The organism is Massilia sp. NP310 (assembly GCF_019443485.1).
Lineage (GTDB): Bacteria > Pseudomonadota > Gammaproteobacteria > Burkholderiales > Burkholderiaceae_D > Telluria > Telluria timonae.
On the sequence record NZ_CP080379.1, the window covers coordinates 1,027,155 to 1,949,900 of the forward strand.

At 65.7% G+C, this 922,746-nt stretch carries 749 protein-coding genes, 1 tRNA gene, 9 pseudogenes and 2 riboswitches (1 of these 761 cut by a window edge); of the genes and pseudogenes, 309 read left to right on the forward strand and 450 right to left on the reverse strand.

The window, feature by feature from the left end:
- The 7 genes from KY496_RS04645 to KY496_RS04675 form a co-directional block, all read left to right on the forward strand.
- Positions 1 to 949: the final stretch of a heavy metal translocating P-type ATPase gene (locus tag KY496_RS04645; RefSeq protein WP_109343483.1), read on the forward strand. Its footprint begins 1,487 nt before the window's first position; 949 of the gene's 2,436 nt are visible here — the last part of the coding sequence; its start codon lies beyond the left edge, outside the window; it ends in the stop codon at positions 947 to 949.
- A 511-nt stretch (positions 950 to 1,460) separates the two neighbouring features.
- A complete protein-coding gene (locus KY496_RS04650) occupies positions 1,461 to 2,765 on the forward strand; it encodes a TolC family protein (RefSeq protein WP_005670931.1) in 1,305 nt (434 codons plus the stop codon).
- Complete coding sequence (locus tag KY496_RS04655) at positions 2,762 to 4,012, forward strand: efflux RND transporter periplasmic adaptor subunit (RefSeq protein ID WP_005670929.1); 1,251 nt, start codon at positions 2,762 to 2,764, stop codon at positions 4,010 to 4,012. Before KY496_RS04650 ends, KY496_RS04655 begins: the two co-directional genes overlap by 4 nt.
- Positions 4,013 to 4,024: 12 nt before the next feature.
- Complete coding sequence (locus KY496_RS04660; protein ID WP_005670927.1) at positions 4,025 to 7,210, forward strand: CusA/CzcA family heavy metal efflux RND transporter; 3,186 nt, start codon at positions 4,025 to 4,027, stop codon at positions 7,208 to 7,210.
- Between the two features lie 133 nt (positions 7,211 to 7,343).
- Positions 7,344 to 7,925: a hypothetical protein gene (locus tag KY496_RS04665; protein WP_157225733.1), complete on the forward strand. Its 582-nt coding sequence runs from the start codon at positions 7,344 to 7,346 to the stop codon at positions 7,923 to 7,925.
- Between the two features lie 110 nt (positions 7,926 to 8,035).
- Positions 8,036 to 8,962, forward strand: a complete 927-nt coding sequence (locus KY496_RS04670; RefSeq protein ID WP_005670924.1) for a cation diffusion facilitator family transporter — start codon at positions 8,036 to 8,038, stop codon at positions 8,960 to 8,962.
- A gap of 18 nt (positions 8,963 to 8,980) precedes the next feature.
- The gene (locus KY496_RS04675) at positions 8,981 to 9,565 is read left to right on the forward strand and encodes an SIS domain-containing protein (RefSeq protein ID WP_109343479.1); all 585 of its coding nucleotides are present in this window, start codon (positions 8,981 to 8,983) and stop codon (positions 9,563 to 9,565) included.
- 156 nt (positions 9,566 to 9,721) lie between these two features.
- Here KY496_RS04675 and KY496_RS04680 read toward each other — a convergent pair whose 3' ends face one another.
- A complete protein-coding gene (locus KY496_RS04680) occupies positions 9,722 to 10,756 on the reverse strand; it encodes a tyrosine-type recombinase/integrase (RefSeq protein WP_229520416.1) in 1,035 nt (344 codons plus the stop codon).
- A gap of 18 nt (positions 10,757 to 10,774) precedes the next feature.
- Positions 10,775 to 12,330 (reverse strand): IS3 family transposase gene (locus KY496_RS04685; protein WP_229520324.1). Its coding sequence is split into 2 segments (ribosomal slippage): positions 10,775 to 11,868 and positions 11,868 to 12,330, totalling 1,557 coding nucleotides; the frame shifts between segments, so codons are not numbered across the junction.
- Positions 12,331 to 12,404: 74 nt separating this feature from the next.
- Between KY496_RS04685 and KY496_RS04690 the strand changes: the two are divergent.
- A pseudogene (locus KY496_RS04690) lies at positions 12,405 to 12,899 on the forward strand (IS5 family transposase); the annotation flags it as partial.
- A 1,228-nt stretch (positions 12,900 to 14,127) separates the two neighbouring features.
- Complete coding sequence (locus KY496_RS04695) at positions 14,128 to 14,790, forward strand: cytochrome c (RefSeq protein WP_219864044.1); 663 nt, start codon at positions 14,128 to 14,130, stop codon at positions 14,788 to 14,790.
- A gap of 17 nt (positions 14,791 to 14,807) precedes the next feature.
- Here KY496_RS04695 and KY496_RS04700 read toward each other — a convergent pair whose 3' ends face one another.
- Positions 14,808 to 16,088 carry a type II restriction endonuclease gene (locus tag KY496_RS04700; RefSeq protein ID WP_219865048.1) on the reverse strand — a complete coding sequence of 427 codons (1,281 nt, stop codon included), beginning with the start codon at positions 16,086 to 16,088 and terminating at the stop codon, positions 14,808 to 14,810.
- A gap of 892 nt (positions 16,089 to 16,980) precedes the next feature.
- Here KY496_RS04700 and KY496_RS04705 point away from each other — a divergent pair.
- From KY496_RS04705 to KY496_RS27350, 10 genes are all read left to right on the forward strand, one after another.
- Positions 16,981 to 18,843 carry a copper resistance system multicopper oxidase gene (locus KY496_RS04705; protein WP_219864045.1) on the forward strand — a complete coding sequence of 621 codons (1,863 nt, stop codon included), beginning with the start codon at positions 16,981 to 16,983 and terminating at the stop codon, positions 18,841 to 18,843.
- Positions 18,844 to 19,346: 503 nt separating this feature from the next.
- Positions 19,347 to 20,144 carry a copper resistance protein B gene (locus tag KY496_RS04710; RefSeq protein ID WP_229520417.1) on the forward strand — a complete coding sequence of 266 codons (798 nt, stop codon included), beginning with the start codon at positions 19,347 to 19,349 and terminating at the stop codon, positions 20,142 to 20,144.
- 106 nt (positions 20,145 to 20,250) lie between these two features.
- A complete protein-coding gene (locus KY496_RS04715) occupies positions 20,251 to 20,595 on the forward strand; it encodes a four-helix bundle copper-binding protein (RefSeq protein WP_219864046.1) in 345 nt (114 codons plus the stop codon).
- 591 nt (positions 20,596 to 21,186) lie between these two features.
- Entirely contained in the window at positions 21,187 to 21,411 is a 225-nt protein-coding gene (locus KY496_RS27030) for a hypothetical protein (RefSeq protein ID WP_229520418.1), read from the forward strand.
- Between the two features lie 74 nt (positions 21,412 to 21,485).
- Complete coding sequence (locus KY496_RS04725) at positions 21,486 to 22,802, forward strand: TolC family protein (protein ID WP_219864048.1); 1,317 nt, start codon at positions 21,486 to 21,488, stop codon at positions 22,800 to 22,802.
- Positions 22,803 to 22,828: 26 nt separating this feature from the next.
- Positions 22,829 to 24,433, forward strand: coding sequence for an efflux RND transporter periplasmic adaptor subunit (locus KY496_RS04730; RefSeq protein WP_219864049.1), 1,605 nt, complete (start codon positions 22,829 to 22,831; stop codon positions 24,431 to 24,433).
- Positions 24,430 to 27,606: an efflux RND transporter permease subunit gene (locus KY496_RS04735; RefSeq protein WP_219864050.1), complete on the forward strand. Its 3,177-nt coding sequence runs from the start codon at positions 24,430 to 24,432 to the stop codon at positions 27,604 to 27,606. The genes KY496_RS04730 and KY496_RS04735 overlap by 4 nt, the downstream gene beginning before the upstream one ends.
- A 135-nt stretch (positions 27,607 to 27,741) precedes the next feature.
- Positions 27,742 to 27,987: a hypothetical protein gene (locus KY496_RS04740; protein ID WP_219864051.1), complete on the forward strand. Its 246-nt coding sequence runs from the start codon at positions 27,742 to 27,744 to the stop codon at positions 27,985 to 27,987.
- 34 nt (positions 27,988 to 28,021) lie between these two features.
- Positions 28,022 to 29,359 (forward strand): FTR1 family protein, encoded by a 1,338-nt coding sequence (locus KY496_RS04745; RefSeq protein ID WP_307729067.1) that lies wholly within the window; start codon positions 28,022 to 28,024, stop codon positions 29,357 to 29,359.
- Complete coding sequence (locus KY496_RS27350; RefSeq protein ID WP_307729068.1) at positions 29,346 to 29,609, forward strand: hypothetical protein; 264 nt, start codon at positions 29,346 to 29,348, stop codon at positions 29,607 to 29,609. The genes KY496_RS04745 and KY496_RS27350 overlap by 14 nt, the downstream gene beginning before the upstream one ends.
- A 329-nt stretch (positions 29,610 to 29,938) precedes the next feature.
- On the opposite strand, the gene tatC is transcribed toward KY496_RS27350, so the two are convergent.
- The 7 genes from tatC to KY496_RS04780 form a co-directional block, all read right to left on the reverse strand.
- Entirely contained in the window at positions 29,939 to 30,694 is a 756-nt protein-coding gene (gene tatC / locus KY496_RS04750; protein ID WP_219864052.1) for a twin-arginine translocase subunit TatC, read from the reverse strand.
- Positions 30,695 to 31,201 carry a Sec-independent protein translocase protein TatB gene (gene tatB, locus KY496_RS04755; protein WP_219864053.1) on the reverse strand — a complete coding sequence of 169 codons (507 nt, stop codon included), beginning with the start codon at positions 31,199 to 31,201 and terminating at the stop codon, positions 30,695 to 30,697.
- Between the two features lie 10 nt (positions 31,202 to 31,211).
- On the reverse strand, positions 31,212 to 31,457 hold the full coding sequence (gene tatA, locus KY496_RS04760; protein ID WP_219865050.1) for a Sec-independent protein translocase subunit TatA: 246 nt from the start codon (positions 31,455 to 31,457) through the stop codon (positions 31,212 to 31,214).
- 304 nt (positions 31,458 to 31,761) lie between these two features.
- Positions 31,762 to 32,214, reverse strand: a complete 453-nt coding sequence (locus KY496_RS04765; protein WP_229520419.1) for a protein-disulfide reductase DsbD N-terminal domain-containing protein — start codon at positions 32,212 to 32,214, stop codon at positions 31,762 to 31,764.
- A gap of 646 nt (positions 32,215 to 32,860) precedes the next feature.
- Positions 32,861 to 33,301, reverse strand: a complete 441-nt coding sequence (locus KY496_RS04770; protein ID WP_373889468.1) for a DUF411 domain-containing protein — start codon at positions 33,299 to 33,301, stop codon at positions 32,861 to 32,863.
- A 266-nt stretch (positions 33,302 to 33,567) separates the two neighbouring features.
- Positions 33,568 to 34,497, reverse strand: a complete 930-nt coding sequence (locus tag KY496_RS04775) for a copper resistance protein B (protein WP_219865052.1) — start codon at positions 34,495 to 34,497, stop codon at positions 33,568 to 33,570.
- A gap of 80 nt (positions 34,498 to 34,577) precedes the next feature.
- Positions 34,578 to 36,443 carry a copper resistance system multicopper oxidase gene (locus KY496_RS04780; RefSeq protein WP_219864055.1) on the reverse strand — a complete coding sequence of 622 codons (1,866 nt, stop codon included), beginning with the start codon at positions 36,441 to 36,443 and terminating at the stop codon, positions 34,578 to 34,580.
- 176 nt (positions 36,444 to 36,619) lie between these two features.
- Here KY496_RS04780 and KY496_RS04785 point away from each other — a divergent pair, with 176 nt between their 5' ends.
- On the forward strand, positions 36,620 to 37,303 hold the full coding sequence (locus tag KY496_RS04785; RefSeq protein WP_219864056.1) for a heavy metal response regulator transcription factor: 684 nt from the start codon (positions 36,620 to 36,622) through the stop codon (positions 37,301 to 37,303).
- On the forward strand, positions 37,300 to 38,691 hold the full coding sequence (locus KY496_RS04790; RefSeq protein WP_219864057.1) for a heavy metal sensor histidine kinase: 1,392 nt from the start codon (positions 37,300 to 37,302) through the stop codon (positions 38,689 to 38,691). Before KY496_RS04785 ends, KY496_RS04790 begins: the two co-directional genes overlap by 4 nt.
- 435 nt (positions 38,692 to 39,126) lie before the next feature.
- Here KY496_RS04790 and KY496_RS27035 read toward each other — a convergent pair.
- Positions 39,127 to 39,694 (reverse strand): annotated as a pseudogene (locus KY496_RS27035) (IS30 family transposase); the annotation flags it as partial.
- 314 nt (positions 39,695 to 40,008) lie between these two features.
- On the opposite strand from KY496_RS27035, the gene KY496_RS04800 reads away from it, so the two are divergent.
- Complete coding sequence (locus KY496_RS04800; protein WP_219864059.1) at positions 40,009 to 41,031, forward strand: Fe(3+) ABC transporter substrate-binding protein; 1,023 nt, start codon at positions 40,009 to 40,011, stop codon at positions 41,029 to 41,031.
- 86 nt (positions 41,032 to 41,117) lie between these two features.
- On the opposite strand, the gene KY496_RS04805 is transcribed toward KY496_RS04800, so the two are convergent.
- Entirely contained in the window at positions 41,118 to 42,758 is a 1,641-nt protein-coding gene (locus KY496_RS04805; RefSeq protein WP_229520421.1) for an iron ABC transporter permease, read from the reverse strand.
- A 55-nt stretch (positions 42,759 to 42,813) separates the two neighbouring features.
- Between KY496_RS04805 and KY496_RS04810 the strand changes: the two genes are divergently transcribed.
- Positions 42,814 to 43,863, forward strand: coding sequence for an ABC transporter ATP-binding protein (locus KY496_RS04810; protein WP_219864060.1), 1,050 nt, complete (start codon positions 42,814 to 42,816; stop codon positions 43,861 to 43,863).
- A gap of 46 nt (positions 43,864 to 43,909) precedes the next feature.
- On the opposite strand, the gene KY496_RS04815 is transcribed toward KY496_RS04810, so the two are convergent.
- A complete protein-coding gene (locus KY496_RS04815) occupies positions 43,910 to 45,904 on the reverse strand; it encodes a TonB-dependent siderophore receptor (RefSeq protein ID WP_219864061.1) in 1,995 nt (664 codons plus the stop codon).
- 621 nt (positions 45,905 to 46,525) lie between these two features.
- Here KY496_RS04815 and KY496_RS04820 point away from each other — a divergent pair.
- The 3 genes from KY496_RS04820 to KY496_RS04830 all read left to right on the forward strand — a co-directional run bounded on the left by KY496_RS04820 (position 46,526) and on the right by KY496_RS04830 (position 51,701).
- Positions 46,526 to 49,120 (forward strand): TonB-dependent receptor, encoded by a 2,595-nt coding sequence (locus KY496_RS04820; RefSeq protein ID WP_229520422.1) that lies wholly within the window; start codon positions 46,526 to 46,528, stop codon positions 49,118 to 49,120.
- 89 nt (positions 49,121 to 49,209) lie between these two features.
- Positions 49,210 to 49,902 (forward strand): PepSY domain-containing protein, encoded by a 693-nt coding sequence (locus KY496_RS04825; RefSeq protein WP_219864063.1) that lies wholly within the window; start codon positions 49,210 to 49,212, stop codon positions 49,900 to 49,902.
- Positions 49,899 to 51,701, forward strand: coding sequence for a 2Fe-2S iron-sulfur cluster binding domain-containing protein (locus tag KY496_RS04830; RefSeq protein ID WP_219864064.1), 1,803 nt, complete (start codon positions 49,899 to 49,901; stop codon positions 51,699 to 51,701). The genes KY496_RS04825 and KY496_RS04830 overlap by 4 nt, the downstream gene beginning before the upstream one ends.
- A 254-nt stretch (positions 51,702 to 51,955) precedes the next feature.
- On the opposite strand, the gene merR is transcribed toward KY496_RS04830, so the two are convergent.
- Positions 51,956 to 52,354, reverse strand: a complete 399-nt coding sequence (gene merR, locus KY496_RS04835) for an Hg(II)-responsive transcriptional regulator (RefSeq protein WP_219864065.1) — start codon at positions 52,352 to 52,354, stop codon at positions 51,956 to 51,958.
- 65 nt (positions 52,355 to 52,419) lie between these two features.
- Between merR and KY496_RS04840 the strand changes: the two genes are divergently transcribed.
- Positions 52,420 to 52,635, forward strand: a complete 216-nt coding sequence (locus KY496_RS04840) for a mercuric transporter MerT family protein (protein WP_219864066.1) — start codon at positions 52,420 to 52,422, stop codon at positions 52,633 to 52,635.
- Between the two features lie 4 nt (positions 52,636 to 52,639).
- On the opposite strand, the gene KY496_RS04845 is transcribed toward KY496_RS04840, so the two are convergent.
- A complete protein-coding gene (locus KY496_RS04845) occupies positions 52,640 to 55,609 on the reverse strand; it encodes a Tn3 family transposase (protein WP_219864067.1) in 2,970 nt (989 codons plus the stop codon).
- Between the two features lie 93 nt (positions 55,610 to 55,702).
- Positions 55,703 to 56,266, reverse strand: a complete 564-nt coding sequence (locus tag KY496_RS04850) for a recombinase family protein (RefSeq protein WP_219864068.1) — start codon at positions 56,264 to 56,266, stop codon at positions 55,703 to 55,705.
- Positions 56,267 to 56,496: 230 nt separating this feature from the next.
- Here KY496_RS04850 and merT point away from each other — a divergent pair, with 230 nt between their 5' ends.
- The 6 genes and pseudogenes from merT to KY496_RS27355 form a co-directional block, all read left to right on the forward strand.
- Positions 56,497 to 56,847 (forward strand): mercuric ion transporter MerT, encoded by a 351-nt coding sequence (merT, locus tag KY496_RS04855; protein ID WP_219864069.1) that lies wholly within the window; start codon positions 56,497 to 56,499, stop codon positions 56,845 to 56,847.
- Positions 56,848 to 56,859: 12 nt separating this feature from the next.
- On the forward strand, positions 56,860 to 57,138 hold the full coding sequence (gene merP, locus KY496_RS04860) for a mercury resistance system periplasmic binding protein MerP (RefSeq protein WP_219864070.1): 279 nt from the start codon (positions 56,860 to 56,862) through the stop codon (positions 57,136 to 57,138).
- A 186-nt stretch (positions 57,139 to 57,324) separates the two neighbouring features.
- A complete protein-coding gene (gene merA, locus KY496_RS04865; protein WP_219864071.1) occupies positions 57,325 to 59,034 on the forward strand; it encodes a mercury(II) reductase in 1,710 nt (569 codons plus the stop codon).
- Between the two features lie 63 nt (positions 59,035 to 59,097).
- Positions 59,098 to 59,511: a mercuric resistance transcriptional repressor MerD gene (gene merD / locus KY496_RS04870; protein ID WP_219864072.1), complete on the forward strand. Its 414-nt coding sequence runs from the start codon at positions 59,098 to 59,100 to the stop codon at positions 59,509 to 59,511.
- Positions 59,512 to 59,596: 85 nt separating this feature from the next.
- A protein-coding gene (locus KY496_RS04875; RefSeq protein ID WP_229520324.1) for an IS3 family transposase occupies positions 59,597 to 61,152 on the forward strand; the annotation gives its coding sequence in 2 pieces (ribosomal slippage) (positions 59,597 to 60,059 and positions 60,059 to 61,152; 1,557 coding nt in all).
- A 20-nt stretch (positions 61,153 to 61,172) separates the two neighbouring features.
- Positions 61,173 to 61,322 (forward strand): annotated as a pseudogene (locus KY496_RS27355) (GDCCVxC domain-containing (seleno)protein); the annotation flags it as partial.
- On the opposite strand, the pseudogene KY496_RS04880 reads toward KY496_RS27355, so the two are convergent.
- A pseudogene (locus KY496_RS04880) lies at positions 61,319 to 62,463 on the reverse strand (IS66 family transposase); the annotation flags it as partial. The pseudogenes KY496_RS27355 and KY496_RS04880 sit on opposite strands and share 4 nt — an antisense overlap.
- Positions 62,464 to 62,477: 14 nt before the next feature.
- On the opposite strand from KY496_RS04880, the pseudogene KY496_RS04885 reads away from it, so the two are divergent.
- A pseudogene (locus KY496_RS04885) lies at positions 62,478 to 63,038 on the forward strand (integrase core domain-containing protein); the annotation flags it as partial.
- A gap of 300 nt (positions 63,039 to 63,338) precedes the next feature.
- Here KY496_RS04885 and KY496_RS04890 read toward each other — a convergent pair.
- The 8 genes from KY496_RS04890 to KY496_RS04925 form a co-directional block, all read right to left on the reverse strand.
- Positions 63,339 to 64,322 (reverse strand): IS5 family transposase, encoded by a 984-nt coding sequence (locus tag KY496_RS04890; RefSeq protein WP_219862084.1) that lies wholly within the window; start codon positions 64,320 to 64,322, stop codon positions 63,339 to 63,341.
- A 200-nt stretch (positions 64,323 to 64,522) separates the two neighbouring features.
- Entirely contained in the window at positions 64,523 to 64,966 is a 444-nt protein-coding gene (locus KY496_RS04895) for a DUF4440 domain-containing protein (protein WP_219864073.1), read from the reverse strand.
- Positions 64,967 to 64,992: 26 nt separating this feature from the next.
- Positions 64,993 to 65,934 (reverse strand): copper resistance D family protein, encoded by a 942-nt coding sequence (locus KY496_RS04900; RefSeq protein WP_219864074.1) that lies wholly within the window; start codon positions 65,932 to 65,934, stop codon positions 64,993 to 64,995.
- Position 65,935: 1 nt separating this feature from the next.
- A complete protein-coding gene (copC, locus tag KY496_RS04905; protein WP_219864075.1) occupies positions 65,936 to 66,301 on the reverse strand; it encodes a copper homeostasis periplasmic binding protein CopC in 366 nt (121 codons plus the stop codon).
- 63 nt (positions 66,302 to 66,364) lie between these two features.
- A complete protein-coding gene (locus KY496_RS04910) occupies positions 66,365 to 66,730 on the reverse strand; it encodes a copper-binding protein (RefSeq protein ID WP_219864076.1) in 366 nt (121 codons plus the stop codon).
- Positions 66,731 to 66,759: 29 nt separating this feature from the next.
- Positions 66,760 to 67,203, reverse strand: coding sequence for a DUF411 domain-containing protein (locus KY496_RS04915; protein ID WP_219864077.1), 444 nt, complete (start codon positions 67,201 to 67,203; stop codon positions 66,760 to 66,762).
- A gap of 40 nt (positions 67,204 to 67,243) precedes the next feature.
- Positions 67,244 to 68,635 (reverse strand): multicopper oxidase family protein, encoded by a 1,392-nt coding sequence (locus tag KY496_RS04920; protein WP_219864078.1) that lies wholly within the window; start codon positions 68,633 to 68,635, stop codon positions 67,244 to 67,246.
- A 13-nt stretch (positions 68,636 to 68,648) separates the two neighbouring features.
- The gene (locus KY496_RS04925; RefSeq protein WP_229520423.1) at positions 68,649 to 69,947 is read right to left on the reverse strand and encodes a TolC family protein; all 1,299 of its coding nucleotides are present in this window, start codon (positions 69,945 to 69,947) and stop codon (positions 68,649 to 68,651) included.
- A 1,389-nt stretch (positions 69,948 to 71,336) separates the two neighbouring features.
- On the opposite strand from KY496_RS04925, the gene KY496_RS04930 reads away from it, so the two are divergent.
- The 3 genes from KY496_RS04930 (at position 71,337) to cueR (ending at position 74,857) form a co-directional block, all read left to right on the forward strand.
- Positions 71,337 to 71,543 carry a heavy-metal-associated domain-containing protein gene (locus KY496_RS04930; RefSeq protein ID WP_219864080.1) on the forward strand — a complete coding sequence of 69 codons (207 nt, stop codon included), beginning with the start codon at positions 71,337 to 71,339 and terminating at the stop codon, positions 71,541 to 71,543.
- A 336-nt stretch (positions 71,544 to 71,879) separates the two neighbouring features.
- Positions 71,880 to 74,372 (forward strand): heavy metal translocating P-type ATPase, encoded by a 2,493-nt coding sequence (locus KY496_RS04935; protein ID WP_219864081.1) that lies wholly within the window; start codon positions 71,880 to 71,882, stop codon positions 74,370 to 74,372.
- Positions 74,373 to 74,386: 14 nt separating this feature from the next.
- The gene (gene cueR / locus KY496_RS04940; RefSeq protein ID WP_219864082.1) at positions 74,387 to 74,857 is read left to right on the forward strand and encodes a Cu(I)-responsive transcriptional regulator; all 471 of its coding nucleotides are present in this window, start codon (positions 74,387 to 74,389) and stop codon (positions 74,855 to 74,857) included.
- Positions 74,858 to 74,924: 67 nt separating this feature from the next.
- Here the strand turns inward: cueR and KY496_RS04945 are convergent, their stop codons facing one another.
- Positions 74,925 to 75,638: a hypothetical protein gene (locus tag KY496_RS04945; protein WP_219864083.1), complete on the reverse strand. Its 714-nt coding sequence runs from the start codon at positions 75,636 to 75,638 to the stop codon at positions 74,925 to 74,927.
- A 31-nt stretch (positions 75,639 to 75,669) separates the two neighbouring features.
- Positions 75,670 to 76,570 (reverse strand): annotated as a pseudogene (locus tag KY496_RS27040) (transposase); the annotation flags it as partial.
- 302 nt (positions 76,571 to 76,872) lie between these two features.
- On the opposite strand from KY496_RS27040, the gene KY496_RS04960 reads away from it, so the two are divergent.
- The 4 genes from KY496_RS04960 to KY496_RS04975 all read left to right on the forward strand — a co-directional run bounded on the left by KY496_RS04960 (position 76,873) and on the right by KY496_RS04975 (position 82,060).
- Entirely contained in the window at positions 76,873 to 77,274 is a 402-nt protein-coding gene (locus KY496_RS04960; RefSeq protein ID WP_219864086.1) for a DUF305 domain-containing protein, read from the forward strand.
- A 621-nt stretch (positions 77,275 to 77,895) separates the two neighbouring features.
- Positions 77,896 to 78,573 (forward strand): PEP-CTERM sorting domain-containing protein, encoded by a 678-nt coding sequence (locus tag KY496_RS04965; RefSeq protein ID WP_219864087.1) that lies wholly within the window; start codon positions 77,896 to 77,898, stop codon positions 78,571 to 78,573.
- Between the two features lie 42 nt (positions 78,574 to 78,615).
- Complete coding sequence (locus KY496_RS04970; protein ID WP_219864088.1) at positions 78,616 to 79,338, forward strand: DUF305 domain-containing protein; 723 nt, start codon at positions 78,616 to 78,618, stop codon at positions 79,336 to 79,338.
- Positions 79,339 to 79,639: 301 nt separating this feature from the next.
- Positions 79,640 to 82,060 (forward strand): heavy metal translocating P-type ATPase, encoded by a 2,421-nt coding sequence (locus tag KY496_RS04975; protein ID WP_219864089.1) that lies wholly within the window; start codon positions 79,640 to 79,642, stop codon positions 82,058 to 82,060.
- A gap of 820 nt (positions 82,061 to 82,880) precedes the next feature.
- On the opposite strand, the pseudogene KY496_RS04980 reads toward KY496_RS04975, so the two are convergent.
- Positions 82,881 to 83,846 (reverse strand): annotated as a pseudogene (locus KY496_RS04980) (IS110 family transposase); the annotation flags it as partial.
- A 74-nt stretch (positions 83,847 to 83,920) separates the two neighbouring features.
- Here KY496_RS04980 and KY496_RS04985 point away from each other — a divergent pair.
- Positions 83,921 to 85,476, forward strand: a protein-coding gene (locus tag KY496_RS04985) for an IS3 family transposase (RefSeq protein ID WP_229520324.1) whose coding sequence is annotated in 2 segments (ribosomal slippage) — positions 83,921 to 84,383 and positions 84,383 to 85,476 — 1,557 coding nt in all. Because the reading frame shifts where the segments join, the coding sequence is not laid out codon by codon here.
- Between the two features lie 511 nt (positions 85,477 to 85,987).
- On the opposite strand, the gene KY496_RS04990 is transcribed toward KY496_RS04985, so the two are convergent.
- The 5 genes and pseudogenes from KY496_RS04990 to KY496_RS27050 all read right to left on the reverse strand — a co-directional run.
- Positions 85,988 to 87,013, reverse strand: coding sequence for an IS110 family transposase (locus KY496_RS04990; protein ID WP_219864090.1), 1,026 nt, complete (start codon positions 87,011 to 87,013; stop codon positions 85,988 to 85,990).
- Positions 87,014 to 87,023: 10 nt separating this feature from the next.
- Positions 87,024 to 88,304 (reverse strand): arsenic transporter, encoded by a 1,281-nt coding sequence (locus KY496_RS04995; protein WP_219864091.1) that lies wholly within the window; start codon positions 88,302 to 88,304, stop codon positions 87,024 to 87,026.
- 89 nt (positions 88,305 to 88,393) lie between these two features.
- Entirely contained in the window at positions 88,394 to 88,873 is a 480-nt protein-coding gene (locus KY496_RS05000) for an arsenate reductase ArsC (protein ID WP_219864092.1), read from the reverse strand.
- A gap of 30 nt (positions 88,874 to 88,903) precedes the next feature.
- The gene (locus KY496_RS27045) at positions 88,904 to 89,404 is read right to left on the reverse strand and encodes an arsenate reductase ArsC (RefSeq protein ID WP_229493505.1); all 501 of its coding nucleotides are present in this window, start codon (positions 89,402 to 89,404) and stop codon (positions 88,904 to 88,906) included.
- A 201-nt stretch (positions 89,405 to 89,605) separates the two neighbouring features.
- Positions 89,606 to 89,779, reverse strand: a pseudogene (locus tag KY496_RS27050) (helix-turn-helix domain-containing protein); the annotation flags it as partial.
- Between the two features lie 292 nt (positions 89,780 to 90,071).
- Between KY496_RS27050 and KY496_RS05010 the strand changes: the two are divergent.
- Positions 90,072 to 90,440 carry an MFS transporter gene (locus KY496_RS05010; RefSeq protein ID WP_219864093.1) on the forward strand — a complete coding sequence of 123 codons (369 nt, stop codon included), beginning with the start codon at positions 90,072 to 90,074 and terminating at the stop codon, positions 90,438 to 90,440.
- Here the strand turns inward: KY496_RS05010 and KY496_RS05015 are convergent, their stop codons facing one another.
- Positions 90,441 to 91,691, reverse strand: coding sequence for an IS256 family transposase (locus KY496_RS05015; protein ID WP_157225494.1), 1,251 nt, complete (start codon positions 91,689 to 91,691; stop codon positions 90,441 to 90,443).
- 37 nt (positions 91,692 to 91,728) lie between these two features.
- Between KY496_RS05015 and KY496_RS05020 the strand changes: the two genes are divergently transcribed.
- Positions 91,729 to 92,676: an MFS transporter gene (locus KY496_RS05020; RefSeq protein WP_229520424.1), complete on the forward strand. Its 948-nt coding sequence runs from the start codon at positions 91,729 to 91,731 to the stop codon at positions 92,674 to 92,676.
- 43 nt (positions 92,677 to 92,719) lie between these two features.
- Here the strand turns inward: KY496_RS05020 and KY496_RS05025 are convergent, their stop codons facing one another.
- The 6 genes from KY496_RS05025 to KY496_RS05050 all read right to left on the reverse strand — a co-directional run bounded on the left by KY496_RS05025 (position 92,720) and on the right by KY496_RS05050 (position 100,236).
- Positions 92,720 to 93,916 carry a tyrosine-type recombinase/integrase gene (locus KY496_RS05025; RefSeq protein ID WP_219864095.1) on the reverse strand — a complete coding sequence of 399 codons (1,197 nt, stop codon included), beginning with the start codon at positions 93,914 to 93,916 and terminating at the stop codon, positions 92,720 to 92,722.
- A 24-nt stretch (positions 93,917 to 93,940) separates the two neighbouring features.
- Positions 93,941 to 96,166 carry a S8 family peptidase gene (locus KY496_RS05030; protein WP_219864096.1) on the reverse strand — a complete coding sequence of 742 codons (2,226 nt, stop codon included), beginning with the start codon at positions 96,164 to 96,166 and terminating at the stop codon, positions 93,941 to 93,943.
- A gap of 6 nt (positions 96,167 to 96,172) precedes the next feature.
- On the reverse strand, positions 96,173 to 97,258 hold the full coding sequence (locus KY496_RS05035) for an AAA family ATPase (protein ID WP_219864097.1): 1,086 nt from the start codon (positions 97,256 to 97,258) through the stop codon (positions 96,173 to 96,175).
- A 1,073-nt stretch (positions 97,259 to 98,331) separates the two neighbouring features.
- On the reverse strand, positions 98,332 to 99,063 hold the full coding sequence (locus KY496_RS27425; protein ID WP_373889469.1) for a DUF6710 family protein: 732 nt from the start codon (positions 99,061 to 99,063) through the stop codon (positions 98,332 to 98,334).
- A gap of 204 nt (positions 99,064 to 99,267) precedes the next feature.
- The gene (locus tag KY496_RS05045; protein WP_219864099.1) at positions 99,268 to 99,513 is read right to left on the reverse strand and encodes a helix-turn-helix domain-containing protein; all 246 of its coding nucleotides are present in this window, start codon (positions 99,511 to 99,513) and stop codon (positions 99,268 to 99,270) included.
- Positions 99,514 to 99,852: 339 nt separating this feature from the next.
- Positions 99,853 to 100,236 (reverse strand): hypothetical protein, encoded by a 384-nt coding sequence (locus KY496_RS05050; protein ID WP_219864100.1) that lies wholly within the window; start codon positions 100,234 to 100,236, stop codon positions 99,853 to 99,855.
- A gap of 178 nt (positions 100,237 to 100,414) precedes the next feature.
- On the opposite strand from KY496_RS05050, the gene KY496_RS05055 reads away from it, so the two are divergent.
- Both KY496_RS05055 and KY496_RS05060 read left to right on the forward strand, forming a co-directional pair.
- Positions 100,415 to 100,840 carry a hypothetical protein gene (locus KY496_RS05055; protein ID WP_219864101.1) on the forward strand — a complete coding sequence of 142 codons (426 nt, stop codon included), beginning with the start codon at positions 100,415 to 100,417 and terminating at the stop codon, positions 100,838 to 100,840.
- A gap of 338 nt (positions 100,841 to 101,178) precedes the next feature.
- On the forward strand, positions 101,179 to 101,391 hold the full coding sequence (locus KY496_RS05060) for a hypothetical protein (RefSeq protein ID WP_219864102.1): 213 nt from the start codon (positions 101,179 to 101,181) through the stop codon (positions 101,389 to 101,391).
- Between the two features lie 77 nt (positions 101,392 to 101,468).
- Here the strand turns inward: KY496_RS05060 and KY496_RS05065 are convergent, their stop codons facing one another.
- Positions 101,469 to 101,723 carry a metal-sensing transcriptional repressor gene (locus tag KY496_RS05065; RefSeq protein WP_219864103.1) on the reverse strand — a complete coding sequence of 85 codons (255 nt, stop codon included), beginning with the start codon at positions 101,721 to 101,723 and terminating at the stop codon, positions 101,469 to 101,471.
- Between the two features lie 71 nt (positions 101,724 to 101,794).
- Between KY496_RS05065 and KY496_RS05070 the strand changes: the two genes are divergently transcribed.
- From KY496_RS05070 to KY496_RS05120, 11 genes are all read left to right on the forward strand, one after another.
- Positions 101,795 to 102,175 (forward strand): hypothetical protein, encoded by a 381-nt coding sequence (locus tag KY496_RS05070; protein ID WP_219864104.1) that lies wholly within the window; start codon positions 101,795 to 101,797, stop codon positions 102,173 to 102,175.
- A 22-nt stretch (positions 102,176 to 102,197) separates the two neighbouring features.
- Positions 102,198 to 103,586 carry a TolC family protein gene (locus KY496_RS05075; protein ID WP_229520425.1) on the forward strand — a complete coding sequence of 463 codons (1,389 nt, stop codon included), beginning with the start codon at positions 102,198 to 102,200 and terminating at the stop codon, positions 103,584 to 103,586.
- Positions 103,583 to 104,758, forward strand: coding sequence for an efflux RND transporter periplasmic adaptor subunit (locus KY496_RS05080; RefSeq protein WP_219864105.1), 1,176 nt, complete (start codon positions 103,583 to 103,585; stop codon positions 104,756 to 104,758). The genes KY496_RS05075 and KY496_RS05080 overlap by 4 nt, the downstream gene beginning before the upstream one ends.
- Positions 104,758 to 107,994, forward strand: coding sequence for a CusA/CzcA family heavy metal efflux RND transporter (locus KY496_RS05085; protein WP_219864106.1), 3,237 nt, complete (start codon positions 104,758 to 104,760; stop codon positions 107,992 to 107,994). The genes KY496_RS05080 and KY496_RS05085 overlap by 1 nt, the downstream gene beginning before the upstream one ends.
- Before the next feature lie 88 nt (positions 107,995 to 108,082).
- The gene (locus KY496_RS05090; RefSeq protein ID WP_219864107.1) at positions 108,083 to 108,445 is read left to right on the forward strand and encodes a hypothetical protein; all 363 of its coding nucleotides are present in this window, start codon (positions 108,083 to 108,085) and stop codon (positions 108,443 to 108,445) included.
- Positions 108,446 to 108,599: 154 nt separating this feature from the next.
- Positions 108,600 to 109,931: an MFS transporter gene (locus KY496_RS05095; RefSeq protein WP_219864108.1), complete on the forward strand. Its 1,332-nt coding sequence runs from the start codon at positions 108,600 to 108,602 to the stop codon at positions 109,929 to 109,931.
- Positions 109,932 to 109,969: 38 nt separating this feature from the next.
- Positions 109,970 to 110,335: a hypothetical protein gene (locus KY496_RS05100; RefSeq protein WP_219864109.1), complete on the forward strand. Its 366-nt coding sequence runs from the start codon at positions 109,970 to 109,972 to the stop codon at positions 110,333 to 110,335.
- A 140-nt stretch (positions 110,336 to 110,475) separates the two neighbouring features.
- On the forward strand, positions 110,476 to 111,117 hold the full coding sequence (locus tag KY496_RS05105; RefSeq protein ID WP_229520524.1) for a HupE/UreJ family protein: 642 nt from the start codon (positions 110,476 to 110,478) through the stop codon (positions 111,115 to 111,117).
- Between the two features lie 14 nt (positions 111,118 to 111,131).
- Positions 111,132 to 111,761, forward strand: coding sequence for a transmembrane anchor protein (locus KY496_RS05110; protein WP_219864111.1), 630 nt, complete (start codon positions 111,132 to 111,134; stop codon positions 111,759 to 111,761).
- Between the two features lie 56 nt (positions 111,762 to 111,817).
- Positions 111,818 to 112,327 carry a transmembrane anchor protein gene (locus KY496_RS05115; RefSeq protein WP_219864112.1) on the forward strand — a complete coding sequence of 170 codons (510 nt, stop codon included), beginning with the start codon at positions 111,818 to 111,820 and terminating at the stop codon, positions 112,325 to 112,327.
- A 604-nt stretch (positions 112,328 to 112,931) separates the two neighbouring features.
- Positions 112,932 to 113,288, forward strand: a complete 357-nt coding sequence (locus KY496_RS05120; RefSeq protein WP_219864113.1) for a hypothetical protein — start codon at positions 112,932 to 112,934, stop codon at positions 113,286 to 113,288.
- Between the two features lie 289 nt (positions 113,289 to 113,577).
- Here KY496_RS05120 and KY496_RS05125 read toward each other — a convergent pair whose 3' ends face one another.
- Positions 113,578 to 114,636: a DNA-binding protein gene (locus tag KY496_RS05125; protein ID WP_219864114.1), complete on the reverse strand. Its 1,059-nt coding sequence runs from the start codon at positions 114,634 to 114,636 to the stop codon at positions 113,578 to 113,580.
- A 530-nt stretch (positions 114,637 to 115,166) separates the two neighbouring features.
- Between KY496_RS05125 and KY496_RS05130 the strand changes: the two genes are divergently transcribed.
- The 4 genes from KY496_RS05130 to KY496_RS05145 all read left to right on the forward strand — a co-directional run bounded on the left by KY496_RS05130 (position 115,167) and on the right by KY496_RS05145 (position 121,152).
- Entirely contained in the window at positions 115,167 to 116,987 is a 1,821-nt protein-coding gene (locus tag KY496_RS05130) for a retron Ec67 family RNA-directed DNA polymerase/endonuclease (RefSeq protein ID WP_219864115.1), read from the forward strand.
- Between the two features lie 246 nt (positions 116,988 to 117,233).
- On the forward strand, positions 117,234 to 118,178 hold the full coding sequence (locus tag KY496_RS05135) for a site-specific integrase (RefSeq protein WP_219864116.1): 945 nt from the start codon (positions 117,234 to 117,236) through the stop codon (positions 118,176 to 118,178).
- 141 nt (positions 118,179 to 118,319) lie between these two features.
- Positions 118,320 to 119,981, forward strand: coding sequence for an ATP-dependent endonuclease (locus tag KY496_RS05140; protein WP_219864117.1), 1,662 nt, complete (start codon positions 118,320 to 118,322; stop codon positions 119,979 to 119,981).
- Positions 119,974 to 121,152, forward strand: a complete 1,179-nt coding sequence (locus KY496_RS05145) for a UvrD-helicase domain-containing protein (RefSeq protein ID WP_219864118.1) — start codon at positions 119,974 to 119,976, stop codon at positions 121,150 to 121,152. The genes KY496_RS05140 and KY496_RS05145 overlap by 8 nt, the downstream gene beginning before the upstream one ends.
- Here KY496_RS05145 and KY496_RS05150 read toward each other — a convergent pair.
- The 6 genes from KY496_RS05150 to KY496_RS05175 form a co-directional block, all read right to left on the reverse strand.
- The gene (locus tag KY496_RS05150; protein ID WP_219864119.1) at positions 121,126 to 122,574 is read right to left on the reverse strand and encodes a TniQ family protein; all 1,449 of its coding nucleotides are present in this window, start codon (positions 122,572 to 122,574) and stop codon (positions 121,126 to 121,128) included. The genes KY496_RS05145 and KY496_RS05150 overlap by 27 nt on opposite strands.
- A 1-nt stretch (position 122,575) precedes the next feature.
- Complete coding sequence (locus KY496_RS05155) at positions 122,576 to 123,460, reverse strand: ATP-binding protein (protein ID WP_229520426.1); 885 nt, start codon at positions 123,458 to 123,460, stop codon at positions 122,576 to 122,578.
- 88 nt (positions 123,461 to 123,548) lie between these two features.
- Complete coding sequence (locus KY496_RS05160) at positions 123,549 to 124,895, reverse strand: hypothetical protein (protein ID WP_229520427.1); 1,347 nt, start codon at positions 124,893 to 124,895, stop codon at positions 123,549 to 123,551.
- A gap of 970 nt (positions 124,896 to 125,865) precedes the next feature.
- A complete protein-coding gene (locus KY496_RS05165) occupies positions 125,866 to 126,723 on the reverse strand; it encodes a protein phosphatase 2C domain-containing protein (protein WP_219864122.1) in 858 nt (285 codons plus the stop codon).
- Between the two features lie 166 nt (positions 126,724 to 126,889).
- Positions 126,890 to 127,027 carry a PEP-CTERM sorting domain-containing protein gene (locus KY496_RS27430; protein WP_370660082.1) on the reverse strand — a complete coding sequence of 46 codons (138 nt, stop codon included), beginning with the start codon at positions 127,025 to 127,027 and terminating at the stop codon, positions 126,890 to 126,892.
- Entirely contained in the window at positions 127,021 to 127,305 is a 285-nt protein-coding gene (locus KY496_RS05175) for a hypothetical protein (RefSeq protein ID WP_184236210.1), read from the reverse strand. Before KY496_RS05175 ends, KY496_RS27430 begins: the two co-directional genes overlap by 7 nt.
- Positions 127,306 to 127,509: 204 nt before the next feature.
- On the opposite strand from KY496_RS05175, the gene KY496_RS05180 reads away from it, so the two are divergent.
- The 3 genes from KY496_RS05180 (at position 127,510) to KY496_RS05190 (ending at position 131,694) form a co-directional block, all read left to right on the forward strand.
- Entirely contained in the window at positions 127,510 to 127,659 is a 150-nt protein-coding gene (locus tag KY496_RS05180; RefSeq protein ID WP_184236207.1) for a hypothetical protein, read from the forward strand.
- Between the two features lie 60 nt (positions 127,660 to 127,719).
- Positions 127,720 to 129,663, forward strand: a complete 1,944-nt coding sequence (locus KY496_RS05185; protein ID WP_219864124.1) for a PKD domain-containing protein — start codon at positions 127,720 to 127,722, stop codon at positions 129,661 to 129,663.
- 63 nt (positions 129,664 to 129,726) lie between these two features.
- Positions 129,727 to 131,694, forward strand: coding sequence for a PKD domain-containing protein (locus tag KY496_RS05190; protein ID WP_219864125.1), 1,968 nt, complete (start codon positions 129,727 to 129,729; stop codon positions 131,692 to 131,694).
- 3 nt (positions 131,695 to 131,697) lie between these two features.
- Here the strand turns inward: KY496_RS05190 and KY496_RS05195 are convergent, their stop codons facing one another.
- From KY496_RS05195 to KY496_RS05205, 3 genes are all read right to left on the reverse strand, one after another.
- Positions 131,698 to 134,181, reverse strand: coding sequence for an EAL domain-containing protein (locus tag KY496_RS05195; RefSeq protein ID WP_219864126.1), 2,484 nt, complete (start codon positions 134,179 to 134,181; stop codon positions 131,698 to 131,700).
- Between the two features lie 24 nt (positions 134,182 to 134,205).
- Entirely contained in the window at positions 134,206 to 136,488 is a 2,283-nt protein-coding gene (locus KY496_RS05200) for a histidine kinase dimerization/phosphoacceptor domain -containing protein (RefSeq protein WP_219864127.1), read from the reverse strand.
- Between the two features lie 112 nt (positions 136,489 to 136,600).
- Positions 136,601 to 138,367: an amidohydrolase gene (locus KY496_RS05205; protein WP_219864128.1), complete on the reverse strand. Its 1,767-nt coding sequence runs from the start codon at positions 138,365 to 138,367 to the stop codon at positions 136,601 to 136,603.
- Between the two features lie 203 nt (positions 138,368 to 138,570).
- On the opposite strand from KY496_RS05205, the gene KY496_RS05210 reads away from it, so the two are divergent.
- Positions 138,571 to 138,849, forward strand: coding sequence for a hypothetical protein (locus KY496_RS05210; RefSeq protein ID WP_005670844.1), 279 nt, complete (start codon positions 138,571 to 138,573; stop codon positions 138,847 to 138,849).
- Positions 138,850 to 138,851: 2 nt separating this feature from the next.
- On the opposite strand, the gene KY496_RS05215 is transcribed toward KY496_RS05210, so the two are convergent.
- Both KY496_RS05215 and KY496_RS05220 read right to left on the reverse strand, forming a co-directional pair.
- Positions 138,852 to 140,015, reverse strand: coding sequence for a site-specific integrase (locus KY496_RS05215; protein ID WP_071362769.1), 1,164 nt, complete (start codon positions 140,013 to 140,015; stop codon positions 138,852 to 138,854).
- An 81-nt stretch (positions 140,016 to 140,096) separates the two neighbouring features.
- Positions 140,097 to 140,432 (reverse strand): four-helix bundle copper-binding protein, encoded by a 336-nt coding sequence (locus KY496_RS05220; RefSeq protein ID WP_219864129.1) that lies wholly within the window; start codon positions 140,430 to 140,432, stop codon positions 140,097 to 140,099.
- A 184-nt stretch (positions 140,433 to 140,616) separates the two neighbouring features.
- Between KY496_RS05220 and KY496_RS05225 the strand changes: the two genes are divergently transcribed.
- Positions 140,617 to 141,018, forward strand: coding sequence for a hypothetical protein (locus KY496_RS05225; RefSeq protein WP_219864130.1), 402 nt, complete (start codon positions 140,617 to 140,619; stop codon positions 141,016 to 141,018).
- On the opposite strand, the gene pnuC is transcribed toward KY496_RS05225, so the two are convergent.
- Positions 141,019 to 141,588: a nicotinamide riboside transporter PnuC gene (gene pnuC, locus KY496_RS05230; protein WP_071362767.1), complete on the reverse strand. Its 570-nt coding sequence runs from the start codon at positions 141,586 to 141,588 to the stop codon at positions 141,019 to 141,021.
- A 61-nt stretch (positions 141,589 to 141,649) separates the two neighbouring features.
- Entirely contained in the window at positions 141,650 to 142,144 is a 495-nt protein-coding gene (locus KY496_RS05235; RefSeq protein WP_005670836.1) for a pyridoxamine 5'-phosphate oxidase family protein, read from the reverse strand.
- A gap of 162 nt (positions 142,145 to 142,306) precedes the next feature.
- Between KY496_RS05235 and nadB the strand changes: the two genes are divergently transcribed.
- The 4 genes from nadB (at position 142,307) to KY496_RS05255 (ending at position 146,862) form a co-directional block, all read left to right on the forward strand.
- Positions 142,307 to 143,935 carry an L-aspartate oxidase gene (gene nadB, locus KY496_RS05240; RefSeq protein ID WP_219864131.1) on the forward strand — a complete coding sequence of 543 codons (1,629 nt, stop codon included), beginning with the start codon at positions 142,307 to 142,309 and terminating at the stop codon, positions 143,933 to 143,935.
- Between the two features lies 1 nt (position 143,936).
- Positions 143,937 to 144,842, forward strand: coding sequence for a DMT family transporter (locus tag KY496_RS05245; protein WP_005670832.1), 906 nt, complete (start codon positions 143,937 to 143,939; stop codon positions 144,840 to 144,842).
- A gap of 95 nt (positions 144,843 to 144,937) precedes the next feature.
- Positions 144,938 to 145,831, forward strand: a complete 894-nt coding sequence (locus tag KY496_RS05250) for an NAD-dependent protein deacetylase (protein ID WP_219864132.1) — start codon at positions 144,938 to 144,940, stop codon at positions 145,829 to 145,831.
- On the forward strand, positions 145,828 to 146,862 hold the full coding sequence (locus KY496_RS05255; protein ID WP_229520428.1) for an alpha/beta fold hydrolase: 1,035 nt from the start codon (positions 145,828 to 145,830) through the stop codon (positions 146,860 to 146,862). Before KY496_RS05250 ends, KY496_RS05255 begins: the two co-directional genes overlap by 4 nt.
- Before the next feature lie 15 nt (positions 146,863 to 146,877).
- On the opposite strand, the gene KY496_RS05260 is transcribed toward KY496_RS05255, so the two are convergent.
- The 11 genes from KY496_RS05260 to queE all read right to left on the reverse strand — a co-directional run bounded on the left by KY496_RS05260 (position 146,878) and on the right by queE (position 156,992).
- Positions 146,878 to 147,195, reverse strand: a complete 318-nt coding sequence (locus KY496_RS05260) for a hypothetical protein (RefSeq protein ID WP_005670826.1) — start codon at positions 147,193 to 147,195, stop codon at positions 146,878 to 146,880.
- A gap of 18 nt (positions 147,196 to 147,213) precedes the next feature.
- Positions 147,214 to 148,077: a carboxylating nicotinate-nucleotide diphosphorylase gene (nadC, locus tag KY496_RS05265; RefSeq protein ID WP_219864133.1), complete on the reverse strand. Its 864-nt coding sequence runs from the start codon at positions 148,075 to 148,077 to the stop codon at positions 147,214 to 147,216.
- Positions 148,074 to 149,213 carry a quinolinate synthase NadA gene (gene nadA, locus KY496_RS05270; RefSeq protein WP_219864134.1) on the reverse strand — a complete coding sequence of 380 codons (1,140 nt, stop codon included), beginning with the start codon at positions 149,211 to 149,213 and terminating at the stop codon, positions 148,074 to 148,076. Before nadA ends, nadC begins: the two co-directional genes overlap by 4 nt.
- 69 nt (positions 149,214 to 149,282) lie before the next feature.
- Positions 149,283 to 150,881, reverse strand: coding sequence for an ABC-F family ATPase (locus tag KY496_RS05275; RefSeq protein WP_219864135.1), 1,599 nt, complete (start codon positions 150,879 to 150,881; stop codon positions 149,283 to 149,285).
- Between the two features lie 97 nt (positions 150,882 to 150,978).
- Entirely contained in the window at positions 150,979 to 151,896 is a 918-nt protein-coding gene (gene ldcA / locus KY496_RS05280) for a muramoyltetrapeptide carboxypeptidase (protein ID WP_184236173.1), read from the reverse strand.
- Positions 151,893 to 152,822: an alpha/beta hydrolase gene (locus KY496_RS05285; RefSeq protein ID WP_219864136.1), complete on the reverse strand. Its 930-nt coding sequence runs from the start codon at positions 152,820 to 152,822 to the stop codon at positions 151,893 to 151,895. The genes ldcA and KY496_RS05285 overlap by 4 nt, the downstream gene beginning before the upstream one ends.
- 212 nt (positions 152,823 to 153,034) lie before the next feature.
- A complete protein-coding gene (locus KY496_RS05290; RefSeq protein ID WP_219864137.1) occupies positions 153,035 to 153,658 on the reverse strand; it encodes a retron system putative HNH endonuclease in 624 nt (207 codons plus the stop codon).
- On the reverse strand, positions 153,645 to 155,072 hold the full coding sequence (locus tag KY496_RS05295) for an AAA family ATPase (RefSeq protein WP_219864138.1): 1,428 nt from the start codon (positions 155,070 to 155,072) through the stop codon (positions 153,645 to 153,647). The genes KY496_RS05290 and KY496_RS05295 overlap by 14 nt, the downstream gene beginning before the upstream one ends.
- 313 nt (positions 155,073 to 155,385) lie before the next feature.
- Complete coding sequence (gene tadA / locus KY496_RS05300) at positions 155,386 to 155,898, reverse strand: tRNA adenosine(34) deaminase TadA (RefSeq protein ID WP_229520525.1); 513 nt, start codon at positions 155,896 to 155,898, stop codon at positions 155,386 to 155,388.
- Positions 155,898 to 156,341 carry a 6-carboxytetrahydropterin synthase QueD gene (queD, locus tag KY496_RS05305; protein ID WP_005670817.1) on the reverse strand — a complete coding sequence of 148 codons (444 nt, stop codon included), beginning with the start codon at positions 156,339 to 156,341 and terminating at the stop codon, positions 155,898 to 155,900. Before queD ends, tadA begins: the two co-directional genes overlap by 1 nt.
- A 15-nt stretch (positions 156,342 to 156,356) precedes the next feature.
- The gene (queE, locus tag KY496_RS05310) at positions 156,357 to 156,992 is read right to left on the reverse strand and encodes a 7-carboxy-7-deazaguanine synthase (RefSeq protein ID WP_005670815.1); all 636 of its coding nucleotides are present in this window, start codon (positions 156,990 to 156,992) and stop codon (positions 156,357 to 156,359) included.
- 172 nt (positions 156,993 to 157,164) lie between these two features.
- Between queE and KY496_RS05315 the strand changes: the two genes are divergently transcribed.
- The 3 genes from KY496_RS05315 to KY496_RS05325 all read left to right on the forward strand — a co-directional run bounded on the left by KY496_RS05315 (position 157,165) and on the right by KY496_RS05325 (position 162,274).
- The gene (locus KY496_RS05315; protein ID WP_219864140.1) at positions 157,165 to 158,208 is read left to right on the forward strand and encodes a hypothetical protein; all 1,044 of its coding nucleotides are present in this window, start codon (positions 157,165 to 157,167) and stop codon (positions 158,206 to 158,208) included.
- Positions 158,209 to 158,350: 142 nt separating this feature from the next.
- Complete coding sequence (locus KY496_RS05320; RefSeq protein ID WP_229520430.1) at positions 158,351 to 159,325, forward strand: diguanylate cyclase; 975 nt, start codon at positions 158,351 to 158,353, stop codon at positions 159,323 to 159,325.
- 78 nt (positions 159,326 to 159,403) lie between these two features.
- Positions 159,404 to 162,274 carry a pitrilysin family protein gene (locus tag KY496_RS05325; RefSeq protein ID WP_219864141.1) on the forward strand — a complete coding sequence of 957 codons (2,871 nt, stop codon included), beginning with the start codon at positions 159,404 to 159,406 and terminating at the stop codon, positions 162,272 to 162,274.
- A gap of 75 nt (positions 162,275 to 162,349) precedes the next feature.
- On the opposite strand, the gene KY496_RS05330 is transcribed toward KY496_RS05325, so the two are convergent.
- The 3 genes from KY496_RS05330 to KY496_RS05340 all read right to left on the reverse strand — a co-directional run bounded on the left by KY496_RS05330 (position 162,350) and on the right by KY496_RS05340 (position 165,719).
- Positions 162,350 to 164,407: a hypothetical protein gene (locus KY496_RS05330; RefSeq protein ID WP_005670807.1), complete on the reverse strand. Its 2,058-nt coding sequence runs from the start codon at positions 164,405 to 164,407 to the stop codon at positions 162,350 to 162,352.
- Positions 164,408 to 164,657: 250 nt separating this feature from the next.
- Positions 164,658 to 164,921, reverse strand: coding sequence for a hypothetical protein (locus KY496_RS05335; RefSeq protein ID WP_071362752.1), 264 nt, complete (start codon positions 164,919 to 164,921; stop codon positions 164,658 to 164,660).
- Positions 164,922 to 164,930: 9 nt separating this feature from the next.
- Entirely contained in the window at positions 164,931 to 165,719 is a 789-nt protein-coding gene (locus KY496_RS05340; protein WP_005670803.1) for a DNA/RNA non-specific endonuclease, read from the reverse strand.
- 205 nt (positions 165,720 to 165,924) lie between these two features.
- Here KY496_RS05340 and KY496_RS05345 point away from each other — a divergent pair, with 205 nt between their 5' ends.
- From KY496_RS05345 to KY496_RS05365, 5 genes are all read left to right on the forward strand, one after another.
- On the forward strand, positions 165,925 to 166,317 hold the full coding sequence (locus tag KY496_RS05345; RefSeq protein WP_184236157.1) for a hypothetical protein: 393 nt from the start codon (positions 165,925 to 165,927) through the stop codon (positions 166,315 to 166,317).
- Between the two features lie 130 nt (positions 166,318 to 166,447).
- On the forward strand, positions 166,448 to 166,708 hold the full coding sequence (locus tag KY496_RS05350; RefSeq protein WP_184236155.1) for a DUF5985 family protein: 261 nt from the start codon (positions 166,448 to 166,450) through the stop codon (positions 166,706 to 166,708).
- A 4-nt stretch (positions 166,709 to 166,712) separates the two neighbouring features.
- Positions 166,713 to 166,982, forward strand: coding sequence for a DUF5985 family protein (locus KY496_RS05355; protein WP_219864142.1), 270 nt, complete (start codon positions 166,713 to 166,715; stop codon positions 166,980 to 166,982).
- Between the two features lie 85 nt (positions 166,983 to 167,067).
- Positions 167,068 to 167,328 carry a hypothetical protein gene (locus tag KY496_RS05360; RefSeq protein ID WP_005670796.1) on the forward strand — a complete coding sequence of 87 codons (261 nt, stop codon included), beginning with the start codon at positions 167,068 to 167,070 and terminating at the stop codon, positions 167,326 to 167,328.
- Positions 167,329 to 167,427: 99 nt separating this feature from the next.
- Positions 167,428 to 169,776: an ATP-binding protein gene (locus KY496_RS05365; protein ID WP_219864143.1), complete on the forward strand. Its 2,349-nt coding sequence runs from the start codon at positions 167,428 to 167,430 to the stop codon at positions 169,774 to 169,776.
- 61 nt (positions 169,777 to 169,837) lie between these two features.
- Here KY496_RS05365 and KY496_RS05370 read toward each other — a convergent pair whose 3' ends face one another.
- Complete coding sequence (locus KY496_RS05370) at positions 169,838 to 171,016, reverse strand: glycosyltransferase (RefSeq protein WP_219864144.1); 1,179 nt, start codon at positions 171,014 to 171,016, stop codon at positions 169,838 to 169,840.
- Between the two features lie 409 nt (positions 171,017 to 171,425).
- Positions 171,426 to 172,664 carry a hypothetical protein gene (locus KY496_RS05375; RefSeq protein ID WP_229520431.1) on the reverse strand — a complete coding sequence of 413 codons (1,239 nt, stop codon included), beginning with the start codon at positions 172,662 to 172,664 and terminating at the stop codon, positions 171,426 to 171,428.
- Between the two features lie 97 nt (positions 172,665 to 172,761).
- On the opposite strand from KY496_RS05375, the gene KY496_RS05380 reads away from it, so the two are divergent.
- Positions 172,762 to 174,054 carry an NCS2 family permease gene (locus tag KY496_RS05380; protein WP_229520432.1) on the forward strand — a complete coding sequence of 431 codons (1,293 nt, stop codon included), beginning with the start codon at positions 172,762 to 172,764 and terminating at the stop codon, positions 174,052 to 174,054.
- Between the two features lie 206 nt (positions 174,055 to 174,260).
- A complete protein-coding gene (locus KY496_RS05385; protein WP_005670787.1) occupies positions 174,261 to 175,064 on the forward strand; it encodes a YdiY family protein in 804 nt (267 codons plus the stop codon).
- On the opposite strand, the gene KY496_RS05390 is transcribed toward KY496_RS05385, so the two are convergent.
- Genes KY496_RS05390 through KY496_RS05400 form a run of 3 tightly spaced genes read right to left on the reverse strand, consistent with a single transcriptional unit; the run spans position 175,061 to position 177,152 of the window.
- Positions 175,061 to 175,543, reverse strand: coding sequence for a GNAT family N-acetyltransferase (locus tag KY496_RS05390; RefSeq protein WP_219864146.1), 483 nt, complete (start codon positions 175,541 to 175,543; stop codon positions 175,061 to 175,063). The genes KY496_RS05385 and KY496_RS05390 overlap by 4 nt on opposite strands.
- The gene (locus KY496_RS05395; protein ID WP_005670783.1) at positions 175,540 to 176,835 is read right to left on the reverse strand and encodes an MFS transporter; all 1,296 of its coding nucleotides are present in this window, start codon (positions 176,833 to 176,835) and stop codon (positions 175,540 to 175,542) included. The genes KY496_RS05390 and KY496_RS05395 overlap by 4 nt, the downstream gene beginning before the upstream one ends.
- Positions 176,832 to 177,152 (reverse strand): thioredoxin family protein, encoded by a 321-nt coding sequence (locus KY496_RS05400; protein WP_005670781.1) that lies wholly within the window; start codon positions 177,150 to 177,152, stop codon positions 176,832 to 176,834. The genes KY496_RS05395 and KY496_RS05400 overlap by 4 nt, the downstream gene beginning before the upstream one ends.
- Before the next feature lie 181 nt (positions 177,153 to 177,333).
- On the opposite strand from KY496_RS05400, the gene KY496_RS05405 reads away from it, so the two are divergent.
- From KY496_RS05405 to KY496_RS05415, 3 genes are all read left to right on the forward strand, one after another.
- Positions 177,334 to 177,510, forward strand: coding sequence for a DUF3606 domain-containing protein (locus KY496_RS05405; RefSeq protein ID WP_005670779.1), 177 nt, complete (start codon positions 177,334 to 177,336; stop codon positions 177,508 to 177,510).
- Between the two features lie 100 nt (positions 177,511 to 177,610).
- Positions 177,611 to 178,450 carry a glucose 1-dehydrogenase gene (locus KY496_RS05410; RefSeq protein WP_219864147.1) on the forward strand — a complete coding sequence of 280 codons (840 nt, stop codon included), beginning with the start codon at positions 177,611 to 177,613 and terminating at the stop codon, positions 178,448 to 178,450.
- Between the two features lie 11 nt (positions 178,451 to 178,461).
- Positions 178,462 to 179,061 carry a M23 family metallopeptidase gene (locus KY496_RS05415; protein ID WP_184236133.1) on the forward strand — a complete coding sequence of 200 codons (600 nt, stop codon included), beginning with the start codon at positions 178,462 to 178,464 and terminating at the stop codon, positions 179,059 to 179,061.
- Here KY496_RS05415 and KY496_RS05420 read toward each other — a convergent pair.
- Both KY496_RS05420 and KY496_RS05425 read right to left on the reverse strand, forming a co-directional pair.
- Positions 179,006 to 181,483, reverse strand: a complete 2,478-nt coding sequence (locus tag KY496_RS05420; protein ID WP_005670774.1) for a penicillin-binding protein 1A — start codon at positions 181,481 to 181,483, stop codon at positions 179,006 to 179,008. The two genes, KY496_RS05415 and KY496_RS05420, sit on opposite strands and share 56 nt — an antisense overlap.
- A gap of 94 nt (positions 181,484 to 181,577) precedes the next feature.
- Positions 181,578 to 184,391, reverse strand: a complete 2,814-nt coding sequence (locus KY496_RS05425; protein ID WP_219864148.1) for an EAL domain-containing protein — start codon at positions 184,389 to 184,391, stop codon at positions 181,578 to 181,580.
- Between the two features lie 102 nt (positions 184,392 to 184,493).
- Here KY496_RS05425 and KY496_RS05430 point away from each other — a divergent pair, with 102 nt between their 5' ends.
- Positions 184,494 to 184,994 carry a MarR family winged helix-turn-helix transcriptional regulator gene (locus tag KY496_RS05430; protein ID WP_005670771.1) on the forward strand — a complete coding sequence of 167 codons (501 nt, stop codon included), beginning with the start codon at positions 184,494 to 184,496 and terminating at the stop codon, positions 184,992 to 184,994.
- A 3-nt stretch (positions 184,995 to 184,997) separates the two neighbouring features.
- Here the strand turns inward: KY496_RS05430 and KY496_RS05435 are convergent, their stop codons facing one another.
- Entirely contained in the window at positions 184,998 to 186,119 is a 1,122-nt protein-coding gene (locus KY496_RS05435) for a YbdK family carboxylate-amine ligase (RefSeq protein ID WP_005670770.1), read from the reverse strand.
- Positions 186,106 to 187,335 carry a cation:proton antiporter gene (locus tag KY496_RS05440; RefSeq protein ID WP_005670768.1) on the reverse strand — a complete coding sequence of 410 codons (1,230 nt, stop codon included), beginning with the start codon at positions 187,333 to 187,335 and terminating at the stop codon, positions 186,106 to 186,108. Before KY496_RS05440 ends, KY496_RS05435 begins: the two co-directional genes overlap by 14 nt.
- A 420-nt stretch (positions 187,336 to 187,755) precedes the next feature.
- Here KY496_RS05440 and KY496_RS05445 point away from each other — a divergent pair, with 420 nt between their 5' ends.
- Positions 187,756 to 188,472, forward strand: coding sequence for a ZIP family metal transporter (locus KY496_RS05445; RefSeq protein ID WP_229409926.1), 717 nt, complete (start codon positions 187,756 to 187,758; stop codon positions 188,470 to 188,472).
- Here KY496_RS05445 and KY496_RS05450 read toward each other — a convergent pair.
- From KY496_RS05450 to cyoA, 8 genes are read right to left on the reverse strand one after another with little or no spacing between them, the layout of a single operon-like run.
- Positions 188,469 to 188,897, reverse strand: coding sequence for a cytochrome c family protein (locus KY496_RS05450; RefSeq protein WP_229520433.1), 429 nt, complete (start codon positions 188,895 to 188,897; stop codon positions 188,469 to 188,471). The two genes, KY496_RS05445 and KY496_RS05450, sit on opposite strands and share 4 nt — an antisense overlap.
- On the reverse strand, positions 188,898 to 189,437 hold the full coding sequence (locus KY496_RS05455; RefSeq protein ID WP_005670764.1) for a response regulator transcription factor: 540 nt from the start codon (positions 189,435 to 189,437) through the stop codon (positions 188,898 to 188,900).
- Positions 189,424 to 190,779, reverse strand: a complete 1,356-nt coding sequence (locus tag KY496_RS05460; RefSeq protein ID WP_005670761.1) for an ATP-binding protein — start codon at positions 190,777 to 190,779, stop codon at positions 189,424 to 189,426. Before KY496_RS05460 ends, KY496_RS05455 begins: the two co-directional genes overlap by 14 nt.
- Positions 190,780 to 190,837: 58 nt before the next feature.
- Positions 190,838 to 191,650 carry an SURF1 family protein gene (locus tag KY496_RS05465; RefSeq protein WP_219864149.1) on the reverse strand — a complete coding sequence of 271 codons (813 nt, stop codon included), beginning with the start codon at positions 191,648 to 191,650 and terminating at the stop codon, positions 190,838 to 190,840.
- A complete protein-coding gene (gene cyoD / locus KY496_RS05470; RefSeq protein ID WP_005670758.1) occupies positions 191,650 to 192,027 on the reverse strand; it encodes a cytochrome o ubiquinol oxidase subunit IV in 378 nt (125 codons plus the stop codon). The genes KY496_RS05465 and cyoD overlap by 1 nt, the downstream gene beginning before the upstream one ends.
- The gene (gene cyoC, locus KY496_RS05475; RefSeq protein ID WP_005670756.1) at positions 192,024 to 192,662 is read right to left on the reverse strand and encodes a cytochrome o ubiquinol oxidase subunit III; all 639 of its coding nucleotides are present in this window, start codon (positions 192,660 to 192,662) and stop codon (positions 192,024 to 192,026) included. Before cyoC ends, cyoD begins: the two co-directional genes overlap by 4 nt.
- Positions 192,655 to 194,664, reverse strand: a complete 2,010-nt coding sequence (cyoB, locus tag KY496_RS05480) for a cytochrome o ubiquinol oxidase subunit I (RefSeq protein ID WP_005670755.1) — start codon at positions 194,662 to 194,664, stop codon at positions 192,655 to 192,657. Before cyoB ends, cyoC begins: the two co-directional genes overlap by 8 nt.
- 2 nt (positions 194,665 to 194,666) lie before the next feature.
- Positions 194,667 to 195,674: a ubiquinol oxidase subunit II gene (gene cyoA / locus KY496_RS05485; RefSeq protein ID WP_005670754.1), complete on the reverse strand. Its 1,008-nt coding sequence runs from the start codon at positions 195,672 to 195,674 to the stop codon at positions 194,667 to 194,669.
- A 144-nt stretch (positions 195,675 to 195,818) separates the two neighbouring features.
- Between cyoA and KY496_RS05490 the strand changes: the two genes are divergently transcribed.
- The gene (locus tag KY496_RS05490) at positions 195,819 to 197,162 is read left to right on the forward strand and encodes an MFS transporter (protein ID WP_219864150.1); all 1,344 of its coding nucleotides are present in this window, start codon (positions 195,819 to 195,821) and stop codon (positions 197,160 to 197,162) included.
- 78 nt (positions 197,163 to 197,240) lie between these two features.
- Here the strand turns inward: KY496_RS05490 and KY496_RS05495 are convergent, their stop codons facing one another.
- The 5 genes from KY496_RS05495 to KY496_RS05515 form a co-directional block, all read right to left on the reverse strand.
- Entirely contained in the window at positions 197,241 to 197,963 is a 723-nt protein-coding gene (locus tag KY496_RS05495; protein ID WP_219864151.1) for a hypothetical protein, read from the reverse strand.
- A gap of 37 nt (positions 197,964 to 198,000) precedes the next feature.
- Positions 198,001 to 198,717 carry an SDR family oxidoreductase gene (locus tag KY496_RS05500; protein WP_219865058.1) on the reverse strand — a complete coding sequence of 239 codons (717 nt, stop codon included), beginning with the start codon at positions 198,715 to 198,717 and terminating at the stop codon, positions 198,001 to 198,003.
- Positions 198,718 to 198,817: 100 nt separating this feature from the next.
- Complete coding sequence (locus KY496_RS05505) at positions 198,818 to 199,408, reverse strand: TetR/AcrR family transcriptional regulator (protein WP_219864152.1); 591 nt, start codon at positions 199,406 to 199,408, stop codon at positions 198,818 to 198,820.
- 72 nt (positions 199,409 to 199,480) lie between these two features.
- Entirely contained in the window at positions 199,481 to 200,389 is a 909-nt protein-coding gene (locus KY496_RS05510) for a ZIP family metal transporter (protein WP_071362729.1), read from the reverse strand.
- A gap of 83 nt (positions 200,390 to 200,472) precedes the next feature.
- Positions 200,473 to 201,474 (reverse strand): manganese catalase family protein, encoded by a 1,002-nt coding sequence (locus KY496_RS05515; RefSeq protein WP_005670742.1) that lies wholly within the window; start codon positions 201,472 to 201,474, stop codon positions 200,473 to 200,475.
- A 345-nt stretch (positions 201,475 to 201,819) separates the two neighbouring features.
- Between KY496_RS05515 and KY496_RS05520 the strand changes: the two genes are divergently transcribed.
- On the forward strand, positions 201,820 to 202,422 hold the full coding sequence (locus tag KY496_RS05520; RefSeq protein ID WP_184236118.1) for a hemerythrin domain-containing protein: 603 nt from the start codon (positions 201,820 to 201,822) through the stop codon (positions 202,420 to 202,422).
- A gap of 58 nt (positions 202,423 to 202,480) precedes the next feature.
- Here KY496_RS05520 and KY496_RS05525 read toward each other — a convergent pair whose 3' ends face one another.
- The 5 genes from KY496_RS05525 to KY496_RS05545 form a co-directional block, all read right to left on the reverse strand.
- Positions 202,481 to 203,512, reverse strand: coding sequence for a patatin-like phospholipase family protein (locus KY496_RS05525; protein ID WP_229520434.1), 1,032 nt, complete (start codon positions 203,510 to 203,512; stop codon positions 202,481 to 202,483).
- Between the two features lie 67 nt (positions 203,513 to 203,579).
- Positions 203,580 to 204,317, reverse strand: a complete 738-nt coding sequence (locus KY496_RS05530; protein ID WP_219864154.1) for an LrgB family protein — start codon at positions 204,315 to 204,317, stop codon at positions 203,580 to 203,582.
- Positions 204,310 to 204,663, reverse strand: coding sequence for a CidA/LrgA family protein (locus tag KY496_RS05535; protein WP_219864155.1), 354 nt, complete (start codon positions 204,661 to 204,663; stop codon positions 204,310 to 204,312). The genes KY496_RS05530 and KY496_RS05535 overlap by 8 nt, the downstream gene beginning before the upstream one ends.
- A 110-nt stretch (positions 204,664 to 204,773) precedes the next feature.
- Positions 204,774 to 205,868 (reverse strand): 4-hydroxyphenylpyruvate dioxygenase, encoded by a 1,095-nt coding sequence (gene hppD, locus KY496_RS05540; protein ID WP_219864156.1) that lies wholly within the window; start codon positions 205,866 to 205,868, stop codon positions 204,774 to 204,776.
- Positions 205,869 to 205,901: 33 nt separating this feature from the next.
- The gene (locus KY496_RS05545; RefSeq protein ID WP_219864157.1) at positions 205,902 to 206,810 is read right to left on the reverse strand and encodes a LysR family transcriptional regulator; all 909 of its coding nucleotides are present in this window, start codon (positions 206,808 to 206,810) and stop codon (positions 205,902 to 205,904) included.
- Positions 206,811 to 206,987: 177 nt separating this feature from the next.
- Here KY496_RS05545 and hmgA point away from each other — a divergent pair, with 177 nt between their 5' ends.
- The 5 genes from hmgA (at position 206,988) to KY496_RS05570 (ending at position 212,999) form a co-directional block, all read left to right on the forward strand.
- Positions 206,988 to 208,295, forward strand: coding sequence for a homogentisate 1,2-dioxygenase (gene hmgA, locus KY496_RS05550; RefSeq protein WP_219864158.1), 1,308 nt, complete (start codon positions 206,988 to 206,990; stop codon positions 208,293 to 208,295).
- A gap of 132 nt (positions 208,296 to 208,427) precedes the next feature.
- A complete protein-coding gene (locus KY496_RS05555; protein WP_005670726.1) occupies positions 208,428 to 209,753 on the forward strand; it encodes a hemolysin family protein in 1,326 nt (441 codons plus the stop codon).
- Positions 209,754 to 209,819: 66 nt separating this feature from the next.
- Positions 209,820 to 210,626: a TlpA disulfide reductase family protein gene (locus KY496_RS05560; RefSeq protein ID WP_184236097.1), complete on the forward strand. Its 807-nt coding sequence runs from the start codon at positions 209,820 to 209,822 to the stop codon at positions 210,624 to 210,626.
- Between the two features lie 59 nt (positions 210,627 to 210,685).
- The gene (locus tag KY496_RS05565) at positions 210,686 to 211,387 is read left to right on the forward strand and encodes an MBL fold metallo-hydrolase (RefSeq protein WP_219864159.1); all 702 of its coding nucleotides are present in this window, start codon (positions 210,686 to 210,688) and stop codon (positions 211,385 to 211,387) included.
- A gap of 259 nt (positions 211,388 to 211,646) precedes the next feature.
- Entirely contained in the window at positions 211,647 to 212,999 is a 1,353-nt protein-coding gene (locus KY496_RS05570; RefSeq protein WP_219864160.1) for an amino acid permease, read from the forward strand.
- Here the strand turns inward: KY496_RS05570 and KY496_RS05575 are convergent.
- The gene (locus KY496_RS05575; RefSeq protein WP_219864161.1) at positions 212,996 to 214,276 is read right to left on the reverse strand and encodes a S41 family peptidase; all 1,281 of its coding nucleotides are present in this window, start codon (positions 214,274 to 214,276) and stop codon (positions 212,996 to 212,998) included. The genes KY496_RS05570 and KY496_RS05575 overlap by 4 nt on opposite strands.
- A 402-nt stretch (positions 214,277 to 214,678) precedes the next feature.
- On the opposite strand from KY496_RS05575, the gene KY496_RS05580 reads away from it, so the two are divergent.
- Genes KY496_RS05580 through lpdA form a run of 4 tightly spaced genes read left to right on the forward strand, consistent with a single transcriptional unit; the run spans position 214,679 to position 219,704 of the window.
- Positions 214,679 to 215,911 (forward strand): 3-methyl-2-oxobutanoate dehydrogenase (2-methylpropanoyl-transferring) subunit alpha, encoded by a 1,233-nt coding sequence (locus tag KY496_RS05580; RefSeq protein WP_219864162.1) that lies wholly within the window; start codon positions 214,679 to 214,681, stop codon positions 215,909 to 215,911.
- A 2-nt stretch (positions 215,912 to 215,913) separates the two neighbouring features.
- Complete coding sequence (locus tag KY496_RS05585) at positions 215,914 to 216,960, forward strand: alpha-ketoacid dehydrogenase subunit beta (RefSeq protein ID WP_373889470.1); 1,047 nt, start codon at positions 215,914 to 215,916, stop codon at positions 216,958 to 216,960.
- A gap of 4 nt (positions 216,961 to 216,964) precedes the next feature.
- On the forward strand, positions 216,965 to 218,305 hold the full coding sequence (locus KY496_RS05590) for a dihydrolipoamide acetyltransferase family protein (RefSeq protein ID WP_219864163.1): 1,341 nt from the start codon (positions 216,965 to 216,967) through the stop codon (positions 218,303 to 218,305).
- A gap of 4 nt (positions 218,306 to 218,309) precedes the next feature.
- Positions 218,310 to 219,704: a dihydrolipoyl dehydrogenase gene (lpdA, locus tag KY496_RS05595; RefSeq protein WP_005670709.1), complete on the forward strand. Its 1,395-nt coding sequence runs from the start codon at positions 218,310 to 218,312 to the stop codon at positions 219,702 to 219,704.
- A gap of 36 nt (positions 219,705 to 219,740) precedes the next feature.
- Here lpdA and KY496_RS05600 read toward each other — a convergent pair whose 3' ends face one another.
- Both KY496_RS05600 and KY496_RS05605 read right to left on the reverse strand, forming a co-directional pair.
- Positions 219,741 to 220,385, reverse strand: coding sequence for a TetR/AcrR family transcriptional regulator (locus tag KY496_RS05600; RefSeq protein WP_219864164.1), 645 nt, complete (start codon positions 220,383 to 220,385; stop codon positions 219,741 to 219,743).
- 135 nt (positions 220,386 to 220,520) lie between these two features.
- Positions 220,521 to 220,892: a hypothetical protein gene (locus KY496_RS05605; protein WP_219864165.1), complete on the reverse strand. Its 372-nt coding sequence runs from the start codon at positions 220,890 to 220,892 to the stop codon at positions 220,521 to 220,523.
- A 277-nt stretch (positions 220,893 to 221,169) separates the two neighbouring features.
- Between KY496_RS05605 and KY496_RS05610 the strand changes: the two genes are divergently transcribed.
- The 7 genes from KY496_RS05610 (at position 221,170) to KY496_RS05640 (ending at position 236,655) form a co-directional block, all read left to right on the forward strand.
- A complete protein-coding gene (locus KY496_RS05610; RefSeq protein WP_219864166.1) occupies positions 221,170 to 222,774 on the forward strand; it encodes a methyl-accepting chemotaxis protein in 1,605 nt (534 codons plus the stop codon).
- A gap of 212 nt (positions 222,775 to 222,986) precedes the next feature.
- Positions 222,987 to 224,600, forward strand: a complete 1,614-nt coding sequence (locus tag KY496_RS05615) for a methyl-accepting chemotaxis protein (RefSeq protein WP_219864167.1) — start codon at positions 222,987 to 222,989, stop codon at positions 224,598 to 224,600.
- 287 nt (positions 224,601 to 224,887) lie between these two features.
- On the forward strand, positions 224,888 to 227,137 hold the full coding sequence (locus tag KY496_RS05620) for a TonB-dependent receptor (RefSeq protein WP_229520435.1): 2,250 nt from the start codon (positions 224,888 to 224,890) through the stop codon (positions 227,135 to 227,137).
- Positions 227,138 to 227,184: 47 nt separating this feature from the next.
- Positions 227,185 to 228,570 carry an oxygenase MpaB family protein gene (locus KY496_RS05625; RefSeq protein ID WP_219864168.1) on the forward strand — a complete coding sequence of 462 codons (1,386 nt, stop codon included), beginning with the start codon at positions 227,185 to 227,187 and terminating at the stop codon, positions 228,568 to 228,570.
- A gap of 2 nt (positions 228,571 to 228,572) precedes the next feature.
- Positions 228,573 to 232,031 carry a hybrid sensor histidine kinase/response regulator gene (locus tag KY496_RS05630; RefSeq protein WP_219864169.1) on the forward strand — a complete coding sequence of 1,153 codons (3,459 nt, stop codon included), beginning with the start codon at positions 228,573 to 228,575 and terminating at the stop codon, positions 232,029 to 232,031.
- A gap of 152 nt (positions 232,032 to 232,183) precedes the next feature.
- Positions 232,184 to 235,735 (forward strand): hybrid sensor histidine kinase/response regulator, encoded by a 3,552-nt coding sequence (locus KY496_RS05635; protein ID WP_219864170.1) that lies wholly within the window; start codon positions 232,184 to 232,186, stop codon positions 235,733 to 235,735.
- A complete protein-coding gene (locus tag KY496_RS05640; RefSeq protein ID WP_184236063.1) occupies positions 235,732 to 236,655 on the forward strand; it encodes a diguanylate cyclase domain-containing protein in 924 nt (307 codons plus the stop codon). The genes KY496_RS05635 and KY496_RS05640 overlap by 4 nt, the downstream gene beginning before the upstream one ends.
- A gap of 3 nt (positions 236,656 to 236,658) precedes the next feature.
- Here the strand turns inward: KY496_RS05640 and KY496_RS05645 are convergent, their stop codons facing one another.
- The 9 genes and pseudogenes from KY496_RS05645 to KY496_RS05685 all read right to left on the reverse strand — a co-directional run bounded on the left by KY496_RS05645 (position 236,659) and on the right by KY496_RS05685 (position 243,412).
- Positions 236,659 to 237,267: a DedA family protein gene (locus KY496_RS05645; protein ID WP_005670687.1), complete on the reverse strand. Its 609-nt coding sequence runs from the start codon at positions 237,265 to 237,267 to the stop codon at positions 236,659 to 236,661.
- A gap of 16 nt (positions 237,268 to 237,283) precedes the next feature.
- Positions 237,284 to 237,763 (reverse strand): AraC family transcriptional regulator, encoded by a 480-nt coding sequence (locus KY496_RS05650; RefSeq protein WP_005670685.1) that lies wholly within the window; start codon positions 237,761 to 237,763, stop codon positions 237,284 to 237,286.
- Positions 237,764 to 237,882: 119 nt separating this feature from the next.
- Complete coding sequence (locus KY496_RS05655) at positions 237,883 to 238,347, reverse strand: RidA family protein (protein WP_219864171.1); 465 nt, start codon at positions 238,345 to 238,347, stop codon at positions 237,883 to 237,885.
- A gap of 130 nt (positions 238,348 to 238,477) precedes the next feature.
- A complete protein-coding gene (locus KY496_RS05660) occupies positions 238,478 to 239,110 on the reverse strand; it encodes a response regulator transcription factor (protein WP_005670682.1) in 633 nt (210 codons plus the stop codon).
- 64 nt (positions 239,111 to 239,174) lie between these two features.
- A complete protein-coding gene (locus KY496_RS05665; RefSeq protein ID WP_184236057.1) occupies positions 239,175 to 239,735 on the reverse strand; it encodes a TMEM175 family protein in 561 nt (186 codons plus the stop codon).
- On the reverse strand, positions 239,732 to 240,427 hold the full coding sequence (locus tag KY496_RS05670; RefSeq protein WP_370662500.1) for a YoaK family protein: 696 nt from the start codon (positions 240,425 to 240,427) through the stop codon (positions 239,732 to 239,734). The genes KY496_RS05665 and KY496_RS05670 overlap by 4 nt, the downstream gene beginning before the upstream one ends.
- A 2-nt stretch (positions 240,428 to 240,429) precedes the next feature.
- Positions 240,430 to 242,316 carry an amidohydrolase gene (locus KY496_RS05675; protein WP_219864172.1) on the reverse strand — a complete coding sequence of 629 codons (1,887 nt, stop codon included), beginning with the start codon at positions 242,314 to 242,316 and terminating at the stop codon, positions 240,430 to 240,432.
- Between the two features lie 108 nt (positions 242,317 to 242,424).
- Positions 242,425 to 243,111, reverse strand: a pseudogene (locus KY496_RS05680) (hydrolase).
- A gap of 34 nt (positions 243,112 to 243,145) precedes the next feature.
- The gene (locus KY496_RS05685; protein ID WP_184236043.1) at positions 243,146 to 243,412 is read right to left on the reverse strand and encodes a XapX domain-containing protein; all 267 of its coding nucleotides are present in this window, start codon (positions 243,410 to 243,412) and stop codon (positions 243,146 to 243,148) included.
- A 168-nt stretch (positions 243,413 to 243,580) separates the two neighbouring features.
- On the opposite strand from KY496_RS05685, the gene KY496_RS05690 reads away from it, so the two are divergent.
- The gene (locus KY496_RS05690) at positions 243,581 to 244,513 is read left to right on the forward strand and encodes a LysR substrate-binding domain-containing protein (RefSeq protein WP_219864173.1); all 933 of its coding nucleotides are present in this window, start codon (positions 243,581 to 243,583) and stop codon (positions 244,511 to 244,513) included.
- Here KY496_RS05690 and KY496_RS05695 read toward each other — a convergent pair.
- A complete protein-coding gene (locus tag KY496_RS05695; protein ID WP_219864174.1) occupies positions 244,510 to 244,905 on the reverse strand; it encodes an OsmC family protein in 396 nt (131 codons plus the stop codon). The two genes, KY496_RS05690 and KY496_RS05695, sit on opposite strands and share 4 nt — an antisense overlap.
- A gap of 68 nt (positions 244,906 to 244,973) precedes the next feature.
- Positions 244,974 to 245,675, reverse strand: coding sequence for a pirin family protein (locus tag KY496_RS05700; RefSeq protein WP_219864175.1), 702 nt, complete (start codon positions 245,673 to 245,675; stop codon positions 244,974 to 244,976).
- A 313-nt stretch (positions 245,676 to 245,988) separates the two neighbouring features.
- On the opposite strand from KY496_RS05700, the gene KY496_RS05705 reads away from it, so the two are divergent.
- Entirely contained in the window at positions 245,989 to 246,477 is a 489-nt protein-coding gene (locus tag KY496_RS05705; RefSeq protein WP_229520436.1) for an IS607 family transposase, read from the forward strand.
- Between the two features lie 135 nt (positions 246,478 to 246,612).
- Positions 246,613 to 247,962, forward strand: coding sequence for an RNA-guided endonuclease TnpB family protein (locus tag KY496_RS05710; RefSeq protein WP_219864176.1), 1,350 nt, complete (start codon positions 246,613 to 246,615; stop codon positions 247,960 to 247,962).
- Here the strand turns inward: KY496_RS05710 and KY496_RS05715 are convergent.
- Positions 247,886 to 248,665, reverse strand: coding sequence for a TonB-dependent receptor (locus KY496_RS05715; RefSeq protein WP_229520437.1), 780 nt, complete (start codon positions 248,663 to 248,665; stop codon positions 247,886 to 247,888). The genes KY496_RS05710 and KY496_RS05715 overlap by 77 nt on opposite strands.
- A 278-nt stretch (positions 248,666 to 248,943) precedes the next feature.
- Here KY496_RS05715 and KY496_RS05720 point away from each other — a divergent pair, with 278 nt between their 5' ends.
- Positions 248,944 to 249,909 (forward strand): IS1595 family transposase, encoded by a 966-nt coding sequence (locus tag KY496_RS05720; RefSeq protein ID WP_219864178.1) that lies wholly within the window; start codon positions 248,944 to 248,946, stop codon positions 249,907 to 249,909.
- Between the two features lie 36 nt (positions 249,910 to 249,945).
- On the opposite strand, the gene KY496_RS05725 is transcribed toward KY496_RS05720, so the two are convergent.
- Positions 249,946 to 250,257, reverse strand: a complete 312-nt coding sequence (locus KY496_RS05725) for a c-type cytochrome (protein WP_184236037.1) — start codon at positions 250,255 to 250,257, stop codon at positions 249,946 to 249,948.
- Between the two features lie 270 nt (positions 250,258 to 250,527).
- On the opposite strand from KY496_RS05725, the gene KY496_RS05730 reads away from it, so the two are divergent.
- Positions 250,528 to 252,672, forward strand: coding sequence for a TonB-dependent receptor domain-containing protein (locus KY496_RS05730; RefSeq protein WP_219864179.1), 2,145 nt, complete (start codon positions 250,528 to 250,530; stop codon positions 252,670 to 252,672).
- A gap of 10 nt (positions 252,673 to 252,682) precedes the next feature.
- Here the strand turns inward: KY496_RS05730 and KY496_RS05735 are convergent, their stop codons facing one another.
- Complete coding sequence (locus tag KY496_RS05735; RefSeq protein WP_071362693.1) at positions 252,683 to 253,060, reverse strand: Rap1a/Tai family immunity protein; 378 nt, start codon at positions 253,058 to 253,060, stop codon at positions 252,683 to 252,685.
- Between the two features lie 67 nt (positions 253,061 to 253,127).
- Positions 253,128 to 254,042, reverse strand: a complete 915-nt coding sequence (locus KY496_RS05740; RefSeq protein WP_219864180.1) for a LysR family transcriptional regulator — start codon at positions 254,040 to 254,042, stop codon at positions 253,128 to 253,130.
- Positions 254,043 to 254,148: 106 nt separating this feature from the next.
- On the opposite strand from KY496_RS05740, the gene KY496_RS05745 reads away from it, so the two are divergent.
- On the forward strand, positions 254,149 to 255,357 hold the full coding sequence (locus tag KY496_RS05745; protein WP_219864181.1) for an MFS transporter: 1,209 nt from the start codon (positions 254,149 to 254,151) through the stop codon (positions 255,355 to 255,357).
- 65 nt (positions 255,358 to 255,422) lie between these two features.
- The gene (locus KY496_RS05750) at positions 255,423 to 255,956 is read left to right on the forward strand and encodes an ankyrin repeat domain-containing protein (protein ID WP_219864182.1); all 534 of its coding nucleotides are present in this window, start codon (positions 255,423 to 255,425) and stop codon (positions 255,954 to 255,956) included.
- Position 255,957: 1 nt separating this feature from the next.
- On the opposite strand, the gene KY496_RS05755 is transcribed toward KY496_RS05750, so the two are convergent.
- Positions 255,958 to 256,581: a PEP-CTERM sorting domain-containing protein gene (locus tag KY496_RS05755; protein WP_219864183.1), complete on the reverse strand. Its 624-nt coding sequence runs from the start codon at positions 256,579 to 256,581 to the stop codon at positions 255,958 to 255,960.
- Positions 256,582 to 256,774: 193 nt separating this feature from the next.
- On the reverse strand, positions 256,775 to 257,071 hold the full coding sequence (locus tag KY496_RS05760) for a putative quinol monooxygenase (RefSeq protein WP_184236016.1): 297 nt from the start codon (positions 257,069 to 257,071) through the stop codon (positions 256,775 to 256,777).
- A gap of 182 nt (positions 257,072 to 257,253) precedes the next feature.
- Here KY496_RS05760 and KY496_RS05765 point away from each other — a divergent pair, with 182 nt between their 5' ends.
- Positions 257,254 to 257,718, forward strand: coding sequence for a hypothetical protein (locus KY496_RS05765; RefSeq protein WP_005670650.1), 465 nt, complete (start codon positions 257,254 to 257,256; stop codon positions 257,716 to 257,718).
- A gap of 9 nt (positions 257,719 to 257,727) precedes the next feature.
- Here KY496_RS05765 and KY496_RS05770 read toward each other — a convergent pair whose 3' ends face one another.
- Entirely contained in the window at positions 257,728 to 258,198 is a 471-nt protein-coding gene (locus KY496_RS05770) for a GNAT family N-acetyltransferase (RefSeq protein ID WP_005670648.1), read from the reverse strand.
- Between the two features lie 242 nt (positions 258,199 to 258,440).
- Between KY496_RS05770 and purU the strand changes: the two genes are divergently transcribed.
- From purU to KY496_RS05805, 7 genes are all read left to right on the forward strand, one after another.
- Positions 258,441 to 259,331, forward strand: coding sequence for a formyltetrahydrofolate deformylase (gene purU, locus KY496_RS05775; protein ID WP_005670647.1), 891 nt, complete (start codon positions 258,441 to 258,443; stop codon positions 259,329 to 259,331).
- A gap of 98 nt (positions 259,332 to 259,429) precedes the next feature.
- Positions 259,430 to 259,957 (forward strand): (2Fe-2S)-binding protein, encoded by a 528-nt coding sequence (locus KY496_RS05780; protein ID WP_005670645.1) that lies wholly within the window; start codon positions 259,430 to 259,432, stop codon positions 259,955 to 259,957.
- On the forward strand, positions 259,954 to 260,988 hold the full coding sequence (locus KY496_RS05785) for a xanthine dehydrogenase family protein subunit M (RefSeq protein WP_005670643.1): 1,035 nt from the start codon (positions 259,954 to 259,956) through the stop codon (positions 260,986 to 260,988). The genes KY496_RS05780 and KY496_RS05785 overlap by 4 nt, the downstream gene beginning before the upstream one ends.
- Positions 260,985 to 263,297, forward strand: coding sequence for a xanthine dehydrogenase family protein molybdopterin-binding subunit (locus KY496_RS05790; RefSeq protein ID WP_005670641.1), 2,313 nt, complete (start codon positions 260,985 to 260,987; stop codon positions 263,295 to 263,297). The genes KY496_RS05785 and KY496_RS05790 overlap by 4 nt, the downstream gene beginning before the upstream one ends.
- Before the next feature lie 257 nt (positions 263,298 to 263,554).
- Positions 263,555 to 264,529 carry a tripartite tricarboxylate transporter substrate binding protein BugD gene (locus tag KY496_RS05795; RefSeq protein WP_005670638.1) on the forward strand — a complete coding sequence of 325 codons (975 nt, stop codon included), beginning with the start codon at positions 263,555 to 263,557 and terminating at the stop codon, positions 264,527 to 264,529.
- A 161-nt stretch (positions 264,530 to 264,690) separates the two neighbouring features.
- Complete coding sequence (locus tag KY496_RS05800; RefSeq protein ID WP_005670636.1) at positions 264,691 to 265,155, forward strand: tripartite tricarboxylate transporter TctB family protein; 465 nt, start codon at positions 264,691 to 264,693, stop codon at positions 265,153 to 265,155.
- 6 nt (positions 265,156 to 265,161) lie between these two features.
- A complete protein-coding gene (locus KY496_RS05805; protein ID WP_005670634.1) occupies positions 265,162 to 266,664 on the forward strand; it encodes a tripartite tricarboxylate transporter permease in 1,503 nt (500 codons plus the stop codon).
- 69 nt (positions 266,665 to 266,733) lie between these two features.
- On the opposite strand, the gene KY496_RS05810 is transcribed toward KY496_RS05805, so the two are convergent.
- The 11 genes from KY496_RS05810 to KY496_RS05860 all read right to left on the reverse strand — a co-directional run bounded on the left by KY496_RS05810 (position 266,734) and on the right by KY496_RS05860 (position 281,286).
- Positions 266,734 to 267,858: an MFS transporter gene (locus KY496_RS05810; RefSeq protein ID WP_219864184.1), complete on the reverse strand. Its 1,125-nt coding sequence runs from the start codon at positions 267,856 to 267,858 to the stop codon at positions 266,734 to 266,736.
- Complete coding sequence (locus KY496_RS05815) at positions 267,855 to 268,382, reverse strand: TetR/AcrR family transcriptional regulator (protein WP_005670629.1); 528 nt, start codon at positions 268,380 to 268,382, stop codon at positions 267,855 to 267,857. Before KY496_RS05815 ends, KY496_RS05810 begins: the two co-directional genes overlap by 4 nt.
- Positions 268,383 to 268,433: 51 nt before the next feature.
- The gene (locus KY496_RS05820; RefSeq protein ID WP_005670627.1) at positions 268,434 to 269,891 is read right to left on the reverse strand and encodes an MFS transporter; all 1,458 of its coding nucleotides are present in this window, start codon (positions 269,889 to 269,891) and stop codon (positions 268,434 to 268,436) included.
- 15 nt (positions 269,892 to 269,906) lie between these two features.
- Positions 269,907 to 271,079 (reverse strand): efflux RND transporter periplasmic adaptor subunit, encoded by a 1,173-nt coding sequence (locus tag KY496_RS05825; RefSeq protein ID WP_184236000.1) that lies wholly within the window; start codon positions 271,077 to 271,079, stop codon positions 269,907 to 269,909.
- Positions 271,080 to 271,096: 17 nt separating this feature from the next.
- Entirely contained in the window at positions 271,097 to 272,509 is a 1,413-nt protein-coding gene (locus tag KY496_RS05830) for an efflux transporter outer membrane subunit (RefSeq protein ID WP_229520438.1), read from the reverse strand.
- 142 nt (positions 272,510 to 272,651) lie between these two features.
- Entirely contained in the window at positions 272,652 to 273,593 is a 942-nt protein-coding gene (locus KY496_RS05835; RefSeq protein WP_005670622.1) for a LysR family transcriptional regulator, read from the reverse strand.
- A 50-nt stretch (positions 273,594 to 273,643) separates the two neighbouring features.
- Entirely contained in the window at positions 273,644 to 274,603 is a 960-nt protein-coding gene (locus tag KY496_RS05840; protein WP_219864186.1) for a chemotaxis protein, read from the reverse strand.
- A gap of 135 nt (positions 274,604 to 274,738) precedes the next feature.
- Positions 274,739 to 276,148, reverse strand: a complete 1,410-nt coding sequence (locus KY496_RS05845) for a GntP family permease (protein ID WP_219864187.1) — start codon at positions 276,146 to 276,148, stop codon at positions 274,739 to 274,741.
- A gap of 119 nt (positions 276,149 to 276,267) precedes the next feature.
- Entirely contained in the window at positions 276,268 to 278,046 is a 1,779-nt protein-coding gene (locus KY496_RS05850; RefSeq protein ID WP_219864188.1) for an alkaline phosphatase, read from the reverse strand.
- A 79-nt stretch (positions 278,047 to 278,125) separates the two neighbouring features.
- Complete coding sequence (locus tag KY496_RS05855; protein ID WP_219864189.1) at positions 278,126 to 280,498, reverse strand: DNA polymerase II; 2,373 nt, start codon at positions 280,496 to 280,498, stop codon at positions 278,126 to 278,128.
- Positions 280,498 to 281,286, reverse strand: a complete 789-nt coding sequence (locus tag KY496_RS05860) for a ferritin-like domain-containing protein (protein ID WP_219864190.1) — start codon at positions 281,284 to 281,286, stop codon at positions 280,498 to 280,500. Before KY496_RS05860 ends, KY496_RS05855 begins: the two co-directional genes overlap by 1 nt.
- A gap of 166 nt (positions 281,287 to 281,452) precedes the next feature.
- Here KY496_RS05860 and KY496_RS05865 point away from each other — a divergent pair, with 166 nt between their 5' ends.
- Together KY496_RS05865 and KY496_RS05870 are read left to right on the forward strand one after the other, a co-directional pair.
- Positions 281,453 to 281,857, forward strand: a complete 405-nt coding sequence (locus KY496_RS05865; RefSeq protein WP_005670612.1) for a hypothetical protein — start codon at positions 281,453 to 281,455, stop codon at positions 281,855 to 281,857.
- Positions 281,858 to 281,866: 9 nt separating this feature from the next.
- On the forward strand, positions 281,867 to 282,244 hold the full coding sequence (locus tag KY496_RS05870) for a hypothetical protein (RefSeq protein ID WP_219864191.1): 378 nt from the start codon (positions 281,867 to 281,869) through the stop codon (positions 282,242 to 282,244).
- On the opposite strand, the gene KY496_RS27435 is transcribed toward KY496_RS05870, so the two are convergent.
- Entirely contained in the window at positions 282,220 to 282,399 is a 180-nt protein-coding gene (locus tag KY496_RS27435; RefSeq protein ID WP_370662450.1) for a hypothetical protein, read from the reverse strand. The two genes, KY496_RS05870 and KY496_RS27435, sit on opposite strands and share 25 nt — an antisense overlap.
- Between KY496_RS27435 and KY496_RS05875 the strand changes: the two genes are divergently transcribed.
- Both KY496_RS05875 and KY496_RS05880 read left to right on the forward strand, forming a co-directional pair.
- Positions 282,338 to 282,679 (forward strand): hypothetical protein, encoded by a 342-nt coding sequence (locus KY496_RS05875; RefSeq protein WP_373889472.1) that lies wholly within the window; start codon positions 282,338 to 282,340, stop codon positions 282,677 to 282,679. The genes KY496_RS27435 and KY496_RS05875 overlap by 62 nt on opposite strands.
- A 34-nt stretch (positions 282,680 to 282,713) precedes the next feature.
- Complete coding sequence (locus KY496_RS05880) at positions 282,714 to 283,061, forward strand: hypothetical protein (RefSeq protein WP_184236572.1); 348 nt, start codon at positions 282,714 to 282,716, stop codon at positions 283,059 to 283,061.
- Here the strand turns inward: KY496_RS05880 and KY496_RS27440 are convergent.
- The gene (locus tag KY496_RS27440; protein ID WP_373889479.1) at positions 282,958 to 283,356 is read right to left on the reverse strand and encodes a LytTR family DNA-binding domain-containing protein; all 399 of its coding nucleotides are present in this window, start codon (positions 283,354 to 283,356) and stop codon (positions 282,958 to 282,960) included. The two genes, KY496_RS05880 and KY496_RS27440, sit on opposite strands and share 104 nt — an antisense overlap.
- 351 nt (positions 283,357 to 283,707) lie before the next feature.
- Positions 283,708 to 286,275, reverse strand: coding sequence for a TonB-dependent siderophore receptor (locus KY496_RS05890; RefSeq protein ID WP_219864194.1), 2,568 nt, complete (start codon positions 286,273 to 286,275; stop codon positions 283,708 to 283,710).
- Positions 286,276 to 286,660: 385 nt separating this feature from the next.
- Here KY496_RS05890 and KY496_RS05895 point away from each other — a divergent pair, with 385 nt between their 5' ends.
- Complete coding sequence (locus KY496_RS05895) at positions 286,661 to 288,118, forward strand: M28 family peptidase (protein ID WP_219864195.1); 1,458 nt, start codon at positions 286,661 to 286,663, stop codon at positions 288,116 to 288,118.
- Positions 288,119 to 288,146: 28 nt separating this feature from the next.
- On the forward strand, positions 288,147 to 288,800 hold the full coding sequence (locus tag KY496_RS05900) for an MOSC domain-containing protein (RefSeq protein WP_229520439.1): 654 nt from the start codon (positions 288,147 to 288,149) through the stop codon (positions 288,798 to 288,800).
- Here the strand turns inward: KY496_RS05900 and KY496_RS05905 are convergent.
- The gene (locus KY496_RS05905; RefSeq protein ID WP_184235959.1) at positions 288,797 to 289,729 is read right to left on the reverse strand and encodes a DMT family transporter; all 933 of its coding nucleotides are present in this window, start codon (positions 289,727 to 289,729) and stop codon (positions 288,797 to 288,799) included. The genes KY496_RS05900 and KY496_RS05905 overlap by 4 nt on opposite strands.
- Before the next feature lie 97 nt (positions 289,730 to 289,826).
- On the opposite strand from KY496_RS05905, the gene KY496_RS05910 reads away from it, so the two are divergent.
- The 3 genes from KY496_RS05910 to KY496_RS05920 all read left to right on the forward strand — a co-directional run bounded on the left by KY496_RS05910 (position 289,827) and on the right by KY496_RS05920 (position 292,300).
- On the forward strand, positions 289,827 to 290,714 hold the full coding sequence (locus KY496_RS05910; protein WP_184235956.1) for a LysR family transcriptional regulator: 888 nt from the start codon (positions 289,827 to 289,829) through the stop codon (positions 290,712 to 290,714).
- Positions 290,715 to 290,825: 111 nt separating this feature from the next.
- Entirely contained in the window at positions 290,826 to 291,215 is a 390-nt protein-coding gene (locus KY496_RS05915) for a hypothetical protein (RefSeq protein WP_005670599.1), read from the forward strand.
- Positions 291,216 to 291,271: 56 nt separating this feature from the next.
- A complete protein-coding gene (locus KY496_RS05920; RefSeq protein ID WP_219864196.1) occupies positions 291,272 to 292,300 on the forward strand; it encodes a DUF4380 domain-containing protein in 1,029 nt (342 codons plus the stop codon).
- Here the strand turns inward: KY496_RS05920 and KY496_RS05925 are convergent.
- From KY496_RS05925 to KY496_RS05945, 5 genes are all read right to left on the reverse strand, one after another.
- Positions 292,286 to 293,182: an SMP-30/gluconolactonase/LRE family protein gene (locus KY496_RS05925; protein ID WP_370662497.1), complete on the reverse strand. Its 897-nt coding sequence runs from the start codon at positions 293,180 to 293,182 to the stop codon at positions 292,286 to 292,288. The two genes, KY496_RS05920 and KY496_RS05925, sit on opposite strands and share 15 nt — an antisense overlap.
- Positions 293,183 to 293,190: 8 nt before the next feature.
- Positions 293,191 to 294,585: an MFS transporter gene (locus tag KY496_RS05930; RefSeq protein ID WP_219864197.1), complete on the reverse strand. Its 1,395-nt coding sequence runs from the start codon at positions 294,583 to 294,585 to the stop codon at positions 293,191 to 293,193.
- 72 nt (positions 294,586 to 294,657) lie between these two features.
- The gene (locus tag KY496_RS05935; RefSeq protein WP_219864198.1) at positions 294,658 to 296,244 is read right to left on the reverse strand and encodes an aldehyde dehydrogenase (NADP(+)); all 1,587 of its coding nucleotides are present in this window, start codon (positions 296,242 to 296,244) and stop codon (positions 294,658 to 294,660) included.
- A 2-nt stretch (positions 296,245 to 296,246) separates the two neighbouring features.
- Positions 296,247 to 297,158: a 5-dehydro-4-deoxyglucarate dehydratase gene (gene kdgD / locus KY496_RS05940; RefSeq protein ID WP_184235942.1), complete on the reverse strand. Its 912-nt coding sequence runs from the start codon at positions 297,156 to 297,158 to the stop codon at positions 296,247 to 296,249.
- Positions 297,159 to 297,285: 127 nt separating this feature from the next.
- Positions 297,286 to 298,014 (reverse strand): FadR/GntR family transcriptional regulator, encoded by a 729-nt coding sequence (locus KY496_RS05945; RefSeq protein ID WP_184235939.1) that lies wholly within the window; start codon positions 298,012 to 298,014, stop codon positions 297,286 to 297,288.
- Between the two features lie 181 nt (positions 298,015 to 298,195).
- Here KY496_RS05945 and KY496_RS05950 point away from each other — a divergent pair, with 181 nt between their 5' ends.
- The 5 genes from KY496_RS05950 (at position 298,196) to KY496_RS05970 (ending at position 307,215) form a co-directional block, all read left to right on the forward strand.
- On the forward strand, positions 298,196 to 298,933 hold the full coding sequence (locus KY496_RS05950) for a rhamnogalacturonan acetylesterase (RefSeq protein WP_184235936.1): 738 nt from the start codon (positions 298,196 to 298,198) through the stop codon (positions 298,931 to 298,933).
- Complete coding sequence (locus KY496_RS05955; RefSeq protein WP_219864199.1) at positions 298,930 to 302,103, forward strand: pectinesterase family protein; 3,174 nt, start codon at positions 298,930 to 298,932, stop codon at positions 302,101 to 302,103. The genes KY496_RS05950 and KY496_RS05955 overlap by 4 nt, the downstream gene beginning before the upstream one ends.
- A 111-nt stretch (positions 302,104 to 302,214) precedes the next feature.
- A complete protein-coding gene (locus KY496_RS05960; RefSeq protein WP_005670584.1) occupies positions 302,215 to 302,913 on the forward strand; it encodes a FadR/GntR family transcriptional regulator in 699 nt (232 codons plus the stop codon).
- A 268-nt stretch (positions 302,914 to 303,181) separates the two neighbouring features.
- Positions 303,182 to 305,992 (forward strand): TonB-dependent siderophore receptor, encoded by a 2,811-nt coding sequence (locus KY496_RS05965; protein WP_184235929.1) that lies wholly within the window; start codon positions 303,182 to 303,184, stop codon positions 305,990 to 305,992.
- Between the two features lie 68 nt (positions 305,993 to 306,060).
- Complete coding sequence (locus tag KY496_RS05970) at positions 306,061 to 307,215, forward strand: polysaccharide lyase family 1 protein (RefSeq protein WP_219864200.1); 1,155 nt, start codon at positions 306,061 to 306,063, stop codon at positions 307,213 to 307,215.
- Here KY496_RS05970 and KY496_RS27055 read toward each other — a convergent pair whose 3' ends face one another.
- The 4 genes from KY496_RS27055 to garD all read right to left on the reverse strand — a co-directional run bounded on the left by KY496_RS27055 (position 307,216) and on the right by garD (position 312,924).
- Complete coding sequence (locus tag KY496_RS27055) at positions 307,216 to 309,657, reverse strand: family 43 glycosylhydrolase (RefSeq protein ID WP_229520440.1); 2,442 nt, start codon at positions 309,655 to 309,657, stop codon at positions 307,216 to 307,218. It abuts the gene before it with no gap.
- Complete coding sequence (locus KY496_RS05985) at positions 309,654 to 310,406, reverse strand: aldose 1-epimerase (RefSeq protein WP_219864201.1); 753 nt, start codon at positions 310,404 to 310,406, stop codon at positions 309,654 to 309,656. Before KY496_RS05985 ends, KY496_RS27055 begins: the two co-directional genes overlap by 4 nt.
- A 126-nt stretch (positions 310,407 to 310,532) precedes the next feature.
- Entirely contained in the window at positions 310,533 to 311,360 is an 828-nt protein-coding gene (locus KY496_RS05990) for an NAD(P)-dependent oxidoreductase (protein WP_219864202.1), read from the reverse strand.
- A gap of 22 nt (positions 311,361 to 311,382) precedes the next feature.
- On the reverse strand, positions 311,383 to 312,924 hold the full coding sequence (gene garD, locus KY496_RS05995) for a galactarate dehydratase (RefSeq protein WP_219864203.1): 1,542 nt from the start codon (positions 312,922 to 312,924) through the stop codon (positions 311,383 to 311,385).
- Positions 312,925 to 313,174: 250 nt separating this feature from the next.
- On the opposite strand from garD, the gene KY496_RS06000 reads away from it, so the two are divergent.
- The 5 genes from KY496_RS06000 to zwf all read left to right on the forward strand — a co-directional run bounded on the left by KY496_RS06000 (position 313,175) and on the right by zwf (position 322,464).
- The gene (locus tag KY496_RS06000) at positions 313,175 to 314,581 is read left to right on the forward strand and encodes a glycoside hydrolase family 105 protein (RefSeq protein ID WP_219864204.1); all 1,407 of its coding nucleotides are present in this window, start codon (positions 313,175 to 313,177) and stop codon (positions 314,579 to 314,581) included.
- A gap of 13 nt (positions 314,582 to 314,594) precedes the next feature.
- Positions 314,595 to 315,818 carry a DUF4861 family protein gene (locus KY496_RS06005; protein WP_219864205.1) on the forward strand — a complete coding sequence of 408 codons (1,224 nt, stop codon included), beginning with the start codon at positions 314,595 to 314,597 and terminating at the stop codon, positions 315,816 to 315,818.
- 8 nt (positions 315,819 to 315,826) lie between these two features.
- Complete coding sequence (locus KY496_RS06010; RefSeq protein WP_219864206.1) at positions 315,827 to 317,686, forward strand: glycoside hydrolase family 28 protein; 1,860 nt, start codon at positions 315,827 to 315,829, stop codon at positions 317,684 to 317,686.
- 156 nt (positions 317,687 to 317,842) lie between these two features.
- Positions 317,843 to 320,794, forward strand: coding sequence for a TonB-dependent receptor (locus KY496_RS06015; protein ID WP_219864207.1), 2,952 nt, complete (start codon positions 317,843 to 317,845; stop codon positions 320,792 to 320,794).
- A 191-nt stretch (positions 320,795 to 320,985) separates the two neighbouring features.
- Positions 320,986 to 322,464: a glucose-6-phosphate dehydrogenase gene (zwf, locus tag KY496_RS06020; RefSeq protein ID WP_219864208.1), complete on the forward strand. Its 1,479-nt coding sequence runs from the start codon at positions 320,986 to 320,988 to the stop codon at positions 322,462 to 322,464.
- 20 nt (positions 322,465 to 322,484) lie between these two features.
- Here the strand turns inward: zwf and KY496_RS06025 are convergent, their stop codons facing one another.
- Positions 322,485 to 322,979, reverse strand: a complete 495-nt coding sequence (locus tag KY496_RS06025) for a MarR family winged helix-turn-helix transcriptional regulator (protein WP_229520441.1) — start codon at positions 322,977 to 322,979, stop codon at positions 322,485 to 322,487.
- A gap of 18 nt (positions 322,980 to 322,997) precedes the next feature.
- Here KY496_RS06025 and KY496_RS06030 point away from each other — a divergent pair, with 18 nt between their 5' ends.
- On the forward strand, positions 322,998 to 323,750 hold the full coding sequence (locus tag KY496_RS06030; RefSeq protein WP_219864209.1) for a siderophore-interacting protein: 753 nt from the start codon (positions 322,998 to 323,000) through the stop codon (positions 323,748 to 323,750).
- Positions 323,751 to 323,757: 7 nt separating this feature from the next.
- On the opposite strand, the gene KY496_RS06035 is transcribed toward KY496_RS06030, so the two are convergent.
- Entirely contained in the window at positions 323,758 to 324,702 is a 945-nt protein-coding gene (locus KY496_RS06035; RefSeq protein ID WP_219864210.1) for a 2-hydroxyacid dehydrogenase, read from the reverse strand.
- A 119-nt stretch (positions 324,703 to 324,821) separates the two neighbouring features.
- Here KY496_RS06035 and KY496_RS06040 point away from each other — a divergent pair, with 119 nt between their 5' ends.
- From KY496_RS06040 to KY496_RS06055, 4 genes are all read left to right on the forward strand, one after another.
- Entirely contained in the window at positions 324,822 to 325,979 is a 1,158-nt protein-coding gene (locus KY496_RS06040; protein WP_219864211.1) for a DUF1624 domain-containing protein, read from the forward strand.
- Positions 325,980 to 326,125: 146 nt separating this feature from the next.
- Positions 326,126 to 327,292 (forward strand): alpha/beta fold hydrolase, encoded by a 1,167-nt coding sequence (locus KY496_RS06045; protein WP_219864212.1) that lies wholly within the window; start codon positions 326,126 to 326,128, stop codon positions 327,290 to 327,292.
- Positions 327,293 to 327,519: 227 nt separating this feature from the next.
- Positions 327,520 to 328,923 (forward strand): APC family permease, encoded by a 1,404-nt coding sequence (locus tag KY496_RS06050; RefSeq protein ID WP_229520442.1) that lies wholly within the window; start codon positions 327,520 to 327,522, stop codon positions 328,921 to 328,923.
- Between the two features lie 51 nt (positions 328,924 to 328,974).
- On the forward strand, positions 328,975 to 329,574 hold the full coding sequence (locus tag KY496_RS06055; protein WP_219864214.1) for a cyclopropane-fatty-acyl-phospholipid synthase family protein: 600 nt from the start codon (positions 328,975 to 328,977) through the stop codon (positions 329,572 to 329,574).
- Between the two features lie 73 nt (positions 329,575 to 329,647).
- Here the strand turns inward: KY496_RS06055 and KY496_RS06060 are convergent, their stop codons facing one another.
- Genes KY496_RS06060 through KY496_RS06075 form a run of 4 tightly spaced genes read right to left on the reverse strand, consistent with a single transcriptional unit; the run spans position 329,648 to position 336,888 of the window.
- On the reverse strand, positions 329,648 to 330,724 hold the full coding sequence (locus KY496_RS06060; RefSeq protein WP_219864215.1) for a DUF6708 domain-containing protein: 1,077 nt from the start codon (positions 330,722 to 330,724) through the stop codon (positions 329,648 to 329,650).
- An 8-nt stretch (positions 330,725 to 330,732) separates the two neighbouring features.
- Positions 330,733 to 333,201: a T6SS effector BTH_I2691 family protein gene (locus tag KY496_RS06065; RefSeq protein WP_219864216.1), complete on the reverse strand. Its 2,469-nt coding sequence runs from the start codon at positions 333,199 to 333,201 to the stop codon at positions 330,733 to 330,735.
- Positions 333,195 to 334,067: a DUF4123 domain-containing protein gene (locus KY496_RS06070; protein ID WP_005670542.1), complete on the reverse strand. Its 873-nt coding sequence runs from the start codon at positions 334,065 to 334,067 to the stop codon at positions 333,195 to 333,197. Before KY496_RS06070 ends, KY496_RS06065 begins: the two co-directional genes overlap by 7 nt.
- A gap of 13 nt (positions 334,068 to 334,080) precedes the next feature.
- Complete coding sequence (locus KY496_RS06075) at positions 334,081 to 336,888, reverse strand: type VI secretion system Vgr family protein (RefSeq protein ID WP_219864217.1); 2,808 nt, start codon at positions 336,886 to 336,888, stop codon at positions 334,081 to 334,083.
- Positions 336,889 to 337,104: 216 nt separating this feature from the next.
- Between KY496_RS06075 and KY496_RS06080 the strand changes: the two genes are divergently transcribed.
- Complete coding sequence (locus KY496_RS06080) at positions 337,105 to 337,992, forward strand: LysR family transcriptional regulator (RefSeq protein ID WP_005670538.1); 888 nt, start codon at positions 337,105 to 337,107, stop codon at positions 337,990 to 337,992.
- A gap of 21 nt (positions 337,993 to 338,013) precedes the next feature.
- Here KY496_RS06080 and KY496_RS06085 read toward each other — a convergent pair whose 3' ends face one another.
- Positions 338,014 to 338,415: a RidA family protein gene (locus KY496_RS06085; protein ID WP_005670536.1), complete on the reverse strand. Its 402-nt coding sequence runs from the start codon at positions 338,413 to 338,415 to the stop codon at positions 338,014 to 338,016.
- Positions 338,416 to 338,666: 251 nt separating this feature from the next.
- Between KY496_RS06085 and KY496_RS06090 the strand changes: the two genes are divergently transcribed.
- Positions 338,667 to 340,892 carry a TonB-dependent siderophore receptor gene (locus KY496_RS06090; protein WP_005670534.1) on the forward strand — a complete coding sequence of 742 codons (2,226 nt, stop codon included), beginning with the start codon at positions 338,667 to 338,669 and terminating at the stop codon, positions 340,890 to 340,892.
- Between the two features lie 125 nt (positions 340,893 to 341,017).
- Positions 341,018 to 342,085, forward strand: a complete 1,068-nt coding sequence (locus KY496_RS06095) for an SDR family oxidoreductase (protein ID WP_005670533.1) — start codon at positions 341,018 to 341,020, stop codon at positions 342,083 to 342,085.
- 63 nt (positions 342,086 to 342,148) lie between these two features.
- On the opposite strand, the gene KY496_RS06100 is transcribed toward KY496_RS06095, so the two are convergent.
- The 7 genes from KY496_RS06100 to KY496_RS06130 form a co-directional block, all read right to left on the reverse strand.
- On the reverse strand, positions 342,149 to 342,583 hold the full coding sequence (locus tag KY496_RS06100) for a hypothetical protein (protein WP_219864218.1): 435 nt from the start codon (positions 342,581 to 342,583) through the stop codon (positions 342,149 to 342,151).
- 12 nt (positions 342,584 to 342,595) lie between these two features.
- A complete protein-coding gene (locus tag KY496_RS06105; RefSeq protein ID WP_005670530.1) occupies positions 342,596 to 343,108 on the reverse strand; it encodes a hypothetical protein in 513 nt (170 codons plus the stop codon).
- A 31-nt stretch (positions 343,109 to 343,139) separates the two neighbouring features.
- Entirely contained in the window at positions 343,140 to 343,691 is a 552-nt protein-coding gene (locus KY496_RS06110; RefSeq protein ID WP_219864219.1) for a DUF1353 domain-containing protein, read from the reverse strand.
- Positions 343,692 to 343,805: 114 nt separating this feature from the next.
- Positions 343,806 to 344,420, reverse strand: a complete 615-nt coding sequence (locus KY496_RS06115) for a membrane integrity-associated transporter subunit PqiC (RefSeq protein WP_005670528.1) — start codon at positions 344,418 to 344,420, stop codon at positions 343,806 to 343,808.
- Positions 344,420 to 346,030 carry an intermembrane transport protein PqiB gene (locus tag KY496_RS06120; RefSeq protein ID WP_005670527.1) on the reverse strand — a complete coding sequence of 537 codons (1,611 nt, stop codon included), beginning with the start codon at positions 346,028 to 346,030 and terminating at the stop codon, positions 344,420 to 344,422. The genes KY496_RS06115 and KY496_RS06120 overlap by 1 nt, the downstream gene beginning before the upstream one ends.
- Positions 346,023 to 347,309: a paraquat-inducible protein A gene (locus KY496_RS06125; protein ID WP_005670526.1), complete on the reverse strand. Its 1,287-nt coding sequence runs from the start codon at positions 347,307 to 347,309 to the stop codon at positions 346,023 to 346,025. Before KY496_RS06125 ends, KY496_RS06120 begins: the two co-directional genes overlap by 8 nt.
- A gap of 100 nt (positions 347,310 to 347,409) precedes the next feature.
- The gene (locus KY496_RS06130; protein WP_219864220.1) at positions 347,410 to 348,267 is read right to left on the reverse strand and encodes a hypothetical protein; all 858 of its coding nucleotides are present in this window, start codon (positions 348,265 to 348,267) and stop codon (positions 347,410 to 347,412) included.
- Positions 348,268 to 348,510: 243 nt separating this feature from the next.
- On the opposite strand from KY496_RS06130, the gene KY496_RS06135 reads away from it, so the two are divergent.
- On the forward strand, positions 348,511 to 349,581 hold the full coding sequence (locus tag KY496_RS06135) for an AI-2E family transporter (RefSeq protein WP_005670517.1): 1,071 nt from the start codon (positions 348,511 to 348,513) through the stop codon (positions 349,579 to 349,581).
- A 49-nt stretch (positions 349,582 to 349,630) separates the two neighbouring features.
- Here the strand turns inward: KY496_RS06135 and KY496_RS06140 are convergent, their stop codons facing one another.
- The 14 genes from KY496_RS06140 to KY496_RS06200 form a co-directional block, all read right to left on the reverse strand.
- Positions 349,631 to 349,846 carry a hypothetical protein gene (locus KY496_RS06140; RefSeq protein WP_219864221.1) on the reverse strand — a complete coding sequence of 72 codons (216 nt, stop codon included), beginning with the start codon at positions 349,844 to 349,846 and terminating at the stop codon, positions 349,631 to 349,633.
- A 107-nt stretch (positions 349,847 to 349,953) separates the two neighbouring features.
- Positions 349,954 to 350,883: a type II secretion system F family protein gene (locus tag KY496_RS06145; protein ID WP_219864222.1), complete on the reverse strand. Its 930-nt coding sequence runs from the start codon at positions 350,881 to 350,883 to the stop codon at positions 349,954 to 349,956.
- A 20-nt stretch (positions 350,884 to 350,903) separates the two neighbouring features.
- Entirely contained in the window at positions 350,904 to 351,878 is a 975-nt protein-coding gene (locus KY496_RS06150) for a type II secretion system F family protein (protein ID WP_219864223.1), read from the reverse strand.
- Between the two features lie 21 nt (positions 351,879 to 351,899).
- The gene (locus tag KY496_RS06155) at positions 351,900 to 353,288 is read right to left on the reverse strand and encodes a CpaF family protein (protein ID WP_005670511.1); all 1,389 of its coding nucleotides are present in this window, start codon (positions 353,286 to 353,288) and stop codon (positions 351,900 to 351,902) included.
- 17 nt (positions 353,289 to 353,305) lie between these two features.
- Positions 353,306 to 354,484, reverse strand: coding sequence for an AAA family ATPase (locus KY496_RS06160; RefSeq protein ID WP_005670508.1), 1,179 nt, complete (start codon positions 354,482 to 354,484; stop codon positions 353,306 to 353,308).
- A gap of 17 nt (positions 354,485 to 354,501) precedes the next feature.
- Positions 354,502 to 354,744, reverse strand: coding sequence for a hypothetical protein (locus KY496_RS06165; protein ID WP_071362613.1), 243 nt, complete (start codon positions 354,742 to 354,744; stop codon positions 354,502 to 354,504).
- A gap of 2 nt (positions 354,745 to 354,746) precedes the next feature.
- Positions 354,747 to 356,189: a type II and III secretion system protein family protein gene (locus KY496_RS06170; RefSeq protein WP_005670503.1), complete on the reverse strand. Its 1,443-nt coding sequence runs from the start codon at positions 356,187 to 356,189 to the stop codon at positions 354,747 to 354,749.
- 14 nt (positions 356,190 to 356,203) lie between these two features.
- The gene (cpaB, locus tag KY496_RS06175) at positions 356,204 to 357,055 is read right to left on the reverse strand and encodes a Flp pilus assembly protein CpaB (RefSeq protein WP_370662014.1); all 852 of its coding nucleotides are present in this window, start codon (positions 357,053 to 357,055) and stop codon (positions 356,204 to 356,206) included.
- Between the two features lie 4 nt (positions 357,056 to 357,059).
- On the reverse strand, positions 357,060 to 358,415 hold the full coding sequence (locus KY496_RS06180; RefSeq protein WP_229520443.1) for an ATP-binding protein: 1,356 nt from the start codon (positions 358,413 to 358,415) through the stop codon (positions 357,060 to 357,062).
- Positions 358,416 to 358,423: 8 nt separating this feature from the next.
- The gene (locus KY496_RS06185) at positions 358,424 to 358,999 is read right to left on the reverse strand and encodes a prepilin peptidase (protein ID WP_005670499.1); all 576 of its coding nucleotides are present in this window, start codon (positions 358,997 to 358,999) and stop codon (positions 358,424 to 358,426) included.
- An 81-nt stretch (positions 359,000 to 359,080) separates the two neighbouring features.
- Positions 359,081 to 359,263 (reverse strand): Flp family type IVb pilin, encoded by a 183-nt coding sequence (locus tag KY496_RS06190; protein WP_005670498.1) that lies wholly within the window; start codon positions 359,261 to 359,263, stop codon positions 359,081 to 359,083.
- 35 nt (positions 359,264 to 359,298) lie between these two features.
- Entirely contained in the window at positions 359,299 to 359,433 is a 135-nt protein-coding gene (locus tag KY496_RS27290; RefSeq protein ID WP_267871923.1) for a hypothetical protein, read from the reverse strand.
- Positions 359,434 to 359,647: 214 nt separating this feature from the next.
- The gene (locus KY496_RS06195; protein ID WP_219864226.1) at positions 359,648 to 360,301 is read right to left on the reverse strand and encodes a response regulator transcription factor; all 654 of its coding nucleotides are present in this window, start codon (positions 360,299 to 360,301) and stop codon (positions 359,648 to 359,650) included.
- Positions 360,302 to 360,325: 24 nt separating this feature from the next.
- Positions 360,326 to 362,047: a sensor histidine kinase gene (locus KY496_RS06200; RefSeq protein ID WP_005670495.1), complete on the reverse strand. Its 1,722-nt coding sequence runs from the start codon at positions 362,045 to 362,047 to the stop codon at positions 360,326 to 360,328.
- A 122-nt stretch (positions 362,048 to 362,169) separates the two neighbouring features.
- On the opposite strand from KY496_RS06200, the gene KY496_RS06205 reads away from it, so the two are divergent.
- Genes KY496_RS06205 through KY496_RS06215 form a run of 3 tightly spaced genes read left to right on the forward strand, consistent with a single transcriptional unit; the run spans position 362,170 to position 364,584 of the window.
- The gene (locus KY496_RS06205; protein ID WP_174348364.1) at positions 362,170 to 362,610 is read left to right on the forward strand and encodes a TadE/TadG family type IV pilus assembly protein; all 441 of its coding nucleotides are present in this window, start codon (positions 362,170 to 362,172) and stop codon (positions 362,608 to 362,610) included.
- Between the two features lie 26 nt (positions 362,611 to 362,636).
- Complete coding sequence (locus tag KY496_RS06210) at positions 362,637 to 363,254, forward strand: TadE/TadG family type IV pilus assembly protein (RefSeq protein WP_157225725.1); 618 nt, start codon at positions 362,637 to 362,639, stop codon at positions 363,252 to 363,254.
- Position 363,255: 1 nt separating this feature from the next.
- Complete coding sequence (locus tag KY496_RS06215; protein ID WP_040778056.1) at positions 363,256 to 364,584, forward strand: TadE/TadG family type IV pilus assembly protein; 1,329 nt, start codon at positions 363,256 to 363,258, stop codon at positions 364,582 to 364,584.
- Between the two features lie 45 nt (positions 364,585 to 364,629).
- Here the strand turns inward: KY496_RS06215 and KY496_RS06220 are convergent, their stop codons facing one another.
- From KY496_RS06220 to KY496_RS06235, 4 genes are all read right to left on the reverse strand, one after another.
- Positions 364,630 to 366,951: a xanthine dehydrogenase family protein molybdopterin-binding subunit gene (locus KY496_RS06220; protein WP_219864227.1), complete on the reverse strand. Its 2,322-nt coding sequence runs from the start codon at positions 366,949 to 366,951 to the stop codon at positions 364,630 to 364,632.
- An 11-nt stretch (positions 366,952 to 366,962) separates the two neighbouring features.
- Entirely contained in the window at positions 366,963 to 367,949 is a 987-nt protein-coding gene (locus KY496_RS06225) for a xanthine dehydrogenase family protein subunit M (protein ID WP_219864228.1), read from the reverse strand.
- Entirely contained in the window at positions 367,946 to 368,485 is a 540-nt protein-coding gene (locus tag KY496_RS06230) for a 2Fe-2S iron-sulfur cluster-binding protein (protein ID WP_219864229.1), read from the reverse strand. The genes KY496_RS06225 and KY496_RS06230 overlap by 4 nt, the downstream gene beginning before the upstream one ends.
- A 137-nt stretch (positions 368,486 to 368,622) precedes the next feature.
- Positions 368,623 to 368,931 (reverse strand): hypothetical protein, encoded by a 309-nt coding sequence (locus tag KY496_RS06235; RefSeq protein ID WP_219865184.1) that lies wholly within the window; start codon positions 368,929 to 368,931, stop codon positions 368,623 to 368,625.
- 160 nt (positions 368,932 to 369,091) lie between these two features.
- On the opposite strand from KY496_RS06235, the gene KY496_RS06240 reads away from it, so the two are divergent.
- Complete coding sequence (locus KY496_RS06240; protein ID WP_373889480.1) at positions 369,092 to 370,003, forward strand: alpha/beta fold hydrolase; 912 nt, start codon at positions 369,092 to 369,094, stop codon at positions 370,001 to 370,003.
- A gap of 83 nt (positions 370,004 to 370,086) precedes the next feature.
- Positions 370,087 to 370,776 carry a trimeric intracellular cation channel family protein gene (locus tag KY496_RS06245; RefSeq protein ID WP_229520444.1) on the forward strand — a complete coding sequence of 230 codons (690 nt, stop codon included), beginning with the start codon at positions 370,087 to 370,089 and terminating at the stop codon, positions 370,774 to 370,776.
- A gap of 2 nt (positions 370,777 to 370,778) precedes the next feature.
- Here KY496_RS06245 and KY496_RS06250 read toward each other — a convergent pair whose 3' ends face one another.
- The 5 genes from KY496_RS06250 to KY496_RS06270 all read right to left on the reverse strand — a co-directional run bounded on the left by KY496_RS06250 (position 370,779) and on the right by KY496_RS06270 (position 376,745).
- A complete protein-coding gene (locus tag KY496_RS06250; protein ID WP_229520445.1) occupies positions 370,779 to 371,684 on the reverse strand; it encodes a PLP-dependent cysteine synthase family protein in 906 nt (301 codons plus the stop codon).
- A gap of 224 nt (positions 371,685 to 371,908) precedes the next feature.
- Entirely contained in the window at positions 371,909 to 372,658 is a 750-nt protein-coding gene (gene aqpZ / locus KY496_RS06255) for an aquaporin Z (RefSeq protein ID WP_071362596.1), read from the reverse strand.
- A gap of 136 nt (positions 372,659 to 372,794) precedes the next feature.
- Complete coding sequence (locus tag KY496_RS06260; RefSeq protein WP_219864231.1) at positions 372,795 to 373,475, reverse strand: response regulator transcription factor; 681 nt, start codon at positions 373,473 to 373,475, stop codon at positions 372,795 to 372,797.
- A gap of 282 nt (positions 373,476 to 373,757) precedes the next feature.
- Positions 373,758 to 374,498, reverse strand: a complete 741-nt coding sequence (locus tag KY496_RS06265; protein WP_219864232.1) for a hypothetical protein — start codon at positions 374,496 to 374,498, stop codon at positions 373,758 to 373,760.
- A 48-nt stretch (positions 374,499 to 374,546) separates the two neighbouring features.
- Positions 374,547 to 376,745, reverse strand: a complete 2,199-nt coding sequence (locus KY496_RS06270; RefSeq protein ID WP_219864233.1) for a patatin-like phospholipase family protein — start codon at positions 376,743 to 376,745, stop codon at positions 374,547 to 374,549.
- Positions 376,746 to 376,872: 127 nt separating this feature from the next.
- On the opposite strand from KY496_RS06270, the gene KY496_RS06275 reads away from it, so the two are divergent.
- Positions 376,873 to 377,580: a DUF3313 domain-containing protein gene (locus KY496_RS06275; RefSeq protein ID WP_219864234.1), complete on the forward strand. Its 708-nt coding sequence runs from the start codon at positions 376,873 to 376,875 to the stop codon at positions 377,578 to 377,580.
- A gap of 9 nt (positions 377,581 to 377,589) precedes the next feature.
- Positions 377,590 to 378,060, forward strand: a complete 471-nt coding sequence (locus tag KY496_RS06280; protein ID WP_219864235.1) for a glycine zipper family protein — start codon at positions 377,590 to 377,592, stop codon at positions 378,058 to 378,060.
- Here the strand turns inward: KY496_RS06280 and KY496_RS06285 are convergent, their stop codons facing one another.
- The 9 genes from KY496_RS06285 to KY496_RS06325 form a co-directional block, all read right to left on the reverse strand.
- Positions 378,061 to 379,074, reverse strand: a complete 1,014-nt coding sequence (locus KY496_RS06285; RefSeq protein ID WP_219864236.1) for a formylglycine-generating enzyme family protein — start codon at positions 379,072 to 379,074, stop codon at positions 378,061 to 378,063.
- 8 nt (positions 379,075 to 379,082) lie between these two features.
- The gene (locus tag KY496_RS06290; protein WP_219864237.1) at positions 379,083 to 380,432 is read right to left on the reverse strand and encodes an RNA-guided endonuclease TnpB family protein; all 1,350 of its coding nucleotides are present in this window, start codon (positions 380,430 to 380,432) and stop codon (positions 379,083 to 379,085) included.
- The gene (locus KY496_RS06295) at positions 380,404 to 381,045 is read right to left on the reverse strand and encodes an IS607 family transposase (RefSeq protein WP_219864238.1); all 642 of its coding nucleotides are present in this window, start codon (positions 381,043 to 381,045) and stop codon (positions 380,404 to 380,406) included. The genes KY496_RS06290 and KY496_RS06295 overlap by 29 nt, the downstream gene beginning before the upstream one ends.
- 67 nt (positions 381,046 to 381,112) lie before the next feature.
- Positions 381,113 to 382,672: an arylsulfatase gene (locus tag KY496_RS06300; RefSeq protein WP_219864239.1), complete on the reverse strand. Its 1,560-nt coding sequence runs from the start codon at positions 382,670 to 382,672 to the stop codon at positions 381,113 to 381,115.
- A gap of 32 nt (positions 382,673 to 382,704) precedes the next feature.
- Complete coding sequence (locus KY496_RS06305) at positions 382,705 to 383,163, reverse strand: YidH family protein (protein WP_219864240.1); 459 nt, start codon at positions 383,161 to 383,163, stop codon at positions 382,705 to 382,707.
- 14 nt (positions 383,164 to 383,177) lie between these two features.
- Positions 383,178 to 384,188 carry a DUF1254 domain-containing protein gene (locus KY496_RS06310; RefSeq protein ID WP_219864241.1) on the reverse strand — a complete coding sequence of 337 codons (1,011 nt, stop codon included), beginning with the start codon at positions 384,186 to 384,188 and terminating at the stop codon, positions 383,178 to 383,180.
- 28 nt (positions 384,189 to 384,216) lie between these two features.
- Entirely contained in the window at positions 384,217 to 386,724 is a 2,508-nt protein-coding gene (locus KY496_RS06315; protein ID WP_219864242.1) for an autotransporter, read from the reverse strand.
- On the reverse strand, positions 386,721 to 387,665 hold the full coding sequence (locus tag KY496_RS06320) for an HAD family phosphatase (RefSeq protein ID WP_219864243.1): 945 nt from the start codon (positions 387,663 to 387,665) through the stop codon (positions 386,721 to 386,723). Before KY496_RS06320 ends, KY496_RS06315 begins: the two co-directional genes overlap by 4 nt.
- A 10-nt stretch (positions 387,666 to 387,675) precedes the next feature.
- The gene (locus tag KY496_RS06325) at positions 387,676 to 388,533 is read right to left on the reverse strand and encodes a hypothetical protein (RefSeq protein ID WP_219864244.1); all 858 of its coding nucleotides are present in this window, start codon (positions 388,531 to 388,533) and stop codon (positions 387,676 to 387,678) included.
- Positions 388,534 to 388,721: 188 nt separating this feature from the next.
- On the opposite strand from KY496_RS06325, the gene KY496_RS06330 reads away from it, so the two are divergent.
- Positions 388,722 to 390,149, forward strand: a complete 1,428-nt coding sequence (locus tag KY496_RS06330; RefSeq protein ID WP_219864245.1) for a DUF1254 domain-containing protein — start codon at positions 388,722 to 388,724, stop codon at positions 390,147 to 390,149.
- Between the two features lie 2 nt (positions 390,150 to 390,151).
- On the forward strand, positions 390,152 to 390,841 hold the full coding sequence (locus tag KY496_RS06335) for a lipid-binding SYLF domain-containing protein (RefSeq protein WP_219864246.1): 690 nt from the start codon (positions 390,152 to 390,154) through the stop codon (positions 390,839 to 390,841).
- Between the two features lies 1 nt (position 390,842).
- Here KY496_RS06335 and KY496_RS06340 read toward each other — a convergent pair whose 3' ends face one another.
- Positions 390,843 to 392,186, reverse strand: a complete 1,344-nt coding sequence (locus KY496_RS06340) for an MBL fold metallo-hydrolase (RefSeq protein WP_219865066.1) — start codon at positions 392,184 to 392,186, stop codon at positions 390,843 to 390,845.
- A gap of 100 nt (positions 392,187 to 392,286) precedes the next feature.
- On the opposite strand from KY496_RS06340, the gene KY496_RS06345 reads away from it, so the two are divergent.
- The gene (locus KY496_RS06345; protein ID WP_219864247.1) at positions 392,287 to 393,663 is read left to right on the forward strand and encodes a uracil-xanthine permease family protein; all 1,377 of its coding nucleotides are present in this window, start codon (positions 392,287 to 392,289) and stop codon (positions 393,661 to 393,663) included.
- Positions 393,660 to 394,673 (forward strand): DUF4105 domain-containing protein, encoded by a 1,014-nt coding sequence (locus KY496_RS06350; RefSeq protein WP_219864248.1) that lies wholly within the window; start codon positions 393,660 to 393,662, stop codon positions 394,671 to 394,673. The genes KY496_RS06345 and KY496_RS06350 overlap by 4 nt, the downstream gene beginning before the upstream one ends.
- Here the strand turns inward: KY496_RS06350 and htpX are convergent.
- From htpX to KY496_RS06365, 3 genes are all read right to left on the reverse strand, one after another.
- Complete coding sequence (gene htpX / locus KY496_RS06355; RefSeq protein WP_005670474.1) at positions 394,670 to 395,545, reverse strand: protease HtpX; 876 nt, start codon at positions 395,543 to 395,545, stop codon at positions 394,670 to 394,672. The two genes, KY496_RS06350 and htpX, sit on opposite strands and share 4 nt — an antisense overlap.
- 37 nt (positions 395,546 to 395,582) lie before the next feature.
- On the reverse strand, positions 395,583 to 397,166 hold the full coding sequence (locus tag KY496_RS06360) for a TerC family protein (RefSeq protein ID WP_219864249.1): 1,584 nt from the start codon (positions 397,164 to 397,166) through the stop codon (positions 395,583 to 395,585).
- Positions 397,167 to 397,302: 136 nt separating this feature from the next.
- On the reverse strand, positions 397,303 to 397,686 hold the full coding sequence (locus KY496_RS06365; RefSeq protein ID WP_219864250.1) for a hypothetical protein: 384 nt from the start codon (positions 397,684 to 397,686) through the stop codon (positions 397,303 to 397,305).
- Positions 397,687 to 397,853: 167 nt separating this feature from the next.
- Here KY496_RS06365 and ppk2 point away from each other — a divergent pair, with 167 nt between their 5' ends.
- Positions 397,854 to 398,774: a polyphosphate kinase 2 gene (gene ppk2, locus KY496_RS06370; protein WP_005670468.1), complete on the forward strand. Its 921-nt coding sequence runs from the start codon at positions 397,854 to 397,856 to the stop codon at positions 398,772 to 398,774.
- A 155-nt stretch (positions 398,775 to 398,929) separates the two neighbouring features.
- The gene (locus KY496_RS06375; RefSeq protein ID WP_005670466.1) at positions 398,930 to 399,898 is read left to right on the forward strand and encodes a phytanoyl-CoA dioxygenase family protein; all 969 of its coding nucleotides are present in this window, start codon (positions 398,930 to 398,932) and stop codon (positions 399,896 to 399,898) included.
- Positions 399,899 to 399,959: 61 nt separating this feature from the next.
- Here KY496_RS06375 and KY496_RS06380 read toward each other — a convergent pair whose 3' ends face one another.
- From KY496_RS06380 to KY496_RS06470, 19 genes are all read right to left on the reverse strand, one after another.
- A complete protein-coding gene (locus KY496_RS06380; protein ID WP_219864251.1) occupies positions 399,960 to 400,940 on the reverse strand; it encodes a glycoside hydrolase family 43 protein in 981 nt (326 codons plus the stop codon).
- 17 nt (positions 400,941 to 400,957) lie between these two features.
- Positions 400,958 to 403,729 (reverse strand): TonB-dependent receptor, encoded by a 2,772-nt coding sequence (locus KY496_RS06385; protein WP_219864252.1) that lies wholly within the window; start codon positions 403,727 to 403,729, stop codon positions 400,958 to 400,960.
- Between the two features lie 146 nt (positions 403,730 to 403,875).
- A complete protein-coding gene (locus KY496_RS06390) occupies positions 403,876 to 405,018 on the reverse strand; it encodes an ABC transporter ATP-binding protein (protein WP_219864253.1) in 1,143 nt (380 codons plus the stop codon).
- 30 nt (positions 405,019 to 405,048) lie between these two features.
- Complete coding sequence (locus KY496_RS06395) at positions 405,049 to 405,882, reverse strand: carbohydrate ABC transporter permease (protein WP_219864254.1); 834 nt, start codon at positions 405,880 to 405,882, stop codon at positions 405,049 to 405,051.
- Positions 405,883 to 405,890: 8 nt separating this feature from the next.
- Positions 405,891 to 406,814, reverse strand: coding sequence for a carbohydrate ABC transporter permease (locus tag KY496_RS06400; RefSeq protein WP_219864255.1), 924 nt, complete (start codon positions 406,812 to 406,814; stop codon positions 405,891 to 405,893).
- A 19-nt stretch (positions 406,815 to 406,833) separates the two neighbouring features.
- Positions 406,834 to 408,129 (reverse strand): extracellular solute-binding protein, encoded by a 1,296-nt coding sequence (locus KY496_RS06405; protein ID WP_229520446.1) that lies wholly within the window; start codon positions 408,127 to 408,129, stop codon positions 406,834 to 406,836.
- An 82-nt stretch (positions 408,130 to 408,211) separates the two neighbouring features.
- Positions 408,212 to 409,183, reverse strand: a complete 972-nt coding sequence (locus tag KY496_RS06410) for a glycoside hydrolase family 43 protein (protein WP_219864257.1) — start codon at positions 409,181 to 409,183, stop codon at positions 408,212 to 408,214.
- Between the two features lie 77 nt (positions 409,184 to 409,260).
- Entirely contained in the window at positions 409,261 to 410,250 is a 990-nt protein-coding gene (locus tag KY496_RS06415; RefSeq protein ID WP_219864258.1) for a LysR substrate-binding domain-containing protein, read from the reverse strand.
- 73 nt (positions 410,251 to 410,323) lie between these two features.
- Entirely contained in the window at positions 410,324 to 411,832 is a 1,509-nt protein-coding gene (locus KY496_RS06420; protein ID WP_219864259.1) for an ATP-binding protein, read from the reverse strand.
- Complete coding sequence (locus tag KY496_RS06425) at positions 411,795 to 412,502, reverse strand: response regulator (protein ID WP_219864260.1); 708 nt, start codon at positions 412,500 to 412,502, stop codon at positions 411,795 to 411,797. Before KY496_RS06425 ends, KY496_RS06420 begins: the two co-directional genes overlap by 38 nt.
- Positions 412,474 to 413,769, reverse strand: a complete 1,296-nt coding sequence (locus KY496_RS06430; protein ID WP_229520447.1) for an ABC transporter substrate-binding protein — start codon at positions 413,767 to 413,769, stop codon at positions 412,474 to 412,476. The genes KY496_RS06425 and KY496_RS06430 overlap by 29 nt, the downstream gene beginning before the upstream one ends.
- Positions 413,770 to 413,857: 88 nt before the next feature.
- Entirely contained in the window at positions 413,858 to 416,419 is a 2,562-nt protein-coding gene (locus KY496_RS06435) for a family 20 glycosylhydrolase (RefSeq protein WP_229520448.1), read from the reverse strand.
- Between the two features lie 38 nt (positions 416,420 to 416,457).
- Complete coding sequence (locus tag KY496_RS06440) at positions 416,458 to 417,702, reverse strand: ABC transporter substrate-binding protein (protein ID WP_373889473.1); 1,245 nt, start codon at positions 417,700 to 417,702, stop codon at positions 416,458 to 416,460.
- The gene (locus tag KY496_RS27060; protein ID WP_229520449.1) at positions 417,699 to 419,615 is read right to left on the reverse strand and encodes an MFS transporter; all 1,917 of its coding nucleotides are present in this window, start codon (positions 419,613 to 419,615) and stop codon (positions 417,699 to 417,701) included. The genes KY496_RS06440 and KY496_RS27060 overlap by 4 nt, the downstream gene beginning before the upstream one ends.
- Positions 419,616 to 419,712: 97 nt before the next feature.
- Positions 419,713 to 422,379, reverse strand: a complete 2,667-nt coding sequence (locus tag KY496_RS06450) for a TonB-dependent receptor (RefSeq protein ID WP_219864262.1) — start codon at positions 422,377 to 422,379, stop codon at positions 419,713 to 419,715.
- 336 nt (positions 422,380 to 422,715) lie between these two features.
- Positions 422,716 to 423,822, reverse strand: coding sequence for an acyltransferase family protein (locus tag KY496_RS06455; protein WP_219864263.1), 1,107 nt, complete (start codon positions 423,820 to 423,822; stop codon positions 422,716 to 422,718).
- A 245-nt stretch (positions 423,823 to 424,067) separates the two neighbouring features.
- A complete protein-coding gene (locus KY496_RS06460; protein WP_219864264.1) occupies positions 424,068 to 425,465 on the reverse strand; it encodes a cytochrome c in 1,398 nt (465 codons plus the stop codon).
- Between the two features lie 12 nt (positions 425,466 to 425,477).
- Positions 425,478 to 427,253, reverse strand: a complete 1,776-nt coding sequence (locus tag KY496_RS06465; protein ID WP_005670458.1) for a GMC family oxidoreductase — start codon at positions 427,251 to 427,253, stop codon at positions 425,478 to 425,480.
- 6 nt (positions 427,254 to 427,259) lie between these two features.
- Entirely contained in the window at positions 427,260 to 427,991 is a 732-nt protein-coding gene (locus tag KY496_RS06470; protein ID WP_219864265.1) for a gluconate 2-dehydrogenase subunit 3 family protein, read from the reverse strand.
- Positions 427,992 to 428,628: 637 nt separating this feature from the next.
- On the opposite strand from KY496_RS06470, the gene KY496_RS06475 reads away from it, so the two are divergent.
- Positions 428,629 to 429,357 (forward strand): GntR family transcriptional regulator, encoded by a 729-nt coding sequence (locus KY496_RS06475; RefSeq protein WP_219864266.1) that lies wholly within the window; start codon positions 428,629 to 428,631, stop codon positions 429,355 to 429,357.
- 97 nt (positions 429,358 to 429,454) lie between these two features.
- On the opposite strand, the gene KY496_RS06480 is transcribed toward KY496_RS06475, so the two are convergent.
- Positions 429,455 to 432,262, reverse strand: coding sequence for a TonB-dependent receptor (locus tag KY496_RS06480; protein WP_219864267.1), 2,808 nt, complete (start codon positions 432,260 to 432,262; stop codon positions 429,455 to 429,457).
- A 397-nt stretch (positions 432,263 to 432,659) separates the two neighbouring features.
- Here KY496_RS06480 and KY496_RS06485 point away from each other — a divergent pair, with 397 nt between their 5' ends.
- Positions 432,660 to 433,097 carry an FKBP-type peptidyl-prolyl cis-trans isomerase gene (locus KY496_RS06485; protein WP_005670449.1) on the forward strand — a complete coding sequence of 146 codons (438 nt, stop codon included), beginning with the start codon at positions 432,660 to 432,662 and terminating at the stop codon, positions 433,095 to 433,097.
- 2 nt (positions 433,098 to 433,099) lie between these two features.
- Here KY496_RS06485 and KY496_RS06490 read toward each other — a convergent pair whose 3' ends face one another.
- The 4 genes from KY496_RS06490 to KY496_RS06505 form a co-directional block, all read right to left on the reverse strand.
- The gene (locus KY496_RS06490) at positions 433,100 to 433,822 is read right to left on the reverse strand and encodes a GntR family transcriptional regulator (protein WP_184235823.1); all 723 of its coding nucleotides are present in this window, start codon (positions 433,820 to 433,822) and stop codon (positions 433,100 to 433,102) included.
- 148 nt (positions 433,823 to 433,970) lie between these two features.
- Positions 433,971 to 435,809, reverse strand: coding sequence for a glycoside hydrolase family 2 protein (locus KY496_RS06495; protein ID WP_219864268.1), 1,839 nt, complete (start codon positions 435,807 to 435,809; stop codon positions 433,971 to 433,973).
- Positions 435,810 to 435,820: 11 nt separating this feature from the next.
- On the reverse strand, positions 435,821 to 437,941 hold the full coding sequence (locus KY496_RS06500; protein ID WP_219864269.1) for a TonB-dependent receptor: 2,121 nt from the start codon (positions 437,939 to 437,941) through the stop codon (positions 435,821 to 435,823).
- Between the two features lie 426 nt (positions 437,942 to 438,367).
- A complete protein-coding gene (locus KY496_RS06505) occupies positions 438,368 to 439,969 on the reverse strand; it encodes an NAD(P)/FAD-dependent oxidoreductase (protein WP_219864270.1) in 1,602 nt (533 codons plus the stop codon).
- Between the two features lie 159 nt (positions 439,970 to 440,128).
- Between KY496_RS06505 and KY496_RS06510 the strand changes: the two genes are divergently transcribed.
- Positions 440,129 to 441,097: an IS1595 family transposase gene (locus KY496_RS06510; protein ID WP_219864271.1), complete on the forward strand. Its 969-nt coding sequence runs from the start codon at positions 440,129 to 440,131 to the stop codon at positions 441,095 to 441,097.
- 56 nt (positions 441,098 to 441,153) lie between these two features.
- Here KY496_RS06510 and KY496_RS06515 read toward each other — a convergent pair whose 3' ends face one another.
- Positions 441,154 to 443,352, reverse strand: a complete 2,199-nt coding sequence (locus KY496_RS06515; protein ID WP_219864272.1) for an OsmC domain/YcaO domain-containing protein — start codon at positions 443,350 to 443,352, stop codon at positions 441,154 to 441,156.
- A 259-nt stretch (positions 443,353 to 443,611) separates the two neighbouring features.
- On the opposite strand from KY496_RS06515, the gene KY496_RS06520 reads away from it, so the two are divergent.
- From KY496_RS06520 to xerC, 5 genes are all read left to right on the forward strand, one after another.
- Complete coding sequence (locus KY496_RS06520) at positions 443,612 to 444,556, forward strand: alpha/beta hydrolase (RefSeq protein WP_229520450.1); 945 nt, start codon at positions 443,612 to 443,614, stop codon at positions 444,554 to 444,556.
- 74 nt (positions 444,557 to 444,630) lie between these two features.
- On the forward strand, positions 444,631 to 446,472 hold the full coding sequence (locus KY496_RS06525) for a DEAD/DEAH box helicase (RefSeq protein ID WP_219864274.1): 1,842 nt from the start codon (positions 444,631 to 444,633) through the stop codon (positions 446,470 to 446,472).
- A gap of 103 nt (positions 446,473 to 446,575) precedes the next feature.
- A complete protein-coding gene (locus KY496_RS06530) occupies positions 446,576 to 447,172 on the forward strand; it encodes a TetR/AcrR family transcriptional regulator (protein WP_005670428.1) in 597 nt (198 codons plus the stop codon).
- A gap of 48 nt (positions 447,173 to 447,220) precedes the next feature.
- Complete coding sequence (locus KY496_RS06535) at positions 447,221 to 448,672, forward strand: MFS transporter (RefSeq protein WP_219864275.1); 1,452 nt, start codon at positions 447,221 to 447,223, stop codon at positions 448,670 to 448,672.
- Positions 448,673 to 448,911: 239 nt separating this feature from the next.
- Positions 448,912 to 449,904 carry a tyrosine recombinase XerC gene (gene xerC / locus KY496_RS06540; protein ID WP_219864276.1) on the forward strand — a complete coding sequence of 331 codons (993 nt, stop codon included), beginning with the start codon at positions 448,912 to 448,914 and terminating at the stop codon, positions 449,902 to 449,904.
- Between the two features lie 18 nt (positions 449,905 to 449,922).
- Here the strand turns inward: xerC and lldD are convergent, their stop codons facing one another.
- The gene (lldD, locus tag KY496_RS06545; protein ID WP_005670423.1) at positions 449,923 to 451,056 is read right to left on the reverse strand and encodes an FMN-dependent L-lactate dehydrogenase LldD; all 1,134 of its coding nucleotides are present in this window, start codon (positions 451,054 to 451,056) and stop codon (positions 449,923 to 449,925) included.
- A gap of 262 nt (positions 451,057 to 451,318) precedes the next feature.
- On the opposite strand from lldD, the gene KY496_RS06550 reads away from it, so the two are divergent.
- From KY496_RS06550 to KY496_RS06570, 5 genes are read left to right on the forward strand one after another with little or no spacing between them, the layout of a single operon-like run.
- The gene (locus KY496_RS06550) at positions 451,319 to 453,193 is read left to right on the forward strand and encodes a rhamnogalacturonan lyase (RefSeq protein ID WP_229520451.1); all 1,875 of its coding nucleotides are present in this window, start codon (positions 451,319 to 451,321) and stop codon (positions 453,191 to 453,193) included.
- Between the two features lie 10 nt (positions 453,194 to 453,203).
- The gene (locus KY496_RS06555) at positions 453,204 to 454,424 is read left to right on the forward strand and encodes a DUF4861 family protein (protein WP_005670418.1); all 1,221 of its coding nucleotides are present in this window, start codon (positions 453,204 to 453,206) and stop codon (positions 454,422 to 454,424) included.
- Positions 454,425 to 454,428: 4 nt separating this feature from the next.
- Positions 454,429 to 457,101: a Tat pathway signal sequence domain protein gene (locus KY496_RS06560; RefSeq protein ID WP_219864277.1), complete on the forward strand. Its 2,673-nt coding sequence runs from the start codon at positions 454,429 to 454,431 to the stop codon at positions 457,099 to 457,101.
- A 19-nt stretch (positions 457,102 to 457,120) separates the two neighbouring features.
- On the forward strand, positions 457,121 to 458,410 hold the full coding sequence (locus tag KY496_RS06565; protein ID WP_219864278.1) for a rhamnogalacturonan acetylesterase: 1,290 nt from the start codon (positions 457,121 to 457,123) through the stop codon (positions 458,408 to 458,410).
- Positions 458,407 to 459,381, forward strand: coding sequence for a glycoside hydrolase family 43 protein (locus KY496_RS06570; RefSeq protein WP_219864279.1), 975 nt, complete (start codon positions 458,407 to 458,409; stop codon positions 459,379 to 459,381). Before KY496_RS06565 ends, KY496_RS06570 begins: the two co-directional genes overlap by 4 nt.
- A gap of 9 nt (positions 459,382 to 459,390) precedes the next feature.
- Here KY496_RS06570 and KY496_RS06575 read toward each other — a convergent pair whose 3' ends face one another.
- Together KY496_RS06575 and KY496_RS06580 are read right to left on the reverse strand one after the other, a co-directional pair.
- Positions 459,391 to 460,815, reverse strand: coding sequence for a glycoside hydrolase family 105 protein (locus tag KY496_RS06575; protein ID WP_219864280.1), 1,425 nt, complete (start codon positions 460,813 to 460,815; stop codon positions 459,391 to 459,393).
- Between the two features lie 15 nt (positions 460,816 to 460,830).
- Positions 460,831 to 463,104 carry a DUF6250 domain-containing protein gene (locus tag KY496_RS06580; protein WP_219864281.1) on the reverse strand — a complete coding sequence of 758 codons (2,274 nt, stop codon included), beginning with the start codon at positions 463,102 to 463,104 and terminating at the stop codon, positions 460,831 to 460,833.
- A 156-nt stretch (positions 463,105 to 463,260) separates the two neighbouring features.
- On the opposite strand from KY496_RS06580, the gene KY496_RS06585 reads away from it, so the two are divergent.
- Positions 463,261 to 464,610, forward strand: coding sequence for a hypothetical protein (locus tag KY496_RS06585; RefSeq protein ID WP_005670407.1), 1,350 nt, complete (start codon positions 463,261 to 463,263; stop codon positions 464,608 to 464,610).
- Positions 464,611 to 464,660: 50 nt separating this feature from the next.
- Here the strand turns inward: KY496_RS06585 and KY496_RS06590 are convergent, their stop codons facing one another.
- The 3 genes from KY496_RS06590 to KY496_RS06600 form a co-directional block, all read right to left on the reverse strand.
- The gene (locus tag KY496_RS06590) at positions 464,661 to 464,984 is read right to left on the reverse strand and encodes an L-rhamnose mutarotase (RefSeq protein ID WP_005670405.1); all 324 of its coding nucleotides are present in this window, start codon (positions 464,982 to 464,984) and stop codon (positions 464,661 to 464,663) included.
- A 2-nt stretch (positions 464,985 to 464,986) separates the two neighbouring features.
- Positions 464,987 to 466,282, reverse strand: a complete 1,296-nt coding sequence (rhaI, locus tag KY496_RS06595) for an L-rhamnose catabolism isomerase (RefSeq protein ID WP_219864282.1) — start codon at positions 466,280 to 466,282, stop codon at positions 464,987 to 464,989.
- 126 nt (positions 466,283 to 466,408) lie between these two features.
- Positions 466,409 to 468,517 carry a bifunctional rhamnulose-1-phosphate aldolase/short-chain dehydrogenase gene (locus KY496_RS06600; RefSeq protein WP_184235772.1) on the reverse strand — a complete coding sequence of 703 codons (2,109 nt, stop codon included), beginning with the start codon at positions 468,515 to 468,517 and terminating at the stop codon, positions 466,409 to 466,411.
- A gap of 361 nt (positions 468,518 to 468,878) precedes the next feature.
- On the opposite strand from KY496_RS06600, the gene KY496_RS06605 reads away from it, so the two are divergent.
- From KY496_RS06605 to KY496_RS06630, 6 genes are all read left to right on the forward strand, one after another.
- Entirely contained in the window at positions 468,879 to 469,739 is an 861-nt protein-coding gene (locus KY496_RS06605) for a DeoR/GlpR family DNA-binding transcription regulator (RefSeq protein ID WP_005670401.1), read from the forward strand.
- A complete protein-coding gene (gene rhaS, locus KY496_RS06610) occupies positions 469,736 to 470,755 on the forward strand; it encodes a rhamnose ABC transporter substrate-binding protein (protein WP_219864283.1) in 1,020 nt (339 codons plus the stop codon). Before KY496_RS06605 ends, rhaS begins: the two co-directional genes overlap by 4 nt.
- A gap of 79 nt (positions 470,756 to 470,834) precedes the next feature.
- Positions 470,835 to 472,394 carry a sugar ABC transporter ATP-binding protein gene (locus KY496_RS06615; protein ID WP_219864284.1) on the forward strand — a complete coding sequence of 520 codons (1,560 nt, stop codon included), beginning with the start codon at positions 470,835 to 470,837 and terminating at the stop codon, positions 472,392 to 472,394.
- Positions 472,391 to 473,410: an ABC transporter permease gene (locus KY496_RS06620; protein WP_219864285.1), complete on the forward strand. Its 1,020-nt coding sequence runs from the start codon at positions 472,391 to 472,393 to the stop codon at positions 473,408 to 473,410. The genes KY496_RS06615 and KY496_RS06620 overlap by 4 nt, the downstream gene beginning before the upstream one ends.
- Positions 473,407 to 474,459, forward strand: a complete 1,053-nt coding sequence (locus KY496_RS06625) for an ABC transporter permease (RefSeq protein ID WP_184235763.1) — start codon at positions 473,407 to 473,409, stop codon at positions 474,457 to 474,459. Before KY496_RS06620 ends, KY496_RS06625 begins: the two co-directional genes overlap by 4 nt.
- A 14-nt stretch (positions 474,460 to 474,473) precedes the next feature.
- Positions 474,474 to 475,880, forward strand: coding sequence for an FGGY-family carbohydrate kinase (locus KY496_RS06630; RefSeq protein WP_219864286.1), 1,407 nt, complete (start codon positions 474,474 to 474,476; stop codon positions 475,878 to 475,880).
- A 35-nt stretch (positions 475,881 to 475,915) separates the two neighbouring features.
- On the opposite strand, the gene KY496_RS06635 is transcribed toward KY496_RS06630, so the two are convergent.
- From KY496_RS06635 to KY496_RS06660, 6 genes are all read right to left on the reverse strand, one after another.
- Positions 475,916 to 477,244: an IS4 family transposase gene (locus tag KY496_RS06635; RefSeq protein WP_005667704.1), complete on the reverse strand. Its 1,329-nt coding sequence runs from the start codon at positions 477,242 to 477,244 to the stop codon at positions 475,916 to 475,918.
- 109 nt (positions 477,245 to 477,353) lie between these two features.
- Entirely contained in the window at positions 477,354 to 481,160 is a 3,807-nt protein-coding gene (locus tag KY496_RS06640) for a beta-galactosidase (protein ID WP_219864287.1), read from the reverse strand.
- Between the two features lie 31 nt (positions 481,161 to 481,191).
- Positions 481,192 to 482,223 (reverse strand): family 43 glycosylhydrolase, encoded by a 1,032-nt coding sequence (locus KY496_RS06645; protein ID WP_184235754.1) that lies wholly within the window; start codon positions 482,221 to 482,223, stop codon positions 481,192 to 481,194.
- Positions 482,224 to 482,292: 69 nt separating this feature from the next.
- Positions 482,293 to 485,472, reverse strand: coding sequence for a TonB-dependent receptor (locus tag KY496_RS06650; RefSeq protein ID WP_219864288.1), 3,180 nt, complete (start codon positions 485,470 to 485,472; stop codon positions 482,293 to 482,295).
- A 197-nt stretch (positions 485,473 to 485,669) separates the two neighbouring features.
- Positions 485,670 to 486,278: a hypothetical protein gene (locus KY496_RS06655; RefSeq protein ID WP_005667540.1), complete on the reverse strand. Its 609-nt coding sequence runs from the start codon at positions 486,276 to 486,278 to the stop codon at positions 485,670 to 485,672.
- Positions 486,279 to 486,583: 305 nt separating this feature from the next.
- Positions 486,584 to 486,916 (reverse strand): hypothetical protein, encoded by a 333-nt coding sequence (locus KY496_RS06660; RefSeq protein WP_184235747.1) that lies wholly within the window; start codon positions 486,914 to 486,916, stop codon positions 486,584 to 486,586.
- A gap of 110 nt (positions 486,917 to 487,026) precedes the next feature.
- On the opposite strand from KY496_RS06660, the gene KY496_RS06665 reads away from it, so the two are divergent.
- Positions 487,027 to 489,801 (forward strand): glycosyl hydrolase 115 family protein, encoded by a 2,775-nt coding sequence (locus KY496_RS06665; RefSeq protein ID WP_184235745.1) that lies wholly within the window; start codon positions 487,027 to 487,029, stop codon positions 489,799 to 489,801.
- 76 nt (positions 489,802 to 489,877) lie between these two features.
- Here the strand turns inward: KY496_RS06665 and KY496_RS06670 are convergent, their stop codons facing one another.
- From KY496_RS06670 to KY496_RS06695, 6 genes are all read right to left on the reverse strand, one after another.
- On the reverse strand, positions 489,878 to 490,396 hold the full coding sequence (locus tag KY496_RS06670; protein WP_219864289.1) for a hypothetical protein: 519 nt from the start codon (positions 490,394 to 490,396) through the stop codon (positions 489,878 to 489,880).
- A 332-nt stretch (positions 490,397 to 490,728) separates the two neighbouring features.
- Positions 490,729 to 491,301, reverse strand: a complete 573-nt coding sequence (locus tag KY496_RS06675; protein WP_219864290.1) for a hypothetical protein — start codon at positions 491,299 to 491,301, stop codon at positions 490,729 to 490,731.
- Between the two features lie 111 nt (positions 491,302 to 491,412).
- Complete coding sequence (locus KY496_RS06680) at positions 491,413 to 492,108, reverse strand: Imm26 family immunity protein (protein WP_219864291.1); 696 nt, start codon at positions 492,106 to 492,108, stop codon at positions 491,413 to 491,415.
- A 38-nt stretch (positions 492,109 to 492,146) separates the two neighbouring features.
- Complete coding sequence (locus tag KY496_RS06685) at positions 492,147 to 496,421, reverse strand: RHS repeat-associated core domain-containing protein (RefSeq protein WP_219864292.1); 4,275 nt, start codon at positions 496,419 to 496,421, stop codon at positions 492,147 to 492,149.
- Between the two features lie 11 nt (positions 496,422 to 496,432).
- Positions 496,433 to 496,882 carry a DcrB-related protein gene (locus tag KY496_RS06690; RefSeq protein ID WP_219864293.1) on the reverse strand — a complete coding sequence of 150 codons (450 nt, stop codon included), beginning with the start codon at positions 496,880 to 496,882 and terminating at the stop codon, positions 496,433 to 496,435.
- A gap of 20 nt (positions 496,883 to 496,902) precedes the next feature.
- On the reverse strand, positions 496,903 to 498,804 hold the full coding sequence (locus KY496_RS06695) for a type VI secretion system Vgr family protein (RefSeq protein WP_219864294.1): 1,902 nt from the start codon (positions 498,802 to 498,804) through the stop codon (positions 496,903 to 496,905).
- Between the two features lie 292 nt (positions 498,805 to 499,096).
- Between KY496_RS06695 and KY496_RS06700 the strand changes: the two genes are divergently transcribed.
- From KY496_RS06700 to galK, 3 genes are read left to right on the forward strand one after another with little or no spacing between them, the layout of a single operon-like run.
- Positions 499,097 to 500,767: a sodium/solute symporter gene (locus tag KY496_RS06700; RefSeq protein ID WP_071362524.1), complete on the forward strand. Its 1,671-nt coding sequence runs from the start codon at positions 499,097 to 499,099 to the stop codon at positions 500,765 to 500,767.
- 33 nt (positions 500,768 to 500,800) lie between these two features.
- Positions 500,801 to 501,874, forward strand: a complete 1,074-nt coding sequence (locus KY496_RS06705; RefSeq protein ID WP_219864295.1) for a UDP-glucose--hexose-1-phosphate uridylyltransferase — start codon at positions 500,801 to 500,803, stop codon at positions 501,872 to 501,874.
- Between the two features lie 7 nt (positions 501,875 to 501,881).
- Positions 501,882 to 503,048, forward strand: a complete 1,167-nt coding sequence (galK, locus tag KY496_RS06710) for a galactokinase (RefSeq protein WP_219864296.1) — start codon at positions 501,882 to 501,884, stop codon at positions 503,046 to 503,048.
- Between the two features lie 3 nt (positions 503,049 to 503,051).
- Here the strand turns inward: galK and KY496_RS06715 are convergent, their stop codons facing one another.
- From KY496_RS06715 to KY496_RS06730, 4 genes are all read right to left on the reverse strand, one after another.
- On the reverse strand, positions 503,052 to 504,350 hold the full coding sequence (locus tag KY496_RS06715; protein ID WP_219864297.1) for a glycoside hydrolase family 28 protein: 1,299 nt from the start codon (positions 504,348 to 504,350) through the stop codon (positions 503,052 to 503,054).
- Positions 504,351 to 504,369: 19 nt separating this feature from the next.
- Entirely contained in the window at positions 504,370 to 507,159 is a 2,790-nt protein-coding gene (locus KY496_RS06720) for a Tat pathway signal sequence domain protein (RefSeq protein ID WP_229520452.1), read from the reverse strand.
- A gap of 115 nt (positions 507,160 to 507,274) precedes the next feature.
- Positions 507,275 to 509,611, reverse strand: coding sequence for a glycoside hydrolase family 2 TIM barrel-domain containing protein (locus tag KY496_RS06725; RefSeq protein ID WP_229520453.1), 2,337 nt, complete (start codon positions 509,609 to 509,611; stop codon positions 507,275 to 507,277).
- Between the two features lie 11 nt (positions 509,612 to 509,622).
- Positions 509,623 to 511,140 carry a family 43 glycosylhydrolase gene (locus KY496_RS06730; protein WP_219864299.1) on the reverse strand — a complete coding sequence of 506 codons (1,518 nt, stop codon included), beginning with the start codon at positions 511,138 to 511,140 and terminating at the stop codon, positions 509,623 to 509,625.
- Between the two features lie 194 nt (positions 511,141 to 511,334).
- Between KY496_RS06730 and KY496_RS06735 the strand changes: the two genes are divergently transcribed.
- Complete coding sequence (locus KY496_RS06735) at positions 511,335 to 513,281, forward strand: family 43 glycosylhydrolase (protein WP_219864300.1); 1,947 nt, start codon at positions 511,335 to 511,337, stop codon at positions 513,279 to 513,281.
- Positions 513,278 to 514,228 carry a glycoside hydrolase family 43 protein gene (locus KY496_RS06740; protein ID WP_005667565.1) on the forward strand — a complete coding sequence of 317 codons (951 nt, stop codon included), beginning with the start codon at positions 513,278 to 513,280 and terminating at the stop codon, positions 514,226 to 514,228. The genes KY496_RS06735 and KY496_RS06740 overlap by 4 nt, the downstream gene beginning before the upstream one ends.
- 1 nt (position 514,229) lies before the next feature.
- Here KY496_RS06740 and KY496_RS06745 read toward each other — a convergent pair whose 3' ends face one another.
- Complete coding sequence (locus tag KY496_RS06745; protein ID WP_040776774.1) at positions 514,230 to 515,675, reverse strand: NAD-dependent succinate-semialdehyde dehydrogenase; 1,446 nt, start codon at positions 515,673 to 515,675, stop codon at positions 514,230 to 514,232.
- Between the two features lie 244 nt (positions 515,676 to 515,919).
- Between KY496_RS06745 and KY496_RS06750 the strand changes: the two genes are divergently transcribed.
- The 3 genes from KY496_RS06750 (at position 515,920) to KY496_RS06760 (ending at position 524,412) form a co-directional block, all read left to right on the forward strand.
- Complete coding sequence (locus KY496_RS06750; RefSeq protein ID WP_219864301.1) at positions 515,920 to 518,091, forward strand: bifunctional diguanylate cyclase/phosphodiesterase; 2,172 nt, start codon at positions 515,920 to 515,922, stop codon at positions 518,089 to 518,091.
- On the forward strand, positions 518,066 to 523,399 hold the full coding sequence (locus tag KY496_RS06755; RefSeq protein WP_219864302.1) for a HAMP domain-containing protein: 5,334 nt from the start codon (positions 518,066 to 518,068) through the stop codon (positions 523,397 to 523,399). The genes KY496_RS06750 and KY496_RS06755 overlap by 26 nt, the downstream gene beginning before the upstream one ends.
- A 173-nt stretch (positions 523,400 to 523,572) precedes the next feature.
- Positions 523,573 to 524,412 (forward strand): hypothetical protein, encoded by an 840-nt coding sequence (locus KY496_RS06760; RefSeq protein WP_219864303.1) that lies wholly within the window; start codon positions 523,573 to 523,575, stop codon positions 524,410 to 524,412.
- A 69-nt stretch (positions 524,413 to 524,481) separates the two neighbouring features.
- On the opposite strand, the gene KY496_RS06765 is transcribed toward KY496_RS06760, so the two are convergent.
- From KY496_RS06765 to KY496_RS06775, 3 genes are read right to left on the reverse strand one after another with little or no spacing between them, the layout of a single operon-like run.
- Positions 524,482 to 525,093 (reverse strand): TadE/TadG family type IV pilus assembly protein, encoded by a 612-nt coding sequence (locus tag KY496_RS06765; protein ID WP_219864304.1) that lies wholly within the window; start codon positions 525,091 to 525,093, stop codon positions 524,482 to 524,484.
- Positions 525,080 to 525,559 (reverse strand): TadE/TadG family type IV pilus assembly protein, encoded by a 480-nt coding sequence (locus tag KY496_RS06770; RefSeq protein ID WP_219864305.1) that lies wholly within the window; start codon positions 525,557 to 525,559, stop codon positions 525,080 to 525,082. The genes KY496_RS06765 and KY496_RS06770 overlap by 14 nt, the downstream gene beginning before the upstream one ends.
- Positions 525,556 to 527,028, reverse strand: coding sequence for a pilus assembly protein TadG-related protein (locus KY496_RS06775; RefSeq protein ID WP_307729069.1), 1,473 nt, complete (start codon positions 527,026 to 527,028; stop codon positions 525,556 to 525,558). The genes KY496_RS06770 and KY496_RS06775 overlap by 4 nt, the downstream gene beginning before the upstream one ends.
- Positions 527,029 to 527,443: 415 nt before the next feature.
- Here KY496_RS06775 and KY496_RS06780 point away from each other — a divergent pair, with 415 nt between their 5' ends.
- The 3 genes from KY496_RS06780 (at position 527,444) to KY496_RS06790 (ending at position 531,342) form a co-directional block, all read left to right on the forward strand.
- Positions 527,444 to 528,835: an ethanolamine ammonia-lyase subunit EutB gene (locus KY496_RS06780; RefSeq protein ID WP_219864307.1), complete on the forward strand. Its 1,392-nt coding sequence runs from the start codon at positions 527,444 to 527,446 to the stop codon at positions 528,833 to 528,835.
- A 10-nt stretch (positions 528,836 to 528,845) separates the two neighbouring features.
- Positions 528,846 to 529,655, forward strand: a complete 810-nt coding sequence (eutC, locus tag KY496_RS06785; RefSeq protein ID WP_219864308.1) for an ethanolamine ammonia-lyase subunit EutC — start codon at positions 528,846 to 528,848, stop codon at positions 529,653 to 529,655.
- A gap of 1,069 nt (positions 529,656 to 530,724) precedes the next feature.
- Complete coding sequence (locus KY496_RS06790) at positions 530,725 to 531,342, forward strand: NF038120 family PEP-CTERM protein (RefSeq protein WP_219864309.1); 618 nt, start codon at positions 530,725 to 530,727, stop codon at positions 531,340 to 531,342.
- 413 nt (positions 531,343 to 531,755) lie between these two features.
- On the opposite strand, the gene KY496_RS06795 is transcribed toward KY496_RS06790, so the two are convergent.
- Together KY496_RS06795 and KY496_RS06800 are read right to left on the reverse strand one after the other, a co-directional pair.
- The gene (locus KY496_RS06795; RefSeq protein WP_219864310.1) at positions 531,756 to 535,898 is read right to left on the reverse strand and encodes a chemotaxis protein CheB; all 4,143 of its coding nucleotides are present in this window, start codon (positions 535,896 to 535,898) and stop codon (positions 531,756 to 531,758) included.
- A 50-nt stretch (positions 535,899 to 535,948) separates the two neighbouring features.
- Positions 535,949 to 536,332 carry a hypothetical protein gene (locus tag KY496_RS06800; protein WP_219864311.1) on the reverse strand — a complete coding sequence of 128 codons (384 nt, stop codon included), beginning with the start codon at positions 536,330 to 536,332 and terminating at the stop codon, positions 535,949 to 535,951.
- Between the two features lie 145 nt (positions 536,333 to 536,477).
- Here KY496_RS06800 and KY496_RS06805 point away from each other — a divergent pair, with 145 nt between their 5' ends.
- Positions 536,478 to 538,571 carry a bifunctional diguanylate cyclase/phosphodiesterase gene (locus tag KY496_RS06805; protein WP_219864312.1) on the forward strand — a complete coding sequence of 698 codons (2,094 nt, stop codon included), beginning with the start codon at positions 536,478 to 536,480 and terminating at the stop codon, positions 538,569 to 538,571.
- A 151-nt stretch (positions 538,572 to 538,722) separates the two neighbouring features.
- On the opposite strand, the gene KY496_RS27360 is transcribed toward KY496_RS06805, so the two are convergent.
- The 4 genes from KY496_RS27360 to guaB form a co-directional block, all read right to left on the reverse strand.
- Positions 538,723 to 541,368, reverse strand: coding sequence for a GAF domain-containing protein (locus KY496_RS27360; protein ID WP_219864313.1), 2,646 nt, complete (start codon positions 541,366 to 541,368; stop codon positions 538,723 to 538,725).
- A gap of 3 nt (positions 541,369 to 541,371) precedes the next feature.
- Positions 541,372 to 541,842 (reverse strand): carboxymuconolactone decarboxylase family protein, encoded by a 471-nt coding sequence (locus tag KY496_RS06815; RefSeq protein ID WP_071362505.1) that lies wholly within the window; start codon positions 541,840 to 541,842, stop codon positions 541,372 to 541,374.
- A gap of 443 nt (positions 541,843 to 542,285) precedes the next feature.
- Entirely contained in the window at positions 542,286 to 543,896 is a 1,611-nt protein-coding gene (gene guaA, locus KY496_RS06820) for a glutamine-hydrolyzing GMP synthase (protein WP_219864314.1), read from the reverse strand.
- A gap of 154 nt (positions 543,897 to 544,050) precedes the next feature.
- Positions 544,051 to 545,511 (reverse strand): IMP dehydrogenase, encoded by a 1,461-nt coding sequence (gene guaB / locus KY496_RS06825; RefSeq protein WP_219864315.1) that lies wholly within the window; start codon positions 545,509 to 545,511, stop codon positions 544,051 to 544,053.
- Between the two features lie 151 nt (positions 545,512 to 545,662).
- Between guaB and KY496_RS06830 the strand changes: the two genes are divergently transcribed.
- Positions 545,663 to 546,175 (forward strand): DUF4124 domain-containing protein, encoded by a 513-nt coding sequence (locus KY496_RS06830; protein ID WP_219864316.1) that lies wholly within the window; start codon positions 545,663 to 545,665, stop codon positions 546,173 to 546,175.
- Here KY496_RS06830 and KY496_RS06835 read toward each other — a convergent pair.
- Positions 546,147 to 547,277 (reverse strand): GGDEF domain-containing protein, encoded by a 1,131-nt coding sequence (locus tag KY496_RS06835; RefSeq protein WP_177185544.1) that lies wholly within the window; start codon positions 547,275 to 547,277, stop codon positions 546,147 to 546,149. The genes KY496_RS06830 and KY496_RS06835 overlap by 29 nt on opposite strands.
- Between KY496_RS06835 and KY496_RS06840 the strand changes: the two genes are divergently transcribed.
- On the forward strand, positions 547,276 to 547,536 hold the full coding sequence (locus tag KY496_RS06840) for a hypothetical protein (protein WP_219864317.1): 261 nt from the start codon (positions 547,276 to 547,278) through the stop codon (positions 547,534 to 547,536). The genes KY496_RS06835 and KY496_RS06840 overlap by 2 nt on opposite strands.
- Before the next feature lie 24 nt (positions 547,537 to 547,560).
- Here the strand turns inward: KY496_RS06840 and KY496_RS06845 are convergent, their stop codons facing one another.
- Both KY496_RS06845 and KY496_RS06850 read right to left on the reverse strand, forming a co-directional pair.
- Entirely contained in the window at positions 547,561 to 547,875 is a 315-nt protein-coding gene (locus KY496_RS06845) for an RnfH family protein (protein ID WP_071362500.1), read from the reverse strand.
- Positions 547,868 to 548,299: a type II toxin-antitoxin system RatA family toxin gene (locus KY496_RS06850; protein ID WP_005667673.1), complete on the reverse strand. Its 432-nt coding sequence runs from the start codon at positions 548,297 to 548,299 to the stop codon at positions 547,868 to 547,870. Before KY496_RS06850 ends, KY496_RS06845 begins: the two co-directional genes overlap by 8 nt.
- Before the next feature lie 94 nt (positions 548,300 to 548,393).
- Between KY496_RS06850 and smpB the strand changes: the two genes are divergently transcribed.
- A complete protein-coding gene (gene smpB / locus KY496_RS06855) occupies positions 548,394 to 548,843 on the forward strand; it encodes an SsrA-binding protein SmpB (RefSeq protein WP_005667675.1) in 450 nt (149 codons plus the stop codon).
- Here smpB and KY496_RS06860 read toward each other — a convergent pair whose 3' ends face one another.
- From KY496_RS06860 to lepB, 4 genes are all read right to left on the reverse strand, one after another.
- Complete coding sequence (locus KY496_RS06860; RefSeq protein WP_219864318.1) at positions 548,844 to 549,470, reverse strand: ABC transporter ATP-binding protein; 627 nt, start codon at positions 549,468 to 549,470, stop codon at positions 548,844 to 548,846.
- A gap of 9 nt (positions 549,471 to 549,479) precedes the next feature.
- A complete protein-coding gene (locus KY496_RS06865) occupies positions 549,480 to 550,685 on the reverse strand; it encodes a hypothetical protein (protein WP_219864319.1) in 1,206 nt (401 codons plus the stop codon).
- A gap of 3 nt (positions 550,686 to 550,688) precedes the next feature.
- The gene (locus KY496_RS06870) at positions 550,689 to 551,882 is read right to left on the reverse strand and encodes a multidrug effflux MFS transporter (RefSeq protein ID WP_219864320.1); all 1,194 of its coding nucleotides are present in this window, start codon (positions 551,880 to 551,882) and stop codon (positions 550,689 to 550,691) included.
- Positions 551,883 to 551,969: 87 nt separating this feature from the next.
- Entirely contained in the window at positions 551,970 to 552,644 is a 675-nt protein-coding gene (gene lepB / locus KY496_RS06875; protein WP_219864321.1) for a signal peptidase I, read from the reverse strand.
- Between the two features lie 158 nt (positions 552,645 to 552,802).
- On the opposite strand from lepB, the gene ppk1 reads away from it, so the two are divergent.
- Positions 552,803 to 554,965 carry a polyphosphate kinase 1 gene (ppk1, locus tag KY496_RS06880; RefSeq protein WP_005667686.1) on the forward strand — a complete coding sequence of 721 codons (2,163 nt, stop codon included), beginning with the start codon at positions 552,803 to 552,805 and terminating at the stop codon, positions 554,963 to 554,965.
- The gene (locus KY496_RS06885) at positions 554,937 to 555,395 is read left to right on the forward strand and encodes a histidine phosphatase family protein (RefSeq protein ID WP_219864322.1); all 459 of its coding nucleotides are present in this window, start codon (positions 554,937 to 554,939) and stop codon (positions 555,393 to 555,395) included. Before ppk1 ends, KY496_RS06885 begins: the two co-directional genes overlap by 29 nt.
- An 8-nt stretch (positions 555,396 to 555,403) precedes the next feature.
- On the opposite strand, the gene KY496_RS06890 is transcribed toward KY496_RS06885, so the two are convergent.
- The 3 genes from KY496_RS06890 to KY496_RS06900 all read right to left on the reverse strand — a co-directional run bounded on the left by KY496_RS06890 (position 555,404) and on the right by KY496_RS06900 (position 558,363).
- The gene (locus KY496_RS06890) at positions 555,404 to 556,852 is read right to left on the reverse strand and encodes a Ppx/GppA phosphatase family protein (RefSeq protein WP_219864323.1); all 1,449 of its coding nucleotides are present in this window, start codon (positions 556,850 to 556,852) and stop codon (positions 555,404 to 555,406) included.
- Positions 556,853 to 556,990: 138 nt separating this feature from the next.
- The gene (locus tag KY496_RS06895; protein WP_219865185.1) at positions 556,991 to 557,182 is read right to left on the reverse strand and encodes a hypothetical protein; all 192 of its coding nucleotides are present in this window, start codon (positions 557,180 to 557,182) and stop codon (positions 556,991 to 556,993) included.
- Positions 557,179 to 558,363, reverse strand: a complete 1,185-nt coding sequence (locus KY496_RS06900) for a PepSY domain-containing protein (RefSeq protein WP_219864324.1) — start codon at positions 558,361 to 558,363, stop codon at positions 557,179 to 557,181. Before KY496_RS06900 ends, KY496_RS06895 begins: the two co-directional genes overlap by 4 nt.
- A gap of 121 nt (positions 558,364 to 558,484) precedes the next feature.
- On the opposite strand from KY496_RS06900, the gene KY496_RS06905 reads away from it, so the two are divergent.
- Positions 558,485 to 560,677, forward strand: a complete 2,193-nt coding sequence (locus KY496_RS06905) for a TonB-dependent siderophore receptor (RefSeq protein ID WP_219864325.1) — start codon at positions 558,485 to 558,487, stop codon at positions 560,675 to 560,677.
- Positions 560,678 to 560,684: 7 nt separating this feature from the next.
- Here KY496_RS06905 and KY496_RS06910 read toward each other — a convergent pair whose 3' ends face one another.
- The 4 genes from KY496_RS06910 to ppsA form a co-directional block, all read right to left on the reverse strand.
- The gene (locus KY496_RS06910) at positions 560,685 to 561,494 is read right to left on the reverse strand and encodes an SDR family oxidoreductase (protein ID WP_219864326.1); all 810 of its coding nucleotides are present in this window, start codon (positions 561,492 to 561,494) and stop codon (positions 560,685 to 560,687) included.
- Entirely contained in the window at positions 561,491 to 562,411 is a 921-nt protein-coding gene (locus KY496_RS06915) for an SPFH domain-containing protein (protein ID WP_071362491.1), read from the reverse strand. Before KY496_RS06915 ends, KY496_RS06910 begins: the two co-directional genes overlap by 4 nt.
- Before the next feature lie 25 nt (positions 562,412 to 562,436).
- Positions 562,437 to 562,865, reverse strand: coding sequence for an NfeD family protein (locus tag KY496_RS06920; RefSeq protein WP_005667700.1), 429 nt, complete (start codon positions 562,863 to 562,865; stop codon positions 562,437 to 562,439).
- Positions 562,866 to 563,033: 168 nt separating this feature from the next.
- Positions 563,034 to 565,481, reverse strand: a complete 2,448-nt coding sequence (gene ppsA / locus KY496_RS06925) for a phosphoenolpyruvate synthase (RefSeq protein ID WP_219864327.1) — start codon at positions 565,479 to 565,481, stop codon at positions 563,034 to 563,036.
- Positions 565,482 to 565,681: 200 nt separating this feature from the next.
- Here ppsA and KY496_RS06930 point away from each other — a divergent pair, with 200 nt between their 5' ends.
- The 6 genes from KY496_RS06930 to KY496_RS06955 all read left to right on the forward strand — a co-directional run bounded on the left by KY496_RS06930 (position 565,682) and on the right by KY496_RS06955 (position 571,218).
- Positions 565,682 to 566,530 (forward strand): pyruvate, water dikinase regulatory protein, encoded by an 849-nt coding sequence (locus KY496_RS06930; protein ID WP_005667703.1) that lies wholly within the window; start codon positions 565,682 to 565,684, stop codon positions 566,528 to 566,530.
- 189 nt (positions 566,531 to 566,719) lie between these two features.
- Positions 566,720 to 567,463 carry an IS4 family transposase gene (locus KY496_RS06935; protein ID WP_229520454.1) on the forward strand — a complete coding sequence of 248 codons (744 nt, stop codon included), beginning with the start codon at positions 566,720 to 566,722 and terminating at the stop codon, positions 567,461 to 567,463.
- A 39-nt stretch (positions 567,464 to 567,502) separates the two neighbouring features.
- Positions 567,503 to 569,058 (forward strand): IS3 family transposase gene (locus KY496_RS06940; RefSeq protein ID WP_229520324.1). Its coding sequence is split into 2 segments (ribosomal slippage): positions 567,503 to 567,965 and positions 567,965 to 569,058, totalling 1,557 coding nucleotides; the frame shifts between segments, so codons are not numbered across the junction.
- 87 nt (positions 569,059 to 569,145) lie between these two features.
- Positions 569,146 to 569,712, forward strand: a complete 567-nt coding sequence (locus tag KY496_RS06945; RefSeq protein WP_229520529.1) for a transposase — start codon at positions 569,146 to 569,148, stop codon at positions 569,710 to 569,712.
- Between the two features lie 328 nt (positions 569,713 to 570,040).
- Positions 570,041 to 570,358 (forward strand): transposase, encoded by a 318-nt coding sequence (locus tag KY496_RS06950; RefSeq protein ID WP_005671221.1) that lies wholly within the window; start codon positions 570,041 to 570,043, stop codon positions 570,356 to 570,358.
- 11 nt (positions 570,359 to 570,369) lie between these two features.
- The gene (locus tag KY496_RS06955) at positions 570,370 to 571,218 is read left to right on the forward strand and encodes an IS3 family transposase (protein WP_229520521.1); all 849 of its coding nucleotides are present in this window, start codon (positions 570,370 to 570,372) and stop codon (positions 571,216 to 571,218) included.
- A 106-nt stretch (positions 571,219 to 571,324) separates the two neighbouring features.
- Here KY496_RS06955 and KY496_RS06960 read toward each other — a convergent pair whose 3' ends face one another.
- From KY496_RS06960 to rpsB, 18 genes are all read right to left on the reverse strand, one after another.
- Entirely contained in the window at positions 571,325 to 572,653 is a 1,329-nt protein-coding gene (locus tag KY496_RS06960) for an IS4 family transposase (RefSeq protein WP_005667704.1), read from the reverse strand.
- Between the two features lie 106 nt (positions 572,654 to 572,759).
- Positions 572,760 to 573,956 (reverse strand): EAL domain-containing protein, encoded by a 1,197-nt coding sequence (locus KY496_RS06965; RefSeq protein WP_219864328.1) that lies wholly within the window; start codon positions 573,954 to 573,956, stop codon positions 572,760 to 572,762.
- A 61-nt stretch (positions 573,957 to 574,017) separates the two neighbouring features.
- Positions 574,018 to 574,803 carry an RNA methyltransferase gene (locus tag KY496_RS06970; protein WP_219864329.1) on the reverse strand — a complete coding sequence of 262 codons (786 nt, stop codon included), beginning with the start codon at positions 574,801 to 574,803 and terminating at the stop codon, positions 574,018 to 574,020.
- Positions 574,800 to 575,477 (reverse strand): ribonuclease HII, encoded by a 678-nt coding sequence (rnhB, locus tag KY496_RS06975; RefSeq protein WP_229520455.1) that lies wholly within the window; start codon positions 575,475 to 575,477, stop codon positions 574,800 to 574,802. Before rnhB ends, KY496_RS06970 begins: the two co-directional genes overlap by 4 nt.
- A gap of 6 nt (positions 575,478 to 575,483) precedes the next feature.
- On the reverse strand, positions 575,484 to 576,647 hold the full coding sequence (lpxB, locus tag KY496_RS06980; RefSeq protein ID WP_219864330.1) for a lipid-A-disaccharide synthase: 1,164 nt from the start codon (positions 576,645 to 576,647) through the stop codon (positions 575,484 to 575,486).
- 4 nt (positions 576,648 to 576,651) lie between these two features.
- Complete coding sequence (gene lpxA, locus KY496_RS06985) at positions 576,652 to 577,440, reverse strand: acyl-ACP--UDP-N-acetylglucosamine O-acyltransferase (protein WP_005667526.1); 789 nt, start codon at positions 577,438 to 577,440, stop codon at positions 576,652 to 576,654.
- A gap of 14 nt (positions 577,441 to 577,454) precedes the next feature.
- On the reverse strand, positions 577,455 to 577,952 hold the full coding sequence (fabZ, locus tag KY496_RS06990; protein WP_005667524.1) for a 3-hydroxyacyl-ACP dehydratase FabZ: 498 nt from the start codon (positions 577,950 to 577,952) through the stop codon (positions 577,455 to 577,457).
- A complete protein-coding gene (gene lpxD / locus KY496_RS06995; RefSeq protein ID WP_219864331.1) occupies positions 577,949 to 578,998 on the reverse strand; it encodes a UDP-3-O-(3-hydroxymyristoyl)glucosamine N-acyltransferase in 1,050 nt (349 codons plus the stop codon). The genes fabZ and lpxD overlap by 4 nt, the downstream gene beginning before the upstream one ends.
- Before the next feature lie 37 nt (positions 578,999 to 579,035).
- Positions 579,036 to 579,584 carry an OmpH family outer membrane protein gene (locus KY496_RS07000; RefSeq protein ID WP_005667522.1) on the reverse strand — a complete coding sequence of 183 codons (549 nt, stop codon included), beginning with the start codon at positions 579,582 to 579,584 and terminating at the stop codon, positions 579,036 to 579,038.
- A gap of 39 nt (positions 579,585 to 579,623) precedes the next feature.
- Positions 579,624 to 581,960, reverse strand: a complete 2,337-nt coding sequence (gene bamA, locus KY496_RS07005) for an outer membrane protein assembly factor BamA (protein ID WP_219864332.1) — start codon at positions 581,958 to 581,960, stop codon at positions 579,624 to 579,626.
- Between the two features lie 94 nt (positions 581,961 to 582,054).
- Positions 582,055 to 583,392 (reverse strand): RIP metalloprotease RseP, encoded by a 1,338-nt coding sequence (gene rseP / locus KY496_RS07010; protein ID WP_219864333.1) that lies wholly within the window; start codon positions 583,390 to 583,392, stop codon positions 582,055 to 582,057.
- 16 nt (positions 583,393 to 583,408) lie between these two features.
- Complete coding sequence (ispC, locus tag KY496_RS07015; protein WP_219864334.1) at positions 583,409 to 584,596, reverse strand: 1-deoxy-D-xylulose-5-phosphate reductoisomerase; 1,188 nt, start codon at positions 584,594 to 584,596, stop codon at positions 583,409 to 583,411.
- A 12-nt stretch (positions 584,597 to 584,608) separates the two neighbouring features.
- Positions 584,609 to 585,439 (reverse strand): phosphatidate cytidylyltransferase, encoded by an 831-nt coding sequence (locus tag KY496_RS07020; protein WP_005667517.1) that lies wholly within the window; start codon positions 585,437 to 585,439, stop codon positions 584,609 to 584,611.
- Positions 585,439 to 586,188: a polyprenyl diphosphate synthase gene (gene uppS / locus KY496_RS07025; protein ID WP_005667514.1), complete on the reverse strand. Its 750-nt coding sequence runs from the start codon at positions 586,186 to 586,188 to the stop codon at positions 585,439 to 585,441. Before uppS ends, KY496_RS07020 begins: the two co-directional genes overlap by 1 nt.
- 139 nt (positions 586,189 to 586,327) lie before the next feature.
- Positions 586,328 to 586,888 (reverse strand): ribosome recycling factor, encoded by a 561-nt coding sequence (frr, locus tag KY496_RS07030; protein ID WP_005667513.1) that lies wholly within the window; start codon positions 586,886 to 586,888, stop codon positions 586,328 to 586,330.
- A 28-nt stretch (positions 586,889 to 586,916) separates the two neighbouring features.
- The gene (gene pyrH, locus KY496_RS07035) at positions 586,917 to 587,633 is read right to left on the reverse strand and encodes a UMP kinase (RefSeq protein ID WP_005667511.1); all 717 of its coding nucleotides are present in this window, start codon (positions 587,631 to 587,633) and stop codon (positions 586,917 to 586,919) included.
- 336 nt (positions 587,634 to 587,969) lie between these two features.
- Complete coding sequence (gene tsf / locus KY496_RS07040) at positions 587,970 to 588,878, reverse strand: translation elongation factor Ts (protein WP_005667510.1); 909 nt, start codon at positions 588,876 to 588,878, stop codon at positions 587,970 to 587,972.
- Between the two features lie 134 nt (positions 588,879 to 589,012).
- Complete coding sequence (gene rpsB / locus KY496_RS07045) at positions 589,013 to 589,762, reverse strand: 30S ribosomal protein S2 (protein WP_005667508.1); 750 nt, start codon at positions 589,760 to 589,762, stop codon at positions 589,013 to 589,015.
- Between the two features lie 273 nt (positions 589,763 to 590,035).
- Between rpsB and map the strand changes: the two genes are divergently transcribed.
- Genes map through KY496_RS07060 form a run of 3 tightly spaced genes read left to right on the forward strand, consistent with a single transcriptional unit; the run spans position 590,036 to position 594,252 of the window.
- On the forward strand, positions 590,036 to 590,881 hold the full coding sequence (map, locus tag KY496_RS07050) for a type I methionyl aminopeptidase (RefSeq protein ID WP_005667507.1): 846 nt from the start codon (positions 590,036 to 590,038) through the stop codon (positions 590,879 to 590,881).
- Positions 590,882 to 590,892: 11 nt separating this feature from the next.
- Entirely contained in the window at positions 590,893 to 593,475 is a 2,583-nt protein-coding gene (locus tag KY496_RS07055; protein WP_071362478.1) for a [protein-PII] uridylyltransferase, read from the forward strand.
- A 30-nt stretch (positions 593,476 to 593,505) separates the two neighbouring features.
- Positions 593,506 to 594,252 (forward strand): pseudouridine synthase, encoded by a 747-nt coding sequence (locus tag KY496_RS07060; protein WP_219864335.1) that lies wholly within the window; start codon positions 593,506 to 593,508, stop codon positions 594,250 to 594,252.
- Here the strand turns inward: KY496_RS07060 and KY496_RS07065 are convergent.
- From KY496_RS07065 to KY496_RS07100, 8 genes are all read right to left on the reverse strand, one after another.
- Positions 594,249 to 595,262, reverse strand: coding sequence for an aldo/keto reductase (locus tag KY496_RS07065; protein WP_219864336.1), 1,014 nt, complete (start codon positions 595,260 to 595,262; stop codon positions 594,249 to 594,251). The genes KY496_RS07060 and KY496_RS07065 overlap by 4 nt on opposite strands.
- 88 nt (positions 595,263 to 595,350) lie before the next feature.
- The gene (locus tag KY496_RS07070; protein ID WP_051205089.1) at positions 595,351 to 597,003 is read right to left on the reverse strand and encodes an ATP-binding protein; all 1,653 of its coding nucleotides are present in this window, start codon (positions 597,001 to 597,003) and stop codon (positions 595,351 to 595,353) included.
- 187 nt (positions 597,004 to 597,190) lie between these two features.
- The gene (locus tag KY496_RS07075) at positions 597,191 to 597,730 is read right to left on the reverse strand and encodes a hypothetical protein (protein WP_071362474.1); all 540 of its coding nucleotides are present in this window, start codon (positions 597,728 to 597,730) and stop codon (positions 597,191 to 597,193) included.
- Between the two features lie 106 nt (positions 597,731 to 597,836).
- A complete protein-coding gene (locus tag KY496_RS07080; RefSeq protein WP_219864337.1) occupies positions 597,837 to 598,253 on the reverse strand; it encodes a secondary thiamine-phosphate synthase enzyme YjbQ in 417 nt (138 codons plus the stop codon).
- A gap of 76 nt (positions 598,254 to 598,329) precedes the next feature.
- A complete protein-coding gene (locus KY496_RS07085) occupies positions 598,330 to 599,058 on the reverse strand; it encodes an amino acid ABC transporter ATP-binding protein (protein ID WP_219864338.1) in 729 nt (242 codons plus the stop codon).
- 13 nt (positions 599,059 to 599,071) lie between these two features.
- Positions 599,072 to 599,764, reverse strand: a complete 693-nt coding sequence (locus tag KY496_RS07090; RefSeq protein WP_219864339.1) for an amino acid ABC transporter permease — start codon at positions 599,762 to 599,764, stop codon at positions 599,072 to 599,074.
- A 10-nt stretch (positions 599,765 to 599,774) separates the two neighbouring features.
- A complete protein-coding gene (locus KY496_RS07095) occupies positions 599,775 to 600,467 on the reverse strand; it encodes an amino acid ABC transporter permease (RefSeq protein WP_219864340.1) in 693 nt (230 codons plus the stop codon).
- Positions 600,468 to 600,475: 8 nt separating this feature from the next.
- On the reverse strand, positions 600,476 to 601,306 hold the full coding sequence (locus tag KY496_RS07100; protein ID WP_219864341.1) for an ABC transporter substrate-binding protein: 831 nt from the start codon (positions 601,304 to 601,306) through the stop codon (positions 600,476 to 600,478).
- Between the two features lie 178 nt (positions 601,307 to 601,484).
- Here KY496_RS07100 and xth point away from each other — a divergent pair, with 178 nt between their 5' ends.
- The 3 genes from xth (at position 601,485) to KY496_RS07115 (ending at position 603,632) form a co-directional block, all read left to right on the forward strand.
- Positions 601,485 to 602,270 (forward strand): exodeoxyribonuclease III, encoded by a 786-nt coding sequence (gene xth, locus KY496_RS07105; RefSeq protein WP_184240330.1) that lies wholly within the window; start codon positions 601,485 to 601,487, stop codon positions 602,268 to 602,270.
- Between the two features lie 77 nt (positions 602,271 to 602,347).
- Complete coding sequence (locus KY496_RS07110) at positions 602,348 to 602,923, forward strand: MliC family protein (protein WP_184240328.1); 576 nt, start codon at positions 602,348 to 602,350, stop codon at positions 602,921 to 602,923.
- 82 nt (positions 602,924 to 603,005) lie between these two features.
- Positions 603,006 to 603,632 (forward strand): LysE family translocator, encoded by a 627-nt coding sequence (locus KY496_RS07115; RefSeq protein WP_071362467.1) that lies wholly within the window; start codon positions 603,006 to 603,008, stop codon positions 603,630 to 603,632.
- A gap of 36 nt (positions 603,633 to 603,668) precedes the next feature.
- Here KY496_RS07115 and KY496_RS07120 read toward each other — a convergent pair whose 3' ends face one another.
- The 3 genes from KY496_RS07120 to KY496_RS07130 form a co-directional block, all read right to left on the reverse strand.
- Positions 603,669 to 606,092: a TIM-barrel domain-containing protein gene (locus KY496_RS07120; RefSeq protein WP_229520456.1), complete on the reverse strand. Its 2,424-nt coding sequence runs from the start codon at positions 606,090 to 606,092 to the stop codon at positions 603,669 to 603,671.
- Between the two features lie 170 nt (positions 606,093 to 606,262).
- On the reverse strand, positions 606,263 to 607,483 hold the full coding sequence (locus tag KY496_RS07125; protein ID WP_229520457.1) for a hypothetical protein: 1,221 nt from the start codon (positions 607,481 to 607,483) through the stop codon (positions 606,263 to 606,265).
- 184 nt (positions 607,484 to 607,667) lie between these two features.
- Positions 607,668 to 608,663 (reverse strand): amidohydrolase family protein, encoded by a 996-nt coding sequence (locus KY496_RS07130; protein ID WP_219864342.1) that lies wholly within the window; start codon positions 608,661 to 608,663, stop codon positions 607,668 to 607,670.
- A gap of 138 nt (positions 608,664 to 608,801) precedes the next feature.
- On the opposite strand from KY496_RS07130, the gene KY496_RS07135 reads away from it, so the two are divergent.
- Both KY496_RS07135 and KY496_RS07140 read left to right on the forward strand, forming a co-directional pair.
- Positions 608,802 to 610,337 (forward strand): peptide MFS transporter, encoded by a 1,536-nt coding sequence (locus tag KY496_RS07135; RefSeq protein WP_219864343.1) that lies wholly within the window; start codon positions 608,802 to 608,804, stop codon positions 610,335 to 610,337.
- A gap of 48 nt (positions 610,338 to 610,385) precedes the next feature.
- A complete protein-coding gene (locus tag KY496_RS07140; RefSeq protein ID WP_219864344.1) occupies positions 610,386 to 611,579 on the forward strand; it encodes a pyridoxal phosphate-dependent aminotransferase in 1,194 nt (397 codons plus the stop codon).
- A 22-nt stretch (positions 611,580 to 611,601) separates the two neighbouring features.
- On the opposite strand, the gene KY496_RS07145 is transcribed toward KY496_RS07140, so the two are convergent.
- The 3 genes from KY496_RS07145 to KY496_RS07155 are packed head-to-tail and all read right to left on the reverse strand — an operon-like array spanning position 611,602 to position 614,771.
- Positions 611,602 to 612,912, reverse strand: a complete 1,311-nt coding sequence (locus KY496_RS07145) for an ATP-binding protein (RefSeq protein ID WP_229520458.1) — start codon at positions 612,910 to 612,912, stop codon at positions 611,602 to 611,604.
- Between the two features lie 9 nt (positions 612,913 to 612,921).
- On the reverse strand, positions 612,922 to 614,388 hold the full coding sequence (locus KY496_RS07150; RefSeq protein ID WP_219864346.1) for an ATPase domain-containing protein: 1,467 nt from the start codon (positions 614,386 to 614,388) through the stop codon (positions 612,922 to 612,924).
- Positions 614,388 to 614,771, reverse strand: coding sequence for a hypothetical protein (locus tag KY496_RS07155; RefSeq protein WP_071362459.1), 384 nt, complete (start codon positions 614,769 to 614,771; stop codon positions 614,388 to 614,390). The genes KY496_RS07150 and KY496_RS07155 overlap by 1 nt, the downstream gene beginning before the upstream one ends.
- Positions 614,772 to 615,041: 270 nt before the next feature.
- On the opposite strand from KY496_RS07155, the gene KY496_RS07160 reads away from it, so the two are divergent.
- The gene (locus tag KY496_RS07160) at positions 615,042 to 616,835 is read left to right on the forward strand and encodes a DUF885 family protein (protein ID WP_219864347.1); all 1,794 of its coding nucleotides are present in this window, start codon (positions 615,042 to 615,044) and stop codon (positions 616,833 to 616,835) included.
- 40 nt (positions 616,836 to 616,875) lie between these two features.
- On the opposite strand, the gene KY496_RS07165 is transcribed toward KY496_RS07160, so the two are convergent.
- The 9 genes from KY496_RS07165 to KY496_RS07205 form a co-directional block, all read right to left on the reverse strand.
- Positions 616,876 to 617,376, reverse strand: coding sequence for a hypothetical protein (locus tag KY496_RS07165; protein WP_083415403.1), 501 nt, complete (start codon positions 617,374 to 617,376; stop codon positions 616,876 to 616,878).
- Positions 617,373 to 617,909, reverse strand: a complete 537-nt coding sequence (gene def, locus KY496_RS07170) for a peptide deformylase (protein ID WP_005667472.1) — start codon at positions 617,907 to 617,909, stop codon at positions 617,373 to 617,375. The genes KY496_RS07165 and def overlap by 4 nt, the downstream gene beginning before the upstream one ends.
- Positions 617,906 to 618,799 carry a UTP--glucose-1-phosphate uridylyltransferase GalU gene (gene galU, locus KY496_RS07175; RefSeq protein ID WP_005667471.1) on the reverse strand — a complete coding sequence of 298 codons (894 nt, stop codon included), beginning with the start codon at positions 618,797 to 618,799 and terminating at the stop codon, positions 617,906 to 617,908. The genes def and galU overlap by 4 nt, the downstream gene beginning before the upstream one ends.
- Positions 618,800 to 618,831: 32 nt before the next feature.
- Positions 618,832 to 621,198, reverse strand: coding sequence for an NAD-dependent DNA ligase LigA (gene ligA, locus KY496_RS07180; protein ID WP_373889474.1), 2,367 nt, complete (start codon positions 621,196 to 621,198; stop codon positions 618,832 to 618,834).
- Positions 621,199 to 621,207: 9 nt separating this feature from the next.
- Complete coding sequence (locus KY496_RS07185) at positions 621,208 to 622,488, reverse strand: cell division protein ZipA C-terminal FtsZ-binding domain-containing protein (protein WP_219864349.1); 1,281 nt, start codon at positions 622,486 to 622,488, stop codon at positions 621,208 to 621,210.
- Positions 622,489 to 622,678: 190 nt separating this feature from the next.
- Positions 622,679 to 624,535: a PAS domain-containing sensor histidine kinase gene (locus KY496_RS07190; protein ID WP_219864350.1), complete on the reverse strand. Its 1,857-nt coding sequence runs from the start codon at positions 624,533 to 624,535 to the stop codon at positions 622,679 to 622,681.
- Between the two features lie 79 nt (positions 624,536 to 624,614).
- Positions 624,615 to 628,124 carry a chromosome segregation protein SMC gene (smc, locus tag KY496_RS07195; RefSeq protein WP_219864351.1) on the reverse strand — a complete coding sequence of 1,170 codons (3,510 nt, stop codon included), beginning with the start codon at positions 628,122 to 628,124 and terminating at the stop codon, positions 624,615 to 624,617.
- 35 nt (positions 628,125 to 628,159) lie between these two features.
- Positions 628,160 to 630,436 (reverse strand): DUF1631 family protein, encoded by a 2,277-nt coding sequence (locus tag KY496_RS07200; protein WP_219864352.1) that lies wholly within the window; start codon positions 630,434 to 630,436, stop codon positions 628,160 to 628,162.
- A gap of 123 nt (positions 630,437 to 630,559) precedes the next feature.
- Positions 630,560 to 631,120: an ATP-dependent Clp protease proteolytic subunit gene (locus tag KY496_RS07205; RefSeq protein ID WP_005667461.1), complete on the reverse strand. Its 561-nt coding sequence runs from the start codon at positions 631,118 to 631,120 to the stop codon at positions 630,560 to 630,562.
- A gap of 535 nt (positions 631,121 to 631,655) precedes the next feature.
- Between KY496_RS07205 and KY496_RS07210 the strand changes: the two genes are divergently transcribed.
- The 4 genes from KY496_RS07210 (at position 631,656) to gcvP (ending at position 637,537) form a co-directional block, all read left to right on the forward strand.
- Positions 631,656 to 632,669, forward strand: a complete 1,014-nt coding sequence (locus tag KY496_RS07210) for an IS110 family transposase (RefSeq protein ID WP_219864353.1) — start codon at positions 631,656 to 631,658, stop codon at positions 632,667 to 632,669.
- Between the two features lie 83 nt (positions 632,670 to 632,752).
- A riboswitch (glycine riboswitch) is annotated at positions 632,753 to 632,838 on the forward strand.
- Positions 632,839 to 632,855: 17 nt separating this feature from the next.
- A riboswitch (glycine riboswitch) is annotated at positions 632,856 to 632,950 on the forward strand.
- 46 nt (positions 632,951 to 632,996) lie between these two features.
- Positions 632,997 to 634,115, forward strand: coding sequence for a glycine cleavage system aminomethyltransferase GcvT (gene gcvT / locus KY496_RS07215; protein ID WP_005667460.1), 1,119 nt, complete (start codon positions 632,997 to 632,999; stop codon positions 634,113 to 634,115).
- 59 nt (positions 634,116 to 634,174) lie between these two features.
- A complete protein-coding gene (gene gcvH, locus KY496_RS07220) occupies positions 634,175 to 634,555 on the forward strand; it encodes a glycine cleavage system protein GcvH (RefSeq protein ID WP_005667458.1) in 381 nt (126 codons plus the stop codon).
- Positions 634,556 to 634,654: 99 nt separating this feature from the next.
- Positions 634,655 to 637,537 carry an aminomethyl-transferring glycine dehydrogenase gene (gene gcvP / locus KY496_RS07225; protein WP_219864354.1) on the forward strand — a complete coding sequence of 961 codons (2,883 nt, stop codon included), beginning with the start codon at positions 634,655 to 634,657 and terminating at the stop codon, positions 637,535 to 637,537.
- Positions 637,538 to 637,562: 25 nt separating this feature from the next.
- Here the strand turns inward: gcvP and KY496_RS07230 are convergent, their stop codons facing one another.
- On the reverse strand, positions 637,563 to 639,362 hold the full coding sequence (locus KY496_RS07230; RefSeq protein WP_229520459.1) for a methyl-accepting chemotaxis protein: 1,800 nt from the start codon (positions 639,360 to 639,362) through the stop codon (positions 637,563 to 637,565).
- Between the two features lie 187 nt (positions 639,363 to 639,549).
- On the opposite strand from KY496_RS07230, the gene KY496_RS07235 reads away from it, so the two are divergent.
- From KY496_RS07235 to KY496_RS07250, 4 genes are read left to right on the forward strand one after another with little or no spacing between them, the layout of a single operon-like run.
- On the forward strand, positions 639,550 to 642,546 hold the full coding sequence (locus KY496_RS07235) for a sensor histidine kinase (protein WP_219864355.1): 2,997 nt from the start codon (positions 639,550 to 639,552) through the stop codon (positions 642,544 to 642,546).
- Positions 642,547 to 642,601: 55 nt separating this feature from the next.
- Positions 642,602 to 643,231 carry an outer membrane beta-barrel protein gene (locus KY496_RS07240; protein ID WP_005667452.1) on the forward strand — a complete coding sequence of 210 codons (630 nt, stop codon included), beginning with the start codon at positions 642,602 to 642,604 and terminating at the stop codon, positions 643,229 to 643,231.
- A gap of 11 nt (positions 643,232 to 643,242) precedes the next feature.
- On the forward strand, positions 643,243 to 643,887 hold the full coding sequence (locus tag KY496_RS07245) for a hypothetical protein (protein WP_184238796.1): 645 nt from the start codon (positions 643,243 to 643,245) through the stop codon (positions 643,885 to 643,887).
- A gap of 37 nt (positions 643,888 to 643,924) precedes the next feature.
- Positions 643,925 to 644,920, forward strand: coding sequence for a DUF3108 domain-containing protein (locus KY496_RS07250; protein WP_219864356.1), 996 nt, complete (start codon positions 643,925 to 643,927; stop codon positions 644,918 to 644,920).
- A gap of 13 nt (positions 644,921 to 644,933) precedes the next feature.
- On the opposite strand, the gene KY496_RS07255 is transcribed toward KY496_RS07250, so the two are convergent.
- The 9 genes from KY496_RS07255 to KY496_RS07295 form a co-directional block, all read right to left on the reverse strand.
- Positions 644,934 to 646,586, reverse strand: coding sequence for a peptide chain release factor 3 (locus tag KY496_RS07255; RefSeq protein ID WP_005667447.1), 1,653 nt, complete (start codon positions 646,584 to 646,586; stop codon positions 644,934 to 644,936).
- Between the two features lie 111 nt (positions 646,587 to 646,697).
- Positions 646,698 to 651,362 (reverse strand): pilus assembly protein, encoded by a 4,665-nt coding sequence (locus tag KY496_RS07260; RefSeq protein WP_219864357.1) that lies wholly within the window; start codon positions 651,360 to 651,362, stop codon positions 646,698 to 646,700.
- Between the two features lie 26 nt (positions 651,363 to 651,388).
- Complete coding sequence (locus tag KY496_RS07265; protein WP_184238790.1) at positions 651,389 to 651,985, reverse strand: hypothetical protein; 597 nt, start codon at positions 651,983 to 651,985, stop codon at positions 651,389 to 651,391.
- The gene (locus KY496_RS07270; protein ID WP_184238788.1) at positions 651,982 to 653,157 is read right to left on the reverse strand and encodes a PilW family protein; all 1,176 of its coding nucleotides are present in this window, start codon (positions 653,155 to 653,157) and stop codon (positions 651,982 to 651,984) included. The genes KY496_RS07265 and KY496_RS07270 overlap by 4 nt, the downstream gene beginning before the upstream one ends.
- The gene (locus KY496_RS07275; RefSeq protein WP_005667440.1) at positions 653,154 to 653,594 is read right to left on the reverse strand and encodes a hypothetical protein; all 441 of its coding nucleotides are present in this window, start codon (positions 653,592 to 653,594) and stop codon (positions 653,154 to 653,156) included. Before KY496_RS07275 ends, KY496_RS07270 begins: the two co-directional genes overlap by 4 nt.
- Positions 653,591 to 654,229: a Tfp pilus assembly protein FimT/FimU gene (locus KY496_RS07280; RefSeq protein WP_040776296.1), complete on the reverse strand. Its 639-nt coding sequence runs from the start codon at positions 654,227 to 654,229 to the stop codon at positions 653,591 to 653,593. Before KY496_RS07280 ends, KY496_RS07275 begins: the two co-directional genes overlap by 4 nt.
- Positions 654,230 to 654,252: 23 nt before the next feature.
- Positions 654,253 to 654,684 carry a type IV pilin protein gene (locus KY496_RS07285; RefSeq protein WP_005667436.1) on the reverse strand — a complete coding sequence of 144 codons (432 nt, stop codon included), beginning with the start codon at positions 654,682 to 654,684 and terminating at the stop codon, positions 654,253 to 654,255.
- Positions 654,685 to 654,817: 133 nt separating this feature from the next.
- Positions 654,818 to 656,134 carry a HAMP domain-containing histidine kinase gene (locus KY496_RS07290; RefSeq protein WP_005667434.1) on the reverse strand — a complete coding sequence of 439 codons (1,317 nt, stop codon included), beginning with the start codon at positions 656,132 to 656,134 and terminating at the stop codon, positions 654,818 to 654,820.
- A gap of 25 nt (positions 656,135 to 656,159) precedes the next feature.
- Entirely contained in the window at positions 656,160 to 656,831 is a 672-nt protein-coding gene (locus tag KY496_RS07295) for a response regulator transcription factor (RefSeq protein WP_005667433.1), read from the reverse strand.
- Between the two features lie 350 nt (positions 656,832 to 657,181).
- Here KY496_RS07295 and KY496_RS07300 point away from each other — a divergent pair, with 350 nt between their 5' ends.
- Positions 657,182 to 657,916 carry a Crp/Fnr family transcriptional regulator gene (locus tag KY496_RS07300; protein ID WP_143054549.1) on the forward strand — a complete coding sequence of 245 codons (735 nt, stop codon included), beginning with the start codon at positions 657,182 to 657,184 and terminating at the stop codon, positions 657,914 to 657,916.
- Here the strand turns inward: KY496_RS07300 and KY496_RS07305 are convergent.
- The 11 genes from KY496_RS07305 to KY496_RS07355 all read right to left on the reverse strand — a co-directional run bounded on the left by KY496_RS07305 (position 657,897) and on the right by KY496_RS07355 (position 668,849).
- Positions 657,897 to 659,435: a CHASE3 domain-containing protein gene (locus tag KY496_RS07305; RefSeq protein WP_219864358.1), complete on the reverse strand. Its 1,539-nt coding sequence runs from the start codon at positions 659,433 to 659,435 to the stop codon at positions 657,897 to 657,899. The two genes, KY496_RS07300 and KY496_RS07305, sit on opposite strands and share 20 nt — an antisense overlap.
- A gap of 190 nt (positions 659,436 to 659,625) precedes the next feature.
- Positions 659,626 to 660,258, reverse strand: a complete 633-nt coding sequence (locus tag KY496_RS07310; protein ID WP_005667428.1) for a response regulator transcription factor — start codon at positions 660,256 to 660,258, stop codon at positions 659,626 to 659,628.
- A gap of 284 nt (positions 660,259 to 660,542) precedes the next feature.
- Positions 660,543 to 660,944 (reverse strand): MerR family transcriptional regulator, encoded by a 402-nt coding sequence (locus KY496_RS07315; RefSeq protein ID WP_005667427.1) that lies wholly within the window; start codon positions 660,942 to 660,944, stop codon positions 660,543 to 660,545.
- Between the two features lie 16 nt (positions 660,945 to 660,960).
- The gene (locus tag KY496_RS07320; protein WP_005667425.1) at positions 660,961 to 661,329 is read right to left on the reverse strand and encodes an integration host factor subunit alpha; all 369 of its coding nucleotides are present in this window, start codon (positions 661,327 to 661,329) and stop codon (positions 660,961 to 660,963) included.
- Positions 661,330 to 661,501: 172 nt separating this feature from the next.
- Positions 661,502 to 663,928 carry a phenylalanine--tRNA ligase subunit beta gene (gene pheT / locus KY496_RS07325; RefSeq protein WP_219864359.1) on the reverse strand — a complete coding sequence of 809 codons (2,427 nt, stop codon included), beginning with the start codon at positions 663,926 to 663,928 and terminating at the stop codon, positions 661,502 to 661,504.
- Positions 663,929 to 663,953: 25 nt separating this feature from the next.
- The gene (gene pheS, locus KY496_RS07330) at positions 663,954 to 664,967 is read right to left on the reverse strand and encodes a phenylalanine--tRNA ligase subunit alpha (RefSeq protein ID WP_005667423.1); all 1,014 of its coding nucleotides are present in this window, start codon (positions 664,965 to 664,967) and stop codon (positions 663,954 to 663,956) included.
- 134 nt (positions 664,968 to 665,101) lie between these two features.
- Positions 665,102 to 665,461: a 50S ribosomal protein L20 gene (gene rplT / locus KY496_RS07335; protein WP_005667421.1), complete on the reverse strand. Its 360-nt coding sequence runs from the start codon at positions 665,459 to 665,461 to the stop codon at positions 665,102 to 665,104.
- 20 nt (positions 665,462 to 665,481) lie between these two features.
- On the reverse strand, positions 665,482 to 665,682 hold the full coding sequence (gene rpmI / locus KY496_RS07340; protein ID WP_005667419.1) for a 50S ribosomal protein L35: 201 nt from the start codon (positions 665,680 to 665,682) through the stop codon (positions 665,482 to 665,484).
- A 295-nt stretch (positions 665,683 to 665,977) separates the two neighbouring features.
- On the reverse strand, positions 665,978 to 666,535 hold the full coding sequence (gene infC, locus KY496_RS07345) for a translation initiation factor IF-3 (RefSeq protein WP_267871919.1): 558 nt from the start codon (positions 666,533 to 666,535) through the stop codon (positions 665,978 to 665,980).
- Complete coding sequence (thrS, locus tag KY496_RS07350) at positions 666,535 to 668,445, reverse strand: threonine--tRNA ligase (protein ID WP_005667417.1); 1,911 nt, start codon at positions 668,443 to 668,445, stop codon at positions 666,535 to 666,537. The genes infC and thrS overlap by 1 nt, the downstream gene beginning before the upstream one ends.
- A 327-nt stretch (positions 668,446 to 668,772) precedes the next feature.
- Positions 668,773 to 668,849, reverse strand: a tRNA-Val gene (locus tag KY496_RS07355).
- 131 nt (positions 668,850 to 668,980) lie between these two features.
- On the opposite strand from KY496_RS07355, the gene KY496_RS07360 reads away from it, so the two are divergent.
- The 4 genes from KY496_RS07360 to KY496_RS07375 all read left to right on the forward strand — a co-directional run bounded on the left by KY496_RS07360 (position 668,981) and on the right by KY496_RS07375 (position 673,136).
- Positions 668,981 to 669,904, forward strand: coding sequence for a cation diffusion facilitator family transporter (locus KY496_RS07360; protein WP_005667415.1), 924 nt, complete (start codon positions 668,981 to 668,983; stop codon positions 669,902 to 669,904).
- Positions 669,905 to 669,988: 84 nt separating this feature from the next.
- Positions 669,989 to 670,927, forward strand: a complete 939-nt coding sequence (locus tag KY496_RS07365) for an NAD(P)/FAD-dependent oxidoreductase (RefSeq protein WP_005667414.1) — start codon at positions 669,989 to 669,991, stop codon at positions 670,925 to 670,927.
- 159 nt (positions 670,928 to 671,086) lie between these two features.
- Complete coding sequence (locus KY496_RS07370; RefSeq protein WP_005667413.1) at positions 671,087 to 672,292, forward strand: glycosyltransferase; 1,206 nt, start codon at positions 671,087 to 671,089, stop codon at positions 672,290 to 672,292.
- Positions 672,267 to 673,136 carry a phytanoyl-CoA dioxygenase family protein gene (locus KY496_RS07375; protein ID WP_005667411.1) on the forward strand — a complete coding sequence of 290 codons (870 nt, stop codon included), beginning with the start codon at positions 672,267 to 672,269 and terminating at the stop codon, positions 673,134 to 673,136. Before KY496_RS07370 ends, KY496_RS07375 begins: the two co-directional genes overlap by 26 nt.
- A gap of 66 nt (positions 673,137 to 673,202) precedes the next feature.
- Here KY496_RS07375 and KY496_RS07380 read toward each other — a convergent pair whose 3' ends face one another.
- The 7 genes from KY496_RS07380 to KY496_RS07410 form a co-directional block, all read right to left on the reverse strand.
- Entirely contained in the window at positions 673,203 to 673,727 is a 525-nt protein-coding gene (locus KY496_RS07380; protein ID WP_005667409.1) for a hypothetical protein, read from the reverse strand.
- Between the two features lie 126 nt (positions 673,728 to 673,853).
- On the reverse strand, positions 673,854 to 674,498 hold the full coding sequence (locus KY496_RS07385) for a hypothetical protein (RefSeq protein ID WP_219864360.1): 645 nt from the start codon (positions 674,496 to 674,498) through the stop codon (positions 673,854 to 673,856).
- Complete coding sequence (locus KY496_RS07390) at positions 674,495 to 675,442, reverse strand: MlaD family protein (RefSeq protein ID WP_219864361.1); 948 nt, start codon at positions 675,440 to 675,442, stop codon at positions 674,495 to 674,497. Before KY496_RS07390 ends, KY496_RS07385 begins: the two co-directional genes overlap by 4 nt.
- A gap of 19 nt (positions 675,443 to 675,461) precedes the next feature.
- Complete coding sequence (locus KY496_RS07395; RefSeq protein WP_219864362.1) at positions 675,462 to 676,268, reverse strand: ABC transporter permease; 807 nt, start codon at positions 676,266 to 676,268, stop codon at positions 675,462 to 675,464.
- A 91-nt stretch (positions 676,269 to 676,359) separates the two neighbouring features.
- Positions 676,360 to 678,600: a bifunctional (p)ppGpp synthetase/guanosine-3',5'-bis(diphosphate) 3'-pyrophosphohydrolase gene (locus KY496_RS07400; RefSeq protein ID WP_219864363.1), complete on the reverse strand. Its 2,241-nt coding sequence runs from the start codon at positions 678,598 to 678,600 to the stop codon at positions 676,360 to 676,362.
- 14 nt (positions 678,601 to 678,614) lie between these two features.
- Positions 678,615 to 678,965, reverse strand: a complete 351-nt coding sequence (locus KY496_RS07405) for a RidA family protein (RefSeq protein ID WP_005667398.1) — start codon at positions 678,963 to 678,965, stop codon at positions 678,615 to 678,617.
- 50 nt (positions 678,966 to 679,015) lie between these two features.
- A complete protein-coding gene (locus KY496_RS07410) occupies positions 679,016 to 679,906 on the reverse strand; it encodes an alpha/beta fold hydrolase (RefSeq protein ID WP_219864364.1) in 891 nt (296 codons plus the stop codon).
- Between the two features lie 143 nt (positions 679,907 to 680,049).
- Here KY496_RS07410 and KY496_RS07415 point away from each other — a divergent pair, with 143 nt between their 5' ends.
- From KY496_RS07415 to KY496_RS07460, 10 genes are all read left to right on the forward strand, one after another.
- Entirely contained in the window at positions 680,050 to 680,832 is a 783-nt protein-coding gene (locus tag KY496_RS07415) for a 3-hydroxybutyrate dehydrogenase (protein WP_229409797.1), read from the forward strand.
- Positions 680,810 to 681,793, forward strand: a complete 984-nt coding sequence (locus KY496_RS07420; RefSeq protein WP_229520460.1) for an AraC family transcriptional regulator — start codon at positions 680,810 to 680,812, stop codon at positions 681,791 to 681,793. The genes KY496_RS07415 and KY496_RS07420 overlap by 23 nt, the downstream gene beginning before the upstream one ends.
- Before the next feature lie 184 nt (positions 681,794 to 681,977).
- The gene (locus KY496_RS07425) at positions 681,978 to 683,279 is read left to right on the forward strand and encodes a dicarboxylate/amino acid:cation symporter (protein ID WP_005667392.1); all 1,302 of its coding nucleotides are present in this window, start codon (positions 681,978 to 681,980) and stop codon (positions 683,277 to 683,279) included.
- A gap of 115 nt (positions 683,280 to 683,394) precedes the next feature.
- Positions 683,395 to 683,898, forward strand: coding sequence for a GAF domain-containing protein (locus KY496_RS07430; RefSeq protein ID WP_219864365.1), 504 nt, complete (start codon positions 683,395 to 683,397; stop codon positions 683,896 to 683,898).
- Entirely contained in the window at positions 683,891 to 684,322 is a 432-nt protein-coding gene (locus KY496_RS07435) for a response regulator (protein WP_219864366.1), read from the forward strand. Before KY496_RS07430 ends, KY496_RS07435 begins: the two co-directional genes overlap by 8 nt.
- Positions 684,323 to 684,430: 108 nt before the next feature.
- Positions 684,431 to 684,817 carry a BlaI/MecI/CopY family transcriptional regulator gene (locus KY496_RS07440; RefSeq protein WP_005667387.1) on the forward strand — a complete coding sequence of 129 codons (387 nt, stop codon included), beginning with the start codon at positions 684,431 to 684,433 and terminating at the stop codon, positions 684,815 to 684,817.
- Complete coding sequence (locus KY496_RS07445) at positions 684,814 to 686,085, forward strand: M56 family metallopeptidase (RefSeq protein WP_005667385.1); 1,272 nt, start codon at positions 684,814 to 684,816, stop codon at positions 686,083 to 686,085. The genes KY496_RS07440 and KY496_RS07445 overlap by 4 nt, the downstream gene beginning before the upstream one ends.
- Positions 686,082 to 687,665 carry a hypothetical protein gene (locus KY496_RS07450; RefSeq protein WP_219864367.1) on the forward strand — a complete coding sequence of 528 codons (1,584 nt, stop codon included), beginning with the start codon at positions 686,082 to 686,084 and terminating at the stop codon, positions 687,663 to 687,665. Before KY496_RS07445 ends, KY496_RS07450 begins: the two co-directional genes overlap by 4 nt.
- Positions 687,666 to 687,709: 44 nt before the next feature.
- Complete coding sequence (locus KY496_RS07455) at positions 687,710 to 688,117, forward strand: energy transducer TonB (RefSeq protein WP_219864368.1); 408 nt, start codon at positions 687,710 to 687,712, stop codon at positions 688,115 to 688,117.
- Positions 688,114 to 688,497: an energy transducer TonB gene (locus KY496_RS07460; protein WP_219864369.1), complete on the forward strand. Its 384-nt coding sequence runs from the start codon at positions 688,114 to 688,116 to the stop codon at positions 688,495 to 688,497. Before KY496_RS07455 ends, KY496_RS07460 begins: the two co-directional genes overlap by 4 nt.
- Positions 688,498 to 688,572: 75 nt before the next feature.
- Here KY496_RS07460 and KY496_RS07465 read toward each other — a convergent pair whose 3' ends face one another.
- Entirely contained in the window at positions 688,573 to 689,223 is a 651-nt protein-coding gene (locus tag KY496_RS07465; protein WP_005667378.1) for a 3-oxoacid CoA-transferase subunit B, read from the reverse strand.
- 24 nt (positions 689,224 to 689,247) lie between these two features.
- A complete protein-coding gene (locus KY496_RS07470; protein ID WP_005667377.1) occupies positions 689,248 to 689,943 on the reverse strand; it encodes a CoA transferase subunit A in 696 nt (231 codons plus the stop codon).
- A 153-nt stretch (positions 689,944 to 690,096) separates the two neighbouring features.
- On the opposite strand from KY496_RS07470, the gene KY496_RS07475 reads away from it, so the two are divergent.
- The gene (locus KY496_RS07475) at positions 690,097 to 690,669 is read left to right on the forward strand and encodes a PAS and helix-turn-helix domain-containing protein (protein WP_040776284.1); all 573 of its coding nucleotides are present in this window, start codon (positions 690,097 to 690,099) and stop codon (positions 690,667 to 690,669) included.
- A gap of 34 nt (positions 690,670 to 690,703) precedes the next feature.
- Here the strand turns inward: KY496_RS07475 and KY496_RS07480 are convergent, their stop codons facing one another.
- The 17 genes from KY496_RS07480 to KY496_RS07560 all read right to left on the reverse strand — a co-directional run bounded on the left by KY496_RS07480 (position 690,704) and on the right by KY496_RS07560 (position 710,080).
- Positions 690,704 to 690,985: a superinfection immunity protein gene (locus KY496_RS07480; RefSeq protein WP_005667373.1), complete on the reverse strand. Its 282-nt coding sequence runs from the start codon at positions 690,983 to 690,985 to the stop codon at positions 690,704 to 690,706.
- Positions 690,982 to 692,442, reverse strand: a complete 1,461-nt coding sequence (locus tag KY496_RS07485) for a GNVR domain-containing protein (RefSeq protein WP_184238776.1) — start codon at positions 692,440 to 692,442, stop codon at positions 690,982 to 690,984. The genes KY496_RS07480 and KY496_RS07485 overlap by 4 nt, the downstream gene beginning before the upstream one ends.
- Positions 692,443 to 692,667: 225 nt before the next feature.
- On the reverse strand, positions 692,668 to 694,170 hold the full coding sequence (locus tag KY496_RS07490; RefSeq protein WP_184238774.1) for a lipopolysaccharide biosynthesis protein: 1,503 nt from the start codon (positions 694,168 to 694,170) through the stop codon (positions 692,668 to 692,670).
- A 1-nt stretch (position 694,171) separates the two neighbouring features.
- On the reverse strand, positions 694,172 to 695,317 hold the full coding sequence (locus tag KY496_RS07495) for a glycosyltransferase (protein ID WP_005667368.1): 1,146 nt from the start codon (positions 695,315 to 695,317) through the stop codon (positions 694,172 to 694,174).
- Complete coding sequence (locus KY496_RS07500) at positions 695,301 to 696,416, reverse strand: glycosyltransferase family 4 protein (protein WP_219864370.1); 1,116 nt, start codon at positions 696,414 to 696,416, stop codon at positions 695,301 to 695,303. The genes KY496_RS07495 and KY496_RS07500 overlap by 17 nt, the downstream gene beginning before the upstream one ends.
- Entirely contained in the window at positions 696,413 to 697,969 is a 1,557-nt protein-coding gene (locus KY496_RS07505) for an O-antigen ligase (protein ID WP_219864371.1), read from the reverse strand. The genes KY496_RS07500 and KY496_RS07505 overlap by 4 nt, the downstream gene beginning before the upstream one ends.
- Positions 697,970 to 697,992: 23 nt before the next feature.
- Positions 697,993 to 699,717, reverse strand: coding sequence for a hypothetical protein (locus tag KY496_RS07510; RefSeq protein WP_219864372.1), 1,725 nt, complete (start codon positions 699,715 to 699,717; stop codon positions 697,993 to 697,995).
- On the reverse strand, positions 699,699 to 700,592 hold the full coding sequence (locus tag KY496_RS07515; protein WP_219864373.1) for a hypothetical protein: 894 nt from the start codon (positions 700,590 to 700,592) through the stop codon (positions 699,699 to 699,701). The genes KY496_RS07510 and KY496_RS07515 overlap by 19 nt, the downstream gene beginning before the upstream one ends.
- Entirely contained in the window at positions 700,592 to 701,773 is a 1,182-nt protein-coding gene (locus KY496_RS07520) for a Gfo/Idh/MocA family protein (protein ID WP_219864374.1), read from the reverse strand. The genes KY496_RS07515 and KY496_RS07520 overlap by 1 nt, the downstream gene beginning before the upstream one ends.
- Positions 701,760 to 702,785 (reverse strand): DUF354 domain-containing protein, encoded by a 1,026-nt coding sequence (locus tag KY496_RS07525; protein WP_219864375.1) that lies wholly within the window; start codon positions 702,783 to 702,785, stop codon positions 701,760 to 701,762. The genes KY496_RS07520 and KY496_RS07525 overlap by 14 nt, the downstream gene beginning before the upstream one ends.
- Positions 702,786 to 702,813: 28 nt before the next feature.
- Entirely contained in the window at positions 702,814 to 703,938 is a 1,125-nt protein-coding gene (locus KY496_RS07530; protein ID WP_219864376.1) for a glycosyltransferase family 4 protein, read from the reverse strand.
- A gap of 33 nt (positions 703,939 to 703,971) precedes the next feature.
- The gene (locus tag KY496_RS07535) at positions 703,972 to 704,196 is read right to left on the reverse strand and encodes a hypothetical protein (protein ID WP_071362407.1); all 225 of its coding nucleotides are present in this window, start codon (positions 704,194 to 704,196) and stop codon (positions 703,972 to 703,974) included.
- Complete coding sequence (locus tag KY496_RS07540) at positions 704,184 to 705,236, reverse strand: GNAT family N-acetyltransferase (protein WP_219864377.1); 1,053 nt, start codon at positions 705,234 to 705,236, stop codon at positions 704,184 to 704,186. Before KY496_RS07540 ends, KY496_RS07535 begins: the two co-directional genes overlap by 13 nt.
- A gap of 67 nt (positions 705,237 to 705,303) precedes the next feature.
- Positions 705,304 to 706,536 (reverse strand): GNAT family N-acetyltransferase, encoded by a 1,233-nt coding sequence (locus KY496_RS07545; RefSeq protein ID WP_219864378.1) that lies wholly within the window; start codon positions 706,534 to 706,536, stop codon positions 705,304 to 705,306.
- A 442-nt stretch (positions 706,537 to 706,978) separates the two neighbouring features.
- Positions 706,979 to 708,271, reverse strand: a complete 1,293-nt coding sequence (locus KY496_RS07550) for a hypothetical protein (RefSeq protein WP_005667349.1) — start codon at positions 708,269 to 708,271, stop codon at positions 706,979 to 706,981.
- A 588-nt stretch (positions 708,272 to 708,859) separates the two neighbouring features.
- Positions 708,860 to 709,279: a thioesterase family protein gene (locus KY496_RS07555; RefSeq protein ID WP_219864379.1), complete on the reverse strand. Its 420-nt coding sequence runs from the start codon at positions 709,277 to 709,279 to the stop codon at positions 708,860 to 708,862.
- A 24-nt stretch (positions 709,280 to 709,303) separates the two neighbouring features.
- The gene (locus tag KY496_RS07560) at positions 709,304 to 710,080 is read right to left on the reverse strand and encodes an SDR family oxidoreductase (RefSeq protein WP_005667346.1); all 777 of its coding nucleotides are present in this window, start codon (positions 710,078 to 710,080) and stop codon (positions 709,304 to 709,306) included.
- Positions 710,081 to 710,285: 205 nt separating this feature from the next.
- Here KY496_RS07560 and KY496_RS07565 point away from each other — a divergent pair, with 205 nt between their 5' ends.
- The 3 genes from KY496_RS07565 to KY496_RS07575 all read left to right on the forward strand — a co-directional run bounded on the left by KY496_RS07565 (position 710,286) and on the right by KY496_RS07575 (position 713,458).
- A complete protein-coding gene (locus tag KY496_RS07565) occupies positions 710,286 to 711,962 on the forward strand; it encodes an electron transfer flavoprotein-ubiquinone oxidoreductase (RefSeq protein WP_219864380.1) in 1,677 nt (558 codons plus the stop codon).
- Positions 711,963 to 711,971: 9 nt separating this feature from the next.
- On the forward strand, positions 711,972 to 712,961 hold the full coding sequence (locus tag KY496_RS07570; protein ID WP_219864381.1) for an alpha/beta hydrolase: 990 nt from the start codon (positions 711,972 to 711,974) through the stop codon (positions 712,959 to 712,961).
- A gap of 122 nt (positions 712,962 to 713,083) precedes the next feature.
- Complete coding sequence (locus KY496_RS07575; RefSeq protein WP_184238749.1) at positions 713,084 to 713,458, forward strand: hypothetical protein; 375 nt, start codon at positions 713,084 to 713,086, stop codon at positions 713,456 to 713,458.
- 70 nt (positions 713,459 to 713,528) lie between these two features.
- Here KY496_RS07575 and KY496_RS07580 read toward each other — a convergent pair whose 3' ends face one another.
- Together KY496_RS07580 and KY496_RS07585 are read right to left on the reverse strand one after the other, a co-directional pair.
- On the reverse strand, positions 713,529 to 714,344 hold the full coding sequence (locus KY496_RS07580) for a transporter substrate-binding domain-containing protein (protein WP_219864382.1): 816 nt from the start codon (positions 714,342 to 714,344) through the stop codon (positions 713,529 to 713,531).
- Between the two features lie 59 nt (positions 714,345 to 714,403).
- The gene (locus KY496_RS07585; protein ID WP_219864383.1) at positions 714,404 to 715,516 is read right to left on the reverse strand and encodes a Gfo/Idh/MocA family protein; all 1,113 of its coding nucleotides are present in this window, start codon (positions 715,514 to 715,516) and stop codon (positions 714,404 to 714,406) included.
- A 154-nt stretch (positions 715,517 to 715,670) separates the two neighbouring features.
- Here KY496_RS07585 and KY496_RS07590 point away from each other — a divergent pair, with 154 nt between their 5' ends.
- Complete coding sequence (locus KY496_RS07590) at positions 715,671 to 716,627, forward strand: SMP-30/gluconolactonase/LRE family protein (protein ID WP_184238745.1); 957 nt, start codon at positions 715,671 to 715,673, stop codon at positions 716,625 to 716,627.
- Between the two features lie 4 nt (positions 716,628 to 716,631).
- Here KY496_RS07590 and KY496_RS07595 read toward each other — a convergent pair whose 3' ends face one another.
- On the reverse strand, positions 716,632 to 717,033 hold the full coding sequence (locus KY496_RS07595; RefSeq protein WP_005667336.1) for a hypothetical protein: 402 nt from the start codon (positions 717,031 to 717,033) through the stop codon (positions 716,632 to 716,634).
- 130 nt (positions 717,034 to 717,163) lie between these two features.
- On the opposite strand from KY496_RS07595, the gene KY496_RS07600 reads away from it, so the two are divergent.
- Positions 717,164 to 718,063 carry an alpha/beta hydrolase gene (locus KY496_RS07600; protein ID WP_219864384.1) on the forward strand — a complete coding sequence of 300 codons (900 nt, stop codon included), beginning with the start codon at positions 717,164 to 717,166 and terminating at the stop codon, positions 718,061 to 718,063.
- A 12-nt stretch (positions 718,064 to 718,075) separates the two neighbouring features.
- On the opposite strand, the gene KY496_RS07605 is transcribed toward KY496_RS07600, so the two are convergent.
- From KY496_RS07605 to KY496_RS07620, 4 genes are all read right to left on the reverse strand, one after another.
- Entirely contained in the window at positions 718,076 to 718,552 is a 477-nt protein-coding gene (locus KY496_RS07605; RefSeq protein WP_219864385.1) for a metallophosphoesterase family protein, read from the reverse strand.
- Positions 718,553 to 718,843: a DUF378 domain-containing protein gene (locus tag KY496_RS07610; protein WP_005667333.1), complete on the reverse strand. Its 291-nt coding sequence runs from the start codon at positions 718,841 to 718,843 to the stop codon at positions 718,553 to 718,555.
- 123 nt (positions 718,844 to 718,966) lie between these two features.
- Positions 718,967 to 719,584, reverse strand: a complete 618-nt coding sequence (locus tag KY496_RS07615) for a DUF882 domain-containing protein (RefSeq protein ID WP_005667332.1) — start codon at positions 719,582 to 719,584, stop codon at positions 718,967 to 718,969.
- Between the two features lie 187 nt (positions 719,585 to 719,771).
- Complete coding sequence (locus tag KY496_RS07620) at positions 719,772 to 720,296, reverse strand: GNAT family N-acetyltransferase (RefSeq protein WP_071362398.1); 525 nt, start codon at positions 720,294 to 720,296, stop codon at positions 719,772 to 719,774.
- A gap of 204 nt (positions 720,297 to 720,500) precedes the next feature.
- Between KY496_RS07620 and KY496_RS07625 the strand changes: the two genes are divergently transcribed.
- Together KY496_RS07625 and KY496_RS07630 are read left to right on the forward strand one after the other, a co-directional pair.
- Entirely contained in the window at positions 720,501 to 721,520 is a 1,020-nt protein-coding gene (locus KY496_RS07625) for a sulfate ABC transporter substrate-binding protein (protein ID WP_184238739.1), read from the forward strand.
- 289 nt (positions 721,521 to 721,809) lie between these two features.
- Positions 721,810 to 722,760 carry a serine hydrolase gene (locus KY496_RS07630; protein ID WP_219864386.1) on the forward strand — a complete coding sequence of 317 codons (951 nt, stop codon included), beginning with the start codon at positions 721,810 to 721,812 and terminating at the stop codon, positions 722,758 to 722,760.
- Between the two features lie 60 nt (positions 722,761 to 722,820).
- Here KY496_RS07630 and recD read toward each other — a convergent pair whose 3' ends face one another.
- The 4 genes from recD to KY496_RS07650 all read right to left on the reverse strand — a co-directional run bounded on the left by recD (position 722,821) and on the right by KY496_RS07650 (position 734,912).
- The gene (gene recD, locus KY496_RS07635) at positions 722,821 to 724,743 is read right to left on the reverse strand and encodes an exodeoxyribonuclease V subunit alpha (protein WP_219864387.1); all 1,923 of its coding nucleotides are present in this window, start codon (positions 724,741 to 724,743) and stop codon (positions 722,821 to 722,823) included.
- Positions 724,730 to 728,392 carry an exodeoxyribonuclease V subunit beta gene (gene recB / locus KY496_RS07640; protein WP_219864388.1) on the reverse strand — a complete coding sequence of 1,221 codons (3,663 nt, stop codon included), beginning with the start codon at positions 728,390 to 728,392 and terminating at the stop codon, positions 724,730 to 724,732. Before recB ends, recD begins: the two co-directional genes overlap by 14 nt.
- Positions 728,389 to 731,778: an exodeoxyribonuclease V subunit gamma gene (gene recC / locus KY496_RS07645; RefSeq protein ID WP_219864389.1), complete on the reverse strand. Its 3,390-nt coding sequence runs from the start codon at positions 731,776 to 731,778 to the stop codon at positions 728,389 to 728,391. The genes recB and recC overlap by 4 nt, the downstream gene beginning before the upstream one ends.
- A 77-nt stretch (positions 731,779 to 731,855) precedes the next feature.
- Entirely contained in the window at positions 731,856 to 734,912 is a 3,057-nt protein-coding gene (locus tag KY496_RS07650; RefSeq protein ID WP_229520461.1) for a CHASE domain-containing protein, read from the reverse strand.
- Between the two features lie 44 nt (positions 734,913 to 734,956).
- Between KY496_RS07650 and KY496_RS07655 the strand changes: the two genes are divergently transcribed.
- Complete coding sequence (locus KY496_RS07655; RefSeq protein WP_267877523.1) at positions 734,957 to 737,029, forward strand: prolyl oligopeptidase family protein; 2,073 nt, start codon at positions 734,957 to 734,959, stop codon at positions 737,027 to 737,029.
- A gap of 7 nt (positions 737,030 to 737,036) precedes the next feature.
- On the opposite strand, the gene KY496_RS07660 is transcribed toward KY496_RS07655, so the two are convergent.
- Positions 737,037 to 737,618, reverse strand: coding sequence for an acyl-homoserine-lactone synthase (locus tag KY496_RS07660; protein WP_219864391.1), 582 nt, complete (start codon positions 737,616 to 737,618; stop codon positions 737,037 to 737,039).
- Positions 737,619 to 737,804: 186 nt separating this feature from the next.
- Here KY496_RS07660 and KY496_RS07665 point away from each other — a divergent pair, with 186 nt between their 5' ends.
- The gene (locus tag KY496_RS07665; RefSeq protein ID WP_005667319.1) at positions 737,805 to 738,077 is read left to right on the forward strand and encodes a DNA-binding transcriptional regulator; all 273 of its coding nucleotides are present in this window, start codon (positions 737,805 to 737,807) and stop codon (positions 738,075 to 738,077) included.
- On the opposite strand, the gene KY496_RS07670 is transcribed toward KY496_RS07665, so the two are convergent.
- Entirely contained in the window at positions 738,052 to 738,792 is a 741-nt protein-coding gene (locus KY496_RS07670) for a LuxR family transcriptional regulator (protein ID WP_219864392.1), read from the reverse strand. The two genes, KY496_RS07665 and KY496_RS07670, sit on opposite strands and share 26 nt — an antisense overlap.
- A gap of 340 nt (positions 738,793 to 739,132) precedes the next feature.
- Between KY496_RS07670 and KY496_RS07675 the strand changes: the two genes are divergently transcribed.
- Positions 739,133 to 744,046 (forward strand): response regulator, encoded by a 4,914-nt coding sequence (locus tag KY496_RS07675; RefSeq protein ID WP_071362389.1) that lies wholly within the window; start codon positions 739,133 to 739,135, stop codon positions 744,044 to 744,046.
- 7 nt (positions 744,047 to 744,053) lie between these two features.
- Positions 744,054 to 744,896 (forward strand): CheR family methyltransferase, encoded by an 843-nt coding sequence (locus tag KY496_RS07680; RefSeq protein ID WP_219864393.1) that lies wholly within the window; start codon positions 744,054 to 744,056, stop codon positions 744,894 to 744,896.
- Positions 744,897 to 744,899: 3 nt separating this feature from the next.
- On the opposite strand, the gene glpD is transcribed toward KY496_RS07680, so the two are convergent.
- On the reverse strand, positions 744,900 to 746,441 hold the full coding sequence (glpD, locus tag KY496_RS07685) for a glycerol-3-phosphate dehydrogenase (RefSeq protein ID WP_219864394.1): 1,542 nt from the start codon (positions 746,439 to 746,441) through the stop codon (positions 744,900 to 744,902).
- Between the two features lie 122 nt (positions 746,442 to 746,563).
- Here glpD and KY496_RS07690 point away from each other — a divergent pair, with 122 nt between their 5' ends.
- A complete protein-coding gene (locus tag KY496_RS07690; protein WP_005667310.1) occupies positions 746,564 to 747,208 on the forward strand; it encodes a hypothetical protein in 645 nt (214 codons plus the stop codon).
- Positions 747,209 to 747,212: 4 nt separating this feature from the next.
- Here KY496_RS07690 and KY496_RS07695 read toward each other — a convergent pair whose 3' ends face one another.
- From KY496_RS07695 to KY496_RS07705, 3 genes are all read right to left on the reverse strand, one after another.
- A complete protein-coding gene (locus KY496_RS07695) occupies positions 747,213 to 748,655 on the reverse strand; it encodes a sugar porter family MFS transporter (protein WP_219864395.1) in 1,443 nt (480 codons plus the stop codon).
- Positions 748,656 to 749,234: 579 nt separating this feature from the next.
- On the reverse strand, positions 749,235 to 751,331 hold the full coding sequence (locus KY496_RS07700) for an ATP-dependent helicase (RefSeq protein WP_219864396.1): 2,097 nt from the start codon (positions 751,329 to 751,331) through the stop codon (positions 749,235 to 749,237).
- 377 nt (positions 751,332 to 751,708) lie between these two features.
- A complete protein-coding gene (locus tag KY496_RS07705) occupies positions 751,709 to 751,927 on the reverse strand; it encodes a hypothetical protein (RefSeq protein ID WP_184238722.1) in 219 nt (72 codons plus the stop codon).
- A 194-nt stretch (positions 751,928 to 752,121) separates the two neighbouring features.
- Between KY496_RS07705 and KY496_RS07710 the strand changes: the two genes are divergently transcribed.
- From KY496_RS07710 to KY496_RS07740, 7 genes are all read left to right on the forward strand, one after another.
- On the forward strand, positions 752,122 to 752,292 hold the full coding sequence (locus KY496_RS07710) for a hypothetical protein (protein ID WP_005667305.1): 171 nt from the start codon (positions 752,122 to 752,124) through the stop codon (positions 752,290 to 752,292).
- A gap of 61 nt (positions 752,293 to 752,353) precedes the next feature.
- A complete protein-coding gene (locus KY496_RS07715) occupies positions 752,354 to 752,980 on the forward strand; it encodes a chromate transporter (protein WP_184238718.1) in 627 nt (208 codons plus the stop codon).
- Positions 752,977 to 753,567 carry a chromate transporter gene (locus KY496_RS07720; RefSeq protein WP_184238715.1) on the forward strand — a complete coding sequence of 197 codons (591 nt, stop codon included), beginning with the start codon at positions 752,977 to 752,979 and terminating at the stop codon, positions 753,565 to 753,567. Before KY496_RS07715 ends, KY496_RS07720 begins: the two co-directional genes overlap by 4 nt.
- A gap of 62 nt (positions 753,568 to 753,629) precedes the next feature.
- Positions 753,630 to 754,472: an S-formylglutathione hydrolase gene (fghA, locus tag KY496_RS07725; protein WP_184238713.1), complete on the forward strand. Its 843-nt coding sequence runs from the start codon at positions 753,630 to 753,632 to the stop codon at positions 754,470 to 754,472.
- Between the two features lie 88 nt (positions 754,473 to 754,560).
- Positions 754,561 to 755,295: a phosphoribosyltransferase family protein gene (locus KY496_RS07730; protein WP_184238711.1), complete on the forward strand. Its 735-nt coding sequence runs from the start codon at positions 754,561 to 754,563 to the stop codon at positions 755,293 to 755,295.
- Positions 755,292 to 756,623: an SRPBCC family protein gene (locus tag KY496_RS07735; RefSeq protein ID WP_219864397.1), complete on the forward strand. Its 1,332-nt coding sequence runs from the start codon at positions 755,292 to 755,294 to the stop codon at positions 756,621 to 756,623. The genes KY496_RS07730 and KY496_RS07735 overlap by 4 nt, the downstream gene beginning before the upstream one ends.
- A 1-nt stretch (position 756,624) precedes the next feature.
- Positions 756,625 to 757,962 (forward strand): erythromycin esterase family protein, encoded by a 1,338-nt coding sequence (locus KY496_RS07740; RefSeq protein ID WP_005667294.1) that lies wholly within the window; start codon positions 756,625 to 756,627, stop codon positions 757,960 to 757,962.
- A 9-nt stretch (positions 757,963 to 757,971) separates the two neighbouring features.
- Here KY496_RS07740 and KY496_RS27080 read toward each other — a convergent pair whose 3' ends face one another.
- Both KY496_RS27080 and KY496_RS27085 read right to left on the reverse strand, forming a co-directional pair.
- Positions 757,972 to 759,219: a diguanylate cyclase domain-containing protein gene (locus tag KY496_RS27080; protein WP_229520462.1), complete on the reverse strand. Its 1,248-nt coding sequence runs from the start codon at positions 759,217 to 759,219 to the stop codon at positions 757,972 to 757,974.
- Complete coding sequence (locus tag KY496_RS27085) at positions 759,220 to 759,960, reverse strand: cache domain-containing protein (protein ID WP_229520463.1); 741 nt, start codon at positions 759,958 to 759,960, stop codon at positions 759,220 to 759,222.
- 169 nt (positions 759,961 to 760,129) lie between these two features.
- Here KY496_RS27085 and KY496_RS07750 point away from each other — a divergent pair, with 169 nt between their 5' ends.
- Together KY496_RS07750 and KY496_RS07755 are read left to right on the forward strand one after the other, a co-directional pair.
- Complete coding sequence (locus tag KY496_RS07750) at positions 760,130 to 760,609, forward strand: (2Fe-2S)-binding protein (protein WP_219864398.1); 480 nt, start codon at positions 760,130 to 760,132, stop codon at positions 760,607 to 760,609.
- Positions 760,606 to 762,849 carry a xanthine dehydrogenase family protein molybdopterin-binding subunit gene (locus KY496_RS07755; RefSeq protein ID WP_219864399.1) on the forward strand — a complete coding sequence of 748 codons (2,244 nt, stop codon included), beginning with the start codon at positions 760,606 to 760,608 and terminating at the stop codon, positions 762,847 to 762,849. Before KY496_RS07750 ends, KY496_RS07755 begins: the two co-directional genes overlap by 4 nt.
- 76 nt (positions 762,850 to 762,925) lie before the next feature.
- Here the strand turns inward: KY496_RS07755 and KY496_RS07760 are convergent, their stop codons facing one another.
- Positions 762,926 to 763,264, reverse strand: coding sequence for a hypothetical protein (locus KY496_RS07760; protein WP_005667288.1), 339 nt, complete (start codon positions 763,262 to 763,264; stop codon positions 762,926 to 762,928).
- Positions 763,265 to 763,357: 93 nt separating this feature from the next.
- Between KY496_RS07760 and KY496_RS07765 the strand changes: the two genes are divergently transcribed.
- On the forward strand, positions 763,358 to 764,164 hold the full coding sequence (locus tag KY496_RS07765; RefSeq protein ID WP_005667286.1) for an APH(3')-I family aminoglycoside O-phosphotransferase: 807 nt from the start codon (positions 763,358 to 763,360) through the stop codon (positions 764,162 to 764,164).
- A 117-nt stretch (positions 764,165 to 764,281) separates the two neighbouring features.
- Positions 764,282 to 764,431: a hypothetical protein gene (locus tag KY496_RS07770; RefSeq protein ID WP_219864400.1), complete on the forward strand. Its 150-nt coding sequence runs from the start codon at positions 764,282 to 764,284 to the stop codon at positions 764,429 to 764,431.
- A gap of 384 nt (positions 764,432 to 764,815) precedes the next feature.
- On the opposite strand, the gene KY496_RS07775 is transcribed toward KY496_RS07770, so the two are convergent.
- The 5 genes from KY496_RS07775 to KY496_RS07795 all read right to left on the reverse strand — a co-directional run bounded on the left by KY496_RS07775 (position 764,816) and on the right by KY496_RS07795 (position 770,726).
- The gene (locus tag KY496_RS07775) at positions 764,816 to 765,682 is read right to left on the reverse strand and encodes a hypothetical protein (protein WP_005667279.1); all 867 of its coding nucleotides are present in this window, start codon (positions 765,680 to 765,682) and stop codon (positions 764,816 to 764,818) included.
- Positions 765,683 to 765,899: 217 nt separating this feature from the next.
- Positions 765,900 to 766,292, reverse strand: a complete 393-nt coding sequence (locus tag KY496_RS07780) for a RidA family protein (RefSeq protein ID WP_219864401.1) — start codon at positions 766,290 to 766,292, stop codon at positions 765,900 to 765,902.
- Between the two features lie 19 nt (positions 766,293 to 766,311).
- A complete protein-coding gene (locus tag KY496_RS07785) occupies positions 766,312 to 767,466 on the reverse strand; it encodes an acyl-CoA dehydrogenase family protein (protein ID WP_219864402.1) in 1,155 nt (384 codons plus the stop codon).
- Positions 767,466 to 768,320 carry an enoyl-CoA hydratase family protein gene (locus KY496_RS07790; protein WP_219864403.1) on the reverse strand — a complete coding sequence of 285 codons (855 nt, stop codon included), beginning with the start codon at positions 768,318 to 768,320 and terminating at the stop codon, positions 767,466 to 767,468. The genes KY496_RS07785 and KY496_RS07790 overlap by 1 nt, the downstream gene beginning before the upstream one ends.
- 24 nt (positions 768,321 to 768,344) lie before the next feature.
- On the reverse strand, positions 768,345 to 770,726 hold the full coding sequence (locus KY496_RS07795; RefSeq protein WP_219864404.1) for a bifunctional salicylyl-CoA 5-hydroxylase/oxidoreductase: 2,382 nt from the start codon (positions 770,724 to 770,726) through the stop codon (positions 768,345 to 768,347).
- A 187-nt stretch (positions 770,727 to 770,913) separates the two neighbouring features.
- On the opposite strand from KY496_RS07795, the gene KY496_RS07800 reads away from it, so the two are divergent.
- The 6 genes from KY496_RS07800 (at position 770,914) to KY496_RS07825 (ending at position 780,519) form a co-directional block, all read left to right on the forward strand.
- Positions 770,914 to 772,077: a pyridoxal phosphate-dependent aminotransferase gene (locus tag KY496_RS07800; protein WP_040776262.1), complete on the forward strand. Its 1,164-nt coding sequence runs from the start codon at positions 770,914 to 770,916 to the stop codon at positions 772,075 to 772,077.
- Positions 772,074 to 774,323: an ATP-binding protein gene (locus KY496_RS07805; protein WP_219864405.1), complete on the forward strand. Its 2,250-nt coding sequence runs from the start codon at positions 772,074 to 772,076 to the stop codon at positions 774,321 to 774,323. Before KY496_RS07800 ends, KY496_RS07805 begins: the two co-directional genes overlap by 4 nt.
- Before the next feature lie 179 nt (positions 774,324 to 774,502).
- Positions 774,503 to 776,371 carry a bifunctional diguanylate cyclase/phosphodiesterase gene (locus KY496_RS07810; RefSeq protein WP_219864406.1) on the forward strand — a complete coding sequence of 623 codons (1,869 nt, stop codon included), beginning with the start codon at positions 774,503 to 774,505 and terminating at the stop codon, positions 776,369 to 776,371.
- 107 nt (positions 776,372 to 776,478) lie between these two features.
- Positions 776,479 to 778,125 carry a Na+/H+ antiporter gene (locus KY496_RS07815; protein WP_219864407.1) on the forward strand — a complete coding sequence of 549 codons (1,647 nt, stop codon included), beginning with the start codon at positions 776,479 to 776,481 and terminating at the stop codon, positions 778,123 to 778,125.
- A 126-nt stretch (positions 778,126 to 778,251) separates the two neighbouring features.
- The gene (locus KY496_RS07820) at positions 778,252 to 779,442 is read left to right on the forward strand and encodes a DNA topoisomerase IB (RefSeq protein ID WP_219864408.1); all 1,191 of its coding nucleotides are present in this window, start codon (positions 778,252 to 778,254) and stop codon (positions 779,440 to 779,442) included.
- 21 nt (positions 779,443 to 779,463) lie between these two features.
- Positions 779,464 to 780,519 (forward strand): L-dopachrome tautomerase-related protein, encoded by a 1,056-nt coding sequence (locus tag KY496_RS07825; RefSeq protein ID WP_219864409.1) that lies wholly within the window; start codon positions 779,464 to 779,466, stop codon positions 780,517 to 780,519.
- On the opposite strand, the gene KY496_RS07830 is transcribed toward KY496_RS07825, so the two are convergent.
- The 19 genes from KY496_RS07830 to KY496_RS07920 all read right to left on the reverse strand — a co-directional run bounded on the left by KY496_RS07830 (position 780,500) and on the right by KY496_RS07920 (position 797,245).
- The gene (locus tag KY496_RS07830; RefSeq protein ID WP_005667268.1) at positions 780,500 to 780,922 is read right to left on the reverse strand and encodes a DUF4019 domain-containing protein; all 423 of its coding nucleotides are present in this window, start codon (positions 780,920 to 780,922) and stop codon (positions 780,500 to 780,502) included. The genes KY496_RS07825 and KY496_RS07830 overlap by 20 nt on opposite strands.
- 90 nt (positions 780,923 to 781,012) lie before the next feature.
- A complete protein-coding gene (pncB, locus tag KY496_RS07835; RefSeq protein WP_184238688.1) occupies positions 781,013 to 782,209 on the reverse strand; it encodes a nicotinate phosphoribosyltransferase in 1,197 nt (398 codons plus the stop codon).
- 48 nt (positions 782,210 to 782,257) lie between these two features.
- On the reverse strand, positions 782,258 to 782,776 hold the full coding sequence (locus KY496_RS07840; RefSeq protein ID WP_005667266.1) for an SET domain-containing protein: 519 nt from the start codon (positions 782,774 to 782,776) through the stop codon (positions 782,258 to 782,260).
- 87 nt (positions 782,777 to 782,863) lie between these two features.
- Entirely contained in the window at positions 782,864 to 783,355 is a 492-nt protein-coding gene (locus KY496_RS07845) for a VOC family protein (protein ID WP_005667264.1), read from the reverse strand.
- Positions 783,356 to 783,384: 29 nt separating this feature from the next.
- Positions 783,385 to 785,064, reverse strand: coding sequence for an AMP-binding protein (locus KY496_RS07850; protein ID WP_219864410.1), 1,680 nt, complete (start codon positions 785,062 to 785,064; stop codon positions 783,385 to 783,387).
- Between the two features lie 102 nt (positions 785,065 to 785,166).
- A complete protein-coding gene (locus KY496_RS07855) occupies positions 785,167 to 786,867 on the reverse strand; it encodes a 4Fe-4S binding protein (protein WP_219864411.1) in 1,701 nt (566 codons plus the stop codon).
- Positions 786,864 to 787,346, reverse strand: coding sequence for a DUF3306 domain-containing protein (locus KY496_RS07860; RefSeq protein WP_177185538.1), 483 nt, complete (start codon positions 787,344 to 787,346; stop codon positions 786,864 to 786,866). The genes KY496_RS07855 and KY496_RS07860 overlap by 4 nt, the downstream gene beginning before the upstream one ends.
- On the reverse strand, positions 787,343 to 787,786 hold the full coding sequence (locus tag KY496_RS07865) for a DUF3305 domain-containing protein (RefSeq protein WP_005667257.1): 444 nt from the start codon (positions 787,784 to 787,786) through the stop codon (positions 787,343 to 787,345). Before KY496_RS07865 ends, KY496_RS07860 begins: the two co-directional genes overlap by 4 nt.
- On the reverse strand, positions 787,783 to 788,337 hold the full coding sequence (locus tag KY496_RS07870) for a hypothetical protein (RefSeq protein WP_219864412.1): 555 nt from the start codon (positions 788,335 to 788,337) through the stop codon (positions 787,783 to 787,785). Before KY496_RS07870 ends, KY496_RS07865 begins: the two co-directional genes overlap by 4 nt.
- Positions 788,334 to 788,774, reverse strand: coding sequence for a hypothetical protein (locus KY496_RS07875; protein WP_219864413.1), 441 nt, complete (start codon positions 788,772 to 788,774; stop codon positions 788,334 to 788,336). Before KY496_RS07875 ends, KY496_RS07870 begins: the two co-directional genes overlap by 4 nt.
- 10 nt (positions 788,775 to 788,784) lie before the next feature.
- Positions 788,785 to 789,879 carry a formate dehydrogenase subunit gamma gene (locus KY496_RS07880; RefSeq protein WP_071362359.1) on the reverse strand — a complete coding sequence of 365 codons (1,095 nt, stop codon included), beginning with the start codon at positions 789,877 to 789,879 and terminating at the stop codon, positions 788,785 to 788,787.
- Positions 789,880 to 789,888: 9 nt separating this feature from the next.
- Positions 789,889 to 790,107, reverse strand: a complete 219-nt coding sequence (locus tag KY496_RS07885; RefSeq protein WP_184238681.1) for a hypothetical protein — start codon at positions 790,105 to 790,107, stop codon at positions 789,889 to 789,891.
- Positions 790,104 to 790,775 (reverse strand): formate dehydrogenase FDH3 subunit beta, encoded by a 672-nt coding sequence (fdh3B, locus tag KY496_RS07890; RefSeq protein WP_040776255.1) that lies wholly within the window; start codon positions 790,773 to 790,775, stop codon positions 790,104 to 790,106. The genes KY496_RS07885 and fdh3B overlap by 4 nt, the downstream gene beginning before the upstream one ends.
- Positions 790,776 to 790,808: 33 nt before the next feature.
- The gene (locus tag KY496_RS07895) at positions 790,809 to 793,628 is read right to left on the reverse strand and encodes a formate dehydrogenase subunit alpha (protein WP_005667245.1); all 2,820 of its coding nucleotides are present in this window, start codon (positions 793,626 to 793,628) and stop codon (positions 790,809 to 790,811) included.
- A 17-nt stretch (positions 793,629 to 793,645) separates the two neighbouring features.
- The gene (locus tag KY496_RS07900; RefSeq protein ID WP_005667244.1) at positions 793,646 to 793,864 is read right to left on the reverse strand and encodes a formate dehydrogenase region TAT target; all 219 of its coding nucleotides are present in this window, start codon (positions 793,862 to 793,864) and stop codon (positions 793,646 to 793,648) included.
- Positions 793,851 to 794,534 (reverse strand): molecular chaperone, encoded by a 684-nt coding sequence (locus KY496_RS07905; protein ID WP_219864414.1) that lies wholly within the window; start codon positions 794,532 to 794,534, stop codon positions 793,851 to 793,853. Before KY496_RS07905 ends, KY496_RS07900 begins: the two co-directional genes overlap by 14 nt.
- 74 nt (positions 794,535 to 794,608) lie before the next feature.
- Positions 794,609 to 794,737 carry a DUF2474 domain-containing protein gene (locus KY496_RS07910; protein WP_005667240.1) on the reverse strand — a complete coding sequence of 43 codons (129 nt, stop codon included), beginning with the start codon at positions 794,735 to 794,737 and terminating at the stop codon, positions 794,609 to 794,611.
- Positions 794,737 to 795,744: a cytochrome d ubiquinol oxidase subunit II gene (gene cydB / locus KY496_RS07915; RefSeq protein ID WP_219864415.1), complete on the reverse strand. Its 1,008-nt coding sequence runs from the start codon at positions 795,742 to 795,744 to the stop codon at positions 794,737 to 794,739. Before cydB ends, KY496_RS07910 begins: the two co-directional genes overlap by 1 nt.
- Before the next feature lie 4 nt (positions 795,745 to 795,748).
- Entirely contained in the window at positions 795,749 to 797,245 is a 1,497-nt protein-coding gene (locus KY496_RS07920; protein ID WP_219864416.1) for a cytochrome ubiquinol oxidase subunit I, read from the reverse strand.
- A gap of 227 nt (positions 797,246 to 797,472) precedes the next feature.
- Here KY496_RS07920 and fnr point away from each other — a divergent pair, with 227 nt between their 5' ends.
- Genes fnr through KY496_RS07935 form a run of 3 tightly spaced genes read left to right on the forward strand, consistent with a single transcriptional unit; the run spans position 797,473 to position 800,007 of the window.
- Positions 797,473 to 798,234, forward strand: coding sequence for a fumarate/nitrate reduction transcriptional regulator Fnr (fnr, locus tag KY496_RS07925; RefSeq protein ID WP_005667237.1), 762 nt, complete (start codon positions 797,473 to 797,475; stop codon positions 798,232 to 798,234).
- A gap of 5 nt (positions 798,235 to 798,239) precedes the next feature.
- Positions 798,240 to 799,010, forward strand: a complete 771-nt coding sequence (locus tag KY496_RS07930) for an AraC family transcriptional regulator (protein WP_219864417.1) — start codon at positions 798,240 to 798,242, stop codon at positions 799,008 to 799,010.
- 58 nt (positions 799,011 to 799,068) lie between these two features.
- Positions 799,069 to 800,007, forward strand: a complete 939-nt coding sequence (locus tag KY496_RS07935) for a DMT family transporter (RefSeq protein WP_005667233.1) — start codon at positions 799,069 to 799,071, stop codon at positions 800,005 to 800,007.
- Positions 800,008 to 800,040: 33 nt separating this feature from the next.
- Here KY496_RS07935 and KY496_RS07940 read toward each other — a convergent pair whose 3' ends face one another.
- Positions 800,041 to 800,856 (reverse strand): transporter, encoded by an 816-nt coding sequence (locus KY496_RS07940; RefSeq protein WP_184238670.1) that lies wholly within the window; start codon positions 800,854 to 800,856, stop codon positions 800,041 to 800,043.
- A 61-nt stretch (positions 800,857 to 800,917) separates the two neighbouring features.
- Positions 800,918 to 801,964: an SDR family oxidoreductase gene (locus tag KY496_RS07945; protein WP_219864418.1), complete on the reverse strand. Its 1,047-nt coding sequence runs from the start codon at positions 801,962 to 801,964 to the stop codon at positions 800,918 to 800,920.
- Between the two features lie 219 nt (positions 801,965 to 802,183).
- Between KY496_RS07945 and KY496_RS07950 the strand changes: the two genes are divergently transcribed.
- Positions 802,184 to 804,457 (forward strand): penicillin-binding protein 1A, encoded by a 2,274-nt coding sequence (locus KY496_RS07950; protein ID WP_219864419.1) that lies wholly within the window; start codon positions 802,184 to 802,186, stop codon positions 804,455 to 804,457.
- On the opposite strand, the gene KY496_RS07955 is transcribed toward KY496_RS07950, so the two are convergent.
- The 4 genes from KY496_RS07955 to KY496_RS07970 all read right to left on the reverse strand — a co-directional run bounded on the left by KY496_RS07955 (position 804,458) and on the right by KY496_RS07970 (position 810,081).
- Positions 804,458 to 805,291, reverse strand: coding sequence for a metallophosphoesterase (locus KY496_RS07955; RefSeq protein ID WP_184238666.1), 834 nt, complete (start codon positions 805,289 to 805,291; stop codon positions 804,458 to 804,460).
- A 33-nt stretch (positions 805,292 to 805,324) separates the two neighbouring features.
- Positions 805,325 to 805,651: a hypothetical protein gene (locus KY496_RS07960; protein WP_219864420.1), complete on the reverse strand. Its 327-nt coding sequence runs from the start codon at positions 805,649 to 805,651 to the stop codon at positions 805,325 to 805,327.
- A 74-nt stretch (positions 805,652 to 805,725) separates the two neighbouring features.
- Positions 805,726 to 808,017, reverse strand: coding sequence for a catecholate siderophore receptor Fiu (locus KY496_RS07965; protein WP_219864421.1), 2,292 nt, complete (start codon positions 808,015 to 808,017; stop codon positions 805,726 to 805,728).
- Positions 808,018 to 808,251: 234 nt separating this feature from the next.
- Positions 808,252 to 810,081 (reverse strand): DUF885 family protein, encoded by a 1,830-nt coding sequence (locus KY496_RS07970; RefSeq protein ID WP_219864422.1) that lies wholly within the window; start codon positions 810,079 to 810,081, stop codon positions 808,252 to 808,254.
- Between the two features lie 200 nt (positions 810,082 to 810,281).
- Here KY496_RS07970 and KY496_RS07975 point away from each other — a divergent pair, with 200 nt between their 5' ends.
- The gene (locus KY496_RS07975; protein WP_005667220.1) at positions 810,282 to 811,346 is read left to right on the forward strand and encodes a S41 family peptidase; all 1,065 of its coding nucleotides are present in this window, start codon (positions 810,282 to 810,284) and stop codon (positions 811,344 to 811,346) included.
- Here KY496_RS07975 and KY496_RS07980 read toward each other — a convergent pair.
- Positions 811,340 to 811,714 (reverse strand): hypothetical protein, encoded by a 375-nt coding sequence (locus KY496_RS07980; RefSeq protein WP_219864423.1) that lies wholly within the window; start codon positions 811,712 to 811,714, stop codon positions 811,340 to 811,342. The genes KY496_RS07975 and KY496_RS07980 overlap by 7 nt on opposite strands.
- A 113-nt stretch (positions 811,715 to 811,827) precedes the next feature.
- On the opposite strand from KY496_RS07980, the gene KY496_RS07985 reads away from it, so the two are divergent.
- Positions 811,828 to 812,778, forward strand: coding sequence for an arsenic resistance protein (locus KY496_RS07985; protein WP_219864424.1), 951 nt, complete (start codon positions 811,828 to 811,830; stop codon positions 812,776 to 812,778).
- On the opposite strand, the gene KY496_RS07990 is transcribed toward KY496_RS07985, so the two are convergent.
- From KY496_RS07990 to ccoN, 6 genes are read right to left on the reverse strand one after another with little or no spacing between them, the layout of a single operon-like run.
- Positions 812,759 to 813,295 carry a FixH family protein gene (locus KY496_RS07990; protein WP_229520464.1) on the reverse strand — a complete coding sequence of 179 codons (537 nt, stop codon included), beginning with the start codon at positions 813,293 to 813,295 and terminating at the stop codon, positions 812,759 to 812,761. The two genes, KY496_RS07985 and KY496_RS07990, sit on opposite strands and share 20 nt — an antisense overlap.
- 39 nt (positions 813,296 to 813,334) lie before the next feature.
- Complete coding sequence (gene ccoG, locus KY496_RS07995; protein ID WP_219864426.1) at positions 813,335 to 814,744, reverse strand: cytochrome c oxidase accessory protein CcoG; 1,410 nt, start codon at positions 814,742 to 814,744, stop codon at positions 813,335 to 813,337.
- Positions 814,741 to 815,697, reverse strand: a complete 957-nt coding sequence (ccoP, locus tag KY496_RS08000) for a cytochrome-c oxidase, cbb3-type subunit III (protein ID WP_219864427.1) — start codon at positions 815,695 to 815,697, stop codon at positions 814,741 to 814,743. The genes ccoG and ccoP overlap by 4 nt, the downstream gene beginning before the upstream one ends.
- Position 815,698: 1 nt before the next feature.
- On the reverse strand, positions 815,699 to 815,869 hold the full coding sequence (locus KY496_RS08005) for a cbb3-type cytochrome c oxidase subunit 3 (protein ID WP_219864428.1): 171 nt from the start codon (positions 815,867 to 815,869) through the stop codon (positions 815,699 to 815,701).
- 13 nt (positions 815,870 to 815,882) lie between these two features.
- The gene (ccoO, locus tag KY496_RS08010; RefSeq protein ID WP_219864429.1) at positions 815,883 to 816,497 is read right to left on the reverse strand and encodes a cytochrome-c oxidase, cbb3-type subunit II; all 615 of its coding nucleotides are present in this window, start codon (positions 816,495 to 816,497) and stop codon (positions 815,883 to 815,885) included.
- Between the two features lie 18 nt (positions 816,498 to 816,515).
- Complete coding sequence (ccoN, locus tag KY496_RS08015; protein WP_219864430.1) at positions 816,516 to 817,976, reverse strand: cytochrome-c oxidase, cbb3-type subunit I; 1,461 nt, start codon at positions 817,974 to 817,976, stop codon at positions 816,516 to 816,518.
- 288 nt (positions 817,977 to 818,264) lie between these two features.
- Between ccoN and KY496_RS08020 the strand changes: the two genes are divergently transcribed.
- Positions 818,265 to 818,630, forward strand: coding sequence for a TraR/DksA family transcriptional regulator (locus tag KY496_RS08020; RefSeq protein WP_229520465.1), 366 nt, complete (start codon positions 818,265 to 818,267; stop codon positions 818,628 to 818,630).
- A 36-nt stretch (positions 818,631 to 818,666) separates the two neighbouring features.
- Here the strand turns inward: KY496_RS08020 and ccoS are convergent, their stop codons facing one another.
- From ccoS to KY496_RS08045, 5 genes are all read right to left on the reverse strand, one after another.
- Positions 818,667 to 818,810 carry a cbb3-type cytochrome oxidase assembly protein CcoS gene (gene ccoS / locus KY496_RS08025; RefSeq protein WP_219864431.1) on the reverse strand — a complete coding sequence of 48 codons (144 nt, stop codon included), beginning with the start codon at positions 818,808 to 818,810 and terminating at the stop codon, positions 818,667 to 818,669.
- 2 nt (positions 818,811 to 818,812) lie between these two features.
- Positions 818,813 to 821,269: a heavy metal translocating P-type ATPase gene (locus KY496_RS08030; protein WP_219864432.1), complete on the reverse strand. Its 2,457-nt coding sequence runs from the start codon at positions 821,267 to 821,269 to the stop codon at positions 818,813 to 818,815.
- Positions 821,266 to 822,054, reverse strand: a complete 789-nt coding sequence (locus KY496_RS08035) for a sulfite exporter TauE/SafE family protein (protein ID WP_219864433.1) — start codon at positions 822,052 to 822,054, stop codon at positions 821,266 to 821,268. The genes KY496_RS08030 and KY496_RS08035 overlap by 4 nt, the downstream gene beginning before the upstream one ends.
- Before the next feature lie 9 nt (positions 822,055 to 822,063).
- Positions 822,064 to 823,524: an oxygen-independent coproporphyrinogen III oxidase gene (hemN, locus tag KY496_RS08040; RefSeq protein ID WP_229520466.1), complete on the reverse strand. Its 1,461-nt coding sequence runs from the start codon at positions 823,522 to 823,524 to the stop codon at positions 822,064 to 822,066.
- Between the two features lie 114 nt (positions 823,525 to 823,638).
- On the reverse strand, positions 823,639 to 825,216 hold the full coding sequence (locus KY496_RS08045; RefSeq protein WP_219864434.1) for a PAS domain-containing methyl-accepting chemotaxis protein: 1,578 nt from the start codon (positions 825,214 to 825,216) through the stop codon (positions 823,639 to 823,641).
- 167 nt (positions 825,217 to 825,383) lie between these two features.
- Here KY496_RS08045 and KY496_RS08050 point away from each other — a divergent pair, with 167 nt between their 5' ends.
- From KY496_RS08050 to KY496_RS08060, 3 genes are all read left to right on the forward strand, one after another.
- Entirely contained in the window at positions 825,384 to 826,601 is a 1,218-nt protein-coding gene (locus KY496_RS08050) for a metal-dependent hydrolase (RefSeq protein WP_219864435.1), read from the forward strand.
- A 273-nt stretch (positions 826,602 to 826,874) separates the two neighbouring features.
- Positions 826,875 to 827,708 (forward strand): universal stress protein, encoded by an 834-nt coding sequence (locus tag KY496_RS08055; protein WP_219864436.1) that lies wholly within the window; start codon positions 826,875 to 826,877, stop codon positions 827,706 to 827,708.
- A 34-nt stretch (positions 827,709 to 827,742) separates the two neighbouring features.
- A complete protein-coding gene (locus KY496_RS08060; RefSeq protein WP_005667195.1) occupies positions 827,743 to 828,216 on the forward strand; it encodes a hypothetical protein in 474 nt (157 codons plus the stop codon).
- A gap of 3 nt (positions 828,217 to 828,219) precedes the next feature.
- On the opposite strand, the gene KY496_RS08065 is transcribed toward KY496_RS08060, so the two are convergent.
- Positions 828,220 to 828,762 (reverse strand): flavin reductase family protein, encoded by a 543-nt coding sequence (locus KY496_RS08065; RefSeq protein ID WP_005667193.1) that lies wholly within the window; start codon positions 828,760 to 828,762, stop codon positions 828,220 to 828,222.
- A 170-nt stretch (positions 828,763 to 828,932) separates the two neighbouring features.
- On the opposite strand from KY496_RS08065, the gene KY496_RS08070 reads away from it, so the two are divergent.
- On the forward strand, positions 828,933 to 829,427 hold the full coding sequence (locus KY496_RS08070; RefSeq protein ID WP_219864437.1) for a winged helix-turn-helix domain-containing protein: 495 nt from the start codon (positions 828,933 to 828,935) through the stop codon (positions 829,425 to 829,427).
- On the opposite strand, the gene KY496_RS08075 is transcribed toward KY496_RS08070, so the two are convergent.
- Complete coding sequence (locus KY496_RS08075) at positions 829,313 to 831,496, reverse strand: ATP-binding protein (RefSeq protein ID WP_219864438.1); 2,184 nt, start codon at positions 831,494 to 831,496, stop codon at positions 829,313 to 829,315. The genes KY496_RS08070 and KY496_RS08075 overlap by 115 nt on opposite strands.
- A gap of 79 nt (positions 831,497 to 831,575) precedes the next feature.
- Positions 831,576 to 832,061 (reverse strand): Lrp/AsnC ligand binding domain-containing protein, encoded by a 486-nt coding sequence (locus tag KY496_RS08080; protein WP_219864439.1) that lies wholly within the window; start codon positions 832,059 to 832,061, stop codon positions 831,576 to 831,578.
- 124 nt (positions 832,062 to 832,185) lie between these two features.
- On the opposite strand from KY496_RS08080, the gene KY496_RS08085 reads away from it, so the two are divergent.
- From KY496_RS08085 to KY496_RS08095, 3 genes are all read left to right on the forward strand, one after another.
- Positions 832,186 to 833,478, forward strand: coding sequence for a D-amino acid dehydrogenase (locus KY496_RS08085; protein WP_005667186.1), 1,293 nt, complete (start codon positions 832,186 to 832,188; stop codon positions 833,476 to 833,478).
- Positions 833,479 to 833,482: 4 nt separating this feature from the next.
- Positions 833,483 to 834,631 carry an alanine racemase gene (gene alr / locus KY496_RS08090; protein WP_219864440.1) on the forward strand — a complete coding sequence of 383 codons (1,149 nt, stop codon included), beginning with the start codon at positions 833,483 to 833,485 and terminating at the stop codon, positions 834,629 to 834,631.
- A gap of 69 nt (positions 834,632 to 834,700) precedes the next feature.
- Positions 834,701 to 835,597: a LysR substrate-binding domain-containing protein gene (locus KY496_RS08095; RefSeq protein ID WP_219864441.1), complete on the forward strand. Its 897-nt coding sequence runs from the start codon at positions 834,701 to 834,703 to the stop codon at positions 835,595 to 835,597.
- On the opposite strand, the gene KY496_RS08100 is transcribed toward KY496_RS08095, so the two are convergent.
- On the reverse strand, positions 835,598 to 836,788 hold the full coding sequence (locus KY496_RS08100) for an RNA-guided endonuclease TnpB family protein (RefSeq protein ID WP_005667178.1): 1,191 nt from the start codon (positions 836,786 to 836,788) through the stop codon (positions 835,598 to 835,600).
- 487 nt (positions 836,789 to 837,275) lie between these two features.
- Here KY496_RS08100 and KY496_RS08105 point away from each other — a divergent pair, with 487 nt between their 5' ends.
- From KY496_RS08105 to gudD, 3 genes are all read left to right on the forward strand, one after another.
- Positions 837,276 to 838,349, forward strand: a complete 1,074-nt coding sequence (locus KY496_RS08105) for a porin (RefSeq protein ID WP_219864442.1) — start codon at positions 837,276 to 837,278, stop codon at positions 838,347 to 838,349.
- A 62-nt stretch (positions 838,350 to 838,411) separates the two neighbouring features.
- Complete coding sequence (locus KY496_RS08110) at positions 838,412 to 839,380, forward strand: tripartite tricarboxylate transporter substrate binding protein (protein ID WP_219864443.1); 969 nt, start codon at positions 838,412 to 838,414, stop codon at positions 839,378 to 839,380.
- Positions 839,381 to 839,430: 50 nt separating this feature from the next.
- Positions 839,431 to 840,771 (forward strand): glucarate dehydratase, encoded by a 1,341-nt coding sequence (gene gudD, locus KY496_RS08115; protein ID WP_005667173.1) that lies wholly within the window; start codon positions 839,431 to 839,433, stop codon positions 840,769 to 840,771.
- 37 nt (positions 840,772 to 840,808) lie between these two features.
- Here the strand turns inward: gudD and KY496_RS08120 are convergent, their stop codons facing one another.
- Positions 840,809 to 841,498, reverse strand: coding sequence for an SOS response-associated peptidase family protein (locus tag KY496_RS08120; RefSeq protein ID WP_219864444.1), 690 nt, complete (start codon positions 841,496 to 841,498; stop codon positions 840,809 to 840,811).
- Positions 841,499 to 841,608: 110 nt separating this feature from the next.
- On the opposite strand from KY496_RS08120, the gene KY496_RS08125 reads away from it, so the two are divergent.
- The 7 genes from KY496_RS08125 to KY496_RS08155 all read left to right on the forward strand — a co-directional run bounded on the left by KY496_RS08125 (position 841,609) and on the right by KY496_RS08155 (position 850,660).
- A complete protein-coding gene (locus tag KY496_RS08125; protein ID WP_219864445.1) occupies positions 841,609 to 844,806 on the forward strand; it encodes a PAS domain S-box protein in 3,198 nt (1,065 codons plus the stop codon).
- 372 nt (positions 844,807 to 845,178) lie between these two features.
- Positions 845,179 to 845,838, forward strand: a complete 660-nt coding sequence (locus KY496_RS08130; RefSeq protein ID WP_071362316.1) for a response regulator — start codon at positions 845,179 to 845,181, stop codon at positions 845,836 to 845,838.
- A 15-nt stretch (positions 845,839 to 845,853) separates the two neighbouring features.
- On the forward strand, positions 845,854 to 847,446 hold the full coding sequence (locus KY496_RS08135; RefSeq protein WP_005667169.1) for an ATP-binding protein: 1,593 nt from the start codon (positions 845,854 to 845,856) through the stop codon (positions 847,444 to 847,446).
- A gap of 118 nt (positions 847,447 to 847,564) precedes the next feature.
- The gene (locus KY496_RS08140) at positions 847,565 to 848,257 is read left to right on the forward strand and encodes a response regulator (protein ID WP_005667167.1); all 693 of its coding nucleotides are present in this window, start codon (positions 847,565 to 847,567) and stop codon (positions 848,255 to 848,257) included.
- A gap of 34 nt (positions 848,258 to 848,291) precedes the next feature.
- On the forward strand, positions 848,292 to 849,866 hold the full coding sequence (locus KY496_RS08145; RefSeq protein ID WP_219864446.1) for an ATP-binding protein: 1,575 nt from the start codon (positions 848,292 to 848,294) through the stop codon (positions 849,864 to 849,866).
- Entirely contained in the window at positions 849,866 to 850,231 is a 366-nt protein-coding gene (locus tag KY496_RS08150; protein ID WP_219864447.1) for a response regulator transcription factor, read from the forward strand. The genes KY496_RS08145 and KY496_RS08150 overlap by 1 nt, the downstream gene beginning before the upstream one ends.
- Before the next feature lie 66 nt (positions 850,232 to 850,297).
- Positions 850,298 to 850,660, forward strand: coding sequence for a VOC family protein (locus KY496_RS08155; protein ID WP_005667164.1), 363 nt, complete (start codon positions 850,298 to 850,300; stop codon positions 850,658 to 850,660).
- Between the two features lie 8 nt (positions 850,661 to 850,668).
- On the opposite strand, the gene KY496_RS27090 is transcribed toward KY496_RS08155, so the two are convergent.
- From KY496_RS27090 to KY496_RS27100, 3 genes are read right to left on the reverse strand one after another with little or no spacing between them, the layout of a single operon-like run.
- A complete protein-coding gene (locus tag KY496_RS27090; protein WP_229520467.1) occupies positions 850,669 to 850,950 on the reverse strand; it encodes a sensor histidine kinase KdpD in 282 nt (93 codons plus the stop codon).
- 6 nt (positions 850,951 to 850,956) lie between these two features.
- Positions 850,957 to 851,964 carry a cell wall metabolism sensor histidine kinase WalK gene (locus tag KY496_RS27095; protein ID WP_229520468.1) on the reverse strand — a complete coding sequence of 336 codons (1,008 nt, stop codon included), beginning with the start codon at positions 851,962 to 851,964 and terminating at the stop codon, positions 850,957 to 850,959.
- Positions 851,903 to 852,922 carry a cache domain-containing protein gene (locus KY496_RS27100; protein ID WP_229520469.1) on the reverse strand — a complete coding sequence of 340 codons (1,020 nt, stop codon included), beginning with the start codon at positions 852,920 to 852,922 and terminating at the stop codon, positions 851,903 to 851,905. The genes KY496_RS27095 and KY496_RS27100 overlap by 62 nt, the downstream gene beginning before the upstream one ends.
- Before the next feature lie 366 nt (positions 852,923 to 853,288).
- Here KY496_RS27100 and KY496_RS08165 point away from each other — a divergent pair, with 366 nt between their 5' ends.
- From KY496_RS08165 to KY496_RS08185, 5 genes are all read left to right on the forward strand, one after another.
- Positions 853,289 to 854,191 (forward strand): alpha/beta fold hydrolase, encoded by a 903-nt coding sequence (locus tag KY496_RS08165; RefSeq protein ID WP_370659799.1) that lies wholly within the window; start codon positions 853,289 to 853,291, stop codon positions 854,189 to 854,191.
- Between the two features lie 280 nt (positions 854,192 to 854,471).
- Complete coding sequence (locus KY496_RS08170) at positions 854,472 to 855,692, forward strand: efflux RND transporter periplasmic adaptor subunit (protein WP_219864448.1); 1,221 nt, start codon at positions 854,472 to 854,474, stop codon at positions 855,690 to 855,692.
- Positions 855,693 to 855,698: 6 nt separating this feature from the next.
- Positions 855,699 to 858,884, forward strand: a complete 3,186-nt coding sequence (locus tag KY496_RS08175) for an efflux RND transporter permease subunit (RefSeq protein WP_219864449.1) — start codon at positions 855,699 to 855,701, stop codon at positions 858,882 to 858,884.
- 7 nt (positions 858,885 to 858,891) lie between these two features.
- Positions 858,892 to 859,572 (forward strand): response regulator transcription factor, encoded by a 681-nt coding sequence (locus KY496_RS08180; protein WP_005667157.1) that lies wholly within the window; start codon positions 858,892 to 858,894, stop codon positions 859,570 to 859,572.
- A gap of 10 nt (positions 859,573 to 859,582) precedes the next feature.
- Positions 859,583 to 860,965, forward strand: a complete 1,383-nt coding sequence (locus KY496_RS08185; protein ID WP_219864450.1) for a HAMP domain-containing sensor histidine kinase — start codon at positions 859,583 to 859,585, stop codon at positions 860,963 to 860,965.
- Positions 860,966 to 860,969: 4 nt separating this feature from the next.
- Here the strand turns inward: KY496_RS08185 and KY496_RS08190 are convergent, their stop codons facing one another.
- Positions 860,970 to 862,247 carry an amidohydrolase family protein gene (locus KY496_RS08190; RefSeq protein WP_229520470.1) on the reverse strand — a complete coding sequence of 426 codons (1,278 nt, stop codon included), beginning with the start codon at positions 862,245 to 862,247 and terminating at the stop codon, positions 860,970 to 860,972.
- A gap of 508 nt (positions 862,248 to 862,755) precedes the next feature.
- On the opposite strand from KY496_RS08190, the gene KY496_RS08195 reads away from it, so the two are divergent.
- On the forward strand, positions 862,756 to 864,084 hold the full coding sequence (locus tag KY496_RS08195) for an IS4 family transposase (RefSeq protein WP_005667704.1): 1,329 nt from the start codon (positions 862,756 to 862,758) through the stop codon (positions 864,082 to 864,084).
- A gap of 178 nt (positions 864,085 to 864,262) precedes the next feature.
- Here the strand turns inward: KY496_RS08195 and KY496_RS08200 are convergent, their stop codons facing one another.
- Positions 864,263 to 864,913: a YitT family protein gene (locus KY496_RS08200; protein WP_229410161.1), complete on the reverse strand. Its 651-nt coding sequence runs from the start codon at positions 864,911 to 864,913 to the stop codon at positions 864,263 to 864,265.
- 344 nt (positions 864,914 to 865,257) lie between these two features.
- Positions 865,258 to 866,163, reverse strand: coding sequence for a LysR substrate-binding domain-containing protein (locus KY496_RS08205; protein WP_005667149.1), 906 nt, complete (start codon positions 866,161 to 866,163; stop codon positions 865,258 to 865,260).
- 96 nt (positions 866,164 to 866,259) lie between these two features.
- Between KY496_RS08205 and KY496_RS08210 the strand changes: the two genes are divergently transcribed.
- Positions 866,260 to 867,342, forward strand: coding sequence for a tartrate dehydrogenase (locus KY496_RS08210; RefSeq protein ID WP_071362303.1), 1,083 nt, complete (start codon positions 866,260 to 866,262; stop codon positions 867,340 to 867,342).
- A gap of 79 nt (positions 867,343 to 867,421) precedes the next feature.
- Positions 867,422 to 868,243 carry an SDR family oxidoreductase gene (locus KY496_RS08215; RefSeq protein ID WP_184238815.1) on the forward strand — a complete coding sequence of 274 codons (822 nt, stop codon included), beginning with the start codon at positions 867,422 to 867,424 and terminating at the stop codon, positions 868,241 to 868,243.
- 13 nt (positions 868,244 to 868,256) lie between these two features.
- Here KY496_RS08215 and KY496_RS08220 read toward each other — a convergent pair whose 3' ends face one another.
- Positions 868,257 to 869,423 carry a mandelate racemase/muconate lactonizing enzyme family protein gene (locus KY496_RS08220; protein WP_219864451.1) on the reverse strand — a complete coding sequence of 389 codons (1,167 nt, stop codon included), beginning with the start codon at positions 869,421 to 869,423 and terminating at the stop codon, positions 868,257 to 868,259.
- A gap of 95 nt (positions 869,424 to 869,518) precedes the next feature.
- Between KY496_RS08220 and KY496_RS08225 the strand changes: the two genes are divergently transcribed.
- Positions 869,519 to 870,430, forward strand: coding sequence for a LysR substrate-binding domain-containing protein (locus KY496_RS08225; protein WP_219864452.1), 912 nt, complete (start codon positions 869,519 to 869,521; stop codon positions 870,428 to 870,430).
- A 137-nt stretch (positions 870,431 to 870,567) separates the two neighbouring features.
- Positions 870,568 to 871,188 (forward strand): PEP-CTERM sorting domain-containing protein, encoded by a 621-nt coding sequence (locus KY496_RS08230; protein ID WP_219864453.1) that lies wholly within the window; start codon positions 870,568 to 870,570, stop codon positions 871,186 to 871,188.
- A gap of 17 nt (positions 871,189 to 871,205) precedes the next feature.
- On the opposite strand, the gene KY496_RS08235 is transcribed toward KY496_RS08230, so the two are convergent.
- The 8 genes from KY496_RS08235 to ilvB all read right to left on the reverse strand — a co-directional run bounded on the left by KY496_RS08235 (position 871,206) and on the right by ilvB (position 882,869).
- The gene (locus KY496_RS08235) at positions 871,206 to 871,973 is read right to left on the reverse strand and encodes a sulfite exporter TauE/SafE family protein (RefSeq protein ID WP_219864454.1); all 768 of its coding nucleotides are present in this window, start codon (positions 871,971 to 871,973) and stop codon (positions 871,206 to 871,208) included.
- A gap of 63 nt (positions 871,974 to 872,036) precedes the next feature.
- The gene (locus tag KY496_RS08240; protein ID WP_219864455.1) at positions 872,037 to 874,238 is read right to left on the reverse strand and encodes an NADP-dependent malic enzyme; all 2,202 of its coding nucleotides are present in this window, start codon (positions 874,236 to 874,238) and stop codon (positions 872,037 to 872,039) included.
- 149 nt (positions 874,239 to 874,387) lie between these two features.
- A complete protein-coding gene (locus tag KY496_RS08245) occupies positions 874,388 to 874,891 on the reverse strand; it encodes an Rrf2 family transcriptional regulator (RefSeq protein ID WP_229520471.1) in 504 nt (167 codons plus the stop codon).
- A gap of 36 nt (positions 874,892 to 874,927) precedes the next feature.
- Positions 874,928 to 875,608 (reverse strand): Crp/Fnr family transcriptional regulator, encoded by a 681-nt coding sequence (locus KY496_RS08250; RefSeq protein WP_051205115.1) that lies wholly within the window; start codon positions 875,606 to 875,608, stop codon positions 874,928 to 874,930.
- A gap of 272 nt (positions 875,609 to 875,880) precedes the next feature.
- The gene (locus tag KY496_RS08255; RefSeq protein ID WP_005667136.1) at positions 875,881 to 876,471 is read right to left on the reverse strand and encodes a nitroreductase family protein; all 591 of its coding nucleotides are present in this window, start codon (positions 876,469 to 876,471) and stop codon (positions 875,881 to 875,883) included.
- Between the two features lie 62 nt (positions 876,472 to 876,533).
- Positions 876,534 to 878,936 carry a sulfite reductase flavoprotein subunit alpha gene (locus tag KY496_RS08260; RefSeq protein ID WP_229520472.1) on the reverse strand — a complete coding sequence of 801 codons (2,403 nt, stop codon included), beginning with the start codon at positions 878,934 to 878,936 and terminating at the stop codon, positions 876,534 to 876,536.
- A complete protein-coding gene (locus tag KY496_RS08265; protein ID WP_219864456.1) occupies positions 878,933 to 881,035 on the reverse strand; it encodes a TonB-dependent siderophore receptor in 2,103 nt (700 codons plus the stop codon). Before KY496_RS08265 ends, KY496_RS08260 begins: the two co-directional genes overlap by 4 nt.
- A gap of 67 nt (positions 881,036 to 881,102) precedes the next feature.
- Positions 881,103 to 882,869: a biosynthetic-type acetolactate synthase large subunit gene (ilvB, locus tag KY496_RS08270; RefSeq protein ID WP_219864457.1), complete on the reverse strand. Its 1,767-nt coding sequence runs from the start codon at positions 882,867 to 882,869 to the stop codon at positions 881,103 to 881,105.
- A gap of 86 nt (positions 882,870 to 882,955) precedes the next feature.
- Here ilvB and KY496_RS08275 point away from each other — a divergent pair, with 86 nt between their 5' ends.
- Entirely contained in the window at positions 882,956 to 883,432 is a 477-nt protein-coding gene (locus KY496_RS08275) for an Lrp/AsnC family transcriptional regulator (RefSeq protein WP_071362292.1), read from the forward strand.
- Here KY496_RS08275 and KY496_RS08280 read toward each other — a convergent pair.
- Together KY496_RS08280 and KY496_RS08285 are read right to left on the reverse strand one after the other, a co-directional pair.
- Positions 883,429 to 884,574, reverse strand: coding sequence for a glycerate kinase (locus KY496_RS08280; RefSeq protein WP_005667128.1), 1,146 nt, complete (start codon positions 884,572 to 884,574; stop codon positions 883,429 to 883,431). The two genes, KY496_RS08275 and KY496_RS08280, sit on opposite strands and share 4 nt — an antisense overlap.
- An 11-nt stretch (positions 884,575 to 884,585) precedes the next feature.
- Positions 884,586 to 885,920, reverse strand: coding sequence for an MFS transporter (locus tag KY496_RS08285; RefSeq protein ID WP_005667127.1), 1,335 nt, complete (start codon positions 885,918 to 885,920; stop codon positions 884,586 to 884,588).
- A 214-nt stretch (positions 885,921 to 886,134) separates the two neighbouring features.
- Here KY496_RS08285 and KY496_RS08290 point away from each other — a divergent pair, with 214 nt between their 5' ends.
- On the forward strand, positions 886,135 to 887,289 hold the full coding sequence (locus tag KY496_RS08290) for a sugar diacid recognition domain-containing protein (RefSeq protein ID WP_071362290.1): 1,155 nt from the start codon (positions 886,135 to 886,137) through the stop codon (positions 887,287 to 887,289).
- A gap of 11 nt (positions 887,290 to 887,300) precedes the next feature.
- Here KY496_RS08290 and KY496_RS08295 read toward each other — a convergent pair whose 3' ends face one another.
- The 4 genes from KY496_RS08295 to KY496_RS08310 all read right to left on the reverse strand — a co-directional run bounded on the left by KY496_RS08295 (position 887,301) and on the right by KY496_RS08310 (position 889,952).
- Positions 887,301 to 888,635 (reverse strand): MFS transporter, encoded by a 1,335-nt coding sequence (locus tag KY496_RS08295; protein ID WP_229520473.1) that lies wholly within the window; start codon positions 888,633 to 888,635, stop codon positions 887,301 to 887,303.
- A 218-nt stretch (positions 888,636 to 888,853) separates the two neighbouring features.
- A complete protein-coding gene (locus KY496_RS08300) occupies positions 888,854 to 889,339 on the reverse strand; it encodes a nuclear transport factor 2 family protein (protein ID WP_219865081.1) in 486 nt (161 codons plus the stop codon).
- A gap of 42 nt (positions 889,340 to 889,381) precedes the next feature.
- Positions 889,382 to 889,537, reverse strand: a complete 156-nt coding sequence (locus tag KY496_RS08305; RefSeq protein WP_219864458.1) for a hypothetical protein — start codon at positions 889,535 to 889,537, stop codon at positions 889,382 to 889,384.
- Positions 889,521 to 889,952 carry a pyridoxamine 5'-phosphate oxidase family protein gene (locus tag KY496_RS08310; RefSeq protein ID WP_229520474.1) on the reverse strand — a complete coding sequence of 144 codons (432 nt, stop codon included), beginning with the start codon at positions 889,950 to 889,952 and terminating at the stop codon, positions 889,521 to 889,523. The genes KY496_RS08305 and KY496_RS08310 overlap by 17 nt, the downstream gene beginning before the upstream one ends.
- A gap of 602 nt (positions 889,953 to 890,554) precedes the next feature.
- On the opposite strand from KY496_RS08310, the gene KY496_RS08315 reads away from it, so the two are divergent.
- The 4 genes from KY496_RS08315 to KY496_RS08330 all read left to right on the forward strand — a co-directional run bounded on the left by KY496_RS08315 (position 890,555) and on the right by KY496_RS08330 (position 895,976).
- Positions 890,555 to 893,323, forward strand: a complete 2,769-nt coding sequence (locus KY496_RS08315) for a TonB-dependent receptor (protein ID WP_219864459.1) — start codon at positions 890,555 to 890,557, stop codon at positions 893,321 to 893,323.
- Between the two features lie 279 nt (positions 893,324 to 893,602).
- Positions 893,603 to 894,109 (forward strand): patatin-like phospholipase family protein, encoded by a 507-nt coding sequence (locus tag KY496_RS27445; protein ID WP_370660076.1) that lies wholly within the window; start codon positions 893,603 to 893,605, stop codon positions 894,107 to 894,109.
- Positions 894,110 to 894,145: 36 nt separating this feature from the next.
- Positions 894,146 to 895,345 (forward strand): patatin-like phospholipase family protein, encoded by a 1,200-nt coding sequence (locus tag KY496_RS08325; protein ID WP_219864461.1) that lies wholly within the window; start codon positions 894,146 to 894,148, stop codon positions 895,343 to 895,345.
- Positions 895,346 to 895,613: 268 nt separating this feature from the next.
- Positions 895,614 to 895,976, forward strand: coding sequence for a hypothetical protein (locus KY496_RS08330; RefSeq protein WP_219864462.1), 363 nt, complete (start codon positions 895,614 to 895,616; stop codon positions 895,974 to 895,976).
- Positions 895,977 to 896,003: 27 nt separating this feature from the next.
- Here KY496_RS08330 and KY496_RS08335 read toward each other — a convergent pair whose 3' ends face one another.
- The 8 genes from KY496_RS08335 to KY496_RS08370 all read right to left on the reverse strand — a co-directional run bounded on the left by KY496_RS08335 (position 896,004) and on the right by KY496_RS08370 (position 912,450).
- On the reverse strand, positions 896,004 to 897,278 hold the full coding sequence (locus tag KY496_RS08335) for a sugar MFS transporter (protein WP_370660074.1): 1,275 nt from the start codon (positions 897,276 to 897,278) through the stop codon (positions 896,004 to 896,006).
- 33 nt (positions 897,279 to 897,311) lie between these two features.
- A complete protein-coding gene (locus KY496_RS08340; protein WP_219864463.1) occupies positions 897,312 to 899,783 on the reverse strand; it encodes a GH92 family glycosyl hydrolase in 2,472 nt (823 codons plus the stop codon).
- Entirely contained in the window at positions 899,780 to 900,715 is a 936-nt protein-coding gene (locus KY496_RS08345; RefSeq protein ID WP_370660075.1) for a carbohydrate kinase, read from the reverse strand. The genes KY496_RS08340 and KY496_RS08345 overlap by 4 nt, the downstream gene beginning before the upstream one ends.
- Positions 900,699 to 901,916: an AGE family epimerase/isomerase gene (locus KY496_RS08350; protein WP_219864464.1), complete on the reverse strand. Its 1,218-nt coding sequence runs from the start codon at positions 901,914 to 901,916 to the stop codon at positions 900,699 to 900,701. Before KY496_RS08350 ends, KY496_RS08345 begins: the two co-directional genes overlap by 17 nt.
- A gap of 21 nt (positions 901,917 to 901,937) precedes the next feature.
- The gene (locus tag KY496_RS08355) at positions 901,938 to 902,924 is read right to left on the reverse strand and encodes a LacI family DNA-binding transcriptional regulator (RefSeq protein WP_219864465.1); all 987 of its coding nucleotides are present in this window, start codon (positions 902,922 to 902,924) and stop codon (positions 901,938 to 901,940) included.
- Positions 902,925 to 903,152: 228 nt separating this feature from the next.
- On the reverse strand, positions 903,153 to 906,491 hold the full coding sequence (locus KY496_RS08360; RefSeq protein WP_219864466.1) for a GH92 family glycosyl hydrolase: 3,339 nt from the start codon (positions 906,489 to 906,491) through the stop codon (positions 903,153 to 903,155).
- 14 nt (positions 906,492 to 906,505) lie between these two features.
- Positions 906,506 to 909,202 carry a glycoside hydrolase family 2 protein gene (locus tag KY496_RS08365; RefSeq protein ID WP_219864467.1) on the reverse strand — a complete coding sequence of 899 codons (2,697 nt, stop codon included), beginning with the start codon at positions 909,200 to 909,202 and terminating at the stop codon, positions 906,506 to 906,508.
- Between the two features lie 62 nt (positions 909,203 to 909,264).
- Positions 909,265 to 912,450: a TonB-dependent receptor gene (locus tag KY496_RS08370; RefSeq protein ID WP_219864468.1), complete on the reverse strand. Its 3,186-nt coding sequence runs from the start codon at positions 912,448 to 912,450 to the stop codon at positions 909,265 to 909,267.
- A gap of 343 nt (positions 912,451 to 912,793) precedes the next feature.
- Between KY496_RS08370 and KY496_RS08375 the strand changes: the two genes are divergently transcribed.
- Positions 912,794 to 913,921, forward strand: a complete 1,128-nt coding sequence (locus tag KY496_RS08375) for a metallophosphoesterase (protein ID WP_219864469.1) — start codon at positions 912,794 to 912,796, stop codon at positions 913,919 to 913,921.
- 3 nt (positions 913,922 to 913,924) lie between these two features.
- On the opposite strand, the gene KY496_RS08380 is transcribed toward KY496_RS08375, so the two are convergent.
- Together KY496_RS08380 and KY496_RS08385 are read right to left on the reverse strand one after the other, a co-directional pair.
- Positions 913,925 to 915,283: a VCBS repeat-containing protein gene (locus KY496_RS08380; RefSeq protein ID WP_219864470.1), complete on the reverse strand. Its 1,359-nt coding sequence runs from the start codon at positions 915,281 to 915,283 to the stop codon at positions 913,925 to 913,927.
- 151 nt (positions 915,284 to 915,434) lie between these two features.
- Entirely contained in the window at positions 915,435 to 915,674 is a 240-nt protein-coding gene (locus KY496_RS08385) for a hypothetical protein (protein WP_229520475.1), read from the reverse strand.
- A 224-nt stretch (positions 915,675 to 915,898) separates the two neighbouring features.
- On the opposite strand from KY496_RS08385, the gene KY496_RS08390 reads away from it, so the two are divergent.
- A complete protein-coding gene (locus KY496_RS08390) occupies positions 915,899 to 917,386 on the forward strand; it encodes an ATPase domain-containing protein (protein WP_219864472.1) in 1,488 nt (495 codons plus the stop codon).
- 16 nt (positions 917,387 to 917,402) lie between these two features.
- Positions 917,403 to 919,076, forward strand: a complete 1,674-nt coding sequence (locus KY496_RS08395) for a response regulator (protein ID WP_219864473.1) — start codon at positions 917,403 to 917,405, stop codon at positions 919,074 to 919,076.
- Positions 919,077 to 919,081: 5 nt separating this feature from the next.
- Here the strand turns inward: KY496_RS08395 and KY496_RS08400 are convergent, their stop codons facing one another.
- Entirely contained in the window at positions 919,082 to 921,274 is a 2,193-nt protein-coding gene (locus KY496_RS08400; RefSeq protein WP_219864474.1) for a TonB-dependent siderophore receptor, read from the reverse strand.
- 114 nt (positions 921,275 to 921,388) lie between these two features.
- Complete coding sequence (locus KY496_RS08405; RefSeq protein ID WP_219864475.1) at positions 921,389 to 922,693, reverse strand: hypothetical protein; 1,305 nt, start codon at positions 922,691 to 922,693, stop codon at positions 921,389 to 921,391.
- Positions 922,694 to 922,746: the final 53 nt, after the last annotated feature.

Genomic DNA, 922,746 nt, shown 5'->3' on the forward strand with positions numbered 1-922,746 from the left:
GCTCGCACTGGACAAGACCGGCACGATCACCCAGGGTAAACCCGAAGTGACGGACGTGTTGCCCCTGCAAGGCGATGCACAGACTCATCTGCAGCTCGCGGCCGCGCTCGCGGACCGTTCCGACCATCCGGTATCGACCGCGGTGAGCCGCCACTGGCAAAACTTGGGCCTGGACCTGCTCCTCGCATCCGTGACCGAGTTCGAGGCCTTGACCGGCCGCGGCACGAAAGGGCGGATCGACGGGAAGTGGTACTACCTCGGCAATCACCGCCTGGTCGAGGAGCTCGGCATCTGCAATACCGCGACGGAAAGTGTCCTGGCGACACTGGAGGGTGAAGGAAAGACCGCGGTTGTCCTCTGCGATGAGACGTCGCCACTGCTGGTTATCGGGGTGGCCGATACCATTCGTGAAACCAGTCGCGAAGCGGTGGCCCAGCTTCATGGGCTGGGAATCCGGACGGTCATGCTCACCGGCGACAATGCGGTGACGGCCAAAGCGATCGCACGGCAGGTTGGCATCGATGACGCCCGCGGGAACATGCTGCCCGAGGATAAGCTCTCTGCCATCAATGACGAGGTGGCGCAATTCGGTACCGTCGGCATGGTAGGGGATGGCATCAACGATGCCCCGGCGCTGGCCAAGGCCGATATCGGGTTTGCGATGGGCGCAGCGGGCACCGACACCGCCATCGAAACAGCCGACGTCGCGCTGATGGATGATGATTTGCGCAAGATCCCGCAGTTCATTCGCCTGAGCAGGCAGGCAGCCGCCATCCTCAAGCAGAACATCGTTGCAGCCTTGCTGATCAAGGCCGTGTTCCTGGTGCTCGCTATCGCAGGATCAGCCACCTTGTGGATGGCCGTGTTCGCGGACATGGGCGCCAGCCTGCTGGTTATCTTTAATGGCATGCGTCTGCTTCGCGTACGTCTGCATGGCAGCAACGTGTAACCGCACCGATGCTATACTCGCGACCATGATGCGCCGTTTTCTCACTTGCATGCTGATGATGCTCGCATTCCAGTTTACCTGGAGTGCGATCAGCGCCTATTGCATGCATGAGACTGGACGAGCCGCACAGCACCTTGGACATCATCAGCATAAGACCGGCGCTCACGATCAGGTGGCGGCCGCCGATGACGGTAAGCCTGCGTCGACGAAGAAGATCGCGCAGCACTCGCATTGTTCTTCGTGCGCGCACGCAGTGCTCGCTCCCGCAGCCGTTCAAAACGCCCCCTACCTGACGATGGCGCACTTCGCGCCGGTTGGTTCAAACGTCAGTTACGTTTCAGTCACTCAAGTCCCTCCCGAACGCCCCCAGTGGCCCGCCGCCGTGTAATTCCGGCGGCTATACCTTCTTTTACCAGGTAATCCCCGAGCCTTCCGACCGTGTGCCAACGCACTCGGCCGGTGTGCTCGCTGTCGCCGGATAGCTTTCGATTCGTTAACTTCGGAGTTATCTATGCAATCCAGATCGTTGATCATGGGCGCGCTGTTGCTGTTTTCACAGTCGACGTCCCTTTACGCGCAAACGGAAATTTTGCGCGATCCAAACAGTCCGCCGCTCGCCGGGAATACGTCGCTACTGCCGCTGACCCTGCAGCAGGCGTTGCAGGCTGCGTACGCAGGCAACCCAGGCTTACGAGCCGCATCACAGGCGATCGGCATTGCCGAGGGTGGGAGGCTTCAGGCAGGCGTCATACCCAATCCTGAGCTGGCTCTATCCACCGAAGGAACCGACCGTCGGTCCAGGGTCGAGACCGCCCAGATTACCCAGCTCATCGAGCTCGGCGGCAAACGAAGCGCCCGCATCGCGGTCGCCGAACAAGAGCGTCTACTCGCCGTCCAAGCAGTGAACGTGCGACGAGCGATGTTGCGTGCCGACGTTATGGCGGCCTATTTGGAGGCCTTGACAGCGCAAGAGCGGGTCGGTCTGGCCGAGGCGGCCATTGAGGTCGCAAGCCGGGCGACGAATGCCGCGAGTCGGCGCGTCGCTGCCGGCAAGATATCGCCAGTCGAACAAACCCGTGCGAGTGTTGCAGAGTCGGCCGTGCGTCTTGACCTCACCCAAGCAACAGCCGACCTGAAGTCAGCCAAACGCAAGTTAGCGATACTGATGGGCAGCTCGCGAGCGATTGCCCAGCCACTCCAGATGCCAGCCGTCGAGTTCGCTGCCGTACCGACGATGAACGAGCTCGAGCAGCGGCTAACCATGTCGCCGCAACTGCGTCAGGCCGAAGCGCAAGTCAAACGGCAGGATGCTTTGGTCGGCATGGAACGTTCGGCGCGGGTACCAGATGTGACGGTGACCGTGGGTAGCCAGCGGGATCGTGAACGCAGCGGGAGCGAAGCCGTCTTTGGTATCTCCGTACCGCTGCCACTTTTCAATCGCAACCAGGGGAACATGCTCTCAGCACTTAGACGAGCCGACCAGGCTCGCGACGAATTAGGCGCCGAGCAGCTTCGGGTGTATGAGGAAATCGCGGACGCTCACCAGCGTGCAGAGGTCGCTCAGCTTCAGATCGACAGCCTCAAGTCCGAGATGCTGCCAGCGGCGCAGCAAGCCTATGACGCTGCCGTGACTGGTTTTGAACTCGGAAAATTCGGGTTTCTCGACGTTCTTGACACCCAGCGCGCATTAATTCAGGCACGCAGCTTGTATCTGCGCGCTCTGTCCGATCGGTATCGAGCAGCAACTGATATCGAACGAATCGCACCGGCTACTAATGCCGAGAGCACCACCATCTTCAAGGAACACCTGCAATGACGCCCCTGCAAAATCATCGTAAGAAAAATCTGCCAATCATTGCCGCAATCGTGGCCGTCGGTGTCGTGCTGGCCCTGGCCATCCTGTTCTGGAACAAGGGAAGCGCTGAAGGTAGCGCCGGCGAAGATGCCCATGGCCATGCCGAGAGCGGTCAGAAGGAGGGCGCAAAAGAAGCCGGTGGAGCAGGCGACGAACGCGCCGAGGATGAGCACAAGGACGAAGGAGTGGTCAAGCTGCCGGTCATGCAGGCAGAAAAGGCCGGAATTACGACCGCCGTTGCCGGTGCGGCCACGATCGAGAACATTGTCAAACTGCCTGGCGAAGTCCGTGTCAACGACGATCTGACAGCTCACGTAGTGCCGCGCCTGGGCGGCGTCGCCGAATCAGTGCCGGCGCAGCTGGGGCAAACGGTCAAGAAGGGCCAGGTGCTAGCCGTCATTTCAAGCCCGGAGCTGGCTGACCTGCGTAGCGCCGCGAGCGCGGCACAGGTAAGGCTCGGCCTGGCCAAAACCATCTATGAGCGGGAAAAGAAACTGTGGGAGGACCGTATCTCTGCCCAGCAGGACTTTCAGCAGGCCGAACAGGCACTTCGCGAGGCCGAGCTTACCTTGCAGGCAGCGCGCTCGAAATTGGCAGCTCTTGAAGTGGGCTCCGGAGGCGGCGCATTGAACCGGTACGAGTTGCGTGCGCCGTTCGACGCTGTCGTCGTTGAAAAGCACATCACGCGGGGCGAAGCGGTGCAGGAAAACACCAATGTTTTCGTACTAACCGACCTCTCGCGCGTCTGGGTCGATGTCGCAGTCACACCGAAAGACTTGGCAAGCGTGCGCAGCGGCGCAACGGCGGTTGTCAGTGCCACCGGCTCTGATATGAAAGCCGTTGGGAAGGTAAGTTATGTCGGCTCACTAGTCGGGGCACAGTCCCGCGCCGCCACAGCGCGCGTCGTGATCGACAACCCAGGCGGCGCGTGGCGCCCTGGCCTGTTCGTGGACGTCGCACTGGTGCAAGGGACTAAACAGGCTGCTGTGGCGATTCCGGCCGATGCTATCCAGACGGTGGAAGACAAGCCAGTAGTGTTTGTAGTGACGGAAGGGGGCTTTCGCACGCAGCCGATCGTGGCCGGCATTAGTGACGGCAAAGGGGTGGAAATCCTGAAGGGCCTGGCAGCAGGAACGCGCTACGTTAATCGCGGCAGCTTCGTGCTCAAGGCCGAACTTGGCAAGGGCAGCGCCGAGCACGACCACTAATAGGGGATTTCCATGTTTGAACGCATCATTCGTTTCGCCATCGACAGCCGATGGCTGATCATGGGTCTAGTCCTGGCCATGGCGGCAATTGGCGTCTACAACTATCAGCGTCTGCCGATCGACGCTGTGCCAGATATTACTAACGTGCAGGTTCAGATCAACACCTCGGCACCAGGCTATTCGCCGCTCGAGGTCGAGCAGCGCATTACCTATCCGGTCGAGACCGTGATGGCGGGCCTGCCTGGACTGCAGCAGACTCGCTCATTATCGCGTTACGGGCTGTCGCAGGTCACAGTCGTTTTCCAGGATGGTACTGACATCTACTTCGCGCGCCAGCTGGTCAACCAGCGACTGCAGGAAGCCCGTGAAGGGCTGCCGGAGGGCGCAACGCCCATGATGGGGCCAATTTCCACTGGCTTGGGCGAGATCTACCTCTGGACGGTCGAAACAGAAGCAGGCGCAAAGAAGCCTGACGGGACAGCCTATACGCCAACTGACTTGCGCGAAGTGCAGGACTGGATCATCAAGCCGCAGTTGCGTCAGGTCCCGGGCGTGACCGAAATCAATTCGATCGGTGGCTTCGCTAAGGAATACCACATCACGCCGGATCCGAACCGGCTCAGTTCCTATGGTCTGACCCTGGCCGACGTCGTCACTGCGGTTGAGCGCAATAACGATAACACCGGGGCAGGCTACATCGAGCGCTCGGGCGAACAGCTTCTCATCCGCGCGCCGGGGCAGGTGCGAACCATCGAAGACATCCAAAACACCATCCTGAAAAATACCGATGGCGTCGCGGTTCGGATTCGTGATGTCGCGGACGTCGCCGTCGGCCGCGAACTGCGCACGGGCGCCGCGACCGACAACGGTGCCGAAGTTGTGCTCGGTACCGTATTCATGCTCATCGGCGAAAACAGCCGGCAGGTCTCGCAGCTCGTTGCAGAGAAGATGGTCGAGATCAACAAGACTTTGCCTGCTGGCGTCAAGGCCGTCCCCGTGTATGACCGTACGGTGCTGGTCGACAAGGCGATTTCCACGGTACGTAAGAATTTGCTCGAAGGTGCGATCCTGGTGATCGTGATCTTGTTCCTATTCCTGGGCAATATCCGCGCAGCGATTATTACCGCGATGGTCATTCCACTGTCGATGCTATTCACCTTCACCGGCATGGTGACCTACAAGGTCAGTGCCAACTTGATGAGCTTGGGTGCTCTCGACTTCGGCATCATCATCGATGGCGCGGTCGTGATCGTGGAGAACTGCGTGCGGCGCCTGGCGCACGCGCAAGAACAGACCAAACGTGACCTAACCTTGGAAGAGCGCTTCCGTGAAGTGTTTGCGGCCGCAAAGGAAGCGCGCCGGCCACTGCTGTTCGGGCAGTTGATCATTATGGTTGTGTACCTGCCGATTTTCGCTTTGAGCGGGGTCGAGGGCAAAATGTTCCACCCGATGGCGTTCGCTGTCGTCATAGCTTTGCTTGGCGCGATGATTCTGTCGATCACGTTCGTGCCCGCGGCCGTTGCCCTGTTCATCGGCAAGCGCGTGGCCGAAAAGGAGAACCGCTTAATGACAATGGCGCGTAATGCCTATGCGCCTGCATTGCGCGCTGTCCTGCGTAACGGACCGATCGTGCTGACGGCATCGATTGTCACCGTGGTCCTGTCTGGACTGCTGGCGACACGACTCGGGAGCGAATTTATTCCCAACTTGAATGAGGGCGACATTGCGATCCAGGCGCTACGCATTCCCGCGACCAGCCTCACCCAATCAGTCGATATGCAGAAGAAGCTGGAGGTCGGCCTCAAAGCGAAGTTCCCCGAGATCGAACGGATATTTGCCCGCACCGGTACCGCCGAGATTGCATCCGATCCGATGCCGCAAAACATCTCGGACGGCTACATCATGCTCAAGCCGGAGGCCGACTGGCCGAAACCGAAACGCAGCCACGCCGAACTTGTGGAAGCCATCCAAGAGGAGGCGGAAAAATACACCGGCAATGCCTATGAGTTCTCGCAGCCTATTCAACTGCGTTTCAACGAGCTAATCTCCGGCGTGCGTAGCGACGTCGCAGTCAAGCTGTATGGCGACGACATGGAAGTGCTGGCATCGACCGGTGCTCAGATCGCCGCGGTGCTACAACGCGTGCCGGGCGCAGCTGAAGTTAAGGTAGAGCAGACTACCGGTTTGCCGATGCTGACAGTCAATATTGACCGGGACAAGGCAGCGCGCTACGGGCTGAACATCACTGATGTGCAGGCCACGATCTCTGCGGCCACAGGTGGACGCGAGGCCGGCACCATGTTCGAAGGCGATCGCCGCTTCGCCATCGTGGTACGGCTACCAGAGGTGCAACGCGCAGACTTGGATGCACTTCGTCGCCTGCCGATCGCAGTGCCACCACCCTCAGGCACAAGCGCTGGAGGCAATGAAGACGTTCCCGCCTTCATTCCCTTAGGTGAACTGGCAACGCTCGATCTAGCACCGGGTCCGAACCAGATCAGCCGCGAAGACGGCAAACGCCGTATCGTGGTCAGTGCCAATGTACGCGGCCGCGATATCGGCAGCTTCGTGCCGGAAGCGGAGGAGGCTCTGGCCAAGGGCGTGAAGATCCCTGCAGGCTATTGGACCACTTGGGGCGGGACATTCGAACAGCTTCAGTCGGCTACCCAGCGCTTGCAGATCGTTGTGCCGCTGGCGTTGTTCCTGGTGTTCATGTTGCTATTTATGATGTTCCGAAACGTCAAAGACGGGCTGTTGGTGTTCACCGGCATCCCGTTTGCCTTGACCGGCGGGATCGCGGCCTTGGCTTTACGAGGCATTCCGCTGTCGATTACCGCTGCGGTCGGCTTCATCGCCTTGTCTGGGGTGGCCGTGCTGAACGGGCTGGTAATGATTTCGTTCATCCGCTCGCTGCGAGAAGACGGCATGTCGCTCGACGAAGCGATCACCCATGGAGCGCTAACGCGTCTGCGGCCGGTCCTTATGACGGCGCTAGTTGCGTCCTTGGGATTTGTGCCAATGGCGATTGCCACTGGCACCGGCGCCGAGGTACAACGCCCGCTGGCGACGGTGGTTATCGGCGGCATCCTGTCGTCCACGGCGCTAACGTTGTTGGTACTGCCTCTTCTATATCGACTGGCGCATCGTAAGGATCCAGATGGCCCCCTGCGTGAGACGCGCGTGGTCACCCCCGTCTAAAACCCGCGTGAAGCTGTGTATCCGGCGGTGTGAACAGCACACCGCCTCTTGAGGGGCGAGTCAGCGGTATGTGCCGGCACTCATGTTTGGCTCGCCCATGCACTTCGTGCGGCCCATCAGGGAGAGGTCGATTATGCGTTTGACACCAAGTGGGATTGAAGTGGTTTTGCCGCATCTTGTGCTGGGAACGAATGTCCTGTCACTGGCGTGGACCGCTTACGGCGCCATATTTTGGGAGAGCTTTTCGCTCGCTGCGAGTGCCCTGTACCAAATTGCCGTCATCATGCTTTATAGCAATAAATGCGAGCGCGCAGTTGGCAAAGAAGAGGAGGCAGGTCGGGACGAAAATATGCGATTCGCCGTTGTCGTCGTTCTGCTAATTCCAAGTCCGTTTATCGCAGGAGGGGCCATACATGCTCTTAACCATGCCTCTAACCTCTTGCCAAGCGATTTGATGCCGCTTGCAATGTGCGCGTTCACGGCCGGCGCATTGCGTGCGCTATACAGTTGTTTATTGTGCGAACAGCACGGTGCGATGTTCGTGATCAAGGCAGCGGTCGCTTTGTTACCCTTTATCGCCCCACTGGTGGCGGTAGGTTTGATTGCAGCAGGGTTCGACAACGTAGATGCCGTAACTGGCATTGCTCTGGTGCTGATCCTGCTCTTGGCCGTGCTTGCGCCGCAAGTGGTTCACATCAGGCGGCTTTTCTACTGAGGTAAGGATTGGCCTGTACGCAAATAATTGCGCGCCGCTGCGCGATGCGATGCAAAGACCGGCGGTCGGTCCAGTGCCAACTTAAAAATGTAAGATATTGAGGAGATATCATGGGTTCAGGGCATTCACATTCGCACGCCATTTCACCTACACAGAACGCTCGTCCTCTGTGGATAGCACTAGGGCTGACATCGTCGTTTCTGGTCGCTGAGCTCATTGCCGGGATCATGACGAATAGCCTCGCCTTGATTTCCGATGCGGCGCATATGTTCACAGATGCCGCCGCACTCGCGATATCGCTGGCCGCAATTCACATCGGGCGACGTCAGGCCGACGCAAAGCGTAGCTTTGGGTACTATCGTTTCGAGATCCTGGCAGCAGCCCTCAACGCGATTCTGTTGTTCATGGTGGCCATTTACATTCTTGTTGAGGCCTGGAAGCGGCTGCAGGATCCGCCCGAGATAGCCTCTGGCGCCATGCTCATCGTGGCGGTGCTCGGCCTGGTGATCAACTTGATCAGTATGCGGCTCCTTTCTGCCGGTAAGGATGCTAGCCTGAACGTGAAAGGCGCTTATCTGGAAGTATGGAGCGACATGCTCGGATCGATTGGCGTGATCGTCGGTGCGCTTGTGATTCGCTGGACCGGCGCCACCTGGGTCGATTCGTTGATCGCTGTGGCCATCGGACTGTGGGTGTTGCCGCGCACTTGGATTCTGCTCAAAGCAAGTTTGAACGTCTTGCTCGAAGGTGTACCTGAAGGCATCGATTTAGCTGATGTGAAAACCAAGATTCTTGCAGTGCCAGGCGTTGCAAGCGTCCACGACCTGCACGTGTGGGCCATCACAAGCGGCAAGGTGAGCTTGAGCGTGCACATCGTTTGCGATCCGGGGCATGTGGATCTCGAAGCGTTACTGATCTCGGTCCGTCATGAAATCGCAGATGAATTTCACATCTACCATTCGACAGTGCAAGTCGAGCGCACGCCTTGCGAGCAGGCCACCGAGGTCCATGGCTTCGAGCCATCGGCAAGTCACTGATTTTATAGAGAAGAGCATATGATTGAACATATCAAGAATGGGCTGACCGAAGCGCGGCACGCTCTGGACTTGTTCGTGAACGACGCAACCAAGCTGCAAACCGTGGCTGACGCCGCACAGGTACTGGTGACATCGTTCGGCAAGGGAGGAAGGGCTTTTTCTTGCGGGAATGGCGGTTCAATGTGCGACGCCATGCATTTCGCGGAAGAACTGACAGGACGCTTCCGTCGTGATCGGCCCGGGATCGCCGCAACCGCAATTAGCGACCCAACTCATATCACCTGCGTTGCAAACGACTATGGATACGATCAGGTGTTCGCCCGTTACATCGAGTCCCATGGTCGTCCGGGCGATGTACTGCTCGCGATCAGTACGAGCGGGAAAAGCCCTTCGATTCTGGTCGCGGCCCAGATGGCGCAAAAGCTTGGTATGGTCGTGATCGCTTTGACAGGGACTGCTGGCTCGCCATTGGAGGACTTCTCAGACGTCTGCATCAGCTGCCCGGGCGGTAATTTTGCTGACCGTACTCAAGAGCTACACATCAAGATCATCCATATAATGATCGAGTTGGTCGAGCGCGAACTGTACCCGGCCAATTACTAGCGTAGGCATGGGCGAGTTCCAGGGCCAACGCGAGTGTACAGCGCGTCCCGCTGCCGAGGCGAACGGACGCCTTGAGCATGAGGGGGTCATTGTCCTGGTTAAGAACGTCGGCTAATGCTGCCAAAGCTAAGAATCGCTGTGTCTTTTCTGCCGACGCTACCAATTCGCTCGATGCTTGTCTTCAGTATCGTTGTGCCGCGTGTCGTCCGGTGCGTGCAGATAACCACTAGTGGTGCTGATCGAAGCGTGACCCAGATTGTCTCTGACATGCCGCAAGTCTACGGAGTTGTTCGCCATGTGTGACCCCGCGGTATGCCGCAACCAGTGCGCCGATGCCTGACTGACTCGATGAGCAACATGCACGAATTGTGGTCCCTTGAGCTCGATTCGCTCGGCCGTCATCGCGAAAACAGCCTTGATGATATCGTGGATCCCGCCGCGACTCATCGCCTTAGGCTTCCCGCCGATGGGCAGTAGCAGCGGCGTCGACTCTCCAGGTACAGGCAGCGCAGGGAAGCTTAGTTCACGCCTATATCGGCCGAGTTCGTTCATCAATTCATTGGTCGCCGGCACTAGGCGTACCTTACTTCCTTTGCCGAGGATCTCGAGCCACCACCGTTCGCTGCCATCGCGGTCGCGCCTGCAGAAGAAACTGCCCATATTGTTCTCGGCAATCTCCGAGATGCGTAGACCGCACACATAGAGCAATGTGAACAACCACCGCAGTCGCAGATATCGCTCACGCTCCCTCGGCGTTTCGCGCGGCATGGCGTCAATCGTGGCCTTTACTTCTAGCCAGAGTTCATCGTCAAAATAGCGTTCAATACGAGGCGCCCGTGCGCGACCTCTTTGGCGGGAAAGCGAGAGCGGATTGCCTGCCAGGTAGCCTGCACTGACAAGCCAGGCGAACATCGACGTCAATATGATACCCGCCTGCCTTTGACTTGACGCTGACAATGCCCCTGCGAACGGGCGCCAACGCGGATCATTGCGAGGATGTCTGCGACTCTGTTCACTCACCCATCGGTCTCGGGGCAAGGGGTTGCCCAAGAATGCCTGATAGGCCAACCAATCTTCGTGCGTCAGGGAAGACAGCGGCTTGGCACGCTGAAGCACACACCAGAGAAGCAGCCGCTCAGCCTCTTTTCGATAGGCGTCGAACGTGGCCTTTTTATGGACGGTGTTTGTCAACGTAGTTGTCGCGTCACCTCACGCGACCTGCCGTAGTTCCTCTGGTCGAATCCGTTCCGGATTCAGCCAGACCTGACTATCCAGATTCCAGTTCCTGACATCCCGCGACCAGCGCTGCGGATTACGGTTCTTCGCTTCTCGATATACCTGTTCGCGATACTCCAGAATCGCTTCAGCCTGGCCGCCATGACGTTGTGCCGGCGTCACGAATTTCAGGCCGCTGTGCTTATGCTCCTGGTTGTACCATCGCACAAATTTCTGCGTCCATGCCCGCGCGTCTTCCAGCGTCGCAAACGGCTGGCGCGGGTAGTTCGGTCGATATTTGCAGGTCCTGAATAACGACTCTGCGTAGGCGTTGTCGTTGCTCACACGCGGCCTGCTGAACGACGGTGCAACGCCGAGTTGCTCCAATGTGGCCAGCATGGTCGAGCCCTTCATGGCGCTGCCATTATCCGAGTGCAGTACCAGCGGTCGGCCGGCCAATCCCTCAGCCAGGCTGGCCCTGCGCATCAGCCGCGCCGCCGATTCTGCCGACTCCGCCTCGTGGACTTCGTGACCGACAATCTTGCGGCTGTAGATGTCGAGCACCATGTACCAGTAGTGGTACTTGCCTTTGATCGCAGCCGGCAGCCACGTAATGTCCCAACTCCACACCTGGTTCGGCGCTATGGCGCAATGGCTCGTGACCACGCGCTCACTCGGCTTTTTGGCCTTGCCACGATGGTGCTGCTGCGAGGCCGACTTCAAGACACGGTAGAAGCTCGACTCCGAAGCCACATAGATGCCTCGATCGGCCAGCGTCGGCACGATCTGACTCGGCGGCAGACTGGCAAATTCCTCGCTGTTGGCGACAGCCAGAATCTCGGTACGCTCGTCTTCGGTGAGCTTGTTGGCCGGCTCAGGCCTGACGCTAGTTGGGCGGCTGTCGACGGCTACAGCATCATCTCCGCCCCGCACCCAGCGCTGAAACGTGCGCAGGGTGATGCCGAGTTCACGACAAGCCGGTGACAGCCGGCTGCCTGCAGCTTCGGCTTCACGGATCAACGCAACACATGACAGGCGATCTGGGGCGCTGATCAGTCTTCCTCTTTGTCCCCCCAGATCGCCTGGGCTTTTTTTCGCAGGATCAGCAACGCTGCTGCTTCAGCCAGCGCCTTCTCCTTGCGTTGCAAGTCCTTCTCCAACTGCCGGATCCGCTTCTTGTCTTCCTTCGACTGGACCTGCTGCGCCCGGGTTTGCTGCACCACGCTCACGTTGGCGGCCATACATGCGGCTCGCCAGGTGGCGATCTGCTCCGCAAACAGCCCCTTCCGACGGCAATATTCCGACAGTTCGCTCTCGTTCAACGCAGCCGTTTCCAGCACGACAGCGAACTTGTCCTCTGAGGTCCATTCCTCAGCATTTTTCCCACTACCTGGCACCGGCATTCCTTGATTACGAAGTTGACGGCGCCAAGTATAAAGCGTCTGTTCGGTGATCCCACTCTCACGGGCCAGTTCCGACACCACGCGGTTCTGGGGCGGCATCATCTGCCGTAACAACGCCTCTTTTCGTTCTGCTGGATACTGCTTCACACGTTCTCTCTTGCCCGTCCCCGGTATGGCTTTACTCAATCACGTGACGCGACAACTATTCTGACACCGGGGGGATGCACCAGTCGAAGAAAGGCAAGAACTGGTTCTTCGGCATGAAGGCCCATATCGGCGTCGATGCCAAGTCGGGCCTGGCGCATACCTTGGTGACCACTGCCGGCAACGTGTCCGACGTGACGCAAACCCACAAGCTGCTGCACGGCGATGAAACGATGGTGTTCGGTGACGCCGGCTACCAGGGCGCCGACAAGCGGCCCGAAAACGCGGCCAAGGCAGTGACTTGGCACATCGCGATGAAGCGCAGCGTCCGCAAAGCCATGAAGAAAAACCCGTTGGGCCGGATGAAAGAGAAACTGGAGAAGGCCAAGGCCAGCGTGCGCGCGAAGGTTGAGCATCCGTTTCATGTGCTGAAGAACCTGTTCAGGCATCGCAAGACGCGTTACCGCGGTCTAGCGAAGAACACCGCGCAGTTGCACACCTTGTTCGCGTTCGCAAACCTGGTGCTGGCTGGCCGAACCTTTGGGAGCGCGCACGCCCGAACTCCGTGCTGAGCGGGGAAATGCGTGCCACAGCACGCAAAAACGAGCCGGACGCCCAAGCTGGAGCGCGAAAAACAACTGATCTCGACCACCGTTCGGCCTGGCGCCGGTTTTGTTACGTCGGAACGGCCGCGCAACCTATTTGTTCAGCGCTTCCCTAGAGTGCCCTTGCGCTGCGATGTCGATGATGGAGCTGCGTGTGAGCGTCGACATCCCCGCTTGACCCCGTCGAAAATTGATCCATGCTAAACCGTCAAGCGCGATGTCACCGGTTATAAATGGCGCATTTGGCTCGCTCGGCCCGGTTGTAGGGTTCGTTGATGACGGTGCCAGACTAATTGAGTCCGGTGTGATCGGGGCCGCTGGAGCTATGGGCGGTAACCCTGCAGGTGCATTCGGCACGTTGCCAGTCGCGTTGGGTTCGGCTGCAGCACCGCCATCGCCACCACCGCAGCCGGCCAGCGCCAGAACGCTCAAAAATCCAGCCAGAATGGCCTTGGGGCGATACATTTTACTCATGCCTATACCTAGTCAGTTTAAACAAAGGATCGCATCCTAACCAAATCAAGCGACCAGTACCATACATGAGCACACGCAGGCATTCACATTCGCGGACACTCAAGTGCGTGCCCCTTAACACATAGCATGTTACATTGGTCACATGTGCAATCGGCTTCGACGACTTCTTCTGTGCTTGCTCATCGCCTCGCTACCAATGCAAGGTATCGCGGCAGTAGCGAGGTTTGAGTGCGCTTTGGCGCATCAGTCTTCCACGGTCGGCAAGGAGCCAAATCTGAAGATGCTTGCACGTTTGACAGCCGTTTTCGATACCGCTGAAGTGGTCAAGCATCATACGCCGGGACGGACGCCCGACGCTAACCCTAAGCAAAGTGATTGCGAGAATACGGACGGTCCCGAGCCCTTCCGTTGTGGGACATGCACAACTTGTTGCATCGCCGCGTATGCTCCCCCACCTGGAACCGGTTTAACGACGGCTCACGAGGGAGCAAATGGCGTCCCGGAACCCTCTCTCTCTTCGTTTAGCGGGCACGTTCCTGCTCGCATCGAACGCCCCCCACGTCCCGCCTGACCTATCGATTTCCGATACCGGTTCTTTTCAGGCGTGGCACCGTTGCCTCACCGGTGAGAAGAAGAAAACTTGTGTTGGCGCGACTTGGTTGCCTGGACGGCATCCAGGCGCGCACACCTCCGGGCGTTTAACAAACTTAGAAAGATCAAAATGAAAATCATGACAAAACAGGTCGCGATGCTAATCATCGCGACTGCTGCAGCGCTTTTTGCGCTCATTCTCTTGCTCGCCTGGATGGGTGCCTATAATTTTGGAGCTGACGTCCAGCATTCCAGACCGGTATTTTCTGCGATTGAGTTTGCGCGCGAACGGTCGATCAGCGTTCGGGCCGCTGACATCAAAGTACCACCACTAAATGATGAGGCAGCGCTGGTGAAAGGCGCGGGCAATTACGAAGCTATGTGCGCGCAGTGCCATTTAGTGCCCGGCAAAGCCGAAACTGAGCTGAGCCGGGGGCTATACCCAGGTCCGCCGAACCTGTCGAAAGTCGCCGTGCAACCGGCCGAAGCATTCTGGATTATCAAACACGGCGTCAAGGCATCCGGCATGCCAGCCTGGGGTAAGAGCATGAGCGATGAAGATATCTGGCATCTTGTCGCATTTGTCCGCAAGCTCCCCGAACTTAATGCGACGCAATACAGTGCAATGGTCAAGAGCAGTTCTGGTCATTCGCATGCGGGTACAGCTGATGAGGAAATGCAAGGGATGTCGCATGCGGAACAGGACAATGGGCATGCACAAGAGCAGGGCAGCGAGACGTCGACGCCTCGAAGTGAGCCAGCCCATCCTCACAAAGATGGCGAGCAACACTAAAGCGCCCTAAGGTAAGCTTATGTCGTGAGCGCTTTGGAAATGGCAAGTATCGCTTTGCTTCCGTTGCCAAAACGGGTAATCGCCTCGCGGTGCTTTGCCAGTTCGCCATAGCCGATGTATCGCACATCGAGTTCGCTAACGCGCGAGAATGCCGGACGGGCGAACTGAGCCCGTACGTCATTCTCCCGAGCGTCCGGTGCCACCAGGAAGAAAGTGGAACCGTCGTGCTCTGGGATGCCGAGTGCCAGGTCAAGCATACGGACGATCCCTGAGTAAATACTGGTGCTGTGTTCGACTTCGAACGCCATGTCGATTTTTTCGGTGGCACCGTCGATCCAGAGCACGTCAATCAGACTTACGGTGTCACATGCGGCGCTTGCTCGAATGGCCGATGGAAGTTGAGCTAGGCAACCATCGGCGAGCTTGCCATCGCCGTAAGGACGACTTTTGTCATTAATGGCGATCCAGACCTTATAGCCCAGCGCAAAGCCGAGATCGCGCAACCACCCCTGGACTTGGGTGTGGGAGTGATCGTTTTCGGCAGCGCACTGACGCGCTTTTGCGGCGGCGGTGCTTTCAAGATGAGACTGTTGTAGATCGGATGCCCAATCCAAAGGCGTGCCGCTTTGGGTGATGAACGGATAGCGTTCCGTCCCGATATCAAACATGAGCCCAGCAACTGCCCCAAGATCGTTAGAGAGCAGTGATCGATGGACGCGGTTAAATTCCACCAGATGCTTGCGCATGGCCAAATATTCCTCCCAGCGTCCTAACTTGACCTTCGCACCGAAAAATTTATTGAAACCGTTGACGATTGCCGTATTGTTCGGTGGAACAAATGTAGGGTGAAGGAAGTACAGCAGGTTCGCACAGGCGGGACCTAAGCCTTTAATTTTTCGCGCATCCAAAGTTCGGATGGCATCGACCAGTTCTGCTTCGCTCCCGCAACACAGGCAAGTGTCAAGAAATCGACCGAAGGCGAGTTGGTTGCCTCTGTCCTCATAAATATCGGGAATACGCAGCTTTGGCTTCCACAGAAATGCATGGTCAGCTCCTTTGAACATCTGACGCTGCTCTGCAATCGAATGAACTACTGTTTCAAGCGACGAGCCACGGTACTGAACGCCGAATTCATCCTCACGGATTTCACGCACGACCTCTTGTAGACCACGCCGGATCGATCGAAAATTCTTCAGTCGTTCGTTCCAGAAAAACCAGCTCCGGTAGGTCCCGCCAGAGTCAGATTTCCATTGCTCGATCAAGGCTTGTTGTTGGTGTATGGATGGGGAGTTTGTAATCTCCAACTACGGCTCCGTCATGTCTTCTAGGAAAGGCAATTGTAGCTGAAGCAGCTGTGGCGATGCCAAAAACCGATATGCTATAGGAGGAGTAGATGACTGCTCAAGGGTCAAGGCAGGGCAGCTGATCGGGAGCTGACTGAAAGCTTTACCTTCATGTTCTGGCGTCTGGGGTATAACGTGTGCCCCCTGCGCGCCGCGTATGCTAAATTCATCACATGCGCCAACGGTTCCGAGCATTTCTCCTGTGCTTCCTCTTCATTACCCTGCCGGTACAAAGTATCGCCAGGGTGATGATGTATCAGTGCAGCATGGCGCATCAGTCTGCTGGGCCTAGTTTCGCACAACATCTGGACGATGGCACGATAGAAAACGCCGCTCCCAAAGCGCCGTATGCCGATACGATCGACACCGCGACAGGCTCGACGGGTTCCGCCGATGAAGACTGCGAAGCCATGAGCAACCAGAAACGAGCAAGCTGCGGAACATGCGCTAGTTGCTGCATTGGCAGCTACGCTCCGCTTCCATTTGCCCTACTCAATCTTGTGCAAGAACCTGCACAAGTGACGCGCCCAGAACCCATCTCGTCCTTCGCAGGACCGTTTCCGACCCGCCTCGATCGGCCGCCGCGAACCTTTTCCTGACGCTGTTGCAATGGGAAATGGCAAAGCTGTGCTAGCTGCATCGAACACGTTTTTCAGACAAAGCTGGGTTTGGCTTGATACTGCCATTCGCAGTTGCGTCGATATCGGTTCCTGCAATCCCAACTGAGGTTCGCCGCTCTGACCCTATTGCAACATTCCACAAAGCTCGAAGCGAACTGGACCCTACGGTAGTCCAGCATCCTGCTCGGGCATCGAACGCATAAATTATTACCTGATTGGAGAATCACATGAATGGGTCTGATATCGACGCTAATTGCACAAGCAGTTGGCGCCGCCGCTTCCTGCAAGGAGTCGGTGCAGCAGTCGGTCTTGCCGGAATGAGTCCCCGGCTGCTATTCGCACAGCCAGCCGAGCGAGGAGCGCTGCGCGGCACCGAATTCGATCTCGTCATCGGGCCTACGCCCGTCAACTTTACTGGTGCTCCGCGGATCGCGACGGCGGTCAACGGCCAAGTGCCGGCCCCGACCCTGTACTGGAGCGAAGGGGATACCGTCACCATCCGCGTGACGAATCGGCTGCCGACTGTCAGTTCGATCCACTGGCACGGCATCTTGCTGCCAGCGGAGATGGACGGCGTACCGGGGCTGAGCTTTTCGGGGATTGAACCGGGCCAGACCTTCACTTACCGGTTCGAGGTAAAGCAAACCGGGACCTATTGGTATCACAGCCATTCTGCGTTCCAGGAGCAAACCGGGCTGTACGGCCCAATCGTCATCATCCCGAAAGGCGGCGAGCGTATCCGGACCGATCGCGACCATGTGGTCCTGCTCTCGGACTGGACGGACGAAAAGCCGGAGCGCGTGATGGCTAACTTGAAGAAGATGAGCGACTTCTTCAACAACAAGCAACCTACCTTTGGCGAATTCGCCCGCGATGTGCAGAGCATGGGGTGGTCGGCGGCGGTCGAGAAACGCAAGATGTGGAACCAGATGCGCATGATGCCTAACGATTTCAGTGACGTAACCGCCAGCCGCAACATCAGCGGCGCGCTGCGATTTTTGATCAATGGCGCTACTGACGAGGGCAACTGGACGGGACTGTTTCGTCCGGGCGAAAAAGTTCGCCTAAGGTTCATCAACGGTTCGGCAACCACGATCTTCGACGTGCGTATTCCAGGATTGAAGATGACCGTGGTCTCGGCCGACGGCCAGGACGTCGAACCGGTGACGGTTGACGAGTTCCGCATTTCGGTTGCGGAAACCTACGATGTCATTGTAGAGCCGAGCGAGGACGGGGCATATACGATCTTCGCCCAGTCGATCGGACGCTCAGGTGCAGTGCGCGCCACCTTGGCGACACGCGCCGGCATGCAGGCTCCGGTACCGGCAATCGACGAGGCGCAGTGGCTCACAATGGTCGACATGATGGGAGCCATGGCAATGACGGGTGCGCACGCCGGGCATGGCACAGGCCAGGCTGCAATGGAGCACGGTTCGGCTTCGGCCACGGCTGGCCCGACTGCGGCTTCAGGGCACGAGGGGCACGTGCAACCTGCCATGCCACCATCCGATGCCCATGCCGGTCACGGGCAATCGATGGCGGCTGCACCTGCCCAGCCGGGTCAGCAGCCGAAGGTGACGCATGCGCGTACCGAGTACGGACCGGGCGTTGACATGCGGGTGGACATGCCAAGGACGAACCTGGATGATCCGGGCGTGAACCTGCGCGACAACGGCAGGCGGGTGCTGACCTATGCCGATTTGCGTACTGTTGGCGGACCGGTCGACCCGAGGGAACCGACTCGCGAGATCGAGCTGCACCTGACCGGGAATATGGAGCGTTTCATGTGGTCGTTCGACGGCCAGAAGTTCTCGGAGTCGCTCCCGATTCGCTTCAGGTACGGCGAGCGCCTGCGCGTCGTGCTCGTGAACGACACGATGATGAACCACCCGATCCACTTGCACGGAATGTGGAGCGAGCTTGAGTCGGCAACCGGTCAGTTCCAGGTCCGCAAACACACAATTAATGTCCAGCCCGCGCAGCGCGTGAGCTTCCGCGTGACTGCGGATGCGCTGGGGCACTGGGCGTTCCACTGCCACCTTTTGTACCACATGGAAGCGGGCATGTTCAGGGAGGTCGTCGTATCATGAAAAAACCGTTTAAGCACTCACTTCCCTATGTCCTGGTCATCGCCTCGCTCGTTTCGCAGAACGGCATAGCGCAGACCGTCATGAGCTCCGGCCAAACAGCGCAGCCTGTGCCAACGCCTGCGGGGAATGGTCAACCGCCAGTGGACCATGCAGCTATGGGACATGGCACGCCCGCTACCGCTGGTACCCAGGGTACCCAGTCGACCATGCCTGTCCAGCAAGACAAGGCCCAGCAAGGTGCGCCTGCACATGCTGGACACGCCATGCCGGAGAAACCAATGGGCGCCGCCGCCTCCGCCGCAACTGGCTCGAAGCAAGCAGCGCCTGAGGCACAGCACAGCCAACATCAAGACCCCGGGAACACGCAGGGGAGACCGGCGACATCGGCACAGACAACACCTGTGCAAGAGCAGAAGGCGGCAAGCCAGTCGTCTGGAATGGACCACGCTGCCATGGGCCATGCCCCAACTGCAGCAACGATGCCTGCCCCTAGCCATGCCGGGATGTCCCATCCTGCCCAGGAACAGGCAGTTCAAGACGACAGTGCCGGGGAGCAGGGTATGCAGATGGGACGTATGCAAGGCGGTCCGCCTCCGGCCGATGCGCGCGATCCGAGTGCGTACAACGAGGGTGCGAAGTTCGCACATCTTGGCAACCATGAAATGAACGACAACGCGCCGTTCTGGAGAGTTCTCTTTGACAAGGCCGAGGCAGCGAAAGGCGACGGCGAGCGCGGCCAGAGCGTAGAACTCGAGGCCTGGTACGGCAACGACTACAACAAGGCTTGGGTGAAGGTGGAAGGCGAACGAAGCGGCGGGTCACTCGAGGCAGCCCGCACCGAACTTCTGTGGGACCGGGCCTTCGCGACATTCTGGAGCACGCAACTAGGTATTCGGCACGACAGCGGCCAGGGCGAAAGCCGCAATTGGCTAGCCTTTGGCGTGCAGGGCCTGGCTCCATATTGGTTCGAGACCGAGGCGACAGCGTATTGGCGCCCCGGCAGTGGCTGGGCAGCACGACTGAGCGCCAAGTACGAGGTCTTATTTTCCTCGCGACTGATCCTCGAGCCCGAAGTGGAGGCGAACTTGTACAGCCGCAGTGATCCTGAGCGCGAAACGGGGAGCGGCCTGTCCGATATCGGCGCCGGCCTGCGGCTACGTTACGAGGTCACACGTCAGTTTGCACCGTACATCGGGGTGACGTGGAACCGGCAGTTCGGCAGGACCGCCGATTTCACGCGCATGCGTGGCGGGGACAGGAGCGTGATGCAGGCCGTTGCCGGCGTCCGATTCTGGTTCTAATCAAAACGTGTCGTCCGAAGCAATTGCAGCGATTTCAGACACGCCAGAAGGTGTGCACCAGTCCTGAAAGAGCCACCTGTTCAATTTACCTTTAAGGAGAGTGACCATGAACCAACAGCAACTTCAATCATGTATTCAGGCTTGCTACGAATGCGCACAGGCCTGTGACAGCTGCGCTGCCGCGTGCTTGCGGGAGCCGGATCCGAAGATGATGGCCCGGTGCATCGAGCTAGACATTGAATGCGCTGCCGTCTGCCGCCTTGCTGCGCAACTGATGGCCCGGTCGAGCGAACATGCCATGCAGGTATGCCAGCTGTGCGCAGTTATCTGCGAAGCGTGCGCCGACGAGTGCGCGCAGCATCATGCGCAGCATTGCCAGGATTGCGCTGCAGCATGCAGGCGTTGCGCCGAGGCGTGCCGCAACATGAGCCAGTCTGCCCCTGCCGCGTAAGCGTCGGCGCTAATGGTCCAGGCTGCCGACAACGCATGCTATTTTTGGTATGTCGTCGGCAGCTTGTGGTCAATTGACTTGGCACTGCGCTTGTGTGCTCGCATAACGTCCAGTGATCATTACAAGTGAACCACAAGGCGATAGCTCTTACAAACAAACGAACGGAAAATACTTCTACTTAAGGGGCCATTCATCGAACGAAAAGCGGCGCATCACAAGGAGTTCAGATGGACGTAACCGAAGTGAGGAGGAGCCGGCAAAACGGGGCGTTAAAGCCTTGTTATCGTCAAGCGCAGATCTGTAAAAGCCAAAACGTCCTTGTTGAGCAGCGTGCCTAAATCCCGGAGGCGTGGTCTGTTGAAGTCTGCGCAATTGACAATTACTCCTGGCAGTCCTAGACTCCATTCATCCATGAGACCTCCACGTACATCCCGACTTATTGCTGCAACAATACTGCTGGTCAGCATATTGTTCATGCAACTTGCTATCTCGGCATATGCGTGTCCAGGTTTAAACTTGGGACCTGGTGGTCAGATGAGCTCGTCCGTGCAGCCGATGTCAGCTGACACAGTCCCATGTCCGGACATGGATATGGAACAGCCCAACCTCTGCCATGCCTACTATCAGGCAGATAAGCAGTCACTCGACAAGCCGGCTACGCCGCCACTGGCACCGTATGTCGCTATCGGGTACGGTCTTCCAATAAGCCTGGATCGGCTTTCGTTCGAGCGTTTTCTCGGCGCACCACCTCCTGCTTTCCTCACGCATGCGACGGCACCGCCTATAGCCATTCGCAACTGCTGCTTCCGCATTTAATCCTTCGGTTTGATTGATTCCCCATCGCTGCGCTTTTGCGCGGGCGATGTTACTCAATGCATTCTGGAGGTTTGATGCTTTCCCCACATATCACGGCGCGGCGCGTGGCGCCTCGTCCGGCTGTTCGGTCCTCCCGAGCAGTCCTGTTTATTGTAATTCTTATATCTGTCGCCATCTCCACTGCTGCGTTTGCCAGCGAAAGGGCACTGACGCTGGCTGAAGCTCAGCAGCGGGCCGTCGAGCGATCGCGACTGTTGGCGGCGAAGGACTATGCTGCGCAGTCTTCGAGGGAGATGTCAGTCGCTGCCGGTCAGCTCCCTGATCCACTTCTGAAGGTCGGTGTCGATAGCCTGCCGATCGAAGGCCGAGATCGCTTTAGCTTGACGCGCGACTCCATGACGCAGCAGCGAATCGGTGTGATGCAAGAGTTGACGAGGGCCGATAAACGTCGTCTGCGTGCGGAACGATTTGAGCATGAAGCAGAAAAATCGATTGCAGAGAAGGCGGCAACGACGGCAGAAATCGAACGCTCGACCGCACTGGCCTGGTTGGACCGCTATTACACCGAAGCCATGTCTGCTGTAATCGCGGAACAGATAAGCCAGGCGCAACTTGAAATCCAGGCGGCGGAGTCAGCTTACCGGTCCGGTCGGGGCAACCAGGCAGACATCTTCAGTGCACGAAGCGTACTGGTGAGCTTGGAAGACAAGGCAAGCGATATCAACCGCCGCATCGGCAACGCCAAAATTGCACTAGCACGTTGGGTCGGTGATGCAGCTCAGCTGCCCTTGGGCGCCAAGCCAGCAGTAGATGCCATCCGCCTCGACGAAGCAACGCTCGACACCCAGCTTGGACACCATCCAGAACTCGCCGTACTGACCAAGCAGGAAGACATCGCAACAACTGAAGCGCACCTTGCGAAGGCGAACAAGAAGGGGGACTGGAGCGTCGAGGTGGCAGTGCAAAAACGCGGTCCGGGGTATTCGGACATGCTGTCGATTGGCCTTTCGGTTCCCCTGCAGTGGGATCAGAAAAATCGCCAGGATCGCGAGCTGTCGTCCAAGCTGGCCCAGGTCGAGCAAGCAAGGGCGGAACGCGAGGACGCGTTGCGCGCCCATGTTGCAGAAGTGCGGGGCATGTTGAACGACTGGCATACAGACAGGCAACGACAGACCCGCTATGAGCAAGAGTTGATCCCTCTCGCTCACTCCAGGATTACAGCGTCGCTGGCCGCTTACCGCGGCGGCAAGGCCACGCTGGCAGATGTCCTCGCCGCGCGACGCAGTGAAATCGATGTGCGCTTGCAGGCTCTGCAGCTTGGGCAGGAAACCGACCGCCTGTGGGCGCAACTGAATTTTCTTTTCCCGCAAAACGGCATATCTAGCCACTAACAAACAGGGCCAACAAGGATTTTTAAATGAATACGAACAAAGTAATAATTGCCCTGCTTGTGGCTGCTGCACTGGGCACCGGTGGGTACGGCCTCTACAAGCTTGGTATGAATCGCGGGATGGGGATGTCCGCCCCCGCGCAGGCGGCGTCCTCGGCCCAGGGAACAGGTGTGGATCAAGCCACTGGACGCAAGGTGCTCTATTGGCATGACCCGATGGTCCCTGGACAAAAATTCGACAAGCCGGGCAAGTCGCCGTTCATGGATATGCAGCTTGTGCCCATGTATGCGGACGAGGCTGGCGATCCGGGCAATATCAGCATCAGCCCACGAGTGGAACAGAACTTGGGTATCCGTACCGCCGACGTTACGAAGGGCCGGCTTACCTCCAGCGTGGAGGCTGTCGGCAACGTGGCATATAACGAGCGTGACGTTGCCGTCGTGCAGGCACGTAGTAACGGCTACGTCGAGCGGCTCTTCGTGCGCGCACCCCTCGATCCGGTTAAAAAGGGGCAGCCGCTGGCTGCATTGTATGTGCCTGACTGGGTCGCGGCCCAGGAAGAGTACCTGACGGCCCGGCAAATGGAAGGGCCAGGAACTGACGGACTGGTCGACGGCGCGAGGCAGCGTATGCGCCTGGCAGGGATGACCGATGCGCAAATCCGCAGTGTCGAGACCAGCGGCAAAGTGCAGCCACGGGTCACCATCAGCTCGCCCATCAGTGGCGTCGTTGGCGACCTCGCAGTCCGTGAAGGGATGACGATCGCCTCCGGCGCACCGATGTTCCGGATCAATGGGCTCGGTACTGTCTGGGTCAACGCCGAGGTGCCCGAAGCGGCGGCGGCCAAAGTACGTCCAGGCGCCCGGGTCGAGGCCCGTACGCCGGCCTTGCCCAGCGAAGTATTGCAAGGCAGGGTCAGCGCAATTCTGCCTGAAGTTGAGGCGACGACGCGCACATTGAAGGCGCGTGTTGAACTGTCCAATCCGGGGCAACGCCTGGTGCCGGGCATGTTCGCGACCGTGAGCTTCACGCCAGCGACCAGCGTGGAAACGTTGATTGTCCCGACGGAAGCAGTGATCCAGACCGGTACACGCAGTGTCGTCATGGTCGCGCAAGGTCAGGGCAAATTCAGCCCCATCGACGTCGAAACTGGCCGCGAGAGCAATGGCCAGACCGAAATTCTCAAGGGTCTCGACGTTGGACAAAAAGTTGTCGTCTCGGGTCAATTCCTGATTGATTCCGAAGCCAGCCTGAGAGGCACCACGACTCGGCTAAGCGGCCCCGCGCCGACGGACGGCGGCAAGCAAACTGCAGGGCTGACGACCCATCGTGCTCACGGCAAGGTGGAGAATATCGACAAGGATGAAATCACGTTCTCGCACGATCCGATCCCAAGCATGCAGTGGCCGGCAATGACAATGGGGTTCAAAACTCCGGCAGGAGGCGTCCCGAAAGGTCTGGCGGTCGGCGAAATCGTAAACTTTGAATTCCAGCAGACCCAGGACGGCTCCTTCCAGATCACCAGCATTTCCCCTGCCGGACCGTCGACGCAGGGCATGACTGATATGGGCGCCGCCGCTACAAAGCATGCTACCCAACCTCCTGCCGCCACGGAAGACGCAAAGAAATGATCGCCAAACTCATTCGCTGGTCGATCCTGAATCGCTTCCTGGTGCTCCTGGCAACAGTGGGGATCACGGCTTGGGGCATCTACGCGCTGCAGCGTACTCCGCTCGACGCCTTGCCTGATCTGTCCGATGTGCAGGTCATTATCCGCACATCCTATCCAGGCCAGGCGCCACAAATTGTCGAGAACCAGGTCACCTATCCGCTCACTACGACAATGTTGTCAGTGCCCGGCGCGAAAACGGTGCGTGGCTATTCCTTCTTCGGCGATTCCTTCGTCTACATCCTCTTCGAGGACGGCACCGACCCGTACTGGGCGCGCTCGCGCGTACTGGAATATTTGAACCAGGTGCAGTCGCGCTTACCCCCGCAAGCCAAAGCTTCGCTCGGCCCGGACGCTACCGGTGTTGGCTGGGTGTACGAGTATGCCCTGATCGACCGTAGCGGCAGAATGGACCTGTCGCAGCTGCGCGCGTTTCAAGACTGGTTCCTCAAGTACGAGCTCAAAACTGTACCCAATGTGTCGGAAGTCGCAAGCCTGGGCGGCATGGTGCGGCAATATCAGATCGTGCTCGATCCGGCGAAGATGCGAGCCTACAACATCGCACATAACATGGTCATCGACGCGGTGCAGAAGGCGAACCAGGAAGCCGGCGGTTCGGTGCTCGAGCTGGGTGAAGCCGAATATATGGTGCGGGCGAGCGGGTACCTGCAATCGCTCGACGACTTCCGCAAGATTCCTCTAACGACCTCGGAGGCCGGTATTCCCGTCCGCCTCGGTGACATCGCACGAATTCAGCTGGGCCCAGAAATGCGACGCGGCATCGCCGAGCTCAACGGCGAAGGCGAGGTCGCGGGTGGCGTCATCGTCATGCGCTCCGGAAAAAATGCGCTGGAGACCATCGACGCGGTCAAAGCCAAACTGGCCGGCCTCAAGTCGAGTCTACCCCCTGGAGTGGAGATTGTTCCAACCTACGACCGTTCGCACCTGATCAGACGAGCGGTGGACAATCTGCGCGACAAGCTCATCGAGGAATTCGTCGTCGTTGCCATCGTGTGTGCAATCTTCCTGTTCCACTTGCGCTCGGCGTTGGTTGCGATTGTCACACTGCCGATCGGTATCCTCGTCGCCTTCATCGTCATGCACTACCAGGGGGTGAACGCGAATATCATGTCGCTCGGCGGTATCGCGATCGCGGTAGGCGCGATGGTGGACGCCGCCGTGGTCATGATCGAAAACGCGCACAAGCATATCGAAGCGTGGGACCACGCCCATCCAGGTGCGAAACTGGAAGGGGAGGAGCGCTGGCGCGTCATCGGAGACGCAGCGGCCGAAGTTGGCCCCGCGCTGTTCTTCTCGCTGCTGTTCATCGTGCTGTCGTTTATTCCAGTGTTCACGCTGGAGGCGCAAGAAGGCCGCCTGTTCTCACCGCTTGCGTTCACGAAGACCTATTCGATGGCAGCGGCGGCAGGGCTGGCTGTGACCTTAATCCCGGTGCTGATGGGTTACCTGATCCGTGGACGTATTCCCGAGGAGCACAAGAATCCACTGAATCGCTTTCTCATCGTCGTGTACCGCCCCTTGCTCGATGGGGTGCTGCGCTTTCCCAAGGCGACGTTGGTCGCAGCCGCCGTGATTGCTCTTGTCACCGTTTGGCCGATGACGCGGCTCGGCGGAGAATTCATGCCGCCTCTTGATGAAGGCGACCTTCTGTACATGCCTTCGGCGCTGCCAGGGCTTTCGGCGGGCAAGGTGTCGCAACTGCTCCAGCAGACGGACCGCTTGATCAAAACCGTGCCTGAAGTGCAAAGCGTATTCGGGAAAGCGGGGCGGGCTGAGACGGCAACCGACCCTGCGCCGCTGGAGATGTTCGAGACCACGATCCAGTTCAAGCCCAAGGATAAATGGCGGCCGGGAATGACCACGGATAAGCTGGTGGAGGAACTGGACCGCGTGGTCAAGGTGCCTGGGCTTTCCAATATCTGGGTACCGCCGATCCGTAACCGCCTCGACATGCTGGCCACGGGCATCAAGAGCCCGGTCGGCGTCAAGGTGGCCGGTGCCAGCCTTCAGGAGATTGATCGCGTTGCCGGAGAAATCGAACGGATCGTCAAGAAAGTACCGGGCGTGTCGTCAGCACTGGCTGAACGTCTCAATGGTGGTCGTTATGTGGACGTCAACATCAACCGCGACCAGGCAGCTCGGTACGGTTTGAATATCGCCGACGTGCAGAGCGTGGTGTCGTCGGCGATTGGAGGCGACAACATCGGCGAGACGGTCGAAGGCCTGCAGCGCTTCCCGATCAACGTCCGCTATCCGCGGGAAATCCGGGACTCGATCGAAAACCTGCGGCAATTGCCCGTCCTGACGCCACGCGGGGCACAGATTCGCTTGGGTGATGTGGCAGAGATTCGCATCAATGACGGCCCACCCATGCTCAGGAGTGAAAACGCACGCCTGTCTGGTTGGGTGTACGTCGACATTCGAGGACGCGACATGAATTCGGCGGTACGCGACATGCAGCAGGCTGTTGCAAAGGAACTCAAGCTGCAACCGGGGTACTCGGTTTCCTGGTCGGGGCAGTTCGAATACCTGGAGCGCGCCAGTGCGAAGCTCAAAATTGTGGTGCCGGCAACGCTCTTGGTGATCTTCATTCTTCTCTACCTGACATTTAAGCGCTTTGACGAGGCCGTCCTCATCATGGCGACCTTGCCGTTCGCACTGGCCGGCGGTATCTGGCTGCTCTGGATACTTGGACACCACATTTCGGTCGCCAGCGCGATCGGCTTCATTGCACTTGCGGGCGTTGCGGCCGAATTCGGGGTGATCATGCTGCTCTATCTGAAGCATGCCTGGGAAGCCCGCCTAGCGGCAGGAAAGTCGTCGGAAGCTGATCTGTTGGATGCCATCCGGGAGGGAGCGGTTCAACGTGTGAGGCCAAAGGCCATGACTGTCGCAGTCATCATTGCCGGTTTGGTGCCGATCATGATCGCCCATGGCACAGGTTCGGAAATCATGCAGCGTATTGCGGCGCCAATGGTGGGTGGGATGCTGTCCGCCCCATTGCTGTCGATGTTTGTAGTCCCAGTGGTCTACATGTTGATTCGCCGTCGGGAGCTACAACCAGAGAACGTCCGGAAACCCGAGACCAATGAGGCTGTTTATGAGAATACATGAGTTACTACGACGGGGCAGCACGAGTCGTCCAGGCCTCCATTGATGCGCGAGGCCAGTGCTAAGACATCGACGCCAACTGTCTCGTTCTAAGTCGTATCTTTGCAATCATCAATGGAGTCGATTATGAAAATAATAATGTTGGACCTGGTCAGCGTGATCTCATTTGCTACGGCTTTACCGGCGTTCGCAGGGCCCGACTGGCAAATCATCGAGCATGGACGCAAGGTCACGGCAGAGCGTATGCGACAGGAACAGGCTCAGCGAGCCCACGATGAGCAGCAGAAAAACCTGCAACAGCCGGATAACCAAGCCAAAAAGAATCGAATGATGAAGGCCTGCATGGAGATGATGACCAAACCAAAACAGGAACTCGGTCAATAAGCGGCATGAGACGGCGATCGGTTACCGCGCCAGGATGTTGTCCGGCCATGGACGAAAAATCTACTGTACCTACCTTGAGGAGAAATCTCATGAAACGGTATACATAGCGCAGTGCGCCTCCTGCCACGGCGCGGCAGGCCGCGGTGACGGGCGCTTGGCCGCAAGCCTGGAACCCAAGCCGATTGCGTTCCCCGATCCTGAGCGCGCTCGTTCGCGCAGTCTGATGGCACTGTATCAAGTCGTGACTCAAGGCGTTGCAGGTACGTCTATGCCAAGCTTCTCCTCGTTATCGGAGGAGGACCGATGGGCGCTCGCATTCTATATCGGCACCATGTCGCACGACGGGGCTATGCGAGGCCGGGGCGAGAAACTGTGGCGCCAGGATGCTAGTGTAAAACGCCACTTTCCGGATCTGGCGACTGTCAGCACGATGACCGAAGCTGCCAGCGCGAAATTGATGCCGGGGAGAACCGCAAGGGATGTGGTTGCCTACCTGCGCAGCAATCCTGGCGTTATCGAGGCGAGCAAGCCAACAGGCCTCGTACTGGCTCGTTTGTGTTTGAGGGAAAGCTTGGCCGCAGTACATGCCGGCGACAGGGCAACAGCAATCAAGTTGGGGTTATCTGCTTACCTCGATGGTTTCGAGCCCTTGGAACCGATCGTAAGTGCGCGTGACCAGTCCTTGATGACTGCGGTTGAAAATGCAATTCTCGGTTTCCGATCAGCAGTTGCCAATGGCACGGAGGAACAGGCCGAAGCAGCAGCAGCACGGTTGGACAACCTGTTCGCGCGCGTCGATGCAGAACTGGGGCAATCCCGAGCAACGCCCATGAGCACGTTTTTGGGCGCGCTTACCATCCTGCTGCGCGAAGGCGTCGAGGCGCTGCTGATCGTAGTCGGTATTATCGCCTTCATGAAAAAGGCAGGCCGCAACGATGTGCTCAGGCACGTCCACGCAGGTTGGATCAGCGCCTTGGGGGCCGGCGCGGTGACTTGGGCGGTGGCCACCTATCTGGTGACAATCAGCGGTGCCAGCCGGGAAGTGGCTGAAGGCGTCGGTGCCGTATTCGCAGCAATTGTATTATTGAGCGTCGGTATGTGGATGCACCAAAAGAGCAGCGCTGACCGTTGGCAGGCATACATCAGTGAGAAGTTGACTGCAGCATTGACACGCCGTGCAGGCTTTAGCCTATTTGCTTTGGCTTTCATCGCTGTGTACCGTGAAGTCTTCGAAACGGTGCTGTTTTATTCCGCGTTAGCAGTAGACGGCAACAGTGGCGCTCTGATGGCAGGTTTTCTTATCTGCGCTGGCGCTGCTAGCGATTATCGCGTGGGCGCTACTGCGGACCAGTGCGCGCATGCCGATCGGTAAGTTCTTTTCGATCACATCCGTGTTTGTGGCAGTACTGGCAGTGATCTTGATCGGTAAAGGCACCGGTGCGCTACAAGAAGCTGGACTGGTAGGGGCGAATCCAATCGGGATTCCTCGTGTTGACCTGCTCGGCATCTATCCGACCGCGCAAACGGTCATGGCGCAAATGCTTGTATTGACAATCGCACTGACAGGCTTCGGGATCAACCTTCTAAACTCGCGTAAGGGCTCTTCAGCAACGGCTCGCTAACGCGTAAAAGAAGAGACCAATGGACAGGTTACGGCGGCGCTCTCAATGTCGCCGTGACCAACACGTCTAGGCACCCGACGCGCCATCTATAGACCAGTTCCCTGAGGTTCAGCGGCACGCCCGAAATTCTCCCGGCCGATCATGCGTCCAGCTTCCACTACAGATCGCAATGGTCTTGCTTGAATAGGTTCTTCAGGTATTCGAGCGAATGGAATCCCTGTCCTCGCGGGAAGTCGGCTCTACTGCTGAACTTCACGCACGTCCCGATGAGGTGCGTGTAGAGGCCCAGTGCTGCAGTCTCAGACGGCTGACTCTCGCAGAAACGACCCTTATGCCAACTTTTCCGGCGCTCTAGTCATTCGGGCAAACATCGGGGCCATCAAGATGCCCAGTTCGTACAAGAGGCACATCGGGATGGCCAGCGCCAGCTGGCTGACCACGTCCGGCGGCGTGACGATAGCGGCGATCACGAAGGCGCCAACGATCACGTAGGAGCGGATCTCGCGCAGCTTCTCGATGCTGACGATCCCCATGCGCACCAGGATCACCACTACCACCGGCACCTCGAAAGTGGCGCCGAAGGCCAGGCACATCGACATGACGAAGTCGAGATAGTTCTCGATATCGGGCGTCACCGCAATGGAGGATGGCGCGAACTCGCCGATGAACTGGAACACGCGGCCGAACACGAAGAAGTAGCAGAAGGCCACGCCGGCGATGAACAGCAGCGAGGACGAGATCACGAGGGGCAGCACCAGGCGCTTCTCGTGCGCGTACAGCCCGGGGGCAACGAAGGCCCACAGCTGGTAGAACACCCAGGGCAGCGACAGGATGAAGGCCAGCAGCAGCGTGACTTTCATCGGCACCAGGAAGGGCGAGATGACGCCGGTGGCGATCATGGAGGAGCCGACCGGCAGCGCGGCCACCATCGGCGCGGCCAGCAGGTCATAGACGTGCGAGGGCCCCGGCCAGATGAACAGGGCCGCGCAGGCAATGGCGATCCCGATCGACGCCTTGACCAGGCGGTCACGCAGTTCGACGAGGTGGGAGATGAAGGTTTCTTCGCCTGCGGCTTCTTCGGTCATCTAGAAAAAGGAAGTCTTGGATTTGCTTGAACCCGGCCGGAACTTGCGCACGCGCGCGGCGCCGGAGAGCACATGGGTCTTGCCGCCGTTACGGTGCTTGTACCAGGCCGGGACGCTTGATGTGCGCACCAGCTTCTTGCGCCGGAAGCCGCGCGCCTTGCGGTCGATAGCGGTGTTGCTGAGGTACGAGGACGACGAGTATGAAGACGAGGAAGCGGATTCCCTTCCGTCCCACAGCGCTTCGACTTCGTCGACGTGGCTGGACATGGACCGCTCGACCTCTTCCTTGAACGAAGCTGCGCTCTCGTGCACTTCCTTGCGCAGGTTGCGCAGTTCGTCGAGCTCAACTTCGCGGCTGACCTCGGACTTGACGTCGTGCAGGTAGCGCTGGGCGCGCCCGTACAGGGTGCCCACCATGCGCGCCACCTTCGGCAGCTTTTCAGGGCCGATCACCATTAGCGCGACAACGCCGATGATCGCCACCTTCGACAGTCCGAGATCGATCATGGCACTGCGATTACGGACGGTGCTTGTCGTGGGCTCCCACGGGGGCGGTCGACCTGTCGGTAACCTGTGGCAGGTGCTGCAGAGCGTTAGCGCCGGCATTCACATTTGCCTTGTCTTCCTCGCCCTTCATACCATCCTTGAAACCCTTGATCGCCTTTCCGACGTCTGTCCCCACATTACCCAACTTTTTTGTGCCAAAAACCAGCATAACAACGGCTAGAACGATCAGCCAGTGCGAAATACTCATTGAACCCATCATATTTTCTTCATCTTTCCGAATAGTCATACAGCGTGGCAGTAATAAACGCGTCACCTGCCACAGACCTGCCTTCCGATCGCTCGTCAGCGCCCATTTCCGGTATTGGGCGGTATGCCACAGTCAGGAAAATTGCGCCGATCAAACTGGCGCTCGATGGAAGTTTCAAAAATTGTGCAATAGTCGTGAGCCTCTGGTAGTGCGACAAATAACGGTATGCAATAGCTGGGAATATTGCACTGCATCGTCTCGCTAACGGGTCCGAATGAACCGGAACGATCTATTACACCACGACAGCGTGTTCTCAACTTCCTGGCAACGCGACACTCGCTGACGTTACGACTGGTGGATAGCAAACTCCCGTTTTTTCATGACAGCCTTGATAGGATGTTACAACCGTCACAGTCTTGGTCGTGGCCATACGGTCCAGCGTGATAATCGCTTGAATTGGATATCGGTAGACCTCCATTTTTCCGAAAGTTGCGTCCATCTTGATCTCCCCTTTAGGAAGCATGACCTTCCTGATCAACACTCCCTTAGTGTCACTCAGCGCAAAGCGGATTTTGTCTTTGTAAATGTAATACCCCTTTGCCGGAACCAGATCGACCACAAGCGTCTCGGGCGCTTTGGCGGTGAGCTTAGACTTGAACGCTTGTTCTGGCTCAAGCAATTCGTTTTCGTCCGAATTCGAGAAGATGTTACCGATTCCCTTTTGGATTGAGGCTGGTGTCGATTGTTGCGCCAGACTGTTCTGCATTACTCCTGCAGATAGAGATAGCAAGAATAGATACTTCAAAGACCGTTTTATAGACATAGTTTTTCAATCGATAGAGACGTTAAAAATAGTATTTTCACTTTCTTTTCCTTCGGCGAGTGGCAATACGGGTGGCAGTTCTGTGTCGTGGCGGAATCATACTCGGTTTTTTTGATAGAGAACGCTTGTTCTGGCGGCGACGGATAAAGCCGTAGGCAACGAGGCAGGTAGAAAAGAAAACGGAAATTGCGGAAAAGGCCACAAGCATATCCATAACCGCATCCGGAACACCAAATGCATTAGCTGCCGGCATTTGATCGGTTCCCATATTTCAGCGACAGAAACAAAACTGACACTTTCACAATTACGACCCTTTCGATCAGCGAGATGTTACGGACAAGCAGGATGACGCAAACGCTGAACACGTTGTTATTAAAAATCGCGTGAGGACCCGCTTCGTGACTTCTCCCTTTCCTGCCTCGTCATCGGTCACTTCAGGCGCGGCGCTGGCTTGTTGACCTGCGCAACGCCATTCGCGTCCACCGTGCTTTTGATCCGCAATATTACGTTAAAGTGACTGTCCTCATTTCGATAGCGCGTTTCGACAAGTACACGCCTGGTGAGCCCAGCAACGAGGACGAAGCCTTGTTCAGTTGTAGTGCTTGTATACCGTTGTGCGACCTGTGGCGTGCACGAGGAATACATCGTACGGATCTTTGCGAGGTCCCTCCATGCCGGGTGATCCGAGCGGCATTGCGGGAACCGCCACCCCTCTTGCCTTCGGCCTTTCACTCAGCAGGCGCTTGATCTCCTTTGCCGGGACGTGCCCTTCGATTGCATAGCCCTGAACCATCCCGGTATGGCAGGAGCCAAGTGCAGTCGGTATGCCGCCGCGCTCGCGATAGTCGGAAGGGTTATCGACATTGGTCACACGGGTGCTTAAGCCGTTCGTCTTCAAATGCTCGACCCATGCACTACAGCATCCGCACGAGGCACTTTTGAAGACGTTGATGACAGGTGTGGCAGCCATCGCAACGGCCGGAAAGCACAGGGCCGCTGCCACTGCAGCATGGGAAAGTACTCGCATCATGGGATATTTCCTTCGTAAGACATCTGTGATGGTTTTGACGGGATGTTTTAGGCCTGCAGGGCGACTTCAATGCCCCTACGTTCTACTCCGGCATCGCCTGGACGTCCGCTTTTCGATTGCATACTGTCGCGGTCGACTGGCCTATCATCAGTATCCCCCCGTGCCGGTCCGGAGCGTATACCGTCATGAGCCCTTATTGCACCGGATGGAGCCTGGAGCATGTCTGGTGCACGATGATTCCCACCGTGCACCAGACATGGCCGGCGTTAGAACCAGAAGCGCACTCCCGCCACCCAGCGCGTATCGCTGGTACGTTCACCGGCGGTTCTTGCAAGTGACGCGGTGGACCCGAATTTGCGGTTCCATTCCACGCCAACGTACGGGGCGAACTGGCGCGAGAATTCATAGCGTAGGCGCACCCCCGCCGAGGCATCGGTCAGACCACTTCCAATACCTTTTGCCGGGTCTGCCTTGCCGTAGAAAGCCCACTCCGTGCTCGGCTGAAGAACCAATTTTTGGGTTAGCAGCACTTCGTACTCTGCTTCCAGGCGCAGTGCAGTTCGGCCGCCATTGCCCACGTACGCGGTCGCATCCACTTCGAACCAGTAGGGGGCCAGCCCCTGCACGCCCACAGCGAGCCAGGTACGGTCAGGGCCTTCGCCACTGTCGTGCCGCAGCCCTACCTGGGCGTCCCAGTAGCTGGCAAAGGCATGGCCCCACAGAAGCTCGGTGCGGGCTTCCTCCAGCTTGCCGCCGGTGACATCGCCCTCGGCCTTGAGCACCACGCGGTCGTAATCCCGACCAAACCACGCCTGCATGCCGTAATTCGCGCTGTTGCCATCCTTGCCGCGACTCCGTTCAAGGTTGTCGATAAGCACGCTACCAAAGCTGTGTTCATCGTTCAGTCGCAGTAGCCGCTGCGGACCCGGCGCATACTTGCCGATCCCCAGTTGATAGCCGCCCGAATAGGCGTGCGGGTCGCGGGCGTCCGCAGGGGCAGGACCTCCCTGCATGCGCATAGCCCCATGATCCATCGGCGCGGTCGTGGACGTGTGTACCTCATGCGATGCGGTCTCCGGTTGCTCGCTCTTGGGGCTGGCCGGTGCAGGATGAGTCTGAGGATGCGATGCTGCACCTGTTGCCATTCCAATATGGCTGCCGTGGTCCGACTGCGCATTGGCTGCCGGCACGGCCATGCCGGCTATGGTGGCAGCTAGGCAGGCGATGGCGATATGTTTACGACCCTTCACTTCGTTTCCTTTCAAATTGACGATGTTCACGCAACCACCACCTCGCGGAACATGCCCGCATCCATATGGAACATCAGATGGCAATGCCAGGCCCAGCGCCCCAGCGCATCGGCAGTGACGAGGAAGCTGATGCGCTGCGCAGGCTGGACCGGGATGGTATGCAAACGGGCCTGGAACTGGCCATCCACGGTTTCCAGTTCGCTCCACATACCGTGCAAATGCATTGGATGCGTCATCATCGTATCGTTCTGCAATATCACCCGGACGCGTTCGCCGTACCTGAAATGCACCGGGCTGCTCTTGCCAAATTCAATGCCGTCCAGCGACCAGACGTACCGTTCCATATTGCCGGTGAGGTGCAACTCGATTTCACGCTCGGCACCGCGTTGGTCCAGAGCCCCGCCAATCGTCGACAGGTCGGACAGGGTCAATACGCGCCTGCCGTTATTGCGCAGCCCGATGCCGGGATCGTTCAGGTTGGTCCGTGGCGTGTCCACACGCATATCGGTACTGGCGCCATACTCGCTGCGGGCGTGGCGTACTTTGCGGCTCGGCTTGCCCAAGCCAGCGGCAGCGGCAGCAGCAGCAGCCACGCCATGCTCTCGATGATCCATTGCCATGGCACTATGGTTCATGCCTGCCATATTGTGCTGCATGGGCATGGTCCCGTGATTCATGCCAGCCATCGTTCCGTGCATGGCGCCATTACCGTGCTCCATACCGCCCATGTCCCCCATCATGTCACCCATCGTGAGCCATTCCACGCGATCGAGCGCAGGCACTGCAGCGGTCAGGCCAGCGCGTGTTGCCAGCGTGGCGCGGGCATAGCCGGTGCGTTCCATGGACTGGGCGAATACGGTGTAGGCGTCGTCTTTGGGTTGCACGATTACATCGTAGGTCTGGCCTGGGCCAAAGCGGAATTCATCCACAGTGACCGGCTCCACGTTGACTCCGTCAGCCTGAACAACGGTCATTTTCAAGCCGGGAATGCGAACGTCGTAGAACGTGTTGCCCGCGCCGTTGATAAAACGAAGGCGCACGCGTTCCCCATTTCGGAACAGGCCTGTCCAGTTACCGGCCGGCGTGGTGCCATTGAGCAGGTAAGTCAGTACTGCGCCAGACAAATCCGCCAGGTCGGTCGGATTCATGCGCATTTCGTTCCACATCTTCCGCTTAGCCAGGGCGGCTTTCATGCCGTCGCGGGAGACATCGCGGAAAAAGTCCGGAGCCGTAGGACGGTTGATGTTGTAATTGTCCCCCTGCGCCTTGAGCTTCGAATACACCCGCATCGGATCATCGTCGGTCCAGTCCGAAAGCAGCATCACATAGTCGCGATCGGCGCGTACGGCTTCCGCTTCGCGAGGCTCGATGATCAGTGCGCCGTAAACACCAGTCAGTTCCTGGAAGCCGGAATGCGAGTGGTACCAGTAAGTGCCGTTTTGCTCAACCGTGAAGCGATATGTGAAGGTTTCGCCTGGTGCGATTCCTTTGAAGCTGATGCCCGGCACACCATCCATTTGGAACGGAAGGATGATGCCGTGCCAGTGAATGGATGTTGATTCGCGCAGTTTGTTGGTGACACGGATCGTTACCGTGTCGCCTTCGCGCATGCGCAAGGTAGGACCAGGGATGGAGCCATTGATTGTGGTTGCCATGCCCGGGTTTCCGGTGAAATTGACTGGCGTTTCAGCAATCACCAAATCGAACTCGGTACCTCGCAACTCCGGTGCGGATCCCGTTCTGGCTGCGGAAGGCATATCGAAGCCGGCCTGTGCGAGCGACGAAAATCCAGACATACCCGTCAGCACGCCGCCGGCGACCAAACCTTGCACAAAGCGTCGGCGGGACAAGGCGAGCGGCGCTGGCAAGCCATTGGAGAGCTTTTTGTTCATTATTTCCTCTGTTGTACTTCGTTGAACAATCCAAGTGCAGGACACGAATCTTTTGACACAGGGGAATTTTGGCAGGGGAAGGCCAACACCAAGATGACACCAAGATTACATTTCCGTAATCTTGGCAATGGGTGCTTTTTGCAGGCACACTAGCGTGATCAGAGAAGGGGCAATGGATGAAATTGTTGATTATTGAGGATGAGATCAAGACAGGTGAGTATCTGCGGCAGGGCTTGCATGAAGCGGGCTATGCCACCGATCTGGTACGCAACGGTCCGGACGGACTGCACCTGGCGCTCACTTCCGAATACGACTTGCTAGTGCTGGACATCATGCTGCCAGGAATGGATGGTTTGCAGATCCTGCAAACTCTGCGACAAATGGGAAAGCAACTGCCTGTACTGTTCCTGACTGCGCGCGACCGGGTAGAAGATCGGGTCAAGGGGCTCGAATTGGGAGCGGATGACTATCTGGTCAAACCGTTTGCGTTTTCCGAGCTGCTGGCCCGCGTGCGCACCTTGCTTCGGCGCGGCCGCAGCAGCACCGAGGCCACCTCATTGTCTGTGGCCGATCTGGAACTGGATCTGTTGCGGCGACGCGTCACGCGCTCGGGCAGGCGTATCGATTTGACGGCCAAGGAATTTGCATTGCTCGAACTGCTGCTGCGCCGGCAAGGCGAGGTGCTGCCGCGCTCTTTGATTGCTTCTCAAGTGTGGGACATGAATTTCGATAGCGATACTAATGTGGTGGAAGTCGCCGTGCGCCGATTGCGCAGTAAAATTGATGATCCGTTCGAGCCAAAACTGCTCAAGACGGTGCGTGGGATGGGGTATGTGCTGGAGTCGGACGTGAATACATGATGCGGCGCTTTTCTCTCACTACCCGGCTAACGACCTTGTTTGCCATTGTCGCCAGTGTGGCGCTGGCCGTTTTGGGTGGGGTGACTCTGATCGCACTGGAATGGCACTTCGCAGCGCAAGACCGCGACGCCTTGCTCGGCAAATTGCAAGTGGCCAGGAACCTGGTGTCGCGGATCGATTCGCCTGTCTCGCTTGCCGCGCTCCCGGGCCAGTTCCAGGATGCCTTCGGGGGGCAAAATGATCTTGCGGTCGCTGCGTTCGGCCCGGATGGCGCAACGTTGTATGCCAATAGTGGAGCACGGTTTCTCGACGCTTTGTTCAAGCAGACAGTCCCCAGCCGTTCTGAGCCAATCACATGGCAGGATGGGAGGCGACAACTCTACGGTATAGCGGTGGCCATTCCGACCCAGATGCCGGCGTCGCGGCCGGTAAGAGTCGCGATTGCCATTGAAATCAATCATCATACTGATTTCATGGTGAAATTTCGCCGTGCCCTGGGAAGCTATGTGGTGCTGGCAGCCCTTGGATGCGGGCTGCTTGGTTGGCTGGTGGTCCGGCACGGATTAATGCCACTGTACGCGATGAAAGAACGGGCATCCAGCGTGACTGCAGGGAAGCTGGATTTGCGTATGCCGATCGAGTCGGTGCCCGTTGAAATGGCGGAACTAGCAGCTACACTCAACCAGATGTTGCATCGACTGGAAGATGCATTTCGCAGGTTGTCTGAGTTTTCAGCAAATATCGCGCATGAACTGCGCACACCCATCAGCAATTTGATGACACAAACCCAAGTCGCGCTCAGCCAAACCCGAAGTGGTACAGAATATCGCGAGGTACTGGCATCGAATGCGGAGGAATTTGACCGGCTGGCGAGAATGGTGTCTGACATGCTGTTCCTGGCCCGCGCAGAGCAGGGCATGCTGCTGCCATCGCGTGAAGAAATCGCACTGGAACAGGAGGTCGAGGCACTGTTTGATTTCTATGAAGCGCTGGCTGAGGAGAAGGGGGTTGCCCTGGAGTTGTCTGGTCGTGGCAAGATCATGGGTGACCGCTTGATGATACGGCGCGCTATCAGCAACCTGCTGTCGAATGCGCTACGCTTTACGCCAGCTGGTCAGGCGATCCACATAGCCATCCGACCCGAGCGTGCTCGAGTAATCGTGGCCGTACACAATCCGGGGCCGAGGATCGATCCAGAGGTATTGCCACATATCTTTGAACGCTTCTATCGGGCGGAATCGAATCGCAGCCATACGCAGCAAAATGTCGAAGGGGCCGGACTCGGGCTGGCGATTACCCAAGCAATTGTCACGAGCCATGGTGGTGAAATTAGCGCGCAATCGAGTCACGATGGAACCGTTTTTTCGATTGCTGTACCGTGTAATTGAGCCACCGGCACCTGCCTGAGTATTTTCGGTTTTGGCGCTACCGCCGTGTTGAGCGAACCGCCCAAATTATTGGGTTTACGCGCTTGCTCCTTGGACGAGATCGATATGGTTGACCGTTGTCCGGATCTCCCTAGTAAATGCGCCCGATGTCCTGTTCCCGAACTCCGTGCAAGGGGATATCGCTGTAGTCACTGCGCCTGGCCTCGCAGACACTCGCGGCCTTGGTTGGGCAAGTGAATCAGTGACTATTCGGGGGCTGACCCGCCCGGCTTTCGTGGAGCTCGGCCAATTTGAGTCAGTCCGATATCGACGTTAAGCTGAGGGCTCGCTACCTTAAGCGGTGGCCAGCAGCGCGCCAACCGCTTATTAATCGGTTGGCCGACCGCGCGTATGTCGACTACGGGGGCAGTCTCAAGATCCAAGTGCAACACCGGGTCAATGGATCAAATCGGCTTGCAATTGTAGTCGAGCCATATGCTCGGCATAGACGGCAAGCGGCGTTTTCCAGCCGAGCGTTTCTCGCGGTCGGGTATTAAGCGAGAGCACTTTGGCGTCGAGATCGTCGTGGAGTAGATCGACAGGTCCGAGCCCTTGGCATGTACTGCCTCAGCAAGCCATTGGTGTTTTCATTGGAACCGCGCTGCCACGGGCTGTGCGGGTCGGCAAAGTAAATCTACACGCCGGTACGCTTGGTCACGATTTTGTGGCCGTGCATTTTGCGGCCTTGGTCGTAGGTCATCGATTGCGCATTCCCGCCGGCTGACGGTTGAGCACGGCCGAGAAACTCTCGACCACCGTACAGGTCCCGGCATTGTCCCATCTTGGCTAGCACCACGAAGCGGGTGGTTCGCTCGACCAGGGTGCCGACCAAGGAACGATTGCCTCCGCCCTTGATTAGGTCACCCTCCTAATCGCCAGGGATGAGGCGGTCCTCGACCGCGGGCGGACGGATGTGGATGCTCTGCATGCCCTTGATCTGGCCTCGGCGGTCGACGCCCCGACTGCCTCGGGGCACTGCCAAGGCGGTTAACAATGGCTCGGACACTGCACTGGTCATCCCGCATGGTCATCACGACGGCACGCTCTTGCGCCAGATGGGTATAAATTTTTGGCATCGCAACACTCTACAGGAAAGAATGTTGCACTTGGTCTTAGAGACTGCCCTTCCGACATCTTGCACGTCCGCCATCGCCCACCTTGCCGCTATGCTTGCGGTATTCAGTTTATCTGAATCTGGTTTTTCAGCGATGAAGTAAATGAGAGTCATTTGCATCTGCCCGCTCGTTTTGTTACCCTGCAGTTTTAATTAACTACAGGATGATCGTGAGCCCGAACAAAATCGCAGCCCTTACCTTAGCCTCGCTGGTGACCTTGCCCGCCATTGGTCAAGACAAAGTACTGAACTTGTATTCCGCACGCCATTACCAGACCGATGAAGCGCTGTACACGGATTTCACGAAGCAGACCGGAATCAAGATCAACCGCATCGAAGCGGGTGACAACGAGCTGCTCGAGCGTCTGCGCAACGAGGGTGCCCACAGCCCGGCCGACGTCTTCTTGACCGTCGATGCGGCAAGGCTGGGCAAGGCCGAGGAAATGGGCCTGTTCGCACCGGTCAAGTCGGCGGTATTGACGCAGCGTATCCCGGCGCATCTGCGCACGGACAACTGGTTCGCGTTTTCGCAGCGCGCGCGCGTCATTGTCGCCAACAAGGCGCGCGTGAACGCGGCCGATGTCCAGACCTACGAGAGCCTTGCCAATCCGCAGCTCAAGGGCCAGGTGTGCGTGCGTTCGGGTGCCCATCCGTATAACCTGTCGCTCGGCGCCGCCATGCTCAATCACCACGGCGCGCAAAAGACGCAGGCTTGGGCCAAGGGCCTGGTGGAGAACTTTGCGCGCGCGCCGAAGGGTGGCGACACCGACCAGATCAAGGCCGTCGCTGCCAGCGAGTGCGGGGTTACTCTGGCAAATTCCTACTATGTCGCGCGCATGCTGCGCTCGGACAAGCCGGAAGACAAGAAGGTCATGGAAAACGTCACGGTCATCTGGCCGAACCAGAAGACCACGGGCGCCCATATAAACATTTCCGGCGGCGGCATGCTCAAGACCGCGCCCAACAAGGAGTCCGCGGTCAAGTTCTTGGAATACCTGGCATCGAACCAGGCACAGGTGTATTTTGCTGACGGGAATAACGAGTGGCCTGTCGTTGCCAGCGTCAAGACCAACAATCCCGGTCTGGCCGCGATGGGCAACTTCAAGGCCGATACCGTGAAAGTTGGCGCCTTGGCTGCGAAGCAAGCCGAAGTCCAGAAGATCTACGACCGCGCCGGCTGGCGCTGATCCGCCTTCTTCACAGACTGGCAGTACGTCGACAATGCCGTCCGGTTCGCACTGGACGGCATTGCTCGTTTCAAGCGCTGCGCCGCTCAGCGCCCATGGCGGCTGCGCGCGATCTCGCGGGTCAGAACCATCAGCGGCAGCACGCCGACGGCGACGATCGCCAGCGCCGCCGTCGAGGCTTCGGTCAGGCGTTCATCCGAGGCCAGCACATGGGCCTGGGTAGCCAAGGTATCGAAATTGAAGGGTCGCATGACCAGGGTTGCCGGCAATTCCTTCATGACCTCCACGAACACCAGCAGGCCGGCCGTCAGCAGGCTGCCGCGCAGCATGGGGATGTGGATGCGCCTTAGCGTGGCCGGCGCGCCGTGGCCGAGCGAACGCGCAGCGTCATCCATCGACGTGGTGATCTTGCCCAGGCCCGCCTCCACCGTCTGCAGCGAGACGGCCAGGAAGCGCACCAGGTAGGCGTACACCAGCGCTGCGATGCCGCCGGTCAGCAGCAAGCCCGGATTAGTACCGGTCAGCTGCATCCAGGACGAGGCCAGCCAGGTATCGAGCTTGGTCACCGGCAGCAGCACGCCCACCGAGATGACCGTGCCTGACAGCGCGTAGCCAAGCCCGGCCAGGCGGTTGACGTTGCGGTGCAGGCTGCCGCGCGCGGTGCGCGCGGCATAGGCCAGCAGCACCGCAATCGCCACGGCCAGGACCGCCGCCAGCGCGGCCAGCATGAAGCTGTTCCGGGCAAGCACAAGGAAGCGTTCGCCGAACTGGGCGTCGCCGCTGGTGATCGCCATGTGCAGCAAGACCGCGGCGGGCAGCAGGAAGCCGGCGCCGAGCGGGACGCTGCAGAACACGACGGCCGCAGCCGCGCGCAGGCCCTTCAGGCGGTCGCCCGGATGGCCGGCCTGGCGACCGCCGGCGACGTCGAAGCGGGCGCGGGCGCGGCTGAGTTGCTCGATCAGGAGCAGCAACGCCACGAAGCCCAACAAGGCCGCAGCCAGCTGCGCCGCCGCCTCGCGGTCGCCCAGGGAAAACCAGGCGCGGTAGATGCCTGTCGTGAACGTTTGAACGCCGAAATACGAGACCGCGCCATAGTCGGCCAGGGTTTCCATCAAGGCCAGCGCGGCGCCGGCGGCAATGGCGGGACGCGCCAGCGGCACGGCGATCGTGAAGAAGCGCCGCCATGGTCCCAGTCCCAGAGAACGTCCGACGTCGAGCATGCCGCCGGCCCGTTCCAGGAAGGTCGAGCGGGCCAGCAGGTACACATACGGATACAGCACGAAGGTGAAGATCACGGCCGCGCCGCCAAGGGTGCGTATGTCGGGAAACCAGTAGCTGCCTGGCGTGAGCGCAAACGTGGCGCGCAGCCAGGTCTGGACCGGCCCGACGAACTGCAGCAAGTCGGTATAGGTATAGGCCATCACGTAGGTCGGCACCGCCAGCGGCAGCACCAGCGCCCACTCGAACAGGCGCCGCCCTGGAAAGTCGTGCATCGTGACCAGCCAGGCGGCGCCCGTGCCGATCACGACCGTACCAGTGCCGACGACCGCGCACAGGTAAAGGGTGCTGAGAATATACGACGCGAGCACGGTGTCGACCAGGTGGGCCCAGGTCTCGCCGCCCGCGCCGGGCAGCAGCGACGCCGCCACGGTCAGCAAGGGCACCGCTACCAGGGCCGCGACCACCAGTGCCGCCGCTTGCAGGGGGTTGAATGCCGATTTCGCCACAATAACCTAAAGAAATAAAGCAATTATAATGGGTCCTTTATTTCGTAGGACCACCATGGCGCTTCTTGAACTCCAGCAGCTTTCTCATGCTTACGGCGGCCACCCTGTCGTGGGCGACTTGTCGCTCGAGCTGGCGCCCGGCACGATCGGCTGCCTGCTCGGACCGTCCGGCTGCGGCAAGACCACCGTGCTTCGCTGCATCGCCGGTTTCGAGCGCCCCGATGCCGGTACCATCCGGGTTGGCGGAGAGGTGGTCAGCGCGATGTCCACCCACGTGCCCCCCGAACGGCGCCGCATCGGCATGGTGTTCCAGAATTACTCGCTGTTTCCGCACCTGAGCGTGGCGGCCAATATTGCCTTCGGCTTGCAGGCCCTGCCCTCCGCCGAGCGCAAGACCCGTGTGCATGCCTTGCTGGAACTGGTCGGACTGCCGAGCCAGGCCGACAGGTATCCGCATGAGCTGTCGGGCGGCCAGCAGCAGCGTGTCGCGCTGGCGCGCGCCCTGGGCCCGCGGCCGCGCCTGCTGCTGCTCGACGAACCGTTTTCCAGCCTCGACGTGGATCTGCGTGAACGCCTGGCGGCCGAAGTCGGCGCCATCCTGCGCGCCGAGGGCACGACGGCGGTCCTGGTCACGCACGACCAGCACGAAGCGTTTGCGATGGCCGACCAGGTGGGTGTCATGCACCAGGGCCGCATCCAGCAGTGGGACACGCCCTACAACTTGTATCACCGTCCGGCCAACCGCTTCGTGGCCGATTTCATCGGCCAGGGCGCATTCGTACCCGGCCAGGTATTGGCGGGCGGTGCCATCGGCATCGAGCTCGGCGCACTGCGCAACGCCCCAGCAGGCAGCGCGCGGGCGTGGCAGCCTGGGGACGCCGTCGCCGTCCTGCTGCGCCCGGACGACGTCGTGCACGACGACGCCAGCCCCGTGACAGCCGAGGTGGTGGCGAAGGCGTTTCGCGGGGCGGAATTTCTCTATACGCTCAAGCTCGGCAGCGGACAGGAAGTACTATCGCTGGTTCCGAGCCACCACGACCATGCGCCGGGCGAACGGATCGGCATCCGCCTCGACGTCGACCACGTGGTCGCCTTCCCCGATTGACCGCTGCCGGCCCCTTGCGAGGCCGGCGGCAGGTGCCCGGACAGGTTCAGAAGCTGGCGAACAGCGACAGTTTCACGCTGCGCGGCGCGCCCGGCGTGATGTTGTTGTCGTTGTGGGCCGATGCCCAGTACTTCTTGTCGAACAGGTTTTCCACGTTCAACTGCAAGCGGTACTGCTTGCTGAAACGGTAGAAGACGGCGCCATCGATGCGGGTGAACGAGGGCAGCATCACCGTGTTCGAAGTCGAGGTGTAGAGACTGTCGCGATACACCACGCCCAGGGCCGCGGCCAGCGGTGCGCTGAAGTCATAGCGGCTCCACAGTGAGAACGTGTGCTTCGGCACCATCGCCAGCATGGCGCCGGAACGCACGGTAGCCGACTGGTCGGCGGTCAGCACCGCATCCTGATAAGCGTAGCCACCCATGACACTGAGTGCTTGCGTCACGCGTCCCGTCAGATCCAGTTCGACGCCCTTGCTGCGCTGGCCGTCGACCAGGATGCTGGTGCCGGCCACCGCGCCCGGCACGACGACGTTACTGCGGTCGAGCTGATAGACGGCGGCGCTAGCGGCCAGCAGCGGGGTCACGTCCCACTTCACGCCAAGTTCGACATTGTCGAATTTCTCGGGATCGAAAGCACGGTTGCTTGCGGTAAGCGAGGTGAGCTGATCGCCGGCGCGCGGCAGGTAGGCGCGGCTATAGCTGGCATACAGCGACATCGCTTCCATCGGTTTGTAGATCAGGCCGAAACGTGGGGAGACCGGCGTATCGGTCACCTCGAACTGGCCGTTGCTGGTTGCAAGGCGATTGTTGAAGTCGACGCTGAAGCGGTCGTAGCGCAAGCCCGCCACTGCCTGCCACTGGGGCGAGAAGATGATCTGGTCCTGCAGATATACGGACGCAACCTTGGCCTCGCTGTAGTTGCTGGTGGTCGCCGTCGGGAAGCTGACGCCGCCGGTATAGATCGGGTTACTGGCGAGAACACTCGGGGTACCCGCGAAGACACCGCCGCGACGCGCGTTATCGGTTTCCTGGCGCCCGAGCTCGATGCCGGCAGCGATCTTGTGGGTGATGCTGCCGGTCGCCAGCGCGTAGCTCAGGTCGGTCTGGTTAAACAGATTGTTGCGTTCGGTCGTATCGAGATAGGCGCCCACGGCGAGACGGCCGGTGGCTGCGTTGACGGCGCTGTTGGCATACACGTTCTGGTAGAACTTGTCGTACTTGGCGACACGGGTGCGGTTGCGCAGCATGAGGCCATTGCCGGCATCGTGTTCGACGTACGCCGAGAAGGCATCCACGCGCACGCCAGTCGGGCTCAGCTCGGCATTGCCGAAAAAGGTCGACACGTCGGTGTCGAATGGACGTCCATTGAACGAAGGCACGCCGCGGTCGGCGATGCGGTCGTCGCGGAAGTGCTCGTAGCCGAGGCTGATGCGGGTGTTCCTGCCGGCGCGCAGGCTCATGGTCGGATTGATGCCCTTACGCTCGAGCGTGACGCCATCGCGGTAGCTGTCCGACCGTTCGGCCATGGCATTGACGCGCAGCGCCAGGTCCGGGCTCACTGCCCCGCCGACATCGACGGCGGCGCGCTTGTGGCCATACGAGCCGACGGAGAGGTTGACATCCGCCACGGGCGCCCAGCGCGCCTGCTTGCTGACGCGATTGATCACGCCACCCGAACCGCCGCGGCCGAAAATCATGGCATTGGCGCCCTTGATGGCCTCGAGGCTGTCGATGTTGTAGAAGTCGCGATAATACTGCACATCGTCGCGCATACCGTCGATAAAGAAATCGCCAGTCGAGCTATTGCCACGGAACACGGCTGCGTCGCGATTACCTTCGCCCTGGGCTGTGACAATCCCTGGCACGTAGCGGATCGCGTCGGCGATGCTCTGCATGGCCTGGTCGTTCATCAACTGGCGCGTGATCACCGTCACCGACTGCGGCGTGTCACGCAGCAGCGTATCGGTCTTCATCACGCTGACGGTCGATTTTTCGACATAGCCACGGTCGGCTGAGCCGAGCACTTCAACGACGGCCACTGGGCCCGGCTGCTGGTCGTCGTTTGCAAACGCCGTGCAGCTCAGGAGAGTACCTGCCACGGCAAGGGTAATGGGAGCCGGACGGAAGAAAGTTGAAGAACGCATGATCGTCGAGAGAAATGTAAATGAGAATGAGAACGGTTATTAATCATATTACGGCAATGCCTTATCTGCAGGAAAGATTTCGCGGTTAATAATGGGGCAGGGCGCGTAAGGTTCTAAACCGAACTCGACCTCTTGGGCCAACACACGGCGTCGGCAAGCAAAGTAAAACAGCAGAGCGATCGACGTGAATATGCATTGGCCTTTTTGCATGGAAAAAAATGTTGTACTGCAAAGTGTTGTAAAAACACACTTTTATTGCCAAATTGTAGACTTCTGGCTACATTGGATTCGTGGCAAGGATGTATAGACAGGTACGTTTTGGTCTGCAGCCCAATTCAGCGCCGAAGCTTGTACGGACAGTCGGCTTCAGTCCAGCAGCAATTACAAAAACAACCCGGAGGGTAAATGGCTTACAGGTACGTCCCAAGAACGACAGCCGCGCTTGCATTGATGGTCTTGCAGCAGAGCGCATATGCACAACAGCCAGCCACAGGTGAGACCGCTGAACCGGGAGCAATGCAGCGCGTCCAGATCACCGGCAGCCGTATCAACCTGCGGCAGGAACAAGTGTCGGGAGTGGGACCGGTTACCGTGATCGATGCGGATACCATCCAGCGCTCAGGCGCGATTTCGATCGAAACCCTGCTGCAGCGCCTTCCGTCCTCCGCTGGCACGGCGGGCAGCCAGTCCAGTGCGTACTGGACCAGCAACGGCTACGGCACCACCCAAGTCAACCTGCGCGGCCTGGGCATCGACAGGACGCTGGTGCTTCTGAACGGGCGCCGGGTTGTCTCCGGCGGGACGGGCGCCAACAGCGCGGTCGACCTGAACATGATTCCGGTGGCGATGATCGAACGAATCGAAGTACTGAAGGACGGCGCATCGGCGATCTACGGCGCGGACGCGGTGGCCGGGGTCGTCAATATCATCACCAAGAAGGCCATCGACGGCGTCGAAGCCTCAGCGCGTTACGGGAAGACCGAGCGTGGTGACGGCGCGGAGAAGTCTGCGGACATCGTGTGGGGCACCAAGAGTGAGCGTGGATCCCTGATGGGGTCCCTGAACTACTCCGAAAGCGAAGCAGTCAACCTGGCATCCCGGGCACCGTGTTCGCTGTTCGAGGAAGACGGTGAGTTGGTGTGCTCGGGCAGCTCGTCCACCATCGGCGGACGGGCGCGGCTTGCCGACGGCCGTCGCGTCAACTTCAACCAGGATCCGAACGGCAACCCACGGGGCTTTGAGACCTACAGCGCGGCACGGCATGCCTATAACAGCAATCCTTTCCTGAACGCGGTCAATCCGATCAAGCGCATCGGCGCGAGTGCCTTCGGCAATGTGCGTCTGACCGACCAGGTCGACCTGTTCAGCGAGGTCATGTTCACGAACCGCAAGTCCAAGCAGCTCGCGACACCCGGTGCGATCGGAGTCTATCGCCCGATCAACATCGCTGCCAGCCATCCGACCAACCCCACTGGGCAGGACCTGACGCTGGAGCGCCGCAGGGTGGCAGAAGTCGGCCCGCGCTACTTCTTCCAGGAGACGAATACCTTCCGGGTACTCGCCGGATTGAAGGGCGTTATCGGCGAGAAATGGGATTGGTCGGCATCCCTCAACTGGGGCCGCAACACCGGCGTCGACGGGATGACGAACATCATCAACCTTGATCGCGTCGACGCCACACTCAATGCCGCTACCTGCGGCAGGGCAGGCGCTGCGCCGTGCGGCAACTACCTTGGTTACGGCAATCTCAGTCCGGCGGTCCTCGACTACATTCACTTCACGACGCGCGACCACGGCGGTAACGACCAGAAGAGCTTTAATGCGAGCATCAGCGGCGAACTGTTCACCCTGCCGGCTGGCCCACTCGGTTTCGCATCCGGTTTCGAGTACCGCCGCGAGCGCGGCTGGCGCGACCCGGACAGCATGATTGTGTCGGGCGCGGCCAATACCCCCGCCCAGGACCCGATCGCCGGTGAGTACAGCGCACGGGAGGTGTTTGCCGAGCTGGCTGTGCCCCTGTTGGCCAAGCTGCCCCTGGTGGATTCGTTGACCCTGAATGCAGCGGCGCGCTACTCCGACTACAGCCTGTTCGGGTCGCAAGGCACCTACAAGCTCGGTCTCGACTGGCAGGTCATCCCCTCGCTGAAGATGCGAGCAAACCGCTCGACGGCATTCCGCGTACCGAACGTGCCGGAACTGTTCGGCGGTGTCTCGGAAGGCAACTTGACCACGACCGATCCGTGCAACAACTGGAATACACTTGATCCGAACTCTGCGGTCTACAAGAACTGCCAGGCGTCTGGTTTGCCTGCCGGATTCAGGCAATTCGGACCATCGATCCTGACGACAGGCGGCGGCAACCAGAACCTCAAACCGGAGGAGGCGGACACGTTCACGGTCGGTGCCGTCTGGACGCCGTCGAAGGCCTTGACGCTGACGCTCGACTATTTCAACATCAAGATCAACAACGCGATCGAAACGGTACCGGGTTCGACCAAATTGTCGGTGTGCTACAACTCGCCAGGGCTGGCACACATTTTCTGCGGGCCGCAGAGCTTCACGCGCGATCCGCGCACCGGCGAAATCAACTTCCTTTCATCCCAGCCCGAGAACGCGGCGCAGCAGCGCGTCGCCGGGATCGACCTCGGTGCCATGTATGACTTCAACCTGTTCGGTTGGTCGTCGTCGGTGACGGCAGATGTTTCCCGTCTCAGCGAGTTCGATGTCACGCCATTCCCTGGCGGGGAGGTCATCGAGTATGCCGGCAAGATCACGGGTGGCCGCGGCAGCTACGCCAAATGGCGCTCGACGGCTTCCCTGACCACGTCGAACGGCCCATGGTCCGGTTCATATACGGTCCAGTACATCGGCAACGCTGAGGACATCAATGCCGCGCCAAGCGATATCGGCTCCCGCGCACCGAGCGTCGCTTACCACAACGCCAGCCTGAAGTATGCGTTTAACAAGGCAATGACGCTGGCGGTTGGCATCGACAACCTGTTCGATAAGCGTCCTCCGTATATCCAGAGCTGGACAGATGGAAATACGGACACGATGACCTACGACTTGCTTGGTCGCCGCTGGCACGTGCGCCTCGGCTATAAATTCTAAGCATCGGATGATGCCAGGTGGGCCGTTGTGCATGCATAATGCGCGGCGGCCGGTTTTCCCTGCCGGGTAACAACTCAAACACGAACACTATGCAACTAGCTTTCTGGGTGCGGCGCGCCCATAAATGGATCGGCCTTGTCATCGGAGTGCAGGCGCTGCTCTGGATGATCAGCGGCCTGTACATGGTCGTCGTCCCGCTCGAGGTCATCCACGGGGACCATCTGGCACATGTGCCGACCGAACGACTCAACCCGTCGGCAACCCGCATTACGCAGGCACGCCTCCACGAATTATACCCAGGTATTACCTCGGTGCGGATGAAAAGCCTGCTCGGGAAGGAAACCTACGAAATCAAGCAGGGCCAGCAGACCACCTTGGTGGAAGCAGCCGATGGCAGGAAGCTCAGTCCGCTCGGGCGGGAAGAGGTCGTCGCACTGGCCGACGCGGCTTATGTGGGCGAGGGCAGCATTCGTGGCGTGGAGTGGGTCACCAAGGCACCTCAGGAAGTCGGTACGCGGTCCGTGCCTCTTTGGGCGGTCCATTACGACGAGCCGGGCAAGACGACGCTGTACTTTTCGCCTTTTAGCGGCGACCTCGTCGCGCGGCGCCATGAGCTGTGGAGGTGGTTCGATTTCCTGTGGATGTTCCACATCATGGACTACGAAACGCGTGCGGACGTGAACAACACGCTGCTGCGCGTCGCTTCGATCTCCGGACTGGCTTTCGCGCTGAGCGGCGCCTGGCTGCTCTTCTACAGTTTCAAGCGGAGGAAGCACGCATGAGCCATTGGATGCGACGAATTCATAAGTGGGTGGGACTGATCCTGGCCATCCAGTTTGTGCTGTGGATGTCGAGTGGGGTTGTGATGAGCCTGCTCGACGGGGACAAGGTGGCTGGACGCGAGTTTCGTATCAAGGCGCCGACACCGCCGGCATGGCCGCGCGATGTCCTGAGTACGGATGCGGTGCTGGCCGCCACAAAAGAAAGCATCATGACCATCAGCTCCGGCTGGCTGCTTGACCAGCCTGTTTATCGGCTCCAGAACGACAAGCGCAGTTGGCTTGTGCGCGCAAGCGACGCGACGGCTATCGTAGTCGACGCGCGGCTCGCCGCAAGGGTCGCGAAGGCATCGTACTCAGGTCCTGGAAGGGCCGGCGCCCCCCGCCTCCAGGAATCCACTCTGGAAACGCGCAAACACGACGAGCCGGTCTGGCGCATCGACTTCGATGACGCCGAGGACACGACGGTCTACGTGTCCAGCAAGTCTGGCGCAGTGCTGGAACACCGGAACAGTACCTGGCGCTTGTTCGACCTGTTCTGGATGCTCCACATCATGGACTATAGCGAGCGGACCAACTTCAACAACCCACTGCTGGTGTCGAGCGCGATCGGTGGCTTATGGATGGCCTTGACAGGGGTCTGGTTACTTTTTGTCAGCGTCCGCCTGGCGGAGTTCGTCCCGAGCCGCTGGCGTCGGAGCCGCGCCGTCAACCTGGTCGACAGTCGCGGGACGCGGCAGCGTTCAATCGATGCCGGACAGGGCGATACGGTGTTCCAGGCGCTTGCCCGTTCCGGCCTGCAACTGCCATCGAATTGCGGCGGCGGGCAAAGCTGTGGCCTGTGCGAAGTCCGGTGCGTCGGCAATGTACCGGTACCGACAAGTGCCGACCGCGCGCTGCTGTCGCCCGCTAAACTGGAGGCGGGTTACCGGCTGGCCTGCAACCTTCCGGTGAAACGCAGTCTCGACATCGACGTCGGGGACACCATGGCCTTGGCCGCCGAGCGGGCAGGGGTCGTCACAAGCGTCAAACCCTTGTCGCCCTTCCTGCGTGAGATAACGGTGCGCCCGAACGCACCTGTAGCGTGTCGTCCCGGGGCATACGTTCAGGTCCATGTTCCCGCGTACGAGCGCGATGCCAGCCATCTCGAGATCCCCGAGGACCATCATGAGGACTGGCGGACTGCGGGCACCCTGGCTGCGCTCGCGAACGATGCGCCGGTTCGCCGTTCGTATTCGGTGGCCGTGCCGCTCGAGCGCTGCGACGGGCAACTGACTTTCCTGGTCCGCTTCGTACCTGGTCCGAAGCCGGGCAGGGGATCGGGCTACATGTACACGCTGAAGGTCGGCGACGAGCTGCGCTTTAGCGGTCCGTTTGGCGACTTCGCTTTGAAACCGGGCGGGCGTGAAAAGGTGTTCATTGGTGGCGGCGCCGGCATGGCCCCGTTACGTGCAATGATCCATGAGCTGCTGGCAAAAGGCGCAACGGAGCCGCTGCACTTCTGGTACGGCGCACGCAGCAGACGCGATGCGCCTTACATGGACGAGATGCGCGACTTTGCGTCGAAGTATCCGAACTTTCACTGGCATCTTGTGCTATCGGAGGAGAGCGGGCAGAACGACATTCCTAGCGGACTGGTGCATGAGAAGGTCAAAGATGGTCTTTTGCGCATGCACCCCAACCTGGGCTCGCTTGAGTTCTACGTGTGCGGTCCGCCGGCGATGCTAGCAGCTACACGGACGATGCTACGCGAGCTGGGGGTGAACGACACTAAGATCGCTTACGACGACTTCAAGATCTGACCGGTACCCTGTAGCGCGCCAGGGCTGCACTATACGGCTGCATTCGGTAGTGCTAGCTCTGGTCGAAATGGGCAGCGATCCGTCCATCCTCTGCATTTCCCTTTCTTGAGCATACTCATCACCAGAAAGAATTCAGGCCGACGACTAACCCTGTAATCGACGATTTCTTCGTTTTAAAGGTGAATGGCGGAGATAGGTAGTAAGCGTCGTCTCCGTACCGTGGTTGACTTCCCAATCATAGATCCCGGCAGATATCAGTCGTCGATTAGTGCTTGAATGATCGGGCAACCGGCACTGGGATGTTCGCTGTCGCAACGGGAGACCATTGTTGCCAGAGCTGCTTTCATTGCGAGCAGATCGCTTAATTTCGCTTCGACCATTGCGAGCTTTTTCGCCGCCAGGTCGCGCGTGCTTGCACAAGTCTGGGAGCCCTCAAGCTTCAGCAAGCTTGAGATTTCGTCGAGCGTAAAGCCAAGGAGCTGCGCCCGTTTGATGAATCGAATTCGGCGTACATCGTCGTCCGCATAGGTGCGATAGCCGATGTACGGCCGCGTCGGTTCATCGATCAGTCCACTTCGTTGATAGAACCGGACCGTCTCTACATTCACGCCGGCGGCACCCGCGAGGCGGCTGATGGTCATTTTTTCAGTCATGCTCTTGACTCCGTATATGTGTACGGAGTTTATCCTATACTTGTGTAAAACCAGTTGGAGTGGGCATGGCATTCGGAACGAAGGGATCTCTAGTCGCAGGCGTTTTGGCGGCGCTTGGCGCGTCGGCTTGTTGCGCCGGTCCGCTCATTCTTCTATTGCTCGGTGTGGGCGGCGGCTGGGCGACTCACCTTATCACATTCGAGCCATATAGCCCCAACCTCACCGGCCTGACCGTGCTCTTTATGGGGCAAACAGGGAAAACGGAAAAAATCGGGCGCTAAAGCTCTATGCCTGGTCCTTGAGGTCTCGCAGCGGCCGATATTTTCCTTCGTCGACCCTCCTGTTCTGCCGCCAAACGTAATCCCCGGTTAAGTTGATGTGCTCCCAGCCTAACGGCGAGAGAAATTGCAGCATGCCGTTGTCGTCTAGCCTGCCAGACTCGCGTAGCGCTTGTGTAGCCCGCTCCAGGTAGACCGTATTCCACAGCACGATGGCGCCCGTCACCAAGTTCAGGCCGCTCGCACGGTACCGCTGCTGTTCGAACGTCCGGTCCCGGATCTCACCCAACCGGTGGATGAAAACGGCCCTGGCCAGCGCGTTACGCGCTTCCCCCTTGTTTAACCCGGCGTGCACGCGCCGGCGCAACTCGACGTTTTGCAGCCAGTCCAGGATGAATAGCGAACGCTCGATGCGGCCTAGCTCGCGCAGCGCGATCGCCAAGCCGTTCTGGCGAGGATAGCTGCCGAGCTTGCGCAGCATGAGAGAGGCAGTTACGGTGCCGTGCTTGATTGATGCAGCCAGGCGAAGCACATCGTCCCAGTGCGCGCGCAGGTGTTTGATGTTCAAGCTGCCGCCAATCATTGACCGCAGTGCTGGGTGATCGGTCACCTTGCCAGGCACGTACAGCTTGGTGTCGCCCAGGTCGCGTATGCGTGGCGCGAAGCGAAACCCCAGCAGGTGCATCAGCGCGAAAACGTGGTCAGTAAAGCCGGCAGTGTCAGTGTAGTGCTCTTCGATACGCAGATCTGATTCGTGGTACAGCAAGCCGTCCAACACGTAGGTCGAGTCGCGCACGCCGACGTTGACCACCTTAGTGCTGAAAGGGGCGTATTGATCCGAAATATGGGTGTAGAACAGCTTGCCCGCCTCGGCGCCGTATTTCGGGTTGATGTGGCCCGTGCTCTCGGCCCGGCCGCCGGCTCGGAAGCGCTGGCCGTCCGACGACGACGTGGTGCCGTCGCCCCAGTGCCCCGCGAACGGATGTTTGAACTGGGCGTTGACCAGTTCGGCTAGGCCGACCGAATAGGTCTCGTCCCGAATGTGCCAGGCCTGCAGCCAGGACAGCTTCGCGTAAGTCGCGCCAGGGCTTGACTCCGCCATCTTGGTCAGGCCGAGATTGATCGCGTCGGCAAGGATAGCCGACAACAGCAGAGTGCGGTCCTTGGCCTGCTCGCCGCTCTTGAGGTGGACGAAATGCCGAGTGAACCCGGTCCAGTCGTCCACGTCCATTAGCAGCTCGGTGATCTTGACGCGGGGAAGTAGCCCGCTTGTTTGGTTGATCAGCGCTTGCGCCTTGTCCGGCACCACCGCGTCCTGCGGGCTGATGCGCAACCCCGTGTCGGTGATAATCGCGTCGGGCAGCTCGTTGGCTAACGCGAGGCGGTTGACAGTCGCCAGCTGCTCTTCGAGCAGCAGCAAACGGTCATGGAGGTATTGGTCGCAGTCTTGGTTGACCGCGATCGGCAACTGGCGCGCTGCCTTCATGGCGCCGAATTTCTCCGCTGGCAGTAGGTATTCTTCGAAGTCACGGAACTGACGCGAGCCCTGTACCCAGATGTCGCCGGACCGCAGTGCGTTTTTCAACTCCGACAACGCGCAGATTTCATAGAAGCGGCGATCGTATCCTTCGTCTGTGAAAACCAGCGACTTCCATCGGGTTTTGACGAAGGAGGTTGGCGCGACGTCGGGCACCTTGCGCGCCCCGGTAGCATTCATCTCGCGCAGCACTTCGATCGCATCGAGAACAGCTTGCGCGGCCGGCGCCGCCTTCAGCTTGAGCACATCCAGGAACTCTGGCGTGTAGCGTCGCAGCGTGCTGTACTGCTCGCCGACCAAGGACAGGTGGTCGAACGATTCCGGTTGCGCCAACTGGTCAGCCTCGGTGACGCTTTGAGCGAAGTCTGACCAGGACAGGATCGCTTCAATCGCGGCATACGGATCGCCACCCGATTCCTTGGCTTCGACCAGCGCGCGGCCCACTTTCGAATATAAGCGCACCTTGTCGTTGATCGCCTTGCCCTGCTTTTGGAAGTCCTGTTGATGCTTGTTCTTGGCAGCGCTGAACAGCTTGATCATGATCCGGTCGTGCAGGTCGACTAACTCGTCCGTCACAGTGGCCATGCCCTCGATTACCACTGCGACCAGAGTGGCGTAGCGCCGCTCGTCCTCGAACTTTGCAAGGTCGCGCGGCGTCATCTGTGCCCCCTCCCTCGCTATCTTTAGCAGCCGGTTCTGGTGGATCTGGCGGCCTAGTCCGTCGGGCAGGGCCAGCGACTGAAATACCCTGAGCCGATCGATGTGTTCGCGCATGTAGCGGGAATTGGGCTTGAGCGGTGATTGCCGCAACCAGACGAGCCAGGTGATGCTCATCTTCGGTGCCACGTTGAGCAGGTTGTCCAAGGCGCGCTTGTGATGACGCTCCAATGGGCCGATCAACCCGCGATAGATGCGCCGGTTGGCCCTCGTCAAGGCCTCGGCGCAGACCCGCTCGATGACGCCCAGCGCTGGCAGGATGATCCGTTTTTGGCGCAGCGTTTCGAGGGCATGCGCGGCAAGGATCATTGCCTTGTCGGTCTGCATAGCGAGATCCGTCAGTCTGTGCAGCAGCTCCCTGAAGTCGGACAGTCCGAACACGGACAGCCCCAAGTAGGCACGCAGTTCATGTAAGTGCTCGTTCCGTGTCTTTGCCCGCTCGCCGTATTCCGGCCAAGACACCGCAGCACTACGCACCTGTTTGGCAACCCAATTAACCACCGGCTCTGGCAACTTGGTGTCACTGGCCAGCGCGCAGCCAGGGTAGCGCAACAAGCTCATCTGGACAGCAAACCCGAGCCGGTTCGCGTCGCCACGGCGCTGCCGGATCAGAGCCATATCGGCTTCGGTGAAGCTGTAATGCTGTATCAGTTCATCCTGACTCTCCGGCAAGGCCAACAGACTATCGCGTTCAGTGTCGGAGAGCAGTGAGCGGCGTGGCATTCGTTCGATTTCCTCGAAATTTGATAAACGGGAAGCACAGGGTGGAGCGGAAAGTCCGGGCTCAGGACCACACGCTCATGAGGGCATGAATGTTCATGCGGCGTCCGTCTTCAGGTACTGGTAAAGGGTTTCTCTGCTGATGCCGAAGTCGCGAGCCACGGCCGCTTTTGGCTCGCCGGCCGCGACCCGAGCGCACAGCTCGGTCACGTGCTCGGGCGCGAGCGCTTTTTTACGGCCGCGGTAGGCTCCGCGTTGCTTGGCGAGCGCGATCCCCTCTCGCTGCCGTTCACGGATCAGGGCGCGCTCGAACTCGGCAAAGGCGCCCATCACTGACAGCATCAGGTTCGCCATTGGCGAGTCTTCGCCGGTAAAGGCCAAACACTCCTTGGCGAACTCGATCCGCACGCCGCGCTTGGTCAGACTCTGCACAAGGCGTCGAAGGTCGTCCAGGTTGCGAGCCAAACGGTCCATGCTGTGCACGACCACGGTGTCGCCCTCGCGCACGAAACTCAGCAGCGATTCCAGCTGCGGACGTTGCGTGTCCTTGCCCGATGCCTTGTCGGTAAACACTCTATCCACTTGTACGTGCTCGAGCTGCCGGTCCGGGTTCTGGTCGAAACTGCTAACCCTGACGTAACCGATTCGTTGGCCTTTCACGGAACCTCCTGTTGTCCATGTCAGGCTGAAATCTATGAGCTTTCTAGTCAGGTGTCAATAAATTGGTTTTTCAACCCTAATCTGACGCACTTTGCCGAGCTGTCCTGACGCCAGCTTAGGGTACACCTCAATCTGACGGTGCTACAGAAGTGCCTCTTCAAAAGATGCTTGACTCCGTACTCAACTCCGGGCTTACGATGATGTTTTGATAGATCTGCAGAGGAGTATCTATGTCTGAGCCGCAAAAAGGCCGCGCTGCGCTGGTTGCTGGTGGTTTAGCTGCAATTCTTGCTTCTGGCTGCTGCTTAGGGCCACTAGTGTTGGTCATGTTGGGTTTTAGCGGCGCTTGGATGAGTAATTTGTCAGCCCTGGATCCTTACCGGCCCGTGTTTCTTGGCGCGGCACTAGTCGCGATGCTTTTTGCTTATCGCGCCATCTTCCGGACTACGCGAGCATGCGAGCCTGGAGATGTATGCGCTGCCCCGCAAGCCAAGACGTCGTACAAAGTCATCTTTTGGATTGTGGCTGCGCTTGTTGTCGTTGCACTGACGTTCCCGTACGTAATGCCTTTGTTTTACTAATTAGGAAAAATCATGAAAAAACTGTTTGCCACCCTTGCCATCGCCGCTTCCTTCGCTGCCCCTGCCTGGGCGGCCACTCAGACGGTCACGCTGACTGTTCCTGGTATGAACTGCGCAACTTGCCCGATCACCGTGAAGAAGGCACTGAGCAGGGTTGACGGTGTTCAAAAGGCTGAGGTCGATTACGCAACCAAGCTGGCCGTTGTGACGTTCGACGATAAGAAGACCAACGTTCAGGCACTGAGCAAGGCGACGACCGACGTAGGCTATCCGTCTGAACTGAAGAAATAAGGCGGCATAGACGGCAGCGCCGCTAGAACCAGGTAGCGATACCTTTCCGGCGATTCTACTGGCCGTCATTGCGTGCACAGCCTGTAAATGGCCCACGGCGCCTGTTCGCTGATGCGAATGACTAAGTCAGATACCGAGGCGTTGTACCGGCCGGCTTGGGCACAACGGGATTAAAGAGAGAGCAGAATGCAAGAGTTAAACGAAATCGGTCTGAGTGTCGCAGGGATGACCTGCCCAAGTTGCACAAAGCACGTTGAGGACGCGCTGCTCGCAGTTCCTGGCGTGACAGGAGCGTCCGTCGATTACCCGGCGAACAGGGCTCAGGTCACGGGCAATAGCCTTGACGTGTTGGCACTCGTAACGGCGGTGGGGGCACTTGGTTATCGGGCTACGCCTGCGGGCAAAGTTGACAGCGAAAAGCGCAGTTCCGAACGGCCGGGACTTCTTGGCAGAGCTACCCAGTGGTTGAGCGGCGAGGGCGCCGTGGAGAAGCCGGCAGACCAGCTGCATGTGGCGATTATCGGTACCGGCGGCGCCGCTGTGGCAGCAGCGCTGAAGGCAGCTGAAAATGGTGCCCGGATCACGCTGATCGAGCGGGGAACCGTCGGAGGTACCTGCGTCAACGTTGGCTGCGTTCCTTCCAAGATCATGATTCGGGCCGCGCATATCGCTCACCTGCGCCGTGAAAGTCCTTTTGACGCGGGACTGTCAGCAACGCCTCCGGTTGTCCTGCGTGACCGTCTGCTAGCTCAACAGCAGGCACGTGTGGACGAGCTGCGTCATGCTAAATATGAAAGTATCCTCGAAGGCAATCCGTCGATCAATCTTGTGCGAGGCAGCGCTCGCTTTAAAGATGGCCAAACGCTTATCGTGGAAGCGGCAGAAGGTGGCACTCGCGAAGTGGCCTTCGATCGCTGTCTCATTGCCACTGGTGCAAGCGCTGCCATTCCGCCATTGCCTGGTCTTGCAGACACGCCATATTGGACGTCCACAGAAGCATTGGTAAGCGAAACCATTCCGAAACGGCTGGCCGTAATTGGCGCCTCGGTGGTAGCACTCGAACTGGCACAGGCGTTTGCGCGGTTGGGCAGCGAGGTGACGGTCCTGGCGCGGCGCACCTTGTTTGCCAGTGACGACCCTGCCATCGGAGAGGCGGTGACCGCCGCCTTTCGTGCAGAGGGCATTACGGTGCTGACGCAGACGCAGGCAAGTGCCGTCACCTATTCGGACCGCCAGTTCACCTTGGCGACCCCACAGGGCAAGTTAAATGTGGATCAATTGCTCGTGGCTACCGGTCGCACGCCGAATACCGCAAGCCTGGATCTCGAGCGAGCAGGTGTAACGTTTGACTCGCAACATCGCATCCTCATCGATAAGGGCATGCGCACGAGTGCTCCAAACATTTACGCAGCGGGCGACTGCACTGACCAACCTCAGTATGTCTACGTTGCAGCCGCGGCTGGCACCCGGGCGGGCATCAATATGACCGGTGGCGACGCAATGCTCGATCTCGACGCAATGCCTGCAGTCGTGTTCACCGATCCGCAAGTTGCAACGGTTGGCTATAGCGAAGCGGATGCCCAGCGCATCGGCCTGCAAACCGAAAGTCGTACGCTCACGCTCGACAATGTGCCGCGCGCACTTGCCAACTTCGATACCCGCGGCTTTATCAAACTTGTCGCTGAGGCTGGGTCCGGACGAATTCTCGGGGTTCAGGCTGTAACGCCGGAAGCAGGAGAAATCATCCAGACTGCCGCAATTGCTATCCGAGCTCACATGACCGTCCAGGATCTTGCCAACCAGCTTTTCCCATACCTGACCATGGTTGAGGGTCTCAAACTGGTGGCGCAGACGTTCTCGAAAGATGTGACACAGCTCTCGTGCTGTGCCGGCTAGTGCATTCGGCCTCGGATATGAGACCGCGCATACCCTGCTAGAACACAGCAATCAAAGCACAGCATGAATGCGTACTCAATATCGAAGCTGGCTGAAGATGCTGGCGTCAGCGTGCATGTCGTGCGCGACTATATGATCCGCGGCCTGTTGCACCCCACCCGGCGAACCGAAGGTGGCTACAACATTTTCGATGACAAAACGCTCGGAAGGCTGCGGTTTCTCCGCGCAGCCTTCGAGTCCGGAATTGGGCTCGACGAACTGGCGCGACTTTGCAAAGCATTGGACGCAGACGATAGCGAAAGCCTGGACCGATGCGTCGAGCGCGTGCGATGGAAGATCGACGTGCGCCGAACAGAGTTGACTGTCGTCGAGGCCTCTTTGAATGAAATGGCGGCCGGTGCAGCTACTTCAGCCAAGACTCAAACGCCCCGCAGCGATGACCGGACTATAGTTTTAGGAGAGACAATTGCTGGATAAGACACTCGTGATCCCCCGGTGTCAGAATAGTTGTCGCGTCACGTGATTGAGTAAAGCCATACCGGGGACGGGCAAGAGAGAACGTGTGAAGCAGTATCCAGCAGAACGAAAAGAGGCGTTGTTACGGCAGATGATGCCGCCCCAGAACCGCGTGGTGTCGGAACTGGCCCGTGAGAGTGGGATCACCGAACAGACGCTTTATACTTGGCGCCGTCAACTTCGTAATCAAGGAATGCCGGTGCCAGGTAGTGGGAAAAATGCTGAGGAATGGACCTCAGAGGACAAGTTCGCTGTCGTGCTGGAAACGGCTGCGTTGAACGAGAGCGAACTGTCGGAATATTGCCGTCGGAAGGGGCTGTTTGCGGAGCAGATCGCCACCTGGCGAGCCGCATGTATGGCCGCCAACGTGAGCGTGGTGCAGCAAACCCGGGCGCAGCAGGTCCAGTCGAAGGAAGACAAGAAGCGGATCCGGCAGTTGGAGAAGGACTTGCAACGCAAGGAGAAGGCGCTGGCTGAAGCAGCAGCGTTGCTGATCCTGCGAAAAAAAGCCCAGGCGATCTGGGGGGACAAAGAGGAAGACTGATCAGCGCCCCAGATCGCCTGTCATGTGTTGCGTTGATCCGTGAAGCCGAAGCTGCAGGCAGCCGGCTGTCACCGGCTTGTCGTGAACTCGGCATCACCCTGCGCACGTTTCAGCGCTGGGTGCGGGGCGGAGATGATGCTGTAGCCGTCGACAGCCGCCCAACTAGCGTCAGGCCTGAGCCGGCCAACAAGCTCACCGAAGACGAGCGTACCGAGATTCTGGCTGTCGCCAACAGCGAGGAATTTGCCAGTCTGCCGCCGAGTCAGATCGTGCCGACGCTGGCCGATCGAGGCATCTATGTGGCTTCGGAGTCGAGCTTCTACCGTGTCTTGAAGTCGGCCTCGCAGCAGCACCATCGTGGCAAGGCCAAAAAGCCGAGTGAGCGCGTGGTCACGAGCCATTGCGCCATAGCGCCGAACCAGGTGTGGAGTTGGGACATTACGTGGCTGCCGGCTGCGATCAAAGGCAAGTACCACTACTGGTACATGGTGCTCGACATCTACAGCCGCAAGATTGTCGGTCACGAAGTCCACGAGGCGGAGTCGGCAGAATCGGCGGCGCGGCTGATGCGCAGGGCCAGCCTGGCTGAGGGATTGGCCGGCCGACCGCTGGTACTGCACTCGGATAATGGCAGCGCCATGAAGGGCTCGACCATGCTGGCCACATTGGAGCAACTCGGCGTTGCACCGTCGTTCAGCAGGCCGCGTGTGAGCAACGACAACGCCTACGCAGAGTCGTTATTCAGGACCTGCAAATATCGACCGAACTACCCGCGCCAGCCGTTTGCGACGCTGGAAGACGCGCGGGCATGGACGCAGAAATTTGTGCGATGGTACAACCAGGAGCATAAGCACAGCGGCCTGAAATTCGTGACGCCGGCACAACGTCATGGCGGCCAGGCTGAAGCGATTCTGGAGTATCGCGAACAGGTATATCGAGAAGCGAAGAACCGTAATCCGCAGCGCTGGTCGCGGGATGTCAGGAACTGGAATCTGGATAGTCAGGTCTGGCTGAATCCGGAACGGATTCGACCAGAGGAACTACGGCAGGTCGCGTGAGGTGACGCGACAACTACGTTGACAAACACCGGTTCTTCTACGAGTGCAAGGGCTGTGCTGTCGTGCTGCGCCCGACGGCCGGCGACTGCTGCGTGTTCTGCTCGTACGGCACGGTCAAGTGTCCACCGATCCAGTTGGACCGTTCCTGCTGCGGCCAACGCGGGCGTTAGAGTGCTCCTCGTGCCGGCTGCAGTGTTTCGGCGCAGTTCCAAGGCAAGAACTCCTCGACGCGGTTGACTAGATGGTCTGCGATGTGCGCAAGCACATGGCGCAGCCACGCCTCCGGATCGACGCCGTTCAATTTCGCTGTGCCAATCAGCGAGTAGATGGTGGCAGCGCGTTCACCGCCGCTATCCGCACCGGCAAATAGATAATTGCGACAATCAAGGGCAACTCCGCGCAACGCACGTTCTGCGGCCGAGTTGTCGATCTCGATTGCGCCGTCCTCGCAGAAGCGAGCAAGGGCTGGCCACAGATTCAAGCTGTATTGGATCAAGCTGTATTGGATCGCCACCGCCGTTTCGGACTAACGCGATAGCTTTGCCATTGTCGTGCGCAGCCAAAGTTCGAAGTCGTCGAGCAGGGGTCGCGTCCTGACACGTCGCGCCAGCAAACGTTGATCCGGTGGATTCCCCTGGATGTCGGCTTCGATGACATACAGCTCGACGATGCGCTGCAGCGCTTCGATAGTCATCGCCGAGGGTCTTGCTTCGTGCAGGTCATAGAACTTGCGGCGTGCATGTGCCCAGCAAGCAGCCTCTTGAATTTTTTTGTCTCAAGTAGCGCGTTGAAACCTGCATAGGCGTCTGCCTGGAGAACGCCGCTGAAGTTATCCAGGTACGTTTGCGGGTGGATGCCTTTGCGATCGGGTGTACACGCGAACCACACCGGAGGTGGCGTGGGCGAGCCCAATGGGCGGTTGTCACGCACATAAGTCCATAGGCGGGCTGTCTTGGTCTTGCCGTTACCTGGAGAGAGCACCGGGATTGGCGTATCGTCCGCATGCAGTTTGTTCGCTGCCAGCACATGGCGGCGCACCGCATCCACCAAGGGGCGCAGCAGCGCGCATGAGGACCCGACCCAGTCTCCGAGCAGCGCGCGGTCAAGCTCGACGCCGTCACGTGCATAGATCACGGACTGGCGGTAAAGTGGCAGATCGTCGGCGAACTTGGCGACCAGGATGTGGGCCAGCAGACCTGGGCCGGCCATTCCCCGCGCGATGGGACGCGTCGGCGCCGACGCCTGCACAATGCAGTCGCAGCATGTACACGCCATCTTCGGCCGGACATGGCGAATCACGCGGACGCTTGATGGCACGGTAATCCCGCGAGCTCGAGCTGAACCTGCGGATCAAGCCGCGCCATCGCCTGGTGCGCGAGAAGCCGCTGCCCCTGGCCGTGCCGACCTCGATCAACCAGAGTTGGTCAATGGACTTCATGCATGACCAGTTGGCCGACGGCCGCAGCATCCGGCTGTTCAACGTCATCGACGACTACAACCGCGAGGGCCTGAGCATCGAAGTCGATTTCTCGCTGCCGTCCGAACGTGTCATCAGATCGCTCGACCGGATCATCGAATGGCGCGGCAAACCGCATGCGATCCGCTGCGACAACGGCCCGGAATATATCAGTGCTGTGAAGCTCGCGTGGGCTGCCAGGCACGGCATCCGCATCGATTTCATCCAGCCAGGCCAGCCGCAGCAAAACGCTTACGTCGAACGATATAACAGAACCGTTCGTTATGACTGGCTCGCCCATCACCTGTTTGAGACGCTCGACGAAATCCAGGAATTTGCCACCAACTGGTTGTGGACCTACAATCACGACCGGCCCAACATGGCGCTCGGCGGTATTACGCCAAAACAGAAATTGGCGCTCGCTGCTTAACCTCTACTTTTAGCGTGTTCTAAAAATGGGGGGATTACCCAGGCTGGTCATCCGGTTTCTCGTCAGTGACCATGCTTATACCCAACGGAGTTTCAGCCGACATTGGCCTAATTTCTGTTGTCATGCACGGTGACTTTGAATCGCTACGAGTTTGCTAAGGAAGCGCTGATCAATTAACGATTTTTCGGCGCATCCGCAGTTTTTGGTGACGTGGTCGCCTCGCACGTTGCGATAGGTTTCTTGACGCCGCTACGGCGAACTTTTCAGCGAATTGGCAGTTTTCCTTGCGCCTTTCGGCACTCAGGACGCACTTCGGGTTTCTGTGATCGTAAATCGCCGTCCGGCCAGCACCAGATTGGCGAAGCCGAACAAGGTAAAGAGCTGAGCGGTGTTCTTGGCCAAGCCGCGATAGCGTGTCTTCCGATGGCGGAACAGGTTCTTGATGACATGGAACGGATGCTCAACTTTCGCCCGCACGCTCGCCTTGAGATGCTCCAGTTTTTCGAGCATGCGGCCGAGCTTGTTCTTGGGCAGCGCCTTGCGCTTGGAGCGCTTCATCGCCACGTGCCAGGTCACCGATTTGCCGAGATTCTCTGCGCGCTTTTCGACACCTTGGTAGCCTGCATCGCCAAGCGCAGCAGATTCATCACCGTGCAACAGCGAGCCCGCTTGCGTAACGTCGGAGACGTTGCCGGCAGTGCCGATGACGGTATGCACCAGGCCCGACGCGGCGTCCACGCCCACGTGCGCCTTCATCCCAAAATGCCAGTCGTTGCCCTTCTTCGACTGGTGCATTTCTGGGTCGCGCTTCCCGTCCTTGTTCTTGGTCGAAGGTGGCGCAGCGATCAGCGTGGCGTCCACGATGGTCCCCTCACGCATCATCAAACCCTTCTCGGCAAGATGGCCGTTGATCGTGTCGAAGATCTTCTTGGTGAGTCCCTTGGCTTCGAGCAGATGGCGAAATTTAAGGAGCGTCGTCGCGTCCGGCGCGGACTCCCGATTGAGGTCGATGCCAACGAAAGCGCGGATGGCCTGGCTGTCATAAATCGCGTCTTCAATGCCCTCATCCGACAAGCCGAAACACTGTTGGGCCACGTACATCCTCAGCATGCGTGCCAAGCCGATTGGCGGGCGGCCAGCACCGACGACCTTGGGATAAAACGGTTCGATTGCCTGCTGCAGCTGCTTCCACGGCGTGATCTTTTCGATCTCTGCAAGGAAGCGGTCGCGCCGCGTCAGCTTCTTCTTGCTCGCGTATTCAAGGTCAGAGAAGCTCTTCTGCATGATCGACACCGTGACGTTGGAGGAGCCAAAATTATCGCAGATGAGCAGACCCTGTGACACGTAGTGCGGATGAATTGATCAGCGCCTCCCTAACACTCGAGAGTGACTGGAGCGACACAAAGTTGTTGCTGGCCTCCGCGGCAGCGCAAGGGGCGACGCCCCTTGCACTTACTGATACCGCGAATACCAACAACTGTGGATTACTTCGCTTTCCGCGACGACCAGTGGACGTGCACGATCGACCAGTTATCGCCATTTTTCTCGAGAACCGCGGTCCCCGTTCCGAACACGTGCACAGGCTTACCCCGGGAGACGCCTGTCGTTTCCGATTCTTCCCATACCACGGCCGTCTTGCCGTCGATGCGTTCGGTCTGCTTCAGCACTTTGCGGGTCGAGTTTTTCGCAAACTCGATATCGCCACCGAGGTGGTGGCTGGCGTACTCGTCGCGTGACCGTTCTACATAACCCGACTCGTAGATCGCGATGTCCGGCGCGAGCAAGCTCGCCGCCTTGGTCTTGTCACCGCTGGTCAGGGCATCATGAAAGGCGGCGAGTGTTTCTTTCGGCGAGGCGGCCAGGCTGCTGGCCGATGCCGCGAAAAGCGCGGTAGTGAGCAGGAGTCCTGCCAAAGATGGCTTTTTCATTTTTGTTTCCTTATTTAGTGGAAGCCTTACGATGCCGTTGGCGGCGGGGTCGAGCTCAGGACGGCGGCCGTGATAATCACCGCCAGCAGGATGATTGCCTCAACGTGCAAAATGCGTGCGAATTTTTGGGTTGCATCTTGACCGGTCGCTGCCTTGATTCGTAGCTGTGCCAGCAGTGCGGGCATCACGACAAACCGGTTCAGCCCCCCGAGTGCCGCGGCACAAAGCACCAGTGCAACCTTGATCAGCAAGGCGGTGGCGTATGGATTGCCGACCGCGTTATCAAGACTTCCAAGGCCCCGCCAAGCGCTCAGCACGCCAGTCGCGAAGATGCCGATCAGTGCAATCGTCGCCGAGTTCGACAGCGCTTCGACATACCGCGCAACTTCGACGCGACCGTCGGGCTCGTGCGGCGCCTCCCCACGCAAGGTGATCAAGCCCGCCACGATCACTTCGCCTACCCAGACGCTGATCAGGACCAGGTGTACCCAGTCGACCGCCACTGCCCAGGTGAAATCTCCCGAAGCGCCGGCGTGGCTGACGATGCTGCGGCTGTACAGGAACAGCCCGAGCGCTGCCAGCCGAATTACAGTGGCTGGACTAGCCGCGACCGCGTTCAGCCTTAGCGCTGCAGTAATGGCAACCACGACTAGCGCGGCAGCGCCGAGCATCCACGCATACCCGAAGTGCGTTGCCGTGATGACAGCCTGTACGGCAGGGAATGCTTCGGTCACCGGCACCTCCGCCATCGATGCCGCTTCCAGCCAGAGCACGCCAAGGTACGCCGCCATTGCCGCCACAACGCAAGCAAGCATAGCTTTGCGCAGGCGCGGCAGCATGTTAGTTGCCCATGCTGAGCTTGCACCGCGCAGCCAGAGTGTTGCAGCGCCGGCGCCAACTAGTGTGGCGACCGACAGGTTCAGGACAGCGGTTGCGGCGCGCTGGACCAGTGCGAAATCCGGTTCCACGTCACTTTACCTGGAACGCAAACTCGCCCTTGACTTTGTGGCCGTCCCGCGTGACAGAGGACCATTGGACCCGATATGTGCCGGAGTGCAGTGCAGGGACGGTGGCAACCAGGGCTTTGGGATTGGCGCCATCGACGGCAATTTTCGAAGGCTCAACGATGGTGCCTTTCTCGTCCACCAGTTTGACCTTGCTGAACGGTAGCTCAAGCGGATCGCTGAACTGCAGGCGCACTTGCGTCGGCGCCGGGCTGACAACGGAATTCGCCTGTGGCATGGAAGATTCCAGCTTCGCATGGGCGAATGCTGCGGAGGTGAACACCAAGCCAAATACGGCTACAGTTGCTACGAGCAGATTTTTAGATTTCATTTGATTCTCCGGTTGAGGCCCCCGGCCTTTTACAGCGCACAAGGGCTCGATGAGTAGTAGTGTTTATTGGGCCGCCTGAAGCTGCACGACCGTCACGGCGCCGTTCACACGGTCAGCCGCAAACTTGACCTTGTCGCCGACCTTGACCTGGTCGAGCACGACTGGATCCTTGACGCGGAAAACCATGGTCATCGCGGCCATGTTGAGGTTTTTCAGCTCACCGTGGCGCAGCGTGATCTTGCCGGCTTCCTTGTCGATCTTTTTGACTTCGCCATCCGTCAGTTCGGCGGGTGCCGCAGTCTGGCTGCTCGAGTGCGCGGCATGCGCGTCGTGGGAACCGTGGCTACCGTGTCCGCTTTCCTGGGCAGTTGCGATGGAAGCAGCTGCGCTCAAGGCGATGGCGATGGTCAGTTTCGAAAATGCGTTCATGATGTTTCCTTTCGTTCGATTAAAGTCGGTTAGTTGTAGTGCTTGAAAACCTTGGTGCTGCCGTTGGCCTGTACCAGCAAGACGTCATAGGGGTCCTTGCGCGGCCCTTCCATCCCAGGCGAGCCGAGCGGCATCGCCGGCACGGCCAGGCCCTTCGCCTTGGGTTTCTGTACGAGCAAGCGCTTGATGTCGCTGGCAGGAACATGGCCTTCGATGGCGTAGCCCTGAATCATGCCGGTATGGCACGAACCGAGCTTGTCCGGAATGCCAGCACGCTCCCGGTGGTCGGATGGGTTCTCGACATTGACGACACGCGGAGCGAAACCATTCGCTTTCAGATGATCGACCCAGGCGCTGCAGCAGCCGCACGACTCGCTCTTATAGACGTCGATGACCGGTGCGGCGGCTATTGCAAACATTGGCACGGACAGGGCCGCCGCGAGTGCGGCCTGGCGGAGTAATCGTCGGCTCATGAGATAGTCCTCTCGTACTGTGATTGGTGATGTACTGTAGTTAGTGATGACCTTGGTGACCAGTCGGCTTACGAACGGTTACCTCGATGTTCGTAGCCTTTGCGGCGGGCATGGCCTGGCCGCCGGCCGTCTGGCTGCGCACGGCAGCCGGGGGCTCTCCCTTCCACTCATAGGCAACCGTGCCTGCCGGGTGCTTGTACCAGCCGGGATCCTTGTAGTCGCCCGGCTTCTGATCCTTGCGTACTTTCAGAATAGTGAACATCCCGCCCATTTCTACGCCACCAAAGGGACCTTGGCCGCCCATCATCGGCAAGGTGTTTGCCGGGATCGGCATTTCCATGCCCTCCATGGAGCCACCCTTGTCGCCCATCACCATGTAGTCCGGTATCAGCTTCGTGATCTTGTCGGCGATACCACGGTGGTCCACGCCGATCAGGTTGGGGACGTCATGTCCCATGGCGTTCATCGTGTGGTGCGATTTGTGGCAATGGAACGCCCAGTCGCCCGGATCGCTTGCTACGAACTCGATGGCGCGCATCTGACCCACGGCGACGTCGGTTGTCACCTCGGGCCAGCGCGACTCGGGCCGGGTCCAGCCGCCATCGGTGCCCGTCACTTCGAACTCGTGTCCGTGCAGGTGAATCGGATGGTTCGTCATCGTCAGGTTGCCGGTGCGGATGCGCACGCGGTCGCCCTGGCGCACGTTCATCGTGTCGACGCCCGGGAAGGCGCGGCTGTTGATGGTCCAGAGATTGAAGTCGAGCATCTCGTTGACCCGTGGCGTATAGCTGCCAGGCTCGATGTCATAGGCGTTGAGCAGGAAGACGAAGTCCCGGTCCACCGCGTGATGCTTCGGATTCTTTGGATGGGTGACCCAGAACCCCATCATCCCCATCGCCATCTGCACCATCTCGTCGGCATGCGGGTGATACATGAAGGTGCCGGGCCGTTTTGCCACGAATTCATAGACAAAGGTCTTGCCCGGCTGGATGCCGGGCTGGTTCAGGCCCGTCACACCGTCCATGCCGTTCGGCAGGCGCTGGCCGTGCCAGTGGATGCTCGTGTGTTCAGGCAGGCGGTTGGTCACGAAGATACGGACACGGTCACCCTCGACCACTTCGATGGTCGGCCCTGGGCTTTGGCCGTTGTAGCCCCACAGGTTGGCTTTCATGCCGGGGGCGATTTCACGCACCACCGGCTCGGCGATCAGGTGGAACTCCTTGACGCCATTATTCATGCGCCACGGGAGCGACCAGCCGTTCAGGGTCACGACCGGGTTGTAGGGCCGACCGTTAGGCGGCGAAAGCGGCGGTTGCGTCGCAGCGGTAGTCATGATGGGCGCTTCCGGCAGCGTGGCGGCGCCTGCGCGGCTTACCAGCCCGGCACCGACCAGCGCTGCTGCGCCAGTGAAGAAATCTCGACGAGTACTCATTAGTATTTCCTTGTTAGTGTGCGGCGGCGGCTTCGGGGGAAGCGCTTGCGGCCAGCGTGGCGGTCGACCCGCCGCTGCCGCTAATGGCGGCCTGCAGGTCCGTTTCGGCGATCCAGTAATCGCGTTGCGCTTCGATGGCAGTGGTCACGCCGTTGATCTGGGCACGCGCGTCGGTCAGTAGCTCGAAGACGCCCATCAGCATGCCGTTGTAGCGGAGCAGGGTCTCTTCGGATATCTTCTTCTGGAGCGGCACGACCTCGTCGCGGTAGTGCCTGGCGACGTCGTAACTCGTGCGGTACGCCGAGTAGGCTTCTCGCACCTGCGACCTGGCGACAGTGGCGGTATTTGCAGTGCGGTGGACCGACTGCATATAGATTGCCTCGGCCTTCGCCACACGTGCGCCACCCCAGTCGAAGATCGGCAGGGCCAGCTCGATCTCGTAGCCGTTCTCGCGGGGAGAGCCTGACTTGCTCGAGTTAACATAGCCGGTGTCAAGGACGTTTACGAATCCGGTCGCCCTGGTCAGACCCAGAGCCCGCGCGGTCGCCTCGGCGTCCAGCTTTGCCAGGCGCACGTCGAGGCGCTGTTCCATCGCAAGCGCCTCGATATTGGCGGTGTCGCGAGGTGAGGTCGGCAATTCCGGCAGCTTGTCGGGCAGCTGGAAAGCCGTGTTTGCGCCCCACACACCCATCAGCCGGGTCAGCTGCTCGCGCGCCGCCGTGGCGTTGTGGCGTGCGCGAGCGAGTTGCGCAGTGGCCTCGGCGGAGAAGGCCTGTTCGCGTACCTGGTCCAGGGCGCTGAGGTTGCCGACCTCTGCCATGCGCTGCGCGAGCTCGGCACTTGCCTGGGCTGCCTCGCGGACTTGTTCAGCATAGCGTGCCTCCTGTACTGCCGCCACTGCGCGGAAGTAAGCCTTGCGCGTCTCGGCGGCCATGCTGACCGCTTCAGTGGCCGCAACGAGCTTGGCGGCCTCAAAACGACGCGATTCGATATCCCGGCGTAGCGGGATCGTCACCAGGCCGACCAAGTCGAACATGACGCTGCGCTCGATCTCGGTCTCCCCGCCACCGGACATGCGACCAAAGCTGAAGCTTGGGTTGCTCATGCGACCCGCCTGCACAAGGTCGGCTTCGGCCACGCCGAGTTCGGCGAGCGAGGCGCGCAGGCCCCGGTTGTTGAGAAGGGCAATCCGGACGGCACTGTCGGCCGAGAGCGGCTGCTTCAACATGTCGGCAAGTTCGGCATGGGTTGATTCGTTATTGCCGCTTGCGTTTGGAAGGCGGATTTCCTGTCCGGTGCGCTCGGCCGTCAAGGCCGAGACTGCATCGAGGCCGCCGTCCTTTGAGAAGGTAGCGCAACCGCTCAGAACAAGAACCGCAACGCCTGCAGCTATGGTACGTAGTGAAGGAATTGGTGGCTTTATTGTCATTGGTTTGCCTTTGCTTAGTGATGTTTGCTGTGGTCCGCAGCCGGCTGAACGACCGGCTTCGCGTCGGATACCGGCGCCTCATGCCCGGTGTGTGCTTGGTTGCTGGCTGGCGCGGGATCGGCGCCATGCCCGGCATGTCCGGGGGCTCCGGCTACGGTGTCGTTTGCGGTTCGCCAGACCTTGTCAGGCGTAACATCGCTCTGTTGCGTTCTAGGCTGGGCTGTGCTCGTGATGGCGGATTCATACTGCGCAGGCGGAACGGCAACGCGAGGGTCCGCAGGGTCAGGCACGTGCGGGGATTGCTGGGCCAGCGCAGAAATGGGCACAGCCAGCAGGGCGCCAATGGCGGCGGCCCAAAGCTTGAGTTTCATTGTCAATCCTTAAAATCGGAAACAGGGGCGTGCGTAGGCACGCGCTGATGCTCAAGAGATGCGACGCCGGCAGCTTGAAATAGCCGGGTCAGCTCTTGTTTCGATTAAGCGGATTAGTGCCGGGGAGGGCGCTGAGGGCCATCCTGGATGAAGCCCACGGCAAACGCGGCAGGCGAGGGGAGAGCGACGTCGGATCCGTCGAATGAGGGAACAGTGAGATCAGTTGAGGGTGGTGCGACGACGCCGAGGCAGAAAGCCGAACAGGCACTGCAGGAAGTGTGCGGGTGCTTCTCGACATCCGGGACAAGCGAATCGGCTGCAGCGTTCGAATCGGCCACATGACCTGCGTGCTCTGTGTCAGCGTGTGCGTTGACCATGCGTGCCTGATGAACCACACCGGCGCTAGTCGGATCCTGCGACTGCTGGTGAACCGGCGAGCAAACCAAGCCAAGGCTGCCAGCGACCGCGTTGAGCGGTAGCAAGGCTATTAACAGCCAAAGCAGGAAGGTCTTTAGGGTCCGGTTCATGATCGTGCTGAGTATAACACGAATTTTTCGGCCAAGCATGAGCTTAAGGTTGATTAAAGACAGCCTGTACGTGGGCCGGCATACCATCGAGCGCATCTGTGCGGTGTTGGGGCACGCTGATCAATTTGAACGAGGAGAATAGGATGAAAAAAGAACGTATCGTTCTGGCGGCGGGGACGGTTCATTTCGAACATACACCTTGAGCTCGTCCAAATTGTCCGCACCTGGTTGTAGAGGGCTGTTGTCGTCTCGTGGGCCCAAACTTCCCGGGCGCACGGCAGAACACCATTTCATCGAACGTCAAAAAAAGTACTTGACCTTCCAACCATGGGAAGGATTAAGGTGGACCTACAGTTAACCAATGGAGGTGTCAAATGTATGAATTGCAAGTTGAAGGCATGACCTGTGGCGGTTGCGCCAATAGCGTTAAGAGGTCGGTGCTGGCAGTCGACAACGCTGCAAAAGTGGAAGTTGACCTGGGCAGCAAAAAGGTCCGGATCGACACCAATCTCGGTATCGATCAGGTCAAGGCGGCCGTGGTGCAGGCGGGGTACCCCGTGAGTGCGAGCACAATCGCATAACGCAAGAAAGAAGATCCGGCACGCCCGGTCCGTGCCGGATCATGCTCCAACGACCAATTTCGGCAGATCGTGACGCCGCCATTGCCGTTATTGTTTTATGCTCGGCACGTGTGCCTGGCGAGTCTGGAGCAGGCTAGCTTGTATTGGTTCAGCTTGGAGACTGCGCCGCTACCGGCAGTACGAGACACTACGTTCGTCATGCCATATAGCTTGGTCTATTGATGCTGGATCAGCCCCCGAAGTCACACTCAAAAAATCTTTCGGAATCTACTTGACCATCCCATGATGGGAGGGCGCATCGTGTCTTCATGTTGAGGAAAAGGTAGAGGACCACACATGGACATTTCTAACAAAACGGTGCTTGGCACGAACATATCACCCATCAGTTTGCCAATCGAGGGGATGACGTGCGCATCCTGTGTTGGCCGCGTCGAGGCAGCCCTTCGCAAGGTGCACGGTGTCGGCAGCGTCGCCGTTAACCTCGCTACTGAACGGGCAGAGATACGGCCGAGCGGACACGGTTCAGTCGACCGTGCTGCTCTTGTGCAGGCAGTTGAAAAGGCCGGATACGATGTTACTGCGCAGACAATCGAGCTGTCGGTCGAGGGCATGACTTGCGCATCGTGCGTGGGGCGAGTCGAGCGTGCACTGCAGGCCGTGCCAGGCGTCAGCCAGGCCACAGTTAATCTGGCAACCGAGCGTGCCACGGTGCACGGCGTCGCGGCGACCGAAGCGCTGCTGGCCGCAATCGGCAAGGCTGGCTATGAAGCCAGCAACCTCGATTCCAGTACCGTTTCCGGCGATGATAACGCCGAAGCGAGGAAAGATGCTGAACGAGCGGCGCTCAAGCGCGACCTGCTGATCGCCTCCGCTCTTGCACTGCCGGTCTTCATCCTCGAAATGGGCTCGCACTTGCTACCGTCCATGCACCACTGGGTGATGGAGCACGTTGGACAAGGATTGAGCTGGCAACTGCAGTTCGTGCTGACGACGTTGGTATTGCTCGTGCCCGGCCGCCGCTTCTATACCAAGGGTCTCCCGGCATTGCTGCGGCTGGCACCAGACATGAATTCGCTCGTGGCGGTCGGCACACTGGCTGCCTATGCGTATTCGCTTGTCGCCACCTTCATGCCCCACCTGCTGCCGACAGGTACGGTCAACGTCTATTACGAAGCGGCGGCCGTGATCGTGGCGCTAATTCTTTTGGGAAGATTTCTGGAGGCGCAGGCAAAGGGGCGCACTTCGCAGGCCATCCAGAGGTTGGTTGGCTTGCAAGCAAAAGTGGCCCACGTCGTACGCGGCGGCCGCACCACCGACATACCTGTCGGGGAGGTTGTCGCCGGTGATGTGCTCGAGGTACGCCCGGGAGAACGGATTCCGGTCGATGGCGAGGTCGTCGAGGGCGTCAGCTATGTCGACGAATCCATGATCACAGGCGAACCGGTCCCAGTAAAGAAAGAGCGTGGCAATGGCGTCGTGGGTGGCACCGTCAACCAGAGGGGCGCGCTGTCCCTGCGCGCCACCGCAGTCGGTGGACAAACGGTACTCGCTCAAATCATTCGCCTGGTAGAACAGGCGCAGGCCTCGAAGTTGCCGATCCAGGCGGTCGTCGACAAGGTAACCATGTGGTTCGTGCCGGCAGTGATGGCTGCTGCCACGGCGACCTTCCTGGTCTGGCTTGCGTTCGGCCCGTCCCCAGCGCTGACCTTCGCCCTGGTCAACGCGGTGGCGGTCCTGATTATTGCTTGCCCATGCGCGATGGGACTGGCAACCCCTACCTCAATCATGGTCGGTACCGGACGCGGGGCGGAGCTGGGCGTCCTGTTTCGAAAGGGCGAGGCATTGCAGATTCTAAAAGACGCCAGGGTAGTGGCGCTGGACAAGACCGGGACCTTGACCGAAGGGCGGCCGGTTCTGACGGATCTGGAGCTCGGCACGAGCTTCGAGCGCACTCACGTGCTGGCACGAATCGCCGCGGTCGAGTCGCGCTCGGAACATCCGATTGCCCGTGCAATAGTCGAGGCGACTGAGAAAGAGGGGATCGACATCCCGGCCATTACGCAGTTCGAATCCATTACAGGCATGGGAGTGCGGGCGCTGGTGGATGGCATTCGTGTGGAAGTGGGTGCGGACCGCTACATGCGCTTGCTCGGCCTGGACGTGGAAAGCTTCGAGCAAACGGCCCAGAGGCTGGGGGCGGAAGGAAAGTCCCCACTGTATGCTGCAATCGACGGTCGCTTGGCCGCGATTGTCGCCGTGGCCGACCCAGTCAAGCCGGGCACCCCCATCGCCATCGCTGCCTTGCACAAATTGGGCCTGAAGGTCGCCATGGTCACCGGAGATAACAGGCGCACTGCCAACGCAATCGCGGCACGCCTGGGCATTGACGAGGTTGTCGCAGAAGTGCTGCCTGCCGGAAAGGTCGAGGCAATCAAGAGACTCAGGGACGCATATGGTCCTGTCGCGTTCGTAGGTGATGGCATCAACGATGCACCTGCTCTGGCCGAGGCTGACGTCGGCCTGGCGATTGGGACCGGTACCGATGTCGCGGTAGAAGCAGCGGACGTGGTACTCATGTCCGGCAGCCTGCAGGGCGTCCCGAATGCGATTGCCCTGTCTAAAGCAACAATCGGCAACATCCGCCAAAATCTGTTCTGGGCTTTTGCCTACAACACCGCCCTTGTCCCTGTTGCGGCAGGGATCCTGTACCCGGCATACGGCGTACTCCTGTCCCCCGTGTTTGCCGCCGGCGCGATGGCCTTGTCCAGCGTGTTCGTTCTCGGTAACGCGTTGCGGCTGCGCGGCTTCAAGCCACCATTACATGAATGAGACGGGAGAAATACATGAATATCGGTGAAGCATCGAACGCATCCGGGGTATCGGCCAAAATGATTCGCTACTATGAAGAGATCGAACTGATTCCGCATCCGGCACGCACCGACTCTGGCTACCGGGCTTACACCTCGGCCGATGTGCATCGCCTGCGGTTTATTCGGCGTGCGCGGGACCTCGGCTTCCCGGTAACGGAAATCGTGGAACTGCTCAGCTTGTGGGGCGACCGATCGCGGAAAAGCGCTGACGTCAAGCGCCTTGCGCAAGGCCACATCGCTGACCTTGAAGAGCGGATCAGAAATTTGCGTCTGATGGCCGATACCTTGCAGACCCTCAGCGACTGTTGCGCAGGCGACGAGCGGCCGGATTGTCCGATCCTCGCCACCTTGGGGGACAGGGCCGAAGAGCAGGGGCCTGCGGCAAGCCTGCCGCGGCCGACCGCTGGGAAGGACCTGGTTCAGGCACAAGGGCGCAGGAATTGATGCCCCGGCCGCACCCACGGCAGGGAAAGGAATAAAAAATCGAGGCAGAATCGCCTCGCTCACCCCTTCAGTTACAGGCTTCCCGGAGAATTAAATGGCTGTCCCAGTACTGGCGGCCGTGGTTGCAGCTCGGGCAGCTGGCCGCTGCCTCGGTTGTCCAGAACACGTGGGTAAGCGTGACGGAGCCGTCGTCATTGTGGCGCTGATACGTGGACGCGCGACCGTTGGCGGACTGCTTCATCAATGCACCCCAGCTGTTCGGATCGTCACTGATGTCGGCGTTAGCACCGCCTTTCGCCGCCGGACCGACCGTCCCTGGTATCGCGGCGACCGTGCTGGTCGAGTCGAGGTGCGAATAAATGCTGTTCAGCAAGGAAAAGTCGTGAGCGTTAGGCTTCGTACTCACGGAGCTGCCGGCATTTTCCCCCATGTTGGAGAAGTCGCCCATACACGAGTTCTGCGAGCTGCCGTCCTCGGACTGGTGTCCCAAGCCAAAGATGTGGGCCACTTCCTGACACATCACGTGCTCGCGTTCGTTGACGTTGGTGTACGTGGCCGTGTTGAAGTACGTGTCGTTCATCTTGGCCGTACCTTGCGTGATATGGTCGCCGTTGAGGGTGATCCACGCCAGGCCAAGCCAGCCATTGTTCCCGTAGCTGGCATTGCAGACCTGCGTGGTGCCGGGAACCATTTTGCACGTTCTGGCTGAAGTGCCGCCAGCTATGATGGCAGTGAGGACTGGAGTGTTGCCCGCATTCCCGTCGTTGGACGACTGGTTCAAGCGCGCCGTCCAGGCGGACGTCGTAAGGTTATTCCACCGCCTCGATCATCATGTCGCGCACTGGTTCGCCAGGCAGCCCACGGCCGATCCAGGCACGCCAGGCGATGATCTCGCGGTCACAGCAATCCTTCATGAATACGCCCGTCACGACGTCGCCGTTGTCGCAGGCGATCTCGAAGCCGTCCGAACACCAGCGCTGGTTCGATTCCTCGACGGCTACCCTGCCATCATGCGCTCGGCCGCTGTCCCGCCGCTTGGGCGACTTCGGCAGCAGCAAACCCGGAGTCTCATCACGCGATACATGCGCTTGTGATTGACGGGACGCAGGCCCATCAGGCTGCGAGTACGGCTCACCAGGGCGCCAGCGCGGCGATAGCCATAGGGCGGCAATGCCGTGATCTCGGCACGCACGGCGTCGGCAATCATTGCGTCAGCAACTGGATCAAGCTTGGCCAATCTGTGACCGTCGATGCAGTTTGCAGGACGTGCAAGGCGCTTAATCACGTTCGAGCGCGCTACACCAAGGACAGCGCAGACCGGCTTCACTGGCCATCTTTGCCCAATAAGGGTGAGCGCGCAATCCACTTTTTTCCGCGGGCCACCTCGATCGCTTCGCGCAGGATTTCCGCTTCCATCGTTTTCTTGCCGAGCATGCGCTGCAGTTGTGCGATCCGGACGCGCGCGGCAGCCAGTTCGCTTGCCGGCACCACCGATTCGCCGGACTGGACGGCCACCAGGGCGCCTTCGCGCTCGAGCTTGCGCCAATTGCACAGCTGGCTTGCACTGATGCCGTGCTTGCGGGCGACCAGCGATACGCTCATGCCCGGCTCGTACGTCTCCTTGACGAGCGCAGCCTTTTCCTGCACTGACCAGCGACGACGCCGCTCCTCCGACACCGTCACTACTTCAATGGTTTGGTTATTCCTAGTCATATTCACAGTCGTATTCCTATCCGTAAGGATCCCACATTGACTGTGTCTGGTGGATCAAAGGGCTATCTCATAACCAGCGAGGCAGCGTTTCAGGTGTGCAGCCGATCTTGGCTGCGATCGATTAGATTGCCGCCCATTGCGAGCTGTACTCGCTAGCCGCCCCGCTGACCATACGCAAGCGCGCTCGATGGCTTGCGTGTGGCAACGCACAGCACTGATGTAGACGCCTGTACGATGATGTGAACTGGCCGTGCAGCGGCAGCCGTCGCAGCGCGATGTTGAATAACATCAAGGAGGTACACATGAAAAACGCTAAATCACGTTTCGTTGCCGTAGCAAGCGCTGCTGCGCTCGTTCTGGGCTTTGCAGGTTCAGTCTCTGCGCAGGAAGGGCATGCCCAGCATGGCGCAGCGTCCCCAGCAAGCGCGCAGCAGCACAGCGGTAGTGGGCATGAAATGATGGAGAGCATGCAAGATATGCACCAGAAAATGTCGAGCATGAAGATGACAGGTGACCACGACCATGATTTTGCAATGATGATGCGCTCTCATCATCAGGCCGGCCTCGAGATGGCGCGAGCTGAGCTCAAGAATGGTAAGGATGCACAGATGAAGAAGATGGCGCAGAAAGTGATCAATGACCAGACCAAGGAAATCAAGAAACTTGACGACTGGTTGGCCAAGCATCAGGCATCGGGCAAGTAACATAACTCTTCAGAGCGCCATGACAGGGTACGGGGCGTTATGACGCTCTTGAGACCTCGTTCGGAGTGCCCCGACTCTATTTCTGATTGGTATCGTGCACACCGCCACTTGAAGTCCTGTTAGAGTTTTTGCATGGTCTCACTGCGAAAACTCGCTTTGTGTTTGCTTTGCCTGATGCTTGGATACCATGGGTATTCCGCCGCGTCAGTGACGTGTCGTATGCTCGATGCGGGGCGCGGCGCCACGGCCGAAGCATGTGCAGAGATGGGCAAGACGAATTCCGCAGGCGATGATGAATGCTGCTGTGGCGCGAAGACACAGTGCTGTGCAGCGTTTTCCGTACCGTCCGCTCCGACGTCGTCGATATCGCAACCCCAGCCATTTTTCACGCCGGCCAGGGACTGGACGGTTTCAAGTTTGTCTTTCGCTAGCTACATCCCACCTCTCCTCGATCCGCCCCCACGCCTGGCCTATCACCCTGCCCCGTCCCTCTGCCTTTAACGCGGAGCGACGCCGGCATCGTCGCAAGCAAATGAAAGACCTCGGAAGCGGCCTGCTCGCGTGCACGCGCACGTTTGCCGACTCGCTCGTCAACAACAATTACGAATAATGGGGTTTAACATGACACCCAGCTACGCTTTATCCAGGGCAGCCGCCGTGGCCGCATTGCTATTCCCGTTCGCGATGTCCGCCCACGCCGGCATCATTGTATTTACCGACAGGTCAGCGTTCGAAGTTGAGACAATAATGCAGGGAACCGATGACTTCGACGACCTGGAAGCGACAGAATTGGAAGCCCAACTGTCGCGCTCTGCCGGTGCTTATACCTATCTGATTACCGCCGGCCCGGGTGGGGGCGGATTCTACCCAGCGCTGTGGGAGGGAGATACCTATCTGACTGCAACGCTGGCCAACGATACCATTACCTTCGCCAACTTCGGACCAAATATCTTCGCCTTCGGCGGCAGTTTTTTTGCCACCGATGCCTACGGCGCATTTTCGCCCGGGCGCAGCATTGCCCTCAGCGCGACAGACGGAGTAGCGACAACAAACTACCTTCTTGATGGAGCAATGCCGAGCTCTTTTTTGGGTTTCGTCTCGACTAACCCCCTTACCGAGGTTTCTCTGCGAACAATTAACGAGCAAGGCAATGTCTATTGGGCAACGGCCAACGATATCGTGCTTGCAATGGCTAATCCGGCGCCGCAACCCATACCCGAACCATCATCTGTGGCAACTCTGTTCGCAGGGCTGGGTGCCGCAGCATGCGTGGCACGCCGGCGTCGACGCTGCGCGTAAGCCCTCGAATTTTATTCAACATTTACGATCAAGGAGCATGTCATGAAAGCACAGAGTACGCAGTTCAAGCGGTTTTCCGTACGGCATCAGTCGCGTAAGGCTGCAAGCCGGGTCGTCTTGGGTTTGGGTTTGCTTGCGGCTACCACAGGCCTGGCGCACGCGGATCGGCCGGGGCGGGGCGGCACCGCACAGTTCGAGAAGAATTATCTGGTCTTCATCATCAATCACCACTACTCTGCGTTACGCATGACCGAGCTGGCAGCTGGCACGGACCCGATGCGCGATCCTCAAGTCGTCTCGCCTCAGGAAGGAACGTCGCCGACGCCCGGGTTTGGCGCGACCCCAGCCAAGGCAAGCGACGACGAGATCAGGTCGATGGCCCGCATGGGAAACCGCGAGCAACGCGAGGAAATTGCACGTGCGCAGCAAATGCTCGCAGACTGGTACGGCATCAGGCACCAGCCACAGCTCTCATCGGATGCGCGCCGCATGATCGCGATGCTGGAGTCCACACCAGCTGGTTCGCAGTTCAACCAAGTCTTCCTGCGTTCGTTCAGCAATCATCACTTAAGCGCACTCGCCCCGAGTTTGCACTGCACGGTCAAGAGCGACATCAACCACGACGGACTTCGTCGGTATTGCGAGAACATCGTGATCGTTCAAAAGAACGGCATCAACGATATGAGGGAAATGCTATGCAAGCAGTACTCGGACTGCGGGTTTGTGCCGATGACTGGCGACAAGCGCAAAGATAACGAGTTCTAAACTGAAGAGGGGCTTCGTGCAAGCCTGTTACCTGCCTGTGACCGCCGCACGGTATATGCCCGACGTGCGGCAGTCTGCCCGAAGACATTACCGAGCACCGATCAGATTATCTTCTTGACCTCCCCATGCTCGGAAGGTTTACAGTGATTTCATCGGGCGTGTCCCAGCATCCCCTGCGCTTGTTGGTGCAGTGTACTTGTCACGCAGTCAAGCATTGGCATGTCTGGAGAACTGTTCACGACCAAGCGACCGTTCGAGTCGCGAACGGAGGAACATAATTTTAAATGTTGACGGAGCTGCCATGAAAAAAGAAGCACACGAGCATTCGCATCACGAGGATGCCAACCGACACTGTCACCATTCGCATGCCGTCCCCGAGCATGGCCCAGGGACTGCCGCTACGGTGGCCGCGTCGCATGGCGACCCCATCGGGGACAAGCCTTTCACCGATCCTGTGTGCGGTATGAAGGTCGCCGACAATCCAGACCGTCGCATCGAACACGACGCTATCCTGTATCACTTCTGCAGCGCAAAATGCATGGACAAGTTCCGCGCCGATCCACTTGTCTATATCGGAGATCACGAGATCTCGCCGGCTGTGGTCAGTCCTGCTGGCACGCTTTACACGTGTCCAATGCACCCTGAAATCCAGCAGCCGGGTCCCGGGACCTGCCCAATTTGCGGCATGGCGCTTGAGCCGATGATGCCCTCCCTGGAAGAGGATGAGAATCCTGAACTGGTTGACTTCCGGCACCGATTCTGGTGGACGCTGCCATTAACCGTGATCGTTACCGTGCTTGCGATGGTAGGGCATCGACTGTTCACGGGTGGCATGCCCTATCAGAGCTGGATTGAGCTCGTTCTCAGTACGCCTGTCGTATTGTGGGCAGGCTGGCCATTCTTTGTACGTGGCGCACAGTCGATTCGCAACCGTAGTCCCAACATGTGGACCTTGATCAGCATTGGCGTGATTGCCGCCTATGGGTACAGTGTAGTTGCCACAGTATCCCCGGGCCTGTTCCCGGCCACGTTTGCCATGCATGGCCGGATCGGTGTGTACTATGAAGCTGCAGCCGTTATCATTTCCTTGACTCTGCTTGGGCAGATCCTGGAACTACGCGCACGCTCACAGACATCGGCCGCGATCAAATCGTTATTGGGCCTCGCACCGAAGACCGCCCGGCGGATACGCGGCGACGGCACTGAGGAAGACATCGACCTGTCGCATGTGCATGTCGGCGACCAGTTGCGGGTGCGTCCAGGCGAAAAGGTGCCTGTGGACGGTACCGTCGTCGAAGGGGAGAGCGCGATCGACGAAAGCATGCTTACCGGTGAACCGCTGCCGGTAACCAAGCGTCCCGGCGACAAGGTCATTGGGGCGACAATCAACACCAGCGGCAGCCTTATTATCCAGTCCGAGCGGGTAGGCTCGCAGACAATGCTGTCCCAGATTGTTCAGATGGTCGCCAGCGCCCAGCGTTCCCGCGCGCCGATGCAGCGGCTCGCCGACGTCGTCGCTGGATACTTTGTTTCAGTTGTTGTGCTCGTTGCGTTGCTCACCCTTATTGGGTGGGGGCTGTTCGGGCCAGAGCCGAGCTGGGTCTACGGATTCGTCAATGCCGTTGCGGTCCTGATCATCGCCTGCCCTTGTGCACTAGGCCTGGCGACGCCGATGTCGATCATGGCGGCCACCGGCCGCGCGGCCACGCAAGGGGTCCTGTTCCGTGACGCTGCAGCGATTGAAGCCATGCGCAAGGTTGATACCATCATCGTCGACAAGACAGGTACCCTCACGGAAGGCAGGCCAGCCTTCGACCGCGCTATTGCCGCATCAGGATTTCAGGAAGAAGACGTTCTTCACATCGCTGCCAGCATCGACCAGGGCAGCGAACACCCATTGGCGCATGCGATCGTCGCCGAAGCCCGCCGGCGCAATCTGGCATTGGATAAGCCTGAATCCTTCGAGTCTTCCAGTGGGATTGGCGTTCGAGGAAAGTTGAAGGGGCACGAGGTAGCCTTGGGAAATACTGCGCTCATGGACATCGAAAAGGTCGACTGGAAACCATTGCAGTCCGCTGCTGAAGACCTTCGGAAAATAGGGGCGAGCGTCATGTACCTGGCTTTACAAGGCAAACTCGTCGGACTTATCGCCGTGTCCGACCCAATCAAGCAGACTACGCCGGAAGCTTTGGCAACGCTTCGGGACGCCGGAATGACGGTCGTGATGGCAACGGGTGACGGTGTCACCACCGCGCAAGCAGTGGCTGCAAGGTTGGGGATCGCTGAGGTTCATGGTGAGGTCAAGCCCCAGGATAAACTGGCCCTGGTAGAGCGGCTGCAACAGCAGGGCAGAGTGGTAGCGATGGCCGGGGACGGCATCAATGACGCTCCTGCGCTGGCAAAAGCGAACGTCGGCATCGCAATGGGAACGGGTACGGATGTCGCAATCAACTCTGCCCATGTCACCCTGATCAAAGGTGACCTGCGAGCGATTGCAAGGTCCCGCCTGCTGTCGCTCGAGACTGTGCGTAACATGCGGCAGAACCTCGGCTTTGCATTCGTCTATAACGCACTCGGGATCCCGCTTGCTGCAGGCGTTCTGTATCCATTCACTGGGCAACTGCTGTCGCCTATGATCGCAGCGCTCGCGATGAGCTTGAGTTCCGTATCGGTAATCGGGAATGCCCTACGACTACGCGGTGCAAGGGCAGAATCGAACTAATCGGTTTAAGCGGTGCGTGTAATAATGTCGAGCTAACCGGGAGGCTCGGCTTCGAGCCTCCTCCATGTAGCTTGCCGTGAACAAAATAGTCAATCATGCCCATAGTAGTCACGAGCGAGATGCTCGACACAACGGTTGGTGGGGGCGCGGTGATAGCCGTGTGTGTAGCAGCATTCTATATTTACTGCAAACTGCCGCAGTGGCGACAGCGGCGCCGTCAAAAGCGGAGCCAGCCTGCACTGTCCACAAGCGGTGTGGGCAAGCGGTCGCGGTCTCGTCGCAAAGACAAGGGACGATAAATGCACGGGTTCAAGCTACACGTTCGCAGTCGCTGGTCTTGGCCACAGGGGCGACGGGATTGTCCAGCGTTTTCGTCTTCCGCAACATAGCATCGGCCGGAAGTGAGCGCGGCCGGCTCCAGCTAGGCGGCGGCGATCCACGTGATTTCGGCCCACTGTGACTCGTACTGGTTGCCGGCTTCGCTGACCATGCGTACGGCGCGCTCGATGACTTCGGGGGAATACTTGGGTTGCTTTTTCATAGCTCCATTTATATGGACGCCTCCCGTTTGCAAGGGATTTGAGTGTCTGACGTGACAGGAACAGTTCGCAGCTTTATATCCGGCCTTGTTGCAGTCGGGTCTTCCGCTGCGGGCCTCGATGGAATCCGCTGATCTACTCCTCATTTCTCTCTCGAGCTCGAAGCTCTTGGAGCTATTCAGGTTTAGCAGATCACGGTCTGACCTATTTCGCCATCACTCTTCATCCTCGCAACCTTTGACGTTCTAACTTCGCGGGGCCGCTCTTGCCCACTTTGCTGCCTACGTCGGCTTCATGCTGATGTATTCCTTTCGGTACGGTCGGTTATGAGCAAGAACTGACCAGATCGTTCGCGCGATTTTGTTCGCAAGCGCCACAATCACCACATTTGGATGTCGCCGCTGTCTCAGCTGCTGGACCCATGGACTCGGATCCCTAGCGTTGATCAGTACACTACGAGCACCATGGATCAACAACGTTCGCAGGTATGTGTCGCCGCGCTTACTGATGCCATGAAGCTTCACCTTGCCGCCTGAACCAGTTTGCTTTGGCACGAGCCCCGCCCACGCGGCAAACTCTCGCCCTGATCGAAACGCTTTTGCGTCTCCCATCATCGCGACCGCTGCAGTCGCGGTCAGCAAGCCTACCCCCGGGATTTCACTGATCGCCTTCACGGCGCAATCATCCTTCTTCCATTCACGCATTCGCCGTTCAATTGCTGCAATCTGCTCGTCCAGCTTCGTCAGTCCGTTCCATTGTTCACGCAACGTATCGATCAGTGCTGTCGGCAGACGCTCCGCAATTCGAGCCAGGATTTCCGGCATCACCTTGTCGAGTGACATACGAGCTTGGGAAGCTACCTCTCCGTACTCAGTCAGCAACCCCCGAAGGGCGTTGATCTGCATCGTTCGAAACTTCACCAGTTGCTGGCGTATCCTATGTAATGCCAACATTGCTTGTTGCAGTTCGGTTTTCACTGCGATTGCCTTACTCGGCTGCTGGACAGCGAGCCAGATTGCCCGAGCATCAGCGGCGTCGTTCTTGTTGCGGATATTGAACGCCTTCACAAACTCCCCCGGCATTAACCTGACTTGATGGCCCATCTTTATCAACTGCCGTGCCCAATGATGGGACCCACCACATGCCTCCATGCCGATCAGGCATGGAGCGCGGTTTGCGAAGTGAGATAGAAAGCCGGCGCGCTTGAACTGTTTGTTCATCACCTCACCCGTCTCCGGGTCGAACCAACCCCCGGTGTCAGAATAGTTGTCGCGTCACGTGATTGAGTAAAGCCATACCGGGGACGGGCAAGAGAGAACGTGTGAAGCAGTATCCAGCAGAACGAAAAGAGGCGTTGTTACGGCAGATGATGCCGCCCCAGAACCGCGTGGTGTCGGAACTGGCCCGTGAGAGTGGGATCACCGAACAGACGCTTTATACTTGGCGCCGTCAACTTCGTAATCAAGGAATGCCGGTGCCAGGTAGTGGGAAAAATGCTGAGGAATGGACCTCAGAGGACAAGTTCGCTGTCGTGCTGGAAACGGCTGCGTTGAACGAGAGCGAACTGTCGGAATATTGCCGTCGGAAGGGGCTGTTTGCGGAGCAGATCGCCACCTGGCGAGCCGCATGTATGGCCGCCAACGTGAGCGTGGTGCAGCAAACCCGGGCGCAGCAGGTCCAGTCGAAGGAAGACAAGAAGCGGATCCGGCAGTTGGAGAAGGACTTGCAACGCAAGGAGAAGGCGCTGGCTGAAGCAGCAGCGTTGCTGATCCTGCGAAAAAAAGCCCAGGCGATCTGGGGGGACAAAGAGGAAGACTGATCAGCGCCCCAGATCGCCTGTCATGTGTTGCGTTGATCCGTGAAGCCGAAGCTGCAGGCAGCCGGCTGTCACCGGCTTGTCGTGAACTCGGCATCACCCTGCGCACGTTTCAGCGCTGGGTGCGGGGCGGAGATGATGCTGTAGCCGTCGACAGCCGCCCAACTAGCGTCAGGCCTGAGCCGGCCAACAAGCTCACCGAAGACGAGCGTACCGAGATTCTGGCTGTCGCCAACAGCGAGGAATTTGCCAGTCTGCCGCCGAGTCAGATCGTGCCGACGCTGGCCGATCGAGGCATCTATGTGGCTTCGGAGTCGAGCTTCTACCGTGTCTTGAAGTCGGCCTCGCAGCAGCACCATCGTGGCAAGGCCAAAAAGCCGAGTGAGCGCGTGGTCACGAGCCATTGCGCCATAGCGCCGAACCAGGTGTGGAGTTGGGACATTACGTGGCTGCCGGCTGCGATCAAAGGCAAGTACCACTACTGGTACATGGTGCTCGACATCTACAGCCGCAAGATTGTCGGTCACGAAGTCCACGAGGCGGAGTCGGCAGAATCGGCGGCGCGGCTGATGCGCAGGGCCAGCCTGGCTGAGGGATTGGCCGGCCGACCGCTGGTACTGCACTCGGATAATGGCAGCGCCATGAAGGGCTCGACCATGCTGGCCACATTGGAGCAACTCGGCGTTGCACCGTCGTTCAGCAGGCCGCGTGTGAGCAACGACAACGCCTACGCAGAGTCGTTATTCAGGACCTGCAAATATCGACCGAACTACCCGCGCCAGCCGTTTGCGACGCTGGAAGACGCGCGGGCATGGACGCAGAAATTTGTGCGATGGTACAACCAGGAGCATAAGCACAGCGGCCTGAAATTCGTGACGCCGGCACAACGTCATGGCGGCCAGGCTGAAGCGATTCTGGAGTATCGCGAACAGGTATATCGAGAAGCGAAGAACCGTAATCCGCAGCGCTGGTCGCGGGATGTCAGGAACTGGAATCTGGATAGTCAGGTCTGGCTGAATCCGGAACGGATTCGACCAGAGGAACTACGGCAGGTCGCGTGAGGTGACGCGACAACTACGTTGACAAACACCGCCAATGCATCTGGAAAACGCTCTTGGCCAAGTCCACGCCGTAGACAATCGGTGCATTGCTCATGGTGCGCTCCTCTCTGAAGGCTGGTCAAAGAACTAGTTCATCGGCGGGGGCCGCGACTCTGGTCTACAGAGCCTCGATTGTCCTCTTGCAGCGTTTAAAGCATCGCTTCGATTTGAAAAGAAGGGAGGCGTCCATTCCATTTTTCTCAAAGAATGGAGCCTATATGGACGCCCTCCTTTTGCAAGGCATTTTCAGCGCTGTTCAGACGAGGAAAGTCGCAGTTCTTTATCCGGCCTGGTACGCGGCATCGCCGCTGGCCCCGATGAAATCCGCTGATCCACGCCTCATTCTCTGCACGGGCTGCTAAGCCCCAGGCTCCATTCAGGCTTGGTGAATCCCGGTCTGACCTGTCTGTCATCGCTGTCGATACCTAACGCAACTGGTGGCGAGTAATCCTTTCGTAAGTTAAGTCACTCTTCACGCCGCTGTCGCCGTGGTTGGCCGCATGCTGACGTGATCCTTGTCATATGCTCGGTCATGGACCAATACCGCCCAGATTGTACGCGCCATCTTGTTGGCCAGCGCTGCGATTACCACGTTCAGTGGCCGCCGCTGGCTCAGTTGCTGCAACCAAGGACTGAGCGTCCTGGGGCGCCGCAGCACTGCTCGCGCACCATGCATCAGCAGGGTGCGCCGATAGGTGTCGCCGCGTTTGCTCATCCCCAGCAGCCGCACTTTTCCTCCACTACCGGTCTGGCCCGGTATGAGCCCAAGCCAGGCCGCAAACTCACGGCCAGACCGGAATGCCTTCGCATCTCCCATCGCAGCCACCACGGCGGTCGCGGTCAACAGGCCGACGCCTGGAATCGCGAAGATCGCTTTGGCGGCGCGGTCTTGCCGCATCCATGTCAGTAGCGATACCTCGATGCGGGTGATGCGGTCATCCAGCCGGGCCAGCTCGTTCCACTGGTCGCGCAGCGTGTCGATGAGCGGCATCGGCAGCCTCTCGGCCAACCGCTCGAGCGCCGCCTTGGTGCCGGCATCAAAGGACTTCCTGCCCGTACCAAACACTTCACCGTACTCCGCCAGCAGACCGCGTAGGGCGTTCATTTGTGCCGTGCGCATTTTCACTAGTTGCTGCCTGATCCGGTGCATTGCCAGCACAGCCTGCTGCGCTTCGGTCTCGATCGCCACGGCTTTCACTTCCAACTGTTGCGCAGCCATGTAGATCGCACGCGCATCGGCTGCATCGTTCTTGTTACCGCTGACGAAAGCCTTGACCATCTTCCCGCTCATCAGCTTTACCTCGTGCCCCAATTCCTGAAGCTTGCGCGCCCAATGCTGCGAACCGCCGCATGCCTCCATGCCGATCAGGCAAGGCGGCCGGTTGGCGAACCACTGCAGGAACTGCGCGCGCTTGATGGGCTTGTTGATCACTTCGCCTGTTGCCTGCTCAACGGTATACACCTGGAACACACTTTTGGCAGTATCGACACCGACCACTGATCGATCCTTATGCTAGGCGTATCGCTAAAGCGGCTAACGTGAGCAGCAACACGGGTAGCGTAAGAACGATGCCGACACGGAAGTAGTAGCCCCAGGAGATGTGAATATTTTTACTGTCGAGCACGTGTAGCCATAGCAGAGTCGCTAGGCTTCCGATCGGCGTGATCTTGGGGCCAAGGTCGCTACCGATGACGTTGGCATAGATCATTGCCTCTCGCACGACTCCTTCAGTGGCCGTAGCATCGATCGACAGTGCACCGATCAGCACAGTAGGCATATTGTTCATGATGGAGGAGAGGCCTGCTGTAATGAAGCCCGTACCCAGGGCTGCGCCCCACACGCCGTGACTCGCGCAACGCTCGAGCAACGCCGTGAGATAGTCGGTGAGACCCGCGTTACGCAAGCCATAGACGACCAAGTACATACCGAGCGAAAACACCACGACCTGCCACGGCGCGTCGCGCAGCACTTCGCGCGTGGAGATGCGATGACCGCGCGCTGCAACTGCCAACAGCATCACTGCGCCCACTGCAGCTACAGCACTGATCGGCACTCCGATCGATTCAAGCCAGAAGAAACCGATCAATAGCAGTGCGAGGACCCACCAGCCAGTAATAAAAGTTGCCCGGTCATGAATTGCGTCATGTGGGCGTTTCAATTGCGCCAGGTCGTAGTTGGCCGGAATATCGCGTCGGAAGAACAGTAGCAGAGCGACCAACGTTGCGATGACCGATACCACATTGACTGGCACCATCACGGCCGCATATCGCGCGAAGCTGATGCCGAAATAATCGGCCGAGACGATATTGACCAGGTTAGAAACCACAAGCGGCAAGCTGGCGGTGTCGGCGATGAAGCCCGCAGCCATTACGAACGCAAGCATCGAGCGTGCATTAAAGCGCAGCGCACGGAGCATGGCGATCACGATTGGCGTGAGGATCAGTGCTGCCCCATCATTGGCAAAGAGCGCCGCGACGGCAGCCCCAAGTAGCACCAGCATCACGAACAGTCGCTTGCCGTTCCCGCCACCCCACCGCGCGACATGTAAGGCCGCCCATTCGAAGAACCCGGCCTTGTCGAGCAGCAGGCTGATGATGATGACTGCTACAAAAGTGCCGGTCGCATTCCAAACAATATTCCAGACTGCTGGAATGTCGGCGAGGTGAATGACACCCGCCAGAAGCGCAACTAAGGCGCCAATTGATGCGCTCCAGCCGATTCCAAGACCACGAGGCTGCCAGATGACAAAGATGAGAGTAACGAGAAAAATCAGGAATGCGATCAGCACGGGTGGTCCCGGAAAAGGTAATGGTCTGGTTGATGGTTGCGCGGCAGGCCAGGGCGAACTGCCACAGCCGGCCTGCGGTTACTAATCGGTCAGGTGCCGATGGTGCCAATGCGGTCCAGTTCTTCTTTGAAGCGAACCCGGTCATCTTTCAGCTCTTCCAGCGGAAGCGACAAGAATGCCTTGATGCGTGCATTAATGATGTCGTAGGTCTGCTCGAACGCTGACTCGATCTCTTCCTCGGTTCCGACAACGTGGCCGGGATCGTCCAGTCCCCAGTGCGTCCGGATCACCTGTCCCAAGTAAGCCGGGCAGGTTTCGCCAGCAGCATTGCTGCACACGGTCACGACAACATCCGGAGTGACCGGCAGATCATCCCAAGACTTGCTGTAATAGCCTTCTGTCGAGATGCCCTTCTTATGGAGTAGCGCCACCGCGCGCGGATGAAGCTGCCCGGCAGGCTGACTGCCTGCGCTGATGGCCTTTAGGCCAGCCGGTGCGAGATGGTTGAAAACGCCTTCGCTCAAGACCGAGCGGCATGAGTTGCCAGTGCAAAGAAATAGGATGTTCATGTGAGAATGGTCGATGGGTCAAAAAAAGGGTCAAACCGGCGTAGAGCCAATGCCGCTGACCTGCGCCTGGATTGCATTTTTCTCGAGCATATTGAGCGGCAGACTCGTGAACAGATTCATCCTGGTCAGGATCTGCCTGTACACCTTGTTAAATGCGGCTCGCTTTTGCTCATCAGTACCTGTGACAGCGGCGGGATCTTCGAAACCCCAATGTGCCGAGATGGGATGACCAGGCCAGATTGGGCAAACTTCTCCTGCCGCGTTGTCGCACACCGTAAAGACAAAATCCATATGCGGCGCGTCGGCCTGGCTGAACTCATCCCAGCTTTTGCTACGCATTTGAGTCACGGCGTAACCGGTACCGCGTATTTGCTCGAGAGCGATTGGGTTGACGGCGCCGGTCGGGTGACTGCCAGCCGAGTACCCGCGAAAACGCCCCTTGCCCATGGTATTGAGCAGTGCCTCTGCCATGATGCTGCGAGACGAATTGCCCGTGCACAGAAACAGCACGTTGTAGATCTTGTCTTCCATGATCTCTCCAGGTCGATTAACTGCTTGCATGAGCGAAGCTGAGGTAGCCGCGCTATTTGTCCAAAGAGCGGCGCCTACTGGTCCGCAGGGAATACCCTTGCAGCAATCTTCGCTGAGGTACTCAACCAAGCCACCCATCGTGTCCAGGTTTGCCGTATAGATAATTGAACGACCCGCCTGACGAGGACTGACGAGACAGGCATGCGTGAGTTCCTTCAAGTGAAACGAGAGCGCCGGCGGCGTGATGCCCAGGTGATCGGCGATCTTGCGTGCGGCAAGACCTTCTGGACCGACCTGAACCAGCAGGCGAAAGACGTCGAGCCTGCTCTCTTGGGCAAGCGCAGCCAGCGCGCCGAGTGCGGATTTTTTCTGCATGCCTAGGCAACCTTCAAATGTTCAACAACTTTTTAATTATTGCATGGTTTTTGGGGAAGATTCAACGTATATTGAACTATTCTTGTGCAAATCCAGCATGTGCGGCGGATGGCTGGGAACGGCCTGGCTCTCGGCAGAGCGGAGCACTGGTCGATCACGTGATCATCCTGAAACTGGCGATGTTGTAAGAAAATGGGCACATGGAGCTGGTCCTGACAGACACACTCTGCCACCTGACAGCAGCTTGCGGTGTAGGCAAAGCTATGGAGAAATCGTGACAGCGCAATGGCGTATGATCGGCATCCTTGCATGCACGCAAATTATCTCGTGGGGCTCGATGTTCTACGGATTCAGCGTCATCGCGCCCGAGATCGAGCGAGAGACCGGGTGGAGCAGTGCGCTCGTGTTCGGGGCTTATTCCTGGAGCTTGCTCGCAGCTGGCGTTGCCGCGACACCTGTGGGCATGTTGCTCGACCGATACGGTGGCCGTTCAATCATGAGCATTGGCTCGGTTGTTTCCGCCATCGGTTTGTTCGCACTTGGCATGAGTAAGACGCCTGCCACTTATATCGCTGCATGGACGATCATTGGCTTGGCGATGAGCTTGACGCTGTATGAGGGGACCTGTCAGAAATTCTGTGTGCGGGGCCAGAATTCGTAGTTAGATAATCGCGTTCGTGAAGCGCTCGCCGAACATGATGGCGAACTGGTTGGCAGCCTGCTTCCAGGTACGCTGTGGCATCTTCCAATCTTTCTCGATATTGCGCAAGGCCAGGAACAATAACTTGGTCGCGGCTTCGTCGCTGGGGAAGTGACCACGGTTCTTGACGATCTTCCGCAGACGCATATGCAGGCTTTCAATAGCGTTGGTCGTGTAGATGATCGTGCGCACTTCAGGTGGGTAGGCAAAGAACGGAATCACCTGCTGCCACTGGCGCCGCCACATCGCGGCCACGGTCGGAAACTTGGTGCCCCATGGGCCTTCTGCAAAGGCATCCAGCGCCGCTTCGGCCAGCTCGGCGTTGGCAGCGTGGTAGATCGGCTTGAGCGCCGCTGCCAGTTCCTTCCGGTCCTTCCAGGCCGCAAGCGTCGTCGAATTGCGGATCAGGTGCACGATGCACGTCTGGATCTGCGCTTGCGGATAAACGGCCTCGATGGCCTCCGGGAAGCCGCGCAGGCCATCGACGACGGCGATCAGGATATCGTCCAGTCCGCGGTTCTTGAGTTCGTTGAAAACCTTCAGCCAGAATTTGGCGCCTTCGGTCTGTTCGATCCACAGACCCAGCACTTCCTTGCGGCCGTCGGCACGAATGCCCAAGGCCAGATATACGGCCTTGTTCTTGACCGTGCCTTCGTCCCGGATCTTCAGGCGCAACGCGTCGAAATACACGATCGGATACATCGCCTCGAGCGGCCGCTGCTGCCACTGCGCGACCTCCTCGAGCACTTCGTCGGTGATGGTCGAAATCAGGTCTGGCGACACCTCGGTGCCGTACAACTCCAGCAAATGCGCCTGAATCTCGCGCACGCTCATACCACGAGCGTACATGCTGATAACGTGATCGTCGAAGCCCGACATCCGGCGCTGATGTTTGGCCACCAGTTTGGGCTCGAAGCTCGACAGACGATCGCGCGGAATGTCCAGGTGGAGCTCCCCGCCTGGCGTCAAGACCTTCTTCGGGCTGCTACCGTTGCGGTGGTTTCTGCTGCCGTCTTCCTCGTTGGCCAGGTGGTGGTTCAACTCGGCCGACAACATACGCTCGGCCAGCATTTTTTTGAGCTGCCCGGCGAGGCCCGATTCGCCAAGGATCGACTCGGCGTCCTTGTTCTCAACCTGGGCCAGCAACTGGTCGATCAGCTCAACGGGAAACGGGTACGCTGCTTTCTGTTTTTTGGGCTTCTTGGTGGTCATCACTTCGGTCATGGAACAGTCCTTTCGGGATTATTTCATGACCCCGTTCCACACAGAAATTCTGACAGGCTCGTATGAGGCGGCTTTTGCCACAATCAATCGTCGTTTTGCCCTGCAAGGTCGCAAAGCGATATCGATGCTCACACTGTTTGCCGGCTTCGCGAGCACGGTGTTCTGGCCGCTCACTCAGGTGCTTGATACGTCGCTCGGGTGGCGCGATACCTATCTGCTTTACGGGGCCTTTCACCTGATAATTTGCCTACCACTTCATATGCTGCTCGGTAAAGAGCAGGCAAGGCCGATTTCGCGCCAGAACGCACACCGTGGACATACGCTTGTTGAAGCAATACGCCATCCCGCGTTCTGGAAGCTCGCGATCGCTTTCGCTGCCAATGTGCTCGTGTTTGCGGCCCTGTCGGTGCATCTGTTGCCCCTGTTGCAGGAGCTCGGGCATAGCGCCGAACTGGCCGTTATGATGGCCATGTTGATTGGGCCCATGCAAGTCGCCGGCCGGGTACTGGAGCGGACGGTCGGGCGCAATTGCATTCCTCAAACGGTGGGTATCTTTTGCTTTGCGACACTCCCTGCCGCACTAACAGTTATTGTGCTTTTTGGTGAGCAAGCGTGGGCCGTTGCGGCTTTCTGTGTCATTTACGGACTGAGTAATGGGATAATTACGATCGTGCGTGGCACGTTGCCTCAAGCGCTCTTCGGCAGTGAGAATTATGGTTCCATCGCAGGTGCCATGGCGGCGCCGGCGTTGCTGGCCAAAGCGGCCGGCCCCGTCGTAGCAGCTCTGATCATGGCCAGGCAGTCAGACCCTTCGATCATATTGTCGATCCTCCTGGGCGTGGCGGTACTGTCCCTTGTGGTCTATTTACTGGCGATCAGGGAACGGATCGAACTCAAGCTAGGTATCGCTTCCTTACCGACGCCCGGGGCAACTTCGCCGGTAGCATCGAAAGAACATGAGTCCGGCCTATAAGCTTGTGGGAATCAGAGGCAGCCTGGCTGACTATCCTTGGTCCTTACCAGTTTGCCCGGTGCTTGTCTTGCGTATCGTTGTGTCGGTTGTCATCGGGCGCGTGTAGATACCCACTGGTAGTGCTGATCGAAGCATGGCCGAGATTGTCCCTGACGTGCCGCAAGTCTACGGAATTATTGGCCATATGTGATCCCGCCGTATGCCGCAGCCAATGCGCCGATGCCTGGCTGATTCGATGCGCAACATGCGCAAACTCTGGTCCCTTGAGCTTGATGCGCTCGGACGTCATCGCGAAAACTGACTTGACGATGTCGTGGATCCCGCCGCGGCTCATTGCTTTGGGCTTGCCACCGATGGGCAGCAGCAGCGGCGTTGACTCGCCAGATACAGGCAGAGCAGGGTAGTTCAGTTCACGCCGATATCGACCGAGCTCAATCATTAACTCATGGGTCGCCGGTACCAGTCGCACCTTGCTACCTTTGCCGAGGATCTCAAGCCACCACCGCTCGGCGCCGTCGCGGTCACGCCGGCAGAAGAAGTTGCCCATATTGTTCTCGGCAATCTCCGAGATACGCAGGCCGCAAACATAGAACAAGGTGAGCAGCCACCTCAGCCGAAGATATCGCTCACGCTCTCGAGGCGTCTCGCGCGGCATGGCGTCGATCGTGGCTTTGACTTCCAACCACAATTCATCGTCAAGATAGCGCTCAATGCGCGGCGCCCGCGCACGGCCTCGTTGGCGGGAAAGTGAAAGCGGGTTGCCTGCAAGGTATCCTGCATTGACGAGCCAGGAGAACATCGATGCGAGGATGATACCGGCCTGTCGTTGGCTTGACACCGACAGCGGTCCTGCGAATGGGCGCCAGCGCGGGTCATTTCGAGGATGGCGCCGATTCTGCTCACTCACCCACATGTCCCGTGGCATGGGATTGCCCAAGAATTTCTGATAGGCCAACCAATCCTCGTGCGCCAGAGAAGATAAGGGTTTGCCACGCTCAAGCACACACCATAGCAGTAGCCGCTCAGCCTCCTTTCGGTAGGCATCGAACGTTGTTTGCTTGTGGGTAAAATTCGCGAGCCAGGCCAGTACCGCAGCAACGTCGGTGTTTGCACCAATTTGCCTCGGCACATTCCACTCGCGGTTGGTGCCAAGTGATCCATCCAGATCGCATGACACCGATATCACCTCCATGGGCGAAACGGGAATTGCTTCAAGGACGGTGGCGATCTGTTCGGACATCAAAAACTTACTCTGACACGGGAATTAGCTAGATCGAGGTTTGCCGGTGCCGCTCTGAAGACGCACCTCTTGACGAATCTCGACAGGTTGCAGCGTCTGGTAGCGCTGTCGAATATTATTGTAGACGCCAGGCGTGTCTTCAGCGGCGACTGTTACAACCATTGCGTACGGTAGTGGCGGCAGCGAGGCGTTGTCGACGCTTTGTCCGTCCTCCCGAGCGCCGTACGTGATGTCAAAAAGCGGATCGTCTAGCGTGTCGACGTTAAAGCGATGTTCATGCTTGAGCGTCGTCTCCCATTTTTGCTCGTCGGTGCGCGCCTCCAGTTCGGTCGTGTACATCTTCGACGACGAGAAAAACGGCATCGTCTTCTTCGATGTCTTCTTCGGACGCAGCAACACCGTCAGTCCGGCGCGGGTGTAATTCACCGCATGTTCTGGATCGGTGTGACTTGCGAAGCACAGCGTGGCGCGAAGAGTTACCTTCCCATTTAGCGGAAGGGAAGGGAACGGGATGAGCGCCCGCAGGTTTTGACCAGCCTGCAGGGTACCTTGGTAAATAACCCTGACTTCGTTGTCCTCGCACGTCAGGACTTCATCGACACTCTGGGGAAACCGGCCATGCCCGACATGGCTCATCAACATCTGTTTAGGTCGGCTGGCGTGGTGCGACATCAACGCACGAACAGCCAGAACGCTCAGTGGTGAGTTCAGCGACACTTTCACGCCGATCGCCGTTCGCAGGGTCGCTGGAGAACTGAAACTCGTGCCTGTCGTGTGAGCGTATTGCCCGCTGAGAGCATTGTAGACAGTGAAGGGCTCCTCTTCCGAGCCACCAAAGGCGACGCCATCAGGTTTGATCATGCCCGGGCTGCGGCCGGGGCCGTGTGAACTATAGGGCGCACGCGCCCAGGACGACGATGTGACGTCGCACGCGCCCACGGCCAGCGCGTTGACCATATCGGACGGGGGCTGTACCCGGCACTCGGGCCATCCCTTCTCGCCATCATTACCAACCGCGATAGCTGCTAATGTGTTGCCCGAGGCAAGGTGACTGTCTATCAGTGCTGTCCACGGGTGAACTTCATCATCGTCCATCGGCATATATGGCCCGATGCTGAAGTTCAGGAAGTCATATTTCTCGGTCTTCAGAACATGGTCGATATTCTTGAGTACGTCGTAGAGGTCGACGTCGGGCACATTATCCGAGAGCTGCAACGATGGACTGATGCAGCGGTAATGATGCACGTTTGCATAAGGACGCGGGAACTGCTCACTCTCTTCGTCAAGTGGTCCGAATAGCAGAGCGCTTGTCACACCGTTGCCGTGATTGAGATAGGCTGCCGAGGTCGTCTCTGCACCTGGCAAGATTGTCTCTTGTACCCACCGGCCCAGGTCGGTGTGACCGATGCCGCCGTCGAACACTGCGACCTTCAGCTTGGTGTCAATCGCAGGTTGCTCAGTTAAAGCGGGCGCGACGACGCTCGAGCTACGCATGTCCCTGCCGCCGATACGTAATGACGGCATCACCCGCACCGCCCGCACAAATTGGAACGCGGCCAGATCCTGCGCTTGAGCGGCCGCCAGGCGCACTGGAATGAATGTCAGGGCAGATACGCTCAGTGCACGTGATACTTCAGCTGCTCCACCTAGCGAGGCGACGTAGGATGCGAACGCTTTGATGATGTCGGCATCTTCGACAGCGGCATGCAGGACAACCTCAAGCGAGGCCAGCGCTTGATCCGAATTCGTGGCAAAGTTCTTGTCTGCAGCGCTGAACTCTTCCATGAGTTCGAAGCGACAAAATGCCTTCTGCTGCGTTTCGGACATTTCTTCCGAAAAAAGCATTTTCTTCAATTTGCTGAATGCCACTTCGGTACCTGCGACATACAGCGCTGCGGTGAAGGTCTCTTCACCCGCACGCTGGCGGCTGCTCGCGACGTCACGCGGCACTACGCGGGCTGACCGGCTTCCTACGCAACGCAAGCCGCTTGCCTTGAGCAGGTTATTGGGGTGATGTGTTTTAGCGAGGAAGGCGGGATGTAACGTGAACCTGGCAACGGACTCGCCGCGAGGCTTGAGAGCCGGCGGCTGTGCATGATAGTTGATTAGCAAGAGGTCAAGTTGCTTGCCAAGGCATTCTCGCTGCTGCGCGATGTTATACGGGTATTTCTTTGGCCCGGAACTGCGCTTGAGTGTGAATGGTTGCGTGAGCGTCTCGCCGTATCCCAAAATGATGTTCGTTGCCGCCATTCCTGATTACTCCCCGAGGTAACGTTTAATGACACTGCTCACTGTAGGATGGGTTTTCCCCAGCCGAGATGCGATTTCCCGTCGCGATAGGCCTTCCAGATGCAGCAGAAGCATCTCGCCTTCGTGCGGTTTAACCATGTCGCCTTTCCTCATCCTGAGCTGCAAGGCATTCTTGACCAGAATCGGTACGAGCGCCGATTGCTCGAGGAGGGCGCTTTTACGAGACGAATGGATGAGGTGGCCAATCGAGCTGAACGATTCCCCGTGCAGCAGCGCAGCCAGATTCCGGCGGATGTTCTCGCCCATCGGCAGATCCTGCAAATACTCCACGATCAACTCGGGTGAAGGGGGCTCGAACTGGACGACGTGATCGAACCGGCGCCACACTGCAGGGTCGAGGAGTTCACCGTGATTCGTTGCCGCAATTAACAGCGAGTTCGCCGGCCAGTCGTCGAGGGCCTGCAGCAGCACGTTGACCAAGCGCTTGAGTTCGCCAACATCGCTGTCGTCGTCGCGCCGCTTTGCGATCGCATCGAACTCATCGAGTAGCAAGACGCATGGTCGAGAGATGGCATGATCGAAGACAGCGCGTACATTGTTGCCAGTTTTCCCAAGATAGCTGCTCATGACCGTCGCCAGATTCAACGTCAGCAAAGGCAGCTTGAGTTCTTGTGCCAGCCAGTGCGCAGCAAGCGTCTTGCCGACGCCTGGCTTGCCGCAAAAAAGTAACATTCTTGCCGGCGCCAGGCCTTCCTGCATTAGCAGTTCGAGGCTGCGCCATTCCTTCATGACGCCTGACAGCACGCTGTCAACCGTGTTGCTAAAGACAGGCCGTTTTGGCAAAACCACTGGGAAAATGGTTTCTACAAGCTCCATTCGCGAGTCAGCATCCACTGGCGTCGGGACGAAGTCGCCGGTGCCGCGCATGACATTGTCGACCGAGAGGAACTGGGCAAGCTCTTGGGCTAGCGCCAAGTCAGTCTGTTTAAGCTTCGAAGCAAACCGACCGACGGCGAGCGCGAACGCGCTACGCGAACCGGTCATTCCCGACTGAACAACCTTTACCAACTCTTTTCTCGGAAAACTTTCCACAACAATCCTTATGTATCAACTAGTTACAGCATTTGGTAAATATCTATACATTGATTTTATCCCATCCTTTCCACCAAAGCCATGCTTTTATCGCCGACTAGGACGCAAAAGATTTGGCGGGCTAACGAGTGCCGCGGCCACGACGGAAACATTCGACATAATGATAATAATGTCAGAATTACGGAAGAGGGCGACAGAATAGATATGGTTTACGTAGTATTACTCGACACCTATGGAGGCCTTCATGCCCGACAATTCCCAGATAGCGGTTGCCGTGCAGGCCGACATCGACGCTCTTCGTGAACGCTTTCCGCGAACCTCGGATCTGTATCGGGAAGCCTGCAGCATCATGTTTTTCAGATACGGCCTAACGCCGACCACGAATGCGCTCTACCAGTTCGTCCGCAAGGGAAGCATGTCTGTGCCTAACGAAGCACTAAGGCGGTTCTGGAGCGATCTCAGGGAACGGGCCAGGCCTGACGCCAGCGGCCCGAGTCCCACACGCCGATCCGCGAGCTGCAGCCAGTTGTCTCGTCTGTCATCACTGAACATCCGACGCGATTCCGTATCCATAAATACTTCCGTTGTACCTAAAGCTATTGACGTGATGAGTAGGCCATGAAGATTTACCTAAACATATAGACTCGACGGGGAAAACGGGGCTTTGACGCCGAGTCGGTAGATTAAGGTGCCCCGAGTACGGAGTTTTAGGTACGAGCGCTCAGGCCTGCACGTCGATCGGAAGGCTGCCCAGGGCAAACTTCGCATAATCTATATTATGTTAAATGCGCTCCGTGGCGGCCAAGACCACGTGCATTCAAAAGCCGTCAGTTTGCAGAAAGTTGTTCCCGTTTTTTGCACAAATTTGTATCCACCCCCTAGTCCCGTCTTATTCAGCATAGACGTCAGAGAAGGCACAGACAAGGAACTACAGGCGGATCAGGACATTTGACTTGCGCATCCAATTCGCATCACTCTAGGCAGAACACGAATGACAGTGCTCCAAAGTGTCAGACGACAGCCCAGCTGCTATCTAACGGGAATGCCCAGTTGGAAACAGTGCTGCTGCCTGGTCAGGCCGGCCCGATATACCGGCCTAGCTCGAACAGCGCAGCCATCCTTGCATCGCGAACCTTCGCGAGGCGCCTGCCGGACTGGCGGCAGATGAAGTGTACGCCGTCCGATTTCACTCTATCCAGTAGTGGACCGAGATCCACTACATTTGTGGGAGATACTTTCCCTTCATTGGCCAGGATCCCTGCAGTAATTGAGTGATTGCCGCCTGTGACAATTCCAATCCTCCACGGTAGTACAAGCAAGATCCCGTGGTTTGAATCCTGACGCCAGATCCCTAGCTGCTTCCCAGCTCCTACAAATGCTAGCGACGCCGCAAAGCGCTCTTTAGCCCATGGTGTTGGCAAGACGACGTCGCGTCCAAGATCGACTTGATGCCCCTCAACGGGGACTTGCAAGCAGTCTTCTGGGTTGAAATACGAAAAAAAATAGTCTGGTGAAAAAAGCTGCTCAAAGTCGACGGGGCTAAGCGCAGCATGCCTTGGGCGCTCTGCTACGGATAGCATTTGCTCGGCCTGCAGCGGCCGCAAAATCGCGCTTACGAGCTGTAAGACCCCACCCGGATTGTGAGCAGCTATCTGGTCAGCCATCTCCAGCAAGTTTTTGAAAATCTCCACCTCTGCACAGTCAGCAGTCCCAGGGGCGGCCACGTTAGGCTCACCCGGAGACCGAATTGTGCGTAAAAATTTCTGTAGACGTGCTACGACAAGGCCGACTCGGTTTCGGCGCACTCTCAATGGTGGAATTGTGTTAGGGGATGAACTGATTTTTATCTCTACTAGCCGTAGGCGACCACTTACGCTGTCGGCCTGGACCCTAAGCAATCCTACAGAGCATATCGGTAGGGTTAAGGCTAAACAGGACAAGCCGTAGTGTAATTGTCAACTCGACATTACATTATGTAATGTCGATTTAACGATTTGTTGATGTTGTTGCTAGAAGCCAGCTGTACGGAGGATTTCAGATGGGGCGCAGGACAGACCACGTGATATACGGACAAGGTTCACAAGAGACAGGTTTCGTTCGCCTCGCTCGATCCGACCCATGTGACTTCTGTCAAGACGAGAGCGGTAAGACAGTTCTTCTTGCGAGATCCCCATCTCTTTTCTCATAGAGCGAATTGCGGCGCCGATGGCTAACAAGACTCCCACGTCATCTGGCTGCCCTTGAACGATATCCATTGTGGTATGGTCCGTTCTTCGGGCACAATAGGCCACGGCATTTGCGGCCCATTTTTATCTGCTTGATAACACTCCCCTACCCTTCACATGAATAACTCCTCCCCCGCGGTCAGCAAAAAGGCAGTACTCGTACGGATACCCACAAATATGTATGAGGATCTGCTAAATCTCTCAGCAGCAGCCACCCTCTTACAGCGCAGAAGCGTTAGTGTTCCAGGCCTCGTGGTGGAGCTCTTGGAAGACGCCCTTCGCAAGCGAACTAAGCGCTGAGATGCGCTTCTAAATTATTTGGACTAGGTACGTGGCGCCACCAGTAGACACAGCAATGTCATTTCCCTCTTACTCACCGTAGGGCTTTGACTCTTCTTCAGCTAAGAACCGCTCCGCCGCTGCAACAGCCTTCGTCGACGGTGGCTTCAGCCCCACCGATTTTAGAAGTGCCTTTCGCGTCTCTGGCTTGATGAGACCCGCGTATGGCGGAGATTGACGCAAACGGTTAGAGTCCTCATCAAGGCCGGTCATCCTAGAGATCACTTCCGCGTCCGAACCGGTGGACATCAACTTGCGCCACTCATCGAAAGCTGAAACCCATGTGCCCTTGGCAACCCATCGATCCAAGTTGGCTAAGCTCGTTTTGCGAATCGTTGGCAGATCGTGCTCCTTGAGAATCGCCATAGCACTGAGGAGTTTCAACCTGTCGAGCTTTTCGTGGTGATTAGGCATGGTCGTGTCCGGATGACAAGATATAAGCGACGGTGGGATCGTTTGGAGAACTACTTCGCATAGTCTACTCTAGCCAAACACGGCCATATCTTAATCCTCGCTCTCTAGCTGTGCCCCCGCTATCCGTCTCTATGCGAGCTCGATACTGAGGATTCGATCATTCTAGAGAGGATGCAGCATGCAGTTGAACGACCCCGCTAAAGTGCTGGCCTGGCTACGGCGGCGACCTTCCGAGGAAGTTCTGAAAAAAACCTTCCCGAAAGAGCGGGAAGCAATGGAGGCCGAACTAGCGGCGGCCCTTGCCGCGCGCGACCCGGCACGCCTGCACCGCCTTCTTCACCCCGATGACGAGTCCGCTAAGCGCACACTGTCGCCGATGACAAAGGCTGATCAAGTGCGCGTGTTGCAGGCGGCGATCCGGCAACGGATGGCGGCGCTGGCTATGCGTCGCTACAGCCTCGCGATCGCGACTGGTCAGAAGTCCGGCAAAGTTCGCTTCAACCTCTTCAATGGCGTTATTGCACAGCGCTTGCTCTTCAAACGCGACTTCGAACGGAGGCCGGTCTCACTTTTCTGGTTTCGCCTGCTGTGGCCCCTGCTGTGACAAAGACGCCTGCTCATGCCGCTCGTGGAGCGCAAGGGAATTTATTGTTTCTATTCCCAGCCGTTTATACTCCACCTGCGCAGCCTGATCGCGCAACGCACCTGCCTTGAAATCGGCGCCGGCGACGGTACCCTGACTCGGTTCCTGAGCGAACTCGGCGTGCGGGCGACGGCCACCGACGATTACAGCTGGGCCGACAAGATCAGCTATCCGGCCTCGGGAGTGCAAATTGATGCCGTCACCGCGCTGCAAAGTACTCGCCCCAAGTCGTGCTGTGTTCCTGGCCCCCTGCTGACAATTCATTTGAAAAGATGGTCTTCCGAACCAGGAGCATTGAGATGTATATCGTCATCCTCTCCCGACATCGCTTCGCCAGCGGCAACTGGGGCGCGTATGAGGAGCAGCAGGATTTCGCACTCGAACATCGCCGCGACCTCGCCCGCTTGCTGCTGCCTCCAGAACTGGAGTGCGACGTGCTAGTTTCACTCGCAACCCTGGCTCAGAAAGATGAAGCGATCTCAAACGTGCGAGCTTTGGGCGAAACATGTTAAACCAGTTGCTGCTTCTGGGGCTGAATATTGCAGTAGAGTCGCAGCAAAGTAGGCAGAGTGTCGAAAACTCGAATCGTCTACAGAAATTTTGTTATCGTTTGCAGCTCCCTCATGCCTTGCTCGGGATCCCGTTCGTGCACGAGGCAATGGCTGATATGATCCAGGATCAGGGTCTTCTTCGCGGAGTGGATGGCGCTCTCGACGGCCTGCAGTTGCTGAGCAATATCAATGCAGCTGCGGTCACCCTGTAGCATGTCAATGACGCTTGCCAAGTGACCGTTAGCACGTTTGAGCCGCTTTACGACAGCCGCGTGGGATTCGTGCTGAGACATGTTGATGTTATCCTCCTATGGGGATATACTACTCCAAACTGAGCCGTACCCCCTCCAACTTTCATGTGCTGATGAAGAACACGTTTCTCATCCTGTTAATGTTTTTACTTCCGTGGCAGACGATTTCTGCGGCGGAGCGTAATTTCGAGCATATGATCGGCAGCGGCCAGAGTACGGTGTATTTTGTCCAGCACTTCACAGAGCATGTTGACCAGATCCTGCATCATCACAATGACGACGATGATAGCGGCGGATCGCATCAAGACGACACCAAGAAATCTCTTCAACATCTTGCTGATGTCGATCATGGCTTCAGTATAAATGTGTTGCTGCCAGCATCCCCTGCGGTGGCTGTACCCATCGAAGCGCGCATCGCGCCTTCGATGAGGCCCGACACATTCTATAACCGCACTACCCTCCCTCCTATCCGCCCCCCTCGCGCCTCGTTCTGATTCGCGGGTCCGCTGAGTTGTCATGGCACGCTGCCGTGACGCGGCCCGCTATTTCTGCATTCAGACAATTCGCGGGATTTTTATGCACAAATATATTCAAGGTCCATGCGCTTCGTCGCGTGGCCGTTCGCTGAACTCGTCCGTTCGGCGAGCGAGGTGCCATGGCACCGAAACGAACACGCGTGTACTACGCCTTCTCATCAGTCTCTGCCTGGCCTCGACGCTGTCGGTTGCTTCCGCTGCTGACAGTCCGTCATTTGGTGATTTGTTGCGCCAAGCGCAAGCCAGCGCACCGTTGCTATTGGAGCAGGCTGCAAATGTTCGGGCTGCCGCAGCCGACGTACGGCAGTCGCAGACCTGGCTGAACCCCACCCTCACCGCGACCGCCGAAGATCTCGGCGCGCCAAAGCAAGGCGGTTCCAGCCAGCGGCAAGACACTTATACGGTGACTCAAGTATTCGAGGTCGGAGGTAAGCGCAACGCGCGGGTCACGGCGGAACGCAAGAAGGCCATGACTGCCGGGGCACGCGAGCGTCAGGCCCGCGTTGCTTACGCTGCCGAACTGGCCATCGTTTATGCAACGGCCGAAGCGATGCAGCGCCGTAAGGAAGTCGCCGATGCCGAAGCGGCACGTGCGGAAGACGATTTACGTGCGGCGCAGGCTTTGGTCAAGGCCGGACGCGAGGCGCAATTGCGACTTGTCCAGGCTCAAGCCAGCTTGGCCGCAGCTCAGTCCGATGTGCTAGCCGCATCGGCCGCATCCACTAGCGCACTGGCACGACTGACCGCGCTTGTCGGCGCTACCGAGCCATTGACCAGGATTACCCACCCCCTACTTTCGGCTACGGCGCCGACTCCAGCATCGGCTTGGAACGCTGCTGATACTCCGGCACTGGCCACAGCAGTAGCCGAGCGAGAGGCATTGACGGCGCAAGTACGAATTGAAGAAAAACGTTGGTTGCCGGATATCGGAGTTTCGCTAGGTATGCGGAGATATGGCTGGACTGACGAGAAGGCGGCTACCGTAGGGCTAAGCGCGACGATTCCTTTGTTCGATCGGAACAAGGCTGGCATTAATGCGGCGCGTGAACGCGTTGAAGGGGCATCCCAGCGCGTCGAAGCAGCACGATTGGAAGCGATTGCAACACACGGCTCAGCAACAGCCCAAGTACTTGCATCCGACATGCGCGTGCGCGCCCTCGAACAGGGGGAGCTCGCGGCAACGGAAGCTTACCGCCTCGGGCGCCTTGCCTACGATGCCGGCAAAGCTTCCCTGCTCGAATTGCTGGCGATCCGTCGCGCGCTGGCTGAATCACAACAACGCACGATCGAGGCGCGATTAGAGCGTATCCGCGCCATCGCCACTCTTTCTACGGCTGAAGGCCGCATCGCTTTTGGAGATACACAATGAATGAACAATCCCGCAGGCCAACGTGGCCAGTAGCGGCTTTACTGCTCGCTATCGCCGGGGCGCTTGGCTTTGGCGCCGCAAATCTTCTGCAACCGAAGACTCCTCCGCAGACGATAGCCGCGTCCGCCTCTGTGCCTGCCGCCGGCGGCAACGCAACAGAGCCTGCTGACGAGGTGACGATCCCAGCCGAATACCTGTCGATTGCAGGTATCGCGGTCGAGCCCGTCGCCTCCGGGGGGCTGGAAGCCGAAATCCTGACTGCTGGCACCGTGACTGCAGCGCCGAATAGTGAAGCTATTTTGGTTGCTCGCGCGCCTGGCAACGTGACTCGCATCGAGCGTCAACTAGGCGACGCTGTCAAAGCGGGCGACGTGGTGGCTCGCGTCGAAAGCCAGGAAGCCGCAGCAATGTCGACAGAGCGCAACGTCGCGCGCGCACGGGCTGAACTGGCTCGCAAGACGTTCGCGCGTGAATCGACCCTGTTTGAACAGGGGATCACGCCGCGCCAGGAGATGGAAGCCGCGCAAGCCGCTCTGGCTGTTGCAAACGCTGAATTTAAGCGGGCAGCAGATGTGGCACGGTCTGCCAAGGTCTCCTCCGACGGCGCATCAGTGGCGGTTGTCAGCCCGATTAGCGGCAAGGTAACGGCGCAGACAGTAACGCTCGGTAGCTATGTCCAGCCACAGACCGAACTGTTCCGTATCGCTAGCGCGGCCCAGCCGCTGATCGAAGTATCCGTGCCTGCTGCAGACATTGGCCGCATCGCTGTTGGCGACAAGGCTACCCTGGTGCGCACGAGCGGCACCCCGGTCGAGGCTACTGTACGTTCTGTTACACCGACCGTCAGCGGTTCCTCACGTGCGGCTACTGTGTTGCTATCGCCGGCGCAGGGCGCACAACTTATCGTAGGTGAAGGCGTGCAAGCCCGCCTGCACATTAAGGATGGTGGTGCCGACATGACCGTACCGGAAGACGCGGTTCAGAACATTGAAGGCCGCGATGTGCTGTTCGTGCGAACCAAGGATGGTTTCCGGCCGACGCCAGTGCTAGTCGGTAACCGCAGCCGTGGTATGGCACAGATCGTTTCGGGCGTGAAGCCGGGTGACCAAGTCGCGACACGCAATGCGTTCCTGGTGAAGGCCGACATGATCAAGGCCGAGAAGGACGAATAATGATCGACGCCATCCTTACCACATCAGTCCGCTCGCGCTGGCTGATCCTGTTCATGACGATGGTGGTTGCCATCATCGGCGGCTGGCAGCTCAACCTGCTGCCGATCGACGTGACGCCGGACATCACCAACAAACAAGTGCAGATTAATACGGTGCTACCGACGCTGAGCCCCGTAGAAATCGAAAAGCGAGTCACATTCCCAATCGAGACGGCATTATCCGGCCTAAATGGCGTCGAGAACGTCCGTTCGTTCTCACGCAACGGCTTTAGCCAAGTCACCGCCATCTTCAAGGAAGATGCCGACTTGTATTTCATGCGTCAGCAGGTTTCGGAACGCCTTGCCCGTGCGCGGCCTGACCTTCCTGAAGGTGCCGAGCCGCAGATGGGCCCCGTATCAACCGGGCTTGGTGAAGTATTTCACTACAGCGTGGAGTACGCGCATCCGAACGGCAAAGGAGCGCCTGTGCAAGATGGCAAGCCTGGCTGGCAGAAAGACGGCAGCTTCCTGACTGAACAGGGCGAGCGGCTGGTCGATAACGTGTCGAAGCTGGCTTATCTGCGCACTGTACAGGACTGGATCGTCCGGCCACAGCTCCGGACCACGCCCGGCGTGGCTGACGTCGACTCCCTGGGCGGTTACGTAAAGGAATACGTGATCGAACCGGATTCGGCGAGGCTGGCTGCGCTGGGGATTTCGATCGCTCAGCTGGCTGAAACGGTGGAAGCTGCGAACGTTTCGGTCGGTGCCAACTACATTCGCCGTTCCGGTGAAGCTTACCTGGTGCGGGCCGATGGGCGCATCCGCAACCAGGATGAGATCGCACGAGCTGTGGTAACGACGCGCGACGGCGTGCCGATCACGGTTGGCCAAGTCGCCAAGGTGACGATTGGCGGGGAGCTGCGCCGCGGCGCAGCCAGCCGCAATGGTTATGAAACTGTCGTCGGTAGTGCGCTGATGCTGGTGGGCGAAAACAGCCGAACCGTTGCAGCCGCCGTTGGCGAAAAGCTGAAAGAAATTAAGACCACCCTGCCCGAGGGGATCACGCTGGTGCCAACGCTGGACCGGTCGCAGCTGGTCGTGGCGACGATTTCCACGGTTGCAAAGAACCTGGCGGAAGGAGCGCTACTTGTCGTTGCCATCCTGTTTGCACTGCTGGGCAACTGGCGCGCTGCCGTCATTGCAGCACTTGTCATTCCGTTGTCGCTCCTGATGAGTGCTATCGGCATGAATTCGCTTGGGATTTCCGGCAATTTGATGAGCCTTGGCGCCCTCGACTTCGGTCTGATCATCGACGGCGCCGTCATCATCGTCGAAAACACACTCCGGCGCCTTGCCGAACGCCAACACCACGAAGGACGTACCCTCCTTCTTCGCGAACGGCTTGAAGAAGTTGTTGAGTCCTCTCGTGAAATGCTGCGGCCGACCATCTACGGCCAATTGGTGATTTTCCTCGTCTTCCTGCCTTGCCTGACGTTCCAAGGTGTCGAGGGCAAGATGTTTTCGCCGATGGTCATCACGCTGATGCTCGCGCTCGGCTCGGCGTTCGTGTTGTCGCTGACCTTCGTGCCGGCTTTGATCGCGGTGATGATGAAAGGCCCCGTGTCGGAGAAAGAGGTCAAGGCGATCGTTTTGGCCAAGAGCCGTTACGAGCCACTATTGCGGCGCGCTGTCGCACGTCCTGCGCCGTTCATCGGTGCCGGCGTTGCGGTGCTCGCGCTGGCAACCGTTGCCTTCGGATTCGTCGGCCGAGAGTTCATGCCCACCCTGGACGAGCAGAACCTGAACCTGTCCTCAGTACGCATTCCCTCCACCACGATTGAGCAGTCCGCTGCGCTGGACTTGCCGCTGGAACGAGCCGTCCTGACGCTGCCAGAAGTATTGACCGTCTATTCGAAAGCCGGTACAGCCAGCCTGGCCGCCGACCCGATGCCGCCAAATGCTTCAGATAACTACATTATCTTGAAGCCGAAGAGCGAGTGGCCGGAGGGCGTCACCACAAAAGAACAGGTGATCGAGCGCATTCGCGAGAAGACGGCTTTCCTGGTCGGCAATAACTACGACGTAACACAACCAATCGAAATGCGCTTCAACGAATTGATTGGTGGCGTGCGCAGCGATGTCGCAGTGAAGATTTACGGTGAAGATCTTGACCAGCTCGCTGATACGGCCAAACGTGTCGCAGCCGTGCTGCGCAAGGTGCCGGGCGCCGCGGATGTGCGGGTCGCGCAGACCGAAGGCTTCCCGACCTTTGACATCGCCTTCGATCGCGCGGCGATCGCCAGGTATGGCCTGACCGTCAAGGAAGTCGCCGATACCGTGTCGACTGCTCTGGGCGGGCGCGTAGCAGGCCAAATATTCGAGGGTGACCGCCGCTTCGACATCGTGGTTCGCCTGCCCAGTGAAATGCGAAATGATCTTGATGAGTTGGGTGCTCTGCCAGTGATGTTGCCAGTCACTGACGGCGTGGTACGGGGATCGGTGCCGCTACGCGAACTGGTGCAGTTCCGGTTCACGCAAGGCTTGAACGAGGTGAGCCGCGACAACGGCAAGCGGCGCATTTATGTCGAGGCCAACGTGGTGGGCCGTGACTTGGGCAGCTATGTGGACGATGCCCAGTCACGCCTGGCTGCGGAAGTCAAGCTTCCAGCCGGTTCCTGGATCGAATGGGGTGGACAATTCCAGAACCTGCGCGCTGCAACGGAACGTCTCGCGATCATTGTGCCTGCTTGCTTTGTGCTGATCTCCGCAGCGCTGTATATGGCGATCGGGAACGTATTGCTGACGGCAACCGTACTAACAGCCGTACCGCTCGCTCTTGCGGGCGGCGTGTTTGCACTGGTCTTGCGCGGCATCCCGTTCTCGATTTCAGCCGCAGTGGGCTTCATCGCCGTGTCAGGCGTCGCGGTGCTGAACGGTCTGGTCCTGATCTCTGCGATTAACAAGCGACTACTGGATGGAATCGCGGCAGAACGCGCCGTTATCGACGGTGCGATGGAACGACTGCGCCCTGTGCTGATGACCGCCCTGGTGGCATCGCTGGGCTTCGTGCCGATGGCGATCGCGACAGGCACAGGGGCCGAGGTGCAGAAACCGTTGGCCACGGTCGTCATCGGCGGCCTGATCACATCGACCATCCTGACGCTATTCGTTCTTCCAGCGCTCACGGGCATTGTGCTGAAGCGGCGCAAAGTCGGTCCGGCGAATGCCAAGCCGGTCGAGACACAGCCAGCCTGATCGACTATCCCAAAGTAGCAATACGGGGCGAGGCCCCAACGGCATCTGCGGCGGGGCCGGCAACACCGCCGCACACATGGAGAATGCAATGAAAAAATTGATCGCAACGATGGGTATCGTTGGCCTTATGGCCGCTGCTCTCGCGAATGCGCATCCGGACCACGACGCGGCGCCAATGACTGTGAAGCCAGTCTCGTTGGTCGCGAAGAGTAGCGCATCGGGCGCAACGATCCAAGTCACTGAAGCGGGTAAGGCTGTCCCTACGACCGGCGCTACCGGTACGCTGACATTGGCGAGTGCGGCTGGGCGTCAGGTCCTCCAACTGAAGCCTGCAGGCGAGAACGTTTTGGAAGCAAAGTCCGCTAGCAAGATCGCGGCCGGAACCAAGGGCCAGGCGAGCATTACCTTTGCTGACGAAAGCATGGCTATCGTGGATGTGACGGTCAACTGATCCCTTTCAGTGTCGCGTACGTCATCGCCCTTACGGCTTGGAGCGCGACGCTGGGCCAACGTCCTGACACTGTCGAGACGGCCATACGGCCTTGAAGTAATGAACGGCTGACTACGGCCGACGTATTCAGCCAATAACTAATCACGGACAAACCATGTCGATCGTTTTATCGAACCGGACGTACAGGCATCTATTCCTCGCCCAAGTAGTTGCGTTGCTTGGAACAGGCATGCTCACGGTCGCACTAGGACTGCTCGCGTATCAGCTTGCTGGGGCGCAGGCCGGCAGCGTGCTCGGCACGGCGCTTGCAATCAAGATGATTGCGTACGTACTGATAGCGCCGGTGGTTGGAGCCTATGCAAACCGCCTGCCGCGTCGCGCTTTTCTCGTGACGATGGACCTTGTTCGTGCTGGAGTTGCGCTATCGCTGCCGTTCGTGACGCAGGTGTGGGAAATCTATGTGCTGATCTTCATGCTGCAGTCTGCATCCGCGGCATTTACGCCAACGTTTCAGGCAACGATTCCCGACGTCCTGCCCGATGAAAAGGATTACACGCGAGCCCTTTCGCTCTCGCGAATGGCTTATGACATGGAAAACCTGCTCAGCCCAATGCTGACGGCAGCCCTGCTGACGGTAATTTCGTTCCACTGGCTGTTCGGTGGCACCGTCGTAGGCTTTATCTGCTCCGCCGCCCTGGTCGTTTCGGTACGACTGCCGCGTGCAGGCGGGTCAGCCACCACTGGGGGCATTTTCACAAAAACCTTCCGTGGCATCTCGATCTATCTACGCACGCCGCGGCTGCGCGGCCTGCTGGGCCTGAACCTGGCTGCTGCAGCAGCCAGCTCGATGGTAATTGTGAATACAGTTGTGTACGTACAGGCTCGACTGGGCCGTCCCGCATCGGACGTACCACTCGGCTTAGCGGCATTCGGCTTCGGCTCAATGCTAATGGCATTGGTATTGCCAAAACTGCTGGAGAGCCGCGCCGATCGGCCAGTAATGCTGCTTGGCGCGGCCGTCATGACCTTCGGATTGGTAGTCGGCGCCATCGTTGCCGCCGTTGGCGGCCCCTACGAATGGCCCGCGTTTCTGCTCACTTGGCTCGTCATCGGTCTTGGCTACTCCACCACATTGACCCCTAGCGGGAGGCTCTTGAAACGCTCTGCGCACGCCGACGATCGCCCTGCGGTTTTCGCCGCGCAGTTCTCGCTCTCGCACGTCTGTTGGCTGATCGCTTATCCAATTGCAGGCACGCTGGGTAGCCTCCTTGGGATGCCAATCACTTTCGTCGTGCTCGCTATCGTCGCTGCAGCCGGTCTTGGCGCCGCAGCACTGTCATGGCCTTCAGAGGATCCAGACGCGCTCGAACATCCGCACGATCCTGACGCTGCGCGCGGGCATCTCGTGGACGGCGAACAAGCAACGCCAGGAAGGCACCGGCATGTATTCATTATCGATGATCAACATCCGAAGTGGCCAAACTGACTACGTGGCATGCATTTTCTTGTTCGGCGAGACTCAACGTGAAATTGCGTAACGTAACCGTTCGTTTTCTGGCTATGGCATTGCTCCTATCGATGCTTGGGATTTTGGCCTGGAGCAGTCAGTCGATGTCACACACCGGCTTGGTGCACGTGCATGCCGCCGACTCCAAGCTTGAGAAAGCTGACGATTCCAATAAAACCGTCGCATCAGGGCACTCGGTAAAGAAACATGCGCACACCCACAATGCGGGAGACCATTCGCACGACGTTCCGCTGCAACCGGCAGCCGCACAACTGGTGTTAGCGGAGTGGGCCGGCAGAAGTCGTGAAGACTCGGACATCGTGCGTTCTGCTTTCATGCCTCCTCCCGAGCGACCGCCAAAGACCTTATGGACGCTTGATTAATTTTGCGGCTTGGCCGTGCATTTTAAATATTTGGAGAAATTATGCTTTCAAACACTCAGTTCCTCGACGGAACTGCCTCCACGCAGACATCGCTTGCCAGATGGAGCGGATTAATAGTTTGCTCGTTGTTTCTATACCTGATGCTCATGGCCTCAGCTCAAGCGCATGGAATCGCCGAGGGCGATAAGGGCTATATCGCAGAAATAACAGGTGTGCACTTTATTTCCTTTATGTATCTCGGTGCGAAGCATATGTTCACCGGCTACGATCATATCCTGTTCCTATTCGGAGTAATTTTCTTCCTTTACAAGCTGAAGGATATCGGGCTGTACGTCAGCCTGTTTGCCGTCGGCCATTCGAGCACCATGTTACTTGGTGTCTTTACAGGTATCACCATCAATGGATACCTCATCGATGCCATTATCGGCTTGTCGGTGGTTTATAAGGCGCTGGACAACGTCGGTGCATTCCAACGCTGGTTAGGCGTTCAGCCGAACACTAAGATTGCGACCTTGGTGTTCGGTCTGTTCCACGGCTTCGGTCTTGCCACCAAGATACAAGAGTACGAGCTCTCGCAGGATGGGCTATTCGCGAACATGATCGGCTTCAATATTGGAGTTGAAATCGGTCAGTTGCTGGCCTTGGCAGCAATTCTCATCGGCATGGGATTCTGGCGGCGCTCCGCAAGCTTCTTTCGCCATGCCTATACCGCCAACATCGCAATGATGTCGGCAGGGTTCATGCTAGTGGGTTATCAGCTCACCGGCTATTTCATCGCTTAATTTAGGAATATTTCATGTACAACACTGATATGCCGGCACGCGCCGACCTGCCAAGCTCCGCGAAACTCATTCGCTCTACCGTGCTTGCCATCCTGACCGCAGCTGCTGTACTCATCACCATTGTCCTCCCAGCCGAATACGGTGTGGATCCCACCGGAATCGGTAAGGCGCTGGGGCTGAAAGCAATGGGCGAGATTAAGACACAGCTTGCGGCCGAGGCACTTGCCGATGCCAAGGCAGACGCCCTCGCCGCTGCACCTGCTGTTGAACCTTCTGCCTCGAGCCAAGTCGGCCAGCCCGCCGCTGCGGAACCGTCGGCGAAAGCCGACGAGATCACGGTCACCCTATCGCCTGGTGCGGGGACCGAAGTCAAGATGGACATGGATGGTGGCGACAAAGTCAGCTATGCATGGGAAGCGAGCGGTGGGAAGGTCAATCACGATACGCATGGTGAGCCGTTGAACGGTCCTGCAAACGCATTCCACCGCTACCTTAAGGAAAACGACGTGACCGGCCGTAGCGGCGAACTTACGGCCCAGTTTGCCGGCTCTCACGGCTGGTACTGGCGCAACCGCGGCACCGAACCAGTCACGATCACCGTCAAAGTCAGCGGCGACTTCAAGAACCTCAAGCAGAAATCCTGAGATAACGCCCGCAGGCTTTATAAAACTTCAATCACATTAGATCACAAGGACTCTCAATGAAATATCAATCCCACCTCACTTTTGCCGTTCCGGTCATGCTTGCGCTCACGCTGGCAGGATGCATGAAAGAAGGTGGTCACGGCCATAGCCACGACGGAGCTGCACCAGCAAATGCGGCCGTGGTCGCCACCGTAGCCAATGCTGCCCCTGCGACAAGCACAACCCCTGCGAGTGATTCCGGTATTCGCAGCGACGAAGTTCGGGTCACGCTGCAGCCCAACCAGGGAACTGAAATCAAGATGGCCATGAAGAAAGGCGAGAAGATCGACTATTCCTGGCAGACCGAAGGCGGTCCGGTCAATCATGACACGCATGGCGAGCCACCGGGTGATGGCAAGACCGTACATCGCTACAGCAAGGGCGTTGCAGTTGCTCAGAACAATGGGACCTTGGTTGCTGCGTTTGATGGCGAACACGGCTGGTTCTGGAGAAATCGAAACGATCGTGAGGTCACAATTACATTGAAGGTTAGCGGTCAATACCAGAGCATCGCACAGAAAAAATAGTAGAACCGGTAAGCCGTCGCTCTAAGTTTTGTCGACTTTGGTGAACGGAACCGTATTATTAAGATTGACCATAGCATGCTTGTAGCATGACACAGCTGGCAGTCCAAGGGCCAACAATAGGTTTGGACTGCCAGTTGTCTTTTTGCAGCGCGCAGCAAAATCACAGTATGCATAAAGCCGGATATGATTTAGCTGGATCCAACTGCAGACGGATAGAAATTGTTCCATCGATAGCTGAAGATATTTCATTTATAAACGAAATATTCAATTAGTGATATATATAAGCTCACCAAACAAAACTTGTTTCTTAATGAAATCAGTAATCAAATCTTCGCTTAGTAAAATACATGAACTTTCATACCCATAATGGAGAAATTTATTTTATAACAGTAGCGGTCGCTGTATGTTCTTTCGTGACCGTACTTGCAGTTCTAGCTTGGCTGAGCTGGCGGGGCCGGCATAAAAATAAGGAGCCAGAAAAAAAGATAGAAAAAAAAGCGTGCGACCGAAACGAAAAAAACGCTAGTTTTTGCCGGTTTCGATGTCGAGAAGTAAGCTTAGCTACAGCCGCGAGGCCTGTATCGGCGAACAACTAGAGAATCCCATGAAGAAAGTCACTGTCATACTCGCACTCGTCGCGGCCCTGTCCGCAGGCGACGCCGCTTGGGCGCATCTTGAGCATCAAGACGTAATCCGGGTACTAGAGCTTGAAATGGACAATACCGCAAAGACTCCGGTGTTTTACGTCTTAATGGGCGGACAGAAGGTGCCAACTGCAGGCGCCGTCGGTTTCCTGACGGTTCGCCTCGGTGACAAGACGCGCGACATCGAACTCGTGCCGACCGGAATCAACGGCATGAGGGTCAGGCCGAACGGGCCCATCGAGCACGGCGTCAGCAGCCGCGTCACCGTAACATTGGCCGACAAGCAGGTCGTGTCCGAAGAATTCATGATTAAGTAATGTACTCGCAGCAGGCCCGCGCATGCCAGTGGAATACTTACGCGCCGCAATGTCGCCTACCCAACATTATCGAACCTCATGCTGAACGTCCTATCGGCACCTGTTCCTAGCCCAGGTCGGCGACCTCGCCGGCACGGGCATAGCGACCATTGCAATTGGGCCTGCTGGGCTTTGACCTGGCGGTAGTTATTGCCGGCCGGGTGAGCGATCATTGCAGCTACCGTACGCGAGGAGTACGGCGCATCCTTGCTTTGCGGTTGTCGTACAGCCGCGCCTCTGTGGCTGACTCCTAATCACTCTCCCCTTCGGCGACAGGCCTGGGCTGGCTCGCTTTGATGGGCTTGGGAGCATCGGTGCCGAACACGGCCTGCTGTAGTTTGGCGATCCGCTGTTCCAACATGCTTGTATCATGCATGCTTTTCAACTGGGCCTCCAGGCCCGCCAGCTGCTGGCGAAGTTCGCCACAATGTTGGTTTGCTTTCACCAATGCATCTTCGGCCGCGACTGCCCGAGCTTGATTTGATGCTGCTTGCGCTTCGGCCATTGCCGCTCGCGATTCAACCGCATGCAAATGCTCAACTTTCCGGGCGAGGCTATGACCAAACTCCTTCTCGCTGTATAGAGCATGCTTGACTGTTCTTAAATCTGCGACGAGGCTTGCAGATTCCTTGTTTAGCTGGGTTAGTTGCTCCTGCTTGAGTGCCGAAGACTGCTGAGCTTCGCGCAACTGCGCCTGTAGCGACTGGATCTGGTGTTCGTGCCCTCTGACCTCCTGGTCACGCTGCTCTTTCGACGCCGTACGGAAGTGATCGAGCGCTTCGCGTGCCTGCTTGTGCTTATCTTCTAGGGAGGCTTGATGTCGCTGTGCGTCGACCATGCGCTCGGCCAGATCGGCGCTGCGCTGTTCAGCTGTGTGGCGGGCAATTTGCTCCTCATGCACGCGCTGCTGGGTGGCATCAAGTTGCTCGCGTACTCCGTTAAGCTCGTCAGTTATTGCTAAATTGCGTTGTTGTGCTTCCGCGAGTAAAGTTCGGCCCGTGGCGATTTCTTGCTTATGTTGCCCGCGTTCTAACACTAGCTGTTCACGTATCCCTTGGACGACTACGTCCGCTTCGGCTCTTAGCTGTTCAGCCAGCTGGGTGATCAGCGCCTGGATCGCGTCACTGACCGGCGCGACTTGGGTGCTTTTTTCTGCATCCAGTTCCCTTAGATATTTATGAATCGTAGTCTTCGACCCTGTATCGCCCAGCTCCGCACGTACGGCGTCGATCGATGGTCGACGGCCCTTCGCGATTAGGCTGTCCCGAGCCCGCTTCACATCGGAAAAATACACACCTGTACGTGCCATAGTGTCCTCCAGCGAAATATCGTACCGGTTACATACTGTCATATTACATTCTATTTTGGTAGCCAAAAGTTGTTCTAGTTGCTTCAAAAAACAGACTGGATAATATGGAGTTATCCCATGTCAGCAGTGCGTACCGGCGTATATAGCCTCTGGATCCGGTACAAATCTCGTTTTCCCAGGACTGAGAATGGATGGAGTTCGCTGGCCATCACGAGATGGTTTCGTTTAGACGATGCAGTAGCTTAAGAATGCCTGACAAAACCAACTAGTTGCTCTGAAGGCAATAGCGGTGGCACTGATCCGTGCTGAGGCGTTGCTCGTTCACGATACCGCATGCAGGATGCTCTCAATCACCATACATGGTATGATTGCAACAGACCTACGGAAAGACTTTGTATCGCGATTCGCGATACGTGTTTCAATTGCTTAGGGCTATGCCCTCGTCGATGTCCTTGCATGGGAGCTTGACTGTTACCATGCGTTGCCAATGAGTTTCCGTGGGTCTACCTCTACCCTTCTGAAGGAACCGGATGACTCAACTCGCCGCCCTTAAGGCCTCAACGTCGCTAATCGACATAGCTCATCTACTGGGATACAAGCCCTCCGCACTGGCGTATATCTTATATAAAATTGATGACGAAGTGAAATATGCCAATTTCGAAATCCCAAAACGTAGTGGAGGGAAGCGTTTAGTCAGTGCACCAATACCAGAACTAAAGGCTCTACAACGAAAATTGGCAGAGTTACTGGAAAATTGCTCTATTGAATTGACCGAGGCGGGTAAGCATGACGACAAGTCTTCGCATGGATTTAAGAAGGGTAAGTCGATTTTCTCGAATGCGAAGGGGCATCGCAACAAACGTTGGGTATTTAATATAGATTTGGAGAATTTCTTCGGTACGATCAACTTCGGTCGCGTACGAGGGTATTTTATAAAAGATCGAAATTTTCAACTCTCTCCTACTGTCGCAACGATTATCGCTCAGATAGCATGTCATAAAAATTGCCTTCCACAGGGCGCTCCCTCCTCTCCAGCCATATCCAACCTCATCGGTCACATACTTGACATTCACCTGTCTAAGCTTGCCGCAAAATTCGGCTGCCACTATTCACGCTACGCAGACGATCTAACGTTCTCGACCAACAAACCTAGCTTCCCACATCAGATCGCGTCGCCAGATTCAATCGATCCTCAAGCATGGACTCCGGGCAGTGAACTGAGCAGATTAATAGACAATTCACGCTTTTCGATAAACTCGCTGAAAACGCGGATGCAATATCGGGATTCTCGACAAGACGTAACCGGCTTGGTAGTTAATAAGAAACTTAATGTTAAGGCGGAATACCGTCGCCTAGTACGCGCGATGGTTAATAGGTTATTGACCCTTGGACATTTCGAGCGAGAAAAACGTCTTAGCGATGAAAAAGGCAATCTGGTGTTAACAAAAGTTCCTGGCAAAACCGATGAGTTACATGGAATGCTAGGCTTCATCGACAGCGTCGATCGATACAACCTAAATTTGTCAATACCAGCGGGTGGCAAAGTTCACGACGAAAAGAAAAAAGCTGCAGCTGACGAAAAAAATACTCGGCCTGGCTTAACAGGCAAAGATCATCTATATCGGCGGTTTTTAATCTATAAAGAATTCTTTGCCCCTTCCCGGCCGGTAATCCTCTGCGAAGGTGATACTGATAACATCTATCTCATTCATGCGATTCGCAGCTTATCAGCAAAGTATCCGCTACTGGCAAAGCTTCAAAACGAAAAACTAGAAATACTGCCTCGAATTTACAAGTATGTCGATACCAGCACCGGTCGGATCCTAGGACTCAACAGTGGTGGAACTGGCGATCTAGGAAAACTTATTCGAAGCTATTTGGCTGAGATTAACAGATTCATTCGACCGGCTAATCAGCATCCCTTTATCCTGCTTGTTGATAATGACAAAGGAGCCATAGGCGGAGGTAGGCCACCTGACGTGGTCAAGAAGGTTGTTGGTAAAGAGATGGATCGGAGCGCGCCCTTTCTTTATGTTGCAGGCAATCTTTACTTAGTTCCAACACCCTTGTTAGACGGCAAATTAGAATCGATGATCGAAGATTTCTTCGACGACAAGACTCGTTCAAGAGATATAGATGGAAAAGTATTCAACCCTGCTAACAAAGCGGATAACAGCAAGTATTTTGGGAAAAAGGTATTTGCCCACAAGGTAATTAGGCCGAATGCTGAAGACATTGATTTTTCCCGGTTTAGTTCGTTGCTCGACAACATCACTCTAGCATTAGAGGACTTTTATAAGAAACATCCGCACTCGGCTACGGTGGATAAACCTGCAAAAAAGGCTGCTTGATTTGACACTTTGGTTTAGGTGGAAGGCAATGGGTGCCGCCCTCTCCTGCGAGTTTTCATCACTTCCTCGCTCCGACGCGCCTCGCAAGCTTAAGTCACCACAGCGGACGGCAACGTCGTTAATTACAACCAGCAGCACGCATGCGCGGACGTCGACCGACCTTGTTACCCGATAGACGACAGCAAACGCCCGCGTAGCATTCATGTAGTCAGTGATTTATGAATGCGGATACGGTAAGCTTTGGCGATGAGTACGATCGAGAACTATGTTCAGGCAGGTACCCGGGCGAACACGGTGCGTGCCTATCGCTTGGCTCTGCAGCACTTCGAAGTTGAGTGGGGTGGTCTGCTCCCTGCATCTACAGAATCGGTGGCGCGCTACCTTGCACAACACGCGGAAATGGCTGCAATAAGCACGCTAAGGTTACGACTAGCCGCGATTGCCGACTGGCACCAGTCCCATGGATTCCCTGATCCTACGAAGTCCCGGTTAGTTCGTAAGGTGATGCGAGGCATCCGTACGCTTCACTCGACGCTCCCGAAGCAGGCGCGGCCGCTTGAGCTCGCGCAAATTGCCACGGTTACTCACTGGCTGGGTCACGTAATAGCACTTGCAAGAACCCACGGGCGCCGAACTGACGAGCTTCGGCACACTCGCGATCGCGCCCTGCTCTTGATCGGGTTCTGGCGCGGATTTCGCAGCGACGAGTTAGCACGGCTGCAAGTTGAACATATACAGGCGATTGCTGGCCAGGGCATGAAGTGCTTCCTTGCGCAATCCAAAGGTGATCGCGAAGCCCGCGGGCGAACGTTCACTACGCCGGCACTAATAGAGCTTTGTCCTGTCGATGCATACCTTGCATGGATCGAGGTCGCGAACCTCAGACACGGCCCGGTTTTTCGCGCTATTGACCGCTGGGGCAACGTCAGCGACGTGGGTCTACATATCAACAGCCTTGTTCCTTTGTTGCGAAAGTTGTTCGATGCCGCAGGCGTTCCATTCCCTGAGCAGTACAGCGGTCACTCGCTACGACGCGGTTTCGCAAATTGGGCCACAGCAAACGGCTGGGACATCAAAACGCTAATGGGCTATGTTGGATGGCGTGACGTTCAGTCAGCGATGAGATACGTCGAGTCAAAGGATCCGTTTGCACAAATGCGATCGCACGTGAGCTCGTCGCCAGGTAGCTAATTCGCCGGCTACAGCGCCTCAACTAACAAAATCACGGACCGAAATTTCCCGCTGGCAAACCTGTCTCGTGCCGTAGTATTATGGAAACATAATTCTTGGCGGCTTTAGCTCAGGCGGCTGCGTCCACGCGGAGATATAAAATTGCTGGTTAATTCACTACGTTTACTCAATTTCAAGAAATTCGGAAATCAAATTTTCGACTTCAATCACGATGTGAACATCTTCGTCGGAGACAACAACGCGGGCAAAAGTACAATCTTAGAAGCGCTTGAAGTAGTTCTTAACTTTCAATATCGTAACCGACCGTTTAATGCTGAGTTCTCACCAGACTTATTCACGGCGGAAACCGTAACTAAGTTTCTAGAGACTAGCAAAAGAATCGCCGATCTACCGGTGCTCGCGATTGAAGCGTATATAACCGATGTTCCTGCCTACAAAGGCACGAACAATAGCCTGCAAAGAGACGCTCAGGGTATTCAAGTAAAAGCCAGCTTCGATCCGGACTTTACCGATGCGTATAACGAATACCTAGCGTCGGGCGCTCGTATAACAAGTATCCCTGTCGAGTTCTACAAGATCGAGTGGATGGATTTTGCGTGGAACATCATTAAGCCGATGACCAAACAATTTCGAGCGCTTTACATTGACCCAACAAGAATCCACCCGACTTTTGGAAAAAACCAATATATTTCGAATGTATTGAGTACGGCGCTAAGAAAAGATGAGGAATTTCGACTTAGCCTCAATTATCGAGAAACTCTTCAGTCATTTAACGACACGGCAGAGGTTAAGACGGTCAACGCGGACCTTGACTCGGATAACAAAATTACTACAAAGAAGCTTACTATCTGCGCGAACACTATGCCGGCGGGAGCGTTGCAAAACGGATTACAACTAGAAGTCGACTCGGTACCGTTTCATATGATCGGCAAAGGTGAGCAAAGCAAGGTTCAAATTAAATTAGCTCTTCATAATAAGTCGAAAGATATTGACCTTATTATGATGGAAGAACCTGAAAATCATCTCTCCCATATTGAGCTCAGTAGACTCGTGCAGGATATTGAAGATCAACGTGATGGTAAGCAATTGTTTCTGTCGACGCATAGCTCGTATGTGTTAAATAAGCTTAGCATCGATAAAATATGTTTGCTCCAAAACACATGCAAACGCCTCCATCTGTTAGACAAAGAGGTTGTACGAACTCTTAAGCGGCTGCCCGGTTTCGATACCTTACGTGTTGCACTTTCAAAAAAAGTGATCCTAGTTGAAGGGCCATCCGATGAGCTGGTCCTCAAAAGGATTTACCGTGATACTCACAAGGGTCGTTTACCAGAGCATGACGGAATCGACATCATTGTAGTGCGTGGGGTGGGGTTTAAGACCTTTATCGAGATAGGAAAGGAGATTGGTACCGCAGTAAATGTACTTCGCGATAACGATGGCAATTATAATAAAAACATTCTAGAGGCGCAGAATGAATATTCGCTACATAAGAATATTAATATTATATCATCTAAAGTAGATTCCGAGTTCTCTCTAGAGCCAGCGTTGATACTAGCAAACGCAGCTACCGAGGCGGAACTCGTAAGTTTTGCAAAAATTGTGCTATCCCCGCAAACTCTTACGTTATTGATGGCGGAGCAATCTCTTGAAGATAAGGTTGCTTTTGTAATTGCGTGGTTTAGAAGCTTAGACGGAGACGGCAAAGGTAAGAAGAAGGTTGATTCCGCTATAAGGCTATTTGAGTCCAGCGCCGCCTTTAAGTATCCTTCTTTCCTTGATGAGGTACTGAATTTTGCCTAATACACTTTGTATAGCCGGCGCTGGCTCAGGGAAGACCAGAAAAATCATTGCTGAATCGATTTCCGAGATCGATCGCGGTGGAAAGGTGCTCGTCGTCACATATACAATTAACAATCAGCACGAGCTCCGCAACCGATTTCTTCAGGCTTATGGTAAATCGAGCGATAGATTTGTTGTAAAAGGCATCTTTTCATTTTATCTTGAGGACATGGTGAGGCCATATCAACAAGCGCTCTTCAAGAATCGCATTAACGAAATATTCTTTAATGAAAGAAATCCACACCTCCAGGAAAATTCAAAATTTTTTATTCCTGGACGCGCTGAATACCTAGACAATTCCTCGTTCAATCCACGACACTTTTTGACATTGTGCGAAACAAAAGCGCACTCGGGGTACCTCGCAAAACTTGCAGTGAGAATTGCAAAAGCAACACAGAACGCTGCTGCGGATCGTTTAGGCGAAATCTACAGCCATGTGTACTTCGATGAAGTGCAGGATCTAGTCGGGTGGGATTACGATGTGCTAAAGATCCTCAACAAACGGGCCAAGCCGACGATCACGTGTGTCGGTGATTTCAGGCAAACGGTGTATGACACGGCATTTGGTCAAAAGGCTCCTTTAACTGCGGTCGAAAAAATTTCAGCGTTTAAAGCTATGCGTTTTGTCGAGCAAGAGCTAACTCAAAATTGGAGATCGATCCAGACAATATGCAATATCGCTGATTCGGTGCATTTAGGGAGCTACGGGAAAACCGATTCAGCTGTTGTGGATGTTCCGCCTGAGTTCGCACATCATGTAGGTGCATTTACTGTTAGAGAATCGCAAGTTACCGACTATATCGAAGCTTACAACCCTACGGTGTTACGATGGCAAGTCGCATCGGGAGCAAAGATTCTTCCCCCACACGTGCGTTGCTACAATTTTGGTAGCAGCAAAGGGCTAGGGTTCGATCGGGTACTGATCTTGCCTGCTGAGAGCCAGATGCAGTTTGTCTGGAACGGAGCAGTTCCCTTCCCGTCAAACGCCTCTATAGCACAAAACAAGATGTACGTTGCTATTACACGTGCACGCTATAGCATTGCGTTTATTGTTCCTGATAAGAAGGCTTCGGCTGCAAGATTCGTTATTTGGGATCAGTCATCACTAGGACGGGCCGAGCTGAACGCGTAATGCACAATCCAATCGCGGCGAATCAGGTTTGTGCCATCTGATAAGAACCAGGCCTTTTTTAGTTTCTGATAGCCAGAGTAAAACAGGGGGGGCATCATAGTTCCCAGGATTCTCGCCGATTCGAATTTCTTCCAATAGCGTGATATACGAATCATAGATTGCTCGAAACTCAAATAGTGCAGCGGTATCAAATATTTGGTTTACCCAAGGTGTGCCGACCCAACTAAGCGGCGGCCAGTTCTGCGGAAACATGTAAAGATGCCCTTCGGGCGACACCTGCGCGTTGGCAGTGAATTCTACTAGGCATCTTGCTTTGAGTTCTCGAGATTGCTCAATAAGACTCGTTTGCTCTACTTCCCGTCTTCGATAGCTTAGGCGCTCAAAGCGCTCACCTACTGCCATATGCACTTCCCTAGCAACAAAGTCATAGGGGCACATCATGTTCCAGTGCGGCCACTCATCAGGATGGACTCGTATCCAGCGCTGTCCATACCTGGTCTCCTCGCTTCCCCACACACACTGGCAGTTTGGATGACTCGATGCTAGCGCACCCAAACGAGTGCGCATTTCGGTAACGAATCTAAACTGTTTATCCGAGTAAGCAGAAATTCTTTTGAACAGTACGTATAAATTGTTAATTCCTGTAGAGGTAATACGGGCGAACTCAGCGCGCGCCTCTTTAGGAAAATTTACTACCTCAGCTTTCCAACCCTCTTCAATGTTTGAGAACATCGATTTCATTTGAGGTGGTATTGGAGCGAAGGAATGTAGCCTCCCGAGCACTTGCTCAGGAGTTCTTGTCTCAGGCAAGGGCTGTTCGTAGCTTTTCCAGATAATCTTCTGGGAGAATTCCTCAGATATTGCGGTGACGCGAGGTAGCCACTTTGACAGCCATAAAAATCTCGGGAACTCTCCAGCAACAACGCTCCTAGTTGCTCTTGGCCATTCCTTGCACTTAGTTTGCATTATCGCGGCGAGCGTCTCACATTTTTTTATTTGCTTATTTGACGAGTATTTTGTTGGGTGTTGAACTTTTAGATCGCAGTTATGGAATGGACATTGAGCAAGCCACTCTAGCTCGTGAAGATAGCTATGGTAACCAACCGCCGCACAGTCTTCACAATACCGCACTGAACCGTGATCGCGCTTTGTTGTGTAAAAGTTTTGGTAGCCACCTGGCAACTGAATGGGTGGCATAAGTACGGACTTCAGTGTCTCCACATCTTCATTCAACGCGTTTGAAAGATGAAGGATGTTGTTCTGAGCGGCCTGAGGCGTTTGGTCCAATAGACGGCCTAAGAACACGTTACTCTCCCCGATTTTGATGCCGTTAAGCCACGCAAAACGAGCGACAAAGGAGTACGTTGACTCGTGAATACGTAGGTTGTTGCGCCACCAGTTTACCGTTGGGAATGATTTCATGTTATCCAGCTGTTGCAATGATCCGCATATGATCAGGGAAGTTATTTCGAGCTAACCCTCGGAGCCAACTTTCATACTTCGTAGTAGCATCCCAATCCTCTCCCGAAGACAATTGCTTTAGCATTTCTTCAACAGTAAATGCAATATGCTCCATTGGAAACTCGGTATAATTTCGGGCACTCGATGGAAGTAGTGCGACTAGCGCTTCCCACAACAAATCAGCGCAATCGCTCAAGCGACGTCCTCGGCTAAAGTTCGTTGGAGAAAAATATTGCAAAAATGATTTCCCGCTTCCAGGAGGCCATTCGGAATCGATATCGTATCCGTTTAGCACATATGCGACTTCTTCTACGCTGCGTATCCCGTGAAAGCGACAATGTGCCGACATAAATCGCGCAGCGACATGCGCATTTCCTGTATTAGCCAGGTACTCGTGCCGGTATCCAAGTTGATGAGTTCCGACAGATACGACACTGAGCAAAAAACCTTCATAGTCCAATTGATTTTGCAGCCCTACAAGCCATTTCCACTCGCGCAAGGTGACGTCTTGAGCCTCGTCAATCAACAATACAAGGTGATTTCGCCCTGCACTCTGCGCGATAGAGATAAATCTCTGGACGCACAGATAAAATCCCTCTGATCTCTTCGGTGGCTTTGCAGGGTTAACGAATTGAAATTTACTCGCTAAGAGTAATGCATGCCAGAATGCAGATTCTGTGGCTTGCTGGTCAGGGCGTCTATTCCAGACAATCAATGGAATTACCGCGCCAAACCGTTCTTCGAGAACTTCTGCTAAATACCATTGAACTGCGCGGCTTTTACCGAGTCGTGACGCTCCATAAATAAATCCTCCAGGGCGCCTTTGATCAACCCAGTCTCCAATCATGGCTGTCATCTCATGAATGGGTGGTGTGTAGATAGCATATTGCCTAGTTAGAATGCAATGTGACGGATCCGGGTAAGCACCTTGCATATTATCTGCCTCTCGTTGCAGCAATTCTGCGAGGTGGCAGTTGTGTTACTCCGGTGTTGGCTGGCTTTGTGCGTGATGTCGGAATGCGGGCCGGCGTGGTTGCCGGCGCTGTGTCGACGCTGGAAGCGGTGCTATTTGGATTGTCTTGCCGCCGCTCGAATTGCTCTTGCGCAGCTTGCAAGACGGTTTCCCCTACGAACTGATCTGCAGCCTTTGAAATAATCCGTCTCGCTTCGAGATATGTTGGATGTATCGGTAGTTTGCTATGCGGCTGAGCTTCGACAAAATTGATGAATGTATCAACACCGTCGCCCCCTGGTGCAATATGAAATTTTCCTTTTGACTGAGCCGCTAATATTCCACGCCGTAGAGCAAGGCTATGTGGCGTGATGTGCCATGGGGGCGCTGCCCTTAAAACACCTAAAGAGGTGCCATCTTGAGTTGAAGCAAGTGCGACCCTTCCATCATCCTCTTTATGGTGTACAACCCAAATCTTTGTGCTAACAAGGTCCTGACGGTTCTGAAGAATTTCATTGGTATAACGGGCATTAAAAAATTCCACATAAGCTGCCCGTCCAACTTTTGCACCGCCACGGACCTGGCACAGCTTTCGTACACTCAACAATGACTCAACGGTGTCAAGTTTAGCGCGTCTTCTAGGTTCCTGACTATTTTCGAACAGAAACCTAGCATAAGCTAAGGGCGTCCGCCTGCCGATGCCTTTATGCGGAGAATTATTATAGTTGGCAATTAGAACATCTAGAAGTTCTCCTGCATATTCGTATTGAAACCGCGACGTTATTGCAACTTGCTCTGGGTTGAGTCCTTTACGATCCTCAGGTTTGCCACCCGTAGTATTAGATAATCGCTGAAATCCTCCACTTGCTAGGTTCCGGAAGAACGCCTCGATGTAGGGGCGATCGTCCAGACTTCTCCGTTTAGCGAACGAATTATTGGGCGATAATAAAATGGAACCCACCGCGTCCCTTAAGGCGGTTTCTACGCGCTTACATGTTTCAGCTAATGCACCGTCAACGCTCGTTTCGTCCCAACACAGCCCAATATACTCTTCGCCCAGCGATGATAGGAATCCGGCGCCGCTACTGTAGGGCTGTTTTGAAAAAGAGATCTTCTTGGGTGTCCATTTTGTAAGTGACGCTTTGATTGCCCGTAGAACATCGTCGGCGGAGACTTCTTTGGCGATGCTGAAGTAGTATCCGATAACTACCCTTGACGCCACATCAATAAGCGAAATCACCCATAGCCGATATACGATTCGCTCGGTGGAGTCGCCGTCAAAATTCGGTATCGATACGCAGAACCGCCCGTCTAATTTATGGGCGTCCATCTCCACCCGTTGGAGGAACTTCATGACCGGACGATTGGTGCCATCACCCGTCCGGAGCTTTCGGACTAGTTCAGGCCCACCTGTCACAGCTGCAAGGACCTTACTCTCCGACGAAAGGACCTTCTCAATGTATCGTCGGACGGAGTAGTAGCCTAAGCTTGCGGTATTGAATGGCCAGTCATTCCGCTCTTCATACCCGCGTTTTCGAAGTTCGTCCAATAACCACGTACAGTGGCGCCCAATCGACAGCTTGGTCTCTTGTAGTCTGTTTGCGGAGGAACTTGTTTTGATTCTTTTGTCAAAGGCCAACCTTATGTCGGGATGGCTGTCCAGCAAGTGCTCCATTGCACCGGCGCCACCGTTCCCGAACTGATCAATTCGGACTTTTTTTCGTCGTTTGAATGGACGTATCCTGAAGTGTGGGATGAGGCCCCGCCAACCGTAAGGTTGCCCGTCCGGGTGCAGTTCCAAGCACCGCTCTCGAATAAGGCGATACGCATACTTTGCCGCGACTCCAGTCGAAGCTTTGATTAGTGTGGCAGAGGCACCGGCAAGATAGAGGGTAACGGCATTCTTGCGGGCAAAATACAGCGTCCTGGAGTTGCCAACTAGTGCACCCTCGTCTGGGGTTGGCCAGCACGAGATGTCGTGGTTCTGACCAGCCACTACCCGATTCGAATAATTCGAATCCTCACTCTGTTTGCTGTCCATTGTGTCCCCGCGATTGGAAACTTGTCTATAACATAACACGCTGTTTGTCGGGGAACAACATACTTAGGTGGTTTTCCTCCAAATTTATGCAAGATGTTCGGACAGGGCACAATTTTCTGCAAAGAGTCTTTGCAAACAGTTGTAGTTTTTTGCTCTTTGCAACAGGAGACCCGTGGCTACATCTTTGTGCAAATTGACGTCAAAAGCCGGGGCACCCACTCCTGCGTCAATACGCCCACGGCCTGGAATCCACCAGCTGCTACACCGTCCAAATCGCCGCCGACGCATCGTCCGCCACCTTGACCGCACGTACCCCAGTCCCGCCGGCGACCGATTCATGCGTCCGCAGCTCGTCCAGCATCGCCAGCAATCCCCGTTCGAGACAGGCATCCACCAGCGCGCGATCCGTGTAGCGGCCATAAGGACTGATCAGCCGATAAAAGCCGTCCGTCATGATCAACAGGCTCGTTCCGGGCGCCAGGTCCAGGCTGCGCACGCGCGCCCGGAATGCGCCGTTCGGACGCAGGCACAGGACGGTCGGCGCCGGCTGGGTATTCTGGAACTCGCGTCGCGCACGCAGCATCGGCAGCATGCGTTCGCGGCGTCGTTCGGGATCGGTGACGCCTTCGTTGCGCAGTTTCGCGATCTCGGCCTGCAGTACGGCATCTTGTGGATTCACAAACGGATCGAGATCGCTGCAGCTGCCGTCCGCCGTACGCAGCAGACTCGTGCAGTCGCCGAGGCTGTACAACGCGGCGCGCTGGATGCCATCACGCTCGTCGATGCGCATCCAGGTCATGGCCGCGATCGGCCATGCATGCAGCGGCATCGCGTCTTGCCCGATTATTTCCTCGAACCTGGCACGGACCGCGTCGATCGCGGCATGCACGCATTCCTGCTGGCTGCGCCCGGGCGCCAGTTCCTGCTCCAGCGCCGCCGTGAAGGCGTGCACGAACCAGGTGACGTCGCCGTGAACATGATCGAGGTAATCGCGCTCGGCCACCGAGGTGCCGCCATCGATCACCAGGATGTCGGTGGCGCCGGCATGCTCGAAGACGGCCACATGGTCGTCGTTACGGTGGGATGTTGCTCCTGCAGAGATATAGGTGATCTTCACGGACGTGGCCGGGTTATTATTTGTCGGAGGACTCTACCCGCGCGGGAAGCGGAAGACAAGTGCATCGATCCTCGCCCGCATTTAACTCGACAATATATATGCTAATGTCGAGTTAGATTAAAGCCTGCATGCTGTCGCATTTGCCACGAGTTAGTCGCTGAATTTGTCAAGCAGCACGGCGTGCCGCAATGTCGTAGATGGCTTGCCGCGCAATCCTGCGTCGCCGCCCCGCCATCAGGGCCAGCCCCGCTAACAGCAGCACGGCTGCCGAAGGCTCGGCAACAACCGGCACGGGACTCAGCACACGGACCCGTAACAGAATACGCCGGAACGGTCGCAGCTATGCGTCAGGATCTGCCCTTGGTTGTTGCTGTCGTCGGCGGACTTCAGCAGCAAGTCGGCCTCGGGGTCGATGAGCGTATTCAGGTCGAACAGCCCACCGTCCGCGTACAGGACCGCGCGGTCGTCAGCGACGCCGACGACCTCCCCCGCGTTGTTGATGTCGTAGCCCAAGGTGTTCCCCGCGTCTGGATCGAGGTCGGTGACCGTGGTCCCGTCGTAGAGGAAGGCATTTTTGAGCAAGTTCTCCTCGGCCGGAAATACGCGTCGAACGGCACCCTGATTGCGTCAACGGCTCCTCCACCAGGCCAGCGCCGACCAGCACAGCAGTTGATATCGGCCAGAGGCGACCTCGTCGAACGTCCTAAGCTGATCCGGTACGTCCCCTCTAGCACCTCTTCCCAGGCTGCATCTTGACCTGACGCATCAAACTGATCAGGAGGAACAATGCAACCAAGAATATTGACGAGCGGTGCCGCCACACTCCGCACCGTCACGCTCACCGTCACCGACAACAAGGGCCGCATTTCGTCGGTAAGACGGCAGGTCGAGGTCGCCACTGCCGAGACAACCACGGGCCGCCAGGGAGCGCGCTGACGAGAGGTTGACTGGCGAGCGCATCTCGGTTTTACCCTCCCAACCATTCAGGAGAGTTCCATGAGCACTGACAATATCAAAGGCGGTGTTGCAGCTTGCCGCAAGGACGCGTCACCCCTGCGTTCCTGGCCGCGACGCCTGGGAGTGCTGTTTGTCGTCGTTGCCGGCACTGTCGCTGCCGTGGCGACCGGGTCCGCGGCCGGCGGGCCGGCGGCGCGCACCAGCTACCAGGTGATCCAGCTCTCCCCGGACCTCGGCGCGACCGGCTTCATCAACAACCGCGACCAGGTGGTTTTTACGGAGACTCGCGACGGCGTGTTCCGCCCCCGCCTGTACGATGCCGGACAGGTGCGCGAGCTGGGCACGCTGGGCGGGGGCAACGCCTATGCGGTGGGCCTCAACGACCACGGGCAGGTCGTGGGCGCGTCGGAGTTCAGCCCAGGCAGCGCCACCACCCACGCCTTCAGGTGGACCAGGGGCGCCGGCATGATCGACCTCGATCCGGCCGGCAGCGCCGATTCGGTGGCGATCGCGGTCAACAACAAGGGCCATGTGGTCGGGCGCGCGTGGTTCGGCGAGCCGGGCCAGACGGCGCGGCATGCATTCCACTGGACGCCGCAGACCGGGATCGTCGACCTGACGCCGGGCGCCAGCGTCTCGAGCGCCAACGACATCAACGACGCCGGCACGGCGGTGGGTTTCGTCGGCGTGCCGAGCGGCGACCCGGAAGGCCTGCCATTTCGCTGGACTCGCAGCGAAGGCGTGGTGCCGCTCACGAGTTTCTCCAGCCGCGGATCGGACGCGACCGACATCAATGCCGTCGGCCAGATCACCGGCACGTCGACCTTCCCCGGCCAGGATGGCGACCGCGCCTTCTTCTGGAGCCGTCAGGACGGCATCGTCAACCTGGGCAGCGGCAGTGGCCAGCAATCCGAGGCTGGCCGCCTGAACGACAAGGGACTGGTGATCGGCGTCGTCGAAGACCCGTTCGAGTCCACGCGGCCGCTGGCCTGGACCCGCGCCGGCGGCCTGGTCGAATTCGCCGGGGCCGGGGTCGACGGCGTTCCGCGCGACGTCAACAATGCCGGCCAGGTCGTCGGCGACCTGGAAAGCCGTGCCTTCGTCTGGACCCGCGCCGGCGGCGTGGTCGACCTGAATACCCGCATCCCCGGCGCGCCGCCGGGACTGGTGCTGCGCAGCGCGCGCAGCATCTCGGACGGCGGCGCGATCGTCGCCCTGGCCAATACCGGCCTGGTGCTGCTGGTGCCGCGTGGCGGCCACAACGCCGCGCCGGTGGCCGGACCGATCCAGGTGGCCGGCCCGGCGCGGGTTGGCGCCCTGCTCTCGTTCTCGGTCGACTTCAAGGACGCCGACCCGCGTGACACCCACAGCGCCACCTGGAGCTGGGGCGACGGCGCGAGCGAAGCCGGGAGCGTGAGCGCGAAGCACGGCGCGGGCAGCGTCAGCGGCCAGCACGTGTATCGCAAGGCCGGCATCTATACGGTGCGCCTGGTGATCCGCGACAGCGGCGGCAAGACGGTGGCGGCCGAGCGCAGGATCGTGGTCTGCGGCGCCGGCGCCCATATCGCCGGCGAAGGCGCCTTCGTGTCCGCGCCGGACGCTGCCGCCGCTGCGCAAAAACACGCCGCACGCGCCACCTATGCCTTCCTCGGCGACCCCGCCCAGCCGCAACGCGCCAGCGTGCGCTTCAACACCGTCGGCCTGCAGTTCGAGAGCACGCGCATCCTGGCCCAGTCGGTCGAGGGCGGCCAGGTCCGCATCCAGGGCAGCGGCGCCGTCAACGGCAAGAACGGCTACGACTTCACGATGAGCGCAGGCAAGCGGGCTGCCGGAGTGGGGGATCGGTTCCACATCCGGATCGTCCAGCGCAAGAACGGTGCGCGCGATGACGTGGTGGTCTATGACAACGGGGCGGCGGGGGCCGGACCGGTCGAAGGCAGTGTCGTGGAAAGTGGAAGCACCTTATCGGTCTCGCCCCGTTAGCGGTCTCGCCCCGATAGCGCCCGCATCGCAAACGGTGCGAACTTTACTTATCAGGAGGATCACATGCAAGCGAACACCAATGCCGTCCGGTTCATTCGCCACCAGCGCCGCAGCCGCACACGCCGGCTGCGCTATCCGGTCGCGATCCTGTGCCTGTCGATCTCGACGGCGCTGAGCGCCGGTGCCCTTCCCCCTTCGGCAAAGGTCCTCTATCGGATCATCCCGCTGTCCGCGGAAGCCCATTCCTACGCCGACATCAATGCCAAGGGCCAGGTGGCGCTCACCGAGGTTGTCGCGATCGGCGTCACGCGCGCCAGGCTGTACGATGGCGTCAGGGTGCGCGACCTCGGTACGTTGGTCGGCAACAACGGTGCGATCTACACCAGCGCTCGCGCGCTGAACGATCGCGGACAGGTGACCGGCACCTCTTTCCTGGAACCGATGGGCGCCGGATACTATGCCTATCGCTGGAGCGAGTCGACGGGGATGGTCAACCTGAACCCGCCCGGGATGTACTACTCGGAGGGTCGGGCGATCAACAACCTGGGCATCGTCGCGGGCGATGCCCGGTTTTCCGCGGACAGCCCCGACCAGGGCTTTCGCTGGATTCCCGGTCTCGGCATGCGTGGCTTGGGCACGCTGAACAGCCGCGCCCGCGTGACCGCGATGAACGATTCCGGCGTCGTGGTCGGCTTCAGCAACATCCCGGCGCCACTGGACTACAACTACTTCGTCCCGACACGCTGGACGTTGGGGCCGGCGCCGCAGCCGCTACTGTTGAACCAGTTCCCGTGGTCGCGCGCGGCCGACATCAACGCGGCCGGGCACATTGTCGGCAACGGCGCGTTTGCACCCAGCCAATCCAGTTCTCGCTCCGCATTCTTCTGGACGTCCGCCACCGGCACGATCGATCTGAAGGTGCCCGGCGATGCCTGGGCCTTGAAAATGAACGACAAGGACATGGTAGTAGGAGAAAGCGAGGTTGGGCCGGGCAAGGTCATTGCCTTCGTGTGGACCCCCAAAGGCGGTCCGCGCCTGCTCGGCACCCCGGGCGTCGACGACTCGAGCGCCCGCGACGTCAACAAGCACGGCCAGGTCGTGGGCCGGTTCAACGCCCGCGCCTTCGTCTGGACCCGTGCCGGGGGCCTGGTCGATCTGAACACCCGTCTCAGGGACGCGCCGGACGGGTTTGAACTCGATGAGGCGCTCGCGGTTTCGGACAACGGTTCGATCGTCGCCAGCACCACTACCAGGGCGCTGGTGCTGCTGGTGCCGGGCGATTGCCGCAAGGCGCCGCCGGTGATCGGGCCCATCAAGACCCAGGGCGTGGCGCGGCCCGGCGCCCTGCTGACGTTCGCGGCCGGGTTCAAAGACAGCGATCTGCGCGATGCCCACACGGCAAGCTGGTCGTGGGGCGACGGGAACACCAGCGCCGGCAGTGTCGCCTCGGCGCGGGGCCGCGGCGGCGTCAGCGGACAACATACGTACAGCACGCCGGGCGTGTACAAGGTCCGCCTGACGGTGAGTGACAGCGGGGGCGAGCGCAGCGTGGCGCAGTCGACGGTCGTCGTGGGCGAGTCCGGCATCGTGCTCGCCGGCGATGGCCGCTTCTTGTCGCCACGCGGCGCGTCGCGGCTCGCGTCCCACGACGCCGGCATCGCCCGCTTCTCTTTCCACTCCGCAGGCGACGCCTCCCACGGTGGCGGCAAGGCCGCGATCCGCTTCAGCGCGCCGGGCATCGAATTCGACAGCGGCGGCTACGACGCCCTGGCCCACGATCCGGCAGGCGTGCGCTATGAAGGCAGCGGGGTGCTGAATGGACGGCATGGCTACCGCTTCGCCCTGAGCGTGGTGCGGGACGGGGCAACTGCTGACGCCAGCCGCATCCATGTGCGCATCACGCACCGCGACGCCGTGACCGGACCCGAGGTGCTCGACTACGACAATGCGGTTGAAGGCGCGCGTGCGGCAGCCAGCACACCCGGCGCCCCGCTCATCGCCGGCAGCAAGGTAAGCCTGGGTGCAGACTGAGGATCAATGCGCCGGCTCCCCGCCGGCGCCCCTCGGCCGGCCGGCCGCCGCCAGCCATGCCTCGAACTCCGGCGCCGGGATCGGCCGCGCATGCAGGAAGCCCTGGGCCATGTCGCAACCGTGGGCTTGCAGGAAGGCCTGCTCGGCCTCGGTCTCGACGCCTTCGGCCACCACCAGCACGCGCAGGCTGCGCGCCATGGCCAGCGCGGCCACCACCACCCCGGCGCGCTCGGCGTCGGTGTCGACGTCGGTCACGAGCGACTTGTCGACCTTCAGTTCGTCGGGCTTCAGGCGGCTGATGTAGCCCAGCGACGAGTAGCCGGTGCCGAAATCGTCGATCGCCACCAGCACGCCCAGGTCTTTCAGCGCGGCCAGGGTGGCGCGGGTCTGCCCGGTGTCGGCCAGCTGGCTCTGCTCGGTGATCTCGATGCACAGGCGGCCCGGCGCCAGTCCGGTGGCGCGCAGCGCCGCCTCCACCACCGGCACCAGGCGACCAGACTTGAACTGGGACGCGGTCACGTTCACGCCGATGCGCAGGCCGGCGCCGCCGTCCGCGTTCCAGCGCGCGGCCTGGCGGCAGGCCTCGCGGATGGTCCAGGCGCCGATCTCCTCGGCCATCGACGATTCTTCGAGCATCGGCAGGAACAGGTCGGGCATCAAGAGGCCCAGTTCGGGATGGTGCCAGCGCAGCAACGCCTCGGCGGCGGCCGGACGGCCGTCGGCCAGGGTCACGATCGGCTGGTAGAACATTTCGAGCTCGCCGCGCTCGAGGGCGGTGCGCAGGCCGGCCCCCAGCCGGACCCGCATTTCCATGCGCGCCGTGAGTTCGGGCCGGTAGAACTGGACGTTGTTTCGGCCTTCGCCCTTGGCCTGATACAGGGCGCTGTCGGCGAAGCGCAGCAGCGTGCGGAAATCGCGGGCGTCCTCGGGGAACAGGCTCACCCCCATGCTGACCGCCAGGCGCACCTCGTGGCCGTTGAAGTGCAGCGGACGGCCGCATTCGAGCCGCAGCTTGTCGGTCAGCGCGATGACGTCGCGCGTGTCGGACACCTCGGACAACACCACCACGAACTCGTCTCCGCCCAGGCGCCCGACGATGTCGATCGCGCGCACGCTGTGGGCCAGGCGGCTCGCCAGCTCCTTGAGCACCACGTCGCCGGTCTCGTGGCCATAGGTGTCGTTGATGTGCTTGAAATAATCCAGGTCGATGAAGACCACCGCCAGGCGCGATCCGCGGCGGCGCGCCACGGCCAGCTCGCGCTCGACCTGCTCGCTCAGCATGGCGCGGTTGGCGACCCCGGTCAGGGCGTCGTGGTGGGCCAGGTGGGCCAGTTCTTCCTCGGCCCGCTTGCGCTCGGTGACGTCGTTCACCTGGATCAGGAAGTGCTGCGGTTCGTGGTCGGCCGGCAGCAAGGTGGCCGACACCAGCGCCCATACCGTGCGCCCGTCCCTGGGCCGGTAGCGCCGCTCGTACTGGACCGCGTCGCTGCGCCCGGCCAGCAGGTCTTGCTGGTACTCGCGTTCGATCGCATTGTCGCCGCTGTCGCCGAAAGCGTCCTGGACGGCGCCCACCAGCGCCTCGGCCGGCGCGCCCAGCAGGCGGCACATGGCGCGGTTGACGCGCGCGTAGCGGTTGTCGCGGTCCACCAGCGCCAGCCCGAGCGGCGCATTGTCGAAGGCGCTGCGAAAGCGCTGCTCGCTGTGCGCCAGGCGCAGCTCGGCCGCCACCCGTTCGCGCTCGTCGTGCAGCACGATCGCCGTGCCCATCGGATGGGAGCGTTCGTCGCAGATCGGGCCCGCCGAATAATCGACCGGGATGCGCTGGCCGGCGCCGGTCACCAGCATCGCCGCGCCGCTGCGGGCCGTGCAATCGTGGTGCGCCAGTCTAACCGTGCCGCCGGTATCGTCCTCCAGGCGCACGACCTCGGCGGCGCTGCGTCCGCGCAAGATCTCGGTGCCGAGCAGGCTTTCGGCGGCCGGGTTGGCCAGGCCGACCAGGCCGTCGGCGTCAAGGGCGATCACGGCGTCGCCCACCCCGTGCAGTACCGAGCTGAGCCAGCGCTCCTTGTCGCGCAGCGCGCGCTCGACCTCGGCCTTGCGCAGCGCGACCTCGATCACCGCGCGCAGTTCGCGTCCCTGGAACGGCTTGGTCAGGTAGCCGTAAGGCATGGCGCCGGCGGCGCGGTCGACGGTCTGGTCGTCGCTGTAGGCGGTCAGGAACAGGATCGGGATCTGCAGCTCGGCGCCGATGGCGGCGGCCGCCGCGATGCCGTCCATGTCGCCCCTGAGCACCACGTCCATCAGCACCAGGTCGGGCCAGTCGGCGCGCGCCCGCGCGATGGCGTCGCGGCCATTGTCGACGCAGCCGCAGACCCGGTAACCCATGTCGCGCAACTGGCCGGCGATGTCCATGGCGACCACGGCTTCGTCCTCGACCACCAGCAGGGCCGGCGCGTCCTGCGCGGCGCCGGGGAGGGATTGCAGCATACGGGTTCCTGGGTCGGTGGCGGCCTATTCGGGCGCCGCTGTATAGGTGCGATCATGGGTGCGATGGGTGGCCGGCGCGTGCCGGGACAAGGTGTTCGCAGCGTGGTCGAGGCCGCGCCTGCCGTTGGCCGGGGCATGAAAGACGAGCATGACGCAGGCGCCGTCGCGGTTCTCGAACACGAGCTCCGCATGCAACTGCTCGCTCAAGGCGGCAACTAGTCTTAGACCCAGCGTCTGGGGAGAAGTTCGATCGGCCTCGGGCGGCAGGCCGATGCCGTCGTCGTGGACGGTCAGCCGCAGCATCTGCTCGCTGGCATCGGCGCCCTCCCCGGCGTCCAGCGCCAGCGTCACCCGGATCGTGCCGCGCCGCCCGGCCGGGACGGTCAGCCGCAGCATCTGCTCGCTGGCATCGGCGCCCTCCCCGGCGTCCAGCGCCAGCGTCACCCGGATCGTGCCGCGCCGCCCGGCCGGGAAAGCGTGCTTGAGGCTGTTCGAGACGAGTTCGTTGAGCAGCAGGCCCAGCGGCACAGCGAGGTCCAGCCCGGCGTCGACCGGCGCCACCTGGAGCACCAGGGCGATGCCGCGGCGGTCGGCCCCATTGGCGCTGGCCAGCTGGTCGCACAGGTCGCGCACGTAGTCGTCGAGGCGGATCGTGCCCAGGGTGCGCGACTGGTACAGGCGCTCGTGCACCAGCGACATGGCGCGTACCCGGTTGGCGGCCTCGGACAGGGCGCGCTGGGCGCGACCATCCCTGAGCGTGCGCGCCTGCAGGTTGAACAGGCTGATGATCAGCTGCAGATTGTTCTTGACCCGGTGGTACAGCTCCTTGAGCAAGGTGCTCTTGTCGTCCAGCGCCTGGCGCAGCGCTTCCTCCTGTTCCCAGCCGGCGCTGACGTCGCGCACGGTCACGATCAGGAGCGCACGCTCGGGCAGCGGATTGACCATGGCGTCGGCCGCAAAGGCCAGGCCGTCCTGGCGCAGGCCGCGCAGGTGGGTGGTGCCGGCCATGCCGCTCCGGGCCGGGGCGGCCCGCATGCGCTCGTACACCGAGGCCGGCGTCGCCCCGCTTTCCACCAGCAGCGCATCCAGCGCCAGCCCTTCCAGCGCGCCGGCGGCGTAGCCGAACATGCGCTCGGCCTGGACGTTGGCGCGGGTCACCCGGCCGCCGGGACCGACCAGGAGGATGCCGCCCGGGGTCTCTTCGAAGATCCCGCGCAGGAAGGCTTCGCTGCGCTCGACCGCGCGCTTGGCTTCGCGCAGCACCCGTTCGGCGTGCTCGGCCTGGTCGCGCTGGATGGTGCGTTCGCGCAGCAGCGCCGCGGTCTGGACCAGGGCATGGCCGACGTCCAGCGCCTCGTCCAGGGGCAGCGGCGGCAGCACCACCTGTTCGCCGTGGCCGAGGGCGATGGCGGGACGCACCAGCCCGCGCAACGCCGCCTCGATGCGGGTGCCGATCAGCGCCACCAGCGCGGCCCCCAGCGCCAGCAAGCCGCAACCGCCCACCACGATGCATTCCAGCGCGCGCCACAGGCTGGCGTTGAGCACGCTGCGCTGGAGGGCGATCGCCACCGTCCAGTCCGATAGCGACGAGTGGCTGAACACGGTCACCAGGCCGGCGCCATCCTGCCCGGGTTCATCGACCGTGCCTTCCGGACCCAGCGCGAAACCGGCCGCCAGGGCCGAACTGGCGCGCCGGCCGACCTCGGCGCGGCGGGCCCGGCTGCTCCACACGATGCGCGCCTTGCCGTCGTAGATCGTCACAGTAGCGCCCGGCGGCGCCTGTTGGCGCTCGAGGATGGCGCCCAGGCGCTCGCCGAAGTATTGCATCGACAGCACGTAGCGCACCCGGCCGTCGCGCACCACCGGCACGTCGACGCTGCTCAGCAGGCGGTTGACGGTCGGCCCCACGTACAGGTCGGAGACCTGCGGCCGGGCCGTCGCGAACACCTGCCGCACCTGGTCCGCATTGCCGTGGCGCGGCAGCGCGGCGCCGAACGGCTGGCCGGTATTGATCACCTGGCGCAGGTCGGGAGCGGCCGCCACCAGCACATTGCCGGGACGGGCGTGCAGCACTTCGATGGCTTGGGCGTGGAAGGCGCGCAGGTCGTGGGCGTCCAGGCTGGGCGAGGTCGCCAGCGCCTGGAGGGCGGCCTGGGCGCTGCTCAGCTCGCGGTCGATGGCCTGCATCAGCGCCCGCGCCACGTCCTGGGAGGCGCGTTCGATGCCGGCCCGCTCCCGGCCATAGGAGTGCAGGAAAAGCGCGACCACCGCGATCGTGGTCGGGACGATGAAGGCCGCCAGCAGCAAGGCCAGCCATTGACGGACGGTCGGCGCGCGGCGGCGGAAGGTGTACGGGGCGATGGATGTGCCCTCCTGGTGCCTCCACCCTACGCCGCCGCGCCTCCCGATACAAGCAGGGTCAGCGGTTCTGGTAGCCGCCGAAGCGGCTCACCGGACTCCAGGCCGGCGACACCGCGGGCAGCGCCGGCGACAGGGTTTCGAATGGGCCGGCGCCATACACGACCTGGCCGTTCACGACCGTCAACACGCTTTCCAGGTCCTTGATCTTCTCGGCGTCCATGGTGAAGTAATCCTGCGGCAACACAGCGAAGTCGGCGTACTGGCCCACGACCAGCCGCCCTTTGACGTCTTCTTCGCCGCTCATCCAGGCGCTTCCGCGGGTCATGAGTTGCAAGGCTTCATGGCGCGACAGCACGTCTTTCGCCTGCCAGGTCGACAGCCCCCCGGCGGTCTTGCCGGTGACCGCCCAGTAGATCGACGGCCAGGGGCCGTAGCTGCTCACCCGCGTGCCGTCGGTGCCCAGGCCCACCGGCAGGCCGAGCTCGAGCATCTTGCGGATCGGCGGCAGTTGCCGGGTCTGGGCGCCATAACGCGCCCGGTAGGCTTCGCCCTGGAAGTACATGCGGTTCTGCACCGCCACGCCGCCGCCCAGCGCCTTGATGCGTTCGAGCTGCTCGTCGGTCACCGTCTCGGCGTGGTCGACGATCCAGCGCAGGCCGGCCAGCGGCGTGCTGCGGTTGACCTTCTCGACCACGGCCAGGTCGCGCTCGATGCTTTCGCCATAGGTGGCGTGGATGCGGAACGGCCAGCGGTTCTTGACCAGCAGGGTGACCACCCGCTCCAGCTCGTCTTCCATATGGTGCGGCAGGTCGGGCCGCGGCTCCAGGAAGTTCTCGAAGTCGGCCGCGCTCGAGACCAGGTTCTCGCCCGCGCCCTCGGTCGTGAAGCCATTGGCATAGAACAGGTGGTCGTTGCGGTTCGGCTTCGTCATCCTGATCCAGCGCTCGTAGTCTTCCAGTTCCTTGCCGGCCTTCTGCGCGAACAGGTAGTACGCCGTGCGCACCGTCAGCTTGCCTTCTTTCGCCAGTTCGAGCGTCACGCCATAGTCGTCCGGATAGGCCTGGCCGCCTCCGCCGGCATCGACGGCGCTGGTCATTCCCAGCCGGTTCAGGTCGCGGTAAAAGTGCAAGGTCGAGTTGCGCTGGTCGGCGCGATCGAGCTTGTTGGTCCTGGCCAGGGTCGAGTACAGGATCATGGCGTTCGGCTTGGCCAGCAGCAGGCCGGTCGGCTTGCCGGCGGCGTCGAGTTCCAGCTCGCCGTCGAGGTACTTCGTCTGCCTGGTATAGCCGAGCGTCTCGATGCCTTTCCGGTTCAGGAAGGCCTTGCCATATAAATAGAGGATGAAGACCGGCCTGTCGGGCACCGCGGCATTGATCTCGGCCAGGGTGGGCAGGCGCTTTTCGGCGAACTGGTGCTCGCTCCAGCCGCCCACGACCTTGACCCACTGGCCCTCGGGCGTGCGCGCCGCCTGTTCCTTGAGCATCTCCATCGCCCGCTTCAGGCTGCGCACGCCATCCCAGCGCACTTCCATATTGTAGTTCAGGCCCGCGCGGATCACGTGGGTGTGGGAATCGTTCAGGCCCGGAATCACGGTGCGCCCGCCCACGTCGACGACCCGGGTGTCTTTCTGCCTGAGGCGCAGCACGCGCTCGTTGCTGCCGGCGGCGGCGATTTTGCCATCCTTGACCGCCAGTGCCTGGACAAATTCGCCCTCGGCGGCCATGGTGGCGATCTTGCCGTTGGTGACGATCAGGTCGGCCTGGGCCTCGGCAGTCGCGGCGGTCAGTAGTCCGGCGGCGAACAGTGCGAGCGCGAGTGGATTCATTGCTTGACTCCTTGTTGGTTGAGCAGCGTCCAGTATCGGTCGCCGTCGCCAATGTTGAAAAGCGGATAATTTTGACGATGGCATTCGATACCATCGATCGTTCCACCCGGCCAGGGTGCGCACGGCAGGCGCCCGGCGGCGTGCATGCAATCCGTGGCTGCGTCACAATGGCTTCACACGAACTGATCACTCAAAGGATGAGCATGAACATCACGGTCCAGAATACCGTCCCCGATACCGCGCGCATTACCCTGGTCGGCGAGCTGCAGGATGGCAGCTTCAAGGCAAAAGTGATGACCGAAACCGCCGTGCCCTACACGCCCTACTGGGATAACCTGCTCGAGCAACGCATCGTCTATATCCAGCCCGACGATGAACAGCTGGGTTCGATCGTGACGGCGCTCAACGAACGCCGTCTGTCACTCGACGAGTTGCAGAATTACGGCAGCTCGGACGGCGGGACCTCGTCGATCCCGGTCTGACCCTACAGAATGCCCTTGCCGTCCGCGCCGAGGATCTCGTCGTGGCGCTCCTTATCGGTCTTGTGCAGATAGCCGGCGGTGGTGGCGATATTGGCGTGGCCGGCGGTGTCTTGCAGCGTCTTGAGCTGCACCCCGCTGTTGGCGTGGTTGGTGAGCATGCTGTGACGTAGCCAGTGCGGCGACGCCTGGCGCAGCATGGCGGCGCTGTCGCCGTCGCCCCGGGCCGCCGCCTCGCTGGCGGCCAGCTGGAAGATCGCCTTCAGCGCCTCGGAGGCCGCTTCGTCGGTGACGCGCACGTGGTCGCGCGTGCGGCTCGACAGCACCAGCGGCATGTGGTCGCCGCGGCTGGTCTGTTCCAGCAGGCCGAAGGCGCGCCGGTAATCGCGGTAGGCGGCCAGCGTGGCCGGCGGCACCGGCAGCCGGCGCGGCTTGTTGCCCTTGCCCAGGACGTCCAGCCACCAGCGGCCGTCGCCCTCGCTGTAGATCGAACCCATGCGCGCGCCGACGATTTCATTGAGGCGCGCCCCGGTCTGGGCGAAGGCGATCAGCAGGAAGCGGTCGCGGGCGCGCTGGCGCGCCGCGGCGTCGGAATCGGCGTCGCGCGCCTCGGCCGCGGCCAGCGCATAGGCCAGCGCGGCCGGGGTCAGGTAGCGCGTGATGCGGCCGGCATGCGGCGCCCGCACATTGCGCACCAGGCGCGCCGGATTGCGGCGCAGGTAGCCGGTGTGCTCGGCGAACGCCAGCAAGCCCTTGATGGCGATCATCGACTGGCGCCGGCTGGTGTCGGACAGCGGGCCCGAGAACGGGCGGTAGCGCGGGTCGTTGCGCGGCCACTTGGTCGTGCATACCCACTCGGGCGGCGGGTTGCGGATGAACTCCTTGTAGGCGTTCAGGTCGGCCACGTTCAGCTGCTGGAAGGTCTTCTGCGCTTCTTCGCGGCACCAGGTCAGGAAGCGGTACAGTTCTTTCTGCAGGTTGGCGATCGACTTGGCACTCAGTTCGCCATGCGAGATGTATTCGCGCGCCAGTTCGGCGTCGTTGCGGGCCGAGGTGACCGGTTCGTCGTGCACGCCGGAGAAGATGCCCGTGTCCGGACGACTCGCCGCTGCCCGGTCCGGATGTTCCGTGGGCAGCGGGTCGAGGTCGATCGGCAGGAAGACGGGCATGGTGGTGCGATAAAGAACTGTATGAATATACAGTATAGCACCACGTCTCCGGCTCAGGAAGGGATATCGGACAGATCCGTATCAAGCGGCCGCAGCCATGCGCCGGCAGGCGTCGGCGCACGCGCGGCAGGCGGCCGCGCATGCCTGGCAGTGGTCCATCGGGTGCTGTGCGCATTCCCCGGCGCAGCGCTCGCAGGCCTCGGCGCACACCCCGCACAGCGCGGCGGCGAGCTCGCCGCCGCGCGCCATGACCGCCGCCGCCAGGCGGCACAGCTGGGCGCAATCGATGTCGAGCGCGATGCAGCGCGCCATCATCTTGACGTCTTCTTCGCCCAAGCAGGCGGCGGCGCAGCGGTCGCAGGCGTCGGCACAGGCGTTGCAGGCCGCGATGCAGGCGGCGTAGTCAGGTTTTTCCATGGCAGTCTCCAGAAAATGGTCGATGGAGCTACCCTAGCATTCGACCCGCGGCGCTCGCGCACGATACCTGCGGGCATGCTCATGCGCCACCCTCCTACAGCGCCTGCCCACCGCCGCCGATACCCGCACCGCTCCCGGAGCGCCACAATTGGCGCATCACACACCAACTCGACAGGAGGCGCAGATGACCCAGTCCACATCGACATCCCAGGGTAAACCCGACGACGGCAGCGTGACCGTCGGCGTCGGCGGCCTGACCAGCGGCCAGCAAGGCGCCACGCCCAGCCACGAGAGCCAGACCGAGACCGGCGGCAACGGCGGGCCGGGCCTCACCCGCAACCAATCGGGACCCTACGTCAACGCGCCCGACGGCACGGCAGACACGGCGCCGGACGTGGCCGCCACCAACGTCGAGACGCGCGACGCGGCGCCGCGCACCGAGTCGGTGGATGCGGCCATGACCCATGCCAATCCGGGCGCCCAGGATACCCGCGCCAGCCAGGCGGGACCAAGGGAAACCGGGCTGGGGGCGCGCGAGACGGGCGGCAACCAGGACGAAAGGGACTTGCCGCCGACCCAGCCCTGATCAGGCGCCGGCTTCGCGTCTGGCCAGCCTGGTCCACCAGACCCAGGACACGATTGCGTTGACCCAGAAGCACAGGTAGAGAAAGGCCGTGAGGTGCAACCCGCGGCTGTAGTACAGCGGCACGGCGATCGTATTGACCAGCAGCCAGACCGGCCAATTCTCGATCCGGCGCTGCATCATGAGGAGTTGGGCGATGACGCTGAACACCAGCACCGCCGAATCGATGAAGGGCGCGTAGGCGTTCGTGTAAAAGTGCAGCAAGGCGCCATAGGCGGCGGTGGCGGCGATCCCGGCCGGGATCATCCACGCCAGGCTGCGCCAGCCGGCGTGGGTGATCGGCAGCGGCGCCCCGTTATTGCCGCGCAACCAGCGCCACCAGCCCAACACCCCGGTGCCGACGAAGAACATCTGCAGCACGACGTCGGCATATAGCCGGTTCCGGGCGAACAGCAGGCCGAACAGCGCGCAGCCGACGATGCCGGTCCACCAGGTATGGACGTTGTTGCGGCCGGCCAGCAGGATGGCGGCGGCCGTGAAGGCGTTGGCCGCGAGTTCGAGCGGGCTGGTCATCGTGTGCGCTCCAGGATTCGGGAGCGCTACTGTAAGGCACGCTCGTGCCCTACTGCAAGAACTACAGCTTGATGGTCCCGTGTTCGCCGTCCACGTCCGGCTGGGTGCCGGTCACGGCCGCCTTGGCCATGGCGAACAGGCGCACCATCTTGCTGTCGTTCGAATCCCAGTATTCGGCCGCGTGCGGATCGACGCGCACCAGCACCGCGTGCTGGTCTTCCGGGCCGGCCGGGAACCAGGCCTGGACCATCGGGTTCCAACGGGCCTGGACTTGCGCGCGGTCGACCACGCGCTCGGCGCGGCCGCTGACCGACACATAGGTGCTGTTTTCGTTGTCGGCGAAGCTGACGTTGACCTCGGGCTGGTGCGCAATGCTGTCCCACAGCTCGGTCGTGGAATTCACGAAGAACCAGAGGCCGCCCTCGGCGTCGACGTCCTGCTTGGTCATCGGCTGGCTGACCAGGTGGTCATACCCGTCGCGGAAGGTGAACATGGCGAAGCGCATCGAGCCGATCCGGTCGGCGAGCGCGGCTGCGTGGTGGCGGTCTGCGGTCATGGCGTGTCCTTGATGGATGAGTAAAACCCCATCCTAGACGGCCGGGCCGCGCCTTTCGGTGCGCAGCCGTACAGTGGCGGCCCTCGGCAAGCCTGACGGCGAGCCTGACGTGAGGATGACAAATCGCTTATAGTGATGCCTCTGTACAAATTTGACATTGCCATGAAATTTGACGTCGCGATCGTCGGCAGCGGCCTGGCCGGCCTGTCCGTTGCCCTGCACCTGGCCCAGACCCGCAAGGTCGCCATCATCTCCAAGCGGGCACTGCTCGATGGCGCGAGCAGCTGGGCCCAGGGCGGGATCGCCGCCGTGCTCGATTCGGGCGACAGTCACGACCAGCACATCGACGACACCCTGGTCGCCGGCGCTGGCCTGTGCGACGAAGGCGCCACGCGCTATATCGTCGAGCATGGCCGCGCCGCCATCGAATGGCTGATCGACCAGGGCGTGCCGTTCACGCGCGACGCCACGGCCGAACTGGGCTTCCACCTGACCCGCGAAGGCGGCCACAGCCAGCGCCGCATCATCCACGCCGCCGACGCCACCGGCCATGCGGTGCAGGTGACCCTCGAACAGAAGGTGCGCGCGCACCCGAACATCGCGCTGTTCGAGCACCATGTGGCAATCGACGTCATCACGTCCGACAAGCTGGGCCCCGACGGCATCCATGCGGGCGCGCCGTCGCTGGTCGGCCAGCCGCGCTGCCACGGCCTGTACGTGCAGGACATCGAGAGCGGCAAGGTGCTGACCTTCGAGGCCGAACACACGGTGCTGGCCACCGGCGGCGCCGGCAAGGTCTACCTGTACACGACCAATCCCGACACCGCCACCGGCGACGGCATCGCCATGGCGTGGCGCGCCGGCTGCCGGGTGTCGAACATGGAATTCATCCAGTTTCACCCGACCTGCCTGTACCACCCCTATGCCAAATCGTTCCTGATCACCGAGGCGATCCGCGGCGAAGGCGGCTTGCTCAAGCTGCCGCAAGAGGCCGGGGTGCTTGCCGGCACCCGCTTCATGCCGGCCCATGACGAACGGGGGGAGCTGGCGCCGCGCGACGTGGTCGCCCGCGCCATCGACTTCGAGATGAAGAAGCGCGGCCTGGACCACATGGACCTGGACATCAGCCACCAGGACCCGGAGTTCCTCAAGGAGCACTTCCCGACGATTTACGCGCGCTGCCTGGAACTGGGCATCGACATCACGCGCGAGCCGATCCCCGTGGTGCCGGCCGTGCACTTCACCTGCGGCGGCGTGGTCACCGACCTGGCCGGGCGCACCGACATTCCCGGCCTGTATGCGGTGGGCGAAACCGCCTGCACCGGCCTGCACGGCGCCAACCGCCTGGCCAGCAACTCGCTGCTCGAATGCGTGGTGGTGGGGCGCGCCTGCGCCGAGCACATCGCGGGAAGCAGCCCGGTCGAGCATCCGGCCTTGCCGGCCTGGGACGAGAGCCGCGTCACCAACGCCGACGAAGAAGTGGTCATTGCCCACAACTGGGACGAGCTGCGCCGCTTCATGTGGAACTACGTCGGCATCGTGCGCACCACCAAGCGCCTCGAGCGCGCCGAGCACCGCATCAAGCTGCTCAAGGAAGAGATCGACGAGTACTACCGCAACTTCCGCATCACGCCCGACCTGCTGGAACTGCGCAACCTGGTCGAGGTGGCGCACCTGATCGTCAAGAGCGCGCTGTCGCGCCACGAGAGCCGCGGCCTGCATTACTCGCGCGACTTCCCGGACACGCTGCCGAAGGCGCTGCCGAGCGTCCTGACGCCGCGGCGCGGCTGAGATGTCGACGCCCGGCTATCGGCTGACCCCGGCCACCGCCCTGCTCCTGACCGTCCCGCCCGTGCTGTGGGCCGGCAACGCTATCGTCGGACGCCTGGTGCGCGACGCGGTGCCGCCGATGACGCTCAACCTGATCCGCTGGTCGATCGCGCTCGCCGTCCTGCTGCCGCTGGGCCGGGCCGCGCTGCGCGCCGATTACGGCGTGCTGGCCAACTGGAAGCGCTACAGCATGCTCGGCCTGCTGGGCGTCGGCCTGTACAACTCGCTGCAATACCTGGCGTTGCAAAGCTCGTCGCCGATCAACGTGACCCTGGTCGCCTCCGGCGTGCCGGTGTGGATGCTGCTGGTCGGGCGGCTGTTCTTCAACGTGCCGGTCAAGCGCAAGCAGGTCGTGGGGGCGGCGCTGTCGATCGCCGGCGTGCTGGTCGTGATGTGCCGCGGCTCGCTGGCCGAGCTGGCGGCGCTGCGGCTGGTGGCGGGCGACCTGTACATGATCCTGGCCACCATCGCCTGGTCCTTCTACAGCTGGCTCCTGATGCAGCAAAAGGACGCGCCGGCGCTGCGCGCGGACTGGGCCGCCTTCCTGCTGGCCCAGGTCGGGTTCGGCGTGCTGTGGTCGGGCGCGCTGGCCGGCGGCGAATGGGCGGTCAAGGACGTGCACATCGCCTGGAGCTGGCCGCTCGCCGCCGCCCTGCTGTACGTGGCGATCGGCCCGGCCATCATCGCCATGCGCTGCTGGGGCGCGGGCGTGCAGCGCGCCGGGCCGAGCCTGGGCGCCTTCTTCATCAACCTGACGCCGCTGTTCACGGCGCTGCTGTCGTCCGCGTTTCTCGGCGAGGCGCCGCACCTGTATCATGTGCTGGCATTCGGCATGATCGTCGGCGGGATCGCCGTATCCGCCAGATGAGCGCGGCGCGCTGATCCGGGGAATCGTGTGTGGCGTCCGGATGGCCGATGTTACGATCCCATGCATGGGAGGAAAGCATTGGAGGAAGGAGCGGCATGGCAGAAGGTCTCAGCATTCACGAGGGCGTCGGGGCATTGGCCGCGTTCCTGGCCAGGCACCCGCGCACGCTGGTCCTGACCGGCGCCGGACTGTCGACCGCTTCCGGCATCCCGGATTACCGCGACCGTGACGGCGTGCGCCGAGGCCGCCTGCCGATCCAGGGGCCGGAATTCCGGCGCGACGTGGCGGTCCAGCGCCGCTACTGGGCGCGCAGCATGGTCGGCTGGCCGCTGCTGGCGCGCGCCCGGCCCAACGACGGGCACCGGGCGCTGGCCGCCCTCGAGGCGGCCGGCAAGCTCGGTTTCATCCTGACCCAGAACGTCGACGGCCTGCACCAGCAGGCCGGCAGCCACGCGCTGCTCGAATTGCACGGCAATATCCACCACGTGGCCTGCCTCGCCTGCGATGCGCGCTTTCCGCGCGCCTTCGTCCAGACCCAACTGGAGTTCGCCAACCCGGCCCTGCTGCAGGCGATGGCCACGCCGCTGCCGGATGGCGATGCGGCGCTCGACCCCGACGCCGTCACCGGCGTCGCCATTCCCGCCTGCGTGCACTGCGGCGGGGTCCTGATGCCCGACGTCGTCTTTTTCGGCGACAACGTGCCGCCGGCGCGCACCGCCTGCGCGCTGGCCCAGATGGAGGCGGCCGATGCGCTGCTGGTGGTCGGCTCGTCGCTGATGGTGTATTCGGGCTTTCGCTTCTGCCGGCTGGCGCAGGCGGCGGGCAAGCCGATCGCCGCCATCAACCTCGGCCGCACCCGCGCCGACGACATGCTGGCGCTGAAACTCGAAGCCTCGGCCGAACACATCCTGCCGCAGGTGGCTCAACTGCTGGACGCGCACCGGCCTGCGCCGCCATCCGACCTCATCGACCATAGGGGGACCATGTGACATCGAATCTTCGCGGCGCAAGCTCCGGCCGCCGCTTGTCGACCGGGGCCGCGCTTGCCGGCATCGGCCTCCTGGCTTCGTGGCTGTTCGTGCGCGCCAGGACCCAGCGCGCCGAACAGGCGCATCCTCCCGCCGGCCGCTTCATCACGGTCGACGGTGTGCGCCTGCATTACCTGGAGCGCGGAACGGGCCCGGCGCTGGTGCTATTGCACGGCAATGGCGTCGACGCCACCGACTGGGAGCACAGCGGCGTGCTGGATGCCGCCGCCGAGCATTACCGGGTGATCGCCTTCGACCGCCCCGGATTCGGCTACAGCGAACGGCCGCGCAGCACGGTCTGGACACCCGACCGACAAGCGCGCCTGCTGCACCACGCCTTGCAGGAACTGCAGGTCGACAGCGCGATCGTCGCGGGCCACTCCTGGGGCACGCTGGTGGCGCTCGCCATGGGCCTGCAGGTGCCGGATTTCGTGCGCGGACTGGTGCTGGTCTCGGGTTACTACTATCCGAGCGTGCGCATGGACGTGATGGTCGGCGCGCCGCCGGCCCTGCCGCTGGTGGGCGACGCACTGCGCTATACGGTGGCGCCGCTGGCCGGACGGCTGATCTGGCCAGCCGCGATCGGACGCGCGTTCGCGCCATTACCCGTATCGGAGCGCTTCCGCGAGATGTCGCCGTGGATGGTGTTGCGGCCGGCGCAATTGCGGGCGAACGCCGCCGATTCGAGCCTGATGGTGCCGGCCGCGATGTCGCTGGCGCGGCGTTATGGCCGGCTGAAGGTGCCGGTACAGATCCTGTCGGGCACCCAGGATGGCGTCTGCGATTGCGCCCACAATGCCGAGCGGCTGCACGCGGCGCTGCGCCACAGCGAGCTGTCGGTCACGCCCGGCGTGGGCCATATGCTGCACTACGCCGAACCGGGCAAGGTGCTGGGAGCGATCGATGCGATCGCGTCCCAGGTCGGCGTGCCGGCGCATTTGCCTACCGCGCGCGAGAACACCACCGCGGCGGCCGGCGAGAGCGGGGTGTAGAAGGCGGGCGTAGAATCAGCTATTGCCCAGCTTGATCGCCAGGCCGGCGATCAGGCTGCCCGCCATGGCCAGCGACAGCACGGCGTGCACCGTGGTCGAGCCGATCGAGGACGCCTCGGCCGAATCGTCGCGCTTGAGCGCCATGGCGCGGCCCAGCACGACCGGGCGCAGGAAGCCGCGGATGCCGACCAGCAGCATGCCGATCCCGAAGAACAGCTCGCCCTTCATGCCGTACATGATGCCGTCGAGGAGCTGGGGCACGCCCAACAGCAGGCCGAAGCCGAGCCAGAACAGGCGAAAGCCCAGCGAACGTTTCAACTTGGTAGTCGTCATGGATGTCGTGATGAGGGATTACAGGATGCGCAGCGAGTAGTCGGTCGCGCGCACGTCCTTGGTCAGGCTGCCGATCGAGATGCGGTCGACGCCCGTTTCGGCGATCGCGCGCACGGTCTCCAGATTGATGCCGCCCGAGGCTTCCAGCAGCGCGCGGCCGGCATTCACCTTGACCGCCTCGCGCATGCGCGCCAGGTCGAAGTTGTCGAGCAGGACCGACTTCGCGCCGCCGGCCAGCGCTTCCTCGAGCTGGGCGATGGTCTCGACCTCGATCTGCACCGGCGCGCCGGAATCCAGCCTGGCCGCCGCCTGCAGCGCGGCCGTCACGCCGCCGGCCGCCGCGATATGGTTTTCCTTGATCAGGATGCCGTCATACAGCGCCATGCGCTGGTTCTTGCCGCCGCCGACGCGCACCGCGTATTTCTGCGCCAGGCGCAGGCCCGGCAAGGTCTTGCGGGTGTCGAGGATCGCGGCGTTCGTGCCGGCAATGACGTCGACGTAGCGGCGGGTGGCGGTCGCCACGCCAGAGAGCAGCTGCATGAAGTTCAGCGCGCCGCGCTCGGCGGTGAGCAGCGAGCGCGGATTGGCGCGGATCGTGCACACCGTCGAGTCAAGCGCCATGAGGTCGCCCTCGGCATAGTGCCAGTCGATCTCGGTATCCTGGTCGACCGCCAGCATCAGGCCCTCGAACCATGGCGCGCCGCACAGCACGGCCGCTTCGCGCACGATGACGCGCGCCGTGACCCGGGTGTCGTCGGGCACCAGCTTGCCGGTCAGGTCGCCGCTGCCGACGTCTTCCAGCAGCGCAGCCAGGATGTTCTGCTCGAAGGCGGCCTGCAGCCTGTCGTCGAACTGGGCGTGGGGATTTTTCAGTGTGGTCATGCCGGTCCTACCCCCGAGAACATCGGGGCATTGTTTTCCAGTTTTCCGGTCGGCAGCGCCTTGGTGCGCTTGGCCGCGGCGAAGTCGAGCATGCGGTCGATCGCGCGCTTGGCCTGCAGGCCGACGCTTGGCTCGACGTGGATCTGGTTGGCGCCCGTTTCCAGCACTTCCGCCAGGTTGCGCAAGCCGTTCATCGCCATCCACGGGCAGTGCGCGCAACTCTTGCAGGTCGCGCTGTTGCCGGCGGTCGGCGCCTCGATGAAGGTCTTGCCCGGGGCGGCGATGCGCATCTTGTGCAGGATGCCGTTGTCGGTGGCGACGATGAAGTGGGTCGCGTCCATGGTCTGGGCCGCATTGATCAGCTGGGTGGTCGAGCCGACCGCGTCGGCCTGCGCTACCACGTTGGCGGGCGACTCGGGATGCACCAGCACCTTGGCGTTCGGGTATTCGGCCTTGAGCAGGTCGAGCTCGACGCCCTTGAACTCGTCGTGCACGAGGCAGGAGCCCTGCCACAGCAGCATGTCGGCGCCGGTCTTGGCCTGGATGTAGGAACCGAGGTGGCGGTCGGGCGCCCACAGGATCTTCTTGCCCTGGGCGTGCAGCTCGGCCACGATGTCCAGGCCGATCGACGAGGTCACCATCCAGTCGGCGCGCGCCTTCACGGCGGCGCTGGTATTGGCGTACACGACGACGGTGCGGTCCGGATGCTGGTCGCAGAAGGCCGCGAATTCGTCGGCCGGGCAACCCAGGTCGAGCGAACAGGTCGCGTCGAGGTCGGGCATCAGGATGGTTTTCTCGGGGCTGAGGATCTTGGCGGTCTCGCCCATGAAGCGCACGCCGGCCACCACCAGGGTCTGGGCTGGATGGTCGCGGCCGAAGCGCGCCATTTCCAGCGAATCCGAGACGCAGCCGCCGGTTTCCTCGGCCAGGTCTTGCAGGTCGGCGTCCACGTAGTAGTGGGCCACCAGCACCGCGCCCTTTTCCTTCAGGAGGCGGCGGATGCGTTCCTTCAGTTCGGCGCGCTCGGCCATTTCCGGCGCGCTCGGGACTTTCGCCCAGGCCTCGGCGGTGCAGGCCATGCCGGCCTGGGGCCGGTCGTATTCATAGGTCTTGATTGGTACTGTTACGGCATTCATGCTCGCGCGTCTCCTCGCGTTGGCGGAGCCGAGGCCCCGCCCTCCTTCGAATCGATGTCTACCTGTCGATCAGTCGATGCCCTGGCTGCGCAGGTATTCCTCGTAGTTGCCCTGGAAGTCGACCACGTCGTTCTCGCGGATCTCGATCACGCGGGTGGCCAGCGACGACACGAACTCGCGGTCGTGCGAGACGAAGATCAGGGTGCCGGCATACTTGTCGAGCGCGATGTTCAGCGACTCGATCGATTCCATGTCCATGTGGTTGGTCGGCTCGTCCAGCAGCAGCACGTTGTGACGGCCCAGCATCAGCTTGCCGTACATCATGCGGCCCTTCTCGCCGCCCGACAGCACCTTGACCGATTTCTTGACTTCGTCGCCGCCGAACAGCAGGCGGCCAAGGATCGAGCGCACGGCCTGGTCGTCGTCGCCCTCTTGCGTCCAGCGGCCCATCCAGTCGGTGAGCGTTTCGCCGCTGGCGAATTCCTCGGTCGGATCCTGCGGCATATAGCCCGGATTGGCGTTCTCGGCCCACTTCACGCGGCCGGTGTCCGGCTGCAGGCCGCACAGGTCGCCGCCGATCGAACGCAGCAGCGTGGTCTTGCCCGCGCCGTTGGCGCCGATGATCGCGATGCGCTCGCCCGCCTCGACCATGATCGAGAAGTTCTTGAACAGTTGGCGATCATAGGCTTTCGAGATGTTCTCGGCTTCCACCGCCAGGCGGTGCAGCTTCTTCTCGCCCTCGAAGCGCACGAACGGATAGGCGCGCGAAGAAGGCTTGAATTCCTCGATCTTGATCTTGTCGATCTGCTTGGCGCGCGAGGTCGCCTGGCGCGCCTTCGATTTGTTGGCCGAGAAGCGGCGCACGAAATCTTGCAGTTCGGCCACTTTTTCCTTGGCCTTGGCGTTGTTCGCCAGCTGCTGGTTGCGCGCCTGGGTCGAGGCCAGCATGTAGTCGTCGTAGTTGCCTGGATAGACCTTCAGGGTGCCGTAGTCCATGTCGGCCACGTGGGTGCAGACCTGGTTCAGGAAGTGACGATCGTGGGAAATGATGATCATGGTGGAGTTACGCTCGTTGAGCATGTTTTCCAGCCAGCGGATCGTGTTGATGTCCAGGTTGTTGGTCGGTTCGTCGAGCAGCAGGATGTCCGGATTCGAGAACAGGGCCTGGGCCAGCAGCACGCGCAGCTTCCAGCCCGGCGCCACGGCGCTCATCGGGCCCTGGTGCAGCTCGGTGGCGATTTCCAGGCCCAGCAGCAGTTCGCCGGCGCGCGCCTCGGCCGAATAGCCGTCGTATTCGGCGACTTTGCCTTCGAGCTCGGCGGCCTTCATGTAGTCGTCGTCGGTGGCTTCAGGGTTGGCGTAGATCGCATCGCGTTCGGCGATCGCGTTCCACAGTTCGGTGTGGCCCATCATGACGACGTCCAGCACGCGCACGTCTTCGTAGGCGAACTGGTCCTGGCGGAGCTTACCGAGGCGCTCGCCCGGATCGAGGCTGACGTTGCCTGCGGACGGCTCGAGGTCGCCGCCCAGGATCTTCATGAAGGTCGACTTGCCGCAGCCGTTGGCGCCGATCAGGCCATAGCGGTTGCCCTCGCCAAATTTGACGGAAATGTTCTCGAACAGCGGCTTGGCGCCGAATTGCATCGTGATATTGGCTGTGGATAGCACTGTATTACCCCAAAAAGCATATTTGATTAACCGGCTATTCTACCATTCTGCGCCTTGCCAGGCGAATAAGGGTGGATTCCGGACAGTGGCGCGCGGATCAGATGCGGCGCAGGGTCGGATAGTCGGACAAGGTCAGGCGGAAGCCGTCGGCATCGGACACCAGGTGGCCCTGGGCGCCAAACGGAATGGTGACGCGGCGCTCGATGTGGCCGAAGGAGAGGCCCGTCAATACCGGCAGCGGCAGGGTCTGGCGCAAATAGGCCAGCATGGCGTCGAAGTCATAGCCATTGTCCATCGGCCCCAGGCGATAGCCCGAAAAGTCGCCCAGCACCACCGCCTGCTGGCGCTCGAGCACGCCGGCCTGCATCAGCTGCAGCAGCAGGCGCTCGATGCGGTACGGATGCTCGGCGATGTCTTCGAGCCACAGAATGCCGCCGTCGATGCGCGGAAAATACGGCGTGCCGACCAGCGCGCCGATCATGGCCAGGTTGCCGCCCCAGACGGCGCCGCGCACGTCGAGCGCCGGATTGCCGGCCGCGCGCTCGCTGATGGTGTGTGTGGGGCCAGCCAGGCAGGCCCAGAAATCGTCGAGCGTGAACGCGACCGGGTCTGGCGCGCCGAAGTCGCCCGCGATCATCGGCCCGGCATAACTCAGGCCGCCCGCTTTCGCCATCAGGCCCATGTGCAGGGCCGTCAGGTCGGAAAACCCGACCACGATCTTGCCGCTGGCGGCGATCGCCTCGAAGTCGATGCGCGGCAGCAGGCGGCTGATGCCATAGCCGCCGCGCAGGGCAATGACGAGGTGCACGCTTGGATCGGCCACGGCGGCGTGCAATTGATCCAGGCGTGCGTCATCGGTGCCGCCGAAGCGCTGGTGGGTGCAGCTATGGTCGTAGTAATTACGCACCAGGAAGCCCTGCCCTTCGAGGCGCGCGATGGCGCGTTCGAGCGCCGATGGTTCGGGAATGCAGCCGGCTGGCGCCACGATGGCGATGCCGGGACGGGAAGTGATCACTGTTTGACGAAGAGCCGGGGTGTTGAATCTGGCAACATCTTACCCCGCGCATGGGAGTCGATCAAGGCAAGGATGCGCTCGACCAGCTGGGGCGGCAAATCGTGCCCCATCCCTTCGATGATCTCGAGTCGCGCGCCATCGATGTGGCTTGCCACGTCGCGGCCGCAGGCCACGGGCAGCAGCGGATCGGCGGCGCCGTGGATGACGAGGGTCGGCGCCGAGATCGCCGGCAGCAGCGTGCTGCGGTCGCCGGCGGCAAGCAGCGCCAGCATCTGGCGCGCACTGCCGCTTGGGCAATAGCAGCGCCGCATGGAGCGCGTGACGCGCTTGCGCAACTGCCGCTCCGGGGTCGGATAGGATGGGCCGCCGAGCAGTCGCAGCAGCCCGACGGCGTGCTCGATGACGCTGTCGAGATCGGTGGGGTCGGCGGGATGGCTGGCCAGCGCCTTGCGCACCGCCGCGCCCGGCCCAGGCAGGCCGCGCCGGCCGCTGGTGGACATGATCGAGGTCAGGCTCAGCACCCGCTGCGGGTGGCGCGCCGCCAGCTGCTGGGCGATCATGCCGCCCAGCGCCGACACGCCGACCAGGTGGGCCCGGGCCACGCCCAGCGCCGACAGCACGCCGAGGGCGTCGGCCGCCATGTCCTCGATGCCATAGGGCGAGCGCAGCGGCCAGCCCAGGGCGGCCTTGATGCGCGCCAGCGTGAGGTTCGGCCTGCCGGCCTGCTCGAACCTGGTCGACAGGCCACAGTCGCGGTGGTCGAAGCGGATCACGTAAAAGCCGAGCTCGACAAGGCCTTCGACGAAGTCGTCGGGCCAGTTGGTCAGCTGCATGCCGAGGCCGTGGATCAGGAGCAGCGGCGCGGCTTTGGGGTCGCCCGCGGTGTCGAAGGCGACGCGCAGTCCGTTGGCGTGGAGGGTAGGCATGAGCAAATAGCGATCTGATGCGCTGACAATGCGTGACGGCGGTAAAGAATCTATGCTTGACCAAGGGTATTCAATGATAGAAACAATAGCATCTTTGCGAGCGCCGCGGCGCACACGTGGTCAATAGAGCTATCCACCGCATCGGAAGCGATTTCAGGCGTGCGTCGTCCCATGGAAACCGTGCTGCGAAAAGTGAAAGCACTCAAATTATCTTAGCGGTTTCGCAGGATGTTGCGCAGAATAGGAGCGAACGGCTGCAGTTTCCCATCTTTTGGATCAGAAAGATCCGTGTATAAAAGCTCTATTAAATCTTCATCCTCCGATTTGAGCTGATCGGGTGGCACAGAAAAATCCTTCCAGATTAATGCCTCGCATACTGCCTTGCGCCTAGAAATCAGCGCTTTATTATTTTTTTCGGTATCGCCTAAGTTCAGAATGCGAACCGTGTCCTCAGCGCGTTTCGTGATTGCCTCAACCCTCCCACTGAACTTGAATCGCAACTCCTCCTCGCATTCGTCCATTAGCGGAGTTAACTCAAGAATCGCAGCTCCGTGAGCGTCGCCGCATTGACGCTTGATATTACAACTGGCTATAAGATTTTTATGCTCCAGAGTTATACTGTTCCGGACAGATTGAGCTAACAAATGTTCGTTATGACTATTCTCCAAATTTATTTGTTGACAACAATAGGCACATAGCCCGAACTGCTCACTCAAGAGTGACTGTCGAATATGGCGTCGGGTGATATCATCGACGTCCTTATAGTCTCCATTTGGGTTTTTTCTCTTCCAGGTCCGCAATTGAGCGCATTCTTCACCTTTGCTAATCTTTCGCACGCCTTAGTTGCTCCTTTCGCAGCATGATTCTAGCTTTTGCTAATTCAATGTTGCCATCTGGCAAATCATTCTGCAAGTTCTCGAGTAAGGTTTGAGCGGCATCAAATCGCCCGTCTTGAATGTGATCACTTAGATCTCCTAATGCAAGAGCAACATCAGAATTGCGAATGTCTGTATCCATTACCTCGAGCAAAACACTGTTTGCGTCTTGGCCGTATTGAGATGGTATCTCGGTTAATTGTCCATCTTCCAAACTATAAATCAAAATATCCTTGCATTCGCTAATTACCAGTGGCGAATGGGTACTCAATATAAACTGACAATTTGGGAATGTATTGGTGAGCTGCGCTACTATTTTTCGCGCCCATTGCGGATGCAAATGCATGTCGACCTCGTCGATAACGACGATTCCTCGACCCTCCAATGGATTACTTGATCCGGGGTTAAGTATTGCTAGACGCCTTGCAATATCGCCAACCAAAGCCATTAATGATTTCTCGCCTTGAGATAATTGGCTAACATCTAATGGCGAATTATCTTTGTCAATTAGCATATGCAACTTCGGTTTGCGTCGGACTCTCAAATTTGAGAAATTCGGCATGAAGTTTGTTATCGCTTGTCGTACAGCGGTCAATTGTTTGTCTTTCGATGAGCGCTCGATCGCTTCTACAAACTTAATTGCATAACTGATCGATTTCATCTCAGTAGATAGTGATTTAAGATCTAAAGGTTCGATCTTGTCAATGCGACTTTCCGCGCCTTCAACTAAATTGATAAATTTCGCGACCTTATCCGGATCCTGCCGAATCATGTTTAAAACTGCCTGTGGTCGCCCAATTTCGTTCTCCATGTCTTCTCTGCCGCGAAACCATTCAAAAAAACGGCGAAAATCCACCCCTTGGCTCAAAGAGTTTTCGTACCCATCTAGATGAGAATACCCTTTTTTTGAACTTATCTTAAGCGGTACGTTAATAACAGAGCGTTCGACCGGGTAAAAGGCAATAAGCGGTAAGCTAGTGTTTTCATCGGAAGACAGGTGATAGCGATGCTTCTCCGCGAGTTCTGACAGCTCAGACAAGTGGGAAAAATGGTCACCCTTCCTTCCCGCACGCGTCTTTGAAATACCCCAAGTAAGCGCACCAAATTCCTTAGCACGCACAGCAATAGCCGCGGAATTTGTGCCGTTTGTTATCCAATCTTCCGGAATCGGACTGCCGCTACCTTGTTCACTTCGTATGCGAGCAGTAAGCCAGCTAAGGGACGTCGCGATAGAGCGAAGTATCGTCGTTTTTCCGCCACCATTGGTGCCGATGAAAACGGTAACACTCGAGTTCTCGAGGTTAGTATTTTGCAGCGAAATGCTAAGATTTCTAAAGCGCCCTATATTACTTAAATGAAGTTCTTCTATTCTCATAGCTTATTTAACCATATTAGTAAATAAATTATCTAGCTGAGAGGTGCTACGGAATTCGGTATGGGGCATAAGCCAGTAACAGAGCGGCAATATCTAAAATTGTAGCCGTCTAGAGTGCGTTGTTTAATAATAGCCAGAAAACTTAGTCGTATGCAATCGCTAGTCATCCCAATATACACTCCGCACAGAAAGAGTTGCCGTGCCAAGTAGGTATTGCCACCTTCTATAATCGACGCTTAAACAGAGGCTCTAGGTTGAGCCTAATTACAACGACGTTCGTTCTGAGTAAGACTTCACCATCGCCAATTACACATTAAGGTCGTTTTGACAGTTCGGCTCGCCTCTCGGCAAAAAAAGCCTTCAGTAAGGCACTTGCCTCACTACTCAAAATCCCACCCATAACTTGGGTGTGATGATTTAACGCTCTCAAAGAAAATAGGTCGACCACAGAGCCACAGGCGCCGGTCTTAGGGTCGGTCGCCGCATAGACGACCCGGGCCAGGCGCGCATGCATCATCGCCCCCGAGCACATGATGCAGGGTTCCAGGGTCACGTACAGCTCGCAACCCGGGAGCCGGTAATTGCCCAGCTTTTCGGCGGCCGCGCGCAGGGCGACGATCTCGGCGTGGGCGGTTGGGTCGTGGCCGCTGATCGGCTGGTTGAAGCCGGTCGCGATTACCTCACCGTCCTTGACCACGACGGCGCCGACCGGAACCTCGCCCCGGTCCCAGGCCAGCTGCGCCTGGGCCAGGGCCAAGCCCATATAGCGCCCTTCCGCACTCTCGGTCGGCGCTTCCTGGAGGGCCTGGACGGTCTGGTCCGGCATCATTCGGTGATCTCGGCCCAGCAGTTCGGGGTTTCGTGCAGCACCAGCTTGTGCAGGCGCAGGCCCGTGCCGTAGCGGTCAATGAACACGGCCTTCAGGATGTCGAACGCCACCTGGGCCAGGTTCTCGACGGTCGGAATGCGGTCGATCACGATCGTCTTGTGGTCCGGCAGGCTTGCCAGGAACTCACGCACCTTGTCATCCTTTTCGTACACGATGAAGGCGTGATCCCACACGTCGACCAGGTGCTGCTTTGCCAGCGCCTTGACGTCGGAAAAATCCATGATCATGCCGTTGTCAGAATTGCCATCGGAATCGATCACCTGGCCCGTCAGAGTAATCTCAAGGGTATAGCGGTGCCCGTGCAGGTTGCGGCACTGGCTCTTGTGGTCGGGAATCCGGTGTCCGGCATCGAATTCGAGCTTGCGGGTAATGGTCAACATGCTGCGCGTGGATCTTTAAGGAATCTGAAGAAGTTTATGGGTCTGGAGGCTGAGCTTCCATTTCGGGTTGGCGCGGCAGGTCTCGATCGCCAGCTGGAGGTTGCGGGCGGCCAGCGGGCCGTCCATCGCCTGCACGTAGAAATGCTCGAAGTCGAGCCCTTCATAGGCGGCCAGGTCTTGCCCGACCTGCGGGATGACGACCTTGATCTCGCTGCCTTTATGCACCGCCAGGGTCGAGCCCATCTTGGGGCTGACGCAGATCCAGTCCACGCCTTCCGGCACCGGCAGGGTGCCGTTGGTCTCGATGGCGATGGTGAAGCCGCGCGCATGCATGGCGTCGATCAGGGGACGGTCGAGTTGCAGCAGCGGTTCGCCGCCGGTGAACACCACGTATTTGCTGGCCGGATAAGTGGCCGGCCACAGGCTGTCGATCTCGGCCGCCAGCAGGTCCGCTTCCTTGAACTTGCCGCCGCGTTCGCCATCGGTGCCGACGAAATCGGTATCGCAGAACTGGCACACGGAGCTCGAGCGGTCGGCTTCGCGCCCGGTCCAGAGGTTGCAGCCGGAAAACCGGCAAAACACGGCCGGCCGCCCAGCATGGGCGCCCTCGCCCTGCAAGGTGTAGAAGATCTCTTTGATGCTGTAAGTCACGGTAAGCCTCTCGTCAACCTTCCATTATAGCGCGCCGGGCGCCGTGACGCTGCGGTTGCTGCCGTTCCACAAAACGTGTCGCATAACAGCTGCTTGAGAAGAAACAATATTCCTACAGCAGGACGGCGGTATGGTCCTACGGAATGTTCCGAATCCGGTAAGAGGGCGACTCATGAAAAAGTCTTCGGTTCTCCTAGTGTCGATGTGCTTGCTTGCTCACCGCGCCGAGGCCGGCGACGCGCATGCGCTGGTGCCGCTGCCCTGGCGCAGCGCGGCGCCGGAAGTGCTGGCCTGCATCATGGTCACGCTGGCCGCCCTGGTCCTGGCCTATATCGGCCTGCGCCGCAGCGTCACCAGCGATGAACGGGCGCGCGCGCTGCAGCACCAGCTCGAGGCCGAGCGCGAGGCGCGCTGCCAAACCGACCAGGCGCTGGCCGACAACCACGACGTGCTGTGCCGCCTGGTGCGCCAGCACGAAGGCGTGCGCGAAGGCGAGCGGACCCGGATCGGCAGCGAGTTGCAGGCCGAGTTGGGCCGCCGCTTGTCGAGCCTGCGCGACGACATGGCGAGCCTGCGCGACTGCGCCCAGGCGACGCCCGCGCCGCTCCTGCTGGCCCGCGTCGACCGCGCGCTGGCCGGCATCGACGGCGCCATCCAGGCGGTGCGCGCCGTCGCCGGCGGCCTGCGCGGCGCCCATCCGGAAGACCGCCTGCGCCAGGCGCTGGAGCGCTGCCTGTCCGAGCATGCGCACCGCCACGGCCTGCGCTACCGCTTCGAGGCCGGCGTCGATCCGAGTTCGCGCGCCGGCCAGGACCGCGCGGCGCGCCTGGCCGTGTTCCGCGTGCTGCAGGACGTGCTGGCCGGCGCCGCGCGCAGCGTCGGACATGGCGGTGATGCGCAGGAGCGCGGGCACGAGGGTGAGCAGAAATGCGAGCTGCATGTGCGGCTGCTCGAAGGGGCCAGCACGCTCGGCCTCGAGATCGACGGTTGCGCCGGCTCGGTGGACGACGTAGCCGCCCTGCCCGCCGAGCTGGTCGAGCATATCCGCGCCATGGGCGGCATGCTGCGGATGGTCGCCACCGGCGAGCGGCGCGCCCGCTGCTTGCTCTCGGTGCCGGTGCGCAGTGTGGTGCAAGATCCACTACGCAACTCCCTCCATGATCCGGTCCACGACCCGGCGCTGGGCGCGCCTGCCATCATGGCGAAGGTTGCCTGACGCGCCCAGCGTTGCAAAATGCCACCTCGCCATTGTCCTTGCTGAAAATCAATGGCGCGATCCTGCGCAGGTTGCAGAATCGGTCCCTAGCGGCAACTCACCGGTTGTCGCTCTCCGACACCGCAACCACAGAGGACGGCTCATGAGCGCACCCAGCACCGGCACAGGCCCGACAGCCCTGGTCCAGGACGTGGCATTCGTGGGGCAATTGATGGAAAGCCTGTCGGTGCCGGTCTTCGTGCTGGGCACCGACGCCCGCGTCATGATCTGGAACCGCGCCTGCGAGGAGCTGACCGGTGTGCCGGCGCCGGAAGTGCTCGGCACCGGCGACCACTGGCGCAGTTTCTACGAGATCCAGCGCCCCACCCTGGCCGACCTGGTGCTCAAGGGCCGGCGCGACGAGGTCCGGCCGCCCCCTGGCGTGGAGGGCCATTGTCCCGGTCCGCTGTCGATCGAGAGCTGGTGCGACATGCCGCGCGCCGGCCGGCGCCGCTACCTGGCGGCCGACGCCAGCCCGATCTTCAATGCCAGGGGCCAGCTGTCGGCGGTGGTCGAGACCCTGCGCGACCTCACCGACGCCAAGATGGCGCAGATCGCGCTCGAGCAGCTGGCCACGCGCGACGGCTTGACGGGCCTGGCCAACCGGCGCTGCTTCGACGACACCCTGCATGCGGAATGGACGCGCGCACTACGCCAGATGCAGCCGCTGTCGCTGCTGATGGTCGACGTCGACAACTTCAAGGCGTATAACGATGCCCATGGCCACCTGGGCGGCGACGAGTGCCTGAAGCGGGTGGCGCGCGCCGTGGCCAGCGAGATGCGGGCCAACGACCTGGTGGCGCGCTACGGCGGCGAGGAATTTGCCGTGATCCTGCCCAACCAGTCGCTGAAAGGCGCGGCCATCGTGGCCGAGCGCATCCGCTGCCGGGTCGAACAGCTGCAACTGCCGTGCCGCTTCGCCGCCGGCCACGTGACGGTGTCGATCGGCGCCGCCACCGCGATCGCCGGGCCCGACAACCATGCCAGCCAGCTGGTCGCGATCGCCGACGCCGCCCTGTACCGCGCCAAGCACCTGGGTCGCAACCGTATCAGCCTGCCGATGACGGAAGCCGCGTAAAGACGGGTATTGCTACGGCTGTTCATTCCTTGGTGGATAGACTATCCTTCGCGATTGTCTATTTCCCAAGGAGACATTGTGTTTCAATCGACCCTGTCGCGCACCACGCTCGCGACATTGATTTCCGGCGTGCTGGTGGCGGGCGCCGTCCATGCGGCGTCGGCCACCCCCACGGCCGCCAAGGCCGCCACCGGTGGTGACGTGCTGCCATTCAAGGCAACCGAAAAACTGCTTCCCAACGGGCTGAAGGTCATCGTGGTGCCGACCGGCTTCCCCAACCTGGTCTCGGTGCACATCCCGGTGCAGACCGGGTCGCGCAACGAAGTCGAACCGGGCAAGTCGGGCTTCGCCCACTTCTTCGAGCACATGATGTTCCGCGGGACGCCGACCTACCCGCCCGAAAAATACCAGGAAGTGATCACGAAGGCCGGCGCGCGCCAGAACGCGTATACCAGCGACGATCTCACCAATTACTACACCACCTTCGCCAAGCAGGACCTGGAAACGGTGCTGAAGGTCGAGGCCGACCGCTTCCAGCACCTGTCGTATCCGATCGCGGCCTTCAAGACCGAATCGCGCGCCGTGCTGGGCGAATACAACAAGAACAGCGCGAACCCGATGTCGAAGCTGTTCGAGGTGCAGCGCGACGCCGCCTACACCACCCACACCTACAAGCACACCACGATGGGCTTCCTCAAGGACATCGAGGACATGCCCAACCAGTACGATTACTCGAAGGTCTTCTTCGACCGCTGGTATCGTCCCGAAAAGACCACCATCATCATCGCCGGCGACGTCGAACCGTCGAAGGCGATCGCCATGGTCGAGAAGTACTGGGCCGGTTGGAAGCGCGGCGCCTTCGAGTCGAACGTGCCGGTCGAACCCGCCCCGCGCGGCGCCCAGTACCGCCACGTGGCCTGGCAGACGCCGACCCTGCCGCTGGTGACGGTCGCCTGGCGCGCCCCGAGCTTCGTCGCCCGGCAGAAGGAGCAGGCGGCGCTGTCGATGGCGCTGTCGCTGTCGTTCGGGCGCACCTCGCCGCTGTACAAGCGCCTGGTGCAGGACGAGCAAAAGGTCGACCAGCTGTTCGACTTCACCCCGAACCGGGTCGATCCGACCCTGGCCACCATCGGCGCGCGCGTGAAGAATCCAGCCGACGCATTGATGGTGCGCGACGCCATCCTGCAGACGGTGGCGAAACTGCGCGACGAACCGGTCAGCAGCCAGGAGCTGGAAGCGGCCAAGTCGGCCCAGAAGTATGGCCTGATCCGCTCGCTCGACAACACCGAGGCGATCGCCTCGACGCTGGCTTCCTATGTGCATTTCGAGCGCTCCTACGGCACCCTGAACGGGTACTACCGCGCGATCGACAGCTTGACGCCGGCCGACCTGCAGGCCGCCGCCCGCAAATACCTGGTCGACGACAGCATGGTGGTCACCACCCTGTCGCATGAGGCGCTGCCGAAGGGCATCGAAGAATTGCCGAAGCTGGCATCGTTCGCGCCGCAGGCGGTCGATGCGAAGTTCGACGTGCTGGTGCAGAAGTCGGCCTTGCCGCAGATCCGCTTCAAGCTGCTGTTCGCCGCCGGATCGAGCCACGACCCGAGGGGCAAGGAAGGCCTGGCCGCCCTCACCGCCGCGATGGTGGCCGCGAGCGGTTCGCGCGAGCGCAAGATCGACGAGGTGACCAAGTCGCTGTTCCCGATGGCCGGCAGCTTCACCGAGCAGACCGACAAGGAGATGACGACCTTCACCGGCACCATCCACAAGGATAACTGGGACCAATTCCTCGGCATCGCCATGCCCCTGCTGGTGGACCCGGGCTTCCGCGAGGAAGATTTCCGGCGCCTGAAGGACGCCCAGCGCAATGCGCTGGTGCTGGACCTGAAGGACAACAACGAGGAGGAATTCGGCAAGGAAAGGCTGCACGCGAATGTGTTCGCCGGCACCGGCTACGGTCATCCTGTGCTCGGCACCGTCGCCGGCATCGACGCCATCACCCTGGATGACGTGAAGGCCTTCTACGCCAAGGCCTATACCCGCGGCGCGGTGAAGGTCGGCATCTCGGGCGACGTGTCGGAAGCGATGACGGCCTCGCTCAAGGCGCAGCTGGCGCGCCTGCCGCAAGGCGCGGGCCTCCCCGTGACGGGCGTGCCGAAAGGCCGCATGCCGAATGGCCTGGAAGTGGAGATCGTCGAGAAGAACACGCGCGCCACCGCGATCTCGTTCGGCCTGCCGCTCGAGGTCACGCGCAAGCACCCGGACTTCGCCGCCCTGTGGCTGGCCAAGACCTGGTTCGGCGAACACCGCTCCTCGAGCGCCCACCTGTACCAGCGCATCCGCGAAGAGCGCGGCATGAACTATGGCGACTACGCGTATATCGAAGCCTTCCCGCGCGGGATGTTCCAGTTCTTCCCGAACCCCAACCTGGGCCGCAAGGCGCAGCTGTTCGAGGTCTGGATCCGCCCGGTGGCGCCGCAGAACGGCCACTTCGCGCTGCGCGTGGCGCTGCACGAACTGGGCAAGATGGTCGATGGGGGCATCAGCCAGGCCGACTTCGAGACCACCCGCGACTATCTGCTGAAGAACGTGTTCGTAATGACCGCGACCCAGGACCAGCAGCTGGGCTATGCGCTCGATTCGCAGTGGTACGGCACGCCGGACTTCACCGCCATGATGCGCGACGCCCTGTCGAAGCTGAGCGCGGCCGACGTCAATACGGCGATCAGGAAGCACCTGTCGGCCAGGAACCTGTCGGTGGTGATCATCACCAAGGATGCGGCCGGCCTGAAACAGGCGCTGGTGAGCGACGCCTTCTCGCCGATCAAGTACGACGCCAACAAGCCGCAGGCCTTGCTGGACGAGGACCAGCAGATCGGCTCGATGAAGCTGAACATCAGGCCGGAGGCGGTGACCATCACGCCGGCGGCGCAGGTCTTCGCCAAGTGAACCGGTAGAGCAACAGGTGTAGTGCCATGAAAAGCGGCGCCCGAGGGCGCCGCGTTCATTTCCCGCGGTGCGGGCTTATCGCATCATGCGATCCCAGCCGTGACGCACGGCCGATTTCATCTTTTCCCAGGTCGACTGGTCGGCCGGATAGCGGGTATCCCAGTCGCTGCGCAGGTCGGTCTCGACGTCGTTCCACGGACGGCCGCGGTACTTGTCGTTGAGCGCCATTTCCGAGCCGTAGCTGTAGGCCGGACGGTATTCGTCATAGGCCTCGCCGGTGGCGCCATACACCGAGTTCCAGTGGTTGCGGTAGTAGGCGTCGTTATCGCCGTCGGTCATGCGGTCCCAGCCGCGACGCACGGCGGACTTCATCTTGTCCCAGGTTGATTGCTCACCCGGATAGCGGCGATCCCAGTCGCTGCGCAGGTCGGTCTCGACCGCGTCCCAGCTGCGGCCGCGGTACTGGTCGTTGCGCGCCATTTCCGAACCGTAGCTGTAGGCCGGGCGGTACTCGTCGTACGAGCCGCCGGCGGCGCCGTAGGTCGAGTTCCAGTGGTTGCGGTAGTAGACGTCATCGTCGTTGTCGTCCGTCATGCGGTCCCAGCCGTGGCGGACGGCGTTCTTGACGCGATCCCAGGTCGACGGTTCGCTGGTGTCGCTGCCGGTGGTGCTGAAGTCGCGGGTGCCGTCGATGCGGTTGTCCCAGCCGGTGCGCAGGGTGCCCTCGACGTCGTCCCATGGCTGGTTACGATACATCTCGCTGCGGCGCATCTCGCTGCCATAGGCGTAGGCCGGCTTCAGTTCCTCGAACTTCGTGCCGCTGCTCGCATAGGTGCTGTCGTAGTGGCTGCGGTACTGGTCGTCGTCGTCGTCGCGGGTCATGCGTTCCCAGCCGTGGCGCACCGCGGCCTTCATCTTTTCCCAGGTCGATGGCTCGCCGCCGGTGGCGTGGCGGCTGTCCCAGTCGCTGCGCAGGTCGGTTTCGATGTCGTCCCAGGCGCGGTTGGTGTAGCGGCCGCTGCGCGCGGCTTCGCTGCCGTAGCTGTAGGCCGGCAGGTAGTCGTCGTAGGACGCGCCGGTGGCGCCGTAGGTGGTGTTGAAATGGTTGCGATAGTAGGTATCGTCGTCGTACGAACCCATGGTGCTCGAGGCCGAACCCGCGCTGCCGCCCAGGCCCAGGGCGGCGTCCGACTGGCCGCGCGAGAAGATGCGCACGCCGCTGCGCTGCTTGTCCAGGCTGGCGCTGCCGCCCGCCAGCGAGCCGGTCTGGGTGTCACGCTGCAGCGAGTCGCTGCGGATCGACCCTTCCAGGGCCGAGCCCTGGATGGACGAGGTGCTGCCCGCCGATGCGGTGTTGCCCAGGTTCGAACCCTGGGCGGCGATGCGGTCGTTGTCCAGCTGCGCGCTGCCAGCCGCCAGGCCGCCCTGCTGGCTGCCGTCGAGCGGCGCGTTCTGCAGCGGGTCGTCGCGCAGCGTCGAGCTTTGCAGCGAGGTGCCGCCGGTGGCGGTCAGGCCGCTGCTGCCCAGCGATTCCTGGTGGGTGCCGCCGACGGTCTGGCCCTGGTTCAGGGAGCCTTGCTGGAACAGCGGGCGGTCGCCCGGATTGTCGAGTGTGGGCGTCGGCGCCGCCTGCGCATTGCCGAGCGAGCCCGACTGGGCCGACATCGACGACGATTGCTGCATGCCGGCACTGCTGCCCATGCGCATGGCGCCGGCGCTGATGCCGCCCGTTGCGAGGTCCGGGGTTCCGGTGGCGTTCTCGTCGATGTCGGTCGGGCCGTAGCGCTCGACGATGTCGGCGGCGCGCTCGACTTCCGGCAGCGAGGCGGCGACCACGGTCAGCACATGGTGGCCGCGGGTGACGGCGCCCTCGTAGCGGCTCACGTGTTCCGCATTATCCGAACCAAACAGGTCGCTGAAGAAATTCTTGATGCTGGCGGTGATGCCGGTGTCACCGTCCGCGCTGCGTTCGGTGTCGAGGTCGGAACGGCCGGACACGCTGTCGGTCTGACCGGTCGGGTCGGCGTTGGACAGGCGGACGTCGGTACGGGTAAAGCCCGACGACAGCAGTTCGTTCATGGCGTTCTGCGCATCGGTGCGGTTGTCGAACACCGCGACAAGGGTATGTTGCATGGTCGTTCCTCCGAAAAATGGTGGTACTGGCGCCGGCGACGAGACTGCCGCTCGTTTGCGCTTTGTTGTCAAGATTACTCCAATACTGATGGGGCTCGCACACCATTGACCGTTGGAAAGATCATGTCAGAACAAGGCGAAATGCGGCGTCGGACCACCTACGGATGAGCACGTAGGCGCAGGACGACAGGGGGAGGAACACCGGGCGGGCGCCCGGCATGGATAGCGCACCGGAGCCGGTGGGCCGTGCTCAGGCGAACGGGTTGTCGATGGTCTTGACCTCGGGCGGCGGCAGCGCGTCCGGCAGATCGCGCGCCTCGAGCGCGGCCACGATCTCGCCCAGCAGCGCGTGCAGGCGGCGCGCCTTGTCCAGCCCGGGCACGTCGGCGGTCAGGTCGACGTCGCCCGAGATCGTGATGCGGTCGACACGGTTTTCCAGCATCAGGTCGCCGATGCCGGCGACGTCGGCTTCGTTGGCGAACGGGGTGAACGAGGTTGGTTTCTTCTTGCTCATGGCGTTCCTTTACGATCGGTTCTTGCGCTGCTTGATCTTGGGCAGGCGCAGCATGCGTTCTTTCTGCTTTGCCGACAGGGACGGCAGCAGTTCGATGCCGACGATGCGCTCCAGCTCGGCGACCGGCACCACATTGATCGGCGCATCGGCGCGGTTTTCGGTGAACCAGGCCGCCGCCAGCTTCTGGCGCGGACTGTACACCACCTTGTACAGATGGCTCGGCACGATGACGTTGCCGACCTTCTTCAGGCTGGCGCCGAGGAAGGCCGGGCCGGTGATCACGTACAGCTCCCCTTCCTTCTTCGCCATGGTGCGCACCGCGCCCTCGATCGGCGCCCAGATGTGGCGGTTGTGGTCGCGGTCTTGCGGGACCATATTGGCCAGCGAAAAGCTCTCGCGCTGGGTGCGGCGGTCGGGCATGTTGGCGTTCGGCGCCAGGTGGCCGCGATCGAAACCGCTGCGCGCGTAGTCCGACAGCTCGGCGCGCTGGCCGCGCGGCAGGCGCCCCTCGGCGTGGAACTTGTCGTCGCGGTCCAGGCCCTGGGCCCGCTTGAGGTTATCGGCGCGCACGTATTCGGCCGACCACAGCGGCGTGCGGGTCACGCCTGAATGCATGACGCCGAACACGCCGTAGCACAGCTCGCGCGTGGATTTCGCCAATTTCTGGTTGTGGATCTCGGGCGCGCGGCCGTCGAGGTAGTGGACAGGACAACTGTCGGCCTGCGCCGCGCCGGCGGACAGCAAGGCGCCGGCGACGGCGAGGCGGGCAAGAAGTCTGCCCAGGGTGGAGCGAAGCATGATTGAACGGCAATGGTGAAGAAAGCGGGCATTTTAGCTGAGCAGGTGCTCCTGAGCATTAACTTTGCATTGATCGGCGCGCGCGGCGATACCCATGACACTGCGCACCGGGTGCGCACGATTGCATGAGCAATTCCTCACGGAATGTTTTAAAATTATCGCTTTCTCAATAAGATTTTCCATTTGGGAAACAAGTTCGCCACGAATGACCCACCCGCCAATCCCGGAAGATCTACGCCGTTTCGTCCTGACGAGCGTTCCTTCCGTGCCCTTCCTGGAAGCCTTGCTGCTGCTGCGCGCCGACCCCACCCAGCAGTGGGAAAGCGCCATGCTGGCCAGCCGGCTCTATATCCGTGAGCGCGTGGCGGGCCAGCTGCTGTCCGATTTATGCAAGGCGGGCATCGCGCAGCCCTGCGATCCGCCGGCCGCCCACTGTTATCGCTACGAGCCCGTGAGCGACGCCCTGCGCGAGCGGATCGATCGCCTGGCCGAGCTGTATGGCCGGCACCTGGTGGAGGTCACCCACCTGATCCACTCCAGCCTCGAGCGTCAGGCCCAGCAGTTTGCCGACGCCTTCCGACTACGCAAGGACGAATGAGCGGAAGACGTGGCCAGCTGGGCTGTATGCAATACACTAGACGCAATAGTCAGACATAAAATCAGACGCAATGAGCGGGCGCCAGGCGCCGACAAGAATAATGAGCATACCCTTCGGGACGATGTGATATATGGGCGAAGTGATCTACACCCTTTGCATGCTGACCTCGCTGACGTGCGCCGTGCTGCTGTTCGCCAGCTACCGGCGCACGCGCCACCGCCTCGTGTTCTGGAGCGGCGCCTGCTTCACGGGCATGACCTTGAATAATTTGTTGCTGTTGTTGGACAAGGTCGTGTTCCCGACCCAGGTCGACTTGCTGTGGTGGCGTCTGGCCAGCGCGCTGGTGGCCTGCCTGCTCCTGCTGTACGGCCTGATCTACGAAAAGGACTGAGGCGATGACCCATCTGCTGGCCGGCGCGATCGCCATGGCTTCCATCACCATCGCCCTGTTCTTCTTGCGCTTCTGGCGCGCCAGCGGCGACCGTTTCTTCCTGTATTTCGCCCTGTCATTCGCGATCGAAGGGCTGCACCGCGTGTATGCGGTATTGCGCGACGGCGGCGGCGAGGATTCGCCGCTGCACTACCTGATCCGGTTATTGGCCTATGGCTTGATCTTGTGGGCCATCCTGGAAAAGAATCTGCCGCGCAAAAAGCGGGGCCCGTGAGCGCCCGCATGCGACGCTGGCGTGCGCCCGGGGCGGTGGCGCTGCGCCATAATCGGACCATGTTCAACACTCCATGGAGGTCCACATGAGCGCTCCCGATCACTCTGACCGCAAGCAGGACGTTCCGGTTCCCGCCGGAGGCCAGGACAACCGTTCCGACAACCTGTTGCCGGGCGACGAAGGCGCCGAAGACGGCCGCTTCGACGTGGCCGAAGAAGTGAACCTCGACCAGCATTCCGACGAGGCGCGCCGCATCGGCCAGGCGCCGTCGCAGGGCATCGCCGACGCCGTTCCCGAGGCGCTGCGCACGCCGGTGCCCTCGCAGCAGGTGCCGGACAAATCCTGACAGGGGGCGCCGGCGCACCGAAAAAGCGCAAAATCGTTGACATGGCCCGGCGACACACTTAGATTGCCGAAATAACCATAACCAATTTTCCGGGCCAAGATGTCCCTGACTGACACCATACCGCACGCCAGCCACAGGCGTGTTCTTTTCATCTGCAAGCGCGCGATCGACGACCCGATCGTCAACCAGGTCTCGCGCGAACTGGACCAGGCCATCGTGCGGGCGACCACCCAGTCCGACGGCCTGGAACAGGCCCGCAAGGGCGATTTCGCCCTGATCCTGGTCGGCTTTTCGGGCGACGCCGAGGGCATGCTCGACACCATTCGCGCGGTGCGCGCGAACCCGCGCTCCAGCCGCACGCCGATCGTGGCGCTCGGCCTGCCGCAACCCCTGCCCTTCCCCCAGGAATTGCTGTACGACGCCGGCGCCATCGCCGTGCTTACCGAACCGCTCTCCCCCACGATCCTGCGCGCCAAGGCGCGTTTCTACATCGAGGCCTTCAACAGCCAGGAAGAGCGGCAGCGGGCGGAGACGGCACTGGAGCAGACCCGTTCGCGCCTGGAACGCATCGTCGAGGCCGCCGAGCTTGGCATCTGGTCGTGGGACATCCTGCAAGACCGGGTCCGGGCCGACGCCCGCATGGCGGCGCTGTTCGGGGTTGCAGAGGAGCGGCGCCTGGACGCGCCGCTCGCCACCTACCTGGCGGCCTTCCATCCGGACGACATCGAACCGACGGTGGCGCAGATCAATGCCGCGATCGACGGCGAAGGCCTTTATGCCGCCACCTACCGCATCCGGGCGGACGCCGGCGGCTGGCGCTGGATGATCGCGCGCGGCCACGTCGAGTATGACGACCATGGCGCGCCGTGCGAGGTGCACGGGGTGGTCATGGACGCCACGCGCCAGCGCGAGGCCGAGCAGCAGCTGCGCGCCACCGAGGAGCGCTACCATACCGTGTTCGACTCGATCGACGAAGGCCTGTGCGTGATCGACATGATCTACGACAGTGAAGGCCAGCCCTGCGACTACCTGTTCGTCGAGGCCAATCCGGCCTTCGTCAAGCATACCGGCCTGCTCGATGCGGTGGGCAAGACGATCCGCCAGCTGGTGCCCAACCACGAGCAGCACTGGTTCGACATCTATGGCCGGGTGGCGCAAACCGGCGAGGCGGTGCGCTTCGAGAACGAGGCGCGCGGCCTGCACCGCTGGTACGACGTGCACGCGACGCGGCTGGGGCCGCCCGAACGGCGCCGGGTCGCGGTGCTGTTTACCGACATTACCGAACGGCGCCGGTCGGACGCCGCGCTGCGGCGCATGGCGGCCGACCTGTCCGAAGCCAACCGCCTCAAGACCGAGTTCCTGGCCACCCTGGCGCACGAACTGAGGAATCCGCTGGCGCCGATCCGCAGCGGGCTGCAGTTCATCCGGCGCTCGCCCGCCGACCGCGAGGCTGTCACCCGCGTGCACGGCATCATGGAGCGCCAGCTCGACCACCTGGTGAACCTGGTCGACGATCTGCTGGACGTGGCGCGCATCACGCGCGGCCAGGTCGAGCTGCGGCGCGAGCGGGTCGAGCTGGCGACGGTCCTGACGGCCGCGGTCGAGACCAGCATGCCGCTGATCGAGGCGGGGCGCCACGCTTTCGACCTGCGCCTCCCTGACGAAGCCCTGGTGCTCGACGCCGATCCGACCCGCCTGACCCAGGTGGTGAGCAATCTGCTGAACAATGCGGCGCGCTATACGCCCAAGGGCGGACGCATCGCGCTGGAGGCCAGGCGCGACGGCGAGCAGGCGCTGGTGACGGTGTCCGACAACGGGATCGGGATCGCGCCCGAGGCGCTGGAAGACGTGTTCCGCATGTTCACCCAGGTCGGCCAGGCGCAGCAGCCCGGATCGGGCGGGCTCGGCATCGGTTTGTCGCTGGTGCGCAGCCTGGTCGAGCTGCATGGCGGCAGCGTGAGCGCCGCCAGCGCCGGCACCAATGCCGGCAGCGCCTTCACGGTGCGGCTGCCGCTCATGCCCGATGCGCATGCGGCGCTGCCGGCGGACGAGGCCGGAACGATCGGGACAGCATCCGAGGCCGCGCCGCCCGGCCGCAGCGTGCTGGTGGTCGACGACAACCGCGACGCGGCCGAGACCCTGGCCGCCCTGCTCAATATGATGGGCCACCGCGCGCCGGTGGCCAACGACGGCCGCCAGGCGCTGCGCATGCTGCCCAGCCTGATGCCGGACGTGGTGTTTCTGGACCTGGGCATGCCGGGCATGTCCGGCTACGAGGTGGCGACGGCGATCCGGGAAGACGCCCGCCTGGCGGGCATCCGGCTGGTGGCGTTGACGGGATGGGGCGGCGAAGCCGACCGGGCCAGGACCAAGGCGGCGGGGTTCGACCAACACCTGACCAAGCCGGCGACGGTGGAGGCGATCGAGGAAGTGCTCAGGCGGGTATGACCCCGCCTGTGCGGGGACGACGTGTCAGGGGCCAGGCCGGGTTCAAGCGGCCTGGATCCAATCAGCCGACCTGGGCCACCGGCAGCGTTTCGGCCGGCATGCGCGCCGCTTCCTGGCTGTTGGCAAAGAAGCGTTCGACCTTGTTGCCCGGGACGGCGTTGCCGATCAGCTCGTGCATGCGGCTGGCGGTCAGGTCCCACGAGGTGCCGGCCACCACTTCGCGCATGCGTTGCACCATGGCCTGGCGTTGGTCGTCGCTCAGCGCCAGCTGGCGCTCGCAGGCGGCAATGAAGTCGCCGTGCGACTCGGCGATTTCCACCACGTCGCCATACGGAACCTTGACGTCGGTGATCGGGGTCGACACGCATGGCAGCTCGGCCGCCATGTATTCGAGCACCTTGGTCGGGCTGATGAACTTGGTCGAATCGTTCATGGCGAACGGCAACAGGCAGACGTCCCAGCCGGCCAGGAACTGCGGCAGCTGGTCATAGGTGCGCTGGCCCATGTAATGGACGTTCGGCTGCTTCGGCAGGGTCGCCGGATCGATCTTGACGACCGGGCCGATCAGCACGATCTGCCAGTCCGGATGGGCGTCGGCCATGCTCGAGACCAGGTCGACGTCGAAGCGCTCGTCGATCACGCCATAGAAGCCCAGGCGCGGATGCGCGATATGGGCCTGGTCCGGGTGCGAGATGGCGCGATCCAGGGCCTGGCGGAAGTGCCTGGCGTCGACGCTGCTCGAGAAGCAGTGGGCATTGGCGTGGCGGTCGCGTTTCGACTGGTACAGGCTCGGGCCGCCGGTGAAGACGACATCGGCGATGTTCAGCAGCGCGCTTTCGCGCTGCAGCAGCTGCTTCGGCGCATTCTTGAACATGGCCAGCTCGTCCATGCAGTCATAGATCACCTTGGACGGCTTGAAGACCTGCAGCAGCGGCAGCGCCATCGGGGTGTAGAACCAGACGATCGGCGCCTCGTCCTTGGGCACCAGGTTGGCCAGCAGCGCCTGCAGGGTCGGCAGCTGGTCGTCGTGGAAGCCGAACTGCTGGATCGGCGTGTGCGGACGGCAGACGGTGATGTTCGGTGCGACGTCGGTCTTTTCCAGACGTGCCTCGCCCTCGGTGTGCATCGGCTCTTCGATGAAGAGGATGTTGTAGTGTTCGGCCAGGCGGGTCATCAGGTGCTGGGGGCGCTGGAACACGAAATCCCAGCGGAGGTGGCAAAACACGATCAGGGTCGGCATGTCGATTTCCTTTCGCCTCGGCGGCGTTCTAGTAGTTGGCAAGTAAAACCGGACCGGTTCCTCTCTCTCTCTCAAGGCCGTGGCGGCGCCCGGGAAGCCGGTCTGACCACGGAATCGTATCATGCAATTTTCCTAATATTTTCAGTTGTGCAGAGCAACATTGCACCAGATGTAACTAAATATTGCCGCCCTACTGCTGGGCCTCATAGGGAGAGTCCGTCTGGGAAGCAATTTTTTGTAAGGGACCTCCTACACCAACACAGGAAAATCCACTACGAAAAAACGGCAAAAACTTTACTGTTTGCACTGAAATCGGGGGCCGAAATCGCCGGTTTACCGCCCTCGCGGCCGAAATGCGGCCTGCGGCGGGGCGCTATGGACGGTTCGGCGGCGGGACGTCAGCGGCGCTTCAGGCCGCGTGATACGGCTCGGCACCCTCGGCGTGCCCGTCGGCGCTGAAGCCGGCCGCGATCGACACGCCTTCCAGGCCGAGCGACAGTAGTGCATCGCACAATTCGTCCACCTCGGCGGCCAGGTCGGCGGCCAGGTCGACCGGCTTTTCGACGGTGCCCCACGGCTGGCCGCCGTCGAGCGCATACAGGTTGGCGCGCAGAACCACGTGCTCGCCCATGTCCAGCGGCGCCACCGCGGCGTGCACCGCGTCCGGCGTCAGGTCCTTGGCCGCCAGCAGGCGCTTGGCCTCGGCCAGCACGCCGAGCGTCGCCAGTTCGGCCACGCCCTGCTCCTTGGCGCCGTAGAACAGGTCCTGGTACAGGAAGTTCAGCTCCAGGCGGTCCGGCTCGCGCGCGAGGGCTCGCGCCACCAGCGGGGCCACCGCCTCGGTCCAGGCGCGGTAGCGTTCCATGCGCGCCGCGAAATAGGCGTCGCTGCCCGCTTCGTCCTGCGGCACCCGGTAGAACGGATCGTCGGCGCGCTTGAGCGAGAAGCCGAGCAGGAAGCGCAGCTCGAGCGCCGTCTCGTCGGGCGCCACCGGCTCGCCGGTCCAGCCGCGCATGCTGGCCTCGATGGTCGGCGCCGGCTGCAGCTTTTTTTCGAGCAGCGAAGCGGCGGCTTCGCGCAGCATCTGGTGCAGCGTGCCGTAGGCGATGTGATCGATCTCGGCCAGGTCGTAGGCATGCTGCAGCAGCACCACTTTCGCGCCCTTGCTGTCCAGGCCGTGCTCCTGGAAGCTGGCCGAGAGACGCTCGAAGGCCTCGGGGTCCTGGAAGTTCTCGCGCCCGTCCAGGCCGCCGCGGCTGCGCACGAACAGCGGCACCAGGAACGCGTCGATCTCGACTTCCGGGCCGTCTTCGCGCCGGATGCGCAGGGTGGCGGCTTCTTCTTCCACGCGCGCGCGCAGCAGGCGGCAGGCTAGCGGATCGGTGTAGCGCGCCAGTTCGATGGCCTCGTACAGCACCTCGTCGTGCTTCTTGCGGATCGCCTTGCGCACCAGGCTGGCCAGGGCCTCGGCCTGTTCGTCGCCTTGCGCCGCTTCGTCCTCGCGCTCGGCGATCTCGAGGGCCATGTCGGCCATCAGCCGCGCCTGGGCATCGGTGTCGGGTTCGCGCGTGTTGTTCGAGGTGCGGGGTGCGGGACGCTTGTTCTTCGGCATAGTGTGGACAAAATAGATGGAGGTTCGAGCCGGCATGGTAACACCGCCGCGCGGCCCGGCGTAGCGCCGCGGGCTGCAAGCGACGTGTCCCGGTGTTATGCTTCGGGCAAAAAACGAATCCAGAAAGTCCCCCATGCTCGAACGACTCTTCAAACTCAGCGAAAACAAGACCAACATCCGCACCGAGATGATGGCCGGACTAACCACCTTCCTGACGATGGTCTACATCATCTTCGTGAACCCCTCGATCCTGGGGGACGCCGGCATGCCGAAGGAATCGGTGTTCGTCGCCACCTGCCTGGTGGCCGCCGGCGGCACCGCCATCATGGGCCTGTACGCCAACTACCCGATCGCGATGGCGCCCGGCATGGGGCTCAACGCCTATTTCGCCTACGCCGTGGTGCTCGGCATGGGCATCCCGTGGCAGGCGGCGCTGGGCGCCGTGTTCATCTCGGGCTGCCTGTTCATCCTGGTCACCATGGTGGGCCTGCGCGCCATGATCGTGGACGGCATCCCACGCTCGATGCGGGTCGCGATCACGGTCGGCCTCGGCATGTTCCTGGCCCTGATCGCCCTCAAGAACGCGGGCATCGTGGTGGCCAACGAAGCCACCCTGGTCAAGGCCGGCGACCTGCACCAGCCGGCCGCGATCATGGCGATCGTCGGCTTCTTCGCCATCGTGGCGCTGGACCGCCTGCGCGTGCGCGGCGCGATCCTGATCGGCATCGTGCTGGTGACGGTGCTCAGCTTCTTCTTCGGCGGGAACACCTACCAGGGCCTGTTCTCGCTGCCGCCGTCGATCGAACCGACCTTGTTCCAGCTCGACATCCCGGGCGCCCTCGCCGCCGGCATCCTGAACGTGGTGCTGGTGTTCTTCCTGGTCGAGCTGTTCGACGCCACCGGCACCCTGATGGGCGTGGCGCGCCGCGCCGGCCTGCTGGTCGAGGGCAAGATGGACCGGATGAACAAGGCGCTGCTGGCCGACAGCGGCGCGATCGTCGCCGGCAGCGTGCTGGGCACCTCGAGCACCACCGCCTACCTGGAAAGCGCGTCCGGCGTGCAGGCCGGCGGGCGCACCGGCCTCACCGCCCTGACCGTGGCCGCGCTGTTCCTGGCCTGCCTGTTCATCGCGCCGCTGGCGGCCGTGGTGCCGCCCTACGCCACCGCGCCGGCGCTGCTGTTCGTGGCCTGCCTGATGTTGTCCGACCTGGGCGACGTCGAATGGGGCGACAGCACCGAGAGCATCCCGGCCGCCGTGACCGCCCTGGGCATGCCGTTCACCTATTCGATCGCCGAAGGCATCGCCTTCGGCTTCATCAGCTATACGGTGCTCAAGCTGCTGACCGGCCGCGCGCGCGAGGTCAAGCCGGTGGTGTGGGTGATCGCGGCGCTGTTCGCTTTCAAGATCGTCTACGTCGGCACTTGAGTCGCTCGATAAAAGTGACCGGTCGTTCGCGCCGGCATCGACTAAACAAGCGCCCATTCATGCCCGATTGCATCGCATCGCGCTGTCTTTGCGTTACAATGTCCGCCAACTCGCGGCTATCACCACGGTCGCGCACGATCCACGAACGATGGGCCGGTCGCCCTGCGCATGCCACGCGGTACGGCGCAGCCCATGCGACCGCTTAGATGCTGATGAAACCATTTTCGATCCTGGCGCTGGCCCTGGCCGGCCTCCCCGGTGTGGCGCTCGCCGCTCCGGACCTTCCGCAAGTCGGCGACGTCCATGCGCCGCTCACCGTTGCGATGCCGGCGATTCCCGACGGCGGCTGGTTCACCTCCGCCGAACTCGGCGCGATCACGACCTCGGGCAATACCAACGGCACCTCGGTCACGGGCAAGATCGACGCCCGTCACGAGACCGCGCGCTGGAGCCATGAATTCATCGCCAGCGGCTACTTCAAGGAAGACGAGTACGAGGACGAGTTCGGCGAGCCCGTGAAGAGCCGCTCGGCGCAGCGCTGGGCCACCTCGGCCAAGGCCTCGCTCAAGCTGCTGGGCGACGGCCGCCGCGCCTTCGTGCTGGCCACCCACACCGACGACCGGTTCGGCGCCTATCGCAAGTATTCGACGGTCGGCATCGGTTACGGCTCGCGCTGGTACACGGCGCCCGACAAGACGCTCGACGTCGAGATCGGTCCGGGTTACTCGGTCGGCAAGCGCGACAACGAGGAAGAAGAACGCGGCATGACGGTGCGCAGCGCGGCCCAGTTCCGCTGGCAGGTCAGCCCATCGGCCTTCTTCGCCCAGACCGTCAGCGTCGAGAAAGGCACCGGCAACACCCACTCGGTGGCCGAAACGTCGCTCAGCACCAAGATCAACGGCAGCATGCAGATGAAGGCCGGCTTCAGCGTGCGCAACGACAGCGACGTCCCGGAAGACAAGAAGAACACCGATACCCAAACCTCGCTGACGATGGTCTATTCGTTCTAAGCGATACCCCACCTGCGCCACTCGAGTTCCATGGCGGCGTCGTCGGCGTGCAGGAGCGTGAAGCCCAGCGCCTCGTACAGCCGGCGTGCGGCCAGGTTACCGCTGCGCACACGCAGCGTGACGCGCGCGTGTTCCTCCTGCAGCGCGCGCAGGATACACCGGGCAATGCCCTTGCGCCGCGCGGCCGGCGCCACCGACAGGTCCACCACGCGCAGCGCGCCGGCCTCTTCGGCCAGCACGATGCGCGCCACCGGGCGCTCCTCTTCGGTCACCAGCCAGGTCTCGAGCGCGGCAAAGCGCCGCGCATAATCGTCGACCTGCATGGCGCGCTGGTGGCGCGCGATGCCCTCGATGACGCCACGCGGGACCGGCAGCGCGCCGAGGTCGGGACGGGAGTCGAGGTAGAGCGCCTCGAGGAAGGCCTCGTCGTCGGCCGCGGGAGCACGCGCCGCGAGGCGTCCGAAGCTGCGCCCGCTCACCTGGCGGGCGACGGCGCCAGGTCCCTGGCCAGCGCCAGGGCGACCAGGCTGATGAGCGCCGCGCCGCTCAGATAATAGCCGACGTATTCCAGCCCGTGGTTCGTGGCCAGCCACAGGGCGATATAGGGCGCCACCGAGGCGCCGAGGATGCCGGCGAAGTTGAAGGTGAGCGAGGCGCCGGTGTAACGCACCTCGGGCGGGAACATCTCGGCCAGCAAGGTGCCGAGCGGGCCATAGGTGAAGCCGACCAGGCACATGCCGAGGACCATGAACAGGGTCACCGCGACCCAGCCGCCGGCGCCGAACAGCGGCCCGTACAGCAGGCCGAACACGGCGATCGCGGCGCTCACCAGCATCATCGCGCTGCGCCGTCCGCGGCGGTCGGCCAGCAGCGCCGACGGCGGAATCGTGAGCGCGAAGAACACCACCGCGAACAGCTGCAGCACCAGGAATTCCTGGCGCGTGTAGCCCAGCTGCGCGGTGCCCCAGCTCAGCGCGAACACCGTCATCAGGTAGAAGATGACGAAGGTCGACAAGGCGGTCAGGGTGCCGAGCAGCAGCGCGCGGCGGTGGTCGCGCAGCACCGCCACCATCGGCACCTTGACCCGCGCCTTCTGATCGAGCACCTTTTGAAAGTCAGGCGTTTCGGTGATCTTCAGGCGGATGTACAGGCCCACCGCCACCAGCAGGGCGCTGGCCAGGAAGGGAATCCGCCAGCCCCAGGCGAAGAAGGCTTCGTCGCTCATCAGCTCGCCCAGCAGCAGGAATACGCCGCCCGACAGGAAGAAGCCGATCGGCGCGCCCAGCTGCGGGAACATGCCGTACCAGGCGCGCTTGCCCGGCGGCGCGTTCTCGGTGGCGAGCAGCACCGCCCCGCCCCACTCGCCGCCCAGGCCCAGGCCCTGGCCGAAGCGGCACAGCGCCAGCAGCAGCGGCGCCGCCACGCCGATCTGGGCATAGGTGGGCAAGAGGCCGATCAGGATGGTCGACAGGCCCATCGTGAGCAGGGCCGCGACCAGGGTCGCCTTGCGCCCGATGCGGTCGCCGAAGTGGCCGAACACGGCCGAGCCGACCGGCCGCGCGAAGAAGGCGATGGCGAAGGTCGCCAGCGACTGCAGCACCGCCGCGCCCGGGTCGGCGGCCGGGAAGAACAGGCGCGGAAACACCAGCACCGCGGCGGTGGCATAGATGTAGAAATCGTAGAACTCGATCGTGGTGCCGATCAGGCTTGCAAACAGGACGGTGCGGGGTTTGTTGCCCGCAGCTTGGCTTTCCAGCGTCGCTTCGCTCATGCACCCGCCTGGGCCAGGGCCTGGCGCACCGCGTCGGCGTCGACCGGACGCACCACGCGCGCGACTTCCTGGCCATCCTTGAGCACCACCACCGTCGGCCACAGCTTGATGCGGAACGAGCGGCCCAGCGGGCGGCCGGGACCGTCCTCGACCCTGATGTGGCGGGCGGCCGGATAGTCGCCCAGCGCCTGGTCGATCAGCGGCTCGGCGGCGCGGCAATAGCCGCACCAGTTGGCGCCGAAGTCGAGGGCGACCAGGCCCTGGGTGGCGTCGATGGCGCTGCGTTCGGGTTGGTTGCTAGCGTAGGGGGCAGCCATGGAGTCTCCTGGTTTATTGCTATTCGAATACCGCAAGCGTACCTCAAAACGCGCCGCCTGGCATGCCGGCGCGCCAGGCCGCGCTCTTGCCTGCCCGATCTCCCTCTAGCGTGTGGCACCTAACGGAACCTGGCTCCCGAGGCTGTCACCCTGTGACTCATCGTCTTATCAGGAGCACATCATGTCGGATGACTTGAACAAACGCGGTCAGCAGGACCGTTCCCGCATCAATATGCACGAAGAGCACGAGGTGCGTTACTGGACCGACGCGCTGGGCGTGACCCGCGAGGAACTGCAGCGCGCCGTCGACCAGGTCGGCGTGAGCGCCAGCGCGGTGCGCGAACACCTCGGCCGCTGAACCGCTTCCCGTTCGATCGCGCGGACCAGCCGCCGGCCGGTCCGCGCTCTCTATTGCCCGTTCATTTCCCTACCCTTTGCACCCAGACATGGAGCACACGATGGATATTCCGAAGCAACAGCAGCAACCGCCCGGCCATGAAGCCGAGCTGACCCCGCAGGCCGACCACGGCGAAACGAGCTACCGCGGTTCCGGCCGCCTGCAGGACAAGGCCACCGTGATCACCGGCGGGGACAGCGGCATCGGCCGCGCGGTTGCGCTGGCCTTCGCGCGCGAAGGCGCCGATGTCCTGATCTCTTACCTCGACGAGCACGACGACGCGAAGGAAACGGCGCGCCTGGTCGAGGAAGCCGGTCGCCGCGCGATCCTGGTGCCGGGTGACATCGCCGCCCCCGCGCATTGCCGCGCCATCATCGACAAGGCGGTGGCCGAGTTCGGCCGCATCGACGTGCTGGTCAACAACGCCGCCTTCCAGATGTCGCACGACTCGCTCGACGAAATCCCCGACGACGAGTGGGACTACACCTTCAAGGTGAACATCACCGCGATGTTCCACCTTTGCAAGGCCGCGGTGAAGCACATGTCGCCCGGCTCCTCGATCATCAACACCACCTCGATCAACTCGGACAATCCCAAGCCCACCCTGCTGCCGTACGCCACCACCAAGGGCGCGATCGCGAACTTCAGCGCCGGCCTGGCCCAGCTGCTGGCGGACAAGGGCATCCGCGTCAACTCGGTGGCGCCGGGCCCGATCTGGACGCCCTTGATCCCGTCGACCATGCCGCCCGACCAGGTCGAGAACTTCGGCAGCCAGGTGCCGATGAAGCGCGCCGGCCAGCCCAAGGAGGTGGCGCCGGTGTTCGTGATGCTGGCGTCCGATGAAGCGAGCTATATCTCGGGGGCGCGCATCGCCGTGACTGGCGGCACGCCGATCCTGTAGACGGGCGCTCGATGGCCACTCTCCTGCGTACCCTGTTCCTCGCCGTCTTTCTGGTGCTGGCGTATGGCCTGCTGGAGCCCTACATCGAGCGCGCCCTGTACACCATGCGCCTGGCGGCCATGCCCAAGCCCCAGGCGCTGCCGGTGCCGGTCGAGGGCGTGCGTCCACGCGCGCTGCGCGACACCTGGGGCGGCGCGCGCAGCGAGGGCCGCAAGCACGAAGGGATCGACATCTTCGCCCGGCGCGGCACGCCGGTCGTGTCCAGCACCGAGGGCATCGTGACCCGGGTGGGCACCAACCGCCTCGGCGGCCTGGTGGTCTGGGTGCTGGGACCCGGCGGCCAGCGCCACTATTACGCCCACCTGGATGGTTATTCGGACGTCGAACCCGGCATGCGCATCGAGGCCGGCCGGGTGCTGGGCTATGTCGGCGATACGGGCAACGCCAAGGGCACGCCGCCGCACCTGCACTACGGCGTGTACGACACCGGCGGCGCCATCAACCCCTATCCGCTGCTGAAGGCCGATCCGGCCCTGATCGCCGCTCCGGCCTCGGCTACAGCTCCGGCGGAAGCGGCACCGGGACCGGCGCCGAGGTCGGCGGCGCGATAGGCGCGGCCTCGAGCGGCTCGATGACCTCGCTGGGCTCTAGCGGAAGGGGAATCTCGATCTCTTCGGGGCCGCCTTCCGGCGCCACCTCCACCGCCTCGTCGAGATAGATTTCCTCGGGCTCTTCTTCCTCCACGTAGCGGCGCGGCTCCGGCGCGCGCCAGCCGGGCAGCGTGGCCTGGGCGTCCAGGCTGCCGGCATCGAACGCGCCGCGGAAGAAGTCGCCCACCACCAGCGCCGCATTGTGGCCGCCCTGCCCCCAATAGCTGCTGCGGATAGTGACGCGGTTGTCGTTGAAGCCGACCCAGGCCCCGGCCACCAGGTTCGGGTGCATCATGATGAACCAGCCGTCCTGGTTGTTCTGGCTGGTGCCGGTCTTGGCCGCCAGGTCGCCGCGAATGCCGAAGCGGCTGCGCACCCCGTTGCCGGTGCCGCGGGTGACGACGCCGCGCAGCATGTCGATCAGCGCTTCGGCCGACTCGCGCGACATCGCGCGCTCTGGCTGGCCGACGCCGAAATCGGCGATCACATTCCCTTCGCGGTCCTCGATGGCGCGCACGAAAATCGGCGTGCGGTACTCGCCCAGGGCCGCGATGGTGGCGTAGCTGCTCACCATCTCGAGCAGGGTGACCGGGCTGGTGCCCAGAGCCAGCGAGGGCACCGCCTCCAGCCGGCTCTGGCGGATGCCCAGGCCCTGGGCCAGGCGCACGATCGGCCCGATGCCCACATCCTGGCTCACCTGGGCCGTGATCGTGTTCTTCGAGAACACCAGGCCGTCGCGCATCGGCATCGAGCGGCCGCTGTTGCCGTCCATGTCGGTGGGTTTCCATACGCTGCCGTCGTCGCCCTTGAATTCGAGCACCACGTCGCGGTAGGCCTGGTCGGGCGGGATGCCGCGCTCGAGCGCCGCGCCGTAGACGAAGGGCTTGAAGGTCGATCCCGGCTGGCGTGCGGCCTGGGCCACGTGGTCGTACTGGTCGCGCTCGAAGTCGCGGCTGCCGACCCAGGCCTTGACCTCGCCGCTGGCCGGGTCGACCGCGACGAAGCCGGCTTCCAGGCGCGACTTGGCGCTCTTGAGTTCGTTCATGAAGCCGCGATCGGCCTTCAGGCGCTTGAGCGCGGCGGCCGGTTCCTCGCCCTCCTCGACCGCGTTGCGGTAGGCGCCGCTCTCGCGCACGAAAGCGTCCAGCACGCGCGCATTGGTGATCCAGTAGTAGGAGAACGGGGCGATGTTCGGGCGGATCGCGGTATAGGTGGCGGTGGCGGTCGAACGCGGCACGTTGGGGTTGGCCCATTCGACGTCGGCGATCGCCTGCAGGATGTCGGCCTGGCGCCGCACCGCGCGCTCGGCCGCCGCCTGCAGTTCCGGGTCGAGCGTGGTGCGCACCACCAGGCCGTCCAGCTGCAGGTTGTAGTCGTTCTCGTCGGCCCAGTCGAGCAGCCACTTGCGCACGTGATGGGTGAAATGGTCGTCCTTGCCGCTGCGGTCGGGCAGGCGCGCGAAGCGCAGGCGCAATGGGCGCTTGACCAGTTGCGCGTAGCGCTTGTCGTCGAAGGCGCCATGCTTGCGCATCTGGCCCAGCACCACGTTGCGGCGCGCCAGCGAGCGCTCGGGATTGGCCACCGGATTGTAGTAATGGGTGCCCTTGAGCATGCCGACCAGGGTCGCCGACTCCAGCACGTCGAGCCGGGAAGCCGGCTTGCCGAAATAGGTGCGCGCCGCCATCTCGATGCCGTAGGCGTTGTACAGGAAAGGCACGGTGTTCAGGTAGGCTTCGAGGATCTGGGTCTTGCTGTAGGTGTTCTCGATCTTGATCGCGGTGATCAGTTCCTTCATCTTGCGGTTCACGCTGCGCGCGCGGCCGATCTCTTGCGGGAACATATTGCGCGCCAGCTGCTGGGTGATGGTCGAGCCGCCCTGCGGGTCGCCCTTGAGGCTGGCCCACAGCGCGCCGGCCACGCGCTTGAAGTCGACGCCGTGGTGCTGGTAGAAGCGGTGGTCCTCGGTCGAGATCAGCGCCTCGACCACGTGCGGCGACACCTGCGACAGCCTGACGCGTTCCTGCAGGCCTTTCTCGAAGGTGCCGAGCGGCCGCCCGCCGGCGTCCAGGATCACGGTCGGGCGCGAGCGGCTGACCTGTTCCAGGTCGTCGATGCCGGGGGTGAACGGGATCAGGATCAGGAGCCAGGCCAGGATCGCCATCAGGCCGGCGGCCAGGCTCCAGAGCGAGATCAGCGCCAGTTTGACCGGCAGCGGCCGGCCGTGCAGGCGCGCATGGGCGCCGCTCTTGAGGGCGCCGGCCCGGGTCGAGGCGCCGGCCAGCAGGCGCCGGGCGAGGCGCCGCGAGACTTGCTTGATGCGTTGTTGCACGGTGGGCGCGCTGTCCGCGGTTTCCGTGTTCTCGTTGTTCTGTTTCTGGTCCACTCGCTATTCCTGCCCTGATCAAGGTAACAATGTGGGCAAGTATAGCTGACCGCGACCGCCGCGACGGCACGGGACGCGCGCTGACGCGAGCGGCCTAGGCGGTGCTGGCAGCCGGCTCCACCCTCCCCGCGCGCAGCAGCGCCTCGACCCGCGTGGCCGGCTGCGGCCGGCTGTAGACGTGGCCCTGGACCTCGTCGCAGCCGCAGCCGCGCAGGTAGTCGAGCTGCTCGATCGTCTCCACCCCTTCGGCGATCACCTGCATGCGCAGGCCGTGCGCCAGCGAGATGATGGCGTCGACCAGGGCCGCGCCGTCCGGGTTGCCCACGATGTCCTGCACGAAGGAGCGGTCGATCTTGAGCACGTCCACCGGCAGGCGCTTGAGGTATTGCAGGCTCGAATAGCCGGTGCCGAAATCGTCGATGGACAGCTTGACGCCCATGCGCTTGAGGCATTCCATGGTGCGGATGGCGGCGTCGGCGTCGGCCATCATCATGCTTTCGGTCAGCTCGATCTCGAGCGAAGCCGGCGCCAGCCCGGTCTCGACCAGCACCTGGGCCACGGTGTCGACCAGGTCCGGCTCGGCGAACTGGCGCGCCGACAGGTTGACCGCGATGCGCAGCGGCCCCAGGCCGGCGCGCTGCCAGCGCCGGTTCTGGCGGCAGGCGGTGCGCAGCACCCAGGCGCCGATCGGCACGATCAGGCCGGTCTCTTCGGCCAGGGCGATGAAGCGGTCGGGGCGCACCGTGCCCAGCAGCGGATGGCGCCAGCGGATCAGCGCCTCGTTGCCGACCACGCAGCCGGTGGCCAGGTCGACCTGCGGCTGGAAATGCAGCTCGAACTGGTCTTCCTGCAGCGCATGGCGCAGCGCGCTCTCCAGGGCCAGGCGGTCGAAGGCCTGGGCGTTCATGTGCGGCGCGTAGAACTGCACGCCGTTGCGGCCGATGGCCTTGGCGCGGTACATCGCGATCTCGGCGTGCTTGACCAGGGTGTCGGCGTCCAGCCCGTCGACCGGGAACGCCGCCACGCCGGCGCTGCAGCTGAGCACCAGGCGCTGGCCGGCCAGGTGGATCGGTTCGCCCACCGCCTCGCGCACCTGCTGGATGCGGACCGCGGCCTGGCGCTCGTCGGCCACGCCGACCAGCACCAGCACGAAGTCGTCGCCGCCGACCCGGGCCGCGGTGTCCACCGGCCGCAGCGCGCCCTTGATGCGCGCCGCGAGCATGCGCAGCGCCTCGTCGCCGGCGCGCCGGCCGAGGGTGTCGTTGATCAGCTTGAAGTGGTCGAAGTCGAGCAGCACGGTCCATACCGGCATGCCGCCGGCGTTGGCCGTGGCGCGCTCGATGCGGTCGGACAGCAAGGACCGGTTGGCGAGGCCGGTGAGCGTGTCGTAGTGGGCATGGCGTTCGAGCTCGGCTTCGTAGCGCTTGGCGGTGGTGACGTCGTAGACGGTGACCACGAAATGCCCGGCCTGGCCGTCGGCGCGGCGCACCGGCGCCACGTAGACGTCGCTGATCAGCTCCACCCCGTCGCGGGTGTGGGCCGTGATCAGCGCGTGTTCCTCGCGCTGCTGATGCAGCGCGCGCCGCAGTTCTTCCACTGACGGCTGGTCGGCGTCCAGGCCGGCGAGCAGCTTGAGGGGCTGGCCGGCCAGTTCGCGCGCCGGATAGCCGAAGGTGCGCTCGCAGGCCGGGTTGGCGTATTCGATCGGGTAGCCCGGCTGTTGTGCGTCGACCAGCAGGATCGGATTGGCGCTGGCCTCCATCGCGCGCTCGTACAGCCGCAGCGAGCCGGTCGCGCGCTCGAGCGCCGCGGTGCGCTGCTCGACCAGGGCCTCGATGCGGCGCGTACGCGCCACCCGCTGCTGCACCAGGCCGGCGGCGGCGAAACTCAGGATCAGCCCCAGCACCATGGCCACCAGCTCGGCCATGTGGTTGCCCAGCGCCAGCGGTTGTTCCTCGACCACCACCTGCCATGGACTGCCGGCGATCTCGAACTCTTCCACGTGGCGCAGGCTCATGCCGTCCAGCAGGCGCTCCCACCAACCCTCCGGAGTGGCCAGGCTGCCGTGCTGGTAGGCGGTGACCAGGTTGCCGAGGGCGTCGGGACCGCGCAGCGACAGCGCGAAATTGTCGTCGTCCAGCAGGCGCACCGATTCCAGGGTGCCGCCCACCAGCTGGGCGACGTCGATCACCACCTCGGTGGTGCCGACCACGGCCGCGCGCCGCTCCGGCGGCGCCAAAGGCTGGGTGCCGGGCCGGTAAACCGGCAGGAGGATCAGGATCCCGTGGCGGGTGCCGCCGCCCTGCAGCAAGTCGACGATGGGGCTGGCGGCCGGCTCGCCGGTGTCGATCGCACGTTGGGTATACACCCGTTGCGGCGCGTTGGACCAGGTGTCGTAGCCGAAGATGACCTCATTGCCGACGATCGGCGCCACGTAGTCGTTCACCAGGTAGCGCCAGCGCATGCTTGCCCGAACCAGAACGGACGCGCCGGTCTTGAGGCGTTCGCGGATCTCGAAGCCGGGCCAGAACGCGCGCCGCTCGGCCTCGAAGGCGGCCCGCTCGCCATGGCTGACGAAGCGCTGGAACACCAGCGCCTGCAGGTAGCCGTGGCGCGCCACCAGCGGCTGGGCGAAGGCGTCGAACTCGGCGCGCGTGATCTCGGTCGAGGCGCGGAAGAACAGGTTGACGGCGCGCGCGGCGTCGGTGGCCTCGGCGAAGGCGCGGGTGACGGCCGCGACCCGCACCACGGCGCGCTGGTCGAATTCGGCATGGGCACGGTCGTATTCCATCTTGCGCACGGTGCCGCACAGCAGCGACGTGAGCACCAGGCCGAGCAGGCAGGTGCCTATCGCGGCCCGAGACAGGCCGCGTTCCGGAACACCAGGGCTGGCGGATGCGTTGCGCATGAATCGATGCTAGCGCAGAACAGCGGTTTAGGGTGAATCCCGGACCCAAAAAAACGGTGCGGCCGGCCCCGCTATGCGGCCTGTTGCATTATCATCTCGCCCATGCCGCACGAACCCCATCCAGAATCCCTGCCCGCACCCAGCGACGCCCCGCCGCAGCGCGTGCTGCGTCAGTTTCGTATCGTCTTCAATGCCGTCAAGACGCATTTTCGCCAGCTCGAGCGCGACGCCGGCCTGGGCGGGGCCCAGGTCTGGGCGCTGTCGGTGATCGAGAGCCAGCCGGGCATCGGCGCCACCAGCCTGGGGCGCGCGATGGACATCCACCAGTCGACCGCCAGCAACCTGGTGCGCGGCCTGGTCGAGCGCGGCTATGTGGCGGCGGCGCGCGAAGGCGCGGACCGGCGCAACGTCGCGCTGCGCATCTTGCCGGCCGGTCAGGAAGTGCTGCGCCGCGTCCCCGGCCCGGCGGCCGGTGTGCTGCCGAGCGCGCTGGCGACGCTGGATGAAGCGACCCTATTGCGCCTGGAACAGGACCTGGCGACCCTCATCGCCCGCCTGGATGCGGATGAGGCGGCGGGCAAGATCCCGCTGAGCCAATCCTAGCGTCTACACCTCGCCGCGGAATTTCCCTAGCGCCAGATTGACCATCGCTTCCACGCTGCCCTCGTGCTCATGCACGATGCGCAGCTGTTCGGCGTCGCCGACCGCCTTCGTCACCCGGGCCAGATGGGCCAGCGCGGCGCTGGAGCCGAGCTGCTCGGCATGCGCGGCAATGCGCGCCAGGGTGGCCAGGATATCGTCGCGCAGGCTAACTTGCTGGTGCTCCTGCGGCAGCACGATATTGCCGTCCAGCCCGAAGCGGCAGGCCTGGAAGCGGTTGTAGTTGTAGACCAGGTAATCGTCCTCGCGCGGCGGCGCTTCGTCACCCGCCAGCAGGTAGCTGCACAGGGCTTGCAGGTAGGCCGCCAGGGCCGCGGCATGCTCGACCGTGAGCGGGGTGTCGCAGACGCGCAGCTCGATGGTGCCGTATTCCGGCTTGGGGCGCAGGTCCCAGTAGAAGTCCTTCATGCTGCGCACGATGCCGGTGTCTTCCATGCGCTTGAAGTAATCGCGCTCGAAGTCCTCCCACTTCAGCAGGAATGGCGCGCGGCCCGACAGCGGGAAGGCGAACACCGAATTCAGGCGCGAGGAGTGGAACTGGGTGTCGCTGCCCTGCAGGAAGGGCGACGAGGCCGACAGCGCGATGAAGTGCGGGATGTAGCGGTTCAGCGCGTGCAGCAGGAACAGGGCGTTGTCGCCGCTGCCGCAACCGATGTGCACGTGCTGGCCGAACACGGTGAACTGCTTGGCCAGGTAGCCGTACAGCGCCGACACTTCGCGAAAACGCGGCTTTTCGTAGATGCGGCGCTCGGTCCATTGCTGGAACGGATGGGTGCCGCCGCCGCACACGCCCACGTTCAGGCGGTCGCCCGCGCGCAGCAGGGTGTCGCGGATCAGGCGCAGCTCGTCCACCAGCGGCGCGTAGCCGGTGTGGATGCTGCTGTTAATCTCGATCATGCTCTCGGTGATCTCGGGCGTGACGGCGCCCGGGAAAGGCGCGCGCGCCAGCAGGTCGAGCATGTCCGGCGAGGCCGGGGCCAGGTCGAAATCCGACAGGCCGACGAGCTGCAACTCCAGCTCGACGCCCATGGTCAGCGGTTCCGAGCGCGCAAATTCAGGCAGCGGCATCCTTGTCCTCCTTCACGACATTCTTAGATTTGGCAAAGCCCGACTCGCGCGCGCCGGTCAGCGCGATCTGGGTCAGGATCGGCGCCAGCACCTCGAGAATCATGGCCATTGCGGCCAGCGGCGCCAGCGGCGCCAGGGTGTCGAACAGGTCGACGCCCGAGCGCCGGGTCTGCTCGATCAGGATGATGGCGAACACCGTCAGCGGCATGATCGCCACCCCGGTCAGCGCGCCCTTGCGCGCCGAAATGCCCGACACCCGCGCGGTGGCGGTGCAGACCGCCACTTTCACCAGCGCGCGCACCAGCAGCAGCAACAGGCCCAGCATCAGGCCTTCGGCGGTCGGCTGCCAGGCGATGGTGGTGGCGACAAAGAAGAACAGCAGCACGGTGAGCAGGTCGCCCAGGGCGCCGAAATTGCGCTGGGCCGGGCTCAGGGTGACGCGGCGGTGGCGCGCCACCAGGCCGAAGGTCAGCGCCGCCAGCACCGGCGACAGTTTCAGCACATGGGTGATCGCCACCAGCAGGAACACGAACACCGCGAACGTCAGGGTCGAATTGCTGCGCACGTGGCCGGCCACGCGCTGCCACAGCGGCAGCAGCCAGCCCAGCGCCGCGCCCAGGCCACTGGATGCCGCCAGCACCACCAGGCCGGTCCAGCTGGCGTGGACCACGTCGCCCGAGGTCTGGAACACGCCGAAGCCCACCGTCACGTTGAACACGAACACGGCCAGCACGCAGTTCAGCGCGGTCAGGTGCATGGCGCGCTCGGTCACCTGGCCCCCGCCGCCCTGCTCGTTGACGATGCGCAGCAGGCCGGCCGGCGAGCTGGCCATGGCCAGGGCCGCCAGCAGGCAGGCCGGCAGCACGGCGAGGCCGCAGATGCGCGAGACGTAATACACCGCGGCCCAGGTCAGGCCGGCTTCCAGCACCGAGGTGAGCAGCAGCCAGGGATTGGTGCGCAGCCAGCGCAGGTTGATGCGGTAGCCGAGCTCGAACAGCATCAGGCCGAAACCGAGGTTGGCCAGCATCATGAAATTGTCGGCCTGGGCCGGGGGCAGATAGCCGCTCGACAGGTTGCCGAACACGAAGCCGCACAAGCCATAGATGGAAATACGCGGCACGTTGGCCCAGCGGTACAGCAGTTCGCCCGTCATCCAGGCCAGCGTCAGCGCCAGCGGCCAGGCCAGCGCATGCGTGAGTGAAAGCAGCTCGCTCATCCAATCCTCCGGTGGGACGCGCCAACCGGCGGCAGGGAGCCGCGCAGGCACGATGGTCCGATTCGGCGCGGGGAGCGCCAGACGCGGCAGATGTGGGAACGCTGCGCCGCGTATCGAAAAATGCCCCCCGACGGACGCGGGGGGCGAAAAGAAACGGGTTGAGCCGCCTCATCGCTGATCGGGCATCCGGACGCTACCGGTTGCCACACAGCTATACTGCACGAAAAATATAATCGTGGCAACCCTATTTGTGCGAATGTACAGACAGGCGATAGGCGACCCTACCCGCCGGTCAAGGTGGGAATCCCTTTGTTCAGTCGTTCGTGCGCACCATATGTGCGCGAAAATATTATCATGGATGAAATATTTGGAGGTGCTTTGGAGACATTGCCGGGGTGGCTACAGGCAGGATGCTGGGGATTGCTGGCGGGCGCCGCCCTGCTCCTGGGCGCCTTCATCGGCGTGCGTTTCAAGGTGCCGCAACGGCTGGTCGCGGCCGTCATGGCCTTCGGCAGCGGCGTGCTGATCTCGGCCCTGTCGTTCGAATTGATGGACGAGGCGATCGAGACCGGCGGTTTCGCTTCCACCGCGGGCGGCTTCCTGCTCGGCGCCCTGTTCTACACCGCCGCGAACTGGTGGCTGGCGCGAAAAGGCGCACGCCATCGCAAACGCTCGGCGGCGCGCCTGACGGTCGCGCGGCAGGAAGGCAGCGGCGCCGCCCTCGCCGTCGGCGCCCTGCTCGACGGCATCCCGGAATCGATCGTGATCGGCTTGTCGCTGCTGGGCGGCAAAGGCGTCAGCGTGGCGGTGGTCGCGGCGGTGTTCCTGTCCAACCTGCCGGAAGGCCTGTCGAGCGCATCCGGCATGCGCCATGCGGGCCGCTCGGCGGCCCATATCTATGGTGTCTGGACCGGCATCGCGGTGGCGTCGGGGCTGGCGTCCCTGCTCGGCTACACGGTGTTTCACCGCTTTCCGCCCGAAATGCTGGCCGCGACCACCGCCGTGGCCGCCGGCGGCGTGCTGGCAATGGTGGTCGACACCATGATTCCCGAAGCGTTCGACGAGACCCATGACTTCGCCGGCCTGATCGTGGCCGCCGGCTTTCTCGCCGCGTTCGCGCTCAGCAAGCTGGGCTAGCGGCCCTCGCGACTGCCCTGCGTGGCCAGGTAGGCGACGATGTCGCTTGCCTGTTGTTCGCTCATGAAGTTCATGAAGCGCATCTTGTTGCCGGGCACCACCGCCTCCGAATCGCGAATGAACGCGGCCAGGTTGCGTTCGTCCCACACCAGCGTCGACGCCTTCAGCGCCGGCGAATAAGCATAGCCGGCCACGCCGCCCGCCTCGCGGCCCAGTACGCCATTGAGTTGCGGACCGAAGATATTGACCGCGTTCGGCCCGACCTGGTGGCAGCCGGCGCAGCGCGCGAACAGTTTGCGTCCGGCCTCGATCCGGGCCGGTGACGGCGCGCCGGCGGCAGCCACGCTTGCATCGGCTGCGGTATCGCTGCGGCCACAGCCGCCCAGGGCGAGCACCAGGCCCAGCATGGCCATGGGGGTACGCACCTACTTGACCCGCTGCTTTTCGAGCTTGCGCGCCAGCGTGCGTCGGTGCATGCCCAGGCGCCGCGCCGCCTCCGAGATATTGAAATCGGTCTCGGCCAGCACCGCGTGAATGCGCTCCCACTCCAGCGTCTTGATCGAGGTCGAGCGATTGGTGACCTCGACGTCGGTGCTGCCGGCCACGTGGCCGAAAGCGGCTTCGATGTCGTCGGCGTCGGACGGCTTGGCCAGGTATTGCACGGCGCCCAGCTTGATCGCCTCGACCGCGGTGGCGATGCTGGCGAAGCCCGTCAGCACCACGATCAGCATGTCCGGGTCGTGCTCGTGCAGCAGCTGCACGCAGGCCAGGCCCGAGGTATTGCCCTTGAGTTTCAGGTCGACCACGGCGTAGCCGGGGTTGTGGTGGGCCAGCAGGGCTTGCGCCTCGTCGTGGCCCGTGGCGCCCAGCACGCGGTAGCCGCGCCGCTCGAAGGAGCGGCTCAGGGTGCGGGCGAAGGCTTCGTCGTCTTCGATGATGAGCAGCAGCGGCTCAGGATTCTGCATCGTCTGTTTCCTCTAGTTCGATCGCGGCCAGGGGCAGGCGCACGGACACCTCGGCCCCGCCGCCTTCGTCGTGGCGCCGGTTGCGCGCCGTGACCGTGCCGCCGAGCTTGCGCACGACGTTCACCGCCAGGAACAGCCCCAGCCCGCCGCCGGGCTTGCCCTTGGTCGAGTGATACGGCTTGCCGAAGTGGGCCAGCATGCTGGGCGCGAAGCCCGGGCCGCGGTCGAACACGGTCAGCACCAGCGTGCGCTCGTCGATGTGGGCGTCCATATAGACCCAGTCGGGCGAGGCCTCGAGTGCGTTGTCGAGCAGGTTGTCGACCGTCTGGCGCAGCGCCGAGTCGCTCGCCACCGGCAGGTCTTCGGCGATCCGGTTATTGTAGATGAAGGTGCGCACGTGACGGCTGGCCTCCCACCCTTCGGCCAGCTCGTCGAGGAAGCGGCTGACCGTGGTGCGTTCGGCCGACTCGCCGCGCGCCTCGCCGGCCGACAGCAGGATGCCGCTGACGATGGCCTTGCAGCGCTTGAGCTGGGTCTGCATCTCGGTCAGCTCTTCGAGCAGTTCGGGGTCGTCGCGGAAGGCCGGCATGCGCTTCCAGTCGCCCAGGATCACCGAGACCGTCGACAGCGGCGTGCCCAGCTCGTGGGCGGCGCCGCTGGCGAGCAGGCCCATGCGCACGATATGTTCCTCCTCGGCCGCGCGCTGGCGCAGCGCGGCCAGCTGGGTCGCCTTGTCGCGCACATTGTCCGAGATGCGCGAGATGAACATCACCAGCAGCGCGGCGTTGAGCGCGAAGCACACCAGCAGGCCCTGCACATACAGGCTGCCGATGCCGCGCGCATGGTCGAACGGCAGCGCGAGCGGCTGGGCGTAGATGGCCAGGCCTGCCATGCAGGCGATCGTGACCAGCACGATGCTCCAGGTCCACAGCACGTCGAGCAGCACGGCCGAGACGATCACCTGCAGCAGGTAGAGGAAGGCGAACGGATTGGTGGTGCCGCCCGACAGGTACAGCAGCACGGTGAGGCTGGAGACGTCGACCAGGATCGCCAGGAACATCTCGCCGTTCGACACCGGGCGCCGCTCGTGCCAGCGCAGGTGGCTGGCGACGTTGAAGGCGATCAGGCAGGCCAGCACCTGCAGCATGTGCACCAGCGGCAGCTCGATGCGGAAGATCAGGATCGCCGAGGCGATGGTGGTGATCTGGCCGATGACGGCGATCCAGCGCAGCTCGATCAGCTGCAGCATGTTCTTGTGGCCGGCCGCGAACTCGACGTTGGCGGCGGCGGCGGACGGCGACGAGCGCGCCGCCCTGGCGAAGAAATCCAGCGGAGATTGCATCAAAACCCGTTATATCTGAGCTGCGGTCCGTGCGGCGGTTCGGCGTGCGCCGGCCGCCTCAATCGTCGGTGGCGCCGCGCTTGGCCTCGTAGCGGGCGACCCACCACGTGGCGGCGGCCACCATCAGGGCCAGAGCATACCAAGTGAGCGCGTAGACGAGGTGATTATTTGGGAAAGAAATCACGGTCAGGCCGCCGACCGCCGTTTCCGGCGCGTCCTTCGGGTCCTGGCCCTTGCCGGCGTCGACGAAGAACGGCGCGACCTTCGCGGGGTCGAGGCCGCGCGCGGCGGCGATGGCGCCGACTTCGCGCGCATACCAGCGGTTGTTGACGGGGTCGTTGTCGCGCAGGAAACCGCTTTTCGGTTCGGCGATGCGCAGCAGGCCGGTGACCGCGACCGGCGTGCCAGCGGCGGCCGCGCACGGGTCGCCAGCGGCCTTGTTGGGCGGGTACTGCTGCGCGATATTGCCGCTCGACGGGATGAAACCGCGGTTGATGAGAACGATGTGGCCCTCTTCCGTGCAGAACGGCGTGAGCAGCCAGAAACCGGCGCCGAGCTCGGACAGCGCTTGCACCGGTGTGGTCAATTCGTAGAGATAGCGGCCCGACAGGCGTATGCGCCGGTATTCATCGGACTCGCGTGAGACTTGCGGCCATTGCGACGCCAGGGGCGGCGCAACGGGATCCGCATGAACGCGTGCGTCGACGCGTTCGATCAGGTCCAGTTTCCATTGCAGGCGAAACACCTGCCAGGTCCCCAGACCGGCAAACAGCACGAACAGCAGCAGGGCCGCCACCGCCAGGGCGCGCCGCGCGAAGGCGGAGCGCTGAGGATGCGCCGGCGCCGCCGGCTGTTCGTGCACTGCTGCCATTAGGTCATGTCGTGGGTGCTGTTCGGACCCATGCCAGGCATCATATTCGAATTCATATGATGCATGACCCAGATTGAACCGGCCAGCACGATGACCAGGATGACGATGGTCAGGATGGCGGCCATCATGTTCCAGCCGCCTTCCGACTTCGAGTTGAGGTGCAGGAAGTACATCATCTGCACGATCAGCTGCACGCCGGCGAAGGCCAGGATGACCCACTTGGTGGTCTCTGGCGCCAGCACGTTGCCCATCACCAGCCAGAACGGAATGATCGTCAGGATCGCCGACAGGGCGAAGCCGATCATGTAGTCCTTGGCGCTGTAGTGCGTCACGTAGACGTCGTGGCCATGATGGCCGTGGTCGTGGTGGTCGCTCATGGCAGGACTCCCATCAGGTAGACAAAGGTGAAGACGAAGATCCAGATCAGGTCCAGGAAGTGCCAGAACAGCGACAGGCACGACAGGCGACGGAAGTTCTCCGGGGTCAGGCCGTGTTTGCCCAACTGGAAGAACAGGGTCACCAGCCAGATGAAGCCGAAGGTCACGTGCAGGCCGTGGGTGCCGACCAGCGCGAAGAACGCGGTCAGGAAGCCCGAACGCTGCGGACCGGCGCCCATGTGGATCAGGTGCTGGAACTCATAGATTTCCACGCACAGGAAGGCCAGGCCCAGGATGCCGGTCACGACCAGCCACATGCGGGTCTTGGCCAGGTTCTTCGCTTGCGCGGCGATCATGGCGAAGCCGAAGGTCAGCGACGACACCAGCAGGAACGCGGTGTTCAGCGCGATCAGCGGCAGCTCGAACAGCTCGGCGCCGGTCGGACCGCCGGCGTACGAGCGGCCTTGCACCGCGTAGGTCGCGAACAGGGACGCGAAGATGAGGCAGTCGCTCATCAGGTAGAGCCAGAAGCCCAGCAGCGTGCCCTGCTCCGGGTGGTGGTCGCGGACGAAGTAACGTCCGCTCACGTCGTCGGCGACGCTGCCGCCGGTTACAGTTGCTTTAAGTTCAGACATGGCTTTCCAGCATACGGGTGCGCTCTGCTTCAGTACGGGCCACTTCTTCGGCCGGAATGTAGTAGTCGCGCTTGTAGTTGAAGGTATGGATGATGATCGCGGCCATCATGACGACGAAGGAAGCCACGGTCAGCGCCCACATGTGCCAGATGATGCCGAAGCCGACCACGCACGAGATCGCGGAGATCACGAAACCGGCGCCGGTGTTCTTCGGCATGTGGATCGCCACGAAGTCCTTCAGAGGACGACGATAGCCGTTCTTCTTCATGTCGGCGAAGGTGTCGTTGTCATGCACCACCGGGGTGAACGCGAAGTTGTAGTCCGGCGGGGGCGACGAGGTCGACCATTCCAGCGTACGGCCTTCCCACGGATCACCGGTGAAGTCACGCAGGCGAGCGGTGTTGCGGTCACGGAAGCTGACATAGACCTGCATCAGCAGCGCGGCGATACCACCAGCGATCATCAGGGTGCCCACGAACGAGATCTGGAACAGCCACTGCACCGAAGGATCGTCGAAATGGCTGACGCGACGGGTGTAGCCCATGAAGCCCAGGATGTACGGCGGGGTGAACGCGACCCAGAAGCCGATCGACCACAGCCAGAACGAGACCAGGCCCCAGAAACGGTCCAGCTTGTAGCCGAAGGCTTTCGGGAACCAGTAGTTGATACCGGCGAAGATACCGAACACGACACCGCCGATGATGACGTTGTGGAAGTGCGCGATCAGGAACAGCGAGTTGTGCAGCACGAAGTCGGCCGCCGGGATGGCCAGCATGACGCCGGTCATACCGCCAATCACGAAGGTCAGCATGAACGACACGGTCCACATCATCGGCAGTTCGAAGCGGATACGGCCGCGGTACATGGTGAACAGCCAGTTGAAGATCTTGGCGCCGGTCGGGATCGAGATGATCATCGTCGTGATGCCGAAGAACGCGTTGACGCTGGCGCCCGAACCCATGGTGAAGAAGTGGTGCAGCCACACCAGGTACGACAGGACCATGATGACGCAGGTCGCGTACACCATCGAGGTGTAGCCGAACAGGCGCTTGCCGCAGAAGGTCGAGACGACTTCGGAGAAGATACCGAAGGCCGGCAGGATCAGGATGTAGACTTCCGGGTGACCCCAGATCCAGATCAGGTTGACGTACATCATCGGGTTGCCGCCACGGTCGCTCGTGAAGAACGCGGTGTCGAGCAGGCGGTCCATGCCCAGCATGGCCAGCACGGCGGTCAGGATCGGGAAGGTGACCACGATCAGGATGTTGGTGCACAGCGAGGTCCAGGTGAAGACTGGCATCTTCATCAGGTCCATGCCCGGCGCACGCATCTTGATGATGGTGACGATCAGGTTGACGCCCGACAGGGTCGTGCCGACACCCGCGATCTGCAGCGCCCAGATGTAGTAGTCGACGCCGACACCCGGACTTGCCAGGATGCCCGACAGCGGCGGATACGCCAGCCAGCCGGTGCGTGCGAACTCACCCACGAACAGCGATGCCATGATCAGCACGGCGCCCATGGTGGTCATCCAGAACGAGAAGTTGTTCAGGAACGGGAAGGCCACGTCGCGCGCGCCGATCTGCAGCGGCACCACGTAGTTCATCAGGCCCGTCACGAACGGCATCGCCACGAAGAAGATCATGATCACGCCGTGGGCGGTGAAGATCTGGTCGTAGTGGTGCGGCGGCAGGAAGCCGGCGTTGTCGCCGAAGGCGATCGCCTGCTGGGCGCGCATCATCAGGGCGTCGGCGAAGCCGCGCAGCAGCATGATCAGGCCCAGGATCATGTACATGATCCCGATTTTCTTGTGGTCGATACTGGTGATCCAGTCCTTCCACAGGGTGCCCCACAGGCGGAAGTACGACAGGATGGCCACGAGGGCCAGGCCGCCGACGATCACGCCTGCGAAGGTAGCGATCAGAATCGGCTCATGGAGCGGGATCGCGTCCCAGCCCAGCCGACCGAAGATGAACTTCGTCAAGTCGAATGATTCTTGCATGATTACTTCATCAAGGTATTAATAGGAGCGACGCACATTTCCAGCGCTTCCGCCAACTGCGACTTCCCGCCCTGCGATTGCTGGCGGATGGCGGCGGCCATCTGGTTGCGCTTCTCGTCTTCGTGCATCTGCTGGTTCATGCACATGCTGCCTTCCGCCACGCAGCGGTTGACGACACGGTTGAACAGCGCCGGCTCGACCTGGCCATAGTGGCGCACAGGCTCCTTGGCGGTCGGCTTTTCCAGCACCAGGTAGTCGGCGCGATCGAGGACGGCCGGATTGGCCTTCATTTCCTGCACCCAGGTGTTGAACTCTTCGTTGGTGACGCCTTTATAGGCGAACTTCATGTGCGAGAAACCGTCGCCGCTGAAGTTGGCCGACAGGCCGCGGTAGTCACCGGTCTTGTTCAGGACCGCGTTCAGTTCCGTCTCCATGCCCGGCATCGCATAGATCATGCCGGCCAGGGTCGGGATATAGAAGGTGTTCATCACGGTCGAAGCGGTGATCTTGAAGCGCACCGGGGTGTCGATCGGGGTCACCAGCTGGTTGACCGAGGCGATGCCCTGCTCCGGATAGATGAACAGCCATTTCCAGTCCAGCGCCACGACCTGCACTTCGAGCGGCTTGGTCGATGCCGGGATCGGACGGTGTTCGTCCAGGCGTTCGAGCGGACGGTAAGGATCGAGCTTGTGGGTGCTGACCCAGGTGATCAGGCCAAGGACGATGATGATCAGGAGCGGAGCGCCCCAGATGATGAGCTCGAGCTTGGTCGAGTGGTCCCAATCGGGTTCGTACTTCGCGTTGGCGTTCTTGCGATAGCGCCAGGCGAACAGGACAGTCAGGATCATCACAGGGACGATGATCAACAACATCAGCACAACCGATATGGTGATCAGATCGGCCTGCTGCTTCGCAATATCGCCGGTGGGATTCATGACGACCGTGTTGCAGCCGGCCAGCGCTGCAAGCGGAAGTAATGGGAGTCCGCGGCGGACAATTTTAGGAATCATGCTAGGTATCTAACGTTACATGGAAGGAGAACATGCTACTGTAATGCCAACGGTCGCCGAAGAACATTGGACACATTGTCCCACCTTTGCCGAAATGTAATTTCAACAACAGTGGCGACCGTCGACTTCTCTGGAGAACACAATATGCAAAGCACGACGACGTACGGCGGCGCAGGGGCCGCTCCAATCACACACCCGCACAGCGGGGCTCGCAACATCAATGCCAGGGATGCCCACGTCAGTCCCGGCGACATCGCCGTCGGCGTGGTCATCGGCCGTGCGGCGGAATACTTCGAGTTCTTCACGTACGCAATCGCGTCGGCGCTCGTCTTCCCTGCCATTTTCTTCCCATGGGCCGACCGGCTCGACGCCACGCTGTATTCCTTCGCCATCTTCGCCCTCGCCTTCATCGCACGCCCGATCGGCACGGTCGTGTTCATGGCGATCCAGAAGCGCTGGAGCCGCGACATGAAACTCGGCATCTCGCTGCTCATGATGGGTACCAGCACCGTCGTCATCGCCATGCTCCCGAGCTATAGTGAAATCGGCGCCACCGCGATCATCCTGCTGGCGGCCCTGCGTATCGCCCAGGGTTTCGCCCAGGGCGGTTCGTGGGATGGGCTGCCGTCGCTGCTGGCGCTCAGCGCACCCGAGAACAAGCGCGGATGGTACGCGATGCTCGGACAATTGAGCGCACCGCTTGGCTTCGTGATCGCGGCCGGCATCTTCGCCTTCCTGATCACCTATACGGCCGAAGAAGACTTCCTGACCTGGGGCTGGCGCTTCCCGTTCTTCGTGGCCTTCGCCATCAACGTGGTCGGCACCTTCGCCCGCCTGCGCCTGGCCAGCACGCCCGAGTACTCGCGCCTGCTCGACTCGCATCACCTCGATCCAGCCCCGGTCGGCGAACTGGTGAGCAAGCAAGGCAGCAATATCGCCATCGGCGCCATGGCTGCCCTGGCCAGCTACGCCCTGTTCCACCTGGTGACCGTGTTCCCGCTGTCGTGGATCCAGCTCTACGATACCCGTCCGATGGACGAGTTCCTGCACATCCAGATGTGGGGCGCCGGTCTCGCAGCGGTCGCCATGCTGATCTCGGGCATCGTCGCCGACAAGCTCGGTCGCCGCACCACCCTCGGCACCGCGGCGGCGCTGATCGCCCTGTATTCGGCCTCGATCCCGTTCCTGATCAATAGCGGCACCGGCGGCCAGAACGCCTTCATCCTGATCGGCTTCACCCTGCTGGGCTTCTCCTACGGCCAGGCGGCGGGCGCGACCACCTCGAACTTCCAGAAGGGTTTCCGCTACACCGGCGCGGCCCTGACGTCCGACCTGGCATGGCTGGTCGGCGCGGCCTTCGCACCGCTGGTCGCCCTCGGCCTGTCGGCCCACTTCGGCCTGGGCTACGTCAGCCTGTACCTGCTGTCGGGCGCGGTCGTCTCGCTGGCGGCGCTGAGCCTGAACCGCAAGCTGGAGATTCGCGACTGATGCCTGTCGCTTGACGTGATATGACGGCGGCCCTGCGGGGCCGTCGTTTTTTTATGGGGGGGCGCATCGCGGGGCGACTCAGTCGCGCGCCGTACGCCATTCCTGGGGATTGGCCGGCTGCTCGTGTTCGTGGCCGCAGTTGGTGATCCGCTGCTTGCCGTGCTCTTCGATCATGTCGATGCTGGTGGCCGGCGAGCGCTCCGTGATGCAATAGATGCCGAGGGCCGTCAGGACGCGAAAACGGCGCGCCCCATCGCCGCCATCGTTGACCAGTTCGACGATCTTGGGCGCCTCGTACCACTTGTTCGGCGCCAGCGCGGCGGCTTCCCTGAACTTGTTCGCCATGCGGATCTGCGGGCTGTCCGGCGGCGCGACGATGGTCGGCTTGCTGTCCTTGCGCACGGCGCGGTCCATGGCGCCGGCGTCGCGCATGGCTTGTTCGATCATCTGGCGCGCAGCGCCGGCAGCCGGCTCGGTAGTCGGCGCCGGCGCAGCCACGGCCTCGGCCGGAACGGGGGCCGCAATGGCTTCTCGTGCCGGCGCAGGCGGCGCGGAAGATGCCATGGGTCGTGGCGCGGCATGCGCGCGCGGCCGGTCAGGGATGATTTCGGCCACCACCGCCTCGGGCAGGCGCGGCGCCACCCGTACCCACTGGACGAACTCGGGTTCGGGCTGCACGGGCAGCCGCATCTTGCGCGCCTGCTGCCAGCCGGCCACCAGCGCCGCATGGAGCAACAGCGTGAGGGCAAGGCCCTCCAGGCGGCTGTTCGCATCGTGGCGCGGTGGTCGGGTTCGGGGCATATGGCCCGAGTATACCCGGCGCCGGACCGTGCATTACTCACGCATTGTTGCGCCTGACCTCTTCGGTGTAGATGCCTGGAACGCGCGACAGCCCGGCCTTCACCGTCTGCGTGAGTTCGTCGATCATGACTTCGTCCGCGCCCGCTTCCAGCGCCGCAAAGCCGCGGTCCACCACGGTGGCCGGGGCCAGCTTGGGCAATGCAATGTCGCGCGTCAGGTCGGTGTCGATGAAGCCGACATGCAGAGCCAGCACCTGCGTGCCCTGCCCGCGCAGCTCGTTGCGCAGCGCATTGGTCAATCCCCAGGCCGCCGACTTCGAGACCCCATAGGCTGCCAGCGCAGGCGAGCTGATCCAGCTAGCCACCGACAGCACGTTCAGTATGGCGCCGCCGCCATTGCGGCCCAGCACGGGCGCGAAAGCCCGGCTCATGCCCAGGATGCCGAACACGTTCGTCTCCAGCATCGCCCGCAGCGAATCCTCGACGCCGTCCGCCAGCACCTGCTGGAAATGGGCGATGCCGGCGTTGTTGATGACCAGGCCGACGTCGCCCAGCTCGCGCGCCGCCGCCGCCACGCTGCCTGGATCCGTGACGTCGAGCCGGACCGGGGTGACGCCGGCCAGGGTGACACTGGCGGGATCGCGCCCCCCCGCATAGACCTTCCTGGCGCCGCGCGCGAGCGCCTGGCGCGCGAATTCGAGGCCCAGGCCACGGTTGGCGCCGGTGACGAGGACGGTGGCATTGTCGAGTTGCATGGCTATCCCTTTCTGGTCGGTGGCGTCATCGAATATGACGATCATCATATTCTAGTCCAGAAAAATGGGCTGCGTACTGACAGGGCTGGATTTGGCGACGCTAGCGCAGGTACTGGGCCAGCAAGGCTTGCCGGCTGGCCGCCAGCATCGCACCGCCCTGCGGGTCGGGGCCGAAGGTGCGCGCGATCTGCAGGGCGCCGACCATCGCGCCGGCCAACGCCAGGGCCTGGCCAGCGGCGTCGGTGCGCCCTTCTTCTTCCAGCGCCGCCTGGACCTGCCGCACCAGCCTCTCGATACGGCTGCGCGCGACCTCGCGCAGCGGCGCTTCCTGGCGCGCCATTTCCGAGCCGAGCGCGCCGACCACGCAGCCCAGGCCCGACTCACGGGCAGCCAGGTGTTCTTCGGACAGGTAGGCCGTGACCAGCGCGGCCAGCGGGCTGGCACCGTCCGCGCGCAAGGCAGCTGTGCGGCGATCGAGATTGTCCGTGGACGCCGCATCGGCATGCTCGAGCGCCTCGACCAGCAGCGCCTCGCGCGAGTCGAAGTGGGCATAGAAGCCGCCGTGGGTCAGGCCGGCGCCCTTCATGACGTCGGCCACGCCGACGCCCGCGAAACCGTTGCGCCGCAGCGCGCGCGCCGCGACCTCGAGGATGCGCTGATGGGTTTGTTCCCGTTTGGAGGGGATGGTCATGCCGTACTTGCAGGGATGGGATGATCTTTATCCTACGACCATCCCACTACAGCGGTCAACGGTCGCCGGATCTCACGACAGCGCCGTGTCGAGCACCGTCATCAGGATGAAGCCGAAGATCAGCGCGATGCTGGCCTGGGTGCCGTTGCCCGACTGGCGCGATTCGGGGATCACGTCGTTGACGATCACCAGCAGCATGGCGCCGGCGGCGGCGGCCAGCGCATACGGCAGCAGGCCGGCCGAGATGCCGATCAGGGCCACGCCGAAGACTGCGGCGATCGGCTCGACCAGGCCCGAGGCCACGCCCATGGCGACCGCGGTCAGGCGGCTGTAGCCGACGGCGTGTAGCGCGAGCGCCACCACCAGGCCTTCGGGCACGTCCTGGATCGACACGCCGGTGGCCAGCGAGGTGGCTTTCTCGACGTCGATGCCGGCGAAGGCCACGCCGATCGCCAGGCCTTCGGGCAGGTTGTGCAGGGCCACGGCCCACACGAACAGCCAGGCGCGCCGCAGCGACACCTTGTCGGGCTCGTTGGACAGGATGCCCTCGGTGCGCACCGCGCGCCCGAGCAGCAGGATGGCGCCGGCGCCGAACATGATGCCGGCGCCGACCATGAGGCTCGATTCCCAGTTGCCGGCGCCGGCCGTCTTGGCGGCGCTCAGGGCGGGAATCACGAGGGAAAACGCGGTGGCGCCGAGCATGACGCCGGCGCCGAAGCCGAGGAAGCAATCGTAGGTGCGCTTGGTGAAATTCTGTGCGAACAGGACCGGCAGGGTGCCCAGTGCGGTCGCCGCCGCCGCCGTGCTGCCTCCCGCCAGCGCCGCCAGCATCTTGGGATTGGCATTCATGATCTGCTCGATCATGCTGCCGAGCAGGACGAGGAAGCCGATGGCGCAGATGCCGAAACCGATGGCGCGGCGTGGGGTCAGCCAGCGCGGAAGGCCACGAGGGTGGTTGCTCTTGTCGGTTTGGATATCCATGCATATTCCTGTCAAAGACCGCGCCAGGCCGCCCCGCTCCCCGCGTGGGCGGCCGCCGGCGCGGCCGTACTACGAGGCGGGTATTACTTCAGCGGCTTGCCGCTGCCCATCGGGTTGCCGACACCGGTGTCGTCGAGCGGACCGCCCTTGGAACCGACGTTGGCGTCGCCCATGGCATTACCGCCCGATCCACCCATCGTACCACCAGTTGCCGATTGCATCATGCCCAATTCGGAGCCGGTACGCGGCGTGGCCGAGGGGTCGGACATGGTGCGCATCGCCATCTGCTTGAGCACGTCGATGTCGCCGGTCGGCAGGGCCACTTCGGCCTCGCCCGAGCCGCCGTCGACGGCCATCTGCTTCTCGCGGTCGCTGATGAAGTCCCAGTCGGCGCCCTGGTTCCAGGCGCCGCGCACCTCGCCCGGGCCCTGCGACATATTGTAGTAAACGCTGGCGAAGGCCGGCACCACGGGCATCTTGCCCGGTGGGAAGTTCGGCTCCATCGCGTACAGCGCCTTCTCGAACGACTTCATGTGCGCCACTTCGCGCGTCATCAGGAAGCCCAGCGCCTCTTTCACGCCCGGGTCGTCGGTCAGCGCGATCAGGCGCTCATAGACGATCTTGGCGCGCGCCTCGGCGGCGATGTTCGAGCGCAGGTCGGCGGTCGGCTCGGTGATCGAGTCGATGTAGGCGGCGGTCCATGGCACGCCGGCCGAGTTGGTCAGCGGAGCGCCAGCGCCATACAGCACTTGCGTGATGTGGCTGTCGTTGCCCGGGCCGGTAATGGCGCGGTACATTTCGGCCTCGGTGTCGATGGCTTCGGCCAGGCGGCCCTTGGCGCCCTTGTTCAGCATGGCGACGATGTGGCCGATCACCTCCAGGTGGCTCAGCTCCTCGGTCGCGATGTCGAACAGCATGTCCTTGCGGCCTGGATCGTCTTCGGCGACAGCCTGGGTAAAGTAGCGCATGGCCGCGGCCAGCTCGCCCTGCGGTCCGCCGAACTGCTCGAGCATGAGGTTCGCCAGGGCCGGGTTCGGCTCGCTGACACGGACTGTATATTGCAAGCGCTTGTTGTGTGCAAACATGACAGGTATCTCCGATTGAAGTGGAAGGTTCGTATCAACCTCGGCAGCCACGCGACCTGCGTGCACTGCCAATGGATAGGCTACCGCCGGGATCGGTAGCTCAATGACCCCATGTTCTCAGGTCGACAATGGATTGACCGTCAGGAGCACTCCCGTGTCCTTGTAGGACAAATGTGACAATCTGTTATTCCAAATAAACAATCCCCGAATCAAGTCCATCTGCCGTCTCATGCGTGCGCCCGGGTGGGCCGGTCACTGACACGCCTCCGGCACGCGCTCCTACAGTCATCGGTGGCGGGGCCGGTCTACCATATTGTTCAAACAATCACGAACGGGGGTATTACCATGAATCTCAAGCAACTGAGCCCAAGCATTACAGACATGATCCGCTTCGACCACTCGCACGTGATGGTCACCTTCCACCAGTACTCGAAGGACAAGAGCCCGACCGTCAAGAAGGCGCTGGCCGATACCATCTGTGATGGCCTGGAAATCCACGCCACGCTCGAAGAAGAGATCTTCTACCCGGTGATGCGCCGGCGCGACGGCAGCGAGCCCTTCATCCATGAGGCCGAGCCCGAGCACGATGAAATGCGCCGCCTGATCGCCGAGCTACGCGCCACCTCGGGCGCCGATCCGCGCCACGACGACCTGGTGATGGAGTTGATGCGCGACGTGATGCACCACGTGGCGGAGGAAGAAACCAAGCTGCTGCCGGACGCCGAGGCGATCCTGGGCAAGCAGCGCCTGGCCGAGATGGGCGCCGAGATGACGCGCCGCCGCATGCAGCTGGTGGGGCCAAAGGCCGGCAAGCTGGCCAAGGAACACATCGTCGGCTTCTCGGGCAGCACCGCGGCGATGGTGGTCGGCGTGGCCGGCGCCCTGCTGGCGGCGTTCGCGCTCAAGCCGAAGAAGAATACCTGGAAGACGCAGCCGGCGAATACCTGATCGGCTGTTGCGCTGACTGATAACGCCGCCGCTCGCAAGACCGGCGGCGTGTTTACATTCAGATCTGATCCGGGAAGAACACCGGCATCGGGTCGAGCGTCGACTTGACCCCGAGATGGGCGCCCTGCTCCCTGAGCCAAAGGTCGGCAGTCTTGACGCCCTGGTCGTGCAACATCTGCAGGAAGGGCATCTCGGCATTCATCTTGGCCGAGATGCCGTGATCCTGCAGGAATTCGTTGCCGCTGATGAGGTGCAGGTGTTTGCTGTTGGGCGCCGCCCCGGCCCCGCGGACCTCGTCGGGCAAGCCGTTCAGGTAACGCAGCGCGCTGACTTCGCGCACGAAGCTGATGTTGAACGCGATTTCGTTGGAGCGGTTGGCGATGTCGGCGATATTGGTCGGCATGTCGCTGCGCGCGATCGGGTTGTTCTGGATGATGATCAGGTCGCTGGCGGTCGAGTGCCGCATCAGCGGATCCAGCGGCGGATTGGCGACATAACTGCCATCCCAGTACATCTCCCCTTCCACCTCGACCGCCGCGAATACGGTCGGCAGGCAGGCGGAGGCCACCAGGCGCTGCACGTCCATTTCTTCGCGCCTGAACAGCTTGCCGGTTCCGGTGCGCACATTGGTGGCGGCGATGAACAGCTGCAGTTCTTCGCAGTCGCGCACCCGCTCGAAATCGATCATGGTGGTCAGGAAGTTACGCAGAGGATTGAGGGTGAGCGGACCTTCGCGCACCGGTCCCATCAGCGCCCCCATCATCTCGAGCAGGTGGTAAGCCGGCGAGAATTCCATCGTAAACGTGGGCGCCATGCGGTCGAGCGGCGTGCGTTGGAGCGGACTCAGGACCGCCGCGCTGCCGAGGGTGCGCCAGAACCGGTCGAGGGCGCGGCGCGCGCCCTCGCGGCCGCCACCGCGCGCGTAGCCGTCGGCCAGCACCACTGCGTTGATGGCGCCGGCGCTCGAGCCGCTCAGGGCGTCGATGAGCAGGTCGTCCTCTTGCAGCAGCCGGTCGAGCACGCCCCATCCGAAGGCGCCGTAGGTTCCCCCGCCCTGGATGGCGAGGCTGATCGTCTTGTAAGTCGTCAAGATCTGCTCCATCGTGATTGATGGAGCGAGCTTAACGCGGCGCCCGATGTTGCGGCGCAGCGTAGCTTCAGGACATCCAGGCCATCACGAGCGGCACCAGCCACGGGGCCAGCAGCGCGGTCAGCGCGCCGTTCAGGCCCATCGCCAGGCCGGCGAAGGCGCCCATCTCCGGGCTGACCTGGAAGGCGCGCGCCGTGCCGATGCCGTGCGAGGCCAGGCCCAGCGCGAAGCCGCAGGCGGCGTCCGAGCGCACGCCCAGCAGCATGAAGACGTAGCGCCCGAACACCGCGCCGAAGATGCCGGTCGCGATCACCAGCGCCGCCGTCAGCGCCGGAATGCCGCCCAGGCGCTCGGACACCGCCATCGCGATCGGCGAGGTGGCCGATTTCGGTCCCAGCGTATATGCCAGCTCCGGCGTCGCGCCGAGCAGCAGCGCCACCACCACGGCCGACACGATCGCCGTCACGCTGCCGGCCAGCAGCGCGGCGCCCAGCGGCAAGGCGGCGCGGCGCAGGCGCGGCAACTGGCGCACCAGCGGCACCGCCAGCGCCACGGTGGCCGGGCCGAGTAAAAAGTGGACGAACTGGGCGCCGGCAAAATAGCGCTCGTAGGACATGCCGATGAGCCACAGCAGCGCCACGATCAGGGCGACCGCGATCGCCACCGGATTGGCCAGCGGCGAGGCCTTGCACAGGGCGAAGATGCGCTGCGCCGCCAGGTAGGCGCACAGGGTCATGGTCAGGCCCAGGAGCGGCGAGGCGGAAAGATAGACCCAGAAATGGCTGAACTCGGCGAAATCAGGCATCGCCATCCCTGGTTGGATTGTCCATCCCGCGCAGGATCAGGCCGGTCACGGCCAGGGCCAGAACGGTGCTGACCACGAGCGAGGCCAGGATCGCGATCCAGTGGCCGCTGCCGCTGCTGGCGGCGACCAGGATGCCGACGCCGGCCGGCACGAACAGCAGCGACAGGTGCGACAGCAGCGTGTTGGCGGCCCCCTCGACCAGCGCCTGCAGCTTCGGCATGGCCAGCAACGCCGCCATCAACAGCAGCATGCCGGCGACCGGCCCCGGCAAGGGAAGATGGAAGACGAATACGATGCCTTCGCCCAGGCACTGGAACAACAACAGGACCGCGAACGCAGCCAGCATACCTCTACTCCTGACGCAGGACGGCGGCCGCGTAGCGCACCCGGCCGCCGAAAAGTGTACAGGATAGCAAATCCCGCGGCCGTGCGTGCGTACGCTGGCCGCGCAAAGCGTCAGGCTTCGGCCGTCGCCTGCGCCCCGGCGATCGCGCCACGCTTGACCTGGTCGCGCTCGATCGACTCGAACAAGGCCTTGAAGTTGCCTTCGCCGAAGCCGTCGTCGCCCTTGCGCTGGATGAACTCGAAGAACACCGGCCCCAGTTGCGGCACGCCAAAGATCTGCACCAGCAGGCGCGCATGGCCGTCCTTCACGGCGCCGTCCAGCAGCAGGCCGCGCATCTTCAGCGCCTCGGCATCCTGGCCATGGCCCGGGATGCGCTCATCCAGCATTTCGTAATAGGTGTCCGGCGGCGGCGCCATCAAGGGCACGCCGGCCGCGCGCAGCTTGTCGACGGTGGCGATCAGGTCGTCGGTGAGCAGCGCGATGTGCTGGATGCCCTCGCCGTTGAACTGCATCAGGAATTCCTCGATCTGGCCGCCGCCGGCCTTGCCTTCTTCGTTCAGCGGAATGCGGATCTTGCCGTCCGGCGCCGTCATCGCCTTCGAGGTCAGGCCGGTATATTCACCCTTGATGTCGAAGTAACGGATCTCGCGGAAGTTGAACAGCTTCTCGTAGAATCCGGCCCAGTAGGACATGCGGCCGCGGTAGACGTTGTGGGTCAGGTGGTCGATGATGGCCAGGCCATGGCCCACCGGGTTGCGGTCGACGCCGTCGATGAACTCGAAGTCGATGTCATAGATCGACTTGCCCTCGTCGAAGCGGTCGATCAGGTACAGCGGCGCGCCGCCGATGCCCTTGATGGCCGGCAGGCGCAGTTCCATGGGGCCGGTCGGGATCTCGACCGCCTGGGCGCCCAGTTCCAGGGCGCGCGCATAAGCCTTGTGGGCGTCCTTGACGCGGAAGGCCATGCCGCAGGCCGACGGGCCGTGCTCGGCCGCGAAATACGCGGCATAGCTCTTCGGCTCGTTGTTGACGATGAAGTTGATGCCGCCCTGGCGGAACAAGGCCACGTCCTTGGAGCGGTGGGTTGCCACCCTGGTGAAGCCCAGCGCCTCGAACACCGGCTCCAGCACGCCCGGCGTGGGCGATGCGAACTCCACGAACTCGAAGCCCATCAGGCCCATCGGATTGTCGAACAGGTCTGCCATTGTCTCTTCCTTTAGTTAAGCATTGTTATTGACTCACGTTTCCGCGAACACGTCGGCCAGGAGTCCGCGCAACCACTGGTTGCCCGGATCCTGGTTGAAGCGGCGGTGCCAGAAAATATTCGTCTGCAGCGGCGGCAGGTCGAGCGGCGGCGTCGCCCATTCGAGCCCGAACGGCACGGCCGCGCGCTCGGCCAGTTTTTGCGGCACCGTCACGACCAGGTCGCTCGTGCTCACGATATACGGCACCGCGGTGAAATGCGGCACCCGGAATTTCGTTGTCTGTCCGACCCCGGCCCTGGCCAGCGCCGCGTTCACCCGGTCGTAGGGACTGTCGGCCGCGTCCACCAGCAGATGCTCGGCTTGCGCGAAGCGCTCCAGCGTCAGTTCGCCCCGCGCCAGCGGGTGCCCCTTGCGGAACATGGCCACGAACGGCTGGCGGAACAGGTGGCGCTGGTACAGCGCCTCGGACACGTCCTCGAACGGTCCGACCGCCAGGTCGACCCGCCCGCCTTCCATCTCTTCCTTGAGCGACAGCATTCCCACCCGCACCGAGCTGATCTCGACGTGGGGCGCCAGCTGGCGGCAGCGCTCGATCAGCGTCGGCATGAAATACACTTCGCCGACGTCGGTCATGGCCAGCATGAAGCGGCGGTTGCTGGTGCCCGGCTCGAAGCGGCTGCGCTGGTTCAGGGCCAGCGCCACCTGCGCCATCGCCGCCCCGATCGGCTCGGCCATCTGGCTGGCCAGCGGCGTGGGCTGCATGCCGCTGGCGGTGCGCACGAACAGCTCGTCGCCGAAGCTGCGCCGCAGCCGCGCCAGCGCATTGCTCACGGCCGACTGCGACAGCCCCAGGCGCCGGGCGGCCGACGAGATCTGGCGCTCCCTGTATACCTCCTGGAACACCGAGAGCAGGTTCAGGTCTATATCGTGTGCTTCGATCATGGATTTCCCGGGCTGCCGGCCGGACCGGCGTGACACGCATTGTCCACATCCCGGTGCTCGCCCGACAGTAATATTGATAATATGAATAGTCTACATTTATCTATTCATCTCGTAAAACATGGCGGATTATTCTAGAGTGGCGCCATCGAAGATGCTATCCACCGTCCAGGAGACCCCATGAGCCACGAACCCGGCCATCCGTCAGCCTACATGAGCGGTTTCGGCAACGAGTTCGCCACCGAAGCCCTGCCCGGCGCCCTGCCCCGGCACCGCAATTCACCGCAGCGCGTGGCCTATGGCCTGTACGCCGAGCAGCTGTCCGGCACCGCCTTCACCGCCCCGCGCAGCCATAACCGGCGCTCGTGGCTGTACCGCATCCGTCCGGCGGCGGTGCACGGCAGCTTCGCGCCGCTGGACGCCCCGCGCCTGGTGGGCCGTTTCGATACGCCGGTGCCGCCGAACCAGCTGCGCTGGAGCCCTTTGCCGATGCCTCATGCTCCGACCGATTTCATCGACGGCTGGGTGACCATGGCCGGCAACGGCTCGCCCGAGTCGATGAGCGGCTGCGCCATCCATCTGTACGCGGCCAATCGCGGCATGGATGGCCGCTATTTCTATAACGCGGACGGGGAATTGTTGCTCGTACCACAATCTGGCCGGCTGTCGATCGCGACCGAGCTGGGCCTGCTGGAGGTGGAGCCGCAGGAAATCGCCGTGATCCCACGCGGCGTGCGCTTCCAGGTATTGCTCCCCGACGGCGCGGCGCGCGGCTATATCTGCGAAAACTTCGGCGCCCTCCTGCGTTTGCCCGACCTCGGCCCGCTCGGTTCCAACGGCCTGGCCAACCCGCGCGACTTCCTGACGCCGAGCGCGCGCTACGAAGACCTGGAAGGCGACTTCGAACTGGTGAGCAAGTTTGGCGGCCGCCTGTGGCGCGCGCCGATCGGCCACTCGCCGCTGGACGTCGTGGCCTGGCACGGCAACTACGCGCCTTATAAATACGACCTGCGCCACTTCAATACGATCGGCTCGATCAGCTACGACCACCCCGATCCGTCGATCTTCCTGGTGCTGCAGTCGCCGTCGGACACGCCGGGCGTGGACACGATCGACTTCGTGATCTTCCCGCCGCGCTGGCTGGCGGCCGAGGACACCTTCCGCCCGCCCTGGTTCCACCGCAACGTGGCCAGCGAATTCATGGGCCTGATCCACGGCGCCTACGACGCCAAGGCCGAGGGCTTCGTGCCGGGCGGCGCCAGCATCCACAACTGCATGAGCGGCCATGGCCCGGACGCCGCCACCTTCGACAAGGCCAGCAGCCTGGATACCAGCCGTCCGCACAAGGTGGGCGACACCATGGCCTTCATGTTCGAGACCCGCGCCGCCCTGGCGCCGACGGCGCAGGCGCTGGCCTCGCCCCAGCTGCAGGGCGATTACCAGCAGTGCTGGGCCGGCATCCGCAAGCACTTCCGGCTGGAGCCTTGAGCCGGCAGTGAAGCGCGCAGCGCACGCAGCGGTGTTCCCGGATTTTGTCATTTATGCCATGATTCGCGGGCAGGCCATGGTGGCCTGCCCGGCCACGGCCCGGCACGACCGGTCATGGGGCAAGAGCCCAGCATGTCAGACATATTGATCATCCTCGTTCTCATCCTGCTGAACGGGGTGTTCGCGATGAGCGAACTCGCGCTCGTCTCCGCCAAGCGCATGCGCCTGGAACGGCGCGCCGAAGAAGGCAGCCGCGGCGCCCGCACCGCGATCGCGCTGGCCGACAATCCCAGCCACTTCCTGTCCACCGTCCAGGTGGGCATCACCCTGATCGGCATCTTCACCGGCGCCTTCGGCGAAGCCTCGCTGGTGTCGCGCCTGACGCCGCAGATCGAGACCATCGGCTTCCTGGCGCCCTACGCCTACGAGATCGCGCTGTTCGTGGTGGTGCTGGCGATCACCTTCTTCTCCATCGTCCTGGGCGAGCTGGTGCCCAAGCGCATCGCGATGCGCCATCCGGAGACGATGGCGACCCTGATCGCCCCGCCGCTGAACATGCTGTCGGTGATCATGTCGCCGTTCGTCAAGGTGCTGTCGCTGACCACCGAGGCGATCGTGCGCCTGTTCGGCATCCACGACGCCAAGGAAGAAGCGCCGACCGAGGAAGACATCACGGGCATGTTCAAGGAAGGCACCGACGCCGGCCTGTTCGAAAAGACCGAGTACGACATCGTCTCGCGCGCGCTGCGCCTGGACGACCGCCACCTGAAGGCGCTCATGACGCCGCGGGTCGACCTGGTCATGATCGACCTCGACGCCCAGCGGCGCGACATCCTGGAGCTGATCAGCTGCCACACCTACAGCCGCTTCCCCGTGTACCGCGGCGACCGCGCCCAGATCCTGGGCTACGTGAAGGTGCGCGACCTGCTGGCGCAGTCGGTGCGCCATGGCTCGCTCGAGGCGGTGAACATCGAGGATGCGGTGTCCGATCTGCTGTTCGTGCCCGAGACCGTGAGCGCGATGGTGCTGCTCGAGCTGTTCAAGAAGAACCGCGCCGAACTGGCCCTGATCGTCGACGAGTACGGCGACATCCAGGGCATGGTCACCCTGTCCGACGTGATGAGCGCCCTGGTGGGCGACGTCACCGTGATCGGCGAAGAGAACGATCCGGACGCGGTGCAGCGCCAGGACGGCAGCTGGCTGCTCGACGGCGGCGTGGACCTCGACCGCTTCCGCGACCTGATGAACACCGACGTGCGCTTCCCGGACGAAGGCACCGGGGCGTACCACACGCTGGCCGGCTTCGTGCTGTACCAGTTCGGCTACATCCCCAAGACGTCCGAGTTCTTCGAATGGGACGGCTACCGGATCGAGGTGGTCGACATGGACGGCAACCGCATCGACCGCATCCTGGTGGCGCAGCTGCCCGCGCCGGAACCGGTCGCCGAAGAGACCTGATCAGTCGCTCGCACGCCGCGCCCGGCATCCACGTATACTCATGCTTTGAACCGCACAAGGATCGGCATGGACGTCGTCAGGCTCGGCCCCCTCATCATTCCCCTGTCGGCGGCGCTGGTCGTGCTGGCCCTGCTGGCGGCGACCACCACGGCTGACTGGTTGCGCCGCCGGCGCGGCCATGACGCCGGCACGGTGCTGTGGCGGATGATCGTGGCGGGCTTCGTCGCCGCGCGCGCCGTGTTCGTCCTCAAGCACCACGACATCTACATCAAGGCGCCATGGAGCGCGCTGGACATCCGCGACGGCGGCTTCGAGCCGGTGGCCGGCCTGATCGTCGCCTGCGTGATCGGCGCCGAACTGACCCGGCGCCGCGCCGAATTGCGCCGTCCGCTGCTGGCCAGCGTGCTGGCCGGCGGCGCGGTCTGGATCGGCGGGCTGGTGGCGGCCCAGGCGCTGGCGCCGCCGCGTCCGCCGATGCCGGACCTGATGGTGCGCCGGCTCGACGGCAGCGAGGTGCTGCTGCGCAGCCTGGCGGGTCGCCCGCTGGTGGTCAACCTGTGGGCCACCTGGTGTCCACCATGCCGGCGCGAGATGCCCGCCATGCAGGCGGCGCAGCAGGCCAACCCGGACATCGGCTTCGTGTTCGTCAACCAGGGCGAGTCCAGCGTGGTCGTGCGGCGTTTCCTGGCCACCCAGCAGCTGCGCCTGCAGAACGTCGTGATCGATCCGGCCGGCCAGGTCGCGGCGCGCACCGGCGCCGCCGGCTATCCCACCACCCTGTTCTACGATGCCGACGGCAAGCTGCGCCTGCGTCACGTCGGCGAGCTGTCGGAGGCGACGCTGAAGGACAAGCTGGCCAGCCTGCGGCCCTGAAGCGCCTACCCGCCGCCGGCGACTTGTGGTACAACAGCGCGGCAACCGAGGAGCTATCCATGCAAGTCAATCCGATCCAGCTGTTCGACGCCGAATCGTCGACCTTCACCTATATTCTGGCCGCGCCGGGCAGCATTGATGCCGTCATCATCGACCCGGTCGACCGCCATTTCACACGCGACCTGGCGCATGTCGAGCGCCTCGGCCTGCGCCTGACCCACGTGCTGGAAACCCATGCCCATGCCGACCACGTGACCTCGGCCGGCCGCCTGCGCGCGCAGACGGGAGCCAAGGCTTGCGTGCCGAGCGGCTGCGACATCCCGCCGGCCGAAGTCCAGCTGCAAGATGGCGACCAGGTCCGCTTCGGCCTGCACGAGCACATCGCCGTGATCCACACGCCCGGCCACACGGCCGGCAGCATGTGCTATCTGTGGCGCGGCAATCTGTTCACCGGCGACACCCTGCTCATCGACGGCTGCGGTCGCACCGACTTCCAGAGCGGCAGTTCGGAGAGCCTGTACGACAGCGTCACCGGCAAGCTGTTCGCCCTGGACGACCACGTGCGGGTGTGGCCGGGCCACGACTACAAGGGCCAGTCGGTGTCGACCATCGGCTGGGAGCGGCGCCACAATGCGCGCCTGGCCAACCGCAGCCGCGACGACTTCATCGCGCTGATGGCCGCGCTCGACCTGCCGCGCCCGCGCATGATGGACGTCGCCGTGCCGGCAAACCGCAACCTCGGCCTGCCGCACAGCGTATGACGGATTAAACGCGACGGATCAGTAGCGCCAGGTGCGCTTGGGCGCCGGTGGACGCTTCATTACCTTCGTTTGAAACTGTTTCCAGATCAGCCCGGCCAGGGCCATCATGATCATCTTGCGCATGGTTTCTCCTCGTTGGTGATCGGCGACATGCCGTTGCCGCCAGCATAGCCCGAGCCCGCACTTCGCGGCGCAGGTTTGCCTGGCCCAAAGGATGCAGTAGAATCCCTGTCTTTCTGGCAAGACCACGAGACGGACCATGGCCGACGGGCACAACGAACTCAAGCGCGGGCTGAAGAACCGCCACATCCAGCTGATCGCCCTCGGGGGCGCCATCGGCACCGGCCTGTTCCTCGGCATCGCCTCCACCATCCAGATGGCCGGCCCCTCGGTGCTGCTGGGCTATGCGATCGCCGGCGCGGTCGCCTTCCTGATCATGCGCCAGCTCGGCGAAATGATCGTCGACGAGCCGGTGGCCGGTTCCTTCAGCCACTTCGCCGACAAGTATTGCGGGCGCTGGGCCGGCTTCGTCTCGGGCTGGAACTACTGGGTGATGTACATCCTCGTCAGCCTGGCCGAGCTGACCGCGCTCGGCATCTATATGCAGTACTGGTTCCCGGACCTGCCGACCTGGGTCTCGGCACTCGGCTTCTTCGTGCTGGTCAACTGCATCAGCCTGCTCAACGTGAAGGCCTTCGGCGAAATGGAATTCTGGTTCGCCGTGATCAAGGTGGTCGCGGTGGTCGGCATGATCGTGTTCGGCGTCTACCTGCTGGTGGGCGGTGGCGCCGGCCCCGAGGCCGGCGTGGCCAATCTGTGGCAGCACGGCGGCTTCTTCCCGCACGGCGTGGCCGGCCTCGCGATGGCGATGGCGGTGATCATGTTCTCCTTCGGCGGCCTGGAGCTGATCGGCATCACCGCCGCCGAAGCCGACGACCCGGCGCGCACGATCCCGCGCGCCACCAACAACGCGCTGTACCGGATCCTGATCTTCTACATCGGCGCGCTGGCCGTGCTCCTGATGCTGTACCCGTGGCAGAAGGTGGTCACGGGCGGCAGCCCCTTCGTCCTGATCTTCCAGGCGCTCGACAGCGGTTGGGTCGCCAACGTCCTCAACCTGGTCGTGCTGACCGCCGCGCTGTCGGTGTACAACGGCTGCGTGTATGCCAACAGCCGCATGCTGTTCGGCCTGGCCGAACAGGGCAACGCGCCGGCGTCGCTGAAGTACACCAACCGGCGCGGCGTGCCGCTGGTGGCCCTGGGCGTGTCGGCCGTGGCCACCGGCTCGGCGATCCTGATCAATTACTTCCTGCCGCGCGAAGCGCTGGGCATGGTGATGACGCTGGCCACGACCGCCCTGGTCCTGAACTGGGCCATGATTTCGTGGAGCCACCTGCGTTTTCGCCGCAGCAAGGACCAGCTCGGCGCGAAGACGAGCTTTCGCAGCCCCTGGTTCCCGCTGTCGAACTACGTCTGCCTGGGATTCGTCGCCCTCCTGCTGGTCGTGATGCTGCTCACGCCCGGCCTGCGCATCTCGGTATTCCTCATTCCGGTATGGCTGGCGGTGCTGGGCTTGGGCTACTGGCTGCGCGAGCGGCGCAAGACCCGCTAGTTGCCCGAACCTGCCGCATTCTCCTCGAGAAGCGACTCCGGCGCACGACCGGAAGGCGGGTCCAGAATGAAGCGCGGCAGGGTCAGCGCCAGGCCGCTGTGCGGCAGGACGACGTCGCGGATGCCGCCCGATTGCGAGCGCCTGGCGGCGCCGCCCGCGCCGACCAGGGTCGCGAAGCCAAAATCGTGCATCACGTTGGCGAACAGGATGGCGGACGAATAGGTGCCGGGTCCGATCCGTACGTACGTCTTGCCCGCGAAGCGCAGCGGATTATCCGGCTGCGGCTGGCGCCAGGTCGCGATTTCTCCCTGCATGGGCTTGGCCGGCGCACCCGCTAGAGCGCGCGCCAGGCCGCGATAGCTCGAGCCGGTCCGGTAGGGTTGCGTGGCCAGATACGGCATCAAGCCGTCCAGCCACACCACGTCGTCGCCTCCACCGTTCTTGCTGACGTCGATCACCAGGCTGGTCACACCCTGCGCCCGGATGCGGGCGAAGGCGTCGCGCGTAAACGCCAGGAATGGCGCGGGATCGGCCAGGCCGAAGGTGTCGACCGTCAGCACTGCGCGGCCATCCCGGTCGATCGCGAGATCAAAGGGTTGGCGTGCCTCCTGTTCCAGGACGCGCGGGAGCGTGCGTCGTGCGGACATGGTGACCGTACGCCGCACACCCTCCTCTTCCAGCACCAGTTCGTAGGTCTCGGGAGCGCCAAACCGCTTCCAGTAGTACAGCCACCAGCGCTGGCCCAGCAGGTTTGCCCGGAATCGCGGCGTATCGCCGTGCACCATGGACGACAGGGTCGACACGAGCTCCCCTGCGGCCACGCCATTGACCGAGACCACCCGGGCCGGCGCTGTCGACAGATGGAGTGCGCCATCCGGATCGACGTTCACCTCGACCGGAAACAGGCCGCCGCCCTGCGCCAGCCACGCACGCGTTTCCTTGCGCCAGTCCGGATAGCCGATCAAGAAGTGACCGTCGGCCAGCAGCGCATTGACCGCTGCCAGGCGCCGCCAGGCCTCGTCGCGCGTGAGCGTGAGCGGCGCCTCGTGCGCCATCCGGTCGAGCGCGCGGTGCAGGGCCGGCGGATCGGTCGAGAAGCCGGGATCCGGATGCATGCGCGCGATCATGGCGCGGACGAAGGCGATATCCTCGCGAAACTGCGCCGCGCTGATGGGCTGCGGCGCGCCATCCGCCGCAGCCACCGGCCCGCAGGCAAGGAGGAAGGTCGCCAGTAGCGGGCTAAATCGGGAAATCCTGGACAGCAGTCGTGGATGCATGCGTGCTTTCAATGGTCCTGTCGGTCAGCTCATCGCGAATGCACGATGCTAGCGCCGCCCCTTCTGCACGGCATGCGGTTTGCGACGAAATGCACGATGGTGCGACGAATGCGGCCAAACGCCGCCCGGGCACGCATATGTGTGCGTCCGTTTAGCCAAGCCCAACGACCTGCCCGCTCAATGCTCTATTGTCATCCGTGCACCCCAGCGCTGTGCGGCGCACCCATGCCGCATGAACCGCCGCAGTCGCGCCAATCCAGGCAACCCCAACCTCGATGACAAAAATGGCGGCTTTCTATGTTGCACAGCAATATGAAAATAGTTTCGCGCAGTTGACGTAAACGTCAAGTGAAGGTCTATGATGCCTCTTGCTGCAAAACACCTCAAAAGGGAAAGCATAATATGAGCCAGAGCAATCCTCTGTCGCTGCACGTACCGGAGCCTACCGGCCGCCCGGGCTGCAAGACCGATTTTTCGTTTCTCCAGGTGAGCGCTGCCGGTTCGGTCCGGCGTCCACCGATCGATGTCGCTCCATTGGAGACAAGCGACATCGCCCAACAACTGATCCGCGTGCTCGACGAGCACGGCAACGCCGTCGGCCCCTGGGCCGAGGAACCCGACCGCGAGCTGCTGCGCTTCGGCTTGCGCACCATGATGAAGACCCGCATCTTCGACGCGCGCATGGTGATCGCCCAGCGCCAGAAGAAGATGTCGTTCTACATGGTCTCGCTCGGCGAAGAGGCGATCGGCACCGCCCACGCCCTCGCCCTGCGCGACGGCGACATGAATTTCCCGACCTACCGCCAGCAAAGCCTGTTGATGGCGCGCCAGGTACCGCTGGTCGACATGATCTGCCAGCTGCTGTCCAACGAGCGCGATCCGCTCAAGGGCCGCCAGCTGCCCGTGATGTATTCGGTGCGCGAGGCCGGCTTCTTCACCATTTCCGGCAACCTCGCCACCCAGTACCCGCAAGCGGTGGGCTGGGCCATGGCGTCAAGCATCAAGGGCGACACGAAAATAGCGTCGGCCTGGATCGGCGACGGCGCCACCGCCGAATCCGATTTCTCGACCGCCCTCACCTTTGCCCATGTGTACCGCGCGCCGGTCATCCTCAACGTGGTCAACAACCAGTGGGCGATCTCGAGCTTCCAGGCGATCGCCGGCGGCGAGAGCGTGACCTTCGCCACCCGCGGCATCGGCAGCGGCATCGCCTCGCTGCGCGTGGACGGCAACGACTTCCTGGCCGTGCTGTCGGCCTCGCGCTGGGCCGCCGAAAGAGCGCGCAGCAATCTCGGTCCGACCCTGATCGAATGGGTCACCTACCGCGGCGGCCCGCACTCGACCTCGGACGATCCATCGCGCTACCGTCCGGCCGACGACTATGCCCGCTTCCCGCTGGGCGACCCGATCGCGCGCCTGCGCCAGTACCTGACGAACCTGGGCTGGTGGTCGGATGCCGAGCACGAGGTCGTGCACGCCGAGCTCGAAGCCGAAGTGCTGGCCGCGCAAAAGGAAGCCGAAAGCCACGGCACCCTGGGCGACGAGCGCGCGCCGAGCGCCGCGACCATGTTCGAGGACGTTTATAAAGACATGCCGGAGCACCTGCGCCGTCAGCGTCAGCAGTTGGGAGTATGAGGATGGCACGAGACGATCAACCCAAGGACATCGCATCGATGTCGATGACCATGATCCAGGCCCTGCGCTCGGCCATGGACGTGATGATGGAACGCGACGACAACGTCGTGGTGTATGGCCAGGACGTCGGCTACTTTGGCGGCGTGTTCCGCGTCACGGATGGGCTGCAAGCAAAGTACGGCAAGTCGCGCGTGTTCGACGCGCCGATCTCGGAAGGCGGCATCGTCGGCACCGCGGTCGGCATGGCCGCCTATGGCCTGCGCCCGGTGGTCGAGATCCAGTTCGCCGACTATTTTTATCCGGCGACCGACCAGATCGTGTCCGAGGCGGCGCGCCTGCGCTATCGCTCGGCCGGCGAATTCACGGCCTCGATGGTGATCCGCATGCCCTGCGGCGGCGGCATCTACGGCGGCCAGACCCACAGCCAGAGCCCCGAAGCCTTCTTCACCCACGTGTGCGGCCTGCGCACCGTGATGCCCTCGAACCCGTACGACGCCAAGGGCCTGCTGATCGCCTCGATCGAGAACGACGATCCGGTGATCTTCCTGGAACCGAAACGTCTTTACAATGGTCCGTTCGACGGCCACCACGACCGTCCGGTCGTGCCCTGGTCCGGCCATCCGAAGGGCGAAGTCCCAACGGGCTACTACACCGTCGACCTGGATAAAGCTGCCATCGTCCGCCCCGGCAATGACGTCACCGTGCTGGCCTACGGCACCATGGTCTGGGTCGCCGAAGCGGCGGCGCGCGAGTCCGGCGTCGATGCCGAGGTCATCGACCTGCGCAGCATCTGGCCGCTCGACTTGGGCACCATCGTCGCCTCGGTCAAGAAGACCGGCCGCTGCGTGATCGTGCACGAAGCGACGCAGACCAGCGGCTTCGGCGCCGAACTGGCCGCGCTCGTGCAAGAGCACTGCTTCTGCCAGCTGGAAGCGCCGATCGGGCGCGTCGCCGGCTGGGACACCCCGTATCCGCATGCGCAGGAATGGGCTTATTTCCCGGGTCCCGACCGTGTCGGCGCGGCCCTGAAACGCGTGATGGAGGGTTGATTCAATGGGTATTCACGTCATCAAGATGCCCGACCTCGGCGAAGGCATCGCCGAAGTCGAAGTGGTGGCCTGGCACGTCCAACCAGGCGACGTCGTAAAAGAAGACCAGGTGCTGGCCGACGTCATGACCGACAAGGCGACGGTCGAGATCCCGTCGCCGGTCGCGGGCACCATCACGAGCCTGGGCGGCGCGATCGGCCAGTCGCTCGCCGTGGGCGCGGAACTGATCCGCCTCGAGGTCGAAGGCGCCGGCAACCAGAAGGACAAGGCTGTCCAGGAGCCGGTCAAGACGGCCGCCGCAGCCGCGCCGGCCGAAGAAGTCGCCGAGCCGCAGCTCGAGGCCGTGGCGGCCAATGAAGTATCGGCGCCCGCCTCTGCCCCTGTCTCCGCCCCTGCCTCCCGGCCGGCGCCGGCCGCACGTCCGGCACCAGTGTCAAAGGGCACGCCCCAGCTGCGTGTCGAGGGCGAAAAACCGCTGGCCGCGCCGGCCGTGCGCCAGCGCGCCTGGGACCTGGGCGTCGAGCTGCAGTTCGTGGCCGGCAGCGGCCCGGCCGGCCGCATCACCCACGCCGACCTCGACGCCCACGTGGCCGGCCACCGCGGCGGCGCGGCCAATGGCGGCCCCGATGAACGCTACGCCGAGCAGCATGGCGAACATGCGACGCAGGTGATCGGCCTGCGCCGCAAGATCGCCGAGAAGATGCAGGAAGCCAAGCGCAACATCCCGCACTTCACCTACGTGGAAGAAGTCGACGTCACCGAACTCGAAGCGCTGCGCCTGCAGCTCAACGCCCGCTACGGGGCGGAGCGCGGCAAACTCACCCTGCTGCCGCTGCTGATGCGCGCCGTGGTGCTGGCCCTGCGCGAGTTCCCGATGATGAGCGCGCGCTACGACGACGAGCACAATCTGCTCACCACCTATGACGCGGCCCATATCGGCATCGCGGCCCAGACCGATAACGGCCTGATGGTGCCGGTGGTGCGCCACGCCGAGTCGCGCGACCCGTGGTCGAGCGCGGCCGAGATCACGCGCCTGGCCGACGCCGCCCGCAATGGCAAGGCCACGCGCGACGAACTCACCGGCTCCACCATCACGATCACCAGCCTGGGCGCCCTGGGCGGCATCGTCACCACGCCGGTGATCAACCGCCCCGAAGTCGCGATCGTCGGCGTCAACCGCATCGTCGACCGCCCGGTGATCAGGGATGGCGCCATGGTGGCGCGCAAGATGATGAACCTGTCGTCCTCGTTCGACCACCGCGTAATCGACGGCATGGTGGCGGCCCAGTTCGTGCAGGCGATCCGCGGCTACCTCGAGTTCCCTGCAACCCTGTTCGTGGAGTGAGCCGATGGAGACGATCAACACGACCTTACTGATCATCGGCGGCGGTCCCGGCGGCTACGTGGCCGGCATCCGCGCCGGCCAGCTGGGCATCCCGGCCATCGTGGTCGAGGGCGCGAACCCCGGCGGCACCTGCCTGAACGTCGGCTGCATCCCGTCGAAGGCGCTGATCCACGCCGCCGACGAGTTCCACAAGGCCGCCACCTACGCGGCCCAGGAGTCGCCGCTCGGGATTACCGTGGACAGCGCCAGGATCGACCTGGCGCGCACCGTGGCCTGGAAGGACGGCATCGTCAAGCGCCTGACCGGCGGCGTCGGCGCCCTGCTGAAGAAACAGGACGTGCGCGTGGTGCACGGCTGGGCGCGGGTCCTGGACGGCAAGACCGTCGAAGTCGAGGCCGACGGCCAGGAAACGGTGCGCATCCGCTGCGAGCACCTGCTGCTGGCCAGCGGTTCGCAGGCGGTCGAGCTGCCGTTCATGCCGTTCGGTGGGCCGGTGATCTCCTCCACCGAGGCGTTGGCCCAGGACAGCGTGCCGCGCCGCCTGGTGGTGGTCGGCGCCGGCTACATCGGCCTCGAGCTGGGCACGGCCTACCGCAAGCTGGGCAGCCAGGTGACGGTGGTCGAAGCGGCCGAGCGCATCCTGCCGGCCTACGACGCCGACCTGGTCAAGCCGGTGGCGAGGTCGCTCGAACGACTCGGGGTCGAGCTGCGCCTGGCGACCTCGGTGCTGGGGATGGAGGGCGAACGGGTGAAAGTGCGCGACGCATCCGGCGTCGAGGCCTACCTGGAAGCCGACAAGGTGCTGGTGGCCGTCGGCCGCAAGCCGGCGACCACCGGCTGGGGCCTCGAAAACCTGATGCTCGACATGGCGGGCCGCGCCATCAAGGTCGACGAGCAATGCCGCACGTCGATGCGCAATGTGTGGGCGATCGGCGACCTCACCGGCGAGCCGATGCTGGCCCACCGCGCCATGGCCCAGGGCGAGATGGTGGCCGAGATCATCGCCGGCAAGCGCCGCTGGTTCCAGCCGGCGGCGATTCCGGCGGTGTGCTACACCGACCCGGAGATCGTCGTGGCCGGCATGTCGCCATCCGAGGCGCAAGCCGCCGGCATCGACGCCATCCAGGCCAGCTTCCCGTTCAGCGCCAACGGCCGCGCGATGACGATCGAGGGCACGGACGGCTTCGTGCGCGTGGTCGCGCGCAAGGACAACCACCTGATCCTCGGCTGGCAGGCGGTGGGCGTCGGCGTGTCGGAGCTGGCGGCCGGCTTCACCCAGTCGATCGAGCTGGGCGCCCAGCTGGAAGACGTCGCGCGCACGATCCACGCCCATCCGACCCTGGGCGAAGCGGTGCAGGAAGCCGCGCTGCGCGCGCTCGGCCACGCCCTGCACATCTGAACCGGCGCGCCGCCCCGCTCGGGGCGGCGTTCATGCTCAGGCCGGCCGGACGCGCCTGCGCGGCGGCGCGGCCAGGGCCGTGCCCAGGCGCAGCGCCGTCTCGACCGCGCGCTCGATCGGCGGCTGGTAGCCGTCCTCGATCCAGCGCAGGGCAATGTGGATCACCCCGCCGATCACCCCCGCCTGCAGCAATTCATCGTTCGCGGCGCTCGAGTCCAGCAGGCGCGCGACGTCGCGGCCGATGGCGCGCAGCGAGGTGTCGAACGCCTGGTCCACGGCGCGGCTCACGCCCCGAATCTCGACCAGGAACACGCGCGCCGACTGCGGTTCGCGCTGCAGGGCCGCGAAATACGCGTGCAGCATGGCGCGCGAACGCGCCACCCGGCCGCGCCCGGCCGCTTCGCCGGCGCGCAGGATCTCGCCCAGCACCGCGTAGGTGACGGTATTGTAGGAATCGATCAGCAGCGCCTCGCTGTTGGCGAAGGACTCATAAAAATAACGTTCGGTCAGGCCGGCCGCCTCGCAGACCGCCTTCACCGTCGCCTGGTGGTAGCCGCGCTCGCCGTAGACGGCGATCGCGCCCTCGATCAGGCGGGCGCGGCGCTCGGCGCGGCGCTGCTCCTGCGACTGGCCGCGGTAGGACCGCGTCAGCGCGGGCATATTGGAAAGCTCGTGGTTCATCGCCACATTTTGACACAAACTTGCCGAAAGTTATCAAAAAGCGACGAATGTCGGTAAGCGCGCCGCCCGACGGCGCGAGGCGGCCATGGCGTTGTGCCGAACGACCGCTGCTGCGCACCTGACGCATCCAGCCGACTAACCGCGCCGCGCCGTCCCCTGGTCGTACTCGTCATCGTCGGCATCGGCCGCGCCTGCCTCAGTCTGGCCCGCAGTCTGAAGCGTCCCCGCAGGACCCGACTGGCGGTTGGCCCCACCCTGGAAGCCCTGGTCGGACTGTTCGTCGTTCGAACCACCCGCCAGCAGGTCGTCGGTGCGGCCGGCCTGACTGCCCTGGCCCCCTTGCTGCATTGCGCCATCGCCCTGGCGCGCGGCCGGATCCTTGCGCTCGGCGCTGGCGCCGACCTCGCCGGTCGCGCCGGCGCCCATCGTCGCCGCGCTGGTGGTGCCGTCGGTCACCTGATCCCAGCTGCGTCCCTTCACATCCTTGCTTTCGTTGTGCGTCGACATGGCGATCTCCTCATGTTCAATCATGTCGGCCCATCTTAGCCGGTGGGCTCGTGACGGCAATAGGCGGGCGACCTCGCAGCCTGTAGGACTGGGCGTGCAACTGTTCCGATACGGATTGGTCACAAATTGATGCTGCACGGCAACATGCATCCGATTATTGCGATACACTATTGGTTTCGGCATCTCGATTGATGCTTGTTATGCATCGGCCCCGCCTCCGTCTCGCTTCACGCGAGCGGCTCGACGGTCGCGCCGCCAACCACGAAAGACTGATCCAGTGAAGAACCTGAAGATAGGCGCCCGCCTGGGGCTTGCCTTTGCCGTCGTGCTTGCCCTGCTATTGGCCATGGCCGCCACTTCGCTTACCCGCATGCAGACGGCCGGCGACCTGACCTACCGCCTCGTCAATACCAGCACCAAGAACCAGCAGACGGTGTCCGAATGGCGCAAGGCGGTCGAGGTCAATGACGCCCTGATCGACGCCGTCTACCATGCGGGCGACGTTGGCGTGGTCGCGCAACTCGCGCCGCGCCTGCGCGACAACGTGCGCCGGGCCGAAGCCCTGCAGGCCGACGTCGACGCCAACCTGCTCAACATGAAGGTGCGCGTCTTCCTGGACCGCGCCAAGGAATTGCGCGGCGCCTATGACGGCGCCCGCGACGCCGTGCTCGAAGCCAAGCTGTCGGGCGACCCGGCCCGCCTCGAACAGGCCTATAACGCCCAGTTCGTGCCGCGCGCCCGGGCCTTCGAAGCCGCGCTGGAAGAGTTCGCCAACCGCCAGAGCACCGCCACCGGCGCGGTCGGCACCACCATCCTGACCTCCTACGCCGAGACCCGCATCATCCTGCTGGTGCTCGCCGTGGCCGCGATCATCCTCGGCGCCGGCTTCGCCTGGTTCATCACCCGTTCGATCACGGCGCCGCTGCGCCAGGCGGTCGAGGTGGCCGAGCGCGTGGCCGACGGCGACCTCGGCAGCCGGGTCGACGCGCAGGGCCGCGACGAGGTGGCGCAGCTGATGGAGGCGCTGGGCCGCATGAACGCCAACCTGGCCGCCATCGTCGGCCAGGTGCGCGACGGCAGCGCGGCGATCGCGCAGGCGTCCGGCGAAATCGCCAGCGGCAACCAGGACCTGTCGAGCCGCACCGAGCAGCAGGCCGGTTCGCTCGAGGAAACCGCGGCCTCGATGGAGGAACTCACCTCCACCGTGCGCCAGAACACCGAACACGCGCGCCGCGCCAACGGCCTGGCCGCCAGCGCCGCCGGCGTCGCCGGCGAAGGCGGCAAGATGGTCGACGAGGTGGTCGGCACCATGGGCCGCATCGACGCCTCGTCGCAGCGCATCGTCGACATCATCGGCGTGATCGACGGCATCGCCTTCCAGACCAATATCCTGGCCCTGAACGCGGCGGTCGAGGCGGCCCGCGCCGGTGAACAAGGGCGCGGCTTCGCGGTCGTCGCCGGCGAGGTGCGCACCCTGGCCCACCGCTCGGCGGCCGCCGCCAAGGAAATCAAGGGCCTGATCGACGACTCGGTGCATCAGGTCCAGCAAGGCACGCAGCAGGTGGCGCGCGCCGGCGCCACCATGGGGCAGATCGTGGACGGCATCCGCCAGGTGACCGTGATCATGGGCGAGATCGCCGCCGCCAGCGAGGAACAGAGCGCCGGCATCGAGCAGGTCAATACCGCCATCGCCGAAATGGACCGGGTGACCCAGCAGAATGCCGCCCTGGTCGAACAGGCGGCCGCCGCGGCCGATGCGATGCGCGACCAGGCGGCGCAGCTGTCGGCCGTGGTCGGCACTTTCCGCCTCGGAAACGGTGACGCCGCCAGGACCGCGCCGCGACAGCGGCAGGAGCGCGCCGCGCTGCCGGCACTCAGCTGACCAGCCGGGTACATGCAATTGCAACGTCGGAAATCCCGTATGTTGCAAATTTGCCGCACAGCAATTGCTTTGCTGGATTTGCGGGTTATACTGAGGGCCTTCGATCTGGCGCCGCATGTGGGCTTCCTCACGGGAGCGCATGCGGGGCGCCAGTCCGGCCTGGCCGCGTGCGCGCTCAGCCTGGATCCCTAAGCCGCCTGGAAACTACCCTCGTGAAAAAACTCAATATCGGCGCCCGCCTGGGCATCGGCTTTGCCATCGTTCTCGTGCTCTTGCTCGCCATGAGCGCCACCGCCCTGACGCGCATGCAGTCGGCGGCCGACCTGACCGACCGCCTGGTCAATACCAGCATCAAGAACCAGCGCAGCGTCGCCGAATGGCGCCGCAACATCGAGATCAACAGCGCCATCAACGAGACCGTCTATTACGCGGTCGACGCCGGCATCCTCGACGTGATCGGCCCGCGCCGCCAGGCGATCACCAGCCGCTCCAACGTACTGCAAAAGGAAATCGAGGAGTCGCTGCGCAATCCCGCCGTGCGCGAGCAGTTCATGCTCGTCAAGGAGCAGCGCCTGGCGTATATGGCCGCGCGCGACGCCCTGTTCCAGGCCAAGCGCGCAGGCGACCAGGCCCGTCTCGACGAGATCTACCGCGAGCAGCTGAGCCCGCGCACCGTGTCCTACCTGGCCACGGTCGACAAGTTCGCCACCATGCAGATCAGCGCCGCCGACGGCGTCGCCCAGTCGATCCTGGCGTCCTATGCCAGCACTCGCGTGATCCTGTTCACGCTGGGCGGCGCGGCCCTGCTGCTGGGCGCAGCCTGCGCCTGGTTCATCAGCCGCTCGATCACGGCGCCGCTGCGCGAGGCGCTCGATGTGGCCGAACGCGTGGCCGGCGGCGACCTGACCAGCCGGTTCAGCCGCCAGGCGCTCGAGCGCGGCGACGAGGTCGGCCAGCTGATGGCGGCGCTGTCGCGCATGAACGCCAGCCTGGCCGCCATCGTCGGCCAGGTGCGCGACGGCACCGCCACCATCGCCACCGCTTCCGGCGAGATCGCGAGCGGCAACCAGGACCTCTCGAGCCGCACCGAGCAGCAGGCCGGCTCGCTGGAAGAAACCGCGGCCTCGATGGAAGAACTCACCTCGACCGTCCGCCAGAACACCGAACACGCGCGCCGCGCCAACGGCCTGGCCGCCAACGCCGCCGGCGTGGCCGGCGAAGGCGGCAAGATGGTGGCCGACGTGGTCGGCACCATGGGCCGCATCGACGCCGCCTCGCAGCGCATCGTCGACATCATCGGCGTCATCGACGGCATCGCCTTCCAGACCAATATCCTGGCCCTGAACGCGGCGGTCGAGGCGGCCCGCGCCGGCGAGCAAGGGCGCGGCTTCGCGGTCGTCGCCGGCGAGGTGCGCACCCTCGCCCATCGCTCGGCCGCCGCTGCCAAGGAAATCAAGAGCCTGATCGACGACTCGGTGAGCCAGGTCCAGCAAGGCACGCAACAGGTGGCGCGCGCCGGCGCCACCATGGAACAGATCGTCCACAGCATCGAGCAGGTGACCGTGATCATGGGCGAGATCGCCGCCGCCAGCGAGGAACAGAGCGCCGGCATCGAACAGGTCAATACCGCCATCGTCGAGATGGACCGGGTGACCCAGCAGAACGCGGCCCTGGTCGAAGAGGCGGCGGCGGCCGCCGATGCGATGCGCGACCAGGCGGCGCAGCTGTCGGCCGTGGTCGGCACCTTCCGCCTGGAGCAAGGCGCCGCCGCGGCGCCGCATGCCCGCCGCGCCGCGCCTGCCGCGCGTCCCGTCCTGGCAGCCTGACTGGGCCGGCGGTCGGTCCGCGGCGCTGCCGGGGCCGACCGCGCGATGCAGCCCACGCAAGACTGTCCGGCGCATTCCGTTGGCTTCTTGACCAGACCCCCGACAGGCGAGCGTTGCATTCTCGTCGCATTCTGTTCAATATCTCTTTCCGGGCTTATTGCCTGTAATCATGTGCTGCTAGACTGGCAGACTTTGCATCCTCTGGCGCAATTTTATTTGCCAAAATAGAACAATTGAGGATGGCTTACCCAGGACGGGTGAGTATCGGTCCAGACAGGGAGTTTTACATGAAAGCAAAGCAGGTCCGACCAGCCCGGAAGCTGCTGGTCGCGGCGGTATCCGGCATCGTCTGCAGCATCGCTCACGCACAGCAGGTCCCCCCCAATCAAAATGACGATTCGGCCGTGCCGGAGGTCGTGGTCACCGCCCAGCGCACCGCCGCGCTGGCGTCGCGCACCCCGGTCGCGGTCAGCGTCGTCAGCGGCGAACAACTGCGCGACCTCGGCGCCATCAGCCCGGCCGATATCGGCCCGCGCCGGCCGAACGTGCACATCGACCAGGCCTTCTCGGGCCTGCGCGTGACGATCCGCGGCATCAGCAACAACGACACCACTGACAAGGGCGACCCGTCGGCCGCCTTCATGCTCGACGGCGTCTATATCGCCCGCCCGGCCGGCCAGAGCGCCAACCTGCTCGACGTCGACCGCATCGAAGTGCTGCGCGGCCCGCAGGGCACGCTGTACGGCCGCAATACCACCGCCGGCCTGGTCAACGTGATCTCGAATGCGCCGACCGACCGCCTGGAAGGCGCGCTCGGCCTCGAGGCCGGCACCTACGGCAGGCGCAAGGTCGACGGCGTGATCAACGTTCCCGTCAACGATGCGCTGTCGCTGCGCGCCGCGGTCAGCCAGCTGCGCCAGGATCCGTTCCTGAAGAACGGCCAGGGCACGCCGCACCGCCCCGGGATGGACCGCGACGAACGCGATGCGCGCCTGAGCGCCAGGCTCCAGCTCAACCGCGACGCCACCCTGGTGATGCGCTACGACCATGGCGAGACCGAGGGCAATAACGACCGCATGGTCCCCGACACCAACTTCTTCACCGGCGTGGCCAGCGGCCGGCCGCTCTGGCGCGACAGCACCACCGACGAGCGGCTGACGAACAGCTTCCGCCCGCCGAACATGACGCCGGTGCAGGGCTGGCACGACCGCCGCGCACGCGGCCTGTCGGCCGACCTGAGCTGGAACCTGGGTCCGGCCACCGTGTATTACCTGGGTTCGCGCCGCAAGCTCGACCAGGCGATCCGCCAGAACTACTATTACCGCGTTGCCCCGACCGTCGCCCTCGGCGTGGTCAACGACTACGACGGCCACAACGAACAGGATTCGCACGAGCTGCGCGTCGCCACCAATGGCAGCGGTCCGCTCAGCGCCCAGGCCGGCCTGTACTACTTCAGCGAAGACTCGAACACCTCGTATGCGTTCCAGGGCCTGCGGCCGGTCGGTTTGCCGCCGTATTACTCCTTCCCGCTGCACACCCGGGCGGAAAGCCGCGCCGTGTTCGGCCAGCTGACCTGGCGCGTGCTGGACGCGCTGCGCCTGACCGCCGGCGCGCGCCGCACCGAGGACGACAAGGACCGCGTCGGCTCGACCGACTTCCAGCAGGGACCGGTGTTCAATCCGGCCACCGACCGCCGCCTGCCGAACGCCGCCGCGCTGTCCACCGCGCGCACCACCTGGCGCCTGGGCGTCGAAGTCGACCTGGCGCCGACCACGCTGCTGTACGGCAGCCTGGCGACCGGCTACAAGGCCGGCGGCTTCAACGACGGCTGCGTGGCCGGCGCCGACGTTGGCGGCGTCGCCTGCCCGGCCGCCGCCGCGGTCGATCCGGATTACCTGTATTACCAGCCCGAGGAATTGCGCGCCTGGGAGGCCGGCCTCAAGTCGCGCCTGCTGGACGGGCGCCTCAGCTTCAATGCCGCCGCCTTCTACTACGACTACACCAACCTGCAGCTGAGCAGCAATGCGATCGTCTCGGGCGCGCCGCGCCTCCTGACCGGCAATGCCGGCCAGGCCCGCTCGCGCGGCCTGGAACTCGACGGCGAGCTGCGGGTCGGGGCCAACGGCCGCCTGCGCTACGGCGCCACCTTCCTCGACGCCCATTACGCCGTCTACAGGCCGACCGCCGGCGTGTCCTGGGCCGGCCGCAAGCTGGACCGCACGCCGAGCCACGTCTACACCCTGGGCTACGAGCACCGCTTCCAGGCCCTGGGCGGGCAGTTGCATGCCGGCGTGTTCGCGCGCCGCAGCGCCGAATACGCGATCACGATCCCGAGCAACCTGCTGGAATACCGTATCCCGGCCCACACCACGACCGACGCCACCCTGCGCTACCAGCCGATGGCCGCGAACTGGAGCCTGCTGGCGCGCGTGCGCAATCTCGAGAACTCGGTGCGGCCGTCGCTGATCGACAGCTTCGGGATGGCCACGCCGACCGCGCCGCGCACCGCCGACCTGCGCCTGGATTGGCGATTCTGACCCGGGGCCGCGTTCCGACGCTTCCCACCGCCGCACCAGGAGACCGTATGCACCGCGATGCACCCCATCCGCCGTCCCCGTCCATGCGGGCCGACCCGCCCGCCGATCTCGCCGTCGCCGGCATGCTGGCCGGGGCCGAAGGTCCGCACCAGCTGGCCGAGCGCATCGCCGCGGTCAATCGCGAGCTGGCGCGCTGGGACAGCAACGGCGCCCTGGCGCACTGGGAGCCGGGGCACGGCCTCGATCCGCGCGCCGGGGCGGCGCTGAAGGATTACCTGGGCGCCTGCCTGGCCCTGCCCGGGTGGGCCGAGCCGGCGCGCATCGCGCGCGCGGAAAGCCTGTTCATGGACATGAGCATGCTGTCCTGCACCCTGCTGTTCTGCGCCAGCCTGCCCGAATGCTACGTGCTGCCCGACCTGTCGGCGGTGCTGCACGCGGCCGGCCAGCTCGAGGCGCACACCGACTACCGGGTGCGCTCCACCGCCGCCATGATCTTCCCCGTCATGCTCGCCGGCGGGCTGACCGGCCGCGAGGGCGCCGGCGTGGCCCAGGCGCTGAAGGTCAGGCTGATCCACGCCACCATCCGCCACCTGATCCTGCGCGGCTCGCCCGACGACTCGCTCGGCGCCGGCCCCGTGCGCCCGCTGCTCCCCGCCGGCGGCGGCATCTATCACACGCTGTATGCCCACGGCTGGGACACCGCGCGCAACGGCCTGCCGTGCAACCAGGAAGAGCTGGCCTACACCCTGCTGACCTTCCACTATGTGTTCCTGCGCAGCCTGCGCAAGCTGGGCCTGGGCCTGGAGCGCCAGGACGAAGAAGACTACCTGCATGCCTGGAACGTCCTGGGTCACATGCTCGGCATCGAGCGCTCCCTGATGCCCGACACCATGGCACAGGCGCAGCAGGCGTTCCTGGACATCCAGGCGCGCGGACGCGAGCTGGCGCGCGCGCCGGATCCGCGCCCGGCGCTGGCGGCGGCGCTGATGCGCGCGATGGAGGACGAAATCCCCCTGCGCCTGTTCAAGCCCTTCCCGACCCTGCTCACGCGCCACCTGTGCGGGCGCGACGCCAGCGCCGACCTCGGCTTGAACCGGCGCCAGCCGCTGTTGTCGCGGCTCGTGTTCACGGCTGGCCTGGGCCTGGTGCGCGCCGTCGACGCCCTCGTGCGCCTGGCCGTGCCCGGCTTCTCGATCAGTCGCATGCTCACGCGCGCCTTCGGCTACCGCCTGGTGACCCGCTTCCTGATGGACCAGACCCGGCCCCTGCGCCTGCCCGAGGCGCTGCTGGGAACGCTGAACGACGCGCTCGGCCAGTGGCGCCACGACCCGCGCGCGCCGCGCTGGCTGAACCGGCTCGAAGCCAGGCTGGCCGGGCACCGCGCCGCGCCGGCGGCGGGCGCTGGCGCCGACGCGGACAAACGGGCGGCCTGAGCATGCGCGCGCTGTCCATCTTCCTCGGCCTGGCGCTCTGCCTCTTCGTGTGCGCCGGCGCCGGCGCTGCCGGCGCCGGCGCGGCGATCCTGGCCGCCGACAAGCCGGCGGTCGAAGGCTGGCCCGCGGCCAGCCTGCTGCGCGACCCCGGCAAGGCCCTGGACGCGGCCGCCGTCCTGGCCGCGCCGGAGCGCTTCACGGCGCCCGACAAGGCGTACGCCACGCTGGGCCTGAATCCGGCGCCGAGCTGGATCCGGATTCCGTTCCGGGTCGCGCCGGATGCGCCTTCGGCCTGGGTGGTCGAGTTCGATGTCGCCGTGATCGAACACCTCGACGTCTATCTGGTCGAAGGCGGGGAGCCGAGAAAGCTGGCCGCCGCCGGCCGCCGCCAGGACATGGAAGGGACGCTCAAGGGCCGGGTGCCGGCCGTCGCCCTCAAGCTCGTCCCGGGCCAGGAGTACACGCTGCTGGTGCGGATCGAATCGCGTGGCCCCAAGGTGCTGCCGGTGACCTTCTATCACGAGGACGCCTTCCACCGCGCCTCGCTCAAGGAGCAGATGCTGCAAGGGCTGCTGTTCGGCATCGCCGCCTGCCTGGTCGTCTACAGCCTGGGCCAGTGGGCCACCCTGCGCGACGCGCTGTTCCTCAAATATGCCTTGTTCATCGGCGGCCTGACCGTCTACCTCGCGAGCTGGTACGGGACCGCCGAGCAGTTCCTGTGGCGCGAGCACCTGTGGTTCAGCGCGCACATGATGGGAATCGCGTCGATGATCGGTTCGGTCGGGGCCTACCTGTTCGTCGAGCAGATCATGGCCCGGCCCGGCAAGGACCGCATCTTCAGGATCATCATGCGCAGCGGGGCGGCGATCTGCGCGGTGACCGGCGTGGGGTGGGCCTTCGACTGGATCAGCTACCTTCCGATGATCTTCATCACCACGACCATCGGCGCGGTCCCGATGCTTCTCGGCGTGCCGGCGGCATTCCGCCGCATGCGCCAGCGCGACGCGATCGGCGCCTATTTCCTCATCAGCTGGGTGGCCAGCTACGGCGGCACGATCACGCAGACCCTGATCGCCGCCGGCGAGGTGCCGGTCAATTTCTGGACCGCTCACGCGCTGCAGTTCGGGATCACCTTCGACATGCTGGTCTTCATGCGCATCCTGAGCCTGCGCGCCAAGGCGCTGCGCGAGGCCATGCAGCGCGCCGAGACCGAAGCGCGCATGAAGTCCGAATTCCTGGCCAATATGAGCCACGAGATCCGCACCCCGATGAACGCCATCATCGGCATGAGCCGGCTGGCCCTGATGGCCGATCCGAACCCCAGGCTGCGCAACTACGTCTCCAAGATCCTGGGCGCCGGCGAACACCTGCTGGGCATCATCAACGACATCCTCGACCATTCGAAGATCGCGGCCGGCAAGATGTCGGTGGAGGCGGCGCCGTTCTCGCTCGACGAGATGCTCGAGCAGCTGTCGAACCTGGTCGGGGTGAAAACCGACGCCAAGGGCATCGAACTGGTGTTTCGGGTCGGGCCGGGCGTGCCGCAACGGCTGGTGGGCGATCCGCTGCGCCTGGGCCAGGTGCTGATCAACCTGACCGGCAACGCGGTCAAGTTCACCGAACGCGGCGAAATCGTGGTCGCGGTCAAAGTCCGCCCGGGCGCGGCGGGCGACGGCCGGGTCATGCTGGCGTTCTCGGTCAGCGACACCGGCATCGGCATGACCGCCGGCCAGCTAGAACACCTGTTCGACTCCTTCACCCAGGCCGACAGCTCGACCACCCGCAAGTATGGCGGCACCGGGCTGGGCCTGTCGATCTCGCGCCAGCTGGTCGAGCTGATGGGAGGGCGGATCTCGGTCCAGAGCACGCCCGGCGCCGGCAGCTGCTTCACCTTCACCGTCGCCCTCGGGCTCGACGACGGCCAGGGCGACGCCGGCGCGCTGCGCCCGGCGATCCTGACCGACCTGCGCGCGCTGGTGGTCGACGACAGCGCCGGCGCGCGCGCCGCGCTGTGCGAGATGCTGGACACCTTCGGCGCGCAGGCCGACAGCGCCGCCTCGGGCGAGGAGTGCCTGCGCATGCTCGCCGCGGCCCAGGCCGAAGGACGCCCCTACCAGATCGTGCTGATGGATTACCTGATGCCCCACCTCGATGGCGTCGCCACCATCCGCCGCATCCCCGCCTGCGTGGCCGGGGCCACGCCGCCGGCGATCCTGATGGTGTCGGCCGTCGGCCGCGAGGCGGTGCTGGAGACGGCCGGGGAACTGCCGGTCGACGCCTTCCTCAACAAGCCGGTCGGCCCGGCGCTGCTGTACCACAGCATGCTGCAGGTGCTGCATCCGCACGCCGCGCCAGCGCCGGACGGCGTCGACGACGGCGCCGATGAGCGTATGCCGCCGCACATCATGGCCGACCTGCCGCGCCTGGACGGCGCGCGCATCCTGCTGGCCGAGGACAACGCGAACAACCGCGAGGTCGCGCTCGACTTCATGGCGGCGGCGCGCATGCAGGTCGACGTCGCCTTCAATGGCGTGGAGGCGGTGCGCATGGCGCGCGAGGGGGATTACGACCTGGTGCTGATGGACATCCAGATGCCGGAGCTGGACGGCCACGCCGCCGCGCGCGCGATCCGCCAGGATCCCCGCCTGCGCGCGCTGCCGATCGTGGCCATGACGGCGCACGCCATGGCCAGCGACCGCGAGCAAAGCCGCCTGGCCGGCATGAACGACCACGTGACCAAGCCGATCGACCCCGACCTGCTGTTCTGCACCCTGCTCAAGTGGATCGACCCGGCCCGCCTCGTCGGCCGCCCCATTGCGCACGTTCCACAGGCGCCGGCAGCGCCTGCGACCACCGCGCGCGCCCTGCCGGCGGTGCCGGGAATCGACTGGGGCCTGGCCCTGGACAACGTCGACGGCCAGCGCAGCCGGCTCGAGAAACGCGCCGGCAGTTTCGTGCGCGAGTACGGCAATGCGCCCGAGATCCTGCGCGAGGCCCTGAACGGCGGCGACCATGCGCCCATGCAGTCGCTGGCGCACAACCTCAAGTCGAGCGCGGCCTATATCGGCGCCTTCGCGCTGTCCGCCGCCGCCGGCCGCCTCGACCAGGACCTGCGCGCCGGACTGCATGAACGGATCGGAGTCCAGGTGCCGGCGCTGATCGCCGCCGCCGAACCGGTGCTGGCCGGCCTGGCCCAGGTGGCGGGCGGCGGCCGGCCGCAGCCGGTCGATCCGCAGGCGCTGGCCGAGGTGTGCGCCCGCCTCGAAGCCTGGCTGCGCGCCGACGACGCGCGGGCGGAGGACGCGCTCGATCAGCTCGAGGCGCTGCTGGCCGGCGGCCCCTATGCGCAGGAACTGGCGCCGCTGCGGCGCGCGATCGACGAGGTGGAATACGGCGCCGCGCTGGCGCCGCTGGCGCGCCTGGCGGGGCAGCTCGCGCCCCGGGCCGGGAGCCGCGCCTGAGGCCCCGGCGGCGCGCCGGCCACGGGCGCGGTACCGGGTCGCGCTACCGCGCGCCGCGGCGCGCCGGCCCGGGGTTGCATTATCACTGTCCACGGCAGAGCCTTCCTGCTAGACTGCCGGGCGGTTCGCCCGCCGCCTCTACCGAAAGATCCATGGCCTCCACGTCATCCGCCGCACATCGCCCGGTCCCTGGCGCCTTCCCGCGCCTGGCGTTGACGCTCGCGCTGTTGCTCGCCCTCCTGGTGCTCTGCGCGCGGCCGGCGCAGGCGGCGCCGCTGCAACTGGCGCGCGACGCCCAGGTGATCGACGCCTGGGCCGCCGTGACCGTCCTCCACGACCCGGACAGCCGCCTGGACGCGGCGGCCGCGCTGGCGGCGCCGCAGCGCTTCGAGCGGCCGCGCACCGCCCATGCCAGCCTGGGCATGCTGCCTGGGGCCACCTGGCTGCGCATCCCGGTGACGGTGCCGCAGGACGCCACCAATGGCTGGGTGCTGCAGGTCGACTACGCGCTGCTCGACGAACTGGACGTCTACCTGGCCCGCCCGGCGGGCCTGGAAAAGATCGCCAGCCTGGGCCGCAAGCAGGCGCCATCCGGCGAATCGCTCGCCGGCCGGGTGCCCGGCGCCCTGCTGCGCCTCACGCCGGGCAACGACTACACGGTCTTGTTGCGCGTGCGCTCGGTGGGCCCCAAGATCCTGCCGATCACCTTCATGCAGCCGCACGCCGTGCTGCCCGAGGCGCTGGGCGAGCAGATCCTGCAAGGGATGCTGCTGGGCCTGCGCATCACCCTGTTCCTGTACGCGATCGGCCAATGGATCACGCTGCGCGACCACCTGTTCGGCAAGTACGCGCTGCTGGCGGCCGGGGTCACCGTGTATTCGGCCGCCTGGTTCGGCATCGCCGGCCAGTACGTCTGGCCCGGCAACGCCTGGCTGCTCGAACACGGGGCCGGCCTCGCCTCGATCCTGGCGTCATGCGGCGCCTACCTGTTCGTCGAGCAGTCGCTGGCCCGCTCCGGGCGCGACCGCATCTTCAGTGTGCTGATGAAGACGCTGGCGGCGCTGTGCGTGGTGACGGCGCTCGGCTTCGGCTTCGGCCTGATCAGCCATCGCTACCTGGTCATGATCGTCGGCACGCTCGGCATCATGCCGATGCTGCTCGGCCTGCCCGGCGCCTTCCGCCGCGCCCGTTCCGGCGACATGGTCGGCACCTATTTCCTGATCGGCTGGGCCGGCGCCTTCGCCTGCGCGCTGATCACCGCCCTGCTGATCAACGGCAGGCTGCCGGCCAACTTCTGGACCATGCACGCGCTGGTGTTCGGCAGCACTTTCGACATGCTGGTGTTCATGCGCATCCTGGGCCTGCGCACCAAGGCGATCCAGGAAGCGATGCTGCGCGCCGAAGCCAGCACCCGCATGAAGTCCGAATTCCTGGCCAATATGAGCCATGAGATCCGCACCCCGATGAACGCCATCATCGGCATGAGCCGGCTGGCCCTGATGAGCGAGCCCGCGCCCGCGTTGCGCAACTACCTGGGCAAGATCCTCGGCGCGGGCGAGCACCTGATGGGCATCATCAACGATATCCTCGACTTTTCGCGCATCGAGGCCGGCAAATTGCACCTCGAGGAAGTGCAGTTCGACCTGGACGAGCTGCTCGAACACCTGTCCAGCCTCACCGCGGTGAAGGCCGAGGCCAAGGGCCTCGAACTCGTGTTCCGGGTCGGGCCGGGCGTGCCGACGCAACTGGTCGGCGACCCGCTGCGCCTGGGCCAGGTCCTGATCAACCTGACCGGCAACGCCGTCAAGTTCACCGAGCATGGCGAGATCGTGGTGGCGGTCGAAGCGGTCAAGACCGTGGCCGGACGCGTGACGCTGGCGTTCTCGGTCAGCGACACCGGCATCGGCATGACCGAGGAAGCCATCGGGCGCCTGTTCCAGTCGTTCAGCCAGGCCGACAGTTCGACTACCCGCAAGTATGGCGGCACCGGCCTCGGCCTGTCGATCTCGCGCCAACTGGTGGAGCTCATGGGTGGCGACATCGCGGTGCGCAGCGCGCCGCGCAAGGGCAGCCGCTTCACCTTCAGCGTGCCGCTCGGGATCGCCGACGGCCAGGCGACCGCCGCCGCCTCCACCGTGCGCCAGGCCCTGCTGCAGGACGTGCGCGCGCTGGTGGTGGACGACAGCGCCAGCGCCCGCGACGCGCTGTCCGAGATGCTGGCCGGCCTCGGCATGCGCGCCGACGCCGCGGCCTCGGGCGAGGATTGCCTGGCGTTGCTGGGCCGCGCCGAGGCCGCCGGCCAGCCCTACCAGGTCGTGCTGATGGACTACCTGATGCCGGGGCTGGACGGGATGGAGACGATCCGCCGCATCCGCCGCTGCGCGCAAGAACACGGGCACGACTGCCCGCCGCCCGCGATCCTGATGATCTCGGCCTGCACCCGCGAGACCGTGATGGAAGAGGAAGGCGAACTGCCGGTCGACGCCTTCCTGCACAAGCCGGTCGGTCCCGCCCTGCTCTATCACAGCCTGCTGCAAGCCCTGCACCCGCAGCTCGGCCCCTTCGAACCTATGGAAAAATATTTGCCGGCCATGGCCGACCTGCCGCGCCTGGACGGCGCCCGCATCCTGCTCGCCGAGGACAATGCCAACAACCGCGAGGTGGCGCTCGAATTCATGGCCGCCGCCCGCATGCAGGTGGACGTCGCCTTCAACGGCGTGGAGGCGGTGCGCATGGCGCGCGCCGGCGACTACGACCTGGTGCTGATGGACATCCAGATGCCCGAGATGGACGGCCTCACGGCCACCCGCGAGATCCGCCTCGACGCGCGCCTGCGCGAACTGCCGATCGTGGCGATGACGGCGCATGCGCTGGCCAGCGACCGCGCATTGAGCCGGCTGGCCGGCATGAACGACCACGTGACCAAGCCGATCGATCCCGACCTGCTGTTCTGCACCCTGCTCAAGTGGATCGATCCGGCGCGCCTCGAGGGCCGCCCGGCGCCCGAGGGCAGCCAGGGCGCCGCCGCGCCGCAGGCCGCGGGCCGGGAGCCGGACCCCGCGGCGGCGGCGCTGCCGGCGGTGCCCGGCATCGACTGGCGCCTGGCCCTGGACAAGGTCGACGGCCAGCGCCGCCGCCTGGAAAAGCGCGCCGGCAGCTTCGTGCGGGAATACGCCGCCGCGCCGCGCATCCTGCGCGATGCGCTGGCGGCCGGTGACCACCCGCGCCTGCAGGCGCTGGCGCACAACCTGAAGTCGAGCGCGGCCTACGTCGGCGCCTTCGAACTGGCCGGCGCCGCCAGCCGGCTCGAGCAGGACCTGCGCGCCGGCCAGCTGGAACGGGTCGGCACCCAGGTGCCGGCGCTGGTGACGGCCGCCGAATCGGTGCTGGCGGGCCTGGCCCAGCTGGCCGCCGCCACCCTGCCGAAACCGAGCGATCCCGAGGCGCTGGCGGCCGTCATCGCGCGCCTCGACCGCCACCTGCGCAATGACGACGCGCGCGCCGAGGACGCGCTGGCGCAGCTCGAGGCCCTGCTCGCGGTGAGCGTCGACCCGAACCTGTACGACGCCGCGCTCGATGGCGTGCGGCGCGCGGTCGCCGATATCGAGTATGCTGCCGCGTTGGCGCCGCTGTCCGCGCTGGCGACGCAACTCGACCTCAGTCATAGCCTGAGCCCCAGCCTCAGCCTCGAAAGCAGCCGATGAACGTAGTGGAGACGCAGAAAGTCCTGGTGGCGGACGACGACGCCATCAACCGCGAAGTGCTGGGCGAATTGCTCAAGCCCGAATACACGGTGCTGCTGGCCCGTAACGGCGCCCAGACCCTGGAGCGCGCCGCGCGCCACCTGCCCGACCTGATCCTGCTGGACGTGATGATGCCCGACATGGACGGCTACGCCGTGCTGCGCAGCCTGCGCGACGACCCGCGGACGGCCCAGATCTCGGTGATCTTCATTTCGGGCCTCGACCGCCCCGAAGACGAGGCCAACGGCCTCAAGATGGGCGCCTCGGACTATATCGTCAAGCCCTTCAACCAGACCGTGGTGATGGCGCGCGTGGCGCTGCACCTGCAGGTGGTGCGCCAGCGCCGCATGCTGGAACGGCTGGCGAACATCGACGGCCTGACCGAACTGGCCAACCGGCGCCGCTTCGACGAGATGTACAACCTCGAATGGCAGCGCGCGCGGCGCTCGAGCCGGCCGCTGTCGCTGGCCCTGCTCGACATCGACGCCTTCAAGCAGTTCAACGACCGCTACGGCCACCCGGCCGGCGACCGCGCGCTGCGCTCGGTGGCGCGGGTGGCCGGCGCCGCCATGCGCCGCCCGGGCGACCTGGCGGCGCGCTACGGCGGCGAGGAATTGCTGCTCCTGATGCCCGACACCGACACGCTCGACGCGCGCCGGGTGGCCGAAGGGGTGCGCGAGGCGGTGGCCGCCCTGAACATCGCGCACGAGGCGTCGAGCGTGGCGCCGCTGGTGACGGTGAGCATCGGCGGCGCCACGGTCGATCCGGACAGCGACGAACAGCAAGCCGAGCTGTTCGAGGCGGCCGATGCCGAGCTGTACCGCGCCAAGCAGAACGGTCGCAACCAGGTCTGGTGGCGCGACGGCGGCGCCGCCGTCTGAAGATTACTGGGCCTTCGCCCGCTTCTTGAAGGTCGCGACCCGGTACAGGTACCAGCCGAGCAGGCCGATCAGGATCGCCTTCGACACTGGATCGACATACTGCGCCACCCGTTCGTACTGGCTTTCGAGCATATAGCCGGCGCCGGTCAGGATGCCGGTCCAGACCAGCGAGCCGACGGTCGAATACAGCAGGAACTGCCCCATCGGCATGCCGGCAAGGCCGGCCGGGACCGAGATCAGGGTGCGGATGGCCGGGATCAGGCGTCCGAACAGCACGACCTTGCGCCCATGTTTCTCGAATGAATCCATCGCATGCTCGATGTCGCCGTGGGTGACGGTCATCCAGCGCGCATGCTTGTCGGCGAATTTTTCCAGTCGCTCCTTGCCGTAGACCTTGCCGGCGTAATACCAGGGCAAGGCCCCGGCCACCGAGCCGGCGGTGCCGGCGATCAGCACGCCGATCACGTTCAGGTCGCCGCGCGCCGCCACGAAGCCGGCGAACGGCATGATCAGCTCGGACGGGATTGGCGGGAAGATATTTTCCAGCGCCATCAAGGCGAACACGGCCAGATAGCCGCCGCTCTGCATGAATTCGGTGATGAAATCGAACACGGGGCACTCCCACTGGTTAGGCAGTCTCCACCATATCCGCTTCGATCGTGCGCTTCTGTTCGCTTTCGTACGGATCGACGCCGACGCCCGGCCGGTGCAGGCAGCGCCAGACGTGGGGCGACAGGCCGATCACCTCGTGGAAAGTGCGGGTGAAATGCGACTGGTCGCAGAAACCATGGGCGTGGGCGATGGTCGTGAGCGGCGTGTCCGAGCTGACCATCGCCTCGCAGGCCGCCGCCAGCCGGCGCCGGATCACGTACATGCGCGGCGGCACGCCGACGCTGTGCTTGAAGGCGCGCGTGAAATGGCTGACGCTCAGGCCCAGTGTCGCCGCCAGGCTGGCCGTGCGCAGGGTGGCGCCCAGGTTGGCGTCGATGTAGTCGGTGATCCGCCTGACCTGCCAGCGCGGCAGGCCGCCGTGGCAGGGTTTGGCGGCTTGGCCCCCGGCGGCGGGCTGGAAAGAAAGGGCGACGGGGATCGATAGCGCGGTCTGCATGGTGCTCTCCATGGTGGTCGTGTTCGAGACGATCTGGGCAGAATGTTGCCGCCCGCTGGAGATGTTGCACAGACAAGATAGGGCCCCCGCCTACCCCCACTAAAGTGGGGGGGGCGGGTTCAGGCCGCGCCGGCGTCCGGGAGTACCGCTCGGAAGGTTACCTCGATCAGTTGTGGCGGCAATGCAAGGCGCGTGACGCCGATGAGGTTGCTCGCGCATTGTGGTTGGTCCATGCCGTAGAATTCTTTCCTGACCTTGCCTGCCACGGCAAAGGCAGCGGCGACGTCCAGCACGTACAGCGTTTCCTCGACGACGTCGTCGAGGGTCGCGCCAAATCGGGCCAGCAGGTCGACCGCATTGCGGTAGGTCTGGCGCATCTGTTCTTCCATGCCGCCAAAATCAGTTGGCCGGCCAAGGGCGTCGAGCGGCGCAGGCGCGACCAGCTGGCCGCCCTTGTCGTGCCCCAGCTGGCCGGACAGGTAGACCACGTCCTTGACCTGCACCGCCTGGCTGTAGCCGTAGATGGATTCCCATGGGACGCCATGATTGGCGGTTTTCTTGCTAAGCGTAGGGTTCTTGCTCATTCTGCGTGCTCCAGGTTCGTTATCGAAGTCGGTGTGCACACCGGGCAGTCCGGCGCCGCAACCGTCATCGATTCTGGCAAACGCAGTGCCCGGCCGTATTGCAGAAATCTGCTGTCGCGGTCAGTCCCGGTCAGATTTCGAGGAACCCGCGCTCGATGCCGATGGTCACCGCATGGGTGCGATTATTGGCGCCCAGCTTGTCCATGATGCTGCGCAGGTGGCCCTTGACCGTGTCTTCGGACAGGTTCAGGGCGGCCCCGATCTGCTTGTTGCCGTTGCCGCGGGCGATCAGCTCCAGCACCTGCAGCTCGCGCACCGTCAGGCTTTCCTGGCCCAGGTGGCGCGCCAGCTCGCCGGCGATCTCGGAGGGGATGTAACGGTGGCCGGCGGCCAGCATGCGGATCGCGTCGGTCAGTTCCTTGCGCAGGGAGCTCTTGAGCAGGTAGCCCTGGGCGCCGCTCTTGATCGCCTGCATGGCGCGGGCGTCGCCGCGGAAGGTGGTCAGGATGGCCAGGCAGGCCTGGGGGAATTCGGCGCGGATCGCGGCAATCGCATCCATGCCGTTCAGGTGCGGCATCTGCAGGTCGATCAGGGTGACGTCGGGCCGCAGCTTGCGGTAAAGCGCGACGGCCTCCAGGCCGTCGGCCGCCTCGCCCGCCACCCGCATGTCGGGCTGGCTGGAGATCACCGCCGCGATCCCCTCACGCATCAGGGGATGGTCGTCGGCGATCAGGACATCGATGGTGCGCTGTTGACTGTTCACGGTGCTCCTCTTCTTGTTCTTGGCTGGCGACGGCATCATGCCAGCGCCGCCACGCGGCGTCCAGTCAGGACTGCCCGCGTTCGATCCGGTTCGGCACCAGCCACAGCGCCGCCAGCAGCACGTGGATCACCGCCGCCAGCGGCGGGTGCCACAGCGCCACCACCACCGCCAGCGCGTACATGGCCAGCGACAGCCGGTTCTTGGCGTTCTGCCAGGTGTGGGCGTGATCCAGGCCGGCCAGCGTCCCCAGGCGCCACGACAGCAGCATGAAGGACACCGAGCACAGGAACAGCACCACGCCGTACAGGGCCACCGGCGCCGGGGCCGTCGGGTGTTCGGCCACCCAGGCGGTCACGAACGGGATCAGCGACATCCAGAACAGCAGGTGCAGGTTGGCCCACAGCGTCGCCCAGTCGACCCGTTCCACGCGCTCGAACAGCGCATGGTGGTTGACCCAGTAGATGCCGACGTAGACGAAACTCAGGGCATAGCGCAACCAGCCCGGCACGACCGCCAGCATGTCGCCGACGGCCGTGCCGTGCGGGGGCGTCAGCTCCAGCACCATGATGGTGAGGATGACGGCGATCACGCCGTCGCTGAACGCCTCCAGGCGGGTCTTGGTCATGCCGTTGCCCGAGCGCCGTCCAGGCCGGGCCGCAGCAGGTGCAGGCACAGGATCGCCACCGGCACGGTCAAGGCCACGAAGCCGGCCGCCAGGAACAGGAAGGCGCCCGCCGCGCAGCCGATCGCGAAGCCGAACAGCGGCCAGAAGAACTTGCTGCAGCGGGCCGTGGTGGCGGCATCGCCGGCGCCGCGCAGCTGGTCGACGGTATCGATCACCAGCTGGGTCACGTTCCCGGTCATCATCGAGGTCGGCGCCAGGTGGGCCAGCAGCAGCTTGCTGGCCGCGCTGTGGGCGCCCATCGCCGCGGTGCCGAGCAGGCCGGCCGCCATGGCCAGCGCCGACATGTCGCGCGCCACCGGCTCGGACAGCATGCCGCAGGCCATGAAGCCGATCAGCAAGACCAGCTGCAGCAGGTACGAGGGCCGGTGCGCATCGACGCCACGCCGCTCGCACGACGCCACCAGCAGGCGCGCCGCGGCGATGCCGAGGATGAAGGCCGGGAAGGCCAGGATCTTCAGCAGCGACGGAATGTTCGCCGGATCGGCCAGCGAAGCGCCGAGCAGCACGAAGTTGCCGGTGACGTGGGCCGTGAACAGGCCGAACAGGCCGATGAAGCCCAGGGTGTCGACATAGCCGCCGAGGAAGCCCATATTGAAACCCTGCAGGCGCGATGGAACTGGAGTAGCGGCCATCATCAGAACGCGAAGCAGCTGCAACCCAGCGCGCCCCAGAAGCCGCTGAAATCGGATACCGGCATGTTCGAACGCCGCGCCGTGTCATGACTGTGGGCATGCACGCCGCATGGACCGCTGCACTGGTGCGGCAGCGCCTTCTGCTGCGCCTGCGGCTCGACCTTCCTCCAATGGCCCGGCACCTTGCTCACCGGCGACCACTCGGGCAACACCGGAATCGGCGGCGGTCCGAGGCTGGTGAATTCGGCGGCGCCGTACACGATACGGCCGCCGACCACGGTCAGCACCGATTCGATCGCCTTGATCTCTTCGGCGTCGATGCTGAAGAAGTCCCGCGACAGCACGGCCAGGTCGGCCAGCATGCCTTCGCGGATGCGCCCCTTGCGCTCCTGCTCGCTGGAGAACCAGGCGCTGCCCGCGGTCCACAGTTCCAGCGCGACCTGGCGCGGCAGGTGGCCGGCGCTGCCGTACAGCGGCAGGCCGCCGACGGTGCGTCCGGTCACCAGCCAGTACAGCGAGGTCCACGGGTTGTAGCTGGCCACGCGGGTGGCGTCGGTGCCGGCGCCGACCGGCACGCCGGTTTCCAGCATCTTCTTCACCGGCGGCGTCGCCCTGGCGGCGTCGGCGCCGTAACGGTCGACGAAATACTCGCCCTGGAACGCCATGCGGTGCTGGATCGCGATGCCGCCGCCGAGCGCGGCGACGCGGTCGATATTGCGCTGGGTGATGGTCTCGCAGTGGTCGAACATCCAGTGCAGGCCGTCGAACGGGATGTCGCGGTTGACCTTCTCGAACACGTCGAGCATGCGCGAGATCGATTCGTCATAGGTGGCATGCAGGCGGAACGGCCAGCGCTGGGCCACCAGGTGGCGCACCACGCGTTCCAGCTCGTCTTCCATGCCGGGATCGAGGTCGGGCCGCGGCTCCAGGAAATCCTCGAAGTCGGCCGCCGAGAACACCAGCATCTCGCCGGCGCCGTTGTGGCGGTAGTAGTCGCTGCCCTGCCCCGGCGTCACCATGCCGGTCCAGCGCTGGAAGTCTTCCAGTTCCTGGCCCTTGTTCTGGGTGAACAGGTTGTAGGCGATGCGGATGGTGAGCTGGCCGGCCTTGTCGAGTTCCTCGATGACGGCGTAGTCTTCGGGGTAGTTCTGGAAGCCGCCGCCGGCGTCGATCGCGCTGGTCAGGCCCAGGCGGTTCAGTTCGCGCATGAACTGACGGGTCGAGTTCAGCTGCAGGTCATAGGGCAGCTTGGGGCCCTTGGCCAGGGTGGCGTACAGGATCATCGCATTCGGACGCGCGATCAACATGCCGGTCGGGTTGCCGGCGCCATCGCGCACGATTTCGCCGCCCGGGGGATTCGGCGTGTCTTTCGTATAGCCGACCGCGCGCAGGGCCGCGCGATTGAGCAAGGCGCGATCGTACAGGTGCAGGATGAACACCGGCGTATCCGGCGCGGCGGCGTTGATTTCGTCGAGGGTCGGCATGCGGCGCTCGGCGAACTGGAATTCGTTCCAGCCGCCCACCACCCTTACCCATTGCGGATGCGGCGTGCGGTCGGCCTGTTCCTTCAGCATGCGCAGGGCGTCAGCCAGCGACGGCACGCCTTCCCAGCGCAGTTCGAGGTTGTAGTTGAGCCCCCCGCGGATCAGGTGCAGGTGCGAGTCGTTCAGGCCGGGCACCACGGTGCGGCCATTGAGGTCGATCACCTGGCTGCCGTCGCGGCGGTGGCGCATCACGTAGTCGGTGTCGCCCACGGCCAGGAAGCGGCCGTCCTGGATGGCGACCGCGCTGGCCTGGGGCTGTTCGCGGTCGATCGTGTTGAAGCAACCGTTGATCAGGATGAGCGGCGGGGTCGATTGCGCGCCCGCGCTGGACTGTGCTTGGTTCATGCGTGTACTCCAAATGTCGCCGGGCGCGACGCGTCCGGCGGGTTTGCGGCAACCGCCGCGCGCTTTGGAGGGCGTGCGGCGGCGAGAACTTCTATGCTTGCGGGCCGATCAACGGGCCGGGACGGGCGCCAGCACCTCGTGCGTGCCCTGGGCGCGCGCCGGCGCCTTGTGCACCATGGTGTAGGCGTAGTCGACGCCCATGCCGTAGGCGCCGGAGTGCTCGGTGACGATCTTCATCACCGCGTTGTAGGTGTCGCGGTGGGCCCAGTCGCGCTGCCACTCGAGCAGCACCTGCTGCCAGGTCACCGGCACCACGCCGGCCTGCACCATGCGCAGCATGGCCATGTCGTGGGCTTCCTTGCTGGTGCCGCCCTAGGCGTCCGACACCATGTAGATCTCGTACTCGCCTTCGAGCATCGCGCACAGGGCGAAGGTGGTGTTGCACACTTCGGTCCACAGGCCGGCCACGATGACCTTCTTGCGGCCGCTGGCATCGAGCGCGTCGCGCACCTTCTGGTCGTCCCAGGAATTCATCGAGGTGCGCTCCAGGATCTGGTGGCCCGGGAACACGTCCAGCAGCTCGGGATAGGTGTTGCCGGAGAACGATTCGGTTTCGACCGTGGTGATCGTGGTCGGGATGCCGAACACCTTGGCCGCCTTGGCCAGGCCGACGACGTTGTTCTTCAGGGTCTGGCGGTCGATCGACTGCACGCCGAACGCCATCTGCGGCTGATGGTCGATGATGATCAGCTGCGAATTCTGTGGGGTCAGGACTTCGAGTTTTGGACTGCTCATGATGTTCTCCTTGTTGGTGATGAAACTTGACGGATCAGCCCTGGCGCCGGCCGTCATCGACGCCAGGCTCCGGCGCCTTGGCGGCGACGCCGGTGATCTTGGGCTTGCATTCGCTGGCGAACCAGCTCGCGGTGACCGGCGCGCCGTCCATCAGGCGCTTGGCCACCGGGACGATCTGTTCGCCGATCAGCATGCCCAGCAGGCCGATCAGCGCGATGGCGGGCGGCGCCGGCGAGCGTACGTTGATCAGGCCGTACAACAGGCCGGCCAGGATGCCGGCGCCCAGTGAAATCAGATACATGTTCAGCTCCTAGTCGCGGGTGACGCCGCACCGGCGCCCATTCATTCCAGTATCGTTAGACCATCGCCGCGGCGATAGAATCAGATTGCTATTTTCAGCAGCCGGGGGCTTGGTGCGGAGCGGGCCTTGGCGCTACCATGGCGCCATCACGCACCATGGGACAGACAATTGCTCAAGCTCAGCCTCGACGCCCTCCAGATCATCGAAACCATCGCCCGCCGCGGTTCCTTCGCCGGGGCCGCGAAAGAACTGTTTCGCGTGCCATCGACCATCTCCTACACCGTTTCCAAGCTCGAGGACGACCTGGGCGTGCGCCTGTTCGACCGCTTCGGCCCCAAGGTGACGCTCACCCCCGCCGGCCAGGAACTGCTCAAGGAGGGCCGCTACCTGCTGCGCGCCGCCGGCGACCTCGAATCGCGGGTGCGGCGCGTGGCCTCGGGCTGGGAGACCGAGATCGCCCTGGGCATGGATTCGGTGTTATCGAGCGGCGCCCTGCAGCCGGACATCGAAGCCTTCTATGGCGTGGCCGACCAGACCCGGCTGCGCATCGTGCGCGAGTCGCTGTCGGGCACCTGGGACGCCCTGCTCGACCGCCGCGTCGACCTGCTGGTGGGCGCCGCCGGCGAGGGCCCGTCGGGCGGCGGCTATACCGCCGAACCGCTCGGCACCAGCGCCTTCGTGTTCACCGTCGCCCCGCACCATCCGCTGGCGCGGCTCGCGCATCCGCTCGACAAGACCGACCTGCTGCCCTACCGGGCGATCTCGGTCTCGGACTCGGCGCGCCTGCTCGGCGCGCGCACCGTCGGCCTGCTGTTCGGGCAGGAGACGCTGGCGGTGCCCGATATGCGCACCAAGTACGAGTTCCAGGTCCAGGGCCTCGGCTTCGGCTTCCTGCCCGAGGCATGGGCGCGACCGGCCATCGACCAGGGATTGCTGGTCGAAAAACAGGTGGTGGAACCGAAGGCGGACGAGACCTTCTATCTCGCCTGGCGCAGCGGCGAGGATGGCGCCGCGCTCAAGTGGTGGATCGAGCGCATGCGGACCGGCGCTGCGTTCGCCCGCATGCTGCCCGATCCCTGCGCGGGGCCCGCAGGGGCTTAGTTTGCCGCTTGAACGGCGTCGGTGTGGATGTGGATCGTGCCGGACAGGGTCTTGTGGACCGGGCACTTGTTGGCGATGTCGAGCAGGCGCGCGCGTTCGTCCGCGCTCAGCTGGCCGACGAATTCGATGTGGCGGCGCAGCTCGTAGGCGCCGTCCTGCTGGCCATGGTCGATGGCGACCCGCACGTCGTCGAGTTGCATGCCCTTGCGTTTGGCATACATCGTCACGGTCAGCGCGGTGCAGGCGGCCAGGGAGGCGGCCAGGAGATCGTGCGGCTCGGGACCGCTGGCGTCGCCGCCGAAGGCTTCGGGAGCGTCGGCGATTAGCTCGTGCTTGCCGATCCGGATCTTGTATTGAAGCTTGTCGTTGCCGCGGGTGGTCGTCACTTGCATGGTTATCTCCTGTTATCGTGGTGTTCCCGGCGCCGCCCCGCTGGCGGGGCGGCGTATGACGCGGCTGCTTATTGCGGCAGGTCGAACAATAATACTTCGGCGCCGGCGGCCTGGGCCAGGGTCACGGCCTCTTCACCGGTCACCTTCAGCGCGTCGCCGCCTTCCAGGGCGATGCCATTGACCGTCACCTGGCCGCGCACCACGTGGACATAGGCCTGGCGGCCGGCGCCCAGGGCATGCTCGACCTTGTCGTCGCCATCGAGGATGGTCGCATACAGGGCGGCATCCTGGCGGATCGAGACCGAGCCGTCGCGGCCGTCGGGCGATCCGATCAGGCGCAGCTTGCCGGTCTTGTCGGCGGTGTCGAAGTGCTTCTCTTCGTAGCGCGGCTCGGCGCCGCCCACGTTCGGCATGATCCAGATCTGCAGGAAGTGCACGCCCTCGGTCCTGGAGTGGTTGTACTCGCTGTGCACCACGCCCGAGCCCGCGCTCATGATCTGCACGTCGCCGTAGCGCAGCACCGAGCCGTTGCCCATGCTGTCCTTGTGTTCCAGCGCGCCGTCGAGCACATAGGAGATGATCTCCATGTCGCGGTGGCCGTGCGAATCGAAACCGCGGCCGGGCTGCACCTTGTCCTCGTTGATGACGCGCAGCGGACCGAAGCCCATGTGCTTGGGATCGTGGTAGTGGCCGAAGGAGAAGGTGTGCTTCGAGTCCAGCCAGCCAAAGCTTGCGCCGCCGCGTTCATTGCTTTTACGTACGTTCAACATGGTGTCATCCTTTCGTGGTGGTGATGATCGATCCACTCGATCGCCAGGGCGGGGAATCCGCCGGCCGATCCGTCTTGTGTTCGATGCGATGGAGTCATTATGCTCGCGCCACGAGGACTTGAAAAACGGATAATTTCACAGCCTTTCATCGAAATTTTCGAACATGGGTTTGGAGCCAGCGGATGGTGCCATCCGCTGGGCTACATCTCTATCAGAACTTCAGGCTGGCGCGCGCATGGTAATAGCCGCCGTTGATGCCGAAGGGAGCGGAACTCTAGTAACAATGATGGTGTCTGAATCTACGTAAGCGTACATGCGAGAACACCATGGAAATGATGCTGAGACCGGAGCGGCAGCGCGCCGGCTTGGCGTGACATCCAAGACGTTGCAGCGCTGGGATCGCTGCGGCACGTTCTCTCCATTGGCGCGTAGCCCAACTGGCCTGCGCCTCTATAGTGAAACGCAGATTGCTGAGCGGATCGGCTTGCAGTCACGCCCGGCTCGATACCGGATCATCGCTTACTGTAGGGTGTCTAGCGCTGCGCAAAAGCCTGACTTACGCAATCAGCGCCGGGTTCTGGAAGAGTTTTGCACAGCCCGTAGACTGGCAAATGTCGAGTTCATCGAAGAGATCGGCGGCGGGCTCAATTTCAAGCGTCCGCGCTTGCTGGAGCTGACCGACGCGATCGGGCGAGGCGAGGTCCGCACCCTGGTGCTGGCGCACCGGGATCGCCTGACGCGCATCGGGTACGAATGGTTCGAACACATAGCGCACGAGCATGGCTGTGAGCTTCCGTACTGAATCAGGAGCGCCTGTCCCCTGAGCAGGAAATGGTGCAAGAGACTATGACCATCGTACATTGCTTCTCAAGTCGTTTAGATGGGCTGCGCAACTTTCGCCGCCAGTTGGATGTTGCATTGAAAAAGGATGTGCGCAATGTTGCTGTCACATCGCATCCGGCTTGAAGCCACATCCGAGCAGCGCGACTATTTCGTACGTGCGGCAGGGACGGCGCGCAAGGTCTGGAACTGGGCGCTGGCCGAGTGGCAGCGGCAAACCGCGCTGGGCCAGCGGCCGGATGCCATGAAACTGAAAAAGCAGTTCAATGGGATCAAGTATGCCCACCCGGACTGGCTCGATGCCGAAAGCAAACCGTGGTTGCGAACAATCCACCGCGATGCGCATGCACAGCCTTTCGCGCATCTTCAGCGAGCTTGGCGTCGCTACGTCGAGCAACGGCAAGCCGGCAAGAAAGCCTATCCACCGACGTTTAAACGGAAAGGTCGCTGCCGGGACGCGTTTTATATTGCCAACGACAAGATTCGTTTTGAGGGCAAGTGCGCCGTGCTGCCAAAGATCGGCGAGGTTTTGCTGACCGAGGTTCTACGGCTCCCCGGCAAGATCATGGGCGCCTGCGTGTCGCGCGAAGCCGACCACTGGTATCTGGCCGTGCAGGTCAAGCTACCGGAGCAACTGGCCCGCCTGCAGCGCCAGGGCGATGGCGTGGTCGGGGTCGATCTTGGCGTGAGCGCCGCGGCCGTTCTGTCCAGCGGCGAGAAGATCGCGGCCCCACGGCCGCTACGTGCAAGCCAGCGGCGCCTGCGCATCCGCTCGCGGCGCCATGCACGCAAGCTGAAAGCAGCGAAGGCCGGTGCCGGGATCACGGGCGCGATCCCGAAAGGGGTACGTTTGCCGGTGTCGCGCAACCGACAAAAGGATGCGCATGCGCTGGCGCGCCTGCATGCGCACATCACCCACGTACGCACCGACTTCATCCATAAGCTCACGACTCGACTGTGCCGCGAAAACCAAGCCATAGCGATCGAGGACCTGAACGTGAGCGGCATGCTGGCCAACCATCGGCTGGCGCGGGCGATCGCCGACGTTGGATTTTACGAGATCCGGCGTCAGCTCCAGTACAAGGCGCAACGCTACAACACGTTATTGGTGCTGGCGGAACGCTGGTATCCGTCCAGCAAATTGTGCTCGATATGCGGCGCGCACTACACCGGGTTGAAACTCGGTGAGCGTCACTGGACTTGCATCTGCGGCGCCCGTCACGACCGTGACGTGAACGCCGCAATCAATCTGCAACGGCTCGCCACCGGCGCCCTTGTGGCGAGAACGGCGCTACCCGAGGCGAGTCATGCGGCAACGTATGGCACTGCCGCTGGAGTGGTTCCAGCGGCAGGCGGGAAAGTCACGCCTGTCAGGTACGAGCACGGTCAACAGGACGGCTCGGGGCAGGAAGAGAACGGTGCGTACCTGTGTGCACCTTTTCGATAGCAGAGAACGCCGGGTAGATCGTCACCGCGCCGTTGTCCAGGTTGGCGCGCTGCTCGGCCAGCACCAGCGGATTGACCATGTCCGGGTACTCGTTGAACAGGTTGTTGGCGCCCAGCGACAGGGTCCACGCCTTGCTGAACTGGTAGCTCACCTCGAGGTCGGTCAGCAGCTTGGGCTTGATCCTGTTTTCATAGTAGACCGAGCCGTCAGACGAGAACTGTTCCGACGATTTGCCGAAGTACTTCTCGCGCAGGTTGACGGTCCAGGCGCCCACCTTCCACCGCGCGCCCAGGTTCACCCGCATGCGGGGCGAGGCCGTCTCCAGGTGCGAGATCGCGGTTTCGTCGAGCAGGGTCTGCGGCTGCAGCTGCGGCGGCGCCTGGTTGATCTTGATGACCTCCCAGTAGCGGCGCAGGTAGCGCATGATGCTGGCGGGGGCGACGCCGTGCTGGATGCCGCATGCCGCCAGCATGGCGGCGCGCTCGCGCGGCAGGTACAGCGCCGGGAGGTCGAGGTGCAGCGCGCGCACCACGTCCCAGGCCTTCAGCTGCCGGCGCCGCTGGCTGTCGGACGGCGCCGCCGGCGGGCTGGCGGCGCGCCAGGGATCGGGCAGCAGCAGGCGCGCGCGCCGCCCGCGCACCGCTGCGTACAGGACGCGCAGGGACACCGGCCCGGGGCACGGCCCCCGGACTGCCCAGCGCATAGGTATAGGCCAGGATGCCGGCCGGGTCGATCCACAGGATACGGAGCGGCGGGCCGGGAGCGTCCAGGTACTCGATGACGTCGTTGGGGAGGAACATGGGCGGGTCCCGTCGTTCAGGTGCCTCGCCCGTATGCAAGGACCGCGCCAGTGGCGCGGTCGCGGTGGCGGCGCCGGACGGCGCCCCCGGTCGGTCATTTCGGCGCTGTTCGCGTTATTTCAGCGAACCTTCCTGGCCCAGCCCGGTCTCAGCACTGTCGAGTCATCCCGAAGAGGCGGCTATGGACAGTCTGGATTTCGATACCTTGTTTGCCGCCTTGCGCGGCGTCTCGCTGGACCTTCAAGAACGCTCACGATTACGTGCCTGGCTGGCTACGGTCGACGACGCAGCAGACGCCGTGGCTGACTGCATCGCGCTCATCGAACAGGCGGCCATCGGAAAATGCTGTCCTCGCTGTGGCGGCGCACGTTCCCACCGCTGTGGGCAAGCCAGTGGCCTGCAGCGCTGGCGCTGCCTGGCTTGCGGGCGCAGCTACAACGCCCTGAGCGGGACCCCGCTCGCACACCTGCGCAAGAAAGAACATTGGCTCGATTACCTGCAGTGCCTGCTCGATTCACGCACCGTGCGCGCCAGCGCCGATGCCGTCCAGGTGCACCGTACCACCAGTTTTCGCTGGCGTCACCGGATGGTGGCCGGGTTCATCCATGAGCGCGCGGCGCGCCTGGGTGGCGTGGTTGAAGCGGACGAGACCTATCTATTGGAGTCGCAAAAAGGGTCGCGCAAGCTGACCAGGCCGCCACGGCAGAGGGGTGGCGTGGCTCGCCACCGCGGCGTCGGCCGCGACCATGACTGCCAGCTGGTCGCTTGCGAGCGCGACGGCCCGACGCTGGATTTCCATTGCGGGCGCGGGCCGGTCTCGCTCGCCGAACTCGACCAGTGCCTGGGGCCGGTGCTGGCGCCGGACGCCTGGCTGATCAGCGACGGCGCCGCCGCTTATCGTGCATTTGCCAAGCATCATGGCATCCGCCACGAAGCCATCAACCTGCGCGCTGGCGAACGGGCGCGCGGTGCGGTCCACCTGAACCATGTGAATGGCTGGCATAGCCGCTTCAAGCGCTGGCTAGCGCGTTTCAACGGCGTCGCCAGCCGGTATCTGGCCCACTACTCGGGCTGGCGGCGAGTGCTCGACGTGGGCAGCCCGGCCACGCCGCATCAATTACTGAAGGCCGCTGTCAAGGCGGACTGATCCGCGCCGCATGCCGAAATAACGCGAACAGCGCCGTCATTTCTGCGCCAGGATCCACTTGGCCAGCTTCTTTGCCTCGGCATCGCTGACCTGCGGGTTGGCCGGCATCGGAATCGGGCCCCAGGTGCCGCTGCTGCCTTTCTGGATCTTCAGCGCCAGGCGCGCTTCGGCGCCGGCATCCTTCGCGTACTTGGCGGCGACGTCCTTGTACGAAGGGCCGACGAGCTTGCTTGCAACGGTGTGGCAGGCCATGCAGGCCTTGGCCTTGGCCAGGTCGGCGCTGGCATGGGCCGAAGGGATGGCGGCAGCGGCGGCAAGGCTCGCGGCCAGGATCATGGTCTTCTTCATGTGTACTCCTCGATGGGCTGTAATGACAATGGGGCGCTGTGGCCGGGACCGACAGCCTCGTCCCTGGCGCACCCGGCATGATAGCCGACAACAGGTCTTCATTGCGACCACCGGCAGAGATAGCCGTACCTGATTCCACCATCCATCCGGCATGATTACAAATAAGAATAGGAATGATTCGTATTTGTGTTTAGAATCTTGCCGTTCTGACCTCTTTACATATCTTTACACGTGTAAATACGAAATCTCAACCACAACTACGGATAACCGATGCCTACCCCAACCCTCCACGCCCCGCTGCTGCAACGTTCGCTCCTGAGCCTCGCCATCGGCGCCCTGCCCTTCGCCGCGCATGCCAATGCGGTCCCGGCCGACATGGCGACCGTCGTCGTCTCGGCCTCGGGCTTCGAGCAGACCATCCGCGAAGCGCCGGCCTCGATCACCGTGCTGACCCGCGAACAGCTCGAGCAGGAACGCTTCGGCAACCTGGCCCAGGCCCTGGAGAGCGTGGAAGGCATCGACGTCGCCGCCGCCGGCGACAAGACCGGCGGCTTGAACATCAGCGTGCGCGGCATGCCGAGCGACTACACCCTGATCCTGATCGACGGCCGGCGCCAGAACGCGGCCGGCAACGTGACCCCGAACGGTTTCGGCGGCACCTCGACCAGCTTCATGCCGCCGGTCAGCGCGATCGAACGCATCGAGATCATCCGCGGTCCGATGTCGACCCTGTACGGCTCGGATGCGATGGGCGGCGTCATCAATATCATCACGCGCAAGGTCGGCAAGCAGTGGGGCGGCACGGTGTCGGCCGACTACACCCTGCAGGAGGAATCCAGGTTCGGCGACGTCAAGGGCGCCAGGTTCTACCTCAACGGTCCGATCGCCAGCGACGTGCTGGGCCTGGCGCTGCGCGGCAGCGTTCTACGCCGCGACGAAGCGACGCTCAGCTACGACAACCAGAACGGCGAAGTGAACCTGAACATGGGTTCCAACCCGGTCAAGGCCGAGGTCGACAACGTCGGCGCGCGGCTGGCGTTCACGCCCAACCGTTACCACGAATTCACCCTGGACGCCGACCGCACCCGCCAGACCTACGACAATTCGCGCGGCCAGGTCGGCACCCAGAGCGTGCAAGGCGGCTACGGCCCCGAACAGAAGTACAACCGCGACCAGGCGACCCTGGCCTACAAGGCGCGCCTGCCGTTCGGCACCTGGGACAGCAGCTATATGGTCAACCAGACCGAAACCATCGGCCGCACCATCCCGCCCGGCACCCCGGGCATGGTGGCGGGCAGCGCGCGCACGCTGGAAGTCGAAAGCAAGGTGTTCGACACCAAGCTGATGGTCCCATGGGGAAATCACCTGACCACCATCGGCGCCCAGCACTGGGATGCCGAGATGATCGACGGCGTCGCGCCCGAAGCATTCGCTTTCACCCAAAAAGCGCTGTTCGTGGAAGACGAATGGCGCTTCCACGAGCGCCTGGCCCTGACCCTTGGCGCGCGCTACGACGACCACAGCATCTTCGGCGGCCAGACCAGCCCGCGCGCCTACCTGGTGTGGACGACGTCGCCGCGCTGGACCTTCAAGGGCGGCATCAGCAAGGGCTACAAGACGCCGCGCGTCGAACAGCTCTCGCCCGGCATCAACGGCTTCGGCGGCCAGGGCACGATTCCGCTGGTCGGCAGCCCGAACCTGAAACCCGAGACCAGCGTGACCACCGAACTGGGCGCCTACTTCGACAACGGCGCCGGCTGGACCGCCAACGCGACCGTGTTCAACAACGAGTTCGAGGACAAGATCACCAGCGGCACCGGCCTGCTGAACTGCTCCTACCGCCTGGCGCCCAACCGCCCGGGTTGCGTCAGCTTCGGCAACTGGCCGAACGTCGACGCCTTCGGCCAGTCGATCAACGTCGACGAGGCGGTGACCCGCGGCGTTGAGCTGGCCACCCGCTTCCCCATCGCCGCCGGCTGGGCCGCGAGCGCGAACTATACCTATACCGAAAGCGAGCAGAAAAGCGGCGCCAGCGCCGGCAAGCCGCTGTCCGACACGCCCGAGCACGCGTTCAATGCGCGCCTGACCTGGGACATCACGCAGCAATGGAACACGTGGCTGCGCGCCGAGTACCGCAGCGAGCGCTATCGCGACCCGGGCACCTCGGCCGCCACCCGCGCTGCCAAGGCGACGCTGGGCGACTACAAGGCCTACGGCATGCTGCACCTGGGCACCGCCTACCAGCTCAGCCCGACCATCTCGATCAATGCCGCGATCTACAACCTGCTCAACAAGGACTTCGTCGACTACCGCCCTTACCAGTCGTCGCCGACCGCGGCGCCGACCTACAGCAGCGTGTACGTCAACAATATGGATGGCCGGCGCCTGTGGGTGTCGATGAACGTCGACTTCTGACGCACACCGGTCAGCGCTTCTTCTTGCCCGGCTTCGGGCAGGGGAAGCGCCGGCGCAGCTCGGCCAGCACCAGCGGCGCCGCGTTCTCTTTCAGTTCGGCCGGTTTGCGCGTCGCCTTCAGGCGGCGCACCACGGCCAGGTTCAGTTCATCGGGCAGCACGGGCCGCGCCAGGCACCACTCGCGGCCGTGGGCGCCGTCCTTGATGCCATTGAGGTAGGCTTCGACCTTCTCGCGGTTGATGTAGTCGAGCTGGCTCTTCGGTTCCTTGAGCCGGTGCTCGATCACTTCCTGGCCGCTCATCGCATTGAATGGGTAAACGTAGGGAATCGATGCCTGCGCCCACAAGGGAAGGCAGGCCGCGATCGCGATCCAGGCGCACGCTGTCATTGCCGCTCCTGACAAACATTCGGCCTTCCATCGTGCTGCGCCGCTCCCTGCCGCCGCTTGCGGACCCTCAATCGTGCGCCAGCCGCAGGTCGGGGTCGGCCGCGAACACCCCCGCCAGCCAGTCGGCGAAGGCGCGCAGGCGCGGATTGGCGATGCGCCCCTGCGGATACAGCAGCGACACCGGCATCGGCGTCGGCGGCACGCCCGGCAACACCTCGACCAGCCGGTCCGCATGCGCGCGCAGCTGGTAACGCGCCAGCTGGGTCAGCCCCAGGCCCTGCAGGGCGAGAATCAGGTTGGCGTCGGCGTCGTTGATGGCGATCCCCCCTTTCACGGCGACCTTGCGCACCCCATCCGCTTCCTGGAATTCCCACTCGAAGGCGCGCCCGGTGCGGCCCGAGAAGTGAACGATGCCCTCGTGCCCCGCCAGCTCGTCGAGCGAGGCCGGCACGCCGCGCCGCGCCAGGTAGTCGGGCGTGGCCGCGACGGCGAAGCGCATCAGGCCGATGCGGCGCGCCACCAGGCTGGAATCCTGCAGCTCGCCCACCCGCAGCGCGCAGTCGATGCCTTCGCCGGTCAGGTCGACCAGGCGGTCGCCCATGCCGATGGAGAGGTCGATGCCGGGCCAGGCGCGGCGGAACTCGGCGATGCGCGGCAGCACGATGGCGCGGCCCAGGGCGCCCGGCAGGTCGATCCGCAGCCGTCCCTGCATGCGGCGCCCGTCGGCGCCCAGGAAATCGGCTTCCGCCGTCTCGATCGCGGCCAGGATCGCGGCGCATTGTTCATAGTAGCGCTCACCGTCCTGCGTGAGCGACAGCCGGCGCGTGGTGCGCTGCAGGAGCTGGGCGCCGAGGTGACGCTCGAGGTTCTGCATGGTCGTCGTCAGCGAGGCGCGCGGCAGGTTGAGCGATTCGGCGGCCTTCGTGAAGCTGTTCGCCTCGACGATCCGCACGAAGGTCTGCATCGCCTTCACCTTGTCCATGATTGTTCACATTATATGAATTGTATGTGGGCATTATGCACTAATTATCTTTGCCTCATGCCTGCCTAGAATGGAACTGTTCAACTACCCTATCGAGGAGCAAGCCATGACAATTAACACCGAAGCACGGATATCGAGCGGCATGACGCGGCTGCTGGCCGCCGCCGCCGGCATCATCGTCGCCAACCTGTATTACGCCCAGCCGCTGGTCGGCCCGATCGGGGCCGCCCTCGGCATGCCCCCGGGCGCCGCCGGCCTGATCGTCACCCTCACCCAGATCGGCTACTGCCTCGGCCTGCTGTTCATCGTCCCCCTGGGCGACCTGTTCGAAAACCGGCGCCTGATCGTGAGCGGCCTGGTCGCCACCGGCGCCGCGCTGGCGCTGGCCGCGAACGCCGACACGGCCTGGCAGTTCCTGCTGGCGGCGCTGGCGATCGGGCTGGGCGCCGTGGTGGCCCAGGTGCTGGTGCCGTTCGCGGCCCACCTGGCGCCGGAGGCGACGCGCGGCCAGACCGTCGGCAAGGTGGTCAGCGGGCTGCTGCTGGGGATCATGGTGGCGCGTCCGGTGGCCAGCGTGCTGGCCGGTTTCGGCGGCTGGCAGGCCGTGTTCGGGATCGCCGCGGCGCTGGTGCTGCTGCTGGCCGTGGTGCTGCACTTCAAGCTGCCGCAGCGCCGGCCGGCCGCCACCCAGCGCTACGGCGCGCTGATCGCCTCGCTGTGGCCGGTGCTGGCCAACACCCCGGTCCTGCGGCGCCGGGCGCTGTACCACGCCGGCCTGTTCGGCGCCTTCAGCCTGTTCTGGACCGTGGCGCCGCAAGCCTTGTCCGGCCCCGACTTCGGCCTGAGCCAGAACGGGATCGCGCTGTTCGCCCTGGTCGGCATGGCCGGCGCGGTGGCCTCGCCGATCGCCGGCCGCCTGGCCGATGCCGGCCATACCCTGGGCGCCACCGCGATCGCGCTGGCGGTCGGCGCGCTGAGCTTCCTGCTGCCATTGTTCGCTCCCCATTCGAAGCCGCTGGCGCTCGGCCTGCTGGCCGTGGCCGCCATCGTGCTCGACGCCGCCGTCGCCGCCAACCTGGTGCTGGGCCAGCGCGCGCTGTTCGCCCTCGGCGCCGAGATCCGCAGCCGCCTGAACGGCCTGTACTTCGCCCTGTTCTTCGCCGGCGGCGCGCTCGGTTCGGCGCTCGGCGGCTGGGTCTATGCCCAGTATGGCTGGCATGCGGCGCTGGTGACCGGCATGCTGCTGCCGGCGCTGGCCCTGCCGGCCTGGCTGTGGGAAGCGGCCGAGCACACGGCCAGCCGCCAGCAAGCCTGAAGCGCGCCTGCGTGTCGCAGCCGGATGTGATTTAATCAAGCATCGCACCGACACCAGGAACACGCATGCAAGCCAATGACACCACCCCGCCGGCCGCGCCGGCGGAACTCGACGAAGCCACCCTCGAATGGGTGCGCAAGGTATTCCAGCACGCCCGCGCCGGCGAAGCCGAACCGCTCGGCGCCCTGCTGGCCCAGGGCCTGCCGCCCAATCTGCGCAACGAACGCGGCGACAGCCTCCTGATGCTGGCCTGCTACCACGGCCACCACGACGCCGCGCGCGTGCTGCTGGAGCACGGCGCCGATCCGCAACTCATGAACGACGCTTCCCAGACCCCGCTGCATGGCGCCGCCTTCAAGGGCGACCTGGCGGTGACGAAGCTGCTGCTGGACCACGGCGCCATCGCCGACCATGCGGGACCGTCCGGCAAGACCGCGCTGATGTTCGCCGCGATGTTCAACCGGGTCGAGATCGCCCGCCTGCTGATGGAGCGCGGCGCCGACCCGTCACGGCGCGATGCCGACGGCGTCAGCGCCTTCGACACGGCGCAGCGCATGGGCGCGGCCGACACCGCGGCGCTGCTGGCGCCGACAGCCTGAGTCAGCGCCCTGGCCGCCGGCCCTGGGTGAGCCAGGCCGCGGCCAGGCCCAGGCCGGCGAGCAGCACGCTGGACGGCTCGGGCACCTCGCCCTCGAGCGGCTCGCCCACCAGCAGGCCGGTGGAGCCCGAGCAGGCCGGTCTTTCGTAGGCGCAGCCGAACGGCTCGTCGCTGTGCGCGTTCAGCACCGTGAACAGGCTGCCCGTGCTGCCCAGGGTGAAGTGCGAATTGCCGTCGGTGGCGAAGATCTCGCCGCTGAGCGCGCCGCCAGGCAGGAAGGTCACGTCCAGCCTGATCTTGTCATAGTAGTGCTGCGGCAGCTGGCGGTAGCCGTAGTCGATGTAGTTGTGCCGGTACTCGCCCGAGAACGGCTCTTCGTACCAGTAGCGCAGCGACAGCAGGCTGTCCTGGGGATTCAGGCACGGCCCGTCCAGGTCGCACATATTCGTGAAATCGAGGTAGAGGCTGCCCTGCGCGACCGCCGCATCGGAAAACACCAGCTCCAGGTTCAGGCCGGGCGGCATCGACTCGGATGCCTCGACCTGTTGCCAGGAATAGGTCACGGCGGCCTGCGCCGGCTGGGCCAGCAGTGCGGCCGCGAACAGCAACGGGGTGATACGCAACATCGACATGCTCCTCATGGTTACTCACTATGGATGAGCAAGAACCGGGCCTGTCACCTTCGCCTCAGCAACTCCTTGATTTGACGAAAGATTTTTCGCCGATTGTCAATACGCAAGCAGCCAGTGTTAAATATCTCGACAGCTCATCCGTTCGGACCAGGTCCGAAGCGTGGCTGCGGGTGAGGCCCTCCCGCCGTCAGCCGGCGGGCGTGTACTTGCGCACCGCCACCGGGCGCTCGACCAGCGCCGGCAGGTCGGCCACCAGGGCCGCCATGTGCGCGCTGGCGTCGTGCAGCGCCACCGCCTCGGCATCGCGCCAGTATTCCACCATGATGAACTCGCGCGGGTCTTCGTTCGAGCGCTGCAGCTCGTACAGGATGCAGCCGGCTTCCTTGCGGGTTTCCATCGTCATCGCGTGCATGCGCGCCGCGAGCGCGGCTTCCTGGCCCGCCCTGGCGTACAGGGTGGCGATGATCGTCACTTGCTGGTTCATGTTCTTCCTTCGTGTCGAGGGCGCCATGGCCTGGGAGTGCCTGGCGCCGCCCTGCAGTATAGGATGAACCGCGCGCATCTGCCGGCCGGCCCGCGATTTCCACTCCGGCATGCTCATCCCCTATAATCGTAGCCGCCCCGGCCCCGCCCGCGGGCGAGCTTCCACCACTACCTAGGATTCCGATGAAAGCCCTGCCTCTTGCCGTATTGCTCCTTGCCTCCGGTTCCGCGCTCGCCAACGACGCCGCGCTCCTGAAATGCCGCGCCGTGAGCGACGTCGCGGCGCGCGTGGCCTGCTATGACGCGATTCCCCTTGGCGCGGCAAGTCCCGCGGCAGCCGCGCAGGCGGCCGGTGCGCCGGTGGCGGCGGCCCGCGCCGAGCAAAACTTCGGCATGGAAGCGGTGAAACAGCGCGAGGAGCAGCCCCAGTCGGTGCAGAGCACCATCGTGGGCAGCTTCGAAGGCTGGGGCCCGGGTTCGCGGATCCGCCTGGCCAACGGCCAGGTGTGGCGCGTCATCGACGGCAGCGACGCGGTCCTGGCACCGCGCACCGACGTCAAGGTCAGCATGGAACGCAATCTGTTCGGCACCATCTTCATGCGCGTGGACGGCACCAACGCCTCGGCCAAGGTGCGCCGCGTCGAATGATCCAGCGCGTCAGGCCAGCGGGCGCGCCATGTAGAGCGCTCCCGCCGGATACGTGAGCAGGCCCGCATCGCCGGTGGCCCGCGCCGCGAAGCCGAAGCCGCTCCAGAAGCGCGTGCTGTCCTGCACCGACACCAGCGCGGCATGGGACAACGCCAGATCGCGGCCGAGGTCCAGCAAGCGCTCCACCAGCGATCGCGCCAGCCCGCGTCCGAGCGCGCGCGCATCGACCGCCAGGTCGTGCAGGTACAGCGTGTCGGCGTCCGGCGCGATCTCGAACGCCGCCCCGAGGTCGGTGACCCGCCCCAGGCGCGACGGGTAGGCGAACAGGTAGCCGCACACGCCGTCGGCGTCGCATGCGACCAGGCAGGTGGCGGCCGCCGCATCGCGCCGCGCCTTTACCACGGGCGCCGCTTCCTGCATCGCCGGTGGATAGCAGGCCGCCTGCACGCGCAGCACGGCATCGAGATCGGCGAACAGCATTGGACGGATATGCGTTGGCGTCGGCATCGGAACCCTGGAAAAAAGCGCGCATGGTAGCACGCCTGACATGCACGCTTGACGACATCGGCCACATCCATCATTCTATACATTCTGACAACATCGCCTTGCCAGCGCTGCCGACCCGGCGGCGCCGGAAACCAGAGCTGCCGCCGTCCCACCTGGCCGGTGTCGCGTGACGGACGGGCACTTCGCATCCAGCCCCTAACCGACAGGAATCACCCATGAGCAGCATCGCCCCGGCGCCCGCCGGCCGCATCGAATACATCCTCAACGCCAGCTGCCCGGCCGGCACCGGCATCGTCGCCGCCGTGGCGACCTTCCTCGCCGAGCGCGACTGCTATATCTGCGCGCTGGAACAGTTCGACGACGATTCGACCGCGCGTTTCTTCATGCGCGCCGTGTTTCGCCAGCAAGAAAACTCCCCACCGATCGACCGCATCCGCAGCGAGTTCGCCGACCTGGTCGCCGGCCGCCTCGAGATGCAGTGGAAGATGTTCGACCCGCTCGATCCGGTGCGCACCGTGATCATGGTCTCCAAGACCGACCACTGCCTGGACGACCTGCTGTACCGCCGCCGTAACGGCGAACTGAACATGCAGATCACGGCGGTGGTGTCGAACCACCTCGACCTGCGCCCGATGGTCGAACGCGAAGGCATCCGCTTCGTGTTCCTGCCGGTCACCAAGGACAACAAGACGCAGCAAGAGGCGCGCCTGTTCGAGATTTTCGAGGAGACCGGCTCTGAACTCGTGATCCTGGCGCGCTATATGCAGATCCTGTCGGACGAGCTGGCGCGGCGCCTGGCCGGCAAGTGCATCAATATCCACCACTCCTTCCTGCCCGGCTTCAAGGGCGCCAAACCCTACCAGCAAGCCTTCGACCGCGGGGTCAAGCTGATCGGCGCGACGGCCCATTACGCCACGCCCGATCTCGACGAGGGCCCGATCATCGAGCAGGTGCTGACCAGGGTCGACCACAACTACCGGGTCGACCAGCTGACCCGCGTCGGCCGCGACAACGAGTGCCTGGCGCTGGCGGCGGCGGTCAAATTCCACATCGAACGCCGCGTCTTTGTCGACGGCAACAAAACAGTGGTATTCCGCGGTCCCTGAGCAAAATAACAAGTTACCTCAAGAATAGGTGCGTCACCTAACCGTGACGCACCCGGCTGCACGGGTAAGATCATGGCTTCTCATAGAGGGGAATGACCATGGAACTTCACCAGCAGTATCCGGTCCGCCTGCGTATCAACGGGCAGGACCGCGAATTCAACGTCGAGTCCTGGGTGACCTTGCTTGACCTGTTGCGCGAGCGCGCAGGCATGACCGGCACCAAGAAGGGCTGCGACCAGGGACAATGCGGCGCATGCACGGTGCTGGTGGACGGCAAGCGCATCAATTCCTGCCTGACCCTGGCGGTCATGCAGGACGGTAAAGAGATCACCACGGTCGAAGGCCTGGCCAACGGCGAAGACCTGCACCCGATCCAGCAAGCCTTCATCGACTGCGACGCCTTCCAGTGCGGCTACTGCACCCCTGGGCAGCTGTGTTCGGCCGTGGGCCTGATGAACGAGGACCAGGCCAGGTCGCGCGACGACGTGCGCGAACTCATGAGCGGCAATATCTGCCGTTGCGGCGCCTATCCGCAGATCGCGGACGCCGTGGTCCAGGTGATGGACCTGCGCAAGAAAGATAGCGGCGACAAGCCCGCCTTCACGACCGGGGCGGTGCTCGCATGAATCCATTCACCTTCACCCAATCGAAGGACCTCGACGGCGTGCTGGCGGCCTTGAGCGCCGGCGAAGCGCGCCCGATCGCGGGCGGCACCAACCTGCTCGACCTGATGAAGGAAGGCGTGATGCGCCCTTCGCAACTGGTCGACATCAATGGCCTCGGCCTGGACAAGGTGGAGGTCGGCGACGACGGCGGCCTGCTGCTGGGCGCCCTCGCCCGCAACGCCGACACCGCCTACGACCCGCTGGTGCGCGAACGCTTCCCGCTGCTGTCGAGCGCGATCCTGGCCGGCGCCTCGCCCCAGCTGCGCAATATGGCGAGCAATGGCGGCAACCTGATGCAGCGCACCCGCTGCGTCTACTTCTATGACGTCGGCACCGCCTGCAACAAGCGCGAGCCCGGCACCGGCTGCCCGGCCAGGGATGGCGTCAACCGCCAGCATGCGATCCTGGGCACCAGCGAAGCCTGCATCGCGACCCACCCGTCCGATATGTGCGTGGCCCTGCGCGCGTTGGATGCGACCGTGCACGTCCAGTCCAGCAGCGGCAAGCGGCAAATCCCCTTCGCCGAGTTCCACCGCCTGCCGGAAGACCGTCCCGAGATCGACAACACCCTGCAGCCGGGCGAACTGATCACCCACATCACCGTCCCGCAGGCCGACCGCTTCATCGCCCACAGCGCCTACATCAAGGTGCGCGACCGCCTGTCCTACGCGTTCGCGCTGGTGTCGGTGGCGGCCGCCCTCGACCTCGATGACGACGGCACGATCAAGGCTGCGCGCATCGCGCTCGGCGGCGTCGCCCACAAGCCGTGGCGGATCGAAGCGGCAGAAGCGCAACTGGTGGGCAAGGCGGCCGGCGAGGAAGCCTTCGCCGCCGTCGCCGACACCATTCTACAGGGCGCGCGCAGCTTCGGCCAGAACGACTTCAAGCCGGCGCTGGCGAAGAACGCCATCGTCCAGGCCTTGACCAGCGCCGCCCGCGGCACCGATATCGCCAGCGGCAGCGACCGCCATCCAGAAGGAGACCGAGCATGACCGACCTGATTCCAGAACTGCGAGCGCCGAGCGCGCCGGCCGGCACCGGCCGCGTCAAGAGCGGCATGGCCGTCTCGCGCGTCGACGGCCGCGCCAAGGTCACCGGCCAGGCCCAGTACGCGGCCGAGGTGTTCGCGCCCGACCTGTGCTATGGCGTCGTCGTCAGCAGCACCGTCGCCAAGGGCCGCATCACCCGCATCGACACCGTCGACGCCCTCACCGCGCATGGCGTGATTTCCGTCATGACCCACGAGAACCGCCCCAAGATGCGCTCCCTCGACATCGCCTGGAAGGACATGACCGCTCCCGTCGGCTCGCCCTTCCGGCCCCTGTTCTCGGACCAGATCTTCTACAGCGGCCAGCCGGTGGCCCTGGTGATCGCCGACACCTTCGAGGCGGCGCGCCACGCGGCCCAGCTGGTGCGCGTGCATTACGACGTCGACGAGCACGAGACCAACCACCTGGAACGCCTGGGCGAAGCCTATGAGCCGAAGAAGATGAAGGCCGGCTTCACGCCGCCGAGCAGCACCGGCGACGGCGAAAAGGCGTTCGCGAATGCCCCGGTCAAGGTCGACTCGCAGTACTACAACGGGGTCGAGCATCACAATCCGATGGAGATGTTCGCCTCCACCGTGATCTATGGCGAGGATGGCCACCTGACCATCTACGACAAGACCCAGAGCTCGCAGAACAGCCGCTGGTACGTCTCGCACGGCTTCGGCATCTCGAAGGACAAGGTGACGGTGCGCAACCCCTACGTGGGCGGCGCTTTCGGTTCCGGCCTGCGTCCGCAGTACCAGCTGCCGCTGGCCGTGATGGGCGCGCTGCAGCTGAAACGCTCGGTGCGCGTGGTGCTCACGCGCCAGCAGATGTTCAGCTTCGGCCACCGCCCCGAGACCTGGCACCGCATCCGCCTGGGCGCCGACCATGACGGCACGCTCAAGGCGATCTGGCACGAGGCGATCCAGGAAACCTCGCGCCTCGAGGACTACGTGGAAGTGATCGTCAACTGGTCCGGCCAGCTGTACGCCTGTCCCGACATCAAGCTCGGCTACCAGGTGGTGGCGCATGATCGATTCACGCCAATCGACATGCGCGCGCCCGGCGCCGCCCACGGCGTGCACGCGCTCGAAGTGGCGATGGACGAGCTGGCGTACGAACTCAAGATGGACCCGCTGGCCCTGCGCCTGAAGAACTACACCGACGTCGCCCCGATCGAGGACAAGCCGTTCTCGACCAAGGAGCTGCGCGAATGCTACCGCCAGGGCGCCGAGCGCTTCGGCTGGGACCAGCGTCCGCTCGAGCCGCGCTCGATGCGGGACGGCGACGAGCTGGTCGGCTGGGGCATGGCGACCGGGATCTGGGATTCGCTGGTGATGGTGGCGCGCGTCTCCGCCGTGCTGCATGCCGATGGCCGCCTGGTGGTGAGCAGCGCCGCGACCGACATCGGCACCGGCACCTATACCGCGATGTCGATCGTCGCCGCCGAACAGCTTGGCCTGCCGCTCGAGCAGGTGACCTTCCAGCTGGGCGATTCGACCTTGCCGATGGCGCCGATCGAAGGCGGCTCGTCGCACATGGCCACGGTCGGCTCGGGCGTGCATGGCGCTTGCGAGAAGCTCAAGAAGCAGCTGCTCAAGATGGCGGCGGCGATGCAGGATTCGCCGCTGGCCAAGGCGCGCATGCGCGACGTCGAGTTCGGCGACGGCGCAGTGTTCTTGAAGAAGGATCCGGCGCAGCGGGTCGAACTCTCCGCCGTGCTGCGCGACGCCAACCTCGACCGCCTGGAGGAGAAATTCTTCATGACGCCGCAGATGCTCAAGCAGCGCAAGTACACGCGCGCGGTGCACTCGGCCGTGTTCTGCGAGGTGCGCGTCAACGAGAAGCTGGGCATGGTGCGCGTGACCCGCGTGGTGAGCGCGGTCGCGGCCGGGCGCATCATCAGCGCCAAGACGGCGGCCAGCCAGATCAGCGGCGCGGTGGTGTGGGGCATCAGCCAGGCCCTGCATGAAGAAACCCATACCGATGACAGGTACGGGCGCTTCATGAACCACAACTACGCCGAATACCACGTGGCGGTGAACGCCGACATCCACGACATCGACGTGATCTTCGTGGAAGAGGACGACCGCATCGTGAGCAAGCAGCTCGGCGCCAAGGGCGTGGGCGAGATCGGGATCGTGGGCGTGGCGGCGGCGGTGTCGAACGCCATCTTCCACGCGACCGGCAAGCGCCTGCGCACCACGCCGATGACCCCGGCCAAGCTGCTGATGGGGGATCGCGAACTGCCGGTGCAGGCGCCGGTGTAATCCGATTCTCTCGACGGCATCGAAGCGCCGACGGCCACCGCCGTCGGCGTTGTCATTTTCGAATTTTCGCCTTCGGCTGTACAGCTTTTACTGAACCTCGTCACACCCATGCGACATACGTATTTCCACGTAGTTGCATATCAATATGTTTACTGGTACAACCCTAGCTGCGTAAGACAACGCTAGAGCGCAGTGACGCACCGCAAAGGTGCGCACTGCCATCCCATACCAAGAACGAGATAACGAGGACGACAAACATGAAGCTCAAGATGCTGTGCGCTGTCGCGTGCCTGGCCGCTTTCGGCAGCGGCCTGGCCCAGGCCCAGAACTACCCCAACAAGACCATCACCATGATCGTGCCGTTCGCGGCCGGCGGCCCGACCGACACGGTCGCGCGCCTGGTGGCGCAGTCGATGGGCACCACCCTCAAGCAGCAGATCATCATCGAGAACGTCGGCGGCGCCGGCGGCACCATCGGCGCGGCGCGCGCGGCCAAGGCCGCTCCCGACGGCTACACCCTGTTCCTGCACCACATCGGCCAGTCGACCGCCCCTGCCCTGTACCGCAAGCTGCCGTACGACGCGATCACCAGCTTCGAGCCGATCGGCCTGATCACCGACGTGCCGATGACCGTCGTCGCCCGCGGCAACTTCCCGGCCAAGGACATGAAGGAGCTGATCACCTACGTCAAGGCCAACAAGGACAAGGTGACCTACGCCCACGCCGGCCTGGGTTCGGCCTCGCACCTGTGCGGCATGCTGCTGCAGACGGCGATGGGCGTCGAGCTGACCACCGTGCCCTACAAGGGCACCGGCCCGGCGATGAACGACCTGCTGGGCGGCCAGGTGGACTTCATGTGCGACCAGACCACCAACACCACCAGCCAGATCAAGAGCGGCAAGATCAAGGCCTATGGCGTGACCACCAAGACCGTCGTGCCGTCGCTGCCCAACCTGCCGACCCTGGCGTCCGGCGCCCTGCCGAACTTCGAAGTCGGCGTCTGGCACGGCCTGTACGCGCCGAAGGGCACGCCGAAGCCGGTCGTCGATGCGCTGGCGAACGCCCTGCGCGCCTCGCTGCGCGATCCGAACGTGATCAAGCGCTTCAGCGACCTGGGCACCGAGCCGGTGCCGACCAACCAGGCGACGCCGGAAGCGCTGCGCACCCACCTCAAGCAGCAGATCGACCTGTGGGGTCCGATCATCAAGAAAGCCGGCGCTTTCGCCGACTGAGCATGAGCATCTGATATCACGCACTGTGCCGGCTCCACCGGGACGGTGCGTTTTGTTGTAGCTGTCGTACCTGCCGCACCCGCAGCACCGTCGTTGAAACACACTTCGAACCATTGCATCTGTACCACCGCATTTGCATCACAAAAAAAGGGGACCACCACGTGCCAGCATTCATACGCCACCCAAAGGATTTTTGGAGTGGCATCGTCTTTCTCTTCTTCGGCCTGAGCGCCATCGTCATCGGCCAGGACTATGAAATGGGCACGGCCGGACGCATGGGCCCGGCCTATTTCCCGACCGCCCTCGGCGGCCTGCTGTCGCTGGTCGGCGCAGCTTCCTTGCTGCGCTCCTTCTTCCGCCAGGGCGAGCCGATCGGCCGCCTGTACTGGAAAGAGCTGTCGCTGGTGCTGGTGGCCGTGCTGCTGTTCGGCTTCCTGGTGCGCGACGCGGGCCTGGTGCCGGCGGCCTTCCTGCTGATCCTGATCAGCAGCTACGCCGGCCAGAAATTCAATCTGGGCAAGGCCGTGGCGCTGGCCGTCGGCGGCGCCCTGTTCGCGGTAGGCCTGTTCGTCAAGCTGCTCGGCTTGCCGATGCCTATCTTTGGTCCTTGGCTCGGTGGGAATTAATAGAATATGGAACTCTTCAGCAATCTCGCCCTCGGCCTCGAAACGGCCTTCACGCTTCAAAACCTGTTCTACTGCCTGGTCGGCGTCTTCGTCGGCACCGCGGTCGGCGTGCTGCCGGGTCTCGGCCCGATCGCCACCATCGCCATGCTGCTGCCGGCGACCTTCGGCCTGCCGCCGGAATCGGCGCTGATCATGTTGGCCGGCATCTACTATGGCGCCCAGTACGGCGGCTCGACCACCGCGATCCTGGTCAACCTGCCTGGTGAATCCTCGTCGGTCGTGACGGCCCTGGACGGCTACCAGATGGCGCGCAACGGCAACGCCGGCAAGGCGCTGGCCACCGCGGCGATCGCCTCGTTCTTCGCCGGTTCGGTCGCCACCGTGCTGCTGGCCCTGGCCGCGCCGCCGCTGGCCGACATGGCCCTCGAATTCGGCCCTGCCGAATACTTCTCGCTGATGGTGCTCGGCCTGGTCGCCTCGGTGGTCCTGGCGAGCGGCTCGCTGCTCAAGGCGATCGGCATGGTGCTGCTCGGCCTGCTGCTGGGCGTGGTGGGCACCGACGTCAACTCGGGCTCGGCGCGCTACACCTTCGACCTGCCGCAGCTGGCCGACGGCATCAACTTCGTGATCGTCGCGATGGGCATGTTCGGCATCGGCGAGATCGTCCGCAACCTGGAGCACGACGAGTCGCGCAACCTGGTGATGAAGAAGGTCAAGGGCCTGATGCTGAGCAAGGACGACTTCAAGCGCATCATCGCCCCGGTCCTGCGCGCGACCGGCCTCGGCTCCATCCTCGGCATCCTGCCGGGCGGCGGCGCGATGCTGGCGTCGTTCGCCTCCTACTCGCTGGAGAAGAAGGTGTCGAAGAACTCGGCGCAGTTCGGCAAGGGCGCGATCGAAGGCGTGGCGGCCCCGGAAGCGGCCAACAACGCCGGCGCCCAGACCTCGTTCATCCCGATGCTGACCCTCGGCATCCCGTCGAACCCGGTGATGGCGCTGATGATCGGCGCGATGATCATCCAGGGCATCCAGCCGGGTCCGGCCGTGATGACCGAGCAGCCCGGCCTGTTCTGGGGCCTGATCGTCTCGATGTGGATCGGTAACCTGTTCCTGGTCGTGCTGAACCTGCCGATGATCGGCATCTGGGTGCGCATGATCATGGTGCCTTACCAGCTGCTGTATCCGGCGATCCTGATGTTCTGCGCGATCGGCGTGTTCAGCCTGAACAACAGCAACTTCGACGTCTACCTGATGGCGCTGTTCGGCCTGCTGGGCTACCTGTGCGCCAAGCTGGAACTGGAACCGGCGCCGATGCTGCTCGGCTTCATCATCGGACCGATGATGGAAGAGTACCTGCGCCGCGCCCTGCTGCTGTCGCGCAGCGATCCGATGGTGTTCATCGAGCGTCCGATCTCGGGCGTGATGCTGGGCCTGGCCGCCGCGGCGATGATCGTCGTGCTGCTGCCGTCGCTGCGCAAGAAGCGCGAAGAGGCGTTCCAGGAAGACTGATGCGCTGAACGCGGAGCGAACCCCGTGCGCCGCCCGGCGCCGGCCTTTCCAGGCTGGCGCCGGGCGTTGTCATTCCGGGCCGCGCCGAACGAGGCCGGCGACGAGGGCCAGCGCCGCGAACGACGCCACGGCGGCGTTCGGCGAGGCGCGCTCCATCAGAAAGCCGAAGCCCAATGCGCCCAGCGTCTGACCCACCGCCAGCGCCAGGAAGGCCAGCGTCACGCCGGTCGCGGGCCGCGCGGGCAGCGCTGCGATGCTCCACACCAGATAGACACCGGTCAGCATCAGGTAGGCGGCGCCGAACAGGCCGCCGCCCATGAACACCAGCCACGGCGGCGCGCCATCCAGGCCGACGGCGGCAACCGCCAGCCCCAGCGCGACGTGGAACACAAGGTGCACCGCGCGCATCCCGTAGCGAGCGATCAGCGATCCGGCCATGGCGCCGGCCACGCCCGCGCACCCCATGACGGTCCACAGCATGCCGACCTGGCGTCCGCTCCAGCCGAGATTGGCCTCCAGCAGGTCGGCGCCGAAACTCCAGACCACGGTGCTCGCCGCTCCGCTCAGGCCGGCGGCCGCGGCCAGCCGCATCAGGTCGGGCGAAAGCCGGGGCAGCAACGGCGCAGCGACGGCGGGCCGCGGCCGGCCGGCGGACAGCACCTTCAGGGTCGCGCCGACCATCAGGAGGGTCGCGCCGGCGAAGCCGGCATAGGCCAGCCGCCACTCGGCCCCCATCAGCGCCGCCACCGGGCCGGACAGGGCGACGCCGGCGCTGGTGCCGGCATTGATGAAGGTGTTGGTCGTGTCGTGCCTGGCGGGCGGCAGCATCGCCGTCACGGCCGCGGCCAGCGCCGGCGACGCCAGGCCGGTGCTCGAGCCGGCCACGATCACCGCGGCGGCGAGCCAGGCGGGCGACGCGGCGCTGGCGAGCCCGATCATGCCGGCGGCGCCGGCCACGCCTGCCGCCACCGCCACGAAGCGCGGCCCGCGGCGCTCGGTCAGCCAGGCCGCCAGCACGATCGCCAGGCAAAAGCCGAGAAAGGACCCCGCCGAGATGATCCCCGCCAGTGAGGACGAGAGCTCGAAATCGGCCGAGATCGCGGGCAGGAACAGGCCGAAGGCGAAGCGCGCGAAGCCGTAGCAGACCGCGATCAGGCCAAAGCCGGTGACGCCGAGAGCGAGGGTCTGTTTCACGCCGCACGCGCCATCGCAACCAGATCCACGGCAGCCCCGCACGCCGCCTCGATCGCGCTCGCCCCCTGCCAGGCGCTGGCCGCCACCGCGCCTTCGAACAGCAGGACGATGCGCCCGGCCAGCACCTCGTCGGCGCGCCCGAGATCAGCGTGGACGATCCGCGCGACGTGTTCGCGCAGCCTGGCCTTGTGCGCCTGCACCGCCGCCACGATCGCCGGTTCGGCGCCGCCGGTTTCGCCGAGGATGCGCAGGAACAGGCAGCCGCGCGCTCCTTCGTGCGCGATCCAGCCGGCCAGCGCGGCGAACAGCGCGCGCACGTCGAGTCCATCGACCTGCTCGAAGAAGCGCCGGTCACGCGCGGCGAGCACCTCGCCCACCAGGGCGGCCTTGCTGCCGGCATGTTTATAGAGGGTGCGGCTCGACATCCTGGCGGCGCGCGCCAGGGTGTCCATATTGGTGGCCATGTAGCCGTGTTCGTAGAACAGGCGCTCGGCAATGGCAAGGAGTGCTGGGTTGGTATCCATGGCCCCAGTGTAAAACGATCGTTTTACACCCGGGCGCACGCTTGCCCCCCCCTAGTCGAACCGGCGCTGCATGGTCAGCAGCACGGCCCCGACCAGGCCCACCCACATCACGACCCAGAACAGGTCCTGGCCCGCCAGCAGTCCGGCCTGGCGCGCCAGCTCCAGCCCGCCGTCGCCGATCGGGCCGGCCTTCTCGGCCAGCCGCGAGGAATGCAGCGCCGTGCGCTCCTGCAGCGCGATATTGGTCACGCCGACGCCCAGCGCCAGGCCCACCTGCCCCAGCATGTTCTTGAGCTGCTGGGCGTGCGCGAACACCACGTTGTCCGCCTGCAGATCCTTGAACGAGTGGATCGCGGCGGTCGCCATGCCGAGCGTCAGGAAGCCGCCGAACAGGCCCATCCACAACATCACCGTGTCCCAGGCGTTGGCGCGCGGATCCAGGGTGGCGAAGCGCCAGCCGAGCGCCGCCAGCATCAGGAAGCCGGTCACGAAGAACCTGGTCGGATGCGGATTGCGCTTGACCATCTGCAGCATCACCACGAACACGACGAAGGTCGACAGCAGCCCCACGCCTTGCAGCACGCCGGCCTGCTCCAGCCCCATGCCGAGGCCCTTCTGCACCGCCTGCGGCAACAGGGTATTGACCATTCCGAGCACCGCGTAGCAGACCGCGAAGATGACCAGGCCCAGGCGATAGCGTGCGCTGGCGAGGATGTTCAGGTGCAGGAAGGGTTCGTGGCGGCGCGCCTTGACGAGGCCGAAGGCCAGCAGCAAGGCCAGGCCCAGCGCCAAGTGGCCGAGCAGCGCGCCGCGCTGGCCGCCATGCCAGTCGTAGGTCAGGTGCTGCAGGGCGAACAGCGTGATCGCGGCGCCGCCGCCCAGCAGGATCGCATCCGGCACGTGCAGGCGCGTCGGCGTGCCGTCCAGCGTGTCGGCGCCGAGCGGCAGCCAGCGCGCCGCGATGCCGGCGCCGATCGCGGCCAGCGTCGCCAGCAGCAGGAACATCCCACCCCATGCCTCGTGGCCGATGAACTTCGCCGCGGCCAGGGGGCCGAGCGCCAGGCCGAGCGACAGCGCGCTGCCGAATGCCGCGATGCCCTGCAGGCGCTGGGGCGAAGGCGGAATCAGGTTGACCATCATGCGCGAGGCGGTCATGAACACGCCGCCGCCGATGGCCATCAACAGCCGGCCGCCGGCGAAGGCGGCGACGCTGCCGCTGCCCGCGCAGATCCAGGCGCCGACCATGTAGAACACCACGCCGCCCAGCAGGTAGTTGCGCCAACCGAGGCGCTGCACCATCACCGTCAGCTGCGAGATCGACAGCACCGCCACCGCCGCGTACAACGCCGAGACGGTGGCGTATTCCTCGGGCGAGGCGCCGACGTGGCCCATGATGGCCGACGCCGCGAACACCGTCATGCCGGTCGAGAGGAACTCGATGAAGTTGAACACGAAGATCGCGGCCAGCAGCGCCGGACGTGGAATCGTAAGCTTAGCGGGGGCGTTCATCGCCTGCCCTTTCCATCAACGCGACGCCACCGCGCCCGGGTGACCGAGCGCGCGCCGGATCGCCTCGTCGGCGCCATGCGACTCGGTCTCGAACACGACGGTCTTGTACTGCTGGCGCGCGGCCCCGGCCTGCATCAGGCTCAGGCCCTGCTTGCTGCTGGTGTCGATCGCCACCTTCATCGACAGGCCCAGGCGCAGCGGATGGCGCGCCAGGTCGGCCGGGTCGAGCGCGATGCGCACCGGCACCCGCTGCACCACCTTGATCCAGTTGCCGGTCGCGTTCTGGGCCGGGACGGCGGCGAAGGCGCTGCCGGTGCCGGCTTCCTGGCCGACCACGCGGCCATGGAAGACGACGTCCTTGCCGTACACGTCGGCCGTCACCGCCACCGGCTGGCCGATGCGCACGTCCTTGAGCTGGGTTTCCTTCAGGTTGGCGGTGACCCACATCTGGTCCAGCGGCACGATCGCCATCAGCGGCGTGCCCTGGGCCACGCGCTGGCCGATCTGGACGTTGCGGCGCGCCACGATGCCGCCCACCGGCGCGGCCAGCGTGGTGCGCGCCAGACCCAGCGAGGCGTCGCGCAGCTGGGCGATCGCGGCCTGCACGTCGGGATGGCTTTCGACCGTGGTGCCGTCGACCAGGGCCAGCGCCGAGCCGACCTGCTGGCGCGCGGCGGTGAGCGCTGCGCGGGCGGCGGCCACGGCATCCTCGGCATGGCGGATGTCCTCGCCCGACACGGCGCCGGTGTCGGCCAGCTTGCGCCGGCGTTCGAGGTCGCTGGTGGCCTTGCCGAGATCGGCCTCGCGCTGGGCGACCGTCGCGCGCAGCTGCTCGACGCCGGCGAACTGGGCCCGCACCTGGCGCGCCGACTTGGCCAGCGCCGCCTCGGCGCGGTCCTGGGCCAGGCGCGCGTCGACCTCGTTAAGCTGCACCAGCACGTCGCCGGGCCGCACGAAATCGGTGTTGTCGGCCGCGATGCGGGTCACGGTGCCGGCGACCTGCGGGGTCACCTGCACCAGGTTGCCCTCGACGTAGGCGTCTTCGGTGTGCTGGCTGTTCCAGCCGATGCCCAGCACCTCGGGCGAGGACCAGGCGATGCCGCCGGCGGCGGCCAGCACGGCGACAGAAAGGCCGAGCGCCAGCTTTCGGCGGCCCTGGGGAGCGTTGTTCGTATTATTGGTGTCCATAGCGTTCTCTCGATTCTTCAATGTGCGGCCAGCGCGGGCCTGGCGGCCGGGGCCTGGTAGCCGCCACCCAGCGCGCGCACCAGGTTCACGTCCAGCTCGTAGGCGCGGGCGTCCAGCTCGGCCTGGGCGCGGCGCTGGGCCACGACCTGGGTTTCGGCGATCAGGACCTGCACGAAGTTGCCCAGCCCCGCGCGGTAGCGCTGCTCGGCCAGCTCATAGGCCTGCTCGGCGGCGGCCAGGGCCTGGTCCTGCTCGCGCACCCGTTCGCCCAGCCAGCGCAGCGACGTCAGTTGCGCCGTCACGTCGCGCAGCGCATCGATCACGGCGGCGTTGTAGTTCTCGACCGCGACGTCGAATTCGGCGTTGCGCGCCGCGAGATTGCTGCGCAGCCGGCCGCCGTCGAGCAGCGGCAGGGTCACCAGCGGGCCGGCCGCGAAGCTGCGGCTGCCGCCCTGCAGCAGGCGGTCGAAGCCCAGGCTGGCCAGGCCGCCGGACACGCTCAGGTTCACGGTCGGATAGAACTGCGCCTTGGCGACGTCGATCTCGCCGCTGGCCGCCTCGACCTGCCAGCGCAGCGCCACCAGTTCCGGACGGCGGCCCAGCAGCGCGGCCGGCACGTCGGCCGGCGCCGGCGCCGGGCGGTCCAGGCGCAGTCGTGGACGGGCGATCGACTCGGCCGCGTCCTGGCCTTGCGCCCCCAGGGCCGCGATCTGGCCGCGGGTCAGCGCGATCGCCTCGTCCAGCGCCGCGATCTGGCCGCGCGCGGCTGGCACGCCGATCTCGGCCTGCTTCAGCTCCGCCTTGCTGTCGAGCTGCGCGGAGACGCGCTGCTGCACCAGCTCGAGGATGCGGCTGCGCTGGCGCAGCTCCTGCTCGGCCAGGTCGCGTTGCGCATACAGGTGGTCCAGGCGCAGGTAGGCCTGCACCACGGCGGTCGACACCGCCAGACGCGCGGCCTGGGCTTCGGCCTGGCGCGCATTGACGCGGCCGGCGGCGGCGGCCACGCTGGCCGCGTTCTTGCCCCAGAAATCGAGTTCGACACCCAGGTTGAGGCTGGCGTCGTTGACCCACTGCCAGCTACCGGCCAGCGGCTTGGGCACGCTGCCGTTCTCGCTGTAGCGCTGGCGCGCGGAACGGACCGAGGCGTTGGCCTGCGGCCCCAGGCTCGCTGCGGCCAGGCCTTCGAGGGCCGCCGCCTGGCGCACCCGCGCGAGCGCGCCGGCGATCGTCGGGCTGGCATCGCGCGCGCCCTCCACCAGCCGGTCGAGCTGGGGGTCGCCATAGGCGCGCCACCAATCCTGGGTCGGCCAGGCGGCGGTCTCGGTCGCCAACGACCCAATAGCGCGCGATGAATTTGTAGCCGCGTCCTGGTTCAGGCGCGCCAATTGCGGCTGCGCGCCCATCGACACGCAGCCGCTGAGTACGAGCATCGCAGAAACAAGCGCCAGGCGGGTCGGACACCGGCCTGGCGCGGGAAGGGATTGAAGCATGGTGTGCCTCGGCAAAAATACAGGGATAGCCGAAGCATAGTTGCTCTGAGTTATTTAGGCCATGCCATAAGCGGCATGGACATCATGCAGAATCTGCATAACCAGTCTCGGCTCCCAGCGTATTGGTCAGGGTCGTCAGCACGAATTCGCGCAGCCAGCGGTTGGCCGGGTCGCGGTGGCTGCGCTCGTGCCAGTACAGCGCCAGCTGCAGCGGCGGCAGTTCGACCGGCATCGGCGCCAGCACCAGGCCGAGGTCGCGCGCCAGCGGTCGCGCCAGGCGCAGCGGAATGGTGGCGATGGCGTCGGTATGCAGCGCGATGTGCGCCGCCGAGGTGAAGCTCGGCACATGGCACAGGATGCGGGTGGGCTCCAGCAGCGTTTCCAGCTTGCGGGTCACGGCCACGTTGTGGTGGCTGGTGTGCTCCATCTCGATCAGCACGTGGCGGTGGGTCAGCCAGGCGTCGCGGTCGAGTTGCCCGGCCCAGGGATGGCCGGGCCGCATCAGGCAGGCGTATTCGTCGTCCCACAGCTTGCGCTGGCGGATGTTGTTGAGCAGGTGCGGAAAGCGACCGATGGCCAGGTCGATATGGCCGCGTTCGAGCTGGGCCTCGAGCGAGCCGGGATCGATGTGCACGCTGCGCAGCTGCAGGCCGGCGGCGCCGTTCTCCAGCCTGGCCAGCCCGTCCAGCAGCTGGGGCAGGATATTCACCACCGCGCCGTCGACCATGTACAGGCCGAAGGAACGGGTGGCGCTGAGCGGATCGAAGGCGGCCGGGCCGCCTTCGAGCTGGCGCGCCGCGTCCAGCACGGCCGCCACCGGGCCGGCCAGTTCGAGGGCGCGGGAGGTGGGCTGCATGCGCTGGCCCGAGCGCACGAATAGCGGGTCGCCGAAATGGCGCCGCAGTTTCGCCAGCGCGCGGCTGACGGTGGGCTGGGTCATGCCGAGCAGTTCGGCGGTGCGGGTCAGGCTGCCCTCGCGCAGGAGGCTGTCGAGGATGAGTAAGTGGGAAAGGTCGGGGATCACGCCCGCATCATATCATTGCGGCAACTGGCATGTGATCCCCGGGGGCAGGATCAGCCGCCCAGCACCTTGCGCAGGGTGCGCGACAGGTCTTCGGCCGAGAACTTGGCCACGTAGGCGTCGGCGCGCACGTTCTTGACGTGTTCTTCGTTGGTGGTGCCCGACAGCGAAGAGTGGATGACCACCGGCAGGTTGCCGAAGCGGTTGCTCGACTTGATGTTGCGGGTGAGCGTGAAGCCGTCCATCTCGGGCATCTCGAGGTCGGTCAGCACCATGGCCACGCGGTCGTACACGGTGCGGCCTTCGGCTTCGGCCGCGGCGGCGATCGTGCCCAGCTGGTCCCAGGCTTCCTTGCCGCTCTTGGTCATGATGTAGGGCAGGCCCATCGCGTCCAGGCCCTGCTCGATCAGCGCGCGCGCCACCACCGAATCGTCGGCCGCCAGGATCACGGCGCCCGGCTTGATCGTGATCTTGGCGCCCACCGCCTGCTCCATGTTCTCGCGCTCCTGGTTCGGATTCAGGTTGCGCAGGATGGTCTCGACGTCCAGCACCTGGGCCAGGCGCGCCGGCTGGCCATCCTGCTCGGGCAGGCGCGCGATGCTGGTCACCATGCCGCTGCCGGCGCTGTGCTCGGCGGTCATGACCTGGCTCCAGTCCAGGCGCACGATCTCTTCCACGCTCTCGACGGCAAAGGCCTGGGTGGTGCGCGCGAACTCGGTCACCAGCATGATGTTCAGGCCGGTCTTGGGCTTGACGCCGGTGATGCCCGGCAGGTCGAGCACCTGGATGATCTGGCCGCGCAGGTTGACCACGCCCAGCACGTGCTGCGGCGCGCCGGCCACCGCCGTGATCTCGGGCATGGCGACGATCTCGCGGATCTTGAAGACGTTGATGCCGAACAGCTCGTTATGGTTGCCCTGCTCGTCACCGCCCAGGCGGAACAACAGCAATTCGAATTTGTTGGTGCCGGTCAGGTTGCTGCGTTCGTCGACTTCTTGTTGTACCGATTTCATGTTCCATCCTGGATTAATAGTGCTGCACGGAAACCATTGCGGAACTCATTGTAGTCGCGCGGCTCTTTCTTGGGTCAATACAAGCCATAAGCCTTGCTGATTTTGCGGGAACAGGTGCAAAAAAACCACGAATTGTCACGTGAGACCGAGGGCGTAATATACGCCGATGACAAAGAAGACAGCCGCCGTCTTGATCAGGGTGACGGCGAAGATGTCGCGGTAGGCCTCGCGGTGGGTCAGGCCGGTGACCGCCAGCAAGGTGATCACGGCGCCGTTGTGCGGCAGGGTGTCCATGCCGCCGCTGGCCATCGCCACCACCCGGTGCATCACCTCGAGCGGTATCCCGGCATTCCCGGCGCCGCGGATGAAGACGTCGGACATCGCGGCCAGGGCGATGCTCATGCCGCCCGAGGCCGAGCCGGTGATGCCGGCCAGCGCGCTGACCGAGACCGCCGCGTTCACCAGTGGATTCGGGATGCTGCGCAGCGCGTCGCTCACCACCAGGAAGCCGGGCAGCGCCGCGATCACGCCGCCGAAGCCATACTCCGACGCCGTGTTCATCGCCGCCAGCAGCGCGCCGCCCACCGCCGCCTTGCTGCCGTCGGCGAAGCGCCTCGCCACGCGCGTGAACGCGGTCGCGACCACGAACAGGATCCCCAGCAGCAGCGCCGCCTGCACCGCCCAGATCGCGGTCACGGTCTTGATCGTCGTCGTTACCGGCGTGGCGATGCCGGGCAGGATCTCGGGCGGCACCGTGTGGCTGTCGCCGCCATACCAGACCGGAATCATGCGGGTGAAGACAAAGTTGGCCACGCCCACCAGCAGCAGCGGCGCCACCGCCAGCAGCGGATGCGGCAAGCCGCCGGCGCTTGTCTCCACCCGCTCCGGTTCGTTCACCAGCGACGTGCCATAGCCCTCCCCCTTGGCGGCGGCCGCGCGGCGCCGCCACTCCAGGTAAGTCAGCCCGACCGCCAGGATGAACAGCGCTCCCAGGGTGCCCAGCACCGGCGCGGCCCACGAGGTGGTCTGGAAGAAGGTGGTCGGGATGATGTTCTGGATCTGCGGAGTGCCGGGCAAGGCATCCATCGTGAACGAAAAGGCGCCCAGCGCGATCGCCCCCGGCAACAGGCGCTTGGGGATGTCGCTTCGCCGATAGAGTTCGGCCGCGAACGGATAGACCGCGAACACCACCACGAACAGCGACACGCCGCCATAGGTGAGCAAGGCGCAGACGGCGACGATGACGGCGTTGGCGCGCGCGGCGCCGATGTAGCGGATCGCCGCCGCCACGATGGCCTCCGAAAAGCCCGACAGTTCGATCACCTTGCCGAACACCGCACCGAGCATGAACACCGGGAAGTACAGCTTGACGAAGCCGACCATCTTTTCCATGAAGATGCCGGAAAAGACCGGGGCCACCTGCGCCGGGTCGGTGAGCAGCACGGCGCCCAGGGCGGCAACCGGCGCGAACAGGATGACGCTGTAGCCGCGGTAGGCGGCGAACATCAGGAAGGCCAGAGCGGCCAGGACGATCAGGAAGGACAAGACGACTCCATGGCGATGGCGTGTAAGGACGTCATCATTATAGAAAGGGAGCGCGGCCGTGGGACAGCGTTTGCGCCGATATCGCGTGCGTTTATGCAGGCGGCATCGGCACGCTGTGCTCAGGCGACGTTGTCCTCCACGCGCGGCGTCGTCGAGCCGTTTGCCAGCGTGATCCGGGTGCGCTTGGCCAGCGGCGCAGTCGGCGCCGCGCCATTGGCATCGAGCGGCTTGACCTTGGTGAACACGACGCTGAACGTCGCCGGCGTGACGGTTGCCACCGCATAGCCCTGGGCGTCGTGGTCGGCGTAGGCAAAGGCGGGATTGTTCATGCGCAGCACCTGGTCGAAGCCCTGCGGCGTGGCCACCAGCGGCGCCAGCGGCGTGTTGCCGGCGCCGGCGCGCAGGTACTGGTAGAACGAGGAACTGCTGATGCCGGCTGCGACGAAGTCGACCGCCACCGGCCGGCCGCTGCGCGGATCGTTGCTGTCGTAGATCACGCCGCACTGGAACGCGTGCAGGTCGCCGGTGATCGCCACCACGTTCTTGACGTCGTTGCTGGCCAGGTGGCCCAGCATCTCGGCGCGATAGGAAGGATAACCATCCCAGCCGTCGGCATTGACGATATAGAGGTTGTCGTACGGCGGCGGCGCCATGGTGCGCATGTCGAGCCACATGCGGTTGAGGGTCACTTCATTGCCCCATACCTTCCAGGTGGCCGTCGAGCCTTGCATGGTGTCCTTCCACCACTGCGTCTGCGTCGGTCCCAGCAGGCCCGGATTGCGGCCCAGCGCGGTCCTGGCGCCGGCCTCGAACTGGGCCAGCAGCGGCTGCGGCACGAAGTAGCGCGAGCCGATCGAGTCGTCACCGGCCACCGGGTCGCCCTGCAGCATGCCGGCGTAGGCCGCTTCATTGACCACGTGGTCATCGCGGTACAAACGTTGGTCGGTCATCACCAGGTGCATCAGGGCGCCGAAGCGGAAGTCACGGTAGATGCGGATATTGTCGTGGCCTGCCTTGTTCAGGTCGAACGAGACGTCGCCCCAGTCGACCGGCATGTATTCGGCCCAGGCCTGGGTCGCATTGCGGCGGCGCGACGTCTGCTGCTGGTTGGCGTTGTCGTAGGTCTGGTGGTCTTGCCAGCAATCGTCCGAGAACTCGTGGTCGTCCCAGATCACGATCATCGGGCATTTGGCGTGCAGCGCCTGCAGGCGCGCATCGCTGCGATAGGTGCGGTACAAGGTGCGATAGTCGGCCAGGGTATTGGCGTAGCGCGCGCCGCCTGCGATCGTCACGCCGTCGGGAAGGTCGATGCGCGTATGCGCCGGCTCGGCGCGTCCCGACTGGAAGTCGGCGCCGATCGTCTCGTAGACATAATCGCCCAGGTGGACGATGAAATCGAGTTCCTCGGCCGCCATCATGCCCATCGCGGCCCAGTGGTTGACGCTCCAGTCCTGGCAGGTCATCCAGGCGAAGCGCATCTGCGCCGGGGTGCTGGCGGCGGCCGGTGCGGTCCTGGCCCTTCCCACCGGGCTGAGGTCGGCGCCGGCGCGAAAGCGATAGTAATACAGGGTGGCTGGGGCGAGGCCGGTCAGCTTGGCGCGCACCGTATGGTCATAGGTCGGCAGCGCGTTCAGTTCGACCACGCCGGCGACCTGGGTGAAGGCGGCGTCCATCGCCACTTCGAGCCGCAGTTCGACCGCTTCGCTGCCGCTCTCCGGCGCGCAACGGGTCCAGAACACGACGCTGCCCTCCTTCGGATCGCCGCTGGCTACGCCCAGCGGGAAGGTGAAGCTGCCCAGCGGCGGCGTGTCGTCCGAACCGCCACAGGCGGCAAGCAAGCCGCCTGCGGCGGCGACGGTGAAGTATGCGCTGCTACGTAAAAAGCCCCGACGGTCCACGTGGTCCCCCTCCTGTTGAAAACGTGACGGCAGTCTAGCGAGCCGATGTTTCCAACGCGTGACAGGGCGACAAGAACTGCTAGAACAGCGTCTGCTGCGGGCTGGTGAGATTGGCGAAGCTGTCGCCCAGGAAGGGCAGGATGGCGTCGGCCACCGGTTCGAGCTGGCGCGTGAGGTAGTGTTCGTAGTCGATGGCGCCGTGGCGGGCTTCCATCGGCTCGGGGCCGTTCAAGGTCATCACATAGCGGATCCAGCCGCCCTTGCGGTAGAGCGCGGGGCGGCCCTGGCGCAGGTGGTGCTCGTCGGCCATGCGCGCGGCGCGCACGTGCGGTGGGACGTTGCGCTGGTACTCCTCCAGCGGCCGGCGCAGGCGCTTGCGGTAGACGAGATCGTCGTCGCATTCGCCGCGCAGCATGCGCGCGACCAGCTCGCGCACATAGTCCTCATAGGGCTGGCCCTTGAAGATGCGTTCGTAGAGCCCCTGCTGGAAGGCTTGCGCGAGCGGAGTCCAGTCGGTGCGCACCGTCTCCAGGCCCTTATAGACCATCTCTTCGCCGCCATCGGCGCTCGCGGCCAGGCCGGCGTAGCGCTTCTTGCTGCCTTCGTCCGAACCGCGCACGGTCGGCATCAGGAAGCGCCGGAAGTGGACGTCGTACTCCAGTTCGAGCGCGCTCTCGATGCCCAACTCGGCCTGCAAGTGACTGCGCCACCAGCCGTTGACGTGGTCGACCAGGGCCTGCCCGATGCGGCGCGCATCGCCTTCGGCGTGCTCGCGCCCGAGCCAGACGAAGGTCGAATCGGTGTCGCCGTAGATCACCTGGTAGCCCTGCTCCTCGATCAGCTCGCGCGTGCGGTGCATGATGTCGTGGCCGCGCATCGTGATCGACGAGGCCAGGCGCGGGTCGAAGAAGCGGCAGCCGGTGGTGCCGAGCACGCCATAGAAGGCGTTCATGATGATCTTCAGCGCCTGCGACAGCGGCGCATTGTGCTCGCGCTTGGCGGCTTCGCGGCCGGCCCAGACCTGGGTCACGATGCCGGGCAGGCAGTGCCTGGTGCGCGAGAAGCGCCCGCCGCGGTAGCCCGGCACCGTGGCGTCCTCGGGCTCGCGCAGGCCTTCGACCAGGCCGAGCGGATCGATCAGGAAGGTGCGGATGATCGAGGGATACAGGCTTTTGTAGTCCAGCACCAGCACCGAGTCGTACAGGCCGGAGCGCGAATCCATCACGAAGCCGCCGGGACTGTCGGCGCCGGCGACGTCGCCGATGTTCGGCGCCACCCGTCCCTGGCGGTGCAGCAGCGGCATGTACAGGTGCTCGAAGGCCGCCACCGAACCGCCGCTGCGGTCGGCCGCCAGCCCGGTCACGCTGGCGCGCTCCAGCAGGAAGGCCATCAGCCTGGTTTTGTCGAAGATGCGCGTGACCAGCTCGCAATCCTTGAGGTTGTACCAGGCCAGCGCCGGCTTGTCCTCGGCGAACATGCGGTCGATCTCGGCCATGCGGTCGTGCGGGTTGTCGATCGCCTTGCCTTCGCCCAGCAAGGCGCGCGACACGTTCTCGAGACTGAAGGACGGGAAGCTCCAGGTGGCCGAATGCAGCGCATCGATGCCGTCGATGACCAGGCGACCGGCGATGCAGATGAAGTAATGCTCCTGCTTGCCGCCATGCTCGCGCCACTCGATCGCGCTGCCGTCGCGGCCCAGGCGCAGCGGGCGGTTGAAACGATCGGCATGCTTTTGCAGCACCCGCATGTCGAACTGGATCAGGTTCCAGCCGATGATGGCGTCGGGGTCGTGGCGGATGAACCATTCTTCCAGGCGGTCGAGCAGTTCGAGCCGGGTGTCGCAGTAGTCGAGTTCAAAATCGCGTTCCCGGTCCTCGCCATTGGGCGGCCCGAGCATATAGACCTGGCGCTGGCCGCAGCCTTCGAGCGCGATCGAGCGCAGCTCGCCCTGGAAGGTGGTTTCGATGTCGAGCGAGACGGTGCGGATCGTCGGCCGGTAGCCCGGCGCCGGCTTCAGGACGGCGTCGACCAGCAGCAAGGGATCGCGATCGACCGGCGTGCCGGCGAAGCTCACCGGCGCCGTGATGAAGCGCTCCATTAGGTAGCGCTCGGGCGGGCGCACGTCGCCCTCGAACACGTCGAGACCGTGCTGGCGCAGCTGTTTTTCGATGCGCAGCAGCTGGCGGTACTTGCGGCAGTACAGGCCGGCGACCGGCCGGTGGCGAAAATCGAGCAGGTCGAGCGGGCGCAGCTCCCAGCCGCGTTCATCGCTCAGCAACTGCTCGACAGTGGCGCGCTGCTCTTCCGGGATGAAGGCCACGGACTTCTGCACCGGCAGGCGCAGGCGGCGCGGCCCGGCGTCGGTGGCGAGCCAGAACTCGACCTCGCAGCCGGCGCCGGTGTCGCGCCAGTGGCGCGTCAACAAGAAGCCTGTTTCCACACCAGTGTCCATCAGCGGTAGCGCTGCAGCTCGGCCTCGGTGAAGCCGGCCTGGCGCCGGCCTTCGATGTTGAACGGTCCCTTGAGGACGGGCGCCTTGTAGCGCAAGGTCAGTTCGTCGTAGGTGGCGATCGGCTCCAGTCCCCGTTCATGACACAGGCTGAAGTACCAGCGGTTGCCGATCTCGACGTGCCCTACTTCGTCCACCAGCAGCCGGTCGAGGATCCGGGCCGCGGCCAGGTCGCCGGCCTGGGCGATCTTCTTGCGCAGTGGCGGAATCGCATCGAGCCCGCGCGCCTCCAGGGTGCGCGGCACCAGCGCCATGCGCGCCATGACGTCGTCGCCCGTCTTGGCCACCATCTCCCACAGGCTGTCGTGGCCGGGGAAGTCGCCGTAGGCGTGGCCAAGCGTGCCCAGGTGCGCGCTCAGCATCGTGAAGTGCAGCGCCTCTTCGTCGGCCACGCGCAGCCAGTCGAGGTAATACTGCTCCGGCATGCCATGGAAACGCCACAGCGCGTCGAGCGCCAGGTTGATGGCGTTGAATTCGATGTGCGCCAGGGCGTGGACCAGCATGGCCCGCCCCTCGGGCGTGGCCATCGAGCGGCGTCCGACCTGCAGCGGCGGCACCAGTTCGGGGCGGGCCGGGCGGCCGGGGATGCCGGCGGGCGCGGCGAGCGCGGTGGCGGTGTCGATGCGCACGGTCCCGGCCTTGCAGGCGGCGCTCAAGGCGGCGACCGCCTGGGCCTTGGTGGCAGGATCGGTTTCGAGCAGCGCGTGCAGCGCCGCGGCGCGGAGTTCCATGGTGCTATCTGTTCTGGCGAAAGACGGCATTTTACTCAATTCGTTTAGCGCCTGTGCCGCTGATTTCTGACGGTAGCGCCGGGCCAGCGTACGGATTGAGCATGACCAAGAGTGAATACGACAGAACATGAAACACTCTTACCGCCTATCATAGAGGGAAACTCATATGACAACGACGTATGCGGAACTGTTCCAGAAGCTGACGGCAAGTGAAAAAATTCATCTCGCCTTGTTTCCCGAGCAGGCGGCGGTAATCAAGCGATCCGCGCAGCGCGCACTGCTCGAAAGCGAACTGCGGTTTCCAGGAAGCCGCCGCAATACGCCGGGGGACGCGTTTCGACACTGTTTTTGGTCCGCACTTCTCGCGCGAGACATCGGGTATGCCAGCGCATTGCGGTACACGAATGCGCACGAAGCTTTTCCGGATAATCCACCGGATGAGAAGGCGATGGATCTGCATAATAACGCCGTCGGACTGAGTATCGGCCGCTACGGAGGTCCGAATCAGATACTGATCTTGCGATGCGTCGATGCACTCCGCACCGGCCGACTCAAGATCATCGAACGCTAGGATGAAACCATGCGACCCTTCCTCACCGCGCTTTCTGCAGTGCTTTTCCTCTCAGCGTGCTCGCCGGACGTAGCCCTTGATCAAGCAATCAAACTGGGAGAGCGAGAGTTCACGCGCGAATCATGGGCCACTGCATCGCGGATCGAGCGTGGCCGGATGACCGCGTCATTCTTGCGCCAGTATGATGCTACCACCCTCGACCGGCGCCAGATCGAAAAGATACTGGGTCCATCCACAGGCTACTACTACTACGATAATAATCCGGCCTATTTTGTCGGGCCAGATACCGTCACCAGTATTCATGGAAAAGGCTATTTATGGGTATTTGAGGCAAACAAGAATAATGGTCGGATCGAACGCGTTCATTTCGTTCCCGATGTGAAGTGAGGTAAATCAAATACAGTCGCACCAAAATCGGTGGCGATCCAGAAGTCGACCTCGCAACCGGCGGCGGTGTCGCGCGAAAAGGTATATTTGTTGATGTATCCCGAGCACGTGTCGTTGATCAGCGACGCCGCTGAGCAAGCTTCTAACGAGACCAAACGACGCTTCGGTAGGCACGATCATAATGGTCACGGCGATGCATTCCGGCATTGCTTATGGTCCGCCATGCTCTGCAGAGACATCGGTTATATGGGAGCCCTGCGATACACCTCGGCTCACGAGGAGTTCTCTGATAACCCACCGAATGAGAAAGCGATGGATCTGCACAATAATTCGGTTGGATTGAAGCTAGGCAGAACATTGAGCTCGAATGCAATACTCAGTAACCTTTCCGTTGCAGCTTTACGTTCGGGCCAGCTCAAAGTCATCAAACCGTGAGGCAAGAGTGCGAGCTTTATTTATATTGACACTGTTGGCAGCATCCCTCGCGAGTTGCTGGAACACTGTCGAGGACCAGGCCCGGAGGCTGGGAACGCGCGAGTTCACCCCTGAAACGTGGGCCAAGGCCACGGACCTGCAGCGCGGAGAAATGACTGCATCGCTGCTGAAAAAACACGATGTGACCTCGTACCATAGAAAAGAGATTGTAGCGCTGCTGGGTGAACCCACCGGCTACTACGACTACGATACCAACCCTGCCTATTTCGTTGGACCCACTACGGTCGAAAGTATGTATGGCAAGGGTTATCTACTGGTCTTTTTGACAGACAAGAGCAATGGTGACGTCGACAGCGTGATGTTCTTCCCGGAGGTCGAGTAGCGTCACAAGTAGCCGACATCTGCCTGAACAAATGCGCATACACCGGACTCACCCGCGGCTTGTCCGCCCGCCCGCGCAGGTTCAGGGTCACGTTGCCCATGTCATCCCGCACCGCACTCAGCACGCACGCCATATTCACCACCATGCTGCGGCTGACCTGTCGGAACCGGTCCGGATCGAGCTGCGGCAGCAAATCCTTCAGCGGCACCCGAATCAGCGCCTCGCTGTCCGCCGTCGCCACGTTCACGTACTTGTCGACCGCCTGGAAGAACACGATGTCGGCCACCGGGATCATCCGCACCACATTACCGACCGCCGCCCGCACCGTCGTCAAGCGCTCGATCGATGCTGCCGCCGGCAGCAGCGCCTGGAGCTGGCCGAGCAGTTGGCCCAGCGAGTCCGTGCCCCCCCCACGCCCGCTGCCTGCTCCCGGCGCGCCTCAACCAGCGCGCGCAGGCGCTCCACCGTCTTGCCCAGTCGGCCCGCGCTGACCGGCTTGAGCACGTAGTCCACTGCGGCCCGCTCGAAAGCCTCGACCGCATAGTCAATGAGGGGGCGAGCGCCCGGCAAGCCGTCCTGCGACGAACCGGAGAAAGCACGGTGCGAAGCGGCTACGGGGGCGGCCGAAACCGCTTCGCGGCAGCGCTTAGAAGCGGTAATTGACCTTCACCGACGCCACCCGGCCGCGCGGATCGCCCTGGGTATAGTCGAAGAAGGCGGTCGACGAATCCCATGACGGACGCTTGTCGCCCAGGTTGTGCACGATGAAGCTGACGGTGGCCGCCTGGGTCGCCTTCCAGGCCAGGTTCAGGTCGAAGGTGCCGTACGGCTTGACGCGCTCGCCCGGACGGGTGGTCTGGTCGTAGCCGTCGACATAGTTCCACACCAGCGTATTGCTCCAGTCCTGGATATCCCAGCTCAGGCCGGTCACGCCGCGCCACTTCGGAATCGAGCCGAAGTAGTTGTTGCCGGCGCCTTCCGTGAGCGGCAGGCCGACCGCCAGCGGCTGTTCGAACGACAGCACCCGGCTCAGTTGCGCGTTCAGGGTCAGCTTGCCGTAGGCGGCCAGCGGCTGCACGTGGCGCAGGTCAATGTCGAAGCCCGACACCACGCGGTTGCCCTGGTTGGCATACTGGCGGTACAGGGTCAGGATGCGGCCCTGGGCGTCGCGCACGATCTTGCCGGGCGCCGACGCTTCGTTGGCGATGATGTTGTCGGCCGATTCGGTGCCGATCACGCCCTCGGTACGGATGCGGTAGAAATCCAGGCCCAGGCTCGTGCGGTTGTTCGGGGCCAGCACGATGCCGAAGTTGGCATTGGTCGAGCGCTCAGGCGACAGGTCGGGGTTGGCGATCGTCAGGTTGGTGATGCCGCGCGCCTGGGTCGGCGAGATCGGATCGCGCGGATCGACCACGTTGCCGTAGCTGACCGAGGTCGAGTTGGTGATCTCGGGCAGCGACGGCGCGCGGAAGCCCCGCGACAGCGTGCCGCGCACCAGCAGCCACGGCGCCGCCTGCCAGCGCACGCTGGCCTTGGGCGAGAAGGCGCTGCCGAAGTCGTCGTAATGGTCGCCGCGCCCGGCCAGGTTGACGCTCAGGTCTTTCAGCACCGGCACGTTCAGCTCGGCGAACAGCGCCGCCACGTCGCGGCTGCCGTCGATGATGTTGATCGCCGGGCGCAGCTCGGTGCCCGACAGCACCGCGGTCGAGGTCTGCGAATCCATCTCTTCGCGCCGCCACTGGGCGCCGGCGGCGAAGCCGAGCGCCCCGGCCGGCAGCTGCGCCAGTTCGCGGGTCGCGCTCAGGTCGACCGTGGTGAGCTTCGACTCGGCCGGGCGCAGCGTCGACAGGCGCAGGCGGTTGCGCACTGCTTCGCTGTTATTGGCCTGGTTGACGAAGTCATAGCTGCCGTCCGCGAGCACCTTCTCGAACTCGTAGCGGTTGACGAAGTTCTGCACGGTTTCCTTCAGCTCGCTGCCGGAGTGGCCGACCGAGGCGTCGTATTCCCAGCCGCCGGCATAGCCCTTCACGCCGGTCAACACGCGGAAGAACTCCACACGTCCCTGCTTCATGCGCGGGCCCAGGTCGAACAGGGTGGCGTTGAACGGCAGCGGCGTGGCGCCAGGATTGTTCGGATGGCCGACCGGCAGCACCACGTTGATGTTGTCGAGCTGCTGGGTGGCGTCGTTCCAGGCGCGCAGGCCGGTGCCGACGGTCAGGGGCGCGCTGAAGGTCTGGTCGGCGCGCGAGCGGCCGTACAGTACCTCGGCATAGGCCTCGTGGTCCTGGCCCAGCTTGACGGTGCCGCGCAGCGAGGCGTGGGCGCGCTGGATGCCCGGAATCAGGGTCTTGTAGGTGGCCGGGTTGTAGGCCAGGACGTTACCGCTGCGGCCAGGCGTGATCTCGCCGTAGGGCTGGACCGCCAGCGGACCCGCATTCGCGCCGGATGCGCCGCCCAGCCACTGGGTCGGGTCGTTGTTGACGTAGTTGGTCGGCACCCAGGCCAGGGTGCCGTTCGGATTGCCGCGGAAGTCGCTGCCGGCCATCCAGCCCACCTGGTCCTGTTGCAGCTTGTCGCGCCACTGGGCATCAAGCGAGAACACGACGCTGTAGCCATCCTCGACCAGCGAGCCGAAGCCGGACTGCAGGGTCACGCTCTTGTCGTCCTGGCCGGTGCCTTCGGTGGAGCGGCCCACCTGGGCGCTGATCTCGGTGCCCTTGAACTCCTTGTAGAGAATGATGTTGACCACGCCGGCAACGGCGTCCGAACCGTAGACCGACGAGGCGCCGTCCTTCAGCACCTCGATGCGCTGCACCGCCGCCATCGGCAGGCTGTTCAGGTCGACGAAGACTTCCTGCAGGTTCTGGGCGGTGGCGTAGGGGCTGACGCGCTTGCCGTTCACCAGGATCAGCGTGTTCTTCTGGCCCAGGCCGCGCAGCGACAGGCCGGCGGTGCCGGCCGAGAAGCTGCCGGTGAACTGTTCGTTGTAGCTGTTGCCGCTGTTGGCCGAGATCGAGCGGATCACGTCGGCGATGCTGGCCTTGCCGGTGGCGGCCAGCTCCTTGGCGGAGATGACCTGGACCGCGCTGGCGCCTTCCTTTTGCGTGGTGCGGATGTTGGAGCCGGTGACGACGACTTTTTCGATGTCCTGGGCGACGGCGTGTTGCGAGAATGCGGCGGCGAGCGCCACGACGATAGCGAGTGGTTTGTGCATGGTGTTCCTGGTAGTGGTCTTCCCGCGGCGGCGCTCCAGGCGTCGCAGCGGGCGTGCGCTTCCTGCCCCATCCGCGAGGGACGGGTGCGGAAGACGGCGGTATGGATCAGGCGATCAGTTGCGCGACATTCGACAGCACGACCCGGCCTTGCCCGGCAGGTGCGCCGTGCGGGTTCGTGAAGCAGGATGCTGCGAATGTGTCATGACTGAATAATCGTTGAATTGCTGTGGAAGACGCATAATACCGGGCAGAAATGGCATGCCAAACGAATAAATAAATACAAGCTTATGCAAATCGCCATCGAAACGCCCTGTCGACCGGGCGATTGACCGCACTAGCCCGACATGTCATATTGCCATTTTTTCCACCCAAGGAAGTCAACGCATGCGTCACCTTGTCTCTGTCCTCGGCCTCAGCCTCGCCCTCGCCGGCTGCGCGACCCAGCTTGACGCGCCCCGCGCGTCCGCCCCTGATGCGCTCACCAGCCACATCTCGGCGGACTCGCTGCGCGGCCACCTGTCCTTCCTCTCGTCCGACCTGCTCGAAGGCCGCGGCACGCCGTCGCGCGGCGTCGACCTGGCGGCCGAGTACATCGCCGCCCAGTTCCGCCGCGCCGGGCTCGAAGCGGCCGGCGACGACGGCTACTACCAGACCGCCAACTGGCAGTACGCGAAGCGCGGCGAAAAGGACATCACGCTCACGGTGACGGCGGGCGGCAAGACGATCGAGGTCCCGGTCGGCGGCGCCTCGGCCAATTTCGTCGACCCGGTCGCCCTCGGGAACACGCCGGCCGTATTCATGCCGTGGCAGGCGGCGCTGGACGACAAGGGCGCGGCCGACGGCAAGGTGCTGGTCGTGCCCGCGGCGGCGATCCCGGGCGCGGCCGGCGTGCTGAAATCGAAGCTGCAGAGCAAACCCGCCCTGGTGGTGATGATCGACCGCGAACGCCGCCATGGCCGCACCCAGGGCGGCTGGTTGATCGACCCGAGCCAGCCGGTGGCCAAAAACGGCCCGCCGGTCGTGCTGCTGCACGCGGCCGACGTCGCCGCCACGCTCGAACAGGGCGGCGCCAGCATCGCGGCCAAGGTGGTGGCGCCAACCGTCAGCCCGGTCAAGCTGCGCAACGTGATCGGCGTCCTGCGCGGATCGGACCCGCAACTGAAGAACAGCTACGTCATGCTCAGCGCCCACTACGACCACCTGGGCATCCGCGACGGCGAGATCTATAACGGCGCCAACGACGACGGCAGCGGCACCGTGTCGATGATCGAGATCGCGGCGGCCATGGCCGCGCAGAAGGAACGTCCGCGCCGCAGCATCGTGTTCGTCGCCCTGTTCGGCGAAGAGCTCGGTCTGCTGGGTTCGCGCTACTATGCGAAGCATCCGGTGTTCCCGCTGAAGGACACCGTGATGAACCTGAACCTGGAGCAGCTGGGCCGCACCGACGACAGCGAGGGCGCGCAGGTCTCGTCCGCGACCATGACCGGCTTCGACTACTCCACCGTGGGCACGACGCTGCAGCGCGCCGCCGGGCGCACCGGCATCCGCTTCTGGAAGCATCCGACCAACAGCGACCGCTATTTCGCGCGCAGCGACAACCAGGCGCTGGCCGACGCCGGCGTGCCGGCGCACACGCTCGCAGTGGCCTTCGGCTTCCCCGACTACCACGGCAAGGACGACACCTGGGACAAGATCGACTACGACAATATGGCGCGCGTGAACCGCATGATCGCCCTGGCCCTGCAGGACATCGCCAACGACGCGGCCAAGCCGGCGTGGACCGACGTTCCCAACGCCGCCAAGTACCGCGAGGCGGCGCGCGCGCTGCACGCGGCGCCGTGATGTCGGCGTCCGCGTTGGCGCCGGCCCTGTGATCGCCGCCCTATCGATCCGCCCTCCCGGCGCGCCCGCGCCGATGCGGGTCGACGGCATGCGGCTGATCGCGGGCAGCGGCGCCGAAGGCGACCGCCATCTCGATCCGCTGTCCCCGCGCCAGTTGCTGCTGGCTTCGCGTGCCGGCTATGCCGCCCTGGCGCTCGCGCCGCAGGCGCTGCGCGAAAACCTCCTGCTCGACGACGACGTCGAACGTCTGCCTTCCGGCACCGTGCTGCAGATCGGGGCCGAGGCCAAGGTGCGGCTGATGTTCGCCTGCGAAGCCTGCGGCCGGCTCGACCTGCACGCCGAGCGGCTGGCGGCCAGGATCGGCGCCCGGCGCGGCGTGCTGGCGCGCGTGGTCGAGGGCGGGGTCATCCGTCCGGGCGATCCGGTGCGCAATCTCGGTCAAGGCTTCGCGTCGTGGCCGGACGACTGGCGCCTGCGCATCGCCCAGGTGCTGGACGCCGTCCCGCCTGGCGCGGTGGTCGAGTACGCCCAGCTGGCGCGCCTGGCGGGCATCCAGTCCAGCTATTGCCGCGCCTTTCCGCGCCTTTTGCGCGCACTGGGATCGGTCCATGCGGCCAAGGCCATCCCGGCGCGCGCCGCTTGCCCGCTTCCGCGCTGGAACGGCGCCGGCCTGTTCGACTAGGCGGCGACCTTGTTCGGCGCCGGCTTGAGCCGGGCCACCCCGAGAATCACCAGCGCCAGCCCGCCCAACTGATATAACGACAACGGTTCGCCCAACAGCAGCCATGAAGCGAACACGGTCAGCACGGGCCCCAGATTACCCACCGCGGCTGCCTGCGGCGCGCCCATGCGCCCGATCGCCAGCGCCAGCCAGTAGATCGGCAGCGCGGTCGACACCAGTGCCATCAAGCCGGCATTGAGCCAGACCGCGGGCGGCAGCGCCGGCAGCGCGGCCAGGTCGCCAGCCGCCACGAAGTGCCCCAGCACGAACGCGCAGGACGCGCTGCCGGCCAGGCCGGCCAGGCGCATGGAGCCGATCCGGCCCACGAGCGCCCCGGTGCCGAGATAGTACACGGCGTAGGTGACCGCGCTGGCGAACACCCAGGCCGATCCCACCATCACCTCGCGGCTCCAGCCGGTCACCTGCAGGTCGTGCACGAAGCCAATGCCCAGGCCCAGGTAGCAGATCGCGAGCGCCTGCAAGGTGCGGCCCGATGGCCGCTGGCGCGTCAGGCAGACCTGGAACAGCAAGACCAGGGTCGGGTACAGGTAAAGGATCAGCCGTTCCAGCCCGGCCGTGATGGTTTCCAGGCCATAGAAGTCAAACAGGCTGGAAAGATAGTAGCCAAGAAAACCCAGCACCGCGATGTGGAGCCCGTCCTTCACCGACAGCGGTTCGGCGTCGCGGTCGCGCGCGAGCCAGGCCAGCCACAGGAACAACGGCAGCGCGAAGCCCATGCGCAAGGCCAGCAGGGTGAGCGCATCGACCGGCGCCGCCGCATAGCCCAGCTTGACGAACACCGCCTTCATGCTGAAGCCGGCGGCGGCGAGCACCGCATACAGGCGGCCATCCTGGGACCAGCTGCGAAGAACTGCTTGGGTTGAACTCATGATCGGATGCTGGCGGCAAAGACCTTATTCTGCCGCGAAAGCATCCGCGCTAGAATGCGTCAATCCTGGACTCTGCCTTCGCGATTCGAGAAACCCCATGCACGTCGACCTGACCGATCTCCGCCTGTTGCTGGCCATCGCCGACGCCGGAAGCCTCAGCAAGGCGGCCGAGCGTTTCCCGATCGCCCTGTCGGCCGCCAGCAACCGCCTGCGCGGCTTCGAGGACGATTGCGGCATCGTGGTGTTCACCCGCTCCGCCGGCGGCATGGCGCCGACGCCGGCCGGCCGCTTCATCCTGGAGCGCGCGGCGCGCGTGGTCAGCGAGGTCGAGCAGTTGCGCGATACCGTGCGCGAGCTGCGCGGGCCGCAGCGCGGCGCGGTGCGCCTGGCCGGCACCACGGTGGCGATCAGCACCTTCCTGCCGGCTGCGCTGGGCGTGTTCCTGGGCGACCATCCAGAAGTCGACCTGCAGCTCGAGGAACGCACCAGCCGCGACATCCTGCTGGCGGTGCGCGCCCGCGAGATCGAGATCGGCATCCTGGACGGCAACGTGGCGACCGGCGACGTGATCTCGCTGCCGTTTCGCACCGACCGCCTGGTGCTGCTGGTGCCGAACGGCCACCCGCTGGGAGCGCGCCCCGCCACCCGGCTGCGCGACGCCTTCGAGTTCGCCTTCGTCTGCCTGCCCGCCGAGCGCCCGATGCAGCACTTCGTCGAGTCGCGCGCAGTGCAGAGCGGGCGCCCGCTCAAGGTGCGGGTGCGCGCGCCCAGCTTCGACGCCATCGCCCAGCTGGTGGCGCAGGACGCCGGGATCGCCATGCTGCCCGAGGCCGCCGCCAGCCGCTTCGCCCGCGAGCTGCCGGTCAGCATCGTGTCGCTCGACGACGCCTGGGCCAACCGGGAACTTCGGGTGTGCTTCGCCGATCCGAATACCCTGAGTCCGCATGCGGAAACGTTGTTACGTTATCTAGCGCACAGCGGATGAGTGTTGGAAATGTTGTAATGGCTTCGTCGCGCACGATTGCGGTCGTGGCGTGAGTCAAAAATTAGCAGCAGGTGTAAGCTAAACGACAACATTTATTTTAAGGAGCACACCATGAAAACCACCTTCGCCCTGTCCGCCATCATGCTGTCCGTCGCCGTCCTGGCCACCGGCTGCAACAAGAACGACAATATGGGCCCAGCGCAAGAAGCCGGCGCCGCTGTCGACAATGCCGGCCGCGCCGTGGCCGAAGAAACCCGTGAAGGCGTGGCCGCCGCCGACGCCGCCGCCGAACGTGCGGGCGACCGCATCGAAGCCGCCGGCGACCGCGCCGAAGCCGCTGCCGAGCGCGCCGGCGACCGCATCGACAACGCCACCGCCGAAGTGCGCCAGGAGTCGCGTGAAGCCGCCGCCGAAGCCAAGGAAGCCGTCAGCGACACCACCGCCGCTGCTGGCCGCAGCGTCGAACGCGCCGGCGAAAAAATGCAGGACGCTTCGAAATAATCGTCCAGCGTCATCGTTTCAGACTAGCCGCGTGGCCGGGTAACCGGCTGCGCGGCTTGTTCTTGTCCGTCCAGGCGATCCGTCTCGCCTGTCTCTGCGTTATCTCCCTCGCGTCCGCGCACGCTGCCTCGCAGCTGCTCTCGCACCGTCTCGACAATGGCGTCGTCCAGGCGCGAATCGCCGAGTCGGCCGGTGGCCGGCTGCTGTCGTTCGCACTGGCAGGCAAACCCAATTTCCTGCTCGTCGACGAAACCGCCGGCGCACCCGACGCCATACCCAATGCGGCGTCCGGCCACGTGCCTTACCAGGGACACGAAGTCTGGATCGGGCCACAAAGTGAGTGGTGGGTGCATCAGGACGTCAATCCGGCGCGCGCCGCCGCGAAGGCGGCCTGGCCTCCGGACCCTTGGCTGAGCCTTGCGACCTACACGCTGGCGGAAAGCAAGCGCGACGAAATCGTGCTCGACAGCCCGGCCAGTCCCGTGTCCGGCATCCAGCTGCGCAAGCGCTACGCGCTGGTCGCGGACAAATCGCACAGCCTGCGGCTGGAAGCCGAAGCAACCAACCGCAGCGGCAAACAGGCCGGACGCGACATCTGGTTCAATACGCGCGTGCCGGCGCACACGATGGCCTATGTGCCGGTGGCGGCGCCGGACGATGTCCGGATCGAGCCGGCCGGTGCGTTGCGCTACACGCTCGAAGGCGGCCTGCTGTCGCTGGACCTCCCGGCGCCGGGTGACCCCGCGCGCAAAGGCAAGCTGTTCGTCCAGCCCTCGAGCGGCTGGCTGGCGGCATTCCGCGACGGCCAGCTGCTGGTGATCCAGTTCGCCCACCAGCCGCGCGCCGCGATCCACCCGGCCCAGGGCCAGGTGGAGCTGTACCAGGACATCGACGCCGCAGCCCCGGCCAAGGGCATGCTGGAGCTGGAAGTGCATGCGCCCCATGTCGAACTGGCGCCGGGCCAGGCGATGCGGGCGTCCGAGCTATGGACCATCATCCCTTACGACGGTCCCGCCACCCGCGACGGCCACCTGGAATTCCTGCGCCGGCAAGCGGCGCAGCTCGGAATATCAGGCATCCGGTGAGAACGGCGTCTCGGCCACGCCCTTGACGCCAGGGCGCAGCACCACCACGGCGCCGGCATCCCCGCCCGGGTTGCCGCCGCCTGCGGGGTCGATCGACGTCACCAGCAGCAGGTCGAGATCCGGCCCGCCGAAGGCGCACATCGACGGCTTGGCCATCGGCAGTTCGATCTCGCGATCGAGCCTGCCCGCCGGGGTGTAGCGCTGCACCACGCCGCCATCGTTGGCGCAGGTCCAGTAACAGCCGTCGGCGTCGACCGCGGCGCCATCCGGCCGGCCCTTCTGGCCGTTCAGGTCGAGGAACACCCGTTGGCCATGCGGCAAGCCCGCGTCGACGTCGTAGTCGTAGGCCCAGACCATGCGGCGCAGGGGATGGGAATCGGACAGGTACATCGTCTTCCCGTCCGGCGACCAGGCCAATCCGTTCTGGGTCAGCATGTTCGACACCACCGGCCCGTGCAGGCCGCCACGGCCGGAATAACGATACAGGCCGCCGATCGCGCGCGCGGCGCCCATGTCCATGAACATGGTGCCGCTCCAGAAACGCCCCTGGCGGTCGCAGCGGCCGTCGTTGAAGCGCATGCCCTCACCCAGCTCGCTTGCCGCCGGCGCGGCCAGCCGGCGAGCGCCGACCGAACCATCGTCGTGCAGGTCGAGGTGGAAGATCCCGCTCTCCATCCCGGCCACCAGCCCGCCGCCGCTGCCGGCCGCGATGCAGGCCACCATCTCCGGCGCCAGCCAGCGGCGCAATTCCCCGCTGGCGTGGTCACGCCGCCAGATGCGGCGGGCCGGAATGTCGACCCAGTACCAGGCCTGCTCCCCCGCATGCCACATCGGGCTCTCGCCGGTCGCGCAGTGCACGCCGGCGACGATGTCCATTTCCATCGCCATCCTTACAGGTCCTTGATTTCACGGTGCTGCGGCACCAGCGCCTTCATCACGCACCAGGCCACCAGATAGGCCAGCGCGCAGATCGAGAACATGATCATGTAACCGGTCGACAGCTGGCCCAGCGCGCCATAATAGTCGAACAGCCAGCCGCCGAGCTTGGTCAGCAGCACGCCGCCCAGGCCGCCGGCCATGCCGCCGATGCCGACCACCGAGCCGACACTATGTTTCGGGAACATGTCCGACACCGTCGTGAACAGGTTGGCCGACCACGCCTGGTGGGCCGAGGCGCCGATGCCGATCAGGATCACCGGAATCCAGAAGCCCAGGTAGCCCAGCGGCTGCGCCAGCAGCACCACCAGCGGGCACAGGGCGATCAGGAGCATGGCGCGCATGCGGCCGTGATAGATGTCGGCGCCGCGGTTCAGGAAGTAGGTCGGCAGCCAGCCGCCGCCGATGCTGCCCACCATCGTCATGCTGTACAGGACCGCCAGCGGCAGGATCATGGCGGTGGCCGACATGCCGTATTGCGCCGACATGTATTTCGGCAGCCAGAACAGGAAGAACCACCACACGCCGTCGGTCAGGAATTTACCGGCGACGAAGGCCCAGGTCTGGCGGTAGCCGAGCAGCTTGAACCACGAGGTCCTGGCCACCCGGGTGTTGTCGACCGCCGCCGGGCTGACTCCGGCGTCGCTGTTGATATAGGCCAGTTCGGCCGCGCCGACGCGCGCCGAACGCTCCGGCACGTCGTACAGCCAGATCCAGGCGCCCATCCAGACGAAGCCGATGGCGCCGATCACGATGAAGGCAGCCTGCCAGCCCCAGAACTCGGCGATCACCGGCACCGTCAGCGGCGCCAGGATGGCGCCGACGTTGGCGCCCGAGTTGAAAATGCCGGTCGCGAACGAGCGCTCGCGCTTGGGGAAGTATTCGGCGGTGGCCTTGATCGCGGCCGGGAAGTTGCCGGCTTCGCCGATGGCGAGCACCGCGCGGCCGATCATGAAGCCGGCGATCGACACCGGCACCACGGCCAGCCCGATGGCGGTGAACACGGTGTTGACCGCCTCGCCGAGCCAGATCGCGTAGGCGTGGGCGACGGCGCCGAGCGACCAGACCACGATGGCCAGCACGTAGGCGCGCTTGGTGCCCATGCGGTCGATCACGCGGCCGGCGAACAGCATCGAGATGGCGTAGACGAACTGGAAGGTGGCCGCGATGTTGGCGTAGTCGGTGTTGGACCAGCCGAATTCGGCGGACAACATCGGCGCCAGCAGGCTGAGGACCTGGCGGTCCAGGTAGTTGATGGTGGTGGCGAAGAACAGCAGTGCGCAAATCGTCCAGCGATATTTGCCCACCACCGTCCGTGCCGGTGCGAGGTCGATGACTTGCTGATTCATGGTGATCAGTTCTTTACAAGTTAAAACAGCCGGTGTCTCCCCCGGCTGGTGCTGCGACAGAAACTTACGGCGTTACGCATTCCCTCCAGCTTGCAAGGCGCCGTCCAGCAGGCGCGCGAGACCCAGCGGATTCTCGTCGCGCAACGCTTCCGGCAGCAGGTTGGCGGGCACGTTCTGGTAGCACACCGGCCGCAGGAAGCGGTCGATCGCGCTGGCGCCGACCGAGGTCGTGCGGCTGTCGCTGGTGGCCGGGAACGGGCCGCCGTGGACCATCGCGTGCGACACTTCGACGCCGGTCGGGAAGCCATTGAACAGCACCCGGCCCGCCTTGCGTTCCAGGATGGTCAAGAGCGCGCCGGCCAGGCCGTGGTCGGCGGCTTGCGCGTGGACGGTGGCGGTCAGCTGGCCGTGCAGCGCCTCGGCCGCCCGCAGCAACTGATCGGCGTCCTTGAAGCGCACCAGCACCGCGGCCGGGCCGAACACTTCGTCTTCGAGCGCCGCGTTGCCCAGATAGGTGTCGGCATCGCACAGGTACAGCGCGGCGCGCGCCGCGCAGCCCGCGCCCTGTTCACTTCCTTGCGCCACCAGCTGCAATCCCTCGACCTGGCCGAACTTCGCCACGCCGCTGTTGTACGCCTCGTGGATGCCGGCGGTGAGCATGGTGCCGGCGCCCTTGCCCGCCAGCGCCTCGCCGGCCGCCTTGACGAAGGCGTCCAGGTCGGCGCCTTCGAGCGCGAACACCAGGCCCGGGTTGGTGCAGAACTGGCCGACGCCGAGCGTCAGCGAATCGACGAAGCCCTGCGCCAGGCCGGCGCCGCCGGCCTGCAGCGCGGCCGGCAGCAGGAACACCGGGTTCACGCTGCTCATTTCGGCGTAGACGGGAATCGGCTCGGCACGGCCGGCGGCGGTGCGCATCAGCGCGGTGCCGCCTTGGCGCGAACCGGTGAAGCCCACCGCCTTGATCGCGGGGTGCGCCACCAGCTGCTGGCCGACGGTGCGGCCGTCGCCATACAGCATCGAGAACACGCCTTCCGGCATGCCGGCTTCCCTGGCCGCGCGCTGGACGGCGCGGCCGACCAGTTCCGAGGTGCCCGGGTGGGCGGCATGGGCCTTGACCACGACCGGGCAGCCGGCCGCCAGGCTTGATGCGGTGTCGCCACCGGCCACCGAGAACGCCAGCGGGAAGTTGCTGGCGCCGAACACGGCGACCGGGCCGAGGCCGATCTTGGAGAGGCGCAGGTCGGGACGCGGCGGCGCACGGTCCGGCAGCGCGCTATCGATGGTCGCATCCAAGAAGTAACCGTCGCGCACCACCTTGGCGAACAGGCGCAGCTGGTTCACGGTGCGCATCCGCTCGCCTTCCAGCCGCGCCTGCGGCAGGCCGGTCTCGAGCATGGCGCGCTCGATCAGTGCCGGGCCGACGGCCAGGATCTGTTCGGCGATCGCTTCCAGGAAGCGCGCGCGCTGCTCGAGCGGCAAGGCGCGGTATGGGTCGAAGGCCTGGGCCGCCAGCGCGCAGGCGCGCTCGACGTCGTCGCCGGTCGCCTGGCCGAAGCCCGGCTCCAGGTTGGCGCGGGTGGACGGGTTGAAGCCGAAGGCCTCGCCCGCAGTGCCGCGCACGCACTGCTGGCCAATGATCATTTCACCGAGGATCGTCATGATTACAGCACCCCGTTCTTCTTCAGCAGGTCGAGCAGCATCGCGTCTTCTTCGGCGGTCAGGTCGGTCAGCGGCGGACGCACCGGGCCGGCGCCGTGGCCGACCAGGCGGGCGCCGGCCTTGATGATGCTGACGGCGTAGCCGGCCTTGCGGTTGCGGATCTCGAGGTAAGGCAGGAAGAAATTGTCGATCAGGCGGTTGGTGGTGTCGGTGTCGCCGGCGGCGGTGGCGTGATAGAAGTCCATCGCCAGTTGCGGCACGAAGTTGAACACGGCCGACGAGTAGACCGGGGTGCCCAGGGCCTTGTAGGCGCCGGCATACACTTCGGCGGTCGGCAAGCCGCCCAGGTAGCTGAAGCGGTCGCCCAGCTTGCGCCAGATCGCGACCATCAGTTCGATGTCGCCGTTGCCGTCCTTGAAGCCGATCAGGTTCGGGCAGCGGTCGGCCAGCTTGGCCAGCGAATCCGGGGTCAGGCGGCAGTTGGCGCGGTTGTAGACCACGACGCCGATCTTGACCGAGCGGCACACCGCCTCGACGTGGGCGATCAGGCCGTCCTGGCTGGCTTCGGTCAGGTAGTGCGGCAGCAGCAGCAGGCCTTTGGCGCCCTGGCGCTCGGCTTCCTGGGCGTGCGCGATGGCGGTGCGGGTCGGACCGCCGCAGCCGGCCAGGATCGGCACCACGCCGGCGCAGGTGTCGACCGCGGTCTTGATGATCTGGCCGTATTCTTCACCGTGCAGCGAGAAGTATTCGCCGGTGCCGCCGGCCGCGAACAGCGCAGTCGCGCCGAACGGCGCCAGCCATTCGAGGCGCGCGGCATAGCCTTTCGGATCGAACTCGCCCTGCGCGTCGAAGTCGGTGATCGGGAAGGACAGCAGGCCGTGCGACAGGACTTGCTTGAGTTCATTTGGTTGCATTGCTGAGGTCTCCGTGGGTCTAGGTGTTGGACGAAAAAGAGTAGCGATAAGTCATTCGCTAAAATCAAGTTGTAAGTCATCGTACAACCTAGTCGGGTCGACCGCAAGCAAAATGTGCGGCAAATGCTTAGTTGAGGGTTCCCTCCAGGCGGCGCTGGGCCTGCACCAGGCGTTCGCGGCTGTTGGACAGATGGGTGCGCATCGCCGCGCGCGCCGCTTCCGAATCGCGCCGCTCGATGGCGCGGAAGATATCGTCGTGCTCGCGGCTGACACGCTCGAGGAAGTCGGCCGGCTTGTCCTGTTCCAGCTTCGGCGTGTCCAGCCGCGCGCGCGGGATGATGGCGTTGCCCAGCTGCTCGAGGATGTCGACGAAATAGCGGTTGCCGGTCGCCTGGGCGATCAGGAGGTGGAAGCGCTTGTCGGCATCCACCGCCGACCTGCCCTCGGCCATCGCCTGCTGCATCTCGAGCAGCGCGCCGGCCAGCTCGTCGACCTGGTCCTCACTGCGCCGGCTCGCAGCCAGCCCTGCCGTCTCGGTCTCGACGCCGATGCGCAGCTCGAGGATGGACAGCACGTCGCGCAGGGTCAGGATGTGCTCGGCGTCGAGCCCGAGCCCGGCCTGCGCCCGCTCGATCACGAAGGTGCCGATGCCGTGCCGGGTCTGCACCAGGCCGGCCGCCTGCAGGTGCGAGATCGCTTCGCGCACCACGGTGCGGCTGACGCCGTGCTGCGTCATCAGCGACGATTCAGTGGGCAGCTTGTCGCCCGGCTTGAGCGTCCCCTGGCGGATGGTGCCGCTGATGTGCTCGACCACGCCCTGGGCGAGGCTGCGGTGCTTGCGTTGGGGAAGAGTCATGGTCATTCGATGGATTGGATGGGATGGCGCGATTATACGCGAAGGGTGGGTTGCCACCTATATCAGTTGTCTGACATCCTATCTGCATAGCGCCGCGCAAGACCGGCTCGTGGTACAACCACCTTGCGATATTGGTCCGACCAAACTAGAATCGGGTATCAAAAAAAAAACTGGAGACTCCATGCCGTCGATCCGCCTGCTCCCCCTGCTTACCCTCTTGCTGGCCGGCGCCGCCTGGTCGGCGCCTCCGGCGCACGACCGCGTGATCCTGATCGGCGACTCGACCATGGCCAGCAGCACCGGCTACGGCGATGCGTTGTGCGCCCGCCTCACTCCCGAGACGGCCTGCCTGAACCTGGCGCGCGGCGGGCGCAGCTCGGGCAGCTTCAGGGCCGAAGGCCGCTGGGACGAGGTGACCGGCCTGCTGCGCCAGGGGGCCGGCTACCGCCGCACCTATGTGCTGATCCAGTTCGGCCATAACGACCAGCCGGGCAAACCCGGGCGCTCGACCGACTATGCGACCGAGTTTCCTGCGAATATGACCCGCTACGTCGAGGAAGCGCGCGCACTCGGCGCGGTGCCGGTGCTGGTGACCCCGCTCACGCGCCGCAGCTTCAGGCAGGGCTATGTACAGAACGACCTCGCGCCATGGGCCGGCACGGTGCGCAGGATCGCCGCCGCCACCGGCACGCCGCTGGTCGACCTGAATGCGCTGTCGCTGGCCGCGGTCCAGGCCATGGGGCCGCGGGAAGCGGACAAGCTGGCGCGCGCCGGCGCCAATTTCGACCATACCCACGTCGGCCCGCTGGGCGCGCAGCGCTTCTCCGACATCGTCGCGCGCGAACTCCTGCGGCAAGTGCCAGACCTCGCCCCGGCGTTCGCGCCGGGCGTCCGCACCGCCGCGCGGGGCGCGCAATGAGCGGCGCGCGCGCACTTTCCCCGGCCTTTGCCTCGGCCCTCGCCCTCGCGTTCACCTCGCTGACGCCAGGCGCCGCCTCCGCCGCAGCCCCCATGCCGGGCCCGATCGCCGAGCGCCAGCACGCTCCTGCGGACGGCTGGGCCGCCCAGCAAGGCGGCACCCGCGGCGGCGCCCTCGCCAGTCCGGCCCACGTATATACGGTGGCCGACCGCGCCCAGCTGCTGGCCGCGCTGGAGACATCGGCGCCGGCGCGCATCGTGCGCGTCGCGGCCACCATCGACATGAGCGAGGGCCGCCCTTTCCGCGACCACGACGACCAGGCCCGGCGCGGCGCCGTGCGCATTCCATCGAACACCACCCTGGTCGGCGTGACGCCGGGCGCCGGCTTCGTCAACGCCAGCCTGATCGTCGCCGGCGTCGAACAGGTGATCGTGCGCCACCTGGCGATCCGCAATCCCTGCGACGTGGCGCCGCAATGGGATCCGCAAGACGGCGCCAAGGGCAACTGGAACTCCGAATCCGACGGCATCACGGTGCGCGACGCGCGTCACGTCTGGATCGACCATAACAGCTTCACCGACGCGCCCGACACCGACGACCGCGCCCCGGTCGAGAACGGCAAGCGCAAGCAATGCCATGATGGCGCGCTCGACATCACCCAGGGATCGGACCTGGTCAGCGTCACCTACAACCATTTCGCCCAGCACGAGAAGAACATGCTGATCGGCGCCGGCGACCGCTTCACCGGCGACCGGGGGCGGCTGCGCATCACGCTCAAGGGCAATCTGTTCGAGCACGTCGCCGAACGCGCCCCGCGGGTGCGCTATGGGCAAGTCCACCTGCTGAACAATTACTATGTGGGCGAGCGCGGTCGCGCGGTCTATGGCCACGGCTACAGCATCGGCGTGGCGCATGCCTCGCGCCTGATCTCCGACGCCAATGCCTTCGACGTGGCCGGCGCGAGCGCCTGCAGCCAGCTGGTGCGCGACCCGGCGCACAGCCCCGGCGTCTTCGTCGACACCGGCTCCCTGCTCAATGGCCAGCCGCTGGATGGCTGCCCTCACGGCGGCGAAGCCGGTTGGCGCGTCCCGTATTCGTACACGGCGCTGCCGGCGTTGCAGGTGCCCGCCCACGTGCGCGCCAATGCCGGCCCGCGGCCAGGCGCCAGCGACGCCGCCGGCGCCCTCGTGGAGGCGCGCATCGCGCCGTCGACCGGCGCGCCATTCGTGCTGCGCGCCCGACGCGCCGCCAACGGCGACTGGCAAGGCGCCAGCCTGCAATTGCTCGACGGCGGCAAGACGCTGCAGGTCGAGCTGCTCGCCGCACGCGGCGGCCAGGTGCAGCGCCTGAAGCAGATACGGCGCCGCACCGTGCCGAGCGGCATGCCGCTGGTGCTGGGCTTTGCCGCCGACGCCGGCCAACTGGCGGCGCTGGTCGATGGCGAGCGCGTGACCACCGCGCTGGCCGAGCCGTTGGCGGCCACCCGGCCGCTCGACTGGGAGGCAGGCGCGCACCGGCTGCTCGACCTGCGCGGCGGCCCCTTCGACGCGGCGCCGGCGCGCCTCTACGCCCAGGTCGCCGAAGGGCGCATCCTGCTACAGGCCGGCGACCCGGCCGCCGACGTCCCGATTGGCGGGGCCGCTGGCTTCGAGGCGGTCAGCGCCGATCCGCACATCGCCAGCGTCGCCATCGCGCACGGCGCCGTGCGCGTGACGCCGCTGACGGCCGGCCGCACCGCGGTCACCGTGCGCAGCGCCGGCGATCCATGGGCCCAGGCCAGTTTCGCCGTCGTGGTCGGCGAACGCTTCATCGCGCCGCGCGGCGCCACGAGCGTCGCTACCCATCCGCGGACCGGTGAGCGTGGCGTGCCGCCCGACACGCCGCTGCGCCTGGCCGTGGCGCCTGGCGCCGAACTGACCGGAGAAGGCAGCATCCGGGTGCTGCGCAAGCGCGACGGCCTGCTGGTTGCCGTGGTGCGCCCGGGCGAGACGGTCGCCGCCATCGGCCCCGCGCCGCGCCGGCGCCTGGTGCGCCAGCATGATCTGCGCATCGTCGACGGTGAACTGCGCGCGCGCCTGCCGCAGGCGCTCGAATACGACACCGAGTACGAGGCGCTGGCCGAGGCGCGCCTGGTGCGCGGCGCGGCGTTCCACGGCGCACGCTGGCGCTTTCGCACCACGCCGCACCGCCCGGTCGGCGACAGCGTGACGGTGGCCACCGAGGGACGGTCGCATTTCCGCACCGTGCAGGGCGCGCTCGACTACGCGATGTCGCTGCCGCGCGCGCAAGCGCTCACGGTCAATGTGGCCGACGGCGTCTATCCCGAGCTGCTGTACCTGCGCGACAAGGACAATCTCACCCTGCGCGGCGCCAGCCGCGAGGCGACCGTCATCCGCGCCGCCAACAGCGACACCCTCAATCCCGGCTCCGGCGCCGGGCAGGAAGCCGGCACGCCCGGGCTGCTGGGCGGGCGCGCGCTGTTCCTGGCCCAGGACAGCGACCTGCTCGACCTGCGCGACATCGCCCTGCACAACAGCACCCTGCGCACCGACGGCCACTCGCCGCAGGCCGAGACGCTGTTCTTCAGCAGCCGCGACGGCCGCCTGATGGTGCGCAACGCCCACTTCCTGAGCGAGCAGGATACGCTGCAGCTGACCGGTTATGCCTGGTTCCACAAGTCGCTGGTGGAAGGCAACGTCGACTTCATCTGGGGGAACAACCGCGCCACGCTGTTCGAGGACAGCGAAATCCGCAGCATCGGCGACAGCGCCCGCCCGGACAGCGGCGGCTACATCGTGCAGGCGCGCACCGTCGGCGCCGCCGAACCGGGCTTCGTCTTCCTGCGCTCGCGCCTCACCCGCGGCGCCGGGCCGGCCGGCAACCTGCCGGCGGACGGCAGCGCCTACCTGGCGCGCTCGCCCGGCACCGCCAACACCTGGGACAACGTCGCCTTCATCGATTGCAGCGTCGGCCCGCACATCGCCGCCGACGGCTGGCTGCGGCGGCCGGCGCCGAATCCAGCCGAAGGCGGATGGCGCGAATACGGCAACCGGGGGCCGGACGGCCAAGCGCGCAGCTATGGCGGCTTCATGCTCGAGCGCGAACAGGCCGCGCGCCTCTCGACCCGGGCCGCCGTGTTCGCGGGGCGCGGCTGGAACCCGCAGCCCTAGGCGGCCGGCGCGCGCCACAATATCTGCCCGTCCACTTGCAACATTAACCATACCAAACTAAGATTCGCTAGTTTTGGCGCCCGCTGCCAATAATCCAGGACGAACCGATCGATGAAGAAGACCCCAGCGCTGAATGAACCTAGCACCACCGAGCCGCGGCTGTATCGGGTCGTTTCGGCCAGGATCGAGGAGCTGATCCGCGCCGAGAACATCCGCGCCGGCGAACGCCTGCCGGCCGAGCGCGAGCTGGCGGCCAAGCTCGGGGTCAGCCGCACCTCGCTGCGCGAGGCCCTGATCGCGCTCGAATTGAGCGGCAAGGTCGAAGTGCGCGGCGGCTCGGGAGTGTACGTCAGCGAAGACGTCGCGCCGAAGGCCGACGTGCCGACCGCCGGCCCCGGCCCGTTCGAGGTGCTGGCCGCGCGTCGCCTGATCGAGGTCGAGGTCGCGGCGCTGGCCGCGAAGCACGCCAGCGATTCGGCGATCGACGCCATCCTGGTGGCGGTCGAAGAGATGGAGCAGCACCACGAAGACCGCAGCGGCAACGAATCGGCCGACCGCAACTTCCACCTGGCGATCGCGCGCGCCACCGGCAACAGCGCGATGGTCGGCGTGATCGAATACCTGTGGAGCCAGCGCGGCTCGCTGTGGCACAAGCTGAAGGAACACTTCCAGACCGAGGAACTGCGCCAGCAGACGCTGATCGACCACCGCAACATCTTTGCCGCGATCGCTGCCCACGACGTCGCCGGCGCGCGCCAGGCCATGCGCGCCCACCTCGACCGCGTCACCCGTACCTTCTCGCGCGGCTGACCCGCCCTTCCCCACCCTTACCTGCGCCGCCCTTTCCTGCGCGGCCACTTCCTGCCCCGCGCGCTCCGCGCGGGCCTGCGCTCGCCCATCTCACCCACAAAGGTTAGACCGGATTAAATTTCGGCACGTCCAGATTGCCAAAGTGGTCTGACCAAAGTAGAATTGTTTCCATACCAATCATCGACGACCCGGCGGAACCGGGGCACACATGCGGGCGAGCCGGGGGCACATCCGGACGCATTCGACGACTACAGGCAGGAGACACGCAGTGAACAACCTTCGCACGACCAATCAACCCCGCTTCATCCTTTCAGCCGTCGCGCTCGCCGCGATGACCCTGGCCAACCTCGCCACGGCGCAGGAAGCGCCGATGCAGCGCATCGAGGTGACCGGCTCCTCGATCAAGCGCCTGGCGACCGAGAACGCGCTGCCGCTGACCACCTACAAGGCCGAGGAACTGGTCAACCAGGGCTTGACCACGATGTCCGAAGTCGCGGTGGCCCTGACCGTGGCCGCGACCAACGAACCGGTGGGCGGCGGAGGCGGCGGCACCATGATCAATATGCGCGGCCTGAACACCAACCGCACGCTGGTGCTGCTCAACGGCCGGCGCCTGGCCAACGAGGCGCTGGGCGCGAGCTCGGTCAACGTCGACGTGATCCCGATGGCCGCCATCGAACGGGTCGAAGTGCTGCGCGACGGCGCCTCGGCCCTGTACGGCACCGACGCCATCGCCGGCGTGGTCAACTTCATCACCAAACGCTCGGTCCAGGACGTGACCCTGCATGCCAGCACCGTGCAGCCGCAGGAATCCGGCGGCGGCGACCAGAAGCGCGTGACCATCGTGGCCGGCAAGGGCGACATCGCCAGGGATGGCTGGAACGTCTATACCGCATTCAGCGCCCAGCGCCGCGACTCGCTGCTGCAGCGTGACCGGCCGCAGATCTGGGACGCCGCGAAGCTCGCTTCGCTGGGCGGCACGCCGTTCAATTCGAACACCTCGGGCGGCTCCGCCTCGCCGGCCAACTTCACCATCTATCGCAACGGGCGCTCGGCCAACATCACGGGCAACCCCTATTTCGCGAACGGCTGCGTGGCGCCGGGCCTGGCCCAGACCACGGTGCCGTCGACCCGCACCAATGCCAACGGCGGCAACACCTGCATCACCGATCCGAGCATCTACCCGGAGCTGCTGCCGGAGAACCAGCAGGTCACCCTGTTCACCAAGGCCAGCCTGGCGCACGGCGAAGGCAAGATGCTCACCGTCGAGCTGAACCTGGCGCGCTCGTACATCGATGCCGTCAGCGGTCCCCAGCCCTTCGGCAACAATACCGACTATGACCGCCTGACGGCCTCGCGCCGCCCGCTGATGATGACGTCCGCCAGCAAATGGTATCCGGGCGGCAGCGGCGGCGTGCCGGCGGTGGCCGGCCTGAACGGCGAAGACCTGGCGCTGACCTGGAGCCTGGACGAACTCGGCCCGGTCAAGCTGCACGACGTGCAGACCAACCACCGCCTGGTGATCGCCGACGAGGGCCAGGTCGCGTCCTGGGATTACCGCGTGGGCGCCTCCTACGGCTACAGCCATCGCGACAGCGGCTTCAAGGAAAACTTCGTGCGCACGCCGGCCGTGTATGCGGGCGTCGCCAACGGCATCCTGAACCCCTTTGGCGCGCAGGACGAGGCCGGCCGCGCCTACCTCGAGAGCATCTCGGCCGACGGTGAAGTCTTCCGCAAGGCCGACGTGCGCTACTACGGCGTCGACTTCAACCTGAGCCGCACCCTGATGGACCTGCCGGGCGGCGCCCTGGGACTGGCGGTCGGCGGCGACTGGCACCGCGAGACCTACGAAGAGAACGTGCCGATGATCGGCGACGAGGTGGTATGGCGCGTCAATGGCACGCCGGGCAACAACCCGAGCGGCGCGCGCCGCGTCTCAGGCCTGTACGCCGAACTCGATGCGCCGGTCACGAAAGCGCTCAACCTGAACTTCGCGGTGCGCGGCGACCATTTCAGCGACTTCGGCTCGACCTTCAATCCGAAGGCCAGCTTCCGTTACCAGCCGATGAAGGAACTGATGGTGCGCGGCACCGTCAGCACGGGCTTCCGCGCCCCGACCCTGCCCGAATTGTACGGCGTGCCGCGCAGCCTGCAGCCGTCGACTTCGAGCTGGGACGACCCGCTGCTGTGCCCTGGCCCGACCCCGAACGTGGCCGGCTCCGGCTCTCTTACCACCGATCCGCGCTTCGCCGGCCTGGGCCTGGACGCGGAACGTGTCTGCAACACGCGCCTGACGACGCTGGTCGGCGCCAATCCGGACCTGGAGCCGGAGAAGTCGAAGACCTACACGGTCGGCTTCGTGATCGAACCGGTCAAGAACTTCGTGGCGACCGTCGATTTCTGGAAGATCGACATGAAGCGCACGATCGCCCAGATCAACGAGGACTCGATCTTCGACAACCTGGACCGCTACGGCGACCTGTTCGTGCGTAATCCCGACGGCACGCTGGCGTACATCACGAAGACCCGCCTGAACATGGGCGGCCTGAAGACCCAGGGCGTCGACATCGGCCTGAACTACCTGGTGCCGACCGCGAACTGGGGCCGCTTCGGCTTCTCGATGGACGGCACCTACACCGACCGCTACGAGGGCCAGAACGACGAAGGCAGCCCATGGGTCGACAGCGTCGGCCGCATCGGCGCCCTGTCCACCGGCTCGACCTCGGCCAACACGTATATCTTCAAGTGGAAGCACCAGGCGCGCGTGAACTGGAGCTACGGCCCGTTCTTCGCCCAGTTGACGCAGCAGTACACGTCGAGCTACGAAGACACCAACGCCCTGCCGACCCAGCAACCGGGCCAGCCGTTCTACAACGTGATCGAGCCCTATCGCGTGTACAACCTGTCGACCACCTACAAGGTGTCGAAGAACTTCAAGCTCGGCGCCGGCGTGAACAACCTGTTCGACACCGATCCGCCGCTGTCGAACCAGCGCCTGTCCTCGCGCGTCGTGTTCGCGCAGAACATCGCCAAGCCGATCGGCCGCGCCTTCACGCTGCGCGCCGACTACACGTTCTAAGCCCGTCGTTCTCGCCTGCGCGAAAAGTCGTTACCTCCGGTGGGGGTAACGACGTATCCTGGAGCGCCATGAAGCACCTGTCCAAGTTCCTGATCCTGTGGCTCGCCGCAAGCAGTGCCGGCTGCGCCAGCGACGCGCCGCGCGCCGCTTCTTTCGCCCCCATGTCGCGCCAGGCGGCGCCGCCCGACGGCTGGGCGGCCCAGGCCGGCGGCACCCGCGGCGGCGCCGACGCACCGACCGCCAACGTCTTCACCGTCACCGACGCCGCCCAGCTGCGCCGGGCGCTCGGCAAGTCGGTAGAAGGCAGCCGCATCGTGCAGGTCGACGGCGTGATCGACATGAGCGAAGGCCGGCCCTTTGCCGACCGTGCGGACCAGTCCAGGCGTGGGCGGGTCGCGCTGCCGGGCGACACCACCCTGGTCGGGCTCGGGCCACGATCCGGCTTCGTCAACGCCCACCTGACGGTGACCAGGGTGTCGCAGGTCATCATTCGCAACCTGAACCTGCGCAATCCCTGCGACGTCGCGCCGCGCTGGGACCCCAAGGACGGCGACGGTAACTGGAATGTCGAGTTCGACGCCATCGCCATCGTCGCCTCCACCCACGTCTGGGTCGACCGCAACAGCTTCACCGACGCCCCGTTGACCGACGACACGCTGCCGGTCGTGGACGGCAAGACCCGGCAGTGCCACGATGGCGCGCTGGACATCCGCGACGCCAGCGACTACGTCACGGTCTCGTACAACCACTTCGCCCTGCATGCCAAGAACACGCTGATCGGCGCCAGCGACCGGGCCGAAGGCGATGCCGGCCATCTGCGCATCACCGTCAGCAACAACCTGTTCGAATTCATTGCCAGCCGCGCGCCGCGGGTGTGCTTCGGCCAGGTCCATTTGTTCAACAACTACCACGTCGGCGACCGCAAGCATGCGGCCTACCGCCACGACTACAGCGTCGGGGTGGCCCGCCAGGCGCGCATCGTTTCCCACGCCAACGTCTTCGAGGTGACCAATGCGCGCGGCTGCACCGACGCCGTGAAGCCGTTCGCACAGGGGCCGGACGCGGGGAGCTTCAGCGACACAGGCTCGCTGCTGAACGGCGCGCCGCTGGCCGGCTGCGGCGTGGATGCCGCGCCAGCGTTCGAGGTGCCCTATGCGTTCGCGCCGCTGCCGGCGGCCGCCGTCCCGGCGCATGTGCGCGGGCACGCGGGCGCCGGCAAGTGATCAGGGATTGATACGGAGGTAATCCAGGTCCGCGTAGGCGCCCGGCGTTCCGGTCGCGAACACGCCGACCTGGGCGCCGACCCAGCGGCCCATGGTGGCGTCGAAGGGCTCGCCCAGGGACGTGTACTGGAGGCCGTCCGTGCTGTACGAGAACGACACCCGCGCCCCCTGCGTCACGTGCATGCGCAGCGTGACCGCGTAAGCAGGCAATACGGGGCCGACCGTCTCGGCGCAGGCGCCGTCCTGGCCGCAGCGCACACCGACCATGCGCGGCCGGCCGCCGACGCGGCGCACGCCGAACCAGTCGCTGGCCAGGCCCATCACGCCGAGCCCCACCTGGTCGCCATCCTGCCGCGCGCGCAACTCCACCTTCGCCGTGACGCCGAACGCCGGACCCGGGAATTTCTGGGTCAGCACCGACGCCAGCTGGCGCACCGGCGCCGCCGCTTGCGCGTGCAGGCGCAGGAAGCCGGGGCGCGCGTCCAGCGCATGCCAGCCGGCTTGCGGGTTGGCCGTCCATTGCCATTGCGGGCCGAGGGCCGGGCCGTCGAATTCGTCGCCGACCGCCGGCTCGCGCCGGGCGAAGACTCCCGGCACCGGCTTGGCGTGCTCGCGCAGCGGCTGTCCCACGCCCGGCTTGGCGGACGGCTCGCCGATCAGGGGCCAGCCGTCCATCCAGCGCAGCGGCTGCAGGTGAACCACGCGGCCATAGGCGCGCCGGTCCTGGAAGTGGAAGAACCAGTCGACTCCCTGCGGCGTCGTGACCCAGGCGCCCTGGTGCGGGCCGTTGATATCGGTGGCGCCCTGCTCCATCACGATCCGGTCTTCGTACGGGCCTTCGATGCGGCGCGCACGAAACACCGACTGCCAGCCATGCTCGACGCCGCCCGCCGGCGCGAACACGTAGTACCAGCCGTCGCGCTTGTACAGCTTGGGACCCTCGAGGGTCCGGTAGCCCGGCAGGCGGTTGCCGTCGATGATCACCCGGCCCGCGCCGTCGAGCAGGCTGCGGCCGTCCGGCGCCATGCGGCGCAGGGTCAGCACGTTGTTGAAGCCGGCCCGGCTCCTGGCCCAGGCGTGGATCAGCCATGCGCGGCCATCGTCGTCCCACAGCGGCGCCGGGTCGATGATGCCCTTGCCGGGCAGTAGCAGGTGCGGCGTGCTCCAGGGTCCGGCGAAGTCGGTCGCGGTGCTGACGTAGACGCCATGGTCCGGATCGGGATGGAAGATCCAGAATTTCCCGTCGTGGTGGCGCAGGCTCGGCGCCCACACTCCCGTGCCGTGCTGCGGCGTCGCGAAAGTCGCCTGCGGCGCCAGTTGCGGCAGCGCATGCCCGACCAGCTCCCAGTTGACCATGTCGCTGGAGGTCAGCAGCGGCAGGCCGGGGGCGTTGGCGAAGCTGGACGAGACCATGTAATAGCGTTCCCCGACCCGGATCGCGTCCGGATCGGAATAATCGGCATGCAGGATCGGGTTGCGGTAGCGGCCGTCGCCCAGGTCGGCCGACCACGGCGCACGCGCCGGCATGGGGCCCAGCTGCTGGCCCAGGAAACGGTCCATCGCGTCGACCGTCGGCGCCAGCCAGGGATCGAACAGCCAGAACGAATGCGGCGCGCCGGCCAGCGCCACGGTGTCGGTCGCGATGCCGTGCGCGGCCAGCCTGGCCGCCAGCGCCTCGCGCCCGCTGGAAAAGCGCGGCACGCTGCTGACGATGAACTGCACCGGCGGGCTGTCCTTGCCGGCGTGGGTCAACGGCGAGGCGGCGCGCCACAGCGCGGCTTTCTCGGCGTAACGGCCGCCGAACCAGGCGCCGGCTGCCGACGGTTTCTTGGCCGGATCGTCCTCATGGCGCAGCGCCTCGGGCGAGGTGAAATCGGACAGGCCATCGATATTGACCACGGCGCCCACGTGTTGCGGACGCGTCATGCCGACCAGGGCGGCGATCTGGCCGCCGGCCGAACCGCCCGCCAGCGCGATCCGGTCCGCGTCGACGCCGAACTCGCCCGCGCGCGTGCGCAGCCAGTCCAGCGCCGCCTTGACGTCGTCGATCGCGGCCGGATACCGGGCCTGGCCCGACAGGCGGTAGCTGACGGTGGCGGCGGCATAGCCGCGCGCCGCCAGGCGCGCCGCGAGCGGCGCCATATTCGTGCGCTCGCCGCCGCCCCAGCCGCCGCCGTGCACCAGCAGCACCAGCGGCGCGGGCTTTGCATCGGGTGCCGGCAGGTAGAGGTCGAGCGCCAGCGCCAGGTCGGCGCGGCGCGCATAGACCAGGTCCTTGCGGACCCGCACCGGCGCCGGCGCCTCGGCGCTGGCGATGCGGATCTGCGGGTAGTCGCGCACCAGCTTGCGGTAGGTGGTTTCGGCGTTATAGGGAGACTGCGCGCTGGCCGGCGTCAGCACCGCGGCCAGCGCCAGTGCGGCGGCAAGATGAGTGAGTTTCATAGGCACGCGCCGCGGAAGGTGAAGCGCCGGCGCAGCGTCGCACCAGGCGCGAGCACGGTCAGGCCGGGCTGGCCCGGCAGGTTGTGTGCGTTGACCGGGTGATCCACCGGCTCGAAGCAGAAGAAATCGCGTCCCGCCGGAATATAGAGGATGAAGTAGTCCATGTCGGCCTCGATCTCGAGCGCCACGCCGCGCGCCGGCCAGGCGATGCGCGCCCGTCCCGGCCAGCCGTCGAACACGTGATCGACACCGTCTTGCGGCAGCGCGGCAGGCGTGTCGAAACGCCAGTGATCGGGTATGTCGCCTCGGGTCAGCGGCAGTTTATCCGGACCGCTCGACCACACTCCGTCAGCGCAAGCTTCGAGCTGCGCGCCTTGCGGGTCTGGCATCCAGGGATGCAGGCCGATCCCGAACGGCAGTGCCAGCGCGCCGATGTTGCGCAGCGCGAGATCGACCACCAGCGCTGCGTCGTCGAGCGTGTAGTGCAACTCGGCTTCATAGGAAAATGGCGAAGCATCGGGACGCGCAAGGGTCAGCGTCAAGACCGACTCCGTGTGATGCGCCACCTGCCAGGCCTGCTGCCAGCCGTCGCCGTGGATCGGACACGGCTCGCCGGCCCGGTTCGGCGCCGGCACGTATTGTCGGCTTTCGAAGGCGAAGCCCGACGACGCCATGCGATTGGACCATGGCAGCAGCGGGAAACACGCCAGCTGCGAGGGCGTCGGGACGCCGCTTGCGTCGGATGGCAAGGCGCGCAGCAGCGCGCTTGCCTCGCCACCGGCAATCCAGTCCAGCCGCGCCAGTCCGCCCCCACCTGGGGCGCGACTTCGGCCACCAGGCTGGCATTGCGCAAGACCAGGCGCTCGATCATCGGCTCAATACTGCGGACCGTCGAGCAGGAACTTGCCGCCCTGGTACATCGTGGTCACGTCGTCCTTGGCCGGGAACTCTGACGAATCCGGGAACAGGTGGGCGAACTTCGCCGAGCTGTCCTTCGGCTTGTAGCCCAGGTGCGAGGCCAGGCGGTTGTCCCACCAGGTGCTGTCGTTGTCGGACACGCCATACACGATGGTGTGGCCGACGCGCGGGGCGAACAGCGAGCAGCGCAGCAATTCGGTCAGGTCGTCGTACGACAGATAGGTGCTCATCATGCGCTTGTTGGCCGGCTCCGGGAAGCTCGAGCCGATGCGCACGCAGACGGTCTCGATGCCGAAGCGGTCGTAGTAATAGCGGGCGATCTGCTCGCCGAAGACCTTGGACAGGCCATAGTAGCTGTCGGGACGGGTCGGCGAATCGGCGTCGAGCACCGTGGTCACCGGGTGGTAGCCGATCGCGTGGTTCGAGCTGGCGAACACCACGCGCCGGGTGCCGGCCTTGTGCAGCGCTTCGTACAGGTTGGCCACGCCGAGGATATTCGCCTGCATGATGGGTTCGAACGGCTTCTCGGTCGAGATGCCGCCGAAGTGCAGCACCGCATCCACGCCGTCGAGCAAGGCCAGCACGGCCTCCTTGTCCGCGAGGTCGCACTGGACCACCTCTTCGCCGGGGCCGGCCGGGGCCATCTCGGCCACGTCGGACAGGCGCACCACCTCGGCCCAGGGCTTGATGCGCTCGCGCAGCACCTTGCCCAGGCCGCCGGCGGCGCCGGTCAGCAGGATGCGTTTGAAAGGCTTGCCGGTCTTGTTTTGTACTGCAGCGGTCATTCGGGTCTCCAATAATAGGTGTTCAGGTCACGGGCGCCGGATTGAACAGCGCAAGCGCATTATGCAGCTTCCAGTGCTCGGCCCAGGTTTTACGGCCGCTGGCCACGTCCAGGATCAGGCGGAACAGCTCCCAGCCGACGTCCTCGATGGTGGCGTCGCCGCTGGCGATGCTGCCGGCGTCGAGGTCCATCAGGTCGTGCCAGCGGCGCGCCAGCTCGGTGCGGGTGGCCACCTTGATGACCGGAACCGCGGCCAGGCCGTAGGGCGTGCCGCGCCCGGTGGTGAAGATGTGGACATTCATCCCGGCGGCCATCTGCAGCGTGCCGCAAATGAAGTCGCTGGCGGGCGTCGCGGCGTAGATCAGGCCCTTCTGCTGCAGCCGGTCGCCCGGCGACAGCACGCCGGTGATGGCGGTGCTGCCCGACTTGACGATCGAGCCCATGGCCTTTTCCACGATATTCGACAGGCCGCCCTTCTTGTTGCCGGGGGTGGTGTTGGCGCTGCGGTCGACGCCGCCGCGCACCAGGTAATCGTCGTACCACTGCATCTCGCGCACCATCGCCTGCGCCACCTCGGGGCTCGACGCGCGCGCCGTCAATTGGTCGATGCCGTCGCGCACCTCGGTCACTTCGGAAAACATCACGGCGCCCCCGGCGCGCACGATCAGGTCGGTGGCGAAGCCCACCGCCGGGTTGGCCGTCACGCCCGAAAAGGCGTCGCTGCCGCCGCACTGCACGCCGACCACCAGGTCGGACGCCGGGCAAGTTTCGCGGCGGCGCGCGTTGAGCTCCTGCAGGTGCTGCTCGGCGGTGCGCATCAGCGAATCGATCATCGACATGAAGCCGACGTGCTGCTGGTCCTGCAGGGTCACCACCGACGGCGCGGCGTTGCCGATCGGGATCGCGCCGGCCGGGAACAGGCGCGCCGGCGGCAGCTTCTCGCAGCCCAGGCTCACGACCATCACGCTGTCGCCGAAGTTCGGGTTCCTGGACAGGTTGCGGATGGTGCGGATCGGGATGTCGGCGCCGGGGGCGTCGATCGCCACGCCGCAGCCATACACGTGCTCGAGCGCCACCACGTCCTCGACGTTCGGGTAGCGCGGCAGCAGTTCTTCGCGGATGCGCTTGACGGCGTAGTCGATCACGCCCGAGACGCACTGCACGGTGCTGGTGATCGCCATGATGTTGCGGGTACCGACCGAGCCATCCTTGTTGCGGTAGCCCTCGAACGTATAGCCTTCCAGGCGCGGCCCGGCATCGACGGCGTGGGTGCCGATCGGCAGGTCGTCGAGCGAACGCGCGGCCGGCATGCGCAGCACGCGTTCCGAGACCCAGCTGCCGCGCGGGATCGCGCCGTCGGCGTAGCCGATGGTCACGCCGTAGCGGATCACGGCGTCGCCATCCTGCAGGTCCGCCAGCGCCACCTTGTGGCCTTGCGGGACGCCTTCGAGCAGCACCAGGCCGTCCGGGAATGCGGTGCCGGCGGGCAGGCCGCCGTCGTTAACGACGATCGCGACGTTGTCGCTGGCCTGCATGCGGATGGTGCGCGGAACTTGGTGGTTCATGTCTCTTTGCCTGTCTTTTGGCTGATTGGGGAGGGTCATTTTTAGTATGCCATAAATAAATCGAATGCGGCTAGTCCACCTTGCGATTTTGGCCGGACCAAATTAGAATGGCCTGACCAAAACGCAAGATAAGCAGTGTCAAGACGATCACGCAGTCCTGGACCTGCACCATGCAAGCCAGCAATACTAGAAGTACGGTAGCTGAAGCACATGCCGATATCCGGTAATACAACAAAGCGATTGGAGACACATGAAAGGCCACACCCTGCACCTGCTTGCAGCGCTCTTGGGCTGCGCGCTCGCCTGCGGACCCGCCCTGGCAGAGGGCAAGTACCGCAACCCCGACAACGGCAACCTGGGCGATCCGGGCGAAGGCACCTACCCGATTCCGTATAAAAAGCCGGTGGTGGCCGAAGTCACCGCCCAGTTGCAGTCGATCCGGGCCTTCATGGACCGCGCCACCCCGACGCGCATCGTCAGCAAGCGCACCGGCCAGCCGATCACGGACATGAAAAACCCGGTCGCGGATGCCATCTTCGAGCGCAGCGCCGGCGACTACGGCATCCAGGTGTACGAGATGGGCGTGGTGCATTCGGGCCTGCTCAAGGCGGCGCAGGTCACCGGCGACGCCGGCTTCACCAGCATGACCCGCCGTCACTTCCAGTTCTTCAGCGACACCCTTCCCTACTTCCGCGCCCAGGAACAGAAGTTCAAGCTCGAGCGCGCCAACAGCTTCTCGCGTTTCCTCGATCCGCGCTCGCTCGACGACAGCGGCTCGATGTGCGCCGCCCTGATCCGGGCCCGCTTCGCCAAGGTCGGCCCCGACCTGAAGAACATGATCGACACCTGCAGCGACTGGGTATATAAGCGCCAGTTCCGGCTGGAAGACGGCACCATGGCGCGCAAGCGTCCGCAAGAGGTTTCGCTGTGGGCCGACGATATGTACATGAGCATCCCGGCGCTGGCCGAGATGGGCCGCCTGACCGGCGAGCGCGCCTACTTCGACGACGCCGTCAACAACGTGATCGGGATGTCGAGCCGCATGTTCAACCCGCAGCTCGGCCTGTACACCCACGGCTGGCACGCGAATCACCCCGACGCGCCGCGCTTCTACTGGGCGCGCGCCAACGGCTGGGCGGTGCTGGCGATGTCCGACCTGCTCGACGTGCTGCCGAAGGACCACCCCGGCTATCCGAAGGTGCTGGCCCAGCTGCGCGCTTCCTTGAGGGGCATCGCCGAGCTGCAAAGCGGCAGCGGCCTGTGGCACCAGATGCTGGACCGGAACGACTCCTACCTCGAGACCTCGGCCAGCGCCATCTTCACCTATGTGTTCGCGCACGCCGTCAACGAAGGCTGGATCAGCGCCACCACCTATGGCTCGATCGCCCAGACCGGCTGGAACGCGCTGTCGACCCGCATCAATTCGCTGGGCCAGGTCGAAGGCACCTGCGTCGGCACGACCCTGGCCAGCGACATGGTCTACTACTACCATCGCCCGACCAGCGTCGACGCCCTGCACGGCTACGGCCCGATGCTGCTGGCCGGCGCCGAGATCATCCGCCTGGTGAGCAACCCGGCGTTCGAGATCCAGCACAAGGTCCGCACCTACCACTACCTGCCCAAGGGCGGGAAGACCGATTACCGCGAACACCACTGATCCGGGAGACACCATGAAACGACTCGTACTGGCAAGCCTGCTGGGGGCGCCGCTCGTCCTGTCCACCTGCGCCGCGCAGGCGGCCGACAAGGTCGACGTCAGCGTGCAGCACGACCTGGCGATCGCGCGCCCGTCCGAAACCATCGCGATTGCCTGGAAGGACGTCAACGCCGCCCTGCCCGGCGCCATGATCCAGAAGATCGCGGTCAAGGACGCGCGCGGCCGGGTGCTGCCGCACCAGGTGACCAATATCGCGCCGCAGGCGAAAGACCCGAACAACGAAGGCATCGCCTATGGCGAGCTGCTGTTCCAGCACAGCTTCGCCGCCGGCGAGAAGAGCGCCAGCTTCACCATCGAGCGCATCGACGGCGTGGCGCCGCCATTCCCGGTCAAGGCGTTCGCGCGCCACGTCCCGGAGCGCCTCGACGACTTCGCCTGGGAGAACGACAAGGCGGCGCACCGCACCTATGGCCCGGCGCTGGCCGCGCCGGCGCCCGCGGGCGTGGTCAAGGAAGTGCTGGTGACCAGCGGCCTCGACCTGTGGTTCAAGCGGGTCGACTATCCGATCGTCGACCGCTGGTACAACAAGGGCCATGACCACTACCACAAGGACCAGGGCGAAGGCATGGACATGTACAACGTCGGCAAGTCCCGCGGCGCCGGCGGTAGCGGCATCTGGATCGGTGAGACGCTGCACACGGGCGTGAACTGGGCCAGCTACAAGATCCTGGCCAACGGACCGATCCGCGCCGTGTTCGAGCTCCACTACGCGCCATGGGACGCGGGCGGCCGCCAGGTCAGCGAGGTCAAGCGCTTCACGGTCGATGCCGGCCACTGGCTGGACCGGATCGAGAGCACCTTCACCACGGCGGCCGGAGACACGGCTGCGCTCACCGTCGCCATCGGCCTGAACAAGACGCCGGGCGACAAGGGCCAGGATCCGAAGATCCAGGTCGGCCGCGACGGCAAGGTCTTGCTGCAGTGGGTGGAGCAGAAGAGCAACGACGCCTTCGGCACCGCCGTCGTGCTGCCGGCCGCCGAGGGCTTCGCCCAGGACCCGCTCAATGAACTGATCTATGCCACGGCCACGCCCGGCCAGCCGCTGCGCTACTACGCCGGCGGCGCCTGGAGCCGCGCCGGCGAGATCACCACCCGCGCCAGGTGGCAGCAGGTGGCGCAAGACCAGGCCGCGCGCGACGCCAACCCGGTGCGCGTCAGCCTGGCGCAACAACGATAAGGACCGACATGCCATTCCAAGCCAAACGACGCGCGCTGCTGCGCACCGTCCCCGCCGCCTCGCTGATGATGACCGGCCTCGGCGCCGCCAGCATCGCCCGTGCCCACCAGGATGGCGCCGCCCGTGCCCTGCCCGGCGCTGCCCGCCCCGACCCATGGCGGCGCGCGGCCGACATCGTGGCCCGCTTCGCCACGCCGCTGGCGTTTCGCGACGAGGACTTCCCCATCACGGCGCATGGCGCCAGGCCCTGCGCGCTGGTGAAGGTGAAGGGCCAGACCGAATCGCTGGTCGAGGGGACCCTCGACACGCCGGCGCCGGGCTCCCCGGACTGCTATCCCGCGATCGCCGCCGCCATCGCGGCCTGCCACGCCAAGGGCGGCGGCCGGGTCGTCATCCCCAAGGGAGAGTGGTATTGCGCCGGGCCGATCGTGCTGCGTTCGAACGTGCACGTGCACCTGGCCGCCGGCGCGCGCGTGCACTTCGCCGCCAACCCGGCCCACTACGCGCGCCACGGCGAGCATGACTGCGGCGCGAACGGAAAGCTGGTGCTGTCGCGCTGGCAGGGCAACGACTGCCTGAACTACTCGCCGATGGTGTATGCGCTCAACCAGACCAATATCGCCCTCACCGGCGAGGACTGGACCAGCATCCTCAACGGCCAGGGCGGCGTGCCGTTCGAGGCGGGTTTTGCCGACCAGCCGGAATGCTGGTGGGACTGGAAGGGCCGCGGCAAGCCGGTGCGCAAGCGCACCGAGGTCCATGCGAACCCGAACAACCCGCCGCTGGACCAGGTGGTTCCCGGCATCGATGCGCAGCGCCAGGCCGCGATCCAGGGCGAAGGCGGCCGCTGGCAGACCGATTCGCGCTACCTGCCGGCGCTGTCCGAAGCCGGCGTGCCGGTCGAGCAGCGCGTGTTCGGCCACGGCCACTTCCTGCGCCCGTGCATGATCGAACTGATCGGATGCAGCAAGGTGCTGCTGCAGGGCTACCAGGTGAACGCGGCGCCGTTCTGGCTGCACCATCCGGTCGATTGCCGCGACCTGTTAATCCGGCGCGTGAACATGGAGAGCCTGGGACCGAACAGCGACGGCTTCGACCCGGAGTCCTGCGACGGCGTGCTGGTCGACGACTGCCTGTTCAACAACGGCGACGACTGCATCGCGATCAAGGCGGGCAAGAACCTCGACACCGGCCACGGACCGACGCGCAATGTGGTGATCCGCAACTGCGTGATGAACAGCGGCCATGGCGGCGTGACCCTCGGCAGCGAGATGGCCGGCGGCATCGAGCACGTGTATGCCGAGAAGCTCGAGTTTCGCAACATCCACTGGAAAGACGACCCGCTCAACACCGCGATCCGGCTCAAGACCAATATGAACCGGGGCGGCTTCCTGCGCCACCTGTACGTGCGCGACGTCACGCTGCCGCATGGCGTGGCGACCGAGCCGATGCTGTACAAGCCGCTGCCCGGCGCGCGCGAGATCAAGGAACCGGTGGCCTCGACGGCGGGCGCGATCATCACGATCGACTGCGACTACGTGCCGGGCGACGACACCATGCGCATCCGCCCGCCGCAAGTGTCGGATATCGAGATCAGCAATGTGCGCACCTCCAACGTCGATACCGGCAAGGGCAGCTTCTCGTGCTACCAGGCCTTCGTGCTGCTGGGACCGGTCGCGTCGAGCTTCAACGGCAAGCCGGGCACCGCCATCCCGCCGATCGCCCGCGTGCGCATCAGCGATTCGGACTTCGGCACGCCGCGCAATACGGCCAAACCGTGGTTCTTGCACAACGCCGTCGACGTCACGCTCGATAACGTCACCATCGCAGGCAAACGCTACAAGCAAACCCTATCCACCCAGGGTTAAGTGTCATCAGGTCAGGCCAATTCGTAAATATTTTTACTTTGGCCTGACCAAAAGTCGTTAAGTTGCCATAGAATTACAAAACTGGCCTGACCAGATCCCAGATGCAACACCGGCCGATCACCTGAACGCGCCGCTATAAAAACGCACGGAGACAAGATGAATCACACCCCGCACCGCGCAGTCCTGCGCAAACTGACCCTGTGCCTGCTCGGCACCGCCTCGGTATCGGCGCTCTCGCTCGGCCCGGCTTTTGCCCAGGAGGTAGCCGCGACGCCGACTGGCGCCGACACCGTCAACGCCCAGACCGTGGTCGTGACCGGCCTGCGCGCCTCGCTGGAGAGCGCGCTGAACGCCAAGCGCCAGGACAACGGCATCGTCGACGTCATCAAGTCGGAAGACATGGGCAAGTTCCCGGACACGAACCTGGCCGAGTCGCTGCAGCGCGTGCCGGGCGTCGTGATCGATCGTGACGCCGGCGAAGGCCGCAGCATCACCGTGCGCGGCCTGGGCCAGGACTTTACCCGCGTGCGCATCAACGGCATCGAAGGCCTGGCCACCACCGGCGGCACCGACAGCTCGGGCGGCACCAACCGTGGCCGCGGCTTCGACTTCAACGTGTTCGCGTCCGAACTGTTCAGCGCCCTGACGGTGCGCAAGAGCTCCTCGGCCGACGTCGACGAAGGCTCCCTCGGCGCCACCGTCGACCTGCAGACCCTGCGCCCGTTCGACCTGCGCGGCTTCAACGCCACCGTCGCCCTGAAGGGCAAGTACAACGACGGCTCGGAAAAAACCGACCCACGCGCGGCCTTCATGGTCTCGAACACCTTCTTCGACCGCAAGGTCGGCGTGCTGTTCTCGGGCGCCTACTCCAAGCGCCGCGTGCTGGAAGACGGTTTCAGCACCGTGCGCTGGGATAACGGCCCGTCCTCGGGCGGCTGGTGCGCGCCGCAAGGCGTGACCGCCAATCCGAGCAACTCGACCGCGACCACCTGCGGCCCGGCCGCGCAAGGCGCCGATCGCCTGCCCGGCACACCAGAGAACATCGCCGCCTACAACGCCGCCAGCGACCCGAACAACTTCCATCCGCGCCTGCCGCGCTACGGCCGCCTGACCCACGACCAGGACCGCCTGGGCCTGACCGGCTCGGTGCAATGGCGTCCGCAACGCGGCACCTTGCTCACCTTCGACATGCTGTACTCGAAGCTCGATGCGACCCGCCAGGAAGACTTTCTGCAGGCGACGTCGTTCAGCCGCAGCGCCAGCCAGGGCGGCAAACCGCAGGTCGGCGTGCTCGAAGCGCAGTACGCGCCGAACGGCTCGCTGCTGTACGGCCGCTACGACAACGTCGACATCCGCTCCGAGCAGCGCTTCGACGAGCTCAAGACCACCTTCACCCAGCCGACGCTGACCCTGGAACACAAGCTGAGCGACACCTGGAGCATGAGCGCCAGGTACGGGCGCGCCGAATCCAAGTTCCGCAATCCAGTCCAGACCACGGTCACGCTCGACGCCCTGAACGTGGATGGCTACAGCATCGACTTCCGGGGCGACAGCCGTCGCCCGGTCATCAGCTATCCGTTCGACGTCAACGGCAGTCAACTGGGCCTGATCGGCGTGCCGCAGGTCGCCAGCGGCGCCCAGCCGACCACCGTGCCGAACACCACCACCAGCGAGATCCGCATCCGTCCGCAAGGCACCGACAACGTCAACAACGTCGCCCAGTTCGACCTGGCGTGGGAAGCGAGCGACAACCTGACCTTCAAGGGCGGCGTCAACAGCAAGAAGTACACGTCGGACACCTATGAGTTCCGCCGCGTGAACCAGAACGACACGATCTTCGCGCCGCCGGCCGGCGCGACCGGCCTGACCACCAATATGACCGGCTTCGGCAGCCAGCTCGGCATGCCGGCCGGGAACGCGACCGGCTGGGTGGTGCCGAACCTGCAGGCCATCGCCGCCGCCTACGACATCTACTGCAACTGCATCAAGAGCGGCCCTGCCGGCGGCCCGGGCGACTTCACGCTGTCGTCGATCGAGAACGGCAATGCGCGCGGCAACAACCGCTCGGTGACCGAGAAGAGCGACGGCGTCTACCTGATGGGCGAGTTCCGCCACGACCTGTGGAATATTCCGGTGCGCGGCAACATCGGCGTGCGCTACGTGAAGACCGACCTCGAAACCATCGGCTACCAGGCGGCCGGCGGCGGCACCCAGGTCAAGGTCGAGCACGACTACACCGACACCCTGCCATCGTTCAACCTGACCGCCAACGTGACCGACGAGTTCATCGTGCGCTTCGGCGCGGCCAAGGTGATGACCCGTCCGCAACTGGGCTTCCTGTCGCCGGGCGGCAGCATCGCCACCACCGGCAACCTGTCGATCAACTCGGGCAACCCGTTCCTGAAGCCGTTCCGCGCTAAGACCTTCGACAGCAGCTTCGAGTACTACTTCGCCAACAAGGCCTTCGTCGGCCTGGGCCTGTTCCAGAAGAACATCGACACCTATATCCAGAGCCTGCGCACCAACGTGGCGTTCAAGGATTCGGGCCTGCCGCTGTCGCTGCTGCCGGCGAACTTCACGGGCGAGGAAGTCTTCCAGCAGACGCTGCCGGTCAATACCGATGGCGGCAAGCTGAAAGGCTTCGAGCTGAGCTACCAGCAGCCATTCACCTTCCTGCCGGGCTGGGGCAAGAACTTCGGCACCCTGCTGAACTACACCAAGGTGAGCTCGAAGATCGAGTACCTGGTTTCGCCGACCGGCGGCGCCACCATCACCGACGACCTGCTGAACCTGTCGCCCAAATCGTGGAACGCCACCTTCTTCTATGACGACGGCAAGTTCAGCGCGCGCATCTCGGGCGCCAAGCGCTCGGGCTTCGTGACCCGCGTGCCGGGCCAGAACAACAACGACGTCGAGGGCAAGAACGAAACCTTCAACGTCGACCTGTCGCTGTCGTACAAGGTCAACGAGAACCTCGAGTTCACGCTCGAAGGCGTCAACCTGACCAACGAGGAAAACGACCAGTTCATCAGCCGCGCACGCGACAGCGTGGTGGTGAACAACGTGACCGGCCGCGAGTACCTGTTCGGCCTGCGCTACAAGTTCTGAGTCCTGCATCCTGGTGGCTTTGCGGCCCGCGCTTGCGCGGGCTTTTTTCGTTCCGCCGTACGTTCACCCGCCGGCGCCGGCAAGCTTGCCGCTTTTGCCAGACTTTATTCGGTCATGTAGGCTACAATCAAAGACCATTTCAGGCGAGCGCACGACGCAAGCGATCTATACAACCTGTCAGCGAAAGAGACATGAGCACCTCGAACGAGCAAGCGAATCAGCACAATGACGGCCTTCCCCTCGACATGACCATCTTCGGCGGCATGGGCGACCTTGCCATGCGCAAGCTGTTGCCCGCCCTGTACATGGCCTTCCTGCACGGTAACCTGCCGCCGTCGACCCGCATCCTGTCGACCGGCCGCCAGGACTACGATCGCGCCGCCTATCTGGCCTTCGTCGAGGAACATTCGCGCTCCTTCATCAGCGCCGCCAATTTCAACGAAAAGAGCTGGGCCGGCTTTCTCGACCTGCTGGTCTACGTGCGCCTGGACGTCTCGAACGCCGAGATCTTCGACACCCTGCGCGATGCGTCGCGCGACGGCGCCCAGCGCGTGTTCTACCTCGCCACCGCGCCGGCGCTGTTCACCACCATCTGCGACAAGCTGGCCGCCACCGGCCTGGTCGACGCCAACGCGCGCGTGGTGCTCGAGAAACCGCTGGGCCGCGACCTGGCCTCGGCGGTCGAGATCAACGAGGCGGTCGGCAAGCACTTCGCCGAATCGCAGATCTACCGCATCGATCACTACCTGGGTAAAGAGACGGTGCAGAACCTGATGGTGCTGCGCTTCGGGAACTCGATCCTGGAACCGCTGTGGCGCGCGCCGAACATCTCGAGCGTGCAGATCACGGTGGCCGAAGAAGTGGGCGTGGGCAGCCGCGCCGGTTTCTACGACAGCGCCGGCGCGATGCGCGACATGGTGCAGAACCACCTGATGCAGCTGCTGTGCATCGTCGCCATGGAGCCGCCGACCTCGTTGTCGCCGGACGCGGTGCGCGACGAAAAGCTGAAAGTGATCCGCTCGCTGCGCCGCATGACGCTGGCCGACATCGCGCGCGACACCGTGCGCGGCCAGTACACGCGCGGCGTGAGCGGCAACCAGGAGGTCAAGGGCTACCACGAAGAGAGCAATGTGCCGGCCCAGAGCCACACCGAGACCTTCGTGGCGCTGCGCGCGCGCATCGACACCTGGCGCTGGTCGAAGGTGCCGTTCTACCTGCGCACCGGCAAGCGGATGGCCCGCCGCTCGTCCAAGATCGTCATCGAATTCGCCAATCCGCCGTTCCCGCTGTTCCCGGAAACCCCGGGCGGCGTCGCCAACCGCCTGGTGATCGAGCTGCAGCCCGAGGAAGCGATCAAGCTGCAGATCTTCGCCAAGCAGCCCGGCAGCGGCATGCAGATGCAGCAGGTCGCGCTCAACCTCGACCTGCAATCGGCCTTCCAGCAGCGCCGCGCCGAGGCCTATGAACGCCTGCTGATCGACGTGGTGCGCGGCCGCCTGACCCACTTCATGCGCCGCGACGAACTGGAAGCGGCCTGGGAATGGGTCGAGCCGATCATCAACGGCTGGGAAACCCTGAACGAGAAGCCGCATCCGTATGCGGCCGGCTCGTGGGGTCCGGCCGAGTCGTTCGCGCTGCTGGCGCGCGACGGCTTCGGCTGGGTCGAGTAATCGCCGGACGACCGGGCGGGCTAGTCCGCCCGCTGTTCTTCCAGATTGGCGCGCACCCGCGCCAGCAGCGCCATCAGCTGGGCCTGTTCATCTTCGGACAGGCCGGCAAGCGCCGCCTCCCCCAATGCGCCGCTCTGGCGGTGCAATCCTGCAAACACTTCCTGCCCGTCCGCGCTGAGCGTCAGGCGCGTGCTGCGCCGGTCGTGCTCGTCGGCGGCGGCCTCCAGCAGCTGCGCTTCGCGCAGCACCCGGATAAGACGCGCCACCTGGGCCTTGTCTCTTCCCGAATGCGCCACCAGATCACTCTGTGTGGCGCCGGGATGGCGGGCAAAATAGCCCAGCGCCTTCATCTCCATATGCGCCAGCTCGTGCGGGCCGCTGCGCAAACCGCGCAGCTGCCGTGAACGGTAGAGATGCACGATCGCGTGCATCGCCTCCAGGGGATCGTCCGCACGATTGCCATGGTTTTGGTTGACTCTATCAACTTCTTTTCGCATAATGGTGGATACTATCAACTAATTCTGGAGTGTAGCATGTCTGAATCCCACATTCCCACAGATATTCCGGCGCTGATTCCCTCCATCGAGCGCGTGCGCCACGACCTCAAGATACGCGAGGTCGAAGTCGCGCGCATCGAGCAGATCAGCCCCGGCTTTGCCCGCATCACCTTCAAGGGCGCTGCACTTTCGGATTTCAACTCGCTGTCCTTCGACGACCACGTCAAGTTCATGTTCGACGGCCCTGATGGGCAGCAGGTTCGGCGCGACTATACGCCACGCCGCTTCGACCGCCAGGCATGCGAAGTCGACCTCGAGTTCGCCCTGCACGGCCATGGCGGCGCCGCTGAGTGGGCGCGCAATGCGCAGGTGGGTTCGAAAGCCATCATCGGCGGCCCGCGCGGTTCGATGATCCTGCCCCTGGTGATGGACTGGCACCTGCTGGTCGGAGACGCCAGCGCCCTGCCGGCGGTGAGCCGCCGCCTGGAAGAGCTGCCGCCGCAGGCCCGCGCCCAGGTGGTGCTGCTGGTGGACGTGGCCGACCGCCGCGAACTCGCCACCCAGGCCAATGCCGACGTCCACTGGGTGGCGTCGAACGACGAACTGCTGCAGGCGCTGAAGGACCTGCCGCTGCAGAGCGGCGCCGGCCTGGCCTGGGGCGGCGGCGAGGCCTCGCTGATGGCCCAGGTGCGTCAGTTATTGATCGACAAGGGGCTGCCGCGCCAGGCCGGCCGCATCTCGGCCTACTGGAAACAGGGCGTGGCCGACCACCACGAGCACCTGGACTGAGCGTCGACTACAGCACCGGCGTCGGCAACGGCTCGCCATTGAAGTGGGCCAGCAGATTGGCCACCGCCAGCCGCCCCATCGCGCGCCGCGCTTCCACGGTGAAGCTGCCGACGTGGGGCGTGAGCACCACGTTATCGAGCGCGAACAGCGCCGCCGGCACGTTCGGCTCATCCTCGAACACGTCCAGCCCCGCCGCGCCGAGCCGCCCGTCCTGCAGGGCCGCGACCAGCGCCGCCTCGTCCACCACCGAGCCGCGCGCGATGTTCACCAGCGTGCCTTCCGGCCCCAGCGCCTCGATCACGTCCAGCCCGATCATGTGCCGGGTCTCGGGACCGCCCGGCATGCACAGCACCAGCATATCGCTTTCTTCCGCCAGCGTCAGCAGCGAGCTGCTGCGCCGCTCGGGCGCCGGCCCCGCGCTGCGCTGGTGGTAGCGGATCTCTATCCCGAAGCCCTGCAGGCGCTGCGCCACCGCCTGGCCGATGCGGCCGAATCCGACGATGCCCGCCACCTTGCCCGTCAAGCTGCGCGCCTGGGTCAATGGCGCCTTGGCCGGCCACTCGCCGGCGCGCACGTAGCGGTCCAGCAGCGGCAGGCGGCGCACGGCCGACAACAGCAGGGTGACGGCGAAATCGGCCACGTCGTCGGTCAGCACGTCGGGTGTGTTGGTCACGTGGATGCCCTGCTGCGCCAGCAGCGCCAGCGGCACCGCATCCACGCCGACACCATGCACCGACACGATCTCGAGCGCCGGCAGGCTGGCCACCAGCTCCGGCGTGACGCCGACCGTGCCGGTGGTGAGGACGGCGCGGATGCCGCCGGCGATGCGCCCGAAGGACGGGTCCCCGGCCACCGGAATCGTTGGCACGAAATGGCACTGGAATGCCTGCGCCACTTGCGCGCGCACCTCCGGCGACCACACGCTGCCCAACACGAGAATCTCTGGCTTCATCGGTAAGTATCCTGCCTCGTCACTGAATATGGATGGGTCCAGTATGCCAGAGGAGCGAGCCATGCGCCGGTCGCTTTTTTTCTCGCCTGTGGCCGGCTTCCCGTACAATCCCGACCGATATGAATCCGAGTGCCTCCCCCCTTCCGCTCCACGGCGCGAGCAAGCGCATCGCCTCCATCGACGTCGCCCGCGGCCTGGTCATGCTCCTGATGACGGTGGACCACGTCCGCGAGACCTTCTTCCTGCAGCACCAGGTCAGTGACCCGATGGACGTCACTGCGACCGATCCCGGCCTGTTCTTCTCGCGCCTGACCGCCCATTTCTGCGCGCCGATGTTCGTGTTCCTGACCGGCCTGTCGGCCTGGCTGTACGCCAATCCGGCGAGCGGGCCGCGCAGCGCCACGGGCTTTCTCGCCAAACGCGGCGCCTTCCTGATCCTGCTCGAGATCGTCGTGATCAACTGCGCCTGGACCGGCAGCTTCACGCCGCATACGGTCTACCTGCAGGTGATCTGGGCCATCGGCCTGTCGATGCTGGCGCTGGCCCTGCTGCACCGCCTGCCCCTGGCGCTGCTGGCGGCGCTCGGAGTCGCCATCGTCGGCGGCCACAATGCGCTGGCCGGACTGTCGTTCGAACCCGGCTCCTGGCTTGCTACCGCCTGGACCATCCTCGAACAGCGCGGCTACCTGCTCGAGGAGCCGGTGCGGGTGCGCATCAGCTATCCGCTGCTGGCCTGGATCGGCGTGATCCTGCTGGGCTATGCCTGCGGCCCGCTGTACGCGCGCGCCCTTGACCCCGCGCTGCGCCGGCGCCGGCTGGTGGCCGGCGGCCTGGCCTGCCTGGCCCTGCTCCTGGTGCTGCGCACCTGGAACGTCTATGGCGAGACCTTGCCGTGGGCGCCGCAGGACGAGCTGCTGCGCAGCGCGATGGCGTGGCTGAACTTCACCAAATACCCGCCCTCGCTCGACTTCCTGCTGCTGACCCTGGGGGTCGGCGTGCTGGTGCTGGCCTGGATCGAGCGGGTCGATGCTGGTTGGGTGCGGGTGGCGGCGGTGTTCGGCGGCGCGCCGCTGTTCTTCTACATCCTGCACCTGTACCTGCTGCTGGCCGCGCAAAGGATCGCGGCCGGCGTGCTGGGCGTGCCGCGCGCGGATTTTACGCAGGTATGGCAGGTCTGGCTCGGCGCCGTCGCGCTGGCGGCGCTGCTGTACTGGCCGACGAAACGCTTCGGACAATACAAGCGCGTGAGCGGCAAGGCTTGGGTCAAGTATCTGTGAAGCTGGTTCGATTCCGTCCGGCTAGTTCTGTTCGCGCAAAGTTTTACCTAGCGCAAACAGGCTCGCGATTCGAAGCGTGCGCGGTTGGAGCCGGGCAGTAGTTGGCGTAGAGTCTCGTGATCGCCAATTCGACGGGATCGCCATCCATGTACGCCAGCAACTGGAACAACCTCGGGGCCTTCGGAGACCTCGGAACACAGGCCCTCAAGCAGATGGACCGCAGCCGCCAGGCGCGCGGCAAGATGCTGGAACGCGCCGGCTACGGGCCGCAACAGACTCCGTCCACCGTGATCCTCGAGCAGCCCGGCCTCAGGCTGCACCGCTTCCAGGACGCCCCGGGCGGCGGCCCGGCGGTCCTGCTGGTGCCGGCGCCGATCAAGCGCGCCTATATCTGGGACCTGGCGCCCGACATCAGCGTGGTGCAGCGCTGGAACGAACGCGGCTACCGGGTCTACCTGGCCGAATGGCTGCCGATGCCGGATGACGACGGCGACGTCGGCCTGGACGACTACGGCGACCGCATGCTGTCGGCCTGCCAGCGCGCGATCGCGGAAGACAGCGGGCAAGAACGACTGACGATCGCCGGCCACTCGCTGGGCGGCATCCTGGCCGCCATCTACAGCTGCATGCACCCCGAACGCGTGGCCGCGACCATCCTGCTCGAGTCGCCGCTGCACTTCGAGCAGGCCAGCTGCTGCTTCTCGCCACTGGTCAACGCGACCCCGCACGCGCGCGGCATCGCCGACGCCTTCCGCCACGTGCCGGGCGTCTACCTGAACATAATGAGCGCCATGGCCGAACCGCAGGCCTTCCAGTGGGAGCGCATCGCCGACCGCTGGCTGTCGCTGCTCGACCCGAAGGCGCTGGCCACCCATATGCGGGTCGAGCGCTGGACCCATGACGAATTCCCGCTGCCCGGCCGGCTGTTCACCGACATCGTCGAGTCGCTGTACCGCAACGACGAGTTCATGCAGGGCCGGCTCGACATCGGGGGCCGCACGATCGGCCCGCGCGACCTGCGCGCGCCGCTGCTGTGCGTGGTCGACTTCCGCAGCAAGGTGATTCCACCCGAGTCCGTGCTGCCCTTTCACGAGGCCGCCGGCAGCGAACGCAAGCACGTGCTCGAATACCAGGGCGACGTCGGCGTCAACCTGCAGCACGTCGGCGTGCTGGTCGGGCGCAGCGCGCACGCCGCGATCTGGCCGGCCATCTTCGAGTGGCTCGGCTCGCCCGCGCTGGCGAATGCCTCGAATGAAGGACGCAAGCCGGCGTTGCCGGCGGAGATGTCCAGCACCTCTCCGGCAGCGGACTGATGACATGGCGCGGCCCTCGGCCGCGCCCTTGCATCGACCAGCGCGCCACACCCTGCGGACCACACTCTATTTATCTTTGTAGCAATTCAATCGCGCGCCATCTGCTCTGCGGTCTGGATAACATCCAGTACCGAAAAGCGGGTGAGCGATAGTGTATTTATAGGCTCCCCATGTGCAACCAAGCGCGACGCGGCCCCCGGCCGCCGACGTGCCCAACCGATCACGACATGGATGCCATAGAAGCGCAGCGCTCTGTCTCAGCCCCTCACGACACCCGCCCCCGCCCCACCATCGGCCTGCGCGAAGCGGTCGCCGTCATCGTCGGCGTCGTGATCGGCGCCGGCATCTTCAAGGCCCCGTCCCTGGTCGCCAGCATGAGCGGCGGGGCCACGGCCATGTTTACCTTGTGGATCATGGGCGGCCTGGTCTCGCTCATCGGCGCCCTGTGCTACGCCGAACTGACCACCTCGTATCCGCATGCCGGCGGCGACTACCACTACCTGCACCGCGCCTATGGCCGCTCGGTCGCCTTCCTGTTCGGCTGGGCGCGCTTCTCGGTGATCACCACCGGCTCGATCGCGCTGCTCGGCTTCGTCTTCGGCGACTACATGCAGCAGGCGGTCCCCTTGAGCATGCTGCCGGCCGGCTGGGGCAGCACCGTGTACGCGGTCGCCGTGATCGTGGGCCTGTCTGCGCTCAACCTGCGCGGCATCCGCACCGGCACCGGCACCCAGACCTTCCTGACGGTCGCGGAAATCCTCGGCCTGCTGCTCATCGTCGGCGCCGCCGCGTTGTTCACCGACCCGGCGCCCGCACCGGCAGCCGGCGCGACGGCCGCCGCCGCATCCGGCCCGGCCACTGCCGCCCTCGGCATGGCGATGGTCTTCGTCCTGCTTACCTATGGCGGCTGGAACGAGGCCGCCTACATCAGCGCCGAGATGCGCGGCGGTCCGCGCGACATGGTCAAGGCGCTGACCATGGGCATCGTCGTCATCACCGTGCTCTACCTGATGGTGACCTGGGCGTACTGGAAGGTGCTCGGCATGGAAGGCATGTCGGCCTCCGAGGCGGTCGCGGCCGACGTCATGAAGGTCGTCTTCGGCCCGGCCGGCGAAAAAATCATCTCGGTGCTGGTGGCGGTCTCGGCCCTCACATCGATCAACGCCACCATGATCGTCGGCGCCCGCACCAGCTACGCCATCGGCCTCGACTGGAAGAAGCTGGGCCGCCTGGCCGAGTGGGACAGCGAGCGCGGCACGCCGACGGTGGCCATGACGGTGCAATGCGTGGCGGCCCTGGCCCTGGTCGCGACCGGCGCCGCGCTGGGCGGCGGCTTCAAGGCCATGGTCGAGTTCACGGCGCCCGTGTTCTGGCTGTTCTTCCTGCTCACCGGCATCTCGCTGTTCGTGCTGCGCCGGCGCGAGCCGAATACGCCGCGGCCGTTCAAGGTGCCGCTGTATCCGGTGTTGCCGCTGCTGTTCTGCGCGAGCTGCGCCTATATGCTGTGGTCGAGCCTGTCCTACGTGTACAGCCAGCAGCTCGGCGGCCTCAACGCCGCCTGGATCGGCGTCGCCGTGCTGGCCATTGGTGTCGTGCTGTTGTTGCTGCTGCGCTCGAAGAGCAAACAATAAATACCAAGCGTTTTATCCCCCCGAGTCCACTTGACCCAAGGAGCTGTGCTGATGAACCCGCAACCTCGCCGTCGTACCCTGCTGCTGTCCACCGCCGCCGCCACCGGCCTGATGATGTTCCCGTTCGGCCGCGCGCTGGCCCAGTCCACCGCGGCCACCGCCGCCACGCCGCGCCTCGACGTGCCTTATGTGCCGACCCCGCAAGAAGTGGTCGACAAGATGCTCGACCTGGCCAAGGTCGGCAAGAACGACACCCTGTTCGACCTGGGCTGCGGCGATGGCCGCATCGTCGTCACCGCCGCCAAGGAACGCGGCGCGCGCGGCACCGGCATCGACATCGATCCGACCCGCATCGCGGAAGCCAAGGAAAACGCCAAGAAGGCTGGCGTGTCCGATCGAGCGCAGTTCCGCGTAGGCGACCTGTTCAAGACCGATTTCTCGACGGCCGCCGTGGTGACCCTGTATCTGCTGCCGACCATTAATGCCAGGCTGCGCCCGCAACTGTGGAAGCAGCTCAAGGTTGGGACGCGCGTGGTGTCGCATGCCTTCGATATGGGATCGGAATGGCCGGCGGAGAAGACGGTCGAGGTGGATGGCCGGACGATTTATTACTGGACCATTACTGAGGCGAACAAGAAAGAGGTGGCCTGATGTAATTTTCAGAAGAGTGCCCTAATAATCGGACTGAGACCGCTGATCCATATGCGGCGCAAGAAACCAGCCTTCATCTCATCAATTGAGTCGAGGGATAGCTGGGCCTCAACTTCAGTCTGCCGTCGCTGATCTTGCGCGGCCGGAATTCCACTCCGGCTGCCGCAGCAGCTTCGGGATATACGGCAACCCGATCGCCGCTCCGATTGCCAGTTATAGCAAACGGGTCATCAACCTCGACTTTACAATCTGCCTCGACTTCGCTTGGCCACTCAGGAATTTTACTGGTCCACATTGCGAAGATCCGATTCAAGCTGAAAATTGCACAAAGCGGCAACGTCATTAAGTAGATCGGAACATATACGCCTGCAATATTTGCAAGCATTCGTTCGATACCGATTCGAATGCTTTCTTTTTTTTCATCCAGTGGCATACAGAACTGGACTTGGTTAGAAACTGCCTCGGGGCCTTCCTCCATGTACCGTCTTATGAATTCCCAATGTGCTCGGAGGAAGTCGAACTCTGATAGCCTGCTAGGACGTTGACCATTATGGTCTAGATACAAGAGGCCAGTATAACTCAGGGAAAATGTTCTCTGTATAAGCGACGTTTTCGGATCAAGAATATGACCACGAATCTCCCACTCATGCAACCGCGGCATATGACCTAGCGTAAAAAATATTTCATCCCAAGGTGTGCTACTCACTGTTCCGTCGGTGTGAAAAACATGGACAAGCCGCTTCTTGCGATTAAATCTTACTGGATAATGCGTAAACGAGAACCAATCTTTACGTAAAAGCCATATTCCAATGAGGAACATTGGCATGAGACTTGATGTTAGTATCAATACAGTCTCGATACCGGATGGTTGTAATTTCAACCCATCACTCTTAGTGAGAGCTTCCATGATCGCTGTCCCAACTATTACTAAAACAGTCACTATCGCTGGCAGAGCGAATACTGAAAGGCTGCCTCGCCAACCATACCATTTATCTACAGATTCGAGAAAAGTAGAATTCATCTTTATCACGCAAAGGTGGCTGTATGGCTCAATATCCAACTTCTCATTCTGCGCTAGCCGATTATCCAGCTCCTCCTTACTAAGAGGTCGATTGACACGATATTTAGGAAGCAATCCAAAATAGTTCATCGGTATCCTCACTTGAACGCTTGAGCCAACTGCTCTTGTTCAATTTTCATGCTAATGTAGCGCTGGTTCAACAACACTCCCCAAGGACATCTTTCAAGCCAATCCTGTAACCGATCATCCTTAATAAACTCGATCAATAGCCCGACTGCGACGTATAGCGCCACTAGCATGAGGGTTACTGGAAACGCCGCCCCGAAAAGTATTGCCAAGGCCAAGAGAAGACCTATAAACGCCGACCCTACATAAGCCACAAATAGCAAACCTAAACCATTCTCTTTCACCGTTTCTGCCGCTTTGAACATGTCCAGTACTGCCATCAGAAGGCCAGCCACCGCGCCCGCGCTCCTACCTAGCTGCATCAGAGCCCATCCCGACCACGACAAAAAGCGTTGCCCATAGAGCATCCCCTGTGAAGCTCGTGCCCGCAATGCGCCGCCGATAACTTCACATGTAGTACCAACTAAACCACTGATAGCAGCCACTCGCCGCCAACGAGCATCTTGCTTTTCATTTGCAAGGCTCGTCTCCTCATCTTCATACACCTTCGTCAAGCAAACAGCCTGTAAGATCGCAGTGACCACGCCCCATCGAACTTTTTGGTTAATTACCGATCTCCAGCGTTCTAAACGAAGCGACTCCAGTTGCTCCACCGATCGCAGACTCGACCTCAGCTGTGTTTCTTGTGCAACTCGACTCATACCGCTGGGCAGGTTCTCGATAGAGGCGCGATCGGCGCTGACCACCCAACGCAATTTTCTGCTTCCTTCGACCCTCATGCCGCGTATTCGCAGGCGCTCCAACTCGAGGCTTACTGCCGCGCGCAGCTGGTTCTCGCTGATCACCGCACCACTCGTCCGTATCATCTGCTTTGCTAGATACCTTACAAACTGCGAACGCTTCCCACTAATTTCGAAAACGGTGACGGCATCTCCAGAGATGAACCCCAACATCATCAGCGTCTTATGAAAGCCGGGTCGGCCATCCACGACTTTTCCCAGGATCCGGGCCACTGGGCCAGATATCTGCGCAATATACAGTGCAAGCCCATTTGTAGAATTATCATCCAGCGCTTCCATTGCAGCCTTGTACACTTCGAACAGACTGTCCCATGGTATTTGCCGACTATTGAGAGCGACTCTTGAAGCTTCCTCTATCGACTCAGCAACTGCAGACTGGTTAAGGATAGACGCCCTCAAAAGAACATTCTTTTTATCTTGAAAATTTCCCTGAAGGAGTTCTACATACAATTTACTGCAGCAGGTTTTATCCTGTGTCCCGGCGATACAGCTGGTCACGACATTGGTATAAGCCATCCCACACAGGGCGTTGGACGGATCATAATTAAATTCAAGATAATCCGTGAATGCTGCACTCTTGAACCATTCCACATGGCGCAGAGCCAACGGTGCGATCGATTGCTCATCGAATGCCTTGAGCTTCGCATCGAATTCCGCCCTCCATTTCTGCCGGGCAGCGTCATCGAACTTCCTGCCGTATTTAGACCATGCAGACGTTGTGGCTCGATCAAGCTCAGCCGCCGTTACCTCTCGCACGTTCGCGGTCTTGTTACGTGTTGACTCAGACAGAACATGTCCTAAAGGGTCTATTGCTTCCATTCTCGATGCCGCCATCCGTGCGGCCTCGATCTCTTCCGTTTCGGCCTTGCCAACGATCGAAGCTTTTATCTGATCGATTCCCGCACTTGCAGCAAGATTCCTCTGGTCGGTGGGATTTTTTGCAATGAACGCCTCGAGCAGATGCGTCATCAGGAACGCCAGCTCCTGTACTATGCCGGCCGGGTCAGGCACGGTAACAATCAATCCTTTTCCTGCCCGTATGTTCTCGAACTCCTTGACCAGCTTCTCGCCGCCGCCGAAGCAAGCACAATATCGGAATGGACTCGCATCGATCAGCGGCCTGATACGAGGCGACGGCAGCGCATACTCCGTTACAACCGCCTCCACCTGCCGAATCGGTTCGTGCGGCCCGCTTTTTGCCGCCATGATGCTGCGGACATCCACCTCCACCATATGGCGCCTGCGAAGTTCCCGTTCCTCATTCGCCTTGCGCACATTCGGGGTCCACAGCGTGTCGCTGAATCCGATCCACACCGAGGTAGCATTGGCCGGATCAGAAATCGTGATACAGCCGGCCGCTTCACGATGTCCCTCGATCGTGCAATTAAAAGGTCCAGTTGGCGTGAGCAGAGACGAGAGAATCGACGTCAGCGAGAGCTTGTAGAGAAGCGCTTCCGGTGTCACGAAATAGCAGTCCCATCTCTGCCGGGCTTCGTCGTATACGTTGACGTAACCGCTACGCAGCAGCCGCTTGGTATAGTGGGCAGTGGTGGGCGGCAATGCTATCGGCGGGCCTTTTGTCTCCGGAGCGCCTGAGCGCGCGGGAACCACCGCGTCACGCACAAGCAATAGAGGCAAACCGCGCTTGTCGCAGAACTCGCATTTCTTTGACGCTAGCATGACATTCTCCGATCTTCCACCAAGGCGCCCTCGCGCAAGGCGCGCCAGACCTCTGGGGCGATCAGTGCGAAATGGTCTGATAAATAGGAATCGTTGCGGTTCGAGGCGTATTGCCTTATAGCGGCCGCGACGCAGGGGTCTTCATCGAAGCCGGGGCGGCACACCAGGGCGCGAAACGCGAACTCGGTCAGATCCTCAGCCCCCAGCAGTCCATATCGCGAGGCGCCACGATCCAGCGCCGCTTCGGCTGCTTCACTGCAAATATCCAGCTGAGCGGCGTCCCGTATGTCCGCACGTCGTAGTGCGCGATTCACAATCCCGATTCTGGCGATACGTGCCCAGTCCCTGTACGCGGGCGCTTCATTAGCACGGTCCGGGCGAGGCTGGGGAATGCTCCCTCCAATCTTCCGCTCCACCCATGCGCCGCCGATCCGATAAGTGATGGCGTCGATCCGTCCGAACAAGTGGCGACACTGGGCAGGCGAAAGGATACGGAGTAGCTGATGGAGGACGCGTGGGTCATGCATCCTTAACCAGACAAGATTTCCACTATGAGGGGACGCGAGTTGCCCGGCATTCCAGCGACGCTCGACTTCGTCCATGCCGATCGCCGTCTTCAGCATTACCGCCACAACGGGGATGTTCATCCCGGGGGCAGTGTCATCGGTACCGCCAAAAAGTTCCCCCAGCGCCGATTCCCGAGCTGATTTCAGCTCGACCAAGGCAGGCATCAGATGGGCGCTGCCAGCCAACCTTCGCGGCACCAGCGGTGCTACACGCACCCCCTTTGGCACCAGGGCGCGCATCGTGGCGTCGACCACGCCGTACGCATGCCCTCCGATCAAGTCATTCATATGCGTAGCCATGGCGCCGTTCAAATCAAGAGACCGGCACGATGCCGTCCCCTGCCGAAGCGGCGCCCGCCGCACGCATCTCACACAGTTTCAGCTCCCCAGGCTGCGGCAGCTTCACCTCGGAGGTTGCTTTCTGGGGGCCGCCCAACTCCTTCTTGCCGGCCTTGAACTCGACCTTGCCGGGGGCATGCACTTCGATATTTCCTCCCTCCAGGCGGATGCAGGCGCCCTGGGCTGTCAACAACACGTGCTTCTTCGGTGCGCGCACCGTCACCGACTTGGCAATACTGGCGACCGAGATCGACTTATCGGCAACGAACCGGCTCGCCGCGGATTGACTCTGCAAACTCAGGCGACCACTAGCCGCGTGAAACTTCATTCCCGTTTCCTGAAGCGGGCGCGCCTTGTCGTCCACCTTGCCGTAGCTGAAGAGGCTGATGCCGGCGACCGCCATGACCGACATATTCCCCTGCGCGACGACGCCGACGTCTCCTCCCGCTGTCAGCGATCCCGTCTGCTCCGCCGCCAGAATGACATTCGCTGGCGAGACCGCGACAATGCCCGCCGGACTCCAGACCTGCAAGAGGGCTTCACCATAGGCCGTCGCGCGGCACGCGTCGCCGCCATCGGAACCGGACCTCCCCGCCGCCGTGCCAGCCAGCGCCTTGGCGGTCTGGCGCATCGCCGCCAGCGCCGGCAAGGCATCTCGCGACGGTTCACCGGAAAGCACCGCCTGATGGCCGCGGGCACGCTCGGCCAAATCGTCCTGCAACTGGCAACACTGCTCGATCTGCCCGCTCGCGGCCGAACCCAATTGTTGGCGTGCGCCGTCCTGCATACCGGCGGCGAGCAGCAGGCCGTCTCCTGCCCTGAGTGCGGCGGCATGCGCGGTCTTGAGCTCGGCGCCGGCGCCAACCGTTGCCAGGCGCTGGTTGTCGGCCCGGTGCCGCAAATGGCCGAGATTGAGCTCGGCCATGCCATCATGCGCGCGCTGGTGCCGCTGCAGGCCGAGACCGGACTGGCCCGGACTGTCGTCGAATACGAGCTGGCTATAGGCATCCGTACCAAGCTGGCTGGCGCCCATCGCCTGCGACTTGAACCCAGACAACACCGCTGGATGGGCATGTCCACCTTCCTCGCCGGCGAACCACGGCGGCGCGTTGCCGGTCGCAGGTCCGGCTCCGCAATGCACCTGGTTATGCTGCGCATCCGTCTGGCCACGGCCGTTGTACAGGCTCGCAATGGCCACCGGCCGGTCGATATCCCCATCCAGGAAATCGACCAATACCTCTTGCCCCACCCTGGGAATGAAGCTGGCGCCCCAGTTGGCCCCAGCTACCGGAGCCACCACCCTTACCCAGGTGCCTGCCAAGTCGTTCCCAGGCGCTCCCGTATGCCCTTCGGGAGAAGGGTGTTCCAGGCGGCTATGGCTGACCGTCCCACGCTGCCAGTGAAACTGAACCTTGATGCGATGGTCCCGATCCGTATGCACCAACGATCCCGGCGGGCCGACCACGATCGCCGTCTGCTGCCCCTGGACCGTTGGTCGTGGATGTAGCGACTGGCCGGAGTCATCCTTGCTACTTTTCCGATACGGAATGCTGGACAGGATCGCTTCAGCGCAATTGCGATACAGGGGCCGCTCGACCTTACGGGCGCCCACGGCTTGCAGCTCGCGGTCGGCGAGTAATGTACGCGCGGTAGGACCGGGGCCGAGCAGGTCGGTGACCTCGCCAAGGAGTTCCGCCGGCAGATTATTGTGCATCAGGTGTACAACACGAGTTGCAAGAAAGGTACGCGCCTCATCATCCCTCTCGCGATCGAATAGCGCATGACCGCGCAAGGTGAATGTCGTTCCCGGCATCAGGGTGCGCACTGTCCCGGCGCAAACATGCACGACACGGCGCGCCTGCAGGGCCTGCAGCTGGATCTCGGCAAGGCGATTGCCCTGGACGCGGCTCGGATACGCATACATCCCCGGCATATCGCGACTGCGAAGCGGCGGCCCATCCGCATTCCATTCATCGGCGTTCACCGGCCGGGTTTGGGCAGCGCGATAATCCCAGGTATCCAGGTCGATCGCATTGGCAAGCATTCTCGCTTCGGTGCGCCAGCGATCGATGCTGTCGGCCTTCATGACCGCGCCAGGCTGGGTAAATTCCACGCGCGCCCGCCTGTTGCGCCGGAATGTCCCATTGTGGTCGGCGATGACCATCGTATGCTTCCCGCGCGACGGGCTGCCTGGATTGCCTTCGTGCTCGAAGTAGTGGAACAGCCCCTCCTCGTGCAGAAGGCGCTCGACGAACGCCAGGTCGCTCTCCTGATACTGGGTGGTCAGGCTCCGTCTCGGGTAAACAGCCCGATCGGCTACCTCGATCCTCCACGCAGGATCCAGTCTTGCCTTGCCCTGGTATCGCCTGAATATGGTTTCGAGAATCTCGATGACGTCCATATCCTGGAAGACCCTGCTGTCGCGCCCAAGCGCCATGAAGGCGGTCCATGGCTCAACGGTCAACAGGTATCGTGCAAAGCCGCCATCCGATCCGGCCAGCTCGGCCGCCGTTACGTGCCCATGAAAGGCGCGATGGCTGTCGCGCGATTCAGCGGTGAGCAACTGCAACAGCACCGGCTGACCGAGCAGGCTACGCAAGGACAAATGGGAATCAGTCGACAGCGCATCGATTCTGAAACGGAATCCGGCGCTGATCGCTTCCTCTCCGCGCGCGCATTCGGCCAGCAGTTCGGGACCGGCCGGCGTGTGCAGCGCGAGCAGGCGGGTATCTTGTGTGAAGCGAATGAGTGAGGCAAGCGCGGCATTCCCAGGTTTCGGCATGAGCCCTCCGTGCAGCGCCCATGACCGCGGAGAACTTCCGATGTCTACATGGAGCGCGGGAAACATCGGGAATTACACGCGACATGCGAGAAGGTGCTCTTGAGAAAACTCATGCAATCGCGGACGCACCTTTCCGTGCATGCTACGGAGATTCCTGACACTATCCAGCTTCGTGGATAATCCCCCCATGGACATCCCTAAAATCCATCGCCACCCATGAACCAGCTCCTGGCCATGCGCGCCTTCGTCCGCGTGATCGACACCGGCTCCTTCAGCCGCGCCTCCGACCAGCTGGGCCTGCCTCGCTCCACGGTCAGCAAGCTGGTCGGCGACCTCGAAACGCACCTCGGCAACAAACTGCTCCACCGCACCACGCGCACGGTCGCCGCGACCGCCGAAGGCGTCGAGTATTACCAGCAAGCCAGCCGCCTGCTCGTCGAGCTGGACGCGATGGACCACGCCATGCGCGGTCAGAAGCGCAAGCCGCACGGCCATCTCCGGATCGACGCCCCGGCCTCGTTCTCGACTTCGCTCCTGATTCCCGCACTACCCGCCTTCCACCACGAATACCCGGACATCACCCTGGCGCTCGGCGTCAGCGACCGCCCCGCGAATATCGTCGGCGAAGGCGTCGACTGCGTGATCCGCGCCGGCGAACTGCAAGAGAGGTCGATGGTCGGCCGCAAGCTGCTCGACCTGCACTACGGCACCTATGCGTCGCCCGCCTATCTGGCACGGGCGGGGACGCCACGCACACCGGCCGACCTCGATCAGCACGTGCGCCTTGGTTACTTCTTTGCAGCCACTACAAAGCCGAATCCGCTGGTCTTCGAACGCGGCGGTGAACGCCTGGACATCGAGGCCAGCGAATTGGCCACCAATGATGGCAATGGCCTGCTGGCATTGCTGCGAGCCGGCATGGGCATCGGCCAGCATTTCACGCGGATGGTGCAGCCTGCGATCGACGCCGGCGAGCTGGTGCCGATCCTGCAGGACTGGAACCGTCCCGCCATGCCCTTCCACATCCTGTACCCGCCGAACCGCCACCAGAACGCGCGGCTGACGGTGTTCGTCGACTGGCTGATCGACACCTTCCGCGACTAACGCGCCCTGGCGCCATGACGATCACTCGATGATCGCGGTCACCCGGATCTCGATCCGCATGCCTGGGGCGCCGAGCTCGGCCACACCCAGCTCGGTCCAGATCGGCGCCCGGTTTGGCATGTACTTGCGGAACAGCCTTGCCATCGTCTCGTTGGTCTCGGGAGGAAAGCCGCCCACGTGGTAGGAATTCACGTGGATCACGTGCTCCCAGCTGGCGCCGGCCGCCGCCAGCACGCGCTCGACGTTCTTGAAGGCCAGTTCGATCTCGTCCTCGAGCCGGTCCGGGAACTGCAGCTCGTCGGTCCAGCCGCCCTGGCCCGATATCTCGACGCGGTTCCCTACCTTCACGGCCTGAGAATAGCCCAGCTTCTTGTAGAACATCTCGCCGTAGCCCGGGGTGACGAAGAATTCTGGTTTGTCCATTTGATGTCCTTTCGGTTTCTGAAGTGACGCCAGCTTAGCCCCTTCGCTCATCCAGATACAGCCCCGATCGCTGCCAATACTATCCACGCAACTGCACAATTCTTCCGATAACTAAACAATGCAATCGCCATACATTGACATAAATAGATGAGAATCGTTATCATTCGTAGTCGCATTTATTCGTCATAGGTAGACATGTGCTCCTCGAGCGCTGGTCAGCCACCCACTCATCGTTAAAAACAGGAAAAAAGATGGAAAAGCAGGTCAGCGCCAACGGAAGCCGTAAATTGAAGACCCTGACGGTCTGTGTGGGCCTCGCGCTCCCGTTCATCGCTCAAGCGCAGTCCACCGAGAGCAACACCGCCGCCGGCACCACCTCGATGCCCCAGGTGCAGGTGCAGGCCCAGAAACTGGCCGACGACGTCGGCTCGTACACCATCGGCCGCACCCGCACCGCGACCCCGCTCGACATGTCGCTGCGCGACACCCCGCAATCGGTCTCGGTCATCACCCAGCAGCGTATCGAAGACCAGGGCCTGCTCACCATCACCGACGTCGTCAACAACGTCACCGGCGTCTCGGTCAACCAGTACGAGACCCACCGCGGCAGCTTCACGGCGCGCGGCTTCGAAGTCACCAACTTGCAGATCGACAACATCCCGACCACCTGGGACGCCGCCTGGAGCGCCGGCGAGGTGCTGGGCAGCCTGGCCCTGTACGACCGCGTCGAAGTGGTGCGCGGCGCGACCGGCCTGATGACCGGCGCCGGCACGCCATCGGCCGCGCTGAACCTGGTGCGCAAGCGCGCCTTCAGCAAGAAGCTGGCCGGCCGTATCGAAGCCACCGTCGGCCGCTGGGACCAGCGCCACATCATGGCCGACGTCTCGACCCCGCTGAACGAATCGGGCAGCGTACGCGGCCGCTTCGTCGGCGAATACGGCGAAGGCGAAAGCTGGGTCCAGCACCTGGAGAACAAGGACCGCACCTTCTACGGCACGATCGAAGCCGACATCGGCCGCGACGGCACCTTCTCGGCCGGCTTCAGCCGCCAGAAGATGAGCCCACGTGGCCCGATGTGGGGCGGCCTGCCGTACCGCTACACCGATGGCTCGGTCATCCCTGAAGACCGCTCCCTGACCACCGGCACCCCATGGGCCGGCTACGACAACCAGTACGACAACTTCTTCGCCGACTACGAGCACCGCTTCGACAACGGCTGGAACCTGCGCTTCACCTATACCGACGCCACCCGCGACGGCGATTCGCGCCTGCTGTACCTGTCGGGCGTGCCGGATCGCGTGACCGGCGCCGGCATCGGCACCTTCGCCGGCTCCTACGTCATCCAGACCAAGCAGAAGGACTTCGGCATCCACGCCAGCGGCCCGTTCTCGGCCTTCGGCCGCGAGCACCAGGCAGCCATCGGCTACCTGCATGCCAAGACCGACTTCTATTCGAACAACCGCCTGGCGCAGTTCCCTGGCCTGCCCGAAGGCGTGGCGCCGCCGGTCGACAACTTCAACACCTGGAATCCGGCTGCCTACCCGGTCCCGACCTGGGGCGCACAAGCCCGTTATCAAGACAGCGAAACGACCCAGCAAGGCCTGTACGGCATGGCGCGCTTCTCGCTTACCGACCGCCTCAAGGCCATCGTCGGCGCGCGCGTGACCAAGTACGAGAAGTCAGGCGGCGGCGCGTGGGAAGCCTCGTACGAGATCAAGCACTCGAACGAGATCACGCCGTACGCCGGCCTGGTGTTCGACCTGAACGACACCTATTCGCTGTACGCCAGCCACACCAGCATCTTCCAGCCGCAGAACCTGCGCGACCTGTCCAACAACCTGCTCGACCCGATCGAGGGCAAGGCGAGCGAGGCCGGCATCAAGGGCGAGTTCTTCGACCGCCGCGTGAACGCTTCGCTGGCCGTGTTCCACCTGAAGCAGGACAAGCTGGGCCAGGCCGCCGGCCGTATCGATCGTGACGGCCCCACCGGCCCACTGCTGGAAGAGACCTATTACCGCGCTGCGGACGGCGCCACCAGCAAGGGCATCGAACTGGACGTCTCGGGCGAGATCGTCTCTGGCCTGAACGCCAGCATCGGCTACGCGATCTTCCGCGCCAAGGATGCGACCGGCATCGACTTCAACTCGATCTACCCGCGCAAAACCCTGCGCGCCTTCGCTTCCTACCGCCTGCCGGGCGCGTGGAGCAAGCTCACCATCGGTGGCGGCGTCAACTGGGAAGGCAGCACCTACACGATCGACGGCACCGTGGCCCCTGGCATCGACGGCCGCATCGAGCAGGATTCGTTCGCCCTGGTCAACCTGATGGCGCGCTACGACTTCACCAAGCAGCTGTCGGCCCAGCTCAACGTCAGCAACGCGACCGACGAGACCCACTTCGCGATGTTCTCGGCCTTCAACCAGCTCACCTACGGTGCGCCGCGCAACACCTCGCTGACCCTGCGTTACCGCTTCTGATGTCCTGAAGCGCTGACCCCGACGGGGCGCCGCAGCGATGCGGCGCCCCGTTTGCATTGAGCCTGCAACGTCGATTTCCGCCAGCCGGTAGAATGAGGGCCAATTGTCACATCGGGAGTCAACACATGAAACGAACCGCACTGGTCGTCGGCGTCACCGGCATCGGCGGCAACCACGTGGCACGCGAACTGCTGGCCGCGGGCTGGGACGTGTTCGGCCTGTCGCGCCGCGCGCCGCAAGACCTGCCCGCCGTACGCCACGTGGCGGCCGACCTGCTCGACCCGGCAGCGCTGGGCGCCGCGCTGGCCGACGTCGCGCCGACCCACGTCTTCATCACCACCTGGATGCGCCAGGACACCGAAGCCGAGAACATCCGCGTCAATGCCGGCCTGGTGCGCAACCTGCTCGATGCGCTGGCGCCAAAAAAGAGCGTGCGCCACGTGGCGCTGGTCACCGGCCTCAAACACTACCTGGGGCCGTTCGAAGCCTATGCCAGCTCGGGCACCCTGCCCGACACCCCGTTGCGCGAGAGCCAGCCGCGCCTGCCGCTCGAGAATTTCTATTATGCGCAGGAAGACGAAGTCTATGCCGCGGCCGAACGCGACCGCTTCACCTGGAGCGTGCACCGTCCGCACACGGTGATCGGCCTGGCGGTCGGCAATGCGATGAACCTGGGCACCACCCTGGCCGTGTACGCGACCATCTGCAAGGAGACCGGGCGCCCCTTCCAGTTTCCGGGGTCAAGCGCGCAGTGGAATGGCCTGTCGGACGTCACCGATGCGCGCATGCTGGCCAAACAGCTGGTGTGGGCGGCGGATACCGACGCCGCGCGCAACGAAGCCTTCAATATCGTCAACGGCGACGTGTTCCGCTGGAGCTGGCTGTGGCCCAAACTGGCCGCCTTCTTCGGCGTGGAAGCGGCCGGCTTCAACGGCGCCATCCAGCCTTTGGAGGCCGCGATGGCGAACGACCACGCCGTGTGGCGCGAGATCGCCGCGCGCCACGGCCTGGTCGAGGCCGACCTGGATCGCCTGGCCTCGCCCTGGCATACCGACCTCGACCTGGGCCGGCCGCTGGAGGTGATGACCGATATGGCCAACAGCCGGCGCCTCGGCTTTACGGCTTACCAGGCCACCGACGATTCGTTCCACGACCTGTTCGCACGCCTGCGCACCGCACGCCTGATTCCCTGAACGGTCCGGCGGCCGGTCGTACGTCGGCTGCCGGGCTGTACGGTTAACCGGCAAGAAACAGCGTCAATTTTCCCGCTGGGCGCCGGAAGCAGCCTGCTGCCTGTCCCAGCAGGCCCGCATTTCCGTCATAGCGCCCAGCTCGGCGCGGAACCTCTTCTGGAAGTCCGTGATCTCTTCGTCGGTCATTTCGGACATCGTCTTGTCCAGCAAAACCTTACACATGGGCGGCGTGACCCAGCGCCGCGCGCTGAAGCAACTGCCGACATGCGCTTTCAAGGCGGTCATCCATTCGTTGAACTCGGGGTGTCCGATCGATCGGCTGCCCACGGGCGTGCGCTCGGCGCCAGGATGGCTGTCGAGACAGACCAGTCCCGCCATGGACATCGCTTGATTGGGATCGTCCAGGTCGAGCGGTCCGGCGGCTACCTGGATCGTCACCATCAGCAGCGCTCCGGCCACCGACTGGCGCAGGACGGGAAAGACGCAAGAGGTCGACATGCCGGCTCCTCGCTACAGGCTCGCCGGCGCGGCATCCCGCCAGGCGCAGGCCTGCGACGCGGCGATGCCTTTCAGGAAAGCGCGCCGTACCGAGCCGGCCATGACGCACTCGGTCAGGTGCTTCGAATGGCGCTCGGCGCCGCTCAGCTTACGCACCCAGCCACGGAACGGCACGAGGCCCTCGGCTGTCCGGCGCACCGCGCCGACCGCCTGGTCATGGGCGATGCCCGATGCTCGGTCCATCAGCGACGGATCGCCCTCCGTCACCGGGGTATCGAGGTCGGCGCCCAGCGCCTCGTCGAGCGCCCTGATCTCCAGCGCCAGCGCAACGCAGTTGCGGGCCGCCGGCATCAGATAGGGGTTTTCCTTTGCCGTGACCAGTACGGCCGGAATATCCGCTTTCGAGATGTTCAGGTCGGCCAGCGGCGCGGTGGCCGCCTGCCCCATCCGCGACGCCGATTGCGATGCGCAACCGCCAAGCGCGACCAGGGCAGCAAGGCAGGCGAACTTGTAAGTGAGGTGCATGGATGATCGTCCTGGTGGTGGTGAAATGAATTCAGTGGGCGTCCCGGCTGCACGTCAGCGTCCGGTTCCGGGCCAGATAGGCGTCGCGCAAGGGCGTGACCTGCGCTTCCTCGCGCTCGTCCAGCGGCTGGTAGGCGCGGCCATACGGCCAGCCGTAACCCCAGCGGAACGACGTCGGCAGATAGGGGCCGCCCGCGAGGCGCACGCCCGCATACATGATCCGGGACAGCAGCGGGCTGTGCGACGCCGCGCTCACGCAGGACCGCAGTGCGCGGTCGGCTTCCAGGCGTTCGCCGGCGCTGCCGCCGCGCCAATAGGCCAGGTCGTGCGCCACGCAGCACCCGCACCAGTCGGCTCCTCCTCCCGGACTACGGTCGGGAAAACGGCTGCAGCCATCCGTGGAAAACGGCGCCAGCCCGGCCCCGGCATCCGGCGTCCCGGGCGGCGCATTCAGCGGCCCGGAAGGCGGCGCCGTCTGGCAAGCCGCAAGGCTGGCGAGGAGCGCCGCCTGCAGGGCGCGCCGGCGCAGACGACCCTGGATACGGAAGGTGATACGAGACTCGGTGTGCCGACGACGACGCATGCAATCTGAAGAGCTTGCCTAGTGGAAACTAGGCGCAGTCTACGTGCCCATATACGCCCTGTCCATGATTCGGCGCCATCCGGGCGCAAATCATGCATCCGGCATGACTGCAGATCAGCAGCCCGGCGCCCGTCCTTCCGCCTGGCCGCGCACATTGGCCGCGATCGCCGCGGCCAGCTTGTCCAACGCCGCGCGGTGGCCGGCCACCAGCGCGTCGTGACCTGTCCCCACCGGCTCCTGGAACACGCTGCGGCAGGTCTGCACCGCGCTGCCATCCAGCCGGCGCACGCTCCACACGGCGTCGACCAGGGCATAGGCGCCCGGACGCGATTCGAAGCGCTGGACGTCGGCGCCGATCCGGTACACCGCGCTGTCGTCCGGCGCCGCGCTGCGATAGACGTCGACTCCTCCCAGCCGGGCCGCGATATTGAGCGACAGGCTGTTGCCGATCTCCTCGGCCAGCGGCCCGGCCCAGCGGTGGTGTTCCTCGAGGTCGATCGTGCCTTCGCCGGTGCTGACCACCATTTGCGGCCGGCGCAGCTGGGCCGGCACCGTCACCGGCCGCATCTCGAAATACAACGGCGCGGCGCCGGCCGCCGGCGGCGTGACCGTCGCCGAACCGCCGCCCAGGGTATAGAAGCGGTCGACCGGCGTGCTGCTGCAGGCGGCCAGCGCGGCCGTGAACGAAGCGGTCGCAATCAGGCGCCATGGGCTGGTATACGGCATCATCAATTCTTCTCCTGGGGTTTGCCGCGGATGATCGACTGCGGATTGCGTTCGAGGTAGTCGGCCAGTGCATTGAGCTTGGCCATCGTGTCCGTCACTTCCTGCAGCGCCTGGCGCAAGTCGGACTGCAGCGGCGAGTCCTGCGCCAGCAGGTTCTCGGCGCGCGCAAAGGTAGCTTTAGCGGCGCTGAGCGTGCCCGTCATCTCCGGCAGCACCTCGCCTTCGAGGCGCGACAGGGTCGTATTCGCCTGCGCCAGCGTGCGGTTCAGGTTGGCGCCGATCTCGTCGAACGGCACCTTGTCCAGCTTGTTGGCGATGCGCGCCACCTGGCTTTGCAGCTCGTCGAGCTGGCCCGGCACGGTCGGCAGCACCACCAGCTCGCCCTGCTGGCCGATCGTGGCCTTGGCCGCGTTGGGGAAGAAGTCGAGCGCCACGTACAGCTGGCCGGTGAGGATGTTCCCGTTGCGCAGCTGCGCGCGCAGGCCGCGGCCCACCATCATGCCCATCATGTCCTTGCCCTCGCGGCCCTGGTTCAGGGCGTTCATGAAGTCCTGGCCCAGGCGGCCCGGGTACATATCGATCGTCACCGGCATATTGAAGCGGCGGCGCTCGCGATCCCATTCGATGCCGACGGTGCGCACCTCGCCCAGCGCCACGCCGCGAAAGTCCACCGGCGCGCCGGGCGCCAGGCCGCGCAGCGTCTGGTCGAAGTACAGCACCGCGCTGGTGGCCGGGCCGTCCGGCGGGCGCAAGGCCGCGGCGCGGTCCTCGGCCAGGCGGTAGCGGCTGCCCGCCGGCGCGGGCGCGGCCGGCTTCCTGCCGTCGGTGGACTCGAAGGCGATGCCGCCGGTGGCCAGCGCCGCCAGCGATTGGGTATTGAGCTTCAGGCCGCTCGCGTCCAGGCGCAGGTCGACGCCGCTTGCGTGGTACCAGCGGGTGTCCATGCCAACGAAGCCGATATACGGCTCCTCGACGAACACCGACATGTCGATGCCCTGGCCGGCCTTGTCCAGTTCGACCTTGGCCACCTGGCCGACGCGCACGCGCCGGAAGTAGACTGGCGAGCCGGGCGCCACCGAGCCCAGGCTGTCGGCGTGCAGCAGGTATTCACGGCCCTTCAGGCCGATCGGGATCGGCGGCGCCGTCTCCAGGCCGGTGAAGGCATTGCTGGAATCCTCGGACGTGCCGGGCGCGGCGCCGATATAGGGGCCGGACAGCAAGGTGCCGAGTCCCGACACGCCGCTGGCGCCGATCTGGGGGCGCACCACCCAGAAGCGCGAATCCTTGGCGGTGAAGCGGCCGGCCTCCTTGGCCATCTCGATCTTGGCCACCACCCGGTTGCCGTCCTCGGCCAGCGTCACCGACACCACCCGGCCGATGTCGACGTCCTTGTACTTGACCCGGGTGGTGTTGGCCTCCAGGCCTTCGCCGGTGGCGAAATACACGTAGACGGTCGGCCCCTTGTTGGTCACCCATTCGACCACCTGCCAGGCGCCGATGATGGCCGCCAGCAGCGGGATCAGCCAGATCAGCGACGGCAGCCAGCGGCTCGGGCGGTCGACGTCGGGCGAGGTAGGCCCCTGCGGCGGTCGGGCGCCGTCCGGTTCAGACATGTCGTTCTCCATTCGATTCAATAGGGTCCCAGATCAGGCGCGGGTCGAACTGGTGCGAGGCGACCATGGTCAGGATCACCACGCAGCCGAAAGCGATCGCGCCGGGGCCGGCGGTGATCGTGACCAGCGCATCGAAGCGCACCAGGGCCACGGTCAGCGCGACCACGAAGATGTCGAGCATCGACCAGCGGCCGACGAATTCCACCGCCCGGTAGGCGCGGGTGCGCGCCAGCGGCGCGGCGCGCGAGCGCAGCTGGGCGGTGGCGTTGAGCCAGGCCAGCGCCACCAGCTTCGACACCGGCACGACGATGCTGGCGATGAAGATGATGATGGCCAGGCCGGGCGAGCCGGTGTTCCAGAACAGCAGCACGCCGCTCATGATGGTGTCGCCCTCGGCGCCGCCGCCGATCATGCGCGAGTACATCACGGGCAGCAGGTTGGCGGGAATGTAGAGCAGCGTGGCCGCGGCCAGCATCACCCAGGTCCAGCCGATGCTGTTCGGGATCCGGCGGTGCAGCGCGGCGCCGCAGCGGCGGCAGTGGCAAACACCGTCCTTCGAGCGCTGCCAGGGGTGGCCGTTGACCAGGCCGCAGGCGCGGCAGGATACGAGGCTGTCCGGCGCGTGGGCGACGGAGTAGGCCCCGGCTTCCTGCCGCGGGCGCGGCGCCAGGCGGTCGGCCAGCTCCCACAGCGCCTTGGGTTCGTAGCGCATCACGAGCGCGCACAGGATGGTCAGTACGCCGAAGGCGAACAGCCCCGGATGCGGCACGACCCGCGCCAGGCTGGTCATCTTGATGACCGTGATCAGGATGCCGATCATCAGCACCTCGGTCATGGCCCAATAGCGCGCGCCCTGGACCACCCGCAGCACGAGATCGAAGCCGGGAACGCGCCGGCCGCGCCGCAGGCCGATGGCGACGTACAGCAGCGCGCCCAGTTCCAGCCCCGGGAACACGATGGCGCACAACAGCACCATGGCCGCGACCACCTGCATCCCCGCGTCCCACAGCACGGCCACCGCCCGCAGCAGGGTGGCGCCGGTCGCCATGCCGCCCAGTTCGAGGGTGACGATCGGAAAGCTCTGGGCCAGCAGGTAGACCAGCACGGCGCCCAGGGTCAGCGCCACCAGCGAGTCGGCGCGGCGCAACGGCCCGCCGGCATGCCAGCGGTAGAGTTCGTGGCGGCAGCGCGTGCAGCGCGCGCGCTCGCACGAGTTCAGCGGCTCCCGGTGGTACAGGCAACCGCAGTCATGACAGCCGATCAGATGCTCCGCGCTCAATCGTTCTCCTCGCTCTGCTACATTAGTGCTTTCGCACTATGTATTATGACCGGAAGCAATTGAGCGTGTCTTTTCGATCGTATCGCGTGTGTCCGGTGGGTCAGAAGCGGACCTTGACGAAGGCCGACGGTCCCTTCAGTTTCAGGTCGAGGTCGGCGGTGCGGTCGCCGTTGCGGTGCAGGTCGATCTTCTGCACGTTGTAGTCGAGCACCAGGCCGACGTTCTTGTGCGGGAACCATTCGACGCCGACGGCGCCGTTCCAGATATGGCCCTCGACCGTGCCGCCGTTCTTCTTGATGCCGGACGCGTCGACGTAGAAGCGCCATTGCTCATTCAACTGATGGCGCCATGCCAGCTCGACGGTCGGCGCCCAGACGCTGTCGCTGCCCGAGGCCGAACCGCTGAACGCGTAGTTCTCGACCGGATTCGAGGCGCTCAGGTTGGCCTCGGCCGAACCCGAGATCTTGGCGCGCAGGTAGGCCGCGCCCAGGCCGACGCCGAAGGCATTCCGTTCCTTGCCCATCCACCATTTATAGGCAAAGCGGGCGATTTCGAGGCGCAGGTCGGCGTCGGCGGTGATGGTGCCGCTGACCGGACGGCCCTCGTAGACGGTGTCGCCGCTGGCGCTGCCGGCCCAGTCTTCGTCGAAGCGGAAGTAGTCGAACGACAGGCCATGGCTGTCGCCGATCAGCATCTCGGCCTTCACGCGCGGCAGCGTGACGTCGTCGATTTTTTCGTCGGGCGTGTCGATGCGGCCGTAGTCGGTGTCGCCGCCCAGGTGGATCTTCGGCTCGGCGTAGAAGGCGCCGGCCGAGATGCTCATGCGGTCGAGGGCTGGCGACTGCTGGGCCTGTGCCATGCCGGCGCTTGCCGCGCCCAGCAGGATGGCGCCCTTCAGGGCCGAGACGAGTGTGGTGTGAACGGTGGACAGGGTGGTGCGCGACGCGGTGCGGGACATGGAGCTCTCCGATAAAAAATGTTATTCAAGGCCCGCCAGACTACGTCTTGACGCGGCGACATTTATTATCGCAAGATGTCATTTAAACAATGCGCACGATTGAAATGACTTCGTGGTCAACAAGCGACACTTCACCAAAAGTCGAAACATATGTTAGCTGGCGTACCGCGCCACGCAAAAGGCGGTCATATAGGGGATGGCATGGTTTATCATCAGGAAACATCAACCACTTCCACCCCGCCGATGAAGCAATACACGCTGCCGCAGAACTCCTTCCTCCTGTTACTGGCGATCGTGACGATCGCATTCTTCTGGGTGCTGCTGCCCTATTCCGGGGCCGTGTTCTGGGGCGTGGTGTTCGCCATCCTGTTCGCACCGCTGCAATCGCGCCTGCTGCGCGCGACCAAAGGGCGGCCAACCGCCGCCGCCCTGCTTTCGCTGCTGGTGATCGTCCTGATGGTGCTGTTCCCGCTGGCCCTGATCACCTCGTCGCTGATCAATGAAGTCACCGCCATCTACGCCCGCGTCAGCGCCGGCCAGGTAAATTTTGCCTCTTACTTCAACCTCGTGATCCGGGCGCTGCCGGACTGGGCGATCTCGCTGCTCGAACGTTTCGAACTGACGAACCTGGCTTCGCTGCAGGAAAAGATCACCGAAGGCGCGGCCCAGATCAGCCAGGCCACGGCGCACTATGCCCTCAATATCGGCCGCAATACGCTGGACTTCGTGGTCAGCATGACCATCATGCTGTACCTGCTGTTCTTCCTGCTGCGCGACGGCCGCATCCTGGCGGCGCGCATCCAGCGCGCGGTGCCCTTGTCAAGCGAATACAAGGGCCGCCTGTTCCAGAATTTCACCACGGTGATCCGGGCCACGGTCAAGGGCAATGTGCTGGTGGCGATGGCCCAGGGGGCGCTGGGTGGCCTGATCTTCTGGGCGCTGGATGTCAGCGGCGCGCTGCTGTGGGGCGTGGTGATGGCCTTCCTGTCGCTGCTGCCGGCGGTCGGCGCGGCCCTGGTGTGGGCGCCGGTGGCCGTCTACTTCCTGGCGACCGGCGACATCTGGCAGGGTGTCGTGCTGGCCGCCTATGGCGTGCTGGTGATCGGCCTGGTCGACAACATCCTGCGCCCGATCCTGGTCGGCAAGGACACCAAGCTGCCGGACTACGTGATCCTGCTGTCGACGCTGGGCGGCATGGCCTTGTTCGGCCTGAACGGTTTCGTGATCGGGCCGGTCATCGCGGCGCTGTTCATCGCGGCCTGGGACCTGTTCTCGCGGGCGGACGAGTTCCACGAACCGTCGGAAGCGCCATAAACAGAACGCCCCGCTCGAGGCGGGGCGTCGTCAAGCTGGCGCAGCGCGATTACTTCGCTTGCGCGTGCGCTTCCAGGCGGCGGGCGACGGCCGGAGAGACGGCATCGGCGCCGCGGGTCATGCGGTACAGGGCCCAGACGTCGCCGGCATCGGCGCTGCGGGCGACGGCGCCAGGAGCTGCTTTCGCGCGCACGAAGTTGGCGAGGGTGTCAGCGAAGGCGGACAGTTGAGCAACGAAACTTGGGCGGAGCGACAGGGTCGACATGATTTTCTTTCGTGTGTGATCTGGTATGACTCCAGTATGCGCTCCCTGAGATAGAAATCAAATTGCGATCCATGATGATCGCCATTCACAAATCATCTATCTTGCGATCAGGTCGCCACCGTCATCACCGACCGCATGATCTGCAATACCGCCGGTCCCAGCAGCACCACCAGCAGCGCCGGGAAGATGCAGAAGATCAGTGGAAACAGCAGCGTGGTCGCGATCTTGGCCGCCTTTTCCTCGACCAGCTGGCGGCGCCGCGTGCGCAGTTGTTCGGATTGCACGCGCAGCGCGGTGCCGATGCTGGTGCCGAAGCGCTCGGCCTGGATCAGCATCTTGGCCAGCGCGTCGACGTCCTCGACGCCGGTGCGCAGGGCCAGGTTGCGCAGCGCTTTTTCCTTGCTGCTGCCGGCGCGCAGTTCCAGCGTCACCAGCTGCAGCTCCTCGGCCAGCACCGGGCTTTTCAGGCCGATCTCGTTGCCCACCCGCGCCAGCGCGGCATCCATCGCCAGGCCCGCCTCGACGCACACCGTCATCAGGTCCAGCGCGTCCGGGAAGCTCTCGAAGATCTCGCGCTGGCGGTTGGCGATGCGGCGCTTGAGGGCGATGTCCGGCACGTAGTAGCCGATGGCGGCCGAGCCCACCAAGTACAGGAAGGTCAGCACCAGCGGACGCTCGTTATGGTGCGGCAGAGCGATATACACCATCAGCGGCAGGCCGATCGTCAGCGCGGTCTTCCCGGCGTGGAACAGGCCCGGCACCGACGGCGCGCGCCAGCCGGCGTTGATGAATCGCAGGCGCACCGGCGAGGTTTCCCAGCCCTCGGCCGGCACCGACAGCCTGGCCAGCGGCTCGGCCAGGTGCGCCAGGCGCTCGCGCCAGCCGTCGGCGCGGCTGGCCCGGGGCGTGTCGCGTTCGTCGAGCGCCACCAGGCGCGCCTTCACCGGATCGCGCGTCAGCAGCAGCATGGCCGCCACGGCAATCCCGAACACCAGCACGAACATCGCCGCCAGCATCACGATTTGAGGCATCGTCATCTTGTTGATCCTGAGAGTTCTTACATGCGGATGCGCACGATCTTGCGGATCGCCAGCACCCCGAAAGCCATCATGCCCAGCGCCGCGCCGGTCAGCTGGCGCCCCACCGGATCGTTCACCAGCACGCCCATCGTCTCCGGATTGACCGCGTACATCATGGTGCCGGCGCCGAACGGCAGCAGGCACAGCACCCAGGCCGAGATCCGCCCTTCCGCCGACAGCACGCGCACCTGGCCAGCCAGCTTCTGGCGGTCGCGCACGATGGTGGCGATGGAAGACAGCAGCTCGGTCAGGTTGCCGCCGCTCTCGCGCTGGATCAGCACCGCCACCACGAAGTACTGCAAGTCCATGCTCGGCACGCGCTGCGCCAGGTTGTTCAGCGCGTCGGCCATCGAGACGCCGAAGTTCACTTCGTCGAAGGCCGTCTTGAATTCCTCGCCCAACGGCGCGGCCACTTCATCGGCCACCAGCTTGAGCGCGGTCGGAAAGGCATGGCCGGCGCGCATCGCGCGGCCCATCATGTCCAGCGCCTCGGGCAGCTGGCGCTCGAAGCGCACCATGCGCTGGTCGCGCGCGCGCACCAGGCGCAGCAGCGGCAGGCCGGCTGCGCCCAGCGCGCAGCCCAGCACCGCGGGCAGCGGCAGGCGCAGCGCCAGCGCGGCCACCAGGCCGGCGCCGAAGCAGGCGGCGCACACGGCCAGCAGCGATGCCACCAGCTGGCCGCTGCCGGCCTGCACCAGCATGCGGTCGAGGCGGCGCGCCAGCGGCAGGCGGCGCAGCAGCGGCTCGAGCTCGGGATTGTCGGACAGCCGGCGATCCTTGGTGATGGTGACGTCTTCCTGGCGGGTATCGCTCTTGATGACGCTACGCAGGCGCCGCGCGACGCGCTCGGCCTCGGGGTCGCGGCTGGCCTGCCAGGCGGCGTACACGCCCCAGACCAGCAGCATGATGGCCGCGAACAGCATCAGGATGAACAGGATGAAGGTGGTGTCCATGTCGGTTTTCGCTCAGCGGGCTTAGAAGCGCGGCTCGAAGATGTGCGGCGCCAGGTTCACGCCGAAGGTGCGCAGGCGCTCGGCGAAATGCGGACGCACGCCGGTGGCGCTCGACTGTCCGATCACGGCGCCGTCGTCGGCCACGCCGGTCTGGCGGAAGGTAAAGATCTCCTGCATCGTGATCACCTCTCCTTCCATGCCGGTCACTTCCGAAATCGACAGCACCTTGCGCTTGCCGTCGGTCAGGCGCGAGACTTGCACCACCACGCCGACCGCGGACGCGATCTGCTGGCGCATCGCCTTCGGCGGCAGGTTGGGCGCGGCCATGCTGATCATGTTCTCCAGGCGCGTCAGGGCGTCGCGCGGGGTGTTGGCGTGGATGGTCGCCATCGAGCCTTCGTGGCCCGTGTTCATGGCGCCCAGCATGTCCATCGCCTCTTCGCCGCGCACCTCGCCCAGGATGATGCGGTCGGGGCGCATCCGCAGCGCGTTCTTGACCAGCGCGCGCTGGCTCACTTCGCCCTTGCCCTCGATATTCGCGGGACGGGTCTCCAGGCGCACCACGTGCGGCTGCTGCAGCTGCAGCTCGGCCGCGTCTTCCACCGTCACCACGCGCTCGCTATGGCTGATGAAGCCCGAGATCACGTTGAGCATGGTGGTCTTGCCGCTGCCGGTGCCGCCCGAGATCAGGATGTTGACCTTGGCCTTGCCGAGGCCCTGCAGCACCTCGGCCATGTCGGCCGTCATGCTGCCGTAGGAGACCAGGTCGGCCAGGCGCAGCGGATCGGCGGAAAAGCGGCGGATCGACATCACCGGACCGTCGATCGCCAGCGGCGGGATGATCGCGTTCACGCGCGAGCCGTCCGGCAATCTAGCGTCGACCATCGGGCTCGATTCGTCGATGCGGCGGCCCACGCGCGAGACGATCTTGTCGATGATCTTCATCAGGTGGGCGTCGTCGGTGAAGGTGACGTCGGTCAGTTCCAGCTTGCCGCGGCGCTCGACGTAGACCTGCTTGTGGGTATTGACCAGGATATCCGACACGCTCGGATCGGCCAGCAGCGGCTCCAGCGGACCGAAGCCCAGCATCTCGTTCTGGATGTCGCGGGTCAGCGTCTTGCGCTCGGCGTCGTTGATGACGACCATCTCTTCTTCGAGCAGGCGCTCGACCAGCAGGCGCAGCTCCTGGCGGATCTGGTCCTGGTTCAGGCGCTGCATGCTTTCCAGGTCGACGCGGTCGAGCAGCGCCTCGTGGATGCGGGCCTTGAGCTGGTGGTAGGCGCGGTTGTCGATCGGGCCGCCGCGCTGGGCGACCGGACGCGCGATGGCGCCGGCGCCAATGCTCGTGGCGGCGCCGCCGTTCATGCTGGCCAGGCGTTCACGCAGGGAGGCTGGGGGCATCGGGTTCATGTCGGTCTTTCTCTATCTCAGACGTCGGTCTTGCGCCGTTTGAACAGGCGCGCCATCAGGCCCGCGCTCTGCACCGGCGCGGCTTCGCCGGTCAGGCCGCGCGCCATGGTCATCAAGGCCAGGCTCAGCTGGCTGTCCGGCGCCAGGCGCGTGACCGGCACGCCCTGGTTGACCGACTTTGCGGCGGCGTCGTAGTGGTTCGGCATCGTGCGCAGCTGCGTGGTGTCGAACGCCTCTTCGAGGTCCTTCAGGCGGATGTCGCTGTTGTTGTCGTGGCGGTTGACGATCAGCTCCACCTTGTCGCTGCCGTATTCCAGGTTGCGAAACACCGTCAACAGGCGCTTGCCGTCGCGGATATAGGGCAAGGTGGTCTGCAGCACCGGGTAGATGGTGTCGGCATGGTCCAGCGCGCGGATGCTGACCGGGTCCAGGCTGCGGCCGACGTCGAGCACGATGAAGTCGTACTGGCGGCGCGCCAGCTTGATGATGGCGTCGATGTGCTCGGGCTTGACGTCGCTGGCGTGGGCCGGATCGGACGGCGCGGCCAGCACGCTGAAGTTCGGCGTGACGCTGACCATGCTCGAGGACAGGAAGGACGGGTCCAGGCGGTGGATCTGCGTCGCGACGTCGGACAGCGTGGCCAGCGGCTTGCTGTCCGAGACGAACAGCGAGGCGTCGCCGAACTGCAGGTTCATGTCGATCAGCGCCACGCGCTTGGCGCCGCCGGCGCTCAGGGCATAGGCCAGGTTGGTGGCCAGGAAAGTCGCGCCGCTGCCGCCCTTGCACGAGATGAAGGCCAGCACCCGGCCCTGGGCCGCGCCCTGGCTGCCCAGCTTTTCGGCGACGTGGTCGACCGCCGCGATCAGGTCGGCGGGCTGCGGACGGGCCGCCAGCACCTCGCGCACGCCGGCGCGCATCGCGCGCAGCAGGAAGTCCTGCGACTGGTCTTCGGACAGCACGATGAAGGCCATGCGCGGGAACAGGTGGCCCAGGCGCTCCAGCTGGTCGAGCTCCCCTTCGTCGGCGCGCGGCGCATCGACGATCAGGAGGTCGGGCACGGCCTCGTCGGCCATGGTCGACAGGCGCGCGGCGGTGCCGGCGATCATGTCGACTTCGTCGCTGCCCGGCCGGGCGCGCAACTGGCGCGACAGCTCGATCAGGTGGCGCTCGTCGCGCGAAAGGACTGCGATCTTCATGGTGGCTCTCTGGTCTCTTATTTGCCGAACGCGCTGGCGTCGCCCTGCGAGGTCGGCGTCACGTAGGAGTTCTGGTAATTGGCATAGGCGGCGACCGCGGCGCGGGCGTCACTGCCGCGCTCCACGCGCGGCTGCGGCGGCACCGTCTGGCTCGCGATCATGGCGCGCACGCTGTCGCCATTGGTGGCAGGACCCTCGGTGGCGCAGCCGGCCAGGATGCCCAGGGAGGCCAGCAGGCTGGCGCACAGGATGGTTTTCATGATCATTCCTTCGAAGTGGAAGTGGCGCGCTTGCCTTCATGCTGGCCGCCGAGCAGGAACTCGGTGCGGCTCGGCTGCACGTAGTGGTCGGTCGGCAGGGCCGGCACGGCTTCCATCGGCTTGGCCAGGCGCGGCGTCACGATGAACACCAGCTCGGTGCGGTCGTTCTGGAAGTCGCTGCTGCGAAACAGCGTGCCCAGCACCGGCACTTCACCCAGGAAGGGGAAGCGCTTGATGTTGCTGGTCACGTTGTTGCGGATCAGGCCACCGATGGCGAAGCTCTGGCCGTCCAGCAGCTGCACCGTGGTCGAGGCGCGGCGGGTGGTGAACGACGGCAGGATCGCGCTCGCGTTGCCGCTGCCGCCAGTCGAGATGCCGATGCCTTCGCGGTTCAGTTCCGACACTTCGGGCGCCACGCGCAGGTTGATGCGGCCACCGGCCAGCACGGTCGGGGTGAACTTCACGGCGACACCATATTCTTTTTCTTCGAGCGTGATGGTGGGCGTGCCGCCGCCGGACGACTGGGCGACCGGAATGAAGATCTTGCCGCCGGCGAGGAAGCTCGCCTCCTGGCCGCTGACGGCCATCACGTTCGGCTCGGCCAGGATCTTGACCAGGCCGTCGCGCTTTTCGCCGTCGATCGTCAGTTCCTTGATGCCGGCGCCGACGCCGCCGATCGAGCCGGCGCCGCCGCTCAGCAGGCTCGAAACCACGCCATAGGTCCAGCTGCCGTTGGTCTTGGTGTAGCCCGCCTTGGCGCCCAGCTGGTCGACCAGCGACTTCGACACTTCGGCGATCTTCACTTCGAGCATCACCTGCTGCGGGGCGGCGATCGACAGCATATTGAGCACCTTGGCGCCAGCCGACGGCGCCGCGCCGCCGGCGCTTGCGGCCGCGGGAGCGCCGACGCCGGCCGGCGACGGGCTGCCCGCACCGCTGTTGGAGTCGGCGCCGGACGATCCGATCGCCTGGAAGGCCGTCGCCAGCTCCACCAGCTGGCTGGCCACGGCGGCGTCGCTCACCATGCCGGACAGGATCAGGGCGTTGCCGCTGCTGCCGATGCGCACGTCCTTCTCTTGCGGGAACAGGGTGTCGAACTGGCTGCGCAGGGCCGAGGTGTCGACGCCGACGGCGATGTCGATCACGGTCGACTTCTTGTCGCGGCCCGACACGATCAGGTTCGTGGTGCCGACGCTGCGCGCCACGATCACCACCTCGCCCGAATTCGGGACCACCACGTTGGCCACTTGCGGGTCGCCCACGGTGACCTGGCTGGCCGGCGTGCAGAAGCGCTTGATGACCGATTTGCCGCGCACCAGCTCCAGGCGCGGAGCGGCGTCGCTGCGAAGGTCGATGCAGTCGGCGGCGGATGCCAGGCCGGCCTGTACCGCCAGCGCCAGGGTCAGGCTCGACACCAGCAGGGTTTTATTGAACGATGGATTCATGATGGGGTCTTCAATCAAAAGCTTTGCGAAGCGGCGTCCAGGCCGCGGATCACCAGCACGCCGTCGCCGCGCGGGGCGCTCTGGCGCACCGGGGCTGCCGCACGCGGCGCCGGTTCATGGGCAGGTTCGTGGGCGACCGCAGGCGCCGGCGCCGGGCTGCGCTCGGGCAGGCCCAGCACCGACTCGCGGGTGGCGCCGGTGGTGGCCGCCGGCTGCGGGTCGACCTGGTTGCGCAGCACCAGCGACAGTTCGCCGATCGAACGCGCCAGGTCGAGCTTTTCGACCTCTTCCGGGGTCAGTTCGAGCGTCACGGCGTTCACCACGCGCGGCTTGCTGTCGTCGACCGTCGATTCCTGGGCCACGGCCAGCACCAGGATCCGTTCCAGCACGATCTTCGAAATCGACGGCGAGGCAGCCAGGTCGCTGCCGGTGGCCTGCAGGTTGACCAGGATGTCGACGTAGTTGCCGGGCAGCGCGAAGCCGGCCACGCCGACCACGTCGTTGACGCGCACCGTCATGGCGCGCTTGCCGGCGCTGACCACGGCCGACAGGCCGCCCAGGGTGCCCTTCGGCGCCAGTTTCGATTCGGTCACCGGCTCGCCGACCAGGATCTCGGCGCGCGCGATGCGGCCTTCGAGGGCCTTGGGATCAAGGATCGCGCCCGGCGGCACCGAAGTCGCCGGCCAGTCGGCCAGTTGCAGGCTGGTGGGCGCCAGGCGCGAGCCCTGGTTGATGTTGGCGACCGCCACCACGACGCGGGTGCCGGACGGGCCTTGCTCGCCCATCCATTTGGCGGCCATCACGACCGCGCCCAGCGCCAGCACCAGGGCCACGCCGATGATCAGGAAGGCTCGCGAACTTGTCACAGATTTACGCATTGTCGTACTCCACGGCGCCGCGTTCGCGGCGCTCAAGCTCCAAGGGGCGGCCGGCGGCGCCGGCAGCGAAATAGTTGTCCCAGGCCCAGTCGATGGTCTGGCGGTTCAATTCGGGTGCGCGCTCCTCGTAGCGCGCCAGGTCGCGCAGCTGGCGCACCAGGTCGCGCGGATAGCAGGCCAGCAGCGGCACCTTGCGCTCGCCGTGGCGCGCCAGCAGGTAGTCGAACGCCGCTGCGTCGAACGTCACACCGGCGCCGGCGCAGGCCTGGCGAAACAGTGTCGCGTATTCATCGAGCGACGCCGCCGGCACCTCGATCTTGTAGCCCAGGCGGCGCAGGAAAGCGCCGTCCGACAGGCGCTGCGGCACGAAGTTCGACGAGAACACGACGATCACGTCGAACGGAATCTGGAAGCTGTGGCCGGTGTGCAGGGTCAGGTAATCGACGCTGCGGTCCATCGGCACGATCCAGCGGTTCATCAGGGCTTCCGGGGTGCAGCGCTGGCGCCCCAGGTCGTCGATGATGAAGATGCCGTTGTTCGACTTCAGGTGCGGCGGCGCCTGGTACAGGCGGGTATGCGGGTCGAAACGCAGGTCCAGCATGTCCAGGGTCAGCTCGCCGCCGGCCAGCGCCGCGGGACGGCGCACGCCGCGCACCCAGCGCGCGTCCGGCGCGCTGCCGCGATCCAGTCCCAGGCCCGGGGCCACGCCTTCGTCGGCCGCCACGTGCTGCACGGCGTCGAAGAAGGGAATCACCTCGCCGTCCACCATCAGGGCGTGCGGCACCGCGATCGTGCCGACCAGCAGGTCGCGCAGGCGCTCGGCCAGGTAGGTCTTGCCGCTGCCGGCCAGGCCGTGCAAGAAGATCGCGCGGCCCGAATTCATCGCCGCGCCCAGCTGGTCGAGGACCAGCGGATTGACCACCACGCCCTCGAAGGCGGCGGCCATGGCGGCGCGCGTCACTTGCATCGCCGCCACGCTCTGGGCCTGCACCTGGGCGGTATAGGCCGCCAGGGTCACCGGCGCCGGACCGGCATAGGCGTTGCGGGCGACCGCATTGGCGGCGCGCGCGCGGCCGGCGTCGGTCAGGATGTACGACAGGTCGGCGTCGGTGCCGCTGCTTCCCACCCGCGCGATCTCGCACAGCTTCTCGGCGCGCAGGAATGCCAGCAGTGGATCGATGACGCTGACATTGAGTTTCAGGTGGCTGGCCAGTTCGGCCAGGCGCAGCTGGCCGCGCTGGAACAGCACTTTCGAGATCAGTTCGGCCAGGAACAGGAACGGCAGGCCGGTCTCGTCGACGGTGCGCGGGGCGCGATTGTCGGCCGGGGCCAGGAGGTTGTCGCTCACGGTCTGGTTCACAACGGCAGCTCCCCGTGCACACGGATCCACAGCACGCAGCCGACCGTGGCGACGGCGATTGCCACCGCGTACGGCAGGCGGCCGCTGGCTGCCTCCGGCGGCGTGACCGGCGCGGCGATGCTGCCTGCCAGTGCCGAAAAAGCGCTGTGCATGGCCATGTGGTAAGCATTGCCGACCAGACGGCGCAGACTGCCCTGCCATGCCGCGAACGCCAGCGCCAGCAGGCCGCCGGCCACCAGCGTGACCAGGCCCACGGTCAGAATCTGGCCGGCGCCCACAAAAGCGCCCACCATCGCCAGCAGCTTGACGTCGCCGGCGCCCATCAGGCGCAGCGCATACATCGGCAGCAGCAGCGCCAGGCCCAGGCCCCAGCCGCCCAGCGACTGCAGCAGGCCCAGGCTACCTGCCTGCGGTCCGAACAGGCCCTGCCCCTGCGGCAGCAGCGCGTGCAGCGCGAACGCCGCCAGCATGCCGGGAAACACGATGGCATTCGGGATGCGGCGCGCACGCACGTCGTGCCAGACGGCAGCGCCGAGCAGTGCAAACAGCAGCAGGAGTGGCAGGGTTGTCAAGTTTGGCTCCGGTCAAAAAAAATCCGGCACGAAACTTCCGTGCCGGATGGGGGCCGACTGGCGGCGGCCGCTAAACGACGATCAGGCGCCGGTCGGGGTCTTCGCCGAAATACGGGCGGCCAGGGTATTGAACAGGGTGCTGATGTTGCCACCCAGCAGGCTGACAGCGGCGATGATGACGCCGGCGATCAGCGAGGCGATCAGTGCGTATTCGATTGCGGTGACGCCGTCTTCTTCTTTGATCAGGTTGGCGATGAAGTTCATGGTGGTTCCTTTCAGTGATATGAATGAGTTGGGCTTTATGCGCTCGTCCACACGGCCAGCGCCGCAATGAAGCAGACGACTGCGAGCAGGACGCTCAGGACCAGGTACGACATCGCCGGGCTGCCGCTTCTTTCGTAATGCTGCTCCGGGTTATCTTCCTTGTCGTACACGTTCGCTCCTGTCCTCTTGCCGCCGTACCGCATGAAACGATACGCAGCGCATGAGTTGAATCTTACGGATCGGCACTTTCGTTGCCATCCGTCAAAACTACCTTTTTGAGGGGGACTTCTTGCCGTGGCGGTCTAGGACATATGTCCTGGACGCCGTGTGGGAGGGGGACGACAGGATGTGGGGCGCCCCCGGGTGGGGCGCCGACGGGTACGGTCAGGACAGGCCGTGCTTGGTGGCGTAGACGTATAATTCGAGGCGGTTCGCCACGTCCAGCTTCTGGTAAATCGTCGTCAGGTGGTTGCGCAGCGTGCGCTCGGAGATGAAGGCGCGCTCGGCCAGGTCCTTGTTCAGGGCGCCCTTGCCCTGCACGATCATGCCGATCACCTCGCGCTCGCGCGCCGTGAGCGAGGCGATCCGCTGGGCTTCCGGATCGGCCTTCGTGCTCGGGGCCACCAGCTGGCCCAGCAGGGCCTGCATCAGCGTCTGGTCGAGCCACAATTCCCCGCCATGCACCTTGCGCACGGCCGCCAGCACGTCGTCGGTCGGCGCCTCCTTGCTGACCACGCCGCGCGCGCCGGCCTTGACCGCCGCCGCCAGCGTCGCCTGGTCACGGTTGGCGCTGAGGATCACGACCTTGCTCGTCCCGTTCTCGATCAGCGCCGGCAGGAAGTCGATCGAACTGCTGCCTTTCAGGTCGAGATCCAGCAGCACGATGTCGGGCTTGAACTCGGTGCACAAGGCCTTGGCCTCGATGCCGTCGCTGGCGCTGCCGACCAGCTGGAAAGCGTCGCCCTCGGCCTGGATCAGGCGCTCCAGGCCCCACAACATGGTTTTATGGTCGTCGACCAGCAAGATACGAATGGTCATGGTTCTCCTTGAAACTTGGCGTGTTCAGATCGGAATGCGGATGCGCAGCAGGGTCTGGCGGCCGTCGGCCTCGACCTCCAGCTTGCCGCCCAGGCCCTGGACCCGCTCGGCGATCGAGCGCGGCACGAAAGGCGCCGCGGCCTGTCCGGCCACGGCCGCCGGGTTGAAAATATCGATGGCAAGCAGACCGCCCTCTTCTTCGACCACCACGCCGGCCGTGCGCGCCCGCGTATGTTTGCAGATGTTGCTGATGCCTTCGGTGACGATCTGGAACACCTCGGCCGCCATGCGGTCGTTGATGCCGCTGTCGGCATGCATTTCCAGCATCACGTCCAGGCCATAGAAGGTTTCCACCTGGCGCAGCTGGCGCCGCAGCGCGATCAGCAGTTCCGGTTCTTCCTGGCGCCCGCTACGAAAACGCTGGGCGAAGTCGCGCATGTCGCCGATCACGCCCGAGCACATCGCCATCAGGCGGTCCAGCTCGGGCGCGACCGGACTGTCGTCGCCGGCCTGGTTGCGGATCGCGGCCACCGCGTGGCGCAGGCCGATATACGGCTGAATTGTGCTGTCGTGCAAGTCGCGGGCGATGGTCTGGCGCTCGCGAAACGCCGCTTCCGACGCCAGCCGGTCGAGCAGGTCGATGGTTTCGATGACCGGGAACGCCTGTTGCACGATGTGTTTCAGGAAACTGGCATCGCTGCGCTTGAGCCGCGCGCCGGTGACGATGATCAGGCCTCTGCCCTTGCGCAGAGGCAGCGTGGCGCTGATGAAGCCCTCGGCATCGAGCAGGTCGGCGACGTGGCCGCAGGCATCGGGATCGGCCCGACGCCACTCGCGCGTGTCCTTGCCCTGGTGTAGCGCCGTGGCCCGGCCCAGCACGAACAGGCCGAAGTGGCGCGGCGGCGCCTGGTACAGGCTGGCGCCATCCTCGAGCCCGAGCAGCGGCTCGATGTCGGCCTCGTCCGGCCGGCTGCGGCTGATCGCGCGCGCGCTCTTTGGATGGTGGGCGGTGCTCATCACCCAGCGCTCATGGCTGTCCTGCATCAGCAGCACGCAGCTGTCGGCGCCGTAGAAGCGCAGGATCTTTTCCATCAGGGAGTCGAGGGTGTGCTGCACCCCGAAGCGCGGATTGGACAGGCGGCTGACGTCGCGCAGCAACGCCAGGCGCCGGCGCTGGTCGACCGCCAATCCGCCCCAGAACGCGACCATATAGCCGAGCGCCAGCACGAAGGTCGCGCGCAGCAGCAGGATGTGCAGCGACGCCAGGCCCTGCGCCGCCAGCACCGACAGCGCCACCACGCCGACCGAACCGAGGGTGAGCTTGGCGCCGGCGTCGAAGCCGTGGCGGAACGAGGCGGCCAGGATGGCGAAGAAGAAGAACGAAAAGAAGGGGCTGGCGCTGCCGCCGCTGGCCCAGACGATCACGCCATACCAGGCGATGTCGATCCAGTACACCAGCGGGCCGTGCGAAAAGCCGGCGCGGTAGCCGGCGATCGCCAGCAGGGTCAGGCTGTGCAGGACATAGGCCGCGAACACGGCCCAGGTCCATTCGCCCGAGACCGTCACGCCGCCCGGCCCGATATACAGCGTGAGCAGCGCCGACACGGCCAGCAGCACGCGCATGCCGAACACCATCCACACTTCGGCGTCGGCGGAGGCCACACGCTGCTCGGCGCTCGACTGGCCCGTGCGCGCGCGGACCGTTGAACGAAGGAAGGAAGGGACGATGCTAGCTAGCCAATTCATGTTGTGCGGCGCCGACAGCGGCGTTGAATCCTTTCTAAAAGCGATGCGGGAAATGATTTTTGCCCTGTAGAATCCCCGAAGCTTACCGCATGCCAAGTCATACTTTCCGTAAAAATTCCTGGATGACGATGTATTCCCTTCCCCGACGTCAGTCCGGCGCCACGATCGTCGAAATGGCGATCATTGCACCGGTGTTCCTGCTGGTGCTGGTCGCGATCATCGAGCTCAGCATGATGTTCTTCGCGACCCTGACGATGCAGTATGCGGTGCGCGAAGGCGGCCGCTACGCCATCACCGGCCAGACTGCCGATCCCAATGTCGTCATCGCCAGGATCCGCGACAACTCGATGGGGATGTTCGAACGCACCTCGGCCCAGGTCTCGGTCAACGGCACCAAATATGCGACCTACGGCAAGGGCATGTTCGGCGCACCCGGCGATATCCTCGTCATCCAGCTCGACTGCGGCTGGCCGGTGACGACACCGATTTTGTCGAGCTTTTTCACCGATGGCACTTACCGCTTCTCCGTCGCAGCCACCATGCGTAATGAGATATTCCCATGACGCAATTTAGAATGCGCAAATCCGTCATGACTGTACCGAAAATCCGCAAATCCGAGCGCGGCGTTGCGGCGGTCGAGCTCGCCCTGCTGCTGCCCATGCTGGTGATCCTGGCGCTGTGCGCCATCGACGGCGCCCGGGCACTGCAGGCGAACATCATCATGACCAATATCGGGCGCGAGGGCGCCAACCTGGTGGCGCGCGGCGGCACCGACCTCGAGGACGGCAGCCAGGACATCATTTACGCGGTGATGTCCAGCGCGCCGCCACTGAATGTCAATCAGCAAGGGATGATGTACATTACGCGCGTGATGGGCGTGACCGGGACGGGCGGAACGCGCAGCGTGGTGCTGGACCAGTACCGCTGGGACGACGCCGCGCGCAACCTCGGCGCCCGAAAGAGCACTTACCAGCCCACCAGCCGCGTCTATGCCTGCGGCTCGTGGAACAGCGCCGGCAAGTGCAGCAGCATCAGCAGCGCGTCGCGACCGGCCGTGTCCGTACTGACGGGCAAACTCGACGATGGAGAAATCGTCTACGTGGTCGAGACTTTCTACAAGTTCGACATGCTCGTCAGCGCATTTACCTTCCGCAAGGATGCCCTGCCCACCTTCGGGCCCGACCTGTATTCCATGAGCGTGTTCTGATATGCGTCCGATTCTTCACCGGCAGCGCGGCGCTGTCGCCATCATGGTGGCCATCGCCATGCTCGTCCTGCTCGGCGTGGTGGGCCTGACCATCGACGCCGGCCTGGCTTACCTCATCAAGGCGCGCCTGAACGCGGCGGTCGATTCGGCCGCCCTGGCCGGCGCCCGCGCCGTCACCACCGGCAATAACCAGGCCGAGCAGACCGCGAGCGCGCGCGCCGCAGCAGCGGATTTCTTCGCGGCCAATATCCCCGACAATTACCTGCTCTCCGCGCCGAGGATCCTGAGCACGAACGTGACCTTCAAGGGTGGCCAGGCGATCATCGACGTCGACGCCGATGCGAAGATGCCGGTGTCGATCATGCAGGTGATGGGCTTCGCGTCGCTGACCCCGGTGGCGACGGCGCAGACCATCCGCAACGACCTCGACATGATGCTGGTGGTCGACACATCGCGCTCCCTGCTCGGTTCGGCCTCTACCGTGAAGACCTCGGCGAAAAGCTTCCTGAACAAGTTCAATGTAACGCAGGATCGGGTCGGGCTGGTGCATTTCGCTTACGGCGCCGAGGTCGATAATCCAATCAACCGCTCGGCGCGGGGGTTCACCCGTAGCGCGCTGACCAAGAATATCGACGGTTATGTGTTCGACGGCGGCACCACTTCGGTCGAGGGGATGTGGAACGCCCGCGATGAACTGAACGCTATTCCGCTTAGCAACCGCTCGTCGATGCGCGTGATCGTCTTCTTCTCGGACGGCGCCCCGACCGGCCTCGCCTCGAAATTCACTTTCCGCAACCCGCTGGACTGCACCAGCGCCGGCGCCATCGATGCGGCCGGTGTCGGCCTCAACAAGATCGGGACCAGCGACCTGGCCCCAGTCAGCACCGGTTGCCAGATCTATCGCAGTGGCGCATGGCAGACGCGGCGCTTGCCGGACTGGTACAACGCCCATGACGACAAACGGGAATTTCCCATCGTGGGCAGCCATCCGCGTACAGTCACTGCCGATATCAGTTCGCTCGACGTCATCGATCGAAACGTCGAGCTCGCTTCGCGCAACCTCGCGGAAGCGGTCGCCGCGAAGGCGCGCGAGGAGGGCATCTTCGTGTTTACGCTCGGTATGGGCTCGGCGCTGAAGACGACCGGCGATTACGACAAGGCCAATACGGGAGAAATGATCCTGAAGTGCATGGCCAACGTGGCCGATGCGCCGAAGCGTTGCTACAGGCCGGAACAACCGGTCGGCATGTACTGCTACGCCGCCACCGACGCCGACCTGACGCCCTGCTTCTCGCGCCTGGCCTCGGCCATCCTGCGCATTTCGAAGTAAGCGCCGCGGCGCCCCGGAAGCGACCGGGGCGCCCTCGCCGCCCGATCACATCAGTTTATCGAGCGTGATCGGCAACTCCCGCACCCGCTTGCCGCAGGCGTTGTAGATCGCATTCGCGATCGCCGCCATGGTGCCGGTGATGCCGATCTCGCCGACCCCGCGCATGCCGGCTGGCGCATGCGGATCGGGAATGTCGAGCCACATCACCTCGACCTCCGGCACGTCCAGGTGGGCCGGCACGTGGTACTCCGACAGGCTGGCATTGACCACACGCCCGTTACGCTCGTCGAGATGCGTCTCTTCCATCAACGCCGCGCCCAGGCCCATGATCATCCCGCCCCGCAACTGGCTGGCGGCGGTCTTGGCGTTGAGGATGCGGCCGACGTCGAAGGAACCGAGCAGGCGCGTCACGCGCGGCTCGCCGGTAACGACGTTGACCCGCGCCTCGCAAAAGATCGCGCCGTACGAATGCATCGACCAGTGCTCGCTTTCCTGCGACGGCGGCGCCTTGGCCGTCACCTCCACTTCGTCGCGCCCGGCCCTGGCCAGGATGTCGGCGTAGCTTTCCCAGCGCTCGGCATCGTCGACCTTGCACAGGCCGCCGTCGCGCGAGCGCACTTGTTCCGGCTTCAAGCCCGCCAGCGGCGACTCGCGGCCGGCCAGCTTGAGCAGCTCGGCGCACAGCGCCGCGTGGGCCGCCTTGACCGCGGCCGCGACCACGGCCGTCTGCTGCGAGCCGCCGGCCAGCACCGCGCCCGGCAGCGCCGAGTCGCCGTAGCCAAAACTCACCTTTTCCATCGGCAGCCCCAGCCGCACCGCGCACAGCTGGGTCTGGGCGGTGGCCGTGCCCATGCCCATCTCGTGCGCGCCGACCGACACCCGTGCGTGGCCGTCGCGAGAAAGCACGATGCGGGCCGCCCCGCCTTCCATCCGATAGTAGGGAAAGACCGCGCTGGCGCAGCCCAGGCCGACCAGCCATTCGCCCTCTTGCCGCATGCGCGGCTTCGTGTGCCGCTCCTGCCAGCCGAAGGCCTGGGCGCCGGCGCGATAGGCTTCGATCAGGTGGCGCGACGAGAACGGCGTGCCCTCGATCGGGTCCTGCACCGGCTCGTTGCGCCGGCGCAGCACGATCGGGTCGATGCCCAGCTGGTCGGCCAGCTCGTCGACCGCGCTCTCGAGGGCGAACGACCCCACCGATTCTCCCGGCGCGCGCATCGGGACGTTGGCGACCATGTTCATGGTCACCTTCTGCACCTCGAGCTTCATGGCGGGGGCCGCATACATGACCCGTGCGTTGTGGATGAACGGCTCGGGCATGGCATTGTATTCGGTCATCACGGCCACGCCGGTGTGGATCAGCGAAACGAAGCGGCCGTCGCGGTCGGCGCCGATGGCCACCCGCTGCTCGGTCGTCGTGCGCCCGCCGACGGCGCGACACACGCCTTCGCGCGACAGCATGATGCGCACCGGCCTGCCGGACAGCTTCGACGCGGCGGCGGCCAGCAGATGGTGGCGCCACACCAGCTTGCCGCCAAAGCCGCCGCCGACGAAGGGCGACGTCACCCGCACCTGTTCCTGCGCGATGCCGAACACCTGGGCCAGCGTGAAGGCGGCATTGACGACGCCCTGGGTCGAGTCGTGGACCCGCAGGACGTCGCCCTCCCAGGCCACCGTCACCGCGTGCAGCTCGATCGCGTGATGGTTCTGGCGCGGGGTCCGGTAGACCACATCGACCCGCTGCCCCGCGGACGCCAGCGCGGCCTCGGCGTCGCCGATGATGTCCTGCAGCGGCGCGCCCATGAACCCGGCCACTGTCGCGCCGGCCGCGCGCGCGGCTTCCATGGAAGTCACCCCGTCCTCGGCGGCGTAGCGCACGCGCACCAGGGACGCGGCATGGTCGGCCTGCTCGCGCGTCTCCGCCAGCACCACCGCCACCGGCTGGCCGTTCCAGTGCACGCGGTCGTCCTGGAACACCGGCAGCGCATCCCCGCTGCCTCCCAACGGCTCGCGCATCAGGAGCGGCGGCGGCTGCATCTTCGGCGCATTCAGGTGGCTCATCACCAGCACGACGCCGGGCGCCGCCTCGGCCCCGGCGACGTCGATGGCGGCAATGCGTCCTTTCGCCACCGTGCTGTACACGAGGGCGCCATGCACCATGCCGGCCGGCGCGAACTCGGCGGCATATTTCGCCTCGCCCCTGACCTTGACGGGGCCGTCGAGGCGCGACACCGGCGCGCCGATCAGCGGATCGTCGCTGGAAGCGAGCGGATCGGGCTTGCCGCCAGTGACGTAGCGGTCGGGCGCGAGCGCCACCGCCTTCTGCATGATCGCCTGGCCGGCCTTCTGGATGTTCTGTACGATTTTCATACTCGAGCTCCTCAGGAATGGACGGTGGCCAGGCGGTCGAGCACGGCCACCATCGTGCGCTGGGCCAGCGGGATCTTGAACGCGTTGTCGCGCAAGGGCTTGGCGTCGGCCATCTCGGCCCGCGCCGCGGCCTCGAAATGGACCGCGTCGGCCGGCTGGCCGCGCAGCATCTGCTCCAGCGTCGCCGCGCGCCACGGCTTGTGCGCCACGCCGCCCAGGGCCAGGCGCACGTCGCTGACCACCCCGTCCCGGACCTCGAGCGCGGCCGCCACCGACACCAGCGCGAACGCATAGCTGGCGCGGTCACGCACCTTGCGGTAGGTGGAGTTGGCGCCGAAGGCCAGCGCCGGGATCTCGATCGCCGTGATCAGTTCGCCGGGCTGGAGGACGGTTTCGCGCTCGGGATGGTCTTCCGGCAGCAGGTGAAAGCCGGTGAACGGCACCTGGCGTGCCTCGCCCACGCCCTGCAGGTGGACCACGGCGTCGAGCGCGGCCAGCGCCACGCACATATCGGAAGGATGGGTGGCGATGCAGGCGCTGGAGGCCCCCAGCACCGCATGCATGCGGTGCACGCCCTGGAGCGCGTCGCAGCCCTCGCCCGGATTGCGCTTGTTGCAGTGGGCGCCCTCGCGGTCGTAGAAATAGGTGCAGCGGGTGCGCTGCAGGACGTTGCCGGCGACGGTGGCCATATTGCGGATCTGGCCCGATGCGCCGGAAGCGATGGCGCGCGCCAGCAGCGGAAAGCGCGTACGCACCGCGCGGTGCTCGGCCAGCGCCGTGTTCCTGACGGCGGCGCCCACCAGCAGGCTGCCGTCGGCACGCTCGTCGATCTGCTGCGACAGGCCGCTGACGTCGACCAGCTGCGCCGGCCGTTCGATGGTCTCGCGCATCAGGTCGACCAGGTTGGTGCCGCCGCCAAGATAGCGGCTGCCCGCCGCCGCGCCCTGGCGCACGGCGTCCTGCACGTCCTGGGCGCGGGCGAAGGTGAACGGGTTCATGACGCCTCCCCGGCCGGCGCCCTGGCGTGCAGCTGCACATGGTGTTCGGTCACCGCGGCCACGATGCCGTTGTAGGCGCCGCAACGGCACAGGTTGCCGCTCATGCGCTCGCGCACTTCTTCTTCGCTGAGCGCGATCGTCTCGAGGCCGAGGTCGTCGGTGACGTAGCTCGGCACGCCGCGCCGCAGCTCGGCCTCCATGCCCAGCGCCGAGCAGATCTGCCCTGGCGTGCAATAGCCGCACTGGAAACCATCATGGTCGATGAACGCTTGCTGCAGGGCGTGCAGCTGGCCGTCGCCCGCCAGCCCCTCGACCGAGGTGATCGCGCGCCCCTGGTATTGCACGGCCAGGGCCAGGCAGGACAGGATGCGCTGCTCGCCGTCGAGCAACACGGTGCAGGCGCCGCAGGCGCCCTGGTCGCAGCCCTTCTTGGTGCCACTCAGGTGCAGGTGCTCGCGCAGGAAGTCGAGCAGGGAAACGCGCGGGTCGCTTGGCAGTGCGACGGCGTTTCCGTTGATGGTGATGGTGGTCGACACGGTAGAGACTCCTTCTCGGGTGGCGGTCGCCTGCCTGCACATCGTGCTGAAAAACATGCGGGAAAGTAACCGTAGGTGCTCCGATAGCGAGTACCAAGTGTAGAGTCAGCCGTGCCGAAAAGGCGCACGCTTGGGGCTCAGGATGGGCGTTCGGAGGATCGTGCAATGCGCCGCTTTGCGTCCGGAGCCGCCGTGCTGATCGAGACCGCCACGGGGTCGCTGGCGGGAAAGGATTCGGCAAGCGCTTCGTCGAGCGCGGCTTCCTGGTGCGGGTCCGGGCGCCCAGGCATGGCGCCGCTGGTTTGCCGGCGCGACGATGTCCCGCGCTGGTTCGCCCCGGGTTTCGACATGTTCATCGGTTCGCTCCATTCGATGCGGCCGGCCCACGGCGCCCGCCTTGTCTCAATGTAGTGCAGCGCGGGCGGCTGCGCCAGTAAAGAATCCATCCTTCGCTACCTTGAGCGTTCGCCGGCCGCGTGACAAGAAGTAAATACACGGGCCTGCGGCACAGGGCTGCGCAACCACCCCGGCGGTGCTGCCTGCGTCCGCCACCACCGATCGTGTGGCTGCCGGCTCTTCCTTCAGACAGGTATCGCCGCGGTGTGAATTCGCGTCTACTCAGTGTTGCAGGAGCGGCAAGCCCAGTCGCCCACTTTTCCCGTTCACCACCATTCATACCAAGGAGAAACCCACATGGCCATCTACACCACCAGGGAAGGCGTCGAACTCTATTACAAGGACTGGGGCAGCGGCCAGCCCATCGTGTTCTGCCACGGTTGGCCGTTGAACTCGGACAGCTGGGAATCGCAGATGATCTTCCTCGCCGGCCAGGGCTACCGCTGCATCGCCCACGACCGCCGCGGCCACGGCCGCTCGAGCCAGCCGTGGGACGGCAACGACATGGACCACTACGCCGACGACCTGGCCGAGCTGCTCGACCACCTGGACGTCAGGGACGCGGTGCTGTTCGGCTTTTCGACGGGCGGCGGCGAAGTGGCGCGTTATATCGGCCGCCACGGCACCGCACGCGTCGCCAAGGCCGGCCTGATCTCGGCGGTGCCGCCGCTGATGCTCAAGACCGAGGCCAATCCGGGCGGCCTGCCGCGCGAGGTGTTCGACGGCCTGCGCGCCAGCCAGCTGGCCGACCGCGCCCAGTTCTACCTGGACATCCCGAGCGGCCCGTTCTACGGCTTCAACCGGCCCGGGGCGAAGGTCTCGCAAGGGCTGATCCAGTCGTGGTGGATGCAGGGCATGCTGGGCGGCCACAAGAACACCTACGACTCGATCGAGGCGTTCTCGGAGACCGACTTCACCGAAGACCTGAAGAAATTCACGATCCCGACCCTGATCATCCACGGCGACGACGACCAGGTCGTGCCGATCGACGCCGCCGGACGCGCCTCCAGGCGCCTGGTGCCGCACGCGCAGCTGATCGTGTATCCGGGCGCGCCGCACGGCCTGACCGACACCCACAAGGACCAGGTCAATGCCGACCTGCTGGCCTTCGTGCGCGGCTGAGCATTGACGGGCGCGGATGGGCGCGGTGCTATAGAATCCGCATCCTCGGTGCGGATTGCACCTTTCATGTTTAGAGGTACGCCGTGTTCCCCGTTTCCGCCCTCGACATGGGCGCCGCCATGAAGACCCTGGTGCTGACGCTCGACCTGGTCGGCACCTTCGTGTTCGCCCTGAGCGGCGCCACCGCCGGACTGCGGCGCCAGCTCGACCTGTTCGGCGTGCTGGTGCTGTCCTTCGTCGCCGCCACCTCGGGCGGCATCGTGCGCGACCTGTTGATCGGCGCCACGCCGCCGGCCGCCTTCACCGACTGGCGCTACCTGGGCGTGTCGCTGCTGGCCGGGGTGGCGATCTTCTTCTGGTCGCCCGCCGTGCACCGCCTGCGCCACCCGGTGCTGGTGTTCGACGGCGCCGGGCTGGCCCTGTTCTGCGTCGCCGGCGCCCAGAAGGCGCTGGTGTTCGGCCTGGAGCCGGTGATGGCGGCGCTGCTCGGCATGTTGACCGGCATCGGCGGCGGCGTCGCGCGCGACGTGCTGCTGTCGAACGTGCCGGCCGTGTTCAGGTCGGACATCTACGCCGTCGCCGCCCTGGCCGGGGCCACCGTGGTGGTGCTTGGTGACGCCCTGGGGCTGCCCAGCACCCCGACCGCACTGGCCGGTGCCGCCCTGTGCTTCGGCCTGCGCCTGGCCGCCATCCGCTACGGCTGGCACCTGCCGACGGCGCGCGCGCCGGATCCGGCTGACGCAGACAAGGACGCCGGCCGCGACGGCCGCTGAGCCTAGAAATACTTCGACAGGTAGAACGCGCCGGAGTCCGGAAAGATCGTCACCACACGGGCATTGCCCAGCTGCGGCAGCAGGCGGGCGATCCCCGCCGCCACGCAGGCGCTCGAACCGCCGGCCAGGATGCCCTCTTCGCGCGCCAGCCGGTGGATCCAGGCCAACGCTTCTTCGTCCGGCACCTGGACCACGTCGTCGACCACCCTCGGATCGAACACGGGCGACGGACAGCTCTTGCCGACGCCCTCGATCGCGCTGGAGAATTCGCCGTTCGCCGGCAGGTCGGTCACCAGCTTCCGGTAGGCCGAATCCAGCGGCTCGACCCCGATCACGCGGATAGCCGGATTGCGCTCCTTCAGGTAACGCCCGATGCCCGAGATCGTCCCGCCCGAGCCGACGCCGCACACGAAGACGTCGATCTCGCCCTTCATCTGCGACCACAGCTCGGGGGCGGTGTCGCCGTAGTGCGCCTGGCTGTTCAGGCGCGAGCGATACTGGTCGAGGTGGTGGGCGCCGCCCTGGCGCGCGATGTCCAGGGCCGTCTCCTGGTAGTCGGGGCCGCGTTCGGCGTCGCATACGCGCACCGTGGCGCCGTAGGCTTCGATGCGCCGGATCTTTTCACGGCTGGTGGCGACCGGGACCGCGACCTCGCAGTCCAGGCCGAGCACGGCGCTGGCCATCGCCAGGGCCGCGCCGGTATTGCCGGAAGACGCCTCGACCACGCGCCCGGCCTCCGGCGGCAACTTGCGCAGCATGGCCCGCACCATGCGGTCCTTGATGCTGCCGCCGGGATTCATGAATTCCAGCTTGGCCACCACATTGGCCGCCGCGAACACGCGGCCGAGCCTGACCACCGGGGTGTTGCCGATCGCTTCCATGACAGATGACTTGATCTCGGATTGCACGCCGCTTCCTTTCGAGCCAGACCCGCGATGCCATATCCGCCGGGGCGGATATGCCAGCTGCATGCGAGGCACAACGAACAAGCGCCCGCACAAGGGCGGGCGCTGACGGTGCATCGTCATAACAGGATGCATGACGATTGTAGTGCTTAATCTGCGTCAATGTCAGGAATATTTTCGGCGCTATTTCCCCTAGGCTAAAAAGTGAGAGCGGAAGTGAAAGCAAGTCAGGTGCGCGCCCCGAGACCGAGGCCCGGTTCCAGCTGGCCGGTAACCGACGGCTCGACCGGTTCGCGCTGCAGCACCTTGCGGTACAGCACCCCGGCCAGCGCACCGCCGAGCAAGGGGGCCAGCCAGAACAGCCACAGCTGGGCCATCGCCCAGCCGCCGACGAACAGAGCCGGGCCGGTGCTGCGCGCCGGGTTGACCGAGGTGTTCGTCACCGGGATGCTGATCAGGTGCACCAGGGCCAGGGCCAGGCCGATCGCGATGCCGGCGAACCCGACCGGCGCCCGCTGATGGGTCGCGCCCAGCACCACCAGCACGAACATGAAGCTCATCACCAGTTCGCACACCAAGGCCGCGCCGAGCGAATAGCCGCCCGGCGAGTGCTCGCCATAGCCATTCGCCGCGAAGCCGGCCTGGACGTCGAAGCCCGCCTTGCCGCTCGCGATCACATAGATCAGGGCCGCGGCCAGCACGGCGCCGGCCACCTGCGCCACGACGTAGGGCGCCAGGTGGCGCGCCGGGAAGCGTCCGCCGGCCCACAGGCCCACCGACACGGCGGGATTGAAATGGCCGCCCGAGATTGGGCCGAGCGCATAGGCCGCCGTCAGGACGGTCAGGCCGAAGGCCAGCGAGACCCCGGTCAGGCCGATGCCGACCTCGGGAAAGGTGGCGGCCAGCACGGCGCTGCCGCAGCCGCCCAGCACCAGCCAGAATGTGCCGATGAACTCGGCCAAGAGTTTGTTCAACATGACGCTCCTCCCCCATCGTGCCGGGCGCACGTACGGCGCGCGCCTGCGGATCGCCATCCTGCGCTGGCCGATGGCAAGCGCCTATTGGACCAAAGGGCGATACGGCGCATGGGACCGGGGCCGGACGCCCCCGCCCTCAGCCGGCGTCCTTGTCCACGCCGTCGGCAGCGAACACCGCGCCCGCCTCGAGTTCCAGCGTCTCGCGCACCAGCTGGGCCAGCGACGTGGCGCCCATCTTTTCCATGACGCGGGCGCGGTGCACCTTGATGGTCTTTTCGGCGATGCCGAGGTCGAAGGCGATCTGCTTGTTCAGACGCCCCGACACCACATGGCGCAGCACCTGCTGCTCGCGCCTGGTCAGGGTGTCGAGGTGGGCGCGGATGCGCTGCAACTCGCAGCGCACCGCGCGCTCGTGGGCGTCGCGCGCCAGCGCATGGCGCACCGCGGCGATGAAACCGACCGCATCGAGCGGCTTGGTCAGGAAGTCGACGGCGCCGGCCTTCATGGCCCGCACGCCCAGCTCGACGTCGCCGCCGCCGGTGACGAACACGATGGCGCGCTCGGCGCCGCCCTGTTGCAATTCGCCCAGCAGCGCCAGGCCGTCCAGGCCGTCCAGGCCGTCCGGGCCGTTCAGGCCTGGACTGCGCACATCGATCACGGCGCAGCCGGGTGTCGCCGGATCGTGGGCCTGCAGGAAACCGTCTGCGCGGTCGAAGGCGGCGACGCGCAGGCCCGCGGCCTGCAGCAGGCACGCCATGTCCTTCAGCGCCCCGGCATCGCCATCGACAAGATAGGTCAGGGGTTCGATCGTATGCATAGGCAACTCCCGCTGCAAGAATGCACCGGAAGCCGCCGCCGTACTTCGAAGACTGCGCCTTCCGCTGTCAACCATCATCCTGCGCATGCGAGCGCGGTGCAGTCGATTCTAGATGGGCGCCTACCCACGCACGGGAGCACAGATGGCATCTTTGATATGTCACAAACATCAAGCGCGCTTAGCCAGACTCCTGCGAAACCAATCTTGAGTAAGGCGGTCGCACAGCATCGGTGTTTCCATATGACGCGGTGTTGGCCGCACCTCTCCTGTAGAAATCGCCCGTCAGAAGCGGATGCCGACGCCGATATACAGGCCCTGCATCGTGGTGCCGACTTCGATGCGCTCGCCGCTGTACTTGGTCTTGAGCTGGCGGTAGCCGAACTTGATCGAGCGGTCCGGCCGCCAGTCATAGCTGGCGCCCACCAGCAACTGCCAGGCGTAATCGCTGCCGTCGAAGGTGCCGACATCGAGGTAGCCGTCCAGGGTCCAGCCCGGGGCGAGCGGATAGCGTCCGCGCACGCCGATAAAGGGATCGAGCGCATCCTTGCTCTGACCGCGCTCGACGCCGCCCAGTTCGAGCGTCGGCTTCAGGTAATTGAAGCGCAGGCCGGCGATCAGGTCGACCGGCGCCGGCCCTTCGAGCGCACGCCAGGCGCCGCCCAGCGTATACATCTGCTGCACCGCTTCCACGTCCACCGGCCCGCGGGGGGAGCCGACGTCGTCCGACAGCTTGATGTAGATGGCGTCGAACAGGATGCCCCAGCGCCCCTTGCGCGCCTCGAAGGCGCCGGTAAGGCCGAAGTCGACCTTGTCGACCAGGTCGGAAAAGCTGTGGTCGCTCTCGACCGACAGGTCGCCCACCGTCGTGGTGCCGTCCAGGCCGGCCGCCCACAGATAGGGCGCGAACGCATATTCCCAGCGCTCGCCCTCTTGCGCCTGGGCGGCGGCCGGGATCGCCAGTCCCGCCAACACCGCGCAGCTTGCCAGCGCCGCTGCCATCTTGCTCGTGGAACCGATGTTCATGCCAGCCTCCGATTGTGATCAGCCAAAGTTGGGAAGGATCGCGGCGCGTCAAGGCAAACCGATGAACAGGTACAGCGACGAACGGCCGCCCTGCGCCAGTCCGGCGCCGAAGTACAGCGGGCCGACCGGCGTCATGCCGCCCAGGTAGATGGACCCAGCAGCCTGCCAGCCGTCGAGCCGCGTCTCGGTGTAGCGATTGCGCGCACTGCCCGCCTCGAGCGACAGGCCGATGCGCAGGTCGCCGCTCAGCCCCAGCGGCATACGGCCGATGATCTTTTCTCCGCGCAGGCTGGCAAAGCGCACGTCGTCGGCCAGGACCTGGTTGCGCACATAGCCGGACAGGTTCAGGAAGCCGCCCAGCGCGGCGGCGTCGGCCAGCGGCAGCCGCCCCTGGGTCGAGGCGGTGTAGTGGAGCCGCCCGTTGATCACGTAATCGCCCCAGACCCGCGCGGCGCGCAGCTCGGACGCCAGGCGGCTGTAGTCGCCGTGGTCGTGGCGGAACCAGGCGGCGCGCGCCGACCAGCCCTGGCTGGGAAAGAAGGCGCTGTCGAGCTGGTCGAGGTCGGCCACGACCTGCCAGCCACGCAGGGTCGTCTCGCCGGTCGGCAGGGTCGCCGGCCCGGTTTCGACCGTGGCGTCGACTTTGCGCACCGTGCGCTCCAGGCGCAGCTGGCCGACGGTGCCGGCATTCACGCCCAGCCCGAGGCTGGCGCCGCGGCTGCGCAACTGGTATTCGGCGATGCGGCGGTCATCCTGGTAGACATTGAGCCGGTCGTGCACCAGGGCCAGCGCCGGCTGGACGAAGAAGCGCTGGCGCGCTTCGAGCGGCTGGTAGAACTGGGTGAACAGCGTGGCGCGTTCGCCGACCTGGACCCCGGACAGCCATTCGCCGCCCAGCGGGTTGAGCCATTTGCGGTGATAGGCCATGCGCAGCGCGAAGTCGTTCTCCTTGTTCGAGGCGTGCAGGTCGACGCCGAAACGCAGGTAGTCGGGGCCCCAGCTCTTTTCGGTGGGCGTGACCTGCAGGATGCGCCGCTCACGGGTGCCCAGCAACGCATAGTCGACGCTCTCGAAGTCGCCTTCGCCATACACCCGGGCCAGGCCATGCTCGAGGCGAAGCGTATCGAGCGGCTGGCCGGGCGCGATATCGAGGTGTTCACGCACCAGCACCGGGTTCACATGGCGCAGCCCGGCGATCTCGACGCCGGCAACGGGTGGCGCCGGCTGCGGCGCACTGCGCAGGCGCGCGCTCCAGGCCGCGTAGTCGGCGGCCGGCAGCGCGAGCCGCGCCAGCTGCGGCGCCACCGCCTCGGCCGCCGCCTTGCCGCGCGCGGCGCCCTCGCGGAACCTGGCGAAATCGGCCGCCGTGATGCCTTTCAGGTCGGGCTGGATATAGATGTCGCGCGGCCCCAGCCGGGCGCGCGAGGCCTGGGCGTTCTGCTCAGTGAGGATATTAATCATTTGCAGGGACACGCTGGCCAGCGACTGTACCTGCTGCGGCTGCAGCAGCGGCGAGCCGACGTCGACCGCGATGATGACGTCGGCCTGGCAGCGCTCGCGCGCCTCTTCCACCGGCAGGTTGTCGACCAGGCCGCCGTCGACCAGGTAGCGTCCCTTGTAGGCCACCGGGGCCAGCACCGCCGGCACACTCATGCTGGCGCGCATCGCGGCCGCCAGCTCGCCGCTGCGAAACACGACGCGCTCGCCGGTGCCGATGTCGGTGGCCACGATCGACAGCGGCAGCGGCAGGCTCTCGATGGTGCGCTCGCCGCGGTCGGCGCCGACCAGGGTGTTGAAGAACAGCTTGATCTTCTGGCCGCCGACCAGGCCGCGCGCCATGCGCAGGCCGTCCGGGGTGACGCCGGCCTCGAGGCCGGGATAATAGCTTTGCGCCAGGCGCCGCTCACGGTAGTTGGTCTGGCCGCGGGCGGTTTCGTCGTCGAACAGGTCGTGCCAGTCGACCTTGCCCATGCGCTCGAGCATCTGCGGCGGCGTGAGCCCGCCGAGCCAGGCGCCGGCCACTAGCGAGCCCATGCTGGTGCCGGCCACGCAATGGACGGGCACCCGCAAGGCGTCGAGCACCTCGAGCACGCCGACGTGGGCCGTTCCGCGCGCCCCGCCGCCGCCCAGCACCAGGCCGATGCGCGGCCCCGGCTGGGCTAAGGCCGCGGACCAGGCCGCGGACCAGGCTGGATTCAGGAAGAGCGCCAGCAGGAACGCCAGGCGCAGGCAGGTGCTCGCCGTCATTGTCCGCATATCCTTTGCACTGTAGAGGCCGTAGATCGACCCTGCGGTAGGACCAAAGGACTATAGGCTTGTTCCCGCGATTCGCCCAAGATAACGATGGCCATCAGACTTTTGAGGGATCTTTCAAATGAAAACTTCCATCGGCACAGTGCTCGTGGCCATGGCGCTGGCAGGCTGCCAATCGAGCCAGACCACCGAACCTGGCGAGGTCGGCACGGCCCAGGCCCAGCGCTCGGGCTTCCTGGGCGACTATTCCCAGCTCAAGCCGGCGCCCGACCGCGATGGCGTCGAGCTGTACGTCGACCGCTCGGTCGACTACACGCGCTACACCAAGCTGCTGCTCGATCCGATCCAGGTGCTGGCCGCGCCGGCGCCCGGCCAGCCCCCGCCCGCCCCCGATGCGATCGCGCGCATGAGCGCCGATTTCCAGCAGTCGCTGCAGCGGGCGCTGGCGCCCGCCTACCAGGTCGTGACCACCCCTGGCCCCGACGTGCTGCGCGTGCGCATCGCGATCACCAATGTGCAGGCGGTCAAGCCGCCGACCGGCGCCAGCGACTTCATCCCGATCAAGGCGCTGTACAACGCCGGGCGCGCCGTCGCCGGCACCTCGCCGCGCCTGGTCGAAATGACGGCCGAAATGGAGGCGCTGGCGCCCGACGGCCGGCGGGTCATCGCCGCCACCGCCACCCGGCGCGGCGACAAGACCCTGCCGCAGGGCGAACAGATCACCTGGACCGAGCTGCAATCGATCAGCGACTACTGGGCGGGCAGCTTCCGCCGCCGGCTCGACGAGGTGCGCAGCCCGGCGGCGGCCGGGGTCAGCGCGGACGAATAGGAGCGCGCCATGGCAATCACGCGACATCTTGCCTGGGCGCTGCTGTTGGCCGTCACTGCGACAGTCGCCCAGGCCCAGCGGCCGATCGCCTATCCATCCCAGGGCCAGAGCCAGGCGCGCCAGGATCGCGATGACGGCGAGTGCCACACCTGGGCCAGGAAGCAGACCGGGATCGATCCGGCCGCGGTCGCGTCCCAGCCGCCACCGCAAGAGACCGGCCCGGCCGTCGGCGGCGGCGAGCGGGTGCGCGGCGCCCTGCGCGGCGCGCTCGGCGGCGCGGCCATCGGCGCGATCGGCGGCGACGCCGGCGAAGGCGCGGCCATCGGCGCCGGGGTCGGCACCATCGCCGGCGGCCACCGCACCCGCCAGAACCAGGCCGACCGCAATGCGGCCAGCGCCGGCGCCCAGCAGGCCGCGATCGACGAATACCGGCGCGCCTACCATGCCTGCATGCGGGGCCGTGGCTATACGGTCGAGTAATTACGCCCGCAGGATGCAGCGAAAACCCAGGTGGCAGGTGGCGGTGTCGAGCGGATGCGGGTAGCGCGCCGCCGGCCGGTAGCGCCGGCAATAATTCGGCGCGCACAGGTGTGAGCCGCCCTTGATGGTCTTGCGCGCGATCCTGGGAAGGCCAGCGGGCTGGCCCGCCTCGACACTGCCGTCCTGCGGACCGCCGCGTGGATTTTGCGGCACGCAGCAGGCCTTGTGCGCCGCCGCCGGATGGCGCGCGCGGTACCAGTCGGCCGTCCATTCCCAGACATTGCCCGCCATCTGGTACAGGCCGTAGCCATTCGGCGCGAACGCGCGCGCCGGCAGCGTGCCATGGGCGGTCGACGGCGGCAGGCGCTGCCAGGGAAATTCGCCATGCCAGGTATTGGCCTGGGGCGCCCCCTCGGGCATGAAGTCGGCGCCCCATACGTAGTCGGCGCCGTCCAGACCGCCGCGCGCGGCGAATTCCCATTCGGCCTCGGTCGGCAATTCCAGCCCGGCCCAGCGCGCATAGGCGAGCGCGTCCTCGTACACCACCTGCACCACCGGATGCTCCTCCAGGCCATCGAGCGAGCTGTCCGGCCCGCGCGGATGTTTCCAGTCGGCGCCGCCCACATAGGCCCACCTGTTGCCGATGTCGCGCAGGTCGACCCGTCCCGGCGGCTTGAAGAACACCATGCCGCCCGGCACCAGCATATCGGGCAAGGCGCCGGGGTACATGGCCGGATCGGGATCGCGCTCGGCCAGGGTGAGGTAGCCGGTGGCCGCCACGAAGCGGGCGAATTCGGCATTGGTCACCGCCGTCGTGGCCATCCAGAAGCCGGACACGCGCACCGGATGGGCCGGCGCCTCCTCGGGATAGTGGCGGTCCGACCCCATCTGGAATTGCCCGCCGGGGATCCAGGCCAGGCCCGGCTGCGGCGCCTGGCCAGGGGCCGGCGCCGCTTCCAGGTAGGCGGCGCGGCGGTCGGCGCCGGCCGCCGTCGTGCTCCCTGCTTCCAGCATACGCCCTGCTATCGAAAAGGTGCACATAGGTGCGCACCGTTCTCTTCCTGCCCCGAGCCGTCCTGTTGACCGTGCTCGTACCTGACAGGCGTGACTTTCCCGCCTGCCGCTGGAACCACTCCAGCGGCAGTGCCATACGTTGCCGCATGACTCGCCTCGGGTAGCGCCGTTCTCGCCACAAGGGCGCCGGTGGCGAGCCGTTGCAGATTGATTGCGGCGTTCACGTCACGATCGTGACGGGCGCCGCAGATGCAAGTCCAGTGACGCTCACCGAGTTTCAACCCGGTGTAGTGCGCGCCGCATATCGAGCACAATTTGCTAGACGGATACCAGCGATCCGCCAGCACCAATAACGTGTTGTAGCGTTGTGCCTTGTACTGGAGCTGACGCCAGATCTCGTAAAACCCAACGTCGGCGATCGCACGCGCCAGCCGATGGTTGGCCAGCATGCCGCTCACGTTCAGGTCTTCGATCGCCACCGCTTGGTTTTCGCGGCACAGGCGAGTCGTGAGCTTATGGATGAAGTCGGAGCGTACGTGGGTGATGTGCGCATGCAGGCGCGCCAGTGCGCGCGCATCCTTTTGTCGGTTACGCGAAACCGGCAAACGTACCCCTTTCGGGATCGCGCCCGTGATCCCGGCACCGGCCTTCGCTGCTTTCAGCTTGCGTGCATGGCGCCGCGACCGGATGCGCAGGCGCCGCTGGCTTGCGCGCAGCGGCCGTGGGGCCGCGATCTTTTCGCCGTTGGACAGAGCGGCCGCGGCGCTCACGCCGAGATCGACCCCGACCACGCCATCGCCGCGGCGCCGCATGCGGGCCAGTTGTTCCGGTAGTTTGACCTGCACGGCCAGATACCAATGGTCGGCTTCGCGTGATACGCAGGCGCCCATGATCTTGCCGGGGAGCCGCAGAACCTCGGCCAGCAAAACCTCGCCGATTTTTGGCAGCACGGCGCGCTTGCCCTCAAAACGAATCTTGTCGTTGGCAATATAAAACGAATCCCGGCAGCGGCCTTTCCGTTTAAACGTCGGTGGATAGGCTTTCTTGCCGGCTTGCTGTTGCTCGACGTAGCGACGCCAAGCTCGCTGAAGGTGCGCGAAAGGCTGTGCATGCGCATCGCGGTGGATCATTCGCAGCCACGGTCTGCCTTCGGCATCGAGCCAATCCGGGTGGGCATACTTGATCCCATTGAACTGCTTTTTCAGTTTCATGGCATCTGGCCGCTGGCCCAGCGCGGCTTGCCGCTGCCACTCAGCCAGCGCCCAGTTCCAGACCTTGCGCGCCGTCCCTGCCGCTCGCGCGAAATAGTCGCGCTGTTCGGACGTGGCTTCAAGCCGGATGCGATGGGACATCAACATTGCGCACATCCTTATTCAATGCAACATCCAACTGGCGGCGATAGTTGCGCAACCCATATAGACGACTTGAGAAGCAATGCACGATGGTCATCATGTCTTGCACCATTTCCTGTTCGGGAGACAAGCGCTCCTGATTCAGTACGAGGAATTCGAAGCCATGCTCGTGCGCGATGTGTTCGAACCATTCATACCCGAAGCGCGTCAGGCGATCCCGGTGCGCCAGCACCAGGGTTCGGACCTCGCCTCGCCCTAGCGCGTCGGTCAGCTCCAGCAAGCGCGGACGCTTGAAATTGAGCCCGCCGCCGATCTCTTCGATGAACTCGACATTCGCCAGTCCACGGGCTGTGCAAAATTCTTCCAGAACCCGGCGCTGATTGCGCAAATCAGGCTTTTGCGCAGCGCTAGACACCCTACAGTAAGCGATGATGCGGTATGGAGCCGGGCGTGACTGCAGGCCGATTCGCTCAGCAATCTGCGTTTCGCTATAGAGGCGCAGGCCAGTTGGGCTACGCGTCAATGGAGAGAACGTGCCACAGCGATCCCAGCGTTGCAACGTCTTGGGTGTCACGCCAAGCCGGCGCGCCGCCGCTCCGGTCTTCAGCATCATTTCCATGGTGTTCTCTCATGTACGCTTACGTAGATTCAGACACCGGAATTGTGACTAGAGTTCCGCTCCTTCGTCAGTGATAGGCGCCGGTGGCGGCCTCGGTCATCTTTTCGAGCGCCTGGTCGATCGTGAAGGTGGCGGCCTTCTGGCGCGGAGGAAAGTCCTTGAAGGTTTCGAGGAATTCGGTGACGATGGCCTGCCCCGCCAGGGACAGGTAGCCGTTGCGCATGAACCAGTCCCAGTACGTGTTCGAGGTGACGTCGGCGCGCTCGTAGGGATCGGTGCGCAGGTTGTACAGCTTCGGAATCCGCAGCGGCACGAAGGGATCGCACCACACCCGCAGGGTGCCGCTCGCGCGCTGCTCCATGAACACCAGTTTCCAGTGGTCGTAGCGCAGCGCCACCAGGTCGCCGTCGTCGGAAAAATAGATGAATCCCTTGCGCGGCGAGCTCGCCTCGTCTCCGGTCAGGTAGGGCAGCAGGTTGTAGCCGTCCAGGTGCAGGCTGAAGCGCTTGTCCCCGGCCTGGTGGCCGGCCTTGCATTTGTCGACGATGGCGGGTTCGCCGGCCATCGCCAGGAAGGTCGGCAGCCAGTCGTGGTGCTGGACGATCTCGTTGGACACCTTGCCGGCCGCGATGCGGCCGGGCCAGCGCACCGCCATCGGCACCCGGAACGCGCCTTCCCAGTTGGTGTTCTTCTCGCTCCTGAAGGGCGTCATCGCGCCATCCGGCCAGGTATTCATGTGCGGCCCGTTGTCGGTGCTGTACATGACGAAGGTATCGTCGGCGATGCCCAGCTGGTCCAGCAGGTCGAGCAGCTGGCCGACGTGCCGGTCGTGGTCGATCATGGTGTCGTGGTAAGGGGACTGCCAGCGTCCCGCCTGCCCCAGGCTCTCGGGCCTGGTATGGGTGAATGCATGCATATGGGTGGTATTGACCCAGCAAAAAAACGGCTGCTCGTCGGCATGCTTGCGGGTGATGAAGTCCTTGGCGGCGGCGATGAACTCATCGTCGCAGGTCTCCATGCGCTTGGTGGTCAAGGGCCCGGTATCCTCGATGCGCTGGCGGCCGACCTTGCCCCAGCGCGGCTGCACGGTGGCGTCGTCGGTGTCGCTGGCCCAGGTATGCAGCACCCCGCGCGGGCCGAAGCGCGCCTTGAATTCGGGGAACTCCTCGACCTTCGGGTAATTGGGCGATTCCGGGTCTTCCTCGGCGTTGAGGTGGTAGAGATTGCCCAGGAATTCGTCGAAGCCATGCACGGTCGGCAAAAACTCATTGCGGTCGCCCAGGTGGTTCTTGCCGAACTGCCCAGTCGCATAGCCGAGCGGCTTGAGCAGCTCGGCGATCGTCGCGTCCTCGGCGCGCAGCCCGATCGGGGCGCCGGGAATGCCGACCTTCGACAGGCCGGTGCGAAACACGCTCTGGCCGGTGATGAAGGACGAGCGGCCGGCGGTGCACGACTGCTCGCCATAGCAGTCGGTGAAGCGCATCCCTTCGTTGGCGATGCGGTCGATGTTCGGCGTGCGGTAGCCCATCAGGCCGTCCGAGTAACAGCTCAGGTTGCTGATCCCGATGTCGTCGCCCCAGATCACCAGGATGTTCGGTTTCGCGCCGCGGCGTGATGTGTTTGCCATGCTAGCCTCCCTCTCAGAAATGTCTTGCGGCTTCAGGCCACCGGCCCGAAGCCGATCACCATGTCCCCGATCGCGAACAGGCCGATCAGCAGCATGGCCAGGGCCACCATCAGGGTCAGCGACACCGGGAACGCGCTCTCGCCGTGGATCAGCCCCTGGGCCTTCAATTGCCCGCGCTCCCTGCGCAGGCCGCGCATGAAGGCCACGTGAAAGCCGATGCCGCACACCAGCATGGCGATTCCGAGCACCACCAGCGACACGCCGAAGCCGCGCGCCGCGCCGCTGCCCTCGTCGAGCACCTCGGCCTGGGCCAGCTTCAGGAACAGCTGGAAGATGGTGAAGCCAAAGCTGATCAGGGACAGCGAGGTGCGGATCACCGACATCAGGGTGCGGTCGGCGCTCATGCGGGTGCGCTGGAACGACATCCCGGTGCGGCGCGCCGACAGCTCGACCGCCGGGTCCTCGAATGGGGTCGCGCTGACGGTATCCATGGCCGGCGCGCCGTTCACGTCACCGGCTCGGCGGCCGGGAAGGTCCAGGCCCCGGACAGCAGTTCGGCGCGCGGCCGGTAGAGGCGCACCGTATAGTTCCAGCCCGGCATCACCGGTAGGCAGTTGGCGGCCCTCCCATTGCGATGTTCATTGCCGTCGGGGCAGCCGCCGAACTGCACCAGCACCGTGCCGTCCTCCTCGCGCTGCGCCGTGTAGCCGTTCACCGTGTAGGCGTCGCGCGCGTTCGGCTCGAAATAGCCGCGCGCGTTGTACACGCTGATCGACCAGAAGCCGTCCACCGGCACCTCGCCGAGGCGCAACTCGTGCACGGTGCGGCCGTCGTTGCGCCGCGGCGTCACGCCGAGGTAGAGCGCGTGCCGTTCGGGATTGCCGCCCCAGCCGACCGCGGTGCCGACCAGGTGGCGCACCGGATCGACCTGCTCGCGGGTGCCGAAGGTGCGGCGCGAATCGGGCAGGCTGGCGCCCAGCGCGACCAGGGCGTCGCGCACCCGGCCCTGGCTGGCCGCGTCCCAGTCCGGAACCTCGAAGCGTCCCGTGCGTGGCTGTTCGATCGCGATCCGGTCCTGCAGCGCGTGCGCGCGCTCGAAGTCGCCCGGCGTGGTGGGGTCGACCAGGGTGCGCACCGCCGCCATCATGTAGCGCGTGCCGACCTGCTCGCGGCTAAACGTCACGGCGCAGGCGCCATACCAGACGCCGAAGGCGTACTGCTCCTCGTCCAGCGCCATCAGCGACATGAAGCGAGCGCCGGCATCCGGCAGGATGACCGTCGCCGGCCCGGCATCGAGGTCGATCACGGCGGCCGAATACAGGGTGTCGCGGTTGGCCCGCACCACCGTCTGCGCATCGATCGGCATCAGCTCGCGCCGGTGGTCGAACCGGCCGATGCCGCCGGCCAGCTTGATCGTCGACGCGAAATACATATCGCTCTCGGCGCGCGTGAAGTTGTCGATCGTGACCGCCAACGGCTGGGCGCGCGTCAGGTTGGGCGTGACTGGCTTGTTCATGGATGTCTCCGCACTCGCTTGGTCGTGGCTAGCGCCGCCGGAAGCCGCCGCGATGGCCGCCGAAGCTGCGCTGCAGGTTCATCGAGGAGCGTTCGAAGTTCCGGGTGCGCATTTCGCCGAACTGGCGCGCGCCGCGGTCGCCGTCGAGCCGCTGGCGCATCGTCGCGGCGCCCTGGCTTGCCCTGCCCTCGGCGGCGCTCCAGCCCTGGGCGCCGTGCCGCTCCCAGCCGCCGCCCGTGTTGCGATACACCTGGCCATCGCGCCCGGCGTACACGTCGTTGCCGACCCGCGCCACCGCGCCGCCCCCGGCGCCGCGTGCGCCGGCCACCCGTTCGGCCTGGCCGCTGGCGCGGTCGACCACCACGCCGCTTGCCCCCTGCACCGCCCTGCCGCTGACCGGGTCGGCGATCACGCCGCGCCGGCCGGCGGCGGCGACGCCGCGCGCGGGGTCGGCCGCGATTCCCCTTGCGCCGGCGGCCACGGCGCCGCGCGGCCCCTGGGGCACGCCGCGCGCCCCGGCCGCGAACTCGCCGGTGTACACATTGCGCACCGCGCTGCGCTGGCCGGCGGTGGCCACGCCGGTGCGTGAGTTGTACGAAGAGCCGACCCGGCTGGCCCAGGCGTTGCCACTCCAGGCATCGAAACCGCCCGCGGCGCGGCCCACGCTGGCGCGGTTGCCCCACTGCGAATAGATATTGCCCGTATAGCCGGCCCAGCCACGCGCGCCCCAGGCCACGGCGCCGCCGCGCGCGCCATAAGCGGCGCCGCCCCATGCCGGCGCCGCCCAGGCGCCCCAGTAGGGATACGGGCCCCAGCCCCAGCCGCAGGACGAGACTGCCGCGCCCCAGGCCCAGCCCAGGCCGAAGGCCACCGCCCAGCCGGTCCAGGGTGTGTAGGCCACCGACGCGCCATAACCGTAGGTGACCGGCACGCCATACCAGTAGCTACCCATCCAGGGCTGGTAGGCATAGCCGGTGCCGTAGACCACCACGCCGCTGCCGGGATCGACCAGGGTGCCCTGGTAGGCCGGGGTGTAGCCGACCGTCACGCTGCCGTCGTCGACGCCGTAGATGCGCACCGCCGTCACGAAGTACAGCGGCGACTCGGGCGGGATCGCATAGATCTCGGACGGCACGCTGGTCGCCACCCGGTACGGGCCGGCGGGCGCGCTGGCGGTGAACCAGACGCCGTCCTGCACCGCGTAGTAGCTGGCCGGCCCGGCCTCGATGATGGTGGTGGCGGTATTGACGATGTAGCGCAGCGCGGTGCCGGCGATCGGCCGGAACTGGGGCGGCCCGTCGAACACCGGCGTCGGCAAGGTGGTCTGCGCGACCTGCACCGTCGCCGTCTGTGGAATGGCGGCCGCGATCGCCGCCTCGCGCGCCTGGGCGGTGCCGGCCACCGAGGCCTTCACGTTTTCCTTGGCGCTGTCGTCGGGAATCGCCGCGAAATCGGGCGGCAGCGCGGACTGCGCCACGTATTCCCACGGTCCGCCCTCGTCGACGGCGCGGAACCAGCGCCCCGAGGCCAGCACATAGGTGCGGCTGTCGAGCGTCGACTTGAACACGTTGCCGGTGGTGTTGTCGGCGTACAGCAGGCGGGTGCCGGCGATCGGCACATAGCGCGGCGCGCCTTCGGTCACCACCAGCTCGGTCGGCGCGGTGGCGAAGACCAGCGCCGGCGCGCCGGCGGCCAGGCGCGGCGCCGGATCGTCCGGCGACGCCTGGCCGCTCAAGGGATCGGCCAGGTGCGCGTCCGCCACCTGGCGCCAGGCCCGTTCGAGGTCGGCGCTGGGCGCCGCCAGCACGCTCCAACGGCCGTCCAGGCTTGGGGCGCTCATCCAGCCGTCGAAGATCTTCAGGTAGTGCACGCTGCGCGCATCGCGCAGCAGCAACGGCCGGGTATTGATCACGCGCTCGAGCGGCAGCCCCGCCAGGCGGCGGTAGACCGGCGCGCCGTCGATGCCCACCAGGATCGCAGGCACGGTGGAAAACACGAAGCGCGGCGGCGTGTTGCGCAGGGCTACCTGCGCGCTCGCGCGGCCGGCGCCGAGCGCCTGCAGGTCCGCCTCCAGGCGGTCGAGTTCGATGGTGCGCGAACGGCCTTCGAGTTCGGCGCGGATCGCCGCCTCCCAGGCGCCCTTCTCGGCGGCGGAGGCGGACGGAAACTCGGACTGCACGATGCGGGCCCGCACCAGGGTCACGCTGCGGGTGCCCTTGTCGACCAGGGTGTCGGCCTCGAGCGTGACGACGCCGTAGCGGGTGCGCGGCGGCTCGCCGGCGCTGGCGCCGACGGCGGCGCGCGCCTGCAGCCGCGCGCCATCCCAGGCGTCGAGCTGGGGCTGGTACATGGTGAGCGTGACGGCGCCGGCGCGCACCTGGCGCGGCCAGCGCGCGGGCTCCTGCGGCGCAGCATCGCCCACGCGCGCCTGCGGGTTGTCCTGCGACGCGGTCGGTCCCTGCGCGGCGCACGACAGGCTGGACGCCAGCGCCACCAGCAGCGCCAGGGTCGGCCAGGGCCTGGAGCCGGGCTTCATTGCAACGCTCCCGCGGGCGGCGCGAACACGGTGCGCCAGGCGCCGGCCATGCCCGCCACGGTCCAGCCATCGCGCGCCGCGCGCAGCAAGGCTTCCTCGGCGCCGCCGGTGTACGCATATTCGCGCTCGGCGTCGTCGTGGTGGATCAGCAGGCACATCGAGGCGCCAGGGCCGCGCGCGCAGTAATCGAGCATCTGGATGTCGCCGTTGGCGTTGCCGGCGGCGAAGATCGGACGCCGTCCCAGCCGGCTCCAGATGCGCACCGGCTTCATCGGCCCATCGTCGAACACCTCGACCGCGGCGGTGTGGACGATGTCGCCCACGTCCTCGCGGTACTCGAGCGCGACCGAGCTGCCAACCACGTTCTCGGGCGGGATGCCATACACCTCCTCGGTCACCGTGCGCATGAAGTCGCGCGTGCCGCCGCTGGCGACGCAATTGGTGAAGCCGTGCCCCGCCAGATAGTGCAGCAGCTCCGTCATCGGCGCGTAGGTGCACTCGAGATAGGGCCGGCCCAGCTCGGGATGGCGCCCGCCGCGCAGGAAGTCGCCAGCCGCGCGCGCGAAGTCGTCGGTGCTGAGGCCGACATAGCACTGCAACAGGCCGTCGACCATGGCATGCAGGGCAGTGTCGTCGCCCCGGTAATGGCGTTCGATGGCGGCGCCCAGCCAGGCATAGTCGCGCGCCAGCACAGCCTTCCACGGCTGGCGCGCAGCCAGCGCAGGGTCGCGCTCGGCCATGCGCGCGAGCCGGCGGAACAGGAATTCGGCCTGGATCGGACCGGGCTTCTCGCACCACAGCGTGCCGTCGTTGTCGAACACGGCGATCCGGCCAGACGGCGGCACATGGGCGCTCGATTCCTCGTCCGTCACGCGCCGCACGAAATCGATGATCTCGTCGCGGGCGGGGCCGTCGGTCCAGGAAGGAAGCACGGGCGTCATCGTCTTCTCCTCACTGCGGCACCAGCGCGTGGCGCCGCAGCCAGAGCTGGTAAGGGAGCGCCGCGAGCAGGCCGACGATCACGAACAGCAGCACTGTCGCCCGCACCTCCTCGCCCAGCGAATTGGCGCTCGCGACCAGCATCGCGATACCGGGATGGCGCGTCGCGCACGACAGCGCCAGCGCGACCCGGTCGTGCGGCTCCGGCCCGCCCAGCACATGGCCGGCCACCAGGCCCGCCAGCACCACGGCCAGGATCACCAGCACCGTGCCGTCGCCGACCAGGCGCGCCAGCTCGGGCGCCGCGGTCACCAGCACCGGCAGGCAGGCCAGCGCCAGCAAGCCCATGGCGAACTTGCCGACCAGCGGCGCCGCGCGCACGGCCGGGCCGGGCGCCAGCGCGCGCAGGCCCAGGCCGAGCCCCAGCGGCACGAACAGCGACACGAACACCAGCTGCGCCACCGCCAGCGGCGCCACCGCGGCGTGGGCGTCGAACAGCCAGGCCAGGATCGCCACCGCCGCCGGCACCGTCACGATCGACAGCAAGGCGACCGCCACCAGCAGGCCATAGGCATAGGGCTTGCGCCCGCCGAAGCGGATCTCCTTGGCCAGCACGATCGGCGGCAGCGGCGACACCGCCATCAGCACGATCGCGATCTCGACCGATTCCTTCAGCGGCAGCAGCGCCACCAGCAGCCCCGCGACCAGCGGCACCACGACCACCACCGCCAGCAGGGCGCGCAGCAGCAGGCGCGGACGGCGCAAGACGTACAGGCCGTCGCCCCTGGCGATATCGAGGCCGATGCCCAGCGCCAGCAACAGCAGGCTCGCGTGCAGGGCCAGCGCCACCAGTTCGTGCAGCATGTCCATATCGTCTCCCATACAGCGCCCGGCCACCGGTGCCCCGACCGTCCATCGATGTTAGCCGCGGCGGCCGCGCGGCGGCATTGGACCATGGTCCCAAGGAATGACCGTGTTGGACGAAAGTCCAATAGCGCCGGCGTGCGCGGTGGCGTTAGGCTGTGCTGCCCGGGCAATCCGCCGCGAAAGGATGAACGATGGATCTGAAGCGCAAGGCAGGCTTGATGGCGTCGGCCTATGATTTCGACGGCGGCTATCCGACGCCACAGACGGTGCGCCAGGCCTATGACGACATGGACACGGCGCGTGCCCTCCAACTGTACCGCGTGTTCTACCCAACGGTGTCGTGCGCCGCCATCGTCGAGAGCAATGCCAGGATCGGGCTCGCGCCGAACCGGGTATTCGGACTGATGGATACCCAGCCCCGCCACGTGGGCTATACGCTCAACTCCGACACGCCCTACGGCGCGATCCCACTCGACCTGCGCGCCGGCCCGCTGGTGCTCGAACTGCCGCCCGGCCCCCTGGTCGGCGCCGTGATCGACATCAATCAGCGCCCGATCGCCGATATCGGCATCCCCGGACCGGACGCCGGCATGGGCGGCCGCCACCTGCTGCTGCCGCCCGGCTACGCTGGCGACATCCCGGACGGCTACCACGTGGCCAGCGCCACCTCGTTCAGCGTGATCGGCGCCGCGCGCGCCCTGCCGGTCGATGGCGACGTCGCCGGCGCCTTCGCGCTGCTGCGCCGGATCCAGGTCCATCCGCTGCGGGCAGACGCGCAATGGCGCACGCCGGAATGGATCGACATGACGCCCGCACCGCAGGATTCGACGCCCCATGCCTGGGAAGACACGCTGCGCTTCTGGGAAACGCTGGCCGCCGTGGTGCGCGCCGAGCCGCCGCTCGCCGCCTGGCGCGAACATTATGGCGAGCTGGCCGCCCTCGGCATCACGCGCGGCGCGCCCTTCGCGCCCGACGCGCGCATGCGCGGCATACTGATCGATGCCGCCATGGCCGGCTGCGCCCAGATGCGGGTGCTGTCCTTCGCCGACCGCCGTCCCGACCGCGTGGTCTGGCCCGACCGCCAGTGGGAATGGGCCGCGCTGCGCTTCGAGAACGGTTCCTTCGACACGCCAGACTACACCGACACCCATGCGCGCGACAAATGGTTCTTCCAAGCCATCGCCGCCTCGCCGGCCATGTTCCGCCGCAGCGCCGGCGGCGGCTCGGTGTACTGGCTTGGATTGCGCGATGCGGGCGGCGCCTCGCTGGACGGCGGCCGCCACTACCGCCTGCGGGTGCCGCAGCCGGTGCCCGGCAAGCTGTTCTGGTCGGTGACCGTGTACGACGCGGGCACCCGCAGCCAGGTCGCCACCGCCCAGGGCAAGGCCGCGCTGCGCTCGCTGTTCGAGCTGGCCGGCGCCGCCCGCGACGACGTGGCCGAGCTGCGCTTCGGCCCCGACGCCCCGCCCGGCCACGAGGCGCAGTGGATCCAGACCATTCCCGGCCAGGGCTGGTTCGCCTACTTCCGTATCTATGGGCCCGAACCGGCCGCCTTCGACGGCGCCTGGAAGCCGGGCGACTTCGAGCCGCTCCCCACCCTACCGCCACCTGCGAGGTGATCATGCCGACATCATTGCACAACACGACGCGGCGCAGCTGCGTATTCGCCGCCGTTGCCGCGCTCGGGCTCGCCGCCTGCTCGAGTCAGCCGACCCGCGACGAAACCCAGGCCCAGGTCGACGCGGCCCAGGCCACCCTGGCCAACTTCGTGCGCGACCCCGACATGACCTGGTTCCGCGAGCACGTGGGAAGCGCCAAGGCGGTGCTGATCAGCCCCCAGATCGTGCAGGCCGGTTTCATCGTGGGCGGCTCGGGCGGTTCGGCGGTGCTCATCTCGCGCGATGGCGAAACCTGGGCCGGCCCGGCCTTCTACCGGATCGCCGCGGGCTCGGTGGGATTGCAGGCCGGCGCCCAGGCGTCCGAGATGGTGGCCCTGATAATGAGCGAGAAAGGCGTCAATTCGCTGCTGTCGACGTCGTTCAAGCTGGGCGGCGACGTGAGCGTCGCGGCCGGCCCGGTCGGCGCCGGCACGGGGGCGCCGATCAATGCCGACATGGTGGTGTACACCCGTTCGAAAGGGCTGTACGGCGGCCTGAACCTCGACGGCACCGTCATCTCGGTCGATGACGGCCGCAACCACGCTTATTACGGCCGGGCGGCGACGCCGGTCGACATCCTGGTCTCGCACAGCGTCAGCAACCCCCATGGCCAGTCGCTGGCCCGGGTGGCGTCGAGCGCGGTGGGCGAGTGAGCTAGCGCGCCAGCAGGCGGCGCAGCTGGGCCGCCTGGTAGGCGCCGAAGGTATCGCCGAACAGGCAGCGGATCAAGGGATCGTCGACCACGTCGGCATCGATCAGTTCGCGCTCGGCATCCGGCGCGAAGCGCTCGTCATTGATGCGCATGTACATCGAGGTCAGCGACTCGCCCAGCGCGAGCGCCGCATACAGCTTGGCGGCCGGGACCTCGGTGCTCCAGCCGAGCGGGCCGGCGGCGCCGTCCAGCAGTTCCGCGCTGTCGTCTTCGAGGCGGTAGTGATAGTGGCGGGCCTGGCCGGCATGGTCGAACAGCGACAGGCGCCAGATGCGGGGCCGGTCGAAATAGGCCGACCCGGCCTCGATGTCGCCATACCTGGTCACCAGTTCCCGGCGGCAGTATTCGGTCACGCGCGCCTGTTCCTGCGCGTTCAACGGCGCGAAATGGCGCGCGATCTCGCCGGTGGACGGGGGCGCGGCATTGCCGGCATAGGCGTAGTCGACGTCCTGCTCGCCCACCGGAACGACCCACGCCAGCGGCGGCGCCGGATGCAGGCCGGCGGCGTCGAGCCGCACCGACACCGAGGGGTTCAGGCGCACCACCCGCGCCTGCGGCAAGGCCGCTCCCACCTCGTGCGCGAAACGGGCGTAGGAGATCGGAAAGAAGGCGCGGTTATACCAGGACCACGGCTCCTGCCGGAACTGGCAGGAACTCGGCACGATGTAGCGCGGCGCCAGCGCGCGCAACTGGACCAGCCACTGTTCGGGCAGGCCCGGCGGCGCCGCGGCGTGGCGCGACGGCGCCAGCACCTCGAGCTCGCGCATCGTCTGGAACGGCCACAGCACCATGTCCCACGGCCCCTGCGCGACCAGCTGGCCCAGCGTGTCGTCGTCGATCCAGGAGTCGACCACGTTCAGCACGTTCATGCCGGCGGCGCGCACCTGGAACATCGAGTCGACGTCGATATCCATCGCCTCGCGCGCGATCACCGTGAACGGCCCGACCTCGACCGCCCGGTCCAGGGCCAGCGCGTGGACGTTGGTGAACCCCAGCTGGCGCAGCATGTCGAACAGCGCCCCGAACTGGCAATACAGGTGGATCGGCGTCGCGCGCTCCAGCAGGTCGAGGCTGTCGAGCGAGCAGTGGTCGTCGTGGAAGTGCGAGATGAACACGGCGTCGAAGCGCTGGCGCCGGATGGCCTCCAGGTCGAAGCGCACGTCGGGGAAGGCATGGCAGTTGCGGCTGAACGGGTTCTCGAAGATGGGGTCGAAGGCGATGCGCCTGCCCTCGCACTCGAAGACATACCCCGCGTGCAGGATCCTCGATATCGTCAGCTCCGCCATGCCCTGCTCTCTCCCCGTGAAAGGGGGCATTCTACAACGCCGGCCGCCCGCGCCGCCCGTCTGCCTGTAGAATCGCCTCTTTACTCAGCCAGCCGTCCCCATGTCGACACCGCACTCCCAGCAGACCCACCCGGAACTGATCCTCGGCCTCGACGACCGCCCGCCCCCGCTGCTCGGCATGCTGGCCGCCCTGCAGCACCTGCTGGCCATCATCGTCCCCATCGTCACGCCGGGCCTGCTGATCTGCCAGGCGCTGGGCGTTTCGAGCCGCGACACCAATCTGATCGTCTCGATGTCGCTGGTGGTCTCCGGCCTCGCCACCTTCGTGCAATGCCGCCGCTTCGGTCCGTTCGGCGCGGGCCTCCTGATCGTGCAGGGCACCAGCTTCAATTTTGTCGGCCCGCTGATCGCCGGCGGCGCCCTGATGGTCAAGCAGGGCACGCCGGTGGAGGCGGTGATGGCGGCGATCTTCGGCGTCGTGGTGGCCGGCTCCTTCATCGAGATGGGCGTCTCGCGCGTGCTGCCCGTCGTCAAGCGCCTGATCACGCCCCTGGTGACGGGCATCGTGGTGCTGATGATCGGCCTCACCCTGATCAAGGTCGGCCTGATCAGCATGGGCGGCGGCTACGCGGCCATGGCGGGCGGCAGCTTCGCCAACGGCGAGAACCTGCTGCTGTCCGGCGTGGTGCTGGCCATCATCGTGATCCTGAACCGGGTGCCGGTGGTCTGGATGCGCAGCGCCGCCATTGTCATTGCACTCGGCGTCGGCTACGCGCTGGCCGGCTGGATGGGCCGTCTGGACTTCAGCGGCATGCACGAGGCGCCGCTGTTCCAGGTGCCCACGCCGCTGCACTTCGGCCTGGGCTTTTCGTGGTCGCTGTTCATCCCGATGATCGTCATCTACCTGGTCACCTCGCTGGAGGCGATCGGCGACGTGACGGCCACCAGCAAGGTCTCGCGCCAGCCGGTCGAAGGGCCGCTGTGGATGGCGCGCATCAAGGGCGGGGTGCTGGTCAACGGCGCCAACTCCCTGCTGGCCGGCATGTTCAACACCTTCCCGAGTTCGATCTTCGCCCAGAACAACGGCGTGATCCAGCTGACCGGCATCGCCAGCCGCCACGTCGGCATGTGGATCGCCCTGTTCCTGGTGATCCTGGGCCTGTTTCCCGCGGTCGCCGGCGTGATCCAGGCGGTGCCCGAACCGGTGCTGGGCGGCGCCGCCATGGTCATGTTCGGCGCGGTCGCCGCGGCCGGCATCAACATCCTGGCCAGCGTCACGCTCGACCGCCGCGCGCTCCTGGTGATCGCGGTCTCGCTGGCGCTGGGGCTGGGCGTGTCCCAGGTGCCCGAATTCCTGGCCCATATGCCGGGCGCGGTGCGCAATGTGCTCGAATCGGGCGTCGCCACCGGCGGCCTGTGCGCGCTGCTGCTGAACTGGTTCTTGCCCGAGCCGGCGGCGGCGAAGGAAGCGCGGTGAACTGGAAGCGGCTGGCCAGGAGCCTGGCGGCGCTGGCGGTCGTGGCCGCGACGGCCTGGGGCGCGCTCGCGCTGTGGTTCCAGCTGGCGCCGGCGCTCGCGCTGGCCCTGGGCGGCGCCTGGACCCTGCTCGGCCTGGCCGTGGCGCTGGTCCTGGCGCGCACGCCGGGCTGGCGGCACGAACGCAGGCTGCTGCTGGCCGGCGCGCTGGCGGCGCTCGCGCTGCTGGGATGGTGGCAGTCGCTCGCGCCGTCGCACGATCGCCCATGGGCCGACGACGTGGCGCGCCTGCTGGAATCAACGGTGGACGGCGACCGCCTGGAACTGCGCAATGTGCGCGCCTTCGAGTGGCGCACCGAGACCGACTACACGCCGCGCTGGGAAACCCGGCGCTACGACCTGTCGCGCCTCGAGTCGGCCGACCTGATCCTGTCGTACTGGATGGGGCCGCACATCGCCCACACGCTGGTGTCGTTCGGCTTCAGCGACGGCCAGCGACTGGTGTTCTCGCTCGAGATCCGCAAGGAACGCGACGAAACGTTCTCGGCGCCCGGCGGATTCTTCCGTAAGTTCGAGCAGGTGATCGTCGCCGCCGACGAGCGCGACCTGATCCGCACGCGCAGCAATGCGCGCGGCGAGCAGGTCTACCTGTACCGGCTGCGCGCGACGCCGGCGCAGCTGCGCTCGGTGCTGCTCGACTACCTGGCGCGCGCCGAACGGCTGCGCGGCCAGCCCGAGTTCTACAACACCCTGACCAGCAACTGCACCACGATCCTGTTCGAACTGGCGCGCCATATCGACCCGACGCTGCCGCTCGACTACCGGCTGCTGGCCTCCGGCCATTTCGCCGAGTATGCCTACGACCAGGGCGCGCTTACCCCGGGCCTGCCGTATGCGATGCTGCGCGAACGCGGCCACATCAATGCCCGCGCCCGCAAGTCCGACCGCGACGCCGACGACTATTCACGCGCCATCCGCGCCGGCGTGCCGGGCATCGCCCCGAACGATTAGCGCGCCTGCAGGGCCGCGATCCGCTCCTCGATCGGCGGATGGCTGGAGAACAGCGCCAGCGCGCCGCCCTTGCCCGAGATGCCGAACGCGCTCATGTTCTTCGGCAGCTCGCCTTCGGCCATGCCGCCGAGGCGGCGCAGCGCCGCGATCATCGGCTGCGGCTGGCCCATGATGCTGGCGGCGCCGCGGTCGGCGCGGAACTCGCGCTGGCGCGAGAACCAGGCCACGATGATGCTGGCCAGGATGCCGAACACGATCTCGCACACGATCACGGTGACCATGTAGCCGATGCCGGGGCCGGTGTTTTCCTCGTCATTCTTGCGCAGCAAGCCGTCCACGAAGTAGCCGACGATGCGCGCCAGGAAGATCACGAAGGTGTTGACCACGCCTTGGATCAGGGTCAGCGTGACCATGTCGCCGTTGGCGATGTGGGCCACCTCGTGGGCCAGCACGGCTTCGACTTCCTGCTCGGTCATCGACTGCAGCAGGCCGGTCGACACCGCGACCAGCGACGAGTTCTTCGTCGCGCCGGTGGCGAAGGCGTTCGGTTCGCCCTCGTAGATCGCCACTTCAGGCATGCCGATGCCCGCGCGCTGGGCCTGGGCCGCCACCGTGTTCAGCAGCCACTGCTCGGTCGGGTTGGAAGGCTGGGCGATGACGCGCGCGCCGGTCGACCATTTGGCGATCGGCTTGGACAGCAGCAGCGAGATGAAGGCGCCGCCAAAGCCCATCAGGCCGGCGAACATCAGCAGCTTGGGCAGGTCCAGGCCGTTCGAGGTGAGGAAGCGGTTGACGCCCAGCAGGCTGGCGGTGATGCCCAGCACCAGCATGATGCCCAGGTTGGTCGCGATAAACAACAGAGTACGTTTCATGATGTCCTTCTTGGTACGGTTACGGTAAAAAACGGGTTCAGGCGGCCTGCGCGGGATCGTCGGCCGCGATGCGCCGGACCAGCACCCTGGCGATGCGGCGCTCCTCGACGCTCAGGATGCGGTAGCGCAGGCCGTCGATGTCGATCTCCTGGCCCGGCTCCGGCAAGCTCTCGAAGCGCGCCAGCAGGAAGCCGGCCAGCGAGGTGTAGTCGTCGTCGCTGCTGACCAGCCCCCCGGTCTCCAGCACCTGCTCCAGCTGGTGCAGGTCGGCGGTGCCGATGACTTCCCACTCGCCGGGCCCCTTGGGCTGGATCGCCAGCTGCTCGTCCTCGTCGGGGAACTCGCCGGCGATCGCTTCCAGGATGTCGACCGGGGTCAACAGGCCCTGGACGATGCCGAATTCGTCGGTCACCAGCACCAGCTGGCCGTGGGCGCGCTTGAGCGTGTCCATGGCCTTGAGCACGCCGGCGGTATCGGGCAGCAGGATCGGCTTGCGGATTGGTCCTGTGGCGCCATTGCCGTCGTCGACGACATCGTCGATGCGCGCCTGCAGCACCAGCTGGCTGATCAGGTCCTTGGTGCGGGCGATGCCGACCAGGTTGTCGAGCTGGCCGCGGCCGACCGGCATCCGGCTGTGCGGCGACTCCTGCAGCTGGCGCAGGATGGCGTCGGCCTCATCGTCGAGGTTGACCCAGGACATCTCGGAGCGCGGCGTCATGATCGAGCGGATCGAGCGGTCGGCCAGGGTCAGCACGCCGCTGACCATATTGCGCTCCTCGACGCCGAAGGCCTGCGCCTCGTCGATCTGCTCGTCCTGGCCGTCCGGCTCGGCATCCTGGCGCCGCTTGCCGCCCATCAGGCGCAGCACGGTGTCGGCGGTGCGGTCGCGCAGCGGCAGGCGCGCCTCGTTCTTGAGGAAGTTACGGCGCGCGAACTGGTTCAGGGTCTCGATCAGGATCGAGAAGCCGATCGCCGCATACAGATAGCCTTTCGGGATGTGGAAGCCCAGGCCCTCGGCCACCAGCGACAGGCCGATCATCAACAGGAAGGAGAGGCACAGCACGACCACGGTCGGGTGCGCGTTGACGAAGCGGGTCAGCGGCTTGGACGCCAGGATCATGACGCCGATCGAAATGATCACGGCCGCCATCATGACGCCCAGTTCGTCGACCATGCCGACCGCGGTGATCACGGCGTCGAGCGAGAACACGGCGTCCAGCACCACGATCTGCGCCACCACGGCGCCGAAGCTGGCATACACCTTCGACTGGGTATGGACGTGGGTCACGCCTTCCAGGCGCTCGTGCAGCTCGACCGTGGCCTTGAACAGCAGGAACACGCCGCCCAGCAGCAGGATCAGGTCGCGCCCCGAGGGCGACCACGGCCCCAGCGCGAACAGCGGCGTGGTCAGCGTCACCAGCCAGGACACGATGGTCAACAGGCCCAGGCGCATCAGCATGGCCAGGGTCAGGCCGATCAGGCGCGCCTTGTCGCGCTGGTGCGGCGGCAGCTTGTCGGCCAGGATCGCGATGAAGATCAGGTTGTCGATGCCCAGGACGATTTCCAGGACAACGAGTGTGAGCAGACCCGCCCAGATTGCCGGGTCGAATAGCCATTCCATGGTGTTACCTCGTTATTTTGCTAAAAGTGTGTCGCGGCCGCGATCGCGGGCACGGCGGCGCGGTCGGATCGACGCGCGTCGCGATGCAAGGATCGTGATCGGCCAGGGGCGCCGCGACTGCGGCGAAGGCAGGCCCTCAGGCCTCGCGCGGGGGTTTTAGCGGCGGGAACGAGGAATGGTTGGCGCGCGGCGGCGACCGGGGCGCGATCGCCCCGCCCGGCAGGCTGGACAGCTGCAGGCCGAGCTCTTCGTGCACCGAGTCGTGGACGTCGGCGCCGGCCGGCGGTTCATCGGGATCGATGTCGCAGGCGGATTGGCAATCGTAGCCGCCCGCCAGGTAGGCGTCGGCGAACAGCGGCACGGCGGCATCGGTCTCGAGCGCAGCCGTGTGGATGAGGACTTCGGAAGGTGTGACGTGTTCCGTCGCTGCGGCGGGCTGCATCGCGGACGCGGCCATGGCCAGGGCAAACATGTTCAGGGGGAGCAACAGGGTCAGGCAGATGACGAAAAATCGTCTCATATACGGTGCGAGAGTCGGAACGGCGCCAGTATAGCATGTCGTTTCGGCTCCATCGCTCCGCCCTTCCCGATCTCCCCTGCAGACGCCTGTCATGCCGGTGACACGGAACGACGCTAGACTGGAATGGATCGTTCACCGTCCACCATCCGTTTCCAGAGGAGGCCGCCATGCCTGGCGCCCAATCCACCGACCTCAACCAGCGCCTGCAGCGCGACCTCACCGACAGCTACGACGAAGAGCTCGAACTGGAACTCGACGACCGCGACCTCGATGCCGACACGCTGCTGCCCGCGCCCACCCGCAGCGAGCAGGAGAAGGAAGCCCGGCGCCAGTATTTCCATGAGCTGTTCCGCCTGCAGGCCGAGCTGGTCAAGCTGCAGGACTGGGTCGTGCACACAGGCCACAAGGTCGTGATCCTGTTCGAAGGCCGCGACGCCGCCGGCAAGGGCGGCGTCATCAAGCGCATCGCCCAGCGCCTCAATCCGCGCGTGTGCCGGGTGGCGGCGCTCCCCGCGCCGAACGACCGCGAGCGCACCCAGTGGTATTTCCAGCGCTACGTGTCGCACCTGCCGGCCGCGGGCGAGATCGTGCTGTTCGACCGCAGCTGGTACAACCGCGCCGGCGTCGAGCGCGTGATGGGCTTCTGCACCGACGCCCAGTACGAGGAGTTCTTCCAGACCGTGCCGGAATTCGAACGCATGCTGGTGCGTTCCGGCATCCAGCTGATCAAGTACTGGTTCTCGATCTCGGACGAGGAACAGAATGCGCGCTTCCTGAGCCGCATCCACGATCCGCTGAAGCAGTGGAAACTGAGCCCGATGGACCTGGAATCGCGCCGGCGCTGGGAAGAATACACGCGGGCCAAGGAAATCATGCTCGAGCGCACCCATATCCCGGAGGCACGCTGGTGGGTGGTGCAAGGGGTGGACAAGAAGCGCGCGCGCCTGAACTGCATCCATCACCTGCTCCAGCAGATGCCTTACGTCGAGGTCGAGCGGCCGGCGATCGAGCTGCCTCAACGCGAATATCACGACGATTACGTGCGGCGGCCGGTGCCGCCGGAGATCATCGTGCCGGAAGTGTTCTAGGCACCGGCCGGCACGCAGCAGGCTTGTAAAGCGGGTCGACGATTTCCTGTCCTGGAACTGTTTTTTTTGCTAAGCTTCAGATCGACTTGCTGCGTGGCCATCCCGTTGCGCCGACGGCGCTGGCGGGGTGGGACGGGACTTCCTGGACTGGACTGATGACCTTGCAAGAGTATCTCGAGACAAATTGTTGTACTCAGCTGGACGACGACGAGGCCGCGCTCGAAGCGTTGCGGGAGAACAGCGTCGGCATGCATGGCCCGGCCAGCGGGCCGGACTGGCAGCGCCAGGTGCGGGCACTGTACCGGCGCGGCATCTCGATCGAGACCGCTCTGCAGTTTCTGTATCACGAGCGCCCCGGCCGCGCAGCGTTCCAGTCCTGGTTGCTGGCGCACGGCCGCTCACCGCCTGCCGCCCCCGAGCCAAGCGCGTGCGCGGACGGCGGCCCGCTGTCGGCGGACCAGCGGCAATTCTGGGACCGCCATGGCTACCTCGTGCTGCCGGGCGTCGTGCCGCGCGCGCAGTGCGAGGCGGCGCGCCAGGCGATCTGGGATTTTCTCGGGGCCAGCGCCGACGATCCCGGTTCCTGGTATCGCGAGCATCCCGGCAAGCGCGGCATGATGCTCGACTTCTACGACCATCCTGCGCTGGCCGCCAACCGCGCAGCGCCGCTGGTGCGCCGGGTCTGCGAACAACTGTATGGCGCCACGGCGATCTATCCGTCGATCGACAAGGTCAGCTTCAACCCGCCCGAGTCGGACTCCTGGCGTTTCCACGGCAGCCCGCTGCATTGGGACGCAAGCCTGTGCCTGCCGATGCCGTTTCGCTTGCAGGGTTTGCTGTACCTCGGCGATTGCGGGCCGCTCGATGGCGCCTTCCACTGCGTTCCCGGCTTTCACCGGCGCCTTCCCGACTGGCTGGCGCGCGTGCCGGCGGGCGTTCATCCACGCGACTGGGCGCTGCGCGACCTCGAGCCGGCGCCGGTGCCGGGCCAGGCCGGCGACTTCATCCTGTGGCACCAGGCGCTGCCCCATTGCGCCACGCCGAACCGCGGCGCGCTGCCGCGCATGGTGCAATACCTGACCTACCTGCCCGATACCCTCGACCATCCGGTGCAATGGATCTGACCATGCACGACGCGGGCAGCGACGGGCGCGCCGCCGTGGGCAAGCACGCGCCCGAGGGCGCCTATGTGCCGACGTCGCCTGCGTCCACTGAAGGCGCGGCCCGCGGCGTCGAGCTCGGGCCATCCGTGAACGGCCGCCCGCCATCCCACTCCAGGCGGTCGATGCACATCCGGCGCGCGCTCTGGCCGACGTCCCAGGCGTGATACACGATCCAGCTCTCGCTGCCGTCGGGCGAACTGGTGAAGCTGTTGTGTCCGGGGCCGACCACAAGTCCCGGACGGCTGCGCATCAGGAGCGCATCCGTGCCGCCCGCCGGACGGCGGTAGGGACCGAGCGGATGGTCGGCCGTCACCCAGCTGATGCCGTAGTTCTCGCGCTCCCAGGCGCCGCCGCTGTAGAAGCAGTAGATGGCGTCGTCGCGCGCCTGCACCGCGGCGCCCTCCACCGTGTGCCAGTCGCGCACCGCGCCATGGATCTGGCGGCCCTTGCGAAACAGGTGCCAGTCGTGGTGCGGCCGCACCACCACGCGCGGCTCTCCGGCCAGCGTGCGCATGTCGAGCAGGCGGTCGACCACGATCCCGGTGCCGACCCGCTGGTCACCGTCGGGCTCCAGGAAATCGACGCAGTAGAACAGGTACCACCGGCCATCGCGGTCGCGGAAAGGATGGGCGTCAATGGAAAACGGCTGGTCGGGCACGAGCAGCGCGCCGCTGTCGACGAAGGGGCCTGCCGGGTGATCCGCCAGCGCCACCCGCAGCCGCTGGTCGGTTCCCTCGGGCGCGCTCCCCGACGAGTAGTACATGTAGAAACGGCCTTCGTGACAGGCCACCTCGGGCGCCCAGTAGTCGGTGTCGCCGTTCGGCGCCAGCGCATGGCCCAACGACTCCCACGCGACCAGGTCGTTCGAGCGCAGCACCGGGACCTGGCGGCCGTCGGCGCCGGCGGGAGCGGTGCCGTAGGCATAGTAGACGCCCTCGTGCCTGAGCACGAAGGGATCGGCCATGGGGTGCGGATATACCGGGTTCTGGTAGGTTCGCTGCATCGTCTCTCCTGTGCGGCTCACATCTTGAAGCGCAGGCTCACGCCATAGGTCGTGGGGTTGTAGCGGATGTCGCGCGGCTGATAGGGACCGAGCGAACTCTGGAATTTGGCGCGGGTCAGGTTGATCGCGTCGAACTGCAGCGACAGCCGCGGATTGAGTTCGTAGCCGATGCTCAGGTCGACGAAGGTGGTGGCCTGGACCACCCGGTCCTGGTTGAACGGCGGTTCGGCGATCTGTTCCACATAGTCGCCGCGGCGCGTCGCCGCCAGGCGGCCGGTGATGCCGTGGCCTTCGTACAGCAGCGCCACATTGTAATTCTGGCGCGCCACGCCCACCAGCGCGGTCGTGGTGAAGGCGTCGCTGTCGAAGGCGGTCTTGCTTTCGTTATCGCCGTCGATCCAGGTATAGTTGAACTGCGCGCCAAACCCGCTCCACGGGCCGGGCAGGAAGTCGAAGAACTTCTGGATGCCGAATTCGGCGCCGCGCAGCGTGCCCTGGCCCGAGTTCTGCGGGCGCGTCACCCGGTAGACCTGGCCGCCGATCGATTCGTCGAGCGTGAAGTTCTGCAGGTAGCCGGTGATATCGCGATGGAACAGCGCCAGCTGGGCATAGCCGTTGTTCTGGAAGTAGTATTCGAGGGTCGCATCCAGGTTGGTCGAGCGGGTCGGGCTCAGGTAGGGATTGCCGGCGCCGCCGCTGCCGGGCGCGTTCACGGTCGGCGGCACCAGCGACAGGGCCGGGTTCAATGAACTGAAGTTGGGCCGCGTGATGGTGCGCCCGACCGACAGGTGCGACTGCCAGTCGTCGGTCCAGCCGATGATTGCCGAGGCGCTCGGCAGGTAGTTGGTCTCGTAGGTCGACAGGTCAACGTCGGAGATCGCGTCGCCGATGCGGGTCTGCCCGCGCAGCTCGCGATTCACGCGCACCACGCGGGCGCCCGCCTCGCCGCTGATGTCGATGCCGGCCAGCTTGGTGCTCCAGCGCGCGGCCAGGTACAGCGTGGCGCTGCGCTCGCGCTGGTCGAACAGGCGCGCCGGGTCTTCGGGCACCCGTCCCGGCCCCACGCCATAGCCTTCGCGCACCAGGTTCGCGTGGTCGATCAGGAAGTCTGCCGAGGGCGTCATCCACGGCCCGCCCAGGCGGTCCAGGCCCGGCGACAGGTGCTGGAACGACGGCCCGAAAGCCTCCAGCGGCGTCGGCCGCACGGCGCCGGTGAAATCGGCATGACCCTCGGCGCCGTGGTAGCTGGCCTTGCGCGTCGACAGGCGCACGCCGCCCAGCAACGCGCTGAAGATGCCGTCACCGCCGAGGCGCCAGGTGGCGTCCGAGCGCCACTGGAACTGCGAGCCGGCCTGCTCGTTCCAGTTCTGCACCAGGCCGCGCAGCACGAACTGGCCCGGGTCGCGCAAAGCATTCGCGCTGCCCGGCGTGGTCACCGCGTTGTAGCCGCCGTGGCCGTCGGCGCCGGCGGCGAACACGCTCGAACTCGCACCGGGCACCTGCTGGTCGACGATCACCGTGTCGTTGACGAATTTCGAGCGGGTATAGCCCAGTTGCGAATCGACCGTCAATGGTCCGTCGGCGTACTTCAGGCCCAGGTTCAGGTAATGCGTGGTGGTGCGCTCGTTCTGGCCCCAGGTGCTGGTGGCGGCATAGGGATCCCAGTCATAGGCGCCGCCGAAGCGGGCCGCCGGCGCGTCCGCGGCCAGGATCGGGCAGATGGTGCCCATCGGCGTGTTGCAGTGGTCTCCCTGCGGGGCCAGCACCACGTTCGTCAGGCGCGGCGCCCAGGTGACGATGTTCAGGATGTAGTTGACCGCATTGCGGCCCTGGTAGCCCATGCCGAGATACTGGGCGCTGGCCTGCAGCCGCGGATTGATCTTCCACTGGAAGGCGCCGTGCACGCTCTGGCGCTCGCGCTGGCCGCTATTGTAGATGCCGCCGATATTGGGCAGCTGGCCCAGCACCTCGCCTGCGCCCAGCGCGAACGGCGGCCGCTCGCCCAGCCGGGTGGCGCTGCCGTCGGGCCGCACCGCGAACACATTGGTCGGCCGGTCGACCCATTGCACCGGATAGGCCCAGTTCTCGCGGTTGACCGCGACGTCGAACAGCGCCCCCATCTCGCCGACGCCGGTCTGCCAGCGGTTGCTGAGCAGGAAGCCGCCACCCGGATTGTGCCGGTCCTTCGTCGCCTCGCTGCCATTCGTCTGCTGCAGGCGGTCCTCGATGTAGCCGCTGGCCGTGAAGCCCTTGCTGTCGAACGGCGCGCGCAGCCGGATGTTGACGGCGCCGGCGATGCCGCCCTCGAACTGGTTGGCGGTGGCCGATTTATAGACCTCCATGCCGCCGATCGACTGCACCGGCAAGTCCTGGTACGACAGGCGGCGGCCGGCGGCGGTGAAGATCTCGTTGCCGTCGAGCGTGGTGGCGACGTCGGGCAGGCCGCGGATGATGACGGTATCGGTCTGGCCGCGGTCGCGCCCGACCTGCACGCCGGCCACGCGCTGCAGGGCGTCGCCCGCCTGGCGGTCGGGGAATTTGCCGATGTCGTCGGCATTGATGGCGTCGACCACCTGCACCGCGTCGCGCTTGATGGTCTCGGCCGAGCGCAGGCTCTGGCGCAGGCCGGTGACTTCGACGACGGCCGTAGCGCCGCGAATCGGTTCGGATACGGGCGGCGCCACGGTGTCCGCTGTCTCTTCCTGGCCCGACTGCCCCAGCGCCGGCGCGGCGTGCGCCGACAGCAGCATGATGGCCGCGCAGATCGGCTTGATGTTCGATCGGTTCATGCCTGTCTCCTGTTGTAGTGGTCGCGGGGCCTCGTTGGTCCCGTCGCCCGCCCCGCCGGTCGCTGCCGGCTTGGGGCCGTGACACATACTAAGAGCGCGCCACCCGCGTCACCCATAACGAAACGCGCGGGAGCTATCCGAAATCGTCATGGCATGGATTCGCGCGCGCCAGTGGCGGCGGCGCTGTCGGCCCAGGCGGGCGTGAAGGCCCGGTCGTCGGCGTCGAACAGGAAGGCGCGGGTGGCCGGGAATGCCAGCGCAACGCGGCTGCCGGGACTAGGGGGCGCGGTGTCGGCGTCACACTTGAGCGCCACCATGTCGCCGCCGCCGTCGGGGTGCGCATAGACCAGGGTCACGTCGCCCAGGTACTCGACCAGGGCCACGCTGGCGCCGATGCCGCCGCCCTCGCCCGTGCGCACGATCTGCAGGTGTTCGGGACGCACACCCAGCACCACCTTGTCGCCCGCCCTGGCGCGCGTGGCGTCGGCCGCCACCTGCACCCTCACGCCGTGCGCCAGCTCGACGGTTGCGCCACGGGCCTGGGCCGCGACCAGGGTCGCGTCGAAGAAATTCATGCGCGGCGACCCGAGAAAGCCGGCCACGAAACGGTTGGCCGGACGTTCATACAGCTCGAACGGGCTGCCGACCTGCTCGATGCGGCCGCCATTGAGCACGACGATCTTCTGGCCGAGCGTCATCGCCTCGACCTGGTCGTGGGTGACGTAGATCATGGTGGCGCCCAGCTCCCGGTGCAGGCGCGCCAGTTCGACCCGGGTCTGGCCGCGCAGCGCGGCGTCCAGGTTCGACAAGGGCTCGTCGAACAGGAAAACCTCGGGTTTGCGCACGATGGCGCGCCCGATCGCCACCCGCTGGCGCTGGCCGCCCGACAGCGCCTTGGGTTTGCGCTCGAGCAGATGGCCGATCTGCAGGATCTCGGCGGCGCGCTCCACCCGCGCGCGGATCTCGGCCTTCGGCACCCTGGCCAGCTTGAGCGCGAAGCCCATATTGTCGAACACGCTCATATGCGGATACAGGGCGTAGCTCTGGAACACCATCGCGATCCCGCGCCGGGCCGGCTCGATCGCGTTGCTGACGACGCCCCCGATCTCCAGCGTGCCCTCGCCGACGTCTTCGAGACCGGCGATGATGCGCAGCAGGGTCGACTTGCCGCAGCCTGACGGGCCGACGAAGACGACGAACTCGCCGTCCAGGATTTCCAGGTCGACGCCCTTGATCACGAGGTTGTCGTCGAAGCGCTTGCGGATGCCGCGCAGGCTTACCGATGCCATGTTCTGCCTCTGCTCATCATTCTCTTTCGTTCAACCCTTGAGGCCACTGGCGGCCAGGAAGCCCTGGGTCACGCGGCGCTGGAACGCCACGTAGGCCAGCGCCACCGGCAGCGCGCCGAGCAGGGCCGCCGCCATCAGCTGGGCATAGCGCACGCCGAAGGCGTCGTAGGTCTGGGTCAGGCCCAGCGGAATCGTCATCATGTCGTTCGACGTCACGATGATGAACGGCCACAGGAAGTTGTTCCAGGCGCCGATGAAGGTCACGATCGCCATCGCCCACACGATGTTGCCCGAGATCGGCAGATAGACGCTCCACAGCACCCGCAAGGGCCCTGCCCCATCCATGACGGCCGCCTCGCGAAAGTCGGCCGGAATCGCGTCGAAGAACTGCTTGAACACATAGATCACCACCGGTGAGACCACCTGCGGCAGCACCAGGCCGGCGTAGCTGTTGATCAGCCCGAGCTGGTGCATGGTGCGAAACAGCGGCACCAGCAAGGCCTCGAACGGCAGCAGGAAGGCCAGCATGGCGATGCCGAACAGGAGCGAGCGCCCCCTGAAACGCAGCTGCGAGAAGGCGTAGGCCGCCATCAGGCTGATCGCCATCGTCACCACCGTCACCAGCAACGCCACCAGGGCGCTGTTGAACAGCCAGCGCGGCAGGTTGCCGGCGCCGAGCGTCTTGGCGAAGGCCTCCAGGGTCCAGGTGCGCGGCAGCCAGTGGAAGGTGGCCGACACGGTCTCGAGTTCGGGCCGCAGCGCGGTGGACAGGGCCCACAGCAGCGGAAACACCCACAGCGCCGCCAGCACGCAGGCCGACGCCGTGGCCACGATGCTCCAGCCAAGCTGGGACGGATGCTTCATGCCGCGCTTCATGTCCCCCTCCCGCTGCGCGCCCGCTGCCACGAGCGGCCCAGCCACACCTGCAGCAGCGACAGCGCGATGACCACCGCCATGAACGCCATCGCGATCGCCGCCGCATAGCCGGCGTCGCTCTGGGTGAACGCGGTTTCATACATATAGTGCAGGGTCACGCGGGTGGTATTGAACGGGCCGCCCGTGGTGAGGATATAGGTCTGGCCGAAGATCTTGAGCGAGGCGATCAGCTGCAGCAGCAGCGCGGTGCCGACCACCGGCCGCAGGGCCGGCCAGGTGATCGCCCTGAACAGCGTGAACCCGCGCGCGCCGTCCAGCGCCGCCGCTTCGTACAGCTCGGCCGGGATGTTGCGCAGGCCGGCCAGCAGCATCAGCATATTGAAGCCCACGGTCCACCAGATCGTGCCGATCGCCACCATCGGCATGGCCCAGTCGACGTCCGCCAGCCAGGCGCGCTGGCCGCCGACGATGTGGTTGATGACGCCCGACGACGGTTGCAGCATCCAGTCGGCGATCAGGGTCATGACCGAGATCGGCAGCACATAGGGCAGGAAGAACGCGCCCTGCAGCCAGCTCGACGCGCGCACGAAGCGGTGCACCAGCAGCGCCATCACCAGACCCAGGGCGGTCAGCGGGATCACGGTCAGCAGCGAAAAATAGAAGGTGTGGCCGAGCGAGGCCCAGAACGCCTCGTCGCGCACCAGGGTCGCATAGTTGGCCAGGCCGACGAAGGCGCTGGTGCGGGTCAGGCTGCTCTCGGTCAGGCTGAGCCAGAAGGTCTGGGCCGCCGGGCCCAGGAAGAACAGCAGGAAGACCAGCACGAAGGGCGCCAGCAGCAGCGCCGCGGGCAGGCCCTCGGCGCGCCCGGCGCCGGGCGGCGCGGCCCGGGACAGGTCTGTACTCGCTGCGCGTTTGAGCATCGGATTGCCTTCTCTTTTATCAGTAACGGGGCGGCCGCTTGCGCAGCAGGCGCGACGCCTCTTTTTCGAACATGATGAGCGCCCGTGCCGGCGCCAGCTGCCCGGACAAGGCCCCGGGCAGGTATTTCGACGCCATCGCCTCGACCGGCCCGGCGGCGCCCATATACCAGCCGTCCGGATCATAGACGACGTTGGCGGTCGCCCCGGCATACAGGGCGTTGGGCATCAGGGTGCGCGCCGCGGGCGACTCGGCCACCGGACGGTAGGCCGGCACGTGGCCGCCCTCGGCCCAGCCCATCGAGTTGCGGCTCACGAAGGCCATGAAGGCCAGCACCGCGCGCACCTTGGCGGCGGCCATCGGTTTGCCTTCGTTGGCGGGAATCGCGAACGCGTGCGAATCGGTCCACACGCTGGCGTCCTGGTACAGGCGCGGCAGCGGCACGATGCCGTACTCGAAGCCGAGCGTGCGCTGGCGCGTGGCGCGCACCAGTTCCGGCACCTCCCACACGCCGTTGATCATGAAGCCGGCGCCGCCGCCCATGAACTGGCTGGTGGAGGCGGGGTAATCCAGCCCGGCCTGCGCATAGCCGCCGGTGAACCAGGCGCTGACCCTGGCCAGTTCCTCGACGCCGGCCGCGCCATACGCGAAGCGGCCGTCCTCGATCAGCGGCGCCTTGCGCTGCGCAAGGAGCGACACCCACAGACGCCAGATCGCGTAGGAACTCTGGCTGGCCTCCATCGCCAGCCCCGCCCTGCCGGTTTTTTCCTTCACGCCGCGAAAGGCCGCGCTCAGGGCCGCATACCCCTCGATCGGCTTCAGAAGGCGGGCGTCGTCGAGCAACCCGGCCCTGGCCGCCAGGGTCTTGTTGTAGTACAGGACCAGCGGATGCAGGTCGAGCGGGATCGCATAGTTGGCGCCGGCATGGCGCGATTTTTCCCACTGGCGCGGAAAATAATCGCTGCCTTTCAGGCCCGCGGCCGCGAGTTCGTGCTCGCCGATCGGCCGCAGCACGCCGCCGCCGGCCAGGTTGGGCAGGCGCGACAGGTGGATGGTGGCGATGTCCGGGCCCTCGCCCACCACCGACGACGTAATCAGCTTGGTGTAGAACGGCTCGCCCCATTTCAGCGTGGTGCTGACCACGCGCGCCGCGCCCTGGCTGGCATTGAAGGCCTCGACCAGCGCGCGCATGCGCGCGCCGTCGCCGCCGCTGAGCAGCGTCCACATGCGGATCTCGACCGGCGCCTGCGCGGCTACCCGCGCCGGCGGCAATCCGAGCAGGATCGAAGCCGCGAGAAATCTCCTTCGCTCTGTCACCCTGTCTCCTGTCGTCTGGTTGCGCACTGCCGACATTATGGACCGCAATCGCCCGGCGCCGCGGCACGCCTGGGGCGCGTGCTCACCGCACCAGGGTCGGTCCCCGCACCACCGGCGCCCCGTCGACCCAATCGAGCCTGTCGATATACAGGAAACGCCGCTTGCCGCGACTGCCATCGGGCTCGAGTTCCCAGGCGTGATAGGCGATGTAGTCGCGCCCCCCGGCCCGGAACACCGACTGGTGGCCCGGCCCCATCAGCGCCACCTCGGGGCGGCTTTTCAGGAACGGTCCGTCGCCCACCGGCTGGCACGGCCCCAGCGGACCGGCGCAGCTGGCGTGGCCGGCCGCATACGAGCCGTCGCCGAAATCGTTGGCCGAATACAGCAGCGTATAGCGGCCGTCGCGCAGGACCATGGTCGGCGCCTCGATCACCTTGCCCTCCCATGCGCGCCCGTTGGTCAGCAGCCTGACCGGCTGGCCCACCAGCCCCACGCCGTCCGGGCTCAGCTCCTGGGCGAAGATATGGGTGGGCTGCTTGCAGCAGTTGCCGTCGTTCTTGAAGTACAGGTAGAGCCGCCCGCCGTCCTGGAACGGGCTGGCGTCGATGGTGCCGCCCAGCGCCGCCTGGCAGATCAGCGGCGCGGCGGCGCTGTCGACGAAGGGGCCGCGCGGCGAGCGCGCCAGCGCCGCGCCGACGCACTGGCGGTCGGTGGTCCGGTCGTGCGCCGTGTAGTACAGCACGTAGCGCTCGCCGAGCTTGACGACTTCGGGCGCCCATACGTGCGGCACCGGCTGGCGCACCCAGGACGCCAGCGCCGGCATCGCATCGGGCAGCGCGCGCCAGGCCTGCAGGTCGGCCGAATGCAGCAGCTGGACGTGCTTGCCGTTGGCATTGGTCGCATAGGCGTAGTAGCCGCCGTCGTGCGGCAGCACGAATGGGTCGGGAAAGTCGCCCAGCGAGCTGGCGCCTTGGGAGTGGCGCTGGGCCTGGCCCGGCAGCGGCAAAAGCGCCGCGCACAGGCCGGCCAGGCAAAGTGGCAAGCGGTAGTCCATGGATGGCTGTCTCCTCGGCGCCGTGGGCGGCTGCTCGTGTGGTGACAGGAATCATACGAACGCCCACCGCCCGTTTCCTATAACGAAACGCGCGGGAGATATGCCAATTCCGTATTCATCTGGCGCGCGCGGCGCGCCATGCCGGCCGCTTCGCGCAGCGCCGCCAGCATCGCCTCGGCCGAGGGCGACAGGTGATGGCGCTTGCGGGTGACGATCCCGTAGACGTCGGCGCGCAGCCCGAGGTCGAACGGCAGCAGCGCCAGCTGCCCGGCGTCGAGCTGGGCGCGCACCAGCTCCGGCGGTAAGGCGACCACGCGCTCGCCGTCGGCCAGCAGCTGCGGCACCAGCGGCAGCGACGCCGTCTCGACGACGTCCTGCGGCGGCTCCAGCCCATTGCCCATGAACAGGGCCATCAGCTGCTCGCGCAGGCGGCACGGCGGCGGCAGGATCCAGGCCGCGCCGGCCAGGTCGGACAGCGCCAGGTCGGCGCGCGCCAGCCAGGGGTGGCCGGCGCGCACCACCAGCGCGTGCGGCTCGTCGGCCAGCGGCTCGAAGTCGAGTTCGGCGCCGGCCGCGGGATCGAGCACGTGGCCGACCACGATGTCGAAGTCGCCGGCGCGCAGCGTCTCGACCAGCGTCTCGCTGGCTTCGACCGTCAAGGCCACCTGCACCCGCGGGCTGCGCTCCTTGAGCAGCTTCACCGCCTGCGGCAGCAAGGCCACGGCCGGCGTGAGCACGCTGCCGACGCACACGCGGCCGTCGACGCCGGCCAGGCCCTGCATGATTTCCTGGTGGGCGGCGTCCATCTCGGCCAGCGCCGCGCCGGCGCGCCGGATCAGGATCTTGCCGTGCCAGGTGGCGACCACGCCGCGCGGCAGGCGTTCGAACAAGGGCACGCCGAGGGCGTGCTCGAGCTCACCGATCAGTTTCGAGGCGCCGGGCTGGGTCAGCCCCGCCGCTTCGGCGGCATGCAGGATGGATGCGTGGCGCCCCAGCTCGACCAGCAGCACCAGATGGCGCGTCTTGAGGTGGAAACGGATGAACCGGGTCGAGGATGCGTCGCGCATGCCGCATGGCCAATTGTCGTTTTTTTAATCCTAAAGCATTGCGCGCGCGGGCGTCAAATAATGTCTGGTTCTGTCACGCGGCGGCAACGGCCGCCTGGCTGCGCGCGGGCAGCCGTACCTGCGCCACCAGGCCGCCTTCGGGATGGTTGCGCAGTTCCAGCTGGCCGTCGTGGGCCTCGATGATGCCGCGCGCGATGCCCAGCCCCAGGCCCATGCCGCCATCGTTGCGCTCGCGCCCATGGGCCAGCCGCACATAGGGATCGAACAGGCTGGCCAGCGCGTCCTCGGGCACGCCCGGCCCGTGGTCGCGCACCTCGACCACGACGCTGCCCGGCTCCTCGCGCACCGCGATCTCGGCCCGGGCGCCGTAGTACAGGGCGTTGTCGAGCAGGTTGCCCAAGGCGCGCTTGAGGGCCAGCGGCTTGCCGCGCACGTCGACGCCGGACGGCTGGTAAAGCACCTCGTGGCCGGCCAGCCGCGCGCTCCTGACCATCCGTCCCAGCAGCGCGTCGAGGCGGATCCGGGCCGGGTTCTCGTGGATGTCGCTGTCCTTCACGCACTGCAGCGCGCCCTTGACCATCATGTCCAGTTCATCCAGGTCTTCCTCGAAGTCGTTGCGCAAGGCCTCGTCGTCGAGCAGTTCGGCGCGCAGCTTGAGGCGCGTGATCGGCGTGCGCAGGTCGTGCGAGATCGAGATGAACAGGCGCTCGCGGTCCTCGATGTAGCGGGCGATCCGCTCGCGCATGGCCCCGAAGGCGCGCGCCGTGTTGACGAATTCGCGGCTGCCGGTTTCGGGCAGCGGCGCTCTGGCGTCGTCCTGGCCCTGGCCGACGGCGGCGGCGGCGTCGGACAGCGCGGCCAGCGGGCGCGTGATCGAGCGCACCACCAGCAGGCAAAGCAGCAGCACGACGGCCAGCGACAGCGCCTGGGGCATCAAGCGGTCCCAGCTGAACGGGTCGCTGCCGCTCAGGAAGTACGGGTTCGGCATCAGCGCCGCCAGGTATAGCCAGTTGCCCGGCTCGATCTCGGTCTGGATCACCAGGATCGGCGCCGGATCGGGCTGCAGCAGCAGCACGTGCTGGACCCAGGCGTTCGGCAAGTCTTCCAGGCGCACGTCGTGCTCGGCCACCACCAGCCGGTCGGGCCAGGCGAAGGCGAGCCGGAAGCCCGGCGAATTCGGCAGGTCGCTTCTCAGCGTGGCGGCCACCGTGGCGATCGCCTTGTCGGCCAGCGGATGCGGCGCGATCTGCTCGATCGGCACGTAGGCGTGGTTCAGGTTGACGAAGAAGCGCGTCCCGCCCATCTCGCGCAACTGCTGGATGATGAGCGCGCGATAGGCCGGCGGCAAGCTGCGAAAGAACCGGATCGCGCCGGCCGCGCTGTGCGCCACGTACCTGGCGGCCGACTGGGTCTCGACCTGCGACTTGTAGCGCAGCTGGCTGGCCCAGATCGCGCTGGCCGCCACCTGCGTGACGAGCAGGCCGGCCGCCATCACCAGCATCAGGCGTCCCAGCAGCGACGCCGGCAGCCAGCGCTGGAGCCGGCTATGCACTGGACACGCTGACGTCGGCCGAGAACACATAGCCGGCCCCGCGCACGGTCTTGATCAGCGCCGGCTGCTTGCCGTCGTCGTTCAGCCGCAGGCGCAGGCGGCTGACCTGGACATCGAGCGAGCGGTCGGTCGGCCCGACGTCGCGCCCGCGGGTTTCCTCGCACAGCAGGCCGCGGTCGAGGATGATGCCGGGGTGCTCGACGAAATACTTCAGCAGCTGGAAATCGAGCCCGGTCAGGGCCACCTGGACGCCGTCGGGATCGAGCACCTTGCGCTCCGTGAGGTCGAGCGTGAAGCCGACGAAGCGGTAATAGCGCGCGGCTGGCGCGTCCTGCGCCGAGCGGCGCAGGATCGCCTTGATGCGCGCCAGCAGCTCGCGCGGGCTGTAGGGCTTGGCGATGTAGTCGTCGGCGCCCAGCTCGAGGCCGACGATGCGGTCGGTCTCGTCCGAGCTGGCGGTGAGCATGATGATCGGCACGTTGGAGCGCTGGCGCACCTGGCGGCACAGCATGAAGCCGTCGGTATCGGGCAGCATCACGTCCAGGATCACCAGGCACAAATCCTCGAGCTGGGCCTGCAGCGCGGCCAGGAAGCTCTCGCCGTCATGCGACAGGATCACCTCGTACTGGTTCTTCTCCAGGTAGGTCTTGAGCAGTTCCCGGGTCTTCTGGTCATCGTCCACGATCAGTATCTTGCGCACCTGCCACTCCAAGAGGTTTAAGATTGAATAGCCGGAACAGCGCGCCGAGGCGGCGCTGCGCCTGGGACGGCGGCGCCCGGTCGTCCAGGAAGAAGCGGTGCACCTCGGCGATGACGGCGTCGCGGCTCGCTTCGTCCAGCGCCATGCGGTGCACCAGGCTGGGCGCCTGCACCGCCGCGCCGCGCGCGAATACGGTCCACGACTGGCGCGCGCAGCTGTCCATGGCGGCCGGGTCGGCGTCGCGCCGCACCGGCACGCCGCCCTTGAGCGCATTGAAGCCGGCCTGCACGCTTGGGGTCACCATCAGCCGCGCCATCCTTTCCTGGGCCGCCATCTGGCGGTAGTCGCCGGCGAACATGGCCAGCGTGTCGACGCTGTACAAGTGGTAACCGGCGGTGTCCGGCGCCGCGGCGCAGCCGAAGTCGCGGTCGGGCAGCGCCCTGAACTCGCTGAGCTCGGCCTTGGCCCAGTCGCCCATGATCATCATGCCGGCCTGGCCGCGCGCGAAACGGCGCACCACCTCGGGCCACGGGCGCTCGTCGATCTCGCCCTGCAGCCAGCCCTTGATGGTGCGCAGGCGCAGCAAGGCCTCGTGGGTGCGCCGGTCCGCCGCCGCGGCCGGGCTGCGCTGCACGAACAGTTCGCGGTAGAAGGCCGGCCCGCTCTCGGCCAGCACCAGGTTCTCGAACAGGGCGGCGACCTGCCAGGCCTCGCTGCTCTGGGCCAGCGGCGCCACGCCGGCCGCGCGCAGGCGCCGCGCCACGCCCTCGAACTGGCGCCAGGTGACGGGCGGCGTCAAGCCGAGGCGGGCGAACAGCGGGCGGTTGTAGTACAGGGTATTGACGCGATGGATGCCGAGCGGCGCGGCCACCACGTGGCGGCGGTGCACGACGAGCTGGCGGATGGTCGGGAACAGGAAGCCGGCCCAATCGTCAGAATCGGCGACCTTGTCGAGTTCGAGCAGCAGGCCCAGGTCGGCCCATTCGACGATCGACGGGCCGATCAGCTGGGTGACTTCGGGCGCATCGCCGGCCAGCACCCTGCCCTTGAGGACCTTGCCGGCGCCCAACCCGGCGCCGCCCGGGATGGCGGCGTCCCGCCAGGCGATGCCCTCGTCGGCCAGGCGCGCCGCCAGCAAGTCGGCGGCCTTGCGCTCGCTGGCCGAGGTCCACCAGTGCAGCACCTGCAGGCCGGGCCCGTCGGCGGATGGCGTGGCGGAAGAAGGGACGGCGGCGCAGGTGCAGGCCAGGGCCAACGCCCACCTCATGACACCAGGCCAGGCCACTTTCTTCATCGACGCCATCACCCACGATCCCGCTGAAAGCACCGACTATATCGCAAGGGCGGCCAGGGCGCTAGCGTCGCTCGATGGTGGCGACCTGGCCCATCCTGCCGTTGCGGTCGAAGGCGGCGGCGCGGATGGTGCCGCGCGCCGCGATCGGGCCGTTCACGACCGGGCTGCTCGCGCTGGGCGTGCTGCCATCGACGGTGTAGCGCAGCAGCATCCCGGGCAGGACGTGGTTCACCTTCACCTGTCCGCCCTCCTCGACCATCCCCGGCGGCGCGATCCGGTAAGCGACCTTCGAGCCGTCCAGGTCGAGGCGCGGCAGCACGCGCTGGCCAAGGGCGTTGACGAAGCCGGTCCAGGCGGCGCGCTGCAGCACGTCCGCCCTGGCCGGATCGCTTTCGCGCGCCCAGGCCGGGTCAGGCGCCCAGCCGCGCTCGGCCACCGCCACCAGGCGCGGCATCACCAGGTAGTCGATGCGGGCCGGGTCGCGCACGGTCTCGACGAACAGGTTGGCCTGCAGGCCGCGCACGCGGCGCTTGCCGTAGTCGGTCAGGCGGTCCTTGCCGATGCGCGCGCTTTCTGGCGCATTCCTGTTGATGTCGAGCGGGATGAAGTCGTGCACGGTGTCCAGCTCCACGTAGGCGCCCCAGTTCACGCCATGTTCGTCCGGATTGGCGTTGTGGGCCATGTCCATGTACATGCGCGTCACCGGCGTCAGGACGATGTCGTAGCCGGCGTTGGCCAGGCGGTAGGCCAGGTCTTCGTTGCCGGTGGTGTTGTTCCACACATAGGCCGAGAAGCCGCGTTCCGGGAAGCGCGGATTCGGGATCAGCTTGGGACGGCCGTCGAGCATCGTCTGGCGCGCGGCCAGCTCTTCCCAGCCCGACATGAACAGGCCGTGCTTGCGCAGGATGCCATCGACGCGGTCATAGAAATAATCCCACAGGTCGACCACGGTCTCCAGATTGTGCTTCTTCATCATGGCGGCGCTGACGGGCGACTTTTCCCAGGCGCCGTGGGCCAATTCGTCGCCGCCCATGTGGATGGTCGACAGCGGCACGCCGGCCTCGCGGTGCAGCTTGACGACCTCGTTCACCACGTGCTCGATGAAGGTGTAGCTCGATTCATGCCCCGGGTTGATCACGTTGTCGCCGAACAGCTGCGGCGAGTTGTATACCGAGCGGTCATCGAGGTCGTTGAGCAGGTATTTGGCGTAGTCCTTGTCGCCGGCCGCCTTCAGGCGGTGATAGCGCGACTCCATTGCCTGCACGGCGGCGCGCGCGTGGCCCGGCATCTCGATCTCGGGAATCACCTCGATATGGCGCGCCTGGGCGTAGCGCAGGATTTCCTTGTACTCGTCGCGCGTGAAGTAGCCGCTGCCGCTGGCGTCCTTCAGGTCGGGGCCGGAACCGTAGGCCGGCTGCAGGCGCACGCCGGGCCTGGCGGCGTGGCCGCGCACCGCACCGATGTCGGTCAGCTCGGGCAGGCCGGCGATCTCGAGGCGCCAGCCTTCGTCGTCGGTGAGGTGGAAGTGGAACTTGTTGAGCTTGAAGCGCGCCATCAGGTCGAGCCACTTGAACACGGTCTCCTTGCCGTGGAAGTTGCGCGATACGTCCAGCATGAAGCCGCGGTAGCCGAAACGCGGGGCGTCGACGATGGTCAGCTCGGGCAGCGCCGGCGACTTCGTCCCGGGCAACGGCATCAGGTCGCGCAGCGACTGCAGGCCGTGGGCGACGCCGGCCGCGCTGTTGCCGACGATGGCGATGCCGCCGTCGTCCGCCATCGTCAGGCGGTAGGCTTCGGGCGAGCTCTGGCCAGGCACGCTGGCCACGGAAAGGCGCAGCGAAGGACCGCCGCTGGCCGGCAGGTCTGCAGCGAACAAGGAGCGCGCCAGCGCCGCCTCATTGGCCAGCTCCGATGACGCCTCCACGTTTGGCTTGCCCTTGAGCGCCAGCGTGCCCTTCCCGGCATCGAGCTGCAATGGTGTCGGCAAGACCTTCGGCACGGCGGACGCGGGCAGCAGCGCGGCGCGCGCATTGCGCTGGTACGTATCCTGCGGGGTGACCAGCGAGTGCGGGCTGTCCTTGACGCCGGCCTGCGGCGCTTGCGCCAGCGGCACGACGCTGTAGGCGAGCGCGACGCCGGTATCCGGCGCAGCGTCGTACACCAGGTAGGGCCCTGAAGGCGCCTTCGAGGAGGTGTAGACCGAATCCGAGTGCTGGTAATCGAAGTCGACTGTCTGTCCCGGCGCCAGCCCCTTGAAGCCTGGGGCGGGATACAGGCGGAACAGGCCACCGGCGATCTGCTCGAGCAGGATGCCGTTCGATTGCGCGCCCTTGGGCATGCGGTCGATCGCATTGAAGTACAGCGACCAGCCGTGCGCCGGCAAGGCCCGGGTGTCGCGGTTGGTCAGGGTGAAGCGCGCCGGCGACGTCCCCTTGGGCAGCTGTGCGTCCGCCACGGGGCGCCGCAGCTCCCATTGCAGGTGCAGCCTGGCGCCGCTCGCCACGGCGCCGGCGGATGTCGCCGCCGCCTGTGCTTCCTGCGCCGTCGCCGGCGGCGCGAAGGCCATCATGACCGCCATCAGGGTCGACGCCACGGCGCCGCCAACCATCGTTGTCTTACCCAAGAGTGTCTCCTTATTGCGCCGATGCGCGCTCGTCCACATCATTTTTGCCCTGGTCGGCCTTGCTCGACCCTGTTCTGCAGCCTGACGGCGCCATCACCCGGCGCCAGGCTCCCGTTCAATACCTGCGAGGTCACTGCCCACATTTCGACTTCCATGCTCGGCTGGCCGCGATTGAGCACCTGGGCGTTAATCCGGATCGTCGACGCGCAGCGCTTGCGCCATTCGGCCATCTGCTTGGCCACCGGGTCGCGCACTGCGATCAGGTGGTGCGACAGCGTGAAAAAGCCGGTCAATCGGTTGGTGTACAGGTCGGCGAACTCCTGCGACCCGACCCAGGCGATGAATTTGTAGGCGTCTTCCTTGTTCTTCGAATGACGGTTCACGCCCAGCCCCAGGTCCATGTGGTCCGAGATATGACAGGCGGCGCCCTCACGGGGCAGCGGCGGCGGGAATACGCCCAGCGCGAGTCCGGGCGTGCGGCTGAAGTGCGCGATGTCCCACGAGCCGGCCGGATAGATCGCCGCGCCGCCCGATGCGAACCTGGCCTGGCTGGCCGCATAGGTCTGTCTTGCAGCGCCCGCCGGCAGGTAACGGCCCAGGCGCGCGGTGAAATCGAGCGCGTCGACATAGGGCCGGTCGGTAAGCCTGGCGCGCCCGGCGATCAGGGCCTTGCGCCCCTCTTCGCCGCGCCAGAAGTTCGGGCCGATGCTCGTGTAGACGATCTGGCTCGACTCCCACTGCTCGGCCGTTCCCAGCGCCAGCGGCGTCACCCCCGCCTCTTTCAGGACGTCGAGCACGCGAAAGAAATCGTCCACCGTGCGCGGCGGCTGCAGGTCGTGGCGCCGGAAGATGTCCTTGTTGTAGAAGAAGCCGTGGATGACGGAAGCCACCGGCATGCAGAAAGTATCCTTGCCGTCGTCGGTCTGCCAGGCCACCAGGCTCGATCGGTCGAAATTCTGCAGGCCCGGCCTGCCGTCCAGGCGCTCGAGGTGGCCGCTCTGATACAAGGCCAGGAACACGTCGAACGGCCGGCACGCGATCAGGTCGCCCGCCGTACCCCTGGCCAGGCGTGCGCCGACGGCCGCGTCGTAGCCGGTCGGCGCGGTCGGCGCGAACTTCACCGTGACGTCGGGATGGTGGCGTGCGAAGGCCGGCAACAGCACGTTTTCCCACAAGGCCTTGTCGTCCACACGCCAGCTCTCGATCACGAGTGTGCCAGCGCTTGCCGGCAGCGCCAGAGCCGCCAGCAGCGCGCCGAGCATGCCATTCAGGATCCCTCTCACCCGTGCTGTCCCGCCGCGCCACGCTTGGCCTTGGGCGCCGCGAACAGCCGCTCGATCTCTTCCAGCGACTTGCCGCGGGTCTCGGGCAGGAAGAAGGTGGCGGTGACGAAGTAGATGGCGGTGCAGGCGGCCCAGAACAGGAACATCATGTGATAGCCGAAGTTACCGACGATCGGCAGGAAGGCGCCGGCGATCAACGTGCCCGTCCCCTGGTTGATCAGCAGCGCCACGCCCATGCCCACCGACCGGATCCGGGTCGGCATCAGCTCGGACAGGGCCAGCCACACGCACACGCCGGGGCCGATCGAGAACGAGGCGATGAAGAAGGCGATGAACAGGGCCGCCAGCTGGCCGCTGCGCTCGTCCGGTGTGGGACCGACAGTGGCGCGCACGATCTCCAGAGGCACGCCGGCCGGCGCGCCCTTCGGCGGCTGCACCGACACGCGCTGGGCCATGTACACCCGGCGCGCGGCGTCGACCGTGGCGCGGGCCTCGGCCGGCAGGCTCGCGATCATCTGCTGGGCGGCATCCAGTGCCGACGCAGCGCCGCGGCCGGCCCAGGCGGCGCGTGCCGCCTCCAACAGCGCGCGCTGCTCGGGCGGCAAGGTCGCTGCCAGGGCCGCCTCGCGCGCCAGCACCGCCTGGGCTTCGGCGGTCGGCGTATAGGCTTCGGCGACCTGCTGCGCATCGCCGTACTGGTACAGGATCGTCAGCTGCGTCGGACCGCCGGCATTGCCCAGCTTCGCGTCGACCAAATTGAGATCGAGCGCATTATGACGTACCAGCGCCGCCACCTCGGCGTGCACGTCGACCCGCTGCGACTCGAAGCGGTGGAACAGCAGCGCCAGCAGGCATAGCGAGACCATGATGCCGGCGGTGCCGATCTTGAGCAGGAAGACGCGGCCCTTGCGTTCGACCAGCATGATGGCGCCGACCGTCATCACCATGTTCAGGATCTTGATCGCGGTGCCGTGGCTGGCCGCGCTCACCGGATCGAGGCCGGCATGCTGCAGGATGGTCGACATGAACTGCAGCAGCGAGTTGATGCCGGTCGCCTGGTTGCAGCCCAGGATCACGCAGGCCAGCACGAACGGCAGCACGTAGCGCCGCTCGGTCAGCATTTCGGTGAGCGCCGCACCGCGCGAGAGCTTCGGGCGCGCGCGTTCTTCGGCCAGCGAGGCCTGGATCTCGTCGGCTTCAAGCGCGCAGGCGCTGGCCGGCCGCAAGCGTCCCAGCACGGCACGCGCCTGGTCGGCGCGTCCCTGGCGCATCAGCCAGCGCGGCGACTCGGACACGAACAGGCAGCCGAGCAGGAACAGCGCGCCCGGATATACGACGGCCATGAACATGCTGCGCCAGGCATGGTCGGCGGCGGCCGTCGCGGCGGCGGCGTCGCTGCCGGCGGCCTGGATCGCCAACTCGGCATTGCCCAGGTAGTGGTTGCCGATGAAGGCGGCCAGCACGATGCCGGCCGTGAGGGCAAACTGGAACAGGGCGAGGCCGCGGCCGCGCCGGTCGGCCGGCAGGCATTCGGCCAGGTACAGCGGCACCACGACCGCGATCACGCCGCCGGACAGGCCCTGCAGCAGGCGCCCCAGCAACAGCGGCAGGAAGGATTGCGACAGGTAGATCACGGTGACGCTGCCGACGAACAGCAGCGCGCTCACCACCAGCATCGGCTTGCGTCCCAGCCAGTCGGCCAGCATGCCGGCCACCACGGAGCCGAGGATCGAGCCGGCCATCACGGCCGCCACCACCAGCGACAACTGGCCCTCGGTCAGGCTGGTGGCCCGGTGCAGATAGGGCAAGGCGGGATCGATGATCCCGATGTCGACCCCGTACAGCAGCCCGCCAAGGCCGCAGATCGCCGTCAGGAAGAACAGGTGCATGCGTTGTTTGTTGTGATTGGCCATTCCTTGCCTTCGCCTCGATCAATGCTTCTTGTTCCAGGAGCGCGGCCGCGCGGTCTCCGGCGCGCGGCTGCGTCCTCCCATCTACTGCTGCCAGAGATTACCAGGATGTACCTACCCGCAGTCCAAACATGCGCGGATCGTTATAGGACGCGAGCAGGAAGCGCTCGTCCGGACCGCCGATGCCGGCCCAGGTTTTGGCGCGCTTGTCGAAGGCGTTGCGCACGTACAGCTCCGCATACCAGGGGTAGCGGTCGCCGTCCGGACCGTTCAGGCGCAGCGAACCGTCCACCTGGGCATAGGCGCCCTGCACGCTCGACAGGTGGGCCTCGTCCAGGTTGCGCAGGTTGAAGAACATCTTGTCCTGCCAGCGCGCCTGGATCCACGGCGTCAGCATCCAGCCATTACTGAAGTGGAAGTCCTGCGAGAAGCTCAGGTTCATCGTGCGCGGCGGCGAGTACGGCAGCCGGTTGCCGACGACGTCGTAGGGACGCAGCTGCGACAGGGAGGTGTCGGGACCCGAGTAATAGTCCGGGCAAGGCGTGATCCCCTGGGCCAGGCGCGAGCCGCAACCCAAATCGTCGCTGAAGGTGTGGTAGGCGGCCACCTTGGCCGACAGCAGCGAAGCCGAATAGGTGATGCGGGCGTCGCGCCATGGGCGGTACTGGCCTTCGAGCTCGAGGCCCTTGATGTTGGCGCGGCCGATATTGCGGGTCGACCACCAGCTGATCACCGCGTTGCAGCCCGGGTTGTCGGCGGCGCACGGCCGCTTGTTCTGGCCGACCGTGTGCTGGCCCGTCATCTGCATGTCCTTGTAGCGGCTGTAGAACAGGGTGGCCGACAGGGTCAGGCGGTCGTCCAGCATCTTGCCCTTGTAGCCGAATTCCAGGTTGGTGACGGTCTCGGGGCTGTACGGCAAGAAGGAATACTGCGGGCCGCTCGGACCGGTGGCGCAGTCGTACGGCACGCCGTTCGGGTCCAGCATATTGCCGCACAGGTTGAAGCGGTCGTTGAAGCCGCCGGCCTTGTAGCCGGTCGACAGCGAGGTGTAGAACATGGTGCGGGTATCAAGCTGCCAGGTCAGGCCCAGGCGGCCGGTGGTCTTGCGCCAGGCATCCTTGTGGTTGCTGATCGAGGCCGCGGCCGGGAAGGCGCCGCTGCCGTAATAGGCGCCCATGCCCGGCAACAGCATGCTCGAATCGATGCCCTGCCAGCCCGGCGTGCCCGGCGCACCGGGCGTGTACAGGCCGTTGAAATAGTCGGTGCCGTAGGCTTCCCAGAACTGGCCGTTGGCGTCCTCGCGCTCGTCACGGCTTGCGCGCGCCCCGACGGTCAGCGTCCATTTGGGGATGAATTCCCAATCGGCCTGGGCGAAGACGGCTTTCGACTCCGAGATGCGGTGCGGCTGGTGGTAGAAGTTCGCGGTCGGGTAGCCATTGGGGCCGCCGCCGCGGAAGTCCTGGCCATAATCGAGGGTGTTCTTTTCCTTCATGTAGAACAGACCTGCCACGTAGCGCAGGCCGCCGAAGTTCTGGCGCAGCTGCAGCTCGTGCACGCTTGATGCGAATTTCGAGGCCAGCGTATAGGTGCCGTTGTCGTACACCGGCCAGCGGTCGCCGATAGCCCAGGCGGTGGCGTCCACGTCGGCCTCGATCGGGTGGTAGCCGCCGTCGCTGTCCTGCTGCTGGAAGCGGCGCTGGATCGCGTGCGCATAGCTGTACTCGACGTCCGTTTGCGCATTCACGTTCCACACCAGGTTCGAGCGCGCGGTGCGGATCGACATGTCGGTAATGCCCGGGATGTTGATCGCCACGCTGTACTTGCCGCCGGTGCAGGCATACGGCGTGCCGGCCGCCTGATCGCAATCCTTCATGGCGATGTCGCCGGCATCGTTGTTCTGGTAGTTCTCGAACGCCAGCAGCCATTGCAGATTGTTCGTCACCTTCCACAGGCCGGAGATGCGCGCCGCCCACTGGTCGCGGTTGGTGTAGTAGTCGCTCTTGTCGACGTCGCGATTCAGGCGCTGGTCGGTGTCGGGAATGCCGTCGGCGTAGAAGCCCTTGGACGGCATATCGACGTCGTAGTCGTCGCGGGTCTGGTCGATCCAGCCGTCGCGTTTGACGCCGCTGGCGGTGAGGCGCAGCGCGAAGCGGTCGTTGACCGGGATGTTCTGCACGACCGAGAGCTGGCGCTGGTTGTAGTTGCCCACGTCCAGCATCACGTTGCCCTCGTCGCTATCGAGGACCGGTTTGTTCGGGATGATGTTGATGCTGCCGCCGGTCGAGTTGCGGCCGAACAGCGTGCCCTGCGGGCCGCGCAGCACTTCCAGGCGGTCCAGGTCGAACAGCAGCGCCAGCGCGCCTTGCGGCCGCGGCGAATAGATGCCGGCGACGTGCAGGCCGACGGCCGGGTTGCCGATCTCGGTGAAGTCCGAGTTCGACACGCCGCGAATCGCGATCTGCACGCCCGAGCTACCGTCGACCGCACCGCCCAGCTGCAGGTTCGGGATGTCGCCGGTCAGCGCCTTGATGTTGACCACGCCCTTGCGGGTCAGCTCTTCCTGGGTCACGGCGGACACCGCGACCGGGGTCTTCAGGAGCGAGGTGCTGTAGCGGGTGGCGGTGACCATCACTTCCTGGATGGTGTCGGAAGCCGGCGGCGGGACTTGCGCTGCAGCTTCCTGCGCTGAAGCCCGCGCCGCCAGCAACGCCAGGGCGCCTGCGACGGCCGAACTGATCAAGGTCTTCCTGCGGTTCGATTCAAGCATGCTGTTTTCCTTTTGGTAGCGCGACGGTGATGCCGTCATCTCGATTGATCCCACCTGCCTGTGTGCTGCTGTCTATTCCACTTTCTTCGTTGCATGTTTTGACAGTAGCACCGTTACCAGGACAGGCCAAATGAGGCCACCGGATGCGTAGGAATACTCATAAGCACTTGATTTTTATGCGCTTTTACCTCAAGCGATAAGCTGGCGCTTACACTTCTTTACATTGCGCGGGATATTTCGTCGGGAAATCCCTGGCGCATCGGATTTCAGGCGAGACAAGTATTCAATTCCTTACAATTCATTACAGAGCGCTGTGCCGCAATTGCAACAACCGACTTACAGCTTGACGTAGATGCCGCGCCGGTCCATCGCCCACGCCACGATCCAGCAGGCCAGCATGTACCCGAGCGCGAACAGGAAGGACGCCAGGACCGGCTCGCTCCAGGGCAGGATCGCTTCCTGGTACAGCCACTGATACAGCGACATCCCGCCCACCCGCAGGCGTACCAGCGCCACCACGCCGAGCGTCGACAGCATGTAGATGAACAGCGTGTTCTTGCCGAACACGTCGAAGAACGACGTGCCGGCCCGCAGTCCTTTCATGTCGATGGCCCACACCAGCACGGCCAGCAGCACGAGATTCCAGCCGATGCTGACCACGACGTAGGAGCTGGTCCACAGCTTCTTGTTGATCGGGAAGGCGGCGTCCCAGCCGTGTGCGAACAGGATGCAGGCGGCGCCCGCCGCGAGCAGCGTCGTCACCGTCCGCAGGCTGCGGCCCGCGCGTTCGATCCAGGCGACGGCGAGGTAGCCGCCAAGGACGTTCACGATAGCCGGCAAGGTGCTCAGGATGCCTTCGGGGTCGAAGGGAATGCCGTCGCCCGTGTACATGTGCGAGGCGCCCAGCACGGCCAGGTCGAGCGTGCGCACGGCGTTGCCCGCCAGGGTATAGTCACCGAACTGCCACAGCACCCACCAGTAGCCGAGCAGCAGGACCGCGCCGGCGACCAGCGCGCCGCGCACGCCGCCGTAGCGCACGACCAGGGCCGCGATCAGGTAGCACAGGCCGATGCGCTGCAGGACGCCCATGATGCGCACCTCGCCGAAAGGGATGAAGGCGCCGTCGGGCGTGAAGAACGGGAACCAGTACAGCAGGAAGCCGCACAGGAAGATCAGCAGGCCGCGTCGGAACACGGTCCGCATGAAGCGGCCGTCCTCCATGCTCCCCAGCTTCTTCATGCTCAGCCTCAGTGCGCAGCCGACCACGAACAGGAAGGAAGGGAACACCAGATCGGTCAGGGTGTAGCCATGCCATGGCGCGTGCACCAGCGGCGCATATTGCGCGCCCCAGCTGCCGGGCGTGTTCACGACGATCATCAGGGCCAGGGTCAGGCCGCGCAGGACGTCGATCGAGAGATTGCGGGAGGTGGTCGAAGGGGGCATCGGCGGGTTTCCATTTGACATGACGGATTCACCCTAGCATGGCGCAACACCCTGCCGCAACGCCCTGCCCGGCGTCGGAGAACTGAGCCCAAGTCATTGATTCGACAGGAATTTACCCTTTCGAGCCCGAACCCGGGCCTTACACTTCTTTACAAGGACGGTCTTTCCGGCCGGTTAACGAAAAACGGCGCCGCCAGCACCCGTCGATCTGACGAATGCCGACGGCGCCGCCGTCCGGTGCCGGATCAGTGCTTGGTATCGCCCTTGTCCGCCGTGTGCAGCTCGTGCTCCTTGACCAGCTTGCGCACCTTCGCTACGTCAGCCGCGCCGACCGGCGAAGCCTGGTTGCCCCAGCTGTTGCGAACGAAGGTCACCAGCTGCGCGGTCTCTTCATCCGACAGACGCCATGCGAAGCCCGGCATGCCCAGGTCCGACGGCGCCGTGTGGGTCGACGGCAGGCGCGCGCCGGCCAGGATCACGCGGATCAGCGAGGTCGGATCTTCCTGCAGCACGGTCGGATTGCCCGGCAGCGCAGGGAACACGTCGCCGGCCGCCTTGCCGTCCACGCGGTGGCAGGCCGCGCAGTTGTCCAGGTAGAGCTGGACGCCGCGTTCGCTGTCGTTGCCCTGCATGATCTTCTGCACGGTGGCGTCGCTGGCGGCGAAGGTGGCCTTCTTGTTGCCGCTCTCCGGCAGGCTCTTGATGTAGAGCGCCATCGCCATCAGGTCGGCATCAAGCATGTTCTGGGTGCTGTGCTTGACCACGTCCTGCATCGGCTCGCCCAGCACGCCCGAGTGCTTGTTACGGGCGGTCTTGAGCGTGTCGACGATGTCCTGCGCCGTCCAGTTGCCCATGCCGTCGACCTTGTCGCCGCGCAGGTTGACCGCCAGCCAGCCATCGATCAGCGGACCGCCGGCCAGGTATTCCGGACCGGATTCGTCCAGCGCCAGTTCGTTGAGCGTCGCCGCACGCGGGGTGTGGCAGCTGCCGCAGTGGCCCAGGCTCTGCACCAGGTAGGCGCCGCGGGCGATCTTCTGGTCGGCGTACTTCGTCAGGTCCATCGGGCCCTGCACCGGCACGAAGGTCTTGCGCCAGATGCCCAGCGGCCAGCGCATCGACAGCGGCCAGCTGATCTCGTTGTCGCGGTTGGCCTGCTTGACCGGCTCGACGCCGTGCATGAAGTAGGCGTACAGCGCGCGCATGTCGTCGTCGCTCATGCGGGCATACGACGGGAACGGCATCGCCGGATACAGGGTGCCGCCGCTCGGCACGATGCCGTGGCGGACCGCACGATCGAAATCGTCCAGCGAGTAGTTGCCGATGCCGGTTTCCTTGTCCGGCGTGACGTTGGTCGCGTACATATTGCCGATCGGCGACTGGATCACGCGGCCGCCGGCGAACTCCTTGCCGCCCGGCGCCGTGTGGCAGGCGATACAGTCGGACGCGGTGGCGACGTAGCGGCCCTTCTCGATCAGGCCGGCGTCAGGCTTGGCGCCATTGGCCAGATTGGCGAGCTGCGGACCCGGTTCGATCTTGCGGGTCTCGGTCGGTGCCACGGCATAGCCATAGGCGCCGGCAAGGACCACCGCGCCGGCGATGGCGAGACCGAGGACGATTTTCTTGACAGGTTTTTGTTTGGTCATGTGTTCGTCCTCTTATGCCTGCACCAGCGGGCCCGGGTTCTTGATGTACTGTTCCCGGATCGCTTTCGCGCACCAGTAGGCCAGCGCGCCGACCATGCCGGTCGGGTTGTAGCCGTTGTTCTGCGGGAAGGCGTTGGCGCCCGGCGCGAACACGTTCGGCACATCCCACGACTGCAGGTACTTGTTCAGGGCCGAGGTCTTCGGATTGGCGCCCATGATCGCGCCGCCGACCGTGTGCGTGCTCTGGTACTGGTTGATGTTGTAGTGCGTGCCCGGTTTCTTGGCATCGCCCTTGGTCGCCAGCGGATTCAGGACCTTGCACATCTCCTGCGCCTTGTCGACCAGGTAGGCCGATGCCGCGATCTCGTTGTCATGCCAGTCGAAGGTCATGCGCAGCAGCGGACGGCCGAAGGCATCCTTGTAGTTCGGATCCAGGTCCAGGTAGGCGTCGTCGTAGGCCATGCACGAACCCTGCACTTCGTAGTAGAACGAGTGACGCATCGCGTCCTTGGCGCCCTTCTTCCAGTCGCTGCCCCAGTTCGGCACGCCCGGCGCGGTGGCGATGCCGCGCACCGGACCGCCGCCTGGCTGGCGCGCCCAGATCACGCCGCCGCCGACGAAGCCCGACTTGGTCGGATCGTTGCGGTTGCCGTTCAGGTCGTCGAAGGTGGTGCCGCCGCCGCCGATGCCCATGAACTGGTTGGCGTGCACGTTCTTGTCGAAGAACAGCGAGACGCGGTTCAGGTTCTGGTACGAGTAGTTCTTGCCGACGGTGCCAGTCTTGGTTACCGGGTCGTAGGCCGGGCCGATCTTCGACACCAGCATCAGGTGCACGTTATACAGCGAGAATGCGCCCAGGATGACGATGTCCGCCGGCTGTTCGCATTCCTGGCCGCCAGCGTCCAGGTAGTTCACGCCGGTGGCCATCTTGCCGTCCGCCGTCAGGTTCACCTTCAGCACCTGGGCCAGCGTGCGCATCTCGAAATTCTTGCGGCCACGCAGCACCGGGAAGATGTTGATGTTCGGGCTGGCCTTCGAGTAGTTCAGGCAGCCGTAGTCCGAGCAGAAGCCGCAGAAGTTGCACGGGCCCATCTGGCAGCCGTACGGGTTGACATAGCTGGCCGAGGTGTTCGAGGCCGGGATCGGGAACGGGTGGTAACCCATTTCGCGCGCCGCCTTGTAGAACATTTCGCCGCCCAGGTAGTCCGGGTTCGGTCCCAGCGGGTATTCGCGCGAACGCGAGCCTTCGAACGGGTTGCCGCCTTCGACCACCTTGCCGTTCAACACGCCAGCCTTGCCCGAGGTGCCGCACACGTATTCGAAGTGCGAGAAATGCGGCTCCAGCTCTTCATAGGTGATCGGGAAATCCTGGATCGACATGCCTTCCGGCATGATTTTCTTGCCGTAGCGCTGCTCCATCGTGCTGCGCAGGTTGAAGTCTTCCGGCAGCGCACGGAAGTGCACGCCCGACCAGTGCGAACCCGCGCCGCCCACGCCGGTGCCCGGCTTGAACGAACCCATGCGGCGCTTCGGCACCGCCACGGTGTTCAGGTTGTGACGGATCGTCACGGTCTCTTGCGCCAGCGACTGCAGGTATTTGCGGTGCACCGAGCCTTCGAGCTCGTCGATCACGCGCGGATAGGCGAAGTCGGTCTGCGTGTCGCGGTCCGGGCCGCGTTCCAGGATGACCACGTTCAGGCCAGCGTCCGTCAATTCCTTGGCCATGATGGCGCCGACCCAGCCGGCGCCGACGATGACCACGTCTTTTTTCTCTTTTACGATTGCCATATTCTCTTATCCCCTCCGTCCAGCCAGGTCCACCGGTCCCAGCGGATACGGTTTGTCGCGAATCTTCACCCACTCCAGGTAGTCGCCCCGCATGCCGGGGTAACCGATCATCTTCCAGGCGCCCATGTCCTTGTTGCCGCCGTGGCTAGGATCGGAGAAGTAGCCGGCGCGGGTCTCGGCCAGGAAGTCGGCGAAGAAGGTCTTCGACGAGATGTCGGCGAGCTTGATCTTGCCGCCTTCGAGTTCCTTGAGGACGGATTCCTGCATGCGCACGTCGAGGTCGGCGAAGGCCTTGCCCGAGTAGGTCTTGGCGCAATAGGCATCCACGTTGGCGATGCCGACGCGGATGATGTCCTTCAGCGCCAGCTTGCCCTGGTAACCGAACTCCGAGGTCGCTTCCAGGAACGGTCCCTGCATGTACCAGATGCTGCCGGATGCATACGGCGACTGCATGTGGCGATCGATGAACTCGGGCACGCCCAGTTCGACGGCGCCGGGGCCGTGCTCGTCATGCGGAATCAGGCGATCGACCGCGGCGATCACGAATTTCCATTCCTTCGCGTTGAAGAACTTGGGCGTGTAGGGATTCGGCTTGCCTTTCGGTGCTGCGGTGGCGGTGGCATTGGCGTTGGGCAGACCCTGATGGATGGCTGCCGCCGCTGCGCCCGCGCCCATGGGCACGAACACCAGGCTCTTGATGAGGCGCCGCCGCGATGGGGATTGCTGATCGTCGGACATGAAGTCTCTCTCTCAATGTGAAGAATGTATTTTGTATGCAAAATGCAAGATACATAGTACCAACAACCGCCCTACTATGCCAAATCGAAATATTGGTGATCAATAATTTCCGCAAAAAAAAATTTGAGACGCAAAAGGGTTGAGCGCGAGTAACAGCGCAAGTTAAAACGACCGCCAAGCACATTGGTGCTGCAACCCGCAGTTACACACCACAAGCCTCGTGCAGGTGCTAGAATGGCTATTTCGAAAGTTCAGAAGTTTTAGAATGTTCTGATTTTACGGTTCGGTCGACAGCGGTAGCCTGCTTTGACGGACCCTAGCCAGCGCTTCGGCACGCGCCCATCCGCTGTTCGCGGGCGCGAAAGCGAGGTGGAGAGATCGGACGCCAAACCAGCCGCACGCCATGTGCGCATTCGGAAGGCACTGTCGCGCAGCGTCGGGCCTGAAACTTGGTCACCCTGCCCTCATGTGGATGGGGCCTTCGGGCGCTGCGGTCGCTTGTTGCGCAAATGAAACGTCCGCGCCGTGTCCGCCATGCGACACGGGTTGACCGGTTCACGAGGTTAAGCCTGGTTTCAACAATGCAAATACGCCTGAATGATAGAATTCCTCCAAAATTATGGAAGTGGAGACATTGATGCAAAACTCGGAAGTTGTACCGGCCGCGGAGCCCGGCGTCGCCGCGCCCTCCCTTCCAAAGCTCGCGCGGCAACACCTGCATGAAACAGTGGTGTCCCACCTGCGCCGGCTGATCGTCGAATCCGTCTTTCCGCCCGGGACGAAGCTCAACGAACGGGAGCTGTGCGAAACCATGGGCATTTCGCGCACACCGCTGCGCGAAGCCCTGAAGGCGCTGGCCGCGGAGGGCCTGATCGAGATCTCGCCGAACCGCGGCGCCTCGGTCTACAAGATGTCGCAGCAAGAAGTATGGGAAACCTTCGAGTTCGTCAGCGGTCTCGAAGCCCTCGCGGGCGAACACGCGTGCGCACGGATCACGCCCGAGGAAGTCGCCGAGATCCGGGCGCTGCACGATGCGATGCTGACCTGCCGCGAACAGGGAGACCTGCCCGGCTACTACAGCCGCAACCAGGCGATCCACAACAAGATCTCCGAAGCGGCGCGCAACTCGGTGCTGCACCATACCTACCTGAACATGAACCGGCGGCTGCAATCGCTGCGCCTCAAGTCGAACATCAAGCCGGAGAAATGGGACCAGGCGATCGAAGAACATCGCCAGATGATGGAGGCGCTCGAGGCGCGCGACGGCAAGCGCCTGGCGGCGATCCTGTCGCTTCACTTGCTGGACAAGCGCAATTCGGTGATGGAGATGGTGGACGACGCCGCGCCATTGCGCAAGGTGTCCTGACCTTCGCGCTACGCCGATCCACCAGCGTTGCACTGCAGGGCGCCGGCCTCCCATCAGGACGCCGGCGCCTTCGTTTTGCCGCCCCGCCGGACGGCGTTTACATCCGGAACCGCAGGCTCAGGCCATAGGTCGTCGGGTTGTAGCGCACGTCGCGCGGCATGTGTTCGCCCAGCGAGCTTTCGAACTTGGCCTTCGTCAGGTTGATCGCGTCGAACTGCAGCGAGACCTTGTCGTTGATCTCGTAGCCGATGCTCAGGTCGACGAAGATCGCGGCCTTGACCACGCGGTCCTGGTTGAACGGCGCCTCGGCGATCTGCTCCACGTAGTCGCCGCGGCGGGTCGCGGCCAGGCGGCCGGTGATGCCGTTGCCCTCGTATAGCAGCGCGAAGTTGTAGCTCTTCTTGGCCACGCCCGTCAGCGGCGTGGTCGTATAGGTGTCACTGTCGAACGCGGTGCGGCTCTGGTTCTCGCCGTCGATCCAGGTGTAGTTGGCCTGGGCGCCGAAGTTGGCCCATGGGCCGGGCAGGAAGTCGAAGAACTTCTGGACCCCGAATTCGGCCCCGCGCAGCCGGCCCTTGCCCGAGTTCTGCGGACGCGTCACGCGATACACCTGGCCGTCGATGACTTCGTCGCGCGTGAAGCTCTGCTCGTAGCCGTCGATGTCGCGGTGGAACAGCGCGACCTGGGCGAAGCCGTTCTTCTGGAAGTAGTATTCGAGCGTGGCGTCGATATTGGTCGAGCGGGTCGGCTCCAGGTAGGGATTGCCGGCGCTGCCGCTGCCCGGCACGTTGACGGTCGACGGCACCAGGGTCAGGGCCGGATTGAGCGTCCCGAAGTTCGGCCGGGTGATGGTCTTGCCGACCGAGAAGTGCGACTGCAGGTCTTCGGTCCAGCCGACCACCGCCGAAGCGCTCGGCAGGTAATTTGTTTCGTAGGTCGACAGGTCGACGTTCGACACCTCGTCGCCGATCCGGGTCATGCCGCTCAGCTCACGATTGAGGCGCACCACGCGCCCGCCGATTTCACCCTTGACGTCGATGCCGCCCGGGTTCGCCGCCCAGCGCGCCGCCAGGTACAGGGTCGCGTTGCGTTCGCGCTGGTCGAACAGGCGGCCCGGGTCGTCCGGCACGCGGCCGCTGGCGACGCCGTACAGGTTGCGCACGGCGTCGGCATTGTCGATCAGGTAGTCGGCCGACGGGCCGTACCAGGCGCCGCCCAGGCGGTCGAGGCCGGCTACCCTCGCCTGGAACGACGGGCCGAGGGCGCCGATGGCGCTAGGACGCTCGCCGGTGAAATCGGCGTGGCCTTCGGCGCCGTGGTAGCTGGCCTTGCGCGAGGACAGGCGCAGGCCGCCCAGCAGGGCCGTGAAGAAGCCGTCGCCGCCCAGGCGATACGTGGCGTCGGTGCGCCATTGCAGCTGGCTGCCGGTCTGCTCGTTCCAGTTCTGGACCATGCCGCGCAACACGTAGTTGCGTGGGTCCTGCAGCGCATTGCCGGCGCTGCCCGGCAGCGTGATCGCATTGAAGCCGCCGTGACCGTCGGCGCCGTACGAATACACGCTGGCGCTGGCGCCCGGCACCTGCTGGTCGACGATCACGGTGTCGTTGACGAACTTGGAGCGGGTATAGCCGAACTGCGAATCGACGCTGAGCGGACCGTCGGCGTACTTCAGGCCGAGGTTCAGGTAGTGGGTGGTGGTGCGCTCGTTCTGGCCCCAGGTGCTCGACGCCGTGTACGGATCCCAGTCGTAGGCATTGCCGAACTGCGCGGCCGGTGCGCTGGCGGCCAGGATCGGGCAGATCGCGCCCTGCGGCGTGGCGCAGGCGCTGCCTTGCGGCGCCAGCACCACGTCGGTCAGGCGCGGCGCCCAGGTGGCGTTGCTCATCACGTAATTCACGCTGTTGCGGCCCTGGTAACCCATGCCCAGGTACTGGGCGTTGGCCGTCAGACGTGGATTGACCTTCCACTGGAAGGCGCCGTGCACGCTCTGGCGCTCGCGCTGGCCGGCGTTGTAGATGCCGCCGATGTTCGGCAGCTGGCCCAGCACGTCGCCCGGCGCGGCCGGCGCATACGGGCCGACGTTGCCCAGGCGCGTGGCGCTGCCGTCCGGGCTGACCGAGAACACATTGTCGGGACGGTCGACGTATTGCACCGGGAAGGCCCAGTTGTCGCGGTTGACGGCGACGTCGAACAGCGCCCCCATCTCGCCGAAGTCGGTGTTCCAGCGGTTGCTGACCAGGAAGCCGCCGCCCGGGCTGTGCTTGTCCGAGGTATTGCCGCTGCCATTGGTCTGGTTGACGCGGTCCTCGACGTAGCCGGTCGCGGTGAAGCCCTTGTTGTCGAACGGCGCGCGCAGGCGGATGTTGACGGCGCCGGCGATGCCGCCCTCGAACTGGTTGGCGGTGGCCGATTTGTACACTTCCATGCCGGCGATCGACTGCACCGGCAAGTCCTGGTAGGACAGGCGGCGGCCGGCGGCGGTGAAGATCTCGTTGCCGTCGAGCGTGGTCGCCACGTCCGGCAGGCCGCGGATGATCACGGTGCTGGTTTCGCCGCGGTCGCGCCCCACCTGCACGCCGGCCACGCGCTGCAGCGCGTCGCCCGCCTGGCGGTCGGGGAACTTGCCGATGTCGTCGGCATTGATGGCATCCACCACCTGCGCGGCGTCGCGCTTGATGTCCTCGGCCGAGCGCAGGCTCTGGCGCAGGCCGGTGACCTGGACCACGGCGGCGGCTGGCGCGGCCTGGGGCGCCGGCGCGGCTGGTACGGCTGGAGAGGATTCGGCCGCCGGCGCGGTCTGTTCGGTGGCGTCGGTGGCGGCGGCGGTTTGCGCCAGGGCTGGCGCGCCGTAGGCCGACATCAGCATGATGGCGGCGCAGATCGGCTTGACTTTCAATCGGGTCATTCACTCTCCAATTCTGTGATTCGGGCTTGCGTACACGTGCTCCGGACATGCCGGGTCGCGCCCTTCGATACCAGCCTTAACGCTCTGGCATGTCATTCCGTTGACATAAGTACACAAAATATTTCATACATCCTTTTACAAGGCGCGCCGGATTGGCGTACATACGAAAAAAAGCCCGCCGAAGCGGGCTTGTTGGCGACAGTTGCAAGGTCCAGTGTGTCGCGCGCACGCGGCTCGCCGCGCCGGAATCGCGCTCGACGGCGTCACGCCGGCCGGGTGGCCAACTCCGGCCGCGAACATGGGCTCGCCTCGTGGATGCGCCGGTGTTGGCAGCGCGCGCGGCGCCATGTATGCTCCCGGGCATCCCATTTACGGCAACCATCAAAGAAAGAAGACTATGAAACACCTGCTGTCCTCCTGCGTCCTCGGCCTGGGCCTGACCCTGGCGCTGGCCGGCTGCGACCGCGCCCAGGCGCCGCAGTCGGCCGCGTCCGCGGTCGCCTTCCAGAAGATCGACACCATTCCCGGAAGCGGCAAGGAAGCCGTGGCCGGCGCCACCGCGGTCGTCAACTACACCGGCTGGCTGTACGAGCCGGGCAAGGAAACGCTGCGCGGCACGCAGTTCGACTCCTCGGTCGGACGCGCGCCGTTCAGCTTCCAGTTGGGCGCCGGCCAGGTCATCCGCGGCTGGGACGAAGGCGTGCAAGGCATGAAGGTCGGCGGCAAGCGCACCCTGATCCTGCCGCCCGAGATGGGCTATGGCGCCGGCGGCGCAGGTCCGATTCCACCGAACGCGAGCCTGATCTTCGACGTCGAACTGCTCGACGTGCGCTAACCTCAGGCGGCCAGCGCCGGCGCGCCGTAGTCGAGCGGCAGCAGCAGGTCGGGATAGCGCGTGCGTAGCGCGTCGATCGCGCTGAGCGTTCCCGACAGGTGCCTGCGCACCATCTGCTGGGCCGCCTGCGCGTCGCCGCGCGCGATGGCCTGGGCGATCGCGCCGTGTTCGTCGAGGATCGACTGCGCCTTGCCATTGAGCGGCAGGTGCAGGCGCCGCAGGCGGTCCAGGTTGCCGCTGCGGCTACGCATCATGGACCACAGGTCCGGCACCGCCGCGGCGTGGTACAGGCAGCGGTGAAATTCCATGTCGACCTGGGTGAACGTGCCCAGGTCGCCCGAATCCAGGCTGGCGCGCTGGCGCTCGACCAGCCCGGCGAGGGTGCGCGCCAGGACCGGGTCGGCGTCCTGGGCCAGCACCTGCACCATTTCGAGCTCCACCGACAGCCGCAAGAAGTGCGCCTGCCTGGCCTGGGCCAGGTCGATGCGGCGCACCCGCGTCTGGTGCTGCGGGTAGATGTCGACCAGGTGCTCTTCTTCCAGGCGCAGCAGCGCCTCGCGCACCGGGCTGGCCGACAGTTTGTAGTAGTCGCACAGCTGGGGCCGCGCCAGCACCGTGCCCGGCTTGATGGCCAAGCTGACGATCAGTTCGCGCAGATGCTCGAACACCTGGATGGTCGCATTGCGCGAGCGGTCGAGGTGGAAGCTGTCGTCGGCGGGGTTCATGTCCTTGTCTCTCCTGGCGCTGCGGGCCGCTGGTATATCAATGTTCCAGTGCCCTATTGTTCACCATCGGCGGCCCGCTGTCCGCGCCCTATGCCAATCAATCAAGATCATGAGCGAAGCGCGTGGCCGGTGGCCACGGCGTGGATGCTCATTTGCGGCGGTAGTAGTCGGCCAGCACGTCGAAGGCCTGCTTGCGCACGCCGGTCTCGGACAGGATGCCCTTGCGGTTCCAGCCGTTCTGGAACACCGGGTGTTCGCGCCGCGGCGAGCGGAAGTCCTTCAGGATCCAGGGCGACAGGCCGCGCAGCGTCGGGATGCCCTCGGCCATGGCCAGCGTCTTGCGGTAGTACTCGGCCTGGTATTCCTCGCTGAACTTCCTAAGCCCCTGGCCGCGGTGCCCCGCCAGCGCGTCGGCGCCGAATTCGGACAGGATCAGCGGACGCTCGCCGGGGACGTCCCAGCGCAGGTTCGCGATGCCGTCCAGCGTGTCGGGACCGTACCAGCCGGCATACACGTTCACCGCCAGCACGTCGAGCTTGTCGATCAGCGAGTCCTGGATCTCCAGCACGTCGCCCTTGCGCTCGACCAGCAGCGCGGCGCTCACAAGCCGGGTCGGATCGAGCGCGCGCACATTGTCGGCCATGGCGCCGTGGAAGCGCGTGCGCGAGGGCGACACCGGCGTCTCGTTCCCGACGCTCCACAGGATCACCGAGGCCCGGTTGCGGTCGCGGTAGATGGTCTCGGCCTGCATCACGAGCGCCTTGCGCAGCACGGCCGGGTTGTCCCAGTCGACGGTCCAGTAGACCGGGATCTCGCTCCACACCAGCAAGCCCATTTCGTCGGCCAGGCGCACCGTGGTCTCGGAGTGCGGATAGTGCGACAGGCGCACATAGTTGCCGTTCAGGCCGTGCTTGATTTCGTGCAGCAGCGCGCGCGACGCCTGCTCGGTCATATTTCGCGCCGGGTTCGGGCCGAACTCCTCCTCGTGCAGTGAGATGCCGCGCAAGAACAGCGGCTTTCCGTTCAGGAGGATCTGGTTGCCCTTGACGGCGATGGTGCGAAAGCCCATGCGGTCGCGCACCTGGTCGCCGTTGGCGGAAAAGCGCACGTCGTACAGCGTCGGTTTCTCGGGCGTCCAGCGCTCCAGGCCCTTCGGCGCCGGCAGGTCGAGCAGCGCGCGGCCGTTGGCGTCGGTGGTGGCGCGCGCCGTGCCGAGCGCGCCGATCGCCACCGTCACCGCCTGGTGCGCCGCCTGCGGTCCCTGCAGCCGCACTTCGCCGGCGATGCGGCCATCCGGACGCAGACTCAAGGTCGCATCGTCGATGAAGGTCGCCGGCGTCGTCACCAGGCTGACCTTGCGCGTGATGCCGCCATACAGGTCCCAATCGGTGATCGACGTCGGTATCGACTGGGCGTCGTGGCTCGAATCGACCCCGACCACCAGCCGGTTCTCGCCGGCGCGCAGGGCCTCGGTCACCTCCAGGACGAAGGGCGTGAAGCCGCCCTCGTGACGCCCCACTTCCTTGCCGTTGAGGTAGACGTAGGCGCGGTAGTTGACCGCCTCGAAGCGCAGGAAGGCGCGCTTGCCTGCGCCTGGGCGCGCATCGAACTTGCGCTGGAACCAGATCAGGCCATCGTAGTAGCGCAGCTCGGCCGCCGCCGCGTTCCAGGCGCCGGGCACATTGATGAGCGGGCCGCGGTCCATGTCGAACTCGTAGAAGTCGACCCCGCCCTTGGCTTCGACGGCGGCGACGTCGACGTCGCGCGCGCGCTGCATGCGCGACTTGGCCACCCAGCCGTTGATGTCGGTGAGGCCGGTGCGGTACAGGTCTTTCGAGTAGGTCCACTGGCCGGACAGGTCCTGGCTGTCGCGGTGCAGCGCGCCGGTGAGCAGGAAGGCGGGCCGCAGGGTGTCTGCTTGCGCCAGCGCCGGCTGGCAGGCCAGCGCGCCAAGGAATAAGCAGAATGCCGTGATGAGTTTTTTCATGTCTGTGGATCTCAGAAATCGACTTTCATGCGCACGCCGAAGTAGCGGTCGGAGTTGCGCGGCAAGGTCTGGGTCAGCACGTGGACGTTGCCGAACACGTTGTAATTGTCGCCGACGAAGCTGGCATAGCTCTTGTCGAACAGGTTGTTGACGTAGAAGGTCAGCTTCACGTCCTGCGCGGGATTGAAGAAGGCGATGCTGCCGTTGACGGTGCCATAGCCCTTCTGCTCGGCCAGCGGATTGGCGGCCAGGTCGTAGTTCACGCTCGACTGGTACTGGCCATTGATGTTGGCGATCCCGCTGTAGCCGCTCTCCCCTACGGCGAAGTTGTAGGTCGCGCCCAGGTTGAGCTTGGTGCGCGGCGCGTTCGACAGGCGCTTGCCTGACAGGTCTTGCAGCGGCACGCCGTCGATCAGGACGCATCCCTCGGCCGCGGTCTGGCCCGGATAGCAGTTCGTGTTCGGGAACTTCTTGATCGTCGCGTCGACCCAGGCCACCGAGGCTTCGAGCAGCAGCGTGTTGATCGGCTTGGCCTGCACTTCCAGCTCCAGGCCGCGGGTGCGCAGTTCGCCGACGTTGGTGACGACGTTTTCATACGCCTGGGTGAGCGGATCGAGGCGGCGCGACTGGGCCTGGAAGTCCTCGTAGTCGGTGTGGAACACGGTGGCGTTGAGCTGCAGGCGGTTGCGGAAGAACCGGCTCTTCATGCCCAGCTCCCACGAGTCGGACGTCTCGGGCGCCACCGGCAGCCGCACGCGCGCCCCGTTGAAGCCGGTCGAGACGTCGTAGCCGGCGCCCTTGTAGCCGGTGGCGAAGGAACCGTAGACCATCACGTCCCTGGCCAGGTCGTGCTGCAGGGCGACCTTGCCGGTGGTGGCGTCGTCACGGCTGCGGCCGTCGAAACTGGCCGGCACCGCCGGCAGGCGGTTGGTGAAGTCGACCTCGATCGTTTCGCGGTTGAAGCGCAGGCCGGTGCTGAGCCGGGTGGCGGGCGTGATCCGGTATTCGGCCTGGGCGAAGGCGGCGGCGGTCTGGTTGCCGGAGCGCGCCTCCCAGTCGGCCAGGTTCGAGACCGGGCCGCGCACATAGGTGCGCTCGGTGCGCGAATCGGCGTAATACAGGCCGCCGAGATAAGTAAGCGCGCCGTCGCCGTTCGAGGTCAGGCGCAGCTCCTGGGTCGACATGCGCGAGCGGTATGGGCCGCCGGCGGTGACGCCGCCGTGGAAGCGGCCGTTCGATTGCGGACCGAGCTGGTCGAGATTGGTGCCGTCGAAGTCGGCCAGGAAGTCGAACTGCCAGTCCTGCCAGGTGGTCACCGAGGTGATGGTATGGTTGTCCAGCTTCCAGTTCAGGGTGCCGGCGATGCTGCGCGACTCGTGCTCGGCGAAGCCCGGATCGTCCATGCGCACGTCGCGGTTGTCCGGACCCGGCGTGACGCCGACCAGGGCCGGGCCGATCGGCGCCACGCCGCGCAGGCTTGCGCCCGGCGGCACCGACAGGAAGGTCGTGACCGGGCCTTCGATGCGGCGCTTGTTGTAGTCGGCGATCAGGCGGCCGTCGAGGCTCGTGGCGGGCTTGAAGTCGAGGCGCAGGCGCGCGCCCTTGCTGCGTTCGCCGTTCAGCCTGGCGCCCGACTCGAGGTTGGTGACGTCGCCCTCGCGGTTGCCTGTGTAGGCGTTCAGGCGATAACCCAGCTTGTCGCTGACCGGGCCCGAGATGCCGGTTTCCAGGCGCTTCTCGCCGTCGCTGGTCACGGTGACCTGGGCATGGCCTTCGCGCTCCTCGCTCGATTCCTTGGTGACGATGTTGATGACGCCGGCCGACGAGTTCTTGCCGAACAGCGTGCCCTGCGGGCCGCGCAGCACCTCGACGCGCGCGATGTCGCTCAGGTTCGAAAACGCCTGCAACTGCTGGATCACGGGCACGTCGTCGATGATCACCGAGACCGCCGATTCGATGCCGATGCTGAAGGCGAAGGTGCCGATGCCGCGCAGCGCGATATTGTTGTTGTTGGGGTTTTCGTTGATGGTCAGGGCCGGAGCCACGCGGGTCAGGTCCGAGAAACCGACGATCTGCTGGTTCTCGATCGCGCGCTCGTCCACGGTGCTGACCGCGACCGGCACGTCCTGCATCGCCTGCGGGCGCTTTGCGCCGTCACCGTCACCACTTGCAGGCCTTCCGACGACTGCGCGCCGGAATCCTGGGCCTGTGCGGTCATGGCGCCGGCGGCCAGCAGGGCCGCGGCGTGGGCGATCGCGGTCAACGCCGAGCGGCGGCGCGGGGATGGAAAACTCATTGTGTCTCCTGATAATAATTGTGGAATGCGTGCTGCTAGCGGCGTGATCGACTAGTATTTCAGCTCACGCGGCCATCCATCGGGAATCTCAAAAGGACTGGCTCGCACCGGGCGAGCCAGCAAAGAGACAGCAGCGGACTAGGGTTACCTCAGAGAATCCGATCGGCCGACTGCGGTGATATATTAGGATTCCAACCCACCATGCACAACGGCCTGGCGGGTTTAGTCACCAAGTTGATCGAAGCGCCCTGGGTTGAGCTGCCTAGTCGGCCCGCTGCCTGAAGTCGCGCAGGATCTCACGCGCGGCGTTGTGGCCCGGCGCGCCGGTCACGCCGCCGCCGGGATGGGCGCCCGACCCGCAGGTGTACAGGCCGGGCACGGGACCGCGGTAGTCGGCATGGCCCAGCATCGGGCGCGCCGAGAACAGCTGGTCGAGTCCCAGCGCGCCGTGGAAGATGTCGCCGCCGACCAGGCCGAAAGTGCGCTCCAGGTCGAGCGGGCTCATGATCTGGCGGCCCAGCACCGCGCGCCGGAAGTTCGGCGCATGGCGGTCGACGGTGTCGATCATGAGGTCGGCCACCCGCTCGCGGTGATCGTCCCAGCTCGCGCCATCGGGGAGGTTCGGCGCGACGTGCTGGCAGAACAGGCTCGCCACGTGCTGCCCCGGCGGGGCCAGGGTCGGGTCGAGCGTCGACGGGATCAGGAGTTCGACGATCGGCGCCTGCGACCAGCCCGCGGCGCGCGCGTCGTGGTAGGCGCGCTCCATGTAATGCAGGCTGGGTGCGATGATGATGCCGCTGCCATGGTGTTCGGCCATCTCCTTGCCCGGCAGGCAGCGAAAGTCCGGCAGTTCGGACAGCGCGACGTTCATGCGGAAGGTGCCCGAACCGCAGCGCCATCCTTCCATGCGACGCAGGAAGTCGGCCGGCAGCGCGCCAGGGTCGACCAGCCGGGTATACAGCAGGCGCGGATTGAGATTCGACACGACGGCGCGCGCATCGAAGCGCTCGCCTTCATTCGTGACGACGCCGCTGGCGCGGCCCTTGCGCAGCACGACTTCGGCCACCCCGCAGCCGGTGCGGATCTCGACGCCGAGGGACTGCACCGCCTTCGCCATCGCCTGGGTGATGGCGCCCATGCCGCCGATCGCGTGGCCCCAGGCGCCCTTTTTTCCATTGACCTCGCCGAACACGTGGTGCAGCAGCACATAGGCCGACCCGGGGGTGTAGGGACTGGCGTAGTTGCCCACCACGCTGTCGAAACCATAGGCGGCCTTGATCGGATCGCTCTCGAACCAGCCGTCCAGGACGTCGCCGGCCGACTTGGTGAACAGGTCCAGCAGCTCGCGCTGGCTTGCGAGAGACAGCTTGCGCATGCGGTTGCCGATGCGGCCGGCCTTGAGCAGTTCGGGCAGCGCAGCGAGCCAGCCGCCCTCGACGCGGTTCGGCGGCGTCTGCAGCACCAGCTCGCGCAGCAGGTCGGCCGCGTCGTCCAGGTGCCGGTGGTAGTCGTCCAGGCGGGCGGCGTCGCGCTGCGAGAACTTGGCCACTTCAAGAGCGGTCCGCCCGGCGCCGACCTTCAGGTAGCGGCCATCCTCGAATGGGAGGAAGTTGGACAGCGGTCGTTCGACGATGCGCAGGCCGTGCCGGCCCAGTTCCATGTCGCGGATCACCTTGGGGTTGAGCAGCGAGACGGTGTAGGCGGCCACGGAGTTGCGAAAGCCGGGATGGAATTCCTCGGTGACCGCGGCGCCGCCGACGACGCCGCGCCGCTCGAGCAGCGTCACCTTCAAGCCGGCGCGGGCCAGGTACCAGGCGCAGGCCAGGCCGTTATGGCCGGCGCCGATGATGATTGCGTCGCGCATCTGGCGTCTCCCCGGAGAGTGCAAGCGAACACGACAATTCTAGCGAGGGAATGGCTTGAAGGCAAAAAAAGGTGCTGTAACCGTTAGATATGGATGAGTATTGAACTGCTGAGCTAATTCGCGGTCCAATCCCCCGTGGTCATCGCTCGGGAGCGCGCCATGAAAGCGCCGAAGTTTGCGAAGCTGTTCGCCCAGCTACCGCTGCTGAACCAGCCGCAGCGCCGGCAGATACTCGCCGCCCTGCATCCGGCAGCCGGGCTCGACCGGATAATCGCCCTCATCGGCGAAATCCGATCGCCGGGGCGGCGCTGCCCGGATTGTGGCTGCGAGCATTGCCACCGGCACGGCCAGGCCAACGACCTGCAACGCTTTCGCTGTTGTGCGTGCGGCCGCACTTTCAACGACCTGACCGGCACGCCGCTGGCGCGGCTCAGGCACAAGGGCAAGTGGCTCGATTATCTGGACACGGTACTCGATTCCCGCACGGTCAGATCTGCGGCCAAGCTTGTCGGCGTACATCCCAACACGACGTTTCGCTGGCGTCATCGCTTTCTTCACCGGGTCAAAGACGACCGGCCGGCGCGCCTCTCGGGCATCGTCGAAGCCGACGAGACATTCCTGCTCGAATCGCAGAAAGGTTCACGCAAGCTCGATCGCAAACCGCGCAAACGCGGCGGCACAGCTGCCCTCCGTGGCATTTCGCGTCATCTCGACTGCATCCTGGTGGCGCGCGACCGCAGCGGCCAGACCATCGATGCCGTCACCGGACGCGGCGCCCTGAAGGTCGCCCAGCTGGTCAAACACCTGCTGCCGAAACTCGATCCCCAGGCGCTGCTGGTTACCGACGCCAACGCCGCCTATCCCGCCTTCGCCCTTGCCCATGGCATCGCGCACCAGGCGGTCAACCTCAGTGCCGGCGAGCGGGTCCGCAACGGCGCCGAGGGCGCCATCCATGTCCAGCATGTGAACGCCTACCATCGGCGCTTCAAGGAATGGCTGGCGCGCTTCCATGGCGTGGCGTCGCACCGGCTTCCCAATTATCTGGGCTGGCACTGGGCGCGCGATGGCGGGCGAGTTACTTCTGTCGAGCAATTGCTGCGTCTAGCATTCGGGGTCATCAACAGATAACGGTGACAGCGCCCAAAAAAAAAGCCCCTGCGGACAGGGGCTGGATCATGCTGGTCTTACTTGGCTGCCGCCTTGGCGCGCGCCGCGTGCAGCTTGCGGTAGCTGTCGATCAGGCGGTGGTGGCGATCGAGCCCTTCGAGCTGCATGCTGGTCGGGCTCAAGCCGTAGAAGCGTATGCTGCCGTCGACCGAGCCCAGCACCGCATCCATCCGCGTGTCGCCGAACATGCGGCGGAAGTTGACGACGTAGTCGTCGAGTGCCATCTCGTCGTCCAGCACCACCTCGAGCACCACGTTCAGCGCCTGGTAGAACAGGCCGCGCTCGACGGTGTTGTCGTTGTACTGCAGGAAGGCGCCGACCAGTTCGTGCGCGTCCTCGAAACGCTTCAGCGCGAGGTTGATCAACAGGCGCAGCTCGAGCACCGTCAGCTGGCCCCAGTCGGTGTTTTCGTCGAACTCGATGCCGATCAGGCTGGCGATATCGGAATACTCGTCCAGTTCATTGTTTTCCAGGCGCTCAAGGAGCGCCGCCAGGCTGTCGTCGTCCAGGCGGTGCAGGTTGAGGATATCGGAACGGAACAGCAGCGATTTATTCGTGTTATCCCAGATCAGGTCTTCGACCGGATAAACCTCGGAATAATCGGGCACCAGGATACGGCAGGCCACCGCGCCCAGCTGGTCGTAGACGGCGGTGTAGACTTCCTTGCCCATCTCTTCGAGGATGGCGAGCAGGGTCGCGGCTTCCTCGGCGTTGGCGTTGTCGCCCTGGGCGCTGAAGTCCCACTCGACGAAATCGTAATCCGATTTGGCGCTGAAGAAGCGCCACGACACGACGCCGCTCGAATCGATGAAGTGCTCGACGAAGTTATACGGCTCGGTCACGGCTTCGCTGGCGAAGGTCGGCCGCGGCAGGTCGTTCAGGCCTTCGAAGCTGCGGCCCTGCAGCAATTCGGTCAGGCTGCGTTCCAGCGCCACCTCGAAATTCGGGTGGGCGCCGAAGGACGCGAAGACGCCGCCGGTGCGCGGGTTCATCAGGGTCACGCACATCACCGGGTATTGGCCGCCCAGCGAGGCATCCTTGACCAGCACCGGGAAGCCCTGCTCTTCCAGGCCCTTGATGCCGGCCACGATGCCCGGGTATTTGGCCAGCACTTCTTGCGGCACGTCGGGCAAGGCCATCTCGCCTTCCAGGATCTCGCGCTTGACGGCGCGTTCGAAGATCTCGGACAGGCACTGCACCTGCGCTTCGGCCAGCGTGTTACCGGCGCTCATGCCATTGCTGGCATATAGGTTCTCGACCAGGTTCGACGGGAAGTACACGACCTCGCCGTCCGAATGGCGCACGAAGGGCAGCGCGACGATGCCGCGCTCCACATTGCCCGAATTGGTGTCGATCAGGTGCGAGCCGCGCAATTCGCCATCGGGATCGTAGAACGACAGGCTGTATTCGTCGAGGATCCCTTCCGGCAGCGCATCGTCCGGGCCGGGCTTGAACCAGCGCTCGTTCGGATAATGCACGAAGTCGGCGTTGGCGATGTCCTCGCCCCAGAACACGCCGGCGTAGAAGTGGTTGTTGTTCAGGCGTTCGATGTATTCGCCCAGGGCTGACGCCAGCGCGCTTTCCTTGGTCGCGCCCTTGCCGTTGGTGAAGCACATCGGCGAATGCGCGTCGCGGATATGCAGCGACCATACATTGGGCACGATATTGCGCCACGACGCGATCTCGATCTTGATGCCCCAGCTGGCCAGCATGCCCGACATATTGGCGATGGTCTGTTCCAGCGGCAGGTCCTTGCCCGGGATGTAGGTACGCGATTGCGCGTCCGGCTGCAGGGTCAGCAGGGCCTGGGCGTCGGCGTCCAGGTTGGCCACTTCCTCGATCACGAATTCGGGGCCGGCCTGGACGACTTTCTTCACCGTGCAGCGCTCGATCGAGCGCAGGATGCCCTGGCGGTCCTTGTCGGAAATATCGGCCGGGAGCTCGACCTGGATCTTGAAGATCTGCTGGTAACGGTTTTCCGGGTCGACGATATTGTTTTGCGACAGGCGGATATTCTCGGTCGGGATATTCCGGGTATTGCAGTACAACTTCACGAAATACGCCGCGCACAGGGCGGACGAGGCCAGGAAGTAATCGAAAGGCCCCGGCGCCGATCCATCGCCCTTGTAGCGGATGGGCTGGTCGGCGATGACGGTGAAATCGTCGAACTTGGCTTCCAGGCGAAGCTTGTCGAGGAAGTTGACTTTAATTTCCATGGAAAAATCCAGATACGGTGGGAAAAAATACAAAGCCCTGTCGGGACAGGGCTCATGGTCGCTTATTACAGTACCGAATTTCTCGTGGAGCGTCTCACTTCGCTCGATCCGCTACTGCCAAGGATAGGCGCGTATTTTAACACGCAGGCGCTGCGTCGCCCCCGGCCGGATGGTTCATTCCAGTGCTTGCTCAGCCGTCACTGGGTTACTATAAGGATAATAATAATCAAGGATAACCATGCACACGACACGGAGACGCATGTTGAAACAGGTCGGGGCCGCCATGCTGGCCGCATCCACATCGGGGGCCGCGCTTTCAGCCGCGCCTGCATCGGTAGAAGGCTGGCCACCGGCGCCCGCCACGATCCCGCTCTGGCCCGAGGGCGTGCCCGGCGCCCGCGCCGGACTGGAGCCGGAACGCTATGTCGACGGCAGGATCAGCCGGGTTTCCGAGCCCACCCTCACCGTCTATCTTGCCGCGGTCGACCGCGCCAACGGCAGCGCCGTCGTGATCTGTCCCGGCGGCGGCTACGAACGCCTGGCCATCGAGCGCGAAGGCGAACAGTATGCGCGCTGGCTGTCGAGCCTGGGCGTGACCGCCTTCGTGCTCAAGTACCGCATGCGGGAATTCGGCCATCCGGCGCCGCTGCAGGACGTGCTGCGCGCGGTGCGCCTGGTGCGCTCGCAGGCAGCCCAGTACAAGCTGCGGCCGGAGCGCATCGGCGTGATGGGCAGCTCGGCCGGCGGCCACCTCGCCGCCAGCGCGGGCACCCTGTTCGACCATCCGCTCGGACGCACCGGCGCCCCGCTCGACGCAGTCAGCGCGCGGCCCGACTTCCTGGTGCTGATGTACCCGGTGATCGCGCTCGAAGGACCGGCGGCGCACATGGGCTCGCGCAACGCCCTGCTAGGAGCGTCGCCGAGCGCGGCGGACGTGGAGCTGATGTCGGTCGCGCGCCAGGTCACGGCGCGCACGCCGCCGACCTTGCTGATCCATACCCAGGCCGATGCCGCCGTACCGGTCGAGAACAGCATCCTGTTCTACCAGGCGCTCACGCGCGCCAAGGTGCCCGCCGAAATGTATGTGTTCGAGCATGGCGAGCATGGCATGGGCATGCGGCCCAGTCTGGGCACCGCATCGGCGTGGCCGCGGCGCGCCGAGGAGTGGTTGCAGGCGCGTGGCTTGCTGGACCGGGCGAAATAGGCGGTGGAGATTGGCGAGTTTTCGTGTTCAGGGCGTCGGGTAAAATGATTCTCTGAGTGAAACAAGGAGCGCACATGGCAACGCTGATACCTTCGATCGGCGCCTGCGCCTCGCGCATGACGCCAGGGGAGCGCCGCCTGGCGGCCCGTCTGGAAGACAAGCTGGAAGACGATTACCTGTGCTGGTACGACGTCTCGATCGGCGATCGCACCCAGCATCCCGATTTCGTCGTATTCCATCCACACCGCGGCCTGCTGGTGCTGGAGGTCAAGGACTGGCGCCTCGACACGATCCGCAGCATCGACAAGCAGGCCGTCGCGATCCTGGCGGGCGACGGCATCAAGCACGTGCAGAATCCCCTGGAACAGGCGCGTCAGTACATGTTCGCCGTTCTCAACAAGCTCGAACGCGACCCGCAACTGATCTGGCCGAGCGGCTCGCTGAAAGGCAAGCCGTTCTTCCCCTATGGCCATGGTGTGGTGCTGACCAATATCAGCCGCAAGCAGTTCGACAAGGCCGAGCTGGGCGGCGTCCTGCCGGCCCACCTCGTCATCTGCCAGGACGAGATGACCGAATCCGTGGACGCGGAAGCCTTCCAGCAGCGGCTGTGGCAGATGTTCCCCATCAAGTTCACGATGAAATTGACGTTGCCACAGATCGATCGCATCCGCTGGCACATCTTTCCTGAGGTGCGTATTCCACCCCAGCCGGATGCGTTCGACGAACCGGGCCAGATGACGGTCGAACTGCCCGACGTCCTGCGCGTGATGGACCTGCAGCAGGAGCAGCTGGCGCGCAGCCTGGGCGAAGGGCACCGCGTCATCCACGGCGTCGCCGGTTCGGGCAAGACGCTGATCCTTGGTTACCGGGCCGAACACCTGGCGAAATCCTCGACGCGACCGATCCTGGTGCTGTGCTATAACAAGACGCTGGCGACCAAGCTGGCCAGCGTGATGGCGGCGAAAGGCTTGCAGGACAAGGTCCACGTGGCCACCTTCCATGCCTGGTGCGTGCGCCAGCTCGACGCCTATCACGCGGGCAAGCCGGTCAACGACGGCGATGCCAACGCCTTCTTCGAAGCCTGTGTGGAACGCGTGATCCGCTCGGTCGACCAGAAGCTGATCCCGTCGGGGCAGTACGACGCCGTGCTGGTCGACGAGGGCCACGACTTCAAGCCGGAATGGTTCAAGCTCGTGGTCCAGATGGTCCACCCGGACTCGAACTCGCTGCTGGTGCTGTACGACGACGCCCAGTCGATCTATGGCGACCGCAAGAAGCCGCGGTTTTCGTTTTCCAGCGTCGGCATCCAGGCCAAGGGCCGCACCACCATCCTGAAGCTGAACTACCGCAATACGGCCGAAATCCTGGCGGTGGCGCGCGCCTTCGCCGACAACCTGCTGGCGCCAAGCGATGCCGAGGAGGACCAAGCGCCGACCGTGCTGCCGATGAGCGCCGGGCGCCGCGGCCCGAAGCCCCTGCTCATTACCTTGCCGACGCTGAAGGACGAGGCCGCGTTCCTGGCCGATCGCCTGGCCGAAGCCAATCGCCTGGGAATGCCATGGAACGACATGGCGGTCGTCTACCGCCGCTACGGCATCGGCAAGCTGCTCGTCGACGCCCTGGCGCACAAGGGCATCCCCTTCCAGTGGCAGCAGGATCGCAAGGGCTCGTTTGTCCCGGAACACGATAGCGTGAAACTGATCACCATGCACAGCAGCAAAGGGCTTGAATTCCCGCTCGTCTGCATCCCCGGCATCGGCGCGCCGGCCAGGGAGGGCGAGGATGACCGCGACGAGGCGCGGCTGCTGTATGTGGCGATGACCCGCGCCACGCAGGAACTGGTCATGACGCATAGCGACACCTCCCTGCTGTCGGAAAAAATGTCGGGGGCGATGGGTGTTTTGCGCGCGCTCTGAGCGTCGTTGAGCCGTGCAGCTCCCACGGTTGCATTCTTCTTGCGCGCGGTGCTAATATAGGAACCGATCGGTTCACATATTGACCAGCACCTCAGGATTATCGATGACAAATCATAGCGGCCTCGGTCGCCCCCGCGAATTCGAACTGGATGTCGCCGCGCGCGACGCGATGAACGTGTTCTGGGACCGGGGTTACGAAGGGGCTTCCCTGCCCGACCTGATCGAGGGCACGGGCCTGTCGCGCGGCAGCCTGTACAAGGCGTTCGGCGACAAGAAGGGCTTGCTGCTGGCCGCGCTCGACCTGTACATGGACAAAGGGCTGCAAGCCACCGCCGACCTCCTCTCCCGCCAGGGCTCCGCCAGGGAAGCGATCCGCGCTTCGCTGATGCGCCTTGCTGATCTCTCCTCAGGCGATGCCGGGCGGCGCGGATGCCTGATCGTGGCGATGGCCACCGAGGTCGGCACGCACGACCCGGACATCGCCGAACGCACCGGCCGCATGTTCCGCCGCCTGCAGCAACTGTATGCGCAGGCGATCGCGCGCGGCCAGGCGAGCGGCGAGATCGCGCCACGCGACCCGCAGGTGCTGGCCCATTTTCTTGTCTGCCAGATCCAGGGCATGCGCGTGCTGGGAAAGACCGGCGTTCCCGAAGCGGAGATGGTCGCAATCGTCGACACCGGCATGCGTCTTCTCGACTGAATTTTTTTTGTCTACTTTGGAACCGATTGGTTCCGTAAGGGGGATCCGATGACTCACACGACCTTACCCGAACCGCGCCGCTGGGCGATCTTCGCCGTCCTGCTGGTCGGTTCCTTCCTGCCGCCGCTGGACTTTTTCATCGTCAACGTGGCGCTGCCGTCGATCCAGTCCGAACTGGGCGCCTCGGCCTCGGCCGAGCAGCTCGTCATTTCATCCTACGCCGCGCTGTATGCGGTCGCCCTGATCAGCGGCGGACGCCTGGGCGATCTGTTCGGCCGTGGCCGGATCTTCCTCTTCGGGCTGGCCGGCTTCGCCGCCGCATCGCTGCTGTGCGGCCTGGCCTGGTCGCCGGCGGCGCTGATCGCCGGGCGCGCCTTGCAGGGGGTGACGGCCGCCATCATGGCGCCGCAGGCGCTCGCGTCGGTCCATGCGATCTTCCCGGAAGCCGAGAAGCCGCGCGCCCTCGGCCTGTACGGCGCCGTGTTCGGCCTGGCCTCCGTTATCGGACAGGCGCTGGGCGGCATCCTGATTGCACTGGACCTGTTCGGTATGGGCTGGCGCATGATCTTCCTCGTCAACCTGCCGGTGGCGATCCTGGTCCTGGCATTCGGCCTGCCCTTGCTGAAGGAAACGCGGGCGCCGCGCTCGAGCCGGCTGGATCCGGGCGGCACGGCGCTGTCGGTGCTCGCACTGGGCGCCCTGATCGTGCCGCTGATCGAAGGCCGGGAGGCGGGCTGGCCCTGGTGGTCCTGGCTGTGTCTGTGCGCCGGGCCCTTGCTGGCATGGTGCTTCTGGCGCTACCAAAGCGCGCTCGTCCGCGCAGGCGGCGCGCCGCTGGTCGATCCCACCGCGCTGCGCGCACCGGGCATGCGACGCGCGCTGGCGATCGCCTTACTGTTCTATGCGCTTGCCGCCTTTTTCCTGCTGTTCTCGGTCTATCTGCAGAACGCGCTGCACGTGAGCGCCCTGGACGCCGGCCTGGTCTTCCTGCCGTTCGGCCTCGGCTACCTGCTCGGGCCCCTGGCAACGCCGTTCGGCAGGCGCCTCCTGGGCGAGTGGCTCAATCCGGTCGGCATGGCATTGCTGACAGCGGGCTTTGTCGGCCTGGCCGCGCTGGTGGCGGCGACGCCGGTGGGTGTCGCTCCGGCGGGGGCGACGCTGGCCGCCCTGCTCTTCGTCATCGGCTGCGGCCAGGGGCTGGCGCTGCCGTCGCTGATGCGGATGATCACCGGCCGCGTGGCGCCCGTCCATGCCGGGATGATCGCCGGCGTCGCAAGTTCGACCCTGCAAGTCGGCACTGCGCTCAGCGTGGCGCTGATCGGCGGCGTCTTCTACACCGTCCGCGGCGTGCATGACGACCCGGCGGCGATCACGGACGCCTTCACCGTCGCCATCCTGTGCATCGCCTGTTGTCTCGGCCTCGGCGCGGTGCTGGGCGCGACGCCGGCGCGCCAGGCGAGCGTCGCCCCGATCGTGACAGGCCGGACCAGCGGTGCGTAAGGCCGCCGACATCCGCGCCTTTTCTTGACGGCGCCCACGTGGCGCCATCTCAGGAGCGTCAGAACCGCCTTCTCTGCGCATGGAGCGTCCACAGGTCCCTCCTTTCCTGCAAGCCTTGTTGGGTAGTGTTAACTTTTCCGTAGTCGTCAGCGTTAGCTGATTCGTCTGAGTGGTTGTCCTATGTTGGTTAGTTACGTTTTATGATATGGTGACGTCATCTCCACCCAACCCGTCTTGCCATGCACACCGCCACTTCATGGGACGCCGACCCGGTCAAATCCTTCAAGGCATTCATATCGACCACGGCCTTTGCCGAAACCGGCCGGCGCCAGCGCGCCGACGGCACGCTGCGGGTGCTGTCGGCCGAGTCGGCAAAGATCTATCTCTTCATGTTCAACAACCTGGCCGGCTGGCTGCAGGAACAGGGACTCACCTTCTCCAGGGTGTCGAAGGCCGACCTGTTGCGCTTCATCGGCCGCACGGTCAAGGGCAAGCGCGTCCTGAACAGCAAGATCGCCTACCGCTACCTGCGCCTGCTGGAACGCTGCTACGAACACCTCGGGGTCTTGCCCAATCCGGCGCAGGAGGCGATCCTCGGCATCGACCGCGCCCACATGGCGAAGGACGAGGCCGGGCGCACCCTGTCGGAAGACCAGCTGCAGCGCTTTTTCGCCGCGCTGCCGGCCGAGGCGCCGCGGCGGCGGCGCAACACGCCTTTCGATGGCTGGAAACGCCGGCGCGACCGCGCCATGCAGGTCGTCATCGCCCTGGCGGGACTGAAGGTATCGGAAGCGGTCGGCCTCCTGACCACGGAAGTCGGACGCCAGGCGTCGATCGACGGGGCGATCGTGCTGACGATCACCCCGGAGGAAAAGCACGACACCAGCCACGAACACGAGGTCGCCCTCCCCCGCGCAGGCGCCGACGAGCTGCGCGCGTGGATGGAGGAACGCGAAGCGATGGCGATCCCGGGCGAATTCGTGTTCCCGGCCAACCTGACCGGCGCCAGGATAACCAGGAAAACCGTGTACATGCAGATGCGGGCCACCTTCGAACGGGCCGGCATGGACTTGTCGCGCTCCGGCGGGCGCACCTTGCGCAACACCTTCGCCAAGCGCCAGCTGGACGCGGGCGCGAGCCCGGACGAGCTGAAGGACGTGCTGGGCCTGGCGCTCGAACGTTCCGCCGCCGACTACCAGCTCACGCGCGTGCGCCCCGATCCGCAAGAGTGAGCGGAGCCTGAAGCAAGGTCAGGCCGCCAGCAGGTGCGGCCCGATCTCGTCTACCTTGCGCACGCCGGTCAGGACCATATTGGTGCGCAAGTCCTTTTCCATGATCTGCAGCAGGCGCTCGACCCCGGCCTGGCCTTGCGTGGCCAGCGCATAGACGAAGGCGCGCCCCAGCAGGACGCCGTCCGCCCCCAGCGCCAGCATGCGGAACACATCGGTCCCGGTGCGCACGCCGCCGTCGGCGAAGATCGTCATCCGTCCCTTGACCTCGGCCGCGATGGCCGGCAGCACCGAAGCGCTCGACGGCGCGCCATCGAGCTGGCGGCCGCCATGGTTCGACACCACGATGCCGTCGGCGCCGAAGGCCAGCGCATCGCGCGCATCTTCCGGATCGAGGATGCCCTTGATGACCAGCTTGCCCCGCCACTCGTCGCGGATCCATTGCAGGTCGGGCCAGGCGATGCCGGGGTCGAAATTGGCGCCGAGCCAGCCGATGTAGTCGGCCAGGCCGGTGGCGCTGCCGCGATAGGCCGTGATGTTGCCCAGGTCGTGCGGACGGCCGAACAGCCCCACGTCCCAGGCCCAGCGCGGATGCAGCACGGCCTGCAGCATGCGCCGCAGCGGCGCGTTCGGCCCGCTCATGCCGCTGTGGGCGTCGCGGTAGCGCGCGCCGGGCACCGGCATGTCGACCGTGAACACCAGGGTGCGCGAGCCGAGATCCCATGCGCGGCGCATCACGTCGCGCATGAAGCCGCGGTCCTTGAGCACGTACAGCTGGAACCAGATCGGGTGCGCGGCCTGGGCCGCCACCTCGGCCAGCGGGCACACCGAGACGGTCGACTGGATGAACGGGATGTTGCGGTGGCAGGCGGCGCGCACCGCCTGCACCTCGCCGCGCCGGGCGTACATGCCGGTCAGGCCGACCGGCGCCAGCGCGATCGGCAGCGAATAGCCTTCGCCGAACCACTGCACGTTCAAATCGAGCTGCTCGGAGCCGCGCAGCACGCGCTGGCGCAGCCTGATCGCCTGCAGGTCGTCGACGTTGCTGCGCAGGGTCTGCTCGGCGCCCGCGCCGCCGTCGAGGTAGTGGAACAGGAAGGGTGGCAGCCGGCGGCGCGCGGCCTGGCGGAAGTCGGTGGCGGACGAAATGATCATGTACGGATACTGGATGAGCAGATGAGCGGATCGAATCCGCAGTCTACGCCGTCGCGCGCATCCTCGTCCATCCAGGGGCCCGGGATAATCAGCGTCCTGAGCGCGCACGCCGTATTGACATGCAGGGCAAACGCTCAAGCGCCTGATTAAATGGACCGCAAGGCCGCCCGCCCGTTGACACTTCCCGAACGGAAAATGAATACTCGGCCGGGCAAGCCTTGACCAGATCAGGGCGCAGACCAGGACGCAGACCAGGACAACGATGGCATCCATTCCCCCTTACCAGAAACTGAAACGCGGCGCGGCCCTCGCGCTGCTGGCGCTGGCCTGCGCCGCCTGCGCCACCCCGGGCCGCCAGCTCGAGCCGCTCGATCGCGGCGTCGTCGCGATCCACACCGGCGCGGGCAATTTCGTCAGCTGGCGCGCGCTCGGCCCGGAAGACCCGGCCACCACCTTCAACCTGTACCGCGACGGCGTGCGCATCAATACCACGCCGCTGACCGCGACCAACTTCGTCGATGCGGGCGCCTCCGCCAGCGCGGCCTACAGCGTACGTGCCGTCAGCAAGGGGGTCGAAAGCGCCGTCGACGGGCGCGCCGGCGCCACCTGGCCGCAGCCGTTCAAGACCGTCCCCTTGCGCAAACCCGCTGGAGGCGACACCCCGGATGGCGAGGCCTATACCTATGGCGTGAACGACGGTTCCGCCGCCGACCTCGATGGCGACGGCGTCTACGAATTGCTGGTCAAGTGGCAGCCGAGCAACGCCCACGACAACGCCCATCGCGGCTACACGGGTTCGACCTTCATCGATGCCTACCGCCTGGACGGCACGTTCATGTGGCGCATCGACCTGGGCAGGAACATCCGCGCCGGCGCCCACTACACGACCTATCTCGCCTTCGACTTCGACGGCGACGGCCGCGCCGAACTGATGGCCAAGACCGCCGACGGCGCCGTCGACGGCGCCGGCAAGGCCATCGGCGACCCGGCGGCGGACCACCGCAACAAGGACGGCTACATCCTGGCCGGCCCGGAATTCCTGACCGTGTTCGACGGCCGCACCGGCGCCGCCCTGGCCAGCACCGACTACGCGCCGCCGCGCGGCGACGTCGCGGCCTGGGGAGATGCGCACGGCAACCGGGTCGACCGCTTCCTGGGCGGCGTGGCCTATCTCGACGGCGCGCGTCCGAGCGCCGTGTTCGCGCGCGGCTACTATACCCGCGCCGTGCTGGCGGCCTGGGACTGGCGCGACAACAAGCTCACCCGGCGCTGGGTGTTCGACAGCGACCTGCCCGCCAACACGGCCGCCGCCGGCCAGGGCGCGCACTGGATGGCCGTGGTTGACGCCGACGGCGACGGCCGCGACGACATCGTCTACGGCGCCGCCACCATCAGGAGCGACGGCGCGCTGATGTACAGCACCGGCCTGTGCCACGGCGACGCCCTGCACGTCGGCAAGCACGACCCGAGCCGGCCGGGCCTGCAGGTATTCATGGTGCATGAGTCGCCCTCTTGCTACAAGGGCCACGGCGCCGAGATGCACGACGCCGCCACCGGCAAGGTCTTGTGGGGCATCGCCAGCAGCATCGACGTGGGACGCGGCATCTGCATGGACATCGATCCCGCGCATCCGGGCAACGAGTGCTGGGCCGCGATCGGCGGCATCAACAATCCGGCCGGCGGCCTGGTGAACGCTGCCGGCGTGCAGATTTCGCCCGTGCGCCCGCGCGCCTTCAACTTCGGCCTGTGGTGGGATGGCGACCTGCTGCGCGAGTCGCTCGACGGCACCCGGATCGAAAAATGGAACCCACAGGCGCAGCGCCTCGAGCCGCTCCTCGACGGGGCGAAGCATGGCGCGGCCTCGATCAACGGCACCAAGGCCAATCCCGTGCTGTCGGCCGACCTGTTCGGCGACTGGCGCGAAGAAGTGGTCTGGCGCAGCGCCGACGACGCGGCGCTGCTGGTGTTCTCCACCACGGCGCCGACCCGGCACCGCATCCCGACCCTGATGCACGACACCCAGTACCGGGTGCAGGTGGCGGCGCAGAATGCCGCCTACAACCAGCCGCCCCATCCCAGCTTCTTCCTCGGCGAAGGCATGACGCTGCCGCTGCAGGTTTCCGATCAATCCAGATAACGCCCTTGACATGACTGTTCGCCTTTCCCTTCCCCTCGCCGCCCTCGCCACCCTGCTCACCTTCGACGCCCGCGCCTTTGATCGCCTGAGCGTGACCGCCAGCCATGCGCTGGACATCGCCCGGCCGGCCGAAACGATCTCGATTCCCTGGGCTAGAATCAACGAGGCCCTGCCGCAGGCCCGATCGCAGCAGCTCGTGATCAAGGACGGGGCCGGCCGCACCCTGGCCTATCAGGTGACCAATGTCGCGGCCACCGCCAAGGACCCGCAGATGATCGGCGCCGCCTATGGCGAGCTGCTGTTCCAGTACGACTTCAAGGCGGGCGAGAAATCGGCCACCTTCAGCATCGAGAAGGCCGGGGCCACCGTGCCGCCCTTCCCGCCCAAGACCTATGCGCGCTTCGTGCAGGAGCGGCTCGACGACTTCGCCTGGGAAAACGACAAGCTGGCGCACCGCGCCTATGGCCCGGCGCTCAAGGCGCCGGCGCCGCCCGGCAGCGACAAGGAAGTGCTGGTCACCAGCGGCCTCGATATCTGGTTCAAGCGGGTGCCGTATCCGATCGTCGACCGCTGGTACAACATCGGCCACGACCACTACCACGTCGACCAGGGCGAAGGCATCGACATGTACAACGTCGGCCCCACCCGCGGCGCCGGCGGCACCGGCATCTGGGACGGCAAGCAGCTCCACGTCGGCGCCAACTACCGCGAGTGGCGGATCCTGGCCAACGGCCCGATCCGCACCGTGTTCGAACTGCACTACGACGCCTGGGACGCGGGCGGCGCCAAGGTGTCCGAGGTCAAGCGCTTCACGGTCGACGCCGGGCGCTGGTTCGACCGCATCGACAGCACCTTCACCTTCAGCGGCCCGGCCACGCTCGACGCCGCCGTCGGGCTGCACAAGAACCCGAGCGACAAGGGCCAGGAAGTCAAAGTCGACTTCGCCCAGAACAAGGCGGAAGGCAGCCTGGTGCAATGGGTCACCCAGCGCAGCTTCGGCGACTTCGGCGTGGCGGTGATCGTGCCGTCGGCCTCGGGCTTCGCCGCCGACGCGCGCAACGGCCTGGTGACGGCGCCGGTCACATCGGGCCAGCCCCTGCGCTACTATGTCGGGGCCGCCTGGACCCGCGGCAGCCCGTTCGCGACCCAGGCGCAGTGGCAGCAGCAGGTCGCCGACGAGGCGCTGCGCCTGCGTTCGCCGGTGAGCGTGAGCCTGGCCGCGGGACGCTGACAGCATGGCGCCGCTGTCCCGCCGCAGCTTCTTCAAGACCGGAGCCCTGGCCGCCGCCTTGCCGCTGGGCCTGAACGCGGCCCAGGCCGATGCCGCGCCGGCCGCACCGGGCAACGTGGATCTATCCTGGCTCGAAGGCAGGCCTGCCTTGCTGACCGGCGCCACCTTCGGCGTGCCCTGGCCACGCGGCGCGCTCCCCAGGGACCAGGCCTTCGTCCTGTCCGGCGACGGGCAAGACCTGCCCTGCCAGAGCTGGCCCCTGGCCTACTGGCCGGACGGTTCGCTGAAGTGGAGCGCGCACGCGTTGCCGCCGATGGATGCGGCGCCGGAGCGCCTGCGCCTGCGGCCCGGCAGTTCCGGCGCCACGGGCGGCAAGCAAGTGACGGTCAGGGAAAGCCCGGACGCCATCGTGATCGACACCGGCGTCATCGAGTGCGCCATCCCGCGCCAGGGCGCCGACATCGTGCGCAGCCTGCGCCGTGGAGGGCGCGAGATCGCGCGCGCCGGCAAGCTGGTCGCCCTGAGCGACGACAGCCCTGACGGCAGCACCCGGCAGACGGCCTACGAGAGCCGGCTGCAGCGCGTCACGCTCGAACAGCGCGGACCCGTGCGCTGCGTGGCAAAAGTCGAGGGCATGCACCGCGCCCGGGATGGCGACCGTTCCTGGCTGCCGTTCACGCTACGCCTGTATTTCTACGCCGGCGCCGAATCGGTGCGCATCATGCACACCTTCGTGTTCGACGGCGACGAGCAGAAGGATTTCGTGCGCGGCCTCGGCCTGCGCTTCGACGTGCCGCTGGTCGACGCTCCGCACGACCGCCACGTGCGCTTCGGCGGCGAGGCTGGCGGCCTGTGGGCCGAGGGCGTGCGCAATCTCACCGGCTTGCGGCGCGATCCCGGCGAAGCGGTGCGCAAGGCGCAGCTGGCCGGCCAGGCGGTGCCGCCGATCGCCGAGCGCGTGAACAAGTCGCTGCACCTGATCCCGGCCTGGGGTGACTACAGCCTGGCGCAGCTTTCTCCCGACAGCTTCCGCATCCGCAAGCGGACCAAGGCAGGCCATGGCTGGATCGACGCGGCCTGGGGCCGGCGCGCGCCGGGCCTGGGCTATATCGGCGGCGCCAGCGGCGGCCTGGCCTTCGGCATGCGCGACTTCTGGCAGCGCCATCCGACCCAGCTCGACATCCGCAACGCGCAGACGGACGCCGCCCAGGTCACGCTGTGGATCTGGGCGCCGGATGCGCCGGCGATGGACTTGCGCTTTTATCACGACGGCATGGGCATGCAGACCCATGCCGACGAGCTGCAGGCGCTGGACGTCACCTACGAGGATTACGAAAAAGGCTTCGGCACGCCGGTCGGCGTGGCGCGCAGCAGTGAATTCACGCTGTGGGCGCTGGACACGACGCCGGCGCGCGAGCAGCTGGTGCGCATGGCGGCCCATGTGCAGTCGCCGCCGCAGCTGTGCGCGGCGCCAGCCCACATCCTGGCCACGCGCGCCTTCGGCAACCTGTATGCGCTGCCGGACCGCTCGACCCCGGCCAAGGCGCACATCGAAGACAGGCTGGACGCCAACTTCGCCTTCTACCGCGACGAGGTCGAGCAGCGCCGCTGGTACGGCTTCTGGGACCATGGCGACGTGCGCCACACTTACGACACCGATCGCCACGAATGGCGCTACGACGTCGGCGGCTATGCCTGGGCCAATTCGGAACTCTCGCCCGACCTGTGGCTGTGGTACGCTTTTCTGCGCAGCGGCCGCGCCGACATCTTCCGCATGGGCGAAGCCATGGTGCGCCACACCACGGATGTGGACACCTACCACCTGGGCCGCTTCGCCGGGCTGGGCACGCGCCACAACGTCCAGCACTGGGGCTGCAGCGCCAAGCAGGTGCGCATCAGCACCGCGGTCTACCGCCGCATGTACTATTACCTGACGGCCGACGAGCGCACCGGCGACGTCATGCGCGAGCTGCTGGACGCCGACCTGCGCCTGGACGCCGTCGACCCGGTGCGCAAGCTCCCGAACCAGCCGTCCAAGGGCCCGTATCCGGTGCGCGCCAGCTTCGGCACCGACTGGGCCTCGCTGGCGGCCAACTGGCTCACCGAATGGGAACGCAGCGGCGACACCCGCTACCGCGACAAGATCCTGACCGGCATGCGCGACATCGCGGCCATGCCGCACGGTTTCTTCAGCGGCGAACGCATGGGTTACGAGCCCCGCACCGGTCGCCTGCACAATATGGCCGGCGACAGCGTCAAGGCCTCGCACCTGAACGCCGTGTTTGGCGCGGTGGAAGTGTTCGACGAGCTGATCGCCCTTACCGGCGACCAGGCCTTCGAACGCGCCTGGCTCGACTACTGCGCCCTGTACAACGCGCCGAAGGACGAGCAGCAGCGCCGCCTGGGCAAGCCGCATGGCGGCTCCGACGTGCTGGTAATCGGCCACTCGCGCCTGACGGCGTATGCGGCCTGGCGCCGCAAGGACCCGGCGCTGGCGCGCCGCGCCTGGGCCGAGTTCGCGCACGCCCGCCCTTATCCGCCCTTCGTGGCGACCAGGGTCCTTGGCGCGGCCACGCTCAATCCGGTCATGGAAGTGCCGTGGGCCACGACCAACGACACCGCGCAATGGGGCCTGGCCGCGATCCAGAACCTGGCGCTGATCGGTGACGCCCTCTGACCCTTCGATGCGATTCGCCATGACCCACACTTTCCATGCATGCTACCTGGCGGCTGGCGCGCTGCTGGCCGCCCAAGTGCACGCCGCCGCGCCGACCCGGTTCGTGTTCGGCGACGCCGAGGCGCCCGCCGGCCACACCCGCGTCGCGCCTGGCGCGCCCTACGACGCGGCGCGCGGCTACGGCTTCGAGGATGGCGGCCACTATTTCTCGGTCCGCCTCCCGGAGGGCAACTATGCCGTCACCGTCGTGCTTGGCCATGCCACGCAGCCGACCGCGACCACGATAAAATCCGAGCTGCGCCGGCTGATGCTCGAGAACGTGCCGGCGGCGGCCGGACAGCGCGTGCTGCGCACCTTCGTCGCCAATGTGCGCACTGCGCGCATCGCCCCCGTGCCTGGCGTCGCGGCCGGCGCGGTCGCCCTCAAGGCGCCGCGCGAGACCGAGTCCGAGGCCTGGAACTGGGACGAGCGCCTCACCCTGGAATTGAACGGCGAGCCAGACGCCGTCCAGCGCATCGAGATCGTGCCGGCCAGGGTGCCGACCATCTTCCTGCTGGGCGACTCGACCGTGAGCGACCAGCCGGGCGAACCGTACAACAGCTGGGGCCAGATGCTGCCGCGCTTCTTCGGTCCCCAGGTCGCGGTGTCGAACCACGCGCAGTCGGGCGAGACCTACCGCGACTCGCTGGCGCGCCGCCGCATCGACAAGATCCTGAGCATGATGCAGCCGGGCGACCTGCTCCTGATGCAGTTCGGGCACAACGACCAGAAGCAGGTCAAGGACGGGCGCAGCGGCCCATTCACGACCTACAAGGCCGAGATCAAGGCCCATGTGGACATGGCCCGTGCGCGCGGCGGCCTGCCGGTGATCGTCTCGCCGGTCGAGCGCCGCGCCTTCGACGCGGCGGGCCAGGTCAGGCCCACGCTCAGCGACTACGCCGAAGCCGCGCGCCAGTCGGCGCGAGAGCTGGATGTGCCCTTCATCGACCTGAATGCGATGAGCAAGACCCTGTACGCCGCGCTCGGCGTGGAAGGCTCCAAGGCGGCGTTTGCCTCGCCCGCCCCTGGAAAGCTGGACAACACCCACCACAACCCATATGGCAGCTACCTGCTGGCCAAGGCGGTGGCGCTGGGCATGCGCGAGGCGAAGCTTGCGCTGGCCGCCCACCTCGTCCCCGACTTCCGTTTCGACCCGGCCCATCCCGATCCGGTGTCCGGCTTCAGGGCGCCGCCCAGCCCCGGCCGCACGCAAGCACGGCCGCTCGGCGACGACGGGCAGCGCGAAGTGACCACCGGGGCTGCTCGATGAGGCGCCGCACCACCCTTGCCCTGCTGGCGAGCGGCCTGCTCGGCGGATGCGCCGGCCCGCTGTCGGCTAGTCGGGCCACCGAAGACCAGGCCTACCTGTTCTCCTACTTCCTGGGCAATGGCGCCGACGGCCTGCATTTCGCCGCGAGCCGCGACGGCTACCAGTGGGAGGCGCTGCGCGGCGGCGCCAGCTTCCTGGCGCCCACCGTCGGCCCGACCAGGTTGATGCGCGACCCGTGCATCGCCCGCGGACCGGACGGGATGTTCCATATGGTGTGGACCAGCGGCTGGAACGATACCGGCATCGGCTACGCTTCCTCGCCCGACCTGGTGCGATGGTCGAACCAGCGCAGCCTGCCGGTGATGGCGCACGAACCGGGCGCGCTCAACGCCTGGGCGCCAGAAATATTCTACGACGCCGGACGCGCCCACTTCCTGATCCTGTGGTCGTCGACGATCCCGGGCCGCTTCCCGCATACCGAGGCCGGCGGCGAGGCCGCCGGCGACAACAAGTACGACCACCGCATCTACGCCACCACCACGAAGGATTTCGCCAGCTTCACGCCGACGCGGCTGTTCTACGATCCTGGCTTCTCGGTGATCGACGCCACCTTCGTGCGGGCGCTCGGGCACGACTGGCTGGTGGTGAAGGACGAGACCCGCCATCCGCCGCGCAAATACCTGCGGGTCGCACAGGCCGCCAGCCTGGAAGGCCCGTTCGGGCCATTGAGCGCGCCGGTCACGCCGGCAGGCCTGTGGGCCGAGGGGCCGAGCGCGCTGCAGGTCGGCGACGAGGTGCTGCTGTACTTCGACGCCTACACCGCAGGCCACTACGGCGCGCTGCGCTCGCGCGACATGCTGCACTGGGAAGACGTCAGCACGCGCATGCGCTTTCCGCGCAAGATGCGCCACGGGACCGCGTTCGCGGCCCCGGCCAGCCTGGTGGAAAGGCTCAGGGCGCTGACGCCCTGAGGAAGAGGGTCAGTCGCGGCCGCCCTGGAACATCAGGCCGCTATCGTTCAGCCCGAACTTGAACTTCTTGTTCATCTCGATGATCTCGGCGCCGGCCAGCAGGGTCGGACCATATCCGTGCGCCGCCTTGACGCTGGTCGGGCGATAAGCATAGAACGCCGGGTCGAAGGCCATGCCGGTGCCGACGCAAATCCCCTCGATCTGGCCATTCTGCGTCACCTTGCTGGCCACGGCGTTCCAGGCCAGGTTGGCCATCGGGCCATACATCTCCGGTTCGACATAGCCGCGGTTGACCGCGCGCGCGATCGCGTAGGCATAGATCGCGGTGGCCGAGGTCTCCTGATAGGTGTCGTTGCGGTCGATCAGCTGGTGCCAGAAGCCGTCGCGGCTCTGGTAGCCGGCCAGTCCGCGGATGTGGGCGCGCAGCTGTTCGAGCACGGCGTTGTAGCCCTTGTGGGTCTTGGGCAGCACTTCGAGCACCTCGACCATCGACATCACCGCCCAGCCGTTGGCGCGGGCCCAGCGCAATTCGGGATGATCGCGCTTGCCCTCGACGTAGCCGTGCATGTAGATGCCGAGCCTGGGGTTGAACATGCGCTTGGAGAACTGCTGCACCTGGCGCACCGCGTCGTCGTAGTACCTGGCCTCGCCCGTGGTCTTGCCCAGGTAGGCCATGGTCGGCACGCCCATGAACATATCGTCCAGCCACAGGGTGTCCGGCAGCGGACGCATCTTGCGGCCGCCCTTGCCGTCCGGGCCGCCGCGCGCCAGCGTGCCGTCCTTCAGGCGGTATTCCTTGTTGGTGACGAAGTCGCCGCACACGCCGATCATCTGGCCGTAATCGACCTTGGAGCCGGCCACCTTGGCCTTCATGAAGCTGTGGCACAGCGCACCGGCGTCGTCCAGCGCGTGCGGGTTCAGGAAGCTCTTGATCGGCGCATGCGCGCTCTGCGCATCGGCCTTCACTACCGGCAGGTAGGCGCGGGTCAATTGGGACAGCAGGGTGTGGCGCCTGGTCACGTAGTCCTGGTAGCGGGCGTCGCCGGTGGCCTGGGCCGCGGCCAGCATGCCGATATAGGTCACGCCCCACTCGTAGCTGGTCAGGCGGAAGTCGCCGGGCTTGAGCACCGCGTTCGGGTTGGCCTTCGTTACGTCGGTGATGGCGGCGCCCGTGGTCTTGTCGATCAGCTCCGCCGGCGTGGTGCGGTCGAGGTAGGCGAACACGCGGTCGAGCACGGCCTTGACCTCGGCCGCTTCCATGGCGCGGTACGGCGTCGGATAGGTGACCTCCAGCGCATGCAGCATGGCGTCGGCCGGGGCCGGCCCTTTTTCCTGCGGCGGCGGCGCGTCCTGGGCGATCGCGCCCAGCGAAAACGGGAACAGGCCCGCCACGAGTATGGCCATCAGGGTGTGGCGCGGCTTGGATGATTGCATTGCTTGTGTCTCCTTTTATTGGATTTGGTGGATGGTCAGTCCGGCGATGGTCTGGCGCGACCACGTGGTGCGAAAACCGACATACCCGCGCGTGAGCGGCCGCGGGTCGTAATACGTAAACAGGTCTCGGCCGTCCACGCGCATGCGCGTGCAGCCATCGCGCACCGCGATCTCGACGCGATAGTCGCGGTTCGGCTCGAGCAGGAAGTCGCGGCCCAGGCGCTCGGCGACCAGCTCGCGCTTGCCGTCGCTGTAGCGCCGCATCCGCGTGGTGGTGTTGCCGTTGCCGCCCATGCCGGCGTAGTACAGTTCCAGGTCGTCGTAGTCCTCGAACTTGCCGGAGCGGGTGAACAGCGTGTCGCGCGCCGGATCGCGCGCCATCCAGAACTGGTTCAGGTCCGACAGGCGGTCGTTCGGCCCGCCGTCCATCACTACCCGGCGCGTGTAGGCGATCAGGAGGTTGCCTGACAAAGGCTTGTCGAGCCACACGGTGGCGCCCGAATCGACGTCGATCAACAGCCGTCCGTCGCGGTTGGCGACGACATTGCCGGGCTTGCGCGCATACTCGCTCACATAGCCGGTCAAGGGGCCATTGAAATCGTCCTGATGGAGCAAGGCGCCGCGCTCGCCCCAGCGCACGCAGGCCCGTGGCGAAAAATAGGCGCCCAGCGGATCGCCCGGCAGCGCGGCCAGGCCGGCGACGACCCGGCGCGCATTGAATTCGGCGCCGGCGGCGTTGGTATGCGTGCGGGCGTCCGAGAAAAAGGTGTCGACGGTGGCCGCCCCGACCTCACGGTAGGCGTCCGAGATCAGCATCGTCAGGTCCATGAAGTGGGCGCCGCCGGCCGCAGCCACCTGCCGGCCCCAGTCGGCGAAGTTGGCGAAGTCGCGTTCATGCTGCCACTTGTCGCGGTGCGGAATGGGCGAGGCGATGACCACGATGGCGCCCTTGTCCCGGGCGTCGGCGACGTAGCGCCCCATATACCAGCCGAAGCTGTGCACCGCTTCCCCGCTGCCGTCCGGGCGGGTGTCCTCGACCGTCTCCGGGCCGATCCCGGGAACCGAGGCGCGATTCTTCGACGCCGGATCGCCGATGCGGCCGCCATCGTTATGACCGAACTGGATCAGCACCACGTCGCCGCGCCTGAGCTGCGCCCTGACCCGCTCCCAGCGGCCCTCGGTGAAGAAGGTGCGGCTGCTGCGGCCGCCGATCGCGGCATTGACCACATTGATCTTGCCGGCGTCGAAATACGGCGCGATGCGCTCGCCCCAGCCGATCGCCCCGTTCTGTCCACCGCTCTTGACGGTTGAATCGCCGACCAGGAACAGGGTCGGCAAGGTCGGATCGCGCGCAACCTCGTCGCGCACGGTGCGCGCATCGACCACCGGCCGCACGTCGTCCACCGGTTTCAGGAACGTCTTCATGCGCGGGTGGCCCAGCTTTGCCAACTCGAGCGCCACCACTTGGGCATTGAGCACCGCGCCGGCCCAGTTGGTATGGACGCGCTCGTCCGGCACGGTGGCCGGGAACAGTGCCATGACCGCGTCACGTCCCATCGCGTCGTAGCGCCCCGCCACGATCTCGTTCAGGTCGATGAAGCCCACCTGTTCGCTGCGCGCCACCTCGGCCGCCCAGCCAGCGTAATCGTTGCGGTTGCGGCGCACCTTGCCGCCATCGTCGTTCCACGCCTTGCGCGGGACCAGCGAGGCGACGACCGGCATTCCCCCCTTCGCGCGGATGTCGGCGATGTATTTGCGCAAATACCAGCCGTAGCTGTGCACCGTCTCGCGCTGGCCGGTGAGGAGGTTGTCGATCTCGGTGGATTCAATACCCACGCCGCGGATCGTGCCGCGCGCACGCTTGTCGTCGTTGACCGGCGAGGCGTCGTTGTGCCCGAACTGCATGATGACGACGTCGCCCGGCTTGACCAGGGCCAGCGTGCGCTCCCAATGGCCGCTGCTGATATAAGTGCGGCTGGACAGGCCGCCCACGGCGCGGTTCACCAGGTTGACGCGCGCCGCATCGACGTGGGCCGCCAGCGGATTCCCCCAGCCCCACTGCCCCTGCGCGCCCTTGCCCTGGCCGTCGTCGTGGCCGTTGCGCACGGTGGAGTCGCCGATCAGGATGATCGAAGGCAGGGCCGGGTTGGCCGGTTCCGGCAGCACGACCCGGGCGCGCGCGGGGTCGGTATTCACGGCGGCGGCCGGGCCTTGCGCATGGCTTGATGCCATGACGCAGGCCAGCGCCAGCCATACCAGTATCCGCTGCAGGGCGCGCGAAACAGTCATTGCCACGGTCTCCGTCGGTCGTTGTTATAGGCAGATTCTATGCGGCGCGATCAGCCATGGCGGTCAAACCGCAGAAAGAATCAGCAATATGATTGGAAATGAGCAACTCGTACTGTAACAATGAGCGGACAACATCCACAAGACGGAGACACCCTCATGCGACCCCTCATCCATTCCGCGATCGGCCTGGCCGTCGCGCTGCTGCTGTGCGCCGACGCCTCGGCCCAGATCGGCAAACGCTTTCCTTCCGAGCGCAAGCTCGTCAAGGATCCGGTCACCGGCACCGAACTGACTTTCCTGACCAGCAAACCGCATGGCGATTCGAAGATCTACCCGACCCACCCGCAATGGACCGCCGACGGCAAGTGGCTGGTGTTCCGCTCGCGGCTGGCCGGCAGCGAGGCGCTGGCGGTGAACGAAGAGACGGGCGACCTGGTGCAGGTGACCGAAGGCGGCTACACCGGCATGCTGAACCTGGCGCAGAAGTCGATGAAGCTGTACTACATGCGCAAAGGCGACGCTGGCCTGCAGATCGTCGAAACCGACCTGGCGCGCGTGCTGGCCGACAGCGCCGCCAGGCGCATGCAGCCCGCGGCGACCTACCAGCGCGTGGTCTCGAACCTGCCGGCCGAACTGGAAGCCGGCGGCGACCTGGCGCTCGACGCCGACGAGGAATGGGTCTATTTCAAGGTCGGCCCCGGCCAGGCGGCCAGGCACCTGGCGCCGGGCACGAAGATCGAGCCGGCCTTCGGCCCGCGCAAGATGGGCGCCGGCCCGCAAGGCATCGCGCGCCTCAACGTGCGCACCGGCGAAATAAAACACGTGGTGTCGGTGCCGTTCCAGGTCGGCCACATCCAGGCCAATCTGTGGAATCCGGGCGAGATCGTGTTCTGCTGGGAGACCGGCGGCAAGTCGCCGCAGCGCACCTGGACCGTGCGCGCCGACGGCAGCGGCCTGCGTCCGCTGTATCCGGAAGCGCCGTACGAATGGGTCACGCACGAGGCGGTGATCACGAAGGACGAGGTGGCGATGGCCATCATGGGCCACCGCGCGATTCCCGGCGCGGCGGCCTCGGTGGCCGGCCCGGCCACCGACGTCGGCGGCGCCAATCCGGGCCAGGACGACGGCTGGGGCGCCACCGGCACCCGCGAAAAGCCGACCGGCCTGGCGATCGTCAACCTGCGCACGCGCCAGATGCAGATCGTCGGCCAGACCGAATCGGGCAGCGGCCTGTGGCACGTGCACGGCTCGAGCGATGGCCGCTTCGCGGTGGGCGATGACTTCAGCCGCAGCGTCTACCTGATCGACCGCCGCAACCGCGAGATGATGCTGCTCACCACCGGCCACAAGACCACCGCGGCCGACCATCCACACCCGACCTTCAATGCCGACGGCACCCGCATCCAGATCCAGTCAGCGATGCTGTCCGAGGACGGCCGCTCGATGAATATCGTGGTGGTGCCGGTGCCGAAGGCCTGGCTCGAGCGCAGCTTCCCGGCGCGCTGACGCAAACGGAAAAACGGCCTGGCAATGCCAGGCCGCGGGACCAATCGGGTTCAAGCCAGGTGGAATACCTGGGTCAGCGGCCACTCCTTCGGCCGGTTGCCCGGCTCGACCTCCATCAGGTCGGCCATGTAATCCCACCATTTGCGCATCACCGGATGGTCGGGCAGCGGCCCCAGCTCATGCCCCGGGTGCAGCTTCATCACCGCGAACAGGTCGAGCGTCGCCTCGTCGAGGAAGATCGCATAATCGTGGATGCCGGCGCCAGACAGCAGCGCGGCCAGCTCGGGCCAGATGGCGTCGTGCCGGCGCCGGTATTCCGCCTCGTTGCCGGCCTTGAGCTTCATGCGGAACGCCCGCGTGGCGTGAACGGTCATGGTCAGACGATCCCGCTGCTGCTGGCCCCGGCCTTGACCGGACGCAGGCCCGCCACGCGGTCGCGGTAACCGCTGGCGCGGTAGCAGGCCACCGGATCGGCGGCGCCGCCGGCACGCACCCGCGCCATCGCCAGGATCGGGCTGACGTCGGTGCGGAAGGCGCGCTTCAGGGTCTGCGCGGCCTCCAGCACGTCGTTCTGCTCCTGCAGAGCCGCCAGCGCGGCGCGGTCGACCAGGGCCGACTGCACGAAGGCGCGCTGCACCTCGGCCGCGCTGCTCATCAGGCTCTCGATCGGGTCGGTCACATTGTGCGACTGGTCGAGCATATAGGCCGGCTTGAAGGCGTCGCCCTCGCGCCGCGCCGCATCGGCCAGCTCGTTAAACACCAGGAACAGCTGGAACGGGTTGATCGAGCCGGAATCCAGGTCGTCGTCGCCATACTTGCTGTCGTTGAAGTGGAAGCCGCCAAGTTTACCGAACTGCGCCAGGCGCGCCACGATCATCTCGATATTCGTGTTCGGCGCATGGTGGCCCAGGTCGACCAGGCACTTGGCCTTCGGTCCCAGCTCGGTGGCGCAGGCGAAGCTGGTGCCCCAGTCGGCGATGGTGGTGGCGTAGAACGCCGGTTCGAACAGCTTGTGCTCGATGAACACGTTCCAGTCGGCGGGAAGCGCGGCGTAGATCTCGCGCATGCTGTCCAGGTAGCGCTCGAGCGCGCCGCGCAGATTATGCTGGCCGGGGAAGTTGGCGCCATCGCCGACCCACACGGTCAGCGCCTGCGAACCGATCGCGCGGCCGATCTCGATGCATTCGATATTGTGGGCCACCGCCTGGGCGCGCACGGCGGCGCTGGTCGACGTGAGGCTGCCGAACTTATAGCTCTGCGCCTGGCCCTGCTGGTCCTGGAAGGTGTTCGAATTGACCGCGTCGAAGGCCAGGCCCAGCGCCTGCGCCGTTTCGCGCAGCTCGGATGCGTCGGTCGGTTTGTCCCACGGGAAGTGCGGCGACACGCTCGGGGTGGCGCGGGTCAGCTGGTGGATCACGGCGCAGTCTTCCAGCTTCTCGAACACATTGCGCGGCTCGCCGCGGCCCGGGAAGCGCGCGAAGCGCGTGCCGCCGGTGCCGGCGCCCCAGCTGGGCACCGCCACGGCGAAGCTCTGCGCCAGCGCGGTCAACCGGTCGATGTCCAGGCCGCGGCGCGCCAGCATGCCGCCCAATCCCTCGTAGTCGGCCTGCAGCTGCGCGTCCAGTTTGGCGTTCTGGTCCGCGACCAGGCCGGCGTCGATAACGCTTGTCATACTCGTCTCCTTGATGCAGGCGGCATAAGCCGCCGATGACCGGTGACGCGCGCCCTGGAGGGTTTGCGTCCCGGCTTGTTGTGATGTCCCGCTATCTTAGCGTATCGACCGCAGTCGGCAGCGTAGTCAGCGGGTGAAGGCGGCCGCGTTGCCGGCATCCACGTTCAGGATGTTGCCGGTGCTCTTGCCCGACTTGTCGCTGGCGAAGAAGTACACGGCTTCGGCGATGTCCTCCGGCAGCACCGAGAGTTTCAGCATGCTGCGCTTGCGGTAGAACTCCTCGACGTCGTCGGCCTCGATCTTGTTGGAGGCGGCGCGTTCTTCCTTCCACTTGCCGTCCCAGATGCGCGAGCCGCGGATCACGGCATCCGGATTGACGACGTTGACGCGGATGCCGTGTTCGGCCCCTTCCAGCGCCACGCAGCGCGCCAGGTGCAGTTCGGCCGCCTTGGCGGTGCAGTAGGCGGAGGCCCCGGCCGATGCGACCAGGCCGTTCTTGCTGCCCACGAAGACCATGCTGCCGCCCAGGCCCTGCTGCTTCATGATGCGGAAAGCCGCGCGGGTGGCCAGGAAGTAGCCGGTGACGAGGATGTCCTGGTTGCGCTTCCAAATGTCGAGCGTGGTCTCGTCCAGTGGCGCCGCCGAGGCGATGCCGGCGTTCGAGATCAGGAGGTCGAGGCCGCCGAAGCGCAACGCCGCCGCTTCCAGGATGCCGGCCACTTCTTCCTCGCTCGTGATGTTGGCGCGCACGGTGCCGATGCTGTCCTTGCCTGCCACCTTGGCCAGGTCCTTGCCGGCCTGTTCGAGGGCCTCGGGATCGATATCGGTCAGCATCACGCAGGCGCCCTCCTGCAGCAGCTGGCGCGCGACCGCCTGGCCGATGCCGCCGGCGCCGCCGGTCACCAGCGCGATGCGGCCGGCCAGGCTTTTCGGTTTGGGCATGCGCTGCAGCTTGGCCTCCTCGAGCAGCCAGTACTCGATGTCGAAGGCTTCCTGTTCCGGCAGGCCGACATAGGTGTCGACGCCATTCGCGCCGCGCATCACGTTGATGGCGTTGACGTAGAACTCGCCGGCGATGCGCGCGGTGGCCTTGTCCTTGGCGAAGGACAGCATGCCCACGCCCGGGATCAGGTAGATGATCGGGTTGGCGTCGCGGATCTTCGGGCTGGTGGCGCGCTTGCAGCGCTCATAGTAGGAGGTGTAGTCGGCGCGGTAGTCGACCAGGGCCTGGTCGAGACTCGCGGCCAGGCGCTCGAAATCGGGCGCGCCCGGGTCGAAGTCCAGCACCAGCGGGCGGATCTTGGTGCGCAAAAAGTGATCCGGGCACGAGGTGCCCAGCGCCGCCAGCGGCGCCAGGTGGGCGCTGCTCACGAATTCGAGCACGGCGTCGCTGTCGTCGAAGTGGCCCAGCTTGTACTCGTCCTTGCTGATCTTGCCGCGCAGGAGCGGCATCAGGCGCGCCGCCAGCGCCGCGCGCTCGGGCGCCGGCAGGATCGGGCTGGCCGGGCCGCCGAATACCGGCTGCTGGACGTTCTGCGCCAGCCAATCCTCGGCACGCTTGATGATCGCCAGCGTGGTCTCGTAGCACGACTGCGAAGTGTCGCCCCAGGTGAACAGGCCGTGGCCTTCGAGGATGATGCCCTTCAGTTGCGGATTGGCCTGCGACACGGCCTCCAGCTTCAGGCCCAGGTCGTAGCCGGGACGCTGCCACGGCAGCCAACCCAGCTCGCCCTCGAAGATCTTCGCGGTGAGCTCCTTGCTGTTCTTGCAGGCGGCGATCGCGATGCAGGCGTCCGGGTGCATGTGGTCGACGTGGCGGCGCGCGATATACGCGTGCAGCGGCGTGTCGATGCTGGCCGCGCGCGGGTTCAGGTTGAAGGTGCAGTGCGGCAGGTAGCCGACCATCTCGTCTTCGTGTTCGAGGCCGCGGTAGCGTGCCTTGAGCGCATGCAGCTTGCTCATGTAGAGGGTCGAGAAGCCATCGAGCTTGATGCTGCCCAGGTCACCGCCCGAACCCTTCACCCACAATACCTCGACCTGCTCGCCCGACAGCGGGTCGACCATGTCGATCTTGGCCGAGGTATTGCCGCCGCCAAAATTGGTGATCCGCAGGTCGGAACCCAGCAGGTTGGACCGGTACAGCAGCAGTTCCGGCTCACTCAAGGTGGCGGCAACGGCTTCATCCCAGCGCGAGGTGATCGGTTCGCGCTGCTTCGTTTCGCTCAAGGCGCCCATCTGTATCTCCTAGTTGATTGTTTTGTCATCGAATCGATGCGTCTCATCCATGTCCTGCGTCCGCATGCTGCCCGGGCAGCGCTACGGCATCGGCAGACAGTAGAAAGCAGCGGCCCACGGGGTGTCAACGCGGAAACAATCAACTTGCTGACCAAGTAAGAATCAATCACCGACTTGAGCGATTTGCGCATTTGTGCGCTGCAGCGCCGGGAAATAATCAGTCAATTGATCATTTGGTGATTGACGATATTGCATCTAGAAACTACTCTTTTCGAACACCCCGCGATTCCTGCCCACAAGAGGCCTGGAACGACGGGTCCCATGCCGCACACAACCAGACGGCTTACGGAGGAGACACAATATGGTGAATCACAAACGCCGCAAGCGTTTGCTGAAACTGCTTGCCGAGCACCAGACGGCGACGGTCCAGCAGCTTGTCGAATGGCTCAATGCGTCCCCGGCGACGGTCCGGCGCGACATCAGCTGGCTGGCGGGACGCAACCTGCTCACTCGCACCCGGGGCGGCGCCGAGAACCTGCTGCCCAAGACGCGCCAGTTCCCGCTGACCAGCGAAACGTTCCAGAACAATATCCAGTGCTTCGCCTCGCGCAAGCGTGCCATCGCCCGCCATGCAGCCGGCATGTGCAACGACGGCGAGACGATCATCATCAACGGTGGCACCACCACCTTCATGATGGCCGAGTTCCTCACCGAGAAGCAGCTCAAGATCCTGACCAACTCTTTCCTGATGGCCGAGCGCCTGCTGGTCTCGAGCGAGAACGAGATCATCGTGCCGGGCGGGCGCGTGTACCGCGAGCAGAACGTCATCCTTTCGCCGTTCGACAACGACATCACCCAGCACCACTATGCCACCAAGATGTTCATGAGCGTCTACGGCCTGTCTCTGCTGGGATTGATGGAAGCCGACCCGCTGCTGATCCAGGCCGAGAAGCGCCTGATCAGCCAGGCCGAGGAACTGGTGGTGCTGGCCGACAGCTCGAAGTTCGCGCGCAAGGCCGGCCTGATCCTGTGCGGCCTGGATCGCGTGTCCACCGTGATCACCGACACCGACGCTTCCGACAAGGCGGTGCAGCTGCTCGAACAGTATGGCGTGAAGGTCGTCACCGTCGAACCCGACGGCGAGATGCCGGCGCTGCGCACCACGCGCTACAGCCCCCAATATGACTTCCAGTCCGCAGCCCTGATGGAGATTTCGCATTGAAGATCAAACAGCTCCTGCTCGCCGCGGCGGCCGTCGGGGTGTTCGCCGGCCTGGCCGGCTGCGCCGACAAGAAGGCCGCGGACGCGCCTGAACAGACCCGCATCGCGATGGTCGTCAAAAGCCTGGGCAACGGCTTCTTCGACGCCGCCCACCAGGGCGCGAAGGATGCCGCCGCCGAAATCGGCGGGGTCGAGATCATCTATACCGGCCCGACCACGCCCAGCGCGGAAGGCCAGATCGAGATCATCAATTCCCTGATCAGCCAGAAGGTCGATGCGATCGTGGTCTCGGCCAACGACCCGAACGCCCTGGTGCCGATCGCCAAGAAGGCGATGCAGCGCGGGATCAAGGTGATCTCGTTCGACAGCGCGCTGGCCCCCGACGGGCGCCAGATGCAGCTCAATCCCTCCAACGCGGAACTGATCGGCCAGAAGCAGATCGAGATGGCGGCGGCGGAACTGGACGGCAAGGGCGAGCTGGCGATCCTGTCGGCGTCGGCCCAGGCGACCAACCAGAACATCTGGATCGGCGTCATGAAGAAGACGCTCGAGCAGCCCCAATACGCTGGCCTGAAGCTGGTGGCGACCGTATATGGCGACGACCAGTCGGACAAGAGCTACCGCGAAGCCATCGGCCTGTTGCGCAGCCACCCGAACCTGAAGGCGATCATCGCCCCGACCACGGTCGGCATCGTCGCCGCCAGCAAGGCGGTGGCCGACGAGGGCCTGGTGGGCAAGGTGTTCGTCACCGGCCTGGGCCTGCCGTCCGAGATGGCCGGCCACGTCAAGAGCGGCGCGGTGCGTGAATTCGCGATCTGGAACCCGATCGACCTGGGCTACGCCGCCACCTATGCGGCCCACCAGTTCGTGGCCGGCAAGGCGACTTCCAGCGCTGGCGCGACCGTCGCGGTCGGCCGCCTGGGCGCCGTGACCCTGGACGCCAACGGCGAAACCGCCCTCGGCCCGCCGTTCACCTACAACGCCGGCAACGTCGACAAGTTCGCCAAGCTGTTCTGACCCGGCCCGTCCGCCGCGCGCGATCGATGCGATTTGCATGATCGGCGCGCGGCGCCTTTCATCCGTTTGCAGCACCCATATGCCAGTGACCCAACTGACAAGCCCTCCCCTGCGCCCGCACGACGGCGCGCCCGCCACGCCGGTACTGCAGCTGACCGGCATCACCAAGCGCTTCAACGGCGTCTGCGCCCTGAATGGCGTGCGCCTGTCCATCCGTCCGGGCGAAGTCATGGCCCTGATCGGCGAGAACGGGGCCGGAAAGTCGACCCTGGTCAAGACCCTGACCGGCATCCACCGTCCCGACGAAGGCGCGATCCTGCTCGACGGGAAGCCGGTGTCCTTCGGCAGCCCGCAGCAAGCGATGGCCGCCGGCATCACTGCCGTGCACCAGGAAACCGTGATGTTCGACGAATTGTCGGTGGCCGAGAACATCTATGTGGGGCGCCACCCGACCCGCGGCCCGGCGCGGCGCATCGACTGGGCCGGCATCGAAGCCGATGCCGAGGAGCTGTTCGCGCGCCTGGAGGTGTCGCTGCCGGTGCGCGCCCGCGTGCGCGACCTGTCGGTGGCCCAGCGCCACTTCGTCGAGATCGCGCGCGCCCTGTCGCAGGATGCGCGCGTGGTGATCATGGACGAGCCGACCGCCGCGCTGTCGCAGCGCGAGATCCGCGAGCTGTATCGCATCATCGACGGCTTGCGGGCGCGCGGCACCGCCGTCATCTTCATCTCGCACAAGTTCGACGAGATCTATGAAGTGGCCGACTGCTACACGGTGCTGCGCGACGGCCAGTTCGTCGCCGAAGGCCGGCTGGCCGACGTCAGGGAGCCGGAGCTGGTGGCGCTGATGGTCGGGCGCGCCGTGCACCAGGCCTATCCCAAGGCCGAGGTAGCAATCGGCGCGCCGCTGCTGGAGGTCGAGGGATTGTGCCATCCGACCGAATTCCAGGATGTCGGCTTCACCCTGCGCAAGGGAGAGATCCTCGGCTTTTATGGACTGGTGGGCGCCGGCCGATCGGAGGTGATGCAGGCGCTGTTCGGCTTGACCACGCGGGTGACCGGCAGCGTGCGGCTGGAGGGCCAGCCGGCGGTATTTTCCAACCCGGGCGAAGCGATCGCGCGCGGCCTGGCGTATGTGCCCGAGGACCGCCAGCACCATGGTGCGCACCTGACCATGCCGATCATGCACAACATCACGCTGCCGATCCTGTCCAAACTAGGTTTCTTCCCCCGCGCCCGGGCCGAGGCCGCGCTGGCGCGCCGCTTCGCCGAACAGCTGGAACTGAAGGCCGCCCACCTGAGCCAGAACGTCGACGAGCTTTCGGGCGGCAACCAGCAGAAGGTGGTGCTCGGCAAGTGGCTGGCCACCGATCCCAAGGTCATCATCCTCGACGAACCCACCAAGGGCATCGACATCGGCTCCAAGGCCGCCGTGCACCGCTTCGTGAGCGGCCTGGTCGAACGCGGCCTGTCGGTGATCCTGGTCTCGTCCGAACTGCCCGAGGTGCTGGGCCTGGCCGACCGCGTGGTCGTGATGCGCCAGGGCCGCGTGGTGCGCGAATTCGCGCGCGGCGAGGCCACGCCCGAGACCGTGGTCGCGGCCGCATCCGGGGTCGACCTGGGACTGGAGGCGGCGCCATGATCAAGCGTGTCCCCATGACCGAGGTATTCAGGCAGCGCGAAGCCCTGCTGGCCGTGATGGTGGTGGCGCTGGTGCTGCTGGTCGGCCTGCGCGCCCCGGTCTTTCTCACCACCGCCTCGCTGGCCAACCTGCTCACCGACAGCACCCTGCTCGTGATGCTGACCCTGACCCAGATGCTGGTGATCGTCACCCGCGGCATCGACCTGTCGGTGGCCTCGAACCTGGCCTTGTCGGGCATGGTCGCGGCCATGCTGGCGTCGGGTAATCCGGAACTGCCTCTGGCGCTGGTGATGCTGGCCGCGGCCGGCACGGGCCTGGCCCTTGGCCTCGTCAACGGCGGCTTGATCGGCTACCTGGCCTTGCCGCCGATCGTGGTCACGCTGGGCGCCATGAGCGTGTACCGCGGCCTGGTGTTCGTGATCTCGGGCGGCGCCTGGGTGTCGGCGCACCAGATGCCGGCCAATTTCATCGGCTTCCCGCTGCAGCGCCTGTTCGGCCTGCCGCACCTGGTATGGATCGCCCTCGGCGCGGTGCTGGCGATGGCCTTCCTGGCCCGTCACACCCGCTTCGGGCGCGACCTGTACGCGATCGGCAATGCGCCGCAATGCGCCGCCTACATCGGCATTCCGACCCCGCGCCGCCTGCTCTGGACCTATGGCCTGTCGGGCATGGTGGCGGGCCTGTGCGGCTACCTGTGGGTGGCGCGCTATGCGGTCGCGTATACCGAGATCGCCTATGGTTTCGAATTCACCGTGATCGCCGCCTGCGTGATCGGCGGCGCCAGCATCGCCGGCGGCGTCGGCTCGGTGCTCGGCACCGTGCTCGGCGCCCTGTTCCTGTCGGTGATCGGCAATGCCTTGCCGGTGCTGCAGGTCTCGCCGTTCTGGCAAAGCGCGCTGACCGGCGCCGTGATCCTGGTGGCCGTGCTGCTCAATGCCGGCGGCAACCGCAAGCGCAGCCGCCAGATCCTGCCGCTGCACCGCACCGACGTTCCGGCCGCAAGGAGCCCAGCATGAATGCGACCAGCATCGCCCAGGTCGAACCCCCACTCGATATCAAGACCGTGAACGACTCCAGACACACATCGCGTTATACGATCCTCGACCGCAAGAAGCCAGGCCTGCGCCACGTGCTGGCGCGCTGGGAGACCCTGCTCGCCCTGCTGCTGCTGGCGGTGTTCGTCGCCGGCGGCGTCACGCTCGAGCACTTCCTCGATCCCTACAACCTGCTCGACGGCACGGTCAATTTCAGCGAGAAGGCCCTGATCGCGCTGCCGATGGCGCTGTTGATCATCTGCCGCGAGATCGATATCTCGGTGGCCGGCACGCTGGCGCTGTCGTCGGTGGCCATGGGCCTGGCGCATACGGCCGGCCTGCCGGCCGAGACCCTGCTGTTCGTGGCGGTCGGCACCGGCCTGGCCTGCGGCTGGCTCAATGGCTTCCTGGTCACGCGCTTCATGCTGCCCTCGATCGTCGTCACCATCGGCACCATCGCCCTGTACCGGGGCCTGGCCAGCGTGGCGCTGGGCGACCAGGCTTTCACCAACTACCCGCAGCTGATGGCCGACTGGGGCCAGGGCACCTTCTTCGGCGTGGTGCCGCGCGCCTTCGTGATCCTGCTCGGTTTCGCGCTGCTGTTCGCGGTGGTGCTGCATGCCACCACGGCGGGCCGCCGCATCTACGCCATCGGCAATAATCCGGACGCCGCGCGCTTCTCGGGCATCGCGGTCGACCGCTACCGCCTGGGCCTGTTCATGCTCACCGGTGCGATGGCGGGCCTGGCGGCCTTCCTGCTGACCGGCCGCATCGGCAGCACGCGGCCGAACATCGCCACCGGCTGGGAGCTCGAGATCATCACCATGGTGATCCTGGGCGGCGTGAGCATCGCCGGCGGCGCCGGCACCATCGGCGGCGTGCTGCTGGCGGTGCTGACGATGGGCGCGGTGACCTATGGCCTGGCGCTGGCCAACGTGCCCGGCATCTACATGACGATCGTGGTCGGCGTGCTGCTGCTGGCGACCATCGCGTTGTCGCGCCTGTTGCGCGGCAAGCCGACCCGCCATTGATGGAGCGCGCCCCCATGCAAGCGACCCCGGACGACGCGCTGATCGTACTCGACATCGGAAAGACAAACGTCAAGCTGGCCCTGGTCGATGCGGCCGGACGGCTGCTGGCCGAACGGCGCCGGCCCAATGCGATCCTGCACGACGGCCCCTATCCGCACCACGATACCGACGGCATCTGGGACTGGATGCTGGCGACCTGCCGCGCCTTCGCCGGCCAGGCGCGGGTGACCGCGATCGTGCCCGTCACCCACGGCGCCACCGCCGCCCTGGTCGACGACGACGGCCTGGTGCTGCCGGTGCTCGACTACGAGGCGGCGCTGCCGGGGCTCGACTACGCCGCGCTGCGGCCGGCCTATGCGCAGACCTGTTCGCCGCTGCTGCCGGCAGGCCTGAACCTGGGCCGCCAGCTGGCCTGGCTGCGGCAGCATCACCCCGAACCCTTCACGCGGGCGCGCCACATCCTGATGTATCCGCAGTACTGGGCCTGGCGCCTGTGCGGCGTCGCCGCCGGCGAAGCGACGTCGCTCGGCTGCCATACCGATATGTGGGACCCGGTGCGCCAGGACTATTCGTCACTGGTGACGCGCATGGGCTGGGAAGCCCAGCTGCCGCCATTGGCGCCCGCCTGGGCGGCGCTCGGCGTGCTGCGTCCCGAGGTCGCGCAAGCCACCGGGCTGGCGCCAGGCTGCGAGGTCCTGTGCGGCATCCACGACAGCAATGCCTCGCTGCTGCGCCACCTGGGCCGCGACGGCGCGGATGTCCCCAGCGCGCCGCGCACGGTGCTGTCGACCGGCACCTGGCTGATCGCGGCCGCCTTCGGCGTCGGTCTCGCCGGCCTGCGCGAAGACGCCGACATGCTGGCCAATACCAACGCCCTCGGCCAGCCAGTGGCCTGCATGCGTTTCATGGGCGGACGCGAATTTGGCGCGCTGGCGGGCGACCAGCCAGGCACCTGTTCATTCGAGCAGCTCGAACGGCTGATCGCGCGCGGCACGATGGCGCTGCCGTGCTTCGCCGATGGCGGCGGCCCATTCGCAGGCCGGCAAGGCCATATCGAGGGACCGCCCCCCGCCGACGTCGGCGAACGCTTCGCGCTCGCCACGCTGTACTGTGTCCTGATGACCGACTACTGCCTCGACGCGCTCGGCGCGCGCGGCCCGATCACCGTCGAAGGCAGCTTCACGGCGAATCCCTGGTTCGGCCCCTTGCTGGCCAGCTTGCGTCCCCACCAGGCGCTGGCCTACTCCGACGACGCCAGCGGCACCACCTGCGGCGGCTGGCTTCTGCGCTACCGCGACGCCACCCCGACCGGCCAGCACCACCCCAAGCCGCCGCGCGCGGTCGCCGGCCTGTCCGCCTACCGCGCCGCGTGGCGCGCCGCACTCTCCACAGCCACCCCACAACTATCCCACGCTCACTAACCCAACAATGAGGGTCAGAGTATAATGCCGCTAAGTTAAGGTTTTCTCGATAGCCGTTTTTCTGGATACCGTTGAGCTACTGCCTTAACGACGCGGTCAAATTTTCGTCCGGGTCGTTGCGCTTTCAGTTCGAGTACCAACCGTCCACGTAAGCGCTTAAGCATCTCCGGTATCCTCCCTTGTGCTGTTGCTGGGCCCGTCATCATCAACTCGTTCTGGATGGTCATCAGGGCAGTAGTAAAACTGATGCTCGTCGGTTCGCATTTCGCTTCCAGCGCGGCCTTGGCGATCTCAACGCGAATCAGGTTATAAGCGATCATCGCCCCCCAGATTTCCTGCTCGGTACCGCTGACCGTCATGCTGCGCAGGGTCAACTCCGAGCCCATCATTGACTGCTTCAGTTCCCTATAACTTGTTTCGATACGCCAGCGTCGGAGATAACAAGCAATCAAGTCAACCGCCTTGAACTTCTTGCTATCCATCAGCGACGTAAGCAGGTACCGCTGTTTTCCCGATCCGTCATCCGGTGTTCTTACGGCGCGCACGCGCCAAGTCTCTGGCAGAGCGGGATCTTTTTTGCGTGCAGCAGGCGAGACAATCATTTCCACGATGCCATCGTCGTCCGTGCCTAGGATTAGAGTCCATTTGGTGTTGCTCTTGGCGGGAACAAGGAAGTGTCGATTCGTTCCATGGTTGACGAGATTGCATAGTAGTTGCGCTGACAGAAAGCCTCGGTCAAACACAGTGAGCGAGTCGTCAGGAATGCTCTCGAGCAGAGAGTGGGCATGCGTCGTTTCGCTGATGTCGTAGCGTCCAAAACGGGCATCACGGATCAGTTGGGTTTCCATCATCATCAGGGTCACGCCGCGTGCTTGTGGATAGCTGGCAACCTTGTTGTTGGGGTAGATTTGAGAACCAAAGTGCTCGCGATTGTCTGGGCTATCTGCCAGGCGCAATGTCGTGCCATCCATGGCAAGCAGATGCAAGCCCTTGAACAGATAATGCGCTTCATCGTGCGCAATCCACTGCCGCGACGACTTGTGAAACAACCATTCAAGCGGCTCGGAGCCCAAGCGTTGTCGAGCTTGCGTTGTCGCGCTGGAGGTGATGCAACGGTCTGCCAACTCGGGCAATGCCAGGTCGAGCGAGTCGACAATGTCCTTGACGGAACGGTGTCGATAGATCGCCAGAGCAATGACTAGCCAGACGACCTGCTGCGCGGGTAACCGCCGAGAGCGGATAGTCGCTTTATCGTTCGCTACTAACGCAGCTTCCACCCATTCGTAGGGCAGATGTTCGCCAAGGCGGCTCCACTCAAGAGGATTAGGTAGGTCAATGACGAGGGGGATGGCATCAGAAAGCATGGCCGAAAGTTAACATTTCTGAGCCACGTTTACAACGAAAAAATGCCGCAAAGATCGTTAACTTAGCGGCATTAGACTCTGACCCTCATTATTGGTGGAATAAGGATCGCTATTTTTGGGGTTGCCCATCCTGGGCGGTCATGATCTCGAGGGGGACGCCGCCGCGGGTCGTGCGCAAAGTGACCAGCCTTATGGGTTCCAGCGCGTTCTCGGGGCGGCCGTCGGTCGTGACCGCCAGCGCGATCGTGTTCTCGCCGTTCGGGTTCAGGATGCCCGGCGGGATGACGAAGGTGCGCTGCGGGCCGATGTGGGCGATGAACTGGCCCATGTTCCAGCCGTTGACGAAAATCAGCGCGCGGTTGTCGCGTTCGGAGCGTGGCTTGTCGGTGTCGCCGAAGGCCAGGGCGAGCTGGACGTCGTGGTCGCGCGGCAGGTCGAGCTTGAATTGCGTGCGCAGCCAATAGGTGCCGGCGGCAGGCGGGGCGTCGGTCGGGCGAGCGGACTGCCAGCCCTGGGACGACGCGGTCGGCAGGTGCCAGCCGGCGCGCTCGCCATACAGCCCGCCGTTGTTCATCGGGCCGCGCACGCGGTCGACCAAGTCCTCGCCGCCCTGGCGGCCCTGGATGCGCCAGGCGATCGGCGTGCCGAAGCGCTGGCCGCCACGGCTCGTCAGCGAGGCCGAGATCAGGCCGCGCGCCTCGCGATGGAAATCGTCCGCCATCAGATTCCAGTTATGGCCGTTGTTGCGCACCATGACCGCGATCATGTGCTCGCCCGGCGTGAGCGTGCCCAGGTCGAGCTTCACGCTGTCGGTCGTCTTCGGGAACGAGCGCCCGGTGTCCAGCTCGTGCTGGCCGACGAAGCGGCCGTCGATCCATACCTGGATCATGCCGGCGCCGCCGGCCCCGTAGAACAGCTCGAGCCGGCTGGCCTTCGGGTCTGAGGTGGTGAAGCGACCGCGATACCACACGTCGCCGTGGTGGAAGCCGTAGTCGCTCATCGCCAGGGTCGGCTGCCCGCGTTCCGGCATGGTCCAGGTCTGGGCCGCCGATGGACGCCGGTCGGCCCGCACCCAGGCGCTGTCGTCGAAGCGAGGCGCCGCCTCCAGGCTGTCCATGCGCCGGGTCCAGGCCAGGCGCGCCAGGTCCGGCACGCGCACCTCCTCCGGGCCCTTCAGGCCGGCCGCGCGCACGCTGCCGTCCAGCTGGGGCGTGAGCGCCAGCGGTTGTCCGTTGAAGCTGGCCGTCTCGAACGCCGGCCCCCAGATCTCGATGGCGCCATCCTGGTCGACATCGCCCGTCATGGCAAGCAGGCCGTCGGCGAGCCGCGCCGATCGCACCAGCGCCGGCGTCAGTTGCAAGGCGCGTCCGGCCCCGGTGTCCTGGGTCCAGAACCGCATGCTGGTCTGTTCGTCCGCCAGCAGGAGCAGCATCGGGGCGCGCCCACCACCCGAGATGCGCACCCGCGCCAGGCCTTCGTGCACGTAGTTCAGCATCAGGTCGCCCCTGGCCGCGTCCCAGCGCGACTGCACCCGGCCCGCCAGCACCTCGACCTGCGGCGCGCCGGCATAGCGCAGCACGGTCTCGCCCTCGAGGCCGTCGCGTCCGTGCAGCAGCACGATGTCGCGTTCACCGTCGCGCAGGTGCGTCTGCAGCTCGGAGGTCGAATACACCAGGCGCTGGCGTTCCATGTCGTAGGAGGCCAGCAGCATGCGCGCGTCCTGCCCGCGCAGAATCGAGGCGATCGTGTACTCGCCGTCGCGCGTGGCGAGCCTGACGCTGAAGCGCTCCTCGCCCTTGCCATCGAGGGGGTTGTGGGCCGCGAACACCACGTGGGCGCCCAGGCGCTTGTTGACGTTGTGGTAAACCCTGACCTTGCCGTCCGCCGGCGCCAGCGGCGGCCCCTTGTCCATCTCGGCCAGCACCGCTTCGGCGGCCTGGACGAACATGCCCTGCTGCTTGAGCGCATAGGCCTTGGGACGCAGGCCGCGGTCTTCCGCAATCGCCGCGCCGTAGTCGTACGAGGTGTAGACCACCGGACCGGCCAGCCAGCCCCACGAAGTGCCGCCGAAGGTCATGTAGACGTTGTGGATCGTGATCCGGTTGATCAGGTTCGTCCCATAGAACACCCGCTGGTAGCCCTTGCCCTGGCGCTCGGCGGTGCAGGCATAGGTGCCGTTCGAGCCCCAGTAGTCGAACCAGCCGCCGCCCAGTTCCGCCGCGAAGCCCGGCGTGCCGGGGGAAGACAGCGCACCGGCGCGCGGGCCAGGCGCGCCATGGATGCCCCAGTCGGGCGCCTTGTTGGCGCCGGCGGGGTTGGCGTGCACGTCGCAGCTGCCGCCCGGGTAGCCGTCGAAGGCATAGATGTCGGTCGGGCCGGGATTGGCCCACGCCGCGCTCGAGTCCTTCGGCGTCCAGTCGGGCAGGCGGCCGGCGGCGTTGTGGAAGAACGGCACCGTGATGCCGTCACGGCGCGCCTTGCGCGCCAGGTGCTCCATCTGGCGCACGTGCTTGGGCTCCACCTTGCCCAGTTCGTTCTCGAGCTGGTAGGCGATCACGTTGCCGCCGCCATCGGTGACCTGGTGGCGCGCGATGATCGCGTTCACCTGGGTCATCCACTCGTCCACCGCCGCCAGGTACACCGGGTCGTCGGTGCGCGCCTCACCGCGGTTGCGGAACATCCAGCCCGGATAGCCGCCGCCGGTCAATTCCGAGTTGATGTACGGGCCGGTGCGGGCGATGACGTACAGGCCCTCCTCTTTTGCGATCTGCAGCGCGCGCTCGACGTTGCGGATGCCCGAGAAATCGTAGACCCCGGGCGCCGGCGAATGGTAGCCCCAGTCGAAATAGAAGGCCACGCCATTGAAGCCGAGCGCCTTCATCTTCTGCATCACGTCGCGCCACAGGGCTGGGTTGGGCAGGCGGAACGGGTGGATCTCGCCCGACCACACCACCACCCGCTTGCCATCGATCTTGAGGGAATACTGATCCCAGCTCACCTTCCGTGGCGCTCCCTTGGGCGCCGACACGCCGACCAGCTCCCCGGCATCGCCCGCCAACGCGCCAAACCCCGACGCCATCGCCGCGGTGCCGGTCAGGCGCCGCCGTTCGCCCCAGGTGCGGCCGCCATCGAGGCTGTCGGCGTGCCATGCGCGCCGACCGGCGTCGACGCCGTACAGGCGCAGGGCCGGGCCATGACGCACCAGGGCCGCCGCCGTCACGCCGGCGCCGAGCTTGTCCAGGGTGGCCTCGACCTTCCATGGGCCGGCCAGGGAGGCGGCGCGCGCCAGCGCCAGCCGGCCGCCCTGGTGGCGCGCCACCGCCACATAGCCTTCGCCATCGAGCAGAACGGCCGCGTCAAGGTGGCCGGCCAGCCCTTCCAGCCGCCGTGGCGCCGACCAGTTGGCCAGTTGCGCGTCCGGCGCGACCATGTGGACGCCCCCGGCGTTCGCGAACACGAGCTTGAGAGTGCCGTCGCGCTCGCGCACCCAGCCGGGCTTGCCGGACTGGCCGGCGCCGCCCAGCGGGATGTCGCGCAAGAACTCCCACTGCCGCAGATCGGGCGAGCGGGCCAGTCCGATGCCGCCTGCGCCGTTCGCATACGCCAGGTAGTAGCGACCGTCGGCGTGACGCGCCAGCGCCGGATCGCGCAGGTCGCCGGCGGGCGGAGTCCAGGTCTCGGAAGCCAGCGAGGTAAAATCGGCGCCGTCGTTCGAGACCAGGATGCTCAGCGCATTGGCCGCGCCGGCCGTCAGCGCCGGCATCAGGACGACTCGGCCATCGCTGTCGCCTGCCTTGGCGGCGTCACGCGCCGCCTGCATCCCCGAACCCTGGGGAATGCCGAGCTCCTGGGCCGAGGGCAAGCCTGCCGCGCACAGGGCGGCGCAGGCCGCCGCCATCGAGTGATACCACTTCATATCGCACTCCTTTGCTGCATATCCACGCTGTTCATTGCTTCGCTGCCTCCCTGTCTGCGACCGGCTCGCCGAAGTCGGGCATGCCGTCGTCGCGCCAGATGATCGCCTTCGCGCGCGTGTGGCGGTTCGGGTCGCGCAGCGGCTCGCCCACGATGTCGCGATAGTCGCGCGCATGGTAGACCAGGATGTCGGTCTTGCCGTCCCGGCTGGTGGTAAAACTGTTGTGGCCAGGTCCATACTGGCCGGTCTTCTCGCTGCTGCGCAGGACCGGCTGCGGCGACTTGGTCCACGCGGCCGGGTCGAGCAGGTCGGCGTCCTCTTGCGCCCACAGCAGGCCGAGCGCGTAGTTGGCGTCGGTGGCGCTGGCCGAATAGGTCATCAGGACGCGGCCATGCTTGACCAGCACCGCCGGCGCTTCGTTGACCCAGTGGCCGATCCTTTCCCAGGCGTGCTCGGGACGCGTCAGCAGCACGGCCGGCTGGCGGATCGCCAGCGGACCGTCCATCCGCGCCAGGTAGATGTTGGTGCCCTTGCTGCCGTCCGGCGCGACCTGGGTCCATGAGAGGTAGCGCTGGCCGCGGTGCGCAAAGGTGGTGGCGTCGAGCGCGAAGCTCTCCCAGCCGGTCTTGAGCTGGCCGCGCTCGATCCATTCGCCCTCGAACGGATTCTCCGCGCTGTTCTCCAGCACGTAGAGCCGGATCTCCCACACCTTGTCGGCGCGGCCGGCGCTGAAGTACAGATACCACTTGCCGTCGATGCGGTGCAGCTCGGGCGCCCAGATGTGGGCGCCCATCTCGCCGCTGGCGTGCTTGCGCCAGACGACCCGGGCCTCGGCCTTCCCGAGTTCGGCGAGGCTGCGCGCGCGGCGCAGCTCGATGCGGTCGTACTCGGGCACCGTGGCCGTGAAATAGTACCAGCCGTCCGGATGCAGGGTGACGTGGGGATCGGCGCGCTGGCGCACCAGGGGGTTGGCGAAGCCGGCATCATCGTCGGATGCGGCCGGGGCCTGGCAGCCGGCCAGCGCCAGCAGCATGCACAGGATTGGCAATGCATGGGATTTCATGGTGTCCTCTCAAGCGAAAAAGCCAGCCACCCCATCAAGGTCGGCTGGCTGCAGACATCGGGAACGAGATCAGATCTTGACGCCCAGGGTCAGGAAGTAGCGGCGTCCAGACCAGGCCAGTTCGTTGATCCGGAACGGGTCGCCCGCATCGCTGCGCTGCACTTCGTCGGTCAGGTTCTTGCCCTCCAGCGCGATCGACACGCGGTCATTGAAGCGCCACTGGATCTTCGCGTCCAGGAAGCCGGTCTTTTCCTGGAATACCGGGTTGCCCGAGACGTCGTTGGCGCCGGTGAAGAAGCGGTCGCGGTAGGTATAGGCCAGGCGCGCATTGACCGGGCCCTGGTCATACCACAGCGAGAGGTTGTAGGCGGTCTTCGACATGCCGGGATATGGCAGCACGGTGTCGTCGAGCAGGTTCAGGCGCTCCTTGCCCGGCGCGTACTTGTAATCCATGCGGGTGTAGTTGGCGTCGATGCCGAAGCCGCTCAGCCAGCCCGGCAGGAAGGTCAGCGCGGTGCGGCCGGCCAGCTCGATGCCCTTGGTGGTGGCGCCCTCGCCGTTGACGGCTTGGGTGACGTTGAAGCGCTGGCCGTTCTTGAACAGGTCGACGTCACGGGTGAGCACGCGCTCGATCACGTAGCTCGAGATGTCCTTCTCGAACACGGCCAGCGACAGCTGGCTGTCCGGCGTCGGGTAGTACTCGAGGCTGAAGTCGGTGTTGGTCGAGCGGTAGGGCTTCAGGTCCGGATTGCCGGCGGTGCAGGTGTCGACGCCTTCGCCGCCGAACTGTGGGTTGCCGCTGCCCAGGACGCAGGTGGCGTTCGGCGCCAGCAGGTCCATGCGCGGGCGCGCCATCGCCTTGGCCCAGCCGACACGGGCAAGGAACTTGTTGTCGATGAACCAGAAGGCGCCATTGAAGCTCGGCAGCCAGTCGTGGTAGGTGTTGTCGACCGTGACGACCCCGTTGCTCATGACGACGTCGGTGTAGGTCGTGGAGCCGGGGGAGGTTTCGGTACGCACCGAATAGCGCTGCAGGCCCGAGGACTTGTTGTCGGTGCGGGTATATCGCATGCCGATATTGCCGTCGACCTCGTAGCCGAACAACTGCGTGGCCCAGTCCAGGCGCAGATAGGTGGCGGCGATCGTTTCTTCCACGCCGAACGCCGGGATCTGCGGATAGACGTTGCCGTCGCTGCCGGGCGAGTCATACAGGTAGTCGTGGTTGAAGGCCGACGTGTCGAAGAACGGCAATGCATTCGCGAACACCGGCGACATCCAGCCGGACGGCATGCCCTTGACGTCCCCCAGGCCGCCGAAGAAGGTGCCGGGCGAACGGCCGCTGACGGCGCTGATCAGCTGCGCCATTTGCGCGGCGTTGATGTAGCGGGTCGAATAGCCCGAATTGATGAAGGACTGGGCGTCGTTCGGACGCTGCGCGCCGCCGGTATAGAACGGATCGTAGATCGCGGTCTGGTTGATGTTGGCGCCGCGCACATTGATGTCGTCGGCGGTCGACGCCGGGTTGGCGCCAGTGCTGGCGAGGTAGCCGCCGCCGTTGTACTGGGTCGATTCGGCCTTGCGCGCCTGGGCGCCGAACCACAGCTTGGTGAAGAACGGCGTCGTCAATCGATAGCGCAGGTCGACCTTGGCCTGGTCTTCCTGGTTCTTGGTCTCGCTCGGGCGGTACTGGAGCTGCGCCTGGACGTAGGAGGCCGGATCATCCGGGCTGTAACCGGACGGGAAGGTAAAGCGCGGCAGGCCCTGGTCGTCCAGGGTCACTTTCAGCCCCGGCGCATTCTGGGTCAGCGCGATGTTGTTGCTGTCGCTGTCGTAGTGCGAGCGCGAGGTGCCGAACAGGCCCTCGACCTCGAGGCGGTCGCGCTTGTAGAGGAAGCCCGAGGTGGCATAGCGCGAATCGATGTCGAGCTGGAAGTCGCGCGCCGAGGTGCCGAAGGCGCCCTGCCCGCCCCGGCCAGCCGCGTACAGGCAGTTGCCGACGGTGTAGGAGGTGACGTGGTGGTTCGTGATCACCATATCGTCCGGCGTCGTGGCCGCCGGCACGCACGTGCCGACCGTGGTCGGCACGCCGGTGGCCGGGTTGTAGACCGGCGCCTGGCCGGCGTTCGCCAGGCGATTCGCATCCGGGAAGTCGGTGCCGAAGTTACGATCGTTCAGGCGCTGACGCTGGGTATTGGCCTGGTAGCTCACCCAGGCGTTGAAGTTCTTGCTGAACTCGTACTGCGCAGTGACCTCGCCCGACGAACGCTTGTGGTCGCGGGTCCAGATGCCGTAGCGCGCAATGCCCGGCGAGTAGTCGAACCACTGGCGCCGGCAGGCATCCGCCTGGGCGGAGCTCAAGCCCGAGGTGGCGCAGCTGGCCGCATCGCCGATCGCGGCCAGGCGCGGATCGGTGCTGACCACGGTCTTCTCGGGCGACTTGTCCCAGTCCTGGATGAAGCGCCACGAGGTGTTGCGCGCGTAGTCATTGCGGGTGTGAACCTCGTCGTAGACGAAGTTGGCCATCAGGCCCAGCTTGCCGCCCAGGTACTTGTCGGCCATGTACAGGTTGCCGCGCGGCTGGATGCCGCCGCGCGAAGTCGCGTGTTCGGCCGAGATGCTGGTGCCGATGGTCGGCTCCTTGAAGTCGAGCGGCTTGCGCGTCTTGATCGACACCGAGCCGCCGACGCCGCCTTCGGTCATGTCCGCGGTGATGCCCTTGTAAACGTCGATCGACCCGATCAGCTCCGATGCCAGCTCGCGCAGCTCGGCGCCGCGGCCCGCGGTGCCGCTCGTGTTCAGCACCGACATGCCGTTGATCTCGATGCGGTTCAGGTCCGGCTCGACGCCGCGGATCGAGATCTGCGAGCCTTCGCCGAAATCGCGCGACAGCTGCACGCCGGTCACGCGCGACAAGGCTTCGCCCACGTTCTTGTCGGGGAACTGGCCGATGTCTTCGGCCACGATCGAATCGGACACGGTGCTGGCGCGCAGCTTGCGATCGATGGCCGATGCCACCGAGCGGCGCGTGCCGGCGATGTAGACCACGGCCGGCGCGGTCTCGCCGTCGCTGATGGTGGCTGGCGGGGTGCTGGCCGATGGCGCGGTCGAAGCCGGGGCTGGATTCGCCGGCGTCTGCGCCGCTTCCTGCGCCAGCGCGCCATGCGCGGCCAGGAGGGCGATCACTGCGGCTACCGCCCGCGCGCAGCGGGTCGGGTGAAGCACGTGCGTGCGTGTCGTTGCTTGGTTCATCTGTCGTCGTCTCCAAGGGCTCTGTTATAGGTGTACTGCTTGGCCTTGAAAACATTCTATGTGCGTACAGTCGCCTGATTCCATATGGCATTGAAAGAATCATGCACCTGATCGAAAGGGGCGCATTCGACCTGGAATCGCTCAAGCGATTGAGCGATTCCCTGGGTTTGCATGGCGCACGCGCCGCACCGCCCGCATCACGGCAGCTCGTAGAATTCGGCCTCGATGATCGACAGCTGCGAACGCGCCACCTGCCGCGCGCCGGTGTCGGCGTTGGCCTGGTTGGCCACTTCGAGCATCCGGATCGCCCCCGCGTCATCGGCCTGCCCGTCGAGCGCGATCCTCACCTCGCTGCCGTGGCGCGGCGCCAGCGGCAAGGTGACGTAACCGAGGTTCTTCGGCGTCGTGCCCCGGTACACCTCGGCGCCAGCGGCAAACACGCGCAAGGGATAGCTGCGCTCGCGCCAGCCGGTCAGCTTCAGCACCAGCTCGCGCAGCAACGCCGGGCGCGCCAGGCGATACGTGATCTCGGCCGGCGCACCGGGCGCGTTGGCCCAGCTGGTGGTTTCGTCATCGTCGACCGACTGCGCGGCGCGCTCGCCGATGCTGGCCGCCGTGCTGCCAGCCACCGGCACCGCGACCGGTGTCGATGCCAGCGCGAGCCCGGCCGGCGCCAGGCCGTCGGCGCGCGCCCGCAGCGCGTGGTTGCCGGCGCTCTGCGCGATGCCGCCGCGCCATTCGGCCGACCCCGCCAGTTCGAACCGCACGCTGTCGAGCGCTAACCGGATTGCGCCGTCCGGCGGCATCGACCGCCTCCGCCTGCACCAGGGCCAGGTTGGCGCCGTCGTGGAAACCGGGCTGGTAGGCGCCGGCGGGTCGCCGACCGTCAGCTCCCAGCCGGGGAGAAATCGTACTGGGTGCGGGCGGCCCAGGCAGGCATGCCGATGCCGCGATCGACGGGGCCGCCAGGGCCAAGGCGCCCGGGATGGGCAATGCGGTGCGATCCATGCGTGTCGCCATCCGACGATGCTGGTCCAGCTGATGTCTTCGTACGCCAGCGCCTGTATTGTTCAGCATCCGGCCCCGCCTGTGCGGCCCGGGCGCGAATCACTCAACATCGTGACCGATCGCGCCGGCCGGATTGACGGGCGCGCTGAATCATCCGGTAATGGCGCTCCGACCGACCTGCTTTTTCATCTACCGGCACCGAGATCATGAGCAAACCTTTCAAACGCATCCTCTTCACCGGCACGGCGGCAACCTGGGCCGCCATCTGCGCAAGCGCCTGCACGACTTCGCCGACGTCGTGCGCCTGGCCGACGTGGCCGACATCGGCCTCGCCGGGGCGAACGAGGAAGTGGTGCAGTGCGACCTGGCCGACCGCGCGCAGGTGATGCGCATGTGCGACAGCGTCGACGCGGAGCTGCACTTCGGCGCGGTTCACCCTGGATGGCGGCCAGCCGTTCGCCTATCCGGCGGAGGACGACCTGAGCACCTTCCTGCAGGGCGGCGCGTTCGTGACCACCGGCCCGAAATATCCGCAATAAGGCGTCGATGAAGATACTCGCCCTGCTCGCCCTTGGCGCACTGGTGGCGAGCGGCGCCGCCCATGCCAGGCCATTCGCGCTGGACCGCAATGGCGCCCTGCCCGTGCTCGTCACCGACGGCAGCGCCACCTCTCGCCTGGCGGCCGATCTGCTGATCCGCGACCTGGCCGCGCTGACCGGCATCGCCGGCCGGCGCGTGGAAGGGTTGAGCGACTGCCCGCAACGCTGCATCGTGGTCGGTAGCGCCGACACCGCGCTGGTGCGCGAAGTCGCCAGCGCCATCGGCGCCGACCTGGCGCCGCTGGCCGGGCAACGCGAGCGCTACATCCGCTCCACGGGCCGCGCCGACGAACGCGACGTGCTGCTGATCGCTGGCGCCGACCGGCGCGGCGCCGTGTATGGCGTGGTCGACGCCTCGCGCGAACTGGGGATCTCGGCGTGGGAATGGTGGGCCGACGTCAGGCCGGCGCGCAAGACCGGGCTCGCGCTCGACGGCGCGCCGCGCCTGTCCGCCGCGCCCTCGGTAGCCTGGCGCGGCATCTTCATCAACGACGAAGACTGGGGCTTGCAGCCGTGGGCCGCCAGGACGCATGACCCCGCGAAGGACATTGGCCCGCACACCTATGCCCGCGTGTTCGAGCTGATGTGGCGCCTGAAGGCCAACCTGCTGTGGCCGGCCATGCATGACAGCACCAGGGCCTTCTATACGATCCCCGGCAACGCCCAGGCGGCCGACGACCATGCGATCGTGGTCGGCACTTCGCACGCCGAGCCGATGATGCGCAATAACGTCGGCGAATGGCAAGCGGGCTTCGGGGAGTTCAACTGGTTCACCAACCGCGATGCGCTGCTGGGCTACTGGCAGCAGCGTGTGGACGAGGTGAAGGGCTTCGAGAACGTCTACACCCTCGGCCTGCGCGGCGTGCACGACTCGGCCATGGAAGGCGCCAGCGGACCGGACCAGGCCCGCGCCACGGTGGAGGAAGTCATCGCATCGCAGCGCGCCATGCTGGCGCACACGCTGGGCCGGAGCGCCGAGCGCATCCCGCAAGCCTTCACGATGTACAAGGAGGTGCTGGATTACTACAACCGCGGCTTGCGGGTGCCGGATGACGTCACCCTGGTCTGGCCGGAGGATAACTACGGCTACCTGAACCAGCTCGGCACGGCGCGCGAACGCGCGCGCGGCGGCGGCAACGGCATCTATTACCACGTGTCGTACTGGGGCCGCCCGCACGACTACCTGTGGCTCGGCACCACCCACCCGGCGCTGATCCGCGACCAGCTCCAGCGCGCCTGGACCACCGGCGCGCAACGCCTGTGGATGCTGAACGTGGGCGACATCAAGCCCAACGAGTACCTGGCCGAGTACTTCCTCGACGCCGCCTTCGACGCCGGCGTGCTGCGCCAGGACCCGGCGCGCCACCTGGCCGCCTGGGCCGGACGGCAATTCGGCGCCTTTCACGGCGAAGAGATCGCGGCGATCAAGCTCGAATACTATCGCCTGGCCTGGGAACGGCGCCCGGAATTCATGGGCTGGAGCCAGACCGAACCCACGCGCCCGGTGCGCGCGACCGACTACATCCGCACCGGCGGCGAGGAAGCCGAGCGGCGTCTGGCGGCCTACCGCGCGCTGGTGCGCCGCGCCGAGGCGCTCCAGGCCCGGCTGCCGTCGCTGCTGCACGACGCCTATTTCCAGCTGGTGCTGTACCCGGTGCGCTCCAGCGCCAGCCTGAACGAGCGCATCCTGAAACTCGATCTGGCCGCCGAGTACGCGCGCCAGCAGCGCCCCTCGTCGAACCTGTACGTGCGCCAGGCGCGGCGGGCGCATGCCGCCATCGCGGCCGATGCCGCCGCCTATGACACGCTGGCCAACGGCAAGTGGGCCCATTTCATGGACGTCGCGCCGCGCCGGCTGCCGGTGTTCGCCGAACCGCTGTACCCGAGCTACGACACGTCCACGCGGCGCGGCTGCGGGCTGGTGTACCCGGCGCCGCATTCGGTCGAGGCAAACCAGCTGGTGGTGCCGGCCGGGCGTGCGGTCAGCCGCACGCTGACGGTGGTCAGCCATGGCAGCCAGGATGTGGCCTGGTCGGTCGCTCCCGAGGCGCGCGGAATACGCCCAGACCTTGCATCGGGCCGGCTCGACGCCGGCAACGGCCACGAGCAGCGCCTGGTCCTGCATGTCGATGGAAGCGCCAACCCCGCGCTCACCCTGCGTTGCGGCGCGCAGACGCTGAAGGTGAACCTGCAGGTGCAGGCCCTTGACGGTGGCCTGCCGGGCGAGCGCGAACGCATCGTCGTGCTGCCGGCGGCCAGCGCTTCAGTGCCGGTGTCATCCGACTGGGAAGCCCTGCCCGGCCTCGGCACGTCCGGCAGGGCCATGCGCGCGCGCCTGGAGCTGCCTTCACGCGGGGTGGACGCGCTCGCGGGCGTGGCGCCGCTCGAGTACCGCTTCCAGACCCGCAGCGAAGGCGGCGCTACCCTGCGCCTGGTCGCCGTGCCCGTGCATGCACTGACGTCCGAGAACCGCCTGCGCATCGCGGTGCAGCTGGACGATGGGCCGCTCGAGGTCTTCGATTACACGACGGTCGGCCGCAGCGATGAATGGAAGCGCAATGTGCTGGGCAATATGGCGGTGCGCAGCAGCACGCTGGCGCGGCTCGATCCAGGCGTGCACACCGTGCGCATCTATGCGCTCGATCCGGGCGTGGTGCTGGATCGTGTCGACGTGGTGATGGATGGGGCGCCGGAGTACTATGGGATGCCGCCGATGGACTGACGCTGCATGGCGCAGTGTGGCCAATCGCGGCTACCATGGCGGCCAGTGTCGGCGCGCCGAGGTCGGACCGATCGCTTCAGCCGGGCAGTTCCAGCACTTGCATGTTCTTCTCGAGCGCTCCGCTCAATGTCGGTAGCTCTGCTGTCTCTTCGAACACGAACTCGAAACCAAAGTCGATGATTTCGCGCCGGGCGATCACGCGAAAGCCATTGACCGTCACGGCGTAGTTCCCTGGCCTGAGCATGACTTCGCGCCAGTTCTCTCCTGGGGCCCATTCTCGAAGCGTTGCCATGTCCGATATCACGGCTTTGGTGACGATTTTTAATGGAAACGTAGCGTTAGAAACAATAATGGTTTTCGGATCAATCCCTCGAGGTTCCTTATCGGTCCGCAGGATGATCGAGTAGATACCATCATCCAAGCCGAGAACAGGCAGGACGATCCCTTGCTCGACCACTCGTTCTCCTTCATCCGATCCGACGAAGCGCGCGTAGAGATTATCGCCAAGATTAATCTCGCAAAAATACCCCGCCAGGACACTGGGATCGAATATCACAATCCCGTTGAAGTCGACGATCAGTTCAAAGTTCTGCATCCGATTCCATCCTTTTTTTGGAATATGGCTACATTGACTTCGCTGTAGCAACTAGGCTAGGTAGTCTGGACGAAGAATGTTCCAGCGTCCTTGCCCAGATCGCCCGGGCTTGCTTTCGGGCGGATGAACAGATAGCCGACTGCGTCGGATAGGCCAAGAGCTCCCCGGAATGGATGAGGAAACCTGGCTCCATAGATTTGTAACGCGAAACACTCGTCATTCAAGCCGAGGGGCTCGGCCTGAAGAAGACCCGCTTTACCACCCAATTTAGAACCAGTGTAAGGCTCATCGTCGGCCACCTCGCCCTCTGCCTGCATTGCCATTGCAGGAACTCACTGACTGGTATGCCTCACGGACGACTGTCCATAGTGCGGCGGGGGCAGCGCGATTCCCTTGAACAGAAGTTCCTTTGAATCATCCCAGTTGACCCCTGTAGCGAAGTATCTGCGCAGGCGCTTGCGGATCTTGCCGGCGTCTCCATACACCCCGCTGAGCTCATGGCGATAAATCACATCCAGATCCGTTCTCGGATCGAGGTCGGCCTTGATAATGGCGGCGCCACAGGACGAAAACTGATCGGTCAATCGGATCAGATCCGCGCCATAGGTCCCGGCGCCCTTGAACACCGCGCTCAACATCACCATTGGAATCGGAGCGGAACTCGGGATCACTCCCGCCTGATCGAGCTTATCAACGATCAGCGAATCCAGATTTTTCTCTGCGACGTAGATGAAAAATAGTGAGGGGACGTCATTCAGATCGACGCCATCCCATGCGTTCCTGGACTGGACAATGTCGAAGAACTGCATGATGCCGTTCTTGCGCATCTGCGCAAGCGTGAACGCTTCATTACCGATCTCGAGAACGACGACATCGTTTTCTTTGCAACCGGTCGTCTTCAGCATCCCGCACTCCTCCTGAGCATGCTCGCCCCACGCCTGACAAGACGGCCATCGAGATTACCGCCGACGTTGATTTCCAAGAAGCACTCGATTAAATCATCATCGACGGTGAGTTCAAACATCTGGCCTTTTCAGATGATCAACTATCATTTTTTTGAAATTGAAGTCGTCATACGCGGCGTATTTCGGTAACCCCTCTGCCTCGCGGATATCGATGTCCCTCTCGTTCTCATAAATATCCGTGACGGTCAGGGCGAAAGGCGGCGTCCCATACACGTAGCGCAATGTGGCGTACTCGTCCCCAGGCACGAAATCAGTCTGGTGCTCTATGATCCGCCAGTCTCCCAGGTCACCGACCTCCAACAAAGAATAGCTCTCGATCGGGACCGGCGGCACCAGCCAGGTTTTCTCTTTACTGTGATCGAAAATGGGCTGGCGCGAGAAATAATCAAAGATCTCCGCAATCGCGCCGATCGAGACATTGGCAACGATCCTGCCGAATCCAAATCTGCCATCATCGAGTCTATAAGAGAAAATATCTCCTGGCGTTACTTTCTGCCTCTTCCTTCGCTTGGCCGTCTTGATCGAAACTTGCTTGACCTCGAGTTCGTCGAAGCCAGCAAGTACGTCGTTATCCAGGTTTGCCTTGAATGCAAGATCCAATGCGTATTCCAGTTCCTGTAACGACGGCCGCCTCGACAGATCTTCTTGATACGCCAGACTGAAATCATGTAGAAAGTGGCGTACCGAATCCAGCACTGCGTCACCAATGACCACATCCGTACTGCCTTGCGCGCTCCACCATCCCATACTCCCTCCGTGATTGGTACGCCATGCCGGTCATTCGGTTACCCACACCCACCACCAAGTGTCGAACGGGCGTTTCGATATGCCGACTCGAAATAGGCCTGTCGACCGCGAGGCCGTGTCGTGTTGTCGTGCGCGAATGAAGCCACTTTATTTCCGCGCTGTTCATAAGTCACTGCTTGTTGCAAATCAAATCCGACGGTTCCTGTCTTGGTACCCAAGTACTCGATGTGCGCCTGCTCAATGCCCCGGGCTGTGCCATAAGTGACGTTCCTTGCGATCGGACTCATTTTGGCGCCCTCAGGCATTCGTCCACTCAAGCGATGTTCGCGGCTTCTCCGAAGCAGATCATCCGTAACGCCAACATAGTAAGGTTTGTCGCTGCCCGGCGCATACAGGCCATATACCGCGTAGCCTGGAGCACTTTCGGAGATCCAACCCCATGGATCGATCCACGCAGTCGGATTCGACGCATAAGCGTACAGGTTCAGACCGCCTGACAACCCAATCGGATCCTGACTGACAAACCTCCCCACATCCGGATCGTAATACCGGAACGTGTTGTAATGCAGCCCCGTCCCCTTGTCCGCATATTGCCCAGGATAGCGCAGCGGCTGCTCGGTGCGCTCCAGCAGCATGGCATCTTCCCCGCGCTCCACCCGCCCCCAGGCGCTGTACTTCCCGGCCCATGCCAGCTCTCCCGCCTCGTCGGTCAGCTCCAGCGGCGTCCCCACCGGATCGGTGTGGAAGTGATACACCCTCGACGAAGAGCGCGCCTTGTCGATCGTCACATCCGCGATGGCGCCGGCGACGAGCGCATCCACCCGCGCCAGCGGCGTGTACATCGCGTCCGGGCTGTACACATAGCTGCTGACGCTCCCCTCGCGCACCTCCTGCGCCATGCGCAGCCCTTGCCAGACGAAGCGCCGGCGCTGGCTGCGCGCCAGTCCCGAGACGTCGCGCCGTGTTTCGCTGCACGCGATGCGCCGGCCGAGCGGGTCGTACTCGAAGCGCGTCTCGACCACGCCCTGCGCATCCTCGGTCCACACCCCCGTCAGGCGGTCCTCGGCGTCGAAGGTGAAGCGCTGATCCTGGCGCGCGCCCTTGCGCTTGTGGCTGACGTTGCCCCAAGGGTCGTACTCATAACGGATATCGCGCCAGACCTTGAGCCGGTTGCCTTCGACCCTGCCCCGGCTCCCGTCTCCGTCCGCCTTCCCTGAGCCGTCGAGCAGGTTGCCGGCCGCGTCCCACGCGAACCGCTCGTCTTCCAGGTCGGCCGCGCGGCTCTGGCGCAGCAGGTGGCCGGCGAGGTCGTAGCGATAGTCGATGCGGCCACGGACGCTGTCGTGCACTTCTCCCAACTCCCCCTGCAGGTCGTAGCGGTAGCCGCGCCACAGCTGCCCATCGCCGGGGCCGAGCGCCTGACCGAGCAGGCCCGCAGCCTGCCAGCCGCGCCGCCCGAGCACGTCGTAACCGGTGCGCTGCACGATGCGCCCCTGCGTGCGCAGGATTTCGCGGTGCAGGTCGTCGCGCTCGATGTCGCTGACCACGCGCCCGCCCACCCGCACCTGGTGCACGTGGCCCGCGCCATAACAGAGTTGCTCGATGCGCTGGCCATGCGGCAGGTCGATGGCCGCGAGGTTGTCGAGTTCATCCAGCTCATAACGCACCGTGCCCTCGGCGCCGTGCTCGGCCAGCAGGCGCCCGGCCACGTCGTAGTCGAAGCCGACGCTGCTGGACGTCACCCCAAGCGCGCTGCCGGCGGCGAGCGGCGCCCGGGTCGCCGCGACGAGCCGGTCGGCATCGTTCCAGGCATAGGTGGACACCGAGGTCGCGCACGTCTGGCGCAGCAGCCTGCCCATCCCGTCGCGCTCGAAGCGCATGGTGCGGCGCGCGCGGGCGAGCGGATCGCCCGCCGATGCGCCCAGCTTCTCGAGTTCGACCAGCTCGCCCGCGGCGTCATAGCCCAGCTGCCGCTCCACGCCATCCGGCCTTATCTCGCGCACCAGCCGATCGCCGCTGTCGTAAGCGAAGTCGTACCGGGTGTCGGGGCCGGACGCCAGCTCGACCAAGCGGCCGCGCGGATCGTAGCGGTAGCTCAGCCGCCGCTCGGCCGGATCGAGCGCCTCGACCACCTGGCCGCGCGCATTGCGGCGCCAGCGCATCGAGACCTCCCTGTAGCGCTGCCCGACGGGCAGGCCGGCCGCGTCGTACGCAAACTCCTGCACGCTGCCGTCCGGCAGGATGATCCTGGCCGGCTCGCCGGTCGGCAGGCGCTCGAAGCGCGTTTGCTGTCCCAACGCATCCGTCACGGTCTCCAGGTAGCCGGCGGCATCATAAGCGTAGCGGGTGGTCTTGCCGGAGCAGTCCGTGTAGGCGGTCAGCTGTCCCAGCGCATTCCAGGCCATCGTCCGGCGCGCGCCGCGCGCGTCGACATGCGCCACCGGCCACGGACCAAGACCCGGCGCGTACTCATGTCGCTCGACGCGCCCCAGCGGATCGGTCGTGTTCAGCAAGCGCCCGAGATGGTCATACCCGGCGCGCCAGCGCGCGCCGCCCGGCAGGATCGTCTGCGTGACGCGCAGGCTGTCGCCGTCATAGCTGGTCGCGGTGCGCCGTCCGAGCGGGTCGGTTTCCAGGACGATCCGGCCCGCCGCGTCATACTCGAAAGCGACGCTGCGTTCGCCCGGCAGCGCGATGTGGGTGGGCTGGCCGGCGTCGTCGTAGCGTATCCGGTAGGCGCCGCCATCGAGGTCGGTGCAGGCCACGATCCGCAACTGCTCGTCGTAGCGCCAGCACGCCTCGCGGCCCAGTTCATCGCGCACCGTGGTCTGGCGCGCCTCAAGGTCATAGGTGAATTCGGCGCGCTCGCCTTCGCTGGACCAGCAGGCGACCACGCGCTGGCGCCCGCCAATGTCGGCCCAGGCGTAGTGCGAGACCAGGCCCAGGGCGCCCGTATGGCTCGTCATCACGCCGTTCTGGTAGCCGAAGCGGCGCACGACCGCTCCGTTCGCATCGGTCACCGCGACCAGTTGGCCCAGCGCATCGTAGTCGTAGCCCACCAGCTGGCGCGGGTCGCCGTCCAGGCGCACGATGCCGGCCAGGCGCTCCGGGTGCGCGGGGCAGTAATCCAGGCGCAGGTCCAGGCCACCGCTGGCGCGGATCGCCCGCACCCGCCCAGCGTCGTCGCGCGCGAATGCCTGCCACTGCCCGCAGCGGTCTTCGATGCGCTGCAACCATGCCACCGCATCCAGATTCTGGTCGAGCTGGCCGAAGTCGTAGTAGCGCTCGTTCAGGTCGACCATGAGGTAGCGGCCGTCGCGCGCGCGGACCAGGTAGCGCTGTTCGCCCGCGCTGTACAGCGCCTGTCCGGGCGCCATGGGCGGAAAACCCGTCTCGCGCCCCTGCGCGTCGCGCAGCCAGAGCCGCTCGTCGCGCCGCTGCAGGCGCAGTTCCCATGGCAGCACCCAGCCGGCGCCCAGGCCGCCACCCGGGCTCGCATCCAGCGCGAGGTCGCTCGCATAGAAGCGCGCCAACACGATCGGCAGCGGCCCCGGCACCACGAAATCGACTTCGTCCTGGGCCAGCAACACCTTGCGGCCGGTCGCGACCTCCACCGGCCTGCCGTAGAGTCCTCCCATCACGCGTCTGACCACCGGTTCGGCGACATAATGGCCGACCGCCTCGCCAAGCATGAAGCCGCCGATAAACTTCGCCGCGCATGGCACGACCGCACGCGACAGGCCGCCGGCCGCCTTGACCAGTCCGGCCAGCCCGCCGACCAGGCCCGCCAGGGCGAAGGCCCAGCCGACCGTCGTGCGCAGCCACTCGGGCACCTCGTCCTCGACCGGCAGGTAGCCGACCCGGCCGCCGCCGATGAACACGTCGTGCGAGCCGTCGTCGATCTTCGCGCCGCAGGTGATGGCGTCGTCCTTGCGGGCCGCCGGCAAGCCGTTGATGAATACCGAGCCGGAACCCTCCGCCACCAGTGGCGCCGGATTGTGCTTGTCGCAGATGGCCGTGCTCATGGTGGTGCAGGCCGCGCCGAGGCGGTTGACGAAGACGTCGGGCGAGGCGCTGCCGAGCGTTCCGGAGGGATTCGAGAACATCCGGCCGATCGCTTCCCCGAGTCCGAGAATGGCGGTCGCGCCGATCCCGGCGGCCAGGCCGGCCAGCAGCGCCACGCCGAAGCCGCAGGTAAAGGTGGCGAAGGCCACGGCGGCGATCAGCGCAATGCCGATCACGGCCCCGACCAGGAAGCCTTCGAGCGCGCAGGTATGCGCGATCGGGTCGGTCAGGCGGGCGGCTTCGAACATGGCGCCAGCCGCTAGCGCACCTGGAGCTGGAAGCTATCCAGCCAGGCCCGCCACAGCGCCTCGAAGGCTTCGTCGAACGCGCCCGGCGTCGCGGCGCTGAACACGAGCACGCGGCCGTCGCCGATGTCGAACGCGGCCTGGCGCTGGCGCACCTGTTGCGCGCCGCTGCGGTATTGGGCGTCGATGCGCATGCCGGCGTGGGCTCGTGGCCCCGGGCCGAGGCGCTCCTCGTCCCGGGCCAGCAGCTTGTGCCCCGGCAGCCGCGCCTTGAGCATGCCGAGCTGGCGCTCGACGTAGGCCGCCAGGGCTTCCCCGCGCTCCAGCCAGTCGCGCGCGATGCTCAGGTTGGGCTGGCGCTGCGGGTCGCCTGGCACGAACAGGTTGGCGCTGCGGTCCGCGAAGCCGGGCGGCAGCGCGACGCTGCCCTCGTGCAGGTGGATTCGGACTGTCGTCTCGCTCATGGATGCCTCGCTCGACTGGTTCAGGGATTGAGGAAAATCTTGCCCGCGTTGATCACGATCTCGTCCGGCGTCAACGTGATGGTGCTGCCGCCGACGGCGAAGGTGATCTTGCGCGGCGAGACGACAGTGACCGCGCCGTCGAGCGAGGTGATGCTCACGTCGCCCTTGACGGTGCTGGTGTGGCGCCCTTCGCTCACATTGAGCGTCAGGTCGCGCCGGATGGTATGGGTCTGCGCGCCGCCGACCGTGAGGGTGCGGTCCCCGCCGATGTCCTGCGTTTGCGTACCGCCGACCTGCAGGCTGCTGTCGGCGCCGACGGTCCGGGTTTCGCTGTGCTTGACCACGGTGTCGAGGTTGCGCTCGGCCTGGACCCACAGCTGCTCGCCGCCTTTCTTGTCCTCGAAGCGGATCGCATTGGCGTTGTCGTAGCCGCCGCCCGGCGAGGAGCGCGACAGCACGCCGCTCTGGGTCTTGTTGGCCGGGAGTTCCCACGGCGGCATCGTCAGCGCGTTCGGCACCATGCCGGTGATCAGCGGCCGGTCCGGGTCGCCGCCCAGGAAGGACACGATCACCTCGGACCCGATGCGCGGGATCGAGGTCATGCCGAAGTTGGAACCGGCCCATGGGGTGGCGACGCGGATCCAGGCCGAGCTGCGCTCGTCGTGTTGGCCTTCACGGTCCCAGTGGAACTGGACGCGCACCCGCCCGAATTCGTCGGTATGGATCTCTTCGCCGCGCGGGCCGACCACGGTGGCGCTCTGGATGCCGTAGATGCGGGTCTCGTCGCAATGGAAGCCGCGGCCCGGCCGCCAGGGGATCGCGCGGCGCTGGCAGGCGACGCGGTTCTCGTAGGCCGGTTCCTCGTCCTGCGCCAGGTAGTTGTTGGTGGCGCGGTGGTGGCAGTCGAGCACGAGGAACTCGCTGGCGCCCTCGCCGCCGGTATCGAAGTGGCCGTCGAGGCGGAACCAGCGGCCCGGCATCAGGCAGCGGTTGTTGCCCGCACCCTCGAACAGCTTGCCGCGCGCCTCGGCTTCCTCCATCCGCAGGCGCGCCAGCGCATCGCCCGCGGCCAGGCCGGCGAAGCCGTAGGCTCCCGCATAGTCGTAGGATTCGAGCGCCGGCACCTGGCCCTGGCGATTGAGCGTCGTGGTCGAGGCCAGCGCCGCGCGGCCGTTCCTGAAGTCGTAGCTGCTCACGGCGACGCTGGAGGGCACCAGCTGGCGCGCCGCCGACCACTCGCCGATGCCGTCTTCCTCGACCGCGCCGCCGTGGCGCTGGTAGGGGACGGCCGGATCGCCGTCGATGGCGGCGGCGCGCGTCGAATCGTCGGCCAGCACCAGCCGGTGGCCGTCGGCGCCATGCTCGAACCAGTAGTAGATCCCGGCCGCCGCCCAGCGCCGCGCCAGGTAGTTCAAGTCGCTTTCGTCGAACTGGCAGGCCTGCGTCATCACGCGCTCTTCGCTCCTCACGCGCCAGTCCCAGTCGGCCAGCACGCCATAGTCGGCGAACACGCTGCGCGTCTGGTCGTACAGGCTCGCGTGGTGGAACAGGTAGTTGTCCTTGCGTAGCGCCAGAAAATCGAGCCATGGTCCCAGCCGCGCTTCGTAGAAGGCGAAGCCACCGTCGACCTTGAGCAGCGCGAAACGGAATACCCGTCCCGTGAAATGGCGCAGCGTGCCGTCGCGGCGCACCAGTTCCACGCACAGCAGCTTGCCCTGCAGGTCTTTCAGCGCAATGTGCGCGTCGTCGGACAGCAGCCCGAGCGTGTAGCTGAAGGGCCGCGACAGGCCTTCGGACGCTTCCAGCGTATCGACCAGCAGCAGCGCGGCCGGGCCGTCCCCATGCGGGAAGGAAAGCCGCAGGATGCGGTTGTGCTGGCTGAGCGTGCTGGCAAGCTGGGGGATGCGGGTTGCATCGCGCATGGCATGTCTCCGGCAATGGCCTGCTTCCCAGCGTAATCGCCTTGCAAAAATCGTATTAGTTCTATGACAAGGTTTCACGGTATAGTGAGCAACCGCGGGGCTTGCTGCCGATCAACTGCCGCCCGTCTGCTGATCAATCACCAGATTGAACAGACCGGCGGCCGGCCGTGCGGTACTATCGCTGAGCCGGCGTCTTTACGGAGCCGGCGGCGACGGCACGGCGAATGACGCCGCGCTCGACGGACAACCACGACCGGGACATCAGACCCCGGCGGCACAGAGACATCGACCCATGACCCCATTCACCACGCTCGACACCTTCGTCTTCCTGGTTTACTTCGTGGCCATCTCGGCCTATGGCATCTGGATCTACTGGCGCAAGAAGCGCAGCAGCGGCAAGGCCACCCACGATTTCTTCCTGGCGGAAGGGTCCCTCACCTGGTGGGCGATCGGGGCCTCGCTGATCGCCTCGAACATCTCGGCCGAGCAGTTCATCGGCATGAGCGGCTCCGGCTACCGCATCGGCATGGCGATCGCCGTCTATGAACTGATGGCGGCCGTGACGCTGGTGATCGTGGCCGTGTTCTTCATGCCGGTCTACCTCAAGAACCGCATCTACACGATGCCGCAGTTCCTCGAGCAGCGCTACGGCAAGGCGGTGGCCACCACCATGGCGGTGTTCTGGCTCGGCCTCTACGTGGTGGTGAACCTGACCGCCATCCTCTACCTCGGCGCGCTGGCGATCAGCAGCATCGCCGGCCTCGACGTGATGGCCTGCATGCTGTTCCTGGCGCTGTTCGCCACCGTGATCACGCTGGGCGGCATGAAGGTGATCGGCTACACCGACGTGGTGCAGGTGCTGTGCCTCGTGATCGGCGGCCTGGTCACCACCTGGATCGCGCTCGACCTGGTGGCGGCGCTGGCCGGCGGCCAGGGCGCCCTGCGCGGCATGAGCGAGCTGTATGTGCGCGCCGGCGAGCATTTCGACATGGTGCTCTCGCGCGACAACCCGAGCTATATGGACTTGCCGGGCCTCTCGACCATCATCGGCGGCATGCTGATCGTGAACCTCAACTACTGGGGCTGCAACCAGTACATCATCCAGCGCGCGCTCGGCGCCGACCTGCACACCGCGCGCAAGGGCCTGCTGTTCGCCGCCTTCCTGAAACTCCTGATGCCGATCATCGTGGTCCTGCCCGGCATCGCCGCCTACGCGCTCGACCGCTCGGGCACCCTGGGCGACGCCATGCGCCCGGGCGGCGAACTCAATCCCGACCGCGCCTATCCGACCCTGCTCGCCCTGCTCCCGGCCGGCATCAAGGGCCTGGCCTTCGCGGCGCTGACGGCGGCCGTGGTGGCCTCGCTGGCCGGCAAGGCCAACAGCATCGCCACCATCTTCACGCTCGACATCTACAACAAGCACTTCAACCGCGAAGCCAGCGAACAGAAGATGGTGTGGATCGGCCGCGTGTCGGTGGTGGTCTCGATGGCCATCGCCGTGCTGCTGGCGCCACTGATGGGCATCGACAAGAAAGGTGGCTTCCAGTACATCCAGGAATACACCGGTTTCGTCTCGCCCGGCATCCTGGCGATGTTCCTGCTCGGATTCTACTGGCGCAAGACCACGGCGGCGGCCGCGATGTTCGCCACCATCGGCGGCCTGGTGTTCTCGGTGTTCCTCAAGTTCCTGCCGCTGGCGATGGACCTGTCGTTCCTGGCCCCGATCGGCTTCGCGGTCGACAACGGCGCCGGTGTCTACGAGATCCCGTTCCTCGACCGCATGCTGATCGTGTTCATCATGGTGGTCATCGGCATGGTCGTGATGAGCAAGATGGCCGAGCAGGACGGCGCGCTCAAGCGCATGCACATCGACCGTTCGCTGTTCCGCGTCGATGGCGGCTTCGCGCTGGGCTCGGCCGTGATCTGCGTGCTGCTGGTCGCCATCTATGGCATCGGGTGGTAAGCTCGGGGCCAACCGACCATGACGAGGAAAGCGATGTTCAACCCTACCGACCACCCGCACCGCCGTTACGATCCGCTCGGCGGCGACTGGGTACTTGTGTCTCCCCACCGCGCCAAGCGCCCCTGGCAAGGGCAGCAGGAAGCCCCCGACCGCGCCCCCAAGCCGGCGCACGACCCGGGCTGCTACCTGTGCGCCGGCAATGTGCGCGTCAATGGCGAGCGCAATCCCGACTACCAGGGCACGTATGTGTTCGCGAACGACTTCGCGGCCCTGACACCCGACACCCCGGAGGCGCCGCCGGGCGCCGACCCGCTGTTCCAGAACATGAGCGCGCGCGGCACCAGCCGCGTGATCTGCTTCTCGCCCGACCACGCCAAATCGCTGCCGCAGCTGCCCCTGCCGGCGCTGCGCGAGGTGGTCGACACCTGGTGCGAGCAAGCCGCCGAGCTGGGCGCCAGGTACCGCTGGGTCCAGGTGTTCGAGAACAAGGGGGCGGCGATGGGCTGCTCCAACCCGCACCCGCATGGCCAGGTCTGGGCCACCAGCTTCCTGCCCGACCTGCCCGCGCGCGAAGACCGCCACCAGCGCGCCTACCACGCCGAGCACGGCCGTCCGCTGCTGCTCGACGTCGCGGAGCGCGAGGCGCAGGCGCGAGAGCGGGTGGTGGTCGAGACCGCGCACTGGCTGGCCGTGGTGCCGTACTGGGCGGCCTGGCCGTTCGAGACGCTGCTGCTGCCGCGCTTCAAGGTCGCGCGCCTGGAAGACCTGGACGACGCGCAGCGCGCCGACCTGGCGCTCGCCCTCAAGCGCCTGACCACCCGCTACGACAACCTGTTCCAGACCTCGTTCCCGTATTCGATGGGCTGGCACGGCGCGCCGTACGGGCAAGACGACGCTGACGACGGCGGGCCGGCCTGGCAGCTGCATGCCCACTTCCATCCGCCGCTGCTGCGTTCGGCCTCGGTGCGCAAGTTCATGGTCGGCTTCGAGATGCTGGCCGAGGCCCAGCGCGACCTGACGCCGGAACAGGCGGCCGCCATGCTGCGCGCCGTCTCCGACGAGGTGCACTACCTCGACGCCCCCGATGCCCCCGCTTCCAACCCTTGAGCGCACGATGAGCGATCTTTTGACGGCCAGAGCGGCCGACGTCTTCTTGGCCGCCTTCGGCCAGCCGGCCACGATCCGGGTCCAAGCCCCGGGCCGGGTCAACCTGATCGGCGAACATACCGACTACAACGGCGGCCTGGTGCTGCCCTGCGCCATCGGTTACCGCACGGTGATCGTGGCGCGCCCGCGCGCCGACCGCCGCATGCGGGTGGTGGCCGCCGATTATGACGACGCCATCGACGAGTATGCGCTCGACGCCCCGATCGAACGCCTGGCCGCGCCGATGTGGGCCAATTACGTGCGCGGCGTGGTGCACGAGCTGCTGCAGCGCGAGCCCTCGGGCCACTCCTTGCCCGGCATGGACATGGTCATCGCCGGCGACGTGCCGCAAGGCGCCGGCCTGTCGTCCTCGGCCTCGCTGTCGGTGGCGGTGTGCACGCTGTTCTCCACCCTGCCCGACCACCCGGGCCTGGGCCCGATCGAGGCGGCGCTGGTGGCCCAGCGCGCCGAGAACGACTTCGTCGGCTGCAAGTGCGGCAATATGGACCAGATCAGCTCCGCCTGCGGCGTCCAGGACCACGCGCTGCTGATCGACTGCCGTTCACTGCAAGTCAGCCCGGTGCCGATCCCGGCCGGCGCGGCGATCATGATCGTCGAATCGCACATCACGCGCGGCCTGGTCGACAGCGCCTACAACACGCGGCGCGCGCAGTGCGAGCAAGCGGCGCGCCACTTCGGCGTGCCGGCCCTGCGCGACGTCGACCTGGCCGCGCTGGCGGAGAAAGGCGCCGGCCTCGATCCGGTCGCGCTGCGCCGCGCGCGCCACGTCGTCAGCGAGAATGCGCGCGTCGTCGCGGCGGCAGAGGCGCTGGCCGCCGGCGACCTGGAGCGCATGGGCGAGCTGATGGCGGCCTCGCATGCGTCGATGCGCGACGATTTCGAGATCACGGTGCCCGCCATCGACCGCCTGGTCGACATCGTCAAGGACGCGATCGGCGATGCCGGCGGCGTGCGCATGACCGGCGGCGGCTTCGGCGGCTGCGTGGTGGCGCTGGTGCCGGAAGCATTGGTGGAGGTCGCGCGGCTGGCGCTGGCGCGCGACTACCGGGCGCCGAACGGCGCGCAAGCCACCGTGCACGTCTGCCGCGCGGCGGCCGGCGCGGGCAGCCTGTAGGCGCTACAACGAGACCTTCCGGCCGTTGACGATCACGTTGTCCAGCCGGACGCCGCTGGCGCCGGCGATATCGGGCCTGGGGTCGCGCAGTGCGAGCGCGATGTCCTTGAACACGATGTCGCTGATCTCGGTCTGGCCGGGATTCGGCCGGATGCGCCCGAAGCCGCCGTAGCGGCCCTTGATGTCCTCCAGCCTGATATTGCGCACGATCGACTTCGGCGGCGGCGCGCCCTTCAGGTCCACGTACTGCGTCCACGGCTGCACCGAGACGATGGCGCCGCGCTCCGACTGCAGGCTCAGCTTGCGCAGGTGGACGTTCTCGTAGTGCTGGGGCGTGTCCGGGCGCAGCTTGAGCACCGCCACATTGAGCACGTGGCCCGTCACCCGGCAATCCTCGACCAGGATGTCGCGCACCAGGGTCGCTTCGCTGCCCAGGGTCATGACGCTGTGGCCGCGCCGGAATTCGCAGTTGCGCACATGGACGCCGACCACCGGCGGGCTGTCCTTGTCCTGCAGCGCGAACGGTCCCTTGGAGCCCTTGGCGGCGATGCAGTCGTCGGTCACCGAAAAATAACAACCGTCGATCGTCACCCGCTGACAGCTGTCGAGGTCGATCCCGTCGGTGCTCGGCGCCTGCTCGTAATCGTCCGGCACCACGAAGCGCGCATGCTTCACCGTCACGTCCTGACAGCGGTACAGGTGCAGGTTCCAGAACTGCGAATCCTTGAAGGTCACGCCCTCGACCGTCACGCCGCGCGAGCGCTCGATCAGGGCCAGGCGCGCGCGCGGGACGCTGATGTTCGGGAAGTTGCCCGGATCCTTGTAGGCCTTGCGCAGCGTCCAGAATCGATCCCAGATCGGACGCCCGGCGCCGTCGAGCGTTCCTTCGCCGCTGAGATGGAAACCGTCGCAGCCGTCGGCATTGACCAGCGCCGGGTTGAAGTTCTCGGCGAAGTGGCCCTCGATCCGGGTGCGCCGGACCGGAAAATGCGACAGGTCCGTCGAGCACTTGAGGACCGCCCCCTTGGCCAGGTGCAAGTGGACGCCGGGCTTGAAGAACAACGCCCCACTGACGAAGACGCCGCGCGGCACGACCACCGTCCCGCCGCCGCGCGCGGCCAGCGCATCGATCGTCTGCTGGATGGCGGCGGTGTTGACGGTCTTGTCGTCGGCCACGGCGCCGTAGGCCGTGACGTCGGACCGCCCGGCGCCCGCAGCCAGGGCCGGCGCGGCGCCGGCGCAGAATGGCGCAGCCATGAGCGAGAGCGTCAGGCGCCGGCGAGTGGAATGCGTGTGCGGCATGATCTTGTCTCCTTGCGTGTCATGGTCCCACCAGGCCGGCGGCGCGCGCCGCCTCGTCCAGCGCGTCCCCGACCAGCGCCATGTTCTGGATCGCGGCCAGGCTCCACTGCGCCGAGCCGTTGGTGCCGATGTTCGGCAGCTCGTGAAGCTCGCGCAAGACCGCGACGCCCCCGACCTTTCTGGCCTGCGCGTGCGACTTCATGAAGTTGGACGCGAACAGTTCGCGCCAGGCGCGCAGGGCCAGCGCCCGGTCGCGCTCGTGGTGGGCGGCGTAGGCGGAGAGGCGCGAGTGCGAATCGGGCTGGGCCCGGCCGCGCGGCTCGCTGCCCAGCAGCGCGATCAACTCTTCCTTCGGTGCGTTGTAGTAGCGGCAGTACTCGAGCCAGGCCTTGCGGTAGCCCGGCTCATCGACCAGGGTCAGGAGTTCGGAACTCATCTCGACCACGCCAAACACGCCGTTCAGTTGCGAGATGCGGGCCTGGTCGCCCGGCCCGCTGAACTTGCCCGTCCTGGGATCGTAGGGCGCCGCGGCCGCGAACCAGCGCCGCTCGAGCGCGCCGATGGTGCGCATGCCGTTCACGATCTTGTCGCGCCAGCGGGTGTCGCCCGTGCGCTCCCATTCGGCCAGCCAGGCCGCGACCAGCGAACCCCAGACGGTGCCGAACGAGGCGTCGACCAGCGCCGGTGCGCTCGCCGCCCTCCCTGCCGACCTGCCGGCCGTCGGCAGCGCGCCTGGCTTGGCGCCCGGACGCAGCTTGCGGCCGATATCGACCTTATGCAGGTCGGCGTCGGAATCGAGCAGCTCGCGCATCAGGTCGCCCGTGCGTTCGTCGGCGGTGAGGAAGTAATGGATGCGCCGATAGGCGGCGTTCGATACGCGCGGCTGCTTGGACGAATCGGACCAGTGCTGCACCCCATGGCGCGTGCCGAAGCCCTTGAACGGGCCGGCGTGGTACACGTCCACTTCGCCCGTATGCCGCGTCATCGCCTCGGCGAACTTGAAGATGTCGGCGCGGCCGGTGCGCAGGTAGCTGTACCACAGCCACAGGTCGGTCGACAGCTCCGAATTGTCCCAGGCATAGCCGCCGATATCGTAGCGCCACATGTGGCGGTCGTTGTCATAGGCGTGCATCACGTCGCCGTACGACCAGAACCCATACCAGCGGTGCTGCTCGACTTCGCGCAGGTATTGGTCCAGCCTGAATGCGAGATGATCCTCGATCAGCCTGCGCGCCGGCGTGCTGCGGTCGACCACGTCCCAGTCGCCGAACACGCCGCAGGCGTGGATGCGGGCCGGCGCCAGCACCAGCCGGGCCGGATTGGCCACCTGCTCGGCCATGTTCGAAAAATCCTGGTGCGAGGGCGTGGCGCCCAGCACCCACAATTGCAGCTCGGTGGTGCGCGCCACACCGGGCGAGGCGTCCCAGCCCGGCTCGTAATCCTCATAGGTGATGTTCAGGCCCGCGATCTGTTCTTCGAAGGTGTCCATGCCGTCGGCCGAGCGGTAGGAGCGCATGTCCATCGCCGGGCTTGACGGTGACCAGAGCCAGGCGGTGACGTCGGCCATGGCGGTCGCAGCGTTACGCACGTCCAGCTGGCTGGGCGTGCGCTGCCAGAAATCCTTGAAGCCGAGCGCCACGCCGCCCGTCGCGCCGCCGGCGTACACCAGCCCCTTCGTCCGAGCGCCGGCATTGGCGTCGATCCAGGCATGCCCGCTGCGGGTGCGCTTGCGCAGCACGAAGCCGTCCGGCGTGGGTTGGGTGAGCGAAAAATCGCCCCACTCGGGAATCCAGCGCAGGCCGTCCTGCACCGGCTTGGCCATGCCGGACAGTGGCGGCAGCGCCCTGCCGGCGACCTGCGCGTCCTTGTATTCCTGGCCGGGATCGCGCCGCAGGCCGGTCACCGGCCGCACCGCTTCGCCCCACACGCCGACGCCTTCGCCGGCGAAGCGCACGTGGCGGTCGTGGGTCGCGTCGAGCATGGCTACCCTCGCCGTCACGCCGAGTCCTGCGATGAAATCCCGGGCCGGGTCGCCGTCGTAGATGAATGAGTGAACGATGCGCACACTGTCCGAACCGACATAGAAGTACAGGCGCACCGAGAACGGGAGCCAGTCGCGCCCGGCCGCCGCGCGCGCCGTGTGCACGCCGTCGAGCTTGACGACGGCCCGCACCGGCCCGTCCTGCTCCAGCGTGACGCGCGTGACCTTGCTGGTGAAGAGTTCGCGGCGCACGCTGCCCGCGCCTTCCGGCTCGGCGCCGTCCTGGCGCAGCGCGACCAGGCGCAGGTGCTGCATCGTCACACGGCCGGCGCGGGTCGCGCGTTCGACCAGGTATTCACCACTTGTCGGCACGGTCCACGTCAGTTCGCCGGCGCTCACCGTCAGCGCGCCGGCGGACTGCCTGACCGAAACGCCTGCTTTCACCGCGCCGGCGCCCGCTTCCAGATTCCAGCCGGAGGCGGTCACGCCGCCGGCCACCGCATGCGCCGTCCACTTGAGCGAGCCGTCCGGCCAGTAGGCCAGCGGCCACGATTGCAGCGCCGGCCCGCTGCTGCCCAGGGTGAAGCGCAGGATCTTGTCGGCCGGCAGGCGCAGGGCGCCGCGCGGCCAGGGCACGCCCAGGGTCGCGCCTTCGAAGCGCGCTGGCGGCTGGCCATCGAGCCAGCGCAGCGCGGTGCCGGCGACCGGCTTGCCTTTGCCGCCGACATTCGCGGTGGCAGCGTTGGAGGCGATTGGCGCGCCGGGCACGGCGGCCAGCGCGGCCGCCATCTGCACGAAACGCCTGCGGGAAGGGAGGAATGGTGGCAAGCGGCGTCTCCGATATTTCAGTGCGATGGATTATGCGGCCGTGAGCAGCGCCTGCGGCTTCCTGACCAGAAATAATCAAGCAATGGATCGATTCACGCCCAAGCGGCCTGCCACTTCACCTCGTCGACGCCGGCGCGCCGGCAAGCGCGCCACGCAGGGCGCCCGCCTGCGCCGTGGCGGCGACGCCGGCGCGCGGTCCGTTCACGCGCACCAGCACGCTGGCGATCCCGGCCTCGGTCGCGACCACTTGACTGCCGACGATCTCGGCGCCCTCGATGCCGGAGAAGGCAACCTGCGTGCCGCTCGCAGGCACCGTGCTGCCATCGGCGTCGCGCAGGCGGGCGCGCAGGAAGACCAGGTCGCCCTCGGCCACGGGCACGCCGAGGTCGTCGAGTTCCAAGGCCAGCGTCGTCGGCTGCCGGGGCGTGCGCACCCGGTGCTCGGCCACGACCCGCCCGCCGGCATAGGCCAGCGCCACGAGTTCGCCGGGCGCGTAGCCGCCGGTGTCGAATTCGAGCGGCGGATGCGCCAGGCGCGGATGGGCTTTCGAGGGTGCGACTCGTTGGCGGCCGATCGGCTTGCCGTTCAGGCGCAGCTCCACTTCCTCGGCATTGCTGAACACACGGACGCGCGGATTCGAGCCAGCTTGCCAGTAGCTGGCGATGAAGACCATCGGGCCGCCGCCCCAGCGCGGCGAACTCTCCGAAGCGCTACGCTGGGAGCGGAAGAACTCGGCCGCGAACTTGGGCAGACGCTCGATGCTGAGCAATCCCGATTCCTCGAGGTCCGGCGCATAGCCGCGCGCATAGTCGAACATCACCCAGTAGCCGTCGGCGAAGGCCGGCGTGGCGGCATTGTCGTCGTGGGCCTCGGCCACGTTGCGGGCCTGCTGCAGCAACCGCGTTTCGCCGCTGCCCAGCGCCTGGCGGCTCGAGCGGTCGGCCGGCTTGAGGTCGGCCCAGGCGTCCTGGTTCAGGCCCGCGTTCATCGCATAGTATTCCCAGTCGCCATACTCGGACACGATCAGCGGCTTGGCCGGCGCCTCGTGCTTGCTGCCGGTCCTGTGCTGGCGCGCCTGCAGGTAGAGGTCATAGGTCTGCGGCACCCAGCCGGCGGACCAGGCCTGGTCGCCCGGATACTCCTGGTGCACGGCGGCGTGCAGCGCCTGCACCAGCGGCTCCGGCATGCCGGTCTCGTTGAGCGAGCATTCCCAGGCCACGACGCTGGGATGGTTGCGGTCGCGCCGGATCAGGTCGGCGCAGGTGCGCACCACCTGGCGCGCGAACGCCGGGTCGGGATTGTGGAACTGCCAGCCGGGGATGGCCGGCAAGACCAGCAAGCCCAGTTCGTCGGCCGCCGCCATGAAGGCCGGCGACTGCGGATAATGCGACAGGCGCACGAAGTCGAAGCCGTAGCGCTTGATCAGCAGCGCATCGCGCGCGTCGGCCTGCGGCGACAGCGCATAGCCGACGTAGGGGTATTCCTGGTGGCGGTTGACGCCGCGCAGGCGCATGGGCTCGCCGTTGAGCAGCAGGCGCCCGCCCTCGAAAGCCAGGCGGCGCACGCCGATGCGGGTCGCGACCATGTCTTGGCTGCCGGCGGCAAAGACCCTCGTCTCCAGCCGGTACAGGTTGGGCGAGCGCGGCGACCACAGTCTCGGCGCGCGCAGGGTGAGCGGCAGCGTGACGTGGCGGCGTTCGCCCGCCGCCAGGCGCAGCTGCTCCTCTGCCTCGGCCACTGGCCGGCCGTCCCATGCCAGCGTGTGGCGCACGGTGACCGCCTGCGCGCTCTGCGACGTGTTGCTGACCTCGGCCTTGACCTCTACCAGCGCCTCGTCCCTGGCGACGCGCGGATAGGTCACGAACACCCCGCCGCCGCCCGGCGTGGCCGAGAGCATTTCGTCCGTCACGTGCACCGCCGGCTTGATCACGAGCCGCACGTCGCGGTAGATGCCGCCGTGCTGGATGTAGTCGAGCTGCTTGAGCGGCTTGGGGCCGGTGATCGGGTTATCCTCGTTATTGGCGCGCACCACGAGCTCGTTTCCGCCCGTATCACGCAGAACATCGGTCACGTCGAACGCGAACGGCAGGTAGCCGCCCAGGTGCTGTCCCAGGTGGCGGCCGTTCAGCCAGACGTCGGCCACGTTCATCACGCCCTCGAAACGCAGGATGGCGCGCTCACCCGGCCGCAGCCTGACGTCCAGGCGCTTCTTGTAGAACACCGTGCCCTGCCACGGCGCCGTGGGCACGCGTGGCTCGATGCGCGCCGCGTGCGGGAGGTTCACCTCGGTCCAGGCGCCGTTTGGCACCTGGTCCGCGCTGGCGAGCTGGCCGCCCTCGTCGCGGAAGAACTGCCAGGAGGCGTTCAGGTTCAGCTCCGCCGCCTGTGCCGGCGCGACGGGCGCCATCGTCAGCACGAGCAGGGCCGCACGAGCCGCGCCAAACAAGATCATGGAAATGTTCATCATTCGCGCACCAGGCTGAAGTCGTCGAGGGCGAGCCAATCGCCATCCTTCCCTTCCGAGTAGACGCCGATCTGCACGCTGCCGGTAGTGACCTGGATGCCGGACAGCGTCACCTCGGTCCACTGCGCCAACTTGTCCGGCAAGGAGCGGGCGATCTCTGCGCCGCCGTTGCCCGACGCGTACAGGCGCGCCACGCGCTGGCCGCCGCCGCTTTTCACCCAGGCCCTGAGCGTGTAGCGGCCGTTCGGCAGCGTGACGTTCTGGATCGCGCTGCCCATCGTCTGTCCCGCATGGCGCAGGCTCAAGGCCCAGCGCCCGGTGCGACCATCGGGCGCGTTCATGAACGGCGCATCGCCCTTGATGCTGGTCCAGCTGCTGATCCATCCGGCGACGCTCGTCTGGCGCACCCTGTCCGCCTCGAAGCCGGGGTTGAGCAGGTAATTATTGCCTTTGCCGACGGCCCAGGCGCCGCGCGCGGCGTCCAGCGTGAATTCGCTGAGCGAGTTGAAGCGCGGCGCCGTGCCCTCGAACGACAGCGGCGCCCAGACATGGTAGCCAAGCCCGTTCCCGGCAAAATTGCTCCAGCGGTCACCCGCATACAGGACCGTGGCGCCGGCGCTGCCCTGGACCGGGATGAAGAAGCCGTTCTGCGACACGTGAGAAAAATCCGCCTCGGTGCCCTCGATGATCCGCTCCGGCGTATACGGGCCGGTGATGTTCGGCGACGTCATGTAGAAGCTGCGCGAGGCGTTCCAGCCGTGCAGGTCGGACGAGCAGAAATAGTACAGGCCCCGGTGCTTGAACATCGCATTGCCTTCGCGCCCGCCGGCCGGCGCGCTGTGGATGTTCGTGGCCGCGTCGACCTGCAGGAAGTCGGACGGCCGCAGCGGCGCCACGTACAACTGGCGCCGGTCGCCGTTGCTGCTGAAGATCAGGTAAGGCTGGCCATTGTCGTCGGTGAACACGGTCTGGTCGCCCGAGGTGGGAGTGGCGACGTTCTCGATGCTCGCCTGCAGGCGTGCGAACACGAAGGGGCCGTTGGGACTGTCGCTGGTGGCGAACAGCACGCCGCCGCCCGTGCCCTTGCTGCTGTACTGGGTGAGCAGCACGTACTTGCCGGTCGCCTTGTGGTACACCACGCCCATGCGTCCCAGCCAGGCCTTCGGATCGTGCAGCGCGCCCAGGCCCTGCGGCGTGAGAACGTCGCCTTCGAAGGTCCAGTTCACCAGGTCGGTCGACGAATAGGCGGTGACCGCGCTGAAGTGCGGCTGAGCGAACGCCTGTCCGGGCGCGTCGGCGTAGCGCACCGCTTCGGCATACTTCACGCCATACCAGTAGTACTTCGCGCCGACCTTGAGCATGCCGCCGCCCTGCGAGTAGATCGGCGTGCCGGCGCTGTCCTTCCAGAAGACGCCATTACGGATGGTGGTTTCGGCGGCGACTGCCTGGTGCGTCGCGCCAGCAAGGGCCAGGGCCAGGCAGGCGATCCAGCCGCTGCGGCGGAAATGCTCGATCATCGGTTCTCCAGTGTGGCGCCCGACGCGCCGGGCATGCGGGCCTTCCCGCTCCGTCCGGCAGTATAAGAGCCACCTGCCGCCTGCGGCGACGATCCTCCGATCAACATGCTGAGCAATCCTCCGCTTGCCGTTCGGGCCTGGGACACATCGCCCATAATGACAGTCTGTCCATCCTGTACGGAACCCGACCCAGCATGCATCGTCTCGTCTCATCGATCATCGCATTCGCGGCCACCGCCCTGTTCCCGGTACAGGCGCAGGACGTGACGCCCGCGCCCGCGCTCGAGGGTTTCACCGCCGACCCGTCGATCCGGGTGTTCGGCGACACGTATTATCTTTACCCGACGTCCGACAAGCCGAACTGGATGACCACCGACTTCTCGGTCTGGTCCTCGAAGGACCTCGTCAAGTGGAAGAAGGAGCGGATGGTGCTGGACGTCGCCAACGATGTGAAGTGGGCCAATATCAAGGCCTGGGCGCCCGACGCCATCGAGCGCAACGGCACGTATTATTTCTACTTCAGCGCCGACCACAAGATCGGCGTGGCCACCGCCAAATCGCCGCGCGGACCGTTCGTCGACGCCCTCGGCGCGCCGCTGCTGGTGCGCACCAGCACGATGACGACGAATACGATCGATCCCTACCCCTTCATCGACGACGACGGCCAGGCCTATCTGTACTGGGGCAACGGCATCGAGGCCAACGCCTACAAGCTCAAGCCGGACATGGTCAGCGTCGAAGGCGAGGCGCATCGCATCCCGATGAAGGATTTCCGCGAAGGCGTGGTGGTGTTCAAGCGCCAGGGCAAGTATTACTTCATGTGGTCGATCGACGACGCGCGCAGCCCAGATTACCGGGTCGGCTGGGGCACGGCAAATTCGCCGTTGGGACCGGTGAAAGCGGCGACGACGAACTTCATCGTCCTGCAAAAGAACGGCGCCGCGGTCGGCACCGCCCACCACAGCGTGGTCCAGGTGCCCGGCACCGACCGCTGGTATGTGGCCTACCACCGCCATGCCATCCCGGACGGCAACGGCTACCAGCGCCAGACCGTGCTGGCGAAGATGAGCTTCGACGCCGACGGCAACATCCTGCCGATGGACCCGATGCAACCGGCCTTCCAGCCTGGCGACGTCGGCGAGCCGATCGTCGACGGCAAGGGCTTGAATGCCGCCGCGCCGGCAGACCGCCCCAACTACCTGCTGGTCCACTTCACCAGCGAGACCGCCGACGGCGAGCAGATCCACTTTGCCACCAGCCAGGACGGCTATCGCTGGACCGACCTGAACGGCTCGAAGCCCATCCTGCGCAGCAGCGTCGGCGAACAGGGCGTGCGCGATCCGGCGATCGTGCGCTCGCCGCGGGGCGACAAGTTCTGGATTCTCGCCACCGATCTGCGCATCGCCAACGGCAAGGGCTGGCAAGCCGCCATGCACAAGGGCAGCACGAAACTGATGATCTGGGAATCGACCAACCTGGTCGACTGGTCGGCGCCGCGCCTGGTGGACGTGGCCGGCGCCATTCCCGACGCCGGCTGCGCCTGGGCGCCCGAAGCCATCTACGACGAGCGCAGCGGCGACTACCTCGTCTACTGGGCCACGATTTCGCCGGCCAACGGCGTCACCAAGCCGCGCATCTATTATTCACGCACGCGCGACTTCGTCAGCTTCACGCCGGCCACGCTGTATATCGACCGTCCCGGCACGCATGGCCTGATCGACACCCAGATCGTCAAGATCGACGATCCGCGCTCGCGCTACCGCTACGTGCGTGCGTCGGGCGACGGCCAGCTGACGCTGGAGGGCGCCAACGAGCTCCTGGGCCAGTGGGACATCCTGGGCGACCTGCGGCCGCTCGGCCTGACCGGCAAGGACGTCGAAGGGCCGATCCTGTTCAGGATCGCGCAGAGCGGCGAATGGGCGATGTGGGTCGACCAGTACGCGCGCAAGGCCGGCTACCTGGCGCTGACCAGCGACGACCTGACGCGACCGGAGCGCTTCCGGCGCGCGGACCCGGCCAGGATCGACCATGGCCACAGCAAGAAGCGCCACGGCGCCATCCTGAATATCAGCAGCGACGAATACCGGCGGCTCCTGGCCCGCTGGGCCGTTGCGGCCCCAAGCAAAGCGAGCCCGCCATGATGCGCCACCTGCCGCCCGCCCTCCTCTTCTGCATCGCCGCCGGCGCACATGCCGCCAACCCGATCGTGACCGACATCTTCACCGCCGACCCGGCCGTGGTGGTCGACGGCAAGCGCCTCTACCTGTACACGGGCCGCGACGAAGCCAGTCCGGGCGAGACGACCTACAGGATGAACGAGTGGCGCGTGTTCTCGACCTGCGATATGCGCAACTGGACCGATCACGGCGTCGCCGCCATGGTCAAGACCTTCGCCTGGGCCAAGGCCGATGCGTTTGCCGCCGACGTCGTCAGGCACAAGGGAAAATATTACCTGTATGCGCCGGTCAAGCACGCCACGATCCCCGGCTTCGCGATCGGCGTCGGCGTGTCGGACACGCCCACCGGACCGTTCAGGGATGCGCGCGGCTCGGCCCTGGTGACCAACGACATGACGCGCGAAACGCCGAACGGCTGGGACGACATCGACCCGGCCGTGTTCGTGGACGACGACGGCCAGGCCTATATGTACTTCGGAAACAAGGTGCTCAAGTACGTCAGGCTCAAGCCGAACATGATCGAGCTCGATGGCACGATCCGGACCGTGGGCCTGTTCAATTTCGAAGAAGCGCCCTGGCTGCACAAGCGCGACGGGGTGTACTACCTGAGCTATGCGAGCGGCCTGCCCGAGGTGATCGCCTATGCGACGGGCCCGAGCCCGACCGGCCCCTGGACCTATCGCGGCGTGATCATGGACAAGAACAAGGTGACGCACACGATCCACCAGGCGTTCGCCGACTTCAACGGCAAATCCTATGTGTTCTACCATAACGAGATGGTATCGAACGCCGATTACCGCCGTTCGGTCGCGGTCGAGGAATTCAGCTACGGGAAGGACGGCGCGATTCCCCGCATCGCCCAGACCCGCGCCGGCCCGGCGGCCAATCCGGCGCCGGGCTGCAACAACTAGATCACACTCCGACCATCGAAACGGCCTTGGTGTTGAGGTAGGATTCCAGCGCCTCCGGACCGCCTTCGGAACCGTAGCCCGAATCCTTGACGCCGCCGAACGGCAGTTCGGCGCTTGGCGTGGCCGGCTGGTTGATCCACAGCATGCCGACTTCGACGCGGTTCATCAGGAGCTGGGCGTTCTTGATCGAGCTGGTGAAGGCATAGCCGGCCAGGCCGTACGGCAGGCGGTTGGCCTCCTGGATCGCATCCTCGAGGCTGTCGAAGCCGCGGATCGCCGCCACCGGGCCGAACGGCTCGTCGTTGAACACGCTCGCCTCCAGGGGCACGTCGGCCAGGATGGTCGGCGCGAAGAAGTTGCCGGCGTCGCCGACGCGCGCGCCGCCGGTGGCGACCACCGCGCCCTTGGCGCGCGCGTCGTCCACCAGCTGCGACATCGCGGTCAGGCGGCGTGGATTGGCCAGCGGCCCGAGCGTGGTGCCTTCCTGCAGGCCGTCACCGAGCTTGAGGCTTTCGGCATGCTTGACCAGCGCGCGGGTAAACTCGTCCTTGACCGCGTTGTGCACCAGGAAGCGGGTCGGCGAGATGCACACCTGGCCCGCATTGCGGAACTTGGCGCCGCCGGCGGCCTTGACGGCCAGCGCGACGTCGGCGTCGGCCGCGACGATCACCGGCGCATGGCCGCCCAATTCCATGGTCACGCGCTTCATGTGGGCGCCCGCCAGGGCGGCCAGCTGCTTGCCGACCGGGGTCGAGCCGGTGAAGGTGACCTTGCGGATGACCGGGTGCGGGATCAGGTAGCCGGAGATTTCGGCCGGGTCGCCGAACACCAGGCCGACCACGCCCGGCGGCACGCCGGCGTCGACGAAGCACTGGAACAGCGCGGCCGGTGACGCCGGGGTTTCTTCCGGCGCCTTGCACAGGAAGGAGCAGCCGGTGGCCAGCGCCGCGGCCAGCTTGCGCACGACCTGGTTGATCGGGAAGTTCCACGGCGTGAAGGCGGCGACCGGGCCGACCGGTTCCTTCAGCACCAGCTGCTGGGCGGCCGGATTGCGCGATGGGACGATGCGGCCATACACGCGCATGCCTTCTGCGGCGAACCAGTCGATGATCTCGGCGCCGGCCAAGGCTTCCATCTTCGCTTCGGCCAGCGGCTTGCCCTGTTCCTGGGTCAGGAGGCGCGCGATGTCGCCGGCGCGCTCGCGCAGCAGGTTGGCGGCGCGGCGCATGGTGGCGGCGCGCTCGGCGGCGGGAACGAAGCGCCAGGCCTCGAAACCTTTCTGGGCGGCGGCCAGCGCGCGGTCCAGGTCGGCGATGGCGGCATGGGCCACGTTGCCGATCGGCTGTCCGGTGGCCGGGTTGACCACGGGAATGGTCTTGCCGCCGGTGGCGTCGACCCATTCGTTGGCGATCAGGAGGCGGATGTCGGGATAGCTGGAGGTCGTCATGAGCATCAAGGTCCGGTTGGTAAAGCGTTCATGATAGTCCTTTTCGCGAAGGTTGGCCGAGAGCGCCACGATATGGCCGCTCACGCCCGGCCCTTGCCGGCCACGGTCCTGTCCAGGACAGCGCGTATCGTGCGCCCGGTCGATATTTGTGGCCAGGTGACATAGAATCACCCGGCATTCGTACCTGATTCAGATGTCCACGGAAAGTGCACACCTGCGCCCGCTGGACCGCGGAGTACCTGCCATGCTCATCCCCCAAGCCCGCGTCGCCCCCGCCGCGAACCAGGAGGCGCCGGCGGTCCTGCTGGTCAATGACGACCCGGGCGCGCTGTTCGCCCTGCGCAGCGTGCTCGGCGACCTCGACGCCGACCTCGTCACCGCCAGCTCCGGCGAACAGGCCCTGCTGCGCCTGCTCAAGCAGGATTTCTGCGTCATCCTCATGGACGTCAAGATGGCCGGCCTGGACGGCTTCGAGACCGCGCGCCTGGTGCGCGCCCGGCCGCGCTCGCGCGCCACGCCGATCGTGTTCCTGACCTCGCACCGCGCGAGCGACCTCGATCGCAGCCGCGGCTTCGAGGTGGGCGCGAGCGACTACGTGTTCATGCCGGTGGCGCCCGAAGTGCTCAAGGCGAAGGTCCAGGCCTTCCTCGATGACGCGCCCGAGCGGCGCCCCGTGCGCGCCCTGGCGCTCGGGGCGCACGGCGAGGCGCCGGACGCCGGCATCGAACGCCTGATCCTCGAGCACGCGGGCGACTACGTCGCGCTGCTCGACCCTGCCGGGGCCTGGCTGTACACCAGCCCCAGCTACCGCGCCGAGTTCGGCGCCGCCGTCGGCCCCGGCGCGCGCTACCTGGAGATCGTGCAGGTGGACGATCGCGAGCGGGTGCGCGCCCTGGTCGAGCACCCGCCCGCCGGCGAATCCCACTGGCGCCTGCAGTACCGCGTGCTGGGCCGCAGCGAGCGGTATTTCGAATCCGACGCCAGCCTGATCCGCGCACCGAACGGCGCCGTCTCGCAACTGGTGCTGATCTCGCGCGACATCACCGAGCGCAAGGAAATGGAGGCCTACGTGCTGCACCAGTCCTTCCACGACAGCCTGACCGGCCTGCCGAACCGGCTCTTGCTGCTCGACCGCCTGGGCCAGGCCACGGCCCAGCGCGAACGCCAGCGCGCACAGGTCGCGGTGCTGTTTCTCGACCTCGACCATTTCAAGGAAGTCAACGACACCCTCGGCCACGCCGCCGGCGACCGCCTGCTGCAGGTGGTGGCCGAGCGCCTGGCCGCCAGCGTGCGCGAGGGCGATACGGTGGCGCGGGTCGGCGGCGACGAGTTCGTGGTGATGCTGGTCGAGCTGCACCAGCTGGCCGACGCAGCGCTGGTGGCCGAGAAGATCATCTCCGCCGTCTCGGAAGCCTGCCAGATCGAGGGCAGCGAGCTGCACATCGTGCCCAGCATCGGGATGGCCATCTTTCCCGGCGACGGCGGCGACCCCGACACGCTGCTGCGCAACGCCGACATCGCGATGTACCACGCCAAGCGCGACGGCGGCGCCCACTACTGCTTCTTCACGGCGCAGATGCAAGAGGTGGCCAGCCACCGCCTGGCGCTCGGCAGCGCGCTGCAGCGCGCGATCCGCAACGACGAGTTCGTGATGCACTACCAGCCCAAGGTGCGGGCCGCCAGCGGCGCCATCATCGGCTTCGAGGCGTTGATCCGCTGGCCGCAGGCCGACGGCGCCACGATCTCGCCCAGCCAGTTCATCCCGATCGCCGAGGAAACCGGGCGCATCGACCCGATCGGCGCCTGGGCGATCCGCCAGGTGGCGGCCGAGCTGCAGCGCTGGACCGGGCTCGGCTTCGCCGACGTCCCGATCGCGGTCAACGTCTCGGCGCTGCAGTTCCGGCGCGAGGACGTCGCGCGCAGCCTCGGCGCCGCGGTGGACGCGGCGCGCATCCAGCCGGCCCTGCTCGAGGTCGAGCTGACCGAATCGGGCGTGATGAGCAACCCGGCCCAGGCGATCGAGACCCTGCACCAGATCCACGCGCTGGGCATGACGATCGCGATCGACGACTTCGGCACCGGCTACTCTTCGCTCGCCTACCTGAAGCGCTTTCCGATCGACAAGCTCAAGATCGACGCCTCCTTCGTGCGCGACATCGCCACCGACCCCAGCGACGCCGCGATCGTGCTGGCCATCATCGGCCTGGCCCACGTGCTCGAGCTGACCGTGATCGCCGAAGGGGTCGAAACCCGGGAACAGGTGGACTTCCTGGTCGCCCACGGCTGCGACGAATTGCAGGGGAACTACTTCAGCGCCGCGGTTTCCAACGAAGATGCGGTCGGCCTGCTCAGGCGCGGACCGTTCCGCATCGAGGCCACCAGGGAACATCATGACAACCGAGCAGGCGGCGCCTGAGCGCCGCGTCAAGGCGCGTCGCACGCCGGGCCGGCGTGCGCTCGACGCCGCCGCCCACGAACGCCGCGGCGGGCGCGCCGGGGCCGGCATGGGCATTGGCGCGCCCGACGGCGCGGGCGGCGCGCCGTCCCAGGCGCTGCTGCTGGACGCGCTGATGGCCTTGCGCGCGGGCGACTTCAGCGTACGCCTGCCGCACGACTGGACCGGCATCGACGGCAAGATCGCCGACGCCGTCAACGACATCGTCGCCACCCACGGCAAGCTGGCCGGCGCGGTCGAGCAGGTCTCGGTAGCGGTCGGCATCGAGGGCCGCCTGGGCCAGCGCATGATGCTCGACAAGACCGATGGCGCCTGGGGCGACGAGGTCGACGCCATCAATTCGATGATCGACAACCTGGTGCAGCCGGTGCGCGAGGTCGGCCGGGTGATCGGCGCCGTCGCGCGCGGCGTGCTCACCGAGAGCATGCTGCTCGAGATCGAAGGCCGTCCGCTGCGCGGCGAATTCCTCAAGAACGCCAATACGATCAACACCATGCTCGACCAGCTCAACAATTTTTCGAGCGAGGTGTCGCGGGTGGCGCGCGAAGTCGGCACCGACGGCAAGCTGGGCGGCCAGGCCCAGGTCGAGGGCGCCTCGGGCGTGTGGCGCGACCTCACCGACAACGTCAACCGCATGGCCAGCAACCTCACCGGCCAGGTGCGCAATATCGCCGAAGTGACCACCGCCGTGGCCGAGGGCGACCTGTCGCGCAAGATCACGGTCGACGTCAGCGGCGAGATCCTGCGCCTGAAGGACACCATCAACCTGATGGTGGACCAGCTGAACGGCTTCGCGGGTGAAGTCACGCGGGTGGCGCGCGAGGTCGGCCTTGAAGGCAAGCTGGGAGGCCAGGCCGAGGTCAAGGACGTGGGCGGCGTATGGAAGGACCTGACCGACAGCGTCAACGCCATGGCCAGCAACGTCACCGGCCAGGTGCGCAACATCGCCGAGGTGACCACCGCCGTGGCGCGCGGCGACCTGTCGCGCAAGATCACGGCCGACGCCCGCGGCGAGGTGCTCGAGCTGAAGAACACGGTCAACATCATGGTCGACCAGCTCAACGCCTTTTGCAGCGAGGTGACGCGGGTGGCGCGCGAGGTCGGCACCGAGGGCAAGCTGGGCGGCCAGGCCGAGGTGAAGGACGTGTCCGGAGTGTGGAAGGACCTGACCGACAGCGTCAATGCCATGGCCGGCAACCTGACGGTGCAGCTGCGCGACGTGTCGAAGGTCGCCACGGCGATCGCCAACGGCGACCTGGGACGCAAGATCACGGTCGAGGTCCAGGGCGAGATCCTGCAGATCAAGGACGTCATCAACGTGATGGTCGACCAGCTCAAGAGCTTCTCGGGCGAGGTCACGCGGGTGGCGGTCGAAGTCGGCACCGAGGGCCGCCTGGGCGGCCAGGCCGAGGTCGCGGGCGTGTCGGGCGTGTGGAAGAACCTGACCGACAGCGTCAACCTGATGGCCAGCAATCTCACCGACCAGGTGCGCAACATCGCCACCGTCACCACCGCGGTGGCCAACGGCGACCTGTCGAAGACCATCACGGTCGACGTCCATGGCGAAGTGCTGCAGCTCAAGCAGACCATCAACACCATGGTCGACCAGTTGCGCGGCTTCGCCGGCGAAGTCACGCGGGTGGCGCGCGAGGTCGGCACCGAGGGGCGCCTGGGCGGCCAGGCCTACGTGCCGGCGGTGGCCGGCGTGTGGAAGGACCTCACCGACAACGTGAACCTGATGGCCAGCAACCTGACCGGCCAGGTGCGCAATATCGCCACCGTCACCACGGCGGTGGCCAATGGCGACCTGTCGCGCAAGATCACGGTGGACGTGCAGGGCGAGATCCTGGAGCTGAAAAACACTGTCAACATCATGGTCGACCAGCTCAACGCCTTCTGCGCCGAAGTCACGCGCGTCGCGCGCGAGGTGGGCACCGAGGGCCGGCTGGGCGGCCAGGCCCAGGTCAAGGGCGTCTCGGGCGTATGGAAGGACCTGACCGACAGCGTCAACCTGATGGCCGCCAACCTGACCGACCAGGTGCGCGGCATGGCCAAGGTGGTGACCGGGGTCGCCGTCGGCAACCTGAAGCAGAAGATGGTGGTGCCGGCCAAGGGCGAGGTGGCGGCGCTGGCCGACACCATCAACGACATGGTCGACACGCTGGCCACCTTCAGCGACCAGGTGACGCGGGTGGCGCGCGAGGTGGGCGTCGAGGGCCGCCTGGGCGGCCAGGCGACCGTGCCCGGCGCCGCCGGCAGCTGGCGCGACCTGGTCGACAACGTCAACGAGCTGGCCGCCAACCTGTCGACCCAGGTGCGCGCGATCGGCGAAGTGGCGACCGCCGTCACCAAGGGCGACCTCGGGCGCTCGATCGCGGTGGCGGCGCGCGGCGAGGTGGCCGACCTGAAGGACAACGTCAACCAGATGATCCGCAACCTCAAGCAGACCACCGAGCGCAACACCGAGCAGGACTGGCTCAAGACCAACCTGGCGCGCCTGAACCGCATGCTGCAGGGCCAGCGCGACATCATGACGGTCTCGCGCATGCTGTTGTCGGAGCTCGCCCCGCTGGTCGCGGCCCAGCACGCGGTGCTGTACCTGATGCAGGCGCCGCGCCACGGCAAGGCGGCGCCGGGCGCCTCAGGTTCCACTCCCATGCTCACCCTGATGGCCAGCTACGGCTACCAGGAGCGCAAGAACCTGTCGCGCGAGTGGCGCGTCGGCGAAGGCCTGGTGGGCCAGGCCGCGTTCGAGAAGCAGCGCATCCTGGTCGCCAACCTGCCTGACGACTACATTCAGATCGTGTCCGGGCTGGGCCAGGCCAGTCCGCGCAATATCGTGCTGCTGCCGATCCTGTTCGAGGGCCAGGTGAAGGCGGTGATCGAGCTGGCCTCGTTCGAGGCGTTCCAGGCGATCCACCTGAACTTCCTGGACCAGCTGTCGGACGGCCTGGGCATCGTGTTCAATTCGATCGAGACGGCGTCCGGCACCGAGATGCTGCTGCGCCAGCAGGCGCAGAAGCTCGAAAACGAATTCAAGTCGCAGCAGACCGAACTCAAGGACATCAACGCCGAGCTGGAACGCAAGGCGCACCAGCTGGCCGACCAGAATACCGAGGTCGAAGCCAAGAACCGCCAGATCGAGGAAGCCCGCCGCAGCCTGCAAGAGAAGGCCGAACAACTGTCCCTGACCTCGCGCTACAAGTCCGAATTCCTGGCCAATATGTCGCACGAGCTCAGGTCGCCCCTGAACAGCCTGCTCCTGCTGGCCGAGCAGCTGCGCCTGAACCGCGAGCGCAACCTGAGCGACAAGCAGATCGAGATGGTGAAGGTGATGTATTCGTCGGGACGCGACCTGCTGAACGTGATCAACGACATCCTCGACCTGTCGAAGATCGAGGCCGGCAGCGTCTCGCTCGACCTGGCCGACGTGGCGCCGGCCGCGCTGGCGGCCGACCTCGAGAAAAGCATGCGTTACCAGTTCGAGGCCAAGGGGCTGACGTTCCGGATCGACTTCGCGCCCGACCTGCCGCCGCTGCTGCGCACCGACGGCCAGCGCGTCAAGCAGTTGCTGACCAACCTGTTGTCCAATGCCCTGAAGTTCACCTCGAAGGGCGGCGTGACGCTGGCGGCGCGCATCGCCGGCAGCGGCTGGACGCGCGACCAGCCGGCGCTGGAGCATGCGCCGCGGGTGGTGGCCTTCAGCGTCACCGACACCGGCATCGGCATCCCGCTGGACAAGCGCCAGATGATCTTCGAGGCATTCCAGCAGGCCGACGCCAGCACCTCGCGGCGCTACGGCGGCACCGGCCTGGGACTGGCGATCAGCCGCGAGATTGCGCGCCTGCTCGACGGCGAACTGAGCGTGGAGAGCGAGGAAGGCGTGGGCAGCACCTTCACCTTCTTCCTGCCGCAGCAGGCCCCGGGGACCGCTGCGCCGGATGGCGACGCCATCCGCCAGCGCCTGAACCATCGCATGCGCAATGGCGGCAACGGCAACAACGGCGGCAACGGCGCGCCCGCCGGCCAAACCAGCGGCACCTCCGCCGCCGGGTTCCCGCGTGCGCCGGCGCATCAGAGCGCCCCGCTGCTGCTGGTGATCGAGGACGACCCGGTGTTCGCGCGCACGCTGCAGGACATGGCGCGCGAGCGCGGCTTCGACACGCTGGTCGCGGACAACGGCGAGGACGGCTTCATGCTGGCCCAGCGCAACCGGCCGGATGCGATCACGCTCGACCTCGAGCTGCCCGACACCGACGGCTGGGACATCGCCGACCGCCTCAAGTCCGACCATGCGACGGGCGCCATTCCGGTGCACGTGATCTCGGTGCGCGACCGCCCCGGACGCGGCGCCCGGCACGGCGTGGCCAGCTACACCACCAAGCCAGCCGACCTGGCGACGCTGGCCCAGGTGTTCGCCGACCTGACCGCCCAGCTGGCGCCGCCGATCCGGGTCCTGCTGCTGGCGGCCGACAACCGCGCCCGCCGGGAGGCGATCACCCAGGTGCTGGCCGGGCCCGGACGGGCGCTCGACCTGGTCGCCGACGCCCCGGCGGCGCTGGCCGCGCTGGAACGGCATGCCTACCAGGGCATCGTGATCGACGTCGACCTGGCCGGCGCGAACGGCATCGATTTACTGCGCAAGATGCGCGGCGATCCGGTCCTCGCGCACATCCCGGCCGTGCTGTACGCCGAGCGCATGCTCGATCCGGCCACGCTCGAGCAACTGGCCGAACTGGATGCCGCGGTGCTCGGCCATGACGGGCAGTCGCTGGCCGAGAAGACGGCAGCGGTATCCGCCTTCCTGGAACGGATCAGGGAAGACGTCGAGGCGTCCGCACCCGACCCGGCCGCACGCCCGGAGGCCGCCGAGATCCTGCACGGCAAGTGCGCGCTGATCGTCGACGACGACGTGCGCAACCTGTTCGCGCTGACCGGGATGCTCGAGAATGCCGGCATGATGGTCAATGCGGTCGAATCGGGCAAGGAGGCGCTCAGGCAGCTCGACATCCATCCCGGCATCGACATCGTCCTCATGGACATCATGATGCCGGACCTGGACGGTTACGAGACCACGCGCCGGATTCGCGCCGATCCCCGCTTCGCCCACCTGCCCATCATCGCGCTCACGGCCAAGGCGATGCTGGAGGATCGCGCCAAGTGCCTGGCGGCGGGGGCGTCGGATTATGCGTCGAAGCCGGTGGATAGCGGGCAGTTGCTGGCGCAGCTGGGGGTGTGGCTGGATCGGCAGGCGATGGACCGGGAGTAGGCAGTCTTTCGAACCCGCGTCCCCTGGTGCTGGCGGTCCGGGCAGCTGCGCGCCGTCAATCCGGGATTGCGAAGGCCGGTTATGCTCTTCCGACTATCAAGTCGGTCGGCCGTTCGAGCACATTGGGATCCTGGTGAGCAAACATGCGGAAGCTTATTCCTGGGGCAGCATTCATGTTGATGTTCGGCCTGGGCGCCGTGGGCGCCATCGAACCGCGGCACACCACCGTCCTGGAGAATTTTGCAGCTGGCAACAAGGCAGATAAAGACACCATCAGGATGCGCATTACCATCGCAGGCGACGCGCAGCAGCCCGAGCGGAACGTGCGTATCGGCGATATCCTGTTATGTTCCCGCTCGGCATGCTACCGGGCCCGCACTTCCGGTTTCGTCGCTGTCGAAAGCACATACCGAGGCGTTGCCGAAGTCCTGGCCGATGTGAAACTACCGTTCACAACGGTGACGGATATCTATCTCACCGATGTGGCAGGGATGTCGACCGTCCATGGCCACCTGAAACTGGAAACGCCGCTCACGGTCGAAAACGGATTCCAGGGGCTCGAACTCATGATCGCCGTGCACAGGCTGGCATTGCCCGGGCGAACGCGGTATGTTCCCACCGGGGCCGCCAGCATGTATTTCCATCCCGATGGCCATGTAGTGCGTTACCTGCCGACCGTGCGCACAGTGGCCGCATTACCCTTCGGAGCAACCTTGATCATTCCCGCCGGCGCGCTCGCCAAGCCACAGGTCTTCCATATCGGTGTTAGTGATACTGGCGATGTTTTTCCGATGATAGATATTTATCCGTATATAAAGCTACGCAAGGCAGCGACTGTCCAGGCCATGGCGTTTGCGGGCCGCAGTTCCAGCCGTGGTCAGATGGTAGTCCCGGCAGCGATGGGCCCGGCCGAAGGGATGGCCATCCCGGCCCAGCTCGATGCCAGCAGGACGGCGAGGATTTCCCTGATGCAAACCATGTTGGTCAGACCCGGGGCGCTGGAAGGGTTCTAAGGAGCCTGGAATATCGCTGTGGCAATGCGACCGACGGGGCGCTGGCGGCGCCGGCGCGCGCCCGGACAATCATGGGCACGCGCAAGGAACGCCTGCCGGCATACCCAACGTCTCGGCGGTCGCGATCGTCATCGATACCGGCAGCCCGAACGAGAACGGTACCATCGACACCAGGCTCTGATAGTCCACCGGATCACAGTCGTCCGCGCTGGCTGTCTGGCATACGCGCACGCGCACCAGCCGTATGCAGCCTTCACTGTACGGATCCCCGAGACAGTTCGCAAAATTGGCGGCCGGGCTTGCGGGCAGCGATCCGGATGGAATTGCCACCATGGTCATCACCCCACCGCTGCGCTGAATCCACATGTAGTCGATGATGATGTGCGTGTCGGTGACCGGTTGTGCGAACAGCAGGAATCCCGGCGAGTCGCGGAAGATGGCGCGCTGACGTACCGCTTGCATGGCAGCGGCATTGCTGAAGTCGGTATTCGTCGCAAGCGCGGCCGCACGACGCGTCACCTCCTGCAGTGTATTGATGACGTACATCGCGCGCGACATTTCGACCATGCCGAAGAACAGCAAAAAGAAGACGATGCCCACGACCGAGAACTCGACGGCAGCAACACCCTGCTGCTTCCTTCTGCGCGCCGGCCCCGTGCGGCGCTGCTCAATTGCCCGCATAGCGCACCGTGACGTCTGCGGTCAGGAGCAGCCCGTCTTCGCCGAAGAGCGGGGCGGTGACGAATCCAAAGATATCGTCACGAACACGTATCTGGACGGCCACACGTACCGTGGATGGAATGCTCAATCCACCACAGATCAGACCATCACACAGGACCGACGGCGTCACCCCGACCAGGCCGGGCCTGATCTCATCGAGCTCGGCGTTGACAATCGCCTTCGCGAGCGCCGCAACGGCAGGTTCCGCGCCGCCAGTGGAATCCTGAATTTCCATGCGGGTCGCCTGGGACATGAATCGTGCGCCGTCGTGAGCCGCCTTTTCAGCCACACTGTAGTACCAGAATATTCTGGCCATAAAAAGGGGAACCGCCAGGAACAGGATCAACACTGGAAGGATGATCGCCGCCTCGACAGCGACGCTGCCGGCCTGCGCACGCCGTGCGCCTCGGTTGAATCGTGCTTTCATGGATAAAGCCTCACTCGCGTACGTAAAGTCTGTTCATCCGCCAGGCCGGCGAACTCGGCGTACAGATGGGTATCGTCGGCCTTCACGGTCATGAAGAATCTGCCGATTCCCTTCACCGTCGCACGCCCCCCCGAGACGGGACACGAGAGCAAGGGAATATTGAGCACCCGCCGGTCGCGCACGCCAGCGTTGACGGGAGCCAGACCATACGTCGCGCCGCCGGTCGTATAAGGGGGCGAGGACGGATAACTGGACTTGGCGGCAGGCTCACCCGGGGTGTACAGGTCTTTCCAGCTCGATGTGGGGAAGGCGGCGTAGCCTCCTGACGGCATGGGATCGGCAAACCGGACTGCCCTGGCGTAAGACCAGAGCGGGCCATACTGCGCGCCACTCGTCCCGGCCGGCGATGGATAAGGGCCCGCCACGGTCCAGCGCTTGTGATTGTCGTGGTCCTTATACAATACCGACGCCTGGGCCTGTGGTGTGGTCGTCATCCACGGCACGCTGCCATCATTGAACTTGTAAGGTTTGATGTTCCTGTCGGGCGGCGCGGTGCTGGGGGTGCATGGCGCGGTATATTCATCGAAGCGCGAATTGAATTGTTGGTAGTATTCGCTGAGGGCGAATGGCGACTGCACCGAGACCTTTCCTCCCGATATGCGCGCCATCCCCATCATCCCGGTGCAGACGGACGGCGCGACCGTATTGAAGTCGGCCGCCGCCGACGACGCGGCGCCGGGGCCGACGAACGGATGGATCAGGAAGGTCTGCCCTGCACCCGCCGATTCGGGGTTCAGTTGCATGAGGTCATAGCCGACACCGCGCCGAAAACCGTATTCTTCCAGCTCGCCATTCCGGTTACGCTTCTCATCATCGTGCATTGCACATATCCCGAATGGCATGACGCCGATCGCAGTCGGGCCAGCCACGGCACGTGCGCTTGTCGAGGTCACGGTATCGCCGGACGCGACAACTGGCAGAAACAGGGTCTCCACTTGCCCGTAATCCGGATCCAGTCCCGCGGTATCGATGCGGACGTACAGAAGGCCGTTGGGTGCGCTTCTCGCCGCTGCCTCGCCACTCGTGAGCCATGGACCATCAGGTGAAGCCCCGAATCTGATGGCGTCGTCGGACCAGTCCATCGCTGCCGCCAGGTAGCCATAACTGGGGCCGCCGTACATGACGGGTATCGCAAACAGCGAGGCTGCCTTCTGTGCCGCCTTGGTCAGGCCAGCTCTGGTGCCGTCCAGCTCGATCGCGGCGCTCACCGCAGCGGCGTCGGCGGCGCTCTGGAGTTCCATCTTCCGGTTGTAAACGCGGGATAGGTCCAGTGCCAGGCTGCAGAACCCGCATATGATGATGATGGCTGCAACGCCCATGATTCCTATTGCGCCATGCTCGCGGCCCGGACGCCTGAAAGCCACGGGACTAGCGCGTCGCATGCGGGGCGTGCCTCTGTTGATGCCCATGCTGCCTCCTCCGGAATCCACACGCCTTCGAAACACGTATCAGCAAGTCTATTAGTCCTTAGACTATGCAAATTGATTTCTAGCAGTTGGCGCGGGATTTCTGGGAATCGGCATCACCGAATTGCCGGCTGGCGCCGCGTATCGGCCAGCTCGCGCTCCACACCTTGGTCGGGCCTGGGCGCTGGGCGGCATCGCGCTCTTGCTGGCGTACCCAGCGGCGCAATGTCTCCGGGGTGCAGCCGATCCTCATCGCTTGCTTTTTTCAAATTGGAGTTTCCACAAGACTTGGGGCGATTTACATCGACGCTGCTTGATCATGCACGCATTCATCATGAATATGTGGCAGGATCGTCATTGGTATAGACCAGGTTACACAGCCTTCATGTCCATCATCTGCAACTGATCGGAACCAGCCATGAGTCAAATTACTCATACCGTAGGCAAACGGACATATACCTTTGCCGACCTGCGCGAACTCCTGGCCAGGGCAAGCCCGGCACGCTCGGGAGACCATCTGGCTGGCGTCGCGGCCGGCAGTGCGGAAGAACGCGTGGCCGCGCAGATGGCCCTGGCCTCTCTCCCTCTCACGACCTTCCTGAACGAGGCCGTCGTGCCCTACGAGACGGACGAAGTGACTCGCCTGATCCTCGACGAGCACGATGCCGGCGCTTTCCAGCGCATCCGCCACCTGACTGTCGGCGACTTTCGCAACTGGCTGCTGGGCGATGACGCCGACACGGCAACCCTGAGCCAGATCGCCCCGGGAGTCACACCGGAGATGGCCGCCGCCGTGTCGAAGATCATGCGAATCCAGGACCTGGTGCTGGTCGCGCGCAAATGCCGGTCGGTCACGCGGTTTCGCAACACGATCGGCCTGCCGGGAACGCTGTCGACGCGCCTGCAGCCGAACCATCCGACCGATGACGCGTTCGGCATTGCAGCCAGCCTGCTCGACGGCCTGCTATACGGCAATGGCGATGCCGTCATCGGCATCAACCCGGCCACGGATAACGTGCAGCAGGTGATCCGCATCGTCGGGATGCTCGATGAGATCATCGCCCGTTACCGGGTTCCGACACAGTCGTGCGTGCTGACCCACGTGACCAACACGATCGCGGCCATCGAACGGGGCGCGCCGGTAGACCTGGTATTCCAGTCGATCGCCGGCACCCAGGCCGCGAACGCCAGTTTCGGCATCGACCTCAAGCTGCTGGCCGAAGCGCAGGCGGCCGCCCTGTCACTGCGGCGGGGCACGGTCGGCGACAACGTGATGTATTTCGAAACCGGCCAGGGAAGCGCGCTGTCGGCCAACGCCAGCCACGGCCTCGACCAGCAGACCTGCGAGGCGCGCGCCTATGCCGTGGCGCGCAAGTTCAAGCCGCTGCTGGTGAACACCGTCGTCGGGTTCATGGGACCGGAATACCTTTATGACGGCAAGCAGATCATCCGAGCAGGACTGGAGGACCACTTCTGCGCCAAGCTGCTGGGCCTGCCCATGGGCTGCGACGTGTGCTACACGAACCATGCCGAGGCGGACCAGGACGACATGGACGTGCTGCTGACGATGCTCGGCGTGGCTGGCTGCACGTTCGTGATGGGCATTCCCGGCTCGGACGACATCATGCTGAACTACCAGACGACCTCGTTCCATGATGCGTTGTACGCGCGGCGGGCGCTCGGTCTTGCGCCGGCGCCGGAATTCCATGCGTGGCTGCGCGACATGGGCATCTTTGCTGGCGACGGCGAAGTCGCGCTGGGGCGCGGCTTGCCGGCGCCGTTCCAGCGCGCGCTGTCGCGCATTACCTGAGGTGAACACCATGTCGGAGACCGTCATCCCCGATCCCTGGCAGGCACTGCGCCGGTTCACGGCCGCGCGCATTGCGCTCGGTCACACCGGCGTCAGCCAACCCACGTCCGCCCAGCTCGATTTCCAGCTGGCGCACGCGCGCGCGCGCGACGCCGTGCACCTGGCGCTCGACACCGATACGCTGAGTCAGGCGATCGAGAGCGCATGGCCGGAAGCGGGCCCGTGCAAGGTACTGCACAGCGCCGCTGCCAACCGCAACGTGTACCTGCAACGGCCCGACCTCGGGCGGCGGCTGGCCCCGGACGCGTGCGCTGCGCTGGCGGCCTCGCGGGCTCCCTCTGTCGAAGCGCGTCCCTACGACGTCGCGTTCGTCGTCACGGACGGCCTTTCCGCGCTGGCAGTCGCACAGAACGCCGCGCCATTCTTGCAGCTGCTGCGCACGCGACTGCTCGCACAGCGCTGGGCAGTCGCACCGCCATCCGTTGTTCTACAGGGCCGCGTGGCGGTCGGTGACGAGGTGGGAGAACTGCTCGGCGCCAAGATCGTTGTCGTCCTGATCGGCGAGCGTCCAGGCTTGAGTTCGCCCGACAGCATGGGCCTGTACATCACGTGGGCGCCGGCCGTCGGCCTGACTGACGAACGGCGCAACTGCATCTCGAACGTACGGCCGGCGGGGCAACCCTATGACGAGGCCGCGGCGCGGCTCCATTACCTGCTGTCCGAAGCGCGCCGGCGGGAGCTGACCGGCGTGGGGCTCAAGGACGAAACCATTGGAACGGTTGCGCTCGATGGCGAGCTAAAGCCCAATTTTCTGCTCTAATCACTGCGTCATCGCGAGGATTGCCACCCCGCGGGCTCTTGCTGGGCACAGAAGCGCCATGGCGAGAGCCATGCTCAGCGGTAGGCAAAGTAGATAGCCCCGGTAACTCCTGGATCGCCAACAGCTTGTCCGATATTTACGAGGCTCACGGGCTTGACTAGTGATACAACTTTAGCGCTGAAGCGATTGCATGCGGTAGCCGAGTTTGCCACCATCGCTGGCATTTCCGCCCCTATGCTCGCCACTCGCGGAAACGGGCACGCTGGCAGCGTCGACGCAAGCGCGATCCCAGATGATCTGATGGCGCGCGCGCAGCCGTCACAGGTCGGCCTCCTGGACGCGTTGTCACACTGAGCTTGCATGCATTCGTGGGACCGGGGCCGACGCGTCAGCCCACTGCCGCAACCTGGGCAGCGCGGCAAATATTCCCATGGTATCCCAATCTTCAAAACACGCAAAAATACCTGTCAGGGTCGCGCGAGCATCGAGACGCGCCCCCCTCCTCTTACCGATCTATGGCGGGTCGACAGATGCGTTGCCACAAGCAAACAAAGGTACTCGGGAAAAAAGCGCTCGCGCCGCGGTACAGGTCCGTCCAGAAAGAGGGCCGCGATATTTCTTAAAAGACGTCCTTGTGCGTCCGTTATCGGTCCGAGCAGCGATTTAACCAGTCAAATACAGGCGCGGCCACACGTCACCCACTTATTCTGTTCTTGGCCAATCATGAAGGCTGTTTCGATTGCGGATTCATCTTTCCCTATGCGTATAAATGTTTTCTGAAATTAATGTATGCGTGTGGCGCCTGAAATTTCTTATGCATACAGATTAATACAATTTTAAACAACGTATCGGTATAAGATTTATTTGACAATTCTTGATCGGATACCAGACATAATTTTCGTGGCCGTGATTTCCTTCAATACCCTTCTGTTGCTCAGTGATAATTCGCTGCCCAGATTGCTGTTGAAATGGTCCTCGTCGGTAGGTTAGCCGATGCGTTGTAGAGTTGTAGATTCGTTCATTCATTTTTTATCTTAGGAATAAACTAACCATGCTCCGAAAATTAATAATGACCTTCACGGCTGCCCTGTTAACAAATTCCGCAATGGCTGCGACAATCGACTTTGAGTCTCAGGACGGTGGCTACGGATACTACGACTACAGCTTTCTTGAAGATGGATTCAGAGTTAGTTATTCAGCGATCGATCCATTCCGATTTTATCTGATGGATAACCCCGCTGACCATTTAGGCATGTGCGGCACCGGGTGCGCTTCAAATGGAACGACTGCATTCTATGGTTTCAATGGGAGTAGTATCACCTTCAATCTCGAGAACAAAGGCTTGTTCTCCTTCACATCATTGGATGTCGCCCAGACCTTTCTTGGCTACGGTCGTCCCTTGACCCTGACGCTCACTGCGACGGGGCTTAATGGCGTCGTAACGAACACGATCTTCGTGGAAGAGAATCTGGCTGAATCATTTTCAAATTTTAACTTTAAAGACTTTGTCAACATTTCGTCACTGACGATCACCGGCGGACAAGAATTCACGGAGTTTGCGATTGATAATGTCGTCCTCTCTCCCGCAGAGGTTCCAGAACCCGCATCCTGGGCAACGCTGATTGCCGGCCTTGGAATCATTCGCTCAGTTCGCCGCCGGCGCTTGCCCAGTGGCCTCGCCCGATAGAATCGTTGTTCGGTAAATAATATCGAGCTCCGCATTCCTCAGGCTCGCGCGCCAAAGCCAGCTGTCCAGTCTTGCTTGGTCATCGACCCGTTTGACGTACAGCTGCATTCTGGACGAAATAGGCCTCACGCCGTGCGAATGCGAACCATGCAGAAGCCAAGTTGGACGTTTGCCATTACACTGCCGGCTTCTACGACTGCGAGTGCTCGCATTCTGTATCGGGCAATCCGCCGCCCGGCGTCCAGGAACGCAAAATGGCAGAGGAAGGACATATCGTCGTGTCTGAAATTACTTGACCTCCACAGTTCAAGAGTGTCTACAATTGTCATGACGATTCACACGTCTCAATATCCTGGCTTAACGCGGAATCCAGCTAGCATTGACAATAGTCACCGGTACCTGTGCGTCGCCGTCTATCGGCTGACCCTGGCTACCGTTGCAATGAACTGATCAAAATCAACCGGTTTTCGAATATGCGTCTCGAATCCTGCGGAGAGCGCATGGCTCACATCGGTGGGGCGGGTGAAGCCGCTCAGTGCGATCGCCGGGGTGCTTGCAGTGGCTTGCAATGTACGGAGCGCCGCCAGTAAAGCGTATCCATCCATCTCCGGCATGCCAATGTCCGAAATAATCAAATGAAAGGTTTCTGCGGCGCCATCCACAAGCTCCAAGGCCTGGGAAGGGCCAGGTGCCGATGTCACTTGCGCCCCTTCGGTTTCCAACAGCGCCGCAAGCGCTTCGACCGTCTCGGTGGCATCGTCTACGAGCAGGATACGCTTGCCGACCAGGCCTCCTGTTTTCAAGGTATCGGTCGACGGCAGCGATGACTGCGGGTTCGTAACTGGAAAATAGATGCGGAACGTGGCGCCAAGCCCCACTCCCTTGGACTCGGCCTCTACCCTGCCCCCGTGACTGTCGATAAGCTCTTTGACGAGCGCCAAGCCAATACCCATGCCCCCGTACTGCCGGGCGGTACCGTTGTTCCCTTGACGGAACATGTCAAATATATGGGGAAGGAGTTCTGGGGCAATTCCGCTTCCGGTGTCCGTGACCTCGATGCATGCTACATCATCGAATTCACGTCGAACCTGCACGCGCACTGTTCCACCCTGTGGGGTGAATTTCAATGCATTGCTCAGCAAGTTCCACACGATCTGCTCAATCCTGACAACGTCGCCTTGGATGATCAGCTCGCCAGTACAGACATCGGTGTGAAGCGTCAGTTTTTTTTGCTTCGCCTCGTCTTCCATCAGTTTGACGACCTGGCTTACACTTTCCGCGAGGTCGAGCTGCGAATATGTCAGGGTCAGCTTGCCAGTGTGCAAGCGCGACAGGTCCATCAAGTCATCGATGATCCGCGCTTGCCTCTTCACCATGCGCTTGATCGTGTCAGTCCCGCGCGCGACCACAGGAAGCGCGGCGGCCTCGGGAAGACGGCTCAGCATTTCCGCGGTCAGCTGAATCAGATTCAGCGGTTGTTTGAGCTCGTGGGAGAGCACGGCAAAGAATTCATCACGCACTCGCGCAGCCTCCTCGGCCCGGATTCTTTCCTGTTTTTCCGATTCCAGCCTGGCATCCTGCTGATCGTGCCGCCATTTGGAATCGGTCATGTCCCGGGCAATCTTGACGAAACCGCCGATTTCGTCGTCCACCAAAGGCGAGGTAATACCACTGCAGAAGACGCGCGTGCCATTGCGACGCACATGCCAGCGGTCGTCCTCGGAACGGCCGTCCATTCTTGCACGGTGCAGTTCTTCAGTGAATATGCCGGCATCGCGGTCTTCGGGCGTGTACAGAATATCGCCGCCATGGCCGACGATATAGGATGCAGGATAGCCGAACATCCGCTCGGCACCACCGTTCCAGCTGGTAATGATGCCATCGTTGTTCATCGTGGTAATCGCATAGTCGCGGGTGCTGGCTGCAATGAGGCGCATCTGTCGCTCACTGCCAAGCAGCCTTTCTTCGGCCAGCTTGCGACGGGAAATATCGATGAACGACAACACCAGCCCCTCGATCCTGTCTTCCGCCGTGCGGTAAGGCAAAAGGCGGGCGATGTACCACGTGCCATCGGTCGTGCCGCGCACTTCACGCTCGACCGGCTGCAGCGTGGAGAACACTTGTTCTATGTCGCTTTCCATTGAGGGATAATCCAGCCGACAATTTATATCGAGGATAGAACGTTCGATATCGGCGCTGATCAGGTTGAACAGTCGCGTGCAGGGCTTCGAATAACGCTTGATGTTAAGGTTGCGGCCGATAAAAAGGATCGCGATTTCGGTTGCCGAAAGAAAGTTCTGCAGGTCGTCGTTGGATTTCGCCGTCTCGTCGACCTTCATCTTCAATTCGGTGTTGACGGTAATGAGTTCCTCGTTAATCGACTGCAATTCTTCCTTGCTGGTTTCGAGTTCCTCAGCAGTCGAACGCAACTCCTCATTGCTCGCCTGCAACTCCTCATTCGATCCTTTCAGATCCTCCAGTGTCGTTTCATATTGTTCGATCGCGGAATGCAAGTGTTCCTTCGTCTGCTTTAATTCCTGTTCAAGGTGCAATGCAACGACGTTGTCGCCATTCTGTAGACCGGATGGACTGGTGTCGATCGAACTCTCGCGTTCCTCGAATACCAGCAGCATGACGCCTGTAGCGGCATCGCGGTCGCGAGCGGGATGGATGTTGATGCGGACGAAAATTTCAGCATTCCCATCACGTATCGACATGAAGCGCGTCTGCACATCCACGTGATTCTGTGTCGCCTGGAACAAGGCGGCGCGAAATTCCAGCTGCAGATCCGGATGCAGGGTCGCCATGATGTCGTGCGAGGGCTCGCCGCCTGAATGGCGAAGGAATCTCCAGGCTTGTTTCGTGGCATAGATGATCTGGTGGCTCCGGTCGAGGAGTACGCCGGGAGGGCCAGAGATTTCCACGAGCTTACGGTATAAGTCTTGCGGAGAGACGCGCTGCTGGTCCGTGCTGTTTGTCGTCGCCTTGGCGGGTACGCCTTCCGGTCTACCGACGAGGAGCGGCACGTGAAACGCCCGTTCCGGCCGAGCGTTTACGGGCCGATAAATACGGTTTTTCTTGTCGACTGGAGTGAAATAACGTGCGACGGCCTCTGCCGACTCGGCCGTACCCAGAAACAGATAGCCGTTCGGACGCAAGGCGTAATGCAGAATTTCCATCACCTTGGTCTGGATATCCCGATCGAGATAGATCAGCAGGTTGCGACAAGATATCAGGTGCAACTGCGAAAATGGGGGATCCCGCAAGATGTTGTGGATCGCAAACAGCACCTTTTCCCGTATCTCCCGTTTCACGCACAAATGCTCATCCTGTCGGTCGAAATATTGCCGCAGCCGGGAAGGGGTGACATCGGTAACGATCGATCCGGGATACCTGCCGGTGCGTGCCGCGGCAATAGCGCGCTCGTCGATGTCGGACGCAAATACCTGTACTGGCCTGGGTGTGGCCAACAAGCTGTTCTGGTCGGCGAAAAGCATGGCGATCGAGTAGGCCTCTTCGCCGGTAGCGCATCCCACCGACCAGGCACGGACTTGTTCCGTCTCCTTCACCTCCTCGAAAATATGTGGAATGACATCGCGCTCCAACGCGTCAAAAGCGATGCGGTCGCGAAAGAAATTCGTGACGCTGATGAGCATGTCTTGGAGTAATGCTGCCGCTTCCTCGCTGTGCTCTTCGAGGTAACGCCGGTAGGCGACGACATCGGCCAGGCCGCGAACCTGGAGCCGCCTTTCGATCCTGCGCAGGACGGTTGCACGTTTATAGTGTTTGAAATCGTGGCCCGTTCGCTGGTGCAGCAGCTGCAGAATGTCGCGCAGTGCAAGTTCTGCTTGCTGTGCGTGTGCTTCGGCACTATCGATGTAAACGCTCCGCTCCAGATGTCCTGCCGTAGGCAGCTGCAGTACGCGTGCGTTACGGCCTAATTCGAGCAACTTCTGCGGCATCTCGCTTGCCGGCAATACCACGTCGACCGTCCCCCTTTCCAGCGCACTGCGCGGCATGCTGTCGTATTCGGCATCGTCGGGTGACTGGACGAATGTCATGCCCCCCTTTTCCTTGATTCTTGCAATGCCGACTGCACCATCGGAGCCTGCCCCCGACAGAATGACGCCGATTGCCCGTTCCCGATGTACTTCGGCAAGGGTGCGAAAGAACATGTCGATGGCAACATGGCGGCCGCGAGGACGCGCGGCCGAGACGACCTGCAGCGAGCCGTCGTTCATCAATAAATCCAGCGCCGGCGAGATGAGATAGACATGGCCAGCCTCGATGGGCGTGACTTCCGTGACCTGTGTGACCGGCATCCTGGTTTTCGCTTGCAGTATCTTGTCGAGATTGCTTTCGTGCTTTGGCGAAAGGTGGAGGACGACGACGAATGCCATGCCGTTTTCGGCTGGCATTGCCTCAAGAAAGCGGCTCAGCGCCTCGATCCCCCCCGCGGAGGCGCCAATGCCGACAACGGGAAACTCCAGCGTGCTCGGAATGAAATCGCGATCAGGTGGAGGGAATTCCAACACTTTACGTTCGTTATCGTTCATGGAAATACTCACATTGGCCTTTGGGTCAAGGAACGAGCATAACGCGTTTTTTATGTGAAATCCGTGCGGGCGCCGATTAAATATTTGGTGGCGGGCGGTGCGTTGCCTTCACTTGACCATGTACCTGGTTCCATCGAGATCCCCAATTTCTCCGTGCGCGCGCAGTCAAAAATGCGAGTGCCTTGGCACGCCGGATACGTTCTCGACAAAGATCTCAAATGGATGCCGAACCTGTACGCATGTTGTTGCCACAAGTCCTGTCCATATGCCTGCGCCACAAGGCCGCCAAGGTCGATATGCTGCGCTACGATATAGATCGGGTTGAGACTCGTATCCAGGCGAACATCCGTATCCGACCATGCAGAATGAAGGCGCTCGATCTGCGGCAACAGCCACCGGATTCTGAACGCCCGATTGAGCGTCACGGTCGGCACGGAGCCAGCATCATACCGTCAGTCAGTTGATTATTATTAATTTGACAATTAATGAGGCGTTGTTATACTGGGTTTATTCCATCAGTCAACGGTTGCGGCGTGGTCGATGCCCGCCAGTCCACCAGCAACACCAGCGGGAGACGCCATGCCTCACCGAGTGCTTATCCTCTCTTCCGACGTGGATGATGTCCGCATCCTGCACGAGGCTCTCGGCAACGCGCACGATGGCCCGTTCGATGTGGAGGATGTCGCTCGCTTGGCCGACGGACTACTTCGAATCCACAGTGGACCGATCGATGCGGTCCTGCTGGATCTGCTGCTCCCCGATTGCCAAGGGCTGGATTGCTTCGATAGCGTGCATGCAGCCGCACGCCATATCCCGATCCTGACCCTATCCCAGCTCGACAACGAAGCCGATGCCATCGAAGCGGTCCAGCGAGGTGCGCAGGGCTGGCTGACGAAGGGCTTCTTCAATAATTATCTGGTGCCGCAGTCCCTGCGCAACATCATCGCGCGCATGAAGGTTGAGCGAGGATTATACGTTGCCCAGGCGCGTGCGGAAATCACGCTCAACTCGATCGGCGATGCGGTCGTCTCCGTCGACATGAACGGGCGCGTGGACTATCTGAATATCGCTGCTGAGCAGGTCTGCGGCTGGACGCGCGAAGAGGCGCGCGGACGGCCCATTGCCGAAGTGATCGAACTCGTCGACGAGCGCAGCGGCCGCACCATCGCCAGTCCTGTGGACGATATCCTGCATACGGATCAGGCCTCGAGCCTGAGCGGGGACGCAGTCCTCGTTTCACGTCACGGCCAGCGCATCCCGATCGAAGACTCCGCCGCGCCCATTCGCGATTGGGACCGACAGCTCGTTGGCGCCGTAATGGTGTTTCGGGATATTTCCGACACTGTGGCGCTGACCACCAAGATGCGGCATCTGGCGCAACACGATTTTCTCACCGACCTGCCCAATCGCGCTTTTCTTAACGATCGCGTCACCCAGGCAATTGCCATGTCCAGGCGCAACGACACCTCTCCGGTGCTGCTATTCCTCGACCTGGACAAATTCAAGAACATCAACGACTCCCTGGGCCACGCGGTCGGCGACCGGCTGCTGCAAGCGGTGTCCCAACGACTGCTGGCCTGCGTTCGCACCTCCGATACTGTAAGCAGGCACGGGGGTGACGAGTTCGTGATTCTGCTGGCAAACGAACGTCGTGCGCGGGATGCCGCATTGGCGGCCGACAAGATTCTGCTGGCGCTGTCGGAGCCATTCGTCATCGGGACGCACGAACTGCATACGTCGACCAGTATCGGCATCAGCGCCTTTCCCCTCGACGGGATCGATGCCGCCACCCTGATCAAGAACGCCGACACCGCCATGTACCACGCCAAGGAACGCGGACGCAATAACTACCAATTCTTCCGCCAGGACATGAACACGCGTGCTGTCGAGCGGCAGCTAATCGAAACCAACCTGCGGCGGGCGCTGGAACACGGCGAATTCGCGCTGCATTACCAGCCCAAGGTCGACCTGCAAACCGATCGCATTACCGGTGTCGAAGCGCTGCTGCGCTGGATGCATCCCGAGTGGGGCGTGGTCATGCCGGAGCGGTTCATATCGGTCGCAGAAGAGTGCGGCCTGATCATCCCGATCGGGCGCTGGGTATTGAGCGAAGCGTGCGCGCAACTGGTACGCTGGAGCGAAATTGACATTTTGGAAGTGTCGGTTGCCGTAAACATTTCGACCCTGGAGTTCCGGCACCGGGATTTCTTGGCTAACGCGCTGGCGATCTTCGACGCCACCGGCGTGGACCGGGCACGTATTCAGCTTGAGCTGACTGAAAGCGTTCTGATGCACGATGTCGCCGCCAGCGCCCTGCTCCTGGCGAAGTTCAAGGCGATGGGAGTACAGATCGCGGTCGATGACTTCGGCACCGGCTACTCAAGCCTTAGTTACCTGAACGAATTCCCGATCGATGTGCTCAAGATCGACCAATCCTTCGTCAAGGCGATCGAATCCGAAAAAGGGGCTGGACGCAACGGCGCAATCGTCAGCGCGGTCATCGACATGGGCAGGAACCTGCACCAACGTGTCATCGCCGAGGGTGTCGAGGACGAGGTGCAGCTTGCTTTTCTCAAGAATCACAAATGCAACGAAGGCCAGGGCTTCCTGTTCAGCCAACCGGTCGATGCGGCGCAGATACAGGCAATGCTCGGCAGTGACAGGCGCGGATGACCGGCCTGCGCTGCGCGATGTCCCGATGCCGGGGTGCTTAGCCGGGGTCATTACGGCTTTCATGAGCAAGGCGCAAGGCGGCCGCATGGCCGGCCATGCACGACGAGCAACGCAGCTCACGCTTGCCAAGCGCGCCCGGCCCGACTCTCGCTTACCGGGCTGGGTTCTCGCTCGGGTCTACAGCCAGGCCTAGTTCCAGCCTGCGCGCTTCGAGGCGCTCCACCACGCTCGCCGCGAGCGTCCTGAGCGCATCGAGCTGGTCTTGTGTCAAGTACCGGGGCTTCCTGTCGATCACGCATAAGGTGCCAAGCGCATGGCCCGAGGCGCTCCGCAGTGGAGCACCTGCATAGAAACGAATGCCGGGCTCACCAGTTACCAATGGGTTCACGGCAAATCGCGCATCGAGCGTCGCGTCCGGTACTTGCATTATTTGTTCAGGCTGCTTGATCGCGTGTGCACAGAATGCATGCTCGCGCGGTGTCCCACGTGCCTGAAGACCCACGCGCCCCTTGAACCATTGTCGCTGTTCGTCGACCAGCGAAATGAGCGCGATCGGCGCTTCGCAGAAGGAAGCTGCCATGCGCGTGAGCTCATCGTAGGCTTCGTCTTCTTCGCTATCCATGATGTGCAGCGCGGCCAGCTCGGCAAGCCGAGCCTGCTCGGCCCGCGCCTCGGCGTCCAGCCGGCGTCCGTCGTATACGGTCGCCATGTCCGGCTGCTCCTGCCCTGCCGGTGGATCGAGCCTGTGCACGGCAGCGTGAAGCGCCCGCGCCAGATCCGCGAGCGCATAAGGCTTGGCAAGTAATACGAAACCGTGGTTGGGATTCTGGACCAGCGCCTGGCTGTAACCGCTGCTGAGCACGACCGCCGCCCCGATTCCCGACTCGGCGATGGCATTGGCCAGATCGATCCCATTCATTCCAGGCAACATCACATCCGAAAACACCGCAGCGAAGCGGTCGGGTTCCTCGCGCAGCAATTCCAGCGCACGTTCGGCGCTGGGCACCACGACACTGGCGTAGCCGAGTTCCTGCAGCATGGTGTCGACCACGGCAGCCAATTCAGGATTGTCCTCCACGGCCAGGACGCTGACGCCATCCCCTGAGGGAAGATCGGCAGCCTTGCGCGTGGCTGCCGGCGCCACCCTTGCAGCGCGAGCGCGCGGCAAGTAGAGTGTGAACGTACTGCCAGCGCCCAGTGCGCTCTGTACGCGGACATCTCCTCCCGATTGATGGGCGAAACCGAATACCTGCGACAATCCCAACCCGGTCCCATGCCCCACGCCTTTCGTTGTGAAGAATGGCTCGAAGATTTTTTCCAGGTGTTCCGGCGCGATGCCGGTTCCGGTATCGGCAAGCGAGACGGCGACAAATTCGCCTTCCACCGCGCCGCGCGTCTTGGTGGCCGGGATGGCTTCGACGACCTCAACCCTCACGGTCAGGGTTCCCCGCGCACGCATGGCATCGCGCGCATTGACCGCCAGGTTCACCAGGGCCGTGTCGAACTGGCTTGGGTCGGCGTCGATCAGGCATTCCTGATCCGACACGTGGATGTTGACCTCGACCCCGGCGCCGGTGAGGCTGCCGATCATCTCGGCAACCGCGCGCGCATTCTCCCCGGCGTCGAACACTTCAGGCTGCAGGGCCTGCCTGCGGGCGAACGCGAGTAGTTGGCCGGTTAGCCGGGCGCCTCGTGTGACGGCGTTTCCAATCGATTCGATAAACCGCTGACGTCGCTCGTCGTTCAAGCTCGTCTTGCGTAAAAGCTCGGTGCTTGCCTTGATCACGGCAAGCACATTGTTGAAGTCGTGAGCCACGCCACCGGTCAGCTGACCGATCGCTTCCAGCTTTTGCGACTGTCGAAGCGCCTCCTGCGTATCGGCCAGTGCGCGCTGCTGTCTCACGGAGTCCGTGATATCGACCGCAGTCATGAACGCGCCGATCTGCATGTCGTCGGATCCACGCAAGACCTCGAACCGCATTTCATAGCTACACGGTTGGGACGCGCTTGCGTCGAATTCCTGCTGTACCGTGAACGCCTCGCCGCCGAGCGCCCGGCGCCACAGCCCAACAATCGCTGCCATCTGTGCTGGCGCGCCCTTCAACAGTTCCGGCAGACTGTCGCCAATCATGGCGTTCGCGCCGTACATGCGCTTGTATTGGGCGATACCCGCGTCGTTGATGGCCAGGAGCCGGCAATCCATATCCAGTACCTGAATGGACATATCGGTTGCCTGGAACATTGCAATGAGAACGTCACGTTCGCTGGTGCGTTCCATGACACGCTGCTCGAGACGCATGTTCATGCTTTGCAGGCGCGTTTCGTTTGCGCGCAATTCCGACTCGATCGAGGCTTGGTGAATGCGCGCCAGCACCGCGCCAAGACTCGAACAAACATGGTGAAGCAGACGCAGGTCCCGGTACGAAAAGCCCGCTGTTTCGGCGGCCAGGTAGAGAACGCCGAGCGGTTTGTCGCTCAGTCCGAGCGGGTAGACGATAGCGGTGATGGGCATCCCGACCGAGGCAGGTACGCCGGTCGCCAGCGCCTGTCGTACAAGCGCTTCTTTCGATATAGCGACGCTGCCCGGCAAGGGACCGGGCAGCGCGGATTCCACATCCGAATCATCGGACGCGTCACTACCACGCATCATCCGCAGTTCGCACTCCTCGAAATCGAGAATCCAGCGTAGCCGCGAATCGATCGTACGCTCGAGCTCCTTCAGCGTGGTCACCGACGCAAACTCGGATACCAGCTCGAGTACCAGGTTCAGCTGCGCAATGTCACGGCCCTTCTCCATGCGTCAAAGCTGGCTGAATATCTCGTCGTTTTCCACCTTGGTGGCATCGGCAACGATGTTGGCGTAGACCGCCAATGCCGACATGGAGATGAGTTCCATGATTTCCGACTCCGTCAGGCCAAGCCCCCGCAGGGTGCTGAAGTCCTCGGAAGTCAGGCTTTGCGGATCACGTGCGCATTTCAGCCCGAACCGGATGATTGCGCGTGTCTTGGGCGGATCGAGCGAATCGATATTCTCGGACAGCTGTGCCAGATCTTCTTCGCTGACACCAAGCATGCGACAGCAGGCAAGATGCGCAGCTTCGCAGTACTGGCAATTCCTGTCAGCGGAGATTGCGGAGAACAGCATCTCTTTCAGCGTTCGAGGAAGGACGCCTCCGACCAGGGTGTTCTGGACGAGTCCCCAGCTTCCGCTTGCGGCCGCAACCGAATGACCCTGGACCTTGATGAAGTTTGGGGGGGCGGGGAAACCCATACGGCGCTGGAAGTCCGTGTAGAGCGCCCTGACTTCGGCACTTGCATCGCCAGGTCCCGATTGTGAATGTTCGGCATGTCTCAGGGGATATGAGATGTCAGGACGACTCTCATGCGGTCAGGTGACGGTGCCGGATGATAGCACGGCCACGGCATCGGGACGTTTCCTACCAGTTGATATTTGATCGCATGCCCGTATGAGATGTTGCCGTGGCATTGACCTGTCCCGCAACCAGTGCGACCAGCTGGGCGTCCTCGCCGATGGCAGCAGGTTCAATCGGACGCATCTCGCCGCGAGCCGCCTGATAGGGACCAGCAGGTCACGGAAAAACTGAACACCGCCTTGAACAGGTTCAGGGTGAGCTCAACTGATTGCTTAAGCAAGTAAAAAGCTCGCCGAAGCGAGCCTCTTGAACTGCGAAAAAGAAGTTTCCAGCGAGAAACTCACTCCCACTCGATCGTTGCCGGCGGCTTGCCCGAAATGTCATACACGACACGGTTCAGCCCACGCACCTCGTTGATGATGCGATTGCTCACCTTGCCCAGCAGCGAATGCGGCAAATGCGCCCACTGCGCCGTCATGAAGTCCAGCGTCTGCACCGCGCGCAGCGCCACCACATACTCATAAGTACGGCCATCGCCCATCACGCCGACCGACTTCACCGGCAGGAACACCGCAAACGCCTGGCTGGTCGCCTCATACCAGTTCACCGGCGCCTTGCCCGCATCGATGCCCGGCACGTGCGGCACTTCGAACGGGGTATTGCGCAGCTCTTCGATGAAGATCGCATCCGCCTCGCGCAGCAGGTCGGCATACTCCTTCTTCACCTCGCCCAGGATACGCACGCCCAGGCCAGGACCAGGGAACGGATGACGATAGACCATGTCATGCGGCAGACCCAGCGCGACACCCAACTTGCGCACCTCATCCTTGAACAGCTCGCGCAGCGGCTCGAGCAATTTGAGGTTCAGGGTCTCGGGCAGCCCGCCCACATTGTGGTGGCTCTTGATGGTCTGGCCCTTCTTGCCCTTGCCGGCCGACTCGATCACGTCCGGATAAATGGTGCCCTGCGCCAGCCACTTGGCATTGGTCAGCTTGCCCGCCTCGACCTGGAACACCTCGACGAACTCGCGGCCGATGATCTTGCGCTTTTGCTCGGGGTCGGTCACGCCGGCCAGGTGGCCCATGAACTGCGCCTCGGCATCGATGCGGATGACCTTCACGCCGAGGTTCTTGGAGAACATGTCCATGACCATCTTGCCTTCGTCCTTGCGCAGCAGGCCGTGGTCGACGAACACGCAGGTCAGCTGGTCGCCGATCGCGCGGTGGATCAGCGCCGCAGCCACGCTCGAGTCGACGCCGCCCGACAGGCCCAGGATCACCTCGTCGGTCCCCACCTGTTCGCGGATCTTGGCGACGGCTTCGCCGATGTAATCCGGCATGTTCCAGTCCGACTTGCAACCGCAGATCTCGTGCACGAAGCGGCCGATGATGGCTTCGCCCTGGGTCGTGTGCGTGACTTCCGGGTGGAACTGCAGCGCGTAGAAGCGGCGCTCTTCGTCGGCCATCGCGGCGATCGGGCAGCTGTCGGTCGAACCCATCAGCTTGAAGCCTTCCGGCATGTCCAGCACCTTGTCGCCGTGGCTCATCCAGACCTTCAGCATGCCGTGGCCTTCATCGGTCACGAAGTCGTTGATGCCGTTCAGCAGCGCCGTATGGCCGCGGGCGCGCACTTCGGCGTAGCCGAATTCGCGCTTCAGGCCGTTCTCGACCTTGCCGCCCAGCTGGGCCGCCATGGTCTGCATGCCGTAGCAGATGCCCAGCACCGGCACGCCGGCTTCGAACACCGCCTGCGGCGCGCGCGGCGAGTCGCCTTCGAGCGTCGAGTTGTGGCTGCCCGAGAGGATGATGCCCGAGGCGCCGTATTCGCGGACGAACGCGTCGCTGACGTCATAGGGGAAGACTTCGGAGAACACGCCGGCGTCGCGCACGCGGCGCGCGATCAGCTGGGTAACCTGGGAACCGAAATCGAGGATGAGGATTTTGGAATGCATGGGATGCGTCTATGGTGAGGAATTCGTGGAGAGCAATTCGGTGGGGTGGAAGGCTTCGCCTTCCACGCGTCCAGGCAACGCGAACGATGGTTGAACGCGTGGACGGCCACGCCGTCCACCCCACAGCGGCCGCCAGGCGACCGCGCGGCATGGCTTATTCCGAACGGTAGTTCGGCGCTTCCTTGGTGATCTGCACGTCGTGCACATGCGACTCGCGCATGCCGGCCGAGGTGATCTCGACGAACTCCGCCTTCTCGCGCAGCTCTTCGATGGTGGAGCAGCCGCAGTAGCCCATCGACTGGCGCACGCCGCCGATCAGCTGGAAGATGATCGCCAGCACGCTGCCCTTGTAGGCGACGCGGCCTTCGATGCCTTCCGGGACGAACTTGTCGGCCTTGCTCGAGGCTTCCTGGAAGTAGCGGTCGGCCGAACCGTCGGCCATCGCGCCCAGGCTGCCCATGCCGCGGTAGGATTTGTAGCTGCGGCCCTGGTACAGGATCACTTCGCCCGGCGCTTCTTCGGTGCCGGCGAACATCGAGCCCATCATGACCGTGTGGGCGCCGGCTGCCAGCGCCTTCGAGATATCGCCCGAGAAGCGGATGCCGCCGTCGGCGATGCACGGCACGCCGGTGCCTTCCAGGGCCTTGGCCACGTTGGAGATCGCGGTGATTTGCGGCACGCCGACGCCGGCGACGATACGGGTGGTGCAGATCGAGCCGGGGCCGATGCCGACCTTCACCGCATCGGCGCCCGCTTCCACCAGCGCCAGCGCGGCGGCGGCGGTGGCGATGTTGCCGCCGATGACGTCCACGTGCGGGAAGCGATCCTTGATCCATTTCACGCGGTCCAGGATGCCCTGCGAATGACCGTGGGCGGTGTCGACCACCAGCACGTCCACGCCGGCGGCGACCAGCAGTTCGATGCGCTCCTCGTCGCGCGGGCCCACGCCGGTGGCGGCGCCGACCAGCAGCTTGCCCTGCGAATCCTTCGAGGCCAGCGGGTGCTCGTGCGACTTCTGGATGTCCTTCACGGTGATCAGGCCGCGCAGCTCGAAGTCGTCGTTGACCACCAGCACGCGCTCCAGGCGGTGCTTGTTCATCAGGCGCTTGGCCTCGGCCGTGTCCGCGTCCTCCTTCACGGTCACCAGCTTGTCGCGTGGCGTCATCTTGGCGCGCGCTTCGGCCTCCAGGTCTTCCTCGAAACGCAGGTCGCGGTTGGTGATGATGCCCACCACCTGGCTGCCCTCGACCACCGGGAAGCCGCTGATGCCGTGCTGCTGCGAGAGCGCCAGCACTTCACGGATCTTCATGGTCGGCGGGATCGTGATCGGGTCGCGCAGCACGCCGGCTTCGAAACGTTTTACTCGCGCCACTTCGCGCGCCTGGTCGGCCGGGCGCAGGTTCTTGTGGATGATGCCGATGCCGCCCTCTTGCGCCATTGCGATCGCCAGGCGCGATTCGGTGACGGTGTCCATGGCCGCCGACAGCAGCGGAATGTTCAGCGTGATGTTCCGGGTCAGCTTGGTACGCAGGGAGGTTTGGGCCGGGAGGACGTTGGAGTAGGCTGGGACGAGCAGCACGTCATCGAAGGTGAGTGCTTTTTGGAGGAGACGCATAGTATTTCCTATAGGCGCAAAAGCAAATTATACAGAAACTCTCCATTCCCGTCGCCCGGGAGGCCAAAATTTCTTTCGCACGGTGCGCCCGCCAATTGACAGCCGAGCCAGGACATGGCGAAATCGACGCGATTCAATCAGGAACCATGTCATGCCGCTTTCTTGCCACGCCCTTTCCAGACACGCCCTCGGCGCCCTGCTCTTGTGCGCCGCGAGCGCCGCCCATGCCCAGTACGTCTGGATCGGCCCCAACGGCACGCGCCAGTATGCCGACCGCCCGCCCCCGCCCGGCACGCCGGCCAGCAAAATCCTCAAGGCGCCCGGCCGCCCGCCGCTGGAACCGTCGACCTCATCGGAAACTGCCGCCGCGACGCCGGCCCCGACCAAGGGCGCCGCCAGGCCGCCGAGCCTGGCCGAGCAGGAAGCCGCCTTCCGCGAACGCAGCAAGGCGCGCGCCGACCAGGAACAGAAGACGCAGCAAGAAGCCGAGCGCCGCCGGCGCCTGGCCGAGCATTGCGCCGCGGCGCGCGAGACGCAGGCCAGTCTTGCCTCGGGCATCCGCGTCGCGCGGGTCGGGCCCGATGGCGAGAAAACCTATATGAGCGACGAAGAGAAAGCTGCGCGCAGCGAACATGTCAAGCGGGCTCTGCAAGAGTGCCGCTGACCGGTTCGATCGCGACCTCAACGCGGTTGCGTCCGCCCGCCTTGGCCGCATACAGGGCCGCATCGGCGCGCGCCATCAGGCTGGTGATGCCTTCGCCCGGCCGCAGCATGGCCACGCCGATGCTGACCGTATACGACACGCCGGCCGCGCCCGCTCCCACCTGCGGCGCGCGCTCGAGCGCGGCGCGCAGCCGCTGCGCCACCGAGAGCACCGTGCGGCCGTCGGCGTCGGGCAACAGCACGGCGAACTCTTCGCCACCCAAGCGGGCGCAGTAATCGATCTTCCGGATCGTCTGCTGGGTGCGCTCGACGAGGTCGCGCAGCACCAGGTCGCCCACGCCGTGGCCGTGGGTGTCGTTGATGTGCTTGAAGTGGTCGGCGTCCACCAGCAGCAGGCCCAGAGCGCTACCGTGGCGCTCGGCGCGCGCCAGCTCGCGCTCGGCGAAGGCGAAGAAGGCGCGGCGCGACGCGGCCCCGGTCAGGTGATCGTGGTCGGCGGCATGGATGCTGGCGGCGATCAGGCGCGCATTGGCCATCATCACCGCGCCCAGCGTCAATGCCGGCAGCGCCAGGGTGCCGATCGCGAAGAACGCCAGGTTGTAGGCGCTTCCTTCGAGCAGCGAATAAGGCTGGTAGAAATCGATGAGATAGAAGCTCGCGCGCCAGGCATGGCCCACGCCCAGCACCAGGGCGGCGCAACGGGTGAAGGTGAACGAATAGCGCAGCCGCGGCTCGCCCGGCGCGCGCAGGGTGATCCCGATCGCGAAGCAGACGGCGCCGTGGTAGAGCGATACCGAGACGATGCGCAGCGCCGCCGATTCGACCGCATGGTGAAAGAAGACGATGCCCGAGATCGCGGCCAGCGCGCCGGCCGCCAACAGGCGCCATGGCACCGACAGTCCGAGAAAACGCCGGAAGCCGGCGAAGATCAGGGTGATCGTGCCGAGGTACAGCGCATTGGCCAGTTCGACGCTCAGGACATCGGGAACCACGCCGCGCGCGGCGAACAGCAGCAAGGCCACCACCGCCAGCAGGTTCGCCTGGCGCCATTCGCGGATGCCTGCCACCTCGCTCTTGGCGAGCGACGACAGGACCAGCAACATGACCCCAGACAGGCCGGTGGTCACCAATAACAAACTCAGGGCATTCAACATCGGAGCAGCAATACGGCAAATGGAAGTGCGACAGGCGGAGCGTCGCCATAAAAATGCGGCGGCGCACAGGCGGCGTGGCAGCACGTCGATGCCGGACACGATGCGCACCGGCCAGTCACGGCGTGCGCATCCCGGCATCATGGGAGGCGCCATGATACCAAGAAACTCCGGGAAATCTATCCAATTGTTGCAGTTGCGCAAGATATAACAGCCTGCGCCTCCGACGCCACGCTCAGGCGGCGCCGTCGCTCGCGCTGGCCGCGCCCTCGCGCTTGGCCGCGCGTTTGCGGCGCGACTCCTTGGGATCGGCCACCAGCGGCCGGTAGATCTCGATGCGGTCGCGCTCGCGCAGCACGGTGTCGAGCGTCTTCTTCTTGGCGTAGATGCCGACCGGCTGGGTCGTCAGGTTGATGTCCGGAAAGGCTTCCAGGACGCCGCTGCGCTCGATCGCCTCGCCAATGGTCGTGCCCGCCTCGACCCGCATGGGGTGCAGCCACTCGACCTCGGCGCTGGCATAGCACACCGAAATGCCCAGCATCTCAGCCATACAGCGCCTCGGCGCGCTTGCAGAACGAGTCGACCATGCTGTTGGCGATCATGCCGAACACGGGCCCCACGATCTGGGCCAGGATGACGCTCGAGAACTCGTACTGCATGTCGAAGTCGATCTTGCAGGCGTCTTCACGCAGGGCCTTGAAACTCCACGTCGCCTCCAGCATCTTGAAAGGACCGTCGACCAGGTGCATCTTCATCTGGGTCGGACGCTGGTTGTGGTTCGACGTCGTGAAGCTTTGCTTCACGCCATGAAAATTGATCTGCAAGCTGGCGACCAGCTTGTCGTCGGTCCGCTCGACCACCTTGACGCCTGCACACCAGGGCAGGAACTTGGGATAATCCTCGACCTTGGCGACCAGGTCGAACATCTGTTCTGCGCTATAGCCAAGGAAAACTGATTTGTGCACTACTGCCATTGGTCAACCGTTTGTTATGATGTTGGTCATTTGCATGCGCCAGTTGTTGGCGCAATGGCAGTAGTTTAACCGACACGCGAATTTTCGCCTTTTCATGAGCATCGCTGACAATAAAAAAGCATTTTTTGACTACTTCATCGAAGACCGCTACGAAGCGGGTCTGGTGCTGGAGGGTTGGGAAGTAAAAGCCATCCGCGAAGGGCGGGTGCAGATCAAGGAAGCCTATGTGCTCGTCCGCAATGGCGAGCTATACCTGTTCGGCGCGCACGTCAGTGCGTTGACGACGACTTCCACCTTCAGCCACCCGGAGGCGCTGCGCTCGCGCAAGCTGCTGCTGCACCGGGCCGAAATCGACAAGCTGATCGGCAAGGTCGAGCGCGCCGGGTTCACGCTGGTGCCGCTCAACCTGCACATGAAGAAAGGCCGCGTGAAGTGCGAGATCGGCCTGGCCAAGGGCAAGAAGCAGCACGACAAGCGCGCGACCGAGAAGGACCGCGACGCCAAGCGTGAAGTCAACCAGGCGATGAAGACCAACCGCCGCTGATCAGTCGCGCGGGGCACGGACCGGCAGCTCCAGCACGCGCGCACCGGCGGCCGCGATCAATTCCCGGTCGTGGGTCGAGAACAGGACCAGGCGGCTGCCACTCTGCGCCCGGATCTGCTCCACGAGAAAGGCCCTGGCATCGGCATCGATGCCGTTCGTCGGCTCGTCCATCAGCACCACCGGGGCTTCGCCCATCAGGCCGCTGACCAGCATGAACTTCTTGCGCGTGCCGAGCGACATGTCGCCGAACGGCAGGCCAAGATAGATGTCGATCCCGAACCCGGTCAGCAGCGCCGTCTCGGGGCCGGGGCCGCCGCGCAGGGCCTGCACCATGCGCAGGAATTCGTCGCCGGTCATGAAGTCATAAGCCACCGATTCGTCGGGCACATAGGCCAGGCACGCGCGGCCCGCCTGCCCATCGGTGGCGAGGTCGTGGCCGCAGATCCTGACCTTCCCCTCTTGCGGCGCCTCGATCCCCGCCAGCAGGGCCAACAAGGTCGACTTGCCGGCGCCGTTGCGGCCGAGCAGCGCCACCGCGCCCGGGCCGAACGACAGGTCAAGGTGTGCAAACAGTATATGTGCGCCATGGCGCATGCCGAGGCCCTCGGCGGCCAGCAGGATGGTCATCGATCGTCCTTACATCAATATGAGCGACGCGGCGCACAGCGCCACCTTCATCGCCACACCGTACTGGTGGCGTTGCAGGATCGGCGCGCCGAGCAGCGCGAGAAGCATCAAGGACCAGCCGGCACGGCGCAGCAGGACGGTCGCCACGTCGAGGCTGCCCGCCGCCTGGGCATGGGCCAGCCATGCCAGGCCGAACACGGCGGCGCCGGCGCCCAGCACCACCAGGTGTTCCGCGACCATGGTCTTGGCAGTCCCGAACGGCAGGCTGCGCAGGAAGGGCTGCAGCGGCTGGCGCGCCTGCCAGAAGGCGTAGTACAGCCCCGCCAGCAGGTAGGCGCTGGCGCAACAGGCCAGCGTGACGAAGCCCGCAGCATCCTGCTCCTTGCCGAACAGGTGGATCATTGCCCAGCACAGCGCATGCAGGAACAGCGCCGCGCCGATGCGTGGCAGGGCCACGTGCAGGTGGGAGCGCCACAGGGCGCGGCCATGCAGCTGAAACAGGAACCATGGGCCCGGGCCGCGCAGCCGTCCGCTGGCGCCGGCGTCGCGCCGCGTCGACGCGCGCGCCGGCGCCGGCCGCGCCAGCTCGCGCGCCAGCAGCGCCAGGCAGGCCACGAGCGGCCAGCCATCGGCGAGCGGCGCCGCCGCCAACAGCGCCGGCACGGCCAGGAGGCGCAGGCGTGATGCGCGCCCTGCCCCGAACACCACGGCGCGCGCCGCGGCGATCGTCAGGAGCAGGATCACCAGGAAAGCGCCCCAGAACAGGACGGTCCCGGCGCCGGTGGCCAGCACCACCCACGCCGCGATCGCGAACGGGACGATGAACCACTGCAGGGCCACCAGCAGCAGCGCCATGTCCAGTCGTGGCGCCAGATAGTGGCCATGGCTGGCGCTGCGGGCGAATACGGCAAACCCGGCGCCGCGCACGAAGCTCCGGTGCACGCGCGCCCACAGGCCCACGACCGTCAGCCAGCCGACCAGATAGACCAGGTTGTCGCGCCAGGCCAGCGGGTCGCGCCAGAACTGCAGGATCGGCGCGGCCAGCAGCGATGGCCGTTCGACCAGCACCAGCGCAAAGAAGGCGCCGAAGATCCCCAGCGCGTGGCCGTAGCGTTGATAGAGTGCCTGCGATTCCTGGCGCAGGTAGCGCCGGCGCAGCGCGAACAGGGCGGGAAAGGGTTGCGGCAGCAGCCGGCGGCGCCAACTCGCCAGCACCGATCAAGCGCCCGGCAAGGCGGGCGCGACTGCGCTGCGCACCGACAGGCGCCAGGCGCCAAAGCTCAGCAGCAGGCCGCCCGCCACGCCCAGCCCCAGTTTCAGCGCGCTGTCGAACAGCAGCGGCGCCACCAGGCCCGACACCAGCGCGAACGACATCATCTGGATGAAGCCGACCATCGACGAGGCCAGGCCGCGGTTGCGCGGGAACAGGCCCATCGCGGTCAGCTGCACCGCCGGCATCGCCACCGCCAGGCCGAAGGTGTAGACGAACAGCGGCAGCACCGACCATGGCACGCTGGCCGGGAACAGCCCGTGATAACCGACGTTGAGCGCCACGCCCAGCGCCATCACGGCGTAGCCGGTCCACATCATGCGGCCCGGGGTCGCGCTGTGGGCGCGCTTGCCGCCCCAGGCCGAGCCCACCACCATGCCGCCCACCAGCGGGATGAACATCCACGCGAACGCGGTCTCGGGCAGGCCGAGGATCTCCATCACAAAGTTCGAGGCCGATCCGATGTAGAGCGACAGGCCGCTGAAGGCCAGGCCCACCGACAGCGCCAGGAACACGAATTGCGGATTGCGCAGCACCATCAGGTAGTTGCGGCCGATGGTGCCCGGGTGGAAGGCCTGGCGCTTCTCGGCCGGCAGGCTTTCGGGCAGCATCTTCATGACCAGCAGGATCATCGCCGCCCCGAACACGGCCAGGAACACGAAGGACGAGCGCCAGCCGAAGGTCACGTGCAGCCAGCCGCCCAGGATCGGGGCGATGGCCGGCGCCAGGCCGAACACCATCATGATGTGCGACATCATACGCTGGGCTTGCGGGCCCGAAAAACGGTCCTGCACGATCGCCTGGCCGATCACCGAACCGGCGCCGGCCGACAGGCCCTGCAGCGCGCGGAACACCAGCAGCCAGCCGAAGCTCGGCGCCAGGGCCGCGCCGACCGAGGCCAGCGTATAGACCGCCAACGCGGCCAGGATCACGGGGCGGCGGCCGAAGGAGTCCGACAGGGTCCCGTAGAACAGCATCATGAAGGCGAACGTGAACAGGAACACGCTCAGCGTCTGCTGCACCGCCACCGGGCCGACCCCGAATTCGGCGCCGATCGCCGGCATCGACGGCAGGTAGGTGTCGATGGCCAGGGCGCCGATCATGCCGAGGCAGGCGAGGATGACGGTGAGGAGCTTTTGCATGTACTACGCTTTCGGGATCGTTGCCGACACCGCACGATGCGGGCGTCGGGGGGACGCGATTGTACGCTATTTCGATCCCGCCGATCCTCACCGATCCTCACGCAGCGACATGCCGAAGCGGCCCAGGCGCGGCATCCAGTTTTCCTGGTAGGCGGCCGACACCAGGATCCGCTCGGCGCGGCCGACCAGCTTCTCGCGCGGCACCAGGCCGATCACGCGCGAATCGGCGCTGTCGTTGCGGTTGTCGCCCAACATCAGGTACTGGCCGGGCGGGATCCGCAGCGGATCGAAGCTGCGCGGCGCCGGCACGCCCGGCAAGACCTGGATGCGCTGGCGCGTGCCCGCCACCTGCTCTTCCAGCCGGATGGCGCCGACCTCGAGGCCGCGGCTGCGCTCGCGCGCCTCGCCCAGCAGCGCATAACTGGCGCCTTCGCCGTTGATGAACAGCCGGTCGCCCCGCATCTCGACCAGGTCGCCCGGCAGCGCCAGCAAGCGCTTGATCAGGCGCGTGCCGTCATGCGGCGAGTAAAACACGACCATGTCGCCGCGCGCCGGCTCGCCCAGGTGCGCCACGCTCACCTCGGTCAATGGTATCTTGAGGTCGAAGGCCAGGCGGTTGATCAGGACCACGTCGCCCTCCAGCAGATTGGGCCGCATCGAACCGCTCGGGATTGGGCTCCAGTCGGCCACCGCGCTGCGGAACACGCCGAACAACAGCAGGAACATCAGGAAGCCCTTGTTGGCGCGGACGAAGTTTTTCATGGACGACTCCTCGGTGACTGGAGCGCCAAGCATAGCCGCCGCCTCCGAATGAAGGCTTAGCAGTTCATTAAGGAAATGGCGGCGTCGGCGGCGCAAGTGTCACCGGGCTGTCATATTTGACATCTACACTGCCTGCGGGACGACTACGACCGCAGAATATGGACATGAAGAAAAAGGCCATCGAGGCTGAGCTCAAACAATTTTCCGACGGCGGCGCCTATCTGAACCGCGAACTGTCGCTGCTCGAATTCAACCGCCGCGTGCTGGCCCAGGCCGAAGACCCGTCGATTCCGCTGCTCGAACGCCTGCGCTTCCTGTGCATCGTGGCGAGCAACCTGGACGAGTTCTTCGAAGTGCGGGTGGCCAGCCTGCTGGCCCAGCACCAGCTCGACCGCGCCAGCGGCGCCCTGCCCGACGGCCTGGCCGCCAACCTGGAACGCGCGAGCGCCGAATGCCGCCACCTGATCGCGCGCCAGTACAGCCTGTTCAATAGCGAGATCCAGCCGCAGCTGTCCGAGCACGGCATCCACCTGCTGCACCGCAGCGAGCGCAACGCCGCCCAGCGCGCCTGGGTCAAGCAGTATTTCGACCGCGAAGTGCGCCCGCTCCTCACGCCGATCGGCCTCGACCCTGCCCACCCCTTCCCGCGCGTCGTCAACAAGAGCCTGAACTTCATCGTGGAGCTGGCCGGCAAGGACGCGTTCGGGCGCGGTTCGGGCATCGCGATCATGAAGGCGCCGCGCGTGCTGCCGCGCGTGATCCGGCTGCCGGACGAGCTCTCGGACAAGAAAGGCGCCTCCTACTGCATGCTGTCGTCGGTGATCCAGGCCCACATGGCCGACCTGTTCACCGGCCGCGATGTGGTCTCGTACTCGCAGTTCCGCGTCACCCGCAACAGCGACCTGTGGGTCGACGAAGAAGAAGTCAAGAACCTGCGCCAGGCGCTGCAGAGCGAGTTGCACAGCCGCCAGTACGGCTTCGCGGTGCGCCTCGAGGTGGGCCGCTCCTGTCCCGAGCACCTGTCGGACTTCCTGCTCAACCAGTTCCAGATCGACCGCAGCCGCCTGTTCAAGGTCGACGGACCGGTCAACCTGAGCCGCCTGCTGGAAATCGTCAACAGCAACGACCGGCCCGACCTCACCTTCGCGCCCTATGTCGCGGGCTACCCGAACAAGCTTGCCGGGCCCGACCTGTTCGCCTCCCTGCGCAAGCACGACGCGCTGCTGCACCATCCATTCGAATCGTTCCAGCCGGTGATCAATTTCATCCAGTGCGCGGCGGCCGATCCGAACGTGGTGGCGATCAAGCAGACCATCTACCGCGCCGGCAGCAATTCGGAACTGGTCGACGCCCTGATCGCGGCCGCGCGCAGCGGCAAGGAAGTCACCGTCATCGTCGAGCTGATGGCGCGCTTCGACGAGGAAGCCAACATCAACTGGGCCGAGAAGCTCGAGCAGGCCGGGGCCCAGGTGGTGTACGGCGTGGTGGGCCTCAAGACGCATGCCAAGATGGCGCTGGTGCTGCGCCGCGAGCCGAATGGACTGCGCCGCTACGCCCACCTCGGCACCGGCAACTACAACCCGACCACCGCCAGGTTCTATACCGACATGGGGCTGCTGACGGCAGACCCGGAACTCACCGCCGACGTCAACGAGGTCTTCATCCACCTCACCAGCCTGACCCGGCCCAAGCAGCTGTCGAGCATCTGGCTGGCGCCGTTCTCGCTGCAGAAGGAAATCGTGCGCGCGATCCGCCAGGAAGCCGAGATCGCGCGCCAGGGCCGCCCGGGACGCATCATCGCCAAGATGAATTCGCTCACCGACGAGTCGGTGATCAAGGCCCTGTACGAGGCCTCGCAGGCCGGCGTCAGGATCGACCTCATCGTGCGCGGCGCCTGTTCGCTGCGCCCTGGCGTGGACGGCCTGTCGGACAACATCAAGGTGCGCTCGATCGTCGGCCGCTTCCTGGAGCACACCCGCATCTTCTATTTCCGCAACGACCTCAAGCACGACGTGGTGCTCAGCAGCGCCGACTGGATGAACCGCAACCTGTTCCGCCGGGTCGAAGTGGCATTCCCGATCCGCTCGACCGCGCTCAAGCGGCGCGTGATGCGCGAGGGCCTGCACCCCTACCTGAAGGACAACGTCAACGCCTGGGAGCTGGCGCCCGACGGCCGCTATCGCCGCCGCAAGGCGCGCGGCAAGCAGGGGCAGTACAGCGCGCAGCAGGTGCTGATGGACATGCTCGGCGCGGCCAGCCTCGCCAACGACACCAACGACAAGGAGATCGACAATGGAACTGATCCTGTGGCGCCACGCTGAGGCCGAGCCGGGAGAGCCGGACGCGCTGCGCGAACTCACGCCCAAGGGCCAACGCCACGCCGCGCGCATGGGCGCCTGGCTGGATCGCAAACTGCCCCCGGCCTGCCGCATCCTGGTGAGCCCGGCCACGCGCTGCATCCAGACGGTGGAAGCGCTGGGGCGGCGCTACGAAGTGGTCGAGGCGCTGAACACCGAGTCGAGCGCGGAAGCGATCATCGCCGCCTGCGGCTGGCCCGAGCACCGCCAGCCGGCGCTGGTCGTCGGCCACCAGCCGCTGCTGGGCCAGGTGGCGTCGATGGCGCTGTGCGGGAACAAGCAGGATTGGCGCATCCGCAAGGCGGGCGTGTTCTGGATCGAGCACAAGGAGCCGGATGGCGTGCCGTATATCCGGCTGGTGGCGGGGCCGGACGTGATCGGCAAGCTGCGTTAGAAGAAACGCTAGCGCGCCTGGAAGCCGATGCCGACTTCATTCCAGCTGCACTCTTCCTTCTCGAACCACGGCGCCAGCGTCGGATGCCGCGCCAGCAGTTCCGGCGGCAGCTCGATCTCGATCTTGCCCTTCATGCGCAGGCGCAGGCCGCCGATGTCGTTGTCGGCGCGCGCATGCATGAACACCACCGCCAGGCGCAGCGCCAGCACCGCCTTGGCCAGGTCGGGCTCGACCAACGCCTCGCGGATCTTGCGCAGATTGCCCTTCTGTCCCAGCACCAGCGTCGCCAGCAGGCGCTGCTCGCGCGTGGTGAAACCGCCCAGGTCGGCGTGCTCGACGATATAGGCGCCGTGCTTGTGGGCGCCACTCATCGAGATGGCCAGGCCGATCTCGTGCAGCATGGCGCTCCAGGCCAGATAGTGCGGCTGGCTGTCGGCCTGCGGCTGCAGGCGTTCGTACAGCAGGGTCGCGATGCCGCAGGTGCGCAGCGCGCGCTGGGTGTCGACCCGGAAGCGCTGCATGCAGGAGCGGATCGCGGCGTCGCGCCGGTCGCGCCGGTTGGCGCGCAGCTCGAGGTCGGACAGCACGCCCAGGCGCAGCCCGGCATTGACCGCATGCAGGCGCTCGACCTTCAGTTCCTGCATCGCGCCGATGAGCACCGTCAGGCCGCCCACCATCACCGGCACGCGGTCGCGCTTGACGCCCGCCAGCAGAAAGGCGTCCACGTGGCCCAGCTCGATCAGGATGTCGCGCAAGGCATGCAGGCTGGCCTGCGACACCGTGCCGTCGCCGATCGCGTTGCGGCCGATGACTTCCGAAATGGCGCGCATGGTGCCGGATGAGCCGTAGGCGGCGTCCCAGCCCTGGGCGTGGTACAGCGAGGCGGCGTCTTCGAAGCGGGCGCGCGCCGCGGTAACGGCGGCGTCGAAATTGCGCGCGCTGATGCGGCCGTCGGGGAAATAGGCGCGCACCTGCGGCTGGGTGCCGATGCCGAACGACTCGACCAGGTGGATCTCGGCGCCGGTGCCGGCGATGACCTCGGTCGAGCCGCCGCCGATGTCGATCACCAGCCGCCGCTCGTCCTGGCGCTCGATGGCGCGCGTCACGCCCATGTAGATCAGGCGGCCCTCTTCCTCGCCCGAGATGATCTCGATCGGGTAGCCGATCGCCGCCTCGAGCTGCGGCAGCAGCTGGTCGGCGTTCTTCGCCACGCGCATGGTGTTGGTGGCGACCACGCGCACGGCGTCGAGGTGGTATTCGTCGAGGATCTTGCGGAAGTCGTGCAGGCAGGCGATGGCGGCGCGCATCGCCGCCTCGGTGAGCATGTCGTGACTGTCGAGTCCCGCCGCCAGGCGGATCGGATCGCGCGCGGTGCGCACGATGTGCATGCGGGCGCCGAGCGGCTCGCCGATGTGCAGGCGGAAGCTGTTGGACCCGAGGTCGACTGCTGCAAACATGAGGCCCTTTCGAAAATGGACGAATCCCGCGGCCAGCTCATGCTGCGCGGGATCGGCAGGGCCAAGTATACAGCGTGGCGCGGGTCGCCACCAACCCCGGCGCGCGAAAAGTGCGCCGGGGGTGTACGATGCGGCCGTTCAGCCGCGCTGGCGGGCGGCCGGACGGCGGCGCAGGCAGTGCCAGGCGCCGACCAGGCAGGGAATGCCGAGCGTGACGGCGGACAGGGCGTCCCAGATGCCGTCGCCCAGCAGGGCCGAGATCAGGCCGATGGTGGTGAGGATGGCCAGCACGATCGGCGCGCCCCAGATTTGCATCGGACTGCGGCTCACGATGCGCTCCCCTCGCGCGCCAGCGCCGGCGCATCGATGCCGCGGGCCGGCGCGTGCTTGTCGAGGGCCGCGGCCTTGGCCGACGCATTGGCGGTCTTGCCGCGCTTGACCCACAGGTACAGGCCCGTCACCAGGATCACGATGGTCGCGATGTCGAGCACCGCCCACAGGAACTTCATCCACTGGCCGCCGTAGTCGCCGAAATGCAGCGGCTGCGACACCAGCAGCGCCTTCAGGTACCACGGCAGTTCGGGCGCGTCGGTGAGTTCGCCGGTGTGGGCGTCCACCAGCACCGGCTGGTACATGCGCGAGCTGAACGGCTCGTTGCCGTTCATGAAGATGCCGTAGTGGTGGGCGCTGCTGAAGTCGGTGCCCGGGAAGGCCACGAAGGCGACCCGCATGCCCGGCAGGCGCTCCTTGGCCTTTTCGATCGCGTCGTGCACCGAGGCGGTGTGCGGCTGCGGCGCCTTGTCCTTGTACTGGGCCAGGATCTCGCTCAGCTCATTGTGCTGGTAATACTTGAGCATCAGGTCGGCCCAGGTATTGATCATGCCGGTGCCGCCGACCACGAACAGCCAGGTGAGCGTGACGATGCCCAGCAGGTTGTGCATGTCGAGCCATTTGAGGCGGCTGCTTCTCTCCTTGCGCACGGTGCCGAAGTCGAGCTTGCGCATGAACGGCGAGTACAGGACCGCGCCGCTGATAATCGCCACCAAAAGCAACAGGGCCATCAACCCCAGGAACAGCTGGCCGGCCAGGCCCATGAACAGGTCGACGTGCAGCGCCAGCATGGTCGACATGAACACGCCGCCCTCGAACGCCGGCTCTTCGATCACCTCCGTGGTGCGCGCATCGACGGCGATCGGCTTGTAGTCGTGGTCGTGCATGTGGTCGGCCAGGGTCACGTTCCAGATCTCGGGCACGTCGGCTTCCTGGGAGATGAACATCGGCTTCTTGGTCGGGTACAGCTCCTTGGCCGAGGCGATCACCGCGTCGACGTTGCCCATCGGCGTCGGTTGCGACAGCACCGGCGGCTCGACCTCGTTGCCCAGCAGGTGGCCGATCTCATGGTGGTAGATCAGCGGCAGGCCGGTCAGGCACAGCAGCAGCATGAAGATGGTGCAGACCAGGCTGGACCACTTGTGGATCCAGCCCCAGCGACGCAGGGAAACGGGTGACATGTTATTGGGTATGCATTATAGCTAGAGATACAGACCATGAATAATAATCGTTCTCATTTACAGATGCAAGCATCAGGCATAGAATGCGCGTTACTTTTAACGCATAAAAAGAGCAAGACACATGGACACCCTCCGCCCGACCTTGAAACTGAGCCCGACCCCGGTCGCGCTGGCCGCCGCCCTCTTCGTCTCCAGCACCGCGTTCGCCCAGCAGGCCGAATCGCCAGCCGACGAGAAGATCTCGACCGTGGTCGTGACCGCATCGGCCGATGCCTCGGCCCAGGGTCTGCCGGCCGCGTATGCCGGCGGCCAGGTGGCGCGCGGCGGTCGCCTGGGCCTGCTGGGCAACGTCGACATCATGGACACCCCGTTCAACAGCACCAACTACACCCATGCGCTGATCCAGGACCAGCAGGCGCGCAGCGTGGCCGACGTGGTGCAGAACGATCCGTCGGTGCGGGTGGCGCGCGGCTTCGGCAATTACCAGGAGCTGTACATGATCCGCGGCTTCGCGGTCGGCTCGGACGACACGGCGTATAACGGCCTGTACGGACTGCTGCCGCGCCAGTTCGTGGCGACCGAGCTGATGGAACGGGTGGAGGTGCTGCGCGGCGCGCACAGCTTCATCAACGGCGCGGCGCCGGCCGGCGGCAGCATCGGCGGCTCGATCAACATCCTGCCCAAGCGCGCCCCGAACCAGGAACTGAGCGAAGTCACCGTGGGCGTCGAGACCGGCGGCCAGGGCTATGGCGCGATCGACCTGGGCCGCCGCTTCGGCGAGGAAGGCCGCGCCAGCGTGCGCGTCAACGTGGCGCACCGCAACGGCGACACCGCGGTCGACCGCGAAGAACGCGAACTGTCCGTGTACTCGATCGGCGTCGACTACCGCGGCCGCGGCTACCGCCTGTCGGCCGACGTCGGCGCGCAGGACCACCAGCTGACCAATGCCCGTCCGAGCGTCGACCTGGCCGCCGGCCTGCCGATGATCGCGGCGCCGGATGCGAGCCACAACTTCGCCCAGCCGTGGACCATCTCGAACGAACGCCATACCTTCGGCACCGTGCGCGCCGAGGTCGACCTGGGCGCCGACGCGGTCGCGTGGGCGGCGGCCGGCCTGCGCAACGGCCAGGAATTCAACATCCTGGCCGGCATCGACGTCAACGCCGTCGATGGCGACGCCACCATGAGCCGCTTCGATAATATCCGCAAGGACCAGGTGCGCACCGGCGAAGTGGGCGTGCGCGGCTCACTGCGCACGGGCTTCGTCAAGCACGTGCTGAGCGCATCGGCCTCGGGCTTCCATTCCAAGTCGCGCAATGCCTATGGCATGTCCGATTTCGCCGGCTTCGCGTCGAACCTGTACCGCCCGCGCGACGTGGCGGCGCCGTCGTCGACCTTCTTCACCGGCGGCGACATGAACGATCCGCTGGTGACCTCCAAGACCATCCTGTCGGGCCTGGCGATCGCCGACACCATGTCGTTCATGGACGACAAGGTGCTGGTCAATGTCGGCCTGCGCCACCAGCGCATCAAGGACTTCGGCTACGACTACAACACCGGGCTGGAGAATTCGGGCTACGAATCGAGCAAGAACACGCCGTTCGCCGCCATCGTCTACAAGCCGCGCAAGGACCTGTCGCTGTATGCCAACTACAGCGAAGGCCTGCAGCGCGGCCCGGTCGCCTCGGGCACCGACATCGTCAACCAGGGCGAGATCTTCGCGCCTTACGTCGCGCGCCAGCGTGAAGCGGGCGTCAAGTACGACAGCGGCCGCTACGGCCTGACCGCGGCCGTGTTCTCGACCAGCCAGCCGAGCGCCTACGTCGAGAACCGCGTGTTCGGCGTGTTCGGCGAGCAGCGCAATCGCGGCCTCGAGCTGTCGGTGTTCGGCAATCCGGTGCGCGGCCTGAAGCTGCTGGGCGGCCTGACCCTGATCGACGCCGAGCAGCGTGTGACGGCCGGCGGCGTGAACCAGGGCAAGGACGCGATCGGCGTGCCGCAAACGCAGCTCAACATCGGCGCCGACTGGATGGTACCGGGCGTGGACGGCCTGTCGCTGAACGCGCGCACCGTGTACACCTCGAAGCAGTATGCCGACGGCGCCAATCTGCAGAAGCTGCCGTCGTGGACCCGCCTGGACCTGGGCGCGACCTGGAACACCCGCTTCATGGACCGCGACCTGACACTGCGCGCGCGCGTGGACAATGTCACGGACAAGAATTACTGGGCCTCGGCCGGCGGTTATCCGGGCGCGGGCTACCTGGTGCTGGCGGCGCCGCGCAGCGTGGTGGTGTCGGCGACGGTCGGATTCTGAACCGAATTCATGGCAGGCGCAGGTCGTCCTTCACGGCGGCCAGCGCCATCCTGTCAACCAGGCCGGGCGCGATCAGCTTGAGCCAGCGCCCGATCCTGCCCTGCGCCGTCATCACCACCTCGCGCTGGCGCGCCTCCATCGCCTTGACGATCAGGCGCGCGCACTCCTCCACCGGCATCGCCTTCTCTTCCCTGAGCGCGCTGGCGCCGGCCTCTTCTCCCCTGGCGTTGAAACCGCGGTAGCGGATGCGCGTGGCCACCACGCCCGGATAGGCGGTGGTCACGCTGACGCCCGCCTCCTTCAGTTCGACCCGCAGCGCTTCGAAGAAGCCGCTCATCGCGAACTTGGTGGCGCAATACGCGGTGCGTCCCGGCACGCCGACCAGGCCGGCCAGCGACGACACGGCCACGATGGCGCCGCGGCTCGCCTTCAGGTGTGGCAGCGCGGCCTGGGTGCACCAGACGCTGCCCCACAGGTTCACACGCATCAGCTCTTCGTACCAGGCCAGGCTCTCGACCTCTTCGAACAGGGCGTGCGCCGAACGGCCGGCGTTGTTGACCAGGACATCGATGCGGCCGAAGCGTTCCGTCGCCCGTGCGATCAGGCGCAGGCAATCGTCCTGGCAGCCGGCGTCGAAGGCCACCGTGAGCGTGTCGGCGCCCAGCGCCTGGCACTGGCCGGCGACCAGGTCGAGCGGCCCCTGGTTGCGCGCTGCCAGCACGAGCTTGACCCCGGCGCCGTGCCGGGCCGCGAGCTGGCGCGCCATTTCGGCGCCGATGCCGTCCGAGCCGCCGGTGATGACGATGACCCGGCTCATTTCTGCGCCTTCACGATCTGCAGCGCGCTGGCGATCACGGTGCTCATATCGCCCAGGTTGGCCGGCACGATCAGGGTGTTGTTGGTCTTGGCCAGGTTCGCGAACGCGTCCACGTAGTGCTCGGCCACGCGCAGGCTGACCGCATCCATGCCGCCTGGCGAAGCGATTGCCTCGCCCACCTGGCGCAGCGCCGATGCGCTGGCGTCGGCCAGCGCCACGATGGCGGCCGCCTCGCCCATGGCGCGGTTGATCTCGGCCTGCTTCTCGCCCTCGGAGCGCGCGATGGCCGCCTCGCGCTCGCCGCTGGCGATGTTGATCTGCTCCTGGCGCCGGCCTTCCGAGGCCGCGATCAGCGCGCGTTTCTCGCGCTCGGCCGTGATCTGGGCCTGCATCGCCAGCAGGATCTCGGCCGGCGGCGTCAGGTCCTTGATCTCGTAGCGCAGCACCTTGACGCCCCAGTTGGCGGCCGACTCGTCGATCGCGTTCACGATGTGGGTGTTGATCAGGTCGCGCTCCTCGAAGGTCTTGTCGAGCTCCATGCGGCCGATCACCGAGCGCAGGGTGGTCTGGGCCAGTTGCGTGATGGCCTGGATGTAGTTCGACGAGCCGTAGGAGGCGCGCATGGCGTCGGTCACCTGGAAATACAGGATGCCGTCCACGTGCAGCTGGGTATTGTCGCGCGTGATGCAGACCTGGGGCGGCACGTCGAGGGGGATCTCCTTCAGGCTGTGCTTGTAGGCGATGCGGTCGACGAAGGGCACCACGATGTTCAGGCCGGGGGCCAGGGTGGCGTGGTATTTGCCGAGCCGCTCGACCACCCAGGCGTTCTGCTGCGGCACCACGTTGATGGTCTTGAACACGAAGACCAGGGCAATGGCGAAGATCACGATCGCGACCACGCTGAAAGACAGTTCCATGTGCATCCCTCCTGTTGTGATTGTTCTAGGCCTGGCGGCGCGCGACGATCAGGCGGTTGCCCTGGACCTCGACGATCTCGAAGTCGCCCGGCTCCGGCTCCAGGCCGGCGCGCAGCTCGACGTCCCACAGCGCGCCGCGGTACATGACGCGCGCGCGCCGCTCCTGCCACTGCGGCACGGTGACGCGCTGGCCGATGTCGAGGTTGATGCTGGGGTCGTTCGCGGCCTGGCCGCGTCCGTGCCGCGCGTAGCGGGTGCGGCGCAGGATCATGGTGGCGCCGATGCCGACGAGCGCCGCCGCCAGCGTCTGCTGCGGGCCGCTGGCGCCCAGCCAGGCGACGCCGGCGCCGCACAGGAGGCCGACGGCGATCATCAACAGGTAGAAGGTGCCGATGAACAGCTCGGCGACGATCAGGATGCCGGCGCCGATGAGCCAGTACGTCCAGTCGGACATGTCGGGGTCTCCTTCTTGTCATGGAATGAAAAAACCCTCGCTACCCGAAGTGGGTAGCGAGGGTTCGCATGACCGCGCGGTGGGCTGCGGCGGCTGGTCGTGAGGGCTTGGAAAGCGATCATTCCCGCCAGTGTAGCACTGGCGGCCCTCGACGGGGAATGTCGGAGATCAGGCCCCGGCCAGCTTCTGCCAGGTCTCGATCACCGAGTCCGGGTTGAGCGACATCGACTCGATGCCCTCGCCCACCAGCCATTCGGCGAAGTCCGGGTTGTCCGACGGACCCTGGCCGCAGATGCCGACGTACTTGCCCTGCTTGAGGCAGGCCTTGATCGCCAGCGACAGCATCGCCTTGACCGCCGGGTCGCGCTCGTCGAAGTCCTTGGCCAAGAGCTCCATGCCGGAGTCGCGGTCCAGGCCCAGGGTGAGCTGGGTCAGGTCGTTGGAGCCGATCGAGAAGCCGTCGAAGTACTGCAGGAACTGCTCGGCCAGGATGGCGTTGGACGGCACCTCGCACATCATGATCAGGCGCAGGCCGTTCTCGCCGCGCTTCAGGCCATTCTTGGCCAGCAGGTCGACGACCTTCTCGGCCTGGCCCAGGGTGCGCACGAACGGCACCATCAGCTCGACGTTGGTCAGGCCCATCTCGTTGCGCACGCGCTTCATGGCCGCGCATTCCATCGCGAACGATTCGGCGAAGTCCTCGGCCAGGTAGCGCGCGGCGCCGCGGAAGCCCAGCATCGGGTTCTCTTCGTCCGGCTCGTAGCGCGAACCGCCGATCAGCTTCTTGTACTCGTTCGACTTGAAGTCGGACAGGCGCACGATCACCGGCTTCGGCCAGAACGCGGCGGCGATGGTGGCCACGCCTTCGACCAGCTTGTCGACGTAGAAGGCGCGCGGCGAGGCGTGGCCACGGGCCACCGACTCCACCGCTTTTTTCAGGTCGGCGTCGATGTTCGGGTACTCGAGGATGGCCTTCGGGTGCACGCCGATATTGTTGTTGATGATGAACTCGAGCCTGGCCAGGCCGACGCCGTTGTTGGGCACCGACTGGAAGTCGAATGCCAGCTGCGGGTTGCCGACGTTGAGCATGATCTTGGTCTTGATCGGCGGCAGTTCGCCGCGCGAGACTTCGGTGACCTCGGTTTCCAGCAGGCCGTCGTAGATCATGCCTTCGTCGCCTTCGGCGCAGGACACGGTGACCAGGGTGCCGTCCTTGAGCACGTCGGTCGCGTCGCCGCAGCCGACCACCGCCGGCACGCCCAGCTCACGGGCGATGATCGCCGCGTGGCAGGTGCGCCCGCCGCGGTTGGTGACGATCGCCGAGGCGCGCTTCATGACCGGCTCCCAGTTCGGGTCGGTCATGTCGGCCACCAGCACGTCGCCCGGCTGCACGCGTTCCATCTCCGACGGATCGGTGATGACGCGCACCGGGCCGGCGCCGATCTTCTGGCCGATCGCGCGGCCGTGGGTCAGCACGGTGCCGGTGCCCTTGAGCTGGAAGCGCTGCTGGGCGTCGGTGGCCTTCTGCTGCGACTTCACGGTTTCCGGACGCGCCTGCAGGATGTACAGCTTGCCGTCGCGGCCATCCTTGCCCCACTCGATGTCCATCGGACGGCCGTAGTGGTTCTCGATGATCATCGCGTACTTGGCCAGCTCGATGACTTCTTCCTCGACCAGCGAATAGCGGTTGCGCAGCTCGATCGGCACGTCGACGGTCTTGACCGAGCGGCCGGCCTTGGCTTCGTTGGTGAACTCCATCTTGATCAGCTTGGAGCCGATATTGCGGCGGATGACCGCCGACTTGCCCTGGGCCAGCATCGGCTTGTGGACGTAGAACTCGTCGGGATTGACCGCGCCCTGCACCACGGTCTCGCCCAGGCCGTAGCTCGAGGTGATGAACACCACGTCCTTGAAGCCCGATTCGGTGTCGATGGTGAACATCACGCCCGAGGCGCCGGTGTCGGAACGCACCATGCGCTGCACGCCGGCCGACAGCGCGACCTCGGCGTGGGTGAAGCCCTTGTGCACGCGGTACGAGATCGCGCGGTCGTTGTAGAGCGAGGCGAACACGTGCTTCATCGCCTCCAACACGTTGTCGATGCCGACCACGTTCAGGAACGATTCCTGCTGGCCGGCGAACGAGGCGTCCGGCAGGTCTTCGGCGGTGGCCGAGGAGCGCACGGCGAACGACACTTCGGTTTCCGAGCCGGCCACCAGGCGTTCGTAGAACGAACGGATTTCCTGTTCCAGGCGTGGCTGGAACGGGGTCTCGACGATCCAGCCGCGAATCTCGGCGCCGGCGGCCGCCAGCGCGCGCACGTCGTCGACGTCCAGGTTCTCGAGGCGGGTCGCGATGCGCTGGCCCAGCGACGGGCCACCGTCGGCACTGTGGTCGAGGAAGTCGCGGAAGGCGTCGGCGGTGGTGGCGAAGCCGGTCGGCACGCGCACGCCGGCGCCGGCCAGCTGGCTGATCATCTCGCCGAGCGAGGCGTTCTTGCCGCCGACCGACTCGACGTCGGTCATGCGCAGGTCCTCGAACGAGGCCACGTAGACGCGATTCGAATCGTCGGGATTCACTGCGTCGGGCTTCAATGCAGGAGTAGCTAGGTTGGTCATGATAAAACACCCTTACTTGATGATGGAAAGCTGTTGGCGCATTGGTGCCGGAAGCGGGGGCGTCTGGACGTATTCTTGTTATTCTGGCCCGCGTGCAGCACAATGCAAAACCCGTTGCCGAGCATTTTACCCCGCGACAGGGTGAAGTGCAGCGCACTTTTGATGTTACTTTGTCAGCAAAGCATACCGATCCAGCCATCATGACCGACGATTCCCTGCCTTCCCCAGTCACCGCCTCGCGCACCGTCTTCTTTGTTTCCGACGGCACCGGCATCACGGCGGAGACCTTCGGTCACGCCGTGTTGAGCCAGTTCGACCTGCGTTTCCGCCAGATCCGCCTGCCGTTCGTGGATTCGATCGAAAAGGCGCACGACGCCGCGCGCCGCATCAACGAGAGCTTCGCGCTGCACGGCCAGCGGCCGATCGTGTTCTCGACCCTGGTGAAGCACGACCTGTCGAGCGTGATCCGCTCGGCGAACGGCATGCACATGGACTTGTTCCAGACCTTCGTCGCGCCGCTCGAGCAGGAACTGGACGTCAAGTCCACGCACACGATCGGGCGCATCCACAATGCGGTGGACACCGAGGAATACAAGAACCGTATCGAAGCGATCAATTTCTCGTTGGCGCATGACGACGGCCAATCGCACAAGAACCTGGCCGAGGCCGACGTGATCCTGGTCGGCGTCTCGCGTTCCGGCAAAACGCCGACGAGCCTGTACCTGGCGATGCAATACGGCCTGAAGGCCGCGAACTATCCGCTGATTCCCGACGACTTCGAACGCGGCAAGCTGCCGAGTTCGCTGCCGCCATTCAAGGCAAAGCTGTTCGGCCTGACGATCACCCCCGAGCGCCTCTCGCAAATCCGCAACGAGCGCCGCGCCGGCAGCAAATACGCCTCACTGGAAAACTGCCGTTACGAAGTCAACGAAGCCGAACACCTGATGCGCCGCGAAGGCATCCGCTGGCTCTCGTCGACAACGAAATCCATCGAAGAAATCGCGACCACCATCCTCCAGGAAATCAAACCCGACCGCCGCGAGTACTGACTCCACCGAGGGTCGGAGTCGAATTATCGGGAAAGCTTATTGTGCGCCCATTAATTCTGCACAAGCCATCCGCGGCTTGCCTAAAAGCTCGTGCACATTAATCAGGGTCAGAGTCTAATGCCGCTAAGTTAACGATCTTTGCGGCATTTTTTCGTTGTAAACGTGGCTCAGAAATGTTAACTTTCGGCCATGCTTTCTGATGCCATCCCCCTCGTCATTGACCTACCTAATCCTCTTGAGTGGAGCCGCCTTGGCGAACATCTGCCCTACGAATGGGTGGAAGCTGCGTTAGTAGCGAACGATAAAGCGACTATCCGCTCTCGGCGGTTACCCGCGCAGCAGGTCGTCTGGCTAGTCATTGCTCTGGCGATCTATCGACACCGTTCCGTCAAGGACATTGTCGACTCGCTCGACCTGGCATTGCCCGAGTTGGCAGACCGTTGCATCACCTCCAGCGCGACAACGCAAGCTCGACAACGCTTGGGCTCCGAGCCGCTTGAATGGTTGTTTCACAAGTCGTCGCGGCAGTGGATTGCGCACGATGAAGCGCATTATCTGTTCAAGGGCTTGCATCTGCTTGCCATGGATGGCACGACATTGCGCCTGGCAGATAGCCCAGACAATCGCGAGCACTTTGGTTCTCAAATCTACCCCAACAACAAGGTTGCCAGCTATCCACAAGCACGCGGCGTGACCCTGATGATGATGGAAACCCAACTGATCCGTGATGCCCGTTTTGGACGCTACGACATCAGCGAAACGACGCATGCCCACTCTCTGCTCGAGAGCATTCCTGACGACTCGCTCACTGTGTTTGACCGAGGCTTTCTGTCAGCGCAACTACTATGCAATCTCGTCAACCATGGAACGAATCGACACTTCCTTGTTCCCGCCAAGAGCCCCCGGTGTCAGAATAGTTGTCGCGTCACGTGATTGAGTAAAGCCATACCGGGGACGGGCAAGAGAGAACGTGTGAAGCAGTATCCAGCAGAACGAAAAGAGGCGTTGTTACGGCAGATGATGCCGCCCCAGAACCGCGTGGTGTCGGAACTGGCCCGTGAGAGTGGGATCACCGAACAGACGCTTTATACTTGGCGCCGTCAACTTCGTAATCAAGGAATGCCGGTGCCAGGTAGTGGGAAAAATGCTGAGGAATGGACCTCAGAGGACAAGTTCGCTGTCGTGCTGGAAACGGCTGCGTTGAACGAGAGCGAACTGTCGGAATATTGCCGTCGGAAGGGGCTGTTTGCGGAGCAGATCGCCACCTGGCGAGCCGCATGTATGGCCGCCAACGTGAGCGTGGTGCAGCAAACCCGGGCGCAGCAGGTCCAGTCGAAGGAAGACAAGAAGCGGATCCGGCAGTTGGAGAAGGACTTGCAACGCAAGGAGAAGGCGCTGGCTGAAGCAGCAGCGTTGCTGATCCTGCGAAAAAAAGCCCAGGCGATCTGGGGGGACAAAGAGGAAGACTGATCAGCGCCCCAGATCGCCTGTCATGTGTTGCGTTGATCCGTGAAGCCGAAGCTGCAGGCAGCCGGCTGTCACCGGCTTGTCGTGAACTCGGCATCACCCTGCGCACGTTTCAGCGCTGGGTGCGGGGCGGAGATGATGCTGTAGCCGTCGACAGCCGCCCAACTAGCGTCAGGCCTGAGCCGGCCAACAAGCTCACCGAAGACGAGCGTACCGAGATTCTGGCTGTCGCCAACAGCGAGGAATTTGCCAGTCTGCCGCCGAGTCAGATCGTGCCGACGCTGGCCGATCGAGGCATCTATGTGGCTTCGGAGTCGAGCTTCTACCGTGTCTTGAAGTCGGCCTCGCAGCAGCACCATCGTGGCAAGGCCAAAAAGCCGAGTGAGCGCGTGGTCACGAGCCATTGCGCCATAGCGCCGAACCAGGTGTGGAGTTGGGACATTACGTGGCTGCCGGCTGCGATCAAAGGCAAGTACCACTACTGGTACATGGTGCTCGACATCTACAGCCGCAAGATTGTCGGTCACGAAGTCCACGAGGCGGAGTCGGCAGAATCGGCGGCGCGGCTGATGCGCAGGGCCAGCCTGGCTGAGGGATTGGCCGGCCGACCGCTGGTACTGCACTCGGATAATGGCAGCGCCATGAAGGGCTCGACCATGCTGGCCACATTGGAGCAACTCGGCGTTGCACCGTCGTTCAGCAGGCCGCGTGTGAGCAACGACAACGCCTACGCAGAGTCGTTATTCAGGACCTGCAAATATCGACCGAACTACCCGCGCCAGCCGTTTGCGACGCTGGAAGACGCGCGGGCATGGACGCAGAAATTTGTGCGATGGTACAACCAGGAGCATAAGCACAGCGGCCTGAAATTCGTGACGCCGGCACAACGTCATGGCGGCCAGGCTGAAGCGATTCTGGAGTATCGCGAACAGGTATATCGAGAAGCGAAGAACCGTAATCCGCAGCGCTGGTCGCGGGATGTCAGGAACTGGAATCTGGATAGTCAGGTCTGGCTGAATCCGGAACGGATTCGACCAGAGGAACTACGGCAGGTCGCGTGAGGTGACGCGACAACTACGTTGACAAACACCGAGAGCAACACCAAATGGACTCTAATCCTAGGCACGGACGACGATGGCATCGTGGAAATGATTGTCTCGCCTGCTGCACGCAAAAAAGATCCCGCTCTGCCAGAGACTTGGCGCGTGCGCGCCGTAAGAACACCGGATGACGGATCGGGAAAACAGCGGTACCTGCTTACGTCGCTGATGGATAGCAAGAAGTTCAAGGCGGTTGACTTGATTGCTTGTTATCTCCGACGCTGGCGTATCGAAACAAGTTATAGGGAACTGAAGCAGTCAATGATGGGCTCGGAGTTGACTCTGCGCAGCATGACGGTCAGCGGTACCGAGCAGGAAATCTGGGGGGCGATGATCGCTTATAACCTGATTCGCGTTGAGATCGCCAAGGCCGCGCTGGAAGCGAAATGCGAACCGACGAGCATCAGTTTTACTACTGCCCTGATGACCATCCAGAACGAGTTGATGATGACGGGCCCAGCAACAGCACAAGGGAGGATACCGGAGATGCTTAAGCGCTTACGTGGACGGTTGGTACTTGAACTGAAAGCGCAACGACCCGGACGAAAATTTGACCGCGTCGTTAAGGCAGTAGCTCAACGGTATCCAGAAAAACGGCTATCGAGAAAACCTTAACTTAGCGGCATTAGGGTCAGAGTCGAATTGTTTGACAACTTTGAAGAATTGCTCGGCAATTCTACTCTGACCCTGATTATTTTTTGCGGTTTTAGCGCCGTCGGTCGAGCGTTCAGGAAATAAGATGCCGCAAAGGATGATCGCCCCACATGTTAGCGCTATACCTACCCAATAATAAATAGGGTCGGAGTCGAATTGTTTGACAATATTGACGGCTGAGCTGCCAATCCGACTCCGACCCTAATTATTCGCTGAGTAATTGGCCAATAATTCGACTCTGAGGTAGCCCGGGTTTGGTGGACATCCAGAATAGGAGACAATGGAGCCTATGGATGACACTAAGACCCCAGCTGCAAAGCGCACCATTCACACCAGCGACTTCAAGAAGCGTGCCGTCGCCAGACTCAAGCAGGAAGGTAACGCAACGGCGCTCGCTCTTGAGCTTGGAGTGCCGCGCAATCAGCTGTACAAGTGGGCCAAACGGCTCGAGGAAGCTGGTACTGACAAGGCATTTAAGGGCCCTGGTCGCCCGGCCGGAGTGGAAGAAGATGAACTTGCTAAGCTGCGTCGTGAAAATGAGCGCCTCAAGCTGGAGAACACCATCTTAAAAAAAGCGGAAGCGTACTTTGCGCGACGCAAGCCGTAAAGTACGCATTCATTCATGAGCACATTGGGGTACATCCGGTGGCCATGATGTGCCGCTTGTTGAAGGTCAGCCGTAGCGGTTGCTATGCATCGCGCGAGCGCCCGGAAAGCAAGCGTAGCAGCCAGGATGCGGCGCTGCGTTCACGCATCGAGGAACTGCACGAAGCCCACCGCCATGCTCCTGGCACGATCAAGATGTGGCATCTGCTACAAGCCGAAGGACTACCTTGCGGCCGTAATCGCGTGGCCAAGTTGCGTCGTATCGCAGGCATTGAGACGCGTCGCAGCGCGCGCTTTAGAAAAATGCGCACCTACCAAAAACTCGAACCGCCAGCAGATGACTTGGTCAAGCGTGCATTCGACAGGAAGGCGCCAAACAAGGTGTGGGTAGGCGACATGACCCAGATCGCAACCCGCAACGGCCCCCTCCATCTGGCCGCATTCATCGACCTATGCACACATCGCGTCGTCGGCTGGACCACCGGTGCAAGTCAAACTGCGAAGCTGGCAATCGCAGCGCTGCAGAATGGATTTGAGCAGCAAAAACCGCAAGCAGGTCTGATCTGTCACACCGATCAAGGCTCGCAGTTCGCCTCCGCCATATTCAGAAATTATCTGAAGGATCAGCAGGCGCGACCAAGCATGAGCAGGCGAGGAAACTGCCACGACAATGCCGTGGCAGAGAGCTTCTTTTCGAACCTGAAGAACGAAGTAACCCATCACACGATCTACGATAATCACGAGTCAGCATTGGCTGCAATCGCTGATTACATCGACGTGTATTACAATCAACAGCGCCTCCACCAAACCCTCGGCTACCGAACGCCCGCTCAGGTGGAAAAAATGCACAGGTGTACCTGATTAACCCTGTCCACCAATCCGGTGCATCTCACTCCGACCCTATTTATTTGCCGGCCGAATTTGGGAAATTGCTCAAAAATTCTACTCTGACCCTAATGCCGCTAAGTTAAGGTTTTCTCGATAGCCGTTTTTCTGGATACCGTTGAGCTACTGCCTTAACGACGCGGTCAAATTTTCGTCCGGGTCGTTGCGCTTTCAGTTCGAGTACCAACCGTCCACGTAAGCGCTTAAGCATCTCCGGTATCCTCCCTTGTGCTGTTGCTGGGCCGGTCATCATCAACTCGTTCTGGATGGTCATCAGGGCAGTAGTAAAACTGATGCTCGTCGGTTCGCATTTGGCTTCCAGCGCGGCCTTGGCGATCTCAACGCGAATCAGGTTATAAGCGATCATCGCCCCCCAGATTTCCTGCTCGGTACCGCTGACCGTCATGCTGCGCAGAGTCAACTCCGAGCCCATCATTGACTGCTTCAGTTCCCTATAACTTGTTTCGATACGCCAGCGTCGGAGATAACAAGCAATCAAGTCAACCGCCTTGAACTTCTTGCTATCCATCAGCGACGTAAGCAGGTACCGCTGTTTTCCCGATCCGTCATCCGGTGTTCTTACGGCGCGCACGCGCCAAGTCTCTGGCAGAGCGGGATCTTTTTTGCGTGCAGCAGGCGAGACAATCATTTCCACGATGCCATCGTCGTCCGTGCCTAGGATTAGAGTCCATTTGGTGTTGCTCTTGGCGGGAACAAGGAAGTGTCGATTCGTTCCATGGTTGACGAGATTGCATAGTAGTTGCGCTGACAGAAAGCCTCGGTCAAACACAGTGAGCGAGTCGTCAGGAATGCTCTCGAGCAGAGAGTGGGCATGCGTCGTTTCGCTGATGTCGTAGCGTCCAAAACGGGCATCACGGATCAGTTGGGTTTCCATCATCATCAGGGTCACGCCGCGTGCTTGTGGATAGCTGGCAACCTTGTTGTTGGGGTAGATTTGAGAACCAAAGTGCTCGCGATTGTCTGGGCTATCTGCCAGGCGCAATGTCGTGCCATCCATGGCAAGCAGATGCAAGCCCTTGAACAGATAATGCGCTTCATCGTGCGCAATCCACTGCCGCGACGACTTGTGAAACAACCATTCAAGCGGCTCGGAGCCCAAGCGTTGTCGAGCTTGCGTTGTCGCGCTGGAGGTGATGCAACGGTCTGCCAACTCGGGCAATGCCAGGTCGAGCGAGTCGACAATGTCCTTGACGGAACGGTGTCGATAGATCGCCAGAGCAATGACTAGCCAGACGACCTGCTGCGCGGGTAACCGCCGAGAGCGGATAGTCGCTTTATCGTTCGCTACTAACGCAGCTTCCACCCATTCGTAGGGCAGATGCTCGCCAAGGCGGCTCCACTCAAGAGGATTAGGTAGGTCAATGACGAGGGGGATGGCATCAGAAAGCATGGCCGAAAGTTAACATTTCTGAGCCACGTTTACAACGAAAAAATGCCGCAAAGATCTTTAACTTAGCGGCATTATACTCTGACCCTAATTGTTGGGCTATTGATGGTTAGAAGAATTGGCGCCAGTCGGCGAGCCAGGCGGGGAAGGCGGTGGCTTCCATGGGGTTGGCGATGTGGTAGCCCTGGGCGTAGGTGCAGCCGAGGCTTTGGAGGAAATCCCAGTCCTGGCGGGTTTCGACGCCGACCGCGACCGACATGCGATCCAGGCTGTGGGCCAGGTTCAGGCAACTGCGCAGAACCGTGCCCAGCGGGCGGCGTTTCGAGGCGCCGTCGACGAAGCTGCGGTCGATTTTCAGTTCGGTGAACGGGATGCGGGCCAGGAGCTGCAGGTTCGAGCGGCCCGTGCCGTAGTCGTCGATGGCGAGGCCGAAGCCCATCATGCGCAGGCGCACCAGGCGTTCGATGAAATCGGGGTTCGTGTTCAATACCGACGATTCGGGCAGCTCGAAGGTGATGTAGTCGGGCAGGACCTTGTGGCGCTCCAGCGCGGCGCCGATCTGGCGCACGAAGGCCGGATGGGCCAGCGTTTCGGGGGCGATGTTCAGCGAGATCGGGACCGGGATGCCCTGCTCCTGGAACCAGCGGCAACGCTCCACCGACAGCTCGATCATGCTCCAGTCCAGGAAGTCGATGCGGCCGCTCTCTTCCAGCGCTTCCATGAACGACGCCGGCCCCAGCACGCCATGCTCGGGATGGCGCCAGCGCGCGAAGGCTTCCAGGCCTTTTACCTGGCCGGTCGCGAGCTCGATCTTCGGCTGGAAGAAAGGCTCGAACTGGCGCTTCTGCAGGCCGATGCCGATCTGCTGGAACGTGAAGCGCGGCCCGCCCGGCTTGCGCGGTGGCCGCGCCAGCGGGGAGTAGTTGTCGAGCAGCGGCTTGAGCTTGGCGGCGCTGACCGGCCTGGCGATCACGCCCAGCAGCTCGACGCCATAGGCCTCGGCCAGGGTCTCGACCGAGAACAGCAGGTCGGCGGGCTGCGCCCCCGTCACCACCAGGCGCGCGGGGACCTGGATCTGGCCCAGGCGGCGAATCAGCTCCAGCCCATCCATGCCCGGCAGCGCGAGATCGACGATGGCGACGTTGACCGCCGGCGCCAGGCCGGCCTCCAGGGTCTGCAGCGCGAGATGCCCGTCCGGCACGTCGGTGACGCGGCTGGCGCCGAGCTGGCCCAGCAAGTCCACCAGCGCCCTGCGCTGGGCCGGGTCGGCTTGTGCCACCAAAAAATGCAAATGCGCGATGTCCATCGTTGCTCCAGTTTCCCAGCCGCCAGCCTACGCGATGCGAGGGAAACCGTCCATACCCAAGCTAGATGTGCTGCTGGCGCAGCCCCTCGAAGAAGCACACGGCGGCGCAGGCGGCGACGTTGAGCGACTCGACCTGGCCCGCATGCGGCACCGCGACCCGGTGCGTGGCGAGCTTCAGCAATTCATCCGACACGCCCTGCCCTTCGTGACCCAGCACCCAGGCCACCGGCTGGGTCAGGTCCATCGCGTACAGGCGCTCGGCCGCATAACCGCTGGTGGCCAGCACCGGCACCTTAGCGCCTTGCACCAGCGGCGCCAGCGCAATCTGTTCAAAAATCTCCAGCACGAAGTGCGCGCCCATTGCGGCGCGCAGCACCTTCGGCGACCAGCAGAAAGCGGTGCCGGGACTGCAGTAGACCTGCTTGATGCCGGCCGCCGCCGCGCTGCGCAGGATCGAGCCGACATTGCCCGGATCCTGCACGCCGTCCAGCACCACGCTCGGCCCCACCAGGGCGGGCGCCGCGGACGGCTGCGGCGAATCGATCACGAACAGCAGGTGCACACCGCGCTCGACCTGGCTGACCGCGTTGAACAGCGCGTCGGGCAGCGCCGTCACCGGCGCATGCAGCGCCTCGCAGCGCGCGACGATCGCCTGCACTTCGTGGTTGCCGAGCGCGCCCTCCGACACCACGCAGTGGCGCGGGGCGCCGCGCAGGTCGAGCCAGCTCTGGCACAGGTGCACGCCGTCGAGCAGGCTTTGCCCGGCCTTGCGGCGCGCCTGCGAGCTGGTGGCGAGGCTTTTCAGGTCTTTGTAGAACGCGTTGTCGCGCGAGCTGATGGTTTTCATACTGCTTCTGCTTCAATCATGTGGCCGCCGAGTTCAGCAAACAGGTCGACCTGCAGCAGGTTGCGCACCGGCGCGAACGAACGGCGGTGCGCAGGCGACGGGCCGTGCAGGCGCAGGCGCTCCAGGTGCAGCGGCGTGCCGTAACCCTTGTGCTGGTCGAAGCCGTATTGCGGGTAAAGGTCGTGCAGGCGCACCAGTGCCGCGTCGCGCGCGGTCTTGGCCAGGATCGAGGCGGCCGAGATGGCGTTGACCTTGTCGTCGCCCTCCACGATCGCATGCGCTCGCACGTCCATCTGCGGGCAGCGGTTGCCGTCGATCAGGGCCAGGGTCGGCGCCGTCTGCAGCGCTTCCACCGCGCGCCGCATCGCCAGCATGGTCGCCTGCAGGATGTTGATGCTGTCGATCTCTTCGCACGAGCATTCGGCGATGGCCCAGGCCAGCGCATGCTCGCGGATCAGGGGCGCGAGCTCGTCGCGCCGCGCCTCGCTCAGCTTTTTCGAATCGCGCAGGCCCTCGATCGGCCGCAGCGGATCGAGGATCACGGCGGCGGCGAACACCGGCCCGGCCAGCGGACCGCGCCCGGCCTCGTCGACGCCGCACACGATATCGAGCTCGGTGAACGGCCGGAGCCTGGGCGGCAGCCCGGGATACAGGTTGACTTTCTTCTTTCTCATTTCGATTCAGGCGGCCTTGTGGCCCCGTCCAATGACGCCGAGCACCGCTTCGGCGCTCGTGCGCGCGCTGTCGCGCAGCAGGCTGTGGTGCATCTCCAGGAAGCGGCCGGCCAGCCGCTCGCGCCCGGCCGCATCCTGCAGCTGGGCCCACACGGCGTCGGCCATTGCCTCGGGCGTGGCCGCATGCTGGATCAGTTCCGGCACCAGGAACTCGCGCGCCAGGATGTTCGGCAGGCCGATCCAGGGCTGGTAGCCCATGTGGCGCATGATCGCGTACGACGCCGCCATCACTTTATACGCGATCACCATCGGCTTCTTGAACAGCGCCACCTCCAGGGTCGCGGTGCCGGAAGCGACCAGCACCGCGTCGGCGGCGGCGATCGCCGTGTGCGAGCCGGCGGCGGTCACCTGCAGCTCGACGTCCTGCAAGCCCGCCTTGACCACGAGCTCATCGAAGTAGGCGCGCTGGCGTTCGCCGACCATCGGCACCACGAAGCTCAAGCCAGGGTCGCGCGCGGCCAGCAGCTTGACGGCGCGAACGAACGGCTCGGCCAGGTACTTCAGCTCGCCCATGCGGCTGCCCGGCATCACCGTCACCACGCGCGCATCGGCATGCAATCCGAGCGCGCGCCGCGCCGCGCCGACGTCCGGAGCGAGCGGGATGGTCTCGGCCAGCGGATGCCCGATGTACGTCACCGGCACGCCGGCCGCGCGATAGATCGCCTCCTCGAACGGGAAGATCACCAGCATGTGCGAGACCGCGCGCTGGATCTTCTTGATCCGCCCGCCGCGCCAGGCCCAGATCTGCGGCCCGATGAAGTGGACGGTGGGGATGCCGGCCGCGCGCAGCTGCTCTTCGAGTCCGAGGTTAAAGCCGGGATAGTCGGCGCCGATGAAGGCGGCCGGACGCTCGGCGATCAAACGATCGCGCAGCCGGCTCTGGATGCGTTTCAGTTCGGGGTAGCGGGGAATGACTTCGAACAGGCCGCGCACCGTGAGCGTGTCCATCTGGACATCGCTCACGAAGCCCTGCTCGATCATGCGTGGCCCGCCGATGCCGTGGAAGCGCGCATCGGGCAACAGCGGGCGCAGCCCGGCCAGCAGGCGCGCGGCGAGCATGTCGCCGGACGCCTCGCCGGCCACCAACGCCAGCGAAACGTCGTTGTTCATGTCTTTAGCGGACGATGCCACGGGTGGCGGTGCCGAGGAATTCGCGCAGCAGGCGAATGTCTGCGCTGGCCGCCGGCAGGCGCTCTTCCTCGGCCTGGAGCGCGGCTTTCGCCTCTTCCAGGGTCAGGTTCGAGCGGTACAGCAGCTTGTAGGCGCTGCGGATGCCGTCGAGCTGCTCGCGCGTAAAGCCGCGGCGCTTGAGGCCCTCGAGGTTCACGCCGCGCGCGCCGGCCGGATTGCCGGACACGAGCACGTAGGGCGGCACGTCCTGGGTCAGGCTCGTATACATGCCGATGAAGGCATGCGCGCCGATCTTGCAGAACTGGTGCACGCCGGCGTAGCCCGACAGGATGGCCCAGTCGCCCACCTGCACGTGGCCCGCGAGCTGCGCATTGTTCGAGAAGATCGTGTTGCTGCCCACCTGGCAGTCGTGCGCCACGTGGACGTAGGCCGAGATCCAGTTGTCGCTGCCGACGCGCGTGACGCCCTCGTCCTGGACCGTGCCCAGGTTGAAGGTGACGAATTCACGCACCGTGTTGCGGTCGCCCACTTCGAGGCGGGTCGGCTCGCCGTTCCACTTCTTGTCCTGCGGCGCGCCGCCGATCGAACAGAACTGGAAGAACTTGTTGTCCCGGCCGATCGTGGTGTGGCCCTCGATGACCACGTGCGGGCCGACCACGGTGCCGGCGTCGATGCGCACATTCGGCCCGATGATCGAATACGGGCCGACCTCGACCGAGCTGTCCAGCTCCGCCTTCGGATCGACGATCGCGGTCGAATGGATTTTGCTCATCTGGTGCTCCTGTCTTACTGCGCCGCGCCTTCCGGGCCCTTCATGGTGGCTTCGGCGGCGCCGCGGATGGTGCACATCAGCTCGCCCTCGACCGCCACCTTGCCGTCGACCGTCGCCACCGCCTTGTACTTCCAGATGCCGCGCGCGACGCGCAGGATCTCGATTTCCATGCGCAGCTGGTCGCCCGGCTCGACCGGACGCTTGAAGCGGGCGTTGTCGATGCCGACGAAATACACCACCGAGTTTTCGTCCGGCTTGACGTTCATGGTCATGAACGACAGGATGGCCGCGGTCTGCGCCATCGCTTCGATCATCAGCACGCCCGGCATCACCGGCTTGTGCGGGAAGTGGCCGTTGAAGAACTCTTCGTTGACGGTGACGTTCTTGATCGCGACGATGCGCTTGCCCAGTTCGACGTCCAGCACGCGGTCGACCAGCAGCAGCGGATAGCGGTGCGGCAGGTATTCCTTGATCTGGGTGATGTCGAGGGTCTTGAGTTCTGGAGTGGTCATTTTTCTTCTGTCAGGTTTCTGATGGTTTTCTCGAGCGTGCGGATCTTGGCCCGCATCGAATCGAGATTGCGCACGATCGCCGCGCTGCGTTCCCATTCGGCGTTCTTGGCCAAGGGGTAGAAGCCGGTGTACTGGCCCGGTTCGAGGACCGAGCGCGACACCATGCTGCCCGAGGAAATATGGACGTTGTCGGCGATTTCCAGGTGGCCCAGCACCATGGCGGCGCCGCCGAAGGTGCAGCGGCTGCCGATCTTGGCGCTGCCGGCCACGCCGACGCAGCCGGCCATCGCGGTGTGCGCGCCGATGCGGCAGTTGTGGCCGATCTGGATCTGGTTGTCGAGCTTGACGCCGTCTTCGATCACGGTGTCGTCCAGCGCGCCGCGGTCGATCGTGGTGTTGGCGCCGATGTCGACGTCGTCGCCAATCAGCACGCGGCCGGTCTGCGGGATCTTGATGTAGGCGCCGGCTTCGACGGCGAAGCCGAAGCCGTCGGTGCCGATCACCGCGCCCGAATGCAGGATGCCGCGCTTGCCGATGCGGCAGCGCGCATGGAAGGTCACGTTGGCGAACAGGTGCGTGTGCTCGCCGATCGTGGCCTCGCGCCCGATGAAGCAGCCGGCGTCGATCACGGCGTGGGCGCCAATGACGGCGCCCGCCTCGATCGTCACGTGCGGCCCGACGTGGGCGGTCGGATCGACCGTGGCGCCGGGGTCGACCACGGCGCTCGGATGGATGCCGGGCGCCGGGGCCTGCTCGGTGAGCGACACGAAATACTGCGCCGCGCGGGCGAAGTAGGCGTAAGGGTTGGTGGTGACGATGCGCGCGCCTTCATAGGTCGCGGCCACCGTCGGATCGTCCAGCGGCGACAGGATCAAGGCCGCCGCCTGGCTTTGCGCGGCCAGCGCGCGCAGCTTGCTGTTGCTGAGGAAGCTGATGTGCGAAGCGCCGGCGCTGTCCAGGGGGGCGATCGCCTGGACCTCGAGGTCCGCGTCGCCCACCAACTGTCCGCCGAAGCGCTCGACCAAATCGCCCAGTCGAATGCCCATCTCGGTCTTTCCAGTGTGAGTCAAAATCGTTGCTGCTTTACTTGTCGAGCAGCTTGAGAATCTTGTCGGTGATGTCCACGCGCGGGCTGACCCACGCCGCCTCGACCAGCACGGCGTCGAGCTTTTCCTGTTCCGCGACCTGCTCGACCAGCTTGTAGGCCTTTTGCGCGATCGCGGCGCGCTCTTCGTTCTTGCGTTGTTGCAGGTCTTCCTGGAACTCGCGCTGCATGCGCTCGACGTCCTTCTGCATGTTGTACAGCTCGCGCGCGCGGCGCGTGCGGTCCAGCTCATTCAGGCCCGCCGCTTCGGCGTCGAACTTCTCGGACGTCTGCTTGTACTTGCCGACCATCTCCTCGACCGCCTTCTGGCGCTTCGAGAACTCGGCGGCCAGCTTGGCGTCGGCCGCCTTGGCCATCTTGGAGTCGGTCATCAGGCGCTCGGTGTAGACGAAGCCGATGCGGCTGTTCGCCTGCGCCTGCGCCAGCGGCGCGGCGCACAGCGCGGCCAGCACCAGCGAGGCGCCAAGCGCGGGTCGAACCGTGGACCTGCGTCCACCAGGCAGCGAGTCAATCAGATTTTTCAACATAAGTCTCTCGCAATCGTTCTTCGGGTCGCCGTGGGCCGCTTAGAAGCCGGTGCCCATCTGGAACTGGAAGCGCTCCAGGCGGTCGCCCGGCAGCGAATTCAGCGGCTTAGCATAACTCAACTTGAGCGGACCGACCGGCGAAATCCAGGACAGGCCGATACCGGCCGAGTAGCGGAACTCGTCGTAGCGGATCTTCGCGTCTTCCTGGAACACCTGGCCGCCGTCGACGAAGGTGAACCAGCGCAGGCTGCGGTCGGTGCCGCTGCCCGGGAACGGGAACTGCAGCTCGGCGTTGCCGATGATGCGCTTGGAGCCGCCGATCGCGTCGTAGTAGCGCGGATCGACCACGCCCAGCGACGAGCTCTCGTAGCCGCGCACCGAACCGATGCCGCCCGCATAGAAGTTCTTGAACACCGGGTAGGCGCTGCCGCCGATGCCCTTGCCGTAATCGAACTCGCCGCGCAGGGCCAGGGTCATCCAGCGGGTCAGCGGCTTCCACCACTGGTGCTCGTAGACCATCCTGTAGTACTTGGCGTCGCCGATGGCGTCGATCTCGAAGTTGGCGCGCTGGAAGCGGCCGCGGGTCGGGGTCACGGCGCTGTCGCGGGTGTCGCGGCCCCAGGCCGCGGTCAGCGGGATCGCGTTGGTGGTGGCCTTGCCGATGCCGCTCTCCGGGCCGCCGTTCTGGCGCACGAAGGTCTGGTAGATCGTCGGCGAGGTCAGGTCGGTTTCCAGCTCGGTGCGTTCCAGGCCGGCGCCGAAGTAGACGGTGTCGGATTCGGAGAACGGCACGCCGAAGGTCAGGTTGCCGCCCATCTGGCGCACGGTATACGAACCGATGTTCAGCGCCGGCGGACGCGAGGTGCGCAGGTACAGCGAGAACGCGCGCGAGATGCCGTCGTCCGTGAAGTACGGATTGGTCTGCGAGAACGCGATCGTGCGGTTGTACTTGCTGGTGTTCAGTTCGATGCCGACCGTGTTGCCGCTGCCGGCGAAGTTGGCCTGCGAGATCGACGCGGTGAAGGTGAACTTCTCGGACTGCGAGAAGGCGCCGCCGATCATGAAGTTACCGGTCGGTTTTTCTTCGACCGCGATGTTCACGTCCACCTGGTCCGAGGTGCCCGGCGACTCCGGGGTCTCGACCTTCACGTCCTTGAAGTAGCCGAGGCGGTCGACGCGGTCGCGCGACAGCTTGACGCGATTGGCGTCGTACCACGAGCTTTCGAACTGGCGGAATTCGCGGCGGATCACTTCGTCGCGGGTGACGGTGTTGCCCGAGATGTTCATGTGGCGCACGTAGGCGCGCTTGCCCGGATCGACGAAGAAGGTGAACGCGACTTCGCGCTTCTCGCGGTCGAGTTCCGGGTTCGCCGTCACGTTGGCGAAGGCGTAGCCGAAGGTGCCGAGGCGGTCGGCGATCAGCTTGTTGGTCGCTTCCTGCAGGTCGCCGACAAAGGTCTTGCCCGGCTGGAGCACGATCAGCTCCTTGAGCTCCTCTTCGCGGCCGAACATCTCGCCCTCGAGCTTGACGCTCGAGACGGTGTATTGCTCGCCCTCGGTGATGTTGAGGGTCAGGTAGATGTCGCGCTTGTCGGGGGTGATCGAGACCTGGGTCGATTCGACGTTGGCTTCCAGGTAGCCGTGGTTCAGGTACCAGGACTTGATGGTTTCCAGGTCGCCGGTCAGCTTTTGCTTGGAATACTGGTCGGCCTTCGAGTACCAGGTGAACCAGCCCGAAGGGCGCAGTTCGAGCAGCTGGCGCAGCTGCTTGTCGCTGAAGGCCTTGTTGCCGATGATGTTGATGCCCTTGATCTTGGCGACCTCGCCCTCGTCGACGTTGAACATGATCGTCACGCGGTTGCGTTCGATCGGCGTCACGGTGGTGGTGATCTTCACGCCGTACAGGCCGTGCGACAGATACTGGCGCTTGAGCTCCTGCTCTGCGCGGTCGACCGAGGCCTTGTCGAAGATGCGGGTCTGGGCCACGCCGATCTCGGACAGCGCCTTGACCAGCATGTCTTTTTCGAATTCCTTGGTGCCGGTGAAATCGACCGACGAAATCGCCGGACGTTCCTCGACCAGCACCACCAGCACGCCGTTTTCTTCCTCGAGGCGGATGTCCTTGAAGAAGCCGGTGGCGTACAACGCCTTGATCGCGCTCGAGGCCTTGGCGTCGTCGAAGGTCTCGCCCACGCGCACCGGCAGATAGCTGAACACGGTGCCTGCTTCCGTCCGCTGGATGCCTTCGACCCGGATATCCTTGACGACGAACGGGTTGACGGCCAGCGCAGGTCCGGCGCACATGGCCAGCACGGCCGCGCCGATCAAGCTGCGACGAATGAACGGCAGGGCAAAACGATCTGGTTGTGATTTCATTGGCTGGATCAAAGGGTCAGTCATTTGGACAACGATTGCATATTATTCTGTGCCGGGCATTTCCGCGCCAGGTTCCGGGAGCGGATGCGGGCCGCTAGAGCAGCCGCACCAGGTCATTGAAGACGGCGAGCGCCATCAGCATGAACAGCAGGCCGACCCCGGCGCGCTGCGCGAACTCGCCGACGCGCGCAGGAAGGGGACGCCCGGTCAAAACTTCCAGCGAATAATACAGTAAATGGCCACCATCCAGAACTGGAATTGGTAACAAATTCATTACTCCTAAGCTGATACTAATAAAGGCGATGAACTGTAAATAGCTTACGAGACCTATTCTTGCAGTCTGTCCGGCATAGTCGGCGATGGTAATGGGACCGGTCACATTCTTCCACGACGCTTCCCCGGTAATCATCTTCCAGATCATCTTGAGGGTCATCACGCTGGTTTCCCAGGTGCGCTCGGCCCCGCGCGCGATCGCCTCGAACGGGCCGGACGTCACGGTCACCATTTCCGGCGCCTGGGCCACCATGGCCTTGATCACGCCGCGGCCATTCGGGTCCGCCTCCGGCACCAGCGACAGTGCCAGCGGACGGCCGCCGCGTTCGACCTCGAGCGCCAACGGCTTAGCCGGAGACGCCCGCACCGCCTCGATGAAGGCGATGCCGTCGTCGACCTTCCGGCCGTCCACGCGCAGCACCAGGTCGCCGGCCTGCAGGCCGGCGCGTTGCCCTGCCCCGTCCGGCAGCACCTTGTCGATGCGCGGTTGCGGGCGCCACAAATCCAGGCCCAGTTCGGCCATCACGTCGGTTTCGACGTCGAGGCGGCCGACCACCGCCGCCGGCAGCGTCGCGCCGTACGTGCCGCCGTGGACGCCGCGCAGTTCCAGGCGCGCATCCGATTTATCCACCGCCGCATGCACGATTTGCCAGCGCAGCTCGGCCCAGGAGGCCACGGCATTGCCGTTCACCGCGACCACCGTGTCGCCGCCGCGCACGCCGGCCCTGGCGGCCTCGGACGCCGCCGGCGCCTCGCGCAGGCGCGCCGCCGGCTCGTCCACGCCATGCATATACAGCGCGGCCATCAGGCCGATCGCCAGCAGGAAGTTGGCCAGCGGGCCGGCGGCCACGATCGCGATGCGCTTCCAGACGTTCTGGCGCGTGAACTCGCGCGCCAGGTCGGCATCGTCCGTCGGCGCGGTCTCGGGGTCGCGCGCGTCGAGCATCTTGACGTAGCCGCCCAGCGGCAGGGCCGACAGCGCCCATTCGGTCTGGTCCTTGCCGAAGCGGCGCGACCAGACCACCCGGCCCATCCCGACCGAGAAGCGCAGCACCTTGACGCCGCAGGCGCGCGCGACCAGGTAGTGGCCCAGTTCGTGGATCACGATCAGGGGACCGAGCGCCAGCACGAAGGCCAGCACGGTGTAAAGCATGGTCATGGCGGGGTCCAGGGGGTCAGCGCTGCAAGCCTGAAGCGATGGTCGATACGGCGTCGTTGGCGGCCCCGCGCGCGCGCGCGTCCTGGTCCAGCACCGCCTCGATCGACGGGGCCGGGCCATGCGGCACGACGTCGAGCGCGTGACGAATCACGCGGTCGATGTCGCGGAAACCGATGCGGCGCTCGAGGAAGGCCTGCACCGCCACCTCGTTGGCCGCGTTGAGCAGGGCCGGCGCGGTGCCGCCCGCGCGCAGCGCATCAAAAGCCAGTGCCAGGCAGGGGAAGCGCTCGAAGTCGGGCTTGAAGAACTGCAGCCCCGCCATTTGCGTCAGGTCGAGCTGGGCCACGCCCGAATCGATCCGGTCCGGGTAGGCCAGCGCATTGGCGATCGGGGTGCGCATGTCGGGGTTGCCCAACTGGGCCAGCACCGAGCCGTCGACGTAGGACACCATCGAGTGGATCACGCTTTGCGGATGGATCACGACGTCGATCTGGTCGGCCGGCGCGCCGAACAGCCAGTGGGCCTCGATCACTTCGAGGCCCTTGTTCATCATGGTGGCGGAATCGACCGAGATCTTGCGGCCCATGACCCAGTTCGGGTGCTTGCAGGCTTCGTCGGGGGTCACGCTGCCGAGGGTCTCGACGGCGCGGTTCAGGAACGGGCCGCCGGACGCGGTCAAGAGGATCTTGGCCACCCCGCAGGCGCCGGGCACGCGCCCATACGAGGACGGCAGCGCCTGGAAGATCGCATTGTGTTCGCTGTCGACCGGCAGCAGGGTCGCCTTGTGCTCGCGCACGGCGTCCATGAACAGCTGGCCCGACATCACCAGCGCTTCCTTGTTGGCCAGCAGGATCTTCTTGCCGGCGCGCGCCGCGGCGAGCGTCGGCGCGAGGCCGGCGGCGCCGACGATGGCGGCCATCACGATGTCGGTGTCGGCGCTGGAGGCGATGTCGCACAGCGCGGCTTCGCCATATTCGACGCTGGTGGGCAGGTCGGCGATCAGGGCCGCCAGGCGGGCGGCAGCCTCGGAGCTGCCGACCACGGCGCGCTGCGGGCGGAATTGGCGGCAAGCGGCGGCCAGTTCTTCCACGCGCGCATGCGCGCTGAGGGCGTAGACGCGGTAGCGGTCGGGATGACGCGCCACCACGTCGAGGGTCGAGGCGCCGATCGAACCGGTGGCGCCCAGGATGGTAATGCCTTGCATGGAGACTTCCTTCTAGAGCCGGGTGGCGATCAGGGCCGCCAGCGGCAGGACCGGCACGAGTGCGTCGATCCGGTCCAGCACGCCGCCGTGGCCAGGCAGCAGATTGCTGCTGTCCTTCATGCCGGCACGGCGCTTGAGCTGGGATTCGAACAGGTCGCCGACCACGCTGGCGACGACGATGAGGGCGATGACGGCCAGCATGCCGGCCCAGCCGAAGCTGGCCTGCACGCGCACCGCGAAGGTATTCGATAGCGCTTCGCCGCCGAACAGGACGGTAAGCGAGGCGAGCAGCAGGGTCACGACGCCGCCGCCGATGGCGCCTTCCCACGACTTGCCGGGCGAGATCGACGGCGCGAGTTTGTTCTTGCCGAAGGTCTTGCCGCACACATAGGCGAAGATGTCGGCCGACCACACGATGACCAGCACCGACAGCAGGAACAGGGCCGAATACTGGAACAGCATGACGATGGCGGCGAAGCACGCCACCAGAGAAATCGCATACAGCAGGCTGAGCAAGGTATTCGGCGTGCTGGCCAGCGGCGGCAGGCCGAGCTTGAGCGTGGGCGCGAAACGCAGTGCCCACAGCAGCGCGCCGATGGCGAACCAGAAGGTCGGGTCGCCCTGCTCGCGCATGAAGAAGGCATAGGCGAAGGCCAGGGTCCAGGCCGCCGCGATCGCGACCGCGCTCTTCGCGCCCGGATTGAACAGGCGGAAACACTCCCAGATCGCCGCCCCGAAGAAGATCGAGGCGACCACCGCGAACGCCGTGGGGTTGTTGGAATACAGAACCGGCAGCAGGACTGCCAGCAGGACGAGCGCGGTGATGATCCGGGTCTTGAGCATCAGTTGGTCTTCTTCGCTACTTGGGCGCTGGTCTGGCCGAAGCGCCGTTCGCGCTTCTGGAACGAGGCGATCGCCTCATCCAGCGCCTCGGGCGTGAAATCGGGCCAGAAGGTGCTTGTGAAATGCAGTTCGGAATACGCCAGCTGCCACAGCAGGAAATTCGAGATGCGCTCCTCGCCGCCGGTCCGGATGAACAGGTCGGGTTCGGGCGCATATGCCATCGCCAGGTGGGGAGCCAGCATTTCCTCCGTAAAATCGGTGACGCCGGGGTTGGCCTGCACCATCTTCCCCGTTGCCTGCATGATATCCCAGCGGCCGCCATAGTTGGCGCACACGGTGACGGTGAGGCGGGTATTGCCGGCGGTGCGGCGCTCGGCATTGGCGATCATCTCTTGCAGCTTCGAATCGAAGCGGCTCAGGTCGCCCACGACTTTCAGGCGAATATTATTGGCGTGCATCTTCGAGACTTCGCGCTCGAGCGCCGTCACGAACAGGCGCATCAGCAGCGAGACCTCGTCGGCCGGACGGCGCCAGTTCTCGGACGAGAAGGCGAACAGGGTCAGGTACTCGACCCCGCGCAGCACGCAGGCTTCGACGATGCCGCGCACGGCTTCCACGCCCTTGACGTGGCCGGCGACCCGCGGCAGCAGGCGTTTAGTGGCCCAGCGGCCATTGCCATCCATGATGATGGCGATGTGGCGCGGCACGGCGAGCGTGTCGGGAACGGCGGTGGTCGAACTTTTGAACATCTTGTATCCAGCAGGGCTGCGCCCGGGATGTATCCGCGGTGCGCAAATGGCCAATTTAGAATTGGACAATCATAAGGTAGGCGGACCGGCCGCGGCAAGCTGCCGGGGCCGGTCCGCAAGAAAGCCGTTGAGCTGGACCTTATACCGTCAGGATTTCCTTCTCTTTCTCGGCCAGCAGCTTGTCGATGTCGGCCACGGCCTTGTCGGTCAGCTTCTGGATCTCGTCCGAGGCGCGGCGCTCGTCGTCTTCCGACGCGGTCTTGTCCTTGACCATTTTCTTCAGCGCTTCGTTAGCGTCGCGACGGATATTGCGCACGGCAATTTTCGCGTCTTCGCCTTCCGATTTGGTCAGCTTGACCATTTCCTTGCGGCGCTCTTCGGTCAGCGGCGGGGTCGGCACGCGGATCATGTCGCCCTGGGCCGACGGGTTCAGGCCCAGGTCGGCGTCGCGGATGGCTTTTTCGATGGTCGCGGCCATTTTCTTTTCGAACGGCTGGACACCGATGGTGCGGGCGTCGACCAGGGTCAGGTTGGCGACCATCGGCAGCGCGGTCGGGGTGCCGTAGTACTCGACCATCACGTGGTCGAGGATGCCGGTGTGGGCGCGGCCGGTGCGGACCTTCGCCAGGTCGGCCTTCAGGGTCTCGATGGACTTGGCCATGCGCTCTTGCGCGTTCTTTTTGACGTCAGCCAGGGACATGCTGCTCTCCTTGTTGTTCAGTAATATTTTAAACGTGTACCAGTGTACCCTCGTCTTCGCCCATGATCACGCGGGTGAGCGCGCCGGGTTTGACGATGGAGAACACCTTGATCGGCAGTTTCTGGTCGCGGCACAGCGCGAAGGCGGTGGCGTCCATCACCTGCAGGTGCTTGGCGATGGCTTCGTCGAACGAGATGTTCTCGTAGCGGGTCGCGTGCGGGTCCTTCTTGGGGTCGGCGCTGTAGACGCCGTCGACCTTGGTGGCTTTCAGGACGATCTCGGCCGAGATCTCGGCGCCGCGCAGGGCGGCCGCGGTGTCGGTGGTGAAGAACGGGTTGCCGGTGCCGGCGGCGAACACGACGACCTTGCCTTCTTCCAGGTATTGCAGCGCTTTCGGGCGCACATAAGGCTCGACCACCTGCTCGATGCCGATCGCCGACATGACGCGGGCGGTGATGCCGACGTGGCGCATGGCGTCGGCCAGGGCCAGCGCGTTCATGACGGTGGCCAGCATACCCATGTAGTCGGCGGTGGCGCGGTCCATGCCCTGGGCGCCCGGGGCGACGCCGCGGAAGATGTTGCCGCCGCCGATCACGACCGCCACCTGCACGCCCAGCTTCGCCACTTCCGCCACGTCGGCCACCATGCGCTCGATGGTGGCGCGGTTGATGCCGAACGGGTCGTCGCCCATCAGCGCTTCGCCAGACAGTTTCAGGAGGACTCGTTGGTAGGCTGGTTTTGACATGATGAAGCGGCTCCTAATGTGATGTTTCGATGTTGCGAATTCGGGTCCGATCGACACCCCTAGGGTGCGATCTCATCTGCCTTGGAGGCGATGGCATTGTAAGGCGGGCGCTGCGCGCGGGGCGCTACGGTGTGCGCTGGACCTGGATTCCCGCCTGCGCGGGAACGACGTGCGAAAGGTGCGGACTGCGGAGCCTTCTTCGGCCCGCACCCCGTGAACGTCGTTCCCGCGCAGGCGGGAACCCCAGTTCGTCGTGCAGCCAGGAAATACAGCATGGCCGCCGCACACAAACGATCCCACCTTAAAAAAACGGACCTTGCGGCCCGTTCTTTTTGATTACTGCTTGTTTGCAGCCATCTGGGCTGCAACTTCGGCTGCGAAGTCGTCGACCTTCTTCTCGATGCCCTCGCCCACCACGTACATGGTGAATGCCTTGACGGTGGTGTTCGATGCCTTCAGGTATTGCTCGATCGACTGCTTGTCGTTCTTCACAAATGCCTGGTTCAGCAGCGACACTTCTTTCAGGTACTTCTGCACCGAACCGTCGATACGCTTGGCGACGATCTCTTCCGATTGTGGCTGCTTGCCTTCGGCGACGGCTTTTTCAGCGTCTTCCTTGGCCTTCAGTTCGGCGACCGAGCGCTCTTTTTCGATCATTTCGGCTGGCACTTGCTCCGACGACAGAGCGACCGGCTTCATTGCAGCGATGTGCATGGCCAGGTCCTTGCCGACTTGCTCGTCCGCGCCTTCGAAGTCGACGATGACGCCGATGCGGGTGCCGTGCAGGTACGAAGCCAGCTTGCCGGTGGTTTCGAAACGCTGGAAGCGACGCACGGTCATGTTCTCGCCGATCTTGCCGATCAGGGCGGTACGCACGTCGTCGAAGGTCTTGCCGTCGTGCGGCAGTGCTGCCAGGGCAGCGACGTCAGCCGGGTTGTTCTCGGCGACCAGCTTGGCGGCCAGGTTGACCATGGCCAGGAATTCTTCGTTCTTGGCGACGAAGTCGGTTTCGCTGTTGACTTCGACGATCGCGCCGACGTTGCCGGAGATGTAGGTTGCCACCACGCCTTCGGCGGTGATGCGCGCCGATGCCTTCGATGCCTTGCCGCCCAGCTTGACGCGCAGGATCTCTTCAGCACGACCCATGTCGCCGTCGGCTTCGGTCAGTGCTTTTTTGCATTCCATCATTGGCGCGTCGGTCTTCGCGCGCAGTTCGCCTACCATCGCTGCAGTAATCGCTGCCATGTTGATTTCTCCTAAATGTTTTATCCGGTTGCAGGTCGTTATGACAACGCCCCGCAGGTATTCAGCTTAAAAAAAGGGGGGCTCGTGTGTGCGGCGCCCCCTTCGATGTGTCAGCGAGCGAAGCTCGCCGTCACTTATGCTTGCTCGGAAACTTCGACGAAGTCGTCGCCGCCAGCCTTGACCATTTCAACGACTTCGTTGGTGGCGTTGGCGCGGCCTTCCAGGATCGCATCGGCGACGCCGCGTGCGTACAGGGTGATCGCTTTCGACGAGTCGTCGTTGCCTGGGATGACGTGGGTCACGCCTTCTGGCGAGTGGTTGGTATCGACGATGCCGATGACCGGGATGCCCAGCTTGCCGGCTTCGGTGATGGTGCCCTTGTGGTAGCCGACGTCGACGACGAAGATCGCGTCAGGCACGCCGCCCAGGTCCTTGATGCCGCCGATCGACTTTTGCAGCTTTTCCATTTCGCGCGAGAACAGCAGCGCTTCTTTCTTCGACATCTTCTCGACCGAACCGTCTTCGACTTGCGCTTCCATGTCTTTCAGACGCTTGATCGAGGTCTTGATGGTCTTGAAGTTGGTCAGCATGCCGCCCAACCAGCGCTGGTCGACGTAAGGCACGCCAGCGCGCTGTGCTTCAGCGGCGATGATGTCGCGCGCCTGGCGCTTGGTGCCGACCATCAGGATGGTGCCGCGGTTGGCCGAGATCTGCTTGATGGTCTTCATCGCATCCTGGTACATCGCCATGGTCTTTTCCAGGTTGATGATGTGGATCTTGTTGCGATGACCGAAGATGAACGGCGCCATCTTTGGGTTCCAGAAACGGGTCTGGTGGCCGAAGTGGATACCGGCTTCCAGCATTTCACGCATAGTAACGGACATGTAATTCTCCAGGGTTGGGTCTTGAATGTGGCCAGTCACCAGTCAGGCACCCTTTTAGGGCCACATTCGCGATTTCAATAAAATAAAAGATGCTTTTTACAACATTGCTCGATGCGAATCCGAGCAACCCGAGATTCTAGCGGGATTTGCCGTTTTGTTCAAGCGTGACGTGGGAGTGGCGATGGGGTCCGCCCTGAGGAAGGAATGTTTCCTCTATAATGAACCCTTATTGCCCAGACTTATGGCATCGACTACTGCAGGATAAGAATCCCTATGGCATCCACTCCCAAAACTCCCGAAGAAATCGAAGGCATGCGCGTCGCCTGCCGCCTCGGCTCGGAAGTGCTCGACTATATCACCCCGTTCGTGAAGCCCGGCGTCACCACCGGCGAACTCGACCGCCTGGCGTATGAATACATGGTCAACGTCCAGGGCACGACCCCGGCGACCCTGAACTACGCCCCGCCCGGCTACCCGCCCTTCCCCGGCTCGATCTGCACCTCGCTCAACGACGTGATCTGCCACGGCATCCCGGGCGATCGCGTGCTGAAATCGGGCGATGCGCTCAACATCGACATCACGCCGATCACCAAGGACGGCTACCACGGCGACAACAGCCGCATGTTCCTGGTCGGCGAGCCGTCGATCATGGCGCGCCGCCTGTCCGAGATCACCTTCGAGTGCATGTGGCTGGGCATCGCCGCGGTCAAGCCGGGCAAGCGCCTGGGCGACATCGGCCATGCGATCCAGCAGCACGCCGAAAAGGCCGGCTACAGCGTGGTGCGCGAGTTCTGCGGCCACGGCGTGGGCCGCGTGTTCCACGAAGAGCCGCAGGTGCTGCACTACGGCCGTCCCGGCACCCTGGAAGAGCTCAAACCCGGCATGATCTTCACCATCGAGCCGATGATCAACGCCGGCCGCCGCGACATCAAGGAAATGCCGGACGGCTGGACCATCAAGACCAAGGATCGCAGCCTGTCGGCCCAGTGGGAACACACGGTGCTGGTCACCGAGACCGGGGTCGAGGTGCTGACCATGTCGGCCGGCAGCCCGCCGCCGCCGGCCATCGTGCTGCCGCTCCTGAACCCGGGCGCGGTGCCGACCCTGGCCGCGGCCTGAAGGAGCCGCCCATGGGACAGGCCGCCCTGCTCGACACCGCCCGCACCACCTTGCGCCAGCGCCTGAAGGCCGAACGCCAGCTGGCGTTCCAGGCCTTCCAGGAAGACGGCAAGCCCGAGAAGCTCCTGCGCGGCCTGCGCCAGGTGGTCGACGGCGTCCTGCTCGACGCCTGGCAGGCCGCCGGCCTGCCCGACGACACCGCGCTGGTGGGCGTGGGCGGCTACGGGCGCGGCGAACTGTTCCCCTATTCCGACGTCGACCTCCTGATCCTGCTGGGACAGCCGGCCGACGCCATCACCCAGGCGCGCCTGGAAGGCCTGGTCCAGCTGCTGTGGGACCTGGGCCTGGAAATCGGCCACAGCATCCGCACCGTGGACGAGTGCCTGAGCGAGTCCGCCGCCGACATCACCGTGCAAACGAGCCTGCTGGAAGCGCGCCTGGTCACCGGCAGCGCGCCGCTGTTCGAGGAACTGCAGCGGCGCTACCGCGACGCCCTCGATCCGCAGGCCTTCTTCCAGGCCAAGACCGCCGAGATGCGGCTGCGCCACGCCAAGTACGAATACACCGCCTTCGCGCTCGAACCGAACGTGAAAGAAAGCCCGGGCGCGCTGCGCGACCTGCAGGTGATCCTGTGGGTGGCCAAGGCCGCGGGCCTGGCCGACACCTTCGGCCAGCTCGCCACGCGCGGCCTGATCACGCGCATGGAGGCGCGCCAGCTGCTGGAAAAGGAAAGCGCCTTCAAGGACATCCGCATCCGGCTGCACCTGCATACGAAAAGGCGCGAAGACCGGCTGGTGTTCGACGTCCAGACCGCGATCGCCGGCACGCTGGGCCTCACCGCCAGCGGCGAAGGGCCGGACGCGCGCCGCGCCAGCGAATTCCTGATGCAGCGTTACTACTGGGCCGCCAAGACCGTGACCCAGTTGAATACGATTTTGCTGCAGAACATCGAAGCCCAGCTGTTCCCGCAGCCGGCGGTGGCCTTCCCGATCAGCGCCCACTTCACCCAGGTGGGCAGCCTGATCGACGTGGTGGCCGACGACACCTTCGAAAAGCACCCGTCCGCCATCCTCGAGCTGTTCGTGGCGATGACCGAGCGCCGCGAACTCAAGGGATTGAGCGCGCGCGCCACGCGCGCCCTGTGGCATGCGCGCACGCTGATCGACGAGGCTTTCCGCGCCGACCCGGCGAACAAGGCGCTGTTCCTGCGTGTGCTGCAGGCGCCGCGCGGCCTGGTGCATGCGCTGCGCCGCATGAACGAATTCGGCATCCTGGGCCGCTACCTGCCGGCCTTCCGCAAGATCGTCGGCCAGATGCAGCATGACCTGTTCCACGTGTACACCGTGGACCAGCACATCATGATGGTGATCCGCAACCTGCGCCGCTTCACGATGCCGGAACACGCGCACGAATATCCGTTCTGCAGCCAGCTGATCGCCGACTTCCACGACCGCTGGCTGCTGTACGTGGCGGCCCTGTTCCACGACATCGCCAAGGGCCGCGGCGGCGACCACTCCAAGCTCGGCATGGATGACGCGCGCGCGTTCTGCCGCGACCACGGCATCAATGAAGAAGATACCGAGCTGGTGGTGTTCCTGGTCGAGCAGCACCTGACCATGTCGACGGTGGCGCAGAAGCAGGACTTGTCCGACCCCGACGTGATCCAGGCCTTCGCCGCCGTGGTCGGGGACGAGCGCCATCTGACCGCGCTGTACCTGCTGACCGTGGCCGACATCCGCGGCACCAGCCCCAAGGTGTGGAACGCCTGGAAGGCCAAGCTGCTGGAAGACCTGTACAAGGTCACGCTGCGCGTGCTGGGCGGCGAGCCGCATTCGGCCGACCGCGAGCTACGCACGCGCCAGAAGGAAGCGCTGGCCACCCTGCGCCTGTTCGGCCTGGACGCCAACGCCCACGAAGCGCTGTGGAAGCAGCTCGACGTGGCCTACTTCCTGCGCCACGACGCCTCCGACATCGCCTGGCAGACGCGCGCGCTGGTCGACAAGGTCGACAGCGACAAGCCGGTTGTCAAGGCGCGCCTGGCGCCGATCGGCGAAGGCCTGCAGGTGGCGGTCTACGTCAAGGACCAGCCCGACCTGTTCGCGCGCATCTGCAGCTACTTCGACCGCAAGAACTTCAGCATCCTGGACGCCAAGATCCACACCACGCGCCACGGCTATGCGCTGGACAGCTTCCTGGTAGCGGACGAGAACTTCGCCGGCAGCTACCGCGACATCATCAGCCTGATCGAGCACGAGCTCTGCTCCCAGCTGCTGTCGCAGGAGGCGCTGCCGCCGCTGGTGCGCGGACGCCTGTCGCGCGTGGCGCGCACCTTCCCGATCACGCCGACGGTCGAGCTGCGGCCGGACGAGCGCGGCCAGTTCCACGTGCTGTCGATCGCCGCCAACGACCGCATGGGCCTGCTGTACGCGATCGCCAGCGTGCTGGCGCGCTACCGGCTGAACCTGCACACGGCCAAGATCATGACCCTGGGCGAGCGCGTCGAGGACGTGTTCCTGATCGACGGCCCGGCCCTGAACAATCCACGCACCCAGGTGCAGCTCGAGACCGATCTTCTCGACGCCCTCAAGATTTGATTCACCCCTTTTTACAGTAAAGCTTTCTCGATGACCGAACCGCTCCGCCTCTCCAAACGTATGTCCGAACTCGGCCTGTGCTCGCGCCGCGAAGCCGATGAATGGATCGCCCGCGGCTGGGTGCGGGTGGACGGCAAGGTCGTCTCGGAACTGGGCAGCAAGGTGTTGCCGAACCAGCGCATCACGGTCGAGCGCCAGGCCGCGGCCGAGCAATCGAAACGCGTGACCATCCTGATCAACAAGCCGGTCGGCTACGTCAGCGGCCAGGCCGAGGATGGCTACACGCCGGCCGTCGCCCTGATCAAGCCCGAGAACCGCTGGGCGGAAGACCCGTCGAAGGAGCAGTTCCACCCGACCCAGCTGCGCAGCCTGGTGCCGTGCGGCCGGCTCGACATCGATTCGGTGGGTCTGCTCGTGCTGTCGCAGGACGGCCGCATCGCCAAGCACCTGATCGGCGAGACCACCAGCGTCGACAAGGAATACCTGGTGCGGGTGCAGTACACCAGGCCGGGCAAGCTGCCCGACAGCGACCTGAAAAAGCTCAATCACGGCCTGTGGATGGACGGCAAGCCGCTATTGCCGGCCAAGGTGCGCTGGCAGAACGAGGATCAGCTGAGCTTTACCCTGCGCGAAGGCAAGAAGCGCCAGATCCGGCGCATGTGCGATATGGTCGGGCTGAAGGTGGTGGGCCTCAAGCGCGTGCGCATCGGCAAGGTCAAGCTGGGCAACCTGCCGGAAGGCCAGTGGCGCTACCTGGCCCCGGAGGAGCAGTTTTAAGCCGCGCCTTGCAGCGCCGGCTTGCCGTTCGGTAGCGGCGCCTCTGCCGCCAGCAAACCCTCGGCCTTCAATTCTTCCCAGAACGCCGGCGGGATGACGATGTCCATCAGCGCCGCGTTACGCTGCAGGTGCGCCACGCTGCTGGCGCCGGGAATGGTCGCCACCACCACCGGATGCGCCAGCCCGAACTGCAGCGCCGCCGCCGGCAGGTCGACGCCGTGGCGCGCCGCCACCTGGCGCAGGCGCTCGCGCCGCGCGATCTTGTCGTCGTCCGCCGGGCCGTAGTCGTAGTTCGGGCCGCCGGCCAGGAAGCCGGAATTGAACGGCCCGCCCAGCACCACCTTCGCGCCGCGTTCCTCGCACAGCGGGAACAGTTCTTCCAATGGCGTGGTTTCCATCAGCGTATAGCGGCCGGCCAGCAGGAAGATGTCGGGATCGGAGTCGCGCAGCGCGCGCAGGCAGGGGTCGACCGTGTTCACGCCCAGGCCCCAGCCCTTGATCACGCCCTCCTCGCGCAGCCTGACCAGGCCTTCGAAGGCGCCGCCGCGGCCGGCCGCGATGGCGTAGTAGTGCTCGTACTCGGCCTGGCTGAAGCGGTCCGGCGACAGGTCGTGCACATACACGATGTCGATGTGCGACAGCGCCATGCGCTGCAGGCTGTCCTCGATCGAGCGGCGCGCGCCGTCGGCCGTGTAGTCGGTGACGCGCCGGAACGGCAAGCCGCCCACGAAGGGATCGGCGATCTCGGGCGTCTCGCTCGGCACCAGGATGCGGCCGACCTTGGACGACAGCGTGTATTCGTTGCGCGGACGGCGCCGCAGCGCCTGGCCGAAACGGTGCTCGGACAGGCCGGCACCGTAGTGCGGCGCGGTGTCGACATAGCGGATGCCGGCGTCCCAGGCGGCGTCGACGGTGGCTTGCGCAGCCTCTTCGCTGGTCTTGTGGTACATATCGCCCAGGCCGGTGCCGCCCAGGCCCAGGCGTGTGATGGGTTGGTAACGCTGAGTCATCGTTCTGTCCTTTCTCGACTGATCGGACAGATTCTGCCTGCCCCGCGACCTTGCCGGCGCACGCCAGCGCTGCAGCGCAACACCGCCTTCACGCCGCGCGCCGGCTCTCGATCTGCATCAGGGCGGCGCCCAGGACGTCGAGGTCGACCGGCTTGGCGAACAGGTCGTGGAAGCCCGCCGCCAGCGCCTGCGCCCGGTCCTTCTGTTGCGCATAGCCGCTCACCGCGATCAGGATCGCCTGCGCCGCGCCTGGCTGCTTGCGCAGCGCGGCGGCCAGCTCGTAACCGTTCATCTCGGGCAGGCCGATGTCGAGCAGGCACACATCCGGCCCAAAGGCCGGCAGCGCGGCCAGGGCCTCGCGCGCGGAGTGGGCGACCAGCACCGTGTGCCCCAGGGTTTCGAGCAGCAGCGACAGCGTGACCGCCGCGTCCTCGTTGTCGTCGACCACGCCGATGCGCAGCGCCGGCACGCTGGCGCGCGGCGGGCTGCGGTCGCGCGCGCGCCGCTCGACCTGGGCGCGCGTCGACAGCGGCAGGCTGACGTGGAAGGTGCTGCCCTGCCCCGGACCTTCGCTGCTGGCGCTGACCGCGCCGCCGTGCAGCTTGAGCAGGCTGCGTACCAGCGCCAGCCCGATGCCCAGGCCGCCCTGGCTGCGGTCCAGGCCCCGCGCCCCTTGCGCGAACAGGTCGAAGGCGCTGGCGATCAGGTCGGGCGACATGCCGATGCCGTCGTCGCGGATGTCGACCGCCAGCGCGCCGCCGTCCGTCGTCAGGCGCACCTCGATGTGACCGCCTTCGAGCGTGTACTTGGCGGCGTTGCTGAGCAGGTTGGTCATGACCTGCACCAGGCGCTTGCGGTCGCCCACCACGATGGCGCGCGCCGGCGGCAGGTCGACGGTCAGGCGGTGCCGGTGCTTCTCGATCAGCGGGCGCACCTGTTCGACGGCGTCGGCGATGACGTCCTTGAATTCCAGTTCGCGCAATTCGAGCTCCACCTTGCCGCGGGTGACGCGCGAGACGTCCAGCAGGTCGTCGATCAGCGACGTCATGTGGCCGGCCTGGCGCGCCACGATCTCGCTGGCGCGCTGCACCATCGCGGGGTCGAGGTTGAAATTGGACAGCATGGTGGCGGCCGAGACGATCGGCGCCAGCGGATTGCGCAGCTCGTGGGCCAGCATGGCGAGGAATTCATCCTTGCGCTGGTCGGCCTGGCGCAGCGCCGCGATCAGGGCCTCCTGCTCGGTCATCGCCTTGCGCAGCTCGATCTGGCTCATGACCTGGTGCGCCAGGGTGGCCAGCACGAACTGCTCCTGCTCGCTCAAGCCCTGCGGCCGCGGCTTGTTGTCCAGCACGCACAAGGTGCCGAGCGGGACGCCGTCGCGCGTCTTGAGCAGGGCCCCGGCGTAAAAGCGCAGCCCGGCGTCCTTCGTCACCAGCGGATTGCAGCGGAAGCGCGGGTCCTCGCGCGTGTCGGGCACGATCAGCTGCTGCTCCTCGAGCAGCGCGAAGCGGCAGATCGAATCGTCCAGCGGCATCTCGCGCATGCCCAGGCCGATCTCGGACTTGAACCACTGGCGGCCGCGCGCGATCAGGTTGACCGCCACGATCGGCGCGGCCAGCAACTGGCTGACGAGGCGCACGACGTCGTCGAACGAACGCTCGGGCGGAGTGTCGAGGATGCCGTAGGAATCGAGGACGGCGAGGCGCGCTTCTTCGTCGAGGGTGGCGGTGCTGGACGTCATGGATGGTCGGAGGTGGCGAAAACGGGCCGACAACACGCCGGCTGGCCGCCAATTATAGGAACAAAGCCGCGCTTGCGGCCACACGGAACGTCCTGGAAAGCTTGCCGCGCGTCTCGCGAGCGCCGCGCCGTGGCCATCACGCCGACGCGGTCAGTCTTGTGCGAGATGGTAGCAGCCAGTGATTATCTCAGGCCACGCCCGGACGCAGCCGGCGCCACAACGCGCGCCCCGCCGCATGCACCAGCCATGAAAACAGCGCGATGACGGCCCCGAACATGGCCGGCAGGATCGGCCCAGCCACGAAATTCATGGCCAGTACGAAGCCCAGCAGGTATTCGGCATGCCACAGGCGCACCACGAGGGCCAGCGCCAGCAGGCCGAAGAAGACGTAGTCGACCAGGGGACTGCCGGCCGCGAACAGCGCCGCCAGCGTGGCGCCGTAGGCCAGCGCGCACAGGAAGGCGACGAGGGGAGCCGGCCTGAGCGAAAGCCCGCCAGTGGCGGCAAGCCGTGCGCGGCGCTCGACCCTGCCGACGGTCCACCAGGTCAGCAGCGGCACCAGCAACAGGCCCCACCAGTTGGACACCGCGGGCAACTCGGGATTGGCCAGCAGGTGATGCGACAGCACGCCGCCATGCAGATGCTCGCGCGCGAGCAGGGCCAGTTCGGCGCACAGCGCCAGCAGAGTCAGGAGGGTGCGGCGACGGCTCGCGGAGGCGGCGTTCATGGGGTCCTGGACGTGGAAGAGCTCGAGCGCTTCACACTACCAGAAGTCGCGGCCCCGATCCACGCCGGGAGCGGATTCCATGCCGCCGTCATAATATGCATATGTTTCAATCGCCCAGCACCGTGACGACCAGCCGGCGCCGGTGCGGGGCCGTGCGGTGTTCCCACAGGTAGATGCCCTGCCAGGTGCCCAGCAACAGCCGCCCTGCCCCGACCGGAACCGTGAGCGCGGTGTCGGTGAGCATGGTGCGGCCGTGGGCCGACATATCGTCCGGCCCTTCGGCGTCGTGGCGATAGGCCGGATCGCCGTCCGGCGCCAGGCGTGCGACGATGGTTTCCAGGTCGCGCCGCACGTCGCCGTCGGCGTTCTCGGTAAGCAGCAGCGAGCAGCTGGTGTGCTGCACGAAGACGTGGACCAGACCGCATTGCAGCGTCGATGCCGCGACCACGGCGGCGACGTCGCGCGTGATGTCGCGGGTGCCGCGCCCGCTGGTCGAAAATTCGAGGATGGTCTGGTGCGCCATGCTGCCGTCCTGTGATGAAAGCCGTGGGGCTCCATCATACCAGCGGCGCGTCTCGCCTAACCTCGCCTAACCTCGCCTAATCGCGGCGGCGGTCGGCCAGGAACTGCTGCGCGCGCGGGTGTCGTGGATGGGCGAAGAATTCCTGCGGCGTGGCCTGTTCCAGGATCTTCCCTTCGGCCATGAACCAGACGCGGTCGGCCACGTCGCGCGCAAAGCCCATCTCGTGGGTCACGCACACCATCGTCATCCCCTCTCCCGCCAGCGACCGCATCACCTGCAGCACCTCGCCCACCATCTCGGGGTCGAGCGCGCTGGTCGGCTCGTCGAACAGCATGATCGGCGGACGCATGGCCAGCGCGCGCGCGATGGCCACGCGCTGCTGCTGGCCGCCCGACAGCGCGTTCGGATAGGCGTCGGCCTTGTGCGCCAGGCCGACCCGCTCGAGCAGCCCCATGGCGTGTTCGCGGGCCTCGGCCCTGGTCGCCCGTTTCAGCTTGACCGGCGCCAGCGTGCAATTCTCGAGCGCTGTCAGGTGCGGGAACAGATTGAAGCTCTGGAACACGAAACCGATGCCGGCGCGCAGCGCGTTGACATCCAGGCCCCTGGCGTGGATGTCGCGGCCGTCGATCTCGATGCGGCCGGAATCGATCTCTTCCAGCCGGTTGAGGGTGCGGATCAGGGTCGACTTGCCGGAGCCGGACGGCCCGCACACCACCAGCACCTCGTTGTTCCCGACGCGCTCGGTGATGTCCACCAGCGCGTGGTAGTCGCCGTAGTATTTGTTGACTTTATCGAGGACGATCATCGTTGGTGGACTTTCATGAAGCTTGCGCAGTGCGGCGCTGCAGGCGCCGCTCGAGCAGGAAGGCCAGGCGGGACAGGCCGAAACACAGGATGAAATAGGTCAGCGCCAGGATCAGGTACACCTCCACCGCCCGGGTGAACACCAGGGTATTGATCTGGGTGGCGATGAACGACACTTCCGACAGACCGATGATGTAGCCGAGCGAAGTCGCCTTGATGGTCGAGACCAGCTGGTTGACGATCGACGGCAGGCCATGGCGCAGGGTCTGCGGCAGCACCACGTGGCGCAGCGCGGCGCCATAGCCCAGGCCCAGCGAACGGGCGCTCTCCAGCTGCCCCTTGGGCAACGCGCGCAGGCCGGCGGCCACGATCTCGGCCAGGTAGACGCTGTCGAACACCACCAGCACCATCAGCATCGTGGTCGCCTGCGAGGTCTTGACGCCGGTGACGGCGGGCAGGAAGAAATACACCCAGAACAGCACCAGCAGCAGCGGCACGGCGCGCACCACCTGCACCAGGCCGGCCACCGGCAGGCTGATCGCGCGATACGGGCTGACGCGGGCAATGCCGAGCAGCAGGCCGAGCGGCATCGCCAGCACCAGCGCGGCGCCCGACAGCAGGATGGTCAGCACCAGGCCGCCGAGCGGCCCTTCAGGATATTGGCCGACCAGGAAGTACAGCCAGTAGGTATCGATCAGCTCGAGCATCCGTCGTCTTTCAGGCCGTCCTCACCGGATAGCGGCGCTGGAACAGGTAAGCGAGCAGCGAGATCACGAGCGAGACCGTCAGGTAGGCCAGCGTGGCGAAGGTGAACGCCTCCAGGCTGCGAAAACTGGCCGTTTCCACGCGCGCGGCCTGGTACATCAACTCCGCGGCGCCGATGACGGTGGCCACGCTCGTGTCCTTCCACAGGTTGACGGTCTGCGACAGCAGCGGCGGCACCGAGGCGCGCAGCGCCTGCGGCAGCAGCACCAGGCGCACCGCGGCCACCCGCCCCAGGCCCAGCGAACGCGCGGCCTCGAGCTGGATCGCGGACACGGCGCGGATGCCGCTGCGGATGTCCTCGGCCATGTGCACGCCGGCGTACAGCGTCAATGCGATGACGGCGCAGACCACTTCGGGGTTGTTCGCGTACAGGACTTCGCGCGCGGACTCCGGCAGCAGTTCGGGAAACGCGAAGTACCAGAACAGCAGGTGCGCCAGCAGCGGCACGTTGCGGATCGCCTCGACCAGCGTCGCGCCGAGCGCGCGCAGCGGCGCGAAGGTCGAGGTGCGCATCAGCGCCACCAGCGCGCCGAAGGGCAGCGCGAAGGCGAAGCTGATGACGGTCAGCTGGATCGACAGGATGAATCCCTGCACCAGCCAGTCGTGGTACTCGCCGGACTGCAGGATGGTCGGATCGAAGAACAAGACCAGGCTCAGATCTGGTCGGTGTGGATCTTGAAGCTGCGCTTGGCGAGGTTGGTGCGGGTGCCGGGGCCATACCATTTATTGAACAGCTGCTGGGCGGCGCCGCTGCTTTCCAGCTCGCGCAGGGTCTGGTCGACCGCCGCCTTCAGGCCCTTCTCGCCCTTGCGCAGGCCGAGCGCGAGCGGCTCGTTGCCGATCGACGGCGCCAGGATCGTGAAGCCCTTGGCGGCAGGGCCCAGCTTGCCGTAGTCGGACAGCAGCGAGGATTCGTCGTTGACGTAGGCGACGCCTTTCCCCTGGCGCAGCGCCTGGAAGGCTTGCTGGGTGTTCTCGAACGTCACCACCTCGACGTTCGGCACCGCCTTGCGGATATTCGTTTCCTGGGTGCCGCCGCGCACGGTCAGCACCTTCTTGCCGGCCAGTTGCGGCAAGCCGGTAATGCCGCTGGCCGCGCGCACCATGACCTTGGAACCGGTCACGAAGTGGGTCAGCGCGAAATCGACCTGCGATTCGCGCTCCTTGTTGTGGGTGAGCGAAGCGGCCAGGATGTCGACGTGGCCCTGCTGCAGCTCGGGAATGCGGGCGGCGACCGAGATCTGCTTGAACACCGGTTTCACGCCCAGCTTCTTCGCCACCGCATTGGCGATGTCGATCTCGTAGCCGACCAGCTGGCGCGATGTCGGGTCGATGAAGCTGTTCGGTTCATCGGTGCCGAGCACGCCGAACACGATCTGCCCCTTCTTCTTGATGTCGGCCAGCTGGTCGGCGTGCGCCAGGCCGGCAGACAGCGAGACGCCCAGGGCGAAGGTGCTCAGGATAAGGTGACGGCGAGTGAACATTGATGCTCCGGCTAGGATGTCGATCTTGCGAGTATAGAACAAACGCTTATATCGAAAAACGACTAATTTGCCATAAGAAAATGTCGAAAAACTCATATAGAGCGGCGCCGGCGATGCTAGCCGTGCGCCGACCGCAAGAAATTGTTGTCATAATTACCTCAACCCGATCGGAGAAGCCATGCTCGTCGTAACCTACAATGTCAACAGCATCAACAGCCGGCTGGACGCCCTCGTCCAGTACCTCGGCGAGCGCCAGCCCGACGTCGTCTGCCTGCAGGAACTCAAGGCCCCGCAAGACAAGTTCCCGCTGCAGGCGATCCAGGACGCCGGCTACCACGCCCTCTGGCACGGCCAGAAAAGCTGGAACGGCGTGGCGATCATCACCCGCGAGCCCGCGCAAGAGGTGCAGCGCGGCCTGCCGGGCGACGAAACCGACGAGCAAAGCCGCTACATCGAGGCGGTCTACAAGGGCATCCTCATTGCCGGCCTCTACCTGCCGAACGGGAACCCGGCGCCGGGACCCAAGTTCGACTACAAGCTGGCCTGGATGGAGCGCCTGCGCCTGCGCGGCCTCGAGCTGCTGGCCCAGGGCATACCGGCGGTGCTGGCGGGCGACTTCAACGTCATCCCGACCGAGCGCGACGTCTACAAGCCCGAGCGCTGGGTCGACGACGCCCTGTTCCGTCCCGAGACCCGCGCCGCCTTCGAGCGCCTGATCGACCAGGGCTGGCTCGATTCGCTGCGCGCCATCCACCCGGACGAGACGATCTACACCTTCTGGGATTACTTCCGCAACGCCTTCGGGCGCGACGCCGGCATCCGCATCGATCACCTGCTGCTCAGCCCCAGGCTGCAGCCGGCGCTGAAGGATGCCGGGGTCGACAAGTTCGTGCGCGGCCGCGAAAAGCCGAGCGACCATGCGCCGACCTGGGTCGAACTCGATCTGGCGAAGATCGCGGAGTAAACGACCTGAACTACCTGACCGGCGCTTGCGCATGACGCCGCATCGCCGCCCCACCCTCGCATAACAAGGAGCACACCATGAAACGACTACTCATCGCCGCCGCCGTCCTGGCCCTGCCCCTGGGCGCCCAGGCCGTCTCGATGCCCGGCTTCTGCGCGCGCGGCATCGGCACTGCCGAAGCCAAGATCTGCCAGGCTCCGGGTTCGGCCGAATCCGAAGGCATGGTCTACGCCCTGTACCGCGCCGCGCTCGAAAAACTCGACGCCGGCGCCGGCAAGGAACTGCAGGAACAGCACACCAAGTGGTGGGACGGCGTGAAGCAATGCGCCGAGTCCAAAGACATGAACGGCTGCCTCAACAACGCCTACGGCAGCCGCCTGCTGCAGTTGCAATCGACCTACAAGCTGGTCAAGACCACCGGTCCGGTCGCCTTCACCTGCGGCGACGGCAGCAAGATCAGCGCCACCTTCCTCGACACCACGCCGGCCTCGATGGTCGCGGTGCGCGACAAGGAACACGTGCTGCTGCGCGGCGAAAAGACCGCCAGCGGCATCGCCTACGGCAACCGCAGCGAGGAATTCAAGGAACACCAGGGCAAGGTCACCATCAAATGGGGCGCCAATGCCAAGGAGCTGAGCTGCAAGAAGTCGTAAGCCTGCAGGAGCCTGTCCCGGCTCTGTCACGACGGACGGACATGCGTTAAGCTGTTCGTCCGTTTCATTTTCAGACACCCGCATGCTCTCGCCCGAACAACTCTTCGGCTTTCTCGCCGCCGCCGTCCTGATCACCCTCTCGCCCGGCCCCGACAACCTGATGGTGCTCAGCACCGGCATCGCCAAGGGCCGCCTGCGCGGCATCGCCTTCGGGCTCGGATGCGCCTTCGGCTGCATCAGCCATACGGTGCTGGCCGTGATCGGCGTCAGCGCGCTGATCGCGGCCTCGCCGGCGGCCTTCACCGCGCTCAAGGTGGCGGGCGGCCTGTACCTGATCTGGATGGGATGGGGCGCGGTCAAGAGCCGCGGCGGCGCGCGCGTGACGACTGCCGGCGCATCCGACGAACCGGCCGGACGGCTGTTCGTCAAGGGGCTGGTGGCCGCCGCCATCAATCCCAAGGTGGTGCTGTTCTTCCTGTCGTTCCTGCCGCAGTTCGTGGTCGCCGCGCGCGGCGACGCCAACCTGCAGATCGGCCTGCTGGGCATCGTGTTCACCCTGCAGGCAGCCGTCATCTTCGGCGCGCTCGGCTATTTTTCGGGGACGATCGGCCAGTGGCTCAACCGCACGCCCACGGCCGGCATGTGGCTGGACCGGATCGCGGGGGCGGTGTTCATCGGCTTGGGATTGCGCCTGATCGTGGCGCGCTGAAAAAAAGCGCGGTTCGATGAACCGCGCCGTTCGTCCTTACAGCTCGATGGCGACCTGCGCCGCCTGGCCCCTGCGCGCCGGGACCTGCACTTCGAGCAGGTGCTGCTGGGCGTTGAAGACAAAGCGCGCTGCGCGGCCATCGACCGTCACGCCACGCGGCTTCGCCCGCACATTGTGCACCTTGAGCGCGAAGGCCCGTTCCTTCGCCTGCATCGCCTTGCCGGTTTCTGTCCTGAAGCCGATCTCGAGCCGCTTGTCGGCGCTCATTTCCGTATACTTGCTGTCGAAGCGCACGATCTCGTACTTGCCCTGCTCATAAGCGCCCGCGGTCTCGCCGTCGTCGTCATACATCTTGCCGCTCGAGGCGCTCACCGACGCATCGTGATAATAGTGCAGGTCGATCTCGCGCCCGGTGTAGTCGCGCGTGGTCTGCACCACCTTCGCCATCGGCACGAAGGCGCCGGCGCGCACGTAGACCGGGATGTTGGCTTCGACCGGCTTCACGGTCTCGAGGATGCCGCCCTGGTGCGCCTGGCCGGTATGGAAGTCGAACCATACGCTGCCGCTGTTCGGGAAGTAGACCTCGGCGCGGGTGGCGCCCGGCTGCACGATCGGCGTGACCAGGAAGTCCGGCCCCCACAGATAGGTGGTCGAACGCTCGGCCGGCTGGGCCGGGTCTGGCTCGACGAACATCAGGGGACGCATCAGCGGCATGCCGGTCTGCTCGTTGTCGAAGGCGATGGTGTAGTTATACGGCAGCATCGCATAGCGCAGCCACACCGCCTCGCGCGCCAGCACCTTGGTACGTTCGGAGCGGAACACCGGTTCGGACGCCACCGCCTCTTGCGCATGCGGACGGAAGATCGGCTGGAACACGCCGTACTGCAGCCAGCGCACATACAGCTCGTCGTCCAGCACGGCGCCGGCGAAGCCGCCCAGGTCGGAGTGCATATAGGCCAGGCCCTGCATGCCCATCTGCAGCGAGATCTCCATCTGCGACTGCAGGCCGCCCCAGCTGCGCGCGACGTCGCCCGACCACGGGATCATGCCGAAGCGCTGCGAACCCGAGTAGCCGGCGCGCATCAGGATGAAGGGGCGCTCGGCCGGGAATTCCTGCTTATAGCCCTCGGCAATCAGGCGCGCCCAGTCGTGGCCGTACACATTGTGCACCTGGTTGGCCGAACCGGCGGCATGCTGCAGATCGGATGGATGCACCTCGGGCTCACCCAGGTCGCCCCACCAGCCGGTGACGCCGCCCTTCTTGAGGTCGCGGTAGATGCTCCACCACCAGTCGCGCCCCTCCTTCTTGTAGATGTCGATCAGGCCCGTGTTCCCGAAATAGAAATCGTAGGTGTAGGGCTTGCCCGCCTTGTCGGTAGCGAGGACCTTCTTGTCCACCGCCTCGTCCCAGCGCTTGGACGTGGTCAGCACGAACGGTTCGGTGACCACCACCGTCTTGACGCCCCTGGCCTTGAAGTCGGCCATCATTTTCTCGGCGTTGGGGAAGCTGTCGCGGTCCCAGGCCAGGTTGCCCATCGTGCCCTGCACCGTCTTGCCGAACCAGTAGAGGTCGAGGATGACGGCGTCGAGCGGGATCTTCTCTTGCGCGAACTTGTCGACCACGGCGCGCGTCTCGGCCTCGGTCTTGTAGCCGAAGCGGCTGGCAAAGTTGCCGAAGGCCCAGCGCGGCGGCAGCGGCTGGCGGCCGGTCAGGCCGGTGTAGCCGGCCATCAGGTGGTCCCAGCTGTCGCCGGCCACGACCTGGTAGGTCTTGCGTCCGCCGATCACTTCGTAGCGCAGCGTGCCGTCCTTGCGGCTGTCGAAATCGAGCCAGCCGGTCTGCGGATTATCGAAGTGGATGGCGTACTTCTTCGACGACAGCGCGACGGGAATCGTGTAGTTGAGCAGCTCGGAGCGCTCGGCATAGCCGTAATGCGCCTTGTTGTAGAGCTGGAAGCGGTGGCCGCGGCGGTTCATGCCGACCGCGCGCGCGCCGGCGCCGTACAGGGCCTCGCCGTCTTCCAGCGCGAATTCGATCGCATCCATGCCGTCGGCGCGCCCGAAGCCACGCTTCTCGGCCACCAGCGGCTTGCCCTTGTAAGCATAGCTGATACGGAACGGCCGCTTGTCGACCGTGACGCTGATGCCGCCGTCGACGGCGTAGGTGAGGCGGCCGCCCTCGTCCCTGAGCGTGGCCTGCACCTGCACCGGCGCCAGGATCACCGCGTGCGAAGCCGGATCGAAGCGCTCGCCCTTGGGGATGAAGGTGGTCTCGACGATCGTGCTCGAATACGGCTTGATCAGGTAGCGGCCGTCGTTGGTCGCGATCTCGAGGGTATTCTGGTTGCGCGTCACGCCGGCCAGCTGGCGTTCGGCGTTCTGGGCGAACGCGAGCGGGCTGGCGGCGAGCGGGAAGGCGGCAAGGCTGAGCGCCAGGCGGGTCGTCAAGGCTTTGGTCATGTCTTCATTATCGTTGTGGTGAGATGCAGGCGAGAGCATGACAGAATTCCGCCCTCACAGACAGTCTTGACGCAAACGAAACGCCCGGCGTTGCCATGGGCAGGCGCGGGGCGCTGAAGCCAATCTGAAGCTGCGCTCGCCCCCTCGGCTCGCCCCCTCGGCTCGCCCCCTCAGTCGGCGCCGAGCGTCAGCTGCATCAGGCGGCCCTGGCCGTCGGCGCGCTCGTTGGTCACCACGATGATGCGGCCGTCCGGATCCTGGACGAGCGCGGACACCGACGGCGTGCTGTACTCGTCGTCGGTCGCGCGCTCGTAGCCCGGCACCAGCGCCGAGATATCGGTCCACGAATTGCCGCTGTCCTGCGACCACGCCAGATAAGGCCGGCCATGCATCTTGTCGAAGCCGCCGACCACCAGGGTATCCGGCTTGCCCTTGAGCGGCAGGAAGGCGCCGATGTAGGGATAGCCCTTGCCGCCTGATAGCGGTTCGTGGATCACGAACTTGAAGCTGTTGCCGTTGTCGACGCTGCGCAGTAGGCCGCCCTCGACGCCGACGAACACCATCTGCGTGTCCGGCACCGATTCGATGAACTGGACGTTGCGGTTCTCCATCTCGGGCAGGGCGATCGGCAGCTTGTCCTCGCTGGCCAGCGCGCCGCCGTCGCCGGTCAGGCGATAGGCCTCCACGAAAGCGAAGTCGAGCGGGCATTCGCCGCCGACCAGCACGCGGTCGCCCAGCACGTGGAACTTGGACGGATAGCACATCTGCGAATCCTTCGAGCCGCGGATCACCTGCCAGGTATTGCCCTTGTCCTTCGAGGTCAGGAGGTTGTTGCCGGCGCCGGCATTACTGTACAGGCGGTTGTTGGCGCCCTTGATGTCCTGCATCGACAGGGTCTCGCAGAAGTAGGGATTGCAGGTGCGCAGGTCGCCGTCGCGCGGCACGAAGCTGGCGCTATTGGCCACCAGGGTGCAGGTCGAATGGCCGTTGCTGGCGTCAGGCGTGTCGGCCCATGGCTGCATCAGCCACATGTCGCCGTCCACCATCTTGAGCTTCGGCGAACGCATGATGAAGTCGCCGACCGGGCCCATGGCGCAGGCGCCCAGGCCCACCGGGCTCCAGGTGGAGCCTGCCGACAGCGGCAGCTTCGCGCTCAGGACCGCCGAGCCCTCGGTCGCGCTGTTGGCCAGCGACAGGTAGGCGCTGCCGCCGTAGAAGGCCACGCTGTCCATCGCGCGCGCGGTGCTCGAGAGCGGATCGATCCTGGTCGCCACCGGCTCAACGGAGACGGGCGGTGGCGGCGTCTGGTAGTCGTTGCCCGAGCCGCCGCAGGCGGCCAGCAGCAGCGCGCAGGCCGCGCCCATGATGGTGAAGGAGAGGTGTCGGTGCATGCGAATCCCAGTCAGATGAATGGACCGACGGCCGCTTGCGGCCCTCGTTCCGGAGACTGGGATTCTAGGCAAGGCACTTGCCGCGTTTGGAGGATTATTGTCGGCAGAATGTCATGATTGTGTAAGCGCGCCTCGGCCGCCCAGGTTCAGCTGCATCAGCTGGCCCTGGCCGTCGCCAGGCCGGTCAACGCAGGTACGGCACCACGTTGCGCGCCACGCGCGCGGTTTCGGCGTCGTCCAGCGGCAGGCGCAGGAAGGCCTCCCAGCCGTCCGGCGACCCGGTGTCGCCGCCCGGGTCCGAACCGTACAGCACCCGGTCCAGGCCGAGCTGGCGCAGGCGCCGCACCAGGCGCCGCGCCGCGTCGGCCGGCAGGTCGGCCTGCGCCACCGTCGCCACGTCGAACCAGACCTGGCGCATGCGCGGATCGCGCCGCGCGGCCGCCTCGGCCAGCACGGCCAGCGCTTCGCGCGCCGCCGTGTCGCCGAAGCCGGGGCCGTTGCCGGCCAGGTGCGACACCTGCACCGGCACGTCGGGCGCATACGGCAGCACCTGCTCCAGCAGCACGCGCGCCTGCGCGGCGCCATACGGCCGCCCGAGGGCGCGCGAGGCGCGCATGTCCATCACGATCGCCATGCCGCGCGCATTGGCGGCGCGGAACACCTGGCGCAGGCGCTCGACGTGGCCGGGCTGGTCGAGCTGGACGTCGGAGGCGGCGAAATCGAGCTTGATTCCGCGCCCGAAGCCGGGGCTGGTGGCGCAGCGCCCCAGTTCGAGCAGCGCATAGTCCTTGAGCGGATTGAAGCTGCACAGGGCCACCAGGCGCTCCGGATGGCGCGCGGCCTGGGCCGCCACCCAGTCGTTCTCGGCGCGCACGCGGGCGTATTCATGGTCGATGGTGCGCGCCGGCAGGCCATAGGCATAGGCCGCCGACAGCACCGCCGCGCGCTTGACGCCGGCCGCGTCCAGCTGCGCCACCAGTTCGTCGGCGTCGACCGGCGCCAGCGCGACCGAGGACGACATCCAGGCCGCCGCCGCGGGGCTGAACAGGTGCTGGTGGTGGTCGGCCGCGGGCGCCAGGCGCGCCGGCGCGGCATCCTCGCCGGCCCGGGCCGGGCCGGATGCCGCCACCGCCATGGCGGCGCAGAACATGGCGCGGGTGGTGATGCTCAATCGCCTCATGCGAACCTCGTTGTCTGAAATCCGGACCATGTTAGCGCAATGTCACCACCCGCTGTCAAGGCTGCGGATTGCATGCGGATGGCATAGAATCATCGGATTTGCGCCGGCCTCGCCCGGCGCCGTTGTCAAAGGAATCATATGCAGCAGCAGCCGCACCAGCCGAACTTCGGCGCCAGGCTTCAAGCCGACCCGCCCGTCACCCAGACCCGCTCCTTCCTGACCATCGCCCTGATCGAATTGTGGGAACGCTTCGGCTACTACGGCATGCAGGCGCTGATCGTCTACTTCATGGTGCAGCGACTGGGCTTCGACGATACCCGCGCCACCCTGGTGTGGGGCGCCGCCGCGGCCCTGATCTACGTGGCCCCGGCCATCGGCGGCTGGATCGGCGACAAGGTGCTCGGCACCCGCCGCTGCATGATCATCGGTGCCATCATCCTGTCGCTGGGCTACGCCCTGATGGGGATCCCGGTCAGCGGCACCTGGCTCACCTTCGTGGCGCTGGGCGTGATCGTGGTCGGCAACGGCCTGTTCAAGCCCAACACCGCCAACCTGGTGCGCAAGATCTACGAGGGCGACGACGCCAAGATCGACAGCGCCTTCACCATCTACTACATGGCGGTCAACGTCGGCTCGACCGTCTCGATGCTGGCCACGCCGGCGATCAAGGACCATTTCAACGCCACCTCGGGCGGTGACCTGGGCTGGCACATGGCGTTCGCCGTGTGCAGCGTCGGCCTGTGGGTGGGCCTGCTGACGGTCGGCGTGCTGCGCCGCACCGTCAACCATATCGGCTCGCCGCCGGACGAACTGCCGCTGAACTGGGGCAAGCTTGCGCTGGTGCTGGGCGGCGGCGTGCTCACCGTCATCGCCTCGACCTTCATCCTCGAATACCAGTGGCTGGCGCGCTTGTTCGTCTACGTCGCCGGCCTGGTGGTGCTGGGCATCTTCATCCACCTGATCCGCACCAGCCAGGCCAGCGAGCGCGCCGGCCTGGTGGCGGCGCTGGTATTGACCCTGCAGACGGTGTTCTTCTTCATCTTCTACCAGCAGATGTCGACCTCGCTGTCGCTGTTCGCCCTGCGCAACGTCGACCTCGATTTCAGCCTGTTCGGCAGCCACCTGTTCACCTGGTCGCCGGCCCAGTTCCAGGCGCTCAACGCGATCTGGATCATGGTCCTCTCTCCGGTGCTGGCGTGGATCTACACGCGTTCCAGCGGCAGCCGCCTGGACCTGTCGATTGCCGCCAAGTTCGCGCTCGGCTTCGCAGTGGTGGCCGCCGGCTTCTTCACCTACGGTTTCGCCGGCGCCTTCGCCGTGAACGGCCTGACCTCGTCGTGGATCATGATCGCTGGCTACGGCCTGTATTCGCTGGGCGAGCTGCTGGTGAGCGGCCTGGGGCTGGCGATGATCGCGCGCTACGTGCCGGCGCGCATGGGCGGCTTCATGATGGGGGCCTACTTCGTCGCGGTCGGCATCTCGCAATACCTGGGCGGCCTGGTGGCCACCATGGCCAGCGTGCCGGAAGGCATGACCGACCCCTTGCAGACGCTGCCGATCTATACGAGCCTGTTCAACAAGCTGGGGCTGGCGGCGATCGCCTGCACTTTCATTGCGCTGGCCGCCCTGCCCTTGATGCGGCGCCTGACCGCCGCGCATCACGCTCACGCGTAAGCGCGGCTTCCAGTAAGATGGCAGGGTTTCTAATCCCTGCCATCCAGCATGTCTCTCATTACCCCCAACCGCCAGCTCCAGGTCGCCCAGCGCGTGCACGCGATCGAACCGTTTCGCGTCATGGAGATGGTCAAGGCCGCCGGCGAACTGAAACGCGCCGGCCACGACGTCATCAGCATGAGCGTCGGCGAGCCCGATTTCACCGCGCCCGACATCGTCGCCGGCGCCGCGATGGAAGCGATCCGCGGCGGCGTCACCCAGTACACCGAGTCGCTCGGCCTCCTCGAGCTGCGCCAGGCGATCTCGGGCCACTACGCCGCGACCCAGGGCCTGGACATCGACCCGCGCCGCATCGTGATCACCGCCGGCGCCTCGGCCGGCCTGCTGCTGGCCTGCGCCGCGCTGGTGTCCGAGGGCGACGAAGTCCTGATGCCCGACCCGTCCTACCCATGCAACCGCCATTTCGTGGCCAGCTTCGGGGGCCGGCCGGTGCTGGTGCCTTCCTCCCACGAGGACCGCTACCAGCTCGGCGCCCACCACGTGGCCGAGCGCTGGACCGGGCGCACGCGCGGCGTGCTGGTGGCCTCGCCGTCGAACCCGACCGGCACCTCGATGACGCCGGAGCAGCTGCGCGCCATGCTGGCGGCGGTGCGCGCGCGCGGCGGCTTCGCGATCGTCGACGAGATCTACCAGGGGCTGTCCTACGACCACCAGCCCCTGAGCGCGCTGGCGCTCGACCCGGACGTCATCACGGTGAACAGCTTCTCCAAGTATTTCAACATGACCGGCTGGCGCCTGGGCTGGCTGGTGGTGCCCGACAGCCTGGTGCCGACCTTCGAGAAGCTGGCCCAGAACCTGTTCATCTGCGCGCCGACCGTGGCCCAGCACGCGGCCCTGGCCTGCTTCCAGCCCGAGGCGCTGGCGATCTTCGAGGAGCGCCGGCGCGAATTCCAGCGCCGCCGCGACTACCTGGTGCCGGCGCTGCGCGAACTCGGCTTCGGGGTGCCCGTGATGCCGGACGGCGCCTTCTATGTGTACGCCGACCTCGACCGCGTGGCGCACCCGCTGCACGGCGACAGCGCGGCGTTCAGCATGGCGGTGCTGCAGGATGCCCATGTGGCGATCGTGCCGGGCGACGATTTCGGCGTGGCGGCGCCGCAGCGCCACGTGCGCTTTTCGTATGCGACGAAGTACGAGCGGATCGAGGAAGCGGTGGCGCGGCTGCGGCGCCTGTTCGTGTAAGGTCGGTGCGTAGCCGCCGACCTTAAGGCGCCACGCCCGCCAGCGCCTCGATCAGCACGCCGGGCGCCACCGGCTTGACCAGGTAGCGGTCGAAGCCGGCCGCCAGCGCGCGTTCGCGGTCTTGCGGCTGGCCATAGCCCGACAGGGCGATCGTCAGCGGCCGGTTGCTGTCCGTGCCCGCATCCGAGCCAGCGGCGCGCAGGCGCACCATCAGTTCCAGGCCGTCCAGGCCCGGCAGACCGATGTCGCACACGATCGCGTCGAAGCGGCCTTCCAGCGCCAGCGCCAGGCCGGCATGGCCGTCGCCGGCGATTTCCACCTGGTGCCCTTCGACTTCGAGCAGCATGCGCAGCACGTCCGAGGCGTCGGCATTGTCTTCCACAATCAGGATCCGGCGCCTGATGCCGCCGCCAACCGGCGCGGCGCCATCGGCGACCCCGCTGGGCGCCGCGGCGCTCGACAGCGGCAGCGAGACCGTGAAGGTGCTGCCCCGCCCCAGCCCCGGGCTGGCGGCGCCGACGCTGCCGCCGTGCATGGTGACCAGATTGCGCACCACGTTCAAGCCAACCCCGAGCCCGCCCTCCGAGCGCGCCAGCGTGCGCGGCCCCTGCGTGAACAGGTCGAACGCGCGGCCGATGGTCTCGATGGACATGCCGGAACCGTTGTCGTCGATGGTGACCGTAACAAGGCCGTCGGCGCCGACCCGGGCCGCGACCGCGATGCGGCCGCCGTCCTGGGTGTATTTCGAGGCATTGTTGAGCAGGTTGGTGAACACCTGGGTCAGGCGCACCCGGTCCCCTTCGACCACCAGGGTATCCGCCGCCTGCGCGATCGCCAGCTCCTGGCCGCGCTCGCGCACGCGCGGCATGACGGTCTCCGCCGCGTGCTCGATCAATTCGGCCAGCCGCAGCGGCTCGACCGCCAGCGTGATCTTGCCGCTGCTCAGGCGGGCGGCGTCGAGCAGGTCGTCCAGCAGATGCGCCATATGGCCCACCTGGCGCTGGATCACGCCGGTCAGGCGGGCCAATGCGGCGGTATTCACCGGCGAGCGTTCGAGCAGGCTGGCCGAGACGCTGATCGGCACCAGGGGGTTGCGCAGCTCGTGCGCCAGCATGGCGAGGAATTCGTTCTGGCGGCGGTTGGTTTCCTCGGCGTCGTCGCGCGAGGTCTGGGCGTCGACCGCGGCCAGCACCAGGTGCTCGTTCGCTTCGCGCAGGCTTGCGGCCAGCGCGAGGCTGGCCGCGAGATCGCCGCGCAGCTGCTCTGCCTCGAGTTCCAGCGCCGCCAGGCGGAGCGCCAGGGTGCCGTCGTCGCTGCCTGGTGTCGCCGCCATGAGATTCATTCAGGGTGTCCCGCGCGCGATGGGCAAGCCGTGCAGCACGCCCTCGTATTCGGTCGCCACCGGCTCGATATGGATCCCGTCGTCGCCGACGTGGAATTCGCGCAGGTCGGTGCTGTGGGCGCTGCCGCGCACCTTGACCACCGAGATGAAGCGGCGGAGCCGGCCGCCATTCTCGCCGAAGCGCATGATCACGATCGCATCGGTCAGGTAGGCGATGTCGGCCTGGCTGAACTTGAGCTGGGTGAAGTCGTCGTCCAGGCCCATCGTGACCAGCACGCTCACACCGCGCTTGGCCAGCGAGGACAGCATCTGGAACACGGTCGAGCGCAGCTGGTTGCGGCCTTCCGGCGCCAGGTACAGCGCCAGCTCGGACAGCGAATCGACCACGACCCGGCGCGCGCCGGTGCGGTCGATCGCATCGTTCATCTCGTCGAGCAGCTCGTCGACCGTGAGGTCGATCTTGCGGCTTTCGACCATCTGCACGTCGCCGTTCGCGACCAGCGCCGCCAGCTCGGCGTTGCGCAGGCGCGAGGCGCCCTTCTCGAACGAGACCGCCACGCCCTTCTCGCCCAGCCGGGCGCCCTCTTGCAGGAAGCGGGTGCCGAGGATGGTCTTGCCGCAGCCGCTCGGGCCCGACACCAGCAGCGAGTGACCTTGCGGCAGGCCGCCGTGGAGCAGCCCGTCGAGATCGGGCGTGCCGGTGGGGATGCGCGCCGCATCGCGGTCGACCCGCGCCCCCTGGTGATGGTCGGCCGCCAGCGGCGGCAGGATGCGCGGATACACACGGATGCCGTCGTCGGTGATGCGGAAGGTGTGCGAGCCGCCCAGGTGGGCCTGGCCGCGCATCTTCACCACCCGCATCTTGCGCACCACCGAGTTATCCTCGTGCACCGGGGTCAGCGAAATCATGCCGTCGGCGACCGTCATGATCGGGCTCGCCTCGGCGTCGCCGTGCAGGTATTCGCCGATCAGGAAGGTGGTGGCCTGCCAGCTCGTCATGCGGGTGCCGAGATCCTGGATGAAGTGCTGCAGGTCGGCCACGCCCTCGTTGCCGGCGCGCGCCGTCTGCGCCACCGAGCGGAAGGAGTCGACGAACACCAGGCTCGGCGAGAAATCCTCGACCTCTTTCATCAGGCGCGCAAGCACGCCGCTGAAATCGCCCGCGCGCAGGTCTTCGGCCAGGTTGACATAGCGCACGCAGGTGCCGACCATGTCCATGTCGAAGAAGCTGTACTGTTGCTGGTAACGCAGCATCTTGAGGGGCGGTTCGCCCAGCACCGTGAAGAACAGGGCGCGGCGCTCGTTGCTGGCCAGCGAAAACATGATCTGGTGGGCGAGCGTGGTCTTGCCCGATCCCGGCGGCCCGGCGATCAGGTTGAAGGAAAATTCGCTCAGCCCTCCCCCCAGGAGAACATCGAGCCCCTGCACGCCCGTGCTCAGCTTTCCAAGGGATACTTTATCGCTCATTACTTGTGCTCCTGTGCATTCTTCTCTTCCCCGTCCCGCGCGGCGGCATCGAGCAGGCGCCGTGCGAGCGCCTGGCCGATGAGGGACGCCAGCAACTCGGTAAACGTCTGGAGCAGCGCCGCATGCGCGGCTTTTGCGTGGTCGGGTGCCACGCTGGCGAGCAGCTCGTCCAGCGTGGTGATTTGGGAGTCGCGGGTCTTGCATGGCGGCGTCTCGGCCAGCCATTTGAATTCGGGACCGACCAGACGGCATGCCCGTCCATACAGCGCGCAAAAGCCGCTGTCACCGATGAGCGGACCCAACTGGTCGGCCAAGCGCCGCCAGGATTGGATGAGCTGGATATGCTCTTCAGAACGTCCGGGGCCGCCCTTACTCGTCATCATGTCTAGGTTGAATAGCAATTGCTGCCGTTATCTTCATGAAAGGTCCATGCACACTCTCGCGCGGAAATCGTCGTGCGCTCGCCCGGCGATAGGTTGACGAACATTATATCTTGGCTTCCTGCCATTCTCCGGGGATCGGGCGATTAAAGTTGCCGCGCACGATGCGCCAATGCGCGTATTGACGATACAAACATGCGGTAGGCATCCACCTGTTTCCCCGCTAAGATGTGTATCACCGAGCAATAATGCTCTTTATCAAGCAGGGGATCAATGAAAATAAGCAAGCTGGGCGCCGCCGTCTCGACGGCCGCCGTCGTGATGGGTCTGGCATTCGCACCGGCGGCCGTGGCCGCAACGAGCGCAGCCGCGGTGAATACGACTGCGACCGCCGCCGACGCGCGGTTCAAGGACATCTACACCAAGGAGTGGAAGTGGCGCATCGCCGAACGCCTCGCGCGCGACGAGAACGCGCCCAACGCGAGCCCGGGTTATGCGCGGGTCGATGCCGCCGCCCAGGAAGCGCGCCGCGTCTACTGGGCCGGCATCCTGAAAGAACTCGACGCGATCCCGCCAGGCGCGCTTTCGCCCGCCGAACGCATCAACTTCGCGGTCTACCGCGCCCAGATCGCCGCCCTGCATGACGCCCAGCGCTTCCGCGAATACGAACAGCCGGTCAACGCCGACACCGCCTTCTGGTCCGACGTCGCGTATGCCGCGCGCCGCCCGCTCAAGACCGCCGACGAATACCGCAACTATCTGCGCCTGCTGGAGGGCCTGCCCGCCTACTTCGACCAGGAACTGGACAATATGCGCGCCGGCCTGGCGCGCGGCTTCACCCCGCCGAAGGTCACCCTGGCCGGCCGCGACGGCACCTTGAGCTCGGTGCTTGATGCGAAGACGCCGCAGGACGTGGTGTTCTACACCCCGTTCAGGCAGATGCCGGCCGCGATGCCGGCCGCCGAGCAGGAGGCGCTGCGCGCGCAGGCGGTGGCCCTCATCCAGGGCAAGATACGCCCCGCCTACGCCAAGGCCCTGGCCTATTTCCGCGACGAGTACGTGCCGAAGGCGCGCACCACGCTGGCGGCCCAGGACATGCCGGGCGGGAAGGAATACTACCAGTCGAAGATCGTGGAATTCACCACGACCGACATGACGGCCGACCAGATCCACGCGATCGGCCTGGCCGAGATGGCCAAGATCCGCGCCGAGATGCACGACATCATGAAGCAGGTCGGGTTCAAGGGCGACTTGCAGGCCTTCCTGCACTTCCTGCGCACCGATCCGCAGTTCTATGCCAAGACGCCGCAAGAGCTGCTCAAGAGCGCGGCCTGGACGTCCAAGAAGTTCGACGCCAAGGCCGACCAGTTCTTCGGCCACCTGCCGCGCCGCCGCTTCGCGATCGTGCCGGTGCCGGACGACCAGGCGCCGTTCTGGACCGCGGGCCGCGGCGGCCCCGGCACCTACTGGGTCAATACCTATAACCTGCCGGCCCGTCCGCTCTACAGCCTGCCGGCCCTGACCCTGCACGAGTCGGCGCCGGGACATGCCTTCCAGATCCCGCTGGCGCAGGAACAGCAAGGCGTGCCGCCGTTCCGCCGCGCCTACATCTCGGCCTATGGCGAGGGCTGGGCGCTGTACACCGAGCGCCTGGGCACCGAGATGGACATCTACGAGACCCCGTACGAGGTGTTCGGCATGCTGAGCTACCAGGCCTGGCGCGCCTCGCGCCTGGTGGTCGACACCGGCATCCACGCCAAGGGCTGGACCCGCGAGCAGGCCCAGAACTACCTGCTGCAGAACACCGCGCTGTCGAAGCACGAGGTCGAGACCGAGGTGGACCGCTACATCTCGTGGCCGGGCCAGGCGCTGTCGTACTACCTGGGCCAGATGGCGATCCAGGAAGCGCGCGCGCGCGCCGAGAAGGCGCTCGGGTCGAAGTTCGACATCCGCCACTTCCACGACACCGTGCTGCAGGTCGGTTCGGTGCCGCTGCCGGTGCTGCAGCAGCGCATCGACCAGTTCATCGCGGATGGCGGACCGAGTCCGTATCCGAAAGAAAGCTGATCGTTTCATGAAAAAAGGGCCGCATCGCGCGGCCCTTTTTTCATCGGTCGAACAGCTTGAACTTCAGCTGGAACGAGATGCCGCCATACAGCCGGTCCTTGTAGTTCGGGATGATCCCGACATTCACGCCGACCCGCTTGTATTCATAGGTCAGGGTCGGGATCGCGCCCGGGAACCAGCCGCCGTCGCGCGTCTTCGGATAGCCGTCGAAGGCGGCCAGCGCCAGGCCCACGCGCACCGGGCCGACCGCATACGGCTGCCAGATCACGCCCGCGTAGTTCGACCAGGCGCGGTCGCTGTTGTAGAAGCGCCCGGCGGTGGCCGTCATCGTGCCCTTGAAGCGGTACTCAAGCGCCAGGCCCTTGTTGTTGTCGTTCAGGTCCTTGTCGCCGTCAAAGTGCGCGGTATAGAAGCCGGTGTCGATCCACAGTTCGCTGGTCGGCGACGGGTCGATCTTCGTGAAGAAGTCGGCGGCGAGTGCCGCCGGAGCGGCAAGACAGGCGGCGCCCAGCAGCGCCAGGGAATATACGGCGCGGCTCAATCGTCGGCTCCGGGATCAAGGTGGGGGAACATGACTTCGGTGAAGCCGAAGCGGGAAAAGTCGCGGATCCGCATCGGATACAGGATGCCCAGCAGGTGATCCACTTCGTGCTGCACCACGCGCGCGTGGAAACCTTCCGCGTCACGCACGATGCGCTTGCCGAACTGGTCGAAGCCCTCGTAGCGCAGGCGCGTGTAGCGCGGCACGCTGCCGCGCAGGCCGGGCACCGACAGGCAGCCCTCGACGCCCTCTTCCATCTCGTCGGACAAGGGCGTGAGCACGGGATTGATCAGGACCGTCTCGGGCACGGGCGGCGCGTCGGGATAGCGCTGGTTGCTGCCAAAGCCGAAGATCACCAGTTGCAGGTCGACGCCGATCTGCGGCGCGGCCAGGCCGGCGCCGTTGGCGGCATGCATGGTCTCGAACATGTCGGCGATCAGGGCGTGCAGCCCGGGCGTATCGAATTCGGTGACCGGCTGCGCGACCCGCAGCAGGCGCGGGTCGCCCATCCTGAGGATCTCGCGCACCGTCATGCCGGGCCTCTTCCTTCCAGCAAACCGGCCAGCGAGGCACGGAAGCCCTCGGCCGTTTCCGGGTGCTTCAGGCCGATCGCGGCGGTGGCCTGCAGATACCCCAGCTTGGAACCGCAATCGTAGCGCTGGCCGGCGTAGCGGTAGGCCAGCACGCGCTCGTCGCGCATCAGGGCCGCGATGCCGTCGGTGAGCTGGATCTCGCCGCCGGCGCCCTTGCCGATGTTTTCCAGGTAGTCGAAGATCGACGGCGACAGCACGTAGCGGCCGACCACGGCCAGGGTCGACGGCGCGTCCGCCGGCTGCGGCTTCTCGACGATGCCGGACACCAGTTCGAGGTCCTGGCGGTAGGCCGAGGCGCTGACGATGCCGTACTGGCGGGTGTGCTCGCGCGGCACGTCCTGCACCGCCAGGATGCTGCTGCGCTCATAGGCGTAGACGTCGGCCATCTGGGCCAGCACCGGTTTCTGGCCGTCGGCGGTGTCCATGAAGTCGTCCGCCAGCAGCACGGCGAAGGGTTCAATACCCACCACCGGCCGCGCGCACAGCACCGCATGGCCCAGGCCCAGGGGCGAGGACTGGCGGATGTAGATGCAGTTGACGTTCTTCGGGATCACCCCGCGCACGGTCTCGAGCAGGGCCTGCTTGCCGGCCGCCTCGAGCTCGGATTCGAGTTCGTAGGCCTTGTCGAAATGGTCTTCGATGGCGCGCTTGTTGCGGCCCGTGATGAAGATCAGTTCGGTGACGCCGGCGGCCACCGCCTCTTCGACCGCGTACTGGATCAGCGGCTTGTCGACGATCGGCAGCATCTCTTTCGGCTGCGCCTTGGTCGCCGGCAGGAAGCGGCTGCCCAGGCCGGCGACGGGGAATACGGCTTTGCGGATCAGGTTCATGTGTTCCAGTATGGAGGGTTGTTATTGCATTGTTATGACTGCGCCAGCAGCGCCAGCAGCGCCGCCTCGTCCAGGATCGTGACGCCGAGCTCCTCGGCCTTGGCCAGCTTGCTGCCCGCTTCGGCGCCGGCCACCACGTAGGATGTCTTCTTCGACACCGAGCCCGACACCTTGCCGCCGGCCTCCTCGATCAGCGCGCCGGCCGCGTCGCGGCTCAGGGTCGGCAAGGTGCCAGTCAGGACGAAGGTCTTGCCGGCCAGCGGTCCCTCGGGCGCGGCGGCGGCCGAGGCTTCGGGCAGGGATTCCAGCAGCGAGCGGCGCAGGGCCGCCAGCGACTGCACTAGTTCGCGGTTCGCGCGCACCGCCATCCATTCCTCGAGCGCGGCGGCGACCGTTGCCGGCAGGCCGAAGATGCCGAAGTCGGTGCGCACGCCGATGTCTTCCAGCGTCTGGCCGGCGCCCACCACCTGGCGCGCGCGCGGCTCGGTCAGTTTCGGGATGTCGAGCGCGGCCAGCAGCTTGATCTCGTCGAGCTTTTCGCGCAGCTGCGCCTTCGGCGCATGCTCGCCCTTCGGCGCCACGCCGGCGTCCAGCAAGGCGTTCAGGGCGATCTGGTTCTTTTCTTCGGCGAAGAATTCGGCGATCGACTCGGCCACCGTGCCGCCGATGTCGGGCAGCACGCGCAGCAGCGCGGCCGGCGCGCGCCGCACCAGGGCCAGGCTGCCGAGCCAGTCGGCCAGCGTCTTGGCGGTCGACTCGCCCACGTGGCGGATGCCGAGCGCGAACAGCAGGCGCTCCAGCGGCGGCTGCCTGCTGGCGGCGATCGCGGCCAGCAGGTTGTCGGCCCACTTGGTCGCGACCTTGCCCTGCTTGACGGTCTCCGGGGTCGTGCCGTCGCGCTCGTCGGCCAGGCGCTTCATCTTGAGCAGGTCGTCGAGCGTGAGCTTGTAGAGATCCGCCACACCCTTGACCAGGTTCGCCTCCACCAGGCTGTCGATGTAGCGGTCGCCCAGGCCTTCGATGTCCATCATGCGGCGGCCGGCGAAGTGGCGGATCGCTTCCTTGCGCTGGGCCGCGCAGGTCAGGCCGCCGGAGCAGCGCGCGACCGCTTCGTCGGCCTCGCGCACCACGTGCGAACCGCACACCGGGCACTGCTTCGGCAGTTCATAGACCGCCGGCTCCGGGCTCGGGCGGCGCTCCAGCACCACCGCCAGCACCTCGGGGATCACGTCGCCGGCGCGGCGCACGATCACGGTGTCGCCCACGCGCACGTCCTTGCGCCGCACTTCGTCCTCGTTGTGCAGGGTGGCGTTGGTGACGGTGACGCCGCCGACCGAGACCGGCACCAGGCGCGCCACCGGCGTGATGGCGCCGGTGCGGCCGACCTGCACCTCGATCGCCTGGACCGTGGTCAGCGCTTCCTCGGCCGGGAATTTATGGGCCAGCGCGAAACGCGGCGCGCGCGAGACGAAGCCCAGCGCGCGCTGGTCCTCGATGCGGTCGACCTTGTACACCACGCCGTCGATTTCGTAAGGGAGCGACTTGCGGCGTTCGCCGACGTCGCGGTAGAAGTCGAGCAGGCCGTCGCGGCCCGCGACCACCTTGCGTTCCTTCGCCATCGGCAGCCCGAGCGCCTCGAACCAGTCGAGCAATCCGGAATGGGTGTCGGGCAGGTCGGCGCCTTCCACCTGGCCCACGCCATAGGCGAAGAAGCGCAGCCTGCGCTCATTGGTGATGCGCGCGTCCAGCTGGCGCAGGCTGCCGGCGGCGGCATTGCGCGGGTTGGCGAATTCCTTCTGGCCGCTGGCGCGCTGGCGCTCGTTCAGGGCCTCGAAGTCGCGCTTGAACATCAGCACTTCGCCGCGCACCTCGAGCACGGCCGGCACGTCGCCGCCATGCAGCCGCATCGGGATCACGCGCACGGTGCGGATGTTGGCAGTGACGTCCTCGCCCGTGTAGCCGTCGCCGCGGGTCGCCGCCTGCACCAGGCGTCCATCCTCGTAGCGCAGGCTGATGGCCAGGCCGTCGAACTTCAGTTCGGCGTTGTAGACGACCTGGCGCACTTCCAGCCCCTCGCGCGCCTTGCGGTCGAAATTGTCGATGTCGTCGTCGTTGAAGCCGTTGTTCAGCGACAGCATCGGCACCGCATGGGTGACCTGGCCGAACTCGGGAATAGGCGCGTCGCCCACGCGCCGGGTCGGCGAATCGGGGTCGACGGCTTCCGGGTGCTTCGTCTCCAGCGCCACCAGCTCGTGATACAGCTTGTCGTACTCGGCGTCAGGAATCGTCGGCGCATCCAGCACATGGTAGTTGTAGCTGGCGCGGTTCAGTTCCGCGACCAGCCAACGCATTCGTTCAATGCGCCGCTGGCGGTCATTCTGTTGCTCTTGCTCGGTCACCGGGAATCCTCAGCTGAACAGGCGCAGCGCGCGGGTCGAGCCGGCCGGGATGTCGGCCGCGTCCATCTCCTGGTAGAACTCGCCCACCTGGCTCTTGATCTCGTCGAGGGCCTCGTCCACCAGCGGCTGGTCGAAATCGTCGACGATGGTCGCGTCCAGGCGCTGGGTCAGGCCGCGCGCGGTCTCGACCATGCGGCCGAAGCCGTCGCGCGCGGGGGCGACGCACGGCACATCCAGCAGCAGGGTCAGGCGCGAGGTGGTGTCGGCGCCCAGGGTGACGTTGGTCGACAGCGTAAACAGCACGCCGCCGCCCGCGCTTTCCTTGTCCGGCATCGCGAAGCGGCCGTCCGGACGCACGTCGAAGCCGGCGTTCTCGAGGGCGCCGATCAGGGTCGACATCGCCCATGGCGCGCCATTCGCGGCCAGGTTGACGCCCAGCTGGGCGTCGTGGCCGGCCACGAAGCGGTGCAGGATGCGCGCCTCGGCCATCACCTCGATCATGTCCGGCACTTCCGGCTCGGCCCCGATCTCGTCGGCCACCGCGCGCAGGCGGGTGACCAGCTCGGAGTATTCGAGTTCGTTCAGCGCCGTGGTGCGGGTCGCCATCTGCACGCCCGCCTGCAGCTTGGTGTACACGCCGCCATGCACGATCGGCTCCCACTCGCCGCTGACGGCGAAGCCGATGTAGTGGATCGGCTTGTTGCCGACGCGGCGCAGCGTTTGCAGGGCCGGCAAGATCTTGTCGCCGCGCACAGGCGCTTCGAGCGAAAGGGGGATCAGGCAGTCGATCAGCGGATCGACCAGGCATTCGGCCAGTTCGGCGGCCGGCATGCCCGGGCGGGTGCCGGGCAGCGAGGCGGCCACCGCATCCTGGGCGGCGCTGGCGCCGCTGGCGCGGTAGCTGGTGGCGGGCGCGCTGGCGGTCGGCGTGACTGGCGCCACCGGCGCTGCAGGGGCTGGGGCCGGGGCTGGCGCGGCGGCCGGCGTCGGCGCTGGCGTGTCGAGTTGCGGCTCGGGCTTGACGTCGGCCGGCGCGAAGGCGTCGGCGTCGAGCACCGGCTCCTTGGCGAGCACCGGCGCCTTGTCGTCGAGGCCGGCCTCGAGCACCGGCTCGTGACGGTCCACGGCCGGAACCTGCTCGCCATCGCGCATCAGGACGTCGTCGTGGTCGGAGGCGAAGGCGCGTTCGACGCTCTTCCTGGCCTTGTATTCCTGCCACTTGTTGTAGGTGATGACGCCGACGACGAAGACGCCGCCGGCTGCGATCAGGCTCATTTGGAAATCAGTCATGCTGCTTGTGCCTCAATAGCGAAATTCGCGCCGGATCCGCCTGCCTTGCGGGCCACGCGGTCCTTTGTTCTGCGAAATGGTTAATTCGATCGAAATGCATCCGTGCGGGCGCTCTCCCCACGGAAATTCGTGCAATCATACCAACTCCCCCGCGCGGACGCCATGGATAGCCGGCGCGCCACCGCGATCATCATGCGGGCGCCGGCGCGTCCGGCGCACGGCAGGCCGGCAGGGCGACCACGACTTCGCTGCCGAGCCCCTCCCCCGGGCTCGACGCGCCGACCCGGCCGCCATGCAGGTGCACCAGCCGCTTGACCAGGGCCAGCCCGATGCCCAGGCCGCCCTGCGAGCGGTCCGGGGTGCGCTGCCCCTGGCGGAACAGTTCGAACACGCCGTCGACCAGCTCGGGCGCCATGCCGATGCCGTTGTCGCTGACCGCGATCTCGACCATGCCGTCCACCCGCGCCAGCGCGACGACGATGCGCCCGCCCGGCGGCGTGTACTTGGCCGCGTTCGACAACAGGTTCGCCAGCACCTGGACCAGGCGCTTGCGGTCGCCATGGATGCAGGCCCCGCCGGCGTGGTCGGCCACCGACAGCGCGTGCGCGCGCGCCTCGATGAGGGGGCGCGCCTGCTCGACGGCCTCGTCGACCAGCAGGCGCGCCGCCACGTCTTCCTGGACCAGCGCGATCAGTCCGCGCGTCACGCGCGACACGTCCAGCAGGTCGTCGATCAGGCCGGTCATGTGGGTGACCTGGCGCGCGATCACCTGGCCGATGTGCTCGACCTTGGCCGCATCGGCCTTGGCCAGGGGCAGCAGCGCCGCCGCGCTGCGGATCGGCGCCAGCGGATTGCGCAGCTCGTGGCCGAGCATGGCGAGGAACTCGTCCTTGCGCTGGTCGGCCTCGCGCAATGCGTCTTCGGTCAGCTTGTGCTCATGGATGTCGGTGCAGGTGCCCATCCAGCGCTGGATCACCCCTCGCGCGTCGCGCACCGGCAAGGCGCGGCCCAGCACCCAGCGGTAGGCGCCGCTGTGGTGGCGCAGGCGGTATTCGATCTCGTAGGGTTCGCCGGTGGCCAGCGAATGGCGCCACCTGGCCCAGGCGGCGTCCTGGTCGTCCGGATGGAACATGCCGTTCCAGGCCTCGCCGTCGGTCGAGCCGGGCGGCACGCCGGTGAAGGCGTACCACTGGTCGTTGTAGTAATCGTGAAAGCCGTCGGGAAGGGTCGACCATACCATCTGCGGCATCGCGTTCGTGATGGCGCGAAAGCGCGCCTCGCTCTCGGCCAGCGCGCGTTCGGCGGCGCGGGTCGCCGAGATGTCGATCACCACGCCGAAGCCCTGGCGGCCATCGGCCAGCAGGTTGCCGGCGCCGACCAGCACCGGAATGCGGCGGCCGTCGCGGTGCAGGAATTCCTTCTCGATCAGCGGCATCACCCCGTGCGCCTGCAGGCGCGCAAGGCCGGCGTCGTCGACCTCGCGCCACTCGGGCGGCGTCAGCGCGCGCCAGGACAGGCCGCGGCGGCGGTCCTCCTGGCTCAGCCCCAGCATGGAGAGAAACGCGTCGTTGCAATCGAGGATCTCGCCGTCGACGGTGTAGCGCACCACGCCGACCGGACTGAGTTCGACCAGCCGCCCCAGTTCGCGCGCGGCCTGGTCGACCTGCGGCGGCAGCGCTGCGGCCACGCCCAGCACGCCGACGATGGCGCCATCGGCTTCGCACACCGGCGACAGCGCGAGCTTGACCCGCGTGGGCAGTTCCAGCTCGGCGCCGGCCTGGGCCAGGCTGCCGTCGAGGATGCGCGCAACCGGGTCGATGGCGCCCGGCAGCAGCGTTGCGAGCGGCGTCCAGGCATCGGGAGATGCGGTCCGAGCGCCTTCCAGCAGCGCCGTGAAGGCCGGATTGGCTGCGGCCATGACGCCGCCAATCCGGCTTTCGCCGCGCACGATGAACATTGGCGCCGGCGACGCGCCGATCAGCCGCACGCCCTGCTCCAGTGCTGAAGGGATGGGGGCGGGCTGCGGTGATCTGGAGTGGTCGGTCATTGCAAGCATTCGTACAGTGGCATGTGCCCCGGCAGAGGCGGGCCAGTGTAGCACGGCGGCCCGGGAAGGCCGCGCCCGTTCAGGCGGCGGCCAGGTCGGCGGCCGACTCCATGTCCACCGCCACGATGCGCGAGACGCCCTGCTCCTGCATCGTCACCCCGATCAGCTGGCTGGCCATCTCCATCGCGATCTTGTTGTGCGAGATGAACAGGAACTGGGTGTGGTCCGACATGCGCTTGACCATGCGGCAGAAGCGCTCGGTATTGGCGTCGTCCAGCGGCGCGTCGACCTCGTCCAGCAGGCAGAATGGCGCCGGGTTCAGGCGGAACATCGAGAACACCAGCGCGGTCGCGGTCAGCGCCTTCTCGCCGCCCGACAGCAGGTGGATGGTGGCGTTCTTCTTGCCCGGCGGCTGGGCCATGACCTGCACGCCGGCGTCCAGGATCTCGTCGCCAGTCATGACCAGCCTGGCGTTGCCGCCGCCGAACAGGATCGGGAACAGTTCCGAGAAGTGGCCGTTGACGCGGTCGAAGGTGTCCTGCAGCAGGTCGCGCGTCTCGCGGTCGATGCGGCCGATCGCGTCTTCGAGCGTGGTGATGGCCTCGTTCAGGTCGGCGTTCTGCGAATCCAGGAAGCGCTTGCGCTCGGTGGCCTGGGCCAGCTCGTCGACCGCCGCCAGGTTGACCGCGCCCAGGCCGTTGATGGCATTCGTCAGTCGGGTGACCTCGCCCTGCAGGTACTGAGGCTTCAGGTCCGGGTCGAGCTTTTCGGACAGCGCCGCCTCGTCGGCGCCGGTGGCGGCCAGCGCCTCGGCGAACTGTTCCTGGTTCAGGCGCGCGGCCTGCTCCTTCAATTGCATCTCGGTGATGCGGTCGCGCTGCGGCTGCAGGCTGCGCTCGGACTGCATGCGCGACTCTTCCGCCGCGCGCAGCTGCTGGGCGACCTGGTCCAGCTCGTGGCGGGCGTCGGACAGCGCTACCTCTTGCTTCGTGCGGCGGTCCAGCAACTCTTGCAAGCCCTCGTGGGCGGTGCCGCTTTCGAGCGCTTCCAGCTCCAGGCGCGCCTGGGCCAGGCTGGCGCCGACCTGTTCGGCCTGGGTGGCGGCGGTCGCCATCGTGCGCCGCAACTCCTCGATGCGGCTGCGCTGGGCGCGTTCGGCGAACTGCGCCTCTTGCGCGCTGCGTTCCAGTTCGCGCAGGTGCTCGCGCGCGCGGCCAAGCGCCTGCTCCTGTTCGAGGAAGGCGGTCTGGCCAACCTCGTGCGCCTCCTGCAGCTCGGCCAGTTCCAGGTCGAGCTGCTCGAATTCCTGTTCGCTCTCCGCCTGGGCCTGGCGCTGCTCGGCCTCCTGGTCCGCGATCTCGGACAGGTCGGCCGCGATCTGGCCGCTGCGCTGGTTGAAGCGGGCCTCGATCTCGCTCTGCTTGAGCACCTCGATCTGCAGCGCATGCGCCTCGCGCTGCAAGGTGGCCACGCGGCCGCGCGCATCCTGCAGCCGGCGCGCCAGGTCGGTGACGGCGGCGTCGGCGCGCACGGCGCGCGCACGCGCCTCGTCGGCCAGCAAGGCCTGGGCCTTGAGCTGTTTACCGATGTTCTCGATCTCGTGCTGGCGCGCCAGCATGCCGTCCTGCTCGGCGTCCGGCGCGTGGAAGCGCACGCTGGAACGGGTCACCATGTGGCCCTCGCGCGTGACGAAGGCGGCGCCCTGCGGCAGGCGCGCGCGCTCGGCGAAGGCCTGGGCCGCGTCACCGGCCACGTACACGCCGTGCAACCAGTCCTCGAGCACGCCGCGCACGCCGGCGTCGTTCACGCGCAGCAGGCTGGAGAACGGCTTCAAGCCGTCGTGCGGCGCCGCGTGGCCGCCCGCCTGCGGCGCGTACAGCGCCAGGCGGGCCGGCGGCGCGTCAAGCACGAAGGCCTTGGCCCAGTCGATGTTCGACACCTCCAGCGCGCCGGAACGCTCGCGCAGCACGGCTTCGAGCGCGGCCTCCCAGCCCGCTTCGACGTCCAGCTTTTGCCACAGGCGCGGCAAGCCGGCCAGCTCGTGCTTCTCGAGCCAGGGCTGGACCTTGCCCTGGGTCTGCACGCGCTCCTGCATCTGGCGCAGCGCGTTCAGGCGCGCCTCCAACTGGGCGTTGGCGGCGCTCTCGACCTGCACCTGCGCATGCGCTTCCTTGCGCTCGAGTTCGACCGCCTCTTGCCGTCCGGTCGCTTCTTCCAGCAGCATGGTCTGTTCTTCCAGCGACTGCTGCTGTTCTTCGAGCTGCAGGCGCAGGTTGTCGAGGGTCGCGCTGTCGGGCAGGTTGAGGCCATTCCTCTCCTGCTGCAGGCGTTCGCGCCGCGCCGCCAGGTTGCCCAGGATGCCGGCGGCGTTGCGGCCGTGGGCCGATGCCAGCTCGATGCGCTGCTGGACCTGCATGGTGCGCGCGCGCGAGGCGGCCTGGCGTTCCTGGCCGGCGCGCCAGGCCGCTTCCAGCTCGGGCAGGCGCTCATGGTGGACCTCGACCGCGATCTGGGCGCCTTCGGCGCGCGCGGCCAGTTCCTCCAGCTGCATCTCGGCTTCTTCCTGGCCCTCGCGGTGTTCCTGCTCCTGCGCCAGCCATTGATCTCGCTGCGCGGTGAGCGTGACGATCTGGTTCTGCAGGCGGGTGCGCGACTCGACCACGAACTTGATCTGCGCCTCCAGGCTGCCGATCTCGGAATTGATCTGGTACAGGGCGCCCTGGGCCGTGTGCAGCCGGTCGCCGGCGGCGAAATGGGCCTGGCGCAGGTGTTCGAGGTCGACCTCGACGTTGCGCAGCCTGGCGGTCTGCGCTTCCAGGCTGGTCTGCGCTTCTTCCATCTCGCGGAAGAACTTCACCTGTTCGGCCTTGGCCTCGTTCTTGCGCATCAGCCAGAGCAGCTTCTGCTTTTCTTCCTGGTCGGCCTGCAGCTGGCGGAAGCGGTTGGCGACCGCCGCCTGGGCTTCGAGTTTTTCGAGGTTGGCGTTAAGTTCACGCAGGATGTCCTCGACCCGCAGCAGGTTCTCGCGCGTGTCCGACAGCCGGTTCTCGGTCTCGCGGCGCCGTTCCTTGTATTTCGAGACGCCGGCCGCTTCTTCGAGGAAGACCCGCAGTTCTTCCGGGCGCGATTCGATGATGCGCGCGATCATGCCCTGGCCGATGATGGCGTAGGCGCGCGGACCGAGTCCGGTGCCGAGGAAGATGTCCTGGATGTCGCGCCGGCGCACCGGCTGGCCGTTGATGTAATAGGTGGACGTGCCGTCGCGCGTGAGCGTGCGCTTGACCGCGATCTCGGCGTACTGGCCCCACTGGCCGGCGGCCTTGCCGGCGCTGTTGTCGAACACCAGTTCGACCGAGGCGCGCCCGGCGCTCTTGCGGTGGGTGGAGCCGTTGAAGATCACGTCCTGCATCGACTCGCCGCGCAGTTCGGAGGCTTTCGACTCGCCCAGCACCCAGCGCACCGCGTCGATGATGTTGGATTTGCCGCAGCCGTTGGGGCCGACCACACCGACCAGCTGACCCGGCACCTGGAAATTGGTGGGATCGACGAACGATTTAAATCCCGACAATTTGATGGAAGAGAGGCGCACGTGGATCGGCTATTGCTGTAGAGGTAAAGCGCGCATCATACCATTGCGGGCATGGGCTTGACCGCCGCGCTCAGGATGCGGCCGACCACGCCTTCGGCCGCCACCACCCGCATCGCGCCTTCGCGCAGCAGATCGATCAGGCGCGCGGCCGGCAGCGAAAACGCTTCCTGGCGTCCGGCGCCCGAGAAGATGTACAGTGTGCGCAGCGGGCTGACCCAGGCCAGGCGCACCCGGCGCACGATGTGCGCCTCGTGCAATTCAAGCCGCATGCCGCGCTCCAGGCCGGCCAGGATGGCGGCCGCCGGATCGCTTGCCGCGGCCTGCGCTTCCTCGGCCTGGATGCGGGCCTGCTCCCGCTCCTCTTCCTGCTCCTGCGCCTGCTCGTATGCAACTCGGCGCAGCGCATCCTGCTGGGCCGCCTCGAGCGCCAGCTCGAGCTGGCGCTCCGGCAGCAGCTCGATCGGCGCACGCACGATCGAGGCGTGGCATTCGGCCAGCTCGGCGAAGAACTGCAGGCGCTCGGCGTCCTGCCAGCGGGTGGCGTCGAGCCAGTTGTTCAGGCTTGCAAGCAGCGCCGGCAGGCGCGCGATCAGGGCCTTCCTCTGCTCCTGGGTCGCCTTCGGCTTGACGCTCCAGATCAGGTCTTCCATCGTGCGCGTGGCATTGTCGATGGCGCCCGGACGGCTGTCCTCGATCGTGTAGGCCAGCGCCAGCGCGGCGCTCCAGCGGCCTTCGAGAAAACCGGTGACGGCCGGGGTCAAGCGTTCCCCGGCCAGGCGCAGCGCCACCGCGCGCCGGGCCGAACGTTCGGCGGCGGCGCGCTTCTCATTGCGCATGGCCTGGGCGATGGGCGCCGCCATGGCCGCCTCTTCCACCCTGTCGCGGGCGGCCAGGCCGGCTTCGATGTCGGCCACGGCCGCGGCGAACTCGGGGTCGACCTGGTCGCGCACGCGCTCGACGCTGCGGCGCATGGCGCGGTAGACCGGGTCGTCCGGGTCCAGGGGACGCTCCCAGCCGGCCTGCGACAGCAGGTCGAGCAGGCGCCGCGCCGGATGGGCCTCCTGAAAGAAGAAGCTGCGGTCGCGCAGCGCGGTGCGCAAGACCGGCAGCTGCAGGTGGCCGATCAATTCGCGCGTCTCGGGGGCGACGCCGTCGTCCTGCAGCACGCTGCCGAACACGCGCGACAGCAGGTCGAGCGTCGTTTCGTCGCCGCGCGACAGGGCGCCCTGCGGCAGGCTGGCGCGCAGGCCTGGCAGGACCAGCACGCCGGGCGCGGCGTCCGGGCCGGCGGCGCCGGCGCGCGCCAGCAGGTCGATCAAGGGTTGAACGGACGCCACTGGCGCTGCGGCGCTGCCGGCGCCACCCGACGCGTGGATGGGGCCCGGATGGGCGCCAGAACCCGCGGCGGCGCTGGACGGGACCGCGCCCGCCGCAGGCATGGGCGGCGCCAGCGGCGCCACCCCGAAGCCGGACGCCGCGCTCGGACGCCAGCCGCCGCTGCCTTGCGGCAGGTCCGGGATCTCAGGGACGGCCAGGGCCGGGTCGAACAGCTGGCGCAGCTGCTGGGCCAGCGCGGCGTCGCGCCGTGCGCGTTCGGACTGGCGCGACGCGCGGTCGTCGGTCTTGCTGAAGCGGGTGTCGGCGTCGCCGCCCTTGCGCGACTTGAGCTTGGCGACCAGGGCTTCGTACAGCGGCCCCAGGTCGAACATCAGGCCGGGACGCAGCAGCGGCGCCACCAGGCCGTGGGCGTCGGGATCGGGCTCGAACTGGCGCCAGGCGGCATCCACGGCGGCCAGGAAGACGTCGGGCCGGAAAGGGTTGTGGGCGGCGCGCACCAGGTCGCGCCCGAGCAGCAGGCCGAGGCGCACGCCCAGCGTGGCCAGGCCCTCGGAATGCTGCAGGTCGAAGGGCCGGCTGACGGCGCCGAGCGCCATTTGCTGGTCGATCTGTTCCAGCGGGACCAGGCTCAGTTCGACCGGGGCGGGCGCGGCTTCGGCCGGGGCGCCAGCGGCGTGCGGGAGCAGGCGCGCGACTTCCCGGCGCAGGGCCGCCTCGATCTCGCTCGTCGCCAGGTGGGTGAAGGCGTAACCGTTGTCCTTGAGAAGATTGCCCGATTTGACGCGCCGCATGACGGTGGCGGGGTCGAGCCCGGCCGCGGTCAGGTCGAGCAGCGCCGACACCATGCGCCGCGCCATGTCCGCCAGGCCGGACTCGGCATGGCTGCGCGCAATGTCGACCAGCTCGGCCAGCGCCGCCTGCTGGGCGGGTGCGGCCTTGCGCGCGGCAAAGGTCTGGGCGGGTGGGGTGGCCATGACGGTTCGGCGAAGTGAGGCAAGGCCCTATTCTGCCATATTCTTACCTCTCAGCAATGACCAAACACATCCCGGCCGGGGCGCCATCGGCCGCCGGCGCGACGGCCGGCGGAACGTCCCGGTTCAGATATTGCGCAGGATGGCGCCTTTCGGCGGCGCGAAGTCCAGCACCTCGTGGATCATCTTCGCCTTCTTGGCGTCGCGCGCGGTCAGGTGCAGGTCGCCGTACTGGTGCACGCTCCACTGCTCGGGCGAGAGTTCGATTTCCTTGCGCAGGATGGCCTCGGTGCGCGCATCGTCGGCGCGCAGGCCTTCGACGATGATGTTGAGCGCATCCGGCCGCGAGCCGGGCGAGGCGGTCGCATGCGACTTGTGGATCATGAAGCGCGCGGTCTCGCTGGCGTAGCGGCGCGAGCCGGCCAGGTAGAGCACCACCGCGATCGAGGCCACCGCCCCGGCGTTGTACATCACGAACCGGATCGGCGAGCTGGCCATGAAGTTATACAGGCACAGGCCGTCGCTGACGTAGCCGCCATTCGACTGCAGCAGCACGTGGGCGGTATCGATCCCGTCCTCGGTCATCGCCGCCACCGCATCGAACATCCGGTGCACCATATCGCTGTTGACGTCGCCCGACAGCGTGTACCAACCCTCTTTCTCCTGCAAAGTTTTTTCTTCGTTCATAGTCTGTTCCCGCCTACAAAGTAAGTGGAACAAGTGTAGCAAATCACGACAAACACCCCGTGCACCAATAGTGCGCAGCAATACTTTCAAGCAATTCTGCAATGGAACTCTACAATGAGGGTCAGAGTAGATTTATTGAGCAATTCCTCAAAGTTGTCAAACAATTCGACTCCGACCCTCATTAATTTTGGACCGTTTAGCGCTATAAAAATCGGCGTTAGATTCTCAACGTCAAATAGTTTTCCAGATGAACGCATTTTGTTTCCACAGCAGTCAGAAATTAAATAGGGTCGGAGTAGAATTAATGAGCAACTTCGAAAGTTGTCAAAGAATTCGACTCTCGTATATTGAAGGTGCCGCGGCGGAGCTGGTCTATGATGGCGACGAAGCGGTCGGGCGGAGTGATGCCGAACGACTCGAGTGCCGTTGAGCACGTGGGTCAGATAGGTGCCTCTGCCCGTTTCATTTTGTTAGTCCGAACGGTATCTTGGGCCATCGCACACGGCGTGGAGCCCGCATACGAGAGAGGCCAAAAATGAACACGACACGTAATGACGTGCTGGGAATCGATGTCAGCAAGAAGAAGCTAGACTTGGCCTTGCTGATCAATGGGAAGTTGAAGGCGAAGGTATTCGATAACACATCCGCAGGGCATCGTGCGCTGGTGGAGTGGTTACGTGACTCCAAAGCATCGCTGGCGACGCTGCACATCTGTATGGAGGCGACAGGTGTGTACTACGAGGCGATCGCCACGACGCTCCACGCTGAGGGATTCAAGGTCAGCGTGGTTAATCCAGCCTGTATCAAGGGCTTTGGATCGGGCGAGAACATCCGCAACAAGAATGACGAAATCGACGCTGCCTTGATCGCGCGTTATTGCGCGGCGATGAATCCGGAGCCTTGGGTTGCGCCGCCGCTTGAGCAGCGCCAGCTGCGTGCATGGACCTTGCGCGTGCAGTCCCTGAAGGACATTCGGCAGCAGGAACAGAACCGCATAGAAGCGCACATCGTGGCAGGCTTACAAGACGTTGCCGACAACGTCGCTGAGCACATCAAATGGCTTGATGCCGAGATTCGAAAGCTGCAGGATGATATCGACGATCACATTGATCGCCATCCAGGATTGAAGAACGATGCCGTACTCATCGCCAGTATCCCTGGGCTGGGGATGACGACGGTTGCCCGCATACTTGGCCATCTTGGCGACATTCGTCGCTTCAAAAACGCGAAAGCCTTCGCTGCCTTCCTGGGCGTCACACCCAAACAGCGAACCTCGGGCACGTCGCTCAAAGGCCGCACAATGCTCTGCAAAACCGGCAGCACATCGCTACGGGCAGCGCTTTTCATGCCCAGTATGGTCGCACGCCGACACAATCCAATCCTGCATCAATTCGCCGAACGCCTATTAGCGAACGGCATGGCCAAGCGAGCAGTGATCAGCGCTGTTACCCATAAGCTAGCGCATCTGATCTACGGCGTCGTTCGAACCGGCAAGCCATTTGACGCCAATTACCTTCACAAAAACCTTGCAATCCAAGAAGGTATCTGACCCTCATTATTGGGTAAGGGGGCAATGGCAATTAATGTGGGGCTTGCGTGGTTGACAGGGTTGGCGGGCTGGCATATCCTCCGCAGTCTTGATCGGGAGAGCGCAGCGACGCTGCCGCCGAAGGGGCACTCACCCATAAACTCTCAGGCAAAAGGACCGGTCAAGGGACGGCGGCGCACGGCGCGGCCGGTCAACTCTGGAGAGCGGCCGCGATGCGGCCCACCGAAGGGGCAAGCGGCGCCAGCCGCTATCTCTCAGGTACCAAGGACAGAGGGGTCGATAGCGCACGACGATCGTGCCGACACCCTATTCATGCCCGAGGATTCCATGACGCTCAAAGCGACCCCGCTCAATTCCGCTCACCGCGCCCTTGGCGCCAAGATGGTCGATTTCGGCGGCTGGGACATGCCGGTCAACTACGGCTCCCAGATCGAAGAGCACAACGCGGTGCGCAGCGACGCCGGCATGTTCGACGTGTCCCATATGTGCGTCGTGGACGTGAAGGGCGACAACACCCGCGCCTTCCTGCGCGGCCTTTTGGCCAATAACGTCGACAAGCTGCAAACGCCGGGCAAGGCCCTGTATTCGTGCATGCTCAATCCGGAAGGCGGCGTCATCGACGACCTGATCGTCTATTTTCTGTCCGAGGACTGGTTCCGCATCGTCGTCAACGCCGGCACCGCCGACAAGGACGTGGCCTGGATGAACGGGCAGAACGCCGCCACCAGCAGCGGCGTGAGCATCACCCAGCGCCGCGACGGCAACGACCCGATCGCCCTCGTCGCGGTCCAGGGCCCGAACGCCCGCGCCAAGGTGTGGCAGGTGCTGCCGACCACCCAGGCGGCGACCGAAAACCTCAAGCCCTTCAACGCCGCCATCGTCGGCGACACCGCCTTCGGCGAAGCCATGGTCGCCCGCACCGGCTACACCGGCGAAGACGGCTTCGAGATCGGCGTGCCGGCAAGCCAGGCCGAAGCGCTGTGGAACGCCCTGCTCGCCGCCGGCGTCAAGCCGGCCGGCCTCGGCGCGCGCGACACCCTGCGCCTGGAAGCCGGCATGAACCTGTACGGCCAGGACATGGACGAAACCACCAACCCGCTCGACGCCGGCCTGGCCTGGACCATCGACCTGGTCTCCGAGCGCGACTTCATCGGCAAGGCCGCGCTGCAGGCCAAGGGCCAGCAGGCGCAGTTCGTCGGCCTGATCCTGCGCGAAAAAGGCGGCATCCTGCGCGCCCACCAGCGCGTGATCGCCGCCTCCGGCAATGTCGGCGAGATCACCAGCGGCACCTTCAGCCCCAGCATGCAGCAGGCGATCGCCCTGGCGCGCGTGCCGATGGACGTCGCCGTCGGCGACACCGTGCAGGTCGCGATCCGCGACAAGCACCTGGCCGCCAGCGTGGTCAAGCTGCCGTTCGTGCGCAACGGCAAAGTGCTGGCCGCCTGAATCGCCGGACCGGATAACAAACACCTATACTAATAACCCCACCATCCTCAGGAGTTTCCATGAACATCCCTACCGACCTGAAATACACCGAATCCCATGAATGGGTGCGCCGCGAAGAAGACGGCAGCCTGACCGTGGGCATCACCGAATACGCGCAGGACGCGCTGGGCGACATCGTGTTCGTCGAACTGCCGCAGGTCGGCAAGGCATTCACCGCGGGCGACGACGCCGCCGTGGTCGAATCGGTCAAGGCCGCCAGCGACATCTACGCGCCGGTCTCGGGCACCGTCACCGCCGTCAACCAGCCGGTCGCCGACGCGCCCGACTCGATCAACCAGGATGCCTACGGCGCCTGGCTGTTCAAGCTGGCCCCGAGCGACGCTGGCGCCTACGACAAGCTGCTCGACGCCGACGCCTACGGCAAGACCACCGACCACTGATGGTCCAAGGTGCGCCCTTCCCCGGGCGCACCGCCCTGCGCATCCCCTTCTTGATCCAGCCAGCATCGGCGCCAGACCCTTCCGGACTCTTTTCTTATCATGACCCGCTCCAGCCTCACCCAACTTGAAGCACGCGATTCGTTCATCCCGCGCCACATCGGCCCGTCCGAATCCGAACAGGCAGCCATGCTGTCGACCCTCGGCTACGCCACCCGCGCCGCCCTGATCGACGCCGTGGTCCCGGCCAACATCCGCCGCAAGGACAAGCTGGACCTGGGCCAGTTCGCCGAACCGCGCACCGAAGAAGAAGCGCTGGCGCTGCTCAAGGGCCTGGCGTCCAAGAACAAGGTGCTGAAGTCGCTGATCGGCCAGGGCTACTACGGCACCCACACGCCGAAGGTCATCCTGCGCAACATCTTCGAAAACCCGGCCTGGTACACCGCCTACACCCCTTACCAGCCCGAGATCTCGCAGGGCCGCCTGGAAGCCATCCTGAACTTCCAGCAGGCGATCACCGACCTGACCGGCATGGGCATCGCCAACTCGTCGATGCTGGACGAAGGCACCGCCGCTGCCGAAGCCATGACCCTGATCCAGCGCGTCGGCAAGTCGGCCTCGAAGGTGTTCTACGTGGCCGACGACGTGCTGCCGCAGACGCGCGAGATCATCCAGACCCGCGCCGAGCCGATCGGCGTCGAAGTGCGCAGCATCGCACCCGCCGACATCGAAAAGCTCGAAGAAACCTGCTTCGGCGTGCTGCTGCAATACCCGGGCGTCGACGGCGAAGTGCGCGACTACCGCGCTGCTTGTGAGCACCTGCATGCCGCGGGCGCGATGGTGATCGTGGCCGCCGACCTGCTGGCGCTCACGGTCCTGACCCCGCCGGGCGAATGGGGCGCGGACGTCGTGGTCGGCAACAGCCAGCGCTTCGGCGTGCCGCTCGGTTTCGGCGGCCCGCACGCCGGCTACCTCGCCACCCGCGACGAATTCAAGCGCAGCATGTCGGGCCGCCTGGTCGGCGTCACCGTCGACGCCCAGGGCAACCCGGCCTACCGCCTGGCGCTGCAGACCCGCGAACAGCACATCCGCCGCGAAAAGGCGACCTCGAACATCTGCACCGCGCAGGTGCTGCTGGCCGTGATGGCCGGCATGTACGCGGTCTACCACGGCCCGCAAGGCCTGGCCCGCATCGCGCGCCGCGTGCACCGCCAGACCACCATCCTGGCCGCCGGCCTGCAGCAGCTGGGCTTCGAGCTGGCCAACAAGACCTTCTTCGACACCCTCACGGTGCGCGTGCAGGACGCCGGCGCGATCCACCAGCAGGCCACCGCGCGCGGCCTGAACCTGCGCCAGATCGACGCCACCAGCGTCGGCGTGTCGCTCGACGAAACGGTCACCCGCGACGACCTGGCCAACCTGTTCGCGGTGTTCGGCAATGGCAAGACGGTTGACCTGGACCAGCTGGACGCCGGCGTCGCCGACGCCTTCCCGGCCGCCCTCGCCCGCACCAGCGCCTACCTGACCCACCCGACCTTCAACCGCTACCACGCCGAGCACGAGATGCTGCGCTACCTGCGCGCGCTGGCCGACAAGGACCTGGCGCTGGACCGCACCATGATCCCGCTCGGCTCGTGCACCATGAAGCTCAACGCCACCGCCGAGATGGTGCCGGTCACCTGGCCCGAGTTCTCGAACGTCCACCCGCTGGCGCCGAACGAGCAGACCATCGGCTACCGCGAGATGATCGCCCAGCTGGAAGCCATGCTGTGCGCCGCCACCGGCTACGCCGCCATCTCGCTGCAGCCGAACGCCGGCTCGCAGGGCGAGTACGCGGGCCTCCTGGTGATCCAGAAGTACCATGAATCGCGCGGCGAAGGCCACCGCAACGTGTGCCTGATCCCGTCCTCGGCCCACGGCACCAACCCGGCCTCGGCCAGCATGGTCGGCATGAAGGTCGTGGTCACCGCCTGCGACGACAACGGCAACGTCGATCTCAGCGACCTGAAGGCCAAGGCCGAGCAATACAGCAAGGACCTGGCCTGCGTGATGGTCACCTACCCGTCGACCCACGGCGTGTTCGAGGAAGGCATCAAGGAACTGTGCGAGATCGTGCACGCGCACGGCGGCCAGGTCTACGTCGACGGCGCCAACATGAACGCGCTGGTCGGCCTGGCCGCGCCGGGCGCCTTCGGCGGCGACGTCAGCCACCTGAACCTGCACAAGACCTTCTGCATCCCGCACGGCGGCGGCGGCCCCGGCGTCGGCCCGATCGGCGTCGGCGCCCACCTGGCGAAATTCCTGCCGAACCAGCTGTCGACCGGCTATGTGCGGGACGAGAACGGCATCGGCGCCGTCAGCGCCGCCGCCTTCGGCTCGGCCTCGATCCTGCCGATCTCGTGGATGTACATCGCGATGATGGGCGCCGCAGGCCTCACTTCGGCCACCGAAGTGGCGATCCTCAACGCCAACTACATCGCGCGCCGCCTGGCCCCGCACTACCCGGTGCTGTACGCCGGCCACGACGGCCTGGTCGCGCACGAGTGCATCATCGACCTGCGTCCACTGCAGGACAAGACCGGCATCAGCAACGAAGACGTGGCCAAGCGCCTGATGGACTTCGGCTTCCACGCCCCGACCATGAGCTTCCCGGTGCCGGGCACCCTGATGATCGAGCCGACCGAGTCGGAATCGAAGGCCGAGATCGACCGCTTCATCGAGGCGATGATCACCATCCACGCCGAGATCGTCAAGGTCGAGCGCGGCGAGTACGACCGCATGGACAACCCGCTCAAGGGCGCGCCGCACACCGCCGAAGTCGTCACTTCCGACGCCTGGGCCCACGGCTACACGCGTGAAGTGGCGGCCTTCCCGGTCGCCGGCCTGCGCAAGAAGAAGTACTGGCCGCCGGTCGGCCGCGCCGACAATGTGTACGGCGACCGCAACCTGTTCTGCGGCTGCGCGCCGATCAGCGATTACGAGTGATCGGTTGACGCACTGACCGGGATCGTCACTTGCGGCTCGAGGCGAGCCGCAAGTGCGACGCCTGGTGACGGCGGCGTTCCCTGGTGCCCCCCCGGCGTTCGCGCGCCGGATCGAAGGGCTTCGACCAGGAAGCGCCGCCGTCGTCCTTGCGGCCGGCGTCCTGCGCCTGCGGGGCCGTTTCCCGCGCCCCCTCTTCTTCCAGCCTGAACCCCGCCACCGTGCGCGACAGCGCCAGCGCCTGCATCTGCAGGGTGCGCGCCGCGCTCGCCGCTTCTTCCACCAGCGTGCAGTTCTGGCGCGTCACCTGGTCCATCTGCACGATCGCCTGGCCCACGTCGGCCAGTTGCGTGGCCTGGCCTTCGCCGGCCGCGCCGATGCGCCCGGCCAGGTCTTCCACCTCGCGCACCGTGCCGGCGATCCGCTCCATGCTGCTGCCTGCGTGCAGGGCCCAGGCCGCGCCGCCGTCGATCTCGGCCAGCGACTGCGCCGCCACGGTCCGGATCTCGCGGCTGGCGGCCACCACCCGGCGCGCCAGCGCCCGCACCTCGCCGGCCACCGCGGCCATCGCCGGCGACTGCGCGCCGGCGTCCATGTCGGCGTCCAGGTGCGTGCGCGCCGCGTCCAGCGCCGCGTTCAGGGCCAGCGTGCCGGTCTCGCTCGCCGCCAGGTCGAGCCCGTCGACGATCTCGACCACCCGCTGCGCGCCGCGGCGGCTGCCCTCGAGCGTCGCCACCAGCCGTTCGACCAGGTCGCTGCCTTCGTGCGCCACCTCGCCGGCGCCGGCGGCCAGGCGGTGGGCGACGCGCGCCTGGTCGGCGCCGAGCTTGACGTCGGCCGCCAGCTCGCGCAGCGCGCCTTCGGTATGGGCCAGCGCGCTGGCGCGGAACACGGCGCGGCTGCCCAGGCTCAGGCTGCCGAGCTTGATGTCGCGCGAAGCGGCGCCGATCAGGCGCGCCGAGTCCAGGATCGAACGCAGGGTGCCGTTCAGGTTGCGGATGCTGGCGTCCAGCTGGCGCGACGTGTCGGCGATCTCGTCGCCGCCGTAATCGTGGTCGAGATGGGGGCGCGCCGTCAGGTCGCCGCTGGCCAGGCCGCTGGCGGCCAGCCCGATGCCGCGGATCTCGTCCAGCAGGATGCGGCGCACGGCGAAGGTGATCGCCAGCGACAGCCCGATTGCCAGCAGCACCACTGCCGGCATCAGCACCGAGATCATGCGAAAGTCGGCCTCCGCGCTGGCGGAGGCTTCGCGCGCCAGCGCTTCTTCGAGCGCGCCCAGGTCGGCCAGGCGCTGCGCCACCAGCGCGAAGGCGCTTTCGGCCTTCTGCATGGCATTCGCGCTGATCGAGCCGTCCAGCGGCGCCAGCTCGATCACCTCGCGCACCGCCTCGGCGTAGCGCAGCTGCGCCGCTGCGGCCTGCTGCACGTGGCGGTCTTCGGCCTCGGTCAGGGTCGCCTTGCCCAGGGTCTCCAGGCCCGCCGCGATGCGCCGGTGCTGGGCCAGGATGTCCTGGCGCAGCGGCTCGGTGCGCGCCAGCGGGAAGCTGCCGCCCATCCAGCTCAGCAGGCGGTAGATGTCGGCATGCGCCTTCTGCGTCTGCGCCGCCAGGCTGCTGGCGGCGCGCATGCTGGCCGCGCGCTGGCCCACGATCGATTCGAGCGAGTCGTTCTGGCGCACCATCGCGTAATAGGCGACCCAGGACAGCACGAGCAGCAGGGCCAGCACGGCGCCCGGAGCGAGCAGCAGCTTGGGACCGATTTTCAACCGGGACAGCAGGCGGGACAGCATGGAGAACCCGGGAACGCGGTCGGCGGGCGGCGTGGTCATGACGTCCTCTCGTCTTGGTGCATTATTTCCTCAGCGCATACAACAATGTACGCCGGAGACGGACATCGCACTTGTCACGGCGCAAGACCCATGTCCGTCCGCGGCGGCGGCGGCGACTTGCCGCGCAGGGGAATTTCGGGCAAGAATCCTTCTACCCAAGAATAATGAGCCACACGGAAAACTCCCCATGCGCCTGCCATGTGCACGCCTTTCGCATTGCCTCCTGCTCGCCATACTGGCGCTCGCCCTGTGCGGCCGGGCCGGCGCCGCCCCGCTGCCGCCCTGGACCGGCGACCTACAGCACACCTCATGGACGCGCGAGGACGGCGCCCCGTCCGCGGTGTATTCGATGACCCAGGATGCCGCCGGCATGCTGTGGTTCGCCGCCAACGACGGCCTGTACAGCTTCGACGGCGTGCGCTTCGTGCGTAACGACGAGGTCTTCGGCCACAAGCTGCGCTCGCCGCTGACGATGGCCGTGGCCGCCGATGGCGACGCCATCTGGGTCAGCTACCAGTTCGGCGACGTCAGCCGCTTCGAACGCGGCGCCGTCCATCACTACGTCGGCGAGGATTCCCCGCCCACCACGGTGCTTCGCTTCGGGCGCACGCCCGACGGCGTCATGTGGGCCTCGAGCGGCACCGGCATGCACCGGCTCGAGGGCAAGCGCTGGGTTGACGTGGGACCGTCCGCCGGGCTGCCGAACGGCCGGCCCCACGGCTTCAGCGTGCTGGCCGACGGCAGCCTGCTGGTCTACTGCGCCGACGGGATCTACCGCGGCGCGCCCGCTTCGGACGCCGGCGGGCGCCGCTTCGTCAAGGTGCTCGACCAGCCGCTGCTGGGAAACGGCTACCCACGTCCCGACGGCAAGGTCGTGATCAAGCCCCGGGCGCGCGGCCTGCGGCTGTTCGACCCGGCCAGCGGCAGGGCGGCGCCGCTGGCGCTGCACAACGGCGGCGCCCCGCTGCTCGGCTACGAAGGCGACGCGCGCGGCGGCTTGTGGGTCTCCACCGGCGATGCGGTGCAACTGCTCGATGGCCAAGGCAAGGTGGTGCGCCTGTTCTCGACGGCCGCCGGCTTCACCGACGGCATCGTCAACGCCACCCTCCACGACCGCGAAGGCAATCTCTGGTTCACCACGGCGAACGGCGTCGACCGGGTGCGCCAGGCCCGCCTGTCGACCGTCGCGCTGCCGCCGGGCTTCGTTCCCGCGCTGAGCGTCACGCCGGGCGACAGCGGCGCGGTCTGGATCGGCAACACCGACCGCACCGGCGCCTTCGATTTCGCCAGCTTCGTGCTCGCGCCGGACGGCCGCCGCCGCACCACGGCGATCACGGACGTGAGCGCCAGCCACCGCGCGCCCGACGGCACCCTGTGGTTCGGCAACAACGCCAGCCTGTGGCGGGTGCGCGACGGGGCCACCCGGCGCTGGCCGCTGCCGCCCGCGCTGGCGGGACGCAGCGTGCAGGCGATGACGACCGGCGCCGACGGCGCGCTGTGGGTGTCGGTGATCGGCCACGGCGTGCATGCCTTTCGCGACGGCGCCTGGAGCAAGGGTGGCGGGCGCGCGGCGCTGGCCGGTCCGACCGCGGTCACCCTGGCGACCGACCGCCAGGGCCGGACCTGGTTCGGCTACACCGATAACCATATCGCCATCCTCGATGGGGACACGCTGCGCCACTACGGTCCGCGCCAGGGTCTGGCGATCGGCAACACGCTGGCCATCGTGCCCGGCCGCGCCGGGGTCTGGATCGGCGGCGACCGCGGCCTGGCCTGGTTCGACGGCGAGCGCTTCGTGGCGCTCGACGAGCGCGGCGGCCGGGGATTCCGCGGCGTCTCCGGCATCGTCGAGCGCGCCGACGGCGAGCTGTGGCTGCACGACACCGGCGGCCTGGCGCGCGTCACGGCCGCCGACCTGGCGCGGGCGCTGGAAGCGCCGGGCGCCGGCGTGGCGGCCGAGCGCTTCGACCACCTGGACGGCCACCGCGGCATGCCGGCCCAGATGCAGCCCTTGCCCTCACTGGTCCAGGCCGGCGACGGCCGCCTGTGGTTCGCCACGTCCAGCATCGTGGGCCACGTCGATCCCGCCAGGATCGTGCGCAATCCGCGCCCGCCGACGGTCATGGTGAGCGCCATCCGCACCGACGGGGGCAGCCATGCGCCCGCGCCCGGCCTGGTGCTGCCGGCGCGCACCACCCGGCTCGAGATCGACTTCACCGCCACCGCGCTGTCGATGCCGGAACGCGTGCGCTTCCGTTACCGCCTCGTCGGCCAGGATGCGCACTGGCGCGAGGCGAGCGGGCCGCGCCAGGCGGTGTACACCAACCTGGCGCCGGGCGACTACCTGTTCGAGGTCGGCGCCGCCAACGAGGATGGCGTCTGGAGCCCGCAGCCGGCGCGGGCGGCGCTGCGCATCGAGGCCGCCTGGACCCAGACCCTGTGGTTCCGGCTGGCGTGCGCCCTGGGCCTGCTGGCCGCGGCCTGGCTGCTGCACCGCTGGCGCCTGGCGCGCGTGGCAGCGCGCCTGCGCGAGAAGATGCTGGTGCGTACCCGCGAACGCGAGCGCATCGCGCGTGCCCTCCACGATACCTTCCTGCAGAGCGTGCAGGCGCTGGTGCTGCGCATGCACGTGCTGATGGGCAGGCTGCCGGCGGATAGCGGGATGCGGGCCGAAGTCGAGGAGGTGCTCGTGCGCGCCGAGGACGTGATCGAGGAAGGCCGCCAGCGGGTGCGCCAACTGCGCGTGCCGGGCGTGCGCCACGGCTGCCTGCTGCAGGCGCTGGCCGACGCCGGGCGCGACATGGCGGCGGCGTCCGGCGTGGCCTTTACCCAGCAAGTCACGGGCGCCGCGCGCGCACTCGACCCTGAGATCGAGGACGAGCTGTTCACCATCGGGCGCGAAGCGCTGTCCAACGCCTTCCACCATGCGCGGGCGACCCGGGTCGCGCTGGCGCTCGACTACGGCGCCGACCGCCTGCGCCTGGCGGTCAGCGACGACGGCCACGGCATCGCCGCCGACATCCTGACCAGCGGCGCGCGCGAAGGACACTGGGGCCTGCCCGGCATGCGCGAGCGGGCGCGCCTGGCCGGCGGCGTCCTGGACATCGACAGCACGCCGGCCGGCACAGTCGTCAATGTATGCATACCGGTAACAACTGCTTACCAAGGCATGCGCCGTGCATGAGCATAGCGCCCGCAAACGCGCTATGCTTGCCAAATCCCCCGCTCGAGGAGCTCCGATGAAAGCACGCGCCTTCGTATTAACGCTCGGATGGCTGGCGGCCTGCACTGTCCAGGCCCAGCTGCTGCCCGACCCGTCCCCGCGCCAGCCGGCGCAGCTCGAGCGGAACGCAGCCGCCAGGCCCGACCCGTTCGCCGGCAGCCACCAGCCCTATCCGCGCGTGTATGGCGGCGACGTGGCGGCCCAGCCGAACGACCACGTGTTCACCGGCATGCGGCGCGATCCGCGCCTGATCGCCGGCGTCGAGGTGACGCCCAACGTCGCCATCGAGGGCGGTTACCTCAATCTGCCGGACAAAGACTTGCACAAGGTCGAGCCGGGCAAGCCCGCCGACGCCTCGATCCCGCTGGGCGAAAAAGGTTCCAGCAACCATCTGGCCGCCAAATATTCGCTGCCGGCCGGCGACCGCCTGTCGGCCTACGGCAAGGCCGGCATCGCCTATACCGAAAAAAAGAAGGAACAAGGCGTGGCCGGGTCCGATACCGGTCTGTACACCGGCGCCGGCGCCAGCTACAAGGTCGACAAACGCACCACGGTAAGCGGCGACTTCGTGCGCCACGGCGACGCGGCGAAGAAGTTCGACCGCGTGCGCGACGGCGTCAAGGGCAACCTGAAGATGGGCTTCTGAAAGGACGCGACATGAAACAACCGGCCTTGATCCTGGCGGCGGCCGTTGCGGCCGTTGCCGGCGCTCCGGCGCGGGCGCAACTGGTGGAACAGGCGGCCGCGCCGGTGGCGCTGGCCGACACCCGCCCGCGCAGCGTGTTCTCGGCCCCGCGCGATCCCCGTTCCCAGACCTTTCCCCGGGTCTATGGCGGGAACCTGAACGTCAACCCCAACGACCGCCTGTTCGCCGGCCTGTTCAAGACCGACCCCAGGCTGCTGATGGGCGTCGCGACGACGCCGGGGCTGGCTTTCGAGGCCGGCTACGTCAACCTGCTCGACCAGGGTTTTCGCCCGCTGAACGAGCGCGATCCCGAAGACACGACCGGCGCGATCGGCCTGCGCGGCTTCAACCTGCACGCGGCCGTCAAGGTCACGCAACCGCTCGGCGAGCGCCTGTCGGCCTACGGCAAGCTGGGCGTGGCGCACAGCCAGAACCGCCGCGGCGTACGCAGGGGCGTCGATACCGGCCTGTACACCGGCGTCGGCGCGCAGTACAAGGTGAGCGACCGGGTCACGCTCGACGGCTCCTTCGAGAATCACGGCCACGCGGCCGAGCGTTTCGAGAATGCGACCAATTCCAGCAGCAGGGTCAGGGCCAACCTGAACGTCGGCTTCTGATCTCCCGTTCGCGGACGGGCGCGCTACACTAGCGCCCATGAGATTTCCCGCTTTCCTGGCGCGCCACCGGCGTCTGCTCGGCGTCGGCCTGGCATCGCTGTTGCTGCACCTGGCCGCCCTTGCCTGGCTCGAATTCCCCGCCCAGCGCGCGCCGGGCGTGCGCGAGCCTGCGCCGCTGACGCTGCGCATCGCGCGCGCCGGGACCGAGCGCGCAACGCCCCGGCCGGCGCCCGGCCCGCCGCCCGCATCCCGGCCCGCCCCCGAATCCGCCCCTGAATCCGCCCCGCAGCCCGCGCCAGCGCCCGATGCCGGGCCGGAAGCCACATCGCCCCCACTGCCGGCGCTCGCGCCGCTCCAGGCGGTCGGGCAAGGCGAGGTGCTGCCGGGCGCGATGCCGGGCCAGTTCCGCGTCTCGCCGGCGCCGCCGGCGCGCCTCGACTACCGCGTCAGCGGCGGGGGCGCGGCGCGCCTCGAATGGCGCACCGACGGCAGCAGCTACCGGCTCGCGCTCGACGGCATCCTGGGCGCGCTGGACAGCGAGGGCGGCCTGGACGACGGCGGCCTGGCGCCGCTGCGCGCCAGCGAGCCGGCGGGCCTGGGCCGGGCGAGCACCGAATTCGATCGCGAGCGCGGGGTGATCGTCTCGCACCTCGGCGCGCGCCGCGACCAGCTGGCGGGCGGCGCCCAGGACCGCGCCTCGCTGCTGCTGCAGCTGGCGGGCATGGGACGCGCCAACCCGGACCAGCTGCGCGGCGTGCTGGCGTTCTGGATCGGCGCCGCCGGCGGGGCGCGCCAGGAACGCTACGAGGTAATGGAAATGGAGACGGTCGACACCGGGATCGGCGCCGTGGAAGCGCTGCGCCTGGCGCAGCTGGCGCCCGAGGGGGCGCCGCGGCTGGAAGTGTGGCTGGCGCCAGGCCAGGCCTGGCTGCCGGTGCAGCTGCGCCTGACCTTGCCCGACGGCGCGGTGCGCACCCAGACCCTGGACGCGCTCGAGATCGACATGGAGATCGAGAGCGCGGCCGGGCCTTGATGCGGGGGCTGCGTCAGGCCAGCTTGGCCGCGTGCTCGCGAGTCGCGTGGAACACCAGCTTGGGCCAGCGCTCCTGGGTCAGGCGCAGGTTCACGCCGGACGTCGCCAGGAAAGCCATATTGCCGGCGGCGTCGTAGGCGACCTGGTGGCCGAGCTGGTTCTCGAAGTCGGCAAGGGATTTCTTGTCGTCGCTCGAAATCCAGCGCGCGCTGCTGATGCTGCTGCTCTCGAACACCGCATCCACGCCGTACTCGTTGAGCAGGCGGCTGGCCACGACCTCGAACTGCAGCACGCCGACCGCGCCCAGGATCAGGTCCGAGCCGAGCACCGGCTTGAACACCTGCACCGCGCCCTCTTCGCCCAGCTGCTGCAAGCCCTTGTGCAGCTGCTTCACTTTCAATGGGTTGCGAATCCGCACCGTGCGGAACAGGTCCGGGGCAAAATAGGGAATGCCGGTGAAGGTCAGCATCTCGCCTTCCGAGAAGCTGTCGCCGATCTGCATATTGCCGTGGTTCGGCAAGCCGATGATGTCGCCGGCATAGGCCTCTTCGACCTGTTCGCGGCTCGAGGCCATGAAGGTCACGACCGACGACAGCTTGACTTCGCGTCCGAGGCGCAGGTGCTTGACCTTCATGCCCTTCTCGAAGCGTCCCGAGCACACGCGCAGGAAGGCGATGCGGTCGCGGTGGGCCGGGTCCATATTGGCCTGGATCTTGAACACGAAGCCCGAGAACTTGGGTTCGACCGGCGCGACCGCGCGCACGGTGGCGTCGCGTTCGCGCGGCGCCGGCGCCCAGTCGACCAGGGCCGACAGGATCTCGCGCACGCCGAAGTTGTTGATCGCCGAACCGAAGAACACCGGGGTCTGCACGCCCGACAGGAAGCGCTCGAGGTCGAACACGTGCGAAGCGCCGTGCACCAGTTCCACTTCCATCTTGAGTTGCTCGATCTCGAGCGGGAACATCTCGGCCAGCTTCGGATTGTCGATGCCCTTGACGATCTCGAAGGCGCCGTCGGCCTTCTCTTCGCCGGCCTTGAACAGCATGATCTCGTCGCGCAGCAGGTGGTACACGCCGCGGAAGTTCTTGCCCATGCCGATCGGCCAGGTCACCGGCGCGCACTCGATCTTGAGCACCGACTCGACCTCGTCGAGCAGCTCCAGCGGATCGCGGGTCTCGCGGTCCATCTTGTTCATGAAGGTGACGATCGGGGTGTCGCGCATGCGGCACACGTCGAGCAGCTTGATGGTCTGTTCCTCGACGCCCTTGGCGGCGTCGATCACCATCAGCGCCGAGTCGACCGCGGTCAGCACGCGATAGGTGTCTTCCGAGAAGTCCTGGTGGCCCGGGGTGTCGAGCAGGTTGATCACGTGCTCGCGGAACTCGAACTGCATCACCGAGGACGCGACCGAGATGCCGCGCTGCTTCTCGATGTCCATCCAGTCCGAGGTCGCGTGGCGGCCGCTCTTGCGGCCCTTGACCGTGCCGGCCAGCTGGATCGCGCCCGAGAACAGCAGCAGCTTCTCGGTCAGCGTGGTTTTACCCGCGTCGGGGTGGGAAATGATGCCGAAGGTGCGGCGGCGCGCGACTTCGCGCGCGATCGCGCCGGCCTGGCGGGGGGCGGCGACGTCGAGGTCGTCGCTGGAAATATCGGTGTCGTTGGCCATGGATCGAGCCCTGTTGTCGGGCCGCGGGCGACCCTTGTCGGAAAACCCTCGATTTTACCGTTTCCGGGGCGCGCCGTGTGAACTAAACGGCGCGCCCGGCGCGTGCATCGCCTAGTCGCGCACCCGGCGCCAGCCGGTGCGGCGCGCGTCCTGGGTCTTGGCCGGCGCCACCTCGGTGGTGATGGTGTTGCCCTTGGCGGTGGTGGTGATCAGCTTGAGCGCGCCCGACGGCAGGCGCACGATGGTCGTGCCCACCGCCGCCGCGTCGCCCGACAGCAGCACGCCGGCGATGTCGTTCGAGACCGCGGCGCCGCTGCACACGTCGACGAAATAGGCGTAGCTGATGCCGCCCACGGCGCAGGCGGTCGAGGATTGCGGCAGGTTGGACACGACGGTCAGGGTGCCGGCCACGATCTTCGGATCCAGGTTGACCCGCTCGCCGGCGTTCTTGTCGAAGTCGACGAACCAGCCGCGCTGGCGCCCCAGGTCGGCGATCGTCCCGCCGATCGTGAACTGGTTCGAGCGCGGCACGTCGGGCGCGGCGTCATCGTAGGGTCGGGTCTCGGTCAGCGTGCGTTCGGCATAGGTCTCGTCGTCGCGCCAGGCGGCGGCGTCGAAGGCGGCGCCATCGTCCTTGAGCACATAGGCGCTTTGCACCTTGGTGTTCTGGATGTCCGGCAAGTCGAGCATGCGACCGGTGCCGAAGGCCACCACGCGCCTGGTCGGCGAGGCGTCCGCCCCCTCGCCGGTCGAGCCGACCTGGCAGACGGCGACGTCGGGACGGGTGGTGATCGGCTGATCGGGGCCGGCATCGGCCATCAGCAGCCGCTGGACGCGCTCGCCGGTGAAGTCGAAGCGCCACATCTGGCCCTGGTTGTCGCCGCCGTAGACGTAGGTCACCAGCGGATCGGTGTTCGGGTTGGCCGTGATCGCCGTGATCTTCGCCAGGCCGGACGGCGTCGTGGCGTCGCCGCTGCCGGTGGTGAGCATGCCCTTGTCCAGCACGTCGCCGGCGCCCAGGTTGGCGATCGCCTCGCCGGTGGCGACGTCGATCACGAACAGGTAGCCCTTGCCGCTGCCCGACTGGATGTCGTCGGCGCCGGGAATGTTGTTGTAGCCCGAGGTCAGGAACACCACCCAGCGCTCCGCGCCGCCCACCCGGATGGTGCCGAACTGGGGATTGCCGAAGGTGAAGCCCATGTCGGGCTGGTGGTGCACGCCGCCGCACACCGTGCTGTCGGCGCAGATTTCCCACAAGGGCTTGGGATCGGCCGGATCGGTGACGTCCAGCGCATAGTAGCCGCGCCCGCCGGCGTTCAGGCCGGCGACCAGCACCGTGCGCCATTCGCCGCCGATCTTGACGTCCGCCAGCTCGGGCGAACCGTCGGTGCTGAACTGGTGGCTCGACGCGTAATTGACGCTGGCCTGCCGGTACAGCTTCTTCATCGTGATGCGCGGCATGTAAGCCCACAGCTCGGTCCCCTTCTCGGCGTCGAAGGCATGCAGCATGCCGTCGTTGGCGGCGATGAAAACGACCGGGTCGCGGCTCGCGTTCTCGCTGCGGAAGGCCGCATAGTCGGCGCTGCCGTAAGCCTTGCGCGGCTCGCGCAGGTAGGCCGGCTTGGACGACGCCACGTCGCCCAGGATCTCCAGCTGCGCGCCGTTCGGGCCGGTGTCTTCCGGCCCGGTGGTGGTGTAGGCGCGCAGCAGGACGTTGTCGGCATGCTGCTGCTGGCCGCGCAGCCAGCCGACGATGGTGCGGCCGTCGTTGACGACGGCGCGCTGGTCGGCCGACAGGCGCGCGCACTGCGGCAGCGCCGAGCACTTGTTCGAGAACCAGGCCTGGTCGGCGCCCAACTGGTCGTAGGCGAAGTCGGCGCGCGCGCCGGTGGCCGGGTTGCGCCACCAGATGGTGCGGGTGTCGGCGTCGGCGCCCACCTTCTGGCCCATGCTCCAGGAGGTCTTCCAGTCGACGTCCTGGCTGACCTCGCCCGTGACGATGTCGATCACGCGCTTGGAGAGGTTTCCCGTCCATTTCACGGTGGTGAAGGTGGCCGAGAAGATGTCGCGGTCTTCTTGCGCCACGTTGGGGGTCGAGGTGGCGGCCGCGGCGGCCGCGCCGGTGGCGACCTGGATGTCGTTCAGGACCCGGTTCAGGCTGTCGACCACCTGCAGCGGATCGGAGGCCGGGAAGTATTTGCCGCCGCCGTTGATGGCGGCGTGCCACAGGTCGTCCACCCGCGACTGCAGCGCCGTCGACAGGTCGGTGGTGCCGGTATTCGGGTCGGGCCAGACGTAGGCGCCGTTGTTGTTCCACGGGCAGCCGGTCTGTACGCCGTTGATCAGGTTGTAGAAGTCGCCGCCGACCACCGGCTTGGTGTCGTAGTCGGGCTCATAGGTCATGATGCCGTCCACGCCCAGGCCCAGGGCGTAGGTGCGCATGTGCAGGTGGTTGTTGCCGGCGCCCGGCACCTGGCCGGTCTTCGACATGTCGTCGATCTCGGGACGCAGCGACACGGTGCCGGTGCTCGAGCCGCCGTTGTACCAGTACAGCGCGACGTCGGCCAGCGACGGCAGCGTTTGCGCGCGGGTGTCGAGGCAGCCCTTCTCGCGCGTGCAGAAGCGCGCCGGGTTGACGGTGTTGTCGTTGTTGACGACGGTTTCCTCGTATTCGGCGGGCGAATTACGGGTCGCCGCCTTGACCAGCGTCTTGGGGCTGTTGCCGTTCCAGTAGCCGTCGGTGGTCACGAACGTGAAGTTCTGCTGGCACGCATACTCCACCGTCGCCGAGCCCGCCTCCTGCCTGTACGGCGCCTGGTTGGCGAACATCTTGCCGATCGCGTGCAGCGCCAGGCGCACCGGGGTGCCGCCCGCGCTGTTCATCGCGTACAGCGCGTCGTACCAGTCGATCCGGTTCTGGCCGGTGAACGGCTTCGGTCGGCTCATCGTCCCTTCCGCGGCCGCATCCTGCAGGCCCACCAGGCCGACCTTGTAGGCTTCGCCCAGCGGCTGGAAGGCCAGGCCGACGGACGTCTTCATCATCTGGTTGCGCGTCTTGTAGTAGGCATACCAGTTGGCGAAGTTGGTCATCTCCTCGGCGTAGGTGCAGGCCGCGCCCTGGCAATCGGTGCGCTGCGCCGATTTCGGGTAGTTGTCGCGCGCGGGCACGATGTCGGTGCGGATGAACACGCCGGTATCGAAACCCGAGACCGAGGTCGGCGCGCCGTCGCTGGTCGCCGGCGCGCCTCCCCAGCTCAGGCTGGCGGGATTGTCGACCCGGGTATAGCTCAGGTTGGCGCCGGCCATGCTCAGCGGCGCCACGATGCACACCATCGAGCTGGTGGCCGCGGCGCACTGCGGCGTGACGTTGTTCGGTCCCACATAGGCCTTGATCGTGCCGCGGGTGCCGATCTCGCCGGCGATCTGCGCGGCGACCTGGGCCGCCGTGTAGTTCTGGCCGAAGCGCAGCGAGTCGATCAGCGTGGTATTGCCCAGCTTCAGGCCGACCAGGCGGCTGCGGCCGTTGGTGTTGCTGCTGTTGGCGGCGCGTCCGCCCACTTGCAGCAGCGCGGTGGCGGCGGTGCCGGAATCGACCACGATCTCGTCGCCGGTGCGCTCGCCCTCCCTCACCACCGTGCAGTTGTTCTTGTTGGTGACGTTGCGGCCGCAGCTGATCGGGATCACCGCCAGCATGGCGCTCGAATCGAGCGTGATGCCGAAGTCGGAACAGGCGCGCACCACGCCGCTGGCCTGGGGCACGCAGGCGGTGAACGGACGGTCCGATACCGCCTTGTTGACGATCGAGGCCGCCAGCGCGGTGGCCAGCGCGGTGCGCTTGGCCGCGGTGTTGGTGCCGCCCGAGGCCGTGGCCGCGTCGCGGGTGATGGTCTGGGTGCCGGACACCCCGACCGCGCGCACGGCGGTGATCGAGACCGCGCTGGCGGCGCCCGAATCGTTGATGGTGATGGTCGAATACCAGTTGGCCGAGCGGTTCGGGTCGCCGTAGCGCGGGTACTTGTAGTTGCCGACGTACTTGGCCTGGCAATCGGTCAGCGCCGTGCTGTTGCACCAGCGCACCGGGGCCGGCACCGGATACCCCTGCGGCGCCGGGGCATTGACCGCGGTGCTCACGCATCGCTTCAGGCTGGCGTCGGTGCAGTATTCGGCGACGTTGATCGTGTAGTAATAGGGATTGGCGCCGACCGCCTCGGCGCTGTCGTAGGTCAGGCTCGGATAGGCGTAGCCGCCGATGTTGCGGCGGCAGTCGCCGGCGCTGTTGCACCACTGCAGGTCCGGGTAGCCGGTCAGCAGATTGGTGGTTTCCTCGTTCGCATTGCGCATGTTCCGCTTGTCGATGCCGAAACCGTCGGTGGTCACGGACTTCCAGCCGTCGGTCTGGCTGGAGGTCTGGCTCGGATACGAGGTCTGGTCGGCCTTCACCGGCGGCTGGTAGCGCACCTTCGGGTCGTAGTACTGGCGGTTGAACAGCGGCGCCGCATAGGGCGGATCGCCGATCACGCAGCCGCGCGGGTTGCGCGCCGCGAGCGTCGTGCCGGCGCGGCAGGTGGTGTTGTCGTCGACGTAGTCCGGCGTATGGTTCCAGGCCATCGAGCCGGAATCGTCGTACAGCAGCATCAGGTTCGGCTTGACGGTCCCGCTGCCGGTAATGCTCATCAGGGGCAGCGAGGCCAGGCCGGTCGGGCCGGCCCAGGCCGGCGTCGACGCCAGGGTCATGGCCAGCGCCATCGCCAGCGTGGTAAGGAGAGAAAAATTCATGCGCATTCCATTCGTGGCGGCCGGCGTCAGGCGCCGATCAGGACAGCCATCTGGTTGATCACGTTGCCGCCGCGCGCGCCGTCGATGCGGGCCGTGATCACGTAGTGGATCTGGGGCGAGCTGGCATAGGCCGGCGCGTCCGACGCCAGGCTCTCGCCGATCGCCACCCGGTTGCCGATCTTGACCGTGTTGGCGGAGGTCAGCACGCACTCCTGGTTTTCGCTGCTGAAGCTTCCCGGGTTGCGGCACATGCGGTGGATGACATACTGGATCCGGTTGCCGTCGGCGTCTTCGACCGCAAAGCTGTCGTCCCAGAACGCCTTGTCCTTCGGCGTCAGCGTGGTATCGAGGCTGGCGTGGTAGCCGCGCGCGAGGTCATCCTGGTTGAGGCTGGCCTTGTCGGCCGACGCGGCGTCGCTCAGCCACTGGAAGCCGGTGTGCAGGCCCAGGTCGACCGCCCGGCTCAGGGTGGCGTCATAGGCCAGGTTCGAGGCCGCCAGGGTGGCCGAATTGCTGGAGCGCAGCAGGTAGATGCTGGTCACCAGCATCACGAGCATCATGATCAGCATGACGGGCAAGGCGACCCCGTCCTGGCTGCGGGTGCTTGTCGGTGGATGGGTCATGCGGTGGGCCTCCAGCCCGCATTGCGCAGCGGGACGATGGTCTCGAAAGTACGGTAGCGATAGCAGCGCCAGTCGACCGGGTCGTCCTCCACGCGCACGTCGAGTTCGACCTCGACCGGGTCGACGCCCTGCGGCTGGGCGCTGCCGAACACCTTGATGGCCTGCGGCTGCGCCGTGCACACGCCGTCGGCGCCGGGCCGCTCGGGCGTCTTGGCGCGCGCCACGACCGCGATGCGCAGCGCGGCGACGCGCTGGTAGTCGCCCGGGCCGCCGGTCACGCCATCGTCGTCGGCGTCGATCATCGCGCTCGACCATTCGCCCACCTGCATCCCCAGTTCCGGATCGAAGTCGGCGGCGTCGCGCTTGTCGAAGCCGTATTGCGCCTTGAGCGAGACGATGTTGTCGGCCACCGCATGCGCGGCCTCGCCATCCGCGCCGAGGTTGGTGGCGCGCAGGCGCAGCACCCCGTCCCGCACCAGCCAGGTATGGAACGACAGGTTCGCTTCGCCTCCGAGGTTGAAGATGCGGCTCGCGCTGCCGTCGAAATTGCGCGCCAGGGCGCCGGCGTTGTAGCGGTAGCGCACGTCGCCGATCGAGATCGCCGGCGCGGCGCCCTGGCCCGTCAGCGCCGCGACCTGGGCCAGCGCGCACTTGCCTTCGCCGTTCTCGGGCGCGACCACGATCACGTCGCCGACCGCGAAGCCGTACAACGGCCGGTCGACCACCAGCTGGTTGCCGCCGATGTAGTTGGTGAGCAGGCGCGTGGTGCCGGTGCCGCCCGGCGCGCTGCCCGCGTACATGGTCAGCTGGTCCGGCTTGCCGTCGGCCCCCGGCACGATCACGGCAGCGGCCAGCGGCGTCACGCCGACGCCGTCGCGGCTGGCCGCTGCCAGCGCGTAGCCGCTGTTGTCCGTGAACAGCGTGTCGCAGCCGTTCAGGATCGGATCGTTCAGGCCATAACCGGCCTGCTCGGCGTCGCCGCTGATCGAGAACATCGCCATCATCCCGTTCTGCATCGAATCCGAGCCGCCCAGCGCGCCGCGCTTGGTGGTTTCGGAATCGGTCATCATGCGGGTGGCGAACAGCACCGCCAGCAGGCCGATCACGATGCTGACCATCAGCTCGACCAGCGAAAAGCCGGCCATGCGCCGCGCCTGCGCCCGGGAACTCATGCCGACCTCGCCAGGTAGGTGACGATGCGGTGCGTGTTCTGCTGCGCCTCTTCGCTGCGGCGCCACTTGATGACGATCACGACGGCGGTGCGTTCGGTGTCCGCCGCCGGCGTGACCGTGACCTCGACCGCGGCGTTCGGCAGGTGGCCGGCAAGCGCGGCATGCCAGGTCTCGAGACGCTCGCCCGGCTCCGCGTCCCTGGCCAGCGCATATTCGTCCAGGTGGTCGAGGTCGGTGCTCATCACGCCGATCAACTCGTTGGCGGCGATGGTCGCCTCGGCGCGCATGGCGGCCTCGGACAGGGCGGCCTGGGAATTGACCTGCAGGGCCAGGGTGCCGATCAGGCCGATCCCCAGCAGCAGGACGGCGATCAGCGCTTCGAGCAGCGCAACGCCGCGCTGGGCCTGGCGGAGCACGGAAATGCGGCGACCCATCATGGACACCTGCGCGCGTCGCCCGCCGCAGCGGCGCCGACCAGGTCGGGGCGGCAGGTCACCACGGCCCCGGCCAGGGTCAGCACCACGGCGGTCGGCGTGAAAACGTGCTCGGCGTCGGCGCTGCCGGGCCCGAGGTCGAAGCGCATCAGCGCCGGCTTGGCGCCGTCGACCCAGCCCAGCTCGGTGAAATAGACCGAGCGCGCCTCCGAATCGGGCGCGACGCTCAAGGCCGTGGTGCGCGGCAGCGCGGCGGCGCTGCGAAAGACCGAACTGGTCTCGACGTTGCCGTCTTCCGGACCCGGCGCCGGCTCGTCCACGGTCGACCAGCGCGCGCTGTCGGCGCCGCAGCCATCGTCCGGGACCGGGAAGCAGACGTCGACCTGCCAGTCCAGCTGGCCGCTGCCGGCGTTCTCGGTGAACACCAGGCGGCTGCGGCTGTTGTTGGCCAGCGCCTGGCTGCGCGCCAAGCGAAAACCTTCGGCGTAGAACTCGGCCGCGCCGGTGGCCGTGGTGCCGCCCAGCCAGCCGCGCATGCCGGGAATGCCGACCGCCAGCAGGATGCCGAGGATCGCCACCACGACCAGCGCCTCGAGCGCCGTGAAGCCTTTCTCGCGGGCCGCGCTTGCTGGCAGCACTGCTGGGCGAACTACTGGGCGAACTACTGGGAACACGTGCCCTCCTTGCGGTCGACCCAGCAACTATCGTTGTCGAGCCAGCCATCCGGCACCCCGGTGGTGGCCCGCTGCCCGGACTGGTCAATCGTATACACGAATCCGGCGGCGGCGTTCTTGCCGGTGGCGGTCAAGGTATAGGCCGAGGCGGTGGCGTCGTCCAGGCTGTAGTCGAAATTCAGGCCGGGCTCGGGCATGAGGCTGGCGCCTTCCGCGTCGAAACCTTCGTATTTGTGGTTGTTGCTCCAGTACTGTTCCAGCTTGTTCTGGGTGGACGCGAGCACGCCATGCGCCTCGACCAGGCGCGCGCGCATGACGTAGCTATTGTACGAAGGCACGGCGATCGCGCTGAGGATGCCGATAATCGCGACCACGATCATGAGCTCGACGAGCGTGAAGCCGGACTGGCGCTGCTGCATGGGATTCTCCTGAAGGCGGACGGACTCCGCCAATAATGTTGCCATGGAGAATGATATCCCAGGAACCTGTCATTTCCCTGAGGAAAAGCTGACAAAGTCCTGACAGCGACGCAAATACGACGCCGGCAAGTTCCTATCTTGTCGGAGCTGCAGCAAAACGCACCGTCACGCGGGTGCCGCCGCCGTCGGCGTCGTCCAGCACCACGGTGGCGCCATGCGCCAGCGCGATATCGCGCACGATGGCCAGCCCCAGGCCGCTGCCGGTGGTCTTGTCGTCCAGGCGCACATACCGTTCGAACACGGCGGCGCGCCGCGCGGGCGGGATGCCGGGGCCGGAATCTTCCACGGTAAACAGGACGGCATCGCCCTCGCGCGCGCAGCCGACGGTCACCCGCCCGCCGGCCGGCGTGTAGCGCAGGGCATTGTCGACCAGGTTGTCGACCAGGTCGCGCAGCTGGAACGCGTCCCCTTCGACCAGCGCCGGCGCCAGCTCGAAGCCGAGGTCGATGTCCTTGGCGGCCGCCTGCCCGACGAAGAACTGGATGGTTTCCTGCACGAGCCGGGCCAGGTCGAGCGCGGCGTGCTGGCCGTCCGGCCGCCCTTCCCTGGCGCGCGCCAGCGCCAGCAGTTGGTTGACCTGGCGGATCATGCGCTCGTTGGCCAGCTCCATCATGCCCAGCGAGCGCACGGTGTCGGGGTCGCGCGCATGGCGCGCGCGCAGCCATTCGAGCTGCAGCTGCATGCCGGCCAGCGGCGTGCGCAGCTGGTGCGCCATGTCGGCCAGGAAGTCGCGCTGGGCGCGCGCGCCGGCTTCGACCTTGTCGAGCAATTCGTTGAAGCCGGTGACCACCGGCGCGATCTCGTAAGGCACGCTGGCTTGCGGGATCGGCGCCAGGTCGCCGGGCCCGCGCGCGGCCAGCTCGGCGCGGATGCGCGCCAGCGGGCGCAGGCCATTGCTGACCGACAGCCAGACCACGCCGGCCAGGGTCAGGGTCACGGTCGAGACCAGCACCACCAGCGAGCGCACGATGGCCGAACGCACCTCGAGGCGCTGGCGCAGGGTGCGCGCCACGCCCAGGTGGCGTTCGCCGGCGGGCGTCGCCAGCGCCAATGCGACCACCCGCACCGGCTCGCCGTCGACCTCGGCGTCATATGGCGCGGCGCCGGGGCGCAAGGCCGGGAAGGCGGCGGCGCCGGCCAGGTGGCGCCCATGCCCGTCGCGCACCACGAACCAGTTGCGGTCGGCATCCGGCGCGCCGGGCGGCAATTGCGGCGTGGCGCCCGCGGCCAGCCGCGCGGCCAGGCCGTTGGCGGTCTCCAGCAAGCCAGCGTCGAAGGCGACCTGGGCCGGGGTCCAGGCCAGGCCGGCCACCAGCGCGGCCAGCACCAGGTTGACCAGCAGGATCGGACCCAGCAGCCACTTGAGCAGGCGCAGCCGGATGCTGCTCATGCGGCGCGCAGCATGACGCCAAGCGTCATTCGGCCGCCTCCAGCAGGTAGCCGAAGCCGCGGATGGTACGGATCGCGACGCCTGATCCGTCGAGTTTCAGGCGCAGGCGCGACACATAGACCTCGACCGCGTTCTGGGTCACGTCTTCGCCCCAGGGCAGGATGGCGTCGATGATCTGCTGCTTGGACACGACCCGCCCGGCATGCTGCAGCAGGTATTCGAGCACGCCCCACTCGCGCACCGACAGCTCGATGGGATGGCCGGCGACGCGGGCGCGGCGGGTGGCGCGGTCCAGCGACAGGCCGGCGAGCGACATCAGGGTAGAGACCGGGGCGTGGCGCCGCGCCAGCGCGCGGATGCGGGCCACCAGTTCGGCGGTGGCGAAGGGCTTCACGAGGTAGTCGTCGGCGCCGGTCTCCAGGCCGCGCACCCGGTCCTCGACCGCGTCGCGCGCCGTCAGCAACAGCACCGGCGTGGCCGCGCCGCGCGCGCGCAGGCGGCGCACCACCTCGAAGCCGTCGATGCCGGGCAGGCCGATGTCGAGCACCGCCACCTCGGTCCCGGACTCCTGCAGGGCGCGGTCGGCGGCCAGCCCGTCGGCCACCTGCGTGACCGTCATGTCCTGCGCCTGCAGCGCGCGCAGCAGGCCGTCGGCCAGCACCGCATCGTCTTCCACCAGCAATACCCGCAACCCCATATCCTCAGTCCCGTGATGCGCCCGTCATGGTCGCGCCGGCGAATTATGCGGCATTTCGGCGTTCTTCAACGAAACTTTGGCGCGGAAGGTGCGCCAGCGCACTGTCTTCCCCAGTAGGACTGGGCTGACACGACATCATGCTTGGAACCTACATGGGGGCGGATACTCGTCTTATGTGCGGCAACAGACCGTAGCCTTAAAGTACATCCATCGCGATGAGGTAAGAAAGACAAGCCTCCTGACATCGCCCCCGACGCACGATAGACATAAGAGGACATAAGATGAACAACACTCAGTTTGGTGGTCTCACCCAAAAAGCCAAGAACCAGATCCCTGCCACGAGTGAGGCAATGAAGTCCGCGTCGAAACCGGTCGTGAGCTACAGCGGCACCCAGCAGAACGAACTGCTGGCCGCCCTGCCCCGTACCGACCTGGAAGAGATGTTCGACCATCTCGAACTGGTCCCGATGCCGTTCGGTAAAGAGTTGTTCGAGTATGGCAGCAAACTGGAATACGTGTATTTTCCGACGACCGCAATCGTGTCGCTGCTGTACGTGATGGAAGACGGCGCCACCACCGAGATCGCCGTGGTCGGCCATGAAGGCGCGGTCGGCGTGTCGCTGTTCATGGGCGAACGCGCCACCTGCAGCGCCGTGGTTCAGAGCGCCGGCTACGGCTACCGCCTCAAGACCCAATACCTGCGCGACGCCTTCAACCGCGGCGGCGCCCTGCCCCAGCTCCTGATGCGCTACACCAATGCGCTGTTCGCCCAGATGGCCCAGAACGCCGTCGGCGGCCGTCACAGCTCGATCGAACAGAAGCTGTGCCGCTGGCTGCTCGACCGCCTGGACCGCTCGGCCAGCAACGAACTGAAAGTGACGCAAGAACTGATCTCGATCATGCTGGGCGTGCGCCGCGAAAGCATCACCGCCGCCGCCGGCAAGCTGCAGGACGAAGGCCTGATCCAGTACCGCCGCGGCAACATCACCGTGCTGGACCGCGCCGGCCTGGAAGAATATGCGGGCGAATGCTACAAGGTCGCCAAATCGGAATACGACCGCCTGCTCATGGATGTGGCGCGTTGAGATGATGTGACACTGGATTCGCCTTGGCCCCGTCCGGGGTCGGCGGATCCGGCAAGACCGCTTCGGCCTGTACGCACGACAAGGCGACCGCGGCGGCAGTCACCCCCCCTGCAGCACCCGCCTCTTCATTGCCCCCTGGGGCCGCCGCCGGAATCAAGGCGCGCACGCACGTTCCCACCCCATTCACACCACGCTCCACCACCAGCGTGCCGCCCAGCAGCAAGGCGCGTTCGCGCATGCCGAGCAAGCCATGCGATTTCGACCTGGCCATGGCGTCAAGCGGAATCCCGATGCCGTCGTCGGTGATCTCGAGGCCCCAGCCTTCGGGCTCGCGCGTCAGGTTGACGATCACGTTGCTCGCCTTGGCGTACTTGGCGATATTGTTCAACGCCTCTTGCGTGATACGGAACAGCGCGATCGCCTGTATCGGGCCGGCGGCGTCGGCCTCGGCATCGATCAGGGCATCGCAATCGAGCGACGTGACGCGTGCGTAATCGGCGCAATAGCTTTGCAGCGCGGCAGACAGCCCCATATTGTCGAGCAGGCTCGGCCGTAAATTCTCGATGATGCGGCGCTTCAGCTGCACGGTGTCGACCAGGGTGCGCTTGGCGCGTCCCAGCTTCGACGCCAGTTCCGGATGGCTGGCGCGCAGGTGTTCGCCGACCGTGGACAGGTCCATGCCGATCGCCGTCAGGTTGGCCCCCATCTCATCGTGCAGTTCGCGCGCCAGGCGCGATTTTTCTTCTTCCGACACCTTGATCAGATGGCGCGACAGCACCGACAACTGGGCGGTGCGCTCGGCCACGACTTCTTCCAGGCCATCATTCGATCGTTGCAGGGCGCGCTCGGCCAACAGGCGCAAGCGGAAGGCGCGCTTGATCATCTTGTAGAACAACAGCAGCACGAAGATGGCGGCGGCATTGATGCCGACGCCAAATACCACGGCATGCCGGTATTGCTGATAGAACTCGGCGGTGCGGGTGGCCAGCAGTTCGTTCTGCTCGCGCGTCATGATCACGACCTGCAGCCTGATCTCGTCCATCTGCGCGCGGTCGTCGGGCGAGGCGGCGATCGCCACAATATCGTTCAGCCCGCCTTCGCGGTAGACCTCGAGCGACTGCTGAAGCAAACCAAATTTCTTGTCGACCAGCGTGCGCAACTGCTGCAGGTTCTTTGCCTGGGAAGGATTATCGCGCAGCAAGTCATCGAGCGACCCCATCTGCTTGTCGATCTGCTGTGAGGCGCTGCGCAGTGGGCCCAGGTACACCTCGTCGCCCGACAGAAAGTAGCCGCGCAGGCTGCTTTCCGCGTCGGTGACGATCAGGTTCAGGTATTGCAGCTCGTCCGACACCTGGGCCGTCTGCGCCTGCAGCGCGTTGGCCGCCCGCAAATCGTCGAGGTTACGCGTCAGGAACACACCATTGACGACCAGCAGCACCACGCACATCAGGCACAGCAGGGTCTTGTGAAGGGGGAGACTACGGATGGTTTTCTCGTCCGCAGCGGTAGTAAAGTACATCCAGGCTTCCTTTCGCGCAAGGAATGTGGCCCTTCATTATAGGCGTATGGACGCAATGTTGCACTGCGATATTCTCTGCCGTAACCTTTTGTTGCACTTGCGCTTGAGGATGTGACACACCTGTCCAGACGTGACAACGCGCCCTGGTGGGCGCGTTGTCAGATGAATCTGGCTAAAAAATCAGCAGAGATTAATCGAGCAGATTGTTCTTCATGGCGTAATAGGTCAGGTCGGAGTTTGACTGCAGGCCCATTTTTTCCATGATGCGGGTACGGTAGGTGGACACGGTCTTGATCGACAGCGACAGCGCGTTGCCGATGTCGGACACGGTCGCACCCTTCGCCAGGCGCAGGAAAACCTGGAACTCGCGATCGGACAGCTCGGTGTGCAGCGCCGTATTGGGATCGCGGTCGAAACTCTGGGCCAGCAGTTCGCCGACCGTGGAGGACACATAGCGGCGGCCCTGGTAGACGGTGCGCACGGCGGTCTTGAGTTCGTCGGCTTCGCACTCCTTGTTCAGATAGCCGTTGGCGCCCATCTTAAACAGGTTGAGCGCATACTGCTGCGCCGGGTAGCCGGACAGGATCAGCACCGGCAGATTGGGCTGGCCCTGGCGGATGGTGCGCAGGATGTCGATGCCGCTCTGGTCGGGCATCGCGATGTCCAGCAGCAGCACGTCGCAGATCTCGCGGCGTGCGATATCGAGGGCCTCGCGGCCGGTGGCGCCTTCGGCGACGACTTCGAAATCGCCCGACGATGAAAAAATCTGCTTGAATCCTGCTCTAACTATCTGGTGATCGTCACAAATGGCAACGCGTATCATTGTCTTCCCTTAAATTTTCCTTGCGCAGGAAAGTGCCGGGTCTGAACCGCCCGGTTTACATGCGTTAGATTCAGCATATGCGCGGGTGACATTTTAACACTCAGAGGGCCGCGTTCAACAGGTGCACGAATGCTTGAGTATACATAAGCCGCGTGCGACCGACGTCTGACCAGCGCAACACCGGCAACTGAACCGGGGACGACCCGGCGGCGGGCGAACGCGAGATTCTGGGCGGCACGTGATCACGACTGGCCCTGCCGACGCCGGATGGCAAGCCCAGGGCTTTACACCGGCCGCGCGCCGTTTTTAAGCAAGTCGAGAATGTCCAGCAGATCGGCGCGCAGCTTGTCGCAGTCGATCGCTGGCGGGCTGTCGGGCAGGTCCAGCTCGAACTCGGCCGCCGCGCTGGCGCGACCGTCGAGGCGGTTACGTGCGCCGCTGATGGTAAAGCCCTGCTCGTACAGCAGCGCGCGGATGCGCCGGATCAGCAGGACTTCGTGGTGCTGATAGTATCGGCGGTTTCCTCGACGTTTGACCGGCTTAAGCTGAGTAAATTCCTGCTCCCAGTAGCGCAAAACGTGGGGTTTGACTCCGCACAAGTCACTGACTTCCCCAATCGTGAAATATCGCTTGGCCGGAATCGGCGGCAGCACGTTCGGTTCGATCTTGTTCGGTCGGTCATTCATTGCTTATCGGGCGTCCTCAGGCTGCACGCGCCAGGGAACCCGCGGGTGGACTACCTGGTGTGGTCTCTTCGACCATTCCCTTGAGTTTCTGGCTGGCGTGGAATGTCACGACGCGGCGCGCCGTGATGGGGATTTCTTCCCCCGTTTTCGGGTTGCGGCCGGGCCGCTGCGGTTTGTCGCGCAACTGGAAATTGCCGAAGCCGGACAGCTTGACCGCTTCGCCGCGCTCGAGCGCATTGCGGATTTCGTCAAAAAAGGTTTCGACCATGTCCTTGGCTTCGCGCTTGTTCAGGCCGACCTGCTCGAACAGCAGCTCGGCCAGCTCGGCCTTGGTCAAGGTCGGCAATGACTGTTCAGCTTCCTTGCGTACCCGCGCCACTTGCATGGCGCGGTCCAGATCGGCGGCCAGCGCCTCCTGGAAAACGGCGGAATCAAGGTCGTTGTTGTTAATTTTGAAGCCCTGCCTTCAAGTCGAACGATGTTTCGGATGACGGACAAGCCTGGCTTGCCCGTCATGGACTGTAGCTACTATCGGATTTCTCTGCTTGTTTCGCTACTCATGCGCGCAGCCGCGCGTTCAGTTTCGTCGACGCCGATTCGGCGACCGCTGCCATGATGGCATCGACCGCTTCGTCCTGCAGCGTCGATTGAGTATCTTGCAAGCTAAAGCGGAAAGCAAGACTTTTTTCATCCGTCTCCAGGCCCTTGCCGCGATATTCATCAAACAAAACAACGGCTTGCACGATCTTGCCTGCAGGATTGACGGCGATCTCGGCATTGAACGCATCGATCACGCGCTGGGCCGGAACGTCTTGCTTGACCACCAGCGCCAGGTCGCGCGTGGCGCCCGGGAACTTCGAGATCTCGGTGTAACGCGGGACCACGCGCTCGCACAGGGCGTCGGCATCGACTTCGAACAGTACCGGCGCTTGCGGCAGGTCATATTTCTGCAGCCAGCGCGGATGCAGCTCGCCGACCAGGCCGATCTGCTTGCCGTCCAGCTCGACCGTGGCGCAGCGGCCCGGGTGCAGCGCCGGGTGCTCGGCCTTGGCGAAGCGCAGCTGGCGCGGAGCGAACAGCGCTTCCAGGTCGGCCTTCACGTCGAAGAAATCGACGGCGCGGGTCGGCATGCCCCACTGCTCGTCCGCGGCGGGACCGTAGGCGATCGCGGCCACGCGCTTGGGCTGATCAAAGCCGGCCACCGCCAGCGGACCATCCTGGACCTCGCCATTGCGCTTGAACACGGCGCCGACTTCGAAGGCGCGCACGCGGCCCGCCTTGCGGTTGATGTTGTAGCGCACATTGGCGACCAGGCTGCCGATCAGGCTCGAACGCATCACGGAGAGCTGGCTGGCGATCGGGTTCTGCAGGCGGATCGGCTCGGGATTGCCGGCGAAATCGGCCTCCCAGGCGCTCTCGACGAAGCTCATATTGACCACTTCCTGGTAACCCAGGTCGGCCAGCTGATGGCGGATTGCGAACAGCGAACGGGTGTTTTCCGGCGCGATCAGCATGGCGCTCGGCGCCACCGGCGGATTGGCTGGAATGTTCTCGAAGCCATACACACGCGCCACTTCCTCGATCAGGTCTTCCTCGATCTCGATGTCGAAGCGGTACGACGGCGCCGTCACCAGGAACGTGCCCTCGCCGCGCGTGAACTCCAGCCCCAGGCGGGTGAAGATGTCGGCGATCAACTCGTCGCTCAGGGGCACGCCGATGACCTTCTGCGCGCGCGCCGTGCGCAGCAGCACCGGCTGGCGCTGCGGCAGATTCACGATCTGGTCGTCGACCGGGCCGACTTTGGTCTCGCCGGTGCCGCAGATCTCGACGATCAGCGCGGTGATGCGCTCGATATGGTCGGGAATGGTCGCATAGTCGACGCCGCGCTCGAAGCGGTGCGCCGCATCGGTCGAGAAGTTATAACGGCGGGCACGGCCCTGGATCGCGTTCGGCCACCAGAACGCCGCTTCCAGGTAGATGTCGGTCGTGTCCAGCGAGACGGCGGTGGAATCGCCGCCCATGATGCCGGCCAGCGACTCGATCTCCTTGTCGTCGGCGATCACGCCGACCCATTCGTCGAGCTCGACGGTATTGCCGTTCAGCAGCTTGAGCGACTCGCCCTTCTTGCCCCAGCGAACGTCGAGCGAACCGTGGATCTTGGCCAGGTCGAACACGTGCGACGGACGGCCGACTTCGAGCATCACATAGTTGGAGATGTCGACCAGGGCCGACACCGAGCGCTGGCCGCTGCGTTCCAGGCGGCGCTTCATCCATTCCGGGGTGGCCGCGCGCGCGTTCAGGCCGCGGATCACGCGGCCGGCGAAACGGCCGCACAGGTCTGGCGCCGACACCTTGACCGGCAGGATTTCGTCGCTGCTCACCGGCACGGCGCGCGTCGGCGCCAGGCTCAGGGGCGAGCCGGTCAGGGCCGACACTTCACGCGCCACGCCCAGCACCGACAGGCAGTCGGCCTTGTTCGGGGTCAGCTTGATGGTGAACTTGAGGTCGTTCAAGCCCAGGTAGTCGCGGATGTTCTGGCCGACCGGGGCGTCTTCCGGCAGTTCCATCAGGCCGCTGCTCTCTTCCGAGATGCCCAGCTCCTTGCTTGAACACATCATGCCCTGCGACTCGACGCCGCGCAACTTGCCGGTCTTGATCTCGAACGGCTTGCCGTCGGCGCCCGGCGGCAGCAGCGCGCCGGACTTGGCGCAGATCGCCTTCATGCCGGCGCGCACGTTCGGCGCGCCGCACACGATATTCAGCAGCGTGCCAGTACCGGCATCGACCTGGCACACGTTCAGGCGGTCGGCGTTCGGGTGCTTCACCACTTCCTTGACTTCGGCCACCACCACGTTCGAGAACGGCGGCGCGACCGCCTCGACCTCTTCCACTTCGAGGCCGGACATGGTCAGCAGATGGGACAGCTCATCCGAACTCATCTTCGGATCGACGATGGAACGGAGCCAGTTTTCCGAGAATTGCATATTCTTTCTACCTCAGCTTCGCAAATTAATTGAACTGCTTCAGGAAACGCAGATCGCCTTCATAGAACAGGCGCAGGTCGTTGATTCCATAACGCAGCATCGTCAGGCGCTCGAGGCCGGAGCCGAACGCGAAGCCGATGAATTTTTCCGGATCCAGTCCGAAATTGCGCACGACGGTCGGGTGCACCTGGCCGGCGCCCGACACTTCCAGCCAGCGGCCCTTGAGCGGACCGGAACCGAAGGCGATATCGATCTCGGCCGACGGCTCGGTAAACGGGAAGTATGACGGACGGAAGCGCACTTGCAGGTCGTCGGTCTCGAAGAACGCCTTGACGAAGTTCAGGTACACGCCCTTGAGGTCGGCAAAACTGATGTCCTCGCCGATCCACAGGCCTTCGACCTGGTGGAACATCGGCGAGTGGGTGGCGTCGCTGTCGACGCGGTAGGTGCGGCCCGGCGCGATCACCTTGATCGGTGGCGTATGGGTGCGCGCGTAGCGCACCTGCATCGGGCTGGTGTGGGTGCGCAGCAGCAGCGGCTTGCCGGTGCTGTCGTTGCCCTCGATATAGAAGGTGTCCTGCATCGAACGCGCCGGATGGTTCTCGGGGCTGTTCAGTGCGGTGAAGTTGGTCCAGTCGGTCTCGATCTCGGGACCGTCGGCGACGTCGAAGCCGATCGAGCGGAAGATCTGCTCCACACGCTCCCAGGTGCGCATCACCGGGTGGATGCCGCCCTTCGAGCGGCCGCGGCCCGGCAGGGTGACGTCGATGCTCTCGGCGGACAGGCGCAGCATCAGCTGCGCTTCGGCGAGCGCCTCGCGGCGCGCGGTCAAGGCCTGTTCGATTTGTTCTTTGGCGGCATTGATCAGGGCGCCCTGCGCCTTGCGCTGTTCAGGGTCGAGCTTGCCGAGGCCCTTCATGAGGTCGGTCACCTGGCCGGTCTTGCCCAGGTACTTGGCTTTCGCATTTTCGAGCGCGGCGGCATCCAGGCTGGCCGCGAAGTCGGACCTAGCCGCGACGACGAGTTCTTCCAGGTTCATGCTTGTTCTTTTCCTGTTTTTCGTTGGCGGGAGACGCCAGAATCAAAAACGGGGCACAGGTGTGACCCTTGCCCCGCTTCTAGTGCGCCGCGCTATTGCTAACGCGGCACTGACTTGCTAGCAGACTGCTTGAATTAAGCGGCCAGCTTGGCCTTGACGGCGCTGACGATCGCGGCGAATGCCGGCTTGTCATGCACAGCCATGTCGGCCAGGACTTTACGGTCCAGTTCAATCGCGGACTTCTTCAGGCCGTTCATGAAGGCGCTGTAGGTCATGCCGTGCGAACGCGAAGCCGCGTTGATACGGGTGATCCACAGTGCGCGGAAGACGCGCTTCTTGTTGCGGCGATCGCGGTAGGCATACTGGCCAGCGCGCATGACTGCTTGCTTGGCAATACGGTATACCTTGCTGCGGCGGCCACGGTAGCCTTTGGCAAGTTCAAGAACTTTCTTGTGACGGGCACGTGCAGTAACCCCACGTTTTACTCGAGGCATATTAGCTCCTTAGTGTGAGATTAAACAGCAGATGGCATCATGCGGTAGACGCTGGTCACGTCCGACGCATTGATGTTACGGGTGCCGCGCAGCTGGCGCTTGTTCTTGGTGGTCTTCTTGGTCAGGATGTGACGCTTGAAGGCCATGCCCGACTTGACGGTACCGCCCGGACGCACGCGAAAACGTTTCTTCGCGGAGCTCTTGGTTTTCATTTTTGGCATAGTCATCTGCCCTTGCGGACAGCCTCATATGGGACAGGATTGCAGGTGGCAGCAACGCTGCTCTTGGATGCCTACTTTCACTTGTCTTGCAGCAGAAGCGAGTCTGCTACAACCTGTTTCTAAAAACAGGAATCGCAGATTGTAGCACAGGTTTTGGGGGAATAGCATGGCCCCCGGCAACTCATCCGGCAATCCGCACACCCGCCCGCGCGACACGGACGTGTGAAAGCCGGGCCGCGGCGCCGGCTTTCGCCAGCACCACGGACCCGGCCGTGTATCTACCTCGCGCGAAGAATTACTTCTTCTTTTTCGGCGCGACCACCATGATCATCTGGCGACCTTCGAGCTTCGGGAACTGCTCGACCTGGCCATACGGCTCCAGGTCGCCGCGCAGGCGCTCGAGCATGCGCAGGCCGATGTCCTGGTGCGCCATCTCGCGGCCACGGAAGCGCAAGGTGATCTTGGTCTTGTCGCCTTCTTCCAGGAACTTGATGAGGTTGCGCAGCTTGATGCTGTAGTCGCCTTCATCGGTGCCCGGACGGAACTTGATTTCCTTGACCTGAATGATCTTCTGCTTGAGCTTGGCTTCGTGGGCCTTCTTCTGCTCCGAATACTTGAACTTGCCGTAGTCCATCAGGCGGCAAACCGGAGGGACCGCATTTGGCGCGATCTCAACCAGGTCGACGTTCTTTTCTTCGGCCAGACGGAACGCTTCGGCCAGGGTCACGATGCCCAGCGGCTCGTTGTCCACACCGTTCAAACGCATTTCCGGATGGGTGATCTCGCCATTGATGCGATTCTGCTTGTCAGTAGCTATGTCTTTTCCTTTGAATGTATTGGTATTGGCCGGGATTATTTCGTCTTGGCGGCAACTTCGCCTACCAGACGCTCCACGAGCGCGTCGACGGACATCACGCCCAGATCGACATTGCCGCGGGCACGCACGGCCACAGTGTTCGCGTCCTTTTCCTTATCCCCGACAACGAGGATATACGGCAGTTTTTGGACGGAATGTTCACGTATTTTATAGGTGATCTTCTCGTTCCGCAAATCAGCGTGAACGCGCAGGCCCGCCTGGCGCAGCTTTTGCTCAACTTCCTTGACGTAGTCAGCCTGTGCGTCGGAGATATTGAGCACCGCTACTTGCACCGGCGCAAGCCACAGCGGCAGCGCGCCGGCATAGTTCTCGATCAGGATACCGATGAAGCGCTCCATCGAGCCCACGATCGCGCGGTGCAGCATCACCGGCACCTTGCGGGTATTGTCTTCCGCGACATACTCGGAACCGAGGCGGCCCGGCATCGAGAAGTCGACCTGCATCGTGCCGACCTGCCATGGACGGCCGAGGCTATCCTTCAGGTGGTACTCGATCTTCGGGCCATAGAAGGCGCCCTCGCCCGGCAGCTCGGTCCATTCCACGCCACAGGCGCGCAGCGCCGAACGCAGCGCCTCTTCGGCCTGGTCCCAGACTTCGTCGGAGCCGATGCGGCCCTCCGGACGCAGCGCCAGCTTGACGTCGATGTTGGCGAAGCCGAAATCGTCGTACACCGCCATCGCCTGCGAGTGGAAGGCGGTCACTTCGGCCTCGATCTGCTCTTCGGTGCAGAAAATGTGGCCGTCGTCCTGGGTGAAGCCGCGCACGCGCATCAGGCCGTGCAGCGCGCCCGAGGATTCGTTGCGGTGGCACTGGCCGAATTCGCCGAAGCGCAGCGGCAGGTCGCGGTAGGAGCGCAGGCCCGAGTTATAGATCTGCACGTGGCCCGGGCAGTTCATCGGCTTGAGGGCGTACGAGCGGTTTTCCGACTCGGTGGTGAACATATTGTCACGGTAGTTTTCCCAGTGACCGGTCTTTTCCCACAGGGTGCGGTCGAGGATCTGCGGCGCCTTGACTTCGCTGTAGCCGCTGGCCTGGTACTTGTGGCGCATGTACTGCTCCACCTGTTGCCAGACGGTCCAGCCCTTCGGGTGCCAGAACACCAGGCCCGGCGCTTCTTCCTGGAAGTGGAACAGGTCCAATGCCTTGCCGAGCTTGCGGTGGTCGCGCTTTTCCGCTTCTTCGAGCATGTGCAGGTACTGCTCCTGGTCTTCCTTCTTGGTCCAGGCGGTGCCATACACGCGCTGCAGCATCTCGTTCTTCGAGTCGCCGCGCCAGTAGGCGCCGGCCAGCTTCATCAGCTTGAAGACCTTCAGCTTGCCGGTCGACGGCACGTGCGGGCCGCGGCACAGGTCGGTGAAGCCGCCTTCGCTGTACAGCGACACGTCTTCATTGGCGGGGATCGAGGCGATGATCTCGGCCTTATAGGCTTCGCCGATCGACTTGAAATAGGCCACGGCTTCGTCGCGCGGCAGCACCTTGCGGGTGACCGGCTCGTCCTTCTTGGCCAGCTCGACCATTTTCTTTTCGATGGCGGCCAGGTCGTCCGGGGTGAATGGACGCTTGTACGAGAAATCGTAGTAGAAGCCATTCTCGATGACCGGGCCGATGGTGACCTGGGCTTCCGGGAACAGTTCCTTGACCGCATAGGCCAGCAGGTGGGCGGTCGAGTGACGGATCACGTCCAGGCCTTCCGGGTCGCGGTCGGTCACGATCGCCAGATCCGCATCACTCTCGATCAAGTGCGAGGTATCGACCACCTTGCCGTTGACCTTGCCGGCCAGGGCGGCCTTGGCCAGGCTCGGGGCAATACTCTGTGCTACCTGGGCCACCGTCACGGGGCCGTCGAATTGACGGCTGGAGCCATCGGGAAGTCGAACGTTCAGCATGCTGTTCTCCAATTGGCGCACGCGCCGGTGAAAATAAACAAAAAGACAATGAAAATTTAAAAGACGAAAAAAAACGCGGCACTAGCCGCGTTTTTCCGTTGTGTTGAGCAAAAGCACACCCCTTCGCGTCTAGCGATTCCCCCACAACCAGGTTGTAGTTCGCGGTGTCATAACCGTCGGTGCCTTTCTCGCTCTTACTCAACGAAACCCAAACAAGCTACTGCGCGTTCGCATTTCCGGTTTGCGATGCTCGCCGTACTAAAGTACGGCTGCGCTTCTCAACCAGAACTGCTTCCGCTCGCTACGCTTCTTTGAATTTCTGTGTTCTGGTGGGCGGTGCAGAATTCGAATCTGCGACCCCTTGGATGTCGACCAAGTATTCTAACCAGCTGAACTAACCGCCCGATGCCGCCATTATAAGGACCGCATGGCGGAACCGCAACCCTCGCACGGAAATAGTTGCCGCAGGGCCCGCCCCTGCCCTCTGGCGTATGCTTTACACTTGCGGTCAGCCACCATATTTACTTCGCAAGCGATGACCTACAAGCCGCTCGACCCTTCGCACCTGCACGCCCACCTGGACGGCGACGCCAGCCATTCGCACTCGATCGAGGCGCGCAGCCAGAAGGCGCTGGCGGTGGCGCTCGGCCTGACCCTGCTGTTCGCCGTGATCGAAGTGATCACCGGCTTCCTGTCCAACTCGCTGGCCCTGATCTCGGATGCCGGTCACATGGTGACCGATGCCGCCGCCCTCGGCCTGGCCCTGCTGGCCCAGCTGATCGCCAAGCGTCCGCCGTCGGCCCGCCACTCCTTCGGCTTCGTGCGCGCCGAGGCGCTGGCCGCCTTCGTCAACTGCCTGGCGATGCTGGGCCTGGTGGCCTGGATCGGTTACGAGGCGGTGCAGCGCCTGATCCATCCCGAGCATGTACAAGGCGGCATCGTGCTGGTGGTCGCGGCCCTGGGCGCGTCGATCAATCTGCTGGTGGCATGGATTCTTTCGCGCAATAACGACAGCATCAATACCCGCGCCGCCCTGGTCAATGTCATGGGCGACCTGCTCGGCTCGCTGGCCGCGATCGCCTCCGGCGCCATCATCTACATCACCGGCTGGGTGCAGGCCGACCCGATCCTGTCGATCTTCGTCGCCCTCCTGATCCTGCGCTCGACCAGCGGCATCCTGCGCGAGTCGTACCACTTCCTGATGGAAGGCGTGCCGCACGCGATCGACTACGTGCAGGTCGGCGCCGACATGGCCGCCGTCGACGGCGTGCTGGCCGTGCATGATATGCATGTGTGGGACATGTCGCCAGGCCACCCCGCCCTGATCGGCCATATCGAGATCCGCAGCCTGGAAGAATGGCCGCCGGTGCTGGAAGCGGTGCGCGCCATGCTGCGCGAACGGCACGGCATCGATCACGTGACCCTGCAGCCCGAGGCCGCGGGCGGCAAATCGCTCTGAGGGCGCGCCTGTAAGCCGATGCCGACCCGGCGTTGAGGCACGCGCCGATAGCCTGCCGGCGAGCGGCTCGGGATAATCGGCCGCATGGAACTGAAAACCAATGTATTCGACACGCTCATCGTCGGCGGCGGGCCCGGCGGCCTGACCGCCGCCATCTACCTGCACCGCTTCACCCGCAACGTCGCCCTGGTCGACAAGGGCAATAGCCGGCTGGGCTGGATTCCCGTCTCGCACAACTATCCGGGCTTTCCGGACGGAATCAACGGCAAGCAGTTGCTGGACCAGCTCCGTTGCCAGCTCGGCAATTACGGCGGCCATGTGATTCCGGGCGAAATCACGAACCTGCGCATCGAGGACGGGCTGTTCGAGGCCGACTGCTGCAGTCCCGAGGGAGATTTGACGACCCTGCGCGCCCATACGGTGCTGCTGGCCACCGGCGTGGCCGACGCCGGCATGCCGGTCGAGCGCTGGGAAGAAGCGGTGGCCGCCGGCGCCGTGCGCCTGTGCCCGGTGTGCGACGGCTTCGACGTGATCGACAAGCGCATCGCGGTGGCCACCTCCGAGGTCAATCCGGTCGGCCATGCGCTGTTCATGCGCAGCTTCAGCACCGAGGTGCTGCTGTTCGAGCGGACCGAGGAATCGGCGGTCGACGCCGACGAAAAACGCCAGCTGGAAGCGGCGAACGTGCGGCACATCACCTCGCCGCTGGCCGGCGTGACCCTGACCGACGAGCTGCGACCGGTGCTGCACACGCGCGACGGCCAGGACTATGCATGCGATGTGTTCTATCCCATGCTCGGGGAAAGCGCACGTTCGGGACTGGCTGCGGCGCTTGGCGCCGAGACCGTCGAGTGCGACAAGCTGCTGGTGGATGACCATTGCCGCACCTCGGTGCCGGGCCTGTTCGCCATCGGCGACGTCACCCGCGGACTGAACCAGATCGCGGTGGCCGCGGGCCAGGCTGCGATTGCAGCCACGACCATCCACAATACGCTCCCGTGGGCGCTGCGCGCCCGACCGTAACTGACTGTCGATAAAACTTACAACAGAATAACTTAAGTTTTAGATACTGAACAAAATCAAGTGATTGCAGATAGGCATGGGAATTGCATGGCGATACCCATCGTCCGAATCATCATCGATTGATGGCGGCGCGACCGATCAACGTTGCCAGCGACCCCGATGCTGAATATCCTGACGTTCTCTACTCTGTACCCGAATGCCGTGGAGCCGCACCACGGCATTTTCACCGAGACCAGCCTGCGCCAGCAGTTGCGCCTTCACCCCATGCGCGCGGTGGTGGTCGCGCCGGTGCCGTGGTTCCCGTCGACCGCGGGCCTCTTCGGGCGCTATGCCCGCTATGCGCGGGTACCGCTCGAGGAAGTCCGTAACGGCGTGCACGTGCTGCATCCACGCTACGCGAATGTGCCCCGGATCGGCATGTACATGACGCCCTGGACGCTGTATCACGCCGCACGCCGGGCCATCGATGGCCTGCTCGCGCAGGGCGGCGATTTCGACGTGATCGACGCTCACTACTTTTATCCCGATGGCGTGGCTGCAGCCATGCTGGGGCGCCATTATGGCAAGCCGGTCGTCATCAGCGCCCTCGGCAGCGACATCACGCAGCTGCCGGGCCACGCCTGGCCACGCCGCCTGATCCGCCAGGCCGCGCATGCCGCGTACGCAATGATCAGCGTGTGCGAGGCGCTGCGCCAGGACATGATCCGCCTCGGCCTGCCAGGAGAACGCATCCATGCGCTGCGCAACGGCGTCGATCTCGATCTGTTCTATCCGGAACCCTATGCGCGATCACGTGCGACGCTGGGCGTCGAGGGCTTTACCCTGCTCTCGGTCGGTCACCTGATCGAACGCAAGGGTCACGACAAGGTCATCGCCGCGCTGCCGGAACTGCCCGGCGTGCGCCTGATGATCGTTGGCGCCGGCCCGGAACGCGGCGAGCTCATGGCCCTGTGCCACGAACTCGGCGTGCACGAGCGCGTTCGCTTCCTCGGCCTCCTCACACAGGACCAACTGCGCACCTGCTACAGCGCCGCCGACGCGCTGGTGCTGGCTTCGAACCGCGAAGGCTGGGCCAACGTGCTGCTCGAGGCGATGGCCTGCGGTGCGCCGGCCCTGGCCAGCGACGTGGGCGGCACCGCCGAAGTGGTGCGCTGCCATGCGGCCGGGTTGCTGCTGCGCGCCAATTCGGCGGCAGGCGTGGCCGACGCCGTGCGGCGCCTGCGCGCCGACATGCCCGCGCGCGAAGCCACCTGCGCGCATGCGCGCCTGCACTCCTGGCATGCGACCACGCATGCCCAATTCAACCTGTTCTCCAACGCCGCCGGATTCTCCATCGACCATGCTCTCCACCGACCAGCTGCTTGACCTGACGCTCCAGTACAATACACAAGGATTCGTTCACCTGAAACAGTTGCTGCCGCAGGCGGTGCGGGACGCCGCGCGCAGCGCCTTCGATGCCGCCGCCGCCCGTCACGCGCAGGCGACGGACCAGGCGCGCGCCAGCGGCAAGCGCTTCCACGACCTGCCTGCCATCCTCGACGCCGACCCGGTATTCGTCGACCTCGTCGACCTGCCGCAGCTGCTCCCGCTGCTGCGGGCGACGGTGGGCGAGGATATCGCGTTGCAGGAGACCAGTGCGCGCCTGTTCTTTCCCGGCCCGACCTTCACCAGCCCCTACCACTCCGACATCGCGCGCGTCTCGGGCGTCAATCCCGCCCACGCGCCGGGCTTCCTGGCCAAAGCCCATTTTTACCTGGAAGACCTGGCGCCGAACCAGGGCTGCCTGTCATTCATCCCCGGCAGCCAGCACCTGCCGCCACTGCACGTGAATCCGCATCGACCGACGCTGGCCGGGTCCGGCGCCACGGTGCGCATCGTGCCGCGCGCCGGTGACGTCGTGCTGTTCAACACCCACGTGCTGCACATGGCCGAAGCCAACGAAACCGATCGCGTGCGTAAATCGCTCATTTACACCTACGGGCACTTCTGGATGAAAGCCTTCCGCAGCGCGGCGCCGTCCGATCTGGGGCGTTTCGATAACGACCCGCAACGCCAGCAATTGTTCGGGGTCGAGCTGCCGGGCGTCAGCCATTTCGGCCGCCGCCTGGACCTCCTGGCGCCCGCCGGCACAGCGAATCGCTTGCGCCGCTTGTCGGAGAAACTGGTGCATCGCCTGCTGCCGATGGACACCCTGCCTCCGCGAGCCTGAATCGAGACCGCCATCGGCACGCCCGACGGCGTTCCCATCGTCGCTTTGGCCTTCTCGACAATTCACTCAAGCCCCGGGCGTGCCCTCGTCGATGCGCGCACGCGCCAGTTTCCAGTCCAGGTCCTGCAGGATTTGCATGAGGCTGCGCGCAGTCACCTTCGGCAGCGCCGAGTCCGGCGCGGCACGCGCCGAGCGACCTCCCGGGTCGGTCAAATCCCTGTATTTCACCTCTCCCGGAATCGCCTTCAGGATGTCGGCGATGCGGGCGTCGGCCAAGGCCAGCCCCTCGCCATCATTGGTCAGTTGCGCGCCGTAGGCTTCCCGCTCGAGGTGGGTGACGCCGGAGTCGTAGATCGTCGCCAACGTCTTGCCGCCCAAGGTGATCTGGGCATGGATCTTGTCGGGATGCAGGTCGGCGTAACGGCGCCCTGCTTCCAGGCGCGCGGCCATCTGCTCATCGTGCAGCCTGGCCTCGGCGACCAGTTCGTCGGGCATCTTGTAGACCACGTCAGGGTTCTTCTTGGCCAGCTCGCCGAAGGAAGTGATCGTGCCTTGCACGCGGTAGGGACTGGCGAAGTCGATGCGGGACATGGCGCTGCTCCATGGTAGATTTGTACACGGTTGGCTTCATCGGACTGCACGGCCAGTCTACAAGCGCCAAGCCGCGGTCAAATGACCGATTAACCAAGGTTTACAACCGCATAACAACGGATACCCTCATTGCCCAGCCGGCAGCGTGCCGGACACCAGCGCCATCCGACGCCGGATCTGCTCCGTCGCGCCGGTATCGCCCGCTGCCTTGGCACGCTGCTCCTGCACCCCGAGCCAGGTCAGCAAGGGTCGCCGCCAGCCCTGGCTCGACGCCGTGTCGACAGCGAGCGCGATGCCCTGCGGCGTCATGCGCCCGGCCTTGAGCAGCGCCCCGGCCGCCACCATACGCGACAACGGGTCTTCGATCTTGTCCAGCGCCCCGCCGCCCACCACGGCGCGATGCTGCTCGGGCAGCAGCGCCACGTCCAGGCCTTCCCACTGCCCCGCCAGGTAGGCGGCATACGCGCGCTGGGCCGGCGTGGCGTCGGCGGCCAGCGCCGCATAGCCCGGGCACTCCTCGAACACCAGGCTGGCCGCCTGCGCCGCGCAGCGCACCAGCTCCACCTGGGCCACGCGGTCTAGCCGGCCGGTGGCAGCCGTCTCGCGCCGCGCCTCGCGGAATTCGGCCTCGGAAGCCGCCGTGTGCCCCTTCAGGTAGTCGTCGACCGACGCGTCCAGGGCGCCCTTGGCGTTGGCTTGCCAGTCCGGCGGCAACGGCTTGCTGGCGCAGCCGGCCAGCACGGCCGCAATGCATACGTATGCGATCTTCATGGAAGCTTGATCTCCTGGCTGCTGCGCGCGAACGGCCATTTGCGGTTGATTTCTTCGACCAGGCGGTTCACCTTGCGCAGGCTGGCGTCGACTTCGCCGCGCAGCGCGCCCAGGTCTTCGGTGGCCGCGCGCGTGTTGGCGCCGACCGCCTGGGCCTCGACCAGCACCGCGTCGACCTTCTTCAGCGTGGCGCTGGCGTCCTGCAGCACCACGTCCAGCTGGCGGATCGCGGCTTGCGTGTCGTCCATCACGCCGGCCTTGCCGAACACGCGCTGGTCGGCCTTGGCCAGGATGGCGTTGACCCGGTCCAGCGCCTCCATCAGCTTCTTCGCCTCTTCGTCGCCGCCCAGCGCGCCCCCCAGCACCCCGTAGCGGCCCGACATGCGGCCCGTCACCGCCGACAGGTTGGCCAGGCTGGCGTTGACGTCCGAGCCGGAGGCGGTCATGGTTTCCAGGTTTTCCAGCAGCGCCCTGGCGGTGGCGACGATGCGCGGGATCTCGGCGGTGGCGTCGCCGCGCAGCACGGTGCGGGTGGAGTTCGGCGGCAGCGGCGCGTCGGTCAGCACCCCGGTATAGGCGCGCAGGCGGGTCTCGCCGACGATGCTCGACTCGAGCGTGAACACGCTCGAGGCGCGCAGCCACTTGGCGTCCTTGCTCTGGACGTCGACCGTGATCTGCACCTTGCCGTCGTCGCCCAGGTCGACCTGGCGCACGCGCCCGATCGGAAAGCCCGCGAACGTCATGTCCATGCCGGGGATGACGCCGGACGAATCCTCGGCCACCAGGGTCAGGCGCTGGGTCGGCTCGAACACGCCGCGCGCGTACATCACGTACAGCACGAAGGCCGCGATCAACAGGCCGAGCATCACCAGGACGATCACCGCCTTGGCTTCGACGTTCTTCGGCTCATCAAGAATGGATGGATCAGGAGTCAGGTCCGGCATGAAGTTCTCGTTCCAGGATTCAGATGTATTTCAGGGCCAGCGAACCGGCCTCGATCACGATCAGCACGAACAGCAGGCGCAGGGCGCCGGGCTGCACGCTGGTCGCCAGGGCGCGCGGATAGCGCTGCAGCTCGAGCACGGCGGCGGTCGGGATCAGGGCCACGGCCAGGCCGAACAGCACCGTCTTGAGCACGAAGCCGGCCGTCACCACCGGCGCGAACACGCGGCCCACGGTGCGGGTGTAGTCGGGAATGCCCCAGGGCGACAGGCCATACACGTTCAGGTAGGCCAGCAGCAGTACGATGATCGAGGTGACCATGGCCAGCGAGAGCACCGCCACCGCGTTGGCGATCAGCTGCGGCACCAGGTCGCGCCGCACGCGGCGCAGGGCTTCGTCGCTGGCGGCGCGGATCGACAAACCGGAGCGCGCCAGGCCCAGGGCCGAGGCGTCGAAGGCCATGCTGGCGCGCAGCGCGACGAACAGCGCCGCCGACAGCGGAATCAGCTCCAGCACCAGCACCCGCACCACCATCTCGAGCGCGAGGCCGGACAGGCCGTAGCTCTTGGCCGTGACCAGCACGATGCGGATGATGACCAGGCTGACCAGGCAGGAGGCGAGCGTGAACCAGGGCAGCACCTGCCAGGTGCTGGCGTGGATGTGGCGCGCGGTGGCGTGGAAGCTCGCGCGGCGCCAGGTGGAAGGCGAGAGCGCCGTGACGACGGCGATCGCGCCCAGGTGGATCATGTACCACCAGCTGCGCAGGTAGCGCGCCAGGTAGGCGGGCCACAGGGTCGGTTGGGCGATGGGCGGGATCGTTCGCGGCATGGGCTGAATGATACTTCGGTTACAGGCAATTGCGCGGACCCGTGACAAATGATTACGTTCGCACGGACCGCGCGGCGGCAACGCCGGCGCCCTACTGCCTGCGCGCCTCCATCACCCCCGACACCTCCATGATCGCCGCCAGCGCCTTCTGCGCCTGCGCCGTCGACCCGATCTCCGCCGTGAACACCATGCGCGCCTGGCCCTTGGCGCTCTGGGTATTCACCCCGATCACATTGATCTTCTCGCGCGAGAACACCTCGGAGATGTCGCGCAGCAGGCCCTGGCGGTCTTGCGCCAGGATGAACAGATCGACCGGATAGACGGTCTCGAAGCCGGCCGTGCCCCACTCCACCTGGATCACGCGCTCGGGCGACTTGGCCTGCATCTCGGCGAAGTTCTTGCAGCTGAGGCGGTGGATCGAAACGCCCTTGCCGCGCGTGACGAAGCCGACGATCGGGTCCGGGGGCGCAGGTTTGCAGCACTTGGCCAGCATCGTCATCAGGCCCTCGGTGCCCACCACCAGCACGCCCGACTTGGCGCCCTGCTCCACGCTCGAGGCGCGGCTCTTGTTGACCACCGCCGCGTCTTCGACCGGCGCCGGCTCGGCGTTCTCGTGCAGCGCGGCTTCCACGTGGCGCAGGCTGAATTTGTCCTTGCCGACCTCGATGAACAATTCGTCCACCTTGGCGAAGCCCAGCTTCTGCGCCAGCAGCTCGAGGTTGACCGCGGTCTTGCCCTCGCGCTGCAGGGATTTCTCGACCAGCGCCCGGCCATGGGCCAGCGTTTCGGCCATGTCCAGCGCATGGAACCAGGCGCGGATCTTGGACCGGGTGCGGCTCGAGACCGTGTACTCGGGACTGAGCCAGTCGCGCGACGGGCCCTGGCTGCCGGCGCCGCCCTTGGCGGTGATGATCTCGCAGGTCTGGCCGTTCTTGAGCGGGGTGTTGAGCGGCACCATCACGCCGTCGATCTTGGCGCCGCGGCAGCGGTGCCCGACCTCGCTGTGCAGGTGGTAGGCGAAGTCGATCGGCGTGGCGCCGACCGGCAGCTCCAGCACCCGCGCCTGCGGCGTGAGCACGAAGATGCGGTCGTCCAGGCTGGCCGCCTTGAGCTTCTCGACCCATTCCTTCTGCTGCTCTTCCTGGCCGGCCACGGCGTCGGCCACGTCGGTCTTCCAGGCCAGCAGCTGGCGCAGCCAGGCGATCTTCTCGTCGTACTGCTGGCTCTTGAAGTTGGACCCGCCCTCTTCCTTGTAGCGCCAGTGGGCGGCGATGCCGTACTCGGCGAAATTGTGCATCTCTTGCGTCCGGATCTGCACTTCCAGCGGCCGGCCGTCGTCGGCCGTCACCACCGTGTGCAGCGAGCGGTAGCCGTTCGGCTTGGGACGCGAGATGTAGTCGTCGAACTCCTTCGGCACCGGGGTCCAGATATTGTGGATCACGCCCAGCACCGTGTAGCAGGTCTTGACGTCCGCCACGATCACGCGGAAGGCGCGCACGTCATACAGCTCGGAGAAATCGAGCTCCTTGCCGCGCATCTTGCTCCAGATGCTGTAGATGTGCTTCGGCCGTCCCGAGACGTCGGCCTTGATGCCGGCCGCCGCCAGCTCGCTTTGCAGGCGCGCGATCGACGAGGCCACGAAGCTCTCGCGCGACATGCGCTTTTCTTCGAGCATCTTGGCGATGCGCTTGTAGGTGTCCGGCTCGATGAAGCGGAACGCCAGGTCTTCCAGCTCCCACTTCAGTTGCCAGATGCCGAGCCGGTTGGCCAGCGGCGCATAGAAGTCCAGCACCTCGCGGCCATAGGCGCGCGTGACCTCGTCGAAGCGCTTGTGTTCGGCGAAGTGGCGCAAGGTGGCGGCGCACGAGGCCAGGCGCATCAGGACCACGCGCATGTCGGTGGCCATCGCCAGCAGCATCTTGCGCAGGGTTTCGTTGTGGGCCGCGGCCTGCTGGGCCGCGTTCTTGCCGCTGCCCACCGGCGCCTGGCCGACGGTCAGGTCGCGCAGGCGGATCAGCTGGTGCACGCCCTGCACCAGCGCCGCCACCTCGGGGCCGAAGCGCTCCTCGATGCGCCCGAAGGTGGACGGATCCATCAGCGCCAGCTCGAACAGCAGGCCCGCGATGCGGGTCTCGGCGTCGGTGTTCAGGTAGGCCAGGGTGCCGGCCGCGCCGAGCGAGAACTCGAAGGCGCCCTGGCCCGACGAGGCGACCCGCTCGCCATAGCTCGCGGCCGCGTAATCGAGCGCCGCGTGCACGCGCACGCAGTCCTCCTGCCCCAGTCCCTGGACCAGGCCGCTGTTGACGTCGCCCAACAGGGCGGTCGATACCATACGACGGTTCTGCCTTAGCGCAGGGCGGCGACGACGCAGACCTCGACCAGGCAGGCGGGGTTGGCGAGCCTGGCTTCGACGGTCGCGCGCGGCGGGGTATGGCCCTGCGCCACCCACTCGTCCCACACGCTGTTCATGCCGGGGAAGTTGTCCATGCTGGAGATAAAGATCTGGCAGGAGAGGATGCAGGTCTTGTCGCTGCCGGCCTCGCCCAGCAGGCGGTCGACATGGCCCAGCACCTCGCGCATCTGGCCCTCGATGCCCTGGCTGGTGTCTTCGGCGATCTGGCCGGCCAGGTAGACGGTTTCGTTGTGGATCGCCACTTCGGACAGGCGCTTGCCTACGTGCAGTCGTTTGATTTCCATGATCTCTTTCTTCTAGGTTATGAGGAACCGTTCAGGTCCGGATTAATAATTCAGCCGATCAAAAATTCACGCGCGATCGCGATCTGGTCGTCGTGCACGAAGGTCGGCGCATGGCCCACCCCGGGAATCTCGACCAGGCGCGGACGCGGTCCGCGCTGCGTCATCTGCTGCGCGGTCGCGCGCGACAGCAGGTCGGACTGCTCGCCGCGCACCAGCAGGGTCGGGCAGCGGATCGCGTCCCAGGCCGCCCACAGCGCGGCCTCGTCCTGGGCGGCCCCTTCCAGGGTGATGGCCCGGAACGGCTGCGCCAGGTTCAAGTCGTAGTGGCGCTCCCACTGGCCGTCCTGCCCCTGGCGCAAGACATCGGCCGCCAGCTTGCGCCATTCGTCGTCGGTGTGCGGGCCGAACGATGCCGACACCGTTTTCACGAACTCGGCCCCGGCGGCAAAGCTCGGGAAACGCAGGTCCTGGCCGATGTAGTCGCCGATGCGCCGCAAGGCGGCGCCATCGAGCACCGGACCGATATCGTTGAGCACGAACTTGCGTATCGGGCTGCCCTCGAGCGCGGCCAGCGCCATGCCGATCAGGCCGCCCATCGAGGTGCCGAACCAGGCCACGTCCTCGCTATCGGCCCCATCCCGGGCGCCGGCAGTGACGCGCGCGATCAGGGTCACCATGTCGGCCATGTATTGCGGCACCGTGTAATAGGCCGGATCGCGCAGGCGCTCCGAGCGCCCGCGCCCGACGATATCCGGGCATACCACGCGATAGTCGTCGCACAGGGCGCGCGCCAGGTGGTCGAAATCGTCGCCCACGCGGGTCACGCCGTGCACGCAGACCAGCACCTTCGGATTGTCCGCGTCGCCCCATTCCTTGTAGGCGACGCGGTGCAGCCCGGCGGGCGAGCTGCACTGGACGCTTTTTAATCTGGGTTCAGACATCGTGACTCCGTCATGACAATATGTAGCCGCCGCTTCGCGGCGCCCTGCAAATCACCACCGCGATGGCGTTGCGATTAGAATTCTACCAATTCTGAGGAAGTTCCCCCGATCACCTTCATATAGAGGACACAATGAAATCCAGCATGCTAAGTGGCAAAACGGCTCTCGTCACCGGTTCGACCTCGGGCATCGGGCTCGGGATCGCGCGCTCGCTGGCCGAACAGGGCGCCAACATCGTGTTCAACGGCTTCGGCGACGCCCAGCAGATCGAGAAGCTGTACACCGACATCGGCGCCGAGTTCGGGGTGCAGACCGCCTACCACAACGCAGACATGTCCAAGCCGGGAGAGATCGAGGCCATGATGGCGTACGCCACCGAGAAATTCGGCGGAGTCGACATCCTGGTCAACAATGCCGGCATCCAGCACGTGGCGGCGGTCGAGGACTTCCCCACCGAGAAATGGGACGCCATCATCGCCATCAACCTCAGCTCGGCCTTCCATACCACCCGCCTGGCCCTGCCCGCCATGAAGCGGAAAAACTGGGGCCGCATCATCAACCTGGCCTCGGTGCACGGCCTGGTCGGGTCGAGCCAGAAATCGGCCTACGTCGCCGCCAAGCACGGCCTGGTCGGCTTCACCAAGGTGACGGCGCTCGAGACGGCGCAGACCGGCGTGACCGCGAACGCGATCTGCCCCGGTTTCGTGCTGACCCCGCTGGTGCAGAAGCAGGTCGACGACCGCGCCGCGCGCGAGGGCCTGGACAACGACGCCGCGCGCAAGGCCTTGCTGCTTGAGAAACAACCGTCGGGCGAGTTCGTCACCCCGGAGGAACTGGGCGCGCTGGCCGTGTTCTTCTGCAGCCCGGCCGCCGACCAGGTGCGCGGCGTGGCGTGGAACATGGATGGGGGCTGGGCTGCGCAGTAAGCCCGACCTGGCCAGCGCCGCCTCGGCCCAGGGCGTGGATGCGCTCAGCCGCCTGCTGTCGCTGTTCACCCTGCGCACCTCGCTCGACATCCGCTGCGCGCTGGCCGCGCCCTGGGTGCTGGAGCAGCCCGCGGCCAGCGCCGGCGTCGCGCCCTACCACCTGATCGTCGAGGGCGAAGCCGCGGTCGACACGCCCGGCGGCGAACGGGTCAAGCTCGCCGCCGGCGACATCGTCGTCTTCCCGCAGGGCGGCGCCCACCGGCTGCACGCGGGGCCGCCGGAACAGGCGCGCGCCCTGGTGGACGTGCCGGGCCCGGCGCCGCTGCGCTGGGTGTCGAATGACGGCGCCGGCGCGCCGACCGGCATCCTGTGCGGCCAGTTCGTGTTCGACGATGGCGCGCGCCGTGTCCTGCAGCCGGCGCTGCCCGCCATGATCGTCGTTCACGCCTCTTCACGTCCCGACTTCGCCGGCCTGCTCGCGCTGGTGACGATGCTGCGCAGCGAAGCCGACAGCGCACGGCCCGGCGCCGCGGCCGTGGTGGCGCAGCTGTCCGGAGCGCTGTTCACGCTGTTGCTGCGCGCCTGGCTCGACGACGGCCCGACCACCCCCGGCCTGCTGGCGGTGCTGGCCGACCGCCGCCTCGGCCCCGCGCTGCGCCTGATGCTGGCGCAACTGGAGCGCTCCTGGCTGGTGGAAGAACTGGCGGCGGCCTGCTTCATGTCGCGCGCCACCTTCGCGCGCCTGTTCCGCCAGTTGGCGGGCACGACGCCACTCGACGCCCTTGTGCAGTTGCGCATGATTCAGGCCGCCCAGTGGCTGGCGCGCGACACGCGGCCGGTCGCGGCGATCGGCGAAGCGGTCGGTTACCAGTCCGAGGCGGCCTTCAACCGGGCCTTCAAGCGCAGCTACGGCGTGGGGCCGGGCGCCTGGCGGCGCGCGGCATTGGCCGCCTCGAGCTAGTCATTTTCCTCTGCCCGACCTGGGCATGGCAAACACGCCACCTGCTGCGCTTGCCTGCCGCACCGCTGCGGTGCGTGGTCATCCGTGATGCCCTGGTGCAGTGCAGCATGCGGATTTCCACAATAGCTTGCCGGGAACGATTGCTCCAACATGGAACAACCACCAACCTCGTTGAAGAGTTGCCATGAAGAAGCCTTTTTATAAAGTACTGTATGTCCAGGTGCTGATCGCCATCGTCCTTGGCGTGTTGCTGGGGGTGTTCTACCCCGAACTGGGCACCGCGATGAAGCCTTTGGGAGACGGCTTCATCAAACTGATCAAGATGATCATCGCCCCCGTGATCTTCTGTACCGTCGTCGCCGGCATCGCCGGGATGCAGGACATGAAGAAGATCGGCCGCGTCGGCGGCAAGGCGCTGATCTATTTCGAAGTCGTGTCGACCTTCGCCCTGGCCATCGGCCTGGTGGTCGCCAACCTGGCCAAGCCGGGCGCCGGCTTCAACGTCGATCCGGCCCACCTCGATTCGAGCTCGATCGCGCAATACACCACCAATGCGCATGCACAGACCACGACCGAGTTCATCATGCACATCATCCCGAATACCTTCGTGGATGCTTTCGCTACCGGTAATATCCTGCAGGTCCTGTTGATTGCGATCCTGTTCGGCTTCGCGCTGTCGATGATGGGCGAACGCGGCCGTCCGGTGACCAAGTTCATCGACGACATCGCCCACGTGATCTTCGGCATCGTCAACATCGTCATGAAAGTCGCGCCGATCGGCGCCTTCGGCGCGATGGCCTTTACCATCGGCAAATATGGCCTGGAATCGCTGTTGCCGCTGGCCAAGCTGATGGGTTCGTTCTACCTGACCTGCGCGCTGTTCGTGTTCGTGGTGCTGGGCGCGATCGCCAAGTTCACCGGCTTCTCGATCTTCAAGTTCATCAAGTACATCAAGGAAGAACTGCTGATCGTGCTGGGCACCTCGTCGTCGGAAAGCGCGCTGCCGAACCTGATGCGCAAGCTGGAAAAGCTGGGCTGCTCGAAGCCAGTGGTCGGCCTGGTCGTCCCGACCGGCTACTCGTTCAACCTGGACGGCACCAATATCTACATGACGATGGCGGCGCTGTTCGTGGCGCAGGCGACCAACACCGACCTGACCCTGACCCAGGAACTGACCATCCTGCTGGTGGCGATGCTGACCTCGAAAGGCGCATCGGGCATCACCGGCGCCGGCTTCATCACGCTGGCCGCGACCCTGGCCGTGGTGCCGACGATCCCGGTGGCCGGCATGGCCCTGATCCTGGGCATCGACCGCTTCATGAGCGAAGCGCGCGCCCTGACCAACTTCATCGGCAACGGCGTCGCGACGGTCGTGGTGTCGAAGTGGGAAAAGGAACTGGATTCGGCGCGCATGGACGACGTCCTGAGCGGCCGTGTGCATGTCGAAGACCAGAACAGCCTGAAGGAAGTGCGCGAAGCGGCGTAATCCCAATCGCTGCCCACCCTGAAAACCGTGTCCTCGTGACACGGTTTTTTTATGCCCGCAAGCAGTCTGCTATATTGCGGCCATCCCGATCGACGACCGCCCTGCGGGCTCCACGATGCACATCGCCGCCACACCCGACAACGAAGCCGCGCGCCTGGCCGCGCTGTACGAGCTCTTGATCCTCGATACCCCGCCCGAGGAACGCTTCGACAGGATCGCGCAATTCGCCGCCGCCGAGTTCGACATGCCGATCGTGCTGGTCACGCTGGTCGACGCCGATCGCCAGTGGTTCAAGGCGCGCGTGGGCATGCCGGTGTGCGAGACGGGGCGCGACGTGTCCTTCTGCGCGCACGCCATCCTGCGCGACGAGATCATGGTGGTCGACGACGCGCTGCACGACCCGCGCTTCGCCGACAACCCGCTGGTGACGGGCGCGCCTCATATCCGCTTCTATGCCGGCGCCCCATTGGCGCTGCCATCCGGCCCGCGCCTGGGCAGCCTGTGCCTGATCGACCGCCGTCCGCGCACCCTCGATGCGATGGAGCTGGCGATCCTGGGCACCTTGCGCGACCTGGCGCTGATGGAATTGACGAACACGGTGGAGCACGCCGATGGCTGAATCCACACAGATTTTGCTGGTGGAACCGGAGCCGATGCTGCGCCGCACCGTGGCGATGACCGCGCGCAGCCTGGGGCTGAGTCAGGTGCACGAAGCCGCCAGCATCGAGGCCGCGCGCCGCATGCTGCGCGCACGCGCCTTCCACGGCGCGGTGATCGCGGTCGACTGCGTCGGTCGCGGCGGCGAACGGCGCTACGACCTGAGCCTGGTGGACGAACTGCGCGCCGGCGGCGCGGCGAACGGGACGATCCCGATCGCGATCATGGCCGAGCAGGCGACCGCCGAACTACTGCACGAGCTGCGCGACCGCAGGATCAGCCGGGGCATCCTGAAGCCGTTCCGCGCCAAGGTGCTGCTGGAAACGATCGAGCAGTTCGGCGCCGCCGGCAAACCGCGGCCCGGCCTTCCCCAGCGCCCGGCCTGAGCCGGCGTTCATTTTATTCAGCCTGCATCGCCACCCACACGGATTAGTGTAGACATCTCGATCTAGACAGGATAATCTAGGTTCATCCTGAACAGATGAGGTCATGCCATGCCGCGCTCCCCCGACGCTCCCAAGCCCACGCCCGCCGAACTCGACCTGCTGCAAGTGCTCTGGCCGCTCGGCGCGGCCACCGCCAAGCAGGTGCACGAGGCGATGCTCCCGCAACGTCCCGACGTCACGTATGCCACGGTCTTGCGCCTGATGCAGGTCATGCACGGCAAGGGCTTGCTCAGCCGCGACGAGAGCGAACGTTCCCACGTGTATGCGCCCGTCCATGAACGCGACGCCCTGCAGACCAATCTGCTGCAAGACCTGATGCAGCGCGCCTTCTCGGGCTCGGCCAAGGCGCTGGTGCTGGCCGCGCTCAAAAGCGGCATTTCGAAGAAGGAACGCGACGAGATCGAACAGCTCCTGAAAGACGAGGACAAGCGATGAGCGCATTCGAGATCGTCAACAGCATCGGCTGGACGCTGGTCCATTTCAGCTGGCAGGGCGCGCTGGTCGGCGCCCAGACCGCCCTTGCCCTCGCCCTGCTGAGCAAGGCGCGTCCGCAGACGCGCTACCTCGTCGCCTGCGCCGGGCTGCTGTTGTGCGTGGCATGGCCGGCGACCGAACTCTACCTGCGCCTGAGCGGCGATGCCGGCGCCGGCGGCGGCTTCGCGATCGTGCTGGCAGGCGCCGCGCAAGGCGTCGCCGAGGACGGCGGCTGGAGCGGCCTGTTCCAGCGCAACCTGGCCTGGATCGTGGGCGCCTGGGCCGCCTGCGCGCTGTGCCTGGCGCTGCGCATGATCGCAGGGCTGTTGTGGGTGCGGCGCGCGGCGACGCGGGAAGGCCGCGATCCGGCATGGCAGGGGCGCGTCGACCGACTCGCCGCGCAGTTCGGCCTGGCGCGGCCGGTCCGACTGCGCATCGTCGGCGGTTTGTCCAGCCCGGTCACCGCCGGCTGGTGGCGCCCGGTCGTGCTGGTGCCGGCATCGCTGGTGACCACCATGCCCCCGCACCTGCTGGAAGCGCTGCTGGCGCATGAACTGGCGCATATCCAGCGCCACGACTACCTGGTCAACCTGTGCCAGAACGTCATCGAATCGCTGTTGTTCTACCACCCGGCGGTCTGGTGGATCTCGCGCCGCATCCGCGTCGAGCGGGAACAGATCGCCGACGCCATCGCGGCACGGCAGCTGGGCGAACCACGCCGCCTGGCCCTGGCCCTCTCGGAACTGGAAAAACTCCAGTTCTCCACCCACCACCTGGCCCAGGCGGCCAACGGAGGAGATCTCATGTCACGCATCAAACAACTGGTACGTCCCGATACCGAAGCGCTGAACTGGAAAGCCGCGATCCCGGTGCTCGGATTCCTGCTCGCCGGGCTGGCTGGCTGCGCCCAGACGCCGGCATCGACCGCGGCGACGGCCAACGCGAACAGCATCGTCGATCTCCCGACGGTGAAATTCGACTCCTGCGAACGGCCGAAGTACCCGGCCGAGGCGCTGGCGCGCAATATCGAGGGCACGGTGACTCTCGGCTTCCTGGTCGGCGCCGGAGGGGCCGTGCTCGAGACCACCTTGCGCAAGTCGAGCGGCGACAGCTCGCTGGACGAGGCGGCCCGCACGGCGCTGGCCAAGTGCACGTTCAAGCCCGGCACGGTCGATGGCAAGCCGACCGAGCAGTGGACTGAGGTGCAGTACGTCTGGGTATCGAAGTGAGCGCAGCTGCCCGCGTCGTACGTCGCCTCGTCGGCCTGCTTGTGCTGTGCACGAGCACGCTGGGCGCCGCAGCGGTCAATTTCACCTTCGAAAGTGCCCCGGGGCCGCTGCCGGTCGGATTCCGGGTCGTCGAGCAATACGACCGGTCACGCGTTTTCCTGGGCGACCACGATCTCGACACGGGACGCCCCATCACGCGGGAACGGGCGCGGCCGATCCAGACCCTGGTCTGGTATCCGGCCACCGATTCGGGCCAGGCGATGCGTTACGGCGACTACCTGCGCCTGACCGGCAGCGAGACCGATTTTACGCGCGGCAGCGCGGCCGTCCAGGCAGCAGCCGACGCCTTCATCGCGCTTAACTACGCGCCGCCGGGCGCAAATATGCAGCAGCTCCGGGAAGAGCTGGCCGCGCCGATGCGGGCGCGCCGCGACGCGGCAGCCATCGGCGGCAAGTTCCCGATCGTCATCTATGCGCCCAGCATCAGCGCGCCCGCCGCAGAGAACCCGGACCTGTGCGAATACCTGGCGAGCCACGGCTATATCGTGATCGCCAGTCCCAGTATAGGGCCGCGCTCGCGGCGAATGCCGAACGACCTGGCGGGCGCAGAAGCGCAGGCGGCCGACATTTCCTTCCTCATCGGCTATGCCGGCACGCTCGCCCAGGCCGATCCGGCCCGGATCGCGGTGGCCGGCTTCAGCTGGGGCGGCTTCGCCAACGTCCTGGCAGCGGCCAGGGACAGCCGGATCAAGGCGCTCGTCGCCCTGGACGGGTCGGTGCGCTATTACCCGGAATTGGTCTCTGCCGCGACCTACCTGGCCCCGCAACGCACCACGACGCCGATGCTGTATGTCGCCGCGCGGCCCTCCTCGCTCGAAGACATCGCCGCGCGCGGCAAGCCGACGTCCAGCTACCTGAACGATGCGAAGCATGCCGACATGTTCAAGCTGACGATGTACCCGATGGAACACTTTGCCTTCTCGTCGACCTACCTGCGTTTCGCCGGGGACGAGTGGTTCAACCAGTATTCGCGCATCGATGCGAACCAAGCCCATGGCTGGACGGCGAGCTATGTCGGGCGCTTCCTCGACGCCTATCTGAAGGATGACGAGGCGGCGCTGGCCTACCTGGATGCCGCTCCGGCCAGGAATGGTTTCCCGGCGCATGCCGCCACGATGGAGGTCCGGCGCGCCGCGCCGCTTCCCGCCGGTCGCGAGCAGTTCGCGGCGGAGCTGGCGCGCCGCGACTTCCAGCATGCCGGCGCAGCATATCGCGCCATGTTTGGAAGAGAGAAGGACGGCGGCCTGCCCGAGAAGGAACTCAATGCCTGGGGTTATGCCTTGCTGCAGGCGGGGGAAGCGGAGGCCGCGCTCGCGGTATTCGGCCTGACGACAGAGCTGTACGCGTCGAGCGCAAACGCTTTCGACAGCCTGGGCGAAGCCTGCGAACGCAGTGGCGACACTGCGCGTGCGATCATCAATTATCGCCGCTCGCTGGAGCTGAATCCCGACAACGACAATGCCCGGCAGCGGCTGCAGGCCCTCGAGAATGACATGCATAAACTGGCAATATTGCAGTGATAAGCTATCATTTCGCCTGAGCCCGTGAATAGGAGTGGATCTTGATGCGTGAGTCGTTGTTCAAATGGCGCAATACATGCCGTCCGATGCTGGCGTCCGGATTGGCGGCGGCGGCCCTGGCCGGCTGCACCCAGACGGCGCCGGTCAATCCCTTCGCCGCGATGCCGGACAGTGTCACCACCGAGCCGGTCGCGAATTTCAAATCCTGCCGCAAGCCGGAGTATCCCCCGCAGGCGCTGGCCGCCAAGGTCGAAGGTACGGTCACCCTCGCCTTCCTGGTCAGGGCCGACGGCACGGTGCGCGAAGCGGTGGTGCGCAAGACCAGCGGCAATGCCTCGCTCGACGAGACGGCGCGCGCTGCGCTCGCCAAGTGCCGGTTCCAGCCGGGTACGGTGAACGGTGCGCCGAAGGAGCAATGGACCGAGCTGAAATACACCTGGGCGCCTGAATGAAGCCGAGCCTGGGTATGCCCGCGGCCTTTGGCGTGGTCGTCGCTGTCCTGGCCGGTTGCGCACAGGCGCCGGTGGTGGCACAAGCCGCCGCGAATCCGAACGCGGCGCGGCAGCCGGTTGTGGATTTCGCTTTCTGCCATCGACCGGTGTATCCGCCACAAGCTGTCGCCGACAGGATCGAGGGCACGTCGACGATCGGCTTCCTCGTCGGTCCCGACGGCAAGGTGATCGCATCGAGGGTCTATGCCTCGAGCGGCGACGCGTCGCTCGACGAGGCGGCCCGCAGCGCGATCTCGCAATGCGCGTTCAGGCCGCCGACCGACAAGGGCAAGCCGGTCCAGGCCTGGATTCCCGTGCAATACGTCTGGAAAATGGATTAAGCATCATTCGGCACGCTGTAACGACATAGGGCGTCAGAAACATCCAGCGCCCTTTGCCGTTCGACACCGCGCCGACTACAGCGCCGAGGTATCCAGCTCGCAGCCGGTGGCGGCCACGATCTCGTCACGGCTCACGCCCGGCGCCAACTCCACTACCTTGAGGCCGGTATCGGTCACATCGATCACCCCGAGGTCGGTGATGATGCGGTCGACCACGCCCACGCCGGTCAGGGGCAAGTCGCACTTTTTCAGGATCTTGTGGCTGGTGGAACCATCCTTGGCGGTGGCGACATGTTCCATCACGACCACCACGCGCTTGACGCCGGCGACCAGGTCCATCGCGCCGCCCATGCCCTTCACCATCTTGCCTGGGATCATCCAGTTGGCCAGGTCGCCGTGTTCCGACACCTGCATCGCGCCCAGGATCGCCAGGTTGATCTTGCCGCCACGAATCATGCCAAAGGAGTCGGCCGAGCTGAAGTAGGCGGAACCGGGCAGCGCCGTCACGGTCTGCTTGCCGGCGTTGATCAGGTCGGCGTCGACTTCGGCTTCGGTGGGGAACGGGCCGATGCCCAGCAGGCCGTTCTCGGACTGCAGGAACACCTCGATATCCTTGGGTACATAGTTGGCGACGAGGGTCGGCAAGCCGATGCCCAGGTTCACATAGAAGCCGTCCTGCAGCTCCCGGGCCGCGCGCGCGGCCATTTCATCACGAGTCCATGCCATGTTCTTGTCTCCGAATGTGTGTGATCAAGCGCGTACGGTGCGCTGTTCGATGCGTTTCTCGGGCGTCGGATTGTGGACGATGCGGTGCACGAAGATGCTGGCCAGGTGCACCTGGTCCGGATCGATCTCGCCGATCTCGACCAGTTTCTCGACTTCCACGATGCAGACCTTGCCGGCCATGGCCACGTTCGGATTGAAGTTGCGTGCTGTCTTGCGGAACACCAGGTTGCCGGCGCGGTCGGCCATATGGGCCTTGACCAGCGACACGTCCGGGAACAGCGCGTGTTCCATCACGTAGTGCTCGCCGTTGAACTCACGGGTTTCCTTGCCCTCGGCGACGATGGTGCCGTAGCCGGTCTTGGTGAAGAAGGCCGGAATGCCGGCGCCACCGGCGCGCAGCTTCTCGGCCAGGGTGCCCTGCGGGGTGAACTCGAGCTCGAGTTCGCCGGCCAGGAACTGGCGCGCGAATTCCTTGTTTTCGCCCACATAGGACGAAATCATCTTCTTGATCTGGCGCGTTTCCAGCAGCTGGCCGAGGCCGAAACCGTCCACGCCGGCATTGTTGGAAATGGCGGTGAGGTTCTTGACGCCCGAATCGCGCAGCGCCGCGATCAGGGCTTCCGGAATGCCGCACAGGCCGAAGCCGCCCACGGCGATGGTCTGGCCGTCTTGAACGATGCCGGCCAGGGCGGCGCGCGCGTCAGGATAAACTTTATTCATACCCGTCCCTTTTATAGGTTAAGCCAAAGCTCTTCTGTACTACTGAGTAGACTCTCAGCATAGAATACGTGACAACGAAGCACAATACCGTAGAACTACGGCCAATCCCAACACATAGCACGGCGAATGAAGACGGCTGTCGATCTGCATCAGATGAACCACCAAAACCCACAGAGTCCGGGCATCGACTATGAAATGATCTTCCAGCACGCGCCGGTCGGCATGTGCGTGTCGCTCGACCGCGTGATCCAGACCTGCAATGGCGCGCTGGAGGAAATGTTCGGCTATCCGCCGGGTCACCTTCAAAGCCTGTCGTTCAGCGTGCTGTACCCGACGATGGACGAATTCCTGCGTACCGGCGACCGCATCATCCCCATCATGAATACCCGGGGCCGCTATTCTGACGAGCGCATCATGCGCCGCGCCAGCGGCGAACTGTTCTGGTGCCACGTGACGGGCCGCGCACTGGACCCGGCCCAACCCCTGGGCGCCGGTGTCTGGACCTTCGAGGACGTCAGCGAAAAACGTCCGGTGACGGCGCAACTGACCCCGCGCGAGCGCGAGATCGCGGCGCTGCTGGTCGAAGGAAAGACGAGCAAGATGATTGCACGCGATACGGCCCTGAGCCCGCGCACGGTGGAAATGCACCGGGCCAGCCTGATGCGCAAATTCGCGGCATCGACGTCGTCGGAGCTGGTGCACAAGCTGGTGGGCGTGCGCGGATAGCGGCCCGTTCGCGCCGGGCGAATACGACGGCGCGTCACCGGTGGCCATGAAGGGCCGATGGCCCGCATTCACGCACAGGGGTTGAGCGCCGCGTCAGGACGAAGACCAGGGCCGCGATCCAGGCCGCCCCGGTCCAGCCCAGCAGCGCGCACCACAGGAAGACCCGGTCGGCGTGGGGATAGTCGCGCTTCATGGCGATCACGCCCGGCAACAGCAACAGATACACCAGGACCCCAAGGAGCACGAGGGCGATGCGCAGGACGCACAACACGCCAGCGGCCAGCAGGACGATTCCGATACGCGCGACCCGGTTCATGCATCCCCCCCATACTGCTGGCGCAGCCGCTCACGCAAGGTCAGGAAAAAGGCCCCGCCGATGCCGAAGAACAGGCCGAGCACGACGGAGATGGCGACGATCGCCTTGCGCGAACCGGCCGGCTTCGTTGGCACGACCGCCTCGTCGACGATCCTGACGTTGCTGGAGCGGTCTCCGGCATCGACGTCGAGTTCCTCGGTCCGGCGCAGCACCGCGTTGTACAGGTCGGTCTCGGCCTTCAGGTCGCGCGCGCGGCGCTCGAGCTCGGTCGCCACGGCGGGGAGGCGCCCGGTGTCCGCTTCGAGGCCGGCGATCTCGCGACGCGCCCCTTCGAGCTGCCGGTCGAGCGCCAGCAGTTCCGGATGCTGGTCCCCGAAGCGCACGCCCAGCTCGGCGCGCCGGCGCTGCAACTGGGCCAATTGCTCGCGGGTCGAGGACAGCCGGCCCAGCGCCAGGCGCGTATCCTCGACGACGTCCGCGGCGCCGTGCTGGCGGCGGTAGGATTCGTAGCGCTCCTCGGCGGCGGCGACGCGCTGGCGCAGCCCGGGAAGGCGCGCGCGCAGGACGTCCATCGAGCCGGTCGACTCGCTCGCTTTCTGGCGATGCACATGCTCCATGTAGACGTTGCCGATCTCGTTGAGGACAGCCGTGATGCGGCGCGGCTCGGCGCCCTGGAGCCTCACGCTGAGGACGCCGGTGTCCTTGCCGAGCTCGGCAATGTCCAGCCCGGCGCCGATCTCCTCGATCACGGCCGGCACCGAGCGCCGCGCCACCAGGTAGTCGGTGCCCGGCGCGCCCTCCAGTGCGTCGACCCTCAGGTGCACGCTGCCGCCGTCCAGCGCCGCCACCAGCGGCGTGCCGACCCGGCCGACGACGGCGCGGCGGTCGTCCCCGGCGCGCAGGCTGTAGCGTTCCCGGTCGAGGCGCGTGACGAGGAGCGGCTGGTCGAGGAGCTCCGGGGGCACGGTCAGCTCGCTGACCCGGATGCGCTCGCCGCCCCAGGCATAGCCGCCGTAAGGCGCCGGCGCCACGCCGTGGCGCGCATTCCAGCGCGCCAGCGCCGTGCCGATCAGCGGGAAGTAGCGCGGCTCGGCCACCACGTCCAGCCGCAGGCGCGTCGCGGCGGTCCCGATGACCGCGCGCGAGCGCAGCAGTTCGGCTTCGGACATGGCACGCTTGTAGGCCGAACCCGGCGTCGTCTCGCCGAGCAGCGTGCGCGGTTCGGACGAGCGCATGTCGGTCACGTGGATGAGCAGGTTGGCCGTGTAGGACTGAGGCCGCGCCAGGGCATAAAGGGTGCCCAGCGCCGCCACCGACAGGGTGACCAGCACGATGAACAGCCGGTGGCGCACCATCACCCCGACATGTTCCGCCAGCCGGAATGGCACCAGCGCGGGGCCGGGATCGAACCTGTCCAACGGCGTGACTTCGGGTGTCAGGATTTCGTTCTTGCCCATGCTGTTCCCTCGGTTGGACCGGCACAGCGCACTGCTGTGCGGCTATTTAAGTGACCTGGCGCGTGAAGGCAACCCTGCAATCACTACCCTAGCGCGATAAACACGTTCCTTGCTGAGCTAAATCAAGGCGACCCGTACCTCAGCAAGCCGTAAAGGTGTTCGAAGCGCCCCCGGCCGACGCTGACGCGGGTTCCAGGTGCCTATGCACACCCGCGACAGCGACATTCAGGCCGATGGCGGCCGCGCCGCGGCCGGCGCCACGCCGGGAACGGCGAACGGCGCGCACAGGCGGCGCAGCTCTCCCAGGCCGCCGCAGGCGGCGAACAGCGTCAGGGCCGCGGCGGCGTACACGCCAAGCTTGCCCCCGAGGGAGCGCCACGGGCCGGCGCCGAACGCCGGCGCGCACCATTCGGCCAGCAGGATTGCGGCCACGCAGGCGCCCAGCACCAGCCCCGCCAGCCGCAGCGGGAACATCGCGCGCCATGGCCGGCCCAGCACCTTCCCCACGGCGCGCGCATTGGCCAGTTCGCACAGCAGGAAGGCGGCCACGCTGCCGAGCGCCGCGCCGGCCAGGCCGAACCAGTGCACGCCGGCCAGGCTCAGGGAGGCGGACAGCGCCAGCCCTGCGAGATTGATCCGCAGCGCCAGCCGGCCCATGTCGAGCGCCGGCATCGCGAAGCCGACCGCCACCGACTGCAGCGCGACCAGCAGCAGGTACAGGCGCATCACCGGGACCGCCGCCAGATAGCGCTCGGTGTAGACCAGCGCCACGATCTCGGGCGCCAGCAGGAACAGCGCGCCGGCCAGCGGCGCCAGCAGCAGCGTCGCCGCCCCGCTCCCCTTGAGCAGCAGCGCGTGCACTTCGGCGCGGGCGCCGCCGGCGAAGGCGCGGTTCAGGTGCGGCAGCATGGCGCTGTTGATCGGCTGGCGGATCAGCGAGGCGACCGGCAGCACCACGGCGCCAATGGTGAACGCGGCAAAGACGTGCGTCGGCATGAGCGACGCGGCGATCCAGCCGTCGGCCTGGGCCCGCATCGCGAACAGGCTGCCGCCCGCGGCGAACGGCAGCGCATAACGCAGTTGCGCCAGCAGGCTCGCCGGCGCGCAGCGCAGGCGCGCTCCGCCGGGCCGCGTCAGGAAATAGGCCGCCAGCACCACCAGGCGCAGCGCGGCATCGAGCACCAGCGCCGCCAGCACCCAGGCGATGTCGTGCGACAGGATCGCGGCCACGGCCACCAGCGCCGTGCGCAGCAGGGCCAGCGCCAGCTCGGTGCTGCAATGCCACAGGATGCGTCCCTCGGCGATCGCCAGCGTGGTCGTGATCGTCAACAGCACGGACAGTCCCAGGTACAGCGCCGACAGGCCGTGCGTGGCCCCGTGCAGCGCGCGCGACAGGTCGCCCGTGAGCGGACTGGCCGGGCTCGCGAGCAGGGCCACCACCAGGCCCATGCAGGCCAGGTAGGCGAGCGCGTTGCCGATCACCGTCAGCTGCCGCCCGCCGGCGCGCGGCAGGAAGTAGTACAGCGCCTGCGGCATGAAGGCCGGCGCCAGCGCCAGCGCCGTGCCCAGCATCAGGGTCAGGAAGCGGTACTGGCCGAACGTGTCGGCGTCGAGCTGGCGCACCAGGATCACGGGCAGCAGGAACTGCAGGGCGAATTCGACCATGCCACCGGCGGTCAGGAACGCCGCCGACCGGCTCAATCCCATGGCGCGACCGGCGCGTGCCATGTCAGTCGCGCGCCAGGTCGATCAGTTCGCGCACGTAGGCGTCCACCATCCGCGTCAGCGAGAATTCGTGGATCACCTTGCGCAGGCTGGCAGCGCCGAACGCGCTCCGGCAGCCGGGATCGGCCATGCGCAGGATGCGGTCGGACAGCGCGGCCACGTCGGCCTTGGGATACAGGTAACCGTTGCCCGAGTGCTCGACCTGCTCCGAGGCGCCGCCGACGTCGGCCATGATCAGGGGCTTACCCAGGGCCATCGCCTCGAGGGCCGCGATCGAGAATGTCTCGTTATGCGAAGGCACCACGATGACGTCGCACGAGCCGATGGCGAGCCGCACGTCGGCCAGCACGCCCGTGATCGCCACGTCCCCGGTCAGGCGCAGGCTGTCGATGGTGGACTCGATCGCCGGCCGCATCGGCCCATCGCCGATCATCAGGCACTTGGCGCAGGTGCCGGCCGTGCGCGCCATATGAAGCGCGCGCAGCAGGTCCTGGTGCCCCTTCTCCTGGCGCAGGATGCCGCAGACGCCGACCACGTAATCGTGACCCGCGAAGCCGTGCGCCCGGCGGAAGGCGCTGATCTGCGCCGGCCCGAAATCGTTCCTGAAGCGGCCGAGGTCCACGCCGTTGTGCACCACCTGCGAACTGCGCGCCCTGACCCGCTGGGTCTCCCAGTACGAACGCTGGTTCTTGCAGACGAAGACCAGCAGGTCGGACATCCACATCAGGGGCCGGTACAGATACATCTGCAGCCAGGCGCGCCGCGTGAACGGCTCGGTCGAATGCAGGATCTCGACCACCCGCAGGCGGCGCCGCGACAGCAGCCGCACCGCCCACGCATAAATCAGCGGATACGGGTTGGCGCAGACGACGATGTCGACCTCGCGCTGCGCCGCATAGTCCGCCAGCCGGCGCGCCGCGCCCAGGTCGAGCTTGTTGCGGGCGTTCAGGCAGAACGCCGACACCCGGCACTGCTCGTCGTCGAAGGCGCCCGGGATCTCGGCCTCGTCCTTCAGATAGACCAGCGACACCGAGAAGCGGCGCCGGTCGAGCGCCCGCGCCAGCGTCACCGCGTGGGTTTCGGCCCCGCCCACGCTGGCCGAGACGACCAGGAACATCACATGCAGCGGCCGTTCAGTTCCTTGTTCCATGGCAGACCTCCTCGAGTCCATCCAGATAGGGGCCGAGCACGTCCTGCTCGGCATAATGGCGCTCCATGTAGGAGCGGCAGCGCGCGCTGCGCGCGTGCCATTCGGCGCCGCCCGCTGCCAGCGTGGCGACCTGCGCCGCCATGTCGTCCAGCGTCGTTGCCGCATGGCCGAGTCCTTCGCGGGCGATCACGCCGTCGGGGTCGAAAAAAGCGACCGTGGGCGTGCCGTGGATCCAGGCTTGCAGGTAGGAGTTGGGAAAGCCCTCGCTGTCCGAGGTGTTGACGAACACCCGCGCCGCCGCATAGCGCTCGGCCATCCGGTGGTACGGCACGCGGCCGCTGAAGGACAGGTTGCGCAACAGCGCGGCCTGCGCCGCGATGCCGGCATACAGTTCGGCGGCGCCGGGCTGCTCGCCGCCGATCATGCAAAAGCGCAGGTGCGGCAGGCGGCGCGCCAGTTCGAGCAGCAGGTCGGGACGCTTGAACTGGCGCAGGTTGTTCACCCACAGCACGTCGATATCGCGCTCCACCGGCCCCGCCGCGGCCTGCACCAGCATGCGCGCGACCGTGCTGTCGCGCCGGTAGTTCTGCAGCATGGCGTCGCGCTGGCGCTGGGTCTGGACCAGCACCAGGTGCGCCCGCCGCAAGCCGTATTCGTACAGCTTGCGGTCGCGCCGGTACTTGATCAGGAGCGCGTCCGGCACGCAGTCGCTGTCGTGCGCGACCCGGAACACCAGCTTGCGGCCGTATTGCCGGCAGAACAGCGCTACCAGCCCCAGCTGCATGCCGGCGCAGCTCAGGTAGTACACGTCGGCGTCGGCGCGCCGCAAGGCGCGCCAGGTCTTGATCCAGCGTGGATACACGAAGCGCAGCACCGGCAGTCCGGCCGCCTGGCGGAACGCGCGATGGGTGACGATGCCCGACCAGCTGTGGCGGTCGGGCTGGCCGTAGTCGTACACCACCATGCTGACGTCGAAACCGCGCCGCACCAGTGCCCGTGCCAGCAGCGTCTGCTGGACCTGCTCGCCGCCGATCCCGTGCATATTGAATTCCTCGGCCAGCACCGGCAGGTTGTCCATGCCGACGAAACAGACTTTCATGCCCCCTCCTCCACTGCGGGCCGGCCGCGTACCGGCGCGCGCTGCGCAGCCGCGGGCTGCGCGGCCGCGCAGTGCGCACGGGCCAGCGTCCCGACGGCCGCGCCGTAGCACAGCCAGAAATACACATGCGTGAACGACGGCATGAAGCTGTCGTCGGTCAGGCCCTGGACCAGCAGCAGCAGGATGCAGGCCGCGCCGCCGCCGAAGAACCCGGCCAGCGCCGCGCCGCCGGCCTGGCGCGCCGCGCGCCGCAACAGTCGCCAGGCATGGGCGAAGAACAGCGCGGTCAGCACGCTGCCGACGATGCCGACGTCGAGCAGCGCGCCCAGGTAGGCGCTGTGCGGATGGCCCACCGGCAGGATCGTGCGCGCCTGCGCCGCCTGCGACCACAAGATGGATGCGTGGCCGGCGCCCAGGATCGGGTGATCGAGTATCTCCGGCAACAGCGGCAGCCAGATGGCGTCGATGCGGCCCGAGCTGAGCAGGTCGAGGTCGCCGCCGCCGATGCCGTGCAGCGCCCGCTGCGCCAGGGAATCGGACGACAGGGCCACGACCAGCGCCAGCGCGACCAGCACCCAGACCGGCCAGTTGCGTCCGCGCACGGTCGCCAGCGCATACAGGATGACCACCCCCAGCCCGAGAAAGGCGCCGCGCGAGAAGGTCATCAGGACGCCCGCCATCAGCACCAGGCAGGCCAGCGCCAGCGCGACGCGCGCCGTGGCGCGCCCGGTCGTCCCGAGGGCGCAGAGCGCCAGGGCCAGCGCCATGTTCAGCAGCAGGCCGAGCTCGTTCGCATGCAGGCCCAGCGCCGACAGCGAGCTGCGCGACTCCTGCTGCGCCAGGTCGGCGCCGGCGCTGGCGCCATGCAGCGCGAACAGGCAGACCAGCACAGCCAGCAGCACCGCCGACGACAGCACCGGCAGCAGCAGCCAGCGCGGGTCGCGCACGTTCGCCGCCAGCAGGCCCATGAACGCGCAGCCGGCGACGACCAGCATGGGCACGAACAGGCTCACCTTCAGGTAGCCCAGCGGCGTCGTCTCGACCACCACCTCGAGCACCCTGAAATATTCCGGGATGGCGCTTGCCGAGCGGGCGCCGTTGAGGGCCGCGAACACGACCATGGCGACATAGGCCAGGAAGGCCGGCCGCCAGCGGGGATAGCGGATGCGCCAGGGATCGAGCGCATGGCCGCAAGCGACCGACATCAGGGTGAGCAGCATCACCAGGGCGACGATGCGCTGGCCGGACTGGCCGGCCACACCTTCGGACAGGAACCAGGTCGGCACATAGGGCAGCAGGAAGGCCACCGCCACGGCCAGGACACGGAAATCGCGCATGCCGAGCAAGGCCACGACGCTGGCGCCGAGGACGGCGGCGGCGCGCACGCCGCCGAGGAACTCGCAAGCCATGCCGACCGCCAGCGCCGCACCCAGGCAGGCCAGGTACACGAGCGCCGGCCCGGCGGGCCGGGCCGCGCCGAGCGGACGCGCGGCGGGCGCCGGGGTCGACGCCGCCAGAGGCGGCGACAGCGGTGGCACGATCGGATCGTTCATCGGCTCCTCGTCGGCTCCAGCCCTCAGGGGGCGAAACAATGGGTCTTGATATCGACCACGGTCACATCGCCGTCCGACGAGATATGGTGGCTGCCCAGCGAGCGCTGCAGATAGTCGTGCCGGATGTCGGTGACCTTGCGCTCCGAATACCTGGTCTCGTCGAGTTCGATGATCTCGTACAGGGCCAGGCCTTCGCCGTACTGGTCGAAGCCCTGGCGCTGGGCGGCGCGGTAGATGCGGCCTTCGTCCACGATCAGGCCGGCATTGCGCCCCATGTCGGTATCGATGTAGAGCGGGTTCATGGGGTGCGGCGTCCACGCTCCGCCGAGCGGATCGGGCGCGTGGAACAGGCACAGCTCGGAGCAGTGGTCGTTCAGGCCCGCGCGGTCGATGCTGGTGAGCAACCACCAGCGACCGCGGTGCTCGAAGAACATCGAGTCGGCGGCCGAGATACCGTCGATGGCGACCGAATCGAGCGACCAGCGCAGCGGGAACTCGTCGCATTTGTAGATGCGGATCTGGTTGCTCTCGGAGGTCTCGGGGCACATGTAGAGACGGCCCGCGTATTCGAACAGGAACGGAAACGACAGGTGGAACGGCTCGCGCAGCGCCACGCCGAGGCACTTGACGTCGGCCTGGGTGATCTCGAGCACCGAGATATGCGCGCGATTGGTGGCGTAGACATAGTCTTCGACGAAGCAGTAGATCCTTCCGGCATGGACCCGCAGGAAGGGATCGGCCCAGAAATGCCCATCCGGGGCCGCCACCGGCACGCCGCGCCACAAGACGGCGTTGCGCCACCCCGAACGGGTCACCGACAGCGTCCATTTGTGACGGATGCCGAGGATGCGTCGCAGGCCGCGCATGCCGAGCCGCCCGGCCAGCTTGAGCGCATAGCGCAGCGCGTGCAGGCTGCCCGGCGACGCCAGGCAGCAGCCCGAGTAAGGGACCGGATCGCGCACGGCCGGCAGCTTGCGCGTCGCGGCCACGTCGTCCAGCAGCCTGCGCAACTGGGCATGCGCCTTGCAGAACAGGTGCGCCTGGTTGAGCAGGAAGGAATACTTGGTGCGGAACGCCCCCTCGACCAGGACCTGGCCCGCCTCCCCCGGCCGTCCCAGCCGGACGATGGCGAATCCGGTCTTGCGCGTACGGTGGTAGGTTTCCCAGAAGCCGATGGGCGCGCCGCCGGCGATCCGGTCGCGCCGGTAGTCGATGCCGATGGCGCCGAGGCGCGCCGCCCCGCCCAGGCGCTCGTCGCAGGTGGCGCCATCGCAGCACACCAGCAGGTCGAGGTCGAACCCGGCCAGCTCCGGATCCGAGATCGCCGGGAGCGCAGCGCCGGGCGCCGCGGCCGATGCGGGATCGGGCGCCGCCGCAGACGGCGCCACGCTGCGCACCGGCACGCCGCGCGCGGCGGCCAGCGCGGCCACGTCGACCACGTCCAGGTGCGCGCGGTGCGCTTCATAGTGGCGCAGCAGTTGACGCTCGAGGGCCATCACGCCGGCAAACAGCAGCGGTGTGCGCGGCGACGGCTGCGGCGACGGCTGCGGCGCGGTCGGTCCCCGGGCCGCGGGGCGGCGCTTGCGCCCCGCCCGGCCCGGCGGCGCGCCGTCGGTGACCAGCACCAGCGCCAGCTCGAGGTCGCCGTGTTCGGCCAGCCAGTCGCACAGGGCGGCCGTATAGGCGTCGCTCGCGCGCGTCTCGAGCAACAGGCCGACGCGCAGCGGCTTCATACGCGCCCACTGCATGGCTCGCCCCTTCCCAGCGCCGTGTAGTGGTCGATCAGGTACTTGGTGTTGCGCACCTTGCCCAGGCTGGAGGCGCCGAACACGATCGATTCGATGCGCGGCTGGCCGCAGACGTACTCGATCGCTTCCTCGGCCGGGATCGCGCCGGAAGCGAACACCGACATCGCCACCGCGCGGAACTTGCGCGACGCGACCGTTTCCTCGTAGGCCGGCAGGCCGCCGCACATCCGGAAGCCGATCTTGTTGACGTTGGCGCAGACGATTGGGTTGTCGATGCCGACGGCGTCGAGCGCTTCGAGCAGCCGGGGAAGGTTCATGGTGATGAAACCCGGTTCGGCCCCGTAGCGCTCGCGCGCATGGTCGTGGAAGGTGCGCAGCGCGTCGTGGAAGCCGAGGCCCAGCGCCAGGTCGGTGACCACGTTCTGCAGGAAGACGACCGGGGTCGGGATCGCCGCGAACATCTTCATTTCGGCGTCGATGAGACGCCGGATCAGGGCGTCGATGTCGCGCCGCGCCACCGCGATGCCGCTCTTGACCGCCGCCGTCAGCGGCGACTCATCCGGCAGGAACTTGCGGACCGCCTCGATGATGCCCAGTTCGGACACGGCGTTGGCATACTTGTGCGCGTAAGGCATGCAGGGATAGATCTTCAGCTGGCGGTAGCGCGCCGGCTGCGCGCGGATGGCCTCGCAGATCGCCGCGACCCGCTCGTGGGTGGTGCACATCAGCACCTCGATGCCCTCTTCCAGGACGCCATCGAGCATCGCCAGGATGGCCTCGTTGCTCTGGAACTGCATGCTCTGGGCCCGCGCATGCTCGTCCGACATGTGGTTGATGCCGAAGAACTGGTTGTCTCCAAATAGAATACGGTCCATCAGGGGCTCCCTTTCAATGCCTTCATGATCGTCTCGGGCGAGCTCAGAATCGCGTCGCGCAGCCTTCCCCAGCGCCCCGGGACGCCGCGCGCGAGCGCCAGGTCGGCGCCGGCGCCTGCCCCGGCGCCGGCCCCGGCGCCGACCGCGCCGGCGGCGTCGCGCCGGATCATGTCGGCCACCAGGTCGGTGGCCAGGCCCGCGGCCAGGCTGCAGTGGCTGTCGACCCGGCGCTGCCGTATCGATTCGGCGAAATAATCGATCTGCGCCGAATACTCCTCGCCGCGCAGGTAGAACCACACCGGCCTGGTCAGCTCGGTGGTATAGCGGACGTTCCAGCCTGCCGCCAGGTCGGGACGGGCCGCCACCGGCGTGCGCAGGTGGATGTGCAGCTCCTGGCGGCTGGCCTCGATCTTGCCGTTGGTGCCCCACAGCACGAGCGTGGTCGACATCTTGCGGTGGCTGTCGTCGCTCCAGTTGGCGGACAGCTGCGCGGTCTTGCCGTCGGCGTAAGACAGGTTGGCATACACCTCGTCGTCGGCCGACGCGGAAAATACGCTGCTCAGGATCGAGCCCGATACGCCGGTCGGCGGGCCGACCGTGAAATTGAGCAGATCGATGCCGTGGCAGGCGTAGTCGTACAGGCAGCCGCCGCCCTCGTTGCGGCTGCTGCGCCAGGTCGCTCCCTTCGGGCGCAGCACCACCGGGCCATAGCAGTCGACGCGCGCGTGATGCACGCGCCCGATCGCGTCGACGTCGAGCAGGCGCCGGACCTCTTCGAACGTGCCCAGGAAGCGGTTGTGGTAACCGACCTGGGTCACCGCGCCGCGCGCGGCGGCCAGCGCCACCAGGCGCGCGCCCTCCTCGACGTCCAGGCAGAACGGCTTTTCGCAGAACACGTCGAGGCCGTGCTCGAGCGCCGCGCGCACCATCCGCGCGTGCAGCCGCGAGGGCGTGGCGACCAGCACCGCATCGAGCCGCTCGCGCTCGAGCATGCGCGCATAGTCGCTGTAGGTGGCCACCCCGGTGTAGCGGCCGATGATGTCCAGCAACCAGGTGGCGGGATCGCAGACGGCGACCAGCTCCAGGTCGGGGTGGGCGTTGACGATGGCCTGGTGCGACAGGCCCATCTTGCCCAGGCCGGCGATGGCGATGCGGATGGGGGGCGTGTCAGGCGTGTGCATGGGTCACCTCGTGCTTGATCATGTCGTAGGCGGCCCGCCCCTTGGCGAGCAGGCCGGCGTTGGGACCGGCCCGCTCGCGCGAGGCCAGGTAATCCAGGGATTCCTGCGCGGTGAGCGCAGGCAGGTGGGCGCAGGCGCCTTCGGCGATCAGGTAGCGGTCGACGTCGAGCAGCGCGTCCTGGTAGACCGAGATGGTGGGCACGCCCAGCACGGCCATCTCGCGCGTCATGGTGCCGCCCGCGCCGATGAACAGGTCGCAGTCGCCGGCGATGGCATCGATGTCGATCACGCCGGACAGGGTGCGGCAAGCCTTGAACGCCGCACCGGCATAGTGCTGGTACTGCTCGCGGGAGCGCGGCAGCACCGTGACGCTGGCCCGGTGCTGCAGCGCGCCGATGACATCGTCCAGGAAATTGCGCGGTCCCCGGTAATACTGGGCCGTCCAGGGCTCGGGACGGACGTAGATGCGCGGCGGCGCCTGCAGATGGGGCGACCTGGGCGGCGACGCGCGGCGCTGCGCATACTCCCACAGGTAGATCCCCTCCTTCACGCCGGGATAGCGCTCGACCTTGGCCAGGCGCGCGCCCTGGCGCCTGAGGTTCCGGGCGCTCAGAAATTCTGGCACCATGATCCGGTCGGCGCAGGCAAAGGCCGGCACGTTGCCCGCCGCATGCTCGTTGTCGTTCAGGTAGACCGAGCGGATGCCCAGCAGCCGGGCCACGACGGGCGAGTGGAAAGAGCTCTGCGATACCGCCACCTCGACCCCGCGCCGACGCAGGAAGCGCACCAGCTGCGCGACCCGGATCGGGAAGCCGCAGGCCTTGCCGATCAGGGAGCGGCCATAGTGCACGCCCACCGTCGTATGCGGGATCCGGTGCATGCGCAGCAAGTCTTCGGTATTGGCCAGCGGCCGGCTGGTGACGATGACCTCGTGGGACCGCTGCAGGTCGCGGATCATCGTGCGGAACATATTGATGTGCGGCGAATTGGATAGATCGAACCAAATCTTCATGGATTCTCCCTGGTCGGACGCGGCCCGGTCAGCCGATTTTCTCGTCGAAGCGCTCGCGCCTTCCAGGCCGGCGCGCCTCGTGTGCCGCGAGTTTCTCGTACAGGTCTTCCAGCGTGGCGATCATCCGGGTGCTGGAGAATTCGGTCCGGACCCGCTCGCGGCCGGCGGCGCCCAGGCGCATGCGGGCGTCCGGATCGGCCAGCAGGCCGAGCACCGCGGCGGCGAGCGCCCCGGGATCGCCGGGCGCGACCAGCACGCCTTCCACCCCATCGCGCACCGCCTCCGGGATGCCGCCGACCGCCGTGGCGACGACCGGGGCGCCATGCGCCATCGCCTCCAGCAAGCTCATCGGCAAGCCCTCGGCATGCGACGGCAGCACGAAGACGGTTGCCGTGTCGAGCAGGGCCGCGCGTTCGCGTGCGTCGACCCAGCCTGGCAGGTCGACGCTGGCCTGCAGTCCAAGGGTCGCGACGAGCGCGCGCGTCTCGTCGCGCTGGCCGTCGCCGCACAGCAGCAGCCGCGCCTGCGGCACGGACGCGACGATCGTGCGCATCGCGCGCAGCAGGTCGTGGCAGCCCTTGCCCGCCTCGAGATGGCCAAGAAAGACCAGCGTCGCCGGCGCGCGCGCGGGCGCCTGCGCCCCGTCGCGCTGCGGCAGCAGCACCGGGTTGTGCAGGACGACGACACGGCGCTGGGAGGAAACGGCGCGCACCCAGGCCTGCAGTTCGCTCGAGACGACGACGACGGCCCGCGCCCGGTCGAAGGCGAAGCGCATCAGCAGGCGGGCCAGCGGGCCGCACCCGGTGCGGTAGTACTCGGGATAACGTCCCGCGTGCAGGTGCAGCGCGACCGGCACGCGGAACAGGTAACCCAGCAGGAAGAACACGTACTTGCGCCAGAAGCTGGCGTTGATGGCCACGTGGATGTGCAGCAGCGCGACCTCGCCCCTGGCCAGGAGGCGGAGCAGGGCCATCAGGGCCTGCGCGAACAGGTGGACCTTGGCCCGCCCCGGCCCGGTGCGATGCGTCGGAAGGTAGACGATGTCGCGCCGCGCGAGCAGCCCCGCGGCCCGATACACCGCGATGACCGACGCGATGCCGCCGCAGCCGTCGACATGGGTTCCGAGCATCACGATTTTCTTTTCATGGTTCATGGCTGTCGCTCCAGGCGTGTGTGCGCCCTTGTTTTAAAGGAAATGGGAAGCCAGCAGGATCGCGCCGAGCAGGGTCAGGAGCACCGTCTTGGCGCGCCGCGTCTCGCGCTCCATGGCCGCATCGCGCTCGCTCGCCGCGCGCGGCGCGGCTTGCGCGGGAGCCGGAGCCTCGGTCTCTTCCCACAGCAACGGCAGCTGTTCGGGCGGGCCGGTGCGCTCGCGTTCGGACAGGGGCCGGCCGACATCTAGGATTTCCACGATCGCCTCCAGGACGAAATGCGCTGTTTGGCCTGGCGCCCCCGCCCGCGCGCCAGGGTGCGGACATAGGTCGGCAGGCTCGCCATGACCGCGGCCGGCGAGCGGTATACGACGATGCGGTCGAAGTCGCGCTGCTGCCCGAGCAGCCTGCGCTTGTAGTCGTAGCGGCCGGAAAGCAGGTGGTACTCGCGCATGCCGCGCCGGATCGACTCGCAGATGCTCATGAAGCAGCACAGCAGGCCGAGCCGGGCCTGGTCGAAGCCGGGATCGTGCGCGATCACGTGCATGTAGGCATGCCGGCCCACATGGGTACACGCCACCCCGGCGCGGATACGCCCGCCGCTTCGGGCGAACAGGACGCATCCATACGCGCCGAGCATGCTCTCCAGCATGGCCAGCGAGTCCGCGGTGTGGCTCGGGGACTGTCCCTTGCGCGACAGGCGCAGGCAGTTGAGTCCGACCAGGGCGGCCAGATCGGCCCGCTCGATGGTGTCGGGGCCATGGAAGGTAAACGCCAGGTCCGGCGCCTGCTGCGCGACCATCCGCTGGGCGCGCCGGATCGCCGCGCGGGTATTCGGCCCGAGGCTGGCAAGATAGGCGTCGGGCGTGCCCTGCAGCGAGATCACCAGGTCTTCGGTGGCGCCATAGCGCTGGCACGGAAACGGCATGGGCGAGGGTTGCGCCTGCACCGCCGGGAAATGAATCAGGCGGACGCCCTCGTGCCGCGCGAGCAGGCAGCGCACCATCTGTTCGACCTGTCCGCCCTCGATGGCGAACAGCTCGTTCAAGACCGTGATCGCGCCCCCTTCGCGGCGGTACAGCACGGCCGTGACCGGAGCGCCGTCGCGCAGCGCGACATAGCACGCCACCTCGGCGTCGGCCGGGAACGCCGCGCAGCGCGCCTCCGTGCAGAACACGTTCTCGTGGCACTTCTCGAGCAGCGCGCGCAGGGACGGCGGAAAGGGCCGTCCGACGATCAGCGTTTCTTGCCGCGCCGCGCCACTTGTCAGGTCGAGTCGATCGTCGAGTCGATCATTCATTGTTCCACCATGTGGTTTTGAAACGAAGCCGGGCCACAGCGCGCCCGTCCTCATGCCCCGCGGGCCGTCAGGCATCCGTGTCGCCCCCGTCGCGTTGGAAGCCCGGCTTGCCGACTCGCCCCGCCGACATGAAGCGCAGGTGCCGCAGGCCCTTTCTGGCGTGGCGCAGCGCGGCGAGCGAGTGGCCGAGGAGCCGGCTGCCCGCGCCGTCGCGCGCCTGCACCTCGCCCACGCGAAGCCGGAGCTGGTGCAGCCGGGAGCGCGCTGCGTTGCGCAACAAGGTGCGACAACAGACGAGCGCCGCAGCCCGGGAGCGGTAGATCGTCACGCTGCGCAGCGTCTTGCGGCGCGCCAGGAAATGGGACTTCCAGCCGTCATGGCCCCCCATCATCCATAGTTCGCGGCCGCCGGTGGCGATGGCGTGGAAGATCGTATGCAGGTTGACCTGGCGGCCCAGCCGGTAGGCGTCGAAACGTGGGTCGTGGCCGACCAGGTGCAGGAAGTGGCGCGTCCCGACCCTGAAATAGAGGGTGGCAGCCACGATTCTTTCTTCGATCAGCATGATGCCCAGGTAGCCGTAGCTGCGCGCCAGCCTGAGCATGCGGTCGATCTCGGTATTCACGACATACGGTTCGGCATGGCGCGCATCCATCCGCTGGTCGGTCAGGTGGACCAGTTCGCGCACATGGCGCGGGGTGATCTGCTGCGTGGAAAGCACCTCGAAACGGCAGGATGGAAACTGCGCTGCGCACTTGCGCATGCTGCGCCGCATCAGCTCCCTCGTGCTCTTGCCCAACTGCTGCATATAGGCGTCCGCGCTGGGCGGAAGATCGACCACGTTTTCCTGTAGCTGGGGCAGGACCTGGACGGGGAAGGCGAAGGTGGACGCATCGATCAACGTGTCGAGCGCGTAGGCCTCGATGCGCCGCGCCGCCGGATAGCGGGAAAACACGTTGACGGCGAAGTAAGCGAGGTCGCCCTCGCTCAGGGCGACCTGCTGGTTGACGATGCGGACCGTGTCGCGATCGATCCGGAACAGAATCAGCAGGGCGATGTCATGCTCGTCGGCGGCGACGAAGGTGTGGATGTCGTCAAGCCGCTCGTAGATGCCGATCCGGGTCAGGGTGCAATAGATACTTGCGTAGAGGCGCTCGAGGGCCGCGTCCGCGAAGTCTGGAATGGCGTTCTCGTAGAAGCGACTGGAAACAATGTGTTTGTCTGCATGGGATGCAAAGGGCGGATTACCTTCTTGCCAGAAACTAGCTGGAATCGCATGAGCGGTGGTGTTTTTATTGCCCATGTTATGACCACGCCTCCGCATGAATTGAATTGACATTCAAATTCTATTTTTTTGCGATCAGTCTGGCGTGATTAATATCAAACCATGCATGAGCAATAAATATTTATCACTGTCGAGCATGGTTTTACCTTGCCTCATTAAATTCATTTCGACAAGATCGCCGAATCGCCCCGCCCCTCCGATTCAAATAACAAGGCGAAGTGAGATTTTTCACGGGATATCTTGATAAAAGCTATAAGCCATGCGCAGATTTCCCTTTATATTTATTATAATAATTCGGAATTAGCATATTCGACGGCAGATATTATAATAAGCAAAGTGATCAGTATCATGATGCGGCCGAAGCAGCATTTGGCGCCGCGCTCACGCGACGCCGACGACGCCCATAAAAAAACCGCCGCATTCTCATGCGGCGGCTCGTGCTCGTGCTCTTGCGAAGCGCTTATGGCGCGATGGCAGGCGCCAGGGGCTGGCGCGGGGTGCCGCCGCCACCGATGCTGGTCGGGCTGTTGTTGTCGACCACGCTCAGTGCGCGCATCAGGCGCTGGATGTCGCGCACCCAGGCGGTATTGCCCTGGACCTTCTGGTTCATGTCGAAGCCCCAGTCGCGCCGGAACTCAGCGCGTTTCGAGCCGTCCGGACCGTCTTCGGCGCTGATGTCGAAACCGGGCGCATAGGTGTCGTCGACGATGTAGGCGCCATAGTTCTGCAACGTCCAGGCCAGCTGCTTGGCCGGCGTGGTTTCCAGGCCCAGCGAGGTGATCGAGGTGCTGCCCGGGATCGCCAGCAAGGCGCCCATCTTCATGGCGGTGTTGCTGTTGCCGGTTGCGCTGCCGTACCAGCCGACCGCATAGCTGTCGGAGGTCGTTGCCGGCCAACGCGAGCAGGCGCTGCGCGTCGTGCACCTGAACAGCGCTTCCTTGGCGTACACATTGACCTTCAGCGCATGGCGCGGACCGGTCGTGGTGCCCGGACGCAGCTCACCGAGGCGGATGCTGCCGCCGATCGCGGACAGGCCCGAGCCGCCGTGCGCGCCGGTAATGCCTGAACCATACAGGTCGACATTGGAGAACTTGGCGAAGGACGTGGCCGGGCCTCCGGCGGTGCAGCGCGCCACCGGCTGGGTTTGCACCAGTGTGCGGCCATCCCTCATCAGGAACACGGCCGAGCTGTTCTTGTTGGTATTAGGAATGATGTAATTGCTGGGCATCGGCACCTGGTACATCAGGCCGCCCGTGGCGCTGCAACGATTCCTGCCAGTCCAGGCGGCGCTGCTGTAGTTGATATTGACCAGCGGCGCGGTTGGCTTGAGGATGATTTTCTCGTCGTCGATACCGGGCATTTGTGCCCAAATATTATTGCCCGGACGCGAATTCAGGTTGGCGCGCACGAACCGTGCATTGCTGCCGATCGGCATATTCCAGATGCTGTTGCTGGCAAACGGTTGCTTGAGGGGATCGCGCGCACCCGCGGCGGCGACCACGGTTGCCAGCGACTTGTTTCCGCTGGGGGCATCGGTCGTGGCCGCGGGGGCGACGTCGGTGGATTGGCCATCCGGCGTGGCGTCAGTGGCGGGCGCATCGGCTGCGGTAGTGGCAGCGCTGTCGGGCGCGTAATCGGCGGGACGAACTGGCGTTTCTACTTCTGCCAGAGAAACACTGGCCGGGTCGAGCGAGGCAGGATCCCCGCCACCACCACATGCGGCGAGTACGGCAAACGCAGGGGCAAGCACCATGAGTTTGGCTTTCGGTTGGAGTCGAGTGGAATTGTTCACAGAATCTTTCCTTACACAAATGATGAATGAGGTCGTTTGAGGATTCCAAAGACCAAGGAGTTCCATCACATAAGGAAAATATTTTCTGTTGGCTATTTCATCAACTCAAATAAACAAAGATTTTTCCCCTCTAGAAATTGAACCGGGGGTAAAAAATGCGGAACCGGCATTCATCGATGCACTTGGGGAAACAGAGTTTCTATTCGACATGCTGCCACTAATACAGCATACAGAGACTTATTCACAGCCGTATCCGTCGATAAGCGATAGCGAGATATCGAACAACTAGTTGAACGATGCCTCGTCGATCGTGGATGACACGCAGCGATGCACGCCATTACGCGGCTGAATGGGATGAGCTGATTGAATTCCGGTGATTGCGACACGTGTTCAATAACACGCGTCGTACCGTCGCGCTGCCACGATTGCGCAGGCATGGCGCGGCCGGTCGGGCGCTGGAATGCCGAGGCCGGCATAGCCCCGGCGCGCGACCGCGAACCTGTCGGCGATCGCGCGCGGCGGCCGAAGACGATGGTGCGCGGTCTCGTCTTACGCGGTCGGGAGCCCGGCGCGCAGGGATTCCGGCAAGGGCGCCGACTTGCCGAGCTTGAAGTCGACCCACACCACCTTGGCCACGCCGTCGGCATGCAGGTCGCCCGGTTCGCCGTCCGCCCCGATCAGGCGGATTTCGTGCGACACCTCGACGCTCGAGCGTCCCGGCGGCGCCACGAAGGTGCGCACCTCGATATCGCCGGGATAGGTCAATTGCTTGAGAAAATTCATCGAGGCATTGACGATCACCGGTCCTTCGTTGCGCGAATCCGGCAGGCCGCCCACCTGTTCCAGCCAGGCGATGCGGGCGGACTCGATATAGCGGAAATAATTCGTGTTATTGACATGCCCCATGGCGTCCATATCGCCCCAGCGAATCGGCATGCGCATGGTGTGAACCAACTTCTTGCTACTCATTCCCTGTCTCTGCTTCCCAAAAAATTATTGCGCCGTCATCCCGTCATCGGCCGTGATGATGGCGCCATTGATGAAATGGGCTTCTTCCGCCGCCAGCAGCAGCAGCAGCCCGTCGAGGTCTTCCGGCTTTCCCGGCCGCTTGCGCGGCAACATCTCGATCAGCTTGCGGCCCGGCTCGGTGTCGAAATAATCCTCGTTCGAATCGGTGGCGATGTAGCCGGGACAGATCGCGTTCACGTTGATCCCGTATTTTCCCCACTCCACCGCCATCGCCTTGGTCATCTGCACCACGCCGGCCTTGCTCATGCAATACACGCCGATGCGCGGCAACACCCGCAGGCCCGCGACCGAGGCGATGTTGACGATGCGGTGCTGCTTGCGCGGGTCGCCCTTGGCGCGCGCGATCATGCGCTTGGCCGTCTGCTGGGCCATGAAGAAGGCCCCGCGCAGATTGGTGTCCATGATATAGCCATAGTCGTCTTCGCCGACATCGAGCAGACGCTGGGTCGACGAGACGCCGGAGTTGTTGACCAGGATATCGATCGGGCCGGCCTCGGTCTCGGCGTGCGCGATCGCCGCCTTGATGCTGCCCAGGTCGGTCACGTCGAGGCGCACCACGTGCGCCGCCCCGCCGTCGGCCTCGATCTCGGCGCGCAATTCCTTCAGGCGCTCGACCCGGCGCGAGGCCAGGACGACCTGGGCCCCGGCCCCGGCCAGCGCCTTCGCGAAGCGCGCGCCGAGTCCGCTCGACGCGCCGGTGACCAATGCAATCTTTCCTTCGAAATTGACTTCAATTCCCACGTCCCGCTCCCCAATGCTGTCGTGCCGGCCAAGAACCCTTCTGTCAGGTTCTGATTGCGAAAGCATAATGATCCCACAAATGTCCAGTATTAGATTGCCTCATCTAATATTGCCTTTACAATGGCGCCCAAGTTGCATTCGACAACAAAAACCCGCACACTCGTGCTATTTTCAAGATTGCCTCACTGAGAGCACACCAACAACCATGACAGAGACAACCAACCTCCTCGAACAATACGGACCGCGCGAAGCCATGGAATACGACGTCGTGATCGTCGGCGGCGGCCCCGCCGGCCTGGCGGCGGCGATCCGGCTCAAGCAGCTGGCTGCAGAAAAAGGCCAGGAAGTATCGGTCTGCGTCTTGGAAAAAGGCGGCGAGCTGGGCGCCCACATCCTGTCGGGCGCGGTGATGGATCCGCGTGCGCTGAACGAACTGATTCCTGACTGGAAGGAAAAAGGCGCGCCGCTGAATACGCCGGTCACGGAAGACCGTGTCATGTTCCTGACCGAAACCAAGTCGTTCTCGACGCCCGTGTTCGCCATTCCGCCGGCGCTGAAAAACCACGGCAACTACATCGTCTCGCTCGCCAACGTCGTGCGCTGGCTGGGCCAGCAGGCCGAGAGCCTGGGCGTGGAAATCTTCCCCGGCTTCCCGGCGGCCGAGGTCCTGTACAACGAGGATGGCTCGGTCAAGGGCGTGGCCACCGGCAATATGGGCGTCAACCGCGAGGGCGAGCCGGGCGGAGACTTCCAGCTCGGCATGGAACTGCACGCCAAATACACCTTCTTCGCCGAGGGTTCGCGCGGCCACCTCGGCCGCCAGCTGATGGCGAAGTATGACCTGAACAAGGGCAAGGACCCGCAAACCTATGGCATCGGCATCAAGGAGCTGTGGGAAATCGACCCGGCCAAGCACCAGCCGGGCCTGGTGATCCACACGGCCGGCTGGCCGCTGCCGAACGACACCTATGGCGGCTCTTTCCTGTACCACCTGGAAAACAACCTGGTCGCGGTCGGCTATGTGGTGGGGCTGGGTTACCAGAACCCCTACCTGTCGCCGTACGAGGAATTCCAGCGCTATAAAACCCACCCGGACATCCGCGGCTTCTTCGAAGGCGGCAAGCGCATCTCGTATGGCGCGCGCGCCATCACCGCCGGGGGTCTGCAATCGTTGCCGAAGACCGTGTTCCCGGGCGGTGCGCTCATCGGCTGCGACGCCGGCTTCCTGAACACCAGCCGCATCAAGGGCAGCCACGCCGCGCTCAAGACCGGCATGCTGGCGGCCGAAGCCGCCTTCGCGGCGCTGGGCGAAGGCCGCTCGAGCGACGAGCTGAGCGCCTTCCCGGCCGCCTTCGAACAATCGTGGCTGCACGAAGAGCTGCACATCGCGCGCAACTTCAAGCCATGGATGAGCAAGGGCCTGGTCCTGGGCACGATCATGACCGGCATCGACCAGATCGTGTTCCGCGGCAAGGCGCCATGGACCCTGCACCACCGGCACGCCGACCACGAATGCCTGAAGCCGGCTTCGCACTACAAGCCGATCGCCTATCCGAAGCCGGATGGCAAGCTGACCTTCGACAAGCTGTCGTCGGTGTTCATCTCGAACACCAACCACCGCGAGGACGAGCCGATCCACCTGACGCTCAAGAATCCGAGCGTGCCGGTCGACGTCAACCTGGCCAGGTATGCCGGCCCGGAACAGCGTTACTGTCCGGCCGGGGTGTACGAGTTCGTCAAGCGCGAGGATGGCGGCGACCGCCTGCAGATCAATGCCCAGAACTGCGTGCACTGCAAGACCTGCGACATCAAGGATCCGACCCAGAACATCGTCTGGGTCACGCCCGAGGGTGGCGGCGGCCCCAACTATCCAAACATGTAAGGAGCGCCCATGGCGACCATCACGCTGCACCACCGATTGCATGCCGTGAAGGTCGCCTGCCTGCTGGCCGCGGCTTTCACTTGCGCGTCCAGCCTGGCCCAGGACGGCGCTGCGCCGGACTCCGCTGCGCAAGGTCCATTCCACACCGCCGTCCTGCTCAGCCACGAGATGGCGGTCGAGCCGAACATCACCTACCTGCGCGCGAGCGGTCAGGAACTCAAGCTCGATGTCTATCGTCCCTGGCGCGACAGCACTGCCCACCTGCCGGTGGTGCTGAACTTCCATGGCGGCGGCTGGGTGGCGGGCAACCGCGAGAGCCGCGCGCTGGCCGCCCTGCCCTATCTGCAGATGGGCTTTGCCGTCGTCAACGTCCAGTACCGCCTGGCCAATGTGGCGCTGGCCCCGGCCGCCGTCGAAGACACGCTGTGCGCGCTGCAATGGGTAGGCCGCAATGCCGAGCGTTACCGCTTCGACCTGGAGCGGGTGATCACCACCGGCGACTCGGCCGGCGGCCACCTGGCGCTGGCGACGGCCATGATCCCCGCCGACTCGCCCTTCGCCAATCAGTGCGCCTTCACCGAAGGGAGCTGGAGCGGGCCATACAAGAACGCCGCGCCGAAGGTCAAGGCCGTCGTCAACTGGTACGGCATCACCGACGTGGCCGACATGCTGCAAGGCCCCAACATCCGCTCGTATGCGGTGGGCTGGTTCGGCAGCCTGCCGGGGCGCGCCGCGCTGGCCAGGGAATTGTCGCCGCTGAGCCATGTGCGCCGCGGCGGCCCGGCCGTGTTCACGATCCACGGCAATGCCGACAAGCTGGTGCCATATGCCCATGGCGTGCGCCTGAAAAGCGCGCTCGACAAGGCGGGCGTAAGCAATGTGCTGCATACGGTCGAGGGCGGCGGCCATGGTGGCTTCAGCCTCGAGCAGCAGGTGGCCATCTTCGGCGAGATCCAGGCCTTCCTGCGCCGGCAGGAAATCATCCCGGCGGCGCATTGACTCCCCTGCTCACTGCTGACTTTGTCTGACAAATCCTACGAAGCCTCCATCAATCCTCTGATTGGCGGAGACGTCCATCGGCGTAGCATGGGTCTTCCAGACACCAGTGCCAGGAGTCGTATATGGGTGAAAACAAAGGACATAGCGATAAAGCGCCGAGCTACCCAGAGCTGGACGAGATGGGATCGGCGGCCAGCCGCGCCGGCCAGAGTGCCGGTAATCGACAGAGTGCCGGGAACCAGCAAGATGCCGGCCTGCAGCAAGACAGCACTATCCAGCAACAAGGCAGTCAGCAGCAAGCCGGCGGCAACCAGCAAAGCGCCGGTGGACAACGGCAGAGCCAGCAGAAAGGCGGCCAGCATGCCTCGGGCGGAACCCCGGCACTGGACGACCTGAACGCCGACCTCGACAGTCGTCACCGTGGGTCGCTGGGCAACGCGTCCCGGCAAATGGACCAGACGAGCGGCTGGGACGGCAAGCAGGACAAGAACCGTTGACGTGGCATCGACCACGCATGGCGCGGCCCGCGACGCGGGCCGCGCCTGTTATCGTGTACGTCGGTCGCCACTAGCGCGTGGCGCTGCTGGCGTCGACGCCGAACCACTTGACGGACAGCCGGCGCAGCGTGCCGTCGGCGCGCGCTTCATTCAGTATCTTGTCGACCGCCGCCTTGAATCGCGGATTGCCCTTGCGCATGGCGACGCCGATGCGCGCATCCTTGCCGACCCGTGGCCCGGCCTTGATCGGCAGCGCCGAATTCTTCAACAGGTAGCTCACCATCAGGCTGTCGTCGAGCGAGGCATCGATGCGGCCGAAGGCGAGGTCTTGCAGGTTCTCAGGCACGGCCGGGTAACTCCTGACCTCGATCCCGTTCACTTCCTTCGCCTGCTGCTCGAACACGCTGCCCTGGCGCACGCCCAGCTTGCGGCCCTTGAGGTCATCCAGCCTGCGGTAGGTGGCGCGTTCGTTCTTGCGCACGATCAGCTGGAAGCTCGAATAGGTGTAGGGCACCGAGAAGTCGAAGGCCTGCTCGCGCTCGGGGGTGATGATCACCTGGCTGATGGCGGCGTCGACCTTGCCAGACGCCACAGCCGGCAGGATGGCGCTCCATTCGGTGAACACGAACTGTGGCCTGAGTTTCAGCCCGGTGGCGACCAGGCGCGCGACCTCGACGTCGTAGCCGGTCAGGTGGCCGCTTTTCGGATCCTTGAAATTAAAGGGCGGATACGTGCCCTCGACGGCGATGCGCAGGACGCCGCGGGCCCTGGCCTGGCTCATCAGGTCGGCGCCATGCGCAGCCGGCAGCAGGATGGCGGCCAATGCCGCCGTCACTGCGCCAATCACGCACCGGCGCCGCCGCTCCTTTGATACTACCTCGTACATCGACATTTACCCTGCACTACGGTCAATGGCACTTTATAACCGATAAACAGCACCGGTGGCTAGCCGCTTAGGCCGATTCGCTTCTGTTCGCGCGCTGAACGGTAAACGGCCTCGATGATGCGGATGTCGCGCAAGCCCTCTTCTCCCGGCACGATGGTCTCGCGGTTTTCCTTCACGCATTGCGCCATATGGTCGAGCTGGCCGACCCACTGGTTGGCATACGGTCCCGGTGGCGGCGTGACCAGTGTCTTGTCGCTGCGCTCGCCGCCGACCCACATGCGCTGGCCGCTATAGGCGGTGGCGGGCTCCAGCTCGATCCGTCCCTTGTCGCCCATCAGCACAAACTGGTTGCGGTTGGCGCTGTACATCGACATGCACGAACCGATGACGCCGGACGGGAATTCGAGCTGGAAGTCGATCATGTCTTCGACCTCCCGGAAGCGCGGGTCGCTGCGGTCGGTGGTTTCCTTGGCGAACACGGCAACCGGCTCCTCGCCCGTCATGTAGCGCGCCGCCTGCAAAGCATAGATGCCGATGTCCATCAGCGAACCGCCGCCCGATTGCGCCTTCTTCATGCGCCAGGTGTTCGGGTCACGCGCGACGAAACCGTGTTCGGAGCGGAAGTAACGCAGCTTGCCGATGGCCCCGCTGCGCGCCTGGCGGATCGCCTCGACGTTGTGCGGCTCGAAGCGCGATCGATAGCCCAGCATCAGCTTCTTGCCGGCCTTGCGGCAGGCGGCGATCATCTGCTCGCATTCGGCCACGCTGACCGCCATCGGCTTTTCGCACATCACGTGCTTGCCGGCCTGGGCGGCGCGGATCGTGTACTCGGCATGCATGAAGACGGGCAGGCAGATGTAGACGATGTCGATATCGGGATTGTCGCGGATGCTGTCGTAGTTCTGGTAATCGTAGATGCCGCGTTCGGGCACGCCATACTCCGCAGCCACCTTCTTCGCCTTGGCCGGATCGCCGCTGACCAGCGCCACCAGGCGGCTGTGCCGGCACTCCTTGAACTGGGGGACGATGCGGCCCAGTCCATAACCGCCCAGGCCGACGATCGCATAGCCCAGCTTGCGTTCGGGATTGGCCCAGGCCGGCATGCCCACCGCGCCGGCCGCCAGCACACCCCCCGCGGCCATGACCAGGCCGCGCCGATTCAGGTCGATCATTCAGGTCTCCTTGCAGAATGTTTCGTTCGAATGCCGTGCCGATCCGGCGACGCGGCGGGTTACCATCGCTTCCTTAGTAAGGATACAATTGATTCGATTGAAATGGTAGCGTTAACACAGCGCACCAACCAGCATGCACAAGGAGACCATATTGATGAACCGATCCCATCCATTCCGCTACACCCACCTCGTGCGCGCCCTGCTCGCGGCCAGCGTAGCGCTCGCCGTGCCGGCAGCTGCCGCGGCGACCAGCTGCAGCGGCAAGCCGCCGTCGGGCGAACTGAAGGCCGAACGGATCGCCGCGATCAAGCCGTCGCGCAGCGAGCCGGGCCTGTACGAGGGACCGGTATGGATCAGGGATGCGCTGTACTTCTCGGACTTCGGCTTCAGCGAGGGTTTTCCTTCGCGCGTGCGCAAGTTCTCGCCCGACGGCACCGTGAGCACGGCGCTCGAGGATGCCGGCAGCAACGGCCTGGCGGTCGACGCCGGCGGCGCGCTGGTCGCCGCCACCCACAAGCACAAGGCCATGTCGCGCTATGACATCGCAACCGGCCAACGTGCGGACGTGGCCACGCGCTACGGGGGACAAGTCTTCAATTCGCCGAACGACATCGCGATCGCGGCCGACGGCACGATCTACTTCACCGACCCGGATTACCAGAAGGCCGCGGCGCCCGGCGGCCAGCCGGTGACCGGCATCTACCGCATCGCGCCCGATGGCGCCGTGACGCTGGTCGACGGCACGCGCAAGAATCCGAACGGGATCGCGCTCTCGCTGAACGGCGACACGTTGTACGTGAACGCGAGCGACGGCGCGGTGCGCGCCTACCCGATCCGGGACGGCGTGCCGCAAAAAGGCCACGATGTCATCCGTGGCATCGAGAATGGCGACGGCATGACGCTCGACTGCCACGGCAACCTGTACGTGACGGAGCATGGAGCGAAGCGCGTGCGCGTGTTCACCCCGCAGGGCCGCGAACTGGCGACGATCCGGACCGACGCCAACGTCACCAACGTGGCCTTCGGCGGCGCCGACGGCAAGACCCTGTACATCACCGGCGCCGGCGCCGTGTGGCAGCTGCGGCTGGGAGTGACCGGCCTGCCCTACTGAGTTTTTACCAGACGCGGCGGCCGGCAGACCCGAAATTGTGGCCCGTCACCAGCGTCGTGCTCTGCACCAGCATCGACAGGCCGAGGATCAGCTGCACCAGCCGGTCGTCCGGCAGCAGCCAATAGTGGCCGCGCGGCTGCTCGGCGCCGGTGGCGGCCATGATCAGCGGCGCGATCCACGCGGCGTCATCGTCGACGTCGAGCACGATCGCGTCTTCGGTCGTCTGCATGTGCACCGTGCCGCCTTCGGCCAGATTAAAACAGATGCCGACGCCGGTCTCTTGCGGCCGGATCAGCTCCTGCATCGCGGCATTGTGTTCGTCGATCCAGAGTTCGACGTCCTGCGGCGTCTCGAGGGGCGTCCAGGGGCGGGGTTTGAAACGGGGTTGGTCGGACGGGAGGGTCATCTGCTGCGCGGTTGAAGAAACGGCCCCTATCTTAAGGGATTTCGGGCGCCCGCGCCCGGCCCTGGGAGTGCTTTCCTGCCGAATCTAGCTGTGTAACAATGCTTGCACGACAATAAATAAGGTTCCAAAGGTGAAAGCACTCCTTGCCGCGCTCGTCCTGTCGCTGTCCACGCCGGCGACGGCCGCCCCTGCCGCCCCGCCACCCTACGTCCTGGCCAATACCGAGGTCCGCGACATCCGCGCCAGCACCCTGGGACGCGACTACCAGGTCTATGTGGCCCTGCCGGACTCCTACGCCACGAGCAAGCGCGCCTACCCGGTCGTGTTCGTGGTCGACGCCGACTACGCCTTTCCGGTGGTGCGCAATATCGCCTCGCGCCTGAGCCGGCATGCGGGCATGGAAGAAGCCATCGTCGTCGGCCTGTCGTATGCGAAAGGCGACGCCGCCGTCTTCAGCCGCCGCCGCGACTATACGCCGGCCACCCCGCGCAAGCACGCCTACCGCTCGGACATGCCGGGACGCGCGCCTGCCTTCGGCGAAGCGTCGGCCTACGGCCGCTACCTGAGCGGCGAAGTGTTCCCCTTCATCGCCCGGCATTACCGCGCCGACATGAACCGCAAGATTTTTGTCGGCCACTCTTACGGCAGCCTGCTCGGCCTGCAGATGATGTTCGACGCGCCGCGCAGCTTCGAACACTATATCCTCGGCAGCCCCTCGCTGTGGTTCGACGCCGGCATCATGTTCGAACGCGAGCAAGCCTATGCCGCCCGCAACAAGGATTTGCCGGCCAGCGTGTTGTTCGGCATCGGCAGCCTGGAGACCCTGGCCCCCGGCAAGAAGCGCTCGCGTGCGGAAGAAGATGCGGACATGGTGGCCGACCTGCGCGAATTCGACGCGACGCTCAAGGGCCGCGGCTACCAGCACCTGCGTACCCGCCTGAAAGTGTTCGCCGACGAAGACCATGCCAGCGTGTTGCCGATGGTCGTCACCCACGGCTTGCGGGCTTACCTGGCTACGCAGAAGAAATGAGGCTGCGCTGGCTTACGGCACGTCGAGCGTAACCAGCCGCACCTCAACCTGCCCATCTTCGACCAGCAGCTCGCCGACCGAGACCGGCAAGGTGAAACGCCGCCGTCCGGCGGCGCCGGGATTCACGTAGAGCACGCCGCCGCGCTCCTCGCAGGCGGGCTTGTGTGAATGCCCCGCCACGACCACGCGAACGCCCTGCGCGGCCGGATCGATGGCGAGTTCCTTGAGGTCGTGCAGCATGTGAATGGTGACGCCGCCCAGGATGACGGTGGCAGTCTCGGGCAAGGCTTGCGCCCAGTCGCCGTAGTCGTTATTGCCGCGCACCGCGGTCAAGGGCGCCAGCCCGGCGAGCTGGCCGAGGATGGCCGCGCCGACGATGTCGCCGGCATGCAGGATGTGGTCGCTGCCGCGCAGGAAATCGAGCGCCTGCGGCCGCAGCAGCCCGTGCGTGTCGGAAATCAAGCCGATGCGCACGGGCCCGGTCGGCATTCAGTGCCGCTTGCTGCTGGCCATCTTGGCCGTGGTATAGATCGAGTACAGCGCGGCCAGGCCCACCACCACATAGACGATGCGGGTCAGCGCGGTGTCGGGACCGAACAGCGTGGCGACCATGTCGACGTCGAACAGGCCGACCATGGCCCAGTTGAGGCCACCGATGATCAGGAGCGCCATCGCGATATAGTCGACGGCGGACATGGCCGAACGCTCGCGCGCGTGGACGTTGACGCGGCGGTCGGGGATGGACCGGCGGTCCATGGTTGGTGCATTGATTGTTGCCATCACAGCCTCCTTGGAAAGACGTGGGACAGCCGGGGCGTCCTGCCCCGGCACTTGACAACCATACTATCCCAAGTTACCGGACACCTTCGCACGCATCGGCGGTGTCACGAACCAAGCTGCGGATCACCCCTTCCAGGTACGCTCGAGACCGGTATCCGCGTGGATCCAGCCGCCGCGCGGGCCGGAGCGGTAGTAGTAGCCGACCCCGCCGCCGCGGAAGCTCTTGATCAGGCCGCCGAGCACTTCTTCGTTCAGGCCGGCGATGCGGATGTCGGCCGCCTTGCCCACCATGTGCAGCGACTGGCGCGCGGCCGGGATGCCCGCTTCGCGCAACCGCTTGTTCGATTCCGGCGAGCGGTAGCCGGACAGGATCTCGAGCGGCTGCAGCAAGCCGTAGCGGGCGATGAAGGCCTGGGTGCTCCACAGCATCTCGAGCAGCTTGGGATCGATCTTCGCGGTGGCCTTGCCGTTCACGTCGCGCAGCAGGTGGCACAGCTGCTCGTAGGCGGAATCGATGACTTCGCCATCCTTCCAGTACAGCACGCTGGCGCGTTCGCCGCTGGCCGGACGGGTCACGGACAGGGTGCGCGGCTTGACCCAGAAATCCAGGTCCAGCGCTTGCGAATCGAACAGGTCGGGAGGCGGTTGGAGGTCGGTGGCGACGGCGGCCAGCGGCGCGCCGAGTGCGCCCAGCGCGGCCAGGCGGGCACTATGGTGAAGGAAATCTCTGCGTGAAGCCATGGGGCGGATCCGTTACTCGACAATTGCGATAGCGCGTACTATAGCGTATCCGACAAGCATGCAGAAGAGTGCACGAAGCGTGCAGATGTTATCGATTTGTTGCGTGGGGTGGACGGCCCGTGATTCGGTCCACTGGACCGAATCCTCCACGCGTTCGCATCACGCAGCAGGTGTGGTGGCCGTGGTCTTATTCGCCACAATTGCAGAAGCGCTTGCGCGCCGCCGGATCGCAGGCGCCGTCCAGGCGCTTCCAGAGCAGGTCGCATTCGAGGCCGAAGCAGGCTTTTTCTTTCCCGGCATTCATATAGCCGTGGCGCTCGAAGAACAGGCTCGCGCCCGCCGGGCTGTGCAGGTGCAGCTTGCTGATGTTCCAGGCGCGCGCCTGCTGTTCCACCGCTTCCAGCAGCGCCCGGCCGACGCCGCAGCGCAAGGCGTCCGGCAGCACGTAGCACAGCGCCACCTTGCCGGCCTGCGTCAACAGGGTCAGGCCGACCAGTTCGCCTTCGCTCTCGGCGACCACCGCATAATTGGTGGGCGAGGAAAACCAGGTGACGACGTTGGCCGGCGTCTTGTTGCCGAGCCAGGCGCCGAGCACGCCCGGCTGGTCCTGGTGGTCGGCGCGGCAGCCCTCTTCGATCGAACGGCGCAGCAGATTGCAGGCAGCCGTTGCATCGTCAGGGACAGCCCTGCGGATTTCAATACGCGTGGACATCAATCATCTACTTGGAAACGGACATGAACGAACGATGACGGGGCATCGCACGACCTCGACTATACACCTAAAGTGAGAGACCCTGCTGGCGGCGCGGTCAAACGCGTTCGCCGTATAAAGATATGACGAAACTATCGTTCCGTTCGCTGCGTGGATTAGGGAACATGCACTCTGTCACTATCACTTTCAAAGCGAGAAACAACCATGCGCAACACCACCCCGAACCCGCTGCGCCGCTCCCTCATGGCCCTGGTCCTGTCCGCCGGCGCTGCGCTGCCGCTGTATGCCAGCGCCGCGAACGCCGAACTGCTGAACGTGTCCTATGACGTGGCCCGCGAGCTGTACAAGGAAGTCAATCCGGCCTTCATCGCCTCGTACAAGCAGCAGACCGGCCAGACCGTCACCATCAAGCAATCGCACGGCGGCTCGAGCAAGCAGGCGCGCGCCGTGGCCGATGGCCTGGCGGCGTCTGTGGTGACCATGAACCAGGCCAACGACATCGACATGCTGGCCGACCGTGGCCTGGTGGCAAAAGACTGGGCCAAGAAGTTCCCGAACAATGCAGCGCCGTATTACTCGACCATGGTGTTCCTGGTGCGCAAGGGCAATCCGAAGCAGGTGCGCGACTGGCAAGACCTGGCGCGTCCGGGCGTGGGCGTCGTCATCCCGAACCCCAAGACCGCCGGCAACGGCCGCTATACCTACCTGGCGGCCTGGGGCTCGGTGATCAAGAAAGGCGGCAACGAAGCGCAGGCGCGCGACCTGGTCGCGAGGATCTTCAAGAACGTACCGATCCTCGACGGCGGCGGCCGCGCCGCGACCACCACCTTCACCCAGCGCCAGATCGGCGACGTGCTGGTGACCTTCGAGAACGAAGTGAGCATGGTGCGCCAGGAATTCGGCAATGATTTCGAAGTCGTCTACCCGAGCACGTCGATCCTGGCCGAGTCGCCGGTGGCCGTGGTCGACAAGGTGGTCGACCGTCTCAAGATCCGCCAGCCGGCCACCGCCTACCTGAACTTCCTGTACTCGCCGGCGGGCCAGGAAATCGGCGCCAAGCACTTCATGCGCGTGCGCTCGGAAGCGGTCATGAAGAAGTACGCGGCCAACTACAAGCCGATCAGCCTGTTCACCGTGGACGAGGTGTTCGGCGGCTGGAGCGCGGCCCAGAAACGCCACTTCAACGATGGCGGCGAATTCGACAAGATCTATCAGGCGAAGTAAACGCCGCTTGATTCCAGACAGCCCTGCCGCGCGCAGGGCTGTTTTGCTTAATATGCACGCAAATTAGTCACTCGACATTTCTATGTGACATGAGTTGTTAATCTCGCGAATCGCCAGCGTCACATTTCCGACAAAAAATGGCTTCCCATAGGGGAATTTGCTCGTGCGCCATAGACATGCAGCTGGGATGGATGATATTGTCCTTACTCTAGTTGCTCTAGAGATAGATGTTGATCTGCGCCGCCCGGCGCCCCGACGTTCAACCTCAACCCCAGATTCCAGACAAAGAATGATCAAGAAACTGTTCGCAACGGTCCTGATGACCTTTTCGGCTGCGGCATTCGCCGTGCCGTTCGGTTCGCAATCGGTGCTCGTGGTGGAAGACGACACCGGCAAGATCCTGCTCGAGAAAAATGCCGATACCGTGATGCCGATCGCGTCGCTCACCAAGCTGATGACGGCGATGGTGGTGCTCGATGCCAAGCTCGACATGGACGAGACGATCGAGATCGACAGCGCGGACGTCGACCGCCTCAAGTACAGCAGCTCGCGCGTGGCTGTCGGCGCCAAACTGACGCGCCGCGATGCGCTCCACCTTGCCCTGATGTCTTCGGACAATCGCGCCGCCGCCGCCCTGGCCCGCACCTTCCCTGGTGGCAATGACGCCTTCAAGACGGCCGTGCGCAACAAGACCCGGCAACTGGGCATGGCCCATACCGTGATCGAAGAGCCCACCGGACTGTCTCCGCACAACCGCTCCACTGCCGGCGACCTGGTCAAGATGGCCAAGGCCTCGACCCGGTATCCCGAGATCGTGCGCATGACAACCGAGACCACGGATGTCTTCGACATCAAGGGCCGCGACGTGAATTTCCGTAACACCAATCGCCTGGTCGGCGCCAAGGGTTGGGACGTCGGCCTGTCCAAGACCGGCTTCACCAACGAGGCCGGCCGCTGCCTGATCATGAACATCACCGCCGCCGGCAAGAAGGCGACCCTGGTGCTGCTGAACGCCGGCGCCTCGTCGGCGCGCATCATGGACGCGCTGAACATCCGCCGCTTCATCACCGGCGACGAGCCGGTGAGCCGGGTGGCGCGCGCAGCTAGCAGCCCGCGCATCAAGGCCAGCGCCGGCAGTTCCAAGGCCAAGGCCCGCGCCAAGTCGAAAGCCTCGAAGGCCAAGGTGACCAAGAAACGCGTCAAGGCCAAGGTCAAGACGACACGCAAGCGCCGCGACTGAGATCATCGATGCAATGACAAAAGGGGCCGCGAGGCCCCTTCGTCATTGCGCGTTCCCTGATTACGCCACCAGCTCGCGCAGCCCGCTGGTGCGGTGGGTGCGGCTGGCGATCGCCTCGCGCAGCACCTCGCCGCTCGGGGTCACCAGCGTGAATTCGCGGCTGGCGCGCGTGATGCCGGTGTACACCAGCTCACGCGTCAGGATGGCATTGCCCTCGCGCGGCAGCGCCAGCACCGTGTGGCGAAATTCCGAACCCTGCGATTTATGCACCGTCATCGCGAACGCCGTCTCCACGTTGCGCAGGCGCGTGGCCAGCACGCTGCGCACCTTGTCGCCCTCCAGGAAATACACCCGCTGCGCGCCCGGACGCGCCGGATCAGGCAGGGTCACGCCGATGTCGCCGTTGAACACGCCGGTCGAGTAGTCGTTGCGGGTCACCATCACCGGCCGCCCCACATACCATTCGGCGCCGCGGCGCAGCAGGCCGCCCGCCTCCAGGCGCTTTTCGATCGCCTCGTTCAGGCCCGACACGCCCCACTCGCCGTCGCGCACCGCGCACAGGATGCGGAAGGTCTCGAAGCTCTGCAGCACCTGGCGCACCCAGTCCTCGTCGCTCGCCGCGCCGCCCTTGAGCAGTGCGAGATAAGGCGCGTAACCGGCATGGGCCAGTTGCAGCAACTGGGATGGTTGCGCGTGCTCGATCCAGCGCACGCCATCGAGGCTGGCGCGCAGGACTTCCTCGGCGCGCGCCCTGTCGCCGGCATTGACCGCCAGCGCCAGCTGGCCGATCGGACCGCCGAAGCGGCGGCTGTGGCGCAGCATCACGGTCTGCTGGGCCAGCGCCCCGCCCTCGCCCGCATATTCCGCCGGAATCGCCTCGCCGCTCGCCGCCCGCACATAGGCGATGGTGTCGGCGTCGTAGTTGCCGCTCTGCGCATCGTGGCACAGGTCGCCCAGCACGGCGCCCGCCTCCACCGAGGCCAGCTGGTCCTTGTCGCCCAGCAGGATCAGCGTGGCGCCCGGCGGCAGCGCGTCGAGCAGGCTGGCCATCATCTCCAGGTGCACCATCGAGGCTTCGTCGACGATCAGCACGTCGACGTCGAGCGGATTGCCGCGGTGGTGGGCGAAGGCGCGGGTGTCGGGCCGCGCCCCGAGCAGGCTGTGCAGGGTGCGCGCGGCGCCCATGCGCGCGGTCAGCTCGCGCAGAGGCAGCTCGGCGCCGACGCGGTCGGCCAGCTCGCCCAGCGCCTTGTCGATCGACTGCTTCAGGCGCGCGGCCGCCTTGCCGGTGGGCGCGGCCAGGGCCACGCGCTGGCGTGCGGCGTCCGGCGCGGTCGCGAACAGGAGCGCCAGCAGGCGCGCCACCGTATAGGTCTTGCCGGTGCCGGGGCCGCCCGTGATGATCGCGACCGCACCGCGCAGGGCCACGGCGCAGGCCAGCTTTTGCCAGTCGGGCTGGCCGGCGCCCGGCGCCGCCACGAACAATTTGTCGAGCCAGGCGCGCACCAGGCGCGCGTCCACCGGGTGGGTCGCCTCGGCGCGTTCGCGCACGGCGCGCGCCACCTGGGTCTCGTCGCGCCAATAGCGGCGCAGGTACAGGCGCTCGCCGTCCAGCACCAGCGGCTGGTCGTAGTCGAACTCCTCGCGCACCCACACCTGCTCGCAGCCGGCCAGCAGCTTCCTCCAGCCCGCCACGCCGCGCGGCAGCGGCGCCGCGGCGGCCGCCAGCTGCGCCCATTGCTCCTCGCTCCAGCCCAGCAGGGCCGCCGGGCTGGCGGCCAGGTCGGACAGCTGGACGCAGCTGTGGCCATGGCCCTCCAGCTCGGACAGGATCGCCGCCGCCAGCACCAGCGGCGGCGGGGCGGCGCCCAGCTCGGCGATGAAGCGCGCGAAGGCGCTCGACAGGCGGCGCAGCTCGCCGGCCTCGGTCAGATTGCCGATCTCATGCCACAGGGCGTCGATATGCGGTTCAGTCTTGCCCATGCTTTTCCTTGTCCAGCAATCGTTCCAGTTCGTCCAGCAGTTCCAGGTCGGGCGCCAGCACGCAGCAGCCGCGCGTGTCCGGGTTGGCGATCCCGCGCAGGAACATGAAGATCGCGCCGCCCAGCTGGACTTCGGGCTCGTAGGCTTCGCCCAGGCGCGCGCGCAGCAGGCGGTGCAGCGCCAGCAGGTAGATGCTGCCCTGGATCTCGTAGCGGTGCTCGGCCATGCCGGCCTCCATCGCCGCCTGGCTGTAGGCGGCGTCGTTCGGCCCCAGCGCATTGGTCTTGTAGTCGAGCACCCAGTAACGCCCCTCGTGCTCGAACACCAGGTCGGCGAAGCCCTTGAGCATGCCGTGCAGGTCGCGCTCGGGCAGCACCGGCCGTTCGATGCCGTTCAACAGGTGCGCGCGGCACAGCGCGTCCAGCGCGGGCAGCGCCAGGCGCTCGCTGGGGAACCAGAATTCCATCTCGGGCAGCACGCCCTGCAGCGCGCGCAGCGCGGCGCCCAGCGGCGGCAGCGGCGTATCGACGATCGCGCGCAGCCATGTCAGCGCGTCCTCGAGCCGGTTGCTCCAGCCGGCGCGCTCGATGCGCTGCACCAGCCGCGTCTCGCAATGCGGCTGGTCGAGGCAGTCGAAACCCTCGCGCGCCAGCCATTCGAGCTGCTCGTGCATGAAGTTGCCCGGCACCGAGCCGCGCGGGAAGCGGTGCCAGGCCACGTCGTCGATGCGCGGCGGCAGCGGCGCCTGCGGCGCTTCCTCGAGCAGGGTCTGTTCCTGGGCCCGCATCGGCGTCGGCGGCGGCGCCACCGCATGCCGGGTCAGCGAGGTGAACGAGCCGATCGACCAGTCCTTCTCGAAGTCGGCGCGGTACACCGGCGCGTCCAGCAGCGCGGGACGCGCATCCTGCCGTGCCAGCATGGTGACGCCGTCCTCGCGCTCCAGTTCGCGCAAGGCGATGCCTCCCCCCGCGCCGGCCACCGCCTCGAAGCGAGCGCGCAAACCGTCGGCCGGGATCGGCGCGCCGCCGGCCAGCAGATAGCCGAGCGCCGATTCGTGCAGCCGGTTCTCGCCCTTGCGCGTGCCGGCCACCGCCGCCGCGCCCAGCCACAGGAAGTGGCGCGCCCGGGTCAGGGCCACGTACAGCAGGCGCAGGTCTTCCTCGATGCGGGCGCGGTCGACCGCCTCCAGCGCTTCGTCGGACAGCGCCAGGTCGAGGCGGCGGCTTCCCGCATCGTCCACGTATTCGAAGAAGGCGCGGTTGCGGCGGTTGGTCGCGCGCGCGGTCACCGCGAACGGCAGGTAGACCAGCGGATACTCGAGGCCCTTCGACTTGTGCACCGTCACCACCTTGACCAGCTCGGCGTCGCTTTCCAGGCGCAGCACGCGTTCGTCGCCGCCGGCGCCCAGGCCCTCGATCTGCTCGGCGAACCAGCGGATCAGGGCCTGCTCGCCCTCGAGCTGGGCGCTGGCCTCTTGCAGCAGTTCGGCCAGGTGCAGCATATTGGTCAGGCGCCGTTCGCCGCCCGGCTCGCCCAGCAGGCGCGCCGGCAGCCCCAGTTCGTGGATGAAGGTGCGCAGCATGGCCAGCACGCCGCGGCGCTGCCAGGCGCCGTGCAGGGCTTTCAGTTGCTCGACCCGCCGTTCCCACGCCAGCTCGTCGCTCGACAGCCGCGCCAGTTCGCCCATCGGCAGGCCCGCGGTGCGGGTGGCGAAGGCGGCGCGCGCGAGAGCGCCGTCCAGCGGATTGGCGACCGCGTACAGCCAGCGCAGCACGTCGGCCGCCTCCTCGCTCTCGACCACCGAATCCTTGTCGGACAGGTAGACGCTGGCCACCTTGCGCCGCACCAGCGCCTGGCGCACGGCGGCAGCCTCGCGCCGGTCGCGCACCAGGATCGCGATATCGGCCGGCATCAGGCGCCGGAAACCGCCGTCTTGCTCATCCTGGAAGCCGACCCGCTCGTCGTTCAGCAGGCGCACGATGTGCTCGGCGCAGTGGTGGGCGAAGAAGCTGCGGTAGTCCTCGGCCTTGAGGTCGTCGCAGGTGGTGCAGACCGACAGGGCCGCGATCTCGCCGTCGCCGTCGACGCCGACCAGGCGCTCCCTGTGGCCGCGCGCCTTGACCGCCTCGAACGGCAGGGGATTGTCGTCGCCGCGCCGGAAGCGGAACGCCGCTTGCGCATGGCCGGCGCGGCCATCGCCACCTTCGGCGTGCAGGAACAGCGCATTGACCGCCCCCACCAGCGCCGCCGTCGAGCGGTAATTGGTGTCGAGCTGGTAGTGGCGTCCGGTGGTGGCGCGCCGCGCCGACAGGTAGCTGTGGATGTCGGCGCCGCGGAAGCCATAGATCGACTGCTTGGGGTCGCCGATCAGGAACAGCCCTTGCTGCGGATCGTTGGCGCCTACCCGGTACAGCAGGTCGAAGATGCGGTACTGGTCGGGCGAGGTGTCCTGGAATTCGTCGACCATGGCCACCGGATACTGCTGCACGATGCGTTCGCGCAGCGCCGCGCCGTTCTCGCCTTCGAGCGCCAGCTTGAGGCGTTCGAGCATGTCGGCAAAGCCGAACTGGCGGTTGCGGCGCTTGAGTTCCTGCATGCGCGCGCCGATATGGCCGGCGGCGTGGCGCAGCAGCGCATGGGCGATCGGGTCGATCGCGCCCAAGGCTTCCTGCAGCGCGGCGGTGCCGTAGAAGCAGGCCGGGACCTCGGCGCTGAAGTCCTTGCTGAAGGCGTCCACGATGCCGTCCGGCGTCAGGCGTTTCCAGGCGGTGTCGCTCAGGTCCGGCATGTGCCGCGCCGGGTCCGTGGCCCAGGCGCGCAGCGCCTCGAACCACTTGACCAGCGAATCGGCGCGCATCTTGTTGCCGTTGAAGCATTTGGGCGCGCGTTCGCGGTGGCCGGCGATCCAGCGCTCCATCGCGTCGGCGCGCTCGACCCAGCCGTGCTTGAGGCGCGCCAGCTCCTCGCGCTGGGCCTGGGCCAGGCGCGCCACCTGCTTGCCCAGCGGCTCGCGCGCCACTTCGCCCAGCAGCGGCCCGCGCTGCACCAGTTCGCGCACGCTGCCCTTGAGCGCCTCGACGTCGCTCCAGGTATCCAGCACGATGGCCAGGTTCTGCGCGCCGAGCGGATAGACGTGCTGGCGCCAGTAATCGTGGGCGGCGTCCTCGAACAGCATGCGCTCGTCGCTCACCAGTTCTTCGTCGAACAGGCTGCCGCTGTCGAAGGCGTGCTCGCGCAGCATGCGCTGGCACCAGGCGTCGATGGTGAAGATCGCCGCCTCGTCCATCGTCTCGGCGGCCAGCATCAGGCGGTGGGCGGCGATGCTGCGTTCGCTGCCCGGCGCATAGGCTTCGGCCAGTTCGTCCAGGTAGGCATCCTGCTCGTGCGCTTCGCCGCGAAAGTAAGCCGCCGCCTGCACCAGCCGCTCGCGCACGCGGTTGGCCAGTTCGCGCGTGGCGGCGCGGGTGAAGGTCATCACCAGGATTTCGGACGGCAGCAAGGGGCGCACGAAGGCATCGTCGCCACCGTGGCCCAGCACCAGGCGCACATAGAGGGCGGCGATGGTCCAGGTCTTGCCGGTGCCGGCCGACGCCTCGATCAGGCGCGAGCCGTGCAGCGGGAACCGGATCGCTTCGAGTTTGCTGCTCATGCGGACAACTCCTTGACCGTGACGGCGCCATCCATCCAGCGCGCCAGCGGTCCATACAATTGTTCGGCCAGCTCGGGCCAACCGCCGCAGGCGTGTCGCGACTCGCACAGCGCCTCGAAGCTGGGCCACAGGCGCGCCAGGCACAGGTCGTCGACTTCGCCACGGAGCTCGAAGCCGCCGTCATAGGTGGCGCGCGGGTCGCCCTCGGCCAGCTGCGCCAGCGCGGTGCGGCAGGCCACCGGCAGCGGCGCGTCCAGGTTGGCGCGCCACAGCCGCACCAGGTCGCGCAAGACCCGCAGCGACTCATCCTGGGCCAGCGGCGCCATCTCGAGCACGGCGTCGCGCGCGACCAGGTAGCCGGCCACCGGATGGCCGGCCGCGCTACTCCCCAGTTGACGCAGCCACGGAGCGATCAGCTTGTCGCCGCGCGGACGGCCGTTGCGGTCAAGAACCTTCGAGGACAGCTGCATCAGCCAGGCGGTCTCGACGCCGTCGCTCCTGAGACGGTCGATCCAGTCGTCGAGCACGATGCCGTCCAGATCCAGGCTGAGCGCCTGCTTGGGAGCTGCTTCCGGGAAGCGCGCGCCCAGGCGCAGCCACTCGGTGCGCACCGGCGCCAGGCTTTCGACCAGCTGCTCCTGCCACAGGCGGCCCATCAGGCCGATCGGCAGCACGCCCTCGCGCGCCAGCCGCCCGGCGCGCGTGGCAAGCGTGGCGCGCACCTCGTGCAGCTTCTCGGGCTCGCCGCTGTCGTCCAGCAGGTGGTCCTCGATCTGGTAGCGTTCGAGCGCGTCGAGCGCGAACGGTTCCTCGTCTTCTCCCACCTGGGCGGCGTCGGCAAACACCACGCCCAGCCGGCGGCGGAAGAAGAAGCGCGCCGGCTGGCGCAGGAAGCTGGCCAGTTCGCCCAGCTTGAGCACGAAGTCGGCCTCCAGCTCGAAAGGCGGCAAGGCGTCGCCCCCTTCCAGCTGCTCGGCGCCGTGGGCCAGGCGCCATTCGCCGGCATAGGTCAACAGGCCGCCCTGCTGGAAATAGACGCGGCTGAAAGGCTGCAGCGCGTGCTCGGTCGTCAGGCCATGCAAGTCGAGGCTCCAGCCGTCGGCGAGATAGTCGCGCAGCTGCGACACCAGCACCGACGGCGGCTGCTCGCTGTTGTCGCGCACATTGCGGCCCACCCAGCTGACGTAGAACTTGTCGCGCGCCGCCAGCAGGGCCTCTAACATCAGGTAACGGTCGTCGTCGCGGCGCGAACGGTCGCCCGGACGCGCCATGCCGGGCAGCGCCAGCAGGTCGAAGTCGGACTGGCGCGCGCGGCGCGGGAAGTCGCCGTCGTTCATGCCCAGCAGGCACACCACGCGAAACGGCACCGCGCGCATCGGCATCAGGGTGCAGAAGGTCACGCCGCCCGAGACGAACTGGTGGTTCAGGGTCGGCTGGTCGAGTTCGTTCATCCAGGCTTCGCGCAGCACGCCCAGCGGCACCGGTTCGTCGAAGCCGGCCGCAGCGCAGGTCTCGAGCCAGCATTGCAGGCCTTCGTTCAGGCTTTGCAGGGTGAGGCGGTCGGCTTCGTCGCTGGCGGCATAGAAGCAGGACAGCATCTCGCGCGCCGCCTCGCCCCACGCGGCCGGCGTGCGCGGCGTGTCGAGCTGGGCGCGCCAATTCAGCAGGCAGTCGACCAGTTGCGCCAGCGCGCCGGCCAGCGCAGCATCCAGCCCGCCGACCTCGGCATAGGGCTCGATGTCGGCGAAGCTGGCGCCGGCGCCGCTGGCGTAGCCCAGCAGCATGCGCCGCACGCCGAAGATCCAGGCATTCTGTTCGCCCGCCATGCCCAGGCCCAGACCGGCGCGGTGCTCGTGGTCGAGGCCCCAGCGCACGCCGGCGCCTTCGATCCAGCGGCCCAGGATGGCCAGGTCGTCGTCGCCCAGGCCGAAACGGCGCGCCACGGCCGGCACGTCCAGCAGGTCGCGCACCTCGCTCTGGCGGCAGCGCTGCTGCGGCAGGCGCAGCAGCCATTCGAGCGACACCAGCAGCGGGTTGACGCTGCGGTCGCGCACGTCGCCGATCTCGAACGGGATACGGCGCAAGTCCTTCTGGCGATGCTGGTCGAACACGGCGTGGATCGCCGGCGAGAAGGCGTCGATGTCGGGCACCATCACCACCACGTCGCGCGGACGCAGGCTCGGGTCTTGCGCGAACCACGACAGCAGCTGGTCGTGCAGGACCTCGACCTCGCGCTGCACGCTGTGGGTGACGTGGAATTCGATCGAGCGGTCATCCGGCATCGGGGGCACGCGCGGATGCTCGGACAGCGGCAGCAGGTCGCGCACCGCGGCCTGGACCTGCCCCAGCAAGGTCGCGCCGTCGTCGTCGGCGAACAGGTCGACCTTCAGCGGCGCAGTCTCTTCGTCGCTCCGGTCCTGGGTGTCGAATTCGTCCAGCATGCGCACGAAGTCGCGCCCCTGGCGCCCCCAGCTCGCCAGCAGCGGATGGCTGTGCGCATGCAGCTCCTCGATCGGGATCGCGCCCAGGTCGACGCCGCCCCGCTGCGGCTGGCGGCGGCGCGCGGCCCTGAGCAGGTCGCGGCCGTCGATGATGTCGCCCCAATAGAAGCGGCACGGGTTCGGCACCGCGAACAGCACTTGCGTGTGGCGCGACAGCGCCGCGATCGCCTGCAGGGTCTGGTACGGCAGGGTCGACATCCCGAACAGCACCACGCGGCGCGGCAGGCGGCTGGCAGGCGCCTGGCCGGACTCGATCGCGGCCAGGAATTGGCGGTGGATGGTCGCGCGTCCGCTGTGGCGCTGCGATTCGTCCAGGCTGGCGTGCACGGCGCGCCACAGGCAGGCTTGCCAGCGTTGCTCGGGCGCCAGTGGCAGCGGGTCGCCCACCGCGCGGCGCAGCTGGTCGCGGCCCTCGGCCCAATCGGCCAGCCAGTCGGCGCGGTAGACCTGGTACTGGTCGTACAGGTCGGCCACGCGCTCGGCCAGTTGCAGGCGGCGCTCGGCGTCGCCGTCGGCCAGGAAGCGCGCCAGCGGCTCATAGCCGTCCTCTTGCAACAGCGTGGGCAACAGGCGCATCAGGCGCCAGGTGAGCGGATCCTTGTCGAACGGCGCCCGGGTCGGCACCCGCTCGCGGCCCAGCATGCCGCGATAGGCTTCCCACATGAAGCGCGCCGGCAGCGCCACCCGGGTGGCGGCGCACACGCCGATCTCCTCGGCCAGCGCGATCTTGAGCCATTCGGCCACGCCATTCGACTGCACCAGGAATATCTCTTCTTCGAGGGGGCCGAGCGGATGGTTGCGCAGCCAGTCGAACACGGCGCTGCGCAGCAGCTCCATCTGGTTGCCATGAAGGATCAGGAGGCCGGGGGTGATCGGGGAAGGCATGCGTGAAGCTCGAACGGTCGGGTCCACAGCATACCGTGTTTGGTCCGCTCGCGGTAGGCCCGCGGGCGCTTGCGCGCTCAGCGCACCTCGCCGTCCCGGCTGCCGAACTGGGTCGAGACTTCGCGTTCGATCCGGATCAATAGTGCGCGCAGGCGCGCCGCCAGCGCCCTGGCCTGGGCGGTGCCGGCCGCGCCCATGCGCGGCGCCCGCTTCGGTTGCGCCTCCAGGTCTTCGCAGATGGCGCCGAAGCTGGCGGCGCCGATCGCGCGCGCCGCCGACTTGAGCTGGTGCGCCAGGCTTGCGGTATGGGTCAGGTCGCCCCCGGCCAGGGCGGTCTCGATCCCGGCCAGGTTCTCGCGCGCGGTATCGAGGAACAGGAACACATATTTACGCATCCGTTCGGTGTCGCCGCCGGCCGTGTTGGCCAGGCTGGCCAGGTCGAGCACTTCTCCCTGCCCGCCCGGCCCCGCGCCGCTGACGGATCCTGGCGCCCTCGCGATCGCGACGTCGGCCACCGGCGCCGTGGCGCGGCCCAGGCAGCGCGCGATGGTGGCGGCCAGCAGTTCCGGCACCACCGGCTTGGCCAGGAATTCGTTCATGCCGGCGGCCAGGCAGCGCGCGCGGTCGTCGACGCCGGCATTGGCCGTCATCGCCACCACCAGGGTGTCACGCAAGGCGGGATCGCGGCGGATGCGGCGGGTCGCTTCCAGCCCGTCCATCACCGGCATCTGTACGTCCATCAGCACGCAATCGAAGCGTTTGACCGCCATCGCCGCCAGCGCCTCCTCGCCGTTGTTCGCCACCTCGACCGCGGCGCCGGACTGTTCCAGCAACTCGCGCGCGACCTGCTGGTTGAAGGGATTGTCCTCCACCAGCAGCACCGCGCAGTCGTCCAGGCGCGCCTGGGCCGCGGCCGGCGCGGCGCCCAGGCCGGCTCCGAGCATGGTCCCCGCTCGCCCGCCGGCGGCATCGTCCAGGGCCAGGCGCGCCGTGAACCAGAAGGTGCTGCCCTCGCCCAGGATGCTGGACACCCCGACCTCGCCGCCCATCAGCTCGGCCAGCTGGCGGCTGATGGCCAGGCCCAGGCCGGTGCCGCCATGGCGCCGGGTGGCCGACTGGTCGGCCTGCTGGAACGGCGTGAACAGGTGGGGCAGCGCGGCGGCGTCGATGCCGATGCCGCGGTCTTCGACCTCGAAGCGCACCAGCACTTCAGGGCCGAAGGCGCGCGCCAGGCGCGCGCGCAGCGTGATCCGGCCGCGCTCGGAGAATTTGACGGCATTGCCGGCGAAATTGAGCAGCACCTGTTCCAGCCGCAGCGAGTCGCCGCACAGGGGCCGCATCAGGACCGGATCGATCTCGATGTCGAAGCCCACGCCCTTGGCCACGGCCGCGGTGCCCAGCTGGGCCTCGACGTTGCGCAGCAGGGCGTCGAGCATGAAGCACACGCGCGACAGTTCCAGCATGCCGGCCTCGATCTTGGAGAAATCGAGGATGTCGTTGATGATGCCCAGCAGGTGCTGGCCCGAGTGGTAGATCTTTTCGAGGTAGTCGCGCTGGCGCGCGTCGGGCGCGGCCTGCAGCGCCAGGTGGGTCATGCCGATGATGCTGTTCATCGGGGTGCGGATCTCGTGGCTCATGTTCGACAGGAAGTCGCTCTTGGCCTTGCTGGCGGCGTCGGCGCGCGCCTTCAGGCGGTGCAGCTCGGTGACGTCGGTCGCCACGCACAGCACCGCCGGCTCCTCGTCGACCTGCATCGGCACCCGCACCGTCCACAGCTGGCGCGCCGCGCCGCCCGGCGCCGACTGCGCCACCTGGGCGCTGCTGCTGCGGCCGTCGTGCAGCACCGCGCGATCCAGCTCCCAGGCGGCGTCGGCCAGGGCGCGGTCCATGGCCTCGACATCGCGCCGGCCGATCAGCTCCGCCGCCGGCCGCCCGAGGCGCGAGGCGCCCTTGGCATTGAGGTAGCGGATGCGGCGCAGCGCGTCCTTCAGGTAGACCTCGGCGTCCAGGTTGTCGAGCACCGTGTCGAGCAGCAGGCGCTGCTCGTCGGCGGCGCGGCGCGAGCGGTACTGGGCCAGGAACAGTCCGTATACCAGCAGGGTCGCGGCGAAGCCGAAGGCCAGCGCCGCCACCGGCATCCAGAGATCGGCGCCATGGAGCATGGCGCGCTTGGGCGTGGCGAAATGCGCCGTCCACCGGCTGCCGGCGAAATCCACGTCCAGCACGGTCGTGAAGTAGTCGCCCGGGTCGAACGGCGTGCGCCGCACGTCGGGCCCGTGCAGCAGCAACTCGCCCCCTCCGGCATCGCGATTCGCGCCATACACGCTGACCGACGGCGGCGCCCCGGCCGATGCGGCGAGCGCATTGTCGACCAGCGCCGGCACCGAAAAGGCGATGCCGAACGAACCCAGATAGGCCGCGCGCCGCCCTTCGAGGCTCGGCGGGGTCACGCCGCCGCGATAGACCGGCATGCGCATGCCGAGGGCATAGTGCGGCGTGGGGTCGCGCAGGAACACCGGCTGCCCCGAGGCGCTGATGCCGCCGTTGTCGCGCGCCTGCTCCAGGGCGCGGGCGACGGCCGGCCTGCCGGCCATGTCGAAGCCGAGCCGGCGGCTGGGCTGGTCGACCGGATACTGGTAGGCGATCACCTCGTACCAGGGACGGCGCCCGGCGGGAAAAATCGCGAAGTCCGGGTAGCCGCGGGCGTCGACGCTGCGATCGGCGCGCACCGCGGCGACGAAGCGCTCGCGCTGGGCTTCGGGCACGTGGGCGGCATACGTCACCCCTTCGATGGCCGGATAGTTGCGCGCGATGTCGAGCGCGGCGACATAACGGTGGAACGACGCCCGGTCGGGCACGGCGTTGCCGTCGCCCGCCGCATGCAGGGCCGCCAGCGAACGCACCGCGCGGCCATACGAGGCGAGCGACGCGTCGATCCGTTCGCGCGCCGCCTGCGCCGCGTTTCCGAAGCGGCCGCGCGCCTCTTCCTCGATCGAGGCGTCGGCGACCGCATGCAGCAGCAGGCCGACCGCCAGCGCCAGCGCGACGCCGCCGCCCCACAGCACCAACGGCCGGCCCAGGCGCACGCAAGCCGCTTCGATGGCGTCGATTCCTGGCATGGTCAAGCGCTTCATGCTTCCCCTGGCGGGCGGTGCCCGCCACGTAAAATTGCTAGTATATCGGCGCGCCGCGCCGGCGTGATACTGATGAGGACAGCATGCAACACCACGACGATCCCTGGCTGTGGCTGGAACAGATCGACACCGACGAAGCCCGCGCCTGGGTCGACGCGCGCAACGCGGCCACCGAAGCCGAGCTGCAGGCCGATCCGCGCTTCGCGCCGCTCTGCGAGCGCTTGACGGGCATCCTCGATTCGAGCGCCAAGATTCCCTACGTCGGCGTGCATGGCGGCTGGTGCTACAACTTCTGGCGCGACGCGACCCACGTGCGCGGCGTCTGGCGCCGCACCACGCTCGACGAGTACCGCAACAGCGCCCCTGACTGGGAAACGGTGCTCGACCTCGATGCGCTGGCGCGCACGGAGAATGAAAACTGGGTCTGGGCCGGCGTGTCCTGGCTCGAGCCCGACGCCGCGCGCTGCCTGGTCCTGCTGTCGCGCGGCGGCGGCGACGCCAGGGTGGTGCGCGAGTTCGACCTGACGCTGCCCGGCTTCGTGGCCGACGGCTTCACCCTGCCCGAGGCGAAGAGCGACGTGTCCTGGATCGACCGCGACACCCTGTTCGTCGGCACCGACTTCGGCCCCGGCAGCCTGAGCGAATCGGGCTATCCGCGCATCGTCAAGGAATGGAAGCGCGGCACGCCGCTGGCGGCGGCCACCACCGTGTACGAGGCGGCCCCTGGCGACATGGCGGCGTCCGGCTACCAGGACAACAGCCCCGGCTGGGAGCGCGCCTTCGTGCTGCGCCAGATCGATTTCTATACGAGCGAACTGTTCTGGCGGCGCGGCGACCGGCTGCTCAGGATCGACAAGCCGCTCGACGCCAGCGCCTTCGCCCTGCGCGACCAGCTCGTGATCGAGCTGCGCTCGGACTGGACCATCGACGGCGTGACCTACCCCCAGGGCGCCCTGCTGGCGACCGGCTTCGACGCCTTCGTGGCGGGCAGCCGCGCCTTCGAGGTGCTGTTCACGCCGACACCAATGACCTCGCTGGACGGCGTGGCGGCCACCCGCAGCAGCCTGCTGCTGACGGTGCTCGACAACGTCAAGAACCGCATCGTCGAATTGCGGCGCGAAGACGGGCGCTGGATCCGGCGCGAGGTCGCCGTGCCCGGCATCGGTTCGCTGGGCGTGTCGGCCCTGGACTCGGACCACTCGGACGACTACTTCCTGACCGTGACCGATTTCCTGCATCCGACCACCTTGTACCTGATGCGCAGCGGCAGCGACGCGCGCGAGCCGCTCAAGGCGATGCCCGCCTTCTTCGACGCCGGGCCGTACGAGGTGAGCCAGCACACGGCGACCTCCAGCGACGGCACCCTCGTGCCCTACTTCGTCGTCGCCCCCAGCGGCAGCGGCGCCGGCGCCTCCGGTCCGACCCTCCTGTACGGCTACGGCGGCTTCGAGGTCTCGCTCAAGCCCTTCTACAGCGGCATGACCGGCGCCGCCTGGCTCGAACAGGGTGGCACCTATGTGCTGGCCAATATCCGCGGCGGCGGCGAGTTCGGCCCGCGCTGGCACCAGGCGGCCCTGCGCCAGCACCGCCAGCGCGCTTTCGACGACTTCATCGCCGTCGGCGAAGACCTGGTGGCGCGCGGCGTCGCCACGCCGCGCCAGCTGGGCATCATGGGCGGCAGCAATGGCGGCCTGCTGGTCGGCGCGGCGCTGACCCAGCGTCCCGACCTGTTCGGCGCCGTGGTGTGCCAGGTGCCGCTGCTGGACATGCGGCGCTACCACCTGCTGCTGGCCGGCGCCTCGTGGATGGGCGAGTACGGCGACCCGGACGATGCCGAGGACTGGGCCTACCTGGCCCGCTACTCGCCGTACCACAACGTGCGGCCCGGCCAGCGCTACCCGCGCGTGCTGTTCACCACCTCGACCCGCGACGACCGCGTCCATCCGGCGCATGCGCGCAAGATGGCGGCGCGCATGCTGGACCAGGGACACGACGTGCTGTACTGGGAAAACACCGAGGGCGGCCATGCCGGCGCCGCCGACAACGCCCAGACCGCGCGCATGGTGGCGCTGACCTATACCTTCCTGCTGCGACAACTGGGCGAGCACGCGGCCTGAAACCGGCTCAGGAGGCCAGCCGCCTGGCGAACAGCGCTTCCCAGGTCGGCTCGATCTCCACGTAGAGCGCGACCGCGGTCTCGATCCCGACCGCCTGCGGCGACCCGATGCGGGTGGTGACCACGCCGGCCCGGCGCAGCATGCGCTCGATCGCGGTGGTGGTGACGGTGACGTAGCGCGACAGGCCGCGCTCGTGAGCGTGGCGGATGATGGCCTCGATCGACTCCATCGTCATCTCCGAGAAGCCGTAGCCGCCGGCGCCCTCGGTCTCGAGCGCGAAGCGCGACAGCTCCCAGATGTGCGGGTCGCTGGGCGGCTCCTGGCCGTCGAGCAGCTGGGGGAAGGAATCCTTGAGCATGTACGGCCCTTCGGTCGGCAGCAGGCGCCAGCAGCCGCGCAGCGTCTCGCCGTCGCGCATCAGCATGTAACGCGGTTCGAGCGCGTCGTAACCATCGATCTCCATGCCGGACAGCACCGGCACTTCCCATCCCAGCCGCCCGCGGAATACCTTCGCGCGCAGCGTATGCATTTCCCACAACTCTTTCGATGCGAATGCGCGGCGTGGCGCGATCGTGATTTGCATGCTCATTGCCAACCCCCTCCTCGTTGAGAAAATCGGTTCAAGAAATATGCACTACGCATTAAAGCGTTATGCAAATCGGGTAGGCTGGGTACTATCAGCATTGATAGGTGGCGAGCAATATCGGCAGTGCAATACTTTTGGAAACGACGCAGTTTCCGAATTATTCGATTCACTACCCCGAAAGGAACGACCATGGCAAACGATCTGATGTGCGACGCACTGGCAGCCGAACTGCAGGCCAACCAGCTGGTCCAGGCCGCCGGCACGGCACGCCTGGCGCCGCACGAACTGCGTCGGCTGCGCATCACGAAGCGCGAAAGCCAGGAAAAATTCTGGGGCCGCTTCGGCGTCACCCAGTCCAGCGGCAGCCGCTTTGAAACCGGTCTCGCGATCCCGGCGCCTGTGTCGATTCTTCTGCGCATGTACATGAACGGCAAACTCAGCGATGGTGATCTTCAGGGGTGATGAGCCCCAGGGCGATGGCCTTGACCACCGCCTGCTGGCGAGTGTTGACGTCAAATTTTTGACGCACATTCGCCAGGTGAAAATTGACGGTGGCTTCGGAACAGCCCGTGATGCGTGCGACCTCCCACGACGACTTGCCCGCCATCACCCACTGCAACACTTCCAGCTCGCGCCGCGTCAGGCGCGGCGCCTCCTCAGGCCGCGTCTCCTCCTCGCGGAAGCGCCCGGAAGAAATGAAAGCGTAGTCGCGCACCAGCGACAGCATCGGCAGCGCCTCGGTCATGGCGCGCCGGGCGTCGGCGTCGGGCCGCGCATCGGACGCGAAACTGATCACCCCGAACTCGCCCTGCGGCCCGTGCACCGGCAAGGTCGCGCCGCTGCGGATGCCGTGGGCGCTGGCCTCTTCGTAGAGCCCGGCCTGTTGTGGGCCGGAGGCGAACGTGCCCGGCTCCCACACGATCGGGATCGTGCTCGACAGGCAATGGGCGACGGTCGGATCGACATAGGCGAAGCCGTTGCGGTCGTAGCGATCGCGCCAGTCTGCGGAATAATTACTGCGCAAGAAAGCCGACTCGAAACGGGTATGGCGCGAATTGACGACGCCAAACAGCACCTGGTCGAAACCCAGCCCCCGCGCAATGGTGAACAAGGACGCGCTCCATTTGGAAGCATCCTTGGCCTGCATCAGCTCGAGTAATAAGGCAGTGTCAATCATGGGGCAAAGTTTGATGTAACACCCCTATGCTAGATGGTTCACCCCGCTCACAAATTCACAGAAATTAACAATCAAGATATTTACTTCTATCTCACATGCATGTTGTCGTGCATTAACCACAACAAAGTTGCAATCGTGCGCCCTACTAGAGGGGAATCGGCTACCCTCCGCCGAATTACCTGTAACAAATTTCAGATTAGCAAGTATTTACTAGCCGAGATACCGTTTCGCGGTTTGACTTAGATCTATAGAATCGTATCTCGTGCGTGTGTAAAAACGACACTCTTGCCGGCTCAACCGGCTAACCGACAGACTTCCTTTCAGGACGAGGATCCAGGCGATGAACACCATGACCGATATGGGCGAACAGTTGGACGTCAAGCTGCTGCTCACCACATTGATGGCCCTGAAAAAAGGCGATTTCTCGGTGCGCATGCCTGACGACTGGACCGGCGTGTCCGGCAAGATCGCCGATACCCTGAACGACATCATCGAGACCAAGCAAAAGATGGTCGAGACCGTCACGGAAGTCTCGCGGGTGGTCGGCCGCGAAGGCCACCTGACCCAGCGCGCCGACCTGCCGGGCGTGGTGGGCGGCTGGAGCACCATGATCAGCTCGGTCAACACCCTGATCGACGACCTGGTGCGCCCCACCACCGAGATGGCGCGCGTGATCGGCGCGGTGGCGAAAGGCGACCTGTCCCAGACCATGGCCCTCGAAGTCGACGGCCATCCACTCAAGGGCCAGTACCTGCGCGCGGCGATGACGGCCAACACCATGGTCGAGCAGCTGTCCTCGTTCTCGTCCGAAGTCACGCGCGTGGCGCGCGAGGTCGGCACCGAGGGCAAGCTGGGCGGCCAGGCGCAAGTCAAGGGCGTGGCCGGCACCTGGAAGGACTTGACCGACTCGGTCAACTCGATGGCCGGCAACCTGACCTCGCAGGTGCGTAATATCGCGGAAGTGACCACCGCGGTGGCCAACGGCGACCTGTCCAAGAAGATCACGGTCGACGTGCGCGGCGAGATCCTGCAACTGAAGGACACCATCAACGTGATGGTGGACCAGCTGCGTTCCTTCGCCTCCGAAGTGACGCGGGTGGCGCGCGAGGTCGGCACCGAGGGTAAACTCGGCGGCCAGGCCTATGTGCCGGGCGTGGCCGGCACCTGGAAGGACTTGACCGACAACGTCAACTTCATGGCCTCGAACCTGACGGGCCAGGTGCGCAATATCGCGGCGGTGACCACCGCGGTGGCGAACGGCGACCTGTCCAAGAAAATTACCGTGGACGTGAAGGGTGAGATTCTCGAGCTGAAGAACACCATCAACGTGATGGTCGACCAACTGTCCTCGTTCGCCTCCGAGGTGACGCGGGTGGCGCGCGAGGTCGGCACTGAGGGGAAACTCGGCGGCCAGGCGGTGGTGAAAGGCGTGGCCGGCACCTGGAAGGACTTGACCGACTCGGTCAACTCGATGGCGGGCAACCTGACCGGCCAGGTGCGTAACATCGCCGACGTGACCACCGCGGTGGCGAACGGCGACCTGTCCAAGAAGATCACGGTGGACGTCAAAGGCGAAATTCTGGAGCTGAAGAACACCATCAACGTGATGGTCGACCAGCTGAACTCCTTCGCGTCCGAGGTGACGCGGGTGGCGCGCGAGGTCGGCACCGAAGGTAAGCTCGGCGGCCAGGCCAACGTGCCGGGCGTGGCCGGCACCTGGAAGGACTTGACCGACGGCGTGAACTCGATGGCGGGCAACCTGACCGCCCAGGTGCGTAATATCGCGGAAGTGACCACCGCCGTGGCGAACGGCGACCTGTCCAAGAAGATCACGGTGGACGTCAAGGGCGAGATCCAGGAACTGAAGAACACGATTAACGTGATGGTCGACCAGCTGTCGTCGTTCGCTTCCGAGGTCACGCGGGTGGCGCGCGAGGTCGGCACCGAAGGTAAACTGGGCGGCCAGGCCTACGTGCCGGGCGTCGGCGGCACCTGGAAGGACTTGACCGACAACGTCAACTTCATGGCCTCCAACCTGACCGGCCAGGTGCGCAATATCGCGGCGGTGACCACCGCTGTGGCGCGCGGCGACCTGTCCAAGAAGATCACCGTGGACGTGAAGGGCGAGATTCTCGAGCTGAAGGACACCATCAACGTCATGGTGGACCAGTTGTCCTCGTTCGCCTCGGAGGTGACCCGGGTGGCGCGCGAGGTCGGCACCGAAGGTAAGCTCGGCGGCCAGGCGAACGTGTCGGGCGTGGCCGGCACCTGGAAGGACTTGACGGAAAACGTCAACCAGCTGGCGGCGAACCTCACCAACCAGATGCGCGCGATCGGTGAGGTGGCGACGGCGGTGACGCGCGGCGACCTGTCGCGCTCCATTCAAGTGGAAGCGCGCGGCGAGGTGTCCTACCTGAAGGACAACATCAACGAGATGATCCGCAACCTGAAGGAGACCACGCAGAAGAACGCGCAGCAGGATTGGCTCAAGACCAACCTGGCCCGCTTCACGCGCTTGCTGCAGGGCCAGCGCGACCTGCAGGCGGTGACCAAGCTGATCCTCTCGGAGCTGGCGCCGCTGGTCTCGGCCCACCACGGCGTGTTCTACATGATGGACTCGCAAGAGACCGACGCCAGGTTGCGCATGATCGCGAGCTACGGCTACCGCTCGAGCCGCAAGCTGCCGACTTCCTTCCTGCCGGGCGAAGGCCTGGTGGGCCAGTGCGCGCTGGAGAAGACCCGCATCTGGCTGACCGACGTCCCGCGCGACTACATCGTGGTGTCCTCGGGCCTGGGCTCGGCGCCGCCGAACAATATCGTGGTGCTGCCGATCCTGTTCGAGCAGCAGGTCAAGGCCGTCATCGAGATCGCCTCGCTCGACCGCTTCACCGAAACCCACCTGTCCTTCCTCGACCAGCTGATGGAATCGATCGGCGTGGTCCTGAACACGATCGAGGCCAACAGCCGCACCGAGTCGCTGCTGACCCAGTCGCAGTCGCTGGCGCAGGAACTGCAGCAGACGAACCAGGAGCTGGGCGAGAAAGCGCGCCTGCTGTCCGAGCAGAACATCGAGGTGGAACGCAAGAACCGCGAGGTGGAGCAGGCCAAGCTGGCGCTGGAAGAAAAAGCGACCCAGCTGGCGCTGTCCTCGAAGTACAAGTCGGAATTCCTGGCCAATATGTCGCACGAATTGAGGACGCCACTGAATTCGCTGCTGATCCTGGCCCAGCAGCTGTCCGACAACCCGGAAGGCAATCTGTCGGGCAAGCAGGTGGAGTTCGCGAAGACGATCTACGGGTCGGGTTCGGACTTGCTGACCCTGATTAACGACATTCTCGACCTGTCCAAGATCGAATCGGGCACCGTCACGCTGGACGTGTCGGAATACCGCTTCTCGAACCTGCGCAACTACGTCGACCGCACCTTCCGCCACATGGCCGAGGCCAAGCATCTGGGCTTCCAGGTCGAGCTGGCCGAGAACCTGCCGACGGCCGTGATGACCGACACCACGCGCCTGCAGCAGGTGCTGAAGAACCTGTTGTCGAACGCCTTCAAGTTCACCAGCCATGGCCAGGTCTCGCTGGGCATCAGCCTGGTGACCAGCGGCTGGACGGCGGATCACCCGAACCTCGAGCATGCCGACGCGGTGCTGGCGTTTTCGGTGTACGACACCGGCGTGGGCATCCCCGCCGACAAGCTGCAGCTGATCTTCGAAGCCTTCCAGCAGGCCGACGGCTCGACCGCCCGCAAGTATGGCGGCACGGGTCTCGGCCTGTCGATTTCGCGCGAACTGGCGCGCCTGCTGGGCGGCGAAATCCGGGTCGAGTCGACGGTCAACGTCGGGTCGGTGTTCACGCTCTACCTGCCGTACAACCGCGCCGGCTTCATCAACTATGAACAGGCGCGCCAACCGCAGCCGGCGCGCCTGGCGCCGCCGTTGAACGTCCCGGCCCCGCTGGTGCCGGTGCTGCAGGAAAACAGCGAAGTCTCGACCCTCGAGCTGACGGCGGACCTGCTCGACCCGAGCGGCGCCGTGGTCGAGTACGCGAGCGTGCTGGACGACCGCGGCCTGGTGACGCCGGGCGACCCGTCGGTGCTGATCGTCGAGGACGACGAGCGCTTCGCCAAGGTGGTGCTCGAATTCGCCCGCGAGAAAAACTTCAAGGCGATCGTGACCCACCGCGGCGATTCGACCCTGTCGCTGGCGCGCGACTACCTGCCGTCGGCGATCCTGCTCGACCTGGACCTGCCGGACATCGACGGCTTCACGGTGCTCGACCGCCTGAAACGCGACCCGAGCACGCGCCACATCCCGGTGCACGTCATGTCGTCGCTGCGCGAGCGCGAACGCGCGCTGCGCCAGGGCGCCATCTCGTACATCAACAAGCCGGTCGAGCGCGAGGCGCTGAACGAGGAATTCAAGCGCATCCAGAAATTCCTGATGGGCGGCAAGCGCAGCCTGCTGGTGGTCGAGGACGATCCGGCCCAGCGCGATGCGATCGTTTCCCTGATCGGCAACAACGACATCCATATGGTGACGGTCGACCATGGCGCCGCCGCGCTCGAGGCCCTGCAGTCCTCGCACTTCGACTGCATGGTGCTGGACCTGACCCTGCCCGACATCTCGGGCTTCGACCTGCTCGAGCAGATCGCCCGCTACGAACGCCTGCGCGACCTGCCGATCGTGATCTACACCGCCCAGGAGCTCACCCGCAAGGAGGTCACGAAGCTCAAGCGCTTTGCCAAGACCATCGTGATCAAGGATGCGCGCTCGCCCGAGCGCCTGCTGGACGAGACGGCGCTGTTCCTGCACCGTTCCCAGGCCAGCCTGCCCGAAACCCAGCGGCGCATGCTGGAAGAGATCCACGCCCTCGACTCGGGCCTGGCCGGACGCAAGGTGCTGATCGTCGACGACGACCTGCGCAATATCTTCGCCCTGTCGACGCTGCTGGAGCGCCAGCAGATGCAGGTACTGTTCGCCGAGAACGGCCGCGACGGCATCGAAGTGCTCGAGAAGGACCCGGGCATCGAGATCGTCCTGATGGACATCATGATGCCCGAGATGGACGGCTACGACACGATGCGGGCCATCCGCCGCATTCCGAAATTCCGCTCGCTGCCGATCATCACCCTGACCGCGAAGGCGATGAAGGGCGACCGCGACAAGTGCATCGCGGCCGGCGCCTCGGACTACATCACCAAGCCGGTCGACGTGGCGCAGCTGCTGTCGATGATGCGGGTTTGGCTGCACTGAGGCCGCGGTGAATGCCCTGACTGGTGTGCCGGTCGACACCGGCCTGGCGGAGCTCGAGATCGATCTGCTGCTCGAAGCGCTGTACCAGCGTTTCGGCCTCGACTACCGCAGCCACGAGCGCGCCATCCTGCGCCGCCGGCTGCAGGAGCTGGCGCGCCTGCACGCCTTGCCGAATCTCACGCGGCTGCAGGAACAGGTGCTGCACGCGCCCGGCGCGGCGCTGGGCGTGGTGCGCGCGCTGGCGGTGCCGCCTGCCGCCCTGTTCGACCGCCCTGACTGGGCGCGGCGCCAGCGCGGCGCGCTGGCCGACAGCCTGCGGCCGACGGCACTGCCCAAGGTCTGGCTGCCCGAGGTGGGCGGCGTGGGCGAGGCCTGGACCCTGGCCGTGCTGCTGGCCGAGGAAAAGCTGTACGGACGCACCGAAGTGTTCGCGACCCTGGCCAGCGACGAACTGCTGTTCGAGGCGCGCGAAGCCACGCTGCCGGCCTCGCAACTGGCGGACGCCCAGCGCGGCTACGAAGCCAGCGGCGGCACGGGGCGGCTGGCGGACTACTTCGAGGTCAGCGACGGCCGCGCGCGCCTGCTGCCGCGGCTGCGCGAGCGCATCACCTGGCTGCAATACTGCCTGGTGACCGACGGCTCGTTCAACGAGTTCCACGCGATCGTCTGCTGCCGCGCCCTGCCCGACTTCGGCCCGGTGCTGCGCCAGCGGGTGCTGCGCCTGTTCCGCGACAGCCTGGCCCTGTTCGGGGTGCTCGGGATCGACCGCGAACTGGCGGCGAGCGAAGCGGGCGCGGCCGACTACCAGCCCTTGTTCGACGATGGGGCGTGGTACAAGCGGGTGCGCTGAGCGTCAGAGGATGGCCGTCGCCGACCGTTCAGCGGCCATCCAGGCATCGATCTTGTCCGCCACGCCCGGCCGCAGGTGCAGTCCCAGCTTGGTCCGGCGCCACAGGACATCCTGGGCACAGGCGGCCCACTCGTGCGCCATCAGGTAGCGCAGTTCGGCCTCGTACAGGCCAGGGGCGACTTCCGCACCGAGATCGGCCAACATCCCGCACCGATCCAGCAGCACCTCCACCCGGGCGCCGTAGGCGCGCGCATAGCGCAGCGCCAGCGGCTTGGGCAGCCAGGCGACACGCCGCTGCAGCGCCGCCACCCAGCGGTCGAATTCCAGCACGCCGCGGTTGTCGGGCTGCGGCCCGAACAGGTCGCCGCCCGGCAGCACGGCGCGCGCCGTCCATGCTCCCGTCGGCGTCGCGCCCAGCAGCGGCGCGATCCAGTCGACGGCTTCCTCGGCCAGCTTGCGGTAGGTGGTGATCTTGCCGCCGAAGACCGACAGCAGCGGCGGACCGCTGGCGTCGCGTTCGAGGAAGTAGTCGCGCGTGATCGCCGCCGCCTTGCCGGCCTCGTCGTCCAGCAGCGGGCGCACGCCCGAATAACTCCACACCACGTCGCTCGGGGCCAGCTGGCGCTTGAAGTAACGGTTGACCAGCGCGCACAGGTAGCGCGTCTCGCCCTCGCCGATCGCGGCGGCGCCGGGGTCGCCCGCGAAATCGACGTCGGTGGTGCCGACCAGGGTGAAAACTTCTTCATACGGAATGGCGAACACGACCCGGCCATCCGCATGCTGGAACAGGTAGGCGCAGCCATGATCGAACAGGCGCGGCACGACGATGTGGCTGCCCTTGACCAGGCGCAGCGCGCGGTGCGGCGCCGCCCGGTTGGCGCCGCGCGCGAAATGGGCCGCCCACGGGCCGGCGGCGTTGACCAGGCCGCGCGCGCGCACGGTCAGGGGCGCGCCGCCCCCATCGATGCGGGCCTCCCAGTGCGCGGCGCGCCGGACCACGTCTGCGCAGGCGGCATGGGTGAGCACCCGCGCGCCGCGCTCGTGGGCATCGAGGGCGTTGAGCACCACCAGCCGGGCGTCGTCGACCCAGCCGTCGGAATAGGCGAAGGCGCGCGTGAACTCGGGCTTGAGCGGCGCGCCGGCGGGGTGGCCGGCCAGCTCGATCGCGCTGGACGCCGGCAGGAAGGCGCGCGGCGCCAGGCGGTCATACAGGAACAGCCCGGCGCGGATCAGCCAGGCCGGGCGCTCGCCTGCCACGTGCGGCATCACGAAGCGCAGCGGACGCATGATGTGCGGCGCGCTCCTGAGCAGGGTCTCGCGTTCGGCCAGCGCCTTGCGCACCAGGCCGAATTCGCGGTATTCGAGATAGCGCAGGCCACCGTGGATCAGCTTGCTGGAGGCGGACGAGGTATGCGCGCCCAGGTCGTCCTTTTCGCACAGCACCACCGACAGGCCGCGCCCGGCCGCGTCGCGCGCAATGCCGGCGCCATTGATGCCGCCGCCGACCACCAGCAGGTCGCAATCGATCGTCGTGTCCGCTCCCATCGCCCCCTCCTCCAAGCCATCCGACCCGGCGCATCCGTTCCACTTTACGCGGGCGCGCCGGTCCGGCGTTTGCCTGCGTCAATTATGCGGAGAATGGACGGGCCGGTGTGTAAAATCGCCACATGTCCATCCCGTCCACGCCAGACCGGACCCGCGCCTGGGTCCGCATGCCATCCGGCCGCCGCCTCGACCTGCTCGACCCGACACCCTTCGACTGGGACGACGCCGACCTGGCGCTCGGCCTGGCCCGCACCTACCGCTGGGGCGGCCACTCGGCCTGGCCGTTGCCGCTGTCGGTGGCCCAGCACTCGATCACGGTGATGCTGCTGCGCCGCGCCGCCGCCCCGGCGATCACGCCGCTGGAAGAGTTGCGCGAACTGCTGCACGACGCCGAGGAAGGCCTGCTCGGCTTCGATGCGATCTCGGTGATCAAGCCTTTCCTGGGCGACGCCTTCCGCGCGCTGACCAGGCGCCTCGAACACATGGTATTCCTGCGCTATGGCCTGCCGGCCTGGGACGCGCGCAGCCATGCGGCGCACAAGCGCGCCGACCGCCTGGCCGCGGCCACCGAGGCCGTGCACGTGGCCGGCTGGTCGCGCGAGGAGGTGCGGCGCACCCTCAAGATCCGCGCCGGGGTGCTGGCCGAGGATCCCCTTGCCGCCTACTACGATTGCCGGCCGTGGGAGCCTTGGGCGCCGGGCGTGGCCTGCGAGCGTTTCATGCGCGAGCTCGAGCGGCTCGCGCTCGCGGTGCGCTCGACCGACTGACGTCTCAGGCGCCTGCGCTCAGCGTCTTCTCCAGGTGGCGCTCCAGCCCTTCCAGCGACTTGCCGCGCGTTTCCGGCACGCAGGTCGCGACGAAGGCCAGCGAGGCAATATTGATGGCTGCGAACACGAAGAAGGTGGCGCTGCCGAACTGCGCCAGCGCGATCGGGAACAGCAAGGCGACCAGGGCGTTGAACACCCATTGGCAGGCCACGGCGGTGCCGGTCAGCACGCCGCGCACGTGCATCGGGAACAGTTCGGACATCAGCAGCCAGTAGACCGGCGCGATCAGCATTTGCATGCACAGCAGGAAGCACAGGATGCAGGCGAGCGCCGCATAGCTGCGCGCCAGGCCGTCCGGGAACCACGTCAGCACGATGCCGAGCGCGGCCTGGGTCAGGATCACGCCGCCCAGGCCGGTCATCAGCATAGGCCGGCGGCCGTGCTTGCCGATCAGCCAGATGCCGATCAAGGTCGCGATCACCGATACCACGCCGTTGCCGATGGTGGCGGTCAGTGCGGCATTGGTGCCGAGGCCCGTCGAGGTCAGGATGATCGGGGTGAAATACATGAAGGCATTAATCCCGGTGAACTGGGCGGTGAAGCCCAGGCCGATGCCGATCCACAGCAGCTTGCGGATCCACGGCGTGCCGAGCACGGCCGACCAGCCCGCCTGCTCGCGCTCGATCGTATTCAACCGGGTCATCTCCGCCATCTCGGTCTCGATCTGCTTGTCGCTCGAGCGGATTTGTCCGAGCACTGCGCGCGCCTCGTCCATCCGGCCCTGGCCGGCAAGCCAGCGCGGTGACTTCGGCACCAGCATCATGCCCAGACCCAGCAGGACGGCCGGGACCGCCGAGATGGCGAGCATGTAGCGCCAGACGTGCGGGGAATCGGACAGGTAGGCCAGCAGCGCATTGAGCACGTAGGCCGCCAGCTGGCCGGTCACGATCATCAGCTCGTTCTGGCTGACCAGGCGTGCGCGCCGGCTGGGGCCGGCCATCTCGGCAATGAACACCGGCACCGTGGACGAGGCGCCGCCCACCGCCATGCCGAGGATGAAGCGCATCGCCACCAGCACCGCCACCGACGGCGCCAGCACCGAACCGAGCACGCCGATCATGAACACCAGCGACAGGCCCATCAGCGTCGTACGGCGGCCATACTTGTCCGACAGCGTGCCCGCCATCAGCGAACCGAGCGCGGCGCCGAACACCAGCGACGAGGTGACGATGCCCTCGGTCACCGGCGTCAGGCCGAGACCACCCTGCGCGGGCGCCAGGCCAAGGAACGGCAAGGCGCCCGAAATGACGCCCGTGTCATAGCCGAAGGCCAGCGCGCCCATGGTCGCGGCGATGGCGACCTTGAACACGAAGCGGCTTTCCCGGGTATCGGGAGGGGTGGGGTTGGCGGGATTGGCGGCGTGCGCTGGCGGCGTGACTGATGACATGAGGCGAGATCCTTTGGAAAATGGGGACGCGGCAGGCGGCATGCGGGCGGAGCCCACCGCCCTCGCCGTCGCGAGGACGGCGGAGCTCGCGTGGCCGGGCGATAAGTCGGCCACTCTGTTGGAATTGCTTGATACAGGTTAACTGCAGTTATCGATCAAGTATGTTCGATAACTTACATATTAGCGAATTTTCTTGCAAATCATCAATGACAGCCCATGCCTGACGGCGCGGCGCACCTCCAATGGCCGGGTCGGCCCCACGCCGACGCAGACAATCCCCGGGGCGGCCAGGACGCGACCTGGCGCTGCGGTGGGACGACGCCAAGTACCTGATTTCATTCGATCTTTGGGTCTATCCACAAGAAATGTGGATAACTGTGTGGAAAAGCGCCACTTGACAAGTCGCAAGCGCAGCATTGATGCGGGTTTCAACAAAATGCCCGTTCAAAAGGCAAAAAAATATCCCCGTAAAATCAGTCACTTGCACGTGCACCACTTCTGCGCGTCCATGTCACATACGGCAAACTCCTACAAAAGTGGGGCACCGGGGATAAGTCGTCAATTTGTCCGCATCTGTCGTCATTTCCACGCGTTCCGGGCGCGGTCGCGCACCATCATGCGGATGCTGTCGGGCATGGGCGTGCGCAGCTCGCGCTTATCGGCGCTGAGCCAGGCGCATTCCTCGAAATGCTTGAGCATGACCGGGGTGATGAAGCGCGTGCGCGTCGCATACACATGGCGGTCGCCCATGCTCGACTGCTGCTTGATGAAGAAGCGGTTCGGCACCACCAGGTGCAGGTTCTCGCGCGCCCGCGTCATGGCCACGTAGAGCAGGCGCCGTTCTTCCTCGATGTCGTCCTGGCTGCCGGTGCCCATGTCGGACGGCATGCAGCCGTCGACGACGTTCAATACGTGCACCGTGTTCCACTCCTGCCCCTTGCTCGAGTGGATCGTGGACAGAATCACGTAGTCTTCGTCGAGCAGCGGCGCGCCGGCGCGGTCGCTGGTGGCCTCGGGCGGATCGAGCGTGATCTCGGCCAGGAAGCTCTCGCGGTTGCCATAGCCGCCGGACAGCGCCACCAGCTGGTCGAGGTCGGCCGCGCGCACCTGCGCATCGTCGTGCAGGCGCTCCAGGTGCGGCTGGTACCATTCGCGCGCCAGCTCGAGATCCATCGGCCAGCGCAGGCCGGGCGTGCGCAGGCGCCGGTACAGCGCGCAGAATGCCTGCCAGTCGGTCTTGCAGCGCGCCGGCACCGCGAAGCCTTCCAGTGCCGCCGCCGGATCGTCGCTGCTGCCTGCGGCCTCGACCAGCCGGGTGGCGCTCGCCTGGCCGATGCCGGGAATCAGCTGCAGCGCGCGGAAACCCGCCAGCCGTCCGCTCGGGTTCTGGGCGAAGCGCAGCACGGCCAGCACGTCCTTGATGTGGGCCGCCTCCAGGAATTTCAGGCCGCCGAACTTGACGAAGGGGATGTTGCGACGCATGAGTTCGAGTTCGAGCGCGGCGCTGTGGCTGGCGGCGCGAAACAGCACCGCCTGGCTTTTGAGGGCGACGCCGGTCTCGCGCTGTTCGAGGATGCGGTTGCAGACCCAGCGCGCCTGCTCGGCTTCGTCGGGAATCAACACCAGCTGCGGCTTGATGCTCGACGCCTTGTCGGTCCACAGGGTCTTGGCGTGGCGCTCGAGCGCGGCGCCGATCACGGCGTTCGACGCGTCCAGGATCGGCTGCGTGGAACGGTAGTTGCGCTCCAGCGTGATCAGGTGCGCCGGCTGCGAGAACTGGGCGGGAAAGTCGAGGATGTTGCGCACGGTGGCGCCGCGAAAGCCATAGATCGATTGCGCATCGTCGCCGACGACCATCACGCCGCGACCGTCGGGCTTCATGCCGGTGACGATGGCCGCCTGCAAGCGGTTGGTGTCCTGGTATTCGTCGACCAGCACGTGGTCGAACAGCGCGCCGAGCTCCGCCCCCAGCACCGGGTCGGCCGCCATCTCGGCCCAGAACAGCAGCAGGTCGTCGTAATCGAGCACGTTCTGCTCCTGCTTGGCGTCGACATAGGCGCCGAACAGGGTCTTGAGCTGGGCTTCCCACTCGCTGCACCAGGGGAAGAACGCCTGCAGCACCGCGTCGAGCGGCTCGCGGCCATTGACCACGCGCGAATAGATCGACAGGCAGGTGCCTTTCAGCGGAAAGCGTTTGTCGAGCTGGCTCAGGCCGATCTCGTGGCGCACCATGCCCATCAGGTCTTCGGAGTCGCCGCGGTCGTGGATCGTGAACCCGGCATCCAGGCCGATGCGGCCGGCGAACTCGCGCAGCAGGCGCGCGCCGATGCTGTGGAAGGTGCCGGCCCAGGGCAGCGTGACCGGCGCCTGGCTGCCCTTGAGCCCGAACAGCCGGTGCAGCACGCCGCCGGCGCGCTGGGTCATCTCGGTGGCGGCGCGGCGCGAAAACGTCAGCAGCAGGATGCGCTGCGGATCGGCGCCCGACTGGATCAGGCGCGCCACCCGGTGCGCCAGGGTGTTGGTCTTGCCGGAACCGGCGCCGGCCACCACCAGCAGCGGACGCGGCGCGTCAAGCCCGACGTCGTGCTCGACCGCTGCCCGCTGCTCGGGGTTCAGGCTGGCGAACGGGTCGTCGGTGGCGGACAGGTTGGCGATCGGATCGGCGACGGCGGACATGGGACGGAATCTGGAAATGCCATACTGTACATTTATCCAGTCACGGGCCGCAAGAAGAAAATGCGGCCGTCCGACGCCGCCGTCAAGGCGTTGTCAAGGATGACATCAGGCATGACCTCAGCAATCGCTGCCAAGTCACGGATAATCAAGGCGTTTTTTGGATATCCACAAAGTCTGTGAATAAGTGTGTGGAAAAGCGGGGGCTTGACACGCTGGACGCGGCCTCCCGTGCGGCTTTCAACAATTTGCCTATTGGGAAGGCAATCTCGTTTCCGCTGTAAATCAAGGGGTTACACGTTGTGCCCCCGACGCACGCAGTATGCACCACAAATAAATCTCGCGGCAACTTTGTGGTCTGGCGGATGCGCCGGATCCGGTCAGGCGAGCGCCCGGCGCCGTTCCGGTTCGAGCAGCACGCGTTCGATCACCTGCGAGCGCACGCCATGCGCCTTGAGGTACTCGAGCGCCGGCATGGTGCCGCACTCGCCCAGCGTGGCGATGCCGCGCGCCACGATGTCACGCTCGCGTACGTTGCGCCTGAGCTCGGAAGATCCGGAGAGGCGTTGGTCGATATCCTGGGCACGGTATGGGCTCATGGCGCGGGTCTCCGGTGGGTTATGTCGCTGACGCACCACGAGTATTGACGATGCTGGAATGAAGTCAATGTCAAACCTGTATCGAACCGCGAAAACCCTGGCTGGATGCCTGTGGCCTCGACCAGCGCTGCGCCGCCCGCCCGCCCGTCATCCTGCCTACAATCGGCCGCAACACACCAACCATGAGGATTTCCATGAGCATCCAACCCGACCTGAATCCCGGCGACGACGCCGCTCCCGGCACGCCTGGCGCCGGCGAGGACATCTGCGACGCCTGCGCCGGCCGCGGCACGCTGGCCGATGGCAAGCCATGCCCGCAATGCGGCGGCACCGGCCGCGTGATGGAAGGCATCGGCGGCGGCTGAGCCACTACCCACGGCGGGTAGTGCGTGGACACGGCACGGGCCCTGCGGCGATAATCGCCGGATGAGCGCCTTACCCTTGCCGATACCGCCTTCCGCCCCCCAGTCCCCACGTTCTGCGCCGCCGGCCGAACCCGATCGTCCCCGCCCGACTTCGCTGACCGACCTGTTCGTGTCGTTCACGCTGATCGCCCTGCAGGGCTTCGGCGGGGTGCTGGCCGTGATCCAGCAGCAAGTCGTCGAGCGCAAGCGCTGGATGAGCAACGAGGAATTCATCGAAGAATGGTCGGTGGCCCAGATCATGCCGGGCCCGAACGTCTGCAACCTGGCCATGATGATCGGCAGCCGCCATTTCGGCCTGGCCGGCGCCATCAGCGCCCTGGCCGGCATCCTCACCGTGCCGCTCATCCTGGTGCTGTGCCTGGCCCTGGTCTACGCGCAGTTCGCCGCCCAGCCCCAGGTGCAGGGCGCCCTGCGCGGCATGGCCGCCGTCGCCGCCGGCCTGATCGCCGCCACCGGCCTGCGCATGTCGGTCGCGCTGACTAAAAACGTGATTCCGCTCGCGGCCTGCATCGCGATCGCCGCCGCCGGCTTCGTGCTGCTGGCCTGGATCCGCATGCCGCTGGCGGCCGTGATCGGCCTGCTCGGCTGCCTCGGCTGCGTGCTGGCCTGGCGCGGGCTCAAGCCATGAGCGCGCCCAGCCTGGTGTTCGGCTGGCATGACTGGCTGAACCTGTTCGTCCATTTCCTGATGCTGTCCATGATGTCGCTCGGCGGCGCGATCTCGACCACCTCCGAGATGCAGCGCTACCTGGTCGAGCGCCAGGGCTGGCTCAGCCAGACCCAGTTCGCCGACTCGGTGGCCCTGGCCCAATCGTCGCCCGGGCCCAACGTCCTGTTCGTGGCCCTGCTCGGCTGGAACGTGGGCCTCAATTCCGGCAGCGTGACGGCCGCGCTCTGCGGCGTCGCGATCTCGATGATCGGCATCATGCTGCCCTCCACCGTGTTCACTTACCAGGTCGCGCAGTGGGCCCAGCGCAACCGCGAGCTGCGCGCCGTGCGCGCCTTCAAGCAGGGCATGGCGCCGCTGGTGATCGCCATGCTGCTGTCGACCGCCTGGCTGCTGGCCACCGGCGGCGGCAAGGGCGGCGAACACATGGACAACTGGCCCCTGTGGCTGCTGACGGCGGCCACCGCCATCGTCATCTGGCGCACCCGCCTGCACCTGCTGTGGATGCTGGCGCTCGGCGCGCTGCTGGGAGCCCTGGGCGTGGTCTAGTTGGCAAGCCGGGGCGGGAAGCGGCATACTGGCGGCATCCATCAACTGCAATCGACCCCAAGATGCCCCAACTCCTGAATGAACATGCCTGCTTCGGCGGCGTGCAACGCTTCTACCAGCACGACTCGGCCGCCATCGGGCTGCCGATGAAATTCTCGGTCTACCTGCCGCCGGCGGCGGGCGAGAAGAAGCTGCCGGTCCTGTTCTACCTGGCCGGCCTGACTTGCACCGAAGAAACCTTCATGATCAAGGCCGGCGCCCAGCGCCTGGCCAGCGAACTGGGCATCATCCTGGTCGCGCCCGACACCAGCCCGCGCGGCGCCAACGTGCCGGGAGAAAGCGACAGCTGGGACTTCGGCGCCGGCGCCGGCTTCTACCTCGACGCTACCCAGGAACCGTGGGCGCGCCACTACCGCATGCACAGCTATCTGCTGGAACTGCATGCGCTGGTGCTGGCCACCTTCCAGGCCGACCCGGGCCGGGTAGGCATCTTCGGCCACTCGATGGGCGGCCATGGCGCGCTGACCATGGCGCTCAAGCACCCCGACCTGTTCCGCTCGGTCTCGGCCTTCGCGCCGATCGCCGCGCCGAGCCGTTGTCCGTGGGGCAAGAAGGCCTTCGGCGGCTACCTCGGCGCCGACGAAAACGCCTGGCAGCAATATGACGCCAGCGCCCTGATGGCATCGCACACGGGCGCGCCCTTCCCTGGCGGCATCCTGATCGACCAGGGCCTGGGCGACAAATTCCTGGTCGAGCAGTTGTTGCCCGAGGCCTTCGAGCAAGCCTGCGCCAAGGCCGGGCAGCCGCTCACCCTGCGCCGCCATGCCGGCTACGACCACGGCTATTACTTCATCTCGACCTTCGTCGAAGACCATCTGCGCTTCCACAGCCGCCAGCTCGGCTGATCCAACCTCGCGGCCCCGTCCGGGGCCGCCATTCCCATCGACATCATTCCGCGCGGCAAACGAACGACGGCCACGCTCGTCCCTGTGTATGCTGGAAGTTAACAACTTCTTCATCATGCAAGAGCTCGAACCGTTCATCGACCGCGCCGACGCGGGCACGAAACTGGCAACTGCGCTGGCACGGGCGCTGGCGCACCATGCCGGCAGTCAAGACGTGCTCGTGCTGGCCCTGCCGCGCGGCGGCGTGCCGGTCGCGTTCCCGATCGCGCAGGCGCTGGGGGCCGAACTCGACCTGCTGCTGGTGCGCAAGCTCGGCTTGCCCAACCAGCCCGAGTTCGCCATGGGCGCCATTGCCAGCGGCGGCGTCCAGGTGCTCCAGCCCGGCGTGCCGGGCCTGATGGGCGTGACCCGGGCCGAAGTCGATGCGGTGATCGCGGCGGAACAGGCCGAACTGGCACGGCGCGAACGGCGTTATCGCGGCGAGCGCTCCCCATGCCGGGTGGCGGGACGCTGCTTGATCCTGGTCGACGACGGCATCGCCACCGGATCGACGATGCTGGCGGCGGTCGAAGCGGCGCGCCGCCAGCAGCCGTCGCGGCTGGTGGTCGCGGCGCCGGCGGCGGCCCAGGAGGCGCTGGACGCCTTGCGCGGCGTGGTCGACGACGTGGTATGCCTGGTCGCCCCGCCCCGCTTTCGCTCCGTCGGGCAGTGGTATCGCCACTTCGGGCAGACCGGCGATGAAGAAGTGCAGACCCTGCTGGCGCAGGCGTGGGCCTTGACGCGCGACGCCGCCAGCCAACCCCACCGAAAGGAGCCGACATGAACGATACGAACGAAAAAGCGATGAACGCAGGTAAGTGGATCGGCGCAGCAGTCGCAGGCGCATTGCTGATGTACGCATTCGACCCGGACCGCGGCGCCAAGCGCCGCGCCAACGCCCGCGGCGCACTGCGCGACGCGCGCGACCGCACCGGCGACCGCCTCGAACACGCCTGGCACAACGCCGGCGACCGCCTCGACTCGGCGCGCCTGCGCGCCACCGGCGCCGCGGCCCGCGCCGGCGAACGCCTGGCCGGCGCCGCCCATGCGGCGGGCGACCGCCTGGCCGAGGTCTCGCACCGCACGCGCGACCGCCTCGAACATGCGCGCGAGCGCCTGGCCGACGCCTCGTACGAGGCGAAGGACCGCGCCAGCCACGCCGCCCACGAGGCCCGCGATCGCGTGAAACACGCCGCCTATGAGGCGCGCGACCGCGCCAGCCATGCGGCATACGAAGCGCGCGAGAAGGCCGAGTATGCCGCCGACAAGGCGCGCGAGCGCGCCGAGTACAGCGCCGACCGCGCCGCCGAACGCGCCCGCGAACGCGCCGACCTGGCGCGCGAACGCCTGGAACAGACCGCCCACAGCGTGAAAGCCGACGCCCGCTCGCGCGCCCACGCCGCCGGCGACCAGGTGCGCGCCTGGACCGACCACCTGAGCCAGGTGTTCGGCGCGCGCAGCCCGACGCTCACCAATTCCGCCCTGCTGGGCACCGGCGCCCTGAGCGTGGTCGGCCTGGTGCGCCGCTCGCCGGTGGCCGCCCTGCTCGGCCTGGGCGCGCTGGCGGTGCTGCTGCGCAGCGACCGCGGCCGCCACCTGGTCGATTCGCTGCGCCACCGCGGCGCCGCCAGCCAGGTCGGGGTGGAGAACTCGATTCACATCGACGCCGCGCCGAAGGAAGTGTTCGACGCCTGGTCCGAAGTCGAGAACTTCCCGCGCTTCATGTCGCACGTGACCGAAGTGCGCGACCTCGGCCACCGCCGCTCGCACTGGGTGGTGCGCGGCCCCGGCGGCATGGAATACGCATGGAACGCCATCATGACCGAGCAGTCGCGTCCCGAGCGCCTGTCGTGGCGCAGCGAACCGGGTTCGGAGATCGAGCAGGAAGGCTCGGTGACCTTCGAGCCGTCCGGCAACGGCACCCGCGTCACGGTGCGCATGACCTACTCGCCGCCGGCCGGCGCGCTGGGCCACGGCATCGCGCGCATGCTGGGCGCCGACCCGCAGCGCCAGATGGACGACGACCTGGCGCGCATGAAAGAGTTCATCGAGCGCGGCGGCGCCCACTACGCCGGCCACCAGGCGGCGCCGAGCCACAGCTTCCTGCACTGACGTGGCCATCCTCACCAACGCCACCCTCGACGCGGTGCGCGCGTCGGCCCGCCCCCTCACCGGGGGCGCGGACGACTACGACGCCCTGCTCGACATGGTCGGCAACGCCCGCTTCGTGCTGCTCGGGGAGGCCACCCACGGCAGCCACGAGTTCTACGCGGAACGGGCGCGCATCACCCGGCGCCTGATCGAGGAAAAAGGCTTCACCGCGGTGGCGGTCGAAGCCGACTGGCCCGATGCCTGGCGTGTCAACCGCTACGTGCGTGGCGAGGGCGCGGACGCGGACGGCCGCGCCGCCCTCTCGGGCTTCGAACGCTTCCCGGCCTGGATGTGGCGCAACACGGCGGTGCTCGACTTCGTCGAGTGGCTGCGCGCGCACAACGACGGCCCGGGCGCCGGCGCCGCCAAGACCGGCTTCTACGGCCTGGACCTGTACAGCATGTACACCTCGATCCACGAGGTGCTGCACTACCTGGAGCAGGTCGACCCGAACGCCGCGCGCGAGGCGCGCAAGGTCTACGCCTGCTTCGACCACTACGACCGCGACAGCCAGCAATACGGCTACGAGGCCAGCTTCGGCATGTCGCCGTCGTGCCAGGAAGGCGTGATCGCCACCCTGCGCACCTTGCAGCAGCGCGGTTTCGACTACGTGCAGGCCGGCGGCGGCGACGACGCGTTCTTTTACGCCCAGCAGAACGCGCGCCTGGTCAAGAACGCCGAAGAGTATTACCGCACCATGTTCAAGGGCCGCGTCTCGTCCTGGAACCTGCGCGACAGCCACATGGCCGAGACCCTGGACGCGGTGGCGCGCCACCTGTCGCAGGGCGGCAAGCCGGCGCGCATCGTGGTCTGGGAACACAACTCGCACATCGGCGACGCGCGCGCGACCGAGATCGGGCGCCAGGGCGAATGGACGCTGGGCGAGCTGGCGCGCAAGGCCCATGGCGCCGACACGGTCCTGATCGGCTTCACCACCTACGAAGGCCGGGTCACGGCGGCCTCGGAATGGGATGGCGAGGGCCGGCACAAGCACGTGCGGCCGGCCCTGCAGAACAGCTACGAGCACCTACTGCACAGCACCGGCATCGAACGCTTCTTCCTGCCGCTGCGCGAGCCTTCGCCGGCGCGCGACGCGCTGATGGAAGAGCGTCTGGAACGCGCCATCGGCGTGCTGTACCTGCCGCGCAGCGAGCGCCAGAGCCATTACTTCATGGCCCAGCTGCCGCGCCAGTTCGACGCCGTGATCCACATCGACCGCACCACGGCGGTGGAGCCGCTCGATGCGACCAGCGGCTGGCATTCGGGCGAGCCGCCGGAGACATATCCGGGCGGGCTGTAGGGTCGGCAGCTACGCCGCCGCTCCCACCGCATACCCATCGCGCCCGTTCGCCTTCGCCACATACAAGGCCCCATCCGCCTCCGCCAGCAGCGCGTCTTCACCCTGCCCCGGCCGCCACAATGCGACACCGACGCTGGCCGACACCGCCAGCATCCCGGCCCCCGTGGCGAACGGCGCGCGCATCGCCGCCACGATCTTGGCGGCGATGTTGGCCACGGTATGTTCGGCCTCGCCGCCGTTCCCTATCTCTTCGAGGATCACCACGAACTCGTCGCCCGACAGCCGCGCAGGCAGGTCGCTGGCGCGCACGCAGGCGCGCAGGCGTTCGCCGAACTCCTTCAGCACTTCGTCGCCCACGCCGTGGCCGTGGCTGTCGTTGATGCGCTTGAGGTGGTCGACGTCCAGGTAGGCCAGCGCCAGCGCCCGGCCGTGGCGCGAGGCGCGCGCCAGCGCCTGCTGCAGGGTCTCGTTGAAGCTGCGCCGGTTGGCCAGGCCGGTCAGGGTGTCGATGCGCGCGAGGCGGGTCAGCTGCTCCTCGACCTCTTTCACGTGCGTCATGTCGTGCTTGAGCGCGTACACACCGGCCACGCTGCCGTCCGGCTGCAGGTCGGGGATGTAGACGCCCTCCAGCACCCGCGGCGCGCCCTTGATCAGCAGCCGCATCTGGCAGGTGGCGGCGTGGCCGGCGAACGCGCGCTCCAGACTTTCCGCGCCCTGGCGCGCGGCCTCCTCGCCCATCAACTGGGCGATCGACATGCCGACCAGCCGCTCGGGCGCGACCCCGAACCAGCGCTCGAAGGTCGCGTTCCCGAACCGGAAGCGCCGGTCGCGGTCGACGTAGGCGATCAGCACCGGCAGGTTGTCGGTGATCAGGCGCAGGCGCTTCTCGCTGGCCGCGCGCAGGCCTTCGGCGTTCTGGCGCTCGGCCATCAGCTGGTAGAAGGCATTGCCCAGTTCCCCGATCTCGTCGCGCCGGGTGTCGTGCAGCACCCCGATGTCGGCGCCGTCGTGGCGGATCGCGCGAATGCGGTCGCGCAGCCGCTGCAGCGGCGCCAGCAGCCGGAACACCAGCGCCCAGGCCAGCACGCCCGCGGCCAGCGCCAGGGCCGTTGCGCCGAAGATGGCGTTCCGGCGCATCTGCGCCAGCGGCGCGAACGCTTCCTCGGTGGGGTAGCGGGCGCCCAGTATCCAGCCGGTGGTGCGCAGGCGCTGGTAGGCGTAGATCGATTCGCGCCCATCGCCGCCGGCCGCCTCCATCTACCCCTCGAAGCCCTCCAGGGCGCGCTCCGCGCCCGACCCGCGCGCTCCGGCCTGGCGCAGCAGGCGGCGCGGGTCGGGATGGTCGATCATGGCACCGTCGGGCGTCATCAGGAACAGGTAGCCCGAAGCGCCCGGCCTGAGGGCGCCGATCTGGCGCAGGAAGCCAGTGGCCTGCAAATCCATGCTGGCCGTCAGCACGCCCCCTACCTTGCCGCCCCGGTCGAGCACGGGCGCGCCGATCACGACCACCTGGCGCCCCGAGATCCGGCTGACGATCGGCTGCGCCATGAAGCCGCGCCGGGTCGCCAGCGGGCGCTCGAAGTAATCGCGCCCGGCGGCGTCGAGCCGCCGCTCGTTGCCGAACGTGCGCAGCGACACCAGCTGCTGGCCGCGGACGTCGAGCAGGATCAGGTTCATGTACTCGTGTTCCCAGAGCGGCGCCTGGGCCTGGAGGAAGCGGCGCGCCGCCTCCGGGTCGCCCAGCGCCGCCACCGGCAGGCAGGCCGCCAGCGACTCCACCTGCGCCAGGCGCGCCGCGATCCGGTCGTCCATGAAGGAAGCGGCGCTGGCCAGCATCGCATACTGCTGGTCGCCGATCACCGACTTCATGCCGCGCTCGGCCACCGCCAGGGTCGACAGGGTGACCAGCAGTGTCGCCACGAATACCAGGACGGCCGCGACGCAGGCCATGCGCAGCTTCAGGTTCGCCGGCAGCAGGCGCAGACCGCGTTTAAGCATAGAAAATAGTGTCGACCTTAATGCAACAAAGTATTACATATTAATCCGTAGCGTCCAAAGCGGCATATTTACTATCTGGCAGGGATTAAAACAGGTACTGCAATACTGTTGAAGTAGTGAAATTTCAGCTAGGATTGTCAGCCTGTTCGGACTGCCTTGAAGGAGCGTCATGAGTACATACACCCTGAATGTCAACGGCAAGGCACAGGCCGTCGACGTCGAAGCCGATACCCCGCTGCTGTGGGCGCTGCGCGATACCCTGGGCCTGGTCGGCACCAAGTATGGCTGCGGCCTGGGCCAGTGCGGCGCCTGCACGGTCCACCTCGACGGCGTGGCGACGCGCGCCTGCGTGCTGCCGGTCTCGAGCATCGGCGACGCCAGGATCACCACCATCGAGGGCCTGGACGCCAATGCCCGCCATCCGCTGCAGGTGGCGTGGCAAGAGCTCGACGTGCCGCAATGCGGTTACTGCCAGTCGGGGCAGATCATGAGCGCCTGCGCCCTGCTCAAGCAGCATCCGAAGCCGACCGACGCCCAGATCGACGAGGCCATGGCCGGCAACCTGTGCCGCTGCGCCACCTATATGCGGATCCGCAAGGGCATCCACCGCGCCGCCGACATCGCATCGACCGAAGGGAAACAAGCATGACGCTCGCCTCCACCTCGCGCCGCGGTTTCCTGCGCGCCGGCGCCGCCGGCGGCGCCTTCCTGATCGGCATGTCGGCGCAGGGCGTGCTGGCCGCCGTGAACGATACGAAGGCCGGCGCTTCCACCCCGGACTTCGTGCCGAACGCCTTCATCCGCATCGCGCGCGACGGTAGCGTGACCCTGATTTCCAAGCAGCCCGAGATCGGCCAGGGCATCAAGACCTCGCTGCCGATGGTGATCGCCGAGGAACTCGACGTCGCCTGGGAAAGCGTGCGCGTGGTCCAGGGCGACCTGAACCTGGAAGCCTATGGCAGCCAGGGTGCGGGCGGCTCGAACTCGACCCCGAACAACTACGAGAACTTCCGCCGCCTGGGCGCGACCGCGCGCGCCGTGCTGGTGCAGGCCGCGGCCCAGGCCTGGAAAGCGCCGGCCGGCGAATGCACGACCGACGGCGGCCATGTCCTGCACGCGGCGAGCAAACGGCGCCTGGCTTACGGCGACCTGGTCGAGGCAGCGGCCAGGCTGCCGCTGCCGGAAGCGGCGAGCGTGGCGGTCAAGGACCCGGCGACCTTCAAGCTGCTGGGCAAGCGCATCGGCGGCGTCGACAACCCCGCCATCGTCAGCGGCAAGCCGCTGTTCGGCATCGACGTCCAGCTGCCGGGCATGCTGCACGCCCAGTACGTCAAGTGCCCGGTCTTCGGCGGCAAGCCGCTGCGCGCCAACCTGGACGCGGTGCGCGCCCTGCCCGGCGTCAAGGACGCCTTCATCATCGAAGGCACCAGCAACCTGAACGGCCTGCGTCCCGGCGTGGCGATCGTCGCCACCTCGACCTGGGCCGCGATCCGCGCCCGCCGCGCGCTCGAAGTGACGTGGGACGAAGGCGGCGCCGCGAAGCACAGCTGGGCCGACTTCACGGCCCAGGCCAAGGCGGCCGCCAGCCGGCCCGGCGCCACCGTGCTGCGCAAGGATGGCGACGTCGCCGCCGCCCTGAAGGGCGCGGCCAGGACGGTGGAAGCGGCCTACAGCTACCCCTTCATCTCGCATGCCAGCATGGAGCCGCAGAACTGCACCGCCTGGATCAAGCCCGACGGCGCGCTCGAACTGTGGGCCCCGACCCAGAATCCGAACGCGGGCCAGGCGCTGGTATCGGGCACCTGCGGCATCCCCAAAGAAAAGATCACGATGCACATCATCCGCAGCGGCGGCGGCTTCGGCCGGCGCCTGAGCTCGGACTTCATCGTCGAAGCCACCGCGATCGCCCAGCGCATGAAGGACAAGGCGCCGGTCAAGCTGACCTGGACCCGCGAGGACGACCTGCAGCACGACCACTTCCGTCCGGGCGGCTTCCACTTCCTGCGCGGCGGCGTCGACAAGGCCGGCAAGGTCGTGGGCTGGCACAACCACTTCGTCACCTTCGCCAACCGGGTGGAGCAGGATGGCAAGAGCGCTTTGCGCCCCGGCAGCGGCGGCAGCCTGTCGCCCGACGAGTTCCCGGGCCGCTGGCTGGCCAACTGCCAGCTGGAGCAGACCGCGCTGGAATGCAGCGTGCCGATGGGACCGTGGCGCGCGCCGGGTAGCTGCGTGTTCGCCTGGGCCTTCCACAGCTTCATCGACGAGCTGGCGCATGCGGGCGGGCGCGATCCGCTGGCCTTCCGCCTCGAACTGCTGGGCGACAAGGACATCATGGCGCCGAGCGTCGAGCGCGGCCAGCCCTACAACGTGGCGCGCATGCGCGCGGTGCTGCAGACCGCGGCCGACAAGGCCGGCTGGGGCAAGAAGAAGTTCGCGCGTGGCCAGGGGCAAGGCATCGCCTTCCACTTCAGCCACCGCGGCTACGTGGCGCAAGTGGCCGAGGTCACCGTCTCGCAGGATGGCAAGGTGAAGGTCGACCGCGTGGTGGTGGCCTCCGACGTGGGGCCAACCATCATCAACCTGTCGGGCGCCGAGAACCAGGTCGAGGGCTCGGTGATCGACGGCCTGTCGACCCTGATGTTCCCCGAGCTGAACCTCGAGAACGGCCGCATCGTGCAGAGCAACTTCCACGATTACCAGCTGCTGCGCATCGGCGACGCGCCGGCAAAGATCGAGATGCACTTCGTGAAGTCGGACCAGCCGGTGACGGGCCTGGGCGAGCCGCCCCTGCCGCCGCTGGCGCCGGCGGTGTGCAATGCGATCTTCGCCGCCACCGGCAAGCGGGTGCGTGAACTCCCGCTCAGCAAGGCCGATCTGAGCTGGAGTTGAGGAAGTAATACTTGGGTCCCGGCCAAGGCGCCCGGCGAGGGCGGGGAGTCATTTCTGCCAGTGGCAGAAATGACGTTCACGGCACGCGCTGCTCGCTCAGCGCGTGCGGGTTCGCCGTGCGATGGCGTTCGACGATGGCCCGGGCCAGCTCTTCCTCGCGCGGATTCTGCGCCAGGACCCTGAGGATGCAGGCGCCGTGCATATCGCCTTCGGGGCGATAGACGTCGTTGTAGTCGGTGCCGCCTTTGGCCGACGGCGAGTCCCCGACCGTGAAATTGGATTGGCCCGGGCCCGCCTCGTCGCCGATCGGAGACAGGGCGACGCTGTCCTGGGACAGGCCGGCGGCCAGCAGGTCGGCCCGCAATTGCTCGGCGATGGAGAAATCCTGGATAACGTGGACGATGGGGTTGCTCATGTGTTGCTCCTCGGTTCACTATTGAACCAACTTACCAGAATGGCCGGGGCGGTGGCGCTCGGTCGAGACGACGACGTGCAGACCAGGAGCGATATGAACCGGGAGGAAGCCTGTCGAGTCGTGACCGTTCCGGAGAGCATGTCGGCCGCCCTGGCTGGCTATGCCTGGGCGCGTGACAGGGTCGGCGAATCGGGCGGCGCCGTCTACCGGCTGCACGGCAAGCCGGGGGCGCCTGACCTGTACCTGAAGCATGGCAGGCATGCGGTTGCCGATGCCATCGGCGATGAGATGACGCGGCTGCGCTGGCTGGCGGGACGCATGCCCGTGCCCGCCGTCGTGCATTTCGACCGTAGCGCCGACGAGGCCTGGCTGCTGATGACTGCCGTGCCGGGCAGGACCGCTTACCAGCTGCTGCAAGCCGATCCCGCCCAGCATGACATAGTTGTGGATGCCCTGGCCAGGTTCCTGCAGCGCCTGCACGCGATCCCGACATCCGCCTGCCCGTTCAATAGTGACCACGACTACCGCCTGGGCCTGGCGCGCTCGCGCATCGAGGCGGGCCTGGTGGACGAGGACGATTTCGACGAGGAACGCGCTGGCTGGACCGCGCGGCAAGTCTGGGACGCGATGCAGGCCCTGCTGCCGCTCGCGCCCGATCCGGTGGTCACGCACGGCGACTATTCGCTCGACAACCTCCTCATCGTCGATGGCCAGGTGGCGGGCTGCATCGACGCCGGACGGGTCGGCATCGCGGACCGCTACCAGGATCTCGCCATCGCCTGGAACTGCCTCGGTGAGTTCGGCGGATCGCTGCAGGAGCGCTTCCTGCGGCAGTACGGCATCGCCGCGCCTGATCGACGCAAGCTGCAGTTCCACCTGATGCTGGACGAGCTGTTCTGAACGCCGTCTCCGCTGGGGTGGCTGGCGAGCGCGGGTTGGCAACGCACCATGTTATGCTCGAGACAACACACTCCCATGCGTTCAGCGCCAACATTCATCATGCATCTGGACAAAGCCATGAAAGACGTGAAAGTAGACGTGCGCGTCAATGTGACGGTCGATGCGGCCGGCGTGGTGTTATTAATCGCCACGACCACGATGGCCTTCCTGTTCTACAAGCAGAACAAGCTCGACAAACAGGACAAATCCGCGTTGCGCCAGTCTTGATGCTCAGTGCTCGATCATTTCGAGCAGCCACGATCACGGCGCGGCAGACTGTCGTCAGTCTCGTCGGTACTCCAGACGGTCAAGTGATTACGTCTTTGCATCGATTCTCGCTTATCAATCGGGAATGACCGCGATCACCTCGATCTCGACCCGTGCCCGATCCTCCATCAGCCTCGCCACTTGGACTGCCTCATGGCCGGATAGTGGCGGGTCTGCACCTCGCGGTCGACATCGCCGAGTTCGCGCCCCTGCGTCGAGATACTCGCGCTTGTCGACCACATTGGCGGGTACCCCTGGACGCTACCGCTTAGTAGTCAGTGTTAACACTTGATCGCAATTGCAAATAGAGTTCATATATTCTTGCCGAGAGACTGCTGGGCCTTGCTAGCGCTCCTTCCTGACTCCGATTGGCGTGAATACGTTCTTACTCTCCATCGACGCAGTAAATTCAGGTGAAGAATAGATATAACGGCGTTCATCATCCTTCTTCTGAAATAACAAAAGCGCCCCTTCAGAGCTTGCAATCACAGTGGCGTCACCGCTGAACTCTTTTGTTACGACCGCATGCGCAGCCTGATCTCGCAATAAACTCGCGCGCATGCTTCCCATGAAAAACGCCACAACAATTAAGGCGGCAGTGATGGTCACAAATGCAGCAGCTGCAGCGCGCGCAGAACGCGCAGGCCGCATTCTCATCTTACGAATAAAAATCCGGGGCCTTGGCTGAAGAAAGAACCCAGCGCGGACAAGACCAGATAGAACGATAAGCAATACAGATATGATAAGCCCAATTCCAGAAGCCCATGTGACAGCGAATTTCACATATGTCGCCAACATCATGAATAGGAACATAACTGCTTGGAATATAATCCAAGCGAATCCCTCCCACTTTATAGTCTGGCTATGCGTTCGAACGAAGCGGCGCTGATGCTTCCAGTCCATTTTTCGACGCAACCCGGGATCAAGTCGATCGCTGATTGCGAGGAATGGGAGACCGATAAGCTGAAGAATTGACGTAAACACTCGCGCAACAACTGCGCAAAAAAATACATAAAAGAGAAAGGTTGCAGTTACGCCTTGGGCCAGCGGCATACCAGCAACCGCCACAATCTGCAGGGGAACTTGCATCAAAAAGCCAGCGTAATGCGCGAGGGAAAGCGATACGACTGCCAGAATTCCTCCAAGTACTGATGTTTTGCGACTCCAGGCTTCGTAAATCCAGCGGTGACTAGGAAGAGGTATCGAATGCATTTTTCAAGGATCCTATAAATTCTGCGGGAAACTATTCTACAACGGTATAGCTGCATAAGTGCCCGACAGCTTCGTCGCCTAACATTCAAAAATATCTCGCACCGGGAATCAGCGCGCCCATTAAATTAGCAGCTACTAAAGGCTAGGCACCTCTCTAAAATGTCTGACACGCGCAGCATTAATTACTTGAAATTGAATGTCTGTGCAATGCCTTATCCTAATCAGGTATTACCGCAGTCACCTCGATCTCCACCCGCGCCCGGTCTTCCATCAACCCCGCCACCTGCACCGCGCTCATGGTCGGATAGTGCCGCCCCAGCACTTCGCGGTAAGCGGCGCCCAGTTCGCGCCCGGCGTCGAGATATTCGCGCTTGTCGACCACATACCAGGTCATGCGCACGATGTGTTCGGGCCCCGCGCCCGCTTCGCGCAGCACGGCGACGATGTTTTCCAGCGCCTGGCGCGTCTGGCCGACGAAGTCGTCGGTGTGAAAGCGCCCTTCGGCGTCCCAGCCGATCATGCCGCTGACAAAGATCTGGCGTCCGCGGCAGGCCACGCCATTGGAATAACCCTTGGGGCGCGGCCAGCCCGGCGGTTGAAGAATGTCCATCCTTGCTCCAGACCCTGGGTTAAACCTTCGGCGCGAGCAGCTCGCGCGCGATGATCAGGAGCTGCACTTCGCTTGCTCCCTCGTAGATGCGCAGCGCGCGGATTTCGCGGTACAGGCCTTCGACCACCTGCCCGCTCTGCACGCCCTGGCCGCCGAACAGCTGCACCGCGCCGTCGATGACGCGCTGCGCCGATTCGGTGGCAGCCAGCTTGGCCATCGCCGCTTCCTTCGTCACCCGCTTGCCGCTGTCGCGCAGCCAGGCGGCGCGGTAGGTCAGCAGCGCGGCGGCGTCGATCTCCAGCGCCATCTGGGCCAGCCTGGCCTGGGTGAGCTGGAAGTCGGCCAAGGTCTTGCCGAACATCGGCCGCGCCTGGGCGCGCTCCAGTGCCTGTTCCAGCGCGCGCCGCGCGAAGCCCAGCGCGGCGGCGGCGACCGAGGTGCGGAACACATCCAGGGTCGCCATCGCCACCTTGAAGCCCTGGCCTTCTTCCCCCACCAGGCAGGCGGCCGGCACCCGGCATCCGGTGAAGCGCAGGCGCGCCAGCGGATGCGGCGCGATCACGTCGATGCGCTCGGCGATCTCCAGACCAGGGGTGGCGGCGTCGACGATGAAGGCCGAGATTCCCTTCGCGCCGCGCCCGGCTTCGCCGCCGCCGTCCCCGCTGCGGGCGAAAACGACGTAGAAATCGGCGATGCCGCCGTTCGAGATCCAGGTCTTCTCGCCATCGAGCACCCAATCGTCACCATCGCGCCGCGCAGCGCAGCGCATGGCGGCGACGTCGGAACCGGCTTCCGGCTCCGACAAGGCAAAGGCGGCGATCGCCGCGCCGCCCGCCACGCGCGGCAGCCAGCGCTGCTTTTGTTCGCCGGTGCCGAACAGCGAAATCGCCCCGCTGCCCAGGCCCTGCATCGCAAACGCGAAGTCGGCCAGGCCGGCGTGGCGCGCCAGGGTTTCGCGGATCAGGCAGATGGCGCGGGTGTCGATGGCCCCATTTCCGCTGCCGACGGCATGGCGCAGCCAGCCGTCGCGACCCAGGCGCGCGACCAGCGCGCGGCAGATCGCATCGACGTCAGCGCCATGCGCATCGATCAGGTTATCTGCCGCCCAGGCGTCGAGTTCGCGCGCCAGCGCGCCGTGTCGCTCTTCAAAAAACGGCCAGTCCAGGTAGTCCATCAATCCCCCTCGAAGCGCGGCCGTTCCTTGGCCACGAAGGCGTGGTAGGCGCGGTGAAAATCATTGGTCGCCATGCAGATCGCCTGGGCCTGGGCCTCGGCTTCGATCGCCTCGTCCACGCCCATATTCCACTCCTGCTGCAGCATCTTCTTGGTCATGCCGTGGGCGAAGGTCGGGCCGCCCGCCAGCGTGCCGGCCAAGGCGCTGGCCTCGCCGAGCAGCTGTTCGGGCGCGCACAGGCGGTTGAAGAAGCCCCAGCGCTCGCCCTCCTCGCCATCCATCGAGCGGCCCGTGTACAGCAGCTCGGCGGCCCGGCCCTGGCCGATCACGCGCGGCAGCAGCGCGCAGGCGCCCATGTCGCAACCGGCCAGGCCGACCCGGGTGAACAAAAAGGCGGTGCGGCTACGCGCCGTGCCGTAGCGGATGTCGGAGGCCAGCGCCAGGATCGCGCCGGCGCCGGCGCACACGCCGTCGACCGCCGCCACCACCGGCTGCGGACACGCGCGCATCGCCTTGACCAGGTCGCCCGTCATGCGGGTGAAGGCCAGCAGGCCGGGCATGTCCAGCTTCGTCAGCGGGCCGATAATCTCGTGCACGTCGCCGCCGGAACAGAAGTTCTCGCCGGCGCCCGTGATCACGACCGCCTTCACGTCGTCGGCATACGCCAGCGCGCGGAACAGGTCGCGCAGCTCGGCGTAGGAATCGAAGGTCAGCGGATTCTTGCGCTCGGGCCGGTCCAGGGTGATGGTGGCGACGCCGGCATCGAGCGCGAAGCCAAAGTGCTGCGCCGCATGGCCCGCAAGGCTGCTGCGCCCGCCCGGCAGGCGGTGCGACTGCCCCGGTAGATAATGCATGTGTGACTCCTGATGTTTGAAAAGTCAGCCTTCGAGCAGGCGCGCGGCCACCTGCTGTGGCGACAGGCCGCTGGACGCCGCCTGCAGCTGGCGTTCGCGCTCGAGGTTGCGCTCCAGCTGCTGTTTGCCGGCCCCGTACTGGCGTGGCCAGGCAGCGCCAGTGTAGCCGATGCGCGCCGCTTCCATCAGCGTCCAGGCCGGGTTGGCCAGGTGCGGGCGCGCCACCGCGCACAGGTCGGCGCGGCCGGCGGCGATGATGCCGTTCACGTGGTCGGCCTCATGAATACCGCCGACGGCGATGGTCGGGATGCCGGCCTCGTTGCGGATCCGGTCCGCGAACGGAGCCTGGAACATGCGTCCGAACACGGGCTTCTCCAGTTTGCTGACCTGGCCCGACGAACAATCGATCATGTCGGCGCCCGCGGCGCGGAACAGTCGCGCGATCTGCACCGCGTCCTGCGGCGTGATGCCGCCCTCGACCCAATCGTGGCTCGAGATGCGCACGCTGATCGGCAGGTGGCCCGGCCAGGCCGCGCGCACCGCCGCGAACACCGCGAGCGGGTAGCGGCAGCGGTTTTCGAGACTGCCGCCGTAGGCGTCCTGGCGCCGGTTGGTCAGCGGAGAGATAAAGCTCGACAGCAGGTAGCCGTGCGCGCAATGCAGCTCGAGCCAATCGAAGCCGGCGTCGAAGGCAGCCCGGGTGGCGCGCACGAAGTCGTCCCTGATGCGTTCCAGGTCGCCCTGCGTCGCTTCACGCGCGATCTGCGAGACCCCATCGATGTACTGCTGGCTGGAGGCCGACAGCAGCGGCCAGTTGCCGCTCGCCAAAGGCAGGTCGATGCCATCCCACATCGGCCGGGTCGAGCCCTTGGCGCCCGCATGGCCGAGCTGGACGCCGATCTTCGCGTCGCTGGCCGTGTGCACGAAGTCGACGATGCGTTTCCAGGCCAGCATCTGCTCCCGCGTGTACAGGCCCGGGCAGCCGGGCGTGATGCGGGCGTCGGCCGAGACGCAGGTCATCTCGGCCATCACCAGCGCCGCCCCGCCCAGCGCCCGGGCGCCGAGGTGGGCGAGGTGGAAGTCGCCGACCACGCCATCCACGGCGGAGTATTGCGCCATCGGCGACACCACCACCCGGTTCTTCAACAGCACATCGCGCACCTTGTAGGGCGTGAACATCGGCGGCGCCGCCACCGCGGGCGGCGCCACGCCGGCCTGGCGCGCCGCCGCGATGGCGAAGCGGCGCTCGAAACCGTCGACGTAGGCGGCGTCGCGCAGGCGCAGGTTTTCGTGCGACAGCCGCTGGCTGCGCGTGAGCAGCGAATAGGCGAACTGCTCGGCCTCCATGGCCGTGTAGCGCGCCACGTTCTCGAACCACTCCATCGAATTGCGCGCCGCGCTTTGCAGTTTCAGCACTTCGACCAGGCGCGCCTCCTGGTAGCGCGCCAGCGCCGCCGCCACATCGACCTCTTCATCAAGCGCATCGGCGAGGCCGATCGCATCCTCCAGCGCCAGCTTGGTGCCGGAGCCGATCGAGAAATGGGCCGTGTGGGCGGCGTCGCCCATCAGCACCAGCGGCGCCTGCCGCCCGTCGACCTCGAGCATATGGACCCAGTTGCGGCAGGCCAGGCGCGGGAAGCGGATCCACATGCCGGATCCGCGCAGGTGGGCGGCGTTCGCCATCAGCGGCTGGCCGTCCAGGTGGCGCGCGAACAGGCGCTCGCAGAAGGCCAGCCCGTCCGACTGGTCCATGTCGGCCAGGCCGCACGCGCGCCAGGTCGTGTCGAGCGTCTCGATGATGAAGGTCGAGGTCTCGTCGTCGTACTGGTAGGCGTGCGCCTGGAACCAGCCGTGTTCGGTCTCCTCGAAGGCGAAGGTGAAGGCGTCGAAGCGCTTGCGCGTGCCCAGCCACACGAAGCGGCACAGGCGCTCCTCGACCTCGGGCTGGAACGCGTCGCGGTAGTGCTGGCGGATCGCGCTGTTGACGCCGTCGGCGGCCACCACCAGGTCGGCGCGGTGGCGGCGCGCCAGTTCGGCCACGTCGTCGACCCGGGTCTCGAATACCAGCTCCACTCCCAGCGCGCGGCAGCGCGCCGCGAGGATGTCGAGCAGGCGCTTGCGCCCGATGCCGCAAAAGCCGTGGCCGTGCGAGGTGATGGTGGCGCCCTTGAAGTGGACGTCGATCGCGTCCCAGTGATTGAACGCTTGCAGGATGGCGCGCGCGCTCGGTTCGTCGGCCCGAGCCAGGTGGCCGAGGGTCTGGTCCGAGAACACCACGCCCCAACCGAAGGTATCGCCGGGCCGGTTGCGCTCGACGACAGTCACCGCATGCGTCGGGTGGCGCAGTTTCATGAGCAGGCCGAAGTAGAGGCCGGCCGGGCCGCCGCCGACGCAAACGATGTTCATGATCCCTCCGGGTGCTGGTATGGCGCCTAGTTTACCTGCCCCAATGCTTGAGGTGTCAATGACTTGTTGCGCACGAAAGAATGGCCCTCTGAAAAATGCCAATTTTTAGTACAATCCAGAAAGAGCAGAACCGAGATTCCGGACCATGCGCAGCCGGCCACCCAACTTGGATAATTCGCCAGACACGATGAACATTTCAAACCGAATCGCGCACTCCCGCCCCCTTGCCACCACCGCCATGCATGGCCGCGCCGAAGCGCTGCGCAATGCGGGCGAGCGCGTAATCGATTTCTCGATCGCGATTTCGCACTTTCCGGCCCCGGCCAGCGTGCTGGACGCCGTCTCCGGCGCCATCGAGCGCGAACGCACGCTGCCGTACACCGAGGTGGGCGGCGCGCTGAAGGTGCGCGAGGCGCTACGCGCCAAGCTCGCCGGCGAGAACCGGATCGAGGCGCGGGCGGACGAGATCATCGTGACCAACGGCTGCAAACAGGCGTATTACCAGGCGCTGTACGCGATGACCGATCCGGGCGACCGCATCGCCGTGTTCCGTCCGCACTGGCCGGCCTATCTCGCCACCGCCGAACTGCTGGGACTCGAGGTGGTGCTGGCCGACCTGCCGGAGACGCTGACCGAGGCCTGCCTGGCGGCCCTCGGCAAGGTCAAGGTGCTGGTCCTGAACAACCCGCACAACCCGACCGGCAAGGTGTACACCCGGCGCGAGCTGGAACTGGTGCGCGACTGGGCGACGGCCGGCGGCGTGCACGTGATCGTCGACGAGAGCTACGAACACCTGATCTTTGACGGCGAGCACGTCACGCTGGCGGCGCTGTGCGACTGGCGCGCCGTGGGCGTGGTCACCCTGTTCTCGGCCTCGCAGAGCTATGCCATGATGGGCTGGCGGGTCGGTTTCGCGCTCGCCCCCGCCGCGCTGGTGAATGCGATGCAGACCCTGCAGGGGCCGATCACGGCCGCCGCGCCGCACCTGTCGCAGGTGGCGGCGGTGGCCGCCTTCGCTACCGGTACCCCGCACGAACTGCTGCGCGACTACCGCGCGCGGCGCGACCTGGTGGTGCGCCGGTTCGCCGACGCGCCCTGGATCACCATGCATGCGCCGGCTTCCGGCCCCTATCTGTGGGGCGACGTGCGTGGGCTCACCATGGACACGGTCGGCTTCGCCGAACGCCTGCTGGAGGAGGAACGGGTGGCGCTGATGCCGGGCGACGCGCTCGGCGAGCCCGGCTTCATCCGCATCGGCTACATCTCGGACGACGAAGACACCCTGATGGAAGGCGTGCGCCGCATCATCGCGTTCGGCACGCGCCTGGCGCAGTCGGCGGAGCCTCGATGAGCAATTTGCTGGGACGTTTTCGCCTGAACAGCCTGCGCAGCCGCCTGATGCTGCTGGTGCTGCTGGCGATCACACCGATCGCCGTCGTCACCGTGCTGGGCGGCCTGCGCGAACGCGAGGCGGCGATCCGCGCCTCGGAAGAAAACCTCAAGCGCCTCACCGCGCTGGCGGCCGCCAACGAGGCGCAATCGATCGACCGTGCGCGCCAGATCCTGGTCGACCTGGTCAGCGTGCCCGACCTGATGGGCGACACCGCCGGCTGCAATGCCCTGCTGGCCAATGTCCTCGACCGCAACGAGGGCTATGTCAATTTCGGCCTGATCCAGCTGGACGGCGAGATCACCTGCAGCGCGGTGCCGATGCTGCACCCGGTGAACCTGGGCGACCGCAGCCATTTCAAGCGCGCGATCGCCGAACGCCGCTTCATCGCCAGCGACTACGTGTTCGGGCGCGTGATCCGCAAGCACACGATCAATCTCACCTATCCCGTCATCGACCGCTCGGGCGACGTGGTGGCAGTGGTGTTCGCGGCCATGGACCTGGCCGGCCTGGACACCTTCGTCAACGACATCAGCATGCCGCCCGGTTCGATCCTGGAGACGGCCGACGCTTCGGGCAACCTGATCTCGCGCCGCCCCGACCCGGAACGCTGGTTCGGCAAGCGCGTCACCGGCGAACTGCTGGACGCCATGCGCGGGCCGCACGAGCGCGCGCTGGTGGTGCGCGGCGAGGACGGGATCGAGCGCCTGCATGCCTTCGCCCGCGTCGGCTCGCCGACCCTCACCGACTACACCATCACCATCGGGATGCCGACCGACCTGATCACCCAGGTCGCACGCGACGCCCAGTTCATGTCCCTGCTCGGCCTTGGCGCCACCACCCTGCTGGCGCTGCTGGCGGCCTGGCTGGCCGGCGAAAAGCTGATCGTGCAGCGGGTGCGCGGCCTGACCACGGTCGCGCGCCGCATCGCCGCCGGCGAACTCGACGCGCGCACCCGGATCGAGTACGGCAACGAGGAGATCGGGCGGCTGGCGGCGGCGCTCGACGAGATGGCCGAGAACCTGCAGAAAAAGGAAACCGCGCGCGGCCAGGCCGAGCGCGAACTGCGCGCCGCCGACCAGCGCAAGGACGAATTCCTGGCGATGCTGGCGCACGAGCTGAGAAATCCGCTGGCGCCGATCAGCACCGGCGCCCACCTGCTCAAGCTGCTGCACTCGGATAACGCCCAGATCACCCAGACCTGCGCCATCATCGCGCGCCAGGTCGAGCACATGACCAGCCTGGTGGACGACCTGCTGGACGTGTCGCGCGTGACGCGCGGCCTGGTGTCGCTGTCGACCCAGGTGCTGGACCTGCGCAACGTGATCGACGACGCCGCCGAGCAGATCCGCCCGCTGATCGGCGCGCGGCGCCACAAGGTGGTGCTCGACCTGCCGAGCGGCCCAGCCCAGGCCAAGGGCGACCACAAGCGCCTGGTGCAGGTGGTGGCCAACCTGCTGGGCAACGCCACCAAGTACACCCCCGAGGGCGGCCACATCCAGCTCCAGTTGCTGGAAGCCGGCGGCGACTGGGAACTGAGCGTGAGCGACGACGGCATCGGCATGGAGGCGCCCCTGGTCGAGCGCGTGTTCGACCTGTTCACCCAGGCCGAGCGCACCCCGGACCGCTCGCAGGGCGGCCTGGGGCTGGGCCTGGCGCTGGCCAAGAGCCTGGTCGAGCTGCATGGCGGCAGCGTCAGCGCGCGCAGCCCCGGCCTGGGCCGCGGCAGCACCTTCACCGTGCGCCTGCCGCGCCACCGGCAGGAAAGCGCGCCCCTGCCGGCGCATTTGCTCGGTCATCCGTCCGCCGGCAACCCGATCCCCGATGCGGCCGTGCCGAACGCGCTGCGCATCCTGGTGGTGGACGACAACCTCGACGCCGCGCACACGCTCAACCTGTTCCTGCGCGCCACCGGGAACGAGGTCGAGATCGCCTATTGCGGCGTCGACGCGCTCGAGATCGCCAAGGTGTTCGCGCCGCAGGTCTGCATCCTCGACATCGGCCTGCCCGACATGGACGGCAACGAACTGGCGCGCCGCCTGCGCCGCCTGCCGCAGACCAGCGGCGCGACCCTGGTCGCCGCCACCGGCTACGGACGCCAGCAAGACCGCGAGGCGGCCAGCCAGGCCGGCTTCGACCATTACCTGGTCAAGCCGGTCAACACGCTGCAGCTGGGCGAGCTGCTGGCCACGGCGGCCGCGCGCTGACGGGCAGGTCCGCATCGTGTCGACGCGGGCCTGTTGTCATTTCACCTTTGGTCGTTTCAGAGCAACATCCGTGTAAATATCGCGTGACAATCGCCATGCCGCCTACATAAAATTTGCCGACGAGCAAATTTATGCACTCTGGAGAAATTCTGTGGGCATGCTGACCTGGATGCTGCCTGATGCTTCCCACTGACGATATCGCGCGATGGCGCGTGCGTGTTTTCTCCACCTTGCTGCCGATCGTGCTGGTGCTGGGCACCAGCGCCGCCTTGCCGAGCGTCGCCCTGGCGCTGCGCCAGGGCCTGTGGCAGATCGCGCTGATGGACGCGGTGGCCCTGGCCTGGATCTTCGCCATCTGGCGCCTCGACCGCCTGCCCCACACTTTCCGCGTGCTGAACTTCCTGGCCGTGCTGTTCATGGTCGCCATCGGGCTGATGCTGGCGGTGGGGCCGGTGAGCCTGAACTACCTGATGGCGCCGCCGATCATGGCCGTGATCCTGCTCGGCAACCGACCCGGCATCCTCACGCTCGCCTTGGGCGCGGTGTGCATCGTGGCGTTCGGCGTGAAGGGTTATGCGCGGCTGTACGTGCCGGGGCTGGAGACCGATCCGCTGCTGTCCTCGGTGGTGGTGGCGATCAACTTCAGTTGCGTCGGCGGCCTCGTCACCTTTGCCGCCGGCACCCTCTTCAAGGGCCTGGCGCGCTCGGCGCAGGAAGCGCGCACCGCCGCCGACGCCGTCAACCGCCTGGCCTTCTACGACGTGCTGACCGGCCTGCCGAACCGGCGCCTGCTGATGGACCGCCTGGCCGAACTGGCCGAGGGGGCGCGCCGCAACGGCGCCCTGGGCGCGCTGCTGTACGTCGACCTCGACAATTTCAAGAACGTCAACGATGCGCGCGGCCATGCCGTCGGCGACCAGCTGCTGCGCCAGGCCGCCGAACGCCTGGCGGCGGTGGCCGGAGCGCGGGCCTGCGTGGCGCGCCTGGGCGGCGACGAATTCGTGGTGCTGCTGGACGACCTGGGCGCGGAGGCAGGCGCCGCCACCACGCGCGCGCTCGCGCTGGCCGAAGAGATCCGCGGCGCGCTGTGCGAAAAGATGATCATCGAGGGCCAGCGCTACTACGCCACCACCAGCATCGGCGTCGCGCTGACCGCGGCGGCGGGCGCGCCGCTCGCGGTGCACGACCTGCTGCGCGAGGCCGATACCGCCATGTACCACGCCAAGGCGCGCGGCCGTAACGGCGTCGCCCTGTTCGAGGCCGGCATGCTGCGCGACGCCGAACGCCGCCTCACCCTCGAGCGCGACCTGGGCCTGGCGCTGGAGCACGGCGAGCTGTCGCTGCACCTGCAACTGCAGGTCGATGGCGCCCGGCGCCCGAGCGGGGCCGAGCTCCTGATGCGCTGGCGCCGCAAGGACGGCAGCAGCGTGCCGCCCGACCAGTTCATCCCGGTCGCCGAGTCGAGCGGCCTGATCGTGCCGCTGGGCGAGTGGGCGCTGCGTGAAACCTGCCTGGCCTGGCATGCGCTGGCGCGCGCCGGCCATCCGCTGCCGCTGTCGGTCAACGTCAGCCCGATGCAGTTCCGCCAGCCCGACTTCGTGGCGCGGGTGGAAAGCATCCTGAAGGACACCGGGGTGCCGCCCGGCCAGCTGGTGTTCGAGGTCACCGAAGGCCTGCTGGTCGACCGCCTCGACCAGACCATCGGCCGCATGCACGAGCTGGCGGCGCTGGGCGTGCGGATCTCGGTCGACGATTTCGGCACCGGCTACTCGAGCCTGGCCTACCTGACCCGCATGCCCTTGTACGAACTCAAGATCGACAAGAGCTTCATCCGCGACACCCCAAACGACAAGGACGGCACCGCGATCGTGCAGTCGATCCTGTCGATGGCCGGCCACCTGGGCCTGCGCGTGGTCGCCGAAGGCGTCGAGACCGAGGCCCAGGCCGGGTACCTCGCGCACCACGGCAATGCCAGCATGCAGGGCTTCCTGTTCCACCGGCCGATGCCGCTGGAAGCGCTGCTCGAGCATCTGCGCCGGTCGTCCTGAGTTCGCACGGTTCGCTGGCCTGCGCTGCACGAGCGCCTCCGACGTAAATCGCCGCGATCCCGTATCATTTCATTTTGTCATGCCATGTTTGGACGGGAGGGATATCGATGGATGAGGTAGGAATCGTACTGGCAATGCTGCTGGCGGTGGTGGCGAGCGGCTACCTGGTGCGGATACTGCCGTTCGCCGTCCCCCTGCCGCTGGTCCAGATCGCGCTCGGCGCCGCCATCTCCAGCACCACCAGCCATGGCGTGCGCCTCGAGCCGCACATCTTTTTCCTCGTGTTCCTGCCGCCACTGCTGTTCCTCGACGGCTGGCGCATTCCCAAGGTGGGCCTGTTCCGCGACCGCTCGACCATCCTCGAGCTGGCGCTCGGCCTGGTGCTGTTCACCGTGATCGGCGCCGGCTTCCTGATCCACTGGCTGATCCCGTCGCTGCCGCTGGCCGTGTCGTTCGCGCTGGCCGCGATCCTGGCGCCCACCGATCCGGTCGCGGTGTCGTCGATCGCGGCGCGCGTGCCGATTCCGCCGCGCCTGATGCACATCCTCGAGGGCGAGTCGCTGCTCAACGACGCCAGCGGCCTGGTGTGCTTCCGGTTCGCGGTGGCGGCCGCGCTCACCGGCACCTTCTCGCTGGGCGACGCCACCCTCACCTTCCTGTGGGTGGCGCTCGCGGGAATCGCGATCGGCGTCGGCCTGACGATCGCCGTCAGCTGGGCCCAGCGCATGCTGGCGGCGCGCATCGGCGAGGAAAGCGGCTCCCCGATCCTGGTCAACCTGCTGCTGCCCTTCGGCGCCTACCTGGCGGCCGAGCACCTGCAAGCCTCGGGCATCCTGGCGGCGGTGGCGGCCGGCGTCACGATGAGCTACGTCGAGCTGAGCGGCCGCGCGCTGGCCACCACCCGCGTACGCCGCGCCGTGGTCTGGGATACCGTCCAGTTCGCGCTGAACGGCATCATGTTCGTGCTGCTGGGCGAGCAGTTGCCGTCCATCGTCAGCGCCGCCCTGGTCGCGCCCGAACTGCCGGCGGCCCATGATGTCTGGTGGCTGCTGGGCAATGCGCTGGCCATCAGCGTCGGCCTGATCCTGCTGCGCTTCATCTGGGTCTGGGTCTCGCTGCGCCTGACCTTGCTGGCCGCGCGGCGCCAGGAGCAGGCCGTCTACCGTCCGAATCCGCGCCTGATCCTGGCCACCTCGCTGGCCGGCGTGCGCGGCGCGATCACCCTGGCCGGCGTGCTGACCCTGCCGCTGGCGATGCCGAACGGGACGCCGTTCCCGGGCCGCGACCTGGTGATCTTCCTGGCCAGCGCGGTGATCGTGGTGTCGCTGGTGCTGGCCAGCGTCGGCCTGCCGCGCGTGCTGCGCGGCCTGGAACTGCCGGCCGAAGCGGCCCACGAAAGCGAGGAAGACCAAGCGCGCCACGCCGCCGCGCTGGCGGCGCTGGAAGCGATCGCCACGGCCCCTCCGCCGCCGCCGACCTCGGGCTGCGATGCCGAGGGCGCGGCCGAGATGCACGCCAGCGCGGCCGACCAGGTGCGCAGCCTGTACCAGTACCGGCTCGACGGCGGCACGGGCGCGGGCGTCGACCCGGACCGCGCACGCGCCGCCGAGAGCGCCGAGCGCCACTACCGCCTGGCCGCGCTCGAGCAGGAACGCGCGGTGCTGCTGCGCATGGCGCGCCACAACCAGCTGTCGGACGAGATCGCGCGCAAGTTGCTGCGCGAGATCGACCTGGTCGAGGCGCGTTACCGCTGAGCAGGTGCAGTCGGAGTCAGATTGCGCCTACGTGCTTCGGACTGCGCCTACGTTACTTCGCGTACAGTGCGCAGGGGAAGCCAAGGGTAGGATCGGCTGGAAGATCCACCTTCCAGCGACCCTGCCATGCCCAGCGAAAAAACCGACGCCGATGCCGTCCCCAGCGATCCACCCGCCGCCGCGCGCGCGGCCGGCCTGCGTTACGTCCATGACGACCGGCCCGGCATCCGGCGCGAAACCGTCAAGGACGGTTTTCGCTATCTCGACGCCCGCGGCGAGCCGGTGACGGACGAGGCGACGCTGGCACGCATCAAGCGCCTGGTCGTGCCGCCCGCCTGGACCGAAGTCTGGATCTGCCCCCAGGCCAACGGCCACCTGCAAGCCACCGGGCGCGATGCCCGCGGCCGCAAGCAATACCGTTACCATCCCAAATGGCGCGAGGCGCGCGACGAGGTCAAGTACGAGCGCATGCTCAAGTTCGGCCAGGCGCTGCCGGCCATCCGCGCCGAGGTCGACCGCGCCCTGCGCCTGCCCGGCCTGCCGCGCGAAAAAGTGCTGGCCACCATCGTCTACCTGCTCGAAGCGACCATGATGCGTGTCGGTAACGAGGAATACGCGCGCACCAACAAGTCGTTCGGGCTGACGACGCTGCGCAACCGTCACGCGAAGGTCGACGGCAGCGACGTCGAGTTCAGCTTCCGCGGCAAGAGCGGGGTCTATCACAAGGTCAAGGTGCACGACCGGCGCCTGGCGCGCATCGTCGCGCGCTCGCGCGACCTGCCGGGCCAGGAACTGTTCCAGTACGTGGACGAGGATGGCGAGACCCACGCCATCGATTCGAGCGACGTCAACGAGTACCTGCGCGCCATCAGCGGCGAAGACTACACGGCCAAGGATTTCCGCACCTGGTCGGGCACCGTGCTGGCGGCGCTGGCCCTGCAGGAGTTCGAGAAGTTCGATTCCGAGGCCCAGGCCAAGAAGAACATCGTGCGCGCGATCGAATCGGTGGCCGAAAAGCTCGGCAATACGCCGTCGATCTGCCGCAAGTGCTACGTGCACCCTGCCGTGCTGGACGCCTATCTCGACGGCGCCGCGCTCGAGGTGCTGCGCGAACGCACCGAAGAGAAGCTGCAGGAAGACCTGCACGCCCTGCAGCCGGAAGAAGCGGCGGTGCTGGCCATGCTACAGCAGCGCCTGCGCCACGAGCAGGCTCAGTTGCAAAATCATCCGAAGCCCCCGGCGTCACGCAAGAAGCCTGCGCCGGCGAAGGCCGCGACCCGCAAACCATCGCGCCCGGCCGCCCGCGCGGCGGCTTGAGCGCATCACGAAAGGACTGGCATGACCGCATACAAGATCGAACTCGTCGCCCGTTTCGAGCACCAGGTCACCGGCGTCTCGGTGTCCGAGGACGAGCGCATCTTCGTCAACTTCCCGCGCTGGACCGAGGACAACGCCATCTCGGTGGCCGAGCTGAAAGCGGATGGTTCGCTGCGCCCCTACCCGGACCAGGAATGGAACGCCTGGCGCAACGCGCGCAAGGACGAGGTGACGCCGCACGACCACTGGGTGTGCGTGCAGAGCGTGGTGGCCGACGGCCGCGGCAGCCTGTGGGTGCTCGACCCGGCGGCGCCGGCCCAGGCGCACCTGGTGTCCGGCGGCGCCAAGCTGGTGCAGGTGGACCTGGCGAGCGACAAGGTCGTGCGCACGATCGCCTTCGACGAAGACGCCGCGCCGCAGGGCTCCTACCTGAACGACGTGCGCTTCTCGAACGACGGCAAGTACGCCTACATCACCGACTCGGGCGTGGTCGGCGCCATCCTGGTGGTCGACCTCGGGCAGGACAAGACGGTGCGCCTGCTCGACGGCCATCCGTCGACCCAGATGAAGAAGGGCTTGAACGTGAAAGCCGACGGCGAGGTGCTGCGCCGGCCGGACGGGCGCGGGGTCGAGTTCTCGGCCGACGGCATCGAACTCTCTGGCGACGGCGCCTGGCTGTACTGGCAGGCGATCAAGGGCGACACCCTGTACCGCATCCCCACGCAAGCGCTGATCGAACGCGGCCTGCAGGGCGAGGACGTGGGCGACGCGGTCGAGGAGTATGGCCACAACGGCGTCAACGACGGCCTGCTGTTCGATCGCGGCAGCAAGCGCATGTTCCTGACCTCGGTGCAGGACGATGCGATCAAGATGCGCGACCTCGACCGGGGACCGCAGGCCGAGGTACGGGTGGTGGTGCAGGACGAACGCCTGCGCTGGCCCGACACCTTCAGCCAGGGCCCGGACGGCACGGTCTACGTGACGACCTCGCACATCCAGGATTCGGCTTTCTTCAAGCCGGACGCGCCGGCGGCGCTGCCGACCGAGTTGTGGAAGCTTATTGAATCAGGTAAGTGATGACCTTCCAGCCGCCGTCCGCCTCGCGCGAGGTGACCACGGTTTCGGTCACGCCCGGACGGTTGGCGTACACGGCGCCGTACTGGATCACCACATAGTCGGCTTCCGGTGCGCCGGGCAAGGTGCGGGTATGGCGCGCGTTGGCCAGGGTGCGCGACTTCAGTTCGCCCAGCGGCGCGCGGGCGCCCGCCAGCATGCCGTTCCATTGCTCCGCGGTGACGGCGCTGCGAAATACCGTGCCGGCGGCGTTCCAGCTTTCGGCGGCCTTGCCCGCATCGGCGAGCTCGAGCCACTGCCCGGCGGCGGCCACGCCGGCCTTGGTGTGCTCGGTTTCCTGCGCATGCACGGCGGCGACGGGCATGGCGAACATCATGGCGAGGGCGATCGGTGCGAGCTGCTTCATGGCGGACTCCGTCTGGAAGGATCGAAAACCGACAGCATAGCGCGTTCCGGCGCCGCACAAACTCACACAATTTCGCGGCTCAGTTGCCCCTCAGTCGCCAGAATCGTACTTGTTGAACACCTGGCGCAGATAGGCGATGAAGGTCTCGTCCGTGCTCTGCGACTTGCCCTTGGTGTCGGACAGCTTGGCCACCGGCTGGCCGTTGCAGCGCACCAGCTTCATGACGATGTTCAGCGGCTTGTGCGGCGTGTCGTTGGTCAGCTTGGTGCCGATGCCGAAGCCGGTCATCACGCGGTCGGCGAAATGGCGGTACAGCTCGAGCGCCTTGGGCACCGTGAGGGCGTCGGAAAACACCAGGCGCTTGGTGCGCGCGTCGATGCGCAGCTTGGCGTAGTGCGCCAGCGCCTTCTCGCCCCACACGACCGGGTCGCCCGAATCCTGGCGCAAGCCGTCGAACAGCTTGGCGAAATACAGGTCGAAGTCCGCCAAAAAGGCGTCCATGCCCACCACGTCGGTCAGGGCCGTGCCCAGGTCGCCGCGGTATTCCTGCACCCAGTTCTCGAGCGCGGCCTTCTGGAAGTCGCGCAGGCGGGTGCCGAAGGACTGGTGGGCCTGCAGGTACTCGTGGGCCATGGTGCCGATCGGCGTCAGCTTGAGTTTGTACGCCAGGTAGACGTTCGAGGTGCCCTTGAAGTACTGGGGCAGCTCGCGCGCCATGGTGGTCACCACTTCGTCGTGCCACTCGCCGGAATAGCGGCGGCGCACGCCGAAATCAAAGAACTCGAACGGGTTGGCGCGCGGCGCCTCGGTGCCGAAGGCGCGCAGCTCGTCGATCTTCTGGCGCAGGCGGCGCCGCGCTTCGAGCAATGCTTCCTGCTGGTCGAAGCGGCGGAAGTACAGCTCGTTGACGATGTAGAGCACGAAGATCTCGAAGCCCATCACGTGCACCAGCGGGCCGCTGGCGCGGATCGTCAGGTGCGGGCCGTCGGTGTCGACCCGGATGAACTTGCGCTGGAAGCGGAACAGCGTGAGGAAGTCGGCGAAGTCGCTCTTGATGAAGCGCAGGCCGCGCAGGTAGGCCACCTCGCCCTCGGTGAACATCATGCCGCACAGGTAGTCGAGCTCGCGCTCGACGTCGTCCTTCAGTTCGGCCAGCGGATAGGCCGGCTCGTTACGGCAGCGGAATTCGTATTCCCCGGTGGCGCCGGGGTGGCTGTGCAGCAGGGCCTGCCACATCGTGAACTTGTAAAGGTCGGTCTCCAGCAGGCTGCGGACTACGGGTTTCATCAAGGCTCCAGGCATGTGCGCAACGGGCGCGGCAGGCTGTATTGTCGCCTACTTCTCGGCGCGGCGCTTTGCGGCCCGCTTTGGGGCCAGCATCGTGCCCGTGCAACCCGGGGTGCCGCAGCGGCAGGCGAACAGCTTCTTGAGCTTGGGCGTATGGCGCTCGTCGTAGATCAGCGCGTAATTGTAGTTCAGCTCTTCGCCGGCTTCGATGTCCTGCATGGCGTGGATATAGACCTTGCCGTCGTCCTCGAAGGCTTCGCAGTTGGGCGTGCAGGCGTGGTTGATCCAGCGCGCGTCGTTGCCGTCGCGGCCACCGTCGATCACGCGGCCATCGGCCAGGCTGAAATAGAAGGTATGGTTGATCGGCCCGCCCGCCTTCTCGGCGCGCCGGGTCGCCTTGTCCCAGCTGATGCGCTGGCCCTTGTATTCGATGATGCGGTCGCCGGCGGCGATCGGGCGCAGTGCGAAGACGCCGTTGCCGTGGACGGGCGACTGGCGCACCTCGACCATCGGGTCGGTGTCGGCGGGTTTGCTGCCGCCCTTGGCGGCGCTTTTCTTGTTGGTCATCTGGTTGCCGAATGGAAGATTGAAGCGGACGATTGAAGGAATGCATCCATTATGGCGGCAATCGCCGCGCATTGCCCGCACGCTTCATCAGGAAAGTCCGGCCGCCGCGCGCAAGGCGGCGACGTCGATCTTCTTCATCGGCAGCAGCGCCGTCATGACGGCGTCGGCTTGCGGACCGGCCATCCAGGACATGATCTCGGTCGGCGTCACCTGCCACGACAGCCCGAACCTGTCCTTCAGCCAGCCGCACTGGCGCGCTGCCTCGTCTCCGCCCTCTCCCAGGCGTTCCCAGTAATAGTCGATCTGCTCCTGGCTGTCGCACATCACCATGAACGAGACCGCTTCAGTGAAGTGGAACAGCGGCCCGCCGTTCATGGCGATGCAGGGCTGGCCGTCGACCTCGAACTGCACCGCCATCACGCTGCCCGGCGTCATGCGGTGCACGTCCTGGCCGGCCGCGCTGTAGTGCGACACGTGCGTGATGCGCGAGTCGGGGAAGATCGAGATATAGTGCTTGACCGCTTCCTCGGCCTGGGTGTCGAACCACAGGCAGGGCTGGATCGGCGCGTGCAGTTGCATGTCGTTCTCCTGTCAGGCGTTACGTAGGGCTAGCCGGGGAAATCCTCGGCGCGGTACTCGACCGTGTCTGCGGCCCCGGCCTCGCGCCCGGCTTCCTCGCGGCGCAGCTCGACGCGCCGGATCTTGCCCGAGATGGTCTTGGGCAGCTCGCGGAAGGCGATGCGCCGGATCCGCTTGTACGGCGCCAGGCGTTCGCGACTAAAGGCGAACAGCGCGGCGGCCATCTCGCGGCTCGGCTCGACCCCGGCGCGCAGGGTCACGAAGGCCTTCGGCACGGCCAGCCGCAATGGGTCGGGACTGGGCACGATGGCCGCCTCCAGCACGCTCTCGTGCTCGATCATCACGCTCTCGAGCTCGAACGGGCTGATGCGGTAGTCGGACGACTTGAACACGTCGTCGTTGCGGCCGACATAGAAATAATAGCCGTCGCCGTCCACGCTCGCCGTGTCTCCCGTATGGTAGTAGCCGGCCCGCATCACCTCCCGCGTCTTTTCCTCGTTGCCTTCGTAGCCGACCATGAGACCGATCGGGTTCGACGCAAGTTCCACCGAGATCTCGCCCTCCGCCGCCGGCCGGTCGTCGAGGTCGAGCAGCGCGATGCGGTAGCCCGGCAACGGACGGCCCATCGAACCCGGCTTGATCGGCTGGCCCGGCGAATTCCCGATCTGGCAGCTCGACTCGGACTGGCCGAAGCCGTCGCGGATGCGGATGCCCCAGGCGCGCTCGACCTGCTCGATGACTTCCGGATTGAGCGGTTCGCCGGCGCCGACCAGTTCGCGCAACGTGGGCTTCCAGGCGGCCAGGTCTTCCTTGATCAGCATGCGCCAGGCGGTCGGCGGCGCGCACAGCGAGGTCACGCCGCAGCGCACCAGCGTGTCGAGCACGGCGCGGCTGCTGAAGCGCTCGAAATTGAACACGAATACCGTGGCGCCCGCGTTCCACGGCGCGAAGAAGCAGCTCCAGGCATGCTTGGCCCAGCCGGGCGCGCTGATGTTCCAGTGGACGTCGCCCGGCTGCAGGCCGATCCAGTACATGGTCGACAGGTGGCCGACCGGATAGCTCTGGTGGGTGTGCAGCACCAGCTTCGGCTTCGCCGTGGTGCCGGACGTGAAGTACAGCAGCAGCGGGTCGGTGGCGCGCGTCTCGCCTTCGGGGACGAACACGCTGGCCACGTTCTCGCTGTCCGCGTAGTCGTGCCAGCCTTCGGGCCCGCCGCCGACGGCAATCCGGGTGTAGTTGCCGGCGAGCGCCTCGAATTTACCGGCTTCGCTGGCCTGGCCAATCACGTGTTTGACCTGTCCGCGCTCCAGGCGGTCGGCCAGGTCGTCGCCCGCCAGCGCCATCGTGGTCGGCACCAGCACGGCGCCCAGCTTGATCCCGGCCAGCATGATTTCCCACAGCTCGACCCGGTTCGGCAGCATCAGCAGCACCCGCTCGCCGCGCCGCACGCCGAGATTGCGCAGGTATTCGGCCACCTGGCTCGAGCGCGCGGCCATGTCGGCGAAGGAGATCTTGCGTTCGCTGCCGTCTTCCTCGACCACCCACAGGGCGGGCGCGTGATTGTCCCGGGCCTGGTGATCGAAGAAGTCGAGCGCCCAGTTGAAGCGGTCGAGCTCGGGCTGCTCGAAATCGCGGTAGGCGGTGTCGTAGTCGAGCCGGTGCCGCTGGAGGAAGTCGCGCGCCTGCACGAAGCGCTGGGTTGGCGTCATGGGTGTCTCCTGGTCGCTATGCCATGTGGATGGCGGGATGCGTGACGCTCCCGCCTTGCGACCATTCTGCCACCGATTCGGCCCGTGGTGACGCCTGACGCTTCAGTTGCGCCGCAGCGGCGTCACCTGCATCTCGTCGGCCGGCGCCATCATGTCGATCACGCGGCAGTCGCCGCACATGCGCAGGCGATCGAGGTTGGCCGCGAACGCCGGGTGGGAACCCAGGCGCCCGAGCATGTTCTCGACCATTTGCAGCGTGCCGAACGGCTTGCTGCAGCGGATGCAGTGGAAGGGCTGCGATTCGTTCAGCACCACCGCCGCCATGCGCTCGGGCGCGAACGAGATGCGCGGCATCAGCGCGATCGCGTTCTCGGGACAGGTGTTGGCGCACAGGCCGCACTGGACGCAGTTCTTTTCGATGAAGCGCAGCTGCGGCGCGCCCTGCCCGTCCTGCAGCGCATTGGCCGGGCAGACGCCGACGCAGGACATGCACAGGCTGCAGGCCTGGCGGTCCACGAGCAGCGCGCCGAACGGCGCTTTATCGGGCAGGCCGATGTGCGGCGGCTGCTGCGGGGCATGGCGGTGCAGGTGGTCGAGCGCATAATCGAGGGTGTTGCGCTTGTCGGCAGCCAGGTGGAACACCGCTGGCGACGACGGTGTGTCGCCGCGCGGCGCATGACGCAGGGCCAGCGCCAGTTCCTGGGCCGCCTCCAACGGTGACGCTTGTGGCCCGCCAGCCAGTTGCAGCAGCTGGAAGTGCGGCCCGGCATACCCCAGGCCATCGAGCACGGCCTGGGCGATGCGCATCTGCTCGCCCAGCGCCTGCACGTATTGCGGGGCTTCCTCGCCCGTGGTCAGCACGGCGACGCCGGCCGCGCCGTAGGCCATCGCCGCCAGCCAGACGTCGATGCCGGTCGATGCGACGTAGTGCAGCGAGAACGGCAGGATGCGGCCCGGAACGCTGTCGCCAAGGCGTTCGATGACGTCCAGCCCCTGCGCATCGTGCAGCAGCAGCACCGGCTGCGCGCCCCCCGCCTCGCGGAAGGCGCGCAAGGCGGCCTGGATGCGCTTGCCGGTGAACGGCGCCGGCGGATAGGCGTAGCTCATGGCGCCGGTCGGGCACACGGTGCCGCAGGCGCCGCAGCCGGCGCACAGGTAAGGATTGACCTTGACCCGGTCGCCGTCGCTCACGATCGCCTTCGCCGAGCAGATGTCGACGCAGGCGCTGCAGGCGTGGATGCCGTTGCGGCCGTGGGCGCAGATGCGCTCCTTGTAGCTGAAGTACTTCGGCTTCTCGAAGTCGCCGACCATGCCTTCCAGGGCCTCGACCGCCTCCATGCGCGCCGCCTCGCCATCGCCGGGCGCGTAGTAGCCGTGCGGGCGCTGGTGGCTGGCGATCAGGCGCGCCGGGCACAGGTCGAGCACCAGGTCGAACCGGCCCTCGCCCACCGGCTGGCCGGCCGCGCGCCAGCGCGCCTCGAAGGCGCCCAGCCAGCCGGCTACCGCCACCGTCTGCGCCCTGTGCACCGGATACAAGCGCGGCTGCGGGCGGTCCGAGGCGTCCGGCTCGTCCAGCAGCAGCACGGTGACCGACAGCGCGCCGGACAGCCGGTCGGCCAGCGGCAGCGCGTCACACGCGCTGCCAACCACCAGCGTGCGCCCGTGCGAGCGGTAGTCGACCGTAACGGCCGCCTCGAAGTCGGGAAAGTCGCGCGCGGCCTGCAGCGCGGCTACGCGGGCGGCCGCGTCGCGGCCGTCCTGGACAGGGTCGGAAGCCGCCCCGTCGTTGAATCGGATGTTCATGTGGTCCCTTGTGTTGGCGTGCCCGGCTGGCCGTCGGCTGCCGGGTCGTCGTCGCGCCGTGCCTGCGCCTCGCCCTGCTTGTCCTCGTCCTCGCCCAGCAGGCGATTCAGCACGCCGGGGGCGTGCCTGAGCGAAGCCAGCATGGCGTCGGTGAGCGGCGCGGCCTTGTTGTAGTCGGCGATATAGATGTCCAGGCCGTCCATCACCGCGAAGTTCGGATCGGCGAACAGTTTTTTGAGCGCCATGCGCTGCACGGCCTTGTCGACGCCCTTGGCGACGAAGGCCGAGTAATCGGATTCCGGCGTCAGCCGGGCCACGTCGTCCAGGGTCGGCAGCGCCCGCTGATCCTCCTGCACCGGTGGCGGCGGCGCGGCGGCAGGTAGCGGCGCCGGCGCGACTTCCTGCACCGGCTCGGGCGCCGCCTTCAGGCGCGACCAGCGGCGCAGGAATCCTTCCTCGGCCACGGCGTCAGCGCTCATCCGTGCTGCCTTCCCTTGCGCGGGCGCGGCGTGAAATGCTCGCGCAGGTAGCCCGCGACCCAGCTGTAGATCTCGGCCGGCATGGTCACGCCGTCGGCCGACTCGCCCGAATCGAACATGCGCGTGCCCTCGACGTAGCTGACCGAGGCGCGCGCCGGCATCGCACGGCCGTCCTCCATGCGCCACAGCACGAACACCTTCGATTCCGGCGCCATGACGTTCTCGTAGTAGCCCTCGTGCTCGTCGGTGTACAGCTCGAGTTCGAGACCGGAGACCAGGTAGTAGTCGCGCTCGGCGCTTTCGCTCAGCACCGACAGGCGCGGCAGCTCGCCGCGGTCCGGCACCACGCCCACCGCGGCCCAGCTGTCCATATCGCCCCAGCGGTGCCGCACCGCGCGCCGCTGCATGATGATGGCGACCGGCATGCTTCCCATTTTCATCGCTCGGCCTTCATTTGTTCGGGCGCGTTTTCAGGCACGCCTTTCTTGTTCACCGTCGGCGACGCCCCGGCCGGCTCGGCGCGGGTCGGACCCTGCTTGACGTCTTCGCTCGGACGCGCCGTGCCCAGTTTCTCGCTCTTGACCGGCACGTTGGCCGCATGCAGCGCGCGCGCGCCGAGCGGCGCGGCGCCGGTGGCGGGCGCCGCGCCCGCCGTTCCCGGAGCGCCGCCGGCCGGGGCCGGCGACGGCACGCCGGCGCCCGGCGGGGTCGGATCGGAGGCGGCGACACCCGTCGGCCCGCTCACGGGCGGCGGCGGCTTGATGGTCCAGCCCTCCTGCGCGGCGCGCTGGCGCCACTGGCCGCTGATCCGGTCAATCGACGCGTTCAACGCTTCCTTTTCCTTGGCCGCCCTGGCGTCGGCCTCGGCCTTTTTCGCCGCCGCGGCCTGGGCCTGGGCCGGCGATGGCGGCGGCAGGGCCGCCCACGATGCGCCGGCCAGGCCGGACGCCAGCGCCAGCGCCAGCACGCATTGCAATCGCCTGATCGTCATCGCGTTCCTCCTGATTGTCCCTGCGGCGCCGCATTGTTGGCCGCCGGGGCTTCGGTGCTTCCCGGCGCCGGCGCGACGGGGCGGTTCTCGCCCGACGGCAGCTCGCTGCCTGGACGTCCGGCGCTGGACGGCTGGGTGACGCCGCTCGACGGCCCCTGGCCAGTTTCCCGGGTCTCGCCGCCGGTCTCGGCGCCGCTGGTATTGCCGCCCGCGCCGCCGGCGATGCCCGGCGTGCCGCCGGCATAGGTGGCGTCGGTTTCCGGCCGCGCCGTGCGCGCCATGAGCTGGCCGCTGGTCATGCCGCCGGACGACACCTGTCCGGGGTACTTGGTCTGGATCACGCCATTGGCGGCGGGCGCCTGGCCGCGGTCGCAGGCGGCCAACGCGCTGGCCAGCAGCGCCACGGCGCCCAGGACCGATGCATCGAATCGTTTCATCGTCATTTCCTCAGTGCGCCGGGCCGGGTTGCGGACGGCCGCCCTGGCCCGGCACGTCGCGACCGGGCACCATGCGTCCGTCCTTGTCCATGCCGGGCGGCACGCCCGTCTTCATCTGCTCGTACCACAGCTGGTGGTGGGCCTTGGCCCAGTTCTCGTCCACCGTGCCGTAGCGCATCGCCTCATAGGCGCCGGGCGTGCCCCAGGTGCCGATGTAGGCGTGGCCCATGGCGGCCGCCATGTACATCGCCGCCGCGCCCACATGCAGGACGTTCGCCACCTGCATCACGTAGCGGGTCTGGCCGACGGCGAAGTCGAGCACCAGGCCGGTGACCGACATGATCAGGCCCAGCAACGCGACACCACCCCAGAACCAGGTCTTTTCGCCCGCATTGAAGAAGCCGGCCGGAACGTGCTTGTGGCTGATCAGCCCCCCGCCCTGCTTGACCCATTGCCAGTCGGCGCGGTTGTAGAAGTTGCGCTTCAAGAAGGTGAAGAACATCAGGATCGAGCACAGGATGAACAGCGGCCCGACGAAGTTGTGCAGGTATTTCGAGATGATCGCCACCCAGGAGAACAGGTCGTGCCCCATCCACGGCAGCATGATCTTCTTGCCGTACATGATGATGATGCCGGTGATGCCGAGGGCGATGAAACTGAAGGCCGTGGCCCAGTGCACCTGGCGCTCCCAGCGGTTGAAGCGCTGCATCTTGCGCCCTGCCTCGGCCACCTGGTTGGCCGGGCCGATGGTCCGGTAGAACACGAAGATCGCCAGCGGCACCGCCAGCAGGATGAAGCCGGCGATGGTCGCGAGCGGCCCGTTGCGCAGGTGGCGCCAGGTGTTGCCGCCGCGCTGGACGATGACGTTGCCCTCCTTGCTGCCGTACTGGCCCAGGTAGTGCCGGTCCATGTGCACGCGGCCCGATTCGGATTGCAGCAGGCCGGGGTCGGGCACCACCGAGTCGGCCTCGATCTGCAGCATGGTCTGCTCTTCGGCATACGCCGGCGTGGCGCGCTCGTTCTTGACGCCGGCCCAGCTGCTGGACAGGGCCAGCGTCGCCACCAGGAGCAGCATCGCGCGCAACACATTCAGATTCGCTCGCATGTCGTCTCCTCAGGGATTGGCCCGGTTGTATTCGTTCTGCTTGCCGTTGCGGTTCTCGACCGTGGCCCACCAGGCCAGCCGGTCGTTGTGGAAGCGGCGCTGGTAATGGCGGTCGTCCGGCTTGCCGGCGTACTCGCCCTTGAGCCATGGCGGGTGCTGGTCCACTTCGAGGCAGCCGGCCAGCAGCACGGCCGGCACGATCATTGCGCATGCTTTGAGGAGCTTCATGTCGGGAACCTCCCCGCGTGGTTCTGCGAATCGCGCACGTCCTGGTTGACGCGCGGCGAGTCGCCCTCGGCCTTGTACTGGCCACCGCGTTTCGGCCTGCCGTAGGCGATCTTCCAGCCCCACAGCTGCGGGCCGTAGCCGCGCGTCTCGACCCGCTGGCGGTAGATGTCGGCGATGACGTTGGCGTCGCCGCCCAAGAGCGCCTTGGTGCCGCACTGCTCGGCGCAGGCCGGCAGCTTGCCTTCGGCGATGCGGTTACGGCCGTATTTCTTGAACTCGGCTTCCGAGGTGTCCGGTTCCGGGCCGCCGGCGCAGAAGGTGCACTTGTCCATCTTGCCGCGGTGGTTGAACAGGCCGGTCTCGGGGAATTGCGGCGCGCCGAACGGGCAGGCGTAATAGCAGTAGCCGCAGCCGATGCACTGGTCCTTGCTGTGCAGGACGATGCCGTCCTCGGTGTGGTAGATGCAGTTGGTCGGGCATACGGCCAGGCACGGCGCGTCGGTGCAGTGCATGCAGGCGACCGACACCGAGCGCTCGCCCGGGATGCCGTCGTTGATCGTCACCACGCGGCGCCGGTTGATGCCCCAGGCCAGTTCGTGCTCGTTCTTGCAGGCGGTCACGCAGCCGTTGCAGTCGATGCAGCGCTCCGTGTCGCAGATAAATTTCATTCTTGCTGGCATAGTCGATCTCCTGTCGGCTCGTCAGGCGCGCACCACGCGGCACAGCGATACCTTGGTTTCCTGCATCATGGTCACGGCGTCATAGCCGTAGGTCCAGCCGGTATTGATGGCTTCGCCGCGCACGATCGGCGCCCCATGCTCGGGATAGTGCCGTTCCAGGTCCTCGCCCATCCACCAGCCGCCGAAGTGGAACGGCGCCCATACCAGGCCCACCGGCACCCGCTCGGTGACCATCGCCATCATCTTCAGGCGCGCGCCGGTCGGGGTCTCGAGCCACACGTATTCGCCCAGCTTGGCGCCGATCTGGACCGCGTCGCGCGGATTGATCTCGACGAACATGTTTTGCTGCAGCTCGGCCAGCCAGGGGTTGGACCGGGTTTCCTCGCCGCCGCCCTCGTACTCGACCAGGCGGCCCGAGGTCATGATCAGCGGAAAGTCTTTCGAATAGTCGACCGCCTGCACCGATTTGTACAATGTCGGCAGGCGCCAGTGATTGGCCTTGTCGTCATAGGTCGGGTACTTGGCCACCAGGTCGCGTCGTGGCGAAGCCAGCGGTTCGCGGTGGACCGGCACCGGATCGGGGAAGTTCCAGACGTTGCAGCGCGCCCGCGCATTGCCGTACGGCGCGCAGCCGTGGGCGATGACGACCCGGATGATGCCGCCCGACAGGTCGGTCTTCCAGTTCTTGCCCTCGGCCATGGCCTGCTCGGCCGGGGTCAGCTCGGCCCACCAGCCCAGTTTTTTCAGGAACACGTGGTCGAACTCGGGGTAGCCGAAGTCCAGCTCGCTGTTCTTGTTGGTCGAGCCGTCGGCCGCCAGCAGGCTCGATCCATTGTGCTCGACGCCCCAGTTGGCGCGGAACGGCAGTCCGCCCTCGGCCACGCTCTTGCTCAGGTCATACAGGATCGGCGTGCCCGGATGCTTCATCTCCGGCGTGCCCCAGCATGGCCACGGCAAGCCGTAGTAGTCGCCCTTGCACGGGCCGGAATCGGCGCGCAGGGTGGTCGGGTTGAACGTGTGCTTGTTTTCCATGTGCAGCTTGAGCCGCTCGGGCGAGCAGCCCGTGTAGCCGATGGTCCAACACGAGCGGTTGATCTCGCGCAGGATATCCTCGACCACCGGCTCGTTGTGCACCACCTTGATGTTCTTGCACAGTTCCTCGGCGAAGCCGAGTTTTCGCGCGAACAGGTACATGATCTCGTGGTCGGTCTTGCATTCGAACAGCGGCTGGATGACCCGCTCGCGCCACTGGATCGAGCGGTTCGAGGCCGTGCACGAACCCTGGGTCTCGAACTGCGAGGCGGCCGGCAGCAGATAGACGCCGTCGGTGCGGCCATGCATCGCCGCCGTCATGCTCGGATAGGGATCGATCACCACCATCATGTCGAGCTTTTGCATCGCCGCCTTCATGTCCGGCAGGCGGGTCTGGCTGTTCGGCGCGTGGCCCCAGTAGAACACGGCGCGCAGATTGCTCGGCTGGTCGATGAACTGGTTTTCTTCGTTGACCGCATCGAACCAGCGCGACACCGTGATGCCGGGCTTTTCCATCAGTTCCTTGGAGCCGAAGCGCGACTTGATCCATTCGTAGTCGACGCCCCAGACGTTGGCGAAGTGCTTCCAGGCGCCTTCGGCCAGGCCGTAGTAGCCGGGCAGCGAATCGCCGTTGGGGCCGACGTCGGTCGCGCCCTGCACGTTATCGTGGCCGCGGTAGATGTTGGCGCCGCCGCCGGGAATGCCGATATTTCCCAGCACCAGCTGCAGGATCGACAGCGCGCGCACATTGGCGGTGCCGACGTGGTGCTGGGTGATGCCCATGCACCAGACCACGGACGAGGGACGGTTGGTCGCCAGCATCTCGGCCGCCAGGCGCACCGCCGATTCCGGCACGCCGGTCACGTCCGACACCTTGTCGGGCGTCCATTTCATGACTTCGGCGCGCACGTCGTCCATGCCCCAGGTGCGCTCTTCGATGAATTTCTTGTCTTCCCAGCCGTTATTGAAGATGTGCCACAGGATGCCCCACACCAGCGGGATGTCGGTGCCCGGCCGCACGCGCACGTAGTGGTCGGCAAAGCGCGCCGTGCGGGTGAAGCGCGGATCGATGACGATCATCTTGGCGCCCAGCTCCTTGGCGTGCAGGAAGTGCAGCATCGAGATCGGGTGGGCCTCGGCCGGGTTGGAGCCGATGAACAGCACCGCCTTGCTGTAGTGCAGGTCATTGAACGAGTTCGTCATCGCCCCGTAGCCGAAGGTCTGGGCCACGCCGGCGACGGTGGTCGAGTGACAGATGCGGGCCTGGTGGTCGCAGTTGTTCGAGCCCCAGAACGACATGAACTTGCGCAGCAAATAGGCTTGCTCGTTATTGTGCTTGGAGCTGCCGATCAGCATCAGCGCATCCGGGCCGGCTTCCTTGCGCAAGTGCAGCAGCTTGTCGCCGATCTCGTCGATCGCCTGGTCCCAGGAGATGCGCTGGTATTTGCCGTTCACCAGCTTCATCGGATAGCGCAGGCGGTGCTCGCCGAAGGCGTGCTCGCGCACCGATGCGCCCTTGGCGCAGTGGGCGCCCATATTGATGGGCGAATCGAAGGCGGCCTCTTGCCGCACCCAGACGCCGTTGGCGACCACCGCGTCCACCGAACAGCCGACCGAGCAGTGACTGCACACGGTGCGTTTGACTTCGGTGGGCACCGGGGTGTTCGGCACCGGGTCGGCCTGGGCCGGCTCGATCACGTTCAGCGGCAGGTGGCGCGCCAGGGCGCCGGCGCCGGCGGCAACGCCGGCCCCGACCAGGAAGCGGCGCCGTTTCAGGGCGCTGTCGCGCGTAGACTTGACCAGTGACATGGGATTCCTCTGCTTGCCTACCAGTAGGCGGCGGTGGCGTAGTAGCGGCGGATGTGATCCGTCTCGTGATAGCCGCGCTTGACCTTGGGGTCCGGCGCGGCCGGTGCGGCCTCAGGCGCCGCGCTGGCCGGGGCGGCGGCAGCGGCCACCACCAGCGCGCCCAGCGGGGCGGCCTTCAGGAAGCCGCGCCGCGCCGGGTCGGGCTGGCCCGGCGTCTGTCGATCATGCTTGCTCATCGGTGTCCTCTCCTACTGCGAAGCTCTCGGCCTCGATGGCCAGGAAGGCCTGCGCGAAGCGCGCGACCAGGCGGTAATAGTTGGCGCCCTCGGCATTGGCGATGTCGTCCAGCGCGCGCATGCACCAGCCGCCGATGTGGGCCTCGAAGAACTGGCGCTGCACCGCCAGCGGCTGGCGCCGGATGCCGGGGGCGCCAGCGACCAGCACGCGCATGGTCTCGCACAGCGCGCCGAGGTGGTCCTCGAACTCGCCCCGGCCGCGCATGCGCGCCAGGCCAAGCCGCGCCAGGTCGTCGCGCAGCAGCGCCAGCGGCGTGTCGTTCATGTAGCCGGCCAGGTAGCGCGAGCCATACGGGTCGACCGGCGGCGTGCCGATGCTGACGAACAGTGCGTTGAATTCATCGTGCACCACCTGGGCGTCCATCACGCCGGACGCCACGGTCAGGTGTTCCCACGCACGCTCCAGCGCCGGATCGCCGCCTTCGGCCAAAATAGGATCGCTGGACGCAAGCGCTTCCAGCAGCGCCGCGTCGGGCGCCGCCAGCAGCAGGCGCGAGAGCAAGGCGTAGAGGTCGGCCCTGGCCTGGTCTTCGCCGCTGGGCGACATGGCAGGCGCAGAGACCGCGACGAAGGCGGTGTTGACGGACGTGCTCGGACTTGTAGATGACACTGTCGATCACTCCAGTTGTTCAATTTGTATCGCCAGTGTAGACGCCGATTCACATTGAGCGCGCACAGTTGCGCCTAGCGCATTCCGGCGGCATGCATGACGATTCTTATGAGAAATGCGACGAGCGACAGGGTGACGACACCACCGAGCCACAGCAGCGCCATCCACCCCAGCCGGCGCAGCCATTCGCGGCGCGCCGCCATCAGTGATACCCCGCGTCATGCTTGACCTTGCCACGGAATACCCAGTACGACCACCCCGTGTACATCAGGATGATGGGCAGGATGAACAGCGTGCCGACCAAGGCGAAGCCCTGGCTCTGCGGCGGCGAGGCGGCTTCCCAGATCGTGATCGCGGGCGGCACGACGTGCGGCCAGATGCTGATCGCCATGCCGCTGTAGCCGAGGAAGATCAGCGCCAGCGCCAGCACGAAGGGCTGGCGGAACGGCTGGCGCCCCAGTGAGCGCAGCAGCAGCGCCATGCACAGCACGACCAGGATCGGCACCGGCGCCAGGAAGGCGATGTTGGGGAAGGTGAACCAGCGGTCGGCCACCGCCGCGAAGCGCAGCGGGGTCCAGATGCTGACCGCGACGATGGCCCCCAGCAGCAGCCAGGCGAAAGGCCGCGCGACCTGGATCATGCGCGCCTGCAGCTCGCCCTCGGTCTTCATCACCAGCCAGGTGGCGCCCAGCAGTGTGTAGGCGATCATCACGCCCACGCCGGCCAGCAGCGGGAACGGCGCGACCCAGTCGAGCGGCCCGCCGGCGAAGCTGCGGCCCGAGACCGTGATGCCGTCCAAAAAGCCGCCCAGGGTCACGCCCTGGAAGAAGGCCGCCGCCACCGAGCCGCCGATGAAGGCCTTGTCCCACAGGTGGCGCTCGTGCTCCTTGGCCTTGAAGCGGAACTCGAAGGCCACCCCGCGAAACACCAGGCCGATGAGCATGAAGATCAGCGGCAGGTAGAGCCCCGAGAGGATGATCGCGTAGGCCACCGGGAAGGCCGCCAGCAGCCCCTCCCCGCCCAGCACCAGCCAGGTCTCGTTGCCGTCCCACACCGGCGCGACCGAATTCATCATGGTGTCGCGGTCGCGCTTCTTCGGCGTGAACGGGAACAGCATGCCGATGCCCAGGTCGAAGCCGTCCAGCAGCACGTACATGAAGACGGAAAAAAAGATGATCAGGATCCAGATGACGGATGTGTCGATGCCCATGGTGTCAGCTCCGCGTCGGTGGGTTGCCGCCGTCGCGGTCGGCGCCGCGGTCAGCGCCTTGGACGGGATTGTCGTCGATATTGCCTTCGATGCTGTCGTCGTTGTCGACGTTGGCCGCCGACAGCGGCCGCATCGGCGTGCGCCCTTCGCCCGGCCCGCCCTCGGGCGGCTTGTTCAGGGCGAAGTGCTGCGGCCCCTTGTTGATCAGGCGCAGCAGGTAGACGGTGCCGGCGCCGAACACGAAGACGTAGGCCACGACGAACATCGCCAGCGTCACGCCCATCGTGGTGACGCTGTGCGGCGAGACCGCATCGGCGGTGCGCAGCACGCCGTAGATCACCCACGGCTGGCGGCCGACCTCGGTCGTGATCCAGCCGGCCAGGATGGCGATCAGGCCGGCCGGCCCCATCAGCAAGGCGAAGCGCAGGAACAGGCGCTTGCCGTAGATCCGCCCTCCCCGCCTGAGCCACAGGCTCCAGGCCCCGAGGGCGATCATCAACAGGCCCAGGCCGACCATGACCCGGAAACTCCAGAACACGATCAGGGAATTGGGGCGGTCTTCGCGCGGGAACTCCTTCAGTCCCGGGAACTGGCCGCTCAGCGTATGGGTGAGGATGATGCTGCCCAGGTAGGGAATCTCGACCGCGTAACGCGTCTCTTCGCGCTCCATGTCGGGAATGCCGAACAGGATCAGCGGCACCGCCTCGCCCGGCGTGTTTTCCCAGTGCCCCTCCATCGCCGCCAGCTTGGCCGGCTGGTGCTTGAGCGTATTGAGGCCATGGAAGTCGCCGATCACCGCCTGGATCGGCGCCACCAGCAGGATCATCCACATCGCCATCGACAGCATCTTGCGCACGTTCTTGTTGTCGCGTCCGCGCAGCAGGTGCCAGGCGGCCGAGGCGCCGACGATCAGCGCCGTGGCCAGGTAGGCCGCCACCACCATGTGCATCAGGCGGTAGGGAAAGGAGGGATTGAAGATGATGGCCAGCCAGTCGACCGGGATCATGCGCCCGCCCTCGATGGCGTAGCCCTGCGGCGTCTGCATCCAGCTGTTGGCGCCCAGGATCCAGGTCGACGAGATCAGGGTGCCGATGGCCACCATGCAGGTGGCCAGGAAGTGCAGCTGCGGCCCGACCCGGTTCCAGCCGAACAGCATCACGCCCAGGAAGCCGGCCTCCAGGAAGAAGGCGGTCAGCACCTCGTAGGTGAGCAGCGGGCCCATGACGCTGCCGGCGAATTCGGACAGGTAGCTCCAGTTGGTGCCGATCTGGTAGGCCATCACGATGCCCGACACCACGCCCATGCCGAAGGCGACGGCGAAGATCTTGAGCCAGAAGTGGTACAGGTCGACGTAGACCTGGCGCCCGGTCTTGAGCCAGCACGCCTCGAGCACGGCCAGGTAGCTGGCCATGCCGATCGTGATCGCGGGGAAGATGATGTGGAAGGAAATCGTGAAGGCAAACTGGATGCGCGCCAGTTCCAGGGCTGTAAGACCAAGCATGCAAACTCCCCCGTATCGATGGCGCCAAGTAGATCACGACATCGGCCTCGCACGATTGGCCATATCATTTTTATCATTGTTGAGTGGTTTTTGAACACATGCCGCTCGGTTCGCAACAAAAGTTCATGAAAACTTCCCAATTTGGTGCAAATTTCGGCCTTGCCGGCCAGAATGCTCAGCCAACGGGTCTATAATTTGCGGTGTACTGAACAAAGCGACCATCCGTCATGAGCCAGCCCCTGTCCCGGCAAGCCGAGCCGCCCCTGAACATCCATGCGCTCAAGTCCTGCGCCCAGTGCAGCATGCACCAGCTGTGCCTGCCGATGGGCCTGGAAGACGCCGAGATCGACCGCCTGGACAAGATCATCGGCCGCCGTCGCCGCCTGGAGCGCGACGAGCGCCTGTACGGCGTGGGCGAGTCGTTCCGCAACCTGTACGCGGTGCGCTTCGGCCACTTCAAGACCTACCAGGTGAACGCCGCCGGCGAAGCCCAGATCACCGGCTTCCAGATGGCCGGCGAGCTGCTGGGCATGGATGCGATCAGCGGCACCCACCACTGCGATGCGGTGGCGCTGGAAGACTCCGAGGTCTGCGAGATCCCGTTCGCGCGCCTGGAAGACCTGTTCGGCGAGGTGCCGACGCTGCTGCGCCACTTCCACCGCATCATGAGCCAGGAAATCACGCGCGAGCAGAACGTCATGCTCCTGCTCGGCAATATGCGCGCCGAGCAGCGCTTCGCCGTGTTCCTGGTCAACCTGTCGGCGCGCTACGCCGCCCGCGGCTATGCGGCCAACCGCTTCCAGCTGCGCATGTCGCGCGAAGACATCGGCAACTACCTGGGCCTGACCATCGAAAGCATCAGCCGCCTGCTGTCGCGCTTTAAAAAGCAGGGCTGGCTCGAGGTCGACAAGCGCGAAGTCACCCTGCTCGATCCGGTCAAGCTGAAGGCGCTGGCGGCCGGCACCGACGCCTGCAGCCCGATGGCGTAAAGCCCATGACGCCGCAGCCCGCGTGCGACCTGCACCTGCGCAGCTACGACCGCGTGCACTGGGGCGACCGCCATGACTTCGCCCAGCTGGTGCTGCCGGTGCACGGTGAAGTCGTGCTCGACATCGAAGCGCGGCGCGGCCGGCTCGATCCCCTGCATGGCGCGCTGGTGGCGCCCGGCGCCTGGCATGCGCAATCGAGCCCGGGTGCCAACGGCTCCCTGATCGTCGACGTCGACGGCGCCGCCTTCGGCAGTGGCCCGTGGCAGCGCCTGCTGGAGCGGCCCTTCGTCACGCTTGGCCCCGCGGCGCGCAAGCTGGTCGAGTTCATGGGGGTGATGGCGCGCGATGCCGCGCCAACCCACGCCCCGCCCCGCGCGCTGGTGCAGGGCTGGGTGCCGCTGCTGCTCGACACCCTGAGCCTGGACGCGCCGCGCGCCACCTCGCGCCTGGCCGCCCTGCTGGCGCGCATCGAGGCCGCGCCCGGCCTGGCCTGGAGCACCGAGTCGATGGCGCGCGCCGCCAACCTGAGCGTCAGCCGCCTGCACGCGCTGTTTCGCGAAGAGCTGGACAGCACGCCGCATGCCTGGCTGCTGCGCTGCCGCCTGGATTGCGCCCGCAGCCTGTTGACGCACAGCGCGCGCAGCGTGGCCGACATCGCCCTCGCCTGCGGCTTTTCGGACCAGGCCAGCCTGACGCGGGCGATGCGCCGCGTGTTCGACACCACACCCGGCGCCTGTCGGCGTGCGGGTCAGGAGACACCGCCAACACCGCGGTAGTCCCGGCCAAGACCGGACCCACGTCCGGATCCGAGAATCTCTTCAAAGGAGATTCATCATGTACATCGCTACTGGCGCGGGCGGGCTGTCCCGCTCCACCCTGCTCGGCATCGGCGCGGGCATCGCCGCCGGCGCGCTCTGGGGCCTGGTCTTCCTGGCGCCGGAACTGGCGCCGGGATTCCTGCCGATCCAGCTCTCGGCCGGGCGCTACCTGGCCTATGGCCTGGTCGCCGCCATCCTGATCGCCCCGGCCTGGGGACGGCTGCGCCGCCATCTCGGCTGGCCGGCCTGGCGCAGCCTGATCTGGCTCAGCCTCACCGGCAACATCGTCTACTACCTGTTCCTCGCCAACGCGGTCCAGTTGGGCGGCGTGGCCATGGCCTCGATCGTGATCGGGCTGCTGCCGATCGCGGTCACCCTGGTCGGTTCGCGCGACCGTCACGCGGTGCCGCTGCGCCGCCTGCTGCCGTCGCTGCTGCTGAGCGGCGCCGGCCTGGCCTGCATCGGCTGGGAGTCGCTGTCGGCGTCCGGCCCCGGCTCGGCCGCCGGACTGGCATGCGCCTTCGGCGCGCTGGTGTCATGGACCCTCTTCGCGGTGCACAACAGCCGCTGGCTGGCGCGCATCGAGGGGATCTCGCCGCATGAATGGAACCTGCTGGTGGGCGTGGTCACCGGGCTGATGGCCCTGGCGCTGGCGATGCCGGCCTTCGTGCTGGCGCCGGGCGCGCACACGCTGCCGGCCTGGATGCAGTTCGGCGCCCTGGTCACCACGGTCGCCATCCTGTGCTCGGTGGTCGGCAACGCCCTGTGGAACCATGCCAGCCGCGCGCTGCCCCTGAGCCTGATGGGCCAGATGATCGTGTTCGAGACCATCTTCGCGGCCTTGTACGGCTTCTTGTGGGAGGCGCGCTGGCCGAGCGGGTTCGAGACCGCCGCCCTGGCGTTGCTGGTCGCGGGCGTGGTCTCGTGCGCGTCGGCGCACCGGGGCGCGCACTGATCCTGTCGGCGCAGCGTTGAAACTGCGGCGACCTCAGCGCCGCACCGACAGCCCGAACGCCAGGCTCAGGTCGGGCGTATGTCGATTCAACCCATGCACCACCATCGCATCGACCTGGCAGTTCTTGTTCAGGCGCCAGCTGACGCCGGCGTCGACCTGCATCCGGTCGCCGCCATGCGATGCGGACGCGATCTGCGGCGCCGCCACTTCAAGGAATCCCTGGACGCGTTCAGTGAATTTCTTGCCCAGCGACGCCGCCAGGATGCCGTAGTGGTAGCGCGCGCCGTCATCGTCGACATCGGCCCCGGCGCCCGGCGTCACGGCCAATGACCAGCCTTTCGGCAGATCCCACTCGGCCGCCAGCACCAGCTGCGGCAGCACACCCTTGACCCGCAGCGCCGAGCTGCCGCTTGGCAGCGCCGCTGAGCCGATCAGCCCCAGGGCCGGATGTACGCCCTCGCCGTCGGCAAGATGCCACTTGAATCCGATCGACACGGCATTCCAGCCCGCAGTCGTGGTGCGCGCGCGACTAGCCGGATCGAGCTCGTGCTCGATGCTGCGGCCATCGGTCTCGATGCGCAGTTCCGTCGTGTCGCCCAGGCCGATGCGCAGCAGCGCCGGCGTGCTCAAGGTGCGCAGGTGCAGGTCGTCGTTGCGCTGGCGATCCCAGTTGACGCCGATCTCGAGCTGCAGGCGGCCATCACCGACCACCTGGCTGGAATTGGCGACGTTGGGGCGGTCGGGATTGATGACATCGCCGTCGTCGGCGTGGGCGAACTGGGCGCTGCAGGCCAGCACCAGGAACGCCGCCTGGCGGCGCGGGCGCGTAAGGGTTGATGGAAACATCATGCGGTCGGATAAACGAGGTTGGACATGGTATGCGAGGGTCGAGCCGGCGCCAGCTGCCGCTTCAAGGCAGCCAGCGGGCGGCGCGCAGCCGCTCGATGGCGCTGACGATCGTCGCGCCGGGCTCCACCGCTTCGGTGAAACCGGCGCGCCGGATCTTGCCCATGTCCGACACCATGTCGAACTCGGTATTGAACACGAAGTCGCCGAACCACCAGCCGACCTGCTTCTCGTAAGGCATCGACTGCAGGCCATGGCGCTGCACGATGCGCTCCCACGCCGGCGCCTTCAACGGCATTTGCCTGGCCAGCGAGAACGGCTGCGGCGGTCCCACCTCCATGTCGAAGGCCGCCGCGACCTGGCGCCATACGCGCTCCCAGCGGAACGGCTCGTTGACCAGGTTGAAGGCTTCGCCGCGCGCCGCCGGATCGAGCGCGGCCCAGACGCTGGCGCGCGCCATCCAGTCGGCATCGGTGGTCTGGGCCAGCACGCCCGAGTACACCTTGTCCGTACCCGGGAAGCGCAGCGGCGCGCCGGCGTCCTTGCTGAGCGCGGCGAACATGCCCATCACCATCGCGATATTCATCGGATTGCCGGCAATGTCGCCCACCACCACGTCGGGCCGCAGGATCGACCATTCGACCTCGCCGGCGGCGGCGCGCTCGCGCAGCAGGTCTTCCTGGGCATAATAGAAGTTGGGCGTCATGTGGCGCGGGTCGTCCTCGTAGAACGGCGCCTGGGCATCGCCGAGGTGCACGCCATACACCTTGGCGCCCTGATAGTGCACCACGCGCTGCAGCGGGGCGCCGACCGCCTTCAAGCCGTCGAGCAGGTTGCGCAGCATGCCGCCGTTGATCCGCTCCTCGTCGAGCAGGTCGGTCCCACTCTTCAGCGCGGCGTAGAACACGTGGGTCGTATCGCGCGCCGCTTCCAGGGCGCTGGCGGTGGCCTGGGCGTCGGTCAGGTCGACCTTGATGCTCTCGACGCCGTCCACGAAAGTGCGCGGCAAGGCCCGCACCCGCCATTCCGGCCGTCCGTGCAGCTCGCGTACGACCGCATTGCCGATGATGCCGCTGGCGCCGACGACCAATGCGCTATACCTGGTGCTCATCCATCTCTCCTCATGAAAACTGACTGGCGCAAGGATACCCGTTCCGTGCGTCCAGCGTCGTCCCGTGCCACGGATGCGCCGCTCGCCGGAGGCATGGCCAAGGTAGCGCCAGCCGCCCTGCGCAGGGGCGTGTCGCGCTACCTCGGCCTTTTCGCATGACCCGGGCGCCGCGCGACAGTATGATCGGCCGCGTTCGACCAACCGTCCACGAAAACCGCCATGCAACCACGTCGCCCCCTCGTCATCCTGCTTTCCGCCCTGCTGCTCGCGACCGCCCCGCACGTGGCCGGCGCCTCGATCCTGCCGGACGTCCCCGACATCCAGGCCGTCACCGACTACCGGCCGAAGATCCCGCTGCGCGTCTACACCGCCGACAAGGTGCTGATCGGCGAATTCGGCGCCGAGCGGCGCGAGTTCGTCTCGGTGGCCAAGATGCCGGCGCTGCTCAAATCGGCCGTGCTGGCGATCGAGGACACCCGCTTCTACGAGCACGGCGGCGTCGACTGGATCCGCGCGCTCGGCGCGGCCAAGGCCAATCTCGCCGACTTCGGCAGCCAGGGCGCGTCCACCATCACGATGCAGGTCGCGCGCAACTTCTTCCTGTCGCGCGACAAGACGCTGCCGCGCAAGCTGACCGAGGTTGCCCTGGCTTATAAAATCGAGAAGGCGCTCTCCAAGGACCAGATCCTCGAGGTCTACCTGAACCAGATCTATCTCGGCCAGCGCGCCTACGGCTTCGCCAGCGCGGCGCGCACGTACTTCGGCAAACCGCTGCCAGACCTGACCCTGGCCGAGATCGCGATGCTGGCCGGCCTGCCGCAGAACCCGTCCAGCAGCAATCCGGTGTCGAATCCGCAGGCGGCCCGCAAGCGCCAGCAGGTCGTCCTCAAGCGCATGCGCGAACTGGCGCTGATCACCGAGCCCCAGTACCGGCGCGCCCTGGCCGAACGCCTGCAGGTGCGCAGCGATGGCGCCACCCTGAATCCGCGCGCCGCCTGGGTCGCCGAGATCGCGCGCCAGGCGGTCCATGCCCGCTTCGGCCAGGCGGCCTACGAACGCGGCATCACGGTCACCACCACCATCGTGGCCGCCGAACAGGATGCGGCCCACGAATCGGTGCGCCGCAACGTGCTCGCCTACGACCGCCGCCACGGCTACCGCGGCCCGGAGGCGCGTATCGCGCTGCCGGCCGGCGTCGAAGAAAGAAAGGACGCGATCGCCGCCGCCCTGCAGAAACGTCCGTTTGTTGCCGGCTTGGCGCCGGCGGTGGTCGTCGCCGCGTCGCCCAGGCGGGTGCGCGCCCTGCTCGCCAACGGCGACGCTGTCGAGGTCACCGGCCCGGGCCTGGCCTTCGCCGCCGGCGCCCTGTCGAGCAAGGCCAAGGCCGCGATGAAACTGGCGCCCGGCGCCGTCATCCGGCTGGCCAGGGCCACCGACGGCTCTCCATCGATCGCCCAGCTGCCCGAGGTTGCCGCCGCCTTCGTCGCGCTCGACACCGGGACCGGCGCCTACCGCGCGCTGGTCGGCGGCTTCGATCACTCAATCCACAAGTTCAACCACGTGACCCAGGCCTGGCGCCAGCCGGGATCGAGCATCAAGCCCTTCGTCTATTCCGCCGGCCTGGAACGCGGCTTCTTCCCCGGCACGCAGATCCTCGACGAGCCGCTCGACTTCAGCGCCGAGAAGGCCTATGCCAACTGGTCGCCGCGCAACGACGACAATGTGTTCGAGGGCCCGGTCACGGTGCGCCATGCGCTGTCGCGCTCGCGCAATGTGCCCACCGTGCGCATGCTGCGCGCGCTGGACGTCGACTACGCCCGCGCGCACCTGGCGCGCTTCGGCTTCGACCCCGCGCGCCAGCCGCGCAACCTGACGCTCGGCCTGGGCACCGGCGCCGTCACGCCGCTGCAGATGGCCGGCGCCTACGCGGTGCTGGCCAACGGCGGCTACCGCGTGGAACCGTGGCTGATCGCGCGCATCCAGGATGGCGACGGCAGGGTCGTGTTCGCGCATGCGGCGCCGCAGCCGAGACAGGAAAGCGCCCGGGTGCTGGACGCGCGCAACGCCTTCATCGTCGACAGCATGCTGCGCGACGTCACCCGCGTCGGCACCGCGGCGGCGGCCTCGCGCCAGCTGCAAAGGGCCGACCTGGCCGGCAAGACCGGCACCACCAGCAATGCGGTCGACGGCTGGTTCGCCGGCTACGGCGGCCAGGTGGCGGCGGTGGCCTGGATGGGTTACGACGAACCGCGCTCGCTCGGCGGCCGCGAGTTCGGCTCGACCCTGGCGCTGCCGATGTGGGTCGACTTCATGCGCGTCGCGCTGGCCAGGACGCCGCAGCACGAGCCGCTGCCGCCGGAAGGCGTGGCGCGCGCCGGCGGCGACTGGGTGTATGCCGAGTATGCGGAACAGGAACAGGTGCCGGAGGCGGCCGACGGCTTCGAGACGCTGATCGGCACGCTCTCTTCCAGCGGCGAAGAGCCGCCGCGCTGATCAGATCTCGATCAGCAGCTCGGGACGAAAAGCCTCCTGCTCGCCCTTGCTCAGGTAGCCGAGCGGATTGGCCACCACCCGGCATGACCAGGACAGGGGGCCATCGCGCCCCTCGACCACGTAGTCGTTCAGGCAGTGCAGGTGGCCGTGCATCCACAGCTGCGCGTGCTTGAACAGGTCGTCGAGCGCGTTGCAGAAGCCCGCTGTGCCGGGCGTGAGGCCATAGCGCGGGTCGGCGCTCATCAGGCTCGGGGCGAAATGGGTGACCACCGCCGTCTTGCCCTCGAACGGCGTGGCCAGCGCCGCGCGCAGCCAGGCCTGGCAGTCGAGCGACATGGCGCGGATGCCTTCGGCCAGCACCTGCTCGCCATTCTTGAGGGTCGTGTTCTTGCTCAGGTAGTAGTTCGCCGCGCGGAACGCCTTGTTACGCTGCTGCATCTGTTTGGTGAGGTCGGTGTCGCGCAGCGCCAGGGCGTCGAAGTCGCTCCACAAGGTGGTGCCGATGAAGCGCACGTGATCGATGACGACGATCTCGCGGTCGAGCCAGACGATGCCGAGCCGCTCGCAGGTGGCGCGCAGCCGCGCATGGGTGGCATCGTGGTCGAGCGAATCGAATTCGTGGTTGCCGGGAATGAACAGCACCCGCTTGCCCGCCAGCGCCGGCAATGCGGGAGAGAAGCGCTCGAGTCCGAAATCCCCGGTCTCCAGGCGCGAGCCGGCCTGGTAGGAGCCGATGTCGCCGGCCAGCACCACGACGTCGGTGTCCGGCAGGATGAGCGGCTGGAAGCCGGGATAGCGTTCGAGGTGCAGGTCGGAGAAAAGCTGGATGCGCATGGGCGCCGAGTATACCGCAGGCGCCGCCCTTCTTCAGCTTGCGCTTGCGCCCAACCCCGCGCCGAACCCCGCCCCCAGGCGTGCGATCTCGACCGAGCCGCGCTCGTCGAAGACCGGGCAATCCTGGACCATGCGCACGACGGCATTGAAATCCGCCGCCTCGATCACCGAGTAGCCCGACAGCGAGCTGCCGGACAGCTTGGGGCCGATCAGGCGGCTCGGGATCTCGACGCTGTCCTGCGTCAGGCTGCCCGGATCGAGCAGGGCCGGGCCCAGGGCGTCGAACCACGCGCGCCAGCGATCTTCCTGGCGCTCGCCCGGTTCGGATGCGCCGCGATAGATGATCAGGAATCGTTCCATGTCGTCCCCCATGAAGGTGGGCTCAACATAGCAGAAGCGGGCCGGTGGTGACGCACCGCTGGCCCGCTAGCCGATCAGAAGCGCACGTTCGCCGTCAGGCTGGCCGAGCGCGGCGTGCCCGGCGTATAGCGGTAACCGCTCTTGTTGATGGCCGCGACATACTTCTCGTCGCCGATGTTGTACACGTTCAGGCGCAGGTCGACGTGCTTGCTGACCTTGTAGCCGACCATGGCGTCGAACACCCAGTACGATTCGGTATAGGCCGGGGTGCCGATCGCGCCGTCGGTGCCGCGCGCCAGCTTGTCGGAAAAACGCGCGCCGCCGCCGATGCGCAGGCCCCACGGCAGGTCATACGAGGTCCAGGCGGTGAACGATCGCTTTGGTGTATAGGTCAGGCTGTTCTCGCCGGCGGCGGTGACGTTGCGGCCGCGCTCCACGCTGGTGTCCATGTACAGGTAGCCGGCGCTGAGCAGCCAGTGCGGCGCCAGTTCGCCGGTGGCGCCCAGCTCCACGCCCTGCACCCGCTTCTCGCCGGTCTGGTACCACTGCTGGTCGACCGGATCCTGCTCGACCTCGTTCTCGACGTCGGTGCGAAACAGCGCGGCCGACAGCGACAGCTTGGATTTCAGCAGGTCGAGCTTGCCGCCCACTTCAGTGGTGACCGTCTTTTGCGGATCGTAGATCGGGTTCTGGGCGCTGTTGGCGTTGCCCGACACGGTGAAGCTGCCGCCCGGCGGCTGCTTGGAACTGGCCACCATCGCATACACGCTGCTGTTGGCGGTCGGCTTGTACAGCGCCGACAGCTTGCCGTTGACCAGGTTATCGCCGACCTTGAAGCGGGTCGGGGTCAGCACGTTATTGGTCAGCGCCACCACCGAATAATCGCCGCGGAAGTGGTCGAGGCGCACGCCGCCATTGAAGATCCAGCGCTCGCCGACCTTGACGGTGTCGAACACGTACACGCTCTGGGTGTCGACTTCGCCCTCGTTGTAGGCGCCGGTGCGGCGCACGTCGACCGGCGTGGTCGGCGCCTGGTTCGGGTCGGGATGGTAGATGTTCGCGGGCGGCAGCGTGCCCAGGCCGGTCAAGCCCCAGGTGGTCTGGCGTTCGCTGGTGATTTCGAAGCCCGTCACCAGGGTGTGCGACACGGCGCCGGTGTCGAACTGGCTGGTCAGCGTCGTGACGTTGGTGAGGATCTTGTTTTCCTGGTCCTTGCCGGTGCGGATGCTGCGCGCCAGGATCCAGGTATTCGGGTCGGCCTCGACCGGCGTGGTGAGGTTGGCGGCGCTGGTGAGGAAGGCGGTGAGCAGGTAATCCTGGCTGGTCTTGCCGTAGCGGCTCGTGTTCTGCAGCTTCATGGTCGGCGAGAAGTCATGCTCGATGCGCACGGTGGCCATGTCGGCCTTCACGTCGTCGTAGTCGTCGACCGAGCCGTAGAAGTTCTTGGGGTCGACTTTCGGGGCGTCGGCGACCCAGGGTTTGGCGCGGTCCGGGCTGGTGTAGCCGGGCAGGCCGATCACGTACACGCCGCCGTCGGGAATGTTATCCTGATCGACGTGCAGGTAGTCCAGGTGCACCCGGGTGGGGCCGTTCAGGCCGAAGCCGATGCTCGGCGCCACCGCCCAGCGCTTGTTCTCGACCACGTCGCGCGCCGCGCTGCCGGAATCCTGGGCCAGCACGTTCAGGCGCACGGCGATGCCGCGCTCGGCGTCGAGCACCTGATTGGCATCCAGCGTGATGCGTTTCTGGTCGCCGCTGCCGCCGGTGACCGCGGCGGTCACCAGGTCGGTGAGATTCGCCTTCTTGGTCACCAGGTTGACCGAGCCGGTCGGCGCACTGCGGCCGTTGTCGGTGCCGGCCGGGCCTTTCAGCACGTCGATCTGCTCCAGGTTGAACACGTCGCGCGAGATCGAGCCGACGTCGCGCACGCCGTCGACGTAGATGCTGCCGGACGTATCGAAGCCGCGCATGAAGATCGCGTCGCCGGTATTCGTGTTGCCGTTCTCGCCCAGGAAGAAGGCGCCGACGCCGGGGGTGTTGCGCAGCGCCTCGGTCAGGGTCAGGGCGCCCTGCTGCTCGAACAGCTCCTTCTTGATCACCTGCACGGTCTGGGCGGTGTCGACCAAGCGCTCGGTGTACTTGGGCGACGAGGCGTTCTCGGCGCGGAAAGGGTTCTCGTAGTTGCCGACGACTTCGACGGTCGATTGCGGAGCGACGGTGGCAGGCGCTGCAGTGGCGGTGGCAGCGGTGGCGGCGGTGGCGTCGGCGGCGGCGTGCGCGCCGAGCGGCAGCAGCGCCGCGGCCAGTGCGGTGCCCGCGAGCTGGCTGCGGGTGATGGGGTGCTTGCGGCTTTTTATTGCTTTCATGGCGAGGCGGTCTCTCTCAGAAGTGATATTTGATGAAACAGTGCAACTAAAACAATGATTCTACCGAGAACGTCAATACATGTAAACGATAATCATTATCATTTGTGTTCGCACCACACACTTGACCGGGTTCGCCTGGGCCGTTTGCCAGTAGCAGAAAGCAAACGTCCCCGCTCATGGCGGGGACGTTGTCCAACCGTTGGGCATGCGGCGCTCGCCGCATGCCGGCCGGCGTCAAGCCTTCTTCTGCTGCGCGATCCAGTTGTCGACCAGCTCGCCCAGCACGTCGAGCGGCACCGAGCCGGCGCCCAGCACCAGGTCGTGGAAGGCCGGCAGCGAGTACTTGTCGCCCAGTTCCTTCTGCGCCTTCTCGCGCAATTCCAGGATGCGCAGCATGCCGATCATGTAGGCATTGGCCTGGCCCGGCCACACGACGTAGCGCTCGGTTTCCTGGGCGCCCATGCCGTAGTCGATCGCCTGCTGGCGGGTCCAGCCCTTGGTGTGCAGGCCGGTGTCGGCCACCAGGCGGCGGGCGCGGAACAGCTCCGAACCCAGCGCGCCCAGAAGGCCCGGGACGTCGTCCTTGTACCAGCCCTGCTCCACCGCCAGGCGCTCGGTATACAGCGCCCAGCCTTCCGAGTGGGCGCTGCCGCCGCTGAAGATGCGCTGGCTGCGGAACTTCGGCAGGTCGCTCATCTCTTGCTGGATGGCGAGCTGGAAGTGGTGGCCCGGCACCGCCTCATGGTAGGCCAGGCTGCGCATGCGGATCATGTCGAAGGTCGGGCCGCGCAGCGGCACCCAGAAGATACCCGGACGGCTGCCGTCCGGCGCCGGCAGGGTGTAGTGGGCGGCGGCCGACGGCTCGGTCAGGGGCGGCACGCGGCGCACGTCGACCGGCGCGCGCGGCTTGAGGTTGAACAGCGAGGCGCTCCTGCGCTCGGCGTCGCGCACCATCTCGTTGTAGCTGGCGATGATCGCCGGACGCGGATCGCCCTCGCCCTTCGGCTGGAAGCGCGCATCGAGCTGCTTCATGCGGGTTTCGATATTGCCGTCGGCCAGGCCGAGCGAGCGCAGGTGCTTGTCCATCTCGGCTTCGATGCGCGCCACTTCGCGCAGGCCGATCGTGTGGATCTCGTCGGCCGTGAGCTGGGTGCTGGTGAAGTTCTCGATCGCGCGCTTGTAGGCGGCGGCGCCGTTCGGCAGGCGCGAGATGCCGGCAACAATGCCGGTCTTCGGGTGGATCTCGGCCATGAAGGCCTGCACGCGGGTGTAGGAAGGACGGATCTTCTGCTCGACGATGCCGGTCGCGCGCGCGATGGCGGCGCTGCGCGCCTCCGGCGACAGGTCCTTCATCTCGGCGGTGCGCTGGGCCAGCGTGGTCACCAGCACGTTGTCAGAGGCGGCCGGCTTGAGGAAGTGGTCGACCTGGAACTGGGCGCGCTCCAGGATGAAGCGCGGAGGAATCATCTGCTTGGCCGCTGCGCCCTTGGCGCGCACCAGCGCCTCGTCCAGGCGGACCGCCACCTGGTCCAGGCGCGCCAGGTAGCTGTCGACGTCGGCCGCGTTGCGCATCGGGTGGGTGTTGGTCATGAAGTTGACCAGGCCGATCTGCGGACCGCTGAACTGCGAGAACACGAAGGCGTGGTCTTCGAACGGCTCGTTGGCGATCACGTTCTGCAGCGACCAGCGCATCACCGCCGCCGAGATCTTCTGGGTCTCGTTCAGGGGCTGCGACTTGAAGCCGTCCAGGCGCTTGACGCCTTCGCGCGCCATCGCGACGGACTTCTGGCGGTGCGCCGCGCTCAAGGGGGTCAGTTCGCGGTCCAGCCTGGCCTGCTCGGCGCCGCTGAAGTACTGGGTCGAGGTCGCCAGTTGCGGGCTCAGGCGCACCCAGTCCTCGGCAAACTTGTCGCTCCAGGCGTCGAAGGCCTTGTAGGGGGCGACGGCGGCGGCCTGGGTGGCGGCCGGCGCAGCCACCGCTGGCAGCGACACGCCGGCGAGCATGGCGGGGATGAACAGGGCGGCGATGGTGGCGCGCAGGCTGCGCTGGCGGGTCGATGGCATCTCGGGTGTCTTCCTTGTGGTTGATTATCTGCGGCGGGTAGCAATTGCCGCCAAGGAATCTAACATGGAAGTAAACAGATCGACAACGCCGGTGTTGTCGCGCGGCGTACGTACGGCGTCTTACATCCGGTCGCAATTTACTCTCACTGCATGACAGCTCGCGGCTACGATCACGACTGGACCAGACGAAAGGAGCGGGCATGACGGCAGGCAGGCATGGAAAGTGGAGCAGCGCCATCGCAATGGCGTCGGGGGCGTTGCTGATCTTGCCGAACGCACTGGCGCAGGCGCCTGCCATGCGGGATCCGATCCCGGCGCAAACCGCGCGCGCCGTCGTGCAGCAGACCATCCAGCTGGTCGAGTCCGAAGGCCTGTACCCGCGCAAGCGGGACGAATACGCGAGCGCCAAGGCGCGGCTGCTGGCGGCGCTCGACGATGCGGGAGCGCAGGTCGATCGCCAGTCGCTGTGGCAGCAGGTGAACGCGCTGCTTGCCACCCTCGACGCCGATGGCCACTCGTCCATCCGGGCGCCGTCGAGCGGGCGCCGGGTCCAGCAAGGCCTGGCGAACGCACGCGCGCAAGGGACGGCGTCGTCCTTCGCGCTGGTCCTGACCGCGCACGGCCAGGTGCTGCACTGGACGCCGCCCCAGAGCATGGGCGACCTGCAGACCGAAGCGCCGCTCTTCCTGCAGCGCTTCCACGCGGACTATGCGACGACGCCGGGGACGGACAAGGCCTGCGCCCTCGTGATCGACCTGAGCGCCCAGCTCGGCGGGAACGCCTGGCCGCCTTTCATCGCCATGCATCCGCTGTTCGGCCCGGCCAATGCGGCGGCCTTGGTCGCACGCGACGGCGCGCGCACGGCCTTCGTCAAGCCGCTGCAACTGCGCGAGATGGAAACCCTATACGGGGGGCGCGCGGACAATCCGCTGCAGCGCTTCGCCGGCGCGCCGCTGGCCGTCTTCGTCGACCAGCGCACCAGCAGCGCCGGGGAAATGCTGCTGGTCGCCTTGATGGGAGAGGGCCCGCGCACGCGCACCTTCGGCCAGACCTCGTTCGGGGCGACGACCGCCAATGTCGCGCACCGGATGGCGGACGGCTCCATGCTGGCGCTGACGACGTCGCGCTACGCGGTCGGCGACGCGCCTGTCATCCGCGGCGGCATCGCGCCCGAGGTTCCAACGAGGCCGGGAGAATCGGCGAGGGAGACGCTGCTGCATGCTGCGACATGGGCGGCCCAGTCCTCGCCGCTCTGCCGTCACTGAGGGCGGTCGACGTCACCTTGCGCGGCGGCGATCATCCGCTCCTTGAGTTCGATCTCGCCGCAGTAATACAGCACGGCCGCGCCAAGGCAGGCCAGCACTTTCCACCCCAGCAGCAGGCTGCCGACGCACACCACCGCTGCCCCCAGCGCGAGCCGGATCGCGAAAGTGCGGCGCGCCATGCCGAACACCACGCGGCTGTATGGACGCTGGTGGAAGAACACCACGAACAGCAGCCAGTAGGGAATCGCATACACGAAGTACAGCAGCGCGCCGATGCCGAGCGCAAAGCCGACGAAGGGCACGCGAAACGCCAGCATCCCCAGGACGCCGATCGCCAGCCAGTACAACGACAAGTTCCGGTACCGCACTTGCACTCCCGATGAATCGCATTGGGCGGCATCTTACCTCACGACCATCTCGGGGCAGGTGCGCGCTCCGTATAATGCCGGCTTGGCCTCCACGAAGAAAGCGACCACACCGCATGCAGCACATCCGGGACAAGCTCGAAAACAAGCAGATCGGCATCTATTTCGCGACGGTGGCGTTGGCCGCGCTGGCAGCGCTGGCGCTGCCGGGGACCACGGCCCTGAAGCCCGCGGTCAACCCTGCCCTGGCCTTCATGCTGTTCGTGACCTTCCTGCAGGTGCCGCTGGCCGAACTGGGACGCGCCTTTACCCACACGCGCTTCCTGGGCGCGCTGCTGGTGACCAACTTCGCCGTGATCCCGTTGCTGGTCGCCGGCCTGCTGCCCTTCGTGCCAGGCGATCCGCTGATTCGGCTGGGAGTCCTGCTGGTGCTGCTGGCGCCCTGCATCGACTACGTGGTCACCTTTTCCCACCTCGGCCGCGCCGATGCGCGCCTGCTGCTGGCGGCGACGCCCGTCCTGCTGGTCGCCCAAATGCTGATGCTGCCGGTCTACCTGCGCATCCTGCTCGGCATTGGAGCGGCCGACCTGGTCCAGCCTGGCCCCTTCATCGACGCTTTCGCGTGGCTGATCGCCGCGCCGTTGCTATTGGCGGTCGCGCTGCAGCTCTGGGCCGCACGCAGCCAGGCCGGCGCGCGCACCGCGTCCGCGCTCGGCCTGCTGCCGGTGCCGGCCACGGCGCTGGTGCTGTTCATCGTGGTGGCGTCGGTGCTTCCGCAGCTCGGCCAGGCGCTCGATGCGGCGCTGCGGGTGGCGCCCGTCTATGCCGCCTTCGCGCTGCTGGCCCCGCCCGCCGGCTGGCTGGTGGCGCGCCTGTTCCGACTCGCTGCGCCCGCCGGCCGCGCGGTCGCCTTCAGCGGCGCCACCCGCAACTCACTGGTGGTGCTGCCGCTGGCGCTGGCCGTGCCGGGCGCGGTGCCGCTGCTGCCGGCGATCATCGTGACGCAGACGCTGGTCGAGCTGATCGCGGAGCTGGTCTACGTGCGCCTCATCGCGCGTCTGGGCTAGCGTCGGCCTCGATTATCAAGAGCGCCTGCTTCGCCGGACTCCAGCTGCGCGCCAGCCGCCAGTCGCGCGCCGCGCCCTCCACCACCACCTGCCAGTGGGTCGCCTCCAGGGTCGGCAGCGCGGCCGAGAAGCGCCCCTGCGCATCGGGCAGCGCCTCCAGCGCCAGGTCGCGCTCCGGCAGGGTCGGATGCGCCAGCCGGATGTGGAATGGCGCCACCACCGGCTGGCCGCCGCTGGCCAGGCGTCCGTTCAGGCGCCCCGCCCGCGCATCGTGGCTGGCCTCGAATGAAAGCAGCAGCTCGGTGGCGACGCGGTCGCGCCGCAGGTCCTGGTTGATGGCCTTGCCCTGCTTGTAGTAGTCGGCCACCACCATCGCGTCCGGCTGCTGCGCGCCGAGCCAGGCCGAGACGCCGGTGGCGATCATCACGGCCACCGGACCGATCATCAGGAACCACGGCCAGCGGTGCTTGTACCACGGCGCCGCCTGCTGCGGGAAGTTGGGGTTGGTCGCTTGCATACTCTTCTCCTTGCTCATAACGGCCTCACTTCGAAACGCTCATTTAGGTACAATAAAGGCCGCCCCTTCGCTCACGCTCAGGTCCGGATCGCCCACCGAGCGCACAGTGAATTCGATCCTGTTCGACCCCGGCTTGCCGGCGCCCGGGTCGACGCGCACCCGCACCGGCACCGCGCGCGTGGTGGCGCCTTCCATTGCGATGGCGCCGTCGTCCACCACCGTGACCGAGGGAATGCCGCTCACGCTCACCCGCAGCGTCTGCGGCGCTTCGCTCGTGTTCATCACCTGCAGCCGGTAGACGTTCTCGATGCGGCCATCCTCGACTTCGCGTCCCATCGAGCCGCGGTCGCGGATCACGTCGAGCTTGAGCGGGTTGCGCAGCGCCAGCGACGTGCCCATCGCCGCCACCAGCATGGCCAGCACCGCGCCGTAGACCAGCACGCGCGGGCGCAGCATGCGGCGCCGGATCTCGAGCGCGCCCAGCTTTTGCGTCAGGCCGTTCTCGGTCGCATAGCGGATCAGGCCGCGCGGTTTGCTGACCTTGTCCATGACGATATTGCAGGCGTCGACGCAGGCGGCGCAGCCGATGCACTCGTACTGCAGCCCCCTGCGGATGTCGATGCCGGTCGGGCACACCTGCACGCACAGGCTGCAGTCGATGCAGTCGCCGCTGTTGCCGGCGCGCGCCTGCGCTTCGCCCTTCCTGCGGCCGCTGCGCGGCTCGCCGCGTTCGGCGTCGTAGGTGACGATCAGCGTGTCCTTGTCGAACATCGCGCTCTGGAAGCGCGCATACGGGCACATGTACTTGCAGACCTGCTCGCGCAGCCAGCCGGCGTTGCCGTAGGTGGCGAGAGAGTAGAACAGGATCCAGAAGGTTTCCCACGGCCCCAGGCCGAAGGCCGCGATCTCGCCGCCCAGCGAACGGATCGGGGCGAAGTAGCCGACGAACGTGAAGCCGGTCCAGAGCGCGACCGCGCCCCACGACAGGTGCTTGGCGCCGCGCTTGACGACCTTCTCCGCATTCCACGGCTGGCGCGCGAGGCGCAGCTGACTGCTGCGCGAGCCTTCGATCTTGCGTTCGATCCACAGGAAGATCTCGGTATAGACCGTCTGTGGGCAGGCGAAGCCGCACCAGACGCGGCCCGCTACCGCGGTGACCAGGAACAGGCCATAGGCGCACACGATCAGCAGCGCCGCCAGGTAGATGAAGTCCTGCGGCCAGAACACCATGCCTGCCAGGTAAAACTTGCGGCTGGCCAGGTCGAACAGGACGGCCTGGCGGCCGTTCATGTTCAGCCATGGCAGACCATAAAACAGGATCTGCGTCAGCCAGACGCAGGCCCAGCGCAGCGTGGCGTAGCGTCCCTTGATCTCGCGCGGGAAGATGTCTTCGCGCGCGGCGTACATGCGGACGATCGCTTCGCGCGGCGCTCCAGCAGGGTCGGTCATTTTGCCGCCGTCGCTTTCGACGCATCGATCGGCGCTGGCGCGGTCGGATTCGACAGGCTCCATACATAGGCCGCCAGCACGTGCACCTTCTCTTCACCCAAAAAGTCGCCGAAGGCCGGCATGGTGTTGGTGCGGCCCTTGCGGATCGTCTCCATCACGGTCTCGACGCTGCCGCCATAAAGCCAGGTCTTGTCGGCCAGGTTCGGCGCACCCAGCATCGTGTTGCCCTTTCCCTCCGCGCCATGGCAGGCCACGCAGGTGGCGAACTTCGGCTTGCCGAAGGCGACCTTGATCGGATCGGCCGAGAGGCCGGAGAGTGAGCGCACGTAGTGGGCCACGCTCTCGACGTCCTTGTCCGAGCCCAGCGCGGCGCCCATCGGCGGCATCATGCCGGTGCGGCCGTTCATGATCGTCGTCTTGATGGCGTCCGGCTCGCCGCCATGCAGCCAGTCGGCGTCAGCCAGGTTCGGGAAGCCCTTGCTGCCGCGCGCATCCGAACCATGGCATTGCGAGCAATAGGTCAGGAACAGGCGCTCGCCGATCGCGTGGGCCTGCGGGTCGGCGGCCACCGCTTTCAGGTCGAGCTTCCTGTACTGCTCGAACAGCGGGCCATAGTCAAGCCTGGCCTGCTTCAGTTCGGCCTGGTACTCGCTCACCTGGTTCCAGCCCAGGGTGCCGCGCCAGGCGCCCAGGCCCGGATACATCACCAGGTAGGCGCAAGCGAACAGGATCGACAGCCAGAACAGCACGATCCACCAGCGCGGCATCGGCGTGTTCAGTTCCGTGAGGTCTTCGTCCCACACGTGGCCGGTGGTCTGCTGCGGCTTGCCGTCGGCATCGAGCCTGACCTTGAACTTGGACTGCGACCACAGCAGGATGCCGCAGCCGGCGATCGACAGGATCGTGATCACCGCGACGTAGTAGTGCCAGAAATCGTTGAAGAAGTCGGCCATGTCAATGCTCCTCGCCCTGGTCGGCGCCGTCGGCGAACGGCAGATGCGCCGCGGCGTCGAAATCGCTGCCCTTGTGCAGCAGGTAGGTCCAGCCCACGATGCCCATGAAGGTCGCGAAGCTGATCACGGTCATGACGCTGCTGGCGTCGTCGAAAATCTGTTGGAGTGCCATCTCGGTTCCTCGCTCAATTCCTGGTCTTGATCTGGGTGCCCAGGCCCTGCAGGTAAGCGACCAGCGCGTCCTGCTCGGTCTTGTCGACCAGTTCCTTCGGTGCCTCCGCGATCTCTGCGTCGGTGTAGGGCACGCCGACGCGCTGTAGCGCGCGCATCTTCGGCATGATCTCGGCCGGGATCAGCTTGGTGGTGGCCAGCCATGGATAGCCCGGCATGTTCGACTCGGGCACCACGTCGCGCGGATTGTCGAGGTGGGTGCGGTGCCATTCGTCGCTGTAGCGGCCGCCCACGCGCGCCAGGTCCGGGCCGGTGCGCTTGGAGCCCCACTGGAACGGGTGCTCGTAGACCGACTCGCCGGCCACCGAGTAGTGGCCATAGCGCTCGGTCTCGGCGCGGAAGGGCCGGATCATCTGCGAGTGGCAGCCGTAGCAGCCCTCGCGGATGTAGACGTCGCGCCCGGCCAGGCGCAGCGGCGAATAGGGTTTGAGGCCGGCGACCGGTTCGGTGGTCGACTTCTGGAAGAACAGCGGCACGATCTCGACCAGGCCGCCGAAGGAGATGACCAGCAGGACCAGGCCGATCAGCAGCCACACATTCTTCTCGATCCACTCATGGGTGAATTTCATTGCAAACTCCTGGTTTCTTTAGGCTGGGACGACGTGCTCGGCTTCATTCATGCCGCGCGGATTCCTCGGCCCGAGCGGGATCGGCACGTCGACGCTCCTGGTGCCGCGCATCGTCATCCAGGTATTCCAGGCCATCAGCACCATGCCGCACAGGTACAGCGCGCCGCCGGTGACGCGGATCACGTAGTAGGGATAGGTCGCCTTGACGCTTTCGGCGAAGGTATAGGTCAGGGTGCCGTCGGCATTCACCGCGCGCCACATCAGGCCCTGCATCACGCCGGCGATCCACATCGAGGCGATGTAGAGGACGACGCCGATGGTGGCGACCCAAAAATGCGTTTCGACCATGGCGACGCTGTGCATCTGCTTCTTGCCGGCGACGCGCGGGATGATGTAGTAGATCGAGCCCATGGTGATGAAGCCGACCCAGCCCAGGGCGCCGGCGTGGACGTGGGCGACGGTCCAGTCGGTGTAGTGCGACAGGGCGTTGATGGTCTTGATCGACATCATCGGACCCTCGAAGGTGGCCATGCCGTAGAACGACAGCGAGACGATCATGAATTTCAGCAGCGGGTCGGAGCGCAGCTTGTGCCAGGCGCCCGACAGGGTCATGATCCCGTTGATCATGCCGCCCCACGACGGCGCCAGCAGGATGATCGAGAACACCATGCCCAGCGATTGGGTCCAGTCGGGCAGCGCGGTGTAGTGCAGGTGGTGCGGACCGGCCCACATATAGGTGAAGATCAGGGCCCAGAAGTGCACGATCGACAGGCGGTACGAGTACACCGGACGCTCGGCCTGTTTCGGGATGAAGTAATAGACCATGCCCAGGTAGCCGGCGGTGAGGATGAAGCCGACCGCGTTATGGCCGTACCACCACTGGATCATGGCGTCCTGCACGCCCGAATACACCGAATACGATTTCATCAACGAGGCTGGCGACGTCATGCCGTTCACGATGTGCAGGATGGCGACCGCCAGGATGAAGGCGCCGAAGAACCAGTTGGCGACGTAGATGTGCTTGACCTTGCGCTTGACGAGGGTGCCGAAGAACACCACGGCGTAGGCGACCCAGACGATGGCGATCAGGATCGAGATCGGCCATTCGAGTTCGGCGTATTCCTTGCCGCGCGTGAAGCCCATCGGCAGCGTGACCGCGGCGCACAGCAGCACCGCCTGCCAGCCCCAAAAGGTGAACGCGGCCAGCTTGTCGGAGAACAGGCGCACCTGGCAGGTGCGCTGCACCACGTAGTACGAGGTGGCGAACAGGCCGCAGATGCCGAAGGCGAAAATGACCGCATTGGTATGCAGCGGACGCAGGCGTCCGTAGCTGAGCCATGGGATGTCGAAGTTGAGCGCGGGCCAGGCCAGCTGGGCCGCGATGAACACCCCTGCCGCCATGCCGATCACGCCCCAGACCACGGTCGCAATGGCAAACTGGCGCACGATCTTGTAGTTATAGTTTAGACTGCTGTCCAAGATGCTCTCCTGAAATGACACGATGTAGTGACAGCCAGGAGTGTGCGTTTACGAACCTTAAAAATCCTTGATGTGTATCAAAATGTTCCTTGATGGATAGAGTATGGGGAACGTCTGTCGTAGCCTGTTGTGCGCTGAGCTGCGACGCTTTCTTCCACGATTCCATGGGCATCGTTTTGAGATGAATCAGGTCCAAAACTAGACGGCCCGCCACAGTCCGGGGGGCTTTTCCTCACTCACCAATAAGGAATCGCTATGCCGCCTCTTTCCCAATCCGTTCACGAAGAAATGTCCAAGCGCCTACACCAGGCGCGCGAAGACCTGCTCGGCGCCGTTCGTTCGCGCACCACGGCCGACGAGGGTGACGCTCCGCAGATCGGCCCGCTCGCACATGAGGTGCCGGGCGACGACCGCGTGACCGCCGAGATGATCAGCCACGACCAGGTCCACCTGGCCGAACACGATGCGAACACGCTGCACGAGATCGACGTCGCCCTCGGCAAGCTCGAGGCCGGCGGCGCCGGCATCTGCGAGTCGTGCGGCCGCGAGATCCCGGACGGGCGCCTGCTGGCCACGCCGACGGTGCGCACCTGCATCGAATGCCAGGACCGCATCGAGAAGGAAACCCACACCGGGCGCGGACCGACGATGTGATCCGTCGTCGCGGGGTCGGCGGCCATGCCGCCGACCCTACCGATCGTCATCCTGCAAGACGCGATACGCCGGCCCTTCCAGATCGTCGAACTGCCCGCTCTCGGCCGCCCCGAAGAACACCCACAAGGCCACCGCCACCACCAGCACGCTGAGCGGCACCAGCAAATACAAGGCTTCCATCGCTAATCCCTTCGCAAGCGCAGCGCATTGAGCACGACCACGGCTGAACTGGCCGCCATGCCGATCCCCGCCAGCCAGGGATTCAACAACCCCGTCGCCGCCGCCGGAATCGCCGCCACGTTGTAGACCGTGGCCCAGGTCAGGTTCTGGCGGATCACCGCCAGCGTGCGGCGCGCCGTGTCCAGGGTGTCGGCCAGCGGCGCCAGACTGTCGCCCATCAGCACCCCGTCGGCATGCAGTTGCGCCAGTTCGGCCCCGCGCCCCATCGCGAACGAGACGTCGGCGCCGCGCAGCACCGCCGCGTCGTTGATGCCGTCGCCGACCATCGCCACGATCGCGCCATCCTGCTGCAGGCGCCGCACATAGGCCAGCTTCTCCTGCGGCAGCTTGCCGCCGATGGCGGTCGAGATGCCCAGGCGGGCCGCCACGGCCTGCGCCGCATGCTGCTCGTCGCCGCTGAGCAGGATCACGGTCTTGCCGCTGGCGCGGATGCGGCGCACCACCTCGGCGGCGTCGGCCCGCAGGCCGTCGGCCAGGTCGAAGCGCGCCAGCCAGCCTTCGCTGCTGCCGAGCCAGACCGAGGTGGTGCCCACCGGCGCCGCCACGCGCGCCACGCCGCCGGCAACGCCGGCGACCCAGGCGACGTTGCCCAGGCGGTAGTAACGCCCATCGACCCAGCCCTCGACGCCCTGCCCGATCGTGAACTGCGTGCGTTCGGCGCGCGCGGCCTCGGCGGGCGATGCGATGACCGCCTCGCGGATTCCCAGCGCCAGCGGATGCGGATTGTCGGCCTCCAGCGCGGCGGCGATGCGCAGGCAGTCGAAGCCGGTCAGGCTGCCCACCGGCAGGGTCTGGCGCAGCACCGGCCGGCCATGGGTGAGCGTCCCGGTCTTGTCGAACACCACATGGGTGGCGCGGTCGAAGGTTTCCAGCGTGTGCGGCTGCACCGACAGCACGCCGCGCCGCAACAGGCGGTCGGTGGCGGCGGCCAGCGCGGTCGGCGTGGCCAGCGACAGCGCGCACGGGCAGGACACCACCAGCACCGCGATCGCCACCTGCCAGGCCTTGCCAGGGTCCACCTGCAGCCAGGCGAAATAGGCCAGCACGGTCAGCGCCAGCAAGCCGAGCACGAACCAGGCCGCCACCCGGTCGGCCCACAGGGCCAGCGCCGGCTTGCCCTGCCCCGCGCGCTCGACCAGCCGCACCAGCATCGACAGCGTGCTGTCATGGGCGGTCGAGGTCACGCGCAGCACGATGGCGCCGCCCGCATTGAGCGCGCCGCCCGGCACCAGGTCGCCCACGCCGCGGCGCTGGGTGCGGCTCTCGCCGGTCAGAAGCGCCAGATCGACGTCGGTGTCGCCCTCGACGATCATGCCGTCGGCCGGCGCCGCCTGGCCCGCGCGCACCAGCACCAGGTCGTCCACCCGCAGGCTGCCGGCCGTCACCAGCTCGGTGTCACGCAACTGTGGATCGCCGCGCAGGCGCAGCGCCGACGGCGGCAAGCCCTGCTGCAGGCGCTCGAGCGCGCCGGCCGCCTTGCGGCGCGCGCCCAGTTCGAGGTAGCGGCTGCCCAGCAGCAGGAACACGAACATGGTCACCGAATCGAAATACACGTCGCCATTGCCGGTGACCAGCGCCTGCAGGCTGCCGGCGAAGGCGGCGCCGATCCCGAGCGCAACCGGCACGTCCATGCCCGGCATGCCGCGCCGCAGGTCGCGCCAGGCGCCCTTGAAGAACGGCTGGGCCGAATACAGCACCGCCGGCAGGGTCAGGAACAACGCGGCCCAGTGCATCAGCGCCGTCATCGCGGCGTCCATCGTGCCCTCGTCGGCCATGTACACCGGCACCGCATACATCATCACCTGCATCATCGACAGGCCGGCCACGAACAGCTGGCGGAACAGCTGCTTGCGCGCGCGCTCGAGCTGCTCGCCGTGGCGCCGCGCATCGTAGGGATAGGCGACGTAGCCGATCGCGCGCAGCGTGCGCAGGATGGCGCTGGCGCGGCAGCCGGACGGATCCCAGCGCACGAACAGGCGCTCGGTGGCCACGTTCAGGCCGACGTCCAGCACCCCGGGCAAGTCGTGCAGGCGGCGCTCGATCAGCCACACGCAGGCGGCGCAGCGGATGCCCTCCACGGTGAAGCTGGCCGCGCCGTCGGCATCGCCGCCGTCGACCAGGTCGAGCTCGGGCGCATTGGCGGCCTCGATGTCGGCCTGGGGGGCGTAGGCGGTGCGGGTCGCGTAGTAGTCGGCGAAGCCGCCGTCGACGATGGCCTGGGCCGCCGCCGCGCAACCGGGACAGCACATGCGCTGTGCCTCGCCGCCGATCGTGGCTTGCCAGGCGCTGTCGCGCGGCACCGGCAAGCCGCAGTGGAAACACCCTGCGGGCGCGCTACGCGCGGCAGCCGTGGCGGCGCCGCCCGTGGCGCGCATCGCTTCTTCGAGCACCGCGCTCATGCCGGCCTCCCGAGGCACAGCCCGTGCATCCAGCCGGCCGGCAGGCCGCCGGCGGCGCGCGCCAGGCCGAGGATGCCGAAGGCCAGGATCGCAAACCCGCAGCACAGGCGCACCGCGCGCCGCGCCATCAACGCGCGCAGGCGCCCGCCCGCCAGGCCAAGCGCGGCCAGCATCGGCAGCGTGCCCAGGCCGAAGGCGAGCATCACGCCGGCGCCGTCCAGCGCCGAGCCGCTCAGCATGGCCGTCACCAGCACGCTGTACACCATGCCGCACGGCAGCCAGCCCCACAGGGCCCCGAGCGCGAACATGCGGGCGCTGCCGGTCCGGGCGCCGCCGGTCCCGACGCCGTTCATGCGCCGCAGCAGCGGCGCGAGACGACGCCACAATGCCTGGCCGGCCTGCTCGACGCGGGCCAGGCCGCGCCAGGCGTCCATCAGGAACAGCCCCAGCGCCACCAGCATCAGGTTCGCGGCCCAATACAAGCCTGCCTGCACGGCCGGCAACGCCGCCAGCGAGGCCGCGCCGCCGGCCAATCCCCCGGCCAGCGCGCCAGCCGTCATATAGCTGGCGATGCGCCCCGCGTTATAGGCCCCCACATAGGTGAGCGAGACGCCCGCGCTCGCGGCGACGGTCCGCACCGGCACCGGGAAAGCCGGCGCCTGCACAGCCAAGGCAGGCGCACGCGGAAGCGACAGCGCGCCGACGATCCCGCCGCACATGCCGGCGCAGTGCACGCTGCCGGCCAGGCCGACCAGAAACACAGGGAACAGGCTGACGCCGCTCATCGCTCGGTCCTAGACGGTGTGCGAATGGCGCGGTCCCTCGCCCGGCCGGGCGAGGTAGCGGTCGAACACCATGCACACGTTGCGGATCAGCAGGCGCCCCTTCATCGTGACGGTCAGCCACTCCGGCCCGACCTGCACCAGGCCGTCGTCCTGCATCGTGCGCAGCGTGGCCAGCTCGCCGGCGAAGTGCTGTTCGAAAACGATCGGGAAGGCCTGCTCGATGGCCGGGATCGACAGCTCGAACTGGCACATCAGCTTCTGGATGATCGAGCGGCGCAGCGCGTCGTCCATCGACAGGCGGATGCCGCGCTGGACCGGCAACTCGTTCTGGTCGATCAGGTCGTAGTATTCGTCGAGCGTCTTGACATTCTGGCTGTAGGTGGCGCCCACCGCGCCGATGCTCGACACCCCGCACGCCACCAAATCGGCGTCGGCATGGGTCGAATAGCCCTGGAAGTTGCGGTGCAGGCGGCCCTGGCGCTGGGCCACGGCCAGGTCGTCGTCGGGCTTGGCGAAATGGTCCATGCCGATGTACACATAGCCTGCCGCGCCGAGGCGCTCGATGCACAGCTGGAGCATCCTGAGCTTGGTCTCGCTGTCCGGCATGTCCTGTTGCAGGATGCGCCGCTGCGGCTTGAACAGGTGCGGCATGTGGGCATAGTGGTAGACCGAGATGCGGTCCGGGCTGGCCTTGATCACCTTGTCCAGGGTTTGCGTCATGCTGGCCAGGGTCTGCTTCGGCAGGCCGTAGATCAGGTCGATGCTCACCGAACGGAAACCCGCGGCGCGCGCGGCGTCGATGATGGCCACCGTCTCGCGCTCGGGCTGGACCCGGTTGACCGCCTTCTGAACGTCTGGATCGAAATCCTGCACGCCCAGGCTGATCCGGTTGAAACCCTGGCGCCGCAGGCTGTGCACGCGTTCGGTCGAGACGGTGCGCGGGTCGACCTCGATCGAGTACTCTCCGCGCTCGTCGGGCGCGAAGCTGAAGCAGCGCCGCAGGTGCGCCATCAGCTCGCCCATCTGCTCGTCCGACAGGTAAGTGGGGGTGCCGCCGCCGAAGTGCAGCTGCTCGACCTCGTTCATGCCGGCGAACAGCAGGCCCTGCATCTCGACCTCGCGCTTCAGGTAGGACAGGTAGGTCGCCGCCTTGTCGCGGCGCCTGGTGACAATCTTGTTGCAGGCGCAGTAGTAGCAGACGCTTTCGCAGAACGGGATGTGCAGGTACAGCGACAGCGGACGCTTGCCGCGGGTGCGCACGCTGGCCACCGCGTGCAGGTAGTCGCGGTAGCCGAAGTCGGGGCTGAAGCGATCGGCCGTCGGGTAGGACGTGTAGCGCGGGCCGGACTTGCCGAGCCGGGCCAGCAGGTCGCCATCGAATTCGACGGTCGGGTGGAGCACGGTGGCGGGTTGGGACGGGAACCGGGTGGGAATCGGCGCGGGAGGCGCCGCTTGCACTTCTGCGAACATGACTGAGGTACTCCAGCTGCTGGCCGCTTTGCCGAAATGCAAAGTGGCACGATTAGCGGTCAGTTTATTGATCTACTTCACGCAAATCCTTGACATGCATCAAATATGGAAGAGTCAGCTCTGGCTTGGCCGCCCGCCATGCTTGAACTTGAACACGGACAAGGCCAGCGACAGGCGTGCTGCCTCATCGGCCACGCTGCCAGAGGACAGCGCCGATTCCTCGACCTGGGCGGCGTTCTGCCGCGTGATCGCGTCCAGCTCGCTCATGGCGGCGTTGACGCCCAGGATGTCCTGGGCCTGTTCGCGGCTGGCGGCCGTGATCGCGCTCATGATGGCGGCTGCCTCGCCCACCTTGTCGACCACCGCGCGCATGGTCTGGCCGGCCTGGCCGACCAGTTCGCTCCCCTCGCCCACGTGGCCGCTGGAGACCTCGATCAATCCCTTGATTTCCTTGGCGGCGCCGGCGGTGCGCTGGGCCAGGCTGCGCACTTCGCCGGCCACGACCGCGAAGCCGCGCCCCTGCTCGCCGGCCCTGGCCGCCTCCACCGCCGCGTTCAGCGCCAGCAGATTGGTCTGGAAGGCGATGCCGTCGATCAGGCCGATGATGTCGCCGATGCGGTTGGCCGAGCCGCTGATCCGGTCCATGGTCCGGCCGACGCGATCGACGGCCTGGCCGCCCTGGCCGGCCACCGTCGTGGCGGCCAGCACCATGCCGTCGGCCTGCACCGCACTGTCGGTATTGCGGCCGGCGGCGCGCGCGATATTGCCCAGGCTGCTGGCGGTCTGCTCGAGGCTGGCGGCCTGCGCTTCGGTGCGGGCGGCCAGGTCGGCGTTGCCGGCGGCGATCGCGCGGGTGGCCAGCTCGATCGAGCTGACGTTGTCGCGCACGTCGCCGATGATCGCGGTGAGGTTGATGTTCAGCTGGCGCAGCGCAAGCTGCAGGCGGCCGACGTCCCCGCTGCCGGGCGCCGCGACGGGACGCGCCAGGTCGCCGCCGGCCAGGGCGTGGACGGTGGCGATGGCTTCCCGCAGAGGCCGCGCGATGCTGCGATCGAGCTCATACCAGGCCGCCAGCGAGGCCAGCACGCCGGCGCCGGCCAGCACGCGCCAGCCCATGCCTTCGGCCACCGCCGCGAGCGTGCCCAGCAGCACGGCCTGGGCGCCCATCGTCCAGCCCAGGCGCTGGCGCAGCGACAGCGCGCGCAGGGCGGCCAGGACATCCAGGCGCCGGCGCCAGCCGGTGCGCACCACCCGGCCGCGCACGATGCCCAGGCCGCGCGCCTGGCCGGCGCGGATCCGGCGGTACAACAGGTCGGCCTGCTCGACCTGCGCGCGGGTGGGCGCGGTGCGCACCGACATATAGCCGGTCACGCGGCCGCGCTCCCGGATCGGCACCACGTTCGCCACCACCCAATAGAAGTCGCCGTTCTTGCGGCGGTTCTTGACCATCCCGGTCCAGGGTTCGCCCGCCTGCAGGGTCGCCCACAGGTCGGCGAAGGCTTCGGGCGGCATGTCGGGGTGGCGCACGATATTGTGCGCCTTGCCCAGCAACTCGTCCTCGCTGAAACCGCTGACGTCGACGAAGCTCGGGTTGACGTAGGTGATGCGGCCTTTGGTATCGGTCTTCGAGACGATCGACTGTTCCGCCCCCATCACGTATTCGATCCCGGTCACTGGCTGGTTATTGCGCACTGTGCTCTCCCTCTTGTTGCCTATAAGAAAATATAGTTTCTCGCATTCTAGCGATGAGGAAATGCGAAAAATATGACCTACATCAAAAATGCGATGGTTGGCCATGCTATGTAACCAAGAGAATCTTGATTTAGTTCAATGTCTTGCTTTCACGGTAAACTTGTGGGATGGACAATCTCACTCACTCCCTGGTAGGCCTGGCGCTGGGCGAACTCGCCGACCGCGCCCTGCCCTTTCAACCCGATCCGCACAAGGCGCGCACGCGCCGCCGCGTCCTGCTCGCCACCGGCGCGCTGGCCAGCAACTTCCCCGACCTGGACCTGGTGCTCACGCCCCTGTTGGCGCCGCCGCTCGGCTACCTGCTGCACCACCGCGGCCATACGCACACGCTGCTGTATGCCCTGCCCCAGATCGCGCTGCTGCTCGGCCTGTTCTGGCTGCTGTGGCCAGGGGCGCGGCGCCTGCTGCGCGACGACCGCACGGCGCGGCGCGCGGTGCTGGCCACCGCCGCGCTCGGGATGGTGCTGCACCTGTCGCTCGACTTCCTGAACGTGTATGGCGTGCACCCCTTCCACCCGCTCGACTCACGCTGGCTGTATGGCGACATGGTGTTCATCATCGAGCCGGTGTTCTGGACCGCGCTCGGGATCGCGCTCGCCCTGCTGGCGCCGAACCGGCTGCTGCGCTGGCTGTTCGCGGCGCTGATCCTGGCGGCGCCGGTGGCGTTCACCTATCTGGGTTTCCTGCAATGGGGTTCGCTCGCCGGACTGTTGCTGCTGGCGGGCGTGGTGGGCTTCATGGCGCGCCGCGGCGGCGCGCGCGGCGTGGTCACGGCGCTGGTGGCCTGCCTGGGCTTCATCGCGGTGCAGGGCGTGGCCGGGCAGCTGGCGCGCGAACAGATCCGCGCGGCGCTGGCCCAGGTCGATCCCGGCAGCCGGGTGCTCGACCTGCCGCTGTCGGCCTTTCCCTCGAATCCCCTGTGCTGGTCGTTCGCGACGATCACCGACCACGGCGGCGCCGGAAGCTATGCGGTGCGCCTCGGCGTACTGAGCCTGGCGCCCGGCATCACCAGCGTGGCGGCCTGCCCGGCGCGCTTCGGTGGCGAACCGGGAGCGCCCGCCGAGGCGCTGTCGTGGAAGTATCGGGAACACGGCAGCCTGGCCGGCCTGCGCGCGCTACAGCAGGATAACTGTCACTTCGACGGCTGGCTGCGCTTCGCGCGCGTGCCGTCGCTGGTCGACGGCAAGGCGACCGACATCCGCTTCAGCGCGCCGGGGGAAGAGAATTTCTCGACGCTTCCCTATGACGAGATGGCCGGTCAGCCGTGCCCGGCGCCGGTGCCGCAATGGGAGCGGCCGCGCCAGGACTTGCTGGACGGGCGCTGAAGGTCGCGCGCCCGAGGCAGGTCCTGAAGCAGGGCGGGATTGCACGCCTGCTGCCGTCTGATCGACGGCAGCCGCCCCCGCACCGGACAGGAGCTCGATGACTACCGAACCCACGCTGCCGGCCTGGATTGCCAGCAAACCAATCCAGCCCACGCCGCAGTGAAATTTGACCCACGTTTGATCGCGATCAACCGTGCGCCTGACAGGCTGCCTTGCGCCGCGTATAGTGAAACGCCGTGCGCCACGTTCCAGACCACCGAACGGAGTCAGCATATGTTCAAGACCATACTCGTCCATGTCGATGGCGGGCCCTGCCAGGAGAGCCGCCTGCGCGCGGCGGCGCTGCTCGCCGGCGCGCACGGCGCCCACCTGGTCGGCAGCGCCGCCACCGGCCTGTCGATGGCCAGTTACGCGGTGCTGAACGGCTCGATGGCCATGCCGGTCTCCAACCGCGAATTCCAGGACCTGCGCGATGCCGTCGCCACCCAGCTCGACGATTTCGTGGCCCGGGCCGAGCGCCTCGGCATCCGCGGCGCCGAGGCGCGCATGGTCGAAGACGCCGACCGCGACGGCCTGCTGCTGCAGGCGCGCTATGCCGACCTCGTGGTGGTGAGCCAGGACAATGGCCGCGCCCGCGCCATGGCCGAACGGGGCTTGCCCCAATACCTCGCCCTGCACGGCGTCCGTCCGGTGCTGGTGGTGCCCGACTCCTACCACGGCAAGCCGATCCCAGGCGACGCGCTGGTCGGCTGGGACGGCAGCATGCCGGCCCAGCGCGCGATCAATGCCGCCCTGCCCCTGCTGGCCCAGGCCGGCACCGTGCACCTGGCGCTGGTCAACCCCGACCTGCAATCCGGCCTGCACGGCGATGAACCGGGGGCCGACATGGCGCACTACCTGGCGCGCCATGGCCTGAAGGTCGACGTCGCCGTCGCGCATACGCGCGCCACCGAGGGCGAGGCCCTGATGGACATGGCGCGCGACTGCCACGCCGGGCTGATGGTGACCGGCGCCTTCGGCCATAGCCGCTACCGCGAATGGATCCTCGGCGGCGTCACGCGCGACGTGCTCGACCACGCGCCGGCGCCGCTCCTGATCGCCCATTGAATCCCACTCGACCTACTTTGCCACTATTTCAGCCATGACTTTTCACCACTATCCAGGAGGCAGCGCCGGCGCCATCGGCGCCGCGATCCGCCATGCCCGCCGCCACCTGTGCGCGCGCCTGGCCGACACGGCCGACAGCACCTGCACGCCGGACGACTGCTTCGTGCACGCCTTCCCGGCCGTCGTCACGGCGGTCGAGGTCGGGTTCCGGCACGAGGAACGGGTCATGGAATCGCTCGACTACGAACGCCTGCACGAGCACCGCGCCGAGAACGCCACCATCCTGGCCGCCCTGCACCGCGCCATGCCGCTGGTCGAGGATGGCGACGTCACGCTCGGCCGCCAGCTGGTGGCGGCGCTGCTCGACCTGCTGTCGCTGCACCGGATCAGCACCGACCTCGCGCTGGCCACGGCGCCGCATGCGCCCAGCGGCCGCCCCGGCGGGCGGGTGCCGCGCATCCTGCTGCATGGCGCCGGGCACGCGGGCTGGCGCTCGCGCCACCACTGACATCTACTTGAGGCCGGCGCGCTGGCGCCGAATCACCTTGCCCGACACCATGAACGTGCCGTCACCCTTGTAGTGCAGGGTTTCCGGATGGCGTGGCCGCGCGGCGACGCGCGCCGCCACCACTTCCCAGATGAAGAAATCGTAGCGCCCGACCAGGCTGTCGTCATGCAGCCGGCACTCGAACTGGGCGTGACACTCGCGGATCGACGGCGCCGCCACCTGCTCGCTTGCCTCCGGCGTGAGGCCGAAGGCGGCGAACTTGTCGATCTCGGCCCCGGTGGTCGAACCGACGCCCAGCACCGCCTCGAGCTGGCGGGTGGTCGGCAGGTTGATCACGCATTCGCCGCTGGCGCGGATCAGGCCGTGGCTGTGGTTGGCGGACGAGATCACGCAGCCGATCAGGGACGGACTGAATTCCATCACCGTGTGCCAGCCCATCACCATGACGTCATGCTCGCCACGGTGGCACGAGCTCACCAGCACCACCGGTCCCGGCTCCAGGTAGCGCCGCACTTCGTGCAGCGGCAGGTCGTGCTTGCGTCCCATCCGTCCTCCCGTTATCAGCCCGTCCATATTATGGTCCGGCCCGCAAGCGTCCGGCGTACGCTTGCAGGCAACGCACGCGACAGCAGAAAAATGCTAGCGCCGGCGCGCGCCGGCGGCGGACAATGGTCACGATACGTCCCGACCCGCCACCACCAGACACGAGGCTTGCCATGGATTCCGGCCCATCCGCCCCCACCAGGATCGCCTTTCTCGACTTCGAACTGCTGCCTGCCCAGCGCCTGCTGCTGCGCGCCGGACGCCCGCTGCCGAGCGGCGCGCGCGCCTACGACCTGCTGGTGCTGCTGGCCTCCCGGCCCGGCGAAGTCGTGAGCAAGCGCGCGCTGATGGCCGGGGCCTGGCCGCATACCGTGGTGGTCGAGGCGAACCTGCGGGTGCAGATCGCGGCCCTGCGCAAGCTGCTGGGCGACGCCGGCAGCGCGATCGTGAACGTGGCCGGGCGCGGCTACGCCTTCACCGCCGTGCCGGTGCCCCAGGCCAGGGAGGCGGCCGCTCCCGCCCACGCTGCCGGAAACCCGCCGTCCACGCCTGCTCAGGCCGCGGCCGGCGCCACCGCATCCTGCAGCGCCTCGATGGTCGCCGGCTTGGTCAGGTGCACGTCGAAACCGGCGGCCAGCGCGCGCGCCACGTCGGCCTGCTGGCCGTAACCGGTCAGCGCCACCAGCCGCAGCGGGCCTCCTGCCGGCGCGCCCGCGTCGCCGCGCAAGGCCGCGGCCAGCGCATAGCCGTCCATGTCGGGCAGGCCGATGTCGAGGATCGCCACCTCGGGCGGTTCGGCCAGGGCCAGCGCGCGCGCCTCGGCCGCGCTGTGGGCGACCCGCACCGCATGCCCCAGGTGGCGCAGCAGCAGCGCGCTGGCCGCGGCCGCATCCTCGTTGTCGTCGACCAGCAGGATGCGGCGTCCCGGCGCCGCCGGCGCCAGCGGATCCGGCTCGCGCGCCGCGCTCGGCGCGCCGAGCGGCAGGATCACCTCGAAACGGCTGCCGGCGCCCGGGCCAGCGCTGTAGGCCGCGACCCGGCCGCCATGCAGCTGGGCGATCTCGCGCACGATCGCCAGGCCGAGCCCGAGTCCGCCGGTGCGCCGCGCCAGCGGCTGCGGCGCCTGGTAGAACGGCTCGAACACGCGCGCCAGCAACTCAGGGGCCATGCCGGCGCCGTTGTCGCTCACGCCCAGCACCGCCTCGCCATTCACCGCCGCCAGCGTGACGCGGGTGTCGCTGCTGCCGAAGCGGGCCGCGTTCGACAGCAGGTTGCCCAGCACCTGCGCCAGGCGGGTCTCGTCGCCGGTGACCCAGACCTCCGGCGGCGCCTCCAGGGTGATGGGCTCGCCCGGCAGGGCCGCCACCGCATGGCGCGCCAGTTCGGCCAGGTTCAGCGGGCGGGCGTCGATCGCCAGCTTGCCGGAGGCGATGCGCGACACGTCCAGCAGGTCGTCGACCAGGCGCCGCAGGTGGGTCACCTGGCGCCGCATGACGGCGCGCTCGCGCTGGCTGCCCGCTTCGCCCCGCAAGTCCATCAGGTCGAGCGAGGTCAGGATCGGGCTGAGCGGATTGCGCAGTTCGTGGCCCAGCATGGCCAGGAAGGCGTCCTTGGCCTGGCCGGCCTGGCGCGCCTGGGCCAGCGCTTCCTCGAGCGACGCCAGCAGGCGCGAACGCTCCTCTTCCTGCGCGGCGCGCCGGCTGGCGGCGGCCTCCAGTGCCTGGCCCATCTCGCGGATCTCCTTGATCCGCGACGGCGCCACCTGCACCTTGCGCGCGCTGCCCAGCGCGGCGGCGCCGGCCTGCACGCTCTCGATGCGGCGCACGACGCGCCCGGACAGCCACGAGGCCAGCGCGATGCAGGCGCTCAGCACCACCCAGGCGCCCAGCACGTAGACCGCGAAGCGCTGGAAGAAGCCTACCCCGAAGCCGGCGCTGGGGGCGCCCACCGCCACCACCCAGCCATAGCGCGGCGAGGTCGTGTAGGCGCTGATCACCTGGTCGCCTTCGAGCGTGGTGGTCACGCCCACGCCTTCCGGCCCGCCGCTCTTCATCAGCGCCGTGAGCGAGGCGCTGGGCGCGCCGACCACGGTGCGCTCCTGGTCGCGCGAGCGCGCCACCAGCGCGCCGCCGCCGTCCATCACCGCGATCACCGACTCCGGAGGAATCTTCTGGCGCGCGATCACGTCCAGGAAGCGGTTCGGCTGGACCACGGCGGTCAAGACCCAGGGCTGGCCGTCGGGCCCCGTCACCGGGATCCGCACCGGCACCGCCGGGCGCCCGCCCTGCCCGCGCGCGACGCGGCCGGCCATCGGGCGGCGCTGCTCCATCGCCTGGTGCAGGCTGCCGGGATCGGCGATGCGCGCCGCCGGCGCCCCGTATGGCGCCATGGTGCGAAACAGCGGACGGCCGGCGGCGTCGGAGAGCACCACCCCCAGCCAGTCGGGGCGCGACAGGCGGCTGGCGGTGTCGTGGAAGCCGCGCAGGTCGCCGCCCGCCAGTTGCGGACTCTTGGCGATGCCGCTCAGGGCTGCCACGGTGGCGTCCAGCTCGGCGTCGACGGCGCTCGACAGCGCGCGCGCATGGCCGATCATCATCCTTTCCTGTTCCTGCTCCAGGTACAGGCCGGCGCCGTGGATGGTCCAGACTCCCAGCAGCACGAGCGGCAGCAGGCCGATCGCGGTGAGCAGGATCAGGAGGTGTCGGAGGGACAGGACGGTTCCGGCAACGGCGCGCATGGGTGTTCCAGAAAGGAAACGTCCATTATAGGATGAGCCGCCTCCATCCTTGCGGTTTTTGCGGGATTGACCACCGGGGTCAGCGCGGAATCGACAGCGCCAGGGTTTCCTTCAGTTCTTCCATCACCACATAGCTCTTCGACTGGCCGGCGTCGGCCACGTGCAGGATCTCCCCCAGCAGGCGCCGGTACTCGGACATCTCGGGGATGCGCGCCTTGATCAGGTAGTCGAAGTCGCCCGACACCAAGTGGCATTCCATCACCTCGGGAATGGCCAGCATCGCGCGCCGGAAGCGTTCGAAGGCCTTGTCGGATTTCTGGTGCAGGTTGATCTCGACGAACACCAGGATCTGCATGCCCAGCGCCTGTGGATTGATGCGCGCGTAGTAGCCCTGGATGACGCCGTCGCGCTCCATGCGCTTGACCCGCTCGATGCAGGGCGTGAGCGACAGCCCGACCTGCTCGGCCAGGTCCTTCATCACGATCCGCGCATCCTGCTGCAGGACCGACAGGATATGCAGGTCGATCCGGTCCAGGATGCGGTTCGAGGCTTTTTGCACGCGCATGGGTCGATTCCGGTGGGTGAATGCAGAAGTATTTGCTGAAAAATTGCGTATTAACAGAAACAATTATCTCCTCACCCGCGCTACGATGGCAAGCTTTTCTAAATCTGGATTTTTCGAGGAACATATGCGAGTCATCGTATTGGGCAGCGGCGTGGTCGGCGTCACCACCGCGTATTACCTGGCGCAGGCCGGCCACGAGGTCACGGTCATCGACCGCCAGCCCGGTCCCGCCCTCGAGACCAGTTTCGCCAATGCCGGCCAGATCTCGCCCGGCTATGCCTCGCCCTGGGCCGCGCCCGGCATTCCGCTGAAGGCCGCCAAGTGGCTGTTCCAGCGCCACGCTCCGCTGGCGATCCGTCCCGACGGCTCGCTGTTCCAGCTGCAGTGGATGTGGGAGATGTACCGCAACTGCGACCCTGCCCGCTACGCCGTCAACAAGGAGCGCATGGTGCGCCTGGCCGAATACAGCCGCGATTGCATGCGCGCGCTGCGGCGCGACACCGGCATCGCCTACGAAGGCCGCCAGCAGGGCACGGTCCAGCTGTTCCGCACCCGCCAGCAGTTCGACGGCGCGGCCAAGGACATCGAGGTGCTGCGCGACGCCGGCGTGGCCTATGAAGTGCTGGAGGGCGCACAGCTGGCCACGGCCGAACCGGCGCTGGCCAACGTGGCCGACAAGCTGGTCGGCGGCCTGCGCCTGCCGAACGACGAAACCGGCGACTGCCAGCTGTTCACCAGCCGCCTGACGGCCATGGCGCGCGACCTGGGCGTGCGCTTCGAATTCGACACCACGATCCGCTGCCTCAACGAGGCGGGCGGCGAGATCGTCTCGGTTGAAACCGACAAGGGCGCATTCGCTGCGGATCGCTTCGTGCTGGCCCTGGGCAGCTATTCGCGCCTGCTGCTGCAGCGCTGGTTCCCGCTGCCGGTGTATCCGATGAAGGGCTATTCGCTGACGGTGCCGATCACGGACGCGGCGCGCGCGCCGGTGTCGACCATCCTCGACGAGACCTACAAGATTGCCGTCACCCGCTTCGACGACCGCATCCGCGTTGGTGGCATGGCCGAGCTTTCCGGCTACAACCTCGACCTCAATCCACGCCGCCGCGAAACCCTGGAGCTGGTCGTCAACGACCTGTTCCCGGGCGCGGGCGACACCGCCCGGGCCAGCTTCTGGACCGGCCTGCGTCCGATGACGCCGGACAGCACCCCGGTGGTGGGCGCCACGCTGCTGCGCAACCTGTTCCTGAACACCGGCCACGGCACGCTGGGCTGGACCATGGCGGCCGGCTCGGCCAGCGTGATCGCCGACCTGGTGGGCGGCAAGGCGCCGTCGATCCGCGCCGACGACCTGGCCGTGTTCCGCTACGCGGGCGGCAGCGGCGGCGCCGCCGGCGCCAAGCTGGCGCAGGCGTAAGCGCATGGATCAACACACCGATCGGCGCGATGACGGCGCGGCGCGCGCCGGCGCCACCCTCACGATCGACCTGGACGCGGTGCGCGCCAATTACCGCCTGCTGCGCGCGCGCGGCGCCGCCAGCACCGGGGCGGCCTGCGGCGCGGTCCTGAAGGCCGACGCCTACGGGCTCGGCATGGACAAGGTCGCGGCGGCGCTGGCGCGCGAAGGCTGCCGCAGCTTCTTCGTGGCTCACCTCGACGAAGGCATCCGCCTGCGCCGGCTCGTGCCCGGCGATTGCACCATTTATGTGATGCACGGCGCCATGCCGGGCACGGCGCGCGACTGCGTCGAGCACGACCTGACGCCGGTGCTGAACGACCCCGGCCAGGTGGCCGAATGGCGCGCGCTGGCGCGCGAGCTCGGGCGCGAACTGCCGGCCGCGCTGCAGGTCGACACCGGCATGTCGCGCATGGGCCTCGCGGCAGCCGATCTCGACCGGCTGCGCCAGGACCCGGCCTGGCTGGACGGCATCGCGCCGCGATTGTTGATGAGCCACCTGGCCTGCGCCGACGAGCCGGCGCACCCGCTCAACGCGCGCCAGCGCCGGCGCTTCGAAGAGGCGCGCGCGCTGTTTCCCGGCGTGCCGGCCAGCCTGGCCAATTCCTCGGGCGTGTTCCTGGGCGGCGCCTGGCACTTCGACCTGCTGCGCCCGGGATGCGCGCTGTACGGCATCAATCCCCAGCCGGCTCACGCCAATCCGCTGGCGCAGGCGGTGTCGCTGGCGGCGCGCGTGGTGCAGCTGCGCACCGTGGCCGCCGGCGACATCGTCGGCTATGGCGCGCGCTACGTGGCGCCGGGCGAGCGCCGCATCGCCACCATCGCGATCGGCTATGCCGACGGCTGGCTGCGCGCCCTCACCGGCCGTTCGCAGGCCTTTGTCGACGGCGTGGCCGTTCCCTTCGCCGGCACCGTGTCGATGGACAGCATCACGCTCGACGTCACCGGCATCCCCGAAGACCGGATCGCGCCGGGGCGGACGGTCGACCTGCTGTGCCCGCAGCAGACGGTCGACGACGTCGCGCTCCAGGCCGGCACCATCGGCTACGAGGTGCTGACCCGCCTGGGCGGGCGCTTCGCGCGCCGTTATCTCGGGCTGCCGGCGCAAGAATAACGCCGAAATCGGGCGCCGCGGTTACCATGCTGCCCGCGGCGACCCGCCGCAGCAGCCCGGGAGTCCACCTTGTTCGAAATCAGCCAGCTTCGCTGCTTCGTCGCCGTTGCCGAAGAACTTCACTTCAGCCGGGCGGCGCAGCGCCTGAACATGACGCAGCCGCCGTTGAGCCGCCAGGTCCGGCTGCTCGAACACAGCGTCGGCGTGGCCCTGCTCGAGCGCAGCAGCCGTTCCGTCACCCTCACCGCCGCCGGCAAGGCCTTCCTGCCGGAAGCCGTCCGCATCCTGCGCCTGGCGCAAGAGGCGGCGGTCAAGGCGCGCCGCACGGCCAGGGGTGAACAGGGCACGCTCTCGATCGGTTTTTCCGCCGCCTCCGGCTACAGCCTGCTGCCGGCGGTCGTGCGCGGCATCCGCCAGGTCTGCCCCGACGTGGCGCTCAACCTGAAAGAGCTCGTGAGCACGGCCCAGGTCGAGGCGCTCAACGCAGGCGAGATCGACCTGGCCCTGATGCGGCCGCACCCCATCAACGGCGAACTGGAAAGCGTGCCGATGGCGACCGAGTCGCTCATGCTGGCGGTGCAGGCGAGCGAGGCCCACGCCTGGCCCGCCGAGCCCACCCTGCAATGCCTGCACGGCCGGCCTTTCCTCATGTACTCGCCCTACGAGGCGCGTCCCTTCTACCAGATGCTCAGCGAACGCTTTGCCAGGGCCGGCGTCGTGCCCGATGTCGTCGAGTACATCGGACAGGTCCACACCATGCTGGCGCTGGTCGGCGCGGGAATGGGGGCCGCCCTGATCGCCGAAGGCGCCTGCCGCCTGAAGTTCGAAGGCGTCGTCACGCGCCGGATGATGACCGAACCCGTCCACCTGGTGGGCGCCTACCGCCGCAACAACGACAACCCCGTGCTCGACCTGTTCAAGCAGCAGGTGCTCCGTTCTTTCAAACTTACGCAAAGCCGTCCATAGTTAACTTTGCTGTTGAATTCCTGCTTCGCCGGGGCCGGTTTCGTCTTGCGCTTCACGCCCAAGGCCAGCGCCTTCCCCTCCACAGGCAGCGACGGTGGAACTCAACGCCATATTTCTCAGGTTGATTGCCGCGTTCATGTCGCGATCGTGCTGTGCGCCGCAGTCTGGACAATGCCATCGGCGAACCTCAAGGTCGAGCACCTCGAGCCGATGGCCGCAGCAGTAACACGTCTTGCTGCTGGGATACCAGCGATCGACCACGACGACCTGCCCACCGCGCCACGCCGCCTTGTACTCCAGTTGGCGGCGCAGCTCACCGAAGCCCATGTCCGTGATCGAGCGCGCCAGGCAGCGGTTCCCAAGCATGCCCTTGACGTTCAGATCCTCGATGCCGATGAGATGGAATCGACGGGTGATGGATGTGGTCAGCTTGTGCAGGCCGTCCCGCCGTATCTCGGCGATCCGCGCATGCAGGCGCGCGAGCTTGTTTTTCGCCTTGATGTAATTGCGGGCCCCTTTGACTTTGCGCGACAGACTGCGCGCCAGGCGCTTTACCCGCGCCAGGAGAGACCGGAGCGCCTTGGGGCCGGCGAAGGTCTCGCCGGTTGACAAGGTGGCCAGCGTCCTGACACCCAGATCGACTCCTACCGCGCCTTGGTTTTTGGCGGGCGGCAAGTGTGACGCGTCGGTGTTGACAACTACACTGGCATACCAGCGATCTGCAACACGCTCGATCGAGGCCGAGACGATTCGCCCACTCAGGCGCAGGGATTCGCACATGCGCAGCCATCCCAGCTTCGGGATACGGATGCGTTTGTCCTTGACGCTGAACTGGTCATTCGTCAATGTAAAGCGGTCGTCACGACCCTTGCGTCGATATCTCGGGTAACGAGCCCGGCCTTTGAAGAAATTCTCGAAGGCGCGTCCCAATTGCTGGATCGCCATCTGCGGAGCATTCTTCGTCACTTCCAGCATCCAGGGGTACTGCATGCGTTTGATCGCATTGAGCTGGCGCCTCAGGGCCTTCTCGTTCGGTTTTGGCAAGTCTGGATCGGCCCTGCACGCTTCATACTGTCGCTGCCACTCGGCCAGTGCCCAATTGTAGGCGAACCGGGCGGTACCTGCCGCGCGGGCAAGGTAGGTCGCCTGGACGTTGTTGGGGTCGAGACGAATGCGATGACCGCGGAACATAATGGTTCCCAGAAGCGTGGCCGGCGTTGGCTATGAAACCGGCAAGAGCGAATCAGCCGGTCTTGTCAGAGCTGGTGAGGCACCAAATAGTTCCCAAAAGCGCACCCTTCAGCCAAATTCCAGATTTCCAGCCCATCTTTAGCAGATGCGAACCATCGCACTCGCGCTGCGGGCATGTACTCCTCCCATAACGACCAGCGCACTCCCGCATTCATGTCCGTCCGACTATCGTCGAGCCAAACTTTCTCAAAGTGGGCAAGTTTGAGAAGTTTCAAGTAGCTTTCGAACTAACTGTAATCAACCCCGCCTTTCTCCAGGCCTGAACCCACCTGCCGCCGCGATCGATTCAATTCTTGAATCAGACACGACAGCATTTGAATTGCTCGGGAATCGATCCCGGTCCTATGATGGCTCTGCCGCGCCGGTATTCACTGGCGCCGGCTGCGTACGGATGACAAACAATCCGGCCATATCACAGGAGACAAGCATGAAACAACTGGCAGCGCTGGCGCTGGCCTGCGCCGGCACCGTCGCCCATGCGCAGGCGTCCGTGACCTTCTACGGCATCGTCGACGCCGGCATCGTCGTCGAAGATGGCGGCGCGAACGGGCGGATCACCAAGGTCACGAGCGGCGTCGGCGCCGCCTCGCGCTTCGGCTTGCGCGGGGTGGAGGATTTGGGCAACGGCGTGTCGGCCTTTTTCACCCTGGAGGGCGGCGCCAAGATCGACACCGGCGAAATCGACGCCGCCGGCACGATCTTCAACCGCCAGTCGCTGGTCGGCCTGCGCGGCGGCTATGGCGCGGTGGCCCTGGGCCGACAGTACACGCCCTACCACACCGCGATGGTGACCATCGTCGATCCGTTCAGCACCGGCTACGCCGGCAGCGCCAAGAGCCTGTTCCCCCACAACGGCGCCAATATCCGCACCAGCAACACGATCACCTACGCGACACCCAGGGTGAACGGCTTCGACGCGGAGCTGGCGTACAGCCTCGGCGAACAGGCCGATTCCTCGGTCGGGCGCCAGTTCGGCGGCGCGGTCGGCTACGCCGCCGGCCCGCTGGCGCTGCGCCTGGTCTACAACAACAAGAACACCGATGTCCCGGCCAGCGGCGCCACGCCGGCCGTGGAACGAACCCTGGGCCGCAACTACCTGCTGGCCGCGTCGTACAAGCTGGCCCGCGTCAAGCTGCATGCGGGCTTCAGCGTCGACAAGGGCTTCAATGCCGCGCCGCTGATCAACCCGAACAATCCCTACGGCGGGACCAGGCCGACGCCGTCGACCGACGGCCGCAGCGTCCTGCTGGGCGTGACGGCGCCGATCGGCGCCGGCACCCTCATGGCGTCGGTGCTGCACAAGGACGACCGCACGGCCTTCAACCAGGACGCCAATGCCTGGGGCATCGGCTACCTGTACGCGCTGTCGAAACGCACCGGCCTGTACGCGGCCTATGGCCACGTCGACAACCGCAACGGCGCCGGCTATACCATTGCGAACAATACCGAAGCGGGCAGCGGCGACACCGGCTACAACCTGGGCATGCGCCACAGCTTCTGATCACGCTTGAATACGCTTGAATACGCTTGAATACGCTTGAATACTTACATCGAGGAGACACCATGAGAATGCATACGACCGTATCGTCCCTGCTGCTGGGCCTGGCGTTGATGGGCGGCGCGCAGGCCGCGCCATTTCCGAGCAAGGCCATCAACGCCGTCGTGCCCTTCCCGTCCGGGGGATCGACCGACGCCATCGCCCGCGCGATCGGCCCGAAAATCAGCGCCACGCTGGGCCAGCCCTGGGTGGTCGACAACCGTCCGGGCGCCACCGGCGCGATCGGCGCCGGCTACGTCAAGCGCGCGGCTCCCGACGGCCATACGCTGATGGTGGCCTCGATCGCGGTGTACTCGGTCAATCCCCTGCTCCAGAAGCGGTTGCCCTACGATCCATCGAAGGACTTCGACCTGTTGACGGTGGCGGTGCAGGCCCCGAACGTGCTGGTGACGAATGGCACCGTCCCCGCCAACACGGTGGGCGACTTCATCGCCTACCTCAAGAAGCATCCCGGCAAGGTGACCTTCGCCACCTCGGGCGCGGGCAGCTCTGACCACCTGACTGCGGCGCTGTTCTGGCAAAAGACCGGCACCTCGGGGCTGCACGTGCCCTACAAGGGCGGCGCGCCAGCGATCACCGACCTGCTCGGCGGCCATGCCAACGTCTCGTTCCAGAACATCAACGTCGTGCTCGGCCATATCAAGTCCGGCAAGCTCAGGGCCCTGGCCGTGACCGGCGCCAACCGGTCGGCGGCGCTGCCCAACGTGCCCACGCTCGCCGAATCGGGCGTCAAGGACGTCGACGTGTATTCGTGGCAGGCCATCGCCGCGCCGAAGGGATTGCCGAAAGACGTCAAGGCCAGGCTGCACACGACCATCGTGAACACGCTGCGCGACCCGCAGATCAAGGACAAGCTCAGTGAGCAGGGGTTCGAGATCGTGGCCTCGTCGCCCGAACAGTTCGCCAAGTTCCAGGCCCAGGAACTGGCGCGCTGGCGCGACGTGATCACCAACGGCAAGATCGAGATCGACTGATCCGGCGCCAGCGCTTTTTCCTGAACCTCCACTTTTTTGACCCGTACATCATGCGCAACCCGAATCCGAATGCCCCCGTCGTCACCAGCCTGCGCGTCGTCCCGGTCGCGGGGCAGGACAGCATGCTCCTGAACCTGAGCGGGGCGCACGGCCCCTGGTTCACCCGCAACATCGTCATCCTGACCGACAGCGCCGGCAATACCGGCCTGGGCGAGGTGCCCGGCGGCGAGGCTATCCGCCAGACCATCGAGGATGCCCGCCCCTTCATCATCGGCGCGACCCTGGGCGACTACAACAAGGTGCTGGGCGCCATGCGCAGCGCCTTCGCCGAACGCGACCAGGGCGGCCGCGGCCTCCAGACCTTCGACCTACGCACCACGATCCACGCCGTCACGGCCGTGGAATCGGCGCTGCTCGACCTGCTCGGCCAGTTCATGGGGGTGCCGGTGGCGGCGCTGCTGGGCGACGGCCAGCAGCGCGACGCGGTCGAGATGCTGGGCTACCTGTTCTATGTGGGCGATCGCAAGCGCACGCCGCTGGCCTACCGCAGCGAGCCGGACGCCGACAACGACTGGTACCGCCTGCGCAATGAAGAGGCGCTCACGCCCGAGGCCATCGTGCGGCTGGCCGAGGCCGCCCAGGCGCGCTACGGCTTCAACGACTTCAAGCTCAAGGGAGGCGTGCTGTCGGCCGACGAAGAGATGGAAGCGATTGTCGCCCTGCACGAGCGCTTCCCCCAGGCGCGCGTGACGCTCGACCCCAACGGCGGCTGGCTGCTGGCCGACGCGATCCGCGTGTGCCGCGACAAGCACGGCATCCTGGCCTATGCCGAAGACCCGTGCGGCGCCGAGAACGGTTTCTCGGGACGCGAAGTGATGGCCGAATTCCGGCGCGCGACGGGGCTGCGCACCGCGACCAACATGATCGCGACCGACTGGCGCCAGATGGCCCATTCGATCCAGCTGCAGTCGGTCGACATCCCGCTGGCCGACCCGCATTTCTGGACCATGCAGGGTTCGGTCAGGGTGGCCCAGCTGTGCGAGATGTTCGGCCTGACCTGGGGTTCGCATTCGAACAACCACTTCGACATCTCGCTCGCGATGTTTACGCACGTCGGCGCCGCCGCGCCGGGCAGGGTCACCGCGATCGACACCCACTGGATCTGGCAGGACGGCCAGCACCTGACCAAACGCCCCCTCACCATCGAAGGCGGCATGGTGCAGGTGCCGCGCAAGCCGGGCCTGGGCATCGAACTCGACCCCGACAAGCTGGAACTGGCGCACCAGGCCTACAAGAACATGGGGCTGGGTGCGCGCGACGACGCGGTCGCCATGCAATACCTGGTGCGCGACTGGAAGTTCGACAACAAGCGCCCCTGCCTGGTGCGTTGAGGCCGTGGCCGGCGCTTGCGCCGTCTTTACTGCAAGGCTAGAACAGCTCCAGGTTCGGCGAAGGCGGCGGCGCCGCGCGCTTCGGCGCCAGCGGCGCCGGCCACGCCTTCATGGCCTCGGCCGGGTAATGGCGCAGGAAGCTGCGCGCGACGTCGGTGTCGCGGCAGGCCAGCCAGTCCCCCACCTCTTCCTGCGCCAGCAGCACCAGCGAGCGCTTCTCGTCGCCCGACCTGTGCATGCGCCGCATCAGCGGATGGTCGTCGGCGTTGATGGTGATCTGGGTGAAGGCGGTCGACATCTCCCCGTCGGCCTCCTGCCATTCGCGCCACAGGCCGGCCACCCAGAACATCGACTCGTCGGCCATGCCGATCGCGGTGCGCTCGGCGCGTCCGCTCTCGTAGCACGGCTCGTAGAACCACAGCATCGGCACCGCGCACAGCTGCAGGCGGCGAAAGGCGAAGGCGAACGAGCGCCGCTCGAGCAGCGATTCGGCGCGCGCATTCATGGTGTCGAAGGGCTTGACCTCGGGCGGGATGTGACGCCGCGGCACCATGCCATAGCTGGCCACGCAGGCGTCAAGCGGCAAGCCGGGCGCCGCGCGCAGGATCGGCGCCGCGTAATCCTTCCATGTTTCCTCGGGCCAGTGCCAGTCGCGCGGAAGGATGCTGAAGGCGCCAATGCGGCCATTGAACTGCTCGGGCGTCGGCGGACGATAATTAACACACATGAGAGAAGCCTAAAAAGTGTTGCTCAATGATAACAGTTGCAGGCGTGCTGCGTCGTACATGGGACCCAAAGTGTAAAATACCAAGATTCATCTCTTCGCATTTACACTCGATGCCGCCAGCCAGCCTTCCCTTCCTGCCCGCCACCGACGAGACTTCGCGACTGATTCTGGCATTTCCCTGGGAAACCACCAGCCTGGGCCCGATCGACAGCTGGTCGACCGTGCTCAAGACCACGGTGGCCCTGATCATGGCCACCCCGGCGCCGATCGTCACCTTGTGGGGCGAGGACGGCTACATGATCTACAACGACGCCTACCGGGTGTTCGCCGGCGGGCGCCACCCGGTGCTGCTCGGTTCAAAAGTGCGTGAAGGCTGGCCCGAGGTGGCCGACTTCAACGACAACGTGATGAAGGTGGGCCTGGCCGGCGGCACCCTCAGCTACCAGGACCAGGAACTGACCCTGCACCGCAGCGGCCAGCCCGAGCAGGTCTGGATGAATCTCGACTATTCGCCGATCCGCGACCAGGACGGCGCCATCGCCGGCGTGATGTCGGTGGTGGTGGAAACGTCGAGCAAGGTCAAGGCCGAGCGCCATGTGCGCGCCGAGCGCGAGCGCCTGAACACGATGTTCGAGCAGGCGCCCGGCTTCGTCTGCCTGCTGGACGGCGCCGAACACCGCTACTCCCTCGCCAACGAAGCCTACCGCGCGCTCACCGGCCGCCGTCCCCTGCTCGGCCTGCCGGTGGCGCAGGCGGTGCCCGAGCTGGCCGAACACGGCATCGTCGAGGTGCTCGACCGCTGCTTCGCCGAAGGCACGACCTTCCGCGCCGAGGGCGTCGAACTCACGCTGCGCAATCCCGGACTGGACGCGCCGGCGCACTTCTTCATCGACTTCGTGCTGCAGCCGCTGCGGGACGCCAATGGCGCGGTGTTCGCCACCTTCGTGGAAGGCAACGACGTCACAGAGCGGGTGAGCGCCGAACGCGCGCTGCGCGCCAGCGAGGCGCGCTTTCGCACCTTCGCCCAGGCCATGCCCAACCACGTGTGGGCGGCGCACGAGGACGGCAGCGTCGAATGGATCAACGACCGTGTGCACGAATACGCCAATGCCGGCGCCGCGCCCCAGACCCTGCTGGGCCATGGCTGGAGCCCGCTGGTGCATCCGGACGACGAGCCGCGCTACCGCGCGCTGTGGGACGCCAGCGTGGCGTCCGGCGCCCCGCTCGACGCCGAGATCCGGCTGCGCCGCCACGACGGCGACTACCGCTGGCACCTGGTGCGCGCGCGGCGCTCGCCGGGCGAGGCCGGCGACGGCGCCCTGTGGATCGGCAGCAGCATCGACATCGAGGACCAGAAGCGCGCGAGCGATGCGCTGGCCGCCGTCAACGCCACGCTCGAGGAACGGGTGGAGCGCCGCACGGCGGAGCGCGACCGCATGTGGCGGCTGTCGAAGGACATCATGCTGGTGGCCGACTTGCAGGGGACCTTGTCCGCCGTGAACCCGGCCTTCACGACCATCCTGGGCTGGCTTGAATCCGAGGTGCTCGCAACTCCTCTGCTCGACCTGGTGCACCCGGACGACCGCGAATCCACCACGCGCCAGATCGAGGTGCTGCGCCTGGGCGGCCAGGTTTACCGCTTCGAGAACCGCTATCGGCGCAAGAACGGCAGCTGGTGCAACCTGTCCTGGACCGCCTCGCCCGACGACCAGTACATCCACGCGGTGGGCCGCGACATCAGCACCGACCTGGCCCGGATGGAGGCCATGCGGCGCACCGAGGCCGCGCTGCAGCAGGCGCAGAAAATGGAGACCATCGGCAAGCTGACCGGCGGCGTGGCGCACGACTTCAACAACCTGCTGCAGGTCATCGGCGGCAACCTGCAGCTGATCGCGCGCCGCGCCGACGGCCTGCCCGAGATCAAGAAGCGCGTCGAGAACGCCATGAACGGCGTCGAGCGCGGCGCCAAGCTGGCCAGCTCCCTGCTGTCGTTCGCGCGCCGCCAGCCGCTCGAGCCGAAGGCGGTCAAGATCGGCCGCCTGCTGGCCAGCATGGAAGACATGATGCGGCGCGCGCTGGGCGAGGAGATCGACGTCGAGATGGTGATCTCGGGCGGCCTGTGGACCACCGAGGTCGACCCGGCGCAGCTCGAGAACGCGATCCTGAACCTGGCGATCAACGCCCGCGACGCCATGGACGGCGCCGGCCGGCTCACCATCGAGGTCGCCAATGCCGCGCTGGACGCCGCCTACTGCGCCGCGCACACGGAGGTCGCGCCCGGCCAGTACGTGCTGCTGGCCGTGAGCGACACCGGCAGCGGCATGCCGCAGGAAGTCATCGACCAGGCCTTCGAGCCCTTCTTCTCGACCAAGCCCGAGGGCAAGGGCACGGGCCTGGGGCTGTCGATGGTGTACGGCCTGGTCAAGCAGTCGGGCGGCCACGTCAAGATCTACAGCGAGGTCGGCGAAGGCACCACGGTCAAGATCTACCTGCCACGCTCGCTGCAGGCCGAGGACCACGCCGGCGAGCAGCTGGCGCAGCCGGCGACCGGCGGCCACGAGACCGTGCTGGTGGTCGAGGACGACGAGCAGGTGCGCCTGACCGTGGTCGACATGCTGGCCGACCTGGGCTACCGGGTGCTGCGCGCCGGCGACGCCGCCTCGGCCCTGACCGTGATCGACAGCGGCATCCACATCGACCTGCTGTTCACCGACGTCGTGATGCCGGGCCCCCTGCGCAGCCCGGAGCTGGCGAAGAAGGCGCGCGAGCGCCTGCCGAACGTCGCGGTGCTGTTCACCTCGGGCTATACCGAGAACGCGATCGTGCACGGGGGGCGCCTGGATCCGGGCGTGGAACTGCTCGGCAAGCCCTATACCCGCGACGCCCTGGCGCGCAAGATCCGCCATGTGCTGGCCAACCAGCAGCAGAAGAACGCGGCCCTGCAGCCGGCGGACGACGCCGCCGCGCCGGCCGGCTCGAAGGCGCGCGTGCTGCTGGTGGAAGACGAGGACGACATCCGCGAGAACACCGCGGAACTGATGCGCATCATGGGATACGAGGTGCTGGAGGCGGCCAGCGCCGAGGCGGCGCTGGCGCTGCTGGAGCGGCGGCCGGACGTCGTGCTGACCGACCTGCAGTTGCCGGGCCTGGGAGGCGAAGCGCTGGCGCATACGGTAAGGCAAAGATTGCCGCGCGCGCGGGTCGCCTTCATGAGCGGGGCCAGCCACGCGTCGAGCGTGGCCGACGCGCTGCTGCCCAAGCCCTACGACGCCGGACAGCTGCAGGCGCTGCTGGAAAAGCTGGCCTGATCCGGGCGTTCAGGCGTCGCGCCGCATATCGTCCGGCCGTTCACGCGCTGTAGCTGGGGCGATGGATGGCGCTGGCTGTCGTGCACGGTGGCGAGCAAACCGGAAAGCCGGCGCCACCGGCAAGGAATGGTGTTCCAATTGTGCTGCATAACAATGCCACCGCAAGTTACAATAAAGAAACGGATTATCGAGTTTCGCTATCGCAAATTGTGAGAATTTGATAGATTGTTGACTTGCCCGTGCGTATTTGTTGCGCATGTCGGCATGCCTGTATGATGCCCGCTTGGCATGCTTGTCCATCCGGCAAGCATGCTCTGCGCGTTGTTGCCGGCCTTGCCGGCGGGGCACTTAACCATATGCACACCTGAATCCATGAAATCGCACAGCAGTCCATCGCCGGGGCAGCCAGATCCCGCTTCCTCGGAAGTTTGTTCGACCAAGGAGGCCGCAAGCCTGCTCGGCGTGTCGCACCGCACCGTGCAATTGTGGGTGGAGGGCGGCGTGCTGCAGGCATGGAAGACGGCGGGCGGCCACCGCCGCATCCTGCTCTCCTCGGTGCACCGGCTGGTGGCCCAGCGCAACCAGGCGGTGACGGGCGGCGCGGCCGCCAGTTCGCCGGCCGCGCCGGCGGCGCCCTCTTCGGCGCGCCGCATCGTGATGGCCGACGACGACGCCACCCTGCTGCGCCTGTACGAGCTGGAAATCTCGGGCTGGGGCCTGGATGCCGAGCTGATCAAGGCGCGCGACGGCTTCGACGCCCTGATCCGCATCGGCGAAGCCAAACCCGACCTGTTGATCAGCGACTTGAACATGCCGGGCATGGATGGTTTCCGCATGGTACGCACGCTACGCGCCGACCCGCGTTATGGCAAGATGGCCATCATCGTCATCAGTGGGCTGGACCGGGCAACGATCGCTTCGATGGGTTTACCGTCCGACATACCGGTGTTCTCCAAACCGGTGCGTTTCCCCGAACTGCGCGCCAAGGTCGAACAGATCCTCGGCACCAGCGAGCGAGCCATGGAGACTTAACCAGGACCAAGAAGAATGCGACACGAGCCGCACAAGACCGTTCGTACCGCCTTGCCCGATCCCCAGCCCGACGCCGCCCGCGTCCGGGCCTTGCACGAGCTGCAACTGCTCGACACCCCGCCCGAGGAACGCTTCGACCGCATCACCCGCCTGGCCTGCCGCCTGCTGGGCGTGCCGATCTCGCTGGTCGCCCTGGTCGACGCCGAGCGCCAGTGGTTCAAGTCGCGGGTCGGCATCGAGATTGCCGAAACCTCGCGCGCCGCCTCGTTCTGCACCCACACCATCCAGCACGCCGACGGCCTGGTGATCGAGGATGCCCGGCAAGACCCGCGCTTCGCCGCCAATCCCTTCGTGCTGGGCGAGCCGCGCGTGCGCTTCTATGCCGGCATCCCGCTGGCCGCGCCCGACGGCAGCCGGATCGGCGCCCTGTGCGTGATCGACAGCCAGGCGCGCCAGTTCGACCAGGACCAGATGGCGACCCTGCGCGACCTGGCGGCGATCGCCGGCGACGAGCTGCGCGCGCGCCCGGCCGGACGCCCGGCGCCCGAAGGCTGGGAAAAAGCCCTGGTCGCCCACTTGCCGGACGGAATCCTGATGCTCAACGTCCATGGCGTGATCGTCGCCGCCAACCCGGCCGCCGAAAAGATCTTCGGCGCCAGCGGCGCCATGCTGGCCGGCCGCCCGCTGGCCGAACTGCTCGACGAAGACCTGGTGAGCCGGCGTCGCGCCGGCCTGCTGGTCGAGGGCGCCCCCTATGAGACCGGGGCCAGGCGCCTGGACGGCAGCCGCTTCCCGGTCGAGTTCTCGTATTGCCGCATGGCCTGGGCCGCGCGGCCGAAATTCGCCGTCACGGTGCGCGACATCACCCAGCGCCGCGCCCAGGAAGAACGCGCACGCGCCACCGACGCGCGCCGGCGCCACCACTTCGCCACCGCCACCCATGAGCTGCGCACTCCGATGTCGAGCGTGCTGGGCTTTTCCGAGCTGTTGCTCAAGCGCGACTTCGACGCCGCCACCCAGCGCGAGCTGGTCGAGATCATCCACCGCGAGTCGGCGCGCCTGGTCGACCTGGTCAACCAGTTGCTCGACCTGGCGCGCATCGAGGCCGGCGGCGCAGCCGAGCTCAAGCTCTCCGCGGTCGCGCTGCCGGCGCTGGTGGAGCAGACCCTGGCCAGCCTGGAAGGCCTGGGCCAGGCGCACAGGGTGCGCACCGACCTCGCGCCCGGCCTGCCGCCGCTGGCGGCCGACGCGCAAAAGATGCAGCAGGCGCTGACCAATATCGTCAGCAACAGCATCAAGTATTCCGCGCCCGCCACCCCGATCGCGATCAGGGCCTGGCTGGAACGGCGCGACGGGCGGTCCATGGTCGCGATCCGGGTGCGCGACCAGGGCCTGGGCATGACGCCCCAGCAGCAGGCCCAGGTGTTCGATGCCTTCTACCGGGTCGACCGCGAGTCCGGCGTGCCGGGCAGCGGCCTGGGCATGACCATCCTCAAGGAAATCGTCGACCTGCATGGCGGCCAGATCGTGCTCGAATCGCAGTTCGGCGTCGGCACCGAGGTCACATTGTACTTGCCTCCCGTCCTCACCGAAGAAGGAGTCGGCTGAGGCGGTTGTACCGCCCGCGCCACACCTGCCCCATCCTTCCTCGGTTTGCTCAGCGGTAATTCGGCCGGCCCGTGCTTTGTCCTTGACAGGCAAATGTGAAACGGTAAAATCAGTAAATATGAAAACCGCCGATCAACGAGTTACCGAAGGACGTTCATTCGACCGGGCCGCCTACTGCACCACCAGGCAGGCCGCCGAGCGGATCGGCGTATCGCACCGCACGGTGCAGATGTGGGTCGAGAACGGCACCTTGCAGGCCTGGAAGACGGCGGGCGGCCACCGCCGCATCGCGCTCGACTCGGTCGCACGCCTGCTCGACGAACGGCGGGCCGCCCTGAGCGGCGCGAGCGCAGGGCCCCGGCCTGCGCCGCGATCTGCGCCGCGATCTGCGCCAATTCCGCGTCCGATCGTGCTGGACGGCGCATCCGGCGGCGCCGTGCGCAGCGTCCTGATCGTCGACGACGACGCCATGCTGCTGCGCCTGTATGAGCTGGAGATCTCGACCTGGGGCCTGGGCCTCGCGGTGCGCAAGGCCAGCAACGGCATCGAGGCGCTGGTGCGGATCGGCGAAGCGCGGCCCGACGTGCTGGTGAGCGACCTGCACATGCCGGGCCTGGACGGCTTCGGCATGATCCGCTCCCTGCGCGGCAATCCAGCCACCGCCAGCCTGCCGCTGGTGGTCGTCAGCGGCATGGACAAGCCGGCGGTGCTGGCCCTGGGCCTGCCCGAGGACGTCGCATTCCTGACCAAGCCGGCCCCGCTCGCGGCCCTGCGCGCCGCGGTCACCGCGCGGCTGCCGGCGACACCCTGAACCCGGTCGCAGCCGCCACCGCAAGCTCAAGAAAATGAACGAGACGCCCCACCTTCCCGCTTCCCCGCCCGCCGACGAGGCGCGCCGCCTGCAGGTCTTGATCGACCTGGACCTGCTCGACTCGCCGCCCGACGAGCGCTTCGACCGCATCACGCGGCTGGCCGCGCGCCTGTTCGGCGTGCCGACCGCGCTGGTCAGCCTGATCGACGCCGAGCGCCAGTGGTTCAAGTCGCGCGTGGGCATGGCGCTGGAGCAGACGCCGCGCGCGGCCTCGTTCTGCGCCCACGCCATCCTGCAGGACGACGTGATGGTGGTGGCCGATGCCTGCAAGGACGCGCGCTTCGCCGACAGCGCGCTGGTGCGGGGAGAGAGCGCGGTGCGCTTCTATGCCGGCTCGCCGATCGACATCGGCGACGGCACGCGCATCGGCACCCTGTGCATCATCGACCGCGTGCCGCGCGAATTCGGCCCCGACGAACGCACCCTGCTGCGCGACCTGGCCGGCATCGTCGCCAATGAAGTCGCCGCCCTCGAACTGAAGGCCGTGGCCGAGCGCGAACGGCGCAATGCCCAGACCGTGCGCGCCCTGCTCGAACACCTGCCGGACGGCGTGCTGCTGTTCGACGCGGCCGGCACGATCCAGTCGTGCAACCCGGCCGCCGAACGCATGTTCGGCGCGCCTTGCAAGGTGCTGGCCGGGGTGCCGCCCAGCACCCTGATCGGCATCCAGCCCAAGCCGGTGGCGCGGCATGAAGGCAATGGCCGGCGCCCGGACGGCAGCATCTTCGCGGCCGAGGTCTCGATCGCCGAGATGACGCTCGACGGCCAGGGTTACCTGGTAGCCACGGTGCGCGACGTCGCCTGGCACCGCGCCGAGCAGGAGCGCGTGCGCGAGGCCAACCGGCGCCGCTACGAGTACTTCCGCACCGCCAGCCACGAGCTGCGCACGCCGATGGCCAGCATCCTGGGCTTTTCGGAATTGCTGCTCAAGCGCGACTTCGACGCCGCCACCGGCCGCGAGCTGATCGACATCATCCACCGCCAGGCCACGCGCCTGATCGGCCTGGTCAACCAGATGCTCGACCTGGCGCGCATCGATTCGGGCGGCTCGGACCAGATGCACCCGGCGCCGCTCGACCTGGCGCAGGTGGTGGAGCAGGTCAAAGCCGGGATCGAGGACGCGGCGCAGGCCGGCCGCATCGTCCTGCGAGCGGCGCCGGGCCTGGCGCCGATCGTGGCCGACCCGCAGCGCGTGCAGCAGGCGCTGGCCAATATCGTGGCCAATGCCCTGGCCTATTCGGCGCCCGACAGCCAGGTCGAGATCGGCATCGGGCCCCAGGCGCGCGACGGCCGCCCGGGCGCCGCCGTGACCGTCAGCGACCGCGGCGTCGGCATGACGCCTGAACAGCGAACCCAGGTGTACGACGCCTTCTGGCGCGCCGGCGCCCTGCCCGACGTGCCGGGCAACGGCCTGGGGATGACCATCGTGCGCGAGATCGTGGCGGTCCACTGCGGCCTGGTGGAAATCGCCTCGAACCCCGGGGACGGCACCCGGGTGACCGTCTGGCTGCCGCGGGACGGCGTGCCCGCCGACCCGGAGGCCGCTTGATGACGCGCCGCATCCTCGTCGTCGACGACCAGCCCGACCTGCGCCTGTTGATTCGCCTGACCTTGCGCGCGCTGGGCGAGGTGAACCAGGCGTCCAGCGCCGAGGCCGCGCTGGCCGAGCTGGCGCGCTGCGTGCCCGACCTCCTGATCCTGGACGTCTGGCTGGGCGAAGGCATCAGCGGCCTGGAACTATGCCGCAAGCTGAAGGACGCGCCTGCGACCGCCGGCATGAAGATCATGCTGCTGTCGGCCTGCGGCCAGCAGAGCGACGTGGCGGCCGGTCTGGCCGCGGGGGCGGACTACTACATGGTCAAGCCCTTCAGTCCGGAGGCGCTGGTGGAGGCTGCCGCCGGCCTGCTCGCGTAGGGTCGACGGCTTCGCCGCCGACCCTACGGTAAGATGACGGCTCCAATACTTTCAGGGAGACGCATCGTGGGCAACCAAGGCAACCACCACCAGATCGACAACATCGAATTCAACGTCGCCGACATCACCCGCAGCAAGGCCTTCTATGGCGAGGTGTTCGGCTGGTCCTTCGTCGACTATGGCCCCGGCTATACCGAGTTCCGCGACGGCCGCCTGGCCGGCGGCTTCACGACCGACGGGCCGGTGCGCGCGGGCGGCCCGCTGGTGATCCTGCACTCGAACGACCTGGAAGCGACCCAACGCCGGGTCGTCGACGCCGGCGCCCGCATCAGCAAGGACATTTTCTCGTTCCCCGGCGGACGGCGCTTCCATTTCATCGATCCGGACGGCTACGAGCTGGCCGTGTGGACGGCCGACGCCGGCGCCTGACACGGCCTTCAGGCCGCGAGCGCGCGCTCCGACACCCTCGAGGGCAGGTCGACGTGGAAGCACGTGCCGCCGCCCGCGCGGTCCTCGAACGACAGTTCGCCGCCATGCTCGACCATGATCTGGCGGCTGATCGCCAATCCGAGCCCTGAACTGGTCTTGCGGTCCGAGCCCGGATCGGCCTGGGCGAAGCGCTGGAAGATGCGCGCGCGAAATTCCGGCGGGATGCCCGGCCCGCGATCGGCCACGCTGATGCGCAGGCCGCGGCTGCTGCGCGCCAGCGTGACCTCCACCGCGCCCTAGGGCGGCGAATACTTGAGCGCGTTCGACAGCAGGTTCATCAGCACCTGGGTGATGCGGTCGCGGTCGACCTCGGCCGGCTGCCGCTCCAGGCCCGCTTCGCAGCGGCTGCGCAGTTCGACCCCGGCATCCTGGGCCTGGACCCGCATCGCGCCGAGCGCGTCTTCCACGATCGGCATCAGAGGCTGGGGCCTGGGCACGGCCGACAGGCGGCCCGATTCGATCTTTTCCACGTCCAGCATATCGCTCACCAGACGCACCAGGCGTTCGCAGTGGCGGTGCGCGATCTCGACCAGTTCCTGGATCTCGCCATCGATCGTCCCGGCCGCGCCGCTCTTGAGCAGCGAAAGCGAGGCGCGCATCGAGGTCAGCGGCGTGCGCAGCTCGTGCGAGACGGTGGCCACCAGCTCGTTCTTCATCTGATCGACGCGCTTCCTGAGCGAGACATCGTGCAGGAAGATGCTGAAGAAGCTGCGCTCGCCGATGCCGGCGATGCCGGCCGTCATCTCGATCGCGAATTCCTCGCCCTGGCGCGTGCGCACGGTGCGCTCGACGCGCCGGTTCAGGGCGCCTGTGTGGCCGGTGGTGCGGAACTCGACGATGGCGCGCCGCAGCGAGTCGTGGTAGCGCTGCGGCAGCACCAGTTCGGCCAGCGGACGCCCGATCGCCTCGTGGCGGCGCCAGCCGAACATGCGCTCGGCCTGGGTATTCCAGTCGGTGACGACGCCGTCCAGGTCCATGCCGATGAAGGCGTCGTGGGCAGTCTCGATGATGGTGTTGATGTGCTGCGCGTTCTGCTGAACGATGGCGAGGGCACTCGCCAGCTCCTGGGTGCGCTCGGTCACCCGCTGTTCCAGCGTGTGGTTGAGTTCTTCCAGCTCGCGCCCGCGCCGCACCAGGTCGGCCAGCAGCGTGTTCAGCGCGCTCGACAGGCTGCGCACCTCGTCATACGAACGCTCGTCGGGCACCCAGGGGCGCGGCGCCGCCGCGGCGGATGCGGTCGGCATAGGCCTGCAGGTTCTTGATCGGATGGGTGATCCAGTTCGCCACCAGGGCGCCGGCGATCGAAAACAGCACCGCCAGGCCTACGCCGGTCCACAGCGCATACTGACCGAGCCGGTGCACCGGCGCATAGGCATTGCCCGCCTCCTGGCGCAGCAGCACCGTCCAGCCCAGGCCGGGATAGTCGGCATAGCCGTCGGTCTGGCTGTAGCCGACCAGGTATTCCCTGTCATCCGACCAGCGCTCCAGCACGTAGCCGATGCCGCGCTCGGCGCGCGCGCGGCGCAGGCTGGCGGTGTCGATGGTCGTGCCCTGCAGGCCGGGCGGGCCCAGCAGCACCAGGCCCTTGGTATCGACGATCAGGGCGTCCACCCGACGCCCGGCCTGGATCGGCTCGATCACCGAGCGTTCGACGTCGTGCGCCCACTGCCATGACAGGTGGGCCCCCAGCACCGCGCGTGGGCGGCCGTCCGGCGCTTCGACGGGGAAAGCCACGTCGACGAAGCGCTGCGGTTCGCCGCCGACCTGCGGCAACAGCTTGGCCAGCAGCAGCGCCTCGTGCACGTCGCCGATGTGGGTGCCGGCCAGCGCGTTGGTGAACCACGGCCGCGCCGCCACGTTGGCGCCTTCGAGCAATCCGCGCGCGGCCGCTTGCACCCGGCCGTCCACGGTGGCGATCCCCAGCCAGCTGTAATAGCCATAGCTGCGATGGGCGTCGTCGAGCATGCGGCGCTGCGATTCCAGCGTCGCATGCGGCCCCAGGTCGGCGATGCGCCGCGCCAGCAGCTTGACCTCGCGGTAGCGCTCATACATGCCGCGGTCGAGCTTGTCCGCGGCCTGCTGGGCCAGCTCGCCCAGGCCGAAGCCGATGCTTTCGCGCACATGGTCGCGCGCCTGGTTCTGGACCAGGGCGACCAGGATGATGGTGAGGACGGCGCACAGAACGGAGGTTGCGAGCGCCATGTAGCCTGCCAGTCCGCGGGGAAGCAGGGTGCGCGGCAGATTCCGGACAATTGGCATACGCATCAACGAGAACTTGTATGGGATATATAACCGGTCGATTTTACGTGAATAGTTGCCCTACGAAAACTCGGGGCAGGCCCTGTTCAATATCTTCCGTGGTCTGTGCGCCACGGCCAGATCAGTTTACTGACATTCTAGCTTGTCAAAAGTATTGGCTCATTGACAACACTAGTTTTGACCCGCTTTTTCTTTCGGTATCATTCGGGGATTGACCAGACCTCATGTGTCATCCCGGTGCACGATCGCCGCTGCATGACCCCGACTTGATCCGGTCGACACCGCTCGCTGGACAATACGGAACAATCGATGTTGCCGGCGATTTCATTGACGGTCGCGGCGCCCCCACTCATCATGCCGAAAGGACACACGATGGCCACCTTCACCACCCGCGACGGCGTCGACATCTATTACAAGGATTGGGGCCGCGGCCGGCCGGTCGTGTTCTGCCACGGCTGGCCGCTGGGCGCCGACAGCTGGGAAGCGCAGATGCTGCACCTGTCGCACAACGGTTTCCGCACCATTGCGCACGACCGGCGCGGGCATATGCGCTCGAGCCAGCCCTGGGACGGCAATGACATGGACCATTACGCCGACGACCTGGCCCAGTTGCTCGAATTGCTCGATCTCAATGACGTCTGCCTGGTCGGCTTTTCGACCGGCGGCGGCGAGGTGGCGCGCTACGTCGGCCGCCACGGCACCGGCCGCATCGCCCGCCTGGCCCTGATCGGCGCCGTGCCGCCGCTGATGGTGCAGCGCCCCGACAACCCCGACGGCGTGCCGCGCGAGGTGTTCGACGGCATCCGCGCCGGCCAGCTCGAAAACCGCGCCCAGCTCTACCTCGACATCCCGTCCGGCCCCTTCTACGGCTTCAACCGGCCGGGCGCGACGCCATCGCCGGGGCTGATCCAGTCGTGGTTCTTGCAGGGAATGCTGGGCGGGCACAAGAATACCTACGATTCGATCGCGGCGTTTTCCGAGACCGACTTCCGCGACGACCTCAGGAAATTCGACAAGCCGACCCTGATCATCCACGGCGACGACGACCAGGTGGTGCCGATCGACGTCGGCGGCCGGGCTTCGGCGCGGCTGGTGCCGCACGCGACCTTCATCGCCTATGCCGGCGCGCCGCACGGCTTGACCGAGACGCACAAGGACAGGGTGAACGCCGACCTGCTGGCCTTCGCGCGCGGCGAAACCGTGGGCCACTAAGCTGGATACTCCCCCATGCCGGACCATGGAGGCAGGATACTCCCCCTCCCTGCTGCGGCGCGAGCGTGCAGGACGCGCCGCAGGTCGTGCGGTAAATTGCTATCGCTCAGCCGTTAGCGGCGCGACAAGAAAATCTATCGCTCATCCATGGCCATTCTGGCACACGGGAAGGCACATTAACTAAAATTAATCATTCGCACACCCCGTCTTAAGCCTGCGCCGGGCATGATCGAAGGTTGGGAAAATATCGCTCTCAACCTTGCAATCCGGATCCAACCACATGCCCTCGACCACTTCCTCGCGCCGGCGCCAGCCGGCCCTTGGCGCCGCCGCGCTGGCGGCGCTGCTGCTGTCCGCCTGCGCCAAAGACCCGAAACCCGTCGCGCCCGCCGTTCCGGAGGTGGCCATCCTGACGATGAACACGTCCAACGTGGCGCTCAACATCGCCCTGCCGGGTCGCACCGCGCCCTTCCTGCTGGCCGAGGTCCGGGCCCGGGTCGACGGCATCGTGCAGGAGCGCCGCTTCAGGGAAGGGGCCGACGTCAAGTCGGGCGAGCCGCTGTACCTGATCGATCCGGCGCCCTACCGCGCCGCGCTGGCCAGCGCCGAGGCCGAGCTGCAGCGGGCCCAGGCCACCCTGGCCAGCAATACCTCCCAGCTCAAGCGCAACCAGGTGCTGGTGAAGGAAAACGCGGTCAGCAAGCAGGAATTCGAAAACGCCGAAGCCGCCCAGCTCGAAGCCGCGGCCGACGTCGCCGCCGCCAAGGCCGCCGTCGAGAGCGCCCGCATCAACCTGGGTTACACCAGCGTCAGCGCGCCGATCACCGGCCGCAGCAGCGTATCGGCGGTGACGCAAGGCGCTTACGTCCAGGGCAGCGCCGCTACCCTGATGACCACCATCCAGCAGATCGACCCGATGTACGTCGACCTGCAGCAATCGAGCGTCGACGGCCTGCTGCTGCGGCGCGAGATCGCCGCCGGGCGGGTGCGCATGGACGGCGCCAACGCCGCCAAGGTCAGCCTGACCCTGGAGGACGGCAGCACCTACGCTCGCAGCGGCACGCTCGAGTTTTCCGGCGTGACGGTCGACCAGGCCACCGGCGCGGTCACCCTGCGCGCGCGCTTCCCGAATCCCGACAAGCTGCTGCTGCCCGGCATGTTCGTGCGCGCCAGCGTCAGCCAGGGCGTGCGCCAGTCGGTGATGCGGGTGCCGGCGCCGGCCGTCTCGCGCACCCCGCAGGGCACCGCGACCGTCATGATCGTGGACCGCGAGAACAAGGCCCAGCTGCGCACCGTGCGCACCGGCGCCCTGGTCGACGGCTACTGGCTGATCGACGAAGGCCTGAAGGAAGGCGAACGCGTGGTGGTCAGCGGCACCCAGAAGCTGCGTCCCGGCACCGTGGTCCGGATCGGCGCGCCGTCGGCGCCCGCCAGCCAGGCGCCGGCGGCGCCGGCCACCGCCGCCGCCGACACTGCCACGGCCGCAACGCGCCAGGGATAAGCGACGATGCCAAAGTTCTTCATCCAGCGTCCGATCTTCGCGATCGTGATTTCCCTGTTGATCATGCTGGTCGGCGGGATCGCCCTGTTCAAGATGCCGGTCGAGCAGTATCCGCCGGTGTCGCCGCCGTCGGTGCAGATCCAGGCCACCTTCCCCGGCGCCTCGGCCGACACCATGCAGAACACCGTGGTCCAGGTGATCGAGCAGCAGATGACGGCGATCGACAACCTGCTCTACATGCAGTCGACCAGCGACGACACCGGCCGCTCGACCACCACCCTGACCTTCGCCGCCGGCACCGATCCCGACATCGCCCAGGTGCAGGTGCAGAACAAGCTGCAGACCGCGGTGCCGCGCCTGCCGAGCGAGGTGCAGCAGTCCGGCCTGCAGGTGACCAAGTCGACCTCGGACTTCCTGATGGTCGCCGCCTTCGTCTCGGACGACGACAGCATGACCAAGTTCGACATCGCCAACTACGTGGCCTCGAACATCCAGGATCCGCTCAGCCGCATCCCGGGCGTGGGCAGCATGAACCTGTTCGGCACCCAGTACGCGATGCGCGTCTGGCTCGACCCGGTCAAGCTGACCAGCTACCAACTGACCCCGCTCGACGTGGCCGACGCCATCCGCGCCCAGAACGTGCAGATCGCGGGCGGCGCGCTGGGCGGCCTGCCGGCCGTCCCCGGCCAGATGCTCAGCGCCACCATCAACCAGGCCACCATGCTGCGCACGCCCGACGAGTTCAAGCGCATCCTGCTCAAGGTGCAGCAGGACGGCTCGTCGGTGCGCATCGGCGACGTGGCGCGGGTCGCGCTGGGCCCCGAGAACTATAACGTCGACGTGCGCCTGAACGGCAAGTCGGCGTCGGGCCTGGGCATCCAGCTGGCGCCGAACGCGAATGCTCTGGAGACCGCGGAACGGGTGCGTGCGCGCCTGGAAGAGCTGGGCCAGTTCTTCCCGCCCGGCCTGCGCACGGTCTACCCGAACGACGTCACCCCCTTCATCGAGGAATCGATCAGCGGCGTGGTGCACACCCTGATCGAGGGCATCGTGCTGGTGTTCCTGGTCATGTACCTGTTCCTGCAAAACTTCCGCGCCACCCTGATCCCGTCGATCACGGTGCCGGTGGTGCTGCTCGGCACCTTCGGCATCATGGCGGCGCTCGGCTTCACCGTGAATACGCTGTCGATGTTCGGCCTGGTGCTGTCGATCGGCCTCCTGGTCGACGACGCCATCGTGGTGGTCGAGAACGTCGAGCGCGTGATGCACGAGGACGGCCTGGGGCCGAAGGAAGCGACCATCAAGGCGATGGGCCAGATCACCAGCGCGCTGATCGGCGTGGCCCTGGTGCTGTCGGCGGTGTTCGTGCCGGTCGCCTTCTCGAGCGGCACGGTGGGCGCGATCTACCGCGAGTTCTCGCTGACGGTGGTGGCCTCGATGCTGCTGTCGGCCTTCATCGCGCTGACGCTCACGCCGGCCCTGTGCGCGACCATGCTCAAGCCGGTCGATCCGAACCACCATGAAAAGAAGGGCTTCTTCGGCTGGTTCAACCGCTCGTTCGACAACACGCGCGACCGCTACCTGGGCGGCGTATCGCGCATCCTGAAACGGCGCGCCCTGTGGATGGTGGTGTACCTGGTCATGGTCGGCATCGTGATCGCCCTGTTCCTGCGCCTGCCGGGCGGCTTCCTGCCCAAGGAAGACCAGGGCTTCATGTTCGTCCAGGTGCAGACCCCGGCCGGCAGCAGCCAGGAAATCACCGGCCGCGTGCTGGAAGAGATCAGCCAGTACCTGCTGAACGAAGAAAAGGCGGTGGTCGAGGCCACCTTCATGACCAACGGCGCCTCGCAGCCGCAGCGCGGCCAGAACCAGGGCCGCCTGTTCGTGCGCCTGCGGCCATGGGACGAGCGCAAGGGCGACGAGCTGGGGGTGTCGGCGCTGGCCAGCCGCATCAGCGCGCGCTACGCCAATTTCCAGGGCGCGGTGATCAATACCGTCGAACCGCCGTCGATCCGCGGCCTGGGCTCGGCCACCGGCTTCAACCTGCAGCTGCAGGACCGCGGCGGCCTGGGCCACGAGGCGCTGGGGCAGGCGCGCGACCGCCTGCTCGAGCTGGCCGCCAAGGACCAGCGGCTACAGCGCGTGCGCTTCTCGGGCCAGGCCGACAACGCCACCTACAAGATCGACATCGACCGCGAAAAGGCGGCGGCGCTGGGCGTCGACCTGACCCAGGTCGACCAGATCTTCTCGACCGCCTGGGGCTCGCGCTACATCAACAACTTCCTGGACACCGACAACCGCATCAAGCGCGTCTACATCCAGGCCGACGCCCAGTTCCGCATGAACCCGGACGACTTGCGCCACCTGTACGCGAGGAATGGCGACGGCGCGATGGTGCCCTTCTCGTCCTTCGCCACCGCGCGCTGGACCTGGGGCTCGCCGGCGATGGCGCGCTACAACGGCATCGAGTCGGCCGAGATCCAGGGCCAGCCGGCGCCGGACTACAGCACCGGCGAAGCGATGGCCATCATGACCGAGCTGGTGGGCCAGTTGCCGCAGGGCATCGGCTACGAATGGAGCGGCATCTCGCTGCAGGAATCGCAGGCCGGCGCCCAGGCGCCGCTGCTGTACGCGCTGTCGATCTTGGTCGTGTTCCTGTGCCTGGCGGCGCTGTACGAAAGCTGGGCGATTCCGATCTCGGTGATCATGGTGGTGCCGATCGGCGTGCTGGGCGCGCTCGGCGCGGCGACCGCCTTCGGCATGGAAAACGACGTGTTCTTCCAGGTGGGCCTGTTGACCACCATCGGCCTGTCGGCCAAGAACGCGATCCTGATCGTCGAATTCGCGCGCGAGCTGCAGATGCAGGGCATGGGCCTGGTGGAGGCGGCGCTGGAAGCGTCCAAGGTGCGTCTGCGCCCGATCATCATGACCTCGATGGCCTTCATCCTGGGCGTGACGCCGCTGGCGATTTCGAGCGGCGCCGGTTCGGGCAGCCAGAATGCGCTGGGCATCGGCGTGATCGGCGGGATGATGACCGCGACCTTCCTGGCGACCTTCCTGATCCCGCTGTTCTACGTGCTGGTCGCGGGCCGTTCGAAGCCGCCGGTGGTCCATGCGCCGCCGCCGGCACCGGTGGCGCACGCGCCGAAGGCCGAGGCCGAGGTAGCGGATACAATGCCGGCTTCCCAATGAGACTGCCGTGAAACTGTTACTCGTCGAAGACAATGAACGCGTGGCCCGCTTCGTCAAGAAGGGGCTGACCGAGGCCGGCCATACGGTCGACCACGCCGACAATGGCCGCGACGGCATGTACCATGCCGTCAGCGAGCCCTACGACGCGATCGTCATGGACCGCATGCTGCCGGGCGGGATCGATGGCCTCGGCATCATCGAAGCCCTGCGCCAGCAGGGCAACCGGGTGCCGATCCTGATCCTCTCCGCGCTGGACGGCGTGGACGACCGCATCCGTGGCCTGCGCGCCGGCGGCGACGACTACCTGACGAAACCGTTCGCCTTCGGCGAGCTGCTGGCGCGGCTCGACGCCCTGCTGCGCCGCTCGCAGAGCCAGGCGGTGGAAACCGTGATGAGCCTGGGCGACCTGTCGGTCGACATGCTGGCGCACCGCGTCACGCGCGCCGGCCGCCCGGTGGCGCTGCAGCCGCGCGAGTTCAAGCTGCTCACTTACCTGCTGCGCCACGCCAACCAGGTGGTGACGCGCACCATGCTGCTCGAGAACGTGTGGGATTACCACTTCGACCCGCAGACCAACGTCATCGACGTCCACATCAGCAAGCTGCGCCAGAAGATCGACGCGGGCTTTGCGACGCCGCTGCTGCGCACCGTGCGCAACGCCGGCTATATGCTGACCGACCAGCCCTGAGACACGTCCTTTGAACCTGCGCCTGCCCAGCTTTTCCGCCCGCACCATCGCGATCGGCTACGCCGTCGTCACCTTGCTGGTGCTGGCGATGTTCGCCGCGCCGCTGTGGTTCGCCTGGCACAAGAACATCGGCGAGGTGCGCACCCAGTTGCTCAAGTCGGACGCCCGCCACCTGCGCAATCTGTTCGAGCGCCAGGGGCCGCCGGCGCTGGCGGCGGCGATCGACAGCCAGGTCCATGGCGTCAACGACGGCGTGCGCAAGATCATGCTGTTCGTGGCGCCCGATGGCGCCAAGCTGGCCGGCAACCTGCCGGAATGGCCCGAGGGCGTGCCCGAGCGCGACGGCCTGTGCCGGGTGACGATCCGGGTCGACGACAAGCCGCGCAACGTGGAGCTGGTGCGGGTGACGCTGGAAGACGGCTATATGCTGCTGGTGGCCAGCAACCTCGATCGCTTCCAGCAGCTCGAGCGCCTGTTCGCGTATGGCCTGCTGGGCTGCGCGCTGGCGGTGCTGGTGGGGGCGGCGCTGGGCGGGGTCCTGATCCGGCGCGCGCTCCTGGGGCGGGTGCAGCGCATCAGCCAGACCACGGCCTCGATCATCGAGGGCAAGCTGTCGCACCGCCTGGTGGAGCCGCGCGACGGCGACGAGCTGCAGCAGCTGACCCGCACCGTGAACCGCATGCTGGACCAGATCGAGCACCTGGTGACCGGGGTGCAGGACGTCTCCAACGCGATCGCGCACGACTTGCGCACGCCGCTGTCGGAGCTGCGCGCGCGGCTGGAAGAACTGTCGGTGGCGCGTCCGCCGAGCGAAGAAACCTTCGCCGAGATCGACGCCGCCATCGACGACGTCGACCGCGTGATGGGCATCTTCAACGCGCTGCTGAGGCTCAGCGAGATCGACAGCGGCAGCCGGCGCGGCGGCTTCGTCGAGGTCGACCTGGCCGCGCTGGGGGCCGAGGTCACCGAGTTCTACGGCCCGGTGGCCGAGCTGAAGGACATCGACCTGGGCTTCGACGCGCCCGAGGATTTGCGGGTGGTGGGCGACCCGGTGCTGCTGGCCCAGGCCCTGGGCAATATGGCCGACAACGCATTGAAATACGCGCCGGTGCGCGGCGCGATCGCGATCACGGCGCGCCGCATCGACGCCGAGCGGGTCGCGGTGGTGGTGGCCGACAACGGCCCGGGTATTCCGGAACACGAGCGCACGCGCGTGATCGAGCGTTTCTACCGGGTCGACGCCAGTCGCGGCACGCCGGGTGTGGGCCTGGGCCTGAGCGTGGTCTCGGCCGTCGCGCGCCTGCACGGCGGCAGCCTGACGCTGGAAGACAACCATCCGGGCCTGCGCGCCACCCTGCTGTTGCAGGCCAATCCGGCTGCGCAAACCTATTGAGGCTTTATCTGGAAGCAGCGCCTGCGCGTTCGAGGATGGCATCGATCGAGGCGCGCGCCTCTTTCATCACCCTGGGCACGTCGACGCCGAGCAGGCGGCCGCCGCGCTTGAGAACGACGCCGTCGACGATCACCGTGTCGACGTTGGCCGGCGTGGCCGAGTACACGATCAGGGCGTAGGGATCGGCATTGGCGGCCAGGGACATGTTCAGGGCGCCGGTATCGAGCAGGATCAGGTCGGCGCGCTTGCCGGGCGTGATCGAACCGATCTGGTCGTCCATGCCGATCGAACGCGCCGCCTCGATGGTCGCCAGTTCGAGGATGCGGCGCGGCGCGATCGCGGTTTCCTTCTTGCGGACGCCGGATTCGGTGAGCGCGAGCAGGCGCATATTGGCGAACAGGTCAGCGCTGCCGGCCAGCGCAGTGCCGTCGATGCCCAGGCCGATGCGGCCCACGGCCGCGTAGTCGTCCAGCACAGTCAGGCCATAGCCGACCCGCTGCTCGGTGACCGGCGTCAGCGACAGCGCGCTGCCGGCCTGTCGAAACGCCGCCAGCTCGGCGGGCGTGGCCCCGGTGGCGTGGACGATCTGCACATCCGCGCCTAACAGGCCGCTGGCGGCCAATGCGCCATTACGCTTGCCCCCGGAATGCACCGAGACTGGCAAGCCGAGCTTGCGCGCGGCCGCGATCTCGCGGCGCCCTGTGGCAACCACGTCGGCCTTGCCCTCCCCCACGCCGCGCCAGCCCAGCCCCAGCGTGACCCGCCCCGGCCGCGCCCGCGCCGCCGCGGCGGCGAGCAGGTCGAGGTCGACGCTCTCGGCCGGCCCCAGGTCGTCATGCGCGCCAGCGAGCAACCGGGCGCGGATGCCGCTTTGCAGCAACGCCTGTTCGGCCGCCTCGAGGTGCGCCGGGCTGCGCAAGTTGTGGAAGAAATCGACGGTGGTCGTGACGCCCGAGGCCAGAGTCTCGATGGCGCCGACATAGGTGCCGATGCGAACGTCGTCCGGCGTGTAGTGCCGCCCCAGTCGCTTCTTGAGCGCGAAATAGTCGGTGTCCGGCGTATTGCGAAACTGCCCGCGCGCCGCGCTCAGCCACAGGTGGTTATGGGTGTCGACCAGTCCCGGCAGCAGGATCATGCCGCGCGCATCGATCCGCTCGGCCCCCGCCGCCTCGAGCTCGGGCCCGACAGCGACGATCCTCCCATCGCGCACCAGCACGTCGGCCTCGCGCCGGTCGCCCTGCTGCGGATCGAGACTGACGACATGCGCATTCTGGATCAGCAAGGCCCGCTGCTGTCCAAAAGCGCCCTGGCACGACGCAAACAAAAAAGCGAGCACGACACAATGCAAGAGACGCGACATGGCAATTTCCAGGCAATGAGATTGCGCCCATTCTACAAGCCAATACCGCCGAGCCGCGCGCGCCTACAAGCGCACTAATCAGGGTCAGAGTAAAATTGTTTGACAACTTCAGTAAATCAATTGATCAATAATTCGACTCTGACCCTAATTGTTGGGCAATATCTCTGATTTAGCTGAGAAATCGATGTCGAACTGATCGGCAATCTAAGAAATTGCTCAATAAATCGACTCTGACCCTCATTATTCGCGCCGTATTGAGCGCCATTTTCATTGCAGGCAGAGAACTAGTTAGAATGGAGCCCGATATTCATCGCTGATAGCGCTCGCACGGGCCAAAAATAAAGAGGGTCAGTGTCTAATGCCGCTAAGTTAAAGATCTTTGCGGCATTTTTTCGTTGTAAACGTGGCTCAGAAATGTTAACTTTCGGCCATGCTTTCTGATGCCATCCCCCTCGTCATTGACCTACCTAATCCTCTTGAGTGGAGCCGCCTTGGCGAGCATCTGCCCTACGAATGGGTGGAAGCTGCGTTAGTAGCGAACGATAAAGCGACTATCCGCTCTCGGCGGTTACCCGCGCAGCAGGTCGTCTGGCTAGTCATTGCTCTGGCGATCTATCGACACCGTTCCGTCAAGGACATTGTCGACTCGCTCGACCTGGCATTGCCCGAGTTGGCAGACCGTTGCATCACCTCCAGCGCGACAACGCAAGCTCGACAACGCTTGGGCTCCGAGCCGCTTGAATGGTTGTTTCACAAGTCGTCGCGGCAGTGGATTGCGCACGATGAAGCGCATTATCTGTTCAAGGGCTTGCATCTGCTTGCCATGGATGGCACGACATTGCGCCTGGCAGATAGCCCAGACAATCGCGAGCACTTTGGTTCTCAAATCTACCCCAACAACAAGGTTGCCAGCTATCCACAAGCACGCGGCGTGACCCTGATGATGATGGAAACCCAACTGATCCGTGATGCCCGTTTTGGACGCTACGACATCAGCGAAACGACGCATGCCCACTCTCTGCTCGAGAGCATTCCTGACGACTCGCTCACTGTGTTTGACCGAGGCTTTCTGTCAGCGCAACTACTATGCAATCTCGTCAACCATGGAACGAATCGACACTTCCTTGTTCCCGCCAAGAGCAACACCAAATGGACTCTAATCCTAGGCACGGACGACGATGGCATCGTGGAAATGATTGTCTCGCCTGCTGCACGCAAAAAAGATCCCGCTCTGCCAGAGACTTGGCGCGTGCGCGCCGTAAGAACACCGGATGACGGATCGGGAAAACAGCGGTACCTGCTTACGTCGCTGATGGATAGCAAGAAGTTCAAGGCGGTTGACTTGATTGCTTGTTATCTCCGACGCTGGCGTATCGAAACAAGTTATAGGGAACTGAAGCAGTCAATGATGGGCTCGGAGTTGACTCTGCGCAGCATGACGGTCAGCGGTACCGAGCAGGAAATCTGGGGGGCGATGATCGCTTATAACCTGATTCGCGTTGAGATCGCCAAGGCCGCGCTGGAAGCCAAATGCGAACCGACGAGCATCAGTTTTACTACTGCCCTGATGACCATCCAGAACGAGTTGATGATGACCGGCCCAGCAACAGCACAAGGGAGGATACCGGAGATGCTTAAGCGCTTACGTGGACGGTTGGTACTCGAACTGAAAGCGCAACGACCCGGACGAAAATTTGACCGCGTCGTTAAGGCAGTAGCTCAACGGTATCCAGAAAAACGGCTATCGAGAAAACCTTAACTTAGCGGCATTAGGGTCAGTGTCGAATTGTTTGCCAATTTTTGAAAATCAATTGGCTAATAATTCGACTCTGACCCTCTTTATTTCGCTGCCTGATTACAGACAGCTGCTCATTGAGAATAGCTGCCGATCAAGCGGAGAAATTGCTCAATAATTCTACTCTGACCCTCGTTGAGGGTTAGCTGCCGAAGTAGCGGCCGGCGCGGTGCCAGGCCATGACCATGCTGCTCATGGCGATCGCGCTCAGCGCGGACCAGCCGACCAGGTGCGGAGCCACCAGGCCCAGGGCCAGCAGCAGGATGACGCCGTCGATCATGACCTGGGTGCGGCCGGCGTTGATGCCGTATTTCTTTTGCAGCCACAGGGTGACGATGCCGGTGCCGCCGACGCCCGCGCCGTGGCGCGCCATGGCCAGGATGCCCATGCCGCAGAAGGTGCCGCCGCCCAGCGCCGCCGCCACGGGGTGGATGTGGTCGATCACCAGCACGTAGGGCATCAGCTTGAGCAGGCCCATCACCAGCGCGCTGCCGGCCAGCGACTTGAAGGTGAAGAGCGGCCCCATGAACAGGTAGCCGAACAGGAAGAACGGCACGTTGATCATCATGAACAGCGTGCCCACCGACATCCCGCTCACGTAGGACGTCAGCAGCGCGATGCCGGCCACGCCGCCGGTGATCAGTTGCGCCGCCTGCAGCAACACGATGCCGATCACGACGAACAGCACGCCGACGGCGATGCCGTAGACGTCATCGAGCGGCGAATGCGGCTTGACCACGACAGCACGCTGGGCCGGCGATGCCGGGCCCGGAAACATGACAGATTGGCTCATCAGCGCACCGCTGCATCGACGATGATGAAAGCGATCGCCACGCGAACGGACAGGGTCCGCCGGGTGGCCGTGCAGGGGGTAGCGACAAGCGACGAGCTGAAGTTCATGTTCCTTGCGATATGGTAGTAACAGGGATGGCGGCGCGCCGGGTGGGCGCAAATGCACGAAACGCACGGGGTATGGTGTGCTTCGGGTCGCTATTATCGCTCATGTTGCGGCGCAATGTCGATACGCCACGCATCGATGCGTACCAGATGAGAAACACCCGAGGGAACACCCTTGTGCAGCGCACTATCGCGGTGCGCGCAGCTACTATTCCGGTGCGGTTTCGACCACGAGAATCCCTATTCCGGTGCCTGCATCGCCAGCTCGCGCTCCAGGAACTCGACGCACACCCGCACCTTCGCCGAATTGCCCAGCCGCTGCGGATACACCGCCCAGACATTGGCTTCCTGGGTGAAGTCGGGCAGCAGTTGCACCAGCCGCCCGGCATCGAGATGGGGCTGGGCATGCCAGCGCGAGCGCAGGATGATGCCGGCGCCGTCGAGCGCCCAGCGCAGCGCGATCTCGCCGTGGTTGGTCGACAGCGCGCCCGAGACCTTCACCGTTTCCTCGCCGCCGCGCGCGCGCAGCCGCCACACGCCGAACGGGTGGTCGCGCTCCTTGATCACCAGGCACTGGTGCCCGGACAGCTCCTGCAGCGAGCGCGGCGCGCCATGCTGCGCGAGGTAGTCCGGCGCCGCGCACAGGATGCGGTGGTTCGCCATCAGGCGGCGCGCGATCAGCTGCGGCGCGATCTCGTCGCCGATGCGCACGTCGAGGTCGAAACCTTCGGCCACCGGATCGACCAGGCGGTCGAACACCTCGAACCGGATCTGCAGCGCCGGATAAGCGCGCACCAGCTTGGCGATGGCCGGCGCTACCACATTGCGCCCGAAGCCGAAGCTGCTGCAGATGCGCACCCGGCCACTGGGCTCGCGGCGCCGCTCGGACACCTCGTCGACCAGGTCGTCCAGGCTGTCCAGGATCGCCTGGGCCCGCCCGAAGGCCTGCTCGCCCTCTTCGGTAATGACGATGCGGCGCGTGGTGCGCTGGAACAGCCGCACGCCCAGCGCTTCTTCGAGCACGCCGATGCGCTTGCTGACATAGGCCGCCGACATCCCCAGCTCGGCGGCGGCCTGGGCGAACGAACCCTTGCGCACGACGGTCACGAACACACGCAGGTCGGCATTCTCCAGCAGATTATTCACGCTACGTGTTCCTTGCCGCCACGAAAGCCCATATTATAAACACCGTGTTTCGGATTATGCTGACCACACCTATCCAGCACTCAGGAGCCACGCCCCATGAAAACCCACAAGATCGCAGTCATCGCCGGCGACGGCATCGGCAAGGAAGTCATGCCCGAGGGCCTGCGCGCCCTCGAGGTGGCTGCCCGCCGCTTCGGCATCGGCCTCGAATTCACCACCTTCGCCTGGGCCGACTGCGACTACTATGCGCAGCACGGCAAGATGATGCCGGACGACTGGCGCCAGCAACTGGACGGTTTCGAAGCCATCTATTTCGGCGCCGTCGGCTGGCCCGAGACGGTGCCCGACCATATTTCGCTGTGGGGCTCGCTGCTCAAGTTCCGGCGCGAGTTCGACCAGTACGTCAACCTGCGCCCGGTGCGCCTGATGCCCGGCGTGCCCTGCCCGCTGGCGAACAAGAAGCCGGGCGACATCGACTTCTACGTGGTGCGCGAAAACACCGAAGGCGAATATTCCTCGGTCGGCGGCAAGATGTTCGAAGGGACCGAGCGCGAATTCGTGCTGCAGGAATCGGTCTTCACCCGCCACGGCACCGACCGCATCCTCAAGTACGCCTTTGACCTGGCCCAGCGCCGCCCCAGGAAACACCTGACCGCCGCCACCAAGTCGAACGGCATCTCGATCTCGATGCCCTACTGGGACGAGCGCGTGGCCGCCATCGGCCAGCAGTATGGCGACGTCAAATGGGACAAGTACCACATCGACATCCTGTGCGCGCGCTTCGTGATCTCGCCCGAGCGCTTCGACGTGGTGGTGGCCTCGAACCTGTTCGGCGACATCCTGTCCGACCTCGGCCCGGCCTGCACCGGCACCATCGGCATCGCGCCATCGGCCAACCTGAATCCGGAACGGACCTTCCCTTCGCTGTTCGAACCGGTGCACGGCTCGGCGCCCGACATCTACGGCAAGAACATCGCCAACCCGATCGCGATGATCTGGTCCGGCGCGATGATGCTCGAGTTCCTGGGCCAGGGCGACGCCACCTACACCGCGGCGCACGACGCCATGCTGGCCGCCATCGAGAAGTGCCTGGTCGAGGGTCCGCGCACGCCGGACATGGGCGGCTCCGCCAACACCACCGAAGTGGGACAGGCGGTCGCGCGCTATCTCGACGCCTAGAAGCGACCTGCCCAGCCGGACGAGGGCTATTTTTTCGACATGCTACGCTGGCCCCAACGATCAATCGAAGGAGCCAGCAATGACAGAGCAAACCCATCGCCCCCTGGCGCTGATCACCGGCGCCTCCAGCGGCATCGGCTACGAACTGGCCCACCAGTTCGCGGCCGACGGCCATGACCTCATCATCACCGCCACCACGCAGGCCGGCCTGGACGCCGCGGCCGACGAGCTGAAAAGCCGCGGCGCGCAAGTTGCCACTGTGGTGGCCGACCTTACCGACTTCGACGGCGTCGAAACCCTGTACGCGGCGGTGCGCGCCGCGGGCCGCCCGCTGGCCGCCGCCGCCCTCAACGCCGGCGTCGGCCTCGGCGGCCGCTTCGTCGGCGGCACCGACCTGCAACGCGAGATCGCGATGATCCAGCTGAACACGATCTCGCAAGTCCACCTGACCAAGCGCATCCTGCCCGACATGGTCGAGCAAGGCGCCGGCAAGCTGCTGTTCACCGCCTCGATCTCGGGCACCATGCCGACGGCGTACGAGGCTGTGTATGGCGCGACCAAGGCCTTCCTGGTGTCGTTCGCCGAAGCGGTCAAGTCCGAACTCAAGGACAGCGGCATCGAAGGCATCACCATCACGCTCTTGATGCCGGGCCAGGTCGACACCAATTTCTGGCCGCGCGCCGACATGCTGACCAACAAGCTCGGCGTGGGAGAAAAGGCCTCGCCGGCAAAGGTGGCCGCGGAAGGTTACGAAGCCCTCAAGGAAGGCAAGGACCGCATCGTCGCGGGCCTCGCCAGCAGCAAGTTCATCGGCAACGTCGTCAACAACCTGGCCCCCGATACGGTCAAGGCCGACCTGCATGCGGCCCAGGCCAGGCCCGGGTCGGGCCTGAAGGATTGACGACGAGGTCCGCTCAATCGGTCAAGCGCCGCATCTCCGCAATCAGGTCGGCCTTCCCTTCGAACCCGATCCCCGGCAGGTCCGGCATCGTGATGTAGCCATTCTCGACCTTCACCCCATCCGGGAAGCCGCCATACGGCTGGAACAGGTCGGGATAGGACTCGTTGCCGCCCAGCCCCAGCCCGGCCGCGATGTTCAGGGACATCTGGTGGCCGCCGTGCGGAATGCAGCGGCTGCTCGACCAGCCATGCTGGCGCAGCATGTCGAGCGTGCGCAAATACTCCACCAGCCCGTAGCTCAGCGCGCAATCGAACTGCAGCCAGTCGCGGTCCGGACGCATGCCGCCGTGGCGGATCAGGTTGCGCGCGTCCTGCATCGAGAACAGGTTCTCGCCGGTGGCCATCGGCTTGTCGTAGTAGTTGCGCAAGGTGGCCTGCAGTTCGTAGTCGAGCGGGTCGCCGGCTTCCTCGTACCAGAACAGGTCGTACTGCGACAGCGCCTTGGCGTAGCGGATCGCGGTGTCCAGGTCGAAGCGGCCGTTGGCGTCCACCGCCAGCTTCTGGCCATCCCCCAGCACGCTCAGGATCGAATCGATGCGGCGCAGGTCTTCGTCGAGCGAAGCGCCGCCGATCTTTTTCTTGACCACCGTGTAGCCGCGATCCAGGTAGCTGCGCATCTCGTCCTTCAGCTTGCCGTGGTCCTGGCCCGGATAATAATAGCCGCCGGCCGCGTAGACGAACACTTTACGATCCGGCTCGCCGTTGCCATACCGCTCGGCCAGCAGCTGGAACAGTGGCTTGCCGGCGATCTTGGCGGTCGCGTCCCACACCGCCATGTCGATGGTGCCGATGGCCACCGAGCGCTCGCCATGCCCGCCCGGCTTTTCGTTGGTGAACATCGCCTGCCACACCTTGTGCGGATCCAGGTTGTCGCCGCCGGCATCGAGCAGCGACGCGGGATCGGCCTCGAGGATGCGCGGGATGAAGCGCTCGCGCATCAGCGTGCCCTGGCCGTAGCGGCCGTTGGAATTGAAGCCGTAGCCGATCACCGGCTTCCCGTCGCGCATGACGTCCGTGACGACGGCGACCACGCTCAGCGTCATCTTGCTGAAGTCGATGTACGCGTTGCGGATCGGGGAGCTGATCGGGACGGTTTTTTCGCGGATCTCGACGATTCTCATCTGGTGTTCCTTCGCTTGCGGTTGTACGAGCCACCAGATTATTCGCTCCAAAGGCGGTTATGATTGAGGCGGATTCACTAGATTCTTAACCTGCGGTGAAAAACGAGCTCGCTTCCCACCTCGAATTCTTCGTCCTGCTGGCGCGCCACGGCAACCTGTCGGCGGCCGCCCGCGAACTGGACCTGACCCCGCCGGCCGCCACCAAGCGCCTGGCCCAGCTCGAAGAACACCTGGGCGTGCGCCTGGTGAACCGCACCACCCGCACCAGCAGCCTGACGCCCGAAGGCGAAACCTACCTGCACTACGCGACCCGGATCCTGGCCGAACTGCGCGAGATGGAAGAAGCGGTCTCCGGCACGCGCTCGGTGCCGCGCGGCCTCTTGAAGGTGAACGCGTCGCTGGGCTTCGGACGCACGGCGATCGCGCCGCTGGTATCGAGCTTCGCCCAGCGCTATCCGCAGGTCGAGGTGCAGCTCGACGTCACCGACCGCCCGGTCGACCTGGCCGCGGGCGGCATCGACCTGGCGATCCGCTTCGGCGAACTGCCCGACCAGCGCCTGGTGGCGCGCCGCGTCATGTCGAACCGGCGCTTCCTGTGCGCCTCGCCGCGCTATCTGGAGCAGCACGGCGAGCCACGCACGCTGGAAGAACTGGCGGCGCACCGCTGCATCGTGCACCGGCAGAACGACGACGCCTACGGCGTCTGGCGCCTGGTGCACGAGGGACGCAGCGTCTCGGTGAAGGTCGGCGGCACGCTGTCGAGCAACGACGGCGACATCGCCCTCGGCTGGGCGCTGGATGGACACGGCATCCTGGTGCGTTCGGAATGGGACCTGAAGAAGTATGTGGACAGCGGGCGCCTGAAGATCGTCATGCCCGACCATGTCCAGCCGGGGGCCGACCTGTATCTGTATTACCGCAACCGCCGGCATCAGTCGGCGCGGGCACGCGCCTTCATCGATTTCCTGCTCGACCGGTTCGGCGCCGGCAACGGCATCGCCGACTGAATCGCCCTGTCGGGCTGCTTTACAGGCAAGCGACAAATCTCATCGGGAAGTCGCCAAGTCCTTGATCGTAATCAGATTAATTTTTTGGCATGCTACTTGCTCCCTGCCCGGTTTCCACTCAACCAGGGAGAGACAACATGATCAAAAAAATGATGGTGGTCGCGGCAGGCCTGCTGTGCGCGCTGCCGGCATGGGCGGGCTACGTGCAATACAATTTCAACGGTCCGCTGACCGGCTATTTCGTGCAGCACGATACCGATGGGTCCATCGCCGACTTCCGGTTCGGGGTGCCGATCCAGGGTGTGGGCTGGCCCTTCCAGATGTCCCTGTCGCCGCAGTGGTCCGAAGGCAGCACCCGGATCACCGCAGTCAGTACGCATTTCCTGCAAGACGGCCCGACCAATTTCAGCATCTACAGCGACTTCGGCGGCGACCAGACCACCTGGTTCGGCATCACGTTCGCCTACGATCCGTCCGGCATCCTGTACTACAGCGCCGACTACGCCAGCTCGATTTATCTGGCCAGACCCGAGGGTTCCGGATTCGAAAGCTTTTCGGGCACCCACCGCGGCACCGTGTCCCGGGGGACCCTGGATCCCGCTTACGCGCAGTGGCTCGACTATAACGACGGCTACCAGGAGCACGTAACCCGCATCGTCCCGCAGTACGTGGGGCCGAACGAGGTGCCGGAACCGGCCGGCCTGGCGCTGCTCGGGCTCGGCCTCGCCGGCCTGGCGGCCAGCCGCCGCAAGCGCTGAACATCAAGCGCCGAGCATCAGGCGCCGCCGGTGACCAGCATGGTGACGGCCGCCGCCAGCAGCACCGTGCTGAACGCCACCCGCAACAGGCGTGGCGGCAAGGTATGCGCCAGGTGCACGCCCCACGACACGGTCAGCACGCCGCCCAGCGCCAGCGGCAGGCCGACCTGCCAGTCGACCGCGCCGCTGTGGCCATAGGTGGCCAGCGCCACGAAGGCGCCCGGCACCACCAGCGCCAGCGCCATGCCCTGGGCGCGCGTCTGCGGCATCTTGAACAGGCTCACCAGCGCCGGCACCACCACCATGCCACCGCCGATCGTGAAGAAGCCCGACACCGCGCCGCTGGCGATGCCGATCGCCGGCATCAACCGGCGCGGCACTTCCTTCACGGGCGGGGGTGGCGCGCCGGTCTTGCGCCGCGACGGCCAGCCGAAGTACAGCGCCAGCGCGAGCAGGAACAGCGCGAAGGCGTAGTGCAGCACCTCGGCGTCGATCGCCACCGCGAAGCGCGCCGCCAGCCAGGCGGTCCCGATCGAGCACAGGCCGGCCACGCCGACCGAGCGCAGGTCGACCGGATGCTTCTGGTGATAGCGCCAGAAGCCGATCGCCACGTTCGGCGCGATCATCACCAGCGCCGTGCCCTGGGCCAGGTGCTGGTTCATGCCGTACAACAGGCCCAGCACCGGAATGGCGATCAGGCCGCCGCCGATGCCCAGCATGCCGCCGGCGATGCCGAGCGAGGCGCCCAGGCCGAAGTTCAATGCGAGGTCGATCACGGAAATCATGGAGAAAGCCAAAAAACGCGACGGCCCCTCGCAAGGGGCCGCCGGATGGGGAGGGTTAGCGCATTAAACGACTTGCGCGGCAGCCAGCGCCGTCATGTTGACGATGCGGCGCACGGTGGCGCTCGGGCTCAGGATGTGCACCGACTTGGCCGCGCCCAGCAGGATCGGACCCACCGTCACGCCCTTGCCGCTGGCGACCTTGAGCACGTTGAACAGGATGTTGGCCGCATCCAGCGACGGCATCACCAGCAGGTTGGCGCTGCCCGCGTAGCCGGCGTCGATGTTGTAGATGTCGCGGATTTCCTGCGACAGCGCGGCGTCGCCGTGGATCTCGCCGACCACCGCCAGCTCTGGGGCCTGTTCGGCCAGCAGGGCGCGGGCTTCACGCATGCGGCGCGCCGACGGACGCTCGGACGAGCCCTGCGACGAGTGCGACAGCAGCGCCGCCTTCGGCTCCAGGCCGAAGTGCTGCATGGCGTCGGCCGCCAGGCGGGTGATCGCCGCCAGCTCCTGGGCGCTCGGGGTCTCGTTGACGTAGGTGTCGGTGATGAACAGGGTCAGCTTGTCGAGCACCAGCGCGTTCATCGCGGCCAGCACTTCGGCGCCCGGCGCCACGCCGATCTCGTTCCGGACGTGTTCCAGGTGGCTGTCGTAGCTGCCGGTCATGCCGCAGATCAGGGCGTCGACCTGGCCCGACTTGAGCAGGCGCGTGCCCTGCAGCGTGGTGTCGCTTTCCGCCGCGATGACCGTGTAGTCCACGCCCGCCTGCAGGCGCAGGCCGGCCTGCTTGACGGCGCGCGCGATCGCGCCCTCGTCGCCGATCAGCACCGGCTGGGCGATGCCCTCGTCCACCACCGTCTGCACCGCGCGCAGCACGCGCGGCTCGCCCGCTTCGGCGTAGGCCACCTTGCGCAGGTTGGCGCGCGCCTTGTTGAACACCGGCTTCATGAAGAAACCGGTGTGGTAGATCATCTGGCCCAGCTGGTCGCGGTAGGCGTCCATGTCCTCGATCGGACGGGTCGCCACGCCCGATGCGGCGGCCGCCTCGGCCACGCGCGGCGCGATCGCCGCCAGCAGGCGCGGATCGAACGGCTTCGGGATGATGTATTCGGGGCCGAAGGTCAGGTCCTGGCCTTCGTAGGCCAGCGCCACAACGTCGCTCGCCTCGGCTTCGGCCAGTTCGGCGATCGCGGTCACGCAGGCCAGCTTCATCTCGTCGGTGATGCGGGTCGCGCCGCAGTCCAGCGCGCCACGGAAGATGTAAGGGAAGCACAGCACGTTGTTGACCTGGTTCGGATAGTCCGAACGGCCGGTGGCGATGATGACGTCCGGACGCGCGGCCTTCGCCACTTCTGGACGGATCTCGGGTTCCGGGTTGGCCAGGGCCAGGATCACCGGCTTGTCGGCCATGGTCTTGACCATCTCGGCGGTGAGCACGCCGGCGGTCGAGCAGCCCAGGAACACGTCGGCATCCTTGACGATGTCGCCCAGGGTGCGGGCATCGGTCGCCTGCGCATAGCGCGCCTTGTTGGCTTCCATGTTCGCTTCGCGGCCCTGCCAGATCACGCCCTTCGAGTCGGTGACGTAGATGTTCGACTGCTTCACGCCCAGCAGCACCATCATGTCGAGGCAGGCGATGGCCGCCGCGCCGGCGCCCGAGCAGACCAGCTTGATCTGGCCGATGTCCTTGCCGACCACCTTCAGCGCGTTGAGCAGCGCGGCGGTCGAGATGATGGCGGTGCCGTGCTGGTCGTCGTGGAAGACCGGGATGTTCATGCGCTCGCGCAGCTTCTTCTCGATGTAGAAGCATTCCGGCGCCTTGATGTCTTCGAGGTTGATGCCGCCCACGGTCGGCTCGAGCATGGCGATGGCGTCGACCAGCTTGTCCGGATCCAGCTCGTCCAGCTCCAGGTCGAACACGTCGACGCCGGCGAACTTCTTGAACAGGCAGCCCTTGCCTTCCATGACCGGCTTCGACGCCAGCGGGCCGATATTACCGAGGCCCAGCACCGCGGTGCCGTTCGAGATCACGGCCACCAGGTTGCCGCGCGAGGTGTAGTCGAAGGCGGTCGCCGGGTCGGCGGCGATTTCCTCGCAGGCGTAGGCCACGCCCGGCGAGTAGGCCAGCGACAGGTCGCGCTGGTTCGACAGCGGCTTGGTGGCCACCACTTCGATCTTGCCGCGGGTCGGGCTGCGGTGGTATTCGAGCGCGTCGATGCGCAATTGGGTGTTCTGGGCTTCGTTCAGATTACTATCGGTACTCATGGTCTTCCTATAACTTGGGTGTCGCGGCGTGGAAGGCGGCCTTCCATTCATGGGCAAACATTCTAGCCGAAGCGACACCATCGCGTGCGGAAGCGGTTGCGCACGGTCGTGCGCTTTTCTGGACAGGCCGGCGAAGCGCCGGCGCCATGTCACGCCCCCTCTTCCAGCGCCGAGTGCCGCCAGCGCCAGGCGTTCGTGGCCAGCCAGCCCGGCACGTCGCCGTGCGCCTCGCCGCTGCCGGGAATCAGGTCGGCCAGGGTCACGCGATTGAGTTCGGCCAGATAGGCGGCGGTGGCCACCGCCAGCGACTGCTGCAGGCGGTCGTCAGGCTGGCCGCATGGCGGCCGCTCGCCATCCGCGCCGCCGCGCGCGCCGCGCGCGCCGCGCGCCAGGCCGCGCTCGGTGCAGCGCACGACTTCGCCCAGGCGGATGTCGCGCGGCGCGCCGGCCAGGCGCATCCCGCCCAGGCGGCCGCGCGAGGTCTCGATCAGCCCGGACGCGGACAGCACGCAGGACACCTTGGCCAGGTGGTGGCGCGAAATGCCGTAGCGCTCGGCGATCTCGTTAATAGTCGCGACCCGCTCGCGGTGGTTGCCCAGGTAGACCAGCAGCCGCAGGGCGTTGTCGGTGAATTCGGTCAGGTGCATGTACATGAAACGCCTCCGTGGATGGTTGATGACGGCGCGGCGTCAGCCTTCGTAGGCGCGCAGGCGCTCGATGTCGAGGATGGTGATGCTGCGCCCGGCGATGCCGACCATGCCGCGGTGGGCCATGTCGTGCAGCACGCGCGAAAAGTATTCGGGCGACAGCGACAGGCGCGACGCGATCATCTTCTTGCGCGCCGCCAGCGTCACCTGCGCGCCCTGCGGCGGATCGTCCTTGAGCAGGTAGCTGACGATGCGCTGGCTGCCGCTGCGTAGCGTATAGGACTCGACGTCCGAGATCAGGCCGTGCAGGCGCCGGCTCATGGACGCCAGCAGGCGCCGGGCGAAGCCGGGATTGCGTTCGATCTGGGCGTAGATCGCGTGCTTCGCGATGTGCAGCAGCATGCTGTCGGCCAGCGTCTCGGCCTGGGTCATGTAGGGACGCTCCATGAACAGCGGCGCCTCGCCGAAGCTCTGGCCGGGGCCGATCAGTTCGACCACCTTCTCGTCGCCTTCGCTCGAGACGATGGAGAGCTTGACGTCGCCGTAGATCACGGCGTGCAGGCCGCTGCAGGATTCGCCGCGCTCGACGACCACGCGGCCGCGCGGCACGTGCAGCTCGGTGGTCGCTTGCGCGAGCAGGTCGAGCTGCTCGGGCGAGAGGTCGGCGAACAGGGGCAGGGTTGCCAGGAACTGGCGGGGTGCGATGCGATGTCGGCTCACGATACATTCAGGGCGAGGCCCGTGGAAACGAACGAAACAGGGGCGCCGGGAACAGTGCGGCGCACCGGGAAGCGCATTCGCGTGAAAGCGGCGATTGCGCATGCCGCATCCTACAATTCGTTGACTAAATAAAAACTTGATGTGGATCAAAAACGGCCGAGCTAACCGTTGAAATTGTGAATTCGGCCTGGCAGCCGAAGCTCGTCATGGCGACTGCCGCCGTTCGGGACGTGGGGCTGGGGGGCGCAACCGGGCTGGGACCGATCGAGCGCGTGCTAGATGCTGCTCAGGTAATCCGCCGCGTCCGGCCTTGGGCGCGGCGGTTTTTCCAGCGCCGCCGTGCCCAGGCCGATGAAGCAGATCGCGCGCTCGTGCGGCGCGAGGCGCAGCAGGCGGCGCATGCCCGGGACGTCCATCGCGGCGCCGCTGGCCAGGCCGGTCGCGAAGCCGGCGACGCCGGCCGCGAGCAACAGGTTCTGCAATGCACAGCCGAGCGAGACCAGCTTCTCGGCCACCGGAATCGCCTTGGCCGCGGGATCGTCGCGCAGCACCGCCACCAGCAGGCAGGGCGCGCGCTGCGCCTTGTCGCGCGCGGTGGCCAGCGCGTCTTCGCCGCAGCCGGGATCGCGCTCGGCCAGGGCCTCGGCAAACACCTCGCCCAGGTCGGCGCGCCGCTCCTGCGGGATGAGCACGAAGCGCCACGGCCGCAGCAGGCCGTGGTCGGGCGCATGCGCGGCCGCTTCGACGATGCGGGCAAGCGCCTGGGCATCGGGTCCGGGCGCGTGCAGTCGCCGCAGCGTGAAATTGCGGCGCGCCGCCACGAGGGCCTGGAAATCGCCGTCGGCGTCGGATGGGGAAATGTTCATGCGCGCAGTATAACGAGAGCGGCGCCACCCTGCAGGCGCCGTACGATCGCAATGAACGCGGCTCAGTAGACGTCGCGCCGGTAACGGCCGGTCTCCATCAGCTGCTCGAGCCGGGCCTGCCCCAGGATAGCGGCCAGCGCCTCGTGCACCGCCCCGGCCATGCCCTGCAGGCTGCCGCAGACGTGGATCGTGGCGCCGTCGTCGATCCAGCGTCGCAGCAGGTCGGCGCGCGCATGCAGGCGGTCCTGGACGTATTCGGGCTGCGGGTCGCGCGAGAACGCCAGGTCGAGTTCGGGCAACATGCCCGCCGACTGCAGAACCGCGAGCTCGGCGGCGCACAGGCTGTCGAAGGCGCGCTGGCGCTCGCCGAACAGCAGCCAGTTGCGGCCCCGTCCCATGCCGGCGCGGCTGCGCAGGTGGCCGCGCAAGCCGGCCATGCCCGAGCCGTTGCCGATATAGATGCACGGACGGTCGTCGTCCGGCGCGTGAAAGCCCGGATTGGCGACCAGGCGCGCACGCACCGATCCACCGATGGCCAGGCGCTCGGTCAGCCAGCCGGAGGCCAGGCCGAGGCCATGCGCGTGGCGCTGCTGGCGCACCAGCAGTTCCAGCGCGCCGTCCGCCTGCACGCTGGCGATCGAATAGCGGCGCGGCGCCGCAGGCGCCTCGGGGACGGCGACCTCGAGCAGGTCGCCCGGCTGCCAGCCGGCCTCCAGGCTTGGGCGCAAGGCGATCTCGTACATCGGCGCGCCCAGGCTGCCGGGGTTGAGCAGGCGCCGCGAATGCAGCACCCAGTCGGAAAACGGTGCGGCCGCGGCGCCGGGCGGCAGCTCTCCCGCCGCGGCGCCAAGCCCGCCCAGCGCATGCATCCAGCGTCCCAGCGCCGTTGCGTCGCCCTGGTCCACTTCGATCAGCGGGAACAGCGGCTTGCCGCCCAGCGCCTGCAGGCGGCGCTCGAGCGCGTGGCCGTAGCCGCAGAAACGCGCGTAGTTGCGGTCGCCCAGCGCCAGCACCGCGAAGCGGCAACTGTCGAACATCGAATGCCACGCTTCCAGCTCGCGGCTGAAGCGCCGCGCGGAATCGGGCGCCTCGCCTTCGCCGAAAGTGCTGGCCACGAACAGCGCCTGCCCGTAGCCGGCCAGGTCGCCCGGCGCCAGCGCCGACACGGGACGCAGGTCGACCGCGCGGCCGCCCGCACGCAGCGCCCCGGCGCTGTGCAGCGCGATCCGTTCGGCCTGGCCGCCCTGGGTCGCGAAGGCCACCAGGACCGGCGCACCCGTCGCGACCACGTCGGTGTTCACCTCGGCCCGCGCCGCCAGGCTGCGCTCGCGCGCTAGCGCACGCTTCTGGCGCCGCCGGCCAAGGTAGAGCATCCAGCCGGTGATCGCGAAGCCAGGCAAGGCCAGGCTGGCCAACATCATGACGATCCGCCCCGGCAATCCGAAATAGGTCCCCGTGTGCAGCGGACGGATGGTGGCCAGGGCGCGCTGCCCGACGCTCTTGTCGGCATGGCGCTCGTCGTGGCGCACCGCGCCGCCGCCGCCGACGGTCATGCGGTTGCGCGCGCGGTCGTGCGGCGCATCCTGCGCGAGCCAGGTCAGCTGGTAGGCGCCGCTCGCGCGCTCCGGCAAGCGGATGGTCGCGCTCGACCAGCCGGGCGCGGTCGACACGAAGGTATTCCAGGCCGGCGCCAGGCCTCCCGCGCCACGCGGCGCGGCGGCGGATCTGCCTTCGCGCGGCTGCGCCATTGGTGCGCCGGCCCAGTCCTGCAAGGCGCCGCGTACGATGTCGAAACTCCAGTAAAGTCCGGTGCCTGCCACCACCAGGTAGGCGACCAGGGCCCAGGTGCCGGCGATCGCGTGCAGCGCCCACAGGAAGGATCGGCCACGCAGCGACGTGTTGAAGGTCAGCCAGCTGCGCCAGTCCTTCTTGCGCGGCCAGCGCAGATACAGGCCGCTGAGCGCCAGGCCCACCAGGCACAGGGCCAGGATGCCGAGCACGATGCGGCCCGGCGCGCGCGGCAGCAAGAGCCAACGGTGCAGCGCATCGACGAACTCGAAAAAGGCCGCGCCACGCACGGCGGGCAGCACGCTGCCGTCATAGGGGTGGATGCGGATTTCCACGCCACGCCGCTCCCCGGGCGGCGCGGCGAAGCGTACGCCGACGGTGCTGCCGGGCTGCGCCGCGATCGAGATGCTGGCGACCCGTTCGCCGGGATGGGCCTGGCGCGCCGCGCGCAGGATCTGTTCCGGCTCCAGGCGCGTCCGCTCCTGCACCGGCACGGCGAACACGCCGGGATTGATGCTTTCCACGATCTCGTCCTCGAACGCGAGGATGGCGCCGGTGAGGCCGATCACGGCCAGCAAGGTGCCGGCCGTGATACCGACGAACCAGTGCAGCTGGAACCAGACCTCGCGCACGGTCGGCAGGCGCCAGCGCCATGGCGAATCCGGCGCCGCCTTCACAGGTCCACCTTCACCGACAGCTTGACCAGGCGCGGCAGGCCGGCCGAGAGGCGCGTGCCGGCGCCGGCCCAGTACTGCTTGTCGCCCGCGTTGTCGATGTTGAGCTGCCAGGTGGTGCGCTTGCCGAAGGCCTGCGTGGCATAGCGCCCGCCCACGCTGAACAGGGTCGTGCCGCCCAGCCAGGCCTGGTTCAGGTCATTCACCGGGCGCCTGCCCGTGTAATACGCGCCCAGGGTCAGCGACAGGCCGGGCACCGCATCGAGCTCGTAGGCCAGGAAGCTGCTGGCGGTGCGGCGCGCCGCGTTCTCGGGCAGCTTGCCGTCGTAGGCGGCGCCGATGTCGCGAAATTCCGGATCGAGCACCTGGGCCGAACCCTGCCAGGACAGGCGGCGCGTGACGCGCCCTTGCGCCGACAGCTCGACGCCGCGATAGCGCTGCTCGCCGTCGGCGGTGAACACGTTGGCGGCATTGGTGTAGTAGCCGGGACGGTCGATGTCGAACAGCGCCAGCTGGGTCAGGAAGCCGCCGCCGGTGCGCCAGCGCGCGCCGACCTCCTTCTGCTTGCTCACGCCCGGCGCCAGGCGGGCGCCCTCGTTGGCGCTGCCGGCCGGCGCCGCCTCGCCTTCCTCCAGCCCTTCGGCCATCGAGGCATACAGCGAGAAGTCGGCGCGGGCGCGCCAGATCACGGCCGCCAGCGGGGTGGTTTCGCTCACGTCGTAGCGGTTGGCGCCCTGGCGGCTCCAGTAGTCGACCCGGCGCACGCCACCGATCAGCTGCCACTGGCCCAGCTGGATACGGTCGACCAGGTACAGGCCCTTGTCGCGGCTTTCCAGCGCGGCGGTGGTCGGCTGCGTCGGCACGGCGCCGAAGCCGGCGTTGCGGATCGGGACCGGGTCGTACAGGTTTTGAAACGGGATCGTGTAGTTGGACTGGTAGACCGGCGCCTGGCCCTTGTCGGTGCCGCTCGCGCCGAGCGTCAGGTCGTGGGTCAGCGCGCCGGTGACGAAGCGCCCGGCCAGCTCGGCGCGCAGCATGTCGGAATCGACGTCCGCGAACTGCGAATTGCCGGTGATGCGGCCGGCGCCGGTGGCGACGCTGGCCGCATTATCGAAGCGGAAGATCGGCAGGTTGCGCTCGCGTCTGGTCTCGGCGTGACCGGCCTCCAGGGTCAGGGCCCAGTCCTGGTTCAGCGCGACGTCGGCGCGCAGCTGGACATTGCGCGCATGCGTCTCGAAGCGCGCCCAGTCGGGGCCGACCAGGCGGCGCGGGTCGACGGCACGCGGCAACTGAATGACGCCGCCGACGGTCGGCGGCAGGTTGACGCCAACCTGCTCGGTCACGCGGCGCTTGTCGTACTCGAGGTCGGCGCGCAGGCGCAGGCGCTCGTTCACGCGCCAGTCGATGGCGGCGGAGGCGAAACCGCGGTTGCCGTTGCCGACGCCGTCGAGGTGCGAGCCGAGCGTGCCGCCGGCGGCATTGACGCGCACGCCGAATTCCTGGCGCTGCCCGAAGCGGCGCGCCACGTCGGCGCTGGCGACGGCCGAGCCGTTGTCGTCCAGCGCCAGCCCGACCGTATTGACCGGCACGCTGCCGGCGCGCTTGGTGACGAAGTTGACCACGCCGGCCGGCGAAGTGAAGCCGTAGTACAGGGCGGTGGCGCCCTTGAGCACCTCGACCCGCTCTTTGTTCTCCATCGCGACCTGGCCGAAGTTCATCAGCGGCAGCGAGCCGTTGAGGCGGTAGTTGGTGCGGTTTTCCACCGCGATGCCGCGGATGACCAGCTGGTCCCAGGTGTCGCCGCCATTTTGCTGGCGGGTGACGCCGGCCGTGTTGCGCAGCGCGTCGTACAGGCCGGCGGCGGCCTGCAGCTCGAGCACCTCGCGCGTGATCACGTTGACGGTCGAGGGCACGTCCATGACGTCCGAACCACGAAAGCTCCCCGCCTCCACGGTGTTCGGCATGAAGCCCTGCGCCCGCGTCGCCGTGACGCGCACCGCCTGCATGTCCTGTTCATCAATCTCCTGCGGCGCCGCCAACACTGGGAAAGCCTGAGACAGGGCAAGGACGATCAGGAGCGGACGACGGGGCGAAAGAAGCATGGCATGCAGGATTCATGATGGAAACCGGCATCCTAGCGCGAATGAGAATCATTTTCAATACGGGCAACTACTGAGCGTGTCGATACCAGCGATCCTTGCCCAGCATGATCTCGTGGTGTCCTCGCCCGGGAGGCATCATCGGGAAGCAGTTCTCGGCCTGCGCCACCCGCACATCGAGCAGGAAGGGCCGGCTGGAGTCCAGGCAGGCATCCATCGCCGCTTCCAGTTCGCCCGCCTGCTCCACCCTCCTCGCCTCCCAGCCGAAGGCGCGCGCCAGCGCCACGAAGTCGGGCAAGGCTTCGGTGTAGCTGTGGCTATAGCGCCCGCCATGATGCAGCTCCTGCCACTGGCGCACCATGCCCATGCAGCCATTGTTCGACAAGACCAGCTTCACCGGACAGCGGTGCTGCACCGCGGTCGACAGCTCCTGGATATTCATCAGCACCGAGGCATCGCCACTGACGCACACGACCAGCGCGTCCGGATGCGCGACCTGGGCCCCGATCGCCGCCGGCAAGCCATAGCCCATGGTGCCGGCGCCGCCCGAGGTCAGCCAGCGGCGCGGCGCCTCGAAGCCCAGGTATTGCGCGGCCCACATCTGGTGCTGGCCGACGTCGGTCGAGACGATCGCATTCCTGCCAGCCAGGCGCCCGGCCAGGGTGGACATCAGCTGCTGCGGGACGATCGCGGCATCCTGCGCGGCGAAGTCGAGGCAGCGCTCGGCGCGCCAGGAGTCGATGGTGCGCCACCAATCCCTGAGCAAGGCGGGATCGGCGCGCAGGCCGACAAGGCGGTCCAGCAGGCCGCGCAGCACCGCGCCGCAATCGCCGCGCAGGCCGACATCGGCCGCCACCACCTTGCCGATCGAGCGCGGATCGATGTCGATGTGGACGATCTGCGCGCCTGGACAGAAGTCGGCCAGCCGTCCGGTCACCCTGTCGTCGAAGCGCGCGCCGACGCACACGACCAGGTCGGCGCCATGCATCGCCAGGTTCGCTTCCAGCGTGCCGTGCATGCCGAGCATGCCCAGCCAGCGCCGGTCCGAGGCCGGAAAGGCGCCCAGCCCCATCAGGGTGAGCGTGCATGGCGCGTCCTTCCAGCGCACCAGGCGCGTGAAGGCGGCGCAGGCGTCCAGCCCCGCGTTGATCAAGCCGCCGCCGCCGTAGAACACCGGGCGCCGCGCCTGGCGGATGAGCAGCGCCGCGGCGTCCAGGCCATCCCGGTCGTCGTCCACGGCGCGCAGCATCGGAGACGGCTTTACCTGGCGCCCGAAGTCGGCCGCGTCCACGGCGCGCGCCTGGATATCCTTGGGCACGTCCACCAGCACCGGGCCGGGCCGGCCCTCGCTCGCTTCAACCACCGCGCGCCGGATCGTGGCGACGATGTCGCGCGTGGCGCGCACCTGCGTGTTCCATTTGGTGACCGTGCGCGAGATGCCCAGCGCGTCGCACTCCTGAAACGCGTCGGTGCCGATGGCGGCGGTCGCGACCTGGCCGCTGACGCACAGGATGGGGATCGAATCGCTCAGCGCGTCGAGCAGGCCGGAGGTGGTGTTGGCGATGCCCGGCCCGGAGGTCACGAACACGACGCCCAGCCGGCCGGTCGAGCGCGCATAGCCTTGCGCCGCATGGACGGCGGCCTGCTCGTGGCGCACCAGCACGTGGCGCAGCCGCCCATCCTGGGCCAGCGCATCGTACAAGGGCAGCACGGCGCCGCCGGGATAGCCGAACACGGTGTCGACGCCGCAGGCGACCAGGGTGTCGAGCAAGAGGCCGGCGCCGGTCAGGGCGACCTTGCCGGCGGCTGGCGGGAGGAATTCGGGATGTGGTTTCATGCCTTGAAGTCTATCGAGGAAAGACATGAAAGTGCTTCATATTTTCAGCTAGAATTGCCGCCTTACCTGAATAATTTTCGTCAACAATGAATCAAGAAAGAAAATCTTTCGATGCGACCGACTTGACCATCCTGGGCATCCTGCTGCGCGACTCGCGCACGCCGCTGCAGGAGATCAGCGCCGCGGTCGGCCTGTCGACCACCTCGTGCTGGAACCGCATCAAGCGGATGACGGATAGCGGAGCCCTGCAGGGTTATACGGTCAAGGTCGACCTGCCGAGCCTCGGCTACCACGACCAGCTGATCGTGCAGGTCACGCTCGACAGCCACAGCGAAGAAACGCTGTACGAATTCGGGCGCGCGCTCGAATCGATTCCCGAGGTGCTGGAAGCCTCGCTGATCTCGGGCGACTACGATTATTTCCTGCGCATCGCGGTGAAGGACACGCGCGACTACGAACGCCTGCTGCGCGAACGCCTGTACAAGATCCCCGGCATCCGCCACAGCAAGTCGAGCTTCGTGCTGCGCACCCTCAAGAAGGTCGATACGCCGCTGACGGCCTAGCGCCGCAAATCCATGCCGAGCTTGAGCGCGGCCGCGATATTACGCGCCGTGCACTGCAGGTTGAACTGCGCGCCGGCCAGCACCTCGGCCACCGTCCCCGCCTTCATGACGGTGCTGAAGGTGGCGGCGATGCCGTGCGCGTGCACCGCGCTGGCGTCGTTCGCCAGGCAGCCGCCGATGGCGATCACCGGCTTGGCGTGGCGCCCGGCCACGCGCGCGACGCCGATCGGGGTCTTGCCGTTGACGGTCTGGCTGTCGATGCGCCCCTCGCCCGTGACCACCAGGTCGGCGTCGCGCACGAAGGCGTCCAGGCCCACCGCGTCGGCCACGATCTCGCTGCCGGGACGCAGGCGCCCCTTCAGGAACACCAGCATCGCCGCGGCGATGCCGCCGCCGGCGCCGGCGCCGGGAATATCGGCCACGTCCTGGCCCAGGTCGCGCGCGATCACGCCCGCGTAGTGGCGCAGGCTGGCGTCGAGCCGCTCGACCATCTCGGGCGTGGCGCCCTTCTGCGGTCCGAAGATCGCCGACGCGCCCCTGGGCCCCACCAGCGGATTGCTGACGTCGCAGGCCACCTCGAACACGCATTCTTCGATGCGCGGGTCGAGCCTTGACACGTCGATGCGCGAAAGGAGGGCCAGCGCGGCGCCGCCCGGCGCCAGCTGGGCGCCCTGCGCGTCGAGCAGTTCGACGCCGAGCGCCTGCAGCATGCCGGCGCCGCCATCGTTGGTGGCGCTGCCGCCCACGCCGAGGATGAAGCGGCGTGCGCCGCGATCGAGCGCGGCGCGGATCAGTTCACCGGTGCCGCGGCTGGTCGCCACCAGCGGATCGCGCTCGGCGGGCGCGACCAGCTCGAGGCCGCTGGCGGCGGCCATCTCGATCACGGCGGTCGACTCGTCGCCGCTCAAGCCATAGAAAGCCTCGACCGGCCGGCCCAGCGGGCCGGTGGCCTGCAACACGACCTGGCGGCCGCCGGTGGCGGCGACCATGGCCTCGACCGTGCCTTCGCCGCCGTCGGCCACCGGCACCTTCACGTAGGCGGCGTCGGGAAAGATCTCCCGGAAGCCGGCCTCGATGGCGCTGGCGGCTTCTAGGGCCGACAGGCTTTCCTTGAACGAATCTGGAGCGATGACGATTTTCATGGACCTCTCCTTTAGCGATTGACCAGACGGGCAGGCACGACCAGCACCAGCATGGCGCCGATGAACAGGACGGTGGACAGGATGTACAGCGCGACGTCGGTGCTGCCGGTGGCGTCCTTGATCCAGCCGACCAGGAAGGGGCTGACGAAGCCGGCCACCTGCCCCATCGAATTGATCAGGGCCAGGCCGCCGGCCGCCGCCGCGCTGCCGAGGAAGGCCGCCGGCAGGGGCCAGAACATCGGCAGGCCGGTCAGCGCGCCCATCGTGGCCAGCGAGAGGCCGACCAGCACGATCACCGCGTTGTCCGAGAAGTTGGCGGCCATGAGCAGGCCCACCAGCGCCATCAGCAATGGCGCCGACAGGTGCCAGCGGCGCTCGCGCCGGCGGTCGGCCGAGCGGCCCACCAGCACCATGAACACGCCGGCGAACAGGTAGGGGATGGCGCTCAGCCAGCCGACCGTGGTCGCGTTCTCGAAGCCCAGCGACTTGATGATCGAAGGCAGCCAGAAGTTGATCGCGTAGACGCCCATCTGGATGCTGAAGTAGATGAAGCCCAGCATCCACACATGCCAGTCGCGCAGCACGGCGCCGAAGGAATGCACCGCGTGCACGCCCTTCGCGCGCTGCTGCTCGTCCTGGTCCAGCGCCTCCTGCATCGCGGCCTTTTCGGCGTCGCTCAGCCAGCCGGCCTGCCTGATGCCGTCGTTCAGGTAGAAGAACACGGCCACGCCCAGGAACACGGTCGGAAGGCCTTGCAGCAGGAACAGCCACTGCCAGCCGTCCATGCCGCCCTGGCCGTGCGCGAAGTGGCTCAGCATCCAGCCCGACAGCGGGCCGCCGATCAGGCCCGAGACGGGGATCGCCGACATGAACAGCGCCATCACCTGGCCACGCTTGTGCGACGGGAACCACTTGGTGAAGTACAGCACCATGCCGGGGAAGAAGCCGGCTTCGGCCACGCCGGTGAAGAAGCGCAGCACATAGAATTCCATCGGCGTGGTCACGAACAGCATGCAGGCCGACAGCGAGCCCCAGGCCATCATCATGATGGCGATCCAGCGCCGCGCGCCCAGCCGGTGCAGGATCAAATTGCTCGGCACGCCGAACGTCACGTAGCCGATGAAGAAGATGCCGGCGCCCAGGCCATACACGGTTTCGCTGAGCTGGAGCGCGTCGAGCATCTCGAGCTTGGCGAAGCCGACGTTGACGCGGTCCAGGTAGTTGAACAGGTAGCAGACGAAGATGAAGGGAATCAGGCGCCAGGTGGCCTTGCGGTAGGCGCCGTCCAACAGGGCCGCGCCGGCGGCGCCGCCCTGGACGCCGGATGTGCTTGCGGTGGTGCTCATGCTGTCTCCGAATTTCTAATAGGGTGATCTGCAAGATTATCGGCCAAACAAGGGATATCCAGCGTCGGCGACACGCACAAACCAGAGCGGGAAATAGCCGGCATTTTTTGTGCAACCTCACAATATTTACCATCATCGACCGGATACGGCCTCCTCGGCGCAGGAAGTTTTGTGCATAATCACAAGGTTCGCTCCACCTTCCAGGCCCTACCCCATGCATATCCTCGACACCCGGCTTGCCCAGGAAATCGTCACCCGCACCATGCGGATCATCCCGTTCAACGTGAATGTGATGGACGCCAACGGCGTGATCCTCGCCAGCGGCAACCCCGAGCGGATCGGCGAACTGCATGCGGGCGCCCTGCTGGCGCTGGCCAAGAAGCTGACCGTGGAGATCGACGCGGCGGCCGCGCGCAAGCTGCATGGCGCCCAGCCGGGCATCAACCTGCCTCTCTCCGTGGGCGGCCAGCTGTGCGGCGCGGTGGGCCTCTCCGGCGCGCCGGACGAGGTCCGCCAGTTCGGCGAACTGGTGCGCCTGACGGCCGAGATGATCCTGGAACAGGCGGCGCTGGCGAACGAATTGCAGAACAACTCGCGCTACCGCGAAGCCTTCGTGCTGAACCTGATCCGCTTCGAGGCGGCGCAGCGGCCCGAGCTCGAAGGCTGGGCGCGGCGCCTGGGCCTGGACCTCGAACGCATGCAACTGGCGTTCCTGCTCGAACTGCAGCCGGACGGCGCCGAGGCCGGGGCCGCCCTGCACGACATCCAGCGCCTGCAGATGCGCCTGCTGGCGCGGCGCGAGGATGCGCTGACCGCCACCGTCGGCCCGTCCGAGATGGTGCTGCTCGATTCCTGGGACCCGGCGCGCAAGGGCTACGAGACGCCGCCGCAGCGGCGCCTGGACTTGCTGGCCCAGCTGGTGCGCGAGGAATGCGAGCTGCCTTTCACGCTGGCGATGGGCATCGCCCTGCCCGGCCTGGAAGGCGCCGCCGTCTCGTACCAGAGCGCGCGCAGCGCCAGCCGGCTGGGGCGCCTGCGCATGCCGCAGCAGCAGGTGTTCAGCTATTACGACCTGGCGCTGCCGGTGCTGCTGTCAGGACTCGACAGCGGCTGGCAGGCGCACCAGCTGCGCATGCCGATCGCGCGCCTGGCGGGCGACAAGAGCCGCGCCATGCTGCGCGCCACGCTCGACACCTGGTTCGCCCAGGACGAGAACTCGGCCGCCACCGCGGCCAGTCTCGGCATCCACCGCAACACGCTCGACTACCGCCTGCGCCGCATCGGCGAACTGACGGGGCTGGACCTGGCGCGCAGCGAGGACAAGCTGCTGCTGTACGTGTCGGCGCTGCTCAGTCCCGCAAGCGCCTGATCCCGTGGCGGTCAGCGATCGACCAGCCGCGCCGGCACGGTCAGCACCAGCAAGGCCCCGACCAGCATCACGCTCGACAGGATGTACAGCGCGACGTCGGTGCTGCCGGTGAGGTCCTTGATCCAGCCGACCAGGAAGGGGCTGGCGAAGCCGGCCACCTGCCCCATCGAATTGATCAGGGCCAGGCCGCCGGCCGCGGCGGCGCTGCTGAGGAAGGCCGCCGGCAGCGGCCAGAACATCGGCAGGCCGGCGAGCGCGCCCATCGTCGCCAGGCACAGGCCGATCATGGCGACGACGGCGTTGTCCGAGAAGTGCGCGGCCATCGCCAGGCCCGCCAGCGCCATCAGGAGCGGCGCCGACAGGTGCCAGCGGCGCTCGCGCCGGCGGTCGGCCGAACGGCCCACCAGCACCATGAACACGCAGGCGAACAGGTAGGGAATCGCGCTCAGCCAGCCGACCGTGCCGAGGTCCTCGAAGCCGAGCTCCCGGATGATCGACGGCAGCCAGAAGTTGATCGCGTACGCCCCCATCTTGATGCTGAAATAGATAAAGCCGAGCATCCACACATGGCGGTCGAGCAGCAGCGCGCGCAGCGAGTGCACGGCGCTCGCGCCGGGCGGGCGTTCGCGCTCGTCGCGCGCGAGCTCCTCCTGCAAGGCGGCCTTCTCGTGGGTGCCGAGCCAGCTGGCCTGGGCCACGCCGTCGTTCAGGTAGAACAGCGCCGCCAGGCCCAGGAACACGGTGGGCAGGCCCTGCAGCAGGAACAGCCACTGCCAGGCGGCCATGCCGCCCTGGCCGTCGGCGAAGTGGCTCAGCATCCAGCCCGAGAGCGGGCCGCCGACCAGGCCCGAGACGGGGATCGCCGCCATGAACAAGGCCATCACCTGGCCGCGCTTGTGCGACGGGAACCACTTGGTGAAATACAGGACCATGCCGGGGAAGAAGCCGGCTTCGGCCACGCCGGTGAAGAAGCGCAGCAGGTAGAACTCCAGCGGCGTGGTCACGAACAGCATGCAGGCCGACAGCGAGCCCCAGGCCATCATCATGACAGCGATCCAGCGCCGCGCGCCCAGCCGGTGCAGGATCAGGTTGCTCGGCACGCCGAAGCTCACGTAGCCGATGAAGAAGATGCCGGCGCCCAGGCCATAGATGGTCTCGCTGAACTGCAGGGCGTCGAGCATCTCGAGCTTGGCGAAACCGACGTTGACCCGGTCCAGGTAGTTGAACAGATAGCAGACGAAGATGAACGGGATCAGGCGCCAGATGGCCTTGCGGTATGCCCCTTCCAAAATGGCCGGGCCGGTCCCTGCCGCGAACGCGCCGGGCCGGCTTGCGGTGTCGAACATGCTGTCTCCGAATTTTTTAGAATAACCCTGACATTATCGTCTGAACCGGAGACAACAGGGGGGCGACGTGCACGGCGCGCCCCGCCGGCCCACGCGCGGCGCCTTGAGGTTCGAGCATGACTTCGCACGACGTGCGCGCCGGGACGGGACCGGCATGAACAGCGCCGAAATGACGAGCCAGCAGCCACAGGATGTCGAAGGCGCGCGCGCCGTCGCGCTCACAGTCCCAGGTCGGACAGCCCGGGATGGTCGTCGGGACGGCGTCCCAGCGGCCAGCGGAACTTGCGCTCTTCTTCCTCGATCGGCATGTCGTTGATGCTGGCATAGCGGTGGACCATCAGGCCGTCCGGGCCGAATTCCCAGTTCTCGTTGCCATAGGAGCGGTACCAGTTGCCGGAATCGTCGCGGCTCTCGTAGGCGTAGCGCACCGCGATGCGGTTGTCGGCGAAGGCCCACAGCTCCTTGATCAGGCGGTATTCGAGCTCCTTTTTCCATTTGCGCTCGAGGAAGGCGCGCGCCTCGTCACGGCCGTTGACGAATTCGGCGCGGTTGCGCCAGCGCGTGTCCAGGCTGTAGGCCAGCGCCACCTTGGCGGCGTCGCGCGTGTTCCAGCCGTCTTCGGCCAGGCGCACTTTTTTGATCGCTGATTCGCGGGTGAACGGCGGCAGCGGCGGACGCACTGCGGGGGGCGCTGCGGTGGACATTGTCATGGTTCGACCTTTCGGTTGGTGGTGAAGGAAGACAGCTTACAGATCGAGTTCCAGCAGCGGGCCCCTGGCCCACGAGACGCAGGGCGTCATGCCGAGTGCACGCTGCCGGGCGTTCAGGCACACGTCGCGATGCGGCGGCTCGCCCGACACCACGTCAGCATAGCAGTTGCCGCGGTCACCGCGCTTGCACACGCAGGAAACGCACACGTCGGCCTCGATCATCGCATCGAGGACGGGCCAGGGCGCCATTGATGCGGTAGCGGCGGCGTGAGCCGAGCTCGATGAACAGGCTGCCGATCGCCGGATTGGCGGCGACGTTGCGCCAGAATGGCTCGTCAGGATCGCGCAGCGCCGCCGGCAGGTCGACGGTGACCTGCGCCGCGCTGTCGGCAAGGGCGAAGCCGGGCTGCCCGAACAGGAACGTAGACCAGGGCGCACCCTCCGGGTCGACGCTCGCCAGCACCACCATCGACTGCTTGCCGATGAAGGGCCGGGCGCCGTTCAGGATGGAGTCGGCGATGACCACGCCGTTGCGGTCGGCGATGCCGACCTCGCCGGCGCTGTGCTGCACGGCGCGTTCGCCGTCGTGGTAAACCGAAGTCGTCATGCTGCGTTCTGCTATCAAAGACGTGAGCAAATGTGCTCAGCGTCCTCTTCCTGCCCCGAGCCGTCCTGTTGACCGTGTTCGTATCTGACAGGCGTGACTTTCCCGCCTGCCGCCGACAAAGTTCGGCAGCAGTGTCTGACGTCACCGCCAGACTCGCCACGGGTAGCGCCGTTCTCGTTGCAAGAGCGATGGTGGCGGGCCGTGCTTCATATGAAACACCTCGTTATTGACCGTATGCCCATGCACATTTAACGTCTCTGGTCTCTGTCGCTTGGTTTTCGCGGCAAAGATGAGTCATGTGATGGTGTGCTTCCTTGCCAGCATACGTAGCATCAGACACCTGTGATGGGGCCAGAGTTCCGCTCCCGGGCTGGCGGCGCGCTGGCCGCGTTCGTCGTGGGACCATTCTCATGAATTATGCAAACGCAGGGAATCGGCGCGACCCGCAATTCATTATTTCTCCAAAAGGAATGCCGGGCCGGATTGCCATCGTCCGCGTATCAGATTCGCAACATCCCTCGTTTCCCGCACCGATAGTTGTCATTACTGCTCGCCGCGCGATTACACTCCTCGGTATTTACGTGGTTTCATAGGGACAATTGATGAATATGAAGTTGAAGGCGGCGGCGCGCGCCGTGCGCGGTGCGCTGCTGGCGGGCGCCTGGATGGCGGCAGGGGCGGCGGGCAGCGCGCTGGCGCAGGAAACGCCGCCGGTGACGACCGACGTTGCGCCGGCAGCCGCGCCGGCGCCGGCCGCGATGCCGAAGGTCGAGGTCACCGGCTCCGCCATCCGGCGGGTGCAGTCCGAGACCGCCCTGCCGGTGCAGATCGTCTCGCGCGCCGAGATCGAAAAGGCCGGCGTGACCACCGCCTCCGAGCTGCTGGCCCGGGTATCGAGCAACGTCAACGGCCTGACCGACGGCGCCAGCATCAATGTCGGCGGCGACCAGCGCGGCTTCAACAGCGCCAACCTGCGCGGCATCGGCACCTCGTCGACCCTGGTCCTGCTCAATGGCCGGCGCATGGCCAACTTCGCCTCGCCCGGCGACGACAGCGGCGTCGACCTGAACAACATCCCGGCCGCCGCGCTGGAACGGGTCGAGGTGCTGCTGGATGGCGCCTCCGCGCTGTACGGCACCGACGCGATCGGCGGCGTCATCAACTTCATCACCCGCAAGGACTTCCAGGGCCTGGAACTGAACGCCTACGGCAGCACCACGGACGAAGGCGGCGCCGGCAAGCGCACCGCCAGCATCAGCGCCGGCAAGGGCGACCTCGAACGCGACGGCTACAATGTGTTCGCGGTGGCCGACTTCCAGCGCACCAATGCGCTCAATACCTCGCAGCGCAGCTTCATTCCCGCCCTGCGGGTCGAGGAGCGCCTGGGCCATCTGCTGTCGGGCTATACCGGCCCGGCGAATATCCGCCTGACCTCAAACCAGCGCGACCACCTGCAGGAACTCGGCTTCACCATCAACGGCCGCCCGATCACCAACCGCCTGATCAACCTGTCGGCGCCCGATTGCGCGCCGCCGGCCAACGTCTACCTGCCCGACGGCACCGGCGGCGTGGACGCCTGCACCTATAACTACATGGGCGACACCGAGCTCTATCCGAAGACCGAGAAAGCCAGCCTGCTCAGCCGCGGCGTGCTGAAGCTCGGCGGCGGCCACCAGGCCTATGCCGAAGTCGCGCTCAGCCGCTCGAAGTCGTACTACACCGGCTCGTCGGCGCGCGTCACCGGCTATATCGACTACCGACTGGTGCCGCAACTGGTGGGCACCGGCCTGGAAGAACTGGACGACGACTATCCGGGCGAGCTGGAACTGCGCATGCGCCTGTCCGAAGCCGGCCAGCGCACCAGCGAACTGACCAGCGAAGGCATGCGCTTCGTGGTCGGCGTGAGCGGCACCGTGGGCGGCTGGGACTACGACACCGCGTATAACCACAGCGTCAACACGGTCAAGGACCGCGACACCAACGGCTACGTGCTGTACAACGAGCTGATGGAAGGGATCCTGGACGGCCGCATCAACCCGTTCGGTCCGTCCAGCCCGGAGGGCCTTGCCCTGCTCGACAGCATCCAGGTCGACGACGTCGTGCGCCGCGCGCGCGGCACGCTCGACTCGCTCGACTTCAAGTTCTCGCGCGCGCTCATGCCGCTGGCGGGCGGCGAGCTGGCCGTCGCCATCGGCGGCGAGGTGCGGCGCGAGAAGAACAATTTCACGCCTTCCGCCCTGCTCCTCTCCGACAACATCAACAACGACGCGGCGCCGGAAGGCGGCCGCGCCACCAGCGACAAGCGCGACGTCGCCGGCCTGTACGGCGAATTGCTGGTGCCGTTCGCGCAGCAGTGGGAGGCGCAGCTGTCGGCCCGCTACGACCATTACGAGCAGGTCGGCGGCGCGGCCAGCCCCAAGATCGGCCTCTCCTACCGTCCGACGGATGCGCTGCTGCTGCGCGCCTCGGCCGGCCGCGGCTTCCGCGCGCCGACCATGACGGAGCTGTTCCGCCCCACCGTCTACAGCAGCACCGCGACCCTGCCCGATCCGGTGTATTGCGCCACCGTCGACAACAACTACGCCGACTGCGCCGACAACTGGGATACGCGCCGCTACAGCAATGCCGACCTGCAGCCGGAGCGCAGCCGCCAGTTCTCGTTCGGCGCCGTGTTCGCGGCCGGCCGCAACGTGAGCGCCTCGCTCGACTACTGGAACATCAAGCGCACCGACTTGATCAGCGAGATCGGCGACGACATCATCCTGGGCAACCTGGCCAAGTACGGCGACCTGGTGCACCGCGATGAAGACGACGTGATCGACTACATCGAGCTGCGCAAGGAAAACCGCGGCGCCCAGGTAGCCAAGGGCCTGGACCTGGCGGTCACGGTGCGCGGCGTCGACACCGCCATCGGTCGCTTTGGCGGACGCCTGAACGGCACCTATGTGCTGTCGTCGGAAATCCAGAACGCGCCGGGCGATGCTTTTGTGAGCAACCTGAACAAGTTCGTGACCGACGGCGTGGTGCAGCGCTGGCGCCATACGGTGAGCTTCGACTGGGAGCGCGGGCCGGTCTCGGCCAGCCTGCAGAACACCTGGTCGAGCGGCTACGACGACCAGAACACGGCGATCAATATCGACGACGGTTCGGTGGTGGCGGCCAACAAGGTCAAGTCGTACTCGCTGTGGGACCTGTCGGCGGCGTATCAGGCGACGCCGCGCCTGAAGCTGCGCGCCGGCATGCAGAACCTGTTCGACGAGAGCCCGCCGTATTCGAACCAGGCCTATTACTTCCTGTCCGGGTACGATCCGAGCTATACCGATCCGCGCGGGCGGCGGTTCTATGCCAGCGTGAACTATTCGTTCCAATGAGTTGGCTATAAGTATGGGTTCCGAACTTTCAACTCACACAGATAACCGGGGGCTGTCGTCTCTTTCGACTCCCCCCGAAACATATAATTGATTTGGTTTTTTTGAAGAAACATAAAACTAATTACTTCTTCTAGCCTGTCACACCGTTCTTCAAGAAAGTCGTGTACATGAAGGCTCTGGTCAATTCTGGGAGTTCGAAATGAAACATTCCACGTGGCCGCCGTGATCGCTATACCTTAGCCGTTTCTGATGGTTGATCATAACGAGAATGGGAAGAAAATGTCCTACATACCGACCTCTTATTACGTTGGGCTACTTACTGCAGTCATCAGCGGATGTCAAGCGCCTACGCCCCCCAAAAATGCTCCAATATGCCCGCCAGGCAGCGCCCCTCTTCTCGAGGAACGGTTCCCCGCCCGAGTAGGATGTGAACAGCACAATGGTCTTACTCTCTACGCACAGCAAAAGCCTGCGCAGCGCGTGCCACGCGCACGCGCTGAGTTCTCCGGTACGGACCTTGACATTCCTCCAGTATTTATAGGCGTCTCAATCTCAGGGGGCGGCAGCCGCGCTGCTGTTTTCGGTATGGCCGTCCTTGAACGTCTTCACAACCTTGGGATTTTACAAAATGTGAGTGCGATATCCACGACCTCAGGGGGCGGACTCGCAGGCGCCTATTACGCGATCCATGGCCAGAACATCAATTGGAGCAACGCGCACGACTTGATGGCGATCGACTACCAATCACCGTGGATCAAGGCGAGCCTGAATCCAACCAGCCTCTGATCACAATTCACGACGACTAGAGATCGGGCTGATGTAATGAATGACATTTTTGATCGGGAGCTCTTCGATGGACTTACCTATTCTGATCTTGGACCTTTCGTGCCTGGAAAAGCACCAATCTGGCTTGCCAACGCTACACGACTGGAAGGTACTGAACGCTTCACCTTTTCGACAAAGTCATTTGATCGAATCCATTCAGACCTTGCTCAATTTCCCATCTCTAGCGCTGTGACGGCATCTGCCGCATTCCCGGGCGCCTTCAACAGCATGACTTTATTTGATTATCGACTGAGAATAAAAGACGCAGTGCCAGCAAGTCGAAATGAAGATTCCTATATTCACCTTATCGACGGAGGACCCACAGACAATCTGGGTATTGAAGCACTACTTGAACTAGCGAAATCACATGCGCGCCAGGTATTGCGTCCCGGACATCGCAATCAATCCCGCCAAGACTCGAGACAAGGAATTTGCATGCTGATTGTAGTCGATGCGTACACACCTGGTTTGAAGGGGAAATACTCTTCCCGCGACGATCTGCGCGGCTTTGCTGGCAGATTTGTCGATGTGAACTTTCTCGACGCAATCGACGCGATGCTCCTAGGGCGCCGAAATGACTTGTTGGGGTACTTAGGCCTCGGTTCGGGAACATACCGTCCACTTTTTTCGCCAAGTTTCGTGTACTTTGATGCACCCGTTGTCAGCTCGAGTATCGGGGCCGGACACCGAGTTGAACCAGAATCCTCGGGTAATGTTCCCGAAATATATCTTTCGCGAAAACCCAGTGAGATAGCGGAAGTTACGCCAATTCCTGACGGAAGTATGCGCTGCGCTGTATGGCATATAAATTTGAGCGGCACCAAAAACATTCAGCACACCTTGGGTCTCCAGGACGAATGGGGTACTGATTCTCTTGTCGACAGAAAGGAACGCGTAAAGTTGGATAATCTGGTAAGCCAAATTTCCACCAATTTTCGTTTAAAGGGTCCGGAACGTTGCTCCGATAAACTTCTGCGTGATGCATTGCACGAAGCCGCTGACATCTTGGTCTACGAGGACAAATTTTCGCGACAGGCCGCATGCGAATGGCTCACGACGCATGGCTTGGATGAACATAGTGTTTGTAAAGCACCCCAGACTCGACAAGCCAAAGCGGCCGATATCAATGCACAGCTAATATTTGCCGACAAACCTATTGCTGGATTGACAGAGACCATGAGGCTTGAATGTAAGTAATATATAACTTACTACCAACCTTGGATCAAAGCGGATATGAATGCGTGAGCATGGTCATGGCAACTTTACGGTCAGAAGCGAATACCTATATATTTTGCACTCGGCCCAATGGGACTCTGCAGAAATGTGGCGGATCCTGTAGTGGAGCTAGCCCCGGAACACTGGATAAAGGCAAAGATGTCGACAGCAGGACTGCCCGCATCATCGCCAAGTCGCCTTGGACAAAATTTCTACGAGCGCCAGTGCGATACAACTCTTGGTGGAGAACATGAAATACCTGGGTTCTCTCGTGTTGTTCCTGTCGTCCCTGGCCCAGGCCTCCGACCCGCCGGTCTCGGGCACGTTCAGCAGCGCCCGCAGCGCGTCGCCGGACGGCATGTTCAACCTGATCGTGACGGCGACGGCGGAGGGACAGCAATTCTTCTTCCAGTGCTTCACGGACGGCAAGCCGGAATTCGGCACGCTCACCAGTGTCAAGGGCCGCAAGACCGAGGCCGTCCTGAATGCGGGAGCGGGTTGTCCCGGCAGCAAGGTCCGGATACGGCTGGACTACGAAGAAGCCTGGATCGAAATCAAGGGCAAATGGGTCGCCATCCCGAGGAATGACATCGTCGTGCCGATCGTCGACTAGCAGTCGACGATCGGGACGCCTGAATGTCTATTTTGCCGTGTACATCGACGCGTACCTGGCGCCGAAGTAGAGGACGAAGGCGTAGCACGCCGCCGGCAGCAGGAACGACACTTGCACATTGAAGGCATCCGCCAGCGCTCCTTGCGCGAACGGCACCAGCGCGCCACCCACGATCGCCATGCACAGGATCCCCGACGCCTGCCCCGTGTGCCGGCCCAGCCCATGCAGCGCCATGCTGAAGATGGTCGGGAACATGATGGAATTGCACAGGCCGACGGCCAGGACCGCCCACATCGCCAGGTCGCCCTGGGCAAACGTCCCCACCAGCACCAGCGCGATCGCCGCCAGCGAGTTGAAGGCCAGCGTCTTGCCGGGGCTGACCACGCGCATCACGGCGAAGCCGATGAAGCGCCCCACCATCGCCCCGCCCCAGTAGATGCTGACGTAGTGGGCGGCGTCGGCATGCGACAGGCCGGCGATGTGCGGCTCGCCGATGAAGTTGATCAGGAAGCTGCCGATGCTGACTTCCGCCCCCACGTACAGGAAGATGCCGATCGCGCCCAGCACCAGGTGGCGGTGCGCCAGCGCCGATCCTTGGCTTTCTCCCGCCAGCGGCGCGTCGTCGCTGTCGGCGATCGCCGGCAGGCGCGCCAGCCGGAACAGCACCGCCAGCACGACCAGCACGCCGGCCAGCACCAGGTAGGGGCCACGCACCGATGCCGCTTCGGCCGCGGCATCGGTTCCCGCCACTGCGACCGCCCCCGCGGCCGACAGGATCAAGAGGCCGCCGACGGCCGGCCCGATCGTGGTGCCGAGCGAATTGAAGGCCTGGGTCAGGGTCAGGCGGCTCGAGGCCGTGCGCGCCGGGCCGAGCACCGCGACGTAGGGATTGGCCGCCACCTGCAGCACCGTGATGCCCGAGGCCAGCACGAACAGCGCCAGCAGGAACAGGCCATAACCGCCGAACGAGGCCGGATAGAACAGGGTGCAGCCGGCGGCGGCCACCAGCAGGCCGGCCACTGCCCCCTTCTGGTAGCCGATGCGGCGGATCAGCGCGCCGGCCGGCAGCGACACGATGGCATAGGCCCCGAAGAAGCAGAACTGCACCAGCATGGCCTGCACATAGGTCAGGGTATACACCGCCTTCAGGTGCGGGATCAGGACGTCGTTGAGCGACGTGATCAGCCCCCACATGAAGAACAGGATCGTCACGATGACGAGCGCGCTCGTGTTGCTGTCGAGCTGCGTCGCCGCGCCTTGGTTGTGGGCGGCAGGCGCCGCCTTGTATGGCATATTGGCCATGCTGTCTCCTGATATCGTTTTTTTATGCGGCGCTTAGTGCGCCAGGCCGGCCGGTGGACGCGGCAGGTCACGCCCGCGCGTGCCCCAGCCTTGCGTGTCCGGCTGGGTCGTCAGCTGGTACTTCAGGGCGCCGCCCGACTGCAGCTGCTCCCAGTCCAGCCACACGCGCTCGACCGCGCGGCCGCCATGGTTCACCGACTTGACGAAGCGGCGCTCGCCCGGCTTGGCGCCCGGCGCCTCGATGCGCAGGATGCGGCCTTGCGGCAGGTCGATCTCGGCCTTGGCGAAGCGCGGCGCATGCAGCAGGAAGCGGCCGCTGCCCGGCATGTCCGGGTAGATGCCCAGTGCGCTGAACAGGTACCACGACGACATGGTGCCCAGGTCGTCGTTGCCGGTCACGCCGCCGGGACCGTTGGTGAACAGCGTCTCGGCCGCGCGCACCACGGTGGTGGTCTTCCACGGCTGCCCCATCAGGGTGTACATCCACGGCGCGTGCAGGTCGGGCTCGTTGTTCGGGTTGTAGCGGAACTGGGCGTAGTAGCTGTACGGTCCCACCACCCACGACTTGCGCACCGCGTTCGGGTCGGCCAGCACGGCCGGATAATCGAAGAACTGGTCCAGGCGGCCGAGGGCCGGCGCGACGCCGCCCATCGCGGCGGCCAGGCCGGGCACGTCCTGCGGCACCAGCCACTGGTATTGCCAGGCCGTGCCTTCATGGAAGCCGTGGTCGCCGCGCGGATCGTAGCCGCTGCCGACGTCGCCGAACCAGCTGCCGTCCAGCAGGCGCGGACGCGGGAAGCCTTTCTGGCCGGTCTCGGCGTCGACCACGCTCGGGTCCCAGATCGCCTTCCAGTTCAGGGCGCGCTGCGCCAGCGCCTTCGCATCATCTAGATGGCCGAGCGCCTGGGCCATGCCGGCCAGCGCGCCGTCGGCCGCCGCGTATTCGAGCGTCGCCGACGCGCCGTGGTGCGGGTCGGTGTCCATGCCCTTCGAGACGAAGCTGCGGTCGTACTGCACGAAGCCTTGCTTGAGGTAGCTCGGGTTGCCCGAACGGCCTTGCGGACGGATGCCGTGGGCCGGCACACCGAAGGCGTTCTCGCGCAGCGCGACATAGGCCTCGGCCTCGCGGCCCTTCAAGGCGCCTAAGCGCCACAGGTCGACCAGGAACGGCGTCACCGGGTCGCCGGTCATGATGTTGGTCTCGAAGTTGGCATAGCCCCAGCGCGGCAGCCAGCCGCCCTGTTCGCGGATCCTGAGCACCGAGGTCGCGATGTCGCTCGCGCGCTCCGGGCGCAGCAGCGCCAGCATCTGGTTCTGGGCCCGGTAGGTGTCCCACAGCGAGAAGAACTCGTAATAGGTCCAGTCCTTCGCCGTGTGGATGGCGTCGTCGTAGCCGCGGTAGCGGCCATCGGCGTCGTTGCCGGTCAGCGGCTGCAGCAGGGTGTGGTAGAGCGCGGTATAGAACACGGTGCGGTCGTCCTTGCTGCCGCCCTCGATGCGCACGCTGGCCAGCTCGCGCTGCCAGTTCGCTTGCGCTTTGGCCTTCATGGCGTCGAAGCGCATTGGCTTGCCGCCTTCCATGCCCTCGGCCTTCAGGTTGATGCGGGCGCCTTCGGCGTCGACGTGCGAGATCGCGCTGACCGCGGTCACCGCCTGGCCAGCCTCGAGGTCAAAGCTCAGCCACACGCCGTGCGGCTTGGCCTCGCCCTGCTGGCTCGGGCCGTCGACGTCCGGCCAGCCGGCGCGGTCGTCCCAGATGCCGCGCCTGGCGAAGGGCTGGTCGAACTCCATGCGGAACCAGGTCGTGTACTTGGCGCCGCCACAGAAGCTCTTCGTGACGATCCGGCCCTCGACGCTGCGGTCGCCCACGATCCTGACTTCGCTGCCGATGACGGAATGGCGCTCGTTGGCCTGGCCGAGGTTGAGCAGCACGTGGCCGGTCTTGGTCCCCGGCGCGTAGGTATAGCGCTCGGCGGCGGCGCGCGTCAGCGCGGTGGCCTCGGCCGTGATGCCGCCGTAGCTGGTCAGCTTGACCTTGTAGTAGCCGGCCTCGCCGACTTCGCCGTCATGCGTGTAGTCGGCGGCGTATTTCTTGTGGTCGAACGCGCCCTTCTTGCTGGTGTCGAAGTCGCCGCCGGGGCCGATGGCGCCCGTCACCGGCAGCACCGACAGCTGTCCGCCCTGCTCCCCGCAGCCGGCGCCGGAAATGAAGGAGTGGCCGAAGCCGCGGATCTTCTTGTCGGTGTAGCGGTAGCCGGCGTAGTGGTCGGCGATCGGGCTGACCTGGATCATGCCGAAGGGGGCCGAGGCGCCGGGGAAGGTATTGCCTTCGTCCTGGGTGCCGATGAAGGTGTTGACCGGCATGGCGCCGGCCGCGATCGTCGCCTTGGCTGCTGCGCCCGCCGCGGTCGCGTCAAGCGCGGACAGCGGCAGCAGGCAGACGGCCAGTGCGAAGCAGATTCCTCGGATCGCGGGCTGGAACGGGTTGGTGCGGGCTTGATTCATCGCGCTGCGTCTCCTTCGAGCTGTTCGAATAGTTGTTGCATGGCCGCGGGCGGCGGCGGCGTGGCGCCGGCCTGCAGGCAGGCGGCGGAACCGGCGGCCAGCGCCGCGTGCAGGTGCGATTGCAGGCGCCGCTGCGGGTGGCGCACCAGGCTGGTCAAGAGGCCGGCGGCGCTGGCGTCGCCAGCGCCGACCGTGTCCACCACCGTCACTTTTGGCGCCCGCGCATCGCAGCGCTCGGCGCCGTGGAACAGGCTCGCGCCCTCGCCGCCGCGCGTCAGCAGGCAATACGCCGCCGGATTGAAGGCGCGCAGGCGCGCCAGCGCTTCGTCCAGCGCGACGCCGGGGAACAGGCCGCGCAAGTCGTCGTCCGACACTTTCACCAGGTCGGCGATCGAGGCCATCGCCGCCAGGGTCGGCGCATAGCGCTCGTCCATCAGGTTGCGGTAGTTGGGGTCGTAGCTGATCGCAACGCCCTGGGCCTTGAGCTCACGCGCCAGCGCGATCAGCTTGGAGGCAAGCGGCTCGCGCGCCAGGCTGATGCCGCCGAAGTGGGCCCAGCGTAGGCCCTCGGCCCAGCCGGCCGGGAACAGCGCCGGTTCGAAGTGCAGGTCGGCGGAGTCGTCACCGATGAAGAAGTAGCGCGGCGGCTCGCCCTGTTCCACGACGGCCAGCAGCGGCGAACGGTCGACCCGCTGCAGCAGCCGCGTGTCCAGGCTGACGGCTTCGCTCGCGCTCCACAGCGCGTCGCCGAAGCGGTCCAGGCTGATGGCGCCGGCGAAGGCGGTCGGTTCGCCCAGCGCCGCCAGCGCGCGCGCCACGTTCCAGGTCGATCCGCCCACGCGGCTCACCCACTGTTCGTCGCCCTGGTGGATCATGTCGGTCAGCGCCTCGCCGGCGCACAGCATGCGGGGAGGATTAAGCACGCGCGCCATCCTTCAGCACGGCCACGATGTCGTAGGCCGCGCCCATGGTGTGGTAGTCGACCTTGCCGGCCGGGCTCTTCTCGTCGCTGAGCTTGCGGTTCTCGCGGTCGAGGATGCGGTACCAGGCGCCGTGCTCGTGGTCGACGAAATGGGTCCAGCTGTACTGCCACAGGCGGTCGTACCAGGTCCAGTAGTCGGCATTGCCGGTGCGCGCGGCCAGCATGGCCGCCGCCGCGGCGCTCTCGGCCTGGACCCAGAAATACTTGTGGAAGTCGCACACGCTCAGGTCCGGCGCCAGCGAGTAGCACAGGCCGCCATGTTCCGGATCCCAGCCCTTCTGCACCGCCACCTTGAACAGCATTTCGGCGGTCGGCAGCAGCCAGCCCAGGTCGTGCTCCAGCACGTCCTTGCCGCGCGCTTCCAGCTGCAACAGCAGCTTGGCCCACTCGGTGAAGTGGCCCGGCTGGTAGCCCCAGGGACGGAACAGGTTTTCCGGGTCGTCGATATTGAACTTCCAGTCGGGCTGCCAGTGCGTGTCGTAGTGTTCCCAGATCAGGCCACCGCAGCGCTCGGCCTGGCGCTGGGTGATGTTGTAGGCCACCGTGTACGCGCGCTCGATGTAGCGCCGTTCGCCGGTCGCGGCATGGGCCGCCAGCAGCGCCTCGCAGGCGTGCATGTTGGCGTTCTGGCCGCGGTAGGTCGACAGCGCGCGCCAGTCCCGGCTCGCCTCGTCGGCGTACAGGCCGTCGGCCGCGCTCCAGAAACGCTTTTCCATCAGGTCGAAGGCTTCGCCGATCCAGGGCCGCGCTTCCTCCATGCCGGCCATCGTGGCATGCGCGTAGGCCAGCAGCACGAAGGCCTCGCCATACGCGTGCTGGGTGCCGTCCTCGATCGCGCGGCCGTCCAGCATCCAGGCATAGCCGTCGCCATCCGGCGCGCGGTGCGCCTCGCGCAGGAAGCGCACCGCGTGCTCCAGGCCTTCGCGATAGGCCGGATCCTCGAAGTGGCGGTAAGCCATGGCATAGGTGAACACGAAGCGGGTGCTGCTGACCAGGTGACGGTGGCTTGCGTCGTAGACCTCGCCATCGTCCTTGAAATAGTGGTACATGCCGCCGGCGGGATCGATCGCGCGCGGGTGGTAGAAGCGCATCGTGTGGCGCGCGTGGTCGAGCAGCACGTCCGGGCTGCGAAAGTTCGGGAAAGTGGTCATGGTGGCTAGGGGTGGTGTGCGCTAGTCGTCGTAGCTGCTCTCGCGCACGATCATCTCGACTGGCAGGGTTATCTGGGATGGGTTTTCGTCGGGTTTGTGCAGCAGGGAGTCGACTCCGGTCCGCCCCAGCGCTTCCTTGTCCACATGGACGGTGGACAGCGGCGGGATGGCGGCGGCCGAGGCGGCGATATCGTCGAAACCGACGATCGCGAGGTCGTAGGGAATCTTGAGCCCTTCGGCCAGGCAGTACTTCATGGCGACCAGGGCGGTGCTGTCGTTGTAGCAGAACAGCGCGTCCGGGCGTTTCGGCAGGGCCAGCAGGCTGCGCATCGCCTCGATCACGCCCTCCTCGCCCTCGCCCATGGTGGGCACGATGACTTCCAGGCTGGGATCGGCATGCACCTTGGCGTCGAACAGCGCCTGCCGAAAGCCCCGGTTGCGCTGCTGGATGCTGTAGTGGGCCAGGGAGCCGGACAGCATGGCGATGCGCTTGCGGCCGCAGCGCAGCAGGTGCTGGGTGGCGAGATAGCCGCCGCTCATATTGTCCGGATTGATCGAGGTGAAGCCGCGCCGGTGCATGTCCACCAGCACCATCGGCTTGCCGGTCTGCTGCAGCGCGCTCAGGACTTCGGGCTCGAAGAAGCCGGCGCACAGGATCGCGTCGGGCTGGTGCAGGCGGATCTGTTCCAGCACCGGCTCGGCCGGGCCGACCACGATCAGCGACAGCGCGATGCCCTCGCGCCGGCAGGCTTCTTCGGCGCCGTGCAGCACCGGCGTGAAGAACGGACTGGAGGTGAGCGTGTTGTGCTGGCTGTGCAGCAGGAAGGCGATGCGGCGGATGCGGCCCTTCTTCAGCAGGGAGAAATCGTAGCCCAGGCGGATGGCGGCCTCGCGCACCACGCCGCGGGTCGCCTCGGTCATGCCGCCCTGGTTCTTGAGCGCGCGCGAGACGGTGCCGATCGACAGCCCGGTTTCGCTCGCGATGTCGCGCAGCGTGACCTGGCTCACGGCGCCGCCCTTGCCGCCATCGGGCTCATCTGCGTGACCATATACATGATCGTCTCCATTGAGTGGTTTAATAAACGCTTGTTGTCGCGTTCTTGTACTTGAATTTATAGCAGCCGCGTTTCGAAAGCGTCAACAAAGGCAGGTAGGACAGCGTGTGTTTTAGCGTTTTTTAGTAAACACTGGTTGTTCACTGTAAACACGAGTATTTACCTGCCTCGTCGCGCATCCTTATTTCGGCGCCGCCGCCGCGCCGGCCTCCAGCAGCTCCAGCTCGGCCAGCTCGAACGCCGCGCCCTGGGCGAAGCGCAGGCGGTACTCGCGGTAGGCGCCCGGTTTGGCGATGCCGAACGGCCGCAGCTGGCGCTCCCAGGCAAACACCTCGTCCTCGCGTGCGTCCAGCGCCACCCAGGCGCCCTTGCCGTCGCGTCCTTCGAGCGTCCACGTCACCTTGCCCAGCGCCGCCTTGCCGCCGGTGATGGTGTAATGGCTGATCGTCGTGGGCTTGGCGAAGGCGAAGCCGATGGCGGCACTGGCCGGGACTTCCGTGGCCGTCATCGCATCGTCGTCGACCAGCGCGGCGTCGGCACGCTTGCCATCCAGCGTGACAGTGGCGCCCTTGCCGCGGTCGACCAGGCCGGCGGGACGCCGCCCGGCGGCGGTCATCGATGCCGGCAAGGTGCTCGGATCGCTGCCCCAGGTCGAGGGCTTGCTGCCCATCGTGAATTCCAGCGTGACGCCGGCGGCGATGTCGGCGTGGCGGATCCAGGGCTGGTTCCACGGTTTACCGTTCACCTTCAGCGACTGCACGTAGACGTTGTCCTGGCTGTTGCCATGGGCGATCACGGTGAGCTTGCGGCCGTTCTCGAGCGTGACCTCGCTGCGCGCGAAGGCCGGCGAGCCGATCACGTACTCGGGAGAGCCCATCCGCAGCGGATACAGGCCCAGCATGGCGAAGGTGTACCAGGCCGACATCTCGCCATTGTCCTCGTCGCCCGCATAGCCCTGGCCGATCTCGCTGCCCAGGTACAGGCGGCGCATGATCTCGCGCGTGATCTGCTGCGTCTTCCACGGCTGGCCGGCGGCGACGTACATCCAGGGGATGTGGTGGGCCGGCTGGTTGCTGTGGGCGTACATGCCCATGCGGACGTCGCGCGCCTCGGTCATCTCGTGGATCACCTGGCGGTAGCTGCCAGAATACTTCGCTTCCGCCGTCTCTTGCGTGGCGAAGAACTCGTCGAGACGGCTGGCCAGCACCTGGCGGCCGCCCATCAGGCTCGCCAGCCCTTCCGCGTCGTGCGGCACGGTGAAGGCGAAGGTCCAGGCGTTGGCCTCGGTGTAGTCGCCGCCCCAGCGGCGCGGATCGAAGTCCTTCGCCGGCACGCGCCACCCGCCCTTTGCGTCGCGGCCGCGGAAGAACCTGGTCGCCGGGTCGTAGACATGGGCATAATCGGCGGCCCGGGCGCGGAAGTAGGCGGCCTCCTCGCGGTAGCGGCGGCCGCGCGCGCTGTCGTTGCCACCCTCTCCTTCTTCGCCGGCCAGCGCGGCGGCCAGCTGCGCCAGGCCGAAATCGTTCAGCGCGCCTTCCAGCGTCCACGACATGCCTTCGTGGACCGAGGTGTCGGCATAGCCGCGGTACATCGACTGCGCCAGGCCCTTGCGGCCGACGTTCGAGACCGGCGGGACGGCGGTCGCGTTCTTCAGCGCCGCCTCGTAGGCCTGGTGCGCGTCGAAGCCGCGCACGCCCTTGAGCCAGGCGTCGGTGAAGGCCACGTCGGAGCTGGTGCCGACCATCAGGTCGGCGTAGCCCGGCGACGACCAGCGCGCCACCCAGCCGCCGTCGCGGTACTGCTGCAGGAAGCCGTCGACCATCTCGCCGGCGCGCTTCGGCGCGAACAGCGCATATGCCGGCCAGGTGGTGCGGAAGGTGTCCCAGAAGCCGTTGTTGACATAGACCTGGCCGGGGACCACGGGCGCCGACGTGCGCAGCGCATCGCCGCCGGTCTTGTCCTTCGACCAGCCGCTCTGGTCGGCGTGGCGCCAGTCGGGCCTGGCGGCGGTGCCGACGTTCTCGTGGGCGACGTTCGGATACAGGAACAGGCGATACAGGTTCGAATAGACGGTGGTCAGCTGGTCTTCGCTGGCGCCGTCGACCTTGACCCGGCCCAGTTCCGCATCCCACGCCGCCTGCGCGCGTTCGCGCACGGCATCGAAGCCGGCGTCGCCGATCTCCAGGTCCAGGTTGCGCTGCGCCTGCTCGACCGAGATCAGCGAGGTGGCGATGCGCATCCGCACCTCGCCCTTGTCCGCCGCGAACTTGATGAAACCGGTCGGACGGCCGGTCTCGATCGCGCCGCTGTCCTGCCAGCGCTGGTCGAAGCGCGCGAACACGAACATGCGCGTGGCGCCGTTCGACAGGCCGCTGCGGGTGTCGGTATAGCCGCGCAGGGTCTGGGTCGCCGCGTCCAGGGTCAGGCCGCCGCGGTCGTCGACGTTATCGAACAGCAGGTTGGCGTCGCCGTTCTCGGGGAAGCGGAAACGGAAGATCGCGGCGCGCGAGGTCGGCGCCAGCTCGGCGCGGATGCCGTTGTCGAAATCGACGCGGTAGGTGTAGGGACGCGCGAGTTCCCCGTCGTGCGCGAACGGCAGCGCGCGGCGCTGGCGGTCGGCGTCGGGACGGCCCTGTGCGGCCGAGGGCATGATCTGGAAAGTCTGGCGGTCGGCCATCCACGGGCTGGGCTGGTGGCTGAGCGACAGCGCCTGCAGGCGCGGGCGGTTATTCGCGTCGTTCTGCTCGTTCCAGCGATACAGCCAGCTCAGGGTGCCGGCGTCGGTGGCCGGGGTCCAGAAATTGAAGCCATGCGGCACGGCGGCGGCCGGGATGTTGTTACCGCGCGAGAAGGTGCCGTTGGCCTGGGTGCCGCGCGTGGTCAGCACGTGGTCGGACAGGCGCGCGACCTGCGCGATGGCCTGTTCGCTCACCGCGACGTCGTCGATCCAGCCGCTGGCGCCGCCCTTGGCGGTGGGGCGCAGCTCCAGTTCGATCGACTTGATGCGGCGTCCTTTCAGGCTGCCCAGCCGTACCGCCTTGTGCGCCCATTGCTGCGGATACAAGGTCTTCGACTGGCCCTGGGCGCTGGCGCCCAGGCGCACGCCGTGGTGGTCGCGCAAGTCGAGGCTCGAGATCCGGCGACCGTCGTCCAGCACCAGGTCGAGCGAGACGTGGGTCGACGTGTCGATGTCGCCGTCGACGATCTCGGGCAAGACCATCCACGACAGCACCGTATCGGGCTTGACCTCGATATCGACCGCGTACAGCTGCAGGCGGCCGCCCTGGCCTTCGGCACGGTAGTGCAAGGCCTGGGCGCCGGTATAGCCGGCCTTCTTCCTGGCGGCGTACGGGCGTTCCGGGCCGTCGCCCAGCGCCACCTTCACGCCCTCACCCGTCAGCGCGGCCGGCGCCGGCTGGCCGGATTCGAAGGAAGTCGAGAAGCGGGGCTCGGCGGCGCCGGCAGCGCTTGCGGCCAGCAGCAGAGTCACAGCAGCGGATATGGTGTGCGTCTTCTTCATGTGAGGACGGTCTCCTATGGTGTTGTTGTAATGGCCCGCACGGCGTCAGACAGCGAGCGGATGTTCATGGCGGCGCGCAGGGCGTCTTCATCGGCGGTGGAGTTCAAGCGCAGCTGGACGCGCTCGCCCGGCAGCACCGTCAGGGCGTTGTCCGGCAGCTCGGCGTCCAGCGCGCCGAAATCGATCCAGACCGCGCGTGCGAGCCGGGCGGCCTCGATCTCGACGACGTAGCCATCGCCGTCGCGGCGCAGTTCGGCGCGCAGACCGGCCTGATGCCAGGTGATCTCCTTCGCCGGCTTGAAGTACACGACGCCGCGTGATGGCGCTTCACCTTCAGCGTGCAACTCGAACACGGCGACGGTGGACGCCGGATCGGCGCCGCCGAGCAGGTCGGCGTCACGGTAGCCAGCCGCCTCGAACGCCGACAGCGGCGCGATCTCGACCGCCTTGCGCTCGTCGCGCAGCAGCTTGCCGTCCAATGTCATGACGCGTGTGCGCAGTTCGCCTTGCACGGCGTGCGTGCGGTCGTTGAGCAGGCTGACTTTCGTATTGCCGGCGGCGTCGCGCAGCGCCGCCAGCGCGACCGGCGCGAAGAAGCGCCGCGCATGGAACTGCAGCGCCTTGGGCCGGCCGAACCAGTCGATGCCCGACCATGACGCCCCCGGCCACACGTCGTTGAGTTGCCAGTACAGCGAACCCATCGTGTTCGGACGGCTGCGCCGGTGGTGCAGCGCGGCCAGTTCGATGCCCTCGGCCTGCATCGCCTGGCTCAGGTAGGCGAAGCCCGCAAAATCGGCCGGTTCGCCGAATTCCTCGCGCACGTATTTCAGCAGGCGCGCATTGCCCTTGCCGGCCATGAACTTCTGGTGCGCCTCGATCACCGGATGGTCGATGCGCTGCTGGTCACGGCGGGCAAAAGCGTCGATGGTGCGCTGGTCCGGCCAGGCCTGCAGGCCGTACTCGGACATGAAGCGCGGCGTGACGTCCAAGTAGGTCGACACCGGATGGGCCGGATTGCCCCACACTTCCCAGTAGTGCATGTCGCCGGCGGCCGGGGTGTTGGCGACTTCCTGCAGGTCGTTGCCGGGAGAGCTGGACCAGTAGCCGATGCCGCCGCCCTCTTGCTCCACCACCTTGCGCAGGTCGACGCCGAACAGCTGCACATAGCCCTTCCACACCCGGTCGGCGAACGCCGGGTCGGCCTTTTCCAGGGTCTTGCGGTGGCCCCAGTACTTCCACGCGATCTCTTCCTCGTTATTGCCGCACCAGAGGACGACGCTGGGGCGGTTGCGCAGGCGCCGCACCTGGTCGCGCGCCTCGTGCACCACGCTGGCGCGGAAGGCCTCGTCGTAGGCCGGCTGCATGCCGCCGCCGAACATGAAGTCCTGCCACACCATCAATCCCAGCTCGTCGGCCAGGTCGTAGTAATCCTCGCCCTCGTAATAACCGCCGCCCCAGCTGCGCAGCATGTTCATATTGGCGTTCCTGGCCGACTCCAGCACGCGGCGCAGCTGTTCGCGGCTCACGCGCGGCTGGAACATGTCGAAGGGGATGGAGTTGGCGCCCTTGGCGAACACCGGGATGCCGTTGACGACGAAGTGGAAGCTGCTGCCGCGCGCATCCGGGTCGCGCCGCAGCTCGACGCTGCGCAGGCCGGTGCGCGCGGCATGCGTGGCCAGGGTCTCCCTGCCGTCGCGGACCTCGAGCTCGTAGCGGTACAGCGGCTGCGCGCCATACCCGTTGGGGAACCAGCGCTGCGGATAATCGACCCGCACCGGCAGCGCGATCCGGTTGGCGCCGGCGGCCAGGTCGACGCGCCTGGAAGCGGCCAGTGTGCGCTTGCCGTCGGGGGCCGTCTGCCACAGGCGCAACTCGGCGCGTTTGGCGCGCACGACGTCGAGCGCGGCGATCGCGCTGACCTCGGCGCGCGCGGCATCCACGCGGTCCTGGCGCAGCTGCAGGTCGTCGATGCGCACCACATCCCAGCTTTGCAGCACCACCGGTTTCGTGATCCCGGCGCTGACGTAGCGCGGGCCCCAATCCCAGCCATAGTGGTAGCCGGGCTTGCGCACGAAGTTGCCGGTCATGGCGTCCTGCGGCTCGTCGCCGTACGGAGACGGATAGTTGCCGGCGATCTTGTGCGGCATCGCGGCCACCTGCGGCAGCATCTTCGCGATCGGCGAGCGCAGCACGACGCGCAGGATGTTGCCCTCCGCGCGCAGCCGGCCCTCGACCGGCACGCGCCAGGTGCGGAAGGCATTGTCGGCCTCGAACAACCTGACGCCGTTGAGCCAGACCTCGGCGAAGGTGTCGAGGCCCGCGAACACCAGGTCGCTGCGCGCGGCGCGCAGGGTGGCGCCCGGGACGTCGAAGCTGGTGCGGTATTCCCAGTCGGCCAGGCCGATCCACTGCAGGCCGCCTTCGGGCGCGCCGACATAGGGGTCCGGGATCACGCCGTGCGCCAGCAGGTCGGTATGCACGGTGCCCGGGACGGTCGCGGCGCGCGACGGCAGCGCTTCCACATGGGTGTTGCCCTGGGCATGGCCGGGCAGCAAACGGAAGGTCCATCCCTGGTCGATCACGAGCCGTGCGGCGGCGGCCGGCGCCGCCGCCATGCCTGCGGCCAGGGCCAGGATCAATCCCGACACAAAGCGCGCGCACCACCGTCCCGGCCAAGGCCCGGCGGCGCGGGCATGTTCGTGCATGTTCATGGCTTGTCCAGAATGAGAAAATCCTCCCCGGGCCGGGCGGCGCGGGGAGGATGGAACGGGGCTCAGAACTTGTAGTTCAGGCCCATGTACGCGACACGGCCGGCGTAGTTGTTGGAGTAGAAGCGCTGCTTGGTGTCGTTGCCCAGGTGCGAGCGCGACTCTTCCTCGGTCAGGTTCAGGACCGACGCCGTCAGGCTCAGTTCCGGCGTGAAGTTGTAGGAAGCGTTCAGGTCGACCTGGCTGTACGGTTCCTCGTACACGTTCAAGCCGTTCATCAGGCCGTTGACCACTTCGCCGCGGCGGTTGTACGAGGCGCGCAGCATCAGCTTGTCGTTCGAGTAGAACACCGTCAGGTTGGCCTGGTTCTTCGCGCTGCCGACCAGCGGCGAGGTGCCGATCTCGGTGCCGTCCGCCAGCGTGATCGCGGCCTGGTTGGTCTTGTTGTACGTGTAGTTGGCCTGGATGCCGAAACCGTTGTCGAAGGTGTGCTGGCCATACAGCTCGATCCCCTTCGACACCGCATCGCGTCCGCCGGCGCTGGTCGCGTAGTTCTGGACCGCGATCGCGTCGCCGCCGATGTTCAGGGTCACGTCGCGCACCACCGGCACCGCGAAGTTCTGCACATTCTTGCGGAACAGGCCCATGCCGAGCACCGAGCCACGGTGGAAGTACCACTCCAGGCCGACGTCGTACTGGGTCGCCTGGTACGGTTCCAGGTCCTTGTTGCTGCCCGAACCATACCAGCCCTGGCGGTCGCCGCCGCCGATCAGGCGGCGGTCCTCGACGTATTCCTGGCTGTAGTAGTTCAGTGCGCCCGGCGCGCCGATGTCGTTGTAGCTCGGACGCGCCACCACCTTGGAGGCCGCCGCGCGCAGCAGCAGGGTGTCGGTCAGGTCATACGCGATGTTCAGGCTCGGCAGCACGTCGGTGTACTTGCGGTCGAGCGAGCTGACCACATAGGTCGACACGTGGCCGGTGGCCGGATTGGTCTGGCTGTCCGGCACCACGGTAAAGCCGCTGGTGCAGCCTGAACCCGCGGGCGCGCCGGCCGCCGGCAGGCCGCCGGCCTGGCATGGCGCCGGCGTGCCGTCCGGGCCGTCGAAGAAGTAGTCGTTGTAGTAGTCGACCTTGTCGGTAGAATCGGCATGCTGCTTCGTGCGGACCACGCGCACGCCGAAGTTGCCGCGCAGGCGGTCGGTCTTGATGTTGGCCTGCAGGTACATCGAGGTGATCTTCTCGTCCACGTTGTAGATGAAGTTGTCCTCGTTACGGGTCTGCATGTCGCCGTAGGTCTGGTTCAGGTACGCGATGTAGGCCGGATAGTCAATTCCGGGGAAGGCGCTGGCCTTGAGACCGTTGGTCAGGTTGCCCAGCGATTCGTTGTACAGGAACTCGGGGCGGAACTTGTTGGCGTTGGCGTCGCAGCCGTTCTGGTAGCGGTTGTCGTAGTCGCCCGGGTCGGTGCCCTGGCACACCCAGTAGTTGTTGCCGGTGCTGCGGCTGGTGCCGCCGTCGCGGTACTTGGCGCCGAACTGGATCGAATCGAGCCAGCTGCTGTCGGCGTGCCAGGTCAGGTCGGTCTGGGCGTAATTCTGCTCGGTGCTGTTGCGGGTCCACGAGGACGAGGTCGAGCCGAGGTCGATCTCGCCGATGCCGTTGCGCAGGTTCTGCATCAGTTCCGGCGCGAAGGTCATGGTCGGCGTGCCCGACACATCCCACGAGGTCGCGGTGTTACCGAGGGTCCAGCTGCCGTCGGCGTTCTGCACGCGCGGCTTGATCGGCATCCCGAACTGCAGCTCGGGACCGCCCTTGGCCCAGGTGCGGCCGGCCTTGAAGCTGGCGTCGACCGCATCGCCCTTCCATTCGACTTCGAAGTCGGCGGTCTGCGACAGCGCCTTCTCGCGGCTGTAGCTGCCGGTGATCTGCGGGGTCGGGATGGTGCAGTCGTCCGGACCGAAGCCGCCGGTGTTGGTCAGGCCGCCCGCGCCGGCCTGGGCGCTGTTGCAGTAATAGGCCTTGCCGGGATGCGCGCTGTACTGGGCGCCGGTGACGACCGTGCCGCTCGGGTCGAAGGTGAGGCCGTCGAGCAGGCGTCCGCCCGGCCAGTTGCCGTCGCCGTCATAGCGCGCGATATTCCATTCCGGGACCTTCAGCTGGTTCAGCTGGGAGTTCTGCTGCAGGTCGAAGCGGAAGTAGTTGGCCGTCATGTTCAGGTTGCGCAGCGGCTTGAACTGCAGGGTGATCTGGCCGCCCTTGCGTTCGCGCTCGGTCTCGCGCACGTCCATGTTGACCGAGGTCGGCATCGCGAACTTGCTGTAGTACTTGCCCGACTGGTCGTAGAAGCCCGACTCGCCCCACCAGAACGAATTCAGGCCCGATGGATTGCCGTTGACGTCGACCGGCGGCTGCGCGTCGTAGTCGTCGGCATACCACTGCCAGTTCTCGGTGCTGGCGCCCATGGTGCGGGTGGTGCGCTTCTGCTTGGTGAAGCCGACCAGGACGCCGAAGCGGTTGCTCTCGTCGTGCCAGGCGTACTGGCCGGAATACTGCGGGTCGGTCTTCTTGGTGGTGTCGGCCCAGGTGCCTTCGACGTTGACGAAGCCGGAACCCGACTTGACGTCCAGCGGACGGCGGGTGCGCAGGATCACGGTGCCGCCGATGCCGCCCTCGTCGAAGCGCGCCTCGGACGTCTTGTACAGCTCCGCGCTGGCCAGCATATTCGACGGCATCAGCATGTAGTTGAACGAGCGGGTCGGATCGCCGTTCGATTCGGCGGTGGCGACGTAGTTGCCGTTCAGCTGGGTCAGGGTCAGGTCGGACGACAGGCCGCGCACGCTGACGTTCTTGCCCTCGCCGCCGCTGCGGGTGACGACCACGCCCGGCACGCGCTGCAGCGCGTCGGCCACGTTCTTGTCCGGGAACTTGCCGACGTCTTCGGCGGTGACCACCTCGACGATCGAGTTGGCGTCGCGTTTCTGGTCGAGGCTTTTCTCGATCGCGTAGCGGAAGCCGGTCACCTTGACCGTTGCCGCCGGGCTGGCGGCGTTTTGCTGGGCCGGCGTCGGCAGCGCCGAGCCTGCCGGCGACTGCGCCGCGGGCTGGACCGGCTGGTCGGCCGATGGCGCCGGCGCGGCCTCGCTCTGCGCATAGGCGTTGGAAAGGGACAGCAGCGCAATCCCGACCGCCGTGGCGATGGGCGTGACGCGGCAGCGCAGCTGCCGGGAAGCGGCTTGGGTTCTTGAAGTCATCGTGTGTCTCCTGGTCGTGCCCTGTGGCGGGCTTTCTTTTAGGCGGAACCTTGCGGGCTCCATCGAGCGGCGTGCCGTGCTCTCCCCGGGGTTCGGAACGCGGGAATGATAGCGTTCACAGGGATTTACTAAACGACAGTGATGCCGCGTGCATAGCAGAGGTCTTCGTGTAACAACAAGCGAATTTATACAAAGGAAAGAACTTGCACTCAACAGTCTTTCGCCGAAAGGGCGAAGTTTAGCGAAGTTTAGTAAACGCCGATAAACCGTGCGCAGCCCCGTTTCCTGGCGCCGGGTGCGATATGATCGCGGCAACTTAACCAGAGACAAGAGTGTTGCCGCTGTGTTTTTCCCCTATGTGTATCTAGCCTATCTGTACCTCGTACTGCGCCTGATCGTTCCCCTCCCCCTGCACCGCTTCACCCGGATCGGCCTGGGCCTGGCCCTGCTGCTGGTCTGCCAGCACCACATGATCCAGAAATGGGTGTTCGGCACGATGTTCTCGCCCGAGATCCCGCGCATCTTCATCATCCTGCTGGGCTGGTTGTATTGCAGCTTCCTGCTGGTGCTCCTGCTGCAGCTGCTGGCCGACCTGGCCCTGCTGGCCGCCTGGGCGCTGCGCCGCGGACGCGCCATCGATGCGCGCCTGACGCTGCGTTTGCGCTATGCCGTCGTCGCCGCCGGCACGCTGCTGTCGGCCGTCGGCGTGGGCCAGGCGATCCAGGCGCCCGAGGTGCGCCGGGTCGAGCTGGCGATCCGCGACCTGCCCCCGGCCCTGGATGGGTTCCGGATGGTGCAGCTGACCGACCTGCACATCAGCCGCCTGATGCACGGCGACTGGGTGCGCGAGGTGGTCGAGCGCAGCAATGCGCTGCGCCCCGACCTGGTCGTCATCACCGGCGACCTGATCGACGGTTCGCCGCAGGCGCGCGCGGGCGACGTGCGGCCGCTGGCCGACCTGGCGGCCCGGCACGGCGTGATCGCCAGCCTCGGTAACCACGAATATTATTTCGGCGCCGAGCGCTGGACGCGCACCTTCGAAGGGCTGGGGATGCGCGTGCTGGTCAACCGCCACGCCACGATCGACCATGAGGGCGGCCGCCTGACGATCGCCGGCATCACCGACCGGGTGGCGCCGCGCTTCGGCATGGAGGGACCAAGCACGCGCCGCGCGCTCGAAGGCGCGGCGCCGGACGCGCCGGTCGTGCTGCTCAGCCACCAGCCGATCGGCGTCGCCGCCAATGCCGAGTCGGGGATCGACGTCCAGCTGTCGGGCCACACCCATGGGGGCATGATCCGGGGCGTCGACCAGGTCGTGAAACGCGCGAATGGCGGCTACGTCTCGGGCAGCTACCGCATTGGCGGCATGCAGCTGTACGTCAGCAACGGCACCGGCCTGTGGAACGGCTTCCCGATCCGGCTCGGGGTGCCGGCCGAAATCACGGAATTCATCCTCAGGCCGGCGCGCTGACCCTCAGCGCGCCTTCTTCTCGAGCTTCGGCACCGGCGGCAGCGACGCCCGGTGCTTCTCGATGTCGCTCAGCAGCAGTCGCGCCTGGGTGCCCCAGCCGCCGATGAAGACGTCGGCCTTGCCGTCGCCATCGAGGTCGCCCTTGCCCATGCTCCAGCTGCGGCCGACGGTCACGCCCGGCAGCACCGCCAGGGTCACGTCCTTGAAATGGCCCTTGCCGTCGTTCTGCCAGGCGCGCGGCTGCAGCGGCACGAAGCCCGGCACCTGGATCGCGCCCACCAGCAGGTCCGGCGCGCCGTCGCCGTTGAAATCGACCACCGTGCCGGCCCAGCTCGAGAAGGTGTGGGCCGGCAGGCGCTTTGCAGTCTCGTCGCGGTAGCGTCCCTTGCCGTCGTTGACCAGCAAGCGGGTTTGCGGATCCTTGTCCCAGCCGGCGTTGTTGCTGGTGATGTTGAAGAACACGATGTCGAGCTTGCCGTCGCCGTTCGCGTCCAGCACCTGCACTTCGCGCGTTTCCATCGGCGCCTTCAGCTCGAGCCGGTGCGACTCGTCCTTGAACCGGCCCTTGCCGTCGTTGATCAGGAGCCGGTTCGGCTGGCTGGGACTGGCCAGCAGCAGGTCGAGGTCACCGTCGCCATCCATGTCGGCCAGCGCCGCGCCCTCGGTCTGGTCGTTCCCCTGCGGCAGGTGGGTGGCGGAGGCATCGACGAAGTATCCGGGCCGCTTGGGATCACCGAGGAACAGCAGGTTCTTCGCCGCCACCTCCTTGCCGCCGCCCGCCTCGCCGGTGCTGCCGATGAAGATGTCGGGCAGGCCGTCGCCATCGACGTCGCCGAGCGCCAGAGCATTGCCCTGGCTGTGGGCCGGCAGGCGCGCGCTGGCGTCGACGAAGCCGCCCTTGCCGTCGCCCAGGTAGAGCTGGTGAACTTCGTCGGCCTCGGCCACGAACACCACGTCCATATGGCCGTCGCGGTCGACATCGGCGGCGCGCACGTGTTCGCTGTCGTGCATGCGGGCGCCGAATGCGTCCGGGACGTAGGTCAGCTTGCCGCCGCCGTCGTTACGGTACAGGCGGTTGACGCCATGTTCCACCGAGACGACGATGTCGAGGTCGCCGTCGTGGTCGACGTCGATGAGCACGGAGTCGGTCGCGTGCAGGGCCGGCGCGACCGGGACCTTGGGCAGGGTCGCGTCGATCCAGGCGGAACCCGGCGCCTCGGGGATCAACGCAAAGGCGTCATAGGCGGGGTCGCGGACGGATTGGGCGGCGCTGCCGCCCACCGTCCCGAGGGCCAGCGCGACGGCCGTGGCGAGCCGGATCGAACAGGCGCTGCGCGGCTTGGCGCAAGGGTCAAACGTCATCGATGTGTTCTCCATGAGCTGCAAATGAGCGGCGATTGAGCAACAATTGAGCAGCAATTAAGCAGCAACTGAGCAGCAATTGAGCGGCGATTGAGCGCCAAGCGCGCAGCATAGCAGACCTGGCAATCCAGCCGGACGCCGGCCGAGAGCCTCAGAAGAACGGCCAGGCGAGACGCCCCTTGAGGTGCAGCACGATGCGCAGCGCCGGGTAGCCGAGCGCGACGCCGAAAGCCAGCAGGCAGCAAGGCTGGCCCATGAAGGCCAGCCAGAACCCGGCGACCATGCTGGCAGCCACCAGCACCATCAGCCACAGCTCGATGCTGAGCAGGAATCCGGACGCCGCGCGCCACGCTTGCCGCAGTTCGGCCGCGACTTCCCTGACGGACTTCATGTCATGCACCATGGCAGTGTCACCTCCTCGATGGGACCGGCGCGGCGCCCCGGCCGCTACCCGATGGTAGTCCCGCCATCATCAGAGAACATTGCCTCACGCCAATAAACGCCAGGGAGTTCCAATCTTGCGCCGCTGTTCAGTCAAGATTGTTATCATATTTTCATCATAATCCCGGTCCTGCCCGCGACGTGGCAGGCCTTCGAGCCATCAACGAAACCGACATGACCCATTGCCCGCAACGCGTTGTCACTGGAATCCCGGAACTCGATGCAGTGCTGCACGGCGGCCTGCTGCGCAACCGCATCCACCTGATCGAAGGCCGGCCGGGCACCGGCAAGACCACGCTCGGCCTGCGCTACCTGATCGAGGGCGTGGCCAGCGACGACGCCGGCCTGTATCTGAGCCTGTCCGAAGCGGAGGACGAACTGCGCGCCACCGCGGCCAACCACGGCTGGAACCTGGACGGGGTCGAGATCGTCGACATGATCCCGCTGCCGCCGCAGCCGGCGCCGCAGAGCATCCTGCTGCCGACCGACAGCGAGCTGGCCGAGCTGGTCAACCGCATCGCCGACCGCGTCGAGCAGGCGCGTCCCGCGCGCGTGGTGATCGATTCGATGGTCGAGAGCCGGCTGCTGGCGCGCGATAGCGCCCACTACCGGCGCCAGATCATCGCCCTGCGCGAGCGCCTCAGCCGCATCGGCGCGACCGTGCTGCTGCTCGACGACATCACTTCGGATGGCCGCGAATACGAGCTGCAAAGCGCCGTGCATGGCGTGATCTCGCTGGAATACGTGGAGCGCAGCTTCGGCGCCGCCCGCCGTCGCCTGCACGTCGTCAAGATGCGGGGCGGCAGCTTCCAGAGCGGCTGGCACGACTACAAGATTCTTCCCGGCGAGATCCTGGTCTTCCCGAGCCTGATCGCGCAGGAACATCACCGGCCGCCGCAGCGCAACGACATCGTGAGCGGCATCGCGACCCTCGACGAACTGGCCGGAGGGCCGCTGGTCGCCGGCAGCTCGACGATGGTGCTGGGGCCCTCCGGCGTGGGCAAGACCACGCTGGCGCTCCAGTATGCGCTGTCGGCGGTCAGGTCGGGCCTGCGGGTCGCCTACTTCAATTTCGATGAATCCGAATCGACGCTGCGTTCGCGCCTGGTCGCGGACATGGGCGAAGGGCCGGTCCGGGACCTCGACACCGGCGACGCCGGCGCCGGCGATGCCGCGGATCCGGACGACAACCGCCGCTTCTTCCTGCGCCGCGTCAATCCATCGCGCATCTCGCCCGGCGAATTCATCTGGAGCGTGCGGCGCCTGGTCGAAGACCACGACGTCAGGCTGGTGATCATCGACAGCATCAACTCTTACCTGGACGTGATCCGGCAAGAGAAGTCGCTGCTGCCGCAGATGAACGAGCTGTTCTCTTACCTGAGCAATATGAGCGTGTCGTCGATCGTCGTCGGCGCCCATTCGCAGCGGCTGGACACCTCGAAGGAGCCGGACGCTGTCAGCATCATCACCGACAACATCATCTCGCTGCGCTACTACGAGCGCGACCACGTGGTGTGCAAGGCGCTGTGCGTGCTCAAGAAGCGCCAGGGACCGCACGTGCACGAGATCCGCGAGCTCGAGCTGACCGACGACGGCATCCGCATCGGTGATCGGGTGCAGAGCAAGGACGACGACATCGGGGTGGCGGCCCTTGGCGCCTGAGGCGACACAAGCGGTCGTGGTGTTCGCCCCGCTGGCGGGCGACGCCGCCGCCCTGCGCGCGATCGTCGAGCACGAGGGCGTGGCGGCCAGGACCTGCGCCGACGCTCTTGAATTCTACGCCGCGCTGGGCGACGGCGCGCTCGCCGTCGTCATCACCGAAGAAGGCCTGGCGCGCTGCGCGCTGCAGGACCTGGCGGACCGGCTGCGCCGCCAGCCGGCGTGGTCCGACCTGCCGATCCTGGTGCTGGCCGACGCCGACAGCCGCGAGGTCGACGACGGCCGCTTCCGGCGCCTCGGCGAACTCGGCAACGTGACCTTGCTCATCCGTCCCACCGCGCGCCTGGCGCTGGCGATGGCGCTGCGTTCGGCGCTGCGCACGCGGCGCCTGCAGTTCGCCGTGCGCGACCAGCTGGCGCAGCTGGCCGGCCATGCCGGCGAACTCGAGGCGACGGTGGCGCGGCGCACCGCTTCGCTCGAGCGCGAGGTGCTCGAGCGGCGCCGGGTCGAACAGGCGCTGGCCGAGGCGCGCCGGCTGGAATCGCTCGGCAAGCTCACGGGCGGCATCGCCCATGACTTCAACAACATCCTGCAGGTGGTGGCCGGCAGCGAAACCCTGCTGCGCATGCTGCTGGCGAACAGCCTCGACGCGCGCGTGACGCGCGCGCTGGACGGCATCCGGCGCGCCGCCGGCCACGGCTCGTCGCTGACCCAGCAGCTGCTGGCCTATGCCCGCCGCCAGCCGCTGGCCAGCGTCGCGGTCGACCTGCGCGCGCAGCTGCGCGCCACCTCGGACATGATCCTGCGCACGCTGGGCCCTGGCATCGAGCTGCGCAGCGACGTCGCGCCCGGCCTGTGGCGCGTGGTGGTCGATCCGGCCCAACTCGACGCGGCAGTGCTGAACGTCGCCGGCAATGCGCGCGACGCCATGCCGGACGGCGGCGTGCTGACGCTGGCGGCGCGCAACTGGACCCTGCCCGACCCCGCGCTGCCGGAAGGCGGCCACCTGGCCGGCGACTTCGTCGGCCTGCTCGTCAGCGACGACGGCCACGGCATGAGCGAGGAGACGGCGCGCCAGGCCTTCGAGCCCTTCTTCACCACCAAGCCGATGGGCAAGGGCACCGGACTCGGACTGTCGCAGGTCTACGGCTTCGCCATCCAGAGCCAGGGCCTGGCCTTCATCCGGCGCGATCCGGCCGGCACCACGATCGGCATCCTGCTGCCGCGCAGCGAGGAGCAGGCCGCGCCCCCCGGCATCGATCCATCCGCCCTGCGCGCCGACGGCCTGAGCGGCCTGCGCGTGCTGTACGTCGAGGATGACCCCGACGTGGCCGACGCGACCGGCGCGCTGCTGCAATCGCTGGGCGTCGAAGTGCGCCTGGTCACGGGCGCCGCTGCCGCGATCGCTTGCGACCTGGCAGAGGTCGACCTGGTGTTCTCGGACGTGATGATGCCGGGAGAGATGGACGGCATCGAGCTGGCGCGCTGGCTGGCCGAGCGCCATCCGGCGCTGCCGGTGGTGCTCACCAGCGGCTACATGCTGTCGCCCGAACGGCTGCAGGACCTGAAGGTGCAGTTCGTGCGCAAGCCTTCTTCGCTCGGCGCCATCAACGACGCCTTCGTCACCGCGCTGCGCAAGCGCACTATCGGCGACGGCGACCGCCGCGGGGAGCGCCAGCGGCCGACCCGCTGACGCGCCTAGAAATCGAACTGCGCCGACACCAGCGCGGTGCGCGCCGCGGCCGCGGTGGCGAAGGTGCCGTTGGCCAGCCAGTACGCCTTGTCGGCGACGTTCTCGACGCTGGCGCGCAGAATGACCGGCTTGCCCATCACGCTGGTGCGGTAGCGCGCGCCGATATCGAGCCGGGTCCACGACGGCAGGTGCAGCGTGTTGGCGGCATTGAACGGGATGTCCGAGGTATGGATGGCGCGCGCGTTGAAGCTCAGGCCTGGCACCGCGTCCAGATCCCAGTCGAGGCCGGCACTCAGGGCGCGCTTCGGCACGCCGTTGGCGTCGTTGCCCTCGTTCACGCCGCCCGCGGTTTTCTGCAGTTCGGCGTCATAGAAGGTCGCGCTGGCCATCAGGCGCAGGTTGCGCACGACCTCGCCCATGACCGACAGTTCCAGGCCGCGGTTACGCTGGTTGCCGTCCATGCTGTAGATCGTGGTGACCGGATCGGTGACGGCGTTCGGACGATCGATCTGGAACACGGAGATGCCGCTCAGGAGCTTGCCCTGCTCGAGCTTCACGCCGGCCTCGTACTGCTTCGATTTATAGGGAGCGAACACCTCGCCCGCGTTCGCCGAGGTGGCGGGCGCCATCGCGCCGCGCGTCAGTCCGGAGGTGAAGTTGGTGTACAGCGACACGTTGGCCATGGGCTTGACCACGATGCCCAGCAGCGGGGAGGTCGCGCTCTCGTCGTACGAGGTGGTGGAGACGCCGGCGGGCGTGAAGTTCTTGGCGACCACCTTCTGCTTGCGCGCGCCGCCGGTCACGAGCAGGCGGTTGTCGAAGAACGACAGGGTGTCGGTGAGCGAGACGCTGGACAGCTCGGTGCCCGAGGTCTTGGTGGGCGACTGGCGTTCGCCGCTCATGACCGGCAGCGCAACCGGATGATAGATGTTCGAATTCACCGCCGTGGCGGCCGGCGCCGACAAGTAGAAGCTGCCGGTTTCCTGCTCCAGGCGCGAGGCCGAGACGGTGAACAGGTGCTTCACGCCCAGCCCTTCGACGGTGGCGCGGGCGCCCACCTCGGCGGTCTTGTTGCGGGTGGCGGCATCGTACCAGGCGTTGCTGATGCGCAGATTGCCCGCCATGTCGATCGCATCCTGGCCGCGCGCGGATGGAAAGTCCTGCTCGCTGGCGCCGTAGTGGTAGCCGGCGGCGGCGTACAGCATCAGGTTCGGGGCGAGGTCGTATTCGATCCGCGACGAGACGGTCGAATCGCGCATCGTGAGTTCGACGCCCGGATACATCGCGCGCCGGCCCGACGGCGCGGCCGGAATGCGCGTCACGTTGGGCCGGAAGCTGGACTGGCCGCGAAAGCCGTCGGTGTCCTCGCGCTGGGCATAGGCGTCGACCACCCAGCGCAGCGTCGAGGAACGGTAGTCGAGCGCCAGCGCGGCCAGGCCGAATTCGGTCTGGCTGGCGTCGAGCGTGTTGTCGCCCTTGCGGTAGACGCCATTGAAGCGCACGCCCCATTCGCCGGCGTCGCCGAAGCGGCGGCCGACGTCCACGTGGGCGCCGAAGATCGACTTGCTCTCGAAAGTGCCGGTGACGCGGGTGAGCGGCTCGTCGCCCGCGCGCTTGGTGACGATATTGATGTTGCCGCCGATGCTGCCGCCAGGGCTGATGCCATACATGAGCGTGCCCGGGCCTTTCAGCACTTCGACGCGTTCCATCATCGCGGCCGGCATGCGGTTGCCGGAACTGAGCCCGTACAGGCCGTTCACGCCGACGTCGCCGCTGCCCACATTGAAACCGCGGATCTGGAAGTCATCGCTGAAACCCGAGGTCGAGGTCTGCACGCGCACCGAGGCTTCGTTGACGACCGCGTCGGCCAGCGTGCGCGCCTGCTGGTCTTCCAGCAGCTGCGAGGTGTAGTTGGTGGTGCTGAACGGCGAGTCCATGATGTCGCCCGCGCCCAGCACGCCGAGGCCGCCGCGACGCGCCACCCCGCCGTTCATGTAGGGCGCCTCGTCGAGCGTGCGGGCGCCGGTCACCAGCACCTGCTCGATCTGCGGCGCCCCGCTTTCCTGGGCGTGCGCGGCGCCGGCCAGCAGGGCGACGGGCGCGGCGACGAACACGGTGCTCCATGCGCGGCCGACCAGCAGCGACAGGGGTGATTGGCGGGTGGTACGGATGGAGGGCGAGCGGCGAAGCTTGGTCATGAGCGGGTCCAGTCAGTGATGTCAATGCAAATGAGAATTATACTCATTTGCATTAATGGTTACAACGACTGGATGCACCGCGGGTTGCGGCGAGGACGACCCCGACCGACAGCGTCAGAAGTAATAGCCGGCCTGAAGATTGATCCGGCGCGTGAACCCCTGATGTTCGGACGAGGTCGCGGCCAGGCCGCCGAGATCGGGCGAGATGTAAGGGTGGTGCTTGCCGATCATCAGGTCGGCATAGAACGACCACTTCCCTGCCGCGAAGCTCATTCCGGTCACGTTCTGCACCGAGTCGCGGTAGGTGCCGCTGCGCTTTTTCAGCACGCTGTAGTCGTTGTAGACCTTGAACTGGCTGAACGGGCCGATCCTGCCGGGGATGTCGTAGCTGACGTTGGCGATATGGATGTCGCCCGCGGAGGCGACGGGGAACGGATATCCGAAGCCGCCGACCAGGACGAAGCTGTTCGGGTCCAGTCCGCCATACGTCTGTTCGGGGCCGTGCGCGGTGCGGTAGCGGTAGCGCATCGATTGCAGCATCACGTTGACGCGGCCATAGTTGCCGCGATAGTGGACCGCCCCAGCGTACCGGCGGGTGTCGGTTCCGCGGCCGTTGTCGATCTCGCCGGTCAGGCCGGAAAAGCCGAACTCGTGGCGGCCCTCCGGCCCCAGGTTCCATACCACGCGTCCGACCAGGGTGTTGCGCTCGCTGTCGGTCTGGCCGGTGCCGTAGCCCTGCTCGTCGTCATCCTTGACGATATTGTAGGAATACCGGTTCGAGGCGCCAGCCGTATTGCTGCCGCCGCCGTAGGAACCGCCATCGCGCGGGAAGAAGGCCAGCTGCCACTCGACCGGACCGGGACGGCTGATGTATTTCACGCCGAGGTCGTACTTGTCTTCGAAGCCGGCGTAGAAGGCGATCGACTCGTAGAAGTTGTTCGAGGCGAACGGCAGGAGGCCGAAGGGATTGCTGTCCAGGCCGACGTGCAGTTCGCTCTTGTCGTCGAAGCGCACGCCGCCCCAGGCATGGCGCAGGAAATGCTGCCAGTAGTCGCCCTGCCCCTTGGGGTAGTTATTGTAGCGGTACTGGGCCGAGCCGATCATCCGGCCGTCATCGTAGTTGACGTCCAGGCGCGCCGTGTCGAGGCCGACAAAACCGCTGCGGCGCTCGTCGTCCCAGCTCTTGTGGCCATAATTGAAGCGGATCGCGCCGCCGATCGTCAGCGGCGACTTCGTCGTTTCCTGCGCGCTCGCGATTTCCGTGGCGCCCTCCTGGGCATGCGCATGGCCGGACGCGAGGACCGCGATGCCGGCCAGGGCGGCGCACAGGCCGGTCGCCGTCTTCGTTTTCATGCGCGCGGCAAATGCCGCCATTGGCGAATCGAGGTCTTGCGGGGTAATGGTGTAGTGCAAATTCACGTAGGTTTCCTGAGTGATGATCGGCGCCCAACGGCCGGCGTCGGGCCGGCGGT

What these genes read in the sequence shown, in the direction of transcription:
- KY496_RS07065 (WP_219864336.1), bottom strand. Translation starts at nt 595,262, where the DNA reads ATGACTCAGCGTTACCAACCCATCACACGCCTGGGCCTGGGCGGCACC.
- KY496_RS07275 (WP_005667440.1), bottom strand. Translation starts at nt 653,594, where the DNA reads ATGATGGGTCGCCGCATTTCCGTGCTCCGCCAGGCCCAGCGCGGCGTT.
- KY496_RS07140 (WP_219864344.1), top strand. Translation starts at nt 610,386, where the DNA reads ATGTCTCTCATTACCCCCAACCGCCAGCTCCAGGTCGCCCAGCGCGTG.
- KY496_RS05345 (WP_184236157.1), top strand. Translation starts at nt 165,925, where the DNA reads ATGACCCACCCGCCAATCCCGGAAGATCTACGCCGTTTCGTCCTGACG.
- KY496_RS07575 (WP_184238749.1), top strand. Translation starts at nt 713,084, where the DNA reads ATGGGTGAAAACAAAGGACATAGCGATAAAGCGCCGAGCTACCCAGAG.
- KY496_RS06055 (WP_219864214.1), top strand. Translation starts at nt 328,975, where the DNA reads ATGAACCCGCAACCTCGCCGTCGTACCCTGCTGCTGTCCACCGCCGCC.
- KY496_RS08310 (WP_229520474.1), bottom strand. Translation starts at nt 889,952, where the DNA reads ATGACGACTTCGGTTTACCACGACGGCGAACGCGCCGTGCAGCACAGC.
- KY496_RS05625 (WP_219864168.1), top strand. Translation starts at nt 227,185, where the DNA reads ATGCACCGCGATGCACCCCATCCGCCGTCCCCGTCCATGCGGGCCGAC.
- KY496_RS05025 (WP_219864095.1), bottom strand. Translation starts at nt 93,916, where the DNA reads ATGTCCGAACAGATCGCCACCGTCCTTGAAGCAATTCCCGTTTCGCCC.
- KY496_RS08255 (WP_005667136.1), bottom strand. Translation starts at nt 876,471, where the DNA reads ATGAACATTTCCCCATCCGACGCCGACGGCGATTTCCAGGCCCTCGTG.
- KY496_RS06465 (WP_005670458.1), bottom strand. Translation starts at nt 427,253, where the DNA reads ATGGCAATCGTAAAAGAGAAAAAAGACGTGGTCATCGTCGGCGCCGGC.
- pnuC (WP_071362767.1), bottom strand. Translation starts at nt 141,588, where the DNA reads ATGACCAGCCCGCTCGAACTCGCGGCCAACGCCTTCACGGCCGCCGCC.
- KY496_RS08300 (WP_219865081.1), bottom strand. Translation starts at nt 889,339, where the DNA reads ATGTCCACCGCAGCGCCCCCCGCAGTGCGTCCGCCGCTGCCGCCGTTC.
- KY496_RS05460 (WP_005670761.1), bottom strand. Translation starts at nt 190,779, where the DNA reads ATGCAATCTCCGCTGGATTTCTTCGCCAGGGCGGCGCGCTCGTCGCCG.
- KY496_RS07135 (WP_219864343.1), top strand. Translation starts at nt 608,802, where the DNA reads ATGCAGCAGCAGCCGCACCAGCCGAACTTCGGCGCCAGGCTTCAAGCC.
- KY496_RS06890 (WP_219864323.1), bottom strand. Translation starts at nt 556,852, where the DNA reads ATGTTTGCAGCAGTCGACCTCGGGTCCAACAGCTTCCGCCTGCACATC.
- KY496_RS06715 (WP_219864297.1), bottom strand. Translation starts at nt 504,350, where the DNA reads ATGCCGCACACGCATTCCACTCGCCGGCGCCTGACGCTCTCGCTCATG.
- KY496_RS06400 (WP_219864255.1), bottom strand. Translation starts at nt 406,814, where the DNA reads ATGCTCAAACGCGCAGCGAGTACAGACCTGTCCCGGGCCGCGCCGCCC.
- KY496_RS05915 (WP_005670599.1), top strand. Translation starts at nt 290,826, where the DNA reads ATGAAAACCACCTTCGCCCTGTCCGCCATCATGCTGTCCGTCGCCGTC.
- KY496_RS07240 (WP_005667452.1), top strand. Translation starts at nt 642,602, where the DNA reads ATGAAAGCACGCGCCTTCGTATTAACGCTCGGATGGCTGGCGGCCTGC.
- KY496_RS05970 (WP_219864200.1), top strand. Translation starts at nt 306,061, where the DNA reads ATGAAGCACCTGTCCAAGTTCCTGATCCTGTGGCTCGCCGCAAGCAGT.
- KY496_RS07255 (WP_005667447.1), bottom strand. Translation starts at nt 646,586, where the DNA reads ATGGCCAACGACACCGATATTTCCAGCGACGACCTCGACGTCGCCGCC.
- KY496_RS06130 (WP_219864220.1), bottom strand. Translation starts at nt 348,267, where the DNA reads ATGTCCCGCACCGCGTCGCGCACCACCCTGTCCACCGTTCACACCACA.
- KY496_RS07435 (WP_219864366.1), top strand. Translation starts at nt 683,891, where the DNA reads ATGGCTGAATCCACACAGATTTTGCTGGTGGAACCGGAGCCGATGCTG.
- KY496_RS05555 (WP_005670726.1), top strand. Translation starts at nt 208,428, where the DNA reads ATGTCAGACATATTGATCATCCTCGTTCTCATCCTGCTGAACGGGGTG.
- KY496_RS07805 (WP_219864405.1), top strand. Translation starts at nt 772,074, where the DNA reads ATGAGCAATTTGCTGGGACGTTTTCGCCTGAACAGCCTGCGCAGCCGC.
- thrS (WP_005667417.1), bottom strand. Translation starts at nt 668,445, where the DNA reads ATGCTGAACGTTCGACTTCCCGATGGCTCCAGCCGTCAATTCGACGGC.
- KY496_RS07425 (WP_005667392.1), top strand. Translation starts at nt 681,978, where the DNA reads ATGAAGAAGCCTTTTTATAAAGTACTGTATGTCCAGGTGCTGATCGCC.
- KY496_RS06030 (WP_219864209.1), top strand. Translation starts at nt 322,998, where the DNA reads ATGTCTGAATCCCACATTCCCACAGATATTCCGGCGCTGATTCCCTCC.
- kdgD (WP_184235942.1), bottom strand. Translation starts at nt 297,158, where the DNA reads ATGCAACCAAATGAACTCAAGCAAGTCCTGTCGCACGGCCTGCTGTCC.
- KY496_RS06075 (WP_219864217.1), bottom strand. Translation starts at nt 336,888, where the DNA reads ATGCCGAAACCTGGGAATGCCGCGCTTGCCTCACTCATTCGCTTCACA.
- KY496_RS07555 (WP_219864379.1), bottom strand. Translation starts at nt 709,279, where the DNA reads ATGAGTAGCAAGAAGTTGGTTCACACCATGCGCATGCCGATTCGCTGG.
- KY496_RS06215 (WP_040778056.1), top strand. Translation starts at nt 363,256, where the DNA reads ATGCGTCCGATTCTTCACCGGCAGCGCGGCGCTGTCGCCATCATGGTG.
- KY496_RS08315 (WP_219864459.1), top strand. Translation starts at nt 890,555, where the DNA reads ATGAATATGAAGTTGAAGGCGGCGGCGCGCGCCGTGCGCGGTGCGCTG.
- KY496_RS05030 (WP_219864096.1), bottom strand. Translation starts at nt 96,166, where the DNA reads ATGGCGGCAACGAACATCATTTTGGGATACGGCGAGACGCTCACGCAA.
- uppS (WP_005667514.1), bottom strand. Translation starts at nt 586,188, where the DNA reads ATGTTCAAAAGTTCGACCACCGCCGTTCCCGACACGCTCGCCGTGCCG.
- KY496_RS07975 (WP_005667220.1), top strand. Translation starts at nt 810,282, where the DNA reads ATGACGGCAGGCAGGCATGGAAAGTGGAGCAGCGCCATCGCAATGGCG.
- KY496_RS06635 (WP_005667704.1), bottom strand. Translation starts at nt 477,244, where the DNA reads ATGCTTTCTGATGCCATCCCCCTCGTCATTGACCTACCTAATCCTCTT.
- KY496_RS08345 (WP_370660075.1), bottom strand. Translation starts at nt 900,715, where the DNA reads ATGGCGCGCGTGCTTAATCCTCCCCGCATGCTGTGCGCCGGCGAGGCG.
- KY496_RS05870 (WP_219864191.1), top strand. Translation starts at nt 281,867, where the DNA reads ATGCGACCCTTCCTCACCGCGCTTTCTGCAGTGCTTTTCCTCTCAGCG.
- KY496_RS07705 (WP_184238722.1), bottom strand. Translation starts at nt 751,927, where the DNA reads ATGAGCCCATACCGTGCCCAGGATATCGACCAACGCCTCTCCGGATCT.
- KY496_RS07320 (WP_005667425.1), bottom strand. Translation starts at nt 661,329, where the DNA reads ATGCAAGTGGCGCGGGTACGCAAGGAAGCTGAACAGTCATTGCCGACC.
- glpD (WP_219864394.1), bottom strand. Translation starts at nt 746,441, where the DNA reads ATGGGAGCGGACACGACGATCGATTGCGACCTGCTGGTGGTCGGCGGC.
- KY496_RS07780 (WP_219864401.1), bottom strand. Translation starts at nt 766,292, where the DNA reads ATGGACATTCTTCAACCGCCGGGCTGGCCGCGCCCCAAGGGTTATTCC.
- KY496_RS07785 (WP_219864402.1), bottom strand. Translation starts at nt 767,466, where the DNA reads ATGGACTACCTGGACTGGCCGTTTTTTGAAGAGCGACACGGCGCGCTG.
- KY496_RS05065 (WP_219864103.1), bottom strand. Translation starts at nt 101,723, where the DNA reads ATGTCTCAGCACGAATCCCACGCGGCTGTCGTAAAGCGGCTCAAACGT.
- KY496_RS07495 (WP_005667368.1), bottom strand. Translation starts at nt 695,317, where the DNA reads ATGGAACAAGGAACTGAACGGCCGCTGCATGTGATGTTCCTGGTCGTC.
- KY496_RS06290 (WP_219864237.1), bottom strand. Translation starts at nt 380,432, where the DNA reads ATGTTGATGTCCCATCGCATCCGGCTTGAAGCCACGTCCGAACAGCGC.
- ilvB (WP_219864457.1), bottom strand. Translation starts at nt 882,869, where the DNA reads ATGAAACCACATCCCGAATTCCTCCCGCCAGCCGCCGGCAAGGTCGCC.
- KY496_RS07755 (WP_219864399.1), top strand. Translation starts at nt 760,606, where the DNA reads ATGACGCTCGCCTCCACCTCGCGCCGCGGTTTCCTGCGCGCCGGCGCC.
- KY496_RS07950 (WP_219864419.1), top strand. Translation starts at nt 802,184, where the DNA reads ATGCAACCACGTCGCCCCCTCGTCATCCTGCTTTCCGCCCTGCTGCTC.
- KY496_RS04715 (WP_219864046.1), top strand. Translation starts at nt 20,251, where the DNA reads ATGAACCAACAGCAACTTCAATCATGTATTCAGGCTTGCTACGAATGC.
- KY496_RS06730 (WP_219864299.1), bottom strand. Translation starts at nt 511,140, where the DNA reads ATGATCGAGCATTTCCGCCGCAGCGGCTGGATCGCCTGCCTGGCCCTG.
- KY496_RS05350 (WP_184236155.1), top strand. Translation starts at nt 166,448, where the DNA reads ATGGGCGAAGTGATCTACACCCTTTGCATGCTGACCTCGCTGACGTGC.
- KY496_RS07080 (WP_219864337.1), bottom strand. Translation starts at nt 598,253, where the DNA reads ATGGCGCACCAGACCATCCTCGAATTTTCGACCAGCGGGCGCGGCACC.
- KY496_RS05895 (WP_219864195.1), top strand. Translation starts at nt 286,661, where the DNA reads ATGCGTCACCTTGTCTCTGTCCTCGGCCTCAGCCTCGCCCTCGCCGGC.
- galK (WP_219864296.1), top strand. Translation starts at nt 501,882, where the DNA reads ATGAGCGATCTTTTGACGGCCAGAGCGGCCGACGTCTTCTTGGCCGCC.
- KY496_RS07230 (WP_229520459.1), bottom strand. Translation starts at nt 639,362, where the DNA reads ATGACCACGCCGCCCGCCGACCGCGTTCCCGGGTTCTCCATGCTGTCC.
- KY496_RS07400 (WP_219864363.1), bottom strand. Translation starts at nt 678,600, where the DNA reads ATGGTATCGACCGCCCTGTTGGGCGACGTCAACAGCGGCCTGGTCCAG.
- KY496_RS05180 (WP_184236207.1), top strand. Translation starts at nt 127,510, where the DNA reads ATGCAACCAAGAATATTGACGAGCGGTGCCGCCACACTCCGCACCGTC.
- KY496_RS27440 (WP_373889479.1), bottom strand. Translation starts at nt 283,356, where the DNA reads ATGATCCCGGTGGCCGACATCGTGTTCTTCCAGGCGGTCGACAAGTAC.
- KY496_RS07885 (WP_184238681.1), bottom strand. Translation starts at nt 790,107, where the DNA reads ATGAAGCTCCTCAAAGCATGCGCAATGATCGTGCCGGCCGTGCTGCTG.
- KY496_RS06340 (WP_219865066.1), bottom strand. Translation starts at nt 392,186, where the DNA reads ATGGCGGAGCTGACGATATCGAGGATCCTGCACGCGGGGTATGTCTTC.
- KY496_RS08070 (WP_219864437.1), top strand. Translation starts at nt 828,933, where the DNA reads ATGGATTCCGGCCCATCCGCCCCCACCAGGATCGCCTTTCTCGACTTC.
- KY496_RS06960 (WP_005667704.1), bottom strand. Translation starts at nt 572,653, where the DNA reads ATGCTTTCTGATGCCATCCCCCTCGTCATTGACCTACCTAATCCTCTT.
- KY496_RS06505 (WP_219864270.1), bottom strand. Translation starts at nt 439,969, where the DNA reads ATGCGCGACGCAATCATCATCGGCGCCGGCCATAACGGCCTGGCCTGC.
- KY496_RS06680 (WP_219864291.1), bottom strand. Translation starts at nt 492,108, where the DNA reads ATGGGATGGTGGAGCGCGCAAGGCAGTACGGATGTGGTCATTGGTGAC.
- cyoD (WP_005670758.1), bottom strand. Translation starts at nt 192,027, where the DNA reads ATGAGCGACCACCACGACCACGGCCATCATGGCCACGACGTCTACGTG.
- KY496_RS07830 (WP_005667268.1), bottom strand. Translation starts at nt 780,922, where the DNA reads ATGAAGCAGCTCGCACCGATCGCCCTCGCCATGATGTTCGCCATGCCC.
- KY496_RS04740 (WP_219864051.1), top strand. Translation starts at nt 27,742, where the DNA reads ATGTTGGACCTGGTCAGCGTGATCTCATTTGCTACGGCTTTACCGGCG.
- KY496_RS06260 (WP_219864231.1), bottom strand. Translation starts at nt 373,475, where the DNA reads ATGCATACGATCGAACCCCTGACCTATCTTGTCGATGGCGATGCCGGG.
- KY496_RS06110 (WP_219864219.1), bottom strand. Translation starts at nt 343,691, where the DNA reads ATGCGTCGTCGTCGGCACACCGAGTCTCGTATCACCTTCCGTATCCAG.
- KY496_RS07955 (WP_184238666.1), bottom strand. Translation starts at nt 805,291, where the DNA reads ATGCGCATCCAGCTTTTCTCCGACCTGCACCTCGAACGCTATCCCGGC.
- ppk2 (WP_005670468.1), top strand. Translation starts at nt 397,854, where the DNA reads ATGCCTGGCGCCCAATCCACCGACCTCAACCAGCGCCTGCAGCGCGAC.
- KY496_RS05590 (WP_219864163.1), top strand. Translation starts at nt 216,965, where the DNA reads ATGGGTATTCACGTCATCAAGATGCCCGACCTCGGCGAAGGCATCGCC.
- KY496_RS06790 (WP_219864309.1), top strand. Translation starts at nt 530,725, where the DNA reads ATGACCTTCACGGCTGCCCTGTTAACAAATTCCGCAATGGCTGCGACA.
- KY496_RS06275 (WP_219864234.1), top strand. Translation starts at nt 376,873, where the DNA reads ATGAAAACTTCCATCGGCACAGTGCTCGTGGCCATGGCGCTGGCAGGC.
- KY496_RS05050 (WP_219864100.1), bottom strand. Translation starts at nt 100,236, where the DNA reads ATGCCTAATCACCACGAAAAGCTCGACAGGTTGAAACTCCTCAGTGCT.
- nadB (WP_219864131.1), top strand. Translation starts at nt 142,307, where the DNA reads ATGAAATTTGACGTCGCGATCGTCGGCAGCGGCCTGGCCGGCCTGTCC.
- KY496_RS06480 (WP_219864267.1), bottom strand. Translation starts at nt 432,262, where the DNA reads ATGACCCGATTGAAAGTCAAGCCGATCTGCGCCGCCATCATGCTGATG.
- KY496_RS08005 (WP_219864428.1), bottom strand. Translation starts at nt 815,869, where the DNA reads ATGGCACTCCAACAGATTTTCGACGACGCCAGCAGCGTCATGACCGTG.
- KY496_RS06335 (WP_219864246.1), top strand. Translation starts at nt 390,152, where the DNA reads ATGCCGACATCATTGCACAACACGACGCGGCGCAGCTGCGTATTCGCC.
- KY496_RS06915 (WP_071362491.1), bottom strand. Translation starts at nt 562,411, where the DNA reads ATGGAACTGTCTTTCAGCGTGGTCGCGATCGTGATCTTCGCCATTGCC.
- KY496_RS05215 (WP_071362769.1), bottom strand. Translation starts at nt 140,015, where the DNA reads ATGCCCGTCTTCCTGCCGATCGACCTCGACCCGCTGCCCACGGAACAT.
- KY496_RS07615 (WP_005667332.1), bottom strand. Translation starts at nt 719,584, where the DNA reads ATGGCTTCACGCAGAGATTTCCTTCACCATAGTGCCCGCCTGGCCGCG.
- KY496_RS06740 (WP_005667565.1), top strand. Translation starts at nt 513,278, where the DNA reads ATGATGCGCCACCTGCCGCCCGCCCTCCTCTTCTGCATCGCCGCCGGC.
- KY496_RS07630 (WP_219864386.1), top strand. Translation starts at nt 721,810, where the DNA reads ATGATCAAGAAACTGTTCGCAACGGTCCTGATGACCTTTTCGGCTGCG.
- pyrH (WP_005667511.1), bottom strand. Translation starts at nt 587,633, where the DNA reads ATGTCAAAACCAGCCTACCAACGAGTCCTCCTGAAACTGTCTGGCGAA.
- KY496_RS08170 (WP_219864448.1), top strand. Translation starts at nt 854,472, where the DNA reads ATGCCCTCGACCACTTCCTCGCGCCGGCGCCAGCCGGCCCTTGGCGCC.
- KY496_RS07100 (WP_219864341.1), bottom strand. Translation starts at nt 601,306, where the DNA reads ATGTTCACTCGCCGTCACCTTATCCTGAGCACCTTCGCCCTGGGCGTC.
- KY496_RS05570 (WP_219864160.1), top strand. Translation starts at nt 211,647, where the DNA reads ATGGCCGACGGGCACAACGAACTCAAGCGCGGGCTGAAGAACCGCCAC.
- KY496_RS07620 (WP_071362398.1), bottom strand. Translation starts at nt 720,296, where the DNA reads ATGTCCACGCGTATTGAAATCCGCAGGGCTGTCCCTGACGATGCAACG.
- KY496_RS06490 (WP_184235823.1), bottom strand. Translation starts at nt 433,822, where the DNA reads ATGAACCCCGCCGACGACAGCTTCCACCTCGACCGCTCGCGCAATGCG.
- KY496_RS07430 (WP_219864365.1), top strand. Translation starts at nt 683,395, where the DNA reads ATGCACATCGCCGCCACACCCGACAACGAAGCCGCGCGCCTGGCCGCG.
- KY496_RS06755 (WP_219864302.1), top strand. Translation starts at nt 518,066, where the DNA reads ATGACAACCGAGCAGGCGGCGCCTGAGCGCCGCGTCAAGGCGCGTCGC.
- KY496_RS04830 (WP_219864064.1), top strand. Translation starts at nt 49,899, where the DNA reads ATGAGCCATTGGATGCGACGAATTCATAAGTGGGTGGGACTGATCCTG.
- KY496_RS06580 (WP_219864281.1), bottom strand. Translation starts at nt 463,104, where the DNA reads ATGACTGTTTCGCGCGCCCTGCAGCGGATACTGGTATGGCTGGCGCTG.
- KY496_RS08030 (WP_219864432.1), bottom strand. Translation starts at nt 821,269, where the DNA reads ATGAGCGCGGTGCTCGAAGAAGCGATGCGCGCCACGGGCGGCGCCGCC.
- garD (WP_219864203.1), bottom strand. Translation starts at nt 312,924, where the DNA reads ATGAACCACCAAGTTCCGCGCACCATCCGCATGCAGGCCAGCGACAAC.
- KY496_RS08145 (WP_219864446.1), top strand. Translation starts at nt 848,292, where the DNA reads ATGAACGAGACGCCCCACCTTCCCGCTTCCCCGCCCGCCGACGAGGCG.
- KY496_RS06010 (WP_219864206.1), top strand. Translation starts at nt 315,827, where the DNA reads ATGCCATTCCAAGCCAAACGACGCGCGCTGCTGCGCACCGTCCCCGCC.
- KY496_RS07730 (WP_184238711.1), top strand. Translation starts at nt 754,561, where the DNA reads ATGCTGGAAGTTAACAACTTCTTCATCATGCAAGAGCTCGAACCGTTC.
- KY496_RS06620 (WP_219864285.1), top strand. Translation starts at nt 472,391, where the DNA reads ATGATCAAGCGTGTCCCCATGACCGAGGTATTCAGGCAGCGCGAAGCC.
- KY496_RS06795 (WP_219864310.1), bottom strand. Translation starts at nt 535,898, where the DNA reads ATGAACGATAACGAACGTAAAGTGTTGGAATTCCCTCCACCTGATCGC.
- KY496_RS07595 (WP_005667336.1), bottom strand. Translation starts at nt 717,033, where the DNA reads ATGACCCTCCCGTCCGACCAACCCCGTTTCAAACCCCGCCCCTGGACG.
- KY496_RS04910 (WP_219864076.1), bottom strand. Translation starts at nt 66,730, where the DNA reads ATGAACGCATTTTCGAAACTGACCATCGCCATCGCCTTGAGCGCAGCT.
- KY496_RS06160 (WP_005670508.1), bottom strand. Translation starts at nt 354,484, where the DNA reads ATGAAGATCGCAGTCCTTTCGCGCGACGAGCGCCACCTGATCGAGCTG.
- KY496_RS08380 (WP_219864470.1), bottom strand. Translation starts at nt 915,283, where the DNA reads ATGACGTTTGACCCTTGCGCCAAGCCGCGCAGCGCCTGTTCGATCCGG.
- rseP (WP_219864333.1), bottom strand. Translation starts at nt 583,392, where the DNA reads ATGACCATGCTTTACACCGTGCTGGCCTTCGTGCTGGCGCTCGGTCCC.
- KY496_RS07455 (WP_219864368.1), top strand. Translation starts at nt 687,710, where the DNA reads ATGCGTGAGTCGTTGTTCAAATGGCGCAATACATGCCGTCCGATGCTG.
- KY496_RS06760 (WP_219864303.1), top strand. Translation starts at nt 523,573, where the DNA reads ATGTTGATGTTCGGCCTGGGCGCCGTGGGCGCCATCGAACCGCGGCAC.
- KY496_RS06315 (WP_219864242.1), bottom strand. Translation starts at nt 386,724, where the DNA reads ATGAAGCCCGGCTCCAGGCCCTGGCCGACCCTGGCGCTGCTGGTGGCG.
- KY496_RS06200 (WP_005670495.1), bottom strand. Translation starts at nt 362,047, where the DNA reads ATGAATTGGCTAGCTAGCATCGTCCCTTCCTTCCTTCGTTCAACGGTC.
- KY496_RS05600 (WP_219864164.1), bottom strand. Translation starts at nt 220,385, where the DNA reads ATGAACCACGAGCTTTCCAATATGCCCGCGCTGACGCGGTCCTACCGC.
- KY496_RS07290 (WP_005667434.1), bottom strand. Translation starts at nt 656,134, where the DNA reads ATGAGCAGCATCCGGCTGCGCCTGCTCAAGTGGCTGCTGGGTCCGATC.
- KY496_RS06450 (WP_219864262.1), bottom strand. Translation starts at nt 422,379, where the DNA reads ATGCTTGAATCGAACCGCAGGAAGACCTTGATCAGTTCGGCCGTCGCA.
- KY496_RS06155 (WP_005670511.1), bottom strand. Translation starts at nt 353,288, where the DNA reads ATGAACCCGATGCCCCCAGCCTCCCTGCGTGAACGCCTGGCCAGCATG.
- KY496_RS08050 (WP_219864435.1), top strand. Translation starts at nt 825,384, where the DNA reads ATGGACAATCTCACTCACTCCCTGGTAGGCCTGGCGCTGGGCGAACTC.
- KY496_RS04770 (WP_373889468.1), bottom strand. Translation starts at nt 33,301, where the DNA reads ATGATGCGAGTACTTTCCCATGCTGCAGTGGCAGCGGCCCTGTGCTTT.
- KY496_RS06535 (WP_219864275.1), top strand. Translation starts at nt 447,221, where the DNA reads ATGACTCACACGACCTTACCCGAACCGCGCCGCTGGGCGATCTTCGCC.
- KY496_RS08370 (WP_219864468.1), bottom strand. Translation starts at nt 912,450, where the DNA reads ATGACTTCAAGAACCCAAGCCGCTTCCCGGCAGCTGCGCTGCCGCGTC.
- KY496_RS07110 (WP_184240328.1), top strand. Translation starts at nt 602,348, where the DNA reads ATGAAACGACTACTCATCGCCGCCGCCGTCCTGGCCCTGCCCCTGGGC.
- KY496_RS05825 (WP_184236000.1), bottom strand. Translation starts at nt 271,079, where the DNA reads ATGGACACCAATAATACGAACAACGCTCCCCAGGGCCGCCGAAAGCTG.
- KY496_RS07820 (WP_219864408.1), top strand. Translation starts at nt 778,252, where the DNA reads ATGCCCAGCGAAAAAACCGACGCCGATGCCGTCCCCAGCGATCCACCC.
- KY496_RS05565 (WP_219864159.1), top strand. Translation starts at nt 210,686, where the DNA reads ATGCAAGTCAATCCGATCCAGCTGTTCGACGCCGAATCGTCGACCTTC.
- KY496_RS04970 (WP_219864088.1), top strand. Translation starts at nt 78,616, where the DNA reads ATGAAAGCACAGAGTACGCAGTTCAAGCGGTTTTCCGTACGGCATCAG.
- KY496_RS06520 (WP_229520450.1), top strand. Translation starts at nt 443,612, where the DNA reads ATGTTGAAACAGGTCGGGGCCGCCATGCTGGCCGCATCCACATCGGGG.
- KY496_RS05440 (WP_005670768.1), bottom strand. Translation starts at nt 187,335, where the DNA reads ATGAGCGAGCTGCTTTCACTCACGCATGCGCTGGCCTGGCCGCTGGCG.
- KY496_RS08165 (WP_370659799.1), top strand. Translation starts at nt 853,289, where the DNA reads ATGTTGCCGGCGATTTCATTGACGGTCGCGGCGCCCCCACTCATCATG.
- KY496_RS06095 (WP_005670533.1), top strand. Translation starts at nt 341,018, where the DNA reads ATGAAACGAACCGCACTGGTCGTCGGCGTCACCGGCATCGGCGGCAAC.
- smpB (WP_005667675.1), top strand. Translation starts at nt 548,394, where the DNA reads ATGAGCATCGCTGACAATAAAAAAGCATTTTTTGACTACTTCATCGAA.
- KY496_RS06645 (WP_184235754.1), bottom strand. Translation starts at nt 482,223, where the DNA reads ATGAAATCCCATGCATTGCCAATCCTGTGCATGCTGCTGGCGCTGGCC.
- htpX (WP_005670474.1), bottom strand. Translation starts at nt 395,545, where the DNA reads ATGAAACGTACTCTGTTGTTTATCGCGACCAACCTGGGCATCATGCTG.
- KY496_RS07130 (WP_219864342.1), bottom strand. Translation starts at nt 608,663, where the DNA reads ATGAGGCGATTGAGCATCACCACCCGCGCCATGTTCTGCGCCGCCATG.
- KY496_RS06145 (WP_219864222.1), bottom strand. Translation starts at nt 350,883, where the DNA reads ATGACGATGCCTCAAATCGTGATGCTGGCGGCGATGTTCGTGCTGGTG.
- KY496_RS06605 (WP_005670401.1), top strand. Translation starts at nt 468,879, where the DNA reads ATGGTGAATCACAAACGCCGCAAGCGTTTGCTGAAACTGCTTGCCGAG.
- KY496_RS05685 (WP_184236043.1), bottom strand. Translation starts at nt 243,412, where the DNA reads ATGTATCTGATTTCACTGGGCGCCGGCATCCTGGCCGGCCTGTTGTAC.
- KY496_RS07715 (WP_184238718.1), top strand. Translation starts at nt 752,354, where the DNA reads ATGAGCGCCTTACCCTTGCCGATACCGCCTTCCGCCCCCCAGTCCCCA.
- gudD (WP_005667173.1), top strand. Translation starts at nt 839,431, where the DNA reads ATGCGCAACCCGAATCCGAATGCCCCCGTCGTCACCAGCCTGCGCGTC.
- galU (WP_005667471.1), bottom strand. Translation starts at nt 618,799, where the DNA reads ATGAACCTGATCCGCAAAGCCGTATTCCCCGTCGCCGGCCTGGGCAGC.
- KY496_RS05560 (WP_184236097.1), top strand. Translation starts at nt 209,820, where the DNA reads ATGGACGTCGTCAGGCTCGGCCCCCTCATCATTCCCCTGTCGGCGGCG.
- KY496_RS08215 (WP_184238815.1), top strand. Translation starts at nt 867,422, where the DNA reads ATGACAGAGCAAACCCATCGCCCCCTGGCGCTGATCACCGGCGCCTCC.
- KY496_RS06965 (WP_219864328.1), bottom strand. Translation starts at nt 573,956, where the DNA reads ATGGACATCGCGCATTTGCATTTTTTGGTGGCACAAGCCGACCCGGCC.
- KY496_RS08055 (WP_219864436.1), top strand. Translation starts at nt 826,875, where the DNA reads ATGTTCAAGACCATACTCGTCCATGTCGATGGCGGGCCCTGCCAGGAG.
- KY496_RS06395 (WP_219864254.1), bottom strand. Translation starts at nt 405,882, where the DNA reads ATGAAGCATCCGTCCCAGCTTGGCTGGAGCATCGTGGCCACGGCGTCG.
- KY496_RS06210 (WP_157225725.1), top strand. Translation starts at nt 362,637, where the DNA reads ATGACTGTACCGAAAATCCGCAAATCCGAGCGCGGCGTTGCGGCGGTC.
- KY496_RS07245 (WP_184238796.1), top strand. Translation starts at nt 643,243, where the DNA reads ATGAAACAACCGGCCTTGATCCTGGCGGCGGCCGTTGCGGCCGTTGCC.
- KY496_RS05545 (WP_219864157.1), bottom strand. Translation starts at nt 206,810, where the DNA reads ATGATCGAAGCACACGATATAGACCTGAACCTGCTCTCGGTGTTCCAG.
- KY496_RS07865 (WP_005667257.1), bottom strand. Translation starts at nt 787,786, where the DNA reads ATGAAAATGGGAAGCATGCCGGTCGCCATCATCATGCAGCGGCGCGCG.
- ppsA (WP_219864327.1), bottom strand. Translation starts at nt 565,481, where the DNA reads ATGACCAACCTAGCTACTCCTGCATTGAAGCCCGACGCAGTGAATCCC.
- KY496_RS07660 (WP_219864391.1), bottom strand. Translation starts at nt 737,618, where the DNA reads ATGAGCATGCAAATCACGATCGCGCCACGCCGCGCATTCGCATCGAAA.
- KY496_RS05115 (WP_219864112.1), top strand. Translation starts at nt 111,818, where the DNA reads ATGAAATATCAATCCCACCTCACTTTTGCCGTTCCGGTCATGCTTGCG.
- cydB (WP_219864415.1), bottom strand. Translation starts at nt 795,744, where the DNA reads ATGGGCATCGACACATCCGTCATCTGGATCCTGATCATCTTTTTTTCC.
- KY496_RS05335 (WP_071362752.1), bottom strand. Translation starts at nt 164,921, where the DNA reads ATGAGCAAGAAGAAACCAACCTCGTTCACCCCGTTCGCCAACGAAGCC.
- KY496_RS04780 (WP_219864055.1), bottom strand. Translation starts at nt 36,443, where the DNA reads ATGAACAAAAAGCTCTCCAATGGCTTGCCAGCGCCGCTCGCCTTGTCC.
- KY496_RS06905 (WP_219864325.1), top strand. Translation starts at nt 558,485, where the DNA reads ATGGACACCCTCCGCCCGACCTTGAAACTGAGCCCGACCCCGGTCGCG.
- pncB (WP_184238688.1), bottom strand. Translation starts at nt 782,209, where the DNA reads ATGAAACCCGTAGTCCGCAGCCTGCTGGAGACCGACCTTTACAAGTTC.
- KY496_RS06845 (WP_071362500.1), bottom strand. Translation starts at nt 547,875, where the DNA reads ATGGCTGAGATGCTGGGCATTTCGGTGTGCTATGCCAGCGCCGAGGTC.
- KY496_RS06235 (WP_219865184.1), bottom strand. Translation starts at nt 368,931, where the DNA reads ATGGATTCTTTACTGGCGCAGCCGCCCGCGCTGCACTACATTGAGACA.
- KY496_RS05730 (WP_219864179.1), top strand. Translation starts at nt 250,528, where the DNA reads ATGCCTACCCCAACCCTCCACGCCCCGCTGCTGCAACGTTCGCTCCTG.
- KY496_RS07500 (WP_219864370.1), bottom strand. Translation starts at nt 696,416, where the DNA reads ATGAAAGTCTGTTTCGTCGGCATGGACAACCTGCCGGTGCTGGCCGAG.
- KY496_RS07810 (WP_219864406.1), top strand. Translation starts at nt 774,503, where the DNA reads ATGCTTCCCACTGACGATATCGCGCGATGGCGCGTGCGTGTTTTCTCC.
- KY496_RS06830 (WP_219864316.1), top strand. Translation starts at nt 545,663, where the DNA reads ATGCCGCTTTCTTGCCACGCCCTTTCCAGACACGCCCTCGGCGCCCTG.
- KY496_RS07920 (WP_219864416.1), bottom strand. Translation starts at nt 797,245, where the DNA reads ATGCTTGGTCTTACAGCCCTGGAACTGGCGCGCATCCAGTTTGCCTTC.
- KY496_RS07850 (WP_219864410.1), bottom strand. Translation starts at nt 785,064, where the DNA reads ATGACGCCAACCCAGCGCTTCGTGCAGGCGCGCGACTTCCTCCAGCGG.
- KY496_RS05375 (WP_229520431.1), bottom strand. Translation starts at nt 172,664, where the DNA reads ATGCCGGCTCGAACCTCCATCTATTTTGTCCACACTATGCCGAAGAAC.
- KY496_RS05765 (WP_005670650.1), top strand. Translation starts at nt 257,254, where the DNA reads ATGAAAGCCCTGCCTCTTGCCGTATTGCTCCTTGCCTCCGGTTCCGCG.
- KY496_RS06530 (WP_005670428.1), top strand. Translation starts at nt 446,576, where the DNA reads ATGACAAATCATAGCGGCCTCGGTCGCCCCCGCGAATTCGAACTGGAT.
- KY496_RS05670 (WP_370662500.1), bottom strand. Translation starts at nt 240,427, where the DNA reads ATGGCCGCTACTCCAGTTCCATCGCGCCTGCAGGGTTTCAATATGGGC.
- KY496_RS06415 (WP_219864258.1), bottom strand. Translation starts at nt 410,250, where the DNA reads ATGCGCGACGCATCCTCGACCCGGTTCATCCGTTTCCACCTCAAGACG.
- KY496_RS08200 (WP_229410161.1), bottom strand. Translation starts at nt 864,913, where the DNA reads ATGAGCCAATCTGTCATGTTTCCGGGCCCGGCATCGCCGGCCCAGCGT.
- KY496_RS07515 (WP_219864373.1), bottom strand. Translation starts at nt 700,592, where the DNA reads ATGGACCGTATTCTATTTGGAGACAACCAGTTCTTCGGCATCAACCAC.
- KY496_RS06310 (WP_219864241.1), bottom strand. Translation starts at nt 384,188, where the DNA reads ATGAACAAGCCAGTCACGCCCAACCTGACGCGCGCCCAGCCGTTGGCG.
- KY496_RS06060 (WP_219864215.1), bottom strand. Translation starts at nt 330,724, where the DNA reads ATGAACTATTTTGGATTGCTTCCTAAATATCGTGTCAATCGACCTCTT.
- KY496_RS06100 (WP_219864218.1), bottom strand. Translation starts at nt 342,583, where the DNA reads ATGTCGACCTCTTGCGTCTTTCCCGTCCTGCGCCAGTCGGTGGCCGGA.
- KY496_RS07365 (WP_005667414.1), top strand. Translation starts at nt 669,989, where the DNA reads ATGGAACTGAAAACCAATGTATTCGACACGCTCATCGTCGGCGGCGGG.
- KY496_RS07610 (WP_005667333.1), bottom strand. Translation starts at nt 718,843, where the DNA reads ATGGCAACAATCAATGCACCAACCATGGACCGCCGGTCCATCCCCGAC.
- KY496_RS06090 (WP_005670534.1), top strand. Translation starts at nt 338,667, where the DNA reads ATGGAAAAGCAGGTCAGCGCCAACGGAAGCCGTAAATTGAAGACCCTG.
- KY496_RS04735 (WP_219864050.1), top strand. Translation starts at nt 24,430, where the DNA reads ATGATCGCCAAACTCATTCGCTGGTCGATCCTGAATCGCTTCCTGGTG.
- ccoP (WP_219864427.1), bottom strand. Translation starts at nt 815,697, where the DNA reads ATGGCCGACTTCTTCAACGATTTCTGGCACTACTACGTCGCGGTGATC.
- KY496_RS07945 (WP_219864418.1), bottom strand. Translation starts at nt 801,964, where the DNA reads ATGAGCACCAGGTATAGCGCATTGGTCGTCGGCGCCAGCGGCATCATC.
- KY496_RS07765 (WP_005667286.1), top strand. Translation starts at nt 763,358, where the DNA reads ATGAACCGGGAGGAAGCCTGTCGAGTCGTGACCGTTCCGGAGAGCATG.
- KY496_RS05285 (WP_219864136.1), bottom strand. Translation starts at nt 152,822, where the DNA reads ATGCCTACCCTCCACGCCAACGGACTGCGCGTCGCCTTCGACACCGCG.
- KY496_RS08220 (WP_219864451.1), bottom strand. Translation starts at nt 869,423, where the DNA reads ATGAGAATCGTCGAGATCCGCGAAAAAACCGTCCCGATCAGCTCCCCG.
- rplT (WP_005667421.1), bottom strand. Translation starts at nt 665,461, where the DNA reads ATGCCTCGAGTAAAACGTGGGGTTACTGCACGTGCCCGTCACAAGAAA.
- KY496_RS05080 (WP_219864105.1), top strand. Translation starts at nt 103,583, where the DNA reads ATGAATGAACAATCCCGCAGGCCAACGTGGCCAGTAGCGGCTTTACTG.
- KY496_RS05630 (WP_219864169.1), top strand. Translation starts at nt 228,573, where the DNA reads ATGCGCGCGCTGTCCATCTTCCTCGGCCTGGCGCTCTGCCTCTTCGTG.
- KY496_RS04890 (WP_219862084.1), bottom strand. Translation starts at nt 64,322, where the DNA reads ATGCAGAAGAGCTTCTCTGACCTTGAATACGCGAGCAAGAAGAAGCTG.
- KY496_RS06475 (WP_219864266.1), top strand. Translation starts at nt 428,629, where the DNA reads ATGCAAAACTCGGAAGTTGTACCGGCCGCGGAGCCCGGCGTCGCCGCG.
- KY496_RS05710 (WP_219864176.1), top strand. Translation starts at nt 246,613, where the DNA reads ATGTTGCTGTCACATCGCATCCGGCTTGAAGCCACATCCGAGCAGCGC.
- KY496_RS05020 (WP_229520424.1), top strand. Translation starts at nt 91,729, where the DNA reads ATGACCCCGTTCCACACAGAAATTCTGACAGGCTCGTATGAGGCGGCT.
- KY496_RS07370 (WP_005667413.1), top strand. Translation starts at nt 671,087, where the DNA reads ATGCTGAATATCCTGACGTTCTCTACTCTGTACCCGAATGCCGTGGAG.
- KY496_RS07860 (WP_177185538.1), bottom strand. Translation starts at nt 787,346, where the DNA reads ATGAGCGCTGACGCCGTGGCCGAGGAAGGATTCCTGCGCCGCTGGTCG.
- KY496_RS06120 (WP_005670527.1), bottom strand. Translation starts at nt 346,030, where the DNA reads ATGTCTGAACCGGACGGCGCCCGACCGCCGCAGGGGCCTACCTCGCCC.
- KY496_RS07875 (WP_219864413.1), bottom strand. Translation starts at nt 788,774, where the DNA reads ATGAAACGATTCGATGCATCGGTCCTGGGCGCCGTGGCGCTGCTGGCC.
- KY496_RS05620 (WP_229520435.1), top strand. Translation starts at nt 224,888, where the DNA reads ATGAAAGCAAAGCAGGTCCGACCAGCCCGGAAGCTGCTGGTCGCGGCG.
- KY496_RS07985 (WP_219864424.1), top strand. Translation starts at nt 811,828, where the DNA reads ATGCAGCACATCCGGGACAAGCTCGAAAACAAGCAGATCGGCATCTAT.
- KY496_RS05655 (WP_219864171.1), bottom strand. Translation starts at nt 238,347, where the DNA reads ATGAGCAAGAACCCTACGCTTAGCAAGAAAACCGCCAATCATGGCGTC.
- guaA (WP_219864314.1), bottom strand. Translation starts at nt 543,896, where the DNA reads ATGCATTCCAAAATCCTCATCCTCGATTTCGGTTCCCAGGTTACCCAG.
- lpxD (WP_219864331.1), bottom strand. Translation starts at nt 578,998, where the DNA reads ATGGGCATTCGACTGGGCGATTTGGTCGAGCGCTTCGGCGGACAGTTG.
- gcvH (WP_005667458.1), top strand. Translation starts at nt 634,175, where the DNA reads ATGAACATCCCTACCGACCTGAAATACACCGAATCCCATGAATGGGTG.
- KY496_RS07970 (WP_219864422.1), bottom strand. Translation starts at nt 810,081, where the DNA reads ATGCCATCGACCCGCCAGCGCAGCCTGCGCGCCACCATCGCCGCCCTG.
- hemN (WP_229520466.1), bottom strand. Translation starts at nt 823,524, where the DNA reads ATGTTCGCAGAAGTGCAAGCGGCGCCTCCCGCGCCGATTCCCACCCGG.
- KY496_RS06220 (WP_219864227.1), bottom strand. Translation starts at nt 366,951, where the DNA reads ATGAAAATCGTACAGAACATCCAGAAGGCCGGCCAGGCGATCATGCAG.
- KY496_RS06065 (WP_219864216.1), bottom strand. Translation starts at nt 333,201, where the DNA reads ATGCTAGCGTCAAAGAAATGCGAGTTCTGCGACAAGCGCGGTTTGCCT.
- KY496_RS06165 (WP_071362613.1), bottom strand. Translation starts at nt 354,744, where the DNA reads ATGAAAACCATCCTGTGCGCCAGCCTGCTGGCCTCCCTGGGCATCCTG.
- KY496_RS07605 (WP_219864385.1), bottom strand. Translation starts at nt 718,552, where the DNA reads ATGCCGACCGGGCCCGTGCGCATCGGCTTGATTTCCGACACGCACGGG.
- KY496_RS05135 (WP_219864116.1), top strand. Translation starts at nt 117,234, where the DNA reads ATGAGTACGATCGAGAACTATGTTCAGGCAGGTACCCGGGCGAACACG.
- KY496_RS06935 (WP_229520454.1), top strand. Translation starts at nt 566,720, where the DNA reads ATGCTTTCTGATGCCATCCCCCTCGTCATTGACCTACCTAATCCTCTT.
- KY496_RS05425 (WP_219864148.1), bottom strand. Translation starts at nt 184,391, where the DNA reads ATGCGCAACGCATCCGCCAGCCCTGGTGTTCCGGAACGCGGCCTGTCT.
- KY496_RS07625 (WP_184238739.1), top strand. Translation starts at nt 720,501, where the DNA reads ATGCGCAACACCACCCCGAACCCGCTGCGCCGCTCCCTCATGGCCCTG.
- KY496_RS06950 (WP_005671221.1), top strand. Translation starts at nt 570,041, where the DNA reads ATGGATGACACTAAGACCCCAGCTGCAAAGCGCACCATTCACACCAGC.
- gcvT (WP_005667460.1), top strand. Translation starts at nt 632,997, where the DNA reads ATGACGCTCAAAGCGACCCCGCTCAATTCCGCTCACCGCGCCCTTGGC.
- KY496_RS05120 (WP_219864113.1), top strand. Translation starts at nt 112,932, where the DNA reads ATGAAGAAAGTCACTGTCATACTCGCACTCGTCGCGGCCCTGTCCGCA.
- KY496_RS07295 (WP_005667433.1), bottom strand. Translation starts at nt 656,831, where the DNA reads ATGGGGTTGCGGGTATTGCTGGTGGAAGACGATGCGGTGCTGGCCGAC.
- KY496_RS07265 (WP_184238790.1), bottom strand. Translation starts at nt 651,985, where the DNA reads ATGACCCATCCACCGACAAGCACCCGCAGCCAGGACGGGGTCGCCTTG.
- hmgA (WP_219864158.1), top strand. Translation starts at nt 206,988, where the DNA reads ATGAGCCACGAACCCGGCCATCCGTCAGCCTACATGAGCGGTTTCGGC.
- KY496_RS27360 (WP_219864313.1), bottom strand. Translation starts at nt 541,368, where the DNA reads ATGGAGAAGGGCCGTGACATTGCGCAGCTGAACCTGGTACTCGAGCTG.
- KY496_RS07940 (WP_184238670.1), bottom strand. Translation starts at nt 800,856, where the DNA reads ATGATGTTTCCATCAACCCTTACGCGCCCGCGCCGCCAGGCGGCGTTC.
- KY496_RS05815 (WP_005670629.1), bottom strand. Translation starts at nt 268,382, where the DNA reads ATGGATACCAACCCAGCACTCCTTGCCATTGCCGAGCGCCTGTTCTAC.
- KY496_RS05990 (WP_219864202.1), bottom strand. Translation starts at nt 311,360, where the DNA reads ATGACCGCTGCAGTACAAAACAAGACCGGCAAGCCTTTCAAACGCATC.
- KY496_RS06195 (WP_219864226.1), bottom strand. Translation starts at nt 360,301, where the DNA reads ATGACCATTCGTATCTTGCTGGTCGACGACCATAAAACCATGTTGTGG.
- KY496_RS05400 (WP_005670781.1), bottom strand. Translation starts at nt 177,152, where the DNA reads ATGGCTGCCCCCTACGCTAGCAACCAACCCGAACGCAGCGCCATCGAC.
- KY496_RS07570 (WP_219864381.1), top strand. Translation starts at nt 711,972, where the DNA reads ATGGCGACCATCACGCTGCACCACCGATTGCATGCCGTGAAGGTCGCC.
- KY496_RS27055 (WP_229520440.1), bottom strand. Translation starts at nt 309,657, where the DNA reads ATGAAACTCACTCATCTTGCCGCCGCACTGGCGCTGGCCGCGGTGCTG.
- KY496_RS08210 (WP_071362303.1), top strand. Translation starts at nt 866,260, where the DNA reads ATGAAAACCCACAAGATCGCAGTCATCGCCGGCGACGGCATCGGCAAG.
- KY496_RS08385 (WP_229520475.1), bottom strand. Translation starts at nt 915,674, where the DNA reads ATGAAGTCCGTCAGGGAAGTCGCGGCCGAACTGCGGCAAGCGTGGCGC.
- KY496_RS04915 (WP_219864077.1), bottom strand. Translation starts at nt 67,203, where the DNA reads ATGAGCCGACGATTACTCCGCCAGGCCGCACTCGCGGCGGCCCTGTCC.
- KY496_RS27060 (WP_229520449.1), bottom strand. Translation starts at nt 419,615, where the DNA reads ATGGCCAATCACAACAAACAACGCATGCACCTGTTCTTCCTGACGGCG.
- KY496_RS08265 (WP_219864456.1), bottom strand. Translation starts at nt 881,035, where the DNA reads ATGCTTCTTTCGCCCCGTCGTCCGCTCCTGATCGTCCTTGCCCTGTCT.
- KY496_RS07145 (WP_229520458.1), bottom strand. Translation starts at nt 612,912, where the DNA reads ATGGCGGCGACACCAGGCAGCGACGACGGCACCCTGGCGCTCCGCCTG.
- KY496_RS07415 (WP_229409797.1), top strand. Translation starts at nt 680,050, where the DNA reads ATGCTAAGTGGCAAAACGGCTCTCGTCACCGGTTCGACCTCGGGCATC.
- KY496_RS05430 (WP_005670771.1), top strand. Translation starts at nt 184,494, where the DNA reads ATGCCGCACGAACCCCATCCAGAATCCCTGCCCGCACCCAGCGACGCC.
- KY496_RS05695 (WP_219864174.1), bottom strand. Translation starts at nt 244,905, where the DNA reads ATGCAAGTGACGACCACCCGCGGCAACGACAAGCTTCAATACAAGATC.
- KY496_RS07910 (WP_005667240.1), bottom strand. Translation starts at nt 794,737, where the DNA reads ATGGCGGCGCGCCGCGAATGGCTGCGCCGGCTGGGGTGGATGGCGCTG.
- KY496_RS08290 (WP_071362290.1), top strand. Translation starts at nt 886,135, where the DNA reads ATGCATATCCTCGACACCCGGCTTGCCCAGGAAATCGTCACCCGCACC.
- KY496_RS06860 (WP_219864318.1), bottom strand. Translation starts at nt 549,470, where the DNA reads ATGACCATCCTGCTGGCCGCCGAGGGCCTCGGCATGCGCCATGGCGCA.
- KY496_RS06115 (WP_005670528.1), bottom strand. Translation starts at nt 344,420, where the DNA reads ATGATGCCGTATACCAGCCCATGGCGCCTGATTGCGACCGCTTCGTTC.
- KY496_RS06725 (WP_229520453.1), bottom strand. Translation starts at nt 509,611, where the DNA reads ATGATCTTGTTTGGCGCGGCTCGTGCGGCCCTGCTCGTGCTGACGATG.
- KY496_RS05455 (WP_005670764.1), bottom strand. Translation starts at nt 189,437, where the DNA reads ATGCAGAATCCTGAGCCGCTGCTGCTCATCATCGAAGACGACGAAGCC.
- KY496_RS07125 (WP_229520457.1), bottom strand. Translation starts at nt 607,483, where the DNA reads ATGCACCGACACCTCTCCTTCACCATCATGGGCGCGGCCTGCGCGCTG.
- KY496_RS07760 (WP_005667288.1), bottom strand. Translation starts at nt 763,264, where the DNA reads ATGAGCAACCCCATCGTCCACGTTATCCAGGATTTCTCCATCGCCGAG.
- KY496_RS05055 (WP_219864101.1), top strand. Translation starts at nt 100,415, where the DNA reads ATGCAGTTGAACGACCCCGCTAAAGTGCTGGCCTGGCTACGGCGGCGA.
- KY496_RS06455 (WP_219864263.1), bottom strand. Translation starts at nt 423,822, where the DNA reads ATGCCCCCTTCGACCACCTCCCGCAATCTCTCGATCGACGTCCTGCGC.
- KY496_RS04820 (WP_229520422.1), top strand. Translation starts at nt 46,526, where the DNA reads ATGCAGCGCGTCCAGATCACCGGCAGCCGTATCAACCTGCGGCAGGAA.
- KY496_RS06685 (WP_219864292.1), bottom strand. Translation starts at nt 496,421, where the DNA reads ATGTTCGAAGCCGCCCGCCTGACCGACCCGATCGCGCATACCTGCGCG.
- xerC (WP_219864276.1), top strand. Translation starts at nt 448,912, where the DNA reads ATGCACACCGCCACTTCATGGGACGCCGACCCGGTCAAATCCTTCAAG.
- KY496_RS06080 (WP_005670538.1), top strand. Translation starts at nt 337,105, where the DNA reads ATGAACCAGCTCCTGGCCATGCGCGCCTTCGTCCGCGTGATCGACACC.
- KY496_RS07800 (WP_040776262.1), top strand. Translation starts at nt 770,914, where the DNA reads ATGAACATTTCAAACCGAATCGCGCACTCCCGCCCCCTTGCCACCACC.
- KY496_RS06385 (WP_219864252.1), bottom strand. Translation starts at nt 403,729, where the DNA reads ATGAACCGATCGAACATCAAGCCGATCTGCGCGGCCATCATGCTGCTG.
- xth (WP_184240330.1), top strand. Translation starts at nt 601,485, where the DNA reads ATGCTCGTCGTAACCTACAATGTCAACAGCATCAACAGCCGGCTGGAC.
- KY496_RS07460 (WP_219864369.1), top strand. Translation starts at nt 688,114, where the DNA reads ATGAAGCCGAGCCTGGGTATGCCCGCGGCCTTTGGCGTGGTCGTCGCT.
- KY496_RS07235 (WP_219864355.1), top strand. Translation starts at nt 639,550, where the DNA reads ATGCGCCTGCCATGTGCACGCCTTTCGCATTGCCTCCTGCTCGCCATA.
- KY496_RS05105 (WP_229520524.1), top strand. Translation starts at nt 110,476, where the DNA reads ATGCTCATGGCCTCAGCTCAAGCGCATGGAATCGCCGAGGGCGATAAG.
- KY496_RS07410 (WP_219864364.1), bottom strand. Translation starts at nt 679,906, where the DNA reads ATGTCTGAACCCAGATTAAAAAGCGTCCAGTGCAGCTCGCCCGCCGGG.
- KY496_RS05010 (WP_219864093.1), top strand. Translation starts at nt 90,072, where the DNA reads ATGATCGGCATCCTTGCATGCACGCAAATTATCTCGTGGGGCTCGATG.
- KY496_RS05510 (WP_071362729.1), bottom strand. Translation starts at nt 200,389, where the DNA reads ATGGATATCCAAACCGACAAGAGCAACCACCCTCGTGGCCTTCCGCGC.
- KY496_RS08365 (WP_219864467.1), bottom strand. Translation starts at nt 909,202, where the DNA reads ATGAACATGCACGAACATGCCCGCGCCGCCGGGCCTTGGCCGGGACGG.
- KY496_RS06140 (WP_219864221.1), bottom strand. Translation starts at nt 349,846, where the DNA reads ATGTCGACCCTGTCGCTCCGCCCAAGTTTCGTTGCTCAACTGTCCGCC.
- KY496_RS05580 (WP_219864162.1), top strand. Translation starts at nt 214,679, where the DNA reads ATGAGCCAGAGCAATCCTCTGTCGCTGCACGTACCGGAGCCTACCGGC.
- KY496_RS05930 (WP_219864197.1), bottom strand. Translation starts at nt 294,585, where the DNA reads ATGAATCAGCAAGTCATCGACCTCGCACCGGCACGGACGGTGGTGGGC.
- rhaI (WP_219864282.1), bottom strand. Translation starts at nt 466,282, where the DNA reads ATGACAAGCGTTATCGACGCCGGCCTGGTCGCGGACCAGAACGCCAAA.
- fnr (WP_005667237.1), top strand. Translation starts at nt 797,473, where the DNA reads ATGAGCCAGCCCCTGTCCCGGCAAGCCGAGCCGCCCCTGAACATCCAT.
- KY496_RS04840 (WP_219864066.1), top strand. Translation starts at nt 52,420, where the DNA reads ATGGCATTCGGAACGAAGGGATCTCTAGTCGCAGGCGTTTTGGCGGCG.
- KY496_RS06320 (WP_219864243.1), bottom strand. Translation starts at nt 387,665, where the DNA reads ATGACGCCCGTGCTTCCTTCCTGGACCGACGGCCCCGCCCGCGACGAG.
- KY496_RS06750 (WP_219864301.1), top strand. Translation starts at nt 515,920, where the DNA reads ATGCTCATCCCCCAAGCCCGCGTCGCCCCCGCCGCGAACCAGGAGGCG.
- KY496_RS07120 (WP_229520456.1), bottom strand. Translation starts at nt 606,092, where the DNA reads ATGACCAAAGCCTTGACGACCCGCCTGGCGCTCAGCCTTGCCGCCTTC.
- KY496_RS08110 (WP_219864443.1), top strand. Translation starts at nt 838,412, where the DNA reads ATGAGAATGCATACGACCGTATCGTCCCTGCTGCTGGGCCTGGCGTTG.
- KY496_RS07160 (WP_219864347.1), top strand. Translation starts at nt 615,042, where the DNA reads ATGAAAATAAGCAAGCTGGGCGCCGCCGTCTCGACGGCCGCCGTCGTG.
- KY496_RS07720 (WP_184238715.1), top strand. Translation starts at nt 752,977, where the DNA reads ATGAGCGCGCCCAGCCTGGTGTTCGGCTGGCATGACTGGCTGAACCTG.
- KY496_RS05340 (WP_005670803.1), bottom strand. Translation starts at nt 165,719, where the DNA reads ATGCTTCGCTCCACCCTGGGCAGACTTCTTGCCCGCCTCGCCGTCGCC.
- KY496_RS05435 (WP_005670770.1), bottom strand. Translation starts at nt 186,119, where the DNA reads ATGCCGCTGCCTGAATTTGCGCGCTCGGAACCGCTGACCATGGGCGTC.
- KY496_RS07490 (WP_184238774.1), bottom strand. Translation starts at nt 694,170, where the DNA reads ATGGCACGCGCCGGTCGCGCCATGGGATTGAGCCGGTCGGCGGCGTTC.
- KY496_RS04930 (WP_219864080.1), top strand. Translation starts at nt 71,337, where the DNA reads ATGTATGAATTGCAAGTTGAAGGCATGACCTGTGGCGGTTGCGCCAAT.
- KY496_RS05605 (WP_219864165.1), bottom strand. Translation starts at nt 220,892, where the DNA reads ATGTCGACGCACAACGAAAGCAAGGATGTGAAGGGACGCAGCTGGGAT.
- KY496_RS07420 (WP_229520460.1), top strand. Translation starts at nt 680,810, where the DNA reads ATGGGGGCTGGGCTGCGCAGTAAGCCCGACCTGGCCAGCGCCGCCTCG.
- KY496_RS05725 (WP_184236037.1), bottom strand. Translation starts at nt 250,257, where the DNA reads ATGAAGAAGACCATGATCCTGGCCGCGAGCCTTGCCGCCGCTGCCGCC.
- nadC (WP_219864133.1), bottom strand. Translation starts at nt 148,077, where the DNA reads ATGACCACACTGAAAAATCCCCACGCCCAGTTCGACGACAGGCTGCAG.
- KY496_RS07790 (WP_219864403.1), bottom strand. Translation starts at nt 768,320, where the DNA reads ATGCATTATCTACCGGGGCAGTCGCACCGCCTGCCGGGCGGGCGCAGC.
- KY496_RS04650 (WP_005670931.1), top strand. Translation starts at nt 1,461, where the DNA reads ATGCAATCCAGATCGTTGATCATGGGCGCGCTGTTGCTGTTTTCACAG.
- KY496_RS08130 (WP_071362316.1), top strand. Translation starts at nt 845,179, where the DNA reads ATGAAATCGCACAGCAGTCCATCGCCGGGGCAGCCAGATCCCGCTTCC.
- KY496_RS08240 (WP_219864455.1), bottom strand. Translation starts at nt 874,238, where the DNA reads ATGAGTACCGATAGTAATCTGAACGAAGCCCAGAACACCCAATTGCGC.
- KY496_RS05090 (WP_219864107.1), top strand. Translation starts at nt 108,083, where the DNA reads ATGAAAAAATTGATCGCAACGATGGGTATCGTTGGCCTTATGGCCGCT.
- KY496_RS04670 (WP_005670924.1), top strand. Translation starts at nt 8,036, where the DNA reads ATGGGTTCAGGGCATTCACATTCGCACGCCATTTCACCTACACAGAAC.
- KY496_RS08330 (WP_219864462.1), top strand. Translation starts at nt 895,614, where the DNA reads ATGAAATACCTGGGTTCTCTCGTGTTGTTCCTGTCGTCCCTGGCCCAG.
- KY496_RS07845 (WP_005667264.1), bottom strand. Translation starts at nt 783,355, where the DNA reads ATGCAACTGCACGCGCCGATCCAGCCCTGCCTGTGGTTCGACACCCAG.
- KY496_RS06420 (WP_219864259.1), bottom strand. Translation starts at nt 411,832, where the DNA reads ATGTGTTCTCGGCCGACGTCAGCGTGTCCAGTGCATAGCCGGCTCCAG.
- KY496_RS07900 (WP_005667244.1), bottom strand. Translation starts at nt 793,864, where the DNA reads ATGAGCAAGCATGATCGACAGACGCCGGGCCAGCCCGACCCGGCGCGG.
- rpsB (WP_005667508.1), bottom strand. Translation starts at nt 589,762, where the DNA reads ATGTCCGTTACTATGCGTGAAATGCTGGAAGCCGGTATCCACTTCGGC.
- KY496_RS06930 (WP_005667703.1), top strand. Translation starts at nt 565,682, where the DNA reads ATGACCGACGATTCCCTGCCTTCCCCAGTCACCGCCTCGCGCACCGTC.
- KY496_RS07115 (WP_071362467.1), top strand. Translation starts at nt 603,006, where the DNA reads ATGCTCTCGCCCGAACAACTCTTCGGCTTTCTCGCCGCCGCCGTCCTG.
- KY496_RS06840 (WP_219864317.1), top strand. Translation starts at nt 547,276, where the DNA reads ATGACCCCAGACAGGCCGGTGGTCACCAATAACAAACTCAGGGCATTC.
- lpxB (WP_219864330.1), bottom strand. Translation starts at nt 576,647, where the DNA reads ATGAACAACGACGTTTCGCTGGCGTTGGTGGCCGGCGAGGCGTCCGGC.
- ppk1 (WP_005667686.1), top strand. Translation starts at nt 552,803, where the DNA reads ATGGACATGAAGAAAAAGGCCATCGAGGCTGAGCTCAAACAATTTTCC.
- cyoC (WP_005670756.1), bottom strand. Translation starts at nt 192,662, where the DNA reads ATGTCTGAACTTAAAGCAACTGTAACCGGCGGCAGCGTCGCCGACGAC.
- KY496_RS07750 (WP_219864398.1), top strand. Translation starts at nt 760,130, where the DNA reads ATGAGTACATACACCCTGAATGTCAACGGCAAGGCACAGGCCGTCGAC.
- KY496_RS04710 (WP_229520417.1), top strand. Translation starts at nt 19,347, where the DNA reads ATGTCCCATCCTGCCCAGGAACAGGCAGTTCAAGACGACAGTGCCGGG.
- KY496_RS06035 (WP_219864210.1), bottom strand. Translation starts at nt 324,702, where the DNA reads ATGAAGCCAGAGATTCTCGTGTTGGGCAGCGTGTGGTCGCCGGAGGTG.
- KY496_RS04790 (WP_219864057.1), top strand. Translation starts at nt 37,300, where the DNA reads ATGATGCGGCGCTTTTCTCTCACTACCCGGCTAACGACCTTGTTTGCC.
- KY496_RS06590 (WP_005670405.1), bottom strand. Translation starts at nt 464,984, where the DNA reads ATGACCGTTCACGCCACGCGGGCGTTCCGCATGAAGCTCAAGGCCGGC.
- KY496_RS05740 (WP_219864180.1), bottom strand. Translation starts at nt 254,042, where the DNA reads ATGGACAAGGTGAAGGCGATGCAGACCTTCGTGCGGATCGTCGAGGCG.
- KY496_RS06625 (WP_184235763.1), top strand. Translation starts at nt 473,407, where the DNA reads ATGAATGCGACCAGCATCGCCCAGGTCGAACCCCCACTCGATATCAAG.
- fdh3B (WP_040776255.1), bottom strand. Translation starts at nt 790,775, where the DNA reads ATGAAATTTATCTGCGACACGGAGCGCTGCATCGACTGCAACGGCTGC.
- KY496_RS07880 (WP_071362359.1), bottom strand. Translation starts at nt 789,879, where the DNA reads ATGCGAGCGAATCTGAATGTGTTGCGCGCGATGCTGCTCCTGGTGGCG.
- KY496_RS06600 (WP_184235772.1), bottom strand. Translation starts at nt 468,517, where the DNA reads ATGGGCGCCTTGAGCGAAACGAAGCAGCGCGAACCGATCACCTCGCGC.
- KY496_RS06045 (WP_219864212.1), top strand. Translation starts at nt 326,126, where the DNA reads ATGTACGCCAGCAACTGGAACAACCTCGGGGCCTTCGGAGACCTCGGA.
- KY496_RS08295 (WP_229520473.1), bottom strand. Translation starts at nt 888,635, where the DNA reads ATGTTCGACACCGCAAGCCGGCCCGGCGCGTTCGCGGCAGGGACCGGC.
- lldD (WP_005670423.1), bottom strand. Translation starts at nt 451,056, where the DNA reads ATGATCATTTCGTCCGCCACCGACTTCCGCCAGGCCGCGCGCCGCCGG.
- KY496_RS06770 (WP_219864305.1), bottom strand. Translation starts at nt 525,559, where the DNA reads ATGAAAGCACGATTCAACCGAGGCGCACGGCGTGCGCAGGCCGGCAGC.
- KY496_RS08285 (WP_005667127.1), bottom strand. Translation starts at nt 885,920, where the DNA reads ATGAGCACCACCGCAAGCACATCCGGCGTCCAGGGCGGCGCCGCCGGC.
- KY496_RS04785 (WP_219864056.1), top strand. Translation starts at nt 36,620, where the DNA reads ATGAAATTGTTGATTATTGAGGATGAGATCAAGACAGGTGAGTATCTG.
- KY496_RS05495 (WP_219864151.1), bottom strand. Translation starts at nt 197,963, where the DNA reads ATGCCCCGAACCCGACCACCGCGCCACGATGCGAACAGCCGCCTGGAG.
- KY496_RS06460 (WP_219864264.1), bottom strand. Translation starts at nt 425,465, where the DNA reads ATGACCAAACAAAAACCTGTCAAGAAAATCGTCCTCGGTCTCGCCATC.
- KY496_RS06550 (WP_229520451.1), top strand. Translation starts at nt 451,319, where the DNA reads ATGGCATCCATTCCCCCTTACCAGAAACTGAAACGCGGCGCGGCCCTC.
- KY496_RS05365 (WP_219864143.1), top strand. Translation starts at nt 167,428, where the DNA reads ATGTCCCTGACTGACACCATACCGCACGCCAGCCACAGGCGTGTTCTT.
- KY496_RS05945 (WP_184235939.1), bottom strand. Translation starts at nt 298,014, where the DNA reads ATGACTCTTCCCCAACGCAAGCACCGCAGCCTCGCCCAGGGCGTGGTC.
- KY496_RS06150 (WP_219864223.1), bottom strand. Translation starts at nt 351,878, where the DNA reads ATGGACACCACCTTCATCCTGTTCATCCTGATGCTGTTCGCGGCCATC.
- KY496_RS07485 (WP_184238776.1), bottom strand. Translation starts at nt 692,442, where the DNA reads ATGGGCAAGAACGAAATCCTGACACCCGAAGTCACGCCGTTGGACAGG.
- tatB (WP_219864053.1), bottom strand. Translation starts at nt 31,201, where the DNA reads ATGATCGATCTCGGACTGTCGAAGGTGGCGATCATCGGCGTTGTCGCG.
- KY496_RS06190 (WP_005670498.1), bottom strand. Translation starts at nt 359,263, where the DNA reads ATGAACTTCATCGCCAACCTGATCAAAGAAGAAGACGGCGTCACCGCA.
- KY496_RS07930 (WP_219864417.1), top strand. Translation starts at nt 798,240, where the DNA reads ATGACGCCGCAGCCCGCGTGCGACCTGCACCTGCGCAGCTACGACCGC.
- KY496_RS05085 (WP_219864106.1), top strand. Translation starts at nt 104,758, where the DNA reads ATGATCGACGCCATCCTTACCACATCAGTCCGCTCGCGCTGGCTGATC.
- KY496_RS06000 (WP_219864204.1), top strand. Translation starts at nt 313,175, where the DNA reads ATGAAAGGCCACACCCTGCACCTGCTTGCAGCGCTCTTGGGCTGCGCG.
- KY496_RS06500 (WP_219864269.1), bottom strand. Translation starts at nt 437,941, where the DNA reads ATGCAGGACGTGCCGGTCGCGGTCAGCACCGTGGACGAGCGCGCGATC.
- KY496_RS07285 (WP_005667436.1), bottom strand. Translation starts at nt 654,684, where the DNA reads ATGCAGCAGCGCCAGTCCGGCTTCACGCTCGTCGAGCTCATGATCGTG.
- KY496_RS06300 (WP_219864239.1), bottom strand. Translation starts at nt 382,672, where the DNA reads ATGGCAAACACATCACGCCGCGGCGCGAAACCGAACATCCTGGTGATC.
- KY496_RS05790 (WP_005670641.1), top strand. Translation starts at nt 260,985, where the DNA reads ATGACCGACCTGATTCCAGAACTGCGAGCGCCGAGCGCGCCGGCCGGC.
- KY496_RS07870 (WP_219864412.1), bottom strand. Translation starts at nt 788,337, where the DNA reads ATGACGATCAGGCGATTGCAATGCGTGCTGGCGCTGGCGCTGGCGTCC.
- KY496_RS07315 (WP_005667427.1), bottom strand. Translation starts at nt 660,944, where the DNA reads ATGAATGACCGACCGAACAAGATCGAACCGAACGTGCTGCCGCCGATT.
- KY496_RS07525 (WP_219864375.1), bottom strand. Translation starts at nt 702,785, where the DNA reads ATGAAGATTTGGTTCGATCTATCCAATTCGCCGCACATCAATATGTTC.
- KY496_RS27045 (WP_229493505.1), bottom strand. Translation starts at nt 89,404, where the DNA reads ATGGAAGACAAGATCTACAACGTGCTGTTTCTGTGCACGGGCAATTCG.
- KY496_RS06330 (WP_219864245.1), top strand. Translation starts at nt 388,722, where the DNA reads ATGGATCTGAAGCGCAAGGCAGGCTTGATGGCGTCGGCCTATGATTTC.
- tatA (WP_219865050.1), bottom strand. Translation starts at nt 31,457, where the DNA reads ATGGGTTCAATGAGTATTTCGCACTGGCTGATCGTTCTAGCCGTTGTT.
- KY496_RS05250 (WP_219864132.1), top strand. Translation starts at nt 144,938, where the DNA reads ATGGCAGAAGGTCTCAGCATTCACGAGGGCGTCGGGGCATTGGCCGCG.
- cueR (WP_219864082.1), top strand. Translation starts at nt 74,387, where the DNA reads ATGAATATCGGTGAAGCATCGAACGCATCCGGGGTATCGGCCAAAATG.
- KY496_RS05950 (WP_184235936.1), top strand. Translation starts at nt 298,196, where the DNA reads ATGCCGTCGATCCGCCTGCTCCCCCTGCTTACCCTCTTGCTGGCCGGC.
- KY496_RS06360 (WP_219864249.1), bottom strand. Translation starts at nt 397,166, where the DNA reads ATGGAATGGCTATTCGACCCGGCAATCTGGGCGGGTCTGCTCACACTC.
- KY496_RS05490 (WP_219864150.1), top strand. Translation starts at nt 195,819, where the DNA reads ATGCAAAGCACGACGACGTACGGCGGCGCAGGGGCCGCTCCAATCACA.
- KY496_RS07585 (WP_219864383.1), bottom strand. Translation starts at nt 715,516, where the DNA reads ATGATCGACCTGAATCGGCGCGGCCTGGTCATGGCCGCGGGGGGTGTG.
- KY496_RS06525 (WP_219864274.1), top strand. Translation starts at nt 444,631, where the DNA reads ATGGCAACGCTGATACCTTCGATCGGCGCCTGCGCCTCGCGCATGACG.
- KY496_RS07445 (WP_005667385.1), top strand. Translation starts at nt 684,814, where the DNA reads ATGAGCGCATTCGAGATCGTCAACAGCATCGGCTGGACGCTGGTCCAT.
- KY496_RS27085 (WP_229520463.1), bottom strand. Translation starts at nt 759,960, where the DNA reads ATGCTTAAACGCGGTCTGCGCCTGCTGCCGGCGAACCTGAAGCTGCGC.
- KY496_RS06585 (WP_005670407.1), top strand. Translation starts at nt 463,261, where the DNA reads ATGCGACCCCTCATCCATTCCGCGATCGGCCTGGCCGTCGCGCTGCTG.
- KY496_RS05360 (WP_005670796.1), top strand. Translation starts at nt 167,068, where the DNA reads ATGAGCGCTCCCGATCACTCTGACCGCAAGCAGGACGTTCCGGTTCCC.
- KY496_RS05780 (WP_005670645.1), top strand. Translation starts at nt 259,430, where the DNA reads ATGGAACTTCACCAGCAGTATCCGGTCCGCCTGCGTATCAACGGGCAG.
- ccoS (WP_219864431.1), bottom strand. Translation starts at nt 818,810, where the DNA reads ATGGAAGCCTTGTATTTGCTGGTGCCGCTCAGCGTGCTGGTGGTGGCG.
- KY496_RS07205 (WP_005667461.1), bottom strand. Translation starts at nt 631,120, where the DNA reads ATGAACGAAGAAAAAACTTTGCAGGAGAAAGAGGGTTGGTACACGCTG.
- KY496_RS06690 (WP_219864293.1), bottom strand. Translation starts at nt 496,882, where the DNA reads ATGAGCGAGACGACAGTCCGAATCCACCTGCACGAGGGCAGCGTCGCG.
- KY496_RS27350 (WP_307729068.1), top strand. Translation starts at nt 29,346, where the DNA reads ATGCCGATCGGTAAGTTCTTTTCGATCACATCCGTGTTTGTGGCAGTA.
- KY496_RS06485 (WP_005670449.1), top strand. Translation starts at nt 432,660, where the DNA reads ATGAAACACCTGCTGTCCTCCTGCGTCCTCGGCCTGGGCCTGACCCTG.
- rpmI (WP_005667419.1), bottom strand. Translation starts at nt 665,682, where the DNA reads ATGCCAAAAATGAAAACCAAGAGCTCCGCGAAGAAACGTTTTCGCGTG.
- map (WP_005667507.1), top strand. Translation starts at nt 590,036, where the DNA reads ATGGCATCCACTCCCAAAACTCCCGAAGAAATCGAAGGCATGCGCGTC.
- KY496_RS05530 (WP_219864154.1), bottom strand. Translation starts at nt 204,317, where the DNA reads ATGCCTGATTTCGCCGAGTTCAGCCATTTCTGGGTCTATCTTTCCGCC.
- KY496_RS07465 (WP_005667378.1), bottom strand. Translation starts at nt 689,223, where the DNA reads ATGGCATGGACTCGTGATGAAATGGCCGCGCGCGCGGCCCGGGAGCTG.
- eutC (WP_219864308.1), top strand. Translation starts at nt 528,846, where the DNA reads ATGTCGGAGACCGTCATCCCCGATCCCTGGCAGGCACTGCGCCGGTTC.
- KY496_RS07530 (WP_219864376.1), bottom strand. Translation starts at nt 703,938, where the DNA reads ATGAACCATGAAAAGAAAATCGTGATGCTCGGAACCCATGTCGACGGC.
- KY496_RS06285 (WP_219864236.1), bottom strand. Translation starts at nt 379,074, where the DNA reads ATGCTGGAAGCAGGGAGCACGACGGCGGCCGGCGCCGACCGCCGCGCC.
- KY496_RS05535 (WP_219864155.1), bottom strand. Translation starts at nt 204,663, where the DNA reads ATGCTGGCTGCGTTCGCGGTCCTGTTGTTGTTCCAGTGCCTGGGCGAA.
- KY496_RS08400 (WP_219864474.1), bottom strand. Translation starts at nt 921,274, where the DNA reads ATGACCAAGCTTCGCCGCTCGCCCTCCATCCGTACCACCCGCCAATCA.
- KY496_RS06655 (WP_005667540.1), bottom strand. Translation starts at nt 486,278, where the DNA reads ATGCCGCCGGACGGCGCAATCCGGTTAGCGCTCGACAGCGTGCGGTTC.
- KY496_RS05190 (WP_219864125.1), top strand. Translation starts at nt 129,727, where the DNA reads ATGCAAGCGAACACCAATGCCGTCCGGTTCATTCGCCACCAGCGCCGC.
- KY496_RS07735 (WP_219864397.1), top strand. Translation starts at nt 755,292, where the DNA reads ATGAACGATACGAACGAAAAAGCGATGAACGCAGGTAAGTGGATCGGC.
- KY496_RS07580 (WP_219864382.1), bottom strand. Translation starts at nt 714,344, where the DNA reads ATGTACGAGGTAGTATCAAAGGAGCGGCGGCGCCGGTGCGTGATTGGC.
- KY496_RS07185 (WP_219864349.1), bottom strand. Translation starts at nt 622,488, where the DNA reads ATGACTGATTTCCAAATGAGCCTGATCGCAGCCGGCGGCGTCTTCGTC.
- KY496_RS05635 (WP_219864170.1), top strand. Translation starts at nt 232,184, where the DNA reads ATGGCCTCCACGTCATCCGCCGCACATCGCCCGGTCCCTGGCGCCTTC.
- alr (WP_219864440.1), top strand. Translation starts at nt 833,483, where the DNA reads ATGGATCAACACACCGATCGGCGCGATGACGGCGCGGCGCGCGCCGGC.
- fabZ (WP_005667524.1), bottom strand. Translation starts at nt 577,952, where the DNA reads ATGACCACTCCAGAACTCAAGACCCTCGACATCACCCAGATCAAGGAA.
- fghA (WP_184238713.1), top strand. Translation starts at nt 753,630, where the DNA reads ATGCCCCAACTCCTGAATGAACATGCCTGCTTCGGCGGCGTGCAACGC.
- KY496_RS05640 (WP_184236063.1), top strand. Translation starts at nt 235,732, where the DNA reads ATGAACGTAGTGGAGACGCAGAAAGTCCTGGTGGCGGACGACGACGCC.
- ccoO (WP_219864429.1), bottom strand. Translation starts at nt 816,497, where the DNA reads ATGAAATTCACCCATGAGTGGATCGAGAAGAATGTGTGGCTGCTGATC.
- KY496_RS07960 (WP_219864420.1), bottom strand. Translation starts at nt 805,651, where the DNA reads ATGGAACGATTCCTGATCATCTATCGCGGCGCATCCGAACCGGGCGAG.
- KY496_RS05355 (WP_219864142.1), top strand. Translation starts at nt 166,713, where the DNA reads ATGACCCATCTGCTGGCCGGCGCGATCGCCATGGCTTCCATCACCATC.
- KY496_RS05750 (WP_219864182.1), top strand. Translation starts at nt 255,423, where the DNA reads ATGCAAGCCAATGACACCACCCCGCCGGCCGCGCCGGCGGAACTCGAC.
- merP (WP_219864070.1), top strand. Translation starts at nt 56,860, where the DNA reads ATGAAAAAACTGTTTGCCACCCTTGCCATCGCCGCTTCCTTCGCTGCC.
- KY496_RS06805 (WP_219864312.1), top strand. Translation starts at nt 536,478, where the DNA reads ATGCCTCACCGAGTGCTTATCCTCTCTTCCGACGTGGATGATGTCCGC.
- KY496_RS04845 (WP_219864067.1), bottom strand. Translation starts at nt 55,609, where the DNA reads ATGCCACGCCGCTCACTGCTCTCCGACACTGAACGCGATAGTCTGTTG.
- KY496_RS05295 (WP_219864138.1), bottom strand. Translation starts at nt 155,072, where the DNA reads ATGAGAATAGAAGAACTTCATTTAAGTAATATAGGGCGCTTTAGAAAT.
- merT (WP_219864069.1), top strand. Translation starts at nt 56,497, where the DNA reads ATGTCTGAGCCGCAAAAAGGCCGCGCTGCGCTGGTTGCTGGTGGTTTA.
- KY496_RS07770 (WP_219864400.1), top strand. Translation starts at nt 764,282, where the DNA reads ATGAAAGACGTGAAAGTAGACGTGCGCGTCAATGTGACGGTCGATGCG.
- KY496_RS04655 (WP_005670929.1), top strand. Translation starts at nt 2,762, where the DNA reads ATGACGCCCCTGCAAAATCATCGTAAGAAAAATCTGCCAATCATTGCC.
- KY496_RS07935 (WP_005667233.1), top strand. Translation starts at nt 799,069, where the DNA reads ATGTACATCGCTACTGGCGCGGGCGGGCTGTCCCGCTCCACCCTGCTC.
- aqpZ (WP_071362596.1), bottom strand. Translation starts at nt 372,658, where the DNA reads ATGTTGAACAAACTCTTGGCCGAGTTCATCGGCACATTCTGGCTGGTG.
- KY496_RS07710 (WP_005667305.1), top strand. Translation starts at nt 752,122, where the DNA reads ATGAGCATCCAACCCGACCTGAATCCCGGCGACGACGCCGCTCCCGGC.
- KY496_RS08150 (WP_219864447.1), top strand. Translation starts at nt 849,866, where the DNA reads ATGACGCGCCGCATCCTCGTCGTCGACGACCAGCCCGACCTGCGCCTG.
- KY496_RS07665 (WP_005667319.1), top strand. Translation starts at nt 737,805, where the DNA reads ATGGCAAACGATCTGATGTGCGACGCACTGGCAGCCGAACTGCAGGCC.
- KY496_RS05235 (WP_005670836.1), bottom strand. Translation starts at nt 142,144, where the DNA reads ATGACCGCAGACCGCCACCACGCAGCCGCGCTCGCCGACCGGATCGGC.
- KY496_RS05875 (WP_373889472.1), top strand. Translation starts at nt 282,338, where the DNA reads ATGTATCCCGAGCACGTGTCGTTGATCAGCGACGCCGCTGAGCAAGCT.
- KY496_RS08065 (WP_005667193.1), bottom strand. Translation starts at nt 828,762, where the DNA reads ATGGGACGCAAGCACGACCTGCCGCTGCACGAAGTGCGGCGCTACCTG.
- KY496_RS06775 (WP_307729069.1), bottom strand. Translation starts at nt 527,028, where the DNA reads ATGGGCATCAACAGAGGCACGCCCCGCATGCGACGCGCTAGTCCCGTG.
- KY496_RS06815 (WP_071362505.1), bottom strand. Translation starts at nt 541,842, where the DNA reads ATGGGTTTCCCCGCCCCCCCAAACTTCATCAAGGTCCAGGGTCATTCG.
- KY496_RS04695 (WP_219864044.1), top strand. Translation starts at nt 14,128, where the DNA reads ATGAAAATCATGACAAAACAGGTCGCGATGCTAATCATCGCGACTGCT.
- KY496_RS05015 (WP_157225494.1), bottom strand. Translation starts at nt 91,691, where the DNA reads ATGACCACCAAGAAGCCCAAAAAACAGAAAGCAGCGTACCCGTTTCCC.
- KY496_RS05745 (WP_219864181.1), top strand. Translation starts at nt 254,149, where the DNA reads ATGACAATTAACACCGAAGCACGGATATCGAGCGGCATGACGCGGCTG.
- KY496_RS05735 (WP_071362693.1), bottom strand. Translation starts at nt 253,060, where the DNA reads ATGACAGCGTGCGCCTGGATCGCGATCGCGGCCTGCCTTCCCTTGTGG.
- merA (WP_219864071.1), top strand. Translation starts at nt 57,325, where the DNA reads ATGCAAGAGTTAAACGAAATCGGTCTGAGTGTCGCAGGGATGACCTGC.
- KY496_RS06410 (WP_219864257.1), bottom strand. Translation starts at nt 409,183, where the DNA reads ATGGACTACCGCTTGCCACTTTGCCTGGCCGGCCTGTGCGCGGCGCTT.
- KY496_RS04975 (WP_219864089.1), top strand. Translation starts at nt 79,640, where the DNA reads ATGAAAAAAGAAGCACACGAGCATTCGCATCACGAGGATGCCAACCGA.
- KY496_RS06765 (WP_219864304.1), bottom strand. Translation starts at nt 525,093, where the DNA reads ATGCGGGCAATTGAGCAGCGCCGCACGGGGCCGGCGCGCAGAAGGAAG.
- rnhB (WP_229520455.1), bottom strand. Translation starts at nt 575,477, where the DNA reads ATGAGAAAGAAGAAAGTCAACCTGTATCCCGGGCTGCCGCCCAGGCTC.
- KY496_RS06265 (WP_219864232.1), bottom strand. Translation starts at nt 374,498, where the DNA reads ATGAACATCGGTTCCACGAGCAAGATGGCAGCGGCGCTGGCAAGCTGC.
- KY496_RS06870 (WP_219864320.1), bottom strand. Translation starts at nt 551,882, where the DNA reads ATGCAAAAGCTCCTCACCGTCATCCTCGCCTGCCTCGGCATGATCGGC.
- KY496_RS05585 (WP_373889470.1), top strand. Translation starts at nt 215,914, where the DNA reads ATGGCACGAGACGATCAACCCAAGGACATCGCATCGATGTCGATGACC.
- KY496_RS06850 (WP_005667673.1), bottom strand. Translation starts at nt 548,299, where the DNA reads ATGGCAGTAGTGCACAAATCAGTTTTCCTTGGCTATAGCGCAGAACAG.
- KY496_RS05960 (WP_005670584.1), top strand. Translation starts at nt 302,215, where the DNA reads ATGAAGAAGACCCCAGCGCTGAATGAACCTAGCACCACCGAGCCGCGG.
- KY496_RS05160 (WP_229520427.1), bottom strand. Translation starts at nt 124,895, where the DNA reads ATGGACGCCCATAAATTAGACGGGCGGTTCTGCGTATCGATACCGAAT.
- KY496_RS08105 (WP_219864442.1), top strand. Translation starts at nt 837,276, where the DNA reads ATGAAACAACTGGCAGCGCTGGCGCTGGCCTGCGCCGGCACCGTCGCC.
- KY496_RS07590 (WP_184238745.1), top strand. Translation starts at nt 715,671, where the DNA reads ATGAACCGATCCCATCCATTCCGCTACACCCACCTCGTGCGCGCCCTG.
- KY496_RS06575 (WP_219864280.1), bottom strand. Translation starts at nt 460,815, where the DNA reads ATGCAATCATCCAAGCCGCGCCACACCCTGATGGCCATACTCGTGGCG.
- KY496_RS08100 (WP_005667178.1), bottom strand. Translation starts at nt 836,788, where the DNA reads ATGTTCCGCGGTCATCGCATTCGTCTCGACCCCAACAACGTCCAGGCG.
- KY496_RS05060 (WP_219864102.1), top strand. Translation starts at nt 101,179, where the DNA reads ATGTATATCGTCATCCTCTCCCGACATCGCTTCGCCAGCGGCAACTGG.
- KY496_RS05155 (WP_229520426.1), bottom strand. Translation starts at nt 123,460, where the DNA reads ATGATTGGAGACTGGGTTGATCAAAGGCGCCCTGGAGGATTTATTTAT.
- KY496_RS08195 (WP_005667704.1), top strand. Translation starts at nt 862,756, where the DNA reads ATGCTTTCTGATGCCATCCCCCTCGTCATTGACCTACCTAATCCTCTT.
- nadA (WP_219864134.1), bottom strand. Translation starts at nt 149,213, where the DNA reads ATGAATGCCGTAACAGTACCAATCAAGACCTATGAATACGACCGGCCC.
- KY496_RS05955 (WP_219864199.1), top strand. Translation starts at nt 298,930, where the DNA reads ATGAGCGGCGCGCGCGCACTTTCCCCGGCCTTTGCCTCGGCCCTCGCC.
- KY496_RS05675 (WP_219864172.1), bottom strand. Translation starts at nt 242,316, where the DNA reads ATGAACCAAGCACAGTCCAGCGCGGGCGCGCAATCGACCCCGCCGCTC.
- KY496_RS07020 (WP_005667517.1), bottom strand. Translation starts at nt 585,439, where the DNA reads ATGCTCAAGACCCGGATCATCACCGCGCTCGTCCTGCTGGCAGTCCTG.
- KY496_RS06675 (WP_219864290.1), bottom strand. Translation starts at nt 491,301, where the DNA reads ATGCTGAAGACGACCGGTTGCAAAGAAAACGATGTCGTCGTTCTCGAG.
- zwf (WP_219864208.1), top strand. Translation starts at nt 320,986, where the DNA reads ATGAGCACCTCGAACGAGCAAGCGAATCAGCACAATGACGGCCTTCCC.
- KY496_RS04895 (WP_219864073.1), bottom strand. Translation starts at nt 64,966, where the DNA reads ATGAAAAAGCCATCTTTGGCAGGACTCCTGCTCACTACCGCGCTTTTC.
- KY496_RS05415 (WP_184236133.1), top strand. Translation starts at nt 178,462, where the DNA reads ATGGCCACTCTCCTGCGTACCCTGTTCCTCGCCGTCTTTCTGGTGCTG.
- KY496_RS08020 (WP_229520465.1), top strand. Translation starts at nt 818,265, where the DNA reads ATGTCCAAGCGCCTACACCAGGCGCGCGAAGACCTGCTCGGCGCCGTT.
- KY496_RS06615 (WP_219864284.1), top strand. Translation starts at nt 470,835, where the DNA reads ATGCCAGTGACCCAACTGACAAGCCCTCCCCTGCGCCCGCACGACGGC.
- KY496_RS06005 (WP_219864205.1), top strand. Translation starts at nt 314,595, where the DNA reads ATGAAACGACTCGTACTGGCAAGCCTGCTGGGGGCGCCGCTCGTCCTG.
- KY496_RS08245 (WP_229520471.1), bottom strand. Translation starts at nt 874,891, where the DNA reads ATGTACATGCACCTGACCGAATTCACCGACAACGCCCTGCGGCTGCTG.
- KY496_RS05905 (WP_184235959.1), bottom strand. Translation starts at nt 289,729, where the DNA reads ATGAGTTCAACCCAAGCAGTTCTTCGCAGCTGGTCCCAGGATGGCCGC.
- KY496_RS07395 (WP_219864362.1), bottom strand. Translation starts at nt 676,268, where the DNA reads ATGCCGCGAACGATCCCGCCCATCGCCCAACCGACCCTGTGGCCCGCC.
- KY496_RS06280 (WP_219864235.1), top strand. Translation starts at nt 377,590, where the DNA reads ATGGCAATCACGCGACATCTTGCCTGGGCGCTGCTGTTGGCCGTCACT.
- KY496_RS07070 (WP_051205089.1), bottom strand. Translation starts at nt 597,003, where the DNA reads ATGACGTCCAGCACCGCCACCCTCGACGAAGAAGCGCGCCTCGCCGTC.
- KY496_RS05705 (WP_229520436.1), top strand. Translation starts at nt 245,989, where the DNA reads ATGCGAGAACACCATGGAAATGATGCTGAGACCGGAGCGGCAGCGCGC.
- KY496_RS05320 (WP_229520430.1), top strand. Translation starts at nt 158,351, where the DNA reads ATGAGCGCACCCAGCACCGGCACAGGCCCGACAGCCCTGGTCCAGGAC.
- KY496_RS07385 (WP_219864360.1), bottom strand. Translation starts at nt 674,498, where the DNA reads ATGAAGATCGCATACGTATGCATTGCGGCCGTGCTGGCCGGCTGCGCC.
- KY496_RS07510 (WP_219864372.1), bottom strand. Translation starts at nt 699,717, where the DNA reads ATGCAGTGGGCGCGTATGAAGCCGCTGCGCGTCGGCCTGTTGCTCGAG.
- KY496_RS05330 (WP_005670807.1), bottom strand. Translation starts at nt 164,407, where the DNA reads ATGCAACATACCCTTGTCGCGGTGTTCGACAACCGCACCGATGCGCAG.
- KY496_RS04660 (WP_005670927.1), top strand. Translation starts at nt 4,025, where the DNA reads ATGTTTGAACGCATCATTCGTTTCGCCATCGACAGCCGATGGCTGATC.
- KY496_RS07505 (WP_219864371.1), bottom strand. Translation starts at nt 697,969, where the DNA reads ATGAACGATCCGATCGTGCCACCGCTGTCGCCGCCTCTGGCGGCGTCG.
- KY496_RS05075 (WP_229520425.1), top strand. Translation starts at nt 102,198, where the DNA reads ATGGCACGCTGCCGTGACGCGGCCCGCTATTTCTGCATTCAGACAATT.
- queD (WP_005670817.1), bottom strand. Translation starts at nt 156,341, where the DNA reads ATGTTGACCATTACCCGCAAGCTCGAATTCGATGCCGGACACCGGATT.
- KY496_RS08175 (WP_219864449.1), top strand. Translation starts at nt 855,699, where the DNA reads ATGCCAAAGTTCTTCATCCAGCGTCCGATCTTCGCGATCGTGATTTCC.
- KY496_RS06495 (WP_219864268.1), bottom strand. Translation starts at nt 435,809, where the DNA reads ATGAAAAAACTCATCACGGCATTCTGCTTATTCCTTGGCGCGCTGGCC.
- KY496_RS07380 (WP_005667409.1), bottom strand. Translation starts at nt 673,727, where the DNA reads ATGTCCCGCATCGACTTCGCCAGTCCCTACCGCGTGCAAGGCACGATC.
- KY496_RS06570 (WP_219864279.1), top strand. Translation starts at nt 458,407, where the DNA reads ATGAGGCGCCGCACCACCCTTGCCCTGCTGGCGAGCGGCCTGCTCGGC.
- KY496_RS06510 (WP_219864271.1), top strand. Translation starts at nt 440,129, where the DNA reads ATGAAAGCGCCGAAGTTTGCGAAGCTGTTCGCCCAGCTACCGCTGCTG.
- KY496_RS05785 (WP_005670643.1), top strand. Translation starts at nt 259,954, where the DNA reads ATGAATCCATTCACCTTCACCCAATCGAAGGACCTCGACGGCGTGCTG.
- lpdA (WP_005670709.1), top strand. Translation starts at nt 218,310, where the DNA reads ATGGAGACGATCAACACGACCTTACTGATCATCGGCGGCGGTCCCGGC.
- bamA (WP_219864332.1), bottom strand. Translation starts at nt 581,960, where the DNA reads ATGAAATCACAACCAGATCGTTTTGCCCTGCCGTTCATTCGTCGCAGC.
- KY496_RS07520 (WP_219864374.1), bottom strand. Translation starts at nt 701,773, where the DNA reads ATGCACACGCCTGACACGCCCCCCATCCGCATCGCCATCGCCGGCCTG.
- KY496_RS05820 (WP_005670627.1), bottom strand. Translation starts at nt 269,891, where the DNA reads ATGAACGCCCCCGCTAAGCTTACGATTCCACGTCCGGCGCTGCTGGCC.
- KY496_RS05505 (WP_219864152.1), bottom strand. Translation starts at nt 199,408, where the DNA reads ATGACCATCCCCTCCAAACGGGAACAAACCCATCAGCGCATCCTCGAG.
- KY496_RS07150 (WP_219864346.1), bottom strand. Translation starts at nt 614,388, where the DNA reads ATGAGCGATAAAGTATCCCTTGGAAAGCTGAGCACGGGCGTGCAGGGG.
- KY496_RS05755 (WP_219864183.1), bottom strand. Translation starts at nt 256,581, where the DNA reads ATGTTGCGTATCACCCCGTTGCTGTTCGCGGCCGCACTGCTGGCCCAG.
- KY496_RS07360 (WP_005667415.1), top strand. Translation starts at nt 668,981, where the DNA reads ATGACCTACAAGCCGCTCGACCCTTCGCACCTGCACGCCCACCTGGAC.
- KY496_RS06305 (WP_219864240.1), bottom strand. Translation starts at nt 383,163, where the DNA reads ATGGATACCGTCAGCGCGACCCCATTCGAGGACCCGGCGGTCGAGCTG.
- KY496_RS05500 (WP_219865058.1), bottom strand. Translation starts at nt 198,717, where the DNA reads ATGCAACTCGACAATGCCACCGTCCTCGTCACCGGCGCCAACCGTGGC.
- KY496_RS07155 (WP_071362459.1), bottom strand. Translation starts at nt 614,771, where the DNA reads ATGATGACGAGTAAGGGCGGCCCCGGACGTTCTGAAGAGCATATCCAG.
- gcvP (WP_219864354.1), top strand. Translation starts at nt 634,655, where the DNA reads ATGACCCGCTCCAGCCTCACCCAACTTGAAGCACGCGATTCGTTCATC.
- KY496_RS06015 (WP_219864207.1), top strand. Translation starts at nt 317,843, where the DNA reads ATGAATCACACCCCGCACCGCGCAGTCCTGCGCAAACTGACCCTGTGC.
- KY496_RS06105 (WP_005670530.1), bottom strand. Translation starts at nt 343,108, where the DNA reads ATGCACCTCACTTACAAGTTCGCCTGCCTTGCTGCCCTGGTCGCGCTT.
- KY496_RS08235 (WP_219864454.1), bottom strand. Translation starts at nt 871,973, where the DNA reads ATGATTTCCGTGATCGACCTCGCATTGAACTTCGGCCTGGGCGCCTCG.
- KY496_RS08120 (WP_219864444.1), bottom strand. Translation starts at nt 841,498, where the DNA reads ATGTGTGTTAATTATCGTCCGCCGACGCCCGAGCAGTTCAATGGCCGC.
- KY496_RS06560 (WP_219864277.1), top strand. Translation starts at nt 454,429, where the DNA reads ATGGCGCCGCTGTCCCGCCGCAGCTTCTTCAAGACCGGAGCCCTGGCC.
- KY496_RS05840 (WP_219864186.1), bottom strand. Translation starts at nt 274,603, where the DNA reads ATGAAATCGGTACAACAAGAAGTCGACGAACGCAGCAACCTGACCGGC.
- KY496_RS05410 (WP_219864147.1), top strand. Translation starts at nt 177,611, where the DNA reads ATGGATATTCCGAAGCAACAGCAGCAACCGCCCGGCCATGAAGCCGAG.
- KY496_RS06970 (WP_219864329.1), bottom strand. Translation starts at nt 574,803, where the DNA reads ATGAAAACCATCAGCTCGCGCGACAACGCGTTCTACAAAGACCTGAAA.
- cyoA (WP_005670754.1), bottom strand. Translation starts at nt 195,674, where the DNA reads ATGATTCCTAAAATTGTCCGCCGCGGACTCCCATTACTTCCGCTTGCA.
- KY496_RS05795 (WP_005670638.1), top strand. Translation starts at nt 263,555, where the DNA reads ATGAAGCTCAAGATGCTGTGCGCTGTCGCGTGCCTGGCCGCTTTCGGC.
- KY496_RS08230 (WP_219864453.1), top strand. Translation starts at nt 870,568, where the DNA reads ATGATCAAAAAAATGATGGTGGTCGCGGCAGGCCTGCTGTGCGCGCTG.
- lpxA (WP_005667526.1), bottom strand. Translation starts at nt 577,440, where the DNA reads ATGAGCAAAATCCATTCGACCGCGATCGTCGATCCGAAGGCGGAGCTG.
- KY496_RS07550 (WP_005667349.1), bottom strand. Translation starts at nt 708,271, where the DNA reads ATGGTGCTTGCCCCTGCGTTTGCCGTACTCGCCGCATGTGGTGGTGGC.
- KY496_RS05245 (WP_005670832.1), top strand. Translation starts at nt 143,937, where the DNA reads ATGTCGACGCCCGGCTATCGGCTGACCCCGGCCACCGCCCTGCTCCTG.
- KY496_RS07545 (WP_219864378.1), bottom strand. Translation starts at nt 706,536, where the DNA reads ATGGGCAATAAAAACACCACCGCTCATGCGATTCCAGCTAGTTTCTGG.
- KY496_RS04825 (WP_219864063.1), top strand. Translation starts at nt 49,210, where the DNA reads ATGCAACTAGCTTTCTGGGTGCGGCGCGCCCATAAATGGATCGGCCTT.
- KY496_RS05210 (WP_005670844.1), top strand. Translation starts at nt 138,571, where the DNA reads ATGAACATCACGGTCCAGAATACCGTCCCCGATACCGCGCGCATTACC.
- KY496_RS07090 (WP_219864339.1), bottom strand. Translation starts at nt 599,764, where the DNA reads ATGCTCGAGCTGATCGATACCTACTGGCTGTACTTCCTGGTCGGCCAA.
- KY496_RS06735 (WP_219864300.1), top strand. Translation starts at nt 511,335, where the DNA reads ATGCATCGTCTCGTCTCATCGATCATCGCATTCGCGGCCACCGCCCTG.
- KY496_RS06380 (WP_219864251.1), bottom strand. Translation starts at nt 400,940, where the DNA reads ATGCAGCGAACCTACCAGAACCCGGTATATCCGCACCCCATGGCCGAT.
- KY496_RS27080 (WP_229520462.1), bottom strand. Translation starts at nt 759,219, where the DNA reads ATGGAGGCGGCCGGCGGCGATGGGCGCGAATCGATCTACGCCTACCAG.
- KY496_RS05000 (WP_219864092.1), bottom strand. Translation starts at nt 88,873, where the DNA reads ATGAACATCCTATTTCTTTGCACTGGCAACTCATGCCGCTCGGTCTTG.
- KY496_RS05260 (WP_005670826.1), bottom strand. Translation starts at nt 147,195, where the DNA reads ATGACGACTACCAAGTTGAAACGTTCGCTGGGCTTTCGCCTGTTCTGG.
- KY496_RS05715 (WP_229520437.1), bottom strand. Translation starts at nt 248,665, where the DNA reads ATGCGCTGGGCAGTCCGGGGGCCGTGCCCCGGGCCGGTGTCCCTGCGC.
- KY496_RS05700 (WP_219864175.1), bottom strand. Translation starts at nt 245,675, where the DNA reads ATGTTGAACGTACGTAAAAGCAATGAACGCGGCGGCGCAAGCTTTGGC.
- KY496_RS05910 (WP_184235956.1), top strand. Translation starts at nt 289,827, where the DNA reads ATGCACGTCGACCTGACCGATCTCCGCCTGTTGCTGGCCATCGCCGAC.
- def (WP_005667472.1), bottom strand. Translation starts at nt 617,909, where the DNA reads ATGACGGTGCGCGAGATCCTCAGGATGGGCGACCCGCGCCTGCTGCGG.
- KY496_RS06325 (WP_219864244.1), bottom strand. Translation starts at nt 388,533, where the DNA reads ATGGACATGCTGCACGAACTGGTGGCGCTGGCCCTGCACGCGAGCCTG.
- cyoB (WP_005670755.1), bottom strand. Translation starts at nt 194,664, where the DNA reads ATGCAAGAATCATTCGACTTGACGAAGTTCATCTTCGGTCGGCTGGGC.
- KY496_RS06170 (WP_005670503.1), bottom strand. Translation starts at nt 356,189, where the DNA reads ATGAATCCATCGTTCAATAAAACCCTGCTGGTGTCGAGCCTGACCCTG.
- KY496_RS06885 (WP_219864322.1), top strand. Translation starts at nt 554,937, where the DNA reads ATGGAACTGATCCTGTGGCGCCACGCTGAGGCCGAGCCGGGAGAGCCG.
- recD (WP_219864387.1), bottom strand. Translation starts at nt 724,743, where the DNA reads ATGGGCAAGACTGAACCGCATATCGACGCCCTGTGGCATGAGATCGGC.
- frr (WP_005667513.1), bottom strand. Translation starts at nt 586,888, where the DNA reads ATGTCCCTGGCTGACGTCAAAAAGAACGCGCAAGAGCGCATGGCCAAG.
- KY496_RS08350 (WP_219864464.1), bottom strand. Translation starts at nt 901,916, where the DNA reads ATGACCACTTTCCCGAACTTTCGCAGCCCGGACGTGCTGCTCGACCAC.
- KY496_RS07795 (WP_219864404.1), bottom strand. Translation starts at nt 770,726, where the DNA reads ATGAACATCGTTTGCGTCGGCGGCGGCCCGGCCGGCCTCTACTTCGGC.
- pheS (WP_005667423.1), bottom strand. Translation starts at nt 664,967, where the DNA reads ATGAACCTGGAAGAACTCGTCGTCGCGGCTAGGTCCGACTTCGCGGCC.
- KY496_RS04965 (WP_219864087.1), top strand. Translation starts at nt 77,896, where the DNA reads ATGACACCCAGCTACGCTTTATCCAGGGCAGCCGCCGTGGCCGCATTG.
- KY496_RS07675 (WP_071362389.1), top strand. Translation starts at nt 739,133, where the DNA reads ATGAACACCATGACCGATATGGGCGAACAGTTGGACGTCAAGCTGCTG.
- KY496_RS27445 (WP_370660076.1), top strand. Translation starts at nt 893,603, where the DNA reads ATGTCCTACATACCGACCTCTTATTACGTTGGGCTACTTACTGCAGTC.
- KY496_RS05205 (WP_219864128.1), bottom strand. Translation starts at nt 138,367, where the DNA reads ATGAATCCACTCGCGCTCGCACTGTTCGCCGCCGGACTACTGACCGCC.
- KY496_RS27030 (WP_229520418.1), top strand. Translation starts at nt 21,187, where the DNA reads ATGGAACAGCCCAACCTCTGCCATGCCTACTATCAGGCAGATAAGCAG.
- KY496_RS05665 (WP_184236057.1), bottom strand. Translation starts at nt 239,735, where the DNA reads ATGACCAAGACCCGCCTGGAGGCGTTCAGCGACGGCGTGATCGCCGTC.
- KY496_RS06670 (WP_219864289.1), bottom strand. Translation starts at nt 490,396, where the DNA reads ATGCAGAACTTTGAACTGATCGTCGACTTCAACGGGATTGTGATATTC.
- KY496_RS04935 (WP_219864081.1), top strand. Translation starts at nt 71,880, where the DNA reads ATGGACATTTCTAACAAAACGGTGCTTGGCACGAACATATCACCCATC.
- KY496_RS05770 (WP_005670648.1), bottom strand. Translation starts at nt 258,198, where the DNA reads ATGCTGTTCGCCGATCTCGATGCCGTGCTGCGCGTGCAGGCGGCCTGC.
- KY496_RS04810 (WP_219864060.1), top strand. Translation starts at nt 42,814, where the DNA reads ATGGCGCTTCTTGAACTCCAGCAGCTTTCTCATGCTTACGGCGGCCAC.
- recB (WP_219864388.1), bottom strand. Translation starts at nt 728,392, where the DNA reads ATGAGCAGCAAACTCGAAGCGATCCGGTTCCCGCTGCACGGCTCGCGC.
- KY496_RS05855 (WP_219864189.1), bottom strand. Translation starts at nt 280,498, where the DNA reads ATGGACACTGGTGTGGAAACAGGCTTCTTGTTGACGCGCCACTGGCGC.
- KY496_RS05395 (WP_005670783.1), bottom strand. Translation starts at nt 176,835, where the DNA reads ATGAGCGAAGCGACGCTGGAAAGCCAAGCTGCGGGCAACAAACCCCGC.
- KY496_RS05150 (WP_219864119.1), bottom strand. Translation starts at nt 122,574, where the DNA reads ATGAAATCATTCCCAACGGTAAACTGGTGGCGCAACAACCTACGTATT.
- KY496_RS05865 (WP_005670612.1), top strand. Translation starts at nt 281,453, where the DNA reads ATGACAACGACGTATGCGGAACTGTTCCAGAAGCTGACGGCAAGTGAA.
- KY496_RS08060 (WP_005667195.1), top strand. Translation starts at nt 827,743, where the DNA reads ATGACTTTTCACCACTATCCAGGAGGCAGCGCCGGCGCCATCGGCGCC.
- KY496_RS05045 (WP_219864099.1), bottom strand. Translation starts at nt 99,513, where the DNA reads ATGGATATCGTTCAAGGGCAGCCAGATGACGTGGGAGTCTTGTTAGCC.
- KY496_RS07260 (WP_219864357.1), bottom strand. Translation starts at nt 651,362, where the DNA reads ATGAATTTTTCTCTCCTTACCACGCTGGCGATGGCGCTGGCCATGACC.
- KY496_RS05220 (WP_219864129.1), bottom strand. Translation starts at nt 140,432, where the DNA reads ATGGAAAAACCTGACTACGCCGCCTGCATCGCGGCCTGCAACGCCTGT.
- KY496_RS05465 (WP_219864149.1), bottom strand. Translation starts at nt 191,650, where the DNA reads ATGGCAGCAGTGCACGAACAGCCGGCGGCGCCGGCGCATCCTCAGCGC.
- copC (WP_219864075.1), bottom strand. Translation starts at nt 66,301, where the DNA reads ATGAAATCTAAAAATCTGCTCGTAGCAACTGTAGCCGTATTTGGCTTG.
- KY496_RS05405 (WP_005670779.1), top strand. Translation starts at nt 177,334, where the DNA reads ATGTCGGATGACTTGAACAAACGCGGTCAGCAGGACCGTTCCCGCATC.
- KY496_RS08035 (WP_219864433.1), bottom strand. Translation starts at nt 822,054, where the DNA reads ATGAGCGGCGTCAGCCTGTTCCCTGTGTTTCTGGTCGGCCTGGCCGGC.
- hppD (WP_219864156.1), bottom strand. Translation starts at nt 205,868, where the DNA reads ATGGCAGACCTGTTCGACAATCCGATGGGCCTGATGGGCTTCGAGTTC.
- tadA (WP_229520525.1), bottom strand. Translation starts at nt 155,898, where the DNA reads ATGCCGGACCAGACCGTCCAGGCCCTCCAGGAAGCGCCGACCGAGAGT.
- KY496_RS04960 (WP_219864086.1), top strand. Translation starts at nt 76,873, where the DNA reads ATGAAAAACGCTAAATCACGTTTCGTTGCCGTAGCAAGCGCTGCTGCG.
- KY496_RS04730 (WP_219864049.1), top strand. Translation starts at nt 22,829, where the DNA reads ATGAATACGAACAAAGTAATAATTGCCCTGCTTGTGGCTGCTGCACTG.
- KY496_RS06835 (WP_177185544.1), bottom strand. Translation starts at nt 547,277, where the DNA reads ATGTTGCTGGTCCTGTCGTCGCTCGCCAAGAGCGAGGTGGCAGGCATC.
- KY496_RS08340 (WP_219864463.1), bottom strand. Translation starts at nt 899,783, where the DNA reads ATGAATCAAGCCCGCACCAACCCGTTCCAGCCCGCGATCCGAGGAATC.
- KY496_RS06135 (WP_005670517.1), top strand. Translation starts at nt 348,511, where the DNA reads ATGAAGCAATACACGCTGCCGCAGAACTCCTTCCTCCTGTTACTGGCG.
- KY496_RS08335 (WP_370660074.1), bottom strand. Translation starts at nt 897,278, where the DNA reads ATGGCCAATATGCCATACAAGGCGGCGCCTGCCGCCCACAACCAAGGC.
- KY496_RS06920 (WP_005667700.1), bottom strand. Translation starts at nt 562,865, where the DNA reads ATGTCCGACTGGACGTACTGGCTCATCGGCGCCGGCATCCTGATCGTC.
- KY496_RS07085 (WP_219864338.1), bottom strand. Translation starts at nt 599,058, where the DNA reads ATGATCGTCCTCGATAAAGTCAACAAATACTACGGCGACTACCACGCG.
- KY496_RS05125 (WP_219864114.1), bottom strand. Translation starts at nt 114,636, where the DNA reads ATGGCACGTACAGGTGTGTATTTTTCCGATGTGAAGCGGGCTCGGGAC.
- KY496_RS08360 (WP_219864466.1), bottom strand. Translation starts at nt 906,491, where the DNA reads ATGAAGAAGACGCACACCATATCCGCTGCTGTGACTCTGCTGCTGGCC.
- KY496_RS05575 (WP_219864161.1), bottom strand. Translation starts at nt 214,276, where the DNA reads ATGCATCCACGACTGCTGTCCAGGATTTCCCGATTTAGCCCGCTACTG.
- KY496_RS06515 (WP_219864272.1), bottom strand. Translation starts at nt 443,352, where the DNA reads ATGGAAATTAAAGTCAACTTCCTCGACAAGCTTCGCCTGGAAGCCAAG.
- KY496_RS05805 (WP_005670634.1), top strand. Translation starts at nt 265,162, where the DNA reads ATGGAACTCTTCAGCAATCTCGCCCTCGGCCTCGAAACGGCCTTCACG.
- KY496_RS05070 (WP_219864104.1), top strand. Translation starts at nt 101,795, where the DNA reads ATGAAGAACACGTTTCTCATCCTGTTAATGTTTTTACTTCCGTGGCAG.
- pheT (WP_219864359.1), bottom strand. Translation starts at nt 663,928, where the DNA reads ATGCAATTCTCGGAAAACTGGCTCCGTTCCATCGTCGATCCGAAGATG.
- KY496_RS04725 (WP_219864048.1), top strand. Translation starts at nt 21,486, where the DNA reads ATGCTTTCCCCACATATCACGGCGCGGCGCGTGGCGCCTCGTCCGGCT.
- KY496_RS08075 (WP_219864438.1), bottom strand. Translation starts at nt 831,496, where the DNA reads ATGCGCGCCGTTGCCGGAACCGTCCTGTCCCTCCGACACCTCCTGATC.
- KY496_RS06650 (WP_219864288.1), bottom strand. Translation starts at nt 485,472, where the DNA reads ATGAACCAAGCAACGACACGCACGCACGTGCTTCACCCGACCCGCTGC.
- KY496_RS07390 (WP_219864361.1), bottom strand. Translation starts at nt 675,442, where the DNA reads ATGCCGGACCTGACTCCTGATCCATCCATTCTTGATGAGCCGAAGAAC.
- KY496_RS07990 (WP_229520464.1), bottom strand. Translation starts at nt 813,295, where the DNA reads ATGCAAGCGACCAACCCCAACTTCCCGCAGCAGGCGGCGCCGTGGTAC.
- KY496_RS05760 (WP_184236016.1), bottom strand. Translation starts at nt 257,071, where the DNA reads ATGAACCAGCAAGTGACGATCATCGCCACCCTGTACGCCAGGGCGGGC.
- KY496_RS06040 (WP_219864211.1), top strand. Translation starts at nt 324,822, where the DNA reads ATGAATCCGAGTGCCTCCCCCCTTCCGCTCCACGGCGCGAGCAAGCGC.
- KY496_RS04745 (WP_307729067.1), top strand. Translation starts at nt 28,022, where the DNA reads ATGTTGTCCGGCCATGGACGAAAAATCTACTGTACCTACCTTGAGGAG.
- KY496_RS05720 (WP_219864178.1), top strand. Translation starts at nt 248,944, where the DNA reads ATGGACAGTCTGGATTTCGATACCTTGTTTGCCGCCTTGCGCGGCGTC.
- KY496_RS07060 (WP_219864335.1), top strand. Translation starts at nt 593,506, where the DNA reads ATGACCGAACCGCTCCGCCTCTCCAAACGTATGTCCGAACTCGGCCTG.
- KY496_RS05185 (WP_219864124.1), top strand. Translation starts at nt 127,720, where the DNA reads ATGAGCACTGACAATATCAAAGGCGGTGTTGCAGCTTGCCGCAAGGAC.
- KY496_RS05935 (WP_219864198.1), bottom strand. Translation starts at nt 296,244, where the DNA reads ATGACGATCCTCGGTGAAATGATCATTGGCCAGCAGTGCGTGCGCGGC.
- KY496_RS06565 (WP_219864278.1), top strand. Translation starts at nt 457,121, where the DNA reads ATGACCCACACTTTCCATGCATGCTACCTGGCGGCTGGCGCGCTGCTG.
- recC (WP_219864389.1), bottom strand. Translation starts at nt 731,778, where the DNA reads ATGCCTTCCCCGATCACCCCCGGCCTCCTGATCCTTCATGGCAACCAG.
- KY496_RS07000 (WP_005667522.1), bottom strand. Translation starts at nt 579,584, where the DNA reads ATGTTGAAAAATCTGATTGACTCGCTGCCTGGTGGACGCAGGTCCACG.
- lepB (WP_219864321.1), bottom strand. Translation starts at nt 552,644, where the DNA reads ATGAAAAACTTCGTCCGCGCCAACAAGGGCTTCCTGATGTTCCTGCTG.
- KY496_RS06695 (WP_219864294.1), bottom strand. Translation starts at nt 498,804, where the DNA reads ATGCGCGATGCAACCCGCATCCCCCAGCTTGCCAGCACGCTCAGCCAG.
- tatC (WP_219864052.1), bottom strand. Translation starts at nt 30,694, where the DNA reads ATGACCGAAGAAGCCGCAGGCGAAGAAACCTTCATCTCCCACCTCGTC.
- KY496_RS08135 (WP_005667169.1), top strand. Translation starts at nt 845,854, where the DNA reads ATGCGACACGAGCCGCACAAGACCGTTCGTACCGCCTTGCCCGATCCC.
- KY496_RS05515 (WP_005670742.1), bottom strand. Translation starts at nt 201,474, where the DNA reads ATGTTTGCACACAACAAGCGCTTGCAATATACAGTCCGTGTCAGCGAG.
- KY496_RS08140 (WP_005667167.1), top strand. Translation starts at nt 847,565, where the DNA reads ATGAAAACCGCCGATCAACGAGTTACCGAAGGACGTTCATTCGACCGG.
- KY496_RS05925 (WP_370662497.1), bottom strand. Translation starts at nt 293,182, where the DNA reads ATGGAAATGGACATCGTCGCCGGCGTGCACTGCGCGACCGGCGAGAGC.
- KY496_RS06745 (WP_040776774.1), bottom strand. Translation starts at nt 515,675, where the DNA reads ATGACGACCTCCAGCTATCCCGACATCCGCCTCCTGATCGCCAACGAA.
- KY496_RS05195 (WP_219864126.1), bottom strand. Translation starts at nt 134,181, where the DNA reads ATGCTGCAATCCCTCCCCGGCGCCGCGCAGGACGCGCCGGCCCTGCTG.
- KY496_RS07695 (WP_219864395.1), bottom strand. Translation starts at nt 748,655, where the DNA reads ATGTCATCAGTCACGCCGCCAGCGCACGCCGCCAATCCCGCCAACCCC.
- KY496_RS05380 (WP_229520432.1), top strand. Translation starts at nt 172,762, where the DNA reads ATGCTCGAACGACTCTTCAAACTCAGCGAAAACAAGACCAACATCCGC.
- KY496_RS06430 (WP_229520447.1), bottom strand. Translation starts at nt 413,769, where the DNA reads ATGAGGTGGGCGTTGGCCCTGGCCTGCACCTGCGCCGCCGTCCCTTCT.
- KY496_RS07700 (WP_219864396.1), bottom strand. Translation starts at nt 751,331, where the DNA reads ATGTCCGCCGTCGCCGATCCGATCGCCAACCTGTCCGCCACCGACGAC.
- KY496_RS08280 (WP_005667128.1), bottom strand. Translation starts at nt 884,574, where the DNA reads ATGAAAATCGTCATCGCTCCAGATTCGTTCAAGGAAAGCCTGTCGGCC.
- KY496_RS07895 (WP_005667245.1), bottom strand. Translation starts at nt 793,628, where the DNA reads ATGTCACTGGTCAAGTCTACGCGCGACAGCGCCCTGAAACGGCGCCGC.
- KY496_RS06205 (WP_174348364.1), top strand. Translation starts at nt 362,170, where the DNA reads ATGACGATGTATTCCCTTCCCCGACGTCAGTCCGGCGCCACGATCGTC.
- KY496_RS05520 (WP_184236118.1), top strand. Translation starts at nt 201,820, where the DNA reads ATGAATCTCAAGCAACTGAGCCCAAGCATTACAGACATGATCCGCTTC.
- KY496_RS06085 (WP_005670536.1), bottom strand. Translation starts at nt 338,415, where the DNA reads ATGGACAAACCAGAATTCTTCGTCACCCCGGGCTACGGCGAGATGTTC.
- KY496_RS08125 (WP_219864445.1), top strand. Translation starts at nt 841,609, where the DNA reads ATGCCGCCAGCCAGCCTTCCCTTCCTGCCCGCCACCGACGAGACTTCG.
- KY496_RS07375 (WP_005667411.1), top strand. Translation starts at nt 672,267, where the DNA reads ATGCTCTCCACCGACCAGCTGCTTGACCTGACGCTCCAGTACAATACA.
- KY496_RS06050 (WP_229520442.1), top strand. Translation starts at nt 327,520, where the DNA reads ATGGATGCCATAGAAGCGCAGCGCTCTGTCTCAGCCCCTCACGACACC.
- KY496_RS05110 (WP_219864111.1), top strand. Translation starts at nt 111,132, where the DNA reads ATGTACAACACTGATATGCCGGCACGCGCCGACCTGCCAAGCTCCGCG.
- KY496_RS07250 (WP_219864356.1), top strand. Translation starts at nt 643,925, where the DNA reads ATGAGATTTCCCGCTTTCCTGGCGCGCCACCGGCGTCTGCTCGGCGTC.
- KY496_RS07475 (WP_040776284.1), top strand. Translation starts at nt 690,097, where the DNA reads ATGAACCACCAAAACCCACAGAGTCCGGGCATCGACTATGAAATGATC.
- guaB (WP_219864315.1), bottom strand. Translation starts at nt 545,511, where the DNA reads ATGCGTCTCCTCCAAAAAGCACTCACCTTCGATGACGTGCTGCTCGTC.
- KY496_RS07055 (WP_071362478.1), top strand. Translation starts at nt 590,893, where the DNA reads ATGGGACAGGCCGCCCTGCTCGACACCGCCCGCACCACCTTGCGCCAG.
- KY496_RS07840 (WP_005667266.1), bottom strand. Translation starts at nt 782,776, where the DNA reads ATGACCAACAAGAAAAGCGCCGCCAAGGGCGGCAGCAAACCCGCCGAC.
- KY496_RS07270 (WP_184238788.1), bottom strand. Translation starts at nt 653,157, where the DNA reads ATGAGTTCCCGGGCGCAGGCGCGGCGCATGGCCGGCTTTTCGCTGGTC.
- KY496_RS06365 (WP_219864250.1), bottom strand. Translation starts at nt 397,686, where the DNA reads ATGAGACGATTTTTCGTCATCTGCCTGACCCTGTTGCTCCCCCTGAAC.
- KY496_RS06705 (WP_219864295.1), top strand. Translation starts at nt 500,801, where the DNA reads ATGTTCAACCCTACCGACCACCCGCACCGCCGTTACGATCCGCTCGGC.
- KY496_RS04705 (WP_219864045.1), top strand. Translation starts at nt 16,981, where the DNA reads ATGAATGGGTCTGATATCGACGCTAATTGCACAAGCAGTTGGCGCCGC.
- KY496_RS07190 (WP_219864350.1), bottom strand. Translation starts at nt 624,535, where the DNA reads ATGACCGACCACTCCAGATCACCGCAGCCCGCCCCCATCCCTTCAGCA.
- KY496_RS04765 (WP_229520419.1), bottom strand. Translation starts at nt 32,214, where the DNA reads ATGCAGAACAGTCTGGCGCAACAATCGACACCAGCCTCAATCCAAAAG.
- KY496_RS05890 (WP_219864194.1), bottom strand. Translation starts at nt 286,275, where the DNA reads ATGCACAAACCACTCGCTATCGTCGTGGCGCTCGCCGCCGCATTCTCG.
- KY496_RS05650 (WP_005670685.1), bottom strand. Translation starts at nt 237,763, where the DNA reads ATGCAGACCGCGCTATCGATCCCCGTCGCCCTTTCTTTCCAGCCCGCC.
- KY496_RS06390 (WP_219864253.1), bottom strand. Translation starts at nt 405,018, where the DNA reads ATGGCATCGGTAAGCCTGCGCGGCATCCGCAAGCGCTTCGACGACAAC.
- KY496_RS06555 (WP_005670418.1), top strand. Translation starts at nt 453,204, where the DNA reads ATGACTGTTCGCCTTTCCCTTCCCCTCGCCGCCCTCGCCACCCTGCTC.
- KY496_RS07565 (WP_219864380.1), top strand. Translation starts at nt 710,286, where the DNA reads ATGACAGAGACAACCAACCTCCTCGAACAATACGGACCGCGCGAAGCC.
- KY496_RS07305 (WP_219864358.1), bottom strand. Translation starts at nt 659,435, where the DNA reads ATGTACTTTACTACCGCTGCGGACGAGAAAACCATCCGTAGTCTCCCC.
- KY496_RS08085 (WP_005667186.1), top strand. Translation starts at nt 832,186, where the DNA reads ATGCGAGTCATCGTATTGGGCAGCGGCGTGGTCGGCGTCACCACCGCG.
- KY496_RS07540 (WP_219864377.1), bottom strand. Translation starts at nt 705,236, where the DNA reads ATGAATGATCGACTCGACGATCGACTCGACCTGACAAGTGGCGCGGCG.
- KY496_RS07470 (WP_005667377.1), bottom strand. Translation starts at nt 689,943, where the DNA reads ATGAATAAAGTTTATCCTGACGCGCGCGCCGCCCTGGCCGGCATCGTT.
- KY496_RS06780 (WP_219864307.1), top strand. Translation starts at nt 527,444, where the DNA reads ATGAGTCAAATTACTCATACCGTAGGCAAACGGACATATACCTTTGCC.
- KY496_RS07480 (WP_005667373.1), bottom strand. Translation starts at nt 690,985, where the DNA reads ATGAACCGGGTCGCGCGTATCGGAATCGTCCTGCTGGCCGCTGGCGTG.
- KY496_RS07075 (WP_071362474.1), bottom strand. Translation starts at nt 597,730, where the DNA reads ATGAACGCCGCCTCCGCGAGCCGTCGCCGCACCCTCCTGACTCTGCTG.
- KY496_RS06375 (WP_005670466.1), top strand. Translation starts at nt 398,930, where the DNA reads ATGACCTTGCAAGAGTATCTCGAGACAAATTGTTGTACTCAGCTGGAC.
- KY496_RS06070 (WP_005670542.1), bottom strand. Translation starts at nt 334,067, where the DNA reads ATGGCTACGCATATGAATGACTTGATCGGAGGGCATGCGTACGGCGTG.
- KY496_RS05315 (WP_219864140.1), top strand. Translation starts at nt 157,165, where the DNA reads ATGAAAAAGTCTTCGGTTCTCCTAGTGTCGATGTGCTTGCTTGCTCAC.
- KY496_RS06225 (WP_219864228.1), bottom strand. Translation starts at nt 367,949, where the DNA reads ATGAACCCGTTCACCTTCGCCCGCGCCCAGGACGTGCAGGACGCCGTG.
- KY496_RS06345 (WP_219864247.1), top strand. Translation starts at nt 392,287, where the DNA reads ATGTCGACACCGCACTCCCAGCAGACCCACCCGGAACTGATCCTCGGC.
- KY496_RS07825 (WP_219864409.1), top strand. Translation starts at nt 779,464, where the DNA reads ATGACCGCATACAAGATCGAACTCGTCGCCCGTTTCGAGCACCAGGTC.
- KY496_RS06910 (WP_219864326.1), bottom strand. Translation starts at nt 561,494, where the DNA reads ATGAGCCGGGTCATCGTCATCACCGGCGGCTCGGACGGCATCGGCGCC.
- merD (WP_219864072.1), top strand. Translation starts at nt 59,098, where the DNA reads ATGAATGCGTACTCAATATCGAAGCTGGCTGAAGATGCTGGCGTCAGC.
- KY496_RS06295 (WP_219864238.1), bottom strand. Translation starts at nt 381,045, where the DNA reads ATGGAAATGATGCTGAAGACCGGAGCGGCGGCGCGCCGGCTTGGCGTG.
- KY496_RS07210 (WP_219864353.1), top strand. Translation starts at nt 631,656, where the DNA reads ATGAACACGACACGTAATGACGTGCTGGGAATCGATGTCAGCAAGAAG.
- KY496_RS05095 (WP_219864108.1), top strand. Translation starts at nt 108,600, where the DNA reads ATGTCGATCGTTTTATCGAACCGGACGTACAGGCATCTATTCCTCGCC.
- KY496_RS06470 (WP_219864265.1), bottom strand. Translation starts at nt 427,991, where the DNA reads ATGTCCGACGATCAGCAATCCCCATCGCGGCGGCGCCTCATCAAGAGC.
- KY496_RS07310 (WP_005667428.1), bottom strand. Translation starts at nt 660,258, where the DNA reads ATGATACGCGTTGCCATTTGTGACGATCACCAGATAGTTAGAGCAGGA.
- tsf (WP_005667510.1), bottom strand. Translation starts at nt 588,878, where the DNA reads ATGGCAGCGATTACTGCAGCGATGGTAGGCGAACTGCGCGCGAAGACC.
- KY496_RS07440 (WP_005667387.1), top strand. Translation starts at nt 684,431, where the DNA reads ATGCCGCGCTCCCCCGACGCTCCCAAGCCCACGCCCGCCGAACTCGAC.
- KY496_RS04675 (WP_109343479.1), top strand. Translation starts at nt 8,981, where the DNA reads ATGATTGAACATATCAAGAATGGGCTGACCGAAGCGCGGCACGCTCTG.
- KY496_RS07650 (WP_229520461.1), bottom strand. Translation starts at nt 734,912, where the DNA reads ATGAAGCGCTTGACCATGCCAGGAATCGACGCCATCGAAGCGGCTTGC.
- KY496_RS08275 (WP_071362292.1), top strand. Translation starts at nt 882,956, where the DNA reads ATGAATCAAGAAAGAAAATCTTTCGATGCGACCGACTTGACCATCCTG.
- KY496_RS05370 (WP_219864144.1), bottom strand. Translation starts at nt 171,016, where the DNA reads ATGCCGACCCTGATCGTGTTTTGCCACCTCCGCTGGGATTTCGTGTTC.
- KY496_RS06640 (WP_219864287.1), bottom strand. Translation starts at nt 481,160, where the DNA reads ATGAAGTGGTATCACTCGATGGCGGCGGCCTGCGCCGCCCTGTGCGCG.
- KY496_RS04665 (WP_157225733.1), top strand. Translation starts at nt 7,344, where the DNA reads ATGCGTTTGACACCAAGTGGGATTGAAGTGGTTTTGCCGCATCTTGTG.
- KY496_RS05860 (WP_219864190.1), bottom strand. Translation starts at nt 281,286, where the DNA reads ATGGAACTCCGCGCCGCGGCGCTGCACGCGCTGCTCGAAACCGATCCT.
- KY496_RS07775 (WP_005667279.1), bottom strand. Translation starts at nt 765,682, where the DNA reads ATGCATTCGATACCTCTTCCTAGTCACCGCTGGATTTACGAAGCCTGG.
- KY496_RS06900 (WP_219864324.1), bottom strand. Translation starts at nt 558,363, where the DNA reads ATGTCACCCGTTTCCCTGCGTCGCTGGGGCTGGATCCACAAGTGGTCC.
- KY496_RS27100 (WP_229520469.1), bottom strand. Translation starts at nt 852,922, where the DNA reads ATGGCGCTCGCAACCTCCGTTCTGTGCGCCGTCCTCACCATCATCCTG.
- KY496_RS07815 (WP_219864407.1), top strand. Translation starts at nt 776,479, where the DNA reads ATGGATGAGGTAGGAATCGTACTGGCAATGCTGCTGGCGGTGGTGGCG.
- KY496_RS04800 (WP_219864059.1), top strand. Translation starts at nt 40,009, where the DNA reads ATGATCGTGAGCCCGAACAAAATCGCAGCCCTTACCTTAGCCTCGCTG.
- purU (WP_005670647.1), top strand. Translation starts at nt 258,441, where the DNA reads ATGAGCAGCATCGCCCCGGCGCCCGCCGGCCGCATCGAATACATCCTC.
- KY496_RS06700 (WP_071362524.1), top strand. Translation starts at nt 499,097, where the DNA reads ATGACCCCATTCACCACGCTCGACACCTTCGTCTTCCTGGTTTACTTC.
- KY496_RS08390 (WP_219864472.1), top strand. Translation starts at nt 915,899, where the DNA reads ATGACCCATTGCCCGCAACGCGTTGTCACTGGAATCCCGGAACTCGAT.
- ispC (WP_219864334.1), bottom strand. Translation starts at nt 584,596, where the DNA reads ATGCAAGGCATTACCATCCTGGGCGCCACCGGTTCGATCGGCGCCTCG.
- KY496_RS04775 (WP_219865052.1), bottom strand. Translation starts at nt 34,497, where the DNA reads ATGGCCGTGCCGGCAGCCAATGCGCAGTCGGACCACGGCAGCCATATT.
- KY496_RS07855 (WP_219864411.1), bottom strand. Translation starts at nt 786,867, where the DNA reads ATGAACATCCGATTCAACGACGGGGCGGCTTCCGACCCTGTCCAGGAC.
- KY496_RS05130 (WP_219864115.1), top strand. Translation starts at nt 115,167, where the DNA reads ATGACTCAACTCGCCGCCCTTAAGGCCTCAACGTCGCTAATCGACATA.
- KY496_RS07965 (WP_219864421.1), bottom strand. Translation starts at nt 808,017, where the DNA reads ATGAAAGCAATAAAAAGCCGCAAGCACCCCATCACCCGCAGCCAGCTC.
- KY496_RS04920 (WP_219864078.1), bottom strand. Translation starts at nt 68,635, where the DNA reads ATGAGTACTCGTCGAGATTTCTTCACTGGCGCAGCAGCGCTGGTCGGT.
- merR (WP_219864065.1), bottom strand. Translation starts at nt 52,354, where the DNA reads ATGACTGAAAAAATGACCATCAGCCGCCTCGCGGGTGCCGCCGGCGTG.
- KY496_RS27095 (WP_229520468.1), bottom strand. Translation starts at nt 851,964, where the DNA reads ATGCCGACCGCATCCGCCGCGGCGGCGCCGCGCCCCTGGGTGCCCGAC.
- ccoG (WP_219864426.1), bottom strand. Translation starts at nt 814,744, where the DNA reads ATGACCGACCCTGCTGGAGCGCCGCGCGAAGCGATCGTCCGCATGTAC.
- KY496_RS07200 (WP_219864352.1), bottom strand. Translation starts at nt 630,436, where the DNA reads ATGGCCACCCCACCCGCCCAGACCTTTGCCGCGCGCAAGGCCGCACCC.
- KY496_RS07300 (WP_143054549.1), top strand. Translation starts at nt 657,182, where the DNA reads ATGAAGTCCGCGTCGAAACCGGTCGTGAGCTACAGCGGCACCCAGCAG.
- KY496_RS06665 (WP_184235745.1), top strand. Translation starts at nt 487,027, where the DNA reads ATGAAGATACTCGCCCTGCTCGCCCTTGGCGCACTGGTGGCGAGCGGC.
- KY496_RS07670 (WP_219864392.1), bottom strand. Translation starts at nt 738,792, where the DNA reads ATGATTGACACTGCCTTATTACTCGAGCTGATGCAGGCCAAGGATGCT.
- KY496_RS06270 (WP_219864233.1), bottom strand. Translation starts at nt 376,745, where the DNA reads ATGACGGCGAGCACCTGCCTGCGCCTGGCGTTCCTGCTGGCGCTCTTC.
- KY496_RS07405 (WP_005667398.1), bottom strand. Translation starts at nt 678,965, where the DNA reads ATGGAAATCAAACGACTGCACGTAGGCAAGCGCCTGTCCGAAGTGGCG.
- KY496_RS08080 (WP_219864439.1), bottom strand. Translation starts at nt 832,061, where the DNA reads ATGCGCGTGCAAAAAGCCTCGAACCGCATCCTGGACCGGATCGACCTG.
- KY496_RS05830 (WP_229520438.1), bottom strand. Translation starts at nt 272,509, where the DNA reads ATGCTCGTACTCAGCGGCTGCGTGTCGATGGGCGCGCAGCCGCAATTG.
- KY496_RS06945 (WP_229520529.1), top strand. Translation starts at nt 569,146, where the DNA reads ATGATTGTCTCGCCTGCTGCACGCAAAAAAGATCCCGCTCTGCCAGAG.
- KY496_RS07690 (WP_005667310.1), top strand. Translation starts at nt 746,564, where the DNA reads ATGTCCATCCCGTCCACGCCAGACCGGACCCGCGCCTGGGTCCGCATG.
- KY496_RS06630 (WP_219864286.1), top strand. Translation starts at nt 474,474, where the DNA reads ATGCAAGCGACCCCGGACGACGCGCTGATCGTACTCGACATCGGAAAG.
- KY496_RS08325 (WP_219864461.1), top strand. Translation starts at nt 894,146, where the DNA reads ATGAATGACATTTTTGATCGGGAGCTCTTCGATGGACTTACCTATTCT.
- KY496_RS05385 (WP_005670787.1), top strand. Translation starts at nt 174,261, where the DNA reads ATGCTGATGAAACCATTTTCGATCCTGGCGCTGGCCCTGGCCGGCCTC.
- KY496_RS05225 (WP_219864130.1), top strand. Translation starts at nt 140,617, where the DNA reads ATGACCCAGTCCACATCGACATCCCAGGGTAAACCCGACGACGGCAGC.